This is a genomic window from Serratia plymuthica, from assembly GCF_018336935.1.
GTDB classification, from domain to species: domain Bacteria; phylum Pseudomonadota; class Gammaproteobacteria; order Enterobacterales; family Enterobacteriaceae; genus Serratia; species Serratia plymuthica_B.
Genome location: NZ_CP068771.1, coordinates 3,452,426 through 4,375,171, shown reverse-complemented (window position 1 = coordinate 4,375,171; position 922,746 = coordinate 3,452,426). Strand labels below are relative to the sequence as shown.

At 57.0% G+C, this 922,746-nt stretch carries 834 protein-coding genes, 7 tRNA genes, 9 rRNA genes, 1 other RNA gene, 7 pseudogenes and 3 riboswitches (1 of these 861 running past the window's edge); of the genes and pseudogenes, 391 read left to right on the top strand and 467 right to left on the bottom strand.

What is annotated here, in order from left to right:
* The 10 genes from JK621_RS20390 to speA form a co-directional block, all read right to left on the bottom strand.
* Positions 1–424, bottom strand: the 5' portion of a protein-coding gene (locus tag JK621_RS20390) for an IclR family transcriptional regulator (RefSeq protein ID WP_212557396.1). Its footprint begins 371 nt before the window's first position; only the first 424 of its 795 coding nucleotides appear in the window; it begins with the start codon at positions 422–424; the stop codon falls past the left edge of the window.
* 33 nt (positions 425–457) lie between these two features.
* Positions 458–1,213: an SDR family oxidoreductase gene (locus JK621_RS20385; RefSeq protein ID WP_212557395.1), complete on the bottom strand. Its 756-nt coding sequence runs from the start codon at positions 1,211–1,213 to the stop codon at positions 458–460.
* Entirely contained in the window at positions 1,210–2,253 is a 1,044-nt protein-coding gene (locus tag JK621_RS20380; RefSeq protein WP_212557394.1) for an aromatic ring-hydroxylating oxygenase subunit alpha, read from the bottom strand. The genes JK621_RS20385 and JK621_RS20380 overlap by 4 nt, the downstream gene beginning before the upstream one ends.
* Before the next feature lie 18 nt (positions 2,254–2,271).
* Complete coding sequence (locus JK621_RS20375) at positions 2,272–2,580, bottom strand: recombinase-like helix-turn-helix domain-containing protein (protein ID WP_212557393.1); 309 nt, start codon at positions 2,578–2,580, stop codon at positions 2,272–2,274.
* A 2-nt stretch (positions 2,581–2,582) separates the two neighbouring features.
* On the bottom strand, positions 2,583–2,900 hold the full coding sequence (locus tag JK621_RS20370) for a non-heme iron oxygenase ferredoxin subunit (protein WP_212557392.1): 318 nt from the start codon (positions 2,898–2,900) through the stop codon (positions 2,583–2,585).
* Positions 2,901–3,260: 360 nt separating this feature from the next.
* Positions 3,261–4,124 (bottom strand): 23S rRNA pseudouridine(2604) synthase RluF, encoded by an 864-nt coding sequence (gene rluF, locus JK621_RS20365; RefSeq protein WP_212557391.1) that lies wholly within the window; start codon positions 4,122–4,124, stop codon positions 3,261–3,263.
* Positions 4,125–4,250: 126 nt separating this feature from the next.
* A complete protein-coding gene (gene speB / locus JK621_RS20360) occupies positions 4,251–5,171 on the bottom strand; it encodes an agmatinase (protein WP_004947828.1) in 921 nt (306 codons plus the stop codon).
* Between the two features lie 208 nt (positions 5,172–5,379).
* The gene (msrA, locus tag JK621_RS20355) at positions 5,380–6,105 is read right to left on the bottom strand and encodes a peptide-methionine (S)-S-oxide reductase MsrA (RefSeq protein ID WP_212560253.1); all 726 of its coding nucleotides are present in this window, start codon (positions 6,103–6,105) and stop codon (positions 5,380–5,382) included.
* A 36-nt stretch (positions 6,106–6,141) separates the two neighbouring features.
* The gene (gene msrB, locus JK621_RS20350) at positions 6,142–6,639 is read right to left on the bottom strand and encodes a peptide-methionine (R)-S-oxide reductase MsrB (protein WP_212560252.1); all 498 of its coding nucleotides are present in this window, start codon (positions 6,637–6,639) and stop codon (positions 6,142–6,144) included.
* Positions 6,640–6,842: 203 nt separating this feature from the next.
* Positions 6,843–8,819: a biosynthetic arginine decarboxylase gene (speA, locus tag JK621_RS20345; protein WP_212557390.1), complete on the bottom strand. Its 1,977-nt coding sequence runs from the start codon at positions 8,817–8,819 to the stop codon at positions 6,843–6,845.
* Between the two features lie 1,089 nt (positions 8,820–9,908).
* On the opposite strand from speA, the gene metK reads away from it, so the two are divergent.
* Positions 9,909–11,063, top strand: coding sequence for a methionine adenosyltransferase (gene metK, locus JK621_RS20335; RefSeq protein WP_212557388.1), 1,155 nt, complete (start codon positions 9,909–9,911; stop codon positions 11,061–11,063).
* A 125-nt stretch (positions 11,064–11,188) separates the two neighbouring features.
* Here the strand turns inward: metK and JK621_RS20330 are convergent, their stop codons facing one another.
* The 7 genes from JK621_RS20330 to hrpB all read right to left on the bottom strand — a co-directional run bounded on the left by JK621_RS20330 (position 11,189) and on the right by hrpB (position 23,095).
* Complete coding sequence (locus JK621_RS20330) at positions 11,189–11,341, bottom strand: Hok/Gef family protein (protein WP_212560251.1); 153 nt, start codon at positions 11,339–11,341, stop codon at positions 11,189–11,191.
* A 313-nt stretch (positions 11,342–11,654) separates the two neighbouring features.
* Positions 11,655–13,643: a Fe(3+)-hydroxamate ABC transporter permease FhuB gene (fhuB, locus tag JK621_RS20325; RefSeq protein WP_212557387.1), complete on the bottom strand. Its 1,989-nt coding sequence runs from the start codon at positions 13,641–13,643 to the stop codon at positions 11,655–11,657.
* Positions 13,640–14,548, bottom strand: a complete 909-nt coding sequence (gene fhuD / locus JK621_RS20320; protein ID WP_212557386.1) for a Fe(3+)-hydroxamate ABC transporter substrate-binding protein FhuD — start codon at positions 14,546–14,548, stop codon at positions 13,640–13,642. The genes fhuB and fhuD overlap by 4 nt, the downstream gene beginning before the upstream one ends.
* Positions 14,548–15,345 (bottom strand): Fe3+-hydroxamate ABC transporter ATP-binding protein FhuC, encoded by a 798-nt coding sequence (fhuC, locus tag JK621_RS20315; protein WP_212557385.1) that lies wholly within the window; start codon positions 15,343–15,345, stop codon positions 14,548–14,550. The genes fhuD and fhuC overlap by 1 nt, the downstream gene beginning before the upstream one ends.
* Before the next feature lie 47 nt (positions 15,346–15,392).
* On the bottom strand, positions 15,393–17,591 hold the full coding sequence (fhuA, locus tag JK621_RS20310) for a ferrichrome porin FhuA (protein WP_212557384.1): 2,199 nt from the start codon (positions 17,589–17,591) through the stop codon (positions 15,393–15,395).
* 246 nt (positions 17,592–17,837) lie between these two features.
* A complete protein-coding gene (gene mrcB, locus JK621_RS20305) occupies positions 17,838–20,336 on the bottom strand; it encodes a bifunctional glycosyl transferase/transpeptidase (RefSeq protein ID WP_212557383.1) in 2,499 nt (832 codons plus the stop codon).
* A gap of 296 nt (positions 20,337–20,632) precedes the next feature.
* Positions 20,633–23,095, bottom strand: coding sequence for an ATP-dependent helicase HrpB (gene hrpB, locus JK621_RS20300; RefSeq protein ID WP_249337101.1), 2,463 nt, complete (start codon positions 23,093–23,095; stop codon positions 20,633–20,635).
* A 56-nt stretch (positions 23,096–23,151) separates the two neighbouring features.
* Between hrpB and thpR the strand changes: the two genes are divergently transcribed.
* From thpR to folK, 6 genes are all read left to right on the top strand, one after another.
* Positions 23,152–23,694: an RNA 2',3'-cyclic phosphodiesterase gene (thpR, locus tag JK621_RS20295; protein WP_212557381.1), complete on the top strand. Its 543-nt coding sequence runs from the start codon at positions 23,152–23,154 to the stop codon at positions 23,692–23,694.
* Positions 23,691–24,398 carry a DNA/RNA nuclease SfsA gene (sfsA, locus tag JK621_RS20290; protein WP_212557380.1) on the top strand — a complete coding sequence of 236 codons (708 nt, stop codon included), beginning with the start codon at positions 23,691–23,693 and terminating at the stop codon, positions 24,396–24,398. The genes thpR and sfsA overlap by 4 nt, the downstream gene beginning before the upstream one ends.
* A gap of 182 nt (positions 24,399–24,580) precedes the next feature.
* Positions 24,581–25,036: an RNA polymerase-binding protein DksA gene (dksA, locus tag JK621_RS20285; RefSeq protein WP_006321065.1), complete on the top strand. Its 456-nt coding sequence runs from the start codon at positions 24,581–24,583 to the stop codon at positions 25,034–25,036.
* A gap of 195 nt (positions 25,037–25,231) precedes the next feature.
* A complete protein-coding gene (gluQRS, locus tag JK621_RS20280; RefSeq protein WP_212557379.1) occupies positions 25,232–26,131 on the top strand; it encodes a tRNA glutamyl-Q(34) synthetase GluQRS in 900 nt (299 codons plus the stop codon).
* 61 nt (positions 26,132–26,192) lie between these two features.
* Positions 26,193–27,746: a polynucleotide adenylyltransferase PcnB gene (gene pcnB / locus JK621_RS20275; RefSeq protein ID WP_432761936.1), complete on the top strand. Its 1,554-nt coding sequence runs from the start codon at positions 26,193–26,195 to the stop codon at positions 27,744–27,746.
* Positions 27,746–28,246: a 2-amino-4-hydroxy-6-hydroxymethyldihydropteridine diphosphokinase gene (gene folK, locus JK621_RS20270; protein ID WP_212557378.1), complete on the top strand. Its 501-nt coding sequence runs from the start codon at positions 27,746–27,748 to the stop codon at positions 28,244–28,246. The genes pcnB and folK overlap by 1 nt, the downstream gene beginning before the upstream one ends.
* Positions 28,247–28,270: 24 nt before the next feature.
* Here the strand turns inward: folK and qseC are convergent, their stop codons facing one another.
* Positions 28,271–29,629, bottom strand: a complete 1,359-nt coding sequence (gene qseC / locus JK621_RS20265; protein WP_212557377.1) for a quorum sensing histidine kinase QseC — start codon at positions 29,627–29,629, stop codon at positions 28,271–28,273.
* A complete protein-coding gene (qseB, locus tag JK621_RS20260) occupies positions 29,629–30,288 on the bottom strand; it encodes a quorum sensing response regulator transcription factor QseB (protein WP_212557376.1) in 660 nt (219 codons plus the stop codon). Before qseB ends, qseC begins: the two co-directional genes overlap by 1 nt.
* A 159-nt stretch (positions 30,289–30,447) precedes the next feature.
* Between qseB and panB the strand changes: the two genes are divergently transcribed.
* From panB to panD, 3 genes are all read left to right on the top strand, one after another.
* Positions 30,448–31,242 (top strand): 3-methyl-2-oxobutanoate hydroxymethyltransferase, encoded by a 795-nt coding sequence (gene panB, locus JK621_RS20255; RefSeq protein WP_212557375.1) that lies wholly within the window; start codon positions 30,448–30,450, stop codon positions 31,240–31,242.
* 22 nt (positions 31,243–31,264) lie between these two features.
* The gene (gene panC, locus JK621_RS20250; protein ID WP_212557374.1) at positions 31,265–32,119 is read left to right on the top strand and encodes a pantoate--beta-alanine ligase; all 855 of its coding nucleotides are present in this window, start codon (positions 31,265–31,267) and stop codon (positions 32,117–32,119) included.
* A gap of 216 nt (positions 32,120–32,335) precedes the next feature.
* A complete protein-coding gene (gene panD, locus JK621_RS20245; RefSeq protein WP_037416822.1) occupies positions 32,336–32,716 on the top strand; it encodes an aspartate 1-decarboxylase in 381 nt (126 codons plus the stop codon).
* Between the two features lie 36 nt (positions 32,717–32,752).
* Here panD and JK621_RS20240 read toward each other — a convergent pair whose 3' ends face one another.
* The 3 genes from JK621_RS20240 to JK621_RS20230 form a co-directional block, all read right to left on the bottom strand.
* Positions 32,753–34,033, bottom strand: coding sequence for a polysaccharide deacetylase family protein (locus JK621_RS20240; protein ID WP_212557373.1), 1,281 nt, complete (start codon positions 34,031–34,033; stop codon positions 32,753–32,755).
* Positions 34,034–34,208: 175 nt separating this feature from the next.
* Complete coding sequence (locus JK621_RS20235; RefSeq protein ID WP_006321086.1) at positions 34,209–34,979, bottom strand: ABC transporter permease; 771 nt, start codon at positions 34,977–34,979, stop codon at positions 34,209–34,211.
* Positions 34,976–35,899 (bottom strand): ABC transporter ATP-binding protein, encoded by a 924-nt coding sequence (locus JK621_RS20230; RefSeq protein ID WP_212557372.1) that lies wholly within the window; start codon positions 35,897–35,899, stop codon positions 34,976–34,978. Before JK621_RS20230 ends, JK621_RS20235 begins: the two co-directional genes overlap by 4 nt.
* A 189-nt stretch (positions 35,900–36,088) precedes the next feature.
* Here JK621_RS20230 and can point away from each other — a divergent pair, with 189 nt between their 5' ends.
* Positions 36,089–36,745, top strand: a complete 657-nt coding sequence (gene can / locus JK621_RS20225) for a carbonate dehydratase (protein ID WP_212557371.1) — start codon at positions 36,089–36,091, stop codon at positions 36,743–36,745.
* 59 nt (positions 36,746–36,804) lie between these two features.
* Here the strand turns inward: can and hpt are convergent, their stop codons facing one another.
* Both hpt and cueO read right to left on the bottom strand, forming a co-directional pair.
* The gene (hpt, locus tag JK621_RS20220; protein ID WP_004947911.1) at positions 36,805–37,341 is read right to left on the bottom strand and encodes a hypoxanthine phosphoribosyltransferase; all 537 of its coding nucleotides are present in this window, start codon (positions 37,339–37,341) and stop codon (positions 36,805–36,807) included.
* 314 nt (positions 37,342–37,655) lie between these two features.
* Positions 37,656–39,290, bottom strand: a complete 1,635-nt coding sequence (gene cueO, locus JK621_RS20215) for a multicopper oxidase CueO (protein ID WP_212557370.1) — start codon at positions 39,288–39,290, stop codon at positions 37,656–37,658.
* Between the two features lie 268 nt (positions 39,291–39,558).
* Here cueO and JK621_RS20210 point away from each other — a divergent pair, with 268 nt between their 5' ends.
* From JK621_RS20210 to speD, 3 genes are all read left to right on the top strand, one after another.
* A complete protein-coding gene (locus JK621_RS20210; protein WP_212560249.1) occupies positions 39,559–39,906 on the top strand; it encodes a YacC family pilotin-like protein in 348 nt (115 codons plus the stop codon).
* Between the two features lie 110 nt (positions 39,907–40,016).
* Complete coding sequence (gene speE / locus JK621_RS20205) at positions 40,017–40,880, top strand: polyamine aminopropyltransferase (RefSeq protein ID WP_212557369.1); 864 nt, start codon at positions 40,017–40,019, stop codon at positions 40,878–40,880.
* A gap of 26 nt (positions 40,881–40,906) precedes the next feature.
* A complete protein-coding gene (gene speD / locus JK621_RS20200) occupies positions 40,907–41,701 on the top strand; it encodes an adenosylmethionine decarboxylase (protein WP_212557368.1) in 795 nt (264 codons plus the stop codon).
* A gap of 41 nt (positions 41,702–41,742) precedes the next feature.
* Here speD and yacL read toward each other — a convergent pair whose 3' ends face one another.
* The 6 genes from yacL to pdhR form a co-directional block, all read right to left on the bottom strand.
* Entirely contained in the window at positions 41,743–42,105 is a 363-nt protein-coding gene (gene yacL, locus JK621_RS20195; protein ID WP_004947927.1) for a protein YacL, read from the bottom strand.
* Between the two features lie 262 nt (positions 42,106–42,367).
* A complete protein-coding gene (gene acnB, locus JK621_RS20190) occupies positions 42,368–44,965 on the bottom strand; it encodes a bifunctional aconitate hydratase 2/2-methylisocitrate dehydratase (protein ID WP_212557367.1) in 2,598 nt (865 codons plus the stop codon).
* A gap of 643 nt (positions 44,966–45,608) precedes the next feature.
* Positions 45,609–47,033: a dihydrolipoyl dehydrogenase gene (gene lpdA, locus JK621_RS20185; protein ID WP_004947933.1), complete on the bottom strand. Its 1,425-nt coding sequence runs from the start codon at positions 47,031–47,033 to the stop codon at positions 45,609–45,611.
* 313 nt (positions 47,034–47,346) lie between these two features.
* Positions 47,347–49,236, bottom strand: a complete 1,890-nt coding sequence (gene aceF, locus JK621_RS20180) for a pyruvate dehydrogenase complex dihydrolipoyllysine-residue acetyltransferase (protein WP_212557366.1) — start codon at positions 49,234–49,236, stop codon at positions 47,347–47,349.
* Positions 49,237–49,249: 13 nt separating this feature from the next.
* Positions 49,250–51,913, bottom strand: coding sequence for a pyruvate dehydrogenase (acetyl-transferring), homodimeric type (gene aceE / locus JK621_RS20175; RefSeq protein ID WP_212557365.1), 2,664 nt, complete (start codon positions 51,911–51,913; stop codon positions 49,250–49,252).
* A 290-nt stretch (positions 51,914–52,203) separates the two neighbouring features.
* On the bottom strand, positions 52,204–52,968 hold the full coding sequence (gene pdhR / locus JK621_RS20170) for a pyruvate dehydrogenase complex transcriptional repressor PdhR (RefSeq protein ID WP_004947949.1): 765 nt from the start codon (positions 52,966–52,968) through the stop codon (positions 52,204–52,206).
* Between the two features lie 636 nt (positions 52,969–53,604).
* Here pdhR and JK621_RS20165 point away from each other — a divergent pair.
* From JK621_RS20165 to JK621_RS20155, 3 genes are all read left to right on the top strand, one after another.
* On the top strand, positions 53,605–54,981 hold the full coding sequence (locus tag JK621_RS20165) for an amino acid permease (protein WP_212557364.1): 1,377 nt from the start codon (positions 53,605–53,607) through the stop codon (positions 54,979–54,981).
* A gap of 196 nt (positions 54,982–55,177) precedes the next feature.
* On the top strand, positions 55,178–56,578 hold the full coding sequence (locus JK621_RS20160) for a glycoside-pentoside-hexuronide (GPH):cation symporter (protein WP_212557363.1): 1,401 nt from the start codon (positions 55,178–55,180) through the stop codon (positions 56,576–56,578).
* Positions 56,579–56,588: 10 nt separating this feature from the next.
* Complete coding sequence (locus JK621_RS20155) at positions 56,589–57,539, top strand: glycoside hydrolase family 43 protein (RefSeq protein ID WP_212557362.1); 951 nt, start codon at positions 56,589–56,591, stop codon at positions 57,537–57,539.
* Between the two features lie 39 nt (positions 57,540–57,578).
* On the opposite strand, the gene JK621_RS20150 is transcribed toward JK621_RS20155, so the two are convergent.
* Genes JK621_RS20150 through JK621_RS20140 form a run of 3 tightly spaced genes read right to left on the bottom strand, consistent with a single transcriptional unit; the run spans position 57,579 to position 62,157 of the window.
* A complete protein-coding gene (locus JK621_RS20150; protein WP_212557361.1) occupies positions 57,579–58,820 on the bottom strand; it encodes a cytochrome c in 1,242 nt (413 codons plus the stop codon).
* Positions 58,817–59,371 (bottom strand): (2Fe-2S)-binding protein, encoded by a 555-nt coding sequence (locus tag JK621_RS20145; protein ID WP_212557360.1) that lies wholly within the window; start codon positions 59,369–59,371, stop codon positions 58,817–58,819. Before JK621_RS20145 ends, JK621_RS20150 begins: the two co-directional genes overlap by 4 nt.
* Positions 59,368–62,157: a xanthine dehydrogenase family protein molybdopterin-binding subunit gene (locus tag JK621_RS20140; RefSeq protein WP_212557359.1), complete on the bottom strand. Its 2,790-nt coding sequence runs from the start codon at positions 62,155–62,157 to the stop codon at positions 59,368–59,370. Before JK621_RS20140 ends, JK621_RS20145 begins: the two co-directional genes overlap by 4 nt.
* Before the next feature lie 203 nt (positions 62,158–62,360).
* Between JK621_RS20140 and JK621_RS20135 the strand changes: the two genes are divergently transcribed.
* Together JK621_RS20135 and JK621_RS20130 are read left to right on the top strand one after the other, a co-directional pair.
* Positions 62,361–62,945 (top strand): nucleotidyltransferase family protein, encoded by a 585-nt coding sequence (locus JK621_RS20135; protein WP_212557358.1) that lies wholly within the window; start codon positions 62,361–62,363, stop codon positions 62,943–62,945.
* A gap of 8 nt (positions 62,946–62,953) precedes the next feature.
* Positions 62,954–63,991: an XdhC family protein gene (locus JK621_RS20130; protein WP_212557357.1), complete on the top strand. Its 1,038-nt coding sequence runs from the start codon at positions 62,954–62,956 to the stop codon at positions 63,989–63,991.
* Here JK621_RS20130 and JK621_RS20125 read toward each other — a convergent pair.
* Positions 63,927–64,793: a helix-turn-helix domain-containing protein gene (locus tag JK621_RS20125; protein WP_212557356.1), complete on the bottom strand. Its 867-nt coding sequence runs from the start codon at positions 64,791–64,793 to the stop codon at positions 63,927–63,929. The two genes, JK621_RS20130 and JK621_RS20125, sit on opposite strands and share 65 nt — an antisense overlap.
* Positions 64,794–64,961: 168 nt before the next feature.
* On the bottom strand, positions 64,962–66,608 hold the full coding sequence (fumA, locus tag JK621_RS20120; RefSeq protein ID WP_126485170.1) for a class I fumarate hydratase FumA: 1,647 nt from the start codon (positions 66,606–66,608) through the stop codon (positions 64,962–64,964).
* Positions 66,609–66,975: 367 nt separating this feature from the next.
* Between fumA and JK621_RS20115 the strand changes: the two genes are divergently transcribed.
* From JK621_RS20115 to ruvX, 6 genes are all read left to right on the top strand, one after another.
* On the top strand, positions 66,976–67,488 hold the full coding sequence (locus tag JK621_RS20115; RefSeq protein ID WP_212557355.1) for a SprT family zinc-dependent metalloprotease: 513 nt from the start codon (positions 66,976–66,978) through the stop codon (positions 67,486–67,488).
* Positions 67,489–67,589: 101 nt separating this feature from the next.
* Positions 67,590–68,285, top strand: coding sequence for a deoxyribonuclease I (gene endA / locus JK621_RS20110; RefSeq protein ID WP_212557354.1), 696 nt, complete (start codon positions 67,590–67,592; stop codon positions 68,283–68,285).
* A gap of 73 nt (positions 68,286–68,358) precedes the next feature.
* The gene (rsmE, locus tag JK621_RS20105; RefSeq protein WP_212557353.1) at positions 68,359–69,090 is read left to right on the top strand and encodes a 16S rRNA (uracil(1498)-N(3))-methyltransferase; all 732 of its coding nucleotides are present in this window, start codon (positions 68,359–68,361) and stop codon (positions 69,088–69,090) included.
* Positions 69,091–69,100: 10 nt separating this feature from the next.
* Complete coding sequence (gshB, locus tag JK621_RS20100; RefSeq protein WP_212557352.1) at positions 69,101–70,051, top strand: glutathione synthase; 951 nt, start codon at positions 69,101–69,103, stop codon at positions 70,049–70,051.
* Between the two features lie 272 nt (positions 70,052–70,323).
* Complete coding sequence (locus JK621_RS20095) at positions 70,324–70,887, top strand: YqgE/AlgH family protein (RefSeq protein ID WP_212557351.1); 564 nt, start codon at positions 70,324–70,326, stop codon at positions 70,885–70,887.
* Entirely contained in the window at positions 70,887–71,309 is a 423-nt protein-coding gene (gene ruvX, locus JK621_RS20090; protein WP_212557350.1) for a Holliday junction resolvase RuvX, read from the top strand. Before JK621_RS20095 ends, ruvX begins: the two co-directional genes overlap by 1 nt.
* Before the next feature lie 8 nt (positions 71,310–71,317).
* Here ruvX and JK621_RS20085 read toward each other — a convergent pair whose 3' ends face one another.
* Positions 71,318–72,328, bottom strand: coding sequence for a type IV pilus twitching motility protein PilT (locus JK621_RS20085; RefSeq protein WP_212557349.1), 1,011 nt, complete (start codon positions 72,326–72,328; stop codon positions 71,318–71,320).
* Between the two features lie 20 nt (positions 72,329–72,348).
* Between JK621_RS20085 and JK621_RS20080 the strand changes: the two genes are divergently transcribed.
* The 6 genes from JK621_RS20080 to hemW are packed head-to-tail and all read left to right on the top strand — an operon-like array spanning position 72,349 to position 76,513.
* Positions 72,349–73,056, top strand: coding sequence for a YggS family pyridoxal phosphate-dependent enzyme (locus JK621_RS20080; RefSeq protein WP_212557348.1), 708 nt, complete (start codon positions 72,349–72,351; stop codon positions 73,054–73,056).
* Positions 73,057–73,075: 19 nt separating this feature from the next.
* Complete coding sequence (proC, locus tag JK621_RS20075) at positions 73,076–73,894, top strand: pyrroline-5-carboxylate reductase (RefSeq protein ID WP_212557347.1); 819 nt, start codon at positions 73,076–73,078, stop codon at positions 73,892–73,894.
* Positions 73,895–73,925: 31 nt separating this feature from the next.
* Positions 73,926–74,480, top strand: a complete 555-nt coding sequence (locus JK621_RS20070) for a YggT family protein (protein WP_212557346.1) — start codon at positions 73,926–73,928, stop codon at positions 74,478–74,480.
* Positions 74,477–74,767: a DUF167 family protein YggU gene (gene yggU, locus JK621_RS20065; protein WP_004948014.1), complete on the top strand. Its 291-nt coding sequence runs from the start codon at positions 74,477–74,479 to the stop codon at positions 74,765–74,767. The genes JK621_RS20070 and yggU overlap by 4 nt, the downstream gene beginning before the upstream one ends.
* 17 nt (positions 74,768–74,784) lie before the next feature.
* Complete coding sequence (rdgB, locus tag JK621_RS20060) at positions 74,785–75,378, top strand: RdgB/HAM1 family non-canonical purine NTP pyrophosphatase (RefSeq protein WP_212557345.1); 594 nt, start codon at positions 74,785–74,787, stop codon at positions 75,376–75,378.
* The gene (gene hemW / locus JK621_RS20055) at positions 75,371–76,513 is read left to right on the top strand and encodes a radical SAM family heme chaperone HemW (RefSeq protein ID WP_212557344.1); all 1,143 of its coding nucleotides are present in this window, start codon (positions 75,371–75,373) and stop codon (positions 76,511–76,513) included. Before rdgB ends, hemW begins: the two co-directional genes overlap by 8 nt.
* Positions 76,514–76,550: 37 nt before the next feature.
* On the opposite strand, the gene JK621_RS20050 is transcribed toward hemW, so the two are convergent.
* The 5 genes from JK621_RS20050 to trmB all read right to left on the bottom strand — a co-directional run bounded on the left by JK621_RS20050 (position 76,551) and on the right by trmB (position 79,934).
* Positions 76,551–76,985, bottom strand: coding sequence for a DUF29 domain-containing protein (locus JK621_RS20050; RefSeq protein ID WP_212557343.1), 435 nt, complete (start codon positions 76,983–76,985; stop codon positions 76,551–76,553).
* A 94-nt stretch (positions 76,986–77,079) separates the two neighbouring features.
* Positions 77,080–77,796: a DUF2884 domain-containing protein gene (locus JK621_RS20045; RefSeq protein WP_212557342.1), complete on the bottom strand. Its 717-nt coding sequence runs from the start codon at positions 77,794–77,796 to the stop codon at positions 77,080–77,082.
* Between the two features lie 30 nt (positions 77,797–77,826).
* Entirely contained in the window at positions 77,827–78,750 is a 924-nt protein-coding gene (gene glsB, locus JK621_RS20040) for a glutaminase B (RefSeq protein ID WP_212560248.1), read from the bottom strand.
* A 138-nt stretch (positions 78,751–78,888) separates the two neighbouring features.
* Positions 78,889–79,215 carry a YggL family protein gene (locus JK621_RS20035; RefSeq protein WP_004948032.1) on the bottom strand — a complete coding sequence of 109 codons (327 nt, stop codon included), beginning with the start codon at positions 79,213–79,215 and terminating at the stop codon, positions 78,889–78,891.
* Positions 79,215–79,934, bottom strand: a complete 720-nt coding sequence (gene trmB, locus JK621_RS20030; RefSeq protein WP_013814492.1) for a tRNA (guanosine(46)-N7)-methyltransferase TrmB — start codon at positions 79,932–79,934, stop codon at positions 79,215–79,217. Before trmB ends, JK621_RS20035 begins: the two co-directional genes overlap by 1 nt.
* A gap of 176 nt (positions 79,935–80,110) precedes the next feature.
* Here trmB and mutY point away from each other — a divergent pair, with 176 nt between their 5' ends.
* Genes mutY through mltC form a run of 3 tightly spaced genes read left to right on the top strand, consistent with a single transcriptional unit; the run spans position 80,111 to position 82,603 of the window.
* A complete protein-coding gene (gene mutY / locus JK621_RS20025; protein ID WP_212557341.1) occupies positions 80,111–81,175 on the top strand; it encodes an A/G-specific adenine glycosylase in 1,065 nt (354 codons plus the stop codon).
* Positions 81,176–81,199: 24 nt separating this feature from the next.
* The gene (locus JK621_RS20020; RefSeq protein ID WP_004948040.1) at positions 81,200–81,472 is read left to right on the top strand and encodes an oxidative damage protection protein; all 273 of its coding nucleotides are present in this window, start codon (positions 81,200–81,202) and stop codon (positions 81,470–81,472) included.
* 54 nt (positions 81,473–81,526) lie between these two features.
* Complete coding sequence (mltC, locus tag JK621_RS20015; RefSeq protein WP_212557340.1) at positions 81,527–82,603, top strand: membrane-bound lytic murein transglycosylase MltC; 1,077 nt, start codon at positions 81,527–81,529, stop codon at positions 82,601–82,603.
* Between the two features lie 76 nt (positions 82,604–82,679).
* On the opposite strand, the gene JK621_RS20010 is transcribed toward mltC, so the two are convergent.
* The 3 genes from JK621_RS20010 to prpB are packed head-to-tail and all read right to left on the bottom strand — an operon-like array spanning position 82,680 to position 86,278.
* Positions 82,680–84,131 carry a bifunctional 2-methylcitrate dehydratase/aconitate hydratase gene (locus JK621_RS20010; protein ID WP_212557339.1) on the bottom strand — a complete coding sequence of 484 codons (1,452 nt, stop codon included), beginning with the start codon at positions 84,129–84,131 and terminating at the stop codon, positions 82,680–82,682.
* Positions 84,132–84,188: 57 nt separating this feature from the next.
* The gene (gene prpC, locus JK621_RS20005; protein WP_212557338.1) at positions 84,189–85,355 is read right to left on the bottom strand and encodes a bifunctional 2-methylcitrate synthase/citrate synthase; all 1,167 of its coding nucleotides are present in this window, start codon (positions 85,353–85,355) and stop codon (positions 84,189–84,191) included.
* A 32-nt stretch (positions 85,356–85,387) separates the two neighbouring features.
* A complete protein-coding gene (gene prpB, locus JK621_RS20000; protein WP_212557337.1) occupies positions 85,388–86,278 on the bottom strand; it encodes a methylisocitrate lyase in 891 nt (296 codons plus the stop codon).
* Between the two features lie 258 nt (positions 86,279–86,536).
* Between prpB and prpR the strand changes: the two genes are divergently transcribed.
* Positions 86,537–88,141 (top strand): propionate catabolism operon regulatory protein PrpR, encoded by a 1,605-nt coding sequence (prpR, locus tag JK621_RS19995; RefSeq protein WP_212557336.1) that lies wholly within the window; start codon positions 86,537–86,539, stop codon positions 88,139–88,141.
* Between the two features lie 26 nt (positions 88,142–88,167).
* Here the strand turns inward: prpR and speF are convergent, their stop codons facing one another.
* Complete coding sequence (speF, locus tag JK621_RS19990; protein WP_065506856.1) at positions 88,168–90,330, bottom strand: ornithine decarboxylase SpeF; 2,163 nt, start codon at positions 90,328–90,330, stop codon at positions 88,168–88,170.
* Positions 90,331–91,036: 706 nt separating this feature from the next.
* On the opposite strand from speF, the gene JK621_RS19985 reads away from it, so the two are divergent.
* A tRNA-Phe gene (locus JK621_RS19985) sits at positions 91,037–91,112 on the top strand.
* A gap of 316 nt (positions 91,113–91,428) precedes the next feature.
* Here JK621_RS19985 and JK621_RS19980 read toward each other — a convergent pair.
* A complete protein-coding gene (locus JK621_RS19980; protein WP_212557335.1) occupies positions 91,429–91,995 on the bottom strand; it encodes a site-specific integrase in 567 nt (188 codons plus the stop codon).
* A 29-nt stretch (positions 91,996–92,024) separates the two neighbouring features.
* Here JK621_RS19980 and JK621_RS19975 point away from each other — a divergent pair.
* Positions 92,025–93,171: pseudogene (locus tag JK621_RS19975) on the top strand (IS3 family transposase).
* Here JK621_RS19975 and JK621_RS25425 read toward each other — a convergent pair.
* The 6 genes and pseudogenes from JK621_RS25425 to JK621_RS19945 all read right to left on the bottom strand — a co-directional run bounded on the left by JK621_RS25425 (position 93,168) and on the right by JK621_RS19945 (position 102,293).
* Entirely contained in the window at positions 93,168–93,392 is a 225-nt protein-coding gene (locus JK621_RS25425; protein ID WP_249337100.1) for a hypothetical protein, read from the bottom strand. The pseudogene JK621_RS19975 and the gene JK621_RS25425 overlap by 4 nt on opposite strands.
* Positions 93,393–93,527: 135 nt before the next feature.
* On the bottom strand, positions 93,528–93,911 hold the full coding sequence (locus JK621_RS19965; RefSeq protein WP_212557334.1) for a hypothetical protein: 384 nt from the start codon (positions 93,909–93,911) through the stop codon (positions 93,528–93,530).
* A pseudogene (locus JK621_RS25600) lies at positions 93,908–94,135 on the bottom strand (deaminase domain-containing protein); the annotation flags it as partial. The pseudogene JK621_RS25600 and the gene JK621_RS19965, both read right to left, overlap by 4 nt.
* A gap of 153 nt (positions 94,136–94,288) precedes the next feature.
* A complete protein-coding gene (imm2, locus tag JK621_RS19955; protein WP_212557333.1) occupies positions 94,289–94,663 on the bottom strand; it encodes an Imm2 family immunity protein in 375 nt (124 codons plus the stop codon).
* 2 nt (positions 94,664–94,665) lie between these two features.
* The gene (locus tag JK621_RS19950) at positions 94,666–100,563 is read right to left on the bottom strand and encodes a DUF637 domain-containing protein (RefSeq protein ID WP_212557332.1); all 5,898 of its coding nucleotides are present in this window, start codon (positions 100,561–100,563) and stop codon (positions 94,666–94,668) included.
* 86 nt (positions 100,564–100,649) lie between these two features.
* Positions 100,650–102,293 carry a ShlB/FhaC/HecB family hemolysin secretion/activation protein gene (locus JK621_RS19945; protein WP_249337099.1) on the bottom strand — a complete coding sequence of 548 codons (1,644 nt, stop codon included), beginning with the start codon at positions 102,291–102,293 and terminating at the stop codon, positions 100,650–100,652.
* Between the two features lie 271 nt (positions 102,294–102,564).
* On the opposite strand from JK621_RS19945, the gene JK621_RS19940 reads away from it, so the two are divergent.
* Positions 102,565–102,813 (top strand): hypothetical protein, encoded by a 249-nt coding sequence (locus tag JK621_RS19940; RefSeq protein WP_212557330.1) that lies wholly within the window; start codon positions 102,565–102,567, stop codon positions 102,811–102,813.
* A 445-nt stretch (positions 102,814–103,258) separates the two neighbouring features.
* Here JK621_RS19940 and JK621_RS19935 read toward each other — a convergent pair.
* A protein-coding gene (locus JK621_RS19935; protein WP_432761915.1) for an IS3 family transposase occupies positions 103,259–104,367 on the bottom strand; the annotation gives its coding sequence in 2 pieces (ribosomal slippage) (positions 103,259–104,106 and positions 104,106–104,367; 1,110 coding nt in all).
* A gap of 291 nt (positions 104,368–104,658) precedes the next feature.
* Here JK621_RS19935 and JK621_RS19930 point away from each other — a divergent pair.
* The 4 genes from JK621_RS19930 to JK621_RS19915 all read left to right on the top strand — a co-directional run bounded on the left by JK621_RS19930 (position 104,659) and on the right by JK621_RS19915 (position 110,354).
* Positions 104,659–105,615 (top strand): substrate-binding domain-containing protein, encoded by a 957-nt coding sequence (locus JK621_RS19930; RefSeq protein WP_249337098.1) that lies wholly within the window; start codon positions 104,659–104,661, stop codon positions 105,613–105,615.
* A 47-nt stretch (positions 105,616–105,662) separates the two neighbouring features.
* Entirely contained in the window at positions 105,663–107,348 is a 1,686-nt protein-coding gene (locus JK621_RS19925; protein ID WP_212557328.1) for an alpha-glucosidase, read from the top strand.
* Complete coding sequence (locus tag JK621_RS19920; protein ID WP_212557327.1) at positions 107,341–108,729, top strand: PTS transporter subunit EIIC; 1,389 nt, start codon at positions 107,341–107,343, stop codon at positions 108,727–108,729. Before JK621_RS19925 ends, JK621_RS19920 begins: the two co-directional genes overlap by 8 nt.
* Positions 108,730–108,851: 122 nt before the next feature.
* Positions 108,852–110,354 (top strand): carbohydrate porin, encoded by a 1,503-nt coding sequence (locus JK621_RS19915; protein ID WP_212557326.1) that lies wholly within the window; start codon positions 108,852–108,854, stop codon positions 110,352–110,354.
* Between the two features lie 430 nt (positions 110,355–110,784).
* On the opposite strand, the gene JK621_RS19910 is transcribed toward JK621_RS19915, so the two are convergent.
* Entirely contained in the window at positions 110,785–111,582 is a 798-nt protein-coding gene (locus tag JK621_RS19910) for a helix-turn-helix transcriptional regulator (protein ID WP_212557325.1), read from the bottom strand.
* 9 nt (positions 111,583–111,591) lie between these two features.
* On the bottom strand, positions 111,592–112,143 hold the full coding sequence (locus JK621_RS19905) for a kinase inhibitor (protein WP_212557324.1): 552 nt from the start codon (positions 112,141–112,143) through the stop codon (positions 111,592–111,594).
* Between the two features lie 867 nt (positions 112,144–113,010).
* On the opposite strand from JK621_RS19905, the gene ansP reads away from it, so the two are divergent.
* Complete coding sequence (ansP, locus tag JK621_RS19900) at positions 113,011–114,480, top strand: L-asparagine permease (protein WP_212557323.1); 1,470 nt, start codon at positions 113,011–113,013, stop codon at positions 114,478–114,480.
* Between the two features lie 301 nt (positions 114,481–114,781).
* Here the strand turns inward: ansP and JK621_RS19895 are convergent, their stop codons facing one another.
* The 11 genes from JK621_RS19895 to hypA all read right to left on the bottom strand — a co-directional run bounded on the left by JK621_RS19895 (position 114,782) and on the right by hypA (position 128,166).
* The gene (locus JK621_RS19895; protein WP_212557322.1) at positions 114,782–116,026 is read right to left on the bottom strand and encodes a cation:proton antiporter; all 1,245 of its coding nucleotides are present in this window, start codon (positions 116,024–116,026) and stop codon (positions 114,782–114,784) included.
* A 166-nt stretch (positions 116,027–116,192) separates the two neighbouring features.
* Positions 116,193–117,284 carry a Rieske 2Fe-2S domain-containing protein gene (locus JK621_RS19890; RefSeq protein WP_212560246.1) on the bottom strand — a complete coding sequence of 364 codons (1,092 nt, stop codon included), beginning with the start codon at positions 117,282–117,284 and terminating at the stop codon, positions 116,193–116,195.
* 24 nt (positions 117,285–117,308) lie between these two features.
* Positions 117,309–119,012, bottom strand: coding sequence for an NAD(P)/FAD-dependent oxidoreductase (locus JK621_RS19885; RefSeq protein ID WP_212557321.1), 1,704 nt, complete (start codon positions 119,010–119,012; stop codon positions 117,309–117,311).
* A 44-nt stretch (positions 119,013–119,056) separates the two neighbouring features.
* Positions 119,057–120,142, bottom strand: a complete 1,086-nt coding sequence (locus JK621_RS19880) for a monodechloroaminopyrrolnitrin synthase PrnB family protein (RefSeq protein WP_212557320.1) — start codon at positions 120,140–120,142, stop codon at positions 119,057–119,059.
* Positions 120,142–121,752, bottom strand: a complete 1,611-nt coding sequence (locus JK621_RS19875) for a tryptophan halogenase family protein (protein ID WP_212557319.1) — start codon at positions 121,750–121,752, stop codon at positions 120,142–120,144. Before JK621_RS19875 ends, JK621_RS19880 begins: the two co-directional genes overlap by 1 nt.
* 667 nt (positions 121,753–122,419) lie before the next feature.
* Positions 122,420–124,474, bottom strand: coding sequence for a formate hydrogenlyase transcriptional activator FlhA (flhA, locus tag JK621_RS19870; RefSeq protein WP_212557318.1), 2,055 nt, complete (start codon positions 124,472–124,474; stop codon positions 122,420–122,422).
* Between the two features lie 114 nt (positions 124,475–124,588).
* Positions 124,589–125,605, bottom strand: coding sequence for a hydrogenase expression/formation protein HypE (gene hypE / locus JK621_RS19865; RefSeq protein ID WP_212557317.1), 1,017 nt, complete (start codon positions 125,603–125,605; stop codon positions 124,589–124,591).
* Positions 125,602–126,729 (bottom strand): hydrogenase formation protein HypD, encoded by a 1,128-nt coding sequence (gene hypD / locus JK621_RS19860; protein ID WP_212557316.1) that lies wholly within the window; start codon positions 126,727–126,729, stop codon positions 125,602–125,604. Before hypD ends, hypE begins: the two co-directional genes overlap by 4 nt.
* Positions 126,713–127,009, bottom strand: coding sequence for a HypC/HybG/HupF family hydrogenase formation chaperone (gene hypC, locus JK621_RS19855; RefSeq protein WP_212560245.1), 297 nt, complete (start codon positions 127,007–127,009; stop codon positions 126,713–126,715). The genes hypD and hypC overlap by 17 nt, the downstream gene beginning before the upstream one ends.
* Positions 127,000–127,803: a hydrogenase nickel incorporation protein HypB gene (hypB, locus tag JK621_RS19850; protein ID WP_212557315.1), complete on the bottom strand. Its 804-nt coding sequence runs from the start codon at positions 127,801–127,803 to the stop codon at positions 127,000–127,002. Before hypB ends, hypC begins: the two co-directional genes overlap by 10 nt.
* 18 nt (positions 127,804–127,821) lie before the next feature.
* On the bottom strand, positions 127,822–128,166 hold the full coding sequence (hypA, locus tag JK621_RS19845) for a hydrogenase maturation nickel metallochaperone HypA (protein WP_013814554.1): 345 nt from the start codon (positions 128,164–128,166) through the stop codon (positions 127,822–127,824).
* A 252-nt stretch (positions 128,167–128,418) separates the two neighbouring features.
* Between hypA and hycA the strand changes: the two genes are divergently transcribed.
* From hycA to JK621_RS19750, 19 genes are all read left to right on the top strand, one after another.
* Entirely contained in the window at positions 128,419–128,886 is a 468-nt protein-coding gene (gene hycA, locus JK621_RS19840; protein WP_212557314.1) for a formate hydrogenlyase regulator HycA, read from the top strand.
* 89 nt (positions 128,887–128,975) lie between these two features.
* Positions 128,976–129,593: a 4Fe-4S dicluster domain-containing protein gene (locus JK621_RS19835; RefSeq protein WP_212557313.1), complete on the top strand. Its 618-nt coding sequence runs from the start codon at positions 128,976–128,978 to the stop codon at positions 129,591–129,593.
* On the top strand, positions 129,590–131,464 hold the full coding sequence (locus JK621_RS19830) for a proton-conducting transporter membrane subunit (RefSeq protein ID WP_212557312.1): 1,875 nt from the start codon (positions 129,590–129,592) through the stop codon (positions 131,462–131,464). The genes JK621_RS19835 and JK621_RS19830 overlap by 4 nt, the downstream gene beginning before the upstream one ends.
* Positions 131,465–131,474: 10 nt before the next feature.
* The gene (locus JK621_RS19825; protein ID WP_212557311.1) at positions 131,475–132,410 is read left to right on the top strand and encodes a respiratory chain complex I subunit 1 family protein; all 936 of its coding nucleotides are present in this window, start codon (positions 131,475–131,477) and stop codon (positions 132,408–132,410) included.
* 18 nt (positions 132,411–132,428) lie between these two features.
* A complete protein-coding gene (locus tag JK621_RS19820) occupies positions 132,429–134,132 on the top strand; it encodes an NADH-quinone oxidoreductase subunit C (protein ID WP_212557310.1) in 1,704 nt (567 codons plus the stop codon).
* 12 nt (positions 134,133–134,144) lie between these two features.
* Complete coding sequence (locus JK621_RS19815; RefSeq protein WP_212557309.1) at positions 134,145–134,678, top strand: formate hydrogenlyase complex iron-sulfur subunit; 534 nt, start codon at positions 134,145–134,147, stop codon at positions 134,676–134,678.
* Positions 134,675–135,472, top strand: a complete 798-nt coding sequence (locus tag JK621_RS19810) for an NADH-quinone oxidoreductase subunit B family protein (RefSeq protein WP_212557308.1) — start codon at positions 134,675–134,677, stop codon at positions 135,470–135,472. Before JK621_RS19815 ends, JK621_RS19810 begins: the two co-directional genes overlap by 4 nt.
* Entirely contained in the window at positions 135,469–135,882 is a 414-nt protein-coding gene (locus JK621_RS19805) for a formate hydrogenlyase maturation HycH family protein (protein WP_212557307.1), read from the top strand. The genes JK621_RS19810 and JK621_RS19805 overlap by 4 nt, the downstream gene beginning before the upstream one ends.
* A complete protein-coding gene (gene hycI / locus JK621_RS19800) occupies positions 135,875–136,345 on the top strand; it encodes a hydrogenase maturation peptidase HycI (protein WP_212557306.1) in 471 nt (156 codons plus the stop codon). The genes JK621_RS19805 and hycI overlap by 8 nt, the downstream gene beginning before the upstream one ends.
* A 140-nt stretch (positions 136,346–136,485) precedes the next feature.
* A complete protein-coding gene (hydN, locus tag JK621_RS19795; protein WP_212557305.1) occupies positions 136,486–137,028 on the top strand; it encodes an electron transport protein HydN in 543 nt (180 codons plus the stop codon).
* An 11-nt stretch (positions 137,029–137,039) separates the two neighbouring features.
* Positions 137,040–139,196, top strand: a complete 2,157-nt coding sequence (gene fdhF / locus JK621_RS19790) for a formate dehydrogenase subunit alpha (RefSeq protein ID WP_212557304.1) — start codon at positions 137,040–137,042, stop codon at positions 139,194–139,196.
* A 203-nt stretch (positions 139,197–139,399) separates the two neighbouring features.
* Positions 139,400–141,703, top strand: coding sequence for a carbamoyltransferase HypF (hypF, locus tag JK621_RS19785; protein ID WP_212557303.1), 2,304 nt, complete (start codon positions 139,400–139,402; stop codon positions 141,701–141,703).
* A 1-nt stretch (position 141,704) separates the two neighbouring features.
* Positions 141,705–142,727 (top strand): HoxN/HupN/NixA family nickel/cobalt transporter, encoded by a 1,023-nt coding sequence (locus JK621_RS19780; protein ID WP_212557302.1) that lies wholly within the window; start codon positions 141,705–141,707, stop codon positions 142,725–142,727.
* 806 nt (positions 142,728–143,533) lie between these two features.
* The gene (locus JK621_RS19775) at positions 143,534–143,944 is read left to right on the top strand and encodes a GNAT family N-acetyltransferase (RefSeq protein WP_126485263.1); all 411 of its coding nucleotides are present in this window, start codon (positions 143,534–143,536) and stop codon (positions 143,942–143,944) included.
* A 25-nt stretch (positions 143,945–143,969) separates the two neighbouring features.
* Positions 143,970–144,659, top strand: coding sequence for a helix-turn-helix transcriptional regulator (locus tag JK621_RS19770; protein WP_212557301.1), 690 nt, complete (start codon positions 143,970–143,972; stop codon positions 144,657–144,659).
* A gap of 20 nt (positions 144,660–144,679) precedes the next feature.
* Positions 144,680–145,981 carry a cytosine permease gene (locus JK621_RS19765; protein WP_212557300.1) on the top strand — a complete coding sequence of 434 codons (1,302 nt, stop codon included), beginning with the start codon at positions 144,680–144,682 and terminating at the stop codon, positions 145,979–145,981.
* A gap of 60 nt (positions 145,982–146,041) precedes the next feature.
* Entirely contained in the window at positions 146,042–146,356 is a 315-nt protein-coding gene (locus tag JK621_RS19760) for an NIPSNAP family protein (RefSeq protein ID WP_004948175.1), read from the top strand.
* A 568-nt stretch (positions 146,357–146,924) separates the two neighbouring features.
* Positions 146,925–147,527: a helix-turn-helix domain-containing protein gene (locus tag JK621_RS19755; protein ID WP_126485269.1), complete on the top strand. Its 603-nt coding sequence runs from the start codon at positions 146,925–146,927 to the stop codon at positions 147,525–147,527.
* Positions 147,528–148,421 (top strand): queuosine precursor transporter, encoded by an 894-nt coding sequence (locus JK621_RS19750; RefSeq protein ID WP_212557299.1) that lies wholly within the window; start codon positions 147,528–147,530, stop codon positions 148,419–148,421.
* A 41-nt stretch (positions 148,422–148,462) separates the two neighbouring features.
* Here JK621_RS19750 and queC read toward each other — a convergent pair whose 3' ends face one another.
* On the bottom strand, positions 148,463–149,161 hold the full coding sequence (gene queC, locus JK621_RS19745; RefSeq protein WP_212557298.1) for a 7-cyano-7-deazaguanine synthase QueC: 699 nt from the start codon (positions 149,159–149,161) through the stop codon (positions 148,463–148,465).
* Positions 149,162–149,298: 137 nt separating this feature from the next.
* On the opposite strand from queC, the gene JK621_RS19740 reads away from it, so the two are divergent.
* Positions 149,299–151,446, top strand: coding sequence for a phosphocholine-specific phospholipase C (locus JK621_RS19740; protein ID WP_212557297.1), 2,148 nt, complete (start codon positions 149,299–149,301; stop codon positions 151,444–151,446).
* Between the two features lie 82 nt (positions 151,447–151,528).
* Here the strand turns inward: JK621_RS19740 and JK621_RS19735 are convergent, their stop codons facing one another.
* From JK621_RS19735 to JK621_RS19690, 11 genes and pseudogenes are all read right to left on the bottom strand, one after another.
* Positions 151,529–152,104: an Ail/Lom family outer membrane beta-barrel protein gene (locus JK621_RS19735; RefSeq protein ID WP_212557296.1), complete on the bottom strand. Its 576-nt coding sequence runs from the start codon at positions 152,102–152,104 to the stop codon at positions 151,529–151,531.
* A 182-nt stretch (positions 152,105–152,286) separates the two neighbouring features.
* Complete coding sequence (locus JK621_RS19730) at positions 152,287–152,856, bottom strand: hypothetical protein (RefSeq protein ID WP_249337096.1); 570 nt, start codon at positions 152,854–152,856, stop codon at positions 152,287–152,289.
* A gap of 55 nt (positions 152,857–152,911) precedes the next feature.
* Entirely contained in the window at positions 152,912–153,163 is a 252-nt protein-coding gene (locus tag JK621_RS19725) for a hypothetical protein (protein WP_212557295.1), read from the bottom strand.
* A 139-nt stretch (positions 153,164–153,302) separates the two neighbouring features.
* A pseudogene (locus JK621_RS25595) lies at positions 153,303–153,488 on the bottom strand (VENN motif pre-toxin domain-containing protein); the annotation flags it as partial.
* A gap of 36 nt (positions 153,489–153,524) precedes the next feature.
* Positions 153,525–153,656, bottom strand: a complete 132-nt coding sequence (locus tag JK621_RS25485) for a hypothetical protein (protein ID WP_283249339.1) — start codon at positions 153,654–153,656, stop codon at positions 153,525–153,527.
* Between the two features lie 10 nt (positions 153,657–153,666).
* Positions 153,667–153,945: a hypothetical protein gene (locus tag JK621_RS19715; RefSeq protein ID WP_212557293.1), complete on the bottom strand. Its 279-nt coding sequence runs from the start codon at positions 153,943–153,945 to the stop codon at positions 153,667–153,669.
* The gene (locus tag JK621_RS25420) at positions 153,942–154,268 is read right to left on the bottom strand and encodes a hypothetical protein (protein WP_249337095.1); all 327 of its coding nucleotides are present in this window, start codon (positions 154,266–154,268) and stop codon (positions 153,942–153,944) included. Before JK621_RS25420 ends, JK621_RS19715 begins: the two co-directional genes overlap by 4 nt.
* 105 nt (positions 154,269–154,373) lie before the next feature.
* A complete protein-coding gene (locus tag JK621_RS19705; RefSeq protein ID WP_212557292.1) occupies positions 154,374–154,622 on the bottom strand; it encodes a hypothetical protein in 249 nt (82 codons plus the stop codon).
* The gene (locus JK621_RS19700; protein WP_249337094.1) at positions 154,612–155,304 is read right to left on the bottom strand and encodes a hypothetical protein; all 693 of its coding nucleotides are present in this window, start codon (positions 155,302–155,304) and stop codon (positions 154,612–154,614) included. The genes JK621_RS19705 and JK621_RS19700 overlap by 11 nt, the downstream gene beginning before the upstream one ends.
* Positions 155,301–155,639, bottom strand: coding sequence for a hypothetical protein (locus tag JK621_RS19695; RefSeq protein WP_212557291.1), 339 nt, complete (start codon positions 155,637–155,639; stop codon positions 155,301–155,303). Before JK621_RS19695 ends, JK621_RS19700 begins: the two co-directional genes overlap by 4 nt.
* Positions 155,640–155,649: 10 nt before the next feature.
* Entirely contained in the window at positions 155,650–156,219 is a 570-nt protein-coding gene (locus tag JK621_RS19690) for a hypothetical protein (RefSeq protein WP_212557290.1), read from the bottom strand.
* A gap of 108 nt (positions 156,220–156,327) precedes the next feature.
* Here JK621_RS19690 and JK621_RS19685 point away from each other — a divergent pair, with 108 nt between their 5' ends.
* The 3 genes from JK621_RS19685 to JK621_RS19675 all read left to right on the top strand — a co-directional run bounded on the left by JK621_RS19685 (position 156,328) and on the right by JK621_RS19675 (position 157,327).
* Complete coding sequence (locus JK621_RS19685) at positions 156,328–156,678, top strand: helix-turn-helix domain-containing protein (protein WP_212557289.1); 351 nt, start codon at positions 156,328–156,330, stop codon at positions 156,676–156,678.
* Positions 156,679–156,758: 80 nt separating this feature from the next.
* A complete protein-coding gene (locus JK621_RS19680) occupies positions 156,759–156,986 on the top strand; it encodes a SymE family type I addiction module toxin (protein ID WP_212557285.1) in 228 nt (75 codons plus the stop codon).
* Entirely contained in the window at positions 156,983–157,327 is a 345-nt protein-coding gene (locus tag JK621_RS19675; protein WP_212557288.1) for a hypothetical protein, read from the top strand. Before JK621_RS19680 ends, JK621_RS19675 begins: the two co-directional genes overlap by 4 nt.
* 34 nt (positions 157,328–157,361) lie before the next feature.
* On the opposite strand, the gene JK621_RS19670 is transcribed toward JK621_RS19675, so the two are convergent.
* Both JK621_RS19670 and JK621_RS25590 read right to left on the bottom strand, forming a co-directional pair.
* Entirely contained in the window at positions 157,362–157,694 is a 333-nt protein-coding gene (locus JK621_RS19670; protein ID WP_349305369.1) for a hypothetical protein, read from the bottom strand.
* Positions 157,691–159,838 (bottom strand): annotated as a pseudogene (locus JK621_RS25590) (DNA/RNA non-specific endonuclease); the annotation flags it as partial. The gene JK621_RS19670 and the pseudogene JK621_RS25590, both read right to left, overlap by 4 nt.
* A gap of 255 nt (positions 159,839–160,093) precedes the next feature.
* On the opposite strand from JK621_RS25590, the gene JK621_RS19660 reads away from it, so the two are divergent.
* The 3 genes from JK621_RS19660 to JK621_RS19650 all read left to right on the top strand — a co-directional run bounded on the left by JK621_RS19660 (position 160,094) and on the right by JK621_RS19650 (position 161,093).
* Complete coding sequence (locus tag JK621_RS19660; protein ID WP_212557286.1) at positions 160,094–160,444, top strand: helix-turn-helix domain-containing protein; 351 nt, start codon at positions 160,094–160,096, stop codon at positions 160,442–160,444.
* 80 nt (positions 160,445–160,524) lie between these two features.
* Positions 160,525–160,752, top strand: a complete 228-nt coding sequence (locus tag JK621_RS19655) for a SymE family type I addiction module toxin (RefSeq protein ID WP_212557285.1) — start codon at positions 160,525–160,527, stop codon at positions 160,750–160,752.
* On the top strand, positions 160,749–161,093 hold the full coding sequence (locus JK621_RS19650) for a hypothetical protein (RefSeq protein ID WP_212557284.1): 345 nt from the start codon (positions 160,749–160,751) through the stop codon (positions 161,091–161,093). The genes JK621_RS19655 and JK621_RS19650 overlap by 4 nt, the downstream gene beginning before the upstream one ends.
* A 39-nt stretch (positions 161,094–161,132) precedes the next feature.
* Here the strand turns inward: JK621_RS19650 and JK621_RS19645 are convergent, their stop codons facing one another.
* From JK621_RS19645 to JK621_RS19630, 4 genes are read right to left on the bottom strand one after another with little or no spacing between them, the layout of a single operon-like run.
* Positions 161,133–161,546, bottom strand: coding sequence for a hypothetical protein (locus JK621_RS19645; protein ID WP_212557283.1), 414 nt, complete (start codon positions 161,544–161,546; stop codon positions 161,133–161,135).
* A gap of 5 nt (positions 161,547–161,551) precedes the next feature.
* The gene (locus JK621_RS19640; RefSeq protein WP_249337093.1) at positions 161,552–171,292 is read right to left on the bottom strand and encodes a hemagglutinin repeat-containing protein; all 9,741 of its coding nucleotides are present in this window, start codon (positions 171,290–171,292) and stop codon (positions 161,552–161,554) included.
* 10 nt (positions 171,293–171,302) lie between these two features.
* Entirely contained in the window at positions 171,303–171,833 is a 531-nt protein-coding gene (locus JK621_RS19635) for a toxin-activating lysine-acyltransferase (RefSeq protein WP_212557282.1), read from the bottom strand.
* A 10-nt stretch (positions 171,834–171,843) separates the two neighbouring features.
* Positions 171,844–173,559 carry a ShlB/FhaC/HecB family hemolysin secretion/activation protein gene (locus JK621_RS19630; protein WP_212557281.1) on the bottom strand — a complete coding sequence of 572 codons (1,716 nt, stop codon included), beginning with the start codon at positions 173,557–173,559 and terminating at the stop codon, positions 171,844–171,846.
* Positions 173,560–174,171: 612 nt separating this feature from the next.
* Here JK621_RS19630 and JK621_RS19625 point away from each other — a divergent pair.
* The 6 genes from JK621_RS19625 (at position 174,172) to JK621_RS19600 (ending at position 181,463) form a co-directional block, all read left to right on the top strand.
* Positions 174,172–175,101, top strand: a complete 930-nt coding sequence (locus JK621_RS19625; RefSeq protein ID WP_212557280.1) for an aminoimidazole riboside kinase — start codon at positions 174,172–174,174, stop codon at positions 175,099–175,101.
* 190 nt (positions 175,102–175,291) lie between these two features.
* Positions 175,292–176,701, top strand: a complete 1,410-nt coding sequence (locus JK621_RS19620) for a carbohydrate porin (protein WP_212557279.1) — start codon at positions 175,292–175,294, stop codon at positions 176,699–176,701.
* Between the two features lie 67 nt (positions 176,702–176,768).
* Positions 176,769–178,139 carry a sucrose-specific PTS transporter subunit IIBC gene (locus JK621_RS19615; RefSeq protein WP_212557278.1) on the top strand — a complete coding sequence of 457 codons (1,371 nt, stop codon included), beginning with the start codon at positions 176,769–176,771 and terminating at the stop codon, positions 178,137–178,139.
* Positions 178,139–179,548: a sucrose-6-phosphate hydrolase gene (locus JK621_RS19610; RefSeq protein WP_212560241.1), complete on the top strand. Its 1,410-nt coding sequence runs from the start codon at positions 178,139–178,141 to the stop codon at positions 179,546–179,548. Before JK621_RS19615 ends, JK621_RS19610 begins: the two co-directional genes overlap by 1 nt.
* Before the next feature lie 21 nt (positions 179,549–179,569).
* A complete protein-coding gene (locus JK621_RS19605; protein WP_212557277.1) occupies positions 179,570–180,613 on the top strand; it encodes a substrate-binding domain-containing protein in 1,044 nt (347 codons plus the stop codon).
* A gap of 31 nt (positions 180,614–180,644) precedes the next feature.
* Positions 180,645–181,463 carry a shikimate 5-dehydrogenase gene (locus JK621_RS19600; RefSeq protein ID WP_212557276.1) on the top strand — a complete coding sequence of 273 codons (819 nt, stop codon included), beginning with the start codon at positions 180,645–180,647 and terminating at the stop codon, positions 181,461–181,463.
* On the opposite strand, the pseudogene JK621_RS19595 reads toward JK621_RS19600, so the two are convergent.
* From JK621_RS19595 to exbB, 3 genes and pseudogenes are all read right to left on the bottom strand, one after another.
* Positions 181,464–181,601: pseudogene (locus JK621_RS19595) on the bottom strand (type II toxin-antitoxin system ParD family antitoxin); the annotation flags it as partial.
* A gap of 139 nt (positions 181,602–181,740) precedes the next feature.
* The gene (gene exbD / locus JK621_RS19590; RefSeq protein ID WP_212557275.1) at positions 181,741–182,163 is read right to left on the bottom strand and encodes a TonB system transport protein ExbD; all 423 of its coding nucleotides are present in this window, start codon (positions 182,161–182,163) and stop codon (positions 181,741–181,743) included.
* 3 nt (positions 182,164–182,166) lie between these two features.
* Positions 182,167–183,135, bottom strand: a complete 969-nt coding sequence (exbB, locus tag JK621_RS19585) for a tol-pal system-associated acyl-CoA thioesterase (RefSeq protein ID WP_212557274.1) — start codon at positions 183,133–183,135, stop codon at positions 182,167–182,169.
* Positions 183,136–183,590: 455 nt separating this feature from the next.
* Between exbB and metC the strand changes: the two genes are divergently transcribed.
* Together metC and JK621_RS19575 are read left to right on the top strand one after the other, a co-directional pair.
* Positions 183,591–184,787 carry a cystathionine beta-lyase gene (gene metC, locus JK621_RS19580; protein WP_212557273.1) on the top strand — a complete coding sequence of 399 codons (1,197 nt, stop codon included), beginning with the start codon at positions 183,591–183,593 and terminating at the stop codon, positions 184,785–184,787.
* Positions 184,788–184,942: 155 nt separating this feature from the next.
* The gene (locus JK621_RS19575) at positions 184,943–185,602 is read left to right on the top strand and encodes a DedA family protein (RefSeq protein ID WP_212557272.1); all 660 of its coding nucleotides are present in this window, start codon (positions 184,943–184,945) and stop codon (positions 185,600–185,602) included.
* Here the strand turns inward: JK621_RS19575 and JK621_RS19570 are convergent.
* Positions 185,599–186,525: a LysR family transcriptional regulator gene (locus tag JK621_RS19570; protein WP_212557271.1), complete on the bottom strand. Its 927-nt coding sequence runs from the start codon at positions 186,523–186,525 to the stop codon at positions 185,599–185,601. The genes JK621_RS19575 and JK621_RS19570 overlap by 4 nt on opposite strands.
* A gap of 108 nt (positions 186,526–186,633) precedes the next feature.
* Between JK621_RS19570 and JK621_RS19565 the strand changes: the two genes are divergently transcribed.
* Entirely contained in the window at positions 186,634–187,662 is a 1,029-nt protein-coding gene (locus JK621_RS19565; RefSeq protein WP_212557270.1) for a zinc-dependent alcohol dehydrogenase family protein, read from the top strand.
* A gap of 28 nt (positions 187,663–187,690) precedes the next feature.
* Here JK621_RS19565 and JK621_RS19560 read toward each other — a convergent pair whose 3' ends face one another.
* Positions 187,691–188,596, bottom strand: coding sequence for an AraC family transcriptional regulator (locus JK621_RS19560; protein WP_212557269.1), 906 nt, complete (start codon positions 188,594–188,596; stop codon positions 187,691–187,693).
* A gap of 193 nt (positions 188,597–188,789) precedes the next feature.
* Between JK621_RS19560 and yqhD the strand changes: the two genes are divergently transcribed.
* Positions 188,790–189,953: an alcohol dehydrogenase gene (yqhD, locus tag JK621_RS19555; protein ID WP_212557268.1), complete on the top strand. Its 1,164-nt coding sequence runs from the start codon at positions 188,790–188,792 to the stop codon at positions 189,951–189,953.
* 290 nt (positions 189,954–190,243) lie between these two features.
* Positions 190,244–191,068 (top strand): 2,5-didehydrogluconate reductase DkgA, encoded by an 825-nt coding sequence (gene dkgA / locus JK621_RS19550; RefSeq protein ID WP_212557267.1) that lies wholly within the window; start codon positions 190,244–190,246, stop codon positions 191,066–191,068.
* Positions 191,069–191,114: 46 nt separating this feature from the next.
* On the opposite strand, the gene JK621_RS19545 is transcribed toward dkgA, so the two are convergent.
* The 4 genes from JK621_RS19545 to JK621_RS19530 all read right to left on the bottom strand — a co-directional run bounded on the left by JK621_RS19545 (position 191,115) and on the right by JK621_RS19530 (position 194,567).
* Positions 191,115–192,518: a GH1 family beta-glucosidase gene (locus JK621_RS19545; RefSeq protein ID WP_212557266.1), complete on the bottom strand. Its 1,404-nt coding sequence runs from the start codon at positions 192,516–192,518 to the stop codon at positions 191,115–191,117.
* Positions 192,515–192,844 (bottom strand): PTS lactose/cellobiose transporter subunit IIA, encoded by a 330-nt coding sequence (locus tag JK621_RS19540; RefSeq protein WP_004948247.1) that lies wholly within the window; start codon positions 192,842–192,844, stop codon positions 192,515–192,517. Before JK621_RS19540 ends, JK621_RS19545 begins: the two co-directional genes overlap by 4 nt.
* Positions 192,841–194,160, bottom strand: a complete 1,320-nt coding sequence (locus JK621_RS19535; RefSeq protein ID WP_212557265.1) for a PTS sugar transporter subunit IIC — start codon at positions 194,158–194,160, stop codon at positions 192,841–192,843. The genes JK621_RS19540 and JK621_RS19535 overlap by 4 nt, the downstream gene beginning before the upstream one ends.
* Positions 194,161–194,261: 101 nt before the next feature.
* Positions 194,262–194,567, bottom strand: a complete 306-nt coding sequence (locus JK621_RS19530; protein ID WP_006320614.1) for a PTS sugar transporter subunit IIB — start codon at positions 194,565–194,567, stop codon at positions 194,262–194,264.
* 265 nt (positions 194,568–194,832) lie between these two features.
* Between JK621_RS19530 and JK621_RS19525 the strand changes: the two genes are divergently transcribed.
* The gene (locus tag JK621_RS19525; protein ID WP_212557264.1) at positions 194,833–195,438 is read left to right on the top strand and encodes a transglycosylase SLT domain-containing protein; all 606 of its coding nucleotides are present in this window, start codon (positions 194,833–194,835) and stop codon (positions 195,436–195,438) included.
* Positions 195,439–195,498: 60 nt separating this feature from the next.
* On the opposite strand, the gene JK621_RS19520 is transcribed toward JK621_RS19525, so the two are convergent.
* Positions 195,499–197,664, bottom strand: a complete 2,166-nt coding sequence (locus JK621_RS19520) for a YgiQ family radical SAM protein (protein ID WP_212557263.1) — start codon at positions 197,662–197,664, stop codon at positions 195,499–195,501.
* Between the two features lie 181 nt (positions 197,665–197,845).
* Here JK621_RS19520 and JK621_RS19515 point away from each other — a divergent pair, with 181 nt between their 5' ends.
* Positions 197,846–198,733, top strand: coding sequence for a PfkB family carbohydrate kinase (locus JK621_RS19515; protein ID WP_212557262.1), 888 nt, complete (start codon positions 197,846–197,848; stop codon positions 198,731–198,733).
* 37 nt (positions 198,734–198,770) lie between these two features.
* Here the strand turns inward: JK621_RS19515 and JK621_RS19510 are convergent, their stop codons facing one another.
* Positions 198,771–200,030: a nucleoside permease gene (locus JK621_RS19510; RefSeq protein ID WP_212557261.1), complete on the bottom strand. Its 1,260-nt coding sequence runs from the start codon at positions 200,028–200,030 to the stop codon at positions 198,771–198,773.
* Positions 200,031–200,109: 79 nt separating this feature from the next.
* On the bottom strand, positions 200,110–200,931 hold the full coding sequence (gene xapA / locus JK621_RS19505) for a xanthosine phosphorylase (RefSeq protein WP_212557260.1): 822 nt from the start codon (positions 200,929–200,931) through the stop codon (positions 200,110–200,112).
* 151 nt (positions 200,932–201,082) lie between these two features.
* Here xapA and JK621_RS19500 point away from each other — a divergent pair, with 151 nt between their 5' ends.
* Positions 201,083–201,979 carry a LysR family transcriptional regulator gene (locus tag JK621_RS19500; protein ID WP_432761935.1) on the top strand — a complete coding sequence of 299 codons (897 nt, stop codon included), beginning with the start codon at positions 201,083–201,085 and terminating at the stop codon, positions 201,977–201,979.
* 20 nt (positions 201,980–201,999) lie between these two features.
* Here JK621_RS19500 and ftsP read toward each other — a convergent pair whose 3' ends face one another.
* The 3 genes from ftsP to parC form a co-directional block, all read right to left on the bottom strand.
* On the bottom strand, positions 202,000–203,415 hold the full coding sequence (gene ftsP, locus JK621_RS19495; protein ID WP_212557259.1) for a cell division protein FtsP: 1,416 nt from the start codon (positions 203,413–203,415) through the stop codon (positions 202,000–202,002).
* Positions 203,416–203,547: 132 nt separating this feature from the next.
* Positions 203,548–204,285 (bottom strand): 1-acylglycerol-3-phosphate O-acyltransferase, encoded by a 738-nt coding sequence (locus JK621_RS19490; RefSeq protein ID WP_212557258.1) that lies wholly within the window; start codon positions 204,283–204,285, stop codon positions 203,548–203,550.
* A gap of 359 nt (positions 204,286–204,644) precedes the next feature.
* On the bottom strand, positions 204,645–206,918 hold the full coding sequence (gene parC, locus JK621_RS19485; RefSeq protein WP_212557257.1) for a DNA topoisomerase IV subunit A: 2,274 nt from the start codon (positions 206,916–206,918) through the stop codon (positions 204,645–204,647).
* A 330-nt stretch (positions 206,919–207,248) separates the two neighbouring features.
* On the opposite strand from parC, the gene JK621_RS19480 reads away from it, so the two are divergent.
* A complete protein-coding gene (locus JK621_RS19480; RefSeq protein WP_212557256.1) occupies positions 207,249–207,830 on the top strand; it encodes an NAD(P)H-dependent oxidoreductase in 582 nt (193 codons plus the stop codon).
* A gap of 37 nt (positions 207,831–207,867) precedes the next feature.
* Complete coding sequence (locus tag JK621_RS19475) at positions 207,868–208,176, top strand: putative quinol monooxygenase (RefSeq protein ID WP_004948272.1); 309 nt, start codon at positions 207,868–207,870, stop codon at positions 208,174–208,176.
* Between the two features lie 21 nt (positions 208,177–208,197).
* Here the strand turns inward: JK621_RS19475 and JK621_RS19470 are convergent, their stop codons facing one another.
* The 6 genes from JK621_RS19470 to nudF all read right to left on the bottom strand — a co-directional run bounded on the left by JK621_RS19470 (position 208,198) and on the right by nudF (position 213,651).
* Positions 208,198–209,094, bottom strand: coding sequence for a LysR substrate-binding domain-containing protein (locus JK621_RS19470; RefSeq protein ID WP_212557255.1), 897 nt, complete (start codon positions 209,092–209,094; stop codon positions 208,198–208,200).
* 90 nt (positions 209,095–209,184) lie between these two features.
* Positions 209,185–211,080 carry a DNA topoisomerase IV subunit B gene (parE, locus tag JK621_RS19465; RefSeq protein ID WP_212557254.1) on the bottom strand — a complete coding sequence of 632 codons (1,896 nt, stop codon included), beginning with the start codon at positions 211,078–211,080 and terminating at the stop codon, positions 209,185–209,187.
* Positions 211,081–211,157: 77 nt separating this feature from the next.
* Positions 211,158–211,739, bottom strand: a complete 582-nt coding sequence (gene yqiA, locus JK621_RS19460; RefSeq protein WP_126485352.1) for an esterase YqiA — start codon at positions 211,737–211,739, stop codon at positions 211,158–211,160.
* Positions 211,739–212,566, bottom strand: coding sequence for a 3',5'-cyclic-AMP phosphodiesterase (gene cpdA, locus JK621_RS19455; protein WP_212557253.1), 828 nt, complete (start codon positions 212,564–212,566; stop codon positions 211,739–211,741). Before cpdA ends, yqiA begins: the two co-directional genes overlap by 1 nt.
* A 27-nt stretch (positions 212,567–212,593) precedes the next feature.
* The gene (locus tag JK621_RS19450; protein ID WP_004948286.1) at positions 212,594–213,019 is read right to left on the bottom strand and encodes a DUF1249 family protein; all 426 of its coding nucleotides are present in this window, start codon (positions 213,017–213,019) and stop codon (positions 212,594–212,596) included.
* Complete coding sequence (gene nudF / locus JK621_RS19445; RefSeq protein WP_212557252.1) at positions 213,016–213,651, bottom strand: ADP-ribose diphosphatase; 636 nt, start codon at positions 213,649–213,651, stop codon at positions 213,016–213,018. Before nudF ends, JK621_RS19450 begins: the two co-directional genes overlap by 4 nt.
* A 284-nt stretch (positions 213,652–213,935) precedes the next feature.
* On the opposite strand from nudF, the gene tolC reads away from it, so the two are divergent.
* Together tolC and dhaR are read left to right on the top strand one after the other, a co-directional pair.
* Positions 213,936–215,450 carry an outer membrane channel protein TolC gene (gene tolC / locus JK621_RS19440; RefSeq protein WP_212557251.1) on the top strand — a complete coding sequence of 505 codons (1,515 nt, stop codon included), beginning with the start codon at positions 213,936–213,938 and terminating at the stop codon, positions 215,448–215,450.
* A 150-nt stretch (positions 215,451–215,600) separates the two neighbouring features.
* A complete protein-coding gene (gene dhaR / locus JK621_RS19435; RefSeq protein WP_212557250.1) occupies positions 215,601–217,550 on the top strand; it encodes a dihydroxyacetone kinase operon transcriptional regulator DhaR in 1,950 nt (649 codons plus the stop codon).
* Positions 217,551–217,554: 4 nt separating this feature from the next.
* Here dhaR and dhaM read toward each other — a convergent pair whose 3' ends face one another.
* The 4 genes from dhaM to JK621_RS19415 are packed head-to-tail and all read right to left on the bottom strand — an operon-like array spanning position 217,555 to position 221,868.
* Positions 217,555–218,985, bottom strand: coding sequence for a dihydroxyacetone kinase phosphoryl donor subunit DhaM (gene dhaM / locus JK621_RS19430; RefSeq protein WP_212557249.1), 1,431 nt, complete (start codon positions 218,983–218,985; stop codon positions 217,555–217,557).
* A gap of 11 nt (positions 218,986–218,996) precedes the next feature.
* A complete protein-coding gene (gene dhaL / locus JK621_RS19425) occupies positions 218,997–219,629 on the bottom strand; it encodes a dihydroxyacetone kinase subunit DhaL (RefSeq protein WP_212557248.1) in 633 nt (210 codons plus the stop codon).
* Between the two features lie 9 nt (positions 219,630–219,638).
* Entirely contained in the window at positions 219,639–220,709 is a 1,071-nt protein-coding gene (gene dhaK, locus JK621_RS19420) for a dihydroxyacetone kinase subunit DhaK (RefSeq protein WP_212557247.1), read from the bottom strand.
* 52 nt (positions 220,710–220,761) lie between these two features.
* The gene (locus tag JK621_RS19415) at positions 220,762–221,868 is read right to left on the bottom strand and encodes a glycerol dehydrogenase (RefSeq protein WP_126485363.1); all 1,107 of its coding nucleotides are present in this window, start codon (positions 221,866–221,868) and stop codon (positions 220,762–220,764) included.
* A 353-nt stretch (positions 221,869–222,221) separates the two neighbouring features.
* Here JK621_RS19415 and JK621_RS19410 point away from each other — a divergent pair, with 353 nt between their 5' ends.
* Together JK621_RS19410 and JK621_RS19405 are read left to right on the top strand one after the other, a co-directional pair.
* Complete coding sequence (locus JK621_RS19410) at positions 222,222–222,887, top strand: DUF1190 family protein (protein ID WP_212557246.1); 666 nt, start codon at positions 222,222–222,224, stop codon at positions 222,885–222,887.
* A gap of 3 nt (positions 222,888–222,890) precedes the next feature.
* Complete coding sequence (locus JK621_RS19405; protein ID WP_212557245.1) at positions 222,891–224,051, top strand: glutathionylspermidine synthase family protein; 1,161 nt, start codon at positions 222,891–222,893, stop codon at positions 224,049–224,051.
* A 57-nt stretch (positions 224,052–224,108) separates the two neighbouring features.
* Here JK621_RS19405 and ygiD read toward each other — a convergent pair whose 3' ends face one another.
* The gene (ygiD, locus tag JK621_RS19400) at positions 224,109–224,891 is read right to left on the bottom strand and encodes a 4,5-DOPA dioxygenase extradiol (protein WP_212557244.1); all 783 of its coding nucleotides are present in this window, start codon (positions 224,889–224,891) and stop codon (positions 224,109–224,111) included.
* A 208-nt stretch (positions 224,892–225,099) separates the two neighbouring features.
* Here ygiD and zupT point away from each other — a divergent pair, with 208 nt between their 5' ends.
* A complete protein-coding gene (gene zupT, locus JK621_RS19395; RefSeq protein ID WP_126485371.1) occupies positions 225,100–225,867 on the top strand; it encodes a zinc transporter ZupT in 768 nt (255 codons plus the stop codon).
* Between the two features lie 255 nt (positions 225,868–226,122).
* Positions 226,123–227,655 (top strand): alkaline phosphatase, encoded by a 1,533-nt coding sequence (locus tag JK621_RS19390; protein ID WP_126485381.1) that lies wholly within the window; start codon positions 226,123–226,125, stop codon positions 227,653–227,655.
* Positions 227,656–227,719: 64 nt separating this feature from the next.
* Here the strand turns inward: JK621_RS19390 and ribB are convergent, their stop codons facing one another.
* Complete coding sequence (gene ribB, locus JK621_RS19385; RefSeq protein ID WP_013814628.1) at positions 227,720–228,373, bottom strand: 3,4-dihydroxy-2-butanone-4-phosphate synthase; 654 nt, start codon at positions 228,371–228,373, stop codon at positions 227,720–227,722.
* A gap of 112 nt (positions 228,374–228,485) precedes the next feature.
* A riboswitch (FMN riboswitch) is annotated at positions 228,486–228,647 on the bottom strand.
* Positions 228,648–228,792: 145 nt separating this feature from the next.
* Between ribB and ubiK the strand changes: the two genes are divergently transcribed.
* Positions 228,793–229,071, top strand: a complete 279-nt coding sequence (gene ubiK / locus JK621_RS19380) for a ubiquinone biosynthesis accessory factor UbiK (protein ID WP_004948322.1) — start codon at positions 228,793–228,795, stop codon at positions 229,069–229,071.
* 36 nt (positions 229,072–229,107) lie between these two features.
* On the opposite strand, the gene yjeH is transcribed toward ubiK, so the two are convergent.
* The 4 genes from yjeH to JK621_RS19360 all read right to left on the bottom strand — a co-directional run bounded on the left by yjeH (position 229,108) and on the right by JK621_RS19360 (position 236,092).
* Positions 229,108–230,352 (bottom strand): L-methionine/branched-chain amino acid transporter, encoded by a 1,245-nt coding sequence (gene yjeH / locus JK621_RS19375; RefSeq protein ID WP_212557243.1) that lies wholly within the window; start codon positions 230,350–230,352, stop codon positions 229,108–229,110.
* 25 nt (positions 230,353–230,377) lie between these two features.
* Positions 230,378–231,808: a bifunctional D-glycero-beta-D-manno-heptose-7-phosphate kinase/D-glycero-beta-D-manno-heptose 1-phosphate adenylyltransferase HldE gene (gene hldE / locus JK621_RS19370; protein WP_212557242.1), complete on the bottom strand. Its 1,431-nt coding sequence runs from the start codon at positions 231,806–231,808 to the stop codon at positions 230,378–230,380.
* A 93-nt stretch (positions 231,809–231,901) separates the two neighbouring features.
* A complete protein-coding gene (gene glnE, locus JK621_RS19365; RefSeq protein WP_212557241.1) occupies positions 231,902–234,739 on the bottom strand; it encodes a bifunctional [glutamate--ammonia ligase]-adenylyl-L-tyrosine phosphorylase/[glutamate--ammonia-ligase] adenylyltransferase in 2,838 nt (945 codons plus the stop codon).
* Positions 234,740–234,784: 45 nt separating this feature from the next.
* Positions 234,785–236,092 (bottom strand): inorganic triphosphatase, encoded by a 1,308-nt coding sequence (locus tag JK621_RS19360; protein WP_212557240.1) that lies wholly within the window; start codon positions 236,090–236,092, stop codon positions 234,785–234,787.
* Between the two features lie 279 nt (positions 236,093–236,371).
* On the opposite strand from JK621_RS19360, the gene JK621_RS19355 reads away from it, so the two are divergent.
* Both JK621_RS19355 and JK621_RS19350 read left to right on the top strand, forming a co-directional pair.
* Positions 236,372–236,992: a TIGR04211 family SH3 domain-containing protein gene (locus tag JK621_RS19355; protein ID WP_126485385.1), complete on the top strand. Its 621-nt coding sequence runs from the start codon at positions 236,372–236,374 to the stop codon at positions 236,990–236,992.
* A 121-nt stretch (positions 236,993–237,113) separates the two neighbouring features.
* Complete coding sequence (locus JK621_RS19350) at positions 237,114–238,358, top strand: multifunctional CCA addition/repair protein (protein WP_212557239.1); 1,245 nt, start codon at positions 237,114–237,116, stop codon at positions 238,356–238,358.
* 40 nt (positions 238,359–238,398) lie between these two features.
* Here JK621_RS19350 and bacA read toward each other — a convergent pair whose 3' ends face one another.
* Together bacA and folB are read right to left on the bottom strand one after the other, a co-directional pair.
* Entirely contained in the window at positions 238,399–239,223 is an 825-nt protein-coding gene (gene bacA / locus JK621_RS19345) for an undecaprenyl-diphosphate phosphatase (protein ID WP_212557238.1), read from the bottom strand.
* 131 nt (positions 239,224–239,354) lie between these two features.
* Complete coding sequence (gene folB, locus JK621_RS19340) at positions 239,355–239,714, bottom strand: bifunctional dihydroneopterin aldolase/7,8-dihydroneopterin epimerase (protein WP_212557237.1); 360 nt, start codon at positions 239,712–239,714, stop codon at positions 239,355–239,357.
* Positions 239,715–239,821: 107 nt separating this feature from the next.
* On the opposite strand from folB, the gene plsY reads away from it, so the two are divergent.
* Positions 239,822–240,460: a glycerol-3-phosphate 1-O-acyltransferase PlsY gene (plsY, locus tag JK621_RS19335; RefSeq protein WP_212557236.1), complete on the top strand. Its 639-nt coding sequence runs from the start codon at positions 239,822–239,824 to the stop codon at positions 240,458–240,460.
* Positions 240,461–240,494: 34 nt separating this feature from the next.
* On the opposite strand, the gene JK621_RS19330 is transcribed toward plsY, so the two are convergent.
* The 3 genes from JK621_RS19330 to tsaD all read right to left on the bottom strand — a co-directional run bounded on the left by JK621_RS19330 (position 240,495) and on the right by tsaD (position 242,466).
* Positions 240,495–240,818 (bottom strand): hypothetical protein, encoded by a 324-nt coding sequence (locus JK621_RS19330; RefSeq protein ID WP_212557235.1) that lies wholly within the window; start codon positions 240,816–240,818, stop codon positions 240,495–240,497.
* A 3-nt stretch (positions 240,819–240,821) separates the two neighbouring features.
* Positions 240,822–241,391 carry a hypothetical protein gene (locus JK621_RS19325; protein ID WP_212557234.1) on the bottom strand — a complete coding sequence of 190 codons (570 nt, stop codon included), beginning with the start codon at positions 241,389–241,391 and terminating at the stop codon, positions 240,822–240,824.
* 61 nt (positions 241,392–241,452) lie between these two features.
* Positions 241,453–242,466 carry a tRNA (adenosine(37)-N6)-threonylcarbamoyltransferase complex transferase subunit TsaD gene (tsaD, locus tag JK621_RS19320; protein WP_212557233.1) on the bottom strand — a complete coding sequence of 338 codons (1,014 nt, stop codon included), beginning with the start codon at positions 242,464–242,466 and terminating at the stop codon, positions 241,453–241,455.
* A gap of 326 nt (positions 242,467–242,792) precedes the next feature.
* Here tsaD and rpsU point away from each other — a divergent pair, with 326 nt between their 5' ends.
* The 3 genes from rpsU to rpoD all read left to right on the top strand — a co-directional run bounded on the left by rpsU (position 242,793) and on the right by rpoD (position 247,006).
* Entirely contained in the window at positions 242,793–243,008 is a 216-nt protein-coding gene (gene rpsU / locus JK621_RS19315) for a 30S ribosomal protein S21 (RefSeq protein WP_001144069.1), read from the top strand.
* Positions 243,009–243,144: 136 nt separating this feature from the next.
* Positions 243,145–244,893, top strand: coding sequence for a DNA primase (gene dnaG, locus JK621_RS19310; protein ID WP_212557232.1), 1,749 nt, complete (start codon positions 243,145–243,147; stop codon positions 244,891–244,893).
* Positions 244,894–245,167: 274 nt separating this feature from the next.
* Positions 245,168–247,006 (top strand): RNA polymerase sigma factor RpoD, encoded by a 1,839-nt coding sequence (gene rpoD / locus JK621_RS19305; protein ID WP_006328195.1) that lies wholly within the window; start codon positions 245,168–245,170, stop codon positions 247,004–247,006.
* 70 nt (positions 247,007–247,076) lie between these two features.
* On the opposite strand, the gene mug is transcribed toward rpoD, so the two are convergent.
* The gene (mug, locus tag JK621_RS19300) at positions 247,077–247,565 is read right to left on the bottom strand and encodes a G/U mismatch-specific DNA glycosylase (protein WP_212557231.1); all 489 of its coding nucleotides are present in this window, start codon (positions 247,563–247,565) and stop codon (positions 247,077–247,079) included.
* Between the two features lie 148 nt (positions 247,566–247,713).
* Between mug and JK621_RS19295 the strand changes: the two genes are divergently transcribed.
* Positions 247,714–247,790 (top strand) — tRNA-Ile (locus JK621_RS19295).
* 422 nt (positions 247,791–248,212) lie between these two features.
* Here JK621_RS19295 and JK621_RS19290 read toward each other — a convergent pair.
* Positions 248,213–248,932 carry an HPP family protein gene (locus JK621_RS19290; RefSeq protein WP_212557230.1) on the bottom strand — a complete coding sequence of 240 codons (720 nt, stop codon included), beginning with the start codon at positions 248,930–248,932 and terminating at the stop codon, positions 248,213–248,215.
* A 172-nt stretch (positions 248,933–249,104) separates the two neighbouring features.
* On the opposite strand from JK621_RS19290, the gene yfcF reads away from it, so the two are divergent.
* Positions 249,105–249,740, top strand: coding sequence for a glutathione transferase (yfcF, locus tag JK621_RS19285; protein ID WP_212557229.1), 636 nt, complete (start codon positions 249,105–249,107; stop codon positions 249,738–249,740).
* 68 nt (positions 249,741–249,808) lie between these two features.
* Here the strand turns inward: yfcF and JK621_RS19280 are convergent, their stop codons facing one another.
* Genes JK621_RS19280 through JK621_RS19270 form a run of 3 tightly spaced genes read right to left on the bottom strand, consistent with a single transcriptional unit; the run spans position 249,809 to position 253,845 of the window.
* A complete protein-coding gene (locus tag JK621_RS19280; protein ID WP_212557228.1) occupies positions 249,809–251,053 on the bottom strand; it encodes an aromatic amino acid transport family protein in 1,245 nt (414 codons plus the stop codon).
* 58 nt (positions 251,054–251,111) lie between these two features.
* Positions 251,112–252,566 carry an NAD-dependent succinate-semialdehyde dehydrogenase gene (locus JK621_RS19275; protein WP_212557227.1) on the bottom strand — a complete coding sequence of 485 codons (1,455 nt, stop codon included), beginning with the start codon at positions 252,564–252,566 and terminating at the stop codon, positions 251,112–251,114.
* A gap of 13 nt (positions 252,567–252,579) precedes the next feature.
* Complete coding sequence (locus JK621_RS19270; RefSeq protein WP_212557226.1) at positions 252,580–253,845, bottom strand: 4-aminobutyrate--2-oxoglutarate transaminase; 1,266 nt, start codon at positions 253,843–253,845, stop codon at positions 252,580–252,582.
* 121 nt (positions 253,846–253,966) lie between these two features.
* Between JK621_RS19270 and JK621_RS19265 the strand changes: the two genes are divergently transcribed.
* Positions 253,967–255,436: a PLP-dependent aminotransferase family protein gene (locus JK621_RS19265; RefSeq protein ID WP_212557225.1), complete on the top strand. Its 1,470-nt coding sequence runs from the start codon at positions 253,967–253,969 to the stop codon at positions 255,434–255,436.
* Here JK621_RS19265 and JK621_RS19260 read toward each other — a convergent pair.
* Positions 255,423–257,042: an ABC-F family ATP-binding cassette domain-containing protein gene (locus JK621_RS19260; RefSeq protein ID WP_212557224.1), complete on the bottom strand. Its 1,620-nt coding sequence runs from the start codon at positions 257,040–257,042 to the stop codon at positions 255,423–255,425. The two genes, JK621_RS19265 and JK621_RS19260, sit on opposite strands and share 14 nt — an antisense overlap.
* Positions 257,043–257,466: 424 nt before the next feature.
* Here JK621_RS19260 and JK621_RS19255 point away from each other — a divergent pair, with 424 nt between their 5' ends.
* Positions 257,467–259,488, top strand: a complete 2,022-nt coding sequence (locus tag JK621_RS19255) for an FAD-dependent oxidoreductase (RefSeq protein ID WP_212557223.1) — start codon at positions 257,467–257,469, stop codon at positions 259,486–259,488.
* Positions 259,489–259,516: 28 nt separating this feature from the next.
* Here JK621_RS19255 and rlmG read toward each other — a convergent pair whose 3' ends face one another.
* Positions 259,517–260,656 (bottom strand): 23S rRNA (guanine(1835)-N(2))-methyltransferase RlmG, encoded by a 1,140-nt coding sequence (rlmG, locus tag JK621_RS19250; RefSeq protein WP_212557222.1) that lies wholly within the window; start codon positions 260,654–260,656, stop codon positions 259,517–259,519.
* A gap of 149 nt (positions 260,657–260,805) precedes the next feature.
* On the opposite strand from rlmG, the gene JK621_RS19245 reads away from it, so the two are divergent.
* From JK621_RS19245 to sstT, 5 genes are all read left to right on the top strand, one after another.
* On the top strand, positions 260,806–261,312 hold the full coding sequence (locus JK621_RS19245; RefSeq protein ID WP_004948389.1) for a M48 metallopeptidase family protein: 507 nt from the start codon (positions 260,806–260,808) through the stop codon (positions 261,310–261,312).
* Between the two features lie 100 nt (positions 261,313–261,412).
* Positions 261,413–262,393, top strand: coding sequence for a Gfo/Idh/MocA family protein (locus JK621_RS19240; protein WP_212557221.1), 981 nt, complete (start codon positions 261,413–261,415; stop codon positions 262,391–262,393).
* Between the two features lies 1 nt (position 262,394).
* Positions 262,395–263,126 carry a glutamine amidotransferase gene (locus JK621_RS19235; protein WP_212557220.1) on the top strand — a complete coding sequence of 244 codons (732 nt, stop codon included), beginning with the start codon at positions 262,395–262,397 and terminating at the stop codon, positions 263,124–263,126.
* 383 nt (positions 263,127–263,509) lie between these two features.
* Positions 263,510–264,484 (top strand): TerC family protein, encoded by a 975-nt coding sequence (locus JK621_RS19230; RefSeq protein ID WP_006320513.1) that lies wholly within the window; start codon positions 263,510–263,512, stop codon positions 264,482–264,484.
* A 268-nt stretch (positions 264,485–264,752) separates the two neighbouring features.
* The gene (sstT, locus tag JK621_RS19225) at positions 264,753–265,988 is read left to right on the top strand and encodes a serine/threonine transporter SstT (protein ID WP_212557219.1); all 1,236 of its coding nucleotides are present in this window, start codon (positions 264,753–264,755) and stop codon (positions 265,986–265,988) included.
* A 4-nt stretch (positions 265,989–265,992) separates the two neighbouring features.
* On the opposite strand, the gene JK621_RS19220 is transcribed toward sstT, so the two are convergent.
* The 3 genes from JK621_RS19220 to uxaC form a co-directional block, all read right to left on the bottom strand.
* The gene (locus JK621_RS19220; protein ID WP_212557218.1) at positions 265,993–266,550 is read right to left on the bottom strand and encodes a YgjV family protein; all 558 of its coding nucleotides are present in this window, start codon (positions 266,548–266,550) and stop codon (positions 265,993–265,995) included.
* A gap of 74 nt (positions 266,551–266,624) precedes the next feature.
* Positions 266,625–268,115, bottom strand: coding sequence for a UxaA family hydrolase (locus JK621_RS19215; RefSeq protein WP_212557217.1), 1,491 nt, complete (start codon positions 268,113–268,115; stop codon positions 266,625–266,627).
* 20 nt (positions 268,116–268,135) lie between these two features.
* A complete protein-coding gene (uxaC, locus tag JK621_RS19210) occupies positions 268,136–269,548 on the bottom strand; it encodes a glucuronate isomerase (protein ID WP_212557216.1) in 1,413 nt (470 codons plus the stop codon).
* A 384-nt stretch (positions 269,549–269,932) separates the two neighbouring features.
* On the opposite strand from uxaC, the gene JK621_RS19205 reads away from it, so the two are divergent.
* From JK621_RS19205 to JK621_RS19155, 11 genes are all read left to right on the top strand, one after another.
* Positions 269,933–271,231, top strand: coding sequence for an MFS transporter (locus JK621_RS19205; protein ID WP_212557215.1), 1,299 nt, complete (start codon positions 269,933–269,935; stop codon positions 271,229–271,231).
* Between the two features lie 111 nt (positions 271,232–271,342).
* The gene (exuR, locus tag JK621_RS19200) at positions 271,343–272,119 is read left to right on the top strand and encodes a transcriptional regulator ExuR (protein WP_006320504.1); all 777 of its coding nucleotides are present in this window, start codon (positions 271,343–271,345) and stop codon (positions 272,117–272,119) included.
* Between the two features lie 186 nt (positions 272,120–272,305).
* Positions 272,306–272,752, top strand: a complete 447-nt coding sequence (locus tag JK621_RS19195) for a hypothetical protein (protein ID WP_212557214.1) — start codon at positions 272,306–272,308, stop codon at positions 272,750–272,752.
* A 140-nt stretch (positions 272,753–272,892) separates the two neighbouring features.
* The gene (locus JK621_RS19190) at positions 272,893–273,573 is read left to right on the top strand and encodes a DedA family protein (RefSeq protein ID WP_006320502.1); all 681 of its coding nucleotides are present in this window, start codon (positions 272,893–272,895) and stop codon (positions 273,571–273,573) included.
* The gene (gene mzrA / locus JK621_RS19185; RefSeq protein ID WP_126485455.1) at positions 273,573–273,944 is read left to right on the top strand and encodes an EnvZ/OmpR regulon moderator MzrA; all 372 of its coding nucleotides are present in this window, start codon (positions 273,573–273,575) and stop codon (positions 273,942–273,944) included. The genes JK621_RS19190 and mzrA overlap by 1 nt, the downstream gene beginning before the upstream one ends.
* 212 nt (positions 273,945–274,156) lie before the next feature.
* On the top strand, positions 274,157–274,528 hold the full coding sequence (locus tag JK621_RS19180; protein WP_212557213.1) for a DUF1090 domain-containing protein: 372 nt from the start codon (positions 274,157–274,159) through the stop codon (positions 274,526–274,528).
* 164 nt (positions 274,529–274,692) lie between these two features.
* Complete coding sequence (locus tag JK621_RS19175; protein WP_004948431.1) at positions 274,693–274,998, top strand: DUF883 family protein; 306 nt, start codon at positions 274,693–274,695, stop codon at positions 274,996–274,998.
* Positions 274,999–275,000: 2 nt separating this feature from the next.
* Positions 275,001–275,402, top strand: a complete 402-nt coding sequence (locus tag JK621_RS19170; protein ID WP_212557212.1) for a phage holin family protein — start codon at positions 275,001–275,003, stop codon at positions 275,400–275,402.
* A complete protein-coding gene (locus tag JK621_RS19165) occupies positions 275,399–275,686 on the top strand; it encodes a YqjK-like family protein (RefSeq protein WP_212557211.1) in 288 nt (95 codons plus the stop codon). Before JK621_RS19170 ends, JK621_RS19165 begins: the two co-directional genes overlap by 4 nt.
* Before the next feature lie 297 nt (positions 275,687–275,983).
* Complete coding sequence (locus JK621_RS19160) at positions 275,984–276,379, top strand: DoxX family protein (protein WP_212560239.1); 396 nt, start codon at positions 275,984–275,986, stop codon at positions 276,377–276,379.
* Positions 276,380–276,452: 73 nt separating this feature from the next.
* Positions 276,453–277,439: a glutathione S-transferase family protein gene (locus tag JK621_RS19155; protein ID WP_212557210.1), complete on the top strand. Its 987-nt coding sequence runs from the start codon at positions 276,453–276,455 to the stop codon at positions 277,437–277,439.
* 99 nt (positions 277,440–277,538) lie between these two features.
* On the opposite strand, the gene JK621_RS19150 is transcribed toward JK621_RS19155, so the two are convergent.
* Positions 277,539–278,444 (bottom strand): LysR family transcriptional regulator, encoded by a 906-nt coding sequence (locus JK621_RS19150; RefSeq protein WP_212557209.1) that lies wholly within the window; start codon positions 278,442–278,444, stop codon positions 277,539–277,541.
* Positions 278,445–278,676: 232 nt separating this feature from the next.
* On the opposite strand from JK621_RS19150, the gene JK621_RS19145 reads away from it, so the two are divergent.
* Positions 278,677–279,378 carry a pirin family protein gene (locus JK621_RS19145; protein WP_212557208.1) on the top strand — a complete coding sequence of 234 codons (702 nt, stop codon included), beginning with the start codon at positions 278,677–278,679 and terminating at the stop codon, positions 279,376–279,378.
* An 84-nt stretch (positions 279,379–279,462) separates the two neighbouring features.
* Here JK621_RS19145 and rnpB read toward each other — a convergent pair.
* Both rnpB and rsmI read right to left on the bottom strand, forming a co-directional pair.
* Positions 279,463–279,841: RNase P RNA component class A (gene rnpB, locus JK621_RS19140), an RNA gene on the bottom strand.
* A 41-nt stretch (positions 279,842–279,882) separates the two neighbouring features.
* Positions 279,883–280,746, bottom strand: a complete 864-nt coding sequence (gene rsmI, locus JK621_RS19135) for a 16S rRNA (cytidine(1402)-2'-O)-methyltransferase (protein WP_065506634.1) — start codon at positions 280,744–280,746, stop codon at positions 279,883–279,885.
* Positions 280,747–280,808: 62 nt separating this feature from the next.
* On the opposite strand from rsmI, the gene JK621_RS19130 reads away from it, so the two are divergent.
* The 4 genes from JK621_RS19130 to dolP are packed head-to-tail and all read left to right on the top strand — an operon-like array spanning position 280,809 to position 284,410.
* A complete protein-coding gene (locus tag JK621_RS19130) occupies positions 280,809–282,833 on the top strand; it encodes a penicillin-binding protein activator (protein WP_212557207.1) in 2,025 nt (674 codons plus the stop codon).
* Entirely contained in the window at positions 282,830–283,183 is a 354-nt protein-coding gene (locus JK621_RS19125; RefSeq protein WP_212560238.1) for a YraN family protein, read from the top strand. The genes JK621_RS19130 and JK621_RS19125 overlap by 4 nt, the downstream gene beginning before the upstream one ends.
* Before the next feature lie 51 nt (positions 283,184–283,234).
* Positions 283,235–283,825, top strand: coding sequence for a DnaA initiator-associating protein DiaA (gene diaA, locus JK621_RS19120; RefSeq protein WP_020831820.1), 591 nt, complete (start codon positions 283,235–283,237; stop codon positions 283,823–283,825).
* A 9-nt stretch (positions 283,826–283,834) separates the two neighbouring features.
* Positions 283,835–284,410, top strand: a complete 576-nt coding sequence (gene dolP / locus JK621_RS19115; protein WP_212557206.1) for a division/outer membrane stress-associated lipid-binding lipoprotein — start codon at positions 283,835–283,837, stop codon at positions 284,408–284,410.
* Positions 284,411–284,452: 42 nt separating this feature from the next.
* On the opposite strand, the gene mtgA is transcribed toward dolP, so the two are convergent.
* The 4 genes from mtgA to JK621_RS19095 form a co-directional block, all read right to left on the bottom strand.
* Positions 284,453–285,184, bottom strand: coding sequence for a monofunctional biosynthetic peptidoglycan transglycosylase (gene mtgA / locus JK621_RS19110; protein ID WP_212557205.1), 732 nt, complete (start codon positions 285,182–285,184; stop codon positions 284,453–284,455).
* Positions 285,181–285,834, bottom strand: coding sequence for an isoprenoid biosynthesis glyoxalase ElbB (elbB, locus tag JK621_RS19105; RefSeq protein ID WP_212557204.1), 654 nt, complete (start codon positions 285,832–285,834; stop codon positions 285,181–285,183). Before elbB ends, mtgA begins: the two co-directional genes overlap by 4 nt.
* 238 nt (positions 285,835–286,072) lie before the next feature.
* A complete protein-coding gene (gene arcB, locus JK621_RS19100; protein ID WP_212557203.1) occupies positions 286,073–288,412 on the bottom strand; it encodes an aerobic respiration two-component sensor histidine kinase ArcB in 2,340 nt (779 codons plus the stop codon).
* Between the two features lie 104 nt (positions 288,413–288,516).
* Positions 288,517–289,443 carry a TIGR01212 family radical SAM protein gene (locus JK621_RS19095; protein ID WP_212557202.1) on the bottom strand — a complete coding sequence of 309 codons (927 nt, stop codon included), beginning with the start codon at positions 289,441–289,443 and terminating at the stop codon, positions 288,517–288,519.
* A 694-nt stretch (positions 289,444–290,137) separates the two neighbouring features.
* On the opposite strand from JK621_RS19095, the gene gltB reads away from it, so the two are divergent.
* Together gltB and JK621_RS19085 are read left to right on the top strand one after the other, a co-directional pair.
* Positions 290,138–294,598, top strand: coding sequence for a glutamate synthase large subunit (gene gltB / locus JK621_RS19090; protein ID WP_212557201.1), 4,461 nt, complete (start codon positions 290,138–290,140; stop codon positions 294,596–294,598).
* A gap of 10 nt (positions 294,599–294,608) precedes the next feature.
* Positions 294,609–296,027, top strand: coding sequence for a glutamate synthase small subunit (locus tag JK621_RS19085; RefSeq protein ID WP_212557200.1), 1,419 nt, complete (start codon positions 294,609–294,611; stop codon positions 296,025–296,027).
* 191 nt (positions 296,028–296,218) lie between these two features.
* Here JK621_RS19085 and sspB read toward each other — a convergent pair whose 3' ends face one another.
* The 5 genes from sspB to zapE form a co-directional block, all read right to left on the bottom strand.
* The gene (gene sspB, locus JK621_RS19080; protein WP_212557199.1) at positions 296,219–296,716 is read right to left on the bottom strand and encodes a ClpXP protease specificity-enhancing factor; all 498 of its coding nucleotides are present in this window, start codon (positions 296,714–296,716) and stop codon (positions 296,219–296,221) included.
* A gap of 5 nt (positions 296,717–296,721) precedes the next feature.
* The gene (sspA, locus tag JK621_RS19075; RefSeq protein ID WP_006317088.1) at positions 296,722–297,363 is read right to left on the bottom strand and encodes a stringent starvation protein SspA; all 642 of its coding nucleotides are present in this window, start codon (positions 297,361–297,363) and stop codon (positions 296,722–296,724) included.
* A gap of 457 nt (positions 297,364–297,820) precedes the next feature.
* A complete protein-coding gene (gene rpsI, locus JK621_RS19070) occupies positions 297,821–298,213 on the bottom strand; it encodes a 30S ribosomal protein S9 (protein ID WP_006317091.1) in 393 nt (130 codons plus the stop codon).
* 15 nt (positions 298,214–298,228) lie between these two features.
* The gene (gene rplM / locus JK621_RS19065) at positions 298,229–298,657 is read right to left on the bottom strand and encodes a 50S ribosomal protein L13 (RefSeq protein ID WP_004948491.1); all 429 of its coding nucleotides are present in this window, start codon (positions 298,655–298,657) and stop codon (positions 298,229–298,231) included.
* Between the two features lie 275 nt (positions 298,658–298,932).
* Positions 298,933–300,060, bottom strand: a complete 1,128-nt coding sequence (zapE, locus tag JK621_RS19060) for a cell division protein ZapE (protein ID WP_212557198.1) — start codon at positions 300,058–300,060, stop codon at positions 298,933–298,935.
* A gap of 232 nt (positions 300,061–300,292) precedes the next feature.
* Here zapE and zapG point away from each other — a divergent pair, with 232 nt between their 5' ends.
* The 3 genes from zapG (at position 300,293) to degS (ending at position 303,405) form a co-directional block, all read left to right on the top strand.
* Complete coding sequence (zapG, locus tag JK621_RS19055) at positions 300,293–300,694, top strand: Z-ring associated protein ZapG (RefSeq protein WP_212557197.1); 402 nt, start codon at positions 300,293–300,295, stop codon at positions 300,692–300,694.
* Between the two features lie 192 nt (positions 300,695–300,886).
* Entirely contained in the window at positions 300,887–302,257 is a 1,371-nt protein-coding gene (degQ, locus tag JK621_RS19050) for a serine endoprotease DegQ (protein WP_212557196.1), read from the top strand.
* Positions 302,258–302,346: 89 nt separating this feature from the next.
* A complete protein-coding gene (gene degS / locus JK621_RS19045) occupies positions 302,347–303,405 on the top strand; it encodes an outer membrane-stress sensor serine endopeptidase DegS (RefSeq protein WP_212557195.1) in 1,059 nt (352 codons plus the stop codon).
* A 76-nt stretch (positions 303,406–303,481) separates the two neighbouring features.
* On the opposite strand, the gene murA is transcribed toward degS, so the two are convergent.
* From murA to mlaF, 7 genes are all read right to left on the bottom strand, one after another.
* Positions 303,482–304,741, bottom strand: a complete 1,260-nt coding sequence (murA, locus tag JK621_RS19040) for a UDP-N-acetylglucosamine 1-carboxyvinyltransferase (RefSeq protein ID WP_126485488.1) — start codon at positions 304,739–304,741, stop codon at positions 303,482–303,484.
* Positions 304,742–304,796: 55 nt separating this feature from the next.
* A complete protein-coding gene (gene ibaG, locus JK621_RS19035) occupies positions 304,797–305,051 on the bottom strand; it encodes a BolA family iron metabolism protein IbaG (RefSeq protein ID WP_126485490.1) in 255 nt (84 codons plus the stop codon).
* A 140-nt stretch (positions 305,052–305,191) separates the two neighbouring features.
* Complete coding sequence (gene mlaB / locus JK621_RS19030) at positions 305,192–305,494, bottom strand: lipid asymmetry maintenance protein MlaB (RefSeq protein WP_212557194.1); 303 nt, start codon at positions 305,492–305,494, stop codon at positions 305,192–305,194.
* A complete protein-coding gene (mlaC, locus tag JK621_RS19025) occupies positions 305,494–306,123 on the bottom strand; it encodes a phospholipid-binding protein MlaC (protein WP_004948518.1) in 630 nt (209 codons plus the stop codon). The genes mlaB and mlaC overlap by 1 nt, the downstream gene beginning before the upstream one ends.
* A 14-nt stretch (positions 306,124–306,137) precedes the next feature.
* Positions 306,138–306,689 carry an outer membrane lipid asymmetry maintenance protein MlaD gene (gene mlaD / locus JK621_RS19020; RefSeq protein WP_212557193.1) on the bottom strand — a complete coding sequence of 184 codons (552 nt, stop codon included), beginning with the start codon at positions 306,687–306,689 and terminating at the stop codon, positions 306,138–306,140.
* A gap of 4 nt (positions 306,690–306,693) precedes the next feature.
* Positions 306,694–307,476, bottom strand: a complete 783-nt coding sequence (mlaE, locus tag JK621_RS19015) for a lipid asymmetry maintenance ABC transporter permease subunit MlaE (protein WP_004948524.1) — start codon at positions 307,474–307,476, stop codon at positions 306,694–306,696.
* Positions 307,477–307,480: 4 nt separating this feature from the next.
* Positions 307,481–308,296, bottom strand: a complete 816-nt coding sequence (gene mlaF, locus JK621_RS19010) for a phospholipid ABC transporter ATP-binding protein MlaF (protein WP_004948525.1) — start codon at positions 308,294–308,296, stop codon at positions 307,481–307,483.
* A 313-nt stretch (positions 308,297–308,609) separates the two neighbouring features.
* On the opposite strand from mlaF, the gene JK621_RS19005 reads away from it, so the two are divergent.
* From JK621_RS19005 to npr, 11 genes are all read left to right on the top strand, one after another.
* The gene (locus JK621_RS19005) at positions 308,610–309,587 is read left to right on the top strand and encodes a calcium/sodium antiporter (protein WP_212557192.1); all 978 of its coding nucleotides are present in this window, start codon (positions 308,610–308,612) and stop codon (positions 309,585–309,587) included.
* A 16-nt stretch (positions 309,588–309,603) separates the two neighbouring features.
* On the top strand, positions 309,604–310,590 hold the full coding sequence (gene kdsD / locus JK621_RS19000) for an arabinose-5-phosphate isomerase KdsD (protein ID WP_212557191.1): 987 nt from the start codon (positions 309,604–309,606) through the stop codon (positions 310,588–310,590).
* Between the two features lie 17 nt (positions 310,591–310,607).
* Positions 310,608–311,162, top strand: coding sequence for a 3-deoxy-manno-octulosonate-8-phosphatase KdsC (gene kdsC / locus JK621_RS18995; RefSeq protein ID WP_004948532.1), 555 nt, complete (start codon positions 310,608–310,610; stop codon positions 311,160–311,162).
* On the top strand, positions 311,159–311,737 hold the full coding sequence (gene lptC, locus JK621_RS18990; protein WP_212557190.1) for an LPS export ABC transporter periplasmic protein LptC: 579 nt from the start codon (positions 311,159–311,161) through the stop codon (positions 311,735–311,737). Before kdsC ends, lptC begins: the two co-directional genes overlap by 4 nt.
* Complete coding sequence (gene lptA, locus JK621_RS18985; RefSeq protein WP_006317105.1) at positions 311,706–312,245, top strand: lipopolysaccharide ABC transporter substrate-binding protein LptA; 540 nt, start codon at positions 311,706–311,708, stop codon at positions 312,243–312,245. Before lptC ends, lptA begins: the two co-directional genes overlap by 32 nt.
* Positions 312,246–312,251: 6 nt before the next feature.
* On the top strand, positions 312,252–312,977 hold the full coding sequence (gene lptB / locus JK621_RS18980; RefSeq protein WP_006317106.1) for an LPS export ABC transporter ATP-binding protein: 726 nt from the start codon (positions 312,252–312,254) through the stop codon (positions 312,975–312,977).
* A 50-nt stretch (positions 312,978–313,027) separates the two neighbouring features.
* Positions 313,028–314,461: an RNA polymerase factor sigma-54 gene (gene rpoN / locus JK621_RS18975; protein WP_212557189.1), complete on the top strand. Its 1,434-nt coding sequence runs from the start codon at positions 313,028–313,030 to the stop codon at positions 314,459–314,461.
* 23 nt (positions 314,462–314,484) lie between these two features.
* Positions 314,485–314,772 (top strand): ribosome hibernation promoting factor, encoded by a 288-nt coding sequence (gene hpf, locus JK621_RS18970; protein WP_004948547.1) that lies wholly within the window; start codon positions 314,485–314,487, stop codon positions 314,770–314,772.
* A gap of 265 nt (positions 314,773–315,037) precedes the next feature.
* Complete coding sequence (gene ptsN, locus JK621_RS18965; protein WP_212557188.1) at positions 315,038–315,499, top strand: PTS IIA-like nitrogen regulatory protein PtsN; 462 nt, start codon at positions 315,038–315,040, stop codon at positions 315,497–315,499.
* A 130-nt stretch (positions 315,500–315,629) separates the two neighbouring features.
* Positions 315,630–316,484: an RNase adapter RapZ gene (rapZ, locus tag JK621_RS18960; RefSeq protein ID WP_004948553.1), complete on the top strand. Its 855-nt coding sequence runs from the start codon at positions 315,630–315,632 to the stop codon at positions 316,482–316,484.
* Positions 316,481–316,753 (top strand): PTS phosphocarrier protein NPr, encoded by a 273-nt coding sequence (gene npr / locus JK621_RS18955; RefSeq protein ID WP_004948556.1) that lies wholly within the window; start codon positions 316,481–316,483, stop codon positions 316,751–316,753. The genes rapZ and npr overlap by 4 nt, the downstream gene beginning before the upstream one ends.
* Positions 316,754–316,948: 195 nt before the next feature.
* On the opposite strand, the gene JK621_RS18950 is transcribed toward npr, so the two are convergent.
* The 10 genes from JK621_RS18950 to JK621_RS18905 form a co-directional block, all read right to left on the bottom strand.
* On the bottom strand, positions 316,949–318,865 hold the full coding sequence (locus JK621_RS18950) for a BglG family transcription antiterminator (RefSeq protein ID WP_212557187.1): 1,917 nt from the start codon (positions 318,863–318,865) through the stop codon (positions 316,949–316,951).
* A 52-nt stretch (positions 318,866–318,917) separates the two neighbouring features.
* On the bottom strand, positions 318,918–320,132 hold the full coding sequence (locus tag JK621_RS18945) for a lactonase family protein (protein ID WP_212557186.1): 1,215 nt from the start codon (positions 320,130–320,132) through the stop codon (positions 318,918–318,920).
* 123 nt (positions 320,133–320,255) lie between these two features.
* Positions 320,256–320,996: a 2-dehydro-3-deoxy-phosphogluconate aldolase gene (dagF, locus tag JK621_RS18940; RefSeq protein ID WP_212557185.1), complete on the bottom strand. Its 741-nt coding sequence runs from the start codon at positions 320,994–320,996 to the stop codon at positions 320,256–320,258.
* A complete protein-coding gene (locus JK621_RS18935; RefSeq protein ID WP_212557184.1) occupies positions 320,993–322,111 on the bottom strand; it encodes a DgaE family pyridoxal phosphate-dependent ammonia lyase in 1,119 nt (372 codons plus the stop codon). Before JK621_RS18935 ends, dagF begins: the two co-directional genes overlap by 4 nt.
* Positions 322,095–323,234, bottom strand: coding sequence for an amidohydrolase/deacetylase family metallohydrolase (locus tag JK621_RS18930; protein WP_212557183.1), 1,140 nt, complete (start codon positions 323,232–323,234; stop codon positions 322,095–322,097). Before JK621_RS18930 ends, JK621_RS18935 begins: the two co-directional genes overlap by 17 nt.
* 68 nt (positions 323,235–323,302) lie before the next feature.
* Complete coding sequence (locus JK621_RS18925; RefSeq protein ID WP_006317116.1) at positions 323,303–323,953, bottom strand: DUF4310 family protein; 651 nt, start codon at positions 323,951–323,953, stop codon at positions 323,303–323,305.
* An 11-nt stretch (positions 323,954–323,964) separates the two neighbouring features.
* The gene (locus tag JK621_RS18920; protein WP_006317117.1) at positions 323,965–324,741 is read right to left on the bottom strand and encodes a DUF4311 domain-containing protein; all 777 of its coding nucleotides are present in this window, start codon (positions 324,739–324,741) and stop codon (positions 323,965–323,967) included.
* Positions 324,742–324,771: 30 nt separating this feature from the next.
* Entirely contained in the window at positions 324,772–325,068 is a 297-nt protein-coding gene (locus JK621_RS18915) for a DUF4312 family protein (RefSeq protein WP_212557182.1), read from the bottom strand.
* The gene (locus JK621_RS18910; protein WP_013814687.1) at positions 325,068–325,433 is read right to left on the bottom strand and encodes an SFCGS family glycine-rich protein; all 366 of its coding nucleotides are present in this window, start codon (positions 325,431–325,433) and stop codon (positions 325,068–325,070) included. The genes JK621_RS18915 and JK621_RS18910 overlap by 1 nt, the downstream gene beginning before the upstream one ends.
* Positions 325,434–325,468: 35 nt before the next feature.
* Positions 325,469–325,771, bottom strand: a complete 303-nt coding sequence (locus JK621_RS18905; RefSeq protein ID WP_432761934.1) for a glycine dehydrogenase — start codon at positions 325,769–325,771, stop codon at positions 325,469–325,471.
* A 559-nt stretch (positions 325,772–326,330) separates the two neighbouring features.
* Between JK621_RS18905 and rnk the strand changes: the two genes are divergently transcribed.
* Positions 326,331–326,741 carry a nucleoside diphosphate kinase regulator gene (gene rnk, locus JK621_RS18900; RefSeq protein ID WP_212557180.1) on the top strand — a complete coding sequence of 137 codons (411 nt, stop codon included), beginning with the start codon at positions 326,331–326,333 and terminating at the stop codon, positions 326,739–326,741.
* Positions 326,742–326,782: 41 nt separating this feature from the next.
* On the opposite strand, the gene JK621_RS18895 is transcribed toward rnk, so the two are convergent.
* From JK621_RS18895 to JK621_RS18885, 3 genes are read right to left on the bottom strand one after another with little or no spacing between them, the layout of a single operon-like run.
* Positions 326,783–327,571, bottom strand: coding sequence for a sulfite exporter TauE/SafE family protein (locus JK621_RS18895; RefSeq protein ID WP_212557179.1), 789 nt, complete (start codon positions 327,569–327,571; stop codon positions 326,783–326,785).
* Positions 327,564–328,445 (bottom strand): formyltransferase family protein, encoded by an 882-nt coding sequence (locus tag JK621_RS18890; RefSeq protein WP_212557178.1) that lies wholly within the window; start codon positions 328,443–328,445, stop codon positions 327,564–327,566. Before JK621_RS18890 ends, JK621_RS18895 begins: the two co-directional genes overlap by 8 nt.
* Positions 328,442–329,896: an FAD/NAD(P)-binding protein gene (locus JK621_RS18885; protein ID WP_212557177.1), complete on the bottom strand. Its 1,455-nt coding sequence runs from the start codon at positions 329,894–329,896 to the stop codon at positions 328,442–328,444. Before JK621_RS18885 ends, JK621_RS18890 begins: the two co-directional genes overlap by 4 nt.
* Positions 329,897–330,170: 274 nt before the next feature.
* On the opposite strand from JK621_RS18885, the gene JK621_RS18880 reads away from it, so the two are divergent.
* Positions 330,171–330,956 (top strand): AraC family transcriptional regulator, encoded by a 786-nt coding sequence (locus JK621_RS18880; RefSeq protein WP_212557176.1) that lies wholly within the window; start codon positions 330,171–330,173, stop codon positions 330,954–330,956.
* Here JK621_RS18880 and cybC read toward each other — a convergent pair.
* Positions 330,953–331,339, bottom strand: coding sequence for a cytochrome b562 (gene cybC, locus JK621_RS18875; protein WP_212557175.1), 387 nt, complete (start codon positions 331,337–331,339; stop codon positions 330,953–330,955). The two genes, JK621_RS18880 and cybC, sit on opposite strands and share 4 nt — an antisense overlap.
* Before the next feature lie 212 nt (positions 331,340–331,551).
* A complete protein-coding gene (gene pmbA / locus JK621_RS18870) occupies positions 331,552–332,892 on the bottom strand; it encodes a metalloprotease PmbA (protein ID WP_126485530.1) in 1,341 nt (446 codons plus the stop codon).
* Positions 332,893–333,069: 177 nt separating this feature from the next.
* On the opposite strand from pmbA, the gene yjgA reads away from it, so the two are divergent.
* Positions 333,070–333,618, top strand: coding sequence for a ribosome biogenesis factor YjgA (gene yjgA, locus JK621_RS18865; RefSeq protein ID WP_004948607.1), 549 nt, complete (start codon positions 333,070–333,072; stop codon positions 333,616–333,618).
* Between the two features lie 30 nt (positions 333,619–333,648).
* Here yjgA and JK621_RS18860 read toward each other — a convergent pair whose 3' ends face one another.
* The 5 genes from JK621_RS18860 to aaeX form a co-directional block, all read right to left on the bottom strand.
* Positions 333,649–333,948 carry a barstar family protein gene (locus JK621_RS18860; RefSeq protein WP_212557174.1) on the bottom strand — a complete coding sequence of 100 codons (300 nt, stop codon included), beginning with the start codon at positions 333,946–333,948 and terminating at the stop codon, positions 333,649–333,651.
* 5 nt (positions 333,949–333,953) lie between these two features.
* The gene (locus tag JK621_RS18855) at positions 333,954–334,403 is read right to left on the bottom strand and encodes a ribonuclease (protein ID WP_004948611.1); all 450 of its coding nucleotides are present in this window, start codon (positions 334,401–334,403) and stop codon (positions 333,954–333,956) included.
* A gap of 255 nt (positions 334,404–334,658) precedes the next feature.
* Complete coding sequence (gene aaeB / locus JK621_RS18850; RefSeq protein WP_212557173.1) at positions 334,659–336,626, bottom strand: p-hydroxybenzoic acid efflux pump subunit AaeB; 1,968 nt, start codon at positions 336,624–336,626, stop codon at positions 334,659–334,661.
* Positions 336,626–337,561, bottom strand: coding sequence for a p-hydroxybenzoic acid efflux pump subunit AaeA (gene aaeA / locus JK621_RS18845; protein ID WP_212557172.1), 936 nt, complete (start codon positions 337,559–337,561; stop codon positions 336,626–336,628). The genes aaeB and aaeA overlap by 1 nt, the downstream gene beginning before the upstream one ends.
* A gap of 7 nt (positions 337,562–337,568) precedes the next feature.
* Positions 337,569–337,772: a p-hydroxybenzoic acid efflux pump operon protein AaeX gene (gene aaeX / locus JK621_RS18840; RefSeq protein ID WP_006317505.1), complete on the bottom strand. Its 204-nt coding sequence runs from the start codon at positions 337,770–337,772 to the stop codon at positions 337,569–337,571.
* 308 nt (positions 337,773–338,080) lie between these two features.
* Between aaeX and aaeR the strand changes: the two genes are divergently transcribed.
* From aaeR to JK621_RS18825, 3 genes are all read left to right on the top strand, one after another.
* Positions 338,081–338,992: an HTH-type transcriptional activator AaeR gene (gene aaeR, locus JK621_RS18835; RefSeq protein WP_212557171.1), complete on the top strand. Its 912-nt coding sequence runs from the start codon at positions 338,081–338,083 to the stop codon at positions 338,990–338,992.
* Between the two features lie 147 nt (positions 338,993–339,139).
* Positions 339,140–340,081: a nucleoside hydrolase gene (locus JK621_RS18830; protein WP_212557170.1), complete on the top strand. Its 942-nt coding sequence runs from the start codon at positions 339,140–339,142 to the stop codon at positions 340,079–340,081.
* Between the two features lie 621 nt (positions 340,082–340,702).
* Positions 340,703–342,394, top strand: a complete 1,692-nt coding sequence (locus JK621_RS18825; protein ID WP_212557169.1) for a PglL family O-oligosaccharyltransferase — start codon at positions 340,703–340,705, stop codon at positions 342,392–342,394.
* A gap of 62 nt (positions 342,395–342,456) precedes the next feature.
* Here JK621_RS18825 and tldD read toward each other — a convergent pair whose 3' ends face one another.
* From tldD to csrD, 9 genes are all read right to left on the bottom strand, one after another.
* Entirely contained in the window at positions 342,457–343,902 is a 1,446-nt protein-coding gene (gene tldD / locus JK621_RS18820; RefSeq protein WP_212557168.1) for a metalloprotease TldD, read from the bottom strand.
* 7 nt (positions 343,903–343,909) lie between these two features.
* Positions 343,910–344,770 (bottom strand): deaminated glutathione amidase, encoded by an 861-nt coding sequence (nit1, locus tag JK621_RS18815; RefSeq protein ID WP_212557167.1) that lies wholly within the window; start codon positions 344,768–344,770, stop codon positions 343,910–343,912.
* Entirely contained in the window at positions 344,767–348,579 is a 3,813-nt protein-coding gene (yhdP, locus tag JK621_RS18810) for an AsmA2 domain-containing protein YhdP (RefSeq protein ID WP_212557166.1), read from the bottom strand. The genes nit1 and yhdP overlap by 4 nt, the downstream gene beginning before the upstream one ends.
* A gap of 183 nt (positions 348,580–348,762) precedes the next feature.
* On the bottom strand, positions 348,763–350,232 hold the full coding sequence (rng, locus tag JK621_RS18805) for a ribonuclease G (RefSeq protein WP_013814708.1): 1,470 nt from the start codon (positions 350,230–350,232) through the stop codon (positions 348,763–348,765).
* Between the two features lie 38 nt (positions 350,233–350,270).
* On the bottom strand, positions 350,271–350,855 hold the full coding sequence (locus JK621_RS18800; protein WP_212557165.1) for a Maf family protein: 585 nt from the start codon (positions 350,853–350,855) through the stop codon (positions 350,271–350,273).
* 10 nt (positions 350,856–350,865) lie between these two features.
* Positions 350,866–351,354 carry a rod shape-determining protein MreD gene (gene mreD / locus JK621_RS18795; protein WP_212557164.1) on the bottom strand — a complete coding sequence of 163 codons (489 nt, stop codon included), beginning with the start codon at positions 351,352–351,354 and terminating at the stop codon, positions 350,866–350,868.
* A complete protein-coding gene (mreC, locus tag JK621_RS18790; protein ID WP_212557163.1) occupies positions 351,351–352,355 on the bottom strand; it encodes a rod shape-determining protein MreC in 1,005 nt (334 codons plus the stop codon). The genes mreD and mreC overlap by 4 nt, the downstream gene beginning before the upstream one ends.
* A 94-nt stretch (positions 352,356–352,449) precedes the next feature.
* Positions 352,450–353,493, bottom strand: coding sequence for a rod shape-determining protein MreB (gene mreB / locus JK621_RS18785; protein ID WP_126485560.1), 1,044 nt, complete (start codon positions 353,491–353,493; stop codon positions 352,450–352,452).
* A gap of 412 nt (positions 353,494–353,905) precedes the next feature.
* On the bottom strand, positions 353,906–355,837 hold the full coding sequence (csrD, locus tag JK621_RS18780; RefSeq protein ID WP_212557162.1) for an RNase E specificity factor CsrD: 1,932 nt from the start codon (positions 355,835–355,837) through the stop codon (positions 353,906–353,908).
* Positions 355,838–356,142: 305 nt separating this feature from the next.
* Here csrD and JK621_RS18775 point away from each other — a divergent pair, with 305 nt between their 5' ends.
* The 14 genes from JK621_RS18775 (at position 356,143) to JK621_RS18710 (ending at position 368,817) form a co-directional block, all read left to right on the top strand.
* Positions 356,143–357,120, top strand: coding sequence for an MDR family oxidoreductase (locus JK621_RS18775; RefSeq protein WP_212557161.1), 978 nt, complete (start codon positions 356,143–356,145; stop codon positions 357,118–357,120).
* Between the two features lie 121 nt (positions 357,121–357,241).
* On the top strand, positions 357,242–358,243 hold the full coding sequence (msrP, locus tag JK621_RS18770; protein ID WP_212557160.1) for a protein-methionine-sulfoxide reductase catalytic subunit MsrP: 1,002 nt from the start codon (positions 357,242–357,244) through the stop codon (positions 358,241–358,243).
* The gene (msrQ, locus tag JK621_RS18765; RefSeq protein WP_212557159.1) at positions 358,244–358,843 is read left to right on the top strand and encodes a protein-methionine-sulfoxide reductase heme-binding subunit MsrQ; all 600 of its coding nucleotides are present in this window, start codon (positions 358,244–358,246) and stop codon (positions 358,841–358,843) included.
* 241 nt (positions 358,844–359,084) lie between these two features.
* Positions 359,085–359,537: a type II 3-dehydroquinate dehydratase gene (gene aroQ, locus JK621_RS18760; protein ID WP_004948665.1), complete on the top strand. Its 453-nt coding sequence runs from the start codon at positions 359,085–359,087 to the stop codon at positions 359,535–359,537.
* Positions 359,538–359,569: 32 nt separating this feature from the next.
* Positions 359,570–360,034: an acetyl-CoA carboxylase biotin carboxyl carrier protein gene (gene accB / locus JK621_RS18755; RefSeq protein ID WP_212557158.1), complete on the top strand. Its 465-nt coding sequence runs from the start codon at positions 359,570–359,572 to the stop codon at positions 360,032–360,034.
* A gap of 10 nt (positions 360,035–360,044) precedes the next feature.
* Positions 360,045–361,394 carry an acetyl-CoA carboxylase biotin carboxylase subunit gene (accC, locus tag JK621_RS18750; RefSeq protein ID WP_212557157.1) on the top strand — a complete coding sequence of 450 codons (1,350 nt, stop codon included), beginning with the start codon at positions 360,045–360,047 and terminating at the stop codon, positions 361,392–361,394.
* 152 nt (positions 361,395–361,546) lie between these two features.
* Positions 361,547–361,789 carry a YhdT family protein gene (locus tag JK621_RS18745; protein WP_212560237.1) on the top strand — a complete coding sequence of 81 codons (243 nt, stop codon included), beginning with the start codon at positions 361,547–361,549 and terminating at the stop codon, positions 361,787–361,789.
* The gene (gene panF, locus JK621_RS18740; RefSeq protein WP_212557156.1) at positions 361,779–363,224 is read left to right on the top strand and encodes a sodium/pantothenate symporter; all 1,446 of its coding nucleotides are present in this window, start codon (positions 361,779–361,781) and stop codon (positions 363,222–363,224) included. The genes JK621_RS18745 and panF overlap by 11 nt, the downstream gene beginning before the upstream one ends.
* An 11-nt stretch (positions 363,225–363,235) precedes the next feature.
* Positions 363,236–364,117 (top strand): 50S ribosomal protein L11 methyltransferase, encoded by an 882-nt coding sequence (gene prmA, locus JK621_RS18735; RefSeq protein ID WP_212557155.1) that lies wholly within the window; start codon positions 363,236–363,238, stop codon positions 364,115–364,117.
* A gap of 193 nt (positions 364,118–364,310) precedes the next feature.
* Positions 364,311–365,045 (top strand): carbonic anhydrase, encoded by a 735-nt coding sequence (locus tag JK621_RS18730; RefSeq protein ID WP_212557154.1) that lies wholly within the window; start codon positions 364,311–364,313, stop codon positions 365,043–365,045.
* A gap of 384 nt (positions 365,046–365,429) precedes the next feature.
* A complete protein-coding gene (gene dusB / locus JK621_RS18725) occupies positions 365,430–366,395 on the top strand; it encodes a tRNA dihydrouridine synthase DusB (RefSeq protein WP_004948691.1) in 966 nt (321 codons plus the stop codon).
* A gap of 21 nt (positions 366,396–366,416) precedes the next feature.
* Positions 366,417–366,713 carry a DNA-binding transcriptional regulator Fis gene (gene fis, locus JK621_RS18720; protein WP_000462905.1) on the top strand — a complete coding sequence of 99 codons (297 nt, stop codon included), beginning with the start codon at positions 366,417–366,419 and terminating at the stop codon, positions 366,711–366,713.
* Between the two features lie 360 nt (positions 366,714–367,073).
* Positions 367,074–367,994 (top strand): kdo(2)-lipid IV(A) palmitoleoyltransferase, encoded by a 921-nt coding sequence (gene lpxP, locus JK621_RS18715; protein ID WP_212557153.1) that lies wholly within the window; start codon positions 367,074–367,076, stop codon positions 367,992–367,994.
* A 127-nt stretch (positions 367,995–368,121) separates the two neighbouring features.
* Positions 368,122–368,817, top strand: a complete 696-nt coding sequence (locus JK621_RS18710; RefSeq protein ID WP_212557152.1) for a CTP synthase C-terminal region-related (seleno)protein — start codon at positions 368,122–368,124, stop codon at positions 368,815–368,817.
* 42 nt (positions 368,818–368,859) lie between these two features.
* On the opposite strand, the gene JK621_RS18705 is transcribed toward JK621_RS18710, so the two are convergent.
* The gene (locus JK621_RS18705; protein WP_212557151.1) at positions 368,860–369,549 is read right to left on the bottom strand and encodes an LrgB family protein; all 690 of its coding nucleotides are present in this window, start codon (positions 369,547–369,549) and stop codon (positions 368,860–368,862) included.
* Positions 369,542–369,964, bottom strand: a complete 423-nt coding sequence (locus tag JK621_RS18700) for a CidA/LrgA family protein (RefSeq protein WP_212557150.1) — start codon at positions 369,962–369,964, stop codon at positions 369,542–369,544. Before JK621_RS18700 ends, JK621_RS18705 begins: the two co-directional genes overlap by 8 nt.
* 134 nt (positions 369,965–370,098) lie before the next feature.
* Here JK621_RS18700 and JK621_RS18695 point away from each other — a divergent pair, with 134 nt between their 5' ends.
* Complete coding sequence (locus tag JK621_RS18695; RefSeq protein WP_212557149.1) at positions 370,099–370,986, top strand: LysR family transcriptional regulator; 888 nt, start codon at positions 370,099–370,101, stop codon at positions 370,984–370,986.
* 38 nt (positions 370,987–371,024) lie between these two features.
* Here the strand turns inward: JK621_RS18695 and JK621_RS18690 are convergent, their stop codons facing one another.
* The 4 genes from JK621_RS18690 to JK621_RS18675 all read right to left on the bottom strand — a co-directional run bounded on the left by JK621_RS18690 (position 371,025) and on the right by JK621_RS18675 (position 375,691).
* A complete protein-coding gene (locus JK621_RS18690; RefSeq protein WP_212557148.1) occupies positions 371,025–372,674 on the bottom strand; it encodes a Na+/H+ antiporter in 1,650 nt (549 codons plus the stop codon).
* Positions 372,675–372,857: 183 nt separating this feature from the next.
* Positions 372,858–374,219, bottom strand: a complete 1,362-nt coding sequence (locus tag JK621_RS18685) for an NCS2 family permease (protein ID WP_212557147.1) — start codon at positions 374,217–374,219, stop codon at positions 372,858–372,860.
* A 349-nt stretch (positions 374,220–374,568) separates the two neighbouring features.
* A complete protein-coding gene (locus JK621_RS18680) occupies positions 374,569–374,976 on the bottom strand; it encodes a VOC family protein (protein ID WP_212557146.1) in 408 nt (135 codons plus the stop codon).
* A 46-nt stretch (positions 374,977–375,022) separates the two neighbouring features.
* Positions 375,023–375,691: a glutathione S-transferase family protein gene (locus tag JK621_RS18675; protein ID WP_212557145.1), complete on the bottom strand. Its 669-nt coding sequence runs from the start codon at positions 375,689–375,691 to the stop codon at positions 375,023–375,025.
* Positions 375,692–375,888: 197 nt separating this feature from the next.
* Here JK621_RS18675 and bhsA point away from each other — a divergent pair, with 197 nt between their 5' ends.
* On the top strand, positions 375,889–376,149 hold the full coding sequence (bhsA, locus tag JK621_RS18670) for a multiple stress resistance protein BhsA (protein WP_212557144.1): 261 nt from the start codon (positions 375,889–375,891) through the stop codon (positions 376,147–376,149).
* A 57-nt stretch (positions 376,150–376,206) separates the two neighbouring features.
* Here the strand turns inward: bhsA and JK621_RS18665 are convergent, their stop codons facing one another.
* Positions 376,207–377,124 (bottom strand): LysR family transcriptional regulator, encoded by a 918-nt coding sequence (locus JK621_RS18665; RefSeq protein ID WP_212557143.1) that lies wholly within the window; start codon positions 377,122–377,124, stop codon positions 376,207–376,209.
* A 130-nt stretch (positions 377,125–377,254) separates the two neighbouring features.
* Between JK621_RS18665 and JK621_RS18660 the strand changes: the two genes are divergently transcribed.
* Entirely contained in the window at positions 377,255–378,004 is a 750-nt protein-coding gene (locus tag JK621_RS18660; protein ID WP_212557142.1) for a 3-oxoacyl-ACP reductase family protein, read from the top strand.
* A gap of 62 nt (positions 378,005–378,066) precedes the next feature.
* Here JK621_RS18660 and ssb1 read toward each other — a convergent pair whose 3' ends face one another.
* Entirely contained in the window at positions 378,067–378,603 is a 537-nt protein-coding gene (gene ssb1 / locus JK621_RS18655) for a single-stranded DNA-binding protein SSB1 (RefSeq protein ID WP_212557141.1), read from the bottom strand.
* A 286-nt stretch (positions 378,604–378,889) separates the two neighbouring features.
* Here ssb1 and uvrA point away from each other — a divergent pair, with 286 nt between their 5' ends.
* Positions 378,890–381,715, top strand: a complete 2,826-nt coding sequence (gene uvrA / locus JK621_RS18650; RefSeq protein ID WP_212557140.1) for an excinuclease ABC subunit UvrA — start codon at positions 378,890–378,892, stop codon at positions 381,713–381,715.
* Positions 381,716–381,951: 236 nt separating this feature from the next.
* Positions 381,952–383,004 carry an NAD(P)-dependent alcohol dehydrogenase gene (locus JK621_RS18645; protein WP_062868864.1) on the top strand — a complete coding sequence of 351 codons (1,053 nt, stop codon included), beginning with the start codon at positions 381,952–381,954 and terminating at the stop codon, positions 383,002–383,004.
* Positions 383,005–383,038: 34 nt separating this feature from the next.
* Here JK621_RS18645 and maa read toward each other — a convergent pair whose 3' ends face one another.
* The 6 genes from maa to JK621_RS18615 all read right to left on the bottom strand — a co-directional run bounded on the left by maa (position 383,039) and on the right by JK621_RS18615 (position 387,294).
* The gene (gene maa, locus JK621_RS18640; protein ID WP_020439896.1) at positions 383,039–383,596 is read right to left on the bottom strand and encodes a maltose O-acetyltransferase; all 558 of its coding nucleotides are present in this window, start codon (positions 383,594–383,596) and stop codon (positions 383,039–383,041) included.
* A gap of 163 nt (positions 383,597–383,759) precedes the next feature.
* Positions 383,760–384,113: an MmcQ/YjbR family DNA-binding protein gene (locus JK621_RS18635; RefSeq protein WP_006317810.1), complete on the bottom strand. Its 354-nt coding sequence runs from the start codon at positions 384,111–384,113 to the stop codon at positions 383,760–383,762.
* Positions 384,114–384,117: 4 nt separating this feature from the next.
* A complete protein-coding gene (locus JK621_RS18630; protein WP_006317808.1) occupies positions 384,118–384,534 on the bottom strand; it encodes a secondary thiamine-phosphate synthase enzyme YjbQ in 417 nt (138 codons plus the stop codon).
* Positions 384,535–384,660: 126 nt separating this feature from the next.
* A complete protein-coding gene (locus JK621_RS18625; protein ID WP_013814736.1) occupies positions 384,661–385,854 on the bottom strand; it encodes an amino acid aminotransferase in 1,194 nt (397 codons plus the stop codon).
* A gap of 41 nt (positions 385,855–385,895) precedes the next feature.
* Positions 385,896–386,513, bottom strand: a complete 618-nt coding sequence (locus JK621_RS18620; protein ID WP_212560236.1) for a YitT family protein — start codon at positions 386,511–386,513, stop codon at positions 385,896–385,898.
* Between the two features lie 313 nt (positions 386,514–386,826).
* Positions 386,827–387,294, bottom strand: coding sequence for an Lrp/AsnC family transcriptional regulator (locus tag JK621_RS18615; protein ID WP_004948752.1), 468 nt, complete (start codon positions 387,292–387,294; stop codon positions 386,827–386,829).
* A gap of 353 nt (positions 387,295–387,647) precedes the next feature.
* Between JK621_RS18615 and JK621_RS18610 the strand changes: the two genes are divergently transcribed.
* Positions 387,648–389,036, top strand: coding sequence for an amino acid permease (locus tag JK621_RS18610; protein WP_212557139.1), 1,389 nt, complete (start codon positions 387,648–387,650; stop codon positions 389,034–389,036).
* A 13-nt stretch (positions 389,037–389,049) separates the two neighbouring features.
* Positions 389,050–389,817, top strand: a complete 768-nt coding sequence (locus tag JK621_RS18605; protein WP_212557138.1) for a transporter substrate-binding domain-containing protein — start codon at positions 389,050–389,052, stop codon at positions 389,815–389,817.
* Between the two features lie 43 nt (positions 389,818–389,860).
* On the opposite strand, the gene alr is transcribed toward JK621_RS18605, so the two are convergent.
* Positions 389,861–390,940 (bottom strand): alanine racemase, encoded by a 1,080-nt coding sequence (gene alr, locus JK621_RS18600; RefSeq protein ID WP_212557137.1) that lies wholly within the window; start codon positions 390,938–390,940, stop codon positions 389,861–389,863.
* Between the two features lie 17 nt (positions 390,941–390,957).
* Positions 390,958–392,382: a replicative DNA helicase gene (gene dnaB, locus JK621_RS18595; protein WP_004948763.1), complete on the bottom strand. Its 1,425-nt coding sequence runs from the start codon at positions 392,380–392,382 to the stop codon at positions 390,958–390,960.
* 180 nt (positions 392,383–392,562) lie between these two features.
* Between dnaB and JK621_RS18590 the strand changes: the two genes are divergently transcribed.
* On the top strand, positions 392,563–393,546 hold the full coding sequence (locus JK621_RS18590; protein ID WP_212557136.1) for a quinone oxidoreductase: 984 nt from the start codon (positions 392,563–392,565) through the stop codon (positions 393,544–393,546).
* A gap of 307 nt (positions 393,547–393,853) precedes the next feature.
* Here the strand turns inward: JK621_RS18590 and pspG are convergent, their stop codons facing one another.
* Together pspG and dusA are read right to left on the bottom strand one after the other, a co-directional pair.
* Positions 393,854–394,072: an envelope stress response protein PspG gene (pspG, locus tag JK621_RS18585; RefSeq protein WP_174354390.1), complete on the bottom strand. Its 219-nt coding sequence runs from the start codon at positions 394,070–394,072 to the stop codon at positions 393,854–393,856.
* 154 nt (positions 394,073–394,226) lie between these two features.
* A complete protein-coding gene (gene dusA, locus JK621_RS18580; RefSeq protein ID WP_212557135.1) occupies positions 394,227–395,237 on the bottom strand; it encodes a tRNA dihydrouridine(20/20a) synthase DusA in 1,011 nt (336 codons plus the stop codon).
* 203 nt (positions 395,238–395,440) lie between these two features.
* On the opposite strand from dusA, the gene JK621_RS18575 reads away from it, so the two are divergent.
* The 4 genes from JK621_RS18575 to zur all read left to right on the top strand — a co-directional run bounded on the left by JK621_RS18575 (position 395,441) and on the right by zur (position 397,963).
* Positions 395,441–395,974 (top strand): tetratricopeptide repeat protein, encoded by a 534-nt coding sequence (locus tag JK621_RS18575; protein ID WP_212557134.1) that lies wholly within the window; start codon positions 395,441–395,443, stop codon positions 395,972–395,974.
* 50 nt (positions 395,975–396,024) lie between these two features.
* Positions 396,025–396,513: an RNA polymerase sigma factor gene (locus JK621_RS18570; protein WP_432761933.1), complete on the top strand. Its 489-nt coding sequence runs from the start codon at positions 396,025–396,027 to the stop codon at positions 396,511–396,513.
* A complete protein-coding gene (locus JK621_RS18565; RefSeq protein ID WP_212557133.1) occupies positions 396,510–397,268 on the top strand; it encodes an anti-sigma factor family protein in 759 nt (252 codons plus the stop codon). The genes JK621_RS18570 and JK621_RS18565 overlap by 4 nt, the downstream gene beginning before the upstream one ends.
* A 182-nt stretch (positions 397,269–397,450) precedes the next feature.
* Positions 397,451–397,963 carry a zinc uptake transcriptional repressor Zur gene (gene zur / locus JK621_RS18560; RefSeq protein ID WP_212557132.1) on the top strand — a complete coding sequence of 171 codons (513 nt, stop codon included), beginning with the start codon at positions 397,451–397,453 and terminating at the stop codon, positions 397,961–397,963.
* A gap of 115 nt (positions 397,964–398,078) precedes the next feature.
* Here the strand turns inward: zur and JK621_RS18555 are convergent, their stop codons facing one another.
* From JK621_RS18555 to JK621_RS18540, 4 genes are all read right to left on the bottom strand, one after another.
* Positions 398,079–398,288 (bottom strand): CsbD family protein, encoded by a 210-nt coding sequence (locus JK621_RS18555; RefSeq protein ID WP_012147152.1) that lies wholly within the window; start codon positions 398,286–398,288, stop codon positions 398,079–398,081.
* Between the two features lie 320 nt (positions 398,289–398,608).
* Positions 398,609–399,943 carry an MATE family efflux transporter DinF gene (gene dinF, locus JK621_RS18550; RefSeq protein WP_212557131.1) on the bottom strand — a complete coding sequence of 445 codons (1,335 nt, stop codon included), beginning with the start codon at positions 399,941–399,943 and terminating at the stop codon, positions 398,609–398,611.
* Positions 399,944–400,161: 218 nt separating this feature from the next.
* On the bottom strand, positions 400,162–400,770 hold the full coding sequence (lexA, locus tag JK621_RS18545; protein ID WP_004948794.1) for a transcriptional repressor LexA: 609 nt from the start codon (positions 400,768–400,770) through the stop codon (positions 400,162–400,164).
* A 119-nt stretch (positions 400,771–400,889) separates the two neighbouring features.
* Positions 400,890–401,258 carry a diacylglycerol kinase gene (locus tag JK621_RS18540; RefSeq protein ID WP_212557130.1) on the bottom strand — a complete coding sequence of 123 codons (369 nt, stop codon included), beginning with the start codon at positions 401,256–401,258 and terminating at the stop codon, positions 400,890–400,892.
* A gap of 149 nt (positions 401,259–401,407) precedes the next feature.
* Here JK621_RS18540 and plsB point away from each other — a divergent pair, with 149 nt between their 5' ends.
* On the top strand, positions 401,408–403,873 hold the full coding sequence (gene plsB, locus JK621_RS18535) for a glycerol-3-phosphate 1-O-acyltransferase PlsB (protein WP_212557129.1): 2,466 nt from the start codon (positions 401,408–401,410) through the stop codon (positions 403,871–403,873).
* Between the two features lie 55 nt (positions 403,874–403,928).
* Here the strand turns inward: plsB and ubiA are convergent, their stop codons facing one another.
* The 3 genes from ubiA to JK621_RS18520 are packed head-to-tail and all read right to left on the bottom strand — an operon-like array spanning position 403,929 to position 405,635.
* Positions 403,929–404,801, bottom strand: a complete 873-nt coding sequence (gene ubiA, locus JK621_RS18530; RefSeq protein ID WP_212557128.1) for a 4-hydroxybenzoate octaprenyltransferase — start codon at positions 404,799–404,801, stop codon at positions 403,929–403,931.
* Positions 404,802–404,818: 17 nt separating this feature from the next.
* Positions 404,819–405,343 (bottom strand): chorismate lyase, encoded by a 525-nt coding sequence (gene ubiC / locus JK621_RS18525; RefSeq protein ID WP_212557127.1) that lies wholly within the window; start codon positions 405,341–405,343, stop codon positions 404,819–404,821.
* Positions 405,344–405,347: 4 nt separating this feature from the next.
* Complete coding sequence (locus JK621_RS18520; RefSeq protein WP_212557126.1) at positions 405,348–405,635, bottom strand: hypothetical protein; 288 nt, start codon at positions 405,633–405,635, stop codon at positions 405,348–405,350.
* 100 nt (positions 405,636–405,735) lie between these two features.
* Here JK621_RS18520 and JK621_RS18515 point away from each other — a divergent pair, with 100 nt between their 5' ends.
* The 3 genes from JK621_RS18515 to JK621_RS18505 are packed head-to-tail and all read left to right on the top strand — an operon-like array spanning position 405,736 to position 409,144.
* Positions 405,736–407,115: an MFS transporter gene (locus JK621_RS18515; RefSeq protein WP_212557125.1), complete on the top strand. Its 1,380-nt coding sequence runs from the start codon at positions 405,736–405,738 to the stop codon at positions 407,113–407,115.
* A gap of 22 nt (positions 407,116–407,137) precedes the next feature.
* The gene (locus JK621_RS18510) at positions 407,138–408,139 is read left to right on the top strand and encodes a LacI family DNA-binding transcriptional regulator (RefSeq protein ID WP_212557124.1); all 1,002 of its coding nucleotides are present in this window, start codon (positions 407,138–407,140) and stop codon (positions 408,137–408,139) included.
* A gap of 21 nt (positions 408,140–408,160) precedes the next feature.
* Positions 408,161–409,144, top strand: a complete 984-nt coding sequence (locus JK621_RS18505) for a nucleoside hydrolase (RefSeq protein WP_212557123.1) — start codon at positions 408,161–408,163, stop codon at positions 409,142–409,144.
* Between the two features lie 55 nt (positions 409,145–409,199).
* On the opposite strand, the gene malM is transcribed toward JK621_RS18505, so the two are convergent.
* The 4 genes from malM to JK621_RS18485 all read right to left on the bottom strand — a co-directional run bounded on the left by malM (position 409,200) and on the right by JK621_RS18485 (position 413,739).
* On the bottom strand, positions 409,200–410,102 hold the full coding sequence (gene malM / locus JK621_RS18500; protein WP_212557122.1) for a maltose operon protein MalM: 903 nt from the start codon (positions 410,100–410,102) through the stop codon (positions 409,200–409,202).
* Positions 410,103–410,199: 97 nt separating this feature from the next.
* Positions 410,200–411,492 (bottom strand): maltoporin, encoded by a 1,293-nt coding sequence (locus tag JK621_RS18495; RefSeq protein ID WP_283249359.1) that lies wholly within the window; start codon positions 411,490–411,492, stop codon positions 410,200–410,202.
* 173 nt (positions 411,493–411,665) lie between these two features.
* On the bottom strand, positions 411,666–412,775 hold the full coding sequence (gene malK / locus JK621_RS18490; protein WP_004948818.1) for a maltose/maltodextrin ABC transporter ATP-binding protein MalK: 1,110 nt from the start codon (positions 412,773–412,775) through the stop codon (positions 411,666–411,668).
* Complete coding sequence (locus JK621_RS18485; protein WP_212560234.1) at positions 412,768–413,739, bottom strand: alpha-amylase family glycosyl hydrolase; 972 nt, start codon at positions 413,737–413,739, stop codon at positions 412,768–412,770. Before JK621_RS18485 ends, malK begins: the two co-directional genes overlap by 8 nt.
* 360 nt (positions 413,740–414,099) lie before the next feature.
* Between JK621_RS18485 and malE the strand changes: the two genes are divergently transcribed.
* From malE to malG, 3 genes are all read left to right on the top strand, one after another.
* Positions 414,100–415,293, top strand: a complete 1,194-nt coding sequence (gene malE, locus JK621_RS18480) for a maltose/maltodextrin ABC transporter substrate-binding protein MalE (protein WP_063202276.1) — start codon at positions 414,100–414,102, stop codon at positions 415,291–415,293.
* Positions 415,294–415,479: 186 nt separating this feature from the next.
* Positions 415,480–417,057 carry a maltose ABC transporter permease MalF gene (gene malF, locus JK621_RS18475; RefSeq protein ID WP_212557120.1) on the top strand — a complete coding sequence of 526 codons (1,578 nt, stop codon included), beginning with the start codon at positions 415,480–415,482 and terminating at the stop codon, positions 417,055–417,057.
* 10 nt (positions 417,058–417,067) lie between these two features.
* Complete coding sequence (gene malG, locus JK621_RS18470; protein WP_020837182.1) at positions 417,068–417,958, top strand: maltose ABC transporter permease MalG; 891 nt, start codon at positions 417,068–417,070, stop codon at positions 417,956–417,958.
* Positions 417,959–418,174: 216 nt separating this feature from the next.
* Here the strand turns inward: malG and psiE are convergent, their stop codons facing one another.
* Complete coding sequence (gene psiE / locus JK621_RS18465) at positions 418,175–418,582, bottom strand: phosphate-starvation-inducible protein PsiE (RefSeq protein WP_212557119.1); 408 nt, start codon at positions 418,580–418,582, stop codon at positions 418,175–418,177.
* 225 nt (positions 418,583–418,807) lie between these two features.
* Between psiE and JK621_RS18460 the strand changes: the two genes are divergently transcribed.
* Positions 418,808–420,244 carry a capsule assembly Wzi family protein gene (locus JK621_RS18460; protein ID WP_212557118.1) on the top strand — a complete coding sequence of 479 codons (1,437 nt, stop codon included), beginning with the start codon at positions 418,808–418,810 and terminating at the stop codon, positions 420,242–420,244.
* A gap of 64 nt (positions 420,245–420,308) precedes the next feature.
* On the opposite strand, the gene pgi is transcribed toward JK621_RS18460, so the two are convergent.
* Positions 420,309–421,955, bottom strand: a complete 1,647-nt coding sequence (gene pgi, locus JK621_RS18455; RefSeq protein WP_212557117.1) for a glucose-6-phosphate isomerase — start codon at positions 421,953–421,955, stop codon at positions 420,309–420,311.
* 228 nt (positions 421,956–422,183) lie between these two features.
* Here pgi and JK621_RS18450 point away from each other — a divergent pair, with 228 nt between their 5' ends.
* From JK621_RS18450 to panS, 3 genes are all read left to right on the top strand, one after another.
* Positions 422,184–423,992 (top strand): cation:proton antiporter, encoded by a 1,809-nt coding sequence (locus JK621_RS18450; RefSeq protein ID WP_212557116.1) that lies wholly within the window; start codon positions 422,184–422,186, stop codon positions 423,990–423,992.
* A gap of 52 nt (positions 423,993–424,044) precedes the next feature.
* A riboswitch (Lysine riboswitch) is annotated at positions 424,045–424,238 on the top strand.
* 109 nt (positions 424,239–424,347) lie between these two features.
* Positions 424,348–425,715 carry a lysine-sensitive aspartokinase 3 gene (lysC, locus tag JK621_RS18445; RefSeq protein WP_212557115.1) on the top strand — a complete coding sequence of 456 codons (1,368 nt, stop codon included), beginning with the start codon at positions 424,348–424,350 and terminating at the stop codon, positions 425,713–425,715.
* A gap of 112 nt (positions 425,716–425,827) precedes the next feature.
* Complete coding sequence (panS, locus tag JK621_RS18440) at positions 425,828–426,745, top strand: ketopantoate/pantoate/pantothenate transporter PanS (protein ID WP_013814763.1); 918 nt, start codon at positions 425,828–425,830, stop codon at positions 426,743–426,745.
* Positions 426,746–426,825: 80 nt separating this feature from the next.
* On the opposite strand, the gene JK621_RS18435 is transcribed toward panS, so the two are convergent.
* The 6 genes from JK621_RS18435 to JK621_RS18410 form a co-directional block, all read right to left on the bottom strand.
* On the bottom strand, positions 426,826–428,475 hold the full coding sequence (locus JK621_RS18435) for a Na/Pi cotransporter family protein (protein ID WP_212557114.1): 1,650 nt from the start codon (positions 428,473–428,475) through the stop codon (positions 426,826–426,828).
* A 295-nt stretch (positions 428,476–428,770) separates the two neighbouring features.
* Positions 428,771–429,763: an ABC transporter ATP-binding protein gene (locus JK621_RS18430; RefSeq protein WP_212557113.1), complete on the bottom strand. Its 993-nt coding sequence runs from the start codon at positions 429,761–429,763 to the stop codon at positions 428,771–428,773.
* 3 nt (positions 429,764–429,766) lie between these two features.
* Complete coding sequence (locus tag JK621_RS18425) at positions 429,767–430,552, bottom strand: ABC transporter permease (RefSeq protein ID WP_212557112.1); 786 nt, start codon at positions 430,550–430,552, stop codon at positions 429,767–429,769.
* 17 nt (positions 430,553–430,569) lie between these two features.
* Positions 430,570–431,409 carry an ABC transporter permease gene (locus JK621_RS18420; protein WP_126528851.1) on the bottom strand — a complete coding sequence of 280 codons (840 nt, stop codon included), beginning with the start codon at positions 431,407–431,409 and terminating at the stop codon, positions 430,570–430,572.
* An 8-nt stretch (positions 431,410–431,417) separates the two neighbouring features.
* The gene (locus JK621_RS18415; RefSeq protein WP_126528852.1) at positions 431,418–432,215 is read right to left on the bottom strand and encodes an alkaline phosphatase family protein; all 798 of its coding nucleotides are present in this window, start codon (positions 432,213–432,215) and stop codon (positions 431,418–431,420) included.
* Between the two features lie 11 nt (positions 432,216–432,226).
* Complete coding sequence (locus JK621_RS18410) at positions 432,227–433,288, bottom strand: ABC transporter substrate-binding protein (protein WP_212557111.1); 1,062 nt, start codon at positions 433,286–433,288, stop codon at positions 432,227–432,229.
* Between the two features lie 190 nt (positions 433,289–433,478).
* Here JK621_RS18410 and JK621_RS18405 point away from each other — a divergent pair, with 190 nt between their 5' ends.
* The gene (locus JK621_RS18405) at positions 433,479–434,204 is read left to right on the top strand and encodes a UTRA domain-containing protein (RefSeq protein WP_212557110.1); all 726 of its coding nucleotides are present in this window, start codon (positions 433,479–433,481) and stop codon (positions 434,202–434,204) included.
* A 74-nt stretch (positions 434,205–434,278) separates the two neighbouring features.
* Here the strand turns inward: JK621_RS18405 and metH are convergent, their stop codons facing one another.
* Together metH and JK621_RS18395 are read right to left on the bottom strand one after the other, a co-directional pair.
* Positions 434,279–437,959: a methionine synthase gene (gene metH / locus JK621_RS18400; RefSeq protein ID WP_212557109.1), complete on the bottom strand. Its 3,681-nt coding sequence runs from the start codon at positions 437,957–437,959 to the stop codon at positions 434,279–434,281.
* Positions 437,960–438,028: 69 nt separating this feature from the next.
* Positions 438,029–438,307 (bottom strand): hypothetical protein, encoded by a 279-nt coding sequence (locus tag JK621_RS18395; RefSeq protein ID WP_212557108.1) that lies wholly within the window; start codon positions 438,305–438,307, stop codon positions 438,029–438,031.
* Between JK621_RS18395 and iclR the strand changes: the two genes are divergently transcribed.
* From iclR to JK621_RS18370, 5 genes are all read left to right on the top strand, one after another.
* Entirely contained in the window at positions 438,300–439,130 is an 831-nt protein-coding gene (iclR, locus tag JK621_RS18390; RefSeq protein WP_126485658.1) for a glyoxylate bypass operon transcriptional repressor IclR, read from the top strand. The genes JK621_RS18395 and iclR overlap by 8 nt on opposite strands.
* Before the next feature lie 234 nt (positions 439,131–439,364).
* A complete protein-coding gene (gene gntK / locus JK621_RS18385) occupies positions 439,365–439,904 on the top strand; it encodes a gluconokinase (protein ID WP_212557107.1) in 540 nt (179 codons plus the stop codon).
* Positions 439,901–441,238 carry a gluconate transporter gene (gene gntU / locus JK621_RS18380; protein ID WP_212557106.1) on the top strand — a complete coding sequence of 446 codons (1,338 nt, stop codon included), beginning with the start codon at positions 439,901–439,903 and terminating at the stop codon, positions 441,236–441,238. Before gntK (JK621_RS18385) ends, gntU begins: the two co-directional genes overlap by 4 nt.
* Before the next feature lie 110 nt (positions 441,239–441,348).
* A complete protein-coding gene (edd, locus tag JK621_RS18375; protein ID WP_212557105.1) occupies positions 441,349–443,163 on the top strand; it encodes a phosphogluconate dehydratase in 1,815 nt (604 codons plus the stop codon).
* Positions 443,164–443,206: 43 nt separating this feature from the next.
* Positions 443,207–443,848, top strand: coding sequence for a bifunctional 4-hydroxy-2-oxoglutarate aldolase/2-dehydro-3-deoxy-phosphogluconate aldolase (locus JK621_RS18370; RefSeq protein WP_212557104.1), 642 nt, complete (start codon positions 443,207–443,209; stop codon positions 443,846–443,848).
* Positions 443,849–443,875: 27 nt separating this feature from the next.
* On the opposite strand, the gene aceK is transcribed toward JK621_RS18370, so the two are convergent.
* The 8 genes from aceK to JK621_RS18330 form a co-directional block, all read right to left on the bottom strand.
* Positions 443,876–445,630, bottom strand: a complete 1,755-nt coding sequence (gene aceK / locus JK621_RS18365; protein WP_212557103.1) for a bifunctional isocitrate dehydrogenase kinase/phosphatase — start codon at positions 445,628–445,630, stop codon at positions 443,876–443,878.
* 69 nt (positions 445,631–445,699) lie between these two features.
* Positions 445,700–447,007 (bottom strand): isocitrate lyase, encoded by a 1,308-nt coding sequence (aceA, locus tag JK621_RS18360; protein WP_212557102.1) that lies wholly within the window; start codon positions 447,005–447,007, stop codon positions 445,700–445,702.
* Positions 447,008–447,054: 47 nt separating this feature from the next.
* A complete protein-coding gene (gene aceB, locus JK621_RS18355; protein ID WP_212557101.1) occupies positions 447,055–448,653 on the bottom strand; it encodes a malate synthase A in 1,599 nt (532 codons plus the stop codon).
* Positions 448,654–449,040: 387 nt separating this feature from the next.
* Positions 449,041–449,970 (bottom strand): homoserine O-acetyltransferase MetA, encoded by a 930-nt coding sequence (gene metA / locus JK621_RS18350; RefSeq protein WP_126485670.1) that lies wholly within the window; start codon positions 449,968–449,970, stop codon positions 449,041–449,043.
* Positions 449,971–450,165: 195 nt separating this feature from the next.
* Positions 450,166–450,281, bottom strand: a 5S ribosomal RNA gene (rrf, locus tag JK621_RS18345).
* A 102-nt stretch (positions 450,282–450,383) separates the two neighbouring features.
* Positions 450,384–453,291: ribosomal RNA gene (locus JK621_RS18340) — 23S ribosomal RNA — on the bottom strand.
* Between the two features lie 235 nt (positions 453,292–453,526).
* Positions 453,527–453,602: transfer RNA gene (locus JK621_RS18335), tRNA-Glu, on the bottom strand.
* A 145-nt stretch (positions 453,603–453,747) separates the two neighbouring features.
* Positions 453,748–455,289: ribosomal RNA gene (locus JK621_RS18330) — 16S ribosomal RNA — on the bottom strand.
* The 16S, 23S and 5S rRNA genes sit together here with 1 tRNA gene alongside, the layout of an rRNA operon.
* A gap of 507 nt (positions 455,290–455,796) precedes the next feature.
* On the opposite strand from JK621_RS18330, the gene JK621_RS18325 reads away from it, so the two are divergent.
* Positions 455,797–456,339 (top strand): gamma carbonic anhydrase family protein, encoded by a 543-nt coding sequence (locus JK621_RS18325; RefSeq protein WP_212557100.1) that lies wholly within the window; start codon positions 455,797–455,799, stop codon positions 456,337–456,339.
* Between the two features lie 42 nt (positions 456,340–456,381).
* Here JK621_RS18325 and aroE read toward each other — a convergent pair whose 3' ends face one another.
* Genes aroE through dprA form a run of 5 tightly spaced genes read right to left on the bottom strand, consistent with a single transcriptional unit; the run spans position 456,382 to position 459,926 of the window.
* Positions 456,382–457,200, bottom strand: coding sequence for a shikimate dehydrogenase (gene aroE, locus JK621_RS18320; RefSeq protein ID WP_212557099.1), 819 nt, complete (start codon positions 457,198–457,200; stop codon positions 456,382–456,384).
* Positions 457,201–457,211: 11 nt separating this feature from the next.
* Entirely contained in the window at positions 457,212–457,781 is a 570-nt protein-coding gene (gene tsaC / locus JK621_RS18315; RefSeq protein ID WP_212557098.1) for an L-threonylcarbamoyladenylate synthase type 1 TsaC, read from the bottom strand.
* Positions 457,782–457,788: 7 nt separating this feature from the next.
* On the bottom strand, positions 457,789–458,334 hold the full coding sequence (locus JK621_RS18310; protein ID WP_212557097.1) for a DNA topoisomerase family protein: 546 nt from the start codon (positions 458,332–458,334) through the stop codon (positions 457,789–457,791).
* 25 nt (positions 458,335–458,359) lie between these two features.
* Entirely contained in the window at positions 458,360–458,833 is a 474-nt protein-coding gene (gene smg, locus JK621_RS18305) for a DUF494 family protein Smg (RefSeq protein WP_012147203.1), read from the bottom strand.
* On the bottom strand, positions 458,805–459,926 hold the full coding sequence (dprA, locus tag JK621_RS18300) for a DNA-protecting protein DprA (protein ID WP_212557096.1): 1,122 nt from the start codon (positions 459,924–459,926) through the stop codon (positions 458,805–458,807). Before dprA ends, smg begins: the two co-directional genes overlap by 29 nt.
* Before the next feature lie 134 nt (positions 459,927–460,060).
* On the opposite strand from dprA, the gene def reads away from it, so the two are divergent.
* The 5 genes from def (at position 460,061) to mscL (ending at position 464,904) form a co-directional block, all read left to right on the top strand.
* Entirely contained in the window at positions 460,061–460,570 is a 510-nt protein-coding gene (gene def / locus JK621_RS18295; protein ID WP_212557095.1) for a peptide deformylase, read from the top strand.
* Positions 460,571–460,587: 17 nt separating this feature from the next.
* The gene (gene fmt, locus JK621_RS18290) at positions 460,588–461,532 is read left to right on the top strand and encodes a methionyl-tRNA formyltransferase (protein ID WP_212557094.1); all 945 of its coding nucleotides are present in this window, start codon (positions 460,588–460,590) and stop codon (positions 461,530–461,532) included.
* Between the two features lie 72 nt (positions 461,533–461,604).
* Positions 461,605–462,894, top strand: coding sequence for a 16S rRNA (cytosine(967)-C(5))-methyltransferase RsmB (gene rsmB, locus JK621_RS18285; protein WP_212557093.1), 1,290 nt, complete (start codon positions 461,605–461,607; stop codon positions 462,892–462,894).
* 77 nt (positions 462,895–462,971) lie between these two features.
* Positions 462,972–464,348 carry a Trk system potassium transporter TrkA gene (trkA, locus tag JK621_RS18280; protein WP_065506705.1) on the top strand — a complete coding sequence of 459 codons (1,377 nt, stop codon included), beginning with the start codon at positions 462,972–462,974 and terminating at the stop codon, positions 464,346–464,348.
* A gap of 139 nt (positions 464,349–464,487) precedes the next feature.
* Positions 464,488–464,904 (top strand): large-conductance mechanosensitive channel protein MscL, encoded by a 417-nt coding sequence (gene mscL / locus JK621_RS18275; protein ID WP_212557092.1) that lies wholly within the window; start codon positions 464,488–464,490, stop codon positions 464,902–464,904.
* A 57-nt stretch (positions 464,905–464,961) separates the two neighbouring features.
* Here the strand turns inward: mscL and JK621_RS18270 are convergent, their stop codons facing one another.
* The 42 genes from JK621_RS18270 to fkpA form a co-directional block, all read right to left on the bottom strand.
* Positions 464,962–465,168, bottom strand: a complete 207-nt coding sequence (locus JK621_RS18270; protein WP_065506707.1) for an alternative ribosome-rescue factor A — start codon at positions 465,166–465,168, stop codon at positions 464,962–464,964.
* An 84-nt stretch (positions 465,169–465,252) separates the two neighbouring features.
* Positions 465,253–465,684 carry a Zn(2+)-responsive transcriptional regulator gene (gene zntR / locus JK621_RS18265; RefSeq protein WP_212557091.1) on the bottom strand — a complete coding sequence of 144 codons (432 nt, stop codon included), beginning with the start codon at positions 465,682–465,684 and terminating at the stop codon, positions 465,253–465,255.
* The gene (locus JK621_RS18260) at positions 465,684–466,058 is read right to left on the bottom strand and encodes a DUF1992 domain-containing protein (RefSeq protein ID WP_212557090.1); all 375 of its coding nucleotides are present in this window, start codon (positions 466,056–466,058) and stop codon (positions 465,684–465,686) included. Before JK621_RS18260 ends, zntR begins: the two co-directional genes overlap by 1 nt.
* A 147-nt stretch (positions 466,059–466,205) precedes the next feature.
* Positions 466,206–466,595: a 50S ribosomal protein L17 gene (gene rplQ / locus JK621_RS18255; RefSeq protein WP_004929726.1), complete on the bottom strand. Its 390-nt coding sequence runs from the start codon at positions 466,593–466,595 to the stop codon at positions 466,206–466,208.
* Positions 466,596–466,635: 40 nt separating this feature from the next.
* Entirely contained in the window at positions 466,636–467,625 is a 990-nt protein-coding gene (locus JK621_RS18250; protein ID WP_002919219.1) for a DNA-directed RNA polymerase subunit alpha, read from the bottom strand.
* A 25-nt stretch (positions 467,626–467,650) separates the two neighbouring features.
* Complete coding sequence (rpsD, locus tag JK621_RS18245; RefSeq protein WP_004951125.1) at positions 467,651–468,271, bottom strand: 30S ribosomal protein S4; 621 nt, start codon at positions 468,269–468,271, stop codon at positions 467,651–467,653.
* Positions 468,272–468,301: 30 nt separating this feature from the next.
* Positions 468,302–468,691, bottom strand: coding sequence for a 30S ribosomal protein S11 (gene rpsK / locus JK621_RS18240; RefSeq protein WP_004951128.1), 390 nt, complete (start codon positions 468,689–468,691; stop codon positions 468,302–468,304).
* A 16-nt stretch (positions 468,692–468,707) separates the two neighbouring features.
* Positions 468,708–469,064 (bottom strand): 30S ribosomal protein S13, encoded by a 357-nt coding sequence (rpsM, locus tag JK621_RS18235; protein ID WP_004951130.1) that lies wholly within the window; start codon positions 469,062–469,064, stop codon positions 468,708–468,710.
* A gap of 146 nt (positions 469,065–469,210) precedes the next feature.
* A complete protein-coding gene (rpmJ, locus tag JK621_RS18230; RefSeq protein ID WP_002227352.1) occupies positions 469,211–469,327 on the bottom strand; it encodes a 50S ribosomal protein L36 in 117 nt (38 codons plus the stop codon).
* Between the two features lie 33 nt (positions 469,328–469,360).
* The gene (secY, locus tag JK621_RS18225; RefSeq protein ID WP_004929740.1) at positions 469,361–470,692 is read right to left on the bottom strand and encodes a preprotein translocase subunit SecY; all 1,332 of its coding nucleotides are present in this window, start codon (positions 470,690–470,692) and stop codon (positions 469,361–469,363) included.
* 7 nt (positions 470,693–470,699) lie between these two features.
* A complete protein-coding gene (gene rplO / locus JK621_RS18220; protein ID WP_004951135.1) occupies positions 470,700–471,134 on the bottom strand; it encodes a 50S ribosomal protein L15 in 435 nt (144 codons plus the stop codon).
* 3 nt (positions 471,135–471,137) lie between these two features.
* Complete coding sequence (gene rpmD, locus JK621_RS18215) at positions 471,138–471,317, bottom strand: 50S ribosomal protein L30 (RefSeq protein ID WP_004956161.1); 180 nt, start codon at positions 471,315–471,317, stop codon at positions 471,138–471,140.
* A gap of 6 nt (positions 471,318–471,323) precedes the next feature.
* Positions 471,324–471,824, bottom strand: a complete 501-nt coding sequence (gene rpsE / locus JK621_RS18210) for a 30S ribosomal protein S5 (protein ID WP_004956164.1) — start codon at positions 471,822–471,824, stop codon at positions 471,324–471,326.
* 14 nt (positions 471,825–471,838) lie between these two features.
* Positions 471,839–472,192: a 50S ribosomal protein L18 gene (gene rplR / locus JK621_RS18205; RefSeq protein WP_020837234.1), complete on the bottom strand. Its 354-nt coding sequence runs from the start codon at positions 472,190–472,192 to the stop codon at positions 471,839–471,841.
* A gap of 9 nt (positions 472,193–472,201) precedes the next feature.
* Positions 472,202–472,735 (bottom strand): 50S ribosomal protein L6, encoded by a 534-nt coding sequence (gene rplF, locus JK621_RS18200; protein WP_065506710.1) that lies wholly within the window; start codon positions 472,733–472,735, stop codon positions 472,202–472,204.
* A 14-nt stretch (positions 472,736–472,749) separates the two neighbouring features.
* The gene (gene rpsH, locus JK621_RS18195) at positions 472,750–473,142 is read right to left on the bottom strand and encodes a 30S ribosomal protein S8 (protein WP_065506711.1); all 393 of its coding nucleotides are present in this window, start codon (positions 473,140–473,142) and stop codon (positions 472,750–472,752) included.
* A gap of 30 nt (positions 473,143–473,172) precedes the next feature.
* A complete protein-coding gene (gene rpsN, locus JK621_RS18190) occupies positions 473,173–473,478 on the bottom strand; it encodes a 30S ribosomal protein S14 (RefSeq protein ID WP_037425862.1) in 306 nt (101 codons plus the stop codon).
* 13 nt (positions 473,479–473,491) lie between these two features.
* Positions 473,492–474,031, bottom strand: coding sequence for a 50S ribosomal protein L5 (rplE, locus tag JK621_RS18185; protein WP_004951155.1), 540 nt, complete (start codon positions 474,029–474,031; stop codon positions 473,492–473,494).
* 14 nt (positions 474,032–474,045) lie between these two features.
* Positions 474,046–474,360 (bottom strand): 50S ribosomal protein L24, encoded by a 315-nt coding sequence (rplX, locus tag JK621_RS18180; RefSeq protein ID WP_126485691.1) that lies wholly within the window; start codon positions 474,358–474,360, stop codon positions 474,046–474,048.
* A 10-nt stretch (positions 474,361–474,370) separates the two neighbouring features.
* The gene (gene rplN, locus JK621_RS18175) at positions 474,371–474,742 is read right to left on the bottom strand and encodes a 50S ribosomal protein L14 (protein WP_020837240.1); all 372 of its coding nucleotides are present in this window, start codon (positions 474,740–474,742) and stop codon (positions 474,371–474,373) included.
* 166 nt (positions 474,743–474,908) lie between these two features.
* Positions 474,909–475,163: a 30S ribosomal protein S17 gene (gene rpsQ / locus JK621_RS18170; RefSeq protein WP_004951166.1), complete on the bottom strand. Its 255-nt coding sequence runs from the start codon at positions 475,161–475,163 to the stop codon at positions 474,909–474,911.
* Positions 475,164–475,355 (bottom strand): 50S ribosomal protein L29, encoded by a 192-nt coding sequence (gene rpmC, locus JK621_RS18165; RefSeq protein WP_004951169.1) that lies wholly within the window; start codon positions 475,353–475,355, stop codon positions 475,164–475,166. It abuts the gene before it with no gap.
* Positions 475,355–475,765, bottom strand: coding sequence for a 50S ribosomal protein L16 (gene rplP, locus JK621_RS18160; RefSeq protein WP_004951171.1), 411 nt, complete (start codon positions 475,763–475,765; stop codon positions 475,355–475,357). Before rplP ends, rpmC begins: the two co-directional genes overlap by 1 nt.
* A 12-nt stretch (positions 475,766–475,777) precedes the next feature.
* Positions 475,778–476,476, bottom strand: a complete 699-nt coding sequence (gene rpsC, locus JK621_RS18155) for a 30S ribosomal protein S3 (protein ID WP_004956187.1) — start codon at positions 476,474–476,476, stop codon at positions 475,778–475,780.
* A 17-nt stretch (positions 476,477–476,493) separates the two neighbouring features.
* Positions 476,494–476,826 (bottom strand): 50S ribosomal protein L22, encoded by a 333-nt coding sequence (rplV, locus tag JK621_RS18150; protein ID WP_212557089.1) that lies wholly within the window; start codon positions 476,824–476,826, stop codon positions 476,494–476,496.
* 14 nt (positions 476,827–476,840) lie between these two features.
* Positions 476,841–477,119 carry a 30S ribosomal protein S19 gene (rpsS, locus tag JK621_RS18145; RefSeq protein ID WP_004929772.1) on the bottom strand — a complete coding sequence of 93 codons (279 nt, stop codon included), beginning with the start codon at positions 477,117–477,119 and terminating at the stop codon, positions 476,841–476,843.
* 14 nt (positions 477,120–477,133) lie between these two features.
* Positions 477,134–477,958, bottom strand: a complete 825-nt coding sequence (rplB, locus tag JK621_RS18140) for a 50S ribosomal protein L2 (RefSeq protein ID WP_024912205.1) — start codon at positions 477,956–477,958, stop codon at positions 477,134–477,136.
* An 18-nt stretch (positions 477,959–477,976) separates the two neighbouring features.
* Positions 477,977–478,279, bottom strand: a complete 303-nt coding sequence (rplW, locus tag JK621_RS18135; protein WP_004951179.1) for a 50S ribosomal protein L23 — start codon at positions 478,277–478,279, stop codon at positions 477,977–477,979.
* Positions 478,276–478,881, bottom strand: coding sequence for a 50S ribosomal protein L4 (gene rplD / locus JK621_RS18130; RefSeq protein ID WP_004929779.1), 606 nt, complete (start codon positions 478,879–478,881; stop codon positions 478,276–478,278). Before rplD ends, rplW begins: the two co-directional genes overlap by 4 nt.
* Positions 478,882–478,891: 10 nt before the next feature.
* Positions 478,892–479,521 carry a 50S ribosomal protein L3 gene (gene rplC, locus JK621_RS18125; protein WP_004951181.1) on the bottom strand — a complete coding sequence of 210 codons (630 nt, stop codon included), beginning with the start codon at positions 479,519–479,521 and terminating at the stop codon, positions 478,892–478,894.
* Between the two features lie 32 nt (positions 479,522–479,553).
* The gene (gene rpsJ, locus JK621_RS18120; protein WP_001181005.1) at positions 479,554–479,865 is read right to left on the bottom strand and encodes a 30S ribosomal protein S10; all 312 of its coding nucleotides are present in this window, start codon (positions 479,863–479,865) and stop codon (positions 479,554–479,556) included.
* A gap of 382 nt (positions 479,866–480,247) precedes the next feature.
* The gene (gene bfr, locus JK621_RS18115; RefSeq protein WP_004951186.1) at positions 480,248–480,727 is read right to left on the bottom strand and encodes a bacterioferritin; all 480 of its coding nucleotides are present in this window, start codon (positions 480,725–480,727) and stop codon (positions 480,248–480,250) included.
* A 74-nt stretch (positions 480,728–480,801) separates the two neighbouring features.
* On the bottom strand, positions 480,802–480,996 hold the full coding sequence (bfd, locus tag JK621_RS18110; protein WP_212557088.1) for a bacterioferritin-associated ferredoxin: 195 nt from the start codon (positions 480,994–480,996) through the stop codon (positions 480,802–480,804).
* Between the two features lie 132 nt (positions 480,997–481,128).
* A complete protein-coding gene (gene tuf, locus JK621_RS18105; protein WP_013811124.1) occupies positions 481,129–482,313 on the bottom strand; it encodes an elongation factor Tu in 1,185 nt (394 codons plus the stop codon).
* A gap of 70 nt (positions 482,314–482,383) precedes the next feature.
* Entirely contained in the window at positions 482,384–484,498 is a 2,115-nt protein-coding gene (gene fusA / locus JK621_RS18100) for an elongation factor G (protein ID WP_212557087.1), read from the bottom strand.
* A 97-nt stretch (positions 484,499–484,595) separates the two neighbouring features.
* Complete coding sequence (gene rpsG / locus JK621_RS18095) at positions 484,596–485,066, bottom strand: 30S ribosomal protein S7 (RefSeq protein WP_004951199.1); 471 nt, start codon at positions 485,064–485,066, stop codon at positions 484,596–484,598.
* Positions 485,067–485,162: 96 nt separating this feature from the next.
* Positions 485,163–485,537 (bottom strand): 30S ribosomal protein S12, encoded by a 375-nt coding sequence (rpsL, locus tag JK621_RS18090; protein ID WP_004930426.1) that lies wholly within the window; start codon positions 485,535–485,537, stop codon positions 485,163–485,165.
* 143 nt (positions 485,538–485,680) lie between these two features.
* A complete protein-coding gene (gene tusB / locus JK621_RS18085) occupies positions 485,681–485,968 on the bottom strand; it encodes a sulfurtransferase complex subunit TusB (RefSeq protein ID WP_212557086.1) in 288 nt (95 codons plus the stop codon).
* A 9-nt stretch (positions 485,969–485,977) separates the two neighbouring features.
* Positions 485,978–486,337, bottom strand: a complete 360-nt coding sequence (gene tusC, locus JK621_RS18080) for a sulfurtransferase complex subunit TusC (protein WP_212557085.1) — start codon at positions 486,335–486,337, stop codon at positions 485,978–485,980.
* Between the two features lie 7 nt (positions 486,338–486,344).
* A complete protein-coding gene (gene tusD, locus JK621_RS18075) occupies positions 486,345–486,734 on the bottom strand; it encodes a sulfurtransferase complex subunit TusD (protein ID WP_432761914.1) in 390 nt (129 codons plus the stop codon).
* Positions 486,734–487,456 carry a helix-turn-helix transcriptional regulator gene (locus tag JK621_RS18070; protein WP_006318988.1) on the bottom strand — a complete coding sequence of 241 codons (723 nt, stop codon included), beginning with the start codon at positions 487,454–487,456 and terminating at the stop codon, positions 486,734–486,736. Before JK621_RS18070 ends, tusD begins: the two co-directional genes overlap by 1 nt.
* 414 nt (positions 487,457–487,870) lie before the next feature.
* Positions 487,871–488,713 carry an FKBP-type peptidyl-prolyl cis-trans isomerase gene (gene fkpA / locus JK621_RS18065; RefSeq protein ID WP_126485701.1) on the bottom strand — a complete coding sequence of 281 codons (843 nt, stop codon included), beginning with the start codon at positions 488,711–488,713 and terminating at the stop codon, positions 487,871–487,873.
* Positions 488,714–489,083: 370 nt separating this feature from the next.
* On the opposite strand from fkpA, the gene JK621_RS18060 reads away from it, so the two are divergent.
* Positions 489,084–489,311 (top strand): SlyX family protein, encoded by a 228-nt coding sequence (locus JK621_RS18060; RefSeq protein WP_212557084.1) that lies wholly within the window; start codon positions 489,084–489,086, stop codon positions 489,309–489,311.
* A gap of 58 nt (positions 489,312–489,369) precedes the next feature.
* Here the strand turns inward: JK621_RS18060 and slyD are convergent, their stop codons facing one another.
* The 4 genes from slyD to kefG form a co-directional block, all read right to left on the bottom strand.
* Positions 489,370–489,966, bottom strand: coding sequence for a peptidylprolyl isomerase (gene slyD, locus JK621_RS18055; protein WP_006318995.1), 597 nt, complete (start codon positions 489,964–489,966; stop codon positions 489,370–489,372).
* Between the two features lie 124 nt (positions 489,967–490,090).
* The gene (locus tag JK621_RS18050) at positions 490,091–490,294 is read right to left on the bottom strand and encodes a YheV family putative zinc ribbon protein (protein ID WP_004951224.1); all 204 of its coding nucleotides are present in this window, start codon (positions 490,292–490,294) and stop codon (positions 490,091–490,093) included.
* Between the two features lie 15 nt (positions 490,295–490,309).
* A complete protein-coding gene (kefB, locus tag JK621_RS18045) occupies positions 490,310–492,118 on the bottom strand; it encodes a glutathione-regulated potassium-efflux system protein KefB (RefSeq protein ID WP_212557083.1) in 1,809 nt (602 codons plus the stop codon).
* A gap of 2 nt (positions 492,119–492,120) precedes the next feature.
* The gene (gene kefG / locus JK621_RS18040; protein ID WP_212560232.1) at positions 492,121–492,672 is read right to left on the bottom strand and encodes a glutathione-regulated potassium-efflux system ancillary protein KefG; all 552 of its coding nucleotides are present in this window, start codon (positions 492,670–492,672) and stop codon (positions 492,121–492,123) included.
* A 133-nt stretch (positions 492,673–492,805) separates the two neighbouring features.
* On the opposite strand from kefG, the gene JK621_RS18035 reads away from it, so the two are divergent.
* Positions 492,806–494,719 (top strand): ABC transporter ATP-binding protein, encoded by a 1,914-nt coding sequence (locus tag JK621_RS18035; RefSeq protein WP_212557082.1) that lies wholly within the window; start codon positions 492,806–492,808, stop codon positions 494,717–494,719.
* 85 nt (positions 494,720–494,804) lie between these two features.
* Here the strand turns inward: JK621_RS18035 and tauD are convergent, their stop codons facing one another.
* The 6 genes from tauD to JK621_RS18005 form a co-directional block, all read right to left on the bottom strand.
* Positions 494,805–495,653, bottom strand: a complete 849-nt coding sequence (gene tauD / locus JK621_RS18030; protein WP_212557081.1) for a taurine dioxygenase — start codon at positions 495,651–495,653, stop codon at positions 494,805–494,807.
* A complete protein-coding gene (tauC, locus tag JK621_RS18025) occupies positions 495,650–496,486 on the bottom strand; it encodes a taurine ABC transporter permease TauC (protein ID WP_212557080.1) in 837 nt (278 codons plus the stop codon). The genes tauD and tauC overlap by 4 nt, the downstream gene beginning before the upstream one ends.
* Positions 496,483–497,250: a taurine ABC transporter ATP-binding subunit gene (gene tauB, locus JK621_RS18020; RefSeq protein ID WP_212557079.1), complete on the bottom strand. Its 768-nt coding sequence runs from the start codon at positions 497,248–497,250 to the stop codon at positions 496,483–496,485. Before tauB ends, tauC begins: the two co-directional genes overlap by 4 nt.
* 9 nt (positions 497,251–497,259) lie before the next feature.
* A complete protein-coding gene (gene tauA, locus JK621_RS18015) occupies positions 497,260–498,255 on the bottom strand; it encodes a taurine ABC transporter substrate-binding protein (RefSeq protein ID WP_212557078.1) in 996 nt (331 codons plus the stop codon).
* A 115-nt stretch (positions 498,256–498,370) separates the two neighbouring features.
* Complete coding sequence (locus tag JK621_RS18010) at positions 498,371–499,153, bottom strand: PhzF family phenazine biosynthesis protein (protein ID WP_212557077.1); 783 nt, start codon at positions 499,151–499,153, stop codon at positions 498,371–498,373.
* Positions 499,154–499,163: 10 nt separating this feature from the next.
* Positions 499,164–499,766, bottom strand: a complete 603-nt coding sequence (locus tag JK621_RS18005; protein WP_126485719.1) for a LysE family translocator — start codon at positions 499,764–499,766, stop codon at positions 499,164–499,166.
* A 118-nt stretch (positions 499,767–499,884) separates the two neighbouring features.
* On the opposite strand from JK621_RS18005, the gene JK621_RS18000 reads away from it, so the two are divergent.
* The 3 genes from JK621_RS18000 (at position 499,885) to JK621_RS17990 (ending at position 502,116) form a co-directional block, all read left to right on the top strand.
* On the top strand, positions 499,885–500,865 hold the full coding sequence (locus JK621_RS18000; RefSeq protein WP_212557076.1) for a hydrolase: 981 nt from the start codon (positions 499,885–499,887) through the stop codon (positions 500,863–500,865).
* Positions 500,862–501,095: a YheU family protein gene (locus JK621_RS17995; RefSeq protein WP_126528869.1), complete on the top strand. Its 234-nt coding sequence runs from the start codon at positions 500,862–500,864 to the stop codon at positions 501,093–501,095. Before JK621_RS18000 ends, JK621_RS17995 begins: the two co-directional genes overlap by 4 nt.
* Positions 501,096–501,246: 151 nt before the next feature.
* Positions 501,247–502,116 (top strand): phosphoribulokinase, encoded by an 870-nt coding sequence (locus tag JK621_RS17990; protein ID WP_212557075.1) that lies wholly within the window; start codon positions 501,247–501,249, stop codon positions 502,114–502,116.
* Positions 502,117–502,161: 45 nt separating this feature from the next.
* Here JK621_RS17990 and JK621_RS17985 read toward each other — a convergent pair whose 3' ends face one another.
* Positions 502,162–502,569: an OsmC family protein gene (locus JK621_RS17985; RefSeq protein WP_212557074.1), complete on the bottom strand. Its 408-nt coding sequence runs from the start codon at positions 502,567–502,569 to the stop codon at positions 502,162–502,164.
* A gap of 379 nt (positions 502,570–502,948) precedes the next feature.
* On the opposite strand from JK621_RS17985, the gene crp reads away from it, so the two are divergent.
* Together crp and JK621_RS17975 are read left to right on the top strand one after the other, a co-directional pair.
* The gene (gene crp / locus JK621_RS17980; RefSeq protein ID WP_004090925.1) at positions 502,949–503,581 is read left to right on the top strand and encodes a cAMP-activated global transcriptional regulator CRP; all 633 of its coding nucleotides are present in this window, start codon (positions 502,949–502,951) and stop codon (positions 503,579–503,581) included.
* Positions 503,582–503,635: 54 nt separating this feature from the next.
* Positions 503,636–505,711 carry a YccS/YhfK family putative transporter gene (locus JK621_RS17975; protein ID WP_212557073.1) on the top strand — a complete coding sequence of 692 codons (2,076 nt, stop codon included), beginning with the start codon at positions 503,636–503,638 and terminating at the stop codon, positions 505,709–505,711.
* 38 nt (positions 505,712–505,749) lie between these two features.
* Here JK621_RS17975 and argD read toward each other — a convergent pair whose 3' ends face one another.
* The 3 genes from argD to JK621_RS17960 form a co-directional block, all read right to left on the bottom strand.
* A complete protein-coding gene (gene argD, locus JK621_RS17970) occupies positions 505,750–506,967 on the bottom strand; it encodes a bifunctional acetylornithine/succinyldiaminopimelate transaminase (RefSeq protein ID WP_212557072.1) in 1,218 nt (405 codons plus the stop codon).
* Positions 506,968–507,098: 131 nt separating this feature from the next.
* On the bottom strand, positions 507,099–507,674 hold the full coding sequence (locus JK621_RS17965) for an aminodeoxychorismate synthase component II (RefSeq protein WP_212557071.1): 576 nt from the start codon (positions 507,672–507,674) through the stop codon (positions 507,099–507,101).
* 105 nt (positions 507,675–507,779) lie between these two features.
* A complete protein-coding gene (locus tag JK621_RS17960; RefSeq protein ID WP_212557070.1) occupies positions 507,780–509,306 on the bottom strand; it encodes a helicase HerA-like domain-containing protein in 1,527 nt (508 codons plus the stop codon).
* Positions 509,307–509,535: 229 nt separating this feature from the next.
* On the opposite strand from JK621_RS17960, the gene JK621_RS17955 reads away from it, so the two are divergent.
* Both JK621_RS17955 and JK621_RS17950 read left to right on the top strand, forming a co-directional pair.
* Positions 509,536–509,805 (top strand): hypothetical protein, encoded by a 270-nt coding sequence (locus JK621_RS17955; RefSeq protein ID WP_013814817.1) that lies wholly within the window; start codon positions 509,536–509,538, stop codon positions 509,803–509,805.
* Positions 509,806–509,867: 62 nt separating this feature from the next.
* Positions 509,868–510,107, top strand: coding sequence for a type II toxin-antitoxin system RelE/ParE family toxin (locus JK621_RS17950; RefSeq protein WP_249337090.1), 240 nt, complete (start codon positions 509,868–509,870; stop codon positions 510,105–510,107).
* Here the strand turns inward: JK621_RS17950 and btsR are convergent, their stop codons facing one another.
* The 3 genes from btsR to ppiA form a co-directional block, all read right to left on the bottom strand.
* The gene (btsR, locus tag JK621_RS17945) at positions 510,108–510,833 is read right to left on the bottom strand and encodes a two-component system response regulator BtsR (RefSeq protein ID WP_013814819.1); all 726 of its coding nucleotides are present in this window, start codon (positions 510,831–510,833) and stop codon (positions 510,108–510,110) included. It lies immediately after the preceding gene.
* Positions 510,833–512,518: a sensor histidine kinase gene (locus JK621_RS17940; RefSeq protein WP_212557069.1), complete on the bottom strand. Its 1,686-nt coding sequence runs from the start codon at positions 512,516–512,518 to the stop codon at positions 510,833–510,835. Before JK621_RS17940 ends, btsR begins: the two co-directional genes overlap by 1 nt.
* Before the next feature lie 159 nt (positions 512,519–512,677).
* On the bottom strand, positions 512,678–513,247 hold the full coding sequence (gene ppiA / locus JK621_RS17935; RefSeq protein ID WP_212557068.1) for a peptidylprolyl isomerase A: 570 nt from the start codon (positions 513,245–513,247) through the stop codon (positions 512,678–512,680).
* A gap of 355 nt (positions 513,248–513,602) precedes the next feature.
* On the opposite strand from ppiA, the gene JK621_RS17930 reads away from it, so the two are divergent.
* The 4 genes from JK621_RS17930 to tsgA all read left to right on the top strand — a co-directional run bounded on the left by JK621_RS17930 (position 513,603) and on the right by tsgA (position 517,826).
* Entirely contained in the window at positions 513,603–513,941 is a 339-nt protein-coding gene (locus JK621_RS17930) for a PTS lactose/cellobiose transporter subunit IIA (protein WP_212560231.1), read from the top strand.
* Entirely contained in the window at positions 513,938–515,245 is a 1,308-nt protein-coding gene (locus JK621_RS17925) for a 6-phospho-beta-glucosidase (protein WP_212557067.1), read from the top strand. The genes JK621_RS17930 and JK621_RS17925 overlap by 4 nt, the downstream gene beginning before the upstream one ends.
* A gap of 96 nt (positions 515,246–515,341) precedes the next feature.
* Entirely contained in the window at positions 515,342–516,322 is a 981-nt protein-coding gene (locus JK621_RS17920) for a LacI family DNA-binding transcriptional regulator (RefSeq protein ID WP_212560230.1), read from the top strand.
* A 319-nt stretch (positions 516,323–516,641) separates the two neighbouring features.
* Entirely contained in the window at positions 516,642–517,826 is a 1,185-nt protein-coding gene (gene tsgA / locus JK621_RS17915; protein WP_212557066.1) for an MFS transporter TsgA, read from the top strand.
* Positions 517,827–517,888: 62 nt separating this feature from the next.
* On the opposite strand, the gene JK621_RS17910 is transcribed toward tsgA, so the two are convergent.
* Positions 517,889–519,157: a cytosine deaminase gene (locus tag JK621_RS17910; protein WP_283249358.1), complete on the bottom strand. Its 1,269-nt coding sequence runs from the start codon at positions 519,155–519,157 to the stop codon at positions 517,889–517,891.
* Positions 519,158–519,459: 302 nt separating this feature from the next.
* Between JK621_RS17910 and nirB the strand changes: the two genes are divergently transcribed.
* From nirB to cysG, 4 genes are read left to right on the top strand one after another with little or no spacing between them, the layout of a single operon-like run.
* Positions 519,460–522,009, top strand: a complete 2,550-nt coding sequence (gene nirB, locus JK621_RS17905; protein WP_212557064.1) for a nitrite reductase large subunit NirB — start codon at positions 519,460–519,462, stop codon at positions 522,007–522,009.
* On the top strand, positions 522,006–522,332 hold the full coding sequence (nirD, locus tag JK621_RS17900; protein ID WP_004951296.1) for a nitrite reductase small subunit NirD: 327 nt from the start codon (positions 522,006–522,008) through the stop codon (positions 522,330–522,332). Before nirB ends, nirD begins: the two co-directional genes overlap by 4 nt.
* A 30-nt stretch (positions 522,333–522,362) precedes the next feature.
* Positions 522,363–523,163: a nitrite transporter NirC gene (gene nirC / locus JK621_RS17895; protein WP_013814829.1), complete on the top strand. Its 801-nt coding sequence runs from the start codon at positions 522,363–522,365 to the stop codon at positions 523,161–523,163.
* Between the two features lie 51 nt (positions 523,164–523,214).
* Entirely contained in the window at positions 523,215–524,618 is a 1,404-nt protein-coding gene (gene cysG / locus JK621_RS17890) for a siroheme synthase CysG (RefSeq protein WP_212557063.1), read from the top strand.
* Between the two features lie 51 nt (positions 524,619–524,669).
* On the opposite strand, the gene trpS is transcribed toward cysG, so the two are convergent.
* From trpS to pilM, 12 genes are all read right to left on the bottom strand, one after another.
* Positions 524,670–525,674 (bottom strand): tryptophan--tRNA ligase, encoded by a 1,005-nt coding sequence (gene trpS, locus JK621_RS17885; RefSeq protein ID WP_212557062.1) that lies wholly within the window; start codon positions 525,672–525,674, stop codon positions 524,670–524,672.
* A 2-nt stretch (positions 525,675–525,676) separates the two neighbouring features.
* A complete protein-coding gene (locus JK621_RS17880; RefSeq protein WP_212557061.1) occupies positions 525,677–526,375 on the bottom strand; it encodes a phosphoglycolate phosphatase in 699 nt (232 codons plus the stop codon).
* A complete protein-coding gene (gene rpe / locus JK621_RS17875; RefSeq protein WP_212557060.1) occupies positions 526,368–527,045 on the bottom strand; it encodes a ribulose-phosphate 3-epimerase in 678 nt (225 codons plus the stop codon). The genes JK621_RS17880 and rpe overlap by 8 nt, the downstream gene beginning before the upstream one ends.
* A gap of 112 nt (positions 527,046–527,157) precedes the next feature.
* Entirely contained in the window at positions 527,158–527,970 is an 813-nt protein-coding gene (gene dam, locus JK621_RS17870; protein WP_126485746.1) for an adenine-specific DNA-methyltransferase, read from the bottom strand.
* A 317-nt stretch (positions 527,971–528,287) separates the two neighbouring features.
* Positions 528,288–529,349, bottom strand: coding sequence for an SPOR domain-containing protein (locus JK621_RS17865; protein ID WP_212557059.1), 1,062 nt, complete (start codon positions 529,347–529,349; stop codon positions 528,288–528,290).
* Between the two features lie 159 nt (positions 529,350–529,508).
* Complete coding sequence (gene aroB, locus JK621_RS17860; protein WP_212557058.1) at positions 529,509–530,606, bottom strand: 3-dehydroquinate synthase; 1,098 nt, start codon at positions 530,604–530,606, stop codon at positions 529,509–529,511.
* Positions 530,607–530,701: 95 nt separating this feature from the next.
* Complete coding sequence (gene aroK, locus JK621_RS17855) at positions 530,702–531,223, bottom strand: shikimate kinase AroK (RefSeq protein ID WP_004391482.1); 522 nt, start codon at positions 531,221–531,223, stop codon at positions 530,702–530,704.
* Between the two features lie 349 nt (positions 531,224–531,572).
* Positions 531,573–532,817, bottom strand: a complete 1,245-nt coding sequence (hofQ, locus tag JK621_RS17850; RefSeq protein ID WP_212557057.1) for a DNA uptake porin HofQ — start codon at positions 532,815–532,817, stop codon at positions 531,573–531,575.
* Positions 532,814–533,173 (bottom strand): DNA utilization family protein, encoded by a 360-nt coding sequence (locus JK621_RS17845; protein WP_212557056.1) that lies wholly within the window; start codon positions 533,171–533,173, stop codon positions 532,814–532,816. The genes hofQ and JK621_RS17845 overlap by 4 nt, the downstream gene beginning before the upstream one ends.
* A complete protein-coding gene (locus JK621_RS17840) occupies positions 533,166–533,687 on the bottom strand; it encodes a hypothetical protein (protein WP_212557055.1) in 522 nt (173 codons plus the stop codon). The genes JK621_RS17845 and JK621_RS17840 overlap by 8 nt, the downstream gene beginning before the upstream one ends.
* A complete protein-coding gene (locus JK621_RS17835; protein WP_212557054.1) occupies positions 533,680–534,216 on the bottom strand; it encodes a PilN domain-containing protein in 537 nt (178 codons plus the stop codon). The genes JK621_RS17840 and JK621_RS17835 overlap by 8 nt, the downstream gene beginning before the upstream one ends.
* A complete protein-coding gene (gene pilM, locus JK621_RS17830; RefSeq protein ID WP_212557053.1) occupies positions 534,216–535,058 on the bottom strand; it encodes a type IV pilus biogenesis protein PilM in 843 nt (280 codons plus the stop codon). The genes JK621_RS17835 and pilM overlap by 1 nt, the downstream gene beginning before the upstream one ends.
* Positions 535,059–535,180: 122 nt before the next feature.
* On the opposite strand from pilM, the gene mrcA reads away from it, so the two are divergent.
* Positions 535,181–537,739 (top strand): peptidoglycan glycosyltransferase/peptidoglycan DD-transpeptidase MrcA, encoded by a 2,559-nt coding sequence (mrcA, locus tag JK621_RS17825; RefSeq protein WP_212557052.1) that lies wholly within the window; start codon positions 535,181–535,183, stop codon positions 537,737–537,739.
* Positions 537,740–537,950: 211 nt separating this feature from the next.
* Here the strand turns inward: mrcA and nudE are convergent, their stop codons facing one another.
* Positions 537,951–538,505, bottom strand: coding sequence for an ADP compounds hydrolase NudE (gene nudE, locus JK621_RS17820; RefSeq protein WP_006319109.1), 555 nt, complete (start codon positions 538,503–538,505; stop codon positions 537,951–537,953).
* On the opposite strand from nudE, the gene JK621_RS25480 reads away from it, so the two are divergent.
* From JK621_RS25480 to JK621_RS17785, 8 genes are all read left to right on the top strand, one after another.
* A complete protein-coding gene (locus tag JK621_RS25480; RefSeq protein ID WP_283249338.1) occupies positions 538,504–538,638 on the top strand; it encodes a hypothetical protein in 135 nt (44 codons plus the stop codon). The genes nudE and JK621_RS25480 overlap by 2 nt on opposite strands.
* 321 nt (positions 538,639–538,959) lie before the next feature.
* A complete protein-coding gene (locus JK621_RS17815) occupies positions 538,960–541,095 on the top strand; it encodes an intracellular growth attenuator family protein (protein WP_212557051.1) in 2,136 nt (711 codons plus the stop codon).
* Positions 541,096–541,191: 96 nt separating this feature from the next.
* Positions 541,192–541,872: a GMP/IMP nucleotidase gene (gene yrfG, locus JK621_RS17810; protein WP_212557050.1), complete on the top strand. Its 681-nt coding sequence runs from the start codon at positions 541,192–541,194 to the stop codon at positions 541,870–541,872.
* Positions 541,869–542,276, top strand: coding sequence for a ribosome-associated heat shock protein Hsp15 (gene hslR / locus JK621_RS17805; RefSeq protein WP_212557049.1), 408 nt, complete (start codon positions 541,869–541,871; stop codon positions 542,274–542,276). Before yrfG ends, hslR begins: the two co-directional genes overlap by 4 nt.
* Before the next feature lie 25 nt (positions 542,277–542,301).
* Positions 542,302–543,180: an Hsp33 family molecular chaperone HslO gene (gene hslO, locus JK621_RS17800; protein ID WP_212557048.1), complete on the top strand. Its 879-nt coding sequence runs from the start codon at positions 542,302–542,304 to the stop codon at positions 543,178–543,180.
* Positions 543,181–543,376: 196 nt separating this feature from the next.
* Positions 543,377–544,996, top strand: coding sequence for a phosphoenolpyruvate carboxykinase (ATP) (gene pckA / locus JK621_RS17795; RefSeq protein ID WP_212557047.1), 1,620 nt, complete (start codon positions 543,377–543,379; stop codon positions 544,994–544,996).
* A 126-nt stretch (positions 544,997–545,122) separates the two neighbouring features.
* Complete coding sequence (locus tag JK621_RS17790) at positions 545,123–545,386, top strand: FitA-like ribbon-helix-helix domain-containing protein (protein ID WP_212557046.1); 264 nt, start codon at positions 545,123–545,125, stop codon at positions 545,384–545,386.
* Positions 545,383–545,862: a type II toxin-antitoxin system VapC family toxin gene (locus tag JK621_RS17785; protein WP_212557045.1), complete on the top strand. Its 480-nt coding sequence runs from the start codon at positions 545,383–545,385 to the stop codon at positions 545,860–545,862. The genes JK621_RS17790 and JK621_RS17785 overlap by 4 nt, the downstream gene beginning before the upstream one ends.
* A gap of 36 nt (positions 545,863–545,898) precedes the next feature.
* Here JK621_RS17785 and envZ read toward each other — a convergent pair whose 3' ends face one another.
* The gene (gene envZ, locus JK621_RS17780) at positions 545,899–547,269 is read right to left on the bottom strand and encodes a two-component system sensor histidine kinase EnvZ (protein ID WP_212557044.1); all 1,371 of its coding nucleotides are present in this window, start codon (positions 547,267–547,269) and stop codon (positions 545,899–545,901) included.
* Positions 547,266–547,985 carry an osmolarity response regulator transcription factor OmpR gene (gene ompR, locus JK621_RS17775; RefSeq protein ID WP_004709363.1) on the bottom strand — a complete coding sequence of 240 codons (720 nt, stop codon included), beginning with the start codon at positions 547,983–547,985 and terminating at the stop codon, positions 547,266–547,268. Before ompR ends, envZ begins: the two co-directional genes overlap by 4 nt.
* Before the next feature lie 407 nt (positions 547,986–548,392).
* On the opposite strand from ompR, the gene greB reads away from it, so the two are divergent.
* The 5 genes from greB to JK621_RS17750 all read left to right on the top strand — a co-directional run bounded on the left by greB (position 548,393) and on the right by JK621_RS17750 (position 554,852).
* Positions 548,393–548,866 carry a transcription elongation factor GreB gene (gene greB / locus JK621_RS17770; RefSeq protein WP_212557043.1) on the top strand — a complete coding sequence of 158 codons (474 nt, stop codon included), beginning with the start codon at positions 548,393–548,395 and terminating at the stop codon, positions 548,864–548,866.
* A 179-nt stretch (positions 548,867–549,045) separates the two neighbouring features.
* Positions 549,046–551,367, top strand: a complete 2,322-nt coding sequence (locus JK621_RS17765) for a Tex family protein (RefSeq protein WP_212557042.1) — start codon at positions 549,046–549,048, stop codon at positions 551,365–551,367.
* A 638-nt stretch (positions 551,368–552,005) separates the two neighbouring features.
* The gene (gene feoA / locus JK621_RS17760) at positions 552,006–552,230 is read left to right on the top strand and encodes a ferrous iron transporter A (RefSeq protein ID WP_126485782.1); all 225 of its coding nucleotides are present in this window, start codon (positions 552,006–552,008) and stop codon (positions 552,228–552,230) included.
* Positions 552,231–552,300: 70 nt separating this feature from the next.
* Positions 552,301–554,616: a Fe(2+) transporter permease subunit FeoB gene (gene feoB, locus JK621_RS17755; protein ID WP_212557041.1), complete on the top strand. Its 2,316-nt coding sequence runs from the start codon at positions 552,301–552,303 to the stop codon at positions 554,614–554,616.
* Positions 554,616–554,852 carry a FeoC-like transcriptional regulator gene (locus JK621_RS17750; protein ID WP_212557040.1) on the top strand — a complete coding sequence of 79 codons (237 nt, stop codon included), beginning with the start codon at positions 554,616–554,618 and terminating at the stop codon, positions 554,850–554,852. The genes feoB and JK621_RS17750 overlap by 1 nt, the downstream gene beginning before the upstream one ends.
* A gap of 47 nt (positions 554,853–554,899) precedes the next feature.
* On the opposite strand, the gene JK621_RS17745 is transcribed toward JK621_RS17750, so the two are convergent.
* Both JK621_RS17745 and bioH read right to left on the bottom strand, forming a co-directional pair.
* Positions 554,900–555,181 (bottom strand): YdgH/BhsA/McbA-like domain containing protein, encoded by a 282-nt coding sequence (locus tag JK621_RS17745; RefSeq protein ID WP_212557039.1) that lies wholly within the window; start codon positions 555,179–555,181, stop codon positions 554,900–554,902.
* A gap of 247 nt (positions 555,182–555,428) precedes the next feature.
* Entirely contained in the window at positions 555,429–556,223 is a 795-nt protein-coding gene (gene bioH, locus JK621_RS17740; RefSeq protein WP_212557038.1) for a pimeloyl-ACP methyl ester esterase BioH, read from the bottom strand.
* 42 nt (positions 556,224–556,265) lie between these two features.
* Between bioH and gntX the strand changes: the two genes are divergently transcribed.
* The gene (gntX, locus tag JK621_RS17735; protein ID WP_212557037.1) at positions 556,266–556,949 is read left to right on the top strand and encodes a DNA utilization protein GntX; all 684 of its coding nucleotides are present in this window, start codon (positions 556,266–556,268) and stop codon (positions 556,947–556,949) included.
* 58 nt (positions 556,950–557,007) lie between these two features.
* A complete protein-coding gene (gene nfuA / locus JK621_RS17730; protein WP_212557036.1) occupies positions 557,008–557,583 on the top strand; it encodes a Fe-S biogenesis protein NfuA in 576 nt (191 codons plus the stop codon).
* 189 nt (positions 557,584–557,772) lie between these two features.
* Here nfuA and malQ read toward each other — a convergent pair whose 3' ends face one another.
* Positions 557,773–559,863: a 4-alpha-glucanotransferase gene (malQ, locus tag JK621_RS17725; RefSeq protein WP_212557035.1), complete on the bottom strand. Its 2,091-nt coding sequence runs from the start codon at positions 559,861–559,863 to the stop codon at positions 557,773–557,775.
* Positions 559,864–559,872: 9 nt separating this feature from the next.
* Positions 559,873–562,278, bottom strand: a complete 2,406-nt coding sequence (malP, locus tag JK621_RS17720) for a maltodextrin phosphorylase (RefSeq protein ID WP_212557034.1) — start codon at positions 562,276–562,278, stop codon at positions 559,873–559,875.
* 543 nt (positions 562,279–562,821) lie between these two features.
* Here malP and malT point away from each other — a divergent pair.
* On the top strand, positions 562,822–565,536 hold the full coding sequence (gene malT / locus JK621_RS17715) for an HTH-type transcriptional regulator MalT (protein ID WP_212557033.1): 2,715 nt from the start codon (positions 562,822–562,824) through the stop codon (positions 565,534–565,536).
* An 83-nt stretch (positions 565,537–565,619) separates the two neighbouring features.
* A complete protein-coding gene (gene glpE / locus JK621_RS17710; protein WP_006319141.1) occupies positions 565,620–565,946 on the top strand; it encodes a thiosulfate sulfurtransferase GlpE in 327 nt (108 codons plus the stop codon).
* Between the two features lie 34 nt (positions 565,947–565,980).
* Here the strand turns inward: glpE and JK621_RS17705 are convergent, their stop codons facing one another.
* The 4 genes from JK621_RS17705 to rbsK (JK621_RS17690) form a co-directional block, all read right to left on the bottom strand.
* Complete coding sequence (locus JK621_RS17705) at positions 565,981–567,276, bottom strand: MFS transporter (protein WP_212557032.1); 1,296 nt, start codon at positions 567,274–567,276, stop codon at positions 565,981–565,983.
* Positions 567,273–567,755, bottom strand: coding sequence for a YhcH/YjgK/YiaL family protein (locus JK621_RS17700; protein ID WP_212557031.1), 483 nt, complete (start codon positions 567,753–567,755; stop codon positions 567,273–567,275). Before JK621_RS17700 ends, JK621_RS17705 begins: the two co-directional genes overlap by 4 nt.
* A 96-nt stretch (positions 567,756–567,851) precedes the next feature.
* Positions 567,852–568,775, bottom strand: coding sequence for a dihydrodipicolinate synthase family protein (locus JK621_RS17695; protein ID WP_212557030.1), 924 nt, complete (start codon positions 568,773–568,775; stop codon positions 567,852–567,854).
* A 55-nt stretch (positions 568,776–568,830) separates the two neighbouring features.
* Positions 568,831–570,036: a ribokinase gene (gene rbsK, locus JK621_RS17690; protein ID WP_212560229.1), complete on the bottom strand. Its 1,206-nt coding sequence runs from the start codon at positions 570,034–570,036 to the stop codon at positions 568,831–568,833.
* Between the two features lie 404 nt (positions 570,037–570,440).
* On the opposite strand from rbsK (JK621_RS17690), the gene glpG reads away from it, so the two are divergent.
* The 3 genes from glpG to glpD all read left to right on the top strand — a co-directional run bounded on the left by glpG (position 570,441) and on the right by glpD (position 573,847).
* Positions 570,441–571,277 (top strand): rhomboid family intramembrane serine protease GlpG, encoded by an 837-nt coding sequence (gene glpG / locus JK621_RS17685; RefSeq protein WP_212557029.1) that lies wholly within the window; start codon positions 570,441–570,443, stop codon positions 571,275–571,277.
* A 36-nt stretch (positions 571,278–571,313) separates the two neighbouring features.
* Entirely contained in the window at positions 571,314–572,072 is a 759-nt protein-coding gene (locus tag JK621_RS17680; protein ID WP_004930797.1) for a DeoR/GlpR family transcriptional regulator, read from the top strand.
* A gap of 266 nt (positions 572,073–572,338) precedes the next feature.
* On the top strand, positions 572,339–573,847 hold the full coding sequence (gene glpD / locus JK621_RS17675) for a glycerol-3-phosphate dehydrogenase (RefSeq protein WP_212557028.1): 1,509 nt from the start codon (positions 572,339–572,341) through the stop codon (positions 573,845–573,847).
* 42 nt (positions 573,848–573,889) lie between these two features.
* Here glpD and glgP read toward each other — a convergent pair whose 3' ends face one another.
* The 6 genes from glgP to asd form a co-directional block, all read right to left on the bottom strand.
* Positions 573,890–576,337, bottom strand: a complete 2,448-nt coding sequence (gene glgP / locus JK621_RS17670) for a glycogen phosphorylase (RefSeq protein ID WP_212557027.1) — start codon at positions 576,335–576,337, stop codon at positions 573,890–573,892.
* A gap of 143 nt (positions 576,338–576,480) precedes the next feature.
* Entirely contained in the window at positions 576,481–577,914 is a 1,434-nt protein-coding gene (gene glgA / locus JK621_RS17665; protein WP_212557026.1) for a glycogen synthase GlgA, read from the bottom strand.
* Between the two features lie 117 nt (positions 577,915–578,031).
* Positions 578,032–579,309, bottom strand: a complete 1,278-nt coding sequence (gene glgC, locus JK621_RS17660) for a glucose-1-phosphate adenylyltransferase (protein WP_004951423.1) — start codon at positions 579,307–579,309, stop codon at positions 578,032–578,034.
* Between the two features lie 15 nt (positions 579,310–579,324).
* A complete protein-coding gene (glgX, locus tag JK621_RS17655; RefSeq protein ID WP_212557025.1) occupies positions 579,325–581,307 on the bottom strand; it encodes a glycogen debranching protein GlgX in 1,983 nt (660 codons plus the stop codon).
* The gene (glgB, locus tag JK621_RS17650) at positions 581,304–583,490 is read right to left on the bottom strand and encodes a 1,4-alpha-glucan branching enzyme (protein WP_212557024.1); all 2,187 of its coding nucleotides are present in this window, start codon (positions 583,488–583,490) and stop codon (positions 581,304–581,306) included. The genes glgX and glgB overlap by 4 nt, the downstream gene beginning before the upstream one ends.
* Positions 583,491–583,999: 509 nt before the next feature.
* Positions 584,000–585,103, bottom strand: a complete 1,104-nt coding sequence (gene asd, locus JK621_RS17645) for an aspartate-semialdehyde dehydrogenase (protein WP_065506727.1) — start codon at positions 585,101–585,103, stop codon at positions 584,000–584,002.
* Positions 585,104–585,342: 239 nt separating this feature from the next.
* Here asd and JK621_RS17640 point away from each other — a divergent pair, with 239 nt between their 5' ends.
* Complete coding sequence (locus JK621_RS17640; protein WP_004951434.1) at positions 585,343–585,936, top strand: YhgN family NAAT transporter; 594 nt, start codon at positions 585,343–585,345, stop codon at positions 585,934–585,936.
* A gap of 45 nt (positions 585,937–585,981) precedes the next feature.
* On the opposite strand, the gene gntK (JK621_RS17635) is transcribed toward JK621_RS17640, so the two are convergent.
* From gntK (JK621_RS17635) to JK621_RS17620, 4 genes are all read right to left on the bottom strand, one after another.
* Entirely contained in the window at positions 585,982–586,512 is a 531-nt protein-coding gene (gene gntK, locus JK621_RS17635) for a gluconokinase (protein WP_212557023.1), read from the bottom strand.
* Between the two features lie 171 nt (positions 586,513–586,683).
* A complete protein-coding gene (gene gntT, locus JK621_RS17630; protein ID WP_004951440.1) occupies positions 586,684–588,000 on the bottom strand; it encodes a gluconate transporter in 1,317 nt (438 codons plus the stop codon).
* Positions 588,001–588,490: 490 nt separating this feature from the next.
* Positions 588,491–589,486: a gluconate operon transcriptional repressor GntR gene (gene gntR, locus JK621_RS17625; RefSeq protein WP_212557022.1), complete on the bottom strand. Its 996-nt coding sequence runs from the start codon at positions 589,484–589,486 to the stop codon at positions 588,491–588,493.
* 131 nt (positions 589,487–589,617) lie between these two features.
* Positions 589,618–590,313 (bottom strand): pirin family protein, encoded by a 696-nt coding sequence (locus tag JK621_RS17620; RefSeq protein WP_126485835.1) that lies wholly within the window; start codon positions 590,311–590,313, stop codon positions 589,618–589,620.
* A 390-nt stretch (positions 590,314–590,703) separates the two neighbouring features.
* Here JK621_RS17620 and JK621_RS17615 point away from each other — a divergent pair, with 390 nt between their 5' ends.
* On the top strand, positions 590,704–591,225 hold the full coding sequence (locus tag JK621_RS17615) for a GNAT family N-acetyltransferase (protein ID WP_212557021.1): 522 nt from the start codon (positions 590,704–590,706) through the stop codon (positions 591,223–591,225).
* Positions 591,218–592,396: a P1 family peptidase gene (locus tag JK621_RS17610; protein WP_212557020.1), complete on the top strand. Its 1,179-nt coding sequence runs from the start codon at positions 591,218–591,220 to the stop codon at positions 592,394–592,396. The genes JK621_RS17615 and JK621_RS17610 overlap by 8 nt, the downstream gene beginning before the upstream one ends.
* Before the next feature lie 186 nt (positions 592,397–592,582).
* Here the strand turns inward: JK621_RS17610 and iolE are convergent, their stop codons facing one another.
* The 4 genes from iolE to iolD all read right to left on the bottom strand — a co-directional run bounded on the left by iolE (position 592,583) and on the right by iolD (position 597,657).
* The gene (iolE, locus tag JK621_RS17605) at positions 592,583–593,479 is read right to left on the bottom strand and encodes a myo-inosose-2 dehydratase (RefSeq protein ID WP_212557019.1); all 897 of its coding nucleotides are present in this window, start codon (positions 593,477–593,479) and stop codon (positions 592,583–592,585) included.
* A 59-nt stretch (positions 593,480–593,538) separates the two neighbouring features.
* The gene (locus tag JK621_RS17600) at positions 593,539–594,423 is read right to left on the bottom strand and encodes a sugar phosphate isomerase/epimerase family protein (protein ID WP_004951456.1); all 885 of its coding nucleotides are present in this window, start codon (positions 594,421–594,423) and stop codon (positions 593,539–593,541) included.
* A gap of 225 nt (positions 594,424–594,648) precedes the next feature.
* On the bottom strand, positions 594,649–595,668 hold the full coding sequence (locus tag JK621_RS17595) for a Gfo/Idh/MocA family protein (protein ID WP_212557018.1): 1,020 nt from the start codon (positions 595,666–595,668) through the stop codon (positions 594,649–594,651).
* Between the two features lie 48 nt (positions 595,669–595,716).
* Positions 595,717–597,657, bottom strand: coding sequence for a 3D-(3,5/4)-trihydroxycyclohexane-1,2-dione acylhydrolase (decyclizing) (iolD, locus tag JK621_RS17590; protein ID WP_212557017.1), 1,941 nt, complete (start codon positions 597,655–597,657; stop codon positions 595,717–595,719).
* Positions 597,658–598,140: 483 nt separating this feature from the next.
* Here iolD and JK621_RS17585 point away from each other — a divergent pair, with 483 nt between their 5' ends.
* Positions 598,141–600,069, top strand: coding sequence for a bifunctional 5-dehydro-2-deoxygluconokinase/5-dehydro-2-deoxyphosphogluconate aldolase (locus JK621_RS17585; protein WP_212557016.1), 1,929 nt, complete (start codon positions 598,141–598,143; stop codon positions 600,067–600,069).
* 197 nt (positions 600,070–600,266) lie between these two features.
* A complete protein-coding gene (locus tag JK621_RS17580) occupies positions 600,267–601,103 on the top strand; it encodes a MurR/RpiR family transcriptional regulator (protein ID WP_065506740.1) in 837 nt (278 codons plus the stop codon).
* 82 nt (positions 601,104–601,185) lie between these two features.
* Here the strand turns inward: JK621_RS17580 and JK621_RS17575 are convergent, their stop codons facing one another.
* From JK621_RS17575 to JK621_RS17560, 4 genes are all read right to left on the bottom strand, one after another.
* The gene (locus tag JK621_RS17575; RefSeq protein WP_249337189.1) at positions 601,186–601,467 is read right to left on the bottom strand and encodes a type II toxin-antitoxin system RelE/ParE family toxin; all 282 of its coding nucleotides are present in this window, start codon (positions 601,465–601,467) and stop codon (positions 601,186–601,188) included.
* Positions 601,468–601,540: 73 nt separating this feature from the next.
* Positions 601,541–601,807, bottom strand: coding sequence for a hypothetical protein (locus JK621_RS17570; RefSeq protein ID WP_212557015.1), 267 nt, complete (start codon positions 601,805–601,807; stop codon positions 601,541–601,543).
* A 290-nt stretch (positions 601,808–602,097) separates the two neighbouring features.
* Positions 602,098–602,916, bottom strand: coding sequence for a 5-deoxy-glucuronate isomerase (gene iolB, locus JK621_RS17565; RefSeq protein WP_212557014.1), 819 nt, complete (start codon positions 602,914–602,916; stop codon positions 602,098–602,100).
* A gap of 105 nt (positions 602,917–603,021) precedes the next feature.
* On the bottom strand, positions 603,022–604,527 hold the full coding sequence (locus JK621_RS17560; RefSeq protein ID WP_212557013.1) for a CoA-acylating methylmalonate-semialdehyde dehydrogenase: 1,506 nt from the start codon (positions 604,525–604,527) through the stop codon (positions 603,022–603,024).
* 543 nt (positions 604,528–605,070) lie between these two features.
* On the opposite strand from JK621_RS17560, the gene JK621_RS17555 reads away from it, so the two are divergent.
* Entirely contained in the window at positions 605,071–606,513 is a 1,443-nt protein-coding gene (locus tag JK621_RS17555) for a sugar porter family MFS transporter (RefSeq protein WP_212557012.1), read from the top strand.
* Between the two features lie 31 nt (positions 606,514–606,544).
* Positions 606,545–607,381 (top strand): TIM barrel protein, encoded by an 837-nt coding sequence (locus JK621_RS17550; protein WP_212557011.1) that lies wholly within the window; start codon positions 606,545–606,547, stop codon positions 607,379–607,381.
* Positions 607,382–607,483: 102 nt separating this feature from the next.
* On the opposite strand, the gene fetB is transcribed toward JK621_RS17550, so the two are convergent.
* The 5 genes from fetB to JK621_RS17525 all read right to left on the bottom strand — a co-directional run bounded on the left by fetB (position 607,484) and on the right by JK621_RS17525 (position 611,026).
* Entirely contained in the window at positions 607,484–608,257 is a 774-nt protein-coding gene (gene fetB, locus JK621_RS17545) for an iron efflux ABC transporter permease subunit FetB (RefSeq protein WP_212557010.1), read from the bottom strand.
* On the bottom strand, positions 608,244–608,921 hold the full coding sequence (gene fetA, locus JK621_RS17540) for an iron efflux ABC transporter ATP-binding subunit FetA (protein ID WP_212557009.1): 678 nt from the start codon (positions 608,919–608,921) through the stop codon (positions 608,244–608,246). The genes fetB and fetA overlap by 14 nt, the downstream gene beginning before the upstream one ends.
* A gap of 210 nt (positions 608,922–609,131) precedes the next feature.
* Positions 609,132–609,413, bottom strand: a complete 282-nt coding sequence (locus tag JK621_RS17535) for a FaeA/PapI family transcriptional regulator (RefSeq protein WP_212557008.1) — start codon at positions 609,411–609,413, stop codon at positions 609,132–609,134.
* A gap of 15 nt (positions 609,414–609,428) precedes the next feature.
* Positions 609,429–610,610, bottom strand: coding sequence for an FKBP-type peptidyl-prolyl cis-trans isomerase N-terminal domain-containing protein (locus JK621_RS17530; RefSeq protein ID WP_212557007.1), 1,182 nt, complete (start codon positions 610,608–610,610; stop codon positions 609,429–609,431).
* A 2-nt stretch (positions 610,611–610,612) separates the two neighbouring features.
* Positions 610,613–611,026 (bottom strand): hypothetical protein, encoded by a 414-nt coding sequence (locus JK621_RS17525; protein ID WP_212557006.1) that lies wholly within the window; start codon positions 611,024–611,026, stop codon positions 610,613–610,615.
* A gap of 765 nt (positions 611,027–611,791) precedes the next feature.
* On the opposite strand from JK621_RS17525, the gene JK621_RS17520 reads away from it, so the two are divergent.
* The 8 genes from JK621_RS17520 (at position 611,792) to JK621_RS17485 (ending at position 619,299) form a co-directional block, all read left to right on the top strand.
* Positions 611,792–612,322 (top strand): fimbrial protein, encoded by a 531-nt coding sequence (locus tag JK621_RS17520; protein WP_013814891.1) that lies wholly within the window; start codon positions 611,792–611,794, stop codon positions 612,320–612,322.
* A gap of 88 nt (positions 612,323–612,410) precedes the next feature.
* Positions 612,411–612,962: a fimbrial protein gene (locus JK621_RS17515; RefSeq protein WP_212557005.1), complete on the top strand. Its 552-nt coding sequence runs from the start codon at positions 612,411–612,413 to the stop codon at positions 612,960–612,962.
* A 98-nt stretch (positions 612,963–613,060) separates the two neighbouring features.
* Positions 613,061–615,562 carry a fimbria/pilus outer membrane usher protein gene (locus JK621_RS17510; protein ID WP_212557004.1) on the top strand — a complete coding sequence of 834 codons (2,502 nt, stop codon included), beginning with the start codon at positions 613,061–613,063 and terminating at the stop codon, positions 615,560–615,562.
* A 19-nt stretch (positions 615,563–615,581) separates the two neighbouring features.
* Positions 615,582–616,337 (top strand): fimbrial biogenesis chaperone, encoded by a 756-nt coding sequence (locus JK621_RS17505; RefSeq protein ID WP_212557003.1) that lies wholly within the window; start codon positions 615,582–615,584, stop codon positions 616,335–616,337.
* An 11-nt stretch (positions 616,338–616,348) separates the two neighbouring features.
* On the top strand, positions 616,349–616,963 hold the full coding sequence (locus JK621_RS17500) for a fimbrial protein (RefSeq protein ID WP_212557002.1): 615 nt from the start codon (positions 616,349–616,351) through the stop codon (positions 616,961–616,963).
* A 14-nt stretch (positions 616,964–616,977) separates the two neighbouring features.
* Positions 616,978–617,982, top strand: a complete 1,005-nt coding sequence (locus tag JK621_RS17495) for a fimbrial protein (RefSeq protein ID WP_212560227.1) — start codon at positions 616,978–616,980, stop codon at positions 617,980–617,982.
* An 18-nt stretch (positions 617,983–618,000) separates the two neighbouring features.
* A complete protein-coding gene (locus JK621_RS17490) occupies positions 618,001–618,540 on the top strand; it encodes a fimbrial protein (RefSeq protein ID WP_212557001.1) in 540 nt (179 codons plus the stop codon).
* Positions 618,541–618,687: 147 nt separating this feature from the next.
* Positions 618,688–619,299 carry a helix-turn-helix transcriptional regulator gene (locus JK621_RS17485; RefSeq protein WP_212557000.1) on the top strand — a complete coding sequence of 204 codons (612 nt, stop codon included), beginning with the start codon at positions 618,688–618,690 and terminating at the stop codon, positions 619,297–619,299.
* Positions 619,300–619,311: 12 nt separating this feature from the next.
* Here the strand turns inward: JK621_RS17485 and ctlX are convergent, their stop codons facing one another.
* Positions 619,312–620,238 carry a citrulline utilization hydrolase CtlX gene (gene ctlX / locus JK621_RS17480; RefSeq protein WP_212556999.1) on the bottom strand — a complete coding sequence of 309 codons (927 nt, stop codon included), beginning with the start codon at positions 620,236–620,238 and terminating at the stop codon, positions 619,312–619,314.
* Between the two features lie 134 nt (positions 620,239–620,372).
* On the opposite strand from ctlX, the gene JK621_RS17475 reads away from it, so the two are divergent.
* Positions 620,373–620,795 (top strand): Lrp/AsnC family transcriptional regulator, encoded by a 423-nt coding sequence (locus JK621_RS17475; RefSeq protein ID WP_212556998.1) that lies wholly within the window; start codon positions 620,373–620,375, stop codon positions 620,793–620,795.
* Between the two features lie 5 nt (positions 620,796–620,800).
* Here JK621_RS17475 and JK621_RS17470 read toward each other — a convergent pair whose 3' ends face one another.
* Positions 620,801–621,706 (bottom strand): arginase family protein, encoded by a 906-nt coding sequence (locus tag JK621_RS17470; RefSeq protein ID WP_212556997.1) that lies wholly within the window; start codon positions 621,704–621,706, stop codon positions 620,801–620,803.
* Between the two features lie 290 nt (positions 621,707–621,996).
* On the opposite strand from JK621_RS17470, the gene JK621_RS17465 reads away from it, so the two are divergent.
* Complete coding sequence (locus JK621_RS17465; protein ID WP_212556996.1) at positions 621,997–622,875, top strand: transcriptional regulator; 879 nt, start codon at positions 621,997–621,999, stop codon at positions 622,873–622,875.
* A 202-nt stretch (positions 622,876–623,077) separates the two neighbouring features.
* Here JK621_RS17465 and JK621_RS17460 read toward each other — a convergent pair whose 3' ends face one another.
* Positions 623,078–624,283: an NAD(P)/FAD-dependent oxidoreductase gene (locus JK621_RS17460; RefSeq protein WP_212556995.1), complete on the bottom strand. Its 1,206-nt coding sequence runs from the start codon at positions 624,281–624,283 to the stop codon at positions 623,078–623,080.
* A 361-nt stretch (positions 624,284–624,644) separates the two neighbouring features.
* On the opposite strand from JK621_RS17460, the gene pitA reads away from it, so the two are divergent.
* Entirely contained in the window at positions 624,645–626,147 is a 1,503-nt protein-coding gene (pitA, locus tag JK621_RS17455; protein WP_004951543.1) for an inorganic phosphate transporter PitA, read from the top strand.
* Positions 626,148–626,222: 75 nt separating this feature from the next.
* Here the strand turns inward: pitA and uspB are convergent, their stop codons facing one another.
* Positions 626,223–626,558 (bottom strand): universal stress protein UspB, encoded by a 336-nt coding sequence (gene uspB, locus JK621_RS17450; protein WP_004951547.1) that lies wholly within the window; start codon positions 626,556–626,558, stop codon positions 626,223–626,225.
* Between the two features lie 617 nt (positions 626,559–627,175).
* On the opposite strand from uspB, the gene uspA reads away from it, so the two are divergent.
* The 8 genes from uspA (at position 627,176) to JK621_RS17410 (ending at position 636,292) form a co-directional block, all read left to right on the top strand.
* Positions 627,176–627,622 (top strand): universal stress protein UspA, encoded by a 447-nt coding sequence (gene uspA / locus JK621_RS17445; protein WP_212556994.1) that lies wholly within the window; start codon positions 627,176–627,178, stop codon positions 627,620–627,622.
* A gap of 196 nt (positions 627,623–627,818) precedes the next feature.
* Positions 627,819–629,162: an NADP-specific glutamate dehydrogenase gene (gdhA, locus tag JK621_RS17440; protein ID WP_212556993.1), complete on the top strand. Its 1,344-nt coding sequence runs from the start codon at positions 627,819–627,821 to the stop codon at positions 629,160–629,162.
* A gap of 340 nt (positions 629,163–629,502) precedes the next feature.
* Positions 629,503–630,489 (top strand): autoinducer 2 ABC transporter substrate-binding protein, encoded by a 987-nt coding sequence (locus JK621_RS17435; RefSeq protein ID WP_013814915.1) that lies wholly within the window; start codon positions 629,503–629,505, stop codon positions 630,487–630,489.
* 99 nt (positions 630,490–630,588) lie between these two features.
* Positions 630,589–632,088, top strand: a complete 1,500-nt coding sequence (locus tag JK621_RS17430; RefSeq protein ID WP_212556992.1) for a sugar ABC transporter ATP-binding protein — start codon at positions 630,589–630,591, stop codon at positions 632,086–632,088.
* The gene (locus JK621_RS17425; RefSeq protein WP_004951557.1) at positions 632,081–633,070 is read left to right on the top strand and encodes an ABC transporter permease; all 990 of its coding nucleotides are present in this window, start codon (positions 632,081–632,083) and stop codon (positions 633,068–633,070) included. The genes JK621_RS17430 and JK621_RS17425 overlap by 8 nt, the downstream gene beginning before the upstream one ends.
* Before the next feature lies 1 nt (position 633,071).
* Positions 633,072–634,025 (top strand): ABC transporter permease, encoded by a 954-nt coding sequence (locus JK621_RS17420; protein ID WP_212556991.1) that lies wholly within the window; start codon positions 633,072–633,074, stop codon positions 634,023–634,025.
* 30 nt (positions 634,026–634,055) lie between these two features.
* The gene (locus JK621_RS17415; protein WP_212556990.1) at positions 634,056–635,693 is read left to right on the top strand and encodes an FGGY-family carbohydrate kinase; all 1,638 of its coding nucleotides are present in this window, start codon (positions 634,056–634,058) and stop codon (positions 635,691–635,693) included.
* On the top strand, positions 635,693–636,292 hold the full coding sequence (locus tag JK621_RS17410; RefSeq protein WP_006328695.1) for a KpsF/GutQ family sugar-phosphate isomerase: 600 nt from the start codon (positions 635,693–635,695) through the stop codon (positions 636,290–636,292). The genes JK621_RS17415 and JK621_RS17410 overlap by 1 nt, the downstream gene beginning before the upstream one ends.
* A gap of 37 nt (positions 636,293–636,329) precedes the next feature.
* On the opposite strand, the gene rsmJ is transcribed toward JK621_RS17410, so the two are convergent.
* The 4 genes from rsmJ to JK621_RS17390 form a co-directional block, all read right to left on the bottom strand.
* Positions 636,330–637,076 (bottom strand): 16S rRNA (guanine(1516)-N(2))-methyltransferase RsmJ, encoded by a 747-nt coding sequence (rsmJ, locus tag JK621_RS17405; RefSeq protein WP_062868993.1) that lies wholly within the window; start codon positions 637,074–637,076, stop codon positions 636,330–636,332.
* 7 nt (positions 637,077–637,083) lie between these two features.
* A complete protein-coding gene (prlC, locus tag JK621_RS17400; RefSeq protein ID WP_212556989.1) occupies positions 637,084–639,126 on the bottom strand; it encodes an oligopeptidase A in 2,043 nt (680 codons plus the stop codon).
* A 120-nt stretch (positions 639,127–639,246) separates the two neighbouring features.
* Entirely contained in the window at positions 639,247–639,708 is a 462-nt protein-coding gene (locus JK621_RS17395; RefSeq protein WP_212556988.1) for an HIT family protein, read from the bottom strand.
* 16 nt (positions 639,709–639,724) lie between these two features.
* On the bottom strand, positions 639,725–640,129 hold the full coding sequence (locus tag JK621_RS17390) for an ASCH domain-containing protein (protein WP_212556987.1): 405 nt from the start codon (positions 640,127–640,129) through the stop codon (positions 639,725–639,727).
* Positions 640,130–640,263: 134 nt separating this feature from the next.
* Here JK621_RS17390 and JK621_RS17385 point away from each other — a divergent pair, with 134 nt between their 5' ends.
* The gene (locus tag JK621_RS17385) at positions 640,264–641,106 is read left to right on the top strand and encodes a 23S rRNA (adenine(2030)-N(6))-methyltransferase RlmJ (RefSeq protein WP_212556986.1); all 843 of its coding nucleotides are present in this window, start codon (positions 640,264–640,266) and stop codon (positions 641,104–641,106) included.
* 254 nt (positions 641,107–641,360) lie between these two features.
* Positions 641,361–642,713 (top strand): glutathione-disulfide reductase, encoded by a 1,353-nt coding sequence (gene gorA, locus JK621_RS17380; protein WP_006328703.1) that lies wholly within the window; start codon positions 641,361–641,363, stop codon positions 642,711–642,713.
* A gap of 94 nt (positions 642,714–642,807) precedes the next feature.
* Here the strand turns inward: gorA and JK621_RS17375 are convergent, their stop codons facing one another.
* Positions 642,808–643,380, bottom strand: coding sequence for a DinB family protein (locus JK621_RS17375; protein ID WP_212556985.1), 573 nt, complete (start codon positions 643,378–643,380; stop codon positions 642,808–642,810).
* A gap of 327 nt (positions 643,381–643,707) precedes the next feature.
* Here JK621_RS17375 and JK621_RS17370 point away from each other — a divergent pair, with 327 nt between their 5' ends.
* Positions 643,708–644,202 (top strand): molybdopterin-dependent oxidoreductase, encoded by a 495-nt coding sequence (locus tag JK621_RS17370; RefSeq protein ID WP_212556984.1) that lies wholly within the window; start codon positions 643,708–643,710, stop codon positions 644,200–644,202.
* Complete coding sequence (locus JK621_RS17365) at positions 644,199–645,983, top strand: ATP-binding response regulator (protein ID WP_212556983.1); 1,785 nt, start codon at positions 644,199–644,201, stop codon at positions 645,981–645,983. Before JK621_RS17370 ends, JK621_RS17365 begins: the two co-directional genes overlap by 4 nt.
* Here JK621_RS17365 and JK621_RS17360 read toward each other — a convergent pair.
* The 4 genes from JK621_RS17360 to JK621_RS17345 form a co-directional block, all read right to left on the bottom strand.
* On the bottom strand, positions 645,973–646,824 hold the full coding sequence (locus JK621_RS17360) for a helix-turn-helix domain-containing protein (protein WP_212556982.1): 852 nt from the start codon (positions 646,822–646,824) through the stop codon (positions 645,973–645,975). The two genes, JK621_RS17365 and JK621_RS17360, sit on opposite strands and share 11 nt — an antisense overlap.
* A gap of 475 nt (positions 646,825–647,299) precedes the next feature.
* Positions 647,300–650,398 (bottom strand): autotransporter outer membrane beta-barrel domain-containing protein, encoded by a 3,099-nt coding sequence (locus JK621_RS17355; RefSeq protein ID WP_212556981.1) that lies wholly within the window; start codon positions 650,396–650,398, stop codon positions 647,300–647,302.
* 69 nt (positions 650,399–650,467) lie between these two features.
* Entirely contained in the window at positions 650,468–653,566 is a 3,099-nt protein-coding gene (locus JK621_RS17350) for an autotransporter outer membrane beta-barrel domain-containing protein (RefSeq protein ID WP_249337088.1), read from the bottom strand.
* A gap of 405 nt (positions 653,567–653,971) precedes the next feature.
* The gene (locus JK621_RS17345) at positions 653,972–654,607 is read right to left on the bottom strand and encodes a TetR/AcrR family transcriptional regulator (RefSeq protein WP_212560224.1); all 636 of its coding nucleotides are present in this window, start codon (positions 654,605–654,607) and stop codon (positions 653,972–653,974) included.
* Positions 654,608–654,924: 317 nt separating this feature from the next.
* Here JK621_RS17345 and JK621_RS17340 point away from each other — a divergent pair, with 317 nt between their 5' ends.
* Both JK621_RS17340 and JK621_RS17335 read left to right on the top strand, forming a co-directional pair.
* Positions 654,925–656,142, top strand: coding sequence for a Tm-1-like ATP-binding domain-containing protein (locus JK621_RS17340; protein ID WP_212556980.1), 1,218 nt, complete (start codon positions 654,925–654,927; stop codon positions 656,140–656,142).
* 12 nt (positions 656,143–656,154) lie between these two features.
* The gene (locus JK621_RS17335; RefSeq protein ID WP_212556979.1) at positions 656,155–656,988 is read left to right on the top strand and encodes a phosphoenolpyruvate hydrolase family protein; all 834 of its coding nucleotides are present in this window, start codon (positions 656,155–656,157) and stop codon (positions 656,986–656,988) included.
* A gap of 128 nt (positions 656,989–657,116) precedes the next feature.
* Here the strand turns inward: JK621_RS17335 and spy are convergent, their stop codons facing one another.
* Positions 657,117–657,611: an ATP-independent periplasmic protein-refolding chaperone Spy gene (spy, locus tag JK621_RS17330; RefSeq protein ID WP_212556978.1), complete on the bottom strand. Its 495-nt coding sequence runs from the start codon at positions 657,609–657,611 to the stop codon at positions 657,117–657,119.
* A gap of 556 nt (positions 657,612–658,167) precedes the next feature.
* Between spy and pdeR the strand changes: the two genes are divergently transcribed.
* Positions 658,168–660,162 carry a cyclic di-GMP phosphodiesterase gene (pdeR, locus tag JK621_RS17325; RefSeq protein ID WP_212556977.1) on the top strand — a complete coding sequence of 665 codons (1,995 nt, stop codon included), beginning with the start codon at positions 658,168–658,170 and terminating at the stop codon, positions 660,160–660,162.
* A gap of 16 nt (positions 660,163–660,178) precedes the next feature.
* On the opposite strand, the gene JK621_RS17320 is transcribed toward pdeR, so the two are convergent.
* Positions 660,179–661,045 carry a crotonase/enoyl-CoA hydratase family protein gene (locus JK621_RS17320; RefSeq protein ID WP_006328758.1) on the bottom strand — a complete coding sequence of 289 codons (867 nt, stop codon included), beginning with the start codon at positions 661,043–661,045 and terminating at the stop codon, positions 660,179–660,181.
* A 94-nt stretch (positions 661,046–661,139) separates the two neighbouring features.
* Between JK621_RS17320 and JK621_RS17315 the strand changes: the two genes are divergently transcribed.
* From JK621_RS17315 to JK621_RS17300, 4 genes and pseudogenes are all read left to right on the top strand, one after another.
* A complete protein-coding gene (locus JK621_RS17315) occupies positions 661,140–661,379 on the top strand; it encodes a hypothetical protein (RefSeq protein WP_212556976.1) in 240 nt (79 codons plus the stop codon).
* A gap of 4 nt (positions 661,380–661,383) precedes the next feature.
* Positions 661,384–662,403, top strand: a complete 1,020-nt coding sequence (gene yhjD, locus JK621_RS17310; RefSeq protein WP_212556975.1) for an inner membrane protein YhjD — start codon at positions 661,384–661,386, stop codon at positions 662,401–662,403.
* 328 nt (positions 662,404–662,731) lie between these two features.
* A complete protein-coding gene (locus JK621_RS17305) occupies positions 662,732–664,054 on the top strand; it encodes an MFS transporter (RefSeq protein ID WP_212556974.1) in 1,323 nt (440 codons plus the stop codon).
* 92 nt (positions 664,055–664,146) lie between these two features.
* Positions 664,147–664,926: pseudogene (locus JK621_RS17300) on the top strand (CDP-diacylglycerol diphosphatase); the annotation flags it as partial.
* A gap of 28 nt (positions 664,927–664,954) precedes the next feature.
* Here the strand turns inward: JK621_RS17300 and JK621_RS17295 are convergent.
* Positions 664,955–666,988, bottom strand: a complete 2,034-nt coding sequence (locus JK621_RS17295; RefSeq protein WP_212556973.1) for an AsmA family protein — start codon at positions 666,986–666,988, stop codon at positions 664,955–664,957.
* A 160-nt stretch (positions 666,989–667,148) separates the two neighbouring features.
* Between JK621_RS17295 and JK621_RS17290 the strand changes: the two genes are divergently transcribed.
* Together JK621_RS17290 and JK621_RS17285 are read left to right on the top strand one after the other, a co-directional pair.
* Positions 667,149–667,385 (top strand): 4-oxalocrotonate tautomerase family protein, encoded by a 237-nt coding sequence (locus JK621_RS17290; RefSeq protein ID WP_283249357.1) that lies wholly within the window; start codon positions 667,149–667,151, stop codon positions 667,383–667,385.
* Positions 667,386–667,554: 169 nt separating this feature from the next.
* Positions 667,555–668,487: a sugar kinase gene (locus tag JK621_RS17285; RefSeq protein WP_212556972.1), complete on the top strand. Its 933-nt coding sequence runs from the start codon at positions 667,555–667,557 to the stop codon at positions 668,485–668,487.
* Positions 668,488–668,692: 205 nt separating this feature from the next.
* On the opposite strand, the gene ilvC is transcribed toward JK621_RS17285, so the two are convergent.
* Complete coding sequence (ilvC, locus tag JK621_RS17280; RefSeq protein WP_062869030.1) at positions 668,693–670,168, bottom strand: ketol-acid reductoisomerase; 1,476 nt, start codon at positions 670,166–670,168, stop codon at positions 668,693–668,695.
* A gap of 180 nt (positions 670,169–670,348) precedes the next feature.
* Here ilvC and ilvY point away from each other — a divergent pair, with 180 nt between their 5' ends.
* Positions 670,349–671,230 carry an HTH-type transcriptional activator IlvY gene (gene ilvY, locus JK621_RS17275; protein WP_212556971.1) on the top strand — a complete coding sequence of 294 codons (882 nt, stop codon included), beginning with the start codon at positions 670,349–670,351 and terminating at the stop codon, positions 671,228–671,230.
* 101 nt (positions 671,231–671,331) lie between these two features.
* Here ilvY and JK621_RS17270 read toward each other — a convergent pair whose 3' ends face one another.
* From JK621_RS17270 to JK621_RS17235, 8 genes are all read right to left on the bottom strand, one after another.
* Positions 671,332–672,033 carry a DUF2461 domain-containing protein gene (locus tag JK621_RS17270; protein ID WP_212556970.1) on the bottom strand — a complete coding sequence of 234 codons (702 nt, stop codon included), beginning with the start codon at positions 672,031–672,033 and terminating at the stop codon, positions 671,332–671,334.
* Between the two features lie 21 nt (positions 672,034–672,054).
* Positions 672,055–673,599, bottom strand: coding sequence for a threonine ammonia-lyase, biosynthetic (ilvA, locus tag JK621_RS17265; RefSeq protein WP_212556969.1), 1,545 nt, complete (start codon positions 673,597–673,599; stop codon positions 672,055–672,057).
* A gap of 5 nt (positions 673,600–673,604) precedes the next feature.
* Positions 673,605–675,455, bottom strand: coding sequence for a dihydroxy-acid dehydratase (gene ilvD / locus JK621_RS17260; protein ID WP_212556968.1), 1,851 nt, complete (start codon positions 675,453–675,455; stop codon positions 673,605–673,607).
* 74 nt (positions 675,456–675,529) lie between these two features.
* Entirely contained in the window at positions 675,530–676,456 is a 927-nt protein-coding gene (gene ilvE / locus JK621_RS17255) for a branched-chain-amino-acid transaminase (RefSeq protein ID WP_212556967.1), read from the bottom strand.
* A 22-nt stretch (positions 676,457–676,478) separates the two neighbouring features.
* Entirely contained in the window at positions 676,479–676,736 is a 258-nt protein-coding gene (gene ilvM, locus JK621_RS17250) for an acetolactate synthase 2 small subunit (protein WP_065506780.1), read from the bottom strand.
* Positions 676,733–678,379: an acetolactate synthase 2 catalytic subunit gene (gene ilvG, locus JK621_RS17245; protein ID WP_212556966.1), complete on the bottom strand. Its 1,647-nt coding sequence runs from the start codon at positions 678,377–678,379 to the stop codon at positions 676,733–676,735. Before ilvG ends, ilvM begins: the two co-directional genes overlap by 4 nt.
* A gap of 142 nt (positions 678,380–678,521) precedes the next feature.
* Positions 678,522–678,620, bottom strand: coding sequence for an ilv operon leader peptide (gene ilvL / locus JK621_RS17240; protein WP_013814970.1), 99 nt, complete (start codon positions 678,618–678,620; stop codon positions 678,522–678,524).
* A 133-nt stretch (positions 678,621–678,753) separates the two neighbouring features.
* Positions 678,754–679,986 carry an MFS transporter gene (locus JK621_RS17235; RefSeq protein WP_212556965.1) on the bottom strand — a complete coding sequence of 411 codons (1,233 nt, stop codon included), beginning with the start codon at positions 679,984–679,986 and terminating at the stop codon, positions 678,754–678,756.
* Positions 679,987–680,328: 342 nt separating this feature from the next.
* On the opposite strand from JK621_RS17235, the gene JK621_RS17230 reads away from it, so the two are divergent.
* Positions 680,329–681,852, top strand: coding sequence for a YifB family Mg chelatase-like AAA ATPase (locus JK621_RS17230; RefSeq protein ID WP_212556964.1), 1,524 nt, complete (start codon positions 680,329–680,331; stop codon positions 681,850–681,852).
* A gap of 27 nt (positions 681,853–681,879) precedes the next feature.
* On the opposite strand, the gene JK621_RS17225 is transcribed toward JK621_RS17230, so the two are convergent.
* On the bottom strand, positions 681,880–682,218 hold the full coding sequence (locus tag JK621_RS17225; RefSeq protein WP_065506784.1) for a DUF413 domain-containing protein: 339 nt from the start codon (positions 682,216–682,218) through the stop codon (positions 681,880–681,882).
* Positions 682,219–682,337: 119 nt separating this feature from the next.
* Between JK621_RS17225 and hdfR the strand changes: the two genes are divergently transcribed.
* Positions 682,338–683,165 carry an HTH-type transcriptional regulator HdfR gene (gene hdfR / locus JK621_RS17220; protein WP_212556963.1) on the top strand — a complete coding sequence of 276 codons (828 nt, stop codon included), beginning with the start codon at positions 682,338–682,340 and terminating at the stop codon, positions 683,163–683,165.
* A 4-nt stretch (positions 683,166–683,169) separates the two neighbouring features.
* Here hdfR and yjfF read toward each other — a convergent pair whose 3' ends face one another.
* The 12 genes from yjfF to btuB all read right to left on the bottom strand — a co-directional run bounded on the left by yjfF (position 683,170) and on the right by btuB (position 696,506).
* A complete protein-coding gene (gene yjfF / locus JK621_RS17215; protein ID WP_013814974.1) occupies positions 683,170–684,162 on the bottom strand; it encodes a galactofuranose ABC transporter, permease protein YjfF in 993 nt (330 codons plus the stop codon).
* Positions 684,159–685,181 carry a galactofuranose ABC transporter, ATP-binding protein YtfT gene (gene ytfT, locus JK621_RS17210; RefSeq protein ID WP_212556962.1) on the bottom strand — a complete coding sequence of 341 codons (1,023 nt, stop codon included), beginning with the start codon at positions 685,179–685,181 and terminating at the stop codon, positions 684,159–684,161. The genes yjfF and ytfT overlap by 4 nt, the downstream gene beginning before the upstream one ends.
* Positions 685,178–686,692, bottom strand: a complete 1,515-nt coding sequence (ytfR, locus tag JK621_RS17205; protein WP_212556961.1) for a galactofuranose ABC transporter, ATP-binding protein YtfR — start codon at positions 686,690–686,692, stop codon at positions 685,178–685,180. Before ytfR ends, ytfT begins: the two co-directional genes overlap by 4 nt.
* 23 nt (positions 686,693–686,715) lie before the next feature.
* Positions 686,716–687,672: a galactofuranose ABC transporter, galactofuranose-binding protein YtfQ gene (ytfQ, locus tag JK621_RS17200; RefSeq protein WP_004951740.1), complete on the bottom strand. Its 957-nt coding sequence runs from the start codon at positions 687,670–687,672 to the stop codon at positions 686,716–686,718.
* 317 nt (positions 687,673–687,989) lie between these two features.
* Positions 687,990–688,065, bottom strand: a tRNA-Trp gene (locus JK621_RS17195).
* A gap of 53 nt (positions 688,066–688,118) precedes the next feature.
* Positions 688,119–688,195 (bottom strand) — tRNA-Asp (locus tag JK621_RS17190).
* A 95-nt stretch (positions 688,196–688,290) separates the two neighbouring features.
* A 5S ribosomal RNA gene (gene rrf / locus JK621_RS17185) occupies positions 688,291–688,406 on the bottom strand.
* A gap of 102 nt (positions 688,407–688,508) precedes the next feature.
* A 23S ribosomal RNA gene (locus JK621_RS17180) occupies positions 688,509–691,416 on the bottom strand.
* Between the two features lie 235 nt (positions 691,417–691,651).
* Positions 691,652–691,727 (bottom strand) — tRNA-Glu (locus JK621_RS17175).
* A 145-nt stretch (positions 691,728–691,872) separates the two neighbouring features.
* Positions 691,873–693,414: ribosomal RNA gene (locus tag JK621_RS17170) — 16S ribosomal RNA — on the bottom strand.
* A gap of 391 nt (positions 693,415–693,805) precedes the next feature.
* Positions 693,806–694,669: a glutamate racemase gene (gene murI, locus JK621_RS17165; RefSeq protein ID WP_020457658.1), complete on the bottom strand. Its 864-nt coding sequence runs from the start codon at positions 694,667–694,669 to the stop codon at positions 693,806–693,808.
* Positions 694,614–696,506, bottom strand: coding sequence for a TonB-dependent vitamin B12 receptor BtuB (gene btuB, locus JK621_RS17160; protein ID WP_212560222.1), 1,893 nt, complete (start codon positions 696,504–696,506; stop codon positions 694,614–694,616). Before btuB ends, murI begins: the two co-directional genes overlap by 56 nt.
* Before the next feature lie 68 nt (positions 696,507–696,574).
* Positions 696,575–696,795, bottom strand: a riboswitch (cobalamin riboswitch).
* Positions 696,796–696,908: 113 nt separating this feature from the next.
* On the opposite strand from btuB, the gene trmA reads away from it, so the two are divergent.
* Positions 696,909–698,012: a tRNA (uridine(54)-C5)-methyltransferase TrmA gene (gene trmA / locus JK621_RS17155; RefSeq protein WP_212556960.1), complete on the top strand. Its 1,104-nt coding sequence runs from the start codon at positions 696,909–696,911 to the stop codon at positions 698,010–698,012.
* Positions 698,013–698,053: 41 nt separating this feature from the next.
* Here trmA and JK621_RS17150 read toward each other — a convergent pair whose 3' ends face one another.
* Both JK621_RS17150 and fabR read right to left on the bottom strand, forming a co-directional pair.
* Complete coding sequence (locus JK621_RS17150; RefSeq protein ID WP_212556959.1) at positions 698,054–698,422, bottom strand: YijD family membrane protein; 369 nt, start codon at positions 698,420–698,422, stop codon at positions 698,054–698,056.
* A 13-nt stretch (positions 698,423–698,435) separates the two neighbouring features.
* Complete coding sequence (fabR, locus tag JK621_RS17145) at positions 698,436–699,068, bottom strand: HTH-type transcriptional repressor FabR (protein WP_006317771.1); 633 nt, start codon at positions 699,066–699,068, stop codon at positions 698,436–698,438.
* A 216-nt stretch (positions 699,069–699,284) separates the two neighbouring features.
* Between fabR and sthA the strand changes: the two genes are divergently transcribed.
* Positions 699,285–700,682, top strand: coding sequence for a Si-specific NAD(P)(+) transhydrogenase (sthA, locus tag JK621_RS17140; RefSeq protein WP_062869041.1), 1,398 nt, complete (start codon positions 699,285–699,287; stop codon positions 700,680–700,682).
* Here the strand turns inward: sthA and oxyR are convergent.
* On the bottom strand, positions 700,665–701,582 hold the full coding sequence (gene oxyR / locus JK621_RS17135) for a DNA-binding transcriptional regulator OxyR (RefSeq protein ID WP_212556958.1): 918 nt from the start codon (positions 701,580–701,582) through the stop codon (positions 700,665–700,667). The genes sthA and oxyR overlap by 18 nt on opposite strands.
* 150 nt (positions 701,583–701,732) lie before the next feature.
* On the opposite strand from oxyR, the gene JK621_RS17130 reads away from it, so the two are divergent.
* From JK621_RS17130 to JK621_RS17115, 4 genes and pseudogenes are all read left to right on the top strand, one after another.
* Positions 701,733–702,464: a glutathione peroxidase gene (locus JK621_RS17130; RefSeq protein WP_212556957.1), complete on the top strand. Its 732-nt coding sequence runs from the start codon at positions 701,733–701,735 to the stop codon at positions 702,462–702,464.
* 64 nt (positions 702,465–702,528) lie between these two features.
* Positions 702,529–702,681 (top strand): annotated as a pseudogene (locus tag JK621_RS17125) (dihydrolipoyl dehydrogenase); the annotation flags it as partial.
* Positions 702,682–702,843: 162 nt separating this feature from the next.
* Positions 702,844–703,104 carry a toxin HicA gene (locus tag JK621_RS17120; protein WP_212556956.1) on the top strand — a complete coding sequence of 87 codons (261 nt, stop codon included), beginning with the start codon at positions 702,844–702,846 and terminating at the stop codon, positions 703,102–703,104.
* A complete protein-coding gene (locus tag JK621_RS17115) occupies positions 703,091–703,417 on the top strand; it encodes a type II toxin-antitoxin system HicB family antitoxin (RefSeq protein ID WP_212556955.1) in 327 nt (108 codons plus the stop codon). The genes JK621_RS17120 and JK621_RS17115 overlap by 14 nt, the downstream gene beginning before the upstream one ends.
* A 36-nt stretch (positions 703,418–703,453) precedes the next feature.
* Here JK621_RS17115 and argH read toward each other — a convergent pair whose 3' ends face one another.
* The 4 genes from argH to argC form a co-directional block, all read right to left on the bottom strand.
* Positions 703,454–704,827 carry an argininosuccinate lyase gene (gene argH, locus JK621_RS17110; RefSeq protein WP_212556954.1) on the bottom strand — a complete coding sequence of 458 codons (1,374 nt, stop codon included), beginning with the start codon at positions 704,825–704,827 and terminating at the stop codon, positions 703,454–703,456.
* 198 nt (positions 704,828–705,025) lie between these two features.
* On the bottom strand, positions 705,026–706,246 hold the full coding sequence (locus tag JK621_RS17105; RefSeq protein WP_004953146.1) for an argininosuccinate synthase: 1,221 nt from the start codon (positions 706,244–706,246) through the stop codon (positions 705,026–705,028).
* A 25-nt stretch (positions 706,247–706,271) separates the two neighbouring features.
* Entirely contained in the window at positions 706,272–707,045 is a 774-nt protein-coding gene (argB, locus tag JK621_RS17100; RefSeq protein ID WP_212556953.1) for an acetylglutamate kinase, read from the bottom strand.
* Between the two features lie 29 nt (positions 707,046–707,074).
* Positions 707,075–708,079 (bottom strand): N-acetyl-gamma-glutamyl-phosphate reductase, encoded by a 1,005-nt coding sequence (gene argC, locus JK621_RS17095; protein ID WP_212556952.1) that lies wholly within the window; start codon positions 708,077–708,079, stop codon positions 707,075–707,077.
* A gap of 216 nt (positions 708,080–708,295) precedes the next feature.
* Between argC and argE the strand changes: the two genes are divergently transcribed.
* The 3 genes from argE (at position 708,296) to JK621_RS17080 (ending at position 713,262) form a co-directional block, all read left to right on the top strand.
* Entirely contained in the window at positions 708,296–709,441 is a 1,146-nt protein-coding gene (gene argE / locus JK621_RS17090; RefSeq protein ID WP_212556951.1) for an acetylornithine deacetylase, read from the top strand.
* 320 nt (positions 709,442–709,761) lie between these two features.
* Positions 709,762–712,398, top strand: a complete 2,637-nt coding sequence (gene ppc / locus JK621_RS17085; protein WP_004953159.1) for a phosphoenolpyruvate carboxylase — start codon at positions 709,762–709,764, stop codon at positions 712,396–712,398.
* Positions 712,399–712,473: 75 nt separating this feature from the next.
* Positions 712,474–713,262: a helix-turn-helix domain-containing protein gene (locus JK621_RS17080; RefSeq protein WP_212556950.1), complete on the top strand. Its 789-nt coding sequence runs from the start codon at positions 712,474–712,476 to the stop codon at positions 713,260–713,262.
* Here JK621_RS17080 and JK621_RS17075 read toward each other — a convergent pair.
* The 4 genes from JK621_RS17075 to metB form a co-directional block, all read right to left on the bottom strand.
* The gene (locus JK621_RS17075) at positions 713,259–713,891 is read right to left on the bottom strand and encodes a LysE family translocator (protein WP_212560221.1); all 633 of its coding nucleotides are present in this window, start codon (positions 713,889–713,891) and stop codon (positions 713,259–713,261) included. The two genes, JK621_RS17080 and JK621_RS17075, sit on opposite strands and share 4 nt — an antisense overlap.
* 127 nt (positions 713,892–714,018) lie before the next feature.
* A complete protein-coding gene (gene metF / locus JK621_RS17070) occupies positions 714,019–714,912 on the bottom strand; it encodes a methylenetetrahydrofolate reductase (protein WP_004953167.1) in 894 nt (297 codons plus the stop codon).
* Positions 714,913–715,146: 234 nt separating this feature from the next.
* Positions 715,147–717,582 carry a bifunctional aspartate kinase/homoserine dehydrogenase II gene (locus JK621_RS17065; RefSeq protein ID WP_212556949.1) on the bottom strand — a complete coding sequence of 812 codons (2,436 nt, stop codon included), beginning with the start codon at positions 717,580–717,582 and terminating at the stop codon, positions 715,147–715,149.
* A gap of 2 nt (positions 717,583–717,584) precedes the next feature.
* Positions 717,585–718,745: a cystathionine gamma-synthase gene (gene metB / locus JK621_RS17060; protein WP_212556948.1), complete on the bottom strand. Its 1,161-nt coding sequence runs from the start codon at positions 718,743–718,745 to the stop codon at positions 717,585–717,587.
* A 317-nt stretch (positions 718,746–719,062) separates the two neighbouring features.
* Between metB and metJ the strand changes: the two genes are divergently transcribed.
* Positions 719,063–719,380, top strand: coding sequence for a met regulon transcriptional regulator MetJ (metJ, locus tag JK621_RS17055; protein ID WP_006317756.1), 318 nt, complete (start codon positions 719,063–719,065; stop codon positions 719,378–719,380).
* A 78-nt stretch (positions 719,381–719,458) separates the two neighbouring features.
* On the opposite strand, the gene rpmE is transcribed toward metJ, so the two are convergent.
* Positions 719,459–719,674 (bottom strand): 50S ribosomal protein L31, encoded by a 216-nt coding sequence (gene rpmE, locus JK621_RS17050; RefSeq protein WP_004953176.1) that lies wholly within the window; start codon positions 719,672–719,674, stop codon positions 719,459–719,461.
* A gap of 201 nt (positions 719,675–719,875) precedes the next feature.
* Between rpmE and priA the strand changes: the two genes are divergently transcribed.
* The 7 genes from priA (at position 719,876) to rraA (ending at position 727,993) form a co-directional block, all read left to right on the top strand.
* Positions 719,876–722,071, top strand: coding sequence for a primosomal protein N' (gene priA / locus JK621_RS17045; protein WP_212556947.1), 2,196 nt, complete (start codon positions 719,876–719,878; stop codon positions 722,069–722,071).
* A 289-nt stretch (positions 722,072–722,360) separates the two neighbouring features.
* Positions 722,361–723,389: a DNA-binding transcriptional regulator CytR gene (gene cytR / locus JK621_RS17040; RefSeq protein ID WP_006317754.1), complete on the top strand. Its 1,029-nt coding sequence runs from the start codon at positions 722,361–722,363 to the stop codon at positions 723,387–723,389.
* 65 nt (positions 723,390–723,454) lie between these two features.
* A complete protein-coding gene (gene ftsN / locus JK621_RS17035) occupies positions 723,455–724,441 on the top strand; it encodes a cell division protein FtsN (RefSeq protein WP_212556946.1) in 987 nt (328 codons plus the stop codon).
* Positions 724,442–724,543: 102 nt separating this feature from the next.
* Positions 724,544–725,074 (top strand): ATP-dependent protease subunit HslV, encoded by a 531-nt coding sequence (gene hslV / locus JK621_RS17030; RefSeq protein WP_004953184.1) that lies wholly within the window; start codon positions 724,544–724,546, stop codon positions 725,072–725,074.
* A gap of 12 nt (positions 725,075–725,086) precedes the next feature.
* Positions 725,087–726,421, top strand: coding sequence for an HslU--HslV peptidase ATPase subunit (gene hslU / locus JK621_RS17025; protein WP_004953188.1), 1,335 nt, complete (start codon positions 725,087–725,089; stop codon positions 726,419–726,421).
* 93 nt (positions 726,422–726,514) lie between these two features.
* The gene (locus JK621_RS17020; RefSeq protein ID WP_212556945.1) at positions 726,515–727,432 is read left to right on the top strand and encodes a 1,4-dihydroxy-2-naphthoate polyprenyltransferase; all 918 of its coding nucleotides are present in this window, start codon (positions 726,515–726,517) and stop codon (positions 727,430–727,432) included.
* A 75-nt stretch (positions 727,433–727,507) separates the two neighbouring features.
* Entirely contained in the window at positions 727,508–727,993 is a 486-nt protein-coding gene (gene rraA / locus JK621_RS17015; protein WP_126486031.1) for a ribonuclease E activity regulator RraA, read from the top strand.
* Between the two features lie 57 nt (positions 727,994–728,050).
* On the opposite strand, the gene zapB is transcribed toward rraA, so the two are convergent.
* Positions 728,051–728,290: a septal ring assembly protein ZapB gene (gene zapB / locus JK621_RS17010; protein ID WP_004953193.1), complete on the bottom strand. Its 240-nt coding sequence runs from the start codon at positions 728,288–728,290 to the stop codon at positions 728,051–728,053.
* Positions 728,291–728,828: 538 nt separating this feature from the next.
* Here zapB and JK621_RS17005 point away from each other — a divergent pair.
* The 3 genes from JK621_RS17005 (at position 728,829) to glpX (ending at position 732,367) form a co-directional block, all read left to right on the top strand.
* Complete coding sequence (locus JK621_RS17005; protein WP_006317749.1) at positions 728,829–729,674, top strand: MIP/aquaporin family protein; 846 nt, start codon at positions 728,829–728,831, stop codon at positions 729,672–729,674.
* A gap of 43 nt (positions 729,675–729,717) precedes the next feature.
* Positions 729,718–731,226, top strand: coding sequence for a glycerol kinase GlpK (gene glpK, locus JK621_RS17000; RefSeq protein WP_212556944.1), 1,509 nt, complete (start codon positions 729,718–729,720; stop codon positions 731,224–731,226).
* A gap of 130 nt (positions 731,227–731,356) precedes the next feature.
* Positions 731,357–732,367, top strand: coding sequence for a class II fructose-bisphosphatase (gene glpX / locus JK621_RS16995; protein ID WP_212556943.1), 1,011 nt, complete (start codon positions 731,357–731,359; stop codon positions 732,365–732,367).
* 22 nt (positions 732,368–732,389) lie between these two features.
* Here glpX and emrD read toward each other — a convergent pair whose 3' ends face one another.
* Positions 732,390–733,574 carry a multidrug efflux MFS transporter EmrD gene (emrD, locus tag JK621_RS16990; RefSeq protein ID WP_212556942.1) on the bottom strand — a complete coding sequence of 395 codons (1,185 nt, stop codon included), beginning with the start codon at positions 733,572–733,574 and terminating at the stop codon, positions 732,390–732,392.
* Between the two features lie 296 nt (positions 733,575–733,870).
* Here emrD and JK621_RS16985 point away from each other — a divergent pair, with 296 nt between their 5' ends.
* Positions 733,871–734,494 carry a helix-turn-helix transcriptional regulator gene (locus tag JK621_RS16985; protein ID WP_212556941.1) on the top strand — a complete coding sequence of 208 codons (624 nt, stop codon included), beginning with the start codon at positions 733,871–733,873 and terminating at the stop codon, positions 734,492–734,494.
* Between the two features lie 3 nt (positions 734,495–734,497).
* Complete coding sequence (gene fpr / locus JK621_RS16980; RefSeq protein ID WP_212556940.1) at positions 734,498–735,244, top strand: ferredoxin--NADP(+) reductase; 747 nt, start codon at positions 734,498–734,500, stop codon at positions 735,242–735,244.
* A gap of 8 nt (positions 735,245–735,252) precedes the next feature.
* On the opposite strand, the gene JK621_RS16975 is transcribed toward fpr, so the two are convergent.
* Positions 735,253–735,678 carry a DUF805 domain-containing protein gene (locus JK621_RS16975; RefSeq protein ID WP_212556939.1) on the bottom strand — a complete coding sequence of 142 codons (426 nt, stop codon included), beginning with the start codon at positions 735,676–735,678 and terminating at the stop codon, positions 735,253–735,255.
* 199 nt (positions 735,679–735,877) lie between these two features.
* Between JK621_RS16975 and JK621_RS16970 the strand changes: the two genes are divergently transcribed.
* Entirely contained in the window at positions 735,878–736,468 is a 591-nt protein-coding gene (locus JK621_RS16970; protein ID WP_212560220.1) for a DUF1454 family protein, read from the top strand.
* 127 nt (positions 736,469–736,595) lie between these two features.
* Positions 736,596–737,363 carry a triose-phosphate isomerase gene (gene tpiA, locus JK621_RS16965; RefSeq protein WP_004953219.1) on the top strand — a complete coding sequence of 256 codons (768 nt, stop codon included), beginning with the start codon at positions 736,596–736,598 and terminating at the stop codon, positions 737,361–737,363.
* Positions 737,364–737,428: 65 nt separating this feature from the next.
* Here tpiA and JK621_RS16960 read toward each other — a convergent pair whose 3' ends face one another.
* The 4 genes from JK621_RS16960 to cpxP form a co-directional block, all read right to left on the bottom strand.
* On the bottom strand, positions 737,429–738,418 hold the full coding sequence (locus JK621_RS16960) for a sulfate ABC transporter substrate-binding protein (protein WP_126528936.1): 990 nt from the start codon (positions 738,416–738,418) through the stop codon (positions 737,429–737,431).
* 187 nt (positions 738,419–738,605) lie between these two features.
* The gene (pfkA, locus tag JK621_RS16955; RefSeq protein ID WP_037425599.1) at positions 738,606–739,568 is read right to left on the bottom strand and encodes a 6-phosphofructokinase; all 963 of its coding nucleotides are present in this window, start codon (positions 739,566–739,568) and stop codon (positions 738,606–738,608) included.
* Positions 739,569–739,798: 230 nt separating this feature from the next.
* Entirely contained in the window at positions 739,799–740,701 is a 903-nt protein-coding gene (gene fieF, locus JK621_RS16950; protein ID WP_212556938.1) for a CDF family cation-efflux transporter FieF, read from the bottom strand.
* Positions 740,702–740,817: 116 nt separating this feature from the next.
* The gene (gene cpxP, locus JK621_RS16945) at positions 740,818–741,312 is read right to left on the bottom strand and encodes a cell-envelope stress modulator CpxP (protein ID WP_212556937.1); all 495 of its coding nucleotides are present in this window, start codon (positions 741,310–741,312) and stop codon (positions 740,818–740,820) included.
* Positions 741,313–741,461: 149 nt separating this feature from the next.
* On the opposite strand from cpxP, the gene cpxR reads away from it, so the two are divergent.
* From cpxR to JK621_RS16920, 5 genes are all read left to right on the top strand, one after another.
* Positions 741,462–742,160: an envelope stress response regulator transcription factor CpxR gene (cpxR, locus tag JK621_RS16940; RefSeq protein WP_004953234.1), complete on the top strand. Its 699-nt coding sequence runs from the start codon at positions 741,462–741,464 to the stop codon at positions 742,158–742,160.
* Positions 742,157–743,530 (top strand): envelope stress sensor histidine kinase CpxA, encoded by a 1,374-nt coding sequence (gene cpxA, locus JK621_RS16935; protein ID WP_212556936.1) that lies wholly within the window; start codon positions 742,157–742,159, stop codon positions 743,528–743,530. The genes cpxR and cpxA overlap by 4 nt, the downstream gene beginning before the upstream one ends.
* A 63-nt stretch (positions 743,531–743,593) precedes the next feature.
* Entirely contained in the window at positions 743,594–744,067 is a 474-nt protein-coding gene (gene trmL / locus JK621_RS16930) for a tRNA (uridine(34)/cytosine(34)/5-carboxymethylaminomethyluridine(34)-2'-O)-methyltransferase TrmL (protein ID WP_006317734.1), read from the top strand.
* A 63-nt stretch (positions 744,068–744,130) separates the two neighbouring features.
* Entirely contained in the window at positions 744,131–744,880 is a 750-nt protein-coding gene (locus tag JK621_RS16925; protein WP_212556935.1) for a CHAD domain-containing protein, read from the top strand.
* 131 nt (positions 744,881–745,011) lie between these two features.
* On the top strand, positions 745,012–745,683 hold the full coding sequence (locus JK621_RS16920; RefSeq protein ID WP_212556934.1) for a DUF3313 domain-containing protein: 672 nt from the start codon (positions 745,012–745,014) through the stop codon (positions 745,681–745,683).
* Positions 745,684–745,747: 64 nt separating this feature from the next.
* Here the strand turns inward: JK621_RS16920 and cysE are convergent, their stop codons facing one another.
* From cysE to JK621_RS16895, 5 genes are all read right to left on the bottom strand, one after another.
* On the bottom strand, positions 745,748–746,569 hold the full coding sequence (cysE, locus tag JK621_RS16915) for a serine O-acetyltransferase (protein WP_212556933.1): 822 nt from the start codon (positions 746,567–746,569) through the stop codon (positions 745,748–745,750).
* Positions 746,570–746,735: 166 nt separating this feature from the next.
* Positions 746,736–747,755, bottom strand: a complete 1,020-nt coding sequence (gpsA, locus tag JK621_RS16910; protein WP_126486051.1) for an NAD(P)H-dependent glycerol-3-phosphate dehydrogenase — start codon at positions 747,753–747,755, stop codon at positions 746,736–746,738.
* On the bottom strand, positions 747,755–748,225 hold the full coding sequence (gene secB, locus JK621_RS16905) for a protein-export chaperone SecB (RefSeq protein WP_004953255.1): 471 nt from the start codon (positions 748,223–748,225) through the stop codon (positions 747,755–747,757). Before secB ends, gpsA begins: the two co-directional genes overlap by 1 nt.
* A gap of 59 nt (positions 748,226–748,284) precedes the next feature.
* On the bottom strand, positions 748,285–748,533 hold the full coding sequence (grxC, locus tag JK621_RS16900; RefSeq protein WP_212556932.1) for a glutaredoxin 3: 249 nt from the start codon (positions 748,531–748,533) through the stop codon (positions 748,285–748,287).
* Between the two features lie 28 nt (positions 748,534–748,561).
* A complete protein-coding gene (locus JK621_RS16895) occupies positions 748,562–748,996 on the bottom strand; it encodes a rhodanese-like domain-containing protein (RefSeq protein WP_004953261.1) in 435 nt (144 codons plus the stop codon).
* A gap of 297 nt (positions 748,997–749,293) precedes the next feature.
* Between JK621_RS16895 and gpmM the strand changes: the two genes are divergently transcribed.
* From gpmM to JK621_RS16880, 3 genes are read left to right on the top strand one after another with little or no spacing between them, the layout of a single operon-like run.
* The gene (gene gpmM, locus JK621_RS16890; RefSeq protein WP_212556931.1) at positions 749,294–750,838 is read left to right on the top strand and encodes a 2,3-bisphosphoglycerate-independent phosphoglycerate mutase; all 1,545 of its coding nucleotides are present in this window, start codon (positions 749,294–749,296) and stop codon (positions 750,836–750,838) included.
* A gap of 9 nt (positions 750,839–750,847) precedes the next feature.
* On the top strand, positions 750,848–752,182 hold the full coding sequence (gene envC / locus JK621_RS16885; RefSeq protein WP_212556930.1) for a murein hydrolase activator EnvC: 1,335 nt from the start codon (positions 750,848–750,850) through the stop codon (positions 752,180–752,182).
* Between the two features lie 2 nt (positions 752,183–752,184).
* Positions 752,185–753,150 (top strand): divergent polysaccharide deacetylase family protein, encoded by a 966-nt coding sequence (locus JK621_RS16880; RefSeq protein WP_212556929.1) that lies wholly within the window; start codon positions 752,185–752,187, stop codon positions 753,148–753,150.
* 34 nt (positions 753,151–753,184) lie between these two features.
* Here the strand turns inward: JK621_RS16880 and tdh are convergent, their stop codons facing one another.
* Together tdh and kbl are read right to left on the bottom strand one after the other, a co-directional pair.
* Positions 753,185–754,210, bottom strand: coding sequence for an L-threonine 3-dehydrogenase (gene tdh / locus JK621_RS16875; protein WP_212556928.1), 1,026 nt, complete (start codon positions 754,208–754,210; stop codon positions 753,185–753,187).
* A 9-nt stretch (positions 754,211–754,219) separates the two neighbouring features.
* Positions 754,220–755,416, bottom strand: a complete 1,197-nt coding sequence (gene kbl, locus JK621_RS16870; protein WP_004953277.1) for a glycine C-acetyltransferase — start codon at positions 755,414–755,416, stop codon at positions 754,220–754,222.
* Between the two features lie 240 nt (positions 755,417–755,656).
* On the opposite strand from kbl, the gene rfaD reads away from it, so the two are divergent.
* From rfaD to JK621_RS16845, 5 genes are all read left to right on the top strand, one after another.
* On the top strand, positions 755,657–756,586 hold the full coding sequence (rfaD, locus tag JK621_RS16865) for an ADP-glyceromanno-heptose 6-epimerase (RefSeq protein ID WP_212556927.1): 930 nt from the start codon (positions 755,657–755,659) through the stop codon (positions 756,584–756,586).
* A gap of 22 nt (positions 756,587–756,608) precedes the next feature.
* Complete coding sequence (gene rfaF / locus JK621_RS16860) at positions 756,609–757,655, top strand: ADP-heptose--LPS heptosyltransferase RfaF (protein ID WP_212556926.1); 1,047 nt, start codon at positions 756,609–756,611, stop codon at positions 757,653–757,655.
* Between the two features lie 6 nt (positions 757,656–757,661).
* Positions 757,662–758,633 carry a lipopolysaccharide heptosyltransferase RfaC gene (gene rfaC, locus JK621_RS16855; protein ID WP_212556925.1) on the top strand — a complete coding sequence of 324 codons (972 nt, stop codon included), beginning with the start codon at positions 757,662–757,664 and terminating at the stop codon, positions 758,631–758,633.
* On the top strand, positions 758,633–759,535 hold the full coding sequence (locus JK621_RS16850) for a sugar glycosyltransferase (protein ID WP_212556924.1): 903 nt from the start codon (positions 758,633–758,635) through the stop codon (positions 759,533–759,535). The genes rfaC and JK621_RS16850 overlap by 1 nt, the downstream gene beginning before the upstream one ends.
* 91 nt (positions 759,536–759,626) lie before the next feature.
* Positions 759,627–760,688, top strand: coding sequence for an O-antigen ligase family protein (locus JK621_RS16845; protein ID WP_349305365.1), 1,062 nt, complete (start codon positions 759,627–759,629; stop codon positions 760,686–760,688).
* 84 nt (positions 760,689–760,772) lie between these two features.
* Here JK621_RS16845 and JK621_RS16840 read toward each other — a convergent pair whose 3' ends face one another.
* Both JK621_RS16840 and JK621_RS16835 read right to left on the bottom strand, forming a co-directional pair.
* Positions 760,773–761,864, bottom strand: a complete 1,092-nt coding sequence (locus JK621_RS16840) for a glycosyltransferase family 9 protein (protein ID WP_212556922.1) — start codon at positions 761,862–761,864, stop codon at positions 760,773–760,775.
* A gap of 1 nt (position 761,865) precedes the next feature.
* Positions 761,866–762,822, bottom strand: coding sequence for a polysaccharide deacetylase family protein (locus JK621_RS16835; protein ID WP_126486074.1), 957 nt, complete (start codon positions 762,820–762,822; stop codon positions 761,866–761,868).
* A gap of 211 nt (positions 762,823–763,033) precedes the next feature.
* Between JK621_RS16835 and rfaQ the strand changes: the two genes are divergently transcribed.
* Genes rfaQ through JK621_RS16820 form a run of 3 tightly spaced genes read left to right on the top strand, consistent with a single transcriptional unit; the run spans position 763,034 to position 766,340 of the window.
* Positions 763,034–764,116 (top strand): putative lipopolysaccharide heptosyltransferase III, encoded by a 1,083-nt coding sequence (gene rfaQ / locus JK621_RS16830; protein WP_212556921.1) that lies wholly within the window; start codon positions 763,034–763,036, stop codon positions 764,114–764,116.
* Positions 764,113–765,240, top strand: a complete 1,128-nt coding sequence (locus tag JK621_RS16825; RefSeq protein WP_212556920.1) for a glycosyltransferase family 4 protein — start codon at positions 764,113–764,115, stop codon at positions 765,238–765,240. The genes rfaQ and JK621_RS16825 overlap by 4 nt, the downstream gene beginning before the upstream one ends.
* 2 nt (positions 765,241–765,242) lie before the next feature.
* Positions 765,243–766,340 (top strand): glycosyltransferase, encoded by a 1,098-nt coding sequence (locus JK621_RS16820; protein WP_212556919.1) that lies wholly within the window; start codon positions 765,243–765,245, stop codon positions 766,338–766,340.
* 32 nt (positions 766,341–766,372) lie between these two features.
* On the opposite strand, the gene JK621_RS16815 is transcribed toward JK621_RS16820, so the two are convergent.
* Entirely contained in the window at positions 766,373–767,386 is a 1,014-nt protein-coding gene (locus JK621_RS16815; protein ID WP_212556918.1) for a glycosyltransferase family 9 protein, read from the bottom strand.
* A gap of 125 nt (positions 767,387–767,511) precedes the next feature.
* Between JK621_RS16815 and waaA the strand changes: the two genes are divergently transcribed.
* The 3 genes from waaA to coaD are packed head-to-tail and all read left to right on the top strand — an operon-like array spanning position 767,512 to position 770,052.
* Positions 767,512–768,789 carry a lipid IV(A) 3-deoxy-D-manno-octulosonic acid transferase gene (waaA, locus tag JK621_RS16810; protein WP_212556917.1) on the top strand — a complete coding sequence of 426 codons (1,278 nt, stop codon included), beginning with the start codon at positions 767,512–767,514 and terminating at the stop codon, positions 768,787–768,789.
* Complete coding sequence (locus JK621_RS16805) at positions 768,790–769,563, top strand: glycosyltransferase family 2 protein (protein ID WP_212556916.1); 774 nt, start codon at positions 768,790–768,792, stop codon at positions 769,561–769,563.
* Positions 769,564–769,566: 3 nt separating this feature from the next.
* A complete protein-coding gene (gene coaD, locus JK621_RS16800) occupies positions 769,567–770,052 on the top strand; it encodes a pantetheine-phosphate adenylyltransferase (protein ID WP_006320126.1) in 486 nt (161 codons plus the stop codon).
* Here the strand turns inward: coaD and mutM are convergent, their stop codons facing one another.
* From mutM to radC, 4 genes are all read right to left on the bottom strand, one after another.
* A complete protein-coding gene (gene mutM / locus JK621_RS16795) occupies positions 770,053–770,862 on the bottom strand; it encodes a bifunctional DNA-formamidopyrimidine glycosylase/DNA-(apurinic or apyrimidinic site) lyase (protein ID WP_212556915.1) in 810 nt (269 codons plus the stop codon).
* 79 nt (positions 770,863–770,941) lie between these two features.
* The gene (gene rpmG / locus JK621_RS16790) at positions 770,942–771,109 is read right to left on the bottom strand and encodes a 50S ribosomal protein L33 (protein ID WP_002208990.1); all 168 of its coding nucleotides are present in this window, start codon (positions 771,107–771,109) and stop codon (positions 770,942–770,944) included.
* 11 nt (positions 771,110–771,120) lie between these two features.
* Positions 771,121–771,357 (bottom strand): 50S ribosomal protein L28, encoded by a 237-nt coding sequence (gene rpmB / locus JK621_RS16785; protein WP_004931195.1) that lies wholly within the window; start codon positions 771,355–771,357, stop codon positions 771,121–771,123.
* 263 nt (positions 771,358–771,620) lie between these two features.
* On the bottom strand, positions 771,621–772,304 hold the full coding sequence (gene radC / locus JK621_RS16780) for a RadC family protein (RefSeq protein ID WP_212560219.1): 684 nt from the start codon (positions 772,302–772,304) through the stop codon (positions 771,621–771,623).
* 182 nt (positions 772,305–772,486) lie between these two features.
* Here radC and coaBC point away from each other — a divergent pair, with 182 nt between their 5' ends.
* The 3 genes from coaBC to slmA all read left to right on the top strand — a co-directional run bounded on the left by coaBC (position 772,487) and on the right by slmA (position 774,996).
* A complete protein-coding gene (coaBC, locus tag JK621_RS16775) occupies positions 772,487–773,704 on the top strand; it encodes a bifunctional phosphopantothenoylcysteine decarboxylase/phosphopantothenate--cysteine ligase CoaBC (RefSeq protein ID WP_212556914.1) in 1,218 nt (405 codons plus the stop codon).
* Positions 773,682–774,140: a dUTP diphosphatase gene (gene dut / locus JK621_RS16770; RefSeq protein ID WP_043912776.1), complete on the top strand. Its 459-nt coding sequence runs from the start codon at positions 773,682–773,684 to the stop codon at positions 774,138–774,140. Before coaBC ends, dut begins: the two co-directional genes overlap by 23 nt.
* Positions 774,141–774,399: 259 nt before the next feature.
* Entirely contained in the window at positions 774,400–774,996 is a 597-nt protein-coding gene (slmA, locus tag JK621_RS16765; protein WP_006320137.1) for a nucleoid occlusion factor SlmA, read from the top strand.
* A gap of 48 nt (positions 774,997–775,044) precedes the next feature.
* Here the strand turns inward: slmA and pyrE are convergent, their stop codons facing one another.
* Entirely contained in the window at positions 775,045–775,686 is a 642-nt protein-coding gene (gene pyrE / locus JK621_RS16760; RefSeq protein WP_212556913.1) for an orotate phosphoribosyltransferase, read from the bottom strand.
* 93 nt (positions 775,687–775,779) lie between these two features.
* Positions 775,780–776,496: a ribonuclease PH gene (gene rph / locus JK621_RS16755; protein WP_004953365.1), complete on the bottom strand. Its 717-nt coding sequence runs from the start codon at positions 776,494–776,496 to the stop codon at positions 775,780–775,782.
* Positions 776,497–776,622: 126 nt separating this feature from the next.
* Between rph and JK621_RS16750 the strand changes: the two genes are divergently transcribed.
* On the top strand, positions 776,623–777,486 hold the full coding sequence (locus JK621_RS16750; protein ID WP_212556912.1) for a YicC/YloC family endoribonuclease: 864 nt from the start codon (positions 776,623–776,625) through the stop codon (positions 777,484–777,486).
* Positions 777,487–777,755: 269 nt separating this feature from the next.
* Positions 777,756–778,940: a NupC/NupG family nucleoside CNT transporter gene (locus JK621_RS16745; RefSeq protein WP_212556911.1), complete on the top strand. Its 1,185-nt coding sequence runs from the start codon at positions 777,756–777,758 to the stop codon at positions 778,938–778,940.
* 30 nt (positions 778,941–778,970) lie between these two features.
* Here JK621_RS16745 and JK621_RS16740 read toward each other — a convergent pair whose 3' ends face one another.
* Entirely contained in the window at positions 778,971–779,405 is a 435-nt protein-coding gene (locus JK621_RS16740; protein WP_212556910.1) for a DUF3574 domain-containing protein, read from the bottom strand.
* 298 nt (positions 779,406–779,703) lie between these two features.
* On the opposite strand from JK621_RS16740, the gene JK621_RS16735 reads away from it, so the two are divergent.
* Positions 779,704–780,321, top strand: a complete 618-nt coding sequence (locus JK621_RS16735; protein ID WP_006320142.1) for a trimeric intracellular cation channel family protein — start codon at positions 779,704–779,706, stop codon at positions 780,319–780,321.
* A 6-nt stretch (positions 780,322–780,327) separates the two neighbouring features.
* Here JK621_RS16735 and JK621_RS16730 read toward each other — a convergent pair whose 3' ends face one another.
* Positions 780,328–781,221 (bottom strand): LysR family transcriptional regulator, encoded by an 894-nt coding sequence (locus tag JK621_RS16730; RefSeq protein ID WP_212556909.1) that lies wholly within the window; start codon positions 781,219–781,221, stop codon positions 780,328–780,330.
* Positions 781,222–781,337: 116 nt separating this feature from the next.
* Here JK621_RS16730 and JK621_RS16725 point away from each other — a divergent pair, with 116 nt between their 5' ends.
* The gene (locus tag JK621_RS16725) at positions 781,338–782,894 is read left to right on the top strand and encodes an MFS transporter (RefSeq protein ID WP_212556908.1); all 1,557 of its coding nucleotides are present in this window, start codon (positions 781,338–781,340) and stop codon (positions 782,892–782,894) included.
* A gap of 7 nt (positions 782,895–782,901) precedes the next feature.
* Here the strand turns inward: JK621_RS16725 and ligB are convergent, their stop codons facing one another.
* The gene (gene ligB / locus JK621_RS16720) at positions 782,902–784,605 is read right to left on the bottom strand and encodes an NAD-dependent DNA ligase LigB (RefSeq protein ID WP_249337085.1); all 1,704 of its coding nucleotides are present in this window, start codon (positions 784,603–784,605) and stop codon (positions 782,902–782,904) included.
* Between the two features lie 284 nt (positions 784,606–784,889).
* Here ligB and gmk point away from each other — a divergent pair, with 284 nt between their 5' ends.
* The 5 genes from gmk to recG are packed head-to-tail and all read left to right on the top strand — an operon-like array spanning position 784,890 to position 790,752.
* Positions 784,890–785,513, top strand: coding sequence for a guanylate kinase (gene gmk, locus JK621_RS16715; protein ID WP_199637537.1), 624 nt, complete (start codon positions 784,890–784,892; stop codon positions 785,511–785,513).
* Between the two features lie 54 nt (positions 785,514–785,567).
* On the top strand, positions 785,568–785,843 hold the full coding sequence (rpoZ, locus tag JK621_RS16710) for a DNA-directed RNA polymerase subunit omega (RefSeq protein ID WP_004953385.1): 276 nt from the start codon (positions 785,568–785,570) through the stop codon (positions 785,841–785,843).
* Between the two features lie 18 nt (positions 785,844–785,861).
* Complete coding sequence (spoT, locus tag JK621_RS16705; RefSeq protein WP_006320163.1) at positions 785,862–787,973, top strand: bifunctional GTP diphosphokinase/guanosine-3',5'-bis pyrophosphate 3'-pyrophosphohydrolase; 2,112 nt, start codon at positions 785,862–785,864, stop codon at positions 787,971–787,973.
* A 5-nt stretch (positions 787,974–787,978) separates the two neighbouring features.
* Entirely contained in the window at positions 787,979–788,674 is a 696-nt protein-coding gene (gene trmH / locus JK621_RS16700) for a tRNA (guanosine(18)-2'-O)-methyltransferase TrmH (RefSeq protein ID WP_212556907.1), read from the top strand.
* Positions 788,671–790,752: an ATP-dependent DNA helicase RecG gene (gene recG / locus JK621_RS16695; RefSeq protein ID WP_212560217.1), complete on the top strand. Its 2,082-nt coding sequence runs from the start codon at positions 788,671–788,673 to the stop codon at positions 790,750–790,752. The genes trmH and recG overlap by 4 nt, the downstream gene beginning before the upstream one ends.
* Before the next feature lie 57 nt (positions 790,753–790,809).
* Here recG and gltS read toward each other — a convergent pair whose 3' ends face one another.
* A complete protein-coding gene (gltS, locus tag JK621_RS16690) occupies positions 790,810–792,021 on the bottom strand; it encodes a sodium/glutamate symporter (protein WP_212556906.1) in 1,212 nt (403 codons plus the stop codon).
* Between the two features lie 241 nt (positions 792,022–792,262).
* On the opposite strand from gltS, the gene JK621_RS16685 reads away from it, so the two are divergent.
* Positions 792,263–793,663 carry a nucleobase:cation symporter-2 family protein gene (locus tag JK621_RS16685; protein ID WP_212556905.1) on the top strand — a complete coding sequence of 467 codons (1,401 nt, stop codon included), beginning with the start codon at positions 792,263–792,265 and terminating at the stop codon, positions 793,661–793,663.
* A 131-nt stretch (positions 793,664–793,794) separates the two neighbouring features.
* The gene (locus JK621_RS16680) at positions 793,795–795,456 is read left to right on the top strand and encodes an AsmA family protein (protein WP_212556904.1); all 1,662 of its coding nucleotides are present in this window, start codon (positions 793,795–793,797) and stop codon (positions 795,454–795,456) included.
* 38 nt (positions 795,457–795,494) lie between these two features.
* Here the strand turns inward: JK621_RS16680 and fabY are convergent, their stop codons facing one another.
* The 5 genes from fabY to typA form a co-directional block, all read right to left on the bottom strand.
* Positions 795,495–796,442 (bottom strand): fatty acid biosynthesis protein FabY, encoded by a 948-nt coding sequence (gene fabY, locus JK621_RS16675; RefSeq protein WP_126486120.1) that lies wholly within the window; start codon positions 796,440–796,442, stop codon positions 795,495–795,497.
* Between the two features lie 23 nt (positions 796,443–796,465).
* Positions 796,466–796,903, bottom strand: a complete 438-nt coding sequence (dtd, locus tag JK621_RS16670; RefSeq protein WP_212556903.1) for a D-aminoacyl-tRNA deacylase — start codon at positions 796,901–796,903, stop codon at positions 796,466–796,468.
* On the bottom strand, positions 796,900–797,790 hold the full coding sequence (locus JK621_RS16665) for a virulence factor BrkB family protein (RefSeq protein WP_212556902.1): 891 nt from the start codon (positions 797,788–797,790) through the stop codon (positions 796,900–796,902). The genes dtd and JK621_RS16665 overlap by 4 nt, the downstream gene beginning before the upstream one ends.
* 49 nt (positions 797,791–797,839) lie before the next feature.
* Positions 797,840–798,430 (bottom strand): glucose-1-phosphatase, encoded by a 591-nt coding sequence (gene yihX, locus JK621_RS16660; RefSeq protein ID WP_212556901.1) that lies wholly within the window; start codon positions 798,428–798,430, stop codon positions 797,840–797,842.
* 170 nt (positions 798,431–798,600) lie between these two features.
* Complete coding sequence (typA, locus tag JK621_RS16655) at positions 798,601–800,424, bottom strand: ribosome-dependent GTPase TypA (RefSeq protein WP_126486128.1); 1,824 nt, start codon at positions 800,422–800,424, stop codon at positions 798,601–798,603.
* Between the two features lie 370 nt (positions 800,425–800,794).
* On the opposite strand from typA, the gene glnA reads away from it, so the two are divergent.
* From glnA to JK621_RS16635, 4 genes are all read left to right on the top strand, one after another.
* Positions 800,795–802,204 carry a glutamate--ammonia ligase gene (glnA, locus tag JK621_RS16650; protein ID WP_212556900.1) on the top strand — a complete coding sequence of 470 codons (1,410 nt, stop codon included), beginning with the start codon at positions 800,795–800,797 and terminating at the stop codon, positions 802,202–802,204.
* A gap of 187 nt (positions 802,205–802,391) precedes the next feature.
* Positions 802,392–803,441 (top strand): nitrogen regulation protein NR(II), encoded by a 1,050-nt coding sequence (gene glnL / locus JK621_RS16645; protein WP_006320183.1) that lies wholly within the window; start codon positions 802,392–802,394, stop codon positions 803,439–803,441.
* An 8-nt stretch (positions 803,442–803,449) separates the two neighbouring features.
* Complete coding sequence (gene glnG / locus JK621_RS16640; RefSeq protein ID WP_212556899.1) at positions 803,450–804,862, top strand: nitrogen regulation protein NR(I); 1,413 nt, start codon at positions 803,450–803,452, stop codon at positions 804,860–804,862.
* Between the two features lie 113 nt (positions 804,863–804,975).
* Positions 804,976–805,098, top strand: coding sequence for a YshB family small membrane protein (locus JK621_RS16635; RefSeq protein WP_006320185.1), 123 nt, complete (start codon positions 804,976–804,978; stop codon positions 805,096–805,098).
* Between the two features lie 35 nt (positions 805,099–805,133).
* Here JK621_RS16635 and hemN read toward each other — a convergent pair whose 3' ends face one another.
* Together hemN and yihI are read right to left on the bottom strand one after the other, a co-directional pair.
* Complete coding sequence (gene hemN, locus JK621_RS16630) at positions 805,134–806,507, bottom strand: oxygen-independent coproporphyrinogen III oxidase (RefSeq protein WP_212556898.1); 1,374 nt, start codon at positions 806,505–806,507, stop codon at positions 805,134–805,136.
* 182 nt (positions 806,508–806,689) lie between these two features.
* Positions 806,690–807,238: a Der GTPase-activating protein YihI gene (yihI, locus tag JK621_RS16625; RefSeq protein ID WP_212556897.1), complete on the bottom strand. Its 549-nt coding sequence runs from the start codon at positions 807,236–807,238 to the stop codon at positions 806,690–806,692.
* Between the two features lie 743 nt (positions 807,239–807,981).
* On the opposite strand from yihI, the gene yihA reads away from it, so the two are divergent.
* The gene (gene yihA / locus JK621_RS16620; RefSeq protein ID WP_004953443.1) at positions 807,982–808,629 is read left to right on the top strand and encodes a ribosome biogenesis GTP-binding protein YihA/YsxC; all 648 of its coding nucleotides are present in this window, start codon (positions 807,982–807,984) and stop codon (positions 808,627–808,629) included.
* A gap of 530 nt (positions 808,630–809,159) precedes the next feature.
* Here yihA and polA read toward each other — a convergent pair.
* Positions 809,160–811,961, bottom strand: coding sequence for a DNA polymerase I (gene polA / locus JK621_RS16615; RefSeq protein ID WP_212556896.1), 2,802 nt, complete (start codon positions 811,959–811,961; stop codon positions 809,160–809,162).
* Positions 811,962–812,460: 499 nt separating this feature from the next.
* On the opposite strand from polA, the gene JK621_RS16610 reads away from it, so the two are divergent.
* Positions 812,461–813,357: an acyltransferase gene (locus tag JK621_RS16610; protein ID WP_212560216.1), complete on the top strand. Its 897-nt coding sequence runs from the start codon at positions 812,461–812,463 to the stop codon at positions 813,355–813,357.
* Positions 813,358–813,400: 43 nt separating this feature from the next.
* Here the strand turns inward: JK621_RS16610 and dsbA are convergent, their stop codons facing one another.
* The 3 genes from dsbA to JK621_RS16595 form a co-directional block, all read right to left on the bottom strand.
* Positions 813,401–814,024, bottom strand: a complete 624-nt coding sequence (gene dsbA, locus JK621_RS16605) for a thiol:disulfide interchange protein DsbA (protein WP_004953465.1) — start codon at positions 814,022–814,024, stop codon at positions 813,401–813,403.
* A gap of 29 nt (positions 814,025–814,053) precedes the next feature.
* Entirely contained in the window at positions 814,054–815,040 is a 987-nt protein-coding gene (locus JK621_RS16600) for a serine/threonine protein kinase (protein ID WP_212556895.1), read from the bottom strand.
* A 103-nt stretch (positions 815,041–815,143) separates the two neighbouring features.
* Positions 815,144–815,413, bottom strand: coding sequence for a YihD family protein (locus JK621_RS16595; RefSeq protein WP_004953469.1), 270 nt, complete (start codon positions 815,411–815,413; stop codon positions 815,144–815,146).
* 151 nt (positions 815,414–815,564) lie between these two features.
* Between JK621_RS16595 and mobA the strand changes: the two genes are divergently transcribed.
* Positions 815,565–816,158 carry a molybdenum cofactor guanylyltransferase MobA gene (mobA, locus tag JK621_RS16590; protein WP_212556894.1) on the top strand — a complete coding sequence of 198 codons (594 nt, stop codon included), beginning with the start codon at positions 815,565–815,567 and terminating at the stop codon, positions 816,156–816,158.
* Positions 816,151–816,666, top strand: coding sequence for a molybdopterin-guanine dinucleotide biosynthesis protein MobB (mobB, locus tag JK621_RS16585; RefSeq protein WP_212556893.1), 516 nt, complete (start codon positions 816,151–816,153; stop codon positions 816,664–816,666). Before mobA ends, mobB begins: the two co-directional genes overlap by 8 nt.
* A gap of 73 nt (positions 816,667–816,739) precedes the next feature.
* On the opposite strand, the gene rrf (JK621_RS16580) is transcribed toward mobB, so the two are convergent.
* From rrf (JK621_RS16580) to JK621_RS16565, 4 genes are all read right to left on the bottom strand, one after another.
* A 5S ribosomal RNA gene (gene rrf / locus JK621_RS16580) occupies positions 816,740–816,855 on the bottom strand.
* Between the two features lie 102 nt (positions 816,856–816,957).
* Positions 816,958–819,865 (bottom strand): 23S ribosomal RNA (locus JK621_RS16575).
* Between the two features lie 235 nt (positions 819,866–820,100).
* Positions 820,101–820,176, bottom strand: a tRNA-Glu gene (locus tag JK621_RS16570).
* A gap of 145 nt (positions 820,177–820,321) precedes the next feature.
* Positions 820,322–821,863 (bottom strand): 16S ribosomal RNA (locus JK621_RS16565).
* A gap of 492 nt (positions 821,864–822,355) precedes the next feature.
* On the opposite strand from JK621_RS16565, the gene JK621_RS16560 reads away from it, so the two are divergent.
* Both JK621_RS16560 and mdtD read left to right on the top strand, forming a co-directional pair.
* The gene (locus JK621_RS16560) at positions 822,356–823,045 is read left to right on the top strand and encodes a FadR/GntR family transcriptional regulator (RefSeq protein WP_212556892.1); all 690 of its coding nucleotides are present in this window, start codon (positions 822,356–822,358) and stop codon (positions 823,043–823,045) included.
* Positions 823,046–823,114: 69 nt separating this feature from the next.
* Positions 823,115–824,530, top strand: coding sequence for a multidrug transporter subunit MdtD (gene mdtD / locus JK621_RS16555; RefSeq protein WP_212556891.1), 1,416 nt, complete (start codon positions 823,115–823,117; stop codon positions 824,528–824,530).
* Here mdtD and rbsR read toward each other — a convergent pair.
* The 7 genes from rbsR to kup all read right to left on the bottom strand — a co-directional run bounded on the left by rbsR (position 824,527) and on the right by kup (position 832,362).
* Positions 824,527–825,528: a ribose operon transcriptional repressor RbsR gene (gene rbsR, locus JK621_RS16550; RefSeq protein WP_212556890.1), complete on the bottom strand. Its 1,002-nt coding sequence runs from the start codon at positions 825,526–825,528 to the stop codon at positions 824,527–824,529. The genes mdtD and rbsR overlap by 4 nt on opposite strands.
* A 5-nt stretch (positions 825,529–825,533) precedes the next feature.
* Entirely contained in the window at positions 825,534–826,460 is a 927-nt protein-coding gene (gene rbsK, locus JK621_RS16545) for a ribokinase (protein WP_212556889.1), read from the bottom strand.
* A 49-nt stretch (positions 826,461–826,509) separates the two neighbouring features.
* On the bottom strand, positions 826,510–827,397 hold the full coding sequence (gene rbsB, locus JK621_RS16540; RefSeq protein ID WP_212560215.1) for a ribose ABC transporter substrate-binding protein RbsB: 888 nt from the start codon (positions 827,395–827,397) through the stop codon (positions 826,510–826,512).
* A 23-nt stretch (positions 827,398–827,420) separates the two neighbouring features.
* A complete protein-coding gene (gene rbsC / locus JK621_RS16535) occupies positions 827,421–828,386 on the bottom strand; it encodes a ribose ABC transporter permease (protein ID WP_004950441.1) in 966 nt (321 codons plus the stop codon).
* Between the two features lie 6 nt (positions 828,387–828,392).
* Positions 828,393–829,898: a ribose ABC transporter ATP-binding protein RbsA gene (rbsA, locus tag JK621_RS16530; protein ID WP_212556888.1), complete on the bottom strand. Its 1,506-nt coding sequence runs from the start codon at positions 829,896–829,898 to the stop codon at positions 828,393–828,395.
* Positions 829,899–829,905: 7 nt separating this feature from the next.
* Positions 829,906–830,325: a D-ribose pyranase gene (gene rbsD / locus JK621_RS16525; RefSeq protein ID WP_013815063.1), complete on the bottom strand. Its 420-nt coding sequence runs from the start codon at positions 830,323–830,325 to the stop codon at positions 829,906–829,908.
* Positions 830,326–830,493: 168 nt separating this feature from the next.
* The gene (kup, locus tag JK621_RS16520) at positions 830,494–832,362 is read right to left on the bottom strand and encodes a low affinity potassium transporter Kup (protein WP_212556887.1); all 1,869 of its coding nucleotides are present in this window, start codon (positions 832,360–832,362) and stop codon (positions 830,494–830,496) included.
* A 283-nt stretch (positions 832,363–832,645) separates the two neighbouring features.
* Here kup and ravA point away from each other — a divergent pair, with 283 nt between their 5' ends.
* Complete coding sequence (ravA, locus tag JK621_RS16515) at positions 832,646–834,154, top strand: ATPase RavA (RefSeq protein WP_126486157.1); 1,509 nt, start codon at positions 832,646–832,648, stop codon at positions 834,152–834,154.
* A gap of 2 nt (positions 834,155–834,156) precedes the next feature.
* Positions 834,157–835,620: an ATPase RavA stimulator ViaA gene (viaA, locus tag JK621_RS16510; RefSeq protein WP_212556886.1), complete on the top strand. Its 1,464-nt coding sequence runs from the start codon at positions 834,157–834,159 to the stop codon at positions 835,618–835,620.
* A gap of 3 nt (positions 835,621–835,623) precedes the next feature.
* Here the strand turns inward: viaA and asnA are convergent, their stop codons facing one another.
* The gene (gene asnA, locus JK621_RS16505) at positions 835,624–836,616 is read right to left on the bottom strand and encodes an aspartate--ammonia ligase (protein ID WP_212556885.1); all 993 of its coding nucleotides are present in this window, start codon (positions 836,614–836,616) and stop codon (positions 835,624–835,626) included.
* A gap of 155 nt (positions 836,617–836,771) precedes the next feature.
* Between asnA and asnC the strand changes: the two genes are divergently transcribed.
* The 23 genes from asnC (at position 836,772) to JK621_RS16390 (ending at position 859,529) form a co-directional block, all read left to right on the top strand.
* A complete protein-coding gene (gene asnC / locus JK621_RS16500; protein ID WP_004950461.1) occupies positions 836,772–837,233 on the top strand; it encodes a transcriptional regulator AsnC in 462 nt (153 codons plus the stop codon).
* A gap of 96 nt (positions 837,234–837,329) precedes the next feature.
* Positions 837,330–837,770, top strand: coding sequence for an FMN-binding protein MioC (gene mioC, locus JK621_RS16495; protein ID WP_212556884.1), 441 nt, complete (start codon positions 837,330–837,332; stop codon positions 837,768–837,770).
* A gap of 381 nt (positions 837,771–838,151) precedes the next feature.
* Positions 838,152–840,041, top strand: a complete 1,890-nt coding sequence (mnmG, locus tag JK621_RS16490; RefSeq protein ID WP_212556883.1) for a tRNA uridine-5-carboxymethylaminomethyl(34) synthesis enzyme MnmG — start codon at positions 838,152–838,154, stop codon at positions 840,039–840,041.
* Between the two features lie 137 nt (positions 840,042–840,178).
* The gene (gene rsmG / locus JK621_RS16485; RefSeq protein ID WP_126486163.1) at positions 840,179–840,799 is read left to right on the top strand and encodes a 16S rRNA (guanine(527)-N(7))-methyltransferase RsmG; all 621 of its coding nucleotides are present in this window, start codon (positions 840,179–840,181) and stop codon (positions 840,797–840,799) included.
* Positions 840,800–841,438: 639 nt separating this feature from the next.
* A complete protein-coding gene (gene atpI, locus JK621_RS16480; protein WP_006321811.1) occupies positions 841,439–841,822 on the top strand; it encodes a F0F1 ATP synthase subunit I in 384 nt (127 codons plus the stop codon).
* A gap of 21 nt (positions 841,823–841,843) precedes the next feature.
* Entirely contained in the window at positions 841,844–842,623 is a 780-nt protein-coding gene (gene atpB / locus JK621_RS16475) for a F0F1 ATP synthase subunit A (RefSeq protein WP_126486167.1), read from the top strand.
* A 49-nt stretch (positions 842,624–842,672) separates the two neighbouring features.
* Positions 842,673–842,912: a F0F1 ATP synthase subunit C gene (gene atpE / locus JK621_RS16470; RefSeq protein ID WP_004093904.1), complete on the top strand. Its 240-nt coding sequence runs from the start codon at positions 842,673–842,675 to the stop codon at positions 842,910–842,912.
* A gap of 55 nt (positions 842,913–842,967) precedes the next feature.
* Positions 842,968–843,438: a F0F1 ATP synthase subunit B gene (atpF, locus tag JK621_RS16465; RefSeq protein ID WP_004950476.1), complete on the top strand. Its 471-nt coding sequence runs from the start codon at positions 842,968–842,970 to the stop codon at positions 843,436–843,438.
* 14 nt (positions 843,439–843,452) lie between these two features.
* Positions 843,453–843,986 (top strand): F0F1 ATP synthase subunit delta, encoded by a 534-nt coding sequence (atpH, locus tag JK621_RS16460; RefSeq protein WP_006321798.1) that lies wholly within the window; start codon positions 843,453–843,455, stop codon positions 843,984–843,986.
* A 12-nt stretch (positions 843,987–843,998) separates the two neighbouring features.
* Positions 843,999–845,540, top strand: a complete 1,542-nt coding sequence (atpA, locus tag JK621_RS16455) for a F0F1 ATP synthase subunit alpha (protein ID WP_004950482.1) — start codon at positions 843,999–844,001, stop codon at positions 845,538–845,540.
* A 59-nt stretch (positions 845,541–845,599) separates the two neighbouring features.
* Positions 845,600–846,463 (top strand): F0F1 ATP synthase subunit gamma, encoded by an 864-nt coding sequence (gene atpG, locus JK621_RS16450; protein WP_013815069.1) that lies wholly within the window; start codon positions 845,600–845,602, stop codon positions 846,461–846,463.
* Between the two features lie 32 nt (positions 846,464–846,495).
* Positions 846,496–847,878 carry a F0F1 ATP synthase subunit beta gene (atpD, locus tag JK621_RS16445; RefSeq protein ID WP_004950488.1) on the top strand — a complete coding sequence of 461 codons (1,383 nt, stop codon included), beginning with the start codon at positions 846,496–846,498 and terminating at the stop codon, positions 847,876–847,878.
* 20 nt (positions 847,879–847,898) lie between these two features.
* On the top strand, positions 847,899–848,318 hold the full coding sequence (locus tag JK621_RS16440; RefSeq protein WP_004950490.1) for a F0F1 ATP synthase subunit epsilon: 420 nt from the start codon (positions 847,899–847,901) through the stop codon (positions 848,316–848,318).
* A gap of 296 nt (positions 848,319–848,614) precedes the next feature.
* A complete protein-coding gene (gene glmU, locus JK621_RS16435; protein WP_212556882.1) occupies positions 848,615–849,985 on the top strand; it encodes a bifunctional UDP-N-acetylglucosamine diphosphorylase/glucosamine-1-phosphate N-acetyltransferase GlmU in 1,371 nt (456 codons plus the stop codon).
* A gap of 280 nt (positions 849,986–850,265) precedes the next feature.
* Positions 850,266–852,095: a glutamine--fructose-6-phosphate transaminase (isomerizing) gene (gene glmS, locus JK621_RS16430; protein WP_006321790.1), complete on the top strand. Its 1,830-nt coding sequence runs from the start codon at positions 850,266–850,268 to the stop codon at positions 852,093–852,095.
* A 336-nt stretch (positions 852,096–852,431) separates the two neighbouring features.
* Entirely contained in the window at positions 852,432–853,472 is a 1,041-nt protein-coding gene (gene pstS / locus JK621_RS16425) for a phosphate ABC transporter substrate-binding protein PstS (protein ID WP_212556881.1), read from the top strand.
* Between the two features lie 89 nt (positions 853,473–853,561).
* Complete coding sequence (gene pstC / locus JK621_RS16420) at positions 853,562–854,518, top strand: phosphate ABC transporter permease PstC (protein ID WP_212556880.1); 957 nt, start codon at positions 853,562–853,564, stop codon at positions 854,516–854,518.
* Position 854,519: 1 nt separating this feature from the next.
* Positions 854,520–855,410 carry a phosphate ABC transporter permease PstA gene (gene pstA, locus JK621_RS16415; protein WP_212556879.1) on the top strand — a complete coding sequence of 297 codons (891 nt, stop codon included), beginning with the start codon at positions 854,520–854,522 and terminating at the stop codon, positions 855,408–855,410.
* 54 nt (positions 855,411–855,464) lie between these two features.
* Positions 855,465–856,235 carry a phosphate ABC transporter ATP-binding protein PstB gene (pstB, locus tag JK621_RS16410; RefSeq protein WP_016929614.1) on the top strand — a complete coding sequence of 257 codons (771 nt, stop codon included), beginning with the start codon at positions 855,465–855,467 and terminating at the stop codon, positions 856,233–856,235.
* 15 nt (positions 856,236–856,250) lie between these two features.
* Complete coding sequence (gene phoU / locus JK621_RS16405; protein ID WP_013815073.1) at positions 856,251–856,985, top strand: phosphate signaling complex protein PhoU; 735 nt, start codon at positions 856,251–856,253, stop codon at positions 856,983–856,985.
* A 169-nt stretch (positions 856,986–857,154) separates the two neighbouring features.
* Entirely contained in the window at positions 857,155–857,994 is an 840-nt protein-coding gene (locus JK621_RS16400; RefSeq protein ID WP_004950512.1) for an ABC transporter substrate-binding protein, read from the top strand.
* Positions 857,995–858,073: 79 nt separating this feature from the next.
* Positions 858,074–858,787 carry an amino acid ABC transporter permease gene (locus JK621_RS16395; RefSeq protein WP_212556878.1) on the top strand — a complete coding sequence of 238 codons (714 nt, stop codon included), beginning with the start codon at positions 858,074–858,076 and terminating at the stop codon, positions 858,785–858,787.
* 1 nt (position 858,788) lies between these two features.
* Entirely contained in the window at positions 858,789–859,529 is a 741-nt protein-coding gene (locus JK621_RS16390) for an amino acid ABC transporter permease (protein ID WP_212556877.1), read from the top strand.
* Between the two features lie 10 nt (positions 859,530–859,539).
* On the opposite strand, the gene yieH is transcribed toward JK621_RS16390, so the two are convergent.
* Positions 859,540–860,205 (bottom strand): 6-phosphogluconate phosphatase, encoded by a 666-nt coding sequence (gene yieH / locus JK621_RS16385; protein ID WP_212556876.1) that lies wholly within the window; start codon positions 860,203–860,205, stop codon positions 859,540–859,542.
* A gap of 347 nt (positions 860,206–860,552) precedes the next feature.
* On the opposite strand from yieH, the gene JK621_RS16380 reads away from it, so the two are divergent.
* Positions 860,553–861,890 carry an NCS2 family permease gene (locus JK621_RS16380; protein WP_212556875.1) on the top strand — a complete coding sequence of 446 codons (1,338 nt, stop codon included), beginning with the start codon at positions 860,553–860,555 and terminating at the stop codon, positions 861,888–861,890.
* 34 nt (positions 861,891–861,924) lie between these two features.
* Here the strand turns inward: JK621_RS16380 and JK621_RS16375 are convergent, their stop codons facing one another.
* The 9 genes from JK621_RS16375 to rpmH form a co-directional block, all read right to left on the bottom strand.
* Positions 861,925–862,974: an alpha/beta hydrolase gene (locus JK621_RS16375; RefSeq protein ID WP_212556874.1), complete on the bottom strand. Its 1,050-nt coding sequence runs from the start codon at positions 862,972–862,974 to the stop codon at positions 861,925–861,927.
* Positions 862,975–863,071: 97 nt separating this feature from the next.
* Positions 863,072–863,638 carry an NADPH-dependent FMN reductase gene (locus tag JK621_RS16370; protein WP_126486190.1) on the bottom strand — a complete coding sequence of 189 codons (567 nt, stop codon included), beginning with the start codon at positions 863,636–863,638 and terminating at the stop codon, positions 863,072–863,074.
* A gap of 175 nt (positions 863,639–863,813) precedes the next feature.
* Positions 863,814–864,539: a 4'-phosphopantetheinyl transferase family protein gene (locus JK621_RS16365; RefSeq protein ID WP_212556873.1), complete on the bottom strand. Its 726-nt coding sequence runs from the start codon at positions 864,537–864,539 to the stop codon at positions 863,814–863,816.
* Between the two features lie 96 nt (positions 864,540–864,635).
* Positions 864,636–865,949: a lysine N(6)-hydroxylase/L-ornithine N(5)-oxygenase family protein gene (locus tag JK621_RS16360; RefSeq protein ID WP_212556872.1), complete on the bottom strand. Its 1,314-nt coding sequence runs from the start codon at positions 865,947–865,949 to the stop codon at positions 864,636–864,638.
* Between the two features lie 119 nt (positions 865,950–866,068).
* Positions 866,069–867,436 (bottom strand): tRNA uridine-5-carboxymethylaminomethyl(34) synthesis GTPase MnmE, encoded by a 1,368-nt coding sequence (gene mnmE / locus JK621_RS16355; RefSeq protein ID WP_212556871.1) that lies wholly within the window; start codon positions 867,434–867,436, stop codon positions 866,069–866,071.
* A 223-nt stretch (positions 867,437–867,659) separates the two neighbouring features.
* Positions 867,660–869,297, bottom strand: a complete 1,638-nt coding sequence (gene yidC / locus JK621_RS16350) for a membrane protein insertase YidC (RefSeq protein ID WP_212556870.1) — start codon at positions 869,295–869,297, stop codon at positions 867,660–867,662.
* Between the two features lie 2 nt (positions 869,298–869,299).
* Positions 869,300–869,557, bottom strand: coding sequence for a membrane protein insertion efficiency factor YidD (gene yidD / locus JK621_RS16345; protein ID WP_004933881.1), 258 nt, complete (start codon positions 869,555–869,557; stop codon positions 869,300–869,302).
* On the bottom strand, positions 869,521–869,880 hold the full coding sequence (rnpA, locus tag JK621_RS16340; protein WP_004950547.1) for a ribonuclease P protein component: 360 nt from the start codon (positions 869,878–869,880) through the stop codon (positions 869,521–869,523). The genes yidD and rnpA overlap by 37 nt, the downstream gene beginning before the upstream one ends.
* Positions 869,881–869,898: 18 nt before the next feature.
* The gene (gene rpmH, locus JK621_RS16335; protein WP_004093983.1) at positions 869,899–870,039 is read right to left on the bottom strand and encodes a 50S ribosomal protein L34; all 141 of its coding nucleotides are present in this window, start codon (positions 870,037–870,039) and stop codon (positions 869,899–869,901) included.
* Positions 870,040–870,720: 681 nt separating this feature from the next.
* On the opposite strand from rpmH, the gene dnaA reads away from it, so the two are divergent.
* From dnaA to yidA, 5 genes are all read left to right on the top strand, one after another.
* The gene (gene dnaA / locus JK621_RS16330) at positions 870,721–872,112 is read left to right on the top strand and encodes a chromosomal replication initiator protein DnaA (RefSeq protein WP_212556869.1); all 1,392 of its coding nucleotides are present in this window, start codon (positions 870,721–870,723) and stop codon (positions 872,110–872,112) included.
* A 4-nt stretch (positions 872,113–872,116) separates the two neighbouring features.
* Positions 872,117–873,217 carry a DNA polymerase III subunit beta gene (dnaN, locus tag JK621_RS16325; RefSeq protein ID WP_006321766.1) on the top strand — a complete coding sequence of 367 codons (1,101 nt, stop codon included), beginning with the start codon at positions 872,117–872,119 and terminating at the stop codon, positions 873,215–873,217.
* A 155-nt stretch (positions 873,218–873,372) separates the two neighbouring features.
* Positions 873,373–874,458: a DNA replication/repair protein RecF gene (recF, locus tag JK621_RS16320; RefSeq protein ID WP_212556868.1), complete on the top strand. Its 1,086-nt coding sequence runs from the start codon at positions 873,373–873,375 to the stop codon at positions 874,456–874,458.
* Positions 874,459–874,476: 18 nt separating this feature from the next.
* The gene (gyrB, locus tag JK621_RS16315) at positions 874,477–876,891 is read left to right on the top strand and encodes a DNA topoisomerase (ATP-hydrolyzing) subunit B (protein WP_212556867.1); all 2,415 of its coding nucleotides are present in this window, start codon (positions 874,477–874,479) and stop codon (positions 876,889–876,891) included.
* Positions 876,892–877,063: 172 nt separating this feature from the next.
* Positions 877,064–877,879: a sugar-phosphatase gene (yidA, locus tag JK621_RS16310; RefSeq protein ID WP_212556866.1), complete on the top strand. Its 816-nt coding sequence runs from the start codon at positions 877,064–877,066 to the stop codon at positions 877,877–877,879.
* Between the two features lie 45 nt (positions 877,880–877,924).
* On the opposite strand, the gene JK621_RS16305 is transcribed toward yidA, so the two are convergent.
* Both JK621_RS16305 and JK621_RS16300 read right to left on the bottom strand, forming a co-directional pair.
* A complete protein-coding gene (locus JK621_RS16305) occupies positions 877,925–878,866 on the bottom strand; it encodes an ornithine cyclodeaminase family protein (RefSeq protein ID WP_212556865.1) in 942 nt (313 codons plus the stop codon).
* The gene (locus JK621_RS16300) at positions 878,853–879,821 is read right to left on the bottom strand and encodes a threonine/serine dehydratase (protein ID WP_212556864.1); all 969 of its coding nucleotides are present in this window, start codon (positions 879,819–879,821) and stop codon (positions 878,853–878,855) included. Before JK621_RS16300 ends, JK621_RS16305 begins: the two co-directional genes overlap by 14 nt.
* Positions 879,822–880,037: 216 nt before the next feature.
* On the opposite strand from JK621_RS16300, the gene JK621_RS16295 reads away from it, so the two are divergent.
* Positions 880,038–881,318 (top strand): DUF3748 domain-containing protein, encoded by a 1,281-nt coding sequence (locus JK621_RS16295; protein ID WP_212556863.1) that lies wholly within the window; start codon positions 880,038–880,040, stop codon positions 881,316–881,318.
* 35 nt (positions 881,319–881,353) lie between these two features.
* Here the strand turns inward: JK621_RS16295 and JK621_RS16290 are convergent, their stop codons facing one another.
* Positions 881,354–881,698, bottom strand: coding sequence for a YceK/YidQ family lipoprotein (locus tag JK621_RS16290; protein ID WP_212556862.1), 345 nt, complete (start codon positions 881,696–881,698; stop codon positions 881,354–881,356).
* Between the two features lie 303 nt (positions 881,699–882,001).
* On the opposite strand from JK621_RS16290, the gene ibpA reads away from it, so the two are divergent.
* The 3 genes from ibpA to JK621_RS16275 all read left to right on the top strand — a co-directional run bounded on the left by ibpA (position 882,002) and on the right by JK621_RS16275 (position 884,777).
* Positions 882,002–882,415, top strand: a complete 414-nt coding sequence (ibpA, locus tag JK621_RS16285; protein WP_037421174.1) for a small heat shock chaperone IbpA — start codon at positions 882,002–882,004, stop codon at positions 882,413–882,415.
* A 107-nt stretch (positions 882,416–882,522) separates the two neighbouring features.
* Complete coding sequence (gene ibpB, locus JK621_RS16280; RefSeq protein WP_013810933.1) at positions 882,523–882,951, top strand: small heat shock chaperone IbpB; 429 nt, start codon at positions 882,523–882,525, stop codon at positions 882,949–882,951.
* Positions 882,952–883,118: 167 nt separating this feature from the next.
* Positions 883,119–884,777 (top strand): putative transporter, encoded by a 1,659-nt coding sequence (locus JK621_RS16275; RefSeq protein ID WP_212556861.1) that lies wholly within the window; start codon positions 883,119–883,121, stop codon positions 884,775–884,777.
* Positions 884,778–884,825: 48 nt separating this feature from the next.
* Here JK621_RS16275 and JK621_RS16270 read toward each other — a convergent pair whose 3' ends face one another.
* On the bottom strand, positions 884,826–886,079 hold the full coding sequence (locus JK621_RS16270) for a valine--pyruvate transaminase (protein ID WP_212556860.1): 1,254 nt from the start codon (positions 886,077–886,079) through the stop codon (positions 884,826–884,828).
* 134 nt (positions 886,080–886,213) lie between these two features.
* Positions 886,214–888,280, bottom strand: a complete 2,067-nt coding sequence (locus JK621_RS16265) for an alpha-amylase (protein ID WP_212556859.1) — start codon at positions 888,278–888,280, stop codon at positions 886,214–886,216.
* Between the two features lie 188 nt (positions 888,281–888,468).
* On the opposite strand from JK621_RS16265, the gene JK621_RS16260 reads away from it, so the two are divergent.
* Positions 888,469–888,717, top strand: a complete 249-nt coding sequence (locus JK621_RS16260) for a CopG family ribbon-helix-helix protein (RefSeq protein WP_212556858.1) — start codon at positions 888,469–888,471, stop codon at positions 888,715–888,717.
* Positions 888,707–888,994, top strand: coding sequence for a type II toxin-antitoxin system RelE/ParE family toxin (locus tag JK621_RS16255; RefSeq protein WP_212556857.1), 288 nt, complete (start codon positions 888,707–888,709; stop codon positions 888,992–888,994). Before JK621_RS16260 ends, JK621_RS16255 begins: the two co-directional genes overlap by 11 nt.
* Before the next feature lie 45 nt (positions 888,995–889,039).
* Here JK621_RS16255 and ghrB read toward each other — a convergent pair whose 3' ends face one another.
* From ghrB to JK621_RS16215, 8 genes are all read right to left on the bottom strand, one after another.
* Positions 889,040–890,017 carry a glyoxylate/hydroxypyruvate reductase GhrB gene (ghrB, locus tag JK621_RS16250; RefSeq protein WP_212556856.1) on the bottom strand — a complete coding sequence of 326 codons (978 nt, stop codon included), beginning with the start codon at positions 890,015–890,017 and terminating at the stop codon, positions 889,040–889,042.
* Between the two features lie 101 nt (positions 890,018–890,118).
* Positions 890,119–891,387 carry an MFS transporter gene (locus JK621_RS16245; protein ID WP_212556855.1) on the bottom strand — a complete coding sequence of 423 codons (1,269 nt, stop codon included), beginning with the start codon at positions 891,385–891,387 and terminating at the stop codon, positions 890,119–890,121.
* Positions 891,388–891,608: 221 nt separating this feature from the next.
* Positions 891,609–892,568 carry a sugar kinase gene (locus JK621_RS16240; protein ID WP_212556854.1) on the bottom strand — a complete coding sequence of 320 codons (960 nt, stop codon included), beginning with the start codon at positions 892,566–892,568 and terminating at the stop codon, positions 891,609–891,611.
* Between the two features lie 5 nt (positions 892,569–892,573).
* Positions 892,574–893,326, bottom strand: coding sequence for a sugar phosphate isomerase/epimerase family protein (locus JK621_RS16235; RefSeq protein ID WP_212556853.1), 753 nt, complete (start codon positions 893,324–893,326; stop codon positions 892,574–892,576).
* A gap of 182 nt (positions 893,327–893,508) precedes the next feature.
* Positions 893,509–894,525 carry a LacI family DNA-binding transcriptional regulator gene (locus tag JK621_RS16230; protein ID WP_126486199.1) on the bottom strand — a complete coding sequence of 339 codons (1,017 nt, stop codon included), beginning with the start codon at positions 894,523–894,525 and terminating at the stop codon, positions 893,509–893,511.
* Positions 894,526–894,681: 156 nt separating this feature from the next.
* Positions 894,682–895,341, bottom strand: a complete 660-nt coding sequence (locus tag JK621_RS16225) for an OmpA family lipoprotein (RefSeq protein ID WP_063198876.1) — start codon at positions 895,339–895,341, stop codon at positions 894,682–894,684.
* A gap of 132 nt (positions 895,342–895,473) precedes the next feature.
* Entirely contained in the window at positions 895,474–895,908 is a 435-nt protein-coding gene (locus JK621_RS16220) for an N-acetyltransferase (protein ID WP_212556852.1), read from the bottom strand.
* The gene (locus JK621_RS16215; protein WP_212556851.1) at positions 895,905–896,471 is read right to left on the bottom strand and encodes a DNA-3-methyladenine glycosylase I; all 567 of its coding nucleotides are present in this window, start codon (positions 896,469–896,471) and stop codon (positions 895,905–895,907) included. Before JK621_RS16215 ends, JK621_RS16220 begins: the two co-directional genes overlap by 4 nt.
* 197 nt (positions 896,472–896,668) lie before the next feature.
* On the opposite strand from JK621_RS16215, the gene JK621_RS16210 reads away from it, so the two are divergent.
* Positions 896,669–898,657 carry an autotransporter outer membrane beta-barrel domain-containing protein gene (locus tag JK621_RS16210; protein ID WP_212556850.1) on the top strand — a complete coding sequence of 663 codons (1,989 nt, stop codon included), beginning with the start codon at positions 896,669–896,671 and terminating at the stop codon, positions 898,655–898,657.
* Here the strand turns inward: JK621_RS16210 and JK621_RS16205 are convergent.
* Positions 898,641–899,984 carry an MFS transporter gene (locus JK621_RS16205; RefSeq protein WP_212556849.1) on the bottom strand — a complete coding sequence of 448 codons (1,344 nt, stop codon included), beginning with the start codon at positions 899,982–899,984 and terminating at the stop codon, positions 898,641–898,643. The genes JK621_RS16210 and JK621_RS16205 overlap by 17 nt on opposite strands.
* Positions 899,985–900,246: 262 nt before the next feature.
* On the opposite strand from JK621_RS16205, the gene glyQ reads away from it, so the two are divergent.
* Positions 900,247–901,161 carry a glycine--tRNA ligase subunit alpha gene (gene glyQ / locus JK621_RS16200; RefSeq protein ID WP_006321728.1) on the top strand — a complete coding sequence of 305 codons (915 nt, stop codon included), beginning with the start codon at positions 900,247–900,249 and terminating at the stop codon, positions 901,159–901,161.
* Between the two features lie 9 nt (positions 901,162–901,170).
* Positions 901,171–903,240, top strand: coding sequence for a glycine--tRNA ligase subunit beta (gene glyS / locus JK621_RS16195; RefSeq protein WP_212556848.1), 2,070 nt, complete (start codon positions 901,171–901,173; stop codon positions 903,238–903,240).
* 39 nt (positions 903,241–903,279) lie between these two features.
* On the opposite strand, the gene JK621_RS16190 is transcribed toward glyS, so the two are convergent.
* Positions 903,280–903,618 carry a Fic family protein gene (locus JK621_RS16190; protein ID WP_249337084.1) on the bottom strand — a complete coding sequence of 113 codons (339 nt, stop codon included), beginning with the start codon at positions 903,616–903,618 and terminating at the stop codon, positions 903,280–903,282.
* A 183-nt stretch (positions 903,619–903,801) separates the two neighbouring features.
* On the opposite strand from JK621_RS16190, the gene JK621_RS16185 reads away from it, so the two are divergent.
* The 4 genes from JK621_RS16185 to JK621_RS16170 all read left to right on the top strand — a co-directional run bounded on the left by JK621_RS16185 (position 903,802) and on the right by JK621_RS16170 (position 908,911).
* Positions 903,802–904,521 (top strand): DUF3053 domain-containing protein, encoded by a 720-nt coding sequence (locus JK621_RS16185; RefSeq protein ID WP_212556847.1) that lies wholly within the window; start codon positions 903,802–903,804, stop codon positions 904,519–904,521.
* Between the two features lie 532 nt (positions 904,522–905,053).
* Positions 905,054–906,973 carry a PTS mannitol transporter subunit IICBA gene (locus JK621_RS16180; RefSeq protein WP_212556846.1) on the top strand — a complete coding sequence of 640 codons (1,920 nt, stop codon included), beginning with the start codon at positions 905,054–905,056 and terminating at the stop codon, positions 906,971–906,973.
* A gap of 58 nt (positions 906,974–907,031) precedes the next feature.
* Positions 907,032–908,186 carry a mannitol-1-phosphate 5-dehydrogenase gene (locus JK621_RS16175; protein ID WP_212556845.1) on the top strand — a complete coding sequence of 385 codons (1,155 nt, stop codon included), beginning with the start codon at positions 907,032–907,034 and terminating at the stop codon, positions 908,184–908,186.
* Positions 908,187–908,359: 173 nt separating this feature from the next.
* Positions 908,360–908,911, top strand: a complete 552-nt coding sequence (locus JK621_RS16170; protein ID WP_283249337.1) for an MltR family transcriptional regulator — start codon at positions 908,360–908,362, stop codon at positions 908,909–908,911.
* Here the strand turns inward: JK621_RS16170 and JK621_RS16165 are convergent.
* Complete coding sequence (locus JK621_RS16165) at positions 908,908–909,516, bottom strand: LysE family translocator (RefSeq protein WP_212556843.1); 609 nt, start codon at positions 909,514–909,516, stop codon at positions 908,908–908,910. The genes JK621_RS16170 and JK621_RS16165 overlap by 4 nt on opposite strands.
* 139 nt (positions 909,517–909,655) lie before the next feature.
* On the opposite strand from JK621_RS16165, the gene JK621_RS16160 reads away from it, so the two are divergent.
* Together JK621_RS16160 and JK621_RS16155 are read left to right on the top strand one after the other, a co-directional pair.
* Complete coding sequence (locus JK621_RS16160) at positions 909,656–911,122, top strand: PLP-dependent aminotransferase family protein (protein ID WP_212556842.1); 1,467 nt, start codon at positions 909,656–909,658, stop codon at positions 911,120–911,122.
* Between the two features lie 73 nt (positions 911,123–911,195).
* Positions 911,196–911,558 carry a YibL family ribosome-associated protein gene (locus tag JK621_RS16155; protein ID WP_212556841.1) on the top strand — a complete coding sequence of 121 codons (363 nt, stop codon included), beginning with the start codon at positions 911,196–911,198 and terminating at the stop codon, positions 911,556–911,558.
* A 218-nt stretch (positions 911,559–911,776) separates the two neighbouring features.
* Here JK621_RS16155 and JK621_RS16150 read toward each other — a convergent pair whose 3' ends face one another.
* The 5 genes from JK621_RS16150 to fdhD form a co-directional block, all read right to left on the bottom strand.
* Positions 911,777–912,556, bottom strand: coding sequence for a class I SAM-dependent methyltransferase (locus JK621_RS16150; RefSeq protein ID WP_212556840.1), 780 nt, complete (start codon positions 912,554–912,556; stop codon positions 911,777–911,779).
* Positions 912,557–912,609: 53 nt separating this feature from the next.
* Positions 912,610–913,281: a 6-hydroxyaminopurine reductase gene (gene yiiM, locus JK621_RS16145; RefSeq protein ID WP_212556839.1), complete on the bottom strand. Its 672-nt coding sequence runs from the start codon at positions 913,279–913,281 to the stop codon at positions 912,610–912,612.
* Positions 913,282–913,378: 97 nt separating this feature from the next.
* The gene (locus JK621_RS16140) at positions 913,379–915,304 is read right to left on the bottom strand and encodes a methyl-accepting chemotaxis protein (protein ID WP_212556838.1); all 1,926 of its coding nucleotides are present in this window, start codon (positions 915,302–915,304) and stop codon (positions 913,379–913,381) included.
* Between the two features lie 124 nt (positions 915,305–915,428).
* The gene (gene sodA / locus JK621_RS16135; protein WP_126527311.1) at positions 915,429–916,049 is read right to left on the bottom strand and encodes a superoxide dismutase [Mn]; all 621 of its coding nucleotides are present in this window, start codon (positions 916,047–916,049) and stop codon (positions 915,429–915,431) included.
* Between the two features lie 127 nt (positions 916,050–916,176).
* Positions 916,177–917,004, bottom strand: coding sequence for a formate dehydrogenase accessory sulfurtransferase FdhD (gene fdhD / locus JK621_RS16130; protein WP_212556837.1), 828 nt, complete (start codon positions 917,002–917,004; stop codon positions 916,177–916,179).
* 144 nt (positions 917,005–917,148) lie between these two features.
* Between fdhD and fdnG the strand changes: the two genes are divergently transcribed.
* From fdnG to fdhE, 4 genes are read left to right on the top strand one after another with little or no spacing between them, the layout of a single operon-like run.
* Positions 917,149–920,196, top strand: a complete 3,048-nt coding sequence (gene fdnG, locus JK621_RS16125) for a formate dehydrogenase-N subunit alpha (protein ID WP_212556836.1) — start codon at positions 917,149–917,151, stop codon at positions 920,194–920,196.
* Positions 920,197–920,208: 12 nt separating this feature from the next.
* Positions 920,209–921,108 carry a formate dehydrogenase subunit beta gene (gene fdxH, locus JK621_RS16120; RefSeq protein WP_212556835.1) on the top strand — a complete coding sequence of 300 codons (900 nt, stop codon included), beginning with the start codon at positions 920,209–920,211 and terminating at the stop codon, positions 921,106–921,108.
* Positions 921,105–921,740: a formate dehydrogenase cytochrome b556 subunit gene (fdoI, locus tag JK621_RS16115; RefSeq protein ID WP_212556834.1), complete on the top strand. Its 636-nt coding sequence runs from the start codon at positions 921,105–921,107 to the stop codon at positions 921,738–921,740. Before fdxH ends, fdoI begins: the two co-directional genes overlap by 4 nt.
* The gene (gene fdhE, locus JK621_RS16110; protein ID WP_212556833.1) at positions 921,740–922,669 is read left to right on the top strand and encodes a formate dehydrogenase accessory protein FdhE; all 930 of its coding nucleotides are present in this window, start codon (positions 921,740–921,742) and stop codon (positions 922,667–922,669) included. The genes fdoI and fdhE overlap by 1 nt, the downstream gene beginning before the upstream one ends.
* Positions 922,670–922,746 lie beyond the last annotated feature (77 nt).

The window sequence follows — 922,746 nt, the reverse complement described above, 5'->3', positions numbered from 1 at the left end:
GTACCGGCAGGCGAGTGCCGACGCTGACCTGATTGATTTGCGAACCGGCGGCGCTGACGCGGGCGATGTAGATCACATCGCGCTCATCGCGGATCGCCAGATGGCTGCTGCATTGGCTGCGATCGCGCAGCTGTTCGATCACCGGTTGGCCGGCCTGCGCCACGTCCAGCGAGGCGATATATTCAAAACCGAGCCGCAGCACCTTGATGCCCAGCGCAAAGGTGTTGGTGCGCGGGTTACGCTCCAGAAAACCCAGATGCTCCAGCGTTTGCACCACGCGGTAGGCGGTCGCCTTCGGCATATCGACCAGGCGATGTAATTCTGCAAAGGTCATTTCCTTGTGCTGCTCGCCAAACGCCAGCAGCAGCTGTAACCCGCGATCCAGCCCCGGGATCAGATACTTACACGCTTGATCGTCTGCCATGTGCGTTTCCTTATAGGGTCATGCCTTAAATAATCAGTTAAAGACGAAACCGCCGTTAACCGGCAACAGTTGACCGGTCACGAAATTCGCCAGCGGCGACAGCAGATAAAGCACCGTGCCGTTCACGTCGTCAGGATGTTGCGCCCCGGCCAGCGCCCGGCCCTGTTCGTACAGTTGGTGGCGCTCGGCGGGTACATATTCGGTCGCTTCTACCCGCGTCAGACCCGGTGCGATAGCGTTAACGCAAATCCCCTGCGGGCCCAATTCACGCGCCATCGAGCGGGTCATCGAGATAATCGCCCCTTTGCTGGCCACGTAGGCCATCAGGCGCGGTGCGCCCCACAGCGCGGTATCCGAAGCCACATTGACGATCTTGGCATGCGGGTTTTGCGCCAGCAGCGGCACCGCTGCCTGGCTCACCAGCCAGGTGCCGCGCACGTTGACCTGCATGACCCGATCCCACAGATCAATATCGTATTCCATCATGGTTTTACCGCCGACGCCGGTAGCCAGCGCCGCGTTGTTCACCAGCCCGTCGATCGTACCGCCTGCGGCAATGGCGCTGAACGTAGCGGTGATCGAAGCCGGCGACGCCAGATCGATAACCTGCGTTTCCACCTCGGCCCCCTGCTCACGCAGGCTGGCGGCGCTGCCCGCCAATTCATCCGCCAGAATATCGCACATCACCACCCGCCCGCCCGCCTGGGCGATGGCCCCGGCAAAGCTGCGGCCCAGACCGCGCGCCGCGCCGGTCACCACAATGCGTTTTCCCGTCAACAGGCCGTTCACTGCGCGGCCTCCTGTTCGGCGAGTATCGCCAGTTGTTTTTTCGCCTCTTTTTGCATCATGCGGCGCAGGCGGGAAAGGCCAACGTCATGCTGATACAAATATTCACGGCCACGCGCGTTTGGCGCCATGTTCTCCAGCACGATGCGATCTTGTTCCAGTACGTCCCAATGCAGGGCTTCCAGGCGATTGCGGTACATAAAGCGCCAGATGTCGCGCTGCCAGTCTTTGACCTTGCGGATACGCCAGAAGAACACCCGGCAATGATCTTTATCTTCCGGCACCACCATGCCGATGATCCAGAAGTGGCCGCCCGGCCCAAAGCGCTTCTTGTACGGGATCGACAGGCGCATCCAGTAGGCACCGCTGCTGCCGAACTCGACCCAGTCAAAGTTAACGCCGATCTGGCCGTTCTTCTTGAAGATGAACCCGGTATCGGTCGGCTCCAGCGCCATGTCCGCCTTGCGATCCCCTTCCGCCATCGAATGCGAAGAGGCGTGCAGGTAGGTGCCGTGCATCGGATCCATAACGTTTTCCAATGCATACTGATAGTTGCAGTCCCAGCTGGCGGTACACAGGAAGTTGCTGTAGGAAACCTCATCCGCCAGTTCCTGTGGGAAGGTCAGCTCCGGCGGCGCTTCGTCGGCGGTGATGCCGAAATAAAGGAACACGGCGCCGTAGGCCTCTTTGGCCGGGTAAGAACGCAGGCATTTTTGCCCCACCAGCGGGCAGCGATCGACCGCAGGCACGTCTTTGACCGTACCGTCGCCGCCAACCTCAACGCCGTGATACCAGCAGGCGATGCGATCGCCCAGATTCCAGCCCATCGACAGCCGTGCGCCGCGATGCGGGCAGCGATCTTCCAGCGCGTGGATCGCGCCTTCGGCGTCGCGCCACACCACTATCTGCTGCTCAAGACGCGTAATGCCTACCGGATTATTGCCCACTTCCCAACTGGCCAGCACCGGGTACCACATGCCGCGCAACCCCTGATCGAGATAGTCCTGCAAAGTCTTTGCGGAGGATGTTGTGTTTACCGTCATTGCCTTCTCCCGGGCTGCTCAGTAACCGTTAACGTGAAGGAATTCGCGGAACGTCGCCTCATTCCACGGCTGGCCGCTGCGATCAAACAGGCGGCGCTGGTTCAGCGCGCCGACGATCTGCTCAAGCTCTTCCGCGCCCTGCTCGAAGATCTCTTCCAGCGCCGCGACCAGTGCGGTTTCGAAGCCGTCCGGTACCCGGCTGCGGTTCTGCCAGATGACGTTCCGGAACTGGCCCGGTTGGTGGATCTGACCGTTGCCGCCAACGCGCGCCGGGCTCACCTGTTGGGTGTCCGGCAGCCAGGGATTGAAATCGGTGATGTGCTGCATGATTACTCCTCCTCGATAAAGGTGATTTGGATTTGATTGTCGACAACCCGGGTGGGATAGGTTTGCAGATCGCGGCCGCCTGGCTCACGCAGACACTGGCCGGTACGCACGTCGAACAGCGCTTCATGCAACGGGCACTCGATCTTGCCGTCATCAACAAACCCCTGGCTGAGCAAGGCATAGGCATGTGGGCAAACGTCTTCCAGCGCGTAATAGTTGCCGTCGATCAGATACACCCCGACTTCTTTTCCTTCCACGTTGGCGGAGAAAGGAAAATCTTCTTTCACCTGAGACACTTCACACACGTTCTTCCAGCTCATTGCTTCTGTCCTCTATCTGATTGTTTCATATATGAAACTCAGTTTCTTATTTAATACACTCACTATAAGTCTGGCGAAACTTTCGTCAAGGGAGCAAAGCGGCAAATGTTAATGAAAGGTTGTTTAAACGTAACAAGTGTGGGAGGGATCACGAAAAAAAGCATCAATATGAAAAACCGATATCAGGCACGCGTTTCATAGTGAGTTTATATATTAGAAGTCGTTAATCAGGCTCTGTCGTCCTTTTGGCAAGGGCAGGTCCCATAAAGCAAAACGCCCCCGATCATCAAGACCGGGGGCGTTTCATTATCGCTATTTAAAAATCACCCGGTGCGGTGGCTAACGGGGACTATTGGCCACTCAGCGACCTTTCTTTTTGCGGCCAGGTTGGGCGAAACGCTTGCGGGCAGCCGCATTGCCAGCGGATTTCTCGGCGCTTTTCGGCGCACTGCCGGCCGGTTTTTTCACCGCAGGTTTGGGTTTCTTCGCCGGTTTCGCTTCCGAGGAAGAATCCTCAATCGATTTAAACAGTTCGACCAGTTCGTCATCCGTTAAATCGCGCCATTCACCCGGCGGCAACCCGGCCAAGCTGACATTCATAATGCGGGTGCGTTCCAGCTTGGTAACCTCATAGCCAAAATGCTCGCACATACGGCGGATCTGGCGGTTAAGCCCCTGGACCAGCACGATGCGAAAGACAAACGGCGCTTCTTTCTTTACCTTGCACTTTTTAGTCACCGTACCCAGCATCGGCACGCCGGCCCCCAGGCCACGGATAAAATCGTCGGTCACCGGTTTGTTGACCGTAACCCGATACTCTTTCTCGTGATCGTTGCCTGCGCGCAGGATCTTGTTTACCAGATCGCCGTGGTTGGTAAGGAAGATCAGCCCCTGGGAATCTTTATCCAAACGGCCGATCGGGAAAATGCGGGTGCTGTGGTTTACGAAATCGACAATATTGTCTTTCTCGCCCTCTTCCGTGGTGCTGACGACACCCACAGGTTTATTGAGTGCAATGAAGATCAGATTGTCTTCGTTGCGGGGTTCAATCAGTTGGCCATTGACCTTGACCACGTCCCCTGGAAACACCCGATCGCCAAGCGCAACGCGCTTGCCATTGATAAAAACGTTGCCTTGTTCAATGTAACGATCGGCATCGCGGCGGGAGCAGATGCCGCTCTCGCTGATATATTTGTTAAGACGTATGGATGGTTTGCTGAGCATGGTTTCTCCGTAATCCCGGAATACACCCTATCGTTAAGGCGAACAGAAACCGGCTGTGTATGCCTTACTGCGGTGCGATTACGGGCGGCGGGCCAGAATCAGCCCGCCGCCCTATAATATTATCGTTTAGGCGTGTTTCTTGGCCGCTTGCAGATACAGCATTTCCAGACCCAGAGTCGCCGCGGCCAGCGCGGTGATTTCGGATTGGTCATAGGCTGGCGCCACTTCAACCACGTCCATGCCGACGATGTTCAGCGACTGCATGCCGCGTACCAGTTTCAGCGCGCGATCGGAGGTCAGGCCGCCGATCACCGGGGTGCCGGTGCCCGGTGCGAACGCCGGATCCAGGCAGTCGATGTCGAAGGTCAGGTAAACCGGCATATCGCCGACGATCTGTTTGATCTGCGTCAGCAGGTCGTCCACGCTGCGGTCGTTAACCTGTGCGGCATCCAACACGGTAAAGCCGTTGTCGTGATCGAACTCGGTACGAATGCCGATCTGCACCGAGCGGTTCGGATCGATCAGGCCTTCGTTCGGCGCATGGAAGAACATGGTGCCGTGGTCGTATTTGCTGCCGTTGGCGTAGGTGTCGGTGTGGGCGTCAAAATGCACCAGCGCCAGTTTACCGAAATGCTTGGCGTGCGCGCGCAGCAGCGGCAGCGTGACGAAGTGGTCGCCACCGAACGAGAGCATGCGCTTGCCGGCTTTCAGCAATTTTTCCGCGTGCGCCTGCAGCTTGTCGCTCATGTCCTGCGCATCGCCGAAGTTGAACACGATGTCGCCGCAGTCAACCACGTTCAGGCGATCGCGCAGATCGAAGCTCCACGGCCAACGGTTGCCTTCCCAGGCCAGGTTGGTAGACACCTGGCGGATGGCGGCCGGGCCATGACGGCCACCGGCGCGGCCGGAGGTTGCCATATCGAATGGAATGCCGGTGATGACCCACTCTGCATCGCTGTCGTAAGGCATGAAATTCAGCGGAAAGCGCAGGAAACCAAAGGCGTTGGACACTAATGAATTATCGGACTGATGGCCTAAGGTGCTCATAGTAAACCCTCGTAGTTCAACAAGTTGCCGGGCGCAGGCGCCAGGTCGTTACAAAAAAAAATCCCTCCCGCGTCGTTAGCCCGACGAGAAAGGGATTCATTCGATGTTTGTTTCAGTACTGCTGATGCGGCAGATTATCGCCGTATTTGGTTCGCGCTTCAAGCCCGCGCATCGCACTCATGGTGACTCGTCACTGTCAGTATAGGCTCTACTGCTTTACCAGTACGGGTTGCTGGCTGTAACGCGCCGGGAATAAGTGTTCCAGCTGTTTTATTTTCGGCTGGTCGTTAATCATGATGTAGAGGGAATCAGGGTGTTCGGTTAAAAAATTCTGATGGTAACTCTCTGCCGGGTAAAAATGCCCATTGCTCTCAACCCGCGTGACCAGAGGCCGGTCGTAACTGTGACTGGCCTGCAACTGAGCAATATACGCGTTGGCTACCTGTTGTTGCGACGCATTCAGCGGGAAAAGCGCGGAGCGATACTGGGTGCCGCTATCCGGTCCCTGGCGATTAAGCTCCGTGGGGTTATGCGCCACTGAGAAAAAGATCTGCAACAAGTCGCCGTAGGAAACCAGAGTCGGGTCAAAGGTCACTTTCACCGACTCGGCATGGCCGGTATCTCCGCCGCTTACCTGTTGGTAATCGGCAGTTTGCGCAGAACCCCCGGTGTAACCTGAGACGGCGTTGGTTACGCCTTTCACATGCTGAAAGACGCCCTGCACACCCCAGAAACACCCACCGGCAAAAATAGCGGTCTCGGTGTGTGACGTGCCTGCTGGCTCATCAACCGCAGGCGCGGGGATCACTACCGCGGTTTCCGCCCCGGCAAATGACCATGCACTCCCCTGCCAGAAACCCGCACCGACCAACGCGAGCACGCCAGTGATGGCATAAGATCGCAACAACATGCCCAACCTGTTTGAACGTTTCATCATATTCACCACTGGATTAACCGATCGCTCTTCCCATTATGCTTTTTGCGGCGCGAACAATAACGCCAACCCGTTCATGCAGTAACGCAACCCGGTAGGCTGCGGGCCGTCGTCAAACACGTGCCCAAGATGCCCGCCACAGCGCCGACAGTGCACCTCGTCTCGCACCATGCCGAATGAACGGTCCTGGCGTTGGGCAACGGCATGGTCAAGAGGCTGATAAAAACTCGGCCAGCCGGTATGGCTGTCAAACTTGGTATGGGAGGAAAACAGCGGCAAATCACACCCCGCGCAGGAAAATACCCCTTCACGGTGTTCATCATTCAGCGGACTGCTGTAGGGTATTTCGGTGCCTTCCTCACGCAGAATATGGTATTGCGCGGTGCTCAGCCGCTGATGCCACTGTTGATCGGTGTAGCTGACTTCAAATTGCCCATTGGCCGCCGCAAGGGCCGCTCGTCCAGGCACCAGCCCTAACGCGAACGCTGCGGACAAGCCGCCGCCGACCAGAATAAATCGCCTTCTGTTGATCATCATAGCCCCCCGGAAACCGATCAAACCAATAGCGACAACTTACAAAGAAAACCCTGTCCGAATCCTCACGGAGAGTTAACAAATTTGTGATAACCGATCGATGGCATCGGCGGACAAGGGAATATCGCGGGGGTACAGCGGGGGGAAACCATTAAAAAAGGCCGGGTATCCGTAAGATACCCGGCCTTTCAGAGCGGCTCTACTTATTCATCTTCTAAATAAGTATAACCATACAAACCGGCTTCAAACTCTTCCAGGAACTGCGCTTGCAACTCGCCGTCCAGATCGGTTTCTTTTACCTGATCGCGGAACTTGGCCAGCAGCGCGCTCGGATCGAGCTGCACGTATTCCAGCATATCGGCAACGGTGTCGCCCTCGTCGGACAGCTCGGTTTCTACCGTTCCGTCCGGGAACACATACACGTCAACCGAGGCGGTATCGCCGAACAGGTTGTGCATGTTGCCGAGGATTTCCTGGTAGGCGCCTACCATAAAGAAGCCCAGCGCCGGCGGGTTTTCCGGATCGTACGGCGGCATTGGCATGGTGGTCGCCACGCCGTCGCCGTCAATGTAGTGATCGATTGTGCCGTCGGAGTCGCAGGTGATGTCCAGCAGCACCGCGCGACCTTCCGGCGGCTTATCCAGCCCTTCCAGCGGCAGCACCGGGAACAGCTGATCGATACCCCAGGCATCCGGCATGGACTGGAACAGCGAGAAGTTGACGTAGAACTTGTCCGCCATACGTTCTTGCAGTTCGTCGATGATCGGACGGTGCGCACGGTTGCTTGGATCAAGCTGCTGCTGGATCTTGTTGCAGATATTCAGATACAGCTGCTCGGCCCAGGCGCGCTTGGTCAGATCCAGCATACCGTGGGCGTACTGGGTGTGAACGTCGTGCAGGTCCATTTGACTGTCGTGCAACCATTCGCGCAACGAGCGGCGGTTCTCCGGCTCGTTCATTTCCTGCCAGGTTTCCCACATGCTTTCCAGCGCGCGCGGCGCATCTTCCGCCGGCGGCAAAGGATCGCTGAACTCGTTGCGTTCAACGCCGATCACGTTGGATACCAGCACAGTATGGTGTGCGGTGACCGCACGGCCGGATTCGGTAATCACCGTCGGATGAGGCAGGCCGTGCTCATTACAAGCGTCGCCGATGCCCCAAATCACGTTGTTGGCATATTCGTTCAGGCCGTAGTTCACCGAACAGTCGGACTGCGAACGGGTGCCTTCATAATCCACGCCCAAACCGCCGCCCACGTCGAAGCACTGGATGTTAACGCCCAGCTTGTGCAATTCAACGTAGAAACGCGCCGATTCACGCACGCCGGTGGCGATGTCGCGAATATTGGCCAGTTGCGAGCCCAGATGGAAATGCAGCAGTTGCAGGCTGTCGAGGCGGCCCGCTTCACGCAGGGTTTCCACCAGCTTCAGGACCTGAATGGCCGCCAGACCGAACTTGGACTTCTCGCCGCCGCTCGACTGCCATTTGCCGGAACCTTGAGACGCCAGACGCGCACGCACGCCCAGACGCGGCACCACGTTCAGGCGCTCGGCTTCTTCCAGCACCATGTTGATCTCGGACATCTTCTCGATCACCAGGTACACCTTGTGCCCCAGCTTCTCGCCGATCAGCGCCAGGCGAATGTATTCGCGGTCTTTATAGCCGTTACAGACGATGACCGAACGGGTCATGCCGGCATGCGCCAGCACCGCCATCAATTCAGCTTTGGAGCCGGCTTCCAGCCCCAGCGGCTCGCCGGAGTTGACCAGGGATTCGATCACGCGACGATGCTGGTTGACCTTGATCGGGTAAACCAGGAAATAGCCGCCTTCATAGCCGAATGACTCGCGCGCGCGTTTGAACGCCGCGTTAATCGAACGCAGGCGGTGCTGAAGGATCTGCGGGAAGCAGAACAGCGCCGGCAGACGCTGGCCGTCTTTGCGACGCTCTTTCACCAGTTCAGCCAGATCGACACGCGCCTGAGGGACGTCCGGATCCGGGCACACGCTGATGTGGCCCAGTTCATTGACGTCATAATAATTGTTGCCCCAGTAGGCGACGTTATAAGTGCGCAGCATCTTGCTGGCATCACGGTCATTCATGGCAACCTCCTGCATGGAGCGTAAAGATATAGGTTCGCCCGCGGCTGGCGGACGGTGAATCAACAGATCATCAGACATTACTCGCCTCACATCCCGTACTGACGATACAGTCAGCCACTATCGCAGCTACAACCCGCGAGAACAACCCAACAAACCGCCCTTGCGGCAGCGAATACAACTGCCGTTCGCGGTCAGCGATCGGTTTATGCCCAAAAGAATTCATGTTGCGGCCAGACGGCAAGCGCGTAAATCCCCGGGAGCTCAGGTCCGCTGAGTGACTGGGGTGAACGCGCGCAGGCAACGACGCTGCAGCGTGAAAGCTGAAGGGGATATCACTCATATAATTGTAAGACACCCTGTTCAAACCTCGTGAATCGGGTCAAGAAACATCCCACAGGAAGGCTGCAGGCTACCCTTGTTCAGTTCTTCAGACGACCGTTAACCGGCCCGAGAATCCTGAGTAGCGCCCAAGTGTTTATCACACCTGGAAGGTGAAGTAGAGACAAGACGGGAAATAGCAGAAGAATGTGCGCCAGAACGGCACTGCTGTTGAGAACCAACAACCGGTAGACAACGGATCATTAATCCAACCACCTCCACGCACGTCGCCCGGAATGAACGACTGAGCCTCTATTAATAGTGTAAGAACGTGACCGTTCTATGAAGCGGCGACGCCAAGCGTCGGCGTCTGCGGCTGACCATGAAAGCCATGAGCGGGAGCTTGGCACTTTTTGCTCCACGCTGTGCACCAAATGAGCCGCGCGCGCAGTTTATACCGATAACCTGGGGAAAATGCAAAATGAAAATTTGTCGGAAACTGTTTCAAGCGATGAAAATGGTGCCGGTGGCTTTGCGCAAAAGAGCGAAACGACAAAAAAATACTGGCAATCCGGCTAAACCCTGACCTAAAATAGACGTCCAGATGTTAATCCATCTATACTGATTTGTGCCCTATGAATTTCAAGTTGCCGCCAGGTGAGCGAGTGCAGATAACGGCGGGGCAACTTGAAAGACGACGGGCATAACTAAGAAACTGCTTAACGGCTTTGCCTGAGGGGCGTTGCAGGATGTATCTCGCGCCATCAGCGGAAGACCCTTCGCTTCGATGCCGGATCTCCAGCGCTGTGCAGTAATTTCTAACCCGTCTTATGCAAGGTAAAGAATACAATGGCTAAACACCTATTCACGTCCGAGTCCGTCTCCGAAGGGCATCCCGATAAAATTGCCGATCAGATCTCCGATGCCGTTCTTGATGCCATCCTGGAACAGGATCCGAAAGCGCGCGTAGCCTGCGAAACCTACGTGAAAACCGGCATGGTGCTGGTCGGTGGTGAAATCACTACCAGCGCTTGGGTAGATATCGAAGAAATCACCCGTCAAACCGTGCGTGAAATCGGCTATGTTCATTCGGATATGGGTTTTGACGCCAACTCCTGTGCCGTACTGAGCGCCATCGGCAAGCAATCCCCGGATATCAATCAGGGCGTTGACCGTACCGATCCGCTGGAACAGGGTGCCGGCGACCAGGGCCTGATGTTTGGCTATGCCACCAATGAAACCGACGTGCTGATGCCTGCGCCTGTGACCTACGCGCACCGTCTGGTGCAGCGCCAGGCCGAAGTACGTAAAAACGGCACCCTGCCGTGGCTGCGTCCGGATGCAAAAAGCCAGGTCACTTTCCAGTATGACGACGGCAAAATCGTCGGCATCGACGCAGTGGTGTTGTCCACCCAGCACTCCGAAGATATCTCTTTGAAAGATCTGCAAGAAGCAGTGATGGAAGAGATCATCAAGCCGGTTCTGCCTACCGAATGGCTGAGCGCGAGCACCAAATACCACATCAACCCGACCGGCCGTTTCGTTATCGGTGGCCCAATGGGCGACTGCGGTCTGACCGGGCGTAAAATCATCGTGGATACCTACGGCGGCATGGCCCGTCACGGCGGCGGTGCGTTCTCCGGTAAGGACCCGTCCAAGGTTGACCGTTCAGCGGCGTATGCGGCGCGTTACGTGGCGAAAAACATCGTTGCTGCCGGCCTGGCCGACCGTTGCGAGATCCAGGTTTCCTACGCCATCGGCGTGGCGGAGCCAACCTCGATCATGGTGGAAACCTTCGGTACCGAGAAAGTGCCTACCGAACAGTTGACCCTGCTGGTGCGTGAGTTCTTCGATCTGCGCCCATACGGCCTGATCCAGATGATGGACCTGCTGCAACCGATCTACCGCGAAACCGCAGCCTACGGCCACTTCGGTCGTGAGCACTTCCCTTGGGAGGCGACCGACAAAGCAGAATTGCTGCGCGATGCCGCCGGCCTGAAATAAGCCTGCGCATCGACATGAAAACGGCGAGCCTGGGCTCGCCGTTTTTGTTTTTAGCAGATGGGTGCTCGTGGATCCACACTCAAACAACCAACAGGCGGGAGCAACGCCCCCGCCGTTGGGTTGCCTTACCTTTTGGATTCGTAAGCCAGAATGGTCGCAACTTCCGTGTTGCCCGATCGGATCCGCAGCTCACAAAGTTTGCTGCGTGTCATCCATTCCAGTGATATTACAGTGGCACAAATAACGACCAGTTTTACGACACTTCCTTTGTTCGGCATCATACTTCCTTCTCCTTGCCTCTCGGCGGGTAAGAAGCTAACCTAACGTTGTCTGGCGTTAGAGTTGGCCTCGGGTTGATGTATATCGACACGGGGCTTTTCTCTTTCTATCCCTTACAAATGCTCGGGACGAAAGATCCAGAGCACCCGCGCGCAGTATATTTATCTTCCCCCAGATTTCCGCCCCCTTTCCGCACTGGATATCCGTTCTGCGCAGCCGTACGCAAAGCTTTGCAATAGTATGAAAATACAAAAAAATAAAGGCTCAGCGATGCTGAGCCTTTGATTATGGAAACGGCGGGAGCAACGCCGGTTACGAGGTTTGCTTACGCAGCAGGTAAACGAAATACGGCGCGCCGATAAAGGTCGCCAGCAGCCCGGCGGGGATTTGGTACGGGAACATCACCATCCGGCCGCACCAGTCAGCGAACACCATCAGCAGGCCGCCCAGCAGTGCGGCAATCACCATCTGCGGCAATGCGCGGCGGAAGCCCAGCATGCGCGCCATATGCGGCGCCATCAGGCCGATAAAGCTCAGCGGCCCCACGGTCAAGGTCGCCATGGCGGTCAGCGTGGCGGCCAGCAGGAGAATCGCCACCCGCACCGGCGTCAGCGCAATGCCCACCGAGCGAGCGGTCGCGCTGCCCAGCGGCAGAATGGTCAGCCAACGGCGACACAGCGGCGCCAGCACTATCAGCGTTGCCGCAATGACTGCGGTGCGGATCGCCTGCTGCGAAGTCACCGAATAGGTCGAGCCGGAAATCCAGGTCAGCAGCCCGCCCATGCGCGGATCGCCGCTGGCCAGCAGCAGGAAAATGGTGGTGGTAAACGCCGTGCTGAGCGCGATACCGGCCAACAGCATGCGTTCGGTAGAAAAACCGCCGCGACCGGCGGCGACCATAATCACCAGCAACGTCGCCGCCGCCCCCAGGCTGCCGGCGGGTAGCAGCCAGCCGAAGGCATCGCCCGGTACGATAAACAGCATCACCACCACGCCAAAGGCCGCACCGGAGCTGATCCCCAGCACTTCCGGGCTGGACATCGGGTTGCCGGTCAACTTCTGGATTAAGGTGCCGGCCACCGCCAGCATCATGCCCGCCGCCAGCGCGGACAGCACCCGTGGCCAACGCCACGGCATCAATGACTCCAGTTCTGCGCCGTGGCTCCAGTGCCAGCCGGCGGCGTTCTGCCCGAACATCAGCGCCACGGCGATGCCGACCGCTAACACAACGCCTGCCAGCATCACCCACGCCAACAGATGGCCGCGTTCGGCCGGTACCTTGTCGCCCAGGTTCATCGGCGGCGGCGTGGCGGCGCTACGCAGGCGCGGCAGCAGCCACAGCAACAGCGGAGCGCCAAACAGCGCGGTCGCCGCCCCGGTCGGGATCTCACGCCAAACCTGAGTCAGCCAGATCATCACCTGATCGGTCAGCCACAGCAGCAAAGCACCCAGCAACGGCGCCAGGATCATGCGGTGCGCCAGCCGGCGCGCCCCCAGCATCTTCGCCATTAAGGGGGCAAACAGACCGATAAAACCGATCACGCCCACCGCATTCACCAGCATCGCACTGAAGATAATCGCCACCGCCAGCGCGCAAAAACGCGCCATCGACAGCCCCAGCCCCAAATTGCGCGCCACGCCGTCGTCCAACCCCAGCAGCGTCAACGGGCGCAACAGCAGCACCGCCAACAGCCCGGCCACCACCAGGCGCGGCAGGATAAATTGCGCAGTGCTCCAGTCCTGCTGGTTCAACGCACCTGTGCTCCACAGGAACAATCCCTGCAGTTGGTCGTAATTAAACAGCGCCAACAGGCTGTTGACCGCACCGCAGTATAATCCCAGCACCAGGCCGGCCAGAATCAGCGTCACCGGCGACATGCGTTTGCCCCAGGCCACGCCGAACACCAGCCCGCCGACCAGGATCGCCCCTGCCATTGCCGCCAGTTGTCGGGTCATCTCGCCGCCCGGCAGCATCCACAAAGTGGCGATGGTCAGGCCGAGCTGCGCACCGGCGGATACGCCCAGCGTCGCCGGCTCCGCCAACGGATTGCGTAACACCTGCTGGAACAGCACGCCGACCAGCCCCAACCCGGCGCCGGCCAACAGGGAGACCGACAGCCGCGGCAGCAGGCTGTAGTGGAACAGCATCTGACGCACATCGTCGTGATTCGGCGCGCTCAGCGCCTGCGCCCACAACGCCCAAGGCAACTGTTGCAACAGGTTGTAGATCGTCAAGCCGCCCGACGCCGCCAGCAATACCAAGATCAACGCCAGCGGTAATACCCGGATGCGCTCGCTCATGAATAGCTCTCCTGCGTCTGCTCCAGCAGATGGCAAAAACGCATCGCCGACAGCGTCGCACCGTAGAACCAGACCGCCGGCACCTGCCGCAGTCGGTTCTGACGCACAAAGGGCAAAGCCTGCCACAACGGCGTCGAGCTGACTTTTTCCATCATCGCCTGATTACCGTGGTCGAGATAAATCGCCCGCGCATTTTTCACCGTAATCAGGCGCTCAATGCCCACGACCGCCGTGCCCCAGAAGTTGGTTTCCCCTTCCCAGGCATTGTGAATGCCAAGCTGATCCATCACCTCCTGGAACAGGCTTTTCTGGCCGATAATCAGCACATGCCGCGTATCCAGCAAGGAGAACAGCAGCAGCGGCTGCCTGGTGTAAGAATGCAGGCGTTGGCGGGCATCCTGAATAAACCGGTCGAACTGCATCAGATGCCGTTCAGCGCGCGCCTCAAGCCCCAACCGCTGCGCCAATTGCTGCAACGAATTTCGGCCCACCGTCAGTGGTTTTCCGCTGCCGTCGTTGAAGCCAAAACTCATCGTCGGCGCGATTGGCGCCAGTTTTTGCGGCGTTGGCCCATACCCCTTTGACAGCAGCATCAGCGAAGGCCGCAGTTGTTGCAGCAACTCCAGATTCGGCTCGGTGCGTTGGCCCACGTCGATAACCGACGCCGGCATTTTCGGCTCTTCCACCCACAGGTTGTAGTTATGGATATCCGCCACCGCCAGCGGCGTGACGCCCAGCGCCAGCAGCAGCTCAATCGGCAGCCATTCCAGCGCCACGATGCGCGTGAGGTCGGGCGGTGTCACCGCAGCGCGCCCCGGTAAAGAGAACAGCAGCGGCGACAGCGCCATGGCGGTCAGCAGGCGGCGGCGTACGGGATCGTGTTGAAAATCGGAGAAAGCGGACATCAGTAGACAAAACTCACCGGCGCACCGCCGCTCGGATGCGCCAGCGTGCCCATTGGAATACCATAAATTTGCTCCAGCACCGGCCCTTGCATCAGCTCCAGCGGGGCACCTTGCGCAATCATCTCGCCACCGCGCAACGCCACCAAATGGTCGCAGTAGCGCGCCGCCATGTTGATGTCGTGCAGCACCGCAATCACCGTCAGGCCACGTTCATGGCTCAGGCGTTGAATCAGCGCCAGCACCTCAACCTGGTGCGCAATGTCCAGCGCGGAGGTCGGCTCGTCCAACAGCAGGCAGCGGCTGTCCTGCGCCACCATCATCGCCAGCCAGGCGCGTTGGCGCTCGCCGCCGGACAGGCTGTCCACCAGGCGATTGGCGAAGGGTTTCAGACCCACCAGCGTTATCGACTCCTCCACCTGCTCGCGGTCGTTCACGCCAAAGCGACCCAGCGCGCCGTGCCACGGATAGCGGCCGATCGCCACCAGTTCGCGTACCGTCATGCCTTCCGCGGCGGGCAGTTGCTGGGGCAGATAGGCGACCTGACGCGCGAAGGCTTTGCTGTCCCATTGCGCCAACGGGCGTCGGTTAAGCTGCGCGCTACCGGCGGTCGGGTTCTGATGGCGGCCAAGGATTTTCAGCAATGTGGATTTGCCGGAACCATTGTGGCCGATCAACCCGCAGACTTTACCCTGGGGAAAGGTCAGCGACAGCGGCTGCAACAGCACACGGCCGGGAACGGCAAAGCTGGCGTTGTCTAACGCGAAAATGGCGTCGTGATCGAGGTGTTTATCCTGCATAGGCCCTACTCTGTTCGGAGCGGCGATCCGCCGCCCCGATTATCCGGTTAGAAGCGGAAAGTTGCGGTGGCGACCACCTGACGTTCTGCGCCCCAATAGCAGGCGTAGTCGCGATAACAACTTGCAACGTAAGTCTTATCAAACAGGTTGTTGATATTGACGCCTACTGACGAGCCCGGCAGGCCAAAACGCGCCAGATCGTATTTGATGGTCGCATCCACCAGCGTGTAATCCGGCACTTTAAAGGTGCTGTTGTCGGCGCTGTTGAAGCTTGAGCTAGTGCCGACATAACGTACGCCGGAGCCCAATGTCAGGCCGCTGACCGCCGTTTCGTGGAAGGTGTAGTCCGCCCACAGCGAGGCCATATGTTTAGGGATCTCGGTGGTTGGCTTGCCCTGATAGGTGTTGTCCTTGGTGTATTTCGCGTCGGTGTAGGTGTAGGAAGCGATCAGGTTGACGTTGGCGTTCAACGCCGCTTTGGCTTCCAGCTCTACGCCGCGCGAGCGGATCTCACCGCTCTGGACGCTGAACTGCGCGTTATCCGGGTCCGGCGTCAGGTTGTTGTTTTTGGTCAGTTGGTACAGCGCCCCGGTCAGGACGACAGGACGATCCTTCGGCACGTATTTCACACCGGCTTCATACTGCTTGCCAATCGACGGAATAAACGTCTGCCCGTTCGCAGAGGTGTCCAGCGTCGGTTCAAATGACTCGCTGTAGCTGAAATACGGCGTGATGCCGTTATCAAACAGATAGTTCAGGCCGCCGCGCCAGGTGAACTGACCGTCCGAACGTTCGTTGGTGTAATTATCGATGCGGTTATTGGCCGAGGTCTTCGCCCAGTCGTAACGGCCCCCCAACGTCAGCAACCATTGGTTCCACTCGCCCTGCTCCTGCACGTACAAGCCAGTCTGTTCCTGACGGTTCAGGTAGTTGTACGGGAAGGTGACGGTAGTGCCGTCGTTGCCGTATTGCGGATCGGTCATGCTCAGGCTGTCTGCCGTGCCAAAGCCGGAATTGATGTCATTGCGCATGCGCGAATAGTCGACGCCAAACAACAGCGTATGATCGACATCGCCGGTTTTCAGCCTGGCCTGCGCCTGAGTATCCACCGAGAAGCTGTTCAGGTGTTCCTTCGACTGCACATAGGCACGGTTCAGCGTGGTCGGCGCCGTGGCGCTAACGCCGCTGCCATAGATACTCTTCATGTCGCTTTCCAGCTGCATGTAACGCAGGTTCTGGCGCACCGCCCAGGTGTCGTTGAACGCATGTTCGAAGCTATAGCCGATCATGCGCTGCTTGCGCGCAAAGTAATTGCTTGCTTCACCGTCGTTGAAACTGGTTGGCAGCTTGCTGCCGTCCGGCAGCGGGATCAGCGTGCCCTGCTTCGGCAACCAGCCGTAGAAGCCGGTATAGGGATCGTTTTGGATATTGGCCAACAGCGTAAAGTTGGTCCTGTCATCCGGCCGCCAGCTGAATGACGGCGCAATCGCATAGCGCTTCTCTTTCGTCATGTTCTGCTGCGCATCGCTGTCTTTCGCCAGGCCGGTCAAACGGTAGGAATAGACGCCGTTATCATCCAGCGCATCGCTGAAGTCAAAGCCGGTCTGGAACAAATTGTCGGTGCCCATTTTGAACTGGATTTCGTGCAGCGGCTCGGTGGTCGGCCGCTTGCTGACCAGCGCCACCAACCCACCCGGGCTGCTCTTGCCGTACAGCACCGATACCGGGCCGCGCAGCAGTTCCGCGCGTTCGAGGAAATAAGGGTCGACCGAAGCTTCGGTATAGTTGTCGCCCTGCAGGCGCAGGCCGTCCAGATACTGGTTGGTATTCACCGCCGGGAAACCGCGAATGGCCACCGAATCATAGGTACTGGAGCTGCCACGGCTGGCATAAACCCCTGGCGCATAAGCCAGCGCGCCTTTCACCGTATCCGGCTGGAGCATATCCATCTCTTCGCGCGTGACCACGGAAACCGACTGCGGATTCTTTTCAATCGGCGTATCGGTTTTGGTACCGGTGGCGCTGTGTTTGGCCACGTAGGTGCCGACCGGCCCCCAGGCGCTTTCCTGTTGCGGCTGGCTGCTGCCCACCACGGTAAGGGTGTCTTCTTTGGCTACCGGATTGGCTTCGGCAGAAGATGCCGGCATCGCCAGCGTGCCCAGCGCGGCAGCGATAGTGATCGCTAACCCACTGACGGGAGAACGGCCCTTCATGGCCCGTGATGAAGTTGGACGCTTGGTCGGCATAGGTGCTTTCTCTGATGAATTATTTGATAACGAATGTAAACGATAATAATTATTATAAGCGACGCATTTTATGCAGAAGCCAAATTAAACTGCAAGTCGAATTCAGCCAGTAAATAGGTGGGGGAGTAACCCTTTAGCCGTGTTAATCGAATGGAAATAAAGCGCGCAAAATAAAAAAGCCCGTAACTGAAGTTACGGGCCTGCAACAAAAAACTTTTCTACCAACGGGGTTAGCCGCTCGCCAACTTACTGCCCTTGGCCGAACATGTCCTTGATCCAGCCGGCGACGCCGTCGCCGTCTTTTTGCTCACCCGCCTGTTGCTGCTGTTGTTGCTGCTGCTGAGCAGCCTGGCTTGCCTGGCACAACCCTTGCGGATTATCGGTCCACACCGGGATGCTGCGCCCGCCGCCGCCACAGACAAAGTTACCGCTGGAGTCGATGCCAATCTGGTTGATGCCTTCCGGCGGCTGCAGCATCAGCGGCAGCGGCGTCTGGTTTTCCAGGTAACGGCGATAGAGCGTCAGCGCACCGTTGGCACCGGTCAGCTTGGCCGGGCCGTTGTTATCACGTCCAACCCAGGCGATAGCCACTTCTTTACCGTCGATACCGGCAAACCAACTGTCGCGCAGATCGTTGGTGGTACCGGTTTTCGCCGCCAGATTGTAGTTGGGGAACTTCACCGACAGAGAACGGGAGGTCCCGCGCGCTACGCCCTGTTGCATGGCGTACAACGTCAGGTAAGCGGCCTGAGCCGGCACCATGCGTTCCGCCTGCGGGAAGCTCTGGTACAGCACCGAACCGTCTTCCGCGATCACCGAACGCACCGCAGACAGCGGCGCACGGTTACCGCCGCTGGCGATGGTTTGGTATTCCTGCGCCACTTCCATCGGCGTCAGGCCAATCGCCCCCAGCAGCATCGAAGGCACCGGATTGATTTCCGCTTTCGGAATGCCCAGGCGCTGCAAGGTGGCGCTGATCTGATCCAGCCCGACCGCCATGCCCAGATTCACCGTCGGCACGTTGAGCGAGAAGGCCAGGCCATCCACCAGCATCACCTGTCCACGGAATTTGCGGTCGTAGTTGTTCGGCTGCCATACGCTGCCATTCGGTTGTTTCAGCGACAGCGGCTGGTCCGCCAACCAGGTATTCAGGCGGTATTTGTCCGGCTCGGAAAGCGCGGTCAAGTAGGTTGGCGGCTTGGCCAGCGACCCGACCAGGCGGCGCGCCTGCATCGCACGGTTAAAACCGGCGAACTGCGGATTGGCGCCGCCGACCATGGCGCGTACCTCACCGCTGAAGCGATCGACAATCACCATCGCCGCTTCCAGATCTTTAAGATGGCGGGCGGCACGCAGCGCCGGAATGCCGTCTTCGACCGCTTTTTCCGCCGCATCCTGAGAAACCGGATCCAGCGTCGTGAAGATTTTCACTCCGGACAGGTCGTTCACCTTGTCGCCCAGCTTGGCCTGCAGTTCCTGACGCACCATCTGCATAAACGCCGGCTGCGGCGTGATCACCCCACCTTTCGGCTGCACGCCCAGTGGCCGCGCGCTGAGCATGTTGTACAGCTCGGCGTCGATCACCCCCTGGTTTTGCAACAGCTTGAGCACCAGGTTACGGCGCTCCAGCGCCAGCGTCGGGTTGCGCCACGGATTATACAGCGAGGCACCTTTCACCATCCCCACCAGCAACGCTTGCTGATCCAGGCTCAGTTCATCCACCGGGCGGCCGAAGTAATACAGGCTGGCCAACGGGAAACCGCGGATCTGGTCGCTGCCGCTCTGGCCGAGGTACACCTCGTTCAGGTACAGCTCAAGAATACGGTCCTTGCTGTAACGATAATCGACCAGCAGCGCCATATAGGCTTCGTTGGCCTTACGCCACAGCGAGCGCTCGTTGGTCAGGAACAGGTTCTTCACCAACTGCTGCGTCAGGGTACTGCCGCCCTGCACCGCACGCCCGGCGGTCAGGTTCGCCAGCACCGCACGGCCGATGGAGTACGGGCTGATGCCGTCATGCTCGTAGAAATGACGATCTTCGGTGGCAATCAGCGTGTCCACCAGCAGGTCAGGGAAACCGGTGCGCGGCACGAACAGACGCTGTTCGCCGTTCGGTGACTGCAACATGGTGATCAGGCGCGGATCGAGGCGGAAGAACCCGAAGTTACGCTGGTTCTCCATGTTTTCGATTTTCGCCAAACGGTTGTTCTGGAAATCCAGACGGGCGTGGATCTGCCCCTCTTTACCATCCGGGAAGTCAAACGGGCGGCGCAGCATCTCGATGCTGTTGGCTTGCACGGTAAATTCGCCCGGACGGGTCATGCGGCTAACCTGACGGTATTGCATGCCCTCCAGCAAATCGACCATTTCCTTCTTGCTGTACGGCATGCCCGGTTCCAGGTTGACCATGCGGCCATAGACCGCCGCCGGCAACTGCCAGACCTTGCCGTCAATGCGGCTGCGGATCTGCGAATCCAGGTACACGCCGTAAATCGCCAACAGAACCGCGATCACCAGAATCAGTTTGATAAGCAGGCCAAGCCAACGGCGTTTTTTACGCGGCGGAGTCGCTTTTACCTTACGCGGCACGCTTTCCTCCTCGTCTTCATATTCATCATCTTGCTGCTCGTCTTCCTCGTAATCATCATAATCGTCGTCTCTGCGACGGCGCGGCGGCTTGCCCGACGCGGTGCGTTTTGGTTGTTTCCCTTTGCGCCCGATGGGCTCGCGGTCATCCCCAGCCATTGCTGTCATTCTCCAGACTTGGCGGCACTGCCGGCCATTATTAGTCGCTTAATCTGTCCCGACGCCAGGCCGCTGAACAGAAGAAACATCTGAATTCTCCCCCTAAATAATTGGCGTTGCATCAAGGCGGCAAGAGAGCTTATCCCGATGAGCTTACTCTAGTAAGTGATTCGGGTAAGTGACAAATCTGCCGGGAGCAGATTTGAACGCTGCTTGCAGCGGCCCCGTCAGGGGTGAGGCCCCTGGATGGGCCGAATAACACAGCCAACACCGATGCGGCGTCAAGTATGACGGGGTTACTGATATTTCTTCGTGCGCCGCGTGGGGGCGGTATTCGCCGGGTCGTCCGGCCACACGTGTTTCGGGTAGCGCCCTTTCATCTCTTTTTGCACTTCCCGGTAAGCGCCTTGCCAAAACGCCGCCAGATCGCCGGTGATCTGCAACGGCCGGTGTGCCGGTGAGAGTAACTCAAGCACCACCGGGATGCGACCCTCGGCCAGCATTGGGCTGCGCTGTTCACCGAACACTTCCTGTAAACGCACCGCCAGCGCCGGCGGTTTGCCGGCATCATAGCGAATCGGCAAACGGCTGCCGGTCGGCACAGTGTAATGAGTGGGCAACGCATTATCCAGCCGCTGCTTTTGCTGCCAGTCCAGCAGGCGCGCAAGGGCTTCGGCGATATTGACCTGTTTCAGCCCGCGCATATCGCGTACGCCATTCAGGGAGGGCAGCAGCCATTGCTCCAGCCGATCCAGCAGCGACTCATCATCGACCTGTGGCCAGGCAGCCTCCGGCAGCCAATTTTGCGCGCACTGCAAACGCAGGCGCAGCTGCTCGGCGGCGGTGTCCCAGTTGAGCACCGCGATACCCTGAGCTCGCACCCAGTTGAGCAACGCCAGTTGCAGCTCTTCATCGGCCGGCTTGGCCAACGGCTGCGCCCGCAGCGTCAGGCGGCCGATCTGCTGGCGTTTCCAGGCGCGCAGCGTGCCCTTTTCTTCATCCCACTCCACCGCGGTTTGCCGGGAAACGATCGCCGGCAGTTGCGCCGCCAGCGCATCAATCTCCACCGGCAGCGCCAGCAGAATGCGCGCATCGGGGCTGTTGTGGCCCTGCAGCAGGCTTGGCGCTATCAGCCACGGCGCACGCGACAGCGCCTCATCCTGATTCATCGCCGCCCCCATGCCATTGGCCAGCAGGTAACGGCCATCCTGACCGCGCCGCTGGGCGATGCGATCGGTAAACGCCAACGCCAGCAGGCGCGGAGCCATCTCGACGTCAACCTGCCCGCTTCGCGGCTGCAAACGCCGCGCTAACTGGGCGGCGCGGCGCTGCCAGTTCGGCTGCGGTCGGCTCAGCCAGTAGCCGATATCCATCTGCCCATTGCGTGGCGGTTCCTCCAGCAGCGCAGCCAGCGCCGCAGCGGTTGCCAGCCCATCCGCTCCCTGCTCTGCACCCTGGGTCAGCATCGCCGCCAAGCGGGGTTCGCAGCCCAGCATAGCCATCTGCCGGCCCCGTGCGGTTAATTTGTCGGCATCGTCGGTGGCACCGAGACGTTGCAGCAGCCTTTTTGCCGCCGCCAGCGCCGTCTCCGGCGGCCGATCGAGCCAGGTCAGTTGCCCAACGTCATGGCAGCCCCACTGCAACAGCTCCAGCCAAAAACCGGCGAGATCGCTTTGCAGGATTTCCGGTTCGGCGTGTTCCACTGCGCGTTCCGCCTGCTCTTTGGCAAACAGGTGCCAGCAAATACCCGGCTCCAGACGCCCGGCGCGGCCGGCGCGCTGGATCATCGACGCCTGGCTGATGCGCTGCGTCACCAACCGCGTCAGGCCGTTACGCACGTCATAACGCGCCACGCGCTCCAGCCCAGTGTCCACCACCAGCCGAATGCCTTCTATGGTCAGGCTGGTTTCTGCAATATTGGTCGCCAGCACCACCTTGCGACGCCCGGCCGGCGACGGTTGAATCGCTTTTTGCTGCTGCGCCAGCGGCAATGCGCCATACAGCGGGCACAGGTCGGTATCGGCCGCCACTTCGCCGTTCAGCCGTTCCAGCACCCGATTGATTTCCGCCACGCCGGGCAGGAACAGCAGCAGCGATCCGCCCTGTTCGGACAGCAGACGTTTCACCGCCGCCGCCACAGCGTCCTCCAGCCGTTGATGGCTGGCCAATGGCTGATATTGGCGTTCAACCGGGAAACTGCGCCCCTCGGACACCACCACCGGCGCTTGCGGCAGCAGCTGTGTCATACGGGCGTTATCCAGCGTCGCCGACATAATCAGCAGTTTGAGATCGTCTCGCAGCCCCTGTTGCACGTCCAGCAACAGCGCCAACGCCAGATCGGCCTGCAGGCTGCGTTCATGGAATTCATCGAGGATCACCAGCGAGACGCCCTGCAGCTCGGCGTCCTGCTGCAGCATACGGGTGAGAATGCCTTCGGTTACCACCTCCAGCCGGGTATGCGGCCCGCTTTTGCTTTCGGCGCGCATGCGGTAACCCACGGTCTGGCCCGGTTCTTCTCCCAACTGTTGCGCCAACCGATACGCCACGTTTTTCGCCGCCAACCGCCGCGGCTCCAGCATGATGATGCGGCCCGGCAGCCCGGCTTTAGCCAGGATCTGCAGCGGCAACCAGGTCGATTTACCGGCGCCGGTGGGCGCGTGCAGCAACACCTGCGGGGCGGATTGCAGCGCAGTGAGCAATTCATCAAGAACCGCACTGACAGGCAGTGAAGACACAGAACTCTCCGTGGTGGTTAACATTGGGCGGCGCACATTGTAGCATTAGACTCTGCGTTTCATTCACTTGCCGGGTATCTATGTCCAGTTCGCGCCGCCTGTTTTTCGCCCTGACCTTGCCTGATGCGCTACAGCAACAGGTGATCCGCTGGCGCGCCGAAGCCTTCACGCCCGAAGCCGGGCGGCCGGTCGCCGCAGCTAATCTGCATCTGACACTGGCGTTTCTCGGTGACGTCAGCGCGCAAAAGGAAACGGCGCTGAAAAAGTTGGCCGGCCGTATTATCCAACCCGGTTTCAGCATGGTGCTGGACGATCTTGGCCACTGGCCGCGTCCTGGCGTGGTGTGGCTTGGCACGCGCCGCGCGCCGCGAGGGGTTCTGCAACTTGCCGAATTATTGCGATCGCAAGCGGCCCGCAGCGGCTGCTACCAAAGCCCGATGCCGTTTCATCCGCACATCACCCTGCTGCGCTCTGCGACGCAACCGGTAGCCATACCGCCCGCAACGCCGGGCTGGACCTTCAGCGCTGACTCCTTTGCCCTGTACCAGTCGGTATTTGAGAACGGCCGCACGCGTTATCACCCGCTTGAACAATGGCCTTTAGCCCATCAGGATACTCCATGATTTTCACCCCGCCGCTACGTTCCGCCACGCTGATTAAACGTTACAAACGTTTTCTGGCCGACGCGATCACCCCAGAAGGCGAAACCTTCACCTTGCACTGCGCCAACACGGGTGCCATGACCGGCTGCGCCACTCCGGGCGATACCCTTTGGTATTCCACTTCAGACAACCCCAAGCGCAAATATGCCCACAGCTGGGAGCTGACGCACACCCAACAAGGGGATTGGATCTGCGTCAACACCCTGCGCGCCAACGGATTGGTGCGCGAAGCCATTGAACAGAATTTAATCAATGAATTATCCGGTTACAGTAAAATCACCGGCGAAGTAAAATATGGCAGTGAAAACAGCCGTATCGATTTGTTATTACAGGCAGAAGATAGGGTTAACTGCTATATTGAAGTTAAGTCAGTCACATTACTGCAACAACAACGTGGTTACTTCCCTGATGCGGTAACGCTCAGAGGACAAAAGCACCTGCGTGAGTTGCTCAGCGTGGTTGAAAGCGGGCAGCGGGCGGTTTTGTTTTTTGCCGTGTTACATAGCGGAATTGAACAGGTCGCACCGGCACATCATATAGATGAGCGTTATGCGGCACTGTTGGCACAGGTTCGGCAGTTGGGAGTAGAAGTCGTTTGTTATGGGGCTAAATTATCACCTGACGGTATATCTCTCTGCGATAAGTTACCGTTTTTTATCGATTAGCGGCACCGGGCACCCATAATTCAACAACCGGTTATCGCGTCGCCAAATACGCCTTCCTTCACACCATTGTCAAGCAGGCGACAGGAATAATTGCCAACCTACCTTCCATCTGTTATTTATAGCGGCCTGTTTTTCCCCCGCATTGGGGATTCGATAGTGCGTGTGTATGTAGGAGAAGCAACATGCAAGAAGGGCAAACCCGTAAAACCTCGTCCTTGAGCATTCTCGCCATCGCTGGGGTGGAGCCGTACCAAGAGAAGCCGGGCGAAGAGTACATGAACGTCGCCCAGTTGAAGCATTTCAAGCTTATTCTTGAAGCGTGGCGCAACCAGCTCAGGGACGAAGTGGACCGTACTGTATCGCATATGCAAGACGAAGCGGCCAACTTCCCGGATCCGGTAGATCGTGCCGCGCAGGAAGAAGAGTTCAGCCTTGAACTGCGTAACCGTGACCGTGAACGCAAACTGATCAAAAAGATCGAGAAAACGCTGAAGAAAGTAGAAGACGAAGATTTCGGCTACTGCGAATCCTGCGGCGTGGAGATTGGCATTCGTCGCCTTGAAGCGCGTCCGACGGCCGATTTGTGCATCGACTGCAAGACCCTGGCAGAAATCCGCGAAAAGCAGATGGCCGGCTAATACCGCTACTCTACATGATTGGGGCGGCATCACGGCGGCAAGAATGCGCATCCCGATGAACTTGCTTCGGTAAGTGATTCGGGTAAGCAAGCGCAGCCGACACAGATGCAGTTTCAAGCATGACGAGTATGTTACCGCTGTGGCGCACACTCCAACGTGCGCCACACAGAGAAAAGGGAAAGTTTCCCCTCTGATATGCAAGAAAGTCATTATGTGGGGCGCTTTGCCCCATCGCCTTCCGGAGATCTGCATTTCGGTTCGCTGATTGCCGCTCTGGGAAGCTACCTCCAGGCTCGTGCCCAACGCGGGCAGTGGCTGGTTCGCATTGAAGATATTGACCCCCCGCGCGAAGTCGCCGGTGCGGCCGTCCGTATCTTATCCGCACTGGAACGCTATGGTCTCCTCTGGGACGGCCAGGTCATCTATCAGTCCCAACGTCACGAAGCCTACCGCGCAACCCTGGATCAGCTGCAACAACAGGGGCTTAGCTATTTCTGCAATTGCACCCGCAGCCGTATCCAGCAAATTGGCGGTCTGTATGACGGCCACTGCCGTGATTTGCATCTTGGCCCGCAGGGCGCCGCTATCCGTTTACGTCAATCCAAACCGGTTTACGCCTTTCACGATCGCCTGCAGGGCGAGTTGCAGGCCGATCCGGCTCTGGCGCGGGAAGATTTTATCATTCGCCGGCGCGATGGGTTGTTTGCCTATAATTTGGCAGTGGTGGTTGACGACCATTTCCAGGGCGTGACCGAAATCGTGCGCGGCGCCGATCTGATTGAACCCACGGTGCGCCAGATTGCGCTGTATCATCAGTTGCAGGCGCCGGTCCCTGCCTATGTGCATCTGCCGCTGGCGCTGGGTGCAAACGGCATCAAGTTGTCGAAGCAAAATCATGCGCCCGCGCTGCCCGAAGGCGATCCTCGCCCGGTGTTGATCGCCGCGCTGAAATTTCTGCGTCAACCGCTGCCGGAAAGCTGGCAAGATCTTGACCTGTCGTTATTATTGAGCTGGGCTATAGCACACTGGACGTTAGAAAATGTGCCGCGCCAGGTGGATGAAAACACATCGGCATTCTCAAAGGAGCCATGGTGAGCTATGATTAGCCGCTATTTTTTGTTAGCTCCATTTTTATCAGTCACTATCGAGGTGTACCATTTTTACCCGAGTAGCCAATTTCTGCCGTAAGGTACTAATCCGCGATGACAAGCTGCCCCGCGATGATGCGCCGGTCAGCGATAAAAACGTAGTCCGCGAAGAAAGCGCGGCCGCTGAACAGCCTGCCGCGCCGCAACAACATCGGCGTGCCGAAAGCGGTAGAGAAACGCCTGCCCGCCGGCCGGCGCCGCGTAAGCGTCCCCCTTTTCCTGCCGCAGAGGGCACCGGCCCCATGACCGTGATCCCACGAGAGCAGCACTCAATTTCACGCAAAGACATCAGCGAGAATGCGCTGAAGGTGTTGTACCGCCTGAACAAATCCGGCTACGAAGCCTATCTGGTCGGTGGCGGCGTGCGTGACCTGCTGCTCGGCAAAAAGCCGAAAGATTTCGACATCACTACCAACGCCACGCCGGAGCAGGTGCGCAAGCTGTTCCGCAACTGTCGCCTGGTCGGCCGCCGTTTCCGTCTGGCGCACGTGATGTTCGGGCCGGAAATCATCGAGGTTGCCACCTTCCGCGGCCACCACGAGCAGCAAACGCCGGAATCTGATAAAAACTCGTCCCAGCAAGCCCAAAACGGCATGCTGCTGCGCGACAACATCTTCGGTTCGATCGAAGAAGATGCTCAGCGCCGCGACTTCACCATCAACAGCCTGTATTACGGCGTGGCGGACTTCACCCTGCGTGATTACGTCGACGGAATGCGTGACCTGCAGCAAGGCGTGATTCGCCTGATCGGCGATCCGGAAACCCGCTACCGCGAAGATCCGGTGCGCATGCTGCGCGCGGTGCGCTTTGCCGCCAAGCTGGACATGAGCATCAGTGACGAAACCGCCGAGCCTATCCCGCGCCTGGCTTCGTTGCTGCATGAAATCCCGCCGGCGCGTCTGTTTGAGGAATCGCTCAAGCTGCTGCAAGCCGGTTACGGTTACCAGACCTATTTGAAACTGTGCGAATACCAGCTGTTCCAGCCGCTGTTCCCGCAGATAGCACGCCACTTTACGCCTACCCACGACACGCCGATGGAACGTATTTTGGTGCAGGTGCTGAAGAACACCGATTATCGGCTGCAGAACGACATGCGCGTCAATCCGGCATTCCTGTTTGCTGCTATGCTTTGGTATCCGCTGCTGGAACATGCGCAGAAACTGGCGCAAGAGAGCGGGCTGGCGTATTACGACGCCTTCGCGCTGGCGATGAATGATGTGCTGGACGAACAGTGTCGTTCACTGGCGATCCCGAAACGCATCACCACGCTGGTCCGCGATATCTGGCAGTTGCAGCTGCGCCTGTCCCGCCGTCAGGGCAAACGTGCGCACAAGCTGATGGAACACCCGAAATTCCGCGCCGCTTACGATCTGCTGGCGCTGCGCGCCGAAGTGGAAGAAAACCAGGAAATGCTGCGTCTGACCGAATGGTGGGGCGAGTTCCAGGAAGCCACGCCGGCGCGTCAGAAAACCATGTTGAGCACTTTGGGTGACGACCCCGCGCCACGCCGCGCGCGTCAGCGTCGCCCTCGCCGCCGGACGCCGCGTAAAGAAGGAGCATAATGATCCGCGTTTATATCGCGCTGGGGAGTAACCTGGCGCAACCGCTGCAACAGGTGAAAGCCGCACTGGAGGCGCTGGAGCATCTTCCGCGCACCCGGTTGATCCTCTGTTCGTCGTTTTACCGCACCAAGCCGCTGGGGCCGCAGAATCAGCCGGACTTTCTCAATGCGGTGGTGGCGCTGGATACCTTGCTGCCCGCCGAACAACTGCTCGATCATACCCAAGCGATAGAACGCAATCAGGGCCGCGTGCGCAAAGATGAGCGCTGGGGCCCGCGCACCCTCGATCTGGACATCATGCTGTATGGCGAGCAGGTTATTCATACCGATCGCCTGACAGTGCCGCATTACGGCCTGAAAGAACGCGAGTTCATGCTCTACCCGCTGGCGGAAATCGCGCCCGATCTGGTGTTCCCGGACGGCGAATCACTCGCCAGCTGCCTGAAACGCGTGCCGGAGAACGGCATGGAACTGTGGCATCAGCCCAAGCAAAAAGCCTGATCCGGGCGCAGCATGCGGCGCCCCCTACAGCATCACCTGAGCGACAAACCCGCCTTCTGCCCGGTTGGCAAAGCTGATGCGCAGCCCGTGCAAGCCGGCGATGCGCTGCACAATGGACAGCCCCAGCCCGCTGCCGGTTTGCTCCTGACCCGGCGGACGATAGAAACGCTCCCCCAGCCGCGCCAGATGTTCCGTAGTGACTCCCGGCCCATTATCTTCCACCGCCAGCAAGCGCTCTGTAAGCCTCACAGTGACGGTGCCGCCCGCAGGCGTATAACGAACCGCATTGTCCACCAAATTACGCACCAGCAGCGACAGCAGCAGCGCTTGCCCCTGTAACGGCGCCGGCATCCCCTGCTGTTCGTAACGCAGCGTGACGCCGGCGGCATAAGCATGGCGATCCTGCTCCGCCAGCGTCATCGGCACCAGCCGGCTCCAGTCGACCGGCTCCAAATCGGCCAGATCCGACAGTGAATCCAGCCGCGACAGCGTCAGCAACTGATCGACCAAGCGGGTGGCGCGATCGATGCTCACCGTCAGATTGCCCAGCGCATGCTCGCGCATCGGCTCGTCGTCGCCGGCCAATTGCACCACTTCCGTCTGCACCCGCAGCGCCGCCAACGGACTGCGCAGCTCATGGGCGGCATCGGAGGTAAAACGCCGCTCACGCACCAGCAGCGCGTTGATGCGCGCAAACAGCGTGTTCAACGCATCCACCAACGGCCTGACTTCGGTCGGAACCTGGCGCGCATCCAACGGCGTCGCGTCGTCCGGTGCGCGTTTGCGCAGCCCGGCGGCCACCGTGCGCAGTGGCCGCAGTTCACGCCCCACCATCAGCGCGATCAACAGCATCAACATCGGCAACGTCGCCAGCCAGGGCACCAGTTGCCCGGTTACCATGCCCAGCGCCATATCCCGCCGATAATCCCATTCCTGCCCGACCACGATGCGATAGCGGCCGTCCGGGCTGGTCAGCCACAGCAGCCGCCAGCTGTCGTCGTCGCCTCGCCGTTCGCCATCGGTAAAGCCTTCACGCTCGCCGTCAAAGTGGAAATCCGCGCCGTTTTCACCGTCATTGAGCAACATCTTGCCGTTACGGTCGAAGATGGCGAACGCCAGCGCATCGTCATCCTGCTTGCCCCGCTTGCCGTGATGCACCAGCTTCTTGGTTTTCGGCAGGCTGCGCACGCTTTCGTCGGCCAGCAGATCGCCCAGATTGGCGGTCGCCAGGCGCTTGGCGAATAGCATCTGCTGGGTATCAAACACTTCATTGATGGTGTTGCGCGTCATCATCCACGCCACCAGGCTGGCGGCACACCAGGTCACCAGCGCCAGCAGGCTGAAAATCAGGATCAGCCGCAGCCGCAAGCTGAGATGTCTCACTATGCCTCCCCCAACGTATAACCCACGCCGTGAATGGTGCGGATAAAACCGTTACCCAACTTGCGCCGCAGGTGATGGATATGCACTTCCACTGCATTACTGCTGACTTCGTCATCCCAGTTGTACAGTTTTTCCTGGATCAGCGGCCGCGCCAGCACTCGCCCCTTGTTATGCAGGAACAGCTCCAGTACCGCCAGTTCACGCGGCGTCAAGGTTACCGGCTCGCCGCCGCAACTCACGCTGCGGGTGGCGGCATCGAATACGACGTTGCCGTGCACCAGCTGCGGCATCAGTTGCCCATGGCGACGGCGGATCAACGCCTGCAGGCGCGCAGCGACCTCCGACAGGGCGAAAGGCTTGCACAGGTAATCATCGGCGCCGCTCTGCAGGCCGCTGACCCGCTGTTCCAGCGCATCGCGCGCGGTAAGGATCAACACCGGCACGTCATGGCCGGCCTGGCGCCACTGGCGCAACAAATCCAGCCCATCCAGGCCCGGCAGGCTGAGATCGAGGATCACCGCATCGTAAGGCGCGCTTTCCAGCGCATTTTTTCCCACCAGCCCGTCGGTAAACCAGTCCAGATTAAAGCCGAGTTTGGTCAACCCGGCCTTGATGCCGTCACCGATTAACTTGTCATCTTCTATCAGCAGAATTCGCATGCTCGTCCCTTTTTCGCCATTACATCACAAGGTTCTTAAGAACCCCTTAAGCTTCATGATCTGCGCTACCCACCCCGTTAGGGTTACAGTAGAATGACAGCACTTTTTTGCAGCCAGGGCCCTGCGCGTACCGCACGGCTCTATTCAGGAGACGTAGTGATGAAACCCACCACCGTGACCCATTTGCGCCAGTGGAAACAGGAGCAACGCAAGTTTGCTTCACTGACTGCCTACGATGCCAGCTTTGCCAAACTGTTTGAAGAGCAAGGCGTTAAAGTGCTGCTGGTGGGCGATTCGCTGGGCATGACGCTGCAGGGCCACGACTCCACGCTGCCGGTCACCGTCGCCGACATCGCCTACCACACACGGGCCGTACGCCGTGGTGCCCCGGCCTGCCTGCTGCTGGCTGACATGCCTTTCATGAGTTACGCCACCCCGGAACGGGCCTTCGCCAACGCCGCCGAACTGATGCAGGCCGGCGCCAATATGGTGAAACTGGAAGGCGGCAGTTGGCTGTGCGAAACGGTGAAAATGCTCACCGAGCGCGCCGTGCCGGTGTGCGGCCATCTCGGCCTGACGCCGCAGTCGGTGAACGTATTCGGTGGCTACAAGGTGCAAGGCCGTGACGAGCTCGCCGCCAAACAACTGCTGGAAGATGCGCAAAATCTGGAGCTGGCCGGCATGCAACTGCTGGTGCTGGAGTGCGTACCGACCGAACTGGCACGCAAGATCACCGAAGCGCTGTCCATTCCGGTAATCGGCATTGGCGCCGGCAACGTGACCGACGGCCAGATCCTGGTGATGCACGACGCCTTTGGCATTACCGGTGGCCATACGCCGAAATTCGCTAAAAATTTCCTGGCGCAAAGCGGCGATATCCGCCTGGCGGTGCAGCAGTATATACAGGAAGTTGAGCAAGGCGCTTACCCCGCTGAAGAACACTCTTTTAATTAAGCGATCGTTCCAGGAGCTATCAATGATTATTATCGAAACTCTGCCTTTGCTGCGTCAGCAGATCCGCCGCTGGCGCCAGGACGGCAAACGCATCGCGTTGGTGCCTACCATGGGCAATCTGCACGAAGGCCATATGACGCTGGTTGATGAAGCCCGAGCGCGCGCCGATATCGTGGTGGTCAGCATTTTCGTGAATCCGATGCAGTTCGAACGCCCTGACGATCTGGCGCGCTACCCGCGCACCCTGCAGGAGGACAGCGAAAAGCTGACCCGCCGCAATGTCGACCTGGTGTTCGCACCCGCGCCGGCCGATGTCTATCCGCAGGGGCTGGAGCAGCAAACCTATGTCGACGTGCCGGGCATTTCCACCATGCTGGAAGGCGCCAGCCGCCCTGGCCATTTCCGCGGCGTCTCCACCATCGTCAGCAAACTGTTCAATCTGGTGCAGCCGGATCTGGCCTGTTTTGGCGAGAAGGACTACCAGCAACTGGCGCTGATCCGCAAGATGGTGGCGGACATGGGGTATAACATTGACATCGTCGGCGTGCCGACCGTGCGCGCTAAAGATGGCCTCGCGCTCAGCTCGCGCAACGGCTATCTGACCGCCGAAGAACGTAAAATCGCGCCTCAGCTCAGCAAGATCATGAACGCGTTGGCAGAACAACTCAGCAACGGTGAGCGCCACGTCGACGATCTGCTGGAGCAAACCGCCGCGCACCTGCGCGCCGCCGGTTTCACCCCGGACGAACTGTTTATCCGCGACGCCGACAGCCTGCAACCCCTGGGTGTTGAAAGCCGGCGCGCAGTGGTGCTGATGGCCGCCTGGCTGGGCAAAGCGCGGCTGATCGACAACCAGCAGGTTGATCTGACGCTGTAGGTTTTTGCATATTTGATACCGTTGTTACCGGGAAAGTGATAAAAAATCTACCCAATGGATTTCGAGTTGCGGCCAGGCGGCAAGCGCTGGCCCGAAGGGCGAGCCTCATGGGAGCTTACTCAGGTAAGTGACTGGGGTGAGCGTAAGCAGCCAACAACGCCGCAGCTTGAAAGACGAAGGGTACCAACACCCCACAATATTCAGTCAGGTAAAGTTATGATACGTACTATGCTGCAAGGCAAACTGCATCGGGTGAAAGTGACTCAGGCCGATTTGCACTATGAAGGCTCCTGCGCCATCGATCAGGATTTCCTGGAGGCCGCAGGCATTCTGGAATATGAAGCTATAGATATTTATAACGTTGATAACGGTCAGCGTTTCTCGACCTACGCCATCGCCGCAGAACGCGGTTCGCGCATCATTTCGGTCAACGGCGCGGCGGCGCGCTGCGCCTGCGTAGGCGACAAACTGATCATCTGCTCCTACGTGCAGATGAGCGATGCCGATGCCCGCCAGCACCACCCGAAAGTCGCCTATTTCGAAGGTGACAACAACCTGCAACGCAAGGCGAAAGCCGTACCGGTTCAGGTTGCCTGATTGTCAAAACGGGCGCATCGCGCGCCCGTTATCGTCTTACTGCACCACCACCGTTCCCGGCTTGTTGGCTATCCTGTCCGCCATGGTCTGAATGGAATCGGTGCGCAAAATATACAGCCGCTTCAGCGTATACGGATTATCCCCCGGCTTTACCTTGCCCTGCACCGTGGTCACCGCCATATGGAAACCGGCGTCTTTCGCCGCCTGTATCGCCCGCTGGTTGTAGCCGCCGAACGGATAGGATACGTACAACACATGCGGATTAAACTGCGACAGCGCGCGGCGCGAGCGCTCAAAATCGAATTCGATATTATGCAGCGAACGGCTCAGCAGAATAGGCTGGCGGTTGCCGTCGGTGCGGTGCAGGAAATGCGTGTGCGACTGTACGTCGAACACATCCTGGATCTGCTTGAGTTCTGAAATGCTCATAAACTGCAGCGAGTCCGGGTTCCATTTCTGCGGATGGCGTTTGATGCGCGAAGAAATAATGAACGCCGTTGCGCGGAAGCCGTAGTTCTTCAACACCGGATAGGCATAGCGATACACCGACTTCAACCCGTCATCAAAAGTCAGTACCACCGCCTTGCCCGGCAGGTTGATCTGGTTCTTCAGATAGGCTTCCAGCTGATACAGGGAAATGGTGTCATAACCCGCCTGCTTCAGATAGGTCATCTGGTTGCTGAACGCCACGTCCGAGGTGGTGGTCGAGGTGTGGCGAAAACGCTTGTTCTCTTCGTTTTTCAACAGATGGTGGTAGGTCAGCACCGGAACGCCGGTATCAATCTCGCAGTCCAGCTCACTGACATAACCCAGACGATCGCCAATATTGATCTCATACCAGGTGTTGTTCAGCCGATCTTTCAGTTTGCCGATGATCGGGTAACGCAGGTTTTCTTCCAGCACGCCAAACACTTCGCTGGCGTTATCCGCTTCGGTATAGACATTGATCGCCTTCTGAGTGATCAGGTTCTGATTGGTCAGCGGCTTATTCAGTTCGCCGAGATCGTCTTGCACCTTGCGCGATTTTTTGAGGTTGCGCACATCGTCTTTATCGATAAAACCAATGCCGTGGCCAAACTTGAATTCGTAATACTCAGCATCCGCCGGGAACACCTGAATCAGCTGACCCTGCTTCACTTCACCGACCGGGATCACATGTTCGCCAATCAGCGAATAAACCTCGCTGTCGCGTTGCGCTTCCATATATTCAGATTTAACAGCGCTGTCTTCCGACAGCAAATTTGCCAGCGTCGCCGGCGAGACGAGTGACATCAGGATGCCGAGTAGCCCAGCCGCTATCTTGTGTTGAGGCCGCATGGTTATGTTCTGCTTACGAGTGCGTGATAAAAATGGAGGAAATGTGGAGCGTCAGCATAGCACGATTTGAACATCGGGGAGAAAGGGGTTATATGAGCAATTCTATTGATTTATGTGATGCCGGCTTCAGATCGATAACAGCGCCCCCGAACGCTTGTCCGGGGGCGTCGGTACATCAGGTGCGCAGGCCACGACCGCGCTCTATCAGGTACCAGGACAGCAGATAGAACACCAGGATAAACGCCACCAGCACCGCCATGGTCAGCACCAGCGGCACGTCGCTGATGCCGAGGAAGCCGTAGCGGAAACCGCTGATCATATAGACGATCGGGTTCAGCTTGGATACCGCCTGCCAGAACGGCGGCAGCAGCGTCAGCGAATAGAACACCCCGCCCAGATAGGTCAGCGGCGTCAGCACGAAGGTCGGGATCAGGCTGATGTCGTCAAAGGTGGTGGCGAACACCGCGTTGATCAGGCCCGCCAGCGAGAACAGGATTGCCGTCAGCAACAGCGTGACCACAATCACCCACCAGGCATGCACCTGCAGCGGCACAAAGAACAGCGAGATCACCGTCACCAGCACGCCGACGCAGATGCCGCGCGCCACGCCGCCGCCGACGTAACCGGCAATCACCACATGAGTCGGCACCGGCGCCACCAGCAGCTCTTCGATATTGCGCTGGAACTTGGCGCTGAAGAACGACGATGCGACGTTGGCGTACGAGTTGGTGATCACCGCCATCATAATCAGGCCGGGAACGATAAACTGCATGTAATCAAAACCGTGCATATCGCCAATGCGCGAACCAATCAGGTTGCCGAAGATGATGAAATACAGCGTCATGGTGATCACCGGCGGCACCAGGGTCTGGATCCAGATACGGGCAAAACGGTTGATCTCTTTGGCCCAGATACTCTGTAAAGCCACCCAATACAAACGCGTCATGCTTTTTCTCCATTACCGTTAACCAGGGTGACAAACAGCTCTTCCAGCCGGTTAGCCTTATTACGCATGCTCAATACCTGCACCCCCTGCGCGCTGAGTTGAGCGAACAAGCCGTTCAGGCCCTGTTCGCGCATCACTTCCACTTCCAGCGTTGAGGTATCCGTCAGGCGGTTGCGATAGCCATCCAGTTTCGGCAGAGGGCTTTTGGCCGCCAAGTCGAGGATAAAGGTTTCGGACTTCAGCTTGGCCAACAACCCTTTCATTGAGGTGTTTTCCACCAGTTCCCCGTTCTGGATAATGCCGATATTGCGGCACAGCATTTCCGCCTCTTCCAGATAGTGGGTCGTGAGGATAATGGTGGTGCCCTGAGCGTTCAGCTCTTTCAGGAAACCCCACATGGAACGGCGCAGTTCGATATCCACCCCAGCGGTCGGCTCATCGAGGATCAGCAGCTTTGGCTGGTGCATCAAGGCGCGGGCGATCATCAAACGACGTTTCATGCCGCCGGACAGCATGCGCGCGCGTTCATCGCGCTTGCCCCACAGATCCAACTGGGTCAGGTATTTTTCCGCACGCGCCAGCGCTTCGCGCCGGGTCACGCCGTAGTAACCCGCCTGATTGACCACAATCTGCATGACGGTTTCGAACGGGTTGAAGTTGAATTCTTGCGGCACCAACCCAAGCTGACGCTTGGCGTTGACAATATCTTTATCGATGTCGTAGCCGAACACCCGCACGCTGCCGGTCGTTTTGTTAACCAGCGAGCTGATAATGCCGATGGTGGTGGATTTACCGGCACCGTTCGGCCCCAGCAGGGCATAAAAATCCCCCGCCTCGACGTTAAGATCGATCCCGCGCAATGCCTTGACGCCACCCGCGTAGGTCTTGGTCAACTGCGCTAATTCCAGTGCATAATTCATAAGTTAGAAAGTACCTTGTGACGATGAGTATGCTGCTGCGTCTTGTAATAAAGAGGATCTTATCATCAGCAGCGATTTCACTGAGGCGAATCCGTGCGGAAAAAAGCGTAACGGTTCCGATTTCCAAATTGTGACGCTTGTCCTATATTAGCCGAACGCAATCTGTTTGTTACAGGTCTATAACCCTCCATGAAAGAAATCGAAACGCTTATCGCCAACAACAAAGCCTGGTCGGCCAATATCAACCAGGAAGATCCAGACTTTTTTGAACGTTTATCCCAGGCGCAAAAGCCCCGCTTTTTATGGATAGGTTGCTCAGACAGCCGCGTCCCTGCAGAAAGACTGACAGGGTTGGAACCTGGCGAACTCTTTGTCCATCGCAATGTGGCAAACCTGGTGGTTCACACCGATCTTAACTGTTTGTCGGTCGTGCAGTATGCGGTGGATGTGCTGGAGGTTGAACATATCATCATCTGCGGCCATCTGGGCTGCGGCGGCGTAGAAGCCGCGGTGGAAAACCCGGAGCTGGGGCTGATCAACAACTGGCTGCTGCATATCCGCGACCTGTGGTACAAGCACAGCTCACTGCTGGGTGAACTGGAACCGGAACAGCGCCTCGACGTTCTGTGCGAGATCAACGTCATCGAGCAGGTCTACAACCTGGGCCACTCCACCATCATGCAGTCGGCCTGGAAACGCGGCCAGAAAGTGACGGTCCACGGTTGGGTGTACGGGATTCAGGACGGACGCCTGCGCGATCTGGAAGTGGCTGCCACCAGCCGCGAGAGCCTGGAAATGGGGTATCGCAAGGCTATGGCCAAATTGCAGCAGGATAAGAGCATTTAATCTGCCAGAGACGCGGCATATACCCTTCATACTTGAAGGGTATACCGCGCCCCTGCCGATTACTCGTCCAACAGCACCACTTTGCCGACGTACGGCAAATGACGATAACGCTGAGCGTAGTCGATGCCGTAACCCACCACGAACTCGTCCGGGATCGAGAAACCGACGAACTCCACCGGCACTTCCACCTCACGGCGCTCAGGCTTGTCCAGCAAGGTACAGATCGCCAGAGATTTCGGCCCGCGCAGCGCCAAAATTTCACGCACCTTATTCAGCGTGTTACCGGAATCAATGATGTCTTCGACGATCAGCACGTCTTTGCCGCGGATGTCTTCATCGAGATCCTTGAGGATTTTCACGTCACGGGTGGTGGACATGCCGCTGCCGTAACTGGAAGCGGTCATAAAGTCGACTTCGTGCGGCACTTCAATCGTGCGACACAGATCGGCCATGAACATGAAGGAACCGCGCAGCAGCCCGACCAACACCATATCACTGCCGCTATCGCGGTAATGTTCGGTGATTTGACGGCCAAGTTCGGCGATACGGGTCTTAACTTCCTGCTCGGAAATCATTACGTCTACAGTGTGTTTCATAGGTTTCAGGTCAGTTGCCGGAAGAAGGGCGCAGAGTTTAGCATAGCCTGACGCCGGTGGCGACGCGAGTGCGCCGCCTGGTTTTCCTTTGGTGTCTTTTGAAGAAACAAACTCTATACCCTATGGATTTCAAGTCGCAGCTAGGCACCCAGCTCACTCACCTCAGGAGCTTACTCAAGTAAGTGACTGAGGTGAGTGACAAATCTGTCGGGAACAGATTTGAACGCTGCTTGCAGCGGCCCCGAAGGGGCAAGGCCCAGGGATGGGTCTTGTAAGCAGGTAACAACGCTGCGGCTTGAAAGACGAAGGGTAGATCAGTCGGTTACGGTAAAGCCCAACATCATGCCGGTATCCTCATGCTCCAGCAGGTGACAATGCGCCATATAAGCATGTTCGCTGTTAGCCGGATGATCAAAACGCACCAGCACTTCGCTGCGCCACCCCTCGACGCGCACCGTGTCTTTCCAGCCGCTGCGGTGAGCCGCCGGCGGCTTGCCGTTCTCCGACAGGATGCGGAACTGGGTGCCGTGAATATGGAACGGGTGCAGCATCATGTCGCCTTCGCCGGACAGGGTCCATTTCTCGTACTTGCCGCGTTTGGCTTCAAACGCCGGCTTGGTCATATCAAAGGCTTTGCCGTTGATCTTATTACCGTGACTGAAGTCGAAAGGCTTGGCGCCATGATCCATGCCCTTCATGTTGCCGTGATCCATACCTTTCATGCTGCCGTGATCCATGCCCTGCATATTGCCATGATCCATGCCGGCCATTGCGCCATCGCTGTTGCCCATGCCGCCGTGATCCATGCTCATCCCGGCCATCGCCTGATGACCATAACGATCCATCAATGCCTGCATGCCCAGTTTGTCCAGTTGCGGATCCATCATCAGTTGCAGCCAGCGCTCCTGAATGCCGGCCAGCGGCGGCAGTACCGGCAGTTTCACCAGGCTGTCCGGCATCGTCTTGATGCCCTGCGCCAGCGAAGGCTGAATGCGCAACACCGGCAGCGGCTGGTCGAACGGTGCCAGCGTCATGCCCATCTGTTTAACCGGCAGCGTGACGATGTCAAACGGCTTGCCGTCCGAGGCATCCACCAGCACTTCAAAGCGCTCGCCCATCAGCATCGGCAATTCCGTCAGCTTCACCGGTTCGGCCAGGAAACCACCGTCACTGGCGATAACATATAACGGCCGATTATCGCTGGCCGCCAGGTTCAGCGATCGTGCATTACAGCCGTTGAGAAAACGCAACCGCAACCAGCCGCGGGGAGCGACGTGCTGCGGATATTGGGCGCCGTTGGTGAACATACGGTCGCCGAACCAGCCAACCGCGGCACTCATCACATCCAGTTGATATTCAATTTGCGCGTCTTTACCCAACCGTTTGTCCTGCAGGATCACCGGAATATCATCCTGCCCCCAGGTCTTGGGCAACGGCAGTTTACTGCTCTCGTCGTCTTCCAGCAGCACCAGCCCCGCCAGCCCCATCATCACCTGATGGCCGGTTTTGCCGTGGGTATGCGGATGGAACCAACAGGTGGCCGCGGGCTGTTCGACAGTGAAGCTCACTCTGCGCGTAGTCCCCGGCTGAATCAGCGCCTGCGGGCCACCATCGACATCACCGGGGATTTCCAGACCGTGCCAGTGGACGGTGCTGGCCTCCGGCAAGCCGTTTTTGATATCGACCGTCACAGGTTTGCCGCGCTGCAAGCGCACCGCTGGCCCCAACAGCGCTCCGTTGACGCCCCAGGTTTGGGTCGCTTTGCCCGGCAACCAGTTCATTTCACCGGTTTGCAGCGCCAGCGCGATGCTTCCCTGCGCGTCCGGCGTCAACAGCGGCGGGATCGGTAAGGCCGGCAACTCAGCCGCCCACACGCCTCGGCTCCACAGCGGCAAGGCGCTTGCTGCGCCCAGCGCAGCGGTCAGTTTGATAAAATCACGGCGTAACATCGCTGACTCCCTTTTCTCAGTGATATGTACCCTATGGCTTTCAAGTTCCAGCTCATTCATCCCATGCCAATCGGGGCGCTAGTGCAGGTAATAACGCTGCGGCTTGAACGACAACAGGCATAAATTTCATGCCAGACAGCCTAAACCCTCCCCTTAGCGGAAGGTCAAGCCTTTGCTGCCGGTTATGTTATCCGCAGGTAATAAAATTTGGTGCCTTTACAGGCAAGTGTGATAACGTTTGCTGACAATAAACAGGTCTATTTTCATGATGAAAAAAACAACGTTACTGGTGCTGCTGCTCACCATGCTGGGGTTCTCCAACGCCAGTCTGGCGCTAAATGAGTCTGAGGCGGAAGATCTGGCCGATCTGACGGCGGTATTTATTTATCTGAAAAACGATTGCGGCTACAACGACTTGCCCAACGCGCAAATCAAACGCGCCATCGTTTACTTTGCCCAGCAAAACCGGTGGGATTTGAGCAACTATAATAGCTACAACATGAAGGCGCTGGGCGAAGACAGTTATCGCGATCTCAGTGGCATCGCCATCCCTACCCCCAACAAATGCAAATATCTGGCACGCGACTCACTGAGCCTGCTGGCGTACGCCAACTAATCCCCCCGCCTTCCGCTACCTCTGTTTGAAATTCAGCCGTGCATCACCAGGCAGAGTTAGCTATGATGTTGCGCCAATTTTTCATGGCCGTTATTACGGAGTTCCCGCACATGACCCAGAAAGAAATTTGGTATGAAACGCTGCATGCCAACTTCGGCCAGTACTTCTCGGTAGAGAATGTGCTGTACCGCGAGAAGACCGAGCATCAGGATTTGGTGATTTTTGAAAACCCGGCGCTGGGGCGCGTGATGGCGCTCGACGGCGTGGTGCAAACCACCGAGCGCGATGAGTTCATCTATCACGAAATGATGACCCACGTTCCGTTGCTGGCACATGGCCAGGCGAAGAAGGTATTGATCATCGGCGGCGGCGACGGCGGCATGCTGCGCGAAGTCAGCCGCCATCGGGGCATAGAGCAGATCACCATGGTCGAGATCGACGCCGGGGTGGTGGAATTCTGCCGCCAGTACCTGCCGAACCATAACGCCGGTTCCTACGACGACCCGCGCTTCAAGCTGGTGATCGACGACGGCGTCAACTTCGTTAATCAGACCGATGAAAAATTCGATGTGATTATCTCGGACTGCACCGATCCGATCGGCCCCGGCGAAAGCCTGTTCACCTCGGCGTTCTACGAAGGCTGCGCGCGCTGCCTGAACGAGGGCGGTATTTTTGTCGCGCAGAACGGCGTCTGTTTCCTGCAACAAGACGAAGCGGTCAACAGCCACACCAAACTAAGCCAATATTTCAACGACGTCAGCTTCTATCAGGCGGCGATCCCGACCTATTACGGCGGCATCATGACCTTCGCCTGGGCCAGCCAAAACCCGGCGCTGCGTCAGCTCGATTTATCCGCCCTGCAACATCGCTTTAATCAAAGCGGCCTAAACTGCCGTTATTACAACCCAGCGATCCACGCGGGCAGCTTTGCCCTTCCACAGTACTTGCTCAACGCACTGAAGGTGACACGTTAAGCGAGAAGATAAGGAGGTGAACCCAATTGCAAAAGCTAAAACTGCACGGCTTCAACAACCTGACCAAGAGCCTGAGTTTTTGTATTTACGATATTTGTTACGCCAAAACCGCGGATGACCGCGATGGCTATATCGCCTACATTGACGAGCAATACAACGCCAATCGCCTGACCGAAATCCTGAGTGAAACCTGCTCGATCATTGGCGCCAATATCCTGAACGTCGCACGTCAGGACTACGAGCCTCAGGGCGCCAGCGTGACCATCTTGGTCAGCGAAGAACCGGTCGACCCGAAAGATGTCGATACGTCGGAGCAGCCTGGTCCACTGTCGAAGACGGTGGTTGCGCACCTGGACAAAAGCCACATCTGCGTTCATACCTATCCGGAAAGCCACCCAGAAGGCGGGCTGTGCACCTTCCGCGCCGATATCGAAGTGTCGACCTGCGGCGTGATTTCACCGCTGAAAGCGCTGAATTACCTGATCCACCAGTTGGAATCCGACATCGTCACCATGGATTACCGGGTGCGCGGCTTTACCCGCGACGTCAATGGCGTGAAGCATTACATCGATCATGAGATCAACTCGATCCAGAACTTTATGTCTGATGATATGAAGGCGCTGTACCACATGATGGACGTCAACGTTTACCAGGAGAACATCTTCCATACCAAGATGCTGCTGAAGGATTTCGATCTGAAGCACTACCTGTTTAACGCCAGGCCGGAAGCCCTGAGCGAAGCCGAGCGTAAAGAGATTACCGATCTGCTGTGGAAGGAGATGCAGGAAATCTATTACGGCCGCAATATTCCGCACTTGTGATGGGTTAAGGGTGCGGCCATACACATGCCGCGCCCTTACATTTAATATTTGAGCATGAAAGAACGGTAGGCCTTCAGCACCGCCAGGAAGTCTTCGACACCGCAGAATGAGAGGCTTTCTTCATCATAATAATTCATCCCCTCTTCCATCTCGTCGCCTTCAAACGCCAATAGATTGGCGCGGATCATCACCTCTTCACCGTCCATCAGCAATGTATATTCGTGGCCTTCCAACTGCCATTGACGTTCACTGCCTTTGACTTCCGCCGCCCCGGCTTCGATCCGATCCAGCAGATTGAAGTCGCCTTTGACTTCCTCATTGATCCAATGGCCAATCGCTTCATGCCCCATCGAAAATCTGACCACCACCTGACCGGTCACGTCACGCAGAAATTCGTAATCCATAGCACGCCCTCCTGAGCCTTTTTCTTAGTGTAAACATTAATTCATGACTAACTCAGCGAGCGCTCGCAAAGTTGGCAACTGAGCAAAATAAAACGGGAGGCCAAGGCCTCCCGTTGAACAGTTGCGCAATATTACCCAGCATTCTTCGAATTGCAACGGCGTTGGCCGCCTTTATTCACCCCGGTCATTTGGTCGGCCAAACTCCCGGGGATGCGTTCAGTTGCCGCCTTGCCGCAATCCGAATTATTTAGGGTAACGCGACTTAAACGGCGGTTTGGAAGATCACGCCGTCGGCTTTTTCAGTGTACTGGCCCAGTTGGTCGAAGTTCAGGTAGCGGTAGGTATCCGCCGCCGTTTTATCGACCTGTGCCATGTAGGTTTGATACTCGTCCGGCGTTGGCAAACGGCCCAGCAGCGAAGCAACCGCCGCCAGTTCTGCCGAGGCCAGATAAACGTTGGCGCCGGTACCCAGACGGTTCGGGAAGTTACGGGTAGAGGTGGAAACCACCGTCGCGCCGTCAGCCACGCGCGCCTGGTTACCCATGCACAGTGAACAACCCGGGATCTCGATACGCGCACCGCTCTTGCCGAACACGCTGTAATAGCCCTCTTCGGTCAGTTGAGCCGCATCCATCTTGGTCGGCGGCGCAACCCACAGGCGGGTTGGCAACTGGCCCTTGTGCTGGTCCAGCAGCTTGCCGGCGGCGCGGAAGTGGCCGATGTTGGTCATGCAGGAACCGATGAACACTTCATCGATCTTGCTGTTGGCCACGTCGGACAGCAGACGCGCGTCGTCAGGATCGTTCGGCGCGCACAGGATTGGCTGAGTGATCTCCGCCAGATCGATGTCGATCACCGCCGCGTATTCCGCATCCGCATCGCCTTCCAGCAGTTGCGGATCCGCCAGCCATTTTTGCATGCCTTGAATGCGGCGCTCCAGCGTACGGCGATCGCCGTAACCTTCGGAGATCATCCACTTCAGCAGCACGATGTTGGAGTTCAGGTACTCTTCGATCGGGGCCTTATCCAGCTTGATGGTACAACCGGCGGCGGAACGTTCGGCAGAGGCATCGGTCAGTTCAAACGCCTGCTCCACCTTCAACTCCGGCAAGCCTTCGATTTCCAGAATGCGGCCGGAGAAGATGTTCTTCTTGCCTTTCTTCTCTACGGTCAGCAGGCCTTGCTTGATCGCGTAGTAAGGGATGGCGTGCACCAGATCACGCAGTGTGATGCCCGGCTGCATTTTGCCTTTGAAGCGCACCAGCACCGACTCAGGCATATCCAGCGGCATAACGCCGGTCGCTGCGGCAAACGCCACCAGACCGGAGCCGGCCGGGAAGGAAATGCCGATCGGGAAACGGGTGTGGGAATCACCGCCGGTGCCGACGGTATCCGGCAACAGCATGCGGTTCAGCCAAGAGTGAATAACGCCGTCGCCCGGACGCAGCGATACGCCGCCACGGTTCATGATAAAGTCCGGCAGCGTGTGGTGAGTGGTCACATCAACCGGTTTCGGGTACGCGGCGGTGTGACAGAACGACTGCATGACCAGATCGGCGGAGAAGCCCAGGCACGCAAGGTCTTTCAGTTCGTCACGGGTCATCGGGCCGGTGGTATCCTGAGAACCCACGGAGGCCATCTTCGGCTCGCAGTATTCACCCGGACGCACGCCGGCAACGCCACAGGCGCGGCCCACCATTTTCTGCGCCAGCGAGAAGCCCTTGCTGCTGGAGGCAACTTCTTTGGCGATACGGAACACATCGCTGTGCGGCAGGCCCAGCGCTTCACGCGCCTTGGTGGTCAAACCGCGGCCGATAATCAGCGGGATACGGCCGCCGGCGCGCACTTCATCCAGCAATACGTCGGTTTTCAGTTCGAAGTTGGCGATCAGTTCGCCGGTTTCGTGGTTACGCACTTCGCCTTTGTACGGGTAAACGTCGATCACGTCGCCCATGTTCAGCTCGGAAACGTCCACTTCAATCGGCAAGGCGCCGGCATCTTCCATGGTATTGAAGAAGATAGGTGCGATTTTACTGCCCAGCACCACACCGCCGCCACGCTTGTTCGGCACATACGGGATGTCGTCGCCCATAAACCACAGCACAGAGTTGGTGGCGGACTTACGGGAAGAACCGGTACCGACCACGTCGCCGACGTAGGCCAACGGGAAACCTTTCTTGTTCAACAGCTCAATTTGCTTGATCGGGCCAACGCTGCCCGGTTGATCCGGCACTATACCTTCACGTTCGTTTTTCAACATCGCCAGGGCGTGCAACGGGATGTCCGGGCGTGACCAGGCATCCGGCGCCGGCGACAGATCGTCGGTGTTGGTTTCGCCGGTGACTTTGAATACGGTAACGGTGATTTTTTCCGCCAGTTTCGGGCGTGACAAATACCATTCGGCATCGGCCCAGGACTGCATAATCTGTTTGGCGTGCGGGTTACCCGCCTTGGCTTTCTCTTCCACGTCGTAGAAGTTGTCGAACATCAGCAGCGTATGGGAAAGCGCCTTGGCGGCGATAGCGGCCAGCTTTTCGTCATCCAGCGCGTCAATCAGCGGATGAATGTTATAACCGCCCTGCATGGTGCCCAGCAGTTCTACGGCTTTCTCAGGGGTAATCAGGGGAGAGGTCGCTTCACCTTTGGCGATGGCCGCCAGGAAACCTGCTTTGACATAGGCGGCTTCGTCGACGCCTGGTGGAACATGATTAATCAGCAGGTCTAACAGGAATTCTTCTTCGCCTTGTGGCGGATTCTTTAATGATTCAACCAGCGCTGCCATTTGGGTGGCGTCTAACGGCTTAGGGACGATGCCCTCTGCAGCACGCTCGGCTACGTGCTTACGGTATTCTTCTAGCACGACATTCTCCTCGCTCTCATTGTCATTTATTGTGCCTGGCGTTTTATCTTCAAACCGGGTTTAGCGCACGGTGTTGATGCCATTGATCCTGACGGGGCACTGCTGTCGATGTCCTGGACTGTAAGTTACAGTGCCCGGTTCCGCTCAGCCAGCATATCAGGATTTGAATTGGTTGTTAATTCGTTCACATAAAAGCAACATTAAATCTTTGCTGAATCGTTGAGTACAGTGTAATCGGCTGCGTCACTGACCAGACGGGGCTGTAAGAGGGTTCCCTCTACAACATAATTCAACCTGATGAGGACAACACAATACCCATTTACTTACAATGGTTACTGGTGGCAAAAATCGAAAGTTGAGAGCGAAAGACACAAAAAACCGCCCTGAGTGAAGGCGCTTCTATTGTTCCGTTCGGTGTTAGCAGGCACCTCACGGATTTCTTGCATCGTTAAAGAACGATACAAGCGCCACAAAGCGGGGGCATTGCACGCAAGGGCGATTGAAAAACCAACAAAAAGACTGTCCGACAGTTTATTTCAACGTACTATCAATGCGGGTTACCGAGCGGCCTTTTACTAAACGCCATCCATAAAAAAACGGCCCCTTTTCAGGAGCCGCTTATCAATCGTTCAAACCAGCAGAATTACTTCTTCTTGGCTTTCGGATTTGGCAGATCGGTGATGCTGCCTTCGAAGATCTCTGCCGCCAAGCCCACGGATTCGTGCAGGGTTGGGTGAGCATGGATGGTCAGCGCGATGTCTTCCGCATCACAACCCATCTCGATAGCCAGACCGATTTCGCCCAGCAGCTCGCCGCCGTTGGTGCCGACAATCGCGCCACCGATGATACGGTGAGTTTCTTTGTCGAAGATCAGTTTGGTCATGCCGTCTGCACAATCGGAAGCGATAGCACGGCCGGAAGCTGCCCACGGGAAGGTGGACGTTTCATAGCTGATGCCTTTCTCTTTCGCTTCTTTCTCGGTCAGACCCACCCACGCAACTTCCGGCTCGGTGTAAGCGATTGATGGGATCACTTTCGGGTCGAAGTAGTGCTTCATGCCGGCGATAACTTCAGCGGCAACGTGGCCTTCATGCACGCCTTTGTGTGCCAGCATCGGTTGACCGACGATGTCGCCGATAGCGAAGATGTGCGGCACGTTGGTGCGCAGCTGTTTGTCGACGCGGATAAAGCCACGCTCGTCAACTTCAACGCCGGCTTTGCCCGCTTCCAGCAGTTTGCCGTTCGGCACACGGCCGATAGCCACCAGCACCGCGTCGTAACGCTGTGGTTCTGCAGGCGCTTTTTTGCCTTCCATCGTGACGTAGATGCCGTCTTCTTTGGCTTCTACCGCGGTCACTTTGGTTTCCAGCATCAGGTTGAACTGCTTGCTGATGCGTTTGGTGAAGACTTTCACCACGTCTTTGTCGGCAGCCGGGATCACCTGGTCAAACATCTCGACCACGTCGATCTGTGAACCCAACGCATGATATACGGTACCCATTTCCAGGCCGATAATACCGCCGCCCATCACCAGCAGACGCTCTGGGACGGTTTTCAGTTCCAGCGCATCGGTAGAGTCCCATACGCGCGGGTCTTCATGAGGAATGAATGGCAGTTGGATCGGACGGGAGCCTGCGGCGATGATGGCGTTGTCGAAGTTGATGGTAGTAGGACCATTTTCGCCTTCAACGACCAGGGTGTTAGCGCCGGTGAACTTGCCCAGACCGTTAACGACTTTAACTTTACGGCCTTTAGCCATGCCAGCCAGACCGCCGGTCAGCTGATTGATGACTTTTTCTTTCCAGACGCGCACTTTGTCGATGTCGGTTTTCGGCTCGCCGAAAACGATGCCGTGCTCGGCCAGCGCTTTGGCTTCTTCGATTACTTTGGCAACGTGCAACAGTGCTTTGGAAGGGATACATCCCACGTTCAGGCAAACACCGCCCAGCGTGGAATAACGTTCAACCAGAACGGTTTCAAGACCTAAGTCAGCGCAACGAAAAGCAGCAGAGTAACCTGCAGGGCCCGCCCCAAGTACCACGACCTGAGTTTTAATTTCAGTACTCATCATGACCTCTTAATTAGTTGTCCGGCGGGTCAGACGTCATTTTATACCCGTCATACCTGAAGCGACATCGGTGTTGGCTGCATTCGCTTGCCGCCTTGATGTAACTCCAATTATTTGGGGCATATTATTAATCGATCTCATAACGCCCTTCATCCACCGGGACGCTTACACCGCGAGCAGTTTACAGAATTGTTAATAATCTGCAAAGCGTGTTCGAAGTGACCCGTGTCTCAACAATTTTGTCGAGTCATGCAAAAACCGACAAAACTGCTACTGAAGTGGTAAGGGCGCAGCATGCTGCGCCCTTTTTTCATTACATCACCAGACGGCGGATGTCAGACAGCATATTGTTGATGATGGTGATGAAACGCGCACCATCTGCACCGTCGATAACGCGGTGGTCGAAGGAGAGCGACATTGGCATCATCAGACGCGGCACGAACTCTTTACCGTTCCAGACTGGCTCCATAGCGGACTTGGAGACACCCAGGATAGCCACTTCCGGCGCGTTGACGATCGGCGCGAAGTGAGTCGTCCCGATACCGCCCAGGCTGGAGATGGTGAAGCAACCGCCCTGCATTTCGCCTGCGGTCAGCTTGCCGTCACGCGCTTTTTTGGAGATAGCCATCAGCTCGCGGGACAGTTCAGTGATGCTTTTCTTGTTCACATCCTTGAATACCGGAACCACCAGACCATTTGGCGTATCAACCGCAACACCGACGTTGATGTATTTTTTCAGCGTCAGTTTCTGGCCATCTTCGGACAGAGAGCTGTTGAAGCGCGGCATCTGCTCCAGAGCGGCGGCGACGGCTTTCATGATGAACACCACAGGGGTGAACTTCACGTCCAGCTTACGTTTGGCCGCTTCATCGTTCTGCTGCTTGCGGAACGCTTCCAGATCGGTGATATCGGTTTTGTCGAAGTGAGTCACGTGTGGGATCATCACCCAGTTGCGGCTCAGGTTGGCACCCGAAATCTTCTGGATGCGGCCCATTTCGACTTCTTCGATCTCGCCGAACTTGCTGAAGTCCACTTTCGGCCATGGCAGCATGCCTGGCAGACCGCCACCGGCAGCAGCGGTTGGAGCCGCTTCCGCACGTTTGACCGCGTCTTTCACGTAAGTCTGGACGTCTTCGCGCAGGATACGGCCTTTACGACCTGTGCCTTTCACTTTCGCCAGGTTTACGCCGAATTCACGCGCCAGACGGCGGATGACCGGGGTAGCGTGCACATAAGCGTCGTTCTCTGCGAACTCGCCTTTGCTTTCCGCTTTGGCAGCCGGAGCGGCCGCAGCGGCTTCCTGCTTGGCCGGAGCCGGTGCAGCTTCTGCTTTCTGGGCAGGAGCGGCGGCTGGCGCGGCGCCTTCAACTTCGAACACCATGATCAGAGAGCCGGTTTTCACTTTGTCGCCGGCGCTGATTTTGATTTCTTTCACGGTACCGGCGAACGGCGCCGGCACTTCCATAGAAGCCTTGTCGCCTTCAACGGTGATCAGTGACTGCTCAGCGGCAACTTTGTCGCCCACTTTCACCATCACTTCGGTCACTTCCACTTCGTCGCCGCCGATGTCCGGCACGGCAACGTCTTTGGCGGCAGCGGCAGCCGGTGCGGCTGGGGCCGCAGGAGCTTCAACCGCAGCCGGAGCGGCAGCGGAAGCTGCACCGGCCACTTCGAAGACCATGATCAGGGAACCGGTGGTGACTTTGTCGCCGGTCGCGATCTTGATCTCTTTCACGGTGCCCGCGAAGGGTGCCGGAACTTCCATTGACGCTTTGTCGCCTTCAACGGTGATCAGGGACTGCTCGGCTTCCACCTTGTCGCCCACTTTCACCAGGATCTCGGTGACTTCCACTTCGTCGGCACCGATGTCCGGTACCGCAACGTCTTTGGCAGCAGCGGCAGCCGGTGCAGCAGCAGGTGCTGCGGCCGGTTTTTCTTCCGCTTTGGCGGCTGGCGCGGCAGCTGCCGCACCTTCTGCTTCAAAGATCATCAGCAGTTTGCCGGTTTCGGTTTTATCACCGACGGAAACCTTGATCTCTTTCACCACGCCCGCTTGCGGGGACGGGACTTCCATGGAAGCTTTATCACCTTCAACGGTGATCAGCGATTGTTCAGCTTCAACTTTATCGCCCACTTTCACCAGAATTTCGGTGATTTCCACTTCGTCTGCACCGATGTCCGGCACCTTGATTTCGATAGACATTCTTCTGTACCTCTTATGCCAGACGCGGGTTGACTTTTTCTGGGTTGATGTCGAATTTCTTAATCGCATCAGCTACCACAGAAGCTTCGATTTCACCGCGTTTAGCCAGTTCACCCAGAGCAGCAACCACAACGTAAGAAGCATCGACTTCAAAGTGGTGGCGCAGGTTTTCGCGGCTGTCTGAACGACCGAAGCCGTCAGTACCCAGAACGCGATAATCGCTGGCTGGAACGTAAGTACGAACCTGTTCTGCGAACAGCTTCATGTAGTCGGTAGACGCAACCGCAGGCGCATCGTTCATCACCTGAGCGATGTAAGGCACGCGTGGGGTTTCGGTTGGGTGCAGCATGTTCCAACGCTCGCAGTCCTGGCCATCGCGCGCCAGTTCGGTGAAGGAAGTCACGCTGTAGATGTCGGAACCCACGCCGTAGTCTTTCGCCAGGATCTGCGAAGCTTCACGCACGTGACGCAGAATGGAACCTGAACCCAGCAACTGCACTTTACCTTTGCTGCCTTCCAGAGTTTCCAGCTTGTAGATACCTTTACGGATACCTTCTTCTGCACCCTGCGGCATGGCCGGCATGTGGTAGTTTTCGTTCAGCGTGGTGATGTAGTAGTAGACGTTTTCCTGCGCGTCGCCGTACATGCGGACCAGACCGTCATGCATGATTACAGCCACTTCGTATGCGTAAGCCGGATCGTAAGAGATACAGTTAGGGATAGTCAGAGACTGAATGTGGCTGTGGCCGTCTTCGTGCTGCAGACCTTCACCGTTCAGGGTGGTACGGCCGGAAGTCCCGCCGATCAGGAAGCCGCGCGCCTGTTGGTCGCCCGCTGCCCAGCACAGGTCACCGATACGCTGGAAACCAAACATCGAATAGTAGATGTAGAACGGAATCATTGGCAGATCGTTGGTGCTGTAGGAAGTCGCTGCGGCCAGCCATGAAGAAGCTGCGCCCAGTTCGTTGATGCCTTCCTGCAGGATCTGGCCTTTCTCGTCTTCTTTGTAGTAAGCAACCTGCTCACGGTCCTGCGGAGTGTACTGCTGGCCGTTCGGGCTGTAGATACCGATCTGACGGAACAGACCTTCCATACCGAAGGTACGGGCTTCGTCGGCGATGATTGGAACCAGGCGATCTTTGATCGACTTGTTCTTCAGCATCACGTTCAGGGCACGTACGAAAGCGATAGTGGTGGAGATTTCTTTGTTCTGCTCTTCCAGCAGTGAGCTGAAGTCTTCCAGAGACGGCATTTCCAGCTTCTGGGTGAAGGCCGGCAAACGGGTCGGCACATAACCTTTCAGCGCCTGACGGCGTTCGTGCAGGTATTTGTACTCTTCAGACTCTTTCTCGAAGGTGATGTACGGCAGTTTTTCGATGTCAGCATCGGCAACCGGCACGTTGAAACGATCGCGGAAGTGGTGAACCCCTTCCATGTTCATTTTCTTCACCTGGTGAGCAATGTTTTTACCTTCCGCGGTTTCACCCATGCCGTAACCTTTGATGGTATGGGCCAGGATAACGGTTGGTTTGCCTTGGGTGTCCTGCGCTTTCTTCAGTGCAGCAAAGACTTTCTTCGGATCGTGACCACCGCGGTTCAGCGCCCAGATTTCGTCGTCGGTCATGTCTTTGACCAGAGCAGCGGTTTCCGGGAAGCGGCCGAAGAAGTGCTCGCGTACGTAAGCGCCGTCTTTGGATTTGAAGGTCTGGTAGTCGCCGTCCAGGGTTTCGTTCATCAGCTGGATCAGTTTGCCGCTGGTGTCTTTACGCAGCAGTTCATCCCAACGTCCGCCCCAGATCACTTTCAGTACCTGCCAGCCTGCGCCGGCGAAGATGCCTTCCAGCTCATTGATGATCTTGCCGTTACCGGTGACCGGGCCGTCCAGACGCTGCAGGTTACAGTTGATGACGAAGACCAGGTTGTCCAGTTTTTCACGGGTAGCGATGGTGATCGCGCCCTTGGATTCAGGTTCGTCCATCTCGCCGTCGCCCAGGAAGGCGTAAACGGTTTGAGCAGAGGTGTTCTTCAGGCCACGGTGTTCCAGATATTTCAGGAACTTCGCTTGATAGATGGCGCTGATTGGGCCCAGGCCCATGGAAACGGTCGGGAACTGCCAGAATTCCGGCATCAGTTTCGGATGCGGGTAAGAAGACAGGCCTTTGCCGTGAACTTCCTGACGGAAGTTGTTCATTTGGTCTTCGGTCAGGCGGCCTTCAAGGAAGGCTCGTGCGTAAACGCCCGGAGAGATGTGGCCCTGGAAGTAAACCAGATCGCCGCCGTCTTGCTCGTTGCGCGCACGGAAGAAGTGGTTGAAGCAGACTTCATAGAAGGTCGCGGAAGACTGGAAGGAAGCCATGTGGCCGCCCAGGTCCAGATCTTTCTTGGATGCACGCAGAACGGTCATTACCGCGTTCCAGCGGATTGCTGAACGGATACGACGTTCCAGATCCAGGTTGCCTGGGTAAGCAGGTTCGTCTTCCACCGCGATGGTGTTGACGTAGTTGTTGGCGGCAGCACCGGCTGCAACGCTAACACCGCCTTTACGGGCTTCACCCAATACCTGATCAATCAGAAACTGAGCTCGCTCAACACCCTCTTCACGGATGACCGATTCGATCGCCTGCAGCCAGTCGCGGGTTTCGATCGGATCCACGTCATTGTTTAAACGTTCTGACATGGTGGTATTCCTTATCTGTCTAATGGTTTGTTTGGAGCCTGTCTTCCTGTGTTCTGTGCCTTTCATACTTGAAGTTGCCTCTATGTTGGCGGCGTTCGTTCACCCGAATCACTTACATTTGTAAGCTCATCGGGATTCACTCACTTGCCGCCTTGACGCAACTCCAATTATTTTGGGCATAAAGCAAAACACACGAAGACAGGCCCATCAGTTTAGTTGCCGCTTAAATGCTTAAATAAGCATTCCGAACGAAAGCCCCGCAGGCTGGTGTACCCTGAAGAGAACCGTTCTTAATCCTTGCGTTGCTGGAGACGCCGCAGCGATCTCTCGCGCCGGGTATGTTCCCGACTGAGATCCAGCAATATTTCCTCGATAAACGCCAAATGGCGGTGCGAAGCTTCACGGGCCCTTTCCGGCTCGCGTGCCACAATCGCCTCAAAAATCCCGGCGCGGTGGCTGCTCACTTTTGCCAACATCTCACGGCGCGAGTAGAGCAATTCAAAGTTCTGACGCACGTTCTGTTCCAGCATCGGCCCCATACAGCGTAACAGGTGCAGTAACACAACGTTGTGGGCAGCTTCGGTCACGGCGATTTGGTATTGCATGACCGCGTCGGCTTCTGCGTCGAGATCGCCGCTGTCCTGGGCCTGCTGAATCACGATATGGCAATCGCGGATGCGCGCCAGATCTTCGTCGGTACCGCGTAGCGCCGCATAATAGGCGGCGATGCCTTCGAGGGCATGACGAGTTTCCAACAGATCGAATTGTGATTCAGGATGGTCGGCCAGCAGTTCAGCCAGCGGATCGCTGAAGCTCTGCCACAAATTAGTTTGTACAAAGGTGCCGCCGCCCTGACGGCGCAGGAGCAGCCCTTTGGCTTCCAGGCGCTGGATGGCCTCTCTCAGAGAAGGACGGGAAACATCAAATTGTTTCGCCAGCTCGCGCTCCGGTGGCAACTTTTCGCCTGGACGCAACGTTCCCTCGAGGATCAGATGTTCGAGCTGCTGCTCGATAACGTCTGACAACTTGGGTTGGCGGATTTTGCTGTAGGCCATGGGTGAATTCTTCTCTGCGAATGGCGCGGAGTCAATTGGTAATACCAATTTCAAAAACGTGACGGTAAAGTAACAAAGTATTCACCTCCTGTCCATATGGGCCTCATTCGAAATCATGATTCCCCGCACATTTTAACACCTCGATATCCGGCCTGCCGTACACCGATAACCGAGGGTTGGTAATACCATTTACGAGGTAGATTTCTGATTAACGTTTTAGAGGCTGCGCCTCGTCCGGAAGACTGAAGCATCAAAGGCAGAATTTTATTGCATCTTTATTAAGCTTTAACGAATAGCTATTTGCATCCTGATACCCGGCACAAAGCTGATTACTATTTCACCATCGCCAAGGGTTCATCTCTACGTTATTTCTGCGCATTATGTGATTTGCTGCTTATTTCGTGCATTGAATCCCCCCTGCCGTCACACAACCCGCATTTTGTTTCCTAAACTGCTGAAATCTTAATCACTCACAGAATAAAGCAGGTGCAAACTGGCGCGCATAACATTATTCTTTTCCAAACGGTAGCGGCTCCGTGGAATTAATAGCTATAAGGCCGTAAATAAAACAAAACACACATCGTAACCACTGCTTTACAGCATGTGAGTATTTTGCAACGACAGAGGGTTTCATTGATGGATGGTCAACAGCAAGGCGACCAGCTGAAGCGCGGCCTGAAAAACCGCCATATTCAGCTTATAGCCCTAGGTGGCGCAATTGGTACCGGGCTGTTTCTCGGTATCGCTCAAACAATAAAAATGGCCGGCCCGTCGGTCATTCTCGGCTATGCCATTGGCGGCTTCATCGCGTTTCTGATTATGCGCCAGCTGGGTGAAATGGTGGTGGAAGAGCCGGTGGCCGGTTCCTTCAGCCATTTCGCCTATAAATACTGGGGTAACTTCGCCGGCTTCGCTTCCGGCTGGAACTACTGGGTGCTGTACGTGCTGGTGGCGATGGCGGAACTGACCGCGGTCGGCATCTACGTTCAGTACTGGTGGCCGGAAATCCCGACCTGGGTATCCGCCGCGGTATTCTTCCTGGCAATTAACGCCATCAACCTGGCCAATGTGAAGGTGTATGGCGAGATGGAGTTCTGGTTCGCCATTATCAAAGTGGTGGCGATTATCGGCATGATCGTGTTCGGCGCCTACCTGCTGTTCAGCGGCATGGGCGGCCCGGAAGCCACCGTCACCAATCTGTGGGCACAGGGCGGGTTCTTCCCGAACGGCATCATGGGGCTGGTGATGGCGATGGCGGTGATCATGTTCTCGTTCGGCGGTCTGGAGCTGGTGGGCATCACCGCCGCCGAAGCCGATAACCCGCAGAAAAGCATCCCTAAAGCCACCAACCAGGTGATCTACCGTATTCTGATTTTCTATATCGGCTCGCTGACCATTCTGCTGTCGCTGTACCCATGGGGCAAAGTGGTTGAAGGCGGCAGCCCGTTCGTGCTGATCTTCCACGCGCTGAACAGCGACGTGGTGGCAACGGTGCTGAACATTGTGGTGCTGACCGCCGCGCTGTCGGTCTATAACAGCTGCGTTTACTGCAACAGCCGCATGCTGTACGGCCTGGCGCAACAGGGCAACGGCCCGAAAAGCCTGCTGAAAGTCGACGGCCGCGGCGTGCCGGTGATCGCCATCGGCGTCTCCGCCATTGCCACCGCCTTCTGCGTGCTGATCAACTACCTGATCCCAGGACGCGCCTTCGAACTGCTGATGGCGCTGGTGGTATCGGCGCTGGTGATCAACTGGGCGATGATCAGCCTGGCGCACCTGAAGTTCCGCGCAGCCAAGAACCGTGAAGGCGTCGAGCCGAAGTTCAAGGCCTTCTGGTATCCGTTCAGCAACTACCTGTGCCTGGCGTTTATGGCCGGTATTCTGGTGATCATGTACCTGACGCCGGGCATTCAAATCTCGGTGCTGCTGATCCCGGTCTGGGTAGCGGTTCTGGCCATCGGCTACGCCATCAAACAGCGCAGCCAGCGTGCGGCGAGCACCACCGTCCGCTGATAAACCGCATTAAAATCAACATGGCCCGCAAATGCGGGCCATTTTATTGCCCTTCAATTTTGCCAACTTGCTCACAGTTTCTTCGCCACGCCCGGTTTGTCCATCTCTACAACCAATAGTTTCTGATAACTCGCCGCCTGCCGGAACAATAATCGTTGCCACTCAGTCAGATCCTGCCGTCACGGAGAAAATGTCCATGAAGAGCAATGCCCTATCGATAAAAGAAAAGATTGGCTATGGCATGGGAGATGCCGGCTGCAACATGATCGGTGGCGCGATTATGTTGTTTCTCAACTATTTCTATACCGACATCTTTGGATTGACTCCGGCGCTGGTCGGCATTCTGCTGCTCTCGGTTCGGGTGCTGGATGCGGTTACCGATCCTATTATGGGCGCCATCGCCGATCGTACCCAAAGCCGCTGGGGGCGCTTTCGTCCCTGGCTGTTGTGGGTATCCCTGCCCTATGTATTATTCAGCGTGTTGATGTTTACCACGCCGGAATGGGGCTACAACAGCAAGGTCGTCTATGCCTTCGCGACTTACTTCTTGATGTCGCTGACCTACACCGCCATTAACATTCCGTACTGTTCATTAGGCGGCGTGATCACCGCCGATCCGCAAGAGCGGGTATCCTGCCAGTCATACCGTTTTATTCTGGTCGGCATTGCGACGCTCATCCTCTCGCTCACCCTGCTGCCGATGGCCGAATGGTTTGGCGGCGCCGACAAGGCGCGCGGCTATCAGATGGCGATGGGCGTGCTGGCGCTGATCGCCCTGTTCATGTTTCTGTTCTGCTTTGCCACGGTCAAAGAGCGCATACGCCCGGCCGTGCCGACTCACGACGCGCTCAAATCCGATCTGAAAGACGTGTGGAAAAATGACCAATGGGTGCGCATTCTGCTGCTGACCTTCTGCAACGTTTGCCCCGGCTTTATCCGCATGGCGGCCACCATGTATTACGTGACCTACGTCATGCAGCAGTCAACCTCATTCGCCAGCCTGTTTATCGCGCTGGGCGTGGTCGGCATGATGGTCGGCAGCGCCTTGGCAAAGCCGCTGACCGACCGCTTCTGCAAACTGAAAGTGTTCTTTTGGACCAATATCGTGCTGGCGGCGTTTTCCTGCGGTTTTTACTTCCTCAACCCTCAGTTGACCGCATTAATCGTGGTCGCCTACTTCCTGCTGAATGTCTTGCATCAGATCCCCTCACCGCTGCACTGGTCGTTAATGGCCGACGTGGACGACTACGGCGAGTGGAAAACCGGCAAACGCATCACCGGCATCAGCTTTTCCGGCAATCTGTTCTTCCTGAAAGTCGGGCTGGCGGTAGCCGGCGCCATGGTCGGCTTCCTGATGTCGTATTCCGGTTATCAGGCAGATGCGGCCAGCCAAAGCGCCAGCGCACTCAATAGCATCGTATTGTTGTTCACCGTGATCCCAGGCATTGGCTATCTGATCACCGCAGGCGTAGTGCGCCTGCTGAAGGTCGATCGTCAACTGATGCAGCAGATTCAGATCGATCTGGAAAAACGCCGGGTCAATTATCAGGAGCTGGCCGACTACCCTGAACAGCAGTTAGAAACCAAACACCCGTAAGGAGCCCGCGATGCGAGACTACCCTAATCCCTTTATTGAACAGCGGGCCGATCCCTTTGTTTTGCGCCACAGCGATGGCTATTACTATTTCACCGCCTCGGTGCCGGAATACGATCGCCTGGAGCTTCGCCGGGCGCGCAGCCTCGACGAACTACCGCAGGCTACGGCAACGGTAGTATGGCGAAAGCCGCAGCAAGGGCCAATGAGCGCGCTGATCTGGGCGCCGGAACTGCACTTTATCGAAGGTAAGTGGTATTTGTATTTTGCCGCCGCCCACAGCCCCGACATTGCAGATGGCCTGTTCCAGCATCGCATGTTTGCGCTGGAATGCAGCGCAGCCAACCCGTTAACCGGGGAATGGATAGAAAAAGGCAGGATATACAGCCATATCGACAGCTTCTCCCTCGACGCCACCCATTTTGAGCACCGCGGCAAACACTATTATTTATGGGCGCAAAAGGATCCGGCCATCAGCGGCAACTCCAACCTGTACCTGGCGGAGATGGAAAATCCGTGGACGCTAAAGGGCAAACCGGTGCTGCTCAGCAAACCGGAGCTCCCCTGGGAAATCGTGGGTTTCGAGGTGAATGAAGGACCTGCGGTGATTACTCATGGCCGGCGGATATTTATCAGCTACTCCGCCAGCGCCACCGATGAAAATTACTGCATCGGGCTGCTCTGGGCCGATATCGACAGTGACATCACCGACCCAACCCAGTGGCGCAAGGCCAGCCAACCGGTATTCCGCACCAGCGCCAAAAACCGCCAATTCGGCCCCGGGCACAACAGCTTTACCCTCGACGAACAGGGCCGGGATCTGTTGGTTTACCATGCGCGCAATTACACGGAAATCGAGGGCGATCCGCTCTATGACCCCAACCGTCATACGCGGATTAAGCCGATAGCGTGGAATGAAGAAGGCATGCCGGTATTGGGTGAACCGCCGGCGGATAATCGCTAGAAGGGTAAAAGGGGCTCAGCACGCTGAGCCCCTTCTCGATCAAGGCTTATTACGCAGCTTCTTCACCTGCCCGGCCGTGACATCGCCCGGCAACCCGCCCCAGGTGACACGCAGATAGTTCACCAGCTCCGCCACCTGCGCATCATCCAGTCGTTCGCCAAAGGCCGGCATGCTCTGCAGGCTCTCGCCGTTGGGGAATTGCTGCGCCGGCAAACCGTCCAGCACTGAAACAATCAGGTTTTTAGCGTCCGGCTGGCGCAGCGTCGCGTTATCGCGCATCGCTACCGCCACATGCGGTTTACCCTCGCCTTCACGGGCATGGCAACCGGAACATTGATCCAGATAGACAATGCGCCCCGCATCGCTGCCCTGCCCCGCTTTGACCGGCACCGCGGCCGGCGGCTGCTCACCCATCAGATAGGTAGCCAACGCCTGGTGGTCTTCCGGCGTCAAATGACGGGTGCTGAGATCCACCACCATATGCATTTCGCTGAAGGCGCTGCCCTGAGGCGCGATGCCGGTTGCCAGGAAGCGGTTCAGGTCGTCCGGCGTCCAGCCGCGTTGCGCCAATCCGTGCGGAGTAATGTCCGGCGCCATAAAGCGCCCCAGTTCGCCGCCCTGCATCGGTTTCCCGAGATCCATCTGGCCCAGCATGCCGCGTGGCGTATGGCATTCCCCGCAGTGGCCCAGCGTATCCGCCAGATAACGGCCACGCTGCCACTGTGCCGACGCCCCCTGCGAACTGGCCGGCAGCGGATCCTGGTTGCGGAACAGCAGGTTCCAGCCAATCAGCGCCATGCGCTGGTTGAACGGGAACGGCATCTCGTTGGCCGGAATGGCCACGTCTACCGCCGGGCGCGTCATCAGGTAAGCGTAGATGTCGTCGGCATCCTGGCGCGAAATCCCTTTATACGAGGTGTAAGGCATCGCCGGGTACAGGTGTCGCCCGCCCGGCGCCACGCCCTGGGTCAGCGCCAGGAAGAAGTCGTCTTGGGTCCAGCGCCCGATGCCGTGGTCGGCCGACGGCGTCAGATTGCTGCCGTAAATCGTGCCGAACGGCGTGTCCAGCGGATAGCCGCCGGCCAAAGGCGCGCCGCCGCTGGCGGTATGGCAGGCGGCGCAGTCGGCAGCCTGGGCCAGATAGCGCCCCCGGACGATTTGTTCGGCGCTGGCGGTCACCTGCTGTACCGGGCCGTCGTAGCGGCGGTTTTCCCGCCACCACAGCAGGGCGATAACGATAATCGCCACCAGCAGAATCAAGAGTACGAGACGTTTTTTCATCGCGCCGTCTCCTTCAGCAGGCCCGGCGTCTTCAGCACCACGTCGCGCACCGCTTCGTAGTAGCGCACATAGCCGGTACAGCGGCAGATATGGTTGTCCAGCGCCTGCTCGATGGCGCTTTCCAGTTGATCGCGCGCAATGGGTTCACGTTTGAGCTTTTCCACAAAAAGGGTGGCGGCGTTGACAAAGCCCGGTGTGCAGTAGCCGCACTGGAAGCTGTAATGTTCGAGAAAAGCCTGCTGGATGGGCGAAAGCTCGACCACCTCGCCTTGTTCATCCACCCTGGCATGCCCTTCGACGGTACGCACTTTCTTGCCGCTGAAAAAGTGCGCGCCGGTGATGCAGGTGCGCACTTCCTCACTGGTGCCGCTCGGGTGATCGACAATCGCCACGCAGGCGTGACAGATGCCCTGCCCGCAGCCCAGGCGCGAACCGGTCAGATTGAGATATTCATGCAGGAAGTCGATCATCATCAGCCCTTCCGGCACCTCGATCGGGCCATACTGCTTATCGTTGACGGTCAAAGAGATCGGCTGGGTTTTAATGCTCATTGTAATACCTCACGAATATTTTCTGCACGAACGGGCAAATCACGGAAACGGTGGCCAGTGGCGTCGGCGATGGCGTTAACCAGCGCGGCGACCACCGGGATCATCACCACTTCGGCCATGCCTTTTGGCGGATCGGTTTCCGACAGCGCAGGCAGGATTTCGCCGGTCTGCTTCCAGACCGCCACATCGCTGGCGCGCGGCAGGTGGTAACGGTTAAAGTTCCAGGTGCCGTTACCCGGCCCGTCTTCGTACAGGGGTAAATATTCGTGCAACGCATGGCCGATGCCCATCGCCAGCCCGCCCTGCAACTGGCCGGAAACCAGTTCCGGCACAATCAGGTTGCCGCACTCCATGATCGAATGATGGTTAAGCAGCTCCACCTGGCCGGTGGCGATATCCACCGCCACTTCCGCCAACGTGCCGACGGCGCTGTAATAGGTCACCGCCGCGTTATTGCGCTGGGTCGGTGGGTAATAGACCTGGGTACGCGGCAGCGTTTTGAACTCGCCATTGGCATTGCGTACCGCCAGCCCGTCGATCGGCAGGCGTTCACTATCGCCGCCCAGGGTGAAATCCGCCTCCGCCCACTGCCAGCGGTTAAACACGTGCACCGCTGCGCCGGTGATACCGCCCATCTGGTAGGCTTTTTTCGCCAACGTCTCCAGGCTCAACACCGCCATGCCGGCGGCAGTCAGCCCGCCTTCTACCCAGCGCGCGTCCTCTCTGCGCACCACCAGCGGCGCCGCCTGGCCACCGCCGATACCCGCCTGCCACAGCGCCATCGCTGCCGGCCACAGGCCTTGGTTGAAGATCAGCCGGGCCGCTTCGCGCGTGCTGTGGGAGAAGTAATACGCCGAGTTGCTGGCGCTGGATGGCGAACAGTAGCTTGGCGTCCAGGCGGGGTTGGTTTGCGACCGGTCCTGCTCGGCCTGCGACATAAGGTAAGGATCGCCGCTGGTTGTCATCGGCAGCACTGACCAGTCGGTCACCGAAAAGTGCGCCTCATCCGCCGGTTTGCCCAGCCACTGCGCGCACAACACCGATTGTGACGTCGACATGCCGGTCCCCATCTCTGCGCCGCTGTGATGCAGCATGATGCGCCCGTCTTCCCCCAGTTCGACGCGAGCAAAGGAGGTTTCCGCGCCGGTGCCGAAGTCTTTTTGCACGCAACCGAAGCCGACGCCATAGCGTTTGCCCGGGTTCTTGCCCTCGAACTCCGCCTTGCGTTCGGCGCGTTTGAGCCACATCTCATGCTTCGCCGCCTTCTCCAGCACTTCATCGGCGCGGATCGCACCGGCAGGAATGGCGCCCTGGGTGTTTTTCATCCCGGACTTCAGTACGTTGCGCAGGCGGAACTCGATCGGGTCGATCTTCAGTTCGGCAGCCAGTTCATCCACCATCATCTCGGTGGCGGCCATGCTTTGCAGCGTGCCGTAACCGCGTGCCGAACCGGCGTCGATGGCACGCGAAGCCAGCCCCACCGCAGACAAATCGCTTTTCGGGAAGTAGTAAATCGACTGCGCCGCCGTCGCCGCCACCATCACCACCGACGGCGTAAAGTTGCTGCGGCCGCCACCGTCTGCCGTCATCTCAGCGTGGAATGATTGCAGAACGCCGGTTTGGCGGTTGACCGCAATGCGGTAATTCATGTCGAAGGCGTGGCGCTTCAGCGCCGTCTGGAACTGCTCGAAGCGATCATTGGCCAGCCGTACCGGGTGCCCGTCGCCATACATCGCCGCCACCGCACCGTAATAAGGGAAGTTATAGTGATCTTTCGAACCGTAGCCGACGGTGTAGCAAGGGTGCAGAATCAGCTGTTTCACCGGCGGGTTGCGTTTGGCCAGCATACGCGGCATTTCGTCGGCCACTTCTTGCGGCGACTGGGTCGGCACCACCAGATGCAGGGTTTGCGTCACCTCATCGAACCAGCCGTTGGCGTTGTCCGGCTCCAGCGCCGAAGTGTCGACGGACTGCGTGGTGTAGCGCCGCGACAGCACCAACCAATCATCCGGCGGCGTTTGCAGCTCTGCGGCGATCATCCCGGCATAATGCATGCCTTCCTGATCCAGTTTGCCGCCTTCGCGGCCTTCCGGCCACACCGGCAGGTGTTTCTTCATCGATACCGGGAAAATCGGCGTGTCTTTCAGGCTGGAGAAACGATCGTCATCGAACGGCTGGTCGCCACCCACCCGCACATAGCGGAAGGTGCCCCAGGGATCGCGCTCCAGCGGGCCGGTCTCGGCACCGTATTTAAGGGTATCTTCGCGGAATTTCAGCTTGTCCTTGGCAAAGCGGAAGCGAGCAAAGTCGTGATAAATCAGAATCGCAGCCGCTTGCCCCAGATAGGCCGGTGTCTTGCCGACGGGCAACAGCATGTCGTCGCCATAAAACGCCGGGAAAGCCAGGCCGTCGCGCGCCAAATCCTCCGCCGTCACCAGGCGATCCGGCTGCAGGTCGTCTCCCAACAACGAGAGGTCGAGGCCCGCAAACAGCCTGTCGGCCTTGGTCACGCGCAGAATAAAGGCGTGCGCCTGCTTTTGTGGCCAGTGCGGCATATCGACCGCGCGAATATCGCGGGCGAACACCTTCTGTCCCATGACCTTGGCACGGCCGTCAATGCGGAAACGCACGCGTTTCTCATGGGCATCCCAGTTAGGCGACTGAAGGATCTTTTGTTCAAACAGCGCGGCGTAGGCGCGGCTGTAGAGGGGGGCGAGGTAGACGGACACCCCCGCTATCACGGCGCTTTTTATAAAGCGACGCCGTGACGAGTTGAAATTGCTCATAAAAAATCCTTCGCATCTTTATTGTTGTTTTGTGTTCGCGATATTGTTGCGCAAACGCTGACGGCCTTGCCGTAGACGTCATAAGCATATGCGTATAACCAAAATCCTGTGATGATTAACATCCTGTTTTCAACAAAAACACATATCAAAAACACGCATTAGCGCTAAGGTAATCAATAGTTGCGCAAATTCGGGCAGAGCAAATGACAACAGGCATAGTGATCGCCGCCGCCGGGCGTGGGGAACGTTTTTCGCAGGCCGGTGGCGAAGGCAACAAATTAAACGCTGAGTTTGCGGATGAGACGGGTCGCCGGCGCCCGTTGTTTGAACATACCTTGCGCCGGGCGCTGGCCTCCGGTCTGCCGATATGGGTCGTCACCCGGCCGGATAACCTGTGGGTACAGCAGGTTTGCGCCGCGTATCAGGTGCCGGTCACGCTGATCGCCAGCGCAGGTCTCGGGGATTCCATTGCCGCCGGCGTTGGCGCTACGCCGCACTGGCAGGGCTGGTTGATCCATCTGGCGGATATGCCGTTCGTCACACCCGACATCTTCCGGTTGGTCGCCGATGCGCTGCGGCATCATGCGATAGCTCGCCCCTGTTTCGACCGACGGCCTGGCCACCCGGTCGGCTTTGCCGCTCCACTGTACAAAAAGCTTTGCCAGTTGCGCGGTGATAATGGCGCACGCGAACTGCTGCAAGGGGAAGCGGTTTATCTGTTGCCTCTTGATCGGGCAAGCGTCGTGCAGGATATTGATCTTCCGTCACAGCTACCGGCCAGCGAGTAAAATCATCTATGCAGCATCTTGATATCACCGTGATCGGCCAGGCGATAAGCTGGCTCAAACAGCAGCCGGTGTGGCTGTGTACCGTACTGAACACTTACGGCTCCTCGCCGCGATCGCCAGGCGCGCTGCTGGCGGCAACTCAGAGCGGGCATTACTGCGGCTCGCTGTCTGGCGGCTGCGTGGAAGAGGATTTTCTGCGGCGAGTGGCGGCCGGGGAGTATCTGGCGGCCAGCCAGGTGATCCGCTACGGTGAAGGCGGCCTGGAGCCGAACGTGGCGTTGCCCTGCGGCGGGGTGCTGGACGTGCTGATTGAATACCTGCCGGCCGGTGACGACAGCATCGGCTACCTGACAAAAATCGCCGGCGCGCTGGACGGACACCACGCGTTGGTCAAACACCTGACCTTGCCCGATGCCTGCCGCAATCTGGAACTGACCGACTTCGCCAGCGCCACCCAGGTGGAACGCCATGGGCAACAAATCACGCTCAATATCGCCGCTGCGCCGCGCCTGCTGATTGCCGGGTTATCGAGCGTGGCGCTGTATTGCGCCGATTTCGCCGCTTCGTTGGGGTTCGAAGTGCTGGTGTGCGAGAACCGCCCGGAGGCGCTGGATAATTTCGCCCCCCAGCTCCGGCACGGCGTGACGCTGCTGCGCCAGTTCCCGGCCAAGTTTATTGAGGACGGCGGATGCCACGCCAATACCGCCATTGTGGCGCTGACTCATGACCCGCGGATGGACGATCTGACGCTGATGGAGGCCATACACACCCCGGCATTTTATATCGGTGCCATGGGATCGCTGCGCAACAGCGCGCGCCGCCGCCAGCGCCTGCAGCAGATTGCCGAGTTCAGCCCCCAAGAGCTGGAGCGTATTCATGCGCCAATCGGGCTAGCGCTCGGCAGTAAAACGCCGGCGGAAATCGCCCTGGCGGTAATGGCCGATATCGTGCAACAGAAAAATCGCACGCCGGCCCGGCCTTTCAGCCCAGAGGAATTACGGGCACCAGATGCTGAAGCTCCACATGCAGCTCCTCCCGCTCATTGAGCGAATAGCTGAACAACGTCAGGTCGGGTCCTTCCCGGCGGGCCAGACCTAACTCCGGCAATACCTGGGTGTATATCTGCACCACGTGGTCGTTGAGTGCCACCGGCTTGCCGGAATAACAAAAGCGGCAAAAATCGCCGTAGATGTCCGGCAGCGGCTCCAGCTCGGGAACGACATTGACCGAACTGTCCGCGTCGACACCGAGAGCATAATCCACCCTGACCCGCTCCCCATCCGGCGTCAAATGAGTCAGCGCGTAGATCAACGGCGGACGGCCGCCAAGCAGCTTGTAGAAATTCTCTTTGATTGCGCTGCGCAGATGCAGATGCGACTTATCCAGATGTTCGATGTCCAGGTGATAGGCGTAATTTTTCCCTCTGAGGAGATACTGGCCTTTATCGACGGTGACGCGATCGACCTTAATATCGCCAGGCTGACCGGCGGACAGCGAGCGCACCAGATGGCTGAAGTCCTGCTTGCGGGCATGACGGTAGACGCTGGGGGATTCGGCAAAGTGCTTTTTGAAACAGCGGGAAAAGGTTTGTTGGTTATCGAATTGATATTCTACGGAAATATCAAGAATGCTCTTGCGCGTGAAACGCAAAGCAAAAGCGGCCAGATACAAACGCCGGGCGCGAATATACGACGCCAGCGACAGACCGGTCTGCTTTTTGAAAAGCCGCTGCAGATACCATTTCGAGTAGCCTGATTTGGCGGACACAATATCCAATGACAGCGGATTAGTCAGATTGTCTTCAATCCAGACCAGCAGATCCCTGATGTGATTTTCCTGCGTTCCCATTTTCTTGCCGAACCTTCCGTTACCAATATGCCTTTGTGCGCGTTTTACAGCTCTGCGCGTAGGGTATACAGGTTAAAACAAGGCGTCCAGCGAGCAACAGGACTTTACACAGGATGAAATTCTGTCTGAAAGTTGCCGCCCCTATCAGGCGGCAACCGTTTTGCAGGGTTATTTCACGCAGCGCGAGCACTGGCCGGCCTGGATCTTCTGGAAGAAGTCATTGCCTTTGTCATCCACCAGAATAAACGCCGGGAAGTCTTCCACTTCGATTTTCCAGATCGCTTCCATCCCCAGTTCCGGGTATTCCACGCAGGTCAGGCTCTTGATGCTTTGCTGCGCCAGAACCGCTGCCGGGCCGCCGATGCTGCCAAGATAGAAACCGCCGTGTTTGTTGCAGGCATCCGTCACTTGCTGGCTGCGGTTACCCTTCGCCAGCATGATCATGCTGCCACCGTGGGATTGCAGCAGATCAACGTAAGAATCCATGCGCCCGGCGGTGGTCGGCCCCAACGAACCCGAGGCGTAACCGTCCGGCGTTTTGGCCGGGCCGGCGTAGTAAATCGGGTGATCCTTAACGTATTGCGGCAAACCTTCGCCGCGATCCAGCCGCTCTTTCAATTTGGCGTGCGCGATGTCGCGGCCCACGATGATGGTGCCGCTCAGCGACAGGCGGGTCGATACCGGATACTGCGACAGCTGCTTGAGGATATCGGCCATCGGGCGGTTGAGGTCGACCTTGATCGCCTCGCCTTCCCCGGCCTGGCGCAGCTCCTGCGGGATAAATTTGCCCGGATTGTGCTCCAGCTTCTCGAGCCAGATGCCGTCACGGTTGATTTTGCCCTTGATATTGCGGTCTGCGGAGCAGGAAACGCCCATGCCGACCGGGCAGGATGCGCCGTGGCGCGGCAAACGCACCACGCGGATATCGTGCGCAAAGTATTTACCGCCAAATTGCGCGCCCAGCCCCAGATTCTGCGCTTCTTTCAGCAGCTCTTCTTCCAGCGCCACATCACGGAACGCCTGGCCGTGTTCGTTGCCTTCGGTCGGCAGGCCGTCGTAATACTTGGTCGACGCCAGCTTGACGGTTTTCAGCGTAGCTTCAGCCGAAGTGCCCCCGATGACAAACGCCACGTGGTACGGCGGGCAGGCCGCGGTGCCCAGCGTGCGCATTTTATCGACCAGATAATCTTTCAGCTTGCCTGGCGACAGCAGCGCCTTGGTTTCCTGATACAGATAGGTTTTGTTGGCTGAGCCGCCGCCTTTGGCGACGCACAGGAACTTGTATTCTTCACCGTCCACGCTATAGAGATCGATCTGCGCCGGCAGGTTGCTGCCGGTGTTGACCTCTTTGTACATGTCCAGCGCGGCGTTTTGCGAATAACGCAGGTTGTCTTCGATAAAGGTGTTGTACACCCCGCGCGACAGCGCTTCTTCATCGCCGCCGCCGGTCCAGACGCGCTGGCCCTTTTTCCCCATGATGATCGCGGTGCCGGTGTCCTGGCAGGTTGGCAAAATACCCTTGGCGGCGATTTCTGAGTTACGCAGAAATTGCAGCGCAACGTACTTATCGTTTTCGCTGGCGTCCGGATCGTCAAGGATATCGGCGACCTGTTGTTGGTGCGCCGGGCGCAGCATGAACGAAGCGTCATGGAAGGCATGCTGTGCGAGCAAGGTTAAGGCTTCTGGGGCAACTTTCAGGATTTCCTGGCCTTCAAACTCACTCACAGAAACGTGATCGCGGCTCAGCAGATAGTATTCGGTATCGTCTTTCTTCAGCGGGAACGGATCTTGATAATGGAACGGTTTATTCGACATTGATCTCTCACTTGCAACATCAGCTGCGTTAAATTCACACTTACTCAGCATGCCCGGGGCAGGCTGCGGCAAAAAACTGCCCACACCTTACTTATTTTTAATCAGTCGGTTATTGCGCTGAATCGCATAATAACCCCTATATTGGCAAGGCATTACCTCAGGTGGTTTTTTTCCAACCTCATACGGCGAGCGCTGCGGGTACAGACTCAGCATGTACGCTTTATTATCCCGCAGTTAACACATTGATTACAATCCGTCAGAGACGATCGGGTTGGCAATGCGCGAAAAAACCTGCCCGCGAGTACCCCGCATCATTTGCGTCGGTGGCGTATTGCCAGCCGGTGCAGCTTTGCTTAAGCTACCGACAATGAACAAAGTAAGAATCCCCATTGCGCTGCAACAGGCGGTAATGCGCTGTCTGCGGGAAAAGCTTCAGCTGGCCCGCCAGCATTATTCCGTCGAGTTTCCTGAACCCAAAGTCGTTTACCAGCAGCGCGGCACCACTGCGGGCACCGCCTGGCTGCAAGCCTGGGAAATCAGGCTGAATCCGGTGCTGTTAATGGAAAATCAGCAACCGTTTATCGACGAAGTGGTGCCGCATGAGCTGGCGCACCTGCTGGTGTTTCGCCAGTTTGGCCGCGTGCCGCCGCATGGCCGCGAATGGCGCCATATGATGGAAAACGTCTTGCGGGTGCCCGCCAGCCGCACACACCAGTTTGAAATCGCCTCGGTGCAAAGCAAAACCTTCCCCTACCTGTGCGGTTGTCAGCAGCACCAGCTCACCGTACGCCGCCACAATCGGGTGCTGCGCGGTGAAAGCGAATACCGCTGCCGCCAGTGCGGCGAAAGACTGAGATTTATCGCTAGCGAAAAGCATTAACGAAACGTTTTATACGTTAAAACAAGTAAATATCACCATTTGCCACTCTCCTAAACTTCCGTTACCCTGCCTGCTTTTCCAATTTCGAGCTGTTTTGGAATATGCTTCGCAAAATTCTGTTTATGGTGGCTTTCATTGCAGGTGCCGCGCACGCCCACGGCATCAATAATTTCTCTCAGGCCAAGACCGCAGCGGCCAAAATCAATCAGGACGCGCCCGGCTCCTTTTACTGCGGTTGCCGGATCGACTGGCAGGGTAAAAAAGGCATTCCTGACCTCAACAGCTGCGGCTATCAGGCGCGTAAAAACGCCCAGCGCGCTCAGCGCATTGAATGGGAACACGTGGTGCCTGCCTGGCAGTTCGGCCACCAGCTGCAATGCTGGCAGCAGGGCGGCCGTAAAAACTGCAATAAAGACGCGACCTACCGCCAAATCGAAACCGATCTGCACAACCTGCAACCGGCTATCGGGGAAGTGAACGGCGATCGCAATAACTTTATGTACAGCCAGTGGAAAGGCGGCGAAGGCCAGTACGGCCAATGCCCGATGAAAGTGGATTTCAAAAATAAGCAGGCGGAGCCGCCGGCCCGCGCACGCGGCACCATTGCCCGCACCTATTTCTATATGCGCGACCGTTATCAACTGCGGCTTTCGCGCCAGCAAACCCAACTGTTCGAGGTGTGGAACCGCCAATATCCGGTCAGCCAATGGGAATGTCTGCGTGAAGCACGTATCGCAAAGGTTCAGGGCAACCACAACCCCTATATTCAACAGGCTTGCCGGCAGCGAAAAAGCTAACCGTTGGGTATATACTCTTTTTTTTCAAGCTGCAGCCCTGATGACTGCACATTAGTCAGGATCGAATATTCACATGCGTATACCCCGCATTTATCACCCGCAGCCGTTGATCGACCATGCGGAAATCGCGCTGAGCGAAGACGCCGCCAACCACGTCGGGCGCGTGCTGCGCATGAGCGCCGGCCAGGCATTGCAGCTGTTCGACGGCAGCAACCGGGTGTTTGACGCCGAGATCGTTCGGGTTGATAAGAAAAGCGTGCAGGTGCAACTCAGCGCCGGCCAGTTGGAAGACCGCGAGTCACCGCTCAATCTGCACCTGGGCCAGGTGATTTCCCGCGGGGAGAAGATGGAGTTCACCATTCAGAAATCCATCGAACTGGGCGTTAACGTCATCACCCCGCTGTTTTCCGAACGCTGCGGCGTCAAGCTGGATGGCGAGCGTCTGGCGAAGAAAATTCAGCAATGGCAGAAAATCGCCGTTGCCGCCTGCGAACAATGCGGCCGTAACCGCATTCCGGAAATTCGCGAGGCCATGCAGTTGGAAGCCTGGTGCGCCGAGCAGGACGGCAGCCTGAAGCTTAACCTGCACCCGCGCGCCAGCCACAGCATCAATACCCTGCCGCTGCCGGTGGACCATGTCCGCCTGCTGATTGGGCCGGAAGGCGGGTTATCCGCCGACGAAATTGCGATGACCACAGGTTACGGATTTACTGATATCCTGCTGGGGCCACGCGTTCTGCGTACAGAAACCACAGCGCTCACCGCAATTACCGCTTTGCAGGTACGTTTCGGCGATCTGGGTTAAAGGAGAGAAAATGATTAAGCTCGGCATCGTGATGGACCCTATCGCCTCCATCAATATCAAGAAAGACACCAGCTTCGCCATGCTGCTCGAAGCGCAGCGCCGTGGCTGGGAACTGCACTACATGGAGATGAACGATCTCTATCTGCACGCCGGTGATGGGCGCGCACGCACCCGCTTGCTGAACGTGAAAGAAGATAAAGAAAGCTGGTTCAGCTTCGGCACCGAGCAGGATCTGGCGCTGCAGGATCTGGACGTGATCCTGATGCGCAAGGATCCGCCATTCGATACCGAATACATCTACGCGACCTACATTCTGGAGCGCGCAGAGGTGAAAGGCACGCTGGTGGTCAACAAGCCTCAGAGCCTGCGCGACTGCAACGAGAAGCTGTTCACCGCCTGGTTCCCGGAACTGACGCCGGACACCCTGGTCAGCCGTAGCGCAGCCCACATCCGCAAGTTCCACCAGCAGCACGGCGACATCATCCTCAAACCGCTGGACGGCATGGGCGGCGCGTCCATCTTCCGCGTGAAGCAGGACGATCCTAACCTGTCGGTGATTATCGAGACCCTGACCGAGCATGGCAGCCGTTTCTGCATGGCGCAGAACTTCCTGCCGGCGATCAAGGAAGGCGATAAGCGCATTCTGGTGGTCGACGGCGAACCTGTGCCGTACTGCCTGGCGCGTATCCCGGCGCAGGGGGAAACCCGTGGTAATCTGGCGGCCGGTGGCCGTGGCGAACCGCGCCCTCTGAGCGAAAGCGACTGGAAAATTGCCCGCGCAGTGGCCCCGACGCTGAAAGAGAAAGGGCTGATTTTCGTTGGCCTGGACGTGATTGGCGATCGTCTGACCGAGATCAACGTCACCAGCCCAACCTGCGCGCGCGAAATCGAAGCGGCCTTCCCGGTTTCCATCACCGGCATGCTGATGGACGCGATCGAAAAGCGTCTGGCCGCGAAGTAATCCGCCATGCGGGCGGCGCTGTCGCCCGCAATCCTGACCTTCCAGAGCCTGCGCAGCCAATAACGCTGCGGCTTGAAAGGCCTACGGGTATATACCCTATGGATTTCGAGTTGCAGCCAGGCGGCCAGCTCGCTCATCCCCAGGCGCTTACTTGAGTAAGTCACTGGGGGGAGCCTGTGCAGCCAACAACGCTGCGGCTTGAAAGGCGACGGGTATAGCCGCATACTGGCGGCTGTTTAACTTATCACCACTCAATTACCTTAAATAACGCCATGAATTTACAGCACCATTTTCTTATCGCCATGCCATCTCTTCAGGATCCTCGCTTCAAACGCTCGGTGATTTACGTCTGCGAGCACAATGAAGACGGCGCCATGGGCCTGGTGATCAACAAGCCGGTGGAACAGTTCACGGTGGAAACGGTGCTGAGCAAGCTGAAGATCATGCCGCCCGCCCGCAATCCGGCCATCAGCCTGGATAAACCGGTATTCGCCGGCGGCCCATTGGCGGACGATCGCGGGTTTATCCTGCATACGCCGCGCAGTGGCTTTGGCTCCAGCATTCAGATCTCGCAGGACACCATGATCACCACCTCGAAAGACGTGCTGGAAACGCTCGGCACCCCGGAACAGCCGGATGACGTACTGGTGGCGCTCGGCTATGCCGGCTGGGAAAAAGGCCAGCTGGAACAGGAAGTGCTGGAAAACGCCTGGCTGACCATAGAAGCCGACACCGACATTTTGTTTCATACGCCGATCGCCAGCCGCTGGCGCGAGGCCGCCAACCTTCTTGGCATCGATATCCGCAGCATTGCCAACCACGCAGGACACGCCTGATGACCAACCGTACCATTATCGCCTTCGACTTCGGCACCAAGAGCATCGGCGCGGCCATCGGTCAGGAACTCACCGGCAGCGCCCGCGCGTTGGCGGCGTTCAAGGCGCAGGACGGCTCTCCAGACTGGCAAAAGATCGAAAAGCTGCTGAAAGAGTGGCAGCCGGATCTGGTAGTAGTCGGCCTGCCGTTGAATATGGACGGCACCGAGCAGTTGGTGACCGACCAGGCACGCAAATTCGCCAACCGTCTGCATGGCCGCTTTGGCGTGCAGGTCGCGCTGCATGACGAACGCCTCAGCACCGTCGAAGCGCGCGCCAATCTGTTCGATCGCGGCGGTTTCCGCGCTCTGGACAAAGGCAGCGTCGACTCCGCCTCCGCGGTGGTCATCCTGGAAAGCTGGTTCGAAAAACAGCTGGGTTAACCGGCCTGTCACGCCCCTGCTTCTCCCCCCAACAAACCGGCGTCGATCCGCTGCTGCAATCCCTGTTCAAAGGTCTGCATGCCGGACTGCGCGCCGGTTTGCAGCACGCTGGCGAGCTGATGGGTTTTGCCTTCGCGGATCATGCTGCTGACCGCCGCCGTTGCCGTCAGCACCTCAAATATTGCCACCCGCCCTCCGCCGGGCCTGCCTAGCAACTTTTGCGCAATCACCGCCTGCAGGCTGGCGGCCAGCTGCGCACGCACATAAGGCTTTTCTTCCGCCGGGAAAACGTCGACCAAACGATCCACCGCCTGCGGCGCGCTGCGGGTGTGCAGCGTCGCCAGCACCAGATGGCCGGTTTCCGCCGCAGTAAGCGCCAGACGAATGGTGGCGGTATCGCGCAGTTCCCCCAACAGGATCACATCCGGATCTTCACGCAGCGCGGCGCGTAGCGCTTCGTCAAAACTGTGGCTATCGCGACCCAGTTCACGCTGTTGGATCAGCGACTTCCGGCTATGGTGCATAAATTCGATCGGGTCTTCCAGCGTGATGATATGCCGCCGTTGATGCTGGTTGATGTCGTCGATCATCGCCGCCAGCGTGGTGGATTTACCGCTGCCGGTCGCGCCGGTGACCAGTATCAGGCCATCTTCACGCCGCAGCAGCGCGGGGACAATCGCCGGCACCGCTAACGCCGCCAACGCCGGGCAGTGGCCGGCAATCAACCGCAGCGCAATGGATACCCCCAAATTCTGCAAAAAGAAATTGGCGCGCAGCCGAACATCGCCCGCCAGCGTCAACGCCAGATCGAGCTGGCCGCGCCGCTGCAAATGTTGCCGCTGCGGCGGTTGCAGCAGCGCGCCGCACAGCTGGTGCATACGCTCCCGGGTCAGCGTTTCCGCCCCTTCCAGCGGCTGCAGTTCGCCATCAATGCGCAACATGGGCCGATGGCCCGCACAAAGGTGCAGATCGGAAGCATTATGCTTTACACTAAGGGCCACGAATTCATCGATATCCATATCAATCTCCTGGGTCAATAATGAGCACTATCCAACAGAATCTGCAGGATGTCAGAAGCCGCATCGCGGCAGCCGCTCAAGGTTGCGCACGCGCTCCAGAAGAAATCACTCTGCTTGCAGTCAGCAAGACCAAACCTGTGGCGGCGATCGCAGAAGCCATCGCCGCCGGCCAGCGTGCCTTTGGCGAGAATTACGTGCAGGAAGGCGTGGATAAAGTGCAGCATTTCGCCACGCTGCCGGAAGGCGCAACGCTGGATTGGCACTTTATCGGCCCGTTGCAATCCAATAAAAGCCGGCTGGTGGCGGAGCACTTCGCCTGGTGCCACACGGTGGATCGGCTGCGCATCGCCCAACGCCTCAGCGATCAGCGCCCGGCAGGCATGCCGCCGCTTAACGTTCTGATCCAAATTAATATCAGCGATGAACAGAGTAAATCTGGCATTGTACTGGCTGAATTACCGGCGCTGGCGGAGGCGGTAGCCGCGCTGCCGAACGTGACGCTGCGTGGGCTGATGGCGATCCCCGCTCCGGAAGAAGACTACCAGCGCCAGTTGGCGGTATTCGGCCGGATGAGCGACGCCTTCCTGGCCCTGCAACAGCACTATCCGCAGGTGGATACCCTGTCTATGGGCATGACGGATGATATGGCGGCGGCGATCGCCGCAGGCAGCACCCTGGTGCGTATCGGCACCGCAATTTTCGGCGCTCGTGATTATTCACCGGCCTGACATATAACGAGGAATTTTGATGCAACACCGTAAGATTACCTTTATTGGCGCCGGCAACATGGCGCGCGCGATTATCGCCGGCCTGGTGGCGGGCGGATACCCGGCTAAACTCATCAGCGTCTGCGCGCCTTCGGCTAAAAACCGCGATGCGCTGGCGGCGGACTACGGCATCGTCAGCAGCAGTGACAACCTGGCCTGCGCGCGCGAGGCCGAGGTCGTGGTGCTGGCGGTAAAACCGCAGATGATGGCCGACGTCTGTCAGCCGCTGCAGCAGGTCGATTTCTCCGGCAAGCTGGTGCTGTCGATCGCCGCCGGCATTCAGGTCAGCCGTTTTTACCAACTGTTGAGCGACAAACTGAGCATCGTGCGCATTATGCCCAATACCCCGTCTCTGGTTGGCAAAGGCATGAGCGGCCTGTACGCGCCGCAACAGGTCAGCCAGCAGGATCGCGACTACACCGGCGATTTGATGGCCTCCGTCGGCAAGGTTTGCTGGGTGGATGACGAAAACGGCATCAACGGCGTCATCGCCGCCGCAGGCAGCGCTCCGGCCTACTTCTTCTTGTTTATGGAAGCCATGCAGCAAGAAGCCGAGCGCATGGGCTTCGATAGCCAAACCGCACGCGAGCTGGTGCAACAGGCCGCTTCCGGCGCAGCCGCGCTGGTGGAAGCCAACCCGGACACGCCATTATCGACTCTGCGCGAGCAGGTCACCTCCAAAGGCGGCACCACCGCCGAAGCGCTGCGGGTATTCAACGAGCAACAACTGCCGGAGACCGTGGCCAAAGCCATGCGCGCGGCGGTTTCCCGTGCGCAGGAAATGGAAAAATCATTTTAAATAACCGAAAGTTAAGGAGAAGGGCCCCTTCATGCTAACGCTGACTTTTTTGGTCAAAACCGTTATTGATCTTTACGTCATGGTACTGCTGCTGCGTATTTGGATGCAGTGGACGCGTACCGATTTTTATAACCCGTTCGCCCAGTTCGTGGTGAAGATCACCCAGCCGGTGGTTGGCCCGCTGCGCCGAATAATTCCATCACTGGGGCCAATCGACAGCGCTTCTCTGTTGCTGGCGTTCCTGCTGATGACCATCAAGTACCCGCTGCTGCTGTTGATCCAGGGCGGCGCGATGTCGCTCAGCCCGTATAACCTGCTGTTTGGCCTGATTTCGCTGGTCAAGTCGGCAGGCTATCTGATCTTCTGGGTGATGATTATCCGCGCCTTGATGAGCTGGGTCAGCCAGGGCCGCAGCCCGATCGACTATGTGATGTATCAGTTGACGGAACCCCTGATGGCCCCGATCCGCCGCATTCTTCCGGCCATGGGCGGTATCGATTTTTCAGGGATGGTGGTGATCCTGATCCTGTATCTGATCAACTACCTGGGTATGGATCTGTTCGGTGAGATCTGGTTCCTGCTGTGAGTGCAGTCACTCCCGTGCTGGACGGGCTGGCAATCAGGCTATATATTCAGCCGAAAGCCAGCCGCGACCAGATTATCGGTTTGCATGGCGACGAACTTAAAGTCGCCATTACCGCCCCGCCGGTTGACGGCCAGGCCAACGCCCATCTGATCAAGTTTATCGCCAAGCAGTTTAAAGTGGCGAAAAGCAACGTCACCATCGAGAAAGGCGAACTGGGGCGGCATAAACAGTTACGCATCGTTAATCCGCAACAGATCCCCGCCGTGGTCGCGGCGCTTATCGAGTAATTTTCAAGGTAGTCATTATGCAAAAAGTCGTTCTTGCCACCGGTAACCCGGGGAAAGTGCGTGAACTCGCCGACCTGCTGGCCGATTTCGGTCTGAACGTGGTCGCACAAACCGAGCTGGGCGTGGATTCCGCCGAGGAAACCGGCCTGACGTTTATCGAAAACGCCATCCTGAAAGCCCGTCACGCGGCGCAAATCACCGGCCTGCCGGCGATCGCCGATGACTCCGGCCTGGCGGTGGACGCCTTGGGCGGCGCACCTGGCATCTACTCTGCGCGCTACGCCGGCGTAGACGCTTCCGACCAGCAAAACCTCGACAAGCTGCTGGTGGCGCTGAAAGACGTGCCGCAAGGCAGCCGCGGCGCGCAGTTCCACTGCGTGCTGGTGTACATGCGTCATGCAGAAGACCCGACGCCGCTGGTGTTCCACGGTAGCTGGGCGGGTGAAATCGGCTTTGAATCCGCCGGTGCCGGTGGTTTCGGTTACGATCCTGTCTTCTACGTGCCGGAACTGGGCCGCACCGCCGCCGAACTGAGCCGCGACGAGAAGAGCGCGGTGTCACACCGCGGTCAGGCGCTGAAGCTGATGCTGGAAGCCATGCGCAATGCTTAAGCTGCCTCCGCTGAGTTTGTACATTCACATCCCGTGGTGCGTGCAGAAATGCCCGTACTGCGACTTCAACTCGCACGCGTTGAAGGGGGAAGTGCCGCATCAGGAATACGTCGATCACCTGCTGGCCGATCTGGATGCCGATCTGCCGCTGGTAAGCGGCCGGGAAATCAGCACCATTTTTATCGGCGGCGGCACCCCCAGCCTGCTGAGCGCCGAGGCGATGCAATCGCTGCTCGATGGCGTGCGGGCGCGTATTCGCGTCGCCGATGACGCGGAGATCACCATGGAGGCCAACCCCGGCACCGTGGAGGCCGATCGCTTCAGCGGCTACCAGCGCGCCGGTGTGAACCGCATCTCGATCGGCGTGCAAAGCTTCAGCGCAGAGAAGTTAACCCGTCTGGGGCGCATTCACGGCCCGGAAGAGGCCAAGCGTGCGGCACACCTGGCCACCGGTCTCGGCCTGCGCAGCTTTAACCTCGATCTGATGCACGGTTTGCCGGACCAGTCGCTGGAAGAGGCGCTGGACGATCTGCGCCAGGCGATCGCTTTGAACCCGCCGCACCTGTCGTGGTATCAGTTGACCATCGAGCCGAACACCCTGTTCAGCTCGCGGCCGCCGGTGCTGCCGGACGACGATGCGCTGTGGGACATCTTCGAACGCGGCCACCAGTTGCTGAGCGCCGCCGGCTACCGGCAGTATGAAACCTCGGCCTACGCCAAACCGGGTTATCAATGCCGGCACAATCTCAATTACTGGCGCTTCGGCGACTACCTGGGGATTGGCTGCGGCGCGCACGGCAAGCTGACCTTCAGCGACGGCCGCATTCTGCGCACCGCGAAAACCAAGCATCCGCGCGGTTTTATGCAGGGCAAGTATATGGACAAACAGCATGAGGTGACGACGGCGGATCGGCCGTTCGAGTTCTTTATGAACCGCTTCCGCCTGCTGGAGGCCGCGCCGCGTGCCGATTTCGCCAACTACACCGGGCTGGATGAAAGCGTGATTCGCCCACAGTTGGATGAGGCGCTGGAGAAAGGTTATCTGGAAGAAACGGCGGAATACTGGCAGATCACCGAAAAAGGCAAACTGTTCCTTAACTCGCTGCTGGAGCTGTTCCTGGTGGACGACGAGTAAAAAAAAGCGCTGAACTATCAGCGCTTTTTTATTGATTCTAGTCTGGGAAAAATTCTTGTGAAAGTGCGTGCTGGGCATCCCAAATGGCGCTTTCGGGGAAAACGTCCAATCCGGTTTCCGTGGTGGCAAGCGCTACCGCTTTTGACCAAATCACGTCCAGCCAATCTGCATCACCGAGCTTACTTTTTAAACTCGGCGATTCTTTCAAACTGTAAAGCACCTCTTTCCGTTGCGCTTTAATGGTTTTTTCCCAACTGCTTCCACGCCGCACCGGCTGATACTTCCATTTCAGCAGGTGTGCAATCAGCACCGTCATGCGGCTTGCAAGTTCCCTTTGCTCGCTCTTCCCCACGTCCTCAATCTCCTCGGCGATCTTTTCAATATCGATCTCAGACAATTTTCCGGAGCGCAAAAGAGCTGCCTGTTCATTTGCCCAGGCGACAACATCAGTTTCGTAGCGAGTATGGCCCATAGCGTTCTCCGTAAACACCCATGAATCAGTACATAATTTAACCAGTCTGTCAGATAACAATCCGCAGGTCAAAATATGCCCCCCTGATTGACTGTTACTTCAACGCGTTAAGCAGATCTTTACGCTGGGTTTCCAGGCCGGTAACGCGGCTGCAGACGTCGTGACCAAAGTTCTGGAAATCCTGCTCCTGGTTGTTCCATTCGTTCTGAATCGCCTTCTGCAGGCCACCCAGATTGCCCATAATCGCCTGCAACGGGTTACCGCCGCTGCTGGCGGCCTGCTTGACGCCCATCTCGTTCAGGCTGTCTTGCAGCACGCCGCCCATGCTTTGCTGCACGAGATTGCGGCCATCCTGCTCAACCTGGTCGATCGCCTTGTGGTGGAAAGCCAGGCCGTCGCTGCGGTGTTCGATAATGCGGTTCATCTGCTGCTTAAGCTGGTCGTTCAACGTGGTCAGGCGGTTGCGCACATTGCTGTCGCTACCCAGTTCCTTCACGATCACCTTGTCCAGCGCCACCCGCGCTTTTTCCAGATGCTGCTGCGCGCCCTTGTCGATCCACGGCAGTTCTTTGCGTAGCGCACTCTGGTAACTGAAGGCTTTCTGACGCTGGCTGTCGTTGAGGCTCAGCGCCTGGCCGTTACGGGTGACGTCGCCATCCGCCGAGATCTGCAGATTGCCGCTGGCGCCAGTCACCTGCACGTTCTGCGGGCTGATAACCACATCGTCCTGGGGTTTAACGCTGCACTGATATTCGGCATGCGCCTGTGAAGCGGTCAACAGCAGTAAGGCTAACCCGGTTTTCTTTAACATATTTTCTCCTGACTCCCTTCCGTGGTGGGATTAAAAAATCGAACGGCTAATCCGTTGAGACAACAGTTCCAGCGCCGCAGTTCCCGCCAGGGAGTTACCGGACGCATCCAGCTCCGGCGACCAGACGGCGATCGACAGCTCATCGGGCACGATAGCGACAATGCCGCCGCCCACGCCGGATTTGCCCGGCATGCCCACCCGATAAGCAAACTCCCCCGCGCCGTCGTACATACCGCTGGTCATCATCAGGGCATTGATCTGGCGCGCCTGCAGCGGGCTTATCACTTCGCGCCCACGGAGATCGCGCCCGTGATTGGCCAGATAGGCAAAACTGCGCGCCAGCTCAACGCAGCTCATGCGCAGCGCACAGTAGTGGAAATAGGTTTGCAGAACGGTGAGCACGTCGTTTTCGAAGTTGCCGAACGACTTCATCAGATAGGCTATCGCCGCGTTGCGATCGGAGTGTTCGAACTCGGAGCGCGCCACGCGGGAGTCATAGGCCAGATCGTCTTCGCCGGTCAGTTGCCGCACCACTTCCAGCATCCGCTGTTTAGGGGCGCTGAGCCGGGTTTGCAGCATGTCGCACACCACCAGCGCGCCGGGGTTGATAAACGGATTGCGCGGCTTGCCCTGTTCCATTTCCAGCTGCAACAACGAGTTGAACGGCAGGCCGGAAGGCTCTTTGCCGACCCGTTGCCAGATCTCGTGCTCCTGGTAGCGCGTCAGCGCCAGCGTCAGGCTCAGCACCTTGGAAATAGACTGAATAGAGAAACGTTCCGTGGCGTCCCCGGCCTGGAACATCTCGCCGTCGACGGTGCAAACGGCGATCGCCAAACGGTCGGCGGCCACTTCCGCCAGCGCCGGTATATAGTCCGCCACCTTCCCTTTGCCAATCAGCGGGCGCACCTGTTGCAGGATGTCATCCAGCAACGCGTTATCCAATGTCGTTACCACCTCGGTCACACTCCGGCTTTCCCTTCATCTTTCAAGCCGCAACTTGAAATCTATTGGGCATAAAACAAAGGCGCCGTTAAGGCACCTTAAATTCAAGGAACGGCGCGGCGCGAAGCCGCACTCATCAGGCTGAGAAAATCAATCCCACCAGATATCGAACAGATCGCTGACCTTAACGTCGGACAGCTTGCGCGCTTCCAGCCATTTTTTGACCAGTTCACGCTGTTCGTCGGTGCAATGCCCGATGGTTTGCAGGCAGATTAACCCTTCCCACTGCAGATAGCCGCTGCCGTCAAAGGCCAGGCCGTTCGGCTCAATCACTTCGTCGATGAAAGCGTCCAGCGTGCTGTCGATATCCTCAACCGCGGTGCCTTCGGCAAAGCGCCATGCTACGGAGAAACCCAGCTCCTGAAACTCTTCAATGTGTAACTTTTTACGTAAACGACGACTGCGGTTCTTAGCCATTATTCTTTCCTCTCAAACATCAAATCCCAAACGCCATGTCCCAGACGCTGGCCGCGTAATTCAAATTTTGTCAGCGGGCGTGAATCCGGACGCGGCACGTAATCATTATCGCTGGAAAGATTACGGTAGCCTGAGATCCCGTTCATAACCTCTAACATATGTTCTGCATAAGGTTGCCAGTCGGTGGCCATATGGAACACGCCGCCGACTTTCAGTTTGCGTCGCACCAGTTCAACAAACGGCGTCTGTACGATGCGGCGTTTGTTGTGGCGCGCTTTGTGCCACGGATCGGGGAAAAACAGCTGCACCATGTCCAGCGACCCGTCCGGGATCATATTCTCCAGCACCTCAACCGCATCGTGACACATCACGCGCAGGTTGCTCAATTCCGCTTCAGTGGCGTCAGCCAGGCAAGCGCCCACGCCCGGCGAATGCACCTCAATCCCCAGGAAGTTCTGCTGCGGATTGTTGCTCGCCATGGTCACCAGCGAGGCGCCCATGCCAAAACCGATCTCCAGCACGGTCGGCGCGTCGCGCCCGAACAGTGCGGCGATATCGACAGGTTCAGCCTGATACTCCACGCCCATCACCGGCCAATAGTTGTCCAGCGCGTGCTGCTGGCCTTTGGTCAACCGCCCCTGGCGGCGGACAAAACTGCGGATACGGCGCATCGCGCGGCCGTTCTCATCAAATTCCGGGGAGATGACGTCATTAATCATAGTGCTTTCTGTCTGTTTGGCTGCCAATTAGGGAAACGCGCATTATGCAAAGATACCTTGGTTTAGCAAGTGTTCATCTTGATACCTGCCGTGCGACGTCGGAAAGTTCCGGTTTACAGCAACATGACTCTATGCTGCAATCTCGCTTCATTTTCTGCCGGATATCGAATCTGCTTATGATGCAAGCACAACAGTTCGCACAGGTGGTGCTTGACTGGTACCAGCGTTACGGCCGTAAAACCCTGCCGTGGCAGCTTGATAAGACCGCCTATCAAGTATGGCTCTCCGAGGTCATGTTGCAACAAACTCAGGTTGCCACCGTTATTCCTTACTTTCAGCGTTTTATGGCGCGCTTTCCCAACGTACGCGCATTGGCAGAAGCGCCGCTGGACGAAGTGCTGCACCTGTGGACCGGCCTGGGTTACTACGCTCGCGCGCGCAACCTGCATAAGGCGGCGCAGACCATTGTCGCACAGCACGGCGGCGAGTTCCCGACAACCTTTGAAGAAATCGCCGCCCTGCCCGGCATCGGCCGCTCAACCGCCGGTGCGGTGCTGTCGCTGGCGCTCGGTCAACACTATCCGATCCTCGACGGCAACGTGAAGCGCGTGCTGGCCCGCTGCTATGCGGTTGAGGGCTGGCCGGGCAAAAAAGACGTAGAGAACCGCCTGTGGCGGATCAGTGAAGACGTCACCCCGGCCCAGGGCGTCGGCCAGTTCAATCAGGCGATGATGGATCTGGGCGCGATGGTGTGCACCCGCTCCAAACCCAAATGCGAGCTGTGCCCCCTTAATACCGGCTGCATCGCTTACGCTAACCACAGTTGGGCAAAATACCCCGGTAAAAAACCTAAGCAGACGCTGCCGGAAAAAACCGCCTACTTCTTATTGCTGCAAAGCGGCGAGCGGGCGTGGCTGGAACAGCGCCCGGCCGTCGGGCTGTGGGGCGGGCTGTTTTGCTTCCCGCAGTTCAGCGAACGCGAAGAGATGGAACTCTGGCTGCAACAGCGCGGTCTGAAAGGCAATCGCCTGGAGCAGTTGACCGCATTTCGCCATACTTTCAGCCATTTCCATCTCGATATCGTGCCAATGTGGCTGGAAATGAACGCGGCGGGCGGCAGTATGGATGAGGGGGTCGGTCTCTGGTATAACCTGGCGCAACCGCCCGCCGTCGGGCTGGCGGCGCCGGTTGACCGCCTGTTGCAACAGTTGGCAAAACACTCCCCGCTCCAACAGGGTTAATACCCTAAATAATGAGGAATTAGCATGAGCAGAACCATTTTTTGTACCTTCTTGCAGCGCGATGCCGAAGGGCAGGACTTCCAGCTTTATCCAGGGGACATCGGCAAACGCATCTATAACGAGATCTCGAAAGAGGCCTGGGCCGAATGGATGAAAAAACAGACCATGCTGATCAACGAGAAAAAGCTGAACATGATGAACGTGGATGACCGCAAACTGCTGGAAGCCGAAATGGTCAAATTCCTGTTCGAAGGGCACGACGTCCATATCGAAGGCTATACGCCACCAAGCGAATAATGCTGTTGGGGCCAGGCGCTGGCCCTTCCAAAACTTCTCGTATACGGCTTTAAGATGAAGAAAATTTTAGCTTTGCTAGTGATAGCGCCATTGCTGATTTCCTGTTCCGGCAAGAAAACCGACGAAGTCAACGAAGCCTGGGTCAAAGACACCAACGGTTTCGAGATCCTGATGGGCCAGTTTGCCCACAACATCGAGAATATCTGGGGTCTGAACGAAGTTCTGATCGCCGGGCCAAAAGATTACGTTAAATATACCGATCAGTATGAAACCCGTAGCCACATCAACTTTGATTCCGGCGCGATAACCATTGAAACCATCGCCACCACCGATCCCGCCGCTCACCTGCGCCAGGCGATCATCAGCACCCTGCTGATGGGGGACGATCCGGGTTCGATCGACCTCTATTCCGACGTCAACGATATCCAGATCAGTAAAGAGCCGTTCCTGTATGGCCAGGTGCTGGATAACAAAGGCGCGCCGATCCGTTGGGAATGGCGTGCGGCGCACTTTGCCGACTATCTGCTGCAAACCAAGCTGCAAAAGCGCACCTCCGGCCTGCACGTGATTTACTCGGTCACCATTCAGCTGGTGCCAAACCACCTGGATCAGCGTGCGCACAAATACCTGCCGATGGTACGCAAGGCATCGGAGAAATACGGGGTGGAAGAGTCGCTGATCCTGGCGATCATGCAGACCGAATCCAGCTTTAACCCGTATGCGGTAAGCGGTTCGGATGCGCTCGGCCTGATGCAGGTTGTGCAGCATACCGCCGGTAAAGACGTGTTCCAGATGCGCGGGAAATGGGGCACGCCAAGCCGCAGCTACCTGTTCGATCCGGAGAACAACATCGACACCGGCACCGCTTATCTGGCGATCCTGCAAAACAACTACCTGGCCGGCATTCAGAACCCGACCTCACGCCGCTATGCGGTGATCACCGCCTATAACGGCGGCGCAGGCAGCGTGTTGCGAGTGTTCTCCAGCGACAGAACCCGCGCGGTGAGTATCATCAACGGCATGCAGCCGGGTGACATTTACCAGACGCTGACCACCAAACACCCGGCCGGCGAGTCACGCCGTTATCTGGTGAAGGTGAACAACGCGCAGAAGAGCTATCGCAGAAGGTAATGCGCTCAGGCGGAAAATACCCAGGGCCGGCATAAAAACCGGCCCTTTTTTCGGCTTATCGCTGTAGATGCGGCGTTTAAATCACGTACAGATCGAGGTATTCATGCACCGGCATCTGCTCTAAACGCTGCCGATCCAAAGAGATAGCCAAAATCCGCTGCTGCTGCCGGAGCGGAAACTGGCGCCCCAGGTTAGCGGTGAATTTTTCAATCAGCAAAGGGATACCGTCCTGGCGGCGGCGGGCATGCCCGATCGGGTATTGCACCTCGACCTCCTCGAAGCGGCTGCCGTCGCTAAATTCCAGCGTAATGGCGTTGGCAATAGAACGCTTCTCGGGATCGTGGTAGTCGGCGGTAAACGCGGGATCTTCCACACAGCCGATCTTGGCGCGCAAGCTGTCGATGCGTTGATCCTGCGCGATATTGTCTTCGTAATCGGTAGCGGTCAGGCGCCCGAACAGCAGCGCGATGGCCACCATGTACTGAATGCAGTGATCGCGATCCGCCGGGTTATCAAGCGGCCCCTGCTTATCGATAATGCGGATGCAGGCTTCATGAGTGCGAATGCTCACTTTGCCGATATCCGCTGCGCTCTTGCCTGCCGCCGACATCCGTTGATGCAGCGTCATTGCGGCTTCTACCGCCGTCTGGGCGTGGAACTCCGCCGGGAAAGCTACCTTGAACAGCACGTTTTCCATCACGTAAGAGCCATAGGGGCGCTGAAAGCGCAGCGGTTCACCCTTGAACAGCACGTCGCAAAATCCCCAGGTCCTGGCGCTGAGCGCCGAGGGGTAACCCATCTCACCGGTTTGCGCCATCAGCGCCAGCCGCACTGCGCGTGAGGTGGCGTCGCCGGCGGCCCAGGACTTGCGCGTGCCGGTATTGGGTGAATGGCGGTAGGTACGCAGCGCCTGGCCATCCACCCAGGCCAGCGAGACGGCGTTGAGGATTTCGTCGCGGGACAACCCCAACATCTCTGCCACCACCGCCGTGGATGCGACTTTCACCAGCAAAACGTGATCCAGGCCGACGCGGTTAAAGGCGTTCTCCAGCGCAATGCAGCCCTGAATTTCATGAGCCTTGATCATGCCGCCAAGCACTTGCCCGATCGTCAGCGGCGCTTTTCCACCGGCCACCGCATTGCGCGACAGCCAGTCCGCCACCGCCAGGACCCCGCCCAGATTATCCGAAGGGTGCCCCCACTCGGCCGCCAGCCAGGTATCGTTAAAATCGAGCCAGCGGATCATGGTGCCAATATTGAAGGCCGCCTGCACCGGATCGAGCTGAAACTGCGTCCCCGGCACCCGTGCGCCGTGAGGCACCTGGGTGCCCGGCACTATCGGCCCGAGCAACTTCCTGCAGGCCGGATATTGCAGCGCTTCCAGGCCACATCCCAGCGTATCGAGAAAGCAATAGTGCGCGGTTTCATACGCCAGTGCCGATGAAATCTCATAATTCATAACATAATCAACAATGTCGACCATTTCACGATCGAAATCCGGACGGATATTGAGCACGGAGGCGGACATAAGGCTATCTTCCTGTTTTATGATTATTGGCAAATGCGGCGCCATGCGGCCGCCGGTTTATTGACGCTGATCGACGGGCACAAAAGCGCGGTCCTGCGGGCCGATATAGGCCGCCGCAGGCCGGATAATCTTGTTGTCGAGGCGCTGCTCAATAATATGCGCCGACCAACCGGTAACGCGGGCGATGACAAACAGCGGCGTGAACATTTCAGCGGGCACGCCCATCATGTTGTAAGAAACCGCCGAGAACCAATCGAGGTTAGGGAACATTTTTTTGCTTTCCCACAGCACGCTCTCCAATCGGTCGGCGATATTGAACAACTTCGGCTGCCCCGCTTCCTGCGCCAGCTGATGTGCAATGCGTTTGATGACCTGATGGCGGGGATCGGCGATGGTATACACCGGGTGGCCAAAACCAATGATCACCTCTTTGTTTTCGATGCGTCTGCGGATATCGGTCTCCGCCTCTTCCGGCGTTTCATAACGCTGCTGGATTTCCAGAGAGACTTCATTGGCGCCACCGTGTTTAGGGCCGCGCAGCGCGCCAATGGCGCCGGCAATCGCCGAATAAATGTCCGAACCGGTGCCGGCAATGACCCGACCGGTAAAGGTAGAAGCGTTGAACTCATGTTCGGCGTAGAGCACCAGCGAGGCGTGCATCGCCTTTTCCCAGCTTTCCGTGGGCCTGGCGCCATGCAGCAAATGGAGGAAATGGCCGCCAATCGAGTCGTCATCGGTTTCCGTCTCGATGCGTTTGCCGTTGTGGCTATAGTGATACCAGTACAACAGCATGGAACCGAGCGAGGCCAGGAGTTTGTCGGCAATATCGCGGGCGCCCGGGGTGCCATGCGCCTCTTTCTCCGGTAACACGCAGCCCAATGCGGATACGCCGGTACGCATGACGTCCATGGGGTGCGAGGCGGCGGGCAGCGCTTCCAGCACCGTTTTAACGTTCATCGGCACGTCGCGCAGCGCTTTCAGCTTGACCTTATAAGCGTCCAGCTCCTGCCGGGTGGGCAATTTGCCGTGGATCAGCAAATAAGCCACCTCTTCAAATTCACAATAATGCGCCAGCTCGAGAATGTCATAACCGCGGTAGTGCAAATCGTTGCCGTTTCTGCCCACGGTACAGAGCGCGGTATTGCCCGCGACCACGCCGGATAAGGCAACGGATTTTTTCGGTTTATTGCCTGACGGTGTCTGTTGGGGCGTCGTATCTGCCATGTCAGCCTCTCTGTGATATTGGCGAAGAAACCTTATTCGCCGCGTTCGCGGGCAAACAAGGCATCCAATTTCTCTTCGAACTGGTAGTAACCAATGCTCTCGTAAAGCTCGTGACGAGTTTGCATTTGGTCGATGACGTTTTTTTGCGTGCCTTCCCGGCGCAGAACCTGATAAACATTTTCCGCCGCACGATTCATGGCGCGGAATGCAGATAAAGGATAGAGCGCCATCGCAACATGCGCGCTTTTCAATTCTTCAGTAGTGAACAGCGGCGTCGCGCCGAACTCGGTGATATTGGCCAAAATGGGCACCTGCACCGCGCCGGCGAATCGACGGTAGATCTCCAGCTCGGTCACCGCCTCGGGAAACAGCATATCCGCCCCGGCTGCGATGTAGGCCCGGGCGCGATCGAGCGCCGCCTCTATCCCTTCCACGGCCAGCGCATCGGTGCGCGCCATGATGACAAAATTGGGATCGGTGCGGGCATCCACCGCCGCCTTGATGCGATCGACCATCTCCGCCGTAGAAACAATGGCCTTATTTGGCCGGTGCCCGCAACGCTTGGCGCCAACCTGATCTTCGATATGCAGCGCCGCCGCGCCGGCTTTGCCGATGGCCTTCACGGTGCGCGCCACGTTGAAGGCCGAAGCGCCGAATCCAATGTCCGCGTCAACCAACAGCGGCAACGGGCAAACGTCGGTTATCCGCCGCACATCGGTCAGCACATCATCAAGCGTGGAGATGCCTAAATCGGGCAGCCCCAGAGAGCCGGCCGCCACGCCGCCGCCGGAAAGATAGATGGCTTGAAAACCGGCGCGTTGCGCCAGCAGCGCATGGTTTGCATTGATGGTCCCGACAATTTGCAACGGGCTTTCTTTACCTAATGCGGCACGAAAGGCCTGGCCCGGAGAGGGGAATGTCATAGGCTTATCCTTTTGCAGACAGCTGTTATTTTCAGGTATCGGCCATAAAGCAAGGGGCGTACCAACCCTGGCTTAAAATCGGAAACATGAAAAAACAATGTTAATCAATGAGATAAAAAACCTTATCGCTGAGCCAGGCCGCCGTCTCAAAAAATGCGCCCCGGTTAACGTTTCATGAAACGTTTCACGTTCCCGGCTTGAAACATGCGTGAAACACGCCTACAACAATAGCTATGTTTCCGCATGCGTACTGATCCTATGGCTTACCCTTCAGCTCTACCGGGCGGCACCGGCGACAAGCCTGCCATCTGGATCGTCTCCGTCACGCGCCTGTTTGACTTGCTGCGCGACATCAGCCTGGAATTCGACAGCCTGGCAAGCATCACGCCCATTCAACTGGGCTTTGAAAAAGCCGTGCAGCATATCCGCCAAAAATTACTCACCGAGCGCTGCGACGTCATCATTGCCGCAGGCTCCAACGGCGCCTATTTGAAAAGCCACCTTTCCGTGCCGGTGGTGCTGATCAAACCGGGCGGCTTTGACATCCTTCAGGCATTGGCCAAGGCGCGCCGCATGGCCTCGTCAGTAGGCATCATTACCTATAAAAAAACGCTGCCGGAGCTGCTGGAATTTCAGCACGCGTTTGATTTGCAACTGGAACAGCGCAGCTACGTCACCAAAGAAGAAGCGCGCGAGCAACTCAATGAATTAAAAGCGAAAGGCGTTCAGGCGGTGGTCGGCGCCGGCCTGATTACCGATCTGGCTCAGGAAGCGGCGCTTGCGGGCGTGCTCATCTATTCGACCGCCACGGTGCGCCAGGCCTTTCACGAAGCGCTGAGCAGGACGCGCTCCCTGCAAGGCGCGGCCCAACCGCGCAAGCCCTCCTCCGGCCGCGAAACCCTGCGCGCGCGTTATGGGATAAACCACCTGCGCGGCGATTCGCCAATGATGGAGAACGTTCGCCGCACGATCGCGCTTTATGGCCGCTCATCCGCAGCGGTGCTTATCCAGGGGGAAACCGGCACCGGTAAAGAGTTGGCCGCCCAGGCGATTCATCAGGAATACTTTTCCCGCCGTGCGGCGGCTCCGTTCGTTGCCATCAACTGCGGTGCCATTGCCGAATCGCTGCTGGAGGCGGAGTTATTCGGTTATGAAGAGGGGGCGTTTACCGGCTCCCGCCGCGGCGGGCGCGCCGGCCTGTTTGAAACGGCCGATGGGGGCACGTTGTTTCTCGATGAGATCGGTGAAATGCCGCTGCCGCTGCAGAGCCGCTTGCTGCGCGTGCTGGAAGAAAAAGAAATCACCCGGGTTGGCGGGCAGCGCCCTATCCCGGTGACGGTGCGCATTATCAGCGCCACCCACTGCCGCCTGGAAAACGCGGTGAGCCGCAGCGAGTTTCGCCCCGATCTGTTTTATCGGCTCAATACGCTGCGCCTGAGCCTGCCCGCGCTGCGCGAGCGAGAGCAGGATGTGATGGAACTGGCCCAGTGGTATCTGAAACAGGCGCTGGCGGAGCTGAGCGTGCCGCTTACCGCCACCTGGATGCAGGGCATTGCTTCCTGCCGGCAACGGTTGCAGGGCTATAGCTGGCCCGGGAATATTCGCGAGTTGCGTAACATGATGCAGCGGCTGGCGCTGTTTTTAAGCGCCGAACCCTCTGAGGCATTGAGTGAACAGAAGCTCTGCGGCTGGCTGCCGGAGCTGGTTTGCGCCGGGTTATCGCCCGAGCCGCCTGCGCCCGTCATATCAGACGTTCAGGCCGCTCTGGCGCAATTTAATGGCGATCGCGCCGCGACAGCGCAGTATCTCGGCATCAGCCGCACCACGCTGTGGCGGCGCCTGCGGGAAACAGGCCTCTCTTAATGGCGGCAAAGAGGCCCGAGGCGCGGTTATTGCTTGATCATATAGCCGAAGATGCGTTTCCAGCCGTGATCCTTTTTCTCGATATACACGCCCTGCAGCTCCGGTGAGAAGCCCGGCAGACGGTTGATGCCGTCTTCCAGCGCCAGGAAGTAACGCTGCACGGCTCCGCCCCACACTTCGCCCGGCACCACGCACAGCACGCCCGGCGGGTACGGCAACGCGCCTTCCGCCGCAATGCGCCCTTCGGCCTGGCCGATCGGCACCAGCTCGACGTTGTCGCGGATAAACTCCACGTTCGCGTCCTGCGGGTTCATCACCACCTGCGGGAAATGGTTCTGGCGGAACATCTCTTTTTGCAGCTGCTTAACGTCGAAGCTGACGTACAGATCGTGCATTTCCTGACACAGCTGGCGGATGGTATAGCCGCGATAGCGCTGCTCGTTCTTGCGGTACACCGTCGGCAACACTTCGCTCAGCGGCGCGTCTTCTTCCACGTAGCGCTCGAACCGCACCAGCATATCGACCAGGTGCTCCATCTTGGCCGGATTTTCCGCCGGGGTCAGCAGGAACAGGATCGAGTTGAGATCGCATTTCTCCGGCACTATGCCGTTCTCGCGCAGGAAGTTGGCCAGAATGGTGGCCGGCACGCCGAACTCGGTGTATTGGCCTGTGGCCGCGTCGATGCCCGGCGTGGTCAGCAGCAGCTTGCATGGATCGACCAGATACTGATCCTGCGCATAACCTTCGAAACCGTGCCATGTCTCGCCCGGCACAAAGTTGAAGAAACGGGCGTCGTTGGCGATCAGATCAGTATCGTAATCCTGCCAGTCCTTGCCCGCGACCTGCAACGGAATAAACGGCCGGAGCTGCGAACAGCGTTCCAGCAGTTGCTTGCGCGTCTCGATGCCGAGCTTCACGCAGTCCATCCACATGCGGCGGCCGGCGGCCCCGGCATGCATCTTGGCGTTGACGTCCAGCGCGGCAAACAGCGGGTAGAACGGGCTGGTCGAGGCGTGCAACATGAAAGCATTGTTAAGGTGCTTATGGTTACAGTGGCGCTTCTGGCCCTTGATGTGATCGTCTTTCTTGTGGATCTGCGAGGTCTGCGAGAAGCCGGCCTGCTGCTTATGCACCGACTGGGTAACGAAAATACCCGGATCGAGTTCATCCAGCTCCAGCAGCAGCGGCGAGCACTCTTTCAGCATCGGGATAAAGCCTTCGTAACCCACCCAAGCGGAGTCAAACAGGATGTAATCGCACAGGTGGCCGATGGTATCGATCACCTGGCGCGCATTATAGATAGTGCCATCGTAAGTACCGAGCTGAATGATCGCCAGGCGGAACGGCCGCGCCTCATTCGCCTTCTCCGGTGCCACCTCGCGGATTTGCTCACGCAGATAGCGCTCGTCAAAACAACGCGAGTCGATGCCGCCGATAAAGCCAAACGGGTTGCGCGCGGTTTCCAGATACACCGGCGTCGCCCCGGCCTGGATCAGCGCGCCGTGGTGGTTGGATTTATGGTTATTGCGATCGAACAGCACCAGATCGCCGCGGGTCAGCAGCGCATTGGTCACCACCTTGTTGGCCGCCGAAGTGCCGTTGAGCACGAAATAGGTTTTATCGGCGTTGAAGACCCGCGCCGCATGCTTTTGCGCATCCTTGGCCGAGCCTTCGTGGATCAGCAGGTCGCCCAACTTGACGTCGGCGTTGCACATGTCTGAACGGAAAAGCGTTTCGCCGTAGAACTCGAAAAACTTCCGGCCGGCCGGGTGCTTGCGGAAAAACTCCCCGCCCTGATGCCCCGGGCAGGCAAAGGTGGAATTTTCCATTTCCACATAGGTCTTCAGCGTTTTGAAAAACGGCGGCAGCAGCGCCTGCTCATAGGCGTCCGCAGCGGCTTCCAGTTGCGCCATATAGAACGCCTTGCTGGCGCCCGCCAGGGCAAAAACGCCGGTAATAAACGGCAGGTAGTCCGGGGAGAGATGTTCGTCCCCTTCAACAGCAACAAACGTAGGGATCTCGAATCCGGTGGCTTTCAGCTGTGCCAAAATACCGGCGTTAACGTCATCGACCGACACGACCACCGCAGCCACGTCGGTATAGTCCGTCTGTTCAATGCGGACAATCTGGCGCAGCGTTTCAATGGTGGCGACCAGGCCGGCGCTTGTTGCTATTTTCAATTCTTTCATAATGCTAACTCTCAAACGGTTAAGGATGAGGTGGTGCCACGAGGCACGGCGATGAGATAACAAAGGTTATCCCGGCAAAGTGATGTCCAGCGTTGCAGCATAAAGCGCAACCGTGACCGGCTCATGATCGCGAGATCATCAGGCAGTAATCGGGGACTGGTATCGGCAGCATCCAATAAACATCAGTAAAATCAGAGCCGCAGCTCTATTTTTAATAATGCCTAACAGCGAGCATCAGAAGATGCCTTACCGCATGGTCGGCAAGGCGTTCTTGGCGTATGGCGTTCGGGAAAGGTAACGGCGGCGTGATGGCATCAACAGATGTCTGGTGCGCAATGGCGCTTGAGTAGCAAAACCAGTCATGCCAGTAACCCTCTGACTTAAATGAGCGCAAACACCGTTAAGAGACGAAGAGTGCTAAAATTTGCGCAATGATTGCATGTTTTTTTATGAGGTTCAAGTAACAATCATGTTACCTCCCCCTTCACCAACATTAACGCAACTCATTGTTATTTATCGTATAAAAATAAAATCCTGTAAAATCAAAATAGTATAAATACACATATTTTCTGCATATCTATTGCCGCAGGCCGAAGCCGTCGCCCGGCAGCGCCCCTCCCCATTGAATGAAAAAAGAGCAACCGATCGGGTTTGTGACAGAAAGCGATTGACGATATCCGGCCAATAGGGTTAAATGCGCCCCGTTGCCCGGATAGCTCAGTCGGTAGAGCAGGGGATTGAAAATCCCCGTGTCCTTGGTTCGATTCCGAGTCCGGGCACCATATTTAGAAGAACCCAGCCTATGGCTGGGTTTTTTGCTTTTCAGGGTATGGACTCTTCCTGCGGGCCAACGCCAAAGCGTTGTTCAATCCGGCGCAAGCGCCGGTTGTCCGAGTCCGGGCACCACTAATTCTGCATCAATGCACGCTGGTTAAAGGATGAGAACTTTAACGGGTGGTTAATACGGAATCGACTTGTTAAATAGGTGGTTAAGCAACCCTTTACCACTACGACGTTGTAAGTTGAATTCCTTAAGAAGGATGCCAGTGTTCAAGCACAGGCGTCCTTTTCTCGATCACTGGTGATATTCAAAGCAAATCATGCCTGCGTCAAGCTTTGTAAGCTTCTCGTCGCAGTGATATCCGTATGTAAAACAAGCTCCTGTTCAAGTGCTTTCCCCGCTACTTCCATATCCAATTCGATATACTCCATTGTTGTACTGACGTTACGGTGACCCAGCAGATCCTTAACTAGTTTTAGATTTCTGTCCGGAGATTTCATCAGCTCCGTGGCTAGCGTGTGGCGGAAACGGTGTGAGGAAATATCAAAGCCACTATCCCTCGACAACCGACGATAAAAGCTACGAAAGGACTGCAGAACATTTTTTTCGTCATAGATGTGATGAGTATGCCGTGGGTTGGTGAACCGTTTGACGTCAAAAAGCAGGTCATGCTGTCCAGCACCTCGCTCTGTAGCACGCATAATAAGCAGTTTTATTCGTTCTCTTAATTGACGAACCAGCGTTACCTTCCACTCTCTATGTGTTTTACTGCCTTCGAGCCGAAGCTCGATCCAGCCTTGCTCAAGGTTCACATCTCTCAGTCTGATGTGGATCATCTGATTGTTACGCATGCCGGTATATCGAAATGTATCTAATACCGTCATCCAGAACCAAATTGGAAAGAGAGGTACCCATGAGCGGTAAGCGTTATCCCGAAGAGTTTAAAATTGAAGCAGTCAAACAGGTTGTTGATCGTGGTTATTCTGTTTCCAGCATTGCAACACGTCTCGATATCACCACCACAGTCTTTACGCCTGGATAAAGAAGTACGGTCCGGATTCTTCCACTCATAAAGAACAGTCAGATGCTCAGGCCGAGATCCGCCGTCTCCAGAAAGAGCTGAAGCGGGTTACCGACGAACGGAACATATTAAAAAAAGCCGCGGCGTACTTTGCAAAGCTGTCCGACTGAGGTACGCCTTTATCCGTGACAACACCCGTTGCTGGCCTGTTCGCCTGCTCTGTCGGGTGCTGGATGTTCATCCCAGTGGCTTTTACGCCTGGCTTCAGCAGCCGCATTCACAACGCCAGCAGGCAGACCTGAGACTGACAGGACAGATTAAACAGTTCTGGCTGGAATCGGGATGCGTCTATGGTTATCGCAAGATCCATCTGGATCTGCGGGACAGCGGGCAACAGTGCGGAGTCAACAGAGTCTGGAGACTGATGAAACGTGTCGGGATAAAGGCTCAGGTCGGATACCGGAGCCCGCGGGCACGTAAAGGCGAGGCAAGTATCGTGTCGCCCAACAGGCTCCAGCGACAGTTCAATCCGGATGCTCCGGATGAGCGTTGGGTAACGGACATAACCTATATCAGGACCCACGAAGGCTGGCTGTATCTGGCCGTGGTTGTTGATCTGTTCTCACGCAAAATTATCGGCTGGTCCATGCAATCCCGGATGACAAAGGACATTGTCCTGAACGCACTGCTGATGGCTGTATGGCGGCGTAATCCCCAAAAACAGGTGCTGGTTCATTCGGATCAGGGCAGTCAGTACACAAGCCATGAGTGGCAGTCGTTCCTGAAATCACACGGCCTTGAGGGTAGCATGAGCCGTCGCGGTAACTGCCACGATAATGCGGTTGCAGAAAGCTTTTTCCATTTGTTGAAACGCGAACGGATAAAGAAAAAGATCTACGGAACGCGGGAAGAAGCCCGCAGCGATATTTTTGATTACATCGAAATGTTTTATAACAGTAAGCGTCGGCATGGTTCTAGCGATCAGATGTCACCGACAGAATATGAAAACCAGTATTATCAACGGCTCGGAGGTGTCTAGATTATCCGTGGCGATTCATTTATCCCTTGGCCAGCAAACCAAACATTGCCAAGCCCAGAGTGATTTATGCCATTAATGGCGTTCATCAGCTGTTCGCTGCCGGCAACGTGCAAAAACGCCTCGTCGATACTGTAGATTGTGATCGCTGGCGCCAGCGACTCCAAAACGGTCATGCAGCGTGCTGACAGGTCGCCATTTATGTGGAATACAAAATCAAGCAAAAAACGGCTCCGAAGAGCCGTTCGTAAGGGCATTGGATCTCTGACAATCCTAGCCTGCAGTGCTACTTTGTTACCTTAGCTGCACCTACATGCGCAAAAAACGTGCTTAATCTCAAACTGTTGGGAGCGGGAAGGTTACTCAGGCTTCTCAAGCAATCCAAGCAACTCCATATCATAAAGTAAGTCACTTTTTTCATCATCGCTAACATCTAATAGTAGCTTGTCTAAAGGATATTTAGAAAGAATCTCATAGACCCTCTTGCGGAGATTTTGCTCAACTATTCCTGGAGTACATCCAGCCAGCATAATAAGCGTAAATACATCCCGCATAAGCATTTCAATAGGAAGGTCGTAAGCATCCTCCCATTGATAGTAGGCATATCCCACTTCTGTTGATTGTTTTATAGCTATAGGTTCTTTGCTGTTTTGACTATCCTTAATGTTATCCCTTCGATAAACATAAAAACAACTCATAAAACCTGATCTTATCTCATTGTAATTCATTCTTTCTTCGTTCATTTTTTTGCTCCTGGCCTTAACACAATACCGTTGTTATCCAGAACATCCACTTTAATCCCGGGGTATTTATGCTGAAATTGTTCAATCACACCGAGGCAACTCTCACAAGCAGGACGTTCTGTAAAGATAGTTACAGAGCCTTTTGCAGCGACGTTTTTACCTAGTTTATCAGCAAGATTATCGAGTATTTTATATTCGGAATCGGTATTGCGTGCTATCAGTTCCCCTGCCTTATTAGGGAGCTCACTGTATTTTAAATTGTCAAGAGAAAACGGCTCCGAAGAGCCGTTTCTGTGTGCGGGTCAGATCCCATCTTCATAGCCGCTGTCATGGATCCAGACGATAGACAAAACACATAAATCCACACGAGCATTCTTTTATTCAGGCTTATCGATCAAGCCAAGCAATCGAAGATCGTTTAAAATTTCTTTTTTGTCATCTTCAGTTACATCCTTAAGCATTTCGAATAAATCATTTTCGGATAAAATTTTTAATATGATATCTGTGTGGAACTTTACTGTTTTATCACTACATCTACCAGCCATAAAGATAAGCGTCACTAGCTCAAGCATGAGGCATTCTATTGGTTCTTCAAACGAACCTTCTAATGACTCATACGCAAACGCCTGATCAGATGTAGCAACAACCGAATGATTATCATCACGTTTCAGTAGGTTAAGTATATTTCTGCAATAAGCGTAACTTGAATAGGCAAAGCTACTCCTTATTTCATCATAACTCATCACATTCATTGTTATTTACCTCTTCCTGGAATCAAACGCACACCATTATTGTCCAAAACGTCAATTTTCACCCCTGGATACCTACTTTCGAACTGCTTAACAACGCCTAAACAGCTTTCGCAGGCAGGCTTTTCTGTGAAAATAGTAACAGAGCCCTTGGCGGAATAGTTTTTACCTAATCTATCGGCTAAGTTATCCAATATTTTATATTCGGAGTCTATATTTCTTGCTACATGTCTACCATCATCAGTAAGAATAGTCTCATATTTGAAATTTTCTTTTCCCATCCCAACAAAGCCCTTACCTGCAGCGTCTATGAGATTATGGCTTGCAAGTATCTTTGGCATTCCAGATATATCAATACTGGCCACTGCAACGTTACCACTGCGTTTCGGGGCTGATGTCAAACCGGCCCTCAGTTCTGTAACCTGGTTTTTGAATGCAGCAGCCTGCTGAACGGTCTTCTCATTGACCAGATACCCTTTCCAGGTGCTGGTTGGCCCTACCAGTTTGGATGACAGGTACTGGTTGCCGACGTTCGCTTTACCCATACCTGCAAACGTACTGGCGATAGAGACTGCCATCACCGAGGCATTCACCCAGTCCGGCGACCAACCGGTCAACTTGCTGATTTGTTCTATCTGTTGGTTGCGCGCAAACAGCTGGCCGTCGGTTATCTGATCGCCCAAATCATACGTAAACAGTTTTTCACTGTCATAGCCGGCAAACGCCGGGTAATTGCCGAATCGCTGACGTTCTTTTTGCACCCAGTAATTGTCAATGAGCCCATCTTCATCGCGCGTTGACGGATATTTATTCATTAGGGCTTCAAACTGTTTGCGCTCCTCTGAGTTTAACGCTTCCTGCGTGGTGCAAGCTACTTTTCGGCATGACGCTGCCATCAAACGCGCTTCTTTTTCCTTGTCGCCCTTAGCCAGTTCCTTGATGGCGTTGAGCTCTTCCTGATGCAACTGGCGATTGAAGCGCTCAACAAACTCACCGGCATTTGCGCCGCTATTGGCGCCTGAGGCTTTGCCGGTGGCGATGGCACCGACGAATGCACCCGAGACCCGGCTGATTTGTGCCTGACGTTCTTGCCATCCTTCGGTTTTTACCAGGTTATCGTTGATGATAACCCCGGCCAGCTCCGCCGCCAGCGCGCCGGCGGCCGCGCCTTTGGCATTGCCCTTGCCGATTTCGGCACTGATGCCCGCCAGCACCGCATGGCTTACTGCTCGGCCAGGCAGGTTGAGGATGTCACCGTTGTTCCCTATCAGGTTAGCGCCCTCGGCCTGCACCTGGCCGCCGATATTCGCCAACAGCGCGTTGGTCAGGTTGTCTTTAAAGCTGCCGCCGTTGATGGTGGTGTTGAGACTCGAGCTAATAACCGATTGCCCGGCCACCCGCTGCGCCACCTTGCTCCAGTCGCCGTTGCTCAGTTGCGGCAACTTGACGTTGTTCGGGTTCAGCGGTTTGCCCGCCGCGTCCTTGCTCCAGCCCATTGCGCTGTCGAAACCGTTGAGCGCACCACCAATCGCCATCGCGGTGGCGGTCGCCTTCACGCTCTCGCTGCTGCCCAGCGCTTTCAAGGTTTTTGACAGGTTACCCTGATTCTCGACCAGCGCCACCGCCGCCTGAGAGGCCAACGATGACATACCGGCCGTGACCGCGCCACTGGTGACGGCACCGCCGCCGATAGCCCCGGCGACATTACTGGCCGCCAGAGCCGTTAGCGAACTGCCCGCCGTGACTGCGGCTGCCGCGATGGCAATCACTGCCGCCACCGCCGGGTTCAGGTGCTGGCTCTTGTAGTCCCAACTGTCGTAGGCGTCCTTGACAGTGTTCCACTGCACGTCATTACGTTTGTTCAGGTCCTTGACCCAGGTGGTGCCCGCCGTGTTGCCCAGCGCATCGATGGCGCTTTGCAGTGCCTGGCCGTTTTTCACCTTCACGTCGGCGCTGACGCCTTTGGCGGCATCAACCGTCAATGCGCTGCCGGTATGAATGCTCGGCAGCACCCACTTGTTGTCTTCATAGCCCTTGTTTCCCTGCTTGATGAAGAACCCTTTCGAATTGGTGACGGTCTGTTCGAAACTGGTGTTCTTCACCGCCCTGAAGTTGACCTGCCCGTGGGTACTGGTCAGCCTCGCATTCTTGCCGGCCTCAATCTTGCTGGCCTCGTAGGTGCTGTCGTCACGGCTCATCAGCGTGATATTGCCGGCGGCGGTAAACTCAGTGACCTTATTGGTCACGTCATGGCGAGTTTGCTTGACCTCGGTTTTTTTGCCCCACCATTTGCGTTTCTTCTCGGTTTTCTCGTAGTGACTGGACTCCTCCATTGCCTGGGCATAGAGATAACCGCCCTTGGCCGCGATGTCCATATTGCCGGCGTGCATGGTTTCGGCCTGGTTGTGGGCGTCGACCTGGGCCTTTTGTTTGGCCTCGTCCGCCCCCTTGCTCTGGGCTTCTTGGCGTGCCGCTATCAGGCTGTTCTGGGCTTCGTTTTTCGTATTGTTGCCTTGATTAATTCGCTGTTCTGCCTGCGCGACGTCATTTCGAGCAGCAGCGAGATTGTTTCTGGCAGTACCAAGTTCTGCTTCACGTTGCGTAACAAACTTATCCCAGTTCCCTACTTCAGCTGACCAGCCGCTGCCGTATTCGTGAGGTGGATTATTACGCATAAACTCGTCCCGTCTTTCCTCAGCATCCCTGACGGCGGCTTCTGCTTGCTGAACGGACGAAAGGCGTTGCGTAACAACATATTCAGCATTTGTTTTTTCCTGCAGTGCCTGATTAATGCGCTGCTGCGCATTTTGAAGTTGCTGCTCGGCAACGGCGATGCGGCCGCCCCAGTCCGTCACTGCGACCGGCGACTTCCAGTTGGCACCCAGCCCCTTGACCACCAGTTTGGTCGCCTGAAACAGAATGCTGCCACCGGCAATCACCGTCATCAGTCCGCCGGCATTCAGTTCTGTGCCCTGCTGGGAGTGCGTTTCGGTGAACTCGTTGCCACCCTCGCGGTAGGTGTGGTTCTGCACCGCCTCGAAACGCATGTCGCCGCCGGAGGTAAGCGTCATATTGCCGCCGGAGGTAAGTTTGGCACCGTAGGTCAGCAGTTGGTTGTTGGCCGCCGCCGTCAGGTTTTTGCCGGCATTGACGGACGTTACAGAATGGCGGTCATCCCTGTTGTTGTCATTGCCGACATCGATGGCGGAATAGGCCACGTTCGACAGCCACAGATTCTGCCCGGCCAGCAGCGTGATGTTGCCGTTGGCGGACAACGCCCCCCCCTGAGTACCCAAGTCACGGGCCGTGTTAATGAGCAGGTTGCCGCCGGCGTGTATTTTGCTTCCCAGTTCCGGGGTGCGAGAGGAAACAAAGGGATGGCCGTAATTACCGTCCAGCGCCCGGTAGTTGAGGTCGGCATTGTGTCCCGCCAACAGCGTCACATCCTTGCCGGCGTTGATGTTGACGCCGCGTAGCGCCAGATAACCGCCGCTGTTGAGCGAGACCGAGCCGGTGGCGTTCATCGCACCGACCTGGAGCAGGTTGTTGAAGTATTGCAGTCGTTTGTCTGCTGACAGGTTCTCTCCGGGGCGATTGCGCGTCAGGATGGCGTCATTTTTGATAATGGAGATGCTGCCGGGAGCGGTCATGCTGAGGTTACGGCTTTGTGGCGCCAGCAACGTATTGAGCAAGGTGATGGTGCTCCCTGCCGTCAGTGTCAGGTCCCGCGAGGCCTGCAGGCTACCCAGCCAACGAACGCCGTCCGGATGGTAATAGTTAGGCTTTTCACTGGTGTGGACCTTGATTTCGCCAGTACGGGCAGTCAGCGTGACGTCCTGCCCTTTTAGTTCGCTTTGCCAGGCATCAATGGCGTTGCCGGCACTCAAATCCAGCGCTTTACCTGCGGACAGAATGCCCTGCCCCAGAACGATGCGGTCTTCGGCAATGGCGGTGATGTTGCCTGTCGCGTTTATGGCATCGGTATTGGCGATATTGGCCGCATGCAGCAGCACATTCTGCGCCTTGATGGCTTCCGGGCGGCCGGCCGTTTTGACGTCATTGAGCTGACTTTCATTCGGCGTTGGCGTATTGATGTCTATCCGGTTTTTGAAGTCCGCCACCAGATTAGCCCCGGCAGTCAATTCTCCCATTAGAATTGATGTATTCTTCCATGAGGTTTTTTCGTCAACCTGATTCAAATTGACGTGTTGTTGGACGGTATTTTTCGGATCACCTGTGTATGGGCCTTTTATCGTGTGACTCAAGCTCTCCCCATCAGGCAGCTTAGGCAAAGAGTATTGCCGATAAGTATCCGACACTCCAAACATAGCACCTGTATTGTGGAGATTTTGCCCCGTCAGTATCAGATCCTTTAATGCTGAGATTTTGCTGGCGTGGTTATAAAGCATATCACCATATAAATAAGCGTTTCTCCCTGACTCGATAATGCCCGGGGCGCTAGCGCTTTTCAGTATTAATTCACTGTGAGCCAATTTGACATGGGGGTTTTTTGCAAAATCAACGTCCCCCAACCATTGTGTCAACCCGCTAGGTTTGTCGACAACGGTGATATATTGTGTTTGGATGCGCGGATCGGAAGGATCAATCTCCAGCCCACCCATAATATACATATGAGGAAACTGGGTTTGATAATCACGCTGGTTTTCCGTGCTGGTTTCAAACGTCTGTCGTACGTTATCTAGTTTTTTCGTACGAATGACCAAATCGCCGCTGTTGGTTTGAATGCGCGCGGAGCGGTTTTCTAGCTGTTTGGACTTATTTCCCTGAGCATCCTTCTGGATCCACAGATTATTATTGCTGTGTAACGCCGTATTGTCTCCGCCACGTAATTCAACATTGCGCACCGTGTCTGCAAACACCCGCATATCGCGGTGGGCAGTCACATTACCGTTGTTGTTGAGCGTATCGGCCGCCAGCGTCACGTCACGTTCGCCACGCACCTTAACGCCGGAGGCAATATGCACCTCTTTGGCACTGACGTTCAAATCCGTCTGTGCATGCGCGTGCCCTAGTTCAATACGCCCATTGGCGCTCAATGTGACATCCTGTTGCATGCCATTGATATTATTCAGGTTCACCCCGACCCCGTCTTCGGTGGCCACCAGACGGATTTTGTTGGCGTACATGCCCCCCAGCGCCTTGGTGTCGACCGCCAGCTGCGGTTTGGCCCCGTCGCCGGTAATCGTTTTTACTGTACCGTCTTTAAAACTGATGCGGTTGGCCCCCTGAGTCAGCGACAGATTTTTGGCGTTGATCTTGCCATTCAGTTCGGTAGCGCGGCTGATGATGTCGACATAGTCGGCACCCGTGCCGTCCAGCCCTTTACCGCCGATGGTGACGCCGCCCTTTTTCACCTCCAGCGCTTCCAGCGCGCCCTGTTTGTCGAACTGCGGTTTACCGGTGGTCAACGTCACGCCCGGCGCGTTAATAAAGCCGCAACCGTCGCAGGTGATGCCGTTGGGGTTGGCAATCATCACGTTGGCCTTGTTGCCGAACACCTCGAGCTTACCCTGCAGCTCAGAGCGGCTACCGCCGGTGACTTCATTGATGATGAGCTCTGCCGCCTTCCCCTTCAGATTCGAGTTGCCTGTCGCATTCTCAATGGTCACGCCCAGCTGGGTCTTGCCGCTCTGGGTGGCGTTATTCAGCACTGCTCCGGGCGTGCCAACATTGAAGTCCTTATAGACGTTGTGCGAAACCCCCGCGCCGTTCGGCGTGGCGATATTGACCACCGGCACGTTGCCGGGTTTGATGACCACCTGAGTGTTGCCGTTGGCGGCGTTAATACCGGCAGCGAAAGCCGGATGCAGCGGCGTCAGCGCCGTGGTGTAAATCAGCAGATGGCTGACGGCGCGCGCCAGCGGATGAAGGGGCTTGTCCATAAGGGGTGTCCATTTTCTTTATATAACATTCGGTCGCACGCTGGCGTCCGTGCCGTGTGTCGGTTGCTGCAAATACGTCGTCGGCCTTACAGGGTGATGCCGACCTGCCAATAGGCCACCCAGCGGTCCGGCTGCAAACTGGCCGGATACGCCAAGGGCTTGCCGACGGTGAACGACTGATTGAACCCCTTGCTGTTCATCGCCAATCCCAGCGAAGTCCCGGCTACACTGCCGCCGTCCACCCGATGCGTTTCGCTGTTCAGCCAGCCACCGTCCAGCGCTGCGGTCAACGAGACGTCGCCGATAACTGGCACGGGGCCGAGTTGCTTGTTAAGTTCGTTACGCCAGTACGCACCGCGGTTGCCGGTGAGGTACTGTTCTTTAAAGCCGCGCACCGAATACTGCCCGCCAAGAGAAAGTCGCTCACTGCTATACAGATTGTCGGCACTGGTCTGTCCGTAGGCGGAAGTCAGGTAATAGAGCGACGGCGTCAGCGGATAAAAGTAGCTGGCGCTGAGGCTGAGTTTGCGAAACTCGCTGCGTGGGGCATAGGGGGCCGCCGGCTCATCCCGCGTGGCCCCCAGTCCGCGCAGGCCATGCGATACCGCCGGGTTGAGCGTCAGGTAGCCGCCACCCAGCGTGCGGCTGTAGTTGAGGCCCGCGGACAGGCTCGCTACCGTTACGCTGCTGTTGGTCAGGCGCTGCCCGGCCAGCCGGTTCTCGGTGCGCCGGCGTGATAATCCCAGGTCCAGCGCCAGCTTCTGCCGGCCGTCACGCAGCAGGGTACGGTTAACACCCAAACGCTGCACCACGGCATTACCCGCATAGCGATAGCGTGCATCCTGAATGGGGATGTGCTGATAAAAGTCGTTCCAGGCGGCCTGATAGCTGAACAGCCAGTAACCGTAGGGAACAGAAACGCCGCCGTTCAGGCTGCGGCTGCGCCGGTCATGGTGAAATTCATTATCCCGTGAGGCCGACAGCGACCACTGGTCGGCCAGGCGCAACGGGTTGTCCAGTACAACGCCGGCATTCATCTGCCCGGTGCCGGTGCTTTTTTGGCCGCCGTTATCGGCGCCGAAGGACAAGGAAATCGGCAGACGGGCTGCCGTGCGGCGCAGCACCACCGAAGAATAGCCCGGCCGCTTGCCGGGCTGAATATCGATGGAAACCTGCTGCGAGGGCAGGCGGTTGAGCTGCTCCATGCCCTGCTCGATATCGCGCAGGTTGAGCACCCGGCCGACCAGGCCGGGAAACGCCATTTTCAGTGCCAGAGTTTCCTGTCCATCCAGGCTGATACCTTCAACGCGCCCCTCACTGACGGCGACGGTCAGTTCACCACCGGCGATATCCTGTTCCGGCAGCCAGGCCTGCGACGTGACATAGCCTCGCGTGATGTAGGCGTTGGTGGTCTCCCGCACCAGGTTATTAATGCGGGAGAGCGTCAGGCAGCGGCCCTGATAGGAAGACGCAAGTTTATCTTTCACCGACCAGGACAGATGTTCAGCGCCCTGGAAAGCAATGTGGCTCACGTAATGGCAGGTTTTATCTTCCGTGTCCGGCACAGGCAGAGGGAGAATCGGCAGGTCGGCGGTATTTTGCAGGTCGTCACGCTGCTGCTGTGCCTGCTCCAACAAATCCTTCTGTCGGCGCTCGATAATATCCTGGTCGGTAGAGTTAAGGGGCGATGCCGCCTGGGCCAAGCCAGACACCCCAAGCCAGGTAATCAATAACCAACATTCCTTGTTGATATGCAAATGAGACTCACTACTATTTACTTATATTGGTTGCAAAGTGTAAATATTTGTCAGCAAAAGTCCAGTAATTTATTTTTGATCAACTTTGAGGTGGCCGTAGAGGGTATTACGACGATCGGATTGGACAGAGTCAAACGTTTCACACCGATTATCCCCCGACTCGGCTTTATGTATTTGGTACAACGTTGGCCTGCAGACCGATTCAGGGGGAAGGTTTGGGCCCCCGAAGGACAGCAACCTGTGCGTGTTCTTTGTCCGCGAGCAACCAGGCATTGTGGCGTTTATACCGTTCTGCGTCGGCTTCAGCATCAATGCAACGTTTGAGCAGCACAGCATTCTCCGTGGCAAGCTGGCGGATCTCGGTTTGACCCCTTTGAATCACCTGGCACTGTTCAGCAAACTTATCTTCCCAGCCAGCGAGTTTTCTGGGCGTGGCCTGATGGTCACGGGCATGGCAGATGGCATTGGGCAGCGAACGATAGGATGGGATTAGGCTATCACCTGGTTAAGGAGTGATGATGGGCGATACAACACCACGCCTATCAGCGCGGTGTGCGTATGGCAAATCTGTGGAAGCGCCTTAAAGGTGCCATTCTGAAGTGGGATAGCCTTTGCGTGGCTAAAGCACGTAGCAATAAGCTACCGGGTTGGGCTGGTCACATTCCGATTATCATGCTTGTAGTAGTTATGATGTCTGCGATTGTATTTGGGGGCATAATTATCGCAAGCACTGCTGTTCTACTTGCGTTGCACAATCACGCAGAGTCTCTGCTGCAAACCAAATAGTTTATTTAAATCTAATTTTCAAGAGATAAATTAGTATCATTTCAGATTTTTAATTCAAAAATAACCCATCCGCACCCCCATCCACAAATAGCAGACACAAAGAGTGACCCTGACCCCGAATATGATCCAGTCATAATCAGGAATAACCGGCTTCATGTTGGTTGTGTATTCTGGCAACCGGCAGACTTCTCAGCAAATTCTGACGGGGTCATCCAGCCCAGCGCAGAATGGGGACGCCTCTGGTTATAGTGTATGCGCCAGGCCTCGATTTTGCACCGTGCATCCTCCAGAGACATAAACCCGTTCTCGTTCAGACATTCCTGCCGTAACCTGCCGTTGAAGGACTCCACCGTCGCATTGTCCGTCGATGTTCCCGGGCATGAGAAGTCGATTCTGATGCCTCTTTCGTACACCCATCTGTCCAGCATTTTCCCTGCAAATTCAGAACCATTATCGGTTTTCAGCAACTGGGGTAAAGGGCGTCTGAGCGCTATGCTATTCAGCATTTCTGCCACTTCTGTGGAACGCAAATTCTGCCCCACGCAGATCCCCAGGCATTCACGGGTGTACAGGTCGATAACCGTCAGCAGGCGCAATCGTCGCCCGTCAAACAACGCATCAGAGACAAAATCCATGCCCCAGACGTGATTCGGATACAGACCCTGAGGCTGCGGTTGTCGGCGCTGGGCCGATTTATTGCCGCGTGGCCGTTTGAGGCGCAGCGACAGACCCTGCTCACAGTAGAGGCGGTAGATTCTTTTGTGATTATCGCGCCAGCCTTCCCGCCTGAGCATCACGTGTACCCGGCGGTACCCGTAATGAACCCGGGTTTCGGTTATCTCACGGATGCGTAGCCGCAGTGCGCTGTCGTCGGCGGCCACAGAACGATATCGAAACGAGCTGCGGCTGACCCGCAGCGCAAAACAGACCTGTCTCTCACTGGCACCGTAGCGGGCTTGCAAATCCCTGACCCATTCGCGCAGGCGTGCCAGCGTCAGCTCTTTTTTGCCAGCACGTCCTGCAGCATCGCCTTGTCGAGGCTCAGATCGGCAACCAGCCTCTTCAGCCGCAAATTTTCCTCTTCCAGTTGCCGCATATGCTTCAGCTCCGAAGGAGAAATGCCGCCGTATTTTTTACGCCACGTATAGAAAGTGGCATCCGAAATGCCCAGCTTGCGACAGACGTCCGGCACTGACGTACCCAGTTCAGCCTGCTTCAGGGCAAAAACAATCTGCTCTTCGGTGAATCGTGACTTTTTCATCGGCACATCCTCCGTTCAGGGGAGTCATTATCATGCCGGAATTCTGTTTCTGAATGGCGCAGGATTTTGGGTCAGGGTCAACGTTACGGGACTTGCAATTTTTACGGTCAAGGTTCTAGCCCCCCCACCATCTGGATGATTCCTGATCGATTTTATGTGATTGCGATCAAATTCTGAAAGTCCGCGATTGACAATTTTTCCGCTGAAAAATAGCGTAGCAGCATTCTGATATCGATTTCATACATTATGACTGCAACCATTAAAGATGTGGCAGAACACGCCGGATTGTCAGTGTCGACCGTTTCGCGCTTTCTGAATAACCACCCTTATATCTCGGAAGATAAAAAAGTTCGTATCCAGGCGGCGATGAAGGCACTGGACTATGAGCCAAGCACCGCCGCCCAGCAGATGCGCGGTGTAAAGTCGCACCGTATTGGCATTCTGGTGTCGAGGATCACTAACCCGTTCTTCGCCAATCTGGTAGACGCGTTGGAAGTGAGCGCCCGCAAAAACGGCTATTCGGTGCTGATCGTGCAGAACCATGACATCGTGGGGGAAGAGATCAATTGCCTCGACTTACTTAAGAAAAAAATCATTGATGGCCTGATCCTCTGCTCAGTTGAGAGTGACAAATCGGTGCTGGAAAAATACCAGCAGTACGGCCCTATCCTGCTGTGCAACACCAGCGTGGACGGAGCGGATCTGCCGGTGGTGCGAGTAGATGATGAAGAGGCGACGTTTAACGCCATTCGTTATCTGCTGGATCAGAGTTACCAGAAAATTGCCTACTGCACCGGCGGTGATTTCGTGCAAAAAGGTCACGGTGAGCGTCGTAACCGGGGCTTCCTGAAGGCTATGGAGGCTGCAGGCAGGATCGTTGATAACGCCCTGATTTTCCGCCAACTGCATACCTACAAAGATGGCATCCGCCTGGCTGAGCAGTTGGTAGCAATGCCACCATCCGCACGGCCCGACGTAATCTTTACCGGCAGTGACGACGTAGCCTGCGGTCTGGTGACCTGGCTGACCAACCATGATATACGGGTGCCTCAGGATATCGCGGTAGTCGGCTTCGATAACCTGCCTATTTCGGAAATGGTTAGTGTGCCGATTACCACGGTGAATCAGCCGTTGGATAAGCTGGGTCAGTTCTCTGTGGAATATTTGATTGCGCTGATTACCGGTAAACCCTACAGCTACAACAATGACGATCTTAAAGCAGAATTAGTGCTCAGAAAGTCTGCGTAAATTTTTTTATCACAATGTGGTATCGATACCACATGACAGAGGTGCACATGTTAAAGCAGCAAGCAGGTCAGGATAACGCCTGGTGGAAAGAATCCGTAATTTACCAAATATATCCAAGGAGCTTTAAGGACAGTAACAACGACGGGATTGGCGATCTGCCGGGTATTATCGAAAAACTGCCCTACCTGCAGTCGCTGGGTGTGACCATGCTGTGGATTTCGCCGTTTTATCTGTCGCCGATGGCCGATAACGGCTACGACATTGCCGATTACTACGCGGTAAACCCGGAGTTCGGCGAGATGCATGATGTGGATATGCTGATCGACAAAGCCGCGTCGCTGGGGATTAAAATCATGATCGACCTGGTAGTGAATCACACCAGTGATGAACATCAGTGGTTCCGCCAGGCGCTAGCCGATGTGAATTCCCCTTATCGCGATTATTATCTGTTCCGCCCTGCGGTAAACGGCCTGCCGCCGAATAACTGGCGCTCAATTTTCGGCGGCAGCGCGTGGGAAAAGGTACCGGGGGAAGATACGTATTACCTGCACGTTTTCCATAAAAAACAACCCGACCTGAACTGGGAAAATCCGCAGATGCGCAAGGATATTTACCGGATGATTAACTGGTGGCTGGAGAAAGGCGTGGCCGGGTTCCGTGTGGATGCAATTACCTTTATCAAGAAAGATGCCGACTACGCCAGCGTCCCGGTAGACGGTGTTGACGGGCTGGGGTCGATCAAAAGCAAGTCGCGTAACCGCCCGGGCATTGACGTGTTCCTTAACGAGCTGAAAGAAAACACCTTTGATAAATATTCCTGCGTCACCGTCGGCGAAGCGCCGGGCGTTCCCTATACGGAGTATGGCCAGTTTATCGGCGAGAACGGCTACTTCAATATGATTTTTGACTTCCACGCAGCGGATATTGATGTGGAAAACGGTTCGGAGTGGTTCCGCCGCCGCAACTGGACGGTGGCGGAGTTCCGCGACGCGCTGTTCGACAGCCAGAACGCCTTTGCCCGGTGCGGTTGGGGAACCAGTTTTATTGAGAATCACGACCAGCCGAGAGCGCTGTCGAAACTTGTTCACCCGGATTATCACAACGACATCGGTGCTAAATGCTTGGCGGCAATGTACTTCTTCCTGCGCGGCACGCCGTACATCTATCAGGGACAAGAACTGGGCATGACCAACTTCTGCCGCAGCGATATCAGCCAGTTCGACGACATCTCCAGCATTGATAATTACCATCGTGCGTTGGCGGAAGGGTTCTCCGAGCAGCAGTCGCTGGCATTCGTCAATAACCGTTCGCGGGACAACTCACGCACACCGTTCCCATGGGACAACACGGTGAACAGCGGATTTAATCAGGGGACGAAACCGTGGCTGGCGCTGTCAGCGGAAGACGCATTGATTAACGCTGCCGCTCAGCAGCAGGATACACATTCGGTCTTTGCCTTCTACCAACAGCTCATACACCTGCGCAACAATGACTATCCCGACACGTTGATCTACGGTGATTTTATACCGCTGGAAACGGCCGCGCCGGAAATTGTCAGCTATCAGCGTCGCACAGAGGGCGAACGTTTTATTTCAGTCACCAATCTCAGTAACCACGAAGTTCCTTTTGCCCTTCCGGAGGGCGATATTATCGTTAATAACTATCCGCAGTTCAGCTCATCATTAAAGCCTTATCAAAGTATTCTTATCAAGGGAGCAACCCAACATGAATAAATATAAAAATATTGCCGTTGAACTGGTGAATATCATTGGCATGGAAAACATTATTTCCGCAACACACTGTGCCACCCGTCTGCGACTGCAGGTGAAAAATCGCAGCATGATCGAAGATGAAAAAATAAGAAACGTCGATGAAGTGAAAGGCGTGTTTTTCAATTCAGGTCAGTATCAGATCATTCTCGGCACCGGAATAGTGAATAAAGTCTACGCCGAATTTATGCAGGCGTTTAATATCAGTGAGGTCAGCAAGGATGAAATGAACCGTCAGGGCAGTAGCTCACTGCAGGCGGGAATCCGCCACCTCTCGGATGTGTTTGTGCCGATTGTACCGGTACTGGGTGCAACGGGGTTGTTCCTCGGGCTGAAGGGCGTGCTGTTTAACGATACGGTGCTGGCGTGGTTTGGGGCCAGCACTCTCGCCCTGCCGGCTTCGGTAACTACGCTGATGACCGTGTTGTGCGATACGGCATTTGCTTTCTTGGCGGCGTTTATCTGCTGGTCGGCGTTTAAGAAGTTTGGCGGTACGCCGATTATCGGGTTTCTGATCGGGCTAATGCTGGTTTCCCCTGCCCTTCCCAACGCGTATTCGGTCGCTTACGGCAACGCGCAGCCTATTTATCTCTTCGGTTTTATTCCTCTGGTCGGCTATCAGGGATCGATACTGACCGCGCTGATCACCGGGATTATCGGCGCGAAGCTGGAGAAGATTTTCCGCCGGATTATGCCTAATTCGATGGATCTAATCTTCACCCCTTTTCTGGTGATCCTCTTCGCCGTGGCGATTGCGCTTCTGGTACTCGGGCCGCTGGTTCACAGCTTTGAGCACTATGCGGTGATGGCTATCCAGCAGTTCCTCGCACTGCCTGCCGGTATCGGTGGCCTGCTGATCGGCTTTATCTATCCGATTGCGGTGATGACCGGGATGCACCATATGTTCATTATGATTGAGACCTCGCTGATCGCCGGTACCGGCTTCAACCCGCTGATCACCGTCTGCGCAATGTACGGTTTCGCCAATGCTGCCGTGTGCCTCGCGATCTCCCTGAAGACGAAAAACGTGGCGTTTAAAACCGCCGGCATCTCGGCAACCGTAACCCAATTGCTGGGCGTTTCTGAGCCTGCACTATTCGGTATCGTCATACAGTCCGGTATGCGGGCGATTGCAGTGATGCTGTGCAGTTCGGCCCTGGGCGGCATGGTGCTCTCCCTGCTGTCGATTAAGGCCAACTCCTACGGGCTAGCGGTTCTGCTGTCGCCGCTGATGTATCTGTACGATCGCTATCAGTTTATTACCTATATCACCGTCGGCGTGGCCGTGGCCGTTTTCGCCTTTATCAGCACACTGCTATTTGTCAGGGTGGATAATAAAAAATGATAAATAAATCGCAGACAAATGTAGTAAACCCTTTGCTGTAAAAACAGGCTTCACCTTATTAATGGCAAGCCGTATGCCCTGAATATTCCTATTCAGAGCAGGGGCACTCACGGGTATTAATAATGAAAATAGCATTTCTAACTTTCTGTACCTTGGCCTGTGCTTTACCTACGCACGCAGCGGAATTAACGCTGGCAGAAATTAACGCCAGACTGGAAAGGGTAGAGGCGGAGCTTAAGCTCTCCCAAAATAAATTAACGCAAGCCGAAAATAAGATTATCGCGGCGGAAAAAAGAGCCAATGATGCAGAATTAAAAAATAAAAACAGCAAGAGCGATGTTATTAATGGCGATACCGAAATTAAATTTGGCGGTTACGCCCGCACCGGTATCCTGAGCGGAAAACAGGGCACCACCACCACCGTCGGCCCATCACTAACGCCCGCGGGCAGCACTGGCGGCAGCGTTGGCCGCTTGGGTAACGAAGCCGACACCTACGTCACCGCAGACTTCGACTATAAACGCCATTCCGCCAACAATTCGAGCGTCCGCTACTACATGAAAATTGCCGAGTGGGACAAAACCTATAATACCGACAGCGCGTTTAACGGTCAGATGAATCTGCGCCAGGCATTTGTGGAAATGAGCGATCTGCCCACTTTCACTGGTGCGTTCAGCGGGTCAACGCTGTGGGCGGGTAAAAGAGAGGACCGGGATAACTTCGATATCCACTGGCTGGACTCGGATATGATGAACCTGGTCGGCACCGGCGCGGGGATTTATGATGTGAATTTCTTCGGCGATGTCAAAACCAACCTGTCAGTGTATGGGCGTAACTTCAACGATATCGATGCGATGGAGAACGTTGAGTACAACAACATGACCGGCGCGGAGAATACCTTTATCCAGAACTACACCTTCTCACTGAATAACCGCATCGGTAACTGGCAGTGGATGCTGAACGGGCTCTACTCCAGGGAAAATGACAAGCGGATCAACGACGGTCTGGCACAGGATAACGCCGCATCGCACGGCTTTAACACCATGCTGGCGTTTCACGGCGACAGCTTCTACGGCCTCAATGAAGGCTCGACAAAAACCGTGCTGCTGTACGGTAAAGCCCTTGGGGCCGAAGTGCGGGGGCCAGGATCGGATGGCTATCTAATCGACGATGCCTGGACAGTGAAGTTCGCCACCTACGGCATGACCCGGTTGAGCGACAGGCTGAGTATTGCCCCGCTACTGGTGGCGCAAAGCAGCAACAGTCGCTACATAGCATCCGACCACTATGACTGGGTGACACTAAACTCGCGGATGATCCAGGAGATTAATCAGAACTTTGCCCTGCAGTACGAAGCCAGCTATCAGTATATGGACATCGACCCGAAGGGCTTCAACGGCAATAAGCCGGTATCCGGCAGCTTTTACAAGCTAACCTTCGCGCCAACCTTTAAAATGCAGAACGTCACCGATTTCTTCGAGCGTCCGGAGATCCGTTTCTTCGTCACCTGGATGAACTGGGACAAAAATCTGGATAACTACTCATCGACTGATACCTTCGGAAATTCAGGCTATCACAGCGGCGGTTCGCTGATGTTCGGTACGCAGTTGGAAACCTGGTTCTGAGTATAACAGCCTACGTGACCCACGGGGCTGATGAACTGATATCATCCCCGTGGGTCATGGCAGAAAAGGGCGCAGTCTGAAGATCGAATATTTTTCTCCATCGCACAAGTTCGATTATTCGGCTGAACCCACCCTGCGGGCCAAGGCTGAAGCGTTGTTCAATCCGGCGCAAGCGCCGGTTGTCCGAGTCCGGTCGCCCTATTTAGAGAACCCGCCTATGGCGGGTTTTTTGCTTTTCAGGGGCATCCCAGCTTCAGCCGCTATTCGTCCGGCCTCGGTGCCAGGCAACGCCGTGGCCAGAGTATGAGGGGGAATCACCAAGGCAGCAGGTTGCCAAGGTGCTGCGGGAGTTGTTGCGCTTATTGAAAGGCAAGAGCAAGAATGCGCCATGAATGGCGCCGGCTTTTAAGCTTTTCCTTGCGAATTCCAGTCATAATTTCGATGCGCGGCGCAGCGCTCTTGGTGTGATCCTAAAACGTTTCTGAAAGCGATCGGTAAAACGCGAAGGACACATATAACCGTTCTCTCTTGCCACCACGCTTATCGGTTTAAGCGTAGTCTGAATGGCCGCCAGGGCATTATTCAGCCTCACGTCATCCAACAGATTTTGGAAACTTTCCCCTTCGGCTGCCAGGCGGCGACGCAGCGTTGAGGCAGACATAAACAGCAGATTGGCGATCTCCTGGGTAGTCCAGCGTGCACCGGGGTTGGCTAAAAGCAGATTCTGGCAACGGTTAGCCAGTGAATCCTGAGAATGAGAAAGAAACAGGTGGCTCATGTTGTTTTTGCCCAGCGTTAACAAAATTCCCATTGCCCAATGTTCCAGTAGTTGATCGGAAATTTTAAGCTGTACCGCAGCCTTAAGTTGCTCCCAGCAGTAGATCAACTCATAGTTCTGCTCAATACAGAAGCCGGGTTTGCTCTCTTCATGCGGTGCAAGCGGATAAAGCTGCCTGAAACGCTGAATCAGCCCCGCAGGCAGGTAAAGCATTTCCGCCATGTACAAGCCAGAACTGGGATGATTGGCGATGCCAAATTCATAACCGGACGGGAAGAGAATTATCTGGTTGTTATTGGCAATTTCGCAACGCCCCTCCCAATTGACGACCTTCTTCCCCTGGCGGATGCGACACAACGCAGGCATCAATAGTTTGACTCGGTGAAGTTCGTGGGCCTTATACATTCGTATTTCCTGTAGGGCCAATCGGGAAACGCCTTCTGCCTGCATTGAAACTCCTTATTCTCTTCCGTAGACCGGAACCACTTCAGCAGTGGCTATTTTGTTGGCGGTAAGCATATAACCGACAAGCGCTCCACTGGAGTTGCCATCAAGCGGCAGCTTGTCGGTTTTTAACGCCCAAACCTTGAAATGGTAATGATGCGGTTTATCGCCTTTCGGGGGACACGCCCCGCCAAAGCCAGCATAACCAAAATCATTTCTGCCCTGAACCGCTTCATGAGGTAGTTTAGTGCCGTCTTTATTCCCGGCATCAGCGGCAAGGGATGTCACCGAAACGGGAATATTGACGACCGTCCAGTGCCACCATCCGCTGCCGGTAGGAGCATCCGGGTCGTAAACAGTGACGGCAAAGCTTTTAGTGCCTTTGGGCGCGCCGGACCAACTCAGCAAAGGAGAGGTGTTGCCCCCTTCACAACCAAAGCCTTCGAAGACCTGTTCCTTCGAAAGCGGCGTTCCCGTTTTAATTTCACTACTTGTTACCTGAAAACCGGCAGCCTGAGCAGATAATGAAAATAAAGCCAGTGCGGTGACACCAATATACTTTTTCATGACGACCTCTTACTTGTTGGAATATAAATATCATATGGTGTTCCCGGCAAAGATATCGTGCAGAAAAAAGCAAAAATCATGCGAAAAAGCTCACAATCATTTTATTTCACTCGAAAACAGAAGGTATTGGCATGTTGATGCGTGGCGTTCCCGCCAATTTCGGCAATGCGTTTTGGCTTGATTAAACGCTGATCTCACCACATACCCACACTTTTGATAATGTTAAAAGCCGTGGCGATTCGATTTGTAGCTGCTTACATTCGCTTTTTATAAACCCAGAATAACGAGACTGCCCCTGGGTTTCTTTTGATGAAAAACATCGAGCACAGCTATCAGAAGCGTTTTTTGTTCTGCCGCATACAACACCACCAAGTAACAACGTTTCAGCTTTTTGCTTCAAGTTGGTGCACTCATGGCCATTTAATGGATTAGGTAATTATTATGTTATTGTTTTATATAAAGTAAAATTAAAAACATGAAATTGGCACAAGACTTGCTTTTATACAATATCGTTTCAATGGAGCTAAATGTGATGAACAGAATAAAGCAAGCCGGGCCAACTTTTGTGAGAGGAGTAAAACTCATCCTATAACCAGCATCTCATTAACCAAGGTGAGTAATAAAATCCATTGACTCAACGGGGTTCTCATCGCAACTGGATTACTGTTTAAGGAAACAGTCTGGAAAGTCACATTATTAACTTTCAAATAACCGCATAAAGTTATTTGTAAAATCATCCCCATGACAATGAAGGGGAATAATACAACAACGGAAAAATATATTTGCATTATCAAAACATGGAATTTAGATAAGACTGCAATTAATCACTTATTAAACCTATCGAATAAATTTAGGCGAGGTGTTGTTATGAGCATTTCAGAAAAATCCTCCTCGGATATTACAAAAAAAGAATGGCTTGAATCTCATGAGTCAGGATATCACAAAACCCTGGGTAACAGGCAGGTACAGATGATTGCCATCGGGGGGGCCATTGGTACGGGTTTGTTTTTAGGTGCAGGAGCCCGATTACAAATGGCTGGGCCCGCTCTTGCACTCGTCTATTTGGTTTGCGGTATATTTTCATTTCTTATTCTCCGCGCCCTTGGGGAGTTAGTCATGCATCGCCCCAGTAGCGGAAGTTTTGTTTCCTATGCAAGGGAGTTCTTAGGCGAGAAAGCGTCTTATGTTGCAGGCTGGATGTATTTTCTTAACTGGGCGATGACCGGAATCGTTGATATCACTGCGGTTGCATTATACATGCAGTATTGGAACGCATTTACGGACGTACCTCAGTGGATTTTTGCATTAGGGGCGCTTGGTATCGTCACTACCATGAATATGATAGGGGTGAAATGGTTTGCAGAGATGGAGTTTTGGTTTGCACTTATTAAAGTCACGGCGATAGCACTCTTTCTCATCGTGGGGGTGGTAGTCCTTGGTACCGGGCATCCCGTTTCAGGTCACCCAACCGGATTGAATTTGATTGCCGATAATGGCGGATTCTTCCCACATGGCTTGTTGCCGGCGGTAATTCTGGTTCAAGGGGTGGTGTTTGCTTTTGCCGGTATCGAGCTGGTTGGCACCGCCTCGGGTGAGTGTAAGGATGCCCGTAAAATATTGCCGCGAGCCATTAACAGCGTCATTTGGCGTATTGCACTTTTCTATGTTGGCTCCGTAATACTATTAGTCTGTTTATTACCGTGGAATGCCTATCAAGCTGGGCAAAGTCCTTTTGTCACTTTCTTTACAGCCTTAGGTGTTCCAGGTATTGGCTCGGTTATGAATATTGTGGTGTTATCAGCCGCGCTATCGAGCCTGAACTCTGGCTTATATTCGACGGGTCGTGTACTGCGAGCATTGTCAATGGGCGGATCTGCTCCGTCATTCCTGGCTAAGATGAGTAAACAGTCGGTCCCTTACATGGGGATTTGGATCACGGTCGCTATTTACTTTGTCGGTGTAATATTAAATTATCTTGTTCCGTCCAGCGTTTTCGAAATCGTACTTAATGTGGCATCTTTAGGCATCATCAGTACATGGGGTTTTATTGTCGTATGCCAAATGAAATTCCGCCAGGCCGTTGCTCAGGGAAAAGTGGCCGATGTCCCCTTTAAAATGCCCGGAGCTCCGGTGACCTCTTGGCTGACACTGGCTTTCCTGGCTTTTGTTATAATCATGATGGCTTTTGATTACCCAAATGGTACTTTCACGATTGCATCTCTACCTGTCGTCGCTCTATTGTTAGTCGCCGGTTGGTTTGGGGTAAGAAAACGAGCGCATGCCATGATGAAACCTACCATCCCCTCTGTAGTTTTAACTAAAAACATTCTTGAATAATTTATTTTATTGGTAAGGCAGCGGCTAATATTAATAACACAATAAAACTCTGAAGGGCATCAGTGTCACTGATGCCCTTTTTTATAAACAATTCCCTTCAGTATTCCAAAGTGCCTGTGTTTTTATGCTCGTTGCTCTCAGGCTGCACTCAGGATGGATATCCTTTAATTTACCCCAACGTCTCTGATGTCTGTCCACGGGGTATTGATGGCCTTACCCGTCAGTGTCGTTAAGTTCTCAGGCCGGCCAGGCGGAAACTGAAACGCTGATCTGTGCGCCCATGTAACATGCCTGGTGCGCGTCACTTGCCGGCCCCCGGGATTGCAGACGTCGCGCGCGATTGCACGCGCAGCGTGAGTCGAACCAGCGGTACGGTCAGCGCCGTCGTCACCAGCGCGAACACCACGAGGATGGTGTAGACCTTTGGCGGCAGGATCTGCATCTGCAGGCCGATAGACAGGACGATAAGCTCCATCAAGCCGCGCGTATTCATCAGCGAGCTCACCAACATCGCATCGCGTGGCTCAAGCCCGGTGACGCGCGCGCCCAGATAACTGCCGCCGAACTTGCCGATGAATCCGCCCGCGAGAAATACGCCGAACCACATCCATGATGCCGCGTCGTCGATCGTACCGACCGACGCATGCAGCCCCGCATACGCGAAAAACACCGGCATCAGCACAAGCCTGACAAAACCTTCGACGTTATCCCGCCACTCATTCGCGATGCCGGGCACCCGCCGCACGAACAGCGCCGCCGCAAGTGCGCCAAATGCGCTATGAAATCCGATCAGCGACGTCGCCAGTGCCGACGCCATGACGAAACATAACAACACGGCCAAGCGGTCGCGCGCCGCATGCGCAGTCGATGCGAGCCGCATAAGCGTCGGTCGAACCACGAAGCGCACCAGGAGCGCGCACAGCACCAGATACGCGAGCAGGCTGAGGAGCATGCGCGCAAATGCCCAACCAGGCCCGCTCGATAGCGAAGCAATAGCGGCAAGCAGCATCCATCCGAGCGCATCCGTCAGCATCGCGGCAGACATTGCGTGCCTTGCGCCCACCATGGCGTTGAGCGCCAGGTCGTCGACGATGCGCGCCATCACCGGTACCGCTGATATCGCAAGCGCGACACCGCAGAAGAGTATATAAGGCAGCGCCGGCGCGTCGCCGGCGAGCATGTCTTTCGAGACAGTGGCGACGATCATGCCGATCGCGGCCGGTAAGACGAGCCCGCCCGCGGCGATCGCAACGGGCATGCGCCAGCGCTTGCCACGCAGCGTCTCGCCCAACTCCATATGCAGACCCACCTGAAACATCAGCAGTATCAGGCCGACTTCACCGACTTGCCCCATCGCCGACAGCGTTCGGGGGCCGAACAATGCGTCGTAGAAATCCGGTGCGATCGCGCCGAACAGCGAAGGCCCCAACAGCAAACCGGCCGCGATCTCGCCGACGACCGCGCACTGGCCGAGCCGTTCGGCAATGCGGCCGCAGACATTGCAGAGCGCAATCACCAGCACGAGTTGCAACAGCCAGACAGTCATGAATACCTCGGAAAGTGCGATACCGGCACTGATCTGCTGGCCGCAAGCCCGAGCGGGCCCGCCGCGCCATACGCCATGATGACAGTGACGCCGCTCGTCAGGTTCGCGAGCGCCTGGCCGAACGACGTGCTCAAAGCCGGCTCGGTTAGGGCCGCCAACTCACGCATCATCGTTCACTCTCAACGCGGTCGACCCAACCCCGGTAGAACGCGCGGTACTTGAGCACCAGCTTATCGTACTTGCTGTAGGCGCCGCCGCCGTCCGGCTTCATCCCGTTCCAGATTTTGACGTCGTACTTCGCTGCCTGTCTGGTCTGCAGCCCGAACAGCACGAAGTCGATCGCGCGGCGCAGGGGACCGCCCACCTTCTTGATCGAGATGAGCATGTGCATGACGTTCTTGCCGTCGCTCACCGGCGTCACGCACTGGAGCAGCTTGTATTTGAAGTCGCCGTCCAGGGAGACGGTCATGACGCACCCGCCGGGGTAGCCATCGAAGTGCAGGTTCATCTGCGACATGTTCAGGCCGAGCGCGCGTGCCAGCATGCCGAAAGGCCCGAAATACCGGTCCACGGTGAAGTCGATCCCGGCACCGAACCACGCGCCCGCCCGGGCCAGCGACTCGACCTCCGGCCACCGCTGCCAATCGTCGAAGAGCTTGAGCTCGAAGGCCGAGATCGGGAGTTCGTGCACCGGGGTCGCATGCTGCGCGTCGTAGAAGTTCTCTACGATCCGCAACACCGCCGTCGTCGTCTCGAACGCGAAGTGCAGGTGCATAAAGTCACCGTTGTCGACGTCGGCTGCGGCGATTTCGGGCAGCGGGTGCAGCGGCTCCGGGGAGCCGTACCAGACCCACACGTAGCCGTATCGCTCTGTGGTGACCCACGTCGGCTGGCGCACCGATCGCGGCACGGGCTCCAGCCGGCGCACCACCTGGCTGTGGCCGGGGATGTGAACGCACTGGCCCTGCTCGTCGTACCGCCAGTGATGAAACGGGCACTGGATGCACCCGTCCTTGATCTGCCCGTCGGCCAGGTTCGCGCCGAGGTGCGAGCAGTGGCGGTCCATCACCACGGCCCGCCCCGTCGGCCCGCGCCACGCCACGCACGGACGGCCGAACAGCGTCAGCTCCGTCGGCTTGTCTTTGAGGTCGCCCGAGCGCATCGCGACGTACCAGCTCGCGGCCACGCACGTGGTCACATCGTACGCCCTCGGGGGATGCTCCTTGAGGCTCACTTGATCCAATTGAATGCTGTTCATCATTTTTGTGTCCTCGATGGCCGATTACTTCTTCCGAACCAAGCCGATGCGGGTCGTGATGTACGCCTTGAGCAGCGCGAACATCGGGTTGTAGTCGAAGTACTTTTTCACCTCCGCCGGCGCGCTGGTTTGTGTCCAGTACATCAGTTTCATCGCCGGCAGCAGGCTGAACTTCGAGTTGTTGAGCTGCGGCTTGTCCCCGGTGATGCAATACCCGAAGCCGAACATCGGCTTGGCGAATTCTCGCTCGTCGATGAGGGCGTGGATCCGCGTCGCGGCCTCCCCGGCCGGCTTGAGCCCGGCGCTCACGGCCTCGACCTCGGCTTTGGCGTCGTTGAACAACTGGTAGTACTCCTCCATGTCCGCACACAGGTAGCCAAGATACGGCGGGTCGTTGTCGAGGTGATCGAGGTCGCCCTCGTCGCGCGACGCGCGGAACCTGGCGTGGGCCTGCACAAGCCGGAACTGCCCGAGGATCGTGCCGACCGCCCACAGCCGGTGGAACGCGTTCCACAGGCGGAAGTCCGAGAACGCCGTGTAGCAGCAACTGACGAAGTCGTCGTTGTGGTCCAGAAGCTTCTGCTGCAGGCGTTCGATGTACTCGAAGCGCTCGGGGGAGAAGTCGTCGTCGCGCAGCGCCTTGATGAGGCGCGCCGCGAGCGCGTGGATGGTCACCGCGGTGTTCTCTAACCCCCGGGAGAAGAGCGGGTCGATAAATCCGTTCGCGTGCAGCATCAGGCAGTAGCGGTCGCCGACGCAGGTGGCTGACGAGAACTGCAGGCGGTCGGTCTTGACCCAGTCGCGCACCGGCACGGCGTCCCGGAACTGCGCAGCGATGCTCGGGAACCGCGCGAGGAACTCGTCGAATTCCTGCTGCGCGGGGATGTCCGTTTTAGGGTAGATACGCGGGTCGAGCTGCAGGCCGACGCTCACCAGGTTGTTGGTCGACCGCGGGTGGTTGTTGAACGGAATCACCCACAGCCAGCCGCCCTCGAACATGTGGTGCAAGGTCCCCTCGTGCCAGCGCCAGCGCTGCCCCTTGACCTTGAAGATGTCGTCGAACGGTTTGACCCCGATCATGTGCGTGTAGAGGCTGCGCGAGTGCGTCTTGAAGCGACACGGCTCTTCGCGGAGCCCGAACTTGGTCGCAAGCGGCGCGCGCGGGCCTCCGCAGTCGATCATGTACCGGCCGGTGAACCTATCGCCCTGGGCGGTGGTCACCGCGACGCCGTCTTTATCGGCGTGGTATTCGGTCACTTTAGTCTTCTGGCGGACCGTGCAACCGTATTTAATGGCGGCTTGCAACAGGTAGGCGTCGACGTCTTGCCGGTAATAATGGCTCTCCGGCCCCCAGGGCAGCTCGGGAATGACGCACTGCGTGAACTCCTTCGGGTCGTGCTCCTGGCCGGGCTTGTGGAACACGAAGCCGAAGTTGCGTTTGATGCCCGTGCTCGACGAGACGTAACGTTGCGTCGAGTAGAACGACGTGATGTGGTCGAGCTCCGGGATGCCGTAGCGATCGGCGATGATGCGGTTCATCAGAGACGTCTCGGGAATCGACGATTCGCCGATCGTGAACCGCGGGTGCGACGACTCCTCGATGATCAGCACGCGAAACTGCTGTTTGGCCAGGATAGCCCCCATCTGGGTGCCGGACATGCCCGAACCGAGGATGATCACGTCGAAGTGGTTGTTGTCGCGCCCGTTCTCGGGGCTCTTCTGAGTCATGAGGGCAAATCTCCTTAATGAGAGGGAACAGAGGGCCGTGCGTGTCAGGACTCGTTGAGAGCGGTGCGGATGCGGGAGCGCGCGGCAAGCGTGAGCGTGGCCAGATCGCCGAGCATGCTGGGCGCATACCCCCCGCTGCCGATTACGGGGCCGCTTCGCCCGACTTCGTACACCCGCTCCGCCAATTGAACATGAGGCGCCCGGAAGCGCAGCAGGACCACGAAAACCCGATTGAGGGCCGCCAGCCCGGCCCGGACGGGTTCGCCCTGCGCACCGACCGCTCGCGCCTCGCCGATCACGCGGTCGACGAGCGCCGGTTTCCCGGCGAACCGAGCGTAGGCCGCCCTGTACGCGGGGAGCACATAGGGCAGGTACGTCTCTTTGAATTCTCGATAAGCCTGGTGTTCCGATTGCGAGCCCCACAGGACGTGATCCAGCACGAAGAGGGGCATTTCTACGGCGCCGGGGCCAAGGTAGCTCTGGCCCCCGACCCGAATCGGTTCGTAGAAGGGGCGCAGCTCATCGTAGAAGACCTGCGGCGAGATGAAACGGTATGCGTAGACGATCGATTCGACCATTTTTTGCAGATAGGCCGCCAACTCGTCGCACCCTTGCGCGAACGCAGGCGAGTTCAGGGGCACGTCGTGCAGCTCGACGGTCACCGCGATGGCCGCCTCGAGGGCCGCCATCGAGATGCGCACGCTCTCGAGCAGGTGCGCTTCGTCGGGCAACCCGGTGTAGCTCCGTTGCGCGTCGGCCGCCGCAGGGTTCCAGACCGTCACATGCAGCAGCGTCTCGCGCGGCGGCAGGTCGGTCATGCGCGCCAGGTCGAGCAGCACCGGCTCGAGCCCGGGCACCACGTCCGTGGGCTCATGCCCGTGCCGCTTGAGCGACCCCAGGAAAAACCCGATGTCCCGCATCGCGGCGGCGGCTTCGACAAAGCCCCAGCCGGAGGGCACGCCGCGCACCGGGAGGAACTCGCGCAGCAGGCCGACGATGCCGGGCACGTCCTGGTGACGGTTCAGGCCCGGCAGTTGCAGAACCCGCGCGCGGGCCTGCAGCGGATCGCAGGCCGCTACGGCCGCGTGCGTGGCCGCGAATGCAGATACCCGGTCCAGGGCGCGCTCCACTACCGGCTCTCCGGCGACGCGGGCGTCGGCCCGGATCGAGACAGCCCCGCGTCGCCCTTGCGCAGCGACCGCAGGTAGTCATAGTTCGTCGGCAGGCTCGCCCGCAGACGCTCGGCCTCACGCTGGATACGGGCGAACATCGCCTCGGCCTTTTCGATCGACTCCGGTCGAAGTTGCAAGAGCGGCAGCGATCGGTCAGGCAGCATGCCCAAGCCGGCAAAGACGCAGTAGTAGTTGCCGTTCAACCAGAAGTTCTTGAATTCATAGTCGAAGGTCTCATAGTACGTGGCATCGTCGAACGACGTGGTGGTCAGCGGCAGCCCCGCCTTGTAGCGCTCAACCTTCTCTTTGATGGAGTCGGAGAGCCGCAGGTCGTGCCGGTTCGCCTGCCAGAACGGCGTGTCTTCGCGCGACGTGGTGAAATAGTGAGCCTGAACGAAGTCTCGGCAGTCGTCGAACATGTAGGTGATCTCGGCGTTGAACGCGTCGGCCAACCGCGGGTCGAACGAGGTGTCTGGGAAATGCTTCACCAGTTGGTAAAGCGCCGCGTAGATGAAGTAGATCCCCGTCGATTCCAGAGGCTCCAAAAAGCACGACGACAGCCCGACAGAGACGCAGTTGTTGACCCACGACCGCTTGTTGCGCCCGACCCGGAATTTGATCTGGTTGAGCGGCTGATTGTCCGAAAGGCCCCAGAGGTTGAGGAAGTCGGTAGTGGCCTGGTCGCGGGAGGTGAACTTGCTCGAGAACACGTAGCCGCTGCCGAACCGGCCCAGCATCGGAATCTTCCAGGTCCACCCCGAGTTCATGGCGATCGAGGAGGTGTAGGGTTCGACCCCCACTTGCGCGTCGTCGTTGGGTACGGCGGTAGCGACCGCGCTGTCGCACAGCAGGTAGTCGGACATGTCGATGAAGGGCTCTTTCAGGGCCTGGTTGATCAAGAGCCCGCGCATGCCGGAGCAGTCGATGAACAGGTCCGCCTCCAGCTTCCGGCCCTCCTTGGTGAGCAGGCTGGAGATGAAACCGCGGTCGTTCAGGTTTACCTCCACCACCTCGTCGACCACGCGGTTCACCCCGCGATCGACGGCCCAGCGCTTCAGGAAATCGGCCACCAGGTGCGCGTCGAAGTGCCACGCGTGGGACATCTGGCGGGTGCCGTCGTGCAGGCAGGGCGCCAGATTGCCGTCGAGCGCCCCGGGCTGCGGGTAGCAGGCGTACGCCATCGACTGCTGAAAGCCCTGTTCGCGCTTGCGCAGCCAGTAGTGGGTAAGCGGCACGCCGTCGCAGTTCGGCACATTGCCGAACAAATGGTAGAAGTAATCGTTGTGCGAGTGGTCGGGAGACTGTCTCCAGTTCACGAACTTGATACCGGCCTTGAACGCGCCGTTCACCTGGGGCATCCACTCCTGCTCCGGTATCCCGAGGAAGTCGAAGAACACCTTCTGCAAACTCGGGATGGTCGCCTCGCCCACGCCGATCCTGGGGATCGCCGCAGATTCGATGAGCGTAATATTCGCCTGCTGCTGGAGCGCCCGGACGAGGTACGAGGCGGACATCCAGCCCGCAGTGCCGCCACCCACGATGACGATATTCTTGATCGGATTGCTCATGACACTCTCCCATAAGAAATAATGGAGATGTTAAATTAGGTTCTAATTCAGGCTAGACTCTCGCCCGAAAAATACCAAATTCCGTTTCCGAATTAACTCTGCGACCTATTCTCACGCAAAACCACCGCTCACCCCCTAATTACCCACCCTTCATCAACCGGTTAAATATATTATTTTCAACCGGTTAAATTTACGTGAAAAACAGGAAAATCAAGATCGCGTCATTATTAAAAACAGCAAAAAAAGCCTTATAAAACCCCTACCCCACACCCAAAAAGTGTCAGCATAATTAACTGTTTTTACTGAATTATTTAAATAACAAAGGCGACACGAACTTATCCGAAAGGTCATGTTCGATGCTTTTCAATCACTGCCGGCGCCGGTTTGATCTCATTGTTTAAATAAACACCCCGTCAATTGGATATTAATCCACTTTGAATTGATAGCATGCTTAGTATTATATAAATACAACACCCCGTTAGTTATAGGCGATGCATTATAAACTTGCCAACCAACAGAAAATAACCGAGTCGGATTCATGCGTTACGTACGTATAAAAATATCCATAGAATAATATTATTTGCACAATCAAGCATTAGGTCTGAAAACAATTATTCGCCTGATTTTCATACGAATACGCAACAACATGCGGAAATTGTTTTCTGCCTCAAATGCCCATTTTCTTCATCCGAGAAAGCAGGGTCGTACGTTTCAGTCCTAACCGTTGCGCAGCGCCACGCGGCCCACCGACCACGCCGTTGGTTTCTTTCAGTACCCGCACAATCCGTTGATATTCATCCTCGCCCGCAATCGTTTGCGGAGGCGCTGCGATTGGCGCCATTGAAGGCTGCGCATATTGCAGCTCCGGCAGTTGCAGATTAAGCACCGTGCCCCGCGTCAGCAGTATTGCCCGCTCGATGACGTTTTCCAGTTCGCGCACGTTGCCCGGCCACGGCATTTGGCTCAGCAGGCGCAGCGTTTCGGCCGGAATGCTGTCGATGGTGCGTTTCATGCGCCGTGCAATCTTGTAGGTAAGAAATTTCACCAGATGCGGAATATCCTCCGGCCGCTCACGCAACGGCGGAATCAGTATCGGGAAGACATTGAGCCGGTAATAGAGATCGCTGCGGAATTCGCGGTCGGCGACCATCTGCTGCAGATCGCGGTTGGTGGCGGCGATCAAACGCACATCGACGGAAAGCAGCTTGTTGCCGCCAACCCGCTCAAACTCGCGCTCCTGAAGCACACGCAGCAATTTAGGTTGCGACTCAATCGGGATCTCCCCCACCTCGTCCAAAAACAGCGTGCCTTTGTCCGCCAGCTCGAAACGCCCCATACGCTGGGTGCTGGCGCCGGTAAATGCGCCCTTTTCATGGCCGAACAGATCGCTTTCCAACAGCCCGGCCGGCATCACCGCGCAGTTCATTTTCACCATCCGTTGATCGCGGCGCTCGCTCAAATTGTGAATGGCACGGGCAATCAACTCTTTGCCGGTGCCGGTTTCGCCGAGAATCAGCACCGAACAGTCGCTTTTCGCCACCATTTCTACCTGTTTCAACACCCGGGACATCACCGCGCTGCGGCCGACGATCTCGCTGAAATCCGGGTTGTCGTCATTAATCTGTTCGGTGAGATACAGGTTTTCATGCACCAGGCTCTCTTTCAACCGGCTGATTTCCTGATAAGCCAACGCGTTATCGACCGCAATGGCGATACGCTCGGCAATCTGCTGCAACACCCGCAAGTTGGCGGCGTTGAAGTTATCCGGCTGGCATTGCGCCAGCTTCAGCACGCCGAGGGTCTTCTGGCCGAAAATCAGCGGCAGCACGCACAGCGTCTGAATTTGCTCATGCCACAGATCAAACAGCTGCCGTTCATACTCGGCCAGCGGATCCGAGTGTTTCAGGTTCAGCAGCAGCATTTCGCCGCTCTGCATCACCTTTTCCGACAGCGTGCCGGCCAGGGGTACGCTGTATTGCTGACGTTTAGCCACGTTATCTTGCAGATAATGGGTGGCGTAGATCGTCACGCGATCCTCGCGATCGCCCGGCAGCACAATGCTGATGGCATCGGTTTTAAAGAAGCGGTGGATCTCGCTGGAGATCTCGCCAATCAGATCGTCCAGATCCAGCTTGGAGAGCACGGCATTGGTGACATCCACCAGCACGCGAAAATCATCGCGCTCATGGCGTAACTGGCGCTGCTGCCGCTCGGCGGTTTCGCGCAGCTGAACCTGCTCCACCGCCAGCGCCGTCAACTCCATCAGGGTGGCCAGTGAGCCAAGCGCCGCATCGCTGAACGCTTTGCCGTCGTTGCGCGACAGTTCGCAACCGCCAAGCAGTTGCCCGCCGGCACGCAACGGCATCAGGCAGTAATGGCTGAGCGGCGGATACAATGCCAGCATCGCCAACTGCGGATAGCGCTGGTGCAGATCGGCGCTGCACAGGCGCAGCGGCTGCGCATTCTCGCGTAATAACGCGATCGGCCCATTGGCCAACAGCGTTTCGTCCTGATAGTTCAGCGGCTGGCCATTCCCGTCCTGGCCGTGGAAACTGACTCGCGCGCTGTTCGGGTGCAGCAACACCAGCGCCACATCGTCCGCCAGCCGCCAGCGCCGGACGATCTGTTGCAGTTGGATCAGCACATCGCCATAGCCGCGCTGGCTGAACAACAAGCGGGTAATTTCCAGCAGTTCCTGTTTTTCTATGCTTGCATTCGACATTGACCATCACTCTGCCGGTTAAGGCATCCGGTTGCGGTTATTGAATTTTTTTATTTTTATGTGAGCTACGGCGCAAAGTTTACTGCTGACCGGCGGCCGCTTCCCCCGATCGGATCAACAAATGCGAGGTAAAGGCTCGGCATGCGGCAAATCGAGCAACCGGCTGATGCCATAGGCTCCGCGCAGCCGCACCTGTGTAGCGCCGTCGCTCACCCGGCCGATCACCGCCGCATCCGCGCCCAACGGGTGCCCGTGCAACGCGGCCAATACCGCCGGAACCGCCGCCTGCGCCACCGCCAGCACCAGCTTGCCTTCATTGGCGAAATTAATCGCGTCCAGCCCCAAGAGTTCGCAAATGCCGCGCACCGCCGGTTTCACCGGCAGGCGCTGCTCGTCGATGTCGATACCGAAACCGCTGGCGGCGGCGTATTCGTGCAGTATGGCGTTCACGCCGCCGCGGGTGGCGTCGCGCAGTGCGTGTACGCCGTCAATCGCCCGCAATGGCGCAATCAGCGGCGTTAGCACCGCACAATCGCTGGTGATGTCCATCGCCATGCCAAGCTGCTCGCGCAGGTTGAGAATGGTGGCGCCGTGGTCGCCCAGGGTGCCGCTGACGATGATCGCGTCATCGGCTTGAATGCGCTGCGCCGACCATTCGATGTTCTGCGGGATCACGCCAATGCCGGCGGTGTTGATAAACAGCTTGTCCGCCGCGCCGCGCTGCACCACTTTGGTATCGCCGGTCACGATCTGAATGCCGGCCTCGCGGGCGGTTGCCGCCATCGACGCCACCACCCGCGTCAATTCAGCCAGCGGCAGCCCTTCCTCCAGAATAAATCCGCAGGACAGATAGCGCGGCGTCGCCCCGCTGACCGCCAGATCGTTGGCGGTGCCGCATACCGCCAGCTTGCCGATATCGCCGCCGGGGAAAAACAGCGGATCTATGACGTAGCTGTCGGTGGTAAACGCCAGCCGATCGCCCTGCCGCATTAACGACGCCAGCGCGATGCGCGCCTGATCTTCACGCTGTTCCAACTGTGGGTTGGCGAAGGCGGGCAGGAAAAGCGATTCCAGCAGTTGCTGCATAGCTTTGCCGCCGCTGCCGTGCGCCAGGCTAATAACCGAATTCATACGGCGTTTTCCTCTGTTTCTCGACGATATTGATACCAGGCGGCGCAAGCGCCCTCGGAAGACACCATCAGTGCGCCAAAGGCGTTTTGCGGCGTGCAGACGCCGCCGAACAGCGGGCAATCGCGCGGTTTGCAGCGGCCGGTCAGCACCGCGCCGCAGCAGGCGCGCGGGTCATCCGCCGCCTGCTGCGGCCGGGGTTGAAAGCGGCGTTCGGCGTCAAAATCGGCATAGGCGGCGCTCAGGCCGATGCCGGAATCGGCAATGGTGCCCAATCCGCGCCATTCGCTGCTGCCGCCGACCGCAAACACCTCCGCCATCGCCTGCTGCGCCAGCAGGTTGCCGCTTTGCGGCACCACCCGGCGGTATTGGTTTTCGGTGCGGCTGCGCCCCTCGCAAAACTGTTCAATCAGCATCATCACGCCTTGCAAAATATCCAGCGGTTCAAAACCGGTCACCACCAGGGGTTTATGATATTCGCCGCTGATAAAGCGGTAGGGTTCGGTGCCGATGATCATGCTGACATGGCCCGGTGCCAGGAAACCGTCGATGCGCACCTCCGGCTGTTGCAGCAGGCTGCGCAACGTCGGGATCAGGCTGATGTGCTGGCAGAAGACGCTGAAATTCTCAATGCCCGCCAAACGCGCCTGTTGCAGCGTGACGGCAGTCACCGGCATGGTGGTTTCAAAACCGAGCGCAAAGAACACCACCTGCCGCTGCGGATTGGCGCGCGCCAGTTGCAGCGCGTCCAGCGGCGAATACACCACCCGCACATCGGCACCGCGTTCCCGCGCCTGCATCAGTGAACCCTGTTTGCCCGGCACCCGCAGCGCGTCACCAAAGGTGCAAAAAATCACCGAAGGGTTGGCGGCGATTTCATGGCAGGCGTCGATGCGCCCCATCGGCAGCACGCACACCGGGCAACCCGGCCCATGGATAAACTCCACCTGCGGCGGCAGCAGTTTATCCAGGCCAAAACGGAAAATGGCGTGCGTGTGGCCGCCGCACACTTCCATCAACTGCAATGGACGTTCGGCGCTGAACGGCAACGTTGCCGCCCGTTGCGCAATGCGCTGCAACAGCGATTTCACCAACTGCGGATCGCGGAATTCATCGACGTATTTCATCGTTGCCTTCCCCCGTCATAAACAGCGCCACGTCGTTTTCCACTTCGCCCATCGCCTGCAACGCCGCCAGCATCTCCACCGCTTCCTGTTCATCCAGCCGACTCAGGGCGAAACCGACGTGGATCAGCACCCAACAACCCAGCAGCGCCTCAGGCGGCTCGCCGGCCCGGCACACCAACGCAATGTTGATTTCACGCCGGGCGCCGCACACCTCCGCCCACGCATGCTGCGAGTGTCGTGGGTCCAACGCGACAATTCGCCCCGGAATGCCTATGCACATCGTTGCGCCGCCAGCCAGTTCAGCCACTGATCCATGCCGTCGCCGCGAGTGGCGGACAGCGTGATGATTTCAATCTGCGGATTGACCCGCCGCGCATTGGCGATGCAAGCGTCGAGATCAAAATCCAGATGCGGCAGCAAATCGATCTTGTTCAGCAGCATCAGCCGCGCCGCCGCGAACATGTGCGGATATTTCAGCGGCTTGTCCTCGCCTTCGGTCACCGACAGCACCGCCACCTTGTGCCGTTCGCCGAGATCAAACCCGGCCGGGCACACCAGGTTGCCGACGTTTTCGATAAACAGCAGGCTGTGGGGTTGCAGCGCCAGGCGGTGGGCAGCGTCATGCACCATTTGCGCGTCCAGATGGCATCCCTTGCCGGTATTAACCTGGATCGCCGCCACGCCGGTGGAGCGAATGCGTTCGGCGTCGTTAGTGGTTTGCTGGTCGCCTTCTATCACCGCGCACGGCACGCTATCGCGCAGCCGCAGCAGGGTTTGCGTCAGCAGGGTGGTTTTGCCGGAACCGGGGCTGGACACCAGGTTCAGCGCCAGGATCTGTTGCGCGGCGAAATGTTCGCGATTGTGCGCCGCCAGGCGGTCATTCTTCGCCAGCACGTTGGTTTCTATTTCCAGCATGCGCCGCTGGCTGATGCCGGGCGCATGGGTGCCGGCCGCGCCAAAGCCGTAATGCAGATCGCCTTTCGGGTTCTGACGCGGGCGGAACGGCACCCTGGCGGGCTGAGCGTCGCCTTCGATGGCCACTTCGCCCTCGGCGCAACCGCAAGTGCTACACATAAGCTTTCCCCTCTGTGGTTATTCGATTTCCAGACGTTTTATTTGTATGCCGTCGTCGGCCTGCACGCGCAGGTTGTGGCCTTCGCAGTGCGGGCAGATGCGCACCTGCGGCAACGGCAAGGTCACTTCACATTGGCAGTCATGGCACCAGCTCAGCGCCTGCTGTTGCTGTAAATGCAACGTGCAGCCTTCGGCCAGCGTGCCGCGGCACACCATGTCGAAACAGAAATGCAGCGCCTGCGCCTCGACGCAGGAATATGCGCCCACCTCGAGCCACACGGCGGTGATTCGCCGCGCCTGCTGTTGCTGCGCATGCTGCTGCATAATCTCCAGCGCGTAATGGCAAAGCGTTATTTCGTGCATGCGATCTCCGGTAACGGCAATAAAACGTCCAACTGGAAATATCTGTGCAAATACGGTGCCAGTCAGGCGCCGACACATTTGTCGAGTGTCGATGTCATCGACAGTAAAAGCCGCCGCATAGCGTTAGCCCATGCGTCAAATAATTCGCTGCATCATTGAATTCAAAGCCATTAATTAAAACCAAATCAAGCTGGCACGATTTATGCCCTATTAGCGTTACCACAGGAAATATCGACACACCGGGTGACACTGATGAGCACAATAAATGAACTGACCAGCCAGGCCGATTATATCGCCGGCAAAAACAACCGTTTAATGGCGCAATGGCAGCATTACCACAATACGCTGGTCAAAGCGGTAACCACCGCAAAACAGAATATTAATCATGAGTTTATCTGCGGACAGGGCCAGGACATCCGCTTCACGCTGTTCAATCACTTCACCTTGCGCATTCAACTGAGCGACGGTTTTTACAGCCGCGATATCTGCTACAGCATTAATTTGGCCGCGCCAAACGAAGAGGAAAATTTCGCCCCTTTCGCTCACGCCACGCTGGATGAAAGCGGCCTGATTGACGGCCAAATCAATAACCGTGACAGGCAGGCCGTGCTGGAGCATTACCTGAATAAGATCGCCGTTATTTACCAATGCTTATTTGACTCTTTGCATGGCGACTGCGCCATTCATGAAGAATTGAAAAAAATTGTTCTGCCGGCCTGAATAACGCCGCTTTATTGCTGACAGCGACTGTCGAAACGTCATTTTTACTGTCGACTTCGTCAAAAGTGACGAAATCGCAAGGAGTCTGCATGAACCGCTTTCTTATTGCGGATGCCAAATTATGCATGGGTTGCAATACCTGCATGGCCAGTTGCGCGACCGAACATCGCCTGGCCGGTTTGCAAGCCTTGCCGCGTTTACAGGTGATGCGCAATGCGCGCGATTCCGCGCCGGTAATGTGCCGCCAGTGCGAAGACGCGCCCTGCGCGCAGGTTTGCCCGGTGAACGCGATAACGCATCAGGATGACGCCATCGTGCTGAACGAGAGCCTGTGCGTCAGTTGCAAACTGTGCGGCATCGCCTGCCCGTTTGGCGCCATTGGTTTTGGCGGCAGCGTGCCGCTGGCCATTCCCGGCGATTGCCAGACCGCGCTGGCGCCGCCGCCGCCCGCTCCCGCTCGCCCGGTCAGCGCGTTTCTCGATTGCCAACCGGGGGTGCGCGCGGTGGCGGTGAAATGCGATTTGTGCGCCTTCAGCCCTGACGGCCCGGCGTGCATTCGCACCTGCCCGACCAACGCCATCCGGCTGGTTGCCGACCACGACGTGCGGCAGGCCAGCGAACGAAAACGCCGCAATGCGATGCAGGCGTTAGCCGCCGAATTGCCGTTTGTCAGCCCTCCCGTCGCCCGCAAGGAGCCGAACCGATGATCACCGATTTTCTGCCCGACCCGCTGCTGTTGCTGACGCTGTCACTGAGCGGTTCGCTGCTGCTGGCCGCACTGTGCTGGCTGCTGGCGATCTGGCCACGTTTTTGCGCCGGCGTTTGCGGCATCGGCACGCTGCTGGTGTCGCTGGCCGCCACTGCCGCGGCCCTGCCCTGGCTGTTCACCGCGCCTCATCCTGCCCGCCTGCCGTGGCTGCATTATGGGGTGGAAATCAGCGGCCTGAATGCGCTGCTGCTGCTGGTGATCGCGCTGAGCAACCTGTTCGTGGGGCTGTACCTTTGCCATTGGCTGACGACGCTCAATGACCACGGCCGCACCCGGCAGGGCAGCCTGATGCTGTTGATGCCCGCGGCGCTGAGCGCGGCCGTGATGGCGGACAATGCGCTGGCGCTGGTGCTGCTGCTGGAGCTGGCGGCGCTGTGCGGTTATTTCCTGATTGTTCGGCGGCAAGACGCCAAGAGCCAGCAGGCCGGCCACAGCCAATTTCTGCTGATGCGCTTCGGTACGCTGCTGCTGGTCGCCGCTTTTGCGTTGATCTACAGCCAAACCCACAGCCTGCAATTCAGCACCATGCGCGAGATAGCCTTGCCTTCGGCGCTGCGCAGCGGGGCATTCTTGCTGGCGCTGGCAGGGTTCGGCATTTACGCCGGCGTGATGCCGCTGCACGGCTGGGTGCCGCAAGCGCACAGTAGCGCGCCCGCCCCGGCGGCCTCGCTCTTTTCTTGCGCGCTGATGAAAGTCGGGCTGCTCGGCGTGATCAAAATCGGTATGGATCTGCTGGGGACACCGCCGCTGTGGTGGGGGTTGCTGGTGTTGTTGCTGGCGGCCGGCACCGCCTTTTTCGGCGGGCTGTATGCGCTGATGGAGCATGACCTGCGTCGGCTGCTGGCTTACCACACGCTGGAAAATATCGGCATCATCCTGCTCGGCATCGGCGGCGCGATGTTGGGCCTGGCGTTGCAACTGCCTGAACTGACCGCGCTGGCGCTGATGGGCGGCCTGTTTCACCTGTGCAATCACAGCCTGTTTAAATCGGCATTGCTGCTTGCCTCCGGCGCTGTCGAACAGCAAACCGGGCTGAAAGACATGGAAAAAATGGGCGGCCTGGCGCGGCTGATGCCGTGGACCTGTATCGCGTTGCTGGTCGGGCTGGTGTCAATGGCGGCACTGCCGCCGCTCAACGGTTTCGCCAGCGAGTGGTTGATTTATCAAGGCCTGTTCCAGTTCAGCGCCGCTTCGGCCTTTATCGGCCGGTTGCTTGGCCCGTTGCTGGCGGTGGCGTTGGCGATCACCGGCGCGTTGGCGGTGATGTGCGTCAGCAAAGTGTTTGGCGTGGTGTGCCTCGGCGCGCCGCGCTGTGAAGCCGCCGCCAACGCCCGGCCGGCGGCGTGGCCGATGATGCTCAGCCATCTGCTGCCGGCCTTGCTGTGCCTGCTGTGCGGCCTTGGCGCCCCCTGGTTGATCCCGCTGTTTGCCCGGCTGGCCGCCACCCTGACTCCGCAAGCGCCGCTCGGCGCCCATCCGCTGGTTTCCCCGCCGCTGATCGCCATTTTGCTGTTGGCGATGCCGCTGCTGCCGTTGCTGATCGCTGCGGTTTATCGGGGGAAACGCCAGGCGCGCCGTGCAAGCGGCGAAGCCTGGGTCTGCGGCTACGGCCACGAAGCCTCGATGGTGATCACCGCCACCGGCTTCGCTCAGCCGCTGCGGGTGATGTTCGCGCCGTTGTACGCCCTGCGCCAAACCTTGCAACCGGTCGCATTACAGCGCTGGCTACACCGCGCGCCTCTCAACGCGTTTTGCCGTGGCGTCGCCGCCATCGAGCTGGCGGTGCTGCTGATCGTGGCGCTGGCCTAAGGAGAACCCGATGACTTATCCCACTCTACTGATCGGCATCATGCAGGCGTTGCTGCTGCTGGCCATAGCGCCGCTGTTCGCCGGCGTCAGCCGCCAGTTGCGCGCCCGCCTCCACAGCCGCCGCGGGCCGGGCGTGTTGCAGGAATACCGCGACATCGCCAAGTTGCTCAAACGCCAGTCTCTCGCCCCTGCGGCAGCGGGAATCGCCTTCCGCGCCATGCCTTATCTGCTGACCGGCGCGCTGCTGGCCATTGCCTGCGCGCTGCCTATGTTGTTGCAGGCCTCTCCGCTGCCGGCAATCGGCGATGTCATCACGCTGATTTATCTGTTCGCCGTGGTGCGCTTCGTGTTTGCCATCGCCGGGCTGGATACCGGCAGCCCCTTCACCGCCATTGGCGCCAGCCGCGAAGCGGTACTGGGCATTCTGGTGGAGCCGATTCTGCTGCTTGGCCTGTGGGTGTCGGCGCTGGTCGCCGGTTCAACCCAGCTCAGCGCCATCAGCCAGCGCGTCGCGGATTGGCCGCCGTACGCCAGCGCGCCGCTGCTGTTGGCGCTACTGGCCTGCGGTTTCGCCACCTTTATCGAAATGGGCAAATTGCCTTTCGACATGGCGGAAGCCGAACAGGAATTGCAGGAGGGCCCGCTGACCGAATACGCGGGTGCGGCGCTCGGCATCCTCAAATGGGGCATCAGCCTGAAGCAACTGGTGGTGCTGCAACTGTTTATCGGCGTGTTCGTGCCCTGGGGCCAGGCCACGGCGTTGACCCTGCCCGCGCTGGCGGCGGCGCTGGCGTTATCGCTGTGCAAGCTGCTGCTGGCGGTGGCGGCGGTCGCCGTCGTGGAAAACAGCGTCGCGCGGCTGCGTTTTTTAAAAACCGCTCGCACCACCTGGGCCGGCTTCGGCCTGGCATTTTTGGCGCTGGTTTCCTGGCTGGTCGTCAGCTAATTCACAAGTAGGAACATCATGATTACTGAACATCTGGGCCAAGATTATCTGACGGCATTGCAACGGCAATTCCCGGCAACCGTGCTGGCGGCAGAATGGCAAACCGCCGATCAGCTCACGGTAACGGTGAAGCTGAATGCGCTGCCGGAGGTGGTGGAATGGCTGTATTACCGGCAAGGCGGCTGGCTTTCGGTGCTGTTCGGCAACGACGAGCGCACGCTGTGCGGCAGCTATGCGCTGTATTACGTGCTGTCGATGGAGCAAGGGGTGAAATGCTGGATCACCGTGCGCGCCGAAGTCGACGCCCAAACCCTGGAGTTCCCGTCGGTAACGCCACGGGTGCCGGCGGCGGTGTGGGGCGAGCGCGAAGTGCGGGACATGTACGGTTTGCGCCCGGTGGGGTTGCCGGATGAACGGCGTCTGGTGCTGCCGGACGACTGGCCGGACGATCTTTACCCGCTGCGTAAAGACGCGATGGATTACCGCCAGCGGCCTGCGCCGACCACCGATGTCGAAACCTATCCGTTTGTCAGCGAAGCCGGCGCCAAGGCCAACGTGGTGCCGATTGGCCCGCTGCACATCACCTCGGACGAACCGGGCCATTTTCGCCTGTTCGTCGACGGTGAAGACATTATCGACGCCGATTACCGCCTGTTCTACGTCCATCGCGGCATGGAGAAGCTGGCGGAAACGCGCATGGGTTATAACGAAGTGACCTTCCTGTCCGACCGGGTTTGCGGCATCTGCGGTTTCACCCACAGCGTGGCCTACACCAGCTCGGTGGAGAACGCCATGGGCATTCAGGTGCCGGAACGGGCGCAAATGATCCGCTCGATCCTGCTGGAAGTGGAACGGCTGCACAGCCACCTGCTCAACCTCGGCCTGGCTTGCCATTTCGTCGGTTTCGACAGCGGCTTCATGCAGTTTTTCCGCGTGCGCGAGAAATCGATGAAGATGGCGGAAATCCTCACCGGCGCGCGCAAAACCTACGGCCTGAACCTGATTGGCGGCATTCGGCGCGACATCTTGAAAGACGACATGCTGCAGACCCTGCGGCTGGCGGCAGAGATGCGCAGCGAGCTCAAGGATCTGGTGGATATTCTGCTCGGCACGCCGAATACCGAGCAGCGCAGCGTCGGCGTCGGCCGGCTTGATCCGCAGATCGCGCGCGATTACAGCAACGTCGGGCCGATGCTGCGCGGCAGCGGCCACCGCCGGGATACCCGGATCGATCATCCGTTCGCCGGTTACGCCAAACTGCCGGTGGAACTGTGCGTCGAAACCGGCTGCGACGTGTATTCGCGCCTGAAAGTGCGCATTCACGAAGTGTTCAACTCGCTCGGCATCATCGAATTCGGCCTGCAATGCCTGCCCGCCGGGCCGCTGGCGGTGGAAGGCTTTACCTATATGCCGCACAAGTTCGCGCTGGGCTTTGCCGAAGCGCCGCGCGGCGACGACATTCACTGGAGCATGACCGGCGACAATCAGAAACTGTTCCGCTGGCGCTGCCGCGCCGCCACCTACGCCAACTGGCCGACGCTGCGCTTTATGCTGCGCGGCAATACCGTTTCCGACGCCCCGCTGATCATCGGCAGCCTGGATCCCTGCTACTCCTGCACCGACCGCATGACCATCGTCGACATCCGCAAACGCAAGTCTGTCGTGGTGCCGTACAAGGAAATCGAGCGCTACGGCATCGAGCGGAAAAACGCACCGTTTTAAGGGGACGACACCATGCTGAAACTGATTAAAAAAGTGCTGAAAACCGGCAATGCCACCCTGGCATATCCGGCGCGGCCGCTGGCGGTGGACGCCAACTTTCGCGGCAAGCCGGAGTATACCCCGCAGCAATGCATCGCCTGCGGCGCCTGCGCCAACGCCTGCCCGTCCAACGCACTGACCATGGAAACCGATGTCGAAAACGGCGTCATTCGCTGGCAGTTCTTTTTGGGCCGCTGCATTTTCTGCGCCCGCTGCGAAGAGGTCTGCCCGACGACCGCCCTTCGCCTGTCTAACCAGTTCGAACTGGCGGTGTGGCGCAAAGAAGATCTGCTCGAAAGCGCCGATTTCGCCCTCTGCCACTGCCGCCAATGCGGCAAGGCTTATGCCCCGCAAAAGGAAATCGATTACGCCCTGGCGCTGCTCGAACTCGGCGAACAGCGCCGCGAACAGTTCGAAACCTGCCCCGCCTGCAAACAACGACAAAGCCTGACTCAGGCCGACCGTATCGACGTCGGCCGCCATTTGACCCGGGAGACCGCCCAATGAACCAGACGCTGATTGGCCCACGTGACGCCGACGGGCAGCCGGTGCCGATAACGCTCGACGACAGCATCGCCCGGCTAAAAACCACCTTGCTGAAAGACATCCGCCGCTCCGCCTATGTCTATCGCGTTGACTGCGGCGGCTGCAACGGCTGCGAGATCGAGATTTTCGCCGCTATTTCTCCGCTGTTCGACGCCGAGCGCTTCGGCATTAAAGTGGTGCCCTCGCCGCGCCATGCCGACATTTTGCTGTTCACCGGCGCGGTCACCCGCGCGATGCGCATCCCGGCGATCCGCGCCTGGCAGGCCTCGCCGGATCCGAAAATCTGCATTTCCTACGGCGCCTGCGGCAACAGCGGCGGCATTTTCCACGACTTGTACTGCGTATGGGGTGGCACCGACCGCATCGTGCCGGTTGACGTGTATATCCCCGGCTGCCCGCCGACGCCCGCCGCCACGATTTACGGCTTCGCCATGGCGCTTGGTTTGCTCGAACAGAAAATCCACCGCCAACAGCACGATGAAACCGAGGGCGAGGCCACCGCGCTGCTGCACCCGCAACTGCCGCAGCCGCTGCGCGTGGCGGTGGATCGCGAAGCGCGGCGCCTGGCCGGGTATCGCTACGGTCGGCAAATCGCCGATCGCTTCCTGCAACTGCTGGCCGCCAACGACGCGCAAACGGCGGAACAACGCGTGGCGACCTATTTGCAACGGCAAGACGACCCGCGCCTGACGGAGATCGTCGGCCATCTGTTGGCCCTGTATCAGCGCGTGCAGCGCGGGGAGTTGCGGCTATGAGCGCGGTCTGCCACGTCACCTTTTATTCCCTCAGCCGCAAGTTCGTGCAGGAAAAGAAAGCGCCGCCCAAGGCGCAGGAAGTGATCTATTACAGCCTGGCGATCGGCCATCATCTGGGCGTGATCGACTGCCTGGAAGCCAGGCTCGATTGCCCGCTGGCGGCGTTTCGCGACTGGATTGCGCACCTGCCGGCCGAGGGTGCCGCCAGGCGCAAACTGGCTGGCGTCGAACGCTTTGGCGAAATCTGCATCGACAGCAGCCACACCCATATGCTGGCCAGCGCGCTGAGCCGCGCCGCTGAACGAATGACGCCGCAGCAGCAAGACTGGAGCCAGCGGTTAATCGCCCTGTTGCAGTCCATCGAAAACGAACCTGCGATTTATCTGATGGTCAGGAGGCACCATGGATAGCGTTTTGTTATGTGTCGGCAATTGCCTGATGGGCGACGACGGCGCCGGCCCGCTGCTGGCGGAACTGTGCCAGGCCGCCCCGCCCGCCGGCTGGACGGTGATCGACGGCGGTGCGGCGCCGGAGAATGACATTCACGCCATTCGCCAACTGCGGCCGCAGCGGCTGGTGATCGTCGACGCCACCGACATGGGGCTGGCGCCGGGCGAAACCCGGGTGATAGATCCGGCGGATATCGCCGACATGTTCATCATGACTACCCACAATATGCCGCTCAGCTTCCTGATCGACCAACTGCGTGCCGACATACCGGACATTACCTTCATCGGCATTCAACCGGAGGTGGTGGCGTTTTACTACCCCATTGGCCCGGCGGTGCAGCAGGCGGTGAGAACTCTGCATCAGCGCCTTGCCCACTGGCAGCCCCACGGTGGCTATTCGACATTAACCGTGACGACGGCCTGACATCGTCATCGTCACTTTTGTCGGCCCTCTCGTCACTGCAAAACTAACATTTTGTTTTTACTGTAATTAATGGATTGGCACGCTTTATGAATAGACCTTGTCATACCGCCACCGCCAACCCCGTAAACCAGGAGTTCCTGATGAACCGGTTCATCATCGCCGATCCGAAGAAATGCATCGGCTGCCGTACCTGCGAAATCGCCTGCGTCATGGCACACAGCGCCACCCAGGACATTTCGGCGTTGACCGCCGCCACCTTCGCCCCACGGCTACACGTGATTAAAGGCGTTAACGTCAGTACCGCCGTGCTGTGCCGCCAGTGTGAAGACGCGCCCTGCGCCAACGTCTGCCCCAACGGCGCCATCAGCCGCCAAAACGGCATGGTGCTGGTGATGCAGGAACGCTGCATCGGCTGCAAAACCTGCGTGGTGGCCTGCCCCTACGGCGCCATGGAGGTGATCACCCGCCCGGTTGTCCGCCAGAACGGCGCTCAGCTGACGGCCATCAGCGACAAAGCCGAAGCCCACAAATGCGATTTGTGCACCGGTCGCGCCGCCGGCCCGGCCTGTATGGAAACCTGCCCCACCAAAGCGCTGCACTGCGTTGACCGCAATTTGCTGCAGGAAATGAACGCCGAGAAACGCCGCCGTGCCGCGCTCGACAACCTGTCGTCTCTGTTTTAGGAGCTGAACCAATGAAAAAAATCACGACCGTCTGCCCTTACTGTGGCGCAGGCTGCAAAATGAAACTGGTGGTGGATAACGGCAAAATCCTTCGCGCGGAAGCCGCCGACGGCGCAACCAATCAGGGTGAGCTGTGCCTGAAAGGTTACTACGGCTGGGACTTTCTCAACGACACCAAACTGCTGACGCCGCGCCTGACGCAGCCGCTGATCCGCCGTGAAAAAGGCGGCAAGTTTGAAGCGGTCAGTTGGGACGAAGCCATCCGCTACACCGCGCAACGGCTGAAAGCCATCAAGCAGCAGCACGGCGCGCGCGCCATTATGCACACCGGGTCCTCACGCGGCACCGGCAACGAAACCAACTACGTGATGCAGAAGTTCGCCCGCGCGGTGATCGGCAACAATAACGTCGACTGCTGCGCCCGCGTCTGTCACGGTCCGTCGGTCGCCGGTTTGCAAGCCACGCTGGGCAACGGCGCGATGAGCAACTCGATCGGCGATATCGAAAACTCCAAATGCTTACTGATCATCGGCTATAACTGCGCCGACTCGCACCCGATCGTCGCCCGCCGGGTCCTGAAGGCCAAAGAGAAAGGCGCGCAAATCGTGGTTTGCGATCCGCGCCGCATCGAAACCGCACGCATCGCCGATCAGCATCTGCAAATCAACAACGGCTGCAATATGGCGCTGGTTAACGCCTTCGGCTACGTGTTGATCGAAGAAAACCTGTATGACCGCGATTATGTGGCGAAATACACCGAAGGCTTCGACGCCTATCGCCGACAAGTGGCCGATTACGCGCCGGAAACGGTGGAACAGCTGACCGGCGTCAGCGCCCAGCAAATCCGTCAGGCGATGCGCACCTACGCCAGCGCCCCTTCCGCCACCATCATGTGGGGCATGGGCGTCACCCAGTTCGGCCAGGCGGTGGATGTGGTCAAAGGGCTGGCCAGCCTGGCGCTGTTGACCGGCAACCTCGGGCGCGCCAACGTCGGCGTCGGCCCGGTGCGCGGCCAGAACAACGTCCAGGGCGCCTGCGACATGGGCGTGCTGCCGAACGAATTCCCCGGTTATCAATCCGTTACCGACCCCGCAGTCCGCGCCAAATTCGCTGCCGCCTGGGGCATCGACGCCGCCGGAATGGACCCGGAGGTGGGTTATCGCATCACGGAAGTGCCGCACCTGGTGCACGAAGGCAAAGTGAAAGCCTATTACATCATGGGGGAAGATCCGTTACAGACCGAAGCCGATCTCAGCCTGGTGCGCAGCGCGTTCGATGCGCTTGAGTTTATCGTGGTGCAAGATATCTTCATGACCAAAACCGCCGAACGGGCGGACGTGATCCTGCCATCCACCTCCTGGGGCGAGCACGGCGGCGTGTTCTCGTGCGCCGATCGCGGTTTCCAGCGTTTCGAAAAAGCCATCGAGCCACAGTACAACGTCAAACGCGACTGGGAAATCATCAGCCTGCTGGCGACCGAACTGGGCTATCCGATGCATTACGAAGACAACCAGCAAATCTGGGATGAAATGCGCGAGCTGTGCCCGCTGTTTTACGGCGCGACCTACGAAAAAATGGGCGAACTCGGCCATATTCAATGGCCTTGCACCACGCTCGAGAGCCCAGGCACGCCGTATTTGTATCAGGGCAATCAATTCACCACCCCGTCCGGCAAGGGGCAGCTGTTCGCCACCACCTGGCGCGCCCCGGCCGAAGTGCCGGACGCCGCTTATCCGCTGGTGCTGTGTACGGTGCGTGAAGTCGGCCACTACTCCTGCCGTTCGATGACCGGCAACTGCGCCGCCTTGCAAACGCTGGCGGATGAGCCGGGTTTCGTGCAAATCAACCCGCAAGACGCCGCCGCCCTGGGCATTGGCGATCAGCAACTGGTGTGGGTCGCCTCGCGGCGCGGCAAGGTGATCTCCCGCGCCAACTACAACGAGCGCATTAACCTGGGCGCGGTGTACATGACCTATCAATGGTGGATTGGCGCCTGCAACGAATTGACGCAGGAGAACCTCGATCCGATATCCAAAACGCCGGAAACCAAGTACTGCGCGGTCAAGCTGGAAGCGATTGGCGATCAACACTGGGCGGAAAACTACGCCAGCCAAAGCTACAGCGACATGAAAGCCCGCCTGCGCAGGGCGGCGGAAGACGTGATGTGACCGTTAACCAAACCGGGACGAACCTGTTCGTCCCAGATAGCTGACCAAGCCCGTTATTAGGGAGAGCGTGCCGAAGGGGTCGTAACGGCCTTGGCCGTCGGAGCGCCCCTCGGTGCGCTAGGCCCGGGTATCTCGGACTCAAAGCCCACTCTGTTATTAACCTCGGACGAACCTGTTCGTCCCCTACTTATTGGGTGGGTAAGATGTCCAAGTCACCGTCAGGATTATTGCTTCGCGTCAGCGGCAAGGTGCAGGGCGTGGGATTTCGCCCCTTTGTCTGGCAACTGGCGCAGCGCCTCGGCCTGCGTGGCGAAGTCTGGAACGACAGCGCCGGAGTCGAAATTCGGCTGGTGCAACCGGTGGATATCGATATCTTCCTGCATATGCTGCAGCGCCAGGCGCCGGTGTTGGCCCGGATTGATAATATCGGCCTGCGCCCCTTCACCTGGCTGCAACCGCCGCAGGACTTCGCCATTCGCCATAGCCGACAAAGCCAAATGGATACGCAGGTCGTTCCCGACGCCGCAACCTGCCCCGATTGCCTGCGTGAAATGAACGATCCGCGCGATCGTCGCTACCGTTATCCCTTCATTAACTGCACGCATTGCGGCCCGCGCCTCACCCTGATTCGCTATATGCCTTACGACCGCCCGGCGACCAGCATGGCGCCGTTCGCGCTGTGCCCGCACTGCGCCTGGGAATACCACACGCCGCAGGACCGGCGCTTTCATGCCCAGCCGGTGGCCTGCAGCCAATGCGGGCCGCAGCTCTTCAGTTGCCACGCCGACGGCAAAGCCATCAACCTGGCGGATATGGCGTTGCAACAGGCGGCGGCGCTGTTATGCGCCGGCGAAATCGTCGCCATCAAGGGCGTCGGCGGTTTCCATCTGGCCTGTGACGCCACCGATCAGCGCGCGGTGATGCGCCTGCGCGAGCGTAAACGGCGGCCGGGCAAACCGCTGGCGGTCATGCTACCGGATATCGGCTGGCTGACGCGCTGCACCGGCAGCCACTCGCTGGCGCAACTGAGCGAAACCCTGCTTTCCCCGGCGGCACCGATCGTCCTGGTGCCACAGCGGCCCCACTCGGCGCTGTGCGATGCCGTGGCGCCGCATCTGGACGAAGTCGGCGTAATGCTGCCGTCCAACCCACTGCATCATCTCCTGATGCAAGCGGTGCAACGCCCGCTGGTGATGACCTCCGGCAACGCCGCCGGACGTGCGCCGGCGTTAACCAACGAACAGGCGCTGCGCGATCTGACCGGCATTGCCGATCTGTGGCTGATGCATAACCGCGAAATCCTGCAACGCGCCGATGACTCGTTGCTGCGACAGCAACCGCAGGGCACCGAGATGCTGCGCCGCTCTCGCGGTTATGCGCCGGACGCCCTGCCGCTGCCGCCCGGCTTCCCGGTTCAACCGCCGCTGCTAGCCGTCGGGGGCGACAATAAAAACACCTTCTGCCTGGTGCGCGGCGACAAAGCGATCCTCAGCCCGCATTTTGGCAATCTGGCGCAGGAGGACATTCAGCAACAGTGGCAGCACGCCATCGCCCACTTCCTCAGGCTATACCACTGCCGGCCAGGGCGCATCGCCGCCGACGCGCACCCGGATTATGCCGGCCGCCGCTGGGCGCAGCGTCAGCCGCTCCCCTTGACCGAGGTACTGCATCATCACGCGCATGTGGCGGCCTGCCTGGCGGAGCACCAGTGGCCGCTCGATGGCGGCGCGGTTATCGGGCTGGCGCTGGACGGCCTGGGCTACGGCGACAACGGCCAACTGTGGGGTGGCGAATGCCTGTGGGTGGATTACCGGCAGTGCCGCTCGCTCGGCGGCTTGCCGGCGGTGGCGCTGCCGGGCGGCGATCGCGCGGCGCAAGAGCCGTGGCGCAACCTGTTGGCGCACTGCGCGCGCTTTGTCGAGGGTTGGCAACGGCTGCCGGAAACGCAATTTTTGCTGCAACAGCCGTGGCAGCCGCTGCTGAAAGCGATCGACGCCGGTATCAACGCCCCGTTGGCGTCGTCGTGCGGTCGGTTGTTTGACGCCGCCGCCGCCGCGTTAGGCTGTGCGCCTTTGCAACTCAGTTGGGAAGGCGAAGCGGCCTGCCGGCTGGAAGCGCTGGCGCATCAGGCAACCCATTGCCGCCACCCGCTGCATCTGCCGCTCAAAGAAAATGTACTCGATCTCGCCGCCTTCTGGCCGCAGTGGCTCGGCTGGCGTACATCGCCGGCGGAACGCGCCTGGGCGTTTCACGATGCGCTGGCACAGGGGTTCGCCGCCCTGGCCCAACATTTTGCCGCGCAGTACGGCATCAAACAGGTGGCGCTGAGCGGCGGCGTGCTGCACAACCGGCTGCTGCGCCAACGGTTGGTGCATCATCTGGCGCCGCTGCAGATCCTGCTGCCACAACGCATCCCCGCAGGCGACGGCGGGCTGGCATTCGGCCAGGCGATGGTCGCCTGCGCGCAGCAATCCCCGCTTTCCTCTTCTCTTTCTGACAGGACGTAACATGAATTACCCCGAGTTCTTCCAAAAAAATACCCGCGCCTTCTGGCTGCTGCTGGCGTTGATCGCCGTTAACCTGCTGGCCTGGGTTGCGGCCTTTGCCGCATTCCATCATCACCCGGCGCTGATGGCCGCCGCGCTGCTGGCTTACAGCTACGGTTTGCGCCACGCGGTGGATGCCGACCACATCGCCGCTATCGACAACGTGACGCGCAAATTGATGCAACAGGGCCAACGCCCGGTTTGCGTCGGCGCATTTTTCTCGCTCGGGCATTCGAGCATCGTGATCCTGGCCTGCGCGGCCATCGCCGCCACCTCGCTGGCGTTCGGCAACCGCATCGGCTGGCTGCATGACTACGGCTCCACCCTCGGCACGCTGATTTCCTCGCTGTTTCTGCTGGCGATGGCGGCGCTCAACGGGCTGATTCTGCGCGATGTTTACCGCACCTTCCGCCGGGTGAAAAGAGGAGAAAAACTGACGGATGAAGCGCTGGCGCACCGGCACGGCGGCCTGATGACGCGGCTGTTCCGCGTGACCTTCAATACCGTGAACAAAAGTTGGCATATGTATCTGGTGGGATTTTTGTTTGGGCTGGGGTTCGATACCGCCACCGAAGTCGGCCTGCTGGGCATTTCCGCCGCCGGCGCCGGTTCGGGCATGTCCGTCTGGTCGATCATGATCTTCCCGCTGCTGTTTGCCGGCGGTATGGCGTTGGTGGATTCGCTGGATAATTTCGTCATGGTGGGCGCTTACGGCTGGGCATTCAACCAACCGGTGCGCAAGCTGTATTACAACATGACCATCACCGCCACCAGCGTGGCGATTGCGGTGTTGATTGGCGGCCTGGAGGGATTGGGGTTGCTGGCCGAAAAATTGAACCTGCACGGCGCCGTTTGGGATAGCATTGCGCTGCTCAATGACAACATGGGCAGCGTCGGCTACGCCGCCATTGCACTGTTTGTCTTGTTCTGGACGCTGTCGGCAATCAACTACCGGCGTAAAAACTATGACGCGCTGGCGGTTTAATCATCGTTGATATTCTGATTGCCAGACGTCTGTTTTTGCGAATACACATTATTCCCGCCGCAGTGAAAAATCCGCGGCGGCCACCGGATTGCTCATATTTGCCCATAACCGTGCGGCAAAACGAAAAAACCTCCTTTTTATCACATCAAAGGAGGTGTTCCAGAGCAGAACCAATATCACGAAGCTTGCGATGACAAGCGGTGCGTATCTTAATAAATAACCACACAGAATAAAGATGCAATATTGCGCGCAAGCCATGCATAAATTCACCTTTTAAAAGCGTAAAAGTATTTTTTAAAGATGAGCTGCCGGTATTTATATAAACGCAAACAATAAAAGCCATAAACCGTATTGAAAGTGTAAGGAATGCGTAAATCTTATATTTATGGAAAATAATAAGGTCAATAAGTATATGCGTGATTCTGTTGCGCAGGCTAACTGACGGCGGCAATATCTGAACTGAACATTGAGCGTTGTGCGGGGTAATCCATAAGGCGGAAGAGAGTGGCTCCCCTTTGGCAAGTTAGCTTGCTCTACCGGTGGAGCCTTGAACAGCAGATCGACGTTCCTGGTGGGGCCCTGGTGAGGCGCAATAGGAATAGGTTACTGAGCAGGGTCTACCGTTATTTGTGCGAGTATTACGCTATTGATTGCCCTGTTACGGTCAATATAACCGCAGGCATGCCTGACGGGAACGGGTGAAAAGCCCTCTTGTAATACATTATGAAAAGTGATAGTTAAACGAGTTGGGTGGATTCCATTTAATTTCAACACGAATTATTAACAAGGGAAAGTATATTACTGCCATGAATATCAATGTGACGGACCAGCCTAACCCGCAGGACGAAGAGTACGTTATCGACAGCCTTTGGGCCCACAACGAGAATTATCAACCCGTAGACATCCACCCGCTGTTTCTGACCGTTACCGATGACGCAGGTAAAATCGTTGCCGGATTGGTGGCCAGAACCTGGTGGGGCGGCCTTGAAGTACAGTACCTCTGGGTCAGTGATGACCATCGCAAGAGCGGTTATGGCCGCCAACTGATGGAAAAAGCGGAAGAGGAAGCCCGCAAACGGGGCTGCCACATGGCCTATGTCGATACGTTCGACTTCCAGGCCAGGGGTTTTTACGAAAAATTGGGCTATCAGGTCTACGGCAATTTAGGCGGCTATGCCAAAAAGCATACGCGCCATTACCTGGCGAAAGAAATTTAGCGCAATTTTAATCGGTGAGGTCAGAATGGATTCGCCCGATAAAAATAACGAGTTTTATTTGAAGGGTCTTATTGCCATGATGGAACACTTAAGTGATCCCTGGGGCATTAAGGATCTGGAATCCCGTCATATCTATATGAACAAGGCCGCCTATCTCTATACCAATACGCCGTTGAGTTTCGATATCGCCGGCAAACGGGACGACGAGTTTCCCGCCGACTGGGCCGATTGCGCAGACGATTTCATCGAACACGACAAAATGACGGAGATGTCGCGGGATCGGGTTGCCGTCATAGAAACGCATTATTGGTACGGGAAAGACAGCCTGACCCCTTTTATCAGCGAAAAGTTGCCCATTTACAATGATAAAAAACAGGTGTTCGGGGTGATGTGGAATGCCAAACCGCTTAACACGCTAACGCCGCTGAAATACATCAATCAGCAAAAACCCAGCGTGCTGACCACCGAAGTGAATAATACCACTTTCACTCAAGCCGAGCTCGACGTTATATTTTTAATGCTGCAAAGGCTGTCGGTGAAAGAGATCGCCAAAATATATAACATCAGCACTAAAACGATAGAAAATAGAATATATAACATCTATCAGAAATCTGACGTCCATTCACAGCAGCAGTTTGAGGAGTTTTGCAAATATGCGCGCCTGGACAGCTATATTCCCGATCGCCTGATAGCAAAAGGCATCCAGTTTCTCTGAACAGCAAGGAATACCTTATCGTGATCAAGATTGAAGACTACCCGTTAACGCGGGTACCGCAGGATAAAAGAGTCTCTTTTTTAAGCGTGGCCATCGTGCATATGGGCATGCTGACCGCTCTGGACCAGTTTATGCTTGGGGCGGTGCTCGGCCACTCCATGACGCTGTTTGATGCGTTCACCGCCATTTTCATCGGCAGCCTGATATTTGGCGTAGTGACCTATGGCCTTGGGCTGGCGGGCATGCGCGAAGGGATCTCCGGCAGCCTGCTGGCTCGCTGGTGCGGTTTCGGCCGCCTGGGCTCGGTGTTGATCGGGGTGGTGGTGGCCATCAGCCTGCTGGGTTGGTTTGGCATACAAAACGCCATCTTCGCCAAATCGCTGGATTTCGCCCTGGGCAATAAGCTGGGCTTTGGCCTGGCCGCCGGCCTGTCCGGCACCCTGTTGACGATTCTGGTGGCGTTTGGCTTCAAGGCATTGCGCATTGCCGCCCGAATTGCGGTTCCGATGTTCATCATGCTGGTGGCCTATATTTCCATCACCGCCCTCTCCGGCCATAATCTGCAGGAGATCATCCAGTTGGTGCCGCCGGGAGAGCCGCTGACCATCAGCGCCGGCATCACCATCGTGGTCGGCGGCGCCATCGTGGCGAGCCTGATGACCCCCGATCTGACCCGTTACTCCAGGAACGGCAAACACGTGTTTGGCGTGACCATTTTCACCATCGTCGCCGGTGAGTTCGTGGTCAATGGCCTGGCGATCCTGATCGCCAAAACGCTCGGCACGGCGGATGTGGTGACCATCATGTCCCAGGCCGCCGGCGGCGCAGGCCTGCTGGTGGTGGTGTTCTCTACCCTGAGGGTCAATGACCTCAACCTCTATTCCTCCTCGCTCGGCATCGTCAACGCGGTCGAGGGCATGACCGGCAAAAGATTGAAATACACCGCCACCACGCTGGTTATCGGCGTGCTGGGCACCACGCTTTCCGTGCTGGGGATCCTGGATCGCTTCGTCGATTTCCTGACGGTGCTTGGCGTGGTGTTTCCGCCGATTATCGGCATCATGCTGGTGGATTATTATCTGCTGCGCACCCACCGTAAAATCCTGGATGAAAGCCGGCAGGCAGGCAAGTTGCCCGACCAGACGCCAACCATTGGCTGGGCGGCGATAATCGCCAGTATTGTGGGCGGCATCGTCGGGTTGGTTACCGAGTGGGGCGTACCAACCATCAATTCACTGCTGGCCGCCAGCCTCTTATATTGGGTATGCAAATTGGCGCTGGGCCGCTCTCAGAAGCCGGTAGCCTCGCAAAAACTGACGTAATCCATGCTGTCCCACTCATAGCAAGGCTCCCCACAGGCTGGGGAGCCAGGAGACCCACCCATGATCACCTGCACCCTAAGATATGTTTTAGATCCGTACAAAATCGCCGAATTTGAGCAGTACGCCCGTTTATGGATCCCTCTGGTCAATCGCATGGGCGGCACGCACCACGGTTATTTCTTGCCGTCGGAAGGCGCCAATAACATCGCGCTGGCGTTATTCAGTTTTCCCAGCCTGGCCGCCTACGAGGAATACCGCATAAAAATGGCTGCGGACGCAGAGTGTTGCGCCGCTTACGAGCTGGAAAAACGCAATCGCAGCATCATCAGTTATGAACGAAGCTTTATGCGTCCGGTTCTTTCCGGGCAGGACTAAGCGAAGAGAAAAATAAGGTGGGGTTCGGGCTTTAATGGCCTGAGGCAATGAAATAGATATCGGTCGGCTGGGCAGCCGACTGGAATCTGGACTTTCGGTGGGTTTAAAACTGCGCCTTTACGGCCGGAGACGTGATTGGAATTCCCTGGTGTCAGTTGCTAAAACATCCTTTAATCCTCAGAGAATGGAAACGCCCCCCCTCTGGGTTTTTTATTATAGAAGCCGTTAATGACCGTTTTTTAACTGTTTTGATCATCAAGAAACACTTCAGTATGGATGAACAGTAGCCCACCCAAACCGCTCTGGTCAACATAAAAGTGGACATAAAAATCACTTTTGTGTCCACTTTTTCAAAGACTCAACATAACAAATTGATTTAAATAAAATTACCAATATTACGCATCATGCTAATCATGACCAAATCATTAATTAGGTGAGTGAGTTAATTTTTCGGTCGCTATTTTTGAAGGGGAATCAGACACTTATCATCGTGAGGAATGCGTCCGTTGTAGACAATGTCGGTACGTACGATATAGTAATGCCTGCAACAATATTGTAAGGAATGCTTATGAAGACGACCAACGCTCAGCGCAAAATCAACATCATTAAAAATATAGAATATCTGATGCGTACCCGGGGCGAAACCAAGGCATCCTTCTCTAACCGCACCGGCCTGACGCGCACCACCCTCTATAAAATTCTGGATGGCCGGGTCAACAATGTGCAGCAGGCTACCGTTAACCGGATTTCAGACTTCTTTGGCGTTTCCTGTGAAGAGATTGAAGACTATGATCTGGAAAAGCTGGAGCGTCTCAACGAAACACTTTCCACCGAGGGGAATAAAAACCCTTCCGCCATCCCCGTCATTCCCCAGTCCCGATATCTCTCGGTCGCTGCATGGAAAGTCGGTCAGTTGGTCACCGCGTTCCCTTTGACTTATTTCTTCGGCGATGAGTCAAATATGGTAGCAATGAAAATAGAAACCGAAATAAAAGGTTCATTTATTCCAGGCGAGGTCATTATTATAAAACGCCCGCCGGTGCTGGTTTGCGATTCGCCTTTATTGTATCACTCGGGAAAAAACGGCTTCTTTGTGGTTAACGGCAAAGAAGATAGCGGCATGGAAGATACCGTGCGATTTCTGGGTTATATCGTTGGAGAAAGGCTATAAATGGAATCTAATCAAAAATTCAAACTGCTGGGGTTTACCCACCACGGGACCATTGCCGCCAATGTGATGGTGCTGGCCACGGGCAAAACCATTACCCTCGGGCTGAAAGAGCTGGCAGACAGCGAAATCTCGGAGGATTTGAGCCGGCACGAGCTTCAGACGCTTTACAGAAAGCTCTACAGCGATGACAAGGTTAAAACCGCTTACGAGCTGGGCGACCGTCACGAACGTTCATGGCAGGCTTATCTGCTGATCAGCGTTGCCCTCAGCGTGATCTACATCTTCTCGACCATCTGCGGCGTAAAACCCATTCATATTCCGGTGTTGGACATTATTACGCCGCCCGGCGTTTTCATTTATCCGCTCACCTTCTTGCTGGTAGATATTCTGAATGAGTTTTACGGCCTGCGCCTGGCACGCAGAACCATTGTCATCTCGTTTGTCGCCAACCTGCTGTTCGTGCTTGGGCTGTGGGGCACCGCGTTAATTCCGAACCTGCCGGGTTGGGAGTTCGGCGCCACCTATTCCGGCATGGTGAGCAGTATCGTTTCTGTCCTGCTGGCATCTTCCCTGGCCTATTTTATTTCAGAAAATATCAACTCTTACCTGCTGTGCAAGATCAAAGCGCTGACCAATTCCAAATACCTGTTCCTGCGGGTGATTACCAGCACCGTGGTCGCTTCTGCCTTCGACAGTATTATTTTCTGCTCGATTGCCTTCTATGGCGTACTGGGCTGGGACATTATCAAGGAGATGATTATCGCGCAGTTCCTGATCAAGGTGGCCTATTCCATTATTGGCGTCGGCCCGATCTATCTGGCGAGAAGTATATTCCGCAACTATATTAACCGGCCTTCTACCGCACCGGCGGCCGTCAACGACGCGGTGGCTTAAAACCGCAAAATATTCAGGGAGCCTTTCGCTCCCTGTTTTTCTTATGCCAGCTGGGTTTTACGCTTCATGCGGGCAGCCACGCCCACTTTATCCTGTTGGTAAGCCGCCAGGCCTTCGGCACGCAGATGGCAGGCCGTGCACTCCCCGCATCCCTCGCCTTTAACGCCGTTATAGCAGGTCAGCGTATCGCGGCGCACCCGCTCAAGCTGCCGGTAATAATCGGCCAGCGCCCAGATCTCCGTCTTATCCAGCCACATCAGCGGCGTTTCAAAACGAATATCCCGCGCCAGACCGAGCGCCACGCCGTGATGCAGCGCTTTGACAAACTCGTCCCGGCAATCCGGGTAGCCGGAGAAGTCGGTTTCACACACCCCGGTGATCACCGCTTGCGCTTCAACCTGATAGGCATAAATAGACGCCAGCGTCAGGAACAGAATATTGCGCCCCGGCACGAAAGTGCTCGGCAAAGCGCCCGGCTGCGTGCCGTTAAACGCCGGAACCGGAATGTTGTCGCGCGTCAGGCTGCTGACCGCCAGTTCGTTCAACATGGTAACGTCCAACACCTTGTGGCCCTTGACGCCCAGCGCCGCCGCCAGCTCGCGCGCCACCTCGATCTCCGCCCGATGCCGCTGACCATAATCGAAAGTAATGCAGTGCACTTCATCATACTGCTCTAACGCCTGAACCAGGCAGGTGGTGGAATCCTGACCACCGCTAAAGACGACAACTGCTCTCTTCATTGCATATCCCTTACGCCTATACTTATTAGCAATCAAAAGCATAGACTAATCGACGAGAAAAGCCTTCCGTGATCTTTGGTCATTACACCCGTTAACCGCTATCTTCAAACCACACAGCTAAAGGGAGTTAACGACGCATGCCCCATTTTTCACGCAGACAGTTACTGCAGGCTGCCGCCATAGGATCGGCGTTTTCACTGTTACCCGCTTCGATTCGCAAAGCGCTGGCCATACCGGCCAATAACCGCACCGGCACGATAAAGGATGTCGAGCATGTGGTGATCCTGATGCAGGAAAACCGCTCCTTCGACCACTACTTCGGCACCCTGCCCGGCGTGCGCGGCTTTAGCGATCGCATCACCATTCCCCTGCCGGAAGGCCGCCACGTCTGGCAACAGCAGGGCGCCGATCGGTTGGTGTTGCCTTACCATCTGGACAGCAAGCGCGGCAACGCCCAGCGCGTCGATGGCACACCGCATTCCTGGGTGGATGAGCAGTCGGCCTGGGACCATGGCCGGATGAATGCCTGGCCCACTTATAAAACGCCGACCTCGATGGGCTATTACCGCCGTCACGAGCTGCCGTTCCAGTTTGCCCTGGCGGAAACCTTCACCCTGTGCGACGCCTATCATTGCTCAATCCACACAGGCACCAACACCAACCGCCTGTTCCACTGGACCGGCACCAACGGCCCGTCGGCGGCCAACGTCGCCGTGGTGGTCAATGAGTGGGATAGCCCCGGCCCGGTGGACGTCGGCTACGACTGGACAACCTATCCGGAACGGCTGGAGGAGAACGGCGTCAGTTGGAAGGTTTACCAATTCCTGCCGGATAACTTCACCGATAACCCGTTGGCGGGCTTTCGCCAGTACCGCGCCGCCAGCGTTAAAGTGGGCAACCCGGCGCAACCGCCGAAAGACTTCACCGCCTTTGTGCCCTACAGCGACGCGTTGAACGACAGCGCGCCGTTGTACAAAGGCAACGGCAATACCCTGCCGGCCGCCGACGGCAACGATCTGGAAGCGATGCTGGCCGGTTTTCGCGCCGACGTGCAGCAAGGCAAGCTGCCGCAGGTGAGCTGGATAATCGCCCCGGCGGCCTACTCGGAGCACCCCGGGCCTTCCAGCCCGGTGCAGGGTGGCTGGTTTACCCAGGAGATCCTGAATGCGCTGACCGACAACCCCGAGGTGTGGAGCAAAACCGTGTTGCTGGTGAATTACGACGAAAACGACGGTTTCTTCGATCACATGCCTTCCCCTTCGGCGCCTTCGCTGCGGGAAGACGGCAGCTTCGCCGGCAAATCTACGGTGCCGTTCGAAACCGAGATATTCCAGCATGTCGCCCCACCCGGCTCGCAGGAACAACCGCCGCCGGATGGCCGCATCTATGGCCCCGGGCCACGCGTGCCTATGCTGATCCTGTCGCCCTGGAGCCGCGGCGGCTGGGTTAATTCTCAGGTGTTTGACCACACCTCGGTACTGCAATTTCTGGAAAAACGTTTTCAGGTGCATGAACCTAACATCAGCGCCTGGCGCCGCGCGGTATGCGGTGATCTCACCTCGGCATTCAATTTTGTCGATCCCAACGGGGAAACCTTGCCCAAGCTGCCGGCCACCACCCGCCACAGCGCCGACCGCCTGCGCATGCGCCAGGAACAACTGCCGCAGGTGCCGTTGCCACCGCCTGGCAACCAGCAGCTACCGCATCAACAGCGGCTGGCCCGCCCTTCCCGGGCGCTGCCTTACCGGTTGCATGTCGAAGCCGGCGCCGATCCCGAGAAAAAGCGGCTGACGCTCAATTTGTTGAATACCGGTGAGCAGGGCGCGGTGTTTCACGTTTACGACCAACGGCATCTGGACCAGATCCCGCGTCGTTACACCGTCGAGGCCGGCAAGGCGGCCCGCGATGACTGGCAAACGGCAGACGAGTATCACCTCTGGCTGCTGGGGCCTAACGGTTTCCACCGTGAGCTGCGCGGCACCTTGCAATGGCCGCAGCCGGAAGTGCGTTTGGTTCCACATGACGGTAGCCTGGAACTGTCGCTCAGTAACCCCGGCGACCAGGCAGTCACCGTCACTATCGCACGCTGCCCCTATACGCAAAACGGCCCGTGGCGTATTGAACTGCCTGCCGGGGAAAGCCATCGGCAAGCCTTCGATACCCTATCCAGCGGCGGCTGGTACGATCTGGTGCTAGAGAGTGCGCACGGCTGGCAGCGCCGATTGGCAGGCCGCCTGGAAAACGGCCGGGATAGCGTTAGCGATCCGCTGATGGGCAAAGCCTGAGCTACTTATGGCAGGCGGTTTATCGCAAAATGGGGGTTAAGGTTGTCGGCCCCCGCAACCGGGAGGCCGAAAACGTTCACTATCAGAAACGATAGCCAACGCCGATATTGAAGCCGTTGATCGAGAGGTTCCTGCCGTCGACATCCAGTCTGGAGCCTTCGTAGCCGACATCAATCGCCAGATTCTCGATGGGGTTAACCTGGAAACCGACGCCGTACATCAAGGAGGTTTTCTTCTGGCTGCCGCTCTCTTCGCCCATATACTCGTAAGTGTTGTAGGCGTAGTTATTCCAGGATGACCTGTAATCGACCTTATTATAATTCAAACCCAACAGGCCATAGACGCTGATATATTGGTTAATGCGGTACGCCGGGCCAACCGACAGGGAGTAATATTTGACTTCCGCATGGTTATCTACCCTGTCGCGATATACGTAGTAAGATTCGCTCTGATCGCCGCTCATATAGGTAAAGGAGCTGATCACGCTGATCGGTGAATCCCACTCGTAACGGTATTTCAGGTTAACGCCGCTGATATTTTTGAAGTCCTGCACCTTGCTTTGCGCATAACCGGCAGTGAGAGTGCTTTGCCCGGCATTCGCTGCAGTGCTGAGGCCCAGGGTGGAAATAACCATGCTGGCGATAACTAACTTCTTCATCGAATCATCCTTAATAGTAAACAGAACAAATACCGTGCCAACCCATATGAACCTATGAGTTATTTATGACATGAATATTTATTGGAATTTATAAAACAAACAGCTAGCAAACAAGAGAAAATAATAACTGACATGAGATAAAAATAAATCAGTCGAACGCGTAAGTTGCGAACCAGCACGCATTAATAGTAATTTCTGCCGCCCAGCAACCCGATCTTGTAATGGCACTCTTTATCGTCTTCCCCCCAAGACTTTGTCACATGATTACCCGCTGTTAAATCAATAATGTTAACATTCGCATTGACTGGGTAAATATCATAGTCGTGACCGACCTCAGGAACGAAACTGGAGGAGCGGTTGGCGATAATTTGATTGTATTGCGATCTAAACGTCTCTTCTTTATAGGTGATGCTGACATGTTGATTCGCTTTAATTTTGTACTCTATCGCATCCATACCCTGCATTTCAGGCGACGGCGGCAACATGCCCGGCAATTTTTTATTGTAGGTAGACTTTATACCGATAACGTTAACCCCGGCGGTTAACGTCCTGGCATCGGCAAGTTTGTAACACTCTCCTGCTTTTTCATAAACTTCAAGAGTTAATGGTGGCAGGTAGTTTTTCACTCTGATCCTGGCGGAATCTGTACCCGCATAATCTTCCATAGATTTTGTTAAGCTCACTGAACAGCCAGAAACAGCGCCGACCGAGAGGGAAATAGTCAGTATTTTTATCAATCTATTTACAATCATAATTAATCTCAAGTTTTAAACTAAAAACAAAATAATTAATACAATACCTTAATTATTATACTTTTTTGTCTTTACGCGACCGATACCAATCTAAAAGCTTAAATAAAATAGCCGCCAACGATATTGCACTTCCTCCGACAAAGCCGAAAAATACAGCTCTCAAGACCTGATCAAAAGGAAATTTAAACACCCCACTAGTGAAAAATGACAGCGTTGAAATAACCACACCAATGAGTAGCAATAAGGCAATGCAAAATATCCAACTATAGATAAATAACTTGATGTATTTAATAAGCGATCCCATCATTTTTTATTCCCATTTTCATCAACTGGCTTTGAAATATCCTTTATAAAGCCGCCAGTAAACTCGGACGACATACCACCAATGAAATCATACACATACCCTGGAACCTTATCCCGGATAATTTATTCTCTACGATATCGATTATCGCATTATTCTCAACCACCGTCTCACCGGTCTGCGCCCCCGCGACCGCATCGGCAATGCTGTCGCCAATCAACCCACCGGCCAGCCCAGCCAATGCCGATACCGTCTGCTTCTCCGTTTCGCTCAGTTCACTCACCGGTTTACCGTAAGCTTTGGTAGCAATCATGCCGATAAGCTCACCGGTTTACCGTAAGCTTTGGTAGCAATCATGCCGATAAGCTCACCGGTCGCTGACGTTCTGCGTCTGTTTGTCCTGATCGCGGATGACGATAGTACCGTCGCTCATCGCCGCGTGGGTGGTGGATCTATCGTTCCCGCTGTTGTTGGCGCCCACCAGCAGGCCGTTGACCATATGGATATAGCTATTTATTAGGTGGGGACTTCTTTTTCTCATCTAGTTTAGATAACACCCAGCAACCAATCCCCAGAGGAATCCCAGCCGCAATGCCCACTTTTAAAGCGTGCAAAAACTCCTTGGGCCAGCTAAATGATGAAATGTTCCCCTCTAAATGGCCAACAAATGCAATAACTCCTTTAGCCAGCAATACAGCAAGCACAGAAAAAATAATACAGTAGATAATCAAAAAAATAAGCAAATGAATACCTACTGTTTTTGGGACAAAGAAATTAATAAATTTCATTTGGTTTTATCCTTCCCATCTAACGTATCTTGTGTTGAACCACTTGTAATTTCTGCAGCCGTTGAGCCTATAACGTTCCCCATCGTCTCAGCTGTTTTATTCGATACAACAGGCTTTGACTGATTACCAACAGTAATTACCTTACCCCCTACAATACCCGAGTTAAACGAACCACTCGCACCTGCTTTTTGATACTCAGCTTCCATATTGTCGATGCGCTCAATATACGACTGTTTTACCGCATCAGACACATTACCAAGCACATCTCCACTGTTGAAAAGCTGTTTCAAAGCATCATAGGTTTCTACTGGGCTCAAGCCCATTTGCACGATACCTTCAACCGTGTCATATAGCCCAACTGAGCGCTCAGGGGGTAAGCACTGCAATACCTGTGTTCATCGGTAGCAAAACGGTCTTGCAAAGTCGTTTCATTTTTTCTTTTTTATCTCTTCTATCTTCGCAAACACCCAAACCCCAATACCTAATGGAATGCCAGCGCCTGCCCCAGCTTTGCAAGCAAAAATAAACGTATCCAATTGGTAATCAAAAACCCCATTACGGAAGAAGAAAATTATTGGAGCTATAAAACTAGCTAAAATAGCTATTCCTAATATCAAAAGCACACATGAAAACAATAAATATAAAAACATCGAGAAACCCACATTTTTATTTTTCATTATTTTTACCCTCAGCCTTCATACCATTCTCAATACCTGTACTTAACACTGTGCCTGCAACACCACCACCCACAACTCCCGCAGCTTCCGCTGTAACGGGTGATACACCTTTCGAAATGATTTTTTCAGTGATCTTTTCACCACCTTTATAACCGACTAATGTACCCAACACCGCCCCTGTAACAGCCCCTGTACCGTCCTCGCCTTTAATCTTACTTCCTAAATATGCCCCACTTGTGTTTGTAGCCTCTGAAAATGCCAAACCTTTGCCTTGTGTTAATGCGCCTGTACCAATGGCTATTAAGGTGTCGGCATAACTATATGTATCACTTGGTTGCATAGTAAGTAGTTGTTTACCCGCATCAGAAACACCACCAAAGACTCCACCACCAATAACAGCCGCCGTACCAGCCGTAGGAGTAATAACTGCCCCACCGACACCACTCATCAATAGCGCCCAAGCCTTAACAAACTCGGTTGCAGGCTGTGGTGCCCCGGTTCCCAAACCACGCGCCAAATCGGCCTGTGCAGCAGTAATTTGTTCCGCCGTAGCGCCATACTCAGTCATATACTGACCCAAAGTAATCCGAATTGAATCATCATCAATAATTGACATTGCCCATGCCGAAATTTTCTCCCGGCTTTCATCACCAGAGCAAAATCGTTCTAATTTACACTTCAATCCATCTCCTGATTATATCTTGGATCCAACACAACTAATGGTTCAGCCTCTTCCTCCCAGACTTTCTTCACTCGTAATTGCCATTCCGTCGGTGCATCCCAAGAGGAAATGCACTGACGAATCACTCTAATCACCATATTGAATTCATGGCTATCTAACTCAACGAAATGGATTTGGTCAAGAGGAAGCATTTCCATTATCTTCTCATGGAGTTTGGGATGTTTTTTTTCCAACGCATCATCAATAAGTAACTCCAAAGCATCCGAAGCCCCACGATTCAATGTCACATGTAAACTTTTATCCGTAGTGTAACCGAAGAAAACTGTAGACCCCATAATACTTACCTCATAATAATGATTTTTGATTGCTGCGACTCAGGTAGTTTTTTACAAAGTCTAAGAACACCTTTTGATTACCCGGTGTCAGAACACTAAAGTCCACAGGAATAATATCTGCCTTACCTAAATGGTCAAGAATTTGTTGTTGCCCTGCTGGAATTTTTCCCTCAATTGGAGATGTGGTCATATTTTTCTCATAGAACTTATTTAGACCATCAATTTCTTTCTGCGAAAGATTTTTCGTCGTATACATCAAATCAACAGTCTTTCCAGCCTGTGGTCCGCTGGTAATAACAAAGTCAGCACTTTTCTGCCCGGCGACTGAATCAGGTAAGCGCTCCACTCGCTGCGGCTGCTGCCTCTGCAGGATTAAGTTTACCATTACCCATTGTATCGACCGTATTGAGACGCTTTTGCCCTTCAGCCAGGCGCTGTTACCGCTGGCCGAAACGCTCAGCCCAATACCGCCGGAACCGACGCCGATTAGCGGTTTGCGGTTTGCGGTTTGCGGTTTGCGGTTTGCGGTTTGCGGTTTGCGGTTTGCGGTTTGCGAAGTATCTCGCAAATAAAAGAACAATATGATGTGTTATTTTAAACATTAAATCATACTGAAAATATAAACCCATTCCATAAAGGCAGCATCGGGTACTATCTGGGTAATTTCCCTTAATAGGACTCTGTTTCTATGTCATTAGGTGCCCGATTAAATGTGTTGCGTAAAAAGTTAGGACTTTCTCAACAAGCTATGGCAGATATGGTTGGAGTACATATAAATAGCTGGAAAAAATATGAAAACTCTCAATCACTCCCGTCATTGGATGCCATCAAAAAAATAGCTTCAGCATTATATATCAGCACTGATTTATTGCTCTTCGATGAACATGAACGTGGGCATATCAATACACTGAAATTACAGTTCGAAGCAGCCAGCCAGTTGAACGAGGATGAACAAGCAATTATCCGTGAAGTACTGGAAAGTTTGATTATCCGCTATCAAACCCGACGTTGGGATTCAGCAAGAAAAGTTACAAAATAAGGGTAGTGAAAATAACGCAGTAACAGCAGGGTGCAACCTGCTGTTACTGCTCACCACAAGCAACTAAAGAGGTAGTTACTATGGCTAGAGCAGATTCTACGTCAGAACCCGCCACACCCCAAGCACGCAAGTGCATTGTTGGCTATCGCCCCAACGGCGGCAGGCCCAACCCACCCCCACAGCTGACCCTTACGGGTAAATGGCTGGAGCAGTACGGCTTTACCACCGGCCAAAGGATCGAGGTGATCACAGAACCGGGGCGATTGATCATCCGCATCGTACCCGCCACGGAAGGAAGCGCCCTATGAACATCACTTTTATTCCTGAACCTATCCCGGAACTGACAATCTCTGGCGTTGAGCTGGCCGAGTTGGGTTTTGGCATCGGTGAACCGTTGCAACTCACCCTGCGGCCAGATGAACTGTGGATCACTACCGTTACCGAAGATGCTATCTGGGAAGCACTGTGCGAGGCCAGCCAGCACCGCACGGATCTGGGGGCGGACTGGGTGCGACAGAATGGCGAGCTGGTGATTGGTGGCGACTGGCTGATCGAATCCGGCATCACCGATGCGGCACAACTGGAAGTTACCGCCGCTCCGGGGGTTATTCGGCTGTTGCGACGAGAAGTTAGGGGATTTAGGGCTTAGAAGCAAAGATCCCGGCGCAAGGCCGGGATCTTTGTTAATCATCGTATTGCACTTTTATATTTATTTTTTCTTCGGGAACATCCACCGTTATTTCACACTTTGACCAGACTGGCATCCCATTAGTTAGGTTATTGTCTATAAAAAAATTTTTTAACTCAATTAAAGCATCCGTTAAATCGGCTATAGCTCTACCATCTGGATCGAACCAGCCTAGATCTCCGTTTTCATCCAGATAGTCGAACTCATATTTACTCCCATCATTCTCAGGGAATACTTCAGCTCTGACGATCAGCTTTCGAGCATTATCTGGCCCACAACTAAACAATATCTTTCCTATTTTTTGATATATCTCCTGATGTTGCATCATTTACCTCCAGGAGTATTTTTAAAGTCAATATTCACAGGCCTACCATTGTCTATCGAATACTTAACGATAAACCTATCTGGTCGAGTACTATCTCCCGAGTATATCGGCTGGATATTCACGTCGACTTTTTTACCATCTTTCAAAGCATTAGCCCAAGTGTTTTCCATCTGTTTCCACACGCCATTATTCAGATTACCGTCCATCGGAACAAGATTGAGCTTCTCACCAGGGCCATTGAAAATACTGGCAATCAAGTGTCCCCCTTCATCACCTGCATTACCACACTTCCCAGCTTTACATTGTTGATACGTATTTCGATCATTCTTGGACAAAGATAATGAACTCTCGATGCTCTCCGTCCTTCCCAAAGCGTCAGTTTTAAATGACTTATTACCATCCAGCTTATAGGTCTTATTTGGCTGAGGGTTGTTCAGTTCTTTACTCCAGTTACCTTTGCTACCAGAAACCGCAACAATTTCATCGCTTGCTTTATTAATCAGCTTCGACGCTTCAGCAACATCACCTTTTTCCAGCGCTTTCTCTGCCGCCTTGATGAACTTACCGGCACCATCTCCCAGTACAGGAATCAGACCTACTGTCGCGGCCAGGTAATCCAGTGCGCTCTGCGCTTCCGCAAAGCTCTTGATATCCCCCACCACAGGTACAAAGTCTATACCAAAACCGGCTGCACCTTTCAGCATTTCATCTCTGTTAGCCCGCAACTTGGCCGAACAAGCATCTGGGCTCAACCCGGCACAGGTTTTCTGCTGATAGGCCTCTACCGCCGCTTTAAGCTCATCCTGCGCTCTTTGGTATTTTTCTTCCTGCGTTATCCCAGAGAATTTATTCTCTACGATATCGCTTATCGCATTGTTCTCAACCACCGTCTTACCGGTCTGCGCCCCCGCGACCGCATCGGCAGTGCTGTCGCCAATCAACCCGCCGGCCAGCCCTGCCGCCAGTGTGGCCAATGCCGATACCGTCTGCTTCTCCGTTTCGCTCAGTTCACTCACCGGTTTACCGTAAGCATTGATAGCAATCATGCCGATAAGCTCACCGGTCGCTGCACCGCCTGCACCAACCAAAGCATTGTTGCCCTGAGCGGCCGCCAACGCACCATTAACCGCTGCGTGTGCCAGGACTCGCGCTGCCGGATCGTCGATACTGTCTGCTATCACTTTGGTGATATAAGGCGCAGCCCCATTAGCCAATGCCCCCGTCAAATCGCCACCAGACAACCCCTGAACTGCCGCCGTGGCTGCCTGCATGGCGCGCTGCACCTTACCGCCCGTACCATAACCCGATTCGCTAAACGCCTGGTTATACGCCGTCTGGTAAATCTGCGCGTTGATATCGTCGTCGGTGATGACCTTGCCCGGTTTCTCTTTCGCCAGCTTAGCCGCCGCAGCCTGGCGATCGGCGTCCGTGACGTTATTCATCTTCTCTTTTGCGGCTTTGGTCGCGGCGATCGAACCCTCGGTCCGCGCAATGTCCATCGCCTGATTGCCGATCTCGCCGATCAGTTGCGCCTGTTGCAGCCGTTTCTGCTCTTTCTCTTTGTCGAAGATCGGGCTTAACGTCTGGTTGGCGTGCTCGACGTCGCGGCTCAGGTCGTTGACGTTCTGCGTCTGTTTGTCCTGATCGCGGATGACGATAGTACCGTCGCTCACCGCCGCGTGGGTGGTGGAGCTGTCGTGCCCGCTGTTGTTGGCGCCCACCAGCAGGCCGTTGGCCATATTGCCGGCGAACTGGCTGCCGATGCTGCCGCCGGAGCTGATGCCCACGCTCTGGTGCTCGACGTCGAAATCAGCCTGATTGTGGATGTCCTTAAAGCCCAGCGTACCGGTGTCGAGTTTGTTTTTGTCCGCCGTGGCGGTGCTGCCAATCACCGCGCCGTTAAGCTGGGTGTGTTCGCCCACCGTCACGTCAAAGCCGCCCTTGCCGGCAAAGATGCCCGTCTGCTCCTGCACGCTGTCGTAGTTGCTGTGCATTTTGTCTTTGCTCAGGCTGATGCTGCCCGAGCCGGTCATGGAGCCAAAGGTAAAGCTGCCGCCCTGGCTCTCGTTCTTGCCGTCCAGATACTGGGTGTTTTTGGCGGAAAGCAGGTTCACGTCACGGGTGGCGTTCAGGGTCACGTCTTTGCCCGCCTGCAACTGGTTAAAAATAGATTTGATTGGCGAAAGCAAGCTACCGCCCTACCGTGGCATCCTTGCCTGCACATTTCCATAATACCAATATGAAATTCCCCTGCCATTATCTGTCTGCGAAGTATCTCGCAAACTTAAAAACATCAGGATGTATTTTTTAAACATAATGATACCCTTTAAACATAAACCCATTCCACGGGGTAACAATGAAATAATATTTGGGTAATTCCCTTTAACAGGACTCTGTTTTCTATGCCATTAGCTGCCCGATTAAATGAGTTACGCCAAAGATTAGGGCTTTCCCAACAAGAGATGGCCGATACCATTGGCATTCATGTAAATAGTTGGAAGAAATATGAAAATTCGCAAGCACTTCCCTCTCTGGATGCTCTCAAAAAAATAGCGATGGCATTGCAGGTCAGTACTGATTACTTACTTTTTGATGAATATGAACGTGGGCATACTTATGCACTGGCATTACAATTCGAAGCTGTCAGTCAGTTAAATGAAAGCGAACAGGCGGTGATCCGCGAAGTATTGGAAAGTTTGATTATCCGCTATCAAACCCGACGTTGGGATTCAGCAAGAAAAGTTACAAAATAAGGGTAGTGAAAATAACGCAGTAACAGCAGGCGCCAACCTGCTGTTACTGCTCACCACAAGCAACTAAAGAGGTAGTTACTATGGCTAGAGCAGATTCTACGTCAGAACCCGCCACACCCCAAGCACGCAAGTGCATTGTTGGCTATCGCCCCAACGGCGGCAGGCCCAACCCACCGCCACAACTCACCCTTACGGGTAAATGGCTGGAGCAGTACGGCTTTACCACCGGCCAAAGGATCGAGGTGATCACAGAACCGGGGCGATTGATCATCCGCATCGTACCCGCCACGGAAGGAAGCGCCCTATGAACATTACTTTTATTCCTGAACCTATCCCGGAACTGACAATCTCTGGCGTTGAGCTGGCAGAGTTGAGTTTTGGTATTGGTGAGCCGTTGCAGCTCACGCTGTGGCCGGACGGATTGTGGATCACTACCGTTATCGACGATGCTATCTGGGAAGCACTGTGCGAGGCCAGCCAGCACCGCACGGATCTGGGGGCGGACTGGGTGCGGCAGAATGGCGAGCTGGTTATTGGTGGGGATTGGTTGACCGGATCCGGGATCACCGACGCGGAACAGTTGGAGATCACCGCCGCACCCAGTGTACTCCGATTACGGCGGCGGGAAGAGGGAGGTTTTAGGGCTTAGATGTGAAGATCCCGGCGCAAGGCCGGGATTTGTTTTAACTCAACGTAGCCAAAATGGGGTATCGTCAGAGGCCAATGCGTCATATTCCTCTATAACTCGATCTCTATGCACCATAAAATCCGGCATGTCAGTCACTACTATTCTTACCGGCTTATAAATATTCCAGTCTTCATAAAACCCTTTCGCAGATTTTATGCAATGTTCAATACCATCAAAGTATTTAAAAAACCTCTGCTCAACGTCTTTTGGTAAAAGTTTGCGTAATTTTGTTATTAATGAATAAGTTTTGTCTAATTCATTGAAATGAATATATCTAAGATAAAGTTGTGCAAGTAAACACTCATCTTCTTTATCATTAACCTTTTCATTTAAAATAGAAAAAAAACCAACCATATCTGAAGGATAGCCAAGCTCAACGATAGAACTACCACCATAAAATCCTATGTGTTTCATACAAGTTACCTTTTGAATTCAATTGCAGCTGGATCGATAGCACCATTAGATTTCTGGACAATTCCTTTAATAATTGCTCTCTCTTGCTCTACTGACACACTTTGCCCACGCACATCAATAATGACTCGCTGCTGCATTCCTGTCGGTAAATTCTCAGCACGCTGGATCGCCTGTTTAGACACATTATTGATCAGCCCGCTCTGATTAGTCGCAATGTTATAGTTCTTCACTTCAACACTACAGACATCCCCCTTACACCAGTCAGGGCGAACCCCACCTTTTGTACCGTAGGGAACTTCTTTACCATCCTTGAAGCTGACTTGCTCGCGCCATCCGTCACCGAGATCTTTACCTACATCAATTTCTGATTGCCTATGACCTGGGCGTATTGTGGTTGCTATCTCATCACTGGCCTTATTAATCAGTGTCGAAGCTTCAGCAACATCCCCTTTAGCCAGCGCTTTCTCTGCCGCTTTCAGCACACCCACTGCAACACGCTCTCCCGGTATAAGGGAAGCGGCCACGTTGAGATAATCCAGTGCTGACTGAGCCTCCGCTGCACTTTTTATAGTACCCACCACCGGTACAAAATCTGCACCCGTTGACACCATATCTTTCAACGCTTCACGCCGTTCCGTGTACATCTTCACCGAGCAGGCTTCGGCGCTCATTCCGCCGCAGTTTACCTTCTTATAGCGCTCGTTTTCAGCCTCAACGTACTCACCAGCTTTCTGCTCCAGCGTTTTACCTTCAGACTGCGCCTGTACAATATCACTCAGCGCATTATTCTCAACCGCGTTCTTGCCGCTTTGCGCACCGGCCACTGCATCCGCAGTACCGTCACCCACAAGTCCACCTGCCAGCCCTGCGGCTAATGTTCCCAGCGCACTCAGGGTCTGTTTTTGGTCTTCCGTCAGGTTTTCGGGCTTCACATCCGGGTAAAGTTCGCCAGCAATATAACGCGCCATCAGCTCTCCGCTGGCCGCACCGGCTGCCCCCGCCAGGGCGCTGTTGCCGCTGGCTTTAGCCGCTACTGCGCCCCACACCGCATGCGCCATCGCGTTCGCGGCAACGTTGGTACTGCCATCAGCATTAGTCGTCATGGCTTTGATAACGCCAGCCGCATAAGGGCTCAGCCCCCCAGCCATCGCCTGCGCAAGATTGTTGCCCGCCAGCCCCTGAATCGCCGCCGTGGCCGCCTGCATGCCTTTTTGAACTGAGCTGCCGGTACCCCACTCTTTCTGCGTCGCTTTGTAGCTGTCTGTCGCATGCAGCTTCTCGTTGTAGGCTTTCCACTCTTCCTTGTCAGCCCCTTTCTCCGGCTCTTTGATCCCTTTCTTCTCAAGCTCTGCCTTGCCCGCATTGATAGAGCGGATATCCCCCTCGGTCCGCGCAATGTCCATCGCCTGATTGCCGATCTCGCCGATCAGTTGCGCCTGTTGCAGCCGTTTCTGCTCTTTCTCTTTGTCGAAGATCGGGCTTAACGTCTGGTTGGCGTGCTCCACGTCGCGGCTCAGGTCGTTGACGTTCTGCGTCTGTTTGTCCTGATCGCGGATGACGATAGTACCGTCGCTCACCGCCGCGTGGGTGGTAGAGCTGTCGTGCCCGCTGTTGTTGGCGCCCACCAGCAGGCCGTTGGCCATATTGCCGGCGAACTGGCTGCCGATGCTGCCGCCGGAGCTGATGCCCACGCTCTGGTGCTCGACGTCGAAATCAGCCTGATTGTGGATGTCCTTAAAGCCCAGCGTACCGGTGTCGAGTTTGTTTTTGTCCGCCGTGGCGGTGCTGCCAATCACCGCGCCGTTAAGCTGGGTATGCTCGCCCACCGTCACGTCAAAGCCGCCCTTGCCGGCAAAGATGCCCGTCTGCTCCTGCACGCTGTCGTAGTTGCTGTGCATCTTGTCTTTGCTCAGGCTGATGCTGCCCGAGCCGGTCATGGAGCCAAAGGTAAAGCTGCCGCCCGCGCTGGCGTTTTGCTGTTTGGAATCGTAACGGTCGTTGTCCTGCTGGCTCTCCAGCAGCAGGTTGCGGCCCACGTCGGCTTTGACCGATTCGCCGGTGACCTGCGCGCCGATAAGATTGGTGTCGCGCCCGCTGGTAATGTTGACCTGATTACCGGCGTTCACCGTGGTTTCGGTGTAACTGGTGCCGTTGCCTTTCTCGTTGCCCTTGCCTTTGTTGACGCTCGCCGAAATGCTCAGCCCGATGCCGCCGGAGCCGACGCCGATGCCCACGCCCAACGTGCCGCCCTGGCTCTCGTTCTTGCCGTCCAGATACTGGGTGTTTTTGGCGGAAAGCAGGTTCACGTCGCGGTTGGCGTTCAGGGTCACGTCTTTGCCCGCCTGCAACTGGCTGCCCTGCACGGTGATGTCGCCATCCTGGCCCTTCACGCCGTTGCCGCCGGCGGTGATGCTCAGGTTGTTGCCCGCCGTCAGGCTGCTGCCCTGGGCGGTGCTCTGCCCGCTGTTCTGGGTAGAGGTGGAAGACTGGGTGCCGTAGGAAATGCTGATCCCCACCATGTTGTTATTGGCCGGGTCGGCGCCCTGCGCTTGCGCCAGCCGCGCCGCCTGTACCGCCTGCACGCCGCTCAGCGCCGCTTTGGTGCCCTGCAAGGCCGCCAGGCGGCTGTCGTCGGTGGATTTTGCCTGTTGCGAGGTTTCCACGGCGGTGTTCAGCGCGCTGCCGACGGTGCCGGAAAGCGCCAGCGTCAGCCCGGATTTTTTCTGCTCGACCTTGTGGGTCTGGCTGTTTTCATCCTGCGCCTGCGTCACCAACACATTCTTGCCGCTCAACGCCATGTCCTTGCCGGCCACCAGCTCGGAGCCGGTCACCGCCAGATTGTTGCCCGCACCCAGCGTGACGTTGCCGTTCACGCTGCCGACGGTGCTGCCTTGGTTGGTCACCCCCTGCGAGGTGTCGGTGGTTTTCAGGCTTTCGGTACCGTAGCTGATGCCGATACCGCCGCTGCTCATCAGGCCGGATTTTTTCTCCTGCTTGAGGTGCAGCTCGCTGTTGCGCTCGGTGGCGCCGGTGACGGTCAGATCATGGCCCGCCAGCAGCTTCACGTCCTGGGTGCCTGCCACGCTGCTGCCCTGCACGCGCAGATCGTTGCCCGCCAGCACCTTGATGCTGTCGCCGCTCAGGGTGCTGCTCTGCAGGGTCTGGCGATCCAGGGTGTCGCGGGTGGTGGTGGTGGTTTTCGACATCAGGCCGTTGCCGCCGGTCACCTTGTGGCGCTCGTCCAGATCCTGGGTGTTTTCGCCGTTGAGGATGTTGACGTCATGGCCGGCATTCAGATTCAGCGCCTCGCCGGCGGAAATCGCCGCCGCATGAGCGGTGATATCGTTACCTGCATTGAGGGTCACAGTCCCTTTACCCACCACTTCGCTGCCCACCTGCTGGCTGTTGCCCTGTTTCAGGCTGTTGTCGCCGTTCCAGATCAGGTTGTCGCGGCTGGCGGTGGTCACCGCGTTCAGGTTGAGATCGCGCCCGGCGCTCAGCAGCGTTTGGCCATTCTCACCGCTGTTGACCACCTGCGCCGCATCCAGTTTGATGTCGCGCCCGGCCTGCAGCATCAGCTTGCCGTCGGCGCCCTGCACGTACATGCCGGCCACGCTGTCGATATTGGTGCGCTCGAAGCTGTTGGCGCCGTTCACGCTTTGCGCCGCCCGGGTGGTGCTGATGGCGTTGATGTCGCGCCCGGCGCTGGCCAGCAGCGAGTTGTTGCCCTGGATCACGCCGCCGATATTATTGATATCGGTGCGGGCGGTCAGGCCGACGTCGGCCCCCTGAATGCTGCCCGCCATATTGGTGATGTTGGCGGCGCTCAGTTTCACCACTTCGCGCCCGGCGATATGGCCGCTGTTAAACAGGCCGTCGCCGAGGTTGAGGTTAACGTTGCGCCCGGCGATCAGCGCGCCGGACCCGTCCAGATCGCCCGGCTGCATGCGGGCATACACCTGCGGCACCAGCACGTTTTGCTGGCTGCCGTCCGGCAGCGTGACCTTGGCGTTCACCAGCCAGACGATGTCTTTGGTCAACAGCCCCATTTGTTCCGGCGTCAGCGCCACGCCGACCTTCAGGTTATATTGTCGGCTGAAGGCCAGCCCCTGATCCATCAGCGCCTTGAACTGCTCTTCGTCGTTGTTGTATCCGTCCAGATAACGCTGGCCGGTCAGGTTGATCACCTGTTCGCGGATCAGCCGCTGCTCGTAGTAGCCATCCCCCAGACGTTTCAGCACGTTGTCCTGGTTGTTGGTGGCTTTCTCGATCATGTAATCCGAGCCCAGCCAGGATTTTTGGTTGGTGAAGCGCGGATCGGTTTCCACCAGATACTGGCCGCCCGGCGCCGGATTGGTCTTGAACAGGCTGTTGTCCGGCAGGCGGGTGTCCGGCCCGACGATGCGCACCACGCTGCTTGCCGCATCGCCTTGCTGGGCGTTCACTTGGTTGGCCACTTCAAACTGCTGGCCCGGTTGCAGGGCCGCCGCCTGAATCACCGGCAGTTCGCCGCCGCCGATGGTCTGCATCCCGGCGGAAATATCGCTGCCTGTGACCTGCGCATTCACCCCGCCGGCCTGGCCGATGGTAGCGTCTGTGCCTTGCGGCGTCAGCGGCGCAATGGCGACCGGGTTACCCGCTACCTGCCCGTGGTCGATCAGTTGGCTCGGTTTCAGCGCGATGGTCTGGATGGTGGTCGGCGGCGTATAGGCCGTGGCGTTATGCCCCTGTTTGTCAGTACCTTTTTTCTTGATGCGGTAGTAGCTGGTCACTTCCCCGACGTCGGTGGTCAGCCGCTGGCCCGCCACCGCCACGTTATCCAGGCTACCGGCATTAATCGCCAGCGTGCCGCCGGCCACCACCTGGCTCTTGTCGTTCAGCAAATGCCCTGCGTTGATCGCCATATCGCCACCGGCGATGATTTTAGCCGGATCGCTTTCCTTGATCTGGGTTTCCTGCACCGTCCGGTTATAGTCGTACTGATTAAATCTGTCGTTGCCGTATCCGGTTTTGCCTGGGGTGTTCAGGTTCAGCAACGAGTCTGACGAATTGCGGTCAACGAAGACGCCTTGTTCTCCCGCCTTCCAGCGCACCGGATCGCCGGACTGCTGATACTCGGTGACTTTTTCGTTGGAAACGGTGACCAGCTCGGTACTAAAACGATCGTTGATGTTGTTGATCAGCGCAGCGGACAGCGCCATGTTGCCTGCAGACTCAATGGTCGAACTGTGGTTGTTAAGGGTGCCTGCCTGGCCGCTTGCCAGGTGGTTGGCGTCAAGCTGGCCGCCAATCGCCATATCGCCACCGCTGTAAATCAGCCCGTGATCGTAGTTGTTCAGCGTCTGGGTGCCGATATCCACTCGCTCGCGCCCGGCCAGCGTAGCGGCGGTGCCGTTTTCCGCCAGATTGTTGAAGGTCGCGGTTTGCACGCCGATGGCGTCGCCATAAATACGGCCGGTGCCGATGTTGTTCAACGTGTTGGCCGTCAGCAGAGTGTGCTTGCCGTCGATCAGGCCGTAGTTGGTCAGGGTGCCGTTCACCGTCAGCCAATCCTGCCCGGCGTTGATCTCGCCGCTGACGGCGTTAAACAGGTTATTGGCGTGCAGATCCAGCTTCGCGCCCGCCAGCAGCTTGCCGCTGTTGGTGACATCGCCCGGCGTGGTGAAGTTGAAATTGCCGTTGGCGATCATCTCGCCGCTGTTATTGATGCCCTGAGCGCTGACCAGATTGATATCGCCCAGCGACAACAATTGCCCGTCACCGCCGACTGCGTTGGCGTTAATCTCCAGCAGCTTGCCGGCTTTGAGCGTGCCGCCGGTGTTCAGCAGGGTGAGCGCCGTGCCTTTCAATTGCAGGTTGTCGGCCGCAGCCAGCTGGCCGCCGCTGTTATCCAGGGCGCCATCATTGGTGATGGCCAACTGCCGGTCAGCCAAAATGCTGCCGCCACGGTTGCTCAGCGTGCCGGTGTTCAGCGTTACCGTCTGGCCTTCCAGCCCTTTATTTTCCGCCAGCGTGGCGTCGTTGGTGAACTGCAGGGCGTTGAGCGTCACGGTAGCGCCGCTGCGGATCAGCCCCAGGGTGTTATCGATAATCCCCTGCGCGCTGCCCAGCAACAGATTGCCGACCGCCTGAATTTGCCCATTGCGGTTATCCAGCCCGGTGTTGTTCAGCGTTACCGCCTGCTCGCCGATAATCCGCCCGCCGTTGCTGTTGTCCAATTTGAGCGCCGCCAGCATGAAATCGCCCTTGGCCCCCAGCGTACCGCCCTGGTTATTGACGTCGCCGCCGTTGAGTTGCAGTTGGCCCAGGCTGTGGAGAGTGCCGTTTTGGTTATCCAGCCGCTGGCCGCGGGTATCCAGCAGCATGTCGCCGCCGGCCTGTACCAGCCCGCTCTGATTGTTCAGGCCGCCCACGCCGGTGGTAGTGAGCGTCAATGCCTGCTGCGCCACCAGCTTGCCGCCACCGTTCAGCACCGTTTCAGCGTCAAGTTGCAGATTTTTGCCGGCAATCACCACGCCCTGGCCGTTATCGAACAGGCCGATAGACAGGTTCATCGCGCCCTGGCTGGTGATGCCGCCTTTCTCGCCGCTGTTGGCGTTGGTCAGCCGATCCACCGCCAGCTCCAGGCGATCGCCGCTCTGGATCAACCCGCCGTCGTTGTTATTGAGGTTATTGCCGTGCAGCTCCAGCGCCGTTTGGGCCGCCAGTTGGCCGCCCCGGTTTTCCAGCACGCCGAAGTTGATCTTCGCCGCATCGGCGCTGACCAGCGTCCCCTGATTATTCAGCAGAGACCCGCTGTCCAGCTGCAGGTTTTTGCCTGCGCCTATCACCCCCAGATTGCTGTTATCCAGCAGTTCTTTGGCGTTCAGCGCCATGTCCCGGCCGGATTTGATCGCCCCGCCCTGGTTATTGATCGCCCCGGCGGTCGCCGACAGCTGTTTTTCGGAAGCCAGCGTGCCGTGGCGGTTATCCAGTTGGCTGCCACTCAGTTGCAGGTCGCCCGAGCTGGCGATAAAGCCGCTTTGGTTATCCACCTCACCGCCGGCGATGTTCAGTTTGCCCAGGCTGCTGATGCCGCCATTTTTGCCGCTGTCGCGGTTGGTCAATGCCTGGCCATGAGTATCGATAGTCGCGTCTCCGCCGGCCTGCAACAGGCCGCCGTCATTGGTCAATGCCAGGCTGTCGATGTTCAACTGCTGCTTGCCAACCAGCGTACCCTTGCTGTTATCCAGCCGGCCGGTGAACAGTTCGGTGGCACCGCCCCCCACCAGCATGCCCTGGCTATTGTCCAGCGCGCCGCTGTGGATCGACAGCGCCCCCTGGCTGAGAATGCCGCCGGTTTCGCCACTCAGGCGGTTGCTCAACGCGGCGCCCTGGGTGTCGAGGCGCATGTCACCGGCGGATTGCAGCAGGCCGCCGTCATTGGTCAGCGCCCCGCCATTCAGGCGCAGATCGCCCGCGGCGGCGATAGCACCCTGTTGGTTGTTCAATGCGCCGTTGCCCAGAGCCAGAGAAATGGCGCCGCCAACCACTTGCCCACCCTGGTTTTCCAGCCCGGCGCCGCTCAGTTGCAGCCCCTGTTTGGCTTCGATACGGCCGCTGCGGTTATCCAGCGCCTGATGGGTCGTTACCTCACTGTTGCCGGTAGCGGCGGAAACCAGGCCCTTGCGGTTATCCAGTTTATCCGCCCGTAAGCGCGTATTGCCGCTCGCGGCCAGTTGGCCCTGCCGGTTGTCGAGGGTGCCGCCAATCTGCGCATTCAGGCTTCCGTCCTGCGCGGCGATCACTTTGCCGTTTTGGTTGTTCAGCTGTGCGGCGTTCAAGACCACATTGCCGTTGGCCGCCAGTTGGCCGCCCTGATTGTCGATACCCTTACGGGTGCTGATACGCATGTCGCCGTTGCCGCTCTGCACCCATTGGCCGTTGCGGTTGGACAGGCTGCCGGCATCCATGGCGATCCGTTGCGCCGACGTAGTGCCGCCATCCAGCACGTAATCGCCGCCCTGCATCGAGAGCTGCCCGTTGGACAACAGCTTGCCGTTATCCCCTTGCAGCCGGCCGGTACTTACCGCCAGCGTGCCTTTGCCGGCATGGATAATCTGCCCGCTCTGGTTGTCGATCGCCCCGGCGTTCAGCGTCAGGTTATTGCCGTTGCTGGCGATGCGGCCGCCGCCGTTATCAAGCGTACCCTGCTGATTCAGGGCCAGATCGTCTTCGCCAAGCTGAGCGATCTCGCCCTTGCGGTTGGAGAGATCCTGCGCGTTCAGCGCCAGTTTGTTCGCCGTCAGCTTGCCGCCGTCGTTGCTCAGCCGTTTGCCGGTGTCGGCGGTCAGTTGCTGCGCCGCCTCAACCTGCGCGTTGGCCGCCGTCAGGTCGCCCTGCCCGGCGTTCAGCGTTACATTGGCGCCGGCGGTACGGCTGCCGCTGATGTCCATGCCTTGCCCGCTGGCGCGCAGGTTGCCCGCCGCCAGATTCTGGCCCTGCGCGGTCAGTTTGCCGCCGGCGGTCAACGCCAGTTCGCCGCTGCCGCCCAGTTTGCCGTCCTGCTGCACGCCTGCCGCCAGGGTGCTGCCTTTGCTGCTGTTCAGGCTGGCGGCCTGAACCTGTACGTTATTTCGCGCGGCGATGGAGCCGCTGTTTTGCACCTCGCCCTCGCTGGTGACGGCGGCATTGCCCGCAGCGAACAGCGAACCGCTGTTGCTGATGCCCTGTTTCGAAGCCATCGCCATATCGCCGCCGCTGCTGATGGCGCCGCTGTTTTCGATGCGGCCGTCGGCGGTCACCACCACGCTGCCGGCCTGCGCGCCGATATTACCGGCGTTGCGCACCCCGACGCCGGTTTCGGTGCCGATCATGCGGATCTTGCCGGCGTACATGCCGCCCAGCTTGGCCACGTCCACCGCCAGCTGCGGGCGGGTGGCCGGATCGTCGCCCTGCTTTTCGATCTGCTGATGCGCCGCATCCACCTTGTTGCGCCCGGTGGTGACTTTCAAATCGTTGGCCCACAGCCCGGCGTTGATCTTCGTCGAACGGGCGATGATCTCGGTGTAATCCTGACGCGAACTGTCCATACCGGCGCCTTCCACCACCACTTCGCCGCGCTCGACGTTGAAACCGGTCAGATTGCCGTTGTTCATCTGCGCCTGGCCGGTGGTCAGCGTGGCGCGGTTGGCGTTGATAAAGCCGCAGCCATTACAGGTAATGCCGGAAGGGTTGGCGATCACCACCTGCGCACGCTGGCCGGCGACCTCGATATAGCCGTTCAGGCGGCTGGGATCGCGGGAATTGACCTCGTTGAGGATCACCTTGGCTTCGCCTTTCGCCAGCCATGGGTTGCCATCGACCCAGCCGCCCTGCTGGGTCCGGGTCATTTTGTGCGAGTTGTTGAGGATCGCGCCCTGCTTGTCGACGTCGAACTGGCTGTAAGTATTGCGGGAAACCCCACCGGCGCTCGGCGTCTGGATATTGACCTGCGGCGTACCGTTGGCGCTGTTGACGATGGTCGGCTGCTGGCCGCCCGGCGCGTTGCGGTCGGCGACAATGGCCGCCTGCACCGGCTGTATCGCGCCCAGCGCCAATAACAGGCTGAAGCTGACGGCGCTCATCTTGCCGATGCACTGGCTCAGGGTATGGCCCAGGCCAGGCGAACGTGCGGATCCGGCGCGGCCGGAGCGGGCGATATCCGCCACCACCATCAGCATGCCACGCGCTTTGTTGAAAACGATACGGTACAGGTTCTTGTTCATGGCAATGTCCTTATTGAATGTCCGACGGCTCGACGGCTAACGGGTGGTTCGCCCACCATTGCTGCGCTTGCTGGTGGCTGACCTGCGCGCCTTTAAAGTTCACGACGCGTTTGCCGCGCTGCGCCCCGCGGTGGTACAGCGCCCGTACGCAGAATTGCGGGAAAATATCCCGGGCGATCAGATTGCGCATTTCCCGCGTGTGGCCGAACGGGGCGATCCAGTCGCAGAACCACAGGCGATCGCCGCTGTTCCAGTCGTTTTCCTGCATATTTATCGCCGGTTGCGTGAGATAACGCGCCTCGGCCTCTTGATTCATCCCGGCCCAGCTGAGGAAAAACACCGGCTGATTTTGGTACGAGGCCAGCACATATTGCTGCCGCTTGATGATCGGCAGCAGCAGCATCGGCAGGGTGTGCAACGGCGCATCGCGGTGCATCGGCGAATGCATCCACAGCCAAACCGCCGCGCCGAAGGCTTCCGCCTCGCTGTCATCGCCGCCAAGGATCAGCGGCGCTCGAATATCGTAGTCACCTATGCGCATCGTCGTTCCCTCAGTAGTTCCAGCTCAGGTTAAAGCCCAGCGTCACCGGGCTGGTGCTGAAGCCGTCCGGTTTGGAGAACGGCACACCGGCGAACAGGTCGTAACCCACCTTGAAGGCGTAACCGCGCAGGCCGACCACCCCACCCGCCAGGTGTTGCCCGGCCAGGTATTCGCTGCCGTAACCGCCCACTTCGCCATAGTCGGCCCCCAGATACAGTTCTTGCCCCGGCAGCGGCGTGCGCCAGGCCAGATCGTTGCGCACGAACCAGCCGTGGTTGGCGTTCAGGGTACGTTCGCCGTCAAAGCCGCGCACCGTCCAGCGGTTGCCGATAGCAAACTGATCCTGCGGCGTCAGTGGGGTATCGCTGATCTGGCGCTGGTACTGCACGTTGTAGTGGAAATCCTGGCTGAACAGGCTGAACGGCACGTCAAGCTGGGCGTTGAGCTGAAGAATTTTGCTGAGCGCCGTCGCTTCGCCAAAGGTCTCTTCCGGCGCAGGCAATGCGCCGAACCAGCGGGTGCCGCGCTGATAGCTGACGCCGGCGTCCAGCGTGGCCTGCTGGATGTAATGACGGTGCTGCAAGCCCAGCCGCCAGCCGGAGGTGCGGCGGCGCTGCACTTCCACTTCGGTATCGTTGATGTAGTTGCTGGATTCGCGTGCCAGCACATCATAGGTCAGCGTGGTTTTCTGGCTACCGTTACGGTGCAGCACCCGGCTGAGCTGGAAATCCAGGTTCTTGCTCTTGCCGCTGTAGCGGTAATCCTGATTCTGGCCGGCGATGGTCTGGTGATAGTCATAGCTATTGGCGGTCACACCGGCCATCCAGTAGCCGAACGGCACCGAATAATGGCCGGTGATGTTTTTGGTGCCTCTGCCGCCCTGGTTTTGCAGGTCGGTGGTGCCGGAGATATAGAACAGATCGCTGAGCGAGAATGGGTTATCCAGCGACAGCGTCAGGCCGCCCTGATAGCGGCCGGTGCTCTTGGTGCCGGAGTCGTCGAGTGACGCGCCCACGCGCCACATGCGTTCTTGCTTCCAACTCAGGGCGATATCGCTTTCGCCGGGCTGTTCGCCGGGGATGATTTCCATATTGGCCTGCACCGTCGGCAGGCGCTGCAGATTTTCCAGCCCCTGCTCGATATCGCGCAAGTCCAGCAGGTTGCCCGCGTGGGCCGGGAAGCTACTGTAAGGTTGAATGTAGCGGCCGCTGTCCGGCGTCAGTTTTACCTGGCGCACATAGCCGGGCACCACCACCAGCCGCAGTTTGCCGCTTTTCAGATCCTGCGTCGGCGCCAGCACGCGGGTGGTGATATAACCGCTATCCACCAGCCGGTTTTGCAGGGTGCTCATCAACAGGTTGATGCCCTGCCCGCCCAGGCATTGGCCCTGCGCCTGATTGGCAATGCTCTGCAACGGCAGCCAATGCGGGAGTTTGTCCTGGCCGGTCAGAACGACCTGTTCGATAGGGAAGCAGGGTTTTTCCTGCGGGAACGCAATGCGGCCAAAACCGGACGAAGGCGGCGACAGCCGCACATCCGGCGTCGGGGGCGTCAGCTGTTGTTCCAGCGCTTTTTGCCGCTGCTGCTGTATGATCAGTTGATCGCCATTTGGCGCTGCCGCCAGAACCGATTGATTGAATATAAACAGCGGCAAGACAACGGAAGCCAATGGAATAAAACCCTTGCGCACAGCAAGGCTGAGCGAAGAGTAAGCAGAGAGGCGCATGACGTTTTCCCTGTCGAAGGACAAATAAAAGATAAGAATTGTAAGTAAACGCGAACATTATGCGCGTGAATAGCACGGGATCAACTCTATTTTTGCCAATAATGGGCGCCGGATAACAAATACGCAGAATGAATAATCCAAGAGGTTAGCGCCATTATGCTGTAAATTAATATAACTATATGTTTATATTAAACAAATAATGAACCAACAAAAATACCCACTAAAAATAATTAGGAATAATTGCATGCCAATAATGCAATTATTCATCATGAGTAATTATTGCCAGGCAATAGCCATAATTTAAGACATTTCCTATTTCAAGCGCATTTTTTCGTGAATTAATCACCGTGATGAACGATATTATTATTAATTCACCTCCCACCTTTAATTATATTCATCTTATTTCAAGCTGCAGCATCGCTGGCCGCAACTTAAGGTTCTCAGGGCTGCGTTATCAACCCGCCCCCCTTATTCCAGAAGACGCAAACTGACCCCTCTATCCTTCTTCCGGCGCCCGGATTTACGGCCTCTGCGGATTCTTTCATTGCATTGCTAAACCGGTTCTTCTATTTTAGCTCGCCATCTGACACAGGTTAAAACAGGGGGTTGTACATGGGAAATCGCGTATGGGTGCTGGGTGACGCTGTAGTCGACCTCGTTCCTGAAAATTCAAACAGTTACCTAAAATGCCCCGGCGGCGCGCCCGCCAACGTCGCGGTCGGTATCGCCCGCCTGGGTGGCGACAGCGCCTTTATCGGCCGGGTTGGCAAAGACGGGTTCGGTACTTTCCTGCAGCAGGTGCTGCATGAAGAGCAGGTGGATATCCGCCACATGACGCAGGACGACACTTATCACACCTCTACCGTGGTGGTGGATCTCGATCTGCTTGGCGAACGTACCTTCACTTTCATGGTTACCCCCAGCGCCGATTTGTTCCTGCAACCTGAAGATCTGCCTGATTTCAAAGCGGATGAGTGGCTGCACGTTTGCTCTATCGCCCTGTCGCAAGAGCCCAGCCGCAGCACCACCTTTACCGCGATGGAGAACATCCGGGCGGCCGGCGGCTGGGTGAGTTTTGATCCGAATATTCGCGAAGACGTCTGGCACCAGCCTGAAGCCCTGCGCCCCTGCCTGCAAAAGGCACTGATGCTGGCGCACGTGGTCAAAATCTCGCAGGAAGAATTGAGTTTTATCAGCAGTATCGGTGAACTGGAGAGCGCCATCGACTGGATGATGCAACGCTATCCGCTGCGTTTGCTGCTGGTAACGCTGGGCGGCGATGGCGTGTGCGTGCATGACGGCAAACAGATCCGCCATTTCCGCGCCCCCTCGATTGTCCCGGTCGACACCACGGGCGCGGGCGACGCTTTTGTCGCCGGTCTGCTGGCTGCGTTGGCGCAGCTCGGCGAGCTGCCACAGGATGAACAGTGGCCGTCGGTGATCGCTCAGGCCCAATCCTGCGGTGCCCTGGCTACCACCGCCAAAGGCGCCATGACCGCTCTGCCGACCTCCGAACAGTTAAAAAATTTCCTTCAGCGCTAAGTCCATAACGGTGGGCCAGGCTCACCGTTTTCTCCTGCCGGGCCGAATTTGCGCACTCGATCACAATAGCTGAATCGGGTTAGCAAACTTGATTGCCAGCCGCCCTTCAACTCTTTATCTTTCATCCTGAAAAACCGGTTTAGCAATTTAGCAAAAAACAATAACAACTTTACCCGGATGATAGAGAACCATGAAAAAACTTAGCTATTTGGCTGTAACTACAGGGCTCCTCATTTCCACCTCTGCGGCGGCGGCTGGCGCCGACAGCAGTATCGAAGCACGCCTGAATGCGCTGGAACAACGGCTGCAACAGGCTGAACAACGTGCCACCCAGGCCGAAACGCGCGCCACGGCGGCAGAACGTCACGCGCAACAGTTGGAACAGCGTACCGCCAACACAGAGCGGCAAACCGTACAGGTTGCGCAGCGTACCGCGACGCTGGAAACCAAGGCCGCACCGGCTTCCAGCCTGAAGTTGAACGGTTTTGACGATCTGAAACTGTATGGCGACGTCGAGTTCAACCTCGACGGCGCCAGCCGCAGCGGCCAGCTCACCTCGTTGAAAACCAGCAACAACAAGGACTGGAAACCCGGCAACAAAGAGCGTTGGGATATCAACGGCCGCATTCTGGTCGGCGTGGACGGTTACCGCCGCAACCAGGACGGCAACTTCTCCGGTTTCAGCGTACAACCGCTGGCCGACATGACCGGTAAAATGAACCTTGATGATGCCGCCTTCTTCTTCGGCAACGAAAAGAACTGGCAGACCAAAATCGGGCGCTTTGAAGCCTACGATATGTTCCCGCTCAATCAGGACACCTTCATCCAGTATTCCGGCAATACCGCCAACGATCTGTATGCCGATGGCTTCGGCTATATCTACATGATGAAAGAAGGCCGTGGCCGCAGCAGCAGCGGCGGCAACCTGATGCTGAGCAAATACGCCGGCGACTTCTACTTCGAGCTCAACACGCTGGTGGAAGACGGTTCTTCGCTGTTCCAGGACAAGGCCTACCATGGCAACAGCCTGGATAATAAGAAAAACGTGGCCTATCTGCGGCCGGTTATCGCCTGGAAGAAAGACCAGCTCAGTGCGGCAGTGGCGATGGAAAGCAACGTGGTCAACAATGCCTATGGTTATCAGGACAATCAGGGTGAATTCGTCGACCAGTCCAAACGTAACGGCTATGGCATGACCATGACCTGGAACAATACCGCCGCCAATCCGGACAACGGTGTAGTCGCCAACCTGAGTACCGCCTATCTGGACGCGTCGGGCGAAAAAGACTTCACCACCGGCATCAACGTGCTGTGGCGCCGCTTCGAAGTGGGGTATATCTACGCCCACAACGACATCAAAGAGTTCAACACTGCCGGAATGGCGGCCAACATCGATAACCCGCTCAGTGAACCGGGCAAGTATGACATTCACACTATCCATACTTCGTATCAGATTCCTAACATCATGAATATGAAGAACTTCAATTTGTACCTCGGGGCCTACGTCTCGATGCTGGAAGCCAATGCCGATAACAAAATAGCCAACGCCAATAACGACCAGCGCTACGGCGTGCGCGCCAGATTCAAGTACTTCTTCTGACGCAGGCTGGAGATAATTTCCGCCGCGGAAAGCCGCGGCGGTGTTTTTGATTTATAAGGGAGAAAACATGGACATTACCGCAACCGCCAATGCGCTTTTGCCGCTGCTCGGCGGCAAAGAGAACATCGCCAGCGCCGCCCACTGCGCCACCCGCCTGCGGCTGGTGCTGGTGGATGACAGCAAGGTGGATAAAGCCGCAATCGGCAAACTTGACGGGGTGAAGGGCTGCTTCAGCAACGCCGGGCAGATCCAGGTGATTTTCGGCACCGGGCTGGTCAACAAGGTGCATGCGGAATTTATCAAGGCGGCGGGCGTCAGCGAATCCAGCAAGTCTGAAGCCGCCGACATCGCGGCGAAAAAACTCAACCCGCTGCAACGTATCGCCCGTTTGCTGTCGAACATCTTTGTGCCGATCATTCCGGCTATCGTCGCCTCCGGCCTGCTGATGGGCCTGCTCGGTATGGTGAAAACCTACGGCTGGGCCGACGCCCACAGCGCGCTGTTCGTGATGCTGGACATGTTCAGCTCGGCGGCGTTTATCATCTTGCCTATCCTGATCGGCTTCACCGCCGCGCGCGAATTCGGCGGCAACCCTTATCTGGGCGCCACGCTGGGCGGCATTCTGACCCACCCGGCGCTGACCAACGCCTGGGGCGTCGCCGGCGGTTTCCACACCATGAATTTCTTCGGGCTCGAGATCGCCATGATCGGCTATCAGGGTACGGTGTTCCCGGTGCTGCTGACGGTGTGGTTTATGAGCGTGCTGGAAAAACAGCTGCGCAGAGTGATCCCCAACGCGCTGGACCTGATCCTGACGCCATTCCTGACGGTGGTGATCTCCGGCTTCGTCGCCATGCTGTTTATCGGCCCCGCCGGGCGCGCATTGGGTGACGGCATCTCCTTCGTGCTCAGCACGCTGATTGCCCACGCCGGTTGGTTCGCCGGGTTCCTGTTCGGCGGCCTGTATTCCGCCATCGTCATCACCGGCATTCACCACAGCTTCCACGCCGTCGAGGCCGGGCTGCTCGGCAACCCGAAAATCGGCGTTAACTTCCTGCTGCCGATCTGGTCGATGGCCAATATCGCTCAGGGCGGCGCTTGCCTGGCGGTGTATTTCAAAACCCGCGACGCCAAGATTAAAGCCATTGCGGTGCCTTCGGCCTTTTCCGCCATGCTCGGCATTACCGAGGCGGCGCTGTTCGGTATCAACCTGCGCTTTGTGAAGCCCTTCCTGGCGGCGCTGGCGGGCGGTGCGCTCGGCGGTGCCTGGGTGGTGGCCAATCACGTCGGCATGAACGCCGTCGGGCTGACGGCGATCCCGGGGCTGGCGATCGTGCAGGCCAGCTCGCTGCTGAGCTATATCATTGGTCTGGTTATCGCCTTCGGCAGCGCCTTTACGCTCTCGCTGCTGCTGAAATACAAAACGGACAGTGAATGATGGAAGAACTGAATTTGATGAAACAGGCCGTTCAGGCGCTGATGAACGGCATGCCGCTGGCGCTGCGCGATCCTCATCGCCCGGCATGGCATCTGGCCCCCAGCGTCGGCCTGCTGAACGACCCCAACGGTTTTATTCAGCATAAAGGGGTTTATCACCTGTTCTATCAGTGGAATCCGCTGGGTTGCGATCACCGCAACAAATGCTGGGGCCATTGGCAATCGACGGACCTGCTGAACTGGCAGCATCAGCCGGTGGCGCTGGTGCCCGGCGCTTGTTACGACAGCCACGGCTGTTACTCAGGCTCGGCGGTGGTGGAAAACGGCAAAATCATGCTGGCGTATACCGGCAACGTAAAATACCCCGACGGTTCTCGCACCGCATACCAGTGCCTGGCGCTGGAAAATGCGCAGGGCGGGTATGACAAGCTCGGCCCGGTGCTGCCGCTGCCGGAAGGCTACAGCGGCCACGTGCGCGATCCCAAGGTTTGGCGCCATCAAGACAGCTGGTACATGGTGCTCGGCGCCCGTGACCTGCAGGATCGCGGCAAGGTGCTGTTGCTGCGCTCCGCCGATCTGCGCAGTTGGCAGCTGTTGGGGGAGATTGCCGGATCCCAACTGAACGGCATGGGCGATTTCGGTTATATGTGGGAATGCCCGGACCTGTTCACGCTGGCAGGAACCGAGGTATTGATTTGTTGCCCGCAGGGGCTGGCGGCGCAGGCTGAACGTTATCTCAACGTTTACCAGGCGGGCTATCTGACCGGCAAACTGGACTATCGGCAGGCGGGCTTTGAACATGGCGAATTCCACGAGCTGGACGCCGGGTTCGAATTCTATGCGCCGCAAACCACGCTGGCCGAAGACGGCCGCCGCCTGCTGGTCGGCTGGATGGGCGTACCGGAGCAGGACGAAGCCTGTCACCCGACATTGCAATACGGCTGGATCCACACCATGACCTGCCCGCGCGAGCTGTCGTTGCACGACGGCAAGCTTTACCAACAGCCGGCGCGCGAGCTGCAACGGCTGCGCGGCGAGGGCAGCCAATGGCAGGGAATCGCGGATAACGCGCCGGGCTGGCCGGTCGACAGTGCCGAAGTGCTGTTGACGCCCAACGGCGCATTCAGCGCCGACTTTGGCGATGCGATGACGCTGAGCTGGGACGGCGCCTTGCTGCGCCTGACGCGCAACAACCTGCGCAACGGGCAGCCTGAACACCGTTACTGGCGCGGCGAAGTCACCCACCTGCAAATGCTGTTCGACAGCTCCAGCGTGGAGATTTTTATCAACCACGGCGAAGGGGTCATGAGCTCACGCTACTTCCCTGGCCCGCAGCCGTTGCTGCGTTTGAGCGGTGAGACGCAGCTAGCACTGGAGCACTGGCCGCTGACGCCATGCATGCTAGAATGACGCATCCTCCGATGAACTCAGATGCCGTCAGTGAAAAAAAACAAACGCATAACCATCAGTGATATTGCCGCGCTGGCCGGCGTGTCGAAATCGACCGCCAGCCTGGTGCTTAACGGACGCAGCAAAGAATACCGGGTGTCCGACGACACCCGTGACCGTATTCTGGCGCTGGCCGGCGAGCACCATTATCAGCCTAGTTTCCATGCACGTTCGCTGCGCTCCTCCCGCAGCCATACCCTGGGGCTGGTGGTGCCGGAGATGACCAACTACGGTTTTGCCGTGATTTCACGCGAGCTGGAAACCCTGTGCCGCGAGGCGGGTTTACAGTTGCTGATCGCCTGCTCCGACGAAAACCCGGCGCAGGAAATGATGGCGGTGAACAGCCTGGTGCAACGTCAGGTCGACGGCCTGATTGTCGCCTCCAGCCAACTCAGCGATGTGGAATACCAAAAGATTAACGCCGGCCTGCCGGTGGTGCAGATGGACCGCCTGATCACCGGCTCCGCGCTGCCGCTGGTGATGACAGACTCGCTGACCTCGACCGCCACGCTGGTGGAAAACGTGGCGCGCCAGCATCCGGACGAATTCTACTTCCTCGGCGGCCAACCGCGCATCTCGCCAACGCGCGATCGCCTGGCCGGTTTTCAGCTCGGCCTTGAACGCGCCGGGGTGACCTGTAAACCGGAATGGATCATCAACGGCAACTACCACCCCAGTTCCGGCTACGAGATGTTCGCTCAGCTTTGCGCGCAGCTTGGCCGGCCGCCGAAAGCGCTGTTTACCGCCGCCTGCGGCCTGCTCGAAGGGGTTCTGCGCTACCTGAATCAGCACCAGTTGATGGAAAGCGACCTGCACCTTTGCAGCTTCGACGACCACTACCTGTTCGATGGCCTGACGCTGAAAATCGACACCGTCGCCCAGGATTGCCGCGCCCTGGCCCAGCACAGTTTCAACATGGTCAGCCAGCTTATCGACGAGCAGCCGTTGGCGCAGAATGCGTTATATCTGCCGGGCAGCATCCACTGGCGCCACCCCGGTTCGAAGGCGTTGCTCGGCCAGCCATAAATTCAGGTTTTTCCCGATTAAGGAGCCCATCATGAGTCACGAGATTAACAAAGATACCCAGTTGTGCATGTCGCTGGCCGGCCGCCCCGGCAACTTCGGCACCCGCTTCCATAACTACCTGTACCAGGAACTGGATCTGAACTTTATCTATAAGGCATTCACCACCCAGGATATTCAGGCGGCGGTGGGCGGCGTGCGCGCTCTGGGTATTCGCGGCTGTGCGGTCTCCATGCCGTTCAAAGAGAGCTGCATTCCCTTCCTCGATGAGCTGGATGCTTCCGCCACGGCGATTGAATCGGTCAATACCATCGTCAATGACGGCGGCTTCCTGCGGGCTTATAACACCGACTATATCGCCATCGCCAAACTGCTGGCGCAACATCAGATCCCGGCGGAAACCACTTTCGCCCTGCGCGGCAGCGGCGGCATGGCAAAGGCGGTGGCCGCCGCCCTGCGCGACGCCGGTTTCAAACAGGGTCATATCATCGCCCGCAACCCGGCGGCAGGCCAGGCGCTGGCTAGCGCCTACGGTTATCAGTGGCTGGCGGAAGTCGGTGATTTAACCGTGGATATGCTGATCAACGTAACGCCCATCGGCATGGCCGGCGGCGCAGAGGCGGAACAACTGGCCTTTGCCCCGGCAACCCTCGACACGGCGAAAATCGTTTTCGACGTGGTGGCGCTGCCGGCGGAAACCCCGCTGATTCGCAACGCGCGCGCGCAGGGCAAACGGGTGATTACCGGTGCGGAAGTGATTGCATTGCAGGCGCTGGAACAGTTCGTGCTTTATACCGGCGTCCGCCCTACCGATGAGCAGATCGCTCGCGCCGCGGCGCACGCTCGCGGCTGATTTCATCGCCCGCTCATGCTCTTCGGGCAGGCGTAGACCTGCCCGAATCACTTCACTGACGTTGCCATAACGCCCGTTGTCAATTTGCTCATGAACGAACTTTTCAAAATGAGGGCTTAAAGCAATGCTTGTTGGCATGGCTGGCTCCGGAAAGTAGTGTTAATTACTCTCTATTGGTATTTTCATTTGTTGAAGGTGCATCAAACCTTTGTACAAAATTCAGACAATAAAAAAGGGCGCCTCAGCGCCCTTCTCATCGTTAGCGATATCCAGCCCGCTATTTGGCGGCCCCTTCCATCCCCACCAGCCCCACCTTCAGATAGCCGGCTTTACGCAACGTATCCATCACGCTCATCAGCGTTTCGTAGTCCACGGTCTTGTCCGCCTGGAAGAAGATGGTGGTCTCTTTGTTCGCCTGAGTATGCTGATCCAGCACCGCCGTCAGTTGATCGGCGCTGACCGCTTGCTCACCCACGTACAGCTGCTTATCCGCTTTCACCGACAGGAACACCGGTTTTTCCGGGCGCGGCTGCGGTTTGGCTGAAGAAGCGGGGAGATCGACGCGGATATCTACCGTTGCCAGCGGCGCGGCCACCATAAAGATGATCAACAGCACCAGCATGACGTCGATAAACGGCGTCACGTTGATTTCATGCAGTTCGCCGCTGTCGTCCAAATCTTCATTTAAGCGCATCGCCATAACTCACCCCACCCGCAGTTGGTGTGAATGCTGTGAGCGTTTGGCTTCCGCCGTCGCGGCCAGATCCAGATCGCGGCCCAACAGCAGCAACACCTGCGCCGCCACGTCGCCAACCTGAGCGCGATGGCCGCTGATGACGCGGGCGAAGACGTTATAAATCACCACCGCCGGGATCGCGGCGACCAGCCCCAACGCGGTCGCCAGCAGCGCTTCCGCAATGCCGGGCGCGACGACGGCCAGATTGGTGGTTTGCGAGTGGGCAATGCCGATAAAGCTGTTCATGATGCCCCAAACGGTACCGAACAGACCGACGAACGGCGAGATAGCGCCAATGGTCGCCAGGAAGCCGTTGCCACGGCCCATATTGCGGCTGTAGCCCGCTACGCGGCGCTCAAGACGGAAACCGGTACGTTCTTTGATGCCGTTGTTGTCGTTGGATTCCGCCGACAGTTCCAGCTCGTTTTGCGCGTCGTTCAGCAACACCGCGCTGATGCTTTCTTCGGAGAACCCCTGTGCCAGTTCGCTGGCTTCATCCAGCGTACGCACATTGGCCAGCGCCAGTTGCTCGCGGCGCAGACGGCGCTTGGCGCGGAACAGCTCGCTGCCTTTGGAGAACAGAATGGTCCAGGTGACGACAGACGCCAGCACCAGGCCGATCATCACCGTTTTCACGACGATGTCCGCGTGCTGGTACATGCCCCAAACGGACAGATCCATGCCGCGGGTTTCCGGTGGCTGTAGGGTCGGCGCCGGGTTGAGCGGGGTCAGGCTTTCAGGCGCAGCAACAGGCGCGGCGGCCGGAGCAACGCTCTCGGTCACGGCGGGGTTTGCCGCCGGTGCAGCCTGTGCGCTGCCGGCCAATCCAACCACCAATACCATCGAAGCGATCAGACCGCGGCCTAACGCCTTGCCCCATTGCGCCCGGCCCTGGCCGAACGCTCGTTGATTTACATGCTTGCCAGCCGTTTTCACGCTGTGCCTCCACCCGTTACCGATCAAAATTGAGGAATAATTCAGCGTGCGATCATATCAAACCAATCAGGGATTGATAGTGGTTCTCATTATTATTTACCAAATAATCGGCAATATTTCAGATCCCACCGCATCGAAGCCGCAGCCTTGACCCATTCGCCGCCGGTTCGGCCCTTTACTCCCCTTTTAAAGGTCTTTTCGTTACTTTTCGCCCACAGAGATGCAACAAACCCGCCCCGACAGCATTTATGCCTGTGGGTTGCCCGTTTGCCGACATGCGGGCGGGTTAAATGCCGTCATGCAGAATGATGCCATGCCAGAACGCTCTCCGGCAGAGGATTATGGCCGTTTCTATATCTGGAAGTTAAAACGTCTGGATGGCTATTATATGTCATGTTAACCTAAGGGCTATCGCAAAATGCCAGTGAAAAGCCAGTAAAAGTGAGCCCATTCCTATGACGTCGAAAAATATCGAAACCACGCTGATCGCCGCCGGGCGCAGCAAGCGCTATACCCAGGGCTCCGTTAATCCCGTCACCCAGCGCGCTTCCTCACTGGTATTTGACTCAGTGGCGGCCAAGAAGCAGGCCACCGCCCAACGCGCCCACGGCGAGCTATTTTACGGCCGGCGCGGCACCCTGACCCACTTCGCGTTTCAGGATGCGATGGTCGAGCTGGAAGGCGGCGCGGGCTGCGTGCTTTATCCGTGCGGCGCGGCGGCGGTATCCAATGCCATTTTGTCTTTTGTCGGCGCCGGCGACCACGTGCTGATGACCGGTTCGGTCTATGAGCCGACGCAAGATTTTTGCAGCCACATTCTTAGCCGCATGAACGTGGCGACCACCTATTTCGACCCGTTGATCGGCGCCGACATCGCCGGGCTGATTCAGCCCAATACCCGCGTGGTGTTTCTTGAATCCCCCGGTTCCATCACCATGGAAATTCAGGATATTCCGGCGATGGTGCAGGCCATCCGCGCCGTAGCGCCGGAAACAGTGATCATGATCGACAATACCTGGGCGGCCGGCGTGCTGTTCAAGGCGCTGGATTTTGATATCGATATTTCGATCCAGGCCGGCACCAAATACATTATCGGCCACTCCGATTACATGCTCGGCACCGCCGTAGCCAACGAACGCTGTTGGGAGCAACTGCGCGAATATTCTTACCTGATGGGCCAGATGGTGGACGCCGATACCGCCTATATGGCTAGCCGCGGCCTGCGCACGCTGGGCGTGCGCCTGAAGCAGCACGAACAGAGCAGTATCGAAGTCGCCAACTGGCTGGCACAACGGCCGGAGGTGGAGGTGGTCAATCACCCCGCGCTGCCCGGCTGCAAAGGCCATGAATTCTATCGACGCGATTTCAGCGGCTGCAACGGCCTGTTCTCTTTCGTGTTGAAACAACGACTTGGCGACAAGCAACTGGCCGACTATCTGGATAACTTCCGCCATTTCAGCATGGCCTATTCCTGGGGAGGTTACGAGTCGCTGATCCTGGCCAACCAACCGGAAGAACTGGAGGCGATCCGTCCGGCGGGCGGCGTCGATTTCTCCGGCACGCTGGTGCGCCTCCATATCGGCCTGGAGAACGTGCAGGATCTGATCGCCGACCTCGCCGAAGGTTTCGAGCGTATCGCCAACGCACGCTGATCCATAGCCCGTTGCGCTGCCAATTTTATTCTGCTTCGTTTAATGTGTACTTAAGCTATTAGCAGTACACTAACCGGGTAATTGGTCAGATAAGGTCAACACCGCCCCCTGGAGAAAGTGACCCCGGGCGAAACCGGCATGCAACAGGACATAAAATGGATGTATTACGAGAGATTGTTCATGCGCTTTGGCAGCAGGACTTCATTGCTCTTGCCGACCCAAGCGTAATTTGGGTGGTTTATGCCGTACTTTTCACCACTCTGTTCCTTGAAAATGGATTACTGCCAGCCTCCTTCCTGCCCGGCGACAGCCTGCTGCTGTTATCCGGTGCATTGATCGCCAAAGGCGTGATGGCTTTTATACCCACGCTGATTATTCTGACCCTCGCCGCCAGCCTCGGCTGCTGGCTCAGCTATTTGCAGGGCCGCTGGTTGGGCCATACCGGCCTGGTGAAAAGCTGGCTGCTGCAACTGCCCGCCCAGTATCACCAGCGCGCGCACAATCTGTTTAACCGTCACGGCCTGATGGCCCTGATGATCGGCCGCTTCCTCGGCTTCGTTCGCACCCTGCTGCCGACCATGGCCGGCATCTCTGGGCTGAACAGCGCGCGTTTTCATCTGTTTAACTGGCTAAGTGCGGTCGTTTGGGTCGGTGCCCTGGTCAGCCTCGGTTACGCTTTCAGCCAGATCCCGCTGGTGAAACGTTACGAAAGCCAGGTGATGACCGGACTGATGATCCTGCCGCTGCTGCTGTTGCTGGTGGGCTTGCTGGGCGCCATGCTGGTCATCTGGCGCAAAAAGCGCGCCGCGGCCTAACCGACAGGCTTCGCCTCAATCAATTCCATATTGGCGGGCAACTTGCTCGCCAGTCGATCCACCGCCATTCGCACCTTCAACGGCAGATGCGGCGTCTGCGGCCACACCGCATGGGCGTCGAAAAACAGCCCCGGCCGATCTCGCATTATCCGCACCAGTTCACCTTTAATCAGTTGCCCGCGCACCAGCCAACACGGCAGCCAGGCGATGCCGAACCCGGCGACGGCCGCATCCGCTATCGCCTGCAGGTCATCCATCTGCAAACGGGTGCCCGGTATCATCTCCCGCGTCACGCCGTCCGCTTCCGGGATCAACCAGTTACGCACCACGCCGGCACGGACATAAGCCACCGCATCGTGCTGCGCCAGTTGTTCGATGCTCTGCGGTTCACCGCGGCGCTGCAAATAAGCCGGCGCGGCGCAAAGCGCCATGCGGTGGTTACCGAGCCGCCGTGCCACCAGCCCGCTGCTGTTGGCTAACTCGCCGTTGCGGATCGCCAGGTCAAAACCGTCCTCAATCAAATCCACGACGCGATCGTTAAACGACAGCTCCAGCTCCAGACCGGGGTGTTCGCGCGCCAGTTCGGTCAGCAGCGGCGCGATGCACATGCGGCCGAACAGTACCGGCATCGATACCCTTAGCTTGCCGCTGACTTCTCGCTTGCCCGATTCCAGCAGCGTTTCCGCCGCGCGGATCTCCTCCAGCGCCCGCAGGCAACGTTCGTAGAACAACGCCCCGTCGTCGGTCAGGCTCAGGCTGCGGGTCGTGCGGTGGAACAGGCGCACGCCAAGCCGCTGCTCCAGTCTGGCGATGGTCTTCCCCACCGCCGAGCGCGAGAGATGCAGCCGGCTGGCGGCCAGTGCAAAGCTCCCCGCCCCCACGGCGGTGACGAATACCGAAATGCCGTTCAATTGGTCGGTCATGGTTTGTATCTCTTGAGGAAACAATCAAAGGAAATCTTATCGCCACTGGCGAATATCAATCAACGATAATATTGACAGGTCTACTTATTACCGACTTTGGAGTGAATCATGACCGACACAATGCAACGCTGGACAATGGCCGCCCTGGGGCGTGAACACCTGCAACTGACCGAAAGCGCCATACCGCAGCCGGGGCCGCACGAAATCAGGGTGAAAGTGAACGCGGTGGCGCTCAACTACCGCGACAAGCTGGTGATTGAAACCGGTATGGGGATGACGCTGCCGCAACCCTTCACTCCCGCTTCCGACATGGCCGGCGAAGTGGATGCCATCGGTGCCGGCGTCAGCCGCTTCCAACCCGGCGATCGGGTGATCTCCACCTTCAGCCCTGGCTGGATCGACGGTCGACAGAAGCCGCACGGCGACGCGCGTACGCTGCCCTACCGCACCCTGGGCGGTTTCTATCAGGGTATGCTGGCGGAATACGTGGTAGTGCACGAAGACTGGCTGGCAGCAGCGCCCGCCACGCTGGACGACGTACAGGCCAGTACCCTGCCCTGCGCCGGCCTGACCGCGTGGTTCGCGCTGGTGGAACAGGGCCGCCTGCACGCCGGCGAATCGGTGTTGGTGCAAGGCACCGGCGGCGTGGCACTGTTCGCGCTACAGATAGCCAAGGCGCACGGCGCGGAGGTGTACGTCACCTCAGCCAGCGATGAAAAACTGGCGCGCGCCAAAGCGCTGGGTGCCGATCACGGCATTAACCGTCTGAACGGCGACTGGGTGGACGCCGTGTATGAACTGACGCAAGACCTGGGTATCGACCATATAGTCGACACCGTTGGCGGCCCCAACCTCGGCAACTCGGTCCGCGCCGTGGCGATTCACGGACGCATCTCGGTGATCGGCGCCCTCGAAGGCTTCGAAGTCTCTGCCCCTGCCGGCCCGCTGCTGATGAAATCGCCGGTGATTCAAGGGATTGGCGTCGGCCATCGCCGCGCGCTGGAAGATCTGGTGCGCGCCGTGGATACCCTTGGGCTGCAGCCGGTGATCGACCGGGTTTACCGCTTCGATCAACTGCCGCAGGCGCTCGATCATCTCGACCGTGGGGCCTTCGGCAAGATCGTGCTGACGCCGTAAAGCGCTGCCCGGCGGCAGACAGCCGACGTTAACTAAGTGGGCTGTCGCGCAACCGGGCAATTTCATCGCTCGGCGTCACGCCAAAGAAGCGTTTGAATTCGCGGCTGAACTGCGAAGCGCTCTCGTAGCCGACGCGGATCGCCGCGGTGCTGGCCTTCAGACCGTCGTGCACCATCAATAAGCGCGCCTTGTGCAGCCGATAAGATTTCACATATTGCAACGGCGAGGTGTTGGTCACCGCCTTGAAGTTATGGTGAAACGCCGAGATGCTCATATTGACCTCGCCCGCCAGCTGCTCCACGTTGAGGCCTTCCGCATACTGGTTCTCAATGCGCCGCAGCGCCTTGGCGATCTGGCTAAAATGCGTATGCCGGTTGACCAGCTCCTGCAACGATGCCCCACAAGAGCCGCGCAGCACGTGATAGAGGATTTCACGCACGATCTGCGGGCCCAGCACCCGGGCGTCCAGCGGTTTGGCCATCACGTCCAGCAGGCGCTCGGTGGCGCACAGCATCTCTTCCGACAGCGCGGCCAGATTTACCCCGCTGCTTTCCCTGCGCGGCTGCATCAGATAGTCGTCGTCGCCAATGTCGATCAACAGATCCTGCAGCATCTGGGTATCGATATTGACCGCCAACCCCACCAACGGCAGCTCAGGGCTGGCGAAGGTTTCGCACTCGAACGGCAGCGGCACCGACATCAGCAAATAGTTGCGCGGATCGTACTGGAACACTTTGTTGCCGCAATAACCGACCTTATGCCCCTGAAAAACGATCACCACTCCAGGTTCATACATCACCGGTTGACGCGGGCAGTACCGATCAACGTACAGGATCTTGACCCGCGGCACCGGCGACGGCGTATAGCCGTTGCCCTCGGCAAAGCGCGTGGCCTGGCGCGCCATGCGGCAGCGCAGTTCATCGATTTCCGCCACTGAAACACCCTCTTACACTCAGAACAATTCGGCATAAATAATAGTTTAAAACTCTATTTTTCTACAACGTTTTGTAGGAATAGGCAAGACTCGCACAGGAATGTGCATTGTGCTGCGGGGCTAAGTTACTGACAATACGCATCAGATATTTTTGCGCCGCCGGCGCTTTCCCCATGCAGAAGAGAAATTACCCATGCAAAACTTCATTCTCCATACCCCAACCAAAATTCTGTTCGGCCAGGACCAAATTGCCGGCCTGGCACAGCAGATCCCTGCAGACGCACGCATCCTGATCACCTACGGTGGCGGCAGCGTGAAGAAAAACGGCGTGCTGGATCAGGTTTATGCCGCGCTGGCCGGCCGTAACGTGCAGGAGTTCTCCGGCATCGAGCCTAACCCAACCTACGAAACGCTGATGAAAGCAGTCGACGTCGTACGTGCGGAAAACATCGATTTCCTGCTGGCGGTCGGCGGCGGTTCCGTGGTTGACGGCACCAAGTTCATTGCCGCTGCGGCCCATTATCAGGCGGACAGCGATCCGTGGCACATCCTGAAAACCGTCGGCAGCCAGATCGCCGGCGCGGTGCCTATGGGCTGCGTGCTGACGCTGCCGGCTACCGGTTCTGAGTCCAACAGCGGTGCGGTGATCACCCGCAAAAGCAGCGGCGACAAGCAACACTTCTTCTCGCCGCACGTGCAGCCGCTGTTCGCGGTGTTGGATCCGGTCGTGACCTACTCGCTGCCGCCGCGCCAGATCGCCAACGGCGTGGTCGATGCCTTTGTACACACGATTGAGCAGTACCTGACTTACCCGGTCAACGCCAAGGTGCAGGATCGCTTTGCCGAAGGCCTGTTGCTGACGCTGCTGGAAGACGGCCCGCGCGCGCTGGCCGAGCCGGAAAACTACGAAGTGCGCGCTAACGTGATGTGGAGCGCCACCATGGCATTGAACGGCCTGATCGGCGCCGGCGTGCCGCAGGACTGGGCGACCCACATGCTGGGCCATGAGCTGACTGCAATGCACGATCTGGACCACGCACAGACGCTGGCGATCGTTCTGCCGGCCCTGTTGACCGAGAAAAAAGCGCAGAAGCGCGAAAAACTGCTGCAATACGCTGAACGCGTTTGGGGCCTGCGCGACGGCAGCGAAGACAGCCGTATCGACGGCGCCATCGCCGCCACCCGCGCCTTCTTCGAGCAAATGGGCGTGCCGACCCGCATGGCGGATTACCAGCTCGACGGCAGCTCGATCCCGGCGCTGCTCGACAAACTGCATCAGCACGGCATGACCGCCTTGGGCGAACACCAGGACATCACCCTGGAAGTCAGCCAACGCATTTATGAAGCGGCGCGTTAATCGCAAACCGGCGATTTCCTGCTAGGCTTTAGTTTCTGTTTACCGTTTCTGCACCCTGCGCCCGACCGATCACCGGGCGCAGTTCAGCGCTTTCTCTGCGCTGCCGATCGCATCGCATGACATCGTCTCGTTAATCAATGGGAGAAAAACATGACCTGTATCAGACCGTGCCGCAACCGCTGAAATTCGGTTAGCAAACTCAGCAACACCCCGGTTTGCCAACTAGAATTTATTTATAGCCGTTTTCCGGTGCATGCAGCGCCGGGCAATCAGTTCACAAGGAGATGCGCATGACAACGCAACAACCCATCATCAAACTCCACGATGGTAATCTGATGCCGCAGTTGGGTCTCGGCGTTTGGCAGGCGAGTATTTCAGAGACCACCAATGCAGTGAGCAAAGCGCTGGAAATTGGTTATCGCTCGATTGATACCGCTGCGATCTACAAAAATGAGGAAGGGGTCGGCGCCGCGCTGCAATCTGCTTCTATACCGCGCGACCAACTGTTCATTACCACCAAGCTGTGGAACGACGATCAGGGCGACCCGCAGGCCGCGCTGGAAACCAGCCTGGAAAAACTCAAACTGGACTATGTCGATCTGTATCTGATCCACTGGCCAAAACCGCAACAGGATCAGTATGTCGACGCCTGGCGCGGGTTGATCAAACTGCGCGAACAGGGGCTGATCAAGAGTATCGGCGTGTGCAATTTCCACATTCCGCACCTGCAACGCCTGCTGGATGAAACTGGCGTCGCGCCGGTGATCAATCAGATCGAACTGCACCCGCTGCTGCAACAGCGCCAGCTGCGCGCCTGGAACGCCACCCATCATATCGCCACCGAGTCCTGGAGCCCGCTGGCACAGGGTGGCGAAGGGGTGTTTGATCAGCAGGTGATCAAACACCTGGCGGACAAATACGAGAAGACCCCGGCGCAGATCGTGGTGCGCTGGCACCTGGACAGCGGCCTGATCGTGATCCCGAAATCGGTCACGCCGTCGCGCATTCGTGAAAACTTCGAGGTGTTTGATTTTAAACTGGATAAAGACGAACTGAGCGAGATAGCCAAACTGGATATCGGCAACCGTCTGGGGCCGGATCCGGATTCTCTGTAATGTTGCCCGGCCCTCTCCCCAACGAGAGGGCCATTTTATTTCCCCGCTATAGTTGCTCGCCGTTGGTGGCGATCACCCGCTGATACCAGCCAAAGCTCTGCTTCTTCTTGCGCGCCAGATTGTCGTTGTGATCGACATAGACGAAACCGTATTGCTTCTGATAGCCGTTGAGCCAGGACAGCAGATCGATAAACGACCAGGGGTAATAGCCGCGCACGTCGGCACCCTGCTCGATCGCCGCGCCGATCGCCTGAATATGATCGCGCAGATAATCAATGCGCGGTTGATCGCGCACCTCGCCGTCGACAATCGGATCCTTGGCCCCCAGCCCGTTCTCGGTAATATAAAGGGGAATATTGCCGTAGCGTTTGACGATGCGGCCAATGGCGTCGGTCAGCCCCTGCGGGTAAACCTCCCAATCCCAATCGGTGTAAACGCCGTTCGGATTGCGCACCTGTTTGAACAGCCCCTTAAAGCCCAGTTCGCGCCCGCTGCCCTTCTGGCCGCTGGTGTTGATGGCGTAACCCTCCACGTCGTCGTTATGCGCCACCATCTCACGCTTGTAGTAATTCAGGCCGATAAAATCGACGATGTTCTGCTTCAGCAATTCCTCATCGCCCGGCGCGAAATACGGCACGCCAAACGCCTGCTGCGCCATCGCCAACAGCTCCGCCGGGTATTCGCCCTTCAGCACCGGATCGTACAGCCAGTGGGTGAAGATCCCTTCGGCGATCTCGCAGGCGCGCCGATCCTGCGGCGAATCGCTGATCGGATCGTTAGGTTGCAGTACGTTGACGAAGCCGATCTGCCCGTCGATCCCCATTTCGCGGAAGCTTTTCACCGCCCGCGCATTGGCCAGAAACACATGGTGGCAGGCCTGAATGCCCTTTTTCGGATCGGTCAGCCTGGGCGGATGCGCGCCGGTAATGTAGCCCATGCCGATAAACACGATGGTTTCGTTGAAGGTTGACCACAGCTCGACGCGATCGCCAAAGCGCTGATAGCACAGGCGGGCGTATTCATCGAAGGCATCGACGATCTCGCGCGACTCCCAACCGCCGAACTTCTCCTGCAAGGCCTGCGGCAGATCCCAGTGATAAAGGGTGATCATGGGTTTGATATTGTGCTTCAGCAGTTCGTCGATAAGTTCGCTGTAGAAGCGGATCCCGGCTTCGTTCACCTCTCCCCGCCCCTGCGGCAACAGCCGCGGCCAGGAGATCGAAAATCTATAGGTCTGCATGCCCAGCTCGGCCATCAGCGCCACGTCCTCCCGGAAGCGGTAGTAATGATCGACCGCCACGTCGCCGTTGGTGCCCTGATAGGTGGTGCTGGGCAGATGGGAAAACAGATCCCAGTTGGACAGGCCCTTGCCGTCGGCATCATGGCCGCCTTCTACCTGATAAGACGCGGTCGCCGCGCCCCAGAGGAAATCCTTGGGAAATACGCTCATGCGTTTTGCACTCCGTTCTGTTCCAGCAATCGATAAATTCTGACCAGCTCTTCCACCAGATCGCGCGCCAGCATGGCGTTCATGATGTGGTCCTGCGCGTGTACCATGATCAGGTTGACCGGCAGCTTGCCTTCGCCCTCGTCAAAACCAATCAGCTCAGTCTGGGTCGCGTGGGCGCGCTTCGCCGCCAGCTGCGATTCCGCCAACAGAATATCCACCTGATCCCACTGGTATTTACGCGCCGCGTACAGCGCCTGCATGGCGCAACTGCGCGCCTCGCCGGCATTGATAATCAGCTCCATTACCGCCGTTTCCATGTCGATCATTCGGTCACTCCTTGCGTTTGTTCAATCGAATCCGCGTCACTCACTTCCTGATCCAGCAGTTGCTGCTCATAGACTTTAAAGAACGGGTAATAAATCAGCGCCGATACCGCCGCCAGTACCAGCACCAGCAACGCCGCGCGGAAATCCCAGCCGGTGGCCCAGGCCGCGCCAATCGGCGCCGGGGCGGTCCAGGGCACCACCGAGATCACCCGGCCGATCAGATCCAGTCTCACCGCCGCATAGGCGATGATCGAATTGACGATCGGCGCGGTGATAAACGGGATAAAGAAGGTAGGGTTCATCACGATCGGCGTGCCGAAGATCACCGGTTCGTTGATGTTGAAACAGCTCGGCACCAGACTCAGCTTGCCGATCGACCGCAGGTGCGCCGAACGGCTGCGCAGATAAAGCAGCACCAGCCCAAAGGTGGCGCCGGAGCCGCCAATCACGATAAAGAAAGTCCAGAAAGCCTCCATAAAGATGTGCGGCAACGGCTGGCCGGCCGCGAGCATATCCTGGTTGATGCCCAGATTGGTCAACCAGAACGCCTGCAGCATGCCGGAGACAATCACCGCGCCGTGAATGCCGGCAAACCACAGCAGATGGCCGATCAATACCGCCAGCAGGATCGCCGGCAACGAATCGGCGGCGGAAATCAGCGGCTGGAACAGCGCCATGATCGCCTGCGGCAACAGCAGGCCAAACTGGTGTTGCACCAGCAGGCTGAGCGGATACAGCGTGATCACCACCGCCAGGATCGGGATCAGCAGATCGAACGACTGCTTGATTTTGGCCGGCACCTGCTCCGGCAGCGAGATACCGATATTGCGCACTTTAAGGAAACGGACCAGCTCGGTGGTGTAGATCGCCACCAAAATGGCGGTGAAGATCCCCACGCCGCCCAACGCGGCGGTCGGCAACACCTTCTCGGTCTGCGGCGCGGCGACCAGCAAGAAAGACATCAGCGCCAGCATCGCCGCCATAAAAGGATCGAGCTTATAACTCTGCGCCAGATTGTAGGCGATGGCGGCGGTAATATAGATCGACATAATGCCCATCGTCATATTAAACGGGGTAAGAATGGCGACCTGATGTTTTTCCGCCGCATTCAACCACCATTGGGCTATTCCCCAACTGCTGTCGGCGGCAAAAGGCGGATAGGCGAAGACCAGTAAAAATGAGCCGACGATCATGAACGGCATGGCGGAAATAAAACCGTCGCGGATCGCCATAATATGGCGCTGGGTCGATAATTTACCGGCAATCGGGCTGATGCGGTTTTCGATGAAATTGAATGCGGCCTGGCTGATACTCATGGTTCAACCCTCGGGACGTTTGGTGAGTAATGGGGTAAAGCGGCTCAACCCTGGCCGGAGAGCCAGGCACGACGTGCGCAGTACGGCCCGTTCTCTCGGTGTTATGCGATCATCGCCAAGGCTTCGGCCAGAATCTTATCGCCGCGCATCATGCCGTAATCCATGCTGTTAATAACCGCAATCGGCTTATTTTCCCGATCGGCGATCTTTTTAAAATCGGCCAGCTTATATTTGATTTGCGGCCCCAGCAGACAGCATTGGTAATTAGCCAGCGTAGATTCGAATTCCTCTATACCCACGGCAATAATATCCACCTCAATTCCCTGCTGTTCGGCAGATTTTTTCATTTTATTCACCACCATGCTGGTCGACATGCCGGCGGCGCAGCAAAGAAATATCTTTTTCATCCGATCTCCTGAGGCTAATCGCGTACAAATGATTCAGTTGAGAAATGAGTATGGTGGAAAATACGAAAAAACAGCAACCGGTTTCAGTAACCGGTTTCATCATTTAATCGGGTTATGTGAGGAAGATCCAGAATTGCCGCCAGCGATGAATTCATCATCATGGAGCACAGGAAAACAGCCATTTTTTTGCTAAAGATCTTTTACCCGGCTGAGGCTATCATGACGCACCTGAGGTTACCCCCACTCAACTAAAGCACGGAGCACCATGAAATTTTCTCTACGGCAGTGGTCACGCCTGGGCATCGTCTGCGCGATGCTGGTATTGGCAGGCTGCGCCGGCAAAAAGCACCGCGTCAGTTACAATCCTCACGCCTACGACGGCGCGATCGAAGATGCTGCCGATAAATACGGCGTCGACCAAAAACTGATCGCCGCGATGATTAAGGTAGAATCCGGCTTTAACCCACAGGCGGTGAGTAAGTCCAATGCCATCGGTTTAATGCAGTTGAAAGCCGACACCGCCGGCTGCGACGCCTATCGCTACAAAGGGAAACGCGGCTGCCCGGACGAAGACGATCTACTGGATCCCGACACCAATATCGATCTCGGCGCCGCCTATCTGGCCGTGTTGCAAAAACAGCAGCTTAGAGGGATCTACGATCCTGTGACTCTGCGTTACGCCACCATTATCGCTTACGTCAACGGCACCGGCGCGCTGTTGCGGACCTTTTCCAGCAACCGCGAGCAAGCCATTGCGATGATTAACACTCTGTCGCCGGAAGCCTTTAACTGGCATGTGCGCAAGTATCATCCCGCCCCGCAGGCGCCGCGCCATTTGATGAAGGTGGAAGCGGCCTACGAGCAGTTGTAATTCTTGCAAATAAAAAGGAGAACCCTGAGGTTCTCCTTTTTTAAACGCATTGCGTAGCCGTTACGGCTTGCCGTTGCGGATAGGCTTACGCGGCGGCTTATTGGACGGCGTGCGCTGCCGGGTAATGTCGGTATGTTTGGTCAGCGCCGGGCGGGTATGACGCTGCAGGCGTTTCGCTTCGCGCTGCTCGTCGATGCTTGGCGCCGGTACCAGGCACTCGCGGCGGCTGCCGATCAGGTGCTTCATGCCCATTTCTTCCAGCGCGGTGCGGATCATCGCCCAGTTAGCCGGGTCATGATAGCGCAACAGCGCCTTGTGCAGACGACGCTGACGATCGCCGCGCGGCACTACCACGTCTTCCGACTTATACCCTACCTTGCTCAACGGGTTCTTGCCGCTGTAATACATGGTGGTGGAGTTGGCCATCGGTGAAGGGTAGAAGTTCTGCACCTGATCGAGGCGGAAACGGTTTTTCTTCAGCCACAGCGCCAGATTCACCATGTCCTCATCGCGGGTGCCCGGATGCGAAGAGATAAAATACGGGATCAGATACTGCTCTTTGCCCGCCAACTTCGAATAATGGTCGAACAGCTGTTTGAACCGATCGTAGCTGCCCATGCCCGGCTTCATCATTTTCGACAGCGGCCCTTCCTCGGTGTGTTCCGGGGCGATCTTCAGATAGCCGCCGACGTGGTGGGTGGCCAGCTCTTTGATGTAGCGCGGATCTTCCACCGCCAGGTCATAACGCACACCGGAAGCGATCAGGATCTTCTTGACGCCCTCCAGCGAACGCGCGCGGCGATACAGGTTGATGGTCGGCTCGTGGTTGGTGTCCATGTAGGTGCAGATTTCCGGATAGACGCACGAGGCGCGGCGGCAGGTCTGCTCGGCGCGCGGGTTGGTGCAGCGCAACATGTACATGTTGGCGGTCGGGCCGCCCAGATCGGAGATCACGCCGGTAAAGCCCGGCACCTTGTCGCGGATCTCTTCGATTTCACGAATAATCGAATCTTCCGAACGGCTCTGGATGATGCGCCCTTCATGCTCGGTGATCGAACAGAACGAACAGCCGCCGTAGCAACCGCGCATGATATTCACCGAGAAGCGGATCATGTCGTAGGCCGGGATGGTTTCCTTGCCGTAGGACGGATGCGGAATACGCTGGTACGGCAGGGCGAACACACTGTCCATTTCCGGCGTGGTCAGCGGGATTGCCGGCGGGTTGATCCACACGTAACGGTCACCGTGCGATTGCATCAGCGCGCGGGCGCAGCCTGGGTTGGTTTCATGGTGCAGAATGCGCGAAGTGTGCGCATACAGCACTTTGTCGGCCTTCACTTTTTCGAAGGACGGCAGCAGCACATAGGTCTTTTCCCACGGCTTTGGCTTGGCGGCGCGCACGGTAACCGGCTTGGCTTCCGGTTCTGGCGTACCGCCGTCGGCGCACGGCAGATCCTCGCCGTAAGGGTTAGGGATAGGCTCAATGCGGCCCGGCTTGTCCAGACGGGTGGAATCCACGCCGGTCCAGCCCGGCAGCGCGCCCTTGCGCATCACCGCCGTGTTGCGGATGTCGTGGATCTCGCTGATTTTTTCACCGGCGGCCAGGCGGTGCGCCACTTCCACCAGCGGGCGCTCGCCGTTGCCGTAGATCAGCATATCGGCTTTGGAATCCACCAGCACCGAACGGCGCACGGTATCCGACCAGTAATCGTAATGCGCGATGCGGCGCAGGCTGGCTTCGATGCCACCCAGCACGATCGGCACGTCTTTATAGGCTTCTTTGCAGCGCTGGCTGTACACCAGCGTCGCGCGATCCGGGCGTTTGCCGCCCACGTTGCCGGCGGTATAGGCATCGTCGTGGCGCAGTTTGCGATCGGCGGTATAGCGGTTAATCATCGAGTCCATGTTGCCGGCGGTGATGCCGAAGAACAGGTTCGGTTTGCCCAGGCGCATAAAATCGTCTTTATTGCTCCAGTCCGGCTGCGCAATAATGCCCACGCGGAAACCCTGCGCTTCCAGCATGCGGCCGATGATCGCCATGCCGAAACTCGGGTGATCGACATAGGCGTCACCGCTGATAATGATCACGTCGCAGCTGTCCCAGCCCAGTTGATCCATCTCTTCGCGCGACATCGGTAAAAACGGCGCGGTGCCAAAACATTCGGCCCAATAAGGCTTATAGGAAAACAATTCACGGTCGGGTTGGATCAGGCTGGTCGTGCTCATTCTGGTGCTCTTTCACAGGTTAATTAATCGCCGGGCGGCGATTATACGCACTAGTGACAAAAAGAGCATGGTTATTTCACACATTAGTCACATCGCCGGCCCGCTTGCCCCTCGACTCCGGGCGTTTGCGACGTCATCATAGCCTATCTGTCCGGCCCGATGGCCGGCAGCGGAGGACAAAATGAATGAGCTTTTAGCAGTAAAACCGGTTTTGGTACTGGGCAGCGCGATCGGTGAAGTCGATCTGGGGCAACAGCGGCAGATTGGCGGCAGTGCGTTTAACGTGGCGCGCGCGCTAAGCCGCCTGCAGGTGCCGGTGGTCAATGGCATGCCGGTAGGCAATGGCGAATGGGGCGCGATGATTGAAGCCGCCATGAATGAACTCGGCCTGCCGGTGCTGCTGCGCCACGGCCAGAGGGATAACGGCCACCGCCTGACGCAACTGGAACCCTGTGGCAAATCCACGGTTGTCAAAGCGCCAGGCTGCGAAACGCAGTGGAACAAGGCCCAGCTCGCCACGCTGCCGATGACGCCTGAAACGCTGATCTACATCCATGGCGACGAACTGACGGGCGAGAGCGGCGAAGCGCTGCGCGACTGGCTGACGCGGCTGCCGTTCGACCAATGGCGCCTGATCGATCCCGGCCCGCGCGTTGGCCTGCTGGATGCGGATTTCTTCGCCATGCTCAGCGACAGCGACACGCTACTGACGCTCAACCGCAGCGAAACGGCAACGCTGTGCGGTGAAGGCGACATGCTCACCGCCGCACAACGTTTTGCCGCGGCACACAATATTACGCTGATATGCCGGCAGGAGGATGAAGGCGCATGGATTTGCGATGGCCGTAATCCGCCGCTGAACCTTGCCGCATCTCAGATCCAGGCGGTGGATGCTCTCGGCGCCGGCGACGCCCACTGCGCCGGTCTGCTGGCCGGAATCTCCGCAGGCTGGCCGCTGCCGCAGGCAGTCAGCCTGGCCAACCGCGTGGCCGCCTGCGTAGTGGCAAGCCAGGGTGCAGCAAACGCACCGGACTGGCAACAACTGCAACAACGCTTTCCCGAAAGCTAAAGCACAATGGGCGCACTTTCGCGCCCATTGCCTTGATCTAATGCGCGCGCTCTACCGGCCCGGCGTGCTCCTCCGGCCGATGCTGATAATGGAAGGTCAGTGCAAAGACCACGCCCAGCACCAGCGTATACAGCGCGAAAACCAGCCAGATGCTCTGCCAGTCTTTTATGCCGTTGCGGGTAAAGAAATCCACCACCTCGCCGCTGGCGATCGCCCCCAGATAAGCGCCCAACCCATTCACCATCGTCATGAACAGCCCCTGCGCGCTGGCGCGGATGCGGTGATTGGCCTCTTTCTCTACGAAGATCGCGCCGGAAATATTGAAGAAATCAAAGGCGCAGCCATAAACGATCATCGAAAGCAGCAGCAGCACGAAGCCAAAACCGGCCGGGGTACCGTAGGCCAGGAACAGGAAGCGCAGCGTCCAGGCCGCCATGCTGATCAACATCACCTGTTTAATGCCGTATCTGCGCAGGAAAAACGGAATGGTGAGGATGAAAAACACTTCGGAAATTTGCGACAGCGACAGCAGCACCGCCGGATATCTGACGCTGAAGCTGTCCTGGTACAGCGGGTTTTGCGCGAAATCGTGCAGGAACGGGTTGCCGAAGGTGTTGGTCACCTGCAGCGCCACGCCCAGCAGCATGGCAAACAGGAAAAACAGCGCCATACGCCGTTGGCGGAATAATACCAGCGCGTCCAGCCCCAGTACGCTGAACCAGTCTTTCGACTTTTCCGCCCGGCTGGTCGGGCAGTTCGGCAGCGTCAGCGAATAGCCGGCCAACAACAGCGACACCCCGGAAGCCAGATACAGTTGCATATTGCTGAGTTCAATTTTGCTGAAACCGATCAACCACATCGCCACAATAAAACCCAGAGTGCCGTACACCCGCACCGGCGGGAAATCCTTCACCGTGTCGTGACCGTGCTTCTCCAGGCAAAAATAGGCAATGGCGTTGGACAGCGAAATGGTCGGCATATACATCATGGCATTGAACAACATGACCCAGAACATCACCATCGGCTGCTCAACCTGGGCGGCACAGTACAGCGCGAGCGCACCGAACAGATGGCACAGCGCATACAGATAATTGGCCTTGACCCAGCGATCGGCGATGATGCCCGCCAGCCCCGGCATGATCAGCGCCGCGATGCCCTTGGCGCTGTACACCATACCTACCTGCATCCCACTGAAATGCAAGGTGTTAATCATGTAAGATCCCAGCGTGACCAGCCAGGCGCCCCAAATAAAAAACTGCAAAAAAACCATTACCTTCAGTCGCGTTTTTATTGCCATCACCATCACCTTATTATTTTGATTGAAACGATGATTGATGCGGCAGAGCCCTGCCCCTGCCGCCGGACCTGTTATGAGGTTACAGCGTTTTGAAGAACTCACGGATCAGGCGCATAAAATCGTCGGCCGCCAGCGCGGCGCAGCTCAGGGTTTGTTCATGGGAGAGCGGCGTATCGGACAGCCCTTCGGCGTAGTTGGTCATCGCCGACACCACCAGCACCTTCAGGCCGCAGTGGCGAGCCGAGAGCACTTCCGGCACGATCGACATGCCGACCACGTCGCACCCCAGCGTCTGCATCATGCGAATTTCCGCCGGGGTTTCGAAGTTAGGCCCGGTGTAAGCGGCAAACACCCCTTCGGCCAGCGGAATGCCCGCACGCTCGGCTACCTGCGCCAGTTGTCCGCGCAGTTCGCGGTCATAGGCGTTGGCCAGGCTGAAGAAGCGTGGACCGAAACGCTCGTCGTTGTCGCCAACCAGCGGCGATTCAGGCATAAAGTTGATGTGATCGGTAAGCGCCACCAGGCTGCCCGGCGGCACCGACTGGCGCAGCGAACCCGCAGCGTTGGTCGCCAACAGGAATTCGCACCCCAGCAGTTTGAATGTGCGCACGGCGGTGGTCATCACCTGCATGCCGCGCCCTTCGTAGTAGTGCCCGCGGCCTTTCATGCACAGTACCGGCACGCCTTCCAGCCAGCCGGCGACCAATTGCCCGGCGTGGCCCGCAACGCCGCTGACCGGGAAACCGGGCAGCTCCGCGTAATCGATGATCAGGGTGTCGGTCATCACCTCCGCCAGCGCGCCCAACCCGGAACCCAGTATCAGCGCTGCGCGCGGCTGGAAGCCCGGCAGGCGGCGGCGGATCGCGTCGGCACAGGAAAAAGCATCTTCTTGATTAAACATAGTATTCTCTTCTGTGGGAGGGTGAAATAATCCCCATAGTAGAGAGCGATACGCGGCAGAGACCAATACATTATTGGCAGCCGATTTATTCCGTTTACCTATAAATTGGTAGCACCAGGAGGCCATCATCAGCATAAAATCGCCCCGGCAACTGCCGGACCCCAGCAGGATTAACTTTCGCCTGCTGCACTATTTCCGCGTCGTGGCGGAAGAAATGAACTTCACCCAAGCCGCGCTGAGGCTGAATATTTCGCAGCCGCCGCTCAGCAAGCACATTAAAGAACTGGAGAGCCAACTCGGCGTCGCGCTGTTCAAGCGCACTACCCGTTCGATGGCGCTGACGCTGGCCGGCCGCACGCTGTTTCGCAACGTCGAGATGCTGTTGGATCAGGCCGGTCATGCGCTGAATCAGGTGCAGCAATTGGGCCGCGGCGAGGCCGGTCATATGGTGATCGGCATGGTCGGCACCTCGGTGTGGGGCGGGTTGATCCCGGCGTTGAAGCGCTTTGCCGGGCAAACCGCCAACGTCACCTGGGCGTTGAACGAGCTGACGCCCAGCCAGCAGATCGCCGCGCTGCAAAAGCGTCATATCGATATTGGCGTCTGGCGGGAGGCCAGGGAACAGGCATTGCCGGGACTGGCCTGCCAGCTGTTGGCGCGGGAGAATATTGCGGTGGTGCTGCCGATCGATCACCCGCTGGCGCAAGCGGAAAGCCTGCCGCTCGCGGCGCTGCAGCATGATAAATTCATGGTCCTGCCGCCGCACGAGGCCAGCCTGGGGCTGTATCTGCACAACCTGTGCCTGCAACAGGGTTTCAAACCGGACATCGCCTATCAGGTCAATGAGCCGCAAACCCTGATGGCGCTGGTGGCCGAAGGCTATGGCATCACGCTGTTGCCGGACAGCTACGGGCGCATTCCGTGGCCCGGCGTGCGGTTCTGCCCGCTGCAGCAGGCGCCGTCAGCGGATTTGTACGCCATTTATCATGCCGAGAGCGCCACGCCGGTCGTGCAGGCGTTTCTGGAAATGCTGCGTGCGACACCCTGACAGCGCCGCACAGGGCCGGCTTACAACGCCGGCTGCACCATAAACTGACCGGCGGTACCGCGATCCGCCATCTCCAGCGTCTGGCTGTAGAACAGGAACGGGAAGTGCTCCGAGGTGGACTGATTGAAGTAAACCAGCAGCTCGACGTCGCCGTCGATCCATACGGTATCCTTCCAGCCGCGATCTTCCGCCATTGGCTGCGCGCCATTGACGCGCTTCACCAGGAACTGCACGCCCTGAATGTGGAACGCCTGCGGCGTATCCGCGTGAATGTTCCAGCGCTCCCAGGTGCCCTGCTGCGTTTGCACATCGATGCGGTTCATGTCCCAGATGGCGCCGTTGATCCCCGGCTGGCTGTCGCCCAGACGGAATTCGCGGGTGCGGCTGGCGCTGCCGTCCAGCAGTTGATCCGCCAACAGACGCATCGGCAGGTTATCGGTCACCAGCGGCAACAGGCCGGTAGGCCGCAGCGTCAGCACCTGCGTGGAGACCAGAATGCTCGAAGGTTCAAACAGACCGCGCAGGCGATCCATCATGCCCGCCGCTTCACCGGCGGTGATGCTCACCTCATCGCCTTTTGACATATCGATCAGCACTTCGCGGCGTTCGCCCGGCGCCAGCGAAAGTTGCTGCACCGCCACCGGCGCAGGCAGGAAGCCCTGATCGCTGGCGACGACGTTGAACGGCCGGCCATCGCTCAACTGCAGCATGTAGCGGCGCGAGTTGGAGGCATTGAGCAGGCGCAAACGCACCCAGCCGCGTGAAACCTCGACGTAAGGGTTTTGCACGCCGTTGACCAGCAGCGTATCGCCGACAAAACCGCCCTGCGACGGCGGATCGTATTCCGGCGTACCGAAGTTATCCAACCGCTTGTCCTGAATGATCAGCGGGAAGTCGTCGACGCCGTAGTGGTTCGGCAACGGCAGCGCTTTGCTGACCTCATCCTCGATCAGCCACAGCCCGGTCAGGCCATTGTAAACGTGCGGCGCCATGCGGTTCGGCGTGTTGGCGTGATACCAGCAGGTGGCCGCGTTCTGGCGAATAGGCAACACCGGCGACCAGTCAACGTTAGGCGACATCATGCGCGCTGCGCCGCCCATCAGGGTGCCGGGTACCTGCAAGCCGCTGATGGTCATCGCCACCGGCTCCGGCAGACGGTTGCTGTAGATCAGCTTAACGTCGTCCCCGTTATAAACCCGCACCGTCGGCCCAAGATACATGCCGTTAATGCCCCACACCGATGCCTTGCGGTTATCCATAAACGCCCAGTGAGCGCGCTGCAAGGTTAAAAACAGCGGCTGACCGCGGCGGGATTCCAGCAGCGGAGGAATGGGTAATGGCGTCTGCGTTCCGCTCGCCTCAGCCCTCAGCGGCACGGCTCCCGCGCACAGCGCCAAGCCCGATGCCTGAATAAACTGACGTCGACTGAGTGACATATTTTCTCCATGAAAAGCAATGACTAAACTCTGGGCAAAGCCCGGGCCCCTGTTAATCAGATTAGCAGGAGCCCGGGCGTTAACGGCATCAGGCGCCGTTTAAAAATTCATTCTTTGAAGCCGGTTGGAATATTATTTTCCGGCCGCATTGCGCTGGGCGACTTCTTCGTCCAGTTCGGCGATTTTCGCCAGCATCAGCTCATGGCAATGGGCCGCCAGCTCACGCACATTTTCTCTGCCGTAATTACGGATGTCGATCGGTTCCAATATTTCTACGATCGCATGGCCATTATTCCAACGGTTAAGATTAATTTTACCGCTGGTGGTAGAAACGCAGATCGGCACAATCGGCACCCCTGCGGCGATTGCCGCGTGGAATGCGCCGGTTTTAAACGGCATCAATCCGCGCCCACGGCTGCGGGTGCCTTCAGGAAACATCCAGACCGAAATATCTCTCTTCTTGAACTGTTCGGCTACCTGAGCGATGGTGCCGTGCGCTTTGGCGCGGTTATCCCGATCAATCAGCAGGTTACCGGTCAGCCAATACAGCGGGCCAAAAAAGGGAACCCATAACAGGCTTTTTTTGCCGACGGTCACGGTTCGCGGCTGCACGGCTTTGGCGGCCGTCACCATATCGTAGTTATTCTGGTGATTGGCGATATAGATGCAGTTGCCGTTTTTGGCCGCATCGGCCGGTACGCGGACTTCTACTTTCAGCCCGAACAGCCCGGACAGACGACCAAACAGGTGGCCGAACGTCGCCACATGGCGAGGATCGCGGGGACGGAATAATAAACAGTAAATAGAACCGAAAATGCACACCAGAAGACAATACAGAGTGGCGAGCACGGCACGCAAAATTAATAACATAACAACCTCATTAGCACACTGCCGACGCAGCCTGAAGCGCTACGCAGATCCCTTTATCCCCTTCATACTTGAAGCTGCATCTGTGTTGGCTGCCTCCGCGCACCCCAATCACTTAGTTTACTAAGCTCCTGGGGATTTACGGCCTTGCCGCCTTGATGCAACGCCAATTATTTTGGGTAAACTCATTCTTTGATTGCAGAGTCCGAAAACCCGCCCTGCATTTTTTTCTATTTTCCCGCCAGCCGACGATACGCACAATAATTTTATGCAGGGAAATGTTAACTATTTGAAAATAATTGCCGGTAGGCCGGAAATAAGGCGGGCGCAGCATGCTGCGCCCGTTTGTCATGCCGTCAGGTTTACTCTTCGCTGTCGCCCGCAGGCGCACGCGCCGGCGCATCGACCTCTACGCGATCGATGCGCTGCAGGCCACGCGGCAGTGAAGTGCCTTTACGGCCGCGCTCCGCACGGAATTTCTGCAAATCTTCCGGACGCAGCGTCAGCTTGCGTTTACCTACATGCAAGGTCACGGAGGTTTGCGGCGGCAACACGAACAGCCATGCCAGCTTGTCTTCACCGGAAGCGGCCTGCGCCGCCGGAATGGAAACAATCTTGTTGCCCTTGCCCTTCGACAACTGCGGCAAATCGGCAACCGGGAACAGCAACATGCGACCGGCTGCGGTGATCGACAGCAACATGTCGTCGTCGCCATGGATCTCCATCGGCGCCAGCGCTTTGGCGTTATCCGGCAGGGTGATCATCGCCTTGCCGGCGCGGTTGCGCGCCACCAGATCGTTGAAGGTACAGACGAAACCGTAACCGGCATCGGAAGCCATCAGCAGTTTCTGATCGTCCGCCGCCATCAGCACTTGTTCGATGGTCGCGCCCGGCGGTGGCGTCAGCTTGCCGGTCAAGGGTTCGCCCTGCCCGCGTGCCGAAGGCAGCGTCAGCGGATCAAGCGCGTAACTGCGCCCGGTGGAGTCGATAAAGACCACCGGCTGGTTGGTCTTGCCGCGCGCCGCGCTGCGATAGCTGTCGCCGGCCTTGTAGCTCAGGCCGCTTGGATCGATATCGTGGCCCTTGGCGCTGCGTACCCAGCCCATTTCCGACAATACGATGGTCACCGGCTCGGACGGCACAAAATCGTGCTCGCTCATTGCCTTGGCTTCCGCGCGCTCGGTAATCGGCGAACGGCGATCGTCGCCATAGGCCTGCGCGTCGGCTTGGATCTCTTTCTTGATCAGGGTGTTAAGCTTGCGTTCAGAAGCCAGCAAGGCTTGCAGGTGATCGCGCTCCTTGGCCAACTCATCCTGCTCGCCGCGGATCTTGAACTCTTCCAGCTTCGCCAAATGGCGCAGTTTCAGCTCGAGGATCGCTTCCGCCTGGGTGTCGGAAATGCCGAAACGCTGCATCAGCACCGGCTTGGGTTCGTCCTCGCTGCGGATGATGTGGATCACTTCATCAATATTGAGGAACGCCACCAGCAAACCTTCCAGAATGTGCAGGCGTTTCAGCACTTTTTCCAGACGGTAATTCAGGCGACGGCGCACCGTGTCGCGGCGGAAGGCCAACCATTCGGTAAGGATTTCAACCAGCCCTTTGACCTGCGGGCGATTGTCCAGACCGATCATGTTCATATTGATGCGGTAGCTGCGTTCCAGATCGGTGGTGGCGAACAGATGGTTCATCACCTGATCCAGATCGATACGGTTGGAACGGGGTACAATCACCAACCGCGTCGGGTTCTCGTGATCGGATTCGTCACGCAGATCTTCCACCATCGGCAGCTTTTTGGCGCGCATCTGGCTGGCGATCTGCTCCAGCACCTTGGCGCCGGAAACCTGGTGCGGCAAGGCGGTGATCACCGCGCTGCCGTCTTCTTTTTTCCATACGGCGCGCATGCGTACCGAACCGCGGCCGTTCTGGTAAATTTTGCGGATTTCGTCGCGCGGCGTAATGATTTCGGCTTCGGTCGGGAAGTCCGGGCCCTGCACGAACTCGAGCAACTCCTCAAGCCCTGCGCCGGGTTTGTCGATCAGCGCCACCACGGCGGCGGCCACTTCGCGCACGTTGTGCGGCGGGATGTCGGTCGCCATGCCGACGGCAATGCCGGTGGTGCCGTTGAGCAGGATGTTGGGCAGGCGCGCCGGCAACATTTTCGGTTCTTGCATGGTGCCGTCAAAGTTCGGCACCCAGTCAACGGTGCCCTGGCCCAATTCGGCCAGCAGCACTTCCGCGTATTTGGACAGGCGAGATTCGGTATAACGCATCGCCGCGAAGGATTTCGGATCGTCCGGCGCCCCCCAGTTCCCCTGGCCGTCTACCAGCGGATAGCGATAAGAGAACGGCTGCGCCATCAGCACCATCGCTTCATAGCAGGCGCTGTCGCCGTGCGGATGGTATTTACCCAGCACGTCACCCACGGTACGGGCGGATTTTTTGAATTTGGCGCTGTTGTTCAGCCCCAGCTCGGACATGGCGTAGACAATGCGGCGTTGTACCGGCTTTAGACCGTCGCCAATGTACGGCAACGCCCGATCCATGATGACGTACATGGAATAGTTCAGATAGGCGTTTTCAGTGAATGTGTGCAGCGGTAAACGCTCTACACCGTCATGAGTCAGATCACTCATTACTCAATTATCCTCAGACCGTGGCTTGGCAATCCCTGGACGACAAAGCAAAGGGTATAGCTTGTCGATTCTGTCGGCGATAGTAACCCATCAGCAGGGTAGCTGTCACAGTTGGCGCAGCAATCACCCTGTGAAGCAGGTTCAACTGCCGATTTTATGCAAAAATTCATTGTCTGCCGGTAGATTTGTTGACTGCGAGTCAACACTGTTGTGCGCTGGATCCCATTTTTACCGGCATTGCTAGCGATTACACTCCCTGTCAGCGAAATGTTTTCTGCGCCAAAACGCGGAAAGCACCCCCTATTTCAACTCTGACAGGAGCCGCGGAAAATGAGCAATATCCTGATTATTAATGCTAAAAAGCAATTCGGCCATTCCAATGGCGAACTCAACCAAACGCTGAGCGACGTGGCGGAAAGCTACCTGCGCGACGTGAAACACGATGTGCAGGTCACCGTGGTTGACGACGGTTATGACATTGAAGCCGAAGTGCAGAAATACCTGTGGGCCGACGTGGTGATTTATCAAATGCCGGGCTGGTGGATGGGCGAACCCTGGATCCTGAAAAAATACATTGATGAAGTGTTCACCGCCGGGCACGGCAGCCTGTACGCCAGCGACGGTCGCACCCGCGCGGACGCCGGCAAGAGATACGGCTCCGGCGGCCTGATTCAGGGCAAAAAATACCTGCTGAGCCTGACCTGGAACGCGCCGCTGGAGGCCTTTACCGATCCGCAGCAGTTCTTCCACGGCGTCGGCGTTGACGGCGTTTATCTGCACTTCCACAAAGCCAACCAGTTCCTGGGCATGGAAGCGCTGCCGACCTTTATCTGTAATGACGTGATTAAACAACCTGATATCGACAGCGATATCGCACGTTATCGCGCGCACCTGGCAGAAATTTTTGCTTAACTAAGCGCGCTTAAGCGCATAAATCAATGAGGTTGTGATGATCACCGTAATTGCAGAAATCAAGACTAAACCAGGCCACCGTGAAACGGTGCTCAAAGCGATCGAAAAACTTATCCCGTTGGTACTGGCGGAAGAAGGTTGCGGCGAATATACGCCGATGATCGACAGCCATACCCAGGCGCCGTGGCAGAAGCTGTCGCCGGACTCGGTGTTTATGCTGGAAAAATGGGAAAGCCAGGCGCACCTGGAGAAACATCTGGATATCGCTCATATGCACAAGCATCGCGACACCATCAAAGACAGCGTGGTTGGCGTGACCATTCACGTGCTGGGCAACGCGCTGTAATGCCCGGGGCCGCTCTGGCCCCTACAGCGTCTGCGCGTCGATATGCGCGCTGACGTAGTCCAGAAAACAGGTAATACGCGCCGCCAGCTGGGTATTGCGGTAATACACCGCATTAATCGGCTGGCGCACGTCCAGCGTATCCTGCTCCAGCAATTGCACCAACCGCCCGCTTTGCCGATCGTCGCGCGTCATGAAATCCGCCAACTGCACTATTCCTTCGCCGCGCAACGCCAGTTGCCTCAGCGTTTCACCGCTGGAGGCCGAGAGGGTCGGCGTAATGGCGAAATGCGGCGCCTGCGGGTTGCGCAGCGGCCACAGATTGAGCGATTCCGGCTGGGTAAAGCCGAGCAGGCAGTGGTCGCGCAGCGCTTCCACGCTGTCTGGGGTGCCGTAACGCTCAAGGTAATCCGGGCTGGCGAGAATGCGCAAACGGCTGGCGCCCAGCAGACGCGCATGAATGGTCGAGTCGCGCAATGTGCCGATGCGAATGGCGATATCGGTGCGCTTCTCCAGCAGATCGATGATCAGGTTGTCGGTATTCAACTCCAGCTCGATCTGCGGGTAACCTTGGCGAAATCCCGCCACCAGCGGCACAATCACGTGTTCCATAAAGGGGGCGGCGGCATTGACCCGCAATTTGCCGGCCGGGATCAGCCTGCGCAACGCCATCTGCTCCTCGGCGTTCTCCACCGAACTGATAATGTCGCGCGCATGGCCAAGAAAGCCTTGCCCTTCTTCGGTCAACTCAAGCCGGCGCGTGGTGCGGCGCATCAGGGTAGTGTCGAGTTTCTTTTCCAGGCGACTGAGCGCACGGCTGATACCGGAAGTGGTCTGGCCGAGCTGCTCGGCGGCGGAGGTAATGGAGCCGCTGTCGACCACGGAGGTAAACGCCAGCAATTCTTCGAGGGTGATTTTCATGCATTCCGCCCAGAGTAGTCGGGTGCGGCTTGCCGCGCCCCTGCGGGAAGAAGGCCCGGCGCAGAAGCCGGGCCTGACAAGAGATCGCGATCAGACGGAAAGTTCGGCCATGTCGCCTTTGTCCTGCAGCCAGTTACGGCGGTCTTCAGAACGTTTCTTGGCCAGCAGCATATCCATCATCGCCAGCGTCTGGGTCACATCGTCATCGCTCACCGTCAGTTGCACCAGGCGGCGGGTATTCGGATCCAGAGTGGTTTCACGCAGTTGCAGCGGGTTCATCTCGCCCAGCCCTTTAAAGCGCTGAACGTTCGGTTTGCCCTTTTTGCGCTTCAACTGTTCCAGCACGCCGGCTTTCTCTTCTTCATCCAGCGCGTAGAACACCTCTTTACCGAGGTCGATGCGATACAGCGGCGGCATTGCCACATACACGTGGCCGCCCTTCACCAGCGAACTGAAGTGGCGCACGAACAGCGCGCACAGCAGCGTGGCGATGTGCAAGCCGTCTGAGTCCGCATCCGCCAGGATACAGATTTTGCCATAGCGCAGTTGGCTGAGATCTTCGCTGTCAGGATCTATGCCGATCGCCACGGAAATGTCATGCACCTCCTGCGAGGCCAACACTTCGTCCGAAGACACTTCCCAGGTATTCAGGATCTTGCCCTTCAGCGGCATGATGGCCTGATACTCGCGATCGCGAGCCTGCTTGGCTGAACCGCCCGCCGAGTCCCCTTCCACCAGGAACAGTTCGGTCATGTTCAGATCCTGCGACGTACAGTCCGCCAATTTACCCGGCAGAGCCGGGCCGCTGGTCAGCTTCTTGCGCACCACTTTCTTGGCGGCGCGCAGACGGCGCTGGGCGCTGGAAATAGCCAGCTCGGCCAGCTGTTCCGCCGCCTGTACGTTCTGGTTCAGCCACAGGCTGAAGGCGTCTTTCACCACGCCGGAAACGAAGGCCGCGCACTGGCGCGACGACAGGCGTTCTTTGGTCTGCCCGGCGAACTGCGGATCCTGCATCTTCACCGACAGCACGTAAGCGCAGCGATCCCAGATGTCTTCGGCGGACAGCTTCACGCCGCGCGGCAGAATATTGCGGAACTCGCAGAACTCGCGCATCGCGTCCAGCAGCCCCTGACGCAGGCCGTTAACATGGGTGCCGCCCTGCATGGTCGGGATCAGGTTAACGTAGCTTTCGGTCAACAACTCGCCGCCTTCCGGCAGCCACAACAGCGCCCAATCCACCGCTTCGGTATCGCCGGCGAAGTTGCCGACAAACGGCGCTTCCGGCAGGGTGATCAGGCCGTTGACCGCTTCCATCAGGTAATCGGTCAGGCCGTCCTGATAGCACCAGCGTTGCTCGGTGTTGTTCAGCTTGTCGATAAAGTAAATTTCGACGCCGGGGCACAATACCGCTTTGGCTTTCAGCAGGTGGCTCAGGCGCGAAACCGAGAAGCGCGGGCTGTCGAAGAACTTCTCGTCAGGCCAGAAGTGGATGCTGGTGCCGGTATTGCGTTTGCCGCAGCTGCCGGTCACCGCCAGTTCTTGCACCTTGTCGCCGTTTTCGAAGGCGATGCTGTAGATGTTGCCGTCACGCTTAACGTTGACTTCCACCCGCGTCGACAGGGCGTTAACCACCGAAATCCCCACGCCGTGCAGGCCGCCGGAGAACTGGTAGTTTTTATTGGAGAATTTGCCGCCCGCGTGCAGACGGCACATGATCAACTCAACCGCCGGGACGCCTTCTTCAGGGTGGATATCCACCGGCATACCGCGGCCGTCGTCGATCACTTCCAGTGACTGATCGGCGTGCAGAATCACGTCGATGCGCTTGGCGTGGCCTGCCAGGGCTTCATCGACGCTGTTGTCGATCACCTCTTGGCCGAGGTGATTTGGGCGCGTCGTGTCGGTATACATACCGGGACGACGGCGCACTGGTTCTAGACCGCTGAGTACTTCAATGGCATCAGCGTTATAGCTGGATTGAGTCATCGTTGAATTTTTTTCGTGGTTAGTAGGAAGGTGCCTATACCCGTCGTCTTTCAAGCCGCAGGGTATAACTCGCTTATTCACACAGCGTTTAGCCCTAAAAAATCCACAATCTGGGGGAAGTAGTGCTCGAAACCGACGAAGGCGTGGTTTCCACCCGACTCCACCGTTTGCCGGCACGCAGTGTAATAGGCCACCGCCTGCCCATAATCGAGAATTTCATCGCCCGTTTGTTGCAGCAACCAGATTAAATCCGGTGACTCCAAGGGATCGATCTGCATCGTTTTCAGATCGTAAACGTGACGTGACTCTAACACATATTGTTGACCGGTGTAGGGGTTCTCGTTTTTGCCAAGGTAGTCAATCAACAGCTCAAACGGCTTCACAGCAGGGTTAACCACTACCGCCGGCAGTGAAAAACACTGTGAAAGCCAGGTGGCGTAGTATCCGCCCAGCGAGGAACCCACAACGCCCAGCGTTTGCCCGGCGCGTTCCATCACCATGTTCTCAAGCATCTCGGCGGCATCGGCCGGGAAAACCGGCAATTGCGGCACCAGCATCTCGATGTCCGGGTGATTGTCGGCCAGCCACGCCTTGAAAGAGGTTGCCTTGGCCGAGAGCGGCGAACTGTTAAAACCGTGCAAATAAAGTAGCGTCGACATCAGTACCCTTCCGAATCCATGTCGGGGCGAAAATCATCGTTTTCCAAGCGGAAAACCTGGGTCTCGACGCGGCCGTCCGGCAGCAGGTCGAGATAGCGCCAGCCGGGCGAAACGTCGTCGATGGTAAAATTGGTGCAGTGCGGCTTGAATTGCACGCAGGTGGAAGGCGATGCCAGCAACCGGCGACCCTGCCATTCCAGATCCAGATCCTGGTGAATGTGCCCGCACACCACGGTGTTTACGTTCGGGTAGCGCAGCAGCACCGCGCCCAGCATGTGAGGGTTGCGCAAGCTGTGCTGATCGAGCCAGGTGCAACCGGAGGGCAGCGGATGATGATGCAGCAGCAGTAACGTATAACGCTCCGGGTGGTCCTGCAGGCAGCGCTCCATCCACTCAAGCTGGTAGTCGCTCAGTTCGCCGTGCGGCACGCCAAACACCTGGCTGTCCAGCAGCAACACCTGCCAGTGCTCGCCCAGCAGCACCTGCTTTGAAGGGGCGATGCCTGCGGCGGCCAGCGCATCGACCATCGCCGGCTGAAAATCATGGTTGCCCGGCAGCCAGACGCAAGGCGCAGGCAGCCGCGCAATACCTTCGGCAAAGTGCCGGTAAGCCGCCAGAGAATGATCCTGCGCCAAGTCGCCGGTGGCGACGACCAGATCAAAACCGCGCTGCTGCGCCATGATGGCGTCCAGCACCGCGTGGTAACTGCGATAGGTATTGATGCCGAGCAAGGTCTCGTTTTCGCCGGCAAAAAGGTGGGTATCTGTTATTTGCAGAATCCTGACCCTGGCCCCACTTGCCACGGTCAGTTTAAACAGGCTTTCCAAATGGTGTCCTTTGTTATTTCAGTCTGTTTAACAAACCGGAACCGCCATCGCTCCATGCGCCAAGCAGTAGCGCAACCAATCAGCAAGAAACTGGTTAATTTGATGCTTTTCGTCACGTTGATGCAACTTTTTATTGGGATAATCATAACGCGCTTTAAAACGGTAGATCTGCTGACTGGAACACACTTCCGCAACCATCGCGTCATGATACAGCCGCACCGTCATGGCGGGCAGGCTCCAATAACTGACCGCCGGCGCGGTCTGCTCGATCTGCACCAGCGAGGTGTAGCGCGTGGATTCAACAATAGTCAGACGATAACTGGCGCCGTTCACCTGATAAGTCACCGTTTCGCCCACTTCATCGTTGCGCGGCAGCAAGCGACGCAATTGCGCGAAGTTGGTTTCACACAATCTCATCATTTCCGGGAAATCAGGGGTATAGCGCTGTTTCATTGGTTGGCCCACTCTTTTCTTAACGATTCATGGTGCAACGCCAGCCACTGCAATGCAATCACAGATGCGGCGTTATCAATCGCGCCTTCTTCAACCCAACGGTAAGCCTGTTCGCGGCTAACCACGTGGACACGGATATCTTCATGCTCTTCTTCCAGCCCATGGATGCCTTCAGCGGTCGTGGCGTCCACCTCGCCCACCATGATCGACAGCCGCTCGCTGGTACCGCCGGGGCTTGCCAGGTAGCTCAACACCGGTTTGCAGCGCCCGACCTCGACGCCGGCTTCTTCCTGCGCTTCACGGCGGCACACGTCTTCGACGCTCTCGCCGGTTTCGATCATACCCGCCACCATTTCCAGTAGCCAGGGGGAGCTACTGGTATCGACCGCGGCGATCCGCAGTTGTTCAATCAACACCACCTCGTCACGCACCGGGTCATAGGGCAACAGCACCGCCGCGTGGCCGCGTTCGAAAATCTCGCGCTTTACCTCCGGGCTCATGTCACCGTTGAACAAACGATGACGGAACCGATAGAGATTGAGTGAAAAAAAACCACGGTAAAGCGTCTCACGTGCAATAATTTCTACATCGTTTTTATCGAGAGTAACGGGCGACGGCTGTGAGTGGCTCATAAGCGAATTCTCCTGCGTGAGTATGCCGATAAAATAAACAGTTTTGATGACAGAAACGGCGGGATAATCTTCCGCAGCTTTATGTTAGATTGTCAGCCATGATATCAGGTGTGGCCTGTGCGGCCAGTTGAACTAAAGTAAACACGGCAGTCTGAAAGGCAAAAGATACGCGAGATGGCACATTCAGCCACCTTATGCGAACAACAGACTCTGCTAGAATCGGCAACTATTTCGTCTATCGTCAGCGCTAACATAGCAATATTGCTGCACAACAAGGAATGCAAATGAAGAAACTGCTCCCCCTTCTTATCGGACTGAGCCTGGGCGGCTTCAGTGCAATGAGCCAGGCAGAGAACCTGCTGCAGGTTTACAAACAGGCCAGGGAAAGTAACCCGGATCTGCGCAAGACTGCCGCTGACCGTGACGCCGCATTCGAAAAAATCAACGAAGCGCGCAGCCCGTTGCTGCCGCAACTGGGTTTAACCGCCGGTTATACTTACGGTAGCGGTTACCGCGATGCCAATAACGTCAATAGCAACGCCACCAGCGGCTCGCTGGCGCTGACCCAAACCATTTTCGACATGTCGAAATGGCGCGCGCTGACGCTGCAGGAAAAAACCGCCGGCATCTCCGACGTGACCTTCCAGACCTCGTCGCAACAGCTGATCCTCGACACCGCTACCGCCTATTTCAACGTGCTGAGCGCCATCGACTCGCTGTCTTATACGCAGGCGCAAAAACAGGCGGTTTACCGCACGCTGGATCAAACCACCCAACGCTTCAACGTGGGCCTGGTGGCGATCACCGACGTGCAGAACGCCCGTTCCAACTACGACACCGTGCTGGCGTCCGAAGTGACTGCCCGCAACACCCTGGATAACGCGCTGGAAAAACTGCGCCAGGTGACCGGCACCTTCTACCCGGAACTGGCCTCGCTGAATACCGATCGTTTCAGCACCCAACGTCCGGAAGCGGTGAACAACCTGCTGAAAGAAGCCGAAGCGCGCAACCTGAGCCTGCTTTCTGCCCGCTTAAGCCAGGACCTGGCTCGCGAGCAGATCCGCTCGGCGCAGACCGGCTATATGCCGACCGTTGATGTAAGCGCTTCTACCGGCATTACCAACACCAAATATAACGGCTCTCGCACCGGCACAGGCACGGGCAACAATGACAGTGACGTTGGTCAGAACAAGGTTGGCATCAGCTTTAATCTGCCACTGTACAGCGGCGGCCAGACCAATTCACAGGTGCAGCAGGCGCAGTACAACTTCGTCGGCGCCAGTGAGCAGTTGGAAAGCGCACACCGCAGCGTAGTGCAGACCGTGCGTTCGTCATTCAACAACGTGAACGCGTCGATCAGCAGCATCAACGCCTACAAGCAGGCCGTGGTCTCTGCCCAGAGCTCATTGGATGCGATGGAAGCCGGTTACCAGGTAGGTACCCGCACCATCGTTGACGTGCTGGATGCCACCACCACGTTGTATAACGCCAAGCAGCAGCTCTCCAGCGCGCGTTATACCTATCTGATCAACCAGTTGAACATCAAGTCCGCACTCGGCACGCTGAATGAAAATGACCTGCTGTTACTGAACGGCGCGTTGGGCAAACCGATTTCTACCTCGCAGGATGTGGTAGCGCCGCCGACCACCGCACAGGACGCTTATGCGGAAGGTTATAACGGCAATGCGCCTGCGCCGCAAACGGCAGCTCCGGCACCGGTCGCTACCCGCGCCTCTGCGCCGGCGACCACCACCACCCAGCCGGCGCGCAGCAACAGCGGTAACCCATTCCGCAACTGATTCGCGCACTGCTGAACACGGGGCCCGGCATCTGTCGCGCCCCGTTTTTTTTGCCTCAACGCCGGTTCTGCCCGCCGCCTCACAGCCAGCCCCCCGCCCTGCGGTGGTATCATCGGCGCCATTGCCTTATCTCAGTCCGGATGGGATCCAATGGAGAACACCTCAAGCTGGCAACAGTTGATGGCCGACGGCGCATTGCCGCCCGCACAGCGCCCTGCACCGGCAATCTACGCTTCCTGGTTGCGCTGTCGCAGCCTGATGCAACCCGCCGTGTGGAAAGCGCCGCACCGTGCGCTCGGTGCCACCTTCAACTCGATCTGCCAGCGTAAAAACGATCTGCTGACGCTTGGCCAGGCGTCGCTGGAAGATGCCTGCGAATATATGGAACCCCGCCGCTGCCTGCTGATGATCCTCGACGAAAGCGGCTGCATGCTGTGGTTGTGCGGCGACGCCCCGACGCGTGAACGCCTGCAGCAATTGGGGTTTACCCCCGGCGCCTATTGGGCCGAGGGTGACATTGGCACCAACGCGCCTTCGCTGGCGGCGGCGGAAGGCCACCCGATACAGGTGAGCGGCAGCGAGCACGTGCGGCAGGCGCTGCACGGCTGGTCATTCTGCGCCACGCCGGTTTATGACAACAGCGGCCGCCAACGCGGCTCGATTGCGCTGGGCTGCCTGCTGGCGGACTGCGCCGCCGGCGATCTGTCACTGACGCTGGCGATCGCACGCGAGATAGGCAACTCGCTGAACGCCGACGGCCTGCTGGCGGAGTCCAACCGCCACCTGAATCAGCTTTACGGTTTGCTTGACGGGGTGGATGACGGGGTGATGGCCTGGGACCACCGCGGCTACCTGCAATACATCAACCAGCGGGCCGCCACCCTGCTGAAGCTGGACGAACAGCAGAGCCAGGGCAAACCCCTGACGCAGTTGCTGACGCTGCCCGCCCTGCTCAACCGGGCCATCGCCCAGCGCCAGCCGCTGCAACACGTTGAAGTCACTTTCGAAAGCCAGCGGCAGTTTATCGCCGCGCTGCTGACCCTAAAACCGATCTTCGACGGCGAGCGCTGCAGCTTTATCGCCCTGCTGCACCCGATTGAACGGCTGCACCAGTACGTCAGCAGCCAACTGGGCCGCGTCAGCCACAGCTTTGAACAGATGCCTTCCGCCTCCCTGGAGATGCGCCGGTTGATCCGCTACGGCCAGCAGGCGGCGAAGGGCCAGCACCCGATCCTGCTGTGCGGCGAAGAAGGGGTCGGCAAGGAGCGGCTCAGCCAGGCAATCCACAACGCCAGCGAACGCGCCGCCGGGCCCTATATCGCGCTTAACTGCCAGTTGATGCCGGAAGCGCAGGGGCTGCGCGAACTGCTGGGTTGCGACGCCAGCGAAGAGGAAGCGGGCCAGCTCAGCAAGTTTGAACTGGCCAACGGCGGCACGCTGTACCTGGAGCAAATTGAGTATCTGCCGGCGGAAATGCAGTCAGCGCTGCTTCAGGTGCTGAAAACCGGCGTAGTCATGCGGCTTAACTCCAACCGGGTGATCCCGGTCGATGTGCGGGTGATCGCCGGTAGCGCCGCCAATCTGCCGCTGTTGGTGCAGCAGAACCGCTTTCGCCGCCAGCTGTTTTACAGCCTGCAGGCGTTCGAGATCCAGATCCCGGCGCTGCGCCAGCGGCTGAGCGACATTCCGCTGTTGGTGAAGCACCACCTGCGAACGCTGGAACAGCATTTCCAGTGCCGATTCCGGGTCGATGACGACGTCATGGCCCAGTTGAGCCTGTATCTGTGGCCCGGCAACGATCTGGAGCTGAAAGGCGTGGTTGAGCGTACGGCGATGATGTGCCACGGCCACCATCTCCAGTTAGCGGACTTGCCCGCGCATTTGCTCAGCCACCAGCCGTTGCTGGAAAGTGAACCACAGCCGGGTACGCCGCTGCTGACGCTGGCGGAAACGGAGCGCCAGGCGATCATTCGCGCTGCCAACGTCAGCCGCGGGCAGCTCAATGAAATGGCGCAGCTGTTGGGCATCGGCCGCACCACGCTGTGGCGGAAAATCAAACAATATCAGATTGATATCCGCCAATTTAAACTGCGCGCCTGATCGCTTAATGGCTGAGCTGCAATACCCCGCGCGCCGCGTCCAGCATCGCTTTCTGGCCGCTGCGGGTTTTGCTCAGGCAGTCGTTCATGCCGACCACCATCGGGATCCCCATCGCCTTCGCCAGAATTGCGCTGTGCGACAGTGCATTGCCGCCGCTCAGGCAGATGCCGAGCACCAGGCGACGATCGAGCATCACCACGTCGGAAGGCATCAGTTCGTCCATCACCAGAATCGAGGGCGCAGTCAGCGTAATCGGCAGCAGCGGCTGCTGTTGCAGATGGCTCAGGGTACGGCGCAGCATGTCCCGCACGTCCAGTTCGCGCGCCCGCATGTACTCGTCGTCCAGCGCGCGATAATCCTCGATGATCGCCTCCATTTCCTGCCGCCAGGCCTGCTCGGCGCTGCATTGTTGCTGAGCAATGCGCGTATAGGCCGCCTGTTGCAGATCCGGATCGTCCAGCAGCATGCTGTGCGCGCCGAAAATCGCCGCCTGCGGTTTGCCAATCAATGTGCCGGTGCGCTCCGCCAGCCGGTTGAGATCGCTCAGGGTATGCTGCAGCGCCTCGCGCAGCCGCTGCTGTTCGGTCAGCACGTCGTCCGCGCCAATCGGGCGCTCGGTCACCGTCGGCCAGAAGCTGAGCGCCTGCAACACCGGGCCGCTGGTCACGCTTTCCGCCACCGGGATGCCGTGCAGCGAGGGCAGTTGCTGTTCCGAAACCGTTTCACCAAAGTGCTGTTCCGCCAGCGCCCTGAACGCCGCCAGCGCTTGCTCAGCCTGTGGGCCGTCGGCAATCAACCTGACGGTGTCGCCGTGCCGCACCTGCAGCAACGCCAATTGATTGAGGCTACGCGGGTTGGCGCATTGCCCCTGTTTTTCCAACACCAGCTCGGCCTCAAAGGGCGCCAGCGCCTCCGCCAGCCGCGCCGCCGGTCGGGCGTGTAACCCGTGCGGGTTCTGCACCGTCCAACTGACGCTTTTTCCCTGCGTCAACGGCAATTCAACGCTTTTTGCCGCAGGCGCGGCTTCACCCAGTTGCGCCTGCTTGGCCAGCAGCGCGCCCTGAGCTTCCGCCAACACCTGTTCCAGCCCGGCACCGGAATTGGCGGCGACCACCGCAGCCAGCGCCCCCTCAACCAGCGGTGCCGAACACAGCCGCACTTTGGCGGCCAACTGCGGATCCAGCAGGTCGAGCGCGGTTTCGGCGCTCAGCAACGCGCTGCCCAAATCCATCAGCACGACGATGCCCGCACCGTCCGCCACCGACTCAATGGCTTCCATGACCTTGATGGCATCGGTGCCGATCGGATGCTCGACGTCATCGACGCCCGCCGCCAGCACCAGCTTGCAGCCGTCGCCACGCATCATCTGCCGCGCCAGCTCTTCGACCCCGCGCGCCAACTGCGCGCTGTGGGAAACTACAACGATATTGATCATCTCGCCTCCTGCTAGTGGCCGGCGACCTCGGCCAGCGTTTTGATCATCAGCATCACCGAGGTGGCGCCCGGATCCTGATGGCCGATGCTGCGTTCACCCAGGTAGCTGGCCCGCCCTTTACGCGCCTGCATGATGATAGTGCCCTCTACAGCCTGTTCCGCCCGTTCACTGGCGCGCTGCAGGGCCTCTGCCACGCTCGACTGCTGCTGCGCCGACTGGCCGAGGCTTTCCACCACCGGCCACCAGACGTCGCACATGGTTTTGTCGCCCGGCTCCGCCTTGCCGCGCATCACCACGCCCTCGACGCCCTCTTGCATCATCTGATGCAGCTCCGCCAGATCCAGGCTTTGCTTGGCATTGGCCGCCTGCGCCGCGCGGATAAAGAACGTGCCGAACAGCGGGCCGCTGGCGCCGCCGACGCTCGACAGCAGCGTCATGCCCGTATTTTTAAGAATAAAACCGATGTCTTTATCCGCCACCGAAGGCAGTTTTTCCACCACCTTGTTGAAGCCACGGTTCATGTTCAGACCATGGTCGGCGTCGCCGATTTCGGTATCCAGCCGGGTCAAAAAATCACGTTCCCGGGTAAACACCTCGCCACAGCGCATCAGCCAGTCCACTACCTGCTGTTTCGTTAATGCCATAGATCCTCCTCAACAACCCCAACGCAGCGCGGGCGTTTTCACCGGCGCATCCCACAATGCCAACAGCTCGTCATCCACCTTCAGCAAGGTGATCGATACCCCCTGCATGTCCAACGAGGTGCAATAGGCGCCCACCAGACTGCGTTCAACGATCATGCCCGCCTCGGCGCAGCGCTCCGCCAGCCGGTGATAAACGCCGTACAGCTCGGACAGAGGCGTCGCCCCCAGGTTATTCACCAACGCAATCACCCGGTCGCCGCGCGTCAGCGGCTGCTTGGTCTGCACTTCATCGCGCCATTCGCCCTGCCGGCGATCCCAGGCGCGAATGGTGCGCTGGTAATGGCCGTGTTCGATCAGGGTATGGAACATGTCATCCACCGCCGCATTGAGGCCGCTGAACGGACGCCGCGCAATGCCCGGCTCGCCGTGAATACCGACGCCGAACTCCATCTCGTTTTCCGACAGCACGAACGAGGGCTTGCCGGCTGCGGGCACGGTACAGGCCCCCAGCGCGATGCCAATCGAATGCCCTTGATTGTTGATCCTGTGGCCCAACGTCACCACGCTGTCCAGATCGTCGCCGCGGGCCGTCGCTGCGCCGAGCAGTTTTTCCATCAGTACGGTATTCGCCACGCCACGTCGGCCGGCGGTGAACAGGCTATCCTTGACCGCCACGTCATCGTCCACCAGTACCGTCGCCACCTGGGTGCCGCTGTCGTGCAGCAATTCGGTGGCGGTTTCGAAATTCAGCACGTCGCCGGTGTAGTTTTTGATCAGCAACAACACTCCGGCGCCCCCGTCGATAGCCTGGCCGCACTCGTACATTTTATCCGGCGTCGGCGAGGTAAAAATCTCCCCGGGGCAGGCGCCGTCGAGCATACCTTCGCCGACAAAGCCGCAGTGCATGGGTTCGTGGCCGCTGCCGCCGCCGGACAGGATAGCCACCTTGCCCGCTACCGGCGCGTCGGCGCGGGTAACGAACACCGGCTCCTGATGCACCAACAGTTCAGGGTGCGCCTCCGCCAGCCCCAGCAGTTGCTCTTCCAGTACCGACTCAACCTTATTGATCAGTTTTTTCACGGTCATTTCCTCGTTTAGCCAATGGGACGCAGCCTGCTGCGTCCCTGCAGTATCAGCGTTGGTGTTGTTGCAGCCAGGCGCTGCCCAGCCGGTCTGCCGTCAAGATTGCGGCCTGCACGCTGGCCGGCGTCACCCTGAACGGCATGTTGTGGATGGTTTCGCCGGCGGCGCAGCTGGCTTCGGCAACCGCCATGATTTTCTCTGCCGCATCGCCGCTAACGCCCATCTCGGCCAGCGTGACAGGCAGGCCGATGCGGTGGCAGAAATCCAGCACCGTCTCGATCTGCGCCATGCTGCTGTTTTGCAGCACCAGTTGCGATAGCGTGCCGAAAGCCACTTTCTCGCCGTGGTACAGGTGATGACACTCATCCAGCACGGTGAAACCGTTGTGAATAGCGTGCGCCGCCGCCAGCCCGCTACTTTCAAAACCAATGCCGCTCAAATAGGTATTGGCCTCGATAATGCGTTCAACCGCTTCCGTCACCACCCCGGCCTCAACCGCCAGTTTGGCTTTGACGCCTTCTGCCAGCAGCGTCTCATAGCACAGCCGTGCCAGGCTGAGCGCCGCCAGCGTCGATTTGCCGCCCGCCATGCTGGTGGCCTGAGCGTCGAAACAAGCCTGGGCCTCAAAATAGGTGGAAAGCGCATCGCCCATTCCCGCCACCAACAGGCGCACCGGTGCCTTGGCGATAATCGCGCTGTCCATCACCACCATATCCGGGTTGCGCGGGTAGATCAGATACTCGGCAAATTCGCCCTGTTCGGTATAGATCACCGACAGCGCGCTGGTCGGCGCATCGGTGGAAGCAATGGTGGGGATTAACACCACCGGCACTTGCTGGTAGTGCGCGATGGCTTTGGCGGTATCGAGGGTTTTGCCGCCGCCGACGCCAATCACGCCGCGACAGCCATGGGCTTTCAGTTCGCGCCCCAAGCGGTCGATTTCCTTATGGCAGCATTCGCCGTTGAACAGGCTGGCGTGATGTTTCACCCCGTGCTGTTGCAGGCTGCCCATCAGGGTATCGCCCGCCAGCTTCATGACGAAGTCGTCGGCAATCACGAAATAATGGTCGGCAAACGCTTTAGCGTATTGACCCACGGCGACCAGTGCATTGGCGCCCTGAATGTACTTGCATGGAGACTGGATGATTCTCAACATAACCGGATCCTTGTAGGGAAATTGGCGATGGTAACGTTCAGATATCAGGTGATGATGCGCCCGGTCTTGTGCCGTCGCGTTGTTATGCACTGACTATAGGGCTTACGGAGAGCTTTGCGACAGACCGCGTTTTTGTTCCATTATGGAACATGACAACGGCTCTGCCGTTTCATAATGGAACTCTGCCGCCACTTTTTTAACCGGTAAAGCGAGCTGGCGCACAGCCTAACGTATAACTGCGTAAAGAGTGGATTCCACGGGCGTTTCAGCTTTAATTTTGACCATCTTTCCCCTATTCTTACCGCCACTACTGGGAAAGGGCGAAAACAGCCCGACTGATGGGATTAATAACGATGAAACGGACAAAAAACATCAACCAAGAGACGTTCCGCAAATCCTGGCGCAGCTACCGCGTTGCGCCCGTAGCCTTGGCAATCAGCGGAGTCTTTATGCTGGCCGGCTGTGAAAAAGCGGATGAAACGGTCTCTATGTATCAAAATGCCGACGAGTGTTCGCGCACTAACCCCTCCATGAGCGAGCAGTGCACCACTGCCTATAACAACGCCCTGAAAGAAGCCGCAAAAACCGCGCCTAAATACGCCAGCCGCGAAGACTGCGTGGCCGAGTTCGGTGAAGCGCAGTGTACTCAGGCTCCCGCTCCGGCGCAGGCCGGCATGGCGGCAGAATCGCAAAGCAGCGGCAGCTTCTGGATGCCGTTGATGGCAGGCTACATGATGGGCCGCATGATGGGCGGCTCCGGCTTTGCCCAACAGCCGCTGTTCACCTCCAAAAACGCCGCCAGCCCGGCCAACGGCAAGTTCGTTGACGCCACCGGCAAGAGCTATGGTCCGGCTACCGCCGGCGGCCGCACCATGACGGTGCCGAAAACCGCGATGGCGCCAAAACCGGCGGTAACCAGCACCGTTACCCGCGGCGGCTTTGGCGAATCCGTGGCCAAGCAGACCAGCATGCAGCGCAGCAGCGCGACCTCCGGCAGCTCACGCAGCATGGGCGGTTAAGGCATGAAACGCGTTGCGATTACCGAGCGCCCGGACTGGCGCGAAAAAGCGACCGAGTTCGGCTTCAAATTCCACACCATGTATGGCGAGCCGTACTGGTGTGAGGATGCCTATTACCAGTTTACGCTGGCGCAAATCGAAGAGATCGAAAGCGCCACCGCCGAGCTGCATCAGAGGTGTCTGCAAGTGGTGGAGAAAGTGGTCAACAGCGATGCGCTGATGGCTAAATTCCAGATCCCGAAACACACCTGGGATTTCGTGCGCAGCTCATGGCGCACCAGCCAACCTTCGCTGTACTCGCGTCTCGATCTGGCTTACGACGGCGTCAATCCGCCCAAGTTGCTGGAGAATAATGCCGATACGCCAACCTCGCTGTATGAAGCGGCCTTTTTCCAATGGCTGTGGCTGGAAGACCAGATCAACGCCGGCAATCTCAGCCCGGAGTCCGATCAGTACAACAGCCTGCAGGAAAAGCTGATTGAGCGTTTTGCCGATCTGAAAGCGCACCACGGCTTCGGCCTGCTGCATCTGGCCTGCTGCCAGGACAGCGAAGAAGATCGCGGTACGGTGCAATATCTGCAGGACTGCGCGCAGGAAGCCGGCGTGCCAACCGAGTTCCTGTTTATGGAAGAGATTGGTCTCGGCGAGAAGGGCCAGTTTACCGATCTGCAAGACCAGGTCATCGGCAATCTGTTCAAGCTCTACCCATGGGAGTTTATGCTGCGCGAGATGTTTTCCACCAAGCTGGAAGATGCCGGTGTGCGCTGGCTGGAGCCGGCCTGGAAAAGCATTATCTCCAACAAGGCGCTGCTGCCGATGCTGTGGGAAATGTTCCCGGATCACCCGAACCTGCTGCCGGCCTACTTCGCGCAGGACGAACATCCGCAACTGGATCACTACGTCACCAAGCCGCTGTTCTCACGCGAAGGCGCCAATATCCAGATCGTGCAGAACGGCCAGGAAGTGGCGCGCGTTGACGGCCCGTACGGCGAAGAAGGCATGATTGTGCAACAGTTCCACCCATTGCCGCAGTTCGAGGGCAGCTATACGCTGATCGGCAGTTGGCTGGTGGACGATCAACCCTGCGGTATCGGCCTGCGTGAAGATCGCGAGCTGATCACTCAGGATCTGTCGCGTTTCTATCCGCATATCATCCTCGGCTGACCAAGACTCGCCAGAGACCTGAAATGCAAACGCCAGTCCGAGACTGGCGTTTTTTATTTAACCGACCTGCACCGACAGCATGCTCAAAGCGCCCATCTCGATGCCGTCCACAGGCACGGATATCGCTTCTTCGCCATCCCAACTGCCCAGCACGTACAGCAGCGGCAGATAATGTTCCGGCGTCGGGTTCGACAACGCCGCCCCCGGATGCTGCATGAAATTCACCAGAGGATGGTTATCCCCCTGATAATTCAGATTATCGCGCACGAACTTGTCAAAGGATTCCGCCCACGGATAAGGGGTGGTATCCCCCTGCCATTTCACCATCCGCAGGTTATGCACCACGTTGCCGCTGGCGACAATCATCACCCCCTGCTCACGCAGCGCCGCCAGTTTGCGGCCCAGCTGGTAATGATATTCAGCCGGTTGGGTGCCGTCGATACTGAGCTGTACGATCGGGATATCCGCGTCGGGGTACATCTTGATCAAGACTCCCCAGGTGCCGTGGTCCAGCCCCCACTCGCTGACATCCGCCGTGACCTCAATCGGCGCAAGCAACTGTTGCAACTGTGCCGCCAGTTCAGGAGAGCCCGGCGCCGGGTACCGAGTATCAAACAGCGCCTGCGGGAAACCGCCAAAATCATGGATGGTTTTTGGCTTTTCCATCGCGGTAACCGCAGTGCCGCGGGTGTACCAGTGCGCAGAAACGGCGACGATGGCTTTTGGACGCGGCAGCGTTTCACCCAGCGTACGCCATGCCAGGGTGTAGCGATTTTCTTCCAGCGCGTTCATCGGGCTACCGTGGCCGAGGAAAAGAGCAGGCATACGAGAGGTGTTCATACATAATCCTTGGTTAGTCATCTTAGGTTCTGTTAACCAGATTACGCCGTTTGCCACAGCAACACAGCCGGATAACCATGATGATGATCTTCAATAAATTTGAACGGTTTAAACAATCGAAATCATCCGTCAAACCCGCTCGATTTCAGCTGTGACTCTGTTAGTATCAGAAAATAAACGATAATCATCAGCATATAAGGAGGCTATTCTGTCAGTACCCCTGATCCTGACCTTGCTGGCCGGCGGAGCCACCTTTGTCGGCGCCCTGTTCGGCATCATCGGCCAAAAACCGTCCAACCGGATGCTGGCTTTTGCCCTCGGCTTTGCCGCCGGGATTATGCTGCTGATTTCATTGATGGAAATGCTGCCTGCGGCGCTGCATACCCAGGGTATGTCGCCGATGCTGGGCTACGGCATGTTCATGCTCGGTCTTTTGGGGTATTTTGCGCTGGACCGCCTGCTGCCGCATCAGCACCCACAGGATTTGCAGCAAAAGCCGCTCACGCCCTATAACCTGAAACGCACCGCCATGCTGTTGACGCTCGGCATCAGCCTGCACAATTTCCCGGAAGGCATCGCTACCTTCGTCACCGCCAGCGCCGATCTGGAATTGGGGATGGGCGTCGCGCTGGCGGTCGCCATCCACAATATTCCTGAAGGATTGGCGGTTGCCGGACCGGTGTATGCCGCCACCGGCTCAAAAACCAAAGCGCTGCTGTGGTCGGGCATTTCCGGCATGGCGGAAATTCTCGGCGGCGTGCTGGCGTTCCTGCTGCTCGGCCCGATGATCTCGCCGGTAGTGATGGCGTCGATTATGGCCGCGGTGGCCGGTATAATGGTGGCGCTGTCGGTAGATGAATTGATGCCGCTGGCCAAAGAGATCGACCCGCACAATAACCCCAGCTACGGCGTGCTGTGCGGGATGACGGTTATGGGGTTCAGCCTGACGCTGTTGCAAAGCGGCGGCATCGGTTAATGCCGATTCTGACTGGCGGGGCCAGCCAACCCCGCTAAATCGAATGCCTTCAAATCAATTCATAACCTATATGAATATCAAAGTATTACTGCCACACAGGTCTAAATTGTGAACAATTTGCGTATGATTTGTTAATTCAAAATATACAATGAATTTCTCTGCCGGCTCCCCGCCGGCAGGTTCCGGCGCTACGGTGAAAACGTCGTACCCTCCGCGCCAGGCAACACGGAACGCAGGCACCACAAGGAGGAATTCATGTTCAAATCCACACTGGCAACCCACCTGGCTCTTTCCGTTACCTTATGCACCGGGTGGGTAGCACCCGTCTGCGCAGAGGAAAAAGCGCAGCTGGTACAGCACGAAGATCCTTACTTCAAACAGGCGCAGGAGCAGTTGCAACAAAGGCTGGCACAGCCTAAGAACACCCATCGGGCGAAAAACGTCATCCTGATCGTTGGCGACGGGATGGGGTTTTCAACCGTTACCGCAGCACGCATTTTCGAAGGGCAACAACGCGGCGTCGACGGCGAATCTAACGTGTTGGCCTGGGAAGCCTTCCCCTACCTGGCCGCAGCCAAAACTTACTCTGCCAATGCCCAGATAACCGACTCCGCCCCCAGCGCAGTCGCCATGACCACCGGCGTCAAAACCCTCAATGACCTGATGGGGCTGGACCATACGGCAAGCCTTAACAACTGCGAGGATCAGAAAACCAAAACGGTCACCACCCTGTGGGAGATGGCCGCCTCCCTCGGCATGTCCACCGGCGCCGTCACCACCGCGACCATCACCCATGCCACTCCCGGCGCCACCTATGCCCATATCGCCAACCGAGACTGGGAATCCGATGCAAAAATGCCGGCCGAAGCCCTGGCCGCCGGCTGCAGCGATATCGCTCGCCAGTTGGTTGAGATGAAATTCGGCAACGGCCTCAACGTAGCCATGGGCGGCGGGCGCGCCAACTTTCTGCCGGAGAGCGCAACCGACCCTGAATACTCCGCTAAAAAAGGCAACAGGAAGGATGGCCGCGACCTGACGCAAGCCTGGCTAAAACGCTATGGTGAACGCGGCAGCTACGTGTGGAATCAATCGCAGTTCGATCGGATCGATCCCACTAAGGTTGATCATCTGTTGGCCCTGTTTGAACCGTCGCATATGAACTTCGAGCACGATCGGCGGGAAGATGCCGCAGGTGAACCTTCTCTGGCCGAAATGACCGGCAAGGCCATCGACATTCTGGCCAGGAACCCCGAAGGCTATCTGTTGCTGGTTGAGGGCGGACGTATTGACCACGGCAGCCATAACGGCAATGCCTATCGCACCCTGACCGATACGGTGGCCCTCAATGAGGCGGTAAAAACCGTCATCGGCAAAGTTGACCTGGACGAGACGCTGGTGGTGGTGACCGGCGATCATAGCCATACGCTCACCCTTGCCGGCTATGCCAAACGGGGTAACCCGATCCTCGGCATCTCAGTTGGCGTCAACGGCAAACCGCTGCTGGGTAGCGACGGCAAGCCCTATACCACGGTCAGCTTCGCCAACGGCCCCGGCGGTGTCATTCCGCTACCGGAGCGCCCGACACTCACCATGGAGCAGGCCAGCGCACCCGACTTTATCCAGCCGGCGCTGGTGCCGATGAAGAGCGAAACGCACGGAGGTGAGGATCTTGGCATCTACGCCATCGGCCCTTGGTCGCATCTGTTCCAGGGCACGGTCGAGGAGAACTACACGTTTCATGTGATGAACTACGCCAGCCGTATCGGCGAACGTCTGTCAAATCTGTAGCCCATTGTTACGCCGATAAAAAAAGCCGCATTACGCGGCTTTTTTCGTCGAAGACCAGGCTGAATCAGCTGGCTTTCTGCTCGTGGGCCTGGCGATAAGCCACCAGATCCTCGATGGTCAGCACAGTCATATCATGCTTCCTGGCGAACGCGATCACTTCCGGGGCATGCGCCATGCTGCCGTCGTCGTTGGTCAGCTCGCACAGCACGCCGGCAGGTTTGAAACCGGCCATGGCCACCAGATCGATGGTCGCTTCGGTGTGGCCACGGCGGCTCAGCACCCCGCCCGGCTGCGCACGCAGCGGGAACACATGGCCAGGGCGGTTCAGATCGCTCGGCTTGGCGTTATCGGCCACCGCCGCACGGATGGTGGTCAGGCGGTCGGAGGCGGAAACGCCGGTCGTCACGCCCTGCGCCGCTTCGATAGTCACGGTGAAGGCAGTCTGGAACTGGCTGGAGTTGTTGGTCACCATCATCGGCAGCTCAAGCTGCTGACGGCGGTCTTCGGTGATGCACAGGCACACGATACCGCTGCCGTGACGAATGGTCAGCGCCATTTGCTCAACGGTCATGGTTTCTGCGGCGAAGATCATATCACCTTCGTTTTCACGATTTTCATCATCAAGCACCATCACACCGCGCCCGTTGCGCAATGCTTCAAGAGCGCGTTCAACGCGTTCTACCGGCGTGCCGAAATCTGAAAGTAGCGTCTGATTCATGGTAAAAAACCTCATTAGAAAATTATGGATTACCAGAACCAGGGCGATCTTGAGGAGTAGCTACAACAATAGCTAAAAAAATAACGCAAGCGGGCGCAAACCCGGCAGATACCGTTACTCTCTCCCATCCGGACTATAACCGTCGGCCCCGGAATTACACCGGATCTGCTGACCTCTAACCAAACTGCAAGAGACTGGCTGAGCGCTCGCGGGCTTTCACCGTAGAAGGTGATTTACCGCCGGTGGGGACTTGCACCCCGCCCTGAGAATAAGCATTCTGACTATAACGCTAATGATTAATCAGGGCAATTGGCAAAAGCACAATTCTGCCCCCTGCGGAGAATGCGGTTATTGGTTTATCCGGCGGGCAACTCGCATTACACTAGGCAACAGCTATTAAACTCTGAAAGGGATACGCCATGATTGACCCGAAAAAAATTGAACAGATCGCACGCCAGGTTCATGAGTCCATGCCTAAAGGCGTTCGTGAATTCGGGGAAGACGTCGAGAAGAAAATCCGTCAGGTGCTGCAGTCACAGCTCACTCGCCTGGATTTGGTCAACCGCGAAGAGTTCGACGTGCAAACCCAGGTGCTGCTGCGCACCCGTGAAAAACTGGCGTTGCTGGAACAGCGTATGAGCGAGCTGGAAAGCAAGCTGAACGCCGCACCGGCAGCGCAACAGCCAGACGCAGAATAAGACTTAACAAGGGCGCGATACCGCGCCCTTTTAGGGTTAGATAGCCGCCCGCGCTCTGCGCGGCAGCACCAGCCAAATCAGCGCGAACATCCCCAACGCATACAGGCTTTTCCAGCCGATAATCACCATCAGTAACAGGCACAGCGCCAAACCCGCCACCGCCATCAGCCGCGAACGCCCGTGCAAAATTCGGCACCCCGCCAGCATGCACAGCAGATAAATCAGCACAAAGATGCCATTGGCATACACCAGCAGCGCATCCAGCGGCAGCTTCAGCGTATAAATCAGCAAGGTGAACAGCAGGCAGCAGCCCACCACCGCGCTCAATGCATTGACCGGCGCCTGCCCGGCAGACAGCTTGGCCAATGCGCTGGACGGCCGATCCTGCGCCTGCGACCACACCAGCCTGGCAAAGCTCTGCGTATAGATATTCACGCTGGCGAAGCAGGCCAGATAGCCAATGATGCAGGCGACCCACAGCGCATGCTGCCCAAACAGTTGCACCACGATGCCGGGCAGCGACGCGGCGGCAGCCTGATGCTCGCCGTAAGCATGGAAATGCAGCACCGCCACGGTGCAACCCCAGTAGACCGCCCCGGCGACTAACATGCCAAGCAGCAGCGCACGCGGGAAATCGCGCTCGGGGTTGCGGAATTCGGTCGCCAAATGCGCGAAGGCCTCAAGGCCGACAAAACACCAGAACATCACCGCCAGCGCATGGAACAGATTGGGGGGAGAAATGTCGTCTATCGCAGGCCAGGGGATTTGGGCAGGCGAGATATCGCCTCGCCACCAGATAGCGGCCACTAACCCCACCACCAGAATGGCGATCAGCGTTTGAATATTGGCGCTGGAACCCGCGCTGCGCGTCCCCAACAGCCAAATCGCCACCAGCGTGGCGATCTGTACCAGCAGCAGGCCGTTGGCGCTCCAACCGAGCGTGGCCTGCCAGAACCCGGCGGCAATTTGCAAGGCAGCCGGCAGGCCGACCGGGATCACCGACAGAAACAACCAGCCGGTGACCTTCGCCATGCGCGGGCCAAAGGCCATACCGACAAAGTGCGCGGCGCCCCCGGCGCTGGGGAAGTGGCGGCCCAGAGCCGCAAAGGCGATGGCGATAGGAAATACCAGCGCAATCAACACCGGCCAGGCCCACAAGCTATCGCCCTGCGCCACCTGTGCCGCCAGCGCCGGAACGGCAAACACCCCGGTGCCCAGCAACGAAGTGGACAATAACCCGACGCCCTGCGCCAACCCCAGTTCCTGTTTCAATCCACTCACTGACCACCGCCATTTTCAGCAGGCGTTAACCACGCCCGTCTTTGATTGCCTTGATGATGTTGGTGGTCGACAGGCCATCTTCAAAGTTCAGTACCTTGACGTCGCCGCCGTTGGCCCACACCTCGGCGCTGCCGGCGATATCTTCAGGCTTGTAGTCACCGCCCTTCACCAGCAGATCCGGCAGGATGTCGGCGATCAGGCGCTGCGGGGTGTCTTCTTCAAACGGCACGACCCAGTCCACCGCTTCCAGCGCGCCGAGCACGATCATGCGGTTTTCCAGCAGGTTGACCGGGCGGGTTTCGCCTTTCAGACGTTTGGTGGACGCATCGCTGTTCACCGCCACGATCAGGCGATCGCCCATTTTGCGGGCATTAGCCAGATAGGAAACATGGCCGGCATGCAGAATGTCGAAGATGCCGTTGGTCATCACCACCTTCTCACCACGCTGGCGAGCCTGCGCCACGGCGGTTTTCAGCTGGGCTTCGGTCATCACGCCAAAGCCGGTTTCGGCACGGCCGCGCACCGCGTTTTCCAGTTCGATTGGCGAAACGGTCGAGGTCCCCAGCTTGCCCACCACCACGCCGGCGGCGGCATTGGCCAGGAAACAGGATTCTTCCAGCGTATTACCGGCGGCCAGAGCAGCAGCCAACACGCCAATCACGGTATCGCCGGCACCGGTCACGTCAAACACTTCCTGCGCCAACGTCGGCAGATGCAGCGGCGCTATGCCCGGTTGCAGCAGCGTCATGCCATGCTCGGAACGGGTAACCAGCAGTGCGGAAAGCTCAAAATCCGCCACCAGTTTCATGCCGCGTTCAACCAGTTCGGCTTCGTCTTTGCAGTGGCCTACCACAGCTTCAAATTCGGACAGGTTTGGCGTCAGCAACGTCGCGCCGCGATAGCGCTCAAAATCGGAGCCTTTTGGATCGATCAGCACCGGCACCTTGGCGGCGCGTGCCAGTTGGATCATGCTCTGCACCTGGCTCAATGCGCCTTTGGCGTAGTCAGACAGCACCAGCGCGCCAATGTGCGGCAGCGCCTGCTGGATGCGTTCCAGCATCGGCTGCGGATCGACATTGGAAAAACCTTCTTCGAAATCGAGACGGATCAGTTGCTGATTACGCGACAGCACGCGCAGCTTGGTGATGGTCGGGTGCGTCGGCACCGAGACAAAATCACAGCGCACGTTCACTTCGTTCAGCTTGGCGCTCAGCGCCCGCGCCGCGTCATCAATGCCGGTCAGGCCCACCAGGCGTGAGTTGGCACCCAGCGAAGCAATGTTCATCGCCACGTTAGCCGCACCGCCCGGACGCTCTTCGATGGTATCAACCTTGACCACCGGCACCGGCGCTTCCGGTGAAATGCGGCTGGTCGGGCCATACCAATAGCGATCCAACATGACGTCACCCACCACCAATACCCCGGCGCGGCGAAAATCAGGCAGCGTAACTTTCATCCGATAACTCCAAAAAAGTCCAAAATTTTAGTGGCGCAGATATTACCACAGACGTCCGTAATACCTGCAAAACGTATTGCGCAAGCGGCCTTGTCAGCCCAGCCACTTCGCCCAACTGGCGCGTACCTGCTCACGTTCGGCGGCGAACAGCTCACTGCTGACCTTGCCGGAATGCTCTTGCAACGCCAGATGATGGATCTCATCGCGCATGGTGACGTAAGCCTGGGTCAGCGCGCGCGCTTCCTCTTCCGGCATGATGTCGTAATTGGCCATCAGCTCGAAAATGCGCACGTTATCCGACCAGCGCGTCAAACGCGGCTCGGCGCCCGCATAGCCTAAGACCAGATACTGGGCAATAAATTCGATATCGGTGATGCCGCCCTCGTCGGCTTTGATATCAAACAGTTCGCGTTGCTTGCTGCCGAGGTGATTGCGCATTTTCTCGCGCATCTCGCGCACCTCCTTCCGCAAGGTTTCTGGGTCGCGCGGTTTGCACAGGATTTCGCGGCGGATGACGTCAAACTGTCGATGCAAAACCGGATCGCCGTGCACGATGCGCGCCCGCACCAGCGCCTGATGTTCCCAGGTCCAGGCCTCGTTTTGTTGATAATCGGCAAACGCCTCGACGGTGCTGACCAGCATGCCGGCCGCGCCCGAAGGCCGCAGGCGAGCATCCACCTCATACAAAATACCGGACGAGGTGCGAGTGCCGAACAGGTGCATCACCCGCTGCGCCAGGCGCAGATAGAACTGGCGGCCATCAATGCAGCGTTCGCCGTCAGTCATCACGTCCGGCGGGCAATCGAGGATAAACACCAGGTCCAGATCGGAACTGTAACCCAGTTCCCAACCGCCCAATTTGCCGTAGCCAATCACCGCAAAACCACGCCCTTCCCGCTCTTGCAAATGGGTTGGCTGGCCATAGCGCGCCACCATGTCGCTCCATGCCTGCTGCACCACCACGTCGATGATCGCCTCTGCCAGATAGGTGAGATGATCGCTGACTTTCATCACCGGCAGCGCGCCGGAAATATCCCCGGCGGCGATACGCAGTTGCTGGGCCTGTTTGAACTGGCGCAACGCTTCCAGCTTTTGTTCTTCGTCGTCTTCCGGCACCCGCAGCAGGTACTGGCGCAGCTCGCTGCGGTAGGCGTCCGGCGCCACCGGCTGATATAACGTCGCCGGTTCCAGCAGTTCATCCAGCAACAGCGGGTAGCGCGACAGCTGATTGGCGACCATCGGCGAAGCGGCGCACAGGCGAATCAAATGGTTAAGCGCCGCGTGGTACTCCACCAGCAGCTCAAGATAGGTGGTGCGGGTCACAATGCTCAGCAGCAGTTGCGTCAAACGCAGCAGCGCGGTCGGCGCATCCCGACGCGGGCACACCTCGGCCAACAAGCGCGGCATCAGTTGATCGAGCACGTCGCGGCCGCGCGGGCCAATGGTGCGTTTGTCTACGTCATGGCGGAATTCGGCAATGATGCGCAGCACCTGCCTGCGCGCTTCTTCATCCAGATGCGGGGTCAGCGGTGCCAGTTCGTTCTCTTCAAGCGCATCCTGCCACAGACTGTGATAGTGCTGATAATCGGGATCTTCGCCCACATCGGGGCTATCGTCGCCAATCAGGTCGTTAAATACCGCTCTTACTGCCTGCATATGGGTTTCCAGCGCCGCCAGCAACGCCTGCCAGTCGCTGAACCCCATGCCCCAGGCCAGACGCGCCTGATCGAGTTCATCCTGCGGCAGCGTTTGGGTCTGTTGATCGGCAATCGCCTGCAGCAGGTTTTCCAGCCGGCGCAGGAACAGATAACTGGTGCTCAGCGCCTGGGTCTGTTGCGGCTCAAGCAGCCCCAATTCCCCCACCGCTTGCAATGTCGGCAGCAGCGAACGCCCTTGCAGCATCGGCTCGCGCCCGCCGCGGATCAGTTGGAACACCTGGGTGATAAATTCAATTTCGCGAATGCCGCCGGCGCCCAGTTTGATGTTGTCTTTCAAACCGCGCCGCCGCACTTCACGCGCGATCATGCCTTTCATGTTGCGCAGCGACTGGATCACGCTGAAATCAATGTAACGACGGAACACGAACGGCCGCAGGGTTTTGCGCAACTCCTGGCTGTAAGCGTCTTCAGATCCGCCCATCAGCCGCGCTTTTACCATGGCGTAACGCTCCCAGTCACGACCCTGCTCCTGATAATAATCTTCCAGCGCGGCAAAACTCATCACCAGCGGGCCGCTGTCGCCGAAAGGGCGCAGCCGCATGTCCACGCGATAAACAAAGCCATCAATGGTTTGCTGGTCCAGCGCTTTGATCAGCCGCTGCCCCAGACGGGTGAAGAACTGGGCGTTATCCAGCTCACGCCGCCCGCCCTGGGTCTGGCCGTTTTCCGGGTAGGCGAAGATCAGATCGATATCGGACGAGAAGTTCAGCTCACCACCGCCCAATTTCCCCATGCCGAGGATCAGCAGCGGCTGCGGAACGCCCTGCGCGTTGCAAGGCGTGCCCCACTCGCGGCAACAGGTTTGGTACAGCCAGTCGCGGGCGCTGACGATCAGCGTTTCTGCCAGCCCGCTCAGTTGCAGCAGCGTTTCCTCCGTACTGCACAGGTTCAGCGCCTGCGCCCAGGCGATCCTCACCAACGTCTCGCGGCGGAACAGGCGCAACGCGCGCATCAGTTGCGCTTCGTCACGCACTTCCTCCAGAGAGTCCTGCAACCAGGCGGCATAGTGTTGCCACTCGTCCGCCACCGGCGGTTGCTTGCGCAGCGTCTCCAGCCATGCAGGCTGGTTGAGCAACATGTCGCTGACAAAGTCGCTTGACGCTAAAACCCCCTGTTCCTGACTGCTGAGCGCGCAATCCGCGCCCTGAGTTTCCTGAAAACGCTGCACGATGTTCTGTGCCTGAGCCTGTAACGCGCACGAGAGTGGCAACATAATGAATGATCCGTCCTGCGGCCTGCGCCTCGCAGGCCGGCTTGATTAGCGGAGCGCGCCGTTTAACCAGAATGGCGCATGCGATAAGGCCTGCTTGCGGGTGGCCTCGTACCAACCCTGACGCCGTTCAGCCACCGCCAGCTGCAGCTCGCGCCAGCTTTCGATATAGGGGCCGGTTTCGTCGTCCGGATACGCGCCCGACAGCAGAATAAATGCCGAGACCTGGCGCGTCAGACGCGGCAGCTGTTCTTCATACTCGTCGTCATTGAGCGTGCGGGTGAAGGCTTCTTTCAGCTCGGCGGCGCTGCGCCCAAGCATAATGTCGCTGAAACGTTTGAAAGAGCCGTCGAGCTTGGTCTGGGCTTTGGCGTCGATAAACGGTCGCCAGGCACCGGTCACCAACCATGATGTGAGCGCCAACTTACATTGCAGATATTCTGCGCTGTAGCACAGCACCTGCGGTTTGGTGGTTTTATCGACCAGCAGCGGTTCCAGCGCAGTCAGCCGGGCGCGCAGATCGGCGCTGGCCTTGCGCGGCACCAGGCCGCCGAAGACAACCAGCGCCTGGCGGATCAGGGCAATCGCCTCCATTACCGAACGGCGGGCCTGGCCATCGCCGCGCAGCCACAATTCTTCGTGATACTGCCAATGGCTCAGCCCCAGTTCAAAGCCGGCAACCATCCCCTGCTCAACGCTGGATTTGGCTGCGGGTTTCAATACCGTCAGCGGATGGCGCTCGCGTGGGAGGTTGCCCTGCGCCAAATGATAACCGCGCGCCGCCTTGCTCAGGCTACCCTGACGCAGGCCGCCGTGTTCTGCCAGCGCGTTGGCCAACGCCAGCAAATCGGCGGTGTTGCCTGCTTTAAGCTCCAGCTCGATCTCGCACAGCGCTTCATTCAGTTCACCTGCGCTCACCTCACCCAGGTCCAGACCAACCTCAATCTCGCTCTTACCGTAAGTGACCACCCACTTCTCGCGCACGAAATCGGTGCGGAACAGCGGCTGCAATTGCTGCTGCAGCGCCTGGATGTCGCAGCCCTGCGGCCAGATATCCGCCGGGAACAAATCCAGCGCCAGCTCCGGCTTGGCGATCGCCACGTTGTATTCCGGACGTTGGTGCAAACCTGCCACCACCTTGCCCGCGGTTTTGATGGTCATTTCGTAACTGTCGTCAAAACCGCGAATGCGCAGTCCCATATCATGGTTGCGCAAAAAATTGTCGGCGGTTTCGAAGTAAATATTGGTCAGCTTTTGCGGCGCCGAATGCTGATGCGGCCAGGCGGCCAGTTGCTGCGGCAAAGCGGCGACCGCATCCGGGGTAGCAATAAATTTCAATTCTATTTCAACGGTCATAAGTCTTTTACACCAATAAGTTACGCATTCGCGTCAGCCTTCACGGCGGCGAGCGCTGCCAGCCACGCTCTGCCCGATGACGCACAGTTACCGTTATCTTACCGCGATTCCCGACGCCTTAACCCTGCTAACTGCAGAAAAAACCTGTTACGTTATAAAACGCTGCGCAACTCACAGAATCTGCCACAGTAAGATAGTTCTCATTCCGGTTTTTGCGTTGCGTCGTCAGACTGAACGCTCTACTATCGTTCCATAAATTCACACAGAAACGATGAACTAATGCAGAAATTACGCCTAATTTGCCTTGCCGTGCTGAGCTTCAGCATCACTTGGGGCGCACATGCCGAAGATAAGCGCTATATCTCCGATGAATTGAGTACTTACGTCCACAGCGGCCCGGGTAATCAGTACCGTATTGTCGGTACGCTGAACGCCGGTGAAGAAGTCACCCTGTTGAGCGTAAATGACAGCACCAATTATGGCCAAATCCGCGATCCGAAAGGCCGCAATATCTGGATCCCTCTCGATCAGCTCAGCGAAACGCCAAGCCTGCGCACTCGCGTACCTGCGCTGGAGCAGCAGGTGAAAACCCTGACCGACAAGCTGGCCAATATCGACAACAGCTGGAACCAGCGCACGGCGGAAATGCAGCAAAAAGTGGCTGCAAGCGACGGCACCATCAGCGGCCTGCAGCAGGAAAATCAAGATCTGAAAAACCAACTGGTCGTAGCCCAGAAGAAGGTTAACGCGGTTAACCTGCAGCTCGACGACAAACAGCGCACCATTATCCTGCAGTGGTTCATGTACGGCGGCGGCGTTGCCGGCGTTGGTCTGCTGCTCGGCCTGCTGTTGCCGCACCTGATCCCGCGTCGCAAGAACAACAATCGCTGGATGAACTGATTTCAGTATCGTTCAGTTTGAGATTGGCGCCTGCGGGCGCCTTTTTTATTGGCTTCGGCACGGCCCGGCTAATTGAGGTAATCTGGTCAACAGAGTCCCAGAATCATGCAGGAGCATAATAGTGAAGATCTACCTGGTCGGCGGCGCCGTCCGCGACAGTTTGCTTGAGATACCGGTTTTCGACCGCGACTGGGTGGTGGTGGGCGCAGCGCCTGCAGAACTGCTGGCGCTGGGGTATCAACAGGTCGGTAAAGACTTCCCGGTGTTTCTCAACCCTGAGACCCATGAAGAATATGCGCTGGCGCGCACCGAACGTAAATCCGGCCAGGGCTATACCGGCTTTACCTGCTACGCCGCACCGGACGTGACGCTGGAAGAAGATTTGCAGCGCCGCGATTTGACCATCAACGCCATAGCCCGCGGCACCGACGGTGAGCTGATAGACCCTTTCCACGGCGTGGCCGATTTGCAAGCGCGCTTGCTGCGCCACGTTTCCGATGCCTTCGGTGAAGATCCGCTGCGCGTGTTGCGCGTAGCCCGTTTTGCCGCCCGCTTTGCCCATCTGGGCTTTACCATTGCCCCGGAAACCGCTGAGCTGATGCGCCAAATGGCCCGCAGCGGTGAATTGGCGGCGCTGACCGCCGAGCGGGTATGGAAAGAAACCGAAAAAGCGCTGCAAAGCCAGAGCCCGCAAGTGTATTTCCAGGTTCTGCGCGACTGTGATGCGCTGGCGGTGCTGTTCCCCGAGATCGACGCCCTGTTCGGCGTGCCGGCCCCGGCCAAATGGCACCCGGAGATCGACACCGGCATTCATACCCTGATGACGCTGGCTATTGCCGCCCGGCTCAGCCCTGACGTCGACATACGCTTCGCGGCCCTGTGCCACGATCTCGGCAAGGGGCTGACGCCGCAAGAACTCTGGCCACATCATCACGGTCACGGCCTGACCGGCGTCAAGCTGGTCGAAGAACTCTGCCAACGTTTACGGGTGCCCAACCCGGTGCGCGATTTGGCCAAACTGGTGGCCGAATACCATGATCTGATCCATACCGTAAACAAGCTGCGCCCGGAAACCCTGCTGAAGCTTTTCGATGCGATAGACGTCTGGCGTAAACCGCAGAGGCTGGAACAGATGATCCTGACCAGCGAGGCGGACGCACGCGGCCGTACCGGGTTTGAAAACAATCCCTATCCGCAGGGCGACTATTTGCGCCAGGCTTTCCAGGTGGCAAATGCTGTCTCGGTAAAAGAGGTCGTGGCCAGCGGTCTGCAGGGGCTGGCGATCCGCGATGAGCTGAAACGCCGCCGCCAGCAGGTACTGGCCGACTGGAAACTCACCCAGGATATCCCTCTCGATCAGGCATAAAAAAACCCCGCAAAGCAGGGTTTTTTATTGACGCTGTCGCTTACATGAAGACCATGTAAACCACGGCGGCAACGATAAAGCGGTAGATGGCGAACGGCACAAACGAGATGCGCTTAATCAGCGACAGGAAGGTTTTGATCGCGATCAGCGCCACCACGAAAGCGGTCACAAAACCGACGGCGAACATCGGCAGATCGCCCATCGTCAGGAAGTGCAGGCTCTTATACAGATCCAGGCCGCTGGCACCAATCATCATCGGCACCGCCAAAATAAAGGAGAACTCGGAAGCCGCATAACGGTTCACGCCCACCAACATACCGCCGGCAATGGTGGAGCCTGAACGGGAGAAGCCCGGCCACAACGCCAGACACTGGAAACAGCCAATCATAAACGCCTGACGGTAGGTAATGTCATCCAGCCCTTCCGCACTCGGTTTCTTCGGCTTCAGCCATTCCGCCGCCAGCAGCAGGAAACCACCGACCACCAGCGCATACATCACGTTCTTTGGCGCGAACAGCGACTTGATGAAATCGTGGAGTAACAGCCCCAGCACCACCGCCGGGATCATCGCCAGCAGGATATGGCCCAGTTTTAACCGCCCTGCGGTCTTGCCTTCGTGCTCCACCGGCTTGCCGCCAAAGTGAATGCCGATCAGGCCGAACAGACGGCGCCAGAACATCACCACCACCGCCAGAATCGACCCCAGTTGAATAATGACTTCAAAAGTTTTGGCCTTGTCGCCGGTAAAGCCCAGCCATTCGCCCACAATAATCATGTGCCCGGTAGAGGATACCGGCAAGAATTCAGTTAACCCTTCGACCACCCCAAGAACAAATGCGATAAACAGTGAATGCAAGTCCGCCATGTGTTTCGCTCACCCTATAAATTTGCGCCTACCAACATAAAAAAGCGACAGTGTTCAATACATTGCCGCTAAAACAATTCTCAGGTTCAGACCAGGTTAACGGTCTTTAGTTGCACGCGTATGACAGGAAATCACACCGGCCGAGTGCCACGCTCAATAATGACCCCTACCCGGCTGGCGTGTGCAACTGCGCCCGGTTTGCTGACCTTAATACGGACCCACGGGGAATTGAAGCGCTGGAGTAAAATTTCAGATATTTCCTCTGCCACCCGCTCCACCAACGCAAAACGATTCGGCTCTACGTGCTGGATGATGGCTTCGCTGATATCGGCATAGCTCAGACAGTCGTTTACGTCGTCGCTGGCTGCGGCCTGACGGTTGTCCCAGCCCATTTCGATATCGAACACCAGCTTCTGGCGAATGGTTTGTTCCCAATCATAAACGCCAATGGTAGTAATAACGGTAAGCTCTTCAATAAATACGATATCCATCACGTCATTCTCTGTTTTTAGCCTTGCCGGATACCACTTCCAGCGGAATATGCGTATTATCCATAGATGTTGCTAGTAAAACGACCATTATTAAACGGAACCGCGTTATGAGTGCTACCGCGCTTGGCATGATTATCTTCGCGTATCTGTGTGGCTCAGTTTCCAGTGCGATCCTGGTTTGTCGGATCGCCAGGCTGCCCGATCCGCGTGAACATGGCTCAGGGAATCCAGGAGCCACCAACGTCCTGCGCATCGGCGGTCGCCTGGCGGCGGCGGCGGTGCTGGTGTTCGATATTCTCAAAGGAATGTTGCCGGTTTGGCTGGCGTACAAGCTGGAGATACCGCCGCTGTATCTGGGGCTGACGGCGATCGCCGCCTGCGTCGGGCACATCTACCCGGTGTTCTTCCATTTCCGCGGCGGCAAAGGCGTGGCGACTGCCTTTGGGGCCATAGCGCCGATAGGCTGGGATCTTACCGGCCTGATGACCGGCACCTGGCTGCTGACCGTGCTGCTTAGCGGTTACTCCTCGCTGGGCGCGATTATCAGCGCCTTGATTGCCCCTTTTTACGTTTGGTGGTTCAAGCCGCAGTTCACCTTCCCGGTGGCGATGCTTTCTTGCCTGATTTTGATGCGGCACCATGACAATATCCAACGCCTGTGGCGTGGGCAGGAAGGGAAAATCTGGGACAAGTTCCGCAAGAAAAAAGCGGATGCGGCGGAGCCGGAAGAAAAGAAAGAATCCTGAAGTTATAAGGCCGGAAATTTCCGGCCTTTTACAATCACGCTTTAACTTTTACAGGATACTTTGACGTATTACAGACGCCCTCAGGTTCCGGTAAACATTCAGCCACCTTCAAGGCAGGCGCAGCTCGAACCATCGCCGTGTACAACTCACTTTTCGATGCGCTGATTTTTTTACCGCGAGGAGTAATGGCTATGGTTTTCAACCCTTCACCATCCTCAATAACTAACGTAGAACCTTCTGCGGTTACAATAGTAGAAACCACTTTGTAAGAGGATTTAGGTGTTTTGACTTTAGTTGTTTGACCGACCATACCTAACTCCTTTTTGCATAGGTTGTTACTGCTTTTATTATTGCTCATATTTCACTCACCATCAACCAAAGGTAGCTGAAGCGTCGAGAACCATGCCGAAAGCTCATCGGCTGAGCGATACAGTATTAACTTTGCCCCACCGGTGATATCGACAAATTGGTGGCGATTGATATAGTAATCGGCGACTCCATCGTTAACCGGAAACATCAATCGCACCCCAGTCCCTTCAGTATCAGCCAAAAAAAAGACGATAGTGACAAGTGCATAGGTCAACATCCTTCCATCAAGCACTGAGCCTTCCGGTGAGAAATTCTGCAACATGTTAACGTTCAGAACCTGCTCTGCCTGAATATAATCACACGCACAGGCCCCTGCTGGTCGATCCATTGCATCCAAGAGCTTGAAAGCAAAATTGAACGCTTCGTCATCATCTAAAGAAGCGTTCACCGTTTCCCAGGGCAACCTCTTTTCCTCTGGTAAATTACGCACCATCGCCATACACCATGCCAAATCTTGTTGACTCAGCGTATTTGCAATAAGAGGCAAGCCCGTATCGAGAAAATATCGATTGGTTGTGTCAATGGCGTCAGCTCCATGCTGACGTATTGAAATATTTGGCATTTTGGTTCCATCCATTAATGCAAAATGTGATTCAGAACAATGCTGGTTTACTGCCGTTTTTTCATACCGCAGGCAGTTCAGCCAACGGCCAGCGCGGGCGCACCGAAACGCTCAGTTCCGGGTTGGCGCCGCTTTTCAATCGCACCAAGCCCGCATAGGCGATCATCGCGCCGTTATCGGTACAGAATTCCGGACGGGCGTAGAACACCTCGCCACCGCGTTTATGCATCATTTCCGCCATTTTGCTGCGCAGAGTGCGGTTGGCGCTGACGCCGCCGGCCATCACCAGGCGTTTGAAGCCCGTCTGCTCCAGCGCACGTTTGCATTTGATCGCCAGCGTATCCACCACCGCATCTTCGAACGCGCGGGCGATGTCCGAACGCGTCTGGTCATCATTGCCGTTAGAACGGATGGTGTTGGCGGCAAAGGTCTTCAGCCCGGAGAAGCTGAAATCCAGCCCCGGGCGATCGGTCATCGGACGCGGGAAGGTGAAACGGCCCGCAATACCCTGTTGCGCCATCTTCGACAGCATTGGCCCGCCGGGGTAATCCAGCCCAAGCAGCTTGGCGGTTTTATCGAAGGCTTCACCGGCCGCATCGTCTATCGACTCGCCCAACAGTTCATACTGCCCAATGCCGGTCACGCTGATCAACTGCGTGTGGCCGCCGGAAACCAGCAACGCGACAAAGGGGAATGCCGGCGGATTGTCTTCCAGCATCGGCGCCAACAGGTGGCCTTCCATGTGGTGCACCGGCACCGCAGGCACGTTCCAGGCAAACGCCAGCGCACGACCGACGGTGGCGCCGACCAGCAACGCCCCCACCAGGCCAGGCCCGGCAGTGTAGGCGACGCCGTCGATGTCGGCGGCGGTCAGGTTCGCTTCTTTCAAGGCCGCCTGAATCAACGGCACGGTTTTACGCACGTGATCGCGGGAGGCCAGCTCCGGCACTACGCCGCCGTAATCGGCATGCAGCTTCACCTGGCTGTACAACTGATTCGCTAATAAACCGGCCTGATCGTCATACACTGCAATTCCGGTTTCATCGCAGGAGGTTTCTATACCCAGTACTCGCATTACCCTTTCCCATCATTCACGTGCGGCCTGCAGTTTACCACAATCATGCCCATTTACCGCCAGCGGGGTCTATCTTGTCGCCGGTCGGAAGCTATGTCGATGATTCCAGCCATAAATGCCGGTTTGATTAAAAACGAGCATTTTTTTTTGATTAGACTATAATCAGCGCCCGATGCAAAATTGCGCACGTTTTACCAGGGCGGCGCAGGTTTCAATTTGCTGTGGTGCTTTACAAAGCAGCATCCGTTGAAGTAAAATTCCGCACCATTTTGAAAAGGCTGGCGCTTGGCCAGCAGCAAACCGAATTTTATTGAGGTGAGAGGCACATGCCGGTAATTAAAGTACGTGAAAACGAGCCATTTGACGTTGCTCTGCGTCGTTTCAAACGCTCTTGCGAGAAAGCAGGCGTTTTAGCTGAAGTTCGTCGTCGTGAGTTCTATGAAAAACCGACTACCGAACGTAAACGCGCTAAAGCTTCTGCTGTGAAACGTCACGCGAAGAAACTGGCTCGCGAAAACGCACGCCGCACTCGTCTGTATTAATTCTTCGGGGGTAACCCCGCCGCGTGAATTTCTGATTTTAAAAATCGCGCAGACCGTGTAGTTGCATACGAAGGCCGTGCTTTCCGAAAGGAATGCGCGGCTTGTTCTCGTTTATAGGCTAGTAAAGTAAGGGCTTATGGCTGGACGAATTCCGCGTGTATTTATCAATGACTTGCTGGCTCGCACCGACATCGTCGATCTGATCGACGCGCGGGTAAAGCTCAAGAAGCAAGGCAAGAACTATCACGCGTGCTGTCCGTTCCACCACGAAAAAACGCCTTCATTTACCGTTAATGGCGATAAGCAGTTTTACCACTGTTTTGGTTGTGGTGCGCACGGTAACGCCGTCGACTTTCTGATGAATTACGACAGACTCGAGTTTGTCGAAACCATCGAAGAGCTGGCGACCATGCACGGGCTGGAAGTGCCTTACGAGGCAGGAACCGGGCCGACCCAGATCGAACGTCATCAGCGTCAGAGCCTGTATCAACTGATGGAACAGCTCAGTGCGTTCTATCAACAGTCACTGCATCAGCCTTCCGGCACGCCGGCGCGCAATTATCTGCAACAGCGCGGGCTCAGTGACGACGTTATCCGCCATTTTGCCATCGGCTTTGCACCTGCCGGTTGGGATAACGCATTGAAACGTTTTGGTCGTGATGCCGACGCGCGTCTCGCATTGAACGATGCAGGCATGCTGGTGACTAACGATCAAGGCCGATCGTACGATCGTTTCCGTGAGCGCGTGATGTTCCCTATTCGCGACAAACGCGGGCGAGTGATCGCCTTTGGCGGGCGCGTATTGGGTGACGGCATGCCGAAATACCTGAACTCGCCGGAAACCGAAGTATTCCACAAGGGTCGTCAGTTGTACGGCCTGTATGAAGCGCAGCAGAACCACCCTACCCCGCAACGTTTGCTGGTAGTGGAAGGCTATATGGACGTGGTGGCGTTGGCGCAATACGGCATCGATTATGCCGTCGCCTCGCTCGGAACCTCAACGACGGCTGAACATATTCAGCTGCTGTTCCGCGCCACCGACAACGTTGTCTGCTGCTATGACGGTGACAGAGCCGGTCGCGAAGCGGCCTGGCGCGCACTGGAAACCGCGCTGCCCTATCTGAACGACGGGCGCCAACTGCGGTTTATGTTTTTGCCCGACGGCGAAGACCCGGACACATTGGTCCGAAAAGAAGGCAAAGACGCCTTCGAGCAGCGAATGGAGCTGGCGCAGCCGCTTTCCACTTTCCTGTTCGAAACGCTGATGCCGCAGGTGGATTTGAGCAGCCCGGACGGCCGCGCCAAGCTGAGCACGCTGGCGCTACCGCTGATTACTCAGGTGCCGGGCGAAACGTTGCGCTTGTACCTGCGCCAACAGCTCGGCAGCAAGCTTGGCCTGCTCGATGACAGCCAGCTCGACAAGCTGATGCCCAAACAGGCTGAAAATGCGAATACTTATCAGGCGCCCCAGCTAAAACGCACAACCATGCGTATACTGATAGGGTTACTGGTACAAAATCCGCAACTGGCTACACTTATCCCTTCACTCGAGGGATTGGAGCAGACCAAACAGGCGGGTTTACCGCTATTTGTCGAGCTGGTGCAGACCTGCCTGGCTCAGCCGGGGCTGACAACCGGCCAATTGCTGGAGCAGTATCGCGACAACAAATTGAGCCAGCAGCTTGAAACCTTGGCGACATGGAACCATATGATCGTTGAGGACAGGGTCGAGCAGACATTTTTGGATACCTTGGCCAGCCTGTACGACTCCGTACTGGAGCAACGGCTGGAGACATTGATCGCGCAGGCCAGAACGCACGGCCTGAGCCCGGAAGAACGTGAAGAAGTCCGTTCTCTCAATCAGGTTTTAGCGAAGAAAAACTGAAATTAGCCAAAATTATTCGCGTTTCAGGTAGGCGGCAACTGAACGAATCTCGATGAGCTTACTCAGGTAAGTGGTTCGGGTGAGAGAAGGCAGCCCCCCTGAGGCGTGAAGAATAAAGGATACAACGGCTTAAGTGCCGATAAATGCGAGGGCAGAGCCCTGCAATATGCCGCCACAGTGGGCCGCGGCAACAACAAAAACGCCCCAAATGCTATTGTTGGCGGTTTCGCCGACCGACACCAACCTAAATACTCTGAAGTGTGGATACCGTCTTATGGAGCAAAACCCGCAGTCACAGCTTAAACTTCTTGTCCAACGTGGTAAGGAGCAAGGCTATCTGACCTATGCTGAGGTCAATGACCATCTGCCGGAAGATATCGTCGACTCCGATCAGATCGAAGACATCATCCAGATGATTAACGACATGGGCATCCAGGTGATGGAAGAAGCCCCGGACGCCGATGACCTGTTGCTGGCTGAAAACTCAAACAGCACAGACGAAGATGCGGAAGAAGCTGCCGCTCAAGTCCTGTCCAGCGTTGAATCTGAAATTGGCCGTACCACCGACCCGGTGCGCATGTACATGCGCGAAATGGGTACCGTTGAACTGCTGACGCGCGAAGGCGAAATCGACATCGCCAAGCGTATTGAAGACGGTATCAACCAGGTTCAGTGCTCGGTTGCCGAATACCCTGAAGCCATTACCTATCTGCTGGAGCAGTACGATCGCGTTGAAGCCGGCGAAGCTCGCCTGTCCGACCTGATCACCGGCTTCGTCGATCCTAATGCGGAAGAGGACATCGCCCCAACCGCAACGCACGTCGGTTCTGAGCTGTCGACCGAAGAGCAGAACGACGACGAAGAAGACGAAGATGAAGACGACGACGCTGAAGACGACAACAGCATCGATCCGGAGCTGGCACGTCAGAAATTCACCGACCTGCGCGATCAGTATGAAGCGACCCGTCTGGTCATCAAAAAGAACGGCCGTAGCCACGCCAGCGCAGCAGAAGAAATTCTGAAGCTGTCTGAGGTGTTCAAGCAGTTCCGCCTGGTGCCAAAACAGTTCGACTTCCTGGTCAACAGCATGCGCATCATGATGGACCGCGTTCGCACCCAGGAACGTATCATCATGAAGCTGTGCGTTGAACAGTGCAAAATGCCGAAGAAAAACTTCGTCACTTTGTTCGCCGGCAACGAAACCAGCAACTCCTGGTTCGAAGCGGCGCTGGCGATGGCCAAGCCATGGTCAGAAAAGCTGAAAGACGTAACGGATGACGTACAGCGCAGCCTGCAAAAACTGCGTCAGATCGAAGAAGAGACCGGCCTGACCATCGAGCAGGTGAAGGACATCAACCGTCGCATGTCTATCGGCGAAGCGAAAGCCCGCCGTGCGAAGAAAGAGATGGTTGAAGCCAACTTGCGTCTGGTTATCTCTATCGCCAAGAAATACACCAACCGCGGTCTGCAGTTCCTGGATCTGATTCAGGAAGGCAACATCGGTTTGATGAAAGCGGTAGACAAGTTCGAATACCGCCGTGGTTATAAGTTCTCAACTTACGCCACCTGGTGGATCCGTCAGGCCATCACCCGCTCTATCGCCGACCAGGCGCGTACCATCCGCATTCCGGTGCATATGATTGAGACCATCAACAAACTCAACCGTATTTCGCGCCAGATGCTGCAAGAGATGGGCCGCGAACCGACGCCGGAAGAGCTGGCTGAACGTATGCTGATGCCGGAAGACAAAATCCGCAAAGTGCTGAAGATCGCCAAAGAGCCGATCTCCATGGAAACGCCGATTGGTGATGATGAAGATTCACATCTGGGCGATTTCATCGAGGATACCACCCTCGAGCTGCCGTTGGATTCTGCCACCTCGGAAAGCCTGCGCTCTGCGACGCACGACGTATTGGCCGGCCTGACCGCCCGTGAAGCGAAAGTGCTGCGCATGCGTTTCGGCATCGATATGAACACTGACCACACGCTGGAAGAAGTGGGCAAACAGTTCGACGTTACCCGTGAGCGTATTCGTCAGATCGAAGCCAAAGCACTGCGTAAACTGCGCCACCCAAGCCGTTCCGAAGTGCTGCGCAGCTTCCTGGACGACTAAGGCCAGCGGTTAGCCGCAAACAAAAAACCCCGGCCTGCCGGGGTTTTTTATTGCCTGAAATCCTGGAGAATCACTCCAGCGCCAGGAACAGCTCGCGGTAGCTCTCGGTAAGCTGCTCCAGCGTGGCGCGGTTCAGCCCGCTGGGATTAGGCAATACCCACACCTCGGTTTTGCCGATCGTCATCTCCTGCCGCCCCCAGGGCGCATTTTTCACCCCGAAGGCGCTGCTGAACGCCTGCTTGCCCAGAACCGCCAATGCACGCGGCTGGAATTGCAGGATTTTGTCTTTTAGCGCTTCACCGCCGCTGCGCAACTCTTCACGCGTCACTTCGCTCGCCGCTACCGTCGGGCGCGCCACCAAAGCGGTGATGCCGCAACCGGTGTCCTGCAACTGCTGCCACTGCTCCGGCGCCAGTTGGCACTGGGTGAAACCGGCCTGATGCAGGACCTTCCAGAAACGGTTGCTGCCATTGGCAAAGGGATAGCCCTGATGGGCGGAGGAAAGGCCGGGATTGATGCCGCAAAACACCACCCGCAAGTTTGGCGCCAAAAGATTCATGGGTCTGTGAGGTCCAATAAAAGGGATTTACACCGGTTATCGCAAAATCCGCCAGCAATTACAACAGACTAGAACTGCGCAGAAAAACAACATACAGGCGGCAAACAGTAGACCTGCACCGGAGGATTACCGTATAATCTCGCCGCTTGGCCCCTTAGCTCAGTTGGTTAGAGCACGCGACTCATAATCGCTTGGTCACTGGTTCAAGTCCAGTAGGGGCCACCACATTCTCGCTGACATAACGGCGCATCAAACCACCTCTATGCAGGTGGTTTTTTGTTTCCGCTCACTCAGCGCTGCCAAAGCGAATCCCGCCCCTCCTGATGCACGTCGCAGCGCCGCAGCCCGATGTCACGCAACTGACAACGGCTCATCGAGCGCAAAGACTTTCTGCGGGTATACGTAAAATACCCACGGCGGCAATACCGGCATAATTTGCGCCACAAGCCTTCGCGGGCAGCGGGTAAATCTAGCGTCTTTTCCATCATGTCACCCCAATTACACGTAAAGTAATAGGGTGACTCAGGTCACAAACACAAGACAGATTCAACGACTAACAATCAAAACCACACAGATCGGCATTCTGTGATTCTGTATGGTTAAAACAGTGGGTTTGTGTACCGGTACCCTCTTGCCGCTCGCCGACATCATCGGGCTGAGCCGTTCTGCCGCCGATGAGCGACCTGCTCCGCTCGTTGCAGGATCTCCTGCAAATCGTCCTCGTCGATGTCAAACAGTTCGCCCTGCATCAGCACTTCATGCAGATCCGCCCGGGTAATCGATACCGCATCAATCGGCAGGCCGGTGGGCTTGGCTTCGGCCGGCGCCAGTTGGTGCGGATAGCGGCGCCCGGCCAGGTTATTGAAGATAATCGCCAGCACCGCCAGCAACACCGAGTTAAGCAGCACCGGGTACAGCACAAAGCTGTAACCCAGTTGGTGAATGCCCGGCCCGCCGAGGATCGCGGTCAGCGCCACCGCGCCGCCGGGCGGATGCAGGCAACGCAGTTTAAACATCAGTCCAATGGCCACTGCGGCCGCTACGCCACAAGCCAGCCCGGGATCGGCAATCAGCAGGCTGGTGCTGACCCCCACCAGCGCAGCCGACATATTGCCGCCCACGATCGACCAGGGTTGCGCCAACGGGCTGTTCGGTACGCCAAACAGCAAAACGGCGGAGGCTCCCATCGGAGCGATAAACCACAGGTTTACCTCCCCCAAGACAAAATGGCTGATCCAGCCGGTAATCATCAACCCCAGCCCGGCGCCGATGCTGGAAAGCAAAATCTCTTTTTTGCCCATGGCCAACGGATGCGGCCACAGGCGCGCGCAGCCGATCCTGAGTTTTGTTGCTAACGGATTCTTCATGTTACTTCGCACTGCCAAATTCAACGTAATGGCAACAAATATATCACATCACCTCGGGCGCAATAACCGCCGCCCCGCCGGCACCCGGCAACAACTTTCCGCTAACAGATTGATTTTTCGCCACCCCTCGGCAATGATCAATGTTCTCCCCCTTAGCCTTGAGGAAAAGCCGATGTCTCAACCGATTACCGAGCTCTATACCGACAGCCAATTTTTCAGCCCTTATGCCATGTCCGCATTTATTGTGCTGACGGAGAAAAGCATCCCCTTCACCGTGAAACCGGTCGATTTGGCGCAGGAAGAAAATAAGGGCGCTGCCTATGCGGCACTGTCGCTAACCCGTCGGGTGCCTACGTTGGTGATCGGTGAGTTCCAACTGTCCGAGTCCTCGGCCATTACCGAGTATCTGGAGGATATCCATCCGGCTCATGCGGTCTACCCGCGCGACGTCAAGCTGCGCGCCAAAGCACGTGAAATTCAAGCCTGGCTGCGCAGCGATCTGTTGCCAATTCGCGTCGAACGGCCAACCGAGGCGGTATTCGGCAACGAAAAATTCCCGCCGCTGTCCGCCGCCGCCGGGGCCGCCGCCAACAAGCTGATCGCCGCAGTCGAAAAATTGCTGGGCCACGGCCAGGATAATTTGTTCAGGGAGTGGTGCATTGCCGATACCGATCTGGCGTTGATGCTGAACCGGCTGGTGATGAACGGAGATGACGTGCCGGAGAATATTCGCCACTACGCGCAAAAACAGTGGCAACGCCCTTCGGTGCAGGCCTGGCTGGCACTGCCGGAGCAAATGCGCAGCTAAAAAAATCGGCGGCCACGACGCCGCCGTTCTCAACTGAGAAACAACATCACTTTCTGAGGGAAGGCAAGTCACCATCCAGAGGGCAGATAACCTAACAACGACGCAATAGCGTATACCGCACTGGCCAGATACAGCAGCACGATGCTGATCTGCAACAGCGGATGGGTGATCCAGTTGCACTGCCAGCGCGGCGTCTGGTCACCGTGCTTGCGCGCCCCTCGCAGGATCAGCATCGGCATAATCGACAGGATCACCCCGCTGAACACCCCGGCGAAATACAGCGCGTTAACGAACGACACCAGGCCGCTGTAAGCCAGCGCGAACGGAGGCACCACCACCAGCAACAGCACGCCGAAGCGGCGCAGCGGTTGTTCGTCATTGCCCAGTCTGAACTGGTCGAAAATATTGGTCAGGAAGCTGCCGCCCAGCCCCCAGTAAGAGGTCAGCATCGCGCACAGCGCAAAGATATTGGCGGAGAAGAACGCCCATTGTCCTAGAGCCTGCCCCCAGGAAATAGTCGCCACGTCGGAGATATTATTCAGCCCACTGAGGGCAATCACCGACATCGGCACCGCCGTCAGCAGCACGAAGGTGACCGCCATGCCGACGATAATCGCCTTCGGCAGCTGTTCCGGCTTATCCGAGAAGCCACGCGCCATTTCCGGCACTATGTACTGCGCCGAGAAGCAGAACACCACCACGTTGAATACCGGCACCATAAAGCGCCAGTCGCCGTCCAGCAGGTTGCGCATCTGGGTGGTGTCTTTCAGCAGCGTAGCCGCCACCAGCGCGGTCAGCATCACCACCATGCCGATACTGATAAATTTCTCGCCGCGACCAATCGCCTTCAGCCCCAGGTACAACACCCCCGCGGCGGGAACGAAAAACAGCAGGCTGCCGATGGCCGGCGAGATACCGAACAGAGATTGCAGCAGCTTGCCGCTGCCGGTCATATAGGCAGTCAACGCCCCGACGCTGTTGACGCACACCGAAGCGAACATCAGCCAGGCGCCAATACCGCCGACATAGCGTTTCGCCAGCCCGCTAAGTTGCAAGTGAGCACGGGTGCGCAAGGTGGATTCGGCGACGTACAGCATGGTGATGGTGGTCAGGCTCCCCACCAGCACCAGCCAGAACAACAGCGGTAAAAAACCGGCTTTGCTGGAGGCATAGGCGATGGACAGCACGCCGGCGCCAATATTGGTGCCGACGATCATCGCCACCCCTTCGAGGAAACTCAGTGATTTGGCGGGTGCAGGCGTTCGCACCCCGGCGGCAAGCGCCGGAGAAACAGTGGTGTTATCAGCAGACATACAGCATCCTTTGTTGCCCGGCGGCTCCGGCCACCGGGACAGGTTAATTTCCCGGTGGTTAACAGCTCACATCGATACACAGGTATTTCAGCTCCAGATATTCTTCAATGCCGTAACGCGATCCTTCACGTCCGAGTCCTGACTGCTTCACACCGCCAAACGGCGCGACTTCATTGGAGATCAGCCCGGTGTTGATGCCGACCATGCCGTATTCCAGCGCTTCCGGCACTCGCCACTGGCGCGAGGCGCTCTGCGTAAACAGATAAGCGGCCAGGCCAAACTCGGTGTCGTTGGCCATGGCGATGGCTTCCGCTTCATCATGGAAACGGAACAGCGGCGCCACCGGGCCAAAGGTTTCTTCCCGGGCGAAGCGCATTTTTTGCGTCACGCCGGTCACCACCGTCGGCTGGAAGAAGGTACGGCCCAGCTCGTGCGGCTGCCCGCCGACAGCAATCTGCGCGCCTTTGATCAGCGCATCGTCAATGTGGCTCTGCACTTTATCCACCGCATCCTGGTCGATCAGCGGCCCCTGAGTGGTGCCTTCATGGCTGCCGTCGCCGACCTTCAGTTGCTCAACCGCCGCCACCAGTTTGTCCACCAAACGGTCGTAGATGCCGTCCTGCACGTAGATGCGGTTAGCGCAGACGCAGGTCTGGCCGCTGTTACGGAATTTGGAGGCCATGATGCCCGCCACCGCCGCGTCCAGATTGGCGTCGTCGAACACGATCACCGGCGCGTTGCCCCCCAGCTCCAGCGACAGTTTTTTAATCGTCGGCGCGCACTGCGCCATCAGAATGCGGCCGACCTCGGTCGAACCGGTAAAGCTCAGCTTGCGCACCACCGGGCTGTCGCACAGCACCTTGCCCACCTGCGCTGCGTCGCCGGTCACCACCTGCAGCACGCCCGGCGGAATGCCGGCATCCTGCGCCAGCTTCGCCAACGCCAACGCGGTCAGCGGCGTCTGTTCGGCCGGTTTGACGATCATCGCGCAGCCCGCTGCCAGCGCCGGCGCAACCTTGCGGGTGATCATCGCCGCCGGGAAGTTCCACGGCGTGATCGCCGCGCAAACGCCGATCGGCTGTTTCACTACCACCAGGCGCTGCGAAGCCAGGGGGGCCTGCAACACGGCACCGTCGACCCGCTTGGCCTCTTCGGCGAACCAGGTAATGAACGAAGCGGCATAGGCGACTTCACCGCGCGCTTCCGCCAGCGATTTACCCTGCTCGGCGGTCATCAGCTGCGCCAAATCCTCCTGGGCCGCCAGCACCTTGTCGGCCCAGGCCAGCAGCACTACGGAGCGCTGTTTGGCGGTCAGCTGTTTCCAGCCCTGCTGCGCCAACTGCGCCGCGTTAATCGCCTGCTGCGTTTCTTCTTCACTGACCAGCGGAATGCTCGCCAACTCTGCGCCGGTTGCCGGGTTGATGACCGCTTCACGCTTGCCGCTCAACGCGTCGCACCACTCACCGTTAATCAAACACTGGCTGCGCAGCAGCTCGGGGTTATTCAGTTTCATTGCCGGTCACTCCTTATTGGGCCAACGCGCGGGAAAGAATGCCCAGCGCCTGGGTGAACTGCGCCTCAGGGATGGTCAGCGGATACAGGAAACGGATCACGTTGCCGTTCACACCGCAGCTCAACAGCAGCAGGCCCTCTTCCAACGCCTTTTGCTGCACCTGGCGGGTGATCTCCGCCGAAGGCTTGCCGGTCGCCGGATCCTTGAACTCCACCGCCACCATCGATCCCTGCGCGCGAATATCCGCGATCGCCGGGCTGGTTGTGCGCGCCTGTTGCAGCACTTCTACCAAATGCTGGCCCAAACGTTGGGAACGCTGGCACAGCTGTTCTTCGTCAATCACGTCCAGCACCGCAAGTGCCGCGGCCACAGCCAACGGGTTACCGGCATAGGTGCCGCCCAGCCCGCCTGGCGCCGGGGCGTCCATCACGTCGGCCCGGCCGGCCACCGCCGAGAGCGGCATACCGCCCGCCAGGCTTTTCGCCATGGTGATCAGATCCGGTTTCACCGCGTAATGCTCCATGGCAAACAGCTTGCCGGTACGGGCAAAACCGGTCTGCACTTCGTCGGCAATCAGCAAAATGCCGTGCTGGTCGCACAGTTCGCGCAGCGCCTGCATAAAATCGGCCGGCGCAATGTTGAAACCGCCCTCGCCCTGCACCGGCTCCAGCACAATGGCGGCCACTTGTTTGGGATCGATATCCGCCTTAAAGATGCGTTCCAGGCTGTTCATCGCGTCTTCGGTGGTCACGCCATACAGCGCATTCGGATACTGGCCGTGGAACACCGATCCGGGGAAAGGCCCGAAGCCCAGCTTGTAGGGAGCCACTTTGCCGGTCAGCGCCATGGTCATGTAAGTGCGGCCATGGAAACCGCCGCCAAAGGTGATCAGGCCCGGCCGGCCGGTATAGGCGCGGGCGATTTTGACCGCGTTTTCCACCGCTTCTGCGCCGGTGGTGAACAACGCGGTTTTACAAGGGCCTTCGATCGGGGCGCGCTGGTTGATGCGCTCTGCCAACGCGACATAGCTTTCGTAAGGAACGATTTGGTAAGCGGTGTGGGTGAAGGCTTTCAGTTGCCGTTCAATGGCGGCGATCACCTTCGGATGCCGGTGTCCGGTATTCAGAACAGCAATACCGGAAGCGAAATCGATAACCTCATTACCTTCTACGTCCCACAGCGTGGCGTTCTCCGCACGCTCGGCGTAAAAACCGCACATCACGCCAATCCCGCGTGGGGTGGCATCCTGACGACGTTGATTCAGTTCTGCGTTTTTCATGCTGTTCTCTCCGGCCGGTGCCTGTTGTACGTTTCGTTCACATTCGCGAAACAATGACGTTTATTTACACAGGATGTGGCCCTATAATCGAGTGCCAGTTACGATTAATTGAGGGATCCAATTGCGCTCACTGAGTGGTGACCTGTTATTGCAGCGCCTCGGCGAACAGCCCGATGATAAGCTGCACAAGCGGCTGTATAACGCGATCCGCACCAGCATTTTGGACGGCAGTTTGCCGCCCTCCAGCCGCCTGCCCGCTTCGCGCGATCTGGCGCAGGAACTCGGGCTGTCACGCAACACCGTATTAACCGTTTATGAACAACTCTTGGCAGAAGGTTATGTTTTGGCACGCGCAGGCAGCGGCACATTCGTCGCCGAAACCGTGCCGGACAGCTGTTTATCTACCGTCAGCGCCCCCGCAGGCAGTGACGGAGAACAACGGCGCATTGAGCTGTCGGCCCGAGGATCCACCCTGCTGCATCACGCCAGTGCCAGCCCCAAACAGTGGGGCGCGTTTATCCCCGGCGTACCCGACGTCAACGCCTTTCCTCACCAGCTGTTCAGCAAGATCCAGGCGCGCATCAGCCGCCGCCCCGCTCCGCAGCGGCTGACCTACAGTAATCAGGGCGGCAGCCCGGAGTTGCAGCATGCATTGGTGGACTATCTGCGCGTCGCCCGTTCGGTTCGCTGCTCACCGGAGCAAATTTTGATTACCGAAGGCATTCATCAGGCGATAGATCTGGTGACGCGCATGCTGTGCAATCCGGGCGACGACGCGTGGATTGAAGAACCGGGCTATTGGGGGATCCGCAATATTCTGCGGATGAACGACGTGAATATCTGCCCGCTGGGGGTCGATGAGGCCGGCATGGTGCCGCCGGAGCAGCCAACCGGCGCGCCACGGCTGATTTTCGTCACCCCATCGCACCAGTATCCACTGGGATCGGTGATGAGCCTGGCGCGGCGGCAGCGGTTGCTGGCGTTGGCGCGCAACGGCGGCAGTTGGATTGTCGAAGACGACTACGACAGCGAGTTCCGCTTTTCCGGCCAGCCCATCCCGGCGCTGCAAGGGCTGGAAGCCGATGCGCCGGTGATTTATATCGGCACCTTCAGCAAAACGCTGTACCCGGCGCTGCGGCTAGGTTACGTGGTGCTGCCAAAGCCGTTGATGACGGAGCTGAAAACCGCGCACGCCGAACTGTATCGCGGCGGTCACCTGCTGATCCAGACCGCGCTGGCGCAGTTTATTCAGGAAGGCCACTACAGCGTGCATATTCGCCGCATGCGGCTGCTGTATGCCCGGCGGCGGGCGTTTCTGACCGCCTTGATTGAGCAGCATCTGGGCAAGCAGGCGTTGAGCGAATTCAACAACAACGCCGGGTTGCACCTGATCCTGAACCTGCCGGACGAAGCCGACGACGTGGCGATCGCCGCCGCCGCCGCCGCACGCGGCGTGCTGGTGCGGCCGCTGTCGCGTTACTACATGCTGCCCAACCACCGCCGCGGGCTGCTGATGGGCTTCGCCTGCGTGCCGGAGGAACAGATGGCCGCCGCCTTTACCCTGCTGCTGCAATGCATTACAGCGCCCTGAACTGCCAGCCCCCGTCCTGCCAATGCAGGCGATGAGTCAGTTTCAGCGCCCGCAGGAAGGCTTCATCGTGCGAGACCACCAGCATCGCACCGGGAAACTCCGCCAGCGCCGCCTCAATGGCCAATGACGAAGCCAGATCCAAATGGTTGGTCGGCTCGTCCAGCAACAGCAATTGCGCCGGCTCCTTACGCCACAGCGCACAGGCCAGCGCCGCCTTCAGCCTTTCTCCGCCGCTCAGCGCCGCCAACGGCAACGTGATCCGTTCCGCACCGAGTTGCAACTGCGCCAGTTGGGTACGCAACGCCCCTTCGGCCAGCGGAGAATCCTGCAATCCCAGCAGCGCCATCACCGATAATCGCGAATCGAACTGCGACAGGGTTTGGTCGAGGTAAGCCATTGGCAGCGGACAATGAACGTGACCGGACACCGCCGCCAACCGGCCGAGGATCACCTTCAGCAACGTGGATTTTCCGCAGCCGTTCGGGCCGGTCAGCGCTACGCGCATGGGGCCGTCGATGCGCATATCCAGCGGCCGCGCACCGACAAAAGGCAGTTGCAGCTGCTCGATCACCAGCACCTGCTTGCCCGCCATCACCGCACTGCCTGGCAGGGTCAACATCACCGGGCTGTCTTCTTCCACCCGCTGGTATGCCTCGCGCACGGCGGCATCGAGGCTGCCTTTTTGGTCCTGATGCTGTTTGCGCAGCGTGCCGAGGCTCTCTTTGGCCGCCGCTTTGTAAGCCACGCGTTCGAAAGAGGCGATATTCAGCGTATCGACGGTTTTCAGCGTTTGGGCTGAGCGCCGCTGGCTGATGTCGTGTTCCTTCTGCTGCCGGGCGCGAGTGCGTTTGCGTTCCTGCCGCGCATGTTCCCAGCCGGCTCGCGCCGCCTGCCGCTCCAGGTCGCGCTGCCGACGATAGTCATCGTAGTTGCCGCCATAGCTGCGCAGCCCGTCGGGCGTCAGTTCGACGATGCGCGCCATACGCGCCAGCAGTTGCCGATCGTGGCTGGCAACCAGCAGCCCGCCGCGCCACTGCGCCAACTGCCGGTACAGCCAGTCGCGCCCGTCGGCATCAAGGTGGTTGCTCGGTTCATCCAGCAGCAAGCAATCCGCACCGCCCAGCATCGCGCCACACAGCGTCGCACGCATTCGCTCCCCGCCGCTCAGGGAGCCGGCCGGCCGCAGCGGATCGAACTCAGGCAATCCGGCGGCGGCAAAGGCAGCGTGCAGACGATCGTTCAGATCCCACTGCCCTTCCAGGCGATCGATGTCGTCCGCCCACGGGCGCCCCTGCTCAATGCGGGCCAGTGCGGCAAACACCTCGCCGTAGCCCAGCAACTGCGCCAGCGTGATCTGCGCTGCGATCTCCGGCTGTTGCGCCACATAGGCCAGCGAAGCATGCGTTTCCACATGTCCGCTCCCCGGTTGATCCAGGCCGGCGATCAGGCGCAGCAAACGGGTTTTGCCGACGCCATTACGCCCAACCAGGCCACAGTGTTGTTGATCGAAAGCGAGATCCAGCGGGCCGAACAGCGTTTCGCCGTTAGCAAACTGGCAGGTCAGTTGGTGTAAAACAAAATAAGGGGATTGCGCAAAATGAGCCATAAGCACTCCTGAATGAAATCAAAACATCCCCATCCGGCACCGGCGTGCTCAGCATGGGACAAGATATCAACAGGCGTGTTTGTTCATTTTCGGTGATGGCTCCGCAGAGAGAAGGAATTTACAACGCGCAAAGGTTAACCGATCTTTTGTTCGTTATGCAAACGGTGCCTGAGATTCATGACGTCTATCACATTCGGCACAACGCAGATTCCCAAGCGGCGCGACAACGGCTAGATTTATCTCATCCGACCACTTGTGTTCACATAATAATAACAGATGCTCATCCCCAATCGCTTTCAACCTGCAGCCAGGCGGCAAGTTAGGGCGTTCCCAGGAGCTTACTCAAGTAAGTGACTGGGGCGAGCGAACGCAGGCGACAACGCTGCAGATTGAAAGAGGCGGGGGATGAACGATGGAGAGTGCAATGAGCAATTACCCTCACCTGCTGGCGCCGCTGGATCTCGGCTTCACCACCCTGAAAAACCGGGTGCTGATGGGCTCGATGCACACCGGCCTGGAAGAACTTCCCGATGGCCCGGAACGCATGGCCGCTTTCTATGCCGAACGCGCAGCGGCCGGCGTGGCGCTGATCGTGACCGGCGGCATCGCCCCCAATGAAAAGGGCGTGGTGTATCGCGGCGGCTCCACTCTCAACCGCCGGGATCAGGTCGATCATCACCGGATCGTTACCGATGCCGTCCACCGGGCCGGAGGCAAAATTGCGTTGCAGATCCTGCATGCCGGCCGCTACAGCTATCAACCGCAGCCGGTGGCGCCGTCCGCGCTGCAGGCGCCGATCAACCCTTTCGCCCCGACCGCGCTGAGCGAGGCGGAGATCGAACAGACCATCGCCGACTTCGCCCACTGTGCGCTGCTGGCGCAGCAGGCCGGCTACGACGGCGTAGAAGTGATGGGTTCCGAAGGCTATTTGATCAACCAATTCCTGGCGGCGCGAACCAACCAGCGCGATGACACATGGGGAGGCAGCTTCAGCAACCGCATGCGTTTTGCCGTGGAGATCGTCCGGGCGGTGCGTCAGGCGGTTGGCCGCGAGTTCATTTTGATTTACCGCCTGTCGATGCTCGATCTGGTGGAGGACGGCTCCAGTTGGCAGGAGATCGAACAGTTGGCGCTGGCGATAGAACAGGCGGGCGCGACCCTGATCAACACCGGCATCGGCTGGCATGAGGCGCGGATCCCGACTATCGCCACCATGGTGCCGCGCGCCGGTTTCAGTTGGGTGACCCGCAAGCTGATGGGTAAAGTACGCATTCCGCTGATCACCACCAACCGTATCAACGATCCGGCGGTTGCAGAACAAGTGCTGGCGGACGGCTGCGCCGACATGGTGTCGATGGCCCGCCCATTCCTGGCCGACGCCGCTTTTGTGCAAAAAGCCGCCGAAGGACGCGCCGACGAGATAAACACCTGCATTGGCTGCAATCAGGCCTGTCTCGATCAGATTTTCGAAGGCAAGCTCACCTCCTGCCTGGTGAACCCGCGTGCCTGCCGCGAAACCGAAATGCCGCTGACCATGGCCGAAAAGCCGAAAAAGCTGGCGGTGATCGGCGCCGGGCCGGCCGGATTGGCGTTTGCCACCACCGCCGCCAGCCGCGGCCACCGGGTGACGCTGTTCGATGCCGCCGATCAGATTGGCGGACAGTTCAATATCGCCAAGCAGATCCCCGGTAAAGAAGAATTCCACGAAACCCTGCGCTACTTCCGTCGCCAGCTGGCATTGCTTGAGGTGACGGTAAAACTGGGTACGCAGGTAGAAGCCGCCGATCTGGCGGAATTCGAGGAAGTGATCCTCGCCTGCGGCATAGTGCCGCGCACGCCGGCGATCCCAGGAATTGATAACGCCAAGGTGCTGACCTACCTGGACGTATTGCGCGACAAAAAGCCGGTCGGCCAGCGGGTGGCGATTATCGGCGCCGGCGGCATCGGCTTCGACACCGCCGAGTACCTCAGCCAGCACGGCGTGTCGAGCAGCCTGGATCAGGCAGAATTTAACCGTGAATGGGGTATCGATGGCCAGCTCAGCCAACGCGGCGGGCTGGCGGCGCAAGGGCCGGTGGCGGAACGCGGGCCGCGGCAAATCTATCTGCTGCAGCGCAAAACCAGCAAAGTGGGTGAAGGCCTGGGGAAAACCACCGGTTGGATCCACCGCGCCAGCCTATTGATGCGCGGCGTCAAGATGCTCAACAGCGTGAACTATCAACGCATCGATGAGGAAGGATTACACATCTCGCGCGCCGAGCAGGAAAGCTGTCTGCCGGTGGATACGGTGGTTATCTGCGCCGGGCAGGAGCCACGCCGCGAACTGCAGCAACCGCTGCTGGCGATGGGAAAAACCGTGCATTTGATTGGCGGTGCGGACGTAGCCGCCGAGCTGGACGCCCGCCGTGCTATCGATCAGGGCACGCGGCTGGCGATGGCGCTGTAAAAAAGGGGCGCGTTGCGCCCCCGGTTACTCAGTAGCGCGCGCCGGATTTCACCGCTTTCAGGATCACGAACTTCTTGTTGGATGCCACCAGCGTGCAGTTACCAAACAGACGCTTCAGCTTCTGGTGATAATCCAGATGACGGTTGCCGACGATGCGCAGCTCGCCGCCCACCTGCAGGCAACGCTTGGCATCGCAGAACATCTGCCAGGCGGTATGATCGGTGATCGCATGCTGCTGGTGGAACGGTGGGTTGCACAGTACCGCCTGCACGCTTTCACGCTCAATCCCCGCCAGCGAGTTATTCACTTCAAACTGACAGCGATCCAGATCCTGCGGCAGGTTGTGTTCCACGTTTAATTCGCTGGACGCCACCGCCATATAGGACTCATCAGTAAAGGTGACCTGTGCTTGCGGGTTCTGCATCAATGCAGCCATGCCGATGATGCCGTTACCGCAGCCGAGATCGATGATATGGCCTTCAATGTCATGCGGCAGGTGATCCAGGAACAGACGTGCGCCAATATCCAGATTGCTGCGTGAGAACACGTTGGCATGGTTGTGGATAAGCCAATCGGTGCCGTCCAGCGTCCAGTTGGTGGTTTCCGGCGCCGTCGGCGGCGCGATGTCCGCCACTTCGCAGTGGATCAGGCGCGCTTTCTTCCACGCCAGGCTGGTGCGCGTCGGCCCCAGCACCTTTTCAAACAGCTGCATGGTTGAGGTGTGCACGTCGCGCGCCTTGGCTCCGGCAATGATCACCGTGTCCGGCGCCACCACGTTGCGCAGCGAGCGCAGTTGCTGTTCCAGCAGCGCCAGCGCCTTGGGAATGCGGATCAACACCACTGCCGGTGATGCAGGCAGTTCGGCGAGGCTGTCCAGCAGCGTAACCTGCTCCGGATCCAGCTCATTGAGCTTCAGGTTATGGCGCGTAGCCAGCTGGCTCATGTATGAATCGCTGATGCTATAAGGCTGATGGCCGTGCAGCGCACAGGCCAACGTGCCGAAGTTGTCGTTGAAAATCAGCACCGGGCGACCGCCGATGTCTACATTTTCAAGCTGTTGCAGCAGATATTCGTCCGCCGCTTCCCACGCCTGCAATTGGGTGGATTCTTCCTGTTGGGGATAACGCTCCAGCTCAAGTTGCTGTGTTCCCAGATCGAGTTGGCTCATTGCCCCTCCTGACTGATAAAATTTGGGCTGTTTATCCCCTAAAAACGTCCATCAGTAAAATGTTTTTTCGGATAAATTGCCCTTTGCGGGCTTTGCGCGAAAAAACGTCATAGAATAGCCCGCTGAATTGCCGCCAATACGGGAAGATGATGTCCGAACTGACTTACCTGCAGGGTTACCCTGAACATCTGCAAAGCCAGGTGCAGCAGTTGATCGACCAGCAACGGCTGGGTGATGTGCTGTTGCAGCGCTATCCGCAGGTGCATGATTGCACCACCGACAAGTCGCTTTATCAGTATACCGTCGATCTGAAAAACCAGTATCTGCGCAACGCCCAGCCGCTGAGCAAAGTGGCCTACGACGGTAAAATCCAGGTGATGAAACACGCGCTTGGCATGCACACCGCCATTTCACGCGTGCAGGGCGGCAAGCTGAAGGCCAAGGCGGAAATCCGCGTGGCGACGGTGTTCAAGCTGGCGCCGGAGCCGTTCCTGCGCATGATCGTGGTGCATGAACTGGCGCATCTGAAAGAGAAAGATCACAACAAAGCCTTCTACAGCCTGTGCTGCCATATGGAGCCGAATTACCATCAGCTGGAATTCGACACCCGGCTGTACCTGACCCACCTCTCCGTATTTGGCGATCTGTATGCATAGCGGGATTCGCCTTCGGTAATTGCCGTGATAATCTGATTCTTTCTACCCTAGGCAGCACTTGAAATTCACAGGGTATAGGGCTTGGGAACCGGAGATATCTATGATTCGCTTTGCCGTTGTTGGCACCAACTGGATTACGGAACGCTTTATCGACGCCGCACATGAAAGTGGCAAACTGAAGCTGACCGCCATCTATTCGCGCAAGCTCGAGCAGGCGCAGGCGTTTGGCGCCAATTATCACGTCAGTCTGTTTTTCGATTCCCTGGAGGCGCTGGCCCAATCCGACGCCATCGACGCGGTGTACATCGCCAGCCCCAATTCCCTGCATTGCCGGCAATCGCTGCTGTTCCTCAGCCATAAAAAACACGTGATCTGCGAAAAGCCGCTGGCCTCCACCCTGCGCGAAGCAGAACAACTGGTCGCCTGCGCGCGGGAAAACCAGGTGGTGCTGTTCGAAGCCTTCAAAAGCGCCCACCTGCCGAATTTCCTGGCCCTGAAACAAGCGCTGCCGAAAATCGGCCGGCTATGCAAAGCCTTTATCAACTACTGCCAATACTCTTCGCGCTATCCGCGTTATCTGGCCGGCGAGAACCCAAACACCTTTAACCCGCAGTTTTCCAATGGCTCCATCATGGACATTGGCTACTATTGCCTGGCCAGCGCCGTGGCGCTGTTTGGCGCACCAAAATCCGTGATCGCCAGCGCCGCTCTGCTGGACACCGGCGTTGATGCGCATGGAACCGCCTGCCTCAATTACGGGGATTTTGACGTAACCATTTCTCATTCCAAGGTCAGCAACTCGGATATTCCGAGCGAGATCCAGGGTGAAGAAGGAACGCTGGTCATCGATAAAATTTCGGAATGTCAGGGTGTGACGCTGACGCCGCGCGGGGGCAATCGTCAGGATCTGACCCAACCGCAGCATATCAATACCATGCTGTATGAAGCGCAAGCCTTCGCCGAGCTGGTTGAAAAACGGCAGGTAGAACATCCGGGGTTAGAAAACTCGCTGATCGTCGCCCAGTTGCTGACCGAAATCCGCCGCCAGACCGGCGTGACCTTCCCTGCCGATGGAGAATGACATGAAACCGCTATTACTGATGCAAACCGGCGATGCGCCGGAGGCAATACGTCGCGATAAGGGCAATTTCGACGGGATGTTCCTGCAACAGGGCAGCATTGCCGCCGATCGCGTGCAGATCGTGCATCTTCCTTCCGGCGAACAGCTGCCGGCGCCGCAAAACTACGCCGGCGTGGTGATTACCGGATCGGCGGCGATGGTCACCGAACAATTGCCGTGGAGCGAACAGGCCGTCGAGTGGCTGCGTCAGGCGATGGAGATCAAGCTGCCGATTTTCGGCGCCTGCTATGGCCACCAGTTGCTGGCCTATGCGCTAGGCGGTGAAGTGGGCTACCACCCGCAGGGCATGGAGGTCGGTACGCTGGATATTGAACTGCTGCCCGCCGCCGCCAACGATCGCCGTCTGGCGATGCTGCCGCCGCATTTCAAGGCCAATCTGATCCACTCGCAAAGCGTACTGACGCCGCCTGCCGGCGCGAAGGTGCTGGCGCGTTCACAACAGGACGCCTGTCAGATCCTCAGTTATGGCGATCACGTACTGACCACCCAGTTCCATCCGGAATTTAACGGCGCGGTGATGCATCAATACCTGAGCTGGCTCGGCGAACTGTACCCCGAGCAGCAGACGCAGTATCAGCTTAAGCAACAGCAGGTTAGCGATACGCCCTTCAGTCGGTTATTGCTGCAAGGTTTCGTCGTCAGCCTCGGCGCGCAAAAGGCCCTGGCCGGCTAGCGTGATAAACGTTGACCGCTGACACATTTTGCATTACTTTTTGCGGTGCAAAGGGGAGTAACTTTTATACCCAATGAATTTCAAGGTGCGGCAAGGCGGCAACTGAAGGCATCCCCAGGAGCTTGGATTGACTAAGTGACTGGAGTGACAGAGGACAGCCAAGGCTGCAGCGGCTTGAAAGACGAAGGGTATCTTGCCGGTTAATCGTCATTACGATGCGCAAGCATCCGGTTACCGGGCAACATGATGTGACGGGCACTGCGGGTGCACCTTCATCAACGTTGTAAGTGAGACCTTGCCGGAAGGCGAGGTTTGCTTGCAGCGTTCACAGAGCGGCTGGCGTCTTCCGACGTTGGCCGTTTTTGTTTTTGAAGGATACTCTGATGATGAATACCGTTGGCACACCTTGGTTATGGGGCAGTTTCGCCGCCATCATAGTTGTGATGCTCGCAATCGACTTACTGCTGCAGGGCCGCAAAGGCGCGCACACCATGACGCTGAAGCAGGCCGCCAGTTGGTCGCTGGTGTGGGTCAGCCTTTCCCTGCTGTTCAACCTGGGTTTCTGGTACTACCTGAACCAAACCGCCGGGCGCGCCGTCGCCGATACGCAGGCGCTCGCCTTCCTCACCGGTTACCTGATCGAAAAAGCGCTGGCGGTCGATAACGTCTTCGTCTGGCTGATGCTGTTCAGCTATTTCGCCGTTCCGGCCAACCTGCAACGTCGCGTGCTGATTTTTGGCGTATTGGGTGCGATCGTGCTGCGTACCATCATGATCTTCGCCGGTAGCTGGTTGGTGACCCAGTTCCAGTGGCTGTTGTATCTGTTCGGTGCCTTCCTGCTGTTCACCGGCATCAAGATGGCGCTGGCGAAGGAAGACGATTCGGCGATTGGCGACAAGCCGCTGGTAAGGTGGCTGCGTAGCCACCTGCGCATGACAGACAACCTCGAAGGCGAACGTTTCTTCGTGCGCCGCAACGGGTTGCTGTTCGCAACACCGCTGGTGCTGGTGTTGATCCTGGTGGAACTGAGCGACGTGATTTTCGCGGTCGACAGCATTCCGGCCATCTTTGCCGTCACTACCGATCCGTTTATCGTCCTGACCTCTAACCTGTTTGCCATCATGGGCCTGCGCGCCATGTATTTCCTGCTGGCCAACGTGGCGGAGCGCTTCTCGATGCTGAAATACGGTCTGTCGATCATCTTGATGTTTATCGGCGTCAAAATGCTGATTATCGACTTCTTCCATATCCCGATCGGCGTTTCGCTCGGCGTGGTAGCCGGTATTCTGACATTAACGCTGCTGATCAATGCCTGGGTTAACCGCCGCAACGATCGCCTGGCGAATAAAGCACCATAATCTGTTATCCGGGGCGCTAGCCGCCCCGTGATTGTTTGGCAATTCGTCCAAAACGCCAAATGTTATTGCGATCACACAAATGTAACCAGTATGTTATCAAGAGTTGATCCGCCCTCAGAATTTCACTTCCTCCCCTTTCCAACCCCATTTGTTTACTGAATACTGGTTTGGCAAACATACTTAGTTACAGATAGAAATAAAAATTGCCCGGCAGCGTTCCTGTCGAGGCGGTCAGTCTGTGCGCAACCTCACCGGGAAGAAGAGCATTATGCAAAAACTGTTAAAACGGATCACACAGGGCAGCCTGGTTAAGCAAATTATGGTCGGCCTGGCGGCCGGTATTATCGTGGCGCTGGTTTCACCGGCGACGGCCTCCGCCGTCGGGCTGCTTGGCGCGCTGTTCGTCGGCGCGTTAAAGGCCGTGGCGCCGCTGTTGGTTCTGGTACTGGTCATGGCCTCGATCGCCAACCACAAGCACGGGCAGAAAACCAATATTCGCCCGATCCTGTTCCTCTATCTGTTGGGGACTTTCGCTGCGGCGCTGGTGGCGGTGGTGGTCAGCTTTATGTTCCCGTCCAATCTGGCGCTGGTTGCCGGCAATGCGGACATCAACCCGCCGGGCGGCATTGTTGAAGTGTTGAAAAGCCTGTTGATGAGCGTGGTCGCCAACCCGTTCCACGCGCTGATTAACGCCAACTATATCGGCATTCTGGCCTGGGCGATTGGTCTGGGGCTGGCGCTGCGCCACGCTTCGGAAACCACCAAATCGCTGATTAACGACATGTCGCATGCGGTCACTTTGGTGGTGCGCGCGGTGATCCGCTGTGCGCCGCTCGGCATCTTCGGTCTGGTGGCTTCGACGCTGGCGGAAACCGGCTTCGGCGCGCTGTGGGGCTACGCGCAACTGCTGATGGTGTTGATCGGCTGCATGCTGATGGTGGCGCTGGTGCTGAACCCGCTGATCGTTTACTGGAAGATCCGCCGCAACCCTTATCCTCTGGTGTTCGCCTGCCTGCGTGAAAGCGGCGTGACCGCATTCTTCACCCGCAGCTCGGCCGCCAACATTCCGGTGAATATGGAGCTGTGCAAAAAGCTGAATCTGAACGAAGACACCTACTCGGTTTCTATCCCGTTGGGCGCAACCATCAATATGGCCGGCGCGGCGATCACCATTACCGTGCTGACGCTGGCGGCGGTGCACACTCTGGGCATTCCGGTTGACGTCCCGACCGCGCTGCTGCTGAGCGTGGTGGCGGCGATCTGCGCCTGCGGCGCTTCCGGCGTGGCCGGCGGTTCGCTGTTATTGATCCCACTGGCGTGCAACATGTTCGGCATCCCGAACGACGTCGCCATGCAGGTCGTGGCGGTGGGCTTTATCATCGGCGTGTTGCAGGACTCCGCAGAGACCGCACTGAACTCATCCACCGACGTGCTGTTCACCGCGGCGGCCTGCCAGGCGGAAGATCAACGCCTGGCGGATGAAGACCCGTTGAACGTGCGTTAAGCGATTAACTATCGTCAGCAAGGCGCCCAATGGGCGCCTTTTTTTCTACCGCAAAAGGATCGATGCCGCGCAGTTGCAGGCGGCGGAAACGGATAATGTTGAAGCCGTTCATCAGCAGGAAGCTGCCTTCTATCAGTGAACCGCCTATCGACCCGAGCCAGATGTTATGCGTGACCCAGCAGGCGGTGGAACACCACATCACGCAACGGGTCGTCAGCCCGCGGGTGCGAAACAGCGCCCAGGTGCTGATCGAAGTACCGAAGATCGGCAGCAGTTCGATGGGATGTTGGAAACGCGTCAGGCCGATGGTCAGCGTCAAACCGATAAACAGCCACATCACCCACAGGCTGCGAGTGCGCATTGAAACCAGGTTGCGGCAGGCGCTGAGCAACGCGCTGCTGCCGGCGGCGCTCGCTCCCATCAGGAAGAAGTGAATGCCAATGATCAGGCTGTATCCTGACAGTTGCAGTTTGAAGCGCTGGTCGTCGCGATTGAAAAAACTGGTGATGCCTACCAGAAAAGCCAGCACGCCCACGGCCTGGGCAAACCAATAAAACGTCATTAGGGGATCCTGAAGCGGGAGACAATGGCGTTAAAAGTGAAACGCTGTTTTATGCTACCCCCGCTGCCGGCGCTTTACAATGTCACCCCGCTTTTAAAAATCGCCAACTCGCGGAAATCGTTCGCTTCGTTGCGCGCCGCTTTGCCATTGGCGATCGCCACGATCAGATCGACAAACTGTTCCAGCAGGCGATCCATCGGCGTGCCGTGGATCAATTGCCCGGCATCGAAATCGATCCAGTGCGGTTTTTTCGCCGCCAGTTCGCTGTTGGTCGCCAGTTTTACCGTGGGAACGAAGCCGCCGTAGGGCGTGCCACGTCCGGTACTGAACAACACCATATGGCAGCCGGCGCCGGCCAGCGCGCTGGTCGCCACCGCGTCATTGCCGGGCGCGCTGAGCAGGTTTAACCCTGGCTGCCGCAGCCGTTCGCCGTATTTGAGTACGTCCACCACCCGGCTCTGCCCGGCTTTCTGCGTGCAACCGAGGGATTTTTCCTCCAGTGTGGTAATGCCGCCCGCCTTGTTGCCCGGCGAAGGGTTTTCATAAATCGGCTGGTTGTGGGCGATGAAGTATTGTTTGAAATCGTTGACCATGCTGACGGTTTTCTCGAAGGTAGCCCGATCGCGGCAACGGCTCATCAGGATCCGTTCTGCGCCAAACATCTCCGGCACCTCGGTCAGCACCGTGGTGCCGCCGTTGGCGATCACATAGTCGGAAAACCGCCCCAGCAGCGGGTTGGCGGTGATGCCGGACAGCCCGTCCGATCCGCCGCACTCCAGGCCGAACTTCAGTTCGCTCAATTTGCCCGGCTGGCGACGATCGTCGCGCATGACCTGGTACAACTCATGCAGTTGCTCCAGCCCGGCTTCCACCTCATCGTCCTGCTGCTGGCAGACCATAAAGCGTACCCGCCGCTCATCCGTCGCCCCGAGCGTACTGCGGAAAACATCTACCTGATTGTTCTCGCACCCCAGGCCAATCACCAGCACCGCGCCGGCATTCGGATGGCGCACCATATTTTGCAGCATGGTGCGGGTATTTTCATGATCCTGCCCCAATTGCGAGCAACCGAACGGATGACTGAACAGGTGTACGCCATCGATCCCCTGCGCATCCTGAGTTTCCTTCAGAAAACGCTGCTGGATCTGCCGGGCAATGCCGTTGACGCAGCCGACGGTCGGTACGATCCACAGTTCGTTGCGGATCCCTACCTCGCCGCTGCTGCGGCGATAGAGCTGAACCTCTCGATCCGCTGCCTGCGGCGGCAGCGCGGGAAATTCCGGTTGGTACTGATAGCTGTCCAGATCGCTCAGGTTGGTTTTGGCATTTTGCGAGTGAATGTGCACGCCCGGCGCTATGGCTACCAACGCATGGCCGATCGGCAGCCCGTACTTGACGATCGCCTCGCCGGCTGCGATCGGCTGCAGCGCAAACTTGTGCCCACGCGCCACCGGTTGCGAAAGCCGAATGGTCAGCGCGTCCAGCGCCAGCGTTTCGCCGTCGGCCAGATCGCGCAGCGCCACCGCCACATTATCCTGCGAATGAATTTTTACGATGCTTTGCATAAACCAACCTCGGGAAGCGGCTACGCCAGTTCAATGGCGAAATAATTTTTGGCATTGTCGAAACAGATGTTTTTCACCATCTCGCCGAGCAGCGCGATATCCGCCGGCGCTTCGCCCTCGTCCACCCAGCGCCCCATCATCTGGCAGAGAATGCGGCGGAAATATTCATGGCGGGTATACGACAAGAAGCTGCGGCTGTCGGTCAGCATGCCGACAAAACGGCTCAGCAGGCCAAGCTGCGCCAACTGCGTCATCTGGCGTTGCATGCCGTCTTTCTGATCGTTGAACCACCAGCCTGAACCAAACTGCATTTTGCCTGGCGTGCCTTCCCCCTGGAAATTACCCACCATGGTGCCGATCACTTCGTTATCGCGCGGGTTAAGGCAATACAGGATGGTTTTCGGTAATCCTCCCTGCCGGGATTGAGCATCCAGCAGGCGGGAAAGCGGCTCTGCCAGCGGCCGGTCGTTAATGGAGTCGAAGCCGATATCCGGGCCAACGCTTGCCAGCATCCGGCTGTTGTTGTTGCGCAATGCGCCGATGTGATACTGCTGTACCCATTCACGGCGTTGATATTCAGCGGCCAGGAACAGCAGCACTGCGCTTTTGAACTGGGCGCTCTGCTCCGGCCCAGGCAGCTTGCCGCTCAGGCGTTGGGCCAGAATGGCGTCCAGCTCGGCTTCGTTAGCTTCGCCATACACCACCACGTCCAGCGCATGGTCGGCCACTTTGCAGCCGTGAGCGGCGAAGTGGTCCATACGTTTCTTCAACGCGTCGCACAGCGAGGTGAAGCGGCTGATATGGATATCCGCCGCCGCCTCCAGCTTTTTCAGGTAATCGTTAAAGCCCGGCGCATCGATATTGAACGCCTTATCCGGCCGCCAGCTTGGCAGCACCTTGATATCGAAACTGTCGTCGGCGGCAATCGCTTTGTGGTGGCGCAGATCGTCGATCGGATCGTCGGTGGTGCCGACCATTTTCACCTTCATCTGCTGCATGATGCCGCGCGCCCTGAAATCGTCCTGCGCCAACAGCGCGTTGCCGCGATGCCAGATATCGTCCGCCGTCGCCGGGGAAAGCAGCGTGCCGGTGATGCCGAACGGGCGGCGCAGTTCGAGATGGGTCCAGTGATACAGCGGATTGCCGATGGTATGGGGCACGGTGGCGGCCCAGGCGTCAAACTTCTCGCGGTCGCCGGCATCGCCGGTGCACAAACGTTCGGCCACGCCGTTGGTACGCATCGCCCGCCACTTGTAGTGATCGCCCTTTAACCAGATGTCATATAAGTTTTTGAAGCGGGTATTCTCGGCGATCTGTTCCGGCGGCAAATGACAGTGGTAGTCAAAGATCGGCTGATCCGCCGCATAGTCATGATACAAACGCCGGGCAAATTCGCTGCCCAACAAGAAATCTTCATTTAAAAACGTCGCCATATCAGGCTCCTCACCTTGCTGACCGTTCGGCACAGTGTTCAATACGACAAAGTTATCACACCAATTATACGAGGCGTCCAGCAAAATCTTACCCCAGCCTACGACCATTTCCCCTCTAAAAAGGCGATTAACGCGCAGTTTCGCAGCAAAAGGCGGCCTGAATCACGCGATTGCAGGCCAAAGTCTATTGCCCAATTGAATCTTGGCTTTTGTGATATCACTCAACTTTTAAATCTGTATGACAAGTTATTGTCTCGCCACCCCGTCGCTGGTGCGTTGGGCATGCGGCGGTGATGGAAGGGCCGGTGCAGAGCAACGAAAAGGAATCACACCCTACACGCCGCCACCTCGGCCGCGCATATTCAAGACTGGGAGATATTTCGGATGCGTAAAATTAAAGGGTTACGCTGGTACATGATTGGGCTGGTGACCATCGGCACCGTGCTGGGTTACCTGACCCGCAATGCCATTGCCGTGGCGGCGCCGACGCTGGAAGGCACCCTGCATATCACCACGCAGCAGTATTCTTACATCGTCGCCGCTTATTCCGCCTGCTACACCCTGATGCAACCGGTGGCGGGATACGTTCTGGACGTCCTGGGCACCAAGGTAGGCTACGCCATGTTCGCCATCCTGTGGGCGCTGTTTTGCATGGGTACCGCGCTGGCGAACAGCTGGGGCGGGCTGGCGCTGGCGCGCGGCGCCGTGGGCATGGCTGAAGCGGCTATGATCCCCGCCGGCCTGAAGGCCAGCAGCGAGTGGTTCCCGGCCAAAGAACGCTCCATCGCCGTGGGGTACTTCAATGTGGGCTCGTCGATCGGCGGGATGATCGCGCCGCCGCTGGTGGTCTGGGCCATTGTCGCCCATAGCTGGGAAATGGCGTTTATCATTACCGGCGTGCTGAGCCTGATTTGGGCCATCTGCTGGCTGATCTTCTACAAGCACCCGAAAGATCAGAAGAAACTCAGCCAGGAAGAGCGAGATTACATCCTCGAGGGCCAGGAAGCGCAGCACCAAACCAGCAACGCCAAGAAAATGTCCGCCTGGCAAATCGTACGCAACCGCCAGTTCTGGGGCATCGCGCTGCCGCGTTTTCTGGCAGAACCGGCCTGGGGCACCTTCAACGCCTGGATCCCGTTATTCATGTTCAAAGCCTACGGCTTTAACCTGAAAGAGATCGCCATGTTCGCCTGGATGCCGATGCTGTTCGCCGATCTCGGTTGCATCGTCGGCGGGTATCTGCCGCCGTTTTTCCAGAAACACTTTAAGGTGAACCTGATCGTTTCACGCAAACTGGTGGTCACGATGGGCGCGGTGCTGATGATTGGCCCCGGTATGATTGGCCTGTTCACCAGTCCCTATGCCGCCATCGCGCTGCTGTGCGTCGGGGGCTTTGCTCACCAGGCGCTGTCCGGCGCGCTGATCACCCTGTCTTCAGACGTATTTGGCCGTAACGAGGTGGCGACCGCCAACGGCCTGACCGGCATGGCGGCCTGGACCGCCAGCACCCTGTTTGCGCTGGTGGTCGGCGCATTGGCGGATACCCTGGGTTTCAGCCCGCTGTTCGCCGCGCTGTCGGTATTCGATATTCTCGGCGCCATCGTTATCTGGACCGTCCTGCAAAACAGGCCGGCCTCGCCGCCCACGCAAGACGCTCTGCAGCCGGCCCCGGCGCGCAGTTAACCCACCGCCCGGCCACGCGCCGGGCGCCCCTGCGGCCACTGGCAGCCCTGCCGAATAAGTGGTATAACAAATCTGACAGCCACGCCCCTTCTTACCCTAAGAGCATTCACTATGGAATTCACTGAAACCAGACGCCTGTATCAGCAACTGGCCGCCGAGCTTAAGCAGCGCATTGAAAGCGGCCGCTATCCGGTGGGCGATAAGCTGCCGGCCGAGCGCTATATTGCTGAAGAGATGAACGTCAGCCGTACCGTAGTGCGCGAAGCCATCATCATGCTGGAAGTGGAAGGCTACGTTGACGTGCGCAAGGGGTCCGGGATCCACGTGATGTCCAACCAGCAAAAACATCTGGTGGTACCGGGTGACAGCATCGAGTTCGCCACCGCCGGGCCGTTCGAACTGCTGCAGGCGCGCCAGTTGATTGAAAGCAACATCGCCGAATTCGCCGCCACCCAGGTCACCAAGCAAGATATCGTCCAACTGATGGAAATCCAGGAGCATGCGCGCAAGGAAGATCGCTTCCGCGATTCGCAATGGGATCTGAAATTCCACGTGCAGGTGGCGCTGGCTACGCAAAATACCGCAATGGCCACTATCGTGGAAAAAATGTGGAGCCAGCGGGTGAATAACCCTTACTGGATCAAGCTGCACGAGCATATCGACGAGCGATCTATCGCCAGTTGGTGCGACGATCACGATCAGATCCTCAAGGCATTGATACGTAAAGACCCTTACGCCGCCAAACTGGCGATGTGGCAGCACCTGGAAAACACCAAGCAAATGCTGTTCAACGCCACCAGCGACGATTTCGAATATAACGCCGACCGCTATCTGTTCGCCGAAAACCCGGTGGTGCATCTGGACGGCGTGACCGCCGAAAACAAATAGCGCACGCGGTCAAAAAACCTTGGGTTATGTCAGGTAATGTAAAATCCGCTGAATCGATGCCTGAACCGCCGATTGCCGTGTAGTATTTCACCGGCGGCAACGTAGATTTCCCTGTTGCCAATCGTGCTATTTTGGTAAAGTTAGGCCACTTTTTTTACCCTTTGCTGCGGGGCGGAACGCGAATACATGCGCTGGTTGTTTGCCATGCTTATTGCTCTTTTTTGCTGGACCGGCTCGGTCTCCGGCCAAAAACTATGCGCGGCGCCCTCCAAAGCAACCCCCACGGCACTGAGCAGCCTGCCATCGCTCGATAACCCGGCGCTGTCCTCTTATGACCAGGTTTATCGGTCTCCGGCAGAGTTACAGCGCAAAGCGCCCGGCAAGTTGCCGCTGCTGTTGCCGCGTATGCATTCTTACCCCGGTTCGCTGCCAGCCTCCATCCAATTGCAGCCGGTCTATACGTTGGCCGCTGAGCTGGGTCATAACGCCAGATTTCCGCGTCAGCACTTATCTGTGCCCAACCGGCTTGTCCAGGCCAACTGGATGCTGCACACCCCGCAGCAGCAAAACAGGCTCGGCGGCTGGAAAGAAAGTAATATGCTTTATCGTGGCACGCTGACTTACCACTCATGACCGGTGTCGCACCGACGAGAACTTACTAAAAAGCAACGCCGTTTCATCGTTATCAGCAGCCAGGATCGCCCGCGCGCTTTCAGCCCACTCCTGATCCGCCGCTGAGATAAAGACAAACAATGACGTTTTAGGAACACCGGATGGACATCATTAAAGAACTGTTACATGCCCTATGGCAGCAGGATTTTGAGACGCTGGCGAACCCGTCGCTGGTCTGGACGCTCTACGTCCTGCTGTTTCTGATTTTATTTCTGGAAAACGGCCTACTACCGGCAGCATTTTTACCCGGCGACAGCCTGCTGATCCTGGTTGGGGTATTGATCGCCAAAGGCACCATGAATTTCCCGCTCACCATCCTGATCCTGACCGTCGCCGCCAGCCTGGGGTGCTGGGTCAGTTACATACAGGGCAAATGGCTGGGCAATACGCGAACGGTGCAAGGCTGGCTGTCGCATCTGCCGGCGCACTATCACCAACGCGCGCACCAACTGTTCCACCGCCACGGGCTTTCCGCTCTGCTGGTCGGTCGTTTTCTGGCGTTTGTCCGCACCCTGTTGCCTACCATTGCCGGTCTCTCCGGCCTGAGCAATGCCCGCTTCCAATTCTTTAACTGGATGAGCGGTCTGCTGTGGGTGGTGATCCTGACGTCACTGGGCTTTGCTTTGGGCAAAACCCCGGTGTTCCGCAAATATGAAGACCAACTGATGTTCTGCCTGATGCTGTTGCCGCTGGTGCTGCTGGTCGTTGGGCTGGTGGGATCGCTGATCGTGCTGTGGCGCAAGAAACGCGCCGACAACCAGAATCAGGGGAAAGGGGCGTGATGGCAAAGCGCCCGCGCTGGCAGTATGTTTTGCTGATTGCACTCGCCCTGTTGGCGCTGGCAACGCTGCTGGTCCCCTGTATGGTGCGTACCGAAAGCGAGCTGCGCGTCCGAGCCGGCCAGCAAGGCCTTTCGCTGCCTGACGGGTTTTTTGTCTATCAGCGGCTGGATGAGCGCGGCATTCGCATCAAAAGCATTACCCCCGAAGGTGATGGTCTGGTGATCCGCCTGGATTCACCGGAGCAGCAGTTGTTGGCGCGCGAAGCGCTGCAAACGATTTTGCCGCCGGGTTATATCATCGCTCTGAGCGAATCCCCTGTTCCAACCCATTGGGTGCGTGAATTTGCACGCGCCCCACTCAATCTGGGATAATCCCCCTTCGAATGAATGGTTTTCATTTCGTTTTTACGCCCGCTCAATTAATCATCAATCGCCGTCGAACCGCGGCTGATTCTTTGGGGGTCTGCGCGATTCAGGGCTATGCTGAAAGCTGGCTGCGTAGAACCCCTGTCGCACTGCTTTTGCAAGCAGTCAGGAAAAGCGGATGCGTCCCAATGCATCCCAGTTAACAAGGAACCGATAGTATGAAATTACGCCACTCGCTCTTACTGGCCCTCCCGCTATGCGCATTGCCGGCCCTGTCGTTTGCCGCCGAAGGCGGTTGTGCGGCCAAGGCGCAAAACATTCAACAACAGATTGATTACGCTACCCAACATGGCAATCATGACCGCATAGCCGGGCTGAAAAAGGCGCTGAGTGAAGTGCAGACTCACTGCACGGAAGCGGGCCTGCAGGCCGATCGCCAGAAAAAAATCGATGAGAAGCAGAGCAAGGTCGCTGAACGTCAGCAAGAGCTGAAAAAAGCTCAGCAAACCGGCAATCTGGATAAAGTCGCCAAGAAGCAGAAAAAGCTGACGGAAGCGCAAGCCGAGCTTGAGCAGGCCCAGGCGGAATAATTTTTTTACACCAGCGTATTTATCGATGAGAACCGCGCCACACGGGATTTTTATTGCATATAGAATGGATGTCTAGTGATATCAGCTACTCATTCACCCTTTGCTCCGGCGAAAAAATCCGCTATGTTGAAAGTCTGTCGAAGTTAACGTTAAGGAATAATCACATGGCACATGATTCAAATGCAGAAAACTTACGCGCTGAACTTAAATCCTTAGCCGATACGCTGGAAGAAGTGCTGAACTCTTCCACCGATAAGCCAAAAGCCGAGCTGGAAAAGCTGCGCTCCAAAGCAGAAAGCGCGTTGAAAGATACCCGCGTTCGCCTGAGCGACGCCGGGGACAAAATTGCTTCCCAGACCAAGCAAATCGCCGGCCAGGCGGATGATTACGTACGTGATAATCCGTGGACTGGCATCGGTATCGGCGCTGCGGTTGGCGTGGTGCTGGGCGTTCTGTTAGCGCGCCGCTAATTATGGCAGAGCAACCACAAGTTCGTGCTCAGGGCCCCGCCAAAGGGGTCCTGGATATCGGCCAGCGCATCATCACCATTCTGGTGGGTATGGTTGAAACCCGGGTACGCCTGGCGGTTGTCGAGCTGGAAGAGGAGAAAGCCAATCTCATTCAGTTGCTGATCATGGCCGGCATGACCCTGCTGTTCACCGCATTCGGCCTGATGAGCCTGCTGATCCTGATTTTCTGGGCCATTGACCCTATCTACCGCCTGATGGCGTTAGGTGTCACCACGGGCATACTGCTGTTCCTGGCCATTTTCGGCGCCATCTGGACGCTGGTCAAAGCACGCCGTTCCACCCTGTTGGGCGCTACGCGCAAACAGTTGGAGATCGACCGTTCCGAGCTGGAGGGCGAAAAATGAATCGTCGTCGCTACCTGGAATGGAGAAAAGAGAAACTGATTCGGCAGATCCAGCAACAACGGCTGGATTTGGCCGAAAACAAAACCCTGTGGCTGGAAAAGACCGAACGCATCGATCGCGGCTGGCAAACTCTTTTCGGCCTGCGCAAATACCTGGCTGTCGGCTCCAGCGTGATGGCGCTTTACGGCATCCGCCATCCAAGCAAAGTGATTCGCTGGTCACGCCGCGCTTTTGGCGTCTTCGGTACTATCCGATTGATCCAGAAAACCTTTTCTTCCAAATAAATCCACCCTGCTTTATTCAACGCTTCCGTCGTTTCGCCCCCTTTTTCACAGAAATTCATTCTTTCTGTCGATGAAGGCCGGGCAACGTTCTGATTCCCCATCATTTGTTAGCAGACTACAGATTCAGTTTTTTTGAAAAAATACGACAGTTTTACTTGCTAACAACTGAATCGCTTCCCGATTAACATCCACTCCATCAAACGCATAACGGGCAGGACAGGGTCTAAGACCCAACATACCGCCTGCTGATATGGTAAATGCCAAAACTGGCGAACTAAAATCACTTTGGAGTAGATGATGAAAAAATTAGAAGATGCAGGTTTGCTGGTTGCTCGTATTCTGATGCCAATCCTGTTTATCGTGGCAGGTTACGGCAAAATGGGTGATGCCTACGCCGGCACCCAGCAGTACATGCAATCGATGGGCGTACCTGGCTTCTTGTTGCCTCTGACCATCTTGCTGGAATTTGGTGGCGGCCTGGCGATTCTGTTCGGTTTCCTGACCCGCACCGTGGCGCTGTTCACCGCCGGTTTTACCCTTCTGACCGCGGTACTGTTCCATACTAACTTCGCGGACGGCGTAAACCAGCTGATGTTCATGAAGAACCTGACCATCGCCGGCGGCTATATCGTACTGGCCGTTGCCGGCCCAGGCGGTTTCAGCATCGACCGTATTCTGAACAAAAAGTGGTAAGCTTCTAATACCGACTCAGGGGTCCGGCATGCCGGACCCTTCTGCTTTTCACTCGGACACTAAGGAGATCATCATGGGACAACTCGTCGATGGCGTTTGGCAAGACATCTGGTATGACACATCGTCCACCGGAGGCCGTTTCAAACGCTCAACCTCCCAGTTCCGCAACTGGGTGACCGCAGACGGCCAACCGGGCGAACACGGCACCGGCGGTTTTAAAGCGGAGAAAGATCGTTATCACCTGTATGTTTCACTCGCCTGTCCTTGGGCACACCGCACGTTGCTGATGCGCAAGCTGAAAGGGCTGGAGCAGATTATCCCGGTTTCCGTGGTACACCCGCTGATGCTGGAAAACGGCTGGACCTTCGGCCAGGACTTTCCTGAAACTACCGGCGACAGCCTTTATCACTCAGATTTTCTCTATCAGCTTTACCTGCGCGCCGATGAGCACTATACCGGCCGCGTAACGGTACCTGTGCTGTGGGACAAGCAGCAGCAGACCATCGTCAGCAATGAATCCGCCGATATCATCCGTATGTTCAACAGTGCATTTGACGGCGCCGGCGCTCGCGCGGGAGATTATTATCCCAACGACCTGCGCGGCAAAATCGATGAGCTGAACGGTTGGATTTATGATCAGGTGAATAACGGCGTGTACAAGGCCGGTTTCGCCACCAGCCAGGAAGCCTATGACGAAGCGGTGAATGCGCTGTTTGACGCGCTGGCGCGGCTGGAGCAGATCCTGGGCCAACACCGTTACCTGACCGGCGATCGCCTGACCGAGGCCGACCTGCGCCTGTGGACCACGTTGGTGCGCTTCGATCCGGTGTATGTCACCCATTTTAAATGCGATAAACGCCGCATCAGCGATTATCTCAACCTGTACGGCTTCCTGCGCGACATCTACCAGATGCCGGGCATCGCCGAAACGGTTAGCCTGCCGCATATCCGCAACCACTATTACCGTAGCCACACCACTCTCAATCCGCACGGCATTATTTCCATCGGGCCGACGCAGGATCTGGACGAGCCGCACGGCCGCGACAAAGGTTTCGGTTAGCCCGCGTTGCCCCTTGTTTGGCGAAGGGGTAAAACAGTCAACGGCCCGCCGTGCTTCCACCTGCGGGCCGTTGGCGATCAAAGGCGGAACACGGCCCGGTTACTGCCGTTCCTGCTGAGCGAAGAGCCGTGGGATTTCGCGCAGGAACCAGGCTTTCGCCTCTCCCATGCTGTCGCGCCGCCAGGCCATGATGATATCGGCCTCACGGCTGTATTCCGGGCCCACCACCCTCAACCGCCCTTCTTCGATGTCTTTTTCCACCAGCGGGTAAGGCATGGTCGCCACGCCCAGGCCGGCCAGCAGCGCCAGGCGCTTGTCGCCAATGGTGCTGACCGTCAGGCGTTGCTGCTTGTCCAACAGCTGTACGGTCAATACCGGCCGTTCGCGGGCGGTATCCGCCACCGCAATGCCGCGGTACTTTACGCGCGTCAGTTCGGACAAGGGTTCCGGCTCCAGATGAATGGGGTGATCCGGTGCAGCGACATACACGCTCATCACTTTGTACAGCTTGCGGGTGTTGATTTCCGACGAGGCGCGAAAATGCATGTCCGGCGCGATAACGATATCGGCGCGCCCCTGTTCCAGCCGCTCCCAGGCGCCGGCCAGCACTTCGGTGAAGATCGATACCTGGGTATTGGCCTTCAGCGCCAGCTTGTCGACCAGCGGAAACAGCTTGCTCGCCGGCGACAGCGCTTCACTGACGATGGTCAGATGGGTTTCCCAACCGCGCGCCAGCGCTTCGGCATCCGTGGTCAGCTTGTCTGCCGCCTCCAGCAGCACCCGCCCGCGCTCCAGCAACATACGCCCGACGTTGGTGAACTTGGTGCGGTGGCCGGAACGGTCGAACAGCACCACGTCCAATTCTTCTTCCAATTTTTGCATGGTGTAGCTGAGCGCCGAGGGCACCCGCCCCAACTCATCGGCTGCCGCAGCAAAGCTGCCACGTCGGTCGATCGCATCCATAACCCTTAACGCTTCAAGCGTTAACGCCCGATCTCTGGTCATCGAATCTCTCTGTCAGGAAATTTGAATATGCCGACCAGATTAACTGGCTAACAATCCGGCGTCCAGATGCTTACCATCTTAATATACCCAATAGATTTCGAGCAGCGGCAAGACGGCAATCGAGAGAATCCCCGGGAGCTTGGTTATTCAAGTGACTGAGGTGACCGAGAGAGGCCAACGCAGCAGCAGCCCGAAAGATGAAGGGAAGAATGAATTTAGAGAGCCGATTGCCATGATTACATGCAGAACAGCACAACAATGCGGGCAAGCTGACTTTGGTTGGCTGCAGGCTCGCTACACCTTTTCTTTTGGACATTACTTCGACCCCAAACTGATGGGCTACGCCTCGTTGCGGGTGCTGAATCAGGAGGTGCTGGCGCCAGGTGCGTCGTTCCAGCCACGCACCTATCCCAGCGTGGATATCCTGAATCTGATCTTGCAGGGGGAAGCAGAATACCGCGACAACGACGGCAATACCGTGCGGGCCGGGACCGGTGAGGCCTTGTTGTTGGCCACCCAGCCCGGACTGAGCTACAGCGAACAAAACGTCAGCAGCGATGCGCCGCTGACCCGTCTGCAACTGTGGCTGGACGCCTGCCCGGAGCGCAACAACGAGCGAGTGCAGCGCCTGGCGCTGCCGGAGAACGGCTCGACATTGCTGGCGTCACCGGACGGTGCGCAAGGCAGCCTGCAACTGCGACAGCAGGTATGGATCCATCATTTGGATTTACGGCCGGGCGAACAGCAGACGTTTGCGCTGAACGGGCAACGCGCTTACCTGCAGTCGATCCACGGCACCATTGAAGCCAATGGCGACCGTAACGAAGGCCAACGCTTGACCTGCGGCGACGGGGCTTTTATCCATGAAGAGAGCCGTCTGACGATCCGCGCCGAAACGCCGCTGCGCGCGCTGCTGATTGATTTGCCGGTGTGAATCAAGCGGGCGCGACATACCGAACCCGCTGGATGCAAATAGAAAAAACCCCGCGTAACTTGCGTCACGCGGGGTTTCCTTTATAGAGGGAGTTGACCGGTAAGCCGGGTTCTGTCGTGGACAGTCATTCCTCTAGGCCAGCAATCGCTCACTGGCTCAAGCAGCCTACCCGGGTTCAGTACGGGCCGTACCATGTGAACCCCTATTTGGCCTTGCTCCGGGTGGAGTTTACCGTGCCACGAACTGTTGCCAGCCGCGCGGTGCGCTCTTACCGCACCCTTTCACCCTTACCTGATCCCGCTTGCGCGGGCCATCGGCGGTTTGCTCTCTGTTGCACTAGTCGTAGGCTTGCGCCTCCCAGGCGTTACCTGGCACCCTGCCCTATGGAGCCCGGACTTTCCTCCCCTCCACCTGTCTCCCCCGAAAGGGACGGCAGTGAAGCGGCGACTGTCTGGTCAACTCCGGCGCGGATAGTAGCGTTGCGCTCACGGCAGGTCAACCGCTTTACTGTTCTTGTTGCTCTAACGCGTATTTATACAACGCATTTTTCTTCACGCCGTGGATTTCCGCCGCCAGCGCCGCCGCCTTTTTCAGCGGCAATTCTTTTTGCAGCAACGCCAGCGTGCGCAGCGCCTCCAGCGGCAATGCGTCATCCTGCGCCTTATGGCCTTCGACGATCAGCACCATTTCGCCGCGGCGACGCACTTCGTCTTCCTGCACCCAGGCCAGCAGTTCACCCACCGGCGCACCCGTGATGGACTCCCAGGTTTTGGTCAGCTCACGCGCCAGCACCACATAGCGCTGCGGCCCCCACACGGTGACCATGTCCTGCAAACTTTCCAGCAACCTGTGGGTTGATTCGTAGAAAATCAACGTGCGCGGTTCCTCTGCCAGCGCCATCAGCGTATCCTTACGCCCCTTGGTTTTCGCCGGCAGGAACCCTTCGTAACAGAAGCGGTCTGAAGCAACACCGGCGGCACACAGTGCGGTGGTTGCCGCACAGGCGCCCGGCAGCGGTACCACGCGGATGCCGGCTTCGCGGCAGCGGCGCACCAGGTGATAGCCGGGATCGTTGATCAACGGCGTGCCGGCATCGGAAACCAGCGCAATGCTCTGGCCTTCCTGCAGTTTCGCCAGCAGTTGGTCCGCCTTTTGTTGTTCGTTATGGTCATGCAGCGCAAACAGCCGCGCGCTAATCGCAAAGTGTTGCAACAGCAACCCGGTGTGGCGCGTGTCCTCGGCCGCAATCAGATCAACGCTTTTCAGTACCTCTAACGCGCGGTGGGTAATATCCCCCAAATTGCCGATGGGGGTAGGCACCACATACAGCGTTGATGCAGAAATGACTGATTGTTGGTGTTGATTCATTGTTTCATCCGGGTTGCCGATTTAATATTGAGCATCTTGAAAAAAACATCACTGGATACAGTATGCTTTCCTCAACATTCGTTCGTACCAAAGCAGGGCGTTCAAAGCCTGTCCGACTTACCGCAGTGATCGCGGCAGCCTTGTTCCTCGCAGGCTGTCCGAGTCAGGCCCCACAGACGCCGCCCGCCAATATACAGGACGAAGCGAGCGCCAGCTCCGATTACTATCTGAAGCAGTTGCAACAAAGCAGCGATGATAACAAGGCTGACTGGCAATTACTTGCTATTCGCGCGCTGTTACGCGAAGGAAAGCTGCCGCAGGCCGGTGAGCAACTGAACCAACTGCCGAAAAACCTCAGCGGCGTTCAGCAGGTTGAACGCCAGTTGCTGACCGCAGAATTGCAGGTGGCGAACAAAAGTTACGTGAGCGCCCGCAGCACCTTGGGCCAATTGGATAGCGGCTCACTGTCCGCCAACCAATTGGTGCGCTTCTACCAGGCGCAGATCGCCGCCAATCAGGGCAAACCCTCTCTGCCGCTGATCCGCGCCTACGTTGCGCAGGAACCGCTGCTGACCGGCAAGGCTCATCAAACCAATCTGGATCAAACCTGGCTGGCGCTGCTGCAGTTGACGCCGCAGGACATGAACAGCCTGGTGATCAACGCCAATGAAAATGTGCTGCAAGGCTGGCTGGATTTGCTGCGTGTTTATCAAGATAACAAGCAAGATCCCAGCCTGCTGAAAGCCGGCATCAAAGACTGGCAAAACCGTTACCCGCAGAACCCGGCGGCGAAAACGTTGCCGACGCAGCTGAATCAGGTGCTGAACTTTACCCAGGCTTCCACCTCCAAAATCGCCCTGCTGCTGCCGATGAACGGCCAGGCAAAAGTGTTCGCCGATGCGATCCAACAAGGTTTTGAAGCGGCGAAAAACGGCATGGCCGTACCGGCGCAGGTACAGCAACAGCAGCAAACTGCCAATAACCCCGTTCAGACGGCAGCCCCTGCGGACGCCAATGCCAACGGTGCGGTAAGCACCTCGGCGCCGTCTGCCGATGCCGCGCCCGTGACGGCGGCTCAGCCTTCCACGCAGCCCAATGCGCCGATGACGCCGCCGGCCACCAATGCGCAAATTAAAGTGTATGATACCACCAGCCAACCGCTGGCCGCGTTACTGACGCAGGCGCAGCAGGACGGCGCAACGCTGGTAGTGGGTCCGCTGCTGAAAGAGAACGTCGATCAACTGTCCGGCACCACCACCACGCTGAACGTGCTGGCGCTCAATCAGCCGGGAACGCCGAAAGACAATCCGAACATCTGTTACTTCGCCTTGTCGCCGGAAGACGAAGCGCGCGACGCGGCCCGCCATATGTGGGAACAACAAAAGCGCCAGCCGCTGCTGCTGATCCCGCGCGGTTCGTTCGGCGATCGTATTGCCAAAGCCTTTAACCAGGAATGGCAAAAGCTGGGCGGTCAGACCGTGCTGCAGCAAGGCATCGGCTCTGCCGGCGAACTGCGTCAGTCGGTGAACAGCGGCGGCATCCGCATGACAGGTACGCCGATTTCCGCAGCGCCGGCTCCGCAGGCCGTAACCATTGCCGGGCTGACCATTCCGGCGCCGCCAAGCGATGTGCCTGCCGAGTCCGGCGGTAACGTGGATGCGGTCTATATCGTGGCGACCCAGTCCCAGCTGACGCTGATCAAACCGATGATCGACATGGCCACCACCTCACGCAGCAAACCGGCAATGTACGCCAGCTCACGCAGCTATCAGGCCGGCGCCGGCCCGGACTTCCGCCTGGAAATGGAAGGCCTGCAGTTCAGCGATATCCCGCTGCTGGCCGGGGCCAACCCGCAGCTGTTGCAGCAGGCGAGCAGCCGGTTCCGCAACGACTATTCGCTGGTGCGTCTGTACGCAATGGGGATGGATGCCTGGACATTGGCCAATCACTTTGCTGAAATGCGCCAGCTCCCCGGTTTCCAGGTGTCCGGCACCACCGGCACGCTGACCGCCTCACCGGGCTGTGTGATCAACAGGAAACTGCCTTGGCTGCAATACCGTCAGGGAATGGTCGTTCCGGTCTCTTGAGTCAACGCGCCAAAGGGGTGGGCTATGAGTTACAGGCCCGCCGCTATCTGGAACGCGCCGGGCTCACCTTCTTCGCCGCCAACGTTACGCTGCGCGGCGGTGAGCTCGATCTCATCATGCGCGATGGCCAAACCTGGGTGTTTGTTGAAGTCCGCTACCGCCGCAGCGACGCCTTTGGCGGCGCGGCCGCCAGCGTGACTTACCGTAAACAGCAGCGGCTGCTGCATGCCGCCGCCGTTTGGTTGGCGGGGCGCGGAGCCAGCTTTGACACATCGTCTTGCCGTTTTGATGTTTTGGCCATGACCGGTAGCCAGTTAGAATGGATACCCAATGCCTTCAATGCGGATTAATCATGGTTTACCGGTGCAGACCGGCCCTTTGACTTAGTGGATTAATACAACGTGCTGGATAGAATTAAAGCCTGTTTTACCGAAAGCATCCAAACCCAGATTGCGGCGGCGGAAGCCTTGCCCGACGCCATCTCGCGTGCAGCGATGACGCTGGTTCAATCCTTACTTAACGGTAATAAAATTCTGTGCTGCGGCAACGGTACCTCGGCGGCCAACGCGCAGCATTTCGCCGCCAGCATGATCAATCGCTTTGAAACCGAGCGCCCAAGCCTGCCGGCTATTGCCCTGAACGCCGATAACGTGGTGCTGACGGCGATCACCAACGATCGTCTGCACGATGAAGTCTATGCCAAGCAGGTGCGCGCCCTCGGCCATGCCGGCGACGTCTTGCTGGCTATTTCCACCCGCGGCAACAGCCGTGATATTGTGAAAGCGGTCGAAGCCGCAGTGACGCGTGATATGACGATTGTCGCGCTCACCGGTTACGACGGCGGGGAGCTGGCCGGTTTGCTCGGCCAGCAGGATGTCGAGATCCGTATCCCATCGCATCGCAGTGCTCGCATTCAGGAAATGCATATGCTCACAGTAAATTGCCTATGCGACCTGATAGATAATACGTTGTTTCCCCACCAGGACGATTAAGGAACTGAGATGAAGCTGAAAGCCACATTTGCAGTGCTGTCCAGCGCCCTGCTGTTACAAGGCTGTATTGCCGGCGTTGTCGTCGGCAGTGCGGCTGTCGCCACCAAAAGCGCCACCGATCCGCGCAGCGTAGGCACTCAGGTAGACGACGGCACGTTGGAAGCCCGGGTCGAAAACGCCATGAGTAAAGATCAACAACTGAAGAAAGACGCCCGGGTGGTTGCTACCGCCTATCAGGGTAAAGTGTTGCTGACCGGCCAGTCGCCAAGCACCGACCTCGCCGCCCGCGCCAAGCAAATAGCGATGGGCGTTGAAGGCACGAGCGAGGTGTATAACGAGATCCGTCAGGGAACGCCGGTCAGCCTGAGCACCGCGTCCTCGGATACCTGGATCACCACCAAGGTCCGTTCGCAGTTGCTGACCAGCGACACGGTGAAATCCTCTAACGTGAAAGTCACCACCGAAAACGGTGAGGTGTTCTTGCTGGGCCTGGTCACACAACAGGAAGCGCAATCGGCCGCGCAGATCGCCAGCCAGGTGAGCGGCGTGAAACACGTCACCACCGCCTTTACCCTGGTGAAATAACCTGCTGCGCCGGGATGGGCCTAAAACCTTTATCCCGGCGTGCTAATCCAGGTTATTTTCTTTCAAAAAGCCTTCCCCACCCAGTTGCCGCATCTGACGCATGATCCACTGCTGCCGTTGAATCACATAGCCGGAAGGCGCGCCGGCCTTAAAACGATGCGGGTTAGGCAACACCGCCGCCAGCAGCGCCGCTTCAGAAGAGGTCAGACGTTTGGCCGGCTTATTGAAAAAGCGTTGCGACGCCTCTTCCACACCGAATACTCCATCACCAAACTCAACGATATTCAGGTAAACCGTCAGGATGCGCCGTTTGGTCCACACCAGCTCAATCCCCGACGTCAGCCCGGCCTCCAGCCCCTTGCGCAGCCAGCTGCGGCCATCCCAGAGAAACAGGTTCTTCGCCGTTTGCTGCGACAGCGTGGAGGCGCCGCGAATGCGTGTAGGACGACGTTCGTTGTGGCTGAGCGCCTTTTCGATCGCCGCCACGTCGAAACCCCAATGTTCCGGGAACTTCTGATCCTCCGCCGCCATGACCGCCAGCGCCATCTGCGGGGAAATATCGTCCATCGACACCCAGTCCGAATGGGCGACGTAGCCGAAGTCGCCGCTCAGCCAGGCGCCGACCTGCCGTTCAACCATCACGGCGGAAAACGGCACTGGCAGGAAGGCGAAGGCCACAATACCCAACACCCACAGGCCGATAATTGCGATGACGCCACGCTTCAGCCAAAACCACGGTCGGGAAAAAATCGATTTGCCCGCGGACTTTCTCATTCAGCTAAATCCAGTACCCGTGAAACCAGCTTATCAATCCCGTCGGCCGCCTCGCCGATAGATTTCGCCAACATATAGGCCGGCGTGGTCACCACTTTGTTCTCAATGTCCACCACGATGTCATCAACCGGGCAAACAACCGGTTCGCCCCCCATGGCATCAATCACTTCACCCAGGTCCGGATCGTTGCCAATGGTCAGTCGCACTTGTTGATCCAACAGCTTCGGCAGCAATGCGGGGGTAATACACATAAAACCAATTGGTTTATTTGCCTTATACATTTGCTGCGTTAACTTAGCTAAATCTTTATCAATCCAGCATTCTGCCCCTTCACTGGCGAAGCTGCTGAGATTCTTCGCCGCGCCAAATCCGCCGGGTACAATCAGCGCGTCCAACCGGCCGGCATCGGCCTGTGAAAGCGGCTGGATGTTCCCTCTGGCAATACGCGCCGACTCGACCAAAACATTGCGTTCCTCCGGCATTTCATCGCCAGTTAAGTGATTAATAACATGAAGTTGAGATTTATCCGGTGCAAAGCACACCGCCTGTGCCCCCGCCCGGTCCAACGCAAGCAGCGTCAGGACGGCCTCATGGATCTCCGCACCGTCATAAACTCCGCAGCCGCTCAGCACAACGCCAACGTTTTTCATCACCCTTACTCCTTATGAGACTGTCAACTGGTTAGTGCTCGGAGTTAACAAACACTAATCTACATCACACATTTTAATGAATCTTCTAACAAGAGCGCTTACATTTGCTATGTTGTTGGCTGTATGATGTTTAGGAATTCTCTACAACCTGCTCGACCAGAACACTGAATACCAATACGCAGGTTCACAATTTCCCTGGTGTTGGCGCAATATTCGCGCACCCCGGCCTAGGTCGGGGTCATTTTTTTTCAGCGTTCGCAACCCACTCACGCAGTACTTGCACGTCGTTGTGCCATTCCTGCTTCAGCTCATCGACCCAATCCTGCACGTTATCCCACCACGCCGGCAGCGTCGGGGTCTGAATTTGCTGTGCCAGCTGCTGCAGATGGCGCAGGCCAACCGAACCGCAAGCGCCCTTGATTTTATGCCCTTCTTCGGTGATGCCTTTCTGGTCACGCGCCGTCATATTGGACTCCAGCACCGCCAGATAGCCCGGCATCATCTGCTCAAACATCTCCAGGCTCTGATGAATCAGTTGCGGCCCCACCAGGTCCATGTACTGTTCCAGCATTGTGGTATCCAGTAACGACTCATTAATCTGCATCGCCTTTTGCTCCGTTTTCTTTGTGGTGTGAGAGGGTTGATGATCCCAATAATGTTTAATGACTTTGGTCAACGCCGGTACCGAAAGCGGTTTGCTCAGTACATCGTCCATCCCCGCGTCGAGATACTCTTTTTTGTCTTTCAGTACGTTGGCGGTCAAGGCAACCAACGGCGGCAGCGCTTGCCCGGCATAACGTTCGCGCAGCACCCGGGCGATATCCAGCCCCGTCATGTCCGGCAGTTGGATGTCCAGCAGCACCAGATCAAACTCGTCCGGATCGAACATCGCCAATGCGTCGGCGCCGTTCATCGCCACCTCTACGCTGTTGCCGAGCTTTTCCAGCACCGAACGCGCCACAATCACGTTCAGTTCGATATCTTCCACCAGCAGGATATGCAGTGCCGGCAACGGCAGATCCTCTTCGGCCCGCGTCTCACTTTCCGCTTCCCGCACCGCCGGCGCATTGATGGTCAAGGTGAAGCAAGAACCGTGCCCCTGCACGCTGCTGACGGTGATATCGCCACCCATGCTCTGCGCCAGCCGCTTGGAAACAGCCAGCCCAATACCGGTGCCGGTCGCCGGGCGGCCGCCGTGCTGATCTTTCACCTGATAATACATGGCGAAAATCTTGTCTTGTTCGTCCTGCGGGATACCCATGCCGGAGTCTTCCACTTCAAACACCAGCCGATCCTGCTCTTCACGCCGCACGCGCACCACAATCTGCCCGTGCGGGGTGAACTTCACCGCATTGCCGATCAGGTTCCACAGGATCTGCCGCAGGCGGGTACCGTCGGTAATGATTTGCTGCGGCAGCGGCGGTTGCGGCTCCATCACGAACTGCAGGCCTTTTGGCTGCGCCAGCAGGCCGGAGAGGTTTTCCAGATCCGCCAGGAAGCCGGTAAAATCCACCGGCTGGTTGTCGAGCTGCACTTTCCGCCGCTCGAGCTTGTCCATCTCAATGATGTCATTGAAAATATTGCCCAGCGTGATGGCGCTGACGTGGATGGTCTTCAGGTATTTCAGTTGCTCATCGTTCAAATCGGTATCGAGCAGAATGCGGCTCAGCCCGACTATGCCGTTAAGCGGCGTACGAAGCTCGTGGCTGATCGTTGAGATGAAGGTGGTCTTGTCCCTGCTGGCGTTCTCCAGCGCGTCCTGGTAGCGCTTACGCTCGGTTATATCGCGCCCAAAGCCCATCAGCCCATGACGTTTGCCCACGCGATCGTAAAACGGCACCTTGCGCAGCTCGAAACAGGCCTTGCGCCCGTCCGGGTAAACCAGCCACTGTTCGTAGGTCAGGGAGACGTTATGGCGAAAGACCTTTTCGTCGGTTTCTATCACCTTTTCGGCGATTTCCTGGCTATAGACGTCAAACGGCGTCAGGCCAATCAGCTGTTTTTCGCTTTTTCCGGTCAGCAGTTCCATCGCCCGGTTACAGCCGGAGAATTCTTTGTCTTCGTTGCGGTAATACACCAGGTCAGGGGAAGCATCGAGGAACGAACGCAACAGCGCCGATTGTTGCCCCAGTTCAATCTGCGCCAGTTCGCGCTGCTCCATCTCTTGCGTCAGCTTGTCCATCACCTGCTGGCGATCTTGCTCCGCCTTGATACGGTCGGCGATTTCCTGATTCAACTGGCTGATATTGTCTTTAAGCTGCTGGTTCAGCTCCAGATCGCGGTGGCGCATTTCTTCCAGCTTATCGACCAGCCGCGCCAGACGCTGGCGAGATTCTTCCAGTTGCTCGACCACCACCGACAGAAAATACACTGCCCAGGGCGTAATCAGCAGGCCGAAGAAGATCGAACGCACCACGTCAATGCTTTCCACCTCGCCGCGCAGCAGCATGGTCACCGCCATCTGCACCACCATCGCCAGTACCACCAGCGCCGAAGCCAGCAGCAGCGAAAAGCGCACCAGCCCCAGTTTCACCATTAAATCAACGTAGTACTGGGCTAACACCCGGATTTGCTTCATAGCGGCTCCCATCAGACAGAATCGGTTAAATCATACCGTAAAACCTCGGTGAGATAAGGAAGCAAACACCGAAGTGTGGGAAAGTTTGCAAATCAAAACAGCGATCAAGGGCGATATTGCCGCTTTTCGTCCAACCCGCTGCCCTGCCCGCCATATCGCTGCAGATAACCACCGACCGCCTGCATGCCGTTCCAGCGGTTTTCGCACCATAATGGTGCCAACAGCGTCGGTCGACGGGCGTTGGCGGAGACGCGGTGATAGACAATCTCTTTCGGCGTATGGCGGATCATCTCCCCGGCGCTGGCGGCGTACTCCTCCATCGCCAGCTCAGGCATGCGCCCAGCCCGCCAGGCTTGCGCCAGAGTGCTGCCGGTAACAATATGCAGCGGGTGCAGCTTGATGCCATCCACGCCGCTGTCCACCACCTGCCGCAGCGTAGCCAGATGATCGGCCGCCGTTTCTCCCGGCAGCCCGACGATCAGGTGGCTGCACACCTTCAAGCCGCGTTCGCGCGCCAGCCGGGCGGTGTGCCGATAACAGGAGAAATTGTGGCCGCGATTAATGCGCTTCAGCGTTTTATCGTGCGCGGTCTGCAGACCCAGTTCGAGCCAAACCTCATACCCTTGATCAAGGTAACTCGCCAGCAGATCAAGCGCGGCAGAGGGTACGCAATCCGGCCGCGTGCCAACGCAGATCCCGACCATATCGGCCTGCGCCAGCGCCTGCCGATACATGTCCGCCAGCAGGCTCACTTCTGCATAAGTACTGGTATAAGCCTGAAAGTAGGCCAGGTAACGTTTTGCGCGGTTGACCTTGCCGGCCTGCGCCCTCAGCTGTTCGGCAATGCTCCGGCGCTGCATCTGTTCGTTCGCAAAGGAGGCCACATTGCAGAAAGTACAGCCGCCGCGCCCCAGGGTACCGTCACGATTTGGGCAACTGAAACCGCCGTGCAGCGTGAGTTTATGGATCTTTTCGCCGTACCGGCGCTGGAGATCGGCGCCAAACATATTGACTAATTGCGGCAACTGCATAATCTTGTCTTTCTCTGTGCTCAAAGCCCGTGATGCTAATAAGAAACGGCTTTTCCCGCGATGACAGAGATCAACGCTTTCCTCGCAAGGCCTCACCAGGCATAACTATTCATTATAAATGCAAATAAAATCACCCGAGCCACGATGAATTTTTCTTATTCCCACACGGCCGTTAACGCCCGTATGACAAAGCGATGAAAAATAGTTACAAATAACAAGAAAGAATAACTTAATAGAATAAAACTCTGGCATTCCCGCCCGCACTAGCATGGTGCAGAGATTCAGAGGTTGCACTATAGTGAGACAGCTCACATTTCCCCGGCACCTGACGCTCCCCGCTACCACCGTAAATTCATGTAAAAAACATTAATATTCAAAAAGATAACCCACATTAATTCAATAAAAAACCCACTTAAGCCTATATTTGACCTGCGTATTCTTTCTCGCTAAGTTGGAAGTCCGCTGGAAGCTTTCTGGACGGGCAAACGTCTCGTCATATTTATGCAGTTATTTAAGACTCCCTCTTAAAACAAGTCATTCACCACTTGTGAGAACCGTCACGAGAGGCCATTGATGGAGGGCGGAAAAGCAGATCGGCGGTAGTAACCTTGCTGATCGGACTTCCGCCTGAAGTTGGGAAGCCCCCTCGCAGTTGGTTGTAAGAGTCACGCAGAGCCTGGGGAGGTTCACTGATATGTTGTACGATAAATCCCTTGAGAGGGACAACTGTGGTTTCGGCCTAATCGCCCACATAGAAGGCGAACCTAGCCACAAGGTGGTGCGAACTGCTATTCACGCGCTGGCCCGTATGCAGCACCGTGGCGCAATCCTTGCTGACGGCAAGACTGGCGACGGTTGCGGCCTGTTATTGCAAAAGCCCGATCGCTTTTTCCGCATGGTTGGAGAAGAGCGCGGCTGGCGTTTAGCCAAGAACTACGCCGTTGGCATGATGTTCCTCAGCCAGAACGAAGAGGAAGCCCGTGCCAGCCGCCGCATTGTGGAAGAAGAGCTGCAAAATGAAACGCTGTCGGTCGTCGGCTGGCGTGAAGTGCCGACCAACCCGGACGTGCTGGGTGAGATCGCCCTCTCTTCCCTGCCACGCATTGAACAGATCTTCGTTAACGCCCCGGCAGGTTGGCGCCCGCGCGATATGGAACGCCGCCTGTTTGTGGCCCGTCGCCGTATCGAAAAACGCGTGCAGGACGACAGCTTCTATGTCTGCAGCTTCTCGAATCTGGTCACGATCTATAAAGGCCTGTGCATGCCTGCGGATCTGCCGCGTTTCTATCTCGATCTGGCGGACCTGCGCCTGGAATCGGCCATCTGCCTGTTCCACCAGCGTTTCTCCACCAACACCGTGCCGCGCTGGCCGCTTGCGCAGCCGTTCCGTTATTTGGCGCACAACGGTGAGATCAACACCATCACCGGTAACCGCCAATGGGCACGCGCCCGTACTTATAAATTCCAGACGCCGCTGATCCCGGATTTGCAAACCGCCGCGCCTTTCGTTAACGAAACCGGCTCCGACTCCAGCTCGCTGGACAACATGCTGGAGCTGCTGTTGGCGGGGGGCATGGACCTGATCCGCGCCATGCGGTTGCTGGTGCCGCCGGCCTGGCAGAACAACCCGGACATGGACACCGACCTGCGCGCCTTCTTCGACTTCAACTCGATGCACATGGAGCCGTGGGACGGCCCGGCAGGCATCGTGATGTCCGATGGCCGCTACGCTGCCTGTAACCTGGACCGCAACGGTCTGCGTCCGGCGCGTTATGTGATCACCAAAGACAAACTGATCACCTGCGCCTCCGAAGTCGGCATCTGGGATTACCAGCCGGATGAAGTGGTGGAGAAAGGCCGCGTTGGCCCTGGCGAGCTGATGGTGATCGACACCCGCAGCGGCAAGATCCTGCACTCCGCCGAAACCGACGACGACCTGAAAAGCCGCCACCCGTATAAAGAGTGGATGGAAAAGAACGTCAAGCGCCTGGTGCCGTTCGAGGATCTGCCTGAAGATCAGGTCGGCAGCCGTGAACTCGACGACGCGCAGCTCGAGACTTACCAGAAACAGTTCGGCTACAGCAGCGAAGAGCTGGATCAGGTGATCCGCGTACTGGGCGAGATCGGCCAGGAAGCCACCGGCTCTATGGGTGACGATACCCCGTTCGCCGTGCTCTCCAGCCGCCCGCGCATCGTTTATGACTATTTCCGCCAGCAGTTCGCGCAGGTGACCAACCCGCCAATCGACCCGCTGCGCGAAGCGCATGTGATGTCGCTGGCGACCAGCATCGGCCGCGAAATGAACGTGTTCTGCGAGGCCGAAGGCCAGGCGCACCGCCTGAGCTTCAAATCGCCGATCCTGCTCTATTCAGACTTCAAGCAGCTCACCACGCTGGAAGGCGAATATTATCGCGCCGACACGCTCGATCTGACCTTTGATCCTGCGGTGCAGGATCTGGAGCAAACCATCCGCGCCCTGTGCGACGAAGCGGAACGTAAAGTCCGTGACGGCGCCGTGCTGCTGGTGCTGTCCGATCGCGCCATCGCCGCCAACCGTCTGCCGGTGCCTGCGCCAATGGCCGTAGGTGCGATCCAGACCCGTTTGGTAGAGAAAAACCTGCGTTGCGATGCCAACATTATCGTTGAAACCGCCAGCGCCCGCGATCCGCACCACTTCGCCGTGCTGTTGGGCTTCGGCGCGACTGCGATCTACCCGTATCTGGCCTACGAAACGCTGGCCAAACTGGTAGATACTCAGGCGATCGACAAGAAATACCGCGACGTGATGCTGAACTACCGCAACGGCATCAATAAAGGCCTGTACAAGATCATGTCCAAAATGGGCATCTCGACTATCGCCTCTTACCGCTGCGCCAAACTGTTTGAAGCGGTCGGTCTGCATCGTGATTTGTCCGATCTCTGCTTCCAGGGCGTAGTCAGCCGCATCGGCGGCGCCAGCTTCAGCGACTTCCAACAGGATTTGCAGAACCTGTCCAAGCGCGCATGGCTGAAACGCAAACCGCTGGAACAAGGCGGCCTGCTGAAGTTCGTCCACGGCGGCGAGTACCATGCGTACAACCCTGACGTGGTAAGCACCTTGCAAACTGCGGTGCACAGCGGCAAATACAGCGACTATCAGGCTTACGCCAAACTGGTGAATGAACGCCCGGTCGCCATGCTGCGCGACCTGCTGGCCATTACGCCGCAGGGCACGCCGATTCCGGTCGACCAGGTTGAACCGGCGGAATCGCTGTTCAAACGCTTCGATACCGCCGCAATGTCTATCGGCGCACTGAGCCCGGAGGCCCACGAATCGCTGGCCATCGCCATGAACAGCCTCGGCGGTTTCTCCAACTCCGGTGAAGGCGGCGAAGATCCTGCGCGTTACGGCACCAACAAGGTTTCACGCATCAAGCAGGTGGCATCCGGCCGTTTCGGCGTGACGCCGGCCTACCTGGTGAATGCCGACGTGATCCAAATTAAAGTGGCGCAAGGGGCCAAACCGGGCGAAGGCGGCCAGTTGCCTGGCGACAAAGTGACGCCTTATATCGCCAAGCTGCGTTATTCGGTGCCGGGCGTAACCCTGATTTCTCCACCGCCGCACCATGATATCTACTCGATTGAAGATCTGGCGCAGCTGATTTTCGACCTGAAACAGGTCAACCCGAAGGCGATGATTTCGGTGAAACTGGTTTCCGAACCGGGCGTCGGCACCATTGCTACCGGTGTGGCGAAAGCCTATGCCGATCTGATCACTATCGCCGGCTACGATGGCGGTACCGGTGCCAGCCCACTGTCGTCGGTGAAATACGCCGGTTGCCCGTGGGAACTGGGCCTGGTGGAAACGCAGCAGGCGCTGGTGGCTAACGGCCTGCGCCACAAAATCCGCCTGCAGGTGGATGGCGGCCTGAAAACCGGCGTGGACATCGTCAAAGCGGCGATCCTCGGCGCGGAAAGCTTCGGCTTCGGTACCGGCCCGATGGTGGCGCTGGGTTGTAAATACCTGCGTATCTGTCACCTGAACAACTGCGCAACCGGCGTGGCGACTCAGGATGAAAAACTGCGCCGCGATCACTATCACGGCCTGCCGGAACGCGTAACCAACTACTTCCAGTTCATCGCGCGTGAAACCCGCGAGATCATGGCGCAGCTGGGTGTCAGCCAATTGGTTGATCTGATTGGCCGCACTGAGTTCCTGACCGAGCTGGACGGCATCTCCGCCAAGCAGAACAAGCTGGATCTGTCGCCGTTGCTGAAAACCGCAACGCCTCATCCAGGCAAGGCGCTGTACTGCACCGAAAGCAGCAACCCGCCGTTCGACAAAGGGTTGATGAACAAAGATCTGCTGGCGCAGGCGGAGCCGCATATCGAAGCGAAGCACAGCAAGACCTTCTACTTCGATATCCGTAACACCGACCGTTCGGTTGGCGCTACCCTATCCGGCGCTATTGCCAGCGTGCATGGCGATCAGGGCATGGCAGCTGACCCGATCAAGGCCTATTTCTCCGGCACCGCAGGCCAGAGCTTCGGCGTATGGAATGCGGGCGGCGTTGAGCTGACCCTGACCGGCGACGCCAACGACTATGTCGGCAAAGGCATGGCCGGCGGCCGTATCGCCGTACGCCCACCGATTGGTTCTGCCTTCCGCAGCCATGAAGCGAGCATTATCGGCAACACCTGTCTGTACGGCGCCACCGGCGGCAAGCTGTTCGCTGCGGGCCGTGCGGGTGAGCGCTTCGCGGTGCGTAACTCCGGCGCCATCACCGTAGTTGAAGGCATTGGCGATAACGGTTGTGAATACATGACCGGCGGCATCGTCTGTGTGCTGGGTAAAACCGGCATCAACTTTGGTGCGGGCATGACCGGTGGTTTCGCTTACGTGCTGGATGAAGACGGCGAATTCCGCAAACGCGTGAACCCGGAGCTGGTGGAGGTATTGGATGTCGACCAACTGGCCATTCATGAGGAGCACCTGCGCGGTTTGATTACCGAACACGTGCAAGCGACCGGTTCTGCGCGCGGGGAAGAGATTCTGGCTAACTGGCCGGAATGGGCGCCGAAGTTCGCTCTGGTCAAGCCGAAGTCCAGTGATGTCAAAGCATTGTTGGGTCACCGTAGTCGTTCCGCAGCCGAGCTGCGGGTTCAGGCGCAGTAAGAGGTCATTAATGAGTCAGAATGTTTATCAATTTATCGACCTGCAGCGCGTTGATCCGCCAAAAAAACCGCTGAAGATCCGTAAAATTGAGTTTGTAGAGATTTACGAGCCGTTTTCGGAAACTCAGGCGAAAGCGCAGGCGGACCGTTGTCTTTCCTGCGGCAACCCTTATTGCGAATGGAAATGCCCGGTTCACAACTACATCCCGAACTGGCTGAAGCTGGCGAACGAAGGCCGCATCATGGAGGCGGCGGATCTGGCGCACCAGACCAACAGCCTGCCGGAAGTGTGCGGCCGCGTCTGCCCGCAGGATCGCCTGTGTGAAGGTTCCTGTACACTGAACGACGAGTTCGGTGCGGTGACCATCGGTAACATCGAACGTTATATCAGCGATAAAGCGATCGAAATGGGCTGGAAGCCGGATATGTCCCACGTGCAGCCTACCGGCAAGCGTGTGGCGGTGATTGGCGCCGGTCCAGCCGGCCTGGCCTGTGCCGATGTGTTGACCCGTAACGGCGTGAAAGCGGTGGTTTACGATCGTCACCCGGAGATCGGCGGGCTGCTGACCTTCGGTATTCCGGCCTTCAAGCTGGAAAAAGAAGTGATGGTGAAACGCCGCGGCATCTTCAGCGAGATGGGCATTGAGTTCCAGCTGAATACCGAAGTGGGCAAGGACATCACCATGGATGCGCTGCTGAACGAGTTTGACGCCGTGTTCCTTGGCGTCGGCACCTATCAGTCGATGCGCGGCGGACTGGAGAACGAAGAAGCGCCGGGCGTCTATGACGCACTGCCATTCTTGATCGCCAATACCAAGCAGCTGATGGGCTATGAAGCCGAGCAGCACGAGCCGTATGTCAACATGGAAGGCAAACGCGTGGTGGTTCTGGGCGGTGGCGATACCGCGATGGACTGCGTGCGTACTTCTATCCGTCAGGGCGCCACTCAGGTTATCTGCGCCTACCGTCGTGATGAAGCCAACATGCCGGGTTCCAAACGCGAAGTGAAAAATGCGCGCGAGGAAGGGGTTGAATTCAAATTCAATCTGCAGCCGCTGAGCATCGAACTGAACAGCGCCGGCCGCGTCGCCGGTGTGAAAATGGTGCGCACTCAGTTGGGTGAGCCGGATGCCAATGGCCGTCAGGTCGCTGAGCAAGTGCCGGGTTCCGAGCACGTGATCGATGCCGATGCCGTCGTGTTGGCGTTTGGTTTCCGTCCGCACAAGATGGATTGGCTGGCGGCACATGACGTTCAACTCGACAAGCAGGGTCGCATTGTGGCGCCGGAAGGCACCGATAATGCCTTCCAGACCAGCAACCCGAAAATCTTCGCCGGCGGCGATGCGGTGCGCGGTTCAGATCTGGTCGTCACGGCGATTGCCGAAGGCCGTAAAGCTGCCGATGGCATCATGAGCTATCTGGAAGTGTAATATCCCTTCAGCTTGACACCTCAGGGGCCCGGTTCAATACCGGGCCCTTTGTTTTTTCCGCACACGCAACAACCGCCGCCTTCTGCGCCCGACAGAAGGATTGCATCCATCAGTGAAAAACCTATTGCTCGGCAGGATCAGGGCAATAAAAAAGGTCGCCTGAGCGACCTTTACTGTTCATTGCTGCGGAATTATTTCACCACGCGCAGCGCTGGACGGCCACCGCGCGGCGGCTGTGGCGGTTCATCGTCCGGCTCGTTGTCATCACTCACGTCCGGGCGATCGCCATCAATCACCGACATCAGGCTTTCCGATGGGATCGTCTCATTGTCCATGCCTTCAAAGGTGCCCTCCGCCTCATAGGCGGCTTCCGGCTCAAACATGGTACCTGCGCCATTTTCACGCGCATAAATCGCCAGTACCGCTGCCATTGGCACCGAAACCTCACGTGGCACGCCACCGAAACGCGCGTTGAAATGCACTTCGTCGTTGCCTAATTCCAGGCTGCCTACCGCACGTGGCGCAATGTTCAGTACGATCTGACCATCGCGGGCAAACTCCATCGGCACCTGCACGTCAGGGCGCGTGACATCCACCACCAGATGCGGGGTCAACTGATTATCAAGCAACCAGTCATAGAACGCTCTCAGCAGGTACGGACGGCGCGGGGTCATCTGAGACATATCCATGACGCTTAGCCCCGGGTCTGCAGGCGCATTTCGCGCTCGGCTTCGGTCAGGGAGGCCAGGAAGGCGTCACGCTCGAACACGCGGGTCATATAGCCTTTCAGCTCTTTGGAACCGGCACCGCTCAGTTCAATGCCCAACTGCGGCAAACGCCACAGCAGCGGCGCCAGGTAGCAATCCACCAGGCTGAACTCTTCGCTCATGAAGTAAGGGGTCTGACCAAAGATCGGTGCAATCGCCAGCAGCTCTTCGCGCAACTGACGGCGGGCCGATTCTGCTTCCTGGCCATTGCTCTTCTCGATTTTGTACATCAGCGAGTACCAGTTCTTCTCGATACGCAGCATCATCAGGCGGCTTTCGCCACGAGCGACCGGGTAAACCGGCATCAGCGGCGGGTGCGGGAAGCGTTCATCCAGATATTCCATGATGATACGGGATTCATACAGGGTCAGCTCGCGATCAACCAGCGTAGGCACCGTCTGGTACGGGTTGAGGTCAATCAGATCCTGCGGCAGGTTATCCAACTCAACCTGCTCAATCTCGACGCTGACACCTTTCTCCGCCAGTACGATACGTACTTGATGGCTAAAAATGTCGGTCGGGCCAGAAAACAGCGTCATTACCGAACGTTTGTTGGCAGCGACAGCCATGAAAACCTCCAAGTTTATCTAGAAAATACTGCGAATAGCCAACTTCCCTTCATCTTTCATGTCGCAGTGGCGTTGGCTTCCCTCTCTCACCCCAGTCACTTAGCAATCTAAGCTCCAGGGGATTCGTTCGGTTGCCGCCTTGCTGCACCCAGAAATCTATCGGGTTACCAGGCTGCTATCCTGAATGACCTTGACCGCTGGCCAGCAGCACACAGATAAACCCTGGGTCTAAAACAGGACGCGGAGGTAGACTGACGACAGCTGCATGGCGAACAGGCGCAAAAGTGGATGATAGTTTACCAGATTTTGCTTGTTTTGTGGGGACTGTGCGGTGATTTCGTGTTGAATTGTCTGATATACCACAGATTTTAGTCGAGAGAAGGGGAATTTCAGGCATAAAAAAACCCGGTGAAGCACCGGGTTTTTGGCGTAAACTCCACTGCCGAGGCAGTAAAAATTAACGCTTGGAGAACTGCGGACGACGACGTGCTTTACGCAGGCCGACTTTCTTACGTTCAACCTGACGAGCGTCACGAGTGACGAAGCCAGCTTTACGCAGCTCACCACGCAGAGTCTCGTCATATTCCATCAGTGCACGGGTGATACCGTGACGGATAGCGCCAGCTTGACCAGAGATACCACCACCTTTAACGGTGATGTACAGGTCAAATTTGCCAACCATGTCGACCAGTTCCAGCGGCTGACGAACTACCATGCGGGCAGTTTCGCGACCGAAGTACTGTTCCAGGCTGCGCTGGTTAATTACGATGTTACCGTTGCCCGGCTTGATGAAGACGCGAGCGGCGGAGCTTTTGCGGCGACCAGTGCCGTAGTATTGATTTTCAGCCATTGCCTATAATCCCGATTAGATGTCAAGAACTTGCGGTTGCTGTGCCGCGTGAGTGTGCTCGTTGCCCGCGTAAACTTTCAGTTTACGGAACATTGCACGACCCAACGGACCCTTTGGCAGCATGCCTTTAACCGCGATTTCAATCACGCGCTCAGGATTGCGGGCAATCATCTCTTCAAAGGTCGCTTGCTTGATACCACCGATGTGGCCGGTGTGGCGGTAGTACACCTTGTCTGTACGCTTGTTGCCGGTTACAGCAACTTTTTCTGCGTTCAGAACGATGATGTAGTCACCGGTATCAACGTGCGGGGTGTATTCCGCTTTATGCTTGCCGCGCAAACGACGAGCGAGTTCAGTAGCGAGACGGCCTAAAGTTTTACCATCTGCATCAACAACGAACCAGTCGCGTTTTACGGTTTCTGGTTTAGCTGTAAAAGTTTTCATTAGAAAGCTTACCCAATAATTAGTTACACGTTGGTGAACACCCAAACGCTCGAAAACAGTTGAGGCTCACACGACCATACAAGTCCAGCAAACCTACCCCTTCGAATAGCCATTGCCGGCACTATAAAGTTTTTGGGAAAAAAACTTTGTTGTAACGTGGGGTCGCAAGATTATAGAGAAGTCGCTCACAAAGATCGAACGCTTTTTGAATGGAAAAGCAATTTAGCGCCGGCGAGAGGAAAACGGGGGATCCTGGCGGCCAGATCCCCGGGCCATCAAGGCAGATGAGGCAGCTTCAGATACTCTTCGCTTTGCATCTCCTGCAGGCGCGACAGGCAGCGCTGATACTCGAACTTCAACCGCTCCCCCTGGTAAATGTCGAACATCGGCGCTTCGGCGGCAATCACCAACTTGACGTGCCGTTCGTAGAATTCGTCCACCAGCGCCAGAAAGCGGCGGGCGGTGTTCTCCTTCAATGGCCCCATCACCTGCACATTGTACAGCATGACGCTGTGATACAGCCGCGATAACGCAATATAGTCCAGCTGGCTGCGCGGCTCCTCGCACAACGTATGGAAATCCACCGCCAACACCCCATCCACCGCGCGGATAGCCTGCAGTGGGCGGTGATTGACCTGCAGCACCGGCGCGGCTTCCCCCGCCTGCCCCGCCAGCTTGATGAACATCCGGTCCATGGCGTCTCGGGTTTGACCGTCGAGCGGCGTCAGGTACAAATGCGCCTGAGTCAAAGTACGCAAACGGTAATCGATGCCGGCATCGACGTTCATCACATCGCAATAGTCGTTAATCAGGGCAATCGCCGGCAGGAAACGCGCACGTTGCAAGCCGTTGCGGTACAGATCGTCCGGCGGAATATTCGACGTCGCCACCAGCGTGATGCCACGCGCAAACAGCGCCTGCAACAACGTGGCCAGCAGCATCGCGTCGGTGATGTCGGAAACGAAGAATTCGTCAAAACACAAGACGTCGGTCTGCGCCTTGAAACCGTCGGCGATGATGTCCAGCGGGTTCTCCTGCCCTTGCAGCTCGGTCAACTCTTCATGCACCCGCAACATAAAACGGTGGAAATGCAGCCGCAGTTTGCGCTCTCCCGGCAGGCTGTGGAAGAACATGTCCATCAGCCAGGTTTTACCGCGCCCTACCCCACCCCACATGTACAGCCCCTGCACCGGGCGGCGGCTGGCCGTTTCATCGCCCTTGCCAAGCCAGCGGCTGAACTTGCCGCGCAGTCCACCGGCCGGCGCGCTGGCCGCAGGTATTTGCTGCAATGCCAGATAAATACCCTCCAACCGGGTAACCGCCTGGCGTTGAACCTCATCGGCCTGATATTCCCCCGCCTCCAGCGCCTGCTGGTAGCGTGATAACGGTGATAATGCCTGCATCTGTTCGATGTTCCCTTAGAACCCGTAGAAATTATTTAGCAAATTTTCGCGGCATGTTGATGCTGCTTCGCACCGTTATCGCCACATATGCCCGCGTCACGGCGCCCTGAAAAAACCCGTAAACGCCAGGTTATGGCTTATCAGGATTCCACTCGGACAAGGTTAACGGTTATAGTGGATATTATTAAGTGAAAAATCCCTGCGGAACAACGAAGTCAAAATAGGAGTCATCATGACCTGGGAGTATGCGCTGATTGGTTTAGTCGTCGGCATCGCCATTGGTGCGGTAGCGATGCGTTTTGGTAACCGTAAATTACGTCAACAACAAGTGCTGCAAAACGAGTTGGACAAGAGCAAAACCGAGCTGGAAGAGTATCGTCAGGAGTTGGTCGGCCATTTTGCCCGCAGCGCCGAGCTGTTGGATAACATGGCGCGAGACTATCGCCAGCTGTATCAACATATGGCGAAGAGCTCCAACAACCTGTTGCCGGATCTGCCGATGCAGGAAAATCCGTTCCGCTATCGCCTGACCGAAGCCGAAGCCGATAACGATCAGGCACCGGTAGAAATGCCGCGCGACTACTCTGAAGGCGCCTCCGGCCTGCTGCGTGGCGACCGCCCGCGCCGCGACTGATCCTCGCCCTGCCCGTGGGCCCGCCCCACGGGTTTTCATCTTGCCCCGCTTTATCCCCCGCGTCTGAGCTATCCTTAACGCTGGCGCTTGAGTGAACTTTTCACGCAAATTCACGGTCTTACCCTTCACTATGGTATTGCTGCTGCTTTATCATCACTATTTCACCGGCAGGTATTGAGAGAGTTATTATCAATGAAGAAAAAGTCGTTAATTCTTAGTGCATTGGCAATGAGTATTGGCCTCACGCTCACCTCCGTACCGGCAGTCAGCGCGGCATTGCCCGTCGCCGTTCAGGGGCAATCGCTGCCAAGCCTGGCGCCGATGCTGGAAAAAGTTTTGCCCGCAGTCGTCAGCGTGCATGTTGAAGGGACTCAGGTGCAGCGCCAGCAAGTTCCAGAGGAATTCAAACGCTTCTTCGGCCCCGACGCGCCCGGACAGCAACAAAGCTCACGTCCGTTTGAAGGGCTGGGCTCCGGCGTAATCATCGACGCCGCCAAAGGCTATGTACTGACCAACAACCACGTCATCAACAACGCCGACAAAATCAGCGTACAGCTGAATGACGGCCGCGAAGTGGACGCCAAACTGGTTGGCCGCGACGAACAATCCGATATTGCCCTGCTGCAGCTCAGCGACGTGAAAAACCTGACCGCGATAAAAATGGCGGACTCCGATGCGTTGCGGGTCGGCGATTTCGCCGTTGCCGTCGGCAACCCGTTTGGCCTCGGCCAGACCGCCACCTCCGGCATTATTTCCGCGCTGGGCCGCAGCGGCCTGAACCTGGAAGGGCTGGAAAACTTTATCCAGACGGACGCCTCCATCAACCGCGGTAACTCCGGCGGCGCGCTGGTTAATCTTAACGGCGAGCTGATAGGCATCAACACGGCCATTCTGGCGCCGGGCGGCGGCAACATTGGCATCGGCTTCGCCATTCCGAGCAACATGGCGCAGAACCTCAGCCGGCAGCTGATCGAATTTGGCGAGGTGAAACGCGGCCTGCTTGGCATTAAAGGCAGTGAAATGACCGCCGATATGGCCAAGGCGTTTAATACTGACGCTCAACGCGGCGCCTTCGTCAGCGAAGTGCTGCCGAAATCCGCCGCCGCCAAGGCGGGTATCAAGGCCGGCGACATTTTGGTTTCCGTCGACGGCAAGCCGGTCAGCAGCTTCGCCGAACTGCGTGCCAAAGTCGGCACTACCGCACCGGGCAAAACCATCAAGGTCGGGCTGCTGCGCGATGGCAAACCACAGGAAGTTGCCGTTACGCTGGACAACAGCGAGGGCGCCTCCACCAATGCCGAAACGCTGTCACCGGCCCTGCAGGGGGTTTCCCTCAGTAATGGCACCCTCACCAGCGGTGACAAGGGCGTGAAGATCGATAAGGTGGATAAAGGCTCAACGGCGGCGCAAATTGGGCTGCAGAAAGACGATGTGATCATTGGCGTCAACCGCCAGCGCGTTGAGGACATCGCAACCTTGCGCAAAGTATTGGCAACCAAACCACCGGTCATGGCGCTGAACATCGTGCGCGGCACTGAAACCCTTTATCTGCTGCTGCGTTAATTTGTTTAAAAACCGGGCTCAGTGACATACTGCGCCCGGTATTCTCATGTTATCCTCCGTGCATCCTTCATCTCACGTACTAAAACTCCATGTTTGCTAAGCTCTTGCGTTCTGTCGTTATTGGTTTAATCGTCGCCGGCCTGCTGCTGGCTGCGCTGCCTGTGCTGCGCTCTTCCAATACTCTGTTCGCAGAAAAGCATGACAATACCAGTGACGAAACGCCGGTCAGCTACAACAAGGCCGTGCGACGCGCTGCGCCCGCCGTGGTAAATATCTACAATCGCAATATGAGCGGTACCGCCAACGTACTGTCGCTGGGTTCCGGCGTGATCATGAACGAGCGCGGTTATATTCTGACCAACCGCCACGTTATCAAGGATGCCCAGCAAATTACCGTCGTGCTGCAGGACGGCCGCCGCTACGAAGCGCTGCTGGTCGGATCCGACAGCCTGACCGATCTGGCCGTACTGAAGATAGATCCGGGCAATCTGCCGGTTATCCCTATTAATAACGCCCGTGCCGCGCACGTGGGCGATGTGGTCTTGGCGATAGGCAATCCCTATAATCTCGGCCAGACCGTCACTCAGGGGATCCTCAGCGCCACGGGCCGCATCAGTATGAGCACCACCGGCCGTCAGACCTTCCTGCAAACCGATGCCTCGATTAATCGTGGCAACTCCGGCGGCGCTTTGGTCAACTCGCTGGGTGAGTTAATCGGCATCAATACCCTGACCTACGATAAAATCACCGACGGTGAAACACCGGAAGGCCTGGGTTTCGCCATCCCTATTGAACTTGCCACCAAGATCATGGACAAACTGATCCGTGATGGCCGCGTTATCCGCGGTTACTTCGGCATTCAGGGCAAAGAGATTATTCCTTTACGTTCGTCCAATTCCGGCATCGACCGCCTGCAAGGCATTATCGTGACCGAAATTACGCCGAACGGACCGGCGGGTAACGCAGGCTTCCATATCAACGATGTGATCATCAACGTAGACAACAAACCGGCGATATCGGTGCTGGAGACCATGGACCAGGTGGCAGAGATACGCCCGGGCACGGAAATACCGGTCGTCGTGCTGCGTGACGGCAAGCGCATTACGCTGAAGATGGCGGTAGGTGAATTTCCGGAAGACAGCAATTAAAAAGGGCCCGGCCACACAGTGAGCCGGACCCTCAATAGAGTATTTCCGCCGGAGCGTCGCCCCGGCGTCTGACAGATTACTCGCCTTTCACGCGCTCGATATTCGCACCCAGCGCACGCAGCTTGTCTTCAATACGCTCATAACCACGGTCGATATGATAGATACGATCGACGACGGTCACACCGTCGGCGATGCAACCGGCGATCACCAGGCTGGCAGACGCACGCAGATCGGTCGCCATCACCTGAGCGCCGGAAAGCTGCTCAACGCCGTGGCAAATCACGGTGTTGCTCTCGATCTCGGCGTGCGCACCCATGCGGATCAGCTCAGGCACGTGCATGAAGCGGTTTTCGAAAATGGTCTCGGTGATCACGCCGGTCCCTTCTGCCACCAGGTTCAGCAAGCTGAACTGGGCCTGCATATCGGTCGGGAAACCAGGATGCGGCGCGGTACGAATGGTCACCGCTTTAGGGCGCTTGCCGTGCATGTCCAGGCTGATCCAGTCTTCGCCCACTTCGATATCCGCGCCGGCTTCGCGCAGTTTGGCCAACACGGCGTCCAGCGTATCAGGACGGGTGTCGCGGCACATCACTTTGCCACCGGAAACCGCAGCGGCGATCAGGAAGGTGCCGGTTTCGATACGGTCAGGCAGAACGCGATAAACACCGCCACCCAGGCGCTCAACGCCTTCAATGGTGATGCGGTCGCTGCCGGCGCCGCTGATTTTCGCGCCCAGCGTGTTAAGGAAGTTGGCAGTATCGACAATTTCCGGCTCGCGCGCGGCGTTTTCGATCACGGTGGTGCCGGTCGCCAGGGTCGCGGCGCTCATGATGGTCACGGTGGCGCCAACGCTCACCTTGTCCATCACGATGTGCGCGCCTTTCAGGCGGCCTTCAACGGAAGCTTTAACGTAACCTTCTTCCAGTTTGATCTCGGCACCCAACTGTTCCAGGCCGGTGATGTGCAGATCGACCGGACGCGCGCCGATCGCACAGCCACCCGGCAGGGAAACCTGACCGCGGCCAAAACGCGCGACCAGCGGCCCCAGCGCCCAGATAGAAGCACGCATGGTTTTCACCAGGTCGTACGGTGCACAGAACTCGTTCACGCCGCTGGCGTCGACATACACCGAACCGTTGCGCTCGATCTTGGTGCCTAACTGGCTGAGTAGCTTAATGGTGGTGTCGATGTCCTTCAGCTTAGGGACATTCTGCAGCTCGACCGGCTCTTCCGCTAATAATGCGGCGAACAGGATCGGCAGGGCGGCGTTTTTCGCCCCGGAAATAGCAACTTCACCGCTGAGGCGGGTCCGGCCCTGCACACGAAATTTATCCATCTGACTACTCTCTGTTATCTAATCTGAAGCTGCCCGCCCCGGAGGGCAAACAGCCTTAAAATCCGTTGAGTTTGCGGTCTCGCTGCCACTCTTCAGGGGTGTACGCCTTGATCGATAAGGCATGAATGCGGTTGTCCGCAATGTATTCCATCAGCGGTGCATAGACCGTCTGTTGTTTTTTGACGCGGCTCATGCCGGCAAACAGTTCGCCGACCACGATCGCCTGGAAGTGGCTGCCGTCGCCCGTGACATGTACTTCATCCAGTGCCAACGCTTGCATCAGCACGTCTTTAATCTCGTTATTTTCCATAGTATCCAGTTCTGCAGCAAAAGGATCATAATCAGCCTGACATCTTAGTGGAATACGACGTTTTCTTAAACCAAAGAAAAAGCCCCTATTACACAGGGGCTTTTTGGGGTATGACCATCTTCATCCAGCTGAAAATATCGCTAACCAGCGGTATCGACAGGCATTATTGCTTGCAGGTTGTACAACGCGATCAGCGTTTTCAAGCGATCGGTGGCGCCGGAAATTTTTAATTCAACGCCTCGCTGACGCTGCAGTTCACGCAGATGCACCAGCAGCGCCAACCCGGAAGAGTCCACGCGTTGCAGTTGCGAGACGTCGAGGACGGTTTTATCCGCCAGCAACGTTTCCCGCCGATCCCACAACGGAAGCAGCGTTTCCCGGTCCAGCTCGCCGCGCAGGATCAAGGTCTGCTGCTGCGATTCAAAGCTGAGTGCGGCCGACATCAGTTTTTCTGATCCAGCGTGATGGGCCGCTGCGCAGCCGCTTGCAGCTGTTTGGTCAGACCGTCGATGCCCTGAGTACGCAGGGTCGACGCCCACTCGTTCTGCTTGGTGGTGATCATGCTGACGCCTTCGGCGATCATGTCATACGCCTGCCAATAACCGGTTTTGCTGTTTTTACGCCATTGGAAATCCAGACGTACCGGCGGACGGCCGTCTTTATCGATGATGGTCACGCGGATGGCGACGATATCGGCATTACCCAGCGGCTGCTCAGGGGCGATCTGGTAGGTCTGACCGTGGTACATCGCCAGCGCCTGGCCATAAGCCTGCTCCAGATAGGCCTGGAAGGCGGTGAAATAGGCCTCACGCTGCGCCGGGGTCGCTTCTTTGTAATAACGGCCCAGCACCAGCGCACCGGCGTATTTAACCTGTACAAACGGCATCAGCTCCTGGTGCACCACCGAACGCAGGTAGTTAGGGTCCTGCTTGATTTTTGGCTGCTCGGTTTTCAGCCGGGTAAAGGTTTTCTCAGCCGCGTCTTGCATCAGGCTGTACGGGTTGGTTTGATCGGCCGCATTCGCCAGTGGCGCAACCACCAGCAGGGCAACCATAAGTAAACGTTTAAACATGCAGGTTTCCTCTCTTAATGACTTGGAGCGGCAGATTGCGGCGCAGTACCGGCAGCCGGCTCAGCGGCCGCGTCTCCCGGTTTGGCTGCGTTATCCTGGCCGCCGCTTTTATACAGGAACTGACCGATCAGATCTTCCAGAACCATAGCTGATTTAGTGTCCTGAATCGTACCGCCATCTTTCAGAATGGTGGTGCCCATATCAGGATCTTCAAAACCGACGTTCAGTGCCAGATACTGCTCTCCCAGCAGGCCGGAGGTACGGATCGCCAGCGAACTGGTATCCGGGATCTGGTTATATTTTTCCTGAATATCCAAGGCGACTCGCGGCGTATAAGTCTTGGGATTAAGCGAGATATCGGCCACACGGCCAATCACCACGCCACCGATTTTTACCGGCGAACGCGCTTTCAGGCCGCCGATATTATCGAAGGTCGCATAGATGCGGTACGTCGGCTCGTTACCGATAGACTTAATGTTTGCTACCTGCAGGCAGAGAAAGATGATGGCGCACAGCGCAATCAGCATAAACGCCCCAACCCAAATTTCACTCTTCTTCGTTTGCATCGAATCAATTCCCAAACATCAGTGCTGTCAGCACGAAATCCAATCCCAACACCGCCAGTGACGAATGTACCACGGTACGCGTCGTTGCCCGGCTAATCCCTTCAGAGGTCGGCACCGCATCATACCCATTGAAAATGGCAATCCAGGTCACTGTGATGGCGAATACCACACTCTTGAGCAGGCAGTTGAGCAAGTCTTTTCTCCACTCCACTGCGCCCTGCATCGCCGACCAGAAGAAGCCGCTGTCGATGCCCTTCCAATCCACGCCGACGATCGAACCGCCCCAGATGCCCACGGCAACGAAGATAATCGTCAGCAGAGGCATACTGATCAAACCGGCCCAAAAGCGCGGCGCAACAATCCGCCGCAGCGGATCGACGGCCATCATTTCCAGGCTGGAAATTTGTTCGGTCGCCTTCATCAGGCCGATTTCTGCCGTCAACGCGGAACCGGCGCGGCCGGCAAACAGCAGCGCAGTGACCACCGGCCCCAGCTCACGCAGCAGCGACAACGCCACCATCATGCCCAGGCTGGCCTCGGCGCTGTAAGTGGTCAGTACCAGATAACCTTGCAACCCCAGCACCATGCCGATAAACAGCCCGGAAACCATGATGATCAGCAACGATTGCACGCCCACGCTGTGCATTTGCTTTAGCAACAACGGCCACTGTTTACGCGGCTCCGGCCGCCCGACCAACGCGTTGAACAGCATCAACCCCGCGCGCCCAAAGCTGGCGCTGGTATTGATGCCACGGCGCCCTAACGACGCTAACGCCTGTAATAACATGAGCTTATTTACTCCCTAAGCCTAACAACTCGGCCTGATAATCCCCGGCCGGATAACGGAACGGCACCGGCCCATCGGCAATACCATCCAGGAACTGGCGCACGCGCGCATCAGGATTGTTCTGTAATTGCGGCGTCGTCCCTTCGGCAATCACCCGGTGATCGGCGACGATATACGCGTAGTCGGCGATGCTCAGCACTTCCGGCACGTCGTGCGAAACCACGATGCAGGTGATGCCCAGCGCATGGTTCAGCTCATCGATCAGCTTCACCAACACGCCCATGGTGATCGGATCCTGACCGACGAAAGGTTCGTCGAACATGATCAGTTCCGGGTCGAGCGCGATCGCCCGCGCCAACGCGGCGCGGCGCGCCATGCCGCCGGACAGTTCGTTGGGCATCAGCTCAGCCGCGCCGCGCAATCCGACAGCTTCCAGCTTCATCATCACCGTGCTGCGCAAAATCGGTTCCGGCAAACGGCTGTGCTCACGCAGCGGATAGGCCACGTTTTCAAACACCGTAAGATCGGTGAACAGCGCGCCGGACTGGAACAGCATGCTCATTTTCTTGCGGGCTTCATACAACTGATGACGGGACAACGCGGGAATGTTATCGCCGTCGAACCAAATCTCGCCGCGGTCCGGTGCCAGTTGGCCGCCAATCAGGCGCAGCAGTGTGGTTTTACCAATACCGGACGGCCCCATGATCGCGGTGACCTTGCCACGGGGAACCGTCAGGTTGATGTCTTCGAATATCAGTCGATCGCCGCGCGAGAAACTCATGTCGCGCACTTCGACCAGATTCTCTGCATTTTGGTGCATGTTAATCGATCCTTTACGGCTCATTTTTGCCAAATCTACCCACGATGTTAAAGCAACGGACGCAACGCGTCTCATCTTTACAAAAACTTACCGGTATTTCGCTACCAATGGTGCGCTAAGGCCGTACCTGATTTTACTTTTACGCGCCACCCGGTCAAAATTGCGCATATAACGAAAAAAACGAATCTGTTCATATATTAGCCGGGAAAACCCGTTGCTGCGGCTTTAGCCTGCACAACGGAGGGCAAAGCAAGATAGCCGAATTTCGGCTTTTAACCAACGAACCGGGATGATACCCAACAAAGGACCCTGCATGTTTCTCGCGATAGCTTTACTCATCGTTGGTTTATTTTTACTGGTGTATGGCGCAGACCGCTTAGTTTACGGTGCTGCGGTGATTTCCCGTTCGCTTGGCGTGCCGCCGTTAATCATCGGCATGACCATCGTCGGTATCGGCACTTCGCTGCCGGAGCTGTTCGTGTCGACCACCGCCGCGCTGAATGGGCAGATAGATATGGCCGTGGGGAACGTATTAGGTTCCAACATTGCGAATATATTATTGATCCTTGGCGTGGCTGCGCTGATTCACCCGCTGGCGGCGCGATCCGAGGTGCTGCGCCGCGAACTGCCGCTGATGTTGGCGGTCACAGTATTGTGCGGTTTCGTATTGATGGACGGCACCCTGAGCCGCCTGGATGGTGTGGTGCTGTTGGCCGCCGCCGCCGCCTTTATTTTATTGATGCTGAAAATCGCCCGGCTGGCGCAGCGCGAAGGCAGCGACAGCCTGACCGTAGAGCAAATCGCCGAGCTGCCGCAAGACAGCAGCAACACCGTAGCGGTGCTGTGGCTGGTGCTGGCGTTCATCATTCTGCCGTTATCGTCCAAAATGGTGGTCGATAACGCCACGGTGATTGCGCACTATTTCGGCATGAGTGAACTGGTGGTCGGTTTGACCCTCATCGCCATCGGCACCAGCCTGCCGGAGTTGGCCACGTCCATCGCCGGGGCACTAAAGGGCGAGGATGATATGGCGATTGGTAATATCATCGGCTCCAATATTTTCAACACGGTGATCGTGCTGGGCGTTCCCGCACTGTTGTCGCCGGGCAGCGTCGACCCTGCCGCCTTCCACCGCGATTATTGGGTCATGCTGGCGGTCAGCATTGTGCTCAGCGCGCTGTGCATCGGGCGAAAACATCGCATCGGTCATCTGGCGGGCGCTCTGTTATTATGTGGCTTTATTGCGTATCTTGCGGTGCTGTTTTTTAACCCTTTCAGTACTTTCGGCTAAACCGACGGGAATGAACATGTCGAACATTCAGTTGCAACCGGGCTTTGATTTTCAACAGGCAGGCAAAGAAGTGCTGCAGATTGAGCGTGACGGGCTGGCCCAGCTCGATCGGTACATCAATGCAGACTTTACCCGCGCCTGCGAATTGATCGCCGGCTGCTGCGGTAAAGTGGTGGTGATGGGCATGGGTAAATCCGGGCACATCGGTTGCAAGATTGCCGCCACCTTCGCCAGCACCGGCACGCCATCCTTCTTTGTTCACCCGGCGGAGGCCAGCCACGGCGATCTTGGCATGGTGACGGCGCAAGATATCGTGCTCGCCATTTCCAACTCCGGCGAGTCCAATGAGATCCAGGCGCTCATCCCGGTCCTGAAGCGCCAGCAAATCCCGCTGATCTGCATGACCAACAATCCGGAAAGCTCGATGGGCAAAGCGGCGGATATTCACCTGTGCATCAAAGTGCCGCAGGAAGCCTGCCCGCTCGGCCTGGCGCCAACCACCAGCACCACCGCCACCCTGGTGATGGGCGATGCGCTGGCAGTGGCGTTGCTGAAAGCCCGCGGTTTCACGCCGGAAGATTTTGCGCTGTCGCACCCCGGCGGCGCCCTGGGCCGCAGGTTGCTGCTGCGCGTTTGCGACATCATGCACAGCGGCGAGGAAATCCCGCACGTCAGCGCCGATGCATCGCTGCGCGACGCGTTGCTGGAAATCACGCGCAAAAACCTGGGCATGACGGTCATCTGCGACGATCTGATGAAAATCGCCGGCATCTTTACCGATGGCGACCTGCGGCGGATATTTGATATGGGCATCAACCTCAACGAAGCCCGGATCGTCGATGTCATGACGCTCGGCGGCGTGCGGGTTCGCCCGAACCTGCTGGCGGTCGATGCGTTGAACCTGATGCAGCAGCGCCATATCACCGCGCTGCTGGTTGCCGATGGCGACCAATTGCTGGGTGTGGTACATATGCATGACATGCTGCGCGCCGGCGTCGTTTAATTAAGGAATAGAACTCAATGAGTCTGGTTGAAACCTGCTACGGGCCTGTAGAACAAGACGTCATGGCGCGTGCCGGCAAAATCCGCCTGCTGATTTGCGATGTCGACGGCGTGCTGTCAGACGGCCTGATTTTTATGGGCAACAACGGCGAAGAATTAAAAGCGTTCAACGTGCGCGACGGTTACGGCATTCGCTGCCTGAAAACATCGGATATCGACGTGGCGATTATCACCGGACGTTCAGCCAAATTGCTGGAAGATCGGGCGAAAACCCTCGGCATCACCCATCTGTATCAGGGGCAGTCCGATAAGCTTTTGGCCTTCCGCGAACTGTTGGATACACTGTCGTTAAACGCCGATCAGGTGGCCTATATCGGTGATGATCTGATCGACTGGCCGGTGATGGCTCAGGTTGGCCTGGCGGTCGCCGTGGCGGATGCGCATCCGTTGCTGACGCCAAGAGCCCACTACGTCACCCGCATTGCAGGTGGCCGCGGCGCGGTGCGCGAACTGTGCGACATCATTCTTTTGGCACAGAATAAGCTGGAGGACGCCAAAGGGCTGTCGATATGAGCAAAACCAAACTTTGGATCACCCTCTTTCTGGCGGTGATCGTCCTGGCGCTGATTGGCTGGAACATGACTGATTTCAGTGATGATGCGGTTCCGGGCCCCGTCAATGATCAGGACCCGACTTATCAGAGCCAGCACACGGTCACCATAGTGTACAATCCGGCCGGGAAGTTGAGTTACAAGCTGGTGGCGGAAGACGTGAAGTATTATACCACCGATGAATTAAGCTGGTTTACCCAGCCGGTGATGACGCTGTTTGATGAAAACGCGGTGGCCACCTGGTCAGTTCGCGCCGATCGCGCCAAACTGACTAAAGATCGAATGCTGTATCTTTACGGCCACGTTGAGGTGAACAGCCTGACCACCACCTCACAGCTGGAAAAAATTAAAACGGACAATGCTCAGGTGAATCTGGTGACCCAAGATGTCGCTTCGGATGATGAAGTGACCCTCTACGGGACAAACTTTACCTCTAACGGCATGAAAATGCGTGGGAACCTGCGGGCCAAAACCGCTGAGCTGATTGATAAGGTTAAGACCAACTATGAAATTCAGAACCAAAAAACAACGCCGTAATCTGTTGATCGGAAGCCTCATTTTGGCCGCCAGCGCACCCGCATGGGCGCTGAAATCTGACTCCAACCAACCGGTAAGCATCGACTCGCTGAAACAGTCTCTGGATATGCAGAGCAACGTCAGCACCTTTACCGATAACGTGGTGATCAAGCAAGGCACCATCGACATCAAGGCGGATAAAGTGGTCGTTACCCGCCCAGGCGGCGATCAGAACAAAACCTATATCGAAGCCTTTGGCAATCCGGTCACCTTCTACCAGATGCAAGACAGCGGCAAGCCGGTAAAAGGCCATGCGCAGAAGGTCCGTTACGACGTGGCGTCGCAGTTGGTGACCCTGACCGGGAACGCCTATCTGGAGCAACTCGACAGCAACGTGAAGGGCGATCGCATCACCTACCTGGTGCAACAGCAGCAAATGCAGGCGTTCAGCGATAAAGGCAAACGCGTGACTACGGTTCTGGTACCGTCGCAGTTGCAAGACAAAAACGGGCAAAAGAAGAGTAACTAATCACTTATGGCTACACTCATCGCAGAAAACCTGGCGAAAGCCTACAAAGGCCGTAAAGTTGTTGAAGACGTCAGCCTGAAAGTGAAATCCGGCGAGATCGTCGGCCTGCTGGGGCCAAACGGCGCCGGCAAGACCACCACCTTTTACATGGTGGTCGGCATCGTCCAGCGTGATGCCGGGCGTATCGTGATTGACGAAGAAGATATCAGCCTGCTGCCGCTGCACGCCCGTGCGCGTCGCGGCATCGGTTATTTGCCGCAGGAAGCGTCGATCTTCCGTCGTCTGAGCGTGTATGACAACCTGATGGCCGTCCTGGAGATCCGCGAGGATCTCAGCAGCGAGCAGCGTGCAGACCGTGCGGTTGAGCTGATGGAAGAGTTCCATATCTCCCATCTGCGCGACAACCTGGGTCAGGCGCTGTCCGGTGGCGAACGCCGCCGCGTGGAGATCGCCCGTGCGCTGGCGGCTAACCCGAAATTCATCCTGCTGGATGAGCCTTTCGCCGGGGTTGATCCCATTTCCGTTATCGACATTAAAAAAATTATCGAGCACTTGCGTGACAGCGGCCTGGGCGTGCTGATCACCGACCATAACGTGCGCGAAACGCTGGACGTGTGCGAACGCGCCTATATCGTCAGCCAGGGCAAACTGATCGCTCACGGCACGCCGGATGCCATTTTGGCTGATGAGCAGGTGAAACGCGTTTATCTGGGCGAAGAATTCCGCCTCTGAGTGCCGGCGCGTCCTGATGGACGACTGTTAACGGAAGTAGACTGAAGATTATGAAGCAAGGTTTGCAACTCAGGCTCAGCCAACAACTGGCCATGACCCCCCAGCTCCAGCAGGCTATCCGCCTGCTGCAGTTGTCCACGCTTGAGCTCCAGCAGGAGATACAGCTGGCGTTAGAGAGCAATCCCCTGCTTGAGCAGACCGATCTGCACGAAGAAATCGACGCTAAAGAGACGACCGAGACCGAAGGGCTGGATACCCGCGAGGCGCTGGAACAAAAGGACATGCCCGAAGAACTGCCGCTGGACGCCACCTGGGACGAAATCTACACCGCAGGCACGCCGTCCGGCACCGGTACCGATTACAGCGATGATGAGTTGCCGGTCTATCAGGGCGAAACCACCCAGACGCTGCAGGATTACCTGATGTGGCAGGTGGATCTCACGCCATTCTCTGATACCGATGTCGCCATTGCCACCTCGATAGTCGACGCCGTCGATGACACCGGTTATCTCACCGTGCCGCTGGAAGATATTCTGGAGAGCCTGGGTGACGAGAATGTGACAATGGACGAAGTCGAAGCGGTTTTGAAGCGCGTGCAGCGTTTTGATCCGGTTGGCGTCGCCGCGCGCGATCTGCGCGACTGTTTGCTGATCCAGCTTTCCCAGTACGCAAAAGATACGCCCTACCTGGCTGAAGCGAGCCTGATCATCAGCGAACATCTGGCTCTGTTGGCCAATCACGACTTTCGCAGCCTGATGCGAACAACGCGGCTAAAAGAAGATACACTGAAAGAAGCGATGCTGCTGATCCAGTCTCTTGATCCGCGCCCGGGCCAGTCGATCAACACCGGCGAGTCAGAATACGTGATCCCGGACGTGCTGGTACGCAAGGTGCAGGACAGTTGGACGGTAGAGCTCAACGCCGACAGCATTCCGCGGCTGAAGATCAACCAGCAGTACGCCGCCATGGGCAGCAGCGCGCGCAACGACAGTGACGGCCAGTATATCCGCAGTAATCTGCAGGAAGCGAAATGGCTGATCAAGAGCCTGGAAAGCCGTAACGATACCTTGCTAAAAGTCACGCGCTGCATCGTCGAACAGCAACAAGCTTTTTTTGAACAGGGTGCCGAATTTATGAAGCCCATGGTGCTGGCGGATATCGCCCTGGCCGTGGAGATGCATGAATCGACAATTTCACGCGTCACCACGCAGAAGTTTCTGCACAGTCCGCGCGGCATTTTCGAGTTGAAATATTTCTTCTCCAGCCATGTGAATACCGACAGCGGGGGCGAAGCCTCTTCTACGGCGATCCGTGCTTTGGTGAAGAAATTGATTGCGGCGGAAAACCCCGCTAAACCGCTCAGCGACAGCAAGCTGGCCACCCTGCTCTCCGATCAGGGGATCATCGTGGCGCGGCGTACCGTCGCCAAGTACCGAGAGTCTTTGTCCATCCCGCCGTCCAACCAGCGTAAACAGTTGGTTTGACCTCAATAGAGAAGGAAGACACTATGCAGCTCAACATTACCGGACACCACATCGAAATCACCGAACCATTGCGCGAGTTCGTGAATACCAAGTTCGCCAAGCTCGAACAGTATTTTGACCGCATAAATCAGGTGTATGTCGTGCTTAGCGTGGAAAAAGTGCAGCAGATTGCGGAAGCGACGGTGCACGTGAATGGAGGCGAGTTGCATGCCACCTCGGAAGACGAGAACATGTATGCCGCAATTGACACCCTGATCGACAAACTGGCGCGTCAATTGAACAAACATAAAGACAAATTAAAACAACACTGACACTCTGATTCTCTTTCCGTCAGGGCACTGCTCAACGCAGTTTCAGCTATCGGCGCGTTCCCCGCCAGGGCAACGCGCCGAACGGTGATCAGGGTTAAAACAGGCGAAAGCCATCTTTTCAGGCGTCATTGACGCAGGCAGTTCGGTCACGGCCAGCGCGCAGAACCCCGAGCGTACACGCAAGTACGTGAGGCGTTCGAGCACTGCCCGGGGCCAAAACGACCCGTAAAACAGCCTGATAAGCATGGCTTTAAGTGAAGATGAGATGAACAACGAATATATGCAATTAAGCTCGGTGTTAAACATCGAGTGCACCAAAAGCTCGGTACACTGCACCAGCAAGAAACGGGCTTTGGAAATTATCAGCGAACTGGCTGCAAAACAGCTCAACCTGCCGTCGCAGGTGGTGTTTGACGCGGTTCTCACCCGGGAGCGCATGGGTAGTACCGGTATCGGCAACGGTATCGCCATTCCCCATGGCAAACTGGAAGAGGACACACTGCGGGCCGTTGGCGTGTTTATCCGTCTAGACCAACCTATTGCCTTTGACGCCATTGACAACCAGCCGGTCGATTTGCTGTTCGCCTTGCTGGTGCCCGCCGACCAATGTAAAACCCATTTGCATACCCTGTCGCTGGTCGCCAAGCGCCTGGCCGACAAAACTGTATGCCGTCGCCTGCGCTCGGCGCAAAGCGACGAAGAGCTTTACCAGATCATCACCGAGTAACGCCCGACTGGCGTGACTTCCAGCCGGGATAACGATACTGTTTAGCTACGATGGGTTCCGGCTCAGGCCGGAGTAATAAAGTTTCTAACGGTGGCGATAAACGCCACTGAGATGCCAGGGGAGTTGCCACATGGTGCTGATGATTGTCAGCGGCCGTTCCGGTTCAGGGAAATCCGTCGCCTTGCGGGCGCTGGAAGACATGGGTTTTTACTGCGTTGATAACCTGCCCGTGGTACTGCTGCCGCAGCTTGCCAACACGCTGGCGGAACGCAACATCTCCGCAGCGGTAAGCATCGACGTGCGTAACATGCCGGAATCGCCGGAAGTGTTCGAATATGCGATGACCCAATTGCCGGACTGCTTTTCTCCGCAATTGCTGTTCCTCGACGCCGACCGTAATACCCTGATTCGCCGCTACAGCGATACCCGCCGCCTGCATCCGCTCTCCACCAAGAACCTGTCGCTGGAAAGCGCGATCGATGAAGAGAGCGATCTGCTTGAGCCGTTGCGCTCAAGGGCCGACCTGCTCATCGACACGTCGGAAATGTCGGTGCATGAGCTGGCCGAAATGCTGCGTACCCGCCTGCTGGGTAAACGCGAGCGTGAACTGACCATGGTGTTCGAATCCTTCGGCTTTAAGCACGGCATCCCGATCGACGCCGATTACGTATTCGACGTACGCTTCCTGCCGAACCCGCACTGGGACCCGAAACTGCGCCCGATGACCGGCCTGGATAAACCGGTCGCCTCGTTCCTCGATCGTCACACTGAAGTGCACAACTTTATCTACCAGACGCGCAGCTATCTGGAACAGTGGCTGCCGATGCTGGAAACCAACAACCGCAGCTACCTGACGGTAGCGATTGGCTGTACCGGCGGTAAACACCGTTCCGTCTACGTAGCCGAACAACTGGCCGACTACTTCCGTTCACGCGGCAAGAACGTGCAATCGCGCCACCGGACGCTGGAAAAACGTAAACAATGACGGTCAAGCAAACGGTTGAAATCAAAAATAAACTCGGCATGCACGCTCGCCCGGCGATGAAGCTGTTCGAGTTGGTGCAGAGTTTTGACGCCGAAGTGATGCTGCGTAACGACAGCGGCACCGAGGCCGAAGCCAGCAGCGTCATTGCGCTGCTGATGCTGGATTCCGCACAGGGGCGGCACATCGAGGTGGAAGCGACCGGCCCGGACGAGGTGAAAGCGCTGAATGCGGTGATTGAACTGATTAATTCCGGGTTTGATGAAGACTAATCCTGACCGGTAACGACCTGATAAACGCGCCTTTCGTGGCGCGTTAATACCCGCCATACCCCAATGCCCACCATAAGGCTTCACGCAACTTTGCGAGCCGGACTCCAGATTCCGCAATAATTCCCCGTAAATCCCCCCGGCTTGTTTCTTGTGCAAATGGACGGCGATATTCTCCCCTTCCGGTGCTCGCACGGCTTAAATCCGGCTCAAACAGTCCAGCGCCACCGCCTTGAAGCTGTCGAAATTATCGCTGCTCAACAGACGACTCATCGAACGCTCGCGTACAAAGGTGACGAACAGATCGTAAATCGCCATCGCCTCTTCGTAGTCGCTTTTGCTGATCGCCAGCAGGAAAATCACGTGGGCGATCTCACCGTCGCCCCACACCACGCCCTGCGGCGCCAGCAGCGTCATCACCACGGTTTTTTTCGCCAGCAATCCCAACGAGTGCGGTAGCGCAATGCCTTCACCCAGCATGGTCGATACTATAGCTTCGCGCTCCACTACCGACGGGTAAAAATCGTCGCCGACGTACCCTTCCTGCTCCAGTTGAACGCACACTTTCCGGAACAGCTCCGCCTGCGTCAGCGGCTCGTTCACCACCCTGAAATGCGCGGCGTCGAAGAACTTCTCCAGCATGTAGGGTTTGGTCCGATCCACCAGCACCAGTTTACCCAGCTGCTCCAGCTGGTATTCGGTAGGAAACGGCGACATCACCACCACCGGCTTGTTCTTTTCGCTGACCCGCGCGTTGGAAATGACAAAATCTTCGTCGATATGAGCAAGCACCTCATAATCGCGCAGCGAAACGATGCGCGTCATCACCAGCTGTGGGTATTTGCGTGCAATCTGCGCCTGGATCATGCGCACCGTTGAATTACCGGTATCGCACACCAGCATCACCTGCGGATGGCGCTCGTAGCCGATGTTGTAGTGCCGTTCCAACCCAACGCCGATATGCAGCACCAGATAGCCGATTTCGTTTTCGCTCAGGGTGTAAGGGGTATATTTTCCCCAGCTCGATACCGCCGCCAGCGTCACGTCATAGGCCATCGGATAGTGTTGTTTGATATTGGCCAACAGCGGGTTGGGAATATTAATCTGGTATTTCACCCGGGTAATCATGGTCTTGATATGGGTGAGCAAGTCAGCCCGCAGTTGGCGATCACCCTGCAGGTTGTAGTTATAGTGTGCATTGATGTACGACAGAATGTAGTCCACCAGCGCTTCTTCGTCGTCGGCGTTGATCCTGGTCGGCTGCACGTCCTGTACCCGACGCGCGGCAATATTCACCCTTAAATAAGCCTCTTCCGCCATCGCCACCTCTTTGCCGCTGGCCTTGCGCAGTTCCCCCGCCAGCCAGGTGGAAACCTTGCGCACCGCGTCATCGCCGTCTTCAACGTCAAAATCGGACAGCGGGTAGCCATCGCTGATGCGCCGCAGCGCCACCGCACAGTAGAAAATCAAATACTGCTCACCTTCGTCCGTCAGGCGAATGGCATATTGCGACAGCAGCGGATGCAGCAGCCCGGCGAAGGTCGCCACCTGCGGTTGCAGCAGGATTTCATTGCTGAGCAACGGGTTCTCGGCATCGGCCAGATGCAGTTGAAATAACAGATCGGTCAGGCAAGCGCGGATCGCCATCTCCGGGCCGAACAGCTTCATGCCGTAGCGAGGTTTGGTTTCAATGGTTAACTGGTAGTTCGCCAGGCGCTCTCTCACCTCAGCCATGTCGTTTTGCAGCGTTCCGCGGCTGACAAACCATTCATCGGCCAAATCTTCCAATTTCAGGGAAAAGGCTGAGGTCAAAAAACGAATCAGCAGATAGTGTACCCGCTCCTGAGCACTGCGTGGCGTGGCGTGCTTTTTGCGCTCCCGATTCTGCAGAGCGCTGAACAGCACGGCATCGTCCACCTGCAGGCGATAGCCCGCCCCACGGCTATGCACAAAGCGAGCGCCGTATTTTTCCAGAATATCGTTCAACGCGGTGATGTCGGCACGCACGGTACGGGTGGATACCGCAAAACGCTTCGCCAGCTCATCCTGCGGCAAAGTCTCGGACTGCAAGGCATCGAACAGATAGGCCAAACGCGGGTAGGGAAATCGTACCATTCTCTTTCCGTCAATTAAGGTGCCCGCCCGGGGAAATCAGGCGGGCAACGAGTTACTTCGCCACCGGCAGGAACACCATTTGCGAGGGGCTGCCCACCGGCGTATAGCCCTCGACAAAGCTGAGTTTGCCGCTGACCTTGTCCAGGCTGAAACGGGTGACGTTATCGCTGCGCTGATTCATCGCATAGAGATAATGCCCGTCCGGGCTCAGCGTCAACGATCGCGGATAGTCACCGCGCGTCCAGATCTCCGCCACCGGCTTCAGTTCGCCGTCGGCGCCAACGCTGAACTGCGCGATGCTGTTATGCAGCCGGTTGGCGACGTACAGATTCTTGCCGTCCTCGCTCAGGACCAAGCCCGAGGCAAAGCTGGTGCCCTTATAATCGGCCGGCAGCGAAGAGACGACATGTAATTGTTTCAGAGTACCTTTTTGGCTGTCGAAACGGTAGCTGGTCAGCGTCGAAGCCTCTTCGTTCACTAACAGCACCGTCTTGCCGTCCGGATGGAACACGAAGTGACGCGGGCCGGCACCGGCGGAAGAGGCGGCGATCCACGGCGGATCGTTCGGCGACAGCTGGCCGCTTGCGCCGTCAAAGCGCCACTGGTAAAGGCGATCCAACCCCAGATCGGTAGAAAACACAAACTTGCCGCTCGGATCGCTGGCGATCATATGCGCGTGCGGGCCATTGTGGTCGCTGGCGGCAAAACTGCCCTCCACCGCCGCCGCCGGTTTACCCGCACCTGCCGGCCCCTGATCCTGTTGTACTGAACTGGCGTTGCCCAATTTACCGTCATTTTCAACCGGGAACACCGCCAGGCTTCCGCTGACGTAGTTCGCCACCAGCAGATGGCGGCCGTCCGGCGTCAGGGAAAGATAAACCGGCCCTGCCCCCTGAGAATCAACCTGATTCAGCTGCGTCAGCCCGCCATCAACCGGGTTGATGCGATAGGCGATGATACCGCCGTGCTTGCTGCCGTTAAAATCGGCCACTTCGCTGGCGACATACAGCGTCCGCCCTTGGGCATCCAGAGTCAGCTGCGCCGGATTAGGCTGGTTGCTGACCAACGTTTTAGCGCTCAGCGCGCCGCTGGCCGGATCGACCTGCACCCGGTAAACGCCTTCGCCGTTGGGGTTGTAAGTACCGATATAAGCAAAATGAGATGACGTGGAGTTCATTGTATCCTCGGCATGCAGCGCCGGGCTGGCGATAGCCAGCAGCGCCAGAGTTAGCGCAGTACGTAAGGGGGAAGTTTGCCAGTTTCGCATAATTATCCTTAGAGAGGTAACGGCGCGGTATACCGCGCCCGTAGAGACACAACCTATAGCCTCCCTGCCTTACGTCATCCGATATACCTTCCTTACTTGAAGCTGCAGCGTTGTTGGCTGCGCTTAACCCACCAGCTTTTTGCTCATCGCCAGCAGGGTTTTCACATCCTGCGGGCGGGTATCGCCGGTGGCGGAATCGATAATGGAGCTGTAAATATGCGGAATAATCCGCTTCACGCCGGCGGCCAACGCGATCTCGACGATCGGCTCGAAGTTTTCCAGATCGATGCCGCCAGTCGGCTCCAGCATAAAATCATGCTCGGCGCAGGCTTTAGCCACGTACTGGTATTCTTCTTTGCACTTCAGACCGCCCATCGGGAAATACTTGATGGAACTGCCGCCCATATCTTTCAGCATGGCGATGGCCGTCTCGACCGGCACGATGCCGTCTGGCGCGGCAGCGCTCAGCGGGCCGGTTGAGATCTTCACAAAGCCGACGCGACCGGTCGGAGAAACCAGCCCGTTCACCACGCTGTCGCTCTGGCCCAGCAGCGCGCGGCTGGTGCCCACGCCGGTAAACACCTGATTGACGTGCTGCGGCTGAACGCGCTGGGCAATCAGGCTGACCATCGCGGACTGTTTGGGATCGCCCGCTCCCAGGCCCACCGACAGCGCATTCTCGATCAGTTGCGCATAGTGCTGCATATCCGCCACCGCGCTGTCGACGTCCGGATAGTTCCTGGAGAGAACCCCAACCAGCACGTGCCCTTCCGCCGCAGCGTAGATGTCCTGTGCGTTGCCTTTGGAACCAGCCAGCACGTTCAGGCACAGACGGTCGCGATAATAATTTGGCTGCAGCTTCATGCTTGTTTCTCCGTGAACAGATTTTTAATACAGCTAAAGACGGTCATCAGTTGCTGCTCGTCGACGCTACGCACATCCACTTCGATCTTGCCTTCATTGGCCTTGTAGCCACGGAAGTAGATGGCGATCTCGCCGGTTTTCAGCGCCTGGACGATGTCGGTGGTAGAGCGCCCCAGCACCGCTTCGTCAAAGGTGATTTCAGCACGGGCGATATCGCGGCCGGCGCTGTCCCAGACGGTTTTGGCGCTGATGCCGGTCAGCGAATTCAGGCTGGTGATAAACGGCGTCATGCGCGCCACCATCTGCTCACCGGTGGTTTTTTCACGTGTCAGGTAGCTTTCAATCGCCTGTGTCAGGCCGAGGATGCCCTCTTTGCCGACCTTCATCGCCCGGCCGATGCCGCCGGACTGCAGCTTCACCCACTCGACGTACTGTTTTTTGCCGATAACCAGGCCGCTGGTCGGGCCTTCGATGGCCTTGGCGCCGCTGTAGATCACCAGATCGGCCCCCATCTGGTAGTAACACATCAGATCTTCTTCCGCGGCGGCGTCGACGATCAGCGGCAGGTTGTGCTTGCGCGCCACGACCGCTGCCTGCTCGACGGAGAGAATGCTTTTCTGCACGCAGTGGTGCGATTTGATGTACAGGATCGCCGCCGTTTGCGGCGTGATGCAGGCCTCGAGCTGCTCTGCGGAGCATTCGTTGGCATAACCCGCCTCAACCACCTTGCCGCCGCCGAGGGCAACCATGGTGTCGACCGGGGCGCCGAAGTTCACGTTGTGACCGCGCGGCAACACAATCTCGCGCGGTACGGTGATCGGTGCCGAATGCAGGTTCACCAGCAGGTTGGCGTTGTCTTTGACGATCACCGCCGCCACCGACTGGGCGATACCCGCCGAGGCGCAGGACACGATCACGGCATCTTCCACATTCAGCAGATCGGCGATGTAAGCACCGGTCTTGTTAACCAGATCCTTGATTTCAAAATAGTGGTTCAGGCCGTAGTCGACAGCGTCAATCACCTCCTGGCTCGGGGTAGATACGCCGAGAACGGTCATACGGCCGGAAGTATTAATCACTTGTTTTAAATTATATTTTTCATAAATCGAAGACATGATGGGCTTTCCCTTCGTCGGTTAATAGAATTTCCCCGGCAATCACTGCAGCTAACGGAACCAACAACTGTTCGCCGCCGACCGATTGCCCTTCTGAGTCGGCAAATACCTGCGGCCCCTGGCGGAGATCGAACAGGGTAAAATCGGCGTCATAACCCGGCTCCAGCCGGCCTTTATTGGTCAGGCGCAGTGCCGAAGCAGCATTTTCCGTCACGCAGGCAATCACCTGCGGCAGCGACAGGCCAATGCTGAAGAATTTGGACATCACCGTCGCCAGGCTGTGTACCGGCCCGGCCATGCGGTTGCGGCAGTAAATATCGGAACTGATGGTGTGCGGGAGAATGCCCAGCCCGATCGCCTGACGCGCCACGTCAAAGCTGAAGCTGGCGGTACCGTGGCCCACGTCGAGCAACACGCCGCGTTTCAGCGCCCGCTGAATAGACTCACGCAGCGTGCCCGCCGGGGTCAGAATACGGTTCGGCTTGCCGTTATAGCAGTGGGTAATGATGTCGCCGCGGGTCAGCAGATCGGCGATGTCATCCAGATTCGGCGGGTTATTGCCGATATGCACCATCAGCGGCAAACGGTTGTTTTCCTGCTGTATCTGTTTGGCGCGCACCAGCGGCACAATGCCGTTTTGCCCCACCACGCTGCTGCTCATGCGCGCCTTGATGCCGATGATGAAACCGGGGTACGCATCGATGGATTGTTTCACCGTCGGCGGGTCGATGTCCGCCAGGTCGGCCAGCTCATTTTGGCGTAACAGCCCGATGCGCGAGATATTCAGGAAAGCGAACACGTTGGTTTTGGCGCGGCGCGTCAGGGCATAGAACTCGTCGACGTCGTCGGTGCCGGCGCTGCCGGCGTCAACCACCGAGGTCACGCCGCTGGCTACGCCCACTAAATCCGGTTCGTCATGGTAAATCGGCGAAGAGGGATAACAGTGCACATGGGAGTCGATCCAACCGGCGCTCAGGCGGCAGTTACCCGCCAGATCCAGCTGCCTGCGGGCGCTGACGTCATCGCTCAACTGCCCAACGTCGACAATCTTGCCGCCCTGAACCGCCAGATCGACCAACCGGTCATCCGCCAACCTGGCGCGTCGGATTACTAAGTCATACATACTGCGCTACTCCTTTTCCAGCAGGGGGCGGCGCACCGCCCCACTATCGCACGGCTCTGGAACGGTGATTAAGCAATGGCTACCGGGAAAATGGCCCCTAACAGCATTGCGCCAAGGATCGCTCCGCCAGTGATTGGCTTGCCCCAGATATAGAACAGCAGCGCGCCAAGCAGCGAGCCTACGCCAATCGGAATGGATGCGGTCATCGCCGACAGGATGATCAATGGCCCCAGGAAGCGGCCGGAGGAGTTGCCTGCCCCCATCATCACGTCTGCGCCGTAGGTGGAATTGCTCTGGTTGATGGTAAATTTGCGCGCCAGAATGATCAGGTAGCCAATCGCCAGGCCAATCACCAGGCCGGTCACCAGCGAGGCGGCAAAATTGGCGACCGGGAAAATAATCCCCGCGCCCAGCAGCAGCGCCGGAACGCCCAGCCCCACACCGGTCTGGATCGCACCGCCGATGTCCAGAATGCCCACCAGCGAACCTTCAATGATGCGCGCAAACAGGAAGCTGGCGCCGAACGCCGCCACCGCGCCATAAACGCCGGTGTCCATCCCGGCGCGCAGCATGGAAACGAAAGCCACTTCGTTAAACGCGCCTATGCCGTACAGGTAGTACATGTGCGTCCCGGCGAACACGCCGGACGAGAGCAGGCCGACAAAAATCGGGAATGACCAGTCGGCGTACCAGAAGCCTTTTTGGGTTTGTTCTTCCATCGTCCCGCTCCTTATTTACCGCTCAGGGTGTTGTGAATGGTATCCAGCCAGCCCGGCACGCCGAGGCTGAAGGACTCGAGGACTTTCATGTCGAAGCCGCGGAAGAAACCGCTCAGCACGAACAGCAGCACGATCACCGCCATCATGATCTTGGTGATTTTGTTCCAGCCGCTCTCTTCCACGCCTTTACCGATCAGGATACCCAGCACCAGACCCGGCACGGCGTTACCCATGATCAGCTGCGCCAGGCCGCCGAAAATGGTGCCCCAGAAACCGGAGCGACGCCCGGCGTCGATCGCCGCCAGCCAGAAGATCACCGGCATCACGGTGTTCACCAGCAGGTTGGCCGCCGGCACCAGCACTTTGATTGCGGTAACCTGCAACGCAGCGGGCACTGCGGAAGCGGTGGTATTGAGGAACGCCACCACCAGCATGCCGATGACGCCGCAGGCGATAGCCATTTTTTTCGGATCGTGCAGCGTTTGCGCCAGATTGCGGTTCTTGACCATCAACGCTGCCGCGCCCCAATGAGGGATGATGCGGTGGTCAACGTCCTGCGTGAAGGCACCCGCCGCCACGGAAGATGCCCAGGCGTTGAAGAAGAAACCCAGACCGAATGAGAAGTGGGAAGCCGGATCGCCTTCGCAGGAATTCAGCTCGCCCAGTGTACGGAAGGCGCCCATGCCCTGCGTCGTCGGAGCATGGAACATGCGTGCGGCGCCGGCCCCTACGCCAACCCCCACCAGTCCGCCAATAATAAGCGACTTAAATAAGATGATTAAAAACATCAGTATACCCTTTGATTTATGCTAACGTTTTTATTTCGTGACGAAGACAACCTTTTCTGTATTGATCATTGTCACGTTCACGGTTATTTCCAGAGCCACGGTGTAGACTTTTCTTTCTCGAGGCAAAAAGAAAAAGAGAAATTTCTCTTTTGTTATTTTCTCTTCCGCTTTTAATACGCTGACATCCTGCGGTTCAATGCGCAGCAGAATATTGCTGGTGGATTTTAATACCGTGCCCTGCACATTAGCCAAGGCGGAAGCAAAAGCTTTCGCTTTGCTGTCCCCCTTGCCCTCCACCTTTACCGATGTGGTATATTGTTCTTTCATTACGGGTTGCCGTGTTTTTTGATGTAGGCTTCCACCAGTTTTTGGCCCAGTTCTTCTTTATCCATAAAGCCAAAACCCAGCACGGTATAACCTTCGTTGATTGCCGTCACGCCTTCATCGATGGAGCGCATACCGTATTTGGCTTTGTAGCCATATTTGGTCTGCGCGGTAATGGCCCCGGCGCCGCCGCTGCCGCAGAAAGAAATTCCCAGTTGCGCACCTTCCGCTTTCATTACGTCGCCCAGCTTCATATCCGCCGCTACGCCAGGGATAACGATGGCCTTTCCGCCTGCTGTTTCAATGCCCTGGCCGACTTTCTGGCCTTTGCCCAGACGATCGCCAATCACTACGGTAATTTGACCCATGGTATTTTCTCCTGATGAGATGAATGCGTTAAATGCTATTGGTTATTATCTCTTGCCACTTCAAAATGTACTGAAAGTAAATAGGCTTCTTCGATAGGTAGCGTCGAAAATTTATCGACTACCCGTTGCGCCATTTTCATCGACTCTTCTGAAATCTCGTCAAACAGCGATTTATCGACTTCCGGCAAAGGCTCACCGGTGATTGAACGCAGTACCATGGCGCGAATATGCGATTCCAGCATCTGTTGCTGCACCGCATTGGTATAAATGTCTTCTGCATTCAGCATGGCGGTAATATCGGCCAGCACCTGATCGGTGATCGCCCCAGCCTCACTGATGTCAGACCGTTCATTTTTTTCTCTCGCAACAGATCCTTCATTCACTTTTCAATACCCCAGGTTCCAACATTATTCGTAAGTCGCACAATGCATCACTTGAATATACCCTATGAATTTCAAGTCGCAGCCAGGCGGTCAGCGTGTGGGTCTTGTAAAGCAGCCAACAACGCTGCAGCTTGAAAGGCGACGGGTATTTCCCGCTTTCTTTGATGTCTTACCCTAACCCCGGGGAGAATTTCTGTGTAGCCGCTTTTTTTCCAGTTTAAAGTGGAAATTGAATGGTTGGCAGGGATCCATTTCGCAAAACAAGGGCTTTTAAGATAATTTAATTAAATTACAGAAAGATAACACCACAACGGGTTTCCCGTTCTCCCTGCGGCGGTGAAAAGCTTCGTGATCGGGATCTCTTTCTTTTCACCGCTTAACCGCCTACTATCGGTAAGACAATTCGACATCTGCAACGCCCCCGTTCCTCTGGCGCGGGGGCGTTGCTTTTGTGCTGTTTTTCCGAATTTATGGGCGCGAAAACGGGTGCCCTTTGATTTGACTGGAGAGTGGAATGACCAAACCAACCATTACTATTAATGAGCTGGATGCGGAACGCCTGGATGCGCTATTGGAACAACCGGCCTTTGCCAACAGCGACGTCGCCATCGCGCTGAACGACGAACTGGATCGCGCCGAAATCCTGCCGCCGGTCCAAATCCCGGCCAACGTGGTGACCATGAACAGCCGCGTGCGTTTCCGCGATCTGCATACCGCAGAAGAGCACGTGCGCACGCTGGTGTACCCGGCCTCGCTGAAGGACAGCCACGAGCAGCTGTCAGTGATGGCACCGCTGGGCGCCGCGCTGCTGGGCATGCATGTAGGCAACCAGATTACCTGGCAGTTGCCGAACGGCGAAGAAGCGCGGATCGAAGTGCTGGAACTGCTGTACCAGCCGGAAGCGGCAGGTGAATACCACCGCTAAGCGGTAATTCAGGGCGGTGTTCATACCGCCCTTTCTGAGCCTTACAGGCTGATGGCGATCAGTACCACCACCAGCAGCAGCACGTAAACTCTGGCGTGCAGCTTGTCATTAACCTTCGGCAGCGCCCTTTTGGCAAAGACGATCCCCGCAATGCCGGCGGCCACCAGCAGCCCAAGAATGGTCAGGTTGACGTAACCGAGATAGTGCGGCCCGCTCATTTCCTGCCAGCCCAAACCGATATACATCAGTGCGCCGATGACGGCGACCGGAATCGACAAGGGATTGGCCGCGCTGACGCAGTGCTTCATTTCATAGCCATGCCGACGCAATAAAGGCACCGTCATCACGCTTCCCCCCACGCCGAGCATAGTGGCGATCACCCCAATCAGTGGGCCACCGACCCACAACGTCATCTTTGACAGCGCCGCGCGCGCCGGTTTGACCAAAAAACCCTGCCTGAACAGACAATCCGCAATCGTCACCAGCATATAAATCACGAACAGCAGCCTGACCGCATTGTCCGCCAGCAGCGTGGAGGCAAAAGCGCCCAGCGCGGCGCCAATGCTGATGAAAAAGATCAGCGGGATGATGGTTTCACGCAGCAGGTTGCCGCTACGCCAGTTGGTTAGGGTGGCGTAACCCGAATTGAGGATCATCACCGCCGTCGAGGTCGCGACGGCGATATGCATCGCCTGGCCCGGCTGTTCGCCCGAGGAAGACACCAGATGATAGACAAAGGGCACCACCACAAAGCCGCCGCCAAAGCCGAACAAGATGGTGGTGATGCCGGTAATAAAACCGGCACCGAGAATAATCAACGTTTCAATCATGGCCATGCGCCCGGATGAAATCGTCGAAACCGGCAGAGAACTGGCCGGCTAGTGGATGGAACTCGTCGCCGACAAACAGCGCCAGATAATGCCGGCGAATGGCATCATGATCGATAAGCTCAATCCCGGCTTCCGCCGCCTGCGCCAGAGTCAGCGCATCCGGAAATCCCCAATAGCGGTAATTACCCTGCCGTTCGACAATTAGAGACTTGCGTTCGCCCGCGCGCATGAGTTGCCCCGCTAAAAAGGCACCGGACCGCATGCCCGCCAGCATCATGTTTTCCAAGAACGACAGCTCATAACGCAATTCGACCGGCAAGCGGGCAAGCACCGGCCCGGCATCCCAGTGTTCATCCATCTCGTGCAACGTTAACGCGCCGTTTTTCTCGCCGTTCATCATGGCGCGGAACAGCGTCATCACGCCACGGTAATGCGGCAAGTCGCCCGGATGCAGATTCCACAGCAGCTTGCCGCGCCGGCTGAAGGCGCGGACGTAATCAGCGGAAAATTTCTGGTAACAGCGCAAAGAAACCACCGCGTCCACATCACCCAGACTGCTGATAAAAGTAGCGTCATTGATGTCTGCAATACGGTGCGCCGTGACGCCTGCGCCGGCCAGGAATACCTGCGGCGGCTGGTAAGCGCCCTCGCAGGCGTCGGCATTTCTGCTGACAAAAGGGAACACGAAGTCATTCAGCACTGCACGTTCATACAACGCAAGCTGGCGAACTTCAGGCTCCTGCAACCGGCCGGCGGCTTTTGCCAGCGGAAAATAAACCCTAAAGGTGCATTCCTTGTTTAAGGCGCTAATAACATCCTGACAGGCCAGCCAGGAAAATATATCGTTGCCAACAAATAGCGCTACGTTTTTCATGCTTCCGCCTTCTTTGCATTGAATATGCTGTTATTGAAAACTATTTTGCTGATATCCCGGGTAATGGATTCCATCGCGGAAGTATAAAAAAGGTCGCCTTTGGCAGGGGCGCCAAGGGAGTAAAGATCCTGCTCGTTACCTTTTTCATCCGACACTCTTAACGTAAATGGATTGCATTTTACGCCACCGAAGATATTTTCTTGCGCCAGGCCGCCCTGAAGCAGATTTTTATTTAGTCGACTTGACTTCAGTTGATATGAAGGGGTGGTGCAATTAAGCAAATATTGGCTATACACCTCCGTATTGTGGCAGAGCGTTCTATATCCCTGGCCCTCTCTTTCTATATTTACCACCCCACCAAAGGCGCGCAGACGTTGACTCTCCAGCGCGGTAATAATTTTATAGGCATTTTTTAATGGCATGGCGTGCCGATTGCGCATCCAGGAAGAGTTATAGAAGCGCATAAAGATTTGTCGGTTATTTTCATCCATTTTTACCCAGGCTTCACATACGGCCGGGTGAATCGCCGCCAGATAGCTACAGATATGCTCACGAGCAAAGCGCGCCCGATCCAGGCTTTCGGCCAGGTCGCGATAGCAATCCCTGGCCGCGCCCAGTGCAGACAGCACCGTTAGCCGTTCCTGCCCCGGGTAATATTCTTCGAGCGCCGCGTTAATCGCCTGAACCCACTGGTGCGCATCAATATAGCTGTTGTCGGCGACAAAGCAGCTCAGCCGCTGCCTGAATTCTGGCGGTGGCGCACGCATCAACGCAGGCTGCACGCTGGGGAAGAGCCCGGAACGCGACAGGGCGGAAATATTGCTCGCCCCCACCCGCTCAATCAATTCAATAATGGCGTCGATCGCCGTCAGGCTACAGCCAATCACGCCGATTGCCGATGCAGGATTGATGGCGGGCAGATCCCGATTGGCCTGATAGGCAATCACCCCGTCGACCGGGTAGAGGCTCGCCGGCTCGTTATGCCCCGAGCACAGCACTACCGCATTCATCGGCTCCGCAGCCCCGCAGGCCGTTGTCAGCAGATATCCGCCAGGGTGCGAACCTATCTCCTCGACTTCGGCGGTCACGAAATTCAGCGTGACGTTGCTGGCAGCCGCCATAAACACCGCCCTGTCGCGAATAAAATCGAGATACTCTTTATAAAGCCAGCGCGGTGGATAGCGGTCTTTACTGTATCGCCGAAAATGCGTCGAGATCCAATCGGAAAAATGCGCGCTGTCAAACATATCCGCCGACATATTTTCTGGCGTCATATTTAAAATATGGCTGTCAAAATCGCTGCTGTAGGCCATACCGCCATTGAACCCCTGCTTGTCAAACACCTTCAGGGAAAGACGCTTATTGCAATTATTAACAGACTTATTCTTGATAAAGTTGTAGGCAAAAGAAATGCCTGCCGCCCCACCGCCAATCACACCGATCTTATACATGAAATATCACCTTATAGTTACAGCATTAAAAGAAGAACTATTGCTTCAGGTGTTGGAATAAAATAATTCCTTATTAACTTCTTGTATGATGCAGACGAGATAACCCGCCCGGCCCCGGCGTTTAAATTAAAAAGGGGTTAATCAACAATAAAAATACCTCGCCACCCAGGCAGCGTTATTTTTCTGCCCTGATAGTAGAGCGATGACCAGTGGCTTGCTTTATATGAAAGGCCAACTATCATTGCATTTCGGCCAAACTGCCCTGATAAGGATTATGCGCAACGTACGCATTGATGACATCGACCATGTGCCCAGGTCGGTGATTGCCATCGGCACCGACTACCCGTCGGGCCATTTACTGCCCATGCACCGCCACCGCCGCGCTCAGTTGCTCTATGGCGCCACCGGCGTAATGCACGTATTTACCCACCAGGGGAACTGGATTGTGCCGCCGCAGCGGGCGGTGTGGCTGCCGCCGCAGATACCGCATGAAGTGAGAATGGTCGGCGTCACCACCCGCAGCCTGTACATTGAACCGGCCGCACTGCCGGCCTCTCAGCCGCAGGTTTGTCAGGTGGTCAGCGTTACGCCGCTGATGCGCCAACTGTTGATGGCGGCGGTGGATATGCCGCTGGAGTACGATCCGGACGGCCGCGACGGCGCGCTGGTTTGCCTGCTGCTTCATGAACTTGCCCAACTGCAATCCCTGCCGCTGCACATCCCTCTTCCCGCCGATCGGCGGCTGGGCGAGCTGTGCCGGCTGTTCCTGCTTCAGCCCAATGCGCACGATTCGCCGCAGGAATGGGCCACGCGCCTGTACATGAGCATCCGCTCCTTCAGCCGATTCTTTCGCGCGCAAACGGGGATGTCATTTTCACAATGGCGACAACGGGCCTGCGTAGTGCTGGCGCTGGCGCAGTTGACGGAAGGCAGCAGCGTAACGCAGGTCGCGCTGGAGTTGGGGTATGAAAGCAGCGCGGCTTTTGCCACCATGTTTCGCCGCGTGTTGGGACAGGCGCCGTCCTGCTATCTGGGATCGGAACGGCGCGAAAAGGCTTAGCGGAACTTCTTGTGGTTAACGTCGCGGGTTTGCTTGAATCCCTGGGCGATCTGCTTGGCTTCAGCCAGCTTGCCCTGATTGGCCAGCGCCAGCGATTGGTCTATCTGGCCGATAAGCTGGTCCAGCCCATGCTGAAAATCTTTTATCTCCGGGCTGTCGGCCGCTTTACCCTCCAGCTTCGGCGGCGTGGATTGCTTCGCATCCAGCGCGGCGGCACGCATATTATGCAGGCTCTGCTTCAGGGTGTCCGTTGAGTCAGTACTCAGCACCGTTTTGTAATTGCCGGCGATAGTGTCCATGTCATCGCCCAGATCGGCTGCGACCGCCAATGAACTGGCACCCAGCAGCGCCAACGCCATCAATGCTTTCAGTTTGTTCGACATGCTTGCTCACCTTCCAGTTATTATTTTATCTCCCCATCGCCTTTCAAGTTGCCGCGTTGTTGGCCGCCACTCGACATTCATGGGGTATAAGCTTTTGTTCAACCTAAACATAGGCAAAGGCGCCGGAAACCGGAACAAGAGATTTGTAAGCAAGGTTATAACGGGGGGAAAGGAGAAAGGCTGGCAACCGGAGCGGCCAGCCTTGGCCGGTATTACTGGCCGGCGATTTTCATGTCCGGCAGCAGTACGGAACCGCACTGGATATTGCTGCGGGTTTCGATATCGCTGCCCACGCTGACGATGTTGCGCAGCATGTCTTTCAGGTTGCCGGCGATGGTGATCTCGCTGACCGGATACTGGATCTCGCCATTTTCTACCCAGAAGCCGGCGGCGCCGCGCGAGTAGTCGCCGGTGATGCCGCTAACGCCCTGGCCCATCAACTCAGTCACGACCAGGCCGGTACCCAGTTGCTTCAGCATGCCGGCAAAGTCATGGCCCTGCCCGGCAATGCGCCAGTTGTGGATACCGCCGGCATGGCCGGTGCTGTGCATGCCCAGCTTGCGCGCCGAGTAGCTGGTCAGCAGCCAGGTTTGCAGCACGCCGTCTTTGACAATGTCACGCCGCTGGGTACGTACGCCTTCGCTGTCGAACGGCGTGGAAGCCAGCCCTTTCAGCAGGTGCGGATGCTCTTCGATGGTCAGCCAGTCCGGCAGGATCTGCTTGCCCAGCGAGTCCAACAGGAAGGTGGATTTACGGTAGACGCTGCTGCCGCTGATGGCGCCAACCAGGTGCCCGAACAGACCGGTCGCCACTTCAGAGGCGAACAGCACCGGTGCGGTCATGGTTGACAACTTGCGTGGCCCCAGACGCGACAGCGTGCGGCGGGCGCACTCCTCGCCCACCCATTCAGGGCTGGCCAAATCGCCCATGGCGCGGCCAATGGTATAGGCGTAATCACGCTCCATATCGCCATTGTGTTCGGCGATCACGCAGCTCGACAGTGAGTGACGGCTTGAGCAATAGCTTTGCAACATACCGTGGCTGTTGCCGAATACCTTGATGCCGTAGTGGCTGTTAAAGCTGCCGCCTTCGGTATTGGTGATGCGTTTGTCCGCCGCCAGCGATGCCTGCTCGGCACGGGCAGCCAGCTCGATGCCGCGCTCCGCGTCCAGCTCCGCCGGGTGGAACAGATCCAGATCCGGCGCCTCAAACGCCAGCAGGTCTTTTTCCGCCGGGCCGGCGTTCGGATCCGCAGAAGTATACCGGGCGATATCCAGCGCAGCCTGCACGGTGCGGGCAATGGCGTCCGGGCTGAGATCGGTGGACGATGCGCTGCCTTTACGCTGCTGGTGGTACACGGTAATGCCCAACGCGCCATCGCTGTTGAACTCGACGTTTTCCACCTCGCCAAAGCGGGTGCTGACGCTGATACCGGTAGATTTGGTTACGGCAACTTCTGCCGCATCGGAACCGGCGCGCGCCAGCTCCAGAGCCTGTGAAACGGCCTGTTCCAGCGCCTTGCGCTGTTCTGCAACTTGAGTGACTACTTTCATCAATCTGCCATAATTAATCAGAAAATCGTTGAGAAAAGTGCCGTGGCGGCGTGGTTGCGCGCGGAGTCACGCGCAAAAATCATGTGATTTATGCTTTTGAGTCTAACAGGAACCGCGTGGAATTTCGCATAAAGCCGGCAACCTGTTAGGATTAGCCTCTTTTTATCGGAGCCTACCATGAACAAACAGCCTGAAGACTGGCTCGACGATGTCCCGGAGAACAAAGACGAGGACGATGACGAGATTATCTGGGTCAGTAAAAGTGAAATTAAACGTGATGCCGAAGCACTGAAAGACCTGGGGACCGAACTGGTCGAACTGGGTAAGAACGCGCTGGAACGCATCCCGCTGGACGAAGATTTGCGCGCCGCCATTGAACTGGCGCAGAAGATCAAGAAAGAAGGCCGCCGCCGTCAGTTGCAACTGATTGGCAAGATGCTGCGCGCCCGCGACGTAGAGCCGATTCAAACCGCGCTCGACAAGCTGAAGAACCGTCACAACCAGCAGGTTTCGCTGTTCCACAAGCTGGAAGCGCTGCGTGACCGTCTGGTGGAAGAAGGCGATGACGCGATCCCGTCTATCCTGGCCCTGTACCCGGAAGCCGATCGCCAGCAGTTGCGCGCACTGGTGCGTAACGCGCAGAAAGAGAAGGCCGCTAACAAGCCGCCGAAAGCCTACCGTCAAATCTTCCAGTACCTGCGCGATCTGGCCGAAACCGCCGAATGATCGTCGCCGTCACCATGGGATGAACCCGTTTCATCCCCGGTGATGTGCAGGTTCACCGCTGCTTTCACGGATATTGAAACGCAGGCTGCCTTCCAGCTCTTCCTCCGCCTCTTCAAACAGCAGGATAATCGCGCCGAAGCGGCGTTTGCTGCGGGCGTCGAGGTGGGTGAACTCAATCTCGACCGGTAATCCGATATCGACGGTCACCACGTCCCACAGCGCGTCCAGGTTGGCGCCGAACGCTTCACCGAGCGCGAACTTATGCGCAAAATCGCGATAGAACGCCGGCAAATCTTTGATCTGACTAAAATCGAACTCTACTTTTGCCATCAAACTCACTCCACCCGAATGAAGTTTTTATAATGGTCACGCGTGACAAAAATCAGGCCGTCGCTGGAATACAACAGGCGATCGGCCCCGCGCCGGCCGCATTGATAATTGATGTCCGCCTCACGCCATACCCGGCTGCGGGCGGTGGGCAGTTGCCCTTCACGGTTTGAGAAACGATCGCCGCCAATCGCTTTGCCCGGCAGAACCGAACACAGGTTGCCGTTGCGCGCATCCCACCCCTGCTCACGCGCCTGCTTTTTGGTGATGTAATAGTCCGGCAGCCGCTGATGCTGCTGCAGGTAGCTCACCACCCTTTTTTGCTGCGTCAGTTGGTCAATGCTCTGGCCTTCGGCCACCGCAGGCACATTGGCAATCACCCGATCGTTACCGCGCAAAGCGCTAAAACCGGCTATCACAACGGCGATGACGATCGCCACGAGGATCCGCTTGTTCATTACTGTCCCTGACTGAGTGCCGACAGGGGTGCATCAGCACCCATGCCCGTTGGATTTATAGATGAAAAAAATGAATCAGAGATGACCGGCAGGTAACATTTTCACTTCAGGGAACCCATGCCTCAACAATCCGCATCACCCATTCATGCTTATCATGCCATTTTCCCGTCTGCCTGGCACTCAGTGCAACTCCGAAACAAGGCCATATCAGGCAAGTATAGCCCTGGATAGCGGTATCAGGGTGCCCTTGGCGCCTCAGTCGATCAACGCGTGGCGATAGCGGTGCAGCATGTCGGCCAGGCGTTTTACCGGGCCGGTGACGCTGAGCGGTGCCTGATAGTCCACCAGCTTCTGCTGATAGTCGTTCATCTCGCTCAGCAGGCGATCGTAATAATAGGCGCGTTTCACGTCATTCTTGGCCGAAACCACGTGGTCGGCAGTATTGCGGATCTGCTTATGGAAGGCCGAAAGCTCTTCGCTGGCCGGGATCTCCGCCCGCTGCATGCGCTGGTGGGCGATGATCAGGTTCAGCGCCAGCCGGTACTTGGCGATATCGTTCGGGAACATCATCAATAGCTGATTAAGCTGCTGATAAAGCGCCGGCAGATGGTTCTGCCGACGGCGCGACGCCTTGGTAGTCAGCGCCGAGACCGCGCTGCCGACAAACTGGTTCAGCAGCGTGCGGCCGGTGCGCTCACGCGAGTTGTCACGGATCAAGAGCAGCACCATCAGCCCCACACAGCTGCCGAGGAACTGGCCGAGCGCGCCATCGAGGAACTGGGTGACGTTAAAGGTCATCGGGTTGCTCAATACCAGAATATTGATGGTCCCCGCCAGCAGGCCGAGCGAACCCAGCCGCCGCTTTTGCACCTCGATGCCGATGAAAAACGCCAGCAGGCCAAGGCTGAGGCACAGCAATAAAATGCTCTGCTGGGTCGCCGGCAGGATCACCATAAAGAACAGCGAACCGACCGGGATCGCCGCCAGCATACCCAGCACAAAGTCCATCGCCACCATGCGCGGTGCCGGGGTGCGCATCGCCAGCGACGTGATCACCGCGATGATCACCATAAAACCGCTGCCGGAAGTCCAGCCGGTCCACAGCCACAACAGGCTGCCAAACGCCGTCGCCACAAAGGTGCGCAGGCCGTTAATCATGGCGTGATGCCCTTCCGCCGAGGTCGGTTTGACCACCACTTCACTGCTCAGCACGTCTTCTTCCACTGCGCTGATGCTGCTGTTGGTATGCACGCCTTTGGCCAACAGCAGGTAACGCGTGGCCGCGCCGACCCAACTGGTGATGGTCAGCAGCGTCTCGTCGGTGCGGTTGGTGGTCAGCACCTGGCGCAGCAGCTTCATGCGCTTGTGGATCTCCTGCGGCGTTTCCGCCGGCACCATCAGCAGTTCGCGGATATTGTCCTTCACCGCATCCGGGTGATTCAGCAGGATAAGATAGGTCTCGCAAGCCTGGGTAATCAGCGTCAGCGACAGGGTATGCAGCGCCCGAACGCGCCGGTTGACCTTCTGCCAGCGCGATGACTCCATCATCAGGTTGCTGCGCATGCCGTTCAGCGCGGTCGTGCTTTTGACCAGATTGCTCCAGGCGCGGTCAATGTCTTCTTTTTCGGCGTTACTGACGCACATCTGCATCAGCAGATACTGATCCACCAGCAGCTTGTCTACCGCCCGGTCGATATCCAGTTTGATCGAACGCGGCGAGAACAGTAGATCCGCCAGCACCGCGCTGACGATCCCCAACACAATCTCGCTGCAGCGTTCGATGGCGAACTGCGGCGCCTCCAGCAGATGGGCTTCGCTGGTGGCGACAGTGACGATGATGATCAGCGCGGTATAGCCGGCAAGCCCCCAGGCGTAGGAGTTTTCAACCTTGATCAGCGAAGAGAGCCAGGTACAAAACCCGGCCCACATGCAGCACAACAGCAGCATCACTACCGGCGCACGCGCAGTGGTGATGATAATCACCAGGCCGACGAAACAGCCGATAAAAGTACCGATAATACGCAACCAGCCGCGGTGGCGAATAGCGCCGGAGAACGGCTCGCCGCCCGCCGCAAAGGCCGGGCCGGCGGCCACGATGGCGGCGGTCATCGCCGACCAGCGCGGGGTTTCCAAATTGAGATGAAAACCGACAAACAGGGCAAACACAATCGCGAAGCTGAGTTTGAAAGCAAATCTCAGCCGAATAAACGTTGGGCTATTCATTAGCCAAACTCACGTAGCCGATGCATCAGGCGAACAAAAGGCGAGCCGCTGTCGGTCTTGCGATCGTTCTTGCCGGTGATCACCACGGTCGCGGTGGTGCCGGCCGGGTACGGATGCAACTGGTCTTTGTCGTCCAGCAGGATTTTAACCGGCACGCGCTGCGCCAGGCGCACCCACTCCAGGTTGCTGTCGATAGACGCCAACCCTTTGCTGTTTACGGTGCTGCTGCTGTTGTTAACGGCGGCGGCCAGGCTATCGACGGTGCCGTGCATGATGCGGTTGCTGCCCAGTGGGGTGATTTCCACACGGTCGCCCTTGTTCAGGCCATTCAGCTTGGTTTCTTCCAGATAGGCCAGAATGTAGAAGGTGTTTTTCTTCACCAGCGCCACGGCGACCGAGCCGCGGGTGATGTATTCGCCGCTGTGGACGTTCAGGTTGGTGACCCAGCCGTCAGCCGGCGCGCGCACCGTGGTGCGATCCAGATCCAGCTGCGCCAACTCGCGGGTCGCCACGGCTTTCGCCAACTGATGCTGCACGGTTTGCAGCACGTTGTTCGCCTGGTCAATCTCTTCTTGCGACATCGCCTGCACGCCCAAACGCACGCGGCGGCCGGCTTCACGTTTTTTCTCCGCCGCCAGCGTCTGGTAATAGGCCACATCGGCGCTGGCTTCCGCCAAGGCCTGCTCATAGCGCGGCCGGTCGATAACGAATAGCACCTGGCCTTTTTTCACCAGTTGGTTATCCACCACCGGCACGTCGGTCAGCAAACCGGTGACGTCCGGCGCTATCGCCACGACGTCGGCGGTAAACTTGGCGTCACGCGTCCAGGGGGATTCGGTGTAGAACACCCAGGCTTTGAATACGGCGACGATCGCTAACAGGACCAGAAACAAAGTGATCGCGATTCGAACTATTTTTATTGAGAAATTTTTCACAGCGACCTCAAACGAAAAGACGTGAAATCAGATAGAACAGACAGCAATACAGCGCGGTATTAAACAGCGCCGGATGCCAGACAAAATCGTAAAGCCCGGTGGGTTGCAGCAGGCGACGCAGCAAAAAAAACAGCGCCAGCGATACCAGCAACTCAAAGAATACCGGGGGAAACGACAGTCCAAAGATGACCATAACCGGAAGCAAACTCATCCATTTTTCCTTATTGTTCACTGCGCCGGGTGTTACCCTTTCTTCTCATTCACATTCTCTTTACATGTTAGCTGACGCGCACCACAAATTTAGGCCCAGACAGGTCAGGAACCTGAAAAAAGGATAAACTCAGGGGCATACGTCCGCGATAGGGATTGCGAGGATACCGGAGGGATCGACCAAGGCTGCTCTGCCGATCGCGCTCGCGCATTGGTAAGGTCTTTCCACCCGACCGGTTTATATTAGCGTGCTTACTATCAACTCATCAACAATCTGTGATCTAAATCACTTTTAAGCCAGAGTGAATAATGGAAAGACTAAAACGGATGACGATATTCGCTAAAGTCGTTGAATGCGGGTCGTTTACGGCGGCTGCGCGCCAGCTTGATATGAGCGTTTCGTCTATCAGCCAGACCGTCTCCAAACTGGAGAATGAGCTGCAGGTCAAGTTGCTCAACCGCAGCACGCGCCGCATTGGCCTGACGGAAGCCGGGAAAATCTACTATCAGGGTTGCCGCCGCATGCTGCAGGAAGTGAGCGAGGTGCACGAACAGCTGTACGCGTTTAACAATACGCCGACCGGCACGCTGCGTATCGGCAGTTCGTCCACCATGGCGCAAAACGTGCTGGCGACCATGACCGCCGATATGCTGAAGGAATATCCGGGCCTGACGGTGAACCTGGTGACCGGCATTCCGGCGCCGGACCTGATTGCCGACGGGCTGGACGTGGTGATCCGCACCGGCGCACTGCAAGACTCCAGCCTGTTCTCCAAACGCCTCGGTTCAATGCCGATGGTGATATGCGCCGCTAAAAGTTACCTCAGCCAGCACGGCACGCCGCAGAAACCCAGCGACATGGTCAACTTTTCCTGGCTGGAATACAGCGTGCGGCCGGACAGCGAATTTGAACTGATAGCACCGGAAGGCATCACTACGCGCATCTCGCCGCAAGGGCGCTTTGTCACCAACGATTCGCAAACCATGATCCGCTGGTTGAAAGCCGGGGCCGGCATCGCCTACGCACCGTTAATGTGGGTGATCGAAGAGATCAAACGCGGTGAGATCGAGATCCTGTTCAAAAGCTATCATTCGGATCCTCGCCCGGTGTACGCCCTGTACACCGAGAAAGACAAGCTGCCGCTTAAGGTACAGGTATGCATCAACTACCTGACCGAATATTTCAAGCGCGTGGCGGAAGTCTATCAGGGCTACCGCTGAGCAGAAAACGGCGCGGCGGATTTACGTTCAATGACACCGCAACATTGGCAAGGCTTTGATGCCGTTAGCAAAAGCACCATCGGCATTACTCCGTCGCTCCGCGGTGCGTTATGCTGCGCAAACCTCTCCCCTGCATCAGGAATAAAAATGAAAAAAATCATACTGGATTGCGACCCTGGGCATGACGACGCCATTGCCTTGCTGCTGGCCTGGGGCAACCCGCAGATCGAACTGCTGGCGGTCACCACCGTGGTCGGCAACCAGACGCTGGATAAGGTCACCCGCAACGCGCTGGCCGTCGCGCGTATCGCCAATATCACCGGCGTTCCCTTTGCCGCAGGCTGCCCGCGCCCGCTGGTGCGGCAGATTGAGGTAGCACCCGACATTCACGGTGAATCCGGCCTTGACGGCCCGGCGCTGCCGGAGCCGACCCTGACGCTGGAGCCGCGCCATGCGGTGGACGTGATCATAGATACGGTGATGGCGCATCCGCCGGGCAGCGTGACGCTGGTGCCGACCGGTGGCCTGACCAACATTGCCATGGCGGTGCGTAAAGAACCGCGCATCGCCGAGCGGGTAAAGGAAGTGGTGCTGATGGGCGGTGGCTATCACGTGGGCAACTGGAGCGCGGTGGCGGAATTCAATATCAAGATCGACCCCGAAGCGGCGCACATCGTATTTAATGAAAAGTGGCCGCTGACCATGGTCGGGCTGGACTTGACCCATCAGGCAATCGCTACGCCGGAGGTGTGCGAACGCATTGCCGCCATCGGCACCGGGCCGGCGCATTTCGTCGGCGAACTGCTCGAATTCTTTGGCCAGATGTACCGGCAGGCGCAGGGCTTCAGCGCACCGCCGGTACATGACCCTTGCGCGGTGGCCTACGTGATCGACCCTGAAGTGATGACGGTGCGCAAGGTGCCGGTGGATATCGAGCTGACCGGTACCCTGACGCTGGGCATGACGGTAGCCGATTTTCGCGCCCCGCCACCGCCGGACTGCCATACGCAGGTAGCGGTAACGCTGGATCAAGACAGGTTCTGGGATTTGGTGGTGGATGCGCTGGAGAGGATTGGGGAGGTGAACTGACAGCCGTTAACCGGCTGGCGGGCCGAAAGGGCATGCTAGCCGGAACAAGCATCTGTCGGTATTTAATTCACCGAAGTCTTTTGCCGGAAAATAAGAAAAAAAGACAAAGAAAAATCTTAATAAAACACATTATAATTGAAGTTAAAAATAATTATTTCCATAAGAATTAGACAACAGAAATAATAAATAATATTTTTAGCCGCATGCCCGCCTGTCGTTTACCAAGAAAAATCTTAACGATAATCGCTCAACGCTCACTTCCATGCCCATTGATGGTGCATGACCTTTTGGCTTGCTGAACATAAAAACAAAAATAAATAATTGATTTAAATACAATTTAATCAAAAAATAGTAATCAGTTGACCGCGACATAATCAGTTTGCGAAAATAACCCCCTTGGGATAAATAATCGCCACCGACGCCAGCAGGCTATTTTTACGCTGAATATTCCGGTATATCACGATAAATCCCCTGGGCATTAACACCTAAATAAGCCACCTTCACCAACAATACCTGGCGATATTAATACTCTAAAACACCTGATTTAAAACCAGAATAAAACGACGGAAATAGTCATAATATGTTCGCAGCAAAATACGCTTTCACACGGCAGTTTGCCGTATGACCAGAAAATTCGCTTTGTCGACGCTGGGGGCTGGCGCGTTGGCCCTGCTTCTGGCCTGGATGCTGGCCATCTTACCGCTCTATCAGCCCAATATGGGCGGTGTCGGCCTGGCGTTGCCACAGAATATCTTCGCATGGGGCACGATGGCGCTGCTGACGCTGATGGTTTTCCTGAGCCTCTGCGCCGGGCGCAGGCATATCGCTACCACCCCAACGGCACGCCTGCTGTTCATCAGCATTATGGTGCTGGCGTTACCGCTGATCTACACCCAGCCGCAGTGGCGTGAGGCCGCCTTATGGCGCTGCGCCGGGTTGCTGGGCGGCTGGCTATTCTACCTGGCCTGCCTGCAGCTCAGGCTGACCTCCCGCCAGCGCTCACTGCTGCTGTATGGGCTAGTTTGCGCCGTCGCCATACAGGCGCTGCTGGCGTTCCTGCAGCTGTTTGCCCCGGAGTTTGCCTGGGTCCCGCCCAATGGCAGCCGGGTATACGGCATCTTTCAGCAGCCGAACGTGTTGGCCAGCTTTATCGCCACCGGGTTGGCGCTGGCGTTGTTGTTGTTGCTGTCGCCGACCTATGCATTAGCGGGGGGCGAACGCCGGCGGCGGGCACTGCTGCTGGCGCTGATAATGGGGCTTTCCGCATTGCTGGTGCTGATCCAATCGCGCGCCGGATGGCTGGGCGGCGCATTGGCGGCGGCATTGCTGCTGTGGCGCTTTGGACGCTACCGGCCCGAGTATACCCGCCTGACCTGTGGCGCGATATTTCTGGGCGTTGCCATCGGCCTCGTCGTGATGTTGACCGGTTTCGGTCTCAGCGAAAAAATGGGGTTGCTCAGCCGCAGCCATTCCAACGGCGCACGACTGAGCATGTTGCGCGACACAGGCGCCATGATTTTGGCCAAGCCACTGTCGGGTTGGGGCTATGGCGGTTTTGAATACAGCCTCCTGCATTTTCGTCTGAATGAAATGCCCTGGCGCCGGATATCGGAAGTCGCCAGCCACCCGCATAATGAAATTTTACTGTGGTGGGTCGAGGGCGGCCTGATCGCGCTGGCGGGCATTGGTCTGATCCTGGCAGCCGGCGCGCGGCTGTTGCGCCAGGCCTGGCGCAGGGACCTTCTCGAGCCGGCCGGTGACAGGATCGGGCTATTCTTGGTGCTGTTGCCGATGCTGCTTCACACCCAGCTGGAATATCCTTTTTATCTGTCCGCTCCCCACTGGCTGGTATTCCTGCTGCTGCTGGCGTTGCTGGACGGTCAAACCGACGTACGGCGCCCGCTGCCGGCCGCCAAAGCGCTGGGCGTCCCGGTTGCCATTTTAGCTGCCGGTGCGCTGGTGATGCTGAGCTTCGCCTGGATCGGCGGCCAGGCGTTAACCCGATCGGAGCGCACCATGCTGGTCAATATCGACAGTATTGAAACCATGCCCGAACCGGCCGCCTGGATCCACCGGGAACGCAAGGCATTTGACGAACAGTCGCACGCGCTGCTGGTTTATAACCAGACTCAGGATGAGGAATTGCTGACACATTACCGGCAGTGGGCGGACGCTTATCTGCAGCGACGCATTGACGCCAACGTCTACGCCACGCTCATTATGATATTGCGCCATCAGGGCGCAAATACGCAAGCCGACGCCCGCCGGCACGAAGCCGCATTTTTCTTTCCGCAAGATCCGCGTTTCAGGTAGGAACATCCACTCGCGCAACTGACCTGGAGTATCCGGGGCCGTGAACCGGCCCCGGAAAAGGACTAGGCGGTACCGCCTACGGTCAGCATATCCAGTTTCAGGGTCGGTTGGCCGACGCCCACCGGCAGGCTTTGCCCTTCTTTGCCGCAAACACCTACGCCTTTATCCAGCGCCAGATCGTTGCCGACCATCGAAATCTGCTGCATCGCCTCGATGCCGGAACCGATCAACGTCGCGCCCTTCACCGGCTTGGTGATGCGGCCTTTTTCGATCAGATAGGCTTCGGTGGTGGAGAACACAAACTTGCCGGAGGTGATGTCCACCTGGCCGCCGCCAAAGTTCGGCGCATACAGGCCGTACTCCACGCTGGCGATGATCTCTTCCGGCGTGGACTTGCCCGCCAGCATGTAAGTGTTGGTCATGCGCGGCATCGGCAGATGCGCATAGGACTCGCGGCGGCCGTTGCCGGTCGGCGCAACGCCCATCAGGCGCGCATTCAGCTTGTCCTGCATGTAGCCTTTCAGGATACCGTTTTCGATCAGCACATTGTACTGGCCCGGCACGCCTTCATCATCGATGGCCAACGAACCGCGGCGCCCCTGCAGGGTGCCGTCATCCACCACGGTGCAAAGCTCGGAAGCCACCAGTTGGCCCATCTGGCCGCTGAACACCGAGGTGCCGCGACGGTTGAAATCGCCTTCCAGGCCGTGACCTACCGCTTCGTGCAGCAGCACGCCCGGCCAGCCGGCGCCCAGCACCACAGGCATATTGCCGGCCGGGGCCGCTACGGCGGAAAGGTTGATCAACGCCATGCGCACCGCCTCTTTGGCGTAGGCGTCCGCGCGGACTTCGCCATCGGCGATTTCCAGGAAGTAGTCATAACCGAAACGGCCGCCGCCGCCGCTGGAGCCGCGTTCACGCTTGCCGTCCTCTTCCACCAGCACGCTGACGGAAAGACGCACCAGCGGGCGGACGTCCGCCGCCAGGGTGCCGTCGGTCGCAGCCACCAGGATTTGCTCATACACGCCGGTGATGCTGGCGCTCACCTCCTGCACCCGCTTATCGGCCGCACGGGCAACCTTATCGACGCGGTGCAGCAGGGCAATTTTCTCTTCGCGCGGCAGGCTTTGCAGCGGGTCGAGCAGCGGATACAGCGCCTTATGGCTGATTTCACCCAGCGTATGCGCCCGGCCGTCACCGCTGTCGCGCACGATGCTGCGCGCCGCCTGGGCGCTTTGATGCAGGGCGTTCAGGGTTATCTGATCGGCATAGGCGAAACCGGTTTTCTCGCCGCTGACGGCGCGCACGCCAACGCCCTGGTCGATATTATAAGAACCATCCTTGATGATGCTGTCTTCAATCACCCAGGCTTCGTGGTAGCTGGACTGAAAATAGAGATCGGCGTAATCGAGGCGGCGTTCGGCCAGTTGCCCCAAGACAGAGAACAAGTCCTGGTGGCTCAACTTATTCGCAGCAAGTAACTGCTCACTGACAAACGTCAGGCTCATAATTTTTTCACTCTTTATTGGAGGAGGTTTTTTCAAACGGCGCCGTCAGCGACGTCTGGAATCTGTTGTGTTGCAATACCGGCATTTGCGCGCGAATGGTGTTGAGGCCGGCCGTGTCGACCCGTACTTTCAACGCCGAAACCGCATCCGGGTTTTCGGCCAGCACCTTGCCCCAGCCGTCCACCGCCAGCGAATAGCCCCAGGTGCGGCGGGTGGGGCCGTGGCTACCCACCTGCGCCGGCGCCAGGATCACGCACTGGTTTTCAATCGCCCTTGCGCGCAGCAGGATTTCCCAATGCGCCTCGCCGGTCACCCGGGTAAAGGCGGCCGGTACGGAAATCAGCTCTGCGCCCTGAGCGCGCAACGCCTGATACAGCGCCGGGAAGCGCAGATCGTAACATATGGTCATGCCAAGACGGCCGACTGGCGTATCCACCACGGTCAACTGCTGGCCATGTTGGTAAGTGTCCGATTCCCGATAATGGCCGTGGGAGTCGTTAATGTCCACGTCGAACATATGCAGCTTGTCGTAGCGCGCCCGGATTTCACCCTGGTCATCAAACAGCAGGCTGCTGGTGGTGATAAGCTCCGGGTTCTCGCGGCTGATCAACGGCATAGAGCCTACCAGCAACCATACGCCATAGCGCCGCGCCAGCTCACGCACCGCCTGCTGCAGCGGACCATCGCCCTGCGCTTCCGCATGCTGGCGATAAGCGGCAGAGTTGGCGAACAGCAGCGCGTTCTCCGGCGTCATGACCAGTTTTACCCCGGCATTGAGCTGCTTGATCTGCTGTTCAATCTGGGCCAGGTTATCGCGTACCCGATCGCCACTGCACAACTGTAACAACGCAACGTTAGCATTTCTCATGACGCCTTATTCTCCTTTGGCTTACGCAACACCTCGTTAATTTTCGGCTGATCCAGGCTGCCGCTGATGTGATAGCGAATCAGCGAGATCTTGTTCCACAACGGCGCCAACACTTTGGAGGCGGCAAACACCGCCGCACCGACGATCGGATTGATCACGAACGCCGTCGCCACGCCGACCGTGGCTGAGATCTCCGGTGCCACCACCGCTTCCATATCAATCTGCCGACGCGCCAGATCAATCTGGCCATTCATGGCGATGTCTGCCGCCAGCCCGTCAACCAAAAGATTGTCGGTATGCATTATGCCATCTTTCATCCACGCGGTGCTGCGGATGGAATCAAAGTAGAAGCCCTTACCGAAGGTATCACTGAAATCAAACTGCAGCTTGCGTAACAGGGCGTCGAAACTCACCAAACGCAACAGCTGGCCTGCACGGCCGCCGCCGATGCTGTCGATCTCGCCCTTGCCCATATTGACTTTCAGCGCGCCGCTGAGGGTATCCATCTGCGGTTTCCACGGTTGGCCGCGCCAGTACAGGTCGAAATCGACATCGTAAGGCGCTCCTTTCAGCGGGGTGGTGATACCGAAGAAGGCGGCGGTTTCATCGATTTTGCCGCCCAGCAACTTGCCTTTCAGCGAACTGCGCTCTTCCTGCGCGTTCTGCTTCCACAGGCCGCTGGCGGTCATGCGCCCTTTGCCGGTGTCGATCAAGCCATGCGTAAGCAGAAGGGTATCCCCCTGATTGGTCAGATCGGCTTCGACCTTACCGAGATTCTGCCCCATCACCCAGCACGCCTTGCAGCGCAGCATCAGCGAAGGCCAGTCACTGAAGGAGACTTTATCCGCAACGGCCAACGGGTTGGTCGCCGCCGGGGCGCTCTTGTCCGCGCTGAACTGCGGGTTGTAATAGAGGTAGTTGATGTCCGCACGCCATGGTCCGCGATCCGCGACCCGCAGGCTGCCGTCAACTTCATCGCCTTTGGCGCTGACCAGCGTGCTACCCAGCTGTTTCTCCGCCGTCAGTTGCAGCTTATGCCATGCCTGACCGCCCAGCATCAATTGCGGCGTTTTCAGCGCCACGGTGGTCGGGAAATTAAAACCGCCCACCTGGCCTGAGCTACCGCCTTGTTTTAGCGCCGGCGCCAACAGCGCCAGCCATTTCTCACCGTCCAGCGGCGGCAGGTTCAGCGTCAACGAGGGGCTACCCGGCAACGGCGGCGTAGCGCCGGCATCGGTTTGCCATGCGGCGCGCGCCAGCGTCACCTGCTTTTTGGCAAAGAGCCATTCGCTGTTGAACCGGTTCTGCTTGCCTGCGCTGCCGGTCAGCATGAAGCCATTCAGTCCCCCCTTCACCTTAACGCTCAACGGCAAGGGCCCACCCGCCGGTTTATCCAGCGGTGGAGGTAAGTGACTGCTTACTTTTCTGAGGTCGGCATTGAGGCCAATGTCATAGCTGGCCGCGCCCTGGTGTGGCAGGACGATCGCAATCTGGCTCTGCCAGGGCGCGCTGCCGCTCAGCGCATCACTCACTTCCTGCGGTATGCCGGGGAATTTAGCCGGCAACCAGTCAGCTTTCAGACCAACGTTGACCTTATAGTCGCTTTTGCCCTCTTGAGTGGTGAAATTCACCGCTACCGGCTGCCCGAACCAGTTAGCCGACAGCGTGTCGCTTGTCAGTGTGCCGTTATCGAAGCGGAATTTGCCGCTGACCTGTTTCAGTTCGCTTTCAATCGGCTTAACCAGCAGCGAATTGTTGTTCAACGCGACCTCACCCTGCGCACGCACCTGCTCGCCGTTCAAGGGGATATCGAGATGTAAGCGCCCACTGACATTACCGCCAATCTGCAGCTCATCCAGGGCCGAACCGAGCGAATCATGCAGCGGGGTCTGGTTGAAATAGTTATGGATCTCTGCGCCTTCGCCCGCCACGTCGGCGTCAATCAGCAAGCGTTCTTTCAGGTAGTCAGGGATGACCGCCGTAATATTCTTGCCGTCCACCTTGCCCAATTTGGTTTGCGGAGCATTCATCCACAGTCCCTGGTTGGCAAAGTCGAGATCGATCGCCAGATCGGTCAGCGCCGGCCAGCCCGGCTGGAACTGAAAGGTGGAATGACGCAGCGGCACGAACACTTCGAACTGCCCTTCGTTCTTGCGATAAGGGAAATGCTGCGGATCGCCGGCGTAAATCAGCGTGGCGTTATCCACCTGGCCGCCCTGAATGGCACCGCCAAGATAATCCACCAGGTGCTTGCCCATCAGCGGTTCGGGGAAGTAACGCCAGGCGTCTGCGCCGTCATACAAACGAATGCCGGCCAAAATACTCAGCCAGGGGTCGCCTTTCGCCGGCTGCCGGTAGCGGAAATCGCCGTTAACCCACAGCGATTTGGCCTTCACATCCAGGTTCTTGCTGGCCAACTCCCAGCCCTGGTCGTTGTTAAGCCAGGTCAGCGCACCGCGCGCGCTGCTGACTTCCAACGGGGCGCGGAACATGTCGCCGTAAGGTAAGGTGCTGTTGTCGAGACCCAGCGTCAGGCGGCCATTCTCTACGCCGCCGCTCAGCGCGCCGGAGAAGTGATTAACCCCCGGCAGCAGTTTCCAATGCTGCCAACTGACATCTTGCCAGCGGGCCTGGAAACGGGTTTTTTCCGGTTGTTTCAACGGGATGTCGAGCGCCAGCGCATCGAGTTTTCCCTGTGGCTGTAAATCGTTCCAGCGCTCCAATACGTCCGGGCTGAGGAACGAGAACGTGGGCAACAACGCCGACAGCCGCTCAAGCTGAATACCGGTGGCGCGAACGCGCAATTCTTCGTTCTGCCCCGGCCCCATAAATTCGGTATTTTCCGGCAGCCACAGCGCTGAAAGCCGGCCCGGCGGCCAGGTCTTGCCGTCGGTTTGCACGCTGAGCTGCGGCACGTCAACTTGCCAGCCGTTGCCTTGGCGACTGAGCGCCAACGCCAGATTATCCACATCCAGCCGGTGCTGTTCGGTCCCCACGCTCCAGTTAGCCGCGCCTTGTTTCAGTAGCGCATTGCCACCGGCTATTTCGCCGTTTTTGATCTGCAGCCAGGCCGCCAGGCTGAAATCCGCGCTCTCCAGGCCGGTATTGGCACGCAGCCAGCGGGTAAACCACGGCTTCATGTCAATATTATCGGCCTGCATATAGACCGTACCGGTATTTAATAATCCCTGGTTATCGCGCAGATCCATACGCAGTTGCACCACGCCGTGCTGGCCATTCAGCGTCGACAGGCTAAGCTGCCCTTCGGCGCGGTGGCGATCGCGGCCATTAAGCCAGGTGAGCTGCGGGATTTCGAATTCGGCGCGTGCGCCGGAAGGCATGAGAAAAGAGACACGGCTGTCGCGCAGATCAAAATGATCGAGCTGATGCAGCATCAGATCGCTGATTTTGCCCGGCTCGATGGCGTTGCCCTTATTGTCATCGCCACCCAGCGTGCTATTCATGTCGAGCTGGAATTGATAAAAGGTGAGATCGCGGAACTGCCAGCGCCAGTGCAGCAGCGACTGCCACACGTCCAGCGCCAGCGTAACGCGTTCGATGTGCAAATTGCTTTTGGGTAGCGTGGCGCGCACGTTACGCATTTCAAGCTGTGGACCGAAGGTTTCCCAACTCCCCTGCATGAAATCGACCTGGAAAGGCACGCCGGAGAAGTTTGACACTTTGGCCAGCACTTGAGGACGGTACTTGTTCAGTTCAGGCAGCGCCAGACGCAGCCCACTGACCAGTAACGCCACAACAACAATCAGAGTGGCGCCTGTTGCTAACAAAATCCCAGGCAGTCGCCTCACGCAGTTCTCCTTACTTCCGCTGCCTGGCAACGGCTTTACTATTGAAAACCGAATCATAATCGTAGCGAGCGCCGCTCAGACAAGGCAGAAAAACGCGAAAAAGCGGAGTTTACACGCAGTAAATGAGCATTTTTCGCGTCTTTCCAACGCAGGATCAGCAAGCGCAGCAGATTATGAACCGTTTTACATCATGACGACGTCAAACTGTTCCTGGCTGTACAAGGGTTCGATCTGCACCTTAACCTGTTTGCCAACAAAGATTTCCACTTCGGCCAGCGCATGTGATTCTTCGCCTTTCAGCGCTTCACCAACCGCCGCAGAGGCGTAGACCAGGAAACGATCGGAATCGTAAGCATGGTGTACACGCACAATTTCACGCAAAATTTCGTAGCAGACGGTTTCCACCGTTTTCACGGTTCCGCGCCCATTACAGGTAGGACAATCATGACACAGCACATGTTCAATGCTTTCGCGCGTGCGTTTACGCGTCATTTCAACCAAGCCTAGCTGAGAGAAGCCGTTGATCGTGGTTTTTACCCGATCTTTACTCAACGCTTGCTCCAGCGAATGCAGCACCCGGCGGCGATGTTCGTCATTGTTCATGTCGATGAAGTCAATGATGATAATACCGCCCAGATTGCGCAACCGCAGCTGACGGGCAATGGCCTGCGTCGCTTCGATATTGGTATTGAAAATGGTTTCGTCGAGATTGCGGTGGCCGACAAAGGCACCGGTGTTGATATCCACGGTGGTCATCGCCTCGGTCTGGTCGATGATCAGGTAACCGCCGGATTTCAGCTCCACCTTGCGCTCCAGCGCCCGCTGGACTTCGTTTTCGACATCGTACAGGTCGAAGATCGGTTGCTTGCCGGCGTACAACTCCAGCTTGTCGGTGATATCCGGAATGTATTCGCCGGTAAACTCCACCAGTTGATCGTGAGTCTGGCGCGAATCAATGCGGATCCTGTCCAACGCCGCGCCGGCGAAATCGCGCAGAATGCGGTGCGCCAACGCCAGTTCGCCGTACAATTTGTATTTGGTCTGATTGCGCTTTTTGCGCTCCATGACCTTGGTCCACAGGCGTTTGAGGAATGCGGCGTCTTGCGACAGCTCTTCTTCGCCGATGCCTTCCGCCGCCGTGCGGATGATAAAACCGCCCAGCTCGTCGCAGTAGGCGGCTACGGCTTTTTTCAACCGCTCGCGCTCGGCTTCGCTTTCAATGCGCTGCGAAACGCCAACGTGCGCCGCACCCGGCATGAACACCAGATAACGCGAAGGCAGGGTAATATCGGTGGTCAGGCGCGCGCCTTTGGTGCCAAGGGGATCTTTCACCACCTGCACCATCAGATCCTGCCCCTGGCGCACCAGTTCGGCGATATCGCGCACGTGGAAATTCTTCTGCTCATCGCCGGCGACGCATTCGGTGTGCGGCATGATATCGGAGGCGTGCAGGAAGGCGGCCTTGTCCAGGCCGATATCGACGAATGCCGCTTGCATACCCGGCAAGACGCGGCTTACGCGCCCTTTATAAATATTGCCGACGATGCCGCGTTTGGATTCGCGCTCGATGTGGATCTCTTGCAGGATGCCGCCATCAATATAGGCAACCCGCGTTTCAGACGGTGTGATATTAACCAGTAGCTCAGCTGTCATGCCTTCTCCTCAGAGCCGGTCGATAATGGCAGCGCCCATCAACCGGTTCTTACATCACGTAATGCGACAAAATGACTGAGCAGCTCATGTGTTTCGACCAGCGGCAAACCCATCACCGCGTGATAACTCCCGGTTATCGTTCTGACGAAACAACCACCCTTTCCTTGAATTCCGTAGGCGCCCGCTTTATCCATCGGCTCGCCCGTTGCAATATAGTCGCAGATATCCTGGTGTGACAGGTTGCGGAACGTCACGTCTGTCACCACCAGCTGGCACAAAACGTCCTGGCTATCGGCGATCGCCACTGCGGTCATCACCTGATGCTGCTTGCCCGAGAGCATCGCCAGCATTTCTGCCGCATGCGCTTCGTCGCGCGGTTTTTCCAACACCCGGCCGTTGAGCACCACAATGGTATCCGCACCCAGCACCGGCCAGTCCTGCTGCGCCAGCGCCACGCCCGCTTTGGCCTTGTCCTGCGCCAGACGGCGCACATAGGCTTCTGCGGCTTCCCCTTCCCGACGCTGTTCTTCGGTATCCGTCAGGATAATTTCAAACGCAACGCCCAACAGGGTCAGTAATTCGCGTCGACGCGGAGAGCCGGAGGCCAGATAAAGCGAAGTCATTGATATACCCTTACTGTACGGCGAACTGACGGCGGATTTTGCGCATCAACAGGAACAACCACGGCCACAGAATGCCGTTAACCACACTACTCCAGAACACCTCTGGGCGGAAAGAGACGTTGATCACTAAAAACTCAGCCCAGAACACCACAACGTCCATCGCCAGGGACAACAGCACGACGATCAGCGCCTGTTGCCATAGCGCCATATTGCGGAACAGCTGGAATTTGAACGCCACCAGATAGGCGATGATACCCAACGCCAGCGCGCGTACGCCCAGCGTGGAGCCGAGGATCAGATCCATAACCAGCCCCAGCACGAAGCCGGTGCCGACGTTCACCCGGTGTGGCAGCGCCATCACCCAGTAAATCAGGATCAAAGCCAGCCAGGACGGCCGGAACATATAAAGTTGCTCCGGCCACGGCATGATTTGCAGCACCAGCGCGACCAAAAATGATAGCCAGATTATCCAGCGCCCGTTGCTGCGGTAGCGGTTCATTGCGCGGCTCCCGCAGCCGGTGCGGCGGTCTGCGGCGCAGCGGCGCCGGTTGCCGCTGCAGGCAGGGACGGTTGCGGGCCCATGGCGTCGGACGGCGGCAATACCTGCGGCATCATCTGCATCAGGCGCTCATTGGCGACACGGTGAACTTCATCGGGCGGCAGCGGCATATCGCCATTGCGATCGGCACCCCAAAGCAGCAGCAGATAACGCAAACGTTGCAGACCTGCGGTTGGCCGCGCCTGGATCACGGTATAGGCGCGCTGATTGTCCACTTTAACCGAGGAGACCACCGCTACCGGATAACCTTCCGGGAAACGGCCGCCCAGGCCTGAAGTCACCAGCACATCCCCTGTGCGGATATCGGTATTGTTCGGCAGATGCTCGAGCTGTAGATCGTCGGCGCAACCGCTGCCTGCGGCAATTACCCGGATATCGTTGCGCAGCACCTGAATCGGCAGCGCGTGAGAGGCGTCGCAAATCAGCAGCACGCGGCTGGTCACCTTCGCCACCGCCACCACCTGGCCGACCACGCCTTTATCGCTGATCACCGGCTGGCCTTCATAAACGCCATTGTCCGAACCTTTGTCGATCACCACTTGATCGCTATAAGGGTCGGAACCGGTGGAGATCACCTGGGTGACCATTTTGTGTTCATCCTGGCGCAGCGGCGAGCCTAACAGCTCACGCAAGCGGGCGTTTTCCTGCTTGAATTGGCCAAGAAGAAGAATATCGCTGTTTTTCAGCAGCAGTTCCTGCCGCAGAGCGCGGTTTTCCAGCTCCAGCTGTTGGCGGGTAGCTAGCGTTTCTGAAACGCCGTCCAAAACTTTACGTGGCCCATTGGCCAAAAAATAGAAAGGGCTGACGGCCGTGTCCATGTAGGTACGAATTTTCACGAACGTACCGAGACGGCTATCGGCAACGATCAGGCCAATGGCCGCAATCACCGCCAAAAAAAGTCGGAGTTGCAGGGAAGGCCCCCTGCTAAAAATCGGCTTCATAAATTATGCGAGTTCCTCGACAACAGAAAGAGGAACCGTACCTGATTTTCGCTTTGCGCAGTCATCCGATACGATTCCTCCTTCCTGGGGCTGACTATTCTTCGCTGAACAAATCGCCGCCATGCATGTCGATCATTTCCAACGCCTTGCCGCCGCCACGTGCTACGCAGGTCAGCGGATCTTCTGCCACGACTACCGGAATGCCGGTTTCTTCCATCAGCAGGCGATCCAGATTGCGCAACAGTGCGCCGCCGCCGGTCAACACCATGCCGCGTTCGGAAATGTCAGAGGCCAGCTCCGGCGGACACTGTTCCAGCGCCACCATCACCGCGCTGACGATGCCGGTCAACGGCTCTTGCAGCGCTTCGAGGATTTCATTGGAGTTCAGGGTAAAGCCGCGCGGCACGCCCTCAGCCAGGTTACGGCCGCGAACTTCGATTTCCAGCACTTCATCGCCCGGATAGGCTGAGCCGATTTCGTGCTTGATGCGTTCGGCGGTGGCTTCGCCAATCAGCGAGCCATAGTTACGACGCACATAATTAATGATGGCTTCGTCGAAGCGATCGCCACCGATACGTACGGAAGAGGAGTACACCACACCGTTCAGTGAGATCACCGCCACTTCAGTCGTACCGCCACCGATATCCACAACCATTGAACCGGTCGCTTCCGATACCGGCAAGCCTGCACCTATTGCCGCAGCCATCGGTTCTTCAATCAGAAACACCTCACGCGCACCGGCCCCTTGGGCGGATTCGCGAATGGCGCGGCGTTCAACCTGAGTTGCGCCAACCGGTACACACACCAGCACACGCGGGCTTGGTCGCATGAAGCTGTTGCTGTGAACCTGTTTGATAAAGTGCTGCAGCATTTTTTCGGTCACGAAGAAATCGGCGATCACGCCGTCTTTCATCGGGCGAATAGCCGCGATATTGCCAGGCGTACGGCCCAGCATCTGTTTGGCGTCATGACCCACGGCCGCAACGCTCTTGGGTGAACCGGCACGATCCTGGCGAATGGCAACCACCGACGGTTCGTTCAGTACAATGCCTTGCCCTTTAACATAAATCAGGGTATTGGCGGTACCCAAGTCGATGGACAAGTCATTGGAAAACATGCCACGAAATTTCTTAAACATAACTAAAGGATAATCCTGCAAGCTGGGGGCGGAAAATAAAATCCGCCTACTTTACCAACCACACGAAGCAGCGACAAGGCGCAAAAATGTTCTGCTTCGGTGAAAAATAGTCTGTATTGTTTCTGCTCGAATGCACGGAAATTGGATGGGGCCTGAATTCCCTGAACAAAGGCTCAGTTTACCACCCTGTCAGCGCACGAAACGGCGTAACACAGCTCATAAAATCTAACATATTCCCTGATTGACGCGGGTGGTAAGCACCTACCAACGTACAACAGAAAAGGGCTGACAAGAGCCTATATCAAATAGGCGTTCTTGTCGCAGGCAGTTTGGGGATAATCCCAAAATGACAGATAAAATTGCCCAGATGAATTGGCGCTCATTCTACGTCAATTTTTGCCCGGCATTCAGGTTAAACGCGATAACGGCGCGAATATTTTTTACGCCCCACGTCTATCGGCTCCGGCGGCGCAAAAAAGTCGCCCTGCCCACCCAGGATCCCACGTTCTTTCAACGTCTGCCATTCGTTGTTCGTCCGCACGCTGGCGGCAAACACCTTGGCGCGGGTGCCTTCGCAGGCGCCGGTCAGGCTCTGCACGAACAGCTGATTTTCATCGCGCTTATCAATCCCACGCACCAAACCAGCGTGGAGTTTGACGATCTCCACCGGTAATGACTTGATATAGGAGGCACTGACCACGGTTAATCCCGCCTGAGAAACGGCAAGACGGCACCCCAATCCTGAAAGCAATCTCAGCACCGGGCGCAAACGGTCGATATGTTGACACACATCTGCCTCTGCAAGTTCAATCAGAATTCGTCGACGGTGACTTTTTTCACACTGGAGCAGGGTATCGCGCAGCCAGCGCTGGAAACTGCGCTGCAATAATGAATCTACGCACAGCGTAAATGCCAGCGTCTCTTCCGGCCACAGCGCCAGCAGGGGAAGGATGCGGCTGATATGCTGGCGATCGTAACTTTCAGACAACCCCAACTGCTGCACCAACGGCATATATTCAGATGGTAACAGCTCTTGGGTTCCATCATAAATCCGGCTCATGATCTCACGGTGATGAACGTCCCCCTCCACCGTTACCGCCGGTTTTTGATACAGGCGCGGGCCGCCCCGCACCAGTACCTGCTCCAGCAGGGTACGCCATTTGACGCTGCCGCGCCCCTTTTCGGGCACCTTGCTGTCGTATACGTACCAGCCGTTTCCTCCCTGTAACGTGGCGTGCCGCGTTGCCTGCTCCGCGTAATCGATCACCTGTTCCGGGGTTTGCCCGCTGCGATAGGCCACGATGCCGATATGCAAGAACGCTTCGCGATCGATTAGCGCCGTTGAAGGGAGTGCGTCAATGGCATTCACCAGTTGCGCGGCGATGCCGTCCGCCTCTTTCAGCGTGCGGTGCGGCAACAATACGGTGAAGTCGCTGCGGAAATAGCGCGCCAGCAGCGCTGCGGGATAGCGCATCACGAAAGTCGACAGCAGATTGACCAGCGAGTACATCAGTTCTTGTACCGCGTTGTTGCCGTGGGTTTCCCGCAGCGTATCGAAGTCGGGTAACCGCACCATCATGACAATGCCGTGCGAGCCTTCCTCCTCCAACTGAGTCGCCAGTTGGTTATCAAAAAACAGTCGGTTGTTCAGCCCGGTTTTCGCGTCCTGCGCGGCAAAGGCGCGGATCAGCGTATCGACCCGGCTACGCTCTTCGCGCGCTTCCGCCAGATCCGCCAACAGGCGATCCAGAGCCCCGCTGACGTTCGCCGGCCATTCGCGCACATCGCCTTGCATCACACTCTCTCGTTCGCCGTTAAGAATGCGTCGCGCACGGCGTTCCAGCCGATCTTCCCCCTCGGCCTGCTCACGCAGCCAGCGCAGGCTGAACAGCAAAATAACCAACATCACGACGATCGACAGCGTGACAACCCCGGTGGATTGCAGCGAACGCACGTCGCTGACGAACGGATCGATATAGGTGATGTTAAGCGAACTGCCAGGGTGCTGCAGCAAAGGCCGGGAGGCCTGACGGTAGCCGTTCAGCGAATCCCAGGGCAGCTTCAACGTCGGCAGTTTATAGGTGAGGAGATTGGTGCGGCCGCTATCGACGCTGATGGCCACGATACCGAGCGGACGCATCACCAGCGGCAACCACTGCTGCTGTTCATCTGGGGATCCATGCAGCATTGACTGATCGAGCGACGTCACCAGCGAATCGAAGCGGCGCTCCAGGCGATCCTGAGTGACGTAGAAAAAACTGTATGAACACCCCATCAGCATCAAAAACATCGCCAGAGCAACAAGCAGGATGATCAGCGTAGACAGCTTCGTGGTAAATCGCATCCCTGTGCCCTGTCCGTTATGGTTACGTGAATTTTCACCTTTGGAGGTATAAAGGCCCCGAACCCGCTCAAATGCATACAACTCAATACCTTGATTTTTAATTAATAAATAACCTTTTACTTCGCTAGTTCCGCCAACGCGAGGCGGCAAATCACGCCGTTCAACCTATCAAGCATAGTCAACGAAGAAAACCTTAAAACGTCATTATTTGTCCTTTATCAGGACATAAATTCCTTATTATGCATATAGTCAAATAAATCTGATTCAGCCATCTGCGGCAAAATGAAAAAGCGAGGAAGAGTGACATGCGCGCACTGCTATTGGAACAACAAGACGAGCAAACTTTGGCACACATCAAAGACATCAGCAGCGATCAACTGCCCGATGGCGATGTGACGATCGACGTTAACTGGTCCAGCCTTAACTATAAAGATGCGCTGGCGATCACCGGCAAAGGCAAGATCATCCGCCAATTCCCTATGGTACCTGGCATCGACTTCGCCGGCACGGTACGCGACAGCGCAGACCCGCGCTTTAAGGATGGCCAGAGCGTGGTGCTCACCGGCTGGGGCGTCGGCGAAAATCACTGGGGCGGCCTGGCAGAGCAGGCGCGGGTATCCGGCGAATGGCTGGTGCCGCTGCCGCATGGGTTGGATGAACGCCAGGCGATGATCCTCGGCACAGCGGGGTTTACCGCCATGTTATGCGTGATGGCGCTGGAAGAAGGCGGCGTACGACCGGATGACGGCGACATTCTGGTGACCGGCGCCAGCGGTGGCGTTGGCAGCGCGGCGATCGCCATTCTGACGGCATTGGGCTATCACGTGACCGCGATCAGCGGCCGCGAAAGCAACACCGACTACCTGAAAGCGCTGGGAGCCAAAGAGGTACTGTCGCGCAGCGGCTATCTGGAAGCGCCACGCCCGCTGGAGAAACAGCTGTGGGCCGGCGCGGTAGATACCGTTGGCGACACCTTGCTGGCACGAGTGCTGGCACAGATGAACTATAACGGCGTCGTCGCCGCCTGCGGACTGGCCGGCGGTTACCACCTGCCAACCACGGTGATGCCGTTTATTCTGCGCAACGTGCGCCTGCAGGGTGTGGACTCGGTGCATACCCCGCTGCACCGCCGCCAAACCGCCTGGGAACGCCTGGCCGGTATTCTGCCGGACAGCTTCTACCAGCAGGCCACGCAGGAAATTACGCTGGAACAGGCGCCGGCCACTGCCGCAGCGCTACTGAATAACCAAGTCACCGGCCGCACGCTAGTGAAAATCCGCTAAATCTTATCTCCCCCGGCGACGGGGGAAATCCGCTCTACGAAATTTCATATTTTCCTGTCGCCTCTCGCATAAGCCCTGCTTTCGCGCCATGCTTATACTCTTAAGACGCGGAGAAAATGCCATGAGTAAACAACGAAAATTGACCGAGGCCGATGTCACACCCGAGAGCGTGTTTCATCAGCGGCGCAAAGTGTTGCAGGCATTGGGCATCACCGCCGCTTCACTGGCGTTGCCCACCCCTGCGCGGGCGGATTTGCTGTCATGGTTCAAAGGCCACGATCGACCCAAGGCACCCCCGGGCAAACCGCTGACGTTCACCAAACCTGCGGCCTGGCAATCCCAGTTGGCACTTACGCCGGAAGACAAGGTTTCCGGTTACAACAATTTCTACGAATTCGGTCTCGATAAGGCCGATCCCGCCGCCAATGCCGGGGGATTGAAAACCGAAGGCTGGAAGGTACGCATCGACGGTGAAGTCGGTAAACCGATCACGCTGGATATCGATGATTTGATCAAGCGCTTCCCACTGGAACAGCGCATCTACCGCATGCGTTGCGTAGAGGCCTGGTCGATGGTCGTCCCCTGGATTGGCTTTGAACTGGGTAAACTCATTAAACTGGCGGAGCCGAACAGCAATGCACGCTACGTGGCCTTCCAGACGCTGTACGATCCGGAACAGATGCCGGGCCAGAAGGATCGCTTTATCGGCGGCGGCCTGAAGTATCCGTATGTCGAAGGGCTGCGTCTCGATGAAGCCATGAACCCGCTGGCGCTGCTGACCGTCGGCGTATACGGCAAAACGCTGCCGCCGCAAAATGGCGCGCCGCTGCGGCTGATCACCCCATGGAAATACGGTTTCAAAGGCATTAAATCCATTGTTCATATCCGCCTGGTGCGTGATCAACCGCCGACGACCTGGAATGAGTCTGCGCCCAATGAATACGGTTTCTACGCCAACGTGAACCCGCACGTCGATCATCCGCGCTGGTCGCAGGCCACCGAACGTTTTATCGGTTCCGGCGGCATCCTGGACGTCAAACGCCAGCCGACGCTGCTGTTTAACGGCTATGCCGATCAGGTCGCGTCGCTGTATCGCGGGATGGACCTGCGGGAGAATTTTTAAGTGCGTTTAACTCCGCTTCACATCAAAGGGATCAAGGTCGCCATTTATCTGGCGGCATTCCTGCCGTTTCTCTGGCTGCTGCTGGCGGTGGATCAGGGCTGGTTCAGCGCCGATCCGGCCAAGGATATTCAGCATTTTACCGGCAGAATGACGCTGAAACTGCTGCTGGCGACCTTGATGATTGCCCCGCTGGCGCGCTATGCCCGCCAACCGCTGCTGATCCGCTGCCGCCGCCTGGTGGGGCTGTGGTGTTTTGCCTGGGGCACGCTGCATTTGATAAGCTATTCAACGCTCGAATTGGGGCTGAGCAATATCGGCCTGCTGGGGCGCGAACTGGTGACTCGTCCTTATCTGACACTCGGCATTATCAGTTGGCTGATTTTGCTCGCGCTGGCCGCCACCTCTACACTATGGGCAATGCGCAAACTGGGTGCCAAATGGCAGACGTTGCATAACTTCGTCTATCTGGCGGCGATACTGGCGCCGATTCACTATCTGTGGTCGGTAAAAACTTTTTCCCCACAACCTTTCATTTACGCCCTGCTGGCTATACTGCTGCTGGCGCTGCGATACAAAAAATTCCGCAATTGGTGGCGTTAAAAGGCGGAACTTTTCTGTGTTCTACCCCTCATAATGCAATACCGCCATCGTCAGTTTGCCGATTTGGGGTTGAATATCTTCGCTGATAAGACCAGTATTTAGCTGCGAATTGCTACGATATCGTTATAATGCTCGACCTAGCTCCTGTTTTCAGGGTGAATTTCCCCCTTAACAGGTGACAAATCGGTGACATCGGGTTATTTTCTACGATGATGGTTTTATTGCCGGAGATACCAGCACAATGGCAGACAAGTCTCACATTTTGCTTTTGAACGGCCCCAATCTGAATCTGCTGGGGACGCGTGAGCCGGAGAAGTACGGCAGCACGACGCTCACAGAAATCGTTAACGGATTGGAAAACCAGGCATCCGCGCTGGATATCACCCTGAGCCATCTGCAATCCAACGCCGAGTATCAGCTTATCGATCGCATACATCAGGCACGCGGCAACACGGATTTTATTCTGATCAACCCTGCCGCGTTCACGCATACCAGCGTGGCGCTGCGTGATGCATTGCTGGCGGTGCAGATCCCGTTTATCGAGATCCACCTCTCCAATGTGCACGCCCGCGAGCCTTTCCGCCATCATTCCTACCTCTCCGATGTTGCGGTAGGCGTGATTTGCGGCCTCGGCGCGGATGGCTACACATTTGCTTTACAGGCAGCGGTTAACCGTCTGTCAAAAACCCACTAATTGCTACGCAAAAAGAGTACGGAATCACACTCATGGATATTCGTAAAATCAAGAAACTGATCGAACTGGTTGAAGAATCAGGCATTTCTGAACTGGAAATCTCTGAAGGCGAAGAGTCGGTTCGCATCAGCCGTGCCGCGCCTGCGCAGGCTTACCCAATGATGCCGCAGGCCTATGCCATGCCGGCGCAGCAGCCGGCTCTGGCTAACGCCGTTGCCAGCGCGCCTGCCGCAGAACCCCCTGCAGCACCGGCGGCCATGAGTGGCCACATCGTCCGTTCCCCAATGGTCGGCACTTTCTACCGCACGCCAAGCCCGGATGCGAAAGCCTTCATCGAAATCGGCCAGAAAGTGAACGCCGGCGACACGCTGTGCATCGTTGAAGCCATGAAAATGATGAACCAGATCGAAGCGGACAAATCCGGCGTTGTTAAAGCTATTCTGGTAGAAAACGGCCAACCGGTTGAATTTGACGAGCCACTGGTCGTCATCGAATAACGAGGCGAACATGCTTGATAAAATTGTTATCGCCAACCGCGGCGAGATCGCGCTTCGTATCCTGCGTGCTTGTAAAGAGCTGGGCATCAAAACCGTTGCCGTGCACTCCACAGCCGATCGCGATCTGAAACACGTACTGCTGGCTGACGAGACCGTCTGTATTGGTCCTGCGCCCTCGGTAAAAAGCTATTTGAACATCCCGGCAATCATCTCTGCGGCGGAAATTACCGGCGCAGTGGCGATCCACCCGGGCTACGGCTTCCTGTCCGAAAACGCCGACTTCGCCGAGCAGATCGAACGCTCCGGCTTTATCTTCATCGGCCCGAAAGCCGAAACCATCCGCCTGATGGGCGACAAGGTTTCTGCGATCAATGCCATGAAGAAAGCCGGCGTGCCTTGCGTCCCTGGCTCCGATGGCCCGCTGACCGACGACATGGATAAAAACCGTGCCTTCGCCAAGCGCATCGGCTACCCGGTGATCATCAAGGCCTCCGGCGGCGGCGGCGGCCGTGGCATGCGCGTAGTGCGCAGCGACAAAGATCTCGAACAGTCCATTTCCATGACCAAAGCGGAAGCCAAAGCGGCTTTCAACAATGACATGGTTTACATGGAAAAATACCTGGAAAACCCACGTCATATCGAAATTCAGATTTTGGCGGACGGCCAGGGCAACGCCATCTATCTGGCCGAGCGCGACTGCTCCATGCAGCGCCGCCACCAGAAAGTGGTTGAAGAGGCTCCGGCACCGGGCATCACCAGCGAAATGCGCCGTTACATCGGCGAGCGCTGCTCGAAGGCCTGTGTGGAAATCGGTTATCGCGGCGCAGGCACCTTCGAGTTCCTGTATGAAAACGGCGAGTTCTATTTCATCGAAATGAACACCCGTATTCAGGTTGAACACCCGGTTACCGAAATGATCACCGGCGTGGATCTGATCAAAGAGCAGCTGCGCATCGCTGCCGGTCAGCCGCTGTCGATCAAACAAGACGAAGTGAAGGTCCACGGCCATGCGGTGGAATGCCGTATCAACGCCGAAGACCCGAACACCTTCCTGCCGAGCCCGGGCAAGATCACCCGTTTCCATGCGCCAGGCGGTTTCGGCGTGCGTTGGGAATCTCATATTTACGCCGGTTATACCGTACCGCCGTATTATGATTCCATGATCGGCAAACTGATCACTTACGGTGAAAACCGTGACGTGGCCATTGCCCGCATGAAGAACGCCCTGGCTGAGCTGATCATCGATGGCATCAAAACCAACGTTGAACTGCAGCAAAAGATCATGAGCGACGAAAACTTCCAGCACGGTGGCACCAACATCCACTACCTGGAGAAGAAGCTGGGTCTGCAGGAAACCTAAGGCAGGCTCCACGCATTGCCTGACAGAAGGCCGGTTAATCACCGGCCTTTTTCTTTTTCGTTTCGGCCGGTAACGGCTTGGCAAAACGATGGCATGCCGTAGAATTCCCTACCTTTGGTACATCCCTCACCCTAAACCTGTGGGAAACAATGATGGACAAACGCTTTATTCAGGCACACCGCGAAGCGCGCTGGGCGCTGGGGCTGACGCTGCTCTATCTGCTGGCCTGGTCGCTGGCGGCCTATCTGCCGACCAGCAATGCCGGTATCACCGGTCTGCCGCACTGGTTCGAGATGGCCTGCCTGCTGGTGCCGCTGCTGTTTATCGTCCTGTGCTGGCTGATGGTACGCGGCGTGTTCCGCGATATTTCGCTGGAGGATAACGATGCGAACTGAAGTGATCCTGCCGTTAATCGCCTACCTGCTGCTGGTGTTCGGGCTGTCGGTGTATGCTTACAGTCGGCGTCAGAGCGGCAACTTCCTCAGCGAATATTTCCTCGGTAACCGGTCAATGGGCGGCTTCGTGCTGGCCATGACGCTGACCGCCACCTATATCAGCGCCAGTTCCTTCATCGGTGGCCCCGGCGCCGCCTACAAATACGGCCTTGGCTGGGTACTGCTGGCCATGATCCAACTGCCTGCGGTGTGGCTGTCGCTCGGCGTGCTGGGCAAAAAGTTCGCCATTCTGGCGCGCCGCTATAACGCCATCACCCTGAACGACATGCTGTACGGCCGCTATCAAAGCCGTCTGTTGGTATGGCTGGCCAGCCTCAGCCTGCTGGTGGCGTTCCTGGGCGCCATGACGGTGCAATTTATCGGCGGCGCGCGCCTGCTGGAAACCGCGGCCGGTATCCCATACGACACCGGCCTGCTGATTTTCGGCATCAGCATCGCGCTCTATACCGCCTTTGGCGGTTTCCGCGCCAGCGTGCTGAATGACGCCATGCAAGGACTGGTGATGCTGATCGGCACCGTGCTGCTGCTGGTTGCGGTGATCCACGCCGCCGGCGGCCTGCACAGCGCGGTGGACAAACTGCAACAGATCGACCCGGCGCTGGTGTCGCCGCAGGGCGGCGAGCAAATCCTCAGCCTGCCCTTTATGGCATCGTTCTGGATCCTGGTGTGCTTTGGCGTGATTGGCTTGCCGCATACCGCGGTGCGCTGCATCTCATACAAAGACAGCAAAGCGGTGCATCGCGGCATTATTCTCGGCACCATGGTGGTGGCGGTGCTGATGTTCGGCATGCATCTGGCCGGCGCGTTGGGCCGCGCGGTGTTGCCGGATCTGAAAATCCCCGATCAGGTGATCCCGACGCTGATGATCACCGTGCTGCCGCCGTACGCCGCCGGCATTTTCCTGGCCGCACCGATGGCGGCAATCATGTCGACGATTAACGCCCAACTGCTGCAATCTTCCGCCACTATCGTCAAAGATCTCTATCTTGGCGTGCGCCCACAGCACATGCAGAACGAAAGGTTGATCAAGCGTTTTTCCAGCCTGACCACGTTGATCCTCGGTCTGCTGGTGCTGCTGGCGGCCTGGCGACCGCCGGAAATGATCATCTGGCTGAATCTGCTGGCGTTTGGCGGCCTGGAGGCGGTATTCCTGTGGCCGCTGGTGCTTGGGCTGTACTGGGAGCGCGCCAACGCGCAGGGAGCGCTTAGCTCAATGGTGACAGGTGCGGTATGCTATACGCTATTGGCCAGCTTCAAGCTGCAGTTGGCGGGGTTGCACCCTATCGTGCCTTCGTTGTTGCTCAGCCTGCTGGCGTTTTATATCGGTAACGTCGTCGGCGAAAAGCGCCGGGTGGCGTCATCATTACCCTCTTAAAGAGAATAGCTATGCCTTGGATCCAACTAAAACTGAACACCACCGGCAGCCAGGCGGAAGACCTGAGCGACGCGCTGGTTGAAAGCGGCGCCGTCTCGGTGACCTTCCAGGACACCCACGACAACCCGGTGTTCGAGCCGCTGCCTGGCGAAACCCTGCTGTGGGGCGATACCGACGTGATCGGCCTGTACGACGCGGAGACCGATATGGCCGAAGTGGTGGCGATACTGGAACAGCATCCGCTGCTGGGCACAGGTTTCCGCCACAAGATTGAACAGCTGGAAGACAAGGACTGGGAACGCGAGTGGATGGACAACTTCCACCCGATGCGCTTCGGCGAACGCCTGTGGATCTGCCCGAGCTGGCGCGACGTGCCCGATCCGGATGCGGTCAACGTAATGCTCGACCCGGGCCTGGCGTTTGGTACCGGCACCCACCCGACCACCGCGCTGTGCCTGCAGTGGCTGGATGGCCTCGATCTGGCCGGTAAGACCATTATCGACTTCGGCTGCGGTTCCGGCATTCTGGCGATTGCCGCACTGAAGCTCGGCGCAGCGCGCGCTATCGGCATAGATATCGATCCCCAGGCCATTCAGGCCAGCCGCGACAACGCGCAGCGTAACGGCGTTTCAGAGCGTCTGGAACTGTATCTGCCGAAAGACCAACCGGCCGACCTGCTGGCAGACGTCGTGGTCGCCAATATCCTGGCCGGCCCCCTGCGCGAACTGGCGCCGCTGATCGGCTGCCTGCCGAAGTCCGGCGGTTACCTGGGCCTGTCCGGCGTGTTGGCTAGCCAGGCGGCAAGCGTGGCGGAAGCCTATGAAGATAAATTCACGCTCGATCCGGTCGCAGAGCGCGAAGAATGGTGCCGTATTACCGGCCAGCGTAACTAATCGCCCCCCTTCCTTTCATGCAAAAATCCATCGGAAGTTACCCCTTCCGGTGGATTTTTTTATTTCCCTTTAGCCTGACTGATTTATACCTACATTTAGCAAGTGTATTCTCTTGCCTCTGGCGCCAACGCCCCCTGAGGCGACGGCGCCCATTCAGGCAAATCTCACACTGTCGTTTTTAAAGGGAGTTAACATGAAAGGTCACTTATTGATTGCTGCGCTTTTGGCCGGTAGCTTTTCGGTCACTGCGGCGGAACAGGCGCATTGGGGCTATGATGGCCAGGAAGATCCGGCGCACTGGGGCAAGCTCTCTCCAGACTTCTCGCTGTGCGAAACCGGTAAAAACCAGTCGCCGATCGATATCAAGGGCGCTCTGAAAACCCATCACGGCCAACTGCAATTGGCGTTCCAGCCAGGCAAACAGCAGATCGTCAACAACGGTCACACCCTGCAGGTCAACGTCAGCGGCGGCAATACGTTGGTGCTGGATAACAATATCCTCACGCTGCAACAGTTCCACTTCCACGCCCCCAGCGAAAACGAAATTGACGGCAAACAATTCCCGCTGGAGGCCCACTTTGTTTATAAGGGCAAAGGCGGTGAACTGGCGGTGCTGGCGTTGATGTTCCAGCAAGGCAAAGCAAATGCGCAACTGGCGAAAGCCTGGCAACAGCTACCGACCTCCGTCAATCAAACCGCGGTATTGAACACCCCGCTGGATATCAAAGCCCTGCTGCCCAAGCAGTTTGACTTCTATCGCTTCAGCGGTTCGCTGACCACGCCACCTTGCTCCGAAGGCGTTAGCTGGATGGTGCTGGATAAACCGGTCAACGTGTCGACCGAACAGATCGCCCAATTCAGGAGCATAGTCCGGCATGCGAACAACCGCCCGATACAGCCGCTGAATGGCCGGGTCATCGTCGACTAAGGCTATCGCCAGGTTACCCGCCGGTTTTGGCCGCCGGCGGTGAATAAGCCCCCGCGTAGCCGGTACCCGTACAAGGGGGTTCAGCGTAATTCAGCCTATTCTCAACGGAATCCCCTGATAAACACCGTATATTGATACCGTTCTTCAGTGGAATCCGCGCTGATTACAGATAAAATTCTGTTGCGTCGGGAATATTTTATTGCGCAAAAATAAGCCAATTAAAGTCAACCCATTGTTAAATATATACAATATTTCTATGAATCCTGACGCAGACCCTTTTCCTTGCCCGATAACGGCGAATTGGTCAAAGTTTGGCCTTTCATCTCAACGCAAAAATGCGTAATATACGCGCCCTTGCGGACACAGTATGGTTACTCTTTGTCTATGCGCATTGGACACCACCAGCTTACAAATTGCCTGATTGCGGCCCCTATGGCCGGCATTACAGATCGCCCGTTTAGAACCCTATGTCATGCAATGGGTGCTGGGATGGCTGTATCCGAAATGCTCTCCTCCAATCCGGAGGTATGGCGGACGGATAAGTCGCGTCTGCGTATGGTACATAGCGATGAACCAGGGATCCGTTCCGTGCAGATTGCCGGATGCGATCCCGATGATATGGCCGCCGCGGCGCGTATTAACGTGGCCGGCGGCGCACAGATCATCGACATCAATATGGGATGCCCGGCCAAAAAAGTGAACCGGAAGCTTGCAGGGTCTGCGTTGCTGCAGTACCCGGATCTGGTTAAACAGATCCTCCACGCGGTGGTTAACGCTGTGGATGTGCCGGTAACGCTTAAGATTCGCACCGGCTGGGCGCCAGAACACCGTAACTGTGTAGAGATTGCCCAACTGGCCGAAGACTGTGGTATACAGGCCCTGACTATTCATGGCCGAACCCGTGCCTGCCTGTTCAACGGCAACGCGGAGTACGACAGCATTCGGGCAGTTAAGCAGAGTGTTTCCATTCCGATTATCGCGAATGGCGACATTACTGACCCGCATAAAGCCAGAGCAGTGCTCGACTACACCGGGGCCGATGCCCTGATGATAGGCCGTGCTGCTCAGGGGAGACCCTGGATCTTCCGGGAAATCCAGCATTATCTGGACACTGGGGAGTTGCTGCCACCTTTGCCGCTTGGCGAGGTTAAGCGCTTGTTGATAGGGCATATTCGGGAATTGCACGGCTTTTATGGCCAAGGCAAGGGATTCCGGATTGCTCGTAAGCACGTGTCCTGGTATCTCCAGGAACACGCCCCGAATGACCAGTTTCGGCGCACATTCAACGCCATAGAGGATGCCAGCGAACAGCTGGAGGCGTTGGAGGCATATTTCGAAAATCTTGCGTAACAAAAAAGAGCTGACAGAACTATGTTCGAACAACGCGTAAATTCTGACGTACTGACCGTTTCTACCGTGAACTCACAGGATCAAGTGACTCAAAAGCCTCTGCGTGACTCGGTTAAACAAGCACTGAAGAACTATTTTGCTCAACTGAATGGTCAGGACGTTAATGACTTGTATGAGCTGGTTTTGGCTGAAGTTGAACAGCCACTGTTGGACATGGTGATGCAATACACCCGTGGCAACCAAACCCGTGCTGCTCTGATGATGGGCATCAACCGTGGTACGCTGCGTAAGAAATTGAAAAAATACGGCATGAACTGATACTAGTCAGTTAACGTATTGAAAAAAGGCGCTTTATCTCATTTGATAAGCGCCTTTTTCTTTAATTTTGCGCTAAGTCAACCTAACCTCAATGCGAATGAGAATATTCGCATGCCCCTCTTACTTCGTAGCCCGTATTGTGTGATAGAATACGCATTCCCGGAGCCGCCTTCGCTGGCCTACAGCCATCCTTCCGAAGCCTGACAGCAGCGCGAACTGCCCCTTAGAATGTAAAGATTTAGTCAATTATGGAATCTGGCTAAACCATAATGATGTCTGGGTGTCTGAGTAGTCGTATCGCAATCAAGTGGATCCTTTATGCGTTACAGGTTACAACCCCCTACTGCATAAAGAGTTGATATGAAGCGTCCGCAAAAATTCCGTTCTGCCCTGCTGCACCCGCGCTACTGGTTTACCTGGTTCGGCCTGGCTATTTTGTTCCTGCTGGTTCAACTGCCTTACCCGCTGCTGCACAAGCTCGGCGTCTGGATGGGCCGCACCTCTATGCGTTTCCTGAAACGCCGCGTTGCCATTACCCGCCGTAACCTGGAACTGTGCTTCCCGGATATGGACGAGGCGCAACGCGAGCGCAAAGTGATCGGCAATTTCGAATCCCTCGGCATGGGCCTGCTGGAAACCGGCATGGCCTGGTTTTGGTCGGATAAGCGAGTCAAACGCTGGTTCAACGTCTCCGGCATCAATCACCTGAAAATGGCGCAGCACAATGAGCGCGGCGTACTGGTGATTGGCGTGCACTTTATGTCGCTGGAGTTGGGTGGCCGCGCCATGGGGCTGTGCCAGCCCATGATGGCGATGTACCGCCCACACAACAATAAAGCGATGGAGTGGGCTCAGACCAAAGGCCGCATGCGCTCCAACAAGGCCATGCTCGATCGCAAAGACCTGCGCGGCATGGTGCATGCCCTGAAGCGCGGTGAGGCCGTTTGGTTCGCTCCGGATCAGGACTACGGCCCACGTGGCAGCGTATTCGCACCGTTATTCGCCGTCGATCAGGCCGCCACCACCAGCGGCACCTTTATGCTGGCGCGTATGGCCAAGCCGGCACTGGTTCCGGTGGTATTGATTCGCCGCGAGAAAGGCCGCGGCTATGACCTGTTGATCCAGCCTGCGCTGGAAGATTATCCGATAGGCGATGAGCTCGCGGCGGCGGCCTATATGAACAAAGTGGTCGAGAAAGAGATCATGCGGGCGCCGGAGCAGTACATGTGGCTGCATCGCCGCTTCAAAACCCGGCCGATCGGTGCGCCCTCGCTGTACTGAGCCCAGATTCTGTTTCCGAGCCCGGCCAAAACGCCGGGCTTTTTTGTGCGTTGCGTTTAAAAAAACTGCGGCCGGCCCTTCGGCTTTGCTGTAACCTCTTTTTTTACCCGCACAGGAAAAGGAAACGATGAAAACTCAAGTCCGCATCGCTCTGGTCGGCGACTACAAACCCCAGGCCGTATCTCACCAGGCTATCCCCGTCGCTCTCCAGCTCACCGCCGCACACCTTAACGTCGATATTCAATCCCACTGGCTGCCCACAGAAACCCTCACCGACACTTCGGTATTGCAGGATTATGATGCTATCTGGGTCGTACCCGGCAGCCCGTACAACCATGACGATGGCGTCTTTATGACCATTCGCCATGCACGCGAACAGAATATCCCCTTCCTCGGCTCCTGCGGTGGCTTCCAGTATGCGATTGTGGAATACGCGCGTAACGTCATGGGCTGGCACGATGCCGGGCATGCGGAAACCGACACCGGCGGCCGGTTGGTTATCTCGCCGTTGAGCTGTTCGCTGGTGGAACAAAGCGGGGACATTATTTTCCAGCCGGACACGCTGGTCGCCCGCGCATACGGCAAGCTGGAAACGCGTGAAGGTTACCACTGCAATTTCGGCGTTAACCCGGACTTCGTTGCCGATCTGCAACAACACCCGCTGATTATCAGTAGCCATGACCACGCAGGTGACGTGCGCTCGATAGAGCTGCCGGGGCACCGCTTTTACGCCGCTACGCTGTTCCAGTCCGAACGCGCCGCGTTGCGCGATGAGCTGTCGCCGCTGGTGGTCGAGCTGATCAGGACCGCGGCTAACAGCTGAAAAAAGCCCTCGCACGAGGGCTTGTAGCATCGTTCAATATCTTTACCACATCAGTTGCCCAATCAGCGGCGCGGCGATCACCGTGATAACCCCCGCCAGCATCATCACCAGGCTGGCAACCACGCCTTCTTCCTGCCCCATTTCATAGGCTTTAGCCGTACCGGCACCGTGCGACGACGCACCCAGCCCGGCGCCTTTGGCCAGGCTGCTGCGCACCGCCAGCCGCAGAAACAGAATGTCCCCCACCGCCATGCCGAATACCCCGGTAATCACCACGAACAGCGCCACTAAATCCGGCTGGCCACCCATCTGTTTGGCGGCCTCCAACGCGAACGGCGTAGTGATGGAACGCACCGCCAGGCTGCGCTGCACCTCTTCCGGCAGCGTCAGCAGCCGCGCCAGCCACACCGAGCTGTAAACCGCCACCAGAACCGCCGTCAATACCCCGGCGCTGAGCGATAGCCAGTGGCGGCGGATAATATGCAGATTTTCATAAACCGGCACCGCAAACGCGATAGTCGCCGGCCCCAACAGCCACAGCAGCCAGTGCGTTTCGCCAATGTAATCCTGATACGAGATATGCGTCACCACCAGCAGCAGCACCAGGATCATCGGCGTCAGCACGAGCGGCATCAGCAGCAGGGTACGTCGGCGGCGGTAGAGCTTCTTATTGGCGAAGTACAATGCCAGCGTCGCCAGAAAACAGGCCAGGCTGAGGATAAAATCATTCATCGCGCTGTTTCCGTCGCTGCAGCCAAACCTCTAAACGGTATACCCGGTCGACCACCAGCCCGGTGGCACCGAGCGTCAGCATGGTGCTGATCGCAATCACCAAAAATATCTTCCAGCCTTCAACCATCAACAACTGGGCATAGTTGACCACCGCCACCACCGCCGGGACAAAAAACAGCAGCATCTCTGCCAGTAGCCAACGCGAGCCGGCTCTGACCCAACTCAACGGCAAAATCCTCAGCAGGATCAACGCCAGCATCAGCAGCATGCCGACAATGTTGGCGGGCAGCGGCAGATGAAATTGTTTTACCAGCCGGTCGGCAATGAGAAACAGCACCGCGTATAAAGCAACCTGAACCGGCACCTGCAGGCGGGTCAACAGAGAGGGAGCTGCGCGGCGTAACGCCAGTAACATGGAAGATAGCCTCAAAAAATTCAAGGGTTGCAGTATACGCGGCCAGGAAACCTTGCCTGAAATGAATTAAAATCATCAATATCATGCCATCAGGGAATAGTTTCCCGCCGGTATTGTCCTGAGGAGAACCCAACGTGGATGTCCGCACCCTGCGTTACTTCGTGGAAGTCGTGCGCCAGCAAAGCTTTACCCGCGCCGCGGAGAAACTGTTCGTCACCCAGCCGACCATCAGCAAGATGCTGCGGCATCTGGAAGAAGAGCTGGAGTGTACGCTGCTGATCCGCGAAGGACGCAAGCTGCACCTGACCGACAGCGGCCAGGCGGTATACCAGCGCGGGCTGGCGATCCTGGATGAGTTCCGCCAACTGGAGGCCGAACTGGAAGACATCAGCTCGGTGAAAAAAGGCGTGTTGCGGCTGGGTATCCCGCCAATGGTCGGCCGGCAGATAGCCGATTTGATCCGTCGGTTTCGCCAGACCTATCCTGGCATCGAGCTGAAAATTTCCGAACTGGGCGGATTGTCGGTCGAGCAGGCGGTGATGTCCGGCGAGCTGGATCTGGCCATGACGGTGCTGCCCGTCGACCTGGATCAGCCACTGACCTTTTTGCCGCTGCTGAACCATCCGATGTGCGTGGTCGCGCCGCGTACGCCCCACTGGCTTAACCGCACCAGCATCGATATCGCCGAATTGGCCAGTTGGCCGATCCTGATTTATAACGAGGATTTCTCGCTGTACAAAATGCTGATGAAGGCATTCCGTCAGGCCGGTTTTGAACCGCAGATTGCCGTACGCAGCGGGCAGTGGGATTTTCTGGCATCGATGGTGCAGGCTGGGGTCGGCATCGCTACCCTGCCGGAGCCGGTTTGCCAGTGGCTGGATAAAGAAACCCTGATCTGGCTGCCGCTGGAACCGAGGATGGAATGGCGTGTCGGGCTAATCTGGCGCCAGGGCAACTACCTGTCGCACGGCGCCCAGGCCTGGATCGCCTGCTGCCGCGACTACTGGCCGCCGGTCAAATAGCCCCAATAACAAGGGCCGCGTCTGCGGCCCCGTTGGCGTTACCCCTCGCGCTCTATCAGCAGCGCCTCCAGCAGGTCGAGATCGTGCAACAGCTTTTGCAGCGTCTCGTTGCTGATTTTCTGCGTAGCGCGCAGGTGATACAGCTCCCCGCGCTCGGCGCGCAGAGCAGTCAGGCGGAAGCGTCGCTCGAGGTTCTCCAGCATCAGCGCATTTTCGATATCGTCCTTGGTGGTGATGCGCCGCCGCAACGTGCCCACGACCCGTGAACTGATCTCTTTCAGCACCTGCGGGTCGATGTTTTCCTCTACGTCGACGGCCAAGCGTTCTTCCATCTTGTTGATGCTTTCGATCGCCACTTCAGCCGCCATGGCAATCGCCATCCGCTCCTCGCTCTTGCTGGCACTCTTGTCCGCCACCACTACGCCGCGCAGCAGCAACGGCAATGCCAGCACCCCGACGATCAGTGAAAGCAGGATCACGCCGGCGGCGATAAACACCAACTGATAGCGCGCCGGGAAGGCGGAGCCATCGCTTAGCAGCAGTGGGATCGACAGCACACCGGCCAGCGTGATTGCCCCGCGCACCCCGGCGAACGACGCTATCCACAACTCACGCATGCTGTAATCGCCAAACTGCAATGGCCGTTTTTTCATAAAGCGTCGGCTGGCGTTTTTCATCAGCCACAGCCAGGTAAAGCGCAGCAGCAACAACGCTGCGTAGATAATCGCCACGTCGGCGAACAGGTACCAGGTCTGAATGGTCGGATCCAGCTCCGCCTGCAGGATTGAGGTTTCCAGGATCCCCGGCAGTTGCAGGCCCAACATGATGAACACCATGCCGTTAAACACGAACTCCAGCATCGCCCAGACGCTGTTGGCGCGCAGACGCATCGCCAGCGGCGCATTGCGGATCACGCCGGACTGGCTGATGGTCATCCCCGCGGCCACTGCCGCCAGAATGCCGGAGACGCCGATGTGTTCGGCAATCAAATAGGAAGCGAACGGCAACAGCAGCAGGAAAACGATCTGCGTGGCCGGATCATCGCCGCTCCAGCGGCTCATCATCCGCAACGATTTGCTGTAGCACCAGGTGACCGCCACGCCGGCCAGCAGGCCGCCGATAGCGACCTTCAGAAACTCCAGAGTGGCGCCGCCCACGGTAAACACCATGGTGCCCATCGCCACTGCGATGGCGAATTTGAGCGAAACCAGGCCGGATGCGTCGTTCATCAGCGCCTCGCCTTCCAGCACGCCCATAATCGGTTTCGGAATGCGCCCTTTACCGACGATGCCGCCCAGCGCCACGGCGTCCGTTGGCGACAGTACCGCCGCCAGCGCAAATGCCGCCACCAGCGGGATGCCCGGCACCATGGCGTAAATCAGGTAACCGATGCCAACCACGGTAAGCAGCACCAGCACCAGCGCCAGGCCCAGGATTTCACGACCGTGATGCAGGAATTCGCGCGTTGGGGTTTTCCAACCGTCGGCAAACAGCAGCGGCGGGATAAACAGCACCAGGAACAGCTCGGGGTCAAAGTCGACATGCAGCCCGAAATGTGGCCAGGCCAGCAGGGCCCCGATGACGATTTGCATTAACGGCAGCGGTATCTGGAACGGCAACATACGTGTCACCACCCCAGACAGGGAGACCACCAGGATCAAAATGAGGATTGTAAAAAATATTTCCATGCTTTCCTTAGACTCTCGGGTTCAGACTACCTCTTTGATGTATGCCCGATAGTAGATCACTTTTTTTACAGCGATTAAAGCTTGTTGTGCCTTTCAAAACGCAGCACAGGCAGAAGGAGATTTTTCTGAAGGGGAATAGGGGCTAACTTTCCCCCGCCTGGCGGGAGGGGGAAACACGGAGGATTAAATCGCCCAGCCGCCGGCGTAGAAGGCCACCAGCGCGACGGCGATCAGCACGGTGCCGATATTCAGCCTGCGCCATTCGCCGGAGCAAATGCGGCCAATCACCAGCGAGCTGAAGCCCAGCATGATACCGGTGACGATATTGCAGGTCAGCACGATAAACACCGCGCACAGCAGGCCGGACATGGCGTCGACGAAGTCGTTGAAATCCAGCTTGGTGACGTTGCTCAACATCAGCAGGCCAACGTACATCAGCGCCGGTGCGGTAGCGTAAATCGGCACCAGATAAGACAGCGGCGACAGGAACAGGATCAGCAGGAACAGCAGGCCAACCACGGTTGCGGTCAGGCCGGTTTTCCCGCCCGCTGCGGTGCCCGCTGCGGATTCGATATAGACCGCCGCCGGGGCCGCGCCCACCAGGCCGGAGAAAATGCTGCTCAGGGAATCCGAGGTCAGCGCCTTGCCGCCGTTGATGATCTGCCCGTCCTTGTCCAGCAGGTTCGCCTGGCCGGCCACCGCGCGAATGGTGCCGGTCGCGTCAAACACGGCCGTCATCACCAGCGCCAACACGCTGGGCAGCACCACAGGTTTCAACGCGCCCATGATATCCAGGCTGAAGATCAGCGAACTGCCATTGGCGTCCGTCAGGCTTGGCATGGCGAACAGCCCCTGATATTTCACCGCCGGGTCAAACAGCAGGCCAATCACCGAAATAGCGATAATCACCAGCAGAATACCGCCGGGTACACGCAGTTTTTCCAAGCCGAAAATCACCGCCAGACCGAGTAGCGTCATCACTACCGGGAAAGAGGTGAATGCGCCCAGCGCTACCGGCAGGCCATCCAGCGGGTTCTTCACCACCAGACCCACGCCGTTGGCGGCGATCAGCAGCAGGAACAAACCGATGCCGATACCGGTGCCGTGCGCCACGCCCATCGGCAGATTGCGCAAGATCCAGGAACGGATGCCGGTGATCGAGATAATGGTGAACAGCACGCCCATCAGGAATACCGCACCCAGCGCGACCGGAATGCTGATGTGCTGGCCCAGCACCAGGCTGAAGGCGGTGAAGGCGGTCAGGGAAATCGCACAGCCGATGGCCATCGGCAGATTAGCCCATAACCCCATCAGCAATGAACCGAAGCCGGCGACCAGGCAGGTGGCGACGAACACCGCCGTGGGCGGGAAGCCCGCTTTACCCAACATGCTCGGCACCACGATCACCGAATAAACCATCGCCAGGAAGGTGGTTAATCCCGCCACCACTTCCTGACGCACGGTGCTGCCGCGTGCGGAAATATTAAAATAGCCATCAAGCCCGCCTTTTGGTTTAACGGCGTTGTTCGCTTGAGAATTCGACATGTTGCTGTCCCCTGTGTTTCATTGCCAGCCCGTTTCAAAAGGCTTGTTATTCCGCCCGCGTATGTTCATTACGGAATCTTTTCCATCACGTTGGCTTCCCTGCCCTTCGGCCGCGCCGCCCATTGGCGCCGCGTAAAAAGGCAAACGTTTAACTCTCATCGCGTGATGCGGGTGATTTATGGTGGTTTATTCAAGGCAAACGATTATCCGGCCTTCCATACCCTCTGATCAACCAAAGATCGCGACAATTCATGCAGAAAAGCGCCGAGATCAATCATTATCGAAAAGGCGATATTTGTCACATAGGTAAATCCGATGGGAGCGCCCCCGGCTCAGGGGGCAAAACCGGTTACTGAGCCTGTGCGACGTTTTCGTCCATATACATCAGTTCCCAGATATGGCCATCCAAATCCTGGAAACCGTGACCGTACATAAAGCCATAATCCTGCGGCTGATTATAGGTATTGCCACCGGCGGCTATCGCCTTGCGCACCAGGCTGTCCACCGTTGCCCGGCTGGGCTGCGACAGGCAAACCAGCACTTCGGTCGCTTTTCTGGCATCGCCAATCGGGTTCGGGGTGAACATTTTGAATTTATCGTGTGTCAGCAGCATCACATAAATGGTATCGCTGACCACCATGCAGGCGGCGGTATCATCGGTAAACTGCGGATTAAAGCCGAAACCCAGCTGGGTAAAAAACTCGATGGATGCAGGTAGATTGCCCACCGGCAGGTTAACAAAAATTTGCGTAGCCATGTGCTACCTCCGAACAGACGTAACCCCTCAAGTATAGATCATGTCATCAGCTCAGCAGTTCATAAGGACCGCCCTGCTCCAGCGCCCGTTGGTAGGCCGGCCGGGTATGGATACGTTGCAGATAGCCACGCAGCTTCGGGCAACCGTCCAGCGAGCCGCGCGCCGCCATCACCTCCAGCGGAAAGCTCATCTGGATATCCGCCGCGCTGAATTCGTTGCCGACAAACCAGGTGCTTTTGCTCAGGTGCTGCTCGAGATAGTCGCGATGCGTGGCGATCTGTTTGTCCAGATACTCTCGCTGAACCCCTTTGCCAATCGCCCCCGCCACCGGGCGCAACAACCAGGGAATTGGCGGTTGTCCCAGGCGGCTGAACATCAGCTTCATGACCTGCAGCGGCATCAGCGATCCTTCCGCATAATGCAGCCAGTAACGATATTGCTGGCGAGCATGGTGGTCGGTCGGGATAAACAGCCCCTGCGCATCGTAGGCTTCTTGCAGATATTCGATAATGGCGCCGGATTCCGCCAGGATCAGATCGCCATCGACAATCACCGGAGATTTACCGAGCGGGTGGATCTTTTTCAGCTCCGGCGGTGCCAGCATGGTTTGCGGATCGCGCCGGTAACGCTGCACCTGATAAGGCACACCCAGTTCTTCCAGAAACCACAAGATACGCTGCGAGCGTGAGTTATTCAGATGGTGCACGATAATCACAAGGTTTCTCCTTTAAAGATCCTGCTGATTTAAAGGTAGTGGTGATTTTTCCAGCGCGCCAGCGTTCAAAATTAAGTCAATTTATTTGAATCAGATACTCAAAACTCTCCGATTTTCTCTTTGGGCATGCAGGTCTATTATTCAAAATATCGAGAGGGGACAACCTCTCACCTGAAAAATACCCTGAGGATTGAATCATGAAGAACATCAAAATTTTTGCTACCGCTCTGCTGCTGACTACCGCTTCTTTCGCCACCGTTGCCGCTGACCAGCCTTCCAGCCAACCTGCCCCCGACGCTCAGAAAATCGGTGTCATCTCCGTTGCCGGCGCTTCTAACCTGAGCGCACTGGAAACCGAACTGGCTAACAAGGCCGCTGCATTAGGCGCCAGCTCTTACCGCATCATCTCCGCCGGTGGCCAGAACAAACTGCACGGCACCGCTGAAATCTTCAACTGATCGTCAGACAGCCCACTGACGGAAGAAAAAAAGCCCCGCGAGGGGCTTTTCTCGTGTTCAACGCGCATCAAAACGCGCCGCCAGCTTCTGCAGGTGAAATTGCTCGGTGATGTAGTCGACAAACACCCGGGTTTTACTCGGCAAAAACTTGGCGGTGGGAAAGTAAAGATAGACGCTGCCGCGATCGACATACCAGACGGGCAATACCCGCACCAGGCGGCCGCTTTCCAGATAAGGCAAGGCATTTGGCATGGAGATCAATGCAATGCCCAGCCCCATTTCCGCCGCTCGCGCCGCCGCCTCCGGCTCATTCACCGTCATGCTGATGGTCATCAATGGCGCCCTCTGTTCGTTATCCGCATTACGTAACGGCAGGTTGCGGATGCGCCCGGTTTGCGGCGAGCGGATAAAAATACCCGCATGGTTCGCCAGCTGTTCCGGCTGCTCCAAAGGCGGATGACGCCGCAGATAGTCCGGCGAGGCCACCAATATCCCGTGGGCCGGCGCCAATTCACGCGCAATCATCCCCTGCGCCAGTTCAATGCCGCCGCCGATTGCGGCGTCGAAATGTTCGCCAATCATATCCACTTTGCGATTGTCAAAATGCCAGTCTGGCACGATCGACGGGTAACGAGACAAAAATGCCGGCAACAGAGGCATCACAAAATGCAGGCCGAAAGCGGTGCCCATGCTGACCTTTAACGTACCTGCCGCTATGCCGCCACTGCTGCTCACCCCTTTCATCGCGCACTGGATCGACTGCAAACCGCCGCTCACTTCCTGCAGAAAACGCTCCCCTTCTTCGGTCAGCGTCAGCTTGCGCGTGTTGCGCTGGAACAGCCGTACTCCCAGCAGCGTCTCCAATCTGGTGACATTCTTCCCCACCGCCGCAGAGCTGATGCCCAGCTTGCGGCCCGCAGCGGAAAAACTGCCGTTTTCCGCGCTGCTGACAAAACATTCCAGATAGCCGAGCATGGCTTTCCTCCGTAGATTTCAAACCTATGGTTTAAGCTGATTATAGCGTTTTGTGGCTAGTGCCCGCGTTGCGTTTCTCCGATACTGGTCCGGTAGATTTTTTAACCTTAACCCACTCTGGAGAAACATCATGTCAGCAACCCTCTCTCTGCAAGGCAAAGTCGCATTCGTTCAGGGCGGCTCACGCGGTATCGGTGCCGCCATCGTCAAACGTCTGGCGCGTGATGGCGCAGCGGTGGCATTCACTTACGTAGCTTCCGCCGACCGGGCCGATGCCGTGGTGAATGAAATCACCGCCGCCGGCGGCAAGGCTATCGCCATCAAAGCCGACAGCGCCGACGCTGCAGCAGTACAGCAAGCGATACGCCAGGCGGTGAACAGCTTCGGCAATCTGGATATTCTGGTGAACAACGCCGGGGTGTTTACGTTGGGCAGCACCGAAGAACTGGCGCTGGAAGATCTGGACCGTATGTTGGCGGTGAACGTACGCAGCGTCTTTGTTGCCAGCCAGGAAGCTGCGCGCCATATGAACGACGGTGGCCGCATCGTTCATATCGGCAGCACCAACGCCGAGCGCGTGCCTTTTGGCGGCGCCGCAGTTTACGCGATGAGCAAATCCGCGCTGGTCGGCCTGACCAAGGGCATGGCGCGCGATCTCGGCCCGCGCGGCATCACCGTCAACAACGTGCAGCCCGGCCCGGTGGATACCGAGATGAACCCGGACGACGGTGACTTCGCCGCGCAGTTGAAACAGCTGATGGCCATCGGCCGCTACGGTAAGGATGAAGAGATCGCCAGCTTTGTCGCCTATCTGGCCGGCCCGCAAGCGGGCTACATCACCGGCGCCAGTCTGAGCATCGACGGCGGCTTCTCGGCTTAAGGTTGGCAGAAAAGCAAAAAGCCCCGAAAGGGGCTTTTTTATTGGCTTCAGACAGCCTGATATCAGAAAGGAATATCGTCGTCGAAGTCCATTGGCGGTTCGTTGCCGCCGGCTGCCGGCGCGTTGCTCTGCGCTGGGCGCGCCTGCTGGCCGCCGCTGAACTGGTTGCCGCCCTGTGGTTGCTGAGGCTGGCCCCAACCGCCCTGGCCGCCGGAAGCCTGGCCACCGCCTGCAGGTGCGCCGCCGCCTTGACGGCCGCCCAGCATCTGCATGGTGCCGCCAACGTTAACCACAACTTCGGTGGTGTATTTTTCTACGCCGGCCTGATCGGTCCATTTACGGGTCTGCAGAGCACCTTCGATATACACCTGGGAACCTTTACGCAGATATTCGCCCGCCACTTCAGCCAGCTTGCCGAACAACACAACGCGGTGCCACTCGGTTTTTTCTTTCTGCTCGCCAGTCGCCTTGTCACGCCAGCTTTCGGAGGTCGCCAGGGTAATGTTGGCCACTGCGCCGCCATTCGGCATGTAACGGACTTCCGGGTCTTGGCCCAGATTCCCGACCAGAATTACTTTGTTTACGCCTCTGCTGGCCATGAGAACTCTCCTGATGATTGATTTTTACACAGTATAAACGAGTAAGTTTAACACGCTCAGCCTGAAACGACACCCGTGTTGATAACTGCGTATTGTATTCCAGAATTGTCCTTTCGTACGACTCGTACGACCTTGTTGCATTCGTATACTGGATATTCATTCAGGTTTTTTTGTGTCATAATTATGCGTTTCGTACTGGCTGTGCCGATTTTTTGCGCGTTTGATCACAAAATCACCCGCACCAAATCCAGACAGGCGCGGTGTATCATCAAGACGGGAAGTGTAAATGGACAATATCGAAGTTCGTGGTGCTCGAACCCATAATCTCAAAAACATCAACCTGATTATCCCGCGTGACAAGCTGATCGTCGTCACCGGTTTGTCCGGTTCAGGCAAGTCCTCGCTGGCTTTTGATACGCTGTATGCCGAAGGGCAGCGCCGCTACGTCGAGTCGCTCTCCGCCTATGCACGCCAGTTTCTTTCGCTGATGGAAAAACCTGACGTCGACCATATTGAAGGTCTGTCGCCGGCGATTTCCATCGAGCAGAAATCCACCTCGCATAACCCGCGATCCACGGTCGGCACCATCACCGAGATCCACGATTACCTGCGCCTGCTGTTCGCCCGCGTCGGCGAACCGCGCTGCCCGGATCACCACGTGCCGCTGGCGGCGCAAACCGTCAGCCAGATGGTAGACAACGTGCTCAGCCAACCGGAAGGCAAACGCCTGATGCTGCTGGCGCCAGTGGTGAAAGACCGTAAGGGCGAGCACACCAAGACGCTGGAAAATCTGGCGACCCAGGGCTATATCCGGGCGCGTATCGACGGCGAAGTCTGTGACCTCTCGGATCCGCCGAAGCTGGAACTGCAGAAGAAGCACACCATTGAAGTCGTGGTCGATCGCTTCAAAGTGCGTGAAGATCTGGCGCAGCGCCTGGCGGAATCGTTCGAAACCGCGCTGGAGCTGTCCGGCGGCACGGCGGTAGTGGCCGACATGGACGACGAAAAAGCGGATGAGCTGCTGTTCTCCGCCAACTTTGCCTGCCCGATCTGCGGCTACAGCATGCGCGAGCTGGAACCGCGCCTGTTCTCGTTCAACAACCCGGCCGGCGCCTGCCCGACCTGCGACGGCCTGGGCGTGCAACAGTTCTTCGATCCGGAACGCGTGGTGCAGAACCCCGAGCTTTCGCTGGCCGGCGGTGCGATCCGCGGTTGGGATCGCCGCAACTTCTATTACTTCCAGATGCTGCGTTCGCTGTCGGAGCATTATGCGTTCGACGTCGAAGCGCCGTTCAACTCCCTGGATGCCAACGTGCAGAAAGCGGTGCTCAGCGGTTCCGGCAAAGAGTCGATCGAATTCAAATACATTAACGATCGCGGTGATACCACCGTGCGCCGCCACCCGTTCGAAGGCGTGCTGCACAACATGGAACGCCGCTATAAAGAGACGGAATCCAGCGCGGTGCGCGAAGAGCTGGCGAAGTTTATCAGCAACCGCCCTTGCGCCTCCTGTCACGGCACCCGCCTGCGCGAAGAAGCGCGCAACGTGTTTGTCGAAGATACCACGCTGCCGGAAATCTCCGATCTGAGCATCGGCCACGCCATGACCTTCTTCCAGAACATGAAGCTCAGCGGCCAGCGCGCCCAGATCGCCGAAAAAGTCCTGAAAGAGATTGGCGACCGCTTGAAATTCCTGGTGAACGTCGGGCTTAACTACCTGTCGCTGTCGCGCTCGGCGGAAACCCTGTCCGGCGGCGAGGCGCAGCGTATTCGCCTGGCCAGCCAGATCGGCGCCGGCCTGGTGGGCGTCATGTACGTTCTCGATGAGCCGTCGATCGGCCTGCATCAGCGTGACAACGAACGCCTGCTGGAAACCCTGATCCACCTGCGTAACCTGGGCAACACGGTGATCGTGGTGGAGCATGACGAAGACGCCATCCGCGCCGCCGATCACGTGATCGACATCGGCCCCGGCGCCGGCGTGCATGGCGGCCAGGTGGTGGCGGAAGGCACCGTCGAAGACATCATGGCGCAGCCCGAATCGCTGACCGGCCAGTTCCTCAGCGGCAAACGCGAGATTGCCATCCCTGAGCAGCGCGTGCCGGCCGATCCGACCAAGGTGCTGAAGCTGAGCGGCGCACGCGGCAACAACCTGAAAGACGTGACGCTGACGCTGCCAGTGGGGCTGTTTACCTGCATCACCGGGGTCTCCGGTTCAGGCAAATCCACGCTGATCAACGACACGCTGTTCCCGATCGCCCAACGCCAGCTCAACGGCGCCACCATTGCCGAACCTGCTCCGTTCCGCGAAGTGACCGGCCTCGAACATTTCGACAAAGTGATCGACATCGATCAAAGCCCGATCGGCCGCACTCCGCGCTCCAACCCGGCCACCTACACCGGCATCTTCACCCCGGTGCGCGAACTGTTCGCCGGCGTGCCGGAGTCGCGCAGCCGCGGCTATAACCCGGGCCGCTTCAGTTTCAACGTCAAGGGCGGGCGCTGCGAAGCCTGTCAGGGCGACGGCGTGATCAAGGTGGAAATGCACTTCCTGCCGGATATCTACGTGCCTTGCGACCAGTGCAAAGGCAAGCGCTATAACCGTGAGACGCTGGAAGTGAAGTACAAAGGCAAGAGCATCCACGAAGTGCTGGAGATGACCATCGAAGAAGCGCGCGATTTCTTCGATGTGGTGCCGGCGCTGGCGCGCAAGCTGCAAACGCTGATGGACGTCGGCCTGTCCTACATTCGCCTCGGCCAGTCGGCGACCACGCTGTCCGGCGGTGAGGCGCAACGCGTCAAGCTGGCGCGCGAGCTGTCTAAACGCGGCACCGGCCAGACGCTGTATATCCTTGATGAGCCGACCACAGGTCTGCACTTCGCCGATATCCAGCAACTGCTGGCAGTGCTGCATCAGTTGCGCGATCAGGGCAACACTATCGTGGTGATTGAGCACAACCTGGACGTGATTAAAACGGCGGACTGGATTGTCGACCTGGGGCCGGAAGGCGGCAGCGGCGGCGGTGAGATCCTGGTCTCCGGCACGCCGGAAACCGTGGCCAACTGCGAAGCTTCGCATACCGCACGCTTCCTCAAGCCGTTACTGAAATGAAGAAATAACCTTTCTTGTCTTGCCGGCGGGCCGTTTTGCGGCCCGCCATTTTATCCGCTCTGCCCCAATTAAAGAGAAACAGGCAAGATTTAGACATTTTCAGGCATTTCCCTCCCCGCTCACAGCTTTTATCATCAATGTTCCCTCTGCGCCGCCCGTATGACCTGGGCCGCGTCTCACCGGCACTCTGCTGCCGGAAAGCATTATCCCCCCATTCACTGATGACTGGAGTTACCATGAACATTACGCATGCCTATGCCGCGCATGACGCGAAGTCAGCGCTCGTTCCTTTCGATTACACACCGCGCGCCCTGCGCGACCACGATGTGCAAATCGAGGTTCTGTTCTGTGGCGTCTGCCATTCGGATCTGCACCAGGCCCGCAACGAATGGAACAACTCGATTTTCCCGGTAGTGCCCGGCCATGAAATTGTTGGCCGCGTGACCGCCGTCGGCAACCACGTATCCCGCCATCAGGTCGGCGATCTGGTCGGCGTCGGCTGCATGGTCGATTCCTGTCGCAGCTGCCCGAGCTGTGACGAAGGGCTGGAGCAATACTGTGAAAACGGTTTTACCGGCACCTATAACGGCCAGGATCGGCAAACCGGCGCCATCACCTACGGCGGCTACTCAACCGCGATGGTGGTGGATCAGGACTTTGTGCTGCGGGTACCGGCAAACCTCGATCCGGCCGGCGTCGCGCCGCTGCTTTGCGCCGGCATCACCACCTATTCGCCGTTGCGCCAATGGGGGGCCGGGCCGGGCAAGAAAGTCGGTATCGTCGGCCTCGGCGGCTTGGGGCATATGGGGGTCAAGCTGGCGCGGGCAATGGGCGCTCATGTGGTGCTGTTCACCACGTCGGCTTCCAAAGTTGAAGACGCCAAACGCCTCGGCGCCCATGAAGTGGTGATCTCGCGCAACCCGGAAGAAATGGCGCAGCACACCAACAGCTTCGATTTTATTCTCAACACGGTAGCGGCTCAGCACGATCTGAACCCGTTCCTCAACCTGCTGCGGCGTGATGGCACCTTGACGCTGGTCGGCGCGCCGGAACACGATCACCCGTCACCGCAGGTGTTTAACCTGATCATGAAACGCCGCCGCCTTGCCGGTTCGCTGATCGGCGGCATTGCAGAAACCCAGGAGATGCTGGATTTCTGCGGCCAGCACGGCATTACTTCGGATATCGAACTGATCCCGATGCAGCAAATCAACGAAGCCTATGAGCGCATGCTGAAAAGCGACGTGAAATACCGTTTCGTGGTGGATATCAACTCTCTGCGAGCATAATGCGACGGGCGCCCACTGCGGCGCCCGTTTTTTGCTATAGCTGTTTAATCACCCGCGCCGGATTGCCGCCGACCACGCAGTTGGCCGGCACGTCTTTGGTGACGACCGCCCCGGACGCCACCACCACGTTATCGCCCAGAGTGACGCCGGGGTTAATGACTGCCCTGCCGCCGATCCACACGTTATTGCCAATGTTTACCGGTTTGCCGAACTCCGCACCGCCGACGCGGGTTTGCGCATCCAGCGGATGGGTCGCGGTGTAAATATGCACCCCCGGCGCCAACAGGCAGTTATCGCCAATATGCACTTCGCACACGTCCAGGATGACGCAGTCAAAATTGGCGTAAAAATTCTTCCCCAGATAGATGTTATAACCGTAATCGCAGCGGAACGTCGGTTCGATGGTTCCCCCCTGATACTGGCCCAGCAGCGCCGTCAGCCACTGTTTGCGCAGGTCGCCCTCGTCCGGGGATGAATGGTTGTAATGGTGCACCAGCTGGCGCGCACGCTTGCGTTCGCTGCGCAGCAGCTCGTCACCGGCATCGTAGAGTTCGCCGGCAATCATCTTGCGTTTTTCTTCACTCATCGCCATCTCGGGGCATCCTTTGGTCTCGCGGCTCATTGATTAAAAAAGCCTAGTCTTTCCTGATGCCCAATGAAAAGGGAACGTTCCCATTTTAGAATCGCGATCACAATTTAAAGAGAAAAAGGAGATAACGCAGCGGAAAGGCAGGCAGCCACGCCTGCCCTGCAGGTTAAGCGCGCAGCTCCTGCCGCACGTGGTCGGGTAACCCTTCCAGCACCAGCTGATATGAACTGTCGATCAGGGTATAAAATTGCGAGTTCGGCAAGTTGCCGTCGAGAAACACCGTATTCCAGTGCGCCTTGTTCATGCCGGCGCAGGCGACGATCTCCGGGTGATGCTCGCGCAGGCTTTCCGCCAGCTCCGGGCTTGATTTCACCGCCAGCGCCGGCCGCCCCTGCACCTCGCACACCATGGCGAACATCACGTCGCCGACCTTGATCTGGCTGGCCTGCCACTGGTTCTGGTCGCTTTGTTCAGCGCCCGGCTTCGCCATGCAGTATTCCAGCAGTGCTGTGTTATTCATTGGGTTACTCCCCCTGTAAAGTGGCCACAATACGGCGTGAACCGCCGTGGATGCGGTGCTCCCCCAGCCAAATCCCCTGCCATGTGCCCAACATCAGCCGCCCGTGACTCACAGGCAGCGTTAAAGATGCGCCCAACAGCGAGGATTTGATGTGTGCCGGCATGTCGTCCAGCCCTTCGTAGTCATGCTGATAGGGTGCGTTCTCGGGTACCTGACGCAGGAAATGCTGCTCCATGTCGGCTCGCACCGTGGGATCGCAGTTCTCGTTGAGCGTCAGCGAGGCCGAGGTATGCTGCAACAACAGATGCAGCAGGCCGGTTTGCAGGCGGTGTAAGTGGGTTAACTGGTCGGTAATCTCTTCGGTAACCAGATGAAAACCACGCGCTTTTGCGCTGAGGATAAGCGTTTGCTGATGCCACATGAGTGAGCGCCCCTCAATCAGTATATTCTCTATCCGGTTTGCGGCAACTTTGGCGGCAAACCGACAACAAAAAAGGAGCGATATCGCTATCGCTCCTTTGCGAACTTCAGTTCACCCTAACAGTTTTTACTGCACTGCGGCAAACGCCTCGGCCACCTGATGCACGTTGTTGTGGTTCAGACCGGCCATGCAAACGCGCCCGCTGTGGATCAGGTACACGCCGAACTCTTCACGCAGGCGATCAACCTGCGCCGCGCTGAAGCCGGTGTAGCTGAACATGCCGCGCTGCTGCAACAGGTAATCGAAGTTACGCTGCGGCAACGCGATTTTCAGCGCCTCTACCAGCGTTTTGCGCATCTCAAGGATGCGGGTGCGCATGGTTTCCACTTCCGCCAGCCACTGGGCCTTCAACTGCGTATCGTTCAGCACCTTCGCCACCACCTGCGCACCGAAGTTCGGCGGGCTGGAGTAGTTGCGGCGCACGGTGGCCTTCAATTGCCCCAGCACGCGCCCGGCCGCTTCTTCGCTTTCGCACACTACCGAAAGGCCGCCGACGCGTTCGCCATACAGCGAGAAGATTTTCGAGAACGAATTGCTCACCAGGCACGGCAGACCGGCGGCGGCGATAGTGCGGATAGCGTAAGCATCTTCGGTGATACCGCCGCCAAACCCCTGATAGGCGATGTCGAGGAACGGGATCAGCTCACGCTCGGCGATCACCTTGACCACTTCATCCCATTGGGCATTGGTCAGGTCAGAGCCTGTCGGGTTGTGGCAGCACGGATGCAGCAGCGCGATGCTGTGTTTCGGCAGCTGTTTCAACGCGCTCAACATGGCGTCAAACTTCACGCCCAGGCTTTCGCCATCAAAGTACGGATAGGTGTTCACTTTGAAACCGGCGCCGCCGAAGATGGCAATATGGTTTTCCCAGGTAGGATCGCTGACCCACACCTGCGAATCCGGGAAGTAGCTTTTCAGGAAGTCGGCACCCACTTTCAGCGCGCCGGAACCGCCTACGGTCTGAATGGTGGCGATGCGCCCCTGCTGTAGCATCGGGTGCTCGGCACCGAACAGCAGGTGCTGAATGGCGGTACGGTAAGGCAGCAGACCTTCCATCGGCAGATACACCGACGCCCCCTGATCCACGCTGTTCAACTGCGCTTCCGCTGCGGCAACCGCCTTCATCTGCGGGATAATGCCCCGCTCGTCATAGTAAAGGCCGATACTCAGGTTAACCTTGTGCGCACGTGTGTCTTTTTTGAATTTTTCCATCAGCGACAGGATAGGATCGCCTGCATAGGCATCAACGTTCTGGAACACGGGGTCGTTCTCCTAGATTGGGTTATTCAGAGGGTACAAATTTAAACGCTGTAACGACCAGGGCGATGGTTCATCGCGATAATCAGATTCAGCACCATTGCACCTAATATAGACGCAATTAGCAGGGAAATATTCACCACAAACAGTGAGGCTAAGACGATAGAAATATCGACCGCCATTTGCAACTTGCCGGCGCGCAAACCGTATTTATCCTGCAGATACAGCGCGAGAATATTGACGCCGCCCAGGCTGGCCCTATGGCGAAATAACACAATAAACCCTAACCCCATGATCATGCTACCGAATACCGTTGCATAAAAAGGCTGCAGGCGATCAAAATGGATGAAATAGGGGTGCAAATCGGAAAATATCGACACCAGCGCCACCGAGCAGAAGGTTTTGACGGTGAACGCCCACCCCATACGGCGGATCGCCAGATAATAGAACGGCAGGTTAAGCAAAAAGAACGCTACGCCGAACGACAGCGGTGTCAGGTAATTGATTAAAAAAGCCAATCCGGCGGTGCCGCCGGTCAGCGCGCCGGCCTGCCGCAGCAGGATCACGCCGAACGACACCATCAGCGTGCCGATCAGGATCGCCAGCACGTCTTCCAGCAAAGTATGGGAAATATTGTCTTCAGGGCTGATGCAGTTATCCATGGTGTTATTACTCAAAGTAGGTTGCCATCACCGCCCGGTGAACCGGGTTTGTACGCTGAATAATGCAAAAGCCACACCATAAGATAAGCAAAACGGCCGTCATCATGCGATTTCACAGGATGTTCGGCATTTACCCACAATAAGCCGCTGTTTTCATTTAAAATAAAAAATGCACAAAATACGCATAAAAAACAAAATAACCGCAAACATCACGCATTAAATGCAAATTTACCAACCATTAATCGCATTAAATGCCCATTAATGGTGCAGCCCGCCCCTAAATGGTTCATTCAATGGATGTGATAATGTCCGATTAGCGCGCTACCGGCAGCAGCCCGTTTTCTTTCAGCCGGTTCAGTACCACCGCGGTTTTCACGTGCGCTACGCTCTTGTGCATCGACAGGGTTTTGCTGATAAAGTCGCTCAGCGCAGCCAGATCGGCCACCGCCACCTTTAACAGATAGTCAGCGTCGCCGGTGGTTTTATAGGCGTCGAGAATAGCGTCAACCTCTTCCAGCATGCGATGAAAGCTGTCCACATGTTCCTGGGCATGGTTGGTCAGGCTCACTTCGATTAACCCCACCATCCCCAACCCCACGGCCTCCGGCGCCAGCCGCGCATGGTAACCGCGGATCAACTGAGCCTGTTCCAGGCTGATGCGCCGCCGTGAGCACTGGGAAGCGGACAACCCCACCAATTCGCTCAATTCCTGATTGGTCAGACGGCCATTGGCCTGTAACAGCGTCAGGATTTTCATATCAAAATCGTCAATGTTGTACATAGCCACCTGTAAACCCGTTAAGAAATGTTGACGTTACAGACTATCAGTTTTTTTGCCCCTGTAATCCCCCCGTTTTGATTCCCCGGCGACACCTCACAATTTCATTGCACCACCCTGGCCCATTTCCGGTCATCACGGGCACCCAATACGGGCATTACGTGCGAAAAACAAGGTTAAAACGCCCTAAACCCCGCAATAAACACAGTTTAATGCACGGTCCGTGAGTTAAAGTGAAAAAATAATTAAATAACGTTTTCAGCAGGTTATTAGTGATACCCCCCATCATCCTTACCCACTGGCCCGATAGTTGCAAAATCCCCAGCGACACGCATTTACCTTTTTGGGGAACACAGATGGACAATCATCAGTCAGAAAACCAGTTGAAAAGAGGGTTAAAAAACCGTCACATCCAGCTGATCGCTCTCGGCGGCGCCATCGGCACCGGCCTGTTTCTCGGCATCGCCCAGACCATAAAGATGGCCGGCCCCTCGGTGCTGCTCGGTTACGCCATCGCCGGGATCATCGCCTTCTTTATCATGCGCCAACTGGGTGAAATGGTGGTGGAAGAGCCGGTAGCCGGCTCCTTCAGCCACTTTGCCAATAAATACTGGAGCGGGTTCGCCGGTTTTATGTCCGGCTGGAACTATTGGGTGCTGTACGTGTTGGTGAGCATGGCGGAACTGACCGCCGTGGGCATTTACGTACAGTACTGGTGGCCGGAGATTCCGACCTGGGTCTCCGCAGCGGTATTCTTTGTGGCGATCAACGCCATCAACCTGACCAGCGTCAAGGTGTACGGCGAGATGGAGTTCTGGTTTTCCATCATCAAAGTGGCGGCGATCATCAGCATGATCGCATTTGGCGCCTGGCTGTTGGCCAGCGGGCACGGCGGGCCGGACGCCAGCGTGGCCAACCTGTGGCAATACGGCGGTTTCTTCCCTAACGGCATCAGCGGCCTGGTGATGGCAATGGCAGTGATCATGTTCTCATTCGGTGGCCTGGAGCTGGTCGGCATTACCGCCGCCGAAGCGGATAACCCGGAGAAAAGTATCCCGCAGGCCACCAATCAGGTGATTTACCGTATTCTGCTGTTTTATGTCGGCGCACTGGCGGTGCTGCTGTCGCTGTATCCGTGGCAAAAGGTTGTGGAAGGCGGCAGCCCGTTCGTCCTGATCTTCCATGCGTTGGACAGCAATCTGGTGGCGACGCTGCTGAACATGGTGGTGCTGTCCGCCGCCCTGTCGGTGTACAACAGCTGCGTATACTGCAACAGCCGCATGCTGTTTGGGCTGGCGAAACAGGGCAACGCACCGCGCGCACTGCTGAAGATCAACCGGCGCGGCATTCCGCTGGCGGCGCTGAGCGTCTCGGCGCTGGTGACCGCACTGTGCGTGCTGCTCAACTACCTGATGCCGGGCAAGGCGTTTGAATTGCTGATGGCGTTGGTGGTGTCCGCCTTGGTGATCAACTGGGCCATGATCTGCATTACTCACCTGAAGTTTCGGCGCGCCAAGCGGCTGGCCGGGCAGCAAACGCGTTTCCAAAGTTGGGGTTACCCGTTCACCAATCTGATTTGTCTGCTGTTTTTAGCCGGGATTTTGGTCATTATGTTCATGACGCCAGGCATCCGGATTTCGGTATGGTTGATTCCGGTTTGGCTGTTGGTGCTGGCGGCAAGTTATCTGCTGAAGAAAAAGAACGCCGCCGCGCCGGGCGCCATTGCTGAATCCAATAACGTATAAGCAAGGGAAACAGATGAAAAAGCTATTACCTCTCGCCCTGCTGGTCGCCGCCGGGAGCGCCAGCGCCCAATCCCATCTGGATAAGGTGATACAACAGGGTACGCTGGAAGTTTGCACCACCGGCGATTACAAGCCCTACACCTTTTTGAAGGAAGACGGCAGCTACGAAGGCATTGATATCGCCATGGCGGAATCGCTGGCCAAGAGCCTGGGCGCCAAAGTGAAGTGGGTGAAAACCAGTTGGAAAACCCTGACGCCGGACTTTGTCGCCGGCAAATGCGACATCGCCATGGGCGGCATTTCCGTCACGCTACAGCGGCAAAAACAGGTGTTCTTCGCCGATAAGCTGGATACCGACGGTAAAATCCCGCTGGTGCGCTGCACCGACGTGAAGAAATACCGGACGGTCGATCAGATCAACAAGGCGTCCGTGCGCCTGCTGGAACCGGCGGGTGGCACCAACGAAGCTTTCGTGCATGCTTACCTGCCCGACGCCAAGCTGACGTTGACCCATGATAACGTGGGTATTTTTCAGCAGTTAGTGGACAAGAAAGCCGATGTGATGATTACCGACGCTTCCGAGGCGCTGTATCAGCAAAAACGTTATCCGAAACTGTGCGCGGTCAATCCGGACAAACCGCTGCAATACGGCGAGAAGGCCTATATGTTGCCGCGTGATGATCTGAGCTGGAAGCTGTATGTGGATCAGTGGCTGCACCTGGCCAAAGCGACCGGCGAGTATCAGAGCATTATCGATCAGTGGCTGGCGGTAAAGAAGTAACGCATTGAAGATCAGGGCCGGCGCCTTGCCGGCCCACGACAGGCTATTCGCCGATATATTCCATCGCGACGCGCTGCGTCAGCTTGGTAATCAGCTCATAGGCGCTGATGCCCGTACAGGCGGCAATGCGCTCGACCGGCAACGCCTTGCCCCATAGCACCACTTCATCGCCGACCTTATCGGTCGCGTCCGGCCCGAGATCGACCGAAATCATGTCCATCGATACCCGGCCGACCACCGGCACTTCACGGCCATTAAGCCATACCGGGGTACCGGAGGGCGCACTGCGCGGATAACCATCGCCATAGCCCATCGCCACCACGCCCAGCCGAGTGTCGCCTTCGCTCACCCAGGTGCCGCCGTAACCCACCGACTCGCCGGCCTTGTGGTCGCGCACCGCAATCAGGTTGGACTTCAGCGTCATCGCCGGCTGCAGATCAAACTGGCTGCCGCAGGAATCTTCCATCGGAGAAACGCCGTACAGGATAATGCCCGGCCGTACCCAGTCATTGTGCGCGTCCGGCCATAGCAAGGTGCCGCCCGAAGCGGCGATCGAGCGCTGGCCCGGCTTGCCACGGGCAAAACTTTCGAAGCACTGCATTTGCCTGAGCGTAGCGTCAGAGTCCGGTTCATCGGCGCGGCTGAAGTGGCTCATGATATTGACCGGCTGCGCCACGTTACGGCAGGCGATCAGACGCTGGTAAAACGCTTCGGCCTGTTCCGGACGCACGCCGAGGCGGTGCATGCCGGTGTCCAGCTTCATCCATACCTGCACCGGGCGCGTCAGCTCGGCCTGCTCCAGCGCTTCAAGCTGTTCGATGCTGTGCACCGCGGTTTCGATGTTATTCGCCACCAGTACCGGCAGATCTTCCGCGCAAAAGAAGCCTTCCAGCAACAAGATCGGTTTCACTATGCCGCCGGAGCGCAACATCAGCGCCTCGCCGATGCGCGCCACGCCGTAGCAGTCGGCGTCTTGCAGGGTATGAGCCGTTTCCAGCAGGCCATGTCCATAAGCGTTTGCTTTCACAACGGCAATCAGGCGGCTTTGCGGCGCCTGGCGGCGCACCTGTTGCAGATTATGTCGCAGAGCGCGGCGGTCGATGACAGCGGTTGCCGCTTTCATTTCAATTCCTTAACTGATTATTCATCATCATATTGTGGCCCCGCGTAGTTATCGAAACGCGACCACTGGCCATTAAAGGTAAGGCGCACGGTACCGATCGGGCCGTTACGCTGCTTACCCAGAATAATTTCGGCAATCCCTTTCATGTCGCTGTTCTCGTGATAAACCTCGTCACGGTAGATGAACATGATCAAGTCGGCATCCTGCTCGATGGAACCGGATTCACGCAGGTCCGAGTTGACCGGGCGTTTGTCGGCGCGCTGCTCCAGGCTTCGGTTCAACTGCGACAGCGCCACCACCGGCACCTGCAGCTCTTTCGCCAGCGCCTTCAGCGAGCGGGAAATTTCGGCGATCTCCAGCGTACGGTTGTCGGACAGGGCCGGCACGCGCATCAGCTGCAGGTAGTCGATCATGATCAGGCTAAGGCCGTCATGCTCGCGGAAAATACGGCGCGCGCGGGAGCGCACTTCGGTTGGCGTCAGGCCGGAGGAGTCGTCGATGTACATATTGCGCTTCTCCAGCAGGATGCCCATGGTGCTGGAAATGCGCGCCCAGTCCTCGTCGTCGAGCTGGCCGGTACGAATACGCGTCTGGTCGACGCGCGACAGCGACGCCAGCATACGCATCATGATCTGGTTGCCGGGCATCTCCAGGCTGAAGATCAGCACCGGCTTTTCCTGCGTCATCGCGGCGTGTTCGCACAGGTTCATGGCGAACGTGGTTTTACCCATCGATGGACGGGCGGCGACGATGATCAGGTCGGATTTCTGCAGGCCGGCGGTTTTCTTGTTGAGATCCTGATAGCCGGTATCTACCCCGGTAACGCCGTCGTGCGGCTGCTGGTACAGCTGTTCGATACGCGAAACGGTGTCTTCCAGAATGCGCTCGATGCCTTTCGGGCCTTCATCTTTACTGGCGCGATTTTCCGCGATCTGGAATACCCGCGACTCGGCCAGATCGAGCAGATCTTCACTGCTGCGGCCCTGCGGATCGTAACCGGCGTCGGCGATCTCGTTGGCTACCGAGATCATTTCGCGCACGACCGCACGTTCACGCACGATGTCGGCATAAGCGCCGATGTTGGCGGCGCTTGGGGTATTTTTCGACAGCTCGGCCAGATAGGCGAAACCGCCCACCGAATCCAGTTCGCCGCGCTGCTCGAGCGATTCGGACAGGGTGATCAGGTCGATAGGCCGGCTCATTTCCAACAGCCGCTGCATCTCGGTAAAGATCAGGCGGTGCGGGCGGCTGAAGAAATCGTTGGAGACCACGCGTTCCGATACGTTATCCCAGCGTTCGTTATCCAGCATCAAACCGCCCAACACGGACTGTTCCGCCTCCAGCGAATGTGGCGGCATCTTCAGCCCTTCCATCTGGCGATCTCGGGGGCGATCTCTGGCTTCGTCCGCGTAAGTTTTGTTGGTTGGTTTTTTTCCTGCCATGAAGCGTATTCTTTATCCGGTTGCGAATGGAGAATCCTGACGCGAGAGTATACGTGATTTTTATCTGTGATTCCCGCGGCATAACCGATGCAAAAAAGGTATCAATCCGCGCCCGGCTAAACTGGATCGTCAATACTAAAACGCGTAGGGTGAAATCAGACACCCCAATGAGGTAATGAAATGGCAAAGCGCATTCAGTTCTCCGCCACCGGCGGCCCGGAAGTGTTGCAATACGTTGATTTTACACCTACAGATCCAGCCTCCGGTGAGGTCCAGGTTGAGAATAAGGCGATCGGCATCAACTACATCGATACCTATATTCGCAGCGGTCTCTACCCGCCCGCCAGTCTGCCAAGCGGGCTGGGCACCGAAGCGGCCGGCGTGGTGATCAAGGTGGGCGCCGGCGTCAGCGCGGTCAAACCTGGCGACCGCGTGGTTTACGCTCAGTCGTCACTCGGCGCCTACAGCGACATTCACAATGTTTCGGTGGATAAAGTGGCAATACTGCCGCATAACCTGAGCTTTGAGCAGGGCGCCGCCTCGTTCCTGAAAGGGCTGACGGTACATTATCTGCTGCGCCAAACCCACGAAGTGCAGCCGGGCGAAGTGTTTCTGTTCCATGCCGCCGCAGGCGGCGTCGGGTTGATTGCCTGCCAGTGGGCCAAGGCGCTCGGCGCGAAGCTGATCGGCAGCGTCGGCTCCGACGAAAAAGCCGAACTGGCTAAACGCGCCGGTGCCTGGGCGACCATCAATTACCATAAAGAAGATATCGCCCAGCGCGTGGCTGAACTGACGCAGGGCGAAAAAGTCGGCGTGGTGTACGATTCGGTGGGTCAAAGTACCTGGCAGGCTTCACTCAATAGCCTCAAACGCCGTGGGCTGATGGTCAGCTTCGGCAACGCCTCCGGCCCGGTAACCGGCGTCGATCTGGCGCTGCTGAACCAGAAAGGTTCGTTGTACGTCACCCGCCCTTCGCTTAACGGCTATGTCACTAACCGCGACGAGTTGCAATTCGCCAGCAATGAACTGTTCTCGTTGATCGGCAGCGGCGCCATCAAGGTCGACGTAAAAGAAGAGCAAAAGTTTGCGCTGGCCGATGCGCAGCGTGCGCATGAAGTGCTGGAAAGCCGCAACACCAGCGGTTCAAGCCTGCTGATCCCCTGAGCCCCCAGGCAAAAGAAAAGGGCTCCGTAAGGAGCCCTTTCTATGTACTGCATTTGTAGGGGTAGAGCAGAGTCCGCCAGAGACAGGGGGTTGCTTCAGCAACGCTCGTATTGGGTATTATTGTCTCTTGCGGTGATGAAATAGGTCGCATCGCTGCATCGACAAGTATCCTACCAGCCCCTAAATGCAAAAAACACGCTTAATGTGCCGCATTCGCATTTAAAACGCCAAGGTGTGATCGCCGCCCCATTCACGATACATTCGTTACGCAAATTTCAGCGTGACTGTCTGATTACTCGACAAAAAATCAGTAACGGCGTATTTGCGGCTTCTGCATCGAACGGTATATCCAGACGCCCACCACGGCCAAAATCAACCAGGGCAGCAGCTTTATCACCATCGCAAACAGGCCGCCCAGCAGCATAAATGCCGCCGCGACCAGTAACGCGGCGAACACGCCCAGCAGCGAAATTCCGGTCACCATCAGCATCACTACAAAGCCAACGAGAAAGAAGAGTTCTAACATGATTGCTCCTTCGCAAAAAAATCTCTGCAGGAGTATTACAAGATGCATGCCAGAACGGTGGAAAAGATAAGCAATTGAAATATAAAAAAAGGCAAACAGCGGAGCGCTGAATGCCTGATGAAAAGGACTAACTGTTAGTCAAATTCTTTGCGTATTACGCCACTTCGGTACGCGGCAGACGAACCAGATCCAGCGCAGCTTCCACCACGCGCGCATCGGCACCCGGTTTGTGGGCGTTCTCGCTCAAATGGCGACGCCACTGGCGCGCACCCGGCACGCCCTGGAACAGGCCGAGGATATGGCGGGTGATATGCCCCAAATAGGTGCCGTTCGACAGCTCGCGTTCAATATACGGATACAGCGACTCGATAATCGCCACGCTGTCCATGACCTCGCTCTGGCGGCCAAACAGCTCGCTGTCGACCCGCGCCAAAATGCCCGGATTCTGATAAGCCTCGCGCCCCATCATTACGCCATCCAGATGCTCCAGATGCTGCTTGGCTTCTTCCAGCGTTTTCACACCGCCGTTAATGGCGAGAGTCAGCTGCGGAAAATCCCGTTTCAGTTGGTACACACGCGGATAGTCCAGCGGCGGCACCTCACGGTTTTCTTTCGGGCTGAGGCCGGACAACCAGGCCTTGCGCGCATGGATAGTAAACATGTCGCACTCGCCGCGCCCGGCGACGGTGGCGATAAAATCGCACAGAAATTCGTAGCTGTCCTGGTCGTCGATGCCGATGCGGGTCTTGACCGTCACCGGGATCGACACCACGTCGCGCATCGCCTTGATGCAGTCGGCGACCAGCGTCGCCTGCCCCATCAGACAGGCGCCGAACATACCGTTCTGCACGCGATCGGACGGGCAACCGACGTTGAGGTTAATCTCGTCGTAGCCGCGCTGCTCGGCCAGTTTGGCACAGTGCGCCAGCGCAGCCGGATCGCTGCCGCCCAGTTGCAACGCCACCGGATGTTCTTCTTCGCTGTAGGCCAGATAGTCGCCCTTGCCGTGAATAATCGCGCCTGTGGTCACCATTTCGGTGTAAAGCAGCGTTTCTTTGGTCAGCAGGCGATGGAAGTAACGGCAATGACGGTCGGTCCAGTCGAGCATCGGCGCGATGGAGAAACGATTGGCGGCATATTTTGAGGCGTGGTTGTCTGTCGTCATGCTGAGTTACTGGCTACCTGATTCTGTCTGGGATTCAACGAACGGCGTACTGCCGCAAACGGCTATTATAACGACAATCGGCGGCGTTGGGAAAACCGCCGTGCCATCAGGCCAAAAAGAAAAAGAAAAACGAATAAAAACGCCGCTTCAGGTGTTCTCTCACCAAGGGGACAATTCGTCTCCCTTCCAATGAGGAAAAAACCATGAACAGTTTCGTTAAACGCCTGTTGCTGCCCGTGATTGCCGGCTCTCTGCTGTTTTCCGGCGCGGCCATGGCAATGGGGGGAGACGGCAGCGGCCAAACCACGCCGACCTGCCCGAAAGGCCAGATATACGACACGAAAACCAAGACCTGCATGGTGGATAAAAGCAGCATGATCGGCGACAACGATCGGGCGAACTATGCCTATGCGCTGGCAAAAAGCGGCCGCTATCAGGATGCTCTCGACGTGCTGAACACCCTGAAAAACCCCAACACCGCCGTCGCGTTGAACTACCGGGGTTACGCCACCCGCAAGCTCGGGCGCACGGATGAAGGGATAAGCTACTATTTAAAATCAGTGGCGCTCGACCCCAACTACCCGAAAGTCCGCGAATATCTGGGCGAGGCCTATATGGTGAAAGGCCGTCCGGACCTGGCGAAAGAACAACTCACGGTGATCCAGTCACTGTGCGGCACCGGTTGCGAAGAGTACCGCGACCTGGCGGCGGCCATAGATCACCATCCCGAATCATAAGGCAGCAAGGCCCGGAGGCGAGCATCAGCAACGACGCAATCCGCAACGAAATCGGCCAGTATCTTTCCCGCCTGTGGCGCTATGGTTTAGTGCTCTCCCACCGGCGGGATATCGCCGACGATTTGGTTCAAGCCACCTGTGTGCGGGCGCTGGAGCGCGCCGCACAGTTTACTCTGGGCTCGCGCATGGATCGCTGGCTGTTTTCGATTCTGCATTCCATTTGGCTGAACGAAGTCCGTGCCCGGCATATCCGTCAGGGGCAGGGTTTTGTCGACCCCGACGATCTGGCCGGCGAGGAAAACGGCGAAGATACGATATGGGCCAATGAGGTGATGCAGCGGGTCAATCGCTTGCCGGAGGCGCAGCGCAATACGCTATTTCTGGTGTATGTGGAGGAGCTTTCTTATCGGGAAGCGGCCGAGGTGCTCGGCGTCCCCATCGGCACCATCATGAGCCGCCTGGCAGCGGCACGTCTACGGCTTGCGAACGACAGCGTGCTGCAACCCCATATCCCGCAGTCAAAAGGAGAACGATCATGAGCTCATACTATACTGCGGATGAACTGCTGGTCGCCTATCTGGATAATCAACTGGATCCCCAGCAACGTCGCAGCCTGGAACAGCGCCTGGTCGACGAACCGGCATTGGCCGACCGTTTGTCGCTGCTGGAGCGCAGCAATCTGCCGTTCAAACAGGCGTTTGCCCCTTTACTGGATGAGGCCCCGGCGCAACGGCTCCAGGCCAGATGGCCACTTGCCGCTCCTGCCCCGCAACGCGGCGTCAGCCGCCGTGCCCTGATTGCCGCTGCCGTCGGTTTTCTGGCGCTGGGTGTCGCGGGCGATCGCGCCTGGCTGCAGGCGAATCAGCCAGAAGACAACTGGCGCGGCCTGGTGGCCCAGTACATGGCGCTCTATACCCCGGAAACGCTGGCGGGCTTCGACAGTTCCCCAGCGCTACTCGCCAGCCAGTTGCAGCATACCGGTGAACGGCTGAACATTGCCCTCCCCGCTCCCAAACTGGCATTGAACGGCGCAGAGCTGAAAAATGCCCGCGTGCTGGCTTACGACGATCGTCGCATTGCTCAGTTGACCTGGCTGGACGCACAATTTGGCCCACTGGCGCTGTGCATCATTCAGCAACCGGGCAAGCCGGAGGCCGCACAAAGCGAACGGCGCCAGGGGATGAATGTGGTGTATTGGGCCGATGGCAGCCACAGCTTTATGCTGATTGGCCATAATCCGGCGGCGGAAATGACCATGCTGGCGGGGCGCCTGCAACGCTCACTTTCCGTCTGAGAGAAAATGGGCGTTGCTCACCGCGCAGGCGTCGGTATAGAGGCTGATTTTCCTCTTTTTTCAGGCGCGCAAACGCTGCCCCTGCCCCCCGTCACATCCTTATCAGCGGAAAAGGGTGCGACTCTCGGCGATTACGCTTAATCATGGTAAAATCGGTTTTTTTACGTACCGGGATATTTGCCATGAACTCAAGCACCCAGGAAAAACTGCTGGCGCAGGCTGAACAACTCTGCCAGCAGCGCAATGTGCGGCTGACGCCGCAGCGGCTGGAAGTGTTACGCCTGATGGCACAACAACCCGGTGCCATCAGCGCTTATGACCTGCTGGATCTGCTGCGCGTGGCTGAACCGCAGGCTAAACCGCCAACGGTCTACCGCGCGCTGGATTTTCTTTTGGAACAAGGATTCATTCATCGGGTGGAGTCGGCCAACAGCTATGTGTTGTGCCATCACTTCGAACAACCGATGCATACTTCCGCGCTGTTTATCTGCGATCGCTGTGCTCAGGTAACGGAACGCACCACCGAAGGGGTCGAGGAAACGCTGCAAAAGCTGGCGAAAGAGTCGGGTTTTGTGCTGCGCCACAGCGTGGTGGAAGCGCATGGCCTGTGTTCAGACTGTGTTGAGGTAGAGGCCTGCGACAGCAAGCATGATTGCGGCGAGCACGATCACAGTATCGCCATCAAGAAGAAATAAATGACGCGGGGTGGGTCAGGCACTTCCCTGTACCTGTGGCCGTGGCGTTAAGGGGATGAAAAACGCCAGGCCGGCTACGGTCGCTTACGGCCACCGTCCGCTGTGGCCCTGCTCGCTACCAGCGATACTTGTTGTGGTCTTCCCAGGATTTAACTTCTTTCTCGGCCGCCTCTTTCTGGTAGCCATAACGTTCCTGGATTTTACCGACAAGCTGTTCGCGTTTCCCTTCAATGACCGTCAAATCGTCATCGGTCAGCTTGCCCCATTGTTCCTTCACTTTTCCTTTAAACTGTTTCCAGTTACCGTCGGCTTGATCTTTGTTCATAGTCTCTCCGTTAACCTGTGCTAAATCAGTTTGACACTGTGCTGACAGGGCGTCTAACCCAGCAATTTTTATGGTCTATTACCGCTAACCAAAGGGATGCCACCCCCCATTAATTTAGCCAGCAACATGATTAAGTGTAGACGCAGATAACGAAAAAATAATAAAAACCAGAATAAAAATCCATTAACAAACATTTAAACAGAAAAATACGCCAACAAACAAAGCACTACCCGAATGGAGCGGCGCTTCGAAATATGTAAGCAAATACAAATAAAAACATAAGATAAATTACTTAATAGTCGGTAAGGCTCACTGGCTTATCACAGCGTAAACCAGGTGCCGTGCAGCCGGTGACGGTGCCAGAACCAGCCCAGCGCAATGCCCCGCAGCGACAGAAACACCGCCAGCGCCAGCCATAATCCGTGGTTGCCTAATACAGGGACGGTAAACAACGTCAGGCCGAAACCGACGGCCGCCACCGCCATGCTGTTGCGCATTTCTGCGCCGCGGGTAGCGCCAATAAACATGCCATCCAGCAGATAGCACCACACTCCCACCAACGGCAGCACCACCTGCCACGGCAGATAATGGCTCGCCAGCGTACGCAGTTCCGGTAAAGAGGTTAGCGCTGCCACGATATGCTGCCCGGCAAAGGCATACACCACCCCAAAAGCCAACGCCACCAGACAAGCCTGGCGACATGCCGCGCGCCACACCTTGTGCAGTTGGCTGTCGTCGCGGGCGCCATAGGCATGACCGGAATGCGCCTCTACCGCGTAGGCAAAACCGTCGAGCGCGTAGGCAGTGAAAGTCAGTAAATTCATCAGCACTGCGTTTACCGCCACCACGTCGCCGCCGAGCCGGGCGCCGAAGATGGTCAGCGAAGCAAAACACAATTGCAGCAACAATGAACGCAACATAATGTCGCGATTCAGCGCCAACAGGCGCCGCAGATTACCGCGCCAGGCCTGGCGCAGCATCGGCGCTGAAATACCGCGTACGCGCATCACCCGCCAGGCAAGCCATAGCCCCAGCAACAACGTGGCATATTCAGAGATGGCGGTGGCTATCGCCGCCCCCTGCACGTTCCAGCCCAACCCCACCACCAGCCAGATATCCAGTAAGATATTCAGCAGATTGCCGATAATCAGCAAGATCACCGGCGCACGCACGTATTGCACCCCAAGCAGCCAGCCCAGAATCACCATATTGGCCAGCGCTGCCGGCGCGCTTAACCAGCGGATCTCGAGGAAAAGCCGCGCCTGCTCCAGCACCGCGCCATCGCCGCCCACGATCTGCAACGCCATGCCGATCAACGGATGCCGCAGCAGCACAATCGCCAGCCCGGCCAATACCGCCATCAGCAGCGGCTGCATAAAAGCGCGCGCCAGTGCCGGCGGATCCTGCGCACCGAGCGCCTGCGCCGCCAGCCCGGTAGTGCTCATGCGCAGGAACAGCAGCAGCATAAACAGGAAGCTGGTAGCCATGGCGCCAATCGCAACGCCGCCCAGATAGGTAGAACTGTCCAGGTGGCCAATCACCGCCGTATCCACCAACCCCAGCAGCGGGACGGTAATATTGGAAAAGATCATGGGCAACGCAAGGCGCCATAGGGCTTTATCAGTATCGCTGGTGAAGGCAGAAAGCAGGCGCATAGTGAAATGTTCCCGTGGATACCCTTCATCTTTCAAGGTGCAGATGTGTTGGCTACGCGCGATCACCCCGGTCACTTACTTGAGTAAGCTCCTGCGGATTCTCTCGCTGGACGCCTTCCCGCGCCTTGAAATCTATTGGGTATTACATTGAAATCAGAAATGATATCGCCCCAGAGCTGGGGCGATTTAAATCAGGGGACGACGTTCAGGCGGGTGGGTTAAATCCAGTCGCCATTGCGGATCACGCCGACCGCCAAGCCTTCAATGGTGAAATTCTGCTGACGCAGATCGACCACGATAGGCTGGAATTCGCTGTTTTCCGGCAGCAGTTCAACCACATTGCCGTGCTTTTTCAGACGTTTGACCGTCACTTCGTCTTCAATACGCGCCACAACCACCTGGCCGTTACGCACGTCCTGGGTTTTATGCACCGCCAGCAGATCGCCGTCGAGAATGCCGATATCACGCATCGACATGCCGTTGACCCGCAGCAGGAAATCCGCGCTCGGTTTGAACAGGGAAGGATCCACCTTATAGTGCCCTTCGATATGCTGCTGCGCCAGCAGCGGTTCACCGGCGGCCACGCGGCCAATGAGCGGCAAACCTTCTTCATCTTCCATCAACAGGCGAATACCGCGTGAAGCGCCGGAGACGATCTCGATCACGCCCTTGCGCGCCAGCGCTTTCAGATGTTCTTCTGCAGCATTTGGCGAACGGAACCCCAGACGCATGGCGATCTCGGCGCGCGTTGGCGGCATGCCAGTTGACGAAATATGATCGCGAATCAGATCATAGACTTCTTGTTGTCTGGTAGTTAATGCTTTCATTCCGCCCCCTGTTTGTTTATACAGTCTTGCTGTGAGTATATACAGGTAAGCGCGGCTTGGGAACCGAAGAATGAATAAAAATCAGGGATTAGCGTCCCCGCCGCAATGAAGCATTCCACTCAGACAAAGTGCTGCCACAGTACAGAACCCCAGACAAACAGCGCCAGTACGATCGTCAGCGTTACCGCCGCCGACCCCATATCTTTCGCGCGGCCGGAAAGCTCGTGGTGTTCCGTACCCACCCTGTCGACAATGGCTTCAATCGCGCTGTTCAGCATCTCGACGATCACGACCAACAGTACCGATCCGATCAGTAAAATGCGCGCTATCGCACCCACATCCAGCCAGATCGCCAGTATGATAGCCAGCACGGTCGCCACCAGTTCCTGGCGGAAGGCGGCTTCGTGCTGCCAGGCAGCAGAAAAGCCTTTGTATGAGTAGCCGGCGGCTTTAATAATACGGGTCAGGCCGGTTGCTTGGTTTGCCATGTTTTTTAGTGCCTTTCACAGAGGTAAGTCATAATTATAGAGCTTGGGTCAGGAAACTCTCCCGGCTCCCGGTTTTCCAACACCACAGATCTGCTACCCGGTTTCTGGTATGCTTGCGGCGCATTGCTAACAAGAGGCTTCACGTTGTTATGTCAGGTTGGCGTAAAATTTATTATAAATTATTGAATTTACCACTCAAATTGTTGGTAAGAAGTAAGGTTATCCCTTCAGATCCGGTCACGGAGTTAGGGTTGGATCCCACACGACCGATTTTGTATGTTTTACCTTATAATTCCAAGGCGGATTTGCTGACGCTGCGCACCCAGTGCCTGGCGCAGGATTTGCCCGATCCCCTCAATCCGCTGGAGATAGACGGCACCGTACTGCCAAGCCACGTGTTTATCCACGACGGCCCGCGCGTATTCCGCTACTACACGCCGAAAGAAGAATCGGTAAAACTGTTTCACGACTATCTGGATCTGCACCGCAGCAATCCGGATCTCGATATTCAGATGCTGCCGGTTTCGGTGATGTTCGGCCGTTCTCCGGGCCGCGAAGGTCACGGCACGCCGCATCTGCGCTTGCTGAACGGCGTTCAGAAATTCTTCGCCGTGCTGTGGCTGGGCCGCGACAGCTTCGTGCGTTTCTCCAACACCGTTTCACTGCGCCGAATGGCGACCGAACACGGCACGGACAAAATTATCGCGCAGAAACTGGCGCGCGTGGCGCGCATGCATTTCTCGCGTCAACGTCTGGCCGCCGTCGGCCCGAGCCTGCCGGCCCGCCAGGATCTGTTCAATAAGCTGCTGGCCTCCAAAGCGATCGAAAAAGCGGTCGAAGACGAAGCGCGCAGCAAGAAAATTTCCCACGAAAAGGCCCAGCAGAACGCCATTGCGCTGATGGAAGAGATCGCCGCCGACTTCTCGTACGAGACGGTGCGTCTTTCCGATCGCGTGCTGAGCTGGACCTGGAACCGGCTGTATCAGGGCATCAACGTCACCAATGCCGAGCGCGTGCGCCAGTTGGCGCAGGACGGCCACGAGATCGTGTATGTGCCGTGCCACCGCAGCCATATGGACTACCTGCTGCTGTCCTACGTGCTGTATCACCAGGGCCTGGTGCCGCCGCACATCGCCGCCGGCATCAACCTCAACTTCTGGCCGGCCGGGCCGATCTTCCGTCGCCTGGGCGCGTTCTTTATTCGCCGCACCTTCAAAGGCAACAAACTGTACTCGACGGTGTTCCGCGAATACCTCGGCGAGCTGTTTACCCGCGGCTACTCGGTGGAATACTTCGTCGAAGGCGGCCGTTCCCGTACCGGGCGCCTGCTGGAACCGAAGACCGGCACCCTGTCGATGACCATTCAGGCCATGCTGCGCGGCGGTACTCGCCCTATCACGCTGGTGCCGATCTACATCGGTTACGAACACGTGATGGAGGTAGGTACCTACGCCAAAGAACTGCGCGGGGCGACCAAGGAAAAAGAGAGCCTGTTGCAGATGCTGCGCGGCCTGCGCAAACTGCGTAATCTCGGCCAGGGTTACGTCAACTTCGGCGATCCGCTGCCGTTGACCGCCTATCTGAACCAGCATGTGCCGCAGTGGCGCGAATCGATTGACCCGATCGAAGCCCAACGTCCAAGCTGGCTGACGCCAACGGTCAACGACCTGGCGGCCAAGATTATGGTGCGCATCAACAACGCGGCCGCCGCCAATGCCATGAACCTGTGTTCCACGGCGCTGCTGGCCTCACGCCAGCGCTCGCTGACCCGCGAGCAGTTGCTTGAGCAGTTGGAGTGTTATCTGCAACTGATGCGCAACGTGCCTTACGCCGGCGACGTCACCGTGCCGACCCAGACGCCGGACGAGCTGCTGGATCACGCGCTGAACATGAACAAGTTCGAGGTGGAGAAGGATAACATCGGCGATATCATCATCCTGCCGCGCGAGCAGGCGGTGCTGATGACCTATTACCGCAACAATATCCACCATCTGCTGGTGCTGCCTTCGCTGATCGCCACCATAGTGATGCATCACCGCCGGGTGTCACGCGCTGAGCTGCTGCGGCAGATCGGCCTGATTTACCCGATGCTGAAGGCCGAACTGTTCCTGCATAACGACAAGGAACAGTTGCCGGAAGTGCTGCGGCCGCTGATCGAGGAAATGATCCGTCAGCAGCTCATCTGCGACAAAGGCGACGATCTGGTGCTTAACCCGGCGCGCATTCGCCCTCTGCAGTTGCTGGCAGCCGGCGTGCGCGAAACGTTGCAGCGCTATGCCATCACCATGTCTATCCTCAGCGCCAACCCGAGCATCAACCGCGGCGCGCTGGAGAAAGAGAGCCGCATCATGGCCCAGCGCCTTTCGGTGCTGCACGGCATCAACGCGCCGGAGTTCTTCGACAAGGCGGTGTTCTCTACCCTGGTGGCGACGCTGCGTGAAGAAGGCTACATCAACGATATCGGCGATGCCGTCCGTGAGCACACCCTGGAGGTGTACAGCATGCTGAGCGATTTGATTACCCCGGAAATCAAGCTGACTATCGAAAGCGTCAGCATGCCGGCGGAAACCAGCGTGCAGCCGGAAACGGCGACAACGGAAGAAAAAGACGAGTAATTGGTTAATAAACAAAAAGGCACCGTCAGGTGCCTTTTTTATTGCCGAAATACCGCTAACCCTGCCAGTAACTCAATGCGATACCGATAAACAACACCAGCCCGACGTAGTTGTTATCCAGGAATGCCTTGAAGCAGGCATCGCGATCGCGGGTGGCGATTTGCTTTTGCTGATGGATAAACAAGGCGCCCGCCAGCAGCAACGACCAATAAAATGCCCCGCTCAGCTGTGCGAGATATCCAACCCACAGCAACAGCAGCAGTGTGGCGAACTGCAGCAGACCGACGATCAGCTTGTCGTAACGGCCAAACAGAATGGCGGTGGATTTGACGCCAATCTTCAGGTCATCGTCGCGGTCTACCATGGCATACAGCGTATCGTAAGCCACCGTCCAGCAGATATTGGCCAGCAGCAGCAGCCAGCAACTCAGCGGCAGCGACTCGCTGACGGCGGCATACCCCATTGGAATACCCCAGCCAAACGCCGCTCCCAGCACGAACTGCGGCAGATTGGTAACCCGTTTCATAAACGGATAGACCCACGCCAGCGCCAGCGCCGCCAGCGATAGCCAAATGGTCATGCTGTTCAGCGTCAGCACCAGCCCAAACGAGACCAGCACCAGCACCACGAACAGGATCTTGGCCTCTTTCTCGCTCACCCGGCCGCTCGGCATTGGGCGCCCCGCGGTACGCTTCACATGCCCGTCAACGGCGCGATCGGCATAGTCATTGACCACACAGCCGGCAGCGCGCATCAGGAACACCCCAAGGACAAACACCAGCAGAATGGACAGCGGCGGCACACCCTGCCCCGCAATCCACAGCGCCCACAGCGTTGGCCACAGCAGCAACAGGCTGCCGATCGGTTTATCGAGGCGCATCAGATGGCTGTAAGCCCGCCATTTGCTTTGAGTCACGCTTCCCTCCAAGGTATTTCCTCTCCTCATCATGCAGTTTCCGTACTGCCCGCCGCGTACAACGGCGAAGCAGGTAAAAACAGTTCGGTCAGCAACAACGGCTTGCCCGCCAGCCGCAAACGGGAACGGCGCGCCCACAGCGCATCCTGCCGCCCCATATGAATGTAATCGCGAGTCAATTCACCGCTGCTGAACAGGTAACGCCCCAGCGGCAGCGTGCCCAAATCCACCAGCGCCTGATCCGGCCCGGTCAGGGTTTCCTGCGGGATCACCGTGCGCCCCAGCAGCCAGGGCTGGTTATCGCCCAGCAGTACAATCTCACGCAGCCAGTAACGCGGGCTGTCCGGCAGGTGCTCGGCCTCTTCACCCAACTGGTCGCGGGTGACGAAACATTCGCGCTGCGGTTCGACGTGCACGCGCCCGCAGTGGCGTTCAAAACGGCGGGTCATGGATCCTGGCTCCATCAGCCAGTCACTGACGGCGGCGGGTACCGGGGGGGATTGCGCAGATAACCACTCAAGCGGCGGCAGGATGGAATCCCTATTGCCAGACATTGTTCTACTCCAGGCCTGACGCCTCACCCTGCGGGCTGCACCAGACCATACAAACTGTTAACAGAAATCCATTGTAACGCAGAAATCCAAAAGCGGCAGGCGGATTCGTGGCGCGGCAGGCAGCAAAATCGCTGCGATAAAACGCCGTAATGTCATCTTTCTGCCATCTGTTTTCTCTACCTTCAATCCCCGGAGCGATGGGGATTCTGTGATCGTCTGCAAACTTTCGCCTCTGCGGCATTGTTTTATCTACGCGCGTAGATACCTTTGCAAGGCAACGTTGAATCGCCATCAGACCGACACTTTTGTCAGCAAATCTTATTGCCGACGCCAGGGAAACCATCTTTAACGGCGCCACTCATGGCGCATGACGAAAAGAGGACATCAATGCCATGAGCGAAACAACGCTTGCCCCCCCACAGGCCACCGGCGATACGCTGGCAGCCGATGAACGCCTGGCCACCAAAGAAGGGCGCAGCCAATTCTGGCGCGCCACCTTCTCATGCTGGCTCGGTACCGCCATGGAATATGTCGATTTCGCCCTGTACGGCCTGGCGGCCGGCATGGTGTTCGGCGACGTGTTCTTTCCCGAAGCCACCCCTATGGTGGCGTTGCTGGCCAGTTTCGCCACCTACTCGGTCGGTTTTATCGCCCGCCCTATCGGCGCTTTGATCTTCGGCTGGATTGGCGATCGCAAAGGCCGCCGCGTGGTGCTGATCTCCACCGTGGCGCTGATGGGCGTCTCCACCACGCTGATCGGGCTGATCCCCTCCTACGCGCAAATCGGCGTCTGGGCGCCAACCTGCCTGGTGATCCTGCGTTTTGCCCAAGGGTTCGGCGCCGGGGCGGAGCTTTCCGGCGGTGCCGTGATGCTGGCGGAATACGCACCGGCCAAACGGCGCGGACTGGTCGCCTCAATCATTGCTATTGGCTCCAACAGCGGCACCCTGCTGGCCTCGCTGGTCTGGTTACTGGTGTTGCAGTTGGATAAAGCCGATCTGATCGCCTGGGGCTGGCGCATTCCGTTCCTTGCCAGCATCCTGATCGCCGGGGGCGCGCTCTATCTGCGCCGACACGTGCGTGAAACGCCGGTCTTTGAACGGGAACTGCAGCAAAATCATCAGCGGATGCTCGACAGCGCCGCCGCGCCGGATGACCGCAGCTATCTGCAGCGCACCAAAGCCTTCTGGGTGATGCTCGGCCTGCGCATCGGCGAAAACGGTCCGTCTTACCTGTGCCAGGGCTTTATCGTGGGCTATGTCGCCAAGGTGCTGATGGTGGATAAGTCGGTGCCGGCGTTGGCGGTGATGATCGCTTCACTGTGCGGCTTTCTGGTGATCCCGCTCGCCGGTTGGCTTTCCGATCGCTTCGGCCGCCGCATCACCTACCGCTGTTTCTGCCTGCTGCTGGTGCTGTATGCCTTCCCGGCTTTCTGGCTGCTCGACAGCCGCGATCCGGCGACGGTGATTTCGGTGATTGTCGTCGGCATGTGCATTGCGTCGCTGGGGATTTTTGGCGTGCAGGCCGCTTATGGGGTGGAACTGTTCGGCGTCAAAAATCGCTACTCAAAAATGGCGTTCGCCAAGGAGCTGGGTTCTATCCTCTCCGGCGGCACCGCGCCCTTGATCGCCACCGCGCTGCTGTCCGGTTTCGGTCACTGGTGGCCTGTCGCCTGCTATTTTGTTGTAATGGCGGCCATTGGCTTAATCACTACCTTCTTTGCACCGGAAACCCGCGGCCGCGATCTCAATCTGCCGCAGGATGCGGTGTAACCAGGGCGCACAGGAATCCCACTTGGATAAGCAACCCGCACGGCGCATCACCCGCGCCGACGTCGCCCGCGTAGCGGGCACGTCGGTCGCCGTAGTCAGCTACGTGATCAACAAGGGCCCGCGCCCGGTGGCGGAAGCCACTCGTCTGCGGGTGCTGGCGGCCATCGAACAGACCGGTTATCGGCCGAATGACATCGCCCGGGCGCTGGCCTCGGGCAGCACGCAGACCTACGGTTTGGTCGTGCCCGACATCTCCAATCCGTTTTTCGCCACGCTGGCGCGGGCGCTACAGCGTGAGGCGTTCAGCCAGGGTCGCGTGCTGCTATTGGGCGACGCCGGCGATGACCGCCAGCGCGAGTACGAATTAATTAACCATCTGCTGAGCCGTCAGGTCGACGGCCTGCTGTACACCAGCGTCGATCGCCACCCGTGGTTCGATCTGATCCGCGCCTCCGACACCCCCTGCGTGATGATAGACACCATCGACAGCCATGCCGGCATCTGCGCCATACGCGTCGACGAACGCGAGGCCGCCTGTCAGGCAACCCGCCATCTGTTACAGCACGGCTACCTGGAGATCGGCATTTTTGTTGGTCCGCTGACCATGCTTAACGCTCAGGATCGCCTGAACGGCTGGCGCGATGCGTTGCTCGAAGCAGGCATTACGCCACGCGAAGAGTGGATTTTTGAAGCGCCCTATACCCGCCAGGGCGGGTTTCAGGCAGCGCAGAAAATGGTTCAAGGTCCCCGTCCGCGGGCGGTATTCACCTCCAACGAACAGCAGGCGCTCGGCTGCCTCTCTGCGCTGGCGGAACATCACCTGCGTGTGCCGGACGATCTGGCTATCATTTGTTTTAACGGCACGCAGCAATCCGAGTTCAGCGTGCCGCCGCTCAGCGCGGTCGAACAGCCGATTGACGCCATGGCCAGGCAAGCCATCGCCATGCTGGCCGCCGGCGCCGCTCAGCCGGAGTTGCACGAATTCGCTTTCCAGTTGCATATCCGCCGTTCATGCGGCTGTTAGTTTTTTATTCAGGTAACCCTTATGCGTTTGATTATTGATTGCGATCCCGGCAACGGCGTTCCCGGCGCCAACGTGGACGACGGGTTGGCGTTGGCATTGGCGCTGGCGGCCAAACCGCAAATCTCGCTGGAGTTGATCAGCATCGTAGCGGGCAATACGCCGCGCGATACCGGTTTTGCCGTGGCCAACCATCTGCTGCAACAGACCGGCTATCAGGTGCCGTTGGCCGTCGGCGCGGCGCGCGCGCTGATCGAACCGCCGGAACCCTGGCGCGCCCATCTCGATCGCGCGATTACCGATCCGGAGTTAGCCGCATTATGGCGCAACACGCCTTATCCGCAGGCCGTTGCGACGCCAACGCCAAACGCCGCCGTGGCCATCGGCGAGTTGATCTGCAACAACCCGGGTGAAATCACCCTGGCGGCGATAGGCCCGCTGACCAACATCGCCCATGCTCTGCAGCTGTACCCGCAGATGGCGCAGGCGGTGAAGGAAATTGTGATTATGGGCGGGGTGTTCAACGTGGAGGGTTACCTCAAGGACACCAATTTCGGTCTCGATCCTGAAGCCGCCCGACAGGTGCTGACCAGCGGCGCCAACATCACGCTCGCGCCTCTGGACGTCACCACGCAAACCATGCTCACCCAGGCGGATCTGACGCGCATGACGCAACCGGATACGCCGCTGTGCCGCTATTTGCGGGCGACTACCCAGCCCTGGATCTATTACTCGCGCCAGACCCGTCGTCTGCCGGGTTGCTGGATCCACGATGCGTTGGTGATTGCCTGGCTGCTTGAGCCGCAGTTGGTGAGCACCGCGGAGTATTATGTGGATGTGGCCCTGGAAGGCGCCATGACGCGCGGCAGCTCTCGCCGCTGGCGGCCGGACAGCCTGCGGTTGACGGTCGGCATGCCGGAGCCGCAGGGCAAACCGGTACGGGTGATGGAACAGGTAGATAACGCCCGCCTGCTGGCGCTGATTGGCGAAACGCTGGCCCGCGCATGAAAAAAGGTGCGCCGAAGCGCACCAATCATCGAGCCAGCATCGGCAGCGTCGGGTACTACCCCTTGCCTTTCACGCTGCCAATAAACGTTTCACGCGCTGTGGTGGAACCCAGTCTTTCAGCCTCATTCATCAGTTTCAGCGCCTTATCGATATCGCCCGCCTTCACCGCCTGCCTGATGCCGTTATTGAAATAGCTTTCGGTGTCGTTCAGCATCGGCTCCGAAGGCTTGGCCGGTGCTGCGGCAGGAGCCACCGCGGCCGGCGCGGTTGAACCCACCACCACAGGTGCGGCGGTCGGCGCCGGTTGCAGCATACCGATCATCACGTTGCCGGAACCCTGTTCAGCGGTCACCTTCAGCTTGAGCGTTCCGCTCGCGCTGTGGCTGGCGATCGGGTCCGGGATATCCGGTACCGCGTTACCCACACCGGCGGCATAGGCCTTGGCCGGGTTAGTCAACTGGGTGGTTTTGGCCAGATCCTGACGGGTGGTGTACACCAGCATATAAATCTGTTTTTGACCGAGCGCCGGGGTCAGCTTCAGCGTGCCCTCGAGGCGATCGGCGGACATCGCCCCCGGCGGTTGGTATGGGAAGTAGCTGCTCGGGTAATAAGCCGCCGGGCGCAGGTGCTCGTCCAGCACCAACACGCTTGGCGCGTAAATCGAATTATTCTTGCTGATGCTGCTCAGCGTGACTTCCAGCGAACCGCGATCGGCCGGCAGCGTATAGGCGGCTATGGCGCCCTGAATGTCGCCCTGATTGATTTGCGGGCTGACATTATCCAGTTTCACTTCCTGGCTGACCGGCGGCACCAGCGGTTGCCATGGCAGGCTTTGCAGCGTGGCTGCGCTGATGGCCGGGGCGACGGAGACATTGGCCGGCGTATCGGCATTGGCCGCCAATGGCGCCCCCAGGCTCAGCGCCAGCGACAAACAGAGTGACAGCAGATTCTTTTTCATTGTTATACCCTCTATCAGCGCCGATGCGGGTCAGGCAAGAGAGCCGGCGTCGGCGAATACATGTTGGGGAGAGCACATGGCTCTCCCCGTCCTGTCATTACCACCAGATTTCCATCTGGGCGCCGAAGGTGACTTCATCGTCATTGCCGCGGCTGAAGGTGTGTGCGCTGGTGTCGTTATACGCGGTACCCGAGGTGTAAGCGGCGCCGGAATCGCTGTTGGCGTAGCCCCATTTTTCATCCCACTTGGCGTAGGTTGCGAATACGCGAATAGCCGGACGTGACCAGATGCTGTTGCCCGCCTGCCATTGCTGCGCCAGGGTGACTTTGTACTGGCCGTTGCGATCGCCGGTACGCTGGGATTTCACGTTGTCGTAACCGGCTTCCAGCAAGGTGCTCATGATTGGCGTCCATTTGTACATTGGGCGCACGCCCACGGTGTACCAGGTGGTGCCGTTGTTATTGTCGCGATCGATATCCTGGAACATGCCGACGTACATCAGCGCCCATTTATCGTTGAAGTCGATGGCACCGTGATCCAGCACGCGGATCATCTTGCCGTTATTGTCGATGGTGGCGCCTTGGCTGCGGCCATTGTTTTGCGAGGTCATCGAGTCGGTGGCGTATTGCAGCACGAACTTGTTGTAGCCGCTCAGGATGCTCTGGGTATGTTCCGCAGTGAACATCCAGCCGTCTTTGCTGGCGCCATCGGCCAGACGGTAGTTGTCCTGCGCGTTGGCGCGGCCATAGTCCACGCCGAGCTCCAGCGTACCGCCCGGGTTCAGTTCCAGGCCTGCCAGACGCACGTCGAAGGTGTCGTTAACGGTCGGGCGCTGTTTCCATTCGTTATCCAGGTAGCCGTAGGAGCCACCGGATTCGGAGTTACGGGTCACGGCGGCAGACAGCTTGCCGAAGCCCAGATCGATGTTTTCCAGACCGGCGCCCGGGCCGGAGATATCCCAGTAGTAGAAGTCGATCATATGGACATCATGACGCTGATAGAAGCGCTTACCGGCCCACATGGTGGAGCCAGGCAGCCAATCGATCAGGTTTTTACCCTGCACGTTCACTTCACGGAAGCCCGGCGTCACGTCTTCCCAGTCGGAACGTTGCGAAACGGAATAAGCCAGGTTGGTATCGAAGTAGAAGCTTTTATCGCCCTCTTTCCACACTTCCTGACCCAGCTTCAATTCGGCGTAGGTTTCACATTCGTTACCGAGACGGTATTTGCTGTCGGCGCCGGTGGCCTTGAAACATTGTTGTTCACCACCGCTACCGGTCCAGCCGATGCCGGAACGTGCATAGCCTTTAAAATCAACGGCCATTGCCTGGGTGGTCAGCACACCAGCGGCGATTGCCAGTGCCAGAGGAAGTTTGCGCAAGACAGTCATCATTATTCTCCTGTTATAATCGCTGGATTATCCGGCTATCACGCTTGCCATGTTGAACCTGGGCAGTGCTCACGATCGTCGCGTACTGCGTGTACGCTCCGGATTGCTCCGCACTGTCCGTGTCCAAACTGGCGGCGCTCATCACGCCAACTAAAACCAGCTCTGGATGTGCTTTAAACGCCCGGCTCCTGGTGCAGCCGTTTACATGCCGTACCGTCTTCACGGAACAGATGGCAGCGGTGAGGCGGCAGGCCTATGGCGAATGTTGCACCTTCTTCTACCAGCACCACGTCGTTCTGGCGGTAAACCAGGTTCTGACGAATTGCCGGGATTTGGATGTGGATTTGCGTCTCGTTACCGAGTTGCTCCACCACTTGTACGTCCCCTGAAAGCTGCACTTCAGAGGCATTGCTGGGCAGCAGATGTTCAGGGCGGATGCCCAGAGACATGTTCGCGCCGGCCTGAACCTGCGTGCCTTCCACCGGTAGCCATACCAGCTGGCGGTTAGGCAATTCGACCTGCACCTGTTGCGGTTCTGCGGCGGTCACTTTGACCGGCAGGAAATTCATTTTTGGCGAACCGATAAAACCGGCGACAAAGCGGTTGGCCGGGTAGTGATACAGCTCCAGCGGTTTGCCGACCTGGGCGACTCGCCCGGCGTCCAGCACCACGATCTTGTCGGCCAGCGTCATCGCTTCCACCTGATCGTGAGTGACGTAAATCATGGTGCGCTGCAGGCGTTTGTGCAGACGGGAAATCTCGATGCGCATCTGTACCCGCAGCGCGGCGTCGAGGTTCGACAACGGCTCGTCGAGCAGGAACACATCGGGTTCCGCCACCAGCGTACGGCCGATAGCCACCCGCTGACGCTGCCCGCCGGACAGCGCTTTGGGCCGCCTGTCGAGCAAGTGGGCCAATTGCAGCACTTCCGATACCTGATTCACCCGCTGGCTGATTTCCGCTTTCTTCGCGCCCGCCAGTTTCAGGCCGAACGACATGTTGTCGGCCACGGACAAATGCGGGTAAAGGGCATAGGACTGGAACACCATCCCGATACCGCGCTCGGAAGGCGGGACTTCATTCATGCGTTTATCGCCGATCAGCAGGTCACCGGAGGTAATGTCCTCCAGCCCGGCGATCATGCGCAGCAGCGTCGATTTGCCGCAGCCCGATGGCCCGACAAACACCACAAACTCACCGTCATCGATGGTCAGATTGACGTCTTTGGAAATCACAGCCTCACCGAAGGCTTTATAAACGCTGCGCAGTGTGACGCTAGCCATGCGTTACTCCCCTGCTTTCGCAGTTAACATTTCGTGTAAAAATGGCGGACGCAAAACCCGCCAAAACCCATTGATGACCCTCTTGCTGCGCGCCGTGCTGCCATGCCAGTGGCAAGGTCGCCTCAGACGGCGCGGCCGCCTGAGTATAAGGCTGCAGATTAATCAGCGCTTCAAGGCATTGATCCTGATGGGTAATAAGTAAACGAACCACGCCATTTTTCTGGCTGACTGCGCTCAACTCACCGTGCTGGATCACCGGTAAGCGACGCAACGCCAGAAGCGGCTGGCAGTAACGTAAAGTGGATTGGCTGTCATGCTGTTGACGACTAATCGCCAGCGCGCGGTGCTCTATCGCCACCTGCTGATACCAGTGGATTTCCCCGGCAGTCACCTGTTCCGGCGCCTCGTGCCACGGCATCGGCGTTTGCGCGCCCAGCGGATCCTGCAGACCGGCGGCGTGCGGCAGGCCCAGTTCCTCGCCCTGATACAGGCAGACAGGCGCAGGCAACATCGCCAGCAGCGTCAAAAACGCATCGGCGGAGCGTAAATTCCCCTGCCCCCAATGGCTGACCACCCGTGGCTGGTCGGCATCGCCGGTGCTCCACAGGCTGTCCGCCAGCGTGGCGCGACGGGCATGCAATACCTCAACCAACCGCTCGATGCTGAAGGGCACAACCTCCAGCGCCAACGGACTGCGGAGGTACTGCTGCCGGCTGTCAGAATGGCGGACAAGGCTCCGCCCATCGCAGTACCACAATCCGAGCCCCTGAGCGGCTACCGCAGCGGCGACTTGCGCCGACAGCTCATGCGGCAATACCAGGCCATCGATCGACAGCGTTTTCAGATAAGGCAGCGCCGCAACCATGCCGTGCACGTCGCCCACGCCGTCCCCGTTTCCATCGCGGAAACTGACCGGATGGATCCGGTACAAGGTGGGTTGAGCGACGGTAGGCATTAGCGACATAAATCCGGTTCCCTGCTGCACGTGACGACGATGAAAATCAATGTGGCCGATACTGCGGTAATCCCCACAAGGGGTAATCATCCGTAACAAGATTTTTCATGGGGGAGGAGATGGGAGGATGAGAGAACGACAGGTGTGGCGAGAAGTTCAACGCTTAAAGCAAATCTGTGATCCGTATGGCAAAAATCGTCACCCTATTCTGTGTCTGACACCACAGAATAGGGCACAACGTTAACTGGATCACACTCCACAGCGGTGGGGCGTAGAGGGGGGGAGGATGAGAATGTGTCGCTTTGTGACCCACTATTACCGCGAAACCTCTCTCCTTGATTTACGTGCCCACAAAAGAAGGATTGGATTATGACTCGCAGCTTTACCACCGCCCGCACGCTGGTGCTTTCCGCTCTGACCACCTTGGTGCTTTCCTCTTCCGCCTTCGCCAAGATCGAGGAAGGGAAACTGGTTATCTGGATCAACGGCGATAAAGGCTATAACGGCCTGGCCGAAGTCGGCAAAAAGTTTGAGAAAGACACCGGCATCAAAGTCACCATTGAGCACCCGGACAAGCTGGAAGAAAAATATCCGCAGGTAGCCGCCACCGGCGACGGCCCGGACATCATCTTCTGGGCTCATGACCGCTTTGGCGGCTACGCGCAGTCCGGCCTGCTGGCCGAGATCCACCCTTCCAAGGCCTTCCAGGACAAGCTGTTCCCGTTCACCTGGGACGCGGTGCGTTATGACGGCAAGCTGATTGGCTACCCAATCGCGGTAGAAGCGCTGTCGCTGATTTATAACAAAGACCTGATCAAAGCAGCGCCAAAAACCTGGGAAGAGATCCCGGCGCTGGACAAAGAGCTGCGCGCCAAAGGCAAGAGCGCCATCATGTGGAACCTGCAGGAACCCTACTTCACCTGGCCGATTATTGCCGCCGACGGCGGTTATGCCTTCAAGTATGAAAACGGCAAGTACAACATCAAGGACGTCGGCGTTGCCAACGCCGGTTCACAGGCCGGCCTGCAGTTCATCGTCGATCTGGTGAAAAACAAACACATCAACGCCGATACCGATTACTCGATTGCCGAAGCGGCGTTCAACAAAGGCCAGACCGCGATGACCATTAACGGTCCCTGGGCGTGGGCAAACATCGAGCAAAGCAAAATCAATTACGGCGTAACCCTGCTGCCGACCTTCAAAGGCAAGGCGTCCAAACCCTTCGTCGGCGTGCTGACCGCCGGGATCAACGCCGCCAGCCCGAACAAGGAGCTGGCGACCGAATTCCTGGAAAACTACCTGCTGACCAACGAGGGTTTGGCGGACGTCAACAAGGACAAACCGCTGGGCGCCGTGGCGCTGAAGTCATACCAGGAACAGCTGGCGAAAGATCCGAAGATTGCCGCCACCATGGCAAACTCGCAGACCGGCGAAATCATGCCGAATATCCCGCAGATGAGCGCCTTCTGGTACGCCGAACGCAGTGCGGTGATCAACGCCGTCAGCGGTCGCCAGACGGTGAAAGCCGCGTTGGATGACGTGCAAACCCGTATTACCAAGTAACAAACTACGTTGTGCGGGATTAGCATCCCCAAAATAATTGGCGTTACACCGCGACGACAAGTACGCACATCCCCGGGAGCATGGATAGCTATGTGACCGGGGTGAGCGGACGCAGCCAACCAAGGTGTAGCTTCAAGTATGAAGGGAAGAAGCGCCCCGCTGTTGCTCCACAGAAAGGAACGCCCTATGCAATTAGCTCACGCCGGGTCGCCTGCGCGCAAGAAATCGAAGTGGTGGCAGAGTGACGTACTGAAATGGCTGGTGATCGGCCTGTTCAGTCTGGTTACCTGCTACCTGATTGTGTTGATGTATGCACAGGGTGAATACCTGTTTGCCATTCTGACGCTGATTCTGGTCAGCGCCGGGCTTTACGTCTTCGCCAACCGCCGCGCTTACGCCTGGCGTTACGTCTATCCGGGCATCGCCGGCATGGGGCTGTTTGTCCTGTTTCCGCTGATTTGCACCATTGCCATCGCCTTTACCAACTACAGCAGCACCAACCAGCTGACCTTTGAGCGCGCCCAGTCGGTGCTGATGCAACGCCAGTTCCAGACCGGCAAGACCTTCACTTTCGGCCTGTATCCGGCGGAAAACCAACAGTGGCGCCTGCAGTTAACCCATCCTGATAGCGGCCAACAGCTGATTTCCGAGCCGTTCAGCTTTGACGCCAACGCGCCGCAAACGCTGAAACTGACGGCGGAAAACGCCGAGCCGGCAGGCGAACGCGCCACATTGCGGGTGATTACCCAGAACCGCCAGGCGCTGAGCCAAGTGGTGGCGCAGTTACCGGAAGGCGGCGAGCTGCGCATGAGTTCACTGCGCCAGTTTTCCGGCACCTCTCCGCTGTATCTGCTGGATAAAGACGGCAAGGTGCTGACCAACCAACAGACCCATATTCAATACCGACCGAACCCGGACATTGGCTTCTATCAGGCGCTGAATGCCGATGGCAGCTGGGCCAAAGAGACCCTTAGCCCGGGATACACCGTCACCATCGGCTGGAAAAACTTCCTGCGCGTTTTGCAGGATGAAGGCATCAAAAAACCCTTCGTGTCGATCTTTATCTGGACCATCGTGTTCTCGGTGATGACCGTGATCCTCACCGTGGCAGTGGGCATGGTGCTGGCCTGCGTGGTGCAGTGGGAAGCGCTGAAAGGCAAAGCGGTGTATCGCGTCATGCTGATACTGCCCTACGCGGTGCCGTCGTTTATTTCGATTCTGATCTTCAAGGGGTTGTTTAACCAAAGCTTCGGTGAAATCAACATGATGCTCAGCCATCTGTTCGGCATCAAACCGGCCTGGTTCAGCGATCCCATTACCGCCAAGAGCATGATTCTGATCGTCAACACCTGGCTGGGTTACCCGTACATGATGATCCTGTGCATGGGGCTGTTGAAAGCGATCCCCGACGATCTGTACGAAGCCTCGGCAATGGACGGCGCCACCCCGATGCAGAACTTTTTCCGCATCACTTTCCCGCTGTTGATCAAGCCGCTGACGCCGTTGATGATTGCCAGTTTCGCCTTTAACTTTAACAACTTCGTCTTGATTCAGCTGTTGACCAACGGCGGGCCGGACATGATCGGCACCACCACGCCGGCCGGTTATACCGACCTGCTGGTCAGCTACACCTACCGCATTGCCTTTGAAGGCGGCGGCGGGCAGGACTTCGGTCTGGCGGCCGCGATTGCCACGCTGATCTTCCTGCTGGTAGGCGCCCTGGCGATCCTGAACCTGAAAGCCAGCAAGATGAACTTCGACTAGGGAGAAAAGAATGGCTATGGTCCAACCCAAATCCCAGCGCCTGCGCCTGTGGATGACTCACATTTTGATGCTGTGCTTTATTGCCCTGATCATGTTCCCGCTGCTGATGGTGGTGACGATTTCACTGCGCTCCGGCAACTTTGCCACCGGCAGTCTGATACCGGAGCAGATTTCGTGGGATCACTGGCGTTTGGCGCTCGGCATGAGCGTGACGCACGCCGATGGCAGCGTCACCCCGCCGCCATTCCCGGTGCTGCTGTGGTTGTGGAACTCGATTAAGATCGCGGTGATCACCGCCATCGGCATCGTCACGCTGTCCACTACCTGCGCCTATGCCTTTGCCCGCATGCGCTTTCGCGGTAAAAGCACCTTGCTGAAAAGCATGCTGATTTTCCAGATGTTCCCGGCGGTACTGTCATTGGTGGCGTTGTATGCCTTGTTCGATCGTCTGGGTCAGTACATTCCCTTTATCGGCCTGAACACCCACGGCGGGGTGATCTTCGCCTATATGGGCGGCATTGCGCTGCACGTCTGGACCATCAAGGGTTATTTCGAAACCATCGACAATTCGCTGGAAGAAGCGGCGGCGCTGGATGGCGCCAGCCCGTGGCAAGCCTTCCGCCTGGTGTTGCTGCCACTGTCGGTGCCGATTTTGGCGGTAGTGTTTATTCTGTCGTTTATCGCCGCGATTACCGAGGTGCCGGTAGCCTCTCTGCTGCTGCGCGACGTCAACAGCTACACGCTGGCGGTAGGGATGCAGCAATATCTGAACCCGCAAAACTATTTATGGGGCGACTTTGCCGCTGCGGCGGTGTTGTCGGCTATTCCAATTACCGCCGTATTCCTGCTGGCTCAGCGCTGGTTGGTGGGTGGCCTGACGGCCGGCGGGGTCAAAGGTTAAGGTTTTTTGCCACTGCAATGCGCTTGATGTACTTCAGTTCTTTCCGATCAATACCTGTGTCTTCGGCGGCCCCAACGGGCCGCCATTTTTATGGAATAGCCAAAATAATCGGCGTTGCAGCGAGGCTACAAGCGTGTAAATCCCCAGGAGCTTACTCGGTAAGTGACTGGGGTGCTCACGTGCAGCTAACGCTGCTGCTTCAGGTATGAAGGATATTTATTCGCGCTTTAAGCGGTCGGTATTGGCGAGATAGAGAGTCACGACCAACAGCAATATCGCCCCGGCATAAATCAAGGTATCGAATGGGTTTTTATGATCCACTATGATCAAACGAATAATCGCGGTAATGCCGATATAGATGAAATAGCGCAGCGGAAAATGATATCCCGATTCAAAATACTTGACGATCAAGGCGATGAACTCAAAATACAGGAAGTAAATCACGATGCCTTCAATCAACAGATAAGACGATGATTCCTCACTGTTTACAAACAATACTTTCGCCAGGTGAATGGTTTCTTTCACCAAAAAAACGACCAGGATCGCCGCCAGCAGCAGCAGCCCGATGTTCAGTACCCGCTGCAACCCCTTCGCAATCATTATCGAACGCGATGTTTTCGCCATAAGAACTCCCCCTTAAATACCGCTAAAATTATCTGCGCATCCTAACATAGGCATTATCTTAAAATTTATTACCCTGATGAAATCACCTTTAAACTCAATTTAATTCAATCAGTTACATTAGGATATTTCTGGTTGATATATTTGTAGCAAATTGAAATGTCAACTATGATGGGACATAGATCTTTACATAAAACTAATAACCTCGAATTAACAAGGGAATTCTTTATGCGCGCTAAACTTAACGGACTGGTCGCGGCGGGCCTGTTTACCTGTGCATTAACCGGTCACGCCGCCGGCCTGGTCACTCCTGATAACGATCTGCGTAACGATCTTGCCTGGTTGTCAGACCGCGGCGTGATTAACGTCAGCTTGTCCACCTGGCCGCTGAGCCAGGAAGAAATCAGCTCGGTTATTTCACAAGCCAAACCGGTAACCGGTACCGAGAAAAGCGTCATTGACCGCGTTCAGCGCCGTGTCGATGCCCTGAAAGCCAATATCCGCGTCAGCGGCTACGCCTCTACCGACAAACCCGGTACCCCGCAGGGCTTCGGTCAGAATGAATATGCTGATGACCGCCTGACTATCGGCGCTGGTGCCAACGGCGAATTCTGGGACGTGCGCGTCCAGGGTTCTGTCGAAGGCGATCAACGCGTCAGCGACGGCTCAAAGTTCAACCTCAATGGCTCCTACGGCGCAGTAAAAATCTGGAACCAATGGCTGTCATTCGGTGAAGTCTCCCAATGGTGGGGCCCAGGTTACGACGGCAGCCTGATTCGCTCCGACGCCGCACGCCCGGTGGCCGGTTTTATGCTGCAACGCGCCGACCAGTCTCCGTTTGAAACGCCTTGGTTGTCCTGGATTGGCCGCTGGCAGTACCAGCTGACCGCCGGTCAGCTGTCGCAATACTCTTCCGTCCCTGATACCAAGCTGATTGGCGGTCGTTTCACCATGATGCCGACCGACTTCCTGGAGCTCGGCGCCTCACGCATTATGGAATGGGGCGGCAGCGGTCGACCTCAGTCCTGGAGTTCATTCTGGAACGCATTTGCCGGTAAGGATAACGATGACTCTGGCAAAGGCAACGATCCGGGCAACCAGCTTGCCGGCTTCGACTTCAAGCTGAAAATGCAGCCGTTAATTGGCTTGCCGGTAAGTTTGTACGGTCAGTTGGTGGGTGAAGATGAAGCGGGTATGTTGCCTTCACAAAACACCTATTTGCTGGGGCTGGAAGGCCACCCGGAATGGGGTACGACCACCGTCAACTGGTCTATCGAAGGGGCTGATACCCGTGCCGATATGAGCCGCAAAAACTATGTGTACAACCATTACATTTACAAGGGCGGCTATTATCAGCAGGGTTACCCGCTGGGCCACGCCATGGGCGGCGACGGCCAAATGCTGTCCGGGCGCGTAGAGTTGGTGCTGGATGACAGCCAGCGCTGGAGCACCCGTTTGGTGTATGCCAAAGTGAACCCGAACAGCCAGTCCATCAACCAGGCGTTCCCGAAATCTGACACACTGAAAGGCATTCAGCTCGGCTGGGGTTACACCCTGGATTCCCAGGTCAAGTTTGATACCAGCCTGTGGTATACCGACAACAATGCCAGCACCGCCGATGACGTGGGCGCAGGCATCAGTTTCGAAGTGCCGATCAATCTGTAATCATCCAGATGCAAAAAAACCCGCCGCGGCGGGTTTTTTTATTGGCATCAATCAGATACGGCCATTAACGCCATTCTTTAAAGCGGTTGATCAGCGCGTTGGTTGAGCTGTCGTGGCTGCTTACCGCCTCGTCGCCCGCCAGCTCCGGCAGGATACGGTTAGCCAGCTGTTTGCCCAGCTCTACGCCCCACTGGTCGAAGGTGAAGATGTTCAGGATCGCGCCCTGGGTGAAGATTTTGTGTTCATACAGTGCGATCAGGCTGCCCAGGCTGAACGGCGTGATCTCACGCAGCAGAATGGAGTTGGTCGGGCGGTTGCCTTCAAACACCTTGAACGGCGCCACGTGTTTGACCTCTTCCGCGGTCTTGCCCTGAGCGGCGAACTCTTCTTCCACCACCTCCAGCGACTTGCCGAACGCCAGCGCCTCGGTCTGCGCGAAGAAATTCGACAGCAGTTTAGCGTGGTGGTCGCTCAGCGGATTATGGCTGATGGCCGGTGCGATAAAGTCGCAAGGAACCAGCTTGGTGCCCTGGTGAATCAGCTGGTAGAACGCGTGCTGGCCATTGGTGCCCGGCTCGCCCCAGATGATTGGGCCCGTCTGGTAATCTACCGGGTGACCGTTGCGATCTACGTATTTGCCGTTCGATTCCATATTGCCCTGCTGGAAGTAAGCGGCAAAACGGTGCATGTACTGGTCGTACGGCAGAATCGCTTCAGTCTCTGCACCGAAGAAATTGTTGTACCAGATGCCGATCAGCGCCAGCAGTACCGGCAGGTTTTGCTCCGCCGGCGTTTGCGCAAAGTGTTTATCCATCTCGTGCGCGCCGCTCAGCAGCTGTTCGAAGTTCTCATAGCCCAGCGACAACGCGATAGACAGACCAATCGCCGACCACAGAGAATAACGGCCGCCAACCCAGTCCCAGAACTCGAACATATTGGCTGTATCAATACCAAACTCACCTACCGCCTTGCCGTTGGTGGACAGCGCCGCAAAGTGCTTGGCCACGTGCTTTTGATCACCGGCGGTGCTCAGGAACCAGTCGCGCGCGCTGTGGGCGTTGGTCATGGTTTCCTGCGTGGTAAAGGTTTTGGACGCCACCAGGAACAGCGTGGTTTCCGGGTTCAGCGGTTTGAGCGTTTCGGCGATATGGGTGCCGTCAACGTTGGAAACAAAATGCATGTTCAGGTGATTTTTGTAAGGACGCAGCGCTTCGGTAGCCATATAAGGGCCGAGATCCGAACCGCCGATGCCGATATTCACCACGTCGGTAATCGCTTTGCCGGTATAGCCTTTCCAGTCGCCGCCAATCACGCGGTCGCAGAACTGTTTCATCTTGGCCAATACCGCATTCACTTCCGGCATCACATCTTTGCCGTCAACGATAATAGGGCTGTTGCTGCGGTTGCGCAGGGCAACGTGCAGCACCGCACGATCTTCGGTACGGTTGATTTTCTCGCCGGCAAACATCGATTTGATCGCGCTTTGCAGATCGGTCTCTTTCGCCAGCGCCTGCAGCTTCTCCAGCGTTTCTGCGGTGATGCGGTTTTTAGAGTAGTCCACCAGCATCTGATCGTTGAAGGTGGCGGAGAAGCGAGAGAAACGCTCTTTGTCCTGAGCGAACAGATCGCTGATCCGGACGTCTTTCATCTGTTCAAAATGTTGCTGCAGGGCTTGCCAAGCAGCGGTTTGACTAGGATTGATATTTTTCATAGCAACACTCTTAGGCTTGAGAATAAATGTGACGTGGTTGCCCGATTGTAGCCTGTTCGACTGCGATTATGATCTCTTTTCTTGCGATAGGCGCCAACTGTCAAACGTCCCCTGCATCGTTTCAGCCATTCCCCTATACTTTTGGATAACAGCCTGTTATCAGGGTTGCCGAACTGTCACTGAAATGTGCCATTGTTGCTGATAGCCAATTAGAGAAGGACCTCCGCCATGGAATTATCTGCTCCACTGATGTTGGTGATCATCGGTTTAAGTTCGCTGCTGGCGCAATGGCTGGCCTGGCTGTTGCGGCTGCCGGCCATTCTGCCGCTGCTGCTGTTTGGCATCCTGCTGGGGCCGGCGGTGCATCTGGTCCAGCCGGACGCGCTGTTCGGCGATCTGCTGTTCCCGCTGGTGTCGCTGTCGGTGGCGATCATTTTATTTGAAGGTGCGCTGACGCTGAGGGTAGAGGAGATTCGCGGCCTGGGCGGCGTGGTGCGTAACCTGGTGACCATCGGCATGCTGATGACTTTCCTGGTGATCGGCGTCGCCTGCTGGTGGCTGCTGGACTTTCCGCCCGAGCTGGCAGCGCTGATCGGCGCGGTAACGGTGGTGACCGGGCCGACGGTGATAGCCCCGCTGATGCGCGTGGTGCGGCCCAACGCCAATATCAACCAGGTGCTGCGCTGGGAAGGGATAGTGATCGACCCGGTTGGCGCTATCTTCACCCTGTTGGTGTTCGAGTTCATCGTGCTGAAGCAGCATTCGGAGTCCTATACCCACCTGTTCTGGACGTTGGGCATTACCGCCGCCGTCGGCCTGGCGATCGGCGCGCTGTTCGGTTACCTGCTGGGGCTGGCGTTGCGCCGCGTCTGGCTGCCGCGCTACCTGCAAAACCTGGCGGTGCTGGCGATCATGCTGACCGCCTTCGGCGTGTCCAACGCCATTGCCGACGAATCCGGCCTGTTGACCGTGACGGTAATGGGCATTTGGCTGGCCAATATGCGCGACGTGGATACCAGCGACATTCTGGCGTTCAAGGAAGAGCTGTCGGCTATCCTGATTTCGGCGCTGTTCATCATTCTGGCGGCGCGGCTGGATATTCATGCGCTGTGGAGCATGGGCTGGCCTCTGCTGGGCCTGTTGCTGGCGGTACAGTTTATCGCCCGGCCGCTGTGCATTGCGGTGTCGACCTGGCGCTCTTCCCTGCATTGGCGCGATCGCCTGCTGCTGTGCTGGATCGCCCCACGCGGCATCGTCGCCGCAGCGGTCAGCTCGCTGTTCGCCCTGACGCTGCAGCGCAGCGGCTATCAGGGCGCCGATCGGCTGGTGACCGTGGTGTTCGCCGTCATCATCGGCACGGTGGTGTTGCAAAGCCTGACCAGCGGCATGATGGCGCGCTGGCTGCGGGTGCAGCAGCAAAAACCGCGCGGCGTGCTGATCGTCGGTGCCAACAGCGTGGCGCGCATGCTGGCGCAGGCGTTGATAAAAATGAATATCCCGGTGCTCGTCACCGACAGCAGTTGGGAATATTACCGCCAGGCGCGTATGGAGGGCATTCCCGCCTATTATGGGCATGCTTACTCCGAACATGCCGAGAACTACCTCGATCTGAGCGATACCGCGCAAGTGTTGGCACTCTCGCCCAACCGCCATCAGAATGCGCTGGCGGTCTACCACTTCAGCCATATCTTCGGTGACGAACAGGTCTTCGCTATCCGCTCCGGCGCGCCGCTGAAAGGACGCGGCAACAGCGCGGAAAGTTCGCGCTTCCGCCGGCACGAAATCCTGTTCAATCAGGAGGCCACCTACGGCCGGTTAAGCAGCCTGATCGCCAAAGGCGCGACCATCAAGGCCACCAAGCTGAACGAAAACTTTGGCTGGCTGGAATATCTGGAAAAACATCAGGGTGTGATTCCGCTGTTGTGCCAACGCGAGGACGGCAAGCTGCAACCGATAGGCTCCGGTTTCGTCCCCGCCATGCCCTGCACGCTGATAGCGTTAGTGCAAATTGAAAATCCCTCAACGTCTGACCGTTGACACAAGCGCAATAACCGGCTATTCCTATCAGCCTACTTGCGCACCCGGTGCGCAAGCCAGAAGAGGCGCGTCGCCCAGGTAGAGTGTCAGAGGAGCCGTTTCCCATGACGGCACTGGAGGGGGAGCGACGCCGAGGTAGGGTGATGCACGGCATTCATCGTATCGGCTACAGGGGCTGAATCCCCTGGGTTGTCACCAAAGTTTGCCCCGCGGGGGCAATCAGCAAGGTGGGGCGCTTCTGGGTGTATCGTAGTTTCAACCTCTACGTCTGCCCCCTGTTTATCGCTCTCCCCTTGTGCCAAGGCTATGGAAAAAAGTGCTCTCAAAGTAGGGCATCCCTGACACGAGGTTTTACATGAACCAAGCAGTACCCCAGAATTCTACCGTTGTGGCCAAATTCGGCGGCACCAGCGTTGCCGACTATGAAGCCATGAACCGCAGCGCCGACGTCGTGCTCGCCAATCCGCAGGTCCGCCTGGTAGTCCTGTCCGCTTCTGCGGGCGTCACCAACCTGCTGGTCGCATTGGCCGAAGGCAGCGACGTCGACAAGCGCAGCTACCAGCTCGATGAAATCCGCCGTATCCAGTACGCCATTCTCGACCGCCTCGGTAACCCGGCGGTGATCCGCGAGGAAATCGATCGCATGCTGGAAAACATCGCCATGCTGTCCGAAGCGGCGGCGTTGGCGACCTCTACGGCACTCACCGACGAGCTGGTCAGCCACGGCGAACTGATGTCCACCCTGCTTTTCGTTGAGATCCTGCGCAGCCGCAAGGTGCAGGCGGAGTGGTTTGACGTACGCAAAGTGATGCACACCGACGATCATTTCGGCCGCGCCACGCCGGACAGCGCGGTACTGAAAGAGCTGACCCAGACGCTGCTCAAACCGCGTCTGCAGGAAGCGCTGGTCGTCACTCAAGGCTTTATCGGCAGCGAACCTAAGGGCCGCACCACCACGCTGGGCCGTGGCGGCAGCGATTACACCGCCGCCCTGCTGGGTGAAGCGCTGAACGTCGGCCGGGTAGATATCTGGACCGACGTGCCGGGCATCTACACCACCGATCCGCGCGTGGTCCCTACGGCGAAGCGCATCGACAAAATCACCTTTGAAGAAGCGGCTGAAATGGCCACCTTCGGCGCGAAAGTGCTGCACCCGGCCACCCTGTTGCCGGCGGTACGCAGCGATATTCCGGTGTTTGTCGGTTCCAGCAAGGATCCGTCCGCCGGCGGCACCCTGGTGTGCAATACCACCGAGAACCCACCGCTGTTCCGCGCATTGGCGCTGCGCCGCAAACAAACCCTGTTAACGCTGCACAGCCTCAATATGCTGCACGCGCGCGGTTTCCTGGCCGAAGTGTTCAGCATTCTGGCACGCCACAATATTTCGGTGGATTTGATCACCACCTCAGAAGTCAGCGTGGCACTGACCATGGACACCACCGGCTCCACCTCCACCGGCGGCAGCCTGCTGACCACCTCGCTGCTGACCGAGTTGTCGTCGCTGTGTCGGGTGGAAGTGGAGGAGAATCTGGCGCTGGTGGCGATAATCGGCAACAAGCTTTCCCAGGCCTGCGGCGTGGGCAAAGAGGTGTTCGGCGTGCTTGACCCGTTCAATATCCGCATGATCTGCTACGGCGCCAGCAGCTACAACCTGTGCTTCCTGGTGCCGGGCGATGACGCCGAACAGGTAGTACGCACCCTGCACCACAATCTGTTCGAATAATTTTAATAATACCTGCGCCAATAGGCGTATATCGTCGTAGCCGGTTTGGGTTCGGGCGCTGCCCGGACTCAACATGGCAAGTAAGATAGCCTATTGAAGGAAAACCCTATTCATGTTGGCACTGCTAACCCGATTATTCCCCCTGTGGGCGGTGCTGCTCGCCGTCGCCGCCTACGCTACGCCCACCACCTTTACCGGTATTGGTCCCTACGTCAGCCCACTGCTGATGCTGATCATGTTCGCCATGGGCGTCACGCTGCGGCTGGATGACTTCAAGCGCGTACTGTCGCGCCCCGCGCCGGTGGCGGCAGGCATCTTTCTGCATTATCTGATCATGCCGCTGGCGGCCTGGTTGCTGGCGATGCTGTTCCATATGCCGCCGGATCTTTCCGCCGGCATGGTGCTGGTCGGCAGCGTTGCCAGCGGCACCGCCTCCAACGTGATGATCTACCTGGCAAAAGGAGACGTTGCGCTGTCGGTGACCATTTCGGCGGTCTCCACGCTGGTGGGCGTATTCGCCACGCCGCTGCTGACCCGTCTGTATGTCGATACCGAAATCAGCGTCGATGTGATGGGCATGCTGCTGAGTATCCTGCAGATCGTGGTGATCCCGATTGGCCTGGGCTTGATCGTGCATCACACCTTTACCAAAACCGTCAAACGTATCGAGCCGTTCCTGCCGGCGCTGTCGATGGTCTGCATCCTGGCGATCATCAGTGCGGTGGTCGCAGGCAGCCAGAGCCACATCGCCTCCGTCGGGCTGGTGGTGATCATCGCAGTGATCCTGCATAACGGCATTGGCTTGTTGAGCGGTTACTGGGGCGGCAAGCTGTTCGGCTTCGACGAATCCACCTGCCGCACGCTGGCCATTGAAGTCGGCATGCAGAACTCCGGGCTGGCGGCGACGCTGGGCAAGATTTACTTCTCACCGCTGGCCGCGCTGCCGGGCGCCCTGTTCTCCGTGTGGCATAACCTTTCCGGCTCGCTGCTGGCAGGGTACTGGTCTGGCCGACCGATCAAGAAAAAATAATCTCACGCCGGGGCGCAGCCATGTGCGCCCCGCTCAACTTCTGCGAAATTTCGTATTTCCCTCACCAGATTCAGATATGTTTACAACGTGCTCGGCGTATCGTCCCACTCACGCTCATCATCGCGCTCATCCTGATCCAGCACGTTATACGCCACGGCGCAGAACAGCGAGTTCAGGCGCTTCATATCCCCCAACAACCCCAGATGCAGCGAACTGGTTTCGATGCTTTGCACGTTTTGCTGATGCAGACGATCGACGTGCGCATGCGCGTAGCGGCGATCCAGAATGCGAAAACGGTGCTTGGAGCGCCGCAGCCGTTTGGCGCTGGTAAGATCGCCGGACAGGAACACCGACAGGCTCAGGCGCAGGTTGCCGACCAGCCGCTCATGCAGCGTATCCAGCTCCGCCAGGCCTTCCGCCGAGAACGCCCGCCGCGCCGCGTGCGATTTCGCCGCCACGTCACCGGTCATGCGCTCAATGATATCCCCGGCTTGTTCCAGGTTCAGCGCCATTTCGATGATTTCCGCCCAACGGCGCGAATCCTCTTCGCCCAAATCCTCTTTTTGGATCTGCGCCAGATACAGCTTGATGGCGGTATAGAGCACATCGACATCGTCGTCCAGCCGGCGCACCTCTTTATCCTGCCCATTCTTGCCGTGCAGCACTTCGCGATGCAGGATCATCATGTGTTCCACCACGTCGCCCATGCGCAGGGTTTCACGCGCCGCATTGGCCAGCGCCAACGTCGGCGTATCCAGCGCGCTGGCGTCCAGGTGTCGCGGCCGCAGACGGGGATCGTCGGCCGCCACGTCGGCGATCAAAGTTTCGCATAAACGCGCCATCGGGCCGGCCAGCGGGATCAGCATCAGGCAGCGGATCAGGTTGTAGAAGACGTGAAAATAGATCACCAGCTCTTCGTTTTCGCCCGGCAATCGGGTCATTACCTCTGCCAGATAAGAGACAAACGGCAGCACCAGCACGCAGCCTATCAGCTTGAACAGCAGGCTGCCGAGCGCCACCCGGCGGCCGGCGGCGTTCTGGCCGCTGGTATTGATGACCGCCAACAGGCCACTGCCAAGATTGGCGCCAATCACCAGACACAGCGCCACTTTCAGCGAGATCACGCCGGATGCGGTCAGGGTGGCGGTCAGCAACACTGCCGCCAGGCTGGAATAGCTGACGATGGCGAACAGCGCGCCGGTAAGGGCATCCAGCATCACGTCGCCGGTCAGCGACGAGAACAGCACTTTCACGCCCGCCGCCTGGGTTATGGGCGTCGCGGCGGCCACGATCAGCTCCAGCGCCAGTACGATCAGCCCGAGGCCGATGCACACGCGCCCCATTTGGCCAACCCGGGTTTGCTTACGGCTGAGGAACAGGAAAACGCCGACCAGAATCAGCAGCGGCGACAGCCAGGAGAGATCGAAAGTCAGCACTCGTGCCATCAAGGCGGTGCCGACGTCGGCGCCCAGCATGATCACCAGCGCAGGCGCCAGCCCCACCAGCCCTTGTGCGACGAAAGAGGTGACCAGCAGCGCGGTGGCGTTGCTGCTTTGCACCAGCGCGGTTACGCCGATGCCGGAGACGAACGCCAGCGGTTTTTTCTCGACGCTGTCGCTCAATACCCGGCGCAGATTAGCGCCGTAGACCCGCATAATCCCGGTGCGCACGATGTGGGTACCCCACACTAACAGCGCCACGGAAGAAAGCAGGTGGAGAAGGGTCAACACGGAAAATACGCTCCATTCACGCCCGGCAGGAAAAATCAAATCCATACCCTATGAATTTCGGGCTGCAGGACGGCGGCAAGCGGGTGAATCCCCAGGAGCTTACTCAAGTAAGTGACTGGGGTGAGACCGCGCGGCCAACACACCTGCAGCTTGAAAGGCGACGGGTATAGCAGGCTATCCTGCCTGCCGGGCGGTAGTCGGGCAGGACAGCGGTAACAGGCTGCAGACCGCATATTGGAGGGTTAACGCAACGGCAGGAATTACCCTGGAGTTATCATTGATTGCCGCAGCGAAGTCATGCAACTTCCCGTAATGTAACAGTTTCCAAGTGTAGCCCAATTTCGCTGCCGTCGGGCCGTAAATCCTCGACCGACCGGTTGAGCGCGTCAACCAACAGCTCGACGCCACGAACCTGGACACGGTAGCGTACCACATTCCCCAACAGACTATGGCTGAGGATCACCCCCTCAATCCCCTGCCCGGCCGGCAGCAGCGCGATCGATTCAGGGCGTATCGCCACCTTGCCGGCATAACTGCGGCCGGTAAGTGCGCTCGCCTGCTCGGCGCTCAGCAGGTTGTAGTTGCCGATAAACCCGGCGGCGAAGACGTTAGCCGGCTGGGTGTACAGGGTTTCCGCATCGCCGCTCTGCACGATTTGGCCCTTGTTCATCAGCACGATGCGATCCGACAACGTCAGCGCCTCTTCCTGATCGTGGGTGACGAAGATTGCCGTCAGGTTCAGTTCACGCTGGATACGGCGGATCTGCTCGCGCAGATGTTTGCGGATACGGGCGTCCAGCGCCGACAGCGGCTCGTCGAGCAACAGCAGGCGCGGGCGGGTCACCAGCGAGCGCGCCAGCGCCACCCGCTGACACTGACCGCCGGACAGTTGGTGCGGATAACGCTTCGCCAGTTCGGTCAACTCCACCAGCGCCAGCACTTCCTGTACCCGCTGGTGGATCTGCCCGGCCGCCAGCTTCTGCATTTTCAGACCAAACGCCACGTTGCCTTCAACGGTCATGTTCGGGAACAGTGCATAGCTCTGGAACACCATACCTATGCCGCGCTTTTGCGGCGGCACCGGCACCAGATCCTGGCCCTGCAGCAAGATTTGGCCGCTGTCGACCGACGTCAGCCCCGCCAGACAGCGCAGCAGCGTGGATTTACCGCAGCCGCTCGGCCCGAGCAGCGTGACGAACTCGCCCTCTTCGGCGGTGAAATCGATATCCTGAAACACCTGGGTCTGGCCGTAGTGTTTATTGAGGCGGGTGACGGTGAGATATGCCATGCGTTAACCCTTATTTTTATTCAGCAAATTCGCCAGCCAGGTGACGATCAGCACCACGGCGAAATAAGAAATGACCAGCGCGCTGGTGAAGTGGCCGCTGCCGTTGCGCATGTTATAGAGATAAACCTGCAGCGTTTCATACTGGCTGCCCACCAGCAGGTTGGCGAAGACGAATTCGCCAATCAGGAACGAGAACGACAGCAGCACCGCAATCATCCCGCCCTTGCGCAGGTTCGGCAGCACCACCAGCAACGCAGCCTGCCAGGTGCTGGCGCCCAACAGGTGTGCCGCGTCCATCAGATCGCGCAGGTTGATCGCCTGCATGTTGTTGCTGATGGCGCGGTAAATAAACGGCAGGGCAATCGAGAAGTAGCAGCCGATCAGGATCCAGGGCGTGCCGAGCAGCGGCAGCGGATCGGCGGCGAACAACTGCATCAGCCCGACCGCCGACACCACCGGCGGGACGGCGAACGGCAACAGGATCAGCACGTTCATCACCGCGTCCAGTTTGGGAAAATAGTACGCAATCGCGAACATCATCGGCAAAATCACCACCACCGCCAGCACCAGGGTGCCGAAACAGATCAGCAGCGAGTGCCACAGCGCCAGCAGGAAACGGGGATCGCTCCACAATGCCGTCACCCACTTCAGGGTAAAGCCGTCCGGCAGGATGGTGGCGCCCCACTGGGTGGCCAGCGCGTAAATCAGCGTCGCCGCCAGCGGTAACAGTAGGATCAGCAAAAGCAGACCGGTCACCACGCGGTGGTAGCCGGTTTCAAAACGGGACATGGCCGCCCTCCGCAACATTATGAGCGCGCATTCAGGTAGCTCCTGCGCAACAGCCATTGATGGATCAGGGTAATGAACGCCATCATCGCCACCAACAGCATCGCCAGCGCGCTGGCCAGGTTCGGATCGAGGGAAATATCCCCCGCCACCAGCGACGAAATACGTATCGGTATCACGTTGAAATTCCCGGTGGTCAGCGCATATACCGTGGCGTAGGCCCCCAGCGCGTTGGCCAGCAGGATGACAAAGGTGCCCATCAGCGCCGGCGCCAGCACCGGCAGGCCGATATGCCGCCAGTAGCGCCACGGGCCGGCGCCGAGCAGCGAGGCCGATTCGCGCCAGTCTTCGCGCAGCGCGTCGAACGCCGGGTATAACAGCAATACGCCCAACGGGATTTGGAAGTAGGTGTAAAGCACGATCAGCCCGGTTTTGGAGTAGAGGTTAAAGCTCTCCATCAGGCCATACTTGCGCAGCAGCAACGTCAGGCAGCCGTTCAACCCCAACAGAATGACAAAGGCGAAGGCCAGCGGCACTCCGGCAAAATTGCTGGTCATGTTGGTAAACGACATCACAAAATCATGGAACCTCGTCTGGCCCAGTTGACGCAGCGAGTAACTGCCGACCAGAGCAATCAGCAGCCCGTACACGCTCGACCAAAGGGAGATCTCCAGCGAGAACTGAAATGCCTGCAGATAGAACGGCGAGGTCAGGACGTCGACGTAATTACCCAGCCCCCAGCCGCTGGTCTGGCTGAAAAAACTGCTGACCGCAATCCACACCAGCGGCGCGATTTGGAACGCGCCGAACAGCAGAATAAACGGCAGCAGGCACAGTGCGGCAATCCACTTGGCTTTCATTTTCACCCTTATGCCAACAGCGCACGGCAGCGCGACTTGTCGTGCGCCACCTGCAACACTTCGCACAGCGTGCCGCACAGGTCGGTTTGCTGCGGGTTGGCGTCGTTCTGGCTGAAAGCCGCACCGAATACAAACAGCGGCACCTGCCGCTCCTCCGGCAATACACCGCCGTGGCTGCGGTCGTCATTCATGCCGTGATCGGCCGTGACCATCACCTGATACCCGGCGCTTAGCCAGTCGCCCAGATAGCGCGACAGCACGCCGTCGGCATTGCGCGCCGCGTTACGGTACTGCGGTGAAGACAGGCCGAAGCGGTGCCCGGCATCGTCGATGTTCATCGGGTGGATCAACAGGAAATCGGGCTGATGACGGCGGCGCAGGCTTTCGGCGTCGTCAAACAGATGGGAGTCTGGGTAGCGGTCGTCGTAATAAAAATGGCCGTGCTGGATGGGCAGCCCGGCATCGTCGGTATGGCGATCGCGCGCGGCGTCGAACGGGGTACGGTTATACAGCTCACTGAACCAATGGTAGGCGGCCGCAGCGGTAGTCAGCCCTGCGGCGCGCGCATAGTGAAACACGCTTTGCTGATGCGAGAGGCGCGATACCTGATTATGCACCACGCCGCTCTCCACCGGCGGTACGCCGGTGAGAATGCATTCATACAGCGGCCGAGAGAGCGAAGGCAGCTCGCTCTCCAGCTGATACAACCGTCCGCGCCCTGCCGCACACTCGGCCTGCAGATATCCCATGGCGTCATGCGCCACCTGATAGTTCAGGCCGTCCAGCAGTACGAGGATCGTTTTCATGATGGCTTAACTCACTGCTGCATAAACATAATGACGTTTTCCTGCCACTGGCGCGGCAGCGTTTTGGCGCTTTGTTCCCAGGCCGCCGGATCGGCGATCGGGTGGGCGTTTTTATACTGTTCGGCCGGCAGCAGCTTGGCTTTTACGTCGTCCGGCAGCGTCAGGTGTTCCGCACGGATCGGGCGAGCATAGCCGCGCGCCAGATTGATCTGACCGGCGTCGGAGAAAATATATTCACGCGCCAGCTTGGCGGCGTTCGGGTGTTTGGCGAATTTGTTGATGATGGTGGTGTAGCCTGACGTGATTGAGCCGTCGGATGGGATCAACACTTCAAAACGGGTTTTGTCGATCTGGTCACGGTAGTTCAGGCCGTTAAAGTCCCACACCACGCCGACCTGCACTTCGCCTTTTTCCAGCGAAGCGATCACCGGGTTGCTCAGGCTCAGGCGCCCGGCCTTGGCCAACTTGCCGAAGAACTCCAGGCCCGGCTTCAGGTTTTTCTCGTTGCCGCCCATGGCGTAGGTGGCCGCCAGCACGCCGCTTGCCGCCTGCGAGGCGGTGCCGACGTCACCGATGGTGACCTGATAAGTGCCTTTCAGCAGATCGGCCCAACTGTGCGGGATCTCTTTCACCTGCTGTTTGTTGATAATGAAGGCGATGGTGCCGGTATAGGCCAGCGCCCAGTGGCCATCCTTGTCTTTCGCCCAGCCAGGCACCTGCTCCCAGGTGGACGGCTTATAAGGTTGGGTTACCCCTTTTTGCACCGCGATGGGGCCGAATGCCGCGCCCACGTCACCGATATCCGCCGTGGCATTGCCCTTTTCCGCGTCGAACTTGGCGATTTCCTGCGCCGAGCTCATGTCGGTATCGAGATGCTTCAAACCGTACTTGCTCTGCAGATCCTGCCAGGTGTCTTTCCAGTTGGCCCAGCTGTCCGGCATGCCGACGCTGTTGACTTCACCTTCCTTCTTGGCGGCCTGCTCGAGCGCGGCCAGATCGGAATCTGCGGCCCAGCTCATCTGGCTGGTCAGTACAATGGCACTGGTTAACACAGAAGCGCACAAACGTTTCATAACAGATGCTCCAGGTGGTAGTGTGGGAGTAGCTGGACTAGTCCAGCAAGAACCAAGCCAATCTAACGGACGAATGTGATAATTATATGTCAGCCCAAAAAAGCAGCAGCTTTATCTCATTTACGCCTCAAGGGGCCGCCCGCTGGTCTACCTTAACAGGGGCAAAACGCACTGAAATGGGGCATGTGTCATGAGTGAAGGAGCAACCACCGTGGCGATAATCTGCCAGACGTTGAACGCCCGCATTGCTGCGGGGGAGTTCAACATTGGCGGCAAGCTGCCTTCGGAACGCGCCCTGAGCGAGCAGTTCTCCACCACCCGCATTACCTTGCAGGAAGCGCTCGGCCAGTTGGAGGCGCAGGGGGTGATTTACCGTCAGGTGAGGCGCGGCTGGTTTATCTCGCCGCCACGGCTGGTGTACAACCCGTTGCAGCGCAGCCACTTCCACGCCATGGCTCAGCAGCAGGGGCGCGACGCCCATACCCAGGTGATCGACAGTGGTCGCGTGCATGCCGACGCCGCCCTGGCGCGGCGGCTGGCGCTGCCGGAAGGCGCAGAGGTTTACCGCATCCGCCGGCTACGCTTTATCGACGGGCGTGCGGTGCTGTATTGCGAGCACTACCTCAATCCGGCCTACTTTGCCGGTATCCTGGAGGCCGATTTGACGCAGTCGCTGACCGCACTGTACGCAGAGCGCTACGGTATCCATTATGGCCGGGTGCGCTTCGATATGCTGCCGACCCTGTTACCGCAGGAGGCAGCCGCGATGCTGAAAGTCACCTACGGCAGCCCGTCGCTGTTTATTACCCGGGTTAACCGCGATCAGCACGATCGGGTGATTGATTGCGATTTGGAGTATTGGCGCTACGACGCACTGCACATTGATGTGGAGGCAGTGGCGAACGACGAGGGATAAGCAGGGGCCAACATGTTGACCCTATATGAGAAAAGCGGGGTGGCAGGGGCGCCGCATGCAGCGCCCCTCAATCGTCAGTCGGCGTCGTAGCCGAGGTTAGGCGCCAGCCAGCGTTCAACTTCGCTGATGCTCATGCCTTTGCGCGCCGCATAGTCTTCCACCTGATCGCGCTGGATCTGCGCCACCGCAAAATACTTGCTCTCCGGATGGCTGAAGTACCAGCCCGACACCGCCGCCCCCGGCCACATGGCGAAGGATTCGGTCAGTTCCATGCCGGTGTGGCGGTTAACGTCCAACAGGCGCCAGATCTCCGCTTTCTCGGTATGCTCCGGGCAGGCCGGGTAGCCCGGCGCCGGGCGGATGCCCTGGTAATTCTCGCGGATCAGCTCTTCGTTGCTCAGGTTCTCGTCAGCGGCAAAGCCCCAGTACAATTTACGCACCTGCTCATGCAGGTACTCGGCGAAGGCTTCCGCCAGGCGATCGGCCAACGCCTTGATCATGATTTTATTGTAATCATCATGCTGCGCATCGTAGGCCGCCGCCAGCTCATCCTCTTCCAGACCGCCGGTGACGGCGAAAGCGCCGAAATAATCGGCCTTGCCGCTGCTTTTCGGCGCGACGAAGTCCGCTAGGCAGTAGTTCGGGAAGTCGGTTTTCTCGGTCTGCTGGCGCAGGTGACGGCTGACCGCCAGCACCTCGTCGCGGTTTTCGTCGCGATACACCTCGATGTCGTCGCCGACGCGGTTGGCCGGGAACAGGCCGTAGACGCCGCGCGGATTGAGGCTGCCGTTGGCGGCCAGCATATCCAGCATCTGGTTGGCATCGGCGAACAGGCGCCTGGCCTCCTCACCCACCACGTCGTCTTCCAGAATCCGTGGGTATTTGCCTGCCAGCGACCAGGTCATAAAGAACGGTGTCCAGTCGATGTACTGGCGCAGCGTCTCGATGCCGGCCTCCACCGCATGTACCCCAAGCTGCTTCGGCACCGGCGGCCGGTAGTTTTCCCACTCCAGCGCCATGGCGTTATCACGCGCTTTTTGCAGGCTGACCGGCGGGGTGCGCGGTTTTTTACGCGCATGCTGGATACGCACGGTTTCGTATTCTTTGCGGGTGCGCGCCACAAAATCGTCGCGCTGGGTGGCGGACAGCAACGCCGACACCACGCCCACGGTGCGCGAGGCATTTTGCACGTAGGTGGTCGAGCCGCTGTAGTTCTGTTCAATCTTCACCGCAGTATGCGCCTTGGAGGTGGTCGCGCCGCCAATCAGCAGCGGCAGGGTAAAGCCCTGGCGCTCCATCTCTTTCGCCACGTTGACCATTTCATCCAACGACGGGGTGATCAACCCCGACAGGCCGATGATGTCCACGTTCTGTTCGCGTGCGGTTTTCAGGATTTTCTCCGTCGGCACCATCACGCCCAGATCGACGATTTCGTAGTTGTTGCACTGCAACACCACGCCGACGATGTTTTTGCCGATGTCATGCACGTCGCCCTTCACCGTCGCCAGCAGGATTTTGCCCGCCGTGGTGCCTTTCTGCTTGCTGGCCTCGATGTAAGGCTCCAGATAGGCCACCGCCTGCTTCATCACGCGGGCGGACTTCACCACCTGCGGCAGGAACATCTTGCCTTCGCCGAACAGGTCGCCGACCACGTTCATCCCCGCCATCAGTGGTCCTTCGATCACTTCGATCGGGCGATCCGCCCGCTGCCGGGCCTCTTCGGTGTCCAGCTCGATAAACTCGGTAATGCCTTTCACCAGCGAGTATTCCAGCCGCTTTTCCACCGGCCAGCCGCGCCATTCCGCCTGCTGTACCGCCACGTCGTTGTCTTTGCTGCCGCGATATTTCTCCGCCAGATCCAACAGGCGTTCGGTGCCGTCGTCACGGCGGTTGAGGATCACATCCTCCACCGCGCTGCGCAGTTCTTCACTCAGATCGTCGTAGATCGCCAGTTGCCCGGCGTTGACGATGCCCATGTCCATACCGTTGCGGATCGCGTGGTACAGGAAGACCGCGTGGATCGCTTCGCGCACCGGCTCGTTGCCGCGGAACGAGAACGACACATTGGACACCCCGCCGGAGATCATCGCGTGCGGCAGGTGGGTTTTGATGTCGGCGCAGGCCTCGATAAAGTCGACGGCATAGTTGTTATGCTCTTCGATGCCGGTGGCGACGGCAAAAATGTTCGGGTCAAAAATAATGTCTTCCGGCGGGAAGCCGACGCGTTCGGTCAGAATTTTATAGGCGCGGCGGCAAATCTCGAACTTGCGCTCGCGGGTGTCGGCCTGGCCAACCTCGTCAAACGCCATAACCACCACCGCCGCGCCGTAGCGGCGCACCAGTTTGGCGTGGTGAATAAAGGCCTCTTCGCCTTCTTTCATCGAGATGGAGTTAACGATGCCTTTGCCCTGAATGCACTTCAGGCCTTTTTCAATCACCGACCATTTGGAGGAGTCGATCATGATCGGCACCCGGGCGATGTCCGGCTCGCCGGCAATCAGGCTGAGGAAACGCACCATCGCCGCTTCGGCGTCCAGCATCCCCTCATCCATGTTGATATCTATTATCTGCGCGCCGCTTTCCACCTGTTGGCGCGCCACGGCTAGCGCTTCATTGTATTTTTCTTCTTTAATCAGCCGTTTGAAGCGCGCAGAGCCAGTGACGTTGGTGCGTTCACCGACGTTGACGAACAGCGTTTTGGCGTCGATATTCAACGGTTCCAGGCCGGCCAGGCGGCAGGCTACCGGGATATCCGGCAACGGGCGCGGCGGTACGCCCGCCACCACATCGACCATCGCGGCAATGTGCTCCGGCGTGGTGCCGCAGCAACCGCCGATAATATTGAGGAAGCCGGCATGCGCCCACTCGCCCACCTGTTTCGCCATCTCTTGCGCGTCCAGATCGTACTCGCCGAAAGCGTTGGGCAAACCGGCGTTCGGGTGCGCGGTGACGTAAGTTTCCGAGATGCGCGACAGCTCGGCAACGTATTGGCGCAGCTCGTCCGGCCCCAGCGCACAGTTCAGGCCAAAGCTCAGCGGCTTGACGTGACGCATCGAGTTATAGAAGGCTTCGGTAGTTTGGCCCGACAGGGTGCGGCCGGAGGCGTCGGTGATGGTGCCGGAGATCATGATCGGCAGTTCCACGCCAAGCGCTTCGAATTCGGTTTCCACCGCAAAGGCGGCGGCTTTGGCGTTCAGGGTATCGAAAATGGTTTCGATCATGATCAGATCGACGCCGCCTTCCACCAGCGCGCGCGTTGATTCGCGGTAGGCTGCCACCAGTTCGTCGAAGGAGATATTACGGAATGCCGGATCGTTGACGTTCGGCGAGATAGAGGCGGTGCGGTTAGTCGGCCCAAGCACCCCGGCCACGTAGCGCGGTTTATCCGGCGTGCGGGCGGTCCATTCGTCGGCGCAGGCGCGCGCCAGGCAGGCGGCCTGATAGTTAATCTCGGCTGACAGCGACTCCATATGGTAGTCGGCCATGGCGATGGTGGTGGAGTTGAAGGTGTTGGTTTCGAGAATATCGGCGCCCGCCTCCAGATAACCGTAGTGGATCGCGGTAATCACTTCCGGCTTGGTCAGCACCAACAGGTCGTTATTGCCTTTCAGATCGCTCTGCCAGTCGGCAAAACGTTCGCCGCGGAAATCGCTCTCCTCCAGCCGGTAGCTCTGGATCATGGTGCCCATGCCGCCGTCCAACACCAAAATGCGCTGTGCTAACTGCCGGCGCAGTTGTTCTACTCGATTTGTCACCCATGATCCCCTTTATCTTTTAAGCCACACTCTTTCACCATCGCTCAACCGTTGCATACCCTGTGGATTTCAAGTTGCGGCCAGGCTGCCCAGCTTGTTCAGCCCCCGGAGCTTACTCAAGCCAAGTGACTGGGGTGAACCCGTGCAGGCAACCACGCTGCGGCTTGAAAGACGATGGGTATCGGCCATCCTAGCACAGGTTGTATGGGCAAAGTGGCGTGCGGCTATTGAGAGTTTTTCAGGTTGGCGGCCAACACATCCGATGAGCTGATTGACGGCTTGCAATTCATCTGCAAAAAACGAAAATGAATTCCATAATACGGAAAGAGGAATGTGAATTATGGTCACCCCCGCTCCCGCCAAACGCGGCAAAAAGCCCCGCGCCGCCTCACCGGCCGCCAGCGCGGCGACCGGTCAGGTTCAATCGCTGACCCGTGGCCTGAAACTGCTGGAATACATTGCCGAAGCCCAGGGAAACGTGGCGCTGACCGATCTGGCCCAGCAGGCCGGGCTGCCGAACTCCACCACCCACCGCCTGCTCACCACCATGCAACAGCAGGGATTCGTGCGGCAGGTGGGCGATCTGGGCCTGTGGACCATTGGCTCGCACGCCTTTGTGGTCGGCAGCAGCTTTCTGCAAAGCCGCAACCTGCTGGCGATGGTGCACCCGACGCTGCGCCGTCTGATGGAAGAATCCGGCGAGACGGTCAATCTGGCCGTGCTGGATACCAGCGAGTATCAGGCCATCATTATCGATCAGGTGCAATGCACCGCGCTGATGCGCATGTCGGCGCCGATCGGCGGTAAACTGCCGATGCACGCCTCCGGTGCGGGGAAAGCGTTTCTCTCTACCCTGTCGGATGAGCAAGTCACCAAACTGCTGCATAAAAAGGGCATGCAGACCTACACCCAGCATACGATGACGCCGCATAACCTGAAGGAAGGGCTGGCGCAGATCCGCAAGCAGGGCTTTTCCTTCGACGACGAAGAGCATGCCCTCGGCCTGCGCTGCGTGGCGGCCTGCATTTTCGACGAGCACCGGGAAGCCTTCGCCGCCATTTCGATCTCCGGCCCGGTGTCGCGCATCACCGACAACCGCGTGATCGAACTGGGCGCGCTGGTGATCCACGCCGCAAAAGAGATCAGCCTGGAGTACGGCGGCATACGCTGAAATTGCCCCGGAGCGCCGGCGGCGGCGCTCCGTCCCCCCCTGTTGTCAGCATGTAAAACTCTGTAGGCAGAGTGTTTCCAGCCCCGAAAAAAACTTGAAGCCGATCACAGTTAACGATCCTCACCGCTAAAGCTCATTGCAACCGGCCAAACTTCCTTCGACAATGTTACCGATAACATGTTACCGGTAACAACGCATACAAGGTAACCCTATTTGCCGTTTTGGAGCTAAGCCATGACCAACAATCAAAACCGAATCTACGTCATCATGGGCGTTTCCGGCAGCGGCAAATCCGCCGTGGCCGCGGCGGCCGCCCGCCAACTGTCCGCCGGGTTCCTCGACGGCGATTTCCTGCACCCGCGCAGCAATATCCTGAAAATGGCCGCCGGTGAGCCGCTCAACGATGACGACCGCGCCCCGTGGCTGGCCGCGCTCAACGACGCAGCCTTCGCCATGCAGCGCACCAACAGCGTGTCGATCATCGTCTGCTCTGCGCTGAAAAAGCATTACCGCGACCGCCTGCGCGCCGGCAACGGCAACCTGTCATTCATCTATCTGCACGGCGATTTCCCGGTGATCGAAGCCCGTCTCGCTGCGCGCAACGGCCACTTCTTCAAACCGCAAATGCTGGTCACCCAGTTCGCCGCGCTGGAACAGCCGGGCATCGATGAAAGCGACGTGATGGCAGTCGACATCAATCAGCCGCTGGAGGGCGTCATTGCCGATACGGTGCGCCATATCCAAAGCTTCCTGCCGCAGGACGTGTGCGCGTGAGTACGATAACGCTGGTCGGTACCGCAGTCGGCTCGGTTTTACTGCTGTTATTCCTGGTGATGAAGGCGCGCATGCACGCCTTCGTTGCGTTAATGCTGGTGTCTATCGCCGCCGGTATCTTCTCCGGCATGCCGCTCGACCGCATCGCCGACACCATGCAAAAAGGCATGGGCGATACGCTGGGCTTTCTGGCGATTGTGGTGGCGCTGGGTGCCATGTTCGGCAAGATCCTGCATGAGGTCGGCGCGCTGGACCAGATTGCGGCGCATTTACTGAAACGTTTCGGTCAGAGCAAGGCGCATTATGCCCTTGGCATCGCCGGTTTGATCTGCGCCCTGCCGCTGTTCTTTGACGTGGCGGTGGTGCTGCTGATCGGCATCGTCTTTGCCGTGGCGCGCCGCACCGACGGCAACATCGTCAAGCTGGCCATTCCGCTGTTTGCCGGCGTCGCGGCAGCCGCTTCGTTCCTGCTGCCGGGGCCGGTGCCGATGCTGCTGGCCTCTCAGATGAAGGCCGATTTCGGCTGGATGATCGCCATCGGGCTGGTCGCCGCCATTCTCGGCATGCTGATTGCAGGCCCATTGTACGGCAGCTTTATCAGCCGCTTCGTTAACTGGCCAATGCCGGCGGACGAAAACGAACCGACGCTCAATAAGGGCAACCTGCCGTCATTTGGCTTTAGCCTGGCGCTGGTACTCTGCCCGCTGGTGCTGGTCGGCATGAAAACCATCGGCGCGCGGCTGGTCACGCCCGGCTCGCAATTGCAGCAGTGGCTGGAGTTTATCGGCCACCCGTTCACCGCCATTTTGATCGCCTGTCTGATCGTGATTTACGGTCTGGCGAAACCGCGCGGCATGACCAATGAACAAACGCTGGCCATCTGCTCTGCGGCGGTGCAACCCGCCGGGATTATCCTGCTGATGACCGGCGCGGGCGGCGTATTCAAACAGATCCTGGTGGATTCCGGCGTTGGCCCGGCGCTGGGTGACGCCATGATAGGCGCAGGCCTGCCGATCGCCGTAGCCTGCTTCGCGCTTTCCGCCGTAGTGCGGGTGATTCAGGGTTCTGCGACCGTCGCCTGCCTCACCACCGTCGGCCTGGTGCTGCCGGTCACCGGCCAACTGGGACTGGGCGGTGGGCAACTGGCCGCGCTGGCTATCTGCATCGCCGGCGGCTCGATTGTGCTCAGCCACGTGAACGACGCCGGTTTCTGGCTGTTCGGTAAATTTACCGGCGCCAACGAACTGCAAACGCTGAAAACCTGGACGGTGATGGAAACCATTCTGGGCAGCGTGGGTGGGATCATCGGCATGGTCGCCTTCACGATGTTTTAAAAAAATATAACGACATAACCCGCCCCCGGTCATTGCACATCAGGGCTGCAGTCAACCACCGGGGGCAGCGCCACTGGCGACGTCAATAACAACAGCAATGTGAGGAAGGTATGATCAATCCAATCCTGTCTCGTGTCACACAGCGCATCATCGACCGCTCAAAAGAGAGCCGAACCGCCTATCTGGCGCGTATCGAGGCCGCCCGCTCCCAAACCGTGCACCGCTCGCAACTGGCCTGCGGCAACCTGGCGCATGGCTTTGCCGCCTGCCAACCGGATGATAAAGCCGCGCTGAAAAACATGGTGCGCAGCGATATCGCCATCATCACCGCCTATAACGATATGCTTTCCGCCCACCAGCCTTATGAGAATTATCCGCAACGGCTGAAACAGGCGCTGCACGCGGTGGGAGCGGTCGGCCAGGTGGCCGGTGGCGTGCCGGCGATGTGCGATGGCGTAACCCAGGGCCAGGACGGCATGGAGCTGTCGCTGATGAGCCGCGACGTGATTGCCATGTCTTCCGCTATTGGCCTGTCGCACAACATGTTCGACGGTGCGCTGTTTCTCGGCATTTGCGATAAAATCGTACCGGGGCTGGTGATGTCCGCCCTGTCCTTCGGCCATTTGCCTGCGCTGTTTGTCCCCGCCGGCCCGATGAGCAGCGGTTTGCCGAACAAAGAAAAGGTACGCGTACGCCAGCTGTACGCCGAAGGCAAGGCTGACCGCCTGGCGCTGCTGGAAGCGGAGGCCGCCTCTTATCACGGCATCGGCACCTGCACCTTCTACGGCACCGCCAACACCAACCAGATGGTGATGGAAGTGATGGGCCTGCACCTGCCGGGCGCGTCCTTTGTTCACCCCGCCACGCCGCTGCGCGATGCCCTGACCGACGCCGCCGCGCGCCAGGTCACCCGCCTGACCGAAACCGCCGGCAATTACCTGCCCGTCGGCCAACTGGTGGATGAAAAAGTGGTGGTGAACGGCATCATTGCGCTGCTGGCCACCGGCGGCTCCACCAACCTGACCATGCACATGGTGGCGATGGCGCGCGCTGCCGGCATCATCATCAACTGGGACGACTTCTCAGAACTGTCAGATGCGGTGCCGCTGCTGTGCCGCATCTACCCAAACGGCCCGGCGGACATCAATCAGTTCCAGGCTGCAGGCGGCGTAGCCTTGGTGGTACGTGAGCTCTTGAAGCATGGCCTGCTGCACGAGGATGTGCACACCGTGGCCGGTTTTGGCCTGGCGCGTTACACCCAGGAGCCGTGGCTGGATAACGGCCAACTGGCCTGGCGTGAAGGGGTGGAAAGTTCGCTCGACGCCAAGGTTATCGCCAGTATTGCCCAACCGTTCGAACATCACGGCGGCACCAAGGTGCTTTCCGGCAACCTCGGCCGGGCGGTGATGAAAACCTCGGCGGTGCCGACCGACAATCAGATTATCGAAGCGCCTGCGGTAGTCTTCGAAAGCCAGCACGACATCGTACCGGCGTTCGAAGCCGGCAAACTGGATCGCGATTGCGTGGTGGTGGTGCGTTTCCAGGGGCCACAGGCCAACGGCATGCCAGAACTGCACAAGCTGATGCCGCCGCTGGGCGTATTGATGGATCGCGGTTTCAAGGTGGCGCTGGTGACCGACGGCCGCCTGTCCGGCGCTTCCGGCAAGGTGCCCTCCGCCATCCACGTTACCCCGGAAGCCTACACCGGCGGCCTGCTGGCGAAGGTGCAAAACGGCGACCCGATCCGCGTTAACGGCCGCACCGGCGAGCTGGAATTGTTGGTCGACACCGATGTGCTGGCTCAGCGCGCCCCCTCTCAGCCGGACCTGAGCGCGGAACACGTCGGCTGTGGCCGCGAACTGTTCGGCGCCTTACGCAGCCAGCTTTCCGGCGCGGAACAAGGTGCCTGCTGCATTAAATTTTAATCGTTGGCATGGCCACGGCGGCCATAACTGGAGAACATCGTTAATGAACAATTGGAAGACAAGCGCAGAGCAAATCCTGCTGGCCGGGCCGGTCGTACCGGTGATCGTGATCAACAAGCTCGAACACGCGGTTCCGCTGGCAAAAGCCCTGGTCGCCGGCGGCGTGCGGGTGCTGGAAGTGACGCTGCGCACTGCGTGTGCGATGGATGCGATTCGCGCCATTGCCCAGGAAGTGCCGGACGCGATTATCGGCGCAGGCACCGTCATTAACCCGCAGCAATTGCGGCAGGTGACCGACGCCGGCGCACAGTTCGCCATCAGCCCGGGCCTGACCGACGAGTTGTTGAAAGCGGCCACCGCCGGTTCGATCCCGTTAATTCCCGGTATCAGCACCGTGTCTGAACTGATGCTGGGTATGGATTATGGCCTGCGCGAGTTCAAGTTCTTCCCGGCGGAAGCCAACGGCGGCGTGAAAGCGCTGCAGGCGATCGGCGGCCCGTTCCCGCAGGTGCGCTTCTGCCCCACCGGCGGCATTTCGCCGGGTAACTACCGCGACTATTTGGCGCTGAAAAGCGTGCTGTGCATCGGCGGCTCCTGGCTGGTGCCGGCGGATGCGCTGGAAAACGGCGACTACGCGCGCATCACCGAATTGGCGCGCGCAGCCGTTGCGGGTGCTGCGGCTTAATCGTATCGGGCGCGGCATGCCGCGCCCCTACGCGGTGGCTGATATCGCGGGCAGCTCCGTGCCGCTACGCTGACTGAAACGCCGCTTCTTGCGGTAAGCGAACACGTCCTCCACATACCCATCGCGGATGCGCTGCTGCAACCCGCGCCAGTAGTCGGCCTCAAACAGATCGCTGTGCATCTCTTCAAACACCTGGCGGATGCGTCGATCACCGCACAGAAAATGCCTGAATTCCTCCGGAAACACGTCGTTCGGCGACACGCTGTACCAGGGCTCGCTGGCCAGTTCGTCTTCCGGATAGCGCGGCGGCGGAATATCGCGGAAATTCACCTCGGTCATGTAGCAAATTTCATCGTAATCGTAGAACACCACCCGCCCGTGACGGGTCACGCCGAAATTCTTGAACAGCATATCGCCGGGGAAAATATTGGCTGCCGCCAGTTGCTTGATGGCGTTGCCGTACTCCTCAATCGCATCGCGTATCTGCTGCTCACTGGCCTGCTCCAGATACAGGTTCAGCGGCGTCATGCGCCTTTCCATATACAGATGCTTGATTACGATGCGATCGCCCAGATCCTCCAGCTTGTCCGGCACCTCGCGCTGCAGCTCCGCCAACAGCTCCGGGCTGAGACGCGCCTTGTCGACGACGAAATTCTCGTATTCCTGGGTATCCGCCATACGTCCGACGCGATCGTGCTCTTTCACCAGTTGATAACAGGCCATCACCTGCGCCTGCGTCACCTCTTTTTGCGGTGCGAACTGATCTTTAATCACTTTGAATACCCGATCGAACGACGGCAGAGTAAATACCAGCATCACCATGCCCTTAACCCCGGGCGCGATGATGAACTGCTCCTGCGAGCGGGCCATAAACGTCAGGTATTCGCGGTAACATTCTGTTTTACCGTGCTTCTGGCAGCCAATCGCCATATACAACTCGGCGGTGGTTTTACCCGGCAGGATCTCGCGCAGCCACTCGACCATAGCCGCCGGCAACGGTGCATAAACCATGAAGTACGAGCGGGCGAAGCCGAACACGATGCTGGCCTCGGCCTTGCTGGTCAGGCAGGTGTCGATAAACAGCGCGCCGGAATCACTGTGATGAATAGGCAGCAGGAAAGGATAAACCCCCTCCGCCAATCGCAGTTTGCCGACCAGCCAGGCAGCCTTGTTGCGGTAAAACAGCTCATTGGCGATCTGGAACGTCGCCCCCGCCAGTTGTTGTGCGCTGAAACTCTGCTGCAATGCCAGGGTGATGTAATGAATATCGCGCGGCAAGTTTTCCCACGGCAAACGCAGGGGTAAATCGGTCAGCAGGGTGTGCAGCATCGCCGGGACGTCGCCGCCGGCGGTAAAATTGCGCGACAGCGGGCGCGGGATGTCGCGAAAACGCCCTTCCGGCTGAGAACTGAAAACAAACAACTTTTCCGGCGTCAGATCGCGATGCCGGAACAGACGGCAGTAAACCGAATTAAAGAAGCTCTCGGCAATCTCGAAACGCGGGTACTCCGGCAACAAATCGGTATAGACCGCCTTCACCCGGCAAGGGAAATCCGCATCGAAATATTTTTGCCCGGTGATGCACTTGAGTTGCTCCACCACCAGACCGACATGATGATCATACAGATGGATACGCTTTTTCATCGCCTGCTGCACGGCCGGCCAATCCGCCCGCTCAAAGCGCTGCTGCGCGCCGGCGGTCACCTCAAGGAAACGGCCGTATTGCGCATCAAAGCCCTGCAGGATCGTCTGAGCGATCAACAGCTCCAGTTTTGCCGCCATCCTTACCTCCCGCCAGAAAACAGAGCCTGCATAAGCAGGCTCTGGAATACCCGTGTCAGTACTGTTGCATCAGAACTGCTGCTCTTCCGTCGAACCGGTCAGTGCGGTCACCGAGGACGCCCCACCCTGAATAATGGTGGTGACTTTATCGAAGTAGCCGGTACCCACTTCCTGCTGGTGTGAAGCGAAGGTATAGCCACGTTCAACGGCGGCGAATTCCGGCTCTTGTACCTTCTCGACGTAGTGTTTCATGCCTTCACCCTGCGCGTAGGCGTGCGCCAGGTCGAACATGTTGAACCACATGCTGTGGATGCCCGCCAGGGTAATGAACTGGTATTTGTAGCCCATCGCGGACAGCTCTTCCTGGAAGCGGGCGATAGTCTGATCGTCCAGATTCTTTTTCCAGTTGAATGACGGCGAGCAGTTGTATGCCAGCAGCTTACCCGGGAATTTGGCATGAATGGCGTCGGCGAAACGCTTGGCCGCTTGCAGATCCGGGGTTGAGGTTTCGCACCACACCATGTCCGCGTAAGGAGAGTAGGCCAGCCCGCGGCTGATCGCCTGTTCAATGCCCGCATGGGTGCGGAAAAAGCCCTCTGCGGTGCGTTCACCGGAAACGAACTCGCTGTCGTAAGGATCGCAATCGGACGTCAGCAAATCAGCCGCATCGGCGTCAGTACGCGCGATCACCAGCGTCGGCACGCCGAGTACGTCGGCCGCCAGACGCGCGGCGACCAGCTTCTGAATCGCCTCCTGGGTTGGCACCAGCACTTTGCCGCCCATATGGCCGCATTTTTTTACCGCCGCCAGTTGGTCTTCGAAATGCACCCCGGCGGCGCCGGCTTCAATCATCGCTTTCATCAGTTCATAGGCGTTCAGTACGCCGCCAAAGCCGGCTTCCGCATCGGCGACGATCGGCAGGAAGAAATCGGTGTAGCCTTTGCTGCCCGGTTCAATCTTGTTGGACCACTGGATCTGATCGGCACGGCGGAAAGTATTGTTGATACGCTCAACCACCGTCGGGACCGAGTCAACCGGGTACAGCGACTGGTCCGGGTACATCGCGGTCGCGGTGTTGGCATCCGCCGCCACCTGCCAGCCAGACAGGTAAATTGCCTCGACGCCCGCTTTGGCCTGCTGCAACGCCTGGCCGCCGGTGAGCGCACCCAGACAGTTAACGTAGCCTTTGCGTGATTTGCCATTCAGCAGATCCCAAAGTTTGGCAGCGCCGTTCTGCGCCAGGGTACAAACCGGGTTGACCGACCCGCGCAGGTTGATCACGTCTTCAGCGCTATATGGGCGAGTGATGCCTGCCCAGCGGGCCGATTTCCATTCCTGTTCCAGCTGTTGAATCTGTTGGGTACGTGAGGTAGACATAATTTTTATCCTTTTCAATAATGTAGGGTTAATGTTCAGGAATGTTTTCAGGCCAGTAATTCGTAGCCGGGCAATGTCAGAAAATCGATCAGCTCATCTGAAACGGTGATTTTCTCCATCAGACGCGCGGCCTCGGTAAAACGCCCGTGGCTGAAACGTTGCTCACCGAGTTCTTCTTGAATAACGAGAACTTCTTCGGCAAGCATCTGACGGAACAGCGCTTTGGTGACCAGTTGACCATCGCTGAGGGATTTTTCATGGTGGATCCACTGCCAGATCGAGGTACGGGAGATTTCTGCCGTCGCCGCATCCTCCATCAGCCCGTAAATCGGTACGCAACCGTTGCCGGAGATCCAGGCCTCAATGTATTGCACCGCCACGCGAATGTTGGCGCGCATGCCGGCTTCGGTCCGCTCGCCGTCGCACGGTTCCAGCAGTTGAGCGGCGCTGATCGGCGCATCGTTTTCACGCAGCACTTCCAGCTGGTTGCGGCGCTCGCCTAGCACCCGGCTGAACACCTCCATCACGGTATCCGCCAATCCCGGGTGCGCCACCCAGGTGCCGTCGTGGCCGTTATTGGCCTCCAGTTCTTTATCCGCCCGTACCTTATTCAGCACCCAGGCGTTTTTCTCGGCGTCTTTACTCGGGATAAACGCCGCCATGCCACCCATCGCGAAGGCGCCACGTTTATGGCAGGTTTTGATCAGCAAGCGGGAATAGGCGCTGAGGAACGATTTGTCCATGGTGACCGACTGACGATCCGGCAATACCCGGTCAGCATGGTTTTTCAGCGTTTTTATGTAGCTGAAGATGTAATCCCAACGGCCGCAGTTCAACCCGACGATATGGTCGCGCAGGTGATAGAGGATCTCGTCCATCTGGAAGACCGCCGGCAAGGTTTCGATCAGTACCGTGGCTTTGATGGTGCCGCGCGGCAAATCAAAACGATCCTCGGTAAAGCTGAAGACTTCGCCCCACCAGGCCGCTTCCTGCCAGGACTGGGTTTTCGGCAGATAGAAGTAAGGGCCGCTGCCTTTTTCCAGCAGTTGGCGGTAGTTGTGGAAGAAATACAGCGCGAAATCAAACAGGCCACCGGGGATCGCCTCACCCTGCCACTGCACGTGTTTCTCCGGCAGATGCAGGCCACGCACACGGGCGATCAAGACCGCCGGATTCGGCTTCAACTGGTAAATTTTTCCGGCTTCGTTGGTATAGGAGATGGTGCCATTCACTGCATCATGCAGGTTGATTTGCCCCTCGATCACTTTGTCCCAGCTTGGCGCAAGCGAGTCTTCGAAATCAGCCATAAACACCTTCACGTTGGCGTTCAGGGCATTGATCACCATCTTGCGTTCAACCGGCCCGGTGATCTCCACCCGACGATCGCGCAGATCATCAGGAATACCGCGAATTTTCCACTCACCTTCACGAATGGAATTAGTTTCCGAAATAAATTCAGGAAGATCGCCTTGATCGATCTTCTGTTGCCAGCAGGCGCGCGCAGCCAAAAGCTTGTTGCGTTGTGGAGTAAACTTACTCACCAGTTCCGCCAGGAATTCGACTGCGTCATCCGTTAACACCTGTCGCTCAGCAGCGGTAAAACCCTGCGTAAACGTTAACTCCGTGCCTACTATCTGTTGCGTCATTGTCTTACTCCTTCCCATTGTTGCGCACCTGCCATCGCCAGGAGACCGGTGCCTCTTTATCAGAAATCAATGTGGATCAGGGCATGCAAAACGATCTCGGCTGGTCAGATCTCAACCCCATTGGATCTAAGAATACTCAACTAAAAATAAAAATCAAAAACGATTTCCATTTTAATATTAAATATTTAATTAACCCATTATTATCAATAAGTTAATTTATATAATGAATTTAAAAAACAAGGAAACCGGTTCCATTACCATGAAGAAATAGAAGTAATCATTTGTTTATAAAGGGATTTAACTGAAAATATGATGAGGGAAATGGGTTATGACAGGGAGGCGAAGACATCGGCGGCCTCGATTCAGCCGCCGGTTAAGACAAAAACGTTACTCGAGAGTGGGATTCATATGACGCAGATCGTACGGTGTGATCTGGTAAACATAGTAATTCAGCCAGTTGGCGAACAAGAGATGCCCATGACTACGCCAGGAGGCTTTTGGGGTGAGTGCAGGATTATCATCAGGGAAGTAGTTAAGCGGAACAACGGGGTTAAGGCCGGCCTCGTTATCGCGACAATACTCACCCGCTAACGTCAACGCATCATATTCCGGGTGACCCGTCACAAATGCCAGCCGCTTGTCCTTACTGGCGAATAAATAAGCCCCGGTTTGCTCCGACTCAGCCAGAATGTCCAGATCTGTGTATTGACGAATAATCTCCGTAGGGAAGTCCGCGTAGCGTGAATGCGGAGCCAGGAAGGTTTCATCAAAGCCACGAGTCAGCAGCGCATGTTGCTGCAGCGTCTGGTGCTGATAAACGCCTGAGAGCTTCTCCTCACGCGTCATCTTCGGGATACCGTACAGGATATTCAACGCAGCCTGTACCGCCCAGCACACAAACAGCGTGGAGGTGACGTGGTTTTTCGCCCAGTCTATGACACGCTCTATCTGCGGCCAGTAGGCAACGTCACAGAAATCAACTAACCCCAACGGCGCGCCGGTTACGATCAGGCCATCGAAATTCTGATCCTGAATATCTTCGAAATCGCAGTAAAAATTGTTCAGATGCTCCGCCGGCGTGTTCTTCGACTCACGGCTGTCGATACGCAGCAGTTGGATGTCAATTTGCAGCGAGGAGTTGGAAAGCAGACGTAAAAACTGGTTTTCCGTCTCGATCTTCTTTGGCATCAGGTTGAGGATCAATACTTTCAACGGCCTGATTTCCTGTGTTTTTGCCCGAGAGGATGTCATTACAAAGACATTCTCATTGCGCAAGAAACTGACCGCAGGTAACTCATCAGGAACACGAATCGGCATTGCTTAATCCTCACACATCCGTTTATACGTTTAGACTTCTAGATGCCTGAAGATAGCGTTTTTTGGGCACAATGTCGAGTGTTCAACGGTAAGGTGAAAATGTTTCATTACCTCGAGACAGGCGGGAAATCGTACTTTTGGACGGGCACAAAGCAAAAAGGCCATCCTTGCGGATGGCCTCTTGGCTTAATTGATGCCTGGCAGTGTCCTACTCTCGCATGGGGAGACCCCACACTACCATCGGCGCTACGGCGTTTCACTTCTGAGTTCGGCATGGGGTCAGGTGGGACCACCGCGCTATTGCCGCCAGGCAAATTCTGTTTCATTCCAACCGCTTCACTCTCGTGTCGCCATCGAAACCAATCTCGGAACTTCGCTGAAAATCTCTCAAATCAAAACACCTTCGGTGTTGTAAGGTTAAGCCTCACGGATCATTAGTACTGGTTAGCTCAATGCATCGCTGCACTTACACACCCAGCCTATCAACGTCTTAGTCTTAAACGTTCCTTCAGGGGCCTTAAAGGCCCAGGGAAGACTCATCTCGAGGCAAGTTTCGCGCTTAGATGCTTTCAGCGCTTATCTTTTCCGCACTTAGCTACCGGGCAGTGCCATTGGCATGACAACCCGAACACCAGTGGTGCGTTCACTCCGGTCCTCTCGTACTAGGAGCAACCCCTCTCAATCTTCCAACGCCCACGGCAGATAGGGACCGAACTGTCTCACGACGTTCTAAACCCAGCTCGCGTACCACTTTAAATGGCGAACAGCCATACCCTTGGGACCTACTTCAGCCCCAGGATGTGATGAGCCGACATCGAGGTGCCAAACACCGCCGTCGATATGAACTCTTGGGCGGTATCAGCCTGTTATCCCCGGAGTACCTTTTATCCGTTGAGCGATGGCCCTTCCATTCAGAACCACCGGATCACTAAGACCTACTTTCGTACCTGCTCGAGCCGTCACTCTCGCAGTCAAGCTAGCTTATGCCTTTGCACTAACCTCACGATGTCCGACCGTGATTAGCTAACCTTCGTGCTCCTCCGTTACTCTTTGGGAGGAGACCGCCCCAGTCAAACTACCCACCAGACACTGTCCTCACCCCGGATTACGGGGCCGAGTTAGAACATCAAACATTAAAGGGTGGTATTTCAAGGTTGGCTCCACGCAGACTGGCGTCCACGCTTCAAAGCCTCCCACCTATCCTACACATCAAGGCTCAATGTTCAGTGTCAAGCTATAGTAAAGGTTCACGGGGTCTTTCCGTCTTGCCGCGGGTACACTGCATCTTCACAGCGAGTTCAATTTCACTGAGTCTCGGGTGGAGACAGCCTGGCCATCATTACGCCATTCGTGCAGGTCGGAACTTACCCGACAAGGAATTTCGCTACCTTAGGACCGTTATAGTTACGGCCGCCGTTTACTGGGGCTTCGATCAAGAGCTTCGCCTTGCGGCTGACCCCATCAATTAACCTTCCAGCACCGGGCAGGCGTCACACCGTATACGTCCACTTTCGTGTTTGCACAGTGCTGTGTTTTTATTAAACAGTTGCAGCCAGCTGGTATCTGCGACTGGCTTCAGCTCCGAGAGCAAGTCTCTTCACCTACGCGCCAGCGTGCCTTCTCCCGAAGTTACGGCACCATTTTGCCTAGTTCCTTCACCCGAGTTCTCTCAAGCGCCTGGGTATTCTCTACCTGACCACCTGTGTCGGTTTGGGGTACGATTCTGTGTTACCTGATGCTTAGAGGCTTTTCCTGGAAGCTTGGCATCAACTACTTCTGCACCGTAGTGCATCGTCATCACGCCTCAGGGTTGAATAAGAGAACGGATTTACCAATTCTCTCCCCCTACACGCTTAAACCGGGACAACCGTCGCCCGGCTAGCCTAGCCTTCTCCGTCCCCCCTTCGCAGTAACACCGAGTACAGGAATATTAACCTGTTTCCCATCGACTACGCCTTTCGGCCTCGCCTTAGGGGTCGACTCACCCTGCCCCGATTAACGTTGGACAGGAACCCTTGGTCTTCCGGCGAGCGGGTTTTTCACCCGCTTTATCGTTACTTATGTCAGCATTCGCACTTCTGATACCTCCAGCAACCCTCACAGGCCACCTTCAACGGCTTACAGAACGCTCCCCTACCCAACAACGCTAAGCGTCGCTGCCGCAGCTTCGGTGCATGGTTTAGCCCCGTTACATCTTCCGCGCAGGCCGACTCGACCAGTGAGCTATTACGCTTTCTTTAAATGATGGCTGCTTCTAAGCCAACATCCTGGCTGTCTATGCCTTCCCACATCGTTTCCCACTTAACCATGACTTTGGGACCTTAGCTGGCGGTCTGGGTTGTTTCCCTCTTCACGACGGACGTTAGCACCCGCCGTGTGTCTCCCGTGATAACATTCTTCGGTATTCGGAGTTTGCATCGGTTTGGTAAGCCGGGATGGCCCCCTAGCCGAAACAGTGCTCTACCCCCGAAGATGAGTTCACGAGGCGCTACCTAAATAGCTTTCGGGGAGAACCAGCTATCTCCCGGTTTGATTGGCCTTTCACCCCCAGCCACAAGTCATCCGCTAATTTTTCAACATTAGTCGGTTCGGTCCTCCAGTTAGTGTTACCCAACCTTCAACCTGCCCATGGCTAGATCACCGGGTTTCGGGTCTATACCTTGCAACTATTCGCCCAGTTAAGACTCGGTTTCCCTACGGCTCCCCTATACGGTTAACCTTGCTACAAAATATAAGTCGCTGACCCATTATACAAAAGGTACGCAGTCACACCACGAAGGTGCTCCCACTGCTTGTACGTACACGGTTTCAGGTTCTATTTCACTCCCCTCGCCGGGGTTCTTTTCGCCTTTCCCTCACGGTACTGGTTCACTATCGGTCAGTCAGGAGTATTTAGCCTTGGAGGATGGTCCCCCCATATTCAGACAGGATGTCACGTGTCCCGCCCTACTCATCGAACTCACAGAATGTGCATTTTAGTGTACGGGACTATCACCCTTTACTGTGCGACTTTCCAGACGCTTCCACTAACACACAAACTGATTCAGGTTCTGGGCTGTTCCCCGTTCGCTCGCCGCTACTGGGGGAATCTCGGTTGATTTCTTTTCCTCGGGGTACTTAGATGTTTCAGTTCCCCCGGTTCGCCTCGTATGGCTATGTATTCACCATACGATAGTGTGTCGAAACACACTGGGTTTCCCCATTCGGGTATTGCCGGTTATAACGGTTCATATCACCTTACCGACACTTTTCGCAGATTAGCACGCCCTTCATCGCCTCTGACTGCCTAGGCATCCACCGTGTACGCTTAGTCACTTAACCTCACAACCCGAAGATGTTTCCATCGTTCGCATTGCTACATTTGAGAGACTCTATGACAGGTTAATCCTTATCCCAATACATCTACGGAGGGATAAGTTTCAGCTGTCATGTTTCAATTTTCAGCTTGTTCCAGATTGTTAAAGAGCAATATCTTAAACACGACTCGCAAGAGTCATCTTTAAGATGTTTTCGGTGATGACTCACCGGTGATAATGTCTTTCACTCATTATCGGATTGGCGTCCCCAAGGGGATTCGAACCCCTGTTACAGCCGTGAAAGGGCAGTGTCCTAGGCCTCTAGACGATGGGGACACGAAAATCCGATTAAACTGAACGTTTTAATCGGTTCGTATCAGCATGAGTCAGAGACTCATTACATCAACAGGTAGCGCTTTTGCTCATTACTTTTTCATCAGACAATCTGTGTGAGCACGCCACGCGAATCAATATCATTAGGTAAGGAGGTGATCCAACCGCAGGTTCCCCTACGGTTACCTTGTTACGACTTCACCCCAGTCATGAATCACAAAGTGGTAAGCGCCCTCCCGAAGGTTAAGCTACCTACTTCTTTTGCAACCCACTCCCATGGTGTGACGGGCGGTGTGTACAAGGCCCGGGAACGTATTCACCGTAGCATTCTGATCTACGATTACTAGCGATTCCGACTTCATGGAGTCGAGTTGCAGACTCCAATCCGGACTACGACGTACTTTATGAGGTCCGCTTGCTCTCGCGAGTTCGCTTCTCTTTGTATACGCCATTGTAGCACGTGTGTAGCCCTACTCGTAAGGGCCATGATGACTTGACGTCATCCCCACCTTCCTCCGGTTTATCACCGGCAGTCTCCTTTGAGTTCCCGACCGAATCGCTGGCAACAAAGGATAAGGGTTGCGCTCGTTGCGGGACTTAACCCAACATTTCACAACACGAGCTGACGACAGCCATGCAGCACCTGTCTCAGAGTTCCCGAAGGCACTAAGCTATCTCTAGCGAATTCTCTGGATGTCAAGAGTAGGTAAGGTTCTTCGCGTTGCATCGAATTAAACCACATGCTCCACCGCTTGTGCGGGCCCCCGTCAATTCATTTGAGTTTTAACCTTGCGGCCGTACTCCCCAGGCGGTCGATTTAACGCGTTAGCTCCGGAAGCCACGCCTCAAGGGCACAACCTCCAAATCGACATCGTTTACAGCGTGGACTACCAGGGTATCTAATCCTGTTTGCTCCCCACGCTTTCGCACCTGAGCGTCAGTCTTTGTCCAGGGGGCCGCCTTCGCCACCGGTATTCCTCCAGATCTCTACGCATTTCACCGCTACACCTGGAATTCTACCCCCCTCTACAAGACTCTAGCTTGCCAGTTTCAAATGCAGTTCCCACGTTAAGCGCGGGGATTTCACATCTGACTTAACAAACCGCCTGCGTGCGCTTTACGCCCAGTAATTCCGATTAACGCTTGCACCCTCCGTATTACCGCGGCTGCTGGCACGGAGTTAGCCGGTGCTTCTTCTGCGAGTAACGTCAATGCAATGTGCTATTAACACACTACCCTTCCTCCTCGCTGAAAGTGCTTTACAACCCTAAGGCCTTCTTCACACACGCGGCATGGCTGCATCAGGCTTGCGCCCATTGTGCAATATTCCCCACTGCTGCCTCCCGTAGGAGTCTGGACCGTGTCTCAGTTCCAGTGTGGCTGGTCATCCTCTCAGACCAGCTAGGGATCGTCGCCTAGGTGAGCCATTACCCCACCTACTAGCTAATCCCATCTGGGCACATCTGATGGCGTGAGGCCCGAAGGTCCCCCACTTTGGTCCGTAGACGTTATGCGGTATTAGCTACCGTTTCCAGTAGTTATCCCCCTCCATCAGGCAGTTTCCCAGACATTACTCACCCGTCCGCCGCTCGTCACCCAGAGAGCAAGCTCTCTTGTGCTACCGCTCGACTTGCATGTGTTAGGCCTGCCGCCAGCGTTCAATCTGAGCCATGATCAAACTCTTCAATTTAAAAGTTCGATTTGCTTCAACTCGTGAAGCGATGCTCAAAGGTTACTAAATGAATTTTACTTCAGTAGTCACTCTTCAAGACTTGATATTTTTTCGAACCCGAAGGTTCTGGATATCGTCTTGTGGAGTGCCCACACAGATTGTCTGATAAATTGTTAAAGAGCAGTGAGTTAGCCGCCGTAGCTTGCTATCTCGAGGTGGCGTATATTACGCTTTCCTCTTTCAGAGTCAACCCTAATTTTCAGGATTTTTTCTCTTCGAACCCCGGAGACTCTGTGAAGTTGTTCACATGTTCCGTGTCGATGGAGGCGCATTATAGGGATCCGTTTTTTTTGCACAACCCCTTTCTTGATCTTTTCTTTCCGTTTGCACACTTTTCAGCCCTTTCGGGTGGATCTTGCACGAACAGGGCCATTTTTCGCAGGATCCTTCGCGTCCATTGGTTGTAATTCCACCGCCAACGTCTAGTATTGCCGGTAAATATGATCCCGATCTGAGGTTATTTTCATGTCCGATGCAGTACGTTCTTATCTTCATTACTCCCCTCAACTGGGTCAACGCGTGATGATCGACCCTTCCAGCGTAGTGATCGGCAACGTTGAACTGGCCGATGACGTCAGTATCTGGCCATTGGTTGCCATCCGCGGCGATGTGAACGCCGTAAAGATCGGCGCACGCAGTAATATTCAGGATGGCAGCGTGCTGCATGTTACCCATAAGTCTGATCATAACCCCGAAGGCTACCCGTTGTTGATTGGTGAAGACGTTACCGTCGGGCACAAAGCGATGCTGCACGGCTGCGCGATCGGCAATCGAGTACTGGTAGGAATGGGATCGATCCTGCTGGATGGAGCAGTAATAGAAGATGATGTGATGATTGGTGCCGGAAGTCTGGTCGCTCCGGGCAAACGTCTGGCAAGCGGCTATCTCTATATGGGCAGCCCGGCGCGCCAAATTCGTCCGCTGAGCGCCGCTGAATTAGAGGGGCTGCTTTACTCTTCGACTAACTACGTACGCTGGAAAGACGAATATCTGTCGGAAGACATCTGAACGATCCCGTTCCCTATATAGGTATAGGGAACGGGAAGCAACCTATGCCGCCAATTCGCTGCGCAGTTGATGCAGCACCGGTTCGATTTCCGGCATAACGCCATGCCATAACAGGAACGAATGGGCAGCCTGCCCCACCAGCATCCCCAGACCGTCGGCATACTCTTTCACGCCCTGTTGCTGCGCCCAGGCCAAAAACGGTGTTAATCCCTGCTGATAAAACATGTCATAACAGCGGGTATGCGCGTTAACCGTACCGGCCGGCAATGCCGGGATCTCTCCGCTGATGCCAGACGCCGTGGCGTTAATCACCAAATCAAACTGCCGTTGACCGAGTTTATTCATTGGCAATGCGGATATTTCGCCCAGATGACAGAATGCTTGCGCCAGCAGTTGCGCGCGGCTGAAAGTACGGTTGACGATAACCACCTCGCAGCCGAAGGACAAAAGTGGCAGGATCACCCCGCGAGCCGCACCACCAGCCCCCACCAGCAAAATACGATCCTTCGGCTGGATCAACTGCTGGCGTTCAAGATCTGTCAGTAAACCGATCCCGTCGGTGTTATCCCCCAGCAAGCGGCCTTCCGGCAGTACTTTCAGCGTATTTACCGCACCCGCCAGCGAAGCTCGCTCACTCAGCTCCGTGGCAACCTTATAGGCCTGCTCTTTAAAGGGGACCGTGACGTTAGCTCCTTGGCCGCCCGCCTGGATAAAGGCCTGCAGAGTGGTTTCAAAACCGTCAAGCGGCGCCAGCACTCTACCGTAAGGATGTTCCAATCCAGTCTGAGCGGCAAACAACGCATGAATATGCGGAGATTTACTGTGGCCGATAGGGTTGCCGAATACCGCAAACTTCTCCATGCATATAACCTCTAGCCCTGACGGATCTGCTCGCCGGTCAAGACATCTCTGATTTCGGAAGGATTAAGGCGACCGCCTACGCTGCCGGCTAATACCGGGAATGCGGCGCCAAACTGTTGCAAGACCTCATCGGCGTTGCGGCAAGGCTCTTGCCCGCTCAGATTGGCGCTGGTCGACACCAGCGGTTTGCCAAATTGCCGGCACAGCTGTTGCACCAATGGATGATCGCTGACACGCACCGCCAATGAATTGAAACGGCCGGTCAGCAGCCGAGGCGTTTCAGGCCGTGCGGGAATAACCCAGGTCACCGGGCCTGGCCAAGTGGCAAACATTGCAGCGCGCTGCTGTTCGCTCAGAGCGCCATCATCAATATAGGGTGTTAGCTGCGCGTAATCAGCCGCAATCAGGATCAGCCCTTTTTCCCAGGGACGCTGTTTCAGAGCCAATAAGGCGTTGACCGCCAGCTCACTGTCAGGATCGCATCCCAGGCCAAATACCGCCTCGGTCGGGTAAGCAATGACCTGCTGGTTATGCAGCGCGTCAATCATTGGCGTTAAGATAGAAGTGAATTCAGAGCTCATGATGTCATTATTCTGTGGTGACTACGGGTTTTCCGCAAAGTTTACTGGCGCAGCAAAGGGTTGGCCCTTTTGCCGTGCGTTTCTCCATCAGCAGTGGGTAGTGACAGTATTCGCACTCACCGGCGACAGGTTTAAAATTGAGGGCAAACTGGCATTCAGGATAGCGATCGCAGGAATGGAATACCTTGCCGTAGCGTGACTTGCGCTGCAGCAGTTTCCCCTGGCCGCATTGCGGACAGCTGATGCTGGTTTCATCCGGCTTGTCGATCACTTCAGTGTGATCGCACTCCGGATAGTTGCTGCAGCCGACAAACATGCCGTAACGCCCCTGGCGCAACACCAATGTTGCCTGGCATTTCGGGCACTCCTGCCCCTCCAACACCTTGACAATATGGCCATCGGCCTGCGCTTTAAGCGGCCGGATATGTTGACATTCGGGATAACGAGAGCAGCCGAGAAAGGGGCCGTGGCGACCACTGCGGATCACCAACTCGGCCCCGCATTCCGGACAGGGTTCATTTTGCCTGGCGGCAAAAATCGCTGTTTTTGTCATAACATCTTCTATGCGTGTTACCGGCTCAGTGCAGATAACCTTCGTTTACTTCAAACAACAGTTCTTCCATTTGCTGATAGGCGCTTTCATACCCTGGGATATTAAACAGCACCATCAGCACCACCCATTTCAGATCTTCGAGATCGAATTCCGTGTTATCTAAAGCCATAACACGATCGATAACCATTTCACGGGTTTCGAGGTTCAATACTTGAATCTGTTCAAGGAACAGGAGGAAACCACGGCAACTGGCATCCAAACGCACGCCTTCTTCTTCGGTGTAGATCCGCATTGCCAGCGGATCGGCATCCATAAAATAGGGCGCATTTTCGCCTTCCTGCAGGTCAGCGAGTTTTTCAAGCCAATTCAACGCGTTGTAGATATCATCCCGATGAAACCCCGCCTGAGCGAGATCATCGGTCAGTTGATCCTGATCGACGCGCATCTCTGGTTCATTGTGGATATAAGTTTCAAACAAGTACATGAGTACGTCGAACATGGCCTGCCCTCCTTATTCGGACATAGCCGCCGGGTACAGCTGCGATCCACCCTGCTAACTCCAGATCGAGTAACTTGATTACCACTTCTGGCACAGGTTGGCCGGCACGTTCAGCGACGACGTCAACAGGTGTCACCTCATCTCCTACGTTAGCCAACACATCAGCAAATGGCAATTCAACTTCGGCCTCAGACGCACAAATAGTTGTATTTTCGTTCAACGATAGCCAATGCAGGCCGCTTCCCAGTTGTTCGGCTACCTCTTTCGGCCCCGTGACCAGGTAGGCTCCCTGTTGGATCAACCAATGCGTTCCTTCACTCATCGGGTTGCCCAGAGCGCCAGGAAGCGCGAAGACTTCACGACCTTGTTCCAGCGCATAGCGGGCTGTAATCAGCGTTCCGCTGCGTAGAGAGGCCTCAATCACCACCACACCCAGGCTTAGACCGCTAATAATGCGATTACGACGCGGAAAGTGATCGGCCATTGGCAGGTCGGTAACCAGATACTCCGAGATTACCGCCCCGCCGTTTTCGACAATTTGTTCGGCCAAGTGACGATGCCGGCGCGGATAGATATTGGCAAGACCGCTCCCCAATACGGCCACCGTGCCGCCTTCCGCCTCCAGCGCCGCACGGTGGCAAATGCCGTCAATACCGATGGCCAACCCGCTGGTGACGGTAAAACCGCAATGCACCAGCCCGGTGGAAAAATAGCGGCCCCAATGTTCGCCGTAATGACTGAACTGACGACTACCGACCATGGCGATTTGCGGTTGCCGCAAAGCCTCTGGGTTGCCCTTTACCAGCAGCAGCAGAGGGGCATCGTCGATAGGAAGCAATTGTTCGGGGTAACCGGCCTCACCATAGGTCAACAGCACGTTGTCGGGCTGTTCCAGCCAGGCGAGCGTGGCGGCCAGATGACGCGGCTCCATCTGGCGAAACTGCGTCTGCTGCCGGTCATCCAGCCCCAATGACCGTAACAAACGAGAAGGATCGCCCCCTGCAGCGACCATCTGCCGTATCATCTGGCTGGCCTGAGCGGCACCCAATCCAGTAACCCCGTGCATTCGTAAGCCAATTTCCTCTGCCTGCATCGCCAGTCCCCCTCGCAGAAAACGGTGGTTTTATCAATTCGAGCAATTGGTGCGCAATGCTGTCAATCAGGCAGGGAAATGTCTAGAATAGAAGCTAAACCTCGTTTATCACTCGGAAACAGATCTCAAGATATATGTCAGTATTGCAGGTATTACATTACCCAGACGAGCGGCTACGCAAAGTTGCGGCCCCGGTAAAAGAAGTCAACGCGACTATCCAGCGCATCGTGGATGATATGTTTGAAACCATGTACGCAGAGGAAGGCATTGGCCTGGCTGCAACACAGGTGGATATCCATCAGCGGATTATCGTCATTGACGTTTCTGAAAACCGCGATCAGCGCCTCGTGCTGATCAACCCGGAACTGCTGGAAAAAAGCGGCGAAACCGGGATCGAAGAAGGCTGTCTTTCCATTCCTGAGCAGCGTGCCTTAGTTCCGCGCGCCGCCAATGTGAAAATCAGAGCGCTGGACCGTGACGGCAAATCTTTCGAGCTCGAAGCCGATGACCTGTTGGCCATCTGTATCCAGCACGAAATGGATCACCTGATGGGCAAGCTGTTCGTCGATTATTTGTCGCCGCTGAAGCGCCAGCGTATCCGTCAGAAACTGGAAAAAATGGCCAAGCTGAACGCACGCGCCTAACCGAGCAGGAAATCAACGTGTCTGACACTTTACGGATTATTTTTGCCGGAACTCCAGACTTCGCAGCGCGTCACCTTGACGCGCTGTTGTCATCTGGGCACCAGATTGTCGGGGTATTTACCCAACCTGATCGCCCGGCAGGGCGAGGTAACAAACTGACGCCCAGCCCGGTCAAAGTACTGGCCCAACAGCACCAACTGCCGGTGTTTCAGCCCAAATCATTGCGCCCGGAAGAGAATCAGCATCTGGTTGCCGATCTCAACGCCGATGTAATGGTGGTGGTGGCCTATGGCCTGATCCTGCCGAAATCGGTGCTGGATATGCCGCGCCTCGGTTGCATCAACGTGCACGGTTCACTGTTGCCGCGTTGGCGTGGGGCAGCCCCCATTCAACGTTCACTCTGGGCTGGCGACAGCGAAACTGGCGTCACCATCATGCAGATGGACGTGGGACTCGACACCGGCGATATGATGCACAAGATCGCTTGCCCAATCGAAGCCGATGACACCAGCGCCAGCCTGTACGACAAGCTGGCAAAACTCGGCCCGCAAGGCATGCTGACCACATTGCAGCAAATGGCCGAAGGTACGGCACGACGTGAAGTGCAGGATGAAACGCTTGTCACTTACGCCGAGAAGCTGAGCAAGGAAGAAGCCCGCCTGGACTGGAGCCTGTCCGCTGCACAGCTTGAACGCTGCATCCGCGCCTTTAACCCATGGCCGGTCAGCTATTTCACCATTGACGATCAACCGGTGAAAGTGTGGCAGGCTACGGTGCTGGCGGAAACGCCTGGCGCAGAACCTGGCACCATCATCCATGCCGACAAGCACGGTATTCAGGTGGCTACCGCCGACGGGATTCTTAACCTGACGCAGTTGCAACCGGCGGGTAAAAAACCCATGTCGGCGCAAGACCTCTTGAACTCACGCCGCGAATGGTTTGCACCGGGTAACCGGTTATAAAGCCCCCTACTACCCGACCGGTCATCGTCGGGTTGTTTCTCTCTTAATACCGATCGTTATCAGCTTAAGCCTATGAAAAACAATTACAATCTCCGAAGCCACGCTGCAAAAGCCATCGGCCAAGTGCTGGATCAGGGTCAGTCACTCAGTACTGTCCTGCCGGCCCTGCAAAAGACCATTTCTGACAAGGACCGCGCGCTGTTGCAGGAGTTGTGTTTCGGCACCCTGCGTGTGCTGCCGCAGCTTGAATGGTGTATTCAGCAATTAATGGCAAAACCAATGACCGGCAAGCAGCGCACGCTGCATTATTTGCTGATGGTTGGCTTATATCAGCTTCTGTATACCCGCATCCCTGCTCACGCAGTGCTGGCGGAAACGGTGGAAGGCGCAGTAGCACTGAAACGGCCACAGCTTAAGGGCTTGATCAATGGCGTATTGCGCCAGTTTCAGCGCCAGCAGGAAGAATTACTGCAGCGCGCCGCCAATAACGACAGCCGCTACCTGCACCCAAGTTGGCTATTAAAACGCATCCAACAGGCTTATCCCGCACAGTGGGAACAGATTATTGATGCCAATAACCAGAAGCCGCCAATGTGGTTGCGCGTCAACCGCCTTCATCACACTCGCGAAGGTTACTTGCAACTGATGGAGCAGGCAGGCATTGCCGCAGAGCCACATGCGGAATACCCTGATGCGCTGCGTCTGCTGACACCCTGCGCCGTTACCGATCTGCCTGGTTTTGCCGAAGGCTGGGTCACGGTGCAAGACGCCTCCGCGCAAGGCTGTATCGATCTGCTGGATCCGCAAGACGGAGAACAGATCCTCGATCTGTGTGCGGCTCCAGGCGGTAAAACAACTCACATTCTGGAGGCTGCCCCCAAAGCCCATGTGATGGCGGTGGATATCGATGAACAACGCCTCGGCCGGGTCAAAGAAAACCTGCAGCGCCTGCGTTTACACGCCGAAGTGAAATTGGGTGATGGCCGCACCCCACAACAATGGTGTGGTGATAAGCAATTCGATCGCATTTTATTGGACGCTCCTTGCTCTGCTACCGGCGTAATCCGCCGCCATCCAGATATCAAATGGTTGCGCCGAGACAGCGACATCGCTGAGCTGGCAAAGTTACAGGCTGAAATCATCGAGGCCATTTGGCCACACCTCAAAAACGGTGGCGTGATGGTGTATGCCACCTGTTCTATCCTGCCGGCGGAAAACGCTGAGCAAATTGCCGCCTTCCTCCAGCGTCATTCCGATGCCAGGTTGGTTGAAACGGGTGACGAACAACGGCCCGGTCGACAGAATCTTCCGCATCCAGAGGATGGGGATGGCTTCTTTTACGCTAAGCTGATTAAACTGTAGCAGTTCGGTACTCAGGGCGCGCTTGTTGCGCCCTTTCAGATAATATTCAGCGGTTTCAGTGTGAAGCAGAGAACCAAATGAAAATAATTATTCTTGGTGCAGGTCAGGTTGGTGGAACGCTGGCAGAAAACCTGGTGGGTGAAAATAACGATATCACCGTCGTGGATACCGATTCAGGCCGCCTGCGTCAGTTACAGGATAAATTTGATCTACGGGTCGTGCAGGGATATGGCTCCCACCCGCGCGTGTTGCGTGAAGCAGGTGCGGAAGACGCAGATATGTTGGTTGCCGTTACCAACTCTGACGAAACCAACATGATTGCCTGCCAGATAGCCTACTCGCTGTTTAATACGCCTAACCGCATTGCACGTATCCGAGCGCCGGAATATATCCGCGAATCGGAAAAGCTATTTCAGCCGGAAGCCGTGCCTATTGATCATCTGATTTCACCAGAGCAGCTGGTTATTGATTACATTTATAAATTAATTGAATACCCGGGCGCGCTGCAGGTTGTCAATTTTGCCGAAGGCAAGGTCAGTATTGCAGCGGTGAAAGCCTACTACGGCGGTCCGCTGGTAGGTAACGCATTGTCCGCAATGCGTGAACATATGCCACACATTGATACTCGCGTCGCCGCGATCTTCCGCCAGGACCGACCAATTCGGCCGCAGGGTTCTACCATTATCGAAGCCGGGGACGAGGTGTTTTTTGTTGCCGCCTCACAGCATATTCGAGCCGTGATGAGTGAACTGCAACGGCTGGAAAAACCTTATAAACGCATCATGATTGTCGGTGGCGGCAATGTAGGTGCAGGCTTGGCGCAACGGTTAGAAAAATCTTACAACGTAAAGCTGATTGAACGTAATCAGCAACGCGCGGCAGAGCTGGCCGAGCAATTGCATGACACCATAGTGTTTTATGGCGATGCCTCTGACCAGGAGCTGCTGGCGGAAGAGCACGTTGATCAGGTAGACGTCTTTATTGCCATTACCAATGATGACGAAGCCAACATTATGTCCGCCATGCTAGCCAAACGTATGGGCGCCAAAAAAGTAATGGTGCTGATTCAGCGCCGCGCTTACGTCGATCTGGTGCAGGGCAGCGTAATCGATATTGCTATATCCCCACAACAGGCGACGATTTCCGCATTATTAGGCCATGTGCGTAAAGCGGATATCGTCAGCGTTTCATCGCTACGCCGCGGTGTAGCGGAAGCTATCGAAGCCATAGCGCACGGTGACGAAAGTACGTCAAAAGTGGTTGGCCGCATCGTTGAAGATATTAAATTGCCACCAGGCACCACCATTGGCGCGATTGTACGAGGTGACGACGTTATTATTGCTAATGGCAGCAGCAAGATTGAACAGGGCGACCATGTCATTATGTTTATTACTGACAAAAAGTACGTTCCTGACGTTGAGCGCTTGTTCCAGCCAAGCCCATTCTTCCTGTAGAACAAATGTATTAAGCAATAGTCTATAATCAGGTAGATATTTGCTGCCGTAGGGAGAGATAAAGACTTTTCTCTCCTTATGTGGCAAAGGGAAATTGCTTTGTTAAACTTGTGTTGTTAATTTCTTTGAGGGGTGTGCTATGAGTATGTTAAAAGAATTCCGCGAATTTGCCATGCGTGGCAACGTGGTTGATCTGGCAGTGGGTGTGATTATCGGTGCTGCTTTCGGTAAAATCGTATCGTCCTTCGTTGCAGATATCATCATGCCACCGCTGGGTTTACTGATTGGCGGCGTAGATTTCAAGCAATTCCACCTGGTACTGCGGGAAGCCCAGGGTACCATTCCAGCCGTGGTGATGAACTATGGTTCATTCATCCAGACCGTTTTTGATTTCGTTATCGTTGCCTTCGCTATTTTCCTGGCCATTAAATTAATGAACAAAATGCGTCGCAAGCAGGCAGAAGAGCCGGCAGCCCCGCCTGCGCCAACTGCTGAAGAAAAACTGCTTACTGAAATTCGTGATTTGTTGAGCCAGCAGCAACAGCCAAAACTATAAATCCGTTTGTCTTATACTAATAAAAAGCCATCGTAATCAGATGGCTTTTTTAATGTCTTAAAACCAGAAGGCCAGTGGCAAATTATCGTTAGATAACTTGCCACTGGCCTCCCAGTTACCGCCTTTTGCGTGTTTGTCTTTACGCCGATAGCTGCCTTTCCCTTTACTATTTTTCTCTATCCGTTGGCGGAATAACGGATCATGCAGCAGTGCTTCAATCGCGTTGTCCTGTATCTGGCCTTTAGTATGACGGTATTTAGTCACGGTAATGCTCCTGTAGAAACTAGGGTTATAAAACGAGCAGATAATACTGCCGGACGTATAAAAATTAAAGAGCTGCGAGTCCTTTTACGCGCCTTTTTTTGCCTTCTCTTCACTGGCTCCCTGCTCCAGCGCTTCCAAAATTGAACAATAGCTGCTGGTATGGGCGGTGCCACAGCAGGCATCACTCAACCGCTTTAACGATTCGCGCATCCGCATCAACTCAGTCAGCTTGTTCTCTACCTCACCAAGCCGCGCTTCAACGATCGATTTGGATTCCTGGCAGGTATGATGTTCAGGATCGACTCGGATCGATAGCAGTTCAGCGATAGTTTCCAAAGTGAAACCAAGTTGTTTGGCATAGCGGATAAAACGCAGGCGCTGCAGGTCCTGATCGCTATACAGCCGATAGCCACCCTCTGTGCGGACATTGTGATCCATCATGCCCTGCTTTTCGTAGTAACGCACCGTGTCCGGCGTTACGTCCGCGAGTTTGGCCAACTGACCAATTTTGAACATTACTTTTCCTCCCGAGTGAATTTACCGTCAAGCGCACGCCGATAGTCGCCATGCAGGAAATCGGTACTCATTCCCGCCTGACGCAAACGGTGCTCCAACAGCGCCATCCGTTTACTGAGCTCGGCATAGTCTGCATGCTGGCTGCCAATCTCCTGCAGCAGTTTCGCAAGGGTTAGCGCCTCTTTGCGATCTTCCAGTTCCGGCGGCAAATAGCCGGCGTTCTTCAGCAGGCGAAACCCGCTACGCAATTCTGCAGGCACCGCACTGTCATCATCCAGCACCAGCGGTTGCCCCTGGCCCGGCAGATCGTCGAACTCGCCTTTTTCCTGAGCGTCGAGAATATGGCGCTCCGCCCACTGATCGAGTAACCACATGGCATAAAGCCTCAGTTAGCCTGATTAACAGGGATAGCATAGCGGATGGGGAGGGGGAACTTAAGACCAACGGGGAAAGAGAGCACATTTGGCCGGCTTTGGACGTAAAAAAACCGGGCAAGCCCGGTTTTTTTACGCATCTACAGATTACTCTGCAGTTGCCACTTCTGCTTGAGACTCAGCACGATCAACCAGCTCGATGTATGCCATCGGCGCGTTGTCGCCTGCGCGGAAGCCACACTTCAGAATGCGAGTGTAACCACCGGCACGGCTCGCAAAACGCGGGCCCAGCTCGTTAAACAGTTTTGCCACGATCTCGTTATCACGAGTACGGGCGAATGCCAGACGACGATTAGCTACGCTGTCGGTCTTGGCAAGAGTAATCAGCGGCTCAACAACGCGACGCAGCTCTTTCGCTTTTGGCAGGGTCGTCTTGATGATCTCATGACGAACCAAAGAGCCGGCCATGTTACGGAACATAGCCTGGCGGTGGCTGCTGTTACGGTTCAGTTGACGACCACTCTTACGATGGCGCATGACCTTATCCTTCTCAGTAAAACCTTAACCTGTGATCCGGTTACTCGTCAGCAATGCTTGCCGGTGGCCAGTTTTCCAGGCGCATGCCCAGTGACAGACCACGTGAAGCCAGCACGTCTTTAATCTCGGTAAGAGATTTTTTACCCAGGTTCGGCGTTTTCAGCAACTCAACCTCGGTACGCTGTACCAGATCACCGATGTAGTGGATAGCTTCTGCCTTAAGGCAGTTAGCAGAGCGGACAGTCAATTCCAGATCGTCAACAGGGCGCAGCAGGATCGGATCGAATTCTGGTTTCTCTTCTTTAACTTCCGGTTGACGTACATCACGCAGGTCAACGAATGCTTCAAGTTGTTCGGCCAGGATGGTTGCCGCACGGCGGATCGCCTCTTCAGGATCGATCGTGCCATTGGTTTCCATTTCGATAACCAGCTTGTCCAGGTCAGTACGCTGTTCTACACGCGCTGCTTCAACATTGTAGGCAATACGCTCTACAGGGCTATAGCAGGCGTCAACCAACAGACGACCGATCGGGCGCTCATCTTCTTCCGAATGAATTCGGGCAGAAGCCGGCACGTAACCACGACCGCGCTGAACTTTGATACGCATGCTGATAGCAGCGTTCTCATCGGTCAGGTGGCAGATCACATGCTGAGGCTTGACGATTTCGACATCACCATCATGGGTGATGTCGGCAGCGGTCACAGGGCCAATGCCAGATTTATTCAGGGTAAGAATAACTTCGTCTTTGCCTTGAACTCTCACCGCCAGCCCTTTCAGGTTGAGCAGGATCTCCAGGATATCTTCCTGTACGCCTTCTTTGGTGCTGTACTCATGCAGTACACCATCAATCTCAACCTCGGTCACCGCGCAACCCGGCATAGATGAAAGCAGAATACGGCGCAGTGCGTTGCCAAGAGTATGGCCAAAGCCACGCTCTAAAGGCTCAAGGGTCACCTTGGCGTGCGTCGAACTGACTTGCTCGATATCTACCAGGCGCGGTTTTAGAAACTCTGTCACAGAACCCTGCATTGTGTCCTCTCTTTGGTACTAAGCTTTACTTGGAGTAAAGCTCGACGATCAGGTGTTCGTTAATGTCCGCAGACAGATCGGTACGTTCAGGCATACGCTTGAACACGCCTTCCATCTTAGCAGCATCAACTTCCAGCCAAGTCGGCTTTTCACGCTGCTCAGCCAGCTCCAGAGAAGCTTTAACACGAGATTGCTTTTTAGCTTTCTCGCGGATGCTGACTACGTCATTCGGAGATACCTGATAAGAAGCGATGTTAACAACGCGACCATTTACCATAATTGCTTTGTGGCTAACCAACTGACGTGACTCTGCACGAGTAGCGCCGAAGCCCATACGGTAAACAACGTTGTCCAGACGACCTTCCAGCAGTTGCAACAGGTTTGCACCGGTGTTGCCCTTCAGGCGTGCTGCTTCTTTATAATAGTTACGGAATTGACGTTCCAGAACACCGTACATACGGCGAACTTTTTGCTTTTCACGTAACTGTACACCGTAGTCAGACAGACGCGGTTTACGCGCACCGTGTTGACCAGGCGGTTGCTCAATTTTACACTTGGTATCGATCGCGCGAACGCCAGACTTCAGGAACAGGTCTGTGCCCTCACGGCGGCTAAGCTTGAGCTTAGGACCCAAATATCTTGCCATTTTCTTTCTCCAACTAACCTAAAAGCAGCGTTATACGCGGCGCTTTTTCGGCGGACGACAACCGTTGTGAGGGATAGGAGTCACATCAGTAATATTAGTGATGCGGAAACCAGCGGCGTTCAGAGCACGAATAGTTGATTCGCGACCCGGACCCGGTCCCTTAACCATAACTTCCAGGTTCTTGATACCGTATTCTTTTACTGCGTCAGCACAACGTTCTGCTGCAACCTGAGCTGCAAACGGAGTTGACTTACGAGAACCACGGAAACCAGAACCACCGGCAGTTGCCCAACCCAATGCATTACCCTGACGATCGGTAATAGTTACAATGGTGTTGTTGAAAGAAGCATGGACATGAGCCACGCCGTCAGAGACTTGTTTTCTTACACGCTTACGTGTACGAACAGGTGCCTTTGCCATTATTCAATCACCCTGATTATTTCTTGATTGGTTTACGCGGACCCTTACGGGTACGTGCGTTGGTCTTCGTACGCTGACCGCGAACTGGCAGACCACGACGATGACGCAAACCACGGTAAGTACCAAGATCCATCAGACGCTTGATGCTCAGGGTAACTTCACGACGCAAATCACCTTCTACAGTGAATTTGGCGACTGCTTCACGCAGCTGTTCAATTTGCTCTTCAGACAGCTCACTGATCTTAACATTTTCAGCAATACCCGTAGATGCACAGATAGACTGTGAACGGGTCTTACCGATTCCGAAGATCGACGTTAAGGCGATAACGGTATGTTTATGATCAGGAATGTTAATGCCTGCTATACGGGCCACTATGCACTCCTACTATTTTATACGGCAACACCATTCTGAAAAGCCCGTTTTCAGGATACTCAAATAATGTTGCAGCTACATACAAAAGATTGGCTGGCTAATCTAGCCAGCTCAACCCAACTTTGCAAGAAAAATATGCGAGATAATCAGCCTTGACGCTGTTTATGCTTCGGCTCGGCGCTGCAAATCACACGAACGACACCGTTACGCTTAACGATTTTGCAGTTACGACATAATTTCTTGACGGAAGCACGAACTTTCATTTTTACTCTCCGTAACTTCTCAAACGCACCTGACTAGCGGTTATAGCCTTTCAGGTTTGCTTTCTTCAATGCAGACTCGTACTGACTTGACATCATCAGAGTTTGCACTTGAGCCATAAAGTCCATGATGACGACAACCACGATCAGTAGCGAGGTACCACCAAAGTAGAATGGTACTTTCATTGCATCACGCATGAACTCCGGGATCAGGCAGATGAAAGTAATGTACATCGCGCCCACCAGGGTTAAACGCGTCATTACTTTATCGATGTACTTCGCCGTTTGCTCTCCCGGACGAATTCCTGGTACGAAGGCACCGGACTTCTTCAGGTTATCTGCTGTTTCACGCGGGTTGAAAACCAACGCCGTGTAAAAGAAACAGAAGAAGATGATTGCAGATGCATAGAGTAACACATAAAGCGGTTGCCCTGGCTGCAAATACAGCGAAATCGTTGTCAGCCAGTTCCAACCGGTACCGCCCCCAAACCATGATGCGATCGTGGCTGGGAACAGAATAATGCTGGAAGCGAAGATTGCCGGGATAACCCCTGCCATGTTCACTTTCAACGGTAAGTGTGTGCTCTGTGCTGCATAAACACGACGCCCTTGTTGACGTTTCGCATAGTTAACGACGATACGACGTTGACCACGTTCGATGAAAACAACGAAGAAGGTTACTGCAAACACTAATACTGCAACCAACAGCAACAGGAGGAAGTGCAGGTCGCCTTGCCGAGCTTGCTCAATGGTATGGGCTACTGCCGGCGGAAGTCCCGCTACGATACCCGCAAAGATAATGATCGAGATACCGTTACCGATACCGCGTTCAGTAATCTGCTCACCCAGCCACATCAGGAACATTGTCCCGGTAACCAAGCTAACTACTGCAGTAAAGTAGAATGCAAAGCCTGGATTTAACACCAGACCCTGCATACCAGGCATATTCGGTAAACCGGTAGCAATACCGATTGACTGGAATATAGCCAACACTAGCGTACCGTAACGGGTGTACTGGCTAATCTTGCGACGGCCAGCCTCCCCTTCTTTCTTAATTTCTGCCAACGCTGGATGTACCACCGTTAACAGCTGGATAATGATCGATGCCGAAATATACGGCATGATCCCCAGAGCAAAGATTGAAGCACGGCTGAGGGCACCACCAGAGAACATGTTAAACATTTCAATGATAGTGCCTCTCTGCTGCTCGAGCAATTTGGCAAGCACAGTGGCATCGATACCAGGAATCGGAATAAAAGAGCCGATACGGAAGACAATCAGCGCGCCGATTACAAACAAAAGTCTGCGCTTCAGCTCGCCGAGCCCGCCTTTAGCACTTTGAAAATCTAATCCTGGTTGCTTAGCCATCTGCTACTTATTCCTCAATTTTACCGCCAGCAGCTTCGATAGCAGCACGAGCGCCTTTGGTGACACGCAGACCACGCAGGGTAACCGGACGAGCGACTTCGCCAGAAAGCATAACTTTCACGAACTCGATCTGGATACCAACAACGTTAGCGGCTTTCAGCGCGTTCAGGTCGATTACGTCGCCTTCAACAAGAGCCAGCTCAGACAGACGAACTTCTGCCGTGATCATAGCTTTGCGAGAGGTAAAGCCGAATTTCGGCAAACGACGATATAAAGGCATCTGACCACCTTCAAACCCACGACGTACGCCACCGCCAGAACGAGAGTTCTGACCTTTGTGACCACGACCGGCGGTTTTACCCAGGCCAGAACCAATACCACGACCTACACGCTTCGGCGCATGCTTGGCACCTTCAGCCGGAGACAGAGTATTTAAACGCATCTGTTACTCCTCAACTTTAACCATGTAGGAAACCAGGTTGATCATACCGCGTACAGCAGGAGTATCCTCGCGCTCTACGGTGTGACCAATACGACGCAGACCCAGACCGAGCAGTGTAGCTTTATGCTTCGGCAGACGGCCAATGGAGCTGCGAACTTGTGTTACTTTGATAGTCTTAGCCATGGTCAATTACCCCAGAATGTCTGCAACGGATTTACCACGCTTGGCAGCGACCATTTCAGGGGACTTCATATTTGCCAAAGCATCAATAGTTGCACGAACCACGTTGATCGGGTTGGTGGAACCATAAGCTTTAGCCAATACGTTGTGCACCCCAGCGACTTCCAGGACGGCGCGCATTGCGCCACCGGCAATAATACCGGTACCTTCGGAAGCCGGCTGCATGAACACACGGGAACCCGTATGAGCACCTTTAACAGGATGCTGCAGGGTGCCGCTGTTCAGCGCGACATTCATCATGTTGCGACGGGCTTTTTCCATCGCTTTCTGGATCGCTGCCGGAACTTCGCGTGCTTTGCCGTAGCCAAAACCAACGCGACCGTTACCATCACCAACTACTGTCAGTGCGGTAAAGCTGAAAATACGGCCACCTTTTACGGTTTTAGATACGCGGTTTACCGCGATCAGCTTTTCCTGCAGTTCGCCAGCTTGTTTTTCGATGTGAGCCATCTTAAACCTCTTCCTTAGAACTGAAGGCCAGCTTCACGGGCAGCATCTGCCAGTGCCTGGACTCGACCATGATATTGGAAACCGGAACGGTCAAAGGATACTTTAGAGATCCCTTTTTCCAACGCGCGCTCAGCCAGAGTTTTACCTACGGCAGCTGCTGCGTCTTTGTTACCGGAATACTTCAGTTGCTCAGTGATAGCTTTTTCTAAAGTAGAAGCTGCTACCAGTACTTCAGAACCATTTGGAGCAATTACCTGTGCGTAAATGTGACGCGGGGTACGATGTACCACCAGGCGGGTTGCACCCAGTTCTTTGAGCTTACGGCGTGCGCGGGTCGCACGACGGATACGAGCAGATTTCTTATCCATAGTGTTACCTTACTTCTTCTTAGCCTCTTTGGTACGCACGACTTCGTCGGCGTAACGGACACCCTTGCCTTTGTAAGGCTCAGGACGGCGGTAGGCACGCAGATCTGCAGCAACCTGGCCAATAACTTGTTTATCAGCGCCTTTCAGCACGATTTCAGTTTGGCTAGGGCATTCAGCAGTAATACCTGCTGGCAGCTGGTGATCGACAGGGTGAGAGAAGCCCAGGGCTAAATTCACCACGTTGCCTTTAACAGCAGCACGATAACCAACACCTACCAGTTGAAGCTTTTTGGTGAAGCCGTCGGTAACACCAACTACCATTGCGTTCAGCAGAGCGCGCGTAGTACCCGCTTGGGCCCATGCGTTAGCAAAACCTTCGCGTGGAGCGAAAGTCAGTGCGTTAGCTTCTTGCTTCACTTCAACGGCGTCGTGGACAGTACGAGTCAGCTCGCCGTTCTTACCCTTAATCGAAATAACCTGACCGTTGAGTTTTACCTCTACGCCGGCAGGAATGACGACGGGTGCTTTTGCAACACGAGACATTCTTTCCTCCCGAATTAAGCTACGTAGCAGATAATCTCGCCACCAAGACCAGCTTGGCGAGCTGCACGATCGGTCATAACACCTTTAGAGGTAGAAATAACAGCAATACCCAAACCGGCCATAACTTTAGGCAGCTCATCTTTTTTCTTATAGATGCGCAGACCTGGACGGCTGATTCGCTGAATGCTTTCTACCACTGCCTTTTCCTGGAAGTACTTCAGTACCAATTCCAGTACAGGCTTGGTGTCGCCTTCGATTTTGAAATCTTCAATAAAACCTTCTTCCTTCAGCACGTTGGCAATTGCCACTTTCAGCTTGGAGGAAGGCATGGTGACCGCAACTTTGTTCGCGGCTTGACCGTTACGGATACGGGTCAGCATATCCGCGATCGGATCTTGCATGCTCATCTGTCTTTACTCCCGTGATTCAATTGGTAATTACCAGCTAGCCTTTTTCAAGCCTGGTACTTCACCGCGCATAGCGGCTTCACGTAGCTTGATACGGCTCAACCCGAATTTGCCCACATAACCATGTGGACGGCCAGTTTGGCGGCAGCGTTTACGCTGACGAGACGGGCTGGAATCACGCGGCAGAGTTTGCAGCTTGAGAACAGCATCCCAACGATCTTCGTCGGATGAGTTCACACCAGAAATGATAGCTTTCAATTCCTCGCGTTTAGCGCGGTACTTGTCAGCCAGTTTCACGCGAACGACTTCGCGTGCTTTCATTGATTGCTTAGCCATCAGTAACCCTGCCTTACTTGCGGAACGGGAAGTTAAAAGCAGCCAACAGTGCGCGGCCTTCATCATCAGATTTCGCAGTAGTGGTAATGGTAATATCCAAGCCACGAACACGATCGACTTTGTCGTAGTCGATTTCTGGGAAGATGATTTGCTCACGCACACCCATGCTGTAGTTACCACGGCCATCGAATGACTTAGCGGACAAGCCACGGAAGTCTCGGATACGTGGAACAGCAATGGAAATCAGACGCTCAAAGAACTCCCACATGCGTTCGCCACGCAGAGTTACTTTACAGCCGATCGGATAGCCCTGGCGGATTTTGAAGCCTGCAACAGATTTGCGTGCTTTGGTGATGAACGGCTTTTGACCGGAGATTGCTGCCAAATCGGCTGCTGCGTTATCCAGCAGTTTCTTGTCAGCGATCGCTTCACCAACACCCATATTCAGGGTGATCTTCTCGACCCGAGGGACTTGCATGACAGAATTGTAATCAAACTGAGACATCAGTTGTTTGACTACCTCGTCTTTGTAGTAATCATGCAGTTTCGCCATCGTATTACTCCAAATTACTTGATAGTTACGCTGTTAGACTTGAAGAAACGGACTTTTTTGCCGTCTTCGAATCTAAAGCCTACACGGTCAGCCTTACCGGTAGCCGTGTTGAAGAGAGCAATGTTAGAAACCTGAATAGCAGCTTCTTTTTCAACAATGCCACCTGGTTGGTTCAGGGCCGGAACCGGCTTCTGATGTTTCTTAACCAGGTTGATACCTTCAACAATGACCTTGCCAGCAGACAAGACATTTTTTACTTTACCGCGTTTACCTTTGTCTTTCCCGGTAAGCACGATAACTTCGTCATCACGACGGATTTTCGCTGCCATGGTTCGCTCCTTAGAGTACTTCTGGTGCCAGAGAGATAATTTTCATGAACTTCTCATTACGCAGTTCACGAGTTACCGGCCCAAAAATACGCGTACCGATAGGTTGCTCGCTGTTATTGTTTAAAATAACGCATGCATTACCATCGAAGCGAATGACAGAACCGTCCGGGCGACGTACACCCTTCTTGGTGCGCACCACTACCGCCTTCAGCACATCGCCTTTCTTCACCTTACCGCGAGGAATTGCTTCCTTGATGGTAATTTTGATGACGTCGCCGATGCCTGCGTAGCGACGGTGCGAGCCACCTAGAACCTTGATACACATTACGCGACGTGCACCGGAGTTGTCGGCCACGTTCAGCATAGTCTGTTCTTGGATCATGTTAGTGCTCCGCTAATGTCAACTACAACTTTAGGACCTATTACTAGGTCGTTGAAAAGCCCCATAACCGAGGGCGCAGCATTATAACACCGCTTCCAAAGTATGGGTAGAAAAAATAAACGGCTCATTTTTTGAGCCGTTTATTAAGTTAGAGGCAGCTACTCTATTACAGAATCGCTTTCTCTACAACGCGAACCAACGTCCAAGACTTAGTCTTAGACAGTGGACGGCATTCGCGGATTTCTACCACGTCACCGATACCACATTCGTTGTTCTCGTCATGTACGTGCAGCTTGGTCGTACGCTTGATGAATTTCCCGTAGATTGGGTGCTTCACCGTGCGCTCGATAGCAACAACCAAGGATTTCTCCATTTTGTCACTAATAACACGACCCTGCAGAGTACGGTTAATATCAGTCATTTACACACCCGCCTTTTCAGTCAGTAAAGTCTTAACGCGTGCGACGTTACGACGCACTTGTTTCAACAGGTGAGTTTGTTGCAGCTGGCCACTTGCCGCCTGCATGCGCAAGTTAAATTGCTCACGCAGCAGGTTGAGCAGCTCAGTGTTCAGCTCTTCAACGCTTTTTTCACGCAGCTCTTGTGCTTTCATTACATCACCGTCTTAGTTACAAAGGTGGTTTTGATCGGCAATTTAGCTGCAGCGAGCTTGAATGCCTCACGGGCGACCTCTTCTGGCACACCGTCCATTTCGTACAGGACCTTACCAGGTTGGATCAGGGCAACCCAATACTCTACGTTACCCTTACCTTTACCCATACGCACTTCGAGCGGCTTCTCGGTAATCGGTTTGTCCGGGAATACACGGATCCAGATTTTACCTTGACGCTTAACTGCACGAGTCATTGCACGACGAGCTGCTTCGATTTGACGAGCAGTCAGACGGCCACGGCCAACAGCTTTCAGACCGAAAGTGCCGAAGCTAACATCCGTACCCTGCGCCAGACCACGGTTGCGGCCTTTGTGCATCTTACGGAATTTTGTACGCTTTGGTTGTAACATCAGCGACTCTCCTTACTTGCGGCCTTTACGCTGCTGCTTTTTAGGTTGAGCAGCCGGTTCCGGTTGTTCAACTGCAGCCATACCACCCAGGATCTCACCTTTGAAGATCCATACCTTAACGCCGATTACACCATAAGTGGTGTGCGCTTCAGATGTGTTGTAATCGATATCCGCACGCAGTGTGTGCAACGGAACACGACCTTCACGGTACCATTCGGTACGCGCGATTTCAGCACCGCCAAGACGGCCGCTTACTTCAACTTTGATACCTTTAGCGCCAAGACGCATTGCGTTCTGTACAGCACGCTTCATAGCACGACGGAACATAACGCGACGTTCCAGCTGGGAAGTGATGCTGTCAGCAACCAATTTAGCGTCAAGTTCCGGTTTACGGACTTCGGCGATGTTAATCTGTGCAGGAACGCCAGCGATATCCGCTACGACCTTACGCAGTTTTTCGACATCTTCACCTTTCTTGCCGATAACGATGCCTGGACGAGCAGTGTGAATAGTCACACGGATGCTCTTCGCAGGACGCTCGATAACGATGCGAGAAACGGAAGCTTTCGCCAGTTCCTTAGTCAGGAATTGACGAACTTTAAAGTCGCTGTCCAGGTTGTCAGCGAATTCTTTGGTATTCGCATACCAAGTAGAGTTCCAAGGTTTGACAATACCCAGGCGAATACCATTAGGATGTACTTTCTGACCCATTGCTAGTCTCCAGAGTCTCAGCGATCGGACACAACCACAGTAATGTGGCTGGTGCGCTTCAGGATGCGATCTGCACGACCTTTTGCACGCGGCATAATGCGCTTCATGCTTGGGCCTTCGTCTACGAAGATTTTCGTGACTTTCAGATCATCGATGTCAGCGCCATCGTTGTGTTCTGCGTTAGCAATGGCAGACTCCAGCACTTTCTTAACCAAATCAGCAGCTTTCTTGTTGGTGTAGTTAAGAGTTTCCAGAGCTTGCGACACTTTCTTACCGCGGATCAGGTCTGCAACAAGGCGAACCTTCTGAGCAGAAGAACGAGCGTGGCGATGTTTAGCGATAGTTTCCATCTCTTCCTCCTACCTTAGCGCTTTTTAGCTTTTTTATCAGCCGCATGGCCGCGATAAGTACGAGTCGGCGCGAATTCACCCAGTTTGTGACCGACCATTTCATCGGAAACGAACACTGGTACGTGCTGACGACCATTATGGACAGCGATGGTCAAACCGATCATGTTAGGAAAGATCGTTGAACGACGGGACCAAGTGCGCAAAGGCTTCTTGTCACCGCTTTCCACCGCTTTCTCTACCTTCTTCAGCAAGTGCAGGTCAATAAAAGGACCTTTCTTGAGAGAACGTGGCATGGCTTATCCTCTAATTATTTTTTGCTACGGCGACGTACGATGAACTTATCAGTACGCTTGTTGCTACGGGTCTTCTTACCTTTGGTCTGAACGCCCCACGGAGTTACCGGGTGCTTACCAAAGTTACGACCTTCACCACCACCGTGCGGGTGATCTACCGGGTTCATCGCCGTACCGCGAACGGTAGGACGAACACCACGCCAACGTGCAGCACCTGCTTTACCCAGAACGCGAAGCATATGTTCAGCGTTACCGACTTCACCCAGGGTGGCGCGGCAATCAACTGGAACTTTACGCATTTCGCCTGAGCGCAGACGCAGAGTTACGTAGGAACCGTCACGAGCAACGATCTGAACGTAGGCACCAGCAGAACGAGCCAACTGGCCGCCTTTACCTGGTTTCATTTCTACGTTGTGAACCGTTGAACCAACCGGGATGTTGCGCATAGGCAGGGTGTTACCCGCTTTGATTGCAGCATCAACGCCAGATTGAATCTGGTCACCAGCTTTCAGGCCTTTCGGCGCCAGGATGTAACGGCGTTCGCCGTCTTTGTACAGAACCAGCGCGATGTTCGCGGAACGGTTCGGATCGTACTCCAGACGCTCAACCACAGCAGGAATACCATCTTTGTTGCGTTTGAAGTCAACCAGACGATAATGTTGCTTGTGGCCACCACCGATATGACGGGTGGTGATACGGCCATTGTTGTTACGACCACCGCTTTTGCTCAGTTTCTCAAGCAGCGGGGCATAAGGTTTACCCTTGTGCAGCTCAGGGTTAACCACTTTAACAACGTGGCGACGACCCGGAGATGTAGGTTTACATTTAACAATTGCCATTGTTCTTACTCCTCCGACTTACTCTGCGCCGCCGATGAAGTCCAGGTTCTGGCCTTCTTTCAGGGTGACGTAAGCTTTTTTCCAGTCGCTACGACGACCAACACGCTGACCGTGACGTTTCACTTTCCCTTTAACTACCAGGGTGTTCACGTCTTCGACTTCGACTTCAAACAGTTTCTGCACTGCAGCTTTGATTTCTGCTTTGGTCGCGTCTTTGGCAACTTTGAGAACGATGGTGTTGCTTTTTTCCATCGCAGCGGATGCTTTTTCAGATACGTGCGGTGCACGCAGCACTTTCAGCAAACGTTCTTCACGGATCATGCCAGCATCTCCTCAACTTGCTTCACAGCATCAGCAGTCATAACCACTTTGTCGAAGGCGATCAGGCTAACCGGGTCGATACCAGCTACATCGCGCACGTCAACCTTGTACAGGTTGCGAGCTGCCAGGAACAGATTCTCATCCAGTTCACCGGTCACGATCAGCACATCTTCCAGAGCCATATCTTTCAGTTTCTGTGCCAGCAGCTTAGTTTTAGGCGCTTCTACAGAGAACTTCTCGACAACGATCAGACGATCTTGACGTACCAGTTCGGACAGGATGCTTTTCAGCGCGCCGCGGTACATCTTTTTGTTTACTTTCTGACTGTGGTCCTGCGGTTTAGCAGCAAAGGTCACGCCGCCTGAACGCCAGATCGGGCTCTTTACAGAACCTGAACGCGCACGGCCGGTACCTTTCTGGCGCCACGGTTTTTTACCGGAACCAGTCACTTCAGCACGGGTCTTCTGAGCACGGGTACCTTGACGGGCACCTGCTGCATAAGCAACAACAACCTGGTGTACCAGCGCTTCGTTGAAATCACGACCGAAGGTAGTTTCGGAAACAGTCAGCGCGCTTTGCGCGTCTTTCAATACTAATTCCATTGCTATCCCCTTACGCCTTCACAGCTGGTTTAACGATCAGGTTGCCACCGGTTGCGCCCGGTACAGCACCCTTAACCAGCAGCAGGTTGCGCTCAGCGTCAACACGTACTACGTCCAGGCTTTGAACGGTTACACGCTCGTCACCCAGGTGGCCAGCCATTTTCTTGCCTTTGAACACTTTGCCCGGAGTCTGGTTCTGACCGATAGAACCCGGAACGCGGTGAGACAAGGAGTTACCGTGGGTAGCGTCTTGGGTACGGAAGTTCCAGCGCTTTACAGTGCCAGCAAAACCTTTACCTTTAGAAGTACCGGTAACATCGACTTTTTTAACGTCAGCGAAGATTTCTACGCTGATGTTTTGACCTGCAGTGAACTCTTCACCTTCTGCAAGGCGGAATTCCCACAGACCACGGCCAGCTTCAACGCCAGCTTTAGCGAAATGACCCGCTTCCGGTTTGGTCACACGGTTAGCTTTTTTGCTACCAGTGGTGACCTGAACGGCACGGTATCCGTCGTTAGCCAGGTCTTTAACCTGAGTCACGCGGTTCGCTTCAATTTCAATCACGGTTACTGGGATAGAAACGCCATCTTCAGTGAAGATACGAGTCATACCCACTTTTTTACCGACTAAACCAATCATTGTTTCAACCTCTCAATCGCTCAATGACCTGATTAACCCAGGCTGATCTGCACGTCTACACCGGCAGCCAGATCCAGACGCATCAGAGCATCAACGGTTTTCTCGGTTGGCTCAACGATGTCAACCAGACGCTTGTGAGTGCGGATCTCGTACTGATCACGCGCGTCTTTGTTAACGTGCGGAGAGATCAGAACGGTAAAGCGCTCTTTGCGAGTTGGCAGCGGGATCGGACCACGGACTTGCGCACCAGTGCGCTTGGCAGTCTCGACGATTTCCGCGGTTGATTGATCGATAAGACGATGATCAAACGCTTTCAGGCGGATACGGATTCTTTGGTTCTGCATGAGACCAGAGCTCCAATTATTTATAAACGTAAATAATTACTCCTCACACCCATTTCGATTGATGGGGGAGTGTAATCGTCAACATATAACCCCCATATCGGGAGTATTGTTCGATGAGCAGAAAGTCCTGCCTATCGACTGATTCGCTAAAATCAGGCTTACCAAGATTAGGTAAGCCCGCGCATTATACGCAAAACAGAACGGGAAGCAAGCCGCAGATGGAAATATGCTCAGGATATCGACATTTTTTACCGATTTGCGCCTTCGACGACGAAAAGCGATTCAGGGAGGTCGGATTATGCAGGTAGGCGAGCGCTTGCCCGCAACTCCCCTACGGCGTCTATAAAATAGCTGCCGGCGAGGAGTGGGAAGGATAGGGAGACTAGTCTTTGCGTTCCAGTACCTGGGCCTGCGCGTAATTCTGAATCCCCAGACGCGCAATCAAATCCAGCTCAGTTTCCAGCCAGTCGATATGCCCTTCTTCATCTGCCAGGATCTCTATCATCAAATCACGGCTGACGTAGTCATGGATCGAGTCGGCGTAGGCGATGGCTTCACGCAAATTCTTGGCGCCATCCAACTCCAGGGCCAGGTCGGAACGCAGCATTTCTTCGATATCTTCGCCGATATTCAGTTTGCCAAGATCTTGTAAATTCGGCAGACCTTCAAGGAATAAAATGCGCTCGATGTAGCGATCGGCATGCTTCATTTCGTCGATCGACTCGTGATATTCCTTGTCATTAAGGCGCATTAAGCCCCAGTTTTTGAACATTCGGGCGTGCAGGAAATATTGATTGATGGCAACCAGCTCGTTGCCGAGCAGTTTGTTGAGGTGAGCAATGATCTTTTTATCGCCTTTCATAGGTAACTCCTCCTGGCCAGTTCTGAAAGTGTAGAAGCTGGCAGCCAAGAGTCAAAAAATAACCTTACCTTTAGTTAGGCGACTTCGTGCATAAGGATAATGGTTCCGCGCTCCTCCACCATAATCTGTCTTGCCTGTCGAATGCACTTCCCGCAGTCGGTACCAATCGGCACTAATTCACGCAGTTGCTTCATGGTATGAGGGTTGTGCTGACGCACGACTTTACGGATTGCTTTGTCAGTCACGGCATTACATAGGCATACATACATAGAGAGACTCACTTCTTAACCAATTCCATAAGTCTAAATAGTAATGCTTTTTATTTCAATTAAGATTTGAACGAATTGCATAAAAAAAGGGCACCGAAGTGCCCTCTTTTTGTGTCGAAAAATTATTCGCGATTAAGCGATAACTTTAGCAACAACACCAGCGCCAACAGTACGGCCGCCTTCACGGATTGCGAAACGCAGGCCGTCGTCCATCGCGATTGGGTGGATCAGGGTAACAACCATGTTCACGTTGTCGCCTGGCATTACCATCTCAACGCCTTCTGGCAGTTCGATGGTACCGGTCACGTCAGTTGTACGGAAGTAGAACTGTGGACGGTAGCCTTTGAAGAATGGAGTATGACGACCACCTTCTTCTTTGCTCAGGATGTACACTTCTGAGTCAAACTTGGTGTGCGGCTTGATTGAACCTGGTTTAGCCAGTACCTGACCACGTTCGATATCTTCACGCTTGATACCACGCAGCAGAACACCCACGTTCTCACCAGCACGGCCTTCGTCCAGCAGTTTGCGGAACATTTCAACGCCGGTACAGGTAGACTTAACGGTGTCTTTGATACCCACGATTTCAACTTCTTCGCCAACTTTAACGATACCGCGCTCAACACGACCGGTAACAACGGTACCACGACCGGAGATGGAGAATACGTCTTCGATTGGCAGCAGGAACGGCTTGTCGATAGCACGCTCTGGTTCTGGGATGTAAGAATCCAGGAAACCGGCCAGCTCGATGATTTTAGCTTCCCACTCTGGCTCGCCTTCCAGTGCTTTCAGCGCTGAACCACGAACAACCGGCAGGTCATCACCAGGGAAGTCGTAAGCAGACAGAAGTTCACGAACTTCCATTTCTACCAGTTCCAGCAGCTCTTCATCATCAACCATGTCGCATTTGTTCATGAATACGATGATGAAAGGAACGCCAACCTGACGACCCAGCAGGATGTGCTCACGGGTCTGAGGCATTGGGCCGTCAGTCGCAGCAACAACCAGGATAGCGCCGTCCATCTGAGCAGCACCGGTGATCATGTTTTTAACGTAGTCGGCGTGCCCTGGGCAGTCAACGTGCGCGTAGTGACGGCTTGGGGTGTCATACTCAACGTGAGAAGTGTTGATGGTGATACCACGAGCTTTTTCTTCTGGCGCGTTATCGATCTGGTCGAAAGCACGTGCAGAACCGCCGTAGGTTTTAGCCAGAACGGTAGTGATTGCTGCAGTCAGGGTAGTTTTACCGTGGTCAACGTGGCCGATAGTACCAACGTTAACGTGCGGTTTGGAACGTTCAAATTTTTCTTTAGACACGGCTATATTCCTTACTCTTATGCTCTCTCCTCATGGAGAGAGCACTGATCAATGTGTTAAACCCGACAGCTTATTTACCACGGGCTTCGATAACGGCCTGAGCGACGTTGTTCGGCGCATCATCGTACTTCAAGAACTCCATGGAGTAAGAAGCACGGCCTTTGGTCAGAGAACGCAGTTGAGTTGCGTAGCCGAACATCTCGGACAACGGAACTTCAGCGTGAATCTGAACGCCAGTAGCGTTGGATTCCTGACCTTTCAGTTGACCACGACGACGGCTAAGGTCACCGATGACGTCACCGGTGTTCTCTTCCGGCGTTTCAACTTCAACCTTCATAATCGGCTCAAGCAAAACAGGTTTCGCTTTCTTAAAGCCATCTTTAAAGGCGATAGACGCAGCCAGTTTAAACGCCAATTCGGAGGAGTCAACATCGTGGAAAGAACCGAAATGCAGACGCACACCGAGATCAACAACCGGATAACCGGCCAGTGGACCAGACTTAAGCTGTTCCTGGAGACCTTTATCAATGGCAGGGATGTATTCCGTTGGGATCACACCACCTTTAATGTCATTGATGAACTCGTAGCCTTTCGGATTTGAGCCCGGCTCCAGCGGGTACATGTCGATAACGACATGGCCATACTGACCACGACCACCAGACTGCTTGGCGTGTTTACCTTCGATATCGGTAACTTTTGCACGAATCGCTTCACGGTAAGCAACTTGTGGTTTACCCACGTTCGCTTCAACGTTAAATTCACGACGCATACGGTCAACCAGGATATCCAGGTGAAGTTCACCCATACCTGCGATGATAGTCTGACCAGATTCTTCGTCAGTCCATACGCGGAATGATGGATCTTCCTTCGCCAGACGGCCCAGAGCCAGACCCATTTTTTCTTGGTCAGCTTTGGTTTTTGGTTCAACTGCAACGGAGATTACCGGCTCAGGGAACTCCATACGCTCCAGAATGATCACGTGGTTTGGATCACACAGAGTGTCACCGGTAGTCACGTCTTTCAGACCGATCGCAGCAGCGATGTCGCCCGCACGAACTTCTTTGATCTCTTCACGCTTGTTAGCGTGCATCTGAACGATACGGCCCAGACGCTCACGTGCAGCCTTCACTGAGTTCAACACGGTGTCACCGGAGTTAACGATACCGGAGTACACGCGGAAGAACGTCAGGTTACCCACGAATGGGTCGGTAGCAATTTTGAACGCCAGTGCAGCAAATGGCTCATCATCGTTAGCATGACGCTCAGCCGGCGTATCTTTACCGTCGTCCAGGATACCGTTGATTGCAGGAACGTCAGTTGGTGCCGGCAGATATTCGATAACCGCATCCAACATTGCCTGCACGCCTTTGTTTTTAAAGGCAGAACCACAGGTAACCAGGATAATCTCGTTGTTCAGCACGCGCTGACGCAGAGCGGTCTTGATTTCTTCCTCGGTCAGCTCTTCGCCGCCCAGGTATTTTTCCATCAGCTCGTCTGAAGCTTCAGCGGCAGATTCAACCAGGTTCTGGTGCCATTCTTCGGCCAGAGCTTGCATGTCCGCAGGGATCTCTTCGTATTCGAAGGTCACGCCCTGGTCAGCATCGTTCCAGTTGACTGCTTTCATTTTCACCAGGTCAACGATACCGGTGAATTTCTCTTCTGCGCCGATAGCCAGCTGCAATGGCACTGGATTCGCGCCCAGACGAGATTTGATCTGACCAACAACTTTCAGGAAGTTAGCACCCATGCGGTCCATTTTGTTAACGAACGCGATGCGTGGAACTTTGTATTTGTTAGCCTGACGCCATACGGTTTCAGACTGTGGCTGAACGCCACCAACAGCACAGTAAACCATTACTGCGCCATCAAGAACACGCATGGAACGTTCTACTTCGATGGTGAAGTCAACGTGCCCTGGGGTGTCGATGATGTTTACGCGGTGCGGCTCAAACTGCTTGGCCATACCAGACCAGAAAGCGGTAGTCGCTGCAGAAGTGATGGTAATACCACGCTCCTGCTCCTGCTCCATCCAGTCCATGGTGGCAGCGCCATCATGAACTTCACCGATTTTGTGGTTTACACCGGTGTAGAACAGAATACGTTCGGTAGTGGTCGTCTTACCGGCGTCGATGTGAGCGCTGATACCGATGTTACGATAGCGCTCAATGGGTGTTGTACGAGCCATTTGATTCCTCTATTGCCTTAGGCGTTCAAGTTCGGTTAACCCAAGCGGGTTGGCTTCTTGAAGCGCCCGCTTGGTTAGCATAACTACTGCGTGGCAATTACCAGCGGTAGTGGGCGAACGCCTTGTTGGCTTCTGCCATACGGTGAACGTCTTCACGTTTCTTAACAGCAGAACCTTTGTTCTCAACTGCATCAGAAAGTTCGTTCGCCAAGCGCAGAGCCATGGATTTATCACCGCGTTTACGAGCAGCATCAACGATCCAACGCATTGCCAAAGCATTACGACGGACCGGGCGGACTTCAACTGGTACCTGATAAGTAGAACCACCAACGCGGCGCGACTTAACTTCTACAGTCGGGCGAACGTTGTCGAGAGCTACTTCGAAAGCTTCCAGGTGATTTTTACCAGAACGCTGAGCCAGGGTCTCCAGCGCGGTATACACGATAGCTTCTGCAGTAGATTTTTTACCGTCTACCATCAGGATATTTACAAATTTAGCCAACAGCTCGGATCCGAACTTAGGATCTGGCAGGATTTTACGTTGGCCTATTACGCGACGACGTGGCATGGAAATACTCCGTTGTTAATTCAGGATTGTCCAAAACTCTACGAGTTTATTTTGACATTAAAGTGAAAATGTTTGGCCTTACTTAACGGAGAACCATTAAGCCTTTGGCTTCTTCACGCCGTACTTGGAACGAGCTTGCTTACGGTCTTTAACACCGGAGCAGTCAAGTGCACCACGGACGGTGTGGTAACGCACACCTGGCAAGTCTTTAACACGACCGCCACGGATCAGGATCACGGAGTGTTCCTGCAGGTTGTGACCTTCACCACCGATGTAGGAAGTCACTTCGAAACCGTTAGTCAAACGCACACGGCATACTTTACGCAGCGCGGAGTTTGGTTTTTTCGGGGTGGTGGTATATACGCGGGTACATACACCACGTTTCTGCGGGCAAGCTTCCAGCGCTGGAACGTTGCTTTTAGCAGCCTTCACAGAGCGTGGTTTGCGAACCAGCTGATTAATTGTTGCCATTAAAAAAGCTCCTGGTTTTGCTTCGTTTGTTGCTTCGTAAACATGTGATAAATCCCCTCGTATGCACTACTGGCAAAGTACGAGGCCGCAGAATTTTATGGCTGAGTGGTAGAGGTGTCAAGAAATATACAACATCACTCTCATCACCAAGCCATTTGGCTGCGATGTTTTTCGGTTAATTCAACGAAGTGATTATAGCCGATGACCGTGATTTTGTGTGAAAAATGACCAACAAGACCTCTGGCTTCCAGGTCGTCCTTCAGCGCATAAAGTGATATGGGGGCATTGAGCAGCAATTCAAGGTGTACGCTTCCGGCCAGCCCGGCCAGTACGCCATCCTGCAGCAGCAGCAGATCGTCGCCTTGTGCGGTCAGGCGCAACAGCGCAGGCAAATCGCATTGAGCGGGAGAGTGGCTAAGGGTATACAGCATCCGAATGTCCTAAAAAGTCATTACCGTGTCATAACCGGCCAATTGTTGGCGCAACGCATCCGGGGCCAGCACCTCGGCCTCCAGCACCCAGTCGGTAACCTGGCTCAGGCCGCGCTCCTGCAAAGATGCCTGGCACAGATAACACCGCTCGACGTCATACAGCGGCAACACGCCAAAGGTGGCGATATAATTGCGCGCCAAAATTTTTTCCGGCTGCTGCCCCGGCAAGAGCTGCAATACGCCATCGCCGATAAAAAACACGCCCAGATCTTCGCTCAGCGCCGAAGTCGCCAACAACGCATCCAGCCCTTCCCTGCCGCCGGCGCTACCGTGCGGGCCTTGGGTAAAAACAAAAGCGACTCGTTTCATAATTCTCTCAGAACTGCACCAGACGGTCACAACTTAGCGCCGCCTCAGCCAACGAACCCAACCCGCTAAGGGTAAAGCCAGGTTGCAGATTAGCTGTTTCCAGCCCCTGCTGCGCGGCTTCCTGTTCATCGGTCACGCCGCGCCGCAGCGCTGCGGCCACACAAACATTGAGCTCAATACCCTGCTGCTGCGCCAGTTGCGCCCAGCCGCGCACCAGATCGAACTCGTCGCTGGCAGGCGATGTCAGTTGGTTGGCGTTCAGCACCCCTTCACGGTAGAAAAACACGCTGGAGAGGCGATGCCCTTTCGCCAGCAGGGCTTGCGCGAACTGATAGGCGCTGCTGGCCTGTTGAGTGCCGTACGCCGGGCCGGTGACCAAAAGGCAGTAATCCAGCATCAGCGCTCGGTTCCCAGCAGGTCACCGCTTTTGAACTGGCGGATATACAGATACACGGTGTGCTTGGAAATATTCAGGCGGTCCGCCACCTGATTAATCGCATCTTTGATATCAAAAATGCCTTTTTCATAAAGATTCAGCACCACCTGACGATTTTTGGCGTTGTTGGCGACATTACGATCGGCATTAACTTCCTCAATGGTGAACTCCAGCGTCTGCGCCACCAGATCGTCCACCGAAGAGGCAAAATTGACTGAAGGGGCCACTTCCTGGGTTTCCGGCGGCATGAACGTTTGCATCACCTGGGAGAACGGCACGTCGAGGTTCATGTTGATGCACAACAGGCCGATCACCCGCTGCTCGCGATTGCGGATGGCGATAGTGACCGATTTCATCAGCACGCCGCTTTTGGCGCGGGTGAAGTAGGCCTTCGACACGCTGCTGTCATCGCCTGCCATATCATGCAGCATGCGCAGCGCCAGGTCGGTGATTGGCGAACCGATCTGCCGCCCGGTATGTTCGCCGTTGGCGATACGCACCGCCGAGCATTTCAAATCTTCCAGCGCGTGCAGCACGATCTCGCAGTGACCGCCGATAAGCATCGCCAGGCCATCGACCACGGCTTCATAAGACTTCAGGATTTCATGATCCGTCTGGCTAAACGGACGTTCATTCAGCAAATCAAGTTCGCTGGCTTCGCTGGATAAAAGCGAATTAGACATCGAAAATACCACCCTCAAAGATCGCCTGTGCCAGGGGGCGCAGCTAAAACGGCTCGTGCAGGCTCCCTTTTCACAGGCGGCATGCCCTTGAGGATCCACAGGGCAGGCAGGCTGGTATCAGCATGAAACAGCACGACGGGCGTCCGCAGGCCAACGCGGCCGGGAACAGTTTTAGGTACACGCCCTAAGGGGCAGACGGATGACTCATAAGTCCGGATTATTAGTCTAGCAAAACTACCAGAGTAAAGTCCTTGCGTTTGCGCGTGGTATTGACGTTAAGCCCGATGCCAGGCAGGCGTCAAGCAAACAGTGGGAGAGGAAAGTAAAAGTTACGCGTAATGGGGCATTCATCAGAGAGGCTGAAATGAACACCGCCGCGAAAAAATTCGCGGCGGTGAGGGTAATCAGACAGGCTTATTGCGCTTTGGCGTCAGCCGCTGCGTCAGCCGGCTTTTCAGCCTTGGCGTCTGCTTTCGGCGCAGCTTTCACATCCAGCAGCTCAACGTCGAATACCAGGGTGGAGTTAGCCGGAATACCCGGAACGCCGGTTTTACCGTAGGCCAGCGCCGGTGGGATTACCAGCTTGATTTTGCCGCCTTTCTTGAGGTGTTTCAGGCCTTCAGTCCAACCTGGGATCACGCCGTCCAGGCGGAACGACAGTGGCTCGCCGCGGGTGTAGGAGTTGTCAAACTCGGTGCCGTCGGTCAGGGTACCTTTGTAGTTCACTACCACGGTGTCGCTGTCTTTAGGCGCTTCACCCGCACCTGGTTTCTCTACCTTGTACAGCAAACCGGATTCAGTTTTCTTCACGCCTTTTTCTTTGGCGAAGGTCTCACGGTACTTGGCGCCTTTGGTTTCGTTGTCTTTAGCGTCTTGTTCCATCTTCGCCTGAGCGGAAGACTTCACACGCGCTTCAAAGCTCTGCAGCGTTTTTTCGATGTCCGCATCGTTCAACTTGCTCTTGTTGGCGAACGCGTCCTGAACGCCTGAGATCAACTGATCTTTATCCAGTTTGATACCCAGTTTTTCTTGTTCTTTCAGAGAGTTGTCCATATAACGACCCAGGGATGCGCCCAGGGCATAGGCCGCTTGCTCGTCATCGTTCTTGAACTTGCCGGTGCTTGGCGCTGCAGCAGCTGCGTCCGCCGGTTTAGCGGCTTCGGCCGGTTTAGCCGCATCTGCAGCCATAACCTGAGTCGCATTCAGAGCAAAAGCCATGGTGGTTGCCAGAAGCGTGACTTTAAACAAAGATTTCATCCATTTCTCCAGTGTCTGAAGCGGTGCCCCAAACAATCATTAAGTAAGATAACCGGGCTACTATAGCTGTCTGAAAGAAAACAAAACAGTCACACAGGTAACCAATCGAGTCAAAGTGTGACTCCAGGTTTAAAGAGAAGTTTCCTTAAATGTGCTACCCGTATGATAAATCAGATTTTTCTTTCATTCACGCCATCAACGGTAACAAAATCAGCCAAGATAAGCGCTCTATTTTTCAGCACTTTACACAGTGTTTCGGCGCTTGTGGCTACCCCCTATTTTGAGAGGGGTGAAATAGCGCAGCGCAAAGCCGACGGCAGCTGTTAACATAGCGTCAGATTCAGGATTAACCCGCTTCAGAGGTAGCATCATGCATAACGCCGATACCCAAAGCCTGTTACTGCGGCTGGAGGAGCTGGAGAGCCGCCAGGCTTTCCAGGAAGTCACCATCGAGGAACTCAACCAGACCGTGGTGCAGCACCAGCTTGAAATGCTGAAATTGCAGGAACACCTGCGCATTCTGACCGATAAACTGCGCTCGACCCAAACGTCGATGATCGCCTCGCAATCGGAAGAAACGCCGCCACCGCATTATTGATAAAACAATAAAAAAGGGCAGCCAATGGCCGCCCTTTTTTGCAATTGCTGCACCGCGATTAGTGGCAGCCGCAACCGCCGTTACCGCAACCGCCTTTCTTCGCCTGATCTTGGTCATGCGCATGGTCATGATCGTGATCGTGGCCATGGCCGCCGCAGCAACCGTCACCGTGCTCGTGGTGGTGATCGTGCTCGCCGTGGACGTGACCGTGCGCCAGTTCTTCAGCGGTAGCTTCGCGGATCGCGACAACTTCCACGTTGAAGTTCAGGTTCTGACCCGCCAGCATATGGTTACCGTCAACCACGACGTGATCGCCGTCCACTTCGGTGATTTCGACCGGAACCGGGCCCTGATCGGTGTCAGCCAGGAAACGCATGCCGACTTCCAACTCGTCAACGCCCATAAAGACGTCTTTCGGTACGCGTTGCACCAGGTTTTCGTCGTAGTTGCCGTACGCATCGTTAGCGCCAACATTCACGTCAAAACGATCGCCTGCCTCGTGGCCTTCGAGTGCTTTTTCCAGACCTGCGATCAGAGAACCATGCCCGTGCAGATAGTCCAGCGGCGCGCTCACCGGAGACTCATCAACCAAAACACCGTCTTCTGTACGTACTTGGTAAGCCAGGCTGACCACCAAGTCTTTTGCTACTTTCATGATATCTCCTACCGTTGGACACTTGGACGCAGCCCATCATCGGGTGCTGCGCCTTTACCGGACAGATTGTATCGGAAATCTGCCCCGCTGTACCCTTCAGCATAAAAAAACGCGCCCGATAACGCTACTCCGGATGGAAAATACCGATCACCTGCTCCTGCGGCCGGACATGCTTTTCTACCTGTTGTTCAGTCTGTCGCTGGTGATGACCGCACTTGACGCACTCCACCACTTCGACCTGGTCTTCGCGCCAAACTGCCAGCGTATCCATAGCCTTACAGCTCGGGCAGACCGCCCCGGCGATAAATCTTTTACGTGTTGCGGACATCTTCTGTGCTCCAAATCATTCGTATTCATCCCAGCCGTCGAACTGGCGACTCTCTTTTTGCATTTCGCGATGGAAAAGTTCCTCCAGCTCGCGCCGCGCCTCTTTCACGCGGGAAATCTGCGCCACATCGCCATGATGCGGCGGCATCAGTTCACGCAGCATGCGCATGTCCAACCGACGGAAGTGCTGCTGCGCGCGATAGGCCTGATGAGGATGCATACCCAGCTCCATCAGGGCCTTGCGTCCCAGCTCCAGTGCGCTGGAGAAGGTTTCGCGGCTGAACTGTTTGACCCCAGCCTGCAGCAATTCGTGCGCCTCCACGCGACCGCGCGCACGTGCCAGAATGCTCAACTCCGGAAAGTGCTGCTGGCACAAGCGCACGATCTCCATGGTGTCTTCCGGCTCATTGCAGGTGATGACAATCGACTTGGCCTTCGCCGCGCCGGCCGCACGCAGCAGCTCAAGTTCGGTGGCGTCGCCGTAATACACCTTATAGCCGTAGCGACGCAGCACGCCGACCGCGCTGACATCGCGCTCCAACACGGTAATGCGCATCTTGTTGGCCATCAACAGGCGGCCGATCACCTGACCAAACCGCCCGAAACCGACAATGATCACCTGCGGATCATCGTCCTCCACATACGGCGTTTCTTCGTCTTCACCCCTGGCGTTATACCGGTGCGCCAGGATGCGATCGATAATCTGCATCAGCAGGGGTGTAGTCATCATCGACAAGGTCACCACCACCAACAGCAAGGCGAGTTGGTCAGACTGCAACACCTTCTGCGCGCCCGCGGCGGAGAACAGCACGAAGGCAAACTCCCCGCCCTGGCTGAGCACGCCGGCGAACTGCAAACGCACCGAACTGCGCAAGCCAAAGATGCGCGACAGCGAGTACAGCACCCCCGACTTTACCGCCACCAGCAGCACCACGCCGAGCAATACTTCGGCCAGATGGGTATAGAGCACGCCGATATTCAGCGCCATCCCCACCGAGATAAAAAACAGGCCCAGCAGCAGCCCCTTGAACGGCTCGATGGCGATCTCCAGCTCATGGCGATATTCGCTCTCCGCCAACAGCACGCCGGCGATAAAGGTGCCAAGCGCCATCGACAGGCCGAGCGTATCCATAAACAACGCCGCCCCCAACACCACCAACAGGGCGGCGGCGGTGAAAATTTCGCGCACCCCGGAAGAGGCGATATAGCGGAACAACGGCCGCAGCAGGAAACGCCCGCCGATCAACATGCCGCCGAACGCCGCTACCTTGATCGCGATTTTTGCCCAGTCGTCGCTGGTGCCGCCGGCACCCGCCAGGATAGGGATCAGCGCCAGCGCCGGGATCACCGCCATATCCTGGAACAGCAGCACCGAGAACCCTAACTGGCCGCCTTCATTGCGGTTCATGCCCTTCTCGCGCATCAGCTGCAACGCCATCGCCGTCGATGACATCGCCAACCCGATCCCGCCGATAACGGCGGCCTGCCAGGCGAAATGCGTCAGATAAAGCAACACCCCCAACACCGCGGCGGTGATCAGTACCTGCCCGGCGCCAACGCCGAATATCGAACGCCGCAGTTCCCACAGTTTGGTCGGGTTCAGTTCCAGCCCGATGATAAACATCAGAAACACCACGCCCAGTTCGGAAAAGTGCAGGATCTCATCCACGTCGCGGATAAAGCCCAGCCCCCAGGGGCCAATGACAATGCCGGCGATCAGATAGCCCAGCACCGCGCCAATCCCCAAACGGCGGGCGATTGGCACCGTGACCACGGCGGCAAACAGGAACAGTAAAATTGCGGTCAGTAACGTCGAGCCTTCCATGATCATCTTCCTCCATGCGGCAGCGGGTTACGCAGCCAGTCGCCATAGGCCGTGGCGTGGCTTTCCAGCACCTCCGGCTTCTGCCGACGCGCCCAATACACCAGCATCGGCGTCAGCCAGTGCATGTGGCACATCGCGGCGGTCAGTTCGAACGGGCGCAGGATGTCTTCCATCGGGTAACGGTTATAACCGCCGGTACGGTAGGCACCTTCCGGTTCCCCGGTGGTGATCACCGAACGCCAGTATTTGCCCGCCAGCGCATTGCCGCCCATGCCGCTGGCAAACCCGCGCGACAGCACGCGATCCAGCCATTCTTTCAGCAATGCAGGGCAACTGTAGGTATAGAGTGGATGTTGAAAAACAATGACCTGATGTTCACGCAGCAGTTGTTGTTCGTGGTGAATATCAATAAAAAAGTCAGGATAGTGCGCGTATAAATCGTGCACGGTGACATTTTCCAACTGCTGCGCCGGTCGAAGCAAAACCCGATTCGCGACCGAGTCATGGGATTCCGGATGGGCATACAGCAGCAAGACCTTGGGCGGCTGCGACATCATTCCCCTCCAAAGCGTCGTCAGGATAGCGGTTTTCCGTTACCATGCTTCGCAAAGACTAATAATAGGACAGCCAGTGTCCCGTTAACTTAGAATCCTCTCAATTTAACATACTCTGAACATACGGCGCTTTATGATTGTATTCTCCTCGCTACAAATCCGACGCGGTACCCGCGTCCTGTTGGACAACGCCACGGCGACGGTTAATCCAGGTCAGAAGGTCGGCCTCGTGGGTAAAAACGGCTGCGGCAAATCCACGCTGCTGGCGTTGCTGAAAGGCGAAATCGCCGCGGACGGCGGCAGTCATACCTTCCCCAGCAACTGGGCGCTGGCCTGGGTCAACCAGGAAACGCCGGCGCTGGACGTGCCGGCCATTGAGTATGTCATCGACGGCGACCGCGAATTCCGCCAGCTTGAAGCAGAATTGCAGTTGGCGAACGAGAAAAACGACGGCCACGCCATCGCCACGCTGCACGGCAAGCTGGACGCCATCGACGCCTGGACCATCCGCTCCCGCGCCGCCAGCCTGCTGCACGGCCTGGGCTTCTCCAACGAACAGCTGCAAAGTCCGGTGCGCGCTTTCTCGGGCGGCTGGCGCATGCGTTTGAACCTGGCGCAGGCGCTGGTCTGCCGTTCCGATCTGCTGCTGCTCGACGAACCGACCAACCACCTGGATCTGGACGCGGTCATTTGGCTGGAACGTTGGCTGAAGGGCTATCCGGGCACGCTGGTGCTGATTTCCCACGACCGTGACTTCCTCGATCCGATCGTCGATAAAATTCTGCATATCGAGCAAGAGACCATCAACGAATATACCGGCAACTACTCCTCGTTCGAGCGTCAGCGCTCGACCAAACTGGCGCAGCAACAGTCGCTGTATCAACACCAGCAGGAGAAAGTGGCGCACCTGCAAAGCTATATCGATCGCTTCCGTGCGCAGGCCACCAAAGCCAAACAGGCGCAGAGCCGCATTAAAATGCTCGAGCGCATGGAGCTTATCGCCCCGGCTCACGTCGATAACCCGTTCAGTTTCAGCTTCCGCCAGCCGGAAAGCTTGCCGAACCCGTTACTGCGCATGGAGAAGGTCAGCGCCGGTTACGGCGACAAGGTGATCCTGAAATCGATCAAGCTCAATCTGGTGCCCGGTTCGCGCATTGGCCTTCTGGGCCGTAATGGCGCCGGTAAATCGACCTTGATCAAAATGCTGGCCGGCTCGCTGGAACCGCTTAGCGGTGAGATTGGCCTGGCGAAGGGCATCAAACTGGGCTACTTCGCCCAGCATCAGTTGGAGTTCCTGCGCGCCGACGAATCGCCGCTGCAACACCTGAGCCGCATCGCTCCCCGGGTGCTGGAACAGCAACTGCGCGACTACCTGGGCGGTTTCGGCTTCCAGGGCGACAAAGTCACCGAGGCCACCGAGCGTTTCTCCGGCGGCGAAAAGGCGCGGCTGGTGCTGGCCCTGATCGTCTGGCAGCGCCCTAACCTGCTGCTGCTCGACGAACCGACCAACCACCTGGATCTGGACATGCGCCAGGCGTTGACCGAGGCGCTGATCGACTTTGAAGGTGCGTTAGTGGTGGTCTCGCACGACCGCCACCTGCTGCGCTCCACCACCGACGATCTCTATCTGGTGCACGATGGCCAGGTCGAAGTTTTCGAAGGCGATCTGGACGACTACCAGCAATGGCTGAGCGACCTGCAACGGCAGGAAAACCAGCAGGATGCGCCGGAGAAAGAAAACAACGGCAACAGCGCACAAGCGCGTAAAGATCAGAAGCGACGCGAAGCCGAATTCCGCACCCAGACTCAGCCGCTGCGCAAGCAAATCGCCAAGCTGGAGCAGCAGATGGAAAAACTGGGCGCCGAGCTGGCGGCGGTAGAAGAGAAGCTGGCGGACTCTGCGCTGTACGACATCAGCCGCAAGGCCGATCTGACCGAGTGTCTGCAAAAACAAAGCCAGGCCAAATCCGCTCTGGAAGAGACGGAAATGACCTGGCTGGATGCGCAGGAACAGCTGGAACAGTTAACTCAGGCCTTCGAATCCTGAAATCGACGACGGGCGCCGCAATGAAGAATGACTGTGCGGGTGCGAAGCGACGCGGCAACACAGCCGCAGCTCCGCACGGGCATTCTTAACCGCGGTAAAAAGGTTTATCCCCTAAAATGGTCGCACGGTGCATGATGCGCCGCTGCGGCAGATAATCCGCGTTGGCGTAATGCTGCGTCACGCGGTTATCCCAGATCGCGATGTCGTTCTCCTGCCAGCGCCAGCGCACCTGGAACTCCGGCTTGGTGATGTGGGCAAACAGGAATTTCAGCAATGCTTCGCTCTCCTTCGGTGCCAGATCGACAATCCGCGTAGTGAATCCTTCATTGACGAATAACGCCTGCCGCCCGCTTACCGAATGGGTACGCACCACCGGGTGCAGCAACGGCGGATTTTTCTGCTTCGCCACCTGCCAGCGCTGATGCTCCTCGTCACTCGACAAATGCTTATGCTCCGGGAATGACTTGGTGAAGTCATGTTCCGCCTTCAACCCAGCCAGCAGTTGCCGGAAGGGTTCAGACAAGGCTTCATAGGCCGCGATGCCGCTGGCCCACAGAGTATCGCCGCCGAAAGACGGCAACGTCTTCGCCGCCAGTATCGCCCCCAGCGGCGGGTTTTCGATAAAGGTGACGTCGGTATGCCAGTTATCGTTGTCCGGCGGGTTATCGTCATGGGTATCCAGCACGATGATCTCTTCCACGTCGGTGGCGTGCGGGTAAACCGGGTGAATGTGCAGATCGCCGAAGCGCCCGGCCAAATCACGCTGCTGCAGCGGTGTGATCGGCTGATTGCGAAAGAACAGCACCTGGTGTTTGAGCAACGCATGGTAAAGCTGTTCAAACTGGCCGTCGCCCAAGGGGCGTGCCAGCGCGACGTTTTCCACCAGCGCGCCGATGTAAGGCCCCAGCGGGGTAATCTTCAGACGTTCGTTCATTGCTGTACTCCATGCCACGGGGTTAATCGGCGCTGCAAGGCGCGCAGCCCCAGCTCCAGCCCAAATGCAATAATCGCAATCACGCCGATCCCGGCCAGCACCACGTCGGTGGCCAGAAACTCACCGGCGGATTGCACCATAAACCCCAGACCACGCGTAGCGGCGATCAGTTCGGCTGCCACCAGCGTCGACCAACCGACGCCCAACCCAATGCGGATGCCGGTCAAAATCTCCGGCAGTGCGCTCGGTAGCACCACAAAACGCAGCACCTGCCAGCGGTTGGCGCCTAAAGCGCGAGCGGCGCGCACCCGTACCTGTGCCACGCTGCGCACGCCGGCTACGGCAGACAGCGCAACCGGGGCGAAGATCGCCAGGTAAATAAGCAGAATTTTCGAGGTTTCGCCGATGCCGAACCAAATCACCATCAGCGGCAGATAGGCCAGCGGCGGCACCGGGCGGTAAATCTCAATCAGCGGGTCGAGAATGCCGCGCACGGTGTCGCTCAGCCCCATGGCGATACCCACCGGGACACCGATGATCACCGCCGCCAGCAGCGCCACCAAAATGCGCCCCAGGCTGGCTGCCAGGTGTTGCCACAGCGTGGCGTCCATAAAGCCCTGCGGGCTGGCGATGACCAACAATTGGTGCAAGACTTGCTGCGGCGCCGGTAAAAATAACGGGCTGATCAGGTTCAGTGCGGTCACGCCCCACCAGACAGCCAATACCACCAGCAAGGTGACGCCACTCAGCAAGAGGTTGCGCGGTAGGCGGAAACGACGCGGCGGCGCAACCTGCGGTTGGGCAACCTCTTTGAGGGTGGAATGCAGGCTCATAGCAATGCCTCGCGCTGTTGGAACACTTTGCCCAGCACATATTCGCGCTGCGCGATAAATTCCGGATCGGATTTGATCGACCGACATGCCTCGCCGTTGGCGTAGCGTTGGCCGAAGTTCAGCGAAAGGCGCTCCACCACCTGCCCCGGCCCCGGCGACAGCAGCAACAGTTCACTGGCGAGGAAAACCGCCTCTTCAATATCGTGGGTGATCAGCAATACCTGCTTGCCGGTATCACGCCAAATGGTCAGCAGCAGTTCCTGCATCTGCTCGCGGGTGAAAGCATCCAGCGCGCCGAACGGCTCGTCCAGCAGCAGCAAGCGCGGATCGGCGGCCAGCGCGCGGGCAATGCCGACCCGCTGGCGCATACCGCCGGAAAGTTGCCAGATAAAGTGCTGCTCGTAACCCGCCAACCCCACGCGTTGCAACATCTGCCGCGCCACCTCTCGGCGCTCCTGCTTGCCGATACCGGCCAACTGCAGGCCAAACTCGACGTTATCCACCACGTTACGCCACGGAAGTAAACCCTCATGCTGGAACACCACGCCCCGCTCGGCTCCCGGGCCGTTAACGGACGCTCCATCCAACGTGATGCTGCCAGCTGAAGGCTCGATAAACCCGGCGATCAAATTCAGCAGCGTGGTTTTGCCGCAGCCCGACGGGCCAAGCACCACCACCAGTTGCCCGGCGGCAATCTGGAACGAGACATCGCGCAGCGCGGGGCGCCCCTGATAGTCTGCTGAAAGATGGTTAACGTTTAGCATGCGGCTCCCCTACGACTGCGGCGCAGCCTGCACCTGTTTCACAAAGCGGTCGGTCACATAGGCGCTGTAATCGCTGTCGACCTGCGGAATTTTGCCTTGCTGTTTGAGGAACTCGGCGGTATCACGAATCGCCTTGTCCACCGGCTGACCAAGCTGGGTAATCTGCTCGGCCACCGGCAGATAGGTGTTGCCCTTCACCAGCACCGGCACCTGCTCCTCCGGCACGCCACTCAGGCGAGACAGCGTACCGAGATTGCTTTTGTCCTTCAGCCATTGATCCGGTTGCGCCAGATAGGCTTTCTGGGCATTCAACGCGCTGGCGGCAAAGGCGGTCACCACCTCCGGGTGTTTTTCGGCGAAGTCCTTGCGCACCACCCAGACGTCGAGCGTCGGCGTGCCCCACTCCCCGACCTGTGCGGAATCGGTCAGAACCTTGCCTTGTTTGGCCAGCTCGTTGACCACCGGCGCCCAGACGTAGGCGCCGTCGATATCGCCGCGTTGCCAGGCGGCGGCGATGGCCGGCGGCTGCAGATTGAGGATTTTGACCTGTTCAGGCTTGATGCCCCAATGCTTGAGAGAGGCCAGCAGGCTGTAGTGGGTGGTGGAGATAAACGGCACCGCAATGCGTTTGCCGATCAGATCCTGCGGGCCTTTAATGTCCTTCTTCACCACCAGCGCTTCGGAACTGCCGAGCTGCGAGGCGATCAGGAACACTTCGATAGGGAGTTTCTGGCTGGCGGCCACCGCCAACGGGCTGGAGCCGATATTGCCGATTTGTACATCGCCGGAAGCCAGCGCGCGCAATACGCTGGAGCCGCTGTCGAATTTGCGCCAGTCGACGGTGGCACCGGACTGTTTGGCAAAGCTGTTTTCCGCCTGCGCCACCTTGGCCGGTTCCGCCGAGGTTTGATAGGCCACGGTAACGTCGACCGCCTGCGCACTGGCCGCGCCGAGCGATAACACCAGCAGCGTTACGCCGCGTAATGAAAAGAGTTTGCTCGCCATGATCCGCTCCGTTGATAAAAGTCTGTTCAGTTGCTGACAGTTTTATCCGAGCGGTGACGAGCGATAAAAGAATAAAAAAAACCTCGTTATTACCTTGAGGAATATGCCATGGCATTCAGAGCGCTAACTCACCCCGTAAAAACGTCTGGGCATAACCGCCGAGCAGCGTGCGATCGCCTTTCCATTCGCAAAACAGCTCACCGCCGCGGGCGGAAATCTGCCGGGCATGCAGCTTATGGCGCCCCAGGCGTGCAGCCCAATAAGGCGCCAGCGTGCAGTGCGCGGAGCCGGTTACCGGGTCTTCGCCGCCGTCGAGGGTAAAATAGCGCGAGACAAAATCTACCTTTTCACCCGGGGCGCTGACGATGACCGCACGGCCGGCCAGCGCAATTAACGCCGGGATGTCCGGCTGCAACGCCCGCACCTGAGCTTCGTTCTCCAGCAGCACCAACAACGCGGTAGCCTGCCACACGTCCTGCGATTCCACGCCGAGCAGTGCCGCCAGCCCGGCCGGCTCCGCCACCTTTTGCGGCAATCGCGAAGGGAAATCCAGGATCAGCCGCTCGCCGTCGACGGCATCACGCTTAACGTACAGCTCACCGCCGGCCGAGCGGAAGCGGATATCCTGCAACGCCGGATTCACCGCGCTGAACATCACATGCGCCGCCGCCAGCGTGCCGTGGCCACAGAGATCCACCTCACGCTGCGGGGTGAACCAGCGAATCGCCGACATGTCGCCATCGTCCCAGACAAAACTGGTTTCCGGCAGGCACAGCTCATTGGCAATGGCCTGCATCTCGGCAGTCGACAAGGGTTGCTTCAGCAGGCACACGCCCGCCGGATTGCCACGTAAGCCTTCGCCGGTAAACGCCACGACGTGGAAGTAATTGTCCGTCATCCGCAATTCCTTAATGCCAGATAAGTAACACACAGGCTGCGGTTAACAGCCCCATGGAAAGGTTAAAAATGATCCAGGCCTTTTTGCTGCGCAGCAAGCGGCCAATCACCGTGCCAAACCCCAGCCAAATCACCCCGGCGACGACATTCACCACGAAAATACCCAGCGCAATCGCCAGAATAGAGGCGTTATATTTATCGCCCGCCAGACTGAAGCTCGCCACCGCGCCCAATGCCATCAGCCAGGCCTTGGGGTTGAGGAACTGCAACAGCCAGCCCTGATACAACCGTATAGGCTGCGGCGGCGCCACGTCGGTTTCCAGCTTTTCATAGGCGGCGGTAGCGACTTTCCACGCCAGCCATAGCAGGTACAGGCTGCCGAGGACTTTCAGAATCAGGTGCAGCGCAGGGTAAACCAAAATCAGGCTACCGACGCCGAATGCCACCAGCAGCAAAATGCTTTGCATGCCGAGCATAATGCCCATCATCAACAGCAGTGAGCGCATAAAGCCAAAGTTGGCGCCGGAGGTGGTCAGTAACATATTGTTGGGGCCAGGCGTGATCGCGGCAACCCACAGGAAGCCTAACATCGAAAGAAATAAACTCGGTTCCATGAAGCGGGTGCTCCTCACCCGGGGCGTTTTTTGCAGTATTATTGTTAACTCATGGTATCGAAGCTAACAGTGCGCTATTGATCAGACAATAGCCGCCAATAAGATTTTTACTCAGGTTATGCATGAATCCTTTCGCCCTTTAACCGGGGCCAGTAACCCACATTTGCAAACGCTGCTGCCACGGCTGGTGCGCCGCCGCGTGCGGTTGAAACCGCACTGGCAGCGGCTGGAATTGCCCGACGGCGATTTTGTCGATCTCGCCTGGAGCGAAGATCCGGCGCAGGCCGCCGGCAAGCCGCGCGTGGTGCTGTTCCATGGGCTGGAAGGCAACTTCTACAGCCCCTATGCCCATGGCCTGCTCAACGCCTGGCGTGAAAAAGGCTGGCTCGGGGTGGTTATGCATTTTCGCGGTTGCAGCGGCGTACCGAATCGCAAACAGCGCATCTATCACTCCGGAGAGACGGAGGATGCGCGCTTTTTTCTGCGGTGGCTGCGCGCCAGCCACGGCGAAGTGCCGACGGCGGCGGTTGGCGTCTCGCTCGGCGGCAACATGCTGGCCTGCTACCTGGCGCAGCAAGGGGCAGAGAGCCTGTTGCAGGCGGCGGTGATCGTGTCCGCTCCGCTGATGCTGGAGCCCTGCTCATTGCGCATGGATCAAGGGTTTTCGCGCGTTTATCAGCGCTATCTGCTCGGGCAGTTGAAACAAAACGCCACCCGCAAGCTGCTGCACTACCCCGATACCCTGCCGCTCAAACTGCCGCAACTCCGGGCGCTGCGCCGTATCCGCGATTTTGACGATGCCATAACCTCACGCGTCCACGGCTTTAGCGACGCCACCGATTACTACCGCCGTTGCAGCGCGCTGCCGCTGTTACCGGCAATTCAGACGCCGCTGCTGATCATCCATGCCAAGGACGATCCCTTCATGACCGACGCAGTGATCCCCGACATCGCCGGCCTGCCGCGCAACATTGAATACCAGTTGACCGAGTTTGGCGGCCACGTCGGCTTTGTCGGCGGCACTTTAAGCAAACCCCACATGTGGCTGGAATACCGCATTCCATCCTGGCTTTCCCCTTATCTGGAACCCGCAACGTGATTATCCCCTGGAAAGAACTGGAAACCGAGACGCTGAACAGCCTGATCGAATCCTTTGTGCTGCGCGAGGGCACCGACTACGGCGAACACGAACGTTCGCTGGAGCAGAAAGTGGAAGACGTTCGCCGCCAGTTGCAAAACGGCGAAGTGCTGCTGGTGTGGTCAGAACTGCATGAAACCGTCAACATCATGCCACGCGGGCAGTTCCGCGCCGGGCAGGAAGAAATTTAGTGTCAGCCGGTTCTATGACTGACGGAAAAAATCAGGTAACAATGAACCATTGCAAACCCGCGCGCGGAATTTTGCCCTTGGCGAAAGGGCGTCAAACAGACCAATAACCCTACTCTGACGCCGGCGCATTTAACACGGAGTGACAACCACCATGTCCGCCAAACATCCCGTTATCGCAGTGACCGGCTCCAGCGGCGCCGGCACCACCACCACCAGCGTGGCGTTCCGCAAGATATTCCAGCAGTTGAACATCCGCGCGGCGGAGCTGGAAGGCGACAGCTTCCACCGCTATACCCGGCCGGAAATGGACGCGGCGATCCGCAAAGCGCGCGATCTGGGTCGTCATATCAGCTATTTCGGGCCGGAGGCCAACGACTTCGGCCTGCTGCAGCAGAGCTTTATCGAGTACGGCAAGAACGGTACCGGACGGTCACGCAAATATCTTCATACCTACGACGAAGCGGTGCCCTATAACCAGGTACCCGGCACCTTTACGCCGTGGGAGGCGCTGCCGGCGCCGACCGACGTGCTGTTCTATGAAGGGTTGCATGGCGGCGTGGTTACCGACCATACCGACGTGGCCAAACATGTCGATCTGCTGGTCGGCGTGGTACCGATCGTTAACCTGGAGTGGATCCAAAAGCTGATCCGCGATACCGGCGAGCGCGGCCATTCACGTGAGGCGGTGATGGATTCGGTCGTGCGTTCGATGGAGGACTATATCAACTACATCACGCCGCAGTTTTCGCGCACCCACATCAACTTCCAGCGCGTGCCGACGGTCGATACCTCCAACCCGTTCGCCGCCAAAGCCATCCCTTCACTGGATGAAAGCTTTGTGGTGATTCATTTCCGTGGTCTGGATCAGATCGATTTCCCTTACCTGCTGGCGATGCTGCAAGGATCTTTTATCTCGCACATCAATACGCTGGTCGTGCCGGGCGGCAAAATGGGGCTGGCGATGGAGCTGATCATGGCGCCGCTGGTGCAGCAACTGCTGGAAGGCAAAAAAATCGAGTAATGGGCCGGTGCGCGGCGGCAGGCCGCGCCCCTTTCTGCTCGCGTTTTACGCCACGGCGCGGATTTCAAAGCTGTGGGTCACGCTGGCGGCCTTGTTCAGCATCAGCGATACCGAACAATATTTCTCGGCGGAGAGATTCACCGCACGTTCCACGATCTTGTCGGTCAGATCTTTGCCGGTCACGATAAAATGCAGGTTGATATGGGTAAATACGCGCGGCGCTTCTTCACGCCGTTCGGAGGTCAGTTTCACCTCGCAATCACGCACGTCATTCCGCCCTTTTTTCAGGATCGACACCACGTCGATAGCGCTGCATCCGCCCACCGACATCAGCACCATTTCCATTGGGCTGGGTGCTTTATCGCCGGCGTTGCCATCCATCAATACCTGATGACCGGACGAGGACTCACCCAGAAACGTCAACCCTTCTACCCACTTAACTCTCGCCTGCATGCTGGTCACTCCGGTTAATTTCTTAAAATCAGGGTACGCTTTCGCATAGAAACTGGCAACGGAACCTGATGCTAATCATGCGCGAGCAAGACAACACGAGACACCCGCCTCACTCTGTGCTACAAACAGAGCCGCAATAAATCTTTCCGGGACACTGATTTCAGGGAAACTCCCAGAGAAAGGCTCCTTTACCGGTATGTTAATAGAATGTAGCTTGCAGCGCTCCCGGCAAGTTAATATGCTAGAGCGACAGCGTATATTCATGACACGCCTCAAAACCTGCTGCCAGCCACCCTTAAAACAACGGCGACAGCACGTTTTACAGGGAACTCTGACCCCTGTGACACAAGGCAGCGATAACAACAGAGGATAACAGCGAATGGTTCTCGGCAAACCGCAAACAGACCCTACACTCGAATGGTTCCTGTCTCATTGCCATATCCACAAATATCCATCCAAAAGTACGCTGATTCACCAAGGTGAAAAAGCCGAAACGCTTTACTACATCGTAAAAGGCTCCGTCGCGGTGCTGATTAAAGATGAAGAAGGTAAAGAGATGATCCTGTCCTACCTTAACCAGGGGGATTTCATCGGCGAGCTTGGATTATTTGAAGAAGGCCAGGAGCGTAGCGCCTGGGTCAGGGCGAAGACCGCCTGTGAAGTGGCTGAGATTTCCTACAAGAAATTCCGCCAGCTGATTCAGGTCAACCCGGATATCCTGATGCGCCTGTCAGCGCAGATGGCAAGCCGCCTGCAAGTAACCTCGGAGAAAGTGGGTAACCTCGCCTTCCTGGACGTTACCGGCCGCATCGCGCAAACGTTGCTGAACCTGGCGAAGCAGCCCGATGCCATGACTCACCCAGACGGCATGCAGATCAAAATCACCCGCCAGGAAATTGGCCAGATCGTCGGTTGTTCACGTGAAACCGTCGGCCGCATTCTGAAAATGCTGGAAGATCAAAACCTGATCTCCGCCCACGGCAAAACCATTGTCGTTTACGGCACGCGTTAATCACTGAAAAAACGGCGCGATGATTCGCGCCGTTTTTTTATGCCCCGGCCGATCATGTGGCGTCGACTGATTTACCACCCGGAAGTCAATTACGCACTGCGGCAAACGCTGGTGCTGTGTCTGCCAGTGCTCTTTGGTCTGCTGATCGGCCACCTGCAACTCGGCCTGCTGTTTTCCCTGGTTCCCGCCTGCTGTAACATCGCCGGGCTGGACACACCCCACAAACGTTTTTTCAAACGCCTGATCGTCGGCGGCTCACTGTTTGCACTCAGCAGCCTGTTGCTGCAGCAGGCGTTGCTGTGGCAACTGCCGCTGCCGGCGTTGATGCTCGGCCTGGCTCTGCTGCTCGGCGTCAGCGGCGAAATCAGCCCGTTGCATGCCCGCCTGCTCCCCGCCGCGTTGATCGCCGCCATCTTTTCGCTCAGCATGGCCGGCACGGTACCGCTGTGGTACGCCCCCGTGCTGTATGTGGTGGGGACGGCCTGGTACGGCCTGTTCACCTGGTTCTGGTTCAAGCTGTGGAAAGAACAGCCGATGCGCGAATCGCTGAGCCAGCTTTATCTGGAACTGGCGGACTACTTCGAAGCCAAGTATTCCCTGTTAACCCAACATACCGATCCGCAAACCGCGTTACCGCCACTGCTGGTGCGCCAGCAAAAAGTGATGGACCTGATCAGCCTGCTGTATCAGCAGCTCAACTTTTTGCCGCACGCCAATAATCTCGAGCAAAAACGCCTGCAGCGAACCTTTCAGGTCGCGCTGGATTTACAGGAACACATTACCGTCAGCCTGCACCTGCCGGAAGAAGTGCAAAAGTTGGTGGAGCAGAGCCAGGCCGAGGCGATTATCCGCCGCAATGCGCAGGTGATTGCCGGCCGGTTGCGCACGGTGGCGCACGATATTCTCTACCATCAATACTCCCAGCGCTTCAGTATGACCCACGAGCTGGCGGCCCTGGAAAAAGTGGCAGCACAACACCCCGACAACCCGGTGGGCCAGTTCTGTTACTACCACTTCAGCCGCATCGCTCGCCTGCTGCGCACCCAGCATCCGTTATATCGCCGTGATCTGATGGCCAATCAAAACCGCCTGCCGTTCTGGCCGGCGCTGTTCAGCTACCTGTCACTCAAATCCAACGCCCTGCGCAATGCGGCCCGGTTAGGCGTGATGTTGGCGGCAGGCAGCAGCCTGGGCATGTTTTTCAACCTGCCAAAGCCTTACTGGATCCTGCTGACCATCATGCTGGTAAGCCAGAACGGCTATAACGCGACTCGGGTACGCATCCAGCACCGTGCGCTCGGCACATTGGCCGGGCTGGTGATCGCCGCCGGGTTGCTGCAATTGCAAATGCCCGAGGGCGCGACCCTGAGCGTGATGTTGGTCATCACGCTGGCAGCCTATCTGGTTTCGCGTAAAAACTACGGGCTGGCGGTGATAGGCTTTACGGTGACGGCGGTCTATACCCTGCAACTGCTGGCGTTGAACGGCACGCATTTCCTGATCCCTCGTCTGATCGATACCCTGATCGGTTGCGTGTTGGTGTTCGGCGGCACCATCTGGCTGTGGCCACAATGGCAAAGCGGCCTGCTGCGCAAGAACGCCCATCAGGCGCTGGAGAAAGATCAACAGGCGCTGCGCCTGCTGCTGGAAGAGCAGGAACCCGATCCCAGCGCGCTGGCTTACGCGCGCATGCAGGTGAACCAGGCGCACAACGCGCTGTTCACCTCGCTCAACCAGGCGATGCAGGAGCCGGGGTTTGAATCCAGCTATCTGGCAGATATGCGCCTGTGGGTGACGCACAGTCAATTTATTGTCGAACACCTGAACGCCATGACCATTCTGGCGCGCGAGCACTATATGCTGACGCCGAAGCTGGCGCAGGAGTATCTGCAAACCTGCGAGATCGCGCTGCAAAGCTGCCAGCAGCGGCTGGAATACGACGGGCCGAGCGGCAGCAACAGCATCATGCAGCCACCGGATTTGCACCCGGAAATGCCGGTCACCGAGATGGAGCGCCACCTGCGCCGCATCCTGTCTCACCTGAGCGTCATGCACACCATTTCGTCGCTGGCCTGGCGCCAGCGCCCGCATCACGGCATCTGGCTGAAACGCAAACTGCGCGATCAATAAGGGCGCCCTGCGGCGCCCCTTGTCATCCCGAGATAAGATTAAGCGTTAATCACGTCCTGCACCGCCAGTTCAAACAGCGCCATGCCATCGTCGATGTCTTTCAGCTCCACAACCAGCGAAGGCGCAAAGCGGATCACATTAGGGCCGGCGTTGAGGATCATCAGCCCACGCGCGGCGGCGGCGGTGAGGAAATCGCGCGCCTTGCCGTGATACGCTGGCGTCAGTTCGGCGCCAATCAGCAGGCCCATACCGCGAATGTCGCTGAAAATACCGTATTTCTCGCCGATTTTCCGCAATGCCTGCACGTACAGAAGATGACGCTGTTCGATGCCGCTCAGCACTTCCGGGGTATTGATCACGTCCAGCGCCGCTTCCGCCACCGCACAGGCCAGCGGATTACCGCCGTAAGTGGTGCCATGGGTGCCCACCTGCATCACCGAAGCAATCTCTTCCGTGGTCAGCATGGCGCTGACCGGGAAACCGCCGCCCAACGCTTTGGCGGTGGTGAGAATATCCGGCGTCACGCCATAATGCATATAGGCGAACAGTTTGCCGCTGCGCCCCATGCCGCTTTGCACTTCGTCGAACACCAGCAGTGCCTGGTGCTTATCGCACAGTTCGCGCACGCCTTTGAGGAATTCAGCGTCCACCGGGGTTATCCCGCCTTCGCCCTGAATAGGTTCCATCACCACCGCGCAGGTATGATCGTCCATCACCGCTTTTACCGCCGCCAGATCGTTGAACGGCACGTGCACGATATCCGCCGGTTTTGGGCCAAAACCATCGGAATACTTGGCCTGCCCGCCCACCGAAACGGTGAACAGCGTACGGCCGTGAAAGGCGTTATAAAACGCGATGATTTTGGTTTTATAGGGGCTGTGGCGGTTAATGGCGTAATGACGCGCCAGCTTGAAGGCCGCTTCATTGGCTTCCGCGCCTGAGTTGGCGAAAAATACCCGATCGGCAAAGGTGGCATCAATCAGTTTGCCTGCCAGGCGCAGTGCCGGCTCATTGGTGAAGACGTTGCTGGTATGCCACAAGGTTTCGCCCTGCTGCTTCAGCGCCTCAACCAAGGCAGGGTGGCAGTGCCCTAGCGCCGTGACCGCAATGCCACCGGAGAAATCGATGTACTCTTTCCCCTGCTGGTCCCACACGCGGCTGCCTTTGCCCTTCACCGGGACAAACTGGGCAGGTGCATAAACAGGCAAGATAACCTGATCAAAAGTGCTGCGGCTTACTGGGTATTTTTCGGTCATTATGGGGTCCGCCCTAAAAGTGATTCGGTATTCTCACTGCCATTAAGTGAAAATATAATCACAAAATATGCATAAAAAACCAATAAAGGGCAAATGCAAATCGTCTTCGTCGGCAAAAAAAACCTAACTGATTAACTTTTAAGAAAATTATCCAGCAGTTGGTGGCCCTGCTCGCTCAGGATGCTCTCCGGATGGAACTGCACACCCTCCAGCGCCAACTCAGGGTGGCGGATGCCCATGATTTCATCGCGAACGCCGTCGCGCTCGCTCCAGGCGGTGACTTCAAAGCAGGCCGGCAGCGTGGCGGCTTCCAGCACCAGCGAGTGGTAACGGGTAACGGTCAACGGGTTGTTCAGCCCGCGAAATACGCCGCCGTCGAGATGACGGATCGCCGAGGTTTTACCGTGCATCACCTCGCGGGCGCGCACCACCTTTGCCCCAAACGCCTGACCCAGCGCCTGATGCCCCAGGCAAACGCCGAGGATCGGCAGCTTGCCGGCAAAATGACGGATCGCGGCCAGCGAGATGCCGGCTTCGTTCGGGGTGCAGGGGCCAGGGGAGATCACCAGACGCTGCGGCGCCAGCCGTTCGATATCGGCCAGTTGCAGCTCGTCGTTACGCTTCACCAGCACCTCGGCGCCTAATTCGCAAAAGTACTGGTAAAGGTTATAGGTAAAAGAGTCGTAGTTATCGATCAACAGCAGCATAGTGTTTCCAACGGACATCATCGTAGGGGGAGAATATCTCGCCCCGATTTACACGGGCGCAGTATACAACGCCCCGACAATACTGCCGCTATCGATAATTTCCGCTTACTTTTTACGGCCGCCCATGATCGAACCCAGCACGCCGCGCAGGATCTGGCGGCCGAGATCGCGCGCCATGCTCTTGGCGGCGGTCTGGACAATACCGTCGCGCTTGCCGCCGCGCGGGCCGGTGGAGCCGAACAGAATTTCGTTCAGGCCGCCCATCAGGCCACCGCCCGCCGGCTGCTGCGCCTGCGGTTGTTGCGCCGGCTGGCCCGGCTGCGGGCTGCCGACGGTGGCGAACCCTTCCGACGACAGCTTCTCATAAGCCGATTCGCGATCGACCATATCTTCGTAGCGGCCATACAGCGGTGACTTGTTAATTGCGCTGTTTAGCCCTTCAGCCCCCAGCATGCCCATTTTGGACTCAGGCGCGATCACCATCGCACGCTCCACCACGTTAGGCCGCCCTTTCTCGTCGAGGAATGACACCAGCGCCTCGCCCACGCCCAGTTCGGTGATTGCCGTTTCCGCGTCGAAAGCCGGGTTGGCGCGTAGGGTTTGCGCTGCGGCTTTCACCGCCTTCTGATCGCGGGGAGTAAAGGCGCGCAGGGCATGTTGCACGCGGTTGCCCAACTGGCCAAGCACGCTGTCCGGGATATCCAACGGGTTTTGGGTGACAAAATAGATGCCGACGCCTTTGGAGCGGATCAGGCGCACCACCTGCTCGATTTTGGTCAGCAGCGCTGCCGGCGCATCGTTGAACAGCAGGTGCGCCTCGTCGAAGAAGAACACCAGCTTCGGCTGTTCCGGATCGCCCACTTCCGGCAGATGTTCGAACAATTCGGCCAGTAGCCACAGCAGGAACACCGAATACAGCTTCGGCTGATTGATCAGCTTGTCCGCCGCCAGCAGGTTAATGATGCCGTGGCCGTTGGCGTCGGTTTTCATCAGGTCGTTGATGTCCAGCATCGGCTCGCCGAAGAACTGATTGGCGCCCTGCTCCTCCAGCGTCAGCAGGCCGCGCTGGATAGCGCCGACCGAGGCAGAAGAGATATTGCCGTACTGGGTCTGGAACTGTTTGGCGTTGTCGCCCACGTATTGCACCATGGCGCGCAGGTCTTTCATGTCCAGCAACAACAGCGCATTGTCGTCGGCGATTTTGAACACCAGTTGCAGCACGCCGCTTTGCACATCGTTCAGATCCAGCAGGCGCCCCAACAGCAGCGGCCCCAAATCGGAAACGGTAGCGCGGATCGGGTGGCCCTTCTCGCCGTAGATGTCCCAGGGAATGAGGGTGCAGGCCTGCGGCTGCCAGTCGCTAACCCCAATCGCCGACAGGCGCGCTTGCAGCTTCTCGGAGGGCACGCCTTCCGCGCCAATCCCCGACAGATCGCCCTTCACGTCCGACAAGAACACCGGTACGCCGATGCGCGAAAACTGCTCGGCCATTCTTTGCAGCGTCACGGTTTTACCGGTCCCGGTCGCGCCGGTAATCAGGCCATGGCGGTTCGCCAAAGCGGGCAGGATCGCCAGATCCTGTACCGGTTTCCCGTCCTTCATCGCTTTGGCGATAATCCGTGCTTCACTCATTTTCTTTTCCTTTGACGCTGACGCGGCGCGAAAAGCGCCTGTTGATGTCAATAAAGCTATAAGCGCGACGTAACCCCGTCAAGGACAAACAAAAAGGGCGTCATCAAGACGCCCGCAAAGCCAATAATTTCAGATTCCGCCGATCCTCGTACTCGCAGTTTCTACCTGCTTGAACAATAAGCCACCGATGATATAGTAAGATTTACGTTGTATATACGAGGTAATTATCATGTCTGAATCTACCGTAGTTATCCGAGTGGATGAGGAATTAAAAATCGCCTTTGCCAGCGCGGCCAAAGCAGCTGATCGCACCGCATCTCAGTTGCTGCGCGATTTCATGCGTGATTTTGTCAGCCGGCAAACTCATCAGAAAGAATATGAGCAGTGGCTACAGGAAAAAGTGGACTTAAGCCGTAAAGCGCTTAATGAAGGAAAAATTACTGATAATGAAGCAGTTGAGACCTACTTCGCTGAACGCAGGTCAAAACTGATAAGGTAATGCGATTGCGATAAGGAAATATCGTGACACTCAAGTGAACGGAACCCGCGATTGCCGATCGTATGGCAATTTATGACTACCTGGAAACAAAGAATCCGGCCGCAGCTATAGAAATTGATAGCTTGATTTCAGCGGCTGCGACACCACTCTCACAAAACCCGTCCAGTGGAAAACCAGGCCGAGTGCCCGGTACACGTGAAATGGTCATTCATCATTCCTATTTTCTGGTTTATGAATTAACCAATGGGTTAATCATTATGCTGGCCGTAGTTCATGCCCGCCGTCAGTGGCCCGCCAATTAATCATCCCCGCAGCCCCAGTTCTTCCTTCAGCGCTTTCAGGTAGCGGCGGCTGACCGGCACCGGTTCTCCGGCCGGCATGATCATCTCCGCCGCGCCGCTGTCCTCGAAGCGAATTTCGCGTACCTGCTCCAGGTTGACCAGGTACTGGCGGTGGCAGCGCACCAGCGGCGTACGGAGCTCCAGCGTCCGCAGCGTCAGTTCGGTGAAACACTCCATGCCGTCATTGCGCACCACGAACACCCCGCTCAACCGCGAGCGGACAGCCACCACCTCGTCAAAACGCAACAGGTAAATGCGGCTGTGGCCGGTGCAGGGAATGTATTTCAGATAGCCGGCGCTCTCATCCAGTGCGGCGATATTCTGCTGCCCACGGTGCTGCTGCAGGCGCTGCAGCGTTTTGCTCAACCGCTTCGGCTCCGCCGGTTTCAGCAGATAATCAAACGCATGTTCTTCAAAAGCCTGCACCGCGTACTCGTCATAGGCGGTCAGGAACACGATATGCGGCATGCGGTTGGGATCGAGCATACCCACCATTTCCAGCCCGGTAATGCGCGGCATCTGAATATCCAGGAACACCACGTCCGGTTGCAGGCGGTGGATACCGCTGATGGCCTCTATCGCGTTGGCGCATTCGCCGACGATGCAGATGCCGTCTTCCGCCTCCAGTAAATGCCGCAGGTTATCGCGTGCGGAGGGTTCGTCATCGACAATCAGTACGTTTAACATCAGGCAGCCCTCGCCAGCGGCACGTTGAGCGTAATGCGGGTGAATGTTTGCGGTTCGCAGGCCACCTGAACGCCATAACCGTCGCCGTAGCGTACGCGTATGCGCTTATCCACCAGGTTCATCCCCAGCCCGCTGTTGTTCGGCTGCGGCTGAAACAAACCGGCGTTATCGGTCACTTGCAGCAGCAGACACTCCCCCTCGCGCCGCGCGCCGATATCGATCCGTCCCACGCCCAACAGCTGCGATGTGCCGTGCTTGATGGCGTTCTCGACGATCGGTTGCAGCGAAAAGGCCGGCAATCGCACCGCCAACAGTTCTGCAGGCAGCGAAACCGCAATCTCCAGCCGATCGGCAAACCGAGCCTGCTCAATTTGCAGGTAGGCGTTCACGTGTTCAAGCTCGTCCGCCAGGCTGACCTCGTCATCCGAACGTTTCAGGTTTTTGCGGAAAAAGGTGGAAAGATATTGCACCAGCTCACAGGCCCGGTCGCCATCGCGGCGGATCACCGCCACCAGCGTATTCAGGGCGTTAAACAGAAAGTGCGGGTTAACCTGCGCATGCAGCAGTTTGATTTCGGACTGCGCCAGCAGCTGTTTATGGCGCTCGTACTGCCCGGCCATGATCTGCGCGGACAACAGGCTGGCGATACCCTCGCCCAGCGTGCGATTGATGGTGCTGAACAACCGGCTTTTCGGTTCGTACAGCTTGATGGTGCCGATCACCCGTTGATTCTCGCCGCGCAGCGGGATCACCAGGGTTGAACCCAGCTTGCAGTTGGGGTTGATCGAGCAGCAGTAGGAAAGCTCGTTACCGTCGGCGTACACCACTTCGTTGTTGTCGATGGCGCGGTGCGAATGCCCCGACGAGATCGGCGTGCCCGGCAGATGGTGGTCATCGCCAATGCCGATAAACGCCAGCAGCTTCTCGCGATCGGTTATCGCCACCGCGCCAATGCCCAACTCCTGATAGATCACCCGCGCCACCTTCATGCTGTTTTCCTGATCGAACCCCTGCCGCAGAATGCCTTCGGTGCGTTCGGCAACCTTCAGCGCCTTGGCGGAAAACGCGCTGGTGTATTTCTCGAACATCGCCCGCCGGTCCAGCAGGATTTGCATGAACATCGCCGCCCCCAGGGTATTGGCGATCAACATCGGCAAGGCAATGTGCTCCACCAGCCGCAGCGCCTCGTCGAACGGCCGCGCAATCGCCAGAATGATCGCCATCTGCAACACTTCGGTGACCAACGCCACGCCGGCGACAAACAACGGATTAAACAACAGATCGATACGCCTGCGGCGCATGGCGATGCTGTGCACCAGCCCGCCGACCAGCCCTTCCGCCACCGTGGATACCGCGCAGGCGATGTCGGTCATGCCGCCCAGCGTGTAACGGTGCAGGCCACCGGTCAACCCCACCAGAAAACCGACCGAAGGCCCGCCCAGCAGGCCCCCCAGCACGGCGCCGATGGCGCGGGTATTGGCTATCGAGCCTTCGACGTGCAGGCCGAAATAGGTGCCCATGATGCAGAACACCGAGAAGATGAGGTAGCACAACAGCTTATGCGGCAGCCGGATGGTCACCTGCGTCAAAGGAATGAACAGCGGGGTTTTGCTCAGTAAATAAGCAATGACAAGATAAACGCACATCTGCTGCAACAACAGCAGAACCTGGTTAAATTCAAACATGGCAGCCGCTCATTCCGAGAGAAAACAAAGGCAAGACGCCGGGTTTCCGGTCTGATTATAAGCGGGCTATTAAAACATGCGGCGGGGAAGAAAACAGTGATGCAGGCAAAGCTTCGGAAGGAAGGAAGAGCCGACCCCGGCGGGATCGGCGCAGAAAATTTATGGCAGCACTTTGGCTGACAGAATGACGATAGGCTTGCTAGGCACATTCTGGTACGGGCCTACATTGCCGGTCGGCGCCTGGGAGATTTTGTCCACCACGTCCATGCCTTTAACCACTTTGCCGAATACCGCGTAACCGAAGTCGCGCTGGCCGTGATCCAGGAAGGCGTTATCCGCCACGTTCAGGAAGAACTGGCTGGTGGCGCTGTCTTTATCGGCGGTACGCGCCATCGAGATGGTGCCGCGCAGGTTGCGCAGGCCGTTATCGGCTTCGTTCTTGATAGGCGCGTTAGCGGTTTTTTGCTGCATATCCGCAGTAAAACCGCCGCCCTGAACCATAAAGCCCGGGATCACGCGGTGGAAAACGGTGTTGTTGTAATAGCCGCTGTTCACGTAGTCGACGAAGTTCTTGGTGGAAACCGGAGCCTTCTGACTGTCGAGCGCCAATTCGATATTCCCTGCCGAGGTGGTCAGCATGACATGAGTTTCACCGGCGGCGAACGCTGCGGGCGTCATTGCTGTCAGGGAACACAGCGCAACGAAGGTCACTAAAGTACGTTTGAACATTAACGGGTCCTTTCTCTGAGAGACAAACAACGGAAAAGCGCTTTGATTCTAAAGAGCTGTACCTGCGAGTGCCAGCCATTTACCTATATTTACGCAACTGAGGGGGCATATCTTGGCCAGCCGCGATTTTTACTGCCGAAAGTATGATCGCCGATGCCCTTTTTGCCAACTGCATCACGCATTTTTTGCCCTTTTCACACCTTCGTCGCTTTTTGCGACACAACTCCCGGTTTGGTTCTCGGTTCTCGTTACTCTAGACAAATGAGAGCGCTCTCATTTTAGAGAAACCGAGATTAACGCCGGGACGCCGGCACCGCTGTCGCGCGATAACAGGAGAAATAACGTGAGTGAATTGATGACTGAAATCAGCCCCGATTTTGAAAGCACCATCATGGAACTGCTGGTGTTCTCCGGCGGCGCCCGCAGCAGTGCCCTGATGGCGCTGCAACAGGCGCGCGCCGGGGACTTTGCTGCGTCAGCCAAACACATGGCCGAATCGAAACAGTCGGTGAAAAAGGCGCACCTTATCCAGACCCAACTGATCGGCCTGGATGAAGGCTGCGGCAAACTGACCATCAACCTGATTACCGTTCATGCCCAGGACCACCTGATGAACGCCATGGTGATCCAGGATCTGGCAGACGACATGATTGAACTTTACCGCCGTCAGGCACTGTTGGAGACTCGCGCATGAATGCGTTGAAAATTGCCGTTATCGGCGGCGGCAGCAGCTATACGCCAGAGTTGGTCGATGGGTTGATCCAACGCATCGAAGAACTGCCGGTGACCGAATTGGCGCTGGTCGACGTTGAACCGGGCCGCGAAAAGGTAGAGATCATCGCCGCGCTGACCCGGCGCATGCTGGCGCGCAATGGGCTGGAACAGGTGAAGGTCAGCGTGCATTTCGAGCTGGATGACGCCATTCGCGGCGCCCACTTCGTCCTGACTCAGTTCCGCGTCGGCCAGTTGCCGGCACGCGCTGCCGACGAGCGTCTCGGCCTGAAATACGATTTGATCGGCCAGGAAACGACCGGCGTGGGCGGCTTCGCCAAAGCGCTGCGCACCATCCCGGTCATGCTGGATATTGCGCGCAGAGTGGAAAAGCTGGCGCCGGACGCCTGGATCATTAACTTCACCAACCCGGCCGGCATCGTCACCGAAGCGGTCTCACGCTACACCAAAGCGAAAATTATCGGCCTGTGCAACGTGCCGATCAGCATGCACCACATGATCGCCACTATGTTAAAAAGCCCCTATGAAGATGTGCAGCTGCAGTTCGCCGGGCTGAACCACATGGTCTGGGTGCATCAGGTGCTGCAAAACGGCCATGACGTGACCGACAAGGTGATCGACATGCTGTGCGACGGCGCGGCGCTGACCATGAACAACATCAAGGAAGAGCCGTGGCAGCCGGACTTCCTGCGCGCCGTCGGCGCCATCCCCTGCCCGTATCATCGTTATTTCTACCAGACCAAAGAGATGCTGGCCGAAGAAGTGGCCGCGGCAGCCGAGCGCGGCACCCGTGCCGAGCAGGTGATGAAGGTGGAGAAAGAACTGTTTGAGCTGTATGCCGATCCTCAGCTCGACAGCAAGCCTGAACAACTGAGTTTTCGCGGTGGATCATACTATTCGGAAGTGGCGCTGGAGCTAATTCGTGCGATCCATAATAATCTCGGTACGCAATTAGTCGTCAATACCGCAAACCGGGGTGCCATTCGCGGCTTACCGGACGATGCCGTGATAGAAACCAACTGCATCGTCGATGCTCAGGGCGCGCACCCGCTGACCTTTGGCACGCTGCCGGATTCCATGCACGCGCTGACCCAACAGGTGAAGGCCTACGAGCGCCTGACCATCGAAGCCGCAGTGCATGGCGATCGCCGCAGCGGGCTGCTGGCGCTGGTCACCAACCCGCTGGTGGCCAATGCCAACGTGGCGCAACCGCTGCTGGAAGACGTGCTGGCGGTGAATGCGCCTTATCTGCCGCAGTTTAAATAACCGTTTGGCGGGACGCGGTTGCTGATACATTGCTATACCTATATGCAGGGGTTCGGTGCGCCGAACCCGGTTTAAGCCGTAATCAGGAGTCGGATGATGGTGACACTGGAAGATGTCGCAGCATTGGCGGGCGTGTCCCGCGCCACCGTGTCACGCGTAGTGAATGGCGATATCAACGTTAAAGCGCCGACCCGCGAGAAGGTTGAACGAGCGGTAGCCCAGCTCGGCTATACCCCCAATCCCGCCGCCCGCGCGCTGGCTTCCAGCCACAGCAATACGCTGGGCCTGGTCACCACCTCGTATCGCGGCGGTTTCTTCGGCGCGCTGATGGACTTTGTGCAAACCGAAGCCGAATCCCAGGGTAAGCAGTTGCTGGTGACCCAGGGCCGCAACAGTGCGGAAAACGAATGGCGGGCGATCCAGCGGCTGTTCAACCTGCGCTGTGACGGGGTGATCCTGCACGTACGTTTCCTCAGCGACGATCAACTGCGCCAGTTGGCGGCGGAGCAACGCAGCTTTGTGCTGCTCGATCGCCTGGTGCCCGGTCTGGAAGACCGCTGCGTCATCTTTGATCACCCGCTCGCCAGCCGCATGGCGACGCAGCAGCTGATCGATGCCGGCCACCGGCGTATTGCCTGCATCAGCGGCCCAAGCGAACGGGCTTCCAGCCGGCTGCGGCTGCAGGGTTTCGAACAGGCGATGCAGGCCGCGCATATCAAGCCGCTGGCCTGCGTGGAAGGCGTTTACGACCTGGAAAGCGGCTACCGTTGCGCCGACCGACTGCTGCAACTGCCAACCCTGCCCACCGCCATTTACTGCTGCAACGAAGAGATGGCCATCGGCGCGCTGCTGGCGCTCAACGAGCACCGCCTGCGGGTACCGCAAGATATCTCGCTGATCTGTTACGACAGCGGCGAACGCGCGCCCTTCGTGCGACCGGCGCTGACCAGCGTACACTTCCCGATTACCGAGATGGCGCAATACGCCACGCGGCTGCTGATTGATCCCGCCACCCCGCACATCAGCTTCGCACCGACGATCGTCAGCCGCGACTCGATCGTGACGATAAGCAAATAGATCACAAAAAAATTTCACGACCTTTCATTGATTGCATCAAAAAATCGACAGCCATCACAAAAACTCCCGTTGTCTGTGCTAGGATCCGCTCCCTGGTGGCCTGATCGGGACTTTTCCACTTTTACCAGGAAAAGCCAGCGGCCTTAACCCAGTGTTATACCCTATGAATTTCAAATTGCAGCCAGGCGCCCAACTCACTCATCCCCTGGCATTGTAGGGGCGCCCCCTACAATGACCGGGACCAATGAGCGCAGGCAACAACGCTGCGGTTTGAAAGGCGACGGGGATAATCCTAAACAGACATAATCAGGCCTATATAATGAATGACAGCAACCGTCTACGGCTTACCTGGATCAGCTATTTTTCTTACGCGCTGACCGGCGCTTTAGTTATCGTCACAGGGATGGTGATGGGAAACATTGCAGAGTATTTTAATCTGCCGGTTTCCAGCATGAGCAACACCTTTACTTTCCTTAACGCCGGCATCTTGATTTCGATCTTCCTCAACGCCTGGTTGATGGAAATCATTCCGCTGAAGCGTCAACTGATGTTTGGCTTTATCCTGATGGTGCTGGCTGTCGCCGGGCTGATGGTGACCAAGAGCCTGACGATGTTCTCCCTGTGCATGTTTATCCTTGGCGTGGTCAGCGGTATCACCATGTCGATAGGCACCTTCCTGATCACCCATATGTACGCCGGCCGCCAGCGCGGTTCGCGCCTGCTGTTCACTGACTCCTTCTTCAGCATGGCCGGGATGATCTTCCCGATTGTCGCAGCAATGCTGCTGGCGCGTCAGATCGGCTGGTACTGGGTGTATGCCTGCATCGGCCTGCTGTACGTGGGTATCTTTGTGCTGACCCTGTTCTCCGAGTTCCCGGTGCTGGGCAACAAAGGCGCCAATGCCGGCCAGCCGGTGGCAAAAGAGAAATGGGGCATCGGCGTGCTGTTCCTGTCGATCGCCGCACTGTGCTATATCCTCGGCCAGTTGGGCTTTATCCAATGGGTACCGGAATACGCCACCAAATCATTCGGCATGGACATCGGCCAGGCCGGTAAACTGGTGAGCGATTTCTGGACTTCGTACATGGTTGGCATGTGGGTGTTCAGCTTTATTCTGCGCTTCTTTGACTTGCAACGTATCGTCACCGTTCTGGCCGCTCTGGCGACCGGCGCGATGTACCTGTTCGTCAGCACCGACAATCCGGAGCACCTGGGCTACTACATCATGGCCTTGGGCTTCGTTTCCAGCGCGATCTACACCACGCTGATCACCCTCGGCTCGCTGCAAACCAAGGTGTCTTCGCCGAAGCTGGTTAACTTCATTCTGACCTGCGGTACCATCGGCACCATGCTGACCTTCGTGGTCACCGGCCCGATCGTGGCCAAAGGCGGCGCACACGCTGCGCTGACCACCGCCAACGGCCTGTACCTGGCGGTGTTCGTCATGTGTCTGCTGCTCGGTTTCGTTACCAAGCACCGCAGCCACGGTCACGTGACGCACTAATCTGCCGTCGGTGACATCAAAAAGGCGCCTCTGGCGCCTTTTTTTATGGTTGTTGCCACGCCTTAGCGCCGGAAATCCACCTTCTCGTCCTGCGCCAGGTACAGTGTGGTTTCCGCCGGCCGGGTCTCGGCAATCACCGCCCCCTGACGAATCGAATAGCGTACGGGGGTCTGGCGGCGCACCGCATCAAAACCGCTTTCCGCAGGCAGGATCACCAGGTTGGCGCTGTTGCCCGCCGCCAGGCCGTAATCGGTCAGGTGCAGGGTGCGCGCGCTGTGGCTGGTGATCAGTTTCAGCCCGTCGTCAATCTGGCCGTATCCCATCAGTTGGCAGACATGCAGCCCCATATGCAAAACTTGCAGCATATTGGCGGTCCCCAGCGGATACCAGGGATCGAAGACGTCGTCGTGGCCAAAGCAGACGTTAATCTCCGCTTCCAGCATTTCTTTTACCCGCGTGATGCCGCGCCGTTTCGGGTAACTGTCGAAACGCCCCTGCAGGTGAATATTGACCAGCGGATTAGCGACAAAGTTGATGCCGGACATTTTCAACAGGCGGAACAGCCGCGAAGTGTAAGCGCCATTGTAAGAGTGCATCGCGGTGGTATGGCTGGCGGTCACCCTGGCGCCCATATTCAGCTTCAACGCCAACGCCGCCACGGTTTCGACAAAGCGCGACTGCTCATCGTCAATCTCGTCGCAGTGCACATCCACCAGCCGATCGTACTTTTGCGCCAGCGCAAAGGCTTTGTGCAGCGATTCTACGCCGTATTCGCGCGTGAACTCGAAGTGCGGAATGGCCCCCACCACGTCAGCCCCCAGCCGCAGCGCCTCTTCCAGCAATGCCTCGCCGTTGGGATAGGACATAATGCCTTCCTGCGGGAAAGCGACGATTTGCAGCGTCACCCAGGGCGCGACCTCCTGCTTCACCTCCAGCATGGCGCGCAGCGCGGTCAGGGTCGGATCGGAGACGTCAACGTGGGTGCGCACGTACTGCACGCCGTTGGCGATCTGCCATTTCAGCGTCTGCCAGGCGCGTTGTTTGACGTCCTCATGGGTCAACATCGCTTTGCGTTCGGCCCAGCGCTCAATGCCTTCAAACAGGGTGCCGGACTGGTTCCAGGCCGGCTGCCCGGCGGTCTGGGTGGTGTCCAAATGGATATGCGGCTCGACAAACGCCGGCAGCGCCAGCCCGCCCTGCGCATCGAGCACGTCGCTGCGCCATTCCTGCCCCTCAGGTTGCGGCACCAGATGGGCAATGCGCCCCTGCTCAATGGCCAGTTGCCACAGCCCTTCATGTCCGCTCAAACGCAGGTTGTCGATAAACTTCAATGGATTCTTGGCCACCCTTCACCTCTGCTGTTACGGCTCGTTTTACTCATCATACTGGCAGTGGATCCGGCTGACAAAGCCGCAAAAAGTTTATTACTCCCTCCGCTACCCCGAAGGGGTAAGGCTTACAGTAACTGGCTCGTTTCAGCTAAAGGCGAATAAAAACCGCAACTTATCAAATATTGATAAAAATCATCTATATACCACATTAGAGGTATATGAAGGTGCACTTGATTTGCATCAATAAATTGCCCGTGGGGAGGCATAAGGTAAGCCCAGGAAATCAGAATTTTGAGGCAATAATGAGCAGAGTCAAACTTGCTGTCATCGGGAACGGCATGGTCGGCCACCGGTTTATCGAAGATCTGCTGGAAAAAGCGGACAAAGACCAGTTTGAGATCACCGTATTTTGTGAAGAACCGCGCATCGCCTATGACCGCGTGCACCTGTCTTCTTATTTCGCCCACCACACCGCCGAAGAACTTTCGCTGGTGCGCGAAGGCTTTTACGAAAAACAAGGCGTAAAGGTGTTGGTTGGCGAGCGCGCCATTACCATCAACCGCAATGAGAAGGTCATTCACTCCAATACCGGCCGCACCCTTTACTACGACAAGCTGATTATGGCCACCGGCTCCTACCCGTGGATCCCGCCGATTAAAGGCGCGGAAAGCCAGGATTGCTTCGTCTACCGCACCATTGAAGATCTGAACGCCATCGAAGCCTGCGCACGCCGCAGCAAACGCGGCGCCGTAGTTGGCGGCGGCCTGCTGGGGCTGGAAGCCGCCGGGGCGCTCAAAAGCCTGGGGGTCGAAACCCACGTCATTGAATTCGCCCCAATGCTGATGGCCGAGCAGCTCGATCCTATGGGTGGCGATCAGTTGCGCCGCAAGATCGAACGTATGGGCGTCAAAGTGCATACCGGCAAAAACACGAAAGAGATCGTCAACGGCGGGGAACAGGCGCGTAAAACCATGCAGTTCGCCGACGGCACCGAGCTGGAAGTGGACTTTATCGTGTTTTCCACCGGCATCCGCGCTCAGGACAAGCTGGCTCACCAATGTGGCCTGGCTACCGCCCGCCGCGGCGGCATCGTGATTAACGACAGCTGCCAAACCTCCGATCCGGACGTTTACGCCATCGGCGAGTGCGCTTCCTGGCGTGAGCGCACCTTCGGCCTGGTGGCGCCGGGCTATAAAATGGCGCAGGTCACGGCCGATCACCTGCTGGGCCGTGAAAATGCCTTCCAGGGCGCCGACATGAGCGCCAAACTGAAACTGCTGGGCGTAGACGTTGGCGGCATTGGCGATGCTCATGGCCGCACTGAAGGCGCACGCAGCTACGTTTATCTGGATGAAAGCAAAGAAGTCTATAAGCGCATCATCGTCAGCGCCGACAACAAAACCCTGCTCGGCGCGGTGCTGGTCGGCGATACCAGCGACTACGGCAATCTGCTGCAACTGGCGCTGAACGCCATTGAACTGCCGGAAAACCCGGACGGCCTGATCCTGCCGGCACATGCAGGCAGCAAACCGGCCATCGGCGTGGATTCCCTGCCGGACAGCGCGCAAATCTGTTCCTGCTTCGACGTCACCAAGGGCGACATCGTCAAGGCGGTCGGCATGGGCTGCCACACCGTCGCGGCGATAAAATCAGAAACCAAGGCCGGTACCGGCTGCGGCGGCTGTATTCCGCTGATCACCCAGGTGCTGAACGCCGAGCTGAGCAAACAGGGCATCGAGGTTAACCACCATCTGTGCGAACACTTCGCCTATTCCCGCCAGGAGCTGTACCACCTGATCCGCGTTGAAGGCATCAAGTCCTTCGACGCACTGCTGGCCAAATACGGCAAAGGTTACGGCTGCGAAGTCTGTAAACCGACCGTCGGCTCGCTGCTGGCTTCCTGCTGGAATGAGTTCGTGCTCAAACCGCAGCATACGCCGCTGCAGGACACCAACGACAACTTCCTCGGCAATATCCAGAAAGACGGCACTTATTCGGTGATCCCACGCTCCGCCGGCGGCGAAATTACGCCGGACGGGCTGATGGCGGTCGGCCAGATTGCCAAGGAATACAACCTGTATACCAAAATGACCGGTTCACAACGCATCGGCATGTTCGGTGCGCAGAAAGACGACCTGCCGGCTATCTGGAGCAAGCTGATTGCCGCCGGTTTTGAAACCGGCCATGCCTACGCCAAGGCGTTGCGCATGTCGAAAACCTGCGTCGGCAGCACCTGGTGCCGCTTTGGCGTGGGTGATAGCGTCGGATTTGGCGTCAAACTGGAACACCGCTACAAAGGTATCCGCACGCCGCACAAAATGAAGTTCGGCGTTTCCGGCTGTACCCGCGAATGTGCTGAAGCGCAGGGCAAGGACGTCGGCATCATCGCCACCGAGAACGGCTGGAACCTGTACGTATGCGGTAACGGCGGCATGAAACCCCGCCATGCCGACCTGCTGGCGGCGGATCTCGACAGCGCTACGCTGGAGCGTTATCTGGACCGTTTCATGATGTTCTATATCCGCACCGCCGATAAGCTGCAGCGCACCTCGGTGTGGCTGGAAAGCCTGGAAGGCGGCATCGATTACCTGCGCAAGGTGATCATTGACGACAAGCTGGGCATCAACGACCAGTTGGAAACCGAAATCGCCCGCCTGCGCGATGCGGTGATCTGCGAGTGGAAAGAAGCCGTCGAAGATCCGCAAACTCAGGTGCGTTTCGCCCACTTTATCAACAGCAGCCTGCGCGATCCGAATGTACAGATCGTGGCCGAGCGCGAACAGCATCGCCCGGCGCGCCCGGATGAACGCATTCCCGTCACCCTGCTGGACGCTGAGGAGAACAACGTATGAGCCAGTGGATCACCCTTTGCCCCGTCACCGATATCCTGCCCGGCACCGGCGTGTGCGCCCTGATCGGCGAACAGCAGGTGGCGGTATTCCGCCCCCATGCCGATGAGCAGGTCTTTGCCATCAGCAATATCGATCCCTTCGCCCAGGCCAGCGTGCTGTCACGCGGCCTGATCGCCGAACATCAGGGTGAACTGTGGGTCGCCAGCCCGCTGAAAAAACAGCATTTCCGCCTGCACGACGGCTACTGCCTGGAAGATGGCAGCCGCTCGGTTGCGCATTTCACCAGCCGCGTAGTCGACGGCATGGTGCAGGTCGCGGCCTGACATTTTCACGTTAACCTCAGGGGAAGCAGCATGTTCACCGATACCATCAACAAATGCGCCGCCAACGCGGCTCGCATCGTCAGGCTGTCGAAAGACAGCCCGCTGGGCTTTTGGATCAGCTCGGCGATGGCCGGGGCTTACGTCGGCCTCGGCATCATTTTAATCTTCACCCTTGGCAACCTGGTCGATCCGTCCCTTCGGCCATTAGTGATGGGCGCCACCTTCGGCATCGCGCTGACGCTGGTGATCATCGCCGGTTCCGAGCTGTTTACCGGCCACACCATGTTCCTGACGCTGGGCGTCAAAGCCGGTACCATCCGCCAAAGCCAGATGTGGGCAGTCCTGCCGCAAACCTGGTTGGGTAACTTGCTGGGGTCGGTGCTGGTGGCGCTGATGTACTACTACGGTGGCGGCAGCCTGCTGCCGGTGGACACCAGCCTGGTACATACCGTGGCGCTGGCGAAAACCACCGCCCCCGCCGAAGTGCTGTTCTTCAAGGGCGTGCTGTGCAACTGGCTGGTTTGCCTGGCCATTTGGATGGCGATTCGCGTCGAGGGTGCCGCCAAATTCATCGCCATCTGGTGGTGCCTGCTGGCCTTTATCGCCTCCGGCTACGAACACTCCGTCGCCAACATGACGCTGTTCGCCCTGTCCTGGTTCGGCCATCACAGCGAAGCCTATACGCTGAGCGGGATCGGCCATAATCTGTTGTGGGTAACGCTGGGCAATATCCTGTCCGGTTCGGTCCTGATGGGCCTGGGTTATTGGTATGCCACCCCACGCGCCGAACGTCCGCAGGCCGAGAAAACCGCAGCGCGCCAGGCTGCATAATATTCCGGGGGCGCAGTGCGCCCCCGTTGCCGATTGCTCCGAGGATTGCCAATGGATTACCTGCCGATTTTCTGCCAACTGCAACACAAAGCCTGCCTGCTGGTCGGCGGCGGCGAAGTCGCCGAGCGCAAGGCGCGTCTGCTGCTGGATGCCGGCGCGTTGCTGACCGTCAACGCCTGCGCATTCAGCCCACAGTTCCACGAGTGGGCAGCCCGAGACCGGGTTATGCTGGTGGAAGGGGAATTCAGCGCGGCATTGCTGGCGGAAAAATGGCTGGTCATCGCCGCAACCGATCGGATTGAGGTTAACGCGCGGGTCTATCAGTGCGCCAACCAGCAACGGGTATTCTGCAACGTGGTCGACGACCCCAAACGCGCCAGTTTTATCATGCCGTCGATTATCGATCGCTCGCCGATCATGGTCGCGGTGTCCTCCGGCGGCAAAGCGCCGGTGCTGGCGCGGCTGCTGCGTGAAAAGCTGGAAGCCGTGTTGCCGCAGCATCTTGGCAAGCTGGCGCTACTGGGCGGCTCATTGCGCCAACGGGTGAAACGGCACTTTACCGGCGCGGGCGCCCGTCGTCGTTTTTGGGAAAAGCTGTTTGCCCATGACCGGCTGGCGCAGTCGCTGGCCAATGATGACCAGACGCTGGCGCAACGGCAGATCGAACAGTTGTTCGACAGCCCTGCGGAGGAGACCGGCGAAGTGGTGCTGGTGGGTGCAGGGCCGGGGGACGCCGGTTTGCTGACGCTCAAGGGCTTGCAACAGATCCAGCAGGCCGACGTGGTGGTTTACGATCGGCTGGTGTCCGACGAGATCATGACGCTGGTGCGCCGCGATGCCGAGCGTATCTTCGTCGGCAAACGCGCGGGCCATCATTGCGTACCGCAGGAGCAGATCAACCGCATCCTGCTGGAACAGGCGCAACGGGGGAAACGCGTCGTGCGGCTGAAAGGCGGGGACCCGTTTATTTTTGGCCGTGGCGGCGAAGAGCTGGAAACGCTGGCCGATGCCAACATTCCGTTCTCGGTAGTACCGGGCATTACCGCCGCTTCCGGCTGTTCTGCCTACAGCGGCATTCCCCTCACCCATCGCGACCATGCGCAGAGCGTGCGGCTGGTGACCGGCCACGCCAAGAGCGACGGCGGGTTGGACTGGGCGACGCTGGCCGCCGGGCAGCAAACGCTGGTGTTCTACATGGGCCTGACGCAGGCAGCGGACATCCAGCGCCAACTGATTGCCCACGGCATGCCCACGACCACGCCGGTGGCGCTGGTGGAAAACGGCACTTCGTGCCGTCAACGGGTGATCGAAAGCGAGCTGAACCGACTGGGAACGCTGGCCCAACAGGCCGCCAGCCCAAGCCTGATTATCGTCGGCAGCGTGGTGAGCCTGCGCAGCAAGCTGAACTGGTTCTCCAGCCAGGAAACGCCGCCAGAACTGGCTCAAATGGCCTGATACCGACGTAAAAAAAGCGGCTCATGGCCGCTTTTCTATCTGCGCAAAGCATTAAGGCTGTGACACGAAGCCTACCGCCTGGTAAACCTTCGCCAGCGTTTCCTGAGCGCGTGCACGCGCCTTGGCCGCACCGTCACGCATCACCTGCTGCAGCAAGGCCTCGTCATTGCGGAACTTGTAATAACGCTCCTGCAACTCACCCAGCATATCGGATACCGCGTCGGCAACCGCGCCTTTCAGATGGCCGTACATCTGGCCTTCAAATTCGGCTTCCAGCTGAGCGATGCTTTTGCCGGTCACGCCCGAGAGAATATCCAACAGGTTGGATACGCCCGGCTTGTTTGCCACGTCGTAACGAATCACCGGCGGCTCTTCGGAGTCGGTCATTGCGCGTTTGATTTTCTTGGCCACCGCTTTCGGATCTTCCAGCAGGCCGATCACGTTATTGCGGTTATCGTCCGACTTGGACATCTTCTTGGTCGGATCCTGCAACGACATCACGCGCGCACCGGACTTGGGAATGAACGGCTCAGGCACCTTGAACACGTCGCCGTACAGCGCGTTGAAACGCTGGCCGATGTCGCGGCTCAATTCCAGATGCTGTTTTTGGTCTTCGCCAACCGGCACCTGGTTGGTCTGATACAGCAGAATGTCCGCCGCCATCAGCACCGGGTAGCTGAACAGACCGGCATTGATGTTTTCCGCATAGCGCGCGGATTTGTCTTTGAACTGGGTCATGCGGCTCAGTTCGCCGAAATAGGTGTAGCAGTTCAGCACCCAGCTCAGTTGAGTGTGTTCCGGCACGTGCGACTGCACAAAGATGGTGCTCTTTTGCGGATCGATGCCGCAGGCCAGATACAGCGCCAGCGTATCCAGCGTAGCCTTGCGCAGTTTTTCCGCGTCCTGACGTACGGTGATGGCGTGCAGATCGACGATGCAGTAGATGCAGTCGTAATCGTCCTGCAACTTGACCCACTGACGCAGCGCACCCATGTAGTTGCCAATGCTCAGTTCGCCGGACGGCTGCGCGCCGCTAAATACGATGGGCTTACTCATGTTTAAATTTCCTGATTCTCTAAAGATGACAGCCCAAGAGCGGGCAACAAATCGGCAAAGCGCTCCAACACGCGGTCGGGGTGGCTCAGGGCTATCGCCTCGCCGTAGTTATAACCGTAGGTCAGCGCAGCGCTCGGGCAACCCGCCCCCTGAGCCGCCTGAATATCGTTGCGCGAATCGCCCACGAACAGCAGCTCATTGGCGCGCAGGCCAAGCTTGCCGAGCACCAGATACAGCGGCGCCGGATGCGGTTTCTTTTCCACCACGTCGTCACCGCCGATGATCAGCGAGAAATAATCGATAATGCCCAACGCGGTCAGTAACGGCGCAACAAACGGCGTCGGTTTGTTGGTCACCAGCGCCATCGGGTAACCCTGTGCAGCCAGGCGGGCCAGTGTTTCCTTTACCTGCGGAAACAGACGGCTGCCGCTGTCGACGGTTTGCGCGTAGAAGTGATCGAAGCGTTCACGCAACTGACGATTGTGTTCCGGCGTGGCTTCCACTTCAGCCCAACGCAGCGCACGCTGCACCAGCACATCGGCGCCATTGCCAATCCAGGTACCCACGCGGGCTTCGCCGGCCTGCGGCAGGCCCATTTCGGCCAGCGCCAGATCGATGGCTGCCGCCAGTCCCGGCGCGCTGTCTACCAAGGTGCCGTCGAGATCAAAGGCCAGAGCGCGAACTGCGCCGAAATCAGCCATGAGTCACTTTCGCCAGTTCGCTGCGCATTTCGTCGATCACTTTACGGTAATCCGGCTTGCCGAAGATCGCTGAACCGGCGACAAACATGTCCGCGCCCGCTGCGGCAATCTCGGCGATATTGTCTACTTTGACGCCGCCATCGACTTCCAGACGGATATCACGACCGCTTTCGTCGATCAGCTTGCGCACCTGGCGCAGCTTATCCAGGGTGCCGTGGATAAACGACTGGCCGCCAAAGCCGGGGTTGACCGACATCAGCAGAATTACGTCGATTTTATCCATGACGTAATCCAGGTAGCTCAACGGCGTCGCCGGGTTGAATACCAGACCGGCCTTGCAACCGTGCTCTTTAATCAGCTGAATGGTGCGATCGACGTGTTCGGAGGCTTCCGGATGGAAAGAGATGTAGTTGGCGCCCGCCGCAGCGAAATCCGGGACGATACGATCGACCGGTTTCACCATCAGGTGCACGTCAATCGGCGCGGTGATGCCATAGTCGCGCAGCGCCTGGCAAACCATAGGCCCGATGGTCAGATTGGGTACGTAGTGGTTATCCATTACGTCGAAGTGCACCACGTCGCCGCCGGCGGCCAGCACGTTAGCGGTATCTTCACCTAACCGGGCAAAATCTGCCGACAGAATGGACGGGGCAATCAAAAACTTTTTCATCCGCAATCTCCAAACGTAGGGTTCGAATAGTTATCCCCTTCGCGTTTCAAGCCACAGCACTGCCGGCTGAGCTAGAAATGCACCGGGTATATACGCCGGGACGTCCCCCGGTTTAACGATACAGCGCCAAAAGCTCGTTCACTTTACTGCGACCAAGAATATTGCGGCTGATCGTACGACGCGCTTTCACCACATACAGCGCGGCATGCTGGTACCAGTCACGCGTCAGCTCGGTGTCATGGTTGGAAATCAATACCGGCACCTGGCTTTCCACGGAAAGCTGATGCGCCATTAACGCCAGGCTTTGCTGATCGGCAATGCTGAAGCTGTTGGTGTGGTAAGCGGTAAAATTCGCCGTCGCCGATAATGGCGCATACGGCGGATCGCAATATATCACCGTCCCGCGCTCGGCTTTTGCCATGGTATCGCGGTAATGCTCACAAACAAACGTAGCGTTGCGGGATTTTTCAGCGAACCAGTACAGCTCTTCTTCCGGGAAGTACGGTTTCTTGTAACGCCCAAACGGGACGTTGAACTCACCACGCAGATTATACCGACACAGGCCGTTATAACAGTGGCGGTTCAGATAGAGAAACAGCAGCGCACGGCGATAGGCATCGGCACTGGTATTAAACTCTTCGCGCAGCAGATAAAACTGATCCGAGTTATTGAATTCATCGGTGAAAAGAAGGCGAGCATCGCGTACGAAATCATCCGTACGCAGCTTAACGATGTTATACAGGTTGATAAGATCGCTGTTGATGTCGGCGAGAATATAGGCGTCGTACTCCGTGTTCAGGAAGACTGAACCCGCACCCACGAAGGGCTCGATTAAGCAGTCGCCCGCCGGCAGATGACGACGGATCTCGTCAACCAGCGGGTATTTTCCACCAGCCCATTTTAAAAAAGCGCGGTTTTTCTTCATGCCGTCAGTTAGCTACTTATACAATTCAGAGCGGCGGATTGTACTCTGTTTCAGACAGCACATCAGCGCACAAATTTAAATGATTAATACCCTTCATCTTTCAAGCTGGAGCCATGTTGGCTGCGTGCAGTTGTTCGACCTGTCCGTGGGCCTCACCCCTCTCGGGACCAGCGCAGGGGGTGTGCAAATCTGCTCACGGCAAACTTGCCCCCCAACGCCACAGGGGCGAAAACGTCGCCCCGCTTACACGGCCGCAGCATGTACATCCCTGCCAGGCATGAAATTCATGCCCTGGCTGCAGCTTGAAATCTATCGGGTTACTTTTTCAGGTCCTGCTGCACCTGACGTACCGGCTTGGCCCATGGTTTTTTCGCCTGAACATCCGCCGGCAGCGACGCGATTGCACGCTTGGCTTCGGCCGCAGAGGCGTAATTACCACTCACCAGCACGTACCATGCCTTGCCGTCACGCTGGGTTGCGTACACCTGATAATTCTGCAGTTTCTGCTGCTTGGCGTAGGCGTTCAACGTATCGGAACGTGAAGCGCTGCTCAACTGCAGGGTGTAATGGCTGGCCGGAGCAGACTGCAGCGAACTGCCGCTGCCGCTAACAACGCCCGTCTTGGCGCTCGTCGTGTTCGCCTTGGCGCTCGTCGTGCCCGCTTTGCTGCTTGCCGCTCCCGGTTTGGCGGAAGGAGCCGGGGTATACACCGTGGTTGGCGCTTTATGCTGCTGCGCCGTCGCCGGTTTGCCCGCGGTTTTTGCCGGCGTCTTGTGTTGCTGCGGCGCAGTGCCCTGAACCGGGCGCGTCGCTTCTTTCGCTGCGGCGCCGTTCATCAGGGTGGCCGGAGCCGTAGGCAGCGTTGAAGCCGGGCCACTCATGCCCTGTGTCGCCGCATCAACCTGGCCCTGCTGAGCAGATAACGCATCCGACATATTACCCGGCAGATCGACACGCTGCTGCGCGCCATCTTGCACCGGCTGCGGTTGCGCTTCCGTCGGAGTACTGGAAATCGGCGGAACGCTGACGTTTTGCGGCTGTTGCGCAGAGGTGCTGCTCACGCCGTTGTTGTCATTGGTATCGGTCGTGCCGCCCGGAACACCGGTGTTACCGGTGGTCAGCGACGAAGAACCGGACAGGTTGATGTCTTTGGCCGCGCCGCTTTGCGCGCCTTCCTGTGCCGCTTCATGCTTGGTTGGCGCCTTCAGCGCCGAGCCGATGCCGATAATCAGCAGCAGCAACACCAGAATACCGATACCAATCATTAAGTGCTGACGTGAGACGGCAAAGCGTGGTCCCGGAGCCGGTTTACGCGAACGTGCAGGACGACGATCGCTGCTATCAGGTCTGAGATCGTCTTCCGGTTTAAACTCATCCATCTGAAACCCTCCAACTAGAGGCAAAAGCCCACCACCGTAGACCTACCGTGGCACGGGCAGATTAACCCGATGATGACAAAGCGACATCAGTCATGCTTTGCACATCATTAATAATAGATGTAAACGGCAGCTAAGCCACTGTTACTTCGTCCGATTTACTCAGGCATGCCGTTCAGGAAGGCAAGCTGCGATAGAAGCAAGCACCAAATCATGCCCGACTCCGCTACGCACTTCCGCCTGGCCGATGGCCGTCGGCAGTACCAGACGCAGTTCGCCGGCCAACACTTTCTTGTCGCGCATCATGTGCGGCAAATAAGATTCCGGCACCATTTCCTGCGGCCCGCACACCGGTAAACCAGCGCGTAACAACAGTGTTCTAATGCGTTCAATATCGTCGGTGGAGAACTGACCGAGACGATGCGCGGTTTGCGCAGCCATCATCATGCCGGCTGCCACAGCTTCGCCGTGCAACCATACACCATAGCCCATTTCCGCTTCGATCGCATGGCCGTAAGTATGGCCCAGATTCAGCAGCGCGCGCAGGCCGCTTTCGCGTTCATCAGCGGCAACCACTTCGGCCTTCAGCTCGCAGCAACGGCGGATACAGTAGCCCAGGGCATTCATATCCAGCGCAACCAATGCATCGATATTGTTTTCCAGCCAGACGAAGAAATCACGATCGAGAATAATCCCGTACTTGATCACTTCGGCCAGACCGGAGGAGAGCTCACGCGCCGGTAAGGTTTTCAGGCAATCCAGATCAACCACCACTGAAGCAGGCTGATAGAATGCGCCGATCATGTTTTTACCGAGCGGATGATTGACGGCGGTTTTACCGCCAACGGAAGAGTCCACCTGCGAAAGCAATGTGGTAGGAACCTGAATAAAGCGGACACCGCGCTGATAGCAAGCCGCGGCAAAACCGGTAAGATCGCCCACCACGCCGCCGCCGAGCGCGATCAATGTGGTATCGCGACCGTGGGGCTTTTGCAGCAGCGCCGAGAACACCTGCTCAAGCACGGCAAGGGATTTATACTGTTCGCCATCAGGTAGAATCACCTGATCCACCATTACGCCAGCCTGCTCAAGCACCTTCCGGACCCGGTCCAAATAGAGCGGCGCCAGGGTTTGGTTGGTGACCAGCATGACCTGTTCACCCGCCTTTAGCGGCATAAAAGAAGCCGGATCGTTAAACAATCCGGCGGCTATGGTAATCGGGTAGCTGCGCTCCCCAAGCGTTACGGTAATTCTCTCCATGTCGCGCTCAGTTCTCAATGTGTGGTTTATCCCCGCTGCTGCGGGGAACACAATCAGTCTTTCCGCATTTGCCGTGGCGAACACGGAAACCGCAATTAGTTACTTTCCAGCATATTGATAATCTGGTTGGCAACCACTTTAGCGCTTTGATCGTCGGTGCGGATGGTGACATCCGCAATTTCTTCGTATAACGGATTGCGCTCTTTCGCCAGCGCTTCCAGCACTTCGCGCGGAGGAGAATCAACCTGCAGCAACGGACGCTTTTTGTCGCGCTGAGTGCGGGCCAACTGCTTCTCGATGGTGGTTTCCAAATAAACCACGACACCACGCGCCGACAGACGGTTACGCGTTTCACGCGATTTAACCGAACCACCACCGGTAGCCAGCACGATCCCTTGCTTTTCCGTCAGTTCATTAATGACTTTTTCTTCACGATCGCGGAAACCTTCTTCACCTTCCACGTCGAATACCCAGCCCACGTCAGCTCCGGTACGTCGCTCAATTTCTTGATCAGAGTCGAAGAACTCCATATTGAGTTGCTGAGCTAACTGACGGCCAATAGTGCTTTTGCCGGCACCCATAGGCCCAACCAGAAAGATATTGCGTTTCTCTGCCATGTTTTTGGTATTACTAAGACTATTCGTTAATGTTAACCCGCCCCGCCAATCAAATCAGCGGCGGGACCTAAACTGAAACCTCATGAGCGATAGTGCGAGATCAGACGGAAAATTATCTCAACACTCTTGGTAGTTTGGCAACCGAATAAATCGCAATCCACGCCGCAGGAGGGAAACCATACGTTTTTAACGGCGTCTTGGCGTTAACAAAAAAACCTCGGTGCTCAATTCGGTAACCCTTGTAAGCTAAATCGGCCGCAGCGTCAAACGCAGATGCCCCCAAGGTGAGAAAAAAGTGCATCTGCTCATCAACTTTAGGCGATTTCCACCGAACCTGACAGCCTGCTGCTCATGCCTTAATCAATGTTGGAGTAATGAATATCACCAGCTCGCGTCGTTTATGCTGTTTGGTGCTCTGTTTGAACAAGGAACCCAGCAGTGGAACATCCCCGAGGCCCGGTACCTTGTCCGCTCCCTGGGCGCTCTGACGCTGAAATACGCCGCCCAACACAATGGTTTCACCGTCTTTTACCGTCACCTGGGTTTTTATCTCCTGCTTATCGATAGCCAGCGCCTCGCCGGCTGCCCGGGTGATGGAGCGCCCGGGCATGTTCTGGCTGATTTGCAGCGTCAGCGTAATGCGGCCGTTCGGCAAAATTTTCGGCGTAACCTCCATGCCCAGCACCGCCTCCTTAAACTCCATCGATGTCGCCCCGCTGCTGCCGCTACTCACCTCATAGGGAATTTCCGTGCCCTGTTTAATGCTGGCGGTTTGCTGATGTGCGGTCAGCAAGCGCGGGCTGGCGATGATTTCTACCCGGTTCTCCTGCTCCAGCGCCATTAACTCCAGATCCAGCAGCCGCCCGCCGATGCGCGCCAAGTGGAAACCGGCGTTGACCGCGCTACGCTCCAGCGGCAGGCTCACGTTAAAGCCGCCCATCCGCCATGGCTTTGCTGCGCCTTCATCTGGGGCCAAACCCCAGCGCACGCCGAGCTCGCGCAAACTTTCGCTGTTGATGGTGACAATATGCGCCGCCAGTTGCACCTGCGCCAACGGCGCATCCATTTCCGCGATGCGCCGGGTTAATAACGCCACGACCGAGGCGGTATCGCGGATCAGCAATGCATTGGTGCGCTTATCCGCCACCACGCTGCCGCGTTCGCTCAGCAAAATGCTGCCCTGAGCATTCAGATTTTCGGCAATCTCAACCGCATCGGCATGATTTAACGTCAGCGTCACGCTTTCCAGCGGCTGCTTTTGCGCCAAAGCCAACCGTTGCCGCTGTTTCTCCTGCTCATCCGGCTCGGGGAACACCATCATGACGTTGCCTTCCAGCGTCATCGACAGTTTCCCCATACGCAAGATCACCGCCAGCGCTTGCTGCCAGGGCACGTTATCCAACCGTAATGTCAGATTGCCGCCCACACCAGCCGCGGTAACCACATTAAGCTGTTGATAATCCGCCAGCGCCTGTAATACCAGGGTGACCGGGGCGTCCTGAAACGCCAGCGATATCGGTTCCTTGTCCTGTGCCGCAATACCGGTGGCGGCAATGCCCCACAACACAACACCCAGCCAAATGCATCCTTTCACGTTTTTTCTTCCTTATGGTTTCCCAACGTCAGCACCACCGCATTGTCAGCCTCCGGACAAGCCGGATCTTCCGGGCCCGCTTTCAATACCAGCCGCCTCTCAAGCACCTGTTCCACCTGCCAGCGCCCGCCCAGCAGGCTTTGCCGCGCCTCTAAACGCAACCACTGCCCTGTGGGCGTGACCACCCAGGCATGGCGCGACGTCGCCTGCCCGAGGGTACCCTTCAAAAGCCAGTTTGCCGGCGATTCCCTCTGCGGCGGGCAATCGGTCACGGCCGGCGGCATAAAGGGATTGCGCGGTTGCGCCATCAATACGCACGGCAGCAACAGCCACCAAACCCCATAACCTTTATTCATCCGCATTTACCTGAGCGGCGTCTGGCGGCGCGTCGTATAAAACGAAGTGCGCCACCAGCTCTTCAGCCTGTGCTTCAAGGGTTATTTGATCGATGCGCAATGCGGAAGGCAACGCCTCCAGCAGCCGCAATAAACCGCCGTAATGAATATTCAGGCTCAGGTTTTGACGCTGCGGTTTCTCCTGCTGCTGCCAGCGTTGCAATGCGGCGCCCGCCCGTTGCAGCACCTGCGTCAAGTCATCATGAACCGCAGGTCTGGACGCGTTCTGCTGCAGACGAAGATTAATCTCGTCCAACGTTGGCATCTGGGCGAGTTGCCGTTTTAACGGCTCAATCTGCTGAATCAGACGCCGTTGCTCCGCCAGCGTCTGCTCCCGCTGTTGCCATTTACCGTGCAACAGCAGCATGCCGCACAACAAAGCCAGGCCGCCCAGCGCCAACCACTGCGCGGCCAGCGCCTTCCAACCCGGCAAATCCAACCAACGCCTTGTCCAGAGTGGCAACGGCTTATTCATTCGGCCCCCATTGCGCCATCAGCGTGAATGAAAACAGGCCATCTTTGCGCTGTACCACCTCAGCCAGCCGACAACGCTGCAATAGCGGCAGGGCCGCCAACTGCCGCTCAAACCGGATGACCGCCCCATAACGGCGGCTGAGGCCCCGCAGCGTAATTTTTTGTGCGTCGCTTTCCAGTACGGTAAGCCACAGCGGCGCGGGAAGAATGGCTGAGAACTGTTGTAACAGCTGCAGATAACGCCGGTTATGCGCCTGGTTCTTCTCCTGCCGATCCGCCAGTTCGGTCAAGCGCGCCAAACGCGCCATCGCCTGCTGGGTTTGTCGGTAGCGCTCGGCCAACCCGGCCTGCTGCCGGGACAGCGTCAACAGGACCTCATGCCGTTGCATCTGTTGGTGATTCATCAGGCCAAAAACAGCCGCCATCGCTGCCAGCATCAGCGCCAGTTGCAACCCGAAAAGGCGTAACCAGAAGGTACGGCGGCGACGCTGGGCCTGCCTACGCCAGGGCAGAAGGTTAACTTGATACATCAGTGGTCCCCACTGCGCAGCGCCAGCCCACCGGCCAACACAAATGCCCCCGGCAATCGGGGTAACGGGGGGCGCAGTTGGTTGAATGCGCTGAACGGCGACCATGGCAAACACCCTGGCGGAGGCGGCTCATCCAGCACGCTGCTGTAATAGACCTGACGGTCACCGATTGAGGGGCAGGCTGCATGCATCGCCGCCAGCGCCTGGCTTGCCCCGCCAGCTTCGCCCTCCGGCAAAATGCCGTAGGCAAAGGCCGCGCGGCGTGGGGCTGCCCACAGCCACTCCCGTTCAAGGCGGTGCAGCAAGCCCGCGTCGGCCGGTACGCCCGCGGCAAACGCCATCATGTGCAAGGCACAGGGAGTGATGTCGACCACCTGCGGCCGTAAATTGGCCTGGCGTAAACAATGCAGCCACTGCTGCAACTCTTGCTGGCGTGCGGCGGTGAGCAACAAAGCGGCAGAGTCAGGCGGAGATTGCCGGTAGTCCAGCGCCAGTGTCTGGCTGTCCAGCGGGAACTGCTTCAGGCCCTGGCTGGTGATATAATCGTCGCGCGCCGGCTCTTTCAGCCGCGCATCCGGCATCGGCATCAGATGCTGCAAAACCCGTTGGGCAGGCAAAGCAATGCGTAAGCAAATATGTCTTGGCAACTGGACCCGCCATTGCCGCAGCGCGCGAACCAGCACCTCGGGTTGCTCGATGCAACCTTCGCGCAGCACCGCTTGCGGCAGCGTTTGCTGCCACCAATGACGCAGTTGCCAACCGTTGCGCCGGCGCTGTGCCGCCAGGGCGCAGAGGCGGTTACTTTGTATATCCAGCCCCACCTGCCATGCTTGAGAGAACATATTTCGCCCGACCTCCATATCGTCAGATGATAAAAGAACATATCCATGTTGCAGGCTTGCCTTTATACTACCGCGCGGTTGTTTATAAACTGCCCAAATGACATGAAAATGGGAAATCTCAGGTGAAGTTCGTAAAGTATTTACTAATCCTTGCAGTGTGTTGCATCGTGTTGGGGGCAGCCTCGATTTTTGGCTTGTACAAATATGTCGAGCCACAGCTGCCTGACGTTGCAACGCTGAAAGACGTGCGGCTGCAAATACCGATGCAGGTTTACAGCGCCGATGGCGAACTGATCGCCCAATACGGTGAAAAACGTCGTATTCCGCTGAAGCTGAATCAAATTCCGCCGGTCATGGTGCATGCGTTTATCGCCACCGAAGACAGCCGTTTCTATGAGCATCACGGCGTCGATCCGGTCGGTATCTTCCGTGCCGCCTCTATTGCACTGGTCTCCGGCCATGCGTCACAGGGGGCGAGTACCATTACCCAACAGCTAGCGAGAAACTTCTTTTTAAGCCCGGAACGCACCCTGATGCGCAAAATCAAGGAAGCCTTCCTGGCGGTGCGCATCGAACAGATGCTGTCCAAAGACGAAATCCTCGAGCTGTATCTGAACAAAATCTACCTGGGTTACCGCGCCTACGGCGTGGGCGCTGCAGCGCAGGTGTATTTCGGCAAAGACGTCAGCCAACTGACCTTGAGCGAAATGGCGACCATCGCCGGCTTGCCTAAAGCGCCGTCAACCTTCAACCCGCTTTACTCGCACGATCGCGCCGTGGCTCGCCGTAATGTGGTGCTGTCGCGCATGCTGGACGAGCATTACATCACTCAGGCCCAGTACGATCAGGCCCGTGGCGAAGATCTGGTGGCTAACTACCATGCGCCGGAGATTAACTTCTCTGCACCCTATCTCTCCGAAATGGTGCGTCAGGAGATGATCAAGCGTTACGGTGAAAATGCCTATACCGACGGTTACAAGGTCTATACCACCATCACCAAAAAGTTGCAGTTGGCGGCTCAGGAGTCGGTACACAACAACGTGCTGGCGTATGACATGCGTCACGGCTACCGCGGCCCGTCCAACGTGCTGTGGAAAGTGGGTGAAGCGGCCTGGGATCAAAAACAGATCGTCGACTCACTGAAAAACTTGCCGAATTATGGCCCGCTGGCGCCTGCGGTGATTACCCGGGCGACCGCCGAAGAAGCAACGGCCATGCTGGCCGACGGCAGCAATGTCGCTCTGCCAATGGCCGGCATGCGCTGGGCACGGCCATACAAATCCGACACGCAACAGGGCCCAACGCCAAAACGCGTGACCGACGTGGTGCAGGCCGGCCAGCAGGTGTGGGTACGCAAGGTGGATGAAAGTTGGTGGCTGTCGCAGGTGCCGGACGTCAACTCGGCGTTGGTGTCGATCAACCCGAACGATGGCGCCGTTAAAGCGCTGGTCGGCGGGTTCGACTTCAACCAGAGCAAGTTCAACCGCGTTACCCAGGCGCTGCGCCAGGTCGGCTCCAATATCAAGCCGTTCCTGTACACCGCAGCGATGGATAAAGGCCTGACTTTGGCCACTATCCTGAACGATCTGCCGGTCACCCGCTGGGATGCAGGTGCCGGTACTGACTGGCGACCGAAGAACTCGCCGCCGACCTACGACGGCCCTATTCGCCTGCGTCAGGGTCTGGGGCAATCGAAGAACGTCGTGATGGTGCGCGCCATGCGTGCAATGGGCGTCGATTACGCGGCGGAATATCTGCAGCGTTTCGGCTTCCCGGCGCAAAACATCGTGCACACGGAATCTCTGGCGCTGGGTTCAGCTTCGTTCACCCCGATGCAACTGGTGCGCGGCTATGCGGTGCTGGCAAACGGCGGTTATCTGGTCGACCCGTATTTCATCACCAAAATCGAAGATGAAACCGGCAATACCGTGTTTGAAACCAAACCCAAAGTGGTCTGCGACAGCTGCAATCTGCCGGTGATTTATGGCGATACCCACCGTTCCGCCGTGCTTTCCGACGACAACGTCGAAAACGTCGCGACCTCGCAGGAAGGCGGTAACGGTAACGTGCCGATGCCGCAACTGGAACAGGTCACGCCGGCTCAGGTGCAGCAGGATGGCGATCTGCAATATGCGCCGCATGTGATCAGTACCCAGTTGGCGTTCCTGATGCACGATGCATTGAACAGCAACATCTTTGGCGAACCGGGTTGGATGGGCACCGCGTGGCGCGCAGGGCGCGATTTGAAGCGGCATGATATCGGCGGCAAAACCGGTACCACCAACAGTTCAAAAGACGCCTGGTTCTCCGGCTATGGCCCGGATACCGTCACTTCGGTATGGATTGGCTTCGATGATCATCGTCGCGACCTCGGCCGCGCAACGGCTTCCGGTGCCATCGAAGATCAGATCTCCGGCGGTGAAGGCGGTGCGAAGAGCGCCCAACCGGCATGGGATGATTTTATGAAGGTCGCACTGGAAGGCATTCCTGAGCAGAAAGTCACCCCACCGCCGGGCATTATCAGCGTCACCATCGACAAAAGCAGCGGCAAGCTTTCCGGCGGCGGCGGCGGCAGCCGTTCTGAATACTTTATCGAAGGAACTCAGCCAACGGACTACCCGACCCGGGATACCGGCACTACGTTGACGGACCCCGGCGGCGAAAGCCACGAGCTGTTCTAATAGAAAATGGCCAGAGAAATCTGGCCATTAGGTTGATGACAAAGTGGTCTTTGAGCCCGAGATACCCGGGCCTAGCGCACCGAGGGGCGCTCCGGCGGGCAAGCCGCTACGACCCCTTCGCCACGCTCTCCCTAATAACGGGTTTTGTCAGCAGTCTGAGGGCCAGAGAAATCTGGCCCTTTTTTTATCGACGGAAATAGGGGATTTATGCCTAGCGCGAGCCGCGCAGAAAGGCTTCGGTGAGAAACAGCGCGCTGACGTTGCGCGCCTCGCGGAAATCCGGCTCCGCCAGCAATGCCATCATGTCGGCTATCGGCCAACGCACCTGCGGCAAGGGTTCGGGTTCGTCGCCCTCCAGGCTTTGCGGATAGAGATCGTGCGCCAGCACAATGTTCATTTTGCTGGAGAAATAGGAAGGCGCCATGGTCAGCTTGCTGAGAAAATCGAAACGTTTGGCGCCAAACCCCACCTCTTCCATCAGTTCGCGGTTAGCCGCCTCCAGCACGCCTTCACCTGGATCGATCAATCCTTTGGGGAAACCCAACTCGTAAGATTCGGTGCCCACCGCATATTCGCGGATCAGCAGCAAGTCGTCGCCAATCACCGGGACAATCATCACCGCCTCCCTGTCTGAGGGCCGCATCCGCTCGTACACCCGCCGTACACCGTTACTGAACTCCAGATCGACCGACTCAACGTTAAATAAACGCGAACGAGCGACCGTTTCCACTTTCAGAATTTTGGGTTTTTGCAGGTGTTTATCCATGATTGCCTCAAATGAGTTATCCGTCGGTGCGCCACAGCATCGGGGTGATGACGCGGATAACCAGAATAATGATTGGCGTGGCGTATGCGCTCAAACGCTGACCAAATTCGATCTTGATCACATTGTGCGTTAATGAGAACCTTTGTCGCAACGAGCACAAGCAGTAATTTACTTTTTTTTAACAAGCGTAGCCAGCACCCGCCGATTTTCTGTACCCATTCAGCAAAAAGAGAGCATTAAAATAGGATAATGCCGATATCGACCCCCCTCCGCGGTTGCTATTATCGCGTAGAGTAGGCACGGCAACTGCGCAGAGATATTTCATGAAAATGAGGCCGCGACGGAAAATCTGTTCCCTCCCTCATTGTTCTGAGTGCCTGTGAGCCGTTTACTCCGTATAATATTCAACGTTTCATCAAGTTGGTGAGGTTCACGGGTGCAAGATGGGGATAGCATGAGCACAATAGTGTTGATATTGGCCTTGGTCCTTGCCTGCCTGATTGCCGCCGGCCTGTATCTTTGGTTTAAAGCCCGCAATCGGCCGATGCTGACGCGTGCCCTGCCCTTTCTCAAACCTACACATCGCAAACTGTCCGGCGAAGAACGCGCGGCCGTTGAGCACTACCTCAACCTGCAAAACAAGCTAAGCAACAAATTGCTGCCTGGCAGCAGCGCGTCGCTGCCTACCGTCAAGCTGGCGCTGACCCCGCACAGCGACAACGTTTATCCTGTGACCCACGCCATTACCCGCTACGGGCTGGCCAGCGATGAACCCAATAAATGGCGCTACTATCTTGATGCCGAAGAAGTGCATCTGCCGCCGTTTTGGGAACAATACATCAGCGCCGATAACCATGTTGAAGTGATAAAAACCCAGACGCTGCCGCTGGTCATTTCACTCAATGGGCATTCGCTGAAAGATCATATCCACGATCGGCCGCAACCGCCGGTAGTGACGGCTGCACCAACCAAAAACGCCTCTATCCGCAAGGAAGAGAGCGAGCACGTCGAGTTGGTGAACATCCGCAAGGAAACCCCCGAAGAGCATGCGCTGAATCGCCCGAACGGCCTCAAGGACGCCGGCATCATCTCTGCCGCCCTGCTGTTGCTGTTTTTCAGCCTGATAAGCCCGGTACTGGTCATCCCCTGGATGATTTTCGTCGCCGTGCTGACCATCGCCTGGGGTTGTTGGAACCTGTTCCGCCGGCCCGCCACGCGTGAACTGAAGGAAGTGCACTGCCTGCGAGGCACCCCAAAACGCTGGGGGCTGTTTGGCGAATCCAATCAGGGGCAGATAAGCAACATCTCGCTCGGCATCATCGATCTGATTTACCCGCCGCACTGGCAGCCTTACATTACCCAGGATCTGGGGAAAACCACCGACGTGGATATCTATCTTAACCGTCAGGTGGTGCGTCAGGGGCGGTTCCTTTCGTTGCACGATGAGGTGAAAAACTTCCCGCTGCAGCAATGGGGCAAAAACGCGGTGTTGATGGCCAGTTCGTTGCTGGTGCTGGTGCTGCTGCTGACCTATATCCCGCTGAGCCTGCCACTGAAGCTAAGCATGGCCTGGCTGCAAGGTGCGCAAAAAATCGAGGTGACCAATGTGCAGGCGCTGGAAGGCGCGACCTTGCGCATTGGGGACCAATTGAAGGCTCGGGGTAACGGGATGTGTTATGTTCCGCCGCTGGCCAACGGTACCAACACCTCCAACTTTATGCCTTTCGACTGCTCGGGGATTTACTGGAACACCGCAGCGCCGCTGCCACAGCCGGAATCGGAAGTCATCGACAAGGCCTCGGCGTTGCTGGCAACGGTAAATACCCAGTTGCATCCTGAAGGTGCCGAACAAAAGCTCAACCCGCAACTGGCCAGCGCGATTGAAAAATCCGGCATGATACTGCTGGATGATTTTTCCGATATCGTGCTGAAAACGCAGGATTTGTGTCAGGGGGAAAATGACTGCGTCCGGCTCAAGAACGCGCTGGTGAATCTGGGTAACGTCAAAAACTGGAACACCCTGGTGAAACGCGCCAAATCAGGCTCGCTGCAAGGGATAAACGTATTGCTGCGCCCGGTGAGCGCAGAATCGCTGGAAAGCCTGACCAAAGTTGCCGCCTCCTCGTTCGTGTACAACGAAACCCGGCAGGCCGCAGCGGCGCTTAACAGCCCGCCTCCGGGCGGTGTCCTGATCAGCAGCGATGAAGGCAAACAGCTGGTGAATCACCCGCAGCCGGCAGTGCCGTTAAACGAATACAATGCGCTCGAGCAATGGAATGAACTGCAACGCCTTGCCGGCATGTTGCTGCATACGCCGTTCGAAGCCCAGGGAGTCATCACCAGTATCAGCGTCGATGCCAACGGCACCCGCCACATAGCGCTGCATAGCGAACCGGATATGATCACCTTATGGCGTTATCTGGGCACCAGCCTGCTGTTGCTGGCGGTCACCGTCATTCTGGGTTACAACGCCTGGCGGCTGGTGCAGCGCCATCGCCTCAACCGGCGTCGCATCGCCGATATCCAACGCTACTACGAAAGCTGCTTTAACCCGCAGCTCACCCCGATGTCGTTGCGGCCGATGGCCTGAGTCATTCGCCGATTTCGGCCCTGTCATCTGCTTATGCTACGCTAACGCTATTATCCTTATCCTGCGGACCGCCGACGGTTCGCCTATGGAGTTTTCATGGTTCCCGAGTTTGACTGGCATGAGATCGACACCGTGCTGCTGGATATGGACGGCACCTTGCTCGATCTGGAGTTCGACAGCCATTTTTGGCTGCGCCTGGTGCCGCAGGCAGTGAGCGAGCAACGCGCGATCCCGCTCGATGAAGCGCGCCAGATTATTCATCAGGAATATTTGGCGGTGCAGCACACCATGAACTGGTATTGCTTCGATTACTGGAGCGAACGGCTCGATCTGGACATTTATCGCATGACCAGCGAAGTGGGCAGCCGCGCCCGTCTGCGCGAGGATACCGAGCCGTTTTTACAGGCCTTGCGCGCGGCCGGCCATCAGACTATTTTGCTGACCAACGCCCATCCGCACAGCCTGGCGGTAAAAATTGAGCATACCGGTTTGGATCGGCACCTTGATTTATTGCTTTCCACCCACACATTTGGTTATCCGAAGGAAGATCAGCGTTTGTGGCAGGCCGTTCAGCAGCACACCGGTTTTGATCCGCAGCGCACGCTGTTTGTCGATGACGGCGAACCTATTTTGGACGCCGCCCGCAGTTTTGGTATTCGCTACTGTCTGGGCGTGCAGAACCCGGACTCCAGCATGGCGGAGAAAACCTTCCGGCACTATCCGTCGATGCGCGACTACCGCCTGTTGATACCGGCGCTGGAAAAGGGCGAACGATGAAAGAAAAAGCAACGCGGGACGATGCGGTCCGGCTGGACAAATGGCTGTGGGCAGCGCGTTTCTATAAGACCCGCGCACTGGCGCGGGAGATGATCGACGGCGGCAAGGTGCACTACAACGGACAACGCGGCAAGCCGAGCAAAATTGTCGAGATCAATGCCGAGATCAAACTGCGTCAGGGCAATGAAGAACGCACGGTGATCGTGCTGGCCCTCACCGGCCAACGGCGCGGCGCCGACGAGGCGCAGCAAATGTATCAGGAAACCGAGGCCAGTATCGTCAACCGAGAGAAAATGGCGATCGCGCGCAAGATGAATGCGCTGACCATGCCGCACCCGGACCGCCGTCCGGACAAGAAAGAGCGGCGCGATCTGATTAAATTTAAATTTGGTGAGCAGGAATAAGCCCTCACCGCAATGAGAGAAAACTATGTCTAACCATGACCAATTGCACCGTTACCTGTTTGAAAACTACGCGGTGCGCGGTGAGCTGGTTACCGTCAGCGAAACCTATCAGCAGGTTCTGAACAATCACGACTACCCGGCGCCGGTACAAAAGCTGTTGGGTGAACTGCTGGTCGCCACCAGCCTGCTGACGGCAACCCTGAAGTTCGACGGCGACATCACCGTGCAATTGCAGGGCGACGGTCCGCTGAAGCTGGCGGTGATTAACGGCAACAACCGTCAGGAAATGCGGGGCGTGGCGCGCGTACAGAGCGACATCGCCGACGACAGCACGCTGCATCAGATGATTGGCAACGGCGTCATGGTGATCACCATCGCGCCTACCGAAGGCGAACGCTATCAGGGCGTGGTCGCGCTGGAAGGCGAAACCCTGGCCGAGTGCCTTGAGGCCTATTTCCGTCAGTCAGAACAGTTGCCAACCCGTCTGTTCATTCGCACCGGCGAGTCGGAAGGCAAACCGGCAGCGGGCGGCATGCTGCTGCAGGTGCTGCCGGCGCAAGACGGCAATGCCGATGATTTCGATCATCTGGTGCAATTGACCAACACGGTGAAAAGTGAAGAGCTGTTCGGCCTGCCGGCCAATGAGGTGCTGTATCGCCTGTACCATCAGGAAGAAGTCACCCTCTACGAACCGCAGGACGTGATCTTCCGTTGCACCTGTTCACGCCAGCGCTGCGCTGACGCCCTGATCACGCTGCCAGCCGAAGAAGTGGCACACATGCTGGAGCAGGACGGCAATATCGATATGCACTGTGACTACTGCGGCAATCACTATGTCTTTGACGCCGTGGATGTTGCGGCGCTGTACACCGGTAACACCGGCGAAAGCGAACAGTTGCACTAAGCAACACCCCGCCTCGGCGGGTGCACCCTGCACCTGCCGATTTGCCCCGTTTGCACGTTTGCTTTTTTCCGTGGACTATCTCTCAGATCGTAACGAAAAACCGCTTAAAACGTTAAATATTTGATACCTATCGCGGTTACGCGCTGCCGGATCCCTACAATTGGCGCCAGAAATTCTGTGACCAAGGAGTAGTGACATGCGTGTTAAAGGTATAACCCCTCAGGAACTGGCCGCTTATGGCATTCATAACGTCGGCGAAATCGTTCACAACCCAAGTTATGAACTGCTGTTCAAGGAAGAAACCGACCCGTCTCTGGAGGGTTTTGAACGTGGGGTCGTGACCAAGCTGGGTGCCGTATCCGTCGACACCGGTATTTTTACCGGCCGTTCCCCGAAAGATAAATACATCGTCCGTGACGACATCACCCGCGACACCGTCTGGTGGGCCGATCAGGGTAAAGGCAAAAACGACAACAAACCCCTCAGCCCAGAAGTCTGGGCAGACCTGAAACAGCTGGTCACCACGCAACTCTCCGGCAAACGTCTGTTCGTAGTAGATACTTTCTGCGGCGCCAACGCCGACTCCCGCCTGAAAGTACGCTTTATCACTGAAGTGGCCTGGCAGGCGCACTTCGTGAAAAACATGTTCATCCGCCCGTCTGATGAAGAGTTGCAGGATTTCGAGCCGGACTTCGTGGTGATGAACGGCGCCAAGTGCACCAACCCGAACTGGCAGCAGCAGGGCCTGAACTCGGAAAACTTCGTCGCTTTCAACCTGACTGAACGCATGCAGCTGATTGGCGGCACCTGGTACGGCGGCGAAATGAAAAAGGGTATGTTCTCGATAATGAACTACCTGCTGCCGCTGAAGGGCATCGCCTCCATGCACTGCTCGGCCAACGTGGGCGAGAAAGGCGACGTGGCCGTGTTCTTCGGCCTGTCCGGCACCGGCAAAACCACCCTGTCCACCGATCCAAAACGCCAGTTGATTGGCGATGATGAACACGGCTGGGATGACGACGGCGTATTTAACTTCGAAGGTGGCTGCTACGCCAAAACCATCAAGCTGTCTGAAGAAGCCGAGCCGGAAATCTATCACGCCATCAAGCGCGATGCGTTGCTGGAAAACGTTGCCGTGCTGGCGGACGGCACCATAGACTTCAACGACGGCTCAAAAACCGAGAACACCCGCGTTTCCTACCCGATCTACCACATCCAAAACATCGTCAAGCCGGTTTCCAAAGCGGGTCATGCCACCAAGGTGATCTTCCTGACCGCAGACGCCTTCGGCGTACTGCCGCCGGTATCCCGCCTGACCGCGAACCAGACTCAGTATCACTTCCTGTCCGGTTTTACCGCCAAGCTGGCCGGTACCGAACGCGGCGTGACCGAGCCAACCCCGACCTTCTCCTCCTGCTTCGGCGCAGCTTTCCTGACGCTGCACCCAACGCAGTATGCTGAAGTGCTGGTAAAACGCATGCTGGCCGCCGGCGCGCAAGCCTACCTGGTGAACACCGGCTGGAACGGCACCGGCAAACGCATCTCCATCAAGGATACCCGCGGCATTATTGACGCGATCCTCAACGGTGAAATCGACAAGGCGGAAACCATCACTCTGCCAATCTTCGATCTGGCGATGCCGACCTCACTGCCGGGCGTCAACCCGGCTATCCTGGATCCACGCGCTACCTACGCCAGCCTTGAGCAGTGGCAGGAAAAAGCGCAGGATCTGGCCGAGCGTTTTATCACCAACTTCGACAAATATACCGACACGCCTGCGGGCGCCGCGCTGGTCAGCGCCGGTCCAAAACTGTAACCCTCTCTTTTTACAGCTTCAGCTAAGGCGTGGATTCCACGCCTTTTTTTATTTTTATTGATTGTTTTTTAGCCTATACAAAGAGATAATAATGCAGTGCAATCATTGATAGCAAAGGAGGTTACAATGGCTACCATAACCGTCAGAAATCTGGACGACGAAGTAAAAGAATTGCTGCGCGTCTCGGCAGCGAAAAACGGCCATTCCATGGAGGAGGAAGCTCGAATGATTTTGAAACAGGCATTAGTGAAAAAACCGCCGCGCTATGGTTTAGGAACACGTATGCATCAGCACTTTGCCGAGCTGGGCGGCGTTGAATTGGAGATCCCGCCGCGCGATAAAACACCCCCGCGGATTGCCACCTTTGACGACGACGATGACCAAGTATGATTATTCTCGATACCAATGTCGTTTTAGAATTGTTGCGTCCAGCGCCTCATTACCATGTCTTAAGGTGGCTGGACCAACAAGATACCTATCAATTCTATCTGAGCGCTGTCGTGGTCGCGGAGCTGTACACCGGCATAGCCTGTATGCCCTCCGGCAAAAGGCAGTTCGAGTTGCAAACCAATCTGGGTGTAATGCTGCAAGAGGAGTTTTCGGAAAGAATTTTGCCCTTTGATACTGGCTGCGCTCTGCAGCATGCTGAACTCATGGGCGCTAACCGCCGCCGAGGCATCGGCGTCAGCTTTCCAGACACCCAAATCGCCGCCACCTGCCTGCATTACGGCGCCACATTAGCCACGCGTAATACCAAAGACTTTATCCATTGCGGGATTGAGTTAATCGATCCTTGGCAAGCCAACACCGCTCGGCGTCTGCACGAAGAAGCGGCGGAATACTATGTGATGAGCAGAAAACCCTGACGGAGCCGCAGCGAGGCGGCCCTCTGTCAGCAGGCGTCATACGTTCTCTTTCGCCGCCAGATGCCCATTTGCCGGCTCTTTTTTCTCCATCGGCAACGGAATATAAGCCCTGATCAACAGCCCGCCGCGTTCGCTGGTGCCGATATCCAACGCGCCGTGATGGCCGTCGATAATGCGCTGCACGATAGCCAGGCCAAGCCCGGTTCCGCTGGTGCTGCGCGCGCTGTCGCCACGGACAAACGGCTGCAGCAGATGTTTCAATTCTTCAGGTTTTATGCCCGGGCCGTCGTCTTCTATCTGGAACCAGCCACGTTGCAGTTCACGCCCGCTGCTGACCTTGATCCAGCCGTTACCGTAACGCGCCGCATTCACCACCATGTTCACCGCCGCACGCTTAATCGATAGCGGATGCACATTCATCATCAGCTCACCCGGCGCCATGGCGGTTTCGATAACCCGCTCATAGCCGCTCTCGGCCGCCACGACCTCGCCCAGAATCGAGTTCAGATCGCTGAGCTCGGTTTGCATCTCCTGGCCGGTACGCAAATAGTCGATAAACTGCTCGATAATGGCGTTGCACTCTTCGATATCTTTATTGATCGACTCCGCCAGATAACCATCTTCGGCGCTCATCATCTCGGTCGCCAGACGGATACGCGTCAGCGGCGTGCGAAGATCGTGGCTAACCCCGGCCATCAGCAGCGTGCGGTCATCCGCCAGTTGCTTGACGCCCGACGCCATCTGATTGAAGGCCCGCGTCACCGAACGCACTTCCGAAGCGCCGTATTCACGCAGCGGCGGCGGGATAATGCCTTTGCCGACCTGCAAAGCCGCGTGCTCCAGCTCCACCAGCGGGCGGTTCTGGATGCGGATAAACAGCCAGGCGCCGCCGATAGCCAACAGCATAATCGCCAGGGTATAGCGGAACAGCGGCGAGAAATCGCCCTGGTGGATTTCAGTCAGCGGAACCCGCACCCAGATATCAGGTTGCAGCCAGGTTTTCAGCCACACCACCGGGGAGTTCTTGTTCACTTCCACCCGCACGTCGGTCGGCCCGCCGAGCTGCTGCGCCATCTGCTGGCTGAGGAATTGGTAATGTTGCGCCCAGCGCAGCCCGCTCTCCTCCGCCGCCGAATTGGTGTACAGAGAAATCCCCAACTCACGGTAAATTTCCCGGCGAAACGCCGGCGGCACTTCCAGCAGCGTGCCATCTTCCAGCTGCAACCTATCGGTCATCAGCATACGCACTTCGTAGGCCAATACCTTGTTGAACTGCTGCAAACTGGGCAGGATGGCGAAGTTCAGCACCACCAGATAGGTCGTCACCAGGCTGACGAACAGCAAGGTGACGATCAACAGCAGGGTTCGGGCAAACGAGCTACGCGGTGAAAAGCGCAATCGCCTCATGCCTTGCTGCCGTCCGGAACGAAGACGTAGCCAAGACCCCAAACGGTCTGGATATAGCGTGGATGTGCCGGATCTTCTTCAACCATGCGGCGAAGACGGGAAATTTGCACGTCGATGGAGCGTTCCATCGCGCTGTATTCGCGGCCGCGCGCCAGGTTCATCAGCTTGTCGCGCGAAAGCGGTTCACGCGGATGGCTCACCAACGCCTTCAGTACCGCAAACTCACCGCTGGTCAATGGCATAGGCTCATCTTCGCGGAACATTTCACGGGTGCCCAGATTCAGTTTGAATTTGCCGAAGGCAATGACCGCTTCTTCCTGCGAAGGCGCGCCCGGCAATTCGTTGGCCTGACGGCGCAATACCGCCCGGATGCGCGCCAGCAGTTCACGCGGGTTGAAAGGTTTTGGGATGTAATCATCAGCGCCGATCTCCAGCCCAACGATACGGTCGACTTCTTCGCCTTTGGCGGTCACCATGATGATCGGCATCGGGTTGCTCTGGCTGCGCAGACGACGGCAGATGGACAGACCATCTTCACCCGGCAACATCAGGTCCAGCACCATCAGGTGGAAAGATTCTCGAGTCAGCAAGCGATCCATTTGCTCAGCGTTGGCGACACTGCGAACCTGAAAGCCCTGTTCGGTTAAATAACGCTCTAAAAGCGCGCGCAGGCGCATGTCATCATCGACGACCAGAATCTTATGATTCTCTTGCATTGTATTACTCCCAAAGGCTTTATTGCCTGACGTGAATATTGTTAAAAAACCCTGTCATTTCGGACAGCATTTAATGGTATATATTCTAGACGAAATTGTTACAAAGCTTATTCTTTTGCCCATTTATCAACAATTTTCATCAAAATGCCGGCGACGGTTCGTCAAAATCCCGATATTTTTAGATTAAATTTGGGATAACTCCGTCATTCGACCAAGGGCGATACACCCATGAATTTCGAGTTGCAGCCGGGCGGCTGGTTCGGCAGTGTAACTCAGGCGAGGCGATAAAAAACGTCAGCGATCGGCAATTTTGCGAGCCGACGCTTTATTGAGCGCTTATTGCATCCGGCAACGCCAAGCCAAAGCACCGTCATGCAACCTTTGATATCCCATAAAGGCAGAAAACAATGAGAACGCAGCTGATAACCCGCGAAGGTTACGACAAGCTCAAACAGGAGCTGGACTTTCTCTGGCGTGAAGAACGACCGGAAGTCACCAAAAAAGTGACCTGGGCCGCCAGCCTCGGCGACAGAAGTGAAAATGCCGATTACCAGTACAACAAAAAGCGATTGCGGGAAATCGATCGCCGCGTCCGCTACCTGACCAAATGTCTCGAGCAGTTGAAGATTGTCGACTATTCGCCGCAACAGGAAGGCAAGGTGTTCTTCGGCGCCTGGGTGGAAGTGGAAAATGAGAATGGCGAGATCAAACGCTTTCGCATTGTGGGCTACGACGAAATTTTTGGCCGTCGGGACTACATTTCCATCGATTCGCCGATGGCCCGCGCCCTGCTTAAAAAAGAGGTGGGGGATGCCGCCACCGTCAACACCCCGGTGGGTGATGCGCTGTGGTATGTGAATGAGATCGAGTACGTGAAGTAAGATTCGGTTTTTTCCGAGCGGCCTCGCGGGTGGCCGCTGTCCCGCGGAGCTTGCGGCAGCAGCCACCCGCACAACCTCGGCGCATCGGGCAAAGACGGGCAGCGCCACTGGCATTTTTGCCGATCAATCCGTATAACTGTCCCCCTGTTTCCTAACCGTTCTCAACAGATACCAGACTTATGAATGACCCACTGAGCCGCATTATTGCAACAGAACTGCAGGCCCGGCCGGAGCAAGTTGACTCCGCCATCCGTCTGCTGGATGAAGGTAATACCGTGCCTTTTATCGCACGCTATCGTAAGGAAGTCACCGGGGGCCTGGACGACACTCAACTGCGCCAGCTGGAAACCCGCCTGGGTTATCTGCGTGAACTGGAAGACCGCCGTCAGACCATCCTCAAATCGATCGACGAGCAGGGCAAACTGACCGAACAGCTGGCGGGGGCGATCAACGCCACGCAAAGCAAAACCGAGCTCGAAGACCTCTACCTGCCGTACAAACCCAAACGTCGTACCCGTGGCCAAATCGCTATCGAAGCAGGTCTGGAGCCATTGGCCGACACCCTGTGGCAGGATCCGCAGCAACAGCCGGAACAGCTGGCCGAAGGCTACGTTGACGCCGACAAGGGCGTGGCGGATGTCAAAGCCGCCCTCGACGGCGCGCGTTACATCCTGATGGAGCGCTTCGCCGAAGACGCCGCGCTGCTGGCCAAGGTACGTAACTACCTGTGGAAGCATGCTCACCTGGTGTCCAAAGTGGTGGAAGGCAAAGAAGAAGACGGCGCCAAGTTCCGCGACTACTTTGATCACCATGAGCCTATTGCCCAGGTGCCTTCACACCGTGCATTGGCGATGTTCCGTGGCCGCAACGAAGGCGTGCTGCAGTTGGCGCTGAACGCCGATCCGCAGTTTGAAGAAGCCCCGCGCGAAAGCCAGGCGGAGCAAATCATCATCAGCCACCTCGACCTGCGCCTGAATAACGCCCCGGCCGATGCCTGGCGCAAAGCGGTGGTCAACTGGACCTGGCGCATCAAGGTGCTGTTGCATCTGGAAACCGAACTGATGGGGACGGTGCGCGAACGCGCGGAAGACGAAGCCATCAACGTTTTCGCCCGTAACATGCAGGATCTGCTGATGGCCGCACCGGCCGGCATGCGCGCCACCATGGGCCTGGACCCCGGTCTGCGCACCGGGGTAAAAGTGGCGGTGGTGGATGCCACCGGCAAGCTGGTCGCTACCGATACCGTCTACCCGCACACCGGCCAGGCTGCGAAAGCCGCTGCCATCGTCGCCGCCCTGTGCATCAAACACAAAGTAGAGCTGGTCGCTATCGGCAACGGCACCGCATCGCGTGAGACCGAGCGTTTTTACCTTGAATTGCAGCAGCAGTTCAGCGAAGTCAAAGCGCAGAAGGTGATCGTCAGCGAAGCGGGCGCCTCGGTATATTCCGCCTCCGAACTGGCGGCGCTGGAATTCCCGAACCTCGACGTTTCGCTGCGTGGCGCCGTCTCCATCGCCCGCCGTTTGCAGGATCCGTTGGCCGAACTGGTCAAAATCGACCCGAAATCCATCGGCGTCGGCCAGTACCAGCACGATGTCAGCCAAAGCCAGCTGGCGAAAAAGCTGGACTCGGTGGTGGAAGACTGCGTAAACGCCGTCGGTGTGGATCTGAACACCGCCTCAGTGCCGTTGCTGACCCGCGTGGCCGGCCTGACCCGCATGATGGCGCAGAACATCGTTACCTGGCGTGATGAGAACGGTCGCTTCAGCAACCGCGAACAACTGCTGAAAGTCAGCCGTCTGGGGCCAAAAGCCTTTGAACAGTGCGCCGGCTTCCTGCGCATCAACCACGGCGATAACCCGCTGGATGCCTCTACCGTTCACCCGGAAACCTACCCGGTGGTCGAACGTATTCTGGCCGCCACCCGGCAGGCGCTGCAGGATCTGATGGGCAACCCGGCGGCGGTGCGTAGCCTGAAGGCCAGCGACTTCACCGACGACAAATTTGGTGTGCCGACGGTCACCGACATCCTGAAAGAGCTGGAGAAACCGGGCCGCGATCCGCGTCCGGAATTCAAAACCGCCACCTTTGCCGAGGGCGTGGAAACCCTCAACGATCTGCAGCCGGGCATGATTTTGGAAGGCTCGGTCACCAACGTCACCAACTTCGGCGCCTTTGTGGATATCGGCGTACATCAGGACGGCCTGGTGCATATCTCCTCGCTGGCGGACAAGTTCGTCGAAGATCCGCATACCGTGGTGAAAGCCGGCGACATCGTCAAAGTGAAGGTGATGGAAGTGGATCTGCAACGCAAACGCATCGCGCTGAGCATGCGTCTGGACGAGCAACCGGGTGAAGGTTCGCCACGTCGCGGCGGCGCCCCGGCGAAGGACAGCCCTTCCCGCGCGCCGGCCAATAAGGCCAAACCGCGCAGCAGCTCGACGGCAGGCAACAGCGCCATGGGCGACGCGCTGGCTGCGGCATTCGGTAAGAAATCGTAGGGGCAGTGCTGCCTAGCTGAAAGACTCAAGGTACACAGGGCGGAGCCGGCTCCGCCCTTTCTCAAAAAAAGCGTCGCTATTTTTTGACCCGCCTCAATAAACCCGCTTATTTTTCCCGAGCGACAATCCCCGGTTTTTCAGCCTGAAAATAACGCCGAATCCCCGTTCATTAACACCGTTTTTAACATCAGGTTTTCATTTCGTCCTTTCCCGGTGAAACACAAATGGTTACCGCTCGTATTCCGCCGGCAAGATGTTACCGAATAAACGCCGGCTCGCCGCCATCCCCTCTAAACGCCACTCAATTTGTCGCTAATTTTTGCAAATCGGAAAAAATCACTGCAATTACGTAACTGATTTAACTCGCCATTCGCATTTGATCCCCCACAGGCCAGGTGATAAAAATAGGGGCATCAGGCAATCCGATCGTTAAGTGCCGATGCCATAACCTTTGGTTACCAATACCCCTACTTTTTGTATTGAATACGATAACTATTCTCACTATTATTGCGTTGCGTGTTCACTGCATTACCTCATGAATTGAAAACGTCGGCAGCCTGCGATCTTCATCGCGGCGCTTGGTCTGGAACGTTCTTTTATCGTCATCGGCCCAATAACAGGGGCTCTGAGAAGGTTATATGCATCTTCAGCCTAAACGCTCTTATAAGATTGCCGGTTTTTCCAGTGACATCGGCCCGGCCTATCGCCAGAAACTGTTATCGCTAGGCATGCTGCCCGGCTCTTCGTTTGAAGTGGTGCGCGTCGCACCGCTGGGTGATCCGATAGAAATAAAAACCCGCCGCGTCAGCCTGGTGCTGCGCAGGAAAGACCTGGCCCTAATCCTGCTCGACGGCCAATCCTGACTCTGCGCCGTCTCGCTCTGGCCGCGCCCATCGCCCGGCTCAATGTCCATTGACTGATATCACGCGAAAAATGAAAAAACTCACGATTGGCTTAATAGGCAACCCCAATTCCGGTAAAACTACGCTGTTCAACCAGTTGACCGGAGCTCGCCAGCGGGTCGGCAACTGGGCCGGCGTGACGGTAGAGCGTAAAGAAGGCCAGTTCACTACGCCGCAATCCCAGGTCAACCTGGTCGATCTGCCCGGCACCTATTCGCTGACCACCATCTCGGAACAAACCTCGCTCGACGAACAGATCGCCTGCCATTACATCCTGAGCGGCGATGCCGATCTGCTGATCAACGTCGTCGACGCCTCCAACCTTGAGCGCAACCTGTACCTGACGCTGCAACTGCTGGAACTGGGCATCCCCTGCATCGTTGCGCTGAACATGCTGGATATCGCCAGAAGCCAGCAAATCGAGATTGATATCGCAGCGCTGTCGGCGCGTCTCGGCTGCCCGGTGGTGCCTTTGGTCTCCACCAAGGCCGACGGCATCGGCATGTTGAAGCAGATAATCGACAACCACCGGTTTAACGATCTGAAAGCGCTGGTGAACTATCCGCCGGCGCTGCTGAAGGAAATGGCCACCCTGAGCGACGCCATGCCGGCGGCTATGCCAACGGAGCAACGCCGCTGGCTGGCGCTGCAAATGCTGGAAGGCGACATCTACAGCCATCAATTGGCCGGCAACGCCACCGCCCTGCTGCCTGCCGCCAGGCTGGCGCTGCAACAACAGCAACAGGAAGATCCTGCATTGGTGATTGCCGATGCGCGCTATCAGTCGATAGCCACCCTGAGCGATGCGGTCAGCAACTCGCAGCAGGCGATGCCAAACCGCCTGACCGAAGCGCTGGACAAAGTGATCCTCAACCGCTGGCTGGGGGTGCCCATCTTTTTGCTGGTGATGTACCTGATGTTCTTGCTGGCGATCAACCTCGGCGGCGCGCTGCAGCCGATCTTTGATATCGGTTCGGCGGCAATCTTTATCCAGGGCATCCAATGGCTGGGCTACAGCCTGCACTTTCCTGAATGGCTGACGATTTTCCTAGCGCAGGGCATCGGCGGGGGCATCAACACCGTGCTGCCGCTGGTGCCGCAAATCGGCATGATGTATCTGTTTCTGTCCTTCCTCGAAGACTCCGGCTACATGGCGCGTGCGGCGTTTGTCATGGACCGCCTGATGCAAGCTCTTGGGCTGCCCGGTAAATCCTTCGTGCCGCTGATTGTCGGCTTCGGCTGCAACGTGCCGTCCATCATGGGTGCACGCACGCTGGATGCCCCGCGTGAACGCTTGATTACCATCATGATGGCGCCGTTCATGTCCTGCGGCGCCCGGCTGGCGATTTTTGCGGTGTTTGCCGCCGCCTTCTTCGGCCAGGACGGCGCCGGCGTGGTGTTCTCGCTGTATATGCTCGGCATCGTGGTGGCGATCCTCACCGGACTGGTGCTGAAGTACACCATCATGCGCGGCGAAGCTTCGCCGTTCGTCATGGAATTGCCGGTTTATCATGTGCCGCACCTGAAAAGCCTGCTGCTGCAAACCTGGCAGCGGCTGAAAGGCTTTGTGCTGCGCGCCGGGAAAGTGATCGTGATCGCCAGCATCTTCATCGGCGGCCTGAACAGCTTTACGTTCAGCGGCAAGCCGGTCGATAACCTCAATGATTCCGCGTTGGCGTCGGTGTCCAAGATCCTGACGCCGCTGCTGCAGCCGATGGGCGTACATAACGATAACTGGCAGGCCACCGTCGGGCTGGTGACCGGGGCCATGGCGAAAGAAGTGGTGGTCGGCACATTGAACACCCTGTACACCGCCGAACATATCAATAACGCCGAGTTTGATGCCGCCAACTTTAATCTGCTGAACGAACTGAGCGGCGCGGTGGGAACCACCTGGCAGGGGCTGAAAGACACCTTCAGCCTGAGCGTATTGTCCAACCCCATCGAGGCCAGCAAGGGCGACGGCGAAATGGGCGTCAGCTCAATGGGCATGATGAGCAGCAAATTCGGCTCCGGCGTCTCTGCCTACAGCTACCTGATCTTTGTGCTGCTGTACGTGCCCTGCGTATCGGTGATGGGCGCTATCGCCCGTGAATCCAGCCGCGGCTGGATGGCCTTTTCCATTCTCTGGGGTCTGAACCTCGCCTACTCCTTGGCTACGCTGTTTTATCAGGTTGCCACCTTCGGCCAGCATCCGGGATACAGCCTGACGGCCATCGCGATCGTGGTGCTGGTCAATCTGTTGATTTTATTCGGCCTGCGCCGGGCGCGCAGCCGGGTGACGGTGCGTCTGGGCAAAGCTACGCCTGCAGCCTGTTGCCAGGGTGCTCAGGGTAACTGCCACTGATGGCCGGCCTGCTGCAGCTCCGCGATGCGCTGGCGCTGCACGGCAGCGCTCAGGCGCAACAGCTCAGCCGCCAGTTGGAGACCCCGCTGCCGCTGGTGCTGGCGATGCTGGAACGTTTAACGGCGATGGGTAAAGTGGAGCGGATTGAACAGGATAACGGCGCTTGCCTGACCGGCAGTTGCAAAAGCTGCCCGGAGGGCAAGGGTTGCGGTACGGTGGTGTATCGGCTGAAATAATCGGAGCAGGGGCGCGCATTATGCGCCCCTTTGTTAATCAAGAATGATTACTTGTCTTTATACACGTCGGCTATCGCGCTGAATTTACCGTGTTCGCGGCCGGCGATGATCACGTAATACTGACCGCCTTTTTCATCCGCCAGTTTGGACAGCTCTTCTTTAGCATCCATCGGCGAAGTGGTTTCCGCGGTGGTGGTTACCGTACCGATCTTCTCGTATTTACCCGGATTCTTGTCCAGATCTTCTTTGGTCAGCAAGGTTGCCGCCAAAGAGCTGAAAGACACGGAACCGACGACCAACGCTGCAATAATCATTTTCAAAGATTTCATTACCATACCTCTCAAAGGAATATTTATTTGTTATGAAAGCCGTCCAAGGGTACATGCGCAATAACACCGGCTGCCGTGACATCTTCAGGCCTCGCTGCTTTCCCTGACGAGAGCCCTTTTCCCAGAGACGAAACGCCAAAGTGAAAAAATCCGCGAACGGTTTTTCAGTTTTCAGCCAGCGCATCTACCCCACTGAGTATCGAACAGGTTTCTTTTTTATCCACCGAGCGGCCGTTTCTTTAGCGCTTTATTGTGCGTTTTCACGCGGAATGCCACCTTCGGTCACAAAGGTGCGAATAATTTCGGCAAATTCATCAGGGTGAGAAATGAAGGGCGCATGCGCCGCTTTCGCCATGACGATCGACGGCGAATGCGGCCAACTGGCATCGAGCAGCGCGGCAACCTTGCGCGGCACCACCCCATCCAGATAACCGTATATACGCAGCAGCGGCAGAGTCAGTTCCGCCATCGGCAAGCGTAAATCCGCGGTGCGCAGCATCTCCAGACCGCCGTTCAGCACCTCGACGCTCGGCATCGGCTGATTCAACACCACCGATTTCAGCAGGCGGGCGTCCTGCCGCGCGCTTGCCGTACCCAGGGTTTGTAATGCCAGAAAGCGTTCTACGGTGCGCTGGAAGTCCTGACTCAACTGATGCTGAAAACCGCTCAGCACCTCTGGGCGGATCCCCGGCCAGTCGTCCTGCGCGGCAAAGCACGGCGAGGACGCCACGGTGATCAGCCCGCGTACCCGTTGAGGCTGCGTCAGCGCAATCTGGCCGGCCACCAGCCCGCCGAGTGACCAGCCCAGCCACCAGGCCTGCGGCGGTGCGGCGGCCAGCACAATCTCCGCCATCTGCGCAAGCGACATGCCGCCAAACCCCTGACTGCGGCCATAGCCCGGCAGATCGACCAGATGCAGGCGAAAATGCGGCGTCAGCCGCTCAAGCGTGCAACCCCACACCTCCGCATTCAGTCCCCATCCGTGCAGCAGCACAAGATCGCGTTCGCCTTCACCTATTGTTTGCCAGTACAGCGCGGTCATCAGTTATTGTCCTTTCATTCTCATCCGTCAGGGAGGACGGCTATGCTATCAATCCACAGCCGCTGTTGGCTATGCCGGCAGCCATTATGCCTTAGCCGCCACGGCATCTGTAGTTACTGCCTGCGCCACCTGCCGGCCAAACCGCTGTGTTGCCCCTGCTGCGGCCTGCCCGCCGGCGACGCCGCGCACCCCTGCGGCCGCTGCCTGCAACGGCCGCCACCCTGGCAGGCGCTGGTGTTCGTCGGCGACTACGTCGCGCCGCTTCGCCAACTGATCAAAAAATTCAAGTTTCAACACGCGCCGGAACTGGCGCCGCTGCTGGCACGGTTGATATTGCTAAACTGGCAACGGGCGCACAGAGAGCAGTATCTGAACAGACCCGATGTGATTTTAGCGGTACCCTTGCAGGCTAAACGCTGCTGGCGACGCGGCTATAACCAGAGCGATCTGCTGGCGCGGCCGCTGGCGCACTGGCTGGGTTGCGATTATCGCCCCGCCGCCCTGAGGCGGGTACGAAAAACGGCCCCGCAGCAGCGGCTGCCTGCCCGTATGCGCAGGCGCAACCTGCGTGGCGCCTTTCGTTGCCATGAGCCGCTGGCGGGCCGACACGTTGCCCTGTTGGATGATGTGGTGACGACCGGCAGTACGGTGGCGGAAATCACCCGGCTCTTGCTGCGACAGGGTGCCGCATCGATACAAATCTGGTGCGTTTGCCGCACATTGTAGTGCCACGGCAATGGGCGTATTATAACCGACAATAGAAGTCAACTACTGAGCTAATGCTATGATTCGTATAACAGATACCGCACAGGAACACTTTGCCAAACTGCTGGCAAATCAAGAAGAAGGCACCCAAATCCGCGTATTCGTGATCAACCCGGGTACGCCTACGGCCGAATGCGGTGTCTCTTATTGCCCGCCGGACGCCGTGGAAGCGACAGACACCGAGCTGAAGTTCGAAAAGCTGTCCGCCTATATCGACGAAATAAGCAAACCCTATCTGGAAGACGCCGAAATCGACTTCGTCACCGACCAGTTGGGTTCGCAGCTGACGCTTAAAGCGCCAAATGCCAAAATGCGCAAGGTGGACGACAACGCCCCGCTGATGGAGCGCGTTGAATACGTGCTGCAATCGCAGATCAACCCGCAGCTGGCAGGCCACGGCGGCCGCGTAACGCTGATGGAAATTACCGAAGACAGTTTGGCGATCCTGCAGTTCGGCGGCGGCTGTAACGGTTGTTCAATGGTCGACGTAACGCTGAAGGAAGGGATCGAGAAAGAACTGCTGCAGAAGTTCCCAGAACTGAAAGGCGTGCGCGATCTGACCGAGCATCAGCGCGGCGAGCACTCTTATTACTGATACCCTTCTTGCTTGAAGTTGCAGCGTTGTTGGCTGCGCGCGCGTACCCCAGTCACTTACGCAAGTAAGCTCCTGGGGATTTACGCACTTGCCGCCTGGCTGCAACTCCAATTAATTTGGGTATCCATACATTAAGGATAAGAATCATAGTTTTCAGATTTCATCTTTAATGCAATCTCAGATCCCTGATTACCCTACCGATACCGTTCGCCGGCGCTTGTCCAAATCTTTCAGCAACCGGTTAACCTGCTGATCGGCAAACATCTCCTCCAGCGTTTTGTTCAGTTTACGCCGCCAGTTCGGGTACTGATCGCTGGTGCCGGGAATATTGACCGGTTCGGCCATGTCCAGCCAGTCTTCCGGCTGCAGGCCCAGCAGTGCGCTGGCGCTGTCGGCGACATAGCGCTGTAAACCCCGGTTCAGCAACGGGCTCATGTTCAGCAACGCCGCCTTCTTGCCCACCTTCTGCGGCACGCAGCCATAATGATGCAATCCGTCCAGCAATCCCTGTTTGGCGCGCTCACGATCGGCAAACAATTCTTTCAGGATCTCCGCATCCGGATACAGGCCCAGCTTGTTGCCAAGTTGCAGATCGCCGCCCTGCCAATAACCGCGCAGCGTCGGCAAGTCGTGCGTGGTGATGGTCGCCATCGCCTGCACCGGGTAGGCCTGCGGCGCGCGGAAGTGGTTCTCGCCGTCACGCTCGAAATACAGCACCTTATAAGAATAGACGCCGCTGTCGCGCAGCTTGGCGACGATCTCGACCGGCACGGTGCCAAGGTCTTCGCCGATCACCATACAGCGATGGCGCTGACTCTCCAGCGCCAACACCGCCAACAGGTCATCCACCGGGTATTTCACGTAAGCGCCATGATCGGCGGTTTCTCCGTAAGGGATCCACCACAGGCGCAGCAACGCCATTACGTGGTCAATGCGCAGCGCGCCGCAACTGGTCATATTGGCGCGCAACAGGTCGATAAACGGCTGGTAGCCCCGCGCCGCCATCACGTGCGGATCCATCGGCGGCAGCCCCCAGTTTTGCCCCAACGGACCCAGAATGTCCGGCGGTGCGCCAACCGACGCTTTCAGGCAATAAAGATCCGGCTCGCACCAGGTTTCCGAACCGCCCTCCGCCACGCCCACCGCCAAATCGCGGTAGAGGCCAATCGGCATTTGCTGTTGCTGGCTCTGGCGGAAACAGTCGGCGAACTGGCTGGCGGCCAACCACTGCAACCACAGATAGAAAGTCACCGAATCCTGCTGCTGCCGGCAAAACTGCTTCACTGCAGCGCTGTCGCCCTGCCGATATTGCTCCGGCCAGGCAGGCCACCCCCACAGGCTGCCGTCAACGGCGGCAAGGTGAGCATGCAATGCGTCAAACGCCGCCTGTTGATACAGGCTGTCGCCACCGTCGGCAACAAACTGCTCGAACGCCTGACGCCGTTCGTCACCGGCTTTACGCCCCTGGAACAACGGGAACGCCAGCTTCAGCGCCGCCAGCTTGAGCTGCGTCACCGCGCTGTAATCCACCAGTTCGCTGCTGCGCGCTTTGGCCAGCTGTTTTTGCGTTGCCGGCTTCAGCCACCATTTCTGCGCCGCATCGCTACGCTGGAACTCTTCCACCGCGTTCACATCGATATACACCACGTTCAGCCAGCGTCGCGACGACGGGCTGTACGGGCTGGCGCTTTCCGGGTTCGCCGGATACAGCGCGTGGATCGGGTTCAGCCCGACAAAAGCGCCGCCCCGTTCACCGACCTGCTCCACCATTTGCCGCAAATCGCCAAAATCGCCGATTCCCCAGTTACGATCGGAGCGCAGAGTGTAAAGCTGGACGCAAGCGCCCCACAGCTTTTGCCCGGTCAGCAGCGCATCCGGCTCGAAGCAGCGTTTGGGCGCAACAATCAACCGGCACTGCCACTGCTGTTCGCCCTGGGTCAGCGTCAATTGGTGATAACCCGCCGGCAACTCGCTCGGCAAGGTAAAGGTTTTACGCGCGCTGGCGCGCCCCTGTTGCCGGCCACCGTCTTCACGCAGCAGCGTCCAGAGATACTCGCCGCTGCCCGCAAGCGGCAACGCCACCGGCGCGCCCTGATAGAACACCTTGACCGCCGGCAGCGGCGTTACCGCAGCCTCCAGCGGTGCGGCAGTCCGCCCCATGGCATCCAGCAGCTTGCGCTTGGTATCTTCCGCGATCGCCTGCTGTTTCCCGTGGGCGTTAATATAATCAGCGGCAATACCCGCCTGAGCGGCCGCCTGATCGATGCGCTTGCGATCCATTCGCTCTCCTTAACGCTTGGCTTGCCAAATACGCTGCTGGTAGTCGCGGATCGAACGATCCGAACTGAACATACCGACCCGCGCGGTGTTAAGAATAGTGCGGCGCGTCCACTCGTCCTGGTCACGATACAACTCGTCTACCTGCCGTTGAGCCTGGCAGTACGAAGCGAAGTCGGCCAGCACCAGATAAGGGTCACCGCCTTCCAGCAGGCTGTGCAGCATCATGTCGAAAGCATGCTTGTCGCCATGGCTGAATGCGCCGCTCGCCAACTCGTCGAGGATCGCCTTCAGGTGTTTGTCCTTCTTGCGGTAGCTGAGCGGGTCGTAGCCTTTCGCCAACAGCGCCTTCACCTGATCGACGGTATTGCCGAAGATAAAGATATTGTCTTCGCCCACCTGCTCGGCAATTTCCACATTGGCGCCGTCCAGCGTACCGACGGTCAGCGCGCCGTTCAGCGCCAGCTTCATGTTGCCGGTGCCGGACGCCTCTTTGCCGGCGGTGGAGATCTGCTCGGAGATATCCGCCGCCGGGATCATCAGTTCAGCGACGGAAACGCGGTAGTCGGGAATAAACGCCACTTTCAGCCGATCCTTCACCAGCGGATCGTTATTGATCACCGAAGCCGCCTGATTGATCGCATAAATGATGTTCTTCGCCAGGTAGTAGCCCGGAGCCGCTTTGGCCCCGAACAGGAACACCCGAGGCACGATGTCCAGATTCGGGTTGTCGCGCAGTTGGCGATACAGCGACAGAATGTGCAACAGGTTCAAATGCTGGCGTTTGTATTCGTGCAGGCGCTTGATCTGCACGTCGAAAATGGCGTCCGGGTTCAACGTCAGCCCCATCACGCCGTGCACATAGTTTGCCAATGCGACTTTGTTATCGCGTTTGATTTGCTGATAACGCTGGCGGAATGCCGCGTCATCGGCGTATTTTTCCAGCCCTTTCAGCGCGTCGAGGTCGTTGGCCCACTCAACCTTCAGCGTCTCGTCAATCAGCCCCGACAACGCCGGGTTACACTGTTTCAGCCAGCGACGCGGCGTGATGCCGTTGGTGACGTTGTGGAATTTGTTCGGCCACAGCTGGTGATATTCCGGGAACAGGTCTTTCACCACCAGATCGGAGTGCAGCTGTGCTACGCCGTTGACCGCAAAGCCGCTGACCACGCACAGATTGGCCATGCGCACCTGCTTGTCATGGTGTACCGCCAGCTTGGCCCACACCGCCTTGTCGCCCGGCCAGCGTTTATCCACCAGCTTTTTGAAGTTGGCGTTGATCTGCTTGATGATCGAGAAATGACGCGGCAGCAGGCTGCGCACCAGCTTCTCATCCCAGCACTCCAGCGCCTCGGGCATCAGGGTGTGGTTGGTGTAGGCGAAGGTGTTGCTGGTGATCGCCCAGGCCGCATCCCATTCCAACTGATGCTCATCCAGCAGAATGCGCAGCATTTCCGGGATGGCGATGGTGGGGTGAGTGTCGTTGAGTTGAATCACTTCGTACTTAGGCAGGTCTTCAATCTTGCGGCCGGCCTGATGGTGTTTGCGCAGGATATCCGCCACCGAACAGGCGCACTGGAAATATTGCTGCATCAGGCGCAGGCGCTTGCCCGCCTGGTGGTTATCGTTCGGATACAGTACCTTGGTCAGCTTGGCGGCTTGTACGCCCTGCTTCTCCGCCTGCAGGAATTTGCCGTCGTTGAAATCCCCCAGATCGAACGGGTGCTGATGGGTCGCCTGCCACAGGCGCAGCGGTTGGGTCACGCCATTGCGGAAACCCAGCACCGGCAAATCCCAGGCTTCGCCGCGCAGGGTAAATTCCGGGTGCCACAGTTCGCGGCCATCGGCCAGTTTCTCCAGTTTCCCGCCAATCCCTACATCCACCGACAGCGCGGCATTGTGCTGGAACCAAGGGTAGCTTTCGCGCTGCCAGTTATCCGGCGCCTCTTGCTGCTGACCTTCGCTGAACGACTGGCGGAACAGCCCGTATTGGTAATTGAGCCCATAGCCGGTGGCCGGTTGCTCCACCGTCGCCATCGAATCCAGGAAACAGGCCGCCAGACGCCCCAGCCCGCCGTTGCCCAGCGCCGGATCGGTTTCCTGCTCCAGCAGATCCGCCAGCTTGATATCCTGCTCCGCCAGCGCCTGTTCGACGGTGTCGTACCAGCCCAGATTAATCAGGTTGTTCGCCGTCAGGCGGCCAATCAGAAACTCCATCGAAATGTAGTTCACGTGGCGCAGCGGCTTGGTGCTTTTACGCGGTGCCGGTTGTGCGGCCAGTTGCTCGGCCAGCGCTCGGCTGACCGCCTCCCACCATTGGTGTTGGGTCATCTGTTGTGCAGAACTAAGGCCAAACCGTTGCCACTGACGGGTCAGTGCCGCCAGAAAAGCATCCTTTTTAAGCATAGGCTGTGACATAAGGAAAACTCTCTATCCAGTAAGTGGGTCAAATTACCGCTATCGTGCCGGGGAGAAAGGTTGAAGGCATCATCCCGCCTGGGGATTAGCTGGGGAGGAGGATTGGGGCGTAGCTAAAATTGTGATCTCAGGCACTTTTTGACTCCCTTGCACGATGCAAAAAAGCCCGCCGACGAACGCGCGAGCACTGAGAATAAGCAGAAAATCCCCACAATGAAATTAGCATAGTTAATGCAGCTGATGAAGTTTTGTACATGCATCGACATGCTTTCCCTCAACCGCGCGACCAAACCGCACCACAACGCCGCAATTGCGCAATGATTTGCCTGCAAACGTAAAAAAGTGTGATCAATAGCAATTTAACTCCAAGCCAAAGATGAACCTTGTTGCAATACGTTTAACGTTGTCAGAAGTTAGGAGGGTGATTAATTACGAGCCATAAAATAATTAGTTTTACTCCGATCCCGGCAGGAGTCGCGATGAAATGAACCCCTTCGGGCAGGCCAACGGCTACGGGAGCCGCGATTTTCACTCTGGAATACTATGCTGATCCCATCAAAACTGAGCCGTCCGGTACGGCTGCAAAATACCGTGATCCGCGATCGCCTGCTGGCCAAATTAGCCGGCACGGCAAACTATCGCCTGACATTGGTTAATTGCCCTGCGGGATACGGAAAAACGACGCTGGTCGCACAATGGGCAGCCGGCAAATCAGATTTGGGCTGGTACTCGCTGGATGAAAGCGACAACCAACCCGAGCGCTTTGCCAGCTACCTGATCGCCGCCTTGCAACATGCCAGCGGCGGCCACTGTGTAAAGAGCGAAGCCCTGAGCCAAAAACATCAGTACGCCAGCCTGTCGGCGCTGTTCGCCCAGCTGTTCATTGAGCTTTCCGACTGGCATCAGCCGCTGTACCTGGTGATTGACGACTACCATCTGATCACCAATGACGTCATCCATGAGGCCATGCGCTTCTTCCTGCGCCACCAACCGGAAAACCTGACGCTGATCCTGCTGTCCCGCACCCTGCCGCCGCTGGGCATCGCCAACCTGCGCGTACGCGATCAACTGCTGGAGATGGGCACGCAGCAGTTGGCGTTTACCCATCAGGAAGCCAAACAATTCTTCGACTGCCGCCTGGCCGCACCGATGGAGCAGCATGACAGTAGCCGCCTGTGCGACGAAGTCGAAGGTTGGGCCACCGCGTTGCAGCTGATTGCGCTGTCTGCCCGGCAATCCACCTCTTCTGCACAGCAATCCGCCAAGCGCCTGGCAGGCCTGAACGCCAGCCACCTGTCCGATTATCTGGTGGACGAAGTGCTGGATCACGTCGATGCCGGGGCGCGCGCCTTCCTGCTGCGTTGCTCTGTGCTGCGCTCAATGAACGATGCGCTGATCGTACGCCTGACCGGCGAAGATAACGGCCAACAGCGGCTGGAAGAGCTGGAGCGCCAGGGGCTGTTTATCCATCGCATGGACGACACCGGCGAATGGTTCTGCTTCCATCCGTTGTTCGCCACCTTCCTGCGCCAACGCTGCCAATGGGAGCTGGCGCTGGAGCTGCCGGGGCTGCACCGCGCCGCCGCCGAAGGCTGGCTGGCATTGGGTTACCCGGCGGAGGCGATTCACCATGCGCTGGCGGCCAGCGACGTCAGCATGCTGCGCGATATCCTGCTGCAACACGCCTGGTCGCTGTTCCATCACAGCGAGCTGGCCCTGCTGGAAGAGTGCCTGAACGCATTGCCGTATGAACGGCTGATCCAAAGTCCCAAGCTGGCGCTGTTGCAGGCCTGGCTGGCGCAGAGCCAACACCGTTACATCGAAGTGAACACCCTGTTGGAACGCGCCGAACAGGCGATGCGCGATCAAAAAATCGACGTCGATCGGACTCTGCATGCCGAATTCGACGCCCTGCGCGCACAGGTGGCGATCAACGCCGGCAAGCCGGAAGAGGCCGAGCGCCTGGCCACCGAAGCGCTGAAGTTTCTGCCGCTTTCCAGTTATTACAGCCGCATCGTCGCCACCTCGGTGACCGGCGAAGTACATCACTGCAAGGGCGAGCTGGCCCGCGCGTTGCCGATGATGCAGCAAACCGAGCAGATGGCGCGACGCCATCAGGCCTATCACTACGCGCTGTGGGCGCTGTTGCAGCAGAGCGAAATTCTGATTGCCCAGGGTTTCCTGCAGGCCGCCTATGAGACGCAGGACAAGGCGTTTGAACTGGTGCGCGAACAGCATCTGGAACAACTGCCGATGCATGAGTTCCTGCTGCGTATCCGTTCGCAGATATTGTGGTCCTGGTCACGGCTGGACGAAGCGGAAGACGCGGCGCGCCAGGGGCTGAAAATTCTGGCCAACTTCCAGCCTCAGCAGCAGCTCCAGTGCATTGCCATGCTGGCCAAATGCTCGCTGGCGCGCGGCGATCTGGATAACGCCCATGCGCATCTGCAGCGTTGCGAAGCGCTGTTGCACGGCTCTCAGTATCATCGCGACTGGCTGACCAACGCCGACAAACCGCGGGTGATCCACTGGCAAATGACCGGCGACACCGCCGCTGCGGCTCAATGGCTGCGCCAAACCGAAAAACCCGGCATGGCGGATAACCACTTTATGCAGGGCCAGTGGCGTAATATCGCCCGGGTGCAAATCATGCTCGGCCAGTATGAAGAAGCCGAAGTGGTGCTGGATGAACTGAACGAAAACGCCCGCCGCCTGCGGCTGGTGAGCGATCTGAACCGCAACCTGCTGCTCAGCAACCAGCTTTACTGGCAGATGGAGCGTAAAGGCGATGCGCAAAGGGTACTGATGGAGGCGCTGTCACTGGCCAGCCGCACCGGATTTATCAGCCACTTCGTCATCGAGGGCGAAGTGATGGCGCAGCAGCTGCGTCAGCTGATTCAGCTCAATACGCTGCCGGAGCTGGAGCACCATCGCGCTCAGCGCATTCTGCGCGACATCAACCAGCATCATCGGCATAAATTCGCGCATTTCGACGAGAACTTCGTCGATAAGCTGCTAACGCACCCGCAGGTGCCGGAACTGATCCGCACCAGCCCGCTGACGCAGCGCGAATGGCAGGTGCTGGGGCTGATTTATTCCGGTTACAGCAATGACCAGATCGCCGGCGAGTTAGACGTGGCGGCCACCACCATCAAAACCCATATCCGCAACCTGTATCAGAAGCTGGGCGTGGCCCACCGTCAGGAAGCGGTGCAGCAGGCGCAGCAACTGCTGAAGATGATGGGGTATGGCGCCTAAAAACCACAATATTGCTCTGGTCTTAATTGCCGCAGAGTTGGTTACAATGGCGGCATATTCTCATTACAAGGCAGTCTGAAGTCATGGAACAGTTTGAAGCGATCAACGTTGAACAGGCCTATGCGCGCTGGAAAGAAGGCAGTGCCGCTCTGGTCGACATCCGCGATCCGCAGAGTTTTGAAGCCGGGCACACGCCGGGCGCATTTCACCTCACCAACGCCAGCCTGCAAGCATTCATGCAGCACAACGATTTTGACCGGCCGGTGATGGTGATGTGCTACCACGGCAACAGCAGCCGCAGTGCAGCACAATACCTGCTGAATCAGGGGTTTGATGCGGTGTACAGCATTGATGGCGGCTTTGAAGCCTGGGCACGTCAGTACCCGCAGGACGTTGAAACTTCAGCGTAAAAAATCAGGGCGCATCCTGCGCCCTCTTCCTTTGCTACTCCGCCGCCACCATCGGCCGTTTGACAAACAGACCGTAGCTCAAGGCCCCCAGCATCAGCAAACCCGCGCCAAGCAAGAATACGTTGGTGAACTGCCCGGTCAGATCGAGGATCACCCCGGTGACAATCGGCGCCATCGCCGCACCGAGGAAACCGCCAAAGTTCTGGATCGCCCCCAGCGAAGCCACCTGCTGTTTCGGTGCGATATCCGTCGCCAGCGTCCAGATCACGCCGGAAGGCAGCTGCGAGAAGAAATACCCCAGCGACAGCAATAAAATGCACAGCGGCGTACTGTCGACAAAGGCGATCGGCGCCACGCAGCAGGCCGCCAGCGCGGCACCGCAAACGATCGGGATTTTGCGAGCGGTGATCGCTTTCACCCCGCGGCGGATCAAACGATCGGAAATCGCCCCGCCGCACAATACCCCCAGAATGCCGGCAAAGAACGGGATCGACGCGATCCAACCGGTCTGCTTCAGGCTAAAGCCCAGCGAATTCTCCAGATAGCTCGGCAGCCAGGTCAGGTAAACCCAGATGGTGAACATGATGGAAAAGTTGCCCAAAATCATGAACCAGGTGGTTTTATGGCGGAACAGCGAACCCCAGCTCCCGCCCTGCTCCTGGCTGACGGCTTTTGCCGCCGCGCGTTTTTCGGCGTGGATCATCGCCTCTTCCCGTGCCGTCGGATCACGGTAAAACTTCAGCCAGGCCAGCATCAGCGGAATGCCCGCCAGACCAATGGCGATAAACATGCCGCGCCAGCCGAGCGTCAGCAGCAGCACGGTGAGGATCGGCGGAGCGATGGCGTTGGCAATCTGCGAACCGGTGTTGATGATCGAAGTAGGCAGGCCACGCTCTTTCTCCGAGAACCAGCGATGGGTGATCTTGATCCCCGAGGTGAAAAACGGGGATTCCGATACGCCCAGCAGCATCCGCAGGCCATAGAACATCGAGTAGCCGTTGACGAACGCGGCCATCACGGTAAATGTCGACCACAATCCCAGCGCCCAGGAAAACATTTTCTTCGGCCCCAGTTTGTCCACCAGCCAGCCGGCGGGCAGGTTGGCGAGCGCGTAAGGCCACAAAAACGCCGACAGCAGCAGGCCCATTTCGGTAGAGGAAAAGCCAAACTCCCGGGCGATAGTGGTATTGGCGATGCTCAGGTTGGCGCGATCGAGATAATTCACCACCGCGGCAATCAACAGGATCAGGATAATGCCCCAGCGCAAACGGGAGATCGGTGCCGCCGGTGCGGCGGCCGATGCATGCAACGCAGAAGTCGCCTCTTTCATGATTGCGGCTCCGTAAACAGACTGAGGTGAATTTTAATCACGGCTTTGCGGATAAAGGACTCGCCGTGGGTTTGGCAGCAAGGGCGATGCAGATCGTGCGGGAAAAATACCGCAAAGGTGCCGGGCAGCAGCGGGACCGCCATTTCATTTTGCACCCGTTGGTAAAACACGATGTCGTGGTGGCGCCGCTCTTCCGCCACGGGTTCATCGCCCCGGCGGCGCGCCACGCCGATGGTTTCTTCCCCCTGCAACAGATACTGCACGTCAACGTAGTCAAAGTGCGACTCAGGGCGCATTTGCGGCGCCGGCACGGTGCTCATTTCCTGCAGCAGGCAAAACATCTTGCCGGGAATAATGTCGATTTTACCGGGTTGCAGCGCGGCAAAGTCGGTGCGTTCGATAAACGCGATAGCCTGGTGGATAATCGGATGAAACGCGTGTTTTTCCCGCGCCCAGTCCTGCAAATCGCAAAGCATCATGATGGTGTTCCCCGTGTAGTGATAGTTTTAGCGGGTGTAGTAGGTACAGCGGTGTTGTTGCATGGCGGGAGGATGTCGCCATCTTCCCGCCCGGCCTTAACCGGCAATTTTTTGCCGGTAGAACCCGGTGCCGCTGCGGATTTGATCCAACAGCACGCCCAGCCCCCAGAATTTCTCCAGCACGTCGTCTTGATTTACCCGGCACAGCTCGCTGTCGAAAGTGCCCAAACGCTGGTGATAGATTTTGGCGTTTTTCGGGTAACCCAGCGTCTCCGTGACCGCCGCCAGCGACAGGAAGGTCGCCAGTTCCTGCGCCAGCTCAGGCCGCTGCGCGCCGTGGTGATACAACCAGTGGTACAGCTCCGGGTGGAAATTGGTGAACACCCCGCTGAACCCTTTGGATCCGGCCTGCATCGCCGGCCAAGCGATAGCGGCGTTGGCATTGATGACGTTCAGCGGCGTCCCTGCGGTCAATGCCACCCGGCGCGTCACAGTCGGCAGATCGCAACTGACGTCCTTCAGCACGACAAAGCGGCCGCTGTTGGCGCAATAGCTCAGCTCTTCATCGCTCAGCAAACGGCGGTAAGGCGCCGGGCATTCGTACAGGCCAAGCGGCATGCTAACCGGCAACGCCGCCAGCAGGCTGTCCAGCGTGGCGAAAAACGCCGCGCTGCCCTGGCGTTGCGCGTCAAGATGGTTGGTCACCAGCACCAGCGCGTCGATACCGGTTTGCGCCATCGCCTGCAGCTCTTCAATTTGCTGCTCCAGCGCGTCGCTGATATGGCCGGAAGCGATAACCGGCACCCGGCCGTCTACCCGCTGCACCACGAAACGCGCCAGCTCGACCCGTTCCGCCAGGCTGAGGAACTGCATCTCGCTGGACTGACAGACGGCGAACAACGCATCGACGCCGCGCTGCAAATACCAGTCGATCAGGCGCGCCAGGCCGGGATAGTCAATCTCGTTGCGAGCGGTAAACGGCGTTAGCATGACCGGCACAATGCCCTCGATGTTCTTCATTTTTGCTCCTCACACCGCGCTGACGCGGCAGGCAGTAGTGTTGTTTGGTTAGGGATCAGCGCTGGCTCAGACGAGCCAGCACCTGTTGATGTTGCGGCATGTTGGACGCCCCTTCTCTTTCCACCGCCAGTGACGCGAAGGCGGCGGCATAGGTTGCCGCCTGGGCAATCGTTTGCCCGGTGGCGATAGCCGCGGCGAAGGCGCCGTTGAACGCATCCCCCGCACCGGTGGTATCGACGCTCAACGCCGGGAAAGCGGGAATGTGCTGGAACTGCGAACCTTCGAGGATCATCGCTCCGCGCGCGCCCATGGTGATGATGACTCGTCGGGCGCCCAGCCCGGCGATACGCTGCGCCGCCTCTTTGGCGCTGTTCAAATCCGTCACCTCCACGCCGGACAGCAGCGAGGCCTCGGTTTCATTCGGGGTGATCACATCGACATATTCCAGACATTGCAGCGCGTCGGCGGAGTAAGGCGCAGGATTGAGGATCACCCGGATCCCCAACGCATTGGCCAGCTTCATGGCGTTCAGCGTGGCGTTAAAGTTATTCTCCAGCTGCACCAGCAGAACCTCTGCGCCGGCCAGTTCCGGGGCGATTGCAGCCACTTCTTCGTCGGTGATGGTTTTATTGGCGCCGGAATAAATGGCGATCATGTTTTCGCCATCCTGCTGCGAAACATAAATGATGGCGTTGCCGGTCGGCTCGGTTTCCGACTGGTATAAGGTGAACGAGTGGATTTCCGACGCAGAGAGATGGTCGAAAGCGAACTGGCTGAACTGATCCTTGCCGACTTTGGACACGAAATGCACCTGAGCGCCGGCCCGGCTGGCGGCCATCGCCTGATTGGCCCCCTTGCCGCCGGGGCCGAGCGTACTGCCGAGCGCCAGCAGCGATTCGCCGCCTTTGGGAAAGCGCGCCACCCTGGCGACGATATCGACATTGAATGACCCCAGAATACAGACCTTGCCTCGCATGTTTTTTCCTCTCTCCGGTGCCTTTCTTTTCTGGCTTTCCAGGCGTCTTAACAGCACTTCGAACGTGCCGTCGGTTTCGGTAATCAATTTGGCCTGCAGGCTGCGGCGGATGACGATCGCGCCACCGTGGCAGCGCTGCACCAGGCCCAACTGCGCCAGCACGTTTAAATCGCTGCGGATGGTTTCTTTGGTCACCGCAAAAGACGTGGCCAGGTACGCCACGCTAACGCGTTCATATTTATCCAGATAATCCAGAATGTTATTGCGTCGTTCTTCAAGAAACATAGTCACCTCAGCACCTGTTTTTGAGAGTAAGGGACCCCCAGTGGTTAAAAAGTGACTGTGATCATATGTTGCAGGGCTAAACGGAAGTAAACAAAAATCGCTGCAATATTCGCCGGCCCATGGCGGGAAAACCGCAGGATTCATTGGCCGCTACGGGGCCGTTAGTGGGTGTTTTTACTGGTTTTTTGCAGATCCTTTGCCTGCGTTCAAGATTTCAACGGTATAATCAGCCGTCAACGCCGTCGGCGGCAAACCGACGGTTCAACTTATCTTTACCTATGAATTTCAAGCGGCGACAAGGGTATCAATCCCCCGCAGCGCACTCAGGGCAGTGACCGGGGTGCGCACATGCGGCCAACAACGCCGCGGCTTGAAAGGCGACGGGTATATGAAACGGAATATCTATGGTTCGAGTAATCGCCGTATCCAACCCCCGCCTGGCTCAGGCCTTTGTCGACTATATGGCGACGCAGGGCATTGAACTCAGCGTGCACAACACCGGCGAGGCGGCGGAAATCTGGCTGGCTGACGACAGCCATCTGGAGCAGGTACAGCACGAGTTGCAGCAGTTCCTGGTCGATCCGCTCAACCGCCGCTATCAGGCCGCCAGTTGGGAAACCGGCAACACCGGCGCCGATCTGCACTACCCAGGCTACTCCTATCTGCACACCCTGCGCAGCAAGGCCGGGCCGCTGACGCTGGGCGTGATGGCGCTGTGCATTGCAGTGTATATCCTGATGCAGGTAATGGGCGATGATACTCTGATGTACTGGCTCTCCTGGCCACAGGACAACAGCCAATACCCGCAGCTGTGGCGCTGGGTCAGCCACGCGTTTTTGCACTTTTCGCTGCTGCACATCACCTTTAACCTGCTGTGGTGGTGGTATCTCGGCGGCCCGCTGGAAAAACGCCTCGGCACCGGCAAGCTGTTCGTGCTGGCGGTAGTATCGGCCTTCTTCAGCGGTTGGGCGCAGTCGCTGTTCAGCGGCGCGTTGTTCGGCGGCCTGTCCGGCGTGGTCTATGCGCTGATGGGCTACAGCTGGCTCAGCGGCGAACGGGCGCCGGAACGCGGCCTGATGCTGCCGCGCGGCCTGATGGTATTTTCAGTGCTGTGGTTGGTGGCCGGGTATTTCGATATTTTAGGAATGTCGATCGCTAACGCGGCACACGTGGCCGGTTTAGTGTTAGGGTTATTGATGGCATTTTGGGACACGCGTCATCGCGCGCACAACGAACAATAACAGCCAGGTACAAGCCGGGCGTTTTAGGGGATTATCGTGAAGCAAACACAGCGTCATGACGCAATTATCGAGCTGGTGCGTCTGCAGGGTTATGTCAGTACGGAAGAACTGGTCGAACATTTTGACGTCAGCCCGCAAACGATTCGCCGTGATTTGAATGACCTTGCCGATCAGAACAAAATTCAGCGCCACCACGGCGGTGCTGCGTTGCCTTCCAGCTCGGTCAACGCCGCCTACAACGATCGTAAAGTGATGTGGTCGGAAGAGAAAGCGCGTATCGCCCAGCGCGTCGCCAGCCAGATCCCCGACGGCGCCACGCTGTTTATCGACATCGGCACCACACCGGAAGCGGTCGCTCACGCGCTGATGAACCATAAAAACCTGCGCGTGGTGACCAATAACCTGAACGTCGCCACCCTGCTGACCGCCAAGGAAGATTTCCGCCTGATCCTGGCCGGCGGCGAAGTGCGCACCCGCGACGGCGGCATCATGGGCGAGGCCACGCTGGACTTTATCTCCCAGTTCCGGCTCGATTACGGCATTCTCGGCATCAGCGGCATCGACATGGACGGCTCGCTGCTCGAATTCGACTACCATGAAGTGCGCACCAAACGCGCAATTATCGAAAACTCGCGCTGCGTGATGCTGGTGACCGACCATTCCAAATTCGGCCGCAATGCGATGGTCAATCTCGGCAATATGAACCTGATCGACTACCTGTTTACCGACCAGTTACCGCCGCCGAGCGTGATGAAAATCATCGAACAGTACGACGTGCAGCTGGAGCTGTGCTGATCCCCGCCCTTCTCGTCTAATCCAAGGGGCGCAGCCTGCCGCGCCGCCATCCCTGCCGTTTTTACCCGGGTTCAGCCTGCTGAGCCCGGCATTGCCTGCCTGAAATATCCCTTTTCTTTGTATAACTACTATCACCAAACTGTTACCTCTATCACGCCTAAATGTTTTTGTTTGGTTAAGTCTTGGCTTGTTTGTTGGTTTTTGATTACAATAATGAGCGAAAACGAACATGAAAGAGCTATTTCGAACATCTGGAGGAAGTTGACGTGGAAACCAAAGACTTGATCGTTATCGGTGGCGGCATCAACGGTGCCGGCATCGCGGCGGATGCTGCCGGGCGCGGGCTGTCCGTACTGCTACTGGAAGCGCAAGACTTGGCCTGCGCTACGTCTTCCGCCAGTTCCAAACTGATCCACGGCGGCCTGCGCTACCTGGAACACTACGAATTCCGCCTAGTGAGCGAAGCGCTGGCCGAGCGTGAAGTGCTGCTGAAGCTGGCGCCGCACATCGCGTTCCCCATGCGTTTCCGCCTGCCGCACCAGCCGCATCTGCGCCCGGCCTGGATGATCCGCATCGGCCTGTTCCTGTACGATCACCTGGGTAAGCGCACCAGCCTGCCGGGCAGCAAGAGTTTGCGCTTTGGACCAGAATCGGTACTGAAACCCGAATTGAAGCGCGGTTTCGAATATTCCGACTGCTGGGTGGACGATGCCCGCCTGGTGGTGCTGAACGCGCAGGAAGTGGAAAAACGCGGCGGCGAAGTGCGCACCCGCACCAAAGTGACCCGCGCATGGCGTGAAAACGGCCTGTGGATGGTGGAAGCGGTTGACGTCGACAGCGGTAAAACCTTTACCTGGCGCGCCAAGGGCCTGGTCAACGCCACCGGCCCTTGGGTGAAACACTTCTTCGACGACGGCCTGAAGCTGAAATCCCCGTACGGCATCCGCCTGATCAAAGGCAGCCACATCGTGGTGCCGCGCGCTCACAACCAGCCGCAGTCCTATATTCTGCAAAACGAAGACCACCGCATCGTATTCGTGATCCCGTGGAATGACGAATTCTCGATCATCGGCACCACCGACGTGGAATACCACGGCGATCCGAAAGACGTGAAAATCGACGACAACGAGATCGACTACCTGCTGAAAGTGTACAACGACCACTTCAAGAAGCAGTTGGGCCGTGACGACATCGTCTGGACCTACTCCGGTGTGCGTCCGCTGTGCGATGACGAATCTGATTCGCCACAGGCGGTGACTCGCGACTACACGCTGGACGTGCATGACGAACAGGGCAAAGCGCCACTGCTGTCGGTGTTCGGCGGTAAACTGACCACCTACCGCAAGCTGGCTGAGCATGCGATGGAAAAACTGGCGCACTACTACCCTGGCTGCGGCCCGGCGTGGACCAAAAACGGTTCGCTGCCCGGCGGCGACATCGGTGGCGATCGCGACAGCTACGCCGCCAAACTGCGCCGCGAGCACGGCTGGTTGCCGGAATCCCTGGCGCGCCGCTACGCCCGCACCTACGGCAGCCACAGCGAGCTGATCCTGGCGAATGCCAACGGCCTTGGCGATTTGGGCGAAGAGTTTGGCCACGGTCTGTATGAAGCCGAACTGCGCTATCTGGTAGAGAAAGAGTGGGTGGTCGAGCTGGAAGACGCCATCTGGCGCCGCACCAAGCTGGGTATGTGGCTGAATGATGCACAGCAGGCGCGGGTGAAAGCCTGGCTGGCGCAACACACGAAAGCGAAAACGCTCTCTCTGGCTTCCTGAGCCATTGAACGTGAAAAGGGCCGGATATCCGGCCCTTTTGCATTACAGCTTGATCGGTTTGATGTGCCAGATTTCGTCCGCGTATTCCTGAATGGTACGGTCAGAAGAGAAGTAGCCCATATTGGCGATGTTCAGCACCGCCCGCCGCGTCCAGTCATCCTGATTGCGGTACACCTCATCCACCTTATCTTGCGTATCCACATAGCTGCGGTAATCGGCCAGCAGCTGGTAGTGATCGCCCAAATTCACCAGCGAATCAAACAGGTTGCTGTAGCGCTTTGGCTCCTCCGGGCTGAATACGCCGGTGGCGATCTGGGTCAGCGCCTGATGCAGTTCGGGATCCTGCTCGTAGTACAGATGCGGGTTGTAACCGTTGCGACGCAACTCTTCCACCTGCTCGGCGGTATTGCCGAAGATAAAGATGTTCTCTTCACCCACGTGCTCCAGCATCTCTACGTTGGCGCCGTCCAGCGTGCCGATGGTCAGCGCGCCGTTAAGCGCAAATTTCATGTTGCTGGTGCCCGACGCCTCGGTGCCCGCCAGCGAGATCTGCTCGGAAAGATCCGCCGCCGGAATGATCATCTGCGCCAGACTGACGCTGTAGTTCGGGATAAACACCACCTTCAACTGAGTGTGCACGCGCGGATCGTTGTTGATCACCTTCGCCACGTCGTTAATCAGCCGGATGATCTGCTTCGCCGCATAGTAGGCCGAGGCCGCCTTGCCGGCGAAGATCACCACCCTCGGCACGCGTTCGGTTTCCGGATCCTGCAACAGGCGGTTATATAGCGTGATCACGTGCAGGACGTTGAGCAGTTGCCGTTTGTATTCATGAATGCGTTTGATCTGCACATCGAACAACGCATCCGGGTTGACCACCACATTCAGGGTTTTGGCGATGTACTTCGCCAACCGCTCCTTGTTCTGCCGTTTGGCGGCCTGAACCGCCTGCAGGAAGCTGGGGAAATCGATATTGGCTTTGATCTCGCTCAGTTGGCTGAGATCGGTGCGCCAGGTCTGCCCGATGCTGTCATCCAGCACGGCGGAAAGCGGCCGGTTGGCCAGCCCCAGCCAGCGGCGCGGCGTGACGCCGTTGGTTTTGTTGCAGAAACGATCGGGGAAAATGCGCGCAAAGTCGGCAAACAGCGACTGCACCATCAGCTCGGAATGCAATGCGGAAACCCCGTTGACCTTATGGCTGGCCACCACCGCCAGCCACGCCATGCGCACCCGACGGCCATTGGTCTCGTCAATGATCGACACCCGCGCCAGCAGCTCGTTGTCGCCCGGCACCACTTCCTGCACATGCTTGAGGAAGTGATCGTTGATCTCGAAGATCAACTGCAAGTGACGCGGCAGGATCCGGCCGATCATGTCCAACGGCCAGGTTTCCAGCGCTTCGCTCATCAGCGTGTGGTTGGTGTAGGAGAATACCTGCTCCACTACGGCCCAGGCGTCGAGCCAACTGAATTTGTGATCGTCGATCAAGCGATGCATCAGTTCGGGGATAGACAACACCGGGTGGGTGTCATTGAGGTGAATGGCAATCTTGTCCGCCAGATTGTCGAAAGTTTTATGCATCGTCCAGTGGCGGTTGAGGATATCCTGCACCGTGGCCGACACCAGGAAATACTCCTGCCGCAGCCGAAGTTCGCGCCCGGAATAGGTGGAGTCGTCCGGGTACAGCACGCGCGATACGTTCTCCGAGTGGTTTTTATCCTCAACCGCCGCGAAATAATCGCCCTGATTGAATTTACCGAGGTTGATTTCGTTACTGGCCTGAGCGCTCCACAGCCGCAGCGTGTTGGTGGCGTCGGTATCAAAACCGGGGATCACCTGATCGTAAGCGATGGCGACCACCTCTTCGGTTTCCAGCCAGCGCGCCTTGGCGCCTTCTTGCTGAATTCGCCCGCCGAAGCGCACCTTATAACGGGTGTTGTGGCGCGGGAACTCCCACGGATTGCCGTATTCCAGCCAGTAGTCCGGGGACTCCATTTGCTGGCCGTTAACGATGTTCTGCTTGAACATGCCGTATTCGTAGCGGATACCGTAACCGCGCCCCGGCAGCGCCAGCGTCGCCAGCGAGTCGAGGAAACAGGCCGCCAGCCGCCCCAGGCCGCCGTTGCCCAGCCCTGGGTCGTTTTCTTCTTCCAGCAATTCACCGAGGCTCAGCCCCATTTCATTCAACGCGTCGTCGATATCCTGGTAAATCCCCATCGACAACAGCGCGTTGGAGAGCGTGCGCCCGAGCAGGAACTCCATCGACAGGTAATAGACCTGCCGCACGTCCTGGGAAAGCTGGGCGCGATTGGAGCGCAGCCAGCGTTCCACCATGCGGTCACGCACCGCAAACAGCACGGCGTTCAGCCAGTCATGCTGGTTGGCGATAGCCGGATCCTTGCCGACAATAAACATCAGCTTATAGGCGATGGAATGTTTCAGCGCTTCAACACTGACCGTGGGTGAGGTGTAACTAATCGGTGAAGTCATAGCTTTTCTATCCCCTGAAGGGAGCGTCATATTCTTCGGAATATCGGCGCCCCGCTGAATATAGGCACAGCATGCTGCGCCCCTACAACCTACAATTACGGATGCTTGCTGCCATGCACGCTAACCAGACACCCGCATTACGCCTATAACAACCGTTGATAAAGCGACAGATAAGCCTTGGCCGCTATCTGCCAGCCAAAATCCACGCTCATGGCATGGCGCTGTACGTGACGCCAATGCTTTGGCCTGCTCCACAGCACCATGGCGCGCCGGATGGCGTTGCCCAGCGCGGCGGCATCACAATCATCAAATACAAATCCGCTGGCGGTGCCGTCGGCCAGATTCTCCAGCGCGCAGTCCACCACCGTGTCCGCCAGCCCGCCGGTGCGGCGTACCAACGGCAGCGTGCCGTATTTCAGGCCGTAGAGTTGGGTCAGCCCGCAAGGTTCGAAGCGGCTCGGCACCATGATCACATCTGCCCCGCCGATAATCCGGTGCGAGAATGCCTCGTGGTAGCCAATCTGTACGCCAACCTGTTCCGGGTAATCCGCGGCAGCCGCCAGAAACGCCTGCTGCAACACCGCATCGCCGGCCCCTAACAGCGCCAGTTGGCCGCCCTGCTCCAGCAACGCCGGCAGCGCTTCCAAGACCAAATCCAGGCCTTTCTGGCTGGTCAGGCGGCTCACCACCGCAAACACCGGCAGCGACTCGTCCACCTTCAGGCCCATCGCTTTTTGCAGGTGCAGCTTGTTCTTGGTCTTGTTCTTCAGATCCTCGGCATCGTAGCGAGCGGTCAAGCGCGGATCGTGGGACGGATCCCAAATCTTCTCATCCACGCCGTTGAGAATGCCGCTCAGCCGCCCCTGCCGCTGGCGTTCCTGCAGCAACCCTTCCATGCCGTAGCCAAACTCCGGCCGGGTGATTTCCCGCGCGTAGGTCGGACTGACGGCGGTGATATGGTCGGCGTAATACAGCCCGGCTTTCAGGAACGACATCTGGCCGTAAAATTCCAGGCCGTATACGTTGTAAAACGAGGGCGGCAGCCACAGTTCCGCCACGTGATGGGCGGAGAACAGCCCCTGATAGGCCAGGTTATGCACGGTGAAAATCGAACGCGCCGGGTGGCCGTTGGCCGCCAGATAGGCGCAGGCCAGGCCGGCGTGCCAGTCATGGGCGTGCACCACCTGCGGCCGCCAGTAGCGGTCCAGCCCCTTGGCCAACTCACAGGCAATCCAGCCCAGCAGGGCGAAACGCCGATGGTTGTCGGCATAGGCATTCATCGACTGGTCGTGATAGGGGCTGCCCGGCCGGTCATACAGCCAGGGGGCGTCGATCAGGTAGATGCCCACGCCATGATAGGTACCGTAGCGCAGGCCGACCCGGCCGGCGAACGAATCGATCTCCGCCACCAGAACGGAGTCCGGTATACCATTACGCACGTCAGGAAAAGCGGGCAATAGCACCCGAACGTCGCCGCCCTCGGCAATTTGAGCCGCCGGTAATGCGCCAACCACGTCTGCGAGCCCCCCGGTTTTCAGCAGAGGGAACATTTCAGAACATACGTGTAAAACCTGCATTATCACTCCTGAAGTCGGCAAAGAAGCAGGCTTGCCGCTGTTGTAAATTCCGCGTTTTGCAAGCCATCAGTCCATTCACAATGGCGGCGGTATCATCGTTCCGCCGACAACCTTAACTCACAACTTTGACAGCATTTCGCGCGTCACCAGCACAATGCCGCCTTCCGAGCGATAAAAGCGTTTGCTGTCCTCATCGGCGTTTTCGCCAATCACCATGCCCTCGGGAATATGGCAGGCGCGGTCAATGATGCAGCGCCGCAGGCGGCAGGAGCGGCCGACGTTTACGTCCGGCAGCAATACGGTAGAGTCGATGGTGCAAAACGAGTTCACCCGCACCCGCGGGAACAGCACCGAATGCACCACCACCGAACCGGAGACGATGCAACCGCCGGACACCAGCGAATTCATGGTCATGCCGTGGCTGCCGGAGCGGTCCTGCACGAACTTGGCCGGCGGCAGCGGTTCCATATGGGTACGAATCGGCCAGGCGCGGTCATACATGTCCAGCTCCGGCGTCACCGAGGCCAGATCGAGGTTGGCGCGCCAGTAGGCCTCCAGCGTACCCACGTCGCGCCAATACGGCGGCAGATCGGGGTTGGAGGTGACGCAAGAGAGCGTGAACGGGTGCGCCCACGCCGCTTTCTGAGCGGTGATTTTCGGGATCAGATCCTTGCCGAAATCGTGGGTGGAGCCGGGGGTCGACATATCCTCTTCCAGCAGTTGGAACAGATAGTCGGCGTTAAAGATGTAGATCCCCATGCTCGCCAGCGACATTTCCGGGTTACCCGGCATGGGCGGCGGATTGCTCGGTTTTTCCAGGAACTCGAGGATCAGATCGTTCTCATCGACTTCCATCACGCCGAACTCGCTGGCCTCATCGCGCGGCACCGGCAAGCAGGCCACCGTGCATTGCGCGCCCTTTTCGACGTGGTCGATCAGCATGCGCGAGTAATCCATCTTGTAGATGTGATCGCCCGCCAGGATCACCACGTACTCGGCATCGTAGCGGCGGATAATATCCAGGTTCTGGTACACCGCGTCCGCCGTGCCCTTGTACCAGTGCTCGGTACTGAGACGTTGCTGGGCCGGGAGCAGATCGACGAATTCGTTCATCTCTTCATTGAGGAACGACCAGCCACGCTGAATATGCTGCACCAGGGTATGGGACTGATACTGGGTGATCACGCCGATGCGGCGGATACCCGAGTTCAGGCAGTTCGACAGGGCAAAATCAATGATGCGGAACTTGCCGCCAAAATGGACGGCAGGTTTGGCGCGGGTTGAGGTTAAATCTTTCAAGCGCGAACCGCGGCCGCCGGCCAGAATCAGAGCAACGGACTTAATCGGCAGTTGGCGCGCCAACATCAGGGGGTCTTTATTTTCAAACCTAACCATAGCTGACTCCTTTTATTATTTCTGTACCAGCACGCAAATCGAGTGCGCAGCCTGGTTCCAGGCGGGTAAAACCGCCTGCGGTCCTTCCTGAGTAAAGGGGGCGACAACCTGCCAATCACCCGCAGGCAACGTCATCTCCGCCGCCTGCGGCGTGGCGTTAACCACCACCAGCCAGCGCTGCGACAGGCGGATCTGCAATTGCAAGTTTCCCTGCTCCCATTCCTGCGCCGCGGGCGGATGCCCTTGCGCGTTCAGCCACTGCACGTTGCCGTCACCCTCCTGCCACCAGCGGTCTTGCTGCAGGGCGGGGATCTGCCGGCGCAGGTGGATCAGCGCTGCGGTATAAACGGTGAACGAATCATCCGCCTTGGCCCAGTCAAGCCAGGTGATGGCGTTATCCTGGCAATAGGCATTGTTGTTCCCCTGCTGGCTGTGTCCATGCTCATCGCCGGCCAGCAGCATCGGCGTCCCCTGGGACAGCAACAACGTGGCAAGCAGCGCCTGTCGGCTGGCCCTGCGGCGTTGCACAATGGCGTCGTCGGCAATCGGGCCTTCGACACCGTGGTTATAGCTGAAATTATGGTCGCTGCCGTCACGGTTGCCTTCACCGTTAAGCTGGTTGTGCTTACGGTTAAAACTGACCAGATCCTGCAGGGTAAACCCGTCATGAGCGGTCAGCATGTTGATGCTGGCGTACGGCGCACGCCCGCGTTGGTTGAACAAATCGCTGGAGCCGGCAAAGCGTCTGGCAAACTGGCCAAGCGGCAAATCGCCCTGCAGCCAAAAGCGGCGCATATCATCCCGGTAATGATCATTCCACTCGGCAAAGCGCCCCGGAAAAGCGCCCACCTGATAACCGCCGGGGCCAATGTCCCACGGCTCGGCGATCAGCTTGCAGCGCGACAGCAGATCGTCCGCCAGCATCGCCTGGAACAGCGGCGCATCGCGATCGAACGCCGGGGTGCGGCCCAGCACGCTGCCCAGATCGAAGCGAAAGCCGTCGACATGGCATTCGCTCACCCAGAAACGCAGGCACTCCATCACCCAGGCCACGCCCTGCGGTTTATCCAACCGCAGCGTGTTGCCGCAGCCGGTGTCGTTCACGTATCCCCCGCCAGGAGTCAGCCAGTAATACTCCGGGTTATCGATGCCGCGCAGCGACAGTGTCGGCCCGTCCATATCCAGCTCGGCGCTGTGATTGAACACCACATCGAGGATCACCTCGATCCCGGCCTTATGCAGCGCCTTCACCGCATCGCGGAATTCGCGCAGCGGCGTCATGTCGGTGCGCAGGCTGCAATAACGGTTATCCGGCGCATAAGGCGCCAGCACGTTATATCCCCAGTAGTTAATCAGCCCGAGACGCTGCAGACGCGGCTCCGAGCTATGCTGCTGTACCGGCAGCAGTTCCAGCGCCGTGATGCCGAGGCGCTTGAAATGGGCAATCATCACCGGATGGCCGAGTGCTGCGAAACTGCCGCGCAGCACCGGCGGGATATCCGGGTGCAGCAAAGTGAGGCCGCGCACGTGCGCTTCGTAAATCACCGTTTTGCCCCACGGTGTGGCCGGCGGGCGATCCCCCTGCCAATCGTAGGCTTCGTCGATGACCACGCACTTCGGCATCACCTCTGCGCTGTCTTGCGGGTCCGGTCGGTCGTAGCCGCCATGCAGCTCCAGATCGTCCGCCACCGGCCCCTCGACCGCACGGGCGGCGGGATCCAGCAGCAGCTTGTTGGGGTTAAACCGCAGCCCTTGCGCGGGATCAAACGGGCCGTGCACCCGGTAACCGTAGCGCTGGCCCAGTTTGCCGCCCGGCAGATAGCCGTGCCAGATATCACCGCTGCGCGCCGGCAGCGGCAGACGCACCTCGCGCTGTTGCCCGTCGAACAGGCACAGCTCCACGCCGGTGGCGTGGGCGGAATACAGGGTAAAGTTGATGCCGTTACCGTCATAATGCGCCCCGAGCGGCGCGGCGATGCCGGGCGTCAGCTCAGTCATTGCGCCTCCCGCAGCAGGTAGATCGTCGCCAGCGGCGGTACGGTCACGCTAATCGAATGCTCGCGGCCGTGGTTGCCGATCGGTTCCGACACCACGCGCCCCTGGTTGCCGGTATTGCTGCCGTGATAATGGTGCGAGTCGGTATTAAGGATTTCCCGATACTCGCCGGGGCGGGAGATACCGATGCGGTAGTGGTGGCGCGGCACCGGGGTAAAGTTGCTGACGGCGATCAGCTCGTTGCCCTGTGAATCGTAACGGGCAAAGGCAAACACCGAGTTGTCGTGGTCATCCACCACCAGCCATTCGAAACCGTCCGGGCGGTAGTCACGCTCATACAACGGCGCCTGCTGCTGATAGCAGTGGTTGAGATCGCGCACCAGCCGCTGCACGCCGTGATGCCAACCGTCCAGACCTTCCAGCAGATGCCAGTCGAGGCTGGTATCGAAATTCCATTCGCGCCCCTGAGCAAACTCACAGCCCATGAACAGCAGTTTTTTGCCGGGGTGCGCCCACATAAAACCGTAATAAGCCCGCAGGTTGGCGAACTTCTGCCAGGCGTCGCCGGGCATGCGATCGAGAATCGATTTTTTGCCGTGTACCACTTCGTCATGAGAAATCGGCAACACGAAATTCTCGGTGTAGGCGTACAGCATGCCGAAGGTCATCTGATTGTGATGATATTTGCGGTGGACCGGATCGCACTGCATGTAATTGAGCGTGTCGTGCATCCAGCCCAGGTTCCATTTGTAGTGGAACCCCAACCCATTGGCGTCCGGCGGTAGCGTGACCCCCGGGTAATCGGTGGATTCCTCCGCCAGCGTCACCGCGCCGGGCCGCTCCTTGCCGACGGTCTGGTTGGTGTAGCGCAGGAAGGCGATGGCTTCCAGGTTCTCGTTGCCGCCGTAATAATTCGGCACCCACTCGCCTTCGGCGCGGCTGTAATCACGGTAGATCATCGAGGCCACGGCATCGACGCGCAGAGCGTCGATGCCGTAACGTTCCATCCAGTAAAGGGCATTGCCCGCCAGATAGTTGCGCACCTCATTGCGGCCATAGTTGTAAATCAGGGTGTTCCAGTCCTGGTGGAAGCCCTCGCGCGGGTCGGCGTATTCATACAGCGCAGTGCCGTCGAAATTCGCCAAACCGTAGGCGTCGCTGGGGAAATGCCCCGGCACCCAGTCCAGGATCACATTGATGCCGGCCCGGTGCGCCGCCGCCACAAAGGCTTTGAAATCGGCGGGCGTGCCGAAACGCCGGGTCGGGGCGTAGAGCCCCAGCGGCTGATAACCCCAACTGCCGTCGAAGGGGTGCTCGTTAATCGGCAGCAGTTCAATATGGGTGAACCCCATATCTTTGACGTAATTGATTAATTGCTCCGCCAGCTCGCCGTAGCTAAGCCAGAAGTTGTTGTCGGTATGACGTCGCCACGACCCCAGATGCACTTCGTAGATGGAGATCGGCCGATCAAAATCGTTGGCACGTTGGCGTTCCGGGGTACTTGCCACCACCTCCGGCAGCGGCGTCACCAGAGATGCCGTATCCGGCCGCATCTGCGCTTCAAAAGCGTAAGGGTCGGCCTTCAGTTGGGTGTTGCCATAGCAGTCGATGATTTCGTATTTGTACAGCTGACCGGCTTTCACCCCTGGCAGGAACAGCTCCCAGATACCGTTTTCACGGCGCAGGCGCATTGGATGGCGGCGACCGTCCCAGAAGTTGAACTCTCCCACCACCGAAACGCGCTGGGCATTGGGCGCCCAGACGGCAAAGCTGACGCCTTCTACCCCGTCAAGCGTAGCGAGATGCGCCCCCAGCCGCTCATAGGGCCGCAGATGGGTACCCTCCGCCAGCAGCCAGCCGTCGATATCCTGCAACAAGGTGCCAAAACGGTAGGGATCGTCGACGATCTGCTGGTGATCTTGCCAGCGGACCTCCAGTTGATAACGAAACGGGGTTTTCCGGCGCGGAACGGTAGCGCTGAAAAAGCCACGGGCATCGTCGCAGGCCAGTTGTACCACCCGCTTGCCGGTTTGCTGCTCCAGCAACCAGACTTCGCTGGCGTCAGGCAACAGCGCACGCACTTGCAGGCCATTATCGACCGCATGCATACCCAGCAGAGAAAAGGGATCGGCAAAATTGCCGGAGAAAAGCTGATCAATCACGTCACGATCGGGAAGTACAGGCATAGACTTCTTCCTTAGATTAAGAGCATGATTTATAAGAGGCTGCGTCTACCCATCACCGTCCAGACCGCCGCCTTGCAGGCCGCGAGTTGACATCCATTGGGTAAATGATTAATCCATAGCCGTTTTGGTTATCATGCAATTCATTCGGTATCTAAAGCGTGATTGCGGTCGGTTATTGATCAATCTTCAGCTTGCCGACCTGAATTTCCGCTCTTTATGCTTATTTTTAGTCGTCTTTTCAGCGTTGGTGAAAATTCAGTCGCCAACGCTTTAAGCATAGCCAATGTCTGTCAAAAGCAGTGCCGTATTAGCATGGAAAATCATTCATTAAGAAAACTGCCAGCCCGCAGCGCCGTTGCGCTAGTGCTTGCCGGGAGGAAGGACGGTTATCGGTGCGCGCCTTTCCCCTGGCAGCGACTTCGTCCATAGCGCGCCAAAACGGGGTAAAAGCGGAAAATAAGGCTTTGGGGGGCTGAAAGAGGCCAGCCCCCGGGAAGTTCAGTTCAGGTTTACAGCAGGATACGCAGCATACGGCGCAGCGGCTCTGCCGCGCCCCACAGCAGTTGGTCACCCACGGTGAACGCGGACAGGTATTCCGGCCCCATATTCAGCTTGCGCAAGCGACCGACCGGCGTGTTCAGCGTCCCGGTTACCGCAGCCGGCGTCAACTCACGCATGGTCAGCTCGCGGTCGTTCGGGATCACCCGCACCCAGTCATTGTGGGTCGCCAGCATCTGTTCGATTTCCGGCAGCGAAACGTCTTTTTTCAGCTTCAGGGTGAACGCCTGGCTATGGCAGCGCAGTGCGCCGACACGCACGCACAGACCGTCAACCGGGATCACGCTGGAAGTGTTCAGAATCTTGTTGGTTTCCGCCTGGCCTTTCCACTCTTCGCGGCTCTGGCCGTTATCGAGCTGTTTGTCGATCCACGGGATCAGGCTGCCGGCCAGCGGCACGCCGAAGTTATCGGTCGGCAGTTTACCGCTGCGGGTGGCCGCGGTAACTTTACGTTCGATATCCAAAATGGCCGAAGCCGGGTCCTGCAGCTCTTTCGCCACGTCGGCATGCAGCATGCCCATTTGGGTCAGCAGTTCGCGCATGTGGCGCGCGCCGCCGCCGGAAGCCGCCTGATAGGTGGATACCGAAGCCCACTCAACCAGATCGTTGGCAAACAGGCCGCCGAGCGACATCAGCATCAGGCTGACGGTGCAGTTACCGCCAACAAAGGTCTTGATGCCTTTATCCAGGCCCTGCTGAATCACCGCATGGTTGACCGGATCCAGGATGATAATCGCGTCATCCCCCATGCGCAGAGAAGATGCTGCGTCAATCCAGTACCCCTGCCAGCCGCTTTCACGCAGCTTAGGGTAGATTTCATTGGTATAATCGCCGCCCTGGCAGGTAATAATGATGTCGAGCGCGCTCAGCGCGTCAACATCGTAAGCATCTTGCAGCGTGCCCTGCTGGCCGCCGAATGCCGGCGCCGCAGAACCGTGCTGCGAAGTGGAGAAAAAGACCGGGCGAATGGCGTCGAAATCGCGCTCTTCCGTCATGCGTTGCATGAGTACGGAGCCGACCATTCCGCGCCAACCGATGAAACCAACGTTTTTCATAATAACTGCCCTGCTTTGGAGGATGACTACTTAGAGTTGTGTGCAATATCTCTCCACCTTACAAAATGTCGGCGCGGGCGCAAAGTGAATTTATTCGATGGGTGAGCGATTCTCAGCAATCCTTCTTATATACCCGCAGTCTTTCAAGCCGCAGCGTGGTTACCGGCACTTGAAAGCCCTCGGCTATGGCCTGTGCACCGTCGGGATGGGCGGCGTGTTTTTTTAATTCTGAGGTAATAATGACAGAGATGATTTCAGTCACGGTATTGCTGTTTTTAATCATGGATCCGCTGGGCAACCTGCCGATTTTCATGTCGGTGCTCAAGCATCTGGAGCCGCGCCGCCGGCGGATGGTGTTGATTCGCGAGCTGCTGATCGCCCTGCTGCTGATGCTGATTTTCCTGTTCGCCGGCGAGAAAATCCTGGCGTTCCTCAACCTGCGTACCGAGACCGTGTCCATTTCCGGCGGGATTATCCTGTTCCTGATCGCCATCAAGATGATTTTCCCTTCGCAGGAGGGCAACAGCAGCGGGCTTTCCGCCGGTGAAGAACCTTTCCTGGTGCCGCTGGCGATCCCATTGGTGGCAGGGCCGTCGATTTTGGCGGCGCTGATGCTGCTCTCGCACCAGTATCCGAACCAGATTTCGCATCTGGTGGTGGCCCTGCTGATTGCCTGGGGCATTTCCGCCGCGATATTGCTGATGTCGAATCTGTTCCTGCGCCTGCTGGGCAGCAAAGGGGTCAGCGCGCTGGAAAGGCTGATGGGGTTGATTCTGGTGATGTTGTCGACCCAGATGTTCCTGGACGGCGTGCGGGCTTACATGAAGTTGTAGTGAACATACTGGCGCCTGGCGGCGCCGGTATCATGGCGCAGCCGGTTATTGCGGGGTTGCGACGCTGCGAATGTAAGCCAAGGTATCGGCGATCACGCCGTCCAGCGGCTGGTTGATGTCAATCGCCCGCACGTCCTGCTCCTGCTCGCCCGGCTCTTCAAGCGTCGCGAACTGAGAAACCAGCATCTGCGGCTTGAAGAAATGCCCCTTGCGCTGTTTCAAGCGCTCTTCAATCACCGCCTTATCCCCTTTCAGATAGATAAAATGCAGGTTGCTGTTACCTTCGCGCAGCCGGTCGCGGTAGCTTTTTTTCAGCGCCGAACACACCAGCAGCGACACGTCATTGGTACGCTGCATGGCGAAAATGGCGTCGTTCAGTGCCGTCAGCCACGGGGCGCGATCGTTGTCGTCCAGCGCATGCCCGGACGCCATTTTGTTGATATTGGCGCGTGGGTGCAGGTAGTCGCCGTCCAGCATCGCGGCGTGGGCCTGGTAGGCAACGTCGCTGGCGACGGCGGATTTACCGCTGCCTGAAACGCCCATCAAAATAAATACGTGGTGTTGCGGATTGCTCATAATTTCATGCCCTTATGGGGACTCACGCAGGTTTGTCCGGTAGATTGCACGCTCAATGCGCCCCAAACTCGAAATGATGCCCGGTGCCGCGCGGCACCCGATAGCCTCGAAATATCCTATGAATTTCAAGCTGCGGCCAACCATGCCGCAGCTTGAAAGGCGCCGGATAAATTATACGACCGTTGCCAACAGCAGACAGCCCACCAGCCCGCAGACCGAGATGATGGTTTCCAGCACCGACCAGGATTTGAGGGTCTCCATGATGCTCAGGTTGAAATACTCCTTGAACAGCCAGAAACCCGGATCGTTGACGTGAGAGAAAATCACGCTGCCCGAACCGACCGCGATCACCATCAGCTCCGGGCTGACGCCGGTGGTGGCAATCAGCGGGGCGACGATACCGCCGGCAGTGATCGCCGCCACGGTAGCGGAACCCAGCGCCAGACGCAGCGCCGCGGCGATGGACCACGCCATCAGAATTGGCGATACGTTGCTGCCTTCCATCAAACCGGCGATGTATTTTTCTACGCCGCTGTCGACCAGCACCTGCTTGAACGCGCCGCCACCGCCGATGATCAACAGCATCATGGCGATAATTTTGATTGAATCTGTGATGGTGCCCATCACTTCATCCATGGTGCGGCCACGGTTAAGACCAAAGGTGAAGATAGCGATCAGCACCGCAATCAGCGTCGCCATCACCGGATCGCCGAAGAACTCGGCAAAGCGCAGCAGCGTATGGCCCTTCGGCAGCACCATTTCGGCCACTGCGCGCAGTGCCATCAGGATCACCGGCACCAGAGAAGTGGCAACGCTGATGCCAAAACTTGGCATTTCTTCTTCGGTGAAGATTTTCGGGTTATACAGGCCTTCCGGCACCGGCTTGTCGATGCCTTTCAGGAAGCGGGCGTAGACCGGGCCGGCCAGGATCACCGTCGGAATGGCCAGCAACGTGCCGTACAGCAGGGTTTTCCCCATGTCGGCATGGAAGATGGTGGCGATCGCCGTTGGGCCCGGGTGCGGCGGCAGGAAACCGTGGGTCACCGACAACGCAGCCGCCATCGGCACGCCAACGTACAGCAGCGGAACGCGCGCGGAGGCGGCGATGCTGAATACCAACGGCAGCAGCAGCACGAAGCCGACCTCATAGAACAGAGCGAAACCGACGGTAAAACCGGTCAGCACCACCGCCCATTGAATGTGTTTTTTACCGAACTTGTCGATCAGCGTAGTGGCGATGCGCTGAGCGCCGCCGCAGTCCGCCAGCAACTTGCCGAGCATGGCGCCAAAGCCCATGATCAACGCCAGGCTGCCCAGCGTGCCGCCAACGCCGGCCTTGATGGAGCCGATAACTTTATCCACCGGCATGCCCTGTGCGATACCCACCGCCAGCGCTACCAAAACCAGAGAGATAAAGCCGTTCAGCTTAAAGCGAATCATCAGCAGCAGTAGCAACGCTACGCCGCCTGCAACAATCACTAATGGCATAATTTTTCTCCAACCCTTTTTATCGCGACTCTCTTTAACCCTAGACCCAAAATAATCGGAGTGGCATCACAACAAAACCAAGGGTTTTGTTGAACGGTGCTTACGCTTGCAGCCAACACAGATGCAGCTTCAAGTATGAAGGGTATAGACCGTAAAGCATGCGCTTGTTGTATTTTCAGGCTCTTCCCCGGTGTCAGAAGGCGAGCTGTAGGTGGTACTGAGTCAAAGGTTCTGTCCCTGCTTGTAGAGGGCGATTGACTCGCCCCGCTCCGTGCGGCTGCGGCATGCTGCGCCCCTGCACGGTCATTGACCTCGTTGTTACCGGTATCATGATACCGGTAACAACACGAAGACCGGAATCGGGTAAACGACTAAAATTCGCGTTCTGGGATAGAGATCAAACTTACGGCAGCAATAAACGGCAAGCGCACAGACAGGAGGTGAAACGCGCCGGACGGCGCGGGTTCAAAATGGGATCAGTTGGAAACGGTCAAATACTGCCGCCGGGGATGACGGTAAAACCAACGTCCACCATGCGCGGGCAGAGGGTTTCGCCCCGCAACCGCGCCAGCAGACGCTCGGCGCCGATTTGCCCCATCCTTTCACGCGGCGTCAGCACGCTCGCCAGTTTCGGCACCATCACCTGACCGATATCGTGGCCGTGGAAACCGGCAATCGCCATCTGATCGGGAATCGACAGCCCCTGACGCTGACACTCAAAGGTGGCGCCAATCGCCAGGTCATCGTTGGTGCAAAAGATACTGTCAATCTGCGGATAGTCGCGTTGCGCCTGACGCAGCAGTTCGCCGCCGGCGGAATAGGACGACGAACGCGCGGTCATGACGCTGTACGGCTCCAGACCGGACTCGCGCATTGCCTGCTCATAGCCCTGCTGTTTGATAATGGTGCGCTCATCCTGACGTGCGCCGAAATACACCACGTGACGGTGGCCGCGAGCGATGATTTGCTGGGTCATCTGGCGCGCGGCTTCGAAGTTATTGAAGCCCACCGCCAGATCAATGCACGGCGACACGCAGTCCATCAGCTCCACCACAGGGATGCCCGCCACCTCGATCATCTTCAGGGTACGCGGAGTATGGTGGCGTTCGGACAGGATCAAGCCGTCGATATTGTAAGACAGCAGCGAAGTCAGGCGCTGCTCTTCACGCTCCGGCAAATAACCGTAGTGCGCCAGCATGGTCTGGTAGTTGTGCGCGTCGGTCACGCTCTCGATACCGCGCAAGACTTCGGCAAATACCTGGTTGGTTAACGACGGCAGCAGTACGCCAATGGCGCGGCTGGTCGAGTTGGAAAGGATATCCGGCGCACGGTTGGGAATGTAGCCCAGCTCATCAAGCGCGACGGCAATTTTTTGCTGCAAGGCGACAGAAACCTGATCGGGATTACGCAGATAACGGCTCACCGTCATCTTGGTCACGCCAACCTTGTCTGCAACATCTTGAAGTACCGGCCGTTTTTTCTTCATTATCAATGAACTGGCTAACCGTGAAAGGGCGTTCATTTTAGCAAAAAAAAACCGGGGCCGATATTGTTGGTTGCCGGATGGCCGAATGCAAAAAGGGCTCACCGCGTGAGCCCTTGATATTTACCGCTTAATCACACCGGCGGCAGGTCAAACAACAGGATTTCACTGTCTTCATCCGCCTGAATCGACAACTCGGCTTCATCCCACACCGCAAAAGCATCGCTGGTGCCGGCCTGTTGACCGTTGATAACCACGTTGCCGCGGACTACCTGGATCCAAACGCGGCGCTGGGCCTCAATCTGATACGCCGACTGCTCGCCTTTGTTCAACGCCCAGCGTGACAAAGTCATATCCTGGAACACCTTCAGCGAACCCTCGCGCGCATCCGGCGACAGCACTAACTGGCGGCCTTGCGGCGCATCGAACATACGTTGCTCATAACGCGGCTCCAGCCCGACCTGATCGGGAATAATCCAAATCTGATACAGGTGCAGCGGGCGATCCTTATTGCCGTTGTATTCAGAGTGGCGCACCCCGGTGCCCGCACTCATGATCTGGAACTCACCGGCCTGGATCTGCTCTTTGTTGCCCATGCTGTCCTGATGTTCTACCGTGCCGCTCAGCACGTAGGTCAGGATTTCCATATCTTTATGCGGGTGAGTGCCAAAACCCTGCCCCGCGTCGATCATGTCTTCGTTGATCACCCGCAGCGCCGAGAACCCCATAAAATCGGCATCGTAGTAGTTGGCAAATGAGAACGTGTGCCAGCTATCCAGCCAACCGTGATTGGCATGACCGCGATCTTCTGCTTTACGTAAATAAATCATATTCAACTCTCCTCAACGTTTTTTTACAGTCTAGTCCCGGCAGCAGAATAAGAAAGCGCAAAAAACTCACCCCTCTGTTCAAAAAATTAGATGGAGTCGCGAGGTCATTTTCAGCGGAGTTGTTGAAGGCGTGAAGGGGGGTAAAAACAGGCAAAAAAAAAGCCAGCACCCGAGCTGGCTAAGTAACACTGGAAGCAATGTGAGCAATGTCGTGCCTTCGCAGGGAAAATATCAAAAAGGCGATGCTCTCCCCGGAACGCATCGCAATAATAATCATTATCATTCGCACCTGTAAAGCGTTATTTTGCCCCATCCGAAATAATGTTGACTCATCAGGATAAACGGATAAATTCAAAGGTTATTCAACCGGTAAGCCAAAGGAGCAGCGTAATGGGTGAAATCGTAGTTCGTCACGTAGAAACGGCAGATGCACAGGCCCTGCATCAACTTTATTCTCAGCCGAAGGCTTACCGTGACACGCTACATCTTCCACTACCTTCCGTCGAACTATGGCACAAGCGGCTCGCCAACCTCGAACCGGGCACCCATAATCTGGTGGCCTGTATCGATGGGCAGGTCGTCGGTCAGTTGAGCGTGATGTTGAACCAGCGAGTGCGCCGCCGTCATGTGGCGACCTTCGGCATTGGCGTCGATGCGCGCTACCACGGCAAAGGCGTGGGCAGCAGCCTGATGAAGGCGATGATCGATCTTTGCGACAACTGGGCAGCCATCGAACGCATCGAACTGACGGTGTTTACCGACAATCAGGCCGCCATTGCGCTCTACCGCAAGTTCGGCTTTGAAATTGAAGGTACCAGCCGCGCTTATGCCATGCGCGATGGCGAGCTGGTGGATTCTCATCATATGGCGCGCTTTCGCAGCGAGCAGCGGGTAAAAGCGCATCATGAGTGATAGCGAAAGTGAATCAGGGCCGGTTAACCGGCCCTTAACCGTCAGCCGCCGCGCTTTTGTGCAGACGCTGGCCTGCGTAACGGGTGCCATCGGCATCCTTTCTCCCACCACCTTCCTGGGGGCCGCCATGCCAACCTCTCCCGCCGTGCGGACCGGCGCCCGCAACCTGATTACCGACGTACCCGGCCTGCAGGTCGGCGTCGCCCAGAGCAGCCAGGTACGCACCGGCACCACGGTGATCCTGCCGGATAGCCCGGCGGTCGCCGCCGTCGACGTCCGTGGCGGTGGCCCGGCAACCCGTGAAACCGACGCACTGGGGGAAGATAACCTGGTGCAAACCGTCGATGCGCTGGTGCTGAGCGGCGGCTCGGTATACGGGTTGGCGGCGGCGGACGGCGTCGCGGCCTGGCTGGGGCAACAAGGCCGCGGCTACGCCCTGCGGCCGGCTCCCGGCGTGCCGGTTTCCCCGATAGTACCTACCGCCTGCCTGTATGATCTGAACAACGCGGGCGATAAAAACTGGCAGCTTGATCCGCCTTACCGCCAACTGGGGATAGAAGCGGCCGGCAAAGCGGGCCACGACTTCCCGCTCGGCACCGTGGGTGCAGGCTATGGCGCCATGACCGGCATGGGCAAGCTGAAAGGCGGCCTCGGCTCGGCTTCCATCGTGGCGGCTAACGGCGCAACCGTCGGCGCGCTGGTGGCGGTCAACAGCCTGGGTTCGGTGGTCGCTCCCGGCACCCGAGCCTTCTGGGCCACGCCTTATGAAGTCAACGGCGAATTCGGCAACGGCGGCGCGGCGGCGCTGGCGCAGTTGCATGGCCAGGGCGAAGACTGGATGCCCACCGAGCCGACAGGCGGCAGAAAAAACACCACCCTGGCCTGCATCGCCACCGATCTGGCGCTGACCCGGGTGGAGTTGAAACGCGTGGCGATCATGGCGCAGGACGGCATGGCGCGCGCCATCCGCCCATTGCACAGCCCGTTCGACGGCGACGTGGTGTTTGCCTTGTCCACCGGCAAGCGCGAGGTTCAGGGCAGCCGCGAGCTGGCGGTGCTGCAAATTGGCGCCCTGGCGGCAGACACGCTGGCGCGGGCGATCGCCCGTGGCGTTTACGCCGCCACCCCATGGCCCGGCAGCCAGGTCACCACCTGGAAAACTCTCGCCTGATCCCGGCAAATAAAAAAGGTGCCTTGATCACTCAGACACCTTTTTTTATACCCAAAATAATTGGAGTTGCGTCCAGGCGGCAAGGGTACTTATCCCGATGAGCTTACTCAAGTAAGTGATTCGGGTAAGTGCGCGCAGCCAACACAGAGGCAGCTTCAAGTATGACGGGTATCTTGCCCGGCCCGATTAAATACCGGCGGTCTCCTTGATATAACGGCGCGCCTTCACCGCATATTCAAACGGGTTGGCCAGCGCCGGATCCTGTTCGGCCTCCACCACCATCCAACCCTTGTAACCCCGCTCATCCAGCAGTTTAAACACCGGACGGAAGTCGATCACACCATCACCCGGCACGGTGAAGGTGCCCTTCTTCACGCCATCCAGGAAGCTCAGCTTATTGGCTTTCACTTCCGCGACCACTTCGTCACGCACGTCTTTCAAATGCACATGGTTAATGCGCGGCAGATACTTTTCCAGTATCGCCATCATCGCCTGCTGGCTGCCTTCCGAGTAGTAAGCGTGGCCGGTATCAAACAGCAGATAGACGTCGTCGTTCACCATGCTCATGTAGCGGTCAATCTCTGCGGTAGTCTGGATGCCGGTGCCCATATGGTGGTGCAGGCAAACCTGCATCCCCTTTTCGGCGGCAATTTTCGCCAGCGCATTGTAGCCATCCGCCACCCGCTGCCACTCTTCGTCGCTGAAATACGGCTTCTCTTCGAACACCCCTTTGCTGGTGCCCTGAATGCTCTTGCTCTGCTCGGAACAGCCGATCACCCTGGCGCCCATCGCATGCAGGAAATTCATATGGTTGATAAATTCATCGATGGTTTTTTCTTTCTGGCCGTCGGCAAAAAAGGTGCTGAACCAGGCGTTGCAGATCTGGATGCCACGAATATCCAGCATCGGCTTCAACACCGCCGGATCGCGCGGGTACTTGCTCCCGACTTCGCTGCCGGTGAAACCGGCCAGCGCCATTTCACTGACGCACTGCTGGAAAGTGTTCTCTTTGCCCAATTCGGGCATATCGTCATTGGTCCAGCCGATCGGCGCGATGGCCAGTTTCACGTTGTCTTTGTTCATGTTCAGCCTCAATAATCGGATGACGCGCCGGCGGCGTTAACGCCGACGCGCCGAAAAGGTTATTTGCCCAGCAGCTCTTTCTCGATGCGCTCTCTGGTCGCCACTGCCTGGCTTTTCATTTTTTCCGGGTAGCCGAACAGCGAAGTGCAGATGATCGATTCGCCGCCGACCTTAAAGTTGCGGTTGGCGAACTCCATATCGCGCAGGGTCTGGAACAGCGCGTCGAAATCCACCTCGCCTTCGCCAATCCCCACGTGCTGGTGCACAGCGGCATCCACTCCCGGCGGGTTGACGATATAGCGGCAGTGCTTGGTGTGGTTCATGGTGTCGGCGATCAGCACATGGGAAAGATCGTCTCCGGCATATTTCAGCATGCCGGCCACGTCGCCCTGGCCTTTGTCGTAATAGAAGCTGTGCGGCACGCTGTAGAGATACTTGACGTGGTCGCTGCGCAGCGATTTCACCATGTCGGCGGTTTCGTTGCTCAGTTCGCAGAAATCCCACGGATGAGACTGGATCTCCATGCGGATGCCTTCGCGCTCAATGATCGGCAGCAGCTCCTCCATTGAGCGATACCATAGCTCCTCGCAAATTTCCGGCTCATTGGGGTTGCCGGCCAGCTCGGTGTTGATCACCTGCACGCCCATTTCCACCGCAATCTCTATCATCCGGCGCCAGTTTTTGACGGCCGCCTGGCGGCGATCCTCACCCGGGCCGGACCAGCGGTACACCACGATAAACGAGGAAATCTCCACCCCGGTCGCTTTCAGCGCGTTCTTGTATTCCGCCATCACCTCACGGCCGGCTTTCGGATGCTTATAGAACGGATTGATCTGCGGGTGCGGCGACTGTTCGATATACCTATAGCCCCAGTCCGCTACCTGCTGAACCATTTTGGTGATGCCCAGGTCCCTGATGACATCGACATCAAAAGCGATCTTCATGGTCATTCCTCTTAAACGTGGGTACGGCGGTCAGCCTATTATTTGTTGTATACCCAAAATGACTGGAGTTGCATCACAACAAAACCAAGGGTTTTGTTGAACAGTGCTTGCGCTGGCCCCAACGGGGCGAGGCTTTGCCGAGTCACGCGGCAAAAGAGCTTATCCCGATGAGCTTACTTCAGTCAGTGATTCGGGTAAGTGAGTGCAGCCATCACAGAGGCAGCTTCAAGTATGATGGGTATAGAACGCCGGGCGCGGCGGCAGGGTAACCGGCACAATCTCGCCGCTGAGCTGCGCGGCCACGCAGGCGTCGGCAGTCACAGAGGCTGCATAGCCGTCCCAGGCGGAAGGCCCGGTCAGTTGCCCGGCCAGTACGTCGTTGATAAAGCCTTGCAGCTCAACGTCATAGGCGTCGATGAAACGGTCTTTCCAGTCGGTCAGGATCTCGGTAGACAGTTTGGCGCCGCTGCGCATCTGCACCGACGAAGGCTCCGGCAGTTTGGCGATGCCGGTTTCACCCACCACTTCACACTGAATGTCATAGCCGTACTGGCAGTTAACGAAGATTTCGACGTCAATGCGCGTGCCCTTGGCGGTTTCAAACAGCACAATCTGCGGATCTTTCAGGTGCGGGAACGCCTTGGGGCTTTTACGCGGGAACACCACCTGTACCGAGACGTAGTCGTCATCCAGCAGCCAGCGCAGCACGTCGATCTCGTGAATCAAGGTGTCGGTGATCGCCATATCGGTAGTGTAGGCCTCGCCGACGGTCGGGTTGCGGTGCGCGCAGTGCAGCATCAGCGGCTCGCCGATCTGGCCGCTGGTCAGCACCTGTTTTAAGGCGCGGTAGCCGCGATCGTAAGGGCGCATGAAGCCCACCTGCACCAGGCGTTTGCCGTGCTTCGCTTCGGCCTCGACGATGTTTTTACAGCCCTGCGCGGTAACAGCCAGCGGCTTCTCGCAGAACACCGGCTTGCCGGCTGCGATGGCCGCCAGCACAAATTCTTCATGGCTCGGGCCCCAGGAAGTGACCAGCACCGCCTGCACGTCCGCCGCCTTGATCAGGTCGTGGCCGTTGTCATACACCTTGGCGTCCAGCTTCAGATCGCTCACAACCTTGGCGGCGTTGTCGCGGTTGATGTCGTTGACCGCCACGATGCGGCTGCCCTGCAACACTTTGCTGCAACGGCGAATATGATCCCGACCGATTGCGCCGGTGCCAATAACCCCAATGTTCAATGTCATCTTCGTTATCCTCTTCAAATAGTTGCGGCAGACGCAAGGTCTGGGTAATCAGTAATCGCGGGCCTTATCGATGTTTTCCTGCAGCTTGCGGGCCACGGCGACAATTTTTTCGCTGTCGGCAACCTGGGCACCGCCCACGCGCCACCAACTGAGATACTTGTGCACCATGGTTTTTGGCAGCACTTTGATGTCCAGCAGGGTGGAGACCTTCTGCAGGCGGGCATCGGCCAGCGCGTCGATCAGTTGCTGCTCGGTGGTGACGCTGTAGGTTTTACAACCGTAGGCCGCCGCCAGCATGGCGAAATTGACCGGCACAAAATTGCCGTCGAGTTTGCCGCCCTGCGGGTTGCGGAAGCGGAATTCGGTGGTATAGCTGTCCATGCCGTGTTCCATCTGCAGGTTGTTGATGCAGCCGTTGGTCATGTTGTCGAACAGCACCACGTTGATTTTGCAGCCTTCCTGGATCGAGGTGACCAGTTCGGAATGCAGCATCATAAAGGCGCCGTCGCCGACCATCGCATACACCTCGCGCTGCGGTTCGGCCAGCTTGACCCCCAATGCCGCGTTAACCTCGTAGCCCATGCACGAATAGCCGTATTCCACGTGATAGCCGTGCTCGCCATGGTTGTGCCACACACGCTGCAAATCGCCCGGCAGGCTGCCGGCGGCGGCAACGATCACGCTGTCCTGCGGCAGGTGCTGATTCAACACGCCCAGCACCCGGCTTTGGGTCAGCAGCGAGTCGGTCTGTTCGATAAATTCGGCGAAAACGCGGCCGCGATCGAGATGATCGTCAATTTCCGGCACGAAGCCTTCGCCCGTGTATTCCACCGCATAAACGCGGGCGGTTTCCCACTGCTGCGCGCTGCGCGCCTCGGCAATGGCATCGCCCCAGCCGGCGCGGTAGTCGGATTGCGCCAGCAGGGCGCTCAAGGCAACCAGCGCCGCACGAGCATCGGCCAGCACCTGCACGCCGTCGAGCTTGCCGGCGTCAAAGCCGCTGACGTTGATATTGAGGAACTCGACGTCCGGGTTCTGGAACAGCCATTTGGACGAGGTGGTAAAGTCGGTGTAGCGGGTGCCGACGCCGATCACCAGATCGGCCTGCCTGGCAAGGGTGTTGGCCGCCAGACAGCCGGTTTCGCCGACGCCTCCCAGGTTAAACGGATGGCTGGAAGGCACCGTGCCCTTGCCGGCCTGGGTTTCCACAAACGGGATATGAAAACGTTCGGCAAACTCGCGCAGCGCCTGCCCGGCCTGCGAATACTTCACCCCGCCGCCGCACACCAGCAGCGGCTTGCGTTTGGCGGTCAGCAGCGCCAGCGCATCCGCCAGCATGCCTTCGGTCGCCGGACGGCGATCGAGCCGATGCACGCGCTTTTGGAAAAAATAGTCCGGGTAGTCATAAGCTTCGCCCTGCACGTCCTGCGGCAGGCACAGCGTAACCGCGCCGGTTTCCGCCGGATCGGTCAGCACGCGCATCGCGTTGATGCAGGCGCTCATCAGCTGTTCCGGCCGCACGATGCGATCCCAGTATTTGCTGACCGCGCGGAAAGCGTCATTGGTGCTGATGCTGAGATCGTAGGACTGTTCAATCTGCTGCAACACCGGGTCCGGCTGGCGCGACGCATAGACGTCGCCCGGCAGCAGCAATAAAGGAATGCGGTTGGCGGTGGCGGTCGCGGCGGCGGTGATCATATTGGCGGCACCGGGGCCGACGGAAGAGCTGCAGGCGTAGATCTGCCGGCGCAGCTTCTGCTTGGCGAAGCCGGTCGCCGCATGGGCCATGCCCTGCTCATTGCGCCCCTGATGCACCACCAGTTCGCCGCTGTCTTGTTCCAGCGCCTGCCCCAGGCCGAGGACGTTGCCGTGGCCGAAAATCGCAAAGATGCCCTTTACGAATTTGGTTTCCACGCCGTCGACCAGCAGATACTGGTTGTCGAGGAACCTGACGAGTGCCTGTGCCATGGTTAATCTGATCTTGCCCATTTCTCCACCCTCTACATTATGCCCTATGGCTTTCCAGCGGTGCCGCTCACTGAACCGACAACGTGAAACGTGAAGCGATTATAAACAAATATATTTTCCATAAAATCACATTACAGAAGAAACATTTCATTTTGCGATAAAGATCGCATAATGATGAAAACCCCATTTCATCCATGCCTTTAGAATTCACTGACTTAGGCCCCCTTTCCCGTCGGCGACACCCCATTTCAATCCTGCAAAACCCGCCTGTGCACCCGATGCCATCAGCCTGCGCCGCATAAGCATCAACTGCGGTTACGGCAGGTTTTCCTCTCAGGCGGGGCGCGGTTTTTACCCTCCGCAGCCCCGGTTTCATCACGCTTTTAAATGCATCACATTTTTGGGGTGTAAATTTCATTCAATCTTGAAATTGAAATTTTTATTCCTCATACTCCAAAACATGCTTTGCAGTCGGGGTTTGGCTTAATACAGAAGGAAACGGGTATGGCTACACAAGAAAAACAGCTTGATGTCATTTGTCTCGGGCGTATCGCCGTCGATTTCTATGCACAACAGATCGGCGCACGCCTGGAAGATGCCAGCACATTCTCCAAGTATCTCGGCGGCTCTTCCGGCAACGTAGCCTACGGCACCGCCATTCAGGGGTTGAAATCCGGCATGCTTGCCCGCGTCGGCGATGAACATATGGGCCGTTTCCTGCGCGAAGAGCTGCAGCGCGTCGGCGCCGACACCCGGAGCCTGATCGTCGACCCGGAGCGCCTGACCGGCCTGGTGATCCTCGGCATCAAGGATCAGGAAACCTTCCCGCTGATTTTCTACCGTGAAAACTGCGCCGACATGGCGCTGACGCCGGACGACATCGACGAATCCTATATTGCATCGTCACGCGCGCTGGCCATTACCGGCACCCACTTGTCGCACCCGAACACCCGAGCTGCGGTGCTGAAGGCGCTGGAATACGCCCGCCGCCACGGCCTGCGCACCGCGCTGGATATCGACTATCGCCCGGTATTGTGGGGCCTGACCTCGTTGGGCGACGGTGAAACCCGCTTTGTGGAATCCGAGAAGGTGACCCGCGAACTGCAAGAGGTGCTGCACCACTTTGATTTAATCGTCGGTACCGAGGAAGAGTTTCATATTGCCGGCGGCAGCACCGACACGCTGACCGCGCTGAGCAACGTACGCAAAGCCACCCGAGCCACGCTGGTCTGCAAACGCGGCGCGCAGGGCTGTTCGGTCTTCGAAGGCGAGATCGCCGCCGACTGGCAGCAGGTAAAACTGCATTCCGGCGTACGGGTTGAGGTACTGAACGTGCTGGGCGCCGGCGATGCCTTTATGTCCGGCCTGCTGCGCGGCTACCTGAACGATGAAGGCTGGGATCAGGCCTGCCGCTACGCCAACGCCTGCGGCGCGCTGGTGGTTTCGCGCCACGGCTGCGCGCCGGCGATGCCCACCAAACTGGAGCTGGATGACTATTTGCAACGCGAACGGGAAGTGAAACGCCCGGACCGCGACCCGCGGCTCAACCACCTGCATCGGGTGACGACCCGCAAACAACAGTGGCCGGAACTGTGCGTGTTCGCCTTCGATCACCGCAAGCAGCTGGCGGATATGGCGCGCGAAGCCAACGTCAGTGAAGAACGCATCCCCCAATTGAAAACCCTGCTGCTGGCGGCGGCGCAACAGGCCGCAGAAGATGCCGGGCTGCAGGGCAACAGCGGCATTCTGGCCGACACCACTTACGGGCAGGCGGCGCTGAACGAAATCACCGGCCAGGGCTGGTGGATTGGCCGGCCGGTCGAGCTGCCCAGCTCGCGCCCGCTGCGGCTGGAGCACGGCAATATCGGCTCGCAACTGATCGACTGGCCGCAGGAACACGTCGTGAAATGCCTGGTGTTTTACCATCCGCATGACGCCGCCGAACTGCGTCGCGAACAGGATGAACTGATCGGCGACGTCTATCGCGGCTGCTGCAAATCGGGCCACGAGCTGCTGCTCGAGGTGATTTTGCCGGAAAGCAACGCCGACAAAGACGAGCGCCACTATCTGGACATGCTGCAACATTTCTACCGGTTGGGCGTAAAACCGGACTGGTGGAAACTGCCGCCGCTGAGTGCCGAGAACTGGCGACAGGTCGGCGCGTTGATCGAAGCTAACGATCCCTTCTGTCGCGGCGTACTGATCCTGGGGCTGGATTCACCGGAGGAAACGTTGAAGGCCGGCTTCGCCGCTGCGGCGGATGCCCCCTGGGTGAAAGGCTTCGCCGTTGGCCGCACCATTTTCGGCCAGCCTTCACGCCGCTGGTTGCAGGGCGAACTGGATGACGCCGGCTTGATCGAGCAGGTGAAACAAAAATACCTGACGCTGATCGGTTTCTGGCGCCAATACCGCCCCGGCCACGACGCAAGTTAATCGACAAAGACTCCCCTTACAGCGATTTTCGCCGCTTTAAGGGGATTTTTTTGCCTGTTTTCTGTGAAGTAACGCAACTTGCAATCGAATAAATCGCTTTTAGATGAAATGAAATTTCCGCTCCATCTGTTAGAATGGCCTGTCAACAACTCAGGCGTCAGGCCGATACGCCTTAGCCCCCACTGCGAGCCGAATGGATGAACAACCCAACTCAACTTTCGCTGTTACAGGACGAGATTCGCCACCGTTACGAAACGCTGAGCAAGCGTTTGAAACAGGTGGCGCGCTACATTTTGGATAACAGTAACAGCATTGCTTTCGATACCGTTGCCTCCATCGCCGCACAGGCCAGCGTTCCGCCCTCCACGCTGATCCGCTTCGCCAACGCGTTTGGCTTTAGCGGTTTCAACGAAATGAAACAGGTTTTTCGCCAGCACCTGATGGAAGAAACGGTCAACTACACCGAACGCGCGCGCCTGTTTCGCCAGACGTCAACCGACGACAACGTCGCACCGGAAAAACCGGCGGAAATTCTTAACGTGTTCACCATGGTCAACGCTCAGGCGCTGCAACAGCTGGCGATGCAAACCAGCTCAGAGCAGCTGGACCGAGCCGTTGAACTGCTGAACAACGCCGAGAACATCTACGTGATTGGCCTGCGCCGTTCCTTCAGCGTCGCCTCCTACCTCACCTATGCGTTGCGCCACCTTGAACGCCGGGCGTTCCTGATCGACGGGTTGGGCGGCATGTTCACCGAGCAATTGAGCATGGTGAAACCCAAGGACGTGGTGATTGCCATCAGCTACTCGCCGTATGCGCAAGAAGCGCTGGAGCTGGTGGAACTGGGCGCCAAACGCGGCGCACAACAGATCGCCATCACCGACAGCCAGGTCAGCCCGCTGGCCGCCTTCAGCGACGTGTGCTTTGTGGTGCGCGAAGCGCAGGTGGACGGTTTCCGCTCGCAGGTCGCCTCAATGTGTCTGGCGCAAACCCTGGCGGTATCCTTGGCGCTGAATAATGCCAAAGACGAATAGTGATGGTGACAAGAGAGGCGGCACGCAGGAAACCGGGCCGTTTCACCGATGAGAACGTACCCGGCACAGCCGGGTGCCGAAGCTATTGCAGTACCAGGTAGCGGTACAATGCGCTTTCCAGATCCTGTTTCATGCTGACAAAAACCAGGATTTCGATGGTTTTGTCGTCACAGTCATAGATAACACGATACTCGCTGTCGGGATCCAGTCGCTCACAGAGCTGTACGCCGCAGCCTGATAACATCGCATTGAAACGATAACGAGTGGGGTCTTCAGCTATCGCCGATAGAGATGATAACAGCAGATTATCCACAAATTCGCCGGCATTAGCCGCGCCAATAGTCCCGCTTTTAAACGACTCGATATCTTTAAGACTTCATTCTGCCGCCGGCGAAACAATAATATCCCTATATTTCGGCACTCAGCACCTCTCAATATTATTTGCGTGCTTCACGCAATCGTCTCAGCGTTTCCTCAGGTGACATTCCACGCTGATTTTTAATGTCTTGGTTAGCCAACATAACCAGCTTTAACAGGGCATTAGCTTGTCGTTCGAGATTGCGTTCCCTAATCTCTGCTTCTCTCTCAGCTGCAGTTTGGACAAACAGCTCAGCGACGCCATTTTTGGTTACGAAAACACCACCTTCAAATAGGTCGGGAGAACCCAACCCTTCTCGAGCAGCTTTTTGGGACATCGTCGTCATAACGGATTTCTCTTTTACTCCTGTTGTGCAGGCGAAAGCTTCTGCTCAAAGGGCGCCTCATCAGGCTTGCGAACACATTGCGGCAATTGCACTTCGCGGCTACCGGCTACTTTCGCTTTCACACGCATAGCCTGCCATCACACGCAGCGACTCATGTTCAAAACGGTTATAATTTGAACAGCCGGGGAGCAAATTGATACTAAATTTATACACGCGCCAATTGGCAACTATGTGAACGATAATGAGGAAAGCCCGCTTCACGGGCTTTACGTCATAACCCAAGGCGGGTCCTAGCGTGCCGGATAACCGTCGCTGTTAATCCAGGCGTGGTCTTTTTCCCAGGTGAATTTCCACAGCCGCACCGGCCCGGCCATCACGTTGAGATAGTAGCTGTCGTAACCGGCCAAGGTCGCCACCGGGTGGTAACCGCGCGGTACCTTGACCACGTCACGGTTATACACCGGCATGCACTCATCCAGTTCGCGATCGTCGGTATAGACTCGCTGCAGGCAAAAGCCCTGTTCAGGCTGAATGCGGTGATAGTAGGTTTCTTCCAGATAGGTTTCATCCGGCGAATCTTCCTGGTCGTGCTTATGGCTGGGGTATGAACTGGTATTGCCTTCATCGGTGTACACTTCCACCACCAGCAGGCTGTCGGCGGGTTCGCTGTCCGGCAGAATGTTGTGCACCAGACGCTGATTGCGCCCCTTGCCGCGCCGCTCGACGCCCACATCCGCCGGCGTAATCAGGCGCGACGGCAGATGCCCTTTACCCGGTGCGCTGCACACCGCCAGCTCCAAATCGCTTTCCGCCCGCACGCTAATCTTGTCGTGATGCGGCACGTAGACCGCGTAAGGCGGCGTGCGCTCAAACGGGCTCATGCGTTTGCCGATATGCGGATATTCCGCCCGCAGGGTGGCGACGGAGGCAATGCCGGCGACCAGCACCAGGCACAGCTCTTTATCGCCGCTTTCCAATTGCAGCGTCTGGCCGGCTTCGAGGCGATAGACATCGAACCCGACAAAGCGCCAGTCGGCATTCTCTGGGGTGACGTGCTGGATGCGCCCCTCGGCGTTCGGCTGCTGACATTTGGCAAGCAATGAAGACATGATGATTCTCCCGAATGGATACCCGTCGTCTTTCAAGCTGCAGCGTTGTTAGCTGCAACTCGAAATCCATAGGGTATTGGTATAGATCAATTCAAGCGTAAAACTTTAGCCCAGCGTCGGCATGCTGTATTCAGACACCGTCTGCTGCCCGGTCGGCCAGCGCGCCGTGGCGGTTTTCATGCGGGTGTAGAAACGCACGCCGTCGGTGCCGTGCACGTTCAGGGCGCCGAACACCGAGCGCTTCCAGCCACCGAAGCTGTGAAACGCCATCGGGACCGGCACCGGCACGTTAACCCCCACCATGCCGGCCTGCACTTCCTGCACGAACTGGCGTGCATAGTGGCCGTTACTGGTGAAGATGGCGCTGCCATTGCCAAACTCATGGCTGTTTACCGTGTCGATGGCGGTTTGGTAATCCGGTACGCGGACAATGCCCAGCACCGGCCCGAAGATCTCTTCACGGTAGATGCGCATGTCGGAGGTCACATGGTCAAACAGAGTGCCGCCAACGTAGTAACCTTCCGGATAGCCCGCGACCTGATAGTTGCGGCCGTCGGCCACCAGCGTTGCGCCCTCTTCCACACCCAGATCGATATAACCCAACACTTTCTTCTGGTGCGCCGAAGAGACCAGCGGCCCCATTTCGTTTTCTTCGCCGCCATGCTGAATGCCAGGGCCAACGCGCAGCTGGGCAATCAGCGGTTTCAGCTTGGCGATCAGCTTGTCGGCCGTGTCGTCACCCACCACCACCGCCACCGGCAGCGCCATGCAACGCTCGCCGGCAGAACCGAACGCGCCGCCCATCAGGGCGTTTACGGTTGCGTCCAGATCGGCGTCCGGCATGATGATGGCCTGATTTTTCGCGGCGCCAAAGGCTTGTACCCGCTTGCCGTGAGCGCTGGCGGTCGTGTAGATGTGTTCCGCTACCGCCGACGAACCGACAAAGCTTACCGCCTGAATGTGCGGATCGGTGCACAGCTGGGCGGCATTTTCATTAGAACAGTGAACCACGTTGAATACGCCGTCCGGCAAGCCGGCTTCTTTCAGCAACTCGGCCAACCGCACCGAGGCCGAAGGCACCAGCGCCGGCGGCTTGAGGACGAAGGTATTGCCGCAGGCCAGCGCGATAGGGAACATCCACATCGGCACCATCGCCGGGAAGTTGAACGGGGTGATTCCCGCCACCACGCCCAGCGGCTGCATCAGCGAGAAGCTGTCGACACCGCTGCCGACGTCCGGCGAATATTCGCCTTTGATCAAATGCGGAATGCCGCAGGCAAACTCGACCACTTCCAGGCCACGGGTCAATTCGCCCAGCGCATCGGAATAGACCTTGCCGTGTTCACTGACGATGAGCTGCGCCAGTTCTTCGCGATGCTGTTCCAGCAACGCCTTAAAATTGAACATGATGCGCGCACGGCGCAGCGGTGTGGTGCGCGACCAGTCGGCAAACGCCTGATGGGCGACATCGATGGCCTGTTTCACCTCGGCGGCGGTGCTCTGCGTGACGCGACGTTCAACCTGGCCGGTAGCCGGGTTATGCACGTCGACGGTTTGATTGCTGCTGCTCAGGCACACCTGCCCGCCAATAAAGTTACCCACGGTTTTCATGTCTCACCCTCTTTTAAGTCCGCTGTCGCCTGGCCGCATGCCGTGGCGTTTGAATCACACTGCCAGCTGATGCGCGCAAGCAGGCTAAATCCTGACCGGATAAAGCAAACTCTATTTCATTGAAAAAAAAGTTTCAAATAAATTATTTTAGAAATTTTGTTTTTAGTGCGGGCGGTCGCAATTTTTCCGTGTCGTCATGCGGGGTCATTGCATTGCGGTAAAAAAGTGCGCCACCCGCCTACCCGACAGCGGACGGCAGTTAACCCTGACTTTTATACAGAAAAAGAGCGGCACCCGCTCAACGCAACGGCGCCGGGCGCACGTCAATCATTCGGTAACGCCGGCTGTCCGTTTGCGCTTTTTTTTGAACTGGATCTAAAAATCAATATTTCATTATTCACTAATTATGAAATAAATGTTTTTGTTTAAGGCAGAAATGCACAAATATCACCGCCTTGATGACAGGCACGGTTCACTCTTCTGCTCCCCTTTCCCTACAACGCACCATGCGGGCAGAAGCCAGGATAAAAATCGGAGCAATAAATGTCATATCAGCGTAAGCGCAATACCGGCTACATCATGAAGATTTGCGGGGTCGCCGCTCTGGGCGGCCTGCTGTTCGGCTACGATACCGCCGTGATCTCCGGCGCGATCGAATCCCTGAAAACCTATTTCAATCTCAGCCCGGCCGAAACCGGCTGGGCGGTATCCAACGTGGTGATCGGCTGCGTGGTGGGCGCCTTTGCCGCCGGGCCGCTGGCGGGGCGTTATGGCCGCAAGAAAGCCCTGATGCTGGCGGCGCTGCTGTTCACCGTCTCGGCCATGGGTTCCTCGTTGGCGCCCACCTTCACCTGGTTTGTCATTTACCGCATTATCGGCGGGCTGGCGGTAGGCATCGCCGCCACCGTCTCACCGATGTACATGTCTGAAGTGTCACCGAAAGACATGCGCGGCCGCGCACTCAGCATGCAGCAGTTCGCCATCGTGTTCGGCCAGATCGTGATCTTTTACGTCAACTTCAAGATTGCCAGCATCGCCAGCGAAGCCTGGCTGGTGGAGATGGGCTGGCGCTGGATGTTCGCCTCCGGCGTGCTTCCCTGCATCCTGTTTTGCATTCTGGTGTTTATCATTCCGGAATCCCCGCGCTGGAGCGTGATGGTCGGTCGTGACGATCAGGCGCTGGCAATGCTGACCCGCGTCTCCAACGCCGATCATGCCAAAAACGTACTGCGGGAAATCAAGGACTCGATACGGCAGGATCAACAATCCAGCAAGCAAAAACTCAGCTACGCCGATAAGCGCGTGCGTTTCATTCTGTTTGTCGGCTGCATGATCGCCATGCTGCAACAGGTCACCGGCGTTAACGTCATGATGTATTACGCGCCGGTGGTGTTGAAAACCGTCACCGAAAATGCGCAGGAAGCGCTGTTCCAGACCATCTGGATTGGCGTGATGCAGTTGGTCGGCTCGGTGATTGGCGCCATGCTGATGGATCGCATGGGCCGTATCCCGCTGATGCGCTGGGGCACGCTGGGGGTCATTGTCGGGCTGCTGATCACCTCTTATGCGCTGTATACCGAGGCTACCGGCTATTTCGCGCTGTTCGGCATGCTGTTCTTCATGGTGTTTTACGCGCTGTCCTGGGGCGTCGGCGCCTGGGTGCTGGTGTCGGAGATTTTCCCCAACCGCATGCGTTCGCAGGGCATGAGCATCGCCGTCGGCTGCATGTGGCTGGCCAACTTTGTGGTTTCGCAAACCTTCCCGATGATCAACGACAATCCGTATCTGTTCTCCCAGTTCCACGGCGCTTTCCCGATGTGGATTTTTGCGGCGTGCTGCCTGTTCAGCTACTGGTTTGTCAGCCGTTATATCCCGGAAACCCGGGGCGTCTCCCTCGAAAAAATGGAAGACGTGGTGATGGCGAAACGCTATCGCCTGCCCTTGTCCGACACACAACCGATGCCGTTGCAAGACGGCAAGCTCTAAGCTTTCTCAACCCCTTCAGGAGTCATGCATCATGACCATTGCGCCAGAGCGTTTTTGCATCAACCGCAAGATCGCGCCGAATCTCGATTTGGAATCCTTTTTCCGCCTGGTGAAAAAGTGCGGGCTCAACAACGTTGAGCTGCGCAACGATATGCCGAGCGGCAAGGTGACCGACAGCCTGAGCAATGAGCAACTCACTGCGCTGGCGGCAAAATACGGCATTGAGATCGTCACTATCAACGCCCTTGGCAGGTTTAACCTGCTGGACGACGAGGCCAGGCTGCTGAAAAACGCCGAGGCGCTGCTGTCGCAGGCCCAGGCCATCCGCAGTAAGGCGCTGGTGCTGTGCCCGCATTGCAGCGCGGACGATCGCCGCAGCGAAGAGCAGAAAAAGCACGATACGTTGGCAGCCCTGAAGCTGCTGGCCCCGCTGTTTAAACAATACGGCGTGCAGGGCTATGTTGAACCTCTGGGCTTCGGCATCAGTTCACTGCGCTCGTCGCTGCTGGCGCAGTCGCTGATCGGGGATTCCGGCGCGCCCTACAAAATCGTGCTGGATACCTTCCACCATTATTTAAGCGAGGTGGCGCAACCCGAGTTTGATGCGCAGATTGACATCGATGGCATTGGCCTGGTGCACCTTTCCGGGGTGGAGGATCCGCTAAGCAAAAGCGCGTTAAGCGACGAAGAACGCATCATGCTGAGCGACAAAGATCGGCTGGAGAGCAAAAAGCAGGTGCAGAATCTGGAGCGCCTCGGTTATACCGGCATTTACGCCTTCGAGCCGTTCTCTTCGCAACTCGATAGCTGGTCAGAGGCGGATATAGAACGTGAAATCCGCCAGAGCATCGCCCTGCTGCAAGGATAATGGCCACGGCAGTGTCAAAGGGGTGGGGGTCGAGCATGCTCGACCCGATTTAACCGGGCGCAGCATGCGGCGCCCCTGCCCTTCAACCCTGGCCGTTTGGGGTTATTTCAAGTTGCTGACCACCAGTTGATGGCGGGCGTTATAGAACTTACGGTAAGCCAGATAGCAGGCAATAATGGTCGACAGGGCGGCGGTGGAAAGCAGCATAAAGGTCACCATGATCTGGTACTTGATCGCCTTGACCGGATCAATGCCGGCGAAGATCAAACCGGACATCATGCCCGGCAGGCTGACCAACCCGACGGTTTTGGCCGAGTCGACCGTCGGAATCAGCGATGCGCGAATGCTGTCGCGGATCAACGCCGTCGAGGCAAACTTCGGCGACGCGCCCAAACTGAGCATCTCCTGGATCTTCTGTTGATCGCCTTTGAAACGCTGCCCCAGATTGTTGTAACACAGCCCAACCGCCACCATCGCATTGCCGGCGATCATGCCGGAAATCGGGATCACCTGCATCGGCGTAAACTCTATCGAACCGGTCAGCACCAGCACCACCAGCGTCAATACCGCGCCCGTGGTAATGGCGATAAATGAGGTAATAAACGCATGCTCAATATATTTACTGCGTTTTTGCGCGTTATAAGCGGCGTTAAAACAAATAAACAGCACCATCAACACCGTCAGAATGGCATTGTTCACGTCAAAAATGTATTTCAGCACATAGCCGACAATAATCAGCTGCACTACCGCGCGGCAAATGCTCCAGATAATGTCTTTTTCCAGCGCCAGCTTTTCTTTATGGCTGATCAAAATAGCGATGACCACCAGTATCATCGACAACCCCAAAGACTCATTGGTGATATTATGCTGGTTCATCGGTTTTCTCCTGTGCCCGTGCGCCGTGCGCGCTCAGGGTAATCACATCATCCGCATGTTTGATTTCGTCTTTATCGTGCGTGACCCAGAGTGCCGCTACGCCATGCTGCGACACCAACTGATGAATAATCTCGTTGACGTTGCGCTTGTTATCTTCATCCAGCGCACTGGTAACTTCATCCAACAACAGCACCCTGGGCATAAATTGCAGGTTGCGGATCAAGGAAATACGCTGCTTCTCCCCACCTGATAATTCGTTAACGCTTTTTTTCAACTTATTTTCCGCCAAGCCAAAGCGCGCCAGATCGGCCTTCATTTTTTGCTCGTCCGGCTTTTGCTTGCGGATCAGATAAGGCAGCGCAATATTGTCATACACCGTATCGCCAAACAGCGCCGGGGTCTGAAAACAATAAGAGACCTGTTGGCGATATTCTTCCGGCGGCATATCGGTGATGGGCTTACCGTCAAAGATAATTTTTCCACGGGTCGGATCGATCAGAGAGGAAACGATTTTCAACAGGGTGCTTTTTCCGCAGCCGGACGGCCCGGTAATCAGTTTGAATTCGCCCGGCCTTAGGCCGAAAGAGACGGAATCCAAAATAACCTGACCGTCTATTTGATAATGAATATCATCCAATAAAAGTATGTCTTTGCTTTCCTTCATAATATACCCGCCTAGCCATAAAGCGCTTTTCACTCAGCCGGCAAGTATACCCTATGGATTTCAAGTTGCAGCAGGCATCCCCGTCAGGGCAACGGCGCATTGAACAAACAGTTTCCGGGTAACAAAGCAACAGGGCCGGGGGCTCACCCCCCCGGCCTTATCATGATTCGCTGTGAAAGGTAGTCCAAAAATTTGAAACGAAAGGGGGAATTACGCTTTTTGGGTCGACGTGCAGATATACCAGCGTAACGAATTATTGATGCTGCGGTGGGAACAACGCACTTTGCCCTCTTTTTCCAATGCTAATAACAGCGTGCGCGTGGTGTAAATATTTTCGCCGCATTTGTCTGCCAGCTCCCTTGTTTTAGGCCACTGTTCCGGCGGTGGCGGGTGATGCCCCCCAGCTCCCGCCGCACGTTCCATACACAGTTTTCGTAACACGTTTAGCATATGCGATTTCCTGATTTCATAGGTTATCGGCGCCTTGGCCATCGCGTCCTCCTGGGGTTACTTTTGCCTGTCCTTATCCGGCGGTAGCACGTCGGCCACGCGCAGGGTGTAAATCATGGTGGCTCCTGGCGGGATGGCGGGTGGGCTGCCTTTATCGCCATACGCCAACTCCGGCGGCACGACCAGAGTAATGGACCCGTGTTTATCGAGTTTGCCGATAGCTGCGCGAAACAGCGGCGGGTATTGCGCCGGCGGCAGCGAGATGGTCGTTCCGGCCAGCTCCATATCCTTAATCACCGTGCCGTCCGGCAGGCTTTCACGCACCACGACGCTGACGTTATCGCCCTCTTCTATCCGCCCGCTGCCGGCGTAATCCACGCGGTAATAGAAACCGAGCGCGTCCTTTTGCACCCCCGGCCTTGTGGCGAAATCGGCAAGATAGGCTTTACCGTCCTGCTGCAGGGTTTGCTGCCGTTGCCGGTGCGCCTGCTGCAAAGCGCTGTCTGCAGCCAACAGCGCGCTGTCGATGGCCGCGTTATCCAAACGGGGTTTGCCGTGCAGCGTATCGGCGATACCCGCCAGCAGACGTGCCCGGTCGGCTTCAATGCCCAACTGTCGGTTCTGTTCTTGCAGTTGCACGATGTCACGCCCCAGCGAAACCCCGGCGGCATACGCCTGTTTATCCGCATCGCTGGCCAACGCCGGCGGCTGTTGCAACAGTGCCAACTGTCGGCTGAGCTGCTGCAGCCGTTGCTTTTGTTCTCCGGCTATCCGTTGTTGCCGCGCCAACGATGCCGCCATCGCGATCAGATCCGGCGGCGGCGCAATGGCCCGTCGGATGCCCTTCAGCGCCGCCGCCAACGGCCGGATATCCACCACCGCAGGCGCAGTGGGGGGCGCCAGGGTGACCTGAGCCGCCAACAGCCGCTCCAGCCGACGGACGGTGTCAGCCTGCTGCTGAATCACCCCGGCCTGTTGACGCAGGGTCTGATTCAGCGCCGTCAGCCGGGCGGTATCCCCTCGCGGCACGATACCTAGCTTGGGTTTGACGGTAACCGGCGAAGAAACCGACGGCGCCTTTTCTGCCACTGAGGGGGCCGGAGCCGCCACCTGCTGCTGCTCGGCAAATTTCAGCAGCGCGGGAATGCCGTTATCGGGCGGCGTTTTGCCCACCGCCGACACGCTGCCTGCCATCAACAGCAAAAGAAAGGCTGCGGCTCCTTCCGCACACGTTTTCATGGCTACAGGCTCTCCACCCGGCTGGACAGATCGGACATCAGCTCATGCTCGACGTCGGCACAGAACTTTTCGGTTTTATATTTATAAAGCGCGTCTATAGCCTTACGGGTACTTTCATCGACATGACTGCGAATACCGGCATATCCGGAGGCGTTGGAAAGCAGTCCATTAAAATAAGCAATCCGTTTCTGGTAACTTTGCGGATTAATATTCTTAAGTGAATTCACCCGCTGCTGACAAAGTACGATACGCTGCTCATCAGTCTTTTCGTTAGGATTATTCTGTGAGATTTTTTTCACGGTAACAACGCCCGCGCTATTCTTCCCTGCACAGCCCGACAACATTAAACCTGTCATTATCAACAGGGTCAAAGCAACGGCAGAGCGGCGAGTTGAATCATTAATTATGGTAATCATTCCGTTTATCATCCCTTAATTATCACTTAGGTCATTATTATGTCGCGAAGCCCGGCAAAACCTCACCTTTTTGGATTAATCCAAACGAGTTAAATAACCAAGAAAAGCGCAACATCGGCGGGCACCGATAATAATTCGGCACACGTCGACATTGTTGTTTTTTTGTTAACGCAACGAAAGAAAGCCACGCCGCCGCCCTGTATAAAAGCCGCGATCCCGGCTGGCGATGTCGCCACACCTGTCTTTTAAAACAATAAGTTAAATTTACCCTGACGATTAACAGCCGCATTTCATCATCTGCTGTCCGAGGGCGATATTATCAAAACAATATTGTGAATTGTAGTGTCATCGGCATATCTGGCGATCTAAAATCTCGCACATTGCAAATTATACAGTCATTTATTCTGGATAATAGGGCTATACGATCTATTGATTTTCAATCATATATATTTCTTTTTCCTTTTGGTTTTATATTCTGTATTTGACCTAACTTAATAAAAGCTATTTCCAACAACACCTATTATTTGCAAGAATATTCTCACCAAGACGCCAGGGTGATATTCATATTTTCATTTTAATGGAATGCGTTTTTACGCCTTCCAAAAACTTTCGTTATTGCCGAGAAAATAACGGAGGGTGGCGTATTGCCCAGAGCAAAAGGATCTGGCTCCAACTTCGAGGGCGGTGACATGACGTTGCCGTCGTCGTGGGGGATTTAGATGTGCTTTTCTTTTTATTTAAATACTCTCTACAGGAACTTGAGAAATGAAACTGAATAAATTAATGCTGGCAACCATGATTGCTTTCGCCTCCGCATCTGTTGCTCACGCCGCATCTAATCAGGGCAGCGGTAAAGTGACTTTTACCGGTGAAATCATCGATGCGCCATGCAGCGTAGCGCCAGAGTCCGTTGACCAGACGGTACCTATGGGCCAAATCAGCAGCCGTATCCTGGCCAAAGAAGGCAAATCCAGCTCTCAGCCATTCAGCATTGAGTTGAAAGACTGCTCTCTGACAACCATGAAGAACGTCCAGGTGACCTTCACCGGCACCCCGGATCCTGATAACAGCAAGCTGTTGGCACTGAGCGGCACCGCGACCGGCGCGGGCATCATGATCTACGACAACCTGCACTCCAAAGACGTTGAGCTGGGCACCGCGACTGACGGTCAGGGCCTGAACGAAGGCAACAACTCCCTGAAATTCGCCGCTTATCTGCAAGGCAGCAGCGCGTCTGGCGCCGTGGTCCCTGGCGAGTTCACCAGCGTAGCGAACTTCACTCTGGCTTACCTGTAATCCCCTTGGGGGGCGCCGTTTCGGCGTCCCCGCTTTTACCTGCACGGATATTAGGTAACGAGACGGACGGCTACAGGGAGACGCCAGCATGACAACCCGGATTTGGGGCGCGCTGCTTATCGCGCTCAGCGTTTGCAGCCTGGAAGCGACAGCGAAAAATCAGGGCCACGGCACGGTCAGCCTGGGCGGCGAGATCGTCGAGACCCCTTGTGGGATTGCCGGCGAAAGCCTCGACCAAACCATTGATTTCGGGCTGATCTCCATGACAGATGCGGCATTGGGCGCGCAGCCGGTATTGATCGGCAGCCGCCGCAATTTTGAGATCAAGCTGGTGAACTGTGAACTGGCAAGCGTAGTGAAGCCCGACTTTATTTATCGCGCGGCTACCGTCACCTTCGACGGCACCGCAGACAGCCGGGATCCGGCGCTATTGGGCGTTTACGGCGAAGCGCAAGGCGTGGCCATTGAACTGCTTACCGCAGCCGGTACCCCTATCCCGCTGGGCACCACCACGGCGGATTACCAGATCGTCGCCGGCGACAATACGCTGCGCTTCGGTGCCCGACTACGTATTCACCCAGATAAGGCCCGAGCCGGCGGATTCAGCTCGCTGGCGAAATTCACCCTGTCTTATCTGTAACGCCGCGTTAGGCGGGTACCGGCATCAGGTACCGAATGACATCACGTATTACGTATTCAGGTCGTACAGGATGACCTGCTATTGGGCGCGGATTTGCCATGAGTGATTATTCTATGACGTCATTACTGACACGGAAAAAAAGACCCCTTACCGTCATTCTATCTTTCCTCTGGGCGCATTCGGCTTTTTCCGCCACGGAATTCAATACCGACGTATTGGATATCGGCGATCGCAGCAAAGTGGATTTATCGCGTTTTTCCGATGCCGATTACGTCATGCCCGGCACCTATCTGCTGGATATCAAGATCAACCAGAAAACCCTGCCGCAGCGCCGCATCCAGTATTATCCGTCAGCGGATAAAAAGGAGCGCTCCCGCGCCTGTCTGCCGCCGGATCTGGTGGAGAAAATGGCGCTGAAAGAGGAAGCCGCCAAAAAAATCACCCTGTGGCACGACAACCAGTGCGCCGATATCAGCGGGATCAAAGGGGCGACCCTTTCCGATCGTATCGGCGGCGGCGTATTGGCGATCACCATTCCGCAGGCATGGATGAAATATTCCGATCCGGACTGGACCCCACCTGAACAATGGGACGACGGTATTCCGGGGCTGCTGCTGGATTACAACCTCAGCGGCCAGGTCGGCAAACAAAGCCACAATAACAACACCTCAGAAAATCTCAGCAGCTACGGCACGCTGGGTGCCAATATGGGCGCCTGGCGCCTGCGTGCCGATTATCAGGCCAATTACAATCAGCAGGCCGGCCAGCGTGACAGCGGTTTTGACTGGAACCAGATCTACGCCTATCGCGCACTGCCCATGCAGGCCGCCAAGCTCACCCTCGGCGAGATCTTTCTCGACTCGGGGGTGTTCGATTCGTACCGCTTCACCGGCCTCAATCTGGCCAGTGACGAGCGCATGCTGCCGCCCAACCTGCAGGGCTATGCGCCGGAAGTGCGCGGCATCGCCAAGAGCAACGCCAAAATCACCGTTTCCCAGGAAGGCCGCACGCTGTACGAAACCACGGTGCCCGCCGGGCCGTTCGCCATTCAGGATCTCAACAGTTCGGTACGTGGCCGGCTGGACGTGAAGGTAGAAGAACAAGACGGCAGCGTCTCCACCTTCCAGGTCGATACCGCCACCATCCCTTATCTGACCCGCCCCGGCTATGTGCGCTACAACGTCGCACTGGGTAAGCCCTCGGCTTACGATCACCGCACGCAGGGGCCGCTGTTCTCCGCCAGCGATTTCTCCTGGGGGCTGACCAGCGCCTGGTCGCTGTACGGCGGCGCGCTGCTCGGCGGCGATTACAACGCCTGGGCGCTCGGCCTGGGCCGCGATCTGAACGTGTTTGGCGCCATGTCGCTGGACGTCACGCAGTCTATCGCGCGCCTGCCCAATGAACCGACCGCCAGCGGCATGTCGTTCAAGGTCAACTACGCCAAACGCTTCGATGAACTGAACAGCCAGATCACCTTCGCCGGTTACCGCTTCTCGCAGCGCAAGTTCATGAACATGTCGCAGTATCTGCAAGAACGTTACAACGACTACGACGAACACTACAACGGGCGCCAAAAAGAGCTGTACACCATCACCGCCAGCAAAACCTTTATGGCGGAAGACAGCGCCAAAGCGATCACCGCCTACCTGACCTATTCCCACCAGACCTATTGGGACGCCAAGGCACAGGATCGTTACGGGCTGTCCGCCAGCAAATTGTTCAACGTCGGCAACGTCAGCAACATCACCGCTTCGCTGTCGGCCTACCGCACTACCTATCACGGCCGCACGGACGACAGCGTGATGCTGAACTTCAGCGTGCCGATTGGCGATCGTCGCCGCATCGGTTACTCGCTGCAAAGCAGCAACAGCGACGTCACGCAAATGGCGTCCTACAACGACTACACCGATCCGAACAATACCTGGCAGGTCAGCGGCGGCTTTAACCAAGCCGGCAAATCGCTGGCTCGCGGTTACTACAGCCATAACGCGTCATTTGGCTCGCTTAACGCCAGCGCCTCTTACCAACAAGACAGCTACTCCTCTGTCGGCGGCACTTTCCGCAGCGGCATTACCGCCACCCGACACGGCGTGGCCGCGCACCAGAACTCCAGCAACGGCGGCAGCCGGATGATGCTCGACACCGATGGCATCGCCGGGGTGCCGATCAACAACGGCCGCACCTACAGCAACCACTTCGGCCTGGCGGTGATTTCCGATATCACCAGCTACTACAACACCGATACCCGCATTGACGTCAACCAACTTGCGGACGACGTCGAAGCGACCCGAGCGGTAGTGCAGGGCACGCTGACCGAAGGCGCCATCGGCTACCGCCACTTTGAGGTGGTGAAAGGCAGCAAGCTGCTGGCCACCATCAAGCTGACCGACGGCAGTGAACCGCCGTTTGGCGCTACGGTGCTGAGCGAGCGAGGCCGCGAAGTGGCGGTGGTGAACGACGGAGGATCGGTCTACCTGACCGGCGTCCAGCCGCAAGAGCAACTGGATGTCGCCTGGGAAGGCCAACGCCAGTGCCGCATCGTGATACCGGGCGCCGCCAAGCCGCTGGACCAGCTGCTGCTGCCGTGCGCCAAACTGTAATCCGCAACACAGAGAATTGATGACTATGAACAACTATCCGCTAGCAAAAGTGGCCGCACTGGGCCTGGCATTGGCCAGCGCGGCGCCGGCCGTCAACGCAGCGATTTCGCTGGATCGCACCCGCGCCGTCTACCTCAGCGACGCGAAATCCATCAGCCTGAATATCGTCAACGAAAATAAGGAACTGCCTTTCCTGGCGCAATCCTGGCTGGAAAACGAACAGCATCAGAAAATCACCTCGCCGCTGGTGGTACTGCCGCCGTTGCAGCGGGTAGAAGCCGGCGAACGCAGCGTCGTGCGCATCACCAAGACCCCGGAAGCCGACCGCCTGCCGCAGGATCGCGAATCGGTGTTCTATTTCAACCTGCGTGAAATCCCGCCGAAGAGCAGCAAAACCAACGTGATGCAGCTGGCGCTGCAGACCCAGATCAAGCTGTTTTACCGGCCGAAAGCCATCGTCGCGCCAAAAGGCGAAGTGTGGCAGGAGAAGCTGGTGTTCAGTAAAAGCGCCGGCGGGTTCACCATCGAAAACCCCACGCCGTTTTACATCACTCTGACCGGCATGACCCGCCAGCCGCAGAAACAGGGCGGCGGCGCGCTCGGTGACTTCCAGCCGGTGATGCTGAAACCGAAATCCAGCGAAAGCGTGAAGCTGCGCGACAACGGCCTGAACAGCTTTGTCGTCACCTACATCAATGACTACGGCGGCCACCCCGAGCTGCGCTTCGCCTGCAGCGGCAGCGTCTGCCATGTCGTGCCCGATACCAAAAAATAAGGAGATACCGCATGGCTGAATTCACCGGCGGCCGCCTGCGGCCCTTGCTGTTCGGCGCACTGCTGCTTAGCGGCAGCGCGGCGGCGGCAACGCCGCTCGACGTGATTGAAGGCACTACCGGCACCCTCAGCTTTTTCGGCGGCCTGCTCAGTTCCCCTTGCAGCCTGACGCCGGACAGCCAGGACCAGGCCATCGATTTGGGCGAGGTTAACGCGCGTGACTTCCAGAATGCCGGCGATCGGAGCGCGCCGGTGCGCTTTCGTCTCGCCTTCCGCAACTGCCTGTTGGGGGCCAAAGCGCTGGCGGATAACCCCGCCGGACAACGCAACGGCGATGCCGGGCAGCTCTATTTACAGGGCGAGCAGGCCGCGACGCTGGTGTTTCTCGGCGACAGCGATGTGAATAATCCGGACTTGCTGAAACTCAACGGCGGCGTGCAAGGCATCGGCCTGCGTTTGCAGGACCAACAGGGGCGTGCGCTGTCACTTAACCAACAGAGCCGGCCCTACATTCTGCAACCCGGCAGCAACACGCTGTGGTTCAGCGCCAGCCTGGAGTCAACGCAGCGGGCGGTGATGGCGGCCGGGTTTTCCGGCGTGGCGCACATTCAGGTGATTTACCTGTGAGGTTCACAAACGCGATGAAAAACCAATACCTTACCTATTGCCTGCCGTTGGCGTTCGCGCTGGCGGCGCCTGCCGTCTGGGCAAATGGCTACGTGACGCCGGACGGCGGGGCAAAACAGTTCTATATCGACCTGAATGAAACCAACATCACCAATCAGGTGGGCTTCACCAAAGAATTTACCTATTCATTAGGCGGCCAATATACCGGCAAGGCCTATTGCGATACCCGTATTCCGACCAGCCCGCACTTTTATAAGTCGGATTCGGCGCTGCCCCCCTCCGAGTTCGGCAACGGTTATTTAAAACTGAATGATTACCTGGATTTAAAAGCCGAGGTGTGGATCGCCGGCAATAAAAGGGCCTACGTCACTGTGCCTTTTTACAATGTATCCAACGAGTTGAACCAACATTCATGCAACCCGCCCTACGTGCAAATCAACAACTACGAAAGCGGTTCCCGGGGCAAAGTCACCTTCCGGGTGCGCAAAAAAATCATCAATGGCGTGCAGATTAACGACCGGCAAATCATCGAGATGTATGGCCGCCTGGGGTCGACCGACGCAGGTTTCGGCCCTAACCCTATGGCGCAGGTGTTTATTCAATCCGCCATTCTGTACGTGCCGGATAAATGCGTGGTGAATGAAGGCCAACTGATCAACGTCGAATTTGGGGAAATCAGCGGCAGCAACCTGAACGGCGCAAGCTATCCGCAAAGCATTCCGGTGCGCTTTCAGTGCGAAGGCGGCAGCTTTGAGGACGGCACCCTGAATATCAAACTGGCGGTCTCCGGCAGCCCGGCGCCCTTCACCAATAACGCGTTTAAAACCGATAAAACCGATCTCGGCATCGAGATCAAACATAAGGGTCAGTTGGTGATCCCGAATGAGTTTTACCCGGTGCCGAATATCGGTAACGGCGGCAGCTGGAACCTGGTTGCCGCGCCGCTGGCCAACGGCGGCAAGGACATCGCGGAAGGGGAATTCAACGCCTCGGCCACCATTGTGGCGGCCTTCGAGTAACCCAGGGAGAAACAGACCATGCGTTTACGCGCTTTAGCGATGCTCAGTTGCACGCCCCTATTGTTTACGGCGTTGCCGGCGCCGGCGGATACCGAACTGATCGGTTCACCACTGCAGTTCCACGGTACCGTGGTGAGCCGGCCGTGCAATATCGAACCGCAATCGGCCGATCAGGTGGTGGAGATGGATACCGTGATCGTCAAAACCCTGTACCGCTATGGCCACAGCAATCCGGTGCCGTTCAACATCAAACTGACCGACTGCAAAACGGCGGTGTTCAAATCCGTCAATGTCACCTTCAGCGGCACCGAAGACCACGAACTGCCGGGCAAACTGGCGATCAATAACGGCACCAACGGCGCCGCCATCGCGCTGTTCGACAGCAAGGGCGCCGATATTGAGTTGAATCAGGCCACCAGCGCAGTGGCATTGCAGGACGGCGCCACTGTGTTGAATTTCACCGCCTATGTGCAGGGCCACCCCAGCGCGATACAGAATAAAACCATTACCGAGGGTGAATTCAGCTCGGTAGCCAATTTTGTGCTGGCTTACCAATAAGGCCGGGCGTTTCAGGAAGCAGTGATGATATCCAACGACAAAACGGCCGGGTTATTCAGGCTGGCGGCGTGCCATTACCTTGATTTTCTGGGGGGGTCGTCGGGCTCGCCGACGGTTCCCGCACGATGCGCGTTTTAAGGAGTAACTATGCTTAATATTCGGTTCACCCTGCTGGGCAGCGATAATTTTTATCAACAGGGGTTACGGCAACTGCTGCAAGAGTATCTGCATGACCTGAATCACAGCCGCCGCGGGCATCTGCACGAATTGCGCAACCTGGAGCCGATCGAGATCGTGTTCCACACGCTGGAAGACCAATGCGGCTGCGCCAGTTGCTACCAAAGTCCGTACCAGACGCCGCGCCATCGGCAAATGATCGTGCTGATCCTGGACGATCGCGACACCCGTTATCTGCACGCCCATCCGGCGTTGTTCAGCATTAACCGACGCGACGATGCCGCTACCGTTCGCCACAAGCTCCACATGGCGCTGGAACGCTTTTGCCGGCACCCCTGGGTGGCGCTGCACGCCGGCGCCATCTGGAAATGCCGGCAGTGCCGCATCTCCGCCCTGAGCAGCTGCGAAAAGAAGGTGCTGAAGCTGATGAGCACCGGCATGTCCGCCTGCACCATCGCCGGGATGCTGCACCGCAGCCAGAAGACCATCAGCGCCCACAAGCGTTCGGCAATGCGTAAATTGAACGTGCGCAAAAATACCGAACTGAACAAAATGCTGCTCAATCAGATGGGGCTGAACTGAAACGGCGCAGGCTCAGGCCAGAGCGCGTTTCTTTGGCAGAAAGATCTCCGCCAGCATACAGCGCGCGCCGCCGCCGCCGAGATCTTCGATAATATCGAGTTCCCCCAGCGCCAGCCGGGCGTAACCGCCAATCAGCGCCTGCTGCGGCGGCGTAAAACTGGCCCAGGCGCGGGTCGACATGGCGTAAACCGGGCTGCCGTCTTGGGCGCGCAGCTCCAGCACGTTGCAGGCGAACGCCTCCATCTGAGCGTAGCTGACGTCAATCAGGGTTTTGCCGCTACCTTGCAGGCTGGCGATCAGCGCGCGCTTTTGCTCCGGGTTACGCAGGCTTTCCAGGCAGAGAATGGCGTAGCGCTCGCCGACGCTCATCATCACGTTGGTGTGATAAATCGGCCGATTATGGCGATCTACGGCGTCGAACCAGACGATTTTGTAGCCGGAATGGCGCTCAAATTCGCGCCCCACTTCTGGAGAGCTGCGTGACGACAGACAGGAATAAGCCAACCTGTTAGGGTGATCCAGGATCAATGAACCTGTGCCCTCCAGAAAACGCCCGGCCCGTTCGTGGGCGGAAAGATCAATACGTCGTTCAATCACGAAATCATTGGCGAGCTGCGCGATAATATCCTGACGGCGTTCCCGTCGTCGGTTTTCCGCTTCCATCGGGAAAGTGAACAGGCTGCCGTCGCCCAGCAGCGCAATCCAGTTATTGGGAAACAATGCGTCCGGCGTTTCCTGCCCGTCGATATCATCCATCACCCTCACGTCGACACCGGCCTGTTGCAGAGCAACAACGTAACCGTTAAAGGCGATCAATGCCCCGGCCTCGTGATGTTGATGGCGCTGCGTGGCCTTCTGAAAAAAATTGCTGTGCTGGGTCTGTTTATTCGCGGCAAAACCGGAAGGCCGGATCATCAAAACGGATTGGGTGGTTTGCATGATATTTCTCACAGGGATCGGGGGAATGACGCGCCCCTATTATGGAAAATCAATTTGGCGCCAGGCAGTGTGAAAAATGACTAAATTGCTCTATATTTTTACAAATCGCCACCGCCAGCCGACACCTTGCCACCATGAATGATACCGATCGCCAGATCCTCGCGCTGCTGCGCGAAAACGCCCGCAGCTCGGTGACCGAGATAGCCAACAAGGTTCGGGTTTCACGCGCTACGGTGCAAAAAAGAATCGAGGCGCTGGAAGCGCAAGGGATCATTACCGGCTACACCGTTCGCGTGAAGCCTGGCGTGGAACATAACCGCATTCGCGCCTGGATGTGCGTGGCGGTGGAAGGCACCAAGGCGCAAAGCGTGTTGCAACAGCTGCGCGGCGAACCGGCGGTGTTCACCCTGCACACCACCAACGGCAAGTGGGACATTCTGCTGGAGATCCGTACCGACAGCCTGGAGAGTTTCGATAAGATTCTGGGGCGTATCCGGCGCATCGCCGGCATTTCCAACACCGAAACCAGCATCCAGTTGTCGACGCACAAGGCATAACGCCGTCAGCGGGAGCGGAACATCGCCTCCAGCATTTCCATTATCAGCGCCGCGTATCGGCCGTCGGGATCGAGCTCGGGGTCGAATACCGACAGCGTCATGCCGCAGCACAACGGATTTTGCAGCAAGCGCGCCACGATATTTTCCAGCCAGAGGCGATCGATACCGGGGCTGCCGGGGGAATCCACCGCCGGCATAATGGTTTGGTCGAGCACGTCCACATCCAGATGCAGCCAAAAGCGCCATTCCGGCTCGGTGGCCAGCATCTGTTCGATTTGCCGCACAATTTCCGCTTTGCCCATCCGATTGGCGGCGAAGACGTCAATGCGCGCAATTGCCGTTTGATTGATATCCGGCCAGGCAAAATCCGCATCCCGGCACTCACGCTCGCCCAGCTGTAAAACCTGCCGCTCCGGCACCAGCGGCCCTGTTACGCCAGGCCATTCAGTCAGCAGCGGTTCCCCGCGCCCGGTCGCCAACGCCAAATCCATCCCCGCCGCCGCACCCAGCATCTGCTGCGGATCGTAGTTGCCGGGATGACGGAAATCGCTGTGCCCGTCGATGTGCACCAGCGAAAGCGGCCCCGCACGGCGCGAACCGGCCAGCGCCCCCAGCAGAATCGAACAGTCGCCGCCGACCACCAGCGGGAACTCGCCGCGCGCCTGCACCGCAGCAATCTCTGCGGCCAACGTGATCGTAAAGGCGCGAATCGCGTGGCCATTACGTATGCGGGTACCGGGCTGCGCCGCCGGCGAATAGGTCGGCTGCGGCAACTCAGTGACGCCCCCCGCCCCCAGCCTTTGCGCCAGGCCATGTGCCATCAGCGCCTGCGGCGCTCGCCATGTACCGGGAACATGGCCCGGCCGTAAAGGGCGCAGCCCCAGATTGGTAGGTGCAAGAATAATATGCATGGCGAATACCCCGGATAAACTCTCTAAAAGTCAGCTTAGTCTATCCGGCTGCGCCGGGCCCGAGTTTTGCCTACGGCTGCCGCGTAGCCTTGTACCCGGCGGTTCCCGAATGCGACAAAGCCACGCCCTCCCTCAAGACAAATCTCTGCCGCCGGCCACCTGCCGCCATTAAAAGTGACAAGTGGTCGGGAATTTTCCCTGTTATTCATAAATCATGCACTTTTCGTTTGGCTATCGTTTGGTTGCGTAACATTACATTGTTGTTTTCGACAAGAAATGTAAAAAAATATATGAAAAAAGCACTGTTTGGTTGGGAACCAACAACGCCAGAAGCCTACAGGGAGGCCTATTTTCTCTTTGGGGGAAGTGTATGTACTCACCCTGACGTGCTGGACTTCTTGAGTCAGCGGCTTGTTTTTCCTGAATTCTATCGTTACACGAAAAAAGGCTCGGTTATATCTGCGGCCTTTTCTCTAAAGGGTAATCTTTCGCTTAAGGTAAGTGGATATCCCTTTTCTTTTGACGACATCATCATTCCGATTAAAAAAGGCAGCGGCAAGATTGTTATGCCTTTTAAAACCAAACAGTTATCTTCTTATCATAAAGGGGATTTTTATAACTGCATTCATTGGGAAAAGTTAAAAAGAAAGACATGCCTGGTCAAAGATGATTTTTCCAAAAAAACGCATAAAAAAAGATTAGCGGAGTTTGATAAATTCATAAGTAGCGGTGGGGAATGCTTGTCAATTGACAATTTTTCCGATAGGGAGCTGTCTGATATTTATATCTCGCTTTTCAAAAAAAGATGGGGGGATACATTAGAGTGTTATTCTGAGGAAGCCCTGTTGGCGGTCTTTAGTAAATTACGCCACCTGCTATTTGGTTATGTATTGTTGATAAATGGCAAGCCTTGCGCTTACGACCTGGTATTTAAAGCAGAATGCAGGGAGTGGATTTTCTTTGATTGCCATAATGGTGGCGTTGACCAAACCTATGCGAGCCTCAGCACAGGGAGTGTTCTTATGTATATGAACATCAAGTTGGCAAAAGAATTATGCAATCAAAAAGGCGTAAAGATGATTTACTCCCTGGGAATGGACAATCCAAGGTGGAACTATAAAAAGCAGTGGTGTGAAATAGTCACTCTGGGCCGAACATTGGTGCCCTGAAATCGCTCGCTGACCGAAACCTTCTGATACCCCCGGGCCTCACAGCATCCTCCCGACCCCCTGCGCCTGCGGATCGCTTGTCACCGGCCCGATGAGTATGACTGCGGAAGTTGGTGTCGGCGACGACGCCACGGGGGCAGTAGATACTCCGCGCCATTCATTAACGGCATGATGCCAATACCTACCGGCTGCGGAGTAACAATCAGCCTTGCTGCCCCTGCGCCGCCAGCGCCTGAGCGCAAGCCCAGGCCGAGCTCCAGGCCCACTGGAAGTTATAACCGCCCAGCCACCCTGTCACATCCACCACTTCACCGATAAAGTACAAACCTGGCACCTTGGCAGCTTCCATGGTCTTGGAAGAGAGTTCTTTGGTATCTACACCGCCGAGTGTCACTTCCGCCGTGCGGTAGCCTTCGGTGCCATTGGGCTGTACACGCCAGTTTTGTAATGTTTCCACCAATGCAGCCTGCTGCGTCGGGTTTAACTGTTTCAGCGTGGCTTCCGGCAATTGCCCCAGCGTCTGCAGGCACTCCACCAGGCGTTTCGGCAAGTGCAGCGCAAGAGTATTCTTCAGGCTTTGATTAGGGTGAGCCTGGCGTTGTTCATTGAGGAAGCCCGCCAGATCAAGCGCAGGAAGTAAGTTAACGCTCACAAACTCACCGGGCTGCCAGTAGCTGGAAAGCTGCAATACCGCCGGGCCGGACAGGCCGCGATGGGTAAACAGAATGCTTTCGCGGAAGCTGACGCCGTTTTCGGCGGTGATCACCGCCGGCACAGAGACGCCGGACAGCGTTTGCAGGTGTTCCAGCAGCGGTTTATGCAGGGTAAAAGGCACCAGCGCGGCGCGAGTCGGCAACACCTTGAGGCCAAATTGCTCCGCCAGCTTATAGCCGAACGGCGACGCGCCCAACCCCGGCATGGAAAGCCCGCCGCTGGCCACCACAAGTGAGCGAGCACTCACTTTCTCACCGTTGAGCGCCAGTTCGAAACCGCCTTCGGTTTTTTCCACGCCCAGCACTTCACTGCGCAGGCGCGTCGTCACCTGGCCCAGTTCGCACTCTTTAACCAGCAGCTCGACCACCTGCTGCGCCGAGTCATCGCAAAACAGCTGCCCCAGCGTTTTCTCGTGGTAGGCGATGCCGTAGCGGTTAATCAGATCGATAAAATCCCACTGGGTATAGCGCGCCAGCGCCGATTTACAGAAATGCGGGTTGTTCGACAGGTAGGCGGCCGGTTCGGTGTACATATTAGTAAAGTTACAGCGTCCACCGCCGGACATCAGGATTTTGCGTCCCGGTTTTTTGCCGTTATCGAGCAGCAGCACCCGACAACCGAGTTGCCCCGCCTGCGCGGCGCAAAACATACCCGCTGCGCCCGCACCTATTACCACGACATCAAACTGTTCCACCTGCGCCTCTTTCTGAATATCCCTTCATACCTGAAGCTGCAACTGCCTTGCTGCAACGCCAATTATTTTGGGTGTAAAAAACCACAATCGCGACAAAAGGCCGCCATATTACGCCGTTTCGCTACCGGTAACCGACAACTTTACGGCGGCAGATTGTAAAGCCATGACGCCGTCAACGCCATAGTAAGAAAATATTACAGCACGCTTATCAGCATAAGGTTCTGATATTTCATATCTTTGTCATGCCAGCGCCATCGTTTCGTCATATCCAAATCAAAAAAACGTCATATTTTCCTTTTCCCCGGCCCCGGTTGTCACGGATAATGCGCGGCGTTCATGTCCACAAACTGGCGTAACGCTTATGCTGCATTTGTTCGCAGGCCTGGATTTCCATACCGGCCTGATGTTAATTCTCGCATTGTTGTTCGTGTTGTTTTATGAAGCCATCAACGGCTTTCATGATACGGCCAATGCGGTCGCTACAGTAATCTATACCCGTGCCATGCGCTCGCAACTTGCGGTCGTGATGGCGGGCTTGTTCAACTTTCTTGGCGTTATGCTCGGTGGTTTGAGTGTTGCTTACGCCATTGTTCACCTGTTGCCTACCGATCTGTTGTTGAACGTCAGTTCAGCGCACGGATTAGCCATGGTCTTCTCCATGCTGCTGGCGGCGATTATCTGGAACCTCGGCACCTGGTATTTCGGTCTGCCGGCCTCCAGTTCCCATACGCTGATTGGCGCAATTATCGGTGTTGGTTTAACCAATGCACTGATGACCCACACCTCGGTGGTGGATGCGCTTAACGTCCCGAAAATGATCGGTATTTTCCTGTCATTGCTCATCTCGCCGCTGGTCGGCATGATGGTCGCCGGGCTGATGGTGTTTGCCTTGCGCCGCTATTGGAGCGGCAACAAGAAACGCCAGCGTATCCACATGACCCCTGCGGAACGCGAAAAGGTCGACGGCAAACGCAAGCCGCCGTTCTGGACCCGTATCGCACTGATCCTGTCGGCTATCGGCGTCAGCTTCTCGCACGGCGCCAACGACGGCCAGAAAGGCATCGGCCTTATCATGCTGGTGCTGATCGGCGTTGCGCCGGCCGGTTTCGTGGTCAATATGAATGCAACCGGTTATGACATCACCCGTACGCGCGATGCCGTGACCCACTTGCAGCAATATTACCAGCAGCACGGCGATGCCCTGTCACACGTGGTGTCCCTGACGCCGCTGGTGCCAAGCCCGGAGGATGAGGTTTCGCCGAATAAGCCGACCGAGTTCCACTGTGACAGTTCCCGCGCCATGCCGGCGATTGAGCTGACGCAGGGCCTGCTGAACAATCTGCAAAGTTACGATCAACTGACGGTAGAACAGCGCAGCCATCTGCGTCGCCTGCTGATGTGCGTAACGGATACCGCAGACAAGGTCGCCAAACTGCCGGAAACCTCCGCCGCGGACCAGCGTTTCCTGAAGAACCTGCGTCAGGATCTGCTGCAAACCGTTGAGTATGCACCGCTGTGGATCATCGTTGCGGTTGCTCTGGCGCTGTCACTCGGCACCATGGTTGGCTGGAAGCGCGTTGCCACCACCATCGGCGAGAAAATCGGTAAGAAGGGCATGACCTACGCTCAGGGCGTGTCGGCTCAGATGACCGCGGCCTTGTCGATCGGCGTGGCCAGCTACACCGGTATGCCGGTTTCCACCACCCACGTACTCTCTTCGGCGGTAGCCGGGACGATGATCGTGGACGGCGGCGGCGTACAGAGCAAAACCGTGAAGAACATCCTGTTGGCCTGGTTACTGACCCTGCCGATTTCGATTCTGCTTTCCGGTTCACTGTACTGGCTGGCGCTTAAGGTTATCTAAGCAGCTTGTTCCATGAGAAAGGCGGCCCGTTGTGGCCGCCTTTTTTTTGCCCGTAGCTGAGGGAAACCGCCCGGTTTAATACCAGATCATCAGCGCCAGCAGGCTGACGACCACCAGCCCGCACAGGGCGGAAGTCAGCATAAACTGCCCGCGCACCCGCTCACAACGGCGAATAAACTCCGGATCGTGATGCTCGACGTAGCGCTGCGAGAAAATGTAGCGCACCAGCCGCAACTGCTTGCTCGGCTGACCGTGGGCCGTAAAGAAACCGCCGCCATCGACGTATTGGTACAACAGCGGATCGCAGCCGCGCAACACCACCAGCAGCGCACGCAGAGAAGAGTAATACCGCACCATGTTTACCACACACACCACACACAAAGCCCAAAACAGCGCGACGGTACTGATCATGATTGCCCCCTCAAGGCGTTGTTATCCGCGGCGCTCCGCCGGGTCCAACTGCCCTACCTCGATGCCCATTACTGCGGGAGCCTACCGCTCCGATCCCCTTTTACCGCTCGGGCCGCGCATAACCCACAGCCTCTGAAACAAACCGTCGCCAGGTAAAGTACCCGTAGCGCGGACCGACTCAGAGAAGAAAGGGTGAGGCCCATATTCATTATTGTAGGTGAATGAAACGCAAACTGGCCTGAGCAGTAGATAAAATTTACCGCAATCTGGCTATTTGTCACCCATCGATGGGTTATAAGCAATAACCGCCCCTGCCCGCCACTCCCGGTCTTTTCCACGGCCGGAAGGGCATTTGAGGCTATACTCTGTTTAAGAACGCTTATGTTTCAAACGATCAAACCGCCAATAACCCCAGTAATGATAGGATTTTCAGCCCGGCGGGTGTAAAACTGGCAAGGGTAGAGATGAAGAGATTTTCTGATGCGGCACACTGTGATCGCCCCAACATATCATTGTGTTATCTGAATGATAAAATGCAGGTAAACCTAAAGCGCCAGGCTGGTACGCTGAAATGCCTGCTAACCCTTTAATCGGCATTATATGGAAGGAGTATTCTCATGGCTTACAAACACATTCTGATTGCGGTAGACCTGTCCCCAGAGAGCAAAATTCTGGTGGAAAAAGCCGTATCTATGGCGCGGCCGTACAACGCCAAAGTTTCCCTGATCCACGTAGATGTTAACTATTCCGACCTGTATACCGGCCTGATCGACGTTAATCTCGGCGATATGCAAAAGCGTATCTCCGAGGAAACCCACCACGCGCTGACCGAGCTTTCGCAAAATGCCGGTTATCCGATCACCGAAACCCTGAGCGGCAGCGGCGATTTGGCGCAGGTGCTGGTCGATGCCATCAAGAAATACGATATGGACCTGGTGCTGTGCGGCCACCACCAGGATTTCTGGAGCAAGCTGATGTCCTCTGCGCGCCAGTTGATCAACACCGTTCATATCGACATGCTGATTGTGCCGCTGCGTGATGAAGAAGAAAAAGACGCAAATTAAGTAAGCCCCCACAAACATAGCTTGCCCACGCCCGCCGCCGCGGGCGTTTTTCGTTCTGCCGTCATCACTAATCGCTTGATAATCAACCGCCCTCCAGTGATATAGTCGCTAAAGACACAACATCATCCCCCACACTTTATCCATACCAATATTTATAAAAACAATGGGGGAACATTAATGCTAAAAGGAGCTATCCATGGAAAATGCCGTCTCGGTAGAATCGTTTTTGTCCTCGCTACAACGCCATAATCCTCACCAGCCCGAATATTTGCAGGCGGTAAGAGAAGTGTTCACTTCGCTGTGGCCGTTTATCGAACGCAACCCGCGCTATCGCGAACATGCGTTGCTGGAGCGGTTGGTGGAGCCGGAGCGTGCCATCCAGTTCCGCGTCAGTTGGGTGGACGATCGCGGCCAGGTGCAGGTTAACCGCGCCTGGCGCGTGCAGTTCAATTCCGCCATCGGGCCGTATAAAGGCGGCATGCGTTTTCATCCGTCGGTAAATTTATCGATTCTGAAATTCCTCGGCTTCGAGCAGACCTTCAAAAATGCGCTGACCACCTTACCCATGGGCGGCGGTAAAGGCGGATCGGATTTCGATCCAAAGGGCAAAAGCCAGGCGGAGATCATGCGGTTCTGCCAGTCGCTGATGACCGAACTGTACCGTCATCTTGGCCCGGATACCGATGTGCCCGCCGGGGATATCGGCGTTGGCGGCCGTGAAGTCGGCTTTATGACCGGCATGATGAAAAAACTGTCCAACAACACCGCCTGCGTGTTTACCGGCAAAGGGCTGTCGTTCGGCGGCAGCCTGATCCGGCCCGAAGCCACCGGCTATGGGCTGGTCTATTTCACCGACGCCATGCTGCAACGCCACGGGCTGGGCTTTGAGGGAATGCGGGTCGCCGTTTCCGGCTCGGGCAATGTGGCGCAGTACGCCATCGAGAAGGCGCTGGAGCTGGACGCGCGCGTGATCACCGCGTCTGACTCGGGCGGCACCGTGGTCGATGAGGCCGGTTTCACCACCGAGAAGCTGGCTCATCTGGCGGAAATCAAGAATCAGCGTTACGGCCGGGTGGAAGACTACGCCCGTGAGCGCGGCCTGACCTACCTGGCCGGCCAGCAGCCGTGGAGCGTACCTGTGGATATCGCACTGCCGTGCGCGACCCAAAACGAACTGGATTTGGCAGCCGCACAGTTGCTGATCCGCAACGGGGTTAAAGCTGTGGCCGAGGGCGCCAATATGCCTACCACCATTCAGGCTACCGATGCGTTCCTGGATGCCGGCGTGCTGTTTGCCCCCGGCAAAGCCGCCAACGCCGGCGGCGTGGCCACTTCCGGGCTGGAGATGGCGCAGAATGCCGCACGCATCAGCTGGCGGGCAGAAAAAGTGGATGTACGTTTACAACATATCATGGCGGATATCCACCAAGCCTGCGTCGAATACGGCGGTGAAGGGAAGCAAACTCACTATGTGCATGGCGCCAATATCGCCGGGTTCGTCAAGGTTGCCGACGCCATGCTGGCACAGGGTGTGCTGTAACCCGCCCTTAAGGTGATCTTGCTCACACCCCCGTTAAATGCTTCAATGCCGGGCTCGCCTGCCGGCATTTTTATCGCCCCAAAACGCCATTCCCACACCCACAAAGTTGCACATATGTAAATAAATATGGTTTATTTTGTTAAATAAATGATGATTTCACGTAGTAATATTACCACCGAAAGATTATTAAACATTTAATTAACATTAAAACCGCCATAATTTTACTTCAATGTGCGTGGATCACATTTCCCCAACTTCGGTTACGTCCCCCCTTCCATTCCTTTGTAATCTGCACTGGTGGAAAAACAGCCACCCCTACAGATAAAAAAGGTACAGCGAAATGAAATTTAACCTCGCATTATTAAATGCATGTGTGGTTTCTGCGTGCATGTTATCGACAACACCTGCTTTTGCCGCTGAAAAGTACGAGATCGCCGTGGTTGCCAAAGTGACCGGCATTCCCTGGTTCAACCGTATGGAAGTGGGCGTAAACGACGCGGCCAAAAAGCTCGACGTCAACGCTTACCAAACCGGGCCTTCCACGCCAGACCCGGCCGCACAGGTCAAAGTGATTGAAGACCTGATCGCCAAAAACGTTAACGCCATCATCGTGGTGCCAAACGACGCCAAAGTGCTGGAACCGGTGCTGAAAAAAGCGCGCGAGAAAGGCATCGTGGTACTGACCCATGAATCCCCGGACCAGCAGATCGGCCAGTGGGACATCGAAACCATCGACAGCGAGAAGTACGCGCAAGCCAACGTTGACGAGCTGGCGAAAGACATGGGCGGCAAAGGTGGCTACGCCATTTACGTCGGCTCGCTGACCGTGCCGCTGCACAACGCCTGGGCCGATTCCGCCATCAAATACCAGAAAGCCAAATATCCGGACATGTTCGAAGTCACTTCGCGCCTGCCGGTAGCGGAAAGCATCGATAAATCCTACGCCACCACGCTGGATTTGATGAAAACCTATCCGCAGATGAAAGGCATTATCGGTTTTGGCTCCCTCGGCCCGATCGGTGCCGGCCAGGCGGTCGCCAAGAAGCGCGCCAAGGACAAGATTGCCGTGGTCGGCATCGCCATGCCGGCGCAGGCAGCCCCTTACCTGATGCGCGGGGATATCAAGAAAGTGCTGCTGTGGGACCCGAAAGACGCCGGCTATGCGCTGGTGACGGTGGCCGACCAACTGTTGCAGGGCAAGGAAGTGACCAAAGATTTGTCGATCGAAGGGCTGGGTAAAGCCGACGTCGATATGGATAAGAAAGTGATTCGGTTTAATAAAATTCTTGAAGTCACCAAAGATAATGCCAAATCGCTGGGCTTCTAGCCTTCAGTAATATTGCGCCACACCGGGAAAGTAATTAAATAACGTCGGCGCGCAGCCTACCGCGCCCGACGATAATAAAAACCTGCACAGGTTAACGCTATGACCACATCCACCGCATTTATCACCCTGGAAAATATCAGTAAAAGATTTCCAGGCGTGCTGGCACTGGACCAGATCAACCTGACGCTGAATATCGGCGAAGTGCATTGCCTGGCCGGACAAAATGGCTGCGGCAAAAGTACCATTATTAAAATTATTTCCGGCGTTTATCAGCCGGAAAAAGGCGCCAATATTTCGCTGGAAGGCAAACTCTTTCATTCCCTGACGCCGCAGCTCTCCGGCCATTACGGCATTCAGGTGATTTATCAGGATCTGTCGTTATTCCCCAATCTGACGGTGGCGGAAAATATCGCCATTCATCGCTATCTGCCCGGCGGCCATTTCTGGGTGCGCAAGCAGGTAATGCGCCAGACGGCGCTGGACGCCATGGCCCGCGTCGGGGTGCATATCGATCCCGATAAAAAAGTCGAAAAACTGTCGATTGCCGATCGCCAACTGGTGGCGATTTGCCGCGCCATTGCCGCCGATGCCCGGCTGGTGATTATGGATGAGCCTACCGCGTCACTGACGCGTCAGGAGGTCAACGGCCTGCTGCGGGTGGTCAACGAGCTGAAAGCGGCGGGCATCTGCGTGGTGTTTGTCAGCCATCGCCTGGATGAGGTGATGGAAGTCGCCGACCGTATTAGCGTGATGCGCGACGGCAAGCTGGTCGGCACTTACCCGGCAAGCCAGCTCGACAGCCACGAACTGGCGTTCCTGATGACCGGCCAACGCTTCCACTACAGCCAACTGCCGGCACGCCCGCCAGCCGAAACCGCCCCGCTGCTCGAGGTCTGCCACCTCAGCCGGCACGGCAAATACCGGGACATCAATCTTTCGCTGCGCGGCGGCGAAATAGTCTCGATCGTCGGGCTGCTCGGCGCAGGCCGCACCGAGCTGTGCCTCAGCCTGTTCGGCATGACGCGCCCGGACAGCGGTGAAATCAAAATCGACGGTCAACCGGTGCGGCTGCACAACAACCGAGAAGCGGTGCGCCACGGCATCGGCTACGTGTCGGAAGATCGTCTGACCCAGGGGTTGATCATGGAACAGTCGATCTACGACAACACCATCGTCACGGTGTTCGATCAACTGCATACCCCGCTTGGGTTGCTGGATCACGCCAAGGCGACCGCGCTGGTCAACCGGCTGATCCGTGACCTGAACATCAAGGTGTCCGACAGCGCTCTGCCGGTCAAAACCCTGTCCGGCGGCAACGCCCAACGTATCGCCATCGCCAAGTGGGTGGCGACCCAGCCGAAGATCCTGATCCTCGACTCGCCCACCGTCGGGGTGGATATCGCCAACAAAGAGGGGATCTACCAGATCGCCAAAGATCTGGCCGAGCTCGGCATGGCGGTGTTGATGATCTGCGACGAGATCCCGGAAGCCTATTACAACAGCCATCGGGTGATGGTGATGCGCAAAGGCGAACTGATCGCCGAGTTTTCGCCGCACCACAGCACCGAACAACAGATCGCCGAGGTGGTGAATGGATAAGTCATTACTGGCCCGCCTGGCCGGCCGGCATGAGTTTTACCTGGGCCTGCTGGTGTTGCTGCTGGCCATTGGCCTGAGCGCCGGCACCAGCGAATTTCTGACGCTCGGCAACCTGACCGACGTCGCCACCAGCTACGCCATTCTCGGCATTCTCGCCTGTGGCCTGTTCGTGGTGCTGATTGCCGGTGGCATCGACATTTCGTTCCCGGCCATCACCGCCATCGCCCAGTATGTGATGGCTACCTGGGTTATTCAGCACGGCGGCGGCTTCCCTTTGGCATTCGTGCTGGCGATGGGCGTCGGCCTGTTGCTCGGGCTGGTGAACGGTTTTCTGGTGTACTGGCTGAAGGTGCCGGCCATCATCATCACCATCGCCACCCTGAACCTGTTCTATGGCCTGCTGGTATACGCCACCAACGGCACCTGGCTGTACGGGTTCCCGGACTGGTTTATGGACGGTATCAACTGGTTCTCGTTCCAGGGCGCCGATGGCTACGACTACGGCCTGACGCTGCCGCTGCTGTGCCTGCTGGCGGTGGTGATCGTCACCGGCGTGCTGATGAACTTTACCCGCCTCGGCCGCCAGATCTTCGCCATGGGCGGCAACCGCGATGCGGCGTCGCGCCTGGGGTTGAACCTGCTGCGGCTGCACTTCTACGTTTATGGCTACATGGGCATTCTGGCCGGCATCGCCGCAGTGGTTCAGGCGCAAATCACCCAGTCGGTCGCGCCCAACTCGCTGCTCGGCTTTGAGCTGACGGTGCTGGCGGCGGTGGTGCTCGGCGGCACCAGCATGACCGGCGGCCGCGGATCGCTGACCGGCACGCTGCTTGGCGTCGTGTTGCTGGCCTTCCTGCAAAACGGCCTGACGCTGCTCAGCGTGTCGGCTTATTGGCACCAGGTGTTCAGCGGCGCGATCATTTTGATCAGCATCAGCAGCACCGCCTGGAATGAAAAACGCAAGCTGGCCAAGGAGCTATGACATGAATTCGTTAACCCGCCTGATCCCGAACGATCGGATCATCCGCCTGCAAAGCGCGATCATCATCGCCGTGGCGCTGCTGTTTGCCGGGCTGCTCGGATCGCGTTTCTTCAGCGTCGGCAACTTCCAGTCGATCGCCTCGCAGCTGCCGATCCTCGGCATGCTGGCGCTCGGCATGGGCATTACCATGCTGACCGGCGGCATTAATCTGTCGATCATCGCCGGTGCCAACGCCTGCTCGCTGGTGATGGCGGCGATTATCGTCAGCCACCCGGATCAACCGCTGTTTTTAGCGCTGGCGCTGCTGGCCGGGCTGCTGGTCGCGGTCGCCATCGGCGCGCTTAACGGCGTGCTGATCGCCTGGGTCGGCGTTTCGCCGATTCTGGCCTCGCTCGGCACCATGACGCTGATCGCCGGCCTGAATATCCTGCTGTCCAACGGCGCGGTGATCTCCGGTTTCCCGGCGGTGATTCAGTTCTTCGGCAACGGCAGCCTGCTCGGCATTCCGGTGGCGCTGCTGCTGTTCCTGCTGGTGGCCGTCGGCCTGTGGCTGCTGCTGGAGCACACCTCGCTGGGCCGCAGTTTGTATCTGATCGGCTCCAACGAACAGGCTACCCGGTTTAGCGGGGTCAATACCGCCCGGGTGCAGATCGCGGTGTATATCCTGTCGGCCTTGCTCGGCTGGGGCGCAGCCCTATTGATGATGGCCAAGTTCAACTCGGCCAAGGCCGGTTACGGCGAATCCTACCTGCTGGTGACCATTCTTGCTTCGGTGCTGGGCGGCATTAATCCGGACGGCGGTTTTGGCCGGGTGCTTGGCCTGGTGCTGGCGCTGATTGTGCTGCAAATGCTGGAAAGCGGCCTCAACCTGCTGGGCGTCAGCAGCTATCTGACCATGGCCCTGTGGGGCGGTGTGCTGATCCTGTTTATCGCATTACAGAATCGAAAAGTTTAGGTTGCGGACACGACCTTTAGGAGAAGAATAATGGCGAGTTATTTTATTGGCGTAGATGTAGGCACCGGAAGCGCACGCGCAGGGGTATTCGATCTCAACGGCCGCATGGTCGGGCAGGCCAGCCGACCCATCGATTTGTACCGCCCGCAGGCGGACTTTGTCGAACAGTCTTCGGACAATATCTGGCAAGCGGTGTGCAGCGCGGTGCGCGATGCGGTCAACCAGGCCGACATCAACCCGATTCAGGTCAAAGGGCTGGGGTTCGACGCCACCTGTTCGCTGGTAGTGCTGGATAAAGAAGGCCGGCCGCTGACCATCAGCCCGTCCGGCCGCACCGAGCAGAACATCATCGTGTGGATGGATCACCGGGCGATCGTTCAGGCCGAGCGCATCAACGCCACCAAACACCGGGTACTGGACTTCGTCGGCGGGATCATCTCGCCGGAGATGCAAACCCCCAAAATGCTGTGGCTGAAGCAGCATATGCCGACCACCTGGGCCAATGCCGGCTACCTGTTTGACCTGCCGGATTTCCTCACCTGGCGCGCCACCCAGGACGCCACCCGTTCGCTGTGTTCGACGGTGTGCAAATGGACTTACCTCGGCCATGAGCAGCGCTGGGACAAAAGCTATTTCAAACAGATTGGGCTGGAAGACGTGCTGGAACACGACGCAGCCAAGATCGGCAGCGACGTCAAAATGATGGGTGAACCCCTGGGCCACGGCCTGACGCAGCGCGCCGCCGGCGAGATGGGCCTGATTGCCGGTACGGCGGTCAGCGTGTCGATCATCGACGCTCATGCCGGTACCCTCGGCACGCTGGGCGCCACCGGGGTTTCCGGCGAAGTGGCGGATTTTAACCGCCGTATCGCGCTGATCGGCGGGACGTCTACCGGCCATATGGCGATGTCGCGTACCGCGCGCTTTATCGGCGGCGTGTGGGGGCCGTATTACTCGGCGATTCTGCCGGAATACTGGCTGAACGAAGGGGGGCAATCCGCTACCGGCGCGCTGATTGACCATGTGATTCAGTCTCATCCGTGCCATCAGGATCTGCTGGCGCAGGCGAAAACTCAAGGGCAGACCATCTATGAGGTACTGAACGCCCTGCTGCGCCGTATGGCCGGCGAACCGGAAGACATCGCCTTCCTGACCCAGGATATTCACATGCTGCCGTATTTCCACGGCAACCGTTCGCCGCGCGCCAACCCGACGCTGACCGGCACCCTGACCGGGCTGAAGCTGTCGCGCACCCCGGAGGACATGGCGTTGCACTATCTAGCGACCCTCCAGGCGATCGCGCTCGGCACCCGCCATATTATCGAAACCATGAACCACAGCGGCTACAGCATCGACACCATTATGGCCAGCGGCGGCGGCACCAAGAACCCGCTGTTCGTGCAGGAACACGCCAACGCCACCGGCTGCGCCATGCTGCTGCCGGAGGAGAGCGAAGCGATGCTGCTGGGCGGTGCGATGATGGGCACCGTGGCGGCGGGCGTGTTCGACACGCTGCCGGAAGCGATGAGCGCCATGAGCCGCATCGGTAAAACCGTCACGCCGCAGACCAACAAAATAAAAAGCTATTACGACCGCAAATACCGCGTGTTCCATGAACTGTATAACGACCATATGAAATACCGCCGGCTGATGCAGGAGGAGGCGTGATGCAGCAGGAATGGCAGCGTGCGGCGGAGGCCTGGGCCATTTACAGCCGTGAACTGGCGCAGCTCAGCCAACGCATCGACGCGCCCACCTGGCAACGGCTGCTGACGCTGCTGGCGGCGTGCCGGGGCAAGATTGTGGTCACCGGCGTCGGCACCTCCGGCATCGCGGCGCGCAAGATTGCCCATATGCTGGCCTGCGTGGAACGGCCGGCCATCTACCTGAACGCCACCGACGCGGCGCACGGCGATTTGGGCTTTCTGCGCGGCGATGATCTGATGATTTTGATTTCGCGCGGCGGCAATTCCGACGAACTGACCCGCCTGCTGCCGACGCTGCAGGCCAAAGGCGTACCGCTGATTGGCGTGACGGAAAACCCGGATTCGGCGATCGCCCATGCGGCGCAGCTGGTGATCCGCACCGGGGTGGAAAACGAGATAGATCCGCTCAATATGCTGGCAACGACGTCTATCGTGCTGGTATTGGCGATTTTCGATGCCGCCTGCGCCTGCCTGATGGAACGCAGCGGCTACAGCAAGGAAACCCTGCTGGCGGTGCATCCGGGCGGTGACGTGGGGAAAAGCCTGCGCGAGCAGGAATAACAACGGGGGCGAAGAGTTTCGCCCCCCGGGAATAAGCTTACAGCGGCATATAAATATCGAAGCGGTGGCTTTTGGTCAGGCTGGCCGCGTGCGCAGGCACGTTGGCCAACGGCGGGGCGTAATCCGGCCGCTTCACCACCACCCGCTTGGTCGCCAGCCGACGCGCCGGCTCCAGCAGGCCGTCGGCGTCGTCATCACTGCCCACCAGCGACTGAAATACCCGCATCTCCTTCTTCACCAACGCGCTTTTTTGCTTGTGCGGATACATCGGATCGAGATACACCACTTCGGGCCGCGGATCGAGGCCGGTCAGCGCGGTCAGGCTGGAGGCGTGCAGCAGCGTCAAACGCTCACGCAGCCACGGACCGATTTCCGCATCCTGATAGCCGCGTTGCAGGCCGTCATCCAACAGCGCGGCAACCACCGGGTTGCGTTCCAGCATCCGCACCTTGCAGCCCAGCGAAGCCAGCACAAAGGCATCGCGCCCCAGCCCGGCGGTCGCGTCCACCACCTCCGGCAGGTAACTACCCTTGATGCCGACCGCCTTGGCAACCGCTTCGCCGCGCCCGCCGCCGAAACGGCGCCGATGCGCCAGGGTGCCGGAAACGAAATCGACGTAAATCGCACCCAGTTTGGGTTCGTCGCGTTTGCGCAGCTCCAGCCGTTGCGGCGTCAACACCAGCGCCATCAGCGCGTCGTCGTCCGACGTTAACTGCCAGCGCTCCGCCAGAATAGACAAGGCGCCGGGATCGGCGCCTTCTTCACACAATAAACACACACTCACCGGTGAGTTATCCTTTAATGCCGTAATGGCGCAGCATAGCATCCAGCTGCGGCTCACGGCCACGGAAGCGTTTGAACAGCGCCATCGGCTCTTCCGAACCGCCGCGCGACAGGATGTTGTCGAGGAAGGATTTGCCGGTTTCGGCGTTGAAAATCCCCTCTTCTTCAAAGCGCGAGTAGGCATCGGCAGACAGCACTTCCGCCCACAGATAACTGTAGTAACCCGCCGCATAACCGCCGGCAAAGATATGGCTGAAGGCGTGCGGGAAGCGGCCCCAACTCGGTGAAGGCACCACGGCCACCATTTTCTTCACTTCCGCCAGCGTCGGCAGGATTTGCGCGCCGCGTGAAGGGCTGTACTCGGCGTGCATACGGAAATCGAACAGGCCGAACTCCAGCTGGCGCAGGATAAACAGCGCCGCCTGGTAATTTTTGGCCGCCAGCAGCTTGTCGAGCATCTCTTTCGGCAGCGGCTCGCCGCTCTGATAATGGCCGGAGATAAAGGCCAGCGCTTCCGGCTCCCAGCACCAGTTTTCCATAAACTGGCTCGGCAGCTCGACCGCATCCCACGGCACGCCGCTGATGCCGGAGACGCCGGCGGTATCGATTTGGGTCAGCATATGGTGCAGACCGTGACCGAATTCGTGGAACAGCGTGGTCACTTCGTTATGGGTGAACAGCGCCGGTTTGTCGCCCAGCGGGCGGTTGAAGTTGCAGGTCAGGTAGGCAACCGGCTTTTGCAGCGAGCCGTCGGCCTTGCGCAGGCTGCCGACACAGTCGTCCATCCAGGCGCCGCCGCGTTTGTTCTCACGCGCGTACAGATCAAGGTAGAAGCTGCCGCGCAGTTCGCCGTCAGCATCGAACAGGTCAAAGAAGCGCACTTCAGGATGCCAGGTATCCACATCCTTGCGTTCTTTGGCGGTGATGCCGTAAATGCGTTTCACCACTTCAAACAGCCCTTCGACTACGCGCTGTTCAGGGAAGTACGGGCGCAGTTGTTCGTCGCTGATGGAGAACAGGTGCTGTTTTTGTTTTTCACCGTAATAGGTGATGTCCCAGGCTTCCAGCTCATCCGCGCCGTAATGCTGTTTGGCGAAGGCGCGCAACTGCGCCAGCTCTTTCTCGGCCTGCGGGCGGGCGCGCTTGGCCAGATCGTTCAGGAAACCGATCACTTGCTCCGGGTTTTCCGCCATTTTGGTCGCCAGCGATTTGTCGGCGTAGCTGGCGAAGCCCAGCAGTTCAGCCAGTTCGTGGCGCAGCGCCAGCGTTTCCGCCATCACTTCGCTGTTATCCCATTTGCCGGCGTTCGGCCCCTGATCGGAAGCGCGGGTAGCGAAGGCGCGGTACATTTCTTCACGCAGTGCACGGTTGTCGCCGTAGGTCAGCACCGGCAGGTAGCTCGGCATATCCAGCGTCAGCAGCCAGCCATCCTGCTCTTTGGCCTGCGCCATCGCCTGGGCCTGTGCCAGCGCGCTTTCCGGCAGGCCGCTCAGTTCGGCTTCATCGGTAATCAGTTTGCTCCAGCCCATGGTGGCGTCGAGCACATTGTTGCTGTAGGTGGAACCCAGCTCGGACAGGCGCGCGACGATCTCGCCGTAGCGCCGCTGTTTTTCCGGCGACAGGCCAATGCCCGACAGTTCGAAATCACGCAGCGCGTTTTCCACCGACTTGCGCTGTGGCGCGGTCAGTTGGTTAAACGCTTCGCCCTCTTTCAGGCTGCGATAGGCCTGGTACAGCCCCTCATGCTGGCCCACCCAGGTGCCGTATTCAGACAGCAGCGGCAGCGCCTGTTCGTAGGCGGCACGCAGCTCCGGGCTGTTTTTGACCGAATTCAGATGCCCGACCGGCGACCAGATGCGCGACAGGCGATCGTCCGACTCCGCCAGCGGCTGACACAGGTTATCCCAGGTGAATGGCCCCGGCTGCGCGACCACGCGCTCTACCGCAGCGCGGCAATCAGCCAAGGCGGATTGCACCGCGGGCACGACATCTTCAGGGCGAATGGCGGAAAACGGCGGCAGGGAAAACGGTGTCAGCAACGGATTTGTCATAGGGCAGTCCTGATTAGCGTTGGGGCCCGCCGCAGCGGGCAGGCCTTAAAATGCGGATGAATATCTAACATGGAGCCAAGCGGCTGGAAAATCAATGGCCGGGCGTTGATAGATAGTGCCTTAAAGGGTGCTCTGGCGGATTTTCGCCGCCAGCGCGGCCAGATGCCCATCGTCGACGCGCGCGGCATCGTGCGAAGACAGATAGCCCTCGTAGCGATCGAAAAACTTGCTCGATTTGGACTCTATCGGCTGCCATTGAGCCAGCCCGGCGGTGCCGTGCATCGGGATCAGTTTGGCATGCACGTGATCGACGCCAAAACCCTCGAACACCATGCCGCAGCGGCCCACGTCGTCAAACGCCCGGTCGAGCAATTGCGCCACCCGTTTGGTCGCCAGCATCAATTCGCTGAGCGCCGCGTCCGGCAGCGCAAAGGCGTAGCTGTCAAAGTGCGCCTTGGGGATCACCACGCTGAAGCCTTCGGTATTGGGGTAGATGGACAGGAACGCCATATGGGCGTCGTCCTCCCAGATTTTATGGCACGGCACGTTGCCCGCCACCATGTCGCAAAAGATGCAGCTCATGTTATCTCCTTGTGATTCACAGCGTTTCGACCAATTCAAACTCTTCAAACACCAGCCACATATCCGGTGCGAAGCTGCCTTCACGGGTGAAAAACGCCCGGTGCCCCTGCCGCCAGAACGCCAGGCTTTTATCCCCTTCCCCCTCTTTGGCCGCCATCTCGGCGGTGACGTCACAGTAGCGGATCAACCGCAGGGAGAGCGTTCGAAGCACGCAGGCGGGTTCCCCGCGCCCATCGAGGATGACGTTATAATCGCCCAGCATAGGCGACTTCTCTTGCCGGTAACTGGCATAAGAACCGCAGGTCGCCGTTTTATCCCCGCTCAGCACCAGCTGCAGCAGTTCATTGGCCAATTCGGGCCCATCGCCGAATGCCCAACGCGCAGCGTCGGGGTAGCGGTCCAAAATCGCGTTTTCGCTCATCGTCTTATCACTCCCTTAATGACCTGCGGCAACGCAGTTCAGTTTTTCCCTGCCAGACAGTTTATACTGTGCAGATTATAAGCCTTCATTATCTTCAGCACGCTCCGCAGGAGCACAAGGAATTACCACCAGCCATGTTAAGTTACCGCCACAGTTTTCACGCCGGCAACCACGCCGACGTGCTCAAGCACACCGTTCAGAGCCTGATCATTGAATCGCTGAAAGAAAAAGATAAACCTTTCCTGTACCTGGATACCCACTCCGGCGCAGGGCGCTATCAGCTGAGCGGTGAGCACGCCGAACGCACCGGGGAATACCTGGAAGGCATCGGCCTGCTGTGGCAACGTGACGATCTGCCGGAAGAGCTGGCGGCTTACATGAGCGTGATACGCAACTTTAACCGCACCGACAAGCTGCGTTACTACCCTGGCTCGCCACTGATTGCCCGTCAGTTGTTGCGCCCGCAGGATAAAATCCACCTGACCGAGCTGCACCCGAGCGATTTCCCGCTGCTGCGCAGCGAATTCCAGAAAGACGAACGCGCCAAGGTGCAACGTGCCGACGGCTACCAGCAACTGAAATCCCAGTTGCCGCCCCTGTCGCGCCGTGGGCTGATCCTGATGGACCCGCCGTACGAGATGAAAACCGATTATCAGGACGTGATCAAAGGCTTGCAGGAAGGTTACAAACGCTTTGCCACCGGCACTTACGCGCTGTGGTATCCGGTGGTGATGCGCCAGCAGATCAAACGCATGCTCAAAGAGCTGGAAGCCACCGGCATCCGCAATATTCTGCAGATCGAACTGGCGGTAAGACCCGACAGCGATCAGCGCGGCATGACCGCCTCCGGCATGATCGTGATTAACCCGCCGTGGAAGCTGGAACAGCAGATGAAGAACGTGCTGCCGTGGCTGCACAAGACGCTGGTGCCGTCGGGCAATGGCCACCATTTGATCAACTGGGTGGTGCCGGAATAAGCCCACCGGGCGCGGTACGCCGCGCCTTCATACCCTATAGCTTTCAAGTTGCAGCTAGGCGGCCAACTCGCTCATCCCCAGGCGCTTACTCAAGTAAGTAACTGGGGTGAGCGAGTGCAGATAACAACGCTGCAACTTGAAAGATGACGGGTATATCCCACCTATCGCAACCATCGACGCAATCTTTGCGACAAACCCGTATCAGGCGTTAAACTCTTACCCTCTTCGATTCACACAATTCATGGAAATCCCAGATGACCAAACATTACGATTATCTAGCAATTGGCGGCGGCAGCGGCGGCATCGCATCGATCAACCGGGCAGCCATGTACGGCCAGAAATGCGCGCTGATTGAAGCCAAGGAACTGGGCGGCACCTGCGTAAACGTGGGTTGTGTACCGAAAAAAGTCATGTGGCACGCGGCGCAGATCGCCGAAGCCATCCACCTGTACGGCCCGGATTACGGCTTCGATACTACCGTCAACGCCTTCGACTGGAAGAAGCTGGTCGCCAACCGCACCGCCTATATCGACCGTATCCATAATTCCTACGACAACGTGCTGGGCAAAAACAAAGTCGACGTGATTAAAGGTTTCGCGCGCTTTATCGACGCCCACACGGTGGAAGTGAACGGCGAGAAGATCACCGCCGACCATATCCTGATCGCCACCGGCGGCCGCCCGAGCCACCCTGACATTCCAGGCGCCGAATACGGCATCGACTCAGACGGTTTCTTCGAGCTGGACGCAATGCCAAAACGCGTTGCGGTGGTCGGCGCGGGCTATATCGCGGTGGAGATCGCCGGCGTGATGAACGCGCTGGGGGCCGAAACCCACCTGTTCGTGCGTAAACACGCACCGCTGCGCACCTTCGATCCGATGATTGTCGAGACCCTGGTGGAAGTGATGAACACCGAAGGGCCAAGCCTGCACACCGAATCTGTGCCGAAAGCCATCGTCAAGAACGCCGACGGCAGCCTGACGCTGCAACTGGAAAACGGCAAGGAATTCACCGTCGACAGCCTGGTGTGGGCGATTGGCCGCGAACCGGCGACCGATAACCTGAACCTGAGCGTAACCGGGGTGAAAACCAACGAAAATGGCTATATCGACGTCGATAAATACCAGAACACCAGCGTAAAAGGCATTTACGCGGTGGGCGACAACACCGGAGCGGTTGAACTGACCCCGGTCGCGGTCGCCGCCGGCCGTCGTCTGTCCGAACGCCTGTTCAACAACAAGCCGGAAGAACACCTGGATTACAGCAACATCGCCACCGTGGTGTTCAGCCACCCGCCGATCGGCACTATCGGCCTGACCGAGCCGGAAGCTATCGAGAAATTCGGCGCCGACAGCGTGAAAGTGTATAAGTCTTCCTTCACCGCCATGTACAGCGCCGTAACGCAGCACCGCCAACCGTGCCGCATGAAGCTGGTGTGCGTGGGTAAAGAAGAGAAGATCGTCGGCCTGCACGGCATCGGCCTGGGCATGGACGAGATCCTGCAAGGTTTCGCCGTCGCCATCAAGATGGGCGCCACCAAGAAGGACTTCGACAACACCGTGGCGATCCACCCGACCGCAGCGGAAGAGTTCGTTACCATGCGTTGATTTGCCTGCCCGGCGGCCTATGCCGCTGGGTAAACGGCAACAAAAAAGGTCAGGCGCCTCAGGGCCCTGACCTTTTTTTATCGCGATACCCGGCTTAACGGGCCGGGTTGAAATGATCCCTGATAAACACCGGCAGGTCGTTTGACGGCGGCGTGAAGGGCACCTGATACATCATGTCGCCGACAAAGCCGCGGTGATAGGTAGCGTGATTCACCAGGTGCAGCACGATTTCTTCCTGCGTCATCACGCCTTCACCCCCACCGACAAACTCGAAATGGACGGCCTTCGTCAGATCCTCGTTTGACCAGGTATCCACCAGATCGACATACCAACGGTCCATTTCCTGCACCGCCTGCCACAAATCCTCTAGCGCCGGCGTATGCTCGGTATTGCGCGCGGTATAGCCGTGTTTTTTCCCCTGCAGATGGTGCCTGAAAATATCGTCTACCACGTAGATATGGTTCAAGGTATGCACCATATTGCCAAACCGCGTCGGGCGCTGTTTCAGGGCTTCGCCCTCCGGCAACGACCTGACGTTGCTGAACGTCAATGCATCCGCCCAGGCTTTGTAACGCACCAGCATTTTCAACGTGTTGAGGGCCGAGGCCATCGGCGCAGTCTGAACGGCAGTTTCACTGAGAAGCGAGTTATTCGTAACCACTGACATGCTGTGAACTCCTGATTGCAACATTTAACGTTTTAAAAAGCGTCGATGACCCTGCGCCAGTCACCTGATTGTGCATCAAATCAACCAGGTTGCGTCAGCGCCTGGTTTTTTTATTTCACCATTGCCATCCCATCCCCTTTTTCACCGAGCTCGGGGAGAGGCCATATTTGGCGGAAAATGCCTCTCTCGGACCAGGGTCATGCCCCGGCCTGCCTATTTTCACTTTCTTTACCTTTCCCTCCGGCACAACCCTGTGTTTTCTGCCATGATTTTGCCTGTTAAATTAGCAGGCCTTATGCAGACTTCCGCTACTTCTGGAGAGCACCGATGCTGTTCACTTTTTTTAAAAACGCCGCGTGGGCATTTTTTGCGCTGGTCATCGTTCAATCCAGCGCGCTAAGTTTCACTCTGGAAGTGACAGGCAATATCGAAAATGCCACCGACCCGGCAAAAAAAAGCTATCTGTTTACCGATAAGCAACTGTTGGCAATGCCGGTGCACAGCATCACCACCTCAACCTCCTGGACGCCGCAAAGAAAATTCGAAGGGGTGGCCGTGGCGGATATTCTGGCGCGCGTGGGGGCCAAAGGCAGCACGCTGACGTTTTATGCGCTGAACGATTATTACATCGACGTGCCGCTGTCCGACGTCGAGAAATACCATATAATTTTGGCCTACAAGATGGACGGCGAAATGCTGAAGATCAGAAACTTCGGACCGCTGTTTTTGGTTTATCCAAGGGATGCCGCAGGGCCTGAGTTAAATTCCCCACTCTACAACTCGCGCTTTATCTGGCAAGTGGACAGGATTGCAATTAAATGAAGCTTAAAGGATTTAAAAGCGGCAGCAGGCTGGCGATCCCCGCGATTTTTGCCGCGCTTTTTTTGGTTGCCTCTACGGTAACGCTGTATTACTACAGCGCCACCCTGTCAAAGAAAGGGCTGTATGCCATTGCCGGCACTCAGGAAAATTACTCTTGGTCGATCGCAAAATTCGCCATCAAGCTGGCTGAATTTGAAACCCTGGTAGAACAACAGAAAAATGCGCCGCGGGTGGATAGCGAAGATCTCAGGCTTAAATTTGAAATCCTGTACTCACGCTTTTACGTGCTGGAAACGGTGTCCGAATCCACGCAGCCGCTGTATGCCGAGCCGGGTTATCCTGAAGTGGTCACCCAAATGCGCCGGCAAATGGATCGGATCGATACGTTGCTGGATAGCCCGACGATTGACTTCACCCACATTTCTCAGGCCATGAAGCAAATCAAGCCCTACTCGATTGAGATGGCCAACCTGACCGATCACGCAGAAGTGAAGCAGCGTACTGTCGCCTATGAAGACTATATCGAAAAGCGACACATCATTTTTTATGGCCTGGTGATCGTCATGTTCTCGGTGATCGCGCTGATTGCCATCACCCTGATTGTGTTGCGCCAGCAGCGCCTGACCATCCGGCAGCAGGCCAAAGCGATTGAGGCGGAGAAAGCCACACGCAGCAAAAATGCCTTTCTCGGCGCCATCGGCCATGAGTTGCGTACCTCGCTGCAAAGCATCATGTCCGCCATTGACGTGTTGATGAATACTAAAGTGTCGGCCGAACATGCGGACACCTTCCAGCGGCTGGAAACCGCCGCGCAGCAGGTTGAGAGCCAGATGAAGGACCTGACCGATTATGCTCACCTGGACAGCGGCATGATGGAGCTGCGCATAGTGCCGTTCGACGCCCAAGGGTTGATCGAGGAAACGGCGAATGAAATCACCAGGCTGAGCCAGAAAGATCGGGTTACGCTACTGTGCGAGGTTGAGTGCGGCCACCAGCAAATACATTCCGATCCGCTGCGTATCAGGCAGATTATCGTCAACCTGCTGACCAACGCCTACAAATACACCGAAAACGGCACCATCACGCTGCACAGTTGCCTGCGGCGGCAACCTACCGGCAGTTCGCTGATTATCGAGGTCACCGACACCGGTATCGGCATCGAAAAAGAGATGCTCGACCAGATATTCAAACCCTTTACCCAGCTTGATCAGTCGCACACCCGGCAGTATGGCGGCGTCGGTATGGGGTTGGCGATTGTGCATGGGTTGGTGACGCTGCTCAACGGCACCATTACCGTCTACAGCGAAATCAAGAAAGGCAGCACCTTTATCGTCAGCATCCCTGTCGAGATCGGCGATGAAGAGGAATCGGCCGCAACACCGGCGCAGCACCACGGCCTGACGCAGAAGCAGCAGCATATTCTGGTGGTGGATGACAATAAGTCGGTAAGCGACGCCTTTGCGGCTCTGTTGGACAAACTGGGTTACCGGCACGAGCTGTGCAATTCGCCTGAACGGGCGCTGCAAAAGCTGTTCCGGCGCCCTTACGACGCGCTGCTGCTGGACCTGCAAATGCCCGGCATCGATGGCGCCGCGCTGGCCAAACAGTTGCGTAGCCGCCGCGGCCCCAACCGCCAGGTGCCGATTATCGGCATCAGCGCCTACCCCTCGGAACAACTGTCTGCCGAACAACGGGCGCTGTTCGATAACTATTTAATGAAGCCGGTGCGGTTGGACGCGCTGTCCAACGCATTGGCCTCGCTGTTCACCGCTAAAGATTAAAGCACCGCAACAGGGCAGCTTCGATGACGTGAAGCCGCACTGGCTTTTCATAGGGGCCGAGCACGTCATAGTCACGCATCGCTTTGGCGATTTCCGACTCGCGCTGATCGGTGCCCAACTGGCCGGTCAGCACCAGTACCGGCGCATCCGGGTTGTCGGAGTTGCGGATGGCTTCAATGCATTTATCCGCCGTTTCCTCGCCGATCAGCCAGTCGACCACATAACCGTCGAACAGGCTTTGTTGCAGCGCCTGGCAAAAACTGCCGACGTCGTAGAATGCCACCGCCGTGAAACCGCGGCCATCGAGGTATTTTGCCAGCTCATCCGCCGCCTGGTGCGAATCATCCAGCACCGCAATGCTCAAACGCTCATCATCGGTATGGCTCGGGCGGATCTCTATCAATTCAACCCAAAAGCGTTTACCCAACGGCGCATCGTCCGCGCGATAAATCTGCCATTGCTGGTCCGGCTTCAGCGCCACGAACTCCGCCTGCCGCCCAGCCGGCAGTTCATCGCCGATATGGCCGACACAGGCAATTTCCGCACCCGCCACAAAAAAGATGGCATCCTGCGCCATAGTTTGCGCCGCTGCCTCCTGTTCGGCGCCCATGTCCGCGATAGCCGCCGGCGTTTCACCCAATGCAGCAGCTACGCTGTTAATCTGTTCCAGCGTCCAGGGGCTTTGCCCTTTCAGTTTTCGATGCGCATGTGAAAAACTCAGATCCAGAATACGGCTAAGCTCTTTTGCATGCTGCCGCTTACCAATGCCGTAATGCAAAAACAGTTCCCTGACCCGGTTTGCAATCGACAACGAATCGAATTTTTGGTGATTGTTATCCATTTTTCCCTTCGATTTTTCTGCTTATTTATCAATTATTTTAATTATTAATTATGAAGAAGTATCAACAAAACATTGCATACCATGCAATCTTAATTTAAAAACGTTGCTTGACATACCATGTTCTATAGTCAAACATGGTATCAAAAGACACATACAGCAATACACTATAAAAAATAATACTAGAACCACTTTTGATAATAACCATAATAACACCAGGGAAAATTAGTTCCGATTGCCGCTACTGAAGGATGCCTGCATTCACTCAGTTTGTAAGCAAACCGGGATTTGAGCCGTAGCGCTAATCTGTTTTACCCACTTTTGAACCGGGATCCGCAAGGGTCTCGGTTTTTTATTGCCGTTTTCTCGCCAAACGGCGCGATGCATCATACGGACAGCTTCCCTTGCCGTCACTGTTACCCGGCCCCAATAAAAACGGGGCCAGCAAGCTGACCCCGTATCTTTCAGGCTAAGGTCGTTAAAAACGCCAGGTAAAACCGGCGTTGACGCTGTTGTCCTGATGGTTTTGCGACAGCAGGCCGCCATAACCCAGCGACAGCGTGGCGTTTTTGTTCACCGCCACTTCCGCGCTGGCCTTCAGCACCGCACCGTCACGCGATGCCGACACGCTGTTCACCACGAACGGCGAGCTGCCGCCGTTGAAGCGCAACCCGGTGCCGCGATCCAGATCGCCGTACTGATGCTGCCAACCCAGTTCGCTGCGCAGCGCCACCGAGGTGGCTTTCGTCGCCTGCCACTCGGTATCGGCGCGCAGTCCCAACGTCGAGACGGTGGCGTCGGTGTGCTGTTTGTCGCCATGCAGCGCCGCCGCACCGCCGTCTTCAGCGATGCCGTTGTTCTGGAAGTTGATGTACGCCAGGTTGGCGAACGGCTCCAGGTTCACCCAACCGGCCTTCACGCTGTAACCCGCTTCGGCGAACACCTGCTCAGTACGCGCACTGTACTTCGCGGTTTCGCGGTCCGACTGCGCGCCGTAATTGACCGAGCGCGAGGTATCGATGCGGTGCCAGGTGTAGGCGCCGCCGGCGCGCAGCGCCAGCTCGCCGAACTGCTTGCCGCCGTACACCGCCAGGTGATAGTTGTCGCTGTCGGCGTTCGAACCGTAACCGCCGTCCAGCGAGGTGCGGGTATAGCCGGTCGCAACCCCTAACCGCCCGTCGTCAGCCAGCGCCGCGTCCAGCCCCAGCAGCACACCGTAGGTCGAGGCCTGGTAGCCGGTGGCGTTGGCATCCCCCGATGCGTGGTCCCAGGCGCCCAGCAGCTGCGCCCAGGCACCGCCTTCATCGGCCTTGATGTCCGGCGAGGTCGCCAGCCCTTCCGCCTGCCGCAGGCGGCCGTTGAGCGCCTCACGCAGGTAGCGGCTGTCGTTGACCTGCGCCGAGGCGATATCCGCGTGGATCTGCCCCGACAGCTGACGGAACGCCTGCCGCGCTTCCCCCGCCGAACCGGCGCTGAGGAGGCTCTCGTACACCGGGTTACCCGCCACCAGCGCATCCGCCGCCGCCGCCACCGCACGCTCGTTCTGCGTTTTCGCCACGCTGGCGAAACGGGTGTCGTTGCGGCCCACGTTCAGCGTCACCTGATTAGGCTGATAACTCAGCCCGGTGCCCAGGAACAGATAATTCGGTGCCACCGAGTCAAACTGCCCGCTGACGCCCTGATCCGCCGTCAGAATGCTGTACTGCCGGCCGAGCAGGCTGCGCACTTCGCTCTGCGATAACAGATTAGGGCTGTTCTCCAGCGAGACCGCCACCTCACCGCCGCCGATCGTCGCCGATCCGCCGCTGTGGATCCGATCGCTCTGGCCGTTCGGCGCGACTTCCACCGCATAGCGCGAACCCGGCTCGAAGCTGACGTTGTTGGCCACGTTGAGCGTGCCGATCGAGTTGCCCGGCGCCACGGTGCCGCCACGGCGAGCGGTCAGCGAACCGACGCTGCCGGAGCCGCCCAGAATACCGGCGTTCTGCACCGTCACCGCCGAGGTAACCGAACCGTTGATTGCCAGCAGACCCTCGTTAACCAGCGTCGGGCCGGCGTAGGTATTGGCACCGGTCAGCATCAGCGCGCCCGTCCCCTCTTTGGTCAGGCCGCCGTGGCCGGAAATGTTATTTGAGTACACTTCCCACCCGCAGTGGAAGTCATCACAAATGCGCGCATGCAACGTGCCTTGATCGACCTCCGCCCCCTGCCCTGGAATATTGGCGACAAACTGCGTCGAACCGTAGGCCACACCGTCCGGATCGGGAATACGGAACTCCTGCGGAATATCTTCAGCGGTATAGAACATCCCCGGCCCGTTAATCGCTTTGCCCAGGTTGATCATCCCCCAGCCGTACAGCGCATCGATACCCGGCGCGCCCATATCGGTGGCGGTGGTTTTCAGCACGTCGGCAATTTGCGCCGATGTCATGTACGGGAAACGCTGCAGCAATACGGCGACCGCGCCGGTCACGTGCGGCGTCGCCATCGAGGTGCCGTTTTTATTGCCGTAGTCCGAGACCAATTGATTCGGATCTGAACCGTTGGCCACGGTGCTGTAAATTTTACTGCCCGGCGACGAGACGCAGAAGCTGGCGGTATAACCGCAGCGCGAAGAGAAGCTGCTGAGGGTGTAAGGCACGCTATTGGTGGAAGCGGCATCTTGCGCGACGCTGGCAACCGACAGCCAGTTAGGCGCAATATCCGGCACAAAATACGCCAGACCGCTGATCACATCCGGTTGGTTGTAGTTACCGTCATTACCGGCGGCAAACAGCACCAGAATGTTTTTACGGGCGGCGTCGATCGCCCCCTGATACCCCGCACCGGCCAGGCTGCCGAGCAGCGGTTTAACCTGATCAAACTGTTCTTGCGCGTCTTTTAACTCAAAATGCAGAGCGTCGGGGGTTTTGCCATTGTCCGAGAGAAAATCGGGAATACTGACGCCCCAGCTGTTGTTGATCACCCGTACGCCGTTGTTGATCATCGCCTGCCAACCTGCGTTGGTCACGCTGCCGTCCAGCCCGAGGAACTCGCCGTAAGCCGGACCGTCATTGTCGTTGTCCACGCTGACGATCTGCGAATCAAAGGCAACGCCGTGCATGCCGGTACCGTCACGATTGGCGGCAGTGATACCCGCCACATGGACCCCGTGATTACTCAACAACCCTTGCGATCCGCTGTAAAAATGGAAGGTCCCGTCGAAGTAAAAACGATCGCCGGCATTAATCCCCGGCCGATGCGGATCGGTATAGGCGCGATAGCCTTCGGTCACCACGTTGGTCAGCTTGCCGTCGCCGGCAAATTCTGGATGCTTGTTCACCGGGGTATCGAAGATCCCCACCTTTTGCCCTTTGCCGGTATACCCCGCCGCATAGGCCTCATCGGCATGGATCGCGCCCAACCCCCAGTTGGCATTGAATTCATCGCTGCGCCAGCTGGCCGGATCGCCGAGGTTGCCGCCCACGTCATGCGGAGCCGCCTGCGCCCCTCCCACCGCCAACATTGCGCACAGCAAGGCGTTCAGTTTCCAGGCTGGCGCCAATGCCGATTTATCGTTTCCTGCAGATTGCTTCATTCCCTTATCCTTTTTGTTTTACGTAAAACCGCCCCAGACGGGGCGGCTGTGCCGTTTGTTTTTTTAAGATCAGAAATGCCAGGTAAAACCGGCGTTGACGCTGTTGTCCTGATGGTTTTGCGACAGCAGGCCACCATAGCCCAGCGACAGCGTGGCGTTTTTGTTCACCGCCACTTCCGCGCTGGCCTTCAGCACCGCACCGTCACGCGATGCCGACACGCTGTTCACCACGAATGGCGAGCCGCCGCCGTTGAAGCGCAATCCGGTGCCGCGATCCAGATCGCCGTACTGATGCTGCCAACCCAGTTCGCTGCGCAGCGCCACCGAGGTGGCTTTCGTCGCCTGCCATTCGGTATCGGCGCGCAACCCCAACGTCGAGACGGTGGCGTCGGTGTGCTGTTTGTCGCCATGCAGTGCCGCCGCACCGCCGTCTTCAGCGATGCCGTTGTTCTGGAAGTTGATGTACGCCAGGTTGGCGAACGGCTCCAGGTTCACCCAACCGGCCTTCACGCTGTAACCCGCTTCGGCGAACACCTGCTCAGTACGCGCACTGTACTTCGCGGTTTCGCGGTCCGACTGCGCACCGTAATTGACCGAGCGCGAGGTATCGATGCGGTGCCAGGTGTAGGCGCCGCCGGCGCGCAGCGCCAGCTCGCCGAACTGCTTGCCGCCGTACACCGCCAGGTGATAGTTGTCGCTGTCGGCGTTCGAACCGTAACCGCCGTCCAGCGAGGTGCGGGTATAGCCGGTCGCAACCCCTAACCGCCCGTCGTCAGCCAGCGCCGCGTCCAGCCCCAGCAGCACACCGTAGGTCGAGGCCTGGTAGCCGGTGGCGTTGGCATCCCCCGATGCGTGGTCCCAGGCGCCCAGCAGCTGCGCCCAGGCACCGCCTTCATCGGCCTTGATGTCCGGCGAGGTCGCCAGCCCTTCCGCCTGCCGCAGGCGGCCGTTGAGCGCCTCACGCAGGTAGCGGCTGTCGTTGACCTGCGCCGAGGCGATATCCGCGTGGATCTGCCCCGACAGCTGACGGAACGCCTGCCGCGCTTCCCCCGCCGAACCGGCGCTGAGGAGGCTCTCGTACACCGGGTTACCCGCCACCAGCGCATCCGCCGCCGCCGCCACCGCACGCTCGTTCTGCGTTTTCGCCACGCTGGCGAAACGGGTGTCGTTGCGGCCCACGTTCAGCGTCACCTGATTAGGCTGATAACTCAGCCCGGTGCCCAGGAACAGATAATTCGGTGCCACCGAGTCAAACTGCCCGCTGACGCCCTGATCCGCCGTCAGAATGCTGTACTGCCGGCCGAGCAGGCTGCGCACTTCGCTCTGCGATAACAGATTAGGGCTGTTCTCCAGCGAGACCGCCACCTCACCGCCGCCGATCGTCGCCGCTCCGCCGCTGTGGATCCGATCGCTCTGGCCGTTCGGCGCGACTTCCACCGCATAGCGCGAACCCGACTCGAAGCTGACGTTGTTGGCCACATTGAGCGTGCCGATCGAGTTGCCCGGCGCTACGGTGCCGCCACGGCGGGCGGTCAACGAACCGACGCTGCCGGAGCCGCCCAGAATACCGGCGTTCTGCACCGTCACCGCCGAGGTGACCGAACCGTTGATAGCCAGCAGACCCTCGTTAACCAGCGTCGGGCCGGCGTAGGTGTTGGCACCGGTCAGTACCAAGGTGCCAATACCCTGCTTGGTCAGGCCGCCGTGGCCGGAGATAGCATTGCTCCAGACGTCCAGCCCGCAGTGAACATCGTCGCATACCCGCTCAGTCGGTTTGCCCTTGTCCAGTACCGCGCCGATGCCCGGCAGATTCACCACAAACTGCTCGGGACCATAGGCACCACTGACGCGAAACTCCTCCGGAATGTCCTGTTCGGTGACGAACATGCCAGGACCGCGAATCGCTTTGCCCAGATCGATCATCCCCCAGCCGTACAGCGCATCGATACCCGGCGCGCCCATATCGACGGTGGTGGTCTTCAGTACCGAAGCTACCTGCGCGCCGGTCATGTACGGGAAGCGCTCCATCAGCACCGCAATGCTGCCGGCCACGTGCGGCGCCGCCATCGAGGTGCCGCTGTATTTAGCGTAACCCGTGGTCAGATTCTCCAGGCTGTTGCCTTCGATGATCGAGCTGTAGACTTTGCTGCCCGGCGCGGCAACGCAGAAGCTGGCGGTGTAACCGCAGCGTGAAGAGAAGCTGCTGATGCTGTAATCGCCGCTGTTGTTCGGATCTTGCAGGCTGGCGACGGAAAGCCAGTTGGGGGCAATCTCCGGCACAAAATAGGCCAGGCCGGCCATTGCATCCGGGTTATTCAGGTTGTAGTCATTACCGGCGGCAAAAATGGTGACGATGCCGCTGCGCGCCGCATCGATAGCGCCCTGATAGGCACCGCCGGCTTTGGTGCCCAATATCTGTTTGATTTGATCGAACTGTTTCTGCGCGTCGGCGAGAGTGAAATGAGGGTAAGCCGGATCCTTGCCCCCCTCATCGAACTTCTCGGTGATGCCGATACCCCAGCTGTTATTGATGATGCGCGCACCGCTGGCGATCAACGCATCCCAACCGGCTTGGTATACCGCGCCGTCGTTGCCGAGAATGATGCCGTCTTCCGGCCCCGGGTCACCGTTTTCCGCGCTGATGATTTGCGCATTGAACGCCACGCCGTGCATTTCGCCGCCATCGCGGTTGCCGGCTGCAATACCGCCTACATGGGTGCCATGTGAACCGAGCGTGCCGTCTGAATCCACGCTCGGCGTGCCGTCATAACGGAATGCGTCGCCTTTCTTCACCGGGATATAAGGATCGGTGTACTCGCGGATGCCGGTCGTGACCAGGTTGATCACCTTGCCCTGGCTGGCAAACTCCGGATGTTGGGCATATACCGGCTGATCGAAAATACCGAGCTTAACGCCTTTTCCAGTATAACCGGCGGCGTAGGCCTGATCGGCATGGATCGCCCCCAGGCCCCATTCAGCGTTGAATTCGCTACTGCGCCAACTGGCCGGATCGCCCTGCCTGCCGCTCTCGACATAGGGTGCAGCCTGCGCTCCGCCGATCGCCGCCAGACATAAAAGCACTGCGCTCCATTGCGCGCGATTCACGCCAATTTCAGGCCAGCCAAAGGCCGCCTGAACAGGCTTGTCTCCTCTACGTTTACTTTCCATCCCAGATACCATCCATTGTTGTTTGCAAATGTTTTATTGGTTTTTTTGTGTAACAGTTTCGTAACACCAAATAAATAAAGCACAACAATCTCAAGCACGCCTAATGAGTCAATCGCGAGTTCGCCTGATTGGGACCGATAACCGTTATGTAAAGGAGGTGGGATGCATAAGGATTTCAAATGACCAGAAATGGCCGGAGAGAGCGTTTTAATTACCGCGGATAAAAACATAACTCAATGATAAACATTGACAATATAAAAACAAAAAGGCCAAGGGCTATTTTCCCTCAGGCCTATCAAAAAAGCTTACCTGCCTCTTCTTATCATTTTAAATTATAAGAACTGCCAATATTTACTCAGTGAAATGTGCTGGTTTTGACAGAGGAAAGCGTTGAAAATTGGATTATCATGCTAAGGGTTTTCTGCTGTTCATCGCATCTTCTTCGGCCTGCCGAATAATGGCCTTCGCCATCCACTGCGTCACATCCTGAATGCCGCCGAGATCCAAACCCCAAATATCTTTCAGTACCAGAAAAACTTCCGAACCATAAATCAGTGAAAAAGAATGAATCACCCTCTGTAACGCCTCTGGCGGCAGTTTATCCTGCAGCGGTTCTACCGCCAACTTCAGCAGACGTTTGCGGTTGCCGCGTACCAGCTTTTCTATCGGCTTAATGGTACTGGAACGCGCCTCGGCCCATTGCTGGAGCGAAAGTTGCAATGCAGCACGCAAAGCGCCCTCATGTTGCTCCATTTGTGGATAAGCAAAACTCAGTAATTGTTGAATGCGCACCCGCGCGTCATCGTCTGTTGGTTGCCACTCTAGAATAGGCCCCAAACCCTCCGCAACCACGGCAGCGACTAACACACTCTGCGTAGGGAAATAGCGATAAGCCGTAGCACGCGAAACCTGCGCATGCAGGGCCAGTTCGGTAATTGAGGGAAAAGTCCCACCGTCAAACAACACCATTGCACTGTCAAGTAACAGCTTGCGGGTTCTTGCACGAGTATGGGTCAGATTTGGGGATACATTTAAGGGCACGGCGACCTCTTTCACCAAGATAACGCTTGCCAGAACAATAGCTCAGGCGAATAAACACCACTGTAACAAACTTGGCTAACGCTGCGCCACGCATGAAAAGGCGTTAATTTTTCCTTTCTTTCATCATATAAGACGCCAGTCTCATTTTTGTGCGCAAACCTCTTGCATAAATGATACAGCCGTCTCATTATGATGATGAATTCACCGACTACGCTCAGTAACATTAGTCAACACCAGGGATTCAATTGAGTTAACTTATTAAATTATAATTAATATAGCGTGGCGGCCATCCGAATCTATCATTCAGGAACAGGCTAATGAACAGTAATCAGAGGATGATCTATATCGCAACAACGGCGGATACGAAAGGGCGAGAATTGGCCTATGTCCGCAGCCTTATCGCCGATATCGGGTTACCCACGCTAACCATTGATTTATCCACCCATCACGTTCCGGCCTGCTACCCTGCCGATATTTCTGCCGCTACCGTCGCCAGCTACCACCCAGAAGGCGAAAACGCGGTATTCTGCGGGGATCGCGGTAAAGCGATTGCCGCCATGTCCATCGCTTTTGAGCGGTTTATGCTTTCGCGTCAGGATGTTGCGGCCTTACTTGGCCTCGGCGGTTCCGGCGGTACTGCATTGATTACACCCGCCATGCAGCAATTACCCATTGGCCTGCCAAAGCTAATGGTTTCGACCATGGCATCCGGTGATACCTCCAACTATGTGGGCGCCAGTGATATTAGCATGCTGTACTCGGTTACAGACGTAGCCGGTCTCAACCGCATTTCCCGTATCGTTTTAGGAAATGCCGCCCATCAAATCGCCGGTGCCGTTCGCTTTGCCACTCCGGCAGATACCGACAGTAAACCTGCTGTTGGGCTTACCATGTTTGGTGTCACTACTCCTTGTATTCAGGAGGTGACAGCTGCAATTGAAAAGGAATGGGATTGTCTGGTATTCCATGCAACCGGCAGCGGCGGCAGGGCGATGGAAAAGCTGGTTGATAACCACCTGTTAAATGGCGTACTCGATTTAACTACTACTGAAGTCTGCGACTACCTGTTTGGTGGCGTGCTGGCCTGTAACGAAGATCGCTTCAATGCGATAGCCCATACTGGCATTCCTTGTGTCATGTCTTGCGGCGCCCTGGATATGATTAACTTTGGCCACCCAGACACCATCCCCGCTCGTTATGCTGAGCGTCAGTTCTATAACCATAATGCCCAAGTGACTCTGATGCGGACTACGCCAGAAGAAAATACCCAAATGGGCCGTTGGATTGGTGAAAAGCTGAATGCGTGTACCGGGGAGGTTCGCTTCCTGATCCCTGAAGGTGGCGTTTCCGCTCTCGATTCCCCTGGGCACGCATTCTGGGATCCTGAAGCTTTGGCAGCCTTCGTCAACGCGCTGGAAATGACATGGCGACCCACGCAAAAACACCGTCTGATCAAAACCCCTTATAACATCAACGATCCCCGCTTTGCCGACATCGCCGTGCAACAGTTTAGGGAGATATCTCGTACTTATTGATTGGAGTTAAAAATGGCCAAACATACCCGACAGGAGCTACTTACTAAATTCAGGGAAATGATTGCCCGCCGTGAACCTATCATTGGCGGAGGTGCCGGCACCGGGCTCTCAGCCAAATGCGAAGAGGCCGGCGGTATCGATCTGATTGTCATTTATAACTCAGGCCGCTATCGCATGGCGGGTCGAGGCTCCCTGGCCGGTCTGCTGGCTTATGGCAACGCAAACGAGATCGTCATGGATATGGCCAAAGAAGTTTTGCCCGTAGTCAAAAAAACACCTGTTTTAGCCGGGGTTAATGGTACGGATCCTTTCTGCCATTTTGACAAGTTTCTTGATGAGATTAAGAACACGGGCTTCGCCGGGGTGCAGAACTTTCCAACGGTGGGTCTTATTGACGGCAACTTCCGCGCCAACCTGGAGGAAACCGGCATGGGATATGCGCTGGAGGTGGACATGATTCGTCTGGCTCATGAAAAAGATCTGCTGACCACACCTTATGTTTTCAATACACAAGATGCGGTAGCAATGACTGAGGCAGGTGCCGATATCATAGTGCCGCACATGGGGCTGACTACCGGCGGCAGTATTGGCGCAGCAACGGCTCTGACCCTGGCCGATTGCGTCCCGCTGATTAACGATTGGGCCCAGGCTGCCAAACGGATCCGCGAAGACGTGATCGTCCTTTGTCATGGGGGTCCAATAGCCACGCCTGAAGATGCCTCATATATCATGCGGCACTGCCCTTTGGTGGATGGTTTCTACGGTGCCAGTTCCATGGAACGTCTGCCTACTGAACTAGCGTTAACCGAAACCACTCGTCAATTTAAAAAAATTAACCGGGATTGACAGGAAACTCACTCACTCGCACGCAATACCAAGGGAAACCCGTTGTTTAACGGGAAGGTAAGTTGAAGTGAGATAAGCAAAAGGGCCAGATGAATAATCTGGCCCTTTTTATTTACCCCATGACGTTATTACTGTTCGGTCGTCATTTTCGATTTCATTTTATTCATGTGGTCCATCATTTTTTGTTCGCGTTTCTGATAATTCTCATTGTATTGTTTTTTCTGCTCAGGGGTCAGCAGGTTATACATTTTATTTTCCGCTTTTGCGCGTTCCAGCATATGTTCGGACTGCGCTTTGCTGATGGCATCAATTTGGGATTTCGCTTTTGCTTCATCGAAGCTGTCGCTCGCCACCAGGTTATGCAACGCCTGACGCTCCTCTTTTACGCCCGCGCCGCGATTCTGATGCGATTCTTTCATGATGTCGCGCATTTGCTGGCGCTGCTGTTCGGTCAGGTTCAGGCCGGCGAATGGCCCACCTTTACCTTCGCCTTTATGGTGCATCATTTTCATCGGTGCGGCATCGGTCGTAGCCGGTGCCGCCGTAGTGTCGGCAGCGAAGGCCATGGAAGCAGAGCCCAGCGCCAGAGTAGAAGCTACAAATAAAGCGGTCAGTTTACGCATAATCATTTCCTTAAAATTATTCTTCATCAGGAGCGCTGTATGTGAACAGGCTCTTCTTTCGTTCGTCGGAGATAATAGTAGGCCGTTAAACCTAGAGTAATGCGATGCTGTGTAAATTTTTTAAAACCCCAAACAGGTTTATTCGACAACTTTGAGTAAATTATGAAGAAAGCGTCTATTGTCCGGAAATTTTGATTGCCTGAGGAAATTAAAATTCCCCCCAATGGGGTTATTCCTGCCGTACGCCCCCTTTATTATAATTTATCCTCATCCGCTGCAACCGCCCTTCAACAATATGGTGGTACCCAATGCGCAGAAATCGTACACATTTCCCGTGACTGAAGATTTTTCTCTTACACTCAAAGCAAGCGGCGGCAACGGGACATTTACACAGCAAAACTAATTATTGCTTATATAATAGTTTCATCACCCATGCCCGCCTGTGAAAAACGTGTTATATGATGGAGATACGTGCACTGCGGCCGCTACCGAGCCTGAAAACTGCTGCTACGCTCATTGCGGAGACCTGGCTGTCGTGCCCTTTTGAGGAATCATCATGTTCGCAGACCAAGGTCCTATGCTTCTTAACGCCCATTTTGGCACCAACAGCCCCTACTGGCGGCTGGCGTTCGACAGCAATGCCCTGGAGCTGTCCGCTGTCAAAGGCAAAGCTCATATGGCCGTGGCGCTCAGCGCCATGCAGGCGGCAAAAATCCGGCGCCTGAGCGGCATTACCGCGAGTCTGGATATCTCAATTACGCTGGTCGGCGAGCCAATCCATCTGCACCTGGTGGGCCGCCGGATCAACAAGCTGGAATGGGCCGGCACCGCCTCCGCCTTCAGCGACACCAAGTCGGTCGCCCGCGATCTGGTGCATGGGCTTTCCTTTGCCGAGCAGGTGGTGTCGGAAGCCAATTCGGTGATTGTAATTGTCGACCAGCATGGCCGCATCCAGCGTTTCAACCGCCTGAGCGAAGAATATACCGGCCTGCATGAACATGATGTCATAGGCAAAAACGTCTTTCAGCTGTTTATGAGCCCGGAAGAAGCGGCGGCATCGCGGCGAAATATCGCCGGTTTTTTCCGCAATGGCTCGTCCTACGAGGTGGAGCGCTGGGTCAAAACGGTAAAAGGCGAGCGGCTGTTCTTGTTCCGCAACAAATTCGTCCATAGCGGCAGCGGAAAAAACGAAGTCTTCCTGATTTGCTCCGGCACCGACATCACTGAAGAACGCCGTGCCCAGGAACGCCTGCGGGTGCTGGCCAATACCGATATCATCACCGGCTTGCCCAATCGCAACGCCATTCAGGACAAAATTATCCAGGCCATTGCGGCGCGTGGTGACAGCAACGTTGGATTGGTGTACCTCGATCTCGATAATTTCAAAAAGGTGAACGATGCCTACGGGCATATGTTCGGCGATCGCTTGCTGGTGGAAGTATCGCTGGCGGTGCTCGGCTGTCTGGAACCCGATCAGGTTCTGGCCCGTCTCGGGGGCGACGAATTCCTGGTGCTGGCGCAACAGGCCAATCGCGAGCAGTTGCAACAGCTGGCCCAGCGTATTATCGACCGGTTGAAAACTCCCTTCCGCATCGGCCTTATCGAAGTCTATACCGGCTGTTCGATTGGTATCGCGCTGTGTCCGGAACACGGTAGCGATCTCGACGGCCTGATCCGTAGCGCCGACACCGCCATGTACGTGGCCAAAGAGCACGGCAAACGTACCTTTACCGTGTTCTCGCCGGAAATGAACAAGCGAGTCGCGGAATATATGTGGCTGGACACCAACCTGCGCAAGGGTCTGGAACAGAATCAACTGGTGGTTTATTACCAACCGAAAATCGATGCGCTCAGTGGTACGGTGCGCAGCGTGGAAGCCCTGGTGCGTTGGAACTCGCCCGAACGCGGCCTGATCCCGCCATTGCAGTTCATCTCTTACGCTGAAGAGTCCGGGCTGATTGGCCCGCTCGGCCGGTGGGTGCTGCAAACCGCGGCCAAACAGGCCGCCCAATGGCAACGGCAGGGGCTGGCGCTGCGGGTTGCCGTAAATCTTTCCGCACGTCAGTTGGTCGATGATTCCATCGTGGGGGATCTGATCAACGTGCTGCAGCACAACCAGTTAGCGCCATGCCTGCTGGACTTCGAACTGACGGAAAGCAGCCTGATTGAGGATGAGAAACGTGCGCGCGCGGTCATCACCCGGCTGCGCGAATTGGGCGCGCAGGTTCATCTTGACGACTTCGGCACCGGTTATTCCTCGCTGGCGCAGCTGGCGCGTATCCCGCTGGACGCGATTAAGCTGGATAAGAGCTTTGTGCGCGGCGTGAATTTCAATCCGGTTTCACAGTCGCTGGTGCGCGCTATCGTTGCGGCGGCCGAGGCGCTGAAATTCAGAGTGATCGCCGAAGGCGTCGAGACAGAAAGCGAGAACAGGTTCCTGGATGAGGTTGGCGTGGACGAAAAACAGGGGTTCCTGTTTGCGCGGCCAATGCTCCCGGAACAGCTGGAACATTGGCTGCAGTCTTATTGCCCGCCACCGCCCTCAGCGTAATGCGGGCAGGTTTACATTAGCCGGCACGTCGCAGGTTCAGCGTATGGCGATCCTGCAGCATAACCAGACGTTCAATATAGGCGCGGTCTTTCTCCTCGATGGTGAAAGCCGAATGCACCCAATCTTCGGTAATATCCATCAACTCGGAACGCGTAAGTTGCAATACCCGCTGGCGGGCACGCAACATGGCACGCATGCCGTTCAGCTTGGGCCGGATGGTGTCGATAAAGGTGCGGGTGGCTATATAGGCGTCGCCGGGCTGGAAAAGTTGATCGACCAGACCACGACTTTCAAACCATTCGGCTGTGTGCGACTCGCCGCTCCAGATAAGCTCCTCCGCCAAACGCATGCCCGCCTTGCGCGCCACCAGCGAATAGCCGCCCATACCCGGGAACAGATTGAAGGCAATTTCCGGGAAACCCATGCGCGCATTGTTCTGCGCCAGAACGAAATGGTGCGCCAGCGCCGCCTCAAATCCCCCGCCCAGCGCGCTGCCCTCCACCATGGCTATGCTGACCGCTCCGGTATCGAACCCGCGCGCCGCCGCGTGCACACAGTCAATGCAGGCACGCGCGTAAGCCATCATCGCTTCACGTTTGCGGTTTTTAATCGCTTCGGCGAAGAACTGCAGATCGCCGCCGACGTTGAACATGTTCGGCACCAACGAGCCGGTCACCCAAAAATCAAACTGCAGCGACGACTCTTTTGCCGCCTGCGCCAGCGTCATGATGTCTTCGATCAGCGCCTGATTGAAGCAAGGGCGCGGCTCGGCGCGCAGCAGCATCCACATGATGTGCCGCTCTTCCTCATAGTAGGCGGAAATCTGTGTCAAAGTGCCCGCTTCGGTAAACGGACGACAGGTGGGATGATTAAGTAATTTCATATGACCTTCCATTTTATCTATTGATAACAGGTGAAACCGTTCCAGCCCCTACGGCTGCAGCAACGCCGCGATCGGTAAACCGCGGCGCCACCCCATGAGTAAACGCTTTCTTGGTGATGAAATAGATAAAAATTGGCGGCCGGTGAATGAAAAAACCGCGCAGGAAGGCAGCCGATATAAGAATTTTACCTATCGGCGATCAATAAGATTTCGCCCGGCAGGGCAACGCGATAAGCTCACAAATTACCCGGTTGCCGCTCCCGGCGGCCAATCGGCGGGCATTTTGGCTATAATCAAGGCTGAGACAGCCTATTTATCGTTAAGGAAATCGTGACGTAATGCCTACAGGATCAGATAAAGAACCCCGTCAGCCCCACAGTGAAACGCCGCAAAAGCCGCTGATCGCCATCAAAACCGGCAACGGGAAAATTGACCGGCACATTTCCGGTTTTTCACGTCTGGTTGAGCGCATCAAAGCCTGGCCAAGCATCGCTCATCTGCTGCGCGCCGCCGAACGCTTTAACGATCGTCTGGGCAGCCAGTTTGGCGCCGCCATCACCTACTTTTCGTTTCTCTCGCTGATCCCGATTCTGATGGTATCGTTCGCCGCCGTCGGTTTTGTGCTGGCGTCCAATCCTGACCTGCTGGCCGGGTTGATCAATAAAATTGTCGGCAGCATCAGCGATCCCACGCTGGCCAGCACGCTGAAAAATACCGTTAATACCGCCATTCAACAGCGCACCACCGTGGGGCTGACCGGCCTGGCGCTGGCGCTGTATTCGGGGATCAGTTGGATGGGCAACCTGCGTGAGGCGATCCGGGCGCAGTCGCGCGACGTGTGGGAACGTAATCCGCAGGATCAGGAAAAGCTCTATTTCAAATATACCCGCGACTTTATCTCGCTGACCGGCCTGGTGGCGGCGCTGATTATTACCCTGACGCTGACCTCCATCGCCGGTTCAGCGCAGGCGGCAATCGTCAGCGCGTTAGGCCTGGAAGGAATAGAATGGCTGCGGCCTGCGATGACGCTGATTGCGCTGTCGATATCCATTTTCGCCAACTACCTGCTGTTCTTGTGGATCTTCTGGATGCTGCCTCGTCACAAGCCGAAGAAAAAGGCGCTGCTGCGCGGGACGCTGCTCGCCGCCATCGGTTTCGAGGTGATTAAGTTCGTGATGACCATGACATTGCCGCAAGTGGCCAAATCCCCTTCCGGCGCCGCCTTTGGCTCAGTGATTGGGCTGATGGCGTTCTTCTATTTCTTCGCCCGCCTGACGCTGTTCTGCGCCGCCTGGATCGCCACCGCGCAGTATAAAGAGGATAAAACCCAGCCGGCGTCCGGGCAGCCTGCCCCCTGAAGCAATGCAATCATACCGGCCACCACTCGCTGGCCGGTTTTTTATGTTGCTATAGACGCAAAATACCAGCACATACAACTAAAACAAAACCTTCCGCTCCGGCAAAACCAGCATAACAAACTACCGGCTAACTTTTCTTTCCGATTTTTACAGCAATTAAATCCGTATATTATTCATTTTGCAACGTTAAAACCTACAGAGAAACGCAGCGTTGAAACATCATACTTTTTAACCGGTTAATGGCGGTATTGTACAAAGTATCATCATTGAAAAGGCATTTTGCTATGACTAAGATGGATTTTTACAAATTCAAAAAATAAGAAACACTATGCAAGCATCCATCGCACCAACTCTGAACGCCGACGAGGCGCCAACACCAATAAACTCACGCGGAAAAGTGATTGTCGCCTCGCTGGTCGGTACCGCCATCGAGTTTTTCGACTTCTATATTTACGCCACCGCTGCGGTGATCGTATTCCCGCATATCTTCTTCCCACAGGGTGACCCGACCACTGCCACGCTGCAATCGCTGGCCACCTTCGCCGTCGCCTTTGTCGCGCGCCCGATTGGCTCTGCGCTGTTTGGCCACTTCGGCGATCGCGTGGGCCGCAAAGTGACGCTGGTCGCCTCGTTGCTCACCATGGGGATTTCTACCGTGCTGATCGGCCTGCTGCCGAGCTACGAAACCATTGGCATCTTTGCCCCCATCCTGCTGGCACTGGCACGTTTTGGCCAGGGGCTGGGTCTGGGTGGGGAATGGGGCGGCGCGGCCTTGCTGGCCACCGAGAATGCACCCGCTAAAAAGCGCGCGCTGTACGGCTCGTTCCCGCAGTTGGGTGCGCCTATCGGCTTCTTCTTCGCCAACGGCACTTTCCTGCTGCTCTCCTGGCTGCTGACCGACCAGCAATTTATGCAATGGGGCTGGCGCGTGCCGTTTATCCTGTCTGCCGTGCTGGTGCTGATCGGCCTGTACGTCCGCGTATCGCTGCATGAAACCCCGGTGTTCGCCAAGGTGGCGAAAGCCGGCAAACAGGTGAAAATTCCGCTCGGCACGCTGCTGAGCAAGCATTGGAAGGCAACCATCCTCGGTACCTTCATCATGCTGGCGACCTATACCCTGTTTTACCTGATGACGGTTTACTCGATGACCTACGGCACCACGGCTCAGCCGCTGGGGCTGGGCTACTCACGCAATACCTTCCTGTGGATGCTGATGGTGGCGGTGATCGGTTTTGGCGTGATGGTGCCGATTGCCGGCCTGTTGGCGGATGCCTTTGGCCGCCGCAAGACCATGATCGCCATTACCCTGATGATGATCGCTTTCGCCTTCCTGTTCCCGAGCCTGTTGGGCTCCGGTAACCAGGCGCTGGTGATGGGCTTCCTGCTGTGCGGTCTGAGCATCATGGGCCTGACCTTCGGCCCGATGGGCGCGCTGCTGCCGGAGCTGTTCCCGACAGAGGTGCGCTATACCGGCGCATCGTTCTCCTACAACGTGGCATCCATCCTCGGGGCTGCGGTGGCGCCTTATATCGCCACCTGGCTGGCAACCCACTACGGCCTGTTCTACGTCGGTCTGTATCTGGCCGCCATGGCCGGCCTCACGCTGATCGCCTTGTTGCTGATGAAAGAAACCCGAGATAAATCGCTGTAATCCTGCTTCTGCGGCCCCGTCATACGGGCCGCACTTCCCGTACTGTCACCTGTCATAAAACCAGACTATGCTGAACGCTTCTCTTTTTACGGAAACGGAAATCAATCATGTCTCTGCGCCGCAGGCTATTTTTGTACGTTGCCCCGTTGGTGATGGTCGCCATTGCGATTACTGCTGCGCTCTGGATATGGGTAAAGCCTCCCCAATCGAGCGCGCTGTGGCGTATCGTCAGCCAACAGTGTTTGCCCAACCAGCAGGCGCATAACAATCCGGCACCTTGTGCGCAGGTTGACACCCAGGGCGGCTTTGTGGTGTTCAAAGACCGTAACGGGCCACTACAGTATCTGCTGATGCCAAGCACCAGAATCACCGGTATTGAAAGCCCGACGGTGCTGGAAGCCACCACCCCGAACTTCTTTGCGCAAGCCTGGCAGGCGCGGCACTTTATGGCCGATAAATATGGCAAGGCGATCGACGACGCAGATATTTCGCTGGCGATTAATTCAGAATATGGCCGCAGCCAGAATCAGTTGCACATTCATATTTCCTGCCTGCTGCCGGCGGTAAAAACGCGGCTGGCGCAGTTTGCGGCGGATTATACCGAACAGTGGCAACCGCTGCCCGGCGGCCTGCTGGGCCATGACTATCTGGCGCGCCGGGTCGCGCCTGAAGAATTGGCCAGACAGGGCGCTTTTCGCCTGTTGGCCAAGGGTATCCCGCGCGCCCAAGACCGCATGGGCAGCTTTGGCCTGGCGATGACCGCACTTCCGGGCGGCGACTTCCTGCTGCTGGCCACCGAACGCAGCCTGCTGCCCTTCACGCTGGCCTCGGCAGAAGAGATTCAGGATCACGATTGCCAGGTGTTGAATTAAAAATGGCCCGTTTGACGGGCCATTGAGATCATTTCCTTTGCTTCATCTTTTGCAGGATTTGCCCGCATTGGTTTTCATCGCCACCTTCGCTCGGGGAGACCAGCGCCAACAGGGCCGCTGCCGGCGTCAGCACCACGCCCAACGCCACCGCAGCCGCACCGCGCGCGAGCAGCGGGCCGGTCTTAACGCCGGCATCCGGGTTCTTGAAGGTGCCTTTCACATACAAGGGGGAGCGTAGCGTCAGCACACGCATCCCCTTGCTTTCCGGATCGATGGACAGATCCAGCCGCTCGGTGGCCAAATTGGTATTGCCGCTGATATTGATAATGGCGTTCTCGGTGTCAAACACGAACAGCCGCGGCACGGCGACGCCATTGCGAATACCGACATCCGCCGCCGCGCAGTTGATGCCCACGACGTCGTCACCAAACAGTTTCGCCACCAGATAGTTGCCCACATTCAGGCCGAGGATCTCCATCAGGCCACGGCTGATCACGCCGTTGTTAACCACCATACGCAGTTCGCCGCTGCTGGTTGCCAACAGATCTGCCACCGAATTACCGCTACCGGTCAGTTTGGCATCCCCGTTCATCTGCCCCAGGCTGCGCTTCATCGACGCCACGTTCGGCAGCAGTTGCTGAAGCTGGAACTTACGCGCATGCATATCGACCCGGCCCTGCATCGGGTTTTTACCGCCGTCCAGGCGTAGGGTGGCGTTAAGGTTGCCGCCGGCCACGCCGAATCGCAGCGGGTCCATCAGGATCACGCCGTTATCCAGCTGTAAATGGGTAGAGAGATCGCTCAGCGGCAGCGAATTGCCGCGCTCAATGCGTTTCGCGGTAAATTTAACGTCCGCATCCATCACGTTCCAGCTTTTGGTGTCAAATTTCTCAACCGGTAACACCTTGTCGGCCGGCTGGCGGCTCTTCTCCCCACGGCCGGCTTTTTCCGTATTGGAATCCGCACCAATCAACGGCGCCAAATCGGCCAGGCGCAGCTGTTGCGACAGCACTTCACCGCTCAGTTTGGGCCGCGGTTTGCTGGCCACATATTTCAAATTGCCGTGGATATCGCTGTCGCCGATTTTGCCGTCGAACTTCTGGTACTGGAACACCGCGCCGCCTTTCTCGTGCAGCCGGGCGATCAGATGCCCATCGGTAGAGTACGGCGGGGTATTCGGCAGCAGCACGCCGGTCAGGGCATATAGATTACCCAAGCTATCGCCGGAGAATTTCACCCGCAGATCCAACCCGCCAAGGTTCATCGGATCGGACAGCGTACCGGCCACCACCACCCGGGCTGCGCCAGAGCGCACGTCGGCTTGCAGCGGGAAAGGCACTTCCGCGTTCTGCAACGACAGCATGCCGCCCATCTTGCCGCTGCCCGACAGCGGCTCGCCGTTGTATTTGCCCTTCACCTTCCAACCAAAAACATAGTCGGGGGTGACCGCTTTACCGGCATCTTTTTTTCCTGTGACCTCGCTGAACGGCAGCGGCTTGCCAAGCGGATCGATCAGCGCACGGAAATCCGCCTTCAGCCTCGCGTCTTTAAAATCAATCTGACCACGATCGAAGACGATGTCATGGATATTCACCGACCAGTCGGACGTCGGTTGTTTCGGGTCGCCGGCCAGGTTGAAGGTCCAGTTATTGTCACCGTTCGCCAGCCGCTGCAAGGCGGCATTCGGTTGCTTCAGCCAGATGCGCGGAATCAATACCTCTTTGCCGAGCAGCGCCAGCGGTGCGATGCTGGCATCGACGCGCTGCAGCTGGACCATGCTGTCGCCGGGAATATTTTTGGGATTGCCCAGCACGATGTCTTCGGCATGAATATGCGGCCACGGCACCCAGGCGCGCCAGCCGCCTTCATCTTTCTCACGCGCCCAGTCCACACCCAGCTCGCCGCGGATCGCGAACGGCCGCTGCAATTCGGCAGACACCTTGTCATTTATGGTCGGTTTAAGGCGATTCCAGTCGAAGGTCATCACAAAGACCACCAGCGCGGCAACCACCAGCAGCGCAATGCCGCCAACCCAGCTGAAAACTTTTCCTGTTCTTGTCATAACGGCTCCCTGAACACGGTAATCTGCCAGTAAAATTGATAAGCAAGCTTTACCAAGCCTAGCCGAGGATAGGCAAGAGTTCACACTTTAGGCGAGCAGAGAGTCAGACTGTCGGCGCGACGAGGCGATAAAACTTTAAGCGGCGGCAAAAGCCTTCTACATTGGAAACGGTATCAATAACCAAGGAAAAAATATGCCCTACGTAAATATCAAAATTACTCGCGAAGGCGCGACGCCGGAGCAAAAGAAACAGCTGATCGCCGGCGTGACGCAACTGTTGGTGGATACGCTGGGGAAAAACCCGGCGACCACCGTGGTGGTCATTGATGAAGTAGAAACCGACAATTGGGGTATCGGTGGCCATAGCGTCACCGACCTGCGTGCAGCCGCTAAATAGCGGCGGGCGGCTCGCTTCGCATCGGGAAACTTTTCGGTTTCCCGATCGCGATCATAAATTAATTAAAACATCGTTTTATTTCCATTGACTCCCACCCGCCCTTGCGTTGAGACTGAAGGCATTGCGCATCCCTTTGTTTTCTTCTTTCTTTCAGCCAGGGCCGTTGATTATGACCACCCAGAATCTTGCCGTGATCGGCGAATGCATGATTGAACTGTCGCAAAAAGGCGCGGATCTCAGCCGTGGCTTTGGCGGCGATACCTTAAATACCGCGGTCTACATTGCTCGGCAGGTAGCGGAAACCGCGCTGCAGGTGCATTACGTCACCGCCCTCGGCACCGACAGCTTCAGCCAGGAAATGCTGCAGGCCTGGCAACAGGAAAAGGTTAAAACCGATCTGATCCAACGGCTGGAAAACAAGCTGCCGGGGCTGTACGTGATCGAAACCGATGATACCGGCGAGCGCACCTTTTATTACTGGCGCAACGACGCCGCCGCCCGCTACTGGCTGGAAGGACCGCAGGCGGAGAGCCTGTGCGAGCATCTGGCCCAATTCGATTATCTGTACCTCAGCGGTATCAGCGTGGCCATTCTCAATCCGGCCAGTCGCACCCGACTGCTGGCGTTGCTGCGCCAGTGTCGCGCCAACGGCGGGAAAGTGATTTTCGACAATAACTATCGGCCGCGCCTGTGGCAGAACCGCGAGGAAACTCAACAGGTTTATCGCGATGTGCTGGCCTGTACCGACATCGCCTTCCTGACGCTGGACGATGAAGACTTGCTGTGGGGCAACCAGCCGGTGGAACAGGTGGTCCGCCGCACGCAGGCATTGGGCGTGACGGAGATTGTGATCAAACGCGGCGCAGACGCCTGCCTGGTATTCAGCGCCGAAGGCACCGAGCTTGAGATCCCGGCGGTACGGTTGCCGAAAGAGAAGGTAGTGGATACCACCGCCGCAGGGGATTCCTTCAGTGCCGGTTACCTGGCGGTACGTTTAACCGGCGGTGATGCCGTGCAGGCAGCACAACGCGGCCACCTGACAGCCAGCACGGTCATTCAGTACCGCGGGGCGATTATTCCACTCGCCGCCATGCCGCAATGATTCCTGTGCCGTAGAAATGCGAAAGGCCAGCAACGACGCTGGCCTTTTTATTTGGGCTTAATGTTAAAACCTACAATTTTATACCCTAAATAATTGGAGTTGCATCAAGGCGGCAAGGCCGTAAATCCCCAGGAGCTTAGTCAACTAAGTGACTGGGGTGCACAGGTGCAGCCAACACAGATGCAGCTTCAAGTATGACGGGTATTTAGCCTGCCACCGCGATACGTTTCATATCCGTCATATAACCACGCAGTTTGCGGCCAACGGATTCGATTGGGTGATTGCGCACCGCTTCGTTCACGTCACGCAGTTGCGCGTTGTCTACAGAAGTACCGGCCACGGATTTACCCAAATCGCCGGCCTGCAGAGTTGTCATAAACTCTTTCAGCAACGGCACTGCGGCGTTAGCGAACAGGTAGTTGCCGTATTCAGCGGTATCAGAGATAACCACGTTCATTTCATACAAACGCTTACGCGCGATGGTGTTGGCGATCAGCGGCAGCTCGTGCAGCGACTCGTAGTAAGCGGATTCTTCGATGATGCCTGCGTCAACCATGGTTTCGAACGCCAGCTCAACGCCTGCTTTCACCATAGCGACCATCAGCACGCCGTTATCAAAGTATTCCTGCTCGCTGATTTTGCCTTCGAACTGCGGTGCATTCTCGAAAGCCGATTTGCCGGTCTCTTCACGCCAGTTCAGCAGTTTTACGTCGTCTTCTGCCCAGTCGGCCATCATGCCGCTGGAGAAAGCGCCGGAGATGATGTCGTCCATGTGCTTCTGGAACAGCGGCGCCATGATCTCTTTCAGTTGCTCGGACAGCGCATAAGCACGCAGCTTGGCCGGGTTGGACAGGCGATCCATCATCAGGGTGATGCCGCCCTGCTTCAGCGCTTCGGTGATGGTTTCCCAGCCGAACTGAATCAGTTTCTCTGCGTACGCCGGCTCTGTGCCTTCAGCAACCAGTTTGTCGAAGCACAGCAGCGAACCCGCCTGCAACATGCCGCACAGAATGGTTTGCTCACCCATCAGATCGGATTTCACTTCGGCAACGAAGGAAGACTCCAGCACGCCGGCACGGTGGCCGCCCGTCGCTGCGGCCCAGGCCTTGGCGATCGCCATGCCTTCGCCTTTCGGGTCGTTTTCCGGGTGAACCGCAATCAGGGTCGGCACGCCGAAACCGCGTTTGTATTCTTCGCGCACTTCGGTGCCCGGGCATTTTGGCGCGACCATCACTACGGTGATGTCTTTACGTACCTGCTCGCCCACTTCAACGATGTTGAAGCCGTGGGAGTAGCCCAGCGCCGCGCCGTCTTTCATCAGCGGCTGTACTGCGCGAACCACTGCGGTGTGCTGTTTGTCCGGCGTCAGGTTAACCACCAGGTCCGCCTGCGGGATCAGATCTTCGTAGGTGCCCACTTTGAAGCCGTTCTCGGTCGCTTTACGCCATGAAGGGCGCTTCTCGTCGATAGCTTCTTTGCGCAGGGCATAGGCAACGTCCAGGCCCGAGTCACGCATGTTCAGCCCCTGGTTCAGGCCCTGTGCGCCACAGCCGACGATCACCACTTTTTTGCCTTTCAGGTAGCCGGCTTCATCCGCAAATTCGTCGCGTGCCATGAAACGACACTTACCCAATTGCGCCAACTGCTGACGCAGGTTCAATGTGTTGAAATAGTTAGCCATGGTGGAACTCCAGTTAGATGTTGTGTCGATTTAGCTTATCGATGTTATTTTCATTCCCCGCCCTGTCTGTGCGGAGATTCGTTAAACTCAATGTATAACAGGAAACGCGTTGCTTAAATTGATATATTACGAATGTGATATTGCAATTTATGCAACACTACTTGCAGCGAGCGTACCGATATGGATTTGCGTGATTTAAAACTGTTCCTCCATCTGGCGGAAAGCCAGCATTTTGGCCGTACCGCCAAGGCGATGCACGTCAGCCCCTCGACGCTTTCCCGCCAGATCCAGCGGCTGGAAGAGATCCTCGGGCAACCGCTGTTTTTGCGCGATAACCGCACCGTGCAGCTCACCGATGCCGGCGAACAGCTGAAAGAATTTGCCCAACATACATTGTTGCAGTACCAGCAGTTGAAACATTCGCTGGGCCAGCACGGCCCTTCGCTGAGCGGCGAGTTGCGGCTGTTTTGCTCGGTTACCGCCGCCTACAGCCACCTGCCGCCGATCCTCGACCGCTTTCGCGCGCAGCATCCATTGGTGGAAATCAAGCTGACCACCGGAGACGCCGCCGACGCGGTCGATAAGGTGCAGTCCAACGAGGCCGACCTCGGCATCGCCGGCCGGCCAGAAACCCTGCCCACCAGCGTGGCGTTCACTAAAATCGGCGAAATCCCGCTGGTGCTGATTGCGCCGGCGCTCCCCTGCGCGGTCCGCAGCCAGGCGTATGCCGAGAAGCCCGACTGGGCCACCATTCCGTTTATCCTGCCGGAGCACGGCCCGTCGCGAAAACGCATCGAACTGTGGTTCCGCCGCCAACGCATCGCCAATCCGCTGATTTACGCCACCGTCGGCGGTCACGAGGCCATTGTCTCGATGGTCGCGCTGGGCTGCGGCATTGCGCTGATCCCCGGCGTGGTGGTGGAAAACAGCCCGGAACCGGTACGTAACCGCATCTCGCAGTTGGAAAATATTTCGATGGTCGAGCCGTTTGAACTGGGCGTTTGCGTACAGAAAAAACGCCTCGGCGATCCGCTGATCGACGCTTTTTGGCACCTGCTATAAACGGTCGACAATCTTTAAAACCAAACCGCTGCGTTGATAAAAATACCCTATGGATTTCAAGTTGCAGCCAACGACGCTGCGGCTTGAAAGACGACGGGCATTCATAAATCAGCCGGATCGATTTGCTTCATTGTCTCCACCTGCATCAGCCAGTGATACAGCGGCTCAAGCTGTTGGAAACCCTGCGTCAGCGTCTGCACCAGGCCGGCGCTGAACAGTTTTTCTACCTGGCTGTCGCTGGCCATCACCGCGAAGGACTTGCGGTTGTACCAGGTGGCAATCTCCGCCGCCTGCTCTTTCATCAGCGGGCGCTTGTAACTTTCCCCCACCAGCTCGAACGGTGGCCGGCAGCAGGCCGCTACCTCTAAAAACGGCTGCGGCCGGCGCAGCAGCGTATGGCGGAACAGGTCCATCGTCGGCTTGTTGGCACTGTAATAGCCCAGCCCATAGCGCAGCATATCCGGCCCCAACTCGAAGAAATACACCGGCGCGTCCTTCCAGTCTTTACTCGGCCGTTTGAACGTCAGCCACATGCGGCTGCGATAGCGCGATTTGTCGTGAGAAAAACGCGTGTCGCGATGGATGCGCGACAGCGTTTTACCGATCGCCGGCCGGGTTTCAAACTGAGGATCGATCGCCAGCATGGCCGGGCCAAGCTCGGCCACCAGCGTACGAAACGGCGTCAGCAGTTCCCGCTCGTAAACGCCACGATTGGCCTCAAACCAGTCTTTGTCGTTCTCGACACGCACCTGTTGGAGAAAATTCAGCCCCTGTTGGCTGAAACCGGTGAAACTGTCTGTCATACGCCGTCCTTGTCGGTTCCCTTAGCCTTGCAAGAAAAAGCGGAACGCCGGGTTATCGGTTTCATCGTGGCAGTCGTAGCCCAACGCCTGCAAGTGTTGCTCAAACTCGGGCTCGGTCTGCGACAGCTCGAAGCCCGCCAATACGCGGCCAAAATCGGTGCCGTGGCTGCGATAATGGAACAGCGAGATATTCCAGTGGGTCCCCAGGGTCTGCAGGAACTTCAGCAGCGCGCCCGGCGACTCCGGGAATTCAAAGCTGTACAGGCGTTCGCGCAGCGGCTTCGAAGGACGCCCGCCCACCATGTAGCGCACATGCAGCTTGGCCATTTCGTCATCGGACAGATCCACTACCTGATAACCGTCGGCGTTCAGCTCGTCGATGATTTCCAGCCGTTCGGCATGACCGCGCGTCAGGCGAACGCCGACGAAAATGCAGGCGTTATCCGCGTCGGCATAGCGGTAGTTGAACTCGGTCACCGATCGCCCACCCAGCAACTGGCAGAACTTCAGGAAGCTGCCTTTCTGCTCTGGAATGGTCACCGCCAGCAGCGCTTCACGTTGTTCACCCAATTCGCAGCGTTCGGATACGTAACGCAATCCGTGGAAGTTCAGGTTGGCGCCGGACAGGACGTGCGCCAGGCGCTCGCCCTGAATATTGTGCTGCTGCACGTACTTTTTCAATCCCGCCAGCGCCAGCGCGCCGGATGGCTCGGCAATGGCGCGCACGTCTTCGAACAAATCTTTGACCGCCGCGCAGATGGCATCGCTGTCGACGGTGATCACGTCGTCCAGGTATTCCCGGCACAGGCGGAAGGTTTCGTCACCGATGCGTTTCACCGCCACGCCTTCGGCAAACAGCCCGACGCGCGCCAGATCCACCGGATGTCCGGCATCCAGCGCCGCCCGCAGGCAGGCGGAATCTTCCGCCTCCACGCCAATCACTTTGATTTGCGGCATCAGTTGCTTGATCAGCACCGCCACGCCGGCCGCCAGACCGCCGCCGCCGACCGGCACGAACACCCGGTCAAGATGCGCGTCCTGCTGCAGCAATTCCATCGCCAACGTGCCCTGCCCGGCAATCACCGTTGGATGGTCGAACGGCGGTACGAAGGTCATGCCCTGTTTCTGCGACAGCTCAATCGCCCGCGCCTTGGCTTCATCAAAGTTGGCGCCATGCAACAGCACTTCGCCACCGAAACCGCGCACCGCATCCACTTTGATATCTGCGGTGGATACCGGCATCACGATCAGCGTTTTGATCCCCAGCCGTTTGCCGGAGTAGGCTACGCCCTGCGCATGGTTACCGGCGGAAGCCGTCACCACGCCGCGCGCCTTTTGTTCTTCGTTCAGGCCAGCGATCATCGAATAGGCCCCGCGCAGCTTGAAACTGTGCACCGGCTGGCGATCTTCACGCTTCACCAGAATGGTGTTACCCAGTCGCGAAGAGATTTTGCTCATGGCCTGTAACGGGGTGACCTGAGCCACCTCGTAAACCGGCGAGCGGAGCACCGCTCGCAAATACTCCGCGCCGCCGGGGGCGTCGGATAGGGGTTGTGATTCCGCCATGATGCTTAGCCTCCCAGCTTGCTCTTGTCGCGCACCGCGCCTTTGTCGGCGCTGGTCGCCAGGCTGGCGTAGGCGCGCAGGGCGTAGGAAACCTGACGCTCACGATTCTTCGGTGTCCAGGCGCTATCGCCGCGCGCCAGCTCAACCTCGCGGCGTGCCGCCAGTTCGCTGTCTGCAACGTCCAGCACCATGCTGCGTTTTGGAATGTCGATGTCGATCATGTCGCCATCTTCGATCAGGGCAATCAGGCCGCCGCTGCCCGCTTCCGGAGAAACGTGGCCGATAGACAGGCCCGAGGTGCCGCCGGAAAAGCGCCCATCGGTGATCAGCGCACAGGCTTTGCCCAGCCCCATGGATTTCAGGTAGGTCGTCGGGTACAGCATTTCCTGCATGCCCGGCCCGCCTTTTGGCCCTTCGTAGCGGATGACCACCACGTCGCCGGCAACCACTTTGCCGCCGAGGATCGCTTCCACCGCCGTATCCTGGCTTTCGTAGACTTTCGCCGGGCCACGGAAGGTCAGGTTATCTTTATCGACGCCGGCGGTTTTAACGATGCTGCCGTCGAGCGCCATATTGCCGTACAGCACGGCCAAACCACCTTCCAGGCTGAACGCATTTTCCAGCGAGCGGATACAACCCTCTGCACGGTCGTCGTCCAGCGTATCCCAGCGGCAATCCTGCGAGAACGCCTGAGTGGTACGGATACCCGCAGGGCCGGCGCGGAACATTTTCTTCACGGCGTCGTCTTTGGTCAGCATGATGTCGTACTGTTCCAGCGTTTCCGGCAGCTTCAGGCCCAGGATGTTATCGACCTCGCGATTCATCAGCCCCGCGCGGTCCAATTCGCCGAGGATCGCCAGTACCCCGCCGGCGCGGTGCACGTCTTCCATATGGTATTTCTGGGTGCTTGGCGCCACTTTGCACAGGTGCGGAACCTTGCGCGACAGACGATCGATGTCCGCCATGGTGAAGTCAATCTCGCCTTCCTGCGCCGCAGCCAACAGATGAAGTACGGTATTGGTCGAACCGCCCATGGCGATATCCAGCGTCATGGCATTCTCGAACGCCGCCTTGTTGGCGATGCTGCGCGGCAGCGCGCTTTCGTCGTCCTGCTCGTAGTAACGTTTGGTCAGGGCAACGATGCGCTTGCCGGCGTTGAGGAACAGATCCTTACGGTCCGCATGGGTCGCCAACAGCGAACCATTGCCCGGTTGGGACAGGCCCAGCGCTTCGGTCAGGCAGTTCATCGAGTTGGCGGTGAACATGCCGGAACAGGAGCCGCAGGTCGGGCAGGCGGAGCGTTCGATTTGCGCGCTGTCGGCGTCGCTGACGTTCGGGTTGGCGCCCTGGATCATCGCATCGATCAGGTCCAGCTTGATGATCTTGTCGGACAGCTTGGTCTTGCCGGCTTCCATTGGGCCACCGGAAACGAAAATCACCGGAATATTGAGGCGCAGCGACGCCATCAGCATTCCCGGGGTGATTTTGTCGCAGTTGGAGATACACACCATCGCATCGGCGCAGTGGGCATTCACCATGTATTCGACCGAGTCGGCGATCAGTTCGCGCGACGGCAGGGAATAGAGCATGCCGCCGTGGCCCATGGCGATACCGTCATCCACCGCGATGGTGTTGAATTCTTTGGCGACGCCGCCGGAGGCTTCGATCTGCTCTGCAACCAGTTTGCCCAGATCGCGCAAGTGCACGTGGCCCGGCACGAACTGGGTAAAGGAGTTGACCACCGCAATAATCGGCTTGCCGAAATCGTCGTCGGTCATTCCGGTCGCGCGCCATAATGCGCGGGCACCCGCCATATTGCGGCCGTGGGTGGTGGTGGCGGAACGGTACTTAGGCATGCTCTTCACTCCAAATGTATTCTGTGTTGGGCGGCGAACGAACCGCCCATTTATGCTTGTCTGTCGTTAATTTCTTATGGATTTACCGGGTCCAACCAGCCGTACTTGTCTTCGGTCTTGCCGGTAAACAGGCCGAAGAACGCCTGCTGAATTTGTTTGGTCACCGGGCCGCACTTGCCGATACCGACCTGGATGCCGTCGACGCTGCGCACCGGAGTGATTTCCGCCGCGGTGCCGGACATGAACACTTCGTCGGCCAGATACAGCGACTCGCGCGACAACACCTGCTCACGCACTTCGAAGCCCATGTCTTTCGCCAGTTTGATAATGGCGTCACGGGTGATGCCCGGCAACGCGGAAGAGGTGAACGGCGGGGTAAACAGCACGCCGTCTTTCACTTCGAACAGGTTCTCGCCCGCGCCTTCGGAAATATAACCGTGCACGTCAAGCGCAATCCCTTCCTGATAACCGTGGCGACGCGCTTCGCTGCCCACCAGCAGGGAGGAAAGGTAGTTGCCGCCGGCTTTGGCCGCCGTTGGAATGGTATTTGGCGCCACGCGCTGCCAGGAAGAAACCATCGCATCGATACCTTGCTCCAGCGCTTCTTCACCCAGATACGCGCCCCAAGGAAACGCCGCGATAATCACGTCAGTTTTGTAACCGGCCGGTGGGTTAACCCCCATACCGACATCGCCGACAAACACCAGCGGACGAATATAAGCACTGACCAAATTGTTTTTACGCAGCGTGGCGCGGCAGGCCTCCATCAGCTCATCGACGCTTTGCGATACCGGCATGCGATAAATTTTTGCCGAGTCGTGCAGACGCTGCATATGTTCGCGATGGCGGAATACCACCGGGCCTTTATGGGAGTCGTAGCAACGGACTCCTTCAAACACCGAAGTGCCGTAGTGCAACGCATGCGACATCACGTGCACTTTGGCGTCAGCCCAGGGAACCATCTCACCATTGAACCAAATGTAATCGGCTTTCTTCGTCATTATTCTTTATCCTTCTCGCGCCTCAGGCGCGTATTTGTTGTGATGTTGGTTGCTGGATCTCAACGCAGGAGACGTCCATCAGTTTGCTTAACTGTGATGACAGTAGATCCACCGGGCGCTGGCTGGCAACGGTCAATTCAATATTAATATTGTCGGCATTCACCGCTGAAACCATATTCATAGCACAAACCTGAAAGCCGCGATGACGCACGACGCGCAATACGCGCTCTAACATTTCAGGACGGAAACGGGCCTGGATCGAGAGTTGATGCTGCATCATGACATTTTCTCCAACATGGTTTCGTTGCCGGCGCCCGGCGGTACCAGCGGCCAGACGTTTTCGAGTTCATCAATGGACACATGCAGCAGGTAAGGCCCTTCGCTGTTGAGTAAGGCGTCGAGGGCGTCTGCCACCTGGTCTTTACGGGTGATGCGCTGGCCGGGAATACCGAAGGCATTGGCCAACATCAGGAAATCGGGGTTATCGGACAGGTTGGTTTCGCTGTAACGACCGTCAAAAAACAGCTGCTGCCACTGTCGAACCATGCCTAAACGCTGGTTATCCAGTAAAACGATTTTCACCGGCAGCTGTTTTCGTTTTATGGTGCCCAGCTCCTGCACGTTCATCATGAAGGAACCGTCGCCCGATACGCAGATCACCGTATCCTGCGGCCGCGCCATTTGGGCCCCCACCGCAGCCGGCACGCCGAATCCCATGGTGCCCAGACCGCTGGACGTGATGAAGTTTTCCGGGTGTTCAAAGGTCATGTGCTGCGCGGTCCACATCTGGTGCTGGCCCACGTCGGTGGTGACCACGGTATTGGCCGGTTTGCGCTCGGACAACTGTTTCAACAGCAGCGGCGCATAGATAGGTTGACCTGGGTGATCGTAACGCCAGGTATGGGTTTCTTTCAGTTCAGCGACCCGCCGCTGCCAGGCGCTGATATTCAACGGCTGTTGCAGAGCCGGCAACAAAGCTTTCAAATCGCCCTGCAATGCTACGTGCGCCTGACGCAGCTTGCTCATCTCCGCCGGGTCGATATCCATGTGGATCACCTTGGCGTGCGGTGCGAAAGCGTTCAGTTTGCCGGTCACGCGATCGTCAAAACGCGCGCCGACGGCGATCAGCAAATCGCACTCCTGCACCGCCAGGTTGGCGGCCTTGGTGCCGTGCATGCCCAGCATGCCGAGATAATAGGCGTGTTCCGCGTCTGGCGCGCCCAGCCCTTTCAATGTGGCGACGCTTGGCATCCGGGTCACGGCGATGAACTCGCGCAGCGCCGGCACTGCCTGCGCCATGCCAACCCCGCCGCCAACGTACAGCATCGGTTTGTGCGCCTGCGCCAGCAACTCGGCCGCTTGCGCCAGCTCCGCTGCCGGGTAGTTCAGTTCTTCCACTACCGGCATCAGGTGCGGATGCAGGTCACCCTGCGCCAGCTGGATGTCTTTCGGGATATCGATCAGCACCGGGCCTGGGCGACCACTGCCGGCGATGGCGAAAGCTTCCGCCATGATGCCCGGGAGCGCGTCCAGTGATTCCACCAGGAAGCTGTGTTTGGTGCAGGCCAGAGACAGGCCGAGAACATCGATCTCCTGAAAGGCATCGGTGCCGATCAGCGCAGAACCCACTTGGCCGGTGATAGCCACGACCGGCACAGAGTCCAGCAGCGCATCGGCCAGGCCGGTGATCAGATTGGTGGCGCCAGGGCCGGAGGTAGCAATACAAACGCCGATTTTACCGGTTGAACGGGCATAGCCGATAGCGGCCATCGCGGCGCCTTGCTCGTGGCGGCAGAGCAGGTGTTCCACCCCACCGTCATACAATGCATCGTAAACCGGCATGATTGCGCCACCCGGATAGCCGAATACCGTATCAACTCCCTGCGCACGCAACGCCTGTACTACCCACTGAGCCCCATTCATGGTTATTTCCTCGCCTTACTTCGACAGCTGCAGGATTTTGTTCTGTTATTCATGTTCTTATCCTTAATCCACTTTTCTTATGCCAATAAAAAACCCCCGGACCTTACGGTGCGGGGGTTCTCTTGCGATTCCGGCTTGTTTTCTAAGCCTTTCTTCGTCCAAGTGCAGCCCCGCACGGTGGGATAATAATCACCACCACGCTAATCACGACTAGGCTAATCACTTGGGCAAAGGCTTTCATAATAGGTTTGTTCACTGTGCTCGTTTCGAACTAATACCTACAGAGGTACCATAGTCACACTCGGCATGACAACACTTTTTTTGCGTTATTATTCGACGCAATCTGGTCATACCTCGCGCAAACTCTCGCGATTTCAAACGTTAGCGTGCAGGCTTGAGGGGTTCGCCTCGCCAGAGATTGCCTTGCCGCGCGTATCCTTGCCGAAGAACACCAGCAGTGCGATCACTATCGCCACCGTCCCGGCAATGATCGCCATCGCCAACCCGTAGTTATGGCCGTGGTGAGCGGCAATCGTCGCTTGCAGCGTTGCGTTCACCGATGCGATCAGATTACCCAACTGATAAACGAATCCCGGCAGCACCGCACGGGTGTTCGCCGGTACCAGTTCGGTGAGATAAGTCGGCACCACGCCCCAGGCGCCCTGCACCATGAATTGCATCAAGAACGCGCCAATCCCCAGCATCAGCGAACCGCTGGAAAACGCCCACAGCGGGATCACCGGCAAGGCCAGCAGCGCAGCGATGATAATCGCTTTCCTGCGGCCAATTTTTTCCGATAGCGCGCCGAAGAAAACCCCGCCGATAATTGATGCGATATTGTAGCTAATAGCGATGATACTGACGGTTTTGGCATCGAAACCGTGCTGAACTTTCAGGAACACCGGATACATATCCTGGGTCCCGTGCGAGAAGAAATTGAATGCCGCCATCAGCAACACCAGATAGCCGCACAGTTTCCAGTGGCTCTTCAGCACCGGCAGCAACGCGCTGCTTTCCTTGCGTTCACGCGCCGCCAGCCACACCGGCGATTCCTGTACGCAATAATAAATAAATGGCAGCAGTAAAATCGGCGCCGCGCCGATCACAAACATGCCACGCCACCCCACCGCCTCAAAGAGCAGGCCATACACCACCGCCGCCAACAGGTACCCAAACGGATAGCCAGCCTGGAAGATCCCCGACATCAGGCCGCGTGAACGGTCCGGGATGGTTTCCATCGCCAGCGATGACGCCACGCCCCAAATCCCGCCCATCGCCACGCCGTACAATACCCGTAACAGCAAGAATACCGTCAGCGACGGCGCCGCAGCAGACAGCAGCTCAAACACCGAAAAGAAGACGATATTCAGCATCAAAATCGGTTTGCGGCCGTATTTTTCCGCCGCGCGGCCAAACATCAGCGCACCTATCGGGCGAACTGCCAGCGTCAACAGGATCGCCAGCGTCACCTCCTCCATACCGACATGGAAAGACTGCGCGATATCGCTGAGCAAAAACACCAGCACGAAGAAATCGAACGCATCGAGCGTCCAGCTTGAAAAGCTGGCGATAGCCGCATTGCGTTGTTGCGGGGTCCAACCAAACATAGTGTTATCCCTACTCCGGAGTACGAAATCATGAGGTTTAGCGGCTGCCGTGGCGGAACGCGTCGGCGGTCGGAGTTTGTTAACGAAGTGATTTTTATTTTAATCAATTGTTAAATACACCCGTTCACCCTCCGGCCGCAACAAGGTAAGCCTGCTAATGTGTTGCAGCGTTCGCGGAATTGTTAAGAGGTATTGCCCCCGCCTTGCGAAGCACTTCGCAAAATATTGCTATCCCTTTGAAATAAAATATCTACATTGCGGTTTTGCGCGCAGATACCTTAACGCTGCCGCGCCCCGACGGCCCTAATCCCGCATCATGTTGCCTTCAGCAAGGAGAGCAATATGTCACTGGCGGTTATCTATACCCGGGCAACGATGGGCGTTCAGGCCCCTTCGGTGACGGTAGAAGTGCATATCAGCAACGGGTTGCCCGGCCTGACCATGGTCGGTCTGCCGGAAACTACGGTGAAAGAAGCCCGCGATCGGGTACGCAGCGCGTTGATCAACAACGGTTTCACCTTTCCCGCCCGACGCATCACCGTCAATTTGGCACCGGCCGATCTTCCCAAAGAGGGCGGCCGTTACGATCTGCCGATAGCCCTGGCGATCCTCGCCGCCTCCGAACAACTGCCGGCCGATCGGCTGGCGCGCTACGAATTCCTCGGGGAGCTGGCGCTCTCCGGCGCTCTGCGGCGAGTAAGCGGCGCGATACCCGCCGCGCTGGCGGCTATGGATGCCGGAAGACAGCTGATTCTCGCGACGGCCAATGGTAAGGAAGTCGGCCTGATTGCGCAGAGTGAAACTCGGGTGGCGGAACACCTGCTGGAAGTGTGCGCCTTTCTGTTGGGCAAAGGTGTTTTACCGGTGGCCAGCGCCCCAGCCGCCGCCGAAAACCGGCAGGACCCTGCCGATCTGCAGGATATTCTGGGCCAGGAGCAGGCCAAGCGCGCGTTGGAGATCGCTGCAGCAGGGGGGCATAACCTGTTGCTGGTCGGCCCTCCGGGTACCGGGAAAACCATGTTGGCCAGTCGCCTCAATGGCCTGCTGCCGCCGCTGACCGACCGGGAGGCACTGGAAAGCGTGGCCGTAGCCAGTCTGCTGCATCACCCTGCTGAAACGCTGCCATGGCGCCAGCGGCCATTTCGCGCGCCGCATCACAGCGCCTCAATGGTTGCGCTGGTCGGCGGTGGCTCGCTGCCGCGGCCAGGGGAAATCTCCATGGCGCACAACGGCGTACTGTTTCTGGACGAGCTGCCGGAATTCGAACGGCGCGTGCTGGATGCCCTGCGTGAACCGCTGGAGTCTGGCGAAATCGTCATTTCACGCGCCAACGCCAAGGTCTGCTTTCCGGCCAGGGTGCAGTTGATCGCAGCCATGAATCCCAGCCCGACAGGACACTATCAGGGCATGCACAACCGCGCGTCACCGCAGCAGGTCCTGCGTTATCTTGGGCGGCTTTCAGGGCCGTTTCTCGATCGTTTCGATTTATCGATTGAGGTGCCGTTGCTGCCGCCGGGCGTTCTCAGTAAAAAGCGCGCCGGCGGAGAAAGCAGCATTCAGGTACGGGAGCGGGTATTGCAGGCACGTGAGAGGCAGCTCTGTCGGGCAGGAAAAATCAACGCTCTGTTGAGTAATCCTGAAGTCGAGCGGGATTGTACGCTTAGCGCAGCGGACGCCGATTTTCTTGAGGCTACGTTAAACAAGTTGGGATTATCGGTTCGCGCCTGGCAACGAATTTTAAAAGTGGCACGTACGCTGGCGGATTTGGCGGGGGATCGGGATATTGATAAGCGCCACCTGAGCGAAGCGCTTGGCTACCGCTGTATGGACCGCTTGTTGCTGCAGTTGCACCGCAGCCTGGAATAAAAATGGGGCCTAAAGGCCCCATCGTTATCAATCGTCGCTTTCGGTGTAGTCTTCCACCGCATCAGCCTGCGGCTTGCCACCGGACAGGGTATGGAATTTTTTCGGGCGACGTGTGCGCGCCAGATATTTAGCCCATACTTTTTCCTGGTCGGTTACCGGCTCACGCTCACCGTGACACACTGCGACGAACAGCTGTTCTTCTTCAGTGGCCGGCTGGCGTTTGCCTGCGTCCAGCTCGTTGAACGCATACCCGAAGCGCTCTAGCAATTGCGCTTCTTTAATGGTGAAATCGCCGTGACGGGAGAACCCGCGAGGATAATGTTTATTATCAAAAAAACGATTGGTCGTGGTGAAGCTATCCGCCATCTGACACGCTCCTAATTCTCTCATGGCCGTGCTGTTTATGGCGCGGAGTATTAGATAGGCTTGACATTGTGTAAAACAAAACATTTAAATCTTAACGATAAAAATTTCTGGAGATAGGTGTGGATACCGAATTACTGAAAACCTTTTTGGAGGTCAGTAGAACGCGTCACTTTGGCCGAGCCGCAGAATCCTTGTACTTAACGCAGTCTGCGGTCAGTTTCCGCATCCGCCAGTTAGAAAACCAATTAGGCGCGAATTTATTCACCCGTCACCGTAACAATATTCGCCTGACGCCCGCCGGAGAGCGGCTCCTGCCCTATGCTGAAAGCCTGATGACGACCTGGCAGTTGGCAAAAAAAGAGGTGGTGCGTTCGCTGCAGCATACCGAGTTGTCCATCGGTGCCACCGCATCTTTATGGGAGGCCTACCTAACCCCGTGGCTGCAATCGCTCTATCAACAACGTGGGGCGCTACAACTGGAAGCCAGGGTTGCGCTACGGCATTCTTTGGTAAAACAGCTGCATGAGCGACAGCTCGATTTGCTCATCACTACCGAACCGCCAAAGATGGATGAGCTGGCCAGCCAGCTACTGGGGAATTTCTCGCTGCGGCTATTCTCTTCCGCTCTACGTGACCAGCATGCGCCGATGCCGTATATCAAGCTGGAATGGGGAGCGGACTTTCATCAGCAAGAAAGCCGCATGCTGGAGGGTGATAGTCTGCCGGTGCTCACCACCACCTCGGCGCACCTGACCCGCCAGTTACTGGAAACCACCGGCGGCTGCGCCTTCCTGCCCAGCCAGTGGGAGAAGGACTATCCGCAGTTGGTCGCCACCGCCGAGATCCCGGCGATTATCCGCCCGCTGTATGCCGTGTGGCTGCAAAATAGCGATCAGCAGCCACTCATCCGGCAATTGCTGAAAATACCTTTAAACACCACAGCCTAAGACGCTATAACGGCTTTAGTCGGGGATGGCGTGGTTTGGTTCGTCTGTTGAGCCAAAACGCGCTCATCGCCTTCTGGAGGCCGATAAAGCAGAACAGCAGGATACCGATGACGATTTTGGTCCACCAGGAGCTAAGCGTACCGTCGAAGGTGATATAGCTCTGAATCAGCCCCTGGATCAGCACGCCAAACAGCGTGCCCAACACGGTGCCGACACCGCCGGTCAGCAGCGTGCCACCAATCACCACGGCGGCAATGGCATCCAGCTCGACACCGCTGGCCGCCAGCGCGTAGCCCGCAGAGGTATATAACGAGAAAATAATTCCGGACAGCGCCGCCAGCGTACCTGAAAGCATATAAATCAGCACAGTGGTGCGCTGCACCGGTACACCCATTAATGCCGCAGACACCCGGTTACCGCCGATGGCATAGACGTTATGGCCGAAGCGCGTGCGGTGTGCCAGCACCATGCCGACCGCCACCACCAACAGCATCACCAGCGCTAACAGCGTGAATCGGCCGCCACCCGGCAGTTTCCAGGCGTAGTTCGCCAGCGTCGCATACAGCGGATGATCAATGGGTATTGATTCTTCCGAAAGGATAAAACTCATGCCGCGTACGAAGAACATCCCAGCCAGCGTGATGATAAATGCCGGTAGCTTGAGCGCATCAATGATCCAGCCCATCAGAGCGCCAAAAGACGCTCCCATCAACAGAGCAATCACGAACGCATAACCCGGTGCAATGCCGTAAACGCCAATCAGCTTGGCCAACAATACGCCGGTGAAGGCGATCACCGAGCCAACCGACAGATCGATACCGCCGGACAGGATCACAAACGTCATCCCCACCGCCACAATGCCGAGAAACGCGTTGTCTGTCAGTAAATCGCACCATACCCGCGTTGACGCAAAGCTGGGGAACTGGGTGAGACAAAATCCGTAGCCCAGAAGAAAGACCACGAGGGTAATCAACAGCGACAGATTACGTTTGATCATGGTTTCCGTCTCCTTAACAGCCGGTGCAACGACACGCTCGGCGATTGAATCATCAGCACCGCCAGCACCACTACCGCCTTCAGCACCAGATTGAACTCCGGCCGATAGCCGGACAGCAGAATGCCGGTATTCATACCCTGGATTATTAATGCCCCAATGACCGACAAAAGAAGGTTAAAACGGCCGCCCAGCAAGGAGCCTCCGCCAATCACCACCGCTAAAATCGCATCCAGCTCCAGCCACAGCCCGGCATTATTGGCATCCGCGCCACGGATATCCGCAGTCACAATAATCCCGGCCACGGCGGCGCACAGCCCGCAGATCACATAGACTGCCATGATCACCCAGCGCGTACTCACTCCTGCATTGCGCGCCGAGCGCAGATTAATCCCCACCGCCTCGATAAACAGCCCCAGCGCGGTTTTGCGCGTCAGCAACCAGATCAACAACAGCATCACGGCGGCAATGATCGCCGGCATCGGCAAATACATCAGCGCGCCGCTGCCCAGTTGCGCCAAACCTTCGCGTTCGAAAGTGACGATTTGCCCTTCGGTGATCAGCTGTGCAATACCGCGCCCGGCCACCATCAACATCAGCGTGGCGACAATCGGTTGTATCTGCAGCACCGCCACCAGAAATCCGTTCCACAGGCCACACAACGCCCCCACGGCCAGCGCGGCGGCCAGCACATAACCCAGTGGATAGCCCGCGCTGGTCAGCGTTGCCGCCGTAGCACCGGCGATTGCCATCACCGCCCCCACTGAGAGGTCGATACCGCCGGTGGCGATCACCAGCGTCATGCCCAAGGCCAGCAACGCGACCGGCGCTCCGCGGTTAACGATGTCGATCACGCTGCCAAACAGACGACCATCCTGAATGTGGATGGAAAAGAAATTCGGGGCGACCAGGCTGTCGATCAGCAAAATCGCCGCCAGCGCTCCCAGCTGCGTCACCCCGGCAGGGAATACCCATTTGACTTTGCGTGGTCCACCGGTCATGGAGAAGCTCCTGTGGTTCATCCTGCCCCCTGTTGCACAGCAATAGCCTGCATAATCGCAGGTACCGTAATAGCCGCATGCTCAAGCTGCGTAACGTGTTTTCTGTCGCGCAATACCACGATGCGATCGGCATATCCCGCCAGTTCTTCCAGTTCGGAAGAGATCACCAGCAGCGCTAATCCTTCTTCACACAACCTTTCAATCAGCCGAATGATTTCAGCATGCGCACCAACATCAATCCCGCGCGTCGGTTCATCCAGGATCAGAAAACGGGGTTTGGTTGCCAACCAACGCGACAGCAGCACCTTCTGCTGATTCCCTCCGGACAGGTATTGGATCTGTTGCTCCGGGCCCGGCGTGCGAATACCTAACAATTGGATAAAACTCTCGGCAATGCGGGTTTGCTCTCGTAGCGAGAGCGGCTTTAACCAACCGCGCTGAGCCTGCAGCGCCAGAATGATGTTTTCTCGCACCGTCGCAGCGCCGATAATTCCGTCGGTTTTACGATCCTCCGGGCAATAACCGAAGCCGAGACTGGCAGCTTTGCGCGGCGTGCGAATATTCACCGCGCGGCCCTCCACTTTCGCACTGCCGCTATCATGCGATTTGATGCCAAATATCAGTTGGGCCGTTTCGGTGCGCCCCGACCCGAGCAGGCCTGCCAATCCGACAATCTCACCCGGCCTTATTCTCAGATCGAAGGGTTCAACCATGCCACGACGCCCGTAGCCGTTCAGTTCGACCAGCGGAGACGCATCCGTCGGCTCATGCTCGCCCCGCTTGAGCAACGCCTCGTCAAAGGCGTGACCGAGCATCATCTGGACCAGCTCCAGCCGTGGCAAGTCGTTGGCAGGCTTGGTGCCTACCAACCTACCGTTGCGCAGCACGGTAATGCGATCGCTGATGCGGTAAACCTGATCGAGGAAATGAGTGACAAAGATCATGCCTATCCCCTGCGATCGCAACTGACTGAGAATATCCAGCAGCATGGTGACTTCTTTAGCATCCAGGCTGGCTGTAGGCTCATCCAGGATCAGGACTTTGGCTGATAGGTCGACCGCCCGGGCGATGGCGACAATCTGCTGGATCGCAATCGAATAGTTGCCCAATGGCTGGCTGGCATCCAGCTGCAATCCATAACCCTGCAAAAGTTGCTGGGCCCGTCGCAGCATGGTTTTTTGATCGACCAGACCGAAACGGGTCGGTTCACGGCCGATAAACAAATTGGCGGCCACCGAGATATTCGCCAGCAGGTTAACTTCCTGATAAACCGTACCAATCCCCAACACCTGTGCCTGCGCAGTGCTTTGCGGCGCGATGGCTTTGCCCTCCAGCAGGATTTCACCGGCGGAACGCTGATAAACCCCGGTCAGCGCCTTGATCAGCGTGGATTTCCCCGCGCCGTTCTCACCCAACAGCGCCATGATCTCTCCGCGCTGCAGCGTGAAATCAACCTCTTCCAGCGCCTTTACGCCAGGAAACTCGACGGATAATCCCTTAATCGCCAATAACGTGGTCTGAGATGCGGCCATCTTTTGTCCCGTCGGTGAGTGGATTAATAGCCCATGCTTTTCTTCAGCTCGAATTCCTGTTTGGCGGTATCAGGCTGCAGCAGTTTCGATTCGGTCTGAATAAACTTCGCGGGTTGCGTTCCGTCTTTTTTCATCGCCAGCAGCGCGTCAAACGCAGGCCCTGCCATATTTGGCGTCAGCTCGACCGACGCATTGGCCTCGCCATTGATCATCGCTTTGAAGATATCGGGAACACCGTCGATGGAGACAATTTTAATTTGTGAGCCTGGTTTTAAGCCGGCTTCTTTGATCGCCTGAATGGCACCTATCGCCATATCGTCGTTGTGAGCGTATACGGCGCAGATATTTTTGCCGTTCTGCTCAGCCTTGATGAAGCTTTCCATCACCTCTTTACCCTTGCTGCGGGTGAAGTCACCGGATTGCGAACGGATGATTTTTACGTTGGCGGCGCTGGCGATACCGTCAGCAAAGCCTTTCTTGCGGTTGATTGCGACGCTGGCGCCCACGGTGCCTTGCAGTTCCACCACGTTACAAGGCTTGCCGGCTACCTCTTTTACCAGCCACTCACCCGCTACTTTGCCTTCATGCACACTGTCCGATGCCACAGCAGCGGTATACAGCGAGGGATCGTTCACCTCGATCATCCTGTCGAGCAGGAATACCGGGATTTTGGCCTCTTTTGCCTCTTGCAGCACCGGGGTCCAGCCGGTAGCGACAACGGGCGCAATGAAAATAGCGTCAACTCCCTGGGCAATAAAAGATCTTACCGCTTTGATCTGATTCTCTTGTTTTTGCTGCGCATCGGCGATTTTCAGCGTAATTCCGCGCTTTTCCGCTTCTTGTTTTGATACCTTGGTTTCTGCCGAGCGCCAGCCCGATTCAGAACCAATCTGAGAAAAACCGACGACCAGCGGTGCTGCCTGTGCCGTGCCGATCAATGCGCCCGTAATGGCGGCTGCTAACAGCAGACGTTTAACCATGTTGTTCTCCTCGCTTTGCACAGGGATGTGACTCCCTCCGACAGGGGTAGTCGTTGTTGTATATGCTGCATATTTTTCTGGTGAAGTTGGCGCCTAAAGGGTCGGGCGCTAATTAGGTGTAGCTGAAAATCAGGCAGGAATAATGCGCGGCATCACATCGCGGCAGAACAACCATTTTGTACATGGATTCAGCTAAAAATGTCTAAATTGGGAACGATTTCAGAGGGGTTTTTAGGCAATCTTTCAGAAGGGTAGCGGGGATTATGGAAATGCAGAAAGCAAAAAAAACCCTTCGCTTTCGCAAAGGGTTTTTAATATGGCAGGGGCGGAGAGACTCGAACTCGCGACACCCGGTTTTGGAGACCGGTGCTCTACCAACTGAGCTACACCCCTAAATCTCGCTTAACATTATGCCTGCTAAAATTAGCAGGCATAATTTAAATAAGTGGCGGAACGGACGGGGCTCGAACCCGCGACCCCCTGCGTGACAGGCAGGTATTCTAACCAACTGAACTACCGCTCCACCGGTTCTTTCACGTTACATCTTTCGATGTGGGCAAAATCGCTCTTGGCGATCCTGCTCATTACCGGGTGTCAAACCGATAACGTTTAATTGATGCCTGGCAGTGTCCTACTCTCGCATGGGGAGACCCCACACTACCATCGGCGCTACGGCGTTTCACTTCTGAGTTCGGCATGGGGTCAGGTGGGACCACCGCGCTATTGCCGCCAGGCAAATTCTGTTTCATTCCAACCGCTTCACTCTCGTGTCGCCATCGAAACCAATCTCGGAACTTCGCTGAAAATCTCTCAAATCAAAACACCTTCGGTGTTGTAAGGTTAAGCCTCACGGATCATTAGTACTGGTTAGCTCAATGCATCGCTGCACTTACACACCCAGCCTATCAACGTCTTAGTCTTAAACGTTCCTTCAGGGGCCTTAAAGGCCCAGGGAAGACTCATCTCGAGGCAAGTTTCGCGCTTAGATGCTTTCAGCGCTTATCTTTTCCGCACTTAGCTACCGGGCAGTGCCATTGGCATGACAACCCGAACACCAGTGGTGCGTTCACTCCGGTCCTCTCGTACTAGGAGCAACCCCTCTCAATCTTCCAACGCCCACGGCAGATAGGGACCGAACTGTCTCACGACGTTCTAAACCCAGCTCGCGTACCACTTTAAATGGCGAACAGCCATACCCTTGGGACCTACTTCAGCCCCAGGATGTGATGAGCCGACATCGAGGTGCCAAACACCGCCGTCGATATGAACTCTTGGGCGGTATCAGCCTGTTATCCCCGGAGTACCTTTTATCCGTTGAGCGATGGCCCTTCCATTCAGAACCACCGGATCACTAAGACCTACTTTCGTACCTGCTCGAGCCGTCACTCTCGCAGTCAAGCTAGCTTATGCCTTTGCACTAACCTCACGATGTCCGACCGTGATTAGCTAACCTTCGTGCTCCTCCGTTACTCTTTGGGAGGAGACCGCCCCAGTCAAACTACCCACCAGACACTGTCCTCACCCCGGATTACGGGGCCGAGTTAGAACATCAAACATTAAAGGGTGGTATTTCAAGGTTGGCTCCACGCAGACTGGCGTCCACGCTTCAAAGCCTCCCACCTATCCTACACATCAAGGCTCAATGTTCAGTGTCAAGCTATAGTAAAGGTTCACGGGGTCTTTCCGTCTTGCCGCGGGTACACTGCATCTTCACAGCGAGTTCAATTTCACTGAGTCTCGGGTGGAGACAGCCTGGCCATCATTACGCCATTCGTGCAGGTCGGAACTTACCCGACAAGGAATTTCGCTACCTTAGGACCGTTATAGTTACGGCCGCCGTTTACTGGGGCTTCGATCAAGAGCTTCGCCTTGCGGCTGACCCCATCAATTAACCTTCCAGCACCGGGCAGGCGTCACACCGTATACGTCCACTTTCGTGTTTGCACAGTGCTGTGTTTTTATTAAACAGTTGCAGCCAGCTGGTATCTGCGACTGGCTTCAGCTCCGAGAGCAAGTCTCTTCACCTACGCGCCAGCGTGCCTTCTCCCGAAGTTACGGCACCATTTTGCCTAGTTCCTTCACCCGAGTTCTCTCAAGCGCCTGGGTATTCTCTACCTGACCACCTGTGTCGGTTTGGGGTACGATTCTGTGTTACCTGATGCTTAGAGGCTTTTCCTGGAAGCTTGGCATCAACTACTTCTGCACCGTAGTGCATCGTCATCACGCCTCAGGGTTGAATAAGAGAACGGATTTACCAATTCTCTCCCCCTACACGCTTAAACCGGGACAACCGTCGCCCGGCTAGCCTAGCCTTCTCCGTCCCCCCTTCGCAGTAACACCGAGTACAGGAATATTAACCTGTTTCCCATCGACTACGCCTTTCGGCCTCGCCTTAGGGGTCGACTCACCCTGCCCCGATTAACGTTGGACAGGAACCCTTGGTCTTCCGGCGAGCGGGTTTTTCACCCGCTTTATCGTTACTTATGTCAGCATTCGCACTTCTGATACCTCCAGCAACCCTCACAGGCCACCTTCAACGGCTTACAGAACGCTCCCCTACCCAACAACGCTAAGCGTCGCTGCCGCAGCTTCGGTGCATGGTTTAGCCCCGTTACATCTTCCGCGCAGGCCGACTCGACCAGTGAGCTATTACGCTTTCTTTAAATGATGGCTGCTTCTAAGCCAACATCCTGGCTGTCTATGCCTTCCCACATCGTTTCCCACTTAACCATGACTTTGGGACCTTAGCTGGCGGTCTGGGTTGTTTCCCTCTTCACGACGGACGTTAGCACCCGCCGTGTGTCTCCCGTGATAACATTCTTCGGTATTCGGAGTTTGCATCGGTTTGGTAAGCCGGGATGGCCCCCTAGCCGAAACAGTGCTCTACCCCCGAAGATGAGTTCACGAGGCGCTACCTAAATAGCTTTCGGGGAGAACCAGCTATCTCCCGGTTTGATTGGCCTTTCACCCCCAGCCACAAGTCATCCGCTAATTTTTCAACATTAGTCGGTTCGGTCCTCCAGTTAGTGTTACCCAACCTTCAACCTGCCCATGGCTAGATCACCGGGTTTCGGGTCTATACCTTGCAACTATTCGCCCAGTTAAGACTCGGTTTCCCTACGGCTCCCCTATACGGTTAACCTTGCTACAAAATATAAGTCGCTGACCCATTATACAAAAGGTACGCAGTCACACCACGAAGGTGCTCCCACTGCTTGTACGTACACGGTTTCAGGTTCTATTTCACTCCCCTCGCCGGGGTTCTTTTCGCCTTTCCCTCACGGTACTGGTTCACTATCGGTCAGTCAGGAGTATTTAGCCTTGGAGGATGGTCCCCCCATATTCAGACAGGATGTCACGTGTCCCGCCCTACTCATCGAACTCACAGAATGTGCATTTTAGTGTACGGGACTATCACCCTTTACTGTGCGACTTTCCAGACGCTTCCACTAACACACAAACTGATTCAGGTTCTGGGCTGTTCCCCGTTCGCTCGCCGCTACTGGGGGAATCTCGGTTGATTTCTTTTCCTCGGGGTACTTAGATGTTTCAGTTCCCCCGGTTCGCCTCGTATGGCTATGTATTCACCATACGATAGTGTGTCGAAACACACTGGGTTTCCCCATTCGGGTATTGCCGGTTATAACGGTTCATATCACCTTACCGACACTTTTCGCAGATTAGCACGCCCTTCATCGCCTCTGACTGCCTAGGCATCCACCGTGTACGCTTAGTCACTTAACCTCACAACCCGAAGATGTTTCCATCGTTCGCATTGCTACATTTGAGAGACTCTATGACAGGTTAATCCTTATCCCAATACATCTACGGAGGGATAAGTTTCAGCTGTCATGTTTCAATTTTCAGCTTGTTCCAGATTGTTAAAGAGCAATATCTTAAACACGACTCGCAAGAGTCATCTTTAAGATGTTTTCGGTGATGACTCACCGGTGATAATGTCTTTCACTCATTATCGGATTGGCGTCCCCAAGGGGATTCGAACCCCTGTTACAGCCGTGAAAGGGCAGTGTCCTAGGCCTCTAGACGATGGGGACACGAAAATCCGATTAAACTGAACGTTTTAATCGGTTCGTATCAGCATGAGTCAGAGACTCATTACATCAACAGGTAGCGCTTTTGCTCATTACTTTTTCATCAGACAATCTGTGTGAGCACGCCACGCGAATCAATATCATTAGGTAAGGAGGTGATCCAACCGCAGGTTCCCCTACGGTTACCTTGTTACGACTTCACCCCAGTCATGAATCACAAAGTGGTAAGCGCCCTCCCGAAGGTTAAGCTACCTACTTCTTTTGCAACCCACTCCCATGGTGTGACGGGCGGTGTGTACAAGGCCCGGGAACGTATTCACCGTAGCATTCTGATCTACGATTACTAGCGATTCCGACTTCATGGAGTCGAGTTGCAGACTCCAATCCGGACTACGACGTACTTTATGAGGTCCGCTTGCTCTCGCGAGTTCGCTTCTCTTTGTATACGCCATTGTAGCACGTGTGTAGCCCTACTCGTAAGGGCCATGATGACTTGACGTCATCCCCACCTTCCTCCGGTTTATCACCGGCAGTCTCCTTTGAGTTCCCGACCGAATCGCTGGCAACAAAGGATAAGGGTTGCGCTCGTTGCGGGACTTAACCCAACATTTCACAACACGAGCTGACGACAGCCATGCAGCACCTGTCTCAGAGTTCCCGAAGGCACTAAGCTATCTCTAGCGAATTCTCTGGATGTCAAGAGTAGGTAAGGTTCTTCGCGTTGCATCGAATTAAACCACATGCTCCACCGCTTGTGCGGGCCCCCGTCAATTCATTTGAGTTTTAACCTTGCGGCCGTACTCCCCAGGCGGTCGATTTAACGCGTTAGCTCCGGAAGCCACGCCTCAAGGGCACAACCTCCAAATCGACATCGTTTACAGCGTGGACTACCAGGGTATCTAATCCTGTTTGCTCCCCACGCTTTCGCACCTGAGCGTCAGTCTTTGTCCAGGGGGCCGCCTTCGCCACCGGTATTCCTCCAGATCTCTACGCATTTCACCGCTACACCTGGAATTCTACCCCCCTCTACAAGACTCTAGCTTGCCAGTTTCAAATGCAGTTCCCACGTTAAGCGCGGGGATTTCACATCTGACTTAACAAACCGCCTGCGTGCGCTTTACGCCCAGTAATTCCGATTAACGCTTGCACCCTCCGTATTACCGCGGCTGCTGGCACGGAGTTAGCCGGTGCTTCTTCTGCGAGTAACGTCAATGCAATGTGCTATTAACACACTACCCTTCCTCCTCGCTGAAAGTGCTTTACAACCCTAAGGCCTTCTTCACACACGCGGCATGGCTGCATCAGGCTTGCGCCCATTGTGCAATATTCCCCACTGCTGCCTCCCGTAGGAGTCTGGACCGTGTCTCAGTTCCAGTGTGGCTGGTCATCCTCTCAGACCAGCTAGGGATCGTCGCCTAGGTGAGCCATTACCCCACCTACTAGCTAATCCCATCTGGGCACATCTGATGGCGTGAGGCCCGAAGGTCCCCCACTTTGGTCCGTAGACGTTATGCGGTATTAGCTACCGTTTCCAGTAGTTATCCCCCTCCATCAGGCAGTTTCCCAGACATTACTCACCCGTCCGCCGCTCGTCACCCAGAGAGCAAGCTCTCTTGTGCTACCGCTCGACTTGCATGTGTTAGGCCTGCCGCCAGCGTTCAATCTGAGCCATGATCAAACTCTTCAATTTAAAAGTTCGATTTGCTTCAACTCGTGAAGCGATGCTCAAAGGTTACTAAATGAATTTTACTTCAGTAGTCACTCTTCAAGACTTGATATTTTTTCGAACCCGAAGGTTCTGGATATCGTCTTGTGGAGTGCCCACACAGATTGTCTGATAAATTGTTAAAGAGCAGTGAGTTAGCCGCCGTAGCTTGCTATCTCGAGGTGGCGTATACTACGCTTTTCACCCGAAGAGTCAAGCGTTTATTTCGCTTTTCTCTTACCGACCTGGCGACGCGTTCTCGTTAGAGGAGTCGTTGTTCCCGGTCAGTGGAGGCGCATTATAGGGAGTTCTCAGAAGGCCGCAACCCCTAAATGCAAAATTTTTTCCAACCGTCGAATGTTTAACCAAAACACTGTTAAAGAGGTAGTTTTTTCAACGATTTAAAGCCGTATCCCTGCAAAACGGGCAATAAAGCGTCAGTGTCTTCATTCAACGCCATGCAATACGCCAGATTATCTTCCTGAGTCGACACCAGATTTTCCTGCGAAGAGATAAGCCAAGCGGTGCGACGGGCAATAGCCGCGCCGGAATCTACCAACCGGGTTCCCTCAGGCAACACCTGCATTAACTCTTCTGCTAATAGAGGGAAGTGGGTGCAACCGAGTACCACGGTATCCGGCGGCTCGCGCATGCTCAGCCATGGATGCAGAATTTTCTTCAGCGTGGCCAGCGGTACGGCTTCACCGTGCAGCTTGGCTTCCGCCAGTTCCACCAGCTCTGAAGATCCCAATAGCTCGATCTTGCAGTCGGTGGCAAAGCGGGCAATCAACTCATGAGTATAGGTGCGTTGTACCGTACCACGGGTAGCCAACAGGCCCACGACGCCATTGGCGGTCAAGCGGGCAGCAGGTTTAATCGCGGGCACAACGCCCACTACCGGGAAGGTAAAGCGCTCGCGCAGCGCCGGCAGCGATACGGTACTGGCGGTATTACAGGCGATGACGACAATCGCCAGAGGATGGCGTTGCTGTACCGCGCTGACAATCTCCAGCACGCGTTCAACGATAAACTCTTCGGATTTCTCGCCGTAGGGGAACGCCACGTTATCGAAGGCATAGATATAGTGGAGGTCCGGCAGCAATTGCCGAACCTCTTGATACACCGACAGCCCGCCGACGCCGGAATCAAATACCAGCACCGTCGGGCGGGGCGTCGCGGTGGTGTTAGAAGGTATAGCTTCCAGTGAGGTAGTATTCTCTTCCTGGAGTAGCGTAGCCATAAGCCGTCTCATAATCTTTATCAAACAGGTTGGCAATTCTACCACGAACTGTCAGATGAGATGTGACCGGATACGAAACTGCGAGATCCCACAGGCTGACACCGCCGAGTTTGACAGTACGCGTGGTGTAACCACTGTAGTCGCCATCGTAACGTTCGCCCAGATAATGGTAGGTTACCGCCCAGTCAAAATCATAGACCTGCCAATCCAACTCATACTTCACCTGCTGTTTAGCGCGGCGCAGCAGAACTTCATTGGTTTTGGCGTTGCGTGGATCAACATAGTCATAACCAATCTGGTGGGTAAACAACCCGGTATCGAAGGAAGCCGTAGCTTCGACACCTTTAATGGTTGCCTTATTAACGTTGTAATAAGCAGAACCAGAACCACTGGATGCATAGCTGATCAGGTTATCTATATCGTTACGATAGCCTGTAACACGCCAGGTAACTGGCCCGGTCAATCCCTCAAAGCCACCTTCCCACTGCTTGCTTTCTTCTGGCTTCAAATCCGGGTTGCCGCCAAAGCTACCGTACTGCTGCCCTAAATTCGGTGCTTTAAACGCAGTGCCATAAGAGGCAATGGCGCGATAACCCTCGACAAACTCCCAGGCCGCGCTGGTTTGCCAAGTGCCATGCCAACCAAACTGCGAGTTATCATCCCCCCGTACGGATCCTTCCAAGGTAAAGGCATCAATTTGTTGCTGCGCAGTCAGATAAAGTCCGGTATTACGCTGGCTCTTGCTGTCAGTAATATAAGCCGTACCCGGCTCAATTTTCTGATCCTGCCAATCAACACCAGTACTGATATTTCCCTTGGCAACCTGGAATGTATTGCCCCACTGCACATTGTATTGTGTGGAATCATCCAAAGTAGCGGAAGCAGAATAAGGACCATACTTGGGATCGTAGTTATAGTCCTTTGCGTGGCTATAACTGGCAATCAACTGGGTAGCATAAATACCGTCCTGATAACGCAGACCGCTATCCCAACTTTGGCTATAGAGCTGGCGGGTGTCAGGCAGCGCATCAAAATGTGCCGGGTCAGAATAGCTGTAATTGCCATCATAAGCCGTTCGGTTGTCATAGCCGTAACCACGAACAAAGCCGCTGAACGCCTCATTAAACTTATGCTCTATACCGCCATATAGGGATTTGCTCATGAAACCGTCGCGATCGGATTGCGCTGGGTTGCCAAAACTGTCCGGCAGGTTCGCCACGACATCATAACCTTTGGTATAGGTGTAATTACCGGCGACTGTTGCAACCGTGTTGTCACCCAGTTGCTGCTGAGTGGACGCGTCATAGGCCTGATAGCCGTTTGAACCCATACCGGCGGAAAGCGTGCTGCCGTTCTTCTCGCGGGTGGTAATAATGTTGACCACGCCGCCGATAGCATCGGAACCATAAACGGCCGAACGCGGCCCGCGGATAAACTCAACTTTCTGCACCAGCGAGATCGGGATCTGGCTGAGGTCGGAAGAACCGCTGACACCGGCCTGATTAAGGCGAATGCCGTCAATCAGCACCAGTACGTGGCTGGAGTTGGTACCACGAACAAATAGTGAACTGGTTTGCCCCAACCCGCCGTTTTGCGACACATCCACACCCGGCAGGCGGCGCATCACGTCAGTCAGGCTTTTGGCCTGCCAGCGATCGATATCATCACGGGTAACCACAGAGGTGGGGGCCAGCACGGAAGAAACCGGCTGCGGGAAACGGTTAGCGGTAACCACCAGGTTCTCGCTGTTATTCGCTGTAGTGTTGTCTTGTGCCCAGCCAGAAAAAGCCGTGACGGAGGAAACCACCATCAGCAGCGTATTTTTTGTAATTGTCATGAAAAAGCATCCAAACTTAATTGGCGGATGCCGCAGGATCATGGCCGATATTTCGCGACGACCACGGACATTGCGACGTAACACCGGCAGGTCTTCGGGCTTGGGAGTTGCGGGTTGTTTATGAGCAACCTGCACCAGGCGATGACTTCCCGTCCTGCAGTGGACAGTGTCTGCGTAAAAACGCTATCGCCATGACTTCCCCTTACCGCTGCGCGTCAGCTCCGGATTCACACCGGATTCCCTTTTCACTCGCTGCTTGAGGCCGGACGGCAATGCTACGATCAATGTAAATAGATGTCTAGACTTCCACCAATGTTACAAATAATAAACACGACAAAACTGGACTTCACGGGCTGATTCCCTACAATCCCCGCTGATCAAATTTGCCTGACGAGAAGAAACATGACGCCCGAGAATTTGCCTATTGAACGTTACGATGACCAACTGGCGGAGAAAACTGCCCGGCTGAAGACGCTGATGTCACCGTTCACGGCAGCCGAGCCGGAAGTGTTCCGCTCGCAAGTCGAGCATTACCGCATGCGCGCCGAATTCCGCATCTGGCATGATGAAGACGAGATGTACCACATCATGTTTGACCAGCAGACCAAGCAACGCATCCGCGTCGATCGGTTCCCGGCCGCCAGCGAATTGATTAACCGCCTGATGAGCGCGCTGATCGCCGCTATCAAGCCGGAGCCCCTCCTGCGCCGCAAGCTGTTCCAGATTGACTATCTGTCGACCCGCAGCGGCAAAATCATTGCTTCGTTGCTGTATCACCGCAAACTGGATGAAGCCTGGCAACAACAAGCCGAAAAGCTGCGTGACAACCTGCGCGCGCAAGGCTTTGATTTGCAGCTGATTGGCCGCGCGTCGAAAATGAAAATCATGCTGGATCAGGATTACGTGGACGAAGTCCTGCCGGTCGCCGGCCGCGACATGATCTACCGCCAGGTGGAAAACAGCTTCACCCAGCCGAACGCCGCGATGAATATACAGATGCTGGAATGGGCACTGGACGTAACGGCAGGCTCTAAAGGCGATTTGCTGGAACTCTACTGCGGCAACGGCAACTTCTCGCTGGCGCTGGCGCGTAACTTCGAGCGGGTGTTGGCCACCGAAATCGCCAAACCTTCGGTCGCCGCGGCGCAGTACAACATTGCGGCCAACCATATCGATAACGTACAGATTATCCGCATGGCGGCGGAAGATTTTACCCAGGCGATGAACGGGGTGCGGGAGTTTAACCGGCTGAAAGGTATCGATCTGAGCAGCTATAACTGCGAAACCATTTTTGTCGATCCGCCGCGCAGCGGGCTGGACGATGAAACGGTAAAAATGGTGCAAACCTATCCGCGTATTCTGTATATCTCATGCAACCCGGAAACGCTGTGCGCCAACCTGGAAACGCTGCAGGAGACGCACCGGGTCAGTCGCCTGGCGCTGTTTGATCAGTTCCCGTACACCCATCATATGGAATGCGGCGTGCTGTTGGAAAAACGCGTTTAACCCGACAGGGGCGGCGTTGTTGCGCCCCTGCCTGGTCACCTTTATACCTGCGAACTCCCCTCCGGCGCCTTGCGCGCCTTCAGCTTCACGCCAATCCAGAGCACCAGCGCCACAGCGACAATCGCCGGCAAGAAGTTAGAGCCAATCTGCGGGTATTCAGCGCGCACGATCGCACTGTATAACAGCACCCCCAACAGGAAACAGGCGGCGGCCAGCTTTGGCATGCCGTCCGGCATGACGCGATGCAGATAGCGCTGGTGCAGGCAGTACACCGCCAGAACCAAAGCGATTATCGGGAAAATAGAAAACGGTACCACCGAGCTGAACAAGGCGGCAAACGAACCGTTGATTGAAAGACCGGCAATCAACGCCAGCAGTAAAGTGCCATTCTCACGGCCTGATTTTTCCATCACTTTCTACCTTTTATACGTGGGACACAGAAGCTTTTTCTTGCTCGCGGCGATACCAGTAATAAGCGCCCTTGGAAATCATCCGCAGTTGCAACACTAAACGTTCCTCAAGCCGACGCCGTTGGTCGATGTCAATGTCCAGCGCTTCGGCGCCGGCGCTGAACACGATGGTCACCATGGCTTCCGCCTGCGCTTCGGTGAAGCTGCGCGGCATATGGTTTTCCAGCTCGAGGTAATCCGCCAGCTCGGCGATAAAATGTTGGATCTCGCGTGCCACCGCCGCACGGAAGGCGGCTGAAGTACCGGAACGCTCACGCAACAGCAGGCGGAAGGCGTTGGGATTATTGCCGATAAACTCCATAAAAGTGGAGACCGAGGTGCGGATCACGCTGCCGCCCTTGGCGATACGCTGACGTGCCTGCCGCATCAGTTGGCGCAGCATCAGGCCACTCTCATCGACCATGGTTAGCCCAAGCTCGTCCACGTCACGGAAGTGGCGGTAAAATGATGTGGGCGCGATGCCCGCCTCGCGTGAGACCTCGCGCAAACTCAGGCTGGCAAAGCTGCGTTCGGCGCTTAGCTGGCTGAATGCCGCCTCAATGAGGGAACGACGAGTCCGTTCTTTTTGTTGTGCTCTGACGCCCATATGCATATCCAGATAAGATCCATTCATTGAGTCTAACGCCGCTGAGTCGGCAATATAGCAAATTTTATTGCAACAGCATTTATACAAACGCGTCCTGTCACAGTTTCAGCCTGTACCATTTGTGCTTTGCCTCAAAAAGACTAATGGTGATTGGGCGCTCAGCGCTATGATGTTAAGATACCGTTGTAATTTTGTATAAGAACAGGTCTCTCCTACATGCAACAGCACTATCAATTTGATGCCATTGTAATTGGCTCGGGCCCTGGTGGTGAAGGTGCCGCTATGGGGCTGGTGAAACAGGGCGCCCGCGTGGCCGTTATCGAACGGTACAATAATGTGGGCGGCGGATGTACTCATTGGGGTACCATCCCGTCCAAAGCCCTCCGCCACGCCGTCAGCCGCATTATCGAATTCAACCAGAACCCGCTTTACAACAATTCACGCACGCTCAGTGCAACCTTCCCTGACATTTTACGCCACGCCGATAACGTCATTAATCAGCAAACCCGAATGCGCCAGGGTTTCTATGAACGCAACCAGTGCAAACTGTTCGCCGGCGATGCACGCTTTATCGACGCCAATACCGTCAGCGTCAGCTACATGGATGGCACTCAGGACACCATTCGCGCCGATCATATCGTGATCGCCTGCGGCTCGCGCCCTTACCACCCGGCCAGCGTCGACTTTAACCATCCGCGCATCTATGACAGCGATTCCATTCTCGAACTGAGCCACGAACCGCGCCACGTGATCATTTACGGCGCAGGGGTGATCGGCTGTGAATATGCGTCGATTTTCCGTGGTCTTAACGTGAAGGTGGATCTGATCAACACCCGCGATCGCCTGCTGGCATTCCTCGATCAGGAAATGTCGGACTCGCTGTCATACCACTTCTGGAACAACGGCGTGGTGATCCGTCACAACGAAGAGTTCGAGAAGATCGAAGGCACCGAAGACGGCGTGATTGTTCACCTGAAATCCGGCAAGAAGGTGAAAGCGGATTGCCTGCTGTACGCCAACGGGCGTACCGGCAACACCGATTCACTCGGGCTGGAGAATGTCGGTCTGGAGTCGGACAGCCGCGGCCTGCTGAAAGTGAACAGCATGTACCAAACCGCGCTGGCGCACATTTACGCCGTGGGTGACGTGATTGGTTATCCGAGCCTGGCATCCGCCGCTTACGATCAGGGCCGCATCGCCGCACAGGCGATCGCCTCCGGCGAAGCCAGTGGACATCTGATCGAAGATATCCCGACCGGTATCTACACCATTCCGGAAATCAGTTCCGTCGGCAAAACCGAGCAGGAACTGACGGCGATGAAAGTGCCGTACGAAGTGGGCCGCGCCCAGTTCAAGCATCTGGCACGTGCGCAGATTGCCGGGATGAACGTCGGCAGCCTGAAGATCCTGTTCCACCGCGACACCCTGCAGATCCTCGGGATCCACTGCTTCGGCGAGCGTGCGGCGGAGATCATCCACATCGGTCAGGCGATCATGGAACAGAAAGGTGAAGGCAATACTATCGAATATTTCGTTAATACGACCTTCAACTATCCGACCATGGCCGAAGCCTACCGGGTGGCAGCGCTAAACGGTCTAAACCGCCTGTTTTAACGTGGTACTGAAGTAGTTCTGCATGTGCTCGCGGATCGCCTCGGCCAATTGCTCATAACGACTGCGCAATGGGGAACCGGGGCGGTACACCAGCGCAATGGTGCGCTTCGGTTCCGGTTTATAACAGTCGAGGTAGCAGACGCCGTCTCGCTCACGCTGCGACGGTACCGCAAGCGTTGGCAACAGGGTAATGCCGCTGCCTGCCGCCACCATATTGCGCAGCGTTTCCAGACTGGTCGCGCGGAAGTGAGTATCCTCGTCCGCCCCCGCCTGGAAGCAAAAGCCCATCGCCTGATCGCGCAGGCAGTGGCCGTCTTCCAGCATCAGCAGTTTTTCGCCCGCCAAATCCGGCATCGCCACGCGATCGCGCTGCGCCCATGGGTGATCGGAATACACCGCCAGCTTCATCGGCTCATCAAATAGCGGTACTTCGATAAAGGCTTCCGTTTCCTTCACCAGCGCCAGAATGGCGCAGTCCAGCTTGCCGCTGTCGAGCTGCGCCAGCAGCTGATGGGTCTGCGCTTCATGCAGGTACATTTCCAGCTTGGGAAAGGTTTTGTGCAGGGTAGGAATGATCTGCGGCAACAAATAAGGCCCGACGGTCGGGATCAAGCCGATATGCAGCGGCCCTGACATCGCTTCCCCTTGTTGGCTGGCCATCTCTTTCAGGACTTTGACTTCGCGCAGCACGGTACGCGCCTGCTCCACCAGCAACAGGCCCGCCTGGGTGAATAACACCTTGCGGCTGGTACGTTCGAGTAACATCACGCCCAGTTCGTCTTCCAGCTTGCGGATCTGCCCACTGAGAGTGGGTTGGCTAACATGGCATGAATCGGCGGCACGGCGGAAATGCCGATGCTCGGCCAAGGCGACCAGGTACTCTAAATCACGAATATTCATTTTTTCCCTCCAGACCATGATAGCTCATGGCGATAGATAAGATAGCAATGAGCGATTAGATCTATCAACCCCCGACGTCAATAATGTGTCTTAACGAAGCGATACAGCGCTAACAGCAAAAAATTATTTTCCTAATTAAAGGGTTAATCCATGTTTACCAGCCAAGAAGGCAAAAAAGTTCCTCAGGTTACTTTCCACACCCGTCAGGGCGACCAATGGATTGATGTCACCACCAATGACCTGTTCAAAGATAAAACCGTCATCGTATTTTCTCTGCCGGGCGCGTTTACCCCAACCTGCTCTTCCAGCCATTTGCCACGTTACAACGAGCTGTCCAGCGTATTCAAACAGCACGGCGTTGACAGCATCTTGTGCGTCTCGGTGAACGACACCTTCGTGATGAACGCCTGGAAAGCCGATCAGCACGCCGAGAACATCACCTTCGTACCCGATGGCAACGGTGAGTTCACCAAAGGCATGAACATGCTGGTCGAGAAAGCCGATCTGGGCTTTGGTCCACGTTCATGGCGTTACTCGATGCTGGTGCGCAACGGCGTGGTGGAAAAAATGTTCGTCGAGCCCAACAAGCCGGGCGATCCGTTTGAAGTCTCTGACGCCGACACCATGCTGAAATACCTGGCGCCGGAATTCAAAGTGCAGGAATCGGTTTCGCTGTTCACCAAGCCCGGCTGCCCGTTCTGCGCCAAAGCCAAACAGATGCTGCAAGAACACGGTATCCAGTATGAAGAGATCGTGCTGGGCAAAGACGCTACCACCATCAGCCTGCGCGCCGTCAGCGGCCGCGCCACCGTACCTCAGGTGTTTATCGGCGGCCGTCACATCGGCGGCAGCGATGACCTGGAAAATTTCCTGTCAGCCTGATCAATCAATAATAACGAAGCCAACGTGAATTTTGGCGGGCTCCGGCCCGCCTTTTTTTACCTTTCAGCAGCAGATGACCATCAACCAGATGCTGGATATGCCGTTCTACCACCCGGTGAGCGAAGAAGGCCTGCGCACCGCACTGCGCGACCTGCAGGCCAAGCTCAAACTGGGTGAGGCCGAGGCGGAACGCTGCCAGCGCTGCCCGGACGAGTAGCCTTTTCCCTCTACTATCTATTTCAACCGGGCCCCCGCGCCCGGTTTTTGCGCATCGTATTCCACTCTTCTCGCTTCCTGCTTGCTGTTCTGCACCTAACCGTTCATTTTTTACCCACCCATTGAAATGATATCAATATTGATACTAAAATAAGGTGCTGACATGAAAGGAATCAGGGATGCCATCAACCATCTACAGCAACGACAGAGCAGTATCAGGTTTACTGAGTTAGTGAAAATCTGCACGCAATGGTTTGGTGAACCGCACTTGAACAGTGGCAGCCACCAGGTTTACCGCATGCCCTGGCCTGGCGACCCCCGGGTCAATATACAACGAGGAAACAGCGGTATGGCAAAGGTGTATCAGGTTAAACAAGTCATTGCCGCATTGGCCAGAATGGAGGAAGAACATGGAAAAGCATGAACATTACACTTATCGCATCACCTGGTCGGCGGAAGATAACGAATATGTCGGGCTCTGTACCGAATTCCCATCCCTGTCATGGCTGGCCACTACCCGCACCGCGGCGCTGGATGGCATTGAAAAGCGGGTCAGAGAGGTGATCAACGACATGCTGGCACAAGGGGAAATACCGCCACAGGCTATGGCAGAGAAAAACTTCAGCGGCAAGCTGGTACTGCGCATGACACCCGAACAACATCGGCGTCTGGCGATCAATGCTATAGAGGAAGGTGTCAGCTTAAACCGTTATCTTTGCGCTCGGCTGGCAGGGTAATCAATAAAGGGCAGCTTAAGGCTGCCCCTACGTCGTTTAAGCCAACCGCTGTTTCGCTTCGGCGATCGCGCTGGCGACCTGCTGAGGAGAAACGCCACCCTTGGCCGAACGCTTGTCCAGGCAAGATTGCAGCGCCAAAATCGGGTACACGTCGTCGCCAATCACCGCACTGAATTTCTGCAATTCGGTCAGCGTCAGCGCCTCAAGCGCCTTGCCCTGTTGGATGGCTTCGACCACCGCCTCACCGACGATATGGTGCGCCTCACGGAACGGCACGCCTTTGGCGACCAGATAGTCCGCCAGTTCGGTCGAGTTGGCATAACCCTGCTCAGCCGCCTCTTTGCAGCGTGGGCGTTTCACCTGAATGCCGTCCAGCACCAGCGCCGCCATCTGCAGGCAATCCATCCAGGTATCGAGCGCGTCGAACAGCCCTTCCTTGTCTTCCTGCATGTCTTTGTTATACGCCAGCGGCAAGCCTTTCAGCGTCATCATCATGCCGGTCAATGCACCCTGCACACGGCCGCATTTGCCGCGGATAAGCTCCAGCGCATCCGGGTTTTTCTTCTGCGGCATCAACGAAGAGCCGGAGGTTACGCGGTCGGACAGATCGACAAACGCCGCTTCGCCGCTGTTGAAGAAGATCAGGTCTTCGGCAAAGCGCGACAGGTGCACCATGCTGATGGAAGCATTCGACAGCAGCTCCAGCACGTGATCGCGGTCGGAAACGCTGTCCAGGCTGTTGCGGGTGGCCGAGGCAAAGCCCAACCAACCGGCAAGCTGTTCACGATCGATCGGATAAGCGGTGCCGGCCAACGCGCCGCTGCCCAGCGGGCTGACGTCCAGGCGCTTGAGCGTATCTTGCAGGCGGCTTTCATCGCGCGCCAGCATTTCAACATAGGCCAGACACCAGTGAGCGAAAGTGACCGGTTGCGCGCGCTGCAAGTGGGTATAACCCGGCATCACCGCATCCTGATTGGCTTCGGCAGTTTCCACCAGCGCCTGCTGCAGTTGCACGATGGCCTGATGCAGTTCGCCGATTTGCTGTTTGCACCACAGTTTCAGATCGGTCGCGACCTGATCGTTACGGCTACGGCCGGTATGCAGCTTCTTGCCCAGATCGCCGACTTTGTCGATCAGCTTCTGCTCCACCCAGCTGTGAATATCTTCCGCATCGCTGCTGACAATTGCCTGCGGGTCAGCCTGCACTTCTTCCAACAACACGCTCAAAGCCTGCTCAAGCTGTTGCTGTTCGGTTGCCGTCAGCACGTTGACGGTGACCAGCGCTTTCGACCAGGCCACAGAGCCAACAATGTCCTGTTCTGCCAGGCGATAGTCAAAGCGCAGAGAGTCGTTTAACTGTTTGAACCGCTGATCTGCCGCCTGACTGAACCGTCCGCCCCAAAGTGCCATACTTTTACTCCTGTACCCGTCATACTTCGAGCTGCAGATCTGTCGGCTGCGGACGCTCACCCGAATCACTTAGCGATGTAAGCTCATCGGGATCCTCGCTCTTGCCGCCTTCGTGCAATTCGAATTATTTAGGGTATTAATTTTATACGAAAAGGCGCAGCACGCTGCGCCCTTAACAAGTCACGCCGAATAATGAAATTACTTGTTCTTTTTCTCGTTCAACGCGCGAATACGTGAAGAGAGCGAGAACAGACGGATAAAGCCGCCCGCGTGGCTGTGATCGTAAACTTCATCTTCGCCAAAGGTCGCAAACTCTTCAGAGTACAGGCTATTGGCGGATTTCTTCTGAATCGCCGTCACCTGGCCTTTGTACAGCTGCAGCACCACTTCGCCGTTCACTTCTTCGGCCAGCGCTTCTGCAGAGGCCTGCAGCGAACGACGCAGCGGAGCAAACCAGCGGCCGTCGTACACCACGTAGGACATTTCCAGGCCCAACTGCTCGCGCCATTTGAAGCTGTCGCGATCCAGAACCAGTTGCTCAACGCCGCGCAGCGCCGCCACCATGATGGTGCCGCCCGGGGTTTCGTAGCAACCGCGGGATTTGATGCCCACCAGACGGTTTTCCACGATGTCGATCCGGCCCACGCCATGTTTGGCGCCCAGCACGTTCAGGGTTTCCAGACATTTGTATGGGCTCAACGCTTCGCCGTTAACCGCCACAACGCGGCCTTTTTCTACGGTGATGGTCACTTGCTCAGGCTGGTCCGGCGCTTCCTGCGGATCCACGGTCCAGACCCAGCAGTCTTTGTTCGGTGCATTCCACGGGCTTTCGAGCACGCCGCCTTCGGTAGAGATATGCCAGGCGTTCTCGTCACGGCTGTAGATTTTTTCCAGAGACGCAGTCGTCGGGATATTGCGCTCTTTCAGGTAATCCAGCAGCGCTTCACGGGAACGCAGGTTCCACTCACGCCAAGGCGCAACCACTTTCAGGTGTGGCGCCAGCGCGGTGTAGGTGGTTTCGAAACGCACCTGGTCATTGCCTTTGCCGGTTGCACCGTGGCACAGCGCATCAGCGCCGACTTTCAACGCCAGCTCAACCTGCGCTTTAGCGATAATCGGGCGCGCCATTGAAGTGCCCAACAGGTAGCTGCCTTCATACAGCGCACCGGTCTGCAGAACCGGATAGACGTAATCGCGGATGAATTCTTCACGCAGATCAACCACGTGACACTCAGAGGCACCGGATTGCAGGGCTTTTTGCTCCACGCCTTCCAGATCGCTGCGCTCCTGGCCGATATCCGCCACGAACGCTACCACTTCGCAGCCGCCGTAGTTTTCTTTCAGCCAGGGAATGATGGCCGAAGTATCCAGGCCGCCAGAGTACGCCAGAACGATTTTTTTGATGCCTTGGTTTTGCATGGTCTTTTCCTTTTTAATTCTAAATTTAAGCGAGGATCCGGGTGCCAATCGACACGCCGTTAAACAGAGCTGGAAGCTGATCGGCATGGCGCCAGCTGGCGATATCCACCGGCCGGCCAAGGGTGCGGGCCGCGTCGAGCGCCGCATTCACCTTCACCACCATACCATCGGTGATGATGCCTTGGGCAATCAGTTGTTCCGCTTTTTGTGCCGTCATTTCTGCAATGCGTTGTCCTTTCCCATCGAGAATGCCACTGACATCCGACAGCAGGATCAAATCCGCACCCAGCGTGGCGGCCAGAGCCGTCGCCGCCTGATCGGCGTTCACATTCATTAATTCCCCTTCGGCGGTGATGCCGATAGAGCTGATCACCGGCAGGTAGCCGGCACCCAGCAGGGTATTGAGCAATACCGGTGAACCCGGCTGCGCGTTGCCTACGTGGCCCAGCGCCGGGTCGAGTTGGGTCACGGAAACGCTGCCGCCGTCCGCCAGGCTCAGGCCCACCGCATTGATCCGGTGCTTGATGGCCCACGCCAGCAAGGTCTTGTTGGCCGTACCGGCCAGCGCGCCGGTAATGATGTCGATCTGGTCGGCAGGGGTTACCCGCAGGCCGTTTTTCTTCACCACCGGCAGAGAAAGTTGTTTCATCAGCTCATCCACCAGGCAACCGCCGCCGTGAACGATAACCAGCGGGCGCTGATGCTGCTGAAGGTAGCTGTCCAGGGCGGTGAATAAACGCTCCAGCGCTTCTTCACTGTCTAATAACACGCCACCTAACTTGATAATTAACGGATTCATCGCTGTTTACATCCCACGCTGGTTATTCATTAAAGTAATGACTGGGTTTCCGGGAACCCAAAACGGATATTCAGGCATTGCACCGCCTGAGCGGCCGCGCCTTTCAACAGGTTGTCTTCCGCCGCTACGGCGATCAGGTGTTCACCCTGAACGGCAAAGCCGATATCGCAGAACGGCAGGCCCACCACCCCTTTCAATGCCGGCACGCCTTTTTCGTACAGCCGCACCAGCGGTTTGTCGTCATAAGCGGTGTGATAAGCCGCAGCCACGTCCTGCGCGGTAACGCCGGCTTTCAAACGGCAGGTGATGGTCTCGAGAATACCACGCGGGAAGTTACCCAAATGTGGCGTGAAGATGACCGGCGTGCCCAGATGCGCAACGATTTCCGGGTGATGACGGTGGTTGAAGATGCCGTACGGCTGCAAACTCACTTCGCAGAAGCTGGTGGTCACGCTGGCTTTGCGGCCCGCGCCGCTGACGCCGCTGGTGGCGTTGATGACCGGCCATTGGTCAAGATTCAGCAACTGTTGGTCGATCAAGGGTTTCAGCGCCAACTGCGCCGCCGTCGGGTAGCAGCCCGGCACGGCGATCAGTTGCGCCTGTTTGATTTTTTCGCTCTGCCACTCCGCCAGGCCATATACCGCCTGCTCCAGCAGTTCAGGGTACTTATGTTCGAAACCGTAGTACTGGCTATAGAAACCGGCGTCTTTCACGCGGAACGCGCCGGACAGATCGAACACCACGCAGCCCGCCGCCAGGAACAAAGGCGCGATATCGTGGCTGACTTCGTGCGCCGTGGCCAGGAACACCACGTCGATGCCGTCGGCGGCGGCAGCCACGTCAACCAGCGGTTGCAACGGCAGATCGACGATGCCTTTTAACTGGGGATGCAAATCAGAAAGCAATTTTCCTGCATCTGCACTTTGCGCTGAAACCGCTAATGCGGTTATGTTCATGTGTGGGTGACGATTCAGGTAAGCCGTGAGCTCCGCTCCGGCGTAACCGCTGGCACCAACGATCAGCGTATTCAACATGTGGCCTTTCACCTTCTTGGCTTACGAGTGGTCGTATTCGACTCAGGTAACCGGGCTCACCAGCGTTGTTTCGCCGTTCACCCACGTGGTCGAGCGTTGATGTTTTTATAATCATCCGGGAATCGGGTTCCCTTACGCTCTATCTTACTGTATTTTTATTCAAAATAAATGCATGAATATTGATACTACCCTAACCAAAGGCTGTCAACAGTGAAGATGAAATTACCTCCATTTATTGAGCTGTACCGGGCGTTGATCGCCACTCCGTCGATCAGCGCCACCGATGGCGCCCTCGATCAGAGTAATGAAGCGTTAATCAACTTGCTGGCCGGGTGGTTTGCCGATTTGGGCTTCCGCGTCGACGTACAGCCGGTGCCCGATACCCGCAACAAATTCAACCTGCTCGCCAGCATTGGCGAAGGCAGCGGCGGCCTGCTTTTGGCGGGCCACACCGACACCGTACCTTATGACGAAGGCCGCTGGACGCGCGACCCTTTCACGCTGACCGAACATGACAATAAGCTGTACGGTCTGGGCACCGCGGACATGAAAGGCTTCTTTGCCTTTATTCTGGATGCCGTGCGCGATATCGATGCCGGCAAACTGACCAAGCCGCTGTACATTCTGGCGACCGCAGATGAAGAAACGACGATGGCCGGCGCGCGTTATTTCGCCGCCTCGACCGCCATCCGCCCGGATTTCGCCATTATCGGCGAACCCACCTCGCTGCAACCGGTGCGCGCGCACAAGGGGCATATGGCCAGCGCCATCCGCATTGTCGGCCAGTCCGGGCACTCGAGCGACCCGGCGCGCGGCGTCAACGCCATCGATTTGATGCACGACACCATTGGCCGCCTGATGGAACTGCGCAAAACGCTGCAGGAGCGCTACAACAATCCGGCATTCGCCGTGCCTTATCCGACGATGAACTTCGGCCATATCAGCGGCGGCGACGCGGCCAACCGTATTTGCGCCTGTTGTGAACTGCACCTGGATATTCGCCCGCTGCCGGGCATGACGCTCGACAATATCAACGAGCTGATGCACCAGACGCTGGAGCCGGTCAGCCAGCGCTGGCCGGGCCGCCTGAACATTGAGGAACTGCATGCCTCGGTCCCGGGCTACGAGTGCCCGACCGATCATCATATGGTGGCGGTGATTGAGAAACTGCTGGGCACCCGCACTCAGGTGGTCAACTACTGCACCGAGGCGCCGTTCGTCCAGCAGGTATGCCCGACGCTGGTGCTTGGCCCGGGGTCAATCAACCAGGCGCACCAACCGGACGAATACATTGATACGGCGTTTATCGAACCGACGCGCAAGCTGCTGGGCCAGTTGGTCGAGCACTTTTGCCATCAATAAACCTGACACAAGGTAGGGTTAATGATTTATCATCGCCCCTACCTATTAAGAAGTATCAAATCAATATAATAAGCCAGACTGATAACCGGCGCGTCGTAATTAAATTTCAGAAAATGCGCCGATTTTGATGTTTTTTTGCTAAAAATAGTGTCAATTGACGATTGGACAGGAACATGGCGAGATGAAACAGACGCTCTTCGCCTGAAACGTGAAATTTACTTACAAGATAAAAATCATCTACCCAATAGATTTCAAGTTGAAGCCAACGCAGATGCAGCTTGAAAGATGCAGGGTAAATACAGAACTGGGCCAGGGGTTATATGAACGAACAATATTCGGCAATGCGAAGTAATGTCAGTATGCTCGGCAAATTGCTCGGCGATACCATCAAAGATGCGCTGGGCGAGCATATTCTCGATCGCGTTGAAACTATCCGTAAGCTTTCCAAATCTTCACGTGCCGGTAACGAGGCGCACCGTCAGGAGCTGCTTTCTACCTTGCAGAACCTGTCCAACGACGAGTTGCTGCCGGTCGCGCGCGCCTTCAGCCAGTTCCTTAATCTGACCAACGTCGCCGAGCAGTACCACAGCATTTCGCCCAATGGCGAAGCCGCCAGCAATCCCGAAGCACTGGCCCAACTGTTCACCCGGCTGAAAGACAAAAAGCTCAGCACCAAAGAGCTGCAAAATGCAGTCTCTCAGCTCTCCATCGAGCTGGTGCTGACGGCGCACCCGACGGAAATTACCCGCCGCACCCTGATCCACAAGCTGGTTGAGGTGAATACCTGCCTGAGCCAACTCGATCATAACGATCTGGCCGATTACGAGCGCAACAAGATCATGCGCCGCCTGCGCCAGCTGGTTGCCCAGTCATGGCACACCGACGAGATCCGTAAAAACCGCCCTTCGCCTATCGACGAAGCCAAGTGGGGCTTCGCGGTGGTGGAAAACAGCCTGTGGGAAGGGGTGCCCGCCTTCCTGCGCGAATTCAACGAGCAGTTGGAAAACTCCATCGATTACAGCCTGCCGGCGGAAGCCGTACCGGTGCGTTTCACCTCCTGGATGGGCGGTGACCGCGACGGCAACCCGAACGTGACCGCCGAAATCACCCGTCACGTGCTGCTGCTCAGCCGCTGGAAAGCCTGCGACCTGTTCACCCGCGATATCCAGGTGTTGGTGTCCGAGCTGTCGATGACCGAATGCACCCCGGAACTGCGCGCCCTCGCCGGTGGCGACGAAGTGCAGGAACCGTATCGCGAAATCATGAAACAGCTGCGCGGCCAGTTGATGCGCTCTCAGGCCTATCTGGAAGGCCGCCTGAAAGGCGAACGCGTGCTGAAGCCGAACGACCTGCTGGTAAGCAACGATCAGCTGTGGGAACCTTTGTTCGCCTGTTATCAGTCGCTGCAGGCCTGCGGCATGAGCATCATTGCCAATGGTCAGTTGCTCGATACCCTGCGCCGCGTCCGCTGCTTTGGCGTGCCGCTGGTGCGTATCGACGTCCGTCAGGAAAGCAACCGCCATACCGAAGCCATCGCCGAACTGACCCGTTACCTGGGCCTTGGCGACTACGAAAGCTGGTCAGAAGCCGACAAACAGGCATTCCTGATCCGCGAACTGAATTCAAAACGCCCGCTGGTGCCGCTGAAGTGGGAACCGAGCGCCGACACCCAGGAAGTGCTGGAAACCTGCCGCGTGATCGCCGAAGCGCCGCAAGGCTCCATCGCCGCCTACGTCATCTCCATGGCACGCACCCCTTCTGACGTGCTGGCGGTTCACCTGCTGCTGAAAGAGGCCGGTTGCCCGTTTGCGCTGCCGGTAGCGCCGCTGTTCGAAACCCTCGACGACCTGAACAACGCCGACGACGTTATGACCCAGTTGCTGAATATCGACTGGTATCGCGGCTTTATCCAGGGCAAGCAGATGGTGATGATCGGCTATTCCGACTCGGCGAAAGACGCCGGGGTGATGGCCGCGTCCTGGGCGCAGTACCGCGCTCAAGATGCCTTGATCAAAACCTGTGAAAAGGCCGGCGTGGCGTTAACGCTGTTCCACGGCCGTGGCGGTTCAATTGGCCGTGGCGGCGCGCCTGCGCATGCGGCGCTGCTGTCGCAGCCGCCGGGCAGCCTGAAAGGTGGCCTGCGCGTGACCGAGCAGGGCGAGATGATCCGCTTCAAATTTGGCCTGCCGGAAGTGGCCATCAGCAGCCTGGCGCTGTATGCCGGCGCGGTTCTCGAAGCCAACCTGCTGCCGCCGCCGGAGCCGAAGAAAGAGTGGCGTTCGCTGATGGACGACCTGTCAGAGACATCATGCAAAATGTACCGCGGCTACGTGCGTGAGAATCCGGACTTCGTGCCTTACTTCCGTGCCGCAACGCCGGAGCTGGAGCTGGGTAAACTGCCGCTGGGTTCACGCCCGGCCAAGCGCAAGCCAAACGGCGGTGTAGAAAGCCTGCGCGCCATTCCGTGGATCTTCGCCTGGACGCAGAACCGCCTGATGCTGCCGGCCTGGCTGGGCGCCGGCGCAGGTTTGCAGGAAGCGGTGAAAGCCGGCAAACAGAATCAGTTGGAGGCCATGTGCCGCGACTGGCCGTTCTTCTCCACCCGCATCGCCATGCTGGAAATGGTCTTCGCCAAGGCCGACCTGTGGCTGGCGGAATACTACGATCAGCGCCTGGTCGACAAATCGCTGTGGCCGCTGGGCCAGCAGCTGCGCGATCAGCTCGAAAGCGACATCAAGGTGGTGTTGACCATCGCCAATGACGCTCACCTGATGGAAGATCTGCCGTGGATCGCCGAATCCATCGCGCTGCGCAACGTGTATACCGATCCGCTGAACGTGCTGCAGGCAGAATTGCTGCACCGCTCGCGCCAGCAGGAACATCCGGATACCCGCGTCGAGCAGGCATTGATGGTCACCATTGCCGGCGTCGCCGCCGGCATGCGCAACACCGGCTAGGTTGCGCGCCAAAGCACGGCTCCTGTTCACAGGAGCCGTTTTTCTATCTGTCGCTGACGGGCGCGGAGGTGCGCGATGGCGTTATCCCTCTCGGACTGGTTTGTTGCCAACGATATCGAGTGCTCGCGCCTGACGGCGATCAATGCCTCCTTCCCCCGCCACACCCACGATGAATACGTGATCAGCGCCAATTTGAGCGGTACCGAACAGATTTGGCTGGACGGCAAAACGGCGTTGGTGCGCGGTGGCGAGATCACCGTTTACAACCCGGCCAGCATTCAGTCCTCGCAATTTGGCAGTGAAAAAGTCGAATTCTGCAGCGTGCATTTGCCGCAATCACTTTTGCGCAGTCTGGCCAACAACCATAACCTGGGCTCCCATCGTCAGGCGCCGGTGCTGACCGAAGGCGTGCTGCGCAACCCGGCGCTGTTCGACGCCATTTGCCGCTACGCCTGTACGCCGCACGACGCCGTTGAACAAGAGCAAAATCTGTTGTGGCTGCTGGGTACCCTGCTGGACGATCGCACCGCGGATCACCCGCAACCGACGGAAACCGTCGGCCGGGCGCTGGAATTCATGCGCGACAACCTGACGCTGAAAATCAGCCTGGACACGCTGGCCCAGGTCAGCGGCATGAGTAAATATCATTTTGTCCGGTTGTTCCGGCAACGCATCGGCATGCCGCCGCTGCAATATCACATGCAGCTGCGGCTACTGGAGGCGCGTAACCTGCTGCGGCAGAATCAACACACGCTGGACGTGGCGCTGGCCTTGGGTTTTTACGATCAAAGCCATTTTATTAACGCTTTCCGCAAAACGATGGGCATCACGCCGCATCACTATCTGCAATCCTTCACCCGCTAAATAAACTCGCGGTAGCCCGACACCACCACGTACAGCGCGAAGTAGCCGAAAATCACCGCCGAGGCGAAGTAAGAATATTTCAGCAGGCGAGCCCCCAGCATTTTGCCGCCCAGGCTGCCCACGGAGCAAAGCACCGCCGTCCACACCACCCCGGCAATAAAAAAGCCGCAGAGGAACCACGACGTTGCCGCCGGCCCCCCCTGACCCATACGTGAAATCAGCGCACCGCCCACCGCCGCAAACCACAGAATCGCCGTTGGAGAAGACATGGCCAGCACCACGCCGCGCAGGAAGTTGCGCGGCACCGAGCGCGGCCTCTCCGGCTCAGCCACCGCCAGCTCAACGGCCTGGGCGAAGGCCGCGCGCAGCATCTTGTAAGCGAACCACAGCAGCATCATTGAACCACCGACCCACAGTACCCAGCGGACACCCGAGTATTGCAACAGCACCGCCATGCCGGCCAGCGCCAGCACCGCATAAATCAGGTCACCCACGCAGGTGCCGATCCCCAGCCAGAAACCGTGAAAATAGCCGCGCTGCATCGCTAACGTGATCATGGCGATATTGGCGATGCCAATATCCAGACAAAGCGACAGACTGAGTAAAAAACCATTGGAAAACGGCATCATGGCGACAAGCTCTTTCATGGGGATGATGCGTCATCTCATCATGCCGCTAAAGAGAGATATTGGAAGAAATTGCGCCCAACAAAAAGGGCGCTGTTTTTACGCAGCGCCCCTCCCGATAGCGAATGGATTATGCCGCGGCCGGGCGCACGCCCAGCGTGTGGCAAATGGCATAACTCATCTCGGCGCGGTTCAGCGTATAGAAGTGGAAATCTTTCACCCCTTCGCGGCTGAGGATCTTCACCATGTCCATCGCGATATTGGCGCCGACCATTTTGCGGGTTTCGGCGTCATCGTCCAGCCCTTCAAACATGCTGGTCATCCAGCTCGGTACGCGCACGTTGGTCATGGTGGCGAAACGTTGCAGCTGCTTGAAGTTGGATACCGGCAGAATGCCCGGTACGATTTCCACGTCAATACCGGTGGCGACGCAACGGTCGCGGAAACGCAGATAGCTTTCCACGTCGAAGAAAAATTGGGTGATCGCGCGGTTGGCGCCGGCATCGATTTTACGTTTCAGGTTAATCAGATCCGCCTGCGGGCTTTTCGCCTCCGGATGCACTTCAGGGTAGGCGGCGACGGAGATATCGAAATCGCCGACCTCTTTCAGCAACCGAACCAAATCGGTCGCATACATGTCCGGCTTGCCGCCACCCGGTGGCAGGTCGCCGCGCAGCGCCACGATATGACGAATGCCGTTGTTCCAATAATCGGTGGCGATTTCACGCAGCTGCGCCGGGCTGGCGTCGATGCAGGTCAGGTGCGGAGCCGCATCCAGACCGGTGCGATCTTTAATGCCTTTGATGATGCTGTGGGTGCGATCGCGCTCGCCGGAGTTGGCGCCATAGGTTACAGAGACAAATTTAGGTTTCAGGCTGCTCAGACGATCGATGGACTGCCACAGGGTGTCTTCCATCTCGCTGGTGCGCGGCGGGAAAAACTCGAACGATACGTTAATCTGGCCATTTAACTCTGCCAGACTTTGATTCAGCGCTTCCCGCTGGTTTGCGTGAAAAAAACTCATACCCTGTCCGCCTCTTATCGATCACTGTTTTGCATTTTGCTTTATTTTAATAAGCGTCTATACGTTTAGACGTCTAGATAGAAAATGCCGCATGTTGGCTAAAGAGTCAACAGGAAACTGGGGGGAATAAGATGATTAATCCTCACCCGCACAGAGAAAGAATTTCATGTTCAGAACAAGAGGAATTATGGCAGGAAAAACGAAGGGCGCGGTGAACCCGCGCCCGAAAGACAATTAAAGCAGTTGCGCCAAACGGTTAAGGTCTGACTGGATCGCCCCGGCGGTGACGTCGCGGCCGGCTCCCGGCCCGCGGATCACCAAAGGGTTATCGCGGTACCAGCGGCTTTCGATAGCAAACACGTTGTCGCACGGCAACAGTGCCGCCAACGGGTGCTCAGGCCGTACCGCCTCAACCCCGACACGCGCCTTGCCGTTGGCATCGAAGCGCGCCACGTGCCGCAGCACCAGACCCATTTCACTGGCAGCCTCAAAACGCTGCAGCATCTGTTGGTTCAGCGCATCGCCGTTCTCGAAGAACTGATCGATAGAGCCCTGCTCGGCACCGGCAGGCACCAGCGACTCTACCCGCACCTGATTCGGTTCGATGTCATAGCCTGCTTCGCGCGCCAGAATAACCAGCTTGCGCATGACATCCTGGCCGGAGAGATCGACCCGCGGATCCGGTTCTGTCAGCCCCTGCTGCCAGGCCTGATCCACCAGTTCGGTGAACGGCACTGTGCCGTCGAACTGCAGGAACAGCCAGGAAAGCGTACCGGAGAAAATACCGCTGATCGCCAGAATGCTGTCGCCGCTGTCGCGCAAATCACGCACCGTATGGTTGACCGGCAGACCGGCGCCGACGGTGGCGTTATACAGCCAATGGCGGCCGGTTTTGGCGAAGGCATCGCGGATTTGGCGGTAGTTATCGCCGCACGACGCGCCCGCCAGCTTGTTGGCGCTAATCACGTGGAAGCCGTAGCTGGCGAAGTCCAGATACTGCTCGGCCAGATTTTCACTGGCGGTAACGTCAAGCACCACCAAATCGTCGAAAGGATGCGCACGCATCCACAGGAACAGAGACTCTTCGTCCAACTCCTGCGCTTCGTCCTCGAAGAATGCCAGCACGCGGCTGGCGTCCAGCCCGTCGTAATTCAGCAGACTGCGGCGGCTGTCCACCACCCCGGCCAGAGTGAATTCAAAACCGCTGCGGGCGGAAATATTTTTCTGCTCGCGGGCAAACAGTTCCAGCCAGCGTGCGCCAATATTGCCTTTGCCGAACAGCACCAGGCCAATGCGTTTTTCAGCACGGAACAATGACTGGTGCAGGCCCTGAATCAGCAAGGCGGTCGGCCCCTGACGCAGCACCGCCACCAGGCTGATGCCGTCTTCTGCCTGCCAGATAAACTCGACCGGCTGGTCTTTCAACTGTTGGTAGAAACGATGGCTATGCAGCGGATTTTTACAAACCCCCGCCCCCACCAGCGCCACCAGCGCCAGCCCTTCACGCAGTTTCAGCTCACCCGGCAACCCGGCATCCTGCAAAGTACGCAGCACGCTGTTCACCACTTCCGAGGTGTAGCACAGCTGAACCAGATTGCGGTCCGGATGAATGCCCACGGCCAGCGGTTTGATCTGCGCGCGTTTCAGCACCAGATCCAGCTCTTTCTGCGCCAGCTTGAAATCATGCTGGCTGGCGACGCGCAGCTCAATCAGGCACACGTCATCATGGCTGGTGACAATCTTGGCGCCCGTGCCGGAGGCCAGCACGCGCTCAATGCGCGTTGAACCCTGTTCCGGTTGGTAGCTGCATCTCAGTTGAAGATCGATATCGCTGCCGGAAACCGGCTGCAAGGTGCGGGTATGCAGCACAGGTGCCGCCAGACGCGCCAGTTCGCTGGCTTCATCCAACCGCAGCAGCGGCAGCAGGCAGGCATCTTTCACTTTACGTGGGTCGGCGCTGTACACCCCGGCCACGTCGCTCCAGATGGTCACGCGCTCCACGCCGGCCAAAGCGCCGACCTGGGTCGCGGAATAGTCACTGCCGTTACGCCCCAACAGCACGGTTTCACCGGCGTCGTTGCGTGAAATAAAGCCGGTCACCACCAGGCGTTTGCCTGGGTGCTGAGCCAGCAATTGTTGCAGCAGCGGGTAAGAACGGCCTTCATCAACCTGCGGCTGAGCAGAACGTTCCGTACGCAGGAAATCGCGCGCATCCAGCCAGGCTGCCTGCATGTCCAGCTTGTTCAGTACCGCTGCCATCAGCCGCGCCGACCAGATTTCGCCGTGTCCGACGACCTCGGCATAGGTCGCGTCGTCAACCTTGTCATCCAGCAGTACCGCCAGACGCTCCAGATCCTGAATAAATTCGGCGATCAGCGGTTCGGCGGTTTCCGGCGGCAATAAACCACCGATCAGTTCGCTGTGATAACGGCGCAGCGCTTGCTGAACCTGATGCGCAGAAAGGCGATCGCTCTGGCTGAGCTTCAGCCAGCTAATCAGTTGGTTGGTGGTGCTGCCGGCAGCCGACACCACCATCATATCGCCCGGCTGGCTGTATTCGGCCATGATCCCGGCCACCCGCAGATAACACTTCACGTCCGCCAGGCTGCTGCCGCCAAATTTGTGCAGTTGACGCCCGCTCACCGGCCCTGCTACCGCAATTGCATTCATGCTTACCTCGTTGCCGCCGCCTGGAAAGCACGTTCCAGATCGGCAATCAAATCTTCACTGTCTTCAATACCCACGGAAATACGCAGCAGGCTCTCGGAGATACCGGCCGCCGCACGTGCTTCCGCTGCCATACCGGCATGGGTCATGGTCGCTGCATGCGAAATCAGGCTTTCTACGCCCCCCAGGGATTCTGCCAGAGTAAACAGCTCAAGGGCAGAGAGGAAACGGCGAAGAAGCGCCTCATCACCATCCAGTTCAAAACTGAGCATTGCGCCAAAGCCGCGTTGCTGGCGGCGTGCAATCTCGTGCCCCGGGTTCTGTGGCAGAGAAGGATGATACAGCTTTTTCACCAGCGGTTGCTGCTGTAAATAACTGACAATCGCTTCGGCGTTTTGTTGCGCCGCCTTGATACGTGGCGACAGGGTGCGCATGCCGCGCAACAGTAAATAGCTGTCGAAGGCGCCGCCGGTGACGCCGATATTATTGGCCCACCACGCCAGCTCCACCGCCAGATCTTTGTCTTTGGCGATCACCGCGCCGGCCACCACATCGGAATGGCCGTTGAGGTATTTGGTGCAGGAGTGAACCACCAGATCGGCGCCCAACCCAATCGGCTGCTGCAGCGCCGGGCTGAGGAAGGTGTTATCTACCACCGTCAGCGCGCCCGCCGCATGCGCCGCATCGCAAATCGCCGCAATGTCCACCACGCGCAACAGCGGGTTGCTTGGGCTTTCAATCAGCACCAGCTTTGGTTTTTGCGCTAACGCCTGCGCCAACGCCTCTTCATTGCTCTGATCGACGAACAACACGCGGTAGGTGCCACGTTTGCTCAGGCTGTCGAAAAGACGGTAGCTGCCGCCATAGCAATCGTGCGGTGCCACCAGCAGATCGCCGGGTTTCAGGAACACGGTGGTTACCAGATGGATCGCCGACATGCCGCTGCTGGTCATCACTGCACCGGCACCGCCTTCCAGTTCCGCCAGTGCACGTTGCACCACATCACGCGTCGGGTTGCCGCGGCGTGAGTAGTCATGGGCGCGAGGCTGGTTGAAATCGGTGAAATTATAGGTGCTGGAAAGATGGATCGGCGGGACAACGCAGCCGTACTGTTCGTCATCGTTCAGGCCGCTACGTACGGCAATCGTGGCTGGTTTACGCGTCATAGGGTCGCTCGGCTCTCAGGATTCGGATGAATGAGGGCTAAAGATTAATCGCAGCGGAGATGGACGTCAATACATCTGGACATCTAAACTTCTTTGCGTATAGATTGAGCAAAGCGGCAATACCCGCTAAAATTATGCCGGTTTGAGATGACGATACGATGTTAACGCGAAATGCATAGGCGACACCTATTGATCGTGAGCATACAGTGACCCTGGTCGCGTAAAATTGACATTTATTTAGTGAGAACAGTGAAGATCGGGCATAATTGGCCGGTTTTTAGAATTTTGTAATTTTTCTGACAAATTTAAGGTGTCCCATGGCTGAGTGGAACGGCGAGTATGTCAGCCCTTACGCTGAACACGGTAAAAAAAGCGAGCAAGTAAAAAAAATCACGGTATCCATTCCGCTGAAGGTCCTGAAAATCCTCACCGATGAACGGACTCGTCGCCAGGTCAATAACCTGCGCCACGCCACCAACAGCGAATTGCTGTGCGAAGCATTCCTGCATGCTTTTACCGGCCAGCCGCTGCCGAACGATGAAGACCTGCGCAAAGAACGCAGCGATGAAATCCCGGAAGCCGCAAAAGTGCTGATGCGTGAATTGGGTGTGGATCCCGATACCTGGGAATACTAACTCGTCGGCCTGCGAAAGCAGGCGGCAGAAACGAAAAAAGGCGCCGAAGGCGCCTTTTTCATCTGACGGCAAGAAATATTATTTCTTGGCGCCTGGTACGCTGAAACGCTTGTTGAAGCGGTCAACGCGGCCACCGGTAGCAACGTCACGCTGCTTGCCAGTGTAGAACGGGTGGCATTGACCACAAACGTCCAGGTTCAGATCGTGACCCACGGTAGAGCGGATTTTGATCACGTTACCGCAAGAGCAGTTAGCAGTAACTTCTTCGTATTTTGGGTGGATACCTTGTTTCATGGGAAACCTCAGTTAAGGCCGTGTCGCTATCCAGCCCTGTTTCGCCAGACACCACACGTGGTTGATAATATATTTTGGTATCGGATTATACCAAAGGCGGCAAACTATACAGAAATTCAATGTAGCGCGCAATTGGAACCGTACATTTTGCGGCCCGCAGTGTAAACTACCCGACAATTTTTCCATCTGGATGGCCGCCACATGCCCGTTGTACACGTTGCTTTACCGGTTCCCCTCGCCCGCACCTTCGACTATCTGCTGCCGCAAGGCCTGCAACCGGTAGCCGGCGCGCGCGTTTGTGTACCCTGGGGTAAGCAACGGGCGATCGGCATCGTCACCGGCAGCAGCGACACCAGCGAACTGCCGCTGGATAAGCTTAAGCCCATCGACAGCATCATCGACAACGCCTCCCTGTTCTCCCCCAGCCTGTGGCGCATTCTTCGCTGGGCCAGCGACTATTATCATTACCCGATCGGCGAAGTGCTGTTCCATGCGCTGCCTATCCTGCTAAGGCAAGGGAAACCGGCGGAAGCCGCGCCGCTGTGGCAATGGTTCGCCACTGAACAAGGGCGCGCCACGCCGCCGGAAAGCCTGAAACGCGCCCCCAAACAGCAGCAGGCGCTGGCCGCGCTGCTGCAGCGCCCGGTGTATCGCCACCAGGTCAGCGAACTCGAACTGACCGAGAGCGCACTGCAGGCATTGCGCGCCAAAGGGCTGATCGACTTACGGGCTCAGGCGTTGGCGACGCAGGACTGGCGACCGGGTTTTGCAGTGCTCGGCGAACGGCTGCGGCTGAATACCGAACAAGCCACCGCCGTGGGCGCGATCCGCAGCGAAGACGATCAGTTCTCCGCCTGGCTGCTGGCCGGGGTCACCGGCTCCGGCAAGACAGAAGTCTATCTCAGCGTGCTGGAAAACATTCTGGCCATGGGCAAACAGGCGCTGGTGCTGGTGCCGGAAATCGGTCTGACGCCGCAAACCATCGCCCGCTTTCGCGAACGCTTCAGTGCGCCGGTGGACGTGCTGCACTCCGGCCTCAACGACAGCGAACGGCTGGCAGTATGGCTACGCGCCCGCAGCGGCGAGGCGGCGATCGTCATAGGGACCCGCTCGGCGCTGTTTACCCCGTTCTCCCGCCTGGGCGTGATCATTATCGACGAAGAGCACGACAGCTCCTATAAGCAGCAGGAAGGCTGGCGCTACCACGCGCGCGATCTGGCGGTGTTCCGTGCCCGCGAAGAGAACATCCCGATGGTCATGGGTTCCGCCACGCCGGCGCTGGAAACGCTGCACAACGTACAACTCGGTAAATATCGTCAGCTCAAACTCACCCAACGCGCGGGCAACGCCAAACCGGCGGCGCAGCACCTGATCGATCTGAAGGGCCTGCCGCTGAAGGTCGGCCTGTCGCAGCCACTGCTGAAAAGCATGCAGCACCATCTGAAAGCCGGCAATCAGGTGATGCTGTTCCTTAACCGTCGCGGCTATGCGCCGGCGTTGTTGTGCCACGAGTGCGGTTGGATTGCAGAATGTCAGCGCTGCGATCATTACTACACCTTTCATCAGAACCAGCGCCAACTGCGCTGCCACCACTGCGACAGCCAGCGCCCGGTACCGCACCAGTGTCCGCAATGCGGTTCAACGCATCTGGTCTCGGTCGGCGTCGGCACCGAGCAATTGGAAAACGAACTGGCGCCGCTGTTCCCGGAAACGCCGATCACCCGTATTGACCGAGACACCACCAGCCGCAAGGGCTCGCTTGAGCAGCATCTGGCGGATATTCACCGTGGCGGCTCGCGCATTTTGATCGGCACCCAAATGTTGGCAAAAGGCCACCATTTCCCGGACGTGACGCTGGTCGCCCTGCTGGACGTTGACGGCGCGCTGTTTTCGGCTGATTTTCGTTCCGCCGAACGCTTTGCCCAGCTGTATACCCAGGTTTCCGGTCGTGCCGGCCGCGCCGGCAAACAGGGAGAGGTCCTCCTGCAGACTCACCACCCGGAACACCCGCTGCTGCAAATTTTGCTGCAGCAAGGCTACGACGCCTTCGCCAAACAGACGCTGGCGGAGCGCAACAGCGTGTTCCTGCCCCCGTACACCAGCCATATTATCGTGCGTTCGGAAGATCACGATAACCAACAGGCGCCGCTGTTCCTGCAGCAACTGCGCAATCTGCTGGAGGCCAGCCCGCTGAAAGACGACGCGTTGTGGGTCATGGGGCCCGTCCCGGCATTGCAGTCAAAACGCGGCGGCCGCTTCCGTTGGCAACTGCTGTTGCAACACCCTTCGCGACGCGTGCTGCAACAGTTGATGAAAAACTCTTTGCCGCTGATCGGCACGCTGCCGCAGGCGCGTAAGGTGAAATGGACGCTGGACGTCGATCCGATAGATAGCTGAACCCGGAAAAGTCTGATTCAGTTCAGGCAAGGCAAACGTTTACCCTTGAAATTGCGAGCGAACGCTAAAAAACCTTCCCAGGTCACACTTTTTATGCAAATTAGGTAACAAAAGCGGGACATATTCTGTTTAGAATGTCTGGCAAGGCATTTTTGTCACCTAAAGTAGCGCCGTGACAGAATGTTCGAATGCGGATGGCGCTAAATGATAACAACACCACCGTACGCCAGAATTTGTGAGCAAACTGCAGTAGTCGCGTTGGCATGGGGCTAACGCAAGGAGAAAGGCGTTGGAACACAAGAAAGAATTACCCATGGCAACCATGAAAGACGTTGCCGAGATGGCTGGCGTTTCAACGGCAACCGTGTCGCGCGCACTGATGAACCCGGAGAAGGTGTCAACGCCGACGCGTCAGAAAGTGGAGCAGGCCGTTTTGGCCGTGGGCTACTCTCCTCATGCCCTCTCGCGCAACATCAAGCGTAATGAATCCCGCACCATTCTGGTTATCGTTCCCGACATTTGCGATCCGTTCTTCGCCGACGTGATCCAGGGGATCGAGCAGACCGCCGCACAGCAAGGTTATCTGGTGCTGATTGGCGACTGCGCTCAGCAAAACCAGCAGGAGCGCACCTTCGTCAATCTGATTATCACCAAGCAAATCGATGGCATGCTGCTGCTCGGCTCCAATCTGCCCTTTGACGCCAGCAAGGAAGAGCAGCGTAACCTGCCGCCGATGGTGATGGCCAACGAGTTTGCCCCGGAGCTGGAACTGCCGACGGTGCACATCGATAACCTGACCGCCGCCTTCGAGGCCGTACACTATTTGCACCAGCTCGGACACAAGCAAATCGCCTGTGTCGCCGGGCCGGAACAGATGCCGCTCAGCCATTATCGGCTGCAAGGTTACATTCAGGCGCTACGTCGTAATGGCATTAACGTCGAAAGCAGCTATATTACCCGGGGTGATTTCACTTACGAAGCCGGTGCACAGGCGCTGACAGCGCTGATGGCGCAACCAAAACCCCCGACGGCGATCTTCTGCCACAGTGACGTAATGGCGATCGGCGTGCTGTCGCAGGCGAAAAAAATGGGGCTGCGGATACCGCAGGACCTTTCCATCGTTGGCTTTGACGACATCAAGCTGACGCAGTATTGCGATCCGCCGTTAACCACGGTGGCTCAACCGCGCTATGAGATCGGCCGGCAAGCGATGCTGCTGTTGTTGGAACAACTGCACGGACAGGCAGTACCCAGTGGCTCCCGGCTATTAGACAGTGAGTTAATTATCAGAGGCAGCACCGCTGCCCCTAAACGCTAGTCAAATATTTTAGGGTTCAGTAACATGCAGGACTTATCTCCTCATCAGGACACAGCGGAATAATAGTGGCACAAAAAGACTATGTAGGCCGTGGGCGCACAGGAGCGCGGCGCAAAACCCCCAGCCGTAAAAAAAGCAGTTCTCCGAAAGTATCCAAAACCGTGCTGGCGTTAGCCGTCGCACTGGTGGTGATCTTTATCGGTGGCCTCTATTTCATTACGCACAACAAAGCGGACGACGTTCCGCTGTTGCCTGCACACAGCAATCGCCCTGGCAATGGCCTGCCGCCGAAGCCGGAAGAGCGCTGGCGCTATATCAAAGAGCTGGAGAACCGCCAGATTGGCGTGCAGACCCCGACCGAGCCAACGGCCGGCGGCGAAGTCAATTCCAAGACTCAACTGACCGATGAACAGCGCCAACTGCTGGAACAGATGCAGGCGGATATGCAACAGCGCCCGACGCAGCTGAACGAAGTGCCGTATAACGACCCTTCGCAAGCCGCGGTGCGCGGCAACAGCCGCCAGCAGCAGATGCAACAACAACAAATACAGCAGCAGGTTCAACAACAGGTGCAGCAACCACAGGTTACCCAGCCGCGTAATCCGTTTAACAAAGGCGCAACCACGGTGCCGGTGCAACAGCACCAGCAACAGCAACAGCAACAGCAGCAGACTCAACCCAAACCCAAGCCGCAGCCGGTAACGCCGCAGCCGGTCCAGGTTAAGCAGCCTGAGCCTAAACCGCAGCCAAAACCTGAGGTAAAACCGGAAACCAAGCCGGAAGTGAAACAGGAAACGGCCAAGCAGGAAACCAAGCCTGAGCAGAAACAGAAGTGGATGGTGCAATGCGGTTCGTTCCGCGCCACCGATCAGGCTGAATCCGTCCGTGCGCGCCTGGCGTTTGAAGGCATAGAAAGCCGCATCACCGCCGGCGGCGGTTGGAATCGCGTGGTGCTCGGCCCTTACAGCAGCCGCGCGACGGCGGACAAAACCCTATCGCGCCTGAAGGGCGTTGGCATGTCAAGTTGCATTCCCCTCTCCGTTGGGGGTTGAAAAGCGTCAATCCCCCCCCATCTATACTCTCAATATGCCTCGCAGTGTCTGCACCAGCAGACGCTGCGAGGGCTTCTTTCCGTCTTCAACGAGGGTCTGCTCGTGACAACAATTGTAAGCGTACGCCGCAACGGCCAGGTAGTGATCGGTGGCGATGGCCAGGCCACCTTGGGCAATACGGTAATGAAGGGCAACGTCAAGAAAGTGCGTCGCCTGTATAACGACAAAGTGATTGCCGGTTTCGCCGGTGGCACCGCGGATGCTTTCACGCTGTTTGAGCTGTTCGAGCGCAAACTGGAAATGCACCAGGGCCATTTGGTTAAAGCGGCCGTCGAGTTGGCTAAAGACTGGCGTACCGACCGCATGCTGCGCAAGCTTGAAGCGCTGCTGGCCGTGGCGGATGAACACTCTTCGCTGATCATCACCGGCAACGGTGACGTGATCCAGCCCGAAAATGATTTGATTGCGATCGGTTCCGGCGGCCCATACGCCCAGGCTGCCGCTCGTGCGATGTTGGAAAATACCGAGCTGAGCGCCCGCGAAATCGTTGATAAATCTCTCAACATCGCCGGTGACATCTGTATTTACACCAACCATTTCCACACCATCGAAGAATTGCCTTCCAAAGCGTAAGGATCGAATACTATGTCTGAAATGACCCCGCGCGAGATCGTCAGCGAGCTGGACAGCTACATTATCGGCCAGAACAAGGCCAAACGTGCCGTTGCCATCGCCCTGCGTAACCGCTGGCGCCGGATGCAGCTCGACGAGATGCTGCGTCACGAAGTCACGCCAAAAAATATTCTGATGATCGGCCCGACCGGCGTCGGTAAAACTGAAATCGCCCGTCGTCTGGCGAAACTGGCCAATGCACCTTTCATCAAGGTAGAAGCCACCAAATTCACCGAAGTGGGCTATGTCGGTAAAGAAGTGGATTCCATCATCCGCGATCTGACCGATGCCGCAATCAAAATGGTGCGCTTGCAGTCGATCGAGAAAAACCGCACTCGCGCCGAAGAAATGGCGGAAGAGCGCATTCTCGACGTACTGATCCCGCCGGCCAAAAACAACTGGGGCCAGCCGGAAGAGCATCAAGAGCCGTCTGCCGCGCGCCAGGCATTCCGCAAGAAATTGCGGGAAGGCCAGTTGGACGACAAAGAGATTGAAATCGATCTGGCTTCTGCGCCAATGGGCGTCGAAATCATGGCGCCTCCGGGCATGGAAGAGATGACCAATCAGTTGCAGTCGATGTTCCAGAACCTCGGCGGCCAGAAGCACAAACCGCGCAAGCTGAAGATCAAAGAAGCCTTCAAGCTGTTGATCGAAGAAGAAGCCGCCAAGCTGGTGAACCCGGAAGAGCTGAAAGAACAGGCGATCGAAGCGGTTGAGCAACACGGTATCGTGTTTATCGACGAGATCGACAAAATCTGTAAGCGCGGCGGCCAAAGCTCCGGCCCGGACGTGTCACGCGAAGGCGTGCAGCGCGACCTGCTGCCGCTGGTGGAAGGCTGTACCGTTTCCACCAAGCACGGCATGGTGAAAACCGATCACATTCTGTTTATCGCCTCCGGTGCGTTCCAGACCGCCAGCCCGTCGGATTTGATCCCGGAACTGCAGGGCCGCCTGCCGATCCGCGTTGAATTGCAGGCGCTGACCACCGAAGATTTCGAGCGCATCCTGACCGAGCCAAGCGCCTCGTTAACCGAGCAGTACAAAGCGTTGATGGGCACCGAAGGCGTCAATATCGAGTTCACCGCCGAAGGTATCCGTCGCATCGCCGAAGCTGCGTGGCAGGTTAACGAAAGCACCGAAAACATCGGTGCGCGCCGTCTGCACACCGTGCTTGAGCGTCTGATGGAAGATATTTCCTACGATGCGAGTGAAATTAACGGCCAATCCATTACAATTGATGCGGATTACGTGCGTAATCATCTGGATGAACTGGTAGCGGATGAAGATTTGAGTCGTTTTATCCTATAATCGCTCAATCATGTCCTGTCGGTCATCTGTGTGGGAGGCATTGCCTCCCACAATTATTTCTAACGGACACAGCCACTTACTCTGAAGCGAAAAATGAGCTCATCAACCCCCACCTCCCCGGCCAGAGCCTGGCTTGAAAGTTTACGACCACGCACCCTGCCGCTGGCCTTTGCCTCGATCGTCGTCGGTTCCGCCATTGCCGCCTGGCATAACAGCCTGAAACCCGGCGTGGCGCTGCTGGCACTGCTGACTGCCGGCTTGCTGCAAATTCTCTCCAATCTGGCGAACGACTATGGCGATGCGGTAAAAGGCAGCGACAAGGAAGACCGCATCGGGCCGCTGCGCGGTATGCAAAAAGGCATGATCACCCAGGCGCAGATGAAACGCGCGCTGGTGGTGACGGTGGTGTTGATTGCCATCGCGGGCTCTTCACTGATCGCCGTCGGCTGCGAGCAGCCCAGCGATGTTGTGGGTTTCCTGGTGCTGGGTGGGCTTTCTATCGTCGCCGCCATCACCTATACCGTAGGCAATAAGCCCTACGGTTATCTGGGCTTGGGCGATATTTCGGTGCTGGTGTTCTTTGGCTGGCTAAGCGTGGCGGGCACCTACTATCTGCAAACCCACACTTTCGACAGCATCGTGATGTTGCCGGCCACCGCATGCGGCCTGCTGGCAACCGCAGTACTCAATATCAATAACTTGCGTGATATCGAAAGCGACCGCGCCAACGGCAAAAATACCCTGGCGGTACGGCTCGGGCCGCAGAAGGCGCGCTATTACCACGCGCTGCTGCTGATCGGCGCGGTGGTGTGTTTTGCTCTGTTCACACTGCTGAATCTGCATAGCCTTTGGGGCTGGCTGTTTGTGCTGGCGATCCCGTTGTTGGTGCGTCATGGCCTGCGCGTACTGCGCGACCCGACCCCGGTCGGCATGCGGCCGATGCTGGAACATATGGTCAAGGCGGCACTGCTGGCTAACGTGCTGTTCGCCATTGGCGTGGCGCTCAGTTAAAAACTGATGATTTTGCCAACAGGGCGAATAAAGGGATATACTGGTTATTCCAGCGGCAAACAGACGTAAAATCCTATGAAATACGATACTTCCGAGCTTTGCGACATCTATCATGAAGAGGTGAACGTTGTTGAACCTCTATTCTCCAATTTTGGCGGGCGTACTTCATTTGGCGGGCAAATCACTACGGTGAAATGCTTTGAGGATAACGGCCTGTTATTCGATCTGCTCGACGAGAACGGCCGTGGCCGCGTCCTGCTGATCGACGGCGGCGGTTCGGTGCGTCGTGCACTGATCAACGCAGAGCTGGCGCGTCTGGCAACCCAGAACGAATGGGAAGGCATCGTGGTTTACGGGGCGGTGCGCCAGGTTGACGATCTGGAAGAACTGGACATCGGCATTCAGGCGATGGCGGCCATTCCGGCGGGCGCCATCAGTGAAGGTGTCGGCGAAAGCGATATCCGCGTTAACTTCGGTGGCGTCACCTTCTTCTCCGGCGATCATCTGTATGCCGACAATACCGGGATCATTCTGTCTGAGGACCCGCTCGATATCGAGTAACCCGCAGCTATGAAAAAGGGCGCCTGAGGCGCCCTTTTCGATCCTGGCATCCGGGAATCAGACTTCTTCCATTTTGCCCAACAGCGCGCGCAGGCGATCTTGCCATACGTGCTGCTCTTCTTTCAGTTGCTGGTTTTCACGCACCAAGGATTCGTGGTTGCCTGAGGCAGCCTGAACTTCGTGAGACAGCGTGTTGTTTTTGTCTTTCAGCTCTTCAATTTCCATCTGCAGCAGGGTGATGGTATCGATCGCCTGCTGAACTTTCGCTTCCAATTTCTCAAATACTTCAAATGACATTCTTCAGTCCCCTCATGATAGCAAGGCGTACATCTATAGCTAGCGGCCGCAACTCGGTTGCAACTGCTGCGAATATGCATCGCGCCAAGTGACACGCGCTTTTATTGAAAAAACGCGCCTGTCTCGATAAAACGTTTCTTTCGATAAAAACGATTGTAAGTAGCCTGTCCCCGACTGTCTAGCAACATACCGGCTCATCGCGCAGTCTGTTGCAATTTTCCTGCCCTCGCCATCAGCAAAAACTGAAAATGCCCATCGGACAAAAAGCGGTTTGTTAACAATTGGCGGGCAAACCACTGGTCAGATCACACTTTCATGGCGCAGAAAGAACACCAGACGACGCGAATTCGCTCAATTTTATGACGAAGCACACACATTTTGATTTCGCTATTTCTCGTTTATGTTCGTTAACGATAAATTTACATCACGTCCTCAATTGATAATTGGACGAGATGAAAAAAACTGTACCCATAGGCCGGGTGCATTAGCACAGTGAGCCTATAAACCTATAACCGCCGTTTTGCAGGACAACAACATTATGAGCCAAACCACCAGTCCGACCCTAAAAGGCCAGTGTATCGCCGAGTTCCTCGGCACCGGTTTGTTGATCTTTTTTGGCGTAGGCTGCGTTGCCGCGCTGAAACTGGCAGGCGCCAGTTTCGGTCAATGGGAAATCAGTATCATTTGGGGCCTGGGCGTTGCCATGGCCATCTATCTGACCGCTGCCATCTCCGGTGCGCACCTTAACCCGGCCGTCACCATCGCGCTGTGGCTGTTCGCCTGCTTTGACGGACGCAAAGTACTCCCTTACATTGTCGCGCAGATCGCCGGAGCCTTCTGCGCAGCAGCCCTGGTCTACGGGTTGTATTACAACCTGTTCTTCGATTTCGAAGCGGCCAACCACATGGTGCGCGGCAGCGACGAAAGCCTTGCTCTGGCCGGTATCTTCTCCACCTATCCTAACGCGCACATCTCCGTCGGCCAGGCTTTCCTGGTGGAAACGGTGATCACCGCGATTCTGATGTGCCTGATTCTGGCGCTGACCGACGACGGTAACGGTATTCCTCGTGGCCCGCTGGCACCGCTGTTGATCGGTATTCTGATTGCCGTTATCGGCGCCTCCATGGGACCATTGACCGGCTTTGCATTGAACCCGGCACGTGATTTCGGCCCGAAACTGTTCGCTTATCTGGCAGGCTGGGGCAAAGTGGCCTTCACCGGCGCGCGTGACATCCCGTACTTCCTGGTGCCAATCTTTGGCCCAATCCTCGGTGCCGGCCTGGGTGCCTTCGGCTACCGTGCGCTGATTGGCCGCCATCTGCCGTGCGACGTCTGCGTAGAGGAAGAAGAACCCGCTACCAAGACCCAGCAGCGCAAAGCGTGATTGACACAGTTTTAAAACGGTTAACAACAGCAGGATTAAGATCATGACAGTAGAAAAAAAATACATTGTCGCTCTCGACCAGGGAACCACCAGTTCACGCGCCGTAGTGCTCGATCACGATGCCAACATTGTTGCGGTATCTCAGCGCGAGTTCACGCAGATTTACCCGAAAGCCGGCTGGGTTGAACACGATCCGATGGAGATCTGGTCATCGCAAAGCTCCACGCTGGTAGAAGTGCTGGCCAAAGCCGACATCAACTCCGATCAGATTGCCGGCATCGGCATCACCAACCAGCGTGAAACCACCATCGTCTGGGAAAAAGAGACCGGCAAACCGATTTACAACGCCATCGTCTGGCAATGCCGCCGCACCGCCGACATCTGCGAAAAGCTCAAGCGCGACGGTCTGGAAGAGTACATTCGTCACAACACCGGCCTGGTGGTCGACCCGTACTTCTCCGGCACCAAGGTGAAATGGATCCTCGATAACGTTGAAGGTGCCCGCGAACGCGCCAAGCGCGGCGAGCTGCTGTTCGGCACCGTCGACACCTGGCTGGTGTGGAAAATGACCCAGGGGCGGGTGCATGTGACCGATTACACCAACGCCTCGCGCACCATGATGTTTAACATCCATGAGCTGGACTGGGACGATCGCATGCTGGAAGCGCTGGATATTCCGCGCGTCATGCTGCCGAAAGTCCGCCCGTCCTCTGAGGTGTACGGCCAGACCAATATCGGCGGTAAAGGCGGCACACGTATTCCTATCGCCGGTATCGCCGGTGACCAACAGGCGGCGCTGTACGGCCAACTGTGCGTTCAACCGGGCATGGCGAAAAACACCTACGGCACCGGTTGCTTCCTGCTGATGAATACCGGCAAAGAAGCGGTGCGATCCAGCCACGGTCTGCTGACCACCATCGCCTGCGGCCCGCGCGGTGAAGTGAACTATGCGCTGGAAGGCGCGGTATTTATCGGTGGCGCCTCTATCCAGTGGCTGCGCGATGAGTTGAAACTGATCAGCGATGCGGCCGACTCCGAATACTTCGCCACCAAGGTGAAGGACAGCAACGGCGTCTACGTAGTGCCGGCCTTCACCGGCCTGGGCGCCCCTTACTGGGACCCGTATGCCCGTGGCGCGATCTTCGGCCTGACCCGCGGTGCAAACAGTAACCACATCATCCGCGCCACGCTGGAGTCCATCGCCTACCAGACGCGCGACGTGCTGGATGCCATGCAGGCTGACTCCAACACCCGCCTGCAATCGCTGCGTGTGGATGGTGGTGCAGTTGCCAATAACTTCCTGATGCAGTTCCAGTCCGACATCCTCGGCACTCGCGTAGAGCGCCCTGAGGTGCGTGAATCGACGGCTCTGGGCGCAGCTTTCCTGGCGGGCCTGGCCATTGGTTACTGGAACGATCTGGACGAGGTGAAGAGCAAAGCCGTTATCGAGCGTGAGTTCCGCCCAAGCATTGAAACCACCGAACGTAACTTCCGTTACAACGGCTGGAAAAAAGCGGTTGCCCGCGCCCAGGCATGGGAAGATCACGACTAACACTCTTTTGCGTTGTTGACCGAATCATGCGCTGCCCCCGGGCGGCGCATTTTTTTTGCCCCGCCCCGCCACCGCCCTGCTGTGATAGACTTTGCCGATATTTTCTTCCTTTCTCACAACGGGTTTTGCCATGAAACGTGAATTAGCCATCGAATTTTCCCGCGTTACCGAAGCCGCCGCGCTGGCGGGCTACAAATGGCTGGGACGCGGCGACAAGAATGCCGCCGACGGCGCTGCGGTCAACGCAATGCGCATTATGCTCAATAAAGTGGATATCGATGGCCGCATCGTGATCGGCGAAGGCGAAATTGATGAAGCGCCGATGCTGTATATCGGCGAACACGTCGGCAGCGGCCAGGGCGATGCGGTAGATATCGCGGTCGACCCTATCGAAGGCACCCGCATGACCGCCATGGGCCAGCCCAACGCCCTGGCCGTGCTGGCGGTGGGCGATCGCGGCACCTTCCTGCACGCGCCGGACATGTATATGGAAAAGCTGGTGGTGGGCCCGGCGGCGCGCGGCGCTATCGATCTCAACCTGCCGCTGGCAGAAAACCTTATCCAGGTCGCAGCCCGGTTGAACAAGCCGCTGGCGCAGCTGACGGTAGTCATTCTGGCCAAGCCGCGCCACGACGGCGTTATCGCACAGCTGCAACAGCTAGGGGTGCGGGTCTTCGCTATCCCCGACGGCGACGTAGCGGCCTCCATCCTGACCTGCATGCCGGAAAGCGAAGTCGACGTGATGTACGGTATCGGCGGCGCACCTGAAGGGGTGATTTCCGCTGCGGTGATCCGCGCGCTGGACGGGGATATGCAGGCGCGACTGCTGCCGCGCCATCAGGTGAAAGGCGACAGCGCCGAAAACCGCCGCATCGGTGAAGAAGAACTGGCGCGTTGCAAAGAGATGGGGATTGAGGCCGGCAAGGTGTTGGTATTGGACCAAATGGCGCGCAACGACAACGTCATTTTCTCCGCTACCGGCATCACCAAGGGCGATCTGCTGGAAGGCATTAGCCGTCAGGGCAATATGGCCACCACGGAAACCTTGCTGATCCGCGGCAAGTCCCGCACCATCCGCCGCATTCGCTCAACCCATTACCTGGACCGTAAAGATCCGGCGCTGCACGAGTTCCTGCTGTAATTAAACAGGGTACCCTGTTGGTTTATGCGGTATGTCCCTGATGCTGGAGACGGTTTGACAACGGCCACCAGCACAGCAAAATCAGCAGCGCCATAGCAAACATCAGCAGGCCGAGGCTGAACTGCCCGGTCTGCGGCAGCATGGCGGAGAGCCAGGTCGCCAAACCCGATCCCATATTCTGCATACCGCCCACCAACGCGCCCGCCGCGCCCGCCAGATAGGGGAAAGGCTCCATCGCGCCGGTGGTAGCCAGCGGGAACAACATCCCTGCGCCGAAAAAGAACAGCGCCGCCGGCACGATCAGCGTCCAGATGTTCATCACGCCAAACCAGCCCGGGATCCACATCATCAGGCCTGCCAGCAGGCAGCTGACGACCGAATGCCACATCAGGCTGTGGAAGGTTTTGCCGTCACGGCCGGCGTACCAGGCGCCAAAGAACGCCGCAGGGATCGGCAGGATAAACAGGATACTGACGGTCAGCCCGCTCAGGCCCAACACGCCGCCCATCAGCACGCCGCAGCTGGCCTCAAACACCGCGATCCCCGCCAGCGCGCCGATCAGCATCACCAGATAACAGCTGAAAGTGCCGTCCGCCAGCAGCTTGCCGAAACTCGCCAGCATGCGCCGTTTTTCTGTCTGTTGCGGCCGGGTTTCCGGCAACCAGCGGAACATGGCGAAAGCAACGCCGGTGCAAAGCGCCAACAGGAAGGCGTAACAAGCACGCCAGCCAAATAGCATCGCCAGCGCTCCGCCGATGATCGGCGCCAGCAGCGGGCTCACCAAAATGCCCATATTGAGCAGGCTATTGGCATAGCGCAATGAGGTCCCGGCATACAGATCACGCGGCATGGTTCGCGCCATCACCCCCGCTACGCCGGTGCCCATGCCCTGAATGGCGCTGGCGGCGACCAACATCGTCAGGCTATTGGACAAGAGCGCGCCCAGAGCGCCAATCAGGAAAATCATCATCCCGGCGAGGATCACCGGGCGGCGGCCAATGCGGTCCGACAGCGGGCCGTAAATCAGCTGTGAAAAACCATAGGTCATCAGATACGCCGCCATCACGCGCTGCACCGCACCGGTGCGCACCGACAGATCTCGGGCAATGTCAGCAATGACAGGAACATAAATGGTTTGCGCCATCTGACCGACGGCCACCAACAGGGTAAGCATCACCAACAGGTGAAAGTTGTCTATTTTTCTCATTATCTTCGTTAACGTATTAACTCGTCACAGCGTCCCGGTATGACTCCAGATTGAGCCAGAACGGCGAGCAGCCCTCATGGCGGCATAAGCTAACAAATCTGATTTTTTTAGCGAGTTTCAGACAAATATTGATCCCGGTCACACTGGCAGCAAAGGCAACCAGCCTCGTAAATTAAATTGTACGTATAACGCTTAAGGGGTAAAAATGGCGGCACTCGCCGTAAGTTGGCTTTAGCATTTAATCGATAATTATTTTCATCATATTGAAATAAAATAACACCATAGGGATTTGGTTCATGAAAACACCAGAGCTGATTTTGTTGCAGTTGAAAACCTTGGGGCCGCATTCCGCCAAAATGCTGGCTGAGCGTCTGGACATCACCCCAATGGGTATCCGCCAACATCTGCAATCCCTGGAAAGACGTGAGCTGGTTTGCTACGAAGAGGCGCGAACCAAAGTGGGCCGCCCCACGCGTTACTGGTCGCTGACCCATCAGGGCCACGCCGAGTTCGCCGATTGCCACGATACGCTTGCCACGGCGTTGCTGGAGTCCGCCCATCAGCTGTTTGGCGATGAAGGGGTGGAACAGCTGATTAGCGAGCGTGAAGAAAAGCTTTATCAGCGCTATGCCGGAGAGTTGTCGGAAGAAACCAGCCATCAGGGCAGACTCGCCCGCTTGGTGCGCCTGCGGCAGCATGACGGTTACATGGCCGAACTGTTCGAACATCCGCAGGGCATGCTGCTGGTGGAAAACCACTGCCCGATCGGCATGGCGGCCACCGTCTGCAGCAGCCTGTGCAATTCGGAGCTGCGGCTGTTTCACCGCCTGTTTGGCCGCGGCTACCGGATAGAACGCGCTGCACATGCCATTTCTGGCTCGCGACATTGCGCTTATTTGATTCGACCATTGGAGCTTTAGAGTATGGCAGACTGGGTTAATGGCAAGGTTACGCAGGTAGAGCAATGGACCGACGGGCTGTTCAGCATTACCGTCGACGCTCCTATTGATCCCTTTACCGCCGGGCAATTTGCCAAACTGGCGCTGGAAGTTGACGGTGAGCGCGTGCAACGTGCCTATTCCTACGTCAACGCGCCCAGCGATCCGAATCTGGAGTTTTACCTGGTTACCGTGCCGGAAGGCAAACTGAGCCCGCGGCTCAATCAACTGCGGCCGGGATCGGAAGTGATGGTGACCAAAGAGGCCGCCGGGTTTTTCGTGCTGGAAGAAGTGCCGGAATGCGACACCTTGTGGATGTTGGCGACCGGCACCGCCATCGGCCCTTACCTGTCCATCCTGCAGGAAGGCAAAGACCTGGAGCGCTTCAAAAATCTGGTGCTGGTGCATGCAGCCCGCTTTGCGCACGATCTCAGCTACCTGCCGTTGATGCAGCAATTGCAGCAGCGCTATAACGGCAAGCTGCGCATTCAGACCGTCGTCAGCCGTGAAGACGCCGCGGGTTCACTGACCGGACGCGTGCCGGCGCTGATCGAAGACGGCCGGCTGGAAGCGGCGGTGGGGCTGCCCCTTGATGCCGAAACCTGCCACGTCATGTTGTGCGGTAACCCGCAGATGGTGCGAGATACCCAACAGACGTTGAAGGATCAGCGGCAGATGCGCAAACACCTGCGCCGCAAGCCGGGCCATATGACCAGCGAGCATTACTGGTAACCGCAGGATTATTTACTGCGGAACCTGACCGGCTCGGCTTCCGGGCCAAAACGGTTGTGCCCTGGGGTGCCGACAAAGGCGCCGAGATCAATCATCATCATCACGATAATCAGCGTCGGGATAAAACGCCCGACGCCCCATTGCCAGATTGGCGCCAGCATCTGCCAATTGCCCGCCGCCAGCATCCACGCCAGAACCAACAACAGCGCCCACCAGCCGGCCTTGTTGCGATCGTGCAGGCGTTTGATCAGCACCGCCGCCGTTGGCCACAGTAGCGCAACAATGAAGAATGCGATCGATTGGATAGCCACCAGTTGGTAGTTCGCCAAGGTAAAGGCTGCGGCCATCAATACCACCCAGGCCCCCATCCAGATCCAGAAGTCACGCCGCCCGATGCGGCCCTTAAAAGAAAAACACCACTGCTGTAACGTCATCGGTTCCTGTGCTCTTTGCCTGCCCATATTCTGTCGCGCAGTGTAACATAGGCGCGGCCGGGCAGAGATTTACGCCCTGCATTACGCGGAGTAACGCACAGCTTTCCTGTCAGCAAGCGATAAATGGCGCGGGATCTTTGACAACCCCCCTTGGTTATCGCTTTAATCGGAGCCATCTTTGTTCTTGATGCCGTATGCCATGCTGAGAAAAACCACCGCCTTCGCCTGCCTGTTGCTAAGTATCGGCAACGCCTGGGCCGATCCACCGGATGCCGCCGCCAGTGCTTCGCCCACCGCACCCTACCTGCTGGCCGGTGCACCGACGTTTGATCTGACGGTGGTAAAATTCCGCGAAAAATACAACCGCGACAATCCAACGCTGCCGATCGGCGAATTTCGCGCCATCGCAACCGCAGAAGATGACTCGCCACTGCTGACGCGCGCCGCCAGCAAGCTGAATGAAAACCTCTATGCCTCCACCGCGCTGGAAAAAGGCACCGGTAAAATCAAAACGCTGCAGATCACTCACCTGCCGCTGCAACAAAGCAGCGAAGAGAAGGCTGCGCGCAGCATTGCCGTCAACTACATGGCTGCGCTGATGCGTCAATTTGAGCCGGCGCTGACGGTGGAACAGAGCCTGGCAAAAGTGACCAGCCTGCTGGAAAAGGGCAAAGGCTCACGCTTCTACCAACAGCAGGTCGGCGCGATCCGCTACGTGGTGTCGGACAACGGCGATAAAGGGGTAACTTTCGCGGTTGAACCGGTTAAGCTGGCGTTGTCCGAGCCCTAACAGCACGGCATTTAATGACGAAAAGCAAAGCCTTCGCGCTTAATCATCTCTATACTGTTGGCCAGGTAAACTGCCGGTCCGGCAGTGGTTATTTCGACTCTCGCGTTCCCTTGTTGGAGGAAAAAACATGCGTCATCCATTAGTTATGGGTAACTGGAAGCTTAACGGCAGCACTCACATGGTTAACGAACTCATTGCCGCTCTGCGCAATGAACTGAGCAGCGTTGACGGTTGTGGCGTCGCTATCGCACCGCCGGTAATGTACCTGGATCAGGCCAAGCACGCTCTGGCCGGCAGCCGCATTGCTCTGGGCGCTCAAAACGTAGACGTGAACCTGTCCGGTGCATTCACCGGCGAAGTTTCCGCTGACATGCTGAAAGATGTAGGCGCGCAATACATCATCATCGGCCACTCCGAACGCCGCACTTACCACAAAGAAACCGACGCTGCGATCGCCGAAAAATTTGCCGTGCTGAAAGCGGCCGGCCTGATCCCGGTGCTGTGCATCGGTGAAACCGATGCAGAGAACGAAGCGGGTAAAACCGAAGAAGTTTGCGCACGCCAGATCGACGCCGTGCTGAAAACTCAGGGTGCTGAAGCGTTCAAAGGCACCGTTATCGCTTATGAGCCAGTTTGGGCCATAGGTACCGGCAAGTCCGCTACCCCTGCGCAGGCACAGGCAGTACACAAATTTATCCGCGATCACATCGCCAAACAGGACGCTGCAGTCGCTGCAGAAGTGATCATCCAGTACGGCGGCTCCGTGAACGATAAGAATGCCGCCGAGCTGTTCACCCAGCCGGACATCGACGGCGCGCTGGTTGGCGGCGCATCACTGAAAGCTGACGCTTTCGCCGTGATCGTCAAAGCCGCTGCAGCCGCTAAAAAAGCCTGATTTCATTCGGCTCATAAATAACAAAACCCCGGCATGCCGGGGTTTTTTATTGCTGCGTACGGGGATCAGCGTTTGCTGATCTCATCGAACACGCCGCCGGTGGCGAAATGCACCTTCTGCGCTTCGGTCCAACCGCCGAAGGTATCATCCACGGTGAACAGTTTCAGTTTCGGGAACTGCTCGGCAAACTTGGCCGCCACTGCCGCATCACGCGGGCGATAGTAGTTTTTCGCCGCGATGGTCTGCCCTTCCGGCGTGTACAGGTACTTCAGGTAAGCCGTAGCCACATCGCGGGTGCCGCGCTTATCGACCACTTTATCTACCACCGAGACGGTAGGTTCAGCCAAGATCGATTCGCTTGGCGTGATAATCTCAAACTTGTCTTTACCCAGCTCTTTTTCCGCCAGCAACGCTTCGTTTTCCCAGGCAATCAGCACATCGCCGATACCGCGTTCGACGAAGGTATTGGTTGAGCCACGCGCGCCGGAATCCAGCACCTCAACGTTTTTATACAGGTTTTTCACGAACTCCTGCGCCTTGGCTTTGTCGTTATTGTTATGGTGCAACGCGTAACCCCAGGCAGCCAGATAGTTCCAGCGAGCGCCGCCGGAGGTTTTCGGGTTAGGTGTAATCACCGACACGCCCGGTTTAATCAAATCAGCCCAGTCGTGAATTTGTTTTGGGTTGCCTTTGCGCACCAGGAACACAATGGTCGAGGTATAAGGCGCGGAGTTGTCCGGCAGACGTTTGATCCAGTCTTTGTTGATACGCCCACGTTCGGCGATGGCATCCACATCATAGGCCAGCGCCAGTGTGACCACGTCGGCCTCAATCCCGTTAATCACCGAGGTAGCCTGCTTGCCGGAACCGCCATGCGATTGGCGCACAGTCACTTTATCGCCGGTCTGCTGCTGCCAGTATTTACCGAATGCGGTGTTGTATTCCTGATAGAACTCACGCGTCGGGTCGTATGAAACGTTCAACAGTTGAATATCTTTCGCCATGGCGCCGGACGCCAGCAGCATTATTGTCAGACCTACACCCCATTTACGCATCGACTCGCTCTCCCAGGAAAAATAATCACAACCTCAATCGGTTGATTTAGCATCAGAGCCTGCCAGAAACTCTCTCGCCGATTAAAGAATAAAAAATTTTGGGCTAGACGATTCTGGAATATAACCGCAACAAACAAAAAAAAAGCCCCCGCACGCGGAGGCTTGTTACTGCCGGACTGAAATGAGATCAGTACAGTTTTTTCGCCGTATCCAGCCAGTCGCCCTTAAACGGACGCTTCATGTTTTCAATCGCATCGATGATGTCGTGGTGCACCATCTTCTCGTTCTGGATACCAACGCAACGGCCGCCGTAACCCTGCAACAGCAGTTCGATGGCGTAAGCGCCCATGCGGGAAGCCAGAATACGGTCGTAAGCCACCGGCGAACCGCCGCGCTGAATGTGCCCCAGCACGGTAGCACGGGTTTCGCGCTTGGTTTCTTGTTCGATATGGCGCGCCAGTTCATCGATATCGCAGATGTGCTCGGTGATCGCCACAATCGCGTGTTTTTTGCCTTTGGCGATACCGGCCTTGATTTCACAGACCAGGTCTTCGCGGTTGAATTCAGTTTCAGGCAACACGATAAATTCACAGCCGCCGGCAATAGCCGCCGCCAGCGTCAGATCGCCGCAATAGCGCCCCATCACTTCAACGATGGAAATTCGCTGATGTGAAGATGAGGTATCGCGCAGGCGGTCAATCGCTTCAACCACGGTTTCAAGCGCGGTGAAGAAGCCGATGGTGTAGTCGGTACCGGCCACGTCGTTATCGATGGTGCCCGGCAGGCCGATGCAAGGGAAACCTTCTTCCGTCAGGCGCTTGGCGCCCATATAGGAGCCGTCGCCCCCAATCACTACCAGCGCATCGATACCGCGGTTTTGCAGGTTTTCAATCGCCTTGGCACGTACGCTGTCGTCTCTGAACTCCGGGAAACGCGCTGACCCCAGAAAGGTGCCGCCGCGGTTGATCATATCGGACACGCTATAACGGTCCAATTGTTCCATGCGATCTTCGTACAAACCAAGGTAGCCATCGTAAATACCAAAAACTTCCAGACCTTCCGAAAGCGCGGCACGCACAACACCACGGATCGCAGCATTCATACCCGGCGAATCACCGCCACTCGTCAGTACACCGATTTTCTTGATCATGACTACCTCTAAACTGTAGATGCAATTTCTTAAGAATTCTGTATTCGCCGATTGCCTTGAAACCTCTCGGCTGCAGAAAACCAGCGGTACGGCTTTATTACTGGATATTATAACAAAAACACCCAGCTGAATTGATTCAAGTCACGCAATATTACGGTAAAAAATCGACATGGCACGCTGAGCTAACTCGCTATTCGGCCGCCGTACTTATCCTGACCGTCCTGCATTAATTATAGCTCCCAACGCCCCTGTCGGCCCGTTGGCACCACGGAACAAGGGTCTTGGTGGATGAGGACATCCGCCCCAGGAAAGCGATGCAGCAGCGCCTGCTCCACCTGCTCGGCCAGAATATGCGCCTGCATCAGCGGCAGCGCATCGTCCATCTCCAGATGCAACTGGATAAAACGCGTCGGGCCGGACTGACGGGTACGTAGATCGTGCGCACCTTTCACCCCCGGCCAGGAAGAAATCACGTCGATAATCGCCTGACGCTCGTCATCCGGCAATGCCCTGTCCAGCAGAGATTGTACCGCTTCATAGCCCATCCGCAGCGCGCTATAGAGAATGTAAACGCCAATTCCCAATGCAAACAACGCATCTGCGCGCTGAAAACCGTACCAGCTCAGCCCAAGCGCAATAAGAATAGCACCATTCATCATGACATCTGACTGATAATGAAGCATATCTGCGCGTACGGCCTGACTGCGGGTTTTTCTTACCACCCAACGCTGATATGTGACCAGGATCAGGGTGCTGAACAACGCTACGATCGTCACGGCAATACCGATGCCGGGATCGCGCATGGTTTCCGGCGAATACAGATGCTGAAAACCGGTCAGAAACAAAAACAGCGCCGAGCCGGAAATAAACATGCTTTGCGCCAGCGCCGCCAGCGACTCCGCCTTGCCGTGCCCGAAGGCGTGTTCCTCATCGGCCGGTTGCAGGGAGTAGCGCACCACCAGCAGGTTAGTCAGCGATGCGGCAATATCCACCAGGGAATCCACCAGCGCAGCCAGCAGGCTCACCGAACCGGTGCGGTACCAGGCGACAATCTTTATCAGTAACAGCGTGGAAGCCAACACGGTGGCAGCTAACGCGGCAGACTTCACCAAACGCGCATATTGCGGTTCCATAACCTACCCTGGGTAGAACGTGAGAGGGTCAGTATAACGGAATGACAGGCAAAAAAAGCCCCGCCATCATGGCGGGGAAGACAGGGATGGTGTCTATGGCAAGGAAAAACAGGGGATTACTCAGTCATACTCAACTTCTGGGCAGAAGTTTGCTGCAAACCAGAAATTTGTTGCTCCATCTGCTGCATGCGCTGCTGATGCTTCTGGTCTAAAACATTTTTTTGCTCTGGCGTCAGCAGGTTATACATTTGATTGCGCACCCGGGCCATTTCGACCTGGCGCTTAACCTGTTGCTGGGCCATCTTTTCCGCCTGGTTATACACGGCGGCTTCATCAAATTTGTCTGCGGTCACCAGTTTATGCATGGCTTCCATTTCAGCTACATTGACACCAGGCAGATCGTGGCGCGCCTGGCGCATTAAATCGCGCATTTGCTGGCGCTGCTGTTCAGTCAGGCTGACACCGTCAAACATGTGGTGCTGGCCAGGGGCTCTGGTTATCGCATCATTTCCGGGAGTCGGTGCAGTTTCCGATGTAGTCTCGGCAGCAAACGCAGCGGTAGAACCTATTGCCAGCATTGATGCCATAACTAATGCGGTCACCTTACGCATTTTAACTCCTCGGTCTTTCTCACTTTGCGAATCAACGAGGAGCAGTGTACTGCTGCACCTGCAAACATGCGTCAGTGCATGTAAAACTACGTAAAGTCATGGAATGCCAACAGTTGATGACGTATTTTGCGTCAGGAGGTAAAAACATAATGAACAAAATTCTGTTAGTTGACGACGACCGCGAGCTGACCTCGCTGTTAAAAGAACTGCTTGAAATGGAAGGTTTTACTATCGTCGTTGCTTACGATGGCGAACAGGCGTTGTCGCTGCTCGACAGCTCCATAGATCTGCTGCTGCTCGATATCATGATGCCGAAGAAAAACGGTATCGATACCTTGAAAGAGCTGCGCCAGCATCACCAGACGCCAGTCATTATGCTGACCGCACGCGGCAGCGAACTGGATCGCGTGCTGGGCCTGGAACTGGGTGCCGATGACTACCTGCCGAAACCCTTTAACGATCGCGAGCTGGTGGCACGTATCCGCGCCATCCTGCGCCGTTCCAACTGGAGCGAACAGCAGCAGAATGTCGATACCGGCGCCCCGACGCTGGACGTTGACGGCCTGCAGCTCAATCCGGGTCGCCAGGAAGCCAGCTTTGACGGCCAGACGCTGGATCTCACCGGCACCGAATTTACCCTGCTGTATCTGCTGGCGCAGCACCTCGGCCAGGTGGTGTCGCGTGAGTTGCTGAGCCAGGAAGTGCTGGGTAAGCGCCTGACGCCATTCGATCGCGCCATCGATATGCATATCTCCAATCTGCGGCGTAAATTGCCGAATCGCAAAGACGGCCATCCGTGGTTCAAGACCCTGCGCGGCCGGGGTTATTTAATGGTATCGGCAACATGATCAACAGTTTGACGGCACGCATCTTCGCCATTTTTTGGTTCACATTAGCCCTGGTGCTGATGCTGGTGTTGATGGTGCCCAAGCTCGACTCCCGCCAAATGACCTCGCTGCTGGACAGCGAGCAGCGGCAGGGATTAATGGTAGAGCAGCACGTCGAGGCCGAGTTGCAAAACGATCCGGCCAACGATCTGATGTGGTGGCGGCGTTTATTCCGCGCCATCGAAAAATGGGCTCCGCCAGGGCAGCGCCTGCTTCTGGTCACCAGCGAAGGCCGCGTGATTGGCAACATGCAACGCAACGAAATGCAGTTGGTGCGTAACTTTATCGGCCAGTCTGATAATTCTGATCATCCGAAGAAGAAAAAATACGGCCGCGTCGAACTGGTCGGCCCGTTCTCAGTGCGCGACGGCGAGGACAATTATCAGCTGTATCTCATTCGTCCTGCCAACAGCCCGCAATCCGATTTTATCAACCTGATGTTCGACCGGCCGCTGCTGCTGCTGATCGTCACCATGCTGATCAGCGCCCCCTTGCTGCTGTGGCTGGCCTGGAGCCTGGCAAAACCGGCGCGCAAGTTGAAAAACGCCGCCGATGACGTCGCGCGCGGCAACCTGAAACAGCATCCGGAGCTGGAAGCCGGGCCTCAAGAGTTTCTGGCCACCGGCGCCAGCTTCAACCAGATGGTTAGTGCGCTGGAACGCATGATGACCGCCCAGCAGCGGCTAATCTCAGACATCTCGCATGAGCTGCGCACGCCGCTCACCCGCCTGCAGCTGGCTACTGCGCTGATGCGCCGACGTCACGGTGAAGGGCATGAGCTGGCTCGCATCGAAACCGAGGCTCAACGTCTGGACTCGATGATCAACGATCTGCTGGTGCTGTCGCGCGGGCAGCAGAAAAGCGAGTTGGCGCGTGAGCGGCTGCTGGCCAACGAACTCTGGGCCGACGTGCTGGATGACGCCGGATTCGAAGCCGAGCAAATGGGTAAACATCTGGAAGTCACCTCCCCTCCAGGCCCCTGGACACTGTTCGGCAACCCAGGCGCTTTAGACAGCGCGCTGGAAAACATCGTGCGTAATGCTCTGCGCTATTCACACACGCGCATTGCCGTGGCATTCAGCGCCGACAATCAGGGCATCACCATTGTGGTCGACGACGACGGCCCTGGCGTCAGCGAGGAAGATCGCGAGCAGATTTTCCGGCCGTTCTATCGCACCGACGAAGCCCGCGATCGCGCTTCGGGCGGCACCGGCCTGGGCCTGGCGATTGTAGAGGCGGCAGTCAATCAACATCGCGGCTGGGTGAAAGCGGAAGACAGCCCGCTTGGCGGCCTGCGGCTGATACTGTGGCTACCGCTGCACCAGCGTTGATCGCCTAAGACAGGTCAGCAAGATTTTGCTATTCTGCGCCCCTCTTCATGAGGGGCCTTTTACATGCTGAATATCGTTTTATTTGAACCTGAAATTCCACCCAATACCGGCAATATTATCCGCCTGTGCGCCAATACCGGCTTTCAGTTACATCTGATAGAGCCGATGGGCTTCCCATGGGATGACAAACGGCTGCGCCGCGCCGGGCTGGATTATCATGAATTCGCCAATATCCGGCGCCACGCCGATTACGCCGCGTTTATCGCCAGCGAAAACCCGCAGCGGCTGTTTGCCCTGACCACCAAAGGGACTCCAGCGCACAGCGCAGTCAGCTATCAGGCCGGCGACTACCTGCTGTTCGGGCCGGAAACCCGCGGTTTGCCCGCAGAGATCCTCGAAGCCTTGCCTGCACAGCAGAAAATCCGCATTCCGATGCAGGCGCAAAGCCGCAGCATGAACCTGTCGAATGCCGTCGCAGTGGTGGTATACGAAGCCTGGCGGCAGTTGGACTATGCCGGCGCCCTGATTAAACCTTAAGCGGTGACAATCGGCTCTACGGGGAGGATAATCTGAACGGGATCGCCTCTCCGGGGACATCATATGGCTTTCACAGAGAGTATCATCGCCCAGTTTCGCAGGCTCGAAAACGCGCTAAATCAGGCGCTGTCGCGTTTACAGGACCCGATGGACACCGAGGCTCTGCATGATGTGCGCATCAACCTGCGGCGCATCAGGAGCCTGCTGAGGCCCTTGCGTGGTTTACCCGGCATCGCACCGCTCGACAACGCCGCCGCCAGCCTGGGGAAACTCACCACGCCGATACGCGATTTGGAAGTGCTGATTGCCGAGCTGGCGCGACATCAACTAGAGTGGCAGACCAACGTCCGCAAAACCGAACTGCAAAGCCGCAACCTCGCTCTGGCGTCACATCCCTTGCTGTTCCGCTTTCCCAAATTGCTGCATGGCTGGCCGAAAAACTTCCGGCGGGCCAAACGCCGGCACGCAAAACGCCGCGTTGCTCAGCGCCTGTCCCGGCAGGTTAAACAATTGCGTCTGGCGCTGGCCGACGCGCACTACGATCGCCACCTGCTGCGCCTGCTGATCAAACGGGTGCGCTATGCTGCCGACACCTATCCCCAATTCGCACTTATCACGCCACAAGCCGCCGCCTGCCTGAAAACGGCGCAAAGCGCATTGGGCGACTGGCACGATCGTTTTGTCTGGTGCCGGCAAGCCGAGAATCAGCAAGATCTCTGGCCGCTGCTGCCAGAATGGCAGGAAGCCCAGGAAACGACGCTGGAGAGAGCCGAAGCTGAATTGTTTGCGCTCTCGCGAGCCCTCAACCTCTAAAACCCACCACGCATCACGATCCTGACAAAGTAGGTAAAGGCAGTGCACGTCTGGCCCCAAAACATTCTCTGCAACAGAGGATAATGAGCTATGTTTTGTAAGGGTAATAGACATTCATCATAGGACATCGTATGAAAAAAAAACGCTTGAGCGTTGCCATGGCGGTACTGGCAACAGGCCTGTTATTGGCGGGCTGTTCGTCTAAAGTAGCAAATAAGCAGCAGTATTCAGGTTTTCTGAGCGATTACAGCAAACTGCAGGAAACCGAATCAGCCACCGGCCATAAAACGCTGCGTTGGATCGACCCTACCTTTAAAGAATCCAATTATCGGGGCGTCTATTTTTCTCCTGTGACCTATTACCCGGCAGCCAAACCGACGGCACGCGTCAACCAGGATACGCTGAACAAAATCAAAGACTACGCCAATATGCGAATCAACGCCGCACTGAGCGAGCGAATGACCGTGCTGCCAAGCCCGTCGGGATCGCGCGTGCTGCTCGCCAAGGTGGCGATCACCGCCGTGTCGGCTGAAAATGAAGATGTGAAGTTCTATGAAGTGACCCCGGTTACCGCAGTGATAGCCAGCACCATGGCCGTCAGCGGGCACCGCACGCAAAACACCACGCTGTTCCTCGAAGCGCAACTGATCGATCAGGATACCGGCAAAACGGTGATGGAAGTGGTGCGTAAGGGCTATGGCAAGACCGTCAGCAATGACTCCGCGCCGGTGACGGCGAACGAGGTCAAAGCGGCAATCGATAACATGGTTACCGATATCGTGAAATTCCCGAAACAGGGTTAATTCTCTGCCGAAAAACATCGGGGGAGCAAAAAGCTCCCCCGATTTCATGCTTCAGCAAACCGGTTTAGATGCCGTCGCCGTATTCAAAACCCTGGTTAGTGCCGTTGAAGTACTGATCCATATCCATCGAAGGCGTATCGCTTTCCGGCCGCCCCACGAGACGCGCCGGCACCCCGGCGGCAGTGGTATGCGGCGGTATCGATTGCAACACTACCGAGCCGGCGCCGATTTTTGCGCCTTTGCCCACCTCGATATTGCCGAGAATTTTAGCCCCGGCGCCAATCATTACGCCTTCCCGGATCTTCGGATGACGATCGCCGCTGGTTTTGCCGGTACCGCCAAGGGTGACCGACTGCAGGATAGACACGTCGTTTTCTACGACTGCAGTTTCACCAATAACGATGCCGGTGGCATGGTCGAGCATGATTCCGCAGCCGATGGTAGCCGCCGGGTGGATATCCACGCCAAAGGCAACCGAAATTTGATTTTGCAGGTAAATCGCCAACGCCTGACGCCCCTGCAGCCACAACCAGTGGCCGATACGGTAGGCCTGTAGCGCATGGAAACCTTTCAGATACAGCAGTGGCGTCGAATATTTATCTACCGCCGGGTCGCGCAGGCGCACCGCCAGAATATCGCGCGCAGCCGAGGCGATCATCTGCTTATCGGCAAGGTAGGCGTCTTCCACCACTTCACGCACCGCAATAGCCGGCATAATCGGGTTTGCCAGCTTGTTTGCCAGAATATAGCTGAGCGCACTGCCCAGGTTTTCATGCTTGAGCAACGTCGCATGGAAAAAGCTAGCCAGCATCGGTTCACACTCAGCCAGCTCTCTCGCCTCTGATTTGATGCTCTTCCAGACCTGCTCTAACTCTTCTGACGACATCAGGTTCCTCTCCACCTTGCAAAACAGGCTGCCCCACCGCGTCACGGTCAGGCAGCCCAAATCAATTGCCGGGTCAGCATGCTGCCCTGCATATCAGTTTTATACTTGTCGCCTTTCAGGCCCCAGCCATTGTTGGCTGCAGTCTGAAATCCCCGGGGTATGGCGATCAGACGCTGTGCTTTTCGTCTTTTCTGGTACGCCCCAACAGGCTCAACGCGGCTTCCCGGGCATTTTTATGGCAATACAGCACCTGATAAATCTGCTCGGTAATCGGCATTTCCACACCGTGCCGTTGCGCCAGCGCCAACACCTCTTTGGTATTACGGTAGCCTTCGACCACCTGACCGATGCTGTCTTGCGCTTCTTGCACGCCTTTTCCCTGCCCCAGCATAATACCGAAGCGGCGGTTACGCGATTGATTATCGGTGCAGGTCAGCACCAGATCGCCCAAACCGGCCATGCCCATGAAGGTCGACGGATCGGCACCCAGAGCGGAACCGAGGCGGCTCATTTCCGCCAGGCCACGGGTAATCAATGCTGTACGCGCATTAGCGCCAAAGCCGATGCCGTCCGACATCCCGGCGCCGATGGCAATCACGTTCTTCACCGCCCCGCCCAGCTGCACGCCGATAAAATCGGGGTTGCTGTAAACGCGGAAACTTTTGCCGCAGTGCAGCAGCTGTTGCAGATCTTCAGCGAACTGAGCATCGGTGGAAGCCAGCGCAATCGCGGTCGGCAGCCCAGCGGCCAACTCTTTGGCGAACGTTGGCCCCGAGACCACCGCCAGCGGAATATCATCGCCCAGCACTTCTCGCGCCACGTCCTGCAGCAACCGGCCGGTTTCCGCTTCCAGCCCTTTGGTCGCCCACACGATGCGGGCATCCGGGCGCAGATGCGGTTTCAACTGGTGCAATACGTCGCCGAACACATGGCTTGGCACCACCACCAGCACATCGCGGCTGGCAGCCAGCGCACGCGCCAGATCGGCTTCGAGCAACAGCGTGTCGGGGAAGGCTACGTCGGGAAGAAACGCCTGGTTGCAGCGATCGTGCTGCAATTTTTGAATTTGCTCGGGGTTATGCCCCCAAAGCACCACGGGGTGGCCGTTACGCGCCAGCGTAATGGCTAATGCGGTGCCGTACGAGCCGGCACCGATAACAGTCATTGAAGCATTGACGGTGTTCATCAGGCATCCTGATGTGGTGCGGCACCTTCGCCTTCCGCCTGCTGTTGCAGATAGTTCATGAACAGCGCGTCGAAGTTAACCGGTGCCAGGTTCAGCTGCGGGAACGTGCCGCGAGAAACCAGGCTGGTGATGCACTCACGCGCATACGGGAACAGAATGTTCGGGCAGTATGCGCCCAGGCAATGCGCCAGCTGCGTGCCGTCGATGCCTGCAACGGAGAAGATGCCCGCCTGCTGCACTTCACACAGGAACGCAGTTTCTTCGCCCAGAGACGCAGTCACGGTTACGCGCAGTACAACTTCATACACTTCGTCAGCCAGCTGGCTGGAAGCGGTATCTAGATCCAGTTTAACTTCTGGCTGCCATTCCTGCTGGAAAACCTGCGGAGCGTTTGGCGCTTCGAAGGAGATATCCTTGGTGTAAATGCGCTGAATCTGGAAAGCCATCTCTGTGCTGTTTTGTTCTGACATGTGTGTAATACCCTTGGTTAAACGTCCTTATTGACACTCAGTAACCGGCAGCGGCCCGTTTAAAGCAACGGATCCAGGCCACCACGAGCATCGAGTTCATATAAATCATCGCAGCCGCCGATGTGTCGGCCATCGATGAAAATCTGAGGCACGGTGGTGCGCCCACTGCGCGCAATCATCGCTTCGCGTTTTTCATTATCGCCATCAATGGCGATTTCGTTAAACGCCGCGCCCTTACCGTTCAGCAGCGCTTTGGCGCGATGGCAGAACGGGCAGGTCGCTTTGGTGTAGATATCAATGTTAGCCATGGATTACCACTTCAAATACGTTAAAGAATTACTTACCGCGCACTAACGGCAGGTTTTCCCCGCTCCAGCCGGCAATACCGTCTTTCAGCATGGCCACGTTTTCAAAACCAGCCTTGCTCAGGTTTTCCGCCGGCTCGCGGGACGCGGTGCCGTTGGCGCAAACCACGATGATCGGCTGAGCCTTGTGTTTTTCCAGTTCGCCCAGGCTGCCGCTTTTGATTTCGCTCGCCGTCAGGTTGATGGCGTTGGCCAGGTGGCCTTTACGGAAATCATCACGGCTGCGGGTATCGACCACCACCGCATCTTCTTTATTAATCAGGCGGGTGGCTTCACCACGCGCGATCTCTTTCACCTTGGAGAAACGGCTTTTGAACGTCATGACGATCACGGCAACCAGCAAGCCAATCCAAGCCAGGCTCAGTATGGGATGCTTGCTAACGAATTGCATAATTTCTTGCAGCATGGGGTGTAACAACTCCCGTCAGTTAAGGGAAAAATAAGTCAAGGCTCCAGAGTATACCTGCCGAGTGCGGCAAATACAGCCAATAAGCAAACGCTATTGCAGAAACTGCGGGGTACGCTGAGAAATTGCCGGCGTCAGAGCATAAAAGCCGGGGTTGTTCGCCGCAACTTTGATCTCTCGGGGCTCTTTTTAATCGTACGCGTTGTAAAATCAGGCGGTTTTAGGGTGAATAGCCATCACTCCGGCGGCGGGCCGATGGCTATTCACATCTTAAAAGTTCATAACGAGGTTAATGCAATGTCGAGTAACAAAAAGCCGATGGTGCTGGTGATCCTGGACGGCTACGGCCACCGGGAGGAACAGCAGGACAATGCCATTCTGAACGCCAAAACGCCGGTGATGGATCGCCTGTGGCAACGGCAGCCGCATACCCTGATTGCCGCTTCCGGTCTGGACGTGGGCTTGCCTGACGGCCAGATGGGCAACTCGGAGGTCGGCCACGTCAACCTGGGTGCCGGGCGCATCGTTTATCAGGATTTGACCCGACTGGACAAAGAAATCAAAGACGGCGACTTTTTCGCCAACCCGACGCTGACGGCGGCGGTCGACAAGGCCGTACAGGCGGGCAAAGCGGTGCATATCATGGGCCTGCTGTCGCCGGGCGGCGTGCACAGCCACGAAGACCATATTTTGGCCATGATTGAACTGGCCGCTCAACGCGGCGCGAAAGCCGTGTACCTGCACGCCTTCCTGGACGGCCGAGACACCCCGCCACGCAGCGCAGAAAACTCGCTGCAGCGCGTTAGCGACGCCTTCGCCAAACTGGGGGCCGGGCGCATCGCCTCGCTGATTGGCCGCTATTACGCCATGGACCGCGACAACCGCTGGGACCGCGTCCAACTGGCTTATGATCTGCTGACTCAGGCTCAGGGCGACTACGTGACCGATAACGCCGTTGCCGCTCTGCAGGCCGCTTACGAGCGTGGCGAAAACGACGAGTTCGTGAAACCGACCGTGCTCCAGGCCGCCGGTGAAGCCTCTGCCGCTCTGCAGGATGGCGACGCGCTGATTTTCATGAACTTCCGCGCCGATCGCGCGCGCCAGATCGTGCGCGCCTTCGTGAATGCCGATTTCGACGGATTCCCCCGCGCCAGGGTGGTGAACTTCGGTGATTTCGTGATGCTGACCGAATACGCCGCCGACATCAAAACCCCTTGCGCCTATCCGCCGGCGTCGTTGAGCAACACCTTCGGCGAATGGCTGATGAAGCACGACAAAACCCAGTTGCGCATCTCGGAAACCGAAAAATACGCGCACGTCACTTTCTTCTATAACGGCGGGGTGGAAGAACCGTTCAAAGGCGAAGAACGCGTGCTGGTCAACTCGCCGAAGGTCGCCACCTACGATCTGCAACCGGAAATGAGTTCGGCCGAGCTGACCGACAAACTGCTGAGTGCCATCAGCAGCGGCAAATACGACGCCATTATCTGCAACTATCCGAACGGCGACATGGTGGGCCATACCGGCGTCTATGACGCGGCGGTGAAAGCGGTGGAAACCCTCGATAGTTGCATCGCGCAGGTCGTGGAGGCCGTTAAGGCCGTCGACGGGCAACTGTTGATCACCGCCGATCACGGCAACGCCGAACAAATGCGCGATCCGGCCACCGGCCAGGCGCATACCGCCCACACCAGCCTGCCGGTGCCGCTGATTTACATCGGTAAGCCTGCTCACGCGGTCAGCGGCGGCAAGCTTTCCGACATCGCGCCAACCATGCTGGCACTGATGGGAATGGAAATCCCGAAAGAGATGACTGGTAAGCCGCTGTTCATCGTGGAATAATCCTTCTCCATGAGGGAGAAGGCGTTTTTTGCACTATCAAGGGTAACCCGAAGCGCAAACGCAGGCAGCCAGCCGCTGCCTGAACGCACCGCGCCAAGGAAGTTGACCACCATGTGCGCCAGCGTATTTTACGCTGGCGTCTTGCTGTTGCCGTTAGCCGGACAGGCGGCGGAAGACAACAAATCCCAGCTCAAAGATATCCAGCAAAGCATCGCCGAAAAAGAGAAGGCGGTTAAACAGCAGCAGCAACAACGCAGTTCATTGCAGGATCAGCTTAAACAGCAGGAAAAAACCATCGCGCAGGCCAGCCGCCTGCTGCGTGAAACCCAGAGCACATTGGGCCAACTGGGGAAAGACATTTCCGGCCTGAATGCTTCCATCGCCAAGCTGCAAAAGCAGCAGTCCACTCAGCAAGAGATCCTCGCCAAACAGCTCGACGCCGCTTTCCGCCAAGGGCAACACAGCGCAGTGCAACTGATCCTCAGCGGTGAGGAGAGCCAACGCAGCGAGCGTATTCTGGCTTACTTCGGCTATCTGAACGAGGCGCGTCAGCAAACCATCGAAGAGCTGAAGCAAACCCGCGCCGAGCTGGCAAAGCAAAAAACCACGCTGGTGACCAAACAGGGTCAACAGAAATCGTTGCTGGGCGAACAGCAGACGCAACAACAGAAGCTGGAGCAAGCGCGTGGCGCACGTAAGCAAACGCTGACCGCACTGGAAGCCTCGCTGGAAAAAGATCAGCAGCGGCTGGTGGAACTGCGTCAGAACGAAACCCGCATGCGCGATAAAATTGCCCGTGCTGAACGCGAGGCCCGCGCCCGTGCCGAACGCGAAGCGCGTGAAGCCGCCAAGGTGCGTGAGCAAGTGCGCGCCAAAGAACAGCAGGCGAAGAAAACCGGCACCAGCTACAAACCTAGCGAAGCCGACCGATCGCTGATGGCCCGTACCGGCGGCCTCGGCAGACCGGGCGGGCAGGCGATATGGCCGGTTCGTGGCCGTACCTTGCACAACTTCGGTGAACAGTTGCAAGGTGAATTGCGCTGGAAAGGCATGGTGATCTCGGCCGCCGAAGGCAGCGAAGTGAAAGCCATAGCCGACGGTCGCGTATTGCTGGCCGACTGGCTGCAAGGCTACGGTCTGGTGGTAGTGATCGAGCACGGAAAGGGTGACATGAGCCTGTATGGCTACAACCAGAGCGCGTTGGTCAACGTCGGGGCGCAGGTCCGCGCCGGTCAGCCGATAGCCTTGGTAGGTACCAGCGGGGGTCAGGGAACGCCGTCGCTTTATTTCGAAATCCGTCGTCAGGGCCAGGCGGTTAACCCACTACCGTGGTTGGGAAGATAGATTTGCGTTATATCAAAACCCGTACTGTCGTATTGATTGGCTGTCTGTTGCAGGTTTGCGCCGCGCAGGCAGGGAAGTTATCCATCGTTATCGATGATGTAGGCTATCGCCCGCACGAGGAAGACGCCGTGCTGCAAATGCCGACGGCGATCTCCGTTGCCGTGCTGCCCAATGCCCCCCACGCCCGTTTAATGGCCACCCGCGCTCACAGCCAGGGCCGGGAAGTGCTAATCCATATGCCTATGGCGCCGCTCAGCAAACAGCCATTGGAGCGCGATACGCTGCAACCTTCCATGAGCAGCGAAGAGATCCAGCGCATCATGCGCAATGCGGTGAATAACGTGCCTTACGCGGTGGGGATGAACAACCACATGGGCAGCGCCATGACCTCTAGCCTGCCGGGCATGCAGAAAGTCATGCTGGCGCTCGAAAGCTACCGTTTGTATTTTCTCGATAGCATGACCATCGGCAATAGCCAGGCCACGCGCGCCGCCGCAGGTACCGGAGTGAAGGTCATCAAACGCAAGGTATTCCTGGACGATACGGCCAACGAGGCCGATATTCGCCGCCAGTTCAACCGTGCGGTCGAATTGGCGCGGCGCAACGGTTCCGCCATCGCGATTGGCCACCCACGCCCGGCAACGGTGAAGGTGCTGCAGCAAATGCTGCCGACGTTACCGGCCGATATCGTGCTGGTGAAACCCAGTTCGCTGCTGAATGAACCGCAGGGCAACAGCGGCGGCGGCAGTTATGTTCCACCTCCGGTCAAGCCGCAGAAACCGCAGCCGAAGAACCCGTTCACCGGCGGTATCAAGCAGTGCAAGGTCAAATTGCCGAAGGAAAAAGTCAACGCAGGCAAGGCGATAAGCGTGATCGGCGAAAGCGTGGCACAGTCGCCGGCGGCAGAGTTTATCAAGCGTCAGTGGCATCGCTGGGTCGGCTCGGCGCCAGACAAACCGAAAGCATAAAATCAGGGCCGGAATTTTCCGGCCCTTTTTACTGTCAATCCCAGCTCAACACCACTTTTCCGGACTGTCCGGAGCGCATGGCGTCAAAGCCCTGCTGGAACTCATCGATCGAGAAACGGTGGGTAATGATAGGCGTCAGATCCAGACCAGACTGGATCAGCGCCGCCATCTTATACCAGGTCTCGAACATCTCACGGCCATAAATCCCTTTGATAAACAGCCCTTTGAAGATCACCTGATTCCAGTCGATCGACATATCCGACGGTGGAATGCCCAGCATGGCGATGCGCCCGCCGTGGTTCATGGCATTCAGCAGCGTACGGAACGCCGGCGGCGCACCGGACATTTCCAGCCCCACGTCGAACCCTTCGGTCATGCCCAGTTCGGCCATCACGTCGTTCAGGTTTTCTTTGCTGACGTTCACCGCACGGGTCACGCCCATTTTACGCGCCAGTTCCAGCCGGTATTCGTTCACGTCGGTGATCACCACGTGGCGGGCACCAACGTGCTTACACACCGCCGCGGCCATAATACCTATCGGGCCGGCGCCGGAAACCAACACGTCTTCGCCAACCAGATCGAACGACAGCGCCGTATGCACCGCATTGCCGAACGGGTCGAAGATTGACGCCAGTTCATCGGAAATATTGTCCGGGATCTTGAAAGCGTTAAACGCCGGGATCACCAGATATTCAGCAAAGGAGCCCGGGCGGTTCACGCCCACGCCAATGGTGTTGCGGCACAGATGAGTGCGGCCGCCACGGCAGTTACGGCAGTGGCCGCAAGTGATGTGGCCTTCGCCGGAAACGCGGTCACCGACGTTAAACCCTTTAACTTCCTGGCCAATGGCGACCACTTCGCCCACGTACTCGTGGCCGACCACCATAGGTACCGGAATGGTTTTCTGCGACCAGTCATCCCAGTTATAAATATGAACATCGGTACCGCAGATCGCGGTTTTACGGATTTTAATCATGATGTCGTTATGGCCCAGCTCAGGAGCAGGCACATCGGTCATCCAAATCCCTTCTTCCGCTTTCAGTTTTGACAATGCTTTCATGGTTTTACCTTATGCAATAACGCCAAGATCCTTACCGATACGAATGAACGCCGCGACCGCACGTTCAATTTGCTCCGGGGTGTGGTCAGCAGACATCTGGGTACGGATGCGTGCCTGGCCTTTCGGCACCACCGGATAGAAGAAACCGGTCACATAAATGCCTTCCTTGAGCAACGCGTTGGCGAACTCCTGCGCCAGCTTTGCTTCACCCAACATCACCGGGATGATGGCGTGATCGGCCCCGGCCAGCTCAAAGCCCGCCGCGGTCATTTTTTCACGGAACAGGCTCGCATTGGCCCACAGACGATCGCGCAGCGCATCGCCCTGCTCCAGCAGTTCCAGCACTTTGATCGAAGCGGCGACAATCGCCGGCGCCAGCGAGTTGGAGAACAGATAAGGCCGCGAACGCTGGCGCAACCACTCCACCACCTCTTTTTTCGCCGCAGTATAACCGCCGGAAGCGCCGCCCAGCGCTTTGCCCAGGGTGCCGGTAATGATGTCGACGCGGCCCATCACGTCACAATACTCATGGGTGCCACGCCCATTGGCGCCAACGAAACCTACCGCATGAGAATCATCCACCATCACCAGCGCCTGATACTGGTCCGCCAGGTCGCATACCCCTTTCAGGTTGGCGATCACGCCGTCCATGGAGAACACGCCGTCGGTAGCAATCATGATGTGGCGCGCGCCATCGGCCTTGGCCTGTTTCAGCTGTGCGGCCAGCTCGTTCATGTCGTTATTGGCATAGCGGTAACGCTTCGCCTTGCACAAACGTACGCCATCGATGATCGACGCGTGGTTCAACGTGTCGGAGATAATCGCGTCTTCCGGCCCAAGCAGCGTTTCGAACAACCCGCCGTTGGCATCGAAGCAAGAGGAATACAGGATGGCGTCTTCCATACCGAGAAAATCGGCCAATTTCCGCTCCAGCTGCTTATGGCTGTCCTGGGTGCCGCAAATAAAGCGCACCGACGCCATGCCGAAACCGTGGCTGTCCATACCGGCCTTGGCCGCCGCGATCATCGCCGGATGGTTGGCCAGGCCAAGGTAGTTGTTGGCGCAGAAATTGATCACATGGCGGCCGTCGGCAACGGCGATATCAGCCTGCTGAGCGGTGGTGATAATGCGCTCTTCCTTGAACAACCCTTCGCTACGGGCGGTTGCAAGCTGTTGTTCCAACTGCTGATAAAAAGACGCGGACATTCGGTTATCTCCAGGATGGGTCTGTTTTCCACATATTTTACTGATTTGTAACCAAACTGACGACAATACACAGGAGAGAATATGAAAATTGCAGCAGATATCACGGCAAAGTGCTTTGATGCTCGACATCGCGGGATATTCGGAGCCCGTCCGATGTTTGCGGCGGCATGAAATGCTATTATAAGCGGCATTGAGCGTGGGGCACCCTGTCCCACCGGGCAGAATAATAGGGGTAACCCAATGATTATCGTTACTGGTGGCGCCGGCATGATCGGCAGCAATATCATTAAGGCGCTGAATGACACAGGGTATCGCGATATCCTGGTGGTAGATAACCTGAAAGACGGCACCAAATTTGCCAACCTGGTCGATCTGGATATCGCCGACTATATCGATAAAGAAGATTTTATCGCCAACATCGTGGCCGGCGACGATCTGGGTGAAATCGACGCGGTGTTCCATGAAGGTGCCTGTTCCTCCACCACCGAGTGGGATGGCAAGTACATGATGGACAACAACTATCAGTACTCCAAAGACCTGCTGCATTATTGTCTGGATCGCGAAATCCCGTTCCTGTACGCCTCATCGGCAGCCACCTACGGCGGCCGTGAAGAATTTATCGAAGAGCGCCAGTTTGAAGAGCCGCTGAATGTGTACGGTTACTCCAAATTCCTGTTCGATCAGTACGTGCGTGAAATTCTGCCTGAGGCGGATTCACAGATCTGCGGCTTCCGTTACTTCAACGTTTATGGCCCACGCGAAAGCCACAAAGGCAGCATGGCCAGCGTTGCATTCCACCTGAATAGCCAGATCAACCGCGGAGAGAACCCGAAACTGTTCGACGGCAGCCAGGACTTCAAGCGTGACTTTATCTACGTCGGCGACGTGGCGGCGGTAAACCTGTGGTTCTGGAAAAGCGGCGTGTCCGGCATCTTCAACTGCGGCACCGGCCGTGCAGAAACCTTCCAGGCGGTAGCCAACGCAGTCGTCGATTTCCACCAGAAAGGCGCGGTGGAAAATATCCCGTTCCCGGAAAAACTCAAAGGCCGCTACCAGGCGTTTACCCAAGCCGACCTGACCAAGCTGCGCGCTGCCGGCTATGACGCGCCGTTCAAAACGGTCGCCGAAGGCGTGAAAGAGTACATGGCCTGGTTGAACCGCACCGCTTAAGCTGAAGGAAATCGTTCAGGGTATGAAAATACTGGTTATCGGCCCTTCGTGGGTTGGCGATATGATGATGTCGCAAAGTCTCTACCGCACCCTGAAGGCCGAGCACCCGACAGCGGAAATTGACGTGATGGCGCCCGCCTGGTGCCGTCCGTTGCTGGCGCGTATGCCGGAGGTCAATCAGGCTCTGTCGATGCCGTTAGGCCACGGCGCGCTGGCGCTCGGTGAACGCCGGCGTCTGGGGCGCGCACTGCGCGCCAACGGCTACGATCGCGCTTACGTGCTGCCCAACTCGTTCAAATCCGCGTTGGTGCCGTTCTTTGCTCAGGTGCCGCAGCGTACCGGTTGGCGTGGCGAAATGCGCTACGGCCTGCTCAATGATCTCCGGGTGCTGGACAAGGCGGCCTTTCCGCTGATGGTACAACGCTATGTGGCGCTGGCTTATGACAAGCAACGCATTCGGCGCGCCGAAGATCTGCCGCAGCCGTTGCTGTGGCCGCAGTTGCAGGTAAGCGACGAAGAAATTGCCGAAACCACCGCGGCCTTCAACCTGACCGATCATCGGCCGATTATCGGTTTCTGCCCGGGGGCCGAATTTGGCCCGGCCAAACGCTGGCCGCACTACCACTACGCCCGGTTGGCCCAGATGCTGATCGACCAGGGTTATCAAATCGCCCTGTTCGGCTCCGCCAAGGATCACGAAGCGGGCGAACAAATCCGCGCGGCGCTGGATGACGACGCCCGAGGATTTTGCATGAATCTGGCTGGGGAAACCCAGCTGGAACAGGCCGTGATCCTGCTGGCGTCCTGCCAGGCCGTGGTCAGCAACGACTCAGGCCTGATGCACGTTGCAGCGGCCTTGAATAAGCCGCTGATAGCCTTGTACGGGCCAAGCAGCCCGGATTTCACGCCGCCGCTGTCCGATAAGGCCAAAGTGATCCGCAAAATCCGTGGTTACCATAAGATACGCAAAGGCGATGCCGATCAGGGTTACCATCAGAGCCTGATCGATATTCAGCCACAGCAGGTGTTGGACGCGCTGACGCCGTTACTTGCCGCCAGCGAGGAATAAGTAAGCATGCAGGTGTTGATTGTAAAAACCTCCTCGATGGGAGACGTGCTCCATACGCTACCGGCGTTGACCGACGCCATGCGGGCGATCCCCGGCATCCGCTTCGATTGGGTGGTGGAGGAAGGGTTCAGCCAGATCCCCACCTGGCACCCGGCAGTAGACCGCGTGATCCCGGTGGCGATCCGCCGCTGGCGCAAAAACTGGTTTGGCAGCGAGACCCGTCAGGAGCGTTGCGATTTTAAACGTCTGGTGCAGGAGCGCACCTACGACGCGGTGATCGACGCCCAGGGGTTAATCAAGAGCGCCGCCTTGATCACCCGCATCGCCAAAGGCAGCAAGCACGGCCAGGATGCCAAGAGCGCCCGCGAACCCTTTGCCAGCTGGTTCTACAACCACCGTCATGAGATCGAAAAACAGCAGCACGCCGTAGAGCGCACCCGTGAGCTGTTTGCCAAAAGCCTGGGCTACGACAAGCCGGAAAGCTACGGCGATTACGCCATTGCGGCGCGCTTTCTCAGCCACCTGCCGGCCGATGCCGGGCAATACCTGGTGTTTTTGCACGCGACGACCCGCGATGAGAAACATTGGCCTGAGTCGCACTGGCGCGAATTGATTGAGCTGATAGCGCCAAGCGGGCTGAAGATCAAATTGCCATGGGGCGCGGAACACGAACGCCTGCGCGCGCTGCGTTTGGCGGAAGGCTTCCCGCACGTAGAGGTGCTGCCAAAACTCAGCCTGCAGCAGGTCGCCGAGGTGCTGGCAGGCGCGAAAGGCGTGGTCTCGGTCGATACCGGTCTCAGCCACCTGACCGCGGCGCTCGACAGGCCTAACATTACGCTGTTCGGCCCGACGGATCCGGGGTTGATCGGCGGCTATGGGCAAAATCAATATGCCTGCCGACCAGAGTCAGGCAATAGCATGGCGGATATCTCCGCACAGCACGTCGCGGCGCTGATTCACGACAGGATGCCGGTGTAATGGGAACTTTTTTCAAGCAAATATATCGTTATACGCATGCCAGACCCTTTCGGCATAACGAGAATCTCTGGCCCTACGTAAAGATTAAGCGCGCCGCCAGCGGGGAAATCGTCGCGCTGCACTACAAACGACAACAGGTGCCGATGGCGCAACTGGCTACGCTACAGGGGCATTTTTCCGGCGACATCCTGTTGACGGCTACCGGCCCGTCAGTGAAAAACCTTTGCCTGGAAAAATTCCCCCCGATGCCTGCGATGGGGGTCAACGGCGCCTACTCCCTGCAAGACCGCGTCGACTTTAGATTCTATGTCATTGTGGATATGGGATTTATCGACCAGAAACCGGAAATCATCGGCCGTATTATCGCTGACGAGCGGCTAACCTTGTTCACCACGGTGCACGGCGTGGCGAAAATCATCGACAGATTCACCCTGGAACGGGTGAAGTGCCGTTTCGCCGTGATCGAAGACGCCGCATTTAAAATTTATCGGCCCAGAATTACCCATGATGAACTGTGGACGGCTTACCGCGACAATCGCGACGTCGCTTTTGCCGATGGCCGAAAAGACATCGCGTTCAATCACGATATTCGCAGCGGCATCTTTGATGCCGGCACCGTTATTTACTGGGCGCTGCAGATCCTTACTTTCCTCGGCTTCAAGCGGTTATTCATCATCGGTCTGGACATGAATAATTTCCACCAACCGCGTTTTTATGAAGCCGCAGAGAATAAACTTTCCACCGATTTGGAGAGCAAAGTTGACGACCTGGTCATGCCATCATTTCGCCATGCCAGTTTCCAAATGAAAGCAAAAGACATCACCGTAAAAAACCTTTCCGTAACCAGCGCAATCAGCAATGAAATTTTCGAGAAGGCCGACCCTGATGCATTATTCAAGTAATGCTTTTCACCCGAAAAAGCTATACGTTTTGTTTTTTTTACTTTTTTCCTTTTTCAGCGCCATATTCTGCGGTTTTACCAAAGTTAATAATTTGTTCCACCTTTCGGCAATTCTATTCATCATCACGCTGTATCTCGATAAAGATCTGCGGATGTCGTTCTTCCGCCATAGAGAAACACGCTGGGGATTGGCGCTCATTGGTGCGATGCTGCTCTACTTTGCCTGCAGTAACCTGTGGACAGACGACCCAGGAAATATCGAGTCGACACTGACGCACAGTATTTATCTGTTGCTGTATCTGGGCATGCTGATCACCGTTCTGAGCGGGCCTCAGCGTAACCTGCTGTTGATCAGCATAGTCATGGGATTAACGATCCTGTGTCTGTACTCATTATGCTTTGATTACCAAGATATTCTGATTAACCGCATGGTATCGAAAAACAATCCTGGTCCCGAAAATGTGATCGATCTGGCGGGGTTGGCCGGGATTGGCGTGATACTCAGCCTGATCGTTTTTCGCGAAAAAAAGAACGTGGCGATCCTGCTCGCCATCCCGATACTGTTCGGTACCATGTTGCTCACCCAGAGCCGCGGCCCGGTGCTTTCATTACTGATAGCGCTGCTGGTGACGCTACCCCACAGGCAGCTTACGCTGAAGCACCTGGCTTACTTTGTGATCGCTCTGGCCATCGTGGCTGCGGCAGTGCTGCTCTCGCCCATCGGGCATCTGCTCCTCTCCCGCTTTGAAGAAATGTATGTGCAAAGTTTCCTGCGGGTGAGTATCTGGCGGCACACCTTCGAACTGGTAAGCCAGGCACCGTATTTTGGTTACGGTTTCAATTATGAGTTGGATTTCACCAACTATTCTGGCGAACATATTCGCACCACGCACAGCCTTTACTGGGGCGCATTGCTGAAGGGGGGAATCGTCGGGTTGGGATTGCTGTTGGTTGTCTTGAGCTACTGCGGCTCCCTGGCCGTGCGCCGCATGCGCAGCGGAATGCGGCTGGAGGCTGCGCTGTTCATTTTCATGCTGCTGTTCTATTCCTCACAGGGCATGTTCATGATCGGCAACCCGGCGGAATTCTGGTATCTGTTCTGGTTCACTTTAGGCGTCGCCATCACGCCCAAACTGAAACCACAGACCTGTTGACGGATCGTCAGTGCCACCTCTTCGGGTGGCACTGTTATTTTAGAGAGCCGTTTCTCTTGCAGCGATCAATAAAACCGACGTTTTTTATTCGGCAACTATTAGCAACACTCTTTCCATCACTTCTTCGCTGCTGATAATGCTCAATGGCTGATGACGCTGTTCTTCACTGAGGTTCTGCGTATCGATCGGCACATACATCACCTGATGCAGCTCGGTATTCTGATAGGGCCCGGTTTGCGTCGGATTCGCCGTCACGAACAGGCTGACGGTTTTGGTTTTCAGCGCAATAGCCAGATGCAGCGGCCCGGTGTCGCCGGTAACCAGCACCTCCATATTTTTCATCACCGCCAACAGTTGCGGCAACGTCGTTTTACCAATGTGGCTGATAACCCGGGTTTGCTCTTCCGCCGTCAGCCCTGCCATAAACTCATGCTCAATCGCCTTTTCTTTCGGCGTGCCAATCAGGGCTATCTGATAATCCGGCGAACGGGCCAACAGCTTTTTGGCCAATCCGACAAACCGGCTGACCGGCCAACAACGCAAGGGTTCGGACGCGCCCATCTGGAACCCAATCACCATCTTGCCTGGCTGTTTTTGCTGCAACGGGAAATCTACCGGGATAAACATTTCCCGATTTTGCGTATCGCAACCCAACTGTTCCACCAGGTCCAACTTGCGCTGAATCAGATGGCCTTTTCCACGGGTGCTGGCACCGGTGAGCCATTGCTCCATACCGGTCAGATCGTTTTTATACGCATCTTTAAACAGATATTCGCAGCCGGAAAATATCGCAGTGATCACATCATAAGGGGCTTTGGAATGCAGAATCACCGCCAATTGCGGCCGATTTTTCCTTAGCCGACAAATAACGCTGAGCATATCCTTGGCTTTATGATCCCAATAAATGACGTCGTCAAAATAGCGGCTGGTACCCACCAGGCCGCCATTCTTATAGCTGGAGATCAGCGTGATTTTTGCTGCAGGATAGCGTTCACGTATGGCGCGGATGGCAGGCGTATTGAACATCAAATCGCCCAACGCGGTGGTTGAGAAAATGGCGATACGGTCAAACTCGCGTTTTTTGTCGAACGTGTTTTTATCTTTAAAATTACTGCCAAGGTTCGTATAAAGCCGCAGACAGGCGTTCGCCAGCTTTACTTTCCATTGCTTCGACATTTCAGTTCACTTTAAGTTGATAGTACTCGGCTAGCGTCATACCTACCGTACGCTGCTGCAGCCAGGCGAACAGCTGCTCCAAATCACGGTACAGCACTTCAATATCCTGCTCGGTTTTAAACGTCGGGCTGCCGCCGGGCATAAACTCGGAAGAGTGGAGCATAAATTCAACGTAGTCATGCCCCTGCGCCAAACAGCGCTCAACCACCCGCTGCATTTTTTCCAGATTACCGCCGCTTGGCCGCAGCCAGTTTACCGACGGCGAACGCTGCTTGCCGCGCAACCGATCGTAACCCTGCTTGATCGTATTCATCAGCGCCGAATGCTTATACTGGATGCTCATCGGTACTTCCAGCAGCGTTGAAGCACCCGCTTCGGCGATATTTTCCGGATCGATAAAATAGGCCTGTGACGGGAAGTGCCGGTAGTCGGTACCGCCGTTCCCTTGCGGGTTGCCCGGCGAATATTGCCAGTTGACGCGCGGCGTGACCGAGCAATCTACCTGATAGCCGTATTCCAGCAACAACGCCGCATAGTACTCGTTAAACGCCCAGCGCCCGGCGCGGTGGCTGAGCATTTTGGTCTGGAAAGCATCTTCCAGCAGCTTGGTCATATGATCGACCTTGGCGCGAATTTGATCGGCCGGGTATTCGATCAGATAAGGTTTGTGCCGCCAGTCATCGTCGGTCAACGGCGTCAGAGGCGGGCTGTTCCAGGCGTGGAGGTGCATCCCTACTTCCCCCGTCCCGCGCGCAATCACATCGCGAGCAAACTCGACATATTCGGCGTCTACCGCCATTTCATAGTTGGTGAGGTACACCGGCTTGAAGCCATATTTCTCACACAACGCCTGAAAGCGCGGCAAAAAGCGCGTGTTTTCGGTCGAAATACGATCGTGGTTTTGCCACAGATTGTCGCCTTCGGTATCAATGGTGATGAGAAACGCCGGTTTAGTCATAAATATCGAGCCTGATATCAACAGAATGCATTATGTTACGCAGGGCGTTTCGCCAGGGCAAACGACTTTACTGCCTGGTTTGGACAACGTTGAAGGCCTTTTGTCTCTCCTTCACGCTATTTTTTCACTTCGCGGCAAGAAAACCGTGCAACAGTAGCCACATGCGATCGGGTCATTTAGAATCAAAGATTGGTTTCCCTGAAAGCGACTCATGATGAACGACGCGCCAGCCCCAGCTCCTGATACCTCGATACAGCGTATTCTGATCGTTAAACTTCGCCATCACGGCGACATGTTGCTGACCACGCCGGTCATCAATACCCTGCGGCAAAACTACCCGCAGGCGCAGATCGACGTGCTGCTGTACAAAGAAACCCAGGATATGCTGGCCAGCCATCCGGCGCTGTCGAATATCTTCGTTATCGATCGCCAGTGGAAAAAGCAGGGTACGAAAGCCCATCTGCGCCACGAGCTTAATCTGATCCGGCAGCTCAAAGGCCGACGCTACGATCTGGTGGTCAATCTGGCCGATCAGTGGCGTAGCGCCATTATCGCCCGCCTGACCGGCGCGCGAATTCGACTGGGGTTCGATTTTCCCAAGCGGCGAGGCTTCTTATGGCGCCATTGCCACACGCATTTGGTGCCGGTAAGCGACCACGCGCGGCTGCATACCGTTGAGCAGAATCTGTCGCTGTTACAACCGCTCGGCCTGCCCAGCCTCAACCAGCAGGTGACCATGAGCTATCCGCCGCAGGACTGGCAGACCTGCGAGCAGTTGTTGCGGCAACGGGGCATTACCGGCGACTATATCGTGGTGCAACCCACGTCCCGCTGGTTCTTCAAATGCTGGAGCGAAGAAAAAATGGCCGCCGCTATCAGCGCGTTGCAGGCCGACGGCCACCGGTTGGTGATCACCTCCGGGCCGGACACAAAAGAGCGGCAAATGGTGGAACGCATTCTGGCACTCTGCCCCCCGCAGGGCGTCGTTTCGCTGGCCGGCCAGTTAACGCTGCGCCAGCTTGCCGCCCTGATCGACCACGCCAAACTGTTTATCGGCGTAGATTCTGTGCCCATGCACATGGCCGCTGCGCTGCAGACGCCCTGCATTGCGCTGTTTGGCCCTTCCAAGCTGGTATTTTGGCGCCCATGGCAGGTTAACGGCTGCGTGATATGGGCCGGCGACTTCGGCACCTTGCCCGATCCGGACGCCATCAATACCGGCACCGATGAACGTTACCTGGAACTTATACCTACAGACGCGGTGATTGCAGCCGCGCGGAGCCGGCTAGCATGAAAGCATTTCGTTTGGCGATCGTTCGCCAAAAGTACCGCCCGGACGGTGGAGCAGAGCGTTTCGTCTCACGCGCCCTGGAAGCGCTGGAGCAGCAGGACCTCGATCTGAACGTCATCACCCGCGAATGGCAGGGTGATGCCGACCCAAGCTGGCATATTCATTTGTGCAATCCGATAAAGCTCGGGCGCATCAGCCGTGAACGCGGCTTTGCCGAGGCCGCCAGAGCGCTATGGCAGAAAGAGAAATTTGATCTGGTGCAGAGCCACGAACGTATCCCCGGCTGCGATATTTACCGCGCCGGCGATGGCGTTCACCGCCGCTGGTTGCTGCAGAGGGCGCGCTTGTTGCCCGAATGGCGCCGCAAATGGCTGTTTTCCAACCGCTATCACCGTTACGTAATGTGTGCGGAACGTGCGATGTATGCCGCACCGGAACTGAAAGCGGTCATCTGCAACGCCGAAATGATTAAGCAGGAGATCATCGACGACTTTGGGGTGCCGGCCGATAAAATCACGGTGATCTACAATGCCATTGATAATCAAAAGTTTCTGCCCGCCACGGCCGAGCAGCGGCAGCAATTGCGTCGACAATACCAGATCCCTCAACAGGCGCACTGCCTGATTTTTGTTGGCTCCGGCTTTGAACGCAAAGGGTTGGCGGCCGCCATCCGCGCCGTCGCGGCCACGGACAGCTATCTGCTGGTCGTCGGTAAAGATAAGGCCGAAAAGCGCTATCAGGCGCTGGCACAATCGCTGGGATGCGGCGATCGGGTGCGGTTTATGGGCGTGCAAAAACAGACGCTGCCGTTCTACCAGGTAGCTGATGCCCTGCTGCTGCCTACACTGTACGACCCGTTCCCCAATGTGATCCTGGAAGCGATGTCCTGCGGTCTGCCTGTCATCACCAGCACCACCTGCGGCGGCGCGGAATTTATCGCCCAGGGAGAAAACGGCTTCGTAACCGATGCGCTGGATGTTCCCGCTCTCGTCGCGGCGATCAAGGCACTGCCTCGTCAGGCATTGGGCTCAGCCATGGGTGAAGCCGCGCGGTTGCGTATTATGTCTGCCACCCCGGCACACCTGTCGGAACAGTTGATATCCCTCTATAACCGGTTGCTGGATTAACGATGCGCATTCTGATGATTATCGACGGCCTGCCCGGCGGCGGCGCAGAAAAAGTGGTGCTGACGCTGTGCCAGGGCATGCAGGAAATGGGCAATGACGTCAGCCTGATTTCGCTTCGCGACGTCTGTCACTACCCTATCCCTCCTGGCGTTCATTATCAGGTGGTTGCGGACAGCAGCCGTTCACCCTGGCGCAAACTGACCGAGCTGTCACGCCGCGCCGCCGCGCTGGATCGGGTTATTGCCGACAACGAACGCCGGCAGGGCGCCTATGATTTGGTGTTCTCTAACCTGCATAAAACCGATCGCATCGTCAGCCGCAGCAAGCTGCTCTCTTCGGATCGCCTGTGGTTTTGCATCCACGGTATGCTATCGACCTCTTATCTCGGTCATCGCAAGGGCCTGGATCGTTGGCTGAAACAGCGGAAAATCGCCGGCGTTTACCAGGGCCAAAATATCGTGGCCGTATCGAAAGCCGTCGGTGACGATCTGCAACAAAACCTGCCTATCCACCCGAACCGATTGGCGGTAATCAACAATCCGTTTGATATTGCCGCCATCGAACAACAGGCAGCGGAACCCTGTGAACTGGCGGGCCAGGAGTATCTGGTGCACGTCGGACGCTTTCATCCGCACAAGCGGCACGATCGCCTGCTGAAAGCCTATGCACAATCGGGCATACAGGCGCCGCTGGCGCTGATTGGCGCCGGCAGCGAAGCCCAGGTAGGGGAAGTGAAACAGCTGGCAAGCCAGTTGGGCATCGCCGATCGCGTACTGTTCCTCGGTTTCCAGGCCAACCCTTATCCGTTTATTCGGCACGCGTCGCTGTTGGTGCTCAGTTCCGACAGCGAAGGCTTTGGCAATGTGCTGGTGGAAGCGTTGCTATGCGGCACGCCGGTGGTCAGTACACGCTGCCCGGGTGGGCCTGCTGAAATTCTGGAAAATACCGGAATGGGTAACGCACTGGCAGAACTCAATGAAACGTCGCTGGCAGAAAAAATGGCGGAAATTTACGCCAACCCGCCTGAAATTAATCACCAGCAGTTGCTTAACTACGGGCTTGAGCCTATTTGCCAACGTTATTTGGCACTTAAGAAATAAATAAGGCAGGGAATTCCCTGCCTTTATCTTAATTAATCGAACGTTTGTATTTTCCGCCAGACATCATCAACGGTGACATCAATACAATCACCCGACTCGGTTTGCAGAATGTGATAACGCCCGGTCCATGGATGCCAGGATTCTTTATTCGTATCGCCAAAGAACACCACCATGTCTTTATTCAACGCCGCAGCCAGATGCATTTGCCCGCCATCGCTGCACAACACCCTGTCGCATAAATCAAAACCGGCGAGCAATTCCCGCACCGAGGCCGTCGGGTAAGGCGCCACGCGTTCATTCTGACACAGCGCCAACAGCTGTTCCGCACGTTTTTGGTCACCAATATCATCCGGCGTCAGCGTGCCTTGCGGGGACCAGAAAATCAGCACTCCGGTGTTTTGATCGGCGACTAAGCGATTGATAATTTCGGCATAGCGTTCTATCGGCCAGCGTCGTTTAGGGCTGCGACTGCTGATATGGACCGCGCAAACTCGCCCGACCGGCGGCAAGAGTTTTTGCATTCGCTGCGCCGCCTGCCGGCGCTCTTCCGGGGTCAGGAATACGCGCACCGGCGGGATCGGGATGCGCTGTTCGGTAATTGCCGATAAGTAGCTGTAGGTATGTTCTACCTGATGCTTGCCGCTGAAATCTTGCTTACGGAAAGGATGATGAATATCAGGCGTGCCTAAATCCGCGCCAATAATATTGCTTACCCCCGCCATTTTAGCCAACCGCAGGCTGTACTTGCAAGGCACCGGATTGGCCAGGATCGCCGCGTCGAATTTTATTTTACGCAGCTTAAGGAAAATCATCAGACGCTCAAAATAAACCCCTAATGTGGTTTCACCTTTCGTCTTGTGCTTTGCCTTTTTATAGACAAAAACCTTTTCAAGGTACGGGTTGTTTTTAACAACGTCCTGGCTGACTTTATTGATTAACAGATAAAGTTTGGCATCCGGATAGGCAATTTTCACCCCTTCAATCAGAGGAGTCGTACAAACAAGATCGCCAATATTGTCACGGCGAATAATTAAAATATTCTTCATTCCAAGCCTATCAGCGAAATCTCTCGCCTGTTGTCTGAAACTGACACCAAAGGTTACCAAATTAGCGCCTTTCCCTTCCAGTTATGGTACTATTCTGACTAACCCATATAAATGAAATTGATAGAATGTTGCTGCGTTTATATCAGGTACTACTCTACCTCATCCAACCCCTGATCTGGCTCCGCTTACTGCTGCGCAGCCGCAAAGCTCCAGCCTACCGTAAACGCTGGGCAGAACGCTATGGCTTCTGCGCCGGAAAAGTCGTGCCGGGCGGCATCATGCTGCACTCCGTCTCCGTGGGGGAAACGCTGGCCGCCATCCCGTTGGTCCGCGCGCTGCGCCACCGCTATCCCTATTTACCGATTACTGTGACCACGATGACGCCAACAGGTTCAGAGCGCGTTCAGTCCGCTTTCGGTAAAGACGTTCATCATGTTTATCTGCCTTACGACCTGCCCGGCTCCATGCGCCGCTTCCTCGATCAGGTGAACCCCAAGCTGGTTATCATCATGGAAACCGAGCTGTGGCCAAATCTGATTAACGCGCTGCATCAGCGTCAGATCCCGCTGGTGATCGCCAACGCACGCCTTTCTGCCCGCTCTGCGGCCGGTTATAAAAAAATCGGCGGTTTTGTCCGCGACATGCTGCGCCGCATTACGCTGATCGCCGCGCAAAACCAGGAAGATGGCGAACGCTTTATCGAGCTTGGCCTGAAGCGCTCGCAATTGACCGTCACCGGCAGCCTGAAATTCGACATTTCCGTCACGCCCGAGCTGGCTGCGCGCGCGATCACGTTACGCCGCCAATGGGCACCGCGGCGCCCGGTGTGGATCGCGACCAGCACCCATGAAGGTGAAGAAACCATTCTGCTGGCGGCGCACCGCAAGTTGCTGGAAAAGCACCCCGACCTGCTGCTGATTCTGGTGCCGCGTCACCCTGAGCGTTTCCCTACCGCCAAAGAGCTGGTGCAGAAAGCCGGTTTCAGCTACACCCTGCGCAGCAGCGGTGAAATCCCCTCCGGCAGCACCCAGGTGGTGATTGGCGATACCATGGGCGAACTGATGCTGCTGTACGGCATTGCCGATCTGGCCTTTGTCGGCGGCAGCCTGGTAGAACGCGGCGGGCATAATCCGCTGGAAGCCGCCGCACACGCAATTCCGGTGCTGATGGGGCCGCATACCTTCAACTTCAAGGATATCTGCGCCAAGCTGTCGCAGGCCGAAGGGCTGATCACCGTGACCGACGAAGACTCTCTGGTCAAGGAAGTCGCCACCCTGCTCACCGACGAAGACTATCGCCGCTATTACGGCCGCCATGCGGTGGAAGTGCTGTATCAGAATCAGGGAGCGCTGCAGCGCCTGCTGCAACTGTTGGAACCGCACCTGCCGCCACGGAGCCATTAAATGAGCGACCGCAAAAGCCTGTCGGTGGTGATCATCGCCAAGAACGAAGCCGGGCTGCTGCCGGATTGCCTGAACTCTGTAGCCTGGGCGGACGAAGTGGTCATTCTCGATTCAGGTAGCCAGGATGACAGCATCGCCGTTGCCGAAAGCCTCGGCGCCAAAGTGTTCGTCCATACCGACTGGCAAGGCTTCGGCAAACAGCGCCAACGGGCCCAAAGCTACGCCAGCCACGACTATATTCTGATGCTCGACGCCGACGAGCGCGTCACGCCTGAACTGCGCCAGTCAATTGAACAGACGTTGGCCGCGCCTGACGACAATCAGGTCTACAGCTGTGCGCGCCGCAACCTGTTCCTTGGGCGTTTTATGCGTCACAGCGGCTGGTATCCGGATCGCGTCAACCGGCTGTACGCCAACCGACGCTATCGCTATAACGACGATCTGGTGCATGAATCGCTCAATATAGGCGCTGCGAAAGTGGTGCCCCTCAGCGGCGATCTGCTGCATCTGACCTGCCGTGACTTTTTCGCCTTCCAGCGCAAACAGCTGCATTATGCCGAAGAATGGGCCAACCAGCGCCATCAGGCCGGCAAGCGCTGCGGTTACTCCTCCATACTGACTCATACTCTCGGCGCCTTCTGCAAAACCTGGCTGCTGCGCGCCGGCTTCCTCGACGGTAAACAGGGGTTGCTGTTAGCCGTGGTCAACGCGCAATATACCTTCAATAAATATGCCGCATTGTGGGCATTGGGCCGCAACTCTTCAGAGAAGTGAATCATGACCAGTAAAGCCATTTATCCCGGTACTTTCGATCCCCTGACCAACGGCCACCTGGATTTGGTGACTCGCGCGTCATTGATGTTCGATCACGTCATTCTGGCCATTGCCGCCAGCCCAAGCAAAAAACCGTTGTTCACGCTGGAAGAACGCGTGGCGTTGGCCACCCAGGTCACATCGCATCTCGATAATGTCGAAGTATTGGGATTCAGTGAGCTGATGGCGCATTTTGCCGCCCATCAAAATGCCAACATTCTGGTGCGCGGCCTGCGTGCGGTTTCTGACTTTGAGTATGAATTGCAGTTGGCGAACATGAACCGCCACCTGATGCCAACGCTGGAAAGCGTGTTTTTGATGCCATCCGAAGAGTGGTCGTTTATCTCTTCCTCTCTGGTGAAGGAAGTGGCGCGCCACGGCGGCGATATAGCACCTTTCCTGCCGGACGTGGTCACCCAGGCACTGATGGAAAAGCTCGCCGCACAATAATCAGCGTTGGCAGCGCCGGCAGAAGAAGGTGCTCCGCTGCCCGTGTTTAGCGGATTCAATCGGCGTGCCGCACACGCGGCAAGGTTCACCCGCCCGGCCATACACCTGCAACTCCTGCGCGAAATAGCCCGGTTTGCCGTCCGACTGCAGGAAATCGCGCAGCGTGGTGCCACCTTGCTCAATCGAGCGTAGCAATACCGCCTTAATGGTTTCCACCAGCAGCTCAGCCTCCGCTTTACTCAGCGAGCCGGCCGGGCGATCGGGCAGGATCCCGGCGGTGAACAGGGATTCGCTGGCGTAGATGTTGCCAACCCCCACGACCAGCTTGTTATCCATCAGCCAGGGTTTGATCAACGTACGCTTGTTGCGTGATTTTTCGTACAGGTAGGCACCCGTAAAGGCTTCACTCAGCGGCTCCGGCCCAAGATGCGCCAGCACGTTGCTGGTCGCCAGGTCGTCACACCACAGCCAGGCGCCAAAACGGCGAGGATCGGTATAACGCAGCGTCATACCGTTACTGATCACCAGATCAACGTGGTCGTGCTTGCCGGCTTCGGTTTCCTCGGCCAGCATGCGCAAGCTGCCGGACATCCCCAAATGGACGATAATCCAGCCCCGGTCCAGTTCAATCAGCAGATACTTGGCGCGGCGTTGCACGCTGCGTACCGGCCGGTCGCTCAGCGCCAGAATTTGCTCGGAAACAGGCCAGCGCAGCCGTGCGTTGCGCACCACGGCATATTGAATGCTATGGCCCACAAGATAAGGTTCAATACCACGTCGGCTGGTCTCTACTTCTGGTAATTCAGGCATCTGGCACTCTCCCGTCGGTTTCCTACCCTTTTAAAACAAAAAACCCGGCCTAAGCCGGGTTTTTATTAATCCACTAAAATTATTTAATTTTAGCTTCTTTGTACAGTACGTGTTGACGGACAACTGGATCGAATTTCTTCAGTTCCAATTTTTCCGGCTTAGTACGCTTGTTCTTCGTGGTGGTATAGAAGTGACCAGTACCAGCAGAAGAAACCAGCTTGATCTTCTCGCGAACACCTTTAGCCATGATGCAGTTCCTTAATACTTCTCACCACGGGCACGCAGATCGGCCAAGACCGTCTCAATACCCTTCTTATCGATAACACGCATACCTTTAGCAGATACACGCAGCGTTACAAAGCGCTTCTCAGCCTCAACCCAAAAACGGTGTGAGTGCAGGTTCGGCAGAAAACGGCGCTTGGTCGCGTTCATTGCGTGGGAACGGTTGTTACCGCTCACCGGGCGCTTGCCAGTAACTTGGCAGACTCGGGACATGTCTATTCTCCAAAAATCAAATCAGCTCGAGCTTCGTATAGGGTATGGCCGCCTCGTCAGGCTTTTAGAGCCCATCTCAGCAAACTCCATACTGAGGAGACTCCCGTCATCAGGTCAGAAACCACACATCAGGTTAGAAACCTGCTGAGATAGGCCCTTACGCCAAACCCAAGATTCTCAAAGGTGGCGTAGTATACGCTCTGAGGCGTAAGTGCTCAAGTCCCGAACAGCTAAAGATCCCTCAAGGATCGCGAAAAAATCGCTTAAAGCCATCCGCGCTCGGCAAAAGAGACGCACTCACCCCGACCTATCACCAAATGATCGAGCACTCGGATCTCCAATAACAGGCAGGCATTAACCACATGCTCTGTTATCAAACGGTCAGCGTGACTGGGCTCAGCCTTACCCGAAGGGTGATTATGCGCCAGAATAATGGCGGCCGCATTAGCCTTCAACGCTTCACGCACAATTTCTCTCGGGTGCACGACGACGCTGCTGATGGTACCAGCAAACATCTCCTGATGGCGAATGACACGGTGCTGATTGTCCAAAAATAATACCAAAAATACCTCCCGTTCACGATGAGCCAGCAGGCTTTGCAAATAATGCTGAGTTATTTTTGGGTTGAGCATGGCGTTTTCCTGTGCCAAGTGGCCGGAAAAGAAGCGAAACGCCAATTCTGAAATCGCCTGCAGCTGCGCATAGCTCGAATTGCCCAACCCTTTGTGGCTGCAGAAAACCTGATGATCCGCCGACATCAGGTGGTACAGCGAGCCAAACTGCTTCAACAGTTGCTCCGCCAGTTGCATGACATGCAGACCGGGGAACCCGGTGCGCAGAAAAATGGCCAGCAACTCCACATCGGACAGCGCCGCCGCACCGTCACGCAGCAACTTTTCCCGCGGCGCCAGCGCTCCCGGCCACAAGGTTATTACCTGACTGCTCATCATCATCCCCCCCGAAAGCGCCAAAGCATGCCATGCAGAGCGAAGGGCAGCGACAGGTGTTTGATAACATTGCGAAGTACTGCGCAAAGCGCAATGTAACGGGCTACAGAAGCAGCGGAATTGCTCACCTGTCTGGCGGTTATGCTAAAATGGCGCATCTTTCGGTTTTCAATCGGACAATCATGATGACGGGACTTTCCGGCAAACATATTGTGCTTGGCATCAGTGGCGGCATCGCCGCCTACAAATGCCCGGAGCTGGTGCGCCGCCTGCGTGACAGAGGCGCGGAAGTGCGTGTGGTAATGACCGGCGCGGCGAAAGCGTTTATCACGCCGCTGACGCTGCAGGCCGTTTCAGGCTATCCGGTCTCCGACGATCTGCTGGATCCCGCAGCCGAAGCCGCGATGGGCCACATAGAGCTCGGCAAATGGGCGGATTTAGTGATTCTGGCTCCGGCTACCGCCGATCTGCTGGCACGCGTCGCCGCCGGCATGGCCAACGATCTGCTGACGACCCTTTGCCTGGCGACCGCCGCCCCCATAGCCGCGGCGCCCGCCATGAACCAGCAGATGTATCGCGCCCCCGCCACCCAGGCCAATCTGCAAACGCTGCAGGCACGCGGCATGTTGCTGTGGGGCCCGGACAGCGGCAGCCAGGCTTGTGGCGATGTTGGCCCCGGCCGCATGCTCGATCCGTTGAACATCGTCGACCTGGCGAACGGTTATTTCTCCACTTCGCAAGATCTGCAACATTTAAAGATTATGATCACCGCCGGTCCAACGCGTGAGGCGCTGGACCCGGTGCGTTTCATCAGCAACCACAGTTCCGGCAAAATGGGCTTCTCTATCGCCCGGGCCGCCGCCGCACGAGGCGCACAAGTCACGTTAGTGACCGGGCCGGTCAACCAGCCGACGCCGCCGCGGGTAACCCGGGTAGACGTCATCAGCGCGCTGGAAATGGAGCAGGCGGTGCAGCAGCGCGCCGCTCAGCAGGATATTTTCATTTCCTGTGCCGCCGTAGCCGATTACCGTGCCGGGCAGATCGCCGGTGAAAAAATAAAAAAACAGGGTGATGAAATCATCCTCAAAATGGTAAAAAACCCCGACATCGTTGCCGGCGTCGCCGCAATGACTAAAAATCGACCCTTTGTCGTGGGGTTTGCCGCCGAAACCCAGAATGTGGAAGAATACGCGCGACAAAAACTGGCGCGTAAGAAACTGGATTTAATTTGCGCTAATGATGTATCGCTTGCAGAGCATGGGTTTAACAGTGACACCAATGCCTTGCACCTTTTTTGGCAGGATGGAGAAAAGCGCCTGGCGCTGAGCGATAAGGCACTCCTTGGCCAACGTTTAATAGACGAGATAGTCAGCCGTTATGATGAAAAAAATCGACGTTAAAATCCTCGACCCGCGTATCGGACAGGATTTCCCTTTACCGACCTACGCCACCCCAGGTTCAGCCGGCCTCGATCTGCGTGCCTGTCTGGACAGCGCGGTTGAACTGGCTCCAGGTGAAACCACGCTGCTGCCTACCGGTCTGGCTATTCACATTGCCGATACCGATCTGGCGGCGGTGATCTTGCCGCGCTCAGGTTTGGGCCATAAGCACGGCGTGGTGTTGGGCAACCTGGTTGGTCTGATCGACTCCGATTACCAGGGTCAGTTGATGGTTTCCGTCTGGAACCGCGGTCAAAAATCCTTCACCATCGAACCAGGCGAACGTATCGCGCAGATGGTCTTTGTGCCTGTTGTGCAAGCTGAGTTCAATTTGGTAGAAGAGTTCGACAGCAGCGAACGTGGTGCAGGTGGCTTTGGCCACTCGGGCCGCCACTAAGCGCAGCCCAAGGCTTGATGGTCGGCAGGGAAATGTCGTCCGAAACCTTGCCGCCCAGAGAGAAGGACATTTCAATGGCAAGGTTTGCCCGGCAACGATTACAGCGCACACCAGGTCGCGCGGAGAACACAGGTCGTTAAGACCGCTGACCCCAGCATCGTAAAAAAGCTATCACATAAGCCGCACAGAGATCTCTCTGCAATGGCCGGTGCGCGGGTTTCCGAAAGTCTAAGCAGTTTTAGCAAGGGTCTAATCAGACATGGCAGAAAAAGAAAATACCAAAAGGAACCGGCGCGAGGAAATACTGCAGGCGTTAGCCCAGATGCTGGAATCCAGCGACGGCAGCCAGCGTATCACCACGGCGAAGCTGGCCGCTAACGTCGGTGTCTCCGAAGCTGCGTTGTATCGGCATTTTCCCAGCAAAACACGGATGTTCGACAGTCTGATCGAATTTATTGAAGACAGCCTGATAACGCGCATCAACCTGATCCTGCAGGACGAAAAAGAAACCTTTAACCGCCTGCGCCTGATCCTGTTGCTGATTTTGGGGTTTGCCGAACGTAACCCTGGCCTGACGCGCATCATGACCGGCCATGCGTTGATGTTTGAGCAGGATCGCTTGCAGGGCAGGATCAGCCAGCTGTTTGAACGTATAGAGGCGCAGCTGCGGCAGGTGCTGAAAGAGCGCAAACTGCGGGAAGGCAAAGGCTTTATCGTGGATGAAACGCTGCTGGCCAGCCAACTGCTGGCCTTCTGCGAAGGTATGCTGTCACGCTACGTGCGCTCCGAGTTCCGTTACCGCCCTACGCAAGACTTCGATGGCCGCTGGCCGCTGCTGGCGGCACAATTGCAATAAGCCCTTTGTCAGGCGCGTTTTGGCGCGCCTGACAAAGTGAATAGCGCGTTAAACCCCGTACTGTTCACGATAGGCGCGCACCGCCGCCAGGCTCGCCGCCATTTCCGGTTTCTCTTCCAGATAAGCAATCAGATCTTTCAGCGTCACGATGGAAATCACCTTGCAGTGATAGTCGCGCTCGACTTCCTGAATAGCCGAAATATCCGCACGCCCGCGCTCCTGGCGGTCCAGGGAGATCAACACCCCGGCCAACGTCGCACCGCTGGCGCCGATGATTTCCATCGACTCACGGATTGCGGTGCCGGCGGTGATCACATCGTCCACCAGCATCACCCGGCCCTGCAGCGGGCTACCCACCAAAGTGCCGCCTTCGCCGTGGGTTTTGGCTTCTTTACGGTTAAAGCAGTAAGGCACGTCGCGCTCATGGTGTTCCGCCAGCGCTACCGCCGTGGTGGTGGCGATCGGGATACCTTTGTATGCCGGGCCAAACAGCAGATCAAAATCGATGCCGGAGTCCATCAGCGCTTCGGCGTAGAAGCGTCCTAACAACGCGAGATCACGCCCGGTATTAAACAGGCCGGCATTAAAGAAATACGGGCTGGTGCGGCCGGATTTCAGAGTGAACTCACCGAATTTCAATACCTGCTTGTTAAGCGCGAACTCGATAAACTGGCGCTGATAGGCTTTCATTACTGCTTCTCCTCGTCTGGGTCTGTTAGATCTGTTATTACCGCCACCCGATAGTCGGGCGTAAAAAAGGCGACTCTTCAGTCGCCTTAAAAATTACTCTGCCAGCGCCGCTTTCTGCGCCTGGAAGATGGTTTCGATGCCCCCCCGAGCCAGCGCCAACAGCGCCAACAGCTCGTCGTGGCTGAAGGGTTCGCCTTCTGCGGTGCCCTGCACCTCGATCATGCGGCCGTCTTCCATCATGACCACGTTCATATCGGTTTCTGCCGCAGAGTCCTCAACGTACTCCAGATCGCACAAGGCTTCGCCCTTGACGATACCGACGGACACCGCAGCCACCAACCCTTTCATTGGGTTGGCCTTCAGTTTGCCCGCAGCCACCAACGCATTAAGCGCATCAGCCAGCGCAACGCAGGCACCGGAAATGGAGGCGGTACGGGTGCCGCCATCGGCCTGCAGTACATCGCAGTCGAGGGTAATGGTGAATTCACCCAGTTTTTTCAGATCGACCGCCGCACGCAGCGAACGGGCGATCAGGCGCTGGATTTCCAGCGTACGGCCGCCCTGCTTGCCTTTTGCGGCCTCACGAGCGTTACGGCTGTGGGTGGAGCGCGGCAGCATGCCGTATTCGGCGGTGATCCACCCCTGGCCCTGACCTTTCAGGAAGCGCGGAACGCCTTCTTCTACCGTGGCGGTGCACAAAACTTTGGTATCGCCAAACTCAACCAGCACTGAGCCTTCAGCGTGTTTGGTATAGTGACGGGTCAGTGTCAGTGGGCGAACTTGTTGTGGTGCTCTGCCTGCAGGACGCATGGGCTCTCTCCGGCTTCTAATCTACGATTGGCTGCGCATTATACGGGCTTCGTGACGTAATGCCTATCCTGCCCGGAGGTCCAACGTTATAATCGTTCCATCTTTTCCTATTACGGGTACGCATCAATGATCCGCAGCATGACCGCCTACGCACGGAGTGAAATCAAGGGTGAATGGGGCAGCGCAGCTTGGGAGCTGCGTTCCGTTAACCAACGCTATCTAGAAACCTACATCCGTTTACCGGAACAATTTCGCAGCCTGGAGCCGGTGATCCGCGAACGTATCCGTGGCCGTCTGACCCGCGGCAAAGTGGAATGCAACCTGCGCTTCGAGCTGGACCCGAGCGCGCAAAGCTCGCTGATCCTGAACGAAAAACTGGCTAAACAGCTGGTTGAAGCCGCCAACTGGGTAAAAATGCAGAGCGATGAAGGGGAAATCGATCCTATCGACGTACTGCGTTGGCCTGGCGTGATGTCTGCTCAGGAGCAGGATCTGGACGCCATCAGCGCACAGCTGATGCAGGCTCTGGATGGCGCGCTGGATGACTTCATCACCGCTCGCGAAAGCGAAGGCACCGCGCTGAAAGCCCTGATCGAGCAGCGCCTGGACGGCGTCAGCGCCGAAGTGACCAAGGTGCGCGCCCAGATGCCAAACATCCTGCAATGGCAGCGTGAGCGCCTGGTCAGCAAGCTGGAAGAAGCTCAGGTGCAGTTGGAAAATACCCGCCTGGAACAGGAGCTGGTGTTGATGGCGCAACGTATTGACGTTGCCGAAGAGCTGGACCGTCTGGAAGCCCACGTAAAAGAGACGCATAACATCCTGAAGAAGAAAGAAGCCGTAGGCCGCCGCCTCGACTTTATGATGCAGGAGTTTAACCGTGAATCGAACACGCTGGCGTCCAAGTCGATTAATGCCGAAGTCACCACTTCCGCTATCGAGCTGAAAGTGCTGATCGAGCAAATGCGCGAGCAGATCCAAAACATCGAGTGATATTTTCTTCACTCAGCAAAACCCGCACTATGCGGGTTTTTTTATGAACTCACCCTGGCCCACTCCAGCGGCGATGGGTTTACAGGCATCTCCGCCGTAAAAGCGAGGCTTTTACGAAAAACTGCGGCGATCACCCAGAGAGTGACAATCCATAACCCATACCAGCCGCCCGAAGTATTTTGTTCTAATTATCACGTAAGGTAATGAAAGGCGGGCAAAGCTGTGGCTAAATGTGTTTTTTTCATGCCCGCAAGCCGTACGGACCCTTTATGCCGCAAATTCTGCAATTTATTTTCGCCCTGGTGGTGATCGTCGCCCTGGCGTTGCTGGTCAGCAACGATCGCAAGAGAATCCGCCTGCGCTATATTATTCAGCTCCTGGTCATTGAAGGCGCTCTCGCCTATTTCTTTTTGCATTCAGAAAGCGGCCTCAGCGTAATCAGGCACGTCGCCGGCTTCTTTGAAACGCTGCTGACCTATGCAGCGCAAGGCTCCGACTTTGTTTTCGGTGGCATGAGCAAGGACGGACTGGCATTCATTTTCCTGGGTGTTTTGTGCCCGATTATCTTTATTTCCGCGCTAATCGGTATTTTGCAGCACTTTCGTATTCTACCGCTGATTATCCGCCTGGTCGGCACCCTGCTGTCCAAGGTTAACGGCATGGGCAAGCTGGAGTCTTTCAACGCCGTCAGCACGCTGGTGCTCGGTCAGTCGGAAAACTTTATCGCCTATAAGGGTATTATCGGCGATATTTCGCCGCGCCGTATGTACACCATGGCCGCAACCGCCATGTCGACGGTCTCCATGTCCATCGTCGGCGCCTACATGTCGATGATCGATGCGCAATACGTGGTCGCGGCGCTGATCCTCAATATGTTCAGCACCTTTATCATTCTGTCGATCATCAACCCTTATCAACTGGACGATGAGCCTGAGCTGAAGCTGAACAAGCTGCATGAAGATCAGAGCTTCTTTGAAATGCTGGGTGAATACATTCTGGCAGGCTTCAAGATTGCGATGATTATCGCCGCGATGCTGATTGGCTTTATTGCGCTGATCTCTGCGGTGAATGCGCTGTTCTCCGCCGTGTTCGGCATCAGCTTCCAGCAGATTCTGGGCTACGTGTTTTATCCGCTGGCCTGGCTGATCGGCATCCCGGCGCAGGATGCGTTGCGGGCCGGCAGCATCATGGCGACCAAGTTGGTGGCCAATGAATTCGTAGCGATGATCGAGCTGAAGAAAATTGCGGCGGAACTGTCGCCGCGCGGCCTGGGCATTCTGTCCGTGTTCCTGGTTTCTTTTGCCAACTTTGCTTCTATCGGCATCGTCGCCGGGGCGATCAAAGGGCTGAATGAACGACAAGGCAACGTGGTGTCCCGCTTTGGCCTGAAACTGGTCTACGGTTCAACGCTGGTCAGCCTGCTCTCGGCAGCCATCGCAGGGTTGGTGCTGTAAGCAAATATCCCGGCCCCGGCCGGGATTGCCTCAGAACGCGACGCACACCGGCGCATCGACACGCATCACCGAATCCTGCGCAAACTGCTGCTTATAGCTGCTGCGCAGCGCCTCGATGTTGGTTTCACTGTCCTTGCCCGGCGCATGAATCAGCATCAATGCCTTGCTGTTCTCGCGCGCCAGCTTGCCGTCATTGCCCAGCCACTGTCCTTTGGCGTCAAACACCGACAGGCCGTCTTTAAAGCGCGGCGTCACCTGCCGATCGACAAAATTCTGCCACTCTGCTGCGGTAATCACCGGCCCGGCTGGGCGGTTCAGACCAAAATAAAGCGTGGTCTGGACCATAGGATCTCCGGCGCCGCAAACCTTCGTTTTTTGCTGCGTGGCATTCTGCGCCGTTGCGACACAGCCGCTCAACAACAAGGCGGTAACCAGGGCCGCCGCCAGCATGGGAGTATTTTTCATTTTATATTCATATTCCTCGGTGGGCACACCCGCCATCAGCCTGAAAGACACCGCCGATGCGCAGCGTAAAGATAGAATGCAAAAAGCATAGTCAACACTGGAAACTAACACGAAATATCTAATACCTTAATGGGCATTGAAAGGTTAAAAAAGGCCAACAACAAGTCAGGTAAACCACCACCAGATTAATTAAAGTAATCCGAATTGGCATTGGTTAGAAAAACTCAGTAGCGATCTGCCTCGTCGGCGATTACCCTTTCGGCCTTACACTCACTCCCGCCCACCCTGTGAATACCTTATGTTACTGAGCATTCTTTATATCATCGGCATCACCGCCGAAGCCATGACCGGCGCGCTGGCTGCCGGCCGCCGCCAGATGGATATGTTTGGCGTGATTATTATCGCTTCGGCCACAGCGATTGGCGGAGGCTCGGTGCGCGATATGCTGCTCGGGCACTTTCCGTTGGGGTGGGTCAAGCATCCTGAATATATCGTGATTGTCGCCATTGCCGCGATTGTCACTACCTGGGTTGCGCCGCTGATGCGCCACTTGCGCCGCCTGTTTCTGGTGCTGGACGCCGTTGGCCTGATTGTATTTTCAATCATCGGGGCGCAGGTCGCTCTGGATATGGGCCACGGCCCCATCATCGCCGCCATTGCGGCTGTCATCACCGGCGTATTCGGTGGCGTGCTGCGCGATATGCTCTGCAACCGCATCCCTCTGGTTTTCCAGAAGGAAATCTATGCCGGTATCTCCTTCGCCGCCGCCTGGCTGTACATCGGCCTGCAACACTTCAGCCTGCCGCACAATCTGGTCGTCATCATCACGTTGGTCGCCGGCCTGAGCGCCCGCTTGATCGCCCTGCGCTTTCGCCTGGGGCTGCCGGTATTCAACTACCAGCATCCAGACCATTAATACGGCTCATCTCAAAGGCAACATATGCTGCGCCAGGTAGTCTACAAAGACCCTCACCTTGGGCAGCATATGCCGGCTTGACGGCCACAGAGCCGAGAAAAATCCCTGCTCCTGCGTGTATTGATCCAACACCGCCACCAGTTGCCCGGCGTTAATGGCCGAACACAGCGTAAAATCCGGCAGGTAAGCGATACCCAATCCTTCCTGGGTGGCGTGGATCAACGCTTCAATGCTGTTGCAGCACAGCGTCACCGGGATCCGTTGGGAAACCGGCTCTCCATCAGAAAACAACCTCCACTCCTGCAGTTGCTGGCCCCCCGGGTAGCGGTAGCGCAGGCAGGCATGGTCGAGCAAATCTTCCGGCCCCTGCGGCGCGCCCCGACGCTGTAAATACTCAGGCGCACCCGCCAGTATCAACCGGAACGGCCCCAGCCGCCGGGCCATCAGCCGGGAATCCGCCAGCTCACCGCTGCGAACCGCCACGTCGATTCCCTCGGCGATCAGATCTACCATCCGGTCATTGAAGTCCACGTCCAGCTCAACCTCGGGATAAAGCGCGCTGAAATCAGCAAGCAAAGGTACCAACATTCGATAGCCGATAGCCGGCATGCTCACGCGCAGCTTGCCGCGCGGCGCATCGGAGATCCTCGCCATTTCGGCTTCGGCATTTTCAATTTCGCTGACGATGCGTTGGCAGCGTTCAAAAAACAACGCCCCCTCGTCGGTAAGATTGATACGCTGGGTGCTGCGGTTAAACAGCCTGACGCCCAACGATTCCTCAAGCCTGGCCACGCTTTTCCCGACGGCAGAGGCGGACACGCCCAGCCGTTCACCAGCGGCGACAAAACTGCGTAGCTCGGCAGCGCGCACAAAAGCCAATAAGCCACTGAGGCTGTCCATAGAGTCTCCAATTAGAGCGTTATTGTCCTTAAAGAGTGGAATATAGCCCCATTTCTAGCCAATTAAATCCACTTTATCATCCGCCCCAACCGACAATACTGCCGCTGGAGCTCATCATGAACCATCCTCACCCTCTTCCAGACCCGTATCCCGACCCGCAGCGCTGGATTATCTTATTCTCCGTCTGCCTGGCGGGGTTGATCATGCCGATTAACTTTACCGGCCCGGCAGTCTCTTTGCCCGCTATCGCCGCCAGCCTGGGCGGCAGCGTAGTCGCCCTCAGTTGGGTCACCAACGCCTTTATGTTGACCTTTGGCTGCAGCCTGATGATTGCCGGCGCTCTCGCCGATCGCTTTGGCCGCAAACGCGTGTTCATCAGCGGCCTGGCGGTGCTTACCCTAAGCTCAATGGTTATGCTGACGGTGCAAGATATCATCGCCTTTGATGTGATTCGTGCGCTTCAGGGGGTTGCCGCCGCAGCGGCGTTTGCCGGAGGAACCGCCGGTCTGGCTCAGGTATTCGATGGCGCAGAACGCGCCAAAGCCTTCAGCCTGTTGGGAACCACCTTTGGCATCGGCCTGGCATTTGGCCCGCTGCTGGCCGGTTTTTTGGTACAGCATTTTGGTTGGCACGCAATTTTTATCAGCGTGTCGCTGCTCAGCGCCATCGCCCTGTTCGCCGGTATACGCTATATGCATGAGTCACGCGATCCTGCTGCGGCCAAACTCGACTGGCCCGGCGCAGCCACCTTTACGCTGGCTCTGACATTATTGACTTATGCCGTACTGCAAGCCCCCGACAGCGGTTGGGGCAGCCGTGAAGTCATCGCCCTGTTCAGCGGCGCGCTGCTTTTCATGATTGCCTTTGTCGTGATCGAGAATCGCGTGCGCAGGCCGATGCTTGATCTGTCCTTATTCCGCTATCCACGCTTTGTCGGCGTGCAGTTTCTGGCAGCCGCCCCAGCCTATTCCTACGTGGTGCTGCTGGTTTTACTCCCGCTGCGCTTTATTGGCATCGAAGGTTACGGCACCCTGGAGGCGGGTATCGTTATGTTCGCACTCTCAGCGCCAATGCTGGTATTGCCTGTGCTGGCAGGCATCTTGGCGCACCGGTTTTCCGCCGGTATCATTTCCAGTCTGGGTTTGCTGATCTGCGCCTTCGGCCTGCTATGGCTGGCGCAATATGCGCCGGGGAAACCCTTAGTGTTATTGATCCTGCCGCTGTTGACCATTGGCTGCGGCATCAGCCTGCCCTGGGGATTAATGGACGGCCTGGCCGTCAGCGTGGTGCCGAAGGATCGCGCAGGTATGGCTACCGGCATTTTTAGCACCGTCCGCGTCGCGGGCGAAGGTATCGCACTCGCCGTGGTGGGCGCGTTGCTGGCCACCTTGGTTGAACAGCATCTGTCGGGCTCTCAGTTGGCCAATGCCACCGCCGGCGCCCACCGGCTGGCAATGGGCGACCTGCAACAAGCGACGGCGCTGCTGAATGTCGATACTGTGGCCTTGAAACAGAGCTACGAAGCCGCGTTTCATAACCTGCTGTATATTCTGGCTCTAGTGACGGCGATTTCAGCGGGCATCGTTTTTATTTTCCTGCGTCATGCCTCCCCCCCGCCAATCACACATCCACAGACGGACGCAAACTCGCTTGCCGAGAGATCTACGGAGTAACAGCACATCACCGGGTTCCGACAAAACCTGTTATTTCCTGTGCCTCTAGCGTGCCTACCAGCATCAGAAATGGCGGGTGCTGCAGAAAACCGGTGATTTGCTCGGCCTTTTTCGCGCCTATCCCGGTCATTTTTCGCCACTCACTTACGGGGAGTTGCCGTATCTGATGCCAGCTTTTCAGCGCCGACGTTTGTTGCAGGCTCAGCGGCACGCCCAAGGCTATCAGCCAACGAGCAAACGGCTGCTGTCGCGCCTGCTGAAATTGCCGGTGGATGCTTCGCCCGCGTTTATCACCGATACCGGGCGCTGACATCAGTTGCTCCGGCGTCAACACCAGCCAATCCAGCAAGTGCCGCACCAACCCCTGATCAATCAGCATCTGCCAGGTAGATTCACTGATGCCGTGCAGGCCGAGCCCTTGCGGGCCCCCCAACCACACCAGCCGCGCCAGAAACTGCTGACGGCACTCCGGCAGCCAGGTAAAGCAACTCAAAGCATGGTAGCGATCTGCAGCCGGCGCACTCGGCTCTCTTCTTTCTGCGGCCCGCCAGACCACCTTATCCAGACGCGGGATCCCGTGCCCCATCAGGCTAATAGCCACCTGGTCACCGGGCACAACCGCCCACTGCCGCCAACGGGGCAGCGATCCCAGGTTAACCCGCGCGACCCATTTATCATCCATCCTGAGGGGATCAAGCTTCAGCACCACGGCAATCTTTCCGGTACGGCCTACATTGAACTCGACATCATTGACCCTGGCGACCTGCTGCACCGGCGGATACTTCCAGGCAACCGCCCAATCGCCGGGCTTTGCCTGCCAGTAGCGCCCCTGCGGTGAGCGCGCCTGGTGAATCACCACGCCATCCGTGACGAAGGGCAGTGCTTCGCGATACCAACGCTCACGCCATTGCCGCACATCGTCCAGTGAACTCACGGGCTGGGAATAAGCCAGCGCGAGGGGGAATCCCATCGCGGCAAGCTGCTGCAAACGCTGCGTCATGTCTTGCGGGCCATCCGGCCATGCCCAGACAAACAGGCCTATCCGTTGCAAGACCGGCGAAAGCCGGTTTTTCATCAGCGCACCGGCTACCGTGGATCGGGCATTGATGCCGCCATGAATCTTTTGCTGATGATCGTTCACCATCAAAAAGAGTTCGCCTTGCAGAATCAACGTCGCCGGGGCGCCCTTCACCGCCGCCGGTATCGCCGGAATGGCCCGCACCTTTTCCAGCCAGTTTTCCCCCTGTAACCCGTTCCCCCGGCTGACGGCTGCCGCCAGTTCGCCATCGCGATACACCAAAGTAATAGCGACGCCGTCCACCTTTGGCTGAACCCAGACATCGCTGCGGCCTCGCAGCCATTGGCCCACGGCTGCAGGATCCGCCAATTTATGCAGCCCGGTATGCGCCACCGGGTGAGGCGTCTTGCCCGCCGGTAAAAGCGGACGAGCCTCCTCGCCCCTTTCCAGCCCGGCGCAGCGGCGCCACAACTGCAGCTGTTGCCGCAGGCTGTCGTAGACCTCATCCTCAATTAAACTGTCGCCCTGTTGGTAATAAGCCACATCCCAGCGTTCAAGCTGGTTTTTTAACGCGGTTATCTCCAGTTGCAGCCGCTCCGGCCGCCAGGCCGGACAACTTTCTGCCCGCAGCGCACCACAGAACATTAACCCGCCCAATAGCGCCATCCCGACCCGTATTCCACATTTTCGCATGGTGCACCTCCCTGATAACCGGCAGTAAAACCGGGTAGCGGCGCCTCGGCAACGGCCAGTTTTCCGAACTGCCAAGCGGCTCGAGAAAGGCAGATTACGTTGCATGAAAACGCGGAAATTTACCGATACGCTGCGCAAATACGCCGTTTAGCGGTTTTTTCAGCACAAAGCGGCGGGCAAAATGCGAGCTAACGCTGCACCCGGCGCGTTAGCCGTGTATACTGTGCGGAGAAAATACACATCCGCTGTTATTGGCACATCAACCGCTATCAACGAACATCATCATGGCTCAAGGCACGCTTTTTATTGTCTCTGCCCCCAGTGGCGCAGGGAAATCAAGTCTGATTCAGGCTTTGTTAAAGACGCAACCGCTGTACGACACGCAGGTTTCGGTTTCGCACACCACGCGCGACAGTCGCCCGGGTGAACATCACGGCGAGCATTATTTCTTCGTCTCAAAAGATGAATTCCGCCGGATGATTGAGCAGGATGCGTTTCTTGAGCATGCCGAAGTGTTCGGCAACTATTACGGAACCTCACGCGCCGCCATTGAGCAGGTGCTGTCGACCGGCGTAGACGTCTTCCTGGATATCGACTGGCAGGGTGCGCAGCAGATCCGCGCTAAAATGCCGCAGGCGCGCAGCATCTTTATTTTGCCGCCTTCGAAGGATGAACTCGGCCGCCGCCTGCGTGGCCGTGGGCAAGACTCTGAAGAAGTGATCGCCAAACGCATGGCGCAGGCCGTGGCGGAGATGACGCACTACGCGGAGTATGATTATTTAATCGTGAACGATGATTTCGATCTGGCCCTGTCCGATCTGAAAACCATTATTCGCGCAGAGCGCCTGCGTTTAGGCCGGCAATTGCTGCGGCATGACGCTTTAATCAGCAAACTATTGGCAGACTGAAGACAGTTTCAGTATTATGCCCAGTCTTTTCGTCACCTGTGGAGTAGCACAAATATGGCACGCGTAACTGTTCAAGACGCTGTAGAGAAAATTGGTAACCGTTTTGACCTGGTGTTGGTCGCTGCTCGTCGGGCACGTCAAATCCAGACTGGCGGTAAAGATGCACTTGTTCCGGAAGAAAACGACAAGTACACCGTTATCGCTCTGCGCGAAATCGAAGAAGGCCTGATCACCAGCCAGATCCTCGATGTTCGTGATCGTCAGGAGCAGCAAGAGCAGGAAGCCGCAGAAATTCAAGCGGTTACCGCAATTGCTGAAGGTCGTCGTTAATTAGACTGCGAGTCTGCCTTGTACCTGTTTGAAAGCCTGAATCTGCTGATTCAACGTTACCTGCCTGAGGAGCAGATTAAGCGCCTCAAACAGGCATACCTCGTTGCACGTGATGCTCACGAGGGACAGACACGCTCCAGCGGTGAGCCCTACATTACTCACCCGGTCGCCGTGGCCTGCATTCTGGCGGAAATGCGTCTCGATCATGAGACGCTGATGGCCGCGCTGCTGCATGACGTCATCGAAGACACCCCGGCCACCTACCAGGATATGGAACAGCTGTTCGGCAAGAGCGTCGCTGAACTGGTTGAAGGCGTATCCAAGCTCGACAAGCTGAAGTTCCAGGACAAAAAAGAAGCCCAGGCGGAAAACTTCCGCAAAATGATCATGGCGATGGTGCAGGATATCCGCGTCGTGCTGATCAAGCTGGCCGACCGCACGCACAATATGCGGACCCTGGGTTCGCTGCGCCCTGACAAACGGCGGCGTATCGCGCGTGAAACCCTGGAAATCTACAGCCCCTTGGCCCATCGCCTGGGTATTCACCACCTGAAGACCGAGCTGGAAGAGCTGGGTTTTGAGGCGTTGTACCCGAACCGCTACCGTGTCATCAAAGAAGTGGTGAAAGCCGCTCGCGGTAACCGTAAGGAGATGATCCAAAAGATTCTCTCCGAGATCGAAGGCCGATTGAACGAAGCCGGCATTCCTTGCCGCGTCAGCGGGCGAGAAAAGCATCTGTATTCCATCTACCTCAAGATGCACCTGAAAGAGCAGCGGTTCCATTCGATTATGGACATCTACGCGTTCCGGGTGATCGTGAAGGAAGTCGATACCTGCTACCGCGTGCTGGGTCAGGCCCACAGCCTGTATAAGCCGCGTCCGGGCAGGGTCAAAGACTATATCGCCATTCCCAAGGCCAACGGCTACCAATCGCTGCACACCTCCCTGATCGGCCCTCACGGCGTGCCGGTTGAGGTGCAGATCCGTACCGAAGATATGGATCAGATGGCAGAAATGGGGGTGGCTGCGCACTGGGCTTATAAAGAAAAAGAACAGGGCGAAACCGGCACCACCGCGCAAATCCGCGCTCAGCGCTGGATGCAAAGCTTGCTGGAGTTGCAGCAAAGCGCCGGCAGTTCATTTGAATTTATCGAGAGCGTAAAATCCGATCTGTTCCCGGATGAGATTTACGTTTTCACCCCGGAAGGCCGCATCGTTGAATTGCCTGCGGGCGCAACGCCGGTCGACTTCGCCTACGCGGTGCATACCGATATCGGCCATGCCTGCGTTGGCGCCCGCGTCGATCGCCAACCCTATCCGCTGTCGCAGTCGCTGAGCAGCGGCCAGACGGTGGAAATCATCACCGCACCGGGCGCGCGGCCGAACGCCGCCTGGCTGAACTTTGTCGTCAGCTCGAAAGCGCGCGCCAAAATCCGCCAGATGCTGAAAAACCTCAAGCGTGATGACTCGGTCGGCCTCGGCCGTCGCTTGCTGAACCATGCGTTGGGCGGCAGCCGCAAACTGGCAGAGATCCCACCGGAAAATATCCAGCACGAGCTGGATCGCATGAAACTGGCGACCCTGGACGATCTGCTGGCTGAAATCGGCCTCGGCAACGCCATGAGCGTGGTGGTGGCGAAAAACCTGCAGGGTGACCAATCCAACCTGGGCACCTCCTCCGGGGTTCGTAACCTGGCGATCAAGGGCGCAGACGGCGTGCTGATCACCTTCGCCAAGTGCTGCCGACCTATTCCGGGCGACCCGATCATTGCCCACGTCAGCCCGGGCAAAGGGCTGGTGATCCACCATGAATCCTGCCGGAATATCCGCGGCTACCAGAAAGAGCCCGAGAAATTCATGGCGGTAGAGTGGGATAAAGATATCGAGCAGGAATTCATCGCCGAGATCAAAGTGGACATGTTTAACCATCAGGGCGCGCTGGCCAACCTGACGGCGGCTATCAATGCGGCCGAGTCCAATATTCAGAGCCTGAATACCGAAGAGAAAGACGGCCGGGTTTATAGCGCCTTTATCCGCCTGACCACCCGCGATCGCATCCATCTGGCAAATATTATGCGTAAAATCCGTATCATGCCGGATGTGATTAAAGTTAACCGTAACCGAAATTAGCGCCTATGAGCCCTGAACGCTATGCGCGGATTTGTGAAATGCTGGCGACCCGGCAGCCGGATCTGACGGTCTGCCTGGAACAGGTGCACAAACCGCATAACGTCTCCGCCATTATCCGCACCGCCGACGCCGTCGGCGTGCATCAGGTGCATGCCGTGTGGCCGACCTCACGCATGCGCACCCTGGTTTCCTCCGCTGCCGGCAGCAACAGCTGGGTCAATGTAAAAACCCACCGCACCATCTCCGACGCGGTAACCCACCTGAAAGATCAAGGCATGCAGATTCTGGCGACCCACCTTTCCGACCGCGCGGTTGATTTCCGCGAGGTGGATTACACCCGCCCAACCTGCGTGCTGTTGGGCCAGGAAAAAACCGGTATCACCGAAGAAGCGCTGGCCCTGGCCGACCAGGACATCATCATTCCGATGATCGGCATGGTGCAATCCCTCAACGTGTCGGTCGCCTCGGCCTTGATCCTGTACGAAGCGCAGCGCCAACGCCACAACGCCGGCATGTACCTGCGCACCCACAGCGCGCTGGACGAAGAAGAACAACAACGCTTGCTGTTCGAGGGCGGCTACCCGGTGTTGGCCAACGTCGCCAAGCGCAAAGGGCTGCCGCGTCCGCAGATTGATCAACAGGGCCAGGTGGTCGCCGACGCCGAATGGTGGGCGACCATGCAGGCAACGGTACGCCGATGAAAGGCCGCCTGCTGGATGCCGTCCCTCTCACCACGCTTTCCGGGGTTGGAGCCAGCCAGGCGGGCAAGCTGGCAAAAATTGGCCTGGAAACCATTCAGGACCTGCTGCTGCACCTCCCGTTGCGTTATGAAGACCGCACCCGTCTCTATCCGATCAACGACCTGCTGCCGGGCATTTTTGCCACAGTGGAAGGCGAAGTGCTGCGCAGCGATATCAGTTTTGGCCGTCGGCGTATGCTGACCTGCCAAATCAGCGACGGCACCGGCCTGCTCACCATGCGTTTCTTTAACTTCAACGCGGCGATGAAAAATAGCCTGGCCGCAGGCCGACGCGTGACCGCTTACGGTGAGATCAAACGCGGCAACCACGGCGCAGAAATCATCCACCCGGAATACCGCATTCAGGGGGAAAGCAGCGAGGTTGAGCTGCAGGAATCACTGACGCCGGTTTATCCGACCACCGAAGGCATCAGGCAGGCCACGCTGCGCAAGCTGACCGATCAGGCGCTGGAGCTGCTGGACACCTGCGCCATCGCCGAACTGCTGCCACCGGAACTCAGTGGCGGGCTGATGAGCCTGCCGCAGGCGCTGCATACCCTGCACCGCCCGCCGCCGGATATCCAGCTGGAAGATTTGGAGCAGGGCAAGCATCCGGCGCAAAAACGCCTGATCCTGGAAGAGCTGCTGGCGCATAACCTCAGCATGCTGGCGGTGCGTGCCGGCGCGCAGAGTTATCAGGCGCTGCCGCTGATGCCGGATGACCGTCTGAAAAAACGCTTTCTCGCCGAATTGCCGTTCTCGCCGACCGGCGCGCAAGAGCGCGTGGTAGCCGATATCGAAGCCGATATGCAAAAAGGCTTCCCGATGATGCGGCTGGTGCAAGGCGATGTCGGCTCAGGCAAAACGCTGGTGGCCGCCCTGGCGGCACTGCGCGCCATCGCCCACGGCAAACAGGTGGCATTGATGGCGCCTACCGAACTGCTGGCCGAACAACACGCCAATAACTTCCGCCAGTGGTTTGAACCGCTGGGGCTTGAAGTCGGCTGGCTGGCCGGCAAGCAAAAAGGCAAGGCACGCATTGCTCAGCAGGAAGCGATCGCCAGCGGAAAAGTGTCGATGGTGGTCGGTACGCACGCCATATTCCAGGAACAGGTGCAGTTTTCCGGCTTGGCGCTGGTGATCATCGACGAACAGCACCGGTTTGGCGTGCACCAGCGGCTGGCTCTGTGGGAAAAGGGCGAGGAGCAAGGCTTCCATGCCCACCAGTTGATCATGACCGCCACGCCCATCCCACGCACGCTGGCAATGACCGCCTATGCCGATCTCGATACCTCGGTGATCGACGAATTGCCGCCAGGCAGGACGCCGGTCACCACCGTCGCCATTCCAGACACCCGGCGCGCCGATATTATCCAGCGGGTAAAAAGCGCCTGCATGGAAGAAGGCCGACAGGCGTATTGGGTCTGTACGTTGATCGAAGAGTCGGAGTTGCTGGAAGCGCAGGCGGCGGAAGCCACCTGGGAAGAGCTGAAGGCTGCGCTGCCCGAACTGAAAGTCGCTCTGGTTCACGGCCGTATGAAGGCGCAGGAAAAACAGGCGGTCATGCAGGCCTTCAAACAGGGTGAGTTACAGCTGCTGGTGGCGACCACAGTGATCGAAGTCGGCGTCGACGTACCGAACGCCAGCCTGATGATTATCGAAAACCCGGAGCGGCTTGGGTTGGCGCAGCTGCATCAGCTGCGCGGCCGCGTTGGCCGTGGCGCAGTGGCATCGCATTGCGTGCTGTTGTACAAAACCCCGCTCAGCAAAACTGCGCAGAAACGTCTGCAGGTACTGCGCGACAGTAACGATGGCTTTGTGATTGCCCAGCGCGATCTGGAAATTCGTGGCCCAGGCGAGCTGCTTGGCACACGCCAGACCGGCAGTGCGGAGTTCAAGGTGGCCGATTTGCTGCGTGACCAGGCGATGATACCGGAAGTGCAGCGCGTCGCCCGCCATATTCATCAGCAGTACCCGGAACATGCCCGCGCCCTGATTGAACGCTGGCTGCCGGAGAAAGCGCGCTACTCCAACGCCTGACCCTCTGCCATAGACAAGGGCGCCAATGGCGCCCTTGCTTTACATCTCGAACGCTATTCAGCCCACCGCCGGGAATACCGGCAACAGCAGATACAGCTTAATCACGATCGCGTTGGCGATATCAATAAAGAACGCCCCCACCATCGGCACCACCAGAAACGCCAGATGCGATGGACCGAAGCGATCGGTAATCGCCTGCATATTGGCGATCGCCGTTGGCGTAGCGCCCATGCCAAAACCACAGTGTCCCGCAGCCAGTACCGCCGCGTCGTAGTTTTTGCCCATCACCCGATAAGTGACGAAAATTGCGTAGAGCGCCATCACCAGTGTCTGCACAGCCAGAATGGCCAGCATCGGCAGCGCCAGCGACGCCAGCTCCCACAGGCGCAGGCTCATCAGCGCCATGGCCAGGAACAGCGACAGGCTGACGTTCCCCAGCACCGACACCGCCCGTTCGAACACGGTGTAAAAACCGCTGAACGCCAGCGTATTGCTGAGGACCACCCCGACAAACAGCACACAGACAAAGTTTGGCAATTCAAACACCGTGCCATTCAACAAGCCGGCAATAAACTGCCCCAGGCTCAAGCAGATGGCGATCATCGCGATAGTTTCGATCATCACCAAAGAGGTGATCAGTCGACCGCTTTCCGGCTTTTCAAAACCGCTCGGTTGCACGCTGTCTTCCGGTGTGCCTTCCGGCGTAGAGGAGTGTTTCACCAGGTAACGCGCCACCGGGCCGCCGATCAGCCCGCCCAGCACCAGGCCGAAAGTCGCACAGGCCATCGCCACTTCCGTAGCGTTTTCAAATCCATAACGCTCGATGAACAGCTTGCTCCAGGCTGCGCCGGTACCATGACCGCCGGATAGCGTAATTGAACCGGCGATCAGGCCCATCAGCGGATCCAGACCCAGTATTTTCGCCATGCCGATGCCAATGGCGTTCTGCACCACCAACAGGCCCAGCACCACAAACAGGAACACCATTAGCGCTTTGCCGCCCGCGCGCAGCCGCGCCAGGTTGGCATTCAGGCCGATGGTGGCGAAGAAGGCCAGCATCAACGGGTCTTTCAGCGACATATCGAAGCTGATTTCCCAGTTAGCGAACTTTTTCAGGGCTAACAACAAGAGCGCCACCAGCAAACCACCGGCGACAGGTGCGGGAATAGTGTATTTTCGCAACAGCGGAATGCTTCTGACGCATTTGCCCCCAAGGAGCAGAACCAGCGTTGCCGCGACTAACGTGCCATAAGTATCGAGATGAAACATCCAGGTACTCCCTGTAACGGAAAAGATCCAATAAGAAATAATAAGTTATAGAAAACCGCTTAGTTTTTAAAACTTGATGAGGGTGGGATTAGAAGTAAAAAATGCTGAGAAGACAAGAAAAAATGAACAAAAATACGACATAGGCATTGATATCTCTGACGTAATATCAGGGCGCAACCGTTTGCTTTTGCGGGGTGGATCATTAAAATGCCTGCTTTGCCGTTTCTGGAAATGCCACATCATGACCATGCCATCCACCGAGCTTGATGCCGTGCAAAAAGCCGCCGTAACGCCCCACACCAGCGAACTGATTTACCGTCTGGAAGACCGCCCGCCGCTGCCGCAAACGCTGTTTGCCGCCGGTCAGCATCTGCTGGCGATGTTCGTGGCGGTTATCACCCCAGCGCTGTTGATCTGTCAGGCGCTCGGTCTGCCGGCACAGGATACTCAGCACATTATCAGCATGTCGCTGTTTGCCTCCGGCCTGGCCTCTATTTTGCAAATTAAAACCTGGGGGCCGGTCGGTTCGGGCCTGCTGTCGATTCAGGGCACCAGTTTTAACTTTGTTTCACCGCTGATTATGGGCGGGCTGGCGCTGAAAAACGGCGGTGCCGACGTCCCAACCATGATGGCTGCGCTATTCGGCACGCTGATGGTCGCCTCCTGCACCGAGATCTTGCTTTCCCGCGTGCTGCACCTGGCGCGACGCATCATCACCCCGCTGGTCTCCGGTATTGTGGTGATGATTATCGGGTTGTCGCTGATTCAGGTTGGGCTGACCTCCATCGGCGGCGGCTATGCCGCGATAAGCGATCACAGTTTCGGCGCACCGAAAAACCTGCTGCTGGCCGGCGCGGTATTGGCGGTGATTATTCTGCTTAACCGCCAGCGCAACCCGTACCTGCGCGTCGCCTCGCTGGTGATCGCCATGGCGGTCGGCTACCTGCTGGCCTGGGCGATGGACATGCTGCCGGCAAGCCAGCCGGCTCCGCAAACGGCGGCGGTCACCCTTCCGATCCCGCTGTATTATGGCCTGGGCTTTGACTGGAGCCTGCTGCTGCCGCTGATGCTGATCTTTATGGTCACCTCACTGGAAACCATCGGCGACATCACCGCCACCTCAGACGTGTCGGAACAGCCGGTCAGCGGCCCCTTGTATATGAAACGCCTGAAAGGCGGCGTGCTGGCCAACGGCCTGAACTCGATGCTGTCGGCAGTATTCAACACCTTCCCCAACTCCTGTTTTGGTCAGAACAACGGCGTGATCCAACTGACCGGGGTTGCCAGCCGTTACGTCGGCTTTGTGGTGGCGTTGATGCTGATCGCGCTGGGCTTGTTCCCGGCAGTGGCCAATTTCGTGCAGCATATTCCTGAACCGGTGCTTGGCGGCGCTACCCTGGTGATGTTCGGCACCATCGCCGCCTCCGGCGTGCGTATCGTGTCGCGCGAAAGGCTGAACCGCCGCGCGATCATGATCATGGCGCTGTCGCTGGCCGTCGGCATGGGTGTTTCCCAGCAACCGTTGATCCTGCAGTTCGCGCCCGACTGGCTGAAAACCCTGCTCTCTTCAGGCATTGCCGCCGGCGGCATCACCGCCATCGTGCTCAACCTGGTGTTCCCGCACGAACACCAGAAGCCATAATCCACCGCGCTGCCTGCCACAAACGGCCGCTTGCGGCCGTTTTTTATTGCCTATCAGACCATTGCACTTGAGATGCCCGGCCAATTGCGGCATAAACAGGGTATCTTTTTTGACCGACGCGGATGTAGACGATGAAATTTATCGGAAAACTGTTGCTGACGTTGCTGCTGCTGGTAGTGCTTGCCATTGTGCTGTTGTACGTCGTGGGGCAAACCGGCTGGGCGGCGGGTTGGTTAAGCCGTTGGATCAGCGATAACAGCGAATACCGCCTGTCGGTGGCAAAAATCTCGCACTCATGGAATCAACCGGGCCAAATCAGCCTGGAAGACGTCAAACTGGCCAAAAATAATCAGCCGCAGGCGTTGGTCGCCAAACGGGTAGATCTCGGCCTGAGCCTGCGCCAAATTACCGAACCGCGCTATTTTCACAGCGTAACGCTGCGCGACGGCACGCTTGCCGTTCAGCCGCAGACCGCGACACTGCCGGTACAGGCCGATGTGTTGCAGTTGAGCAATATGGCGCTGCAGTCCAGCGATGAAACCTGGCAGCTGAACGCGCAGCAGGTCAATGCCGGCATTACGCCCTGGCAGCCCAAAGCCGGACATCTGCTGGGAGAAAACAATCAGTTCCAGTTCAGCGCCGGCTCGATGACGCTGAACGGTATCCCGGCTTCGCAGGTGCTGGTACAGGGTGAGCTTAAACAGAACCAGCTGAAGCTCAACAACTTCGGCGCCGATCTGGCGCAGGGTGACCTGACCGGAGTAGCCAGCCGCGCCGCCGACGGCAGCTGGCAGGTGGAACGCCTGCGGCTGAGTGGCGTACGCATGCAAACTCCGCTGACGCTGGCCGAATTCTGGCAACGCTTTACGGCGCTGCCGCCGGTCACTCTCAAACGTTTTGATTTGATCGACGCACGACTGGAGGGCAAAGAGTGGGCATTCAACGATCTCGATCTGTCGCTGCAGAACGTTACCTTCCAGCAAGGCGACTGGCGCAGTGAGGACGGTTCGCTGAACTTCAACGCCAGCGATCTGATCAACGGCGGTTTCCACCTGATCGATCCGATCATGAATATGCGGCTTTCACCGGCCGGTATCGCCATTCAACAGTTCACCAGCCGCTGGGAAGGCGGGCTGCTGCGTACCTCCGGCAGCTGGCTGCGCGCCAACAACCGCCTGCAACTGGACGAAGTGGCCGTCGCCGCACTCGAATACACCTTGCCGCAAGACTGGCGCGCGCTATGGCTGCAACCGCTGCCGCACTGGTTGGCGGAGGTGTACGTCAACAAACTGACCACCAATCGCAACCTGATCATCGACATTAATCCGGACTTCCCGTTCCAGATCACCGCGCTGGACGGCTACGGCGGCAACCTGCTGTTGGCGCGCGATCACCAGTGGGGTATTTGGTCCGGCACGCTGAACCTGAATGGCAGCGAAGCCACCTTCAATAAAATTGACGTTCGGCGCCCATCGCTGGCGCTAAACGCCAATGACGGGCAGATCAACGTCACCGAGCTAAGTGCCTTTATGCCAAAAGGATTACTGGAAGCCAAAGCCACGGTCGAGCAGCTGCCGGGCAAGCCGTTTACGCTGTCGTTGAACGGCCGCTCGGTACCGATGAATACCTTGCAGCAATGGGGATGGCAGCCGGTTCCGCTAGAAGGTGACGGAAATCTGCAACTGCAGTTGAAAGGGTTGCTGAACAGCGATGGGCCGTTTAAATCCTCACTTAAGGGCGAACTGCAGGCCACCGCCGGCGATGGCCGGGCGGTCAACCAACAGTTACCCTAGTCTTTCACACCCTCTTCCCGGGGAAGAGGGCCGACGACTCAGCTTTCTATCGCCTCAGAGCCGCCCTGGTCGAGGGGCACGTCCGACTCGGCCGGCAGCACCATATAAGTGCCTTCAAATACCGCGCCTTTATCGTCGTCGCCGAACAGATGCACCTCCGCCTGCACGCGTGCGCGGCGGCCCCGCGCCAGACGGGCCAGATCGCCGCTCAGCGAGCTGAGATCGGCCACCGCCCGCGGTCTGCCGGTAATAGGTTTGCTGTAGCGGATATGCGCATCCGCCAGAATAATGGTGCCGCCCAGATGGCGCTCACGCAGCAGCAGCCAGATAAGCCCCCAGGCAGTCAGCGTGGCCAGAGAGAACAGGCTGCCGGCAAACAGCGTATGGTGCGGGTTCTGGTTGCCAATCTCCGGCATGGTGGTGACGAAACGCTGGCCGGTATACTGGCTGATGCGCACCCCCATTTTCTCGCTAAGCGGGATATGATCGTACCAGGCCTGCTGCAGCTGGCCGCACCAATCGGGGCGATGCAGAATATCGTCCAACGTGGCCACCGGTTTAATCATCAGGAAGTGGCGGATCGGGGTGGTTTGCGGCGCGGTGATCTCGCCCTGATTGACGAAGCCAAGCTTGGCAAAGAACTCCACCGCATCCTCACGGGCGCTACACACCACCCGCTTTACCCCTTCCTGACGTGCCACGGATTCCAGCGTCATCGCCACCAGCGTGCCGAGGCCTTTGTCCTGCACCGTCGGGTCTACCGCCATAAAGCGGATCGCCGCCTCGTTGTCGGCATTGATATACAGCCGCCCGATAGCGACAATTTTACCGCCCTCATCCACCACCATCTGATGGTGCGCCATGGCGTCGTAGGCATCCTTTTCCGAACCCACCGGTTGGTGCAATGGCTTGCGCAGCATTTCCCAACGAAACTGGTAATAATCCTTCAGCTCTTGTTCTGTTACGGGTACTCGTAGGTGATACATAGACGCCTTCTCTCTCAAAATACTTAGACTTGAAGCCAAAACGTCACCGGCCCGTCGTTCACCAGCGCCACTTGCATGTCGGCGGCGAACTCACCGGTCTGGGTTTCTACGCCGCGTTCGCGGCACTGGCCAACAAAATATTGATACAACCGATCGGCCTCCTGCGGCGTGGCGCCGCGTGAGAAACTCGGGCGCATGCCTTTTTGGGTATCGGCCACCAGCGTGAACTGCGAAACCACCAACAGGCTGCCTCCCGCCTGCTGAACGTTGAGATTCATCTTGTCGTTCTCGTCGCCAAAGATGCGATACCCCAGCACGCGTTCGCACAGGCGCACGGCTTTTTGCTCGTTATCGTCCTGCTCCACGCCCAATAACACTAACAAACCGGGGCCAATCTTGCCTACCGTCTCTCCCTTGACCGTGACGCTGGCGCTTAACACCCGTTGTATTAACGCAATCATAACTGCCCTTCTTGTGTCTGATCCTGTTGCTCCGCCTTTTGCCGACGGTAGTCACGGAACTCCCCGAGAGTAACGGTGATTTCCGCGCCGAGTAACACGATACACCAGCTCCAGTAGACCCACAGGAATAAAATCGGGATCACCGCCAGCACGCCGTAAATCAGCTGATAAGACGGGAACATGGTGATATACAGCGCAAAGCCCTTCTTGCCCAGTTCAAACAATATTCCGGCCACCAGCGCGCCGACCAGCGCATCCTTAGGCGGTACGCGTACCGTCGGCACGATGCAATACAGCAGCCAGAACGATATCCACGACAGGATCAGCGGGAAAATTCGCAGTACCTGATCCACCAGGCTGTTCACGCCTGCCTGCGCCAGCCAGTTGAGCGACAACAGGTAGGAGCTGATAGCCATGCTGGCGCCCACCAACAGCGGCCCCAGGGTCAGCACCATCCAATACACCGCAAACGAGAATACGATTGGCCGCTTGTTCTCGCTGCGCCAGATGGTGTTGAGCACGCTATCGACCGAGGAGATCAGCAGCAACGCGGTGACAATCAGCCCACAGGTCCCGACGGCGGTCATCTTGTTGGAGTTGGCGACAAACTGTTCCAAATAACTTTGGATCACGTTGCCGGCGGCCGGCATGAAATTGGAGAAGATAAAACTTTTCAACTGAACGCTGATGTCGGAAAACATCGGGAACGCGGCAAACAACGCGAACACCACGGTAATCAACGGCACCAGCGACAGCAGGGAAACATAGGCCAGATGGCCCGCCAACATGGTCAGGCCGTCGCTGTCGACGCGCTTGAGCAGCAATCGCCCGAAGGTGACGCTGGGCTTGATCGCGGAAGGCAGCTTTTTACGGCGGAAAAACGACATGGTCACTCCTTGATGTCAGTTTGTACGCCTTAAGCTTACCTCTTCGCGTTCATTGGGCAAAATAAGCCGGCACCACGTCACGATCGGTCACGTGTACCGTTTTGATGCCCAGCACCTGTGCAGCGGCGACGTTGTCGGGATGATCGTCAAAGAACACGGCGTCTTCCGGCGACGTATTTTCGGCGTTTAAAACGTGCAAATAGATGTTGGCGTCCGGCTTGCGCATGCCGATATCCTGAGACAGATACAGATGATCGGCGGCCTCGGCCACTTCGGGATAGTGCTGTGGCCAGTAGTTGCAGTGCAGACGATTGGTATTCGACAACACTACCACCCGATGACCTTCGCTGCGCAGACGTTTCATGATGTCGATCACCTCTGGGCGCAGGGCGACAAACACCGCCTGCCAGCCAGTGGCGAACTGTTCAAAACTGAGGGCGACGCCCATTTCATCACTCAGCCGTTCGGCAAAATCTTCGTCGCTGATTTCACCGCGCTCATGCTGCTGGAACAACTCGCCCATGGCGAAACGCTCGGACAATACCGCCAGCGGCGTGCCACTCAAATTGCTCCATACACCCAGTACACGTTTGAAATCGATATCGACAATCACATTACCTAAATCAAAGATATACAGCATAGTCCTCTCCTGATGGGCCGGTGAGATTTCACTGTAGCGGGAAAAGAAGGAGCTGAACAGAGAGCAACGGGAAAAGCGCATAGCGCATGGCAGAAATGGGGAAAGGCAGAGGAAAAAACTCAGGGCGCAAGAATGAACTGCGCCCTAAGCATGGAACACTAAATCAGCGATTAAGCGTCTTTAGGACCGCGGCTGGCACGCTTACGATCGTTTTCCGTCAGGTGACGTTTACGAATACGTACGGACGTTGGCGTTACTTCTACCAGTTCGTCATCATCGATGAATTCCAGAGCTTGCTCCAGAGTCATCTTGATAGCCGGAACCAGAGTCGTGGCTTCGTCAGTACCGGAAGCACGCATGTTGGTCAGCTTCTTACCGGTCAGGCAGTTTACGGTCAGGTCGTTGGAACGTGAGTGAATACCGATGATCTGGCCTTCATACACTTCCGCACCGTGGCCCAGGAACAGCTTGCCGCGATCTTGCAGACCGAACAGGGCGAACGCTACCGCTTTACCCTGGCCGTTGGAGATCAGCACGCCGTTCTGACGCTGGCCGATTTCGCCCTGGCGCACATCATCGTAGTGGCTGAAAGTGGAGTACAGCAGACCGGTACCGGAAGTCATGGTCATGAACTCGGTACGGAAGCCGATCAGGCCACGCGCAGGGATCAGGTAATCCAGGCGAATACGGCCTTTGCCGTCAGGGATCATGTCCTTAACGTCACCTTTGCGCTCACCCATGGCTTGCATGACTGAACCCTGGTGCTGTTCTTCGATATCCAGCGTCACGTTCTCGAACGGCTCTTGCATGCGGCCATCGATTTTACGGTTGATAACTTTAGGACGGGAAACCGCCAGCTCGAAGCCTTCACGACGCATGTTTTCGATCAGAACCGACAGGTGAAGTTCACCACGGCCCGATACGCGGAACGCGTCAGCATCTTCGGTTTCTTCAACGCGCAGTGCCACGTTGTGCACCAGCTCTTTGTTCAGACGGTCGAGGATCTGACGTGAAGTCACGTACTTGCCTTCTTTACCACAGAACGGAGAGGTGTTGACGTTGAAGTACATGGTTACGGTCGGCTCATCAACAGACAGTGCAGGCAGCGCTTCAACGGCGTTGGTGTCGCAGATGGTGTCGGAGATGTTCAACTCGCCCAGACCGGTGATAGCGATGATGTCGCCAGCTTCAGCCACGGCAGCTTCGATACGTTCCAGGCCCATGTGGGTCAGAACTTTAGCCACTTTACCGTTACGGGTTTTGCCTTCGCTATCAATGATAGTGATCTGCTGGTTAGGTTTGACCTTACCGCGCTTGATACGGCCGATACCGATAACGCCAACGTAGTTGTTGTAGTCCAGCTGAGAGATCTGCATCTGGAACGGCGCTTCAAGCTCAACCTGCGGCGCAGACACGTGGTCTACGATCGCCTGATACAGCGGGGTCATGTCTTCCGCCATCTCGTTGTGGTCGGTGCCCGCGATACCCATCAATGCAGAAGCATAGATGATTGGGAAGTCGAGTTGCTCATCGGTCGCGTCGAGGTTAACGAACAGGTCGAAGACCTGATCAACAACCCAGTCAGGACGTGCGCCCGGACGGTCAACCTTGTTGATTACCACGATCGGCTTCAGACCATTAGCGAAGGCTTTTTTGGTCACGAAACGGGTTTGCGGCATTGGGCCATCCATTGCATCCACAACCAGCAGCACCGAGTCAACCATTGACATCACACGCTCAACCTCGCCGCCGAAGTCGGCGTGTCCTGGGGTATCCACGATGTTGATGCGGTAGTCTTTCCAATTAATGGCGGTGTTTTTTGCGAGGATGGTAATCCCACGCTCTTTCTCCAAATCGTTGGAGTCCATTACGCGTTCGGTGGCTTCTACACGCTCTCCGAAAGTACCGGATTGTTGCAGCAGCTTATCAACCAGGGTGGTTTTACCATGGTCAACGTGGGCAATAATGGCGATGTTACGCAAATTTTCGATCACAGCTTTGCCTCAGGCATTAGAAATAGCGCGCTATTGTACACGTATTAAGCGAGGTACTAAACAAGATCACAACAGTCTCTTATAAACAACTGTGTACAGGTCAGTTTGTGATCCCTTTCACGGTGCAAAAAGCAGCAGTTGGTGCACTTTTGCACCATTACAGTGCCCCACGCTGCGTTAATTGCACCAATTAAGTGCAATGCATCACTAATGGTGCATACTGATTCTGTGCAAAACCCGCGCAGAAAGGCGATTAAAGCGCTTTTGCAAAGTTGGCACAGTTTTCGCTTTAGTCTATTCAAGGCAAAAACAGCCAGTTCCACAGATTCGTTCCACGACGACGACAATGATAAATCCGGGAGAGTTAAGTATGTCCGCTGAACACGTTTTGACGATGCTGAATGAGCATGAAGTGAAATTCGTAGACCTGCGTTTCACTGACACCAAGGGTAAAGAACAACACGTCACCATCCCTGCTCATCAGGTGAATGCCGACTTCTTCGAAGAAGGTAAAATGTTTGACGGCTCCTCGATCGGCGGTTGGAAAGGCATCAACGAATCTGACATGGTGCTGATGCCAGACGCCAGCACTGCGGTGCTGGATCCGTTCTTCGAAGAATCCACCCTGATTATTCGCTGCGATATTCTCGAGCCAGGCACCATGCAGGGCTACGACCGTGACCCGCGCTCCATTTCCAAACGTGCGGAAGACTTCCTGCGCGCTTCAGGCATCGCGGACACCGTGCTGTTCGGGCCAGAGCCTGAGTTCTTCCTGTTCGACGATATCCGTTTCGGCAGCAGCATCCGTGGTTCTCACGTAGCTATCGACGATGTCGAAGGCGCATGGAACTCCGGCACCAAATACGATGGCGGCAACAAAGGCCACCGTCCGGCAGTAAAAGGCGGTTACTTCCCGGTTCCTCCGGTCGACTCTTCACAGGACATCCGTTCTACCATGTGTCTGACCATGGAAGAAATGGGTCTGGTGGTCGAAGCGCACCACCACGAAGTGGCAACCGCGGGTCAGAACGAAGTGGCAACCCGCTTCAACACCATGACCAAGAAAGCCGACGAAATCCAAATCTACAAATACGTGGTTCACAACGTGGCTCACGCATTTGGCAAAACCGCGACCTTCATGCCGAAACCTATGTTCGGTGATAACGGCTCAGGTATGCACTGCCACATGTCGCTGTCCAAGAACGGCACTAACCTGTTCGCAGGCGACAAATACGGCGGCCTGTCTGAAACTGCCCTGTTCTACATCGGCGGTATCATCAAGCACGCTAAAGCTATCAATGCCCTGGCCAACCCGACCACCAACTCTTACAAGCGTCTGGTCCCAGGCTACGAAGCGCCGGTCATGCTGGCTTACTCAGCCCGTAACCGTTCCGCTTCCATCCGTATCCCGGTAGTTGCCAGCCCGAAAGCGCGCCGTATCGAAGCCCGTTTCCCGGATCCAGCGGCTAACCCATACCTGTGCTTCGCGGCTCTGCTGATGGCAGGCCTGGATGGCGTGATCAACAAAATCCACCCTGGCGATGCGATGGACAAAAACCTGTATGACCTGCCGCCGGAAGAAGAAGCTGAAATTCCAAAAGTTGCAGGTTCCCTGGACGAAGCGCTGGCTGCACTGAGCGAAGACCGCGAGTTCCTGACCCGTGGTGGCGTATTCACCGACGACGCAATCGACGCTTACATCGACCTGCGTAAAGAAGAAATGGACCGCGTTCGCATGACGCCGCATCCGGTTGAGTTCGAACTGTACTACAGCGTTTAAGCCTTACCGCGCCATCTGCGGATGGCGCACCACATTTTAGTTGTCGTTTTTTTGTTGCCGTGGAAACTTTCAGCCCATCTTCGGATGGGTTTTTTTCTCCACCGTATTTTCTGCAAAACTATTCCATACCGCACGCATCACGGATGGGGTAGCATAGATGCACTAAAAAGGTGCAGGAGTCTGCTGTATGGCAACTGGCAAGCTGCCCGATGCTGGGCAGATCCTCAATTCTCTCATCAACAGCATCCTGCTGTTGGATGATGATCTGGCGGTTCATTATGCCAACCCGGCGGCACAACAACTGCTGGCGCAAAGTTCCCGTAAACTTTTCGGTACACCCCTACCCGACCTGCTAGGCTATTTCTCACTGAACGTCGATCTGATGCGTGAGAGCCTGCGTGCCGGCCAGGGCTTTACCGATAGCGAAGTAACCCTGGTGGTTGACGGCCGTGCGCATATCCTCTCCCTGACCGCTCAGGCGCTGCCTGAAGGCTTTATTCTGGTTGAGCTGGCGCCAATGGATAATCAACGCCGTCTGAGCCAGGAACAATTGCAACACGCCCAGCAAGTGGCGGCCCGCGATCTGGTACGAGGCCTGGCGCACGAAATCAAAAATCCGCTTGGCGGCCTGCGCGGCGCAGCACAATTGCTGGCCAAGGCACTCCCCGACCCGGCGCTGACCGAATACACCAAAGTCATCATTGAACAGGCCGACCGCCTGCGCAACCTGGTCGATCGTTTGCTGGGGCCGCAACGGCCAGGCCAGCACATTACCCAGAGTATTCATCAGGTGGCGGAACGAGTATGCCAACTGGTGTCGCTGGAGAAACCGGACAACGTGACGCTGGTGCGCGACTACGACCCCAGCCTGCCGGAAATGGCGCACGATCCGGACCAGATCGAACAGGTATTACTGAACATTACCCGCAATGCCTTGCAGGCGCTGGGCGCTGAAGGTGGCACTATCACGCTGCGCACCCGCACCGCGTTCCAGATAACCCTGCACGGCACTCGCTACCGATTGGCGGCACGTATCGATATAGAAGATGACGGCCCCGGCGTACCGGCGCAGTTACAGGACACCCTGTTCTACCCGATGGTCAGCGGCCGCGAAGGCGGTACCGGCCTGGGTTTATCCATCGCCCGTAATCTTATCGATCAGCATTGCGGAAAAATTGAATTTAACAGTTGGCCAGGACATACCGAATTCTCGGTTTACCTGCCTATTCGCCAGTGAGGTTTTCTATGCAACGAGGGATAGTCTGGATCGTCGATGACGATAGCTCCATCCGCTGGGTGCTTGAACGCGCGCTCACTGGAGCGGGTGTGAGCTGCGCCACCTTCGACAGTGGCAATGCAGTGCTGGAAGCATTGGCCACGCAAACTCCCGACGTGTTGCTGTCTGACATCCGCATGCCGGGTATGGATGGTTTAGCGTTACTCAAGCAGATCAAACAGCGCCACCCAATGTTGCCGGTCATCATAATGACCGCGCATTCGGATCTGGACGCCGCCGTCAGCGCCTACCAACAAGGGGCGTTCGATTATCTGCCCAAACCCTTTGATATCGATGAAGCGGTGGCGCTGGTAGAACGCGCCATCAGCCATTATCAGGAACAGCAACAGCCGGCGCGCAGCCAGCCTGCCAGCGATCCGGCGGCGGACATCATCGGCGAAGCGCCGGCAATGCAGGATGTTTTCCGCATCATCGGCCGCCTGTCGCGTTCGTCGATCAGCGTGCTGATCAACGGCGAATCAGGGACAGGTAAAGAGTTGGTGGCCCATGCCTTGCATCGCCACAGCCCGCGCGCCAAATCGCCTTTTATCGCGCTGAACATGGCGGCGATCCCCAAAGACCTGATCGAATCCGAACTGTTCGGCCATGAGAAAGGTGCCTTTACCGGCGCCAATCAGATCCGCCAGGGCCGTTTTGAGCAGGCCGACGGCGGCACGCTGTTCCTGGACGAAATCGGCGATATGCCGCTGGACGTTCAAACCCGCTTGCTGCGCGTACTGGCAGACGGTCAATTCTACCGGGTCGGCGGTTATGCGCCGGTGAAGGTGGACGTGCGTATCATCGCCGCCACGCACCAGAATCTGGAGTTGCGGGTCCAGGAAGGCAAATTCCGCGAGGACTTGTTCCACCGCCTGAATGTGATCCGCGTGCACCTGCCCCCTCTGCGCGAGCGCCGTGAGGATATCCCGCGTCTGGCGCGCTACTTCCTGCAGGTAGCGGCAAAAGAGCTGGGCGTTGAAGCAAAGAATCTGCATCCGGAAACCGAAACCGCACTGACCCGCCTGCCATGGCCAGGGAACGTGCGTCAGTTGGAAAATACCTGTCGCTGGCTGACCGTGATGGCCGCCGGACAGGAAGTGCTGATCCAGGATCTGCCGAGCGAGCTGTTTGAAACCTCCGCGCCGGAAGTCGCCGGCCACAGCCTGCCGGACAGCTGGGCTACGCTGCTGGCGCAGTGGGCCGATCGCGCCCTGCGTTCCGGTCATCAAAACCTCTTGTCGGAAGCACAACCGGAGATGGAGCGTACACTGCTCACCACTGCGCTACGTCATACCCAAGGGCATAAGCAAGAAGCCGCCCGGCTACTAGGCTGGGGCCGCAATACCTTAACGCGGAAATTGAAAGAGCTGGGAATGGAATAGTTTGCGTCATTGATTATAAAAAACACAATCAAGCGCACAAAAAAACGGCTACCCCAGGCTTTACAGCCTGCATGGCCGCAGTATGATCGGGTCGCACACTCTGGAGGCTCAGGATGTTGGATTCATTCATCGTATTTATTTCCCAAGGCGCAGAGCTTGGCTCTTCCGCCAGCCACACGCCGCAGGCAGCCGTTGCCGCGGTGCTGTGCGCAGCACTGATTAATTTCTTCAGCTGAAAAAACGGCCGCATCAGCGGCCGTTTTTTTATGCATCAAATCACCCGCGAGAACTGCTGAGTACGCGCCTGCTGACGCAGATAGAGATCAAAGCACATGCAAATATTGCGGATCAGCAAACGACCGCGCGGGGTTACGCGAATGCCTTGTTCATCACGCTCCACCAGCCCATCGCGTTCAAACGGCGTAAGCAACTGCAGGTCTTCGGCAAAGTAAGCGGCGAAGTCGATGGCGAACTGCTGTTCTATCGCGCGATAACCCAACTGGAAATTGCAGATCAGCGTTTTAATCACTTCACGCCGCAAGCAATCGTCTTCCGTCATGGTCAAGCCGCGCCACAGCGCATTGCCCTGCGCCTCGACGCTGCCGTAATAAGCCTTCAGCTCTTTCTGGTTCTGCGCATAGCTGTCGCCTAACATGCTGATGGCGGAAACGCCCAACCCCAACAGATCGCTGTCGCCCTGGGTGGTGTAGCCCTGAAAATTGCGGTGCAGTTTACCTTCGCGCTGGGCCACCGCCAGCTCATCTTCCGGGCGAGCAAAGTGATCCATGCCGATAAACTGGTAACCGGCCTCAGTCAGAGAAGCGATGGTCTGCTGCAGGATATCCAGTTTCTGCCGTGCGCTTGGCAAGTCGGCGTCCTTGATCTTGCGCTGTGCCGCGAACAGACTCGGCAAATGCGCATAGTTGAACACGCTGAGACGGTCCGGGCTTAGCTCCGCCACCCGCTCCAGGGTGAAAGCAAAACTCTCCGGCGTCTGTTTTGGCAGCCCGTAAATAAGATCGATATTGGTGGAGTTAAATCCCAGCGCCTTCGCGCGGGCGATCAGGGCAAAGATAAATTCTTCATCCTGCTCGCGATTAACCAGCCGCTGAACCTCTTTATTGAAGTCCTGCACCCCCATGCTCAGGCGGTTGAAACCTTCGCTGCGTAAATGATCGAGTACGTCCAGTTCAATCTCACGCGGATCGACCTCGATCGACATTTCCGCATCGGGCAAGAAATCAAAGTGTTGCCGCAGCATCGCCGTCAATCTGCTGATTTGCGACTTACTGAGGTAGGTAGGAGTACCGCCGCCCCAGTGCATCTGGCCGACCTTACGCCCGGAAAATAACGGGGCGCGCTGGGCGATTTCACGCGCCAGCGCCGCCAGATACTCATCAGCCTTATGCGTCTGACGCGTTACCAGCTTGTTGCAGCCGCAGAAATAACAGAGTTTATGGCAGAACGGAATATGCACATACAGTGACAACGGACGCTCAGGATAACGAGCTGCGGCGCGTTGAAACGCCGCTTCGTCGTAACCCTGGTTAAACTCCAGCGCCGTGGGGTATGAGGTATAACGCGGCCCTGAATAGTTATATTTCTGGATCAGGGCCAGATCCCAGACAATTGCCTGCTCTGACATGCTCACTCCTTCCGATATTTTTTCCTACCGGGCCGGGAAATGGGCAGTTGTCTACGCTGTCTGGCCGCGGAAGCGCTGCGAAAACGCGTTTTGCGTTTGGACAGCCGCCATAGTTTACCGAATAACCACAGCAGATAACACATCAAGAGTAGGGCTATTACCAGGATCGGCCACATGGCACGTTAAAATACGTCTTTCGGGTTACCGCTTTTCAGCAGTTTCAGGATGTCTTCCTGCTTTTCTTCTTTTTCATCGTCTTCGTCGTCGCCCAGCTCAATGCCCAATTGCTCCATCAGCGCATCGATGCGATCCAGCGTCTGGTCAACGTAAGCCTGATCTTCGGCGTTCAGTGTCGCGCCGTCGTCGATACGATCCAGCAATGCATCCAAACGCTCATCATTTTCCAGCTTCGCCAGCTCTTCTTCCGGCGACAGGCGCGGTTTGGCTGCGGCCTTCGGCTTAGGCTGAGGTTTGGCTTTTGGTTTAGCTTCCGCCACCAGCGCTACCGGCACTTTGCTGCCAATACGCGGATCTTTGACCTGCGCCTCGGACTTGTTTTTCTGATTTGCAGACTCAACCTGGGTGCGAGAACCGGAAGCGAGACCACGGCGTTTTTTCAGGCGCTTGCGTTCACGGGCTTCCTGATCGAGCTCCACACGGCTTTTCTTTTTCGATTTCGACGTCGCCGCGCTGCTGCGTGGGGCGCGAGGTGCTTTTGATGGCTGGTTCATAGCGTACGCTCTTAGGTATGTAGATTCAGTATAGAGATGCTATACGATTGCGGCGGAATCTAGCAGAAAGCGGACAAAGAAAAAAGGCGGCAGGTTAAACCTGCCGCCTATTTCTCACCCTCTTTCGAAGGATATTCCTGCCACGCGCTCCATGCGTACACTCAACATCCTGGTTTTTCCCTCTGCTATAAACGCACTCCCTGCTACTACGTCCTTCATCCTGAAAGGGAAATCGTCCATGGCGCAATCCGTTCGCATCCACTCTTCCTGAGTGCGCTTCCTGCGGGCATCCTAATTGCAATAACTTCACCATCCTTGTGTTGTTCACACATTCAGGTGCAAACAAGGCATTCCTGCTGAGGTCATCCTGGCACTCATGGCACTTCCCGTGCGCTCCCTGAGATTTGTCACCCTTCCCGAATGTTCCTTACTCCTGCACAGCCTTGTGCTGCAATCTACTTTACGCGATTGAGAAGGGCACTCAAGGTATCTGCCACGGAATGCCTATCATCAGTCACTCAGAAAAATATTAACTTTTTGTTTTTCAATAGAAAGAATAAAAATCACTTTCGAATAAAGCGACATTACCCACTATTCGAATGGCAAATGTCTCACACACCCAAGGCGACGTGAGTGCCACGCCCTGCTGGCCCGGCGCTTAAAAACAGAGAAACACACCATTTTTGCCGCTGATGCAGTTATAATCGCCAACCAGTTAGCCATCCTCGCGGAGACGAAAAATTTTGACCAGCAAGAATTACAATTATCATGTGACCCATTTCGTCACCAGTGCGCCCGATATTCGCCACCTTCCGGGGGATGAAGGTATTGAAGTTGCCTTCGCCGGCCGCTCTAATGCCGGTAAATCCAGCGCGTTAAATACCCTGACCAATCAAAAAAGTCTGGCGCGTACCAGTAAAACGCCGGGCCGTACCCAGCTCATCAACCTGTTCGAAGTCGAGGAAGGCATCCGCCTGGTCGACCTTCCGGGTTATGGCTACGCCGAAGTTCCTGAAGAGATGAAACGCAAGTGGCAGCGGGCGCTGGGTGAATACCTGCAAATGCGCAACTGCCTGAAAGGCCTGGTGGTACTGATGGATATCCGCCACCCGCTGAAAGATCTCGACCAGCAGATGATTCAATGGGCAGTCGATGTTGGCACGCCAGTGCTGGTTCTGCTGACCAAAGCGGACAAACTGGCCTCCGGCGCGCGCAAGGCGCAGCTCAATATGGTACGCGAGGCGGTAGTGCCGTTTATGGGCGATATCCAGGTAGAAGCCTTCTCCTCGCCGAAAAAAATCGGTGTCGACAAGCTGAGCCAGAAACTGAATACCTGGTTTAACGAGATCCCGCCGGAAGTGTTACCGGAAGACGACGCTGCCGGCGAGTAACCAGCCGCAGATGTCGCAAGAGCCGATGTGGAAACGCATCGGCTTTTTTATGCCTGTTATTCATGGCAGTAGAGGATTTTCGTTATCTAATTACAGTTTTGACAAAAATCCATCATAAATTCTTATGACGACTTATCGGCAACGACAGAACTGGCGGGCAATAGCAGAGGAGCGTCGGAGGATGAGATGCGGGTGAGAATAGGAAAAAACTATGGACTGGTGTTGTTTTTACAATAAAAAACGCCCCAGTCAATACTGACTGGGGCGGCTAAATATTCAGCCAAATCCGATTACGTGAAGTAAAAGGTCTGAAAGATAGAACATCTTACCTCTGTACCCTACGCCTGTAACTCTACATGATTTTTTCGCAGTGCAAAAGAATTTTTTGTAGTTTACTTACACAACTTAGTGCGCAATAACGGCGAGGTTGGGGAAACAATCGCCGTATCTTGTAGCTAAATTACGAAAAGTGCTTAGGTTATCGCCAGTTAGCGCCTCAGAGAGGGATTAACGGGTGAGCAACCGCGTTATCAATGGGCTTCATCCCAGTTGGCACCCACGCCGACGTCCACTTTCAGCGGCACCGCCAACGTCATGCTGTTTTCCATCAACTCGCGGATGCGCTGGCTGGACGCTTCAATCACTGACTCATGCACCTCGAACACCAGTTCATCGTGCACCTGCATGATCATGCGCACCAATGGCTCATCCTGACCTTGCAGCCAGGCGTCCACCTCAATCATCGCACGCTTGATGATATCGGCAGCCGTCCCCTGCATCGGGGCGTTGATCGCCGCACGTTCGGCGGCCTTGCGGCGCATGCCATTGCTGGAACTGACGTCCGGCAGATAGAGGCGGCGACCATCCAGCGTGCTGACATAACCCTGTTCGGCAGCCTGCTGGCGGGTGCGTTCCATATACTCCAGCACGCCTGGGTAACGCTCGAAATAAAGATCCATATAGCGCTGCGCTTCGCCACGCGGGATCCCCAACTGACGCGCCAGACCGAATGCGCTCATGCCATAAATCAGGCCAAAGTTAATTGCCTTGGCGCTGCGGCGCTGCTCATTCGTCACCTTGTCGAGCGGCAGGCCAAACACCTCGGCGGCGGTAGCCCGGTGGATATCTTTACCGGCCGCAAAGGCCTTCAGTAAACCCTCGTCCTGCGACAGATGAGCCATGATGCGCAGTTCAATCTGTGAGTAGTCGGCCGCAACGATGCGGTAGCCTTCAGGAGCAATAAATGCCTGCCGGATGCGGCGCCCTTCGTCGTTACGCACCGGAATGTTCTGCAAGTTCGGATCGCTGGAGGAGAGGCGCCCGGTGGCCGTCACCGCCTGATGATAGGAGGTGTGCACCCGCCCGCTGAACGGGTTAATCATCAGCGGCAGTTTATCGGTATAGGTGGTTTTTAGCTTCGCCAGGCCACGGTATTCCAGAATCACCTTCGGCAACGGATAATCCAGCGCCAACTCGGCCAGCACCTCTTCGTTGGTCGATGGCGCACCGCCTGGGGTTTTCTTCAGTACCGGCAGCTTTTGCTTTTCATACAAGATCGCCTGCAGCTGTTTGGTCGACGCAAGGTTAAAAGGCTCTTCCGCCAGTTCATGCGCCTGAATTTCCAGTTCGGCCAGACGCTTGGTCAACTCGATGGAGTGGGCGGCCAAAATACTTTGATCAATCAGCACCCCGGTGCGTTCGATATGCGACAGCACTGGCAGCAGCGGCATTTCAATCTCATTGAACACCCTCAGCAGCTCGGCGCTTTCTTTCAGCTGCGGCCACATCGCCAAATGCAACTGCAGCGTGACATCGGCATCTTCAGCCGCGTAAGGTGCCGCCTGCTCCAGCGCAATCTGGTTGAAGGTGAGCTGCTTTTTGCCCTTACCGGCGATCTCTTCAAAGGTAACGGTTTTATGGCCGAGATAGCGATCGGACAGACTGTCCATGTCGTGGCGCCCACCCACGCTGTCCAACACATAGGACTCCAGCATGGTGTCGAAGGCAATACCGCGCAGGGTGATGTCGTAACGCGCCAACAAGCCCATATCAAACTTCAGATTCTGGCCGACTTTCAGCGCTTTCTCGTCTTCCAGCAACGGTTTCAGCGTTTCCAGCACATAGGCGCGATCCAACTGCGCCGGCGCATCGAGATAATCATGCGCCACTGGCAGATAAGCGGCTTCGCCTGGCGCAATGGCAAAGGACAGGCCGATCAGGTTGGCAGTCAGGGTATCCAGGCCGTCGGTTTCGGTATCAAAGGCAAACACGTCGGCTTTTCTCAGCTTTTTGAGCCAGTCAGCGAAGGTCTCCTTGTCCAGTATAGTGACGTAGCCCTCTTGCGACAGCGTCGCTTCCGCAGCCACTTTTGGGGTGTCTGCGGCTACGCCGGCAGGCTTCACCGCACTGGCCGCTTTCGCGCCGGCGCCTTTTTTGCCTTCCAGCCAGATACCGGCTTCAACATCCGCCAGCCAACGTTTGAATTCGTACTGTTTGAACAACTGTTGCAGCGTGTCGACGTCTTGCGAAGAGACTTCGAGATCGGCGCAGGAAAGATCCAGCTCTACATCGGTTTTAATGGTCGCCAGCTTATAGGAGAGATACGCCACCTCTTTGTTCTGTTCCAGCTTGGCTGCCATGGTCTTGGCACCACGGAAGCTGAGCGTGGCGATGTTGTCCAGGTTGGCATAGAGTGCATCCAGCCCACCAAGCCCCTGTAACAGCGCCTGTGCGGTTTTCTCACCGACGCCAGGCACACCGGGGATATTATCCGAGGAGTCGCCCATCAGCGCCAGGAAGTCGATAATCAGCTCCGGCGGAATGCCGTACTTATCGCACACTTCTTGCGGACCAAGAATGGTGTTATTCATGGTGTTGATCAGCGTAACGTTCGGTGTGACCAACTGCGCCATGTCTTTATCACCCGTGCTGATCAACACCGAATGGCCGGCCTTTTCGGCTTCCAGTGCCAAGGTGCCGATAACGTCATCCGCTTCTACACCAGGCGTGACCAACAGCGGCAGACCCATAGCCTTGACCATTTTATGCAATGGCTCAATTTGAGCACGCAGATCGTCCGGCATCGGTGGGCGATGTGATTTGTACTCTGCGAACAGCTCATCACGGAAGGTTTTTCCCTTGGCATCAAACACCACCGCAACATGGCTTGGCTGGTACTGCAGCAGCAGGCTGCGCAGCATATTCAGCACGCCGTACATTGCCCCGGTCGGTTCGCCCGCGGAATTGGTCAGCGGAGGGAAGGCGTGATAAGCGCGGTAGAGGTAAGAGGAACCGTCAACCAGGATTAATGGGTTTTCTGCAATTTGGGCCATAACGTTTCTTTATCGTGATCGGACATAGTGGTAAGCATGCCATAGCTGACCGCCTGAGACGAACCTTAGCGTGCATTGCGGATGAAAATGATGTGATTATGCGAAGCGATCCGCAAGATCCTGTCTGTGGATAACTTTGTGCATAGAAAAGACACCAGATTATAACGATGCGTTTGTCGTTATAATTGAAAATAAAATTCCTATTTAAATCACAGTGTTAAATAGCGTTAATTTAACGAGGGGTATTTATCGACTTTTACACGATTTGTGGATATAACTTGCGCTCGATTTTAATCGCACCATTGATCAAATTTGGCACCTCAATTACCCTAGCACAAGATGAACAAGTTGCGCGAAAACGCAGCAAATGATTATTTCTTCAGCTATAGAAACTGTTGCCGGTAACGAGCACCTTCCCCCGATTGTTTCTGTTAGAATATTTTTTTGTTCATGCACAACGGCATGTAACACTGTTCTCACCTACCATCAGCCCATAACCATGCCAAGACTACTGTCCCCTGTTATTTTTATATTTTCTGCCTTGCTTGCCATTTTGGTGACCGTGCTGTGTTCGATCCCCATCGCATTCGCCGGCATCGTTAAGCTATTGATCCCTTATCCTGCCATCTGGCGACATATCTCCGCCTTTGCCGATTTTATGATGTGGTGCTGGTGTCAGGGATTGGCGCTGCTATTGCGCATTAACCGGCAGCTACACTGGGATATTCAAGGGCTGGAGGGGTTGGAACGTAAAAACTGGTATCTGCTTATCAGCAATCACGAAAGCTGGTCGGATATTGTCGTGCTGTGCGTGCTGTTCCGTAATCACATTCCAATGAATAAATACTTTCTCAAGCAACAGTTAGCCTGGGTGCCCTTTGTCGGCCTTGCCTGCTGGGCGCTGGATATGCCATTCATGAAGCGCTATTCACGTGGCTATTTGCTCAAACATCCGGAAAAACGCGGTAGAGATATCGAAACCACACGACGCTCCTGCGAGAAATTCCGCAAGCGCCCAACCACTATCGTCAATTTTGTGGAGGGTTCTCGCTTTACTGAAGCCAAGAAAATTAAAACCCGCTCCCCTTATCACAATTTACTCGCCCCAAAGGCGGCCGGCATTGCTTTTACGCTCAGTGCGTTAGGCAAGCAGTTCGATAAAGTGTTAAATGTCACCCTGCTTTATCCAGAGAATAGCGAACGGCCTTTTATGGATATGCTGTGCGGCCGGTTAAAGCGCATTGTGGTGAGAATTGAGCTTCTGCCCATCGATGAAAACCTGCATGGCGATTACTTTAACGACAAGCTCTTCAAGCGGCGTTTCCAGCTGTGGCTGAATACGTTGTGGCAGGAAAAAGACAAACTGTTGGATAAGTTAAAGCGGCAATATCGTTAAAAAAAACGCCGGCTGAGCCGGCGTTCTTCACGTTCAATTTCAGTTATTTCTGCTGGCTGAGGAATTTGACCACGTCGGCGAATTGCTTCACGTAAGCATCCATCGAGCTGGTGTCCAGACCGTCATTTTTAACCATAAACTTACCGTTAACAAATACTGCCGGGACGCCGCGCAGTTGCAGATCTTCCGCCGCTTTTTCCTGTTGAACCACCAGGGATTTCACAACGAAGCTGTTCCATGCCGCATCGTAGTCTTCAGCGCTCACGCCCGCTTTGACAAACACGTTACGGATATCATCTGGAGTTTGCACGGTCTGAGTTTTCTGTACGGCTTCAAACATCAGCGGGCTCACTTTATCTTCCACACCCAGCGCCATCGCAACCGCCCAGGCCTGAGTCAGCTGTTTACCCAACGGCCCCAGAAACTCAACGTGGTATTTGGTCATTTTGGTGCCTGCAGGCAGCGCTTTTTTCACATTCTCGGAAACGTGATAAACCTGCTCGAACTGATAGCAGTGCGGGCAATAGAAGGAAAAGAACTCCAGTACCTGAGGTTCACCGGTCACCGGTTTGTCCAGGGTTACATACTGAGAACCATCGCTAAACTGCGCAGCCGAGGCACTGAATGCCATTACCATGCCAACGAGTGCCAACCATATTTTCTTCATAAGACTAAACTCTCCATTATGTTAAAGCTTCAATACATTGGCATCAGCTGCAGAGGGGGTTCCTGCAACAGCTTAACCTGTTCAGTGAATGCCGCAGTCTGAGATAACCAGAAATCAGACTCCGCCATCCACGGAAAACTTTTAGGAAATGCGGGATCCTGCCAACGGCGAGCTACCCATGCCAGGTAGTACACCATTCGCATGGCACGCAGCGGCTCGATCAACGCCAACTCACTCTGATCAAACTCGGCAAACTCTGAGTATGCCTCCAGCAAAACGTCCAGTTGCATCAGGCGATCACGGCGCTCACCGTGCAACAACATCCACAGATCCTGTACCGCCGGTCCATTACGCGCATCGTCAAGATCAACAAACAGCGGGCCATCACGCCACAGGATATTGCCCGGGTGGCAATCGCCGTGCAAACGCCGCGGCTGCCAGTCCAGATGCCAATGCTGTTTTATCGCCTCAATCAGAGCGTCCGTCGCGGTCAGGAAGCTGTCGCGCTGTGCCTTGGGCAACAGTGTGCAGCCAGCCAGCACTTCACGCGGTGCGGTGAGGTATTCCTCAATCCCCATAGTAGGACGCTCCACAAACAGGCTTTCACTGCCCACCTGATGAATACGCCCCAGAAAACGGCCAACCCACTCCAGTTGATCGAGATTGTCGATCTCATACTGCCGCCCGCCAACGCTGGGAAATACGGTAAAAAAGAAACCGCCGTGAGTATGTAGCGTATTGCCCTGCAGGGCCAGTGGCGCAACAGCAGGGATCTCTGCCTGAGCAAGATCCCCGGCGAACCGGTGTTCTTCAATAATTTGCGCCGCGCTCCAACGTTCGGGGCGATAAAACTTCACCACGTAGCGCTTACGATCTTCGTCCATAAACTGGTAGACGCGGTTTTCATAACTGTTCAGCGCCGTTAGCCCGGAATCTACACGCAGGCCAACCCCTTCCAGCGCATCCATGATCAGATCGGGCGACAGGGTTTGAAAATTAAAAGCAGAGTTGTTCATAACAACATTCAGTTTCATTGGGTGACAACACTGTGCCGGGAATGAGAAATAGTAGCATTAATGACAAATTTCACGAGTACTGGTTCACCCTACCGCACAAATGCTAATCCTTTATAACGCCCCGAGCGCGCAGCAAGGCCGTTTTAAAGTCTTCTTCGTAATCCTTTTTCAGCCCTGGGATTTGTTCCGTGCCGGCGCTGCCGCGCATTTTCAGGTGGTAGATCAGAATATCATCACTCAGTTCAGCCAAATCACCCTGAAAACCGGCCTCCTGCGCCAGCTTTTGCAAAAACTGAATCAGATTGAGATCCGGATCTTCCTGCCAGGCCGGATGTAACAGCTCAATCAGTTCGTTTACGCGGTGCGTTTTCATCGCAATATCGTCCAATAGAATGAATAAGCACACAAAGTAACAGGCTTACCAACGCAGTGAAAGAAGCAGCTTGTCAATAAAGGTAAATCCTGATGCCACACCGGCTTTAGCGCTACAATCAGGACGTTAGCCACAATGCAGGATGAGAAATATGCACGAGGACATTACCGGCATTATTCTGGCCGGTGGGCGCGCCACGCGAATGGGCGGGGAAGATAAAGGCTTGGTTCAGGTTGCCGGAATACCGCTGTATAAACACGTTCTTGCCCGGCTACGGCCGCAGGTAGGCCCGATTGCCATCAGCGCCAACCGTCATCAGGCCCGCTATCAGGAAAGCGGTCTGCCGACGATCGGTGATTTAACGGCTGACTTTCCCGGCCCTTTGGCCGGTATACTGGCCGGCCTGAGATATGCCACCACTAAATGGGTCGTATTTGTTCCCTGCGACGTGCCCGATTTTCCCACCACGCTGGTTGAACAACTCTGGCAGCAAAAAGGCCAGTCACTGGCCGCCTATGCCAGCGACGGGGAGCGAGCGCACCCAACTTTGGCGTTGTTGCATACCAGCCTCGCGCCTCAGTTGGCGAGTTATCTGGCTCGAGGGGATCGAAAACTGATGCTGTTCCTGGACGCAGCAGGCGCACACCAGGTGCCGTTCACGGGCCAGCAAGCGGCTTTCCATAACCTGAATACGCGAGAAGACTGCCAGCGCTGGCAGCAGGAAAAAGGATTCACCCATGAATAACCCTCTCCCTCCTTTACTGGGCATTGCCGCCTATAGTGGTACAGGTAAAACCACGCTGCTTAAACAGCTAATACCGTTACTGAGACAGCGGGAAATCCGCGTTGGGCTGATTAAACACACGCATCATGATATGGATGTAGATACGCCTGGCAAAGACAGTTATGAATTACGTAAGGCAGGTGCCGATCAAACACTGGTTGCCAGCGATCGTCGGTGGGCACTGATGACAGAAACACCAGAGCAATTGCCACTTGATCTGCACTATCTGGCCAGCCGATTTGATCGTGACAAGGTGGATGTGATTTTAGTGGAAGGGTTTAAACATGAGCCGGTGAGCAAGATCATTCTATATCGTGAAAATATAGGCAGACCGCTGGAGGATATGCTGGATAAGTTTGTCATTGCGGTAGCCAGCGATCGGCCTGTTGCTGGGGTTACATCTTTGGATCTAAACCAGCCTGATACAATAGCTGCGTTCATAGTCGAGTGGTTGAAAGGCGCAGCGTAGCTGCGCCCGCTATTCCCTGACCCAAAAGCAAAAAGCCCCATGCTTTCGCATGAGGCTTTCGACTTTGTTTGATGCCTGGCAGTGTCCTACTCTCGCATGGGGAGACCCCACACTACCATCGGCGCTACGGCGTTTCACTTCTGAGTTCGGCATGGGGTCAGGTGGGACCACCGCGCTATTGCCGCCAGGCAAATTCTGTTTCATTCCAACCGCTTCACTCTCGTGTCGCCATCGAAACCAATCTCGGAACTTCGCTGAAAATCTCTCAAATCAAAACACCTTCGGTGTTGTAAGGTTAAGCCTCACGGATCATTAGTACTGGTTAGCTCAATGCATCGCTGCACTTACACACCCAGCCTATCAACGTCTTAGTCTTAAACGTTCCTTCAGGGGCCTTAAAGGCCCAGGGAAGACTCATCTCGAGGCAAGTTTCGCGCTTAGATGCTTTCAGCGCTTATCTTTTCCGCACTTAGCTACCGGGCAGTGCCATTGGCATGACAACCCGAACACCAGTGGTGCGTTCACTCCGGTCCTCTCGTACTAGGAGCAACCCCTCTCAATCTTCCAACGCCCACGGCAGATAGGGACCGAACTGTCTCACGACGTTCTAAACCCAGCTCGCGTACCACTTTAAATGGCGAACAGCCATACCCTTGGGACCTACTTCAGCCCCAGGATGTGATGAGCCGACATCGAGGTGCCAAACACCGCCGTCGATATGAACTCTTGGGCGGTATCAGCCTGTTATCCCCGGAGTACCTTTTATCCGTTGAGCGATGGCCCTTCCATTCAGAACCACCGGATCACTAAGACCTACTTTCGTACCTGCTCGAGCCGTCACTCTCGCAGTCAAGCTAGCTTATGCCTTTGCACTAACCTCACGATGTCCGACCGTGATTAGCTAACCTTCGTGCTCCTCCGTTACTCTTTGGGAGGAGACCGCCCCAGTCAAACTACCCACCAGACACTGTCCTCACCCCGGATTACGGGGCCGAGTTAGAACATCAAACATTAAAGGGTGGTATTTCAAGGTTGGCTCCACGCAGACTGGCGTCCACGCTTCAAAGCCTCCCACCTATCCTACACATCAAGGCTCAATGTTCAGTGTCAAGCTATAGTAAAGGTTCACGGGGTCTTTCCGTCTTGCCGCGGGTACACTGCATCTTCACAGCGAGTTCAATTTCACTGAGTCTCGGGTGGAGACAGCCTGGCCATCATTACGCCATTCGTGCAGGTCGGAACTTACCCGACAAGGAATTTCGCTACCTTAGGACCGTTATAGTTACGGCCGCCGTTTACTGGGGCTTCGATCAAGAGCTTCGCCTTGCGGCTGACCCCATCAATTAACCTTCCAGCACCGGGCAGGCGTCACACCGTATACGTCCACTTTCGTGTTTGCACAGTGCTGTGTTTTTATTAAACAGTTGCAGCCAGCTGGTATCTGCGACTGGCTTCAGCTCCGAGAGCAAGTCTCTTCACCTACGCGCCAGCGTGCCTTCTCCCGAAGTTACGGCACCATTTTGCCTAGTTCCTTCACCCGAGTTCTCTCAAGCGCCTGGGTATTCTCTACCTGACCACCTGTGTCGGTTTGGGGTACGATTCTGTGTTACCTGATGCTTAGAGGCTTTTCCTGGAAGCTTGGCATCAACTACTTCTGCACCGTAGTGCATCGTCATCACGCCTCAGGGTTGAATAAGAGAACGGATTTACCAATTCTCTCCCCCTACACGCTTAAACCGGGACAACCGTCGCCCGGCTAGCCTAGCCTTCTCCGTCCCCCCTTCGCAGTAACACCGAGTACAGGAATATTAACCTGTTTCCCATCGACTACGCCTTTCGGCCTCGCCTTAGGGGTCGACTCACCCTGCCCCGATTAACGTTGGACAGGAACCCTTGGTCTTCCGGCGAGCGGGTTTTTCACCCGCTTTATCGTTACTTATGTCAGCATTCGCACTTCTGATACCTCCAGCAACCCTCACAGGCCACCTTCAACGGCTTACAGAACGCTCCCCTACCCAACAACGCTAAGCGTCGCTGCCGCAGCTTCGGTGCATGGTTTAGCCCCGTTACATCTTCCGCGCAGGCCGACTCGACCAGTGAGCTATTACGCTTTCTTTAAATGATGGCTGCTTCTAAGCCAACATCCTGGCTGTCTATGCCTTCCCACATCGTTTCCCACTTAACCATGACTTTGGGACCTTAGCTGGCGGTCTGGGTTGTTTCCCTCTTCACGACGGACGTTAGCACCCGCCGTGTGTCTCCCGTGATAACATTCTTCGGTATTCGGAGTTTGCATCGGTTTGGTAAGCCGGGATGGCCCCCTAGCCGAAACAGTGCTCTACCCCCGAAGATGAGTTCACGAGGCGCTACCTAAATAGCTTTCGGGGAGAACCAGCTATCTCCCGGTTTGATTGGCCTTTCACCCCCAGCCACAAGTCATCCGCTAATTTTTCAACATTAGTCGGTTCGGTCCTCCAGTTAGTGTTACCCAACCTTCAACCTGCCCATGGCTAGATCACCGGGTTTCGGGTCTATACCTTGCAACTATTCGCCCAGTTAAGACTCGGTTTCCCTACGGCTCCCCTATACGGTTAACCTTGCTACAAAATATAAGTCGCTGACCCATTATACAAAAGGTACGCAGTCACACCACGAAGGTGCTCCCACTGCTTGTACGTACACGGTTTCAGGTTCTATTTCACTCCCCTCGCCGGGGTTCTTTTCGCCTTTCCCTCACGGTACTGGTTCACTATCGGTCAGTCAGGAGTATTTAGCCTTGGAGGATGGTCCCCCCATATTCAGACAGGATGTCACGTGTCCCGCCCTACTCATCGAACTCACAGAATGTGCATTTTAGTGTACGGGACTATCACCCTTTACTGTGCGACTTTCCAGACGCTTCCACTAACACACAAACTGATTCAGGTTCTGGGCTGTTCCCCGTTCGCTCGCCGCTACTGGGGGAATCTCGGTTGATTTCTTTTCCTCGGGGTACTTAGATGTTTCAGTTCCCCCGGTTCGCCTCGTATGGCTATGTATTCACCATACGATAGTGTGTCGAAACACACTGGGTTTCCCCATTCGGGTATTGCCGGTTATAACGGTTCATATCACCTTACCGACACTTTTCGCAGATTAGCACGCCCTTCATCGCCTCTGACTGCCTAGGCATCCACCGTGTACGCTTAGTCACTTAACCTCACAACCCGAAGATGTTTCCATCGTTCGCATTGCTACATTTGAGAGACTCTATGACAGGTTAATCCTTATCCCAATACATCTACGGAGGGATAAGTTTCAGCTGTCATGTTTCAATTTTCAGCTTGTTCCAGATTGTTAAAGAGCAATATCTTAAACACGACTCGCAAGAGTCATCTTTAAGATGTTTTCGGTGATGACTCACCGGTGATAATGTCTTTCACTCATTATCGGATTGGCGTCCCCAAGGGGATTCGAACCCCTGTTACAGCCGTGAAAGGGCAGTGTCCTAGGCCTCTAGACGATGGGGACACGAAAATCCGATTAAACTGAACGTTTTAATCGGTTCGTATCAGCATGAGTCAGAGACTCATTACATCAACAGGTAGCGCTTTTGCTCATTACTTTTTCATCAGACAATCTGTGTGAGCACGCCACGCGAATCAATATCATTAGGTAAGGAGGTGATCCAACCGCAGGTTCCCCTACGGTTACCTTGTTACGACTTCACCCCAGTCATGAATCACAAAGTGGTAAGCGCCCTCCCGAAGGTTAAGCTACCTACTTCTTTTGCAACCCACTCCCATGGTGTGACGGGCGGTGTGTACAAGGCCCGGGAACGTATTCACCGTAGCATTCTGATCTACGATTACTAGCGATTCCGACTTCATGGAGTCGAGTTGCAGACTCCAATCCGGACTACGACGTACTTTATGAGGTCCGCTTGCTCTCGCGAGTTCGCTTCTCTTTGTATACGCCATTGTAGCACGTGTGTAGCCCTACTCGTAAGGGCCATGATGACTTGACGTCATCCCCACCTTCCTCCGGTTTATCACCGGCAGTCTCCTTTGAGTTCCCGACCGAATCGCTGGCAACAAAGGATAAGGGTTGCGCTCGTTGCGGGACTTAACCCAACATTTCACAACACGAGCTGACGACAGCCATGCAGCACCTGTCTCAGAGTTCCCGAAGGCACTAAGCTATCTCTAGCGAATTCTCTGGATGTCAAGAGTAGGTAAGGTTCTTCGCGTTGCATCGAATTAAACCACATGCTCCACCGCTTGTGCGGGCCCCCGTCAATTCATTTGAGTTTTAACCTTGCGGCCGTACTCCCCAGGCGGTCGATTTAACGCGTTAGCTCCGGAAGCCACGCCTCAAGGGCACAACCTCCAAATCGACATCGTTTACAGCGTGGACTACCAGGGTATCTAATCCTGTTTGCTCCCCACGCTTTCGCACCTGAGCGTCAGTCTTTGTCCAGGGGGCCGCCTTCGCCACCGGTATTCCTCCAGATCTCTACGCATTTCACCGCTACACCTGGAATTCTACCCCCCTCTACAAGACTCTAGCTTGCCAGTTTCAAATGCAGTTCCCACGTTAAGCGCGGGGATTTCACATCTGACTTAACAAACCGCCTGCGTGCGCTTTACGCCCAGTAATTCCGATTAACGCTTGCACCCTCCGTATTACCGCGGCTGCTGGCACGGAGTTAGCCGGTGCTTCTTCTGCGAGTAACGTCAATGCAATGTGCTATTAACACACTACCCTTCCTCCTCGCTGAAAGTGCTTTACAACCCTAAGGCCTTCTTCACACACGCGGCATGGCTGCATCAGGCTTGCGCCCATTGTGCAATATTCCCCACTGCTGCCTCCCGTAGGAGTCTGGACCGTGTCTCAGTTCCAGTGTGGCTGGTCATCCTCTCAGACCAGCTAGGGATCGTCGCCTAGGTGAGCCATTACCCCACCTACTAGCTAATCCCATCTGGGCACATCTGATGGCGTGAGGCCCGAAGGTCCCCCACTTTGGTCCGTAGACGTTATGCGGTATTAGCTACCGTTTCCAGTAGTTATCCCCCTCCATCAGGCAGTTTCCCAGACATTACTCACCCGTCCGCCGCTCGTCACCCAGAGAGCAAGCTCTCTTGTGCTACCGCTCGACTTGCATGTGTTAGGCCTGCCGCCAGCGTTCAATCTGAGCCATGATCAAACTCTTCAATTTAAAAGTTCGATTTGCTTCAACTCGTGAAGCGATGCTCAAAGGTTACTAAATGAATTTTACTTCAGTAGTCACTCTTCAAGACTTGATATTTTTTCGAACCCGAAGGTTCTGGATATCGTCTTGTGGAGTGCCCACACAGATTGTCTGATAAATTGTTAAAGAGCAGTGAGTTAGCCGCCGTAGCTTGCTATCTCGAGGTGGCGTATACTACGCTTTTCACCCGAAGAGTCAAGCGTTTATTTCGCTTTTCTCTTACCGACCTGGCGACGCGTTCTCGTTAGAGGAGTCGTTGTTCCCGGTCAGTGGAGGCGCATTATAGGGAGTTCTCAGAAGGCCGCAACCCCTAAATGCAAAAAACTTTTCAAGCGCGGTTTTTTTCGGCAAAACGCTGCACAAGCCAGCGATTTCGTCACTTTTTCCGGCAAACAGCCACAAAAGCTGGCGATCCGTAGAGTAAAATAAGAATAACGATGTCAGTAAGGACCCGCAGCCATGCAATTTAATGCTCAACAACAGGCCGCCCAACGCAACCTTTCTTATCTACTTGCAGAGAAACTCGGCCAACAAATTCTGGCAGGCGATTATCAGGCGGGCAGTATCTTGCCTGGAGAGATGGAACTGGGAGAACAATTCGGCGTTAGCCGCACGGCAGTACGCGAAGCAGTAAAGATGCTGGCAGCCAAAGGTATGCTGTTGCCACGCCCGCGCATCGGTACCCGGGTGATGCCGCAAAGCCAGTGGAATTTCCTCGATCAGGATTTATTGACCTGGTGGATGACCCGGGAAAACTTCGATCAGGTGATGCAACACTTTCTTATATTGCGCACGTCATTGGAACCGCAGGCCTGCTCGCTAGCTGCGGCCAACGCCAGCGCTCAGCAAACTGCACAGTTGGCCGAATTGATGGCGGAGATGCGTGCGCTGCACACCCAATTTGACCGCGAGCGCTGGATCCAGGTCGATACCCAATTCCACCAGCTTATCTATGAAGCCAGCGGCAACCCGTTCCTGACATCATTTGCCAACCTGTTCAGTTCGGTGTATCAAAGTTACTTCCGCGCCATTACCGGTAATGAAGTGATTAAGCTCCAACACCATCAGGCCATCGTAGATGCGATACTGGCCGGTGACGGCCCCCAGGCGTTAGCCGCATGCCAGGTTTTACTTAAAGAGAAAGACTAACTCATCCCCTACTTATATATAGAGAAGAAAGATGAGAGAGACGGATACGACAGTTAACCAGGACCGACAATGACCAAATCCGCGCGCAGTATGGCAGGGCTACCCTGGATCGCCGCAATGGCGTTCTTTATGCAGGCGCTGGACGCCACTATCCTCAACACCGCATTACCGGCGATCGCCCACAGCCTGGATCGCTCGCCGTTGGCGATGCAGTCCGCCGTAATCAGCTATACGCTGACGGTCGCCATGCTGATCCCGGTCAGCGGTTGGCTGGCGGACCGCTTCGGCACTCGCCGGGTATTTATCCTCGCGGTGTCGCTGTTTACCCTGGGTTCATTGCTGTGCGCGCTTTCCCCTACGTTAAGCGTGCTGGTGACCTCACGCGTCATTCAGGGGATCGGCGGCGCGATGATGATGCCGGTAGCGCGTCTGGCGCTGTTGCGCGCCTATCCGCGCAGCGAACTATTACCGGTACTGAACTTCGTGACCATGCCGGGGTTGGTTGGGCCAATCATGGGGCCGCTGCTGGGCGGCTGGCTGGTGACCTACGCCACCTGGCATTGGATTTTCCTGATTAATATCCCGATTGGCCTGCTCGGCATCTTCTATGCGCGTAAATATATGCCGGACTTCACCACCCCCAAGCGCCGTTTCGATCTCATCGGTTTTATTTTGTTTGGCCTGAGTCTGGTGCTGGTTTCCACCGGGCTTGAGCTGTTCGGCGAACGGGTACTGGCCAGCTATATCTCGCTGGGTATCCTGCTGAGCGGCGTGGTGATGCTGTTCGGTTATATCGCTCATGCCCGCAGGCATCCCCAACCGCTGATTGGTCTGGATTTGTTCAAGACTCGCACCTTCTCGGTGGGCATTGCCGGCAACGTCGCCTCGCGCCTGGGCACCGGCTGTGTGCCGTTCCTGATGCCGCTGATGCTGCAAGTGGGCTTCGGTTATTCTGCAATTATCGCCGGCTGCATGATGGCGCCGACTGCCGTCGGTTCGCTGATGGCAAAATCCACCGTCACACAGGTGCTGCGCTGGTTTGGTTATCGCAAGACGTTGGTTGGCATCACTGTGATTATCGGCATGTTGATTGCCCAGTTCGCGCTGCAAAGCCCGGGGATGCCGCTGTGGTTGATGATCTTGCCGCTGTTCGTTCTTGGCATGGCGATGTCTACGCAATTCACCGCCATGAACACTATCAGCCTGGCGGATTTAAACGATGCCAACGCCAGCTCCGGCAACAGCGTGCTGGCAGTCACCCAACAGCTTTCCATCAGTTTCGGCGTGGCGATCAGCGCAGCCGTGTTGCGTTTCTACGAATCGATGTCGATCGGCACCATGATCGATCATTTCCACTACACCTTTATTACCATGGGGATTGTCACCGTCGCGTCGGCGTTTGTCTTCATGCTGTTGAGAAGGAAGGATGGCCGCAATCTGATCGGCGGCCGGGAAGCGAAGAAAGAAGCGAAAGCGGCAGGCTAGCGGTAGCCGACCGAAGCACGTTCCACCAGCTCAGGGGTCAGCACCAGAACCTGAGCTTCCCGTTCCGGATTCTGCAGGCGGTTGATCAGCGCATCAATCGCCAATTCCCCCAGCGAATCTTTCGGCTGATGAATGGTACTTAACGGCGGCGCCAGATATTTGGCCAGTTCGATATCATCGTAGCCCATCACCGCCATGTCCTGCGGTACCGACAACCCGGCCTGGTATAGCGCCTGATAGGCGCCTACCGCTACCGCGTCGTTACCGGCGAATACCGCATGCGGCGGTTCGGCCAACGCCAGCAGCCGTTTCATCGCGGCAACGCCACCTTCAAACTCAAAGTCGCAGTGCACTTCGTATCCGGGCAATATCGCCAGCCCGGCGCGTTGCATGGCGCTGCGGTAGCCTTCCAAACGATGGCGTGCGGTGGTTTTATCCTGCGGGCCGGCGATGCAGGCGATTTTGCGATAACCGCGGGCAATCAGGTGATCGGTCGCCATCTCCCCACCGAGCAGCGAGTTATCCTGAATAATGTCGTTGGCCCCTTCGAACGGTGCCCAGTCCATCATCACGATAGGCAGTGACGGATAGCGGCTCAGCGCGTCCTGTGACGGCCGATGATTTTCGGTGCACATCAACAGCAGGCCATCGACGCGTTTTTGCAACAGCGTTTCCATGCTGCGGTTCATGCGCGCGGCATCCTCTTCGGTATTGCACAGGATCAGGCTGTAGCCGCGCTCGTAGCAACTGCGCTCAACGCCACGCACCACTTCGGCATAGAACGGGTTGTTGCTGGAAGTCACCAGCATGCCAATGGTGCGCGTCTGGTTGAGCTTCAGGCTGCGCGCCAGCGCGGAGGGCGCATAGTTCAAGTGTTCTACGGCCGCCATGACCTTGTCGCGCACGCTGTCGCTGACAAAGCGATTGTTATTGATAACGTGTGAAACCGTCGAGGTTGAAACGCCCGCCAGGCGAGCGACATCTTTCATGGTGGCCAAAGGAATTACTCCTGCTGCTGCAAGAAGGCGTCGATCTCTTCACGCCAGGGAACGGAGGGCTGAGCGCCGGGACGAGTTACCGCGATCGCCGCCGCCGCATGGGCGAAGCGCACCGCATCCGCCATGGTTTTACCTTCCAGTAGCGCCGTCACCAACGCCCCGTTGAAGGTATCACCGGCAGCGATGGTGTCTACCGCTTTAACCTTGAAACCGGGCACCAACTTACCGTTGCCGTTCTCACTCAACCAAACGCCACGGCTGCCAAGGGTAATGATCACCGTGCCGATGCCTTTATCGTGCAAGGCTTGCGCCGCACGCGCCGCGTCATCATCATTAGCGATAGCTATGCCGGTGAGGCGCTGGGCTTCCGTTTCATTTGGCGTAATCATATCGACCATCGCCAGCAGTTCATCCGGCAGCTCACGCGCCGGCGCCGGATTGAGGATCACCTGCGTTTGATGGTGCTTCGCCAGACGAGCGGCGGCCATCACCGTCTCCAGCGGCGACTCGAGCTGCATCAGCAAAGCATCGGCCTGGATCACTTTCTGCTGATAGCGCGCCAGATAGTCGGGCGTTACGGCGGCATTGGCGCCGGCATCGATGCCGATCACGTTCTCGCCTTCAGCATTAACAAAAATCAGCGCCACGCCAGTGGTATTGTCGGCAATCGCCTCAATCGGTTGGGTATCAATGCGATCGGTCGCCAGTTGCAAGCGGATCCGTTCACCGATGTCATCTGCGCCGACGCAGGCTATAAAGGCGATATCCGCACCGCTGCGCCCTGCCGCCACCGCCTGATTCGCGCCTTTACCACCAAATGCCACCTTATACTGTTTCCCGATCACCGTTTCGCCCGGGTGGGGAAACTGCTCAATATTGAGGATATGGTCGGCATTGATACTGCCAAGCACCACCAGCTTACCTGTTTCCATCGCATTGATTCCTGAATTGCGCGCCATCGTCAGATGGCGCGGGTATGGCTTATTTAGTGACCAGTTTCAAATCAACCGGGATGGTTGCCGGCACTTTCTCGCCTTTCAATACTTTATCCGCCGTTTCCACGCCAATCACGCCGATTTGATCCGGACGCTGCGCGACGGTCGCCGCCAACTTGCCGCCTTCAACCGCTTTCACGCCGTCGGCGGTGCCGTCGAAGCCTACCACGACCACATCGGTTTTACCGGCGGTTTGCAGCGCGCGCAGTGCGCCCAGCGCCATTTCGTCGTTCTGCGCAAACACCGCCTGCACGTCCGGATGCGCAGTCAGCAGGTTCTGCATTACGTTCAGGCCCTTGGTACGGTCGAAATCTGCCGGCTGGCTGGCCAGCAGTTTGAATTTGTTCTGATCCAGCGACTGTTTGAACCCTTCGCCACGCTCGCGGGCGGCGGAGGTGCCGGCAATCCCTTCCAACTGGATCACTTTAGCGTCTGTACCCGCTTTTTTAGCGATAAAGTCGCCGGCCATTTTGCCGCCAACGCGGTTATCCGAAGCGATATGGCTGACCACCTCGCCCTTGCTTGCCACGCGATCCAGCGTAATGACCGGGATTTTGGCCTGATTGGCCATCTTGATGGCGTTACCCACCGCATCGGAATCCGTCGGGTTAATCAGCAGCAGTTTGGGCGCCTGCACCATCAGATCCTGCACGTTAGCCAGTTCTTTCGCCGGGTTGTTCTGCGAGTCCAGCACCACCAGGTTATAGCCCAGCTTGTTGGCTTCCTGCTGCGCCCCTTCTTTCATGGAAACGAAGAATGGGTTATTCAGGGTGGACACCACCAGCGCGATGGTGTCTTTCGCCAACGCGTTAGCGCTCAGGGTGGCGGTCAGAGCGAAGGCCGAGGCCAGGATTGCCAGTTTTTTCATTTTCATCATCGTGATTCCTGTAGGGGAGGTTACTTGTTGCTTTTGTTATCTACCAGAACCGCCAGCAGTATCACCACTGCCTTCACGATCATTTGGTAGTAGGAAGAAACACCCAGTAAATTCAGGCCGTTGTTCAGGAAGCCGAGGATCAGCGCCCCGATCAGCGTGCCTACGATGCGGCCCTTGCCGCCCGCCAGGCTGGTGCCGCCCAACACGACGGCCGCGATGGCGTCCAACTCATAGCCGGTACCGGCAGTCGGCTGCGCAGAAGACAGGCGCGCCACTTCGATAACGCCGGCCAGCGCCGCCAGCAGCCCGCACAGTGAATAAACGATAATCTTCACTTTATCGACGCTAATGCCGGAAAGGCGGGTCGCCGCTTCGTTGCCGCCCAGGGCATAAATATAGCGACCCAGGCGAGTGTGGTGAAGCATGTACCAGGCGGCGATAAACACTATCGCCATAATCCAGATCGGGGTTGGCACCCCCAGCGGGCGGCCGATACCGAACCAGCCGAAGGTATCGGCCACATCGGTAAAGCCGGTATTCACCGGGCTGCCGTTGGTGTACACCATGGTGACGCCGCGCAGCAGCAACATCATCACCAAAGTGGCAATAAATGCCTGTACCTTGCCTTTGGCGACAATCACGCCGGTGCAGGCGCCCACCGCAGCACCCAACGCCAGCGCCGCCGCAACGGCCACCACCGCGTTGATTTCAAAACCGACGATCGACGCCGCCACCGCACCGGTCAGCGCCAGCAGCGATCCCACCGACAGATCGATACCGGAAGTCAGGATCACCAGCGTCATCCCCACCGCCATAATGGCGTTTACCGAAGTTTGCTGGAGAATATTGAACAGGTTGTTCAGGGTGAAAAAATTCGGGCTCATTGAAGAGACCACGGCAATCAGCACCAACAGAGCAATCAGGGACTTTTGCTCTAACAGCCACTCTTTACTGAACCAGCGCTTTGCGACACTCTGGGAACTCATATCTGATTACTCCTGCTTTACGCCGTATTGCTTGCCGACGGCCGCTGCCATCAACACTTCCTGGGTGGCCTGTTCAATCGGGAATTCACCGCTTAAGTGCCCTTCGTGCATCACCAGGATGCGGTCGCTCATGCCCAGCACCTCCGGCATTTCCGAAGACACCAGAATGATGCTCAGCCCTTCTTGCTTGAACTGGTTGATTAACTGATAAATTTCTTTTTTGGCACCGACGTCGACGCCGCGCGTCGGCTCGTCGAGGATCAGCACCTTTGGCCGCGTCATCAAACCGCGGGCAATCGCCACCTTCTGCTGATTACCGCCGGAAAGCAGGCCAATCGGCTGTTCCATGGAAGGAGTCTTGATATTGAACAGGCGAATGAAATCCCCTACCGCCTGCTGCTCATCAGCCTGTTTCAGGCTACCGCCGGCGCGGCTGAAATACCGCAGCGCAGTCAGAGACATGTTTTCCTTCACCGACATTCCCAGCACCAGGCCATCGCGCTTGCGGTCTTCGGAGATATACACGATGCCGTTCGCCAGGCCGTCCTGCGGGGAACGCGTCACCACCTCATGGCCATCGAGGCTGACCGTGCCGGCTTTGCGCGGCGCGGCGCCGTAGAGAATCTTCATCAACTCGGTGCGCCCGGCGCCCATCAGCCCAGCCACACCCAGGATTTCGCCGCGGTAGAGGGTAAAGCTGACGTCATGCACGCCGGGGCCGGAAACCTGGCTGACCTGCAGCCGCTTTTCGCCGCGCGGCAGATTAAGCCGCGGGTACTGCTCTTCCAGCTTGCGGCCGACCATCATTTCGATAAGCAGGTCTTCCTGCAGCTCACTGACCGGCCGTTCGGCGATAAACTGCCCGTCACGGAACACCGTGACGTCATCGCAGATTTCGAAGATCTCCTTCAGCCGGTGCGAGATATAAACGATGCCGCGCCCTTCGGCCTTCAGCTCGTTGATCACTTTAAATAAAGACGCGGTTTCCGTGTCGGTCAGCGCATCGGTCGGCTCATCCATAATGATGACCCTGGACTCGAAGCTCAGCACCTTGGCGATTTCCACCATCTGCTGATCGCCGATCGACAGTTCGCCCACCAGCCGGTGGCTGCTGTAACTCAGGTTAAGCCGCGCCAGCAGTTTGTCGGCTTCGGCGTACATTCGCTTCCAGTCAATGCGGCCAAAACGGTTAACAAACTCACGCCCGAGAAAAATGTTTTCCGCAATCGTCAGTTGAGGGATCAGGTTCAGTTCCTGATGGATAATGCCGATGCCCGCTTCCTGCGAATACTTTGGTCCGTTGAACGCCACCTCTTTGCCGAGAAAATACTGACTGCCGGCGTCTTTGTTATAGATGCCGGTCAGCACTTTCATCATGGTGGACTTCCCGGCGCCGTTTTCGCCCACCAGCGCCATCACCTTACCGGGATAAACGCTGAGTGCGGCGCCGGAAAGCGCCTTCACGCCGGGAAAGGCTTTATCGATCCCTTTCAGTTGCAGTAAAGGTTGCATAAATGCCTCAGAAAGTTACGCCGGCGCAGAGGATAACGTTCGCGTACGGCGAACATTCACCACTGCGGATCACCGCCCGGCTGTGTTCAGTTTGCGCTTTAAAAGCCTGGTGGCTGATATAACTCACGCTAATGGTGTTTCCCTGGTGTTGGCCAAGCTGTATCAGTTGAGCCAACAAGGCTTGATGGAGCTGCGGATTTTGATGCACCATCTCTTCCGCCAGAATGGCGCTTTCAACCTGCATCTCCTGCGTCACTACCCCGACCACCTGCAAAAACGTCGGCACTCCCTGGGTCAGCGCCAGATCGATACGCTGCGTTACCGCCGGGATCGGCAGCCCCGCATCGCAGATGACAATCTGATCGGTATGGCCGAGCCGGGAAACCACGGCAGAAACCTCAGCATTCAGCAGTACGCCTTTTTTCATCTTCTCACTCCAGCAGCGAAACGTTTCGCTATCGGATGAGTTTAAAAAAACGGCAGGGGAAGGCAACCGGGATAATGCAGAAATGTGATCGCTATCGAAACGTTTCGCTCGCACAACTGAAAAGCGGAAACAAAAGGGGCCCAGCATTGCTGAGCCCCTGAGAGGGAGTTAAATCTCGACCTGGGTTCCCAGTTCTATCACCCGATTCGGCGGGATCTCGAACTGGTCCGGCGCACGCAGCGCGTTACGGCTCAGCGCGATAAACAGCTTGCCGCGCAGGAACAGATACCAAGGCCGCTTGGTCAGGATCAACGACTCATGCGACATAAAGAACGAGGTTTCCGTCATGCGGCACGGCAGCCCTTCCAGCCCACAGCGGTGGAACACTTCTTCAACGTTCGGCGTTTCGCGCCAGCCGTAGCTGGCCACTACCCGCCAGAAGGTCGGTGAAAGCTGTTCGATGGTCACCCGGCGCACATTGTGGACGTAAGGCGCATCCTCGGTGCGCAGCGTCAACAGCACCACCCGCTCATGCAGCACCTTGTTGTGTTTCAGGTTATGCAGCAGCGCAAAAGGGATCACGTTAATGGCGCGCGACATAAATACCGCCGTACCAGGCACCCGCACCGGTGGCGATTTCTCCAGTGAGGCAATCATCGCCTCCAGAGAGTTACCGTGTTCATGCATACGGCGCAACAGGCGGAAACGTTCGCTTTTCCAGGTGGTCATGATGATGAACATCATCAGCGCCAGCAACAACGGCAGCCAACCGCCAGAGAACAGTTTCAGGGCATTGGCGGAGAACATCGGCACGTCGATAATCAGCAGGATAATCAGGATGCCGACCATGAGGAAGCGATTCCAATGCCAGTTGTTGATCGCCACCGAGGTCACCAGAATGCTGGTCAGCACCATGGTGCCGGTAACGGCGATGCCATATGCCGCTGCCAGGTTGCTGGAGTGTTCGAAGCCCACAATCACCAGCACTACCGCGATATACAACGTCCAGTTAATCACCGGAATATAGATTTGGCCGGACTCCATTTCCGAGGTATGGATAATGCGCATCGGCGACAGATACCCCAGGCGCACAGCCTGGCGGGTCAGGGAGAATACGCCGGAAATCACCGCTTGCGAGGCGATGACCGTAGCCAGCGTCGCCAAGATCAGCAGCGGGATCAACGCCCAATCCGGCGCCAGCAGGAAGAACGGGTTCTTGATCGCCTCGGGATTTTTCAGCAACAACGCGCCCTGGCCGAAATAGTTCAGTACCAGAGAAGGCAACACCACGGTGAACCAGGCCAGGCGGATAGGGAATTTGCCGAAGTGCCCCATATCGGCATACAGCGCCTCGACGCCGGTAATCGACAGCACTACCGCGCCCAACGCAAAGAACGAGACCTTCTTATATTCCATAAAGAAGTTCAGCGCCCATTTCGGATTCATCGCCTGCAGCACTTCCGGGTTAGCGATGATGCTGCGCGCGCCCAGCACCGCCAAAACGATAAACCACAGCAGCATCACAGGAGCAAACAGTTTTCCGACGCTGCCGGTACCGTGTTTTTGGATAGCAAACAGCAGCGTCAGCACCAGAATGGATAAGGGGACGATATAACCGTCGAGCGACGGTGCGGCGATCTCCAGCCCCTCTATCGCCGACATCACCGATATCGCTGGGGTGATCACCACCTCGCCATAGAAGAAACTGCCGCCAATCAGGCCGAGAATCACCAACACCGCAGTGGTGCGCGCCGAGGTATTGCGCCCGGCCAACGACATCAGCGTCAGGATACCGCCTTCGCCGGCGTTATCCGCACGCATGACATAGCTGAGGTATTTGAGCGAAACGATGATAATCAGCATCCAGAAAATCAGGGACAGGAAGCCAAACACCACGTCAGGACGCACATCGAAGCCATAATGGCCGGAGAAACATTCTCTCAGGGTATAAAGAGGGCTGGTGCCAATATCACCGTAAACCACCCCAATTGCCGCCAGAGTTACCGCTGATAAGGACTGTTTATGTTCTGTGCTCATGATTCGTTTCTTTATTAGAACATCCGTTAGCGATGCATCCGCATCAGCCAGAGATACGGGCTCTAAGATCCGTTACGCCCACTAAAAGGCGCACAGTATGCACGATTTATACTGCTTGCCTACTCTTATATCAGCCCCGAAAAATAAACAAAATGTGAACCAGCCACCCTTTTGATAATAGAAAGATTTTACTAATCAACAAGCTATACCATTAAAAATAATGGTGGTTTATCATCGAATTATCCACCAAGATTGGCTAACTCTCGGACAACACGACAATAATATGGCGCCATCATCACTTCTGGCAGAACGGATTTCCCGCCTCAGCAGCGCGCTGGAGAGCGGTCTTTATGAACGGCAGGAAGCAATTCGCCTGTGTTTGCTGGCGGCGTTGAGCGGTGAAAGCGTGTTTCTTCTCGGCCCACCCGGCATCGCCAAGAGCCTGATTGCCCGCCGGTTAAAATTCGCCTTTCGCCGCGCGCGTTCGTTTGAATACCTGATGACACGCTTCTCGACGCCGGAAGAAGTGTTCGGCCCGCTGTCGATCCAGGCATTAAAAGATGAAGGCCGCTATCAGCGTCTGACCGCCGGCTATCTGCCCGAGGCGGAGATCGTGTTCCTGGATGAAATCTGGAAAGCCGGCCCGGCGATCCTAAATACCCTGTTAACAGCGATCAACGAACGCCGCTTCCGCAACGGTAATAGCGAAGAACCGATCCCGCTGCGATTACTGGTTACCGCCTCTAACGAACTGCCTGAGGCCGACAACAGCCTGGAGGCGCTGTACGACCGCATGCTAATCCGCCTGTGGCTGGACAAAGTTCAGGATAAACAGAATTTCCGCTCGCTGCTGGTCAGCCGCCAGAATGAGAATGACAACCCGGTCCCTGAAGCCCTGAGCATCAGCGACGAAGAATTTCACCAATGGCAGCCGCAGATCGACAAGGTCAAACTACCCGAAGGCTGCTTTGAGCTGATATTCCAGCTGCGCCAACGGCTGGATGCGCTGGAAAGCGCCCCCTACGTTTCTGACCGTCGTTGGAAAAAAGCGCTGCGGCTGTTGCAGGCCTGCGCCTTCTTCAGCGGCCGCGACGCCGTCGCCCCACTCGACCTGATGTTGTTGAAGGATTGCCTGTGGCATGACCTCACTTCGCTAAAGCTGCTGCAACAGCAAGTCGACCAGTTACTGACCGAGTCGGCCTATCAGCAGCAGACGCTGTTGATCCAGCTACAGCAGATCCATACCCGCTGGCTGCAACATCAGCAACAGCAGAGCGATCGTCAGGCGATAGCCCTGGTGAAAAAAGGCGGCATGTTCAGCAGAAAACCCCAGTTCATGCCGGCGGCGCCATTAGGCACCGGCACCCTGACCCTGCTGTTGCAAAAACCGCTGCAGCTGCATGATATTCAGGTCAACCATCTGAGCATTGAAAGCAGCGCACTGGAAAACTGGCTGCAAAAGGGCGGCGACGTGCGCGCCAAGCTGAACGGCATCGGTTTTGCCCAGCAGATCGACCTGGAAGTGGACGAGCAACTGCACCTGACGGTGCTGGACGTCAGCCGCCAGCCTTCGCTGCTGGCCCTGCCCGGTAAGCAGACCGGCGGTACCCCCCAGGCGATGCTGGACGAAATGGACGCGCTGGCACAGCGCCTGGCGGAACAGCGCCGGTTGTTCAGCCAACACCAGCCCTGCCTGTTTACGCCTGCCGGCGGCCTGGCGAAAATTGAAGCCAGCCTGTTGCAGGTGGCGGAACAGATCAAGCAGCAGCACCAGCAGATGCGCGGCCAATAACGATGCTCAGCCTGGAAACGCTCGATCTGCTGCTGGCGATCACCGAAGGTGAGCTGATCGAGGAGATGATCGTCGGCATGCTGGCAGCACCGCAGCTAACGGTTTTCTTCAAGAAATTTCCGGCCATCCGCCGGGCGCTGGATCGCGATCTGCCGCGCTGGAAACTGCAACTGAAAGAGCGTATCCATGAAGCCATGGTCCCCCCAGCGCTGGCGCAGGAGTTTTATCGCTATCAACAGTGTCAGTTGGAGAACAACACTCAGTTCTATCACCACCTGAACGATACCCTCGATCTGCTACGCCAGTTGGTTTCCCCGTTTTATGAGCAGGCCCGTTCGCTGGTGGACGCCGCCGATCTGCCCAATCATCCGCTGGACGACAGCTTCCAGACCCTGTTTTTGCAACGCTGGCGCATCAGCCTGACGCTTCAGGCCACCATGCTGCACCACCAGTTGCTGGAACAGGAGCGGGAGCAACTGATGGCGGAGCTGCAAGAACGTCTGGCGCTGAGCGGTGCGCTGGAGCCGCTGTTGTCGGAAAATGACACCGCCGCCGGGCGGTTGTGGGATATGAGCAAAGGCCATCTGCAGCGCGGCGACTATCAGCGGCTGGTGGAATACGGCAATTTCCTGCAACAACAGCCGGAGCTGAAAAAACTGGCGCAGCAATTGGGCCGCAGCTATCAGGCCAAGGCGGTGCAACAGCAAGACGCGCAGCCGGAACCGTTCCGCGTAATGGTCCAGGTACCGGCCACGCTGCCGGAAGAGGTCAGCGGCCTTCACCAAAGCGACGATATTTTGCGCCTGCTGCCGCCGGAACTGGCCACGCTGGGCATCGAAGAGCTGGAGTTTGAATTTTACCGTCGCCTGCTGGAAAAGCGGCTGTTGACGTATCGCCTGCAGGGCGACGTCTGGCAGGAGCAAATCTTGATCCGACAGGTCACCCACCAGCAGCAAGATCAGCAACCGCGCGGGCCGTTTATCGTCTGCGTGGATACTTCAGGTTCGATGGGCGGTTTCAATGAGCAGTGCGCCAAGGCTTTTTGCCTGGCGCTGCTGCGCATAGCGTTGGCGGATAACCGCCGTTGCTACATCATGCTGTTCGCCAACCAGATCGTGCATTACGAGCTTACCGCCGCCAGTGGCATCGAGCAGGCGGTGCGTTTTCTCGGCCAGCATTTTCGCGGCGGCACAGATCTGGCCGCTTGCCTGAACGCCACGGTCACCAAAATGGCAGACAGCGGCTGGTTTGACGCCGACGCGGTGATCATTTCCGACTTTATTGCCCAGCGGCTGCCGGAGGAGGTCATAAAGAAGGTGAAACAGCAGCAGCAAAACCATCAGCAGCGCTTCCATGCCGTGGCGATGTCCGCCTATGGCAAGCCCGGCATCATGCGCATCTTCGATCATATCTGGCGCTTTGATACTGGGTTAAAAAGCCGTTTAATGCGCCGCTGGCGGCGTTGAAGATTACAGCAGCCCTTCGACCGCTTCACGTACTTGCGGCGACCACACGCCGCATTGCACCTGGCCGATATGCGACAGTTGCAACAACAGCATGACCAAACGCGATTGTCCGATGCCACCGCCAATGGTCTGCGGCATCTCCCCGCGCAGCAGCGACTGATGCCACTCCAACTGGAGGCGATCTTCATCGCCAGTCAGCGACAGTTGGCGTTTCAGCGCGTCGGCGTCAACGCGGATCCCCATAGAAGAGATCTCAAAGGCATCCTGCAATACCGGGTTCCACACCACAATATCGCCGTTCAGGCCGGCCAGCCCCTCTGCCGCCGGCGTGGTCCAGTCATCATAATCCGGCGCACGCACATCGTGAGATTTGCCATGCGACAGCTTGCCGCCGATACCGATCAGGAATACCGCACCCAATTCTTTGGCAATAGCCCGCTCGCGGCCTTTGGCATCCAGCTCAGGGTAACGTTGCAACAGGGTTTCGCTGTGAACAAAGTGGATTTGCTCCGGCAGGAACGGGGTTAAGCCGTATTCGCGGCTCACTTCAGCTTCCGTAGCCTTAATAGCCGCATAAATGCTGCGCACGGTGCTTTGCAAGTAATCCTGGCTGCGTTCGCCGTCGCCCATCACCCGTTCCCAATCCCATTGATCAACGTAAACCGAGTGGATCGCGCTAAGACGATCTTCATCCGGGCGCAGCGCTTTCATATGGGTATACAGGCCTTCACCTGCGCTGAAATCATAGCTGCCCAAGGTTTTGCGTTTCCACTTGGCCAGTGAATGCACCACTTCAAAGGTGGCGTCCGGCAAGGTTTTCACCTTCACTTGCACCGCTTTCTCGCTGCCGGACAGGTTGTCCTGAGTTCCGTCGCCCAGGCGGCTGAGGATAGGCGCTTGCACTTCGATCAGGCCAAGCTGCTGTTCCAACTGGCGAGAGAAGAAGGATTTAACCAGGCTGATTTGTTGTTGTTTTTGGATAAACTGTTTTTTCATTGCCGTTTCTCTTATAAATCTGTCTCTGTTGCCATCGATTAAGCAACAGAACGGCAGCGTAATTCAATATCCGCTAATCAATATTGCCTTTTCACTTTTAATCGTTCATTTTTAGGCGTCGATAATTCGACAATCAATAATTAATGGGGGTTTAAATGGCGGAAAATTACCAGATCGATAATCTCGATCGCGGCATTCTCAACGCCCTGATGGAGAATGCGCGCACGCCCTATGCCGAGCTGGCCAAGAACTTTGCCGTCAGCCCCGGCACCATTCATGTGCGGGTAGAAAAGATGAAGCAGGCCGGTATCATTACCGGCGCACGGGTAGACGTAAATCCCAAACGGCTGGGTTACGACGTCTGCTGTTTTATCGGCATTATATTAAAGAGTGCCAAAGACTATCCTTCCGCGCTAAAAAAACTCGAAAGCCTGGAGGAAGTGGTTGAGGCCTACTACACCACGGGCCACTACAGCGTATTTATCAAGGTGATGTGTCGCTCGATAGATGCGTTGCAACAGGTACTTATCAACAAGATCCAGACGATTGACGAGATCCAGTCCACCGAAACCCTGATCTCGCTGCAGAACCCCATCATGCGTACCATCACGCCTTAGTCAGTTAATTAGTATACCCATATTATCCACAGGTAGATCCCAGCCGATTCACAGCGTACAATGCTGCGACTTTTAGAAGGCTGGGATCATTCATTCATGGCAGACATTACTCTGATCAGTGGCAGTACGCTTGGCAGCGCCGAGTATGTAGCCGAGCATTTGGCTGAAAAACTGGAAGAAGCGGGTTTCACTACCGAGATGCTGCACGGCCCCGAATTGGATGAACTGACCCTATCCGGGCGCTGGCTGGTGGTGTCTTCAACCCACGGCGCCGGCGACTTGCCGGATAATCTCCAGCCGCTTTTGGAACAAATAGAAGAACAGCGGCCTGATTTATCGCAGGTAGCGTTCGGTGCAGTCGGTTTAGGCAGCTCCGAATACGATACCTTCTGTGGCGCGATCCAACGGATCAACGATCTTTTGATCGCCTGCGGAGCGAAAAGGATCGGCGATCGGCTGGAGATCGACGTGACTAAACACGAAATTCCTGAGGATCCGGCAGAGGAATGGGTAAAAAACTGGGTTAATTTACTCTGATTTGCACAAAGATCACGCGAACGATTGTGGATAACTAGGCTTAAAAGCAGGGTAAAAGCAGTAGTTATCCCAATAACAACCGTAGGTCGCTTTTTGTCCTGTGCATAACATGCCATTTAGATCCCAGCTTATAAGCAACAGGATCACCGATCATTCACAGCTAACGATCCTCCTTAATCCGCTGATCTCAATCGCGAATAATCACTTATCCACAGAGGATCGCGATCCTAATAAGAGATCTAATAAAGAGATCTTTAAATAAAAAAGATCTTCTTTTAATTACCCAAGATCCTGACCACTTGGTCGATCGACTAAACTTGAGTAGAATCGCCCACCCCAGGGCAAACAACGATCGTTCGCAATACGGCGAGGTGCAGTTCCATGTTTTATCCAGAGCAATTTGACGTCATCATCATCGGTGGTGGCCATGCCGGTACCGAAGCCGCTATGGCTGCGGCACGCATGGGGCGTCAGACTTTATTATTGACACACAATATCGATACGCTGGGGCAAATGTCTTGCAACCCGGCGATTGGCGGTATTGGTAAAGGGCATCTGGTTAAGGAAATTGATGCACTTGGCGGCCTGATGGCCACGGCGATCGATCATGCCGGCATCCAGTTTAGGATACTAAACGCGAGTAAGGGTCCTGCAGTACGGGCAACGCGTGCCCAGGCGGACCGCGTGTTGTATCGTCAGGCAGTACGCACTGCTTTGGAGAACCAGCCAAACCTGACTCTCTTCCAACAGCCGGTCGAAGATCTGATTGTGGAAAACGATCGTGTCGTCGGTGCCGTTACCCAGATGGGCCTTAAATTCCGCGCCAAAGCGGTGGTACTGACCGTAGGCACCTTCCTGGACGGCAAAATCCACATTGGTCTGGAAAATTACAGCGGTGGCCGAGCCGGTGATCCTCCGTCGATCTCGCTGTCACAGCGTCTGCGTGAGCTGCCACTGCGCGTAAACCGGTTAAAAACCGGCACACCGCCACGCATTGACGCACGCACCATAGATTTCAGCGTATTGGCTCCGCAACATGGCGATACACCGATTCCAGTTTTCTCGTTCATGGGCAATGCCGCTCAGCATCCGGAACAAATGGCGTGTTACATCACCCATACCAACGAAAAAACCCATGACGTGATCCGTAATAACCTCGATCGTAGCCCGATGTATGCCGGGATCATCGAAGGGATCGGCCCACGCTACTGCCCGTCGATCGAAGATAAAGTGATGCGCTTTGCCGATCGTAACGCGCACCAGATCTTCCTCGAACCGGAAGGCTTGACCAGCAATGAAATTTATCCAAACGGCATTTCCACCAGTTTGCCGTTTGACGTACAGATGCAGATTGTTCGTTCGATGGAAGGCATGCAGAATGCCCGTATCGTTCGTCCGGGTTACGCCATCGAATATGATTTCTTCGATCCCCGCGATCTGAAACCCACGCTGGAAAGCAAATTTATCCAGGGCTTGTTCTTCGCCGGCCAGATCAACGGCACTACCGGTTATGAAGAAGCCGCAGCCCAGGGCCTGCTGGCCGGTCTGAACGCCGGGCGCTACGCCAATGAAGACGAAGGCTGGTCGCCACGCCGCGATCAGGCCTATCTGGGCGTGCTGGTGGACGACCTCAGCACGCTGGGCACCAAAGAACCCTACCGCATGTTTACCTCACGCGCCGAATACCGCCTGATGCTGCGTGAAGACAATGCCGATCTGCGCCTGACCGAAAAAGGCCGTGAACTGGGCCTGGTTGACGATGCCCGCTGGGCGCGCTTTAGCGAGAAGCTGGAACATATCGAACAGGAACGCCAGCGTTTGCGTGACATTTGGGTGCATCCTCACGCCGAAAACGTCGAGCAGGTTAACGCGTTGCTGAAAGCGCCGCTGTCGCGCGAGGCTAACGGCGAAGAACTGCTGCGCCGTCCTGAAATGGATTACGCGCAGCTGACCACCGTTGCCGCTTTCGCGCCGCCGCTGGCGGATACCCAGGCCGCCGAACAGGTTGAGATCCAGGTAAAATACGAAGGTTATATCGCTCGCCAGCAGGAAGAGATCGAAAAACAACAGCGCAACGAGAATACCGTGCTGCCGCTGGATCTCGATTACCGGCAGGTTTCCGGCTTGTCGAATGAAGTGATCGCTAAACTGAACGATCATAAACCGAATTCTATCGGCCAGGCTTCACGTATCTCCGGCATCACTCCGGCGGCGATCTCGATCCTGCTGATTTGGCTGAAAAAGCAGGGGCTGCTGCGCCGCAGCGCATAAATCCTGTTTCTGGGCGACCGTTTGTTTACTCGGTGAGCAAACGGCCGCTGACATCATCCCGGGCCTGAATTATCATGGTCGCCTTATTGGCCAGCCCTGATTTGGCTTGCCGCTCCGCGCCTGTCAGAGGACACGTTGTGCAGAAAAAATTAGATTCGCTGCTCTCGGCGGCAGGTATTGCGCTTCCCGATCAGCAAAAACAGCAGCTGCTGGGTTATGTCGGCATGCTGGATAAGTGGAACAAGGCTTATAACCTCACCTCCGTGCGCGATCCGCAGCAAATGCTGGTTCGCCATATTCTCGACAGCATAGTGGTGAATCCGCATCTGCAAGGCTCGCGTTTTATCGATGTAGGCACAGGGCCCGGTCTGCCCGGCATTCCGCTGGCTATCGTTCGTCCAGATTCGCATTTCACCCTGCTCGACAGTCTGGGCAAGCGCGTGCGCTTCCTGCGCCAGGTACAGCATGAACTGGGACTGACCAATATCGAGCCGGTGCAGAGCCGTGTTGAGGCGTTCCCGGCCGAGCCGCCGTTTGACGGCGTCATCAGCCGCGCTTTCGCTTCGCTGCAGGATATGCTGTCCTGGTGCCACCATCTGCCGGCAAAAGGGCAGGGCAGGTTCTACGCGTTGAAAGGAGTACGCCCGGATGAAGAGCTGGCACACCTGCCTGAAGGCATAGTGCTGGAGTCGGTGGTGCGTCTGCAGGTGCCGGAACTCGAAGGTGAACGCCATTTGGTGGTGCTTAAGGCAAACTGAGTTTGCTTTCGATCAAATAAGCGTGAATTAAAAGATAGTGCCTAAAGTAAAAGTAAGCAGGCTAATTAAATGGCGGTTTTTTTAGTTAATTTACTTTTTATTAACACAAACGGCGCCGTTAATTAGCGACAATAAGGTAATTGCCGTTTGAAATAGTTACGTTAGCAACGATGCGCGAACGATTCTGCTTTGCTGCTAATGTTAATTGGTTGTTGTAATATTGGCCCGGAAGCTGTCAATAAAAGGTTTTTATCGGGTGTACGGATTGTTTTTGAACAGTTAACTTGTAATGTTTTGATTTATAATATCTTTTGATCGCCCAATTAGCTAAAGACAGTTTGAGCGACGATGAGCTATAAATCAGGAAGAGGCATTATTGTGAGCGGCTTCGCGTTTCTTGGTGCAATGCTGGAATAATCAGACAATTAAATTAGCCCTATTATTCCGACCGTTTTCTTGTGAAAATGGCCTCAAATGGGGGAATTTAAATAATTGTTCACCTTTTCGCTACTTATCGATTGAATTCGTTGGTATGCCCCGTATAATTTGCTCGTTTTTTGCTGCTTGACTCAGGACAGCAAAGACAGTTTCATACGTCACTCAGCATACCCCCTCTGGGGTACGGAGAGAACAAACGTCATGTCTGTGTCCCTTTACAGCGGAAAAGTAGCACGCAAACTGCTGTTTCTGCAGTTAATGACGTTTGTTCTGATCAGCGCTGTTTTCTTGCTGAAAAGCCTGGAATGGAGCGCTTCGGCATTGGCTGGTGGTCTCGCCGCCTGGTTGCCGAGTGCAATGTTTATGCTGTTTGCCTTGCGCCATCAGGCGCAGACGCCGGCGCCCGGTCGGGTTGCCTGGTCGTTCGCCATAGGCGAGGGGCTAAAGGTCGTGATCACCATAGTTTTGCTGATCGTGGCGCTTGGGGTGTTCAAGGCGGAATTTATACCGCTTGGCCTAACCTATTTAGCGGTGTTAGTGGTGCAAATTTTGGCACCCGCCGTGATTAACAGTTACCGAAATTAACTAAATAAGGGTAGAGGCATCATGTCTGCAGGAGAAGTCTTGACTCCACAGGAGTATATCGGTCACCACCTGACGCAGCTTCAGGTCGGGACGGGGTTCTGGTCGATCAACATCGACTCGATGTTTTTCTCCGTTGTCCTCGGAGCGCTCTTCCTGGTGATCTTCCGCAAAGTGGCTAAAAACGCCACCAGCGGCGTGCCGGGTAAACTGCAAACCGCAGTGGAATTGGTCGTTGGGTTCGTCGACAGCAGCGTTCGTGACATGTACCACGGCAAGAGCAAAGTGATCGCTCCGCTGGCGCTGACCGTGTTCGTCTGGGTATTCCTGATGAACATGATGGACTTGCTGCCGATCGACCTGTTGCCAACCATTGGTGAACGTTACCTTGGTCTGCCTGCGCTGCGCGTAGTGCCAACCGCGGACGTGAACGTGACCTTGTCGATGGCGTTGGGCGTATTTATCCTGATTCTGTTCTACAGCATCAAAATGAAAGGTGTTGGTGGGTTCGTTAAAGAGTTAACCATGCAGCCGTTCAACCACCCAGTATTCATTCCTATCAACCTGATTCTTGAAGGTGTCAGCCTGCTGTCCAAGCCTGTTTCACTGGGCCTGCGACTGTTCGGCAACATGTATGCGGGTGAGTTGATCTTCATCCTGATTGCTGGCCTGTTGCCGTGGTGGTCACAGTGGGTCCTGAGCTTGCCTTGGGCTATCTTCCACATCCTGATCATTACGCTTCAAGCCTTTATTTTCATGGTTCTGACGATTGTCTATCTGTCGATGGCATCTGAAGAGCACTGATTTTCTTAAAACACTTGCACTTTTAAACTGAAACAAACTGGAGACTGTCATGGAAAACCTGAGTATGGATCTGCTGTACATGGCTGCCGCTGTGATGATGGGTTTAGCGGCAATCGGTGCTGCGATCGGTATCGGCATCCTGGGTGGTAAATTCTTGGAAGGCGCTGCTCGTCAGCCTGACCTGATTCCTCTGCTGCGTACACAGTTCTTTATCGTTATGGGTCTGGTTGACGCCATCCCGATGATCGCTGTTGGTCTGGGTCTGTACGTGATGTTTGCTGTCGCGTAAGTAGAGAATTTCTCTACACTGAAACCACTATTAACTTTTAAAGAGGCATTGTGCTGTGAATCTTAACGCAACAATCCTCGGCCAGGCCATCGCGTTCGTTCTGTTTGTCTGGTTCTGCATGAAGTATGTATGGCCGCCGATTATGGCAGCCATCGAGAAGCGTCAGGGAGAAATTGCTGACGGTCTCGCTTCTGCAGAGCGTGCCAAAAAAGATTTGGACTTAGCGCAAGCCAATGCGACCGACCAGCTGAAAACTGCTAAAGCAGAAGCTCAGGTGATCATCGAGCAAGCAAATAAACGCAAAGCTCAGATCATGGATGAAGCGAAAGCCGAAGCCGAGCAGGAACGTAACAAAATCGTGGCGCAGGCTCAGGCTGAGATCGAAGCCGAACGTAAGCGCGCTCGTGAAGAGTTGCGTAAGCAAGTCGCGATGCTGGCAATTGCCGGCGCCGAGAAGATCATCGAACGTTCCGTGGATGAAGCTGCTAACAGCGACATCGTTGATAAACTGGTCGCTGAACTGTAAGGAGGGAGGGGCTGATGTCTGAATTTGTAACTGTAGCTCGCCCCTACGCCAAAGCAGCTTTTGACTTTGCCGTTGAGCACCAAAGCGTAGAGCGCTGGCAGGATATGCTGGCGTTTGCGGCTGTTGTCACTCGCAATGAACAAATTTCTGAACTGCTGTCTGGCGCTGTCGCGCCGGAGACGCTGTCCAAAACGTTCATCGCTGTTTGTGGCGATCGGCTCGACGAACATGGCCAGAACTTTATCCGTGTAATGGCCGAAAATGGACGTTTACTGGTTCTTCCTGCGGTGCTGCAGCAGTTCATCGAACTGCGCGCTTTGCTGGAATCCACCGTCGAAGTCGAAGTGCTCTCTGCGAGCGTACTTAACGACGAACAGCAGGCTAAAATTGCCGCTGCGATGGAAAAACGTCTGTCACGCAAAGTTAAGCTGAATTGCAAAATTGACAAGTCTGTTCTGGCTGGCGTGATTATCCGCGCTGGCGATATGGTGATTGATGGCAGCGTTCGCGGTCGTCTTGAACGCCTGACAGACGTCTTGCAGTCTTAAGGGGACTGGAGCATGCAACTGAATTCCACCGAAATCAGCGAACTGATCAAGCAGCGCATTGCTCAGTTCAATGTGGTGAGCGAAGCTCACAATGAAGGTACTATTGTTTCCGTCAGTGACGGGATCATCCGCGTACACGGTCTGGCCGAAGTTATGCAGGGCGAAATGATCGCGCTGCCAGGCAACCGTTACGCAATCGCATTGAACCTGGAGCGCGACTCCGTAGGTGCCGTGGTTATGGGTCCGTACGCGGATCTGGCCGAAGGCATGAAGGTAAAATGTACCGGCCGTATTCTGGAAGTTCCGGTTGGCCGTGGCCTGCTGGGCCGTGTAGTTAACACCCTGGGCGCACCTATTGACGGTAAAGGCCCGGTTGATAACGACGGTTTCTCCCCGGTTGAAGCTATTGCCCCTGGTGTTATCGAGCGTCAATCCGTTGATCAGCCGGTTCAGACTGGCTACAAATCTGTTGATGCGATGATTCCAATCGGCCGTGGCCAGCGTGAGCTGGTGATCGGTGACCGTCAGACCGGTAAAACCGCTCTGGCCATCGATGCGATCATCAACCAACGCGATTCCGGCATCAAATGTGTTTACGTGGCTATCGGCCAGAAAGCGTCCACCATCGCTAACGTGGTGCGCAAACTGGAAGAGCACGGCGCATTGGCAAACACCATCGTTGTGGTTGCTACCGCGTCTGAGTCTGCTGCACTGCAATATCTGGCGCCATATGCCGGTTGCGCAATGGGTGAATACTTCCGTGACCGCGGCGAAGATGCACTGATTGTTTACGATGACCTGTCCAAACAGGCCGTTGCCTATCGTCAGATCTCCCTGCTGCTTCGTCGTCCACCAGGTCGTGAAGCTTACCCAGGCGACGTATTCTACCTCCACTCTCGTTTGCTGGAGCGTGCTGCGCGTGTAAACGCCGACTACGTTGAAGCCTTCACCAAAGGTGAAGTCAAAGGTAAAACCGGTTCACTGACCGCTCTGCCGATCATTGAAACCCAGGCGGGTGACGTTTCCGCGTTCGTTCCGACCAACGTAATCTCGATTACCGATGGTCAGATCTTCCTGGAATCCAACCTGTTTAACTCCGGTATTCGTCCGGCAGTTAACCCGGGTATCTCTGTATCCCGTGTGGGCGGTGCAGCGCAAACCAAGATCATGAAAAAACTGTCCGGTGGTATTCGTACCGCGCTGGCACAGTACCGTGAACTGGCTGCGTTCTCTCAGTTCGCTTCCGATCTGGATGATGCGACCCGCAAACAGCTGAGCCACGGTCAGAAAGTGACCGAGCTGCTGAAACAGAAACAGTATGCGCCGATGTCCGTCGCACAACAGTCTCTGGTGCTGTTTGCCGCTGAACGTGGCTACCTGAACGACGTTGAAGTCGCGAAAGTCGTGAGCTTCGAAGCCGCGCTGGTTGCTTACGCAGACCGCGAGCATGCCGAGTTGCTGAACCACATCAACCAAACTGGCAATTTCAATGACGAGATCGAGGGCAAGCTGAAAGCTATCCTCGAGACCTTCAAGAAAACCCAGTCCTGGTAACGCCTAACGGTCCTGCTGTTGAAAGACAGCAGGCCGTCTGGTAATGAGGAGAAGCAGAGATGGCCGGCGCAAAAGAGATACGTAGTAAGATCGCGAGCGTGCAAAACACGCAAAAGATCACTAAAGCGATGGAAATGGTCGCCGCCTCCAAAATGCGTAAATCGCAGGAACGCATGGCGGCCAGCCGTCCTTATGCAGAGACCATGCGCAAAGTGATTGGTCACCTTGCGTTGGGTAATCTGGAATATAAGCACCCGTACCTGGATGAGCGTGACGTTAAGCGCGTCGGGTATCTGGTGGTGTCTACTGACCGTGGTCTCTGTGGCGGTTTGAACATCAACCTGTTCAAGCGTCTGTTGTCAGAGATGAAAGGCTGGTCCGAAAAAGGCGTCGAAGTTGATTTGGCGTTGATTGGCTCTAAAGCGGCTTCTTTCTTTGGTTCCGTGGGCGGCAACGTGGTTGCCCAGGTGACCGGCATGGGGGATAAACCTTCCCTGTCGGATCTGATCGGGCCGGTGAAAGTGATGCTGCAAGCCTACGACGAAGGTCGTTTGGACAAGCTGTACATTGTCAGCAACAAATTTGTCAATACGATGTCCCAGGAACCACAGATCGTTCAGCTGTTGCCGTTACCGCCTTCCGATGACGGTGAGCTGAAGAAAACGTCCTGGGATTACCTGTATGAACCCGATCCAAAAGTGCTGCTTGATACCTTGCTGCGCCGCTATGTGGAATCGCAAGTTTATCAGGGCGTCGTGGAAAACCTGGCCAGCGAGCAGGCCGCACGAATGGTAGCGATGAAAGCCGCAACCGATAACGGCGGTAGCCTGATCAAAGAGCTGCAGTTGGTATACAACAAGGCGCGTCAGGCCAGCATCACTCAGGAACTCACCGAGATCGTTTCGGGAGCCTCCGCGGTTTAAGCTAGGTTTACGAATTACGTAGAGGATTCAAGATGGCTACTGGAAAGATTATCCAGGTAATCGGCGCCGTAGTGGACGTCGAGTTCCCTCAGGATGCCGTACCGAAAGTGTACAACGCTCTTGAGGTAGAAAACGGTACCGATAAGCTGGTGCTGGAAGTTCAGCAACAGCTGGGCGGTGGCGTGGTTCGCTGTATCGCGATGGGGACCTCCGATGGTCTGCGTCGTGGTCTGAAAGTGATCGACCTGGATCACCCGATTGAAGTACCGGTAGGTAAAGCTACCCTGGGCCGCATCATGAACGTATTGGGTGAACCAATCGACATGAAAGGCGACATCGGCGAAGAAGAACGTTGGGCGATTCACCGTCCGGCGCCAAGCTACGAAGATTTGGCCAACTCCCAGGATCTGCTGGAAACCGGTATCAAGGTTATGGACCTGATCTGTCCGTTCGCTAAGGGCGGTAAAGTTGGTCTGTTCGGTGGTGCGGGCGTGGGTAAAACCGTAAACATGATGGAGCTGATCCGTAACATCGCGATCGAACACTCCGGTTATTCCGTGTTTGCAGGCGTGGGTGAGCGTACTCGTGAGGGTAACGACTTCTACCACGAAATGAACGACTCCAACGTACTGGACAAAGTATCCCTGGTTTACGGCCAGATGAACGAGCCACCGGGTAACCGTCTGCGCGTTGCTCTGACCGGTCTGACCATGGCGGAGAAATTCCGTGACGAAGGCCGCGACGTTCTGCTGTTCGTTGATAACATCTACCGTTATACCCTGGCCGGTACCGAAGTGTCCGCACTTCTGGGCCGTATGCCATCTGCGGTAGGTTATCAGCCAACGCTGGCGGAAGAGATGGGCGTTCTGCAAGAACGTATCACCTCTACCAAGACCGGTTCTATCACCTCCGTACAGGCCGTTTACGTTCCTGCGGATGACTTGACTGACCCGTCACCAGCCACCACCTTTGCCCACTTGGACGCAACCGTGGTACTGAGCCGTAATATCGCTTCTCTGGGTATCTACCCGGCCGTTGACCCGCTGGATTCCACCAGCCGTCAGTTGGATCCGTTGGTCGTTGGCCAGGAGCACTACGATGTAGCGCGTGGCGTGCAGTCTATTCTGCAACGTTACCAGGAACTGAAAGATATCATCGCAATTCTGGGTATGGACGAGCTGTCAGAAGAAGACAAACTGGTCGTATCCCGTGCGCGTAAAATCCAACGCTTCCTGTCTCAGCCGTTCTTCGTGGCAGAAGTCTTTACCGGTTCTCCGGGCAAGTTCGTATCGCTGAAAGACACCATTCGTGGTTTCAAAGGCATTATGGACGGCGACTATGACCACCTGCCTGAACAAGCGTTCTACATGGTTGGCACCATTGAAGAAGCAGTGGAAAAAGCCAAGAAACTGTAACGTCTTGAGAGGAGGGTGATATGGCTATGACTTACCATCTGGATGTAGTCAGCGCGGAAAAACATATGTTTTCCGGCCTGGTGCAAAAGATCCAGGTGACAGGTAGCGAAGGCGAACTGGGGATTTTCCCTGGCCATGCGCCGCTGCTGACTGCCATCAAGCCTGGCATGGTGCGTATTGTTAAACAGCACGGTGAAGAAGAGTTCATCTACCTGTCCGGTGGTATCCTTGAGGTACAACCGAGCGTGGTAACCGTGTTGGCTGACACTGCTATCCGTGGAACGGACCTCGACGAAGCGAGAGCGCTGGAAGCTAAGCGTAAAGCTGAAGAGCATATCAGCAGCTCTCATGGCGATGTCGACTATGCTCAGGCATCTGCAGAACTGGCGAAAGCGATCGCGAAACTGCGCGTTATCGAGCTTACCAGAAGATCGATGTAATATTTTGGCGCGTGCATAACGCAGCTAAAATTAAGAAAGCGGCCTATAGGGTCGCTTTTTTTTTGCTTTAAAATAAGCGATTCAGCCAGGTGGGTATTGTGATGTATAACTCTTGGCACAGGTTAAAAATGTCTCCATTTGCCGACAATTATGCCCAGGATTGCAGGATGTCGGCCTGAGCTGCGGCACGCCTAGTGCCACATGGCTTGCGCCGGGTTCGTACAGAGAAATATGTAGTAATATCGTCATTAAAGAGTTCTACTTTCGTCTATCAAAATGGAGTTATCAGGTTGCTTATGTCGAACAGCGCAATGAGTGTGGTGATCCTCGCCGCGGGCAAGGGAACACGCATGTATTCCGATCTTCCCAAAGTGTTACATCCATTGGCCGGCAAGCCGATGGTGCAGCACGTCATTGATGCCGCGATGAAACTGGGCGCGAAAAACGTCCATCTGGTGTATGGCCACGGCGGTGATTTGCTGAAAAGCACCCTGACCGATGACGCCTTGAACTGGGTGTTGCAGGCCGAGCAATTGGGTACCGGCCATGCCATGCAGCAGGCTGCGCCGCATTTTGCCGATGATGAAGACGTCCTGATGCTATATGGCGACGTGCCGCTGATCTCCGTCGACACGCTCACGCGCCTGTTGGCGGCGAAGCCGCAGGGCGGCATTGGCCTGCTGACGGTGAAGCTGGCCGATCCAAGCGGTTACGGCCGCATCGTGCGTGAGAACGACGATGTGGTGGGTATCGTTGAGCACAAGGATGCCAGCGAAGCCCAGCGCCAGATTACTGAAATCAATACCGGTATTTTGGTCGCCAATGGGCGCGATCTTAAGCGCTGGCTGGGGATGCTGAACAACGACAATGCGCAGGGTGAATTCTACATCACGGATATCATTGCGCTGGCCCATGCCGACGGTAAGAAAATTGAAGCGGTGCATCCGTCGCGCCTGAGCGAAGTGGAAGGCGTGAATAACCGCCTGCAGCTGTCACGGCTTGAACGTATCTATCAGGCAGAACAATCTGAAAAGTTGCTGCTGGCCGGCGTAATGCTGCTGGATCCGGCACGCTTTGACCTGCGTGGGGAACTTGTGCACGGCCGCGATATCTCTATTGATGCTAATGTCATTATCGAAGGGTCGGTAAAGCTGGGCAATCGGGTGAAGATCGGTGCCGGCTGCGTACTGAAAAACTGCGTGATCGGCGATGATTGCGAAATTAGCCCTTACAGCGTGCTGGAAGACGCGGTGCTGGAAGCAGCCTGTACGGTGGGGCCTTTTGCCCGTTTACGCCCGGGCGCAGAGTTGGCGGAAGGCGCTCACGTCGGTAATTTCGTGGAGATAAAAAAAGCGCGTCTGGGCAAAGGCTCTAAAGCGGGTCATCTGAGCTACCTGGGCGATGCTGAAATTGGCGATGATGTGAATATCGGCGCTGGTACCATTACCTGTAACTATGATGGCGCCAATAAACATAAAACCATTATTGGCGACGGCGTGTTTGTCGGTTCCGATACCCAGCTGGTGGCGCCGGTTTCCGTTGGCAAAGGTTCCACCATTGCCGCAGGCACCACGGTCACCCGTGATATCGCTGAAAACGAGCTGGTACTGAGCCGCGTCAAGCAGGTGCATGTCCAGGGCTGGCAGCGCCCGGTGAAGAAGAAATAACGAGTGTGTTTTGCTTTGGGCTCTGCTTACGAGCCCAATACAAAACATAAAAGTCCTCAATAGATTTTGCGTTGCTGCTAGGCGGCAAGAGTGTGAATTCCCAGGAGCTTAGTTCGCTAAGTGACTGGGATGAGCACTCGTAGCCAACAACGCAGCAGCGCGAAAGATGAAGAGGATAATCCCCACCATCTACAGGCTCGGGGAAGCACGGTAAAAACCGGCGAGATCAGGTCAAGACATCGAAAGCGCCCCGAAAGGCGTTTAATTAGGAATACAACTGATGTGTGGAATTGTAGGCGCAGTAGCGCAACGTGATATTGCAGAAATTCTGTTGGAAGGATTACGCCGTCTCGAGTACCGCGGTTACGACTCCGCCGGTCTGGCGGTGGTTGATGCCGAAGGCAACGTAAGCCGTTTACGCCGCGTAGGCAAAGTTCATAAATTGACCGAAGCCGCAGAACAACACGAACTGCACGGTGGCACCGGTATTGCGCATACCCGCTGGGCAACTCACGGGGAGCCTACAGAGGCGAATGCGCACCCGCATGTTTCCGATTACATCACCGTAGTGCATAACGGCATCATCGAAAACCACGAACCGCTGCGTGAATTGCTGATCGAGCGCGGTTATCACTTCAGCTCTGAGACCGACACCGAGGTGATTGCGCATCTGGTGCATTGGGAACAGCGCCAGGGCGGTACGTTGCTGGAAGTGGTTCAGCGCGTGATCCCGCAGCTGCGTGGCGCCTACGGCACCGTGGTCATGGACAGCCGCGACCCTAGCGTGCTGGTGGCTGCGCGTTCCGGTAGCCCGTTGGTTATCGGCCGTGGCGTCGGTGAAAACTTTATCGCTTCCGATCAACTGGCTCTGCTGCCGGTAACCCGCCGCTTTATCTTCCTGGAAGAAGGCGACGTGGTGGAAGTGACCCGCCGTACCGTCAGCATTTTCGACAAACAGGGCAACGCCATCGAGCGTCCTGAGATCGAATCCAAAGTGCAGTATGACGCCGGTGACAAAGGCGCTTACCGTCACTACATGCAAAAAGAGATCTACGAACAGCCGCTGGCGCTGAAAAACACCCTGGAAGGGCGTTTCAGCCATGGCCAAATCAATCTGAGCGAGCTGGGTCCGCGTGCCGATGAATTGCTGGCTAAAGTGCAGCACGTACAAATCATCGCCTGCGGCACCTCCTACCACTCCGGCATGGTGGCGCGTTATTGGTTCGAGGCGCTGGCTGGCGTGCCTTGCGACGTCGAAATCGCTTCTGAATTCCGCTATCGCAAATCTGCGGTGCGCCCGGGCAGCCTGATCATCACGCTGTCGCAGTCCGGTGAAACCGCCGATACCCTGGCGGCGTTGCGCCTGTCTAAAGAGTTGGGTTATCTGGGGTCGCTGGCGGTGTGTAACGTAGCCGGTTCTTCGCTGGTGCGCGAATCCGATTTGGCGCTGATGACCAAAGCCGGCACTGAAATCGGTGTAGCTTCTACCAAAGCCTTCACTACCCAGCTTGCGGTATTGCTGATGCTGGTGGCGCGTTTGGGTCGTCTGAAAGGCATGGCGGAAAGCGTTGAGCATGAAATCGTGCATGCTCTGCAGGCGTTGCCGGCGCGTATCGAACAGATGCTGTCGCTGGACAAAAACATTGAAGCGCTGGCGGAAGGTTTCTCCGACAAGCATCACGCGCTGTTCCTTGGCCGTGGCGATCAGTACCCGATCGCTATGGAAGGTGCACTGAAGCTGAAAGAGATCTCTTACATTCACGCGGAAGCCTATGCGGCGGGTGAGCTGAAACATGGCCCGCTGGCGTTGATCGACGCCGATATGCCGGTCATCGTGGTGGCGCCGAACAACGAACTGCTGGAAAAACTGAAGTCCAACATCGAAGAAGTGCGCGCGCGCGGCGGCCAGCTGTACGTGTTCGCAGATCAGGATGCCGGTTTCGTCAGCAGCGAAGGCATGACCATCATTCCATTGCCGCACGTGGAAGAAATCGTGGCACCAATCTTCTACACCGTGCCGTTGCAGCTGTTGTCTTATCACGTAGCGTTGATCAAAGGCACTGACGTTGACCAGCCGCGTAACCTGGCGAAGTCTGTCACGGTAGAGTAATCAATTGCTGTTATGTTTGAAAAGCCGGCCTGAGCGCCGGCTTTTTTCATGGTCATATCAACGATGACAATACTGTGACACAGAGGATAAAAGTTGTCGTTTTCAAGTGGATAGCTGCGTCGGCAAAGGTTTTTTTATTGATTAATTATTGTGTGTTTTTGTATTTAACATTATGATTTTTATACGATATTAACCACTTGTTTTACGGTGTAATATAACTGTCATATTTCGTACATTTTACTGTCACCAAACTGTCCTATTTTCCCTCCTGCAGCAATACTTACTCTGATGAAAACGACTTGAAGTCGATTTTTGAATATCCCATTAGGAGGGATTATGAAACTGATGCGTACCACCGTCGCCAGTATTGTGGCAGCGACTTTCTCCCTGACCGCCGTGTCCGCGTTCGCTGCTGCTAGCCTGACCGGTGCAGGTGCGACATTCCCCGCTCCGGTGTATGCCAAGTGGGCAGATTCTTATCAGAAAGAAACCGGCAACAAAGTTAACTATCAGGGGATCGGTTCCTCTGGCGGCGTGAAGCAAATCATCGCCAACACCGTTGACTTTGGTGCCTCTGATGCCCCGTTGTCTGATGAAAAACTGGCGGCTGATGGCCTGTTCCAGTTCCCTACCGTGATCGGCGGCGTAGTGCTGGCCGTTAACATCCCGGGCATCAAATCCGGTGAGTTGACTCTGGACGGTAAAACGCTGGGTGACATCTACCTGGGCAACGTGAAGAAATGGAATGACCCTGCAATCACCAAGCTGAACCCGGGCGTCAAGCTGCCGGATCAGAATATCGCCGTGGTACGCCGCGCCGACGGTTCAGGCACCTCTTTCGTGTTCACCAGCTACCTGTCTAAAGCCAACGCGCAGTGGAAAGAGAAAATCGGCGCAGGCTCTACCGTTAACTGGCCAACCGGTCTGGGCGGCAAGGGCAACGACGGCATTGCCGCGTTCGTACAGCGTCTGCCTGGCTCCATCGGCTATGTTGAATACGCTTACGCCAAGCAAAACAACCTGGCTTACACCAAGCTGATTTCTGCCGACGGCAAGCCGGTCAGCCCGACTGAAGAGAGCTTCAGCAACGCGGCTAAAGGCGTGGACTGGAGCAAAACTTTCGCTCAGGACCTGACTAACCAGAAAGGCGAGGGTGCATGGCCAATCACCTCCACCACCTTCATCCTGGTGCACAAAGAGCAGAAAAACCCGGCTCAGGGCGCAGAAGTGCTGAAGTTCTTTGACTGGGCGTACAAAACCGGCGCCAAGCAAGCCAACGATCTGGATTACGCCTCTCTGCCTAACGAAGTGGTTGAGCAGGTGCGCGCAGCATGGAAAACCAACGTAAAAGACAGTTCCGGTAAAGCACTGTACTAAAGAACGCAGGGGCGCGGGGACACCGCGCTCCAGCCTATTTTGCAGGGCTCACCCATTGAGCTCGCCAGGGTTAAAACAGAGAGTGATCTATGGCTGAGTATAAGCCGACCATCAAAGCACCGAGTAAGAATGGTGATGTCATCTTCAGCGCGCTGGTTAAACTGGCGGCGCTGATTACCCTATTGTTGCTGGGCGGCATTATTGTTTCGCTGATTTTCGCCTCCTGGCCGAGCATGCAGAAATTCGGCTTCTCCTTCTTGTGGACCAAAGAATGGGACGCGCCTGCCGAGCAGTTCGGTGCGCTGGTGCCCATCTACGGCACCGTCGTCACGTCGTTGATTGCCCTGATTATCGCCGTACCCGTGAGTTTCGGTATCGCGCTGTTCCTGACCGAGCTGGCACCAAACTGGTTGAGACGCCCACTGGGCATCGCGATCGAGTTGCTGGCGGCAATCCCGAGTATCGTTTACGGCATGTGGGGGCTGTTTGTGTTCGCCCCGCTGTTTGCCCAATATTTCCAGACCCCGGTCGGCGACGTGTTGTCCGGCATTCCGATAGTCGGCGAGCTGTTCTCCGGCCCGGCGTTCGGTATCGGTATTCTGGCTGCCGGGGTGATCCTGGCGATTATGATTATTCCTTACATCGCTGCGGTCATGCGCGATGTGTTCGAACAAACCCCGGTGATGATGAAAGAATCGGCTTACGGTATCGGCTGCACCACCTGGGAGGTGATGTGGCGTATCGTGCTGCCGTTTACCAAGAATGGCGTGATTGGCGGCGTGATGCTGGGACTGGGCCGCGCGCTGGGGGAAACCATGGCGGTGACCTTCATCATAGGTAACACCTACCAGCTCGACAGTGCTTCACTGTATATGCCGGGCAACAGCATTACCTCTGCGCTGGCCAACGAATTCGCCGAAGCGGAATCGGGCGTGCATACCGCCGCGTTGATGGAGCTGGGCCTGATTCTGTTTGTTATCACCTTTATCGTCCTGGCGCTGTCGAAGTTGATGATCATGCGTCTGGCCAAAAACGAGGGGCGCTAACGTGGTGACTATGGAAATGCAAAACGACCTGACGCTGTTAGAAAGCCGCCGCAAAATGCAGGCCTGGCGTCGCCAGAAAAACCGACTGGCGCTGTTCCTGTCGATGGCGACCATGGTATTCGGCCTGTTCTGGCTGGTGTGGATCCTGTTCTCCACCGTGACCAAAGGCATCGACGGCATGTCGTTGGCGCTGTTCACCGAAATGACGCCACCGCCGAACACGGCGGGCGGCGGCCTGGCCAACGCCATCGCCGGCAGCGGCTTGTTGATCCTGTGGGCCACCGTGTTCGGTACGCCGCTGGGTATCATGGCCGGCATTTACCTGGCGGAATACGGCCGTAAATCCTGGTTGGCGGAAGTCATCCGCTTTATTAACGACATTCTGCTGTCGGCGCCGTCGATAGTCGTGGGCCTGTTCGTCTACACCATTGTGGTGGCGAAAATGGAGCACTTCTCCGGCTGGGCCGGGATCATCGCGCTGGCGCTGCTGCAGGTGCCGATCGTAATCCGCACCACCGAGAACATGCTGAAGCTGGTGCCGGATACGCTGCGTGAGGCGGCTTACGCGCTGGGTACGCCGAAATGGCGCATGATTTCTGCCATCACGCTGAAAGCCTCTATCTCCGGCATTATCACCGGCGTGTTGCTGGCCATTGCGCGTATCGCCGGCGAAACCGCACCGCTGCTGTTTACCTCGCTGTCGAATCAGTTCTGGAGCACCGACCTGATGCAGCCGATCGCCAACCTGCCGGTCACCATTTTCAAATTCGCCATGAGCCCGTTCGCCGAATGGCAACAGCTGGCCTGGGCCGGGGTGCTGTTGATCACCCTGTGCGTACTGTTACTGAATATCCTGGCGCGTGTGGTTTTCGCCAAGCAGAAGCATTCATAAAATTTTGAGCGCTGCCGTGGCGGCGCTGATGAAAAGAGAGAAGTCTTGATGAGTATGGTTACTGACGCTTCCAGCAGCAAAATTCAGGTACGCGATCTGAACTTCTACTATGGCAAATTCCATGCGCTGAAAAACATCACGCTGGACATTGCCAAGAACAAGGTCACCGCGTTTATCGGCCCGTCCGGCTGCGGCAAATCCACTCTGCTGCGTACTTTCAACAAAATGTATCAGCTGTATCCCGAGCAGCGTGCTGAAGGTGGCATCCTGTTGGATGGGCAGAACATTCTGACCGATAACTCGGATATCGCTCTGCTGCGCGCCAAGGTCGGCATGGTGTTCCAGAAACCGACGCCGTTCCCGATGTCGATTTACGACAATATCGCCTTCGGCGTACGTCTGTTTGAAAAGCTGTCGCGTGCCGACATGGATGAGCGCGTACAGTGGGCGTTGACCAAAGCGGCGTTGTGGAACGAAACCAAGGACAAGCTGCACCAGAGCGGTTACAGCCTGTCAGGCGGCCAGCAACAGCGTCTGTGCATCGCTCGCGGCATCGCCATTCGCCCAGAAGTGCTGTTGCTGGATGAGCCTTGTTCGGCGCTGGATCCGATTTCCACCGGCAAGATTGAAGAGCTGATCAGCGAGCTGAAAGCCGACTACACCGTGGTGATCGTTACCCACAACATGCAGCAGGCCGCGCGTTGCTCTGACTCCACGGCATTTATGTATCTGGGCGAACTGATCGAGTTCAGTGATACTGATAACCTGTTCACCGCGCCACAGAAAAAACAGACTGAAGACTACATCACCGGCCGCTACGGTTGATTACGGGAAACCCAAATGGACAACCTGAATTTAAATAAACACATTTCCGGCCAGTTCAACGCAGAACTTGAGCACATCCGTACCCAGGTGTTGACCATGGGCGGGCTGGTGGAACAGCAACTGACCGACGCCATCACCGCGATGCACAATCAGGACGGCGAACTGGCCAAGCGCGTTATTGAAGGTGACGCCAAGGTCAATATGATGGAAGTGGCGATCGACGAAGCCTGCGTGCGCATCATTGCCAAGCGTCAGCCGACCGCCAGTGACCTGCGCCTGGTGATGGCGATCATCAAGACCATCTCCGAGCTGGAACGTATCGGCGACGTGGCGGATAAAATTTGCCGTACCGCGCTCGAGAAATTCTCGCACCAGCATCAGCCGTTGCTGGTCAGCCTGGAGTCGCTTGGCCGCCATACCGTGCAGATGTTGCATGACGTGCTGGACGCCTTTGCGCGTATGGATCTGGATGAAGCTATCCGGATATACCGCGAAGACAAGAAGGTCGATCAGGAGTATGAGGGCATTGTCCGTCAGTTGATGACGTACATGATGGAAGACACCCGCACTATTCCAAGCGTGCTGACTGCGCTGTTCTGCGCCCGTTCCATCGAGCGTATCGGCGACCGTTGCCAGAACATCTGCGAATTTATTTTCTACTTCGTGAAAGGTCAGGATTTCCGCCACATTGGCGGCGATGCGCTGGAAAAACTGCTGTCTGCCGACGGCAAAGAAGAGAAAAAAGAGTAATTTTCCCCGCGAGTTACTCCCCGGAAGGCGCAGAAAACTGCGCCTTTATGCCATTCAAAGCCCTTAAAGATAAAAAGGTTATAAATATAGCTTTTTATATTATTTCCTGACCTAAGTGGCTCTTGCTAGCTTATCAGCCAGCAGGACATCACCCACTTAGGAGCTTTTCATGAAACATCGCGCTTTGGCCTTAACGTTGTTAGCCAGCCTGACCAGCCTCGCCACCGGCGCCGCACATGCGGACAAACTCGACGACATCAAAAAAGCCGGCGTAGTGCGTATCGCGGTGTTCGACAGCAACCCGCCGTTCGGCTATATCGATCCGCAAAGCAAAAAGTTGGTCGGTTATGACGTTGATGTCGCAGACGCGATCGGCAAAGCGCTGGGCGTAAAGGTTGAGCTGCGCGCCACCAATCCGGCTAACCGCATTCCTTTGCTGGTATCCAAGAAGGTCGATTTGATCGCCGCCAACTTCACCATTACCGATGAGCGCGCCAAGGAAGTGAACTTCAGCGTGCCTTATTTCGCCACAGGCCAGAAATTTATCGCCCGTAAAGGCGTGCTGAAAACCCCGGAAGACATTAAAAAGCTGCGCATCGGCGCGGATAAAGGGACGGTGCAGGAAATCACCCTGCGTGAACATTACCCGACCGCAAAAGTGATCTCTTACGACGATACCCCGCTGGCCTTTGTGGCGTTGCGTAACGGTAACGTACAGGCGATCACTCAGGATGACGCCAAGCTGGTTGGCCTGCTCGGCAATCTGCCGGCGGCGCAGAAAGCCGATTTCGAGATCTCACCGTTCAGCATCACCAAAGAGTACCAGGGGGTCGGTATTCCAAAAGGTGAAGATCGCCTGACAGCCAGCATTAACGACACGCTGATCAAGCTGGAAAAAGATGGCGAAGCGGTTAAGATCTACGACCGCTGGTTCGGCCCTGAAACCAAAACCGCCCAACCGCGCGGCGATTTCAAGATCGCGCCTTTGGATCAACAGCCAAAAGCCTGACGATCTGGAGTGCCGGGATCTGAACGGAGGGGCGCAGCTTGCTGCGCCCCTGATGCATTTGGCAAAACAAGGATTGAACATGAATTTGGACTGGCTGCTGGCGCCTCAGTATCTGGGCTGGTTATGGGATGGCTTCCTGCTGACGCTGTGGCTTTCAGCTTGCGCGAGCCTGGCGGCCACGCTGTTGGGCTTGATACTGACGGCGATGCGCGACGGTAGCCTGCGCCCGTTGCGCTGGCTGGCGGTGGGCTACAGTTCGTTGTTTCGCAATACGCCGCTGTTGGTACAGCTGTTCTTCTGGTACTTCGCTGCCGGTCAGATCCTGCCTTCCGCCGCCATGCAGTGGCTGAACACTTCGCATCAAATTGGGCCAATCGCCTGGCCGTCGTTCGAATTTCTCGCCGGCTTCTTTGGCCTGACACTGTATTCCACCGCCTTTATCGCCGAAGAGATCCGCTCCGGCATTCGCGGCGTCGCAGGCGGGCAAAAATACGCCGCCAATGCGCTGGGGCTGACCGGCTGGCAGGCCATGCGTTACGTGGTGCTGCCGCAGGCGCTGAAAATTGCCTTTCCGCCGTTGTTGGGCCAATACATGAACGTGATAAAAAACTCGTCGCTGACCATGGCGATCGGCGTTGCCGAACTGTCTTACGCCTCGCGTCAGGTGGAAACCGAAACGCTGCGCACCTTCCAGGCGTTCGGCGTCGCGACGGTGTTGTACATCGCCATCATTGCGTTGTTGGAAGGCTGGGGCATGTGGCGGCAGCAGCGTAAACCCCTGGGAGGGCACTAACATGGATTTCAGCGTTATTTACGACAACCTGGGGTATTTGCTGTGGGGCACCTGGCCGAATGGGCCGTTGGGCGGCGCGGCGTTGACGCTGGCGATCAGCCTGATGGCCGGCGTAGCTTCGGCTGTCCTCGGCACGCTGCTGGGCGTGGCGTTGGCGATGTCGCGCGGCGTAGCCGCCGGGCTATTGGCTGCGGTGCTGGGTTTTTTCCGCGCGATTCCGGTGATCATGCTGATTTTTTGGACTTATTTCTTGCTGCCGATCCTGTTTGGCGTGGATATTCCGGAGATCACCACCGTGGTATGCGCACTGGCGCTGATCGCTTCGGCCTATCTGGCCCATGCGGTGAAAGCAGGCATTGTCGCCATTGGCCCCGGCCAGTGGCAGGCCGGTTTGTCGCTGGGGCTGACCCGCTGGCAAACGCTGCGCATGATCGTGCTGCCGCAGGCGTTGCGCATGATGGTGCCGTCGTTTATCAACCAGTGGATTTCCCTGATCAAGGACACCTCGCTGGCTTATATCGTCGGCGTCAGCGAACTGACCTTTCTGGCAACCCAGGTCAATAACCGCAGCATGGTGTACCCGATGGAAGTCTTCCTGTTTGTCGCCTTGGTGTACTTCGTGTTCTGCCTGGCGCTCGATCTGCTGGCCAACGCGGTCAACCGCCGCCTCAGCCCGCAGGCCAGGGCAATAAAACGCTCCTGGCGCTGGTGGCGCAACAAACCGCCGCTGCCGGCGAGTTGATCGGGGCCGATTAACGGGTCAACCGCCAGCCGCGTTCTCGCCATAACGCCGGGAGTTGGGCCAGGTCGTTAAACGGCGTTACCAGCGGACTTTCGATAGGCGGGTTGTGCGGATCGGCGCAGAAGTAAAACACCGGAATACCGGCGGCGATCCCGGCCTGAGCACCGGCGGCGGAATCATCCACCAGAATGCAGCGTTCAATGGGGACCTGCATTTTTTCGGCGGCGTGGAACAGGATCGCCGGGTCCGGTTTCCAGCGCTGGATGTCATAGCCGCTGAATAACCGGTCATCAAAATAGTTCAGCATGCCGGTCAGGCCGAGCGAGTGCTGCATTTTGCTGACCGGGCCGTTGGAGACGGTGCACATCGGCACGGCTACCTGTGCCAGCAGCTCGCGTGCACCGGCGATCTCCTGCAGCTCGCTGTCGAACAGGCGAGCCACTTCCCGGCGGTATAAGGGTTCCAATTCCTCTTTCGGCAGCGCGACGCCGTGTTCCGCATTAACCTGCTCGATGATCTCGTACAGTTTTATTCCTTTGTATTTCCTGAACATCTCTTCCAGCGACAGCTGAAGGTCATAGTGGGCGAACATATGTACATAGGCTTTGCTGCACAGCACTTCGCTGTCTACCAGCGTGCCGTCGCAATCAAACAAAATGCAGTCGATTTGATTCATCAGGATAAGCGTCCTTCGGTTAAGCGGCGATAAAACCACTTTAACCGCATCAGGCAAGATTGCGACTCCTTAATCCACTTTGCCGATGATTATCAATAAATACAGTCCGTTGACTACTTTGGCCGTAAAGACGGCGAAAAAAACCTGTGATCGGCATCAAAACCCTGACTTTTTGTCATATACCCGGCATACTTGAAACCGCATCTGTGTTGGCTGCGAGCGCTCACCCCAGTCACTTACTTGAGTAAGCTCTTGGGAATTCGCGTTCTTGCCGCCGTGATGCGAGTCCAATTATTTTGGTTATAGAATAGCGGCGACTGTCCATTTCCCTCTTCGGAATTCTGATAATGAGCAAACCAGTATCTGGCCTTGACGTTGAGCAAGGCTTGCTTGGGCGCGTGTTTAAACTCAAGCAGCATGGAACCACGGCGCGTACGGAAACGATTGCCGGTATTACTACCTTTTTGACCATGGTGTATATCGTGTTCGTTAACCCCCAGATCCTGGGCGCGGCGGGCATGGATACGCAGGCAGTGTTCGTAACAACCTGCCTGATTGCCGCTTTCGGCAGCATTTTTATGGGTTTGCTGGCTAACCTGCCGGTCGCGCTGGCGCCGGCGATGGGGCTGAATGCGTTCTTCGCCTTTGTGGTGGTTGGCGCGATGGGCATTTCGTGGCAGGTCGGCATGGGCGCTATTTTCTGGGGCGCCGTCGGTTTGTTGCTGCTGACCATTTTCCGCATCCGTTACTGGATGATTGCCAATATTCCGATGAGCCTGCGGGTGGGGATCACCAGCGGCATCGGCCTGTTTATCGGCATGATGGGGCTGAAAAACGCCGGTATCGTGGTGGCCAATCCGGAGACTCTGGTCACCATCGGCAACCTGACCTCGCACAACGTGCTGTTGGGCGCGCTGGGCTTCTTTATCATCGCCGTGTTGTCCTCACGCAATTTCCATGCGGCGGTACTGGTTTCTATCGTGGTAACCACTCTGATCGGCTGGGCGCTGGGCGATGTCAAATACGGCGGCCTGTTCTCCATGCCGCCGAACATTACTTCGGTGGTGGGCCAGGTCGATCTGGCAGGAGCATTGAACATCGGTCTGGCCGGGGTGATCTTCTCCTTCATGCTGGTTAACCTGTTCGACTCTTCCGGCACCCTGATTGGCGTGACCGACAAGGCTGGGCTGACCGACGACAAGGGCAAGTTCCCGCGCATGAAACAGGCGCTGTATGTGGACAGCATCAGTTCGGTCGCCGGTTCGTTTGTCGGCACCTCTTCCGTCACCGCGTACATTGAAAGCTCTGCCGGCGTATCCGTTGGCGGCCGCACCGGCCTGACTGCGGTGGTGACCGGTATTCTGTTCCTGCTGGTGATCTTCCTGTCGCCGCTGGCGGGCATGGTGCCGGCTTATGCCGCCGCCGGCGCGTTGATCTACGTCGGCGTGCTGATGACATCCAGCCTGGCGCGCGTGAAATGGGACGATCTGACCGAGGCGGTGCCGGCGTTTGTCACCGCGGTGATGATGCCGTTCAGTTTCTCGATCACCGAAGGCATCGCGCTGGGCTTTATTTCTTACTGCGTGATGAAGCTCGGCACTGGCCGCTGGCGTGAAATCAGCCCGTGCGTGGTTGTCGTGGCGCTGTTGTTTGTGCTGAAGATTGTCTTTGTGGACGGTCATTAATACGACCAGGGCCGACGTTGGCCGGCCCTGTTATCTATGCCCCTGGCGTCGCGTCCGGCGCCTGATCCAATACCCACTGTAATGGCCGTTTGAAACGCGCCTGCCAGCCGCCTTCCGCGTTCTCCCCTTGGGGAAAATGCAGCGCCTCCACCTGATTGTTCTCGCTGAAAAGATTGGCGAAGTGCAGCGCCAGCGCCTGATCGCTGAAGTTTTGCCGATCGTAGTACGCCACCACCACCTTTTTGTGCGCCGCCAGCGATTGCTGCGCCGGTTTGATCCCGCCATTGGGGGCGATCAGCATTGCGCCGGCATAATACTGCGGATACCTGCTCAGCAGATTGGCGGCATGCAATGCCCCTTGTCCGCGGGCCGTGAGGTAGATCTTTTGCGGGTTAAGTTTTAATTCTTCCTGCGGTCGCAGGGCCTGTTGAATGGCGCTCTGGGTGCTTTCCTCGCTGTAATTCGACCAGCGGAAGCTGTTTTCCGACAGCATCTGGGTGCCGTTGATTTCGATATAGGCGACGCCCATTTCACTGAACAGCAGACGTTCTTCCGGGCTGATATTGGCGCCTTTGCCGTAGCCGTGCAGGAACACCACCGTCGGCCATCCTCCTGACGGAGGTGCGCCCTCCGGTATGGCGTAACTGGCTTTGCCTTCGAATAAATGGGCGTGCTGGAGGTAGCGGGCTTTGGTGGCGGCGAGGATCGACTGATAGGTGGCGCGGTGCTGGATGCTGTTAAAGGCGTCGTCTTCGAGCAACGTGTAGTAATACCACAACCCACGATTGGCGCTCAGTTGCAGATAGCGTTCGGCCAGCTCTGTCTGGCCCTTTTCAGCCGAAGAGGCCGCTAACTGATAGGGTGCCCATATGTTGCGTTCGTCTTCGCGCATCAGCGTTAAATAAAGCGACATGGCCCCGATTTTCTTGTCTTCGTGACTTTGGGCGGTACGCGGCAACTGGGTGTTCAGCGGGCTATGTACAGGCAGCTCAATCGGCTCTTCCCCGGCGGGATAACGCATTTCTGCGGCGAGCAAAGGTCTGGTGAGCAAAGCCAGTAATGAGGCTAAAATAAAAAAATACATAATTGCATAACTTTATTTTTTAATGAATTAGATGTTTTTTTCTTTTTGGAATAGCGCCTTCAGCCTATTTTGTGACCGAAGGCGTCAAAAACAGAATTTACTTCAGGCGGCGGATATAGTCGCTGAATGCGGACAGCTGGCCGGTCAGGAAATCCAGCGTGCCTTGTTCGATCAATTGCCCGGCCTGCGCATCCACTTTATTCTGGATGACTCCGCCCATAAACTCCGGCTTGTTCATCACCATGGCGTCGAGGAATACCAGAATTTGACGCAGATGATATTGGCAGCGCGCGCCGCCAATCGGCCCCATAGAGCTGGTCTGAATCGCTACCGGTTTACCCGCCAGCGGCTGGTTCGGCAAGCGGGATAGCCAGTCGATGGCATTTTTCAACCCACCCGGCACCGAGTAATTATACTCCGGAGTCACGATGATCACGCCGTCAGCCTGACGGATTTGCGCGGCGATAGCTTCAACCGAGGCGGGGAAACCTTCATCTTGTTGCACATCGGCATCATACAGCGGGATATCACGGATAGAGGGAAGCGCTTCGATGATCACGCCCTGGGGGGCGAGGTCAGGCAGCGCACGGGCCACCATGGCATTGTAAGAGCCTTTGCGCAGGCTGCCGAGCAGGGTGACTATTTTTAAGGCTTGGTCTGACATGGTGATTCTCCCTTTCGAATGAACAGATTCAGCTTAGAACACCTGCCGATAGTAGGCCAAACATGGCGGTGAAAATAGCCAATTTCTGCATATTTGCCTGCCTTTACAATTTTATTCAGAAATTAATAGGTTAAAGAAAGTTTTATCTTGCCTTCTTCGCCATAAACCGTCGATGTCAGCGGTGATGGGTCAGGCTGGTCAGCTTTACAAAGCGGGTGGAGATGGCGGGGGTGCGAGATGAAATCTCGCCGTACTTCTGCAGACCTTTGTGCTCTTCGTACTGCCAGCACATTAGCCGGTCAAGGCTGGATTCATGTGCGCAGGCCCAGCTCAGGTACTCGTCGGCATCGCTCATCACCTGAACCTGGGGCGTGGCGCTGGAGCGAAGATGGCCGGAAAAAGGATGCAGCAGCAGCGTTGATTGCCCGCTATTTCCCAGACCGGAAAGTTTCAACACGCTCTGACGAATGCTCCACAGCTGGGTTTCCGCTTCCAGCCGATCGTATTGTGCGCTGATCCAGGCGGTCTCTGCCGGTGACTGATATTGGTGTTGCAGTTTTTTTTGCTGACCGCCGCGCGCGCGCATGACCTCTATATCCAGCCCTACCTTGCCTTCATTGCTGAGCAGGACGCCTACCGTATCGCTGGCATAGGCCAGGCTGAAATCAGGCAGATGGTGGTCGGCAAAACAGGGGCGTCCGGTGGGGGTAGTGGCTATCTGTGGCAGTGTCGGCAGGCCATAAAGATAAAACATCATCTCGGCGAGCAGGATGCGTCCCTGAAGGAAACGCTGGCGGCGTTTAGCGGAAAAAGCCGCGGTCGCGGTCAACACCTCGACGGATAATCTGTGGGTATCCAGGGCGGCGCTAGCGGGGATCCATCGGGCAAAATGACACGCCATTGTTCACTCCATGACAGAGAGGTCTCTGATAACGCTGGAGTGTTAGATTAAGCATAAGTCGCGGATTTATCATTAAAAAACAGTATGAGGTTTATCCTATTTATCCGTTTTTTGAATGTCATTGTCCGGTGCCGCGTCACTCCACCATTGTATCAGCGAGGCGTTGGGCGTCAGATCAAAATGCGGTTTGCCGAGCAAATGATTGAGGATGCGGGCAGAGCGCCAGGCCATCAGGCTCAGGCCGCCTTCAGCGCTGCCGTGGCTGTGGATACCGGCATTCACCGCATAAATCCGGTTCCGCTCCGGCCCTTGCCACTCAAGGTTAAAATCCGGTAACAGCGGCAGGTGCTGTTGATTGTCGAAGGGGATACGCGGCAACAGCGGTTTCAGGCAGGAAGGCAGCGAAGGACGGTAGCCGGTCGCTAAGATGACCATATCGGCATTGAATCCTTCCTGACGATTTTCCAGGCCATGCCGGGCACGCAACTGGAAATCTTTTCCCGTTGGCTCTATCGCCAACAGCGTTCGATGCGGCAACAGGCGTACGTTACGGGTCTGATGCATTACGTCAAAACGCATGTACAGCTCGCGATACAGAGTACGCAGCGTATGGTTGCTGATGCCGTCGGCGGGCAGCTTCTGCGCCTTGATTTCCCGCTCGCGGATATCTTGCGGCAGCGTATAGAAATAATCGACGTATTCCGGGGTGAAGTACTCATTGGTGAAGGCGGATTCATCCAGAGGTTGGAAGTTGGGCCGGCGGGAAAGCCAGTCCAGCTGCGCCGGTTTTCCCCAATGCCCGCGCAGCGCATTGAGGAAAATGTCGGCGCCGCTTTGGCCGCCTCCCACCACCATAACCCGTTTGCCGGTAAGATCCGGATTGCGGAGGGCGATCTCTGCGGCATGCAGGCAATTTTCCCCCAGAGCCGGGTAGAACTCATCGGGGATCCAGGGGTCGTGGCCGGTGCCCAGACAGATGTTTTTTGCCCACAGGGTTTGGTTGAGGGTACGGACTTCAAACAGCTGCTGGTCATCGTCAAAATCAATGCTTTCTACCGACTGCGAAAACTGTAGCCCATCTAATCTATCGCAGGCCCAACTTAAGTAGTCCGAAAACTCTTCACGGCTGATAATTTGCTGCTCGGTGATCAGAAAGCGGTAAATTTTTTTCTGCTCGACCAGATAATTGATAAATGAAAACTGGCTGCGCGGTGCAACGGCGGTCACTAAGTCCTGCAGCACGTAAGTCTGCATATAAGCCGAGGGTAGCAACATGCCGGGGTGCCAGCGAAAGCTGGCGTTGCGATCGAGAAAGGCATACTTCACCTCACCGCTTTCAAAGGCCATGGCCGCCAGGCTGAGATTGAATGGCCCCAGGCCGACGCCCAGTAAATCCAATGGGTTGTTCATTTATGCTTATGTCTCCCGGCAAAAATCGCTGAGATAAGCTTAGGCTAATTTGGGCGGACAAAGGGGAAACGGCGAAGGGATGGGGGGATGCGGGTGCCGTTTCCAGCACCCGCTGCCGATTATTTTCCGATGCAGAAGCTGGAGAAAATGCGCCCCAGCAGGTCATCTGAGGTAAATTCGCCGGTGATTTCACTCAGCGCTTGCTGCGCCAGACGCAATTCTTCGGCCAGCAACTCCCCCGCGTAAGCGCTCACTAACTGCTCTTTGCCCTCGACCAGATGCTGGGCCGCTTGTTCAAGCGCCTGCAGGTGGCGACGGCGCGCCAGGAAGCCGCCTTCCATATTGCTGGTGAAACCCATGCTCTGTTTCAAATGATCACGCAGCAGGTCGATGCCTTCGCCGGTGCGCGCCGAGAGGCGAATAAGTGAGTGACCATTCACTTCTGTCATGCCCAGCGTTTCACCGGTGATATCGGCTTTGTTGCGCACCACGGTGATCGGCAGGCTGTGTGGCAGGCGTGCCATAAACTCTGGCCAAATCTCTGCCGGTTCGGTCGCGGCGGTGGTGGTGCCGTCAACCATAAACAGCACGCGGTCTGCCTGTTCAATCTCGTTCCACGCACGTTCGATGCCGATGCGCTCCACTTCGTCGCTGGCTTCACGCAGGCCGGCGGTGTCGATGATGTGCAGCGGCATACCGTCGATGTGAATATGCTCGCGCAGCACGTCGCGGGTGGTGCCGGCAATGTCGGTGACGATCGCCGCATCGCGGCCGGCTAACGCATTGAGCAGGCTTGATTTACCGGCATTTGGCCGCCCGGCGATCACCACCTTCATCCCTTCGCGCAGCAGGCTGCCCTGACGTGCCTCGGCACGTACGTTATCCAGATCGGCCATCACGCCGTTGAGCTGCGCTTCGATTTTACCGTCAGACAGGAAGTCGATTTCTTCATCGGGGAAGTCGATCGCCGCTTCCACGTAGATTCGCAGGTGAGTGAGTGCTTCCACAAGCTGGTGGATGCGGAGGGAAAACGCCCCCTGCAATGAGTTCATTGCGGAACGCGCCGCCTGCTCGGAGCTGGCGTCGATCAGATCGGCAATGGCTTCCGCCTGCGCCAGATCGAGTTTGTCGTTGAGGAAGGCGCGCTCGGAGAACTCGCCGGGCCGCGCGATGCGCACACCGGGCAGCGCCAGAACGCGTTTCAGCAGCAGATCGAGGATTACCGGCCCGCCGTGGCCTTGCAATTCCAGCACGTCTTCACCGGTAAACGAGTTTGGGCCGGGGAACCACAGAGCGATGCCCTGATCCAAGGTGGCGCCTTCGGCGTCGCGGAACGGCAGATAATCGGCGTATCGTGGCTTCGGCAATTTGCCAAGCAGGGCCTGGGCGGCGTCTTTTGCGCCACGGCCGGAAATACGCAGAATGCCGACGCCGCCGCGTCCCGGCGGGGTGGCTTGGGCTACGATGGTATCGGTAGTGCTGCTCATATACCCTTTATCCTTCAAGTTGCAGCGGTGTTGGCTGCCTTCTCTTACCCCGGTCACCTGGCTTACCAGGCTCTCGGGGACGCGTTCAGTCGCCGCCTACCTGCAAGCTTGAATGCTGTCGGGTAACGCGGCTCTGACAATTCAATATGCAAAAAGGCGGTCTAAATGACCGCCTCTTATCTTTCGCTGCAAGGGTTCGGCGTGCCGAACCCCTACGATACGCTTAGGTCTTTTTCTTGTCGCGGCTGTGTAAGCCACGTTTTTCCAGGCCGCGGTAAATCAGCTGCTGCTGGAGGATGGTCACCAGGTTACTGACGATGTAGTACAGCACCAGACCTGACGGGAACCACAGGAAGAACACTGTGAAGATCACCGGCATAAAGGTCATGATTTTCTGCTGCATCGGGTCAGTCACTGTGGTTGGCGACATCTTCTGGATGAAGAACATCGTCACGCCCATCAGGATTGGCAGAATGTAGTACGGGTCTTGCGCCGACAGGTCATGGATCCACAGGGCGAACGGCGCATGGCGCAGCTCAACCGAGCCCATCAACATGTAGTACAGCGCCAGGAAGATTGGCATCTGGATAACCAGCGGCAGACAACCTCCCAACGGGTTCACTTTCTCGGACTTGTACAGCGCCATCATTTCCTGACTCATGCGCTGTTTGTCATCACCGATACGCTCACGCATCGCCTGCAGTTTTGGCTGCAGCATGCGCATTTTCGCCATCGAGGTGTACTGCGCTTTGGTCAGCGGGTACATGATGCCGCGCACGATGAAGGTAATGATGATAATCGAGAAGCCCCAGTTACCGATGAAGCCGTGGATGAACTTCAGCAGTTTGAACAGCGGCTGGGAGATGAACCACAACCAACCGTAGTCCACGGTCAGGTCCAGATGCGGCGCCAGTTGGGCCATCTGATCCTGCAGCTCCGGACCAACCCACAGGGTGGCATTCAGCTGCTGCTGCGCGCCAGGCTGCACGACTACCGGAGTCGATTTGAAGCCGATGGTGGACAGGTTGTCGCCAGGTTTAGCGGTATAGAAGGTATTGCTGCCCTGAGTTGCCGGCACCCACGCGGTGGCGAAGTACTGTTGCAGCATCGCAACCCAACCGCCCTGAGTGGTGACATTCAGGTTCTCGTCCTTGTCGAACGCGTATTTCTGATACTTGTCTTCGCTGGAAGAGTACGCCGCGCCACGGAAGGTGTGCAGAGCGAAGTTATTGCTGCCGGTGTCGCGGTGCTTAGGCAGCTCTGTCGTCTGCTTCAGTTGGCCGAACAGGGTCAGCTCCAGCGGAGCGGTGCTTTTGTTGTCGACGTTGTAGTCAACGCCAACCGCGTAATGGTTACGCTTGAGCACGAAAGTCTTGGTGTAAACCGCACCGTCTTTGCCGGTAAAGGTCAGCGGAATGCGCAACTCATCCTGGCCTTCCGGCAGGGTGTAGCTGTCCTGCGCCGCCTGGAACAGAGGACGTTCGCCGTTTGCCGGGTTATCCGGGCCGTTTCTGCCGGTCAGGCCGCTTTGCGCCTGATAAACAAATGACGGGGTGTTTTCCAGCAGTTGGAATGGAGTCGATGAACCCAGGGTATCCGGGTAGGCCAACAGTTTAGCCTGCTCGATATCACCACCACGCGTGTTGATGGTCAGCGACAGCACATCAGTGTTAACGGTAATCAGTTTACCCTGGCCACTGGCTGGCACAGCCTGGCTTGCAGCATCACCGGTAGCTGTGTTCGAAGTCTGTTGCGTGGTCTGGGCGGCTGGTTGCGGAGCGTTGTCCGTTTGCCAGGCTTGCCAGATCATGAAAGACACGAACAGCAGAGCGATGAGGAAAAGATTGCGTTGCGAATCCATCGTTAGTGTTCTCTGTTATCGTCGGTTTTCGGCGGCACGGGATCATCGCCACCTGGGTTCAAGGGGTGGCATTTTAATACGCGTTTCAATGCTAACCAACTGCCTTTTATCATGCCAAACCTGCTTAATGCCTCAATTGCGTAATGAGAGCATGTCGGCTGGAAGCGACAACGAGGCCCAAGCAGCGGACTGATGACGAGCTGGTAAGCCCGCACCAGCCCGATCAGGATGCGGGAGCCTGGCGACAGTGGCGACGCCATAATTTTTCCAAAGCTTCCGTCAACGCGCGGTTATCCAAATCCGCTATCCCTTTTTTGGCCACCACGACAAAATCCATCGCCGGTAACTCGTGCTGACGTAAACGGAAGCTCTCGCGGGTAAGGCGTTTGATCCGGTTGCGTTCATGCGCGCGTTTGACGTGTTTTTTGGCGACGGTAAGACCGATGCGGGGATGCCCCAGCTGGTTCAGGCGGCCGAGGATGGTGATTTGCGGCGTGCCAGCCCGTTGTGGCTGCTGGAAGACGAAAGTGAAATGAGTGGGAGTTAACAAACGTAACTCCCTGGGAAAAGCGAGCTTAACCACTCAGCGGGTTAGCTTTTATTACTTAGAAACAGTCAGACGAGTACGGCCTTTCGCACGACGGCGGGCCAGAACTTGACGACCATTTTTGGTGGCCATACGAGCACGGAAACCGTGGCTACGGTTGCGCTTCAATACGGACGGTTGGAAAGTGCGTTTCATGGCGATTTCTACCTAAACTTAAATAAGGACAATAAGTCAAATGCGTTTGGCTACTCGGCGTGAAAGCTACCGACGCCTCAATCGCAATATATAAAGAGGCGGGATTGTAATAATTGTACAGTCCTGAGTCAATTCACATCGCGCTAGCCTACCTGGTTGTCTGCCAATACGGAGTAAAATCCGGTCATGGCTCGTGGTCACAGCTGAATCCTGTCTGGCTAATGACTCACCATAAGGAACCAGGTATCACACGTAGGGCGAATATTATACGGACTCGGGGGGAAACCGCAAGGATCCCGGAGCGATCCTTGCGGTTAAAACCCAGGATCCTTCGTGGATAACAGGGTATAACCGGTTGACAATGTAAAAAATGCCCTTCCTCGGGCGGGATCTCGCCTGTAATTTAACGTGGGTGGCGAAAAGATCGCCGCAGGCCGGGGCCTGTGGATAAAATGGATCTAATCTGTGATGAAGGGGAGGATCTCTTGCTCGGATTGCGCTATGATCCGTCATTCCGATCGCGATCTCTCAAGCGGGGATCGTGGGGGACATAAACCGTGAAAGGCGGTTCGCATACCCCACTGGTGTTCAGCCGATGCCGGGTATGTGTCAAAAATCATGAGTTATAAAAAATTAGCCTGATTCTTTTCTTTTATTGATCTTGTTCGAGTGGAGTCCGCCGTGTCACTTTCGCTTTGGCAGCAGTGTCTTGCCCGATTGCAGGATGAGTTACCTGCCACAGAATTTAGTATGTGGATACGCCCATTGCAGGCGGAACTGAGTGACAACACCCTGGCGCTTTATGCGCCCAATCGCTTTGTGCTGGATTGGGTTCGCGACAAATACTTAAACAATATCAATGGCCTGCTGAACGACTTCTGCGGTACGGATGTCCCTTTGCTGCGTTTTGAAGTCGGCAGCAAACCGCTCACCCAAATTATCAGCCAGACCGTCACCGAAAGCCGCAGCGCACCAAGCGCGCCGGTGGTGCGCGCCGTGGCGCCTTCCCGGCCAAGCTGGGATAACGCGGCGCCCCAGCCCGAACTTTCTTACCGCTCCAACGTTAACCCAAAGCACACCTTTGATAACTTTGTTGAGGGTAAATCCAACCAGCTGGCGCGCGCGGCGGCTCGGCAGGTGGCGGATAACCCGGGTGGCGCCTATAACCCACTGTTTTTGTACGGCGGCACCGGCCTGGGTAAAACTCACCTGTTGCATGCGGTCGGTAACGGCATCATGGCGCGCAAGGCCAACGCCAAAGTGGTCTATATGCACTCTGAACGCTTTGTGCAGGACATGGTTAAAGCCTTGCAGAACAATGCCATTGAAGAATTTAAGCGTTACTACCGTTCGGTCGACGCGCTGCTGATCGATGACATCCAATTTTTTGCCAACAAAGAGCGTTCGCAGGAAGAGTTCTTCCATACCTTTAACGCCTTGTTGGAAGGCAATCAGCAGATTATCCTGACCTCGGATCGTTATCCCAAAGAGATTAACGGGGTTGAGGATCGCCTCAAATCCCGCTTCGGTTGGGGTCTGACGGTAGCGATCGAACCGCCGGAGCTGGAAACCCGCGTGGCGATCCTGATGAAAAAGGCCGACGAGAACGATATCCGTCTGCCGGGCGAAGTGGCGTTCTTTATCGCCAAGCGCCTGCGTTCCAACGTGCGTGAGCTTGAAGGGGCGCTGAACCGCGTGATTGCCAACGCAAACTTTACCGGCCGTGCCATTACCATTGATTTCGTGCGTGAAGCGCTGCGCGATCTGTTGGCACTGCAGGAAAAGCTGGTCACCATCGACAATATTCAAAAGACGGTGGCGGAGTACTATAAAATTAAAGTCGCGGATTTGCTGTCCAAGCGGCGCTCGCGTTCGGTTGCCCGTCCACGCCAGATGGCGATGGCGCTGGCAAAAGAACTCACCAACCACAGCCTGCCAGAAATCGGCGATGCGTTTGGTGGCCGCGACCATACCACGGTGTTGCACGCCTGCCGGAAGATTGAGCAGTTGCGTGAGGAAAGTCACGACATCAAAGAAGATTTCTCCAATTTAATCAGAACATTATCTTCCTAGCGCTATGAAATTTATCGTTGAACGTGAGCATCTGCTAAAACCGCTGCAACAGGTGAGCAGCCCGCTGGGCGGCCGCCCAACGCTGCCAATTCTGGGTAATCTGCTGCTGCAGGTGACGGAAGGCTCCCTGCTGCTGACCGGTACCGATCTGGAGATGGAGATGGTGGCGCGCGTTGCCCTGTCCCAACCCCATGAAGCGGGCGCGACTACCGTCCCCGCGCGTAAATTCTTTGATATCTGCCGTGGTCTGCCCGAAGGGGCCGAGATCACCGTAACGCTTGAAAGCGAACGTATGTTGGTGCGTTCCGGCCGCAGCCGCTTCTCGCTCTCTACGTTGCCGGCGGCGGATTTCCCGAACCTGGACGACTGGCAGAGCGAAGTTGAATTTACTCTGCCGCAGGCGACGTTGAAGCGTCTGATTGAGGCCACCCAGTTCTCGATGGCGCATCAGGACGTACGCTACTACTTAAACGGCATGCTGTTCGAAACCGAAGGTGAAGAACTGCGTACCGTGGCGACCGACGGTCACCGCCTGGCGGTATGTTCAATGCCTATCGGGCAGCAATTGCCTTCGCATTCGGTGATCGTGCCGCGTAAAGGGGTGATGGAGCTGGTGCGTCTGCTGGACGGTGGCGATACGTTGTTGCAGTTGCAGATCGGCAGCAATAACATCCGTGCTCACGTCGGTGATTTTATCTTCACCTCCAAGCTGGTTGACGGCCGTTTCCCTGATTATCGCCGCGTATTACCGAAGAATCCGGACAAAACGCTGGAAGCCGGCTGCGATCTGCTCAAGCAGGCGTTTGCCCGAGCGGCCATTTTGTCGAACGAAAAATTCCGCGGCGTGCGTCTGTATGTCAGCCAGAACCAGCTCAAGATCACCGCCAACAACCCTGAGCAGGAAGAAGCGGAAGAGATCCTCGATGTCAGCTACGATGGCACCGAGATGGAAATCGGTTTCAACGTCAGTTACGTGCTGGACGTGTTGAATGCGCTCAAGTGTGAAGATGTGCGTCTGCTGTTGACCGATTCGGTTTCCAGCGTGCAGATCGAAGACGGTGCGAGTCAGGCAGCAGCCTACGTCGTCATGCCAATGCGTCTGTAGAAATTATCGGGCTATCTTACTTGCCCCTTTACGCTTGGGCAGTGCTCGCCATCCTCACGTACTTTGTGTACGCTCCGGTGGCTGTGCGCTGGCCGCACGCAAATGGCCTGCGACGATAACGCCCTGGGTTGTTCGATGATTAAGATAACTGCAGCATGGCATTAACGCGTTTACTGATTAAAGATTTCCGCAATATTGAAGCGGCGGATTTGGATCTGGCATCGGGATTCAATTTCCTGGTTGGGGCCAACGGCAGTGGGAAAACCAGCGTGCTTGAGGCGGTGTATACCCTTGGCCACGGGCGCGCGTTTCGCAGCCTGCAGGCCGGCAGGGTGATCCGCCACGACCAGCCGGAGTTCATTTTGCACGGCCGCATTAACGGCGCAGAACGTGAAATATCCGTAGGATTAAGCAAGAGCCGTCAGGGGGACAGCAAGGTACGTATCGATGGCAGCGACGGCCACAAAGTGGCCGAACTGGCGCAGCTATTGCCGATGCAGCTGATCACCCCCGAAGGTTTTACCCTGCTAAACGGCGGGCCGAAATTCCGGCGCGCCTTCCTGGACTGGGGCTGTTTTCATAACGAACCCGGTTTTTTCACCGCCTGGAGCAACCTGAAAAGGTTACTGAAGCAGCGCAATGCCGCGCTGCGCCAGGTCAGTCGCTATGCGCAGATCCGCGCCTGGGATCAGGAATTGATCCCGTTGGCCGAGCGTATCAGCGAGTGGCGGGCAGCTTACAGCGACGCGATTGCCGCGGATATCACCGCGACATGCGCGCAGTTTTTGCCCGAATTTGCCCTGAGTTTCTCTTTCCAGCGCGGCTGGGACAAAGAGAGCGACTACGGAGAGCTGCTGGAGCGCCAGTTTGAGCGCGACAGGGCGTTAACCTATACCGCTGTGGGGCCGCATAAGGCGGACTTCCGCATACGTGCCGACGGCACGCCGGTAGAGGATTTGTTGTCGCGCGGTCAGCTGAAACTGCTGATGTGCGCGTTGCGCTTAGCGCAGGGTGAGTTTCTCACCCGGCAGAGCGGGCGGCGTTGCCTGTATCTGATTGATGATTTTGCCTCCGAGCTGGACACCGGCCGTCGCCGGTTACTGGCCGATCGCCTGAAAGCCACCCAGGCCCAGGTCTTTGTCAGCGCAGTCAGCGCTGAGCAAGTGACCGATATGGCCGGTGAAAAGGGCAAGATGTTCCGCGTGGAACAAGGTAAAATAGAGGTTCAACCACAGGACTAAAATGAGCGAGAAACGTTGATGTCGAATTCTTATGACTCCTCAAGTATCAAGGTATTAAAAGGGCTGGATGCGGTGCGTAAGCGCCCGGGCATGTATATCGGCGACACCGATGATGGCACCGGTCTGCACCACATGGTATTCGAGGTTGTGGACAACGCTATCGACGAAGCACTCGCTGGCCACTGTAGTGACATTCAGGTGGTCATCCATGCCGATAACTCTGTTTCGGTACAGGATGATGGTCGAGGTATCCCGACCGGTATTCACGAAGAGGAAGGGGTTTCCGCAGCGCAGGTGATCATGACCGTGCTGCATGCCGGCGGCAAATTTGACGACAACTCCTACAAGGTATCCGGCGGCCTGCACGGCGTGGGTGTCTCCGTTGTTAACGCCCTGTCGGAGAAACTGGAACTGGTGATCCGCCGTGAAGGCAAGGTGCATGAGCAGACCTATGCCATGGGCGAACCGCAGGCACCGCTGAAAGTGGTCGGTGAAACCGATCAGACCGGCACCACGGTGCGTTTCTGGCCAAGCTATGAAACCTTCACCAACAATACCGAGTTTGAGTACGATATCCTGGCCAAGCGCCTGCGTGAGCTGTCTTTCCTTAACTCCGGCGTGTCTATCCGCCTGAAAGACAAACGCACGGACAAAGAAGACCACTTCCACTACGAAGGCGGTATCAAGGCGTTTGTTGAGTATCTGAACAAAAATAAAACCCCAATCCACCCCAACGTGTTCTATTTCTCCACCGTGAAAGACGATATCGGTGTGGAAGTGGCGCTGCAGTGGAACGACGGTTTCCAGGAAAACATCTACTGCTTTACCAACAACATCCCGCAGCGTGATGGCGGTACCCATCTGGTCGGTTTCCGTACCGCGATGACCCGTACCCTGAACAGCTACATGGATAAAGAAGGCTACAGCAAAAAGGCTAAAATCAGCGCCACCGGCGATGATGCGCGTGAAGGCCTGATTGCCGTGGTTTCGGTGAAGGTGCCGGATCCCAAGTTCTCTTCTCAGACCAAAGACAAGCTGGTTTCCTCCGAGGTGAAAACCGCGGTTGAAACGCTGATGAACGAGAAGCTGGTCGATTATCTGATGGAAAACCCGGGCGATGCGAAAATCGTCGTCGGTAAAATCATCGATGCGGCGCGTGCCCGCGAAGCGGCGCGTAAAGCGCGTGAAATGACCCGTCGTAAAGGCGCGTTGGATCTGGCAGGCCTGCCAGGCAAACTGGCGGACTGCCAGGAACGCGACCCTGCGCTGTCTGAACTGTACCTGGTGGAAGGGGACTCTGCGGGCGGCTCTGCCAAGCAGGGGCGTAACCGTAAAAACCAGGCGATTTTGCCGCTGAAGGGTAAAATCCTCAACGTTGAGAAGGCGCGCTTCGACAAGATGCTGTCTTCGCAAGAAGTGGCGACGCTGATCACCGCGCTGGGCTGCGGCATTGGTCGCGACGAGTACAACCCGGACAAGCTGCGCTACCACAGCATCATCATCATGACCGATGCCGACGTCGACGGCTCGCACATCCGTACGCTGCTGTTGACCTTCTTCTACCGCCAGATGCCGGAAATCATTGAGCGTGGCCACGTGTTCATTGCTCAGCCGCCGCTGTACAAGGTGAAAAAAGGCAAGCAGGAACAGTACATCAAAGATGACGAGGCGATGGATCAGTACCAGATCGCCATCGCGATGGACGGCGCAACCCTGCACACCAATGCCAACGCGCCGGCGCTTGCCGGTGAACCACTGGAAAAACTGGTGGCAGAGCACTACAGCGTGCAGAAGCTGATCGGCCGTATGGAACGCCGCTACCCGCGTGCGCTGCTGAACAACCTGATCTACCAGCCAACCCTGAATGAAAGCGATCTGAGCGATCAGAGCAAAGTCCAGGCATGGATTGAATCGCTGGTAAAACTGCTGAACGACAATGAGCAGCACGGCAGCAGCTATGATTCGGTGATCTTCGAAAATCGCGAACGCCAGATGTTTGAGCCGGTACTGCGCATCCGTACCCACGGCGTGGATACCGACTATCCGCTGGACTTCGAGTTCTTCCATGGCGGCGAATATCGCAAACTCTGCCAACTGGGCGAAAAACTGCGCGGCCTGATCGAAGAAGACGCCTTCATCGAACGCGGCGAGCGCCGTCAACCGGTAGACAGCTTCGAGCAAGCGCTGGAGTGGCTGGTGAAAGAGTCGCGCCGTGGCCTGTCGGTACAGCGTTATAAAGGTCTGGGCGAAATGAACCCTGAGCAACTGTGGGAAACCACCATGGATCCGGAAAGCCGCCGTATGTTGCGCGTGACCGTGAAGGATGCCATCGCTGCCGACCAGCTGTTCACCACCCTGATGGGTGATGCGGTTGAGCCGCGCCGTGCCTTTATCGAAGAAAACGCCCTGAAAGCGGCGAACATCGATATCTAACTTCCTTATCCCCAAAATAATTCAAGTTGCATCAAGGCGGCTTGAAGTATGAAGGGGATCGTTGAAAATCCGCGCCGGGTGACTTGCGCGGATTTTTTTTACGCTTTTTTTGGCGCTGACAGCACGGGCTGAAACGCGTTAGCATGGGAAAAAACCACTGGGAGAAACTCGAATGGCTATTGAACTGATTGCGATCGATATGGACGGTACGCTACTTAATCCGCAGCACCAGATTACGCCGGCGGTAAAACAGGCCATCACCGAGGCGCGCCGCAATGGGGTGCGCGTGGTGTTGGCCACCGGGCGGCCTTACGTCGGCGTGCAGGATTACCTGCGGCAGTTGGATATCCAGGGCCCCGGTGATTTCTGCATTACCTATAACGGCGCTCTGGTTTTACAGGCGGCAGACGGCGCCTGTATCCTGCAGGAAACCCTGGATTTTGAAGACTATATTTATGTTGAACGGTTGGCGCGCGAGTTGGGCGTCCACTATCAAGCGTTTGATTTCGATACCTTGTATACGCCGAACAAGGATATCGGCAAATACACCATTCATGAAGCTCACATGACCGGTATTCCGTTGAAATACCGCAGCGTGGAGGAAATGGACCGCCAGATGCGTTTCCCTAAAGTGATGATGATTGATGAGCCGGAGCTGCTCGATCGCGCGATTGCGCGCCTGCCTGCCGAAGCGTGGGAGCGTTATACCATCCTGAAAAGCGCGCCTTACTTCCTGGAGATCTTGCATAAGCGGGTTGATAAGGGCACCGGGGTGAAAATGCTGGCAGAACACCTCGGCATTGCGCAGGAAAACGTGATGGCGTTGGGCGATCAGGCCAATGATACTGCGATGATCGAATACGCCGGCGTTGGCGTAGCTATGGGCAACGCCATCCCGGAACTGAAAGCGGTGGCGCGATTCGTTACCACCGCCAACACTGAAGACGGCGTGGCGCGGGCCATTGAGAAGTTTGTGCTGAATGCCTGAGGCGTTGTTGCATCCCAGAGGGCGCATCCGCGCCCCTGAAGCGCGTCAGAGCCGCGCTAAAATACCCTTCGCAATCTGTACGTCCTGAATCGCCAGCCCGGTAAGATCGGCAATAGTGATTTGCTGCGGGCTGCTGCGCAGCTTTCCCCCCTGCGCCAGCGCTGTGCCAAATTCAACGATCGGCTTCGATGTCAGCAAACCTTGCCGATAAGCGCAGGCGATCTCGCCATAATCTGCACACTGCGATAAAGCATCAACCAGCAACAGATCCGCTTTGGCCACCAGATCGGTCGCCAGCTCCTGCTTGCCGTGGGCGTCTGCGCCAATCGCCGTAATATGGGTGCCAGGCTGAATATCCGCCGCCTGCAAAATGGGCTCGCGGCTGGGTGTGGTGGTGACAATCAGCCGACAATGCGCCGCCAGCTCTGCCGCATCCTGGGTGGTATGCACCCGGAAACCCTCGGCTTCGGCATCGTGGCGAAAGGCTTGCAGAGCAGGTTCGCTACGCCCCCACACCCAGACTTCACGGCACGCGATGAGTGGTTTTAGCTGCTGCAACTGCAGCCGGGCCTGCATGCCGCAGCCGACGATGCCGATCGCCGGGATGTCCGCCGGAGCGCACAGCTCGGCGGCAATACGGCCCGCCAGCGCAGTGCGTAACGCGGTCAGCCAGCCTTCGTCCAGCAGCAGCGCCTGCGGCTCGCCGGTCAGTGCAGAGAAGGCCATCAGCAATCCCTGATTGCTGGCCAACCCTTGCGCCGGGTTGCGATAGAAACCGGCGGACACCTTGACGACAAACTGCTCGTCGCCTTCCAGCCACGCCGATTTAATGCAGCAGTCGCCTGCGGCTTGCTCAAACAGAAAATGCTGTACCGGCGGCTGTTGTACCTGTTGCCGCGAGTAAGCAATAAATCCAGATTTAAGCAGTGACGTGATGCTATCTGCGTCGAAACTGTCAATTATCTGTTGCTGATTAATGATTTTCATCGGCAATGGCCTTGAGGTATTTCTCCAGCACGATGTTTTTTCCGCACAGCACCACCGCCACTTTTTTTCCCTGAAATTCCGGTGCCAGCTTGATGGCCGCCGCCAGGGCCACCCCGGCAGCGCCTTCAATAATCCAGCGATCGCTGGCGGCAATCTGGCGCATCGCCCGTTTGATTTCCTTTTCACTGACCAGAATTTTGCGATCGATCAGCCGCTGGCACAGCGGGAAGGTAATGGCGTTCGGCTCCACGCCGCCGGCGGTGCCGTCGGACAGGGTTTCCTGCTCTTCTACCGGGAAGATATGGCCGGCTTCCAGCGCGCTGTACATGCTGGTGGCATTCTCGGGCCAACAGGCGATAAGCTGGGTTTTCGGCGACAATTGCTGCAATACGGTGCCAATACCTGAAATATAACCACCGCCGCCCACGGCGACAATCACCGCATCCAGATCTGGCTGCTGTTCGACCAACTCCATGCCGCAGGTGCCCTGGCCGGCGATCACTTGCTCGTCGTTATAAGGGGAAACATACACTTTGCCCTGTTCCTGGGCCGCCTTCTCGCCTGCCTGTTCCGCTTTCAGCGCATCCCCCGGCACCGTCACGACTTTACCGCCCAAAGCGCGGATGGTTTCAAGTTTTATCGCGGCGGCGGTTTCCGGCGCATAGACCGTCACGCTGACGCCCATCAGTTTGCCCGCCAGCGCCATCGCCTGGCCGTGATTACCGCTGGAGGCGGCGATCACCCCGCGTTGACGCTGTTCGTCACTCAGCAGCCGCAGTTTATTGCTGGCGCCGCGAAACTTGAATGAACCGGTTGGCTGCAGATGGTCGCATTTCAGATACAGTTCGCAACCCAACTGTTGCGACAGCAGCACGCTGCGCTCCAGCGGGGTCACGCGTACCTGAGGACGCAGCTGCTGATGGGCGGAAACAATTGCGTCAAATAAGCTGCTCATACCGGTTCCTTTTATTTTCATCGGGTTGATGACCATTTCTGGCCTGACTTGCCATTGGGCATTCATTACTGATGTAGACTTAAAAATCCATATTGTACTTTATTGTATTTATTGTAAACCCCTTCATCGGCGGAAAGTGCCCTGATGGGCGATGTGAAGCCATTGTCCAATCCGGTAAGATGGTGACTTAGTGCCAACATGTGCAGGGGAGCCGCCATGAGCTATCGGGAAAAACAGCTGACTTTTGATCCACGTGGACACCAGTTAACCAATATCAACGTCTGGACGCCAGACAGCCAGTGGCTGGTTTACGACGTGCGCCCGAACGGCGCTTCCTTTACCGGCCTGAGTATTGAACGGGTGAATGCCAACAGCGGCAAGGTAGAGGTGGTATATCGCGCCCAGCACGGCGCACATGTGGGTGTGGTGACCGTCAGCCCGGACGCGCCGGCCCGCTACGCGTTTATTCACGGCCCTGAACACCCGGACAGCGTTTGGCATTACGATTTTCATCACCGCCGTGGCGTGATCGTCAGCGAACCGGACCGTGAATTGGCCATTACTCTCGATGCGATGGATATCACCGCACCTTATACCCCCGGGGCGCTGCGCGGCGGCACTCATGTCCACGTATTCAGCCCGGACGGCAGCCGCCTGAGCTTTACCTATAACGACCATGTGATGCACGAGCTGGACCCGGCGCTGGATCTGCGTAACGTCGGTGTGGCTGTGCCGTTGCAGGGCGTAAACCCGCCCAGGCAGCATCCGCGTGAATATGATGGCAGCCATTACTGTGTGCTGGTCAGCGAGACTACGCCACAACCGCAGCCGGGCAGTGACCAGATTAGCCGTGCCTATGAAGAGGGGTGGGTCGGGCAATGCGGCTATGCCCGGCCCGATGGACGCCAACAGCGTTGGGCACTGGCGTTTATCGGCGATACGCGTTCCGCTGCCGACGAAAAGTTGCCGGAAGTGTTTATTGTCGATCTGCCGCACGACGACGCCGATTATGCTAAAGCCGGCTCCCGGCCGCTGCAGGGCACCCCGACCCATTTACCCGCTCCTCCTTTGGGCGTGCGCCAACGTCGCCTGACCTTTACCGGCGGGCGTCGTTATCCGGGGGTCGTCACCGCGCCGCGCCACTGGCTGCGCAGCTCGCCTGATGGCAGCATGATTGCCTTTCTGATGAAGGATGACGAGGGCGTCGTGCAGCTGTGGACGGTTTCGCCGAACGGCGGCGCGCCGCGCCAAATTACCCGGGGTGAGCATGGGATCCAGTCGGCGTTCAGTTGGCACCCGGCGGGCGGGTGGATCGCGCTGGTGAGTGATAACAGCCTGATGCTGTGCGAAGTGGCCAGCGGCCGCATGCAGCGCCTGACGCAGCGCACTGCGCTGCCGCCGTCGGGCGATGCCATTGTTTTTTCGCCGGACGGCAATCACGTGGCGTTTATGCGCGAGGTTGAGGGGTTCAGCCAGATTTTTGTGGCTGAGGTGTGATCAAGACGCGGGCCGCGCAGCCCGCGTAAGGCGTCTTAATGTGCGACTACGTTGGCTGCATGGCTGGGATCGCCGCTGGCCGCCAGGTTCTGCTCTTCGCTTCGCAGGATCCGTGCTTTCGGGGAGTCTGCGGTGTCGTCGCTGCCGGAGCGCATATAGTCGTAAGGCAGCAGCACGGTATCCATCACCGCGGAGAAGGGCAGATCCAGTGCCAGCAACGGCATCATCGCCCAGCTGGTGTTGTCGTCCTTCAGCATGCCCACGCTGGCGCGGGTACCCGGATAGTAGCCCTGATTCGGGCCGGTGTGGCTCATGACGCTGGAGCAGCCGTTGGTTGCCAACAGTATACAGCTGGTTGCTATCACTTTTATCGTTTTCATTATTCCATCCTGCAGGGTGCTGTGCCCCAAATTTTGCTGATCTATAACATCTTATCGATGTTTTAAAAGGAGCAAGGTCACGCTCTGTGGCGGCTCTCTCACTTTATTGTAAGGGATAAAAAAACTTTCGCCGAACGGATTGTCATTTTTTTGATCGCCGCCGGTTGAAATGATGAAATCGACCCCCATTTTCTTATCAGAACCAAATTAAGAATTTGCCGTAAGGGAATTCTTATTATTAGTCTGTCCTTAGTGGAAGGCTTAATTATTAAACCTCGCTGAAGTGCCTTAGGAGGCTGTTTTATGCGCAATTTTGATCTTTCCCCGCTATACCGTTCCGCCATTGGTTTTGATCGTTTGTTTAACGCGTTGGAGGCCGGGCAGAGCCAGGGGAATGGCGGCTATCCACCTTATAACGTTGAGCTGGTGGATGAAAACCATTATCGCATTGCGATCGCGGTGGCCGGGTTTGCCGAGCAGGAGCTGGAGATCACCACCCAGGACAATTTGCTGATTGTGCGTGGTGCCCATAATAATGAGCCTGCTGAAAGAACCTACTTATATCAAGGTATTGCCGAGCGTAACTTCGAGCGTAAATTCCAGCTGGCCGAGCATATCAAAATTAAAGGTGCGAAGCTGGAGAATGGGTTGTTGTATATCGATATGGAGCGCATCGTGCCGGAAACATTAAAACCGCGTCGGATTGAAATTAAATAATTCTTATTTCATCGGCGGAATGAATCGCCGGTGGGACGTTAGTTAACTTGCCTGCCGTCAGGGGGCGATTTAAACATAATCTCGCTTCATAGAAGGAGTTTTACATTATGCGTAATTACGATTTGTCACCTTTGCTGCGTCAGTGGATTGGTTTCGACAAGTTGGCCAGCTCAATGGGCGGCCAGGAACCCCAGGGCTTCCCGCCGTACAACATCGAGAAAAGCGACGACAACCACTACCGCATTTCTCTGGCGCTGGCCGGGTTCAAACAAAGCGAACTGAATATTGAAGTGGAAGGCCCACGCCTGACCGTGAGCGGTAAGCCGACGCCGCCGGAAAAACAGGTGGAATATCTGCATCAGGGGCTGGTGTGCAAAGAGTTTACTCTGACCTTCACGCTGGCCGAGCACCTGCAGGTTTCTGAGGCGCAGTTTGAAAACGGCCTGTTGCATATCGATCTGGTGCGTCAGGTGCCGGATGCCTTGCAGCCACAACGTATCGCCATCGGTACCACGCCGGGGTTAGAAGCCCAGTAACCGACTGAAAAAAGCGGTAATGACACGGGGGAAGTCCAAACGGGCTTCCCCCGTTGCATTCTGTGGCGTAACCCACATTCCCTCCGGCCCGCCTATGCCAAAATCCCTATTAATTGTGCGTATTTAACCGCGAACCTGTTGTTAAACTTCTGGCAAGGATGTGACCTATGAGCGATATCGCCCTGACCGTCAGCATGTTGGCATTGGTGGCCGTTCTCGGGCTGTGGATGGGTAACTGGAAGGTGTATGGCGTCGGGCTGGGTATTGGCGGGGTGCTGTTCGGCGGCATTATCGTGGGGCATTTCGCCCAGAGCTGGCAAATCAGTCTTAACGGCGACATGCTGCATTTCATCCAGGAATTCGGGTTGATCCTGTTCGTTTACACCATTGGCATTCAGGTGGGGCCAGGTTTCTTCTCTTCGCTGCGGGTGTCCGGGCTGCGGCTCAACGGTTTCGCCATTTTACTGGTGCTGGTCGGCGGCGTGGTGGCGGCGGGGGTTCACAAGCTGTTTGCCGTGCCGCTGCCGATCATTCTCGGCGTGTTCTCCGGGGCGGTCACCAATACTCCCGCGCTCGGCGCCGGGCAGCAAATTCTTACCGATCTGGGGTCAGATCCGGCGCTGGTCGATCGCATGGGGATGGGCTACGCCATGGCCTATCCGTTCGGTATCTGCGGCATCCTGCTGGTGATGTGGCTGATCCGCCTGTTCTTCCGCATCAATATCGATCGGGAAGCCCAGGCGTTTGAAAACAGCCTGGGCAATCATCACGAACTGCTGCACACCATGAACGTGGCGGTGCGTAATCCCAATCTGCAAGGGATGGCGATAAAAAATGTACCGCTGCTGAATGGGGAGGACATCGTCTGCTCACGGCTGAAACGCGGCGAGCTGCTGATGGTGCCCGCGCCGCTCGAGAGGCTGGAGTTAGGTGACTATCTGCATCTGGTAGGAAAGCGCGAGAGCCTGGAAAATGCCCGGCTGGTGATTGGCGAAGAGGTGGACGTTTCGTTGTCAACGCGCGGCACGGCGTTACAGGTGGTTAGGGCGGTGGTGACCAATGAGAAGGTGTTGGGCAGCAAAATCCGCGATCTCAACCTGAAGCAAAAATATGACGTGGTGATCTCGCGCCTGAACCGTTCCGGGGTTGAACTGGTGGCCGGCAGCAACGTTACGCTGCAATTTGGCGATATCCTCAACCTGGTGGGGCGGCCGGAAGCGATTGAAGCGGTCGCGGCCATCGTCGGCAACGCGCAACAGAAGCTGCAACAGGTGCAGATGCTGCCGGTTTTTATCGGCATCGGGCTGGGCGTGTTGCTGGGCTCGATACCGCTGTTCGTGCCCGGTTTCCCGGCGGCATTGCGCCTTGGGCTGGCCGGCGGACCGCTGGTGGCGGCATTGATCCTCGGGCGTATCGGCAGCATTGGCAAGCTGTACTGGTTTATGCCGCCGAGCGCCAACCTGGCGCTGCGCGAGTTGGGCATTGTGCTGTTTCTGGCGGTGGTGGGGCTGAAATCGGGGGGGAATTTTGTCGATACCCTGATGCATGGCGAAGGGCTGGCGTGGATTGGCTACGGCGCGTTGATTACCGCCATCCCGCTGTTCAGCGTGGGCGTGTTGGCGCGGGTGGTGGGCAAGATGAATTATCTGACGCTGTCCGGCATGCTGGCAGGTTCGATGACCGATCCGCCGGCGCTGGCCTTCGCCAACGGCCTGCACCCGACCAGCGGCGCTGCCGCGCTGTCTTACGCCACGGTTTACCCCCTGGCGATGTTCCTGCGCATCATGTCGCCGCAGTTGCTGGCGGTGCTGTTTTGGGCGATGTAGCGAACCGGGGCGCAGCTTTTACCTGCCTGCTGCGCCCCGGCTCAGGCGTTAGCTCGCTTCCTGATGCGCGCGTTCGATCTCTTCCGCCAAAATCGCTACGCCGCGCTCGATTTTCTCCGGATCCGGCACGTAGTTCATCCGCATGCACTGGTGAGTATGCGGCCATTCATGCTCCAATCCCGGGAAGAAGTAGTGGCCCGGCACCATCAGCACGCCGCGTTTTTTCAGGCGCTGATACAGCAGCTCGGTGGTGATTGGCAGATCCTTGAACCACAACCAAAGGAAAATCGCCCCTTCCGGTTTGTGGATCAGGCAACGCTCTGGCGACAGATAGCGGCGGATTATCTCGATGGTGTGTTCAACGCGCTGTTTGTAGAACGGGCGGATCACCTCGTTCGACAGGCGCAGCAGATCGCCGCGTTCGATCATTTCCGCTGCCATCGCCGGCCCCATGCTGCCCGGTGACAGGCTGATGATGCCGTTCATGTTGGTCAGGGCGCTGATGACTTTCTCATCGGCGATCACGATGCCGCAGCGTGAGCCGGGCAGCCCGAGCTTGGACAAGCTCATGCACAGGATGATGTTCGGGTTCCACAGCGGCGTCGCTTCGCTGAAGATAATTCCGGGGAACGGCACGCCGTAAGCGTTATCGATCACCAGTGGAATATTGCGCTGTTGCGCCAGCAGATCGAGCTTCATCAGCTCTTCGTCGGTGATCACGTTACCGGTTGGGTTGGTCGGGCGCGACACGCAGATCATGCCGATGTCGTCGCCAATATGTAGGTGTTCGAAATCAACGTGATATTTGAACTGGCCTTCCGGCAGCAGCTCGATATTGGGCTTGGCCGAAACGAACAGGCCCTCGTCCAACCCGGCGTCGGCATAGCCGATATATTCCGGCGCCAGCGGGAACAGCACGCGGCGGCGGCTGCCGTCGGCATAACGCCCGGCAAACAGGTTAAACAAGTAGAAAAACGCGCTCTGGCTGCCGTTTGTCAGTGCAATATTCTGTGGTGAAATCTGCCAGCCCAGCTCGTCGCGCAGCAAAGTGGCCAACGCTTTCAGCAGGGCGTCTTTGCCCTGCGGGCCATCGTAGTTACATAGCGCCTCGGTCAGTTTGCCCTGGTCGAGCATGTCCTGACACAGCTGTTTGAAGTAGCTTTCCATCTCTGGAATTTGCGCCGGATTGCCGCCGCCGAGCATGATGGCGCCGGGCGTGCGCAGGCCTTCGTTCAGGTCATCCATTAAACGGGTAATGCCCGCGTAACGGGTAAATTTGTCGCCGAAAAGTGAAAAAGTCATAGGTGCAGCAGTATTGTTTTTAGCAGGTAATCGCCCACCATACCGCCAGATAATTCTCGGCGCAATGCGGTACATAAAACAACCACCGGGAATAAACGCCACCCGGCGGTTGTTTTCCAGCAGATTGTACTGAATTAATGTGACCGATCGCCGACCCACACCACCATCACCTTGTCGTCGCCAAGCCGGCGGCTGAAGGCATAGTAGCTTGCGGTTTGCTGCGACTGCTGCGTGCCAGCGCCGATCGCAGGATGGCGGGCGCGGAACTGCCCAAGCCGCTGCCAATGCGCCAGCAGCGGCGCCTTGGCGCCTTGCAGTTCACGCCAGTTCATATCGGAACGCGTGCCCTGCAGCGGATCCGAACCGGTCGGGCCGAGCTGACGACCGCTTTCATCACCGTAGTAAATTTGCACCGCCCCTGGGGCCAGCAGCAGCAAATCTGCCGCACGCTGCTGCAATGGCAGCGAACCCTTGGCGTCGCTGGCGAAGAACAGCCGGGTATCGTGCGAGGAGAGGTAGCTCAGTACGTTGAAATCCTGCAGCTTGTCGGCCATTTGTTGGTAAGTGGCATCGATACTGGAGAAACAGCTCAACGCCTGCGACGCCTGATCCTGAAAATCGAAATTGATCATCGCGTCAAAGCCGTTCTGGTAATAGTCGCTTTTCATCACGCCATGGCCCCAGGCTTCGCCGGTCATCCAGAATGGGGCGTCATCCAGCGCCTGTTGCGGATTGGCGGCTTTCCATTGCGCCAGCGCCGCCGTGGCACGTTGTTTCAGCAGCGCCAGCGTGGGCTTCTCCACGTGCTTGGCGGTATCGACGCGGAAGCCATCGATGCCGTAATCGCGCACCCATTGGCTGAGCCAGGTGGTGAGATAGTCGCGGGTCGTGGCACCGGGAATGTCGTGCGCGGCGGTGTCGGGTTTATGGCGATAAAACAGCGGCAGCCCACTGGCGCCGGGCGCTTCAGTTTTGATGTCCGGGAGGAAGGCCAGTGACATGGTGAGGTCGTTATAACCCGGCGAGTCATAGTCGCCGATATCGGTGCGGATCCAGTTTTTCCCCCACCATGGGCTCCAGCCCGCCTTGTCGCTGAAATTAATGTAATCGTTGAAGCTGTGCCAGTTTTGGCCCGGACCGGGCCGCCAGTCCCCCCAGTTTTTACCCAGCGTTTTTTCGATCTCCGCGCCCTTCAGGTAGAGCGAGCCGAATTGGAAGGTCTGCATATCGGCCAGGGTGGCGTAGCCGACATGGTTTACCACCACGTCGAACAGAATGCGGATGCCGCGCTGGTGTGCCTGTTCGACCAGCTTGTGCAGGTCTTGCTCGGTGCCCATGTTGGCGTCGAGCCGGGTCCAGTCCAGTGCGTAGTAGCCGTGATATGCGTAGTGCGGGAAATCGCCTTTGGTGCCGCCGCCGACCCAACCGTGGATCTGTTCGAGCGGCGAGCTGATCCACAGTGCGTTGACGCCAAGCTGTTGCAGGTAATCCAGCTTTTGCGTCAGCCCGGCGAGATCGCCGCCGTGGAAGGTGCCAATCTCCTGCATGCCGTCGCTGCGGCGGCCGTAGCTGTGATCGTTGGCCGGGTTGCCGTTTTCAAAGCGATCGGTCAGGGCGAAATAGACCGTGGCGTTGTGCCAGTTGAACGGTGCCGGTTTTTCCGTGCCGGCGGATTCCAGCAGCAGCATTCCGCCGCTGCCTGCGGCAGGCTGAAGGGTCACTTTGCCCTGGCTGACCTTGGCCGTTTGGCCGGAATAGAAATCGCGTACCCTTTCGCCTTCGGCGAAGGTCGTCGCTACGTCAAGGGTGACGGGTTGGCCGTCCCAGCGCTGGCAGGTGCGGGATACCGCCGCGGCGGCGGCCTGTGGGGCCGTTTTCAGGCTGAGCTGCAGCGTTGGCGTGCCGCTGCGGGTATCGACGCGCACCTGGTATTCACCGTCGCGGAACAGCCGCCAATTGACCGGTGGGGCATCGCCGCAAGGTTGCAGCGACAGGGTTTGATTCAGCTTTGCCGCCGCGGTCGGCTGCCAGCATTGCCGATCCTGATAAATTTTCAGCGGCAGTTCGCCCTTGGGCAGCGTGGCGTGGCTGGTGAACAGCCCGGCGGTCGATTCGTCAAAGGTCGGGAAGCTTTGCAGCGTCCAGTTTGCCAGTGCGGCCGGTGACAGCAGCATCAGCAGAGGTAGGGTCAGGCGTTTCATGGCTCTCCTTACGCGTGGCAGGAAGCGTTTTTATTCTGGGGTAATGCTCAGTGTGACAAATGAAGAAAAAATAGCCTCATCCCGATGGCGTATTTTCAGGGAGGAGAAGGAAGGGGGAGAACCAACGCTGTTACCCGGTGTTTTTCTAATCTATATTACAATGTATACATTGTAGTATGAGGTGATCTATGAGCGTGATGTCTGTTCGATTATCGGAAGATCTCAGTGAGCAGCTTGAAGCTTTGGCCAAAGCGACCGGCAGAACAAAATCGTTTCTGGCTGGGCAAGCCATTCGGGATTTTATCAACCGCGAAGCCTGGCAAATTGCTGAAACTCAACAGGCGATGATTGAGGCGGATCAAGGGGATTTTGCTTCTGATGATGAAATGGAAGCCCGTTTCAAGAAGATGGGAGTGATTGTTAACGATGAAAATTAAATGGCTAAGGAAAGCCGCAAGCAATTTTGATGACGAATATGATTGGTTTTATCAAGAGAGTCCTCAGGTTGCGACTGAGTTTGCCAGGGAGGTCTTTCGTTTAGTGAGTTTATTGGTTTCCAACCCGGCCTTGGGCAGAGCCGGCAGGGTGATGGGCACGCGGGAAATAGTGATGAAAACTTTCCCGTATCTGATTCCATACAGAATCAAAAACAATGAAATACATATCCTTAGGATTTTCCATATGCATAGGCGTCCACCGAAAAAATGCTGGTAATTTTGCATGGATGCCAGTTTTTTAGCCCACTGGCATCCATGAAAGTTACTTCTTCAGCAACTGCGGATTGACGCAGTTTTCCTTGACCGTGCCGGTCAGGGCGGCAATCAGGTTATCCACCGCGCATTCGGCCATGCCATAGCGGGTTTCATGAGTGGCGGAGCCGATATGCGGCAGCGCCACCACGTTCGGCAGCGTCAGCAACGGCGAAGAGACCGGCAGCGGCTCTTTCTCGAAGACGTCCAGCCCGGCGGCGTGGATCGTCCCGTTCTGCAACGCGTCGATCAGCGCGGCTTCATCCACCACCGGGCCACGGCCGGCGTTGATCAAAATGCCGCTCTTTTTCATCTTCGCCAGTTGGTCGCGGCTGATCATATGGAAGGTTTCTTCGGTCAGCGGCAGCGTGATGCAGATGAAATCGGACTCGGCCAACAGGGTGTCCAGATCGCAGCGGCGGGCGTTAAAACGCGTCTCGGCCTCTTCGTGGGTGCGGCGGGCGTTGTACAGTATCGGCATACCGAAGCCGAAATGCGCGCGCTGCGCCAGTGCCAGACCGATGCGACCCATGCCGAGGATGCCGAGGGTTTTATGGTGCACGTCGACGCCAAACCAGTCCGGCCCGATGCTGCCCTGCCATTCACCGGCTTTTACCCGCTCGGCCACTTCCACCACGCGGCGCGCCGTCGCCAGCACCAGGCTCATGATGGTATCGGCGACGGTTTCGGTCAGCACGGTCGGGGTATGCATCAGCACCACGTTATGGGCGTTAAGCGCGTCGACGTCGAAATTGTCGTAACCGACGGAAATGGTCGAGGCGGCGCGCAGCTTGGGCGCCTGCTGCAGGAAAGCTTCATCAATCTTGCCGCCGGAACCGATGATCCCTTCCGCCTGAGCGAGCGCCTGTTTCAGCTCGTCGCGGTTATCCGGCGACAGGCCATCGAAGGCGTGCACGGTGAAGTGCTGTTCCAGCCGTTCACGCAGCTCGGTGGGAATGCTTTTGTACAATACGATAGAAGGCTTCATCACGAACTCCAGCAATACCCTTTGTCTTTCAGGCTGTAGCGTTGTTGGCTACAACCCGAAACCCATCGGGTATGTTCAACGAAAAATAAAGTATAACGAGATCAGGCTACTTGTGGATGAACCTCGTTGCGGGCGGGTTTGACGATCAGTGTCACCACCACCGCCACGACCAGCGCAATCGCCATAAACATATAGGAAGCTGCCGGGTTGCCTGTCGCGCCGTTCAGGTAGCCGACGAACCAGGAGCCGAAGAAAGAACCCAGCGCCCCCATGCTGTTGATCAGCGCCATTGCGCCACCGGCGACGTTTTTCGGCAGCATTTCCGGAATGATGGCGAAGAAGGGGCCGTACGGGGCGTACATTGCCGCGCCGGCGATCACCAGCAGACCGTAGGAAACCCAGAAATGGTTGGTGCCGATGGCATAGGAGCCGAAGAACGCCAGCGCGCCGATCAGCAGCAGCGGCCAGACGAACAGCTTACGGTTCTGCATTTTGTCCGAAGCCCAGGACACCAGAATCATGGAGATAGTCGCCGCCAGGTAAGGTACCGCCGACAGCCAGCCGGCTTCCACCATGCCCATTTGCATGCCGCTGCGCAAAATGGACGGCAACCAGAGTACGAAGCCGTACACGCCGATGCTCCAGGCGAAATACTGCACGCACAGCAGGATCACGTTGCGTGAGCGGAAGGCTTCGCCGTAGTTGCGCACCGCCTTGATGCCTTTTTGTTCCTCATCAAGCTGCTTCTGCAGCGCCGATTTTTCGTCTTCGCTCAACCATTTGGCCTGCGCCGGCTTATCTTTCGCCAGCACCCACCAGCAGAAGGCCCAGAGTACCGCCGGGATACCTTCGATGATGAACATCTCGCGCCAGCCGAAGGCGTGGATCAGGTAGCCGGAAACCACCGACATCCACAGCACGGTTACCGGGTTACCGAGGATCAGGAAAGTATTGGCGCGTGAACGTTCTGATTTGGTGAACCAGTTGCTGATGTAAATCAGCATCGCCGGCATCACGGCCGCTTCCACCACGCCGAGAATAAAGCGAATGGCGGCCAACATCGGGATATTGCTGACCACGCCGGTCAACGAGGCGCAGCCGCCCCACAGGATCAGGCACCAGAAGATCAGTTTTTTTACGCTGCGGCGTTCGGCATAGATCGCGCCGGGAATTTGGAAGAAGAAATAGCCCAGGAAAAACAGTGCGCCCAGCAGCGAGGACATGCCTTTGGTAATGCCCAGATCGTCGTTGATGCCGGCGGCCGAGGCAAAGCTGAAGTTAGCGCGATCGAGGTAGGCCAGGCTGTAGGTGATAAACACGATGGGCATGATGTACCACCAGCGTTTAGCCGCGAGAGTCGCTTTATTCATGGTCTGATTCCTCAGTGATCTCCCAACGCGCCCTGGTTGTAGGGCCAGAGGTACACGTCGTGCGGAGAAGTCGGTTAACCGATTATGTTTGTTATGACCCTAAATAATTCGAGTTGCAGGAGGGCGACAAGAGCGTGAATCCCGATGAGCTTACTCACGTAAGTGATTCGGGTGAGTGCTCGCAGTCAACACACCTGCAGCTTGAAGAATGACGGGTATATTTATTCAGCCAGTGCCGCGCGGGTCGGCAACCCTTCGCTGTCGCCGATGGCCTGGATCGCCAGCGAGCCGATTTTATTGCCGCGTTGCACCGCCTGTTTCAGCGTTTTGCCCTCCAGCAGGGCGCTGATTGTCCCAACGGCAAAGCCGTCTCCCGCACCTACGGTATCTACCACGTTGCTGACTTTGATCGCCGGCACCGTGGCCCGATCGCCGGCGGCGGTTTTAAACCAGGCGCCGTCCGGGCCGGTTTTGATGATCACCGCTTGCACGCCGCGTTCCAGGTAGAAGTCGGCGATGCCTTCCGGCGTGGATTGGCCGGTAAGAATTTGCCCCTCTTTGAGCCCCGGCAGCACCCAGTCGGCAGCGAACGCCAGCTTGTTCAATTGGTCGATCATCACCTGTTGGCTGGACCACAGCACCGGGCGCAGGTTGGGATCGAATGAAATGGTCTTGCCCATGGCGCGCATCTCACGGGCGGCATGGTTGCACAGCTCCAGAGACTGGCCGGACAGGGCCGCAGCCACGCCGCTCAGGTGCAGATGGCGTGCGGAGCCGAAGTAATCGCGGTTAAAGTCGGCGGTCGACAAATGGCTGGCCGCTGAGCCTTTGCGGAAGTATTCCACACTGGGATCGGTACCATCGGTGGTTTTCGATTTGATCTGAAAACCGGTCGGATAGTTGCCGTCTATCGTGACTTGCTGGAAGTTTATGCCTTCTTTTTTCAGCTGTTGCAGAGCGAAACGGCCGAAAGCGTCGTTGCCGACCCGGCTGACCCAGCCCACGTTCAGGCCCAGGCGCGCAAGGCCGATCGCCACGTTCAGCTCGGCACCGGCGATGCGCTTGGTGAAGGTCTCGACTTCAGCCAGATCGCCGGTTTGCGTGGCCACGAACATCGCCATGGCCTCACCCAGCGTAACTACGTCCAATGGCGCATTACGCGCCGCTGTCAGCGTTGTCATGATGTTTACTCCGCACGCAGAAGGTTAACGTAGTGGCGGGTAACGGCTTCCAGGCTGTCACCCTGCAGAGGGAATTCGATGCCGCGCGGCGCGTCCAGCGGCAGGCGGGCCAGCAGATCGCGCCAGCTGCCGTCGGTGTCGTCCAGCGCCACTGCGCGCCAGCCGCGCGGGCCGTGGGTGGCGGCTTTAACGTGAACATAGCTGACGTGGTTCGCCAGGCGTTCTGCGGCGGCGAAGGCGTCTTGCCCCACCCAGTGCCAGTTGGCCATATCGAACGTCATGCTGACCGGCAGGTGGTTATCTTCCGCCGCATGGAAAAAGGCATTCAGCAGCGACAGAATGCCGCAGTCAGGAGTCTGGTCATTTTCCACCACCAGTTTGACCGGGTGCTGCTCCAGCGCCACTTTCAGTTCGGTAAAATCGAAACCCGGTTGGTAGTGGCCAAGGGAAAGCTTCAACTGCCGAGCATGCAGCACCTGGGCTTCTGCCAGCAGCGCCGGCAGGTTTGGGTTCAGCGTATGCTGTGGGGTAAACAGCGCCTCAGGAGCGGAATAAACGGCAAACAGCTGTTGTTGTTCAATCGCCTGAGCCAGCGCCGGCAGGCTTTCCAGCTCCTGGGCGGAAAACAGTTCACGGCGGATCTCCACGCCATCAGCGCCTGCGCCGGCGATGATCGGCAGTAAAGCGGCTTGCCCGCCGTGTTGCTGAACCACATCGGTGCCGTATGCGCCGGTCACTACGATAATTTCTCTTTTCATTTTGTTGGCTCCTGAGGTGGCGTTATTCCCACCGCTGCTGTTAAGAGTACGTTAAATGGAACCGGTTCCAGGTGAAAGCGACAGAATGTAAAAATATGATCGCAATCACGAACATGAGCAAAAAATAGTCTTTCGAGGGGGCAGAGAGGCGCCGTAAACCGCGCCACAGCTGGGAAGGGGGGTTATCGGGTGGTGGAGCCGCGCACGATCAGTTCACCGGAGAACATCTGTTCGCCGATCGGCGCATCCAGGCCCTGAATACGTTGCACCAGTTGTTCCAGCGCCGCGTGGCCCATTTCATAGGTCGGTTGCTTCAAGGTGGTGATGCCTACCCCCGCCAGTTCTGCCCATTCCAGCTCGTCAAAGCCGAGCAGGCCGATATCGCTGCCCCATTGGATGCCCAGCCGGCGCATGGCGCGCGCTACCTGCAACGTCAGCGCGCCGTTGGCGGAAATCACCGCCTTGCGCATACCGCGGTGGCGGGCGTTAAAGCCACTGAGCACGCTTTCCAACTGCTTCAGGTCGTTAAGCGGCGTCTCGGCCTGTTCAGCCAGCAGCCCGTCATGTTGCGCCATGGTCTGGTTAAAGGCGTGCAGCCGCTCCAACCGGGTATTGACCGTGCCGATAGGCTCGCTGAGAAACAAGATGGCTTCGAATCCCTGCTGCAACAGATGTTCGGTAGCAGTGGTCGCCGCCTCATGGTTGTTCAGGCCGACCACGTCGCAGGCGAAATCAGGGATTTTGCGGTCGATCAGGACCATCGGCAGCATGGATTGTTGCAGCGTCGACAACGCTTCTTCACGCATGCCGACGGCGTTGACCACGATGCCCTCCACCCGATAGCTGCTGAGCAGCTGCAGATAGTGTTGCTCCTGATTGACCTCGTTATTGGTGTTACACACCAGCAGGGTAAAGCCGTGTTGACGGCAGGCGGCTTCGATGCCGCGCATGACGTCCACCGAGTAGGGGTTGGTGATATCGGCGATGATCAGGCCAATCAGGCGCGTTTGCCCGCCCTTCAGGCTGCGGGCCATCTGGCTCGGCCGGTAGTCGAGCTGGTGGATTGCCTGTTCGATGCGCTGTTTGAGATCGTCAGAAAGCAGGTGCTGCTCACCATTCAGATAGCGCGATACGCTGGTCTTGCCGGTTTTGGCGGTTTTCGCCACATCGCTGATGGTGGCGCGCCCCGAGGCGCGCATTGCCTTAACAGTGCTCACTGCCGATCTCCCCTGCGGTTAATTGCCAAGGAGACTACCACACCCGGCGCCGGGCCGGGAATGCTGAATGGCAGGTTGTGCGTGACTAAGGGATGGGCGGAAAGCGAGAAGCGGCGGGGCTTGGCGCCCCGCACGGGATTACTGCAGCGGGCTGAGGGTGATCTCGACGCGGCGGTTTTGCGCCTTGCCTTCTGCCGTGCTGTTGGAGGCGATTGGATTATCCGGGCCTGCGCCTGAGGTGCGGATGCGGTTTGCCGCCACGCCCTGGGTGATCAACGCGCTGCCTACGCCGTCGGCGCGCTGTTGCGACAGGGTCATGTTCAGGGAGCGGGAACCGGAGCTGTCGGTGTAGCCAATCACGTTAACCGCAGTTTTTGGGTATTCCTTCAGCACCATGGCTACGCCGGTCAGGGTGTTGGCGCCCGCCGGTTTCAGGGTGGCGCTGCTGCTGTCGAAGGTGACATTGTTCGGCATATTCAGCACGATATTGTCGCCCTGGCGGGTGACGCTGACGCCGGTGCCTTTCATTTTGTCGCGCAGCTTGGCTTCCTGCACGTCCATGTAATATCCCGCGCCGCCGCCCAGCGCCGCGCCGGCTGCTGCGCCGATCAGCGCACCTTTGCCGCGGTCTTTTTTCGACGAGGAAATCATGCCCACGCCGGCACCCAGCGCAGCACCAATACCGGCGCCAATACCGGATTTGCCGGCTTCAGATTCCCCGGTGTACGGGTTGGTGGTACAGGCTGACAGCGTGAGCGCAACGCTCACCGCGCCGGCAATAATCGCAATGCGTTTCATGTTTTTTCCTTAACAAGCGGATAGAAGCTAAGCCTGTTATCAGGGAAAAATCAGAGGAATACCATGCAGCGGATTCTGAATTGACCGCACCCCGGTGCAGAGTGCGTTATTTTTAAGCAAAATCGACAGAATTCAGACGGCCGGTGGCCAGTTCATGATCAGCGTATAAGCCTGGGTTTCTTCATTGAACAGCCGTTGGGATACCTGAAAACCCTGCTTACGGTAGAACGCGCAGGCACGCAGATTTTGCTCATACACTTCAAGGCTCAACCGGGGATAGCGCTGCTGTACGTGCGTCATCAGCGCCTGGCCGACGCCGTGGCCGTGAAAGGCCTGTTCGACGAACAGCGCGCCGATAAAACGGTCATCCAGCACGCTGATAAACCCGACGATCTCCCCTGCGTGGCAATACACCCAGCTTTGCGCCCGTGGCAGATAGCTATCCCGTACCAGCGCAGCGCTTTCCCGCCAATAGCTTTCCACCACGAACGGGTGGGCGGCGATGGTGCTGGGCAACCACAGGGCTATCAGCCGCGGTATATCGGCCGGGCGACAGGGGCGGATCATTTCTGCTTTGGGTAGCAAATACACCCGGTCAGATGATCGTTCACCAACCCGCAGGCCTGCATAAAGGCGTAACAGATGGTGGAGCCGATAAATTTGAAGCCGCGTTTTTTCAACGCCTTGGACAAGGCATCGGACAGCTCGGTTTTCGCCGGCACCTGGCTCAGCGCTTGCCTGCCGTTGAGCTGTGGCTCGCCACCGACAAAGCCCCAGATAAAGGCGGAAAAATCTTCGCCGGCTGCTTCCATGGCCAGATAGGCTCTGGCGTTGGCGATGATGGCTTCGATTTTGCCGCGATGGCGGATGATGCCGCTGTCTTGCAGCAGCGTTTCCACGTCCTGTTCGGTCATGGCCGCCACCCGTTGCGGATCGAAATTGTGGAAGGCGCGACGGTAATTTTCGCGCTTTTTCAGCACCGTGATCCAGGAAAGCCCGGCCTGCTGGCCTTCCAGACACAGCATTTCAAACAGTTCGCGCGCATCGGTGGTCGGTGCGCCCCATTCCTTATCGTGATAGTCGAGATATAACGGATCTGCCGTTACCCAACCGCAACGTTCGCTGGTCATACTGCCTTTCCTTGAGCTGTGTTTATTTACAGTAATCATCTCCCGAAGCGGTGAGCTTGGCAAGCCCCTGATTGTTTTATCATCAAGCGACTTGACGTGGCGAAAAAGCCAGCAATATTTACTAGATGGCCGCAGGCAAAAAAGGTCAATGATAAGAAACGGTTTTCCTTCATTTGCTGGCTCTCAGGAGTCTCTTCATGCCTCTAAAAATAACTCGCATGCCCCGCCCGGCGGCGCTTGCAGTGGCGATATTATGCAGTACGACTACCCCGGCGCCGGCTTATGACCAAGTCTACGTATTTGGCGATAGCCTGAGCGATACCGGCAACAATGGCCGCTTTACCTACGACAGCAATAAACACCTGTTGTATGACGAAGTGCTGGCGCAACGCATCGGCGCAGCGCTGGTGGCGTCGGACGACGGTGGCTACAACTATGCCGCCGGCGGCGGCGTGGCGGTACCGGCGCTCAACCCGGCGGACAATACTCAGGATCAGGTGCAGAGCTACCTTGGTCGGGTCGATGGCCGGGCCGACAGCGACGGTCTGTATATTCACTGGATTGGCGGCAACGATCTGGCGGCGGCGGCGTTAAATCCGGCCACCGGGTCGGACGTGGCCTATAACAGCGCTGCGGCAGCCGCAGTACAGGTTCATTCACTGTTGGATGCCGGCGCAGGTACGGTGATCGTGCCGACGGTGCCGAATATTGGTTCAACGCCGCAGCTGATGGAGCTGATTATCCAGCAGGCGCTGACGCCGGTGCAGGGCGCCGCCGTGCAGGCGGCCTATGCCACCCTCAATTCGCTGACCACGCCGGATAATGCTTCGCGCACTCAGGCGATCCATCAGGCGCTGACTTCCGCTGCCGCACAGGCCAGCGCAATCCCGCAGGTGCAGCAGGCGATCGCTGCGCAGCTGATTGCCGCCTTTGACAGCCTGAGCGCTCAGGCCGCGCAACTGACCGATTTTTATAACCAGAGTGAGGATCGCCTGCTGGCGCAGGGCGGCGGTAATATTGTTCGCGTCGACGTGAACAAGCTGTTCGCCGAGGCGATAGCCAATCCGGCGCAGTTTGGCTTCGCCAATACCGCCGGCATGGCCTGCCCGGCCGGCGTGTCGTCGGCGGTGTGCAATTCCGCCATGCCGGGGTTCGACGCCAGTCAGTCCTATCTGTTCTCCGACCATTTTCACCCCAGCCCGCAGGCGCATCTGTTGATTGCCGATTATATTCAGGCGGTGCTGGACGGCCCGGCGCAGGTGGTGGCGCTGAATCAGGCGACGGCGGCGATGGCGCGTGACAGCCGCGCGACGCTCGACAGCCGTTTCCAGCAACTGCGCAATGGCGACAATCCGCAGGGAGCGCTGGGCGTCTTCGGCGGCTATGCCGGGCAGCATTATGATTACTCGGCCAATAAGGCGGCGGGCGACGGCAACGCCACCACCCATAATCTGACGGTTGGGGTCGATTATCAGTTGACCGAAGGCTGGCTGATTGGCGCGCTGATATCCGGTTCCAATGACGATCAACAGCCGTCCAGCCGCTATGAATACAAGGCGCGCGGCCTGTTGTTGTCGGCCTTTACCGCCCTCGATCTGTTTGAGCACGGCTGGGTGAATGCCGATCTGCACTATGCGACCATGGATTACGACGATATTCGCCGCAGCATGCAGCTTGGGCCGCTAACCCGTACCGAAACCGGCTCGACCTCCGGCAAGCAGTGGGGCGCTCGCGTTACCGCCGGATACGACTTCCCCATCACCTCTTACCTGACTACCGGCCCGATGGCGCAGTTTGCCTGGGATTACAGCAATGTCTCCGGTTACAGTGAGGATGGCAACACCAGTACCTCAATGCGCTTTAACGACCAGACCTACCATTCGCAGATCGGCGCGTTGGGCTGGCGGCTGGATACTCAATTTGGCCTGTTTAATCCGTACGCCGAAGTCAGCTATCAGCATCAGTTTGGCGATGATGTCTACCGGGCCGGCGGCGGGCTGAAGTCCACGCAGACCTCGTTCACCCGCGACAGCGCCAGCCAGGATAAAAACTGGGTGGATGTGACGCTGGGGGCGAACATGCCGCTGACTGACCAGGTGGCGGCGTTCGCCACCGTTTCGCAAACCGGCGGTCTGAGCAGCGGCGAGCAGTTTATGTATAACGTCGGCGTCAGTGCGAGGTTTTGATGCTTAGGGGCACAGATTCGGTGCCTGTGCTGATTCCCTTCATCTTCCTTTCCGGTTGCAGCAGGGTCATGCACAGCATGCTGCAGAACGATACCGCGGCGGTGGCGAAGAACATGGCGCCATAGCCGTGGTGCTGCGCCAACCAACCGCTCAGCATCGGCGCGGTTATCGACGCAATATTGGCGATCGCCAGCGTCATGCCGCTGTAAGCGCCCACCGACGCCTTCGGCGTGACGTCGATCACCACCGACCAATACACATTATTCACCAGCGCATTCAGCGCATTGCCCAGCGTCATCAACAGAATGATTTCAGTCGGCGTGCTCATAAACGGGATCAGCAGGAAGCAGGTGGCGGTCAGCAGCAGCGTCACCGCCGCAAACAGGTTGCGCGCCAGCCGCAGATTGCCAAAACGCCTCAGCAGCGCATCGGCGATGCGGCCGCCGAGCAGCACGGTAAAGCAGGCGCCGCTCCAGGGGATCATCGCCACATACCACAGCGAGTGCAGATCGTAATTAAAGGTGTCCTGCAGGTATTTCGGCCCCCAGGTGACCAGCACAAAGGTGACGTAGAGGAAAGAGAAGTAACCCAGGGCGTTAAACACCAGCGTGCGGTTGGTGAAAAATGCCCACCACGGCAGGTGCGGTTGTCGGCTGTCCGCTTCCTGATCGGCGCCGATGGCCGCCAGTTCGGTGGCGTTAACCAGAGGATGCTCCTGCGGCGTATCGGTAAAGACGCGGGCGAACAGCAAAATGGCGATCAGCGAGAACAGGCCCAGCAGAATAAACATGCTGCGCCAGTCATCGGTCAACAGCAGCAACCCTACCGCCAACGGTGCGGTGAGCAGTGAACCCACCTGGGTACTCAACAGGCCGATGCCCAATGAGAATCCCCGTTCCTTGCGCGGCGCCCAGTTGGCGATGGTTTTGTTCATCAGCGCGTAGGCCGGGCCTTCGGCAAAGCCGAACATGATCCGCAGCGCGGCGAACCCCATGATCGCCGAACCGCCGAACAGCGCCACCCCCAGCTCGCCGGCCCAGGCAGTGGCGATCTCCAGCAGCGACCACAGGGCACCGGCCATCAGCCAGACTTTTTTGGTGCCGATTCGGTCGGCCAGAAAGCCGCCGCACAGCGAACCGAACAAATAGCCGAAGCCGAAGTAGCCCAGCACGGCGCCCAGCTGCGCCTTGTTGAAGTTGAATTCATGCGAGATATCGTTGGCGGCGAAGGATAACGCGCCGCGATCGACGTAGTTGATCAGCGCAATAAAAAACACCATGGCGAAAATACGGTAGCGATAGCGGCTGTCGGTTAAGGCGTTGGTCATCAGCGAACCTCCTGAAACGTTTGATATCAGGACGCTGCAAGGTTGGTGCCAGTCTTGTGGCCGTGGCGGGACGGGATGCGGCGGGGTGGCGAGAGCATGGAATGGGTGCCTGTCAGGGGCGTTTGCCCTAAAAGAGTGCATGAAAAGGCGACGCTTCTTTACCGATTCGCACTTGTTGCCGGATTCTGGCTGTATATCTTACGGTCAACGGGTATACTGGCGCATTCCATATAAATCCACTTGTATCGCGTGCGAATTCAACATGCAAAAGTTTGATACCAAGACCTTTCAGGGCCTGATCCTGACACTGCAGGACTATTGGGCGCGCCAGGGCTGCACCATTGTTCAACCATTGGACATGGAAGTCGGCGCGGGAACCTCTCACCCGATGACGTGCCTGCGCGCACTCGGCCCAGAGCCGATTGCCGCCGCCTATGTGCAGCCGTCCCGTCGCCCGACCGACGGCCGTTACGGTGAAAACCCTAACCGCCTGCAACACTACTATCAGTTCCAGGTGATCATTAAACCGTCGCCGGACAACATTCAGGAACTGTACCTCGGCTCGTTGAAAGAGCTGGGTCTGGATCCGACCATCCACGATATCCGCTTCGTAGAAGATAACTGGGAAAACCCGACGCTCGGCGCCTGGGGCCTGGGCTGGGAAGTGTGGCTGAACGGCATGGAAGTGACGCAGTTCACTTACTTCCAGCAGGTCGGCGGCCTGGAGTGCAAACCGGTTACCGGCGAGATCACTTACGGCCTGGAGCGCCTGGCGATGTACATCCAGGGCGTGGACAGCGTCTACGATCTGGTCTGGAGTGACGGCCCGCTGGGTGTGACCACCTACGGCGACGTGTTCCATCAGAACGAAGTGGAGCAGTCCACTTACAACTTCGAGTATGCCGACGTCGACTTCCTGTTCTCCTGCTTCGAGCAGTACGAGAAAGAAGCGCAGTCGCTGCTGGCGTTGGAAAAACCGCTGCCGTTGCCGGCTTACGAACGTATTCTGAAGGCCGGCCACACCTTCAACCTGTTGGATGCGCGCAAGGCGATCTCGGTGACCGAGCGTCAGCGCTATATTCTGCGCATCCGCACGCTGACCAAAGCCGTTGCCGAGGCCTACTACGCTTCCCGTGAAGCGCTGGGCTTCCCGATGTGCAAAAAGAACGAGAACTAAGAGGCAGCCATGACTCAACAGACTTTCCTGGTGGAAATCGGCACGGAAGAGCTGCCGCCGAAGGCTCTTCGTTCACTGGCAGAATCCTTTGCCGCGAATTTTACCGCTGAGCTCGATAGCGCCAACCTCGAGCATGGCGAAGTGAGCTGGTTTGCCGCTCCGCGCCGCCTGGCGCTGAAAGTGGCCAGTCTGAGCGCCGCACAGGCCGATCGCGAAGTCGAAAAACGCGGCCCGGCGATTGCCCAGGCGTTCGACGCCGAAGGCAAGCCGAGCAAAGCGGCCGAAGGCTGGGCGCGTGGCTGCGGCATCACTGTCGATCAGGCCGAGCGTCTGGCGACCGACAAAGGCGAGTGGCTGCTGTATCGCGCTCATGTCAAAGGCCAGTCCGCACAAGCGCTGCTGGCGGGCATGGTCAGCACTGCGCTGTCCAAACTGCCGATCCCGAAACTGATGCGCTGGGGCGACTCCGACGTGCAGTTCGTGCGTCCGGTGCACACCGTGACGATGCTGCTGGGCGATGAACTGATCCCGGGCACCGTGCTGGGTATCGATTCCGCCCGTACCCTTCGCGGCCATCGCTTCATGGGCGAAGCCGAGTTCACTATCGACAACGCCGACCAATACCCGCAGATCCTGCTGGAGCGCGGTAAAGTGATTGCCGATTACGAAGCCCGCAAGGCGCTGATCAAACGTGATGCCGAGCTGGCGGCGCAGCAGATTGGCGGCAAGGCCGATCTGAGCGAAAGCCTGCTGGAAGAAGTGGCCTCGCTGGTGGAATGGCCGGTGGTGCTGACCGCCAAATTCGAAGAGAAATTCCTGGCGGTGCCGGCGGAAGCGCTGGTGTACACCATGAAGGGCGACCAGAAGTATTTCCCGGTGTATGACGCCGCGGGCAAACTGCTGCCGAACTTTATCTTCGTGGCGAATATCGAATCCAAAGATCCGCAGCAAATCATCTCCGGTAACGAGAAGGTGGTGCGCCCGCGTCTGGCCGATGCCGAGTTCTTCTTCAACACCGACCGCAAAAAACGTCTGGAAGACAATCTGCCGCGTCTGGAAACCGTGCTGTTCCAACAGCAACTGGGCACCCTGCGCGACAAGACCGATCGCATCCAGGCGCTGGCGGGCTGGGTTGCCGGCCAAATTGGCGCCGACGTGAACCACGCTACCCGCGCGGGCCTGCTGTCGAAGTGCGATCTGATGACCAACATGGTCTTCGAATTCACCGACACCCAGGGCGTGATGGGCATGCACTACGCGCGCCACGACGGCGAAGCGGAAGACGTTGCCGTTGCGCTGAACGAACAGTATCAACCGCGTTTTGCCGGCGATGCGTTGCCGGAATCGCTGGTGGCCTGTTCGCTGGCGATCGCCGACAAGATGGACACCCTGGCCGGTATTTTCGGCATCGGGCAACATCCGAAAGGCGACAAGGATCCGTTCGCTCTGCGCCGTGCCGCCTTGGGCGTGTTGCGTATCATCGTTGAGAAAAACCTGCCGCTGGATCTGCAGACCCTGACCGAAGAGGCCGTGCGCCTGTACGGCAGCAAGCTGACCAATGCCAAGGTTGTCGACGAGGTTGTCGAGTTTATGCTGGGCCGCTTCCGCGCCTGGTATCAGGAAGAAGGCCACGCCGTCGACACCATTCAGGCGGTGTTGGCGCGTCGTCCGACCAAACCGGCTGACTTTGACGCGCGCGTGAAGGCGGTGACGCACTTCCGTACGTTGGAAGCTGCGGCAGCGTTGGCTGCGGCCAACAAACGCGTTTCCAATATCTTGGCTAAGTCTACCGACACCTTGAATGACAGCGTACAGGCTTCGGTATTGAAAGAATCGGCTGAGATCAAACTGGCGACCCATCTGGTGGTGTTGCGCGATAAGCTGGAGCCGTATTTCGCAGCAGGCAACTATCAGGATGCGTTGGTAGAACTGGCTGACCTGCGTGAGCCGGTCGATGCCTTCTTCGACAACGTGATGGTGATGGCAGAAGACGAAGCGGTGCGTGTGAACCGTCTGACGTTGCTGAGCAAGCTGCGTGAGCTGTTCCTGCAGGTGGCGGATATCTCCGTATTACAGTAAACGGCTCTGCCGTGAAAAAGGCGCCTGCGGGCGCCTTTTCTATTGCTGGCGGTGCTGTGCTGCGCCTTCTGCGGTGAGGCGGTATTTTTGCAGACGGCTGTTGGGCTTATCCGGTAGCGTCATTTCGATCCATCCTGCATGCAGCGCCGGTTGCAGATAACGTTCGCGGAATGATTTCCGATCCTGCAGTTGCAGCGCACTCTGAATGGCTCCGCGCGACATCTCCCCTTTTAGCACCGCTAACAGCTCGCCGACTTGGGGGGTAAGACTTTGCTCCAGCGCCCGCAAAATCATCTCCAGCATAAACTCCACAAAGGGCGCGCAGTCGGTGCGTTGGTTACTGGTATTGATGGTCAACGCTGGCTGACAGGATGACATGTGCCAGAGCCCGTGCAGTAGCCTGTTGCCTGCGGACAAGCGGCCTTTCACCACAGAATCGCAACCGAATGGTGAATCGCGTATCGGATCGCATTCAGTTGATCTATTCTTATAGGCGCAAGGAGTGCGACAAAAGGGACGGAGTCCGATGAGAAAGCAGGTTTATAACAGGAGTTATGTCACATGGCGGTAGGGATCCAGAGCAGAGTTTTCGCGCGTTGGTTGGCCCCGGTATTGGCATTGTTGGTGGTCATGCAATTGACCGCCTGCGGCGATAAAGAGCCGGAACAACGCAAGGCGTTTGTTGATTACTTACAGAATACGGTTATGCGCAGCGGCGCGAAAATCCCGACGCTGAGCGAAGATCAGAAGCAGAAATTCGGCAACTATGCCGGTGATTACGCCATCCTGGTCGGTTTTTCACAGCAGTTGTCCAAATCGCTGGATGCCAGCCTGACGCCGGCGTTGGATCAGATTAACCAGATCCGCACCGCGCAGGATTACATGAGCAAACGCGATTCGCTGCAGCAATCCGTTGGGGCGCTGAACCTGCTGGGTCAGCAGATTCAGTCGGCCAAGTCACAGGCAGACACCTCCCGGGCGGCGCTGAAGCAACCTGACGATCTGAAAGCCGTTTATAATCAGGCGTATGACAAGATTGTCACCGGGCCGGCCAATGCGCTGATGCCGGTTATCCCTACCACCGCCAGTTTCGTTCAGGATCTGGTGCAGGTCGGGGATTTCCTGCGGACCCAGGGCAATCAGGTGAGCTTTAACAATAACGGCGTGCAGTTCCGTACTTCGCAACAGGCAACGCAATACAACACCATGATGTCGAATCTGGTGGCCAAGCAGCAGGATTTACTGAATGCACAGAAAACCGTCGCGAGCGTGACCCAGTAATTGTTTTTGAGAGGCCGGCTTGCCGGCTTCTGTTATTTATCCCCCCGGCTTTCCAATAGCTTGCTTACTTCTTCCCCATCGCTTCTGTACTACACTTCAATTAATCATCGTATTTCGTCATGTAGTTTTCTTACATTCATCACATCGCTATTTCCCGGCGGGATGAGTGCTCACAGGGAAGGTCTTCCTCAAACCAGGATTCAGTAGTCACCGATAAAATAAATTGTGATTAATGTCACAATTTAAAAACAAACACGCATCTTAAAAGTGTGATCTTTATAACTATTTTTGCGCATTTACGCGGGTTTTGTTCTCGTTGTGTTTTTTTTACACGGAGTAATTGTGACGAGTGTCACTATAAATGACCGGTGCATGGGGTGTTTGGTGTGATATTCGTCACGAAAAGTTCGTGAAGTTCGCGTGATAAAAACAGCGTGATAGAGTCCACTCGCAGACAGCACCAACACGGCTGGATCGTAACAACAATAATCACGCGCTCTATTGTCAGCGCGTAACAATAGGGGTGTGTTTTATGTTTTCACCAGACATCAAAGTCAAAGTTCAAAACTTTGGCCGTTTCCTGAGCAACATGGTGATGCCCAACATTGGCGCCTTTATCGCCTGGGGTATCATCACCGCGTTATTCATTCCTACCGGCTGGCTGCCGAATGCCACTCTGGCCAAACTGGTTGGCCCGATGATCACCTACCTGCTGCCGTTGCTGATCGGTTTCACCGGCGGGCGGCTGGTGGGCGGCGATCGCGGCGGCGTGGTCGGCGCCATCACCACCATGGGGGTGATCGTCGGCGCAGATATGCCGATGTTCCTCGGCGCGATGATTGCCGGCCCGCTGGGCGGCTGGGCAATCAAGCATTTTGACCGTTGGGTGGACGGCAAGATTAAAAGCGGTTTCGAGATGTTGGTGAACAACTTCTCCGCCGGCATCATCGGCATGCTGTTGGCGATTCTGGCCTTCCTGGGCATCGGGCCGTTGGTGGAAGTGCTGTCCAAGCTGCTGGCGGCGGGCGTGCACGTCATGGTGGCGAATAACCTGCTGCCGTTGGCGTCCATCTTCGTCGAGCCGGCGAAAATCCTGTTCCTGAACAACGCCATCAACCACGGTATCTTCTCGCCGTTGGGTATCCAGCAGGCCACCGAGGCCGGCAAATCCATCTTCTTCCTGATTGAAGCCAACCCAGGCCCGGGCATGGGCGTGCTGATGGCCTATATGTTCTTTGGCCGTGGCAGCGCCAAGCAGTCTGCAGGCGGCGCGGCGATCATTCACTTCCTCGGCGGCATCCACGAAATTTACTTCCCGTACGTGCTGATGAATCCTCGCCTGGTGTTGGCGGTGATCCTGGGGGGCATGACCGGTGTATTCACCCTCACCATGCTGAATGGCGGCCTGGTATCTCCGGCTTCCCCTGGCTCCATCCTGGCGGTGCTGGCGATGACGCCGAAAGGCGCTTATTTCGCCAATATCGCGGCGGTGGCGGCGGCCTTTGCCGTATCCTTCGTGGTCTCCGCTTTCCTGTTGAAAACCTCCAAAGTGAAGGACGAGGACGATCTGGAAGAAGCGACCCGCCGCATGCAGGAGATGAAATCTCAGGCTAAAGGCGGTGCGGTGGCTCAGGCGGCGGTGGACGGCGACTTGACTACCGTACGTAAAATCATCGTCGCCTGCGATGCGGGCATGGGCTCCAGCGCCATGGGCGCCGGCGTGCTGCGCAAAAAAGTGGCGGACGCCGGGCTGAAAAACATCTCCGTGACCAACAGCGCCATCAACAGCCTGCCGGACGATGTGGATCTGGTGATCACTCACCGCGATCTGACCGAGCGTGCGATGCGCCATGCACCGCAGGCCCAGCACATCTCGCTGACCAACTTCCTCGACAGCAAGCTGTACAGCGATCTGACCGAACGCCTGGTGGCGGCCAACAAAACCACCGATAACCAGCAAAAAGTCATCAGCACGCTTGACGACAGCTTTGAAGCGACCGAGCAAAACCTGTTCAAACTGAGCGAAAGCAACGTGTTCCTTAACCTGCAGGCCAGCGATAAAGAGCAGGCAATCCGCTTTGCCGGCGAGCAACTGGTTAAAGGCGGCTACGTAGAGCCGGAATACGTCCCGGCGATGCTGGAACGTGAAAAACTCACCTCCACCTATCTGGGCGAGTCGATCGCGGTGCCGCATGGCACCATCGAAGCCAAAGACCGGGTGCTGCGCACCGGCGTGGTGTTCTGCCAGTATCCGCAGGGCGTGCGCTTCGGGGACGAAGAGGATGAAGTGGCGCGGTTGGTTATCGGTATTGCCGCCCGCAACAACGAACATATCCAGGTGATCACCAGCCTGACCAACGCGTTGGATGACGAAGGCGTCATCGAGCGGTTGGCGAATACCACCAGTGTGCAGGAAGTGCTGGACCTGCTGGGTGGCAAAAAAGTCGGATAACAGAATCATTTTAAAGGGTGCAGCTTGCTGCACCCTTCGACATTGGAAAGGTAGGAATATGAAAGCATTACATTTCGGTGCAGGGAATATTGGGCGTGGTTTTATCGGCAAGCTGCTGGCGGACGCGCACGCCGAACTGACCTTTGCCGACGTTAACCAAAGCGTGCTGGACCTGCTGAACAGCCGCAAAGGCTATCAGGTTCACGTCGTGGGCGAGCAGGCGCGGGTTGAGAGCGTGAATAACGTCAGCGCGGTTAACAGCGGCAGCGAAGAGGCGGTGGCGCTGATCGCCGAAGCGGACATCGTGACTACCGCCGTCGGTCCGCAGATCCTGGCTAAAATTGCCGGCACTGTCGCCAAAGGGCTGATCAAGCGCCATCAACAGGGCAACACTCGGCCGCTGAACATCATCGCTTGCGAGAATATGGTGCGCGGCACCAGCCAGTTAAAACAACACGTGTTCGACGTGCTGCCGCAAGATGAGCAGGCGTGGGTCGAACAGCATATCGGCTTTGTCGATTCGGCGGTGGACCGCATCGTGCCGCCGGCGGAAGCGGGCAGCAGCGATCCGCTGGAAGTGACGGTAGAAACCTTCAGCGAATGGATTGTCGATCAGACCCAGTTCAAGGGCCAACCCCCGGCGATCGCCGGTATGGAACTGACCGATAACCTGATGGCCTTTGTCGAGCGCAAGCTGTTTACGCTCAATACCGGCCACGCCATCACCGCTTACCTTGGCCAACAGGCCGGTCTGCTGACCATCCGTGATGCTATCCTCGATTCGGCTATCCGCCGCGTGGTGAAAGGCGCGATGGAAGAGAGCGGCGCGGTGCTGATCAAACGCTACGGCTTTGACGCCGACAAGCACGCCGCTTACATCGACAAAATCCTCAGCCGCTTTGAAAACCCGTACCTGCACGACGATGTCGAACGCGTGGGCCGCCAGCCGCTGCGCAAGCTGAGCGCCGGTGACCGCCTGATCAAACCGCTGCTGGGCACGCTGGAATATGGCCTGCCGCACGCCAACCTGATCCAGGGCATCGCCGCCGCCATGAGCTACCGCAGCGAGCAGGATCCGCAGGCGCAAGAGCTGGTGGCGTTGCTGGCTAAACTGGGGCCAAAAGCGGCTCTGGCGCAAATTTCCGGCCTGCCGGTTGAAAGTGAGGTTGTAGAACAGGCCATTGCTGTGTATAACGCCATGCAGCGCCAATAGGCTATTTTACTTGCCATTTTAGGGTTGGGCAGTGCTCGAACTTCTCGCGTACTACGTGTAGGCTCCGGGTTCTGCGCGCTGTCCGCCCGCAAACTGGCTGCGACAATAACGCCTATGGTATGAAATTAGTGGCCGATACAGCACACCCCTCCCACGCCATTCGAAAAGCGACGATGGAAGAAGCACAGGCATTTGAAAACCAGGTTCTGGAAAAGCTGAACGCAGGCAAGACGGTGCGCAGTTTTCTGATCGCAGCGGTAGAGCTGCTGGCGGAAGCGCTCAACGTGCTGGTGGTGCAGGTGTTCCGCAAGGACGACTATGCGGTGAAGTATGCCGTTGAACCGCTATTGTCCGGCGCCGGCCCCTTGGGTGAGCTGTCGGTGCGCCTTAAGCTGATGTACGGGCTGGGCGTTATCTCGCGTCACGAATACGAAGACGCCGAACTGCTGATGGCGATGCGCGAAGAGCTCAATCACGACGGATCTGAATACCGTTTTGTCGACGATGAAATCCTCGGCCCGTTCGGCGAACTGCACTGCGTGGCCGCGCTGCCGCCGGTGCCGACGTTTCTGCAGCCCGGCGAAGCGGAAGAATCGCTGATCGCCATGCAGCATCAGCGATACCAGCAGATGGTGCGCTCCACCATGGTGCTGTCGATTACCGATCTGATCGCCGGCATCGGCGCCAAACAGCCGTCCCGGCTTTCTCCTCTCGGCCGCGGTTAAGCAAAGGCCGCGCGCCACTCATCGAATAACAGCCACAGCGCCGTTACCGCCATCAAACCCGCCATCGTCGCGTTAAACAGCCGCAGCTTCCAGGTGACGCGCAGCGCATCGCGCAGGCGATCGCCCAGCGCCGCCCACACCAGCACGCAAGGGATATTCAAGGCGACAAAGCCGGCAACGAGCATTAGCGTGTGGCCAAGGCTGGTCCCTTCGCGCGGGGTGAACAGGATTGCGATGTTAATTGCCATCAACCAGGCTTTGGGGTTCACCGCCTGGAACAGCGCGCCGTTGAGCAACCGCATCGGCTGCGCCTGCTGTTTGGCATCCGGCGAGGTTGCCTGGAACAGCTTCCACGACAACCACAATAAATAGGCGCAGCCAATCACCGCCAGCGGGAAACGGATCGCTCCGGCCCAACTGAGCACCAGCGCCAGCAGGCTGGTGGTCAGGGCCAGCTGTACCCCACAACCAAGGCTGATGCCGAACACCATCGGCAGGGTGCGACGCAGGCCGAAGTTGACGCCGGACGAGGCCAGCAGCAGGTTGTTGGGGCCGGGGGTGATCGACATCACCGTGACATAACTGATAAAGGCGGAGTCCAGCATAACGGGTTCCTTAAACGGCACAGTAGCAAGGGAACCAGCATAAAACCTGCGGACAGATGGTGACAGAACCAGAAACCCGCTATTGTTATGGGTACAGTTTTATAAAATGTAAACTGTACCCATTCTCTGGAGATAAACTGTGACCCTGCTGGATGAAATGCCTGAAACGCGTTATCAGCAACTGGCGGATACCCTGGCGCAGGCCATTCGCCGCGGTACGCTGCTGCCCGGCAGCCGTTTGCCTTCGGTGCGCCGCTGCGCGCAGACCCACAGCGTTAGCATCAATACCGTGGTGGCGGCCTACCGCGCGTTGGAAGACCGTGGGCTGATCGAAGCGCGGCCGCAGTCCGGCTTCTATGTGCGCAGCACGTTGCCGGCGTTGAAAGCCGCCTCGCAGCCCAGTAGCCGGATAGAACCGCCGGCCGATGATGTGCTGGCGTTGATCGACACGGTGTTTGCCGCCCAGCAGAACCCGGCGTTCACCAACCTGTCGCTGGCCTGCCCGCAAACCCCTGATTTTTATCCCGGCGGCAAGCTGGGGCGGATGCTGTCGTCGCTGCTGCGTCGCCAGCCCGATCTGATCGGCAAGTATGCATTGCCGCCCGGCAGTTTGCGGCTGCGCCAGCAGATCGCCCGCCGTTCGATGACGTTGGGCATGCTGGTGGAACCTGGCGATATCACCCTGACCCACGGCTGCATGGAGGCGCTGCAACTGGCGTTGCGCGTGACCACCAAGCCGGGTGATTGTATCGGGCTGGAATCGCCGACCTATTTTTATCTGCTGCCGTTGCTGGCCAGCCTGGGGCTGAAGGCGCTGGAAATCCCGACCGATCCGCAGCATGGCCTGTCGCTGGACGCGCTGGAGCTGTTGCTGAATGAGAAGCGGCTGGATGCGGTGATCGCCATGCCGACGGTGCAGAATCCGCTGGGTTGCACCATGCCGCTGGCGGCCAAGAAGCGCCTGGCGCGGTTGATGAACGATCATCAGGTGCCGCTGATTGAAGACGGGCTGTACGCCGAGATTCAGTTCGGCGGCGCGCTGTCGCCGGCGGTGAAATCTTTCGATCGCGACGGCTGGGTGCTGTTCTGTTCCAGCTTTACCAAGACGCTGGCGCCGGATTTCCGCATCGGTTGGATCGCCGGCGGGCGTTTCAACGAAGCGCTGCGCAAGCTGAAGGCGGTGTCATCGATGGCGGAATCGCAGCTACTGTCAGAGACGCTGGCGATGTTCCTGGAAACCGGCGGCTACGATCATCATTTGCGCAACCTGCGTAAAGGCTACGCCACCCAGGTGGAGGCGGCTCGGGCGTTGATTGCCCGCCATTTCCCGCGCGGCACGCGGGCGACGCAGCCGGCGGGCGGTTTTGTGTTCTGGGTCGAGTTGCCGGGCGGGGTCGACAGCGTGGCGCTGTTCCATCAGTTGCTGGAGGAACAAATCTGCCTGACGCCGGGCACGCTGTATTCCCCCAGCGGCCGCCACCGCAACGGGCTGCGGCTCTCTTGCTGCTATCCGTTTAATGCACGTTATACCCAGGCGCTGGCGCGCGTGGGGGCGAAAGCCTGTGAGATGAGCGGATTGCCGCCGGGAATCGAGCAAGGCGAGTAACTGCGTGCGCATTTTGCTACAATGTGGACATCATTGATTAGCGTGCCGTACAGGCACAGACAGGCCATAAACCATGAAAGAGAAAGAAAAGGCAGAGATTAAGCGCCTTAGCGACCTGCTGGACGCACTGAATCACAAAGACACGGCGGTGATCCAACAGGGCAATATCGAGCTGATTACCCAGCACACCAAAGAAAAAGAGAAGCTGGCGACGGAAATCGAACGCCTGAAAAGCGTACGCGTCGAGAAGCTGAGTGCGGAAGCGCAGAAGCTGAGCCAACTGCCCTTCAGCCGCGAAATCACCAAGAAAGAGCAGGCGGATATGGGCTCGTTGAAGAAAAGCGCGCGCGGCCTGATCGTGGTGCACCCGATGACCGCACTGGGCCGTGAGATGGGCCTGAAAGTGGTCACCGGCTACGCCAAAAAAGCCTTCTGATCGCCGATACCCGTCATACTTGAAGCTGCATCTGTGTTAGCTGCGCAGTTATTCGGCCCATCCGTGGGCCTCCCCCTTCGGGGCCGCTGCAAGCAGCGTTCAAATCTGCTCCCGGCAGATTTGTCCCCCCAGTCACTGACTCTAGTCAGCTCCTGGGGACTCACGCTCTTGCTGCCTGGATGCAACTCCAATTATTTGGGGTATGTGGCACCTTGCTTTCATCGCTTGGTCGTGAAATACGCCTTGGTTTGATAGGGCACGGTCAGGGTTTCCTTGCCCTGCAATTCCTCTTCCTCCGCCACCAACTGGCGAATCTGATCGATCACCCGTTCCTGCTGTTGCGGCGGCAAAGCAGCGATAAAGCTGGTGGAACGCACCCGGTTGTAAATCACATCTTCTGCTGCGCCCTGATGGCCGAACATAAACACCTGCTCCTGCAGCGGTTCTAACCCTTTGACCGGAAACAGTTTGCGCCATTCGCCGGTGTAGAAACGCGGCGCGTCGCCTTCGTGTCTGTCGACAATCTGATTCAGCTTGCGTACCCAGCTCACGCGCGCATCGCGCATGTTCCATACCAGACCCAGCTTGCCGCCGGGCTTGAGGATACGCTGAATTTCAGCCAGCGCCTGCGGCGTAGCGAACCAGTGGAAGGACTGCGCGCAAACCACGGCGTCGACCGATTCGTCCGGCAGTGGGATCGACTCGGCGGTGCCCGCCAGCGTTTTCACCTGCGGCAGCGCGGCCGACAGTTTTTCCAGCATTTGCGCGACCGGTTCGACGGCGATCACCTGCGCGCCGGTTTCCAGCAGGCGCGGGGTGAATTTGCCGGTGCCGGCGCCGAGGTCGATGACCGTCATGCCGGCATGCAGGCCGATAACCTCACGCAGCCAGGTGGCGATCTCCGGCGGATAATCCGGGCGCCCTTTCACGTAGCGGTCGGCATTGGCCTGATAACCAGCGGCTGCGGCGTGGTGGATCGAATGAGATGGGGTGGTCATAGCTTCTGCTCCTGCCTGAAAGAGGTTGCACAACAGTATACCCGGGGTCTTTTTCAACGTCCCAACAGGCGGCGGTTAACGTTTTCGATATGGCCCGTCGTGATGCGCGTCAGCATGGTTTTGCTCCAGCTCGCGGACAATCCGGCCACCGCCAGCAGGCGGCGATACTGCTCTTCATCGAACGGCATATGCCAGGCGATGCCGATGGCTTCGGCCACAGAGATGTCGCTGTTGCGTGTCGCCAGCTCCAGCGGACGATCGCCGCTGACGACGCCGGCGGACACCACCCGATACAGCCAGCCGCAGCGGCCGCTTTGCTGCATCAGCACCGAGATGTCGTCGATGGCGAAGTGGTAATTGAGCTTGAAGCAGGGAGATCGCGGCTGGGTGACCTGAATCAATGCTTCGCCCCAGCGGAAGATATCGCCCATAAACACGTTGTGCTCGGTCAACCCCAGGGTGGAAATATTCTCGCCGAAGGCCGGCGCGCTGAACTGTTCCGCTTGCGCAGGAAACTGCTCGCGCCAGTGAGCGTAATGTTCGCGCGGATAGTGGCACAGCGCGCGGTCCGGCCCGCCGTGATAGCTTTTTTCCGCCTGCTCGTCGCCTTCCAGGCCGAGCGGGGTCAGCTTGATGGCGCCGTCCACCTGGCGTTTGGCGATGCCGCTGGGCCGCCCGCCGTCATAAGGCTGGACGGTGCCGATATAAACCTCTGGGTGATGCATATGCGCCTCCGTTCTTTGCGTCAGAGGTTCAGCATAGCCTGAGTTGATCGGGAGGGACAGGATATCCCGCCCGAAAATAACCGGGCGGGGAGATGCATCAGAACGTGGTCCAGTTGTCTTGCGCTACCGCTGACTGCGTTTTAATCGCCGGGGCTTTTGGCGCGCGGGTTTTCGCCACGGCGGCGTTGGCTTGCTGCTCCGCCAGGCGGAACACCGAGACGCTTTGCAGCAGCATTTCAGCCTGCTCTTCCAGCGAGTCGGCGGCGGCGGCGGATTCCTCCACCAGTGCGGCATTCTGTTGGGTGGTGTGATCCATTTCGACAATCGCCTGGCCGATCTGGGCGATGCCGCGCGTCTGCTCGTCGGAGGCGGCGGCGATCTCCGCCATGATGTCGCGCACGTGGGTCACCGACAGGACAATTTGTTCCATGGTGCTGCCGGTATTCTCCACCAGGGTGGTGCCGGTTTGCACCCGGCTGACCGATTCGGCGATCAGCCCTTCGATCTCTTTTGCCGCCTGGGCACTGCGTTGCGCCAGATTGCGTACTTCGCTGGCCACCACCGAAAAGCCGCGCCCCTGTTCGCCGGCGCGCGCCGCTTCTACGGCGGCATTGAGCGCCAGAATATTGGTCTGGAAAGCAATACCGTTGATCAGGGTGGTAATTTCGGCGATGCGTCGCGAACTACTGGAAATATCGCGCATGGTGCTGACCACGTTCGCCACCAGCTTGCCGCCCTGTTGGGCAGTTTGCGAAGCGTCGGTAGCCAGTTGGTTGGCGTGGTGAGCATTTTCGGCGTTCTGCTTCACCGTGGCGGTCAGTTGCTCCATGCTGGCGGCGGTCTCTTCTACCGCCGCCGCCTGCTGTTCGGTGCGAGAGGACAAATCGGTGTTGCCTGCGGCAATCTCCGCCGCGGCGGTGGAGACCTGGCGGACCCCCATCTGGATTTTTTCGATCATATCGCGCAGGTTTTGGCTCATCGCCGCCACCGCATTCAGCAATTGGCCCAGCTCGTCGCGGCGGGGGCTGGTCTGCGCCTGGCGCAGATCGCCGTTGGCGATGCGTTCCGCCAGCGCCAGCGTGCTGCGCAACGGCCGGGTGATCTGCAGCGTGATGCGCCAGGCAATCAGCAACCCGGCGATAATGGCAACCAGCGTGGTGATGCCCATCTGCAGCTGCGCCGTATTAATGTCGTTATGGGTTTGCGCCAGTTCGTCCCGCATAAAGGCATTGACCAGCGTACCGACCTCCTGAGCGCTGTCGCCCAGCCGTTGGCTGATCTGCTGTTCCTGTTCGTAGGCCGGCAGGTAAGCTTCGATGCGGTTTTTGTAGTCGTCGAGCGCGCTCAACAGCGGTTGCAGCAGGGGGCGCTGGGCATCGCTGAGCCGTCGGCTGAGTGCGTTTGCCGTGCTGCGTGCGTCATCAATCGCCGTTATCAGCGGCGCTTCAGATTCGCGGTTCAGGCTGAGCAACAGGCCGCGCGCACCGTAGCGCACCAGGGTCAGCTTCTGATTCAACTGAACAAAAGCCAGTTGCAGCTCGCCATTGGTCAGTTGGCGCTCTACCTGATTCAGGCTGTCTTGCACTTCCGACATGTTCCAGCTTTGGCGTACCGCGTCTTTTGCCGCCACCGCCTTTTCGAAGGCGTTTTGCTGTTGCTGGTATTCGCCGATCAATACCATCAGCCGCTGCAGGTCTTGCCGGTTTTGGGCATCCCAGTCCAACGCCTGGCCCTGGTTGATCAACTGCACCGCGTTTTCGATATTGGCGCGGTTATTTTTCAGGTACTCCGGCCGGTAGGTCTGGCCGAACAGCGCGCGGTTATATTTGGCCTGATTGATTTCGTCATTCAGCCGGTTGCTGAAATCGATGCGGTCGGCGCGGGATTCGATGATATGCAGATATTGCGCGCCGGTACCGGCGATGATCGCCGTCAGCAGCAGCATCAGACCAAACCCGAGGCCGAGTTTTTTACCCACGGTGAGATGAACGAACTTTCCTGCCAGTGTTTGCCATGCCGCCATATTATTTTTCCTTTGCGGGCGAACGTCTATTGAACAAACCATCGGCAAAGGGCGGTCAAACTTTAGCGGATTTTGGGCAAAAAAATGCCCGCTTCACGCGGGCATCATCAGTGCCGGGGGCGAATTACTTCTTCGCAGCGAAGCGTGCTGCCGCTTCGTCCCAGTTAACCACGTTCCAGAACGCTTTGATGTAGTCTGGGCGTTTGTTCTGATATTTCAGGTAGTAAGCGTGTTCCCACACGTCCAGGCCAATGATTGGGAAGCCTGAAACGCCGGCAACGGCTTCGCCCATCAGCGGGCTGTCCTGGTTAGCGGTAGATACCACGGCCAGTTTGTCGCCTTTCAGCACCAGCCAGGCCCAACCTGAACCGAAGCGGGTCGCTGCGGCTTTCTCGAACTCTTCCTGGAATTTCTCGACGCTGCCGAAATCGCGCTCGATAGCGGCTTTCAAATCGCCACCCAGCGTGGTGCCGATTTTCAGGCCTTTCCAGAACAGGCTGTGGTTAGCGTGGCCACCGGCGTTGTTACGCATGAAAGTGCGCTTGTCGGCAGGCACTTTATCCAGATCCTGGATCAGCGCTTCAACGCTCAGCGAAGCCAGCTCAGGGTACGCTTCCAGCACGGTGTTCGCGTTGTTGACGTAAGTCTGGTGGTGTTTGGTGTGATGGATTTCCATCGTCTGCTTGTCGAAATGCGGTTCCAGTGCGTCGTAGGCGTACGGCAGGGATGGCAGTGAATAACTCATAATCATCATCTCCAGTGGGGTATGGGCGGCGCAAGGTGCGAGCACCGCGTAAGCAGTCGGATCATTATAGTTAATTAAATGATCTTGAAAATGATTATCAATGCCCTACTTAGTGTAAGGCATTAAATTAATCCACAATGCGCTGCGGGTGAGTAAACACCGTGGCGCGGCCGGGTTTGCTGAAACCGACCAGCGTCAGGTTGCTGCGCTCGGCGATTTCCACCGCCAACGAGGTGGCCGCAGAAACCACGAACAGGATCTCGACGCCGCACATCGCGGATTTTTGCACCATTTCATAGCTGGCACGGCTGGACGTTAATACCGCGCCCTGTTGCCAATCTTGCTTCGCGCGCACGCCGAGCAGCTTGTCGAGCGCTACGTGGCGGCCGACGTCTTCGCAGCCGCCCAGCAGTTCACCCTGCGGCGAAATCCAACTGGCGGCGTGGGTGCAGCCGGTGAGCTGCCCGACGTTCTGCACCTGTTTGAGCTGCCCCAGCGCGTGGTCGAGGTTGGCGAGAGAAAACGTTTGGGTGAACGGCAATGCCGGCAGTGGGCGAAAAATATCTGCTAACTGTTCGATGCCGCACACGCCGCAGCCGGTGCGGCCCGCCATGGCGCGGCGGCGCTCCTTCAGCCCGGCGAAGCGGCGGCTGGAGAGCTCTATTTGCACCTCCAGCCCGTTACAGGTTTGGTTAATCTCTATACTGTAGATATCGCGCGGTGACTCGATAATGCCTTCGGACAGCGAAAAGCCGAGGGCGAATGCCTCCAGATCTTTTGGCGTACACATCATCACCACGTGAGAGATGCCGTTATAGACCAGGGCGACCGGCACTTCTTCCGCCAGCCAGTCCGGCTGCGCGGTGGCGAGTTGCCCGCGCTGATAAACCTGGGCCTGGGTCACCCCTGTGAGCGAGGTCTCATTTATGTGCTGCTCTGGGTTTATAGTGTTCACTTAACTGGCACCTGTTTGTAACAACCCCATATACGCTGTGGTAATATTGCCGCGTAAAAACAAGATCGATTTTAGCGCTTCCCGCTTCAAGGGGGAAAGCGCCATTTGAAACAATGTGACAATCGAGAGTGAAAGGAGACCCCCATGCAGGTCAGCAGAAGGCAGTTCTTTAAGATCTGCGCTGGCGGTATGGCAGGAACGACGGTAGCCGCACTGGGCTTTGCCCCGGAAGTGGCGTTAGCGGAGACCCGGCAGTACAAACTGCTGCGCGCCCGTGAAACCCGTAATACCTGTACGTATTGTTCCGTCGGCTGTGGGCTGTTGATGTACAGCCTTGGTGATGGCGCCAAAAACGCCAAAGAAAGCATATTCCACATTGAAGGGGACCCGGATCACCCGGTAAACCGCGGCGCGCTTTGCCCGAAAGGCGCGGGGCTGGTCGACTTCATCCACAGTGCTAGCCGTCTCCAGTTTCCGGAGTATCGTGCGCCAGGTTCGGATAAATGGCAGCGCATTAGCTGGGACGATGCCTTTACCCGCATCGCCAAACTGATGAAGGAAGACCGCGACGCCAACTTCGTGAAAACCAACGAACAGGGCGTCACCGTCAACCGCTGGCTGACCACCGGCATGCTGTGTGCCTCCGCTTCCAGCAACGAAACCGGTTATTTGTCGCAAAAATTTAGTCGCGCTCTCGGCATGCTTGCCGTAGACAACCAGGCGCGTGTCTGACACGGACCAACGGTAGCAAGTCTTGCTCCAACATTTGGTCGCGGTGCGATGACCAACCACTGGGTTGATATCAAGAACGCGAATCTGATTATCGTCATGGGCGGTAATGCGGCGGAAGCGCATCCGGTGGGGTTCCGCTGGGCGATGGAAGCCAAAATCCACAATAAAGCCAAGCTGATCGTCATCGATCCGCGCTTTACCCGTACTGCATCGGTAGCGGATTTCTATACGCCAATCCGTTCCGGGACCGACATCGCTTTCCTGTCGGGCGTGTTGCTGTACCTGATGACCAACAACAAAATCAACCGCGAATACGTTGAGGCCTACACCAACGCCAGCCTGCTGGTGCGGGAAGACTTTGCCTTCGACGATGGCCTGTTCAGCGGCTATGACGCGGAAAACCGCAAATACGACAAAACCACCTGGAATTATCAACTCGACGAGAACGGCTTCGCCAAGCGCGACGTTACGCTGCAAGATCCTCGCTGCGTATGGAACCTGCTCAAGGAGCACGTCAGCCGCTATACGCCGGAGGTGGTGACCAACGTTTGCGGCACGCCGAAGGAAGATTTCCTCCAGGTGTGCGAATACATCGCCGAAACCTGCGTGGCGGATAAAACCGCATCGTTCCTGTACGCCCTGGGCTGGACCCAACACTCGGTCGGCGCGCAGAACATCCGCACCATGGCGATGATCCAGCTGCTGCTCGGCAACATGGGCATGGCGGGCGGCGGCGTCAACGCGCTGCGCGGTCACTCCAATATCCAGGGCCTGACCGATCTGGGCCTGCTGTCGCAGAGCCTGCCGGGCTATATGACGCTGCCGTCGGAGAAACAGACGGATATCGACACCTACCTGAAGGCCAACACGCCGAAAGCGCTGCTGCCGGGCCAGGTGAACTACTGGAGCAACTACCCGAAATTCTTCGTCAGCATGATGAAGAGCTTCTACGGCGACAAGGCGCAGAAGGACAACGGCTGGGGCTTTGACTGGTTGCCGAAGTGGGACAAAGGCTACGACGTGCTGCAGTACTTCGAGATGATGTCGCAAGGGAAGGTCAACGGCTATTTCTGCCAGGGCTTTAACCCGGTGGCGTCGTTCCCGAACAAAAACAAGGTGGTGGCCTCGCTGTCGAAGCTGAAGTTCCTGGTGACGATAGATCCGCTCAACACCGAGACGTCCAACTTCTGGCAGAACCACGGCGAGTTCAACGACGTCGATCCGTCGAAGATTCAGACCGAAGTGTTCCGCCTGCCGTCCACCTGCTTTGCCGAAGAAAACGGCTCGATCGTCAACTCCGGCCGCTGGCTGCAGTGGCACTGGAAGGGCGCGGATGCCCCGGGCGAAGCGCTGAACGACGGGGAAATCCTGGCGGGCATTTTCCTCCGCCTGCGCGAGATGTACGCGCGCGACGGCGGTGCGGTACCTGAACAGGTGCTGAACATGACCTGGGATTACCTGACGCCGGAAAATCCGGCTTCGGAAGAAGTGGCGATGGAAAGCAACGGTAAGGCGCTGGCGGACATTCTCGACGCTGACGGCAAAGTGCTGGCGAAAAAAGGCGAACAGCTCAGCACCTTCGCCCACCTGCGCGACGACGGCACCACCGCCAGCGGCTGTTGGATTTTCGCCGGCAGCTGGACGCAGGCCGGCAACCAGATGGCGCGGCGCGACAACGCCGATCCGTCCGGCCTCGGCAACACGCTGGGCTGGGCCTGGGCCTGGCCGCTCAACCGCCGCATTCTGTATAACCGCGCTTCGGCCGACCCGCAGGGTAAACCCTGGGATCCGAAACGTCAGTTGCTGGAGTGGGACGGCGCCAAGTGGGGCGGGGTGGATATCCCGGACTACAGCGCCGCCGCGCCGGGCAGCGACGTCGGGCCGTTTATCATGCAGCCGGAAGGCATGGGCCGCCTGTTCGCCACCGACAAAATGGCGGAAGGGCCGTTCCCTGAACACTACGAGCCGTTCGAAACGCCGCTCGGCACCAACCCGCTGCACCCGAACGTGGTGTCCAACCCGGCGGCGCGCGTGTTCAAGGACGATCTGGCGGCGATGGGCAAATCCGACAAGTTCCCTTACGTCGGCACCACCTATCGCCTGACCGAACACTTCCACTACTGGACCAAGCATGCGCAGCTCAATGCCATCGCGCAGCCGGAGCAGTTTGTGGAGATCGGCGAGAAGCTGGCGGAGAAAAAAGGCATCAAGCACGGCGATACGGTGAAAGTCAGCTCCAATCGCGGCTATATCAAGGCCAAGGCGGTGGTGACCAAGCGTATTCGCACATTGCAGGTGAACGGCCAGGAGGTCGACACCATCGGCATCCCGATCCACTGGGGTTACGAAGGGGTGGCGAAGAAAGGCTTTATCGCCAACACGCTGACGCCGTTTGTCGGCGATGCCAACACGCAAACGCCGGAGTTCAAGGCGTTCCTGGTTAACGTGGAAAAGGTGTAACGGAGACGAATTATGGCAATGCAATCTCAGGACATCATTCGTAAATCCGCCACCAATGGTTTCACGCCGGCCCCGCGCGCCCGTGACCATCAGGAAGAAGTGGCCAAACTTATCGATGTCACCACCTGTATCGGCTGCAAGGCCTGCCAGGTGGCCTGTTCCGAATGGAACGACATCCGCGATGAAATCGGCAGCAACGTCGGGGTGTACGATAACCCCGCCGACCTGACCGCCAAGTCGTGGACGGTGATGCGCTTCTCCGAAGTGGAGGAAAACGGCAAGCTGGAATGGCTGATCCGCAAGGACGGCTGCATGCACTGCGCCGACCCGGGCTGCCTGAAGGCCTGCCCGTCGGAAGGCGCGATCATTCAGTACGCCAACGGCATCGTCGACTTCCAGTCGGAGCACTGTATCGGCTGCGGTTACTGCATCGCCGGCTGCCCGTTCGACGTGCCGCGCATGAACAAGGACGACAACCGGGTGTACAAATGTACCCTGTGCGTCGACCGCGTCGATGTCGGCCAGGAACCGGCCTGCGTGAAAACCTGCCCGACCGGCGCCATTCACTTCGGCACCAAGGAAGCGATGAAGCAGGTGGCCGCCGATCGCGTCAGCGAGCTGAATACCCGGGGTTATCAGAACGCCGGTCTGTACGATCCGGCGGGCGTGGGCGGCACCCACGTGATGTATGTGCTGCACCACGCCGACAAACCGCAGCTGTATCACGGTTTGCCGAACAACCCGACCATCAGCCCGGCGATCACGTTCTGGAAAGGTGTGTGGAAACCCCTGGCGGCCATCGGCTTTGCCGCCACCTTTGCAGCCAGCGTGTTCCACTATGTCGGCGTCGGGCCAAACCGTGTCGAGGAGGAAGACAACGACGAGCTGCACGATGAGGAGACGCGCAAATGAAGAAGGAAAAGCGGATTCAGCGCTACAGCGCGCCGGAGCGGATCAACCACTGGATTGTGGCGTTCTGTTTCGTGTTCGCCGCCATCAGCGGGCTGGGGTTCTTTTTCCCCTCCTTCAACTGGTTGATGAACATTCTCGGTACGCCGCAGCTGGCGCGCATCCTGCACCCCTTTGTCGGGGTGATTATGTTTGCGGCCTTCCTGCTGATGTTCCTGCGCTACTGGAAGCATAATCTGATCAACCGGGAAGATATCGTCTGGGCCAAAAACATCCACAAAATCGCCATGAACGAGGAAGTGGGCGACACCGGGCGTTATAATTTCGGTCAGAAGTGCGTATTCTGGGCAGCTATCATCAGCCTGGTGCTGCTGTTGGCCAGCGGTGTGGTGATCTGGCGGCCGTACTTCGCGCCGTCGTTCCCGATACCGTTGATCCGCATCGCGCTGCTGGTGCATTCGCTGGCGGCGGTCGGCCTGATCATCGTGATAATGGTGCACATTTACGCCGCGCTGTGGGTAAAAGGCACTATCACCGCGATGGTCGAAGGCTGGGTGCCTGCGGCCTGGGCTAAAAAACATCATCCGCGCTGGTACCGAGAGGTCCGCGAGAAACAACAGGAAGACAAACCCTGATGAGCATCCGCATCGTTCCTAAAGAGCAGTTAGGGGCACAGCGCGAGAAGTCCACAACGGCGGAGACAATTCCGCCGTTACTTTTCGCCAATTTGAAAAGCCTCTACAGCCGCCGCGCCGAACGCCTGCGCAAGCTGGCGACGGACAACCCGTTGGGCGACTACCTGAACTTCGCCGCCCAACTGGCCGAGGCGCAGCACCATGCGCTGCACGACAACCCGCTGCAACTCGATCTGTCCGAAGCGCTGCTGCAGGGCGCGGCCAGCGGCAAGCCGCCGCTGGATTTGAGCGTCTATCCGCGCAGCGAACACTGGCACCGGCTGCTGGGCTCGCTGATCGCCGAGCTGCGGCCGCAGGCGCCGGAACACATTCTGGCGGTGCTGGATAACCTGGAAAAGGCGTCAGCGCATGAGCTGGAGCTGATGGCCGACGCCTTGCTCAACCGCGAGTTCGGCAAGATAGGCAGCGAGAAGGCGCCGTTCATCTGGGCCGCGCTGTCGCTCTATTGGACTCAGATGGCAAGCCAGATCCCCGGCAAGGCGCGCGCCGAATATGGCGAGCACCGTCAGTTCTGCCCGGTGTGCGGCAGCATTCCGGTCTCCGGCGTGGTGCATATCGGCACCGTCAGCGGCCTGCGCTATTTGCACTGCAACCTGTGCGAAAGCGAGTGGCACGTGGTGCGGATAAAATGCAGCAACTGCGAGCAAACTCGCGATCTGAATTACTGGTCGCTGGACAGCGAGCTGGCGGCGGTGAAAGCGGAAAGCTGTGGCGACTGCGGCACTTACCTGAAGCTTTTGTATCAGGAAAAAGATCCGCATATCGAAGCGGTGGCCGACGATCTGGCCTCGCTGGTGCTCGACGCCAAGCTGGAAGATGAAGGTTTTGCCCGCAGCAGCATCAACCCGTTCCTGTTCCCGGGGGAATAATGGCCTCCGGCTGTTGCGCTACGGCACTTTGACCTTGGGCAGTGCTCGGCCTCCTCACGTACTGCGTGTACGCGCCG

Bases quoted from the DNA above. Each gene is read 5' to 3' on its own strand.
- JK621_RS18745 (WP_212560237.1), top strand. From the start codon at position 361,547: ATGGACAAACGCTTTATTCAGGCACACCGCGAAGCGCGCTGGGCGCTG.
- emrD (WP_212556942.1), bottom strand. From the start codon at position 733,574: ATGAGAAAAATAGACAACTTTCACCTGTTGGTGATGCTTACCCTGTTG.
- JK621_RS16245 (WP_212556855.1), bottom strand. From the start codon at position 891,387: ATGAATAAAGCGACTCTCGCGGCTAAACGCTGGTGGTACATCATGCCC.
- glpG (WP_212557029.1), top strand. From the start codon at position 570,441: ATGGTTCGAGTAATCGCCGTATCCAACCCCCGCCTGGCTCAGGCCTTT.
- JK621_RS19950 (WP_212557332.1), bottom strand. From the start codon at position 100,563: ATGGACAAGCCCCTTCATCCGCTGGCGCGCGCCGTCAGCCATCTGCTG.
- JK621_RS19545 (WP_212557266.1), bottom strand. From the start codon at position 192,518: ATGAGCGTATTTCCCAAGGATTTCCTCTGGGGCGCGGCGACCGCGTCT.
- JK621_RS19360 (WP_212557240.1), bottom strand. From the start codon at position 236,092: ATGACCGTTGAAATAGAATTGAAATTTATTGCTACCCCGGATGCGGTC.
- JK621_RS19635 (WP_212557282.1), bottom strand. From the start codon at position 171,833: ATGCGCATAGGTGACTACGATATTCGAGCGCCGCTGATCCTTGGCGGC.
- JK621_RS18730 (WP_212557154.1), top strand. From the start codon at position 364,311: ATGAAAGGTCACTTATTGATTGCTGCGCTTTTGGCCGGTAGCTTTTCG.
- atpE (WP_004093904.1), top strand. From the start codon at position 842,673: ATGGAAAACCTGAGTATGGATCTGCTGTACATGGCTGCCGCTGTGATG.
- argE (WP_212556951.1), top strand. From the start codon at position 708,296: ATGAAATTACCTCCATTTATTGAGCTGTACCGGGCGTTGATCGCCACT.
- rpsU (WP_001144069.1), top strand. From the start codon at position 242,793: ATGCCGGTAATTAAAGTACGTGAAAACGAGCCATTTGACGTTGCTCTG.
- mioC (WP_212556884.1), top strand. From the start codon at position 837,330: ATGGCAGACATTACTCTGATCAGTGGCAGTACGCTTGGCAGCGCCGAG.
- plsY (WP_212557236.1), top strand. From the start codon at position 239,822: ATGAGTGCTACCGCGCTTGGCATGATTATCTTCGCGTATCTGTGTGGC.
- JK621_RS20370 (WP_212557392.1), bottom strand. From the start codon at position 2,900: ATGAGCTGGAAGAACGTGTGTGAAGTGTCTCAGGTGAAAGAAGATTTT.
- JK621_RS17750 (WP_212557040.1), top strand. From the start codon at position 554,616: ATGGCCGGCCTGCTGCAGCTCCGCGATGCGCTGGCGCTGCACGGCAGC.
- kdsC (WP_004948532.1), top strand. From the start codon at position 310,608: ATGAGTCTGGTTGAAACCTGCTACGGGCCTGTAGAACAAGACGTCATG.
- JK621_RS18310 (WP_212557097.1), bottom strand. From the start codon at position 458,334: ATGACAAAAACAGCGATTTTTGCCGCCAGGCAAAATGAACCCTGTCCG.
- JK621_RS19175 (WP_004948431.1), top strand. From the start codon at position 274,693: ATGGCACATGATTCAAATGCAGAAAACTTACGCGCTGAACTTAAATCC.
- JK621_RS18800 (WP_212557165.1), bottom strand. From the start codon at position 350,855: ATGACTTCGCTTTATCTGGCCTCCGGCTCTCCGCGTCGACGCGAATTA.
- JK621_RS17965 (WP_212557071.1), bottom strand. From the start codon at position 507,674: ATGCTGCTGTTGATCGATAACTACGACTCTTTTACCTATAACCTTTAC.
- glgC (WP_004951423.1), bottom strand. From the start codon at position 579,309: ATGGTTAGGTTTGAAAATAAAGACCCCCTGATGTTGGCGCGCCAACTG.
- JK621_RS19535 (WP_212557265.1), bottom strand. From the start codon at position 194,160: ATGAGTATCAGCCAGGCCGCATTCAATTTCATCGAAAACCGCATCAGC.
- yrfG (WP_212557050.1), top strand. From the start codon at position 541,192: ATGGTTCCCGAGTTTGACTGGCATGAGATCGACACCGTGCTGCTGGAT.
- JK621_RS16225 (WP_063198876.1), bottom strand. From the start codon at position 895,341: ATGAAACGCATTGCGATTATTGCCGGCGCGGTGAGCGTTGCGCTCACG.
- JK621_RS19150 (WP_212557209.1), bottom strand. From the start codon at position 278,444: ATGACCAGAGATCGGGCGTTAACGCTTGAAGCGTTAAGGGTTATGGAT.
- JK621_RS17505 (WP_212557003.1), top strand. From the start codon at position 615,582: ATGACTATGAACAACTATCCGCTAGCAAAAGTGGCCGCACTGGGCCTG.
- metF (WP_004953167.1), bottom strand. From the start codon at position 714,912: ATGAGTTTTTTTCACGCAAACCAGCGGGAAGCGCTGAATCAAAGTCTG.
- endA (WP_212557354.1), top strand. From the start codon at position 67,590: ATGCTTCGCAAAATTCTGTTTATGGTGGCTTTCATTGCAGGTGCCGCG.
- rpsS (WP_004929772.1), bottom strand. From the start codon at position 477,119: ATGCCACGTTCTCTCAAGAAAGGTCCTTTTATTGACCTGCACTTGCTG.
- dam (WP_126485746.1), bottom strand. From the start codon at position 527,970: ATGAAGAAAAACCGCGCTTTTTTAAAATGGGCTGGTGGAAAATACCCG.
- JK621_RS20160 (WP_212557363.1), top strand. From the start codon at position 55,178: ATGAAGAGCAATGCCCTATCGATAAAAGAAAAGATTGGCTATGGCATG.
- coaBC (WP_212556914.1), top strand. From the start codon at position 772,487: ATGATGACGGGACTTTCCGGCAAACATATTGTGCTTGGCATCAGTGGC.
- JK621_RS19410 (WP_212557246.1), top strand. From the start codon at position 222,222: ATGAAACGGACAAAAAACATCAACCAAGAGACGTTCCGCAAATCCTGG.
- hpt (WP_004947911.1), bottom strand. From the start codon at position 37,341: ATGAAACACACTGTAGACGTAATGATTTCCGAGCAGGAAGTTAAGACC.
- oxyR (WP_212556958.1), bottom strand. From the start codon at position 701,582: ATGAATATTCGTGATTTAGAGTACCTGGTCGCCTTGGCCGAGCATCGG.
- rpmE (WP_004953176.1), bottom strand. From the start codon at position 719,674: ATGAAACAAGGTATCCACCCAAAATACGAAGAAGTTACTGCTAACTGC.
- gntX (WP_212557037.1), top strand. From the start codon at position 556,266: ATGCTATCAATCCACAGCCGCTGTTGGCTATGCCGGCAGCCATTATGC.
- JK621_RS19190 (WP_006320502.1), top strand. From the start codon at position 272,893: ATGGACATCATTAAAGAACTGTTACATGCCCTATGGCAGCAGGATTTT.
- JK621_RS19165 (WP_212557211.1), top strand. From the start codon at position 275,399: ATGAATCGTCGTCGCTACCTGGAATGGAGAAAAGAGAAACTGATTCGG.
- JK621_RS19220 (WP_212557218.1), bottom strand. From the start codon at position 266,550: ATGACGTTTTATTGGTTTGCCCAGGCCGTGGGCGTGCTGGCTTTTCTG.
- rpmB (WP_004931195.1), bottom strand. From the start codon at position 771,357: ATGTCCCGAGTCTGCCAAGTTACTGGCAAGCGCCCGGTGAGCGGTAAC.
- JK621_RS16185 (WP_212556847.1), top strand. From the start codon at position 903,802: ATGGCGGTAGGGATCCAGAGCAGAGTTTTCGCGCGTTGGTTGGCCCCG.
- glmS (WP_006321790.1), top strand. From the start codon at position 850,266: ATGTGTGGAATTGTAGGCGCAGTAGCGCAACGTGATATTGCAGAAATT.
- rsmI (WP_065506634.1), bottom strand. From the start codon at position 280,746: ATGAATCAACACCAACAATCAGTCATTTCTGCATCAACGCTGTATGTG.
- JK621_RS16190 (WP_249337084.1), bottom strand. From the start codon at position 903,618: ATGTCATCCTGTCAGCCAGCGTTGACCATCAATACCAGTAACCAACGC.
- JK621_RS18450 (WP_212557116.1), top strand. From the start codon at position 422,184: ATGGAATTATCTGCTCCACTGATGTTGGTGATCATCGGTTTAAGTTCG.
- JK621_RS18775 (WP_212557161.1), top strand. From the start codon at position 356,143: ATGCGCGCACTGCTATTGGAACAACAAGACGAGCAAACTTTGGCACAC.
- pmbA (WP_126485530.1), bottom strand. From the start codon at position 332,892: ATGAAAGTAGTCACTCAAGTTGCAGAACAGCGCAAGGCGCTGGAACAG.
- JK621_RS18555 (WP_012147152.1), bottom strand. From the start codon at position 398,288: ATGAACAAAGATCAAGCCGACGGTAACTGGAAACAGTTTAAAGGAAAA.
- JK621_RS17150 (WP_212556959.1), bottom strand. From the start codon at position 698,422: ATGGAAAAATCAGGCCGTGAGAATGGCACTTTACTGCTGGCGTTGATT.
- asd (WP_065506727.1), bottom strand. From the start codon at position 585,103: ATGAAAAACGTTGGTTTCATCGGTTGGCGCGGAATGGTCGGCTCCGTA.
- JK621_RS16805 (WP_212556916.1), top strand. From the start codon at position 768,790: ATGAGCGACCGCAAAAGCCTGTCGGTGGTGATCATCGCCAAGAACGAA.
- JK621_RS20375 (WP_212557393.1), bottom strand. From the start codon at position 2,580: ATGCAGCACATCACCGATTTCAATCCCTGGCTGCCGGACACCCAACAG.
- trpS (WP_212557062.1), bottom strand. From the start codon at position 525,674: ATGAGTAAGCCCATCGTATTTAGCGGCGCGCAGCCGTCCGGCGAACTG.
- JK621_RS19390 (WP_126485381.1), top strand. From the start codon at position 226,123: ATGTTCAAATCCACACTGGCAACCCACCTGGCTCTTTCCGTTACCTTA.
- JK621_RS18895 (WP_212557179.1), bottom strand. From the start codon at position 327,571: ATGATTGAAACGTTGATTATTCTCGGTGCCGGTTTTATTACCGGCATC.
- yhjD (WP_212556975.1), top strand. From the start codon at position 661,384: ATGCCTACAGGATCAGATAAAGAACCCCGTCAGCCCCACAGTGAAACG.
- JK621_RS19470 (WP_212557255.1), bottom strand. From the start codon at position 209,094: ATGAAAATCACCCTCGAAGAATTGCTGGCGTTTACCTCCGTGGTCGAC.
- trmB (WP_013814492.1), bottom strand. From the start codon at position 79,934: ATGATTAATGACGTCATCTCCCCGGAATTTGATGAGAACGGCCGCGCG.
- argC (WP_212556952.1), bottom strand. From the start codon at position 708,079: ATGTTGAATACGCTGATCGTTGGTGCCAGCGGTTACGCCGGAGCGGAG.
- JK621_RS20085 (WP_212557349.1), bottom strand. From the start codon at position 72,328: ATGGATATCGATGAATTCGTGGCCCTTAGTGTAAAGCATAATGCTTCC.
- JK621_RS18665 (WP_212557143.1), bottom strand. From the start codon at position 377,124: ATGCTCGGCTATCTGGAATGTTTTGTCAGCAGCGCGGAAAACGGCAGT.
- tauB (WP_212557079.1), bottom strand. From the start codon at position 497,250: ATGCTAAACGTTAACCATCTTTCAGCAGACTATCAGGGGCGCCCCGCG.
- JK621_RS19680 (WP_212557285.1), top strand. From the start codon at position 156,759: ATGGCTAGAGCAGATTCTACGTCAGAACCCGCCACACCCCAAGCACGC.
- fdxH (WP_212556835.1), top strand. From the start codon at position 920,209: ATGGCAATGCAATCTCAGGACATCATTCGTAAATCCGCCACCAATGGT.
- JK621_RS18620 (WP_212560236.1), bottom strand. From the start codon at position 386,513: ATGGATAACTGCATCAGCCCTGAAGACAATATTTCCCATACTTTGCTG.
- mlaB (WP_212557194.1), bottom strand. From the start codon at position 305,494: ATGTCGGCCGCACTCAGCTTTGAATCGCAGCAGCAGACCTTGATCCTG.
- fabR (WP_006317771.1), bottom strand. From the start codon at position 699,068: ATGGGCGTCAGAGCACAACAAAAAGAACGGACTCGTCGTTCCCTCATT.
- JK621_RS19475 (WP_004948272.1), top strand. From the start codon at position 207,868: ATGATCACCGTAATTGCAGAAATCAAGACTAAACCAGGCCACCGTGAA.
- JK621_RS18520 (WP_212557126.1), bottom strand. From the start codon at position 405,635: ATGGCGATTCAACGTTGCCTTGCAAAGGTATCTACGCGCGTAGATAAA.
- fumA (WP_126485170.1), bottom strand. From the start codon at position 66,608: ATGTCGAATAAACCGTTCCATTATCAAGATCCGTTCCCGCTGAAGAAA.
- mreB (WP_126485560.1), bottom strand. From the start codon at position 353,493: ATGTTTAAGAAATTTCGTGGCATGTTTTCCAATGACTTGTCCATCGAC.
- yidD (WP_004933881.1), bottom strand. From the start codon at position 869,557: ATGGCGTCGCCACTGTCGCCAGGCTCCCGCATCCTGATCGGGCTGGTG.
- hldE (WP_212557242.1), bottom strand. From the start codon at position 231,808: ATGAAAGTTACGCTGCCTGATTTTCGCCGCGCCGGGGTATTGGTGGTG.
- uxaC (WP_212557216.1), bottom strand. From the start codon at position 269,548: ATGGCGACGTTTTTAAATGAAGATTTCTTGTTGGGCAGCGAATTTGCC.
- JK621_RS17270 (WP_212556970.1), bottom strand. From the start codon at position 672,033: ATGACAGACAGTTTCACCGGTTTCAGCCAACAGGGGCTGAATTTTCTC.
- JK621_RS17985 (WP_212557074.1), bottom strand. From the start codon at position 502,569: ATGCAGGCGAGAGTTAAGTGGGTAGAAGGGTTGACGTTTCTGGGTGAG.
- rbsC (WP_004950441.1), bottom strand. From the start codon at position 828,386: ATGAGTTCCCAGAGTGTCGCAAAGCGCTGGTTCAGTAAAGAGTGGCTG.
- gntK (WP_212557107.1), top strand. From the start codon at position 439,365: ATGACCAACAATCAAAACCGAATCTACGTCATCATGGGCGTTTCCGGC.
- rlmG (WP_212557222.1), bottom strand. From the start codon at position 260,656: ATGAGCCAACTCGATCTGGGAACACAGCAACTTGAGCTGGAGCGTTAT.
- pgi (WP_212557117.1), bottom strand. From the start codon at position 421,955: ATGAAAAATATCAATCCTAGTCAAACCGCTGCTTGGCAAGCCCTGCAG.
- rpsE (WP_004956164.1), bottom strand. From the start codon at position 471,824: ATGGCTCACATCGAAAAACAAGCTGGCGAACTGCAGGAAAAGCTGATC.
- JK621_RS17815 (WP_212557051.1), top strand. From the start codon at position 538,960: ATGAGCACAATAGTGTTGATATTGGCCTTGGTCCTTGCCTGCCTGATT.
- JK621_RS17395 (WP_212556988.1), bottom strand. From the start codon at position 639,708: ATGAGCTGCATCTTTTGCGACATGGTGGCGGGCAACGTGCCGTGCCAT.
- parC (WP_212557257.1), bottom strand. From the start codon at position 206,918: ATGAGTGATCTGACTCATGACGGTGTAGAGCGTTTACCGCTGCACACA.
- JK621_RS16840 (WP_212556922.1), bottom strand. From the start codon at position 761,864: ATGTCGAAGCAATGGAAAGTAAAGCTGGCGAACGCCTGTCTGCGGCTT.
- hypF (WP_212557303.1), top strand. From the start codon at position 139,400: ATGTCCAAGTCACCGTCAGGATTATTGCTTCGCGTCAGCGGCAAGGTG.
- ilvC (WP_062869030.1), bottom strand. From the start codon at position 670,168: ATGGCTAACTATTTCAACACATTGAACCTGCGTCAGCAGTTGGCGCAA.
- JK621_RS19155 (WP_212557210.1), top strand. From the start codon at position 276,453: ATGGGACAACTCGTCGATGGCGTTTGGCAAGACATCTGGTATGACACA.
- gpsA (WP_126486051.1), bottom strand. From the start codon at position 747,755: ATGAACACCGTCAATGCTTCAATGACTGTTATCGGTGCCGGCTCGTAC.
- yidC (WP_212556870.1), bottom strand. From the start codon at position 869,297: ATGGATTCGCAACGCAATCTTTTCCTCATCGCTCTGCTGTTCGTGTCT.
- msrB (WP_212560252.1), bottom strand. From the start codon at position 6,639: ATGATCAACAGAAGGCGATTTATTCTGGTCGGCGGCGGCTTGTCCGCA.
- JK621_RS17880 (WP_212557061.1), bottom strand. From the start codon at position 526,375: ATGGCTGATTTCGGCGCAGTTCGCGCTCTGGCCTTTGATCTCGACGGC.
- JK621_RS18370 (WP_212557104.1), top strand. From the start codon at position 443,207: ATGAACAATTGGAAGACAAGCGCAGAGCAAATCCTGCTGGCCGGGCCG.
- cpxP (WP_212556937.1), bottom strand. From the start codon at position 741,312: ATGCGTAAGGTGACCGCATTAGTTATGGCATCAATGCTGGCAATAGGT.
- viaA (WP_212556886.1), top strand. From the start codon at position 834,157: ATGCTCAGCCTGGAAACGCTCGATCTGCTGCTGGCGATCACCGAAGGT.
- hemW (WP_212557344.1), top strand. From the start codon at position 75,371: ATGCTTAAGCTGCCTCCGCTGAGTTTGTACATTCACATCCCGTGGTGC.
- accB (WP_212557158.1), top strand. From the start codon at position 359,570: ATGGATATTCGTAAAATCAAGAAACTGATCGAACTGGTTGAAGAATCA.
- metA (WP_126485670.1), bottom strand. From the start codon at position 449,970: ATGCCGATTCGTGTTCCTGATGAGTTACCTGCGGTCAGTTTCTTGCGC.
- JK621_RS19330 (WP_212557235.1), bottom strand. From the start codon at position 240,818: ATGAGCAATAATAAAAGCAGTAACAACCTATGCAAAAAGGAGTTAGGT.
- JK621_RS19920 (WP_212557327.1), top strand. From the start codon at position 107,341: ATGAATAAATATAAAAATATTGCCGTTGAACTGGTGAATATCATTGGC.
- JK621_RS17700 (WP_212557031.1), bottom strand. From the start codon at position 567,755: ATGATGCTTTGCGATTTGCAGGACTGGGCGCGGGAAAAACACGCGTTT.
- JK621_RS17560 (WP_212557013.1), bottom strand. From the start codon at position 604,527: ATGAAAACCGTGGGTAACTTTATTGGCGGGCAGGTGTGCCTGAGCAGC.
- yiiM (WP_212556839.1), bottom strand. From the start codon at position 913,281: ATGCATCACCCAGAGGTTTATATCGGCACCGTCCAGCCTTATGACGGC.
- nudE (WP_006319109.1), bottom strand. From the start codon at position 538,505: ATGGATAAACACCTGCAAAAACCCAAAATTCTGAAAGTGGAAACGGTC.
- JK621_RS19520 (WP_212557263.1), bottom strand. From the start codon at position 197,664: ATGAGCACGACCAGCCTGATCCAACCCGACCGTGAATTGTTTTCCTAT.
- gshB (WP_212557352.1), top strand. From the start codon at position 69,101: ATGATTAAGCTCGGCATCGTGATGGACCCTATCGCCTCCATCAATATC.
- priA (WP_212556947.1), top strand. From the start codon at position 719,876: ATGCCCGTTGTACACGTTGCTTTACCGGTTCCCCTCGCCCGCACCTTC.
- dhaL (WP_212557248.1), bottom strand. From the start codon at position 219,629: ATGGCATTAACGAAACAGCAGGTAGTGGACTGGCTGATGCGCTGTGGC.
- ghrB (WP_212556856.1), bottom strand. From the start codon at position 890,017: ATGAAGCCTTCTATCGTATTGTACAAAAGCATTCCCACCGAGCTGCGT.
- JK621_RS20380 (WP_212557394.1), bottom strand. From the start codon at position 2,253: ATGACGGTAAACACAACATCCTCCGCAAAGACTTTGCAGGACTATCTC.
- yihX (WP_212556901.1), bottom strand. From the start codon at position 798,430: ATGCTGTATATCTTTGATTTAGGTAATGTGATTGTCGATATCGATTTC.
- JK621_RS19825 (WP_212557311.1), top strand. From the start codon at position 131,475: ATGACTTATCCCACTCTACTGATCGGCATCATGCAGGCGTTGCTGCTG.
- glgX (WP_212557025.1), bottom strand. From the start codon at position 581,307: ATGACTGAGCTGACGCCCGGCATCGCCGCGCCGCTCGGGGCGCATTAT.
- JK621_RS16210 (WP_212556850.1), top strand. From the start codon at position 896,669: ATGCCTCTAAAAATAACTCGCATGCCCCGCCCGGCGGCGCTTGCAGTG.
- glyQ (WP_006321728.1), top strand. From the start codon at position 900,247: ATGCAAAAGTTTGATACCAAGACCTTTCAGGGCCTGATCCTGACACTG.
- JK621_RS16665 (WP_212556902.1), bottom strand. From the start codon at position 797,790: ATGTCGTTTTTCCGCCGTAAAAAGCTGCCTTCCGCGATCAAGCCCAGC.
- JK621_RS19480 (WP_212557256.1), top strand. From the start codon at position 207,249: ATGAGCAATATCCTGATTATTAATGCTAAAAAGCAATTCGGCCATTCC.
- pstB (WP_016929614.1), top strand. From the start codon at position 855,465: ATGGTTACTGACGCTTCCAGCAGCAAAATTCAGGTACGCGATCTGAAC.
- crp (WP_004090925.1), top strand. From the start codon at position 502,949: ATGGTTCTCGGCAAACCGCAAACAGACCCTACACTCGAATGGTTCCTG.
- JK621_RS19230 (WP_006320513.1), top strand. From the start codon at position 263,510: ATGATGAATACCGTTGGCACACCTTGGTTATGGGGCAGTTTCGCCGCC.
- JK621_RS19235 (WP_212557220.1), top strand. From the start codon at position 262,395: ATGAAACCGCTATTACTGATGCAAACCGGCGATGCGCCGGAGGCAATA.
- JK621_RS16960 (WP_126528936.1), bottom strand. From the start codon at position 738,418: ATGCGTAAATGGGGTGTAGGTCTGACAATAATGCTGCTGGCGTCCGGC.
- JK621_RS17705 (WP_212557032.1), bottom strand. From the start codon at position 567,276: ATGAAAGAGGCGACTTCTGCGTTGCATGCATCGGCCGCCGCACCGGCG.
- JK621_RS18540 (WP_212557130.1), bottom strand. From the start codon at position 401,258: ATGGCAAACCAAGCAACCGGCCTGACCCGTATTATTAAAGCCGCCGGC.
- JK621_RS19625 (WP_212557280.1), top strand. From the start codon at position 174,172: ATGGGAAATCGCGTATGGGTGCTGGGTGACGCTGTAGTCGACCTCGTT.
- bfr (WP_004951186.1), bottom strand. From the start codon at position 480,727: ATGAAAGGCGATAAAAAGATCATTGCTCACCTCAACAAACTGCTCGGC.
- JK621_RS16150 (WP_212556840.1), bottom strand. From the start codon at position 912,556: ATGACCACCCCATCTCATTCGATCCACCACGCCGCAGCCGCTGGTTAT.
- atpB (WP_126486167.1), top strand. From the start codon at position 841,844: ATGTCTGCAGGAGAAGTCTTGACTCCACAGGAGTATATCGGTCACCAC.
- atpA (WP_004950482.1), top strand. From the start codon at position 843,999: ATGCAACTGAATTCCACCGAAATCAGCGAACTGATCAAGCAGCGCATT.
- JK621_RS17065 (WP_212556949.1), bottom strand. From the start codon at position 717,582: ATGAATGCAATTGCGGTAGCAGGGCCGGTGAGCGGGCGTCAACTGCAC.
- JK621_RS19620 (WP_212557279.1), top strand. From the start codon at position 175,292: ATGAAAAAACTTAGCTATTTGGCTGTAACTACAGGGCTCCTCATTTCC.
- mlaF (WP_004948525.1), bottom strand. From the start codon at position 308,296: ATGCACCAAAATGCAGAGAATCTGGTCGAAGTGCGCGACATGAGTTTC.
- edd (WP_212557105.1), top strand. From the start codon at position 441,349: ATGATCAATCCAATCCTGTCTCGTGTCACACAGCGCATCATCGACCGC.
- JK621_RS19660 (WP_212557286.1), top strand. From the start codon at position 160,094: ATGCCATTAGCTGCCCGATTAAATGAGTTACGCCAAAGATTAGGGCTT.
- envZ (WP_212557044.1), bottom strand. From the start codon at position 547,269: ATGAGGCGATTGCGCTTTTCACCGCGTAGCTCGTTTGCCCGAACCCTG.
- gyrB (WP_212556867.1), top strand. From the start codon at position 874,477: ATGTCGAATTCTTATGACTCCTCAAGTATCAAGGTATTAAAAGGGCTG.
- JK621_RS16235 (WP_212556853.1), bottom strand. From the start codon at position 893,326: ATGAAAAGAGAAATTATCGTAGTGACCGGCGCATACGGCACCGATGTG.
- lptC (WP_212557190.1), top strand. From the start codon at position 311,159: ATGAGCAAAACCAAACTTTGGATCACCCTCTTTCTGGCGGTGATCGTC.
- JK621_RS18645 (WP_062868864.1), top strand. From the start codon at position 381,952: ATGAACATTACGCATGCCTATGCCGCGCATGACGCGAAGTCAGCGCTC.
- murA (WP_126485488.1), bottom strand. From the start codon at position 304,741: ATGGATAAATTTCGTGTGCAGGGCCGGACCCGCCTCAGCGGTGAAGTT.
- folB (WP_212557237.1), bottom strand. From the start codon at position 239,714: ATGGATATCGTATTTATTGAAGAGCTTACCGTTATTACTACCATTGGC.
- fieF (WP_212556938.1), bottom strand. From the start codon at position 740,701: ATGGAACCGCAATATGCGCGTTTGGTGAAGTCTGCCGCGTTAGCTGCC.
- dnaN (WP_006321766.1), top strand. From the start codon at position 872,117: ATGAAATTTATCGTTGAACGTGAGCATCTGCTAAAACCGCTGCAACAG.
- tldD (WP_212557168.1), bottom strand. From the start codon at position 343,902: ATGAGCCTGACGTTTGTCAGTGAGCAGTTACTTGCTGCGAATAAGTTG.
- hypE (WP_212557317.1), bottom strand. From the start codon at position 125,605: ATGAATTCGGTTATTAGCCTGGCGCACGGCAGCGGCGGCAAAGCTATG.
- JK621_RS19245 (WP_004948389.1), top strand. From the start codon at position 260,806: ATGTCCGAACTGACTTACCTGCAGGGTTACCCTGAACATCTGCAAAGC.
- lexA (WP_004948794.1), bottom strand. From the start codon at position 400,770: ATGAAAGCATTAACTACCAGACAACAAGAAGTCTATGATCTGATTCGC.
- nfuA (WP_212557036.1), top strand. From the start codon at position 557,008: ATGATTCGTATAACAGATACCGCACAGGAACACTTTGCCAAACTGCTG.
- glgA (WP_212557026.1), bottom strand. From the start codon at position 577,914: ATGCAGGTTTTACACGTATGTTCTGAAATGTTCCCTCTGCTGAAAACC.
- JK621_RS19925 (WP_212557328.1), top strand. From the start codon at position 105,663: ATGTTAAAGCAGCAAGCAGGTCAGGATAACGCCTGGTGGAAAGAATCC.
- JK621_RS19270 (WP_212557226.1), bottom strand. From the start codon at position 253,845: ATGAAAAACGCAGAACTGAATCAACGTCGTCAGGATGCCACCCCACGC.
- rbsD (WP_013815063.1), bottom strand. From the start codon at position 830,325: ATGAAAAAAGGCGTACTGCTGAATGCTGAGGTTTCTGCCGTGGTTTCC.
- mlaC (WP_004948518.1), bottom strand. From the start codon at position 306,123: ATGTTTAAACGTTTACTTATGGTTGCCCTGCTGGTGGTTGCGCCACTG.
- aroB (WP_212557058.1), bottom strand. From the start codon at position 530,606: ATGGAGAGAATTACCGTAACGCTTGGGGAGCGCAGCTACCCGATTACC.
- panD (WP_037416822.1), top strand. From the start codon at position 32,336: ATGATACGTACTATGCTGCAAGGCAAACTGCATCGGGTGAAAGTGACT.
- JK621_RS19640 (WP_249337093.1), bottom strand. From the start codon at position 171,292: ATGAACAAGAACCTGTACCGTATCGTTTTCAACAAAGCGCGTGGCATG.
- JK621_RS16395 (WP_212556878.1), top strand. From the start codon at position 858,074: ATGAATTTGGACTGGCTGCTGGCGCCTCAGTATCTGGGCTGGTTATGG.
- tusC (WP_212557085.1), bottom strand. From the start codon at position 486,337: ATGAAACGAGTCGCTTTTGTTTTTACCCAAGGCCCGCACGGTAGCGCC.
- JK621_RS19405 (WP_212557245.1), top strand. From the start codon at position 222,891: ATGAAACGCGTTGCGATTACCGAGCGCCCGGACTGGCGCGAAAAAGCG.
- JK621_RS18060 (WP_212557084.1), top strand. From the start codon at position 489,084: ATGCATAACGCCGATACCCAAAGCCTGTTACTGCGGCTGGAGGAGCTG.
- fetA (WP_212557009.1), bottom strand. From the start codon at position 608,921: ATGAAGGAAAGCAAAGACATACTTTTATTGGATGATATTCATTATCAA.
- rplD (WP_004929779.1), bottom strand. From the start codon at position 478,881: ATGGAATTAGTATTGAAAGACGCGCAAAGCGCGCTGACTGTTTCCGAA.
- JK621_RS18610 (WP_212557139.1), top strand. From the start codon at position 387,648: ATGGACAATCATCAGTCAGAAAACCAGTTGAAAAGAGGGTTAAAAAAC.
- nudF (WP_212557252.1), bottom strand. From the start codon at position 213,651: ATGAGCCACTCACAGCCGTCGCCCGTTACTCTCGATAAAAACGATGTA.
- JK621_RS18425 (WP_212557112.1), bottom strand. From the start codon at position 430,552: ATGTCCCGTTTTGAAACCGGCTACCACCGCGTGGTGACCGGTCTGCTT.
- rsmB (WP_212557093.1), top strand. From the start codon at position 461,605: ATGAAAAACAATTACAATCTCCGAAGCCACGCTGCAAAAGCCATCGGC.
- JK621_RS19810 (WP_212557308.1), top strand. From the start codon at position 134,675: ATGAACCAGACGCTGATTGGCCCACGTGACGCCGACGGGCAGCCGGTG.
- trmL (WP_006317734.1), top strand. From the start codon at position 743,594: ATGCTGAATATCGTTTTATTTGAACCTGAAATTCCACCCAATACCGGC.
- rbsB (WP_212560215.1), bottom strand. From the start codon at position 827,397: ATGAAAATGAAAAAACTGGCAATCCTGGCCTCGGCCTTCGCTCTGACC.
- glmU (WP_212556882.1), top strand. From the start codon at position 848,615: ATGTCGAACAGCGCAATGAGTGTGGTGATCCTCGCCGCGGGCAAGGGA.
- JK621_RS17235 (WP_212556965.1), bottom strand. From the start codon at position 679,986: ATGTTTGGTTGGACCCCGCAACAACGCAATGCGGCTATCGCCAGCTTT.
- JK621_RS17285 (WP_212556972.1), top strand. From the start codon at position 667,555: ATGACCACCCAGAATCTTGCCGTGATCGGCGAATGCATGATTGAACTG.
- glgB (WP_212557024.1), bottom strand. From the start codon at position 583,490: ATGCCTGTACTTCCCGATCGTGACGTGATTGATCAGCTTTTCTCCGGC.
- JK621_RS19450 (WP_004948286.1), bottom strand. From the start codon at position 213,019: ATGAAACAGCGCTATACCCCTGATTTCCCGGAAATGATGAGATTGTGT.
- JK621_RS19760 (WP_004948175.1), top strand. From the start codon at position 146,042: ATGATCACCTGCACCCTAAGATATGTTTTAGATCCGTACAAAATCGCC.
- JK621_RS17840 (WP_212557055.1), bottom strand. From the start codon at position 533,687: ATGAATAAGCCGTTGCCACTCTGGACAAGGCGTTGGTTGGATTTGCCG.
- JK621_RS19565 (WP_212557270.1), top strand. From the start codon at position 186,634: ATGACCGACACAATGCAACGCTGGACAATGGCCGCCCTGGGGCGTGAA.
- csrD (WP_212557162.1), bottom strand. From the start codon at position 355,837: ATGCGATTTACCACGAAGCTGTCTACGCTGATCATCCTGCTTGTTGCT.
- JK621_RS16595 (WP_004953469.1), bottom strand. From the start codon at position 815,413: ATGAAAACGCACCGCGTAAACGAACTGATTGAGCTGTTACATCCGGCC.
- JK621_RS19685 (WP_212557289.1), top strand. From the start codon at position 156,328: ATGTCATTAGGTGCCCGATTAAATGTGTTGCGTAAAAAGTTAGGACTT.
- JK621_RS16165 (WP_212556843.1), bottom strand. From the start codon at position 909,516: ATGCTGGACTCCGCCTTTATCAGTTATGTCACGGTGATGTCGATCACC.
- lptB (WP_006317106.1), top strand. From the start codon at position 312,252: ATGGCTACACTCATCGCAGAAAACCTGGCGAAAGCCTACAAAGGCCGT.
- JK621_RS16290 (WP_212556862.1), bottom strand. From the start codon at position 881,698: ATGAAAACGATAAAAGTGATAGCAACCAGCTGTATACTGTTGGCAACC.
- yqhD (WP_212557268.1), top strand. From the start codon at position 188,790: ATGCAAAACTTCATTCTCCATACCCCAACCAAAATTCTGTTCGGCCAG.
- mzrA (WP_126485455.1), top strand. From the start codon at position 273,573: ATGGCAAAGCGCCCGCGCTGGCAGTATGTTTTGCTGATTGCACTCGCC.
- rbsA (WP_212556888.1), bottom strand. From the start codon at position 829,898: ATGCAACCTTTACTGCAACTGAAAGGGATCGATAAAGCCTTTCCCGGC.
- JK621_RS19355 (WP_126485385.1), top strand. From the start codon at position 236,372: ATGCAGAAATTACGCCTAATTTGCCTTGCCGTGCTGAGCTTCAGCATC.
- atpH (WP_006321798.1), top strand. From the start codon at position 843,453: ATGTCTGAATTTGTAACTGTAGCTCGCCCCTACGCCAAAGCAGCTTTT.
- JK621_RS17835 (WP_212557054.1), bottom strand. From the start codon at position 534,216: ATGTATCAAGTTAACCTTCTGCCCTGGCGTAGGCAGGCCCAGCGTCGC.
- sspA (WP_006317088.1), bottom strand. From the start codon at position 297,363: ATGGCTGTCGCTGCCAACAAACGTTCGGTAATGACGCTGTTTTCTGGC.
- rplN (WP_020837240.1), bottom strand. From the start codon at position 474,742: ATGATCCAAGAACAGACTATGCTGAACGTGGCCGACAACTCCGGTGCA.
- mltC (WP_212557340.1), top strand. From the start codon at position 81,527: ATGAAGAAAATTTTAGCTTTGCTAGTGATAGCGCCATTGCTGATTTCC.
- yidA (WP_212556866.1), top strand. From the start codon at position 877,064: ATGGCTATTGAACTGATTGCGATCGATATGGACGGTACGCTACTTAAT.
- ilvE (WP_212556967.1), bottom strand. From the start codon at position 676,456: ATGACGAAGAAAGCCGATTACATTTGGTTCAATGGTGAGATGGTTCCC.
- pyrE (WP_212556913.1), bottom strand. From the start codon at position 775,686: ATGAAAGCCTATCAGCGCCAGTTTATCGAGTTCGCGCTTAACAAGCAG.
- sstT (WP_212557219.1), top strand. From the start codon at position 264,753: ATGCAAAAACTGTTAAAACGGATCACACAGGGCAGCCTGGTTAAGCAA.
- iolD (WP_212557017.1), bottom strand. From the start codon at position 597,657: ATGGGCAAGATCAGATTAACCATGGCACAGGCACTCGTCAGGTTCCTC.
- speA (WP_212557390.1), bottom strand. From the start codon at position 8,819: ATGTCTGATGATCTGTTGATTCACCGTCCGCCAGCCGCGGGCGAACCT.
- def (WP_212557095.1), top strand. From the start codon at position 460,061: ATGTCAGTATTGCAGGTATTACATTACCCAGACGAGCGGCTACGCAAA.
- JK621_RS17005 (WP_006317749.1), top strand. From the start codon at position 728,829: ATGAGCCAAACCACCAGTCCGACCCTAAAAGGCCAGTGTATCGCCGAG.
- rpsL (WP_004930426.1), bottom strand. From the start codon at position 485,537: ATGGCAACAATTAATCAGCTGGTTCGCAAACCACGCTCTGTGAAGGCT.
- JK621_RS17790 (WP_212557046.1), top strand. From the start codon at position 545,123: ATGGCTACCATAACCGTCAGAAATCTGGACGACGAAGTAAAAGAATTG.
- JK621_RS16975 (WP_212556939.1), bottom strand. From the start codon at position 735,678: ATGACGTTACAGCAGTGGTGTTTTTCTTTTAAGGGCCGCATCGGGCGG.
- rplQ (WP_004929726.1), bottom strand. From the start codon at position 466,595: ATGCGCCATCGTAAGAGTGGTCGTCAACTGAACCGTAACAGCAGCCAC.
- JK621_RS17320 (WP_006328758.1), bottom strand. From the start codon at position 661,045: ATGAAATTACTTAATCATCCCACCTGTCGTCCGTTTACCGAAGCGGGC.
- JK621_RS18635 (WP_006317810.1), bottom strand. From the start codon at position 384,113: ATGAATAACACAGCACTGCTGGAATACTGCATGGCGAAGCCGGGCGCT.
- JK621_RS17495 (WP_212560227.1), top strand. From the start codon at position 616,978: ATGAAAAACCAATACCTTACCTATTGCCTGCCGTTGGCGTTCGCGCTG.
- dhaR (WP_212557250.1), top strand. From the start codon at position 215,601: ATGGAGAACACCTCAAGCTGGCAACAGTTGATGGCCGACGGCGCATTG.
- JK621_RS19915 (WP_212557326.1), top strand. From the start codon at position 108,852: ATGAAAATAGCATTTCTAACTTTCTGTACCTTGGCCTGTGCTTTACCT.
- exbD (WP_212557275.1), bottom strand. From the start codon at position 182,163: ATGGCGATGCGCTTAAATGAAGATTTGGACGACAGCGGCGAACTGCAT.
- tsgA (WP_212557066.1), top strand. From the start codon at position 516,642: ATGAATGACAGCAACCGTCTACGGCTTACCTGGATCAGCTATTTTTCT.
- JK621_RS16155 (WP_212556841.1), top strand. From the start codon at position 911,196: ATGAAAGAGAAAGAAAAGGCAGAGATTAAGCGCCTTAGCGACCTGCTG.
- JK621_RS16260 (WP_212556858.1), top strand. From the start codon at position 888,469: ATGAGCGTGATGTCTGTTCGATTATCGGAAGATCTCAGTGAGCAGCTT.
- imm2 (WP_212557333.1), bottom strand. From the start codon at position 94,663: ATGAATGTGATGAGTTATGATGAAATAAGGAGTAGCTTTGCCTATTCA.
- JK621_RS17925 (WP_212557067.1), top strand. From the start codon at position 513,938: ATGAATGCGTTGAAAATTGCCGTTATCGGCGGCGGCAGCAGCTATACG.
- tusD (WP_432761914.1), bottom strand. From the start codon at position 486,734: ATGCTGGATTACTGCCTTTTGGTCACCGGCCCGGCGTACGGCACTCAA.
- JK621_RS18430 (WP_212557113.1), bottom strand. From the start codon at position 429,763: ATGGCATATCTCACCGTCACCCGCCTCAATAAACACTACGGCCAGACC.
- fusA (WP_212557087.1), bottom strand. From the start codon at position 484,498: ATGGCTCGTACAACACCCATTGAGCGCTATCGTAACATCGGTATCAGC.
- JK621_RS18325 (WP_212557100.1), top strand. From the start codon at position 455,797: ATGTCCGATGCAGTACGTTCTTATCTTCATTACTCCCCTCAACTGGGT.
- hydN (WP_212557305.1), top strand. From the start codon at position 136,486: ATGAACCGGTTCATCATCGCCGATCCGAAGAAATGCATCGGCTGCCGT.
- JK621_RS17230 (WP_212556964.1), top strand. From the start codon at position 680,329: ATGTCACTGGCGGTTATCTATACCCGGGCAACGATGGGCGTTCAGGCC.
- rfaD (WP_212556927.1), top strand. From the start codon at position 755,657: ATGATTATCGTTACTGGTGGCGCCGGCATGATCGGCAGCAATATCATT.
- mnmE (WP_212556871.1), bottom strand. From the start codon at position 867,436: ATGAGCAGCACTACCGATACCATCGTAGCCCAAGCCACCCCGCCGGGA.
- JK621_RS19610 (WP_212560241.1), top strand. From the start codon at position 178,139: ATGGAAGAACTGAATTTGATGAAACAGGCCGTTCAGGCGCTGATGAAC.
- JK621_RS19725 (WP_212557295.1), bottom strand. From the start codon at position 153,163: ATGATGGGATCGCTTATTAAATACATCAAGTTATTTATCTATAGTTGG.
- JK621_RS19240 (WP_212557221.1), top strand. From the start codon at position 261,413: ATGATTCGCTTTGCCGTTGTTGGCACCAACTGGATTACGGAACGCTTT.
- JK621_RS19325 (WP_212557234.1), bottom strand. From the start codon at position 241,391: ATGCCAAATATTTCAATACGTCAGCATGGAGCTGACGCCATTGACACA.
- btsR (WP_013814819.1), bottom strand. From the start codon at position 510,833: ATGTTAAACGTACTGATTGTCGATGACGAACCCTCCGCACGCGATAAC.
- metJ (WP_006317756.1), top strand. From the start codon at position 719,063: ATGGCTGAGTGGAACGGCGAGTATGTCAGCCCTTACGCTGAACACGGT.
- JK621_RS17350 (WP_249337088.1), bottom strand. From the start codon at position 653,566: ATGGAAAGTAAACGTAGAGGAGACAAGCCTGTTCAGGCGGCCTTTGGC.
- JK621_RS19820 (WP_212557310.1), top strand. From the start codon at position 132,429: ATGATTACTGAACATCTGGGCCAAGATTATCTGACGGCATTGCAACGG.
- ilvY (WP_212556971.1), top strand. From the start codon at position 670,349: ATGGATTTGCGTGATTTAAAACTGTTCCTCCATCTGGCGGAAAGCCAG.
- pckA (WP_212557047.1), top strand. From the start codon at position 543,377: ATGCGTGTTAAAGGTATAACCCCTCAGGAACTGGCCGCTTATGGCATT.
- JK621_RS19715 (WP_212557293.1), bottom strand. From the start codon at position 153,945: ATGAAATTTATTAATTTCTTTGTCCCAAAAACAGTAGGTATTCATTTG.
- JK621_RS17585 (WP_212557016.1), top strand. From the start codon at position 598,141: ATGGCTACACAAGAAAAACAGCTTGATGTCATTTGTCTCGGGCGTATC.
- JK621_RS17570 (WP_212557015.1), bottom strand. From the start codon at position 601,807: ATGACGACGATGTCCCAAAAAGCTGCTCGAGAAGGGTTGGGTTCTCCC.
- mlaE (WP_004948524.1), bottom strand. From the start codon at position 307,476: ATGTTATTACAGGCGTTAGCGTCGTTAGGGCGCCGTGGCATCAATACC.
- aceA (WP_212557102.1), bottom strand. From the start codon at position 447,007: ATGTCTACCTCACGTACCCAACAGATTCAACAGCTGGAACAGGAATGG.
- JK621_RS17375 (WP_212556985.1), bottom strand. From the start codon at position 643,380: ATGTCAGTGGTTACGAATAACTCGCTTCTCAGTGAAACTGCCGTTCAG.
- rpsD (WP_004951125.1), bottom strand. From the start codon at position 468,271: ATGGCAAGATATTTGGGTCCTAAGCTCAAGCTTAGCCGCCGTGAGGGC.
- JK621_RS17920 (WP_212560230.1), top strand. From the start codon at position 515,342: ATGGTGACACTGGAAGATGTCGCAGCATTGGCGGGCGTGTCCCGCGCC.
- fhuC (WP_212557385.1), bottom strand. From the start codon at position 15,345: ATGCAGGATAAACACCTCGATCACGACGCCATTTTCGCGTTAGACAAC.
- mobB (WP_212556893.1), top strand. From the start codon at position 816,151: ATGAATAACCCTCTCCCTCCTTTACTGGGCATTGCCGCCTATAGTGGT.
- bioH (WP_212557038.1), bottom strand. From the start codon at position 556,223: ATGACCGCGCTGTACTGGCAAACAATAGGTGAAGGCGAACGCGATCTT.
- JK621_RS16920 (WP_212556934.1), top strand. From the start codon at position 745,012: ATGAAAAAAAAACGCTTGAGCGTTGCCATGGCGGTACTGGCAACAGGC.
- JK621_RS19195 (WP_212557214.1), top strand. From the start codon at position 272,306: ATGCGCTGGTTGTTTGCCATGCTTATTGCTCTTTTTTGCTGGACCGGC.
- JK621_RS19885 (WP_212557321.1), bottom strand. From the start codon at position 119,012: ATGACTCAGAAGAGCCCCGAGAACGGGCGCGACAACAACCACTTCGAC.
- aceK (WP_212557103.1), bottom strand. From the start codon at position 445,630: ATGGCGGCAAAACTGGAGCTGTTGATCGCTCAGACGATCCTGCAGGGC.
- recG (WP_212560217.1), top strand. From the start codon at position 788,671: ATGAAAGGCCGCCTGCTGGATGCCGTCCCTCTCACCACGCTTTCCGGG.
- rplE (WP_004951155.1), bottom strand. From the start codon at position 474,031: ATGGCGAAACTGCATGATTACTACAAAGACGAGGTAGTCAAACAACTG.
- npr (WP_004948556.1), top strand. From the start codon at position 316,481: ATGACGGTCAAGCAAACGGTTGAAATCAAAAATAAACTCGGCATGCAC.
- yihI (WP_212556897.1), bottom strand. From the start codon at position 807,238: ATGAACCAGCCATCAAAAGCACCTCGCGCCCCACGCAGCAGCGCGGCG.
- JK621_RS19830 (WP_212557312.1), top strand. From the start codon at position 129,590: ATGATCACCGATTTTCTGCCCGACCCGCTGCTGTTGCTGACGCTGTCA.
- JK621_RS18825 (WP_212557169.1), top strand. From the start codon at position 340,703: ATGACCAGAAAATTCGCTTTGTCGACGCTGGGGGCTGGCGCGTTGGCC.
- JK621_RS19695 (WP_212557291.1), bottom strand. From the start codon at position 155,639: ATGGGGTCTACAGTTTTCTTCGGTTACACTACGGATAAAAGTTTACAT.
- gdhA (WP_212556993.1), top strand. From the start codon at position 627,819: ATGGAAAATGCCGTCTCGGTAGAATCGTTTTTGTCCTCGCTACAACGC.
- JK621_RS16380 (WP_212556875.1), top strand. From the start codon at position 860,553: ATGAGCAAACCAGTATCTGGCCTTGACGTTGAGCAAGGCTTGCTTGGG.
- pspG (WP_174354390.1), bottom strand. From the start codon at position 394,072: ATGTTAGAACTCTTCTTTCTCGTTGGCTTTGTAGTGATGCTGATGGTG.
- JK621_RS16180 (WP_212556846.1), top strand. From the start codon at position 905,054: ATGTTTTCACCAGACATCAAAGTCAAAGTTCAAAACTTTGGCCGTTTC.
- JK621_RS25420 (WP_249337095.1), bottom strand. From the start codon at position 154,268: ATGGGCTTGAGCCCAGTAGAAACCTATGATGCTTTGAAACAGCTTTTC.
- metC (WP_212557273.1), top strand. From the start codon at position 183,591: ATGACGTCGAAAAATATCGAAACCACGCTGATCGCCGCCGGGCGCAGC.
- JK621_RS17410 (WP_006328695.1), top strand. From the start codon at position 635,693: ATGCAGCAGGAATGGCAGCGTGCGGCGGAGGCCTGGGCCATTTACAGC.
- hslR (WP_212557049.1), top strand. From the start codon at position 541,869: ATGAAAGAAAAAGCAACGCGGGACGATGCGGTCCGGCTGGACAAATGG.
- trmA (WP_212556960.1), top strand. From the start codon at position 696,909: ATGACGCCCGAGAATTTGCCTATTGAACGTTACGATGACCAACTGGCG.
- malE (WP_063202276.1), top strand. From the start codon at position 414,100: ATGACTCGCAGCTTTACCACCGCCCGCACGCTGGTGCTTTCCGCTCTG.
- lpxP (WP_212557153.1), top strand. From the start codon at position 367,074: ATGAAGCGTCCGCAAAAATTCCGTTCTGCCCTGCTGCACCCGCGCTAC.
- nit1 (WP_212557167.1), bottom strand. From the start codon at position 344,770: ATGAGAAATGCTAACGTTGCGTTGTTACAGTTGTGCAGTGGCGATCGG.
- zapE (WP_212557198.1), bottom strand. From the start codon at position 300,060: ATGCAGGCATTATCACCGTTATCACGCTACCAGCAGGCGCTGGAGGCG.
- dusA (WP_212557135.1), bottom strand. From the start codon at position 395,237: ATGACGACAGACAACCACGCCTCAAAATATGCCGCCAATCGTTTCTCC.
- yjgA (WP_004948607.1), top strand. From the start codon at position 333,070: ATGAACAAACAGCCTGAAGACTGGCTCGACGATGTCCCGGAGAACAAA.
- JK621_RS18505 (WP_212557123.1), top strand. From the start codon at position 408,161: ATGCGTTTGATTATTGATTGCGATCCCGGCAACGGCGTTCCCGGCGCC.
- JK621_RS17610 (WP_212557020.1), top strand. From the start codon at position 591,218: ATGAGTGATAGCGAAAGTGAATCAGGGCCGGTTAACCGGCCCTTAACC.
- JK621_RS17620 (WP_126485835.1), bottom strand. From the start codon at position 590,313: ATGATTTATTTACGTAAAGCAGAAGATCGCGGTCATGCCAATCACGGT.
- uspB (WP_004951547.1), bottom strand. From the start codon at position 626,558: ATGATCAGTACCGTCGCGCTGTTTTGGGCTTTGTGTGTGGTGTGTGTG.
- hypC (WP_212560245.1), bottom strand. From the start codon at position 127,009: ATGTGCATAGGCATTCCGGGGCGAATTGTCGCGTTGGACCCACGACAC.
- JK621_RS17430 (WP_212556992.1), top strand. From the start codon at position 630,589: ATGACCACATCCACCGCATTTATCACCCTGGAAAATATCAGTAAAAGA.
- gmk (WP_199637537.1), top strand. From the start codon at position 784,890: ATGGCTCAAGGCACGCTTTTTATTGTCTCTGCCCCCAGTGGCGCAGGG.
- JK621_RS19735 (WP_212557296.1), bottom strand. From the start codon at position 152,104: ATGAAGAAGTTAGTTATCGCCAGCATGGTTATTTCCACCCTGGGCCTC.
- JK621_RS18250 (WP_002919219.1), bottom strand. From the start codon at position 467,625: ATGCAGGGTTCTGTGACAGAGTTTCTAAAACCGCGCCTGGTAGATATC.
- glyS (WP_212556848.1), top strand. From the start codon at position 901,171: ATGACTCAACAGACTTTCCTGGTGGAAATCGGCACGGAAGAGCTGCCG.
- rplB (WP_024912205.1), bottom strand. From the start codon at position 477,958: ATGGCAATTGTTAAATGTAAACCTACATCTCCGGGTCGTCGCCACGTT.
- cueO (WP_212557370.1), bottom strand. From the start codon at position 39,290: ATGTTACGCCGTGATTTTATCAAACTGACCGCTGCGCTGGGCGCAGCA.
- JK621_RS16750 (WP_212556912.1), top strand. From the start codon at position 776,623: ATGATCCGCAGCATGACCGCCTACGCACGGAGTGAAATCAAGGGTGAA.
- argB (WP_212556953.1), bottom strand. From the start codon at position 707,045: ATGAATCCGTTAATTATCAAGTTAGGTGGCGTGTTATTAGACAGTGAA.
- JK621_RS16440 (WP_004950490.1), top strand. From the start codon at position 847,899: ATGGCTATGACTTACCATCTGGATGTAGTCAGCGCGGAAAAACATATG.
- tauA (WP_212557078.1), bottom strand. From the start codon at position 498,255: ATGGCGAGCAAACTCTTTTCATTACGCGGCGTAACGCTGCTGGTGTTA.
- phoU (WP_013815073.1), top strand. From the start codon at position 856,251: ATGGACAACCTGAATTTAAATAAACACATTTCCGGCCAGTTCAACGCA.
- JK621_RS16400 (WP_004950512.1), top strand. From the start codon at position 857,155: ATGAAACATCGCGCTTTGGCCTTAACGTTGTTAGCCAGCCTGACCAGC.
- JK621_RS19005 (WP_212557192.1), top strand. From the start codon at position 308,610: ATGTTTCTCGCGATAGCTTTACTCATCGTTGGTTTATTTTTACTGGTG.
- degS (WP_212557195.1), top strand. From the start codon at position 302,347: ATGTTTGCTAAGCTCTTGCGTTCTGTCGTTATTGGTTTAATCGTCGCC.
- uvrA (WP_212557140.1), top strand. From the start codon at position 378,890: ATGGACAATATCGAAGTTCGTGGTGCTCGAACCCATAATCTCAAAAAC.
- JK621_RS18945 (WP_212557186.1), bottom strand. From the start codon at position 320,132: ATGCGAAACTGGCAAACTTCCCCCTTACGTACTGCGCTAACTCTGGCG.
- JK621_RS17940 (WP_212557069.1), bottom strand. From the start codon at position 512,518: ATGTTTGAATTTAACCAGGTTCTGCTGTTGTTGCAGCAGATGTGCGTT.
- JK621_RS16635 (WP_006320185.1), top strand. From the start codon at position 804,976: ATGTTGGATTCATTCATCGTATTTATTTCCCAAGGCGCAGAGCTTGGC.
- JK621_RS16140 (WP_212556838.1), bottom strand. From the start codon at position 915,304: ATGGCGGCATGGCAAACACTGGCAGGAAAGTTCGTTCATCTCACCGTG.
- rpsJ (WP_001181005.1), bottom strand. From the start codon at position 479,865: ATGCAGAACCAAAGAATCCGTATCCGCCTGAAAGCGTTTGATCATCGT.
- fpr (WP_212556940.1), top strand. From the start codon at position 734,498: ATGGCAGACTGGGTTAATGGCAAGGTTACGCAGGTAGAGCAATGGACC.
- JK621_RS20210 (WP_212560249.1), top strand. From the start codon at position 39,559: ATGAAAAAAACAACGTTACTGGTGCTGCTGCTCACCATGCTGGGGTTC.
- greB (WP_212557043.1), top strand. From the start codon at position 548,393: ATGAGAACGCAGCTGATAACCCGCGAAGGTTACGACAAGCTCAAACAG.
- lptA (WP_006317105.1), top strand. From the start codon at position 311,706: ATGAAATTCAGAACCAAAAAACAACGCCGTAATCTGTTGATCGGAAGC.
- rng (WP_013814708.1), bottom strand. From the start codon at position 350,232: ATGACAGCTGAGCTACTGGTTAATATCACACCGTCTGAAACGCGGGTT.
- secB (WP_004953255.1), bottom strand. From the start codon at position 748,225: ATGTCAGAACAAAACAGCACAGAGATGGCTTTCCAGATTCAGCGCATT.
- rplO (WP_004951135.1), bottom strand. From the start codon at position 471,134: ATGCGTTTAAATACTCTGTCTCCGGCTGAAGGTGCCAAGCATGCGCCG.
- JK621_RS17420 (WP_212556991.1), top strand. From the start codon at position 633,072: ATGAATTCGTTAACCCGCCTGATCCCGAACGATCGGATCATCCGCCTG.
- aroQ (WP_004948665.1), top strand. From the start codon at position 359,085: ATGGCAGACAAGTCTCACATTTTGCTTTTGAACGGCCCCAATCTGAAT.
- JK621_RS16270 (WP_212556860.1), bottom strand. From the start codon at position 886,079: ATGACTTTTTCACTTTTCGGCGACAAATTTACCCGTTACGCGGGCATT.
- sthA (WP_062869041.1), top strand. From the start codon at position 699,285: ATGCAACAGCACTATCAATTTGATGCCATTGTAATTGGCTCGGGCCCT.
- ravA (WP_126486157.1), top strand. From the start codon at position 832,646: ATGGCGCCATCATCACTTCTGGCAGAACGGATTTCCCGCCTCAGCAGC.
- alr (WP_212557137.1), bottom strand. From the start codon at position 390,940: ATGAAAGCGGCAACCGCTGTCATCGACCGCCGCGCTCTGCGACATAAT.
- bfd (WP_212557088.1), bottom strand. From the start codon at position 480,996: ATGTATGTATGCCTATGTAATGCCGTGACTGACAAAGCAATCCGTAAA.
- JK621_RS16370 (WP_126486190.1), bottom strand. From the start codon at position 863,638: ATGTCAGACCAAGCCTTAAAAATAGTCACCCTGCTCGGCAGCCTGCGC.
- malP (WP_212557034.1), bottom strand. From the start codon at position 562,278: ATGTCACAGCCTATGCTTAAAAAGGATGCTTTTCTGGCGGCACTGACC.
- ilvA (WP_212556969.1), bottom strand. From the start codon at position 673,599: ATGGCGGAATCACAACCCCTATCCGACGCCCCCGGCGGCGCGGAGTAT.
- JK621_RS17845 (WP_212557056.1), bottom strand. From the start codon at position 533,173: ATGAATAAAGGTTATGGGGTTTGGTGGCTGTTGCTGCCGTGCGTATTG.
- JK621_RS18910 (WP_013814687.1), bottom strand. From the start codon at position 325,433: ATGGGTCAAATTACCGTAGTGATTGGCGATCGTCTGGGCAAAGGCCAG.
- JK621_RS16725 (WP_212556908.1), top strand. From the start codon at position 781,338: ATGAACCATCCTCACCCTCTTCCAGACCCGTATCCCGACCCGCAGCGC.
- cpxA (WP_212556936.1), top strand. From the start codon at position 742,157: ATGATCAACAGTTTGACGGCACGCATCTTCGCCATTTTTTGGTTCACA.
- rplR (WP_020837234.1), bottom strand. From the start codon at position 472,192: ATGGATAAGAAATCTGCTCGTATCCGTCGTGCGACCCGCGCACGCCGT.
- degQ (WP_212557196.1), top strand. From the start codon at position 300,887: ATGAAGAAAAAGTCGTTAATTCTTAGTGCATTGGCAATGAGTATTGGC.
- JK621_RS18575 (WP_212557134.1), top strand. From the start codon at position 395,441: ATGAACAGTTTCGTTAAACGCCTGTTGCTGCCCGTGATTGCCGGCTCT.
- JK621_RS18685 (WP_212557147.1), bottom strand. From the start codon at position 374,219: ATGTCGAATTCTCAAGCGAACAACGCCGTTAAACCAAAAGGCGGGCTT.
- JK621_RS19890 (WP_212560246.1), bottom strand. From the start codon at position 117,284: ATGAACAGCATTCAATTGGATCAAGTGAGCCTCAAGGAGCATCCCCCG.
- ilvG (WP_212556966.1), bottom strand. From the start codon at position 678,379: ATGAATGGGGCTCAGTGGGTAGTACAGGCGTTGCGTGCGCAGGGAGTT.
- JK621_RS18590 (WP_212557136.1), top strand. From the start codon at position 392,563: ATGGCAAAGCGCATTCAGTTCTCCGCCACCGGCGGCCCGGAAGTGTTG.
- nirB (WP_212557064.1), top strand. From the start codon at position 519,460: ATGAGCAGAGTCAAACTTGCTGTCATCGGGAACGGCATGGTCGGCCAC.
- dksA (WP_006321065.1), top strand. From the start codon at position 24,581: ATGCAAGAAGGGCAAACCCGTAAAACCTCGTCCTTGAGCATTCTCGCC.
- accC (WP_212557157.1), top strand. From the start codon at position 360,045: ATGCTTGATAAAATTGTTATCGCCAACCGCGGCGAGATCGCGCTTCGT.
- JK621_RS17435 (WP_013814915.1), top strand. From the start codon at position 629,503: ATGAAATTTAACCTCGCATTATTAAATGCATGTGTGGTTTCTGCGTGC.
- JK621_RS16925 (WP_212556935.1), top strand. From the start codon at position 744,131: ATGGCTTTCACAGAGAGTATCATCGCCCAGTTTCGCAGGCTCGAAAAC.
- slmA (WP_006320137.1), top strand. From the start codon at position 774,400: ATGGCAGAAAAAGAAAATACCAAAAGGAACCGGCGCGAGGAAATACTG.
- dut (WP_043912776.1), top strand. From the start codon at position 773,682: ATGATGAAAAAAATCGACGTTAAAATCCTCGACCCGCGTATCGGACAG.
- JK621_RS16305 (WP_212556865.1), bottom strand. From the start codon at position 878,866: ATGAAAATCATTAATCAGCAACAGATAATTGACAGTTTCGACGCAGAT.
- JK621_RS18710 (WP_212557152.1), top strand. From the start codon at position 368,122: ATGAAAACTCAAGTCCGCATCGCTCTGGTCGGCGACTACAAACCCCAG.
- JK621_RS25485 (WP_283249339.1), bottom strand. From the start codon at position 153,656: ATGGTCAACGGCCTGCTGGTGGGCGCCAACAACAGCGGGAACGATAGA.
- nirD (WP_004951296.1), top strand. From the start codon at position 522,006: ATGAGCCAGTGGATCACCCTTTGCCCCGTCACCGATATCCTGCCCGGC.
- ytfQ (WP_004951740.1), bottom strand. From the start codon at position 687,672: ATGGTTAAACGTCTGCTGTTAGCAGCCGCCATTACGGGCGCATTGATC.
- rpsN (WP_037425862.1), bottom strand. From the start codon at position 473,478: ATGGCTAAGCAATCAATGAAAGCACGCGAAGTCGTTCGCGTGAAACTG.
- ibpA (WP_037421174.1), top strand. From the start codon at position 882,002: ATGCGCAATTTTGATCTTTCCCCGCTATACCGTTCCGCCATTGGTTTT.
- zur (WP_212557132.1), top strand. From the start codon at position 397,451: ATGAACTCAAGCACCCAGGAAAAACTGCTGGCGCAGGCTGAACAACTC.
- JK621_RS17115 (WP_212556955.1), top strand. From the start codon at position 703,091: ATGGAAAAGCATGAACATTACACTTATCGCATCACCTGGTCGGCGGAA.
- JK621_RS16815 (WP_212556918.1), bottom strand. From the start codon at position 767,386: ATGAAGAATATTTTAATTATTCGCCGTGACAATATTGGCGATCTTGTT.
- JK621_RS18420 (WP_126528851.1), bottom strand. From the start codon at position 431,409: ATGAAAGCCAAGTGGATTGCCGCACTGTGCCTGCTGCCGTTTATTCTG.
- iolB (WP_212557014.1), bottom strand. From the start codon at position 602,916: ATGTCTTCATTGCTTGCCAAATGTCAGCAGCCGAACGCCGAGGGGCGC.
- JK621_RS18880 (WP_212557176.1), top strand. From the start codon at position 330,171: ATGCGCAACGTACGCATTGATGACATCGACCATGTGCCCAGGTCGGTG.
- yjfF (WP_013814974.1), bottom strand. From the start codon at position 684,162: ATGATCAAACGTAATCTGTCGCTGTTGATTACCCTCGTGGTCTTTCTT.
- JK621_RS17075 (WP_212560221.1), bottom strand. From the start codon at position 713,891: ATGATGCCGTTTTCCAATGGTTTTTTACTCAGTCTGTCGCTTTGTCTG.
- ilvM (WP_065506780.1), bottom strand. From the start codon at position 676,736: ATGATGCAGCATCAACTCTCGATCCAGGCCCGTTTCCGTCCTGAAATG.
- rplP (WP_004951171.1), bottom strand. From the start codon at position 475,765: ATGTTACAACCAAAGCGTACAAAATTCCGTAAGATGCACAAAGGCCGC.
- JK621_RS18010 (WP_212557077.1), bottom strand. From the start codon at position 499,153: ATGACGGACAATTACTTCCACGTCGTGGCGTTTACCGGCGAAGGCTTA.
- mlaD (WP_212557193.1), bottom strand. From the start codon at position 306,689: ATGCAAACGAAGAAGAGTGAAATTTGGGTTGGGGCGTTTATGCTGATT.
- JK621_RS16685 (WP_212556905.1), top strand. From the start codon at position 792,263: ATGACCATGCCATCCACCGAGCTTGATGCCGTGCAAAAAGCCGCCGTA.
- fdhF (WP_212557304.1), top strand. From the start codon at position 137,040: ATGAAAAAAATCACGACCGTCTGCCCTTACTGTGGCGCAGGCTGCAAA.
- fabY (WP_126486120.1), bottom strand. From the start codon at position 796,442: ATGTATCACCTACGAGTACCCGTAACAGAACAAGAGCTGAAGGATTAT.
- JK621_RS16740 (WP_212556910.1), bottom strand. From the start codon at position 779,405: ATGAAAAATACTCCCATGCTGGCGGCGGCCCTGGTTACCGCCTTGTTG.
- hycI (WP_212557306.1), top strand. From the start codon at position 135,875: ATGGATAGCGTTTTGTTATGTGTCGGCAATTGCCTGATGGGCGACGAC.
- JK621_RS16255 (WP_212556857.1), top strand. From the start codon at position 888,707: ATGAAAATTAAATGGCTAAGGAAAGCCGCAAGCAATTTTGATGACGAA.
- JK621_RS18660 (WP_212557142.1), top strand. From the start codon at position 377,255: ATGTCAGCAACCCTCTCTCTGCAAGGCAAAGTCGCATTCGTTCAGGGC.
- JK621_RS16170 (WP_283249337.1), top strand. From the start codon at position 908,360: ATGGAAGAAGCACAGGCATTTGAAAACCAGGTTCTGGAAAAGCTGAAC.
- queC (WP_212557298.1), bottom strand. From the start codon at position 149,161: ATGAAGAGAGCAGTTGTCGTCTTTAGCGGTGGTCAGGATTCCACCACC.
- JK621_RS17765 (WP_212557042.1), top strand. From the start codon at position 549,046: ATGAATGACCCACTGAGCCGCATTATTGCAACAGAACTGCAGGCCCGG.
- JK621_RS17335 (WP_212556979.1), top strand. From the start codon at position 656,155: ATGGCCAAACATACCCGACAGGAGCTACTTACTAAATTCAGGGAAATG.
- speB (WP_004947828.1), bottom strand. From the start codon at position 5,171: ATGAGCACCTTAGGCCATCAGTCCGATAATTCATTAGTGTCCAACGCC.
- JK621_RS17305 (WP_212556974.1), top strand. From the start codon at position 662,732: ATGCAAGCATCCATCGCACCAACTCTGAACGCCGACGAGGCGCCAACA.
- JK621_RS16820 (WP_212556919.1), top strand. From the start codon at position 765,243: ATGCGCATTCTGATGATTATCGACGGCCTGCCCGGCGGCGGCGCAGAA.
- hemN (WP_212556898.1), bottom strand. From the start codon at position 806,507: ATGTCAGAGCAGGCAATTGTCTGGGATCTGGCCCTGATCCAGAAATAT.
- rraA (WP_126486031.1), top strand. From the start codon at position 727,508: ATGAAATACGATACTTCCGAGCTTTGCGACATCTATCATGAAGAGGTG.
- JK621_RS17950 (WP_249337090.1), top strand. From the start codon at position 509,868: ATGGCAATTTATGACTACCTGGAAACAAAGAATCCGGCCGCAGCTATA.
- uspA (WP_212556994.1), top strand. From the start codon at position 627,176: ATGGCTTACAAACACATTCTGATTGCGGTAGACCTGTCCCCAGAGAGC.
- grxC (WP_212556932.1), bottom strand. From the start codon at position 748,533: ATGGCTAACATTGATATCTACACCAAAGCGACCTGCCCGTTCTGCCAT.
- ansP (WP_212557323.1), top strand. From the start codon at position 113,011: ATGAGCATTTCAGAAAAATCCTCCTCGGATATTACAAAAAAAGAATGG.
- JK621_RS18005 (WP_126485719.1), bottom strand. From the start codon at position 499,766: ATGGAACCGAGTTTATTTCTTTCGATGTTAGGCTTCCTGTGGGTTGCC.
- plsB (WP_212557129.1), top strand. From the start codon at position 401,408: ATGTCAGGTTGGCGTAAAATTTATTATAAATTATTGAATTTACCACTC.
- JK621_RS17475 (WP_212556998.1), top strand. From the start codon at position 620,373: ATGAATGATACCGATCGCCAGATCCTCGCGCTGCTGCGCGAAAACGCC.
- slyD (WP_006318995.1), bottom strand. From the start codon at position 489,966: ATGAAAGTAGCAAAAGACTTGGTGGTCAGCCTGGCTTACCAAGTACGT.
- pitA (WP_004951543.1), top strand. From the start codon at position 624,645: ATGCTGCATTTGTTCGCAGGCCTGGATTTCCATACCGGCCTGATGTTA.
- JK621_RS19130 (WP_212557207.1), top strand. From the start codon at position 280,809: ATGCTTTCCTCAACATTCGTTCGTACCAAAGCAGGGCGTTCAAAGCCT.
- hrpB (WP_249337101.1), bottom strand. From the start codon at position 23,095: ATGTTAACCACCACGGAGAGTTCTGTGTCTTCACTGCCTGTCAGTGCG.
- aceF (WP_212557366.1), bottom strand. From the start codon at position 49,236: ATGTCTATCGAAATCAAGGTGCCGGACATCGGTGCAGACGAAGTGGAA.
- bacA (WP_212557238.1), bottom strand. From the start codon at position 239,223: ATGGCGGACTTGCATTCACTGTTTATCGCATTTGTTCTTGGGGTGGTC.
- JK621_RS17485 (WP_212557000.1), top strand. From the start codon at position 618,688: ATGCTTAATATTCGGTTCACCCTGCTGGGCAGCGATAATTTTTATCAA.
- pstS (WP_212556881.1), top strand. From the start codon at position 852,432: ATGAAACTGATGCGTACCACCGTCGCCAGTATTGTGGCAGCGACTTTC.
- rfaC (WP_212556925.1), top strand. From the start codon at position 757,662: ATGCAGGTGTTGATTGTAAAAACCTCCTCGATGGGAGACGTGCTCCAT.
- JK621_RS18070 (WP_006318988.1), bottom strand. From the start codon at position 487,456: ATGTCTAATTCGCTTTTATCCAGCGAAGCCAGCGAACTTGATTTGCTG.
- JK621_RS18485 (WP_212560234.1), bottom strand. From the start codon at position 413,739: ATGTCGCTAATGCCTACCGTCGCTCAACCCACCTTGTACCGGATCCAT.
- fdoI (WP_212556834.1), top strand. From the start codon at position 921,105: ATGAAGAAGGAAAAGCGGATTCAGCGCTACAGCGCGCCGGAGCGGATC.
- elbB (WP_212557204.1), bottom strand. From the start codon at position 285,834: ATGAAAAACGTTGGCGTTGTGCTGAGCGGCTGCGGAGTTTATGACGGT.
- maa (WP_020439896.1), bottom strand. From the start codon at position 383,596: ATGGCGATGAGTGAAGAAAAACGCAAGATGATTGCCGGCGAACTCTAC.
- JK621_RS19875 (WP_212557319.1), bottom strand. From the start codon at position 121,752: ATGAGCAATCCGATCAAGAATATCGTCATCGTGGGTGGCGGCACTGCG.
- msrP (WP_212557160.1), top strand. From the start codon at position 357,242: ATGAGTAAACAACGAAAATTGACCGAGGCCGATGTCACACCCGAGAGC.
- JK621_RS17105 (WP_004953146.1), bottom strand. From the start codon at position 706,246: ATGCAAAACCAAGGCATCAAAAAAATCGTTCTGGCGTACTCTGGCGGC.
- fhuA (WP_212557384.1), bottom strand. From the start codon at position 17,591: ATGCCGACCAAGCGTCCAACTTCATCACGGGCCATGAAGGGCCGTTCT.
- JK621_RS19570 (WP_212557271.1), bottom strand. From the start codon at position 186,525: ATGACCGACCAATTGAACGGCATTTCGGTATTCGTCACCGCCGTGGGG.
- JK621_RS19755 (WP_126485269.1), top strand. From the start codon at position 146,925: ATGAAGACGACCAACGCTCAGCGCAAAATCAACATCATTAAAAATATA.
- aceB (WP_212557101.1), bottom strand. From the start codon at position 448,653: ATGACGCAACAGATAGTAGGCACGGAGTTAACGTTTACGCAGGGTTTT.
- rpe (WP_212557060.1), bottom strand. From the start codon at position 527,045: ATGAAAAAGTTTTTGATTGCCCCGTCCATTCTGTCGGCAGATTTTGCC.
- JK621_RS16825 (WP_212556920.1), top strand. From the start codon at position 764,113: ATGAAAGCATTTCGTTTGGCGATCGTTCGCCAAAAGTACCGCCCGGAC.
- hypB (WP_212557315.1), bottom strand. From the start codon at position 127,803: ATGTGTAGCACTTGCGGTTGCGCCGAGGGCGAAGTGGCCATCGAAGGC.
- JK621_RS18260 (WP_212557090.1), bottom strand. From the start codon at position 466,058: ATGTGGTTACTCGATCAGTGGGCGGAGCGCCATATTCTCGACGCTCAG.
- JK621_RS18830 (WP_212557170.1), top strand. From the start codon at position 339,140: ATGAAAAAAATCATACTGGATTGCGACCCTGGGCATGACGACGCCATT.
- JK621_RS16205 (WP_212556849.1), bottom strand. From the start codon at position 899,984: ATGACCAACGCCTTAACCGACAGCCGCTATCGCTACCGTATTTTCGCC.
- JK621_RS16215 (WP_212556851.1), bottom strand. From the start codon at position 896,471: ATGACCAGCGAACGTTGCGGTTGGGTAACGGCAGATCCGTTATATCTC.
- JK621_RS18890 (WP_212557178.1), bottom strand. From the start codon at position 328,445: ATGAAAAACGTAGCGCTATTTGTTGGCAACGATATATTTTCCTGGCTG.
- JK621_RS18885 (WP_212557177.1), bottom strand. From the start codon at position 329,896: ATGTATAAGATCGGTGTGATTGGCGGTGGGGCGGCAGGCATTTCTTTT.
- rapZ (WP_004948553.1), top strand. From the start codon at position 315,630: ATGGTGCTGATGATTGTCAGCGGCCGTTCCGGTTCAGGGAAATCCGTC.
- zntR (WP_212557091.1), bottom strand. From the start codon at position 465,684: ATGTTCAAAATTGGTCAGTTGGCCAAACTCGCGGACGTAACGCCGGAC.
- panB (WP_212557375.1), top strand. From the start codon at position 30,448: ATGAAACCCACCACCGTGACCCATTTGCGCCAGTGGAAACAGGAGCAA.
- feoB (WP_212557041.1), top strand. From the start codon at position 552,301: ATGAAAAAACTCACGATTGGCTTAATAGGCAACCCCAATTCCGGTAAA.
- JK621_RS17490 (WP_212557001.1), top strand. From the start codon at position 618,001: ATGCGTTTACGCGCTTTAGCGATGCTCAGTTGCACGCCCCTATTGTTT.
- JK621_RS17020 (WP_212556945.1), top strand. From the start codon at position 726,515: ATGAGCTCATCAACCCCCACCTCCCCGGCCAGAGCCTGGCTTGAAAGT.
- JK621_RS19615 (WP_212557278.1), top strand. From the start codon at position 176,769: ATGGACATTACCGCAACCGCCAATGCGCTTTTGCCGCTGCTCGGCGGC.
- qseB (WP_212557376.1), bottom strand. From the start codon at position 30,288: ATGCGAATTCTGCTGATAGAAGATGACAAGTTAATCGGTGACGGCATC.
- JK621_RS19525 (WP_212557264.1), top strand. From the start codon at position 194,833: ATGAAATTTTCTCTACGGCAGTGGTCACGCCTGGGCATCGTCTGCGCG.
- ygiD (WP_212557244.1), bottom strand. From the start codon at position 224,891: ATGAACACCTCTCGTATGCCTGCTCTTTTCCTCGGCCACGGTAGCCCG.
- trkA (WP_065506705.1), top strand. From the start codon at position 462,972: ATGAAAATAATTATTCTTGGTGCAGGTCAGGTTGGTGGAACGCTGGCA.
- JK621_RS20240 (WP_212557373.1), bottom strand. From the start codon at position 34,033: ATGCGGCCTCAACACAAGATAGCGGCTGGGCTACTCGGCATCCTGATG.
- JK621_RS19515 (WP_212557262.1), top strand. From the start codon at position 197,846: ATGAATGAGCTTTTAGCAGTAAAACCGGTTTTGGTACTGGGCAGCGCG.
- rpsQ (WP_004951166.1), bottom strand. From the start codon at position 475,163: ATGACTGATATTAACCGTACTCTGCAGGGTCGTGTTATTAGTGACAAA.
- glnA (WP_212556900.1), top strand. From the start codon at position 800,795: ATGTCCGCTGAACACGTTTTGACGATGCTGAATGAGCATGAAGTGAAA.
- zapG (WP_212557197.1), top strand. From the start codon at position 300,293: ATGACCTGGGAGTATGCGCTGATTGGTTTAGTCGTCGGCATCGCCATT.
- aroK (WP_004391482.1), bottom strand. From the start codon at position 531,223: ATGGCAGAGAAACGCAATATCTTTCTGGTTGGGCCTATGGGTGCCGGC.
- JK621_RS19290 (WP_212557230.1), bottom strand. From the start codon at position 248,932: ATGAAGAATCCGTTAGCAACAAAACTCAGGATCGGCTGCGCGCGCCTG.
- ytfT (WP_212556962.1), bottom strand. From the start codon at position 685,181: ATGAACCACAGGAGCTTCTCCATGACCGGTGGACCACGCAAAGTCAAA.
- fhuD (WP_212557386.1), bottom strand. From the start codon at position 14,548: ATGTCCGCTTTCTCCGATTTTCAACACGATCCCGTACGCCGCCGCCTG.
- mreD (WP_212557164.1), bottom strand. From the start codon at position 351,354: ATGAACCGCTACCGCAGCAACGGGCGCTGGATAATCTGGCTATCATTT.
- JK621_RS16240 (WP_212556854.1), bottom strand. From the start codon at position 892,568: ATGACAACGCTGACAGCGGCGCGTAATGCGCCATTGGACGTAGTTACG.
- JK621_RS16275 (WP_212556861.1), top strand. From the start codon at position 883,119: ATGAGCGATATCGCCCTGACCGTCAGCATGTTGGCATTGGTGGCCGTT.
- JK621_RS19705 (WP_212557292.1), bottom strand. From the start codon at position 154,622: ATGAAAAATAAAAATGTGGGTTTCTCGATGTTTTTATATTTATTGTTT.
- rpoZ (WP_004953385.1), top strand. From the start codon at position 785,568: ATGGCACGCGTAACTGTTCAAGACGCTGTAGAGAAAATTGGTAACCGT.
- JK621_RS20050 (WP_212557343.1), bottom strand. From the start codon at position 76,985: ATGGGCCATACTCGCTACGAAACTGATGTTGTCGCCTGGGCAAATGAA.
- JK621_RS25480 (WP_283249338.1), top strand. From the start codon at position 538,504: ATGATTGCCTCAAATGAGTTATCCGTCGGTGCGCCACAGCATCGGGGT.
- JK621_RS18925 (WP_006317116.1), bottom strand. From the start codon at position 323,953: ATGGAAGAACAAACCCAAAAAGGCTTCTGGTACGCCGACTGGTCATTC.
- JK621_RS20165 (WP_212557364.1), top strand. From the start codon at position 53,605: ATGGATGGTCAACAGCAAGGCGACCAGCTGAAGCGCGGCCTGAAAAAC.
- JK621_RS18050 (WP_004951224.1), bottom strand. From the start codon at position 490,294: ATGTCCGCAACACGTAAAAGATTTATCGCCGGGGCGGTCTGCCCGAGC.
- JK621_RS19965 (WP_212557334.1), bottom strand. From the start codon at position 93,911: ATGAACGAAGAAAGAATGAATTACAATGAGATAAGATCAGGTTTTATG.
- JK621_RS20140 (WP_212557359.1), bottom strand. From the start codon at position 62,157: ATGAGCAATTTCAACTCGTCACGGCGTCGCTTTATAAAAAGCGCCGTG.
- tsaC (WP_212557098.1), bottom strand. From the start codon at position 457,781: ATGAGCTCTGAATTCACTTCTATCTTAACGCCAATGATTGACGCGCTG.
- aaeX (WP_006317505.1), bottom strand. From the start codon at position 337,772: ATGAGTTTGCTTCCGGTTATGGTCATCTTTGGACTGTCGTTTCCCCCG.
- hypD (WP_212557316.1), bottom strand. From the start codon at position 126,729: ATGAAATACGTCGATGAATTCCGCGATCCGCAGTTGGTGAAATCGCTG.
- JK621_RS17615 (WP_212557021.1), top strand. From the start codon at position 590,704: ATGGGTGAAATCGTAGTTCGTCACGTAGAAACGGCAGATGCACAGGCC.
- argD (WP_212557072.1), bottom strand. From the start codon at position 506,967: ATGACCGAAAAATACCCAGTAAGCCGCAGCACTTTTGATCAGGTTATC.
- JK621_RS19260 (WP_212557224.1), bottom strand. From the start codon at position 257,042: ATGGCTCATTTTGCGCAATCCCCTTATTTTGTTTTACACCAACTGACC.
- fdhE (WP_212556833.1), top strand. From the start codon at position 921,740: ATGAGCATCCGCATCGTTCCTAAAGAGCAGTTAGGGGCACAGCGCGAG.
- can (WP_212557371.1), top strand. From the start codon at position 36,089: ATGAAAGAAATCGAAACGCTTATCGCCAACAACAAAGCCTGGTCGGCC.
- msrA (WP_212560253.1), bottom strand. From the start codon at position 6,105: ATGAAACGTTCAAACAGGTTGGGCATGTTGTTGCGATCTTATGCCATC.
- JK621_RS19510 (WP_212557261.1), bottom strand. From the start codon at position 200,030: ATGGCAATAAAAACGCGACTGAAGGTAATGGTTTTTTTGCAGTTTTTT.
- JK621_RS19415 (WP_126485363.1), bottom strand. From the start codon at position 221,868: ATGTTGAGAATCATCCAGTCTCCATGCAAGTACATTCAGGGCGCCAAT.
- JK621_RS17360 (WP_212556982.1), bottom strand. From the start codon at position 646,824: ATGGATAACAATCACCAAAAATTCGATTCGTTGTCGATTGCAAACCGG.
- rbsK (WP_212556889.1), bottom strand. From the start codon at position 826,460: ATGGAAACAGGTAAGCTGGTGGTGCTTGGCAGTATCAATGCCGACCAT.
- gltS (WP_212556906.1), bottom strand. From the start codon at position 792,021: ATGTTTCATCTCGATACTTATGGCACGTTAGTCGCGGCAACGCTGGTT.
- JK621_RS16610 (WP_212560216.1), top strand. From the start codon at position 812,461: ATGCCAAGACTACTGTCCCCTGTTATTTTTATATTTTCTGCCTTGCTT.
- JK621_RS18855 (WP_004948611.1), bottom strand. From the start codon at position 334,403: ATGAACAAGCGGATCCTCGTGGCGATCGTCATCGCCGTTGTGATAGCC.
- JK621_RS19215 (WP_212557217.1), bottom strand. From the start codon at position 268,115: ATGCAAAGCATCGTAAAAATTCATTCGCAGGATAATGTGGCGGTGGCG.
- JK621_RS20020 (WP_004948040.1), top strand. From the start codon at position 81,200: ATGAGCAGAACCATTTTTTGTACCTTCTTGCAGCGCGATGCCGAAGGG.
- rplX (WP_126485691.1), bottom strand. From the start codon at position 474,360: ATGGCAGCGAAAATCCGTCGTGATGACGAAGTTATCGTGCTTACCGGG.
- JK621_RS17315 (WP_212556976.1), top strand. From the start codon at position 661,140: ATGAGTAAACGCTTTCTTGGTGATGAAATAGATAAAAATTGGCGGCCG.
- JK621_RS18565 (WP_212557133.1), top strand. From the start codon at position 396,510: ATGAGCTCATACTATACTGCGGATGAACTGCTGGTCGCCTATCTGGAT.
- dagF (WP_212557185.1), bottom strand. From the start codon at position 320,996: ATGAAGCTGCAGCCAAATTATTATCGCGACCGTCTGTGCCTGAACGTG.
- pstC (WP_212556880.1), top strand. From the start codon at position 853,562: ATGGCTGAGTATAAGCCGACCATCAAAGCACCGAGTAAGAATGGTGAT.
- JK621_RS19910 (WP_212557325.1), bottom strand. From the start codon at position 111,582: ATGCAGGCAGAAGGCGTTTCCCGATTGGCCCTACAGGAAATACGAATG.
- JK621_RS18935 (WP_212557184.1), bottom strand. From the start codon at position 322,111: ATGTCTTCGATTTATGAAAAATATAATTTAAAACAAGTGATTAATACT.
- tusB (WP_212557086.1), bottom strand. From the start codon at position 485,968: ATGCTGTATACCCTTAGCCACTCTCCCGCTCAATGCGATTTGCCTGCG.
- JK621_RS17550 (WP_212557011.1), top strand. From the start codon at position 606,545: ATGACCATTGCGCCAGAGCGTTTTTGCATCAACCGCAAGATCGCGCCG.
- rpmC (WP_004951169.1), bottom strand. From the start codon at position 475,355: ATGAAAGCACAAGAGCTGCGTGAAAAAAGCGTTGAAGAGCTGAACACT.
- ppc (WP_004953159.1), top strand. From the start codon at position 709,762: ATGAACGAACAATATTCGGCAATGCGAAGTAATGTCAGTATGCTCGGC.
- JK621_RS20035 (WP_004948032.1), bottom strand. From the start codon at position 79,215: ATGGCTAAGAACCGCAGTCGTCGTTTACGTAAAAAGTTACACATTGAA.
- iolE (WP_212557019.1), bottom strand. From the start codon at position 593,479: ATGAACAAAGACAACGTGAAACTGGCCATCGCGCCGATCGGCTGGACC.
- panC (WP_212557374.1), top strand. From the start codon at position 31,265: ATGATTATTATCGAAACTCTGCCTTTGCTGCGTCAGCAGATCCGCCGC.
- xapA (WP_212557260.1), bottom strand. From the start codon at position 200,931: ATGTTTAATCAAGAAGATGCTTTTTCCTGTGCCGACGCGATCCGCCGC.
- prpR (WP_212557336.1), top strand. From the start codon at position 86,537: ATGGCTTACCCTTCAGCTCTACCGGGCGGCACCGGCGACAAGCCTGCC.
- ubiC (WP_212557127.1), bottom strand. From the start codon at position 405,343: ATGTCTGGCAATAGGGATTCCATCCTGCCGCCGCTTGAGTGGTTATCT.
- prlC (WP_212556989.1), bottom strand. From the start codon at position 639,126: ATGACAAATCCGTTGCTGACACCGTTTTCCCTGCCGCCGTTTTCCGCC.
- malT (WP_212557033.1), top strand. From the start codon at position 562,822: ATGCTGATCCCATCAAAACTGAGCCGTCCGGTACGGCTGCAAAATACC.
- rpsG (WP_004951199.1), bottom strand. From the start codon at position 485,066: ATGCCACGTCGTCGCGTAATAGGCCAACGTAAAATCCTGCCAGATCCT.
- JK621_RS17580 (WP_065506740.1), top strand. From the start codon at position 600,267: ATGAACAACCCAACTCAACTTTCGCTGTTACAGGACGAGATTCGCCAC.
- JK621_RS17465 (WP_212556996.1), top strand. From the start codon at position 621,997: ATGAAAAAAGCACTGTTTGGTTGGGAACCAACAACGCCAGAAGCCTAC.
- JK621_RS17695 (WP_212557030.1), bottom strand. From the start codon at position 568,775: ATGAAGAACATCGAGGGCATTGTGCCGGTCATGCTAACGCCGTTTACC.
- fkpA (WP_126485701.1), bottom strand. From the start codon at position 488,713: ATGAAATCTTTGTTTAAAGTCACGCTTCTGGCAACCACCATGGCTTTT.
- pilM (WP_212557053.1), bottom strand. From the start codon at position 535,058: ATGTTCTCTCAAGCATGGCAGGTGGGGCTGGATATACAAAGTAACCGC.
- JK621_RS19775 (WP_126485263.1), top strand. From the start codon at position 143,534: ATGAATATCAATGTGACGGACCAGCCTAACCCGCAGGACGAAGAGTAC.
- mug (WP_212557231.1), bottom strand. From the start codon at position 247,565: ATGAATCTTTTGGCGCCAAACTTGCGGGTGGTGTTTTGCGGCATCAAT.
- gntR (WP_212557022.1), bottom strand. From the start codon at position 589,486: ATGAAGAAAAAACGGCCGGTACTTCAAGATGTTGCAGACAAGGTTGGC.
- prpB (WP_212557337.1), bottom strand. From the start codon at position 86,278: ATGACATTCCCCTCTCCGGGCCAGGCCTTTCGTGCCGCATTAGGTAAA.
- iclR (WP_126485658.1), top strand. From the start codon at position 438,300: ATGGTCACCCCCGCTCCCGCCAAACGCGGCAAAAAGCCCCGCGCCGCC.
- ibpB (WP_013810933.1), top strand. From the start codon at position 882,523: ATGCGTAATTACGATTTGTCACCTTTGCTGCGTCAGTGGATTGGTTTC.
- metB (WP_212556948.1), bottom strand. From the start codon at position 718,745: ATGACGCGTAAACCAGCCACGATTGCCGTACGTAGCGGCCTGAACGAT.
- JK621_RS19160 (WP_212560239.1), top strand. From the start codon at position 275,984: ATGAAAAAATTAGAAGATGCAGGTTTGCTGGTTGCTCGTATTCTGATG.
- JK621_RS20130 (WP_212557357.1), top strand. From the start codon at position 62,954: ATGCAGCATCTTGATATCACCGTGATCGGCCAGGCGATAAGCTGGCTC.
- glpE (WP_006319141.1), top strand. From the start codon at position 565,620: ATGGAACAGTTTGAAGCGATCAACGTTGAACAGGCCTATGCGCGCTGG.
- JK621_RS18405 (WP_212557110.1), top strand. From the start codon at position 433,479: ATGAGTGAAGGAGCAACCACCGTGGCGATAATCTGCCAGACGTTGAAC.
- JK621_RS19730 (WP_249337096.1), bottom strand. From the start codon at position 152,856: ATGATTGTAAATAGATTGATAAAAATACTGACTATTTCCCTCTCGGTC.
- JK621_RS19650 (WP_212557284.1), top strand. From the start codon at position 160,749: ATGAACATTACTTTTATTCCTGAACCTATCCCGGAACTGACAATCTCT.
- argH (WP_212556954.1), bottom strand. From the start codon at position 704,827: ATGGCACTTTGGGGCGGACGGTTCAGTCAGGCGGCAGATCAGCGGTTC.
- smg (WP_012147203.1), bottom strand. From the start codon at position 458,833: ATGTTCGACGTACTCATGTACTTGTTTGAAACTTATATCCACAATGAA.
- mtgA (WP_212557205.1), bottom strand. From the start codon at position 285,184: ATGAGAAAGTCCGCGGGCAAATCGATTTTTTCCCGACCGTGGTTTTGG.
- JK621_RS20135 (WP_212557358.1), top strand. From the start codon at position 62,361: ATGACAACAGGCATAGTGATCGCCGCCGCCGGGCGTGGGGAACGTTTT.
- JK621_RS17470 (WP_212556997.1), bottom strand. From the start codon at position 621,706: ATGCATATTATTCTTGCACCTACCAATCTGGGGCTGCGCCCTTTACGG.
- JK621_RS19530 (WP_006320614.1), bottom strand. From the start codon at position 194,567: ATGAAAAAGATATTTCTTTGCTGCGCCGCCGGCATGTCGACCAGCATG.
- JK621_RS16390 (WP_212556877.1), top strand. From the start codon at position 858,789: ATGGATTTCAGCGTTATTTACGACAACCTGGGGTATTTGCTGTGGGGC.
- JK621_RS19655 (WP_212557285.1), top strand. From the start codon at position 160,525: ATGGCTAGAGCAGATTCTACGTCAGAACCCGCCACACCCCAAGCACGC.
- sspB (WP_212557199.1), bottom strand. From the start codon at position 296,716: ATGGATATGTCTCAGATGACCCCGCGCCGTCCGTACCTGCTGAGAGCG.
- JK621_RS19835 (WP_212557313.1), top strand. From the start codon at position 128,976: ATGAACCGCTTTCTTATTGCGGATGCCAAATTATGCATGGGTTGCAAT.
- JK621_RS17930 (WP_212560231.1), top strand. From the start codon at position 513,603: ATGACTGAAATCAGCCCCGATTTTGAAAGCACCATCATGGAACTGCTG.
- JK621_RS19770 (WP_212557301.1), top strand. From the start codon at position 143,970: ATGGATTCGCCCGATAAAAATAACGAGTTTTATTTGAAGGGTCTTATT.
- JK621_RS20010 (WP_212557339.1), bottom strand. From the start codon at position 84,131: ATGTCCGCCTCCGTGCTCAATATCCGTCCGGATTTCGATCGTGAAATG.
- JK621_RS17975 (WP_212557073.1), top strand. From the start codon at position 503,636: ATGTGGCGTCGACTGATTTACCACCCGGAAGTCAATTACGCACTGCGG.
- JK621_RS17500 (WP_212557002.1), top strand. From the start codon at position 616,349: ATGGCTGAATTCACCGGCGGCCGCCTGCGGCCCTTGCTGTTCGGCGCA.
- JK621_RS17520 (WP_013814891.1), top strand. From the start codon at position 611,792: ATGAAACTGAATAAATTAATGCTGGCAACCATGATTGCTTTCGCCTCC.
- kbl (WP_004953277.1), bottom strand. From the start codon at position 755,416: ATGTCCGCGTCTTTTTATCAGCAGTTGGAACAACAGCTTGCAACCGCC.
- JK621_RS20230 (WP_212557372.1), bottom strand. From the start codon at position 35,899: ATGAATTATGCACTGGAATTAGCGCAGTTGACCAAGACCTACGCGGGT.
- JK621_RS16600 (WP_212556895.1), bottom strand. From the start codon at position 815,040: ATGAACAACTCTGCTTTTAATTTTCAAACCCTGTCGCCCGATCTGATC.
- malK (WP_004948818.1), bottom strand. From the start codon at position 412,775: ATGGCTAGCGTCACACTGCGCAGCGTTTATAAAGCCTTCGGTGAGGCT.
- JK621_RS17990 (WP_212557075.1), top strand. From the start codon at position 501,247: ATGTCCGCCAAACATCCCGTTATCGCAGTGACCGGCTCCAGCGGCGCC.
- JK621_RS19905 (WP_212557324.1), bottom strand. From the start codon at position 112,143: ATGAAAAAGTATATTGGTGTCACCGCACTGGCTTTATTTTCATTATCT.
- malQ (WP_212557035.1), bottom strand. From the start codon at position 559,863: ATGGATCGCAAGCGCATCGATCAGGCGGCCGCTCAGGCGGGTATTGCC.
- tdh (WP_212556928.1), bottom strand. From the start codon at position 754,210: ATGAAAGCATTGTCAAAACTGAAAGCGGAAGAAGGGATTTGGATGACC.
- dinF (WP_212557131.1), bottom strand. From the start codon at position 399,943: ATGCGCCTGCTTTCTGCCTTCACCAGCGATACTGATAAAGCCCTATGG.
- JK621_RS17555 (WP_212557012.1), top strand. From the start codon at position 605,071: ATGTCATATCAGCGTAAGCGCAATACCGGCTACATCATGAAGATTTGC.
- JK621_RS19540 (WP_004948247.1), bottom strand. From the start codon at position 192,844: ATGATCGACATGGAAACGGCGGTAATGGAGCTGATTATCAATGCCGGC.
- JK621_RS18410 (WP_212557111.1), bottom strand. From the start codon at position 433,288: ATGAAACGTTTGTGCGCTTCTGTGTTAACCAGTGCCATTGTACTGACC.
- JK621_RS18860 (WP_212557174.1), bottom strand. From the start codon at position 333,948: ATGGCAAAAGTAGAGTTCGATTTTAGTCAGATCAAAGATTTGCCGGCG.
- JK621_RS19490 (WP_212557258.1), bottom strand. From the start codon at position 204,285: ATGTTATTAATTTTGCGTGCCGTGCTCGCCACTCTGTATTGTCTTCTG.
- JK621_RS19895 (WP_212557322.1), bottom strand. From the start codon at position 116,026: ATGACTGTCTGGCTGTTGCAACTCGTGCTGGTGATTGCGCTCTGCAAT.
- exuR (WP_006320504.1), top strand. From the start codon at position 271,343: ATGGAATTCACTGAAACCAGACGCCTGTATCAGCAACTGGCCGCCGAG.
- JK621_RS16365 (WP_212556873.1), bottom strand. From the start codon at position 864,539: ATGGCGTGTCATTTTGCCCGATGGATCCCCGCTAGCGCCGCCCTGGAT.
- speE (WP_212557369.1), top strand. From the start codon at position 40,017: ATGACCCAGAAAGAAATTTGGTATGAAACGCTGCATGCCAACTTCGGC.
- prmA (WP_212557155.1), top strand. From the start codon at position 363,236: ATGCCTTGGATCCAACTAAAACTGAACACCACCGGCAGCCAGGCGGAA.
- aroE (WP_212557099.1), bottom strand. From the start codon at position 457,200: ATGGAGAAGTTTGCGGTATTCGGCAACCCTATCGGCCACAGTAAATCT.
- dolP (WP_212557206.1), top strand. From the start codon at position 283,835: ATGAAGCTGAAAGCCACATTTGCAGTGCTGTCCAGCGCCCTGCTGTTA.
- JK621_RS17385 (WP_212556986.1), top strand. From the start codon at position 640,264: ATGTTAAGTTACCGCCACAGTTTTCACGCCGGCAACCACGCCGACGTG.
- JK621_RS18690 (WP_212557148.1), bottom strand. From the start codon at position 372,674: ATGGAAATATTTTTTACAATCCTCATTTTGATCCTGGTGGTCTCCCTG.
- JK621_RS16375 (WP_212556874.1), bottom strand. From the start codon at position 862,974: ATGTATTTTTTTATTTTAGCCTCATTACTGGCTTTGCTCACCAGACCT.
- JK621_RS19170 (WP_212557212.1), top strand. From the start codon at position 275,001: ATGGCAGAGCAACCACAAGTTCGTGCTCAGGGCCCCGCCAAAGGGGTC.
- JK621_RS16730 (WP_212556909.1), bottom strand. From the start codon at position 781,221: ATGGACAGCCTCAGTGGCTTATTGGCTTTTGTGCGCGCTGCCGAGCTA.
- hypA (WP_013814554.1), bottom strand. From the start codon at position 128,166: ATGCACGAAATAACGCTTTGCCATTACGCGCTGGAGATTATGCAGCAG.
- JK621_RS17955 (WP_013814817.1), top strand. From the start codon at position 509,536: ATGTCTGAATCTACCGTAGTTATCCGAGTGGATGAGGAATTAAAAATC.
- mrcB (WP_212557383.1), bottom strand. From the start codon at position 20,336: ATGGCTGGGGATGACCGCGAGCCCATCGGGCGCAAAGGGAAACAACCA.
- fhuB (WP_212557387.1), bottom strand. From the start codon at position 13,643: ATGAGCGAGCGCATCCGGGTATTACCGCTGGCGTTGATCTTGGTATTG.
- JK621_RS16230 (WP_126486199.1), bottom strand. From the start codon at position 894,525: ATGCGCGCCTCGGGGCGCGCCACCATCAGCGATGTGGCGAAAACCGCC.
- dhaM (WP_212557249.1), bottom strand. From the start codon at position 218,985: ATGATCAATATCGTTGTAGTTTCCCACAGCGCGCAGTTGGCGCGCGGG.
- kefB (WP_212557083.1), bottom strand. From the start codon at position 492,118: ATGGAAGGCTCGACGTTACTGACCGCAATTTTACTGTTCCTGTTTGCC.
- JK621_RS18605 (WP_212557138.1), top strand. From the start codon at position 389,050: ATGAAAAAGCTATTACCTCTCGCCCTGCTGGTCGCCGCCGGGAGCGCC.
- ssb1 (WP_212557141.1), bottom strand. From the start codon at position 378,603: ATGGCCAGCAGAGGCGTAAACAAAGTAATTCTGGTCGGGAATCTGGGC.
- rnk (WP_212557180.1), top strand. From the start codon at position 326,331: ATGACCAAACCAACCATTACTATTAATGAGCTGGATGCGGAACGCCTG.
- spy (WP_212556978.1), bottom strand. From the start codon at position 657,611: ATGCGTAAACTGACCGCTTTATTTGTAGCTTCTACTCTGGCGCTGGGC.
- atpI (WP_006321811.1), top strand. From the start codon at position 841,439: ATGTCTGTGTCCCTTTACAGCGGAAAAGTAGCACGCAAACTGCTGTTT.
- fis (WP_000462905.1), top strand. From the start codon at position 366,417: ATGTTCGAACAACGCGTAAATTCTGACGTACTGACCGTTTCTACCGTG.
- JK621_RS20150 (WP_212557361.1), bottom strand. From the start codon at position 58,820: ATGAAAAAACGTCTCGTACTCTTGATTCTGCTGGTGGCGATTATCGTT.
- folK (WP_212557378.1), top strand. From the start codon at position 27,746: ATGATCCGCGTTTATATCGCGCTGGGGAGTAACCTGGCGCAACCGCTG.
- lpdA (WP_004947933.1), bottom strand. From the start codon at position 47,033: ATGAGTACTGAAATTAAAACTCAGGTCGTGGTACTTGGGGCGGGCCCT.
- JK621_RS17525 (WP_212557006.1), bottom strand. From the start codon at position 611,026: ATGATTACCATAATTAATGATTCAACTCGCCGCTCTGCCGTTGCTTTG.
- tauD (WP_212557081.1), bottom strand. From the start codon at position 495,653: ATGAACGAACGTCTGAAGATTACCCCGCTGGGGCCTTACATCGGCGCG.
- sfsA (WP_212557380.1), top strand. From the start codon at position 23,691: ATGATTTTCACCCCGCCGCTACGTTCCGCCACGCTGATTAAACGTTAC.
- rbsK (WP_212560229.1), bottom strand. From the start codon at position 570,036: ATGTTTCTTGAAGAACGACGCAATAACATTCTGGATTATCTGGATAAA.
- JK621_RS20070 (WP_212557346.1), top strand. From the start codon at position 73,926: ATGCTAACGCTGACTTTTTTGGTCAAAACCGTTATTGATCTTTACGTC.
- rpsH (WP_065506711.1), bottom strand. From the start codon at position 473,142: ATGAGCATGCAAGATCCGATCGCGGATATGCTGACCCGTATCCGTAAC.
- JK621_RS17600 (WP_004951456.1), bottom strand. From the start codon at position 594,423: ATGAAGATCGCTTTTGATGTCGATGTCATCAGGGACCTGGGCATCACC.
- JK621_RS18705 (WP_212557151.1), bottom strand. From the start codon at position 369,549: ATGAATGATTTTATCCTCAGCCTGGCCTGTTTTCTGGCGACGCTGGCA.
- JK621_RS17390 (WP_212556987.1), bottom strand. From the start codon at position 640,129: ATGAGCGAAAACGCGATTTTGGACCGCTACCCCGACGCTGCGCGTTGG.
- rplM (WP_004948491.1), bottom strand. From the start codon at position 298,657: ATGAAAACTTTTACAGCTAAACCAGAAACCGTAAAACGCGACTGGTTC.
- envC (WP_212556930.1), top strand. From the start codon at position 750,848: ATGAGGGAGAAGGCGTTTTTTGCACTATCAAGGGTAACCCGAAGCGCA.
- flhA (WP_212557318.1), bottom strand. From the start codon at position 124,474: ATGTCGAATGCAAGCATAGAAAAACAGGAACTGCTGGAAATTACCCGC.
- mscL (WP_212557092.1), top strand. From the start codon at position 464,488: ATGAGTATGTTAAAAGAATTCCGCGAATTTGCCATGCGTGGCAACGTG.
- rplC (WP_004951181.1), bottom strand. From the start codon at position 479,521: ATGATTGGTTTAGTCGGTAAAAAAGTGGGTATGACTCGTATCTTCACT.
- asnA (WP_212556885.1), bottom strand. From the start codon at position 836,616: ATGAAAAAACAGTTTATCCAAAAACAACAACAAATCAGCCTGGTTAAA.
- rpoN (WP_212557189.1), top strand. From the start codon at position 313,028: ATGAAGCAAGGTTTGCAACTCAGGCTCAGCCAACAACTGGCCATGACC.
- coaD (WP_006320126.1), top strand. From the start codon at position 769,567: ATGACCAGTAAAGCCATTTATCCCGGTACTTTCGATCCCCTGACCAAC.
- mutM (WP_212556915.1), bottom strand. From the start codon at position 770,862: ATGCCTGAATTACCAGAAGTAGAGACCAGCCGACGTGGTATTGAACCT.
- ubiK (WP_004948322.1), top strand. From the start codon at position 228,793: ATGATTGACCCGAAAAAAATTGAACAGATCGCACGCCAGGTTCATGAG.
- kefG (WP_212560232.1), bottom strand. From the start codon at position 492,672: ATGTCGCAGCCGCCCAAGGTCTTGCTGCTGTATGCCCATCCGGAATCC.
- rplF (WP_065506710.1), bottom strand. From the start codon at position 472,735: ATGTCTCGTGTTGCAAAAGCACCCGTCGTCATTCCTGCCGGCGTAGAG.
- yieH (WP_212556876.1), bottom strand. From the start codon at position 860,205: ATGAATCAAATCGACTGCATTTTGTTTGATTGCGACGGCACGCTGGTA.
- JK621_RS17510 (WP_212557004.1), top strand. From the start codon at position 613,061: ATGAGTGATTATTCTATGACGTCATTACTGACACGGAAAAAAAGACCC.
- rfaF (WP_212556926.1), top strand. From the start codon at position 756,609: ATGAAAATACTGGTTATCGGCCCTTCGTGGGTTGGCGATATGATGATG.
- hpf (WP_004948547.1), top strand. From the start codon at position 314,485: ATGCAGCTCAACATTACCGGACACCACATCGAAATCACCGAACCATTG.
- feoA (WP_126485782.1), top strand. From the start codon at position 552,006: ATGCATCTTCAGCCTAAACGCTCTTATAAGATTGCCGGTTTTTCCAGT.
- pdeR (WP_212556977.1), top strand. From the start codon at position 658,168: ATGTTCGCAGACCAAGGTCCTATGCTTCTTAACGCCCATTTTGGCACC.
- JK621_RS17225 (WP_065506784.1), bottom strand. From the start codon at position 682,218: ATGGCGGATAGCTTCACCACGACCAATCGTTTTTTTGATAATAAACAT.
- JK621_RS17080 (WP_212556950.1), top strand. From the start codon at position 712,474: ATGGCGTTATCCCTCTCGGACTGGTTTGTTGCCAACGATATCGAGTGC.
- mdtD (WP_212556891.1), top strand. From the start codon at position 823,115: ATGACCAAATCCGCGCGCAGTATGGCAGGGCTACCCTGGATCGCCGCA.
- JK621_RS16850 (WP_212556924.1), top strand. From the start codon at position 758,633: ATGGGAACTTTTTTCAAGCAAATATATCGTTATACGCATGCCAGACCC.
- arcB (WP_212557203.1), bottom strand. From the start codon at position 288,412: ATGAAGCAAATCCGGGTGTTAGCCCAGTACTACGTTGATTTAATGGTG.
- dnaB (WP_004948763.1), bottom strand. From the start codon at position 392,382: ATGGCAGGAAAAAAACCAACCAACAAAACTTACGCGGACGAAGCCAGA.
- rplW (WP_004951179.1), bottom strand. From the start codon at position 478,279: ATGATCCGTGAAGAACGTTTGCTGAAAGTGCTGCGTGCACCGCACGTA.
- malG (WP_020837182.1), top strand. From the start codon at position 417,068: ATGGCTATGGTCCAACCCAAATCCCAGCGCCTGCGCCTGTGGATGACT.
- JK621_RS16895 (WP_004953261.1), bottom strand. From the start codon at position 748,996: ATGCTGCAAGAAATTATGCAATTCGTTAGCAAGCATCCCATACTGAGC.
- rpmH (WP_004093983.1), bottom strand. From the start codon at position 870,039: ATGAAACGCACTTTCCAACCGTCCGTATTGAAGCGCAACCGTAGCCAC.
- JK621_RS17595 (WP_212557018.1), bottom strand. From the start codon at position 595,668: ATGACATTGAACATTGGGGTTATTGGCACCGGCGCAATCGGTCGGGAT.
- gntT (WP_004951440.1), bottom strand. From the start codon at position 588,000: ATGCCATTAGTGATTGTTGCAGGCGGCGTAGCGTTGCTACTGCTGCTG.
- JK621_RS20330 (WP_212560251.1), bottom strand. From the start codon at position 11,341: ATGCCGAACAAAGGAAGTGTCGTAAAACTGGTCGTTATTTGTGCCACT.
- yacL (WP_004947927.1), bottom strand. From the start codon at position 42,105: ATGGATTACGAATTTCTGCGTGACGTGACCGGTCAGGTGGTGGTCAGA.
- rpmD (WP_004956161.1), bottom strand. From the start codon at position 471,317: ATGGCTAAGACTATCAAAGTAACACAAGTTCGCAGCTCCATTGGCCGT.
- glnE (WP_212557241.1), bottom strand. From the start codon at position 234,739: ATGTTGCCACTCTCGTGCGCGTTACAGGCTCAGGCACAGAACATCGTG.
- bhsA (WP_212557144.1), top strand. From the start codon at position 375,889: ATGAAGAACATCAAAATTTTTGCTACCGCTCTGCTGCTGACTACCGCT.
- parE (WP_212557254.1), bottom strand. From the start codon at position 211,080: ATGACTCAATCCAGCTATAACGCTGATGCCATTGAAGTACTCAGCGGT.
- atpD (WP_004950488.1), top strand. From the start codon at position 846,496: ATGGCTACTGGAAAGATTATCCAGGTAATCGGCGCCGTAGTGGACGTC.
- JK621_RS16735 (WP_006320142.1), top strand. From the start codon at position 779,704: ATGTTACTGAGCATTCTTTATATCATCGGCATCACCGCCGAAGCCATG.
- dusB (WP_004948691.1), top strand. From the start codon at position 365,430: ATGCGCATTGGACACCACCAGCTTACAAATTGCCTGATTGCGGCCCCT.
- dkgA (WP_212557267.1), top strand. From the start codon at position 190,244: ATGACAACGCAACAACCCATCATCAAACTCCACGATGGTAATCTGATG.
- JK621_RS18630 (WP_006317808.1), bottom strand. From the start codon at position 384,534: ATGTGGCATCAGCAAACGCTTATCCTCAGCGCAAAAGCGCGTGGTTTT.
- JK621_RS17785 (WP_212557045.1), top strand. From the start codon at position 545,383: ATGATTATTCTCGATACCAATGTCGTTTTAGAATTGTTGCGTCCAGCG.
- malM (WP_212557122.1), bottom strand. From the start codon at position 410,102: ATGAAAAAGAATCTGCTGTCACTCTGTTTGTCGCTGGCGCTGAGCCTG.
- zapB (WP_004953193.1), bottom strand. From the start codon at position 728,290: ATGTCATTTGAAGTATTTGAGAAATTGGAAGCGAAAGTTCAGCAGGCG.
- JK621_RS19815 (WP_212557309.1), top strand. From the start codon at position 134,145: ATGCTGAAACTGATTAAAAAAGTGCTGAAAACCGGCAATGCCACCCTG.
- dprA (WP_212557096.1), bottom strand. From the start codon at position 459,926: ATGCAGGCAGAGGAAATTGGCTTACGAATGCACGGGGTTACTGGATTG.
- panS (WP_013814763.1), top strand. From the start codon at position 425,828: ATGTTGGCACTGCTAACCCGATTATTCCCCCTGTGGGCGGTGCTGCTC.
- hycA (WP_212557314.1), top strand. From the start codon at position 128,419: ATGAGCACAATAAATGAACTGACCAGCCAGGCCGATTATATCGCCGGC.
- JK621_RS18950 (WP_212557187.1), bottom strand. From the start codon at position 318,865: ATGGTACGATTTCCCTACCCGCGTTTGGCCTATCTGTTCGATGCCTTG.
- JK621_RS18680 (WP_212557146.1), bottom strand. From the start codon at position 374,976: ATGGCTACGCAAATTTTTGTTAACCTGCCGGTGGGCAATCTACCTGCA.
- mreC (WP_212557163.1), bottom strand. From the start codon at position 352,355: ATGAAGCCGATTTTTAGCAGGGGGCCTTCCCTGCAACTCCGACTTTTT.
- JK621_RS20145 (WP_212557360.1), bottom strand. From the start codon at position 59,371: ATGAGCATTAAAACCCAGCCGATCTCTTTGACCGTCAACGATAAGCAG.
- JK621_RS18000 (WP_212557076.1), top strand. From the start codon at position 499,885: ATGCATGAATCCTTTCGCCCTTTAACCGGGGCCAGTAACCCACATTTG.
- ompR (WP_004709363.1), bottom strand. From the start codon at position 547,985: ATGCAAGAGAATCATAAGATTCTGGTCGTCGATGATGACATGCGCCTG.
- aceE (WP_212557365.1), bottom strand. From the start codon at position 51,913: ATGTCAGAACGTTTAAACAATGACGTGGATCCGATCGAAACCCGCGAC.
- JK621_RS18035 (WP_212557082.1), top strand. From the start codon at position 492,806: ATGATTGTATTCTCCTCGCTACAAATCCGACGCGGTACCCGCGTCCTG.
- JK621_RS20095 (WP_212557351.1), top strand. From the start codon at position 70,324: ATGAATTTACAGCACCATTTTCTTATCGCCATGCCATCTCTTCAGGAT.
- dnaG (WP_212557232.1), top strand. From the start codon at position 243,145: ATGGCTGGACGAATTCCGCGTGTATTTATCAATGACTTGCTGGCTCGC.
- JK621_RS17535 (WP_212557008.1), bottom strand. From the start codon at position 609,413: ATGGCCAAGGCGCCGATAACCTATGAAATCAGGAAATCGCATATGCTA.
- psiE (WP_212557119.1), bottom strand. From the start codon at position 418,582: ATGGCGAAAACATCGCGTTCGATAATGATTGCGAAGGGGTTGCAGCGG.
- JK621_RS18615 (WP_004948752.1), bottom strand. From the start codon at position 387,294: ATGTACAACATTGACGATTTTGATATGAAAATCCTGACGCTGTTACAG.
- JK621_RS18915 (WP_212557182.1), bottom strand. From the start codon at position 325,068: ATGAAAGAACAATATACCACATCGGTAAAGGTGGAGGGCAAGGGGGAC.
- dtd (WP_212556903.1), bottom strand. From the start codon at position 796,903: ATGATTGCGTTAATACAACGGGTGTTAAGCGCCAGCGTCACGGTCAAG.
- JK621_RS17745 (WP_212557039.1), bottom strand. From the start codon at position 555,181: ATGAAATCTTTGAAAATGATTATTGCAGCGTTGGTCGTCGGTTCCGTG.
- ligB (WP_249337085.1), bottom strand. From the start codon at position 784,605: ATGCGAAAATGTGGAATACGGGTCGGGATGGCGCTATTGGGCGGGTTA.
- rph (WP_004953365.1), bottom strand. From the start codon at position 776,496: ATGCGTCCTGCAGGCAGAGCACCACAACAAGTTCGCCCACTGACACTG.
- atpG (WP_013815069.1), top strand. From the start codon at position 845,600: ATGGCCGGCGCAAAAGAGATACGTAGTAAGATCGCGAGCGTGCAAAAC.
- JK621_RS20125 (WP_212557356.1), bottom strand. From the start codon at position 64,793: ATGGGAACGCAGGAAAATCACATCAGGGATCTGCTGGTCTGGATTGAA.
- mutY (WP_212557341.1), top strand. From the start codon at position 80,111: ATGATGCAAGCACAACAGTTCGCACAGGTGGTGCTTGACTGGTACCAG.
- JK621_RS17355 (WP_212556981.1), bottom strand. From the start codon at position 650,398: ATGAAGCAATCTGCAGGAAACGATAAATCGGCATTGGCGCCAGCCTGG.
- glgP (WP_212557027.1), bottom strand. From the start codon at position 576,337: ATGACTTCACCGATTAGTTACACCTCACCCACGGTCAGTGTTGAAGCG.
- pdhR (WP_004947949.1), bottom strand. From the start codon at position 52,968: ATGGCCTACAGCAAAATCCGCCAACCCAAGTTGTCAGACGTTATCGAG.
- rdgB (WP_212557345.1), top strand. From the start codon at position 74,785: ATGCAAAAAGTCGTTCTTGCCACCGGTAACCCGGGGAAAGTGCGTGAA.
- proC (WP_212557347.1), top strand. From the start codon at position 73,076: ATGCAACACCGTAAGATTACCTTTATTGGCGCCGGCAACATGGCGCGC.
- JK621_RS19670 (WP_349305369.1), bottom strand. From the start codon at position 157,694: ATGATGCAACATCAGGAGATATATCAAAAAATAGGAAAGATATTGTTT.
- JK621_RS19255 (WP_212557223.1), top strand. From the start codon at position 257,467: ATGAGCAATTACCCTCACCTGCTGGCGCCGCTGGATCTCGGCTTCACC.
- JK621_RS19180 (WP_212557213.1), top strand. From the start codon at position 274,157: ATGAAATTACGCCACTCGCTCTTACTGGCCCTCCCGCTATGCGCATTG.
- ytfR (WP_212556961.1), bottom strand. From the start codon at position 686,692: ATGGCCGCATCTCAGACCACGTTATTGGCGATTAAGGGATTATCCGTC.
- JK621_RS16560 (WP_212556892.1), top strand. From the start codon at position 822,356: ATGCAATTTAATGCTCAACAACAGGCCGCCCAACGCAACCTTTCTTAT.
- JK621_RS16745 (WP_212556911.1), top strand. From the start codon at position 777,756: ATGCCGCAAATTCTGCAATTTATTTTCGCCCTGGTGGTGATCGTCGCC.
- metK (WP_212557388.1), top strand. From the start codon at position 9,909: ATGGCTAAACACCTATTCACGTCCGAGTCCGTCTCCGAAGGGCATCCC.
- pfkA (WP_037425599.1), bottom strand. From the start codon at position 739,568: ATGATCAAGAAAATCGGTGTACTGACGAGTGGCGGTGATTCGCCGGGT.
- JK621_RS16835 (WP_126486074.1), bottom strand. From the start codon at position 762,822: ATGACTAAACCGGCGTTTCTCATCACCATTGATACCGAAGGCGACAAT.
- sodA (WP_126527311.1), bottom strand. From the start codon at position 916,049: ATGAGTTATTCACTGCCATCCCTGCCGTACGCCTACGACGCACTGGAA.
- secY (WP_004929740.1), bottom strand. From the start codon at position 470,692: ATGGCTAAGCAACCAGGATTAGATTTTCAAAGTGCTAAAGGCGGGCTC.
- kup (WP_212556887.1), bottom strand. From the start codon at position 832,362: ATGAGCACAGAACATAAACAGTCCTTATCAGCGGTAACTCTGGCGGCA.
- ctlX (WP_212556999.1), bottom strand. From the start codon at position 620,238: ATGCAAACCACCCAATCCGTTTTGATGATCCGGCCTTCCGGTTTTGCC.
- JK621_RS20235 (WP_006321086.1), bottom strand. From the start codon at position 34,979: ATGACGCGTTTGTATTGGGTGGCTTTACAGAGTATCTGGGCCAAAGAG.
- JK621_RS19675 (WP_212557288.1), top strand. From the start codon at position 156,983: ATGAACATCACTTTTATTCCTGAACCTATCCCGGAACTGACAATCTCT.
- rplV (WP_212557089.1), bottom strand. From the start codon at position 476,826: ATGGAAACTATCGCTAAACATCGCCACGCTCGTTCTTCTGCTCAGAAG.
- speF (WP_065506856.1), bottom strand. From the start codon at position 90,330: ATGAAAGAATTGAAAATAGCAACAAGCGCCGGCCTGGTCGCCACCATT.
- glnL (WP_006320183.1), top strand. From the start codon at position 802,392: ATGGCAACTGGCAAGCTGCCCGATGCTGGGCAGATCCTCAATTCTCTC.
- JK621_RS19085 (WP_212557200.1), top strand. From the start codon at position 294,609: ATGAGTCAGAATGTTTATCAATTTATCGACCTGCAGCGCGTTGATCCG.
- JK621_RS17960 (WP_212557070.1), bottom strand. From the start codon at position 509,306: ATGAGTGAAGCACGGATTATCGCCAAAGCGATGAAGGACGGGAAACCG.
- hslO (WP_212557048.1), top strand. From the start codon at position 542,302: ATGTCTAACCATGACCAATTGCACCGTTACCTGTTTGAAAACTACGCG.
- JK621_RS17370 (WP_212556984.1), top strand. From the start codon at position 643,708: ATGCTGTTCACTTTTTTTAAAAACGCCGCGTGGGCATTTTTTGCGCTG.
- lysC (WP_212557115.1), top strand. From the start codon at position 424,348: ATGAACCAAGCAGTACCCCAGAATTCTACCGTTGTGGCCAAATTCGGC.
- trmH (WP_212556907.1), top strand. From the start codon at position 787,979: ATGAGCCCTGAACGCTATGCGCGGATTTGTGAAATGCTGGCGACCCGG.
- JK621_RS17120 (WP_212556956.1), top strand. From the start codon at position 702,844: ATGAAAGGAATCAGGGATGCCATCAACCATCTACAGCAACGACAGAGC.
- JK621_RS17425 (WP_004951557.1), top strand. From the start codon at position 632,081: ATGGATAAGTCATTACTGGCCCGCCTGGCCGGCCGGCATGAGTTTTAC.
- ribB (WP_013814628.1), bottom strand. From the start codon at position 228,373: ATGAATCAGACGCTACTTTCAGATTTCGGCACGCCGGTAGAACGCGTT.
- waaA (WP_212556917.1), top strand. From the start codon at position 767,512: ATGTTGCTGCGTTTATATCAGGTACTACTCTACCTCATCCAACCCCTG.
- rluF (WP_212557391.1), bottom strand. From the start codon at position 4,124: ATGCTCAGCAAACCATCCATACGTCTTAACAAATATATCAGCGAGAGC.
- JK621_RS18515 (WP_212557125.1), top strand. From the start codon at position 405,736: ATGAGCGAAACAACGCTTGCCCCCCCACAGGCCACCGGCGATACGCTG.
- JK621_RS19630 (WP_212557281.1), bottom strand. From the start codon at position 173,559: ATGCGCCTCTCTGCTTACTCTTCGCTCAGCCTTGCTGTGCGCAAGGGT.
- JK621_RS19750 (WP_212557299.1), top strand. From the start codon at position 147,528: ATGGAATCTAATCAAAAATTCAAACTGCTGGGGTTTACCCACCACGGG.
- recF (WP_212556868.1), top strand. From the start codon at position 873,373: ATGGCATTAACGCGTTTACTGATTAAAGATTTCCGCAATATTGAAGCG.
- JK621_RS18930 (WP_212557183.1), bottom strand. From the start codon at position 323,234: ATGTATGACTTAGTAATCCGACGCGCCAGGTTGGCGGATGACCGGTTG.
- rpmJ (WP_002227352.1), bottom strand. From the start codon at position 469,327: ATGAAAGTTCGTGCTTCCGTCAAGAAATTATGTCGTAACTGCAAAATC.
- polA (WP_212556896.1), bottom strand. From the start codon at position 811,961: ATGGCCCAAATTGCAGAAAACCCATTAATCCTGGTTGACGGTTCCTCT.
- JK621_RS20080 (WP_212557348.1), top strand. From the start codon at position 72,349: ATGAGCACTATCCAACAGAATCTGCAGGATGTCAGAAGCCGCATCGCG.
- glnG (WP_212556899.1), top strand. From the start codon at position 803,450: ATGCAACGAGGGATAGTCTGGATCGTCGATGACGATAGCTCCATCCGC.
- thpR (WP_212557381.1), top strand. From the start codon at position 23,152: ATGTCCAGTTCGCGCCGCCTGTTTTTCGCCCTGACCTTGCCTGATGCG.
- ilvL (WP_013814970.1), bottom strand. From the start codon at position 678,620: ATGAAAGCCTTTGCCCAAGTGATTAGCCTAGTCGTGATTAGCGTGGTG.
- tpiA (WP_004953219.1), top strand. From the start codon at position 736,596: ATGCGTCATCCATTAGTTATGGGTAACTGGAAGCTTAACGGCAGCACT.
- fetB (WP_212557010.1), bottom strand. From the start codon at position 608,257: ATGAACCAGCATAATATCACCAATGAGTCTTTGGGGTTGTCGATGATA.
- cysG (WP_212557063.1), top strand. From the start codon at position 523,215: ATGGATTACCTGCCGATTTTCTGCCAACTGCAACACAAAGCCTGCCTG.
- gorA (WP_006328703.1), top strand. From the start codon at position 641,361: ATGACCAAACATTACGATTATCTAGCAATTGGCGGCGGCAGCGGCGGC.
- gluQRS (WP_212557379.1), top strand. From the start codon at position 25,232: ATGCAAGAAAGTCATTATGTGGGGCGCTTTGCCCCATCGCCTTCCGGA.
- murI (WP_020457658.1), bottom strand. From the start codon at position 694,669: ATGGCTACGCTACTCCAGGAAGAGAATACTACCTCACTGGAAGCTATA.
- JK621_RS16175 (WP_212556845.1), top strand. From the start codon at position 907,032: ATGAAAGCATTACATTTCGGTGCAGGGAATATTGGGCGTGGTTTTATC.
- JK621_RS17530 (WP_212557007.1), bottom strand. From the start codon at position 610,610: ATGAAAACGTGTGCGGAAGGAGCCGCAGCCTTTCTTTTGCTGTTGATG.
- ppiA (WP_212557068.1), bottom strand. From the start codon at position 513,247: ATGTTCAAACGTACTTTAGTGACCTTCGTTGCGCTGTGTTCCCTGACA.
- cysE (WP_212556933.1), bottom strand. From the start codon at position 746,569: ATGTCGTCAGAAGAGTTAGAGCAGGTCTGGAAGAGCATCAAATCAGAG.
- JK621_RS19205 (WP_212557215.1), top strand. From the start codon at position 269,933: ATGCGTAAAATTAAAGGGTTACGCTGGTACATGATTGGGCTGGTGACC.
- JK621_RS17865 (WP_212557059.1), bottom strand. From the start codon at position 529,349: ATGGATGAGTTTAAACCGGAAGACGATCTCAGACCTGATAGCAGCGAT.
- prpC (WP_212557338.1), bottom strand. From the start codon at position 85,355: ATGGCAGATACGACGCCCCAACAGACACCGTCAGGCAATAAACCGAAA.
- JK621_RS16360 (WP_212556872.1), bottom strand. From the start codon at position 865,949: ATGAACAACCCATTGGATTTACTGGGCGTCGGCCTGGGGCCATTCAAT.
- asnC (WP_004950461.1), top strand. From the start codon at position 836,772: ATGGCGGAAAATTACCAGATCGATAATCTCGATCGCGGCATTCTCAAC.
- tsaD (WP_212557233.1), bottom strand. From the start codon at position 242,466: ATGCGAGTACTGGGTATAGAAACCTCCTGCGATGAAACCGGAATTGCA.
- ibaG (WP_126485490.1), bottom strand. From the start codon at position 305,051: ATGGAAAATAACGAGATTAAAGACGTGCTGATGCAAGCGTTGGCACTG.
- JK621_RS18700 (WP_212557150.1), bottom strand. From the start codon at position 369,964: ATGTTACTGGCGTTACGCCGCGCAGCTCCCTCTCTGTTGACCCGCCTG.
- JK621_RS17640 (WP_004951434.1), top strand. From the start codon at position 585,343: ATGACAGAGATGATTTCAGTCACGGTATTGCTGTTTTTAATCATGGAT.
- rpsI (WP_006317091.1), bottom strand. From the start codon at position 298,213: ATGGCTGAAAATCAATACTACGGCACTGGTCGCCGCAAAAGCTCCGCC.
- JK621_RS20155 (WP_212557362.1), top strand. From the start codon at position 56,589: ATGCGAGACTACCCTAATCCCTTTATTGAACAGCGGGCCGATCCCTTT.
- glpK (WP_212556944.1), top strand. From the start codon at position 729,718: ATGACAGTAGAAAAAAAATACATTGTCGCTCTCGACCAGGGAACCACC.
- JK621_RS19600 (WP_212557276.1), top strand. From the start codon at position 180,645: ATGAGTCACGAGATTAACAAAGATACCCAGTTGTGCATGTCGCTGGCC.
- kdsD (WP_212557191.1), top strand. From the start codon at position 309,604: ATGTCGAACATTCAGTTGCAACCGGGCTTTGATTTTCAACAGGCAGGC.
- hslU (WP_004953188.1), top strand. From the start codon at position 725,087: ATGTCTGAAATGACCCCGCGCGAGATCGTCAGCGAGCTGGACAGCTAC.
- mobA (WP_212556894.1), top strand. From the start codon at position 815,565: ATGCACGAGGACATTACCGGCATTATTCTGGCCGGTGGGCGCGCCACG.
- ilvD (WP_212556968.1), bottom strand. From the start codon at position 675,455: ATGCCTAAGTACCGTTCCGCCACCACCACCCACGGCCGCAATATGGCG.
- JK621_RS16220 (WP_212556852.1), bottom strand. From the start codon at position 895,908: ATGATCCGCCCCTGTCGCCCGGCCGATATACCGCGGCTGATAGCCCTG.
- JK621_RS19805 (WP_212557307.1), top strand. From the start codon at position 135,469: ATGAGCGCGGTCTGCCACGTCACCTTTTATTCCCTCAGCCGCAAGTTC.
- rpsK (WP_004951128.1), bottom strand. From the start codon at position 468,691: ATGGCAAAGGCACCTGTTCGTACACGTAAGCGTGTAAGAAAACAAGTC.
- JK621_RS19780 (WP_212557302.1), top strand. From the start codon at position 141,705: ATGAATTACCCCGAGTTCTTCCAAAAAAATACCCGCGCCTTCTGGCTG.
- aaeR (WP_212557171.1), top strand. From the start codon at position 338,081: ATGGAAAGACTAAAACGGATGACGATATTCGCTAAAGTCGTTGAATGC.
- JK621_RS17340 (WP_212556980.1), top strand. From the start codon at position 654,925: ATGAACAGTAATCAGAGGATGATCTATATCGCAACAACGGCGGATACG.
- JK621_RS19645 (WP_212557283.1), bottom strand. From the start codon at position 161,546: ATGAAACACATAGGATTTTATGGTGGTAGTTCTATCGTTGAGCTTGGC.
- malF (WP_212557120.1), top strand. From the start codon at position 415,480: ATGCAATTAGCTCACGCCGGGTCGCCTGCGCGCAAGAAATCGAAGTGG.
- JK621_RS19275 (WP_212557227.1), bottom strand. From the start codon at position 252,566: ATGAAACTGAATAACCCCGAGCTGCTGCGCAGCCAGTGTTTGATTAAC.
- aaeB (WP_212557173.1), bottom strand. From the start codon at position 336,626: ATGAATAGCCCAACGTTTATTCGGCTGAGATTTGCTTTCAAACTCAGC.
- JK621_RS18460 (WP_212557118.1), top strand. From the start codon at position 418,808: ATGCGCGCTAAACTTAACGGACTGGTCGCGGCGGGCCTGTTTACCTGT.
- JK621_RS17515 (WP_212557005.1), top strand. From the start codon at position 612,411: ATGACAACCCGGATTTGGGGCGCGCTGCTTATCGCGCTCAGCGTTTGC.
- dsbA (WP_004953465.1), bottom strand. From the start codon at position 814,024: ATGAAGAAAATATGGTTGGCACTCGTTGGCATGGTAATGGCATTCAGT.
- JK621_RS16295 (WP_212556863.1), top strand. From the start codon at position 880,038: ATGAGCTATCGGGAAAAACAGCTGACTTTTGATCCACGTGGACACCAG.
- tolC (WP_212557251.1), top strand. From the start codon at position 213,936: ATGAAGAAACTGCTCCCCCTTCTTATCGGACTGAGCCTGGGCGGCTTC.
- JK621_RS19740 (WP_212557297.1), top strand. From the start codon at position 149,299: ATGCCCCATTTTTCACGCAGACAGTTACTGCAGGCTGCCGCCATAGGA.
- ftsP (WP_212557259.1), bottom strand. From the start codon at position 203,415: ATGTCACTCAGTCGACGTCAGTTTATTCAGGCATCGGGCTTGGCGCTG.
- JK621_RS18495 (WP_283249359.1), bottom strand. From the start codon at position 411,492: ATGACTGTCTTGCGCAAACTTCCTCTGGCACTGGCAATCGCCGCTGGT.
- rpsC (WP_004956187.1), bottom strand. From the start codon at position 476,476: ATGGGTCAGAAAGTACATCCTAATGGTATTCGCCTGGGTATTGTCAAA.
- JK621_RS17130 (WP_212556957.1), top strand. From the start codon at position 701,733: ATGTTTACCAGCCAAGAAGGCAAAAAAGTTCCTCAGGTTACTTTCCAC.
- cpxR (WP_004953234.1), top strand. From the start codon at position 741,462: ATGAACAAAATTCTGTTAGTTGACGACGACCGCGAGCTGACCTCGCTG.
- panF (WP_212557156.1), top strand. From the start codon at position 361,779: ATGCGAACTGAAGTGATCCTGCCGTTAATCGCCTACCTGCTGCTGGTG.
- gntK (WP_212557023.1), bottom strand. From the start codon at position 586,512: ATGAGCAATCCGCAACACCACGTATTTATTTTGATGGGCGTTTCAGGC.
- btuB (WP_212560222.1), bottom strand. From the start codon at position 696,506: ATGACAATTACAAAAAATACGCTGCTGATGGTGGTTTCCTCCGTCACG.
- gpmM (WP_212556931.1), top strand. From the start codon at position 749,294: ATGTCGAGTAACAAAAAGCCGATGGTGCTGGTGATCCTGGACGGCTAC.
- JK621_RS18415 (WP_126528852.1), bottom strand. From the start codon at position 432,215: ATGAAAACGATCCTCGTACTGCTGGACGGCCTGAACTATCAGGTGGCG.
- rpoD (WP_006328195.1), top strand. From the start codon at position 245,168: ATGGAGCAAAACCCGCAGTCACAGCTTAAACTTCTTGTCCAACGTGGT.
- JK621_RS19095 (WP_212557202.1), bottom strand. From the start codon at position 289,443: ATGCAGTTGCCGCAATTAGTCAATATGTTTGGCGCCGATCTCCAGCGC.
- ptsN (WP_212557188.1), top strand. From the start codon at position 315,038: ATGAACAACGAATATATGCAATTAAGCTCGGTGTTAAACATCGAGTGC.
- rpmG (WP_002208990.1), bottom strand. From the start codon at position 771,109: ATGGCTAAAGGTGTTCGCGAGAAGATCAAGCTGGTTTCTTCTGCTGGT.
- JK621_RS16300 (WP_212556864.1), bottom strand. From the start codon at position 879,821: ATGAGCAGCTTATTTGACGCAATTGTTTCCGCCCATCAGCAGCTGCGT.
- rsmE (WP_212557353.1), top strand. From the start codon at position 68,359: ATGCGTATACCCCGCATTTATCACCCGCAGCCGTTGATCGACCATGCG.
- JK621_RS20045 (WP_212557342.1), bottom strand. From the start codon at position 77,796: ATGTTAAAGAAAACCGGGTTAGCCTTACTGCTGTTGACCGCTTCACAG.
- JK621_RS19280 (WP_212557228.1), bottom strand. From the start codon at position 251,053: ATGTCTGCTGATAACACCACTGTTTCTCCGGCGCTTGCCGCCGGGGTG.
- JK621_RS19980 (WP_212557335.1), bottom strand. From the start codon at position 91,995: ATGACGGTATTAGATACATTTCGATATACCGGCATGCGTAACAATCAG.
- cybC (WP_212557175.1), bottom strand. From the start codon at position 331,339: ATGTCGAACAAACTGAAAGCATTGATGGCGTTGGCGCTGCTGGGTGCC.
- JK621_RS16680 (WP_212556904.1), top strand. From the start codon at position 793,795: ATGAAATTTATCGGAAAACTGTTGCTGACGTTGCTGCTGCTGGTAGTG.
- JK621_RS18920 (WP_006317117.1), bottom strand. From the start codon at position 324,741: ATGTTTTTAATCATCTTATTTAAGTCGCTTATTATTGGCGGACTGGTG.
- JK621_RS19575 (WP_212557272.1), top strand. From the start codon at position 184,943: ATGGATGTATTACGAGAGATTGTTCATGCGCTTTGGCAGCAGGACTTC.
- tauC (WP_212557080.1), bottom strand. From the start codon at position 496,486: ATGAGCCTGCATTCCACCCTCAAAGAGGTTGCCCAACCGCAGGTTGCG.
- JK621_RS17365 (WP_212556983.1), top strand. From the start codon at position 644,199: ATGAAGCTTAAAGGATTTAAAAGCGGCAGCAGGCTGGCGATCCCCGCG.
- yfcF (WP_212557229.1), top strand. From the start codon at position 249,105: ATGTCTCAACCGATTACCGAGCTCTATACCGACAGCCAATTTTTCAGC.
- JK621_RS19605 (WP_212557277.1), top strand. From the start codon at position 179,570: ATGCCGTCAGTGAAAAAAAACAAACGCATAACCATCAGTGATATTGCC.
- JK621_RS17415 (WP_212556990.1), top strand. From the start codon at position 634,056: ATGGCGAGTTATTTTATTGGCGTAGATGTAGGCACCGGAAGCGCACGC.
- glpX (WP_212556943.1), top strand. From the start codon at position 731,357: ATGAAACGTGAATTAGCCATCGAATTTTCCCGCGTTACCGAAGCCGCC.
- gltB (WP_212557201.1), top strand. From the start codon at position 290,138: ATGTTGTACGATAAATCCCTTGAGAGGGACAACTGTGGTTTCGGCCTA.
- rfaQ (WP_212556921.1), top strand. From the start codon at position 763,034: ATGATGAACGACGCGCCAGCCCCAGCTCCTGATACCTCGATACAGCGT.
- JK621_RS16970 (WP_212560220.1), top strand. From the start codon at position 735,878: ATGCTGAGAAAAACCACCGCCTTCGCCTGCCTGTTGCTAAGTATCGGC.
- radC (WP_212560219.1), bottom strand. From the start codon at position 772,304: ATGAGCAGTCAGGTAATAACCTTGTGGCCGGGAGCGCTGGCGCCGCGG.
- JK621_RS19145 (WP_212557208.1), top strand. From the start codon at position 278,677: ATGATTACATGCAGAACAGCACAACAATGCGGGCAAGCTGACTTTGGT.
- JK621_RS17295 (WP_212556973.1), bottom strand. From the start codon at position 666,988: ATGACAAGAACAGGAAAAGTTTTCAGCTGGGTTGGCGGCATTGCGCTG.
- JK621_RS20115 (WP_212557355.1), top strand. From the start codon at position 66,976: ATGAACAAAGTAAGAATCCCCATTGCGCTGCAACAGGCGGTAATGCGC.
- nirC (WP_013814829.1), top strand. From the start codon at position 522,363: ATGTTCACCGATACCATCAACAAATGCGCCGCCAACGCGGCTCGCATC.
- JK621_RS16265 (WP_212556859.1), bottom strand. From the start codon at position 888,280: ATGAAACGCCTGACCCTACCTCTGCTGATGCTGCTGTCACCGGCCGCA.
- JK621_RS16985 (WP_212556941.1), top strand. From the start codon at position 733,871: ATGAAAACACCAGAGCTGATTTTGTTGCAGTTGAAAACCTTGGGGCCG.
- mnmG (WP_212556883.1), top strand. From the start codon at position 838,152: ATGTTTTATCCAGAGCAATTTGACGTCATCATCATCGGTGGTGGCCAT.
- ruvX (WP_212557350.1), top strand. From the start codon at position 70,887: ATGACCAACCGTACCATTATCGCCTTCGACTTCGGCACCAAGAGCATC.
- yqiA (WP_126485352.1), bottom strand. From the start codon at position 211,739: ATGTCGACGCTACTTTATTTGCACGGTTTTAACAGTTCGCCGCTCTCG.